This window comes from Chryseobacterium sp. Leaf405 (genome assembly GCF_001425355.1).
Lineage (GTDB): Bacteria > Bacteroidota > Bacteroidia > Flavobacteriales > Weeksellaceae > Chryseobacterium.
On record NZ_LMQN01000015.1, the window covers coordinates 115,343 to 1,038,088 of the forward strand.

The window sequence follows — 922,746 nt, forward strand, 5'->3', positions numbered from 1 at the left end:
CTTGCTTCCTTACTATCTTCGGGAAAGCGCTTGATCCTACTATGATTCGGATTAAGCTGCAAGAGCGAACTCTTCGTTGCCAGTTAAAATTTTGTAGCAAGGGATTAAAGAGATCGCGCTACGGTTCTCTGCATGCTTACTTACCCATTGATCTTGCTGTCGAAACCAGTCAACCCCATGAATAAAGTGAGTGCAAATATACAAATATTATTTAAATACCGTTAATATTGCCTGTGTTCTTGGTTAATTAAATCGATGTTGTTGTGAATGGGAATATACTAGAAAAGAATTAGTAGTTTTTATAGTAATGATGATTGGTAATTTTTGCTTTATAGTGAAATGTTGATTTGTTTAAATAAAATTTTGCGGTTTAGTAAATAATGATTACTTTTGCAATCCAAAATGAGATGTAATATATGTTAATAATTCCAGTAAAAGATGGTGAATCCATCGACAGAGCACTAAAGAAATATAAAAGAAAATTTGATAAAACAGGTACAGTTCGTCAATTAAGATCTAGACAAGCGTTTATTAAGCCTTCTGTAACTTTAAGACAAGCAAGATTGAAAGCTTCTTATAAGCAAAGAAATCTTAGCAAAGAAGAACAGGCTTAAGAAATTTTCTTAACCACATACTAATTCACTCTTTAAATAGTTTATATTTGAAGAGTGAATTTTTGTTTTTATACAATATATGATGCTTGACAAATTTCTAGAATATTTACAATTCGAAAAGAGGTATTCGCCTCACACAATTACAAGTTACAGAAAAGATCTTGAAGATTTTTCTCATTTTTACCTCGAAACAGAATCTTCCGAAGATATTTCCCAGGCAGATAAAAAGATTATCCGAAATTTTATTGTCAATTTAAGCGAAAACGGCATTTCCAAAAGAAGTATCAATAGGAAATTGTCATCTCTCCGCAGTTTTTATCTTTTCCTTTTGCGTTTGGGTGAAATTCAAGTTTCACCGACAGAAAATATTTCTTCATTGAAATTTTATCCCGAAAAACAGATTCCGATGTCTGAAGAAGAAATGCAAAAGCTTAATGATGAGGTTTTTGCTCAGGTTACCGATGTTTTGGAAAAATGCATCATGGAAGTGCTTTACCAGACCGGAATCCGTAAAGCTGAGCTTTGTGGTATGACTTTTGAGAATGTTAATTTAGGCGGAAACGAGCTGAAGATAATAGGGAAAGGGAATAAAGAAAGGTATGTTCCTGTTTCTGAAAATCTGTCAAATCTGCTTAGAAGTTATTTGGAAATAAGGAAACCGCAGACAGAATATAAATCATATTTTTTTGTCAACAGTAAAGGAAAAAAACTGACTGAAAAATTTGTCTATATGGTGGTTAATAAGTACCTTAGTCTTGTAACAACAAAAGAAAAAAGAAGTCCTCATATCCTTCGTCATAGCTTTGCTACTCACGTTTTGGACAATGGGGCCGAGATTTCTAAAGTGAAAAAAATATTAGGGCATTCAAGTCTTGCAAGTACCCAAGTCTATACAAATGCTAATATAGAACAATTGAAAAAAGTGTTTAATCAGGCTCATCCAAGAGCATCAAAAAAAGAAGAATTATGAAGATTACAGTACAGTCAATTGGTTTAACACCACACGAACCATTAGAATCACACATCGAGAAAAAAGTGAGTAAATTGGAAACTTTTTATGACAAAATTCAGGAGTGTAAAATATTTTTAAAAGTAGAAAATAACTCTGATAGAGCAAACAAAACTGCAGAGCTTATTTTAGCTGTTCCAGGTGATGATATCGTAGTAAAGAAGACAAGTGCGACTTTTGAAGAAAGTTTGGATATGTGCGTGGATACTGCTAAAAAGCTACTAATCAAGAAGAAAGAACTTGCTTAAAAAAAAAGATAAAAAAAGTCATTAAAAAATTTGAGAATTCAAAAAAACCGTTCTATATTTGCACTCGCAAAAAGGGATCAGTGTTCTTTTGAATTCTTTGTTTTTTTAAATTGCTTCCATAGCTCAGCTGGCCAGAGCACGTGATTTGTAATCTCGGGGTCGTGGGTTCGAATCCCTCTGGAAGCTCAATTTAATATAAAATATCTGGGGAGATTCCAGAGTGGCTAAATGGGACTGACTGTAACTCAGTTGCTTCGGCTTCGTAGGTTCGAATCCTGCTCTCCCCACATTTTATATTAAAAAAAAGTGTTGCGAGTTTTAAGATCAATGATTTTGGAAACAAAATTGCGGAAGTAGCTCAGTTGGTAGAGCGTCAGCCTTCCAAGCTGAATGTCGCGAGTTCGACCCTCGTCTTCCGCTCAACAAAAATCACACTATATTTAGCGTGATTTTTTTGTTTAAGGCCGACTTAGCTCAGCGGTAGAGTGCTTCCTTGGTAAGGAAGAGGTCACGGGTTCAAGTCCCGTAGTTGGCTCTCAATTCAATCCCGATTTCTTCGGGATTTTTTTTTGCTTTAATTTTTGAGTGTAATATTGCTTAGGTTTCACTCAGAAATTACGAATGTTAATTTTTGTTTCCACTTATTTATTAAACAATGACCCATCCCAAAACTTTGGGGTGAGAAAGTTGAAAAATTTAACAGAAACCTTTGTGACGTTATTTAAGTGACACAGCTTTGTGAAATTAAAATTAGTATTCAAAAAACTAAGTGGACTTTGTATTCAAGTTTAATATCTTTGAAAGAAAAGTTAAATATATCAAAATCAAAAAATCCTAAAATGGATAAATAAATTCAAGCCTTTCAACCTTAAAATTCAATTAAAACTATTTCCTACTCGTTTGAATTCCTTTCTTCTCATAAAAAATTTAGTTACATTCGTATAAAATAATTTTCGATGAACATCCTTTTATTGGAAGACGATCTAATTCTTTCTGCAGAACTTTGTAAGTTTTTAGAATCAAACAATTTTATCTGTGACAAAATCTACGACGGAGAAACTTTTCTTCGCCAGATTAAGAACAATACTTACGATTTTTATTTGCTTGATATTAATGTTCCGAAAATTAACGGGCTTGATGTTTGCCAGACCATACGTTCTTTCGATAAAAATACACCGATCATTATCATTTCGGCTTATGGAGATCTTTCTGATAAAAAAGATGCCTTTACGAGATTGGCAGATGATTATTTGGTGAAACCGTTTCAGTTTGAAGAATTGTTATTAAGAATGAATTCTTTGTTGAGAAGAAAAACGCCGTCTGATAATGTAGATCAGGATATCATAAGAATTGATGATTTAATTATCAATAAAACCGAACAAAAAGTCTTTCGTGCCGGAAATGAGATTGCCCTTACGTTGAAAGAATTTCAATTATTGGCTTATTTGGCAGAAGCGCAGGGAAGAACCGTTTCGAAACAGCAGATCACAGAAAACGTCTGGGAACACAATTTTAATACCAACACGAATACCGTAGAAGTTTATATCAATTTTTTAAGAAAGAAGATTGATAAAGATTTTAAAGTTAAACTTATCCACACACGTTCTGGGTTTGGATATTATTTAAGTCCGTTGTAAATGTCTTTAAAAAGGAAGATAGCGCTTAACCTCAGTATTGCCTTTTCATTACTTTTCGGTATTGTATTGGCGGTTATTTATATGTCGTTTAATGATTTCCGAAGAGAAGAATTCAAGGAAAGATTCAGGCAGAGGTTAGATTTTACTTCACATTTTATTGCTAAATCTAAAGATTTTGAAGAAGAAGCACCGGTTTTTTTCAATGAAAACTCAGATAATATTCTTTTAAACGAAACCATTTTAATTTTCAACAGTCAAAAAGAACTTATTTACAGTACGATTAAAGACCGAAATGTAACCTGGGACAATGCTTTACTGAAAGAACTTGACGAAAAGAAAACTATTTACTCAGAAAAAACGGTTCCTGAAATTTACGCAGCGCTTAAAACAATCAACGGGGAAAATTACTATATTCTCACCAGCGCTTTCGATACCAATGGGAATTCAAAGCTGGCGTATCTTAAATATCTTTTGATAACAGCGTATGTCATGAGTACGCTTATCATAGGATTTTTTAGTTATTATTTTATGGGGCAGTTTTTAAAACCTCTAGAAGATCTTAATCAGGAGATTTCGGAAGTTACGGCGCATAAACTAACCACACAAATTCCCGTAAGAGATTCTAATGACGAGATTGATGTTCTGGCTAAATCTTTCAACACGATGATTGCAAGATTGGACGATGTTTTTCAATCACAGAGAGATTTTACGGCAAGTGCTTCCCACGAAATCAGAACTCCGATTACCAGAATGGCTTTCCAGCTGGAAAATTTAATTAAACTTGAGCAGCATACTCCGGAAACTTTAACATCATTAAAACAGATTCAGAGAGATGTGTATCAGTTGTCTGATTTGACGAATTCATTATTGCTTTTGACGAAATTTGATAAAGAAAATATTCAGAGTATTTACGAAGAAGTAAGAATTGACGAAGTTATTTTTGAATCTTTCGAAGCGGTAGAAAAAAGCTATCCGAAACTTAAAATGGATTTTCTGATTTCCGAAGATACTTCCGAAGATGCCTTGTTGACGATAAAAGGTATTCAGTCATTATTGGATATTGTTTTCATTAATTTATTTAAAAACGCTGCAGTTTACTCCGACGACGTAGAAGTTGATGTTTTAATTACCGAAACTAAAGATCATCTTATTGTCGATGTAATTTCTCGTGGAGACACCATTCCGCAACAGGAACAGGCAAAATTATTTGAAGCTTTTATGAGAGGAAATAATTCCCAAAACATTTCCGGTTCCGGTCTTGGTTTAAGAATTGTAAAAAGAATTCTTGAATATCATGGGGCAAAAATTATCTATACCTCTCCCGCAGATTTGTTGAATAAATTCAGTGTGATTTTTAATAAATAAAATTCTTTTTCAATATTAATTATGGACAGGTATTTATTACTGTAAATTTTATTCTGAATAAAAAACAGTCGAAAGATCTGTAACTATATTAATAATACTCTATCATATATTTAGGTTGAATTTCAATCTATATTTCTTTAAATCAGTATTTTAGAAGTTATTTCTAACCAATTTTAATTTTTTTTTAAGGATTCTTTAAGACCATTTTAATAGCAGAAGGGCATTTTTGTTTCATGAAAATTGAGAAAATAAACAAAATTGCAGGGCTGTTTGTTGTCTTTTCCTCGCTGATGACGGCACAACAGCAGATGTCACCTTTGGATTGTGAAGAAGCTTTTCAGAAGAACAATCTCCAGCTGCTCGCCGAACAGTACAACATTAATATGGCGGATGCAGACATTTTGCAGTCCAAAATCTGGGAACTTCCACAGTTGAGCGGTTATGTAAATGCTTACAATCCTGAAGGAAGAAAAGCATTTGACGTCGGTCAGGCAAAAGGAGCAGAAATTTCCCAACTCATCTACATGGGTGGTAAAAAGAAAAACGAAATTGCATTCGCAAAATCTAATAAAGAGCTGGCTCAGCTTCAGTTTTCTCAACTTTTGGTTGATCTGAGATCTCAGCTTCGAAGCAATTATTTCAATCTTTACTATGAGAAATTAAAACTGGAGAATACGAAAAAGCAACTGGATTATATGAACGACCTTTTGGCAGCATATAAAATTCAGTCTGCAAAAGGAAATGTGTCGCTGAAAGATGAAGTACGACTTCAGAGCATCGTGATTCAGTTAAATAATGATAAAATAGTAATCAATAAAAATATTCTTGAATTCGAACAAAACTTACAAGTCTTAACAGGAATTACGGAAGAACTGGAACCGCAGCTTTCCGAATCTGAGGCGAAAGATATTTTAGCGTCTCAACCTTTCGGTGATGCTTTAGAATTGCAGAAAAAGGCCTTGGAAAATAATGCAGATTATCAATATAATTTAAAATTGATTGATAACAGCAAGTTGTACGCACAATGGCAAAAATCAATGAATGTTCCGGATCTGAATGTCGGTGCACAGTGGGATCAAAACAGCGGAACTTTTAAAAATGAAGTCAATCTGATGGTTGGAATTCCTTTGCCTTTGTGGAAATCGAATAAAGGAAATGTTGAAAGAGCCAATTTTGCGATTAAACAAAATCAAAAGAATGCAGAATTCCAAAGATTGAATCTTGAAACTAAAGTTCAGTCTGCTTATAAAACCTGGAAAGTACAATATGATCAGCTACAGGAGATCAAAACGACCGATCTCGATAATATGGAATTAGTCTACAACGGAATGCTGAAAAATTTCAGAAAAGGAAATATCAGTCTTATTGAATTTGTCGATTTCATGGACAGCTACAGAGAAACTGCTCTTCAGATCTACGATATGAAAAACGAGATCATACAGTCGGCAGAACAATTGAATCAACTCCTACAAACAAAAATCTTCTATTAAACAATGAAAAAATATATAATCCCGGTAATGATCACTTTGTCAGTTTTATCTTGCTCAAAGAAAGAGGAAGAGGCAAAGCCACAGGCGAAAAAAGGTTTTGAACTGAGCAATACAATGCTTCAGTCTATTTCTTTAGCGAAAGTTGAAAAAAAATATATAGAAGACAATTATAATTTTTACGGAAAAATATCGGCTGATAAAAACAGTTATATTGATGTTTATCCGCTGGTTGGAGGAAATGTTTTAAGTGTAAATGTGGAGCTGGGAGATCATGTGAAGAAAGGGCAGGTTTTGGCGACTATCAGAAGTACGGAATTGGCAGAAGTTCAGAAAGATGTAAGCGATGCGAGAACAGATTTGGTCGTTGCTCAGAATAATCTGCGTGTTGCAAAAGAAATGTATGAAGGAAAACTGAATACCGAAAGGGATGTGCTGGAAGCTAAAAGCCAGGTTCAGAAAGCGCAGGACCAAATGCAGAGAGCAGGTGCGGTAAGTACGGTTTATAGTGTGAAGAAAGGGAATATTTACAGTGTGGTAGCTCCGATCAGCGGATACATCGTTCAGAAAAATATCAATAAAGACATGCAGCTGAGAAGTGACAGAAGCGAAAATATTTTCGATGTTGCCAATACAACGAATGTTTGGGCAATTATGAATGTGAATGAATCTGATATTGATAAAATAAGTCTTGGAATGAAAGCTCAGGTTTCCACATTATCTTATCCTGACAAAGTTTTTGACGGAAAAATTGACAAAATCTTTAAAATTATCGATCCTGAAACCAATGCCATGCAGGCAAGAGTTGTTTTGGATAATGCCAACGGATTACTGATTCCTGAAAGTAAAGCAACCATAAAAGTGACAAGCTCAGAAAGCAAAATGGCACTCACAGTTCCGTCGAAAGCCGTAATTTTTGATAATAACCGAAGTTTTGTAGTGATCTATAAATCGAGAACCGATATCAAAGTGAAAGAAGTAAAAGTGTTGAAACAGGTGGGAGAAACGACCTATATTTCTGAAGGTTTGTCTGAAGAAGAGGAGGTAATCACAAATAATCAATTGTTGATTTATCGCTCTTTGAATAGTTAATCTTTTATTTAAACCATTAAGATTTTAAGTAGAAGTTAAGTTGAATTAAGGAAAAATCTGAAGATATTTTTAAACATTCAGTCTTATACAATTCATTTACGAATTCCTTAAATATTCTTAATGGTTCAAAATTGATATTTAAATAAATTTTTCAGCGCCTTTGCTGAGTGAAACGCGTTTGCGAACGAAAATATGCAGAAAGATAGTTAAGTAAATCTTTGCAAGCTTTGCGTTAAAACAAATTCAACGACTTTTTTAGGTCATCAAAAAATCTATAATGAATAAATTCATAAAAAATATAATTGCTTTTTCGTTAAAAAATAAGGCATTTACCTTTATTTGGGTAGCTATTTTGGCGGTCGCAGGATTTATAAGTTTCAAAAATATGCCTATTGAAGCTTTTCCTGACGTTACCAATACCCAAATTGTTATCATTACCCAATGGAACGGGCGAAGTGCAGAAGAAGTAGAACGTTTTGTCACGACGCCCATCGAGTTGGCAATGAGTCCGGTTCAGAAGAAAACCAGTGTTAGAAGTACCACGATGTTTGGACTTTCCATTGTGAAAATTCTTTTTGACGATGGGGTGGATGATATGTTTGCCAGAAATCAGGTCAATAACCAATTAAGAACCGTCAGCCTTCCTGATGAGGTAGACCCCGAAGTTCAGCCACCCTACGGACCAACCGGAGAGATTTTCAGATACACGCTGGAAAGTAAAACCAAAGATTCCCGTGAATTATTAACTCTGCAAAACTGGGTAATCGACAGAGCATTGAGAGGTGTTCCTGGTGTTGCAGACATCAATGTTTTCGGTGGTCAGGATAAAATTTTTGAATTAAGTATTGATCCAAGAGCTTTAGATAAATATAATTTAACGCCATCCCAAGTGTATGATGCCGTTACGAAAAGCAACTTAAATGTAGGTGGTGATGTTATTGAAAAAAACGGACAAGCTTACGTTGTAAGAGGTATTGGTCTGGTAAAATCTATTGAAGATATTGGAAATATTACCATTGAAAATGATAAAGGAAATCCTGTTCTGGTAAAAAATGTTGCCGATGTTCATGAAGGTTCTTTGCCGAGAGTAGGGCAGGCGGGATTGAACAATCAGGAAGATACGGTTGAGGGAATCGTCGTCATGAGAAAAGGCGAGAATCCCCGTGAAGTTCTGGTTGGTGTAAAAGCTAAAATTAAAGAGCTTAACGAAAAAATTCTTCCGAAAGACGTAAAAATGGTAACGTTCTACGACCGTGATAATCTGATGGACTTCACCACAGAGACCGTAATGCACAATTTATTGGAAGGAATTGTTCTAGTAACGGTAATTGTTTTGATTTTCATGGCGGATTGGAGAACGACTTTAATTGTTTCCATTATTATTCCTCTATCCTTATTATTTGCCTTCTTATGTTTAAAAATGGCAGGAATGAGTGCTAATTTATTATCATTAGGAGCCGTTGACTTTGGAATTATTATCGATGGAGCTGTCGTCATGGTCGAGGGACTCTTCGTAATGCTCGATCATAAAGCACTCAAATACGGACAGAAAAAGTTCAACAAAATGGCAAAAGCCGGCTGGATCAAGCAAACCGGAACGGGCTTAGGAAAGGCGATTTTCTTTTCAAAATTAATCATCATTACTTCATTAATTCCTATTTTCTCATTTCAGAAAGTTGAGGGGAAAATGTTCTCACCTTTAGCGTTTACTTTAGGTTTTGCTTTAATTGGTGCTTTAATTTTTACATTGACGTTGGTTCCGGTTCTTTCTCATATTCTTTTAAATAAAAATGTAAAAGAAAAGAATAATCCGTTTGTGAATTTCTGGGACAGAATTGTGTTGAAAGGTTTCAATTTTACTTTTAAACATAAAAAAATGAGTTTAATTGTTTCTATCGCTTTCTTGGCGGTGACATTATTTTCAGGAAAATTTTTAGGAACAGAATTTTTACCACAGTTAAATGAGGGTTCATTATGGATCACCGCAGAAATGCCGATGAGTTCATCATTAAAAGAATCATTAAAAACTGCCGATCTTCTGAAAAAAGATATTATGAGCTTCCCGGAAGTGACGGATGTTCTGGCGCAAACCGGGAGAAGTAATGACGGAACCGACCCGAACGGATTCGGATTTGTACAGTTTGCCGTAAATCTTCAGCCTAAAGATGAGTGGAAACGTAAGATCAGTTATGAAGAACTGATTGAAGGGATCGATAAAAAATTAAGAACATATCAGGGAATTACATTTAATTATTCTCAACCGATTTCCGACAACGTTGCCGAGGCTGTAGCAGGTTTTAAAGCTGAAAACGGAATTAAAATTTATGGAGATAATTTACAAACCCTAGATAAATTAGCCGATCAGGTTTTAAAAGAAATCAAAGATGTAGATGGGGTGAAAGATCCCGGAATTATTAAAAATATCGGTCAGCCTGAAGTAAGTGTAGTTCTCGACAGAGATAAAATGGCGGCGTATGGTGTAATGCCCGATGATGCTCAGTCTGTTCTTGAAATGGCTTTTGGTGGGAAAACAGCTTCAGAAATGTTTGATGGTGAAAGAAAATTTCCGATCAGATTAAGATATTCTCAGGACTACAGAAAAGATGAAAATGATATTGCTTCTCTGATGGTTCCGACGCAGGATGGTGCTAAAATTCCGTTAAAAGAAATCAGTACCATCGAGAAAGATAACGGGGCAGCTTTTATTTACAGAGATGATATTAAAAGATATATTGGTGTGAAATTCTCGATTCGTGACCGTGATTTGGGAGGAACAATTGCCGATGCACAGAAAAAAGTGGCAAAAATTGATATTCCAGACGGATATTCTATCGGATGGACAGGTCAGTTTGAAAACCAGCAGCGAGCGTCTAAAAGATTGACACAGGTCGTTCCGATCAGTATTTTAGGGATTTTCTTCCTGTTATTTATTCTTTTTGGAAACATTAAAGATTCACTTTTGGTTTTGGCGAATGTACCTTTTGCTTTAATTGGTGGAATTATTGCTTTGCACGTTACCCACATGAATTTTGGAATTTCCGCAGGGGTAGGAATGATTGCATTGCTCGGAATTTGTATTCAAAATGGAGTGATTCTCATCACAGAATTCCATCAGAATGTTAAAAACGGACTAAGCTTGGATGAGTCTATTTTTAATGGAGTGAAATCCAGAACACGACCGGTAATCATGACGGCTTTAATGGCGTCCATCGGATTGTTGCCTGCGGCACTTTCAACCGGAATCGGTTCGGAATCGCAGAAACCTTTAGCAATTGTTATTATTGGAGGGTTAATGACAGCAACTGTTTTAACATTATTGATATTCCCAATTATATTCTGGATTTTCAACAGGACGAAAAAATCTCAGCAGATTTAATTACTCTATTAACAGAAGCGCGGAAAACAAAGTTTTCCGCGCTTCTTACGTACTGAAATAAAATTATGAGTCTTTTAAAATCCTAATCCTACCGCAAAAGCTTTTACCGTATTCGGGAAATCCGAAACTGAAGTAGCAGCTCCTGTTGAAGTATTAACGGTATAAATTTTTGTTGATGAACCCACAGAAGCCATTAAATACGCTTTCTGGCTCATTGCTCCTATGTCAAAGCCATTAGCATTCGTAATATTGATTCCTAAAGAACCAACTTCTACTAAAGTTCCGTTGTTTGGTGGGGTTTGATTATATAATTTGTCAATATTATGATCGATTACAAATAATGTCGTTGAGGTTGTCCCTGCAAAATTATTGGTATAAGCTGCCGCACTTACCATGGCTCCTGCAAGACTGATTGATGTGTCTGCTGCGGTAAGTCCTCCTGTCACGGGATCTAAACGGAGATTTTGTCCTGTATTGCTTACCACTCTTATTTTATCGACCATCGGATTAAAATCAAATCCGAAATCGGTTCCGGCAAGTAAAGTCGTAAAAGGTGATGTTCCAACCGCAGTTGCGGCGCCTGTTCCCAAATTAATTGTATAAATTCTGCTAGAGCTTCCCAAGGCATATAATTGCCCATTCAGAGGACGGAAGTCAATTCCTAAAATATTTTCTCCGCTTTGTAATCCTGCTACTGTTTTTGAAACAGGCATTGGGCTGTTTGGATTAAATATTTGAAGATTATTTGAATTATCAATAGCATAAGCAACTGTTTCCGTAGGAATGGCAAGATCAATAATTGCCTGTTGAAGAGATCCGATATTGGTTGCTTTTCCATTAGTAAGATCTACCAAATGCAGTTTATCATTTAATGCAAGTAGAGCAGCGCTGTTATCCGATTTAATATCAAAAGCAGCCTGACCGTTAAATGTGGCTCCGAGATTTCCTACTTCTACCAATGTTCCGTTGTTGGGAGGATCTTGTTTAAATAATTTACCTGAATTTGCATCAATATCATATAGAATCGTAGAAGCAGCTCCGGCTTTACTATTGGTATAAGCCACTCCGTTAATAGAGGCTCCGGTAACATTTATGTCTGTTGCTGCCGTCGCTCCTGTTTCAGGATGTAAACGTAAGTTTTGCCCTGTATTACTAACCAGACGGATTCTGTCAACAGTCGGATTAAAATCTATGGAAGCAATTGTTCCTGAAATAGCGGGGGTAAATGCTGTAGAACTTACCACTCTTGCAGATGAATTAGAAGTATTGATAATATACAGTTTGCTGGCATTCGATACTCCGTATAGTTCACCAGTGGCGGGTCTGAAATCAATACTTAATAATTTTTCACCCGATGGAATTCCGGTAACGGCTGTTTTGGAAGCAAAATTTTTAGGATTATTGGAGTTGAAAGAAACAAGCTCATTGCTTCCCGTAATTCCAAATACCAACATATCAGGTCCCTGAATGTTATTCTCGTTCATCATCATGCCCTCAGAATCGTCACACGAAAAAATGCTCGTAGCAATAAACAGGGCTGAACAGAAATGTAATAGTTTTCTCATAATATTATTTTAATGGTTCAATATTATCTACGAGGAAATAGTAATTATGGATTTTAGGATATTTTTTTATTTGAATTAAAATTAATTTCATTGGCTATTATATTCAGAATTAATCAGATAGTTTATAATTTTGGCAAAACATTTTATTCTGATTTTTTCAATCGGGAAATTTGTGTTAAATTTGCACTTCGATACATGAAAATGTACGGTTTGTAATTCTTTGGGATTTAAATATTAATTTTTTTTATAAAAAGATTTTTGGTATTTAAAAATTCATTATATTTGCACACCGAAAATTTGAATAAACAATAAATAAATAATTTAAATCATGGCAAAGGAAACGTTTAATCGTAACAAACCACACTTGAACATTGGTACTATTGGTCACGTTGACCATGGTAAAACTACGCTTACAGCTGCTATTTCTGCTGTATTAGCTAGCAAAGGTCTTGCTGAGAAAAAAGACTTCTCTGCAATTGACTCTGCTCCAGAAGAAAAAGAAAGAGGTATTACTATCAATACTGCTCACATCGAATACGAAACTGAAAAAAGACACTATGCTCACGTTGACTGTCCAGGTCACGCGGATTACGTAAAGAACATGGTAACTGGTGCTGCTCAGATGGACGGTGCTATCGTTGTATGTGCTGCTACAGACGGACCAATGCCTCAAACTAGAGAGCACATCCTTCTTTGTCGTCAGGTAAACGTACCTAGAATCGTTGTTTTCATGAACAAAGTTGACATGGTAGATGATGCTGAATTGTTAGAGCTAGTTGAAATGGAATTAAGAGACTTATTGTCTACTTACGAATTCGACGGAGATAACTCTCCAGTAATTCAAGGTTCTGCATTAGGTGCTCTTACTGCTGCTACAGCTGCTACAGTTGATACTGAAGATAAATGGTTCAAATCTGTTGAAGAATTGATGGATGCTGTTGATACTTGGATCGAGCAACCACCAAGAGATACTGATAAGCCATTCTTGATGCCAATCGAAGACGTATTCTCTATTACAGGTAGAGGTACTGTTGCAACTGGTAGAATCGAAGCTGGTATTATCAATACAGGAGATCCTGTAGATATAATCGGTATGGGTGAAGAAAAATTAACTTCTACTATTACAGGAGTTGAGATGTTCAGAAAAATCCTTGATAGAGGTGAAGCTGGTGATAACGTAGGTCTATTGTTGAGAGGTATTGAAAAAACTGACATCAAGAGAGGTATGGTAATCGCTAAGAAAGACTCTGTGAAACCTCACAAGAAATTCAAAGCTTCTGTTTATATCCTTTCTAAAGAAGAAGGTGGACGTCACACTCCATTCCACAACAAATACCGTCCTCAGTTCTATGTAAGAACTACTGACGTTACAGGTGAGATCTTCTTACCAGAAGGTGTAGAAATGGTAATGCCTGGTGATAACTTAGAGATCACTGTAGAATTGTTACAACCAATCGCTCTTAACGTAGGTCTTAGATTTGCGATCAGAGAAGGAGGTAGAACAGTTGGTTCAGGTCAGGTTACTGAAATCTTAGACTAATCATCTTAATATAATTAAAGTTCCGTAAGGAAGCTTACGGAACTTTTAATCTACGGGCATCGTCCAATGGTAGGATACCGGTCTCCAACACCGTTGATCAGGGTTCGAATCCTTGTGCCCGTGCAAAATACAATTATGAGTTCATTAATCGATTTTTTAAAAGGTTCTTATAACGAATTCAGACATAAAGTTGAATGGCCAAAATGGTCTGACTTGCAGTCTTCTACAATCGTAGTGACTATTGCAACAGTAATCTTGGCATTATTTACCTTTGGAGTTGATGAATTGTTTTCTAAAGCAATCAGTAACATCATAGGAATGCTTATCAACATGTTCAATTAATTATAAAAGTGTTTTCCCATAATGAGCGAATTGAAATGGTATGTGCTGAAAGCAATCAGCGGACAGGAAAATAAAGTGAAAAACTATATTGAGACAGAAATCAAACGTTTAGGGTTTGAGCAGTACGTTACTCAAGTGGTTATTCCTATGGAAAAGGTTATTCAAATTAGAAACGGAAAAAAAGTTCCTAAAGAAAGACCTTACTATCCTGGATACTTAATGATTGAAGCTGAACTGATGGGGGAAATTCCTCACGTTGTAAAGAACATTCCCGGAGTTATTTCTTTTTTAAGTTTAACAAAAGGAGGGGATCCTGTTCCTATGAGAAAATCTGAAGTTAACAGAATGTTGGGAAGAATGGATGAGTTGTCGGAATTCGCAAGCGATATGGAAATTCCATATATAGTTGGTGAAAACGTTAAAGTAATTGACGGACCGTTCAACGGATTCAACGGAACAGTTGAAAAAATCTTGGAAGATAAAAAGAAAATTGAAGTTTCTGTTCTTATCTTCGGTAGAAAAACTCCAATGGAGCTTAGCTATGTACAGGTAGAAAAAGTGTAATACTTTTATCATAAAAATTAAAAGCGTTCTAAATTTAGAACGTTTTTTTTATGTAAATATAGCATCCCCGTCTCCGGCAGAAATATCAAAAATAAAGTTTTCTCCTAATGTTTTCTGCAGATTTTTGTGCATTAAAAACTTTCTCTGCCTATCTTTTTTTAAAAGTATCTTTTTTCTGTCAAGTTGTTCATTAATCTTTTGATCAAAGCTGATTAAATTCGAAATATTGTTTTGCTTAGTATATTGATGTAATACTTTTGAGGTTGTGATTGGATCATTTTTTCCAAAAACGAAGTGTAGCTTGGCATTATTATCACGGATAGAAAGTAACAAGACGGTGTTAAGATTGTCTCCTTTATAAATTTTTATAAATATATATTCAAATCTCTTTTCATATGCCGAAAATTGATAATTAATTTTAATATTGTCAGTTAAAATCCAAGGATTATTGACTATCCATTCAATTTCTTTCCTATTTCTGTTGAAGCAGTTTCCACTTTTGTTTTTATCTATAAACGATGCTGTTTCATGATCCAATCGGTATGTGATCTTAAAGCTTTCCTTATTTGTAGCAGAAGTTTTGTTGATTAATTTTATAAATGAATTCAAAGTAGAATCGAATGCTTTTAAACACAATTTGTACTTAGACCACGTTTGATTTTTTGACGGAAGTATCTTCTGTAAATTAGACAGATAATGATATGATCTTCCATATAATGTTTTTTGATACACGAAAAGCTGGCTTTTTACATACATATTTTCTGCTTCAGGAGTAAATTCTGTGATCATTATATTTCCATTATATTCGTCACACGCTTTCGACAAAAGTTTTTGAGCTATTTTCTTTCCTCTGAAGTCTGGATGTACAAAAAGGGTACTCAGCCAACCGAGATGTATATTTTGATTTCCACGAATAATATTATCAGGCAGCACACCAATATAGCCCGCTAAATTATCATCTTCAAAAGCTAATATAAGCAAAGAATCACTGTCAGTTGCATTTGAATTTTTAATATGTGAAATGGCACGATGTTTTGTGATAGGGTAGAAAGGTAAGTCGTTAAAAGCTGTAGAATTTATAAGTTCTTCTAACTGCTGCTTATTATATGTTTTTAATGAAATCATAGTCTTATTATCTTATTTTTATTGAATATTTTCTTTAAATAAAAATAATTGGTTTCAAAATTTATTTCTTTTTCGGCACTGATGCCATTTTCCATAGGGATTCGCTGTAGATTTCGCTCACAACTGTCAAGTTTTATACCTGCTGTGCCAAAGGTTAGTTTTAAATTTTTATTATTTGCGAAAATTTCTTCGAAGAATTTCTGTTTGATTCCAAAATCTGTAAAAGGAAACGCAAAAGATTCATCTGAAAATCCGTTTTCTTTGATATACTTGAATGATTTTTGAATGTTATTGGATTGTTCTTCTAAAGTAAGCTCGGTGAAATTTGGATGATCCCAACTATGCGATGCAATTCCAAAACCTTTTTGTTGTACAATCTTCAAGTCATTTTTATCAAGATAGATTTTATTGTTTCTTATATAATCGCCAAAATCGAGATTCATTAATTTACCTAATTCTATTATTCTGTGGTTACTTTTATAGGTAAGTGATATTATTTTTGAAATCAATTCTGATTTTGAGTTTGTCTTTACTTCAAACAAATCCATTGCCTGTTTAGGAATAATAGATTTTTCATCATTAATTTTTTCAACCAATAAACTGATTTTTGATCTGAACATCATATCAGAATTATCAACAAATGCCGGATTAATAAAGTTAATGGCATAAATTCCTTTTCTTAACAAGATCGGCATCACTTCATCTTTAAACTGAATCAATCCATCATCAAACGTTAATAATGCCAGAGTTTTTTTCTTAGGTTTATTGTAATTGTCTTTAAAAAAATCCCAATCTGCAAAATCGAAATTTCTCGAAATGTAATCAAGATCACTTTCAAAGTCTTTTGTGTTCTTGTAATTTATTATGTTTTTGATATGCGGTAAATCCTGATCAGATACACAATGATATACAGGAACTAAGTAAGGAAGTGGAAATTCTCCATAAGCCTTAAATAAAGGATCAATTTTTTTTAAAAGTGATTTTGACATTTTTTTGATAAAGCAAAAGTAAATTTATGAATTTAATTATTAACATTAGAATATATAAAGAAATTTGGCTGTGCAACATTAAATTTATTAAAATTTTTAATACCCGTCGAAAAATGTTTGTTAATCGAAATCTTAGCGGAAAACTTGTAATAAATTTTTATATTTTGCGAGGTATTAATGAATTATTATTTGCTATTTCAAAAATATTTCATAATTTTGCAGTCCGAAAAGTAGGCTTACTTTATGTGAGTGCGGTAACCTGCTGAATAATAAATGCTTCCAAACTCATTAATTATTCAAATTTAAAAAACAAAAAATGGCTAAAAAAGTCTTTAAAATGGTAAAACTTCAGGTGAAAGGTGGCGCTGCCAACCCTTCTCCACCAGTAGGTCCAGCATTGGGTTCTGCAGGTGTGAACATCATGGAGTTTTGTAAGCAATTTAACGGGAGAACCCAAGATAAGCCAGGACAAGTTTTACCTGTAGTAATTACAGTATACGAAGACAAATCTTTTGAATTCGTAATTAAAACTCCTCCTGCAGCGATCCAGTTAATGGATGCAGCTAAAATCAAAGGTGGTTCCGGAGAACCAAACAGAAACAAAGTAGGTGCTGTATCTTGGGCTCAGGTTCAGAAGATCGCTGAAGACAAGATGACTGACCTTAACTGCTTTACAATGGATTCTGCTGTTTCTATGGTTGCAGGTACTGCAAGATCTATGGGATTAAGAGTAACAGGAACTAAACCAACTTTTAACGCTTAATACTTAGAAAAATGGCAAAATTGACTAAAAAGCAAAAGGAAGCTGCTAGCAAAGTAGAAAAAGGAAGAATCTATAACCTTGAAGAAGGTTCAGCTCTTGTAAAAGAAGTGAACACTGCAAAGTTTGATGCTTCTGTAGATATCGCTGTTAGATTGGGTGTAGATCCAAGAAAAGCAAACCAAATGGTAAGAGGTGTTGTATCTCTTCCTCACGGAACTGGTAAAGATGTTAAAGTTTTGGCTTTAGTAACTCCTGATAAAGAAGCTGAAGCTAAAGAAGCTGGTGCTGATTATGTAGGTCTTGACGAATATTTACAAAAAATCAAAGAAGGTTGGACAGATGTTGACGTTATCGTTACAATGCCGGCTGTGATGGGTAAATTAGGACCATTGGGTAGAGTATTAGGACCAAGAGGTTTGATGCCTAACCCTAAATCAGGTACTGTAACTATGGAAATTGGTAAAGCAGTAACTGAAGTAAAAGCGGGTAAAATCGACTTTAAAGTAGACAAATACGGTATTATCCACGCTGGTATTGGTAAAGTATCTTTCGATGCTGCTAAAATCAAGGAAAATGCTCAGGAATTGATTTCTACTTTGATCAAAATGAAACCAACTGCTGCTAAAGGTACTTATGTGAAGTCTATTTATTTATCTTCTACAATGAGTCCTGGTATTGCAATCGATACTAAAGCTGTTAACTAATACTAAATCCTAAGACAATGACAAAAGACCAAAAAGTTGTAGCGATACAAGAGATCAAAGACTTGCTTCAGGATGCTAAAGTAGTATATGTTGCAGATCTTGATGGTTTGAACGCTGGTAAATCTTCTGAATTCAGAAGACAGGCTTTCAAACAAAATATCAAAGTAAAAGTGGTGAAAAATACACTTTTGCAAAAAGCAATGGAGCAAATTGAAGGAGTAGATTACTCTGAAATGTTCCAGACTTTCAAAGGAAACTCTGCATTAATGGTTGCTGAAACGGCTAACGCTCCGGCAAAATTAATCAAAGATTTCAGAAAGAAAGACGAAAAGCCTGCTTTAAAATCAGCTTTCGTACAAGAAACGTTCTATGTTGGTGATAACAACCTTGATGCTTTAGTAAGCATTAAGTCTAGAGAAGAAATGATCGGTGAAATCATCGGATTACTTCAGTCTCCAATCCAAAGAGTTGTTTCTGCTCTTCAAAATAAATCTGAAGCTGCAGATAGCACTGAAGAAGTTGCTGCTCCTGCTGTTGAAGAAACTCCTGCTGAGGCTGCTCCAGAAGCTCCTGCTGCAGAAAGCACTGACGAAACGCCAGCTGCTGAATAATTAGACTCAAAAAATAAATAAATAATCAACAAAAAACATTACAACAATGTCAGATTTAAAAAATTTAGCTGAAACGCTAGTAAACTTAACAGTAAAAGACGTAAACGAATTAGCAACTATCCTTAAAGACGAGTATGGAATCGAGCCTGCTGCTGCTGCAGTAGTAATGGCTGGTCCTGGTGCTGGTGAAGCTGCTGAAGAAAAGACTGAATTCGACGTAATTCTTAAGTCTGCAGGTGCTTCTAAATTAGCTATCGTTAAATTGGTAAAAGATTTAACTGGTGCTGGTCTTAAAGAAGCTAAAGATATCGTAGACGGAGCTCCTTCAGCTATCAAAGAAGGTATCTCTAAAGACGAAGCTGAAGCTCTTAAGAAGCAATTAGAAGAAGCTGGTGCTGAAGTAGAATTGAAATAATTCTAGGTCTACCCTAAAAATATGAAGCCTGAACAAATTGTTCAGGCTTTTTTGTGCAATAATAATATTTATGAATTTTATTTTATTGAATTTAAATGTAAAGAAATCAAAAAAGTGATGAGAAATATTTGTTATGCGAAATTCTTGTAAATATGAATAGATTTTTGTAAATTTGCATTCTCTTTTGGCGCAAAAAATTGTTTATAAATATATAAAATACTGTAGATCAACTCTTTCAATGAAATGAAAGGGCTTTTGCATATATAGATATAGCGGCGAATATGCCTCAAAAGTAATAAAAATATTTTGCATTACACTGTGAAAAGATATACCAGTGTTGCAATTAGGAATAAGATTCTGAGAATCAAGATAAAAAAATAAAAGCAATTTCTAATAGCGCCAATATTACAAGTCTTTTATCATTTATTTCTCATTCTTTTTCTGATATTTTTTGTAATTAATCAAAATATTTTTTAACCTTTCTTAAAAGTTTTATGAGTAAAACAACACCTACAACTAGGGGAAATCAGAGAATTAACTTCTCTTCAGCGAAAGGAAAAATCATCACTCCTGACTTCCTGGATATCCAGATTGAGTCTTTCAGTGAGTTTTTTCAGCTTGATACGCTTCCTGAAGACAGAACTGACGAAGGTTTGTACAGAACCTTCCAGGAAAATTTCCCGATTACCGATTCTAGAAACCAATTCGTTTTGGAGTTCATAGATTATTTGGTCGATTCTCCACGTTATTCAATCGATGAGTGTGTGGAAAGAGGATTGACGTATTCAGTACCTCTTAAAGCAAGACTTAAATTGTATTGTACAGACCCTGAGCACGAGGATTTCCAAACTGTGGTTCAGGATGTATATTTAGGCCCGGTTCCTTACATGACGCCTAGCGGATCTTTCATCATCAATGGTGCAGAGAGAGTTATCGTTACGCAGTTACACCGTTCACCTGGTGTATTCTTCGGACAGACTTACCACGCAAACGGAACTAAATTGTACTATTCAAGAATTATCCCTTTTAAAGGATCTTGGATGGAATTTACTACGGATATCAACAGCGTAATGTATGCGTATATTGACCGTAAGAAAAAGTTACCATTAACTACTTTATTAAGAGCTATCGGTTTTGAATCTGATAAGGATATCCTTCAGATCTTCGACCTTGCTGAGGAAGTGAAAGTTTCCAAAGCTGCCCTTAAAAAAGTAGAAGGAAGAACATTGGCTGCGAGAGTATTGAACACTTGGTTCGAGGATTTCGTAGACGAAGATACAGGTGAAGTAGTTTCTATCGAAAGAAACGAAATCATCTTAGATAGAGAAACTATTCTTGAAAAAGAACATTTAGATCTTATTCTTGATGCAGGTGTGAAATCTATTTTGATTCACAAAGAAAATGCAAATGAATTCTCTATTATCCAGAATACATTACAAAAAGACCCTACTAACTCTGAGAAAGAAGCGGTAGAGTATATTTACCGTCAGTTAAGAAATGCAGATCCACCAGATGAGGAAACTGCAAGAGGAATTATCGAAAAATTATTCTTCTCTGAGCAAAGATATTCATTGGGAGAAGTGGGACGTTACAGACTAAACAAAAAGTTAGGTCTAAACATTCCTACGGGTACTGAGGTTCTTACGAAAGAAGATATCATTGCGATTGTAAGACACTTGATCGAGTTGGTAAACTCTAAAGCAGAGGTTGATGATATCGATCACTTATCAAACAGAAGAATTAAAACTGTTGGTGAGCAATTGGCAGGACAGTTCGGTGTAGGTCTTTCGAGAATTGCAAGAACAATCAAGGAAAGAATGAACGTTAGAGATAACGAAATCTTTACTCCTCTTGATCTTGTTAATGCTAAAACGTTGACATCTGTAATTAACTCATTCTTTGGTACCAACCAGCTTTCTCAGTTTATGGACCAAACCAACCCGCTATCAGAAATCACGCACAAGCGTAGACTTTCTGCACTAGGGCCTGGTGGTTTATCAAGAGAAAGAGCAGGTTTCGAGGTTCGTGACGTTCACCATACTCACTACGGAAGAATTTGTCCGATTGAAACTCCGGAAGGACCAAACATCGGTTTGATTTCATCTTTAGGTATTTATGCCAAAATCAACAGACTTGGTTTCATCGAAACTCCATATAGAAAAGTAGAAGGTGGTAAGATTGATCTTGCTGCTGATCCTATTTATTTAAATGCGGAAGACGAAGAAGACAAAGTAATTGCTCAGGCAAACGTTGAATTGAGTGATAACGGTGATTTCTTAACAGACAGAATTATTGCAAGATTGGATGGTGATTATCCGGTAGTTGAACCAGCTCAGGTTAATCTTATCGACGTTGCACCAAACCAGATTTCCGGTATTTCAGCTTCATTGATTCCTTTCCTGGAACATGATGATGCGAACCGTGCATTGATGGGATCTAACATGATGCGTCAGGCAGTTCCTTTGTTGAAGCCACAAGCTCCAATTGTAGGTACAGGTCTGGAACAGCAGGTTGCAAGAGATTCAAGAATCTTAATTAACGCTGAAGGTACGGGTACTGTAGAGTACGTAGATGCTGACAAAATCGTTATTAAATATGAAAGAAGTGAAGACGAAGATTTAGTACAATTCGAGTCTGCTACTAAAACATATAAATTAACTAAGTTCAGAAAAACCAACCAGAGTACAACAATTACCCTAAGACCAAACGTAAGAGTAGGTGATGTAGTGGAAAAAGGACAGGTACTTTGTGACGGTTATGCTACTGAAAAAGGAGAATTGGCTCTTGGTAGAAACTTAGTGGTTGCGTTTATGCCTTGGAAAGGATACAACTTCGAGGATGCAATCGTAATTAATGAAAAAGTTGTACGTGAAGACTGGTTTACTTCAATCCACGTAGATGAATACTCTCTTGAAGTTCGTGATACCAAACTAGGTATGGAAGAATTAACAGCAGATATTCCAAACGTTTCTGAAGAAGCTACCAAAGATCTTGACGAGAACGGTATGATCAGAATTGGTGCAGATGTGAAGCCTGGAGATATTATGATCGGTAAGATCACTCCAAAAGGTGAGTCTGACCCAACTCCGGAAGAAAAACTTTTGAGAGCAATCTTTGGTGACAAAGCTGGTGATGTAAAGGATGCTTCATTGAAAGCTGACTCTTCATTAAGAGGTGTTGTGATCAACAAAAAGTTATTCTCAAGAAATATCAAAGACAAAAAGAAAAGAACTGAAGAAAAACTTAAGCTTGAAGAGATTGAAAATACTTACAAAGCTAAGTTTGATGAGTTGAGAAATACTTTAATTGAAAAATTAAACATTCTTGTCAGCGGTAAAACTTCTCAGGGAGTTACCAACGATTTAGATGAAGAAATCATCAGCAAAGGGGTGAAATTCACTCACAAATTGTTGACTTCAGTTGAAGATTATGTAAACGTTAGCGGTTCAGACTGGACTGTTGATAACGATAAAAATGAACTGATCAAACAGTTAATTCACAACTACAAAATCAAATTCAACGATATTCAAGGAGTTAAAAACCGTGAGAAATTCGCAATTTCTATCGGAGATGAGCTTCCAGCAGGTATCATGAAGTTGGCTAAAGTATATATCGCTAAAAAACGTAAGCTGAATGTAGGGGATAAAATGGCAGGACGTCACGGTAACAAAGGTATCGTTTCAAGAATCGTTCGTGAAGAAGATATGCCATTCCTGGAAGACGGAACACCGGTAGATATCGTATTGAATCCACTTGGGGTACCTTCCCGTATGAACATCGGTCAGATCTATGAAACAGTTCTTGGATGGGCTGGTCAGAGATTAGGAATGACGTTCGCTACACCAATCTTTGATGGAGCTACGCTTGATCAGATTACAGAATATACTGAGAAAGCAGGAGTTCCTAAATTCGGTCACACTCACCTTTATGATGGCGGTACCGGAGAAAGATTTACTCAGGCTGCAACTGTTGGTATCATCTATATGTTGAAATTAGGACACATGGTTGATGACAAAATGCACGCACGTTCTATCGGACCTTACTCATTGATTACTCAGCAGCCGTTAGGAGGTAAAGCTCAGTTCGGAGGTCAGAGATTCGGAGAGATGGAGGTTTGGGCTCTTGAAGCATTCGGAGCATCGAATATCCTGAGAGAGATCCTTACTGTGAAGTCGGATGACGTGATTGGTAGAGCGAAAACTTATGAAGCAATTGCAAAAGGTGAATCTATGCCTGAACCAGGTATTCCAGAATCATTCAATGTATTACTTCACGAGCTACAAGGTCTTGGATTAGACGTAAGATTGGAGGAGTAAATTAAGATTTAATTATTTAAAAATTAAAGAATTAATTAACTCCGAGATATAAGAGAGAAAGTAACATTTCAATCTTTAATCTTTTAATCAAAAATAAAATTATGTCAAATAAAAATAAATCAAGTAGATTTAATAAAATAACCATCGGTTTAGCTTCTCCTGAGTCTATTTTACAGGACTCAAGAGGGGAGGTTCTTAAGCCGGAAACTATTAACTACAGAACGCACAAACCTGAGAGAGACGGGTTGTTCTGTGAAAAAATCTTCGGTCCTGTAAAAGATTACGAATGTGCTTGTGGTAAATACAAGAGAATTCGTTACAAAGGGATCGTTTGTGACCGTTGTGGAGTAGAGGTGACGGAGAAAAAAGTGCGTAGAGAAAGAATCGGACACATCGGTTTGGTTGTTCCTATTGCTCACATTTGGTATTTCCGTTCTTTACCAAACAAAATCGGTTACCTTTTAGGTATTCCTTCTAAGAAATTAGATATGATCATCTATTACGAGAGATATGTTGTTATTCAACAGGGTATCGCTAAGAAATTGGATGGCTCTGATTTTGATGATAAAGAATTCCTTACAGAAGAGGAATACCTTGATATTATGGAAACTCTTCCTGTAGAAAACCAGTATCTTGACGATTCTGATCCAAACAAATTCATTGCTAAAATGGGTGCTGAAGCTGTTGAGGAATTATTGAAAAGAATTGATCTTGATGCATTGTCTTTCGATTTGAGACATAAAGCTCACAACGAAGGTTCTAAGCAAAGAAGAACAGAAGCTCTGAAAAGATTGAACGTTGTAGAGGCATTGAGAGGTGCAAATACAAGAATGATCAACAGACCAGAGTGGATGATCATGCGTGTACTTCCTGTAATTCCACCAGAATTAAGACCATTAGTTCCATTGGATGGAGGACGTTTCGCTACTTCTGACTTAAATGACCTTTACAGAAGAGTTATTATCAGAAACAACCGTTTGAAGAGATTATTGGAGATCAAAGCTCCTGAAGTAATCTTAAGAAACGAGAAGCGTATGCTTCAGGAATCAGTAGATTCATTATTCGATAATACAAGAAAATCTTCAGCTGTAAAATCTGAATCAAACAGACCGTTGAAATCACTTTCAGATTCATTGAAAGGTAAGCAAGGTCGTTTCCGTCAGAACTTATTAGGAAAAAGGGTAGATTACTCGGCGCGTTCGGTAATTGTTGTAGGTCCAAACTTACAGCTTCACGAATGTGGTATTCCTAAAGATATGGCTGCTGAGCTTTACAAACCATTTATCATCAGAAAACTGATTGAAAGAGGAATTGTAAAAACAGTAAAATCTGCAAAGAGAATTATTGATAGAAAAGAACCGGTAGTTTATGATATCCTAGAAAACGTGATGAAAGGTCACCCTGTTCTTCTGAACAGAGCACCTACGCTTCACAGATTGGGTATTCAGGCTTTCCAACCTAAGATGATCGAAGGTAAGGCAATCCAACTACACCCATTGGTAACAACAGCCTTCAACGCCGATTTCGACGGTGACCAGATGGCGGTACACTTACCGTTAGGTCCGGAAGCGATCTTGGAAGCTCAGTTATTGATGTTAGGTTCTCAAAACATCTTGAACCCTGCAAACGGTTCTCCAATTACGGTACCTTCTCAGGACATGGTTCTTGGTCTTTATTTTATGACTAAAGAATTAAGCTCTACGGAAGACAAAAAAGTTTTGGGAGAAGGTCTTGCATTCTACTCTCCAGAAGAAGCGGAAATCGCTTATGCTGAAGGTAGAGTTTCATTGAATGCTAAGGTAAGATGTAGACTACCAGTTAAGGAAGAAGGTGTAATCACAACTAAATTGATTGAAACTTCTGTTGGTAGAATCTTATTCAACCAGATCGTTCCTAAACAGTCAGGGTATATTAATGAACTTCTTACTAAGAAATCATTAAGAAACGTTATCGGTAGAGTTTTAGCTGATACAGATTTCCCTACAACGGTGAAGTTCCTGGATGCAATGAAAGACTTAGGATATTCAAATGCATTCAAAGGAGGTCTTTCATTCTCATTAGGTGATATTGTTGTTCCTGTTGAGAAAAAGCAGATGATTGCTACTTCAATTGAAACTGTAGACGAAATTAGAGCTAACTATAACATGGGTCTAATTACCGATACAGAAAGATATAACCAGGTAATTGACGTTTGGACAAATACCAACGCCGGATTAACTGAAATGATCATGAGCAGAATGAAAACTGACCAAGGTGGGTTCAACTCTGTATACATGATGCTTGATTCTGGAGCAAGGGGTTCTAAGGAACAGATCCGTCAGTTATCAGGGATGAGAGGTTTGATGGCAAAACCGCAGAAAGCTGGGTCTACCGGTGCGGAAATTATCGAAAACCCGATCCTTGCAAACTTTAAAGAAGGTCTTTCTATCTTAGAATACTTTATCTCTACTCACGGTGCTCGTAAGGGTCTTGCGGATACCGCTCTTAAGACAGCCGATGCTGGTTACTTAACGAGAAGATTGGTAGACGTTGCACAGGATGTTATCGTTACAGAAGATGACTGTGGAACTTTAAGAGGTACAGAAGTTACTGCGCTTAAGAAAAATGATGAGATTGTTGAAAGAATCTCTGAAAGAATCTTAGGTAGAGTTTCTTTACATAATATTTACGATCCTGAAAGTGATGATGTTATCGCAGAAGCTGATCAGGTAATTACTGAGCAGTTAGCTAAGAGAATTGAAGAAGCAGGTTTAGAAGCTGTTGAAGTTCGTTCTCCATTAACTTGTGAAGCTAAGAAAGGTATCTGTGCTAAATGTTACGGTAGAAACTTGGCAACAGGTAAGATGATTCACATGGGTGAAGCTGTAGGGGTTATCGGAGCACAATCAATTGGTGAACCGGGAACTCAGTTAACATTGAGAACTTTCCACCAGGGTGGGGTTTCAACAAACGTATCAGAAAATCCATCTATCGTTGCAAGAAGAGACGGTATCGTAGAATTGGATGAAGTAAGAACAATTACTTCTGAAGACGAAAACGGTAACACTGCTGAAGTAGTAGTGTCTCGTACAACAGAATTCAGATTGGTTGCTGATAATGAAGCTAGAACTCCATTAATGGTTGCCAACGTACCTTACGGTGCTATATTAGCTGTAAAACCAGGTGATAAAGTGAGCAAAGGTGATCTTATCTGTAAGTGGGATGCATATAACGCAGTTATCATTGCAGAAACTTCAGGTAAGGTAGAATACGAAGATATTATCCAGGGTATTTCATTCCAATTGGAAATTGACGAAGCTACAGGATTCGAAGAGAAAGTAATCTCTGAATCTAGAAATAAGAAAGCCGTACCTACTTTGAAGGTGGTAGATTCTAAAGGTGTTGAACAGAAAGGTTACAACTTACCGGTAGGAGCCCACTTAATGGTAAACGATGGTGAAAAAATTAAAGCTGGTAAAGTTTTAATTAAAATCCCAAGAAAAGCTGCAAAGACAGGGGATATCACCGGAGGTCTTCCGAGAGTTACCGAATTATTCGAAGCAAGAAACCCTTCAAACCCGGCGGTTGTTACAGAAATCGATGGGGTAGTTTCTTATGGAAAAATTAAGAGAGGTAACCGTGAATTGATCGTTGAAGCTAAAACTGGTGAAAGAAAAATTTATTTAGTTAAATTATCAAACCAGATCTTAGTACAGGAGAATGACTTCGTGAGAGCTGGTTCGCCACTTTCTGATGGTTCAATCACTCCAGACGATATCTTAAGAATCAAAGGTCCAACTGCGGTTCAGGAATATTTAGTAAATGAAATTCAGGAAGTTTACCGTCTACAAGGGGTAAAAATCGATGATAAGCACTTCGAAATTATCGTAAGACAGATGATGACGAAAGTATCTATCGTTGATGGAGGTGATACTCAGTTCCTTGAAGGTGCTCTTGAGCACAAATATGACTTCTTGGAAGAGAACAACAGAGTTTTCGGACTTAAAGTAGTTGTAAATGCTGGAGATTCTAAGTCATTCCAACCGGGTCAGATGATTACTGCAAGAGAATTAAGAGACGAAAACTCTAAATTGAAGCGTGAAGATCAGGCTTTAGTTGAAGTAAGAGAAGCTTTACCTGCTACAGCAACACCTGTATTGCAAGGTATTACAAGAGCAGCTCTTCAGACTAAGTCATTTATGTCTGCAGCATCATTCCAGGAAACAACGAAGGTTCTTAACGAAGCGGCTGTTGCTGGTAAAATTGACTTCTTGAGCGGTCTTAAAGAAAATGTAATTGTAGGACACAGAATCCCTGCAGGTACAGGTCTTAAAGAATATCAAAACGTGATCGTAGGTTCTAAGAAAGAATTCGAGGATCTTAACTAAAATTAATGTTTCGGAAATTTGAGGTTTGGATTTATTTTTATATTTTCACAACCTCAAAATTTCGAATAAAAAAAATATTTTATAACAATGGACAACAATCAAAATCCGCAAGACGGAAACATCAACATCGAATTGAACGAAATGGTAGCTGCAGGAGTTTATGCAAACCTTGCTTTGGTAAACCACTCTCCATCTGAATTCGTTGTAGATTTCATCCAGTTAATGCCAGGTGTACAACAAGCTAAAGTAAGATCAAGAATTATTCTTGCTCCTCTTCACGCTAAAAGAGTACTTTCTGCTCTTCAACAAAACATCACAAACTACGAACAACAATTTGGTGAAATCAAAGAAGTTGAGCCTTTCGTATTAGGTGGAAACAACGTACAAGCTTAAGATTTTTTCTTAATCATAATACATAAGAATGCCTCAGTGAAAACTGGGGCATTTTTTATTGAATCGTAATACCACATTTTTTAAATAACTCAAATAGATAAAAAAAAAACATCCCAATCTATCTATTTTATATATTTGCGTGTTGAATATGATATACGGGATATGATAAATAATCAGTTTATTCTTAATAGATTTGGTTTCTTAGGCAGTGATTTTGCGAATGAAATTCAAAAACATGCCGTTTTAACTAATATAAAAGCAAAAACAGAGGTCATCAGAGAAGGTCAAAAAAATAAGTTTGTCCCCTTTGTAATCACGGGTTCTGTAAAAGTGTATTCTCTCAATGACGGCAGAGAATTGATCTACTATTATGTAAGACCCAACGACAGTTGTCTGATGACTTTTTCTTCGATTTTTAATGATTATACGAGTAAAATATATGCAATCGCAGAGGAAGATTCTGAAGTAATGCTTATTCCGGTGTCAGTAATCCATGAATGGTTAATTAAATATCCTGAAATCAACAGAATTTTTTATAGTGAATATCACAGACGATTTTCTGACGTAATGAATATGGTAAATGATGCCGTTTTCCATAAGCTTGATAAAAGAGTTTTAAATTATATTAAGCAGCAGATAGAACTTACAGGACAGAATCCTATAAGGCTTACTCATCGGGAAATTGCCAGTAATTTGGGAACTTCACGAGAAGTGGTAAGCCGTGTAATGAAAAAAGTGGAAAATGAAGGAGAAATTATTCAGACGAAAGAAGGGATAAAAATGCCTGAAAATGAAAATGTTAGATTTAACTAATATAAAAGTTTTAAGAGAGTAATAGCTGTTATTGATAGAAACTATGTGCTCTGTGACTTTTATCACACGATTTTAAACTGATAAGTCTATAAGTTTGTCATACAATTTTTAATAATAAAAGTGCATGACAAAAACTTTCTTACTTTTATCAATGTTAATCTCAGGATTTGCCTTTTCACAGGAAGATCTGCTGAAAGATATTGATACTATTCAAACTAAAAACACCGAAACTTCGCAGCCGGCTTTTAAAGCACTGCAGATCGTAACGGGACAATCCACAAAGCTTTCTGCCAAAAACGAATGGTACATTGTTGTAGCCCACCGTTTCGGCGACGTAAGCAAAGGATTCAAAGATTTCTTCGGATTAGATGATGCTTCTACCAAATTGGGTGTTATCTATGGTGTGACAGACGGGATTTCTGTAAGCCTTTCCAGAGAAACCAATCTTAAAACTTTTGAAGGCGCTGTAAAGTATAAATTGCTTAAACAAAATGACAGTTTTCCTGTAGATGTTGTCGGGTACAATGTTATGGCATTAAATACAGATCTGAAAAAAGACAATTATCCACATCTGCAGTTTGGCGACAGACTTTCTTATCTTACACAGGCTTTGATTTCCAGAAGATTCAGTGATGATTTTTCTTTACAGTTAACGCCGTCGTATGTTCACAAAAATTTATATGAACCTTTAATTGAAGACAAAAATCAATTTCTGACAGGTTTGGGAGGTCGCTACAAGATTTCAAAAAGAATTTCCATTAATGCAGAATATTTTGTGAATTTCGACAATCACAGTTTCTACAAAAATCCTCTTTCATTAGGGATGGACGTAGAAACTGGAGGACACATTTTCCAGCTTTTATTTTCAAATTCTCAATTGAATTCAGATATTGGTTATTTGACAAATGCCGCCGGAAAGTGGGAAAAAGGACAGATTTTCTTTGGGTTTAATCTTTACAGAGTATTTTAATTATGAAAAAGTTTATGTATATCATTTCATCGGCAGTCGTATTCGTTGCCTGTGAAAGTAGAACCTACGAAGAAATCTCAGACAATACTCCCATTACACAGGTTGTAACTTTTACCAACGATGTGAAGCCTATTATTGACGCCAATTGTGTCAGCTGCCATTCACCGGGTGCTCAGGCTTTAACGAATTATACTCAAGTGAAGAATAATATCGATAACATCATCGACAGAATTGGAAGAGCCAACGGAGATCCTTTAAAAATGCCTCAGGGAGGAAGTTTATCTCCGGCACAAATTAATATTATCACCAAATGGAAAGCCGACGGGCTTCTCGAAAATTAAAAGAATGAATATGAAAAAGCTAGTATTATTTATTGTAGCATTATTTTTTACCAACCTTGTTTTTGCTCAAAAATATGTTGCTAAAACAGGAAAAGTAACGTTCGAAGCGTCTGTACCTTTATTTGAAGACGTTTTTGCACAGGATGACAACAATGTGGCTGTTATCAATTCGGATAATGGAGATTTCGCTTCAGTTTCTGTTGTTAAAAACTTTCATTTTAAAACAAAATTAATGGAAGAACATTTCAACGAAAGTTATGTGGAAACGGCAAAATATCCGAAAGCAACTTTCAAAGGTAAAATTGTAAATTTTGATAAAACTAAATTATCTACATCACCTCAGAAATACACAGTTCAGGGAACTTTAAACTTTCATGGAGTTGATAAAGCTTATACGTCACAGGCAACAATCTATGCTAAAGACGGTAAAATTTATATGACTGGGGGATTTGTCGTAAAGTCAGCAGATCACAAAGTGACAATACCAAAAATGGTGTCTAAAAAAGTGGCAGAAACAGTGAATATTCAGTATAACTATGTTTTATCAAAACAATGAAAAAACTGATTGTTTTAATGACTGTTTTTCTGAGCGTTACAGTAATTAATGCTCAGGAAAAAGCAAAATCTATTTTTGATATTGCAAGAAGCGGAACTGTAGCTGAGGTAGAAGATCTGATGAAACAGAACCCGGATATTATCAACCGAACCAATGAAAACGGCTTCTCACCATTGATTTTAGCTTGCTATAAAGGCAATGTGGAAGTGGCTGAATTTTTGATTGATCATGTAAAAGATGTCAATTATAAAAGTCAGGAAGGAACAGCTTTAGCGGGACTTTCTGTAAAATATAATAAGGTTTTGGTAGAGCATTTACTTAAGAAAAATGCCGATCCCAATATCAAAGATGCTACAGGATCTACTCCTTTATTCTGGGCAGTGAAATTCGGGAATAAAGAATTAACAGAATTATTACTTCAATACAAGGCAGACCAATCTATAAAAGACACAGAAGGAAAAACTCCTTTCGAATATGCCTTACAAACAAACAATAAAGAAATCATTAACCTACTTAAAAATTAAAAATATGAAAAAACTTCTACTATTAACATCAATTGCTCTTGCAACTTCTTTGGGAGCTCAGTTTTTCTCGTCGGGAACAGTGAATTTAGGATCTACCGGAATGACTGTGAAATTGTTAACCTCGCCAACACAAGTTACGCTTACCTTAACTGGTGCTGACTCGTCTTATCTTGGAATCGGCTTTGGAAATAGCGGAATGGCAAATGGTGCAGACGGATTTATTTATAATGCTACTGCAAACAGAGATTATACTTTTAACGGAATAGGATTATCACCTACTGCTGATGCATCTCAAGATTGGACAGTAACATCAAACACTACTTCTGGAGGAATCAGAACCGTTGTTGCAACAAGATCTTTAAATGGAGGAGCTGGGGATACTTCTATTGCAAATGCTGCAGGAACTATCGGTATTTTCTTCGCTAGAGGTAATTCAACAACAATTTCTCAGCATAGTGGAAGCAATCGTGGATATGCAACTCTGACCATGGGATCTGTTTTGGCAACGGATGAAGTTGATGTAACGGAAAACAAAAAGGTAATTCTTTATCCAAATCCTGCCAAAGAAATGGTAAGTTTCAAGAATGTGGATAAAATCAAGTCAGTTGATATTTACGAATCTACAGGAAGAAAAGTAAAATCTGTAAAAATGGAAAGTGAAAGCATCAATATCTCTGATTTGAAATCTGGAAATTATTATTTGGAAATTGCATTAAAAGACGGGTCTACTTCTTTTGAGCAATTAATTAAAGAATAAATAATAGCACAAATCCTGAATAATTATGATCCTGAAAGCTTATGTTTTCAGGATTTTTATTAGTTTAAAATATTTCAATAAATTTATTCACGTTTTAATCTTTTTCCATAAGATTTAAAAAGTCAACCTCAAAATTAAAAGATATGATCATTGACCATAAACAATATGACTTATTTGGGAAACCTTTATTGCACAAATTGGTTTTAAAATCACCTTTTACATTTGATTTTCCTATCACGGATAATGCCTGCTTTTTATATATGCTCGAGGGTGAGATGCAGTACAGGCTGGATGATGAGAAAAAAGATCTTCCGACAAAACATTCTTTATTTCAGAACTGTATACAATCTGATAAGCAGATAAGTAATGAAAATTTAGGAAACAATAATGAAATTCTTATTATTAATTTTCATCCGGATATACTTGTAAAAATTTATGATAAAGAATTGCCTTTCTTGCTTAAATCAGAGAAAAATATCATTTCAAATAAATCAATTGAACAAATAAACAATGATTTCTTAATTCAGAAATATATTGAAGGATTACTGTTTTATTTTGAAAATCCATCTTTGGTAAACGAAGAAATTTTGGTGTTGAAATTAAAAGAAATTATACTTTTACTTTCTCAGACACGGAATGTACAAGCAATACAGGTTATATTATCGCAGCTTTTTTCGCCAACGACTTATGTTTTTAAACAGATCGTTGAAGCACACTTATTTTCCCAGTTAACGATTGAGGAAATGGCACAGCATCATAATCTGAGTGTTTCTTCCTTCAAACGTGAATTTGCAAAACATTATAATGATACGCCTGCCAATTATATTAAAACTAAAAAACTGGAGAAAGCCGCCGAACTGCTTTTGATCTCTAATAAACGTATTTCCGACATTGCTTTCGATTGCGGGTTTAATGATCTTGCCAATTTCACCAGAAGTTTTACCAACAAATACAATATTTCTCCTACAAAATATCGTTTGAACCAAAATGATAAATAATTGAGCCAATTTGCAAAGTCCAATTTTTGAATCTGTTGCAATTTTGCAGTGTTACCTATAACACGCAATTTTTAATAACAAACAAATTCAAAAAAATACTAAAAATGGGACTATCAAACTTAGGAATTTTCCATACTATCATTGGCGTTGTTGCCATTATATCTGCTTTAATATCTTTTATCAGATTTGGTAAAATTAATTTAAACAACATTACCGGTAAGATCTATTTTTATTTTACAATCATCACCTCACTCACTGCATTAGGAATTTCTAAGCACGGAGGTTTTAATGCGGGGCACATACTTTCTTTAATCATTTTGATTCTTGTATCGGTTGCCTTTTTTCTTCACAGCAAAAAAGAAGGTAATAATAGAGCTCGTTATTTTGAGAATTTTCTCATGTCTTTCAGTTTTCTGCTGTCGATGCTTCCCACAGTCAACGAAACGCTTACCAGAATTCCGGTTGGACATCCTTTGGCTAAAGATATTAATGATCCTTTAATCGGCAAAACACTGCTTGTCATCTTTATCCTTTTTATGATAGGCTCAGTTTATCAGATTGTTAAGCAAAGAAAAATTAATAAATTAGAAACGAATTCAATTGAAATTTAATAGAAACAGATAGTGTTGAAAAAATGTTTATCGAGTTAAATTGATGAACATTTTTTAGTGTATATAATATTTAAATTTATTTTAATCTATAAAACTTTTCAGTCAGAAATACAGGAGGTAACTTTGTGGAAAATTTTATAATGAAGCAAGGATTACAATTCTTATTACTGATGATTTCATTGGTAGTTTCTGCTCAGAAAGAAAATGTGGATACCGCACAAGTCGTTATTCCAAACAGATATAACAGCGTTGAAGCGCAGACGAAACCTTATGTAATTATGATTTCCACAGATGGTTTTCGGTATGATTATGCTAATAAATACAATGCCGAAAATCTTCTGAAATTCTCAAGCGAAGGCGTTCAGGCAAAAGCAATGATTCCAAGTTATCCCAGCATCACTTTCCCGAATCATTGGACGTTAATGACCGGATTGTATCCTTCCCATCACGGTTTGATCGATAATTTTTTCTACGATTATAAAAGAAAAGAAGCTTATGCAATGAACGAGCGAAAAAATGCACAAGACGGAAGTTGGTACGGTGGAACTCCGCTTTGGGCATTGGCTGAAAAACAGGGAATGGTTTCGGCTTCTTTAATGTGGGTTGGCTCAGCAAGTGATGCTGGTGGGAAAAGACCAACCTATTACTATCCTTATCATGAAAAATTTTCACCTTCTGAAAAAGTGAATAAAGTGATTAATTGGCTGAAATTACCGGAAGATAAAAGACCGCATTTTATTTCATTATATTTTCCTGAGGTCGATGGTAGCGGACATCATTTCGGACCTGATACCAAGGAAACAGAGGATGCTGTACACTTAATTGATAATGCGATAGGAGAGTTGGTTCAAAAAGTAAATGATTTGGGATTAAAAAATGTAAACTTTGTCTTTGTTTCAGACCATGGAATGATTAAAGTGGATGGCAAAACTCCTCTGGAAATTCCTGCAATGCTTTTAAATAAAGATAAATTTGATTATTATAATTCTCAGACCTTATTAAGAGTATATGTTAAAAATCCGGATGAAGTTAAAAGTGTTTATAAAGAATTAAAAACCAATACAACCAATGATTATGAAGTATATCTGGATAAAAAACTTCCAAAATATCTTCACTTTGCAACAAGAGATGATCAATACCATAGAATCGGGCAAATTTTATTGATTCCAAAAGCTCCAAAGATTTTCCTGGAAAAAGGTAAGAAAACCTCTGTCGGAAAACATGGTTATAATCCAAAAGAAGTTCCTGAAATGAAAGCTACATTCTTTGCTTGGGGACCTGAATTTAAAAATAATTTAGTAATTGATGAATTTGCCAATATCAATGTTTATCCTTTGGTTGCCGATATTTTAGGATTGCAAATAGACCAGCCGATTGATGGCAAATTGAAAGTATTGAAAGTAATTTTGAAGAACAAGAAAGATTAAATTGAAATAATTTTTAATATTAAGTTTAAAAACAGTTTCGGCGAGCCAAAGGCTCGCCGAAACTGTTTTTATGAAATCGAGATTAAGCATTAAACTTATCAGCAAATTCCTTCGCAAATTCCTTCGCAAACTCCTCCAGTTTCACTTCTCCATTAACCACAGAACCGTGCTCAATAAAATCTTTCTGCACAATGCCAGTTCTTATTCCAAGTCCCATTTCCGTGTACAATTCCGCCATTTCTTTTGGAACTCCGGCTTGAAGCATTCCGTTTAGAGAATCTTCATCTTTAAATTCAACCCATGGAAGTTCTGGTTTTCCAATCGCAGTTCCAAAAACTTTAGCAGAATCGGAAGCGGGACGAACATCACTTACAATATATTTCACATTCTTACCTTCAGAATTTTGAACTAATTCTTTTGCGGCAGCCTTTGCAATGTCGATTGGATGAACCAACGGAATGGTAGCCGTTTCAGGGAAGTTCGCCCCGATAATTCCTGCATTTTTAATCAACGGAATATCATTAAAAAAGTTTAAATAGAAATATCCGGCTCTTAAAAAAGTTACAGATGTATTTTCCAGGTCATTATAGAACTTTTCGATAAAATGAAGACCTTTAATAGGTCCGTTTTCAACAGGAGATTCAACGCCGATGCTGCTTAACATGACGATTCTTTTAACTCCGGTCTGCTTGATGGCTTCAGCATAATTCTTACCTGCATTAATGGTGTTTTGAACAATATTAATTCCGCCCATATTAGGAGGCGTCATTAAAAAGGCAGCATCAGCACCTTCAAAAGTCTTCACTAAAAAATCTAAATCTGTGATGGAGCCGATGGCTGCTTTTGCACCTAAAGCTTCAATTTCATTCTTTTTCGATTCATTACTGCTGATTATCTTGATATCGTGTCCTTCTGCGATTAATTGTTGGGCAAGAGGTTTCGCTACATTTCCTAATGAGCCTGTGATGATAATTTTCATAATAATTTTATTTTTTTGTTGATAAATATTTTTTTATTCCTGATACAAAGGTATATTTGTACTTACTTTTATACAAGTACTTACCCTAAAGTATGTAATATGACAGCGATTAAAGAAGCATCAACCATTCAGCAAAATAAAAAATACGCATTGGATTCTTGTCCGGTAACGTATGTAATGGAAAAAATCGGCGGATTTTGGAAACCGATTATTTTATATCATTTGTCAAGCGGCGATAAAAGATACAGCGAACTGAAACGTGCCATTCCTGCTGTAACAGAAAAAATGTTAATACAACATTTAAAACAATTAGAGACAGATGGATTAGTAATAAGAACAGCAAAACCTGTTGTTCCGCCACACGTAACGTATGAGTTGAGCGGAGCGGGAAAAGGATTAATTCCTGTCATTCATGCAATGGCAGAATGGGCTTTTAAAGATATGGACGGAAAATATACCTGTAAATAAAAAGACTCTCCAAAAAATGAAGAGCCTTTGCATTAAAAAAGACGAAGATTTATAATGATTGCATATCAATTACGAAACGGTATTTTACGTCACTTTTCAGCATTCTTTCATACGCTTCGTTAATGTCCTGCATTTTAATTAATTCAATATCAGAAACGATGTTATGTTTTCCGCAGAAATCAAGCATTTCCTGAGTTTCGGCAATACCTCCGATTACTGATCCGGCAACAGATTTTCTTCCCATAATCATTGGTGGTGTAAACAGAGCTTCTTCCATTTTACCAATAAAACCTACCAAAACATGAGTTCCATTGATGCTCAAAGTAGAAACATAAGGATTAATATCATGATCGTAAGGAACTGTATCGATGATTAAGTCAAATTTACTGGTTACAGATTTCATTTGAGAATCATCTGTAGAAATTATGACGTGATCTGCACCTAATTTCTTAGCATCTTCAGTTTTTCCAGGAGTTCTTGAGAATAAAGTCACTTCAGCGCCCAAACCTTTTGCCAATTTTATTGCCATGTGTCCTAAACCTCCTAAACCTACAACAGCAACTTTAGAGTTCGGCCCGACATTCCAGTGTCTTAAAGGTGACCAAGTCGTGATTCCTGCGCAAAGAAGCGGTGCAACCGCTGATAAGTCTAAGTTTTCAGGGATACTTAATACAAATCCTTCATCAACTACCACTTTTTGAGAATATCCGCCAAAAGTATGACCTCCCAAATGCTTGTCTTTTCCGTTATAAGTTCCTGTAAATCCGTTCAAACAATATTGCTCTAAGTCATGCTTGCAGCTTTCGCAATGTCCGCAAGAATCTACCATACAGCCTACACCTGCTAAGTCTCCGACTTTAAATTTAGAAACTTCTCTTCCTACACTGACAATTCTACCTATAATTTCGTGTCCGGGAACTGCAGGATACATCGATCCGCCCCAGTCGTTTCTCGCTGTGTGAAGATCTGAATGACAAACTCCGCAGTATAGAATTTCAATTTCTACATCTTTCGGCGTTACTTCTCTTCTCTCAATATTCATTTCCTGTAAATCGGCAGTTTTAGATTCTGCTCCGTACGCTTTTACTGTAAATGTGCTCATTTTTATTTTATGTTTAGTTTAATTTTAAATTCCAGATTTTATGGTTACAAAAATCGATAGTTTAAATGTAATGATACTTATACAAATTACAGAAAGATTTACCAATTTTACCGACACTGTAAAATGTCCGCTTGGAAAGTGGTAATTTTGAATGTCAATAAAAATAGACTTCATGGAAAATCAGGGTATTGAAATTTACAATAGCGTTTCAGAATACAATAAAATGTTGAATCATGAGACCATGCATCCGTTGGTAAGTGTGATTGATTTTTCTAAATCCGATCCTATTTGTCAGTTTAAAAGAACTTTTGGTTTTTATACCGTTTTTTTAAAAGATGTGATGTGCGGAGATATGCAGTACGGAAAACACAGCTATGATTATCAGGAAGGGACATTAGTTTTTATTGCCCCAGGGCAAACCTACGGAATTTACAATGCAGACACTTACATTCAGCCGGCGGGTTTTGCTTTAATTTTTCATCCGGATTTACTGAAAGGAACCAATCTCGGCAAGAATATAAAAGATTATAATTTCTTCTCGTATGAAGTTCATGAAGCCCTACACCTTTCCGAAAAAGAAAGAGAAATTATTTTGGAGTGTTTCAAAAATATTAAACATGAACTTGGGCAGGCAATCGATAAACATAGCAAGTCATTAATTGTCAATAATGTCGAATTGTTTTTGAATTATTGCATGCGTTTTTATGATCGTCAGTTTATTACCAGAGATCATATCAATCAGGGATTTATCGGTAAGTTTGATCATTTATTGGATGAATATTTACAATCTGAAAAGCCAAAAAATATCGGCTTACCAATGGTCAATTATTTTGCGGAACAGCTTAATTTTTCAGCGAATTATTTCGGTGATCTGATGAAAAAAGAACTCGGGATTTCGGCTCAGGAATATATTCATAATAAATTGATCGATGTTGCCAAAGATCAGATTTCCGATCCTACAAAATCCATCAGTGAAATTTCTTATGATTTAGGTTTCAAATATCCTCAGCATTTTACAAGATTATTCAAAAGCAAAGTGGGGGTTTCACCAAGTGAATATAAAGCTTTAAACTAAATTTTAAATGAATAACTAAGAAACAAAATTTGCACATTGTATGTGTAAATAAATTTAAATCCACCAAATGACGACACAGCAAAACATTGGAACCCATACTTTTGAAACTCCTTTTGGTAAAATTTTAGGATTAAAAGAAAATGGAGTGATCCGGGCAAGAAATATTCGTTACGCCCGTTCAGAACGTTTCAAAAAACCTGTTCTTTTGGAAACAGCAGATTCTGAGATTGTAGATAAAATTCCTGTCTGTCCGCAACATGTAAGTCCATTTTTAGACAGATTGATTGGAAAGACAGATATTAATCAATTTATTTCTGATGAATCACCGCAATTTCTTACCATTACCCGTCCTGAAAACTATAATGAAAATGAAAAACTTCCTGTCGTCGTCTGGATTCATGGTGGCTCGTATGAGATCGGAGGTGGAGATTTGCCAACTTCTGATCCGACGGTTTGGGTAAAAGAACAAAATATTATTGTTGTCGCAGTTACGTATCGTTTGGGGCTTTTTGGATTTTTGGGAGGTGACCAAGATCGACCTGCCAATTTGGGTTTGTTTGATATTATCGAATCTTTGAAATGGATTCAGAAAAATATCCAGAGTTTTGGTGGAAATCCTGAAAATATTACGCTTTTCGGTCAATCTTCCGGTGGCGATGCAATTGCACATCTGATGATCTCAGAAGGAGCAGACAATTTATTTCAGAGAGTGATTATTCAAAGTGCACCTTTGGGTTTTAGGATTAAAAGAACAGCAATGTCCGCCGATTTTTTTCAAAAGACACAATTTTTGAAAGATGAAACTGATCCGTCGAAAATGGTTGATCAGTATGTCAATTTTTTACCTTCTTTCAGGAAATATGGTTTAAAAACGGCTATGCCTTTTTGTACTCAATACGGCTATGCTCCTTTGTGCAGAGAAGAAGAAAGTCTTCCAAAATGGAAAGAAAATGCCAGGAAATATGATGTTTTAATTGGCTACAATAATGATGAAACCGCATTCTATGTAAAAACTGCGGAAAAAGGAATTTACACCTACTTACCTTCGAAAATTTTAGATAAAATCGTAAGTGTCACCACAAAATCAATCTACGGAAAACCGATTGATATTTTTGCCCAAAACTATAGAGAAGGTGGGGGAAATATTTATCAGTTTAAAATCAATTCAACAATAAAAAATCACTATATCGGAGCTTCTCATTGCATCGATCTTCCATTTATTTTTGAAAATGAAAAAGAATGGAGATCTGCAGGATTATTGAAAGATGTTCCGTGGGAATATATTCAGGAAAATGGGAAAAAGCTGCGGGCACTTTGGGCAGAATTTGCAAGAACGGGGAAAATTTCGGACGATTCTGAAAGACCTGAAATTCTTAATCTCCGAAAAGTTTAGTTTATTAAATTTGTCATTCCATAAAAAACTGAGCAATTTTTTTTCGTGGAAAATTACGCCGATATTCCTACGGAATGACAAACAAGATGTTTGATCTCTATTTTTAATATAAAATTACTCAGCAAGCCAAACGCTCACATTTCCAGCCGGAACAGGGAAGTTTCCCCAGCCGTTCTCATCAATGGTGATTTTATCTTCAAATCTTCCTAAAACGTCGTAGAAAGTCTTTCCGATATATTTTTCACCCATTTCCATAGGTTTTTCGTATGCTTCTTTATTGCTTAAAACCACCGCACATCCGGAATGCTCATCATCGCCTTCACGAACCCATCCCAAACAATTAGCATCTTCAAAATAATCTCTCTGAATACCATAAGCATGATCTTTTCTAACCTTCAGAAGTTCTTCAATTCCATCTACTTTATTTAAAAATATTTCCTGATCGTTGCCTTCTCTGTCTTTATCTACATAATGTGCGCCGTACAAATCGGGATAAAATACACAAGGATAACCGTTTTCTCGTAATAAAATTAAGGCATACGCCAACGGTTTAAACCATTCTTCAACTGGAGCTTCCAGATCCTGTAAAGGTTGCGTATCATGATTATCGACCAGACTCACCGAGTGAAGCGGATCTGTCTGAGTAAGAGTTTCGTCAAAAATTCTTCGTAGATCATAAGAACCTCCTTCATGAGAAGCCGTATGAAAATTGTTGTGAAGCGAACTGTCGAAAAGACTCATGCATCCTTCGGTTGCTTCAATGTATTTTTGTAGTAAATTTAATTGTCCGGGTGCCCAATATTCTCCAACTGCAAAAATATTCTTTCCGGAATTGGATCGCAGTAAAGTGAGCCATTCTTTATAAAAATCAAAGGAGATATGTTTTAAAGCATCTAATCTTACGCCATCAAAATCTGTCTGATCAAAATACCATTTTGCCCAGTCATTCAGCTCTTCCCGAACAAAAGGATTTCTATGTTCCACATCATTAAACATGAGATAATCATAATTTCCTTTCTCATCATCAATCATTTCTTCCCAGTCGGTTCCGTATTCATTTTTAATTTTGTAGATATGGGAATCCATTCCTTCTGCGTAATCTACGCCGCTGAAACAGGTGAAATTCCATTCAAAATCTGAATATTTTTTTTCACGTCCCGGAAATGTAAATTTGGTATACGATTGTATTTCTATCTCATTGGAAATTATTTTTTCTCTGTTTTCTTCATCAACTTTCACGGCTTTAAAAGTTTCTAATTCGTCACCGCCGGCTTTATGACCTAAAACAATATCAACAATAACCTGAATGTTTTTTTCTTTTAAAGCTTTAATAGCGTTGGTGTAATCGTCTTTTGTTCCGTATTTTGTGGAGATGGTGCCTTTCTGATCAAATTCACCCAAATCGAATAAATCGTAGGCGTCATATCCTACCGAATATCCTCCATTTGTTCCTTTGTATGCGGGCGGGAACCATACTGAAGTAATTCCGAGTTCGGATAAATATTCTGCCTGTTGCGCTGAGTGTTTCCACAGTTTTCCTTCGCCTTCGGAATACCAATGGAAAAATTGAATCATTGTCTGGTTCATAGTAAAAGTAAATTTGGTGTATACAATGTAGTGAAATTAATCTTCAAATTCCTCAAACCGAATTTTTAACTGAACAGAAACCTGTTTTTTTTCTTCGGTATTAAGGTGAGATAAAGACAGTCCCAATAATCGTACCGCTTTGTCGAACGGGCGGAGCTCCCAAAGTTTTTTTCCGGTTTTGAAATATTGCTCAGCAGATGAAAAATATTCTTCTTTGGTAATACTTCTCGTGAATAAGGAAAAATCTTTGTATTTGATTTTCAGCGTTAATGTTCGTCCTAAAATATTATTTTTCTGTAAACGGTTGTGAAGTTCTTCACTTAAACTTTCTAGTTTTTCATTGATTTGCTGTTCGTCAAAAAGATCTTCCAGAAAGGTTCTTTCTACGGCAACACTTTTCTGAATACGATGAGGTTTTACTTCTGAATGATGGATTCCACGAACAACATTGTAATAATACGCTCCCGATTTTCCAAAAAGTCTGGTAAGGTCTTCAATTGATCTTTTCTTTAAATCTTTTCCTTTATAAATCCCTAAACTAAACATTTTATTAGCCGTAACTTTCCCTACGCCGTAGAATTTTTCGACGGGCAGTTCTTCAAGAAAACTTTCCATTTTTTCAGGATGAATTGTTTTTTGTCCGTTGGGTTTATTGATATCGGAAGCAACTTTTGCTAAAAATTTATTAATTGAAATTCCGGCAGAAGCGGTTAATCCGGTTTCTTCAAATATTTTCTGACGGATTTCCTTTGCAATCTGGTTGGCAGATTCTATTCCTTTTTTATTTTCTGTAACATCAAGATAGGCTTCATCCAAAGAAAGTGGTTCTACCAAATCGGTATATTCATAAAAAATCTCCCGTATTTTTCTTGAAATTTCTTTATACCGTGCAAATCGGGGAGAGACAAAAATAAGTTGCGGACATTTTTCCTTCGCTGTTTTACTGGGCATCGCAGAACGAACTCCGAATTTCCTTGCTTCATAACTGGCTGCAGCGACTACACCACGATGCTGTCCGCCAACAGCAATGGCTTTTCCCTTTAACGACGGATCGTCATGCTGCTCCACGGAAGCATAGAATGCGTCCATATCGACATGAATTATTTTGCGGATGGGAAAAGGAAAATCCATACCGCAAAGATATGGATTCATTATTTTTTATCAGGTAGCGGGATTTAGATTTTAGGGATTACTTTAATGTAAAATCTTAAACGATTTGCTTCTGAATTACTTTAAAAGTTGATCAATGGTACTTTGAATTTCCGGATCTTCAGGAGTAATAGCATAATATTTTGCAATCGCAGATTTCTGATCGATCACCATATATCTTGGAATCCAGTTGAGATCAACATAATTATTGAAGTCGTTTTTCCAGCCGGAAGCGAACCAATAATTTTCTTTGTCTTTCATTTCGAATCTTTCCAAGCTTTTATCAAAACCTTCTTTGGAACGGTCTAATGAAAGAAATACAAAATCAATATTTTTGTTGTTTTCTTCTAATTCTTTAGCTTTTGGCAGTGCTTTTAGACAATCTCTGCACCATCCCGCCCAGAAATCAATAACTAAAACCTTTCCTTTATGCTGATCTAAAATTTGTTGGATTGTGATGCTTTTTCCTTCTTCATTTTCCAGTTTTTGAGCTAAAGCTTCTTTGGAAAAATTGGTTTTAAGAACTTTCGGAACCTCTTGAGAACAGCCTAAACCAAAAATTCCTATCATGAATAATAACAGTAGTTTTTTCATTCTTTCAATTTCATTTATGCAAATCTAAACAATGAAATGCAATTGGAAATTGATTTCTGATGAATTAATGAAAATTTATGAGATTGAGAATTTCTATTATTCATCATGAAATTAGTTTCATTGGAAGTATTATAAGAATTACGATTTCTTTTTAATTATTTCTGAAATCTTTTTTTCAATTTCTTCATGACTGATAAATTCTCCTACTGTTGAGTTTTTATTTGTTCTTTTAATTGAAGGATAGACAGGTCCTACCCTGTAATATTTTGTTTTACGAGGAATTGCATAAGAAAATTTAGAATTTGTTTTTTCATCGGACACTCTAATCTCTTTAATTTCTTCTAATGTTTTATCTGTTATTTCAGGTAAGAGTTTTCTTTCCTTGGCAAAATGAAGAAAGCTATCTGCATTATATATTAGAATTCTAATACCAGTTAAATCATAAAATTCCTTTATTAACTCTTCTCTGGGTCTTATTGTTTTACCCTTTTCAATTGTCCACCAATCTTCTTTTCTGTCATCGGTAACAAAAATGATTGGTTTTTTCTCTTTTTTAGTATATTCAATTAATTCTTTCCAAATTATTAAATCTCCATAAATATTTCTTTTCCCTTTGTCTTTTTTTTCAGCAAGATCCATATAACCAGGTGGAATTTTTTCGGCATATCTTTTTTCACCCTCTTCGTATATTTTTATTAATTCAGCTTTAGATATATCTGTGCCAATACGATTTTCAAATAATTCAGTTATTGAATATAAAATAGAATCATCTGAATCAAAATCAGGATGAGTTTTTTCTTGTTTTTCTAATTCCTTTGATATTTTACCTAAGAAATCCTCATTCAATTTTTTTATTGAATCTAATTTTAGAGCAGGATGTCTTTTGAATCCATTTAGAAGTTTAGTTATTTGTACTTCAAAATTTTCTTTATAATCCTCTTCTATTTTTTTATAAGCTGATTTAGTACCATTTATTACACCTAATCTATTATTATGAAATTCAAAAGCTGCTTGATAAGGAAGAAATACTCTTTCTTTAATTGACTTTAAAGCACTAATAAAGTCATTTCTAGTCTCTTCAGAATAACGATATAAATTTAAAATAGAATTTGCATCGAAACAAAATATACCTTCATTCCAAGATTTATCTGTTTCTTCTTGAGTAGGATTGTAAAATCCGATAAATTCCTTTTTCATTTTAATAATTTTTCACCAAACCTTTTACGACGGTAATTACATTCGGCATTGCTTTATTGGCAGCATTCAAAACTTCTTCGTGAGAAACTGCAAAAGCAATGTCTGGCCCGCCCAAATCTGTAATTACGGATATTCCGAAAACATCCATATTCATATGTTTGGCAACGATTACTTCGGGAACGGTACTCATTCCTACCATATCTCCGCCGATCGCTTTTATCATTCCGTATTCTGCCGGAGTTTCGAAAGTTGGTCCCTGCAAGGCAACATACGTTCCCTGATGAATTTTAATATTATTTTCTTGCGCAATCTGCTCGGCAACAGCAATCATTTTTTTGTTGTAAGGTTCGCTCATATCCACAAAGCGAGGACCGAATTCATCGATATTTTTGCCACGAAGCGGATGTTCCGGCATCATGTTGATTTGATCTTTTATACTCGCAATATCTGCAACGTTATAATTTGAATTTACGCCGCCGGAAGCATTAGATAGAATTAAATTTTTAATTCCTAACAAATGAAAAACTCTGATCGGAAAAACAACTGTTTCAATCGAATGACCTTCATAGTAATGAAAACGCCCGCTCATCATCAGTACTTTTTTACCCTCCAGAATTCCGTAAATTAATTTTCCACCATGACCGACAACGGTCGTTTGCGGAAAGTTTGGAATTTCATGATATTCTAATATGTGAATGGGGTCCACCTCATCCTGAAGTTTTCCCAATCCGGAACCTAAAACAATCGCAAAATCAGGGGTTTCTTTAATAATATTTTTGATAAACTCCGCAGTCTGCTTAATTTCTTCTAACATAATCTAAGATGATTTGATTGAATTCTTCCTTTTTATCAATAATGACATTGATGGGCCAGTAGTATAAATTATCTGTAAGATAGTCAAAGCTTTTTAAACGGACGTAATCTTTTTCTGTCGTTAAGATTAATTTATATTCGCCCAGTTTTTTATATTCAGCAACGATCTTTTTAATATCATCTTCCGTAAAATTATGATGATCCCTGAATTTTAAATGTTTAACACGCTGTGAAAACTTGGCAAGATGCGTCAACAATGGTTTCGGATTGGCAATTCCTGTAATTAAAAGTATATCGTAATAATTCAGGTTGTTGTCGGGAAGCATTTTATCTCTTGCATACACATTTTCGTCATATCCTATAGATGAAAAGAAAACTTTTTGCGTACGATCCGGTCTGATTCTCGAAACATAATATTGCTTGGTTTCCTCCGTCAGTTCATCAGGACATTTGCTCACCATGATGATATCTGCTCTTTTTGCTCCCGCTCTGGATTCTCTTAAATCTCCCGCAGGTAAAAGATGATCTTTAAAATAAGGATCATTAAAATCGGTCATCAAAATATTAAATCCCGGTTTAATGGCTCTGTGCTGCATCGCATCATCTAATACCAAAACATCAAGATCCATATCTTCTATTACCTTTTTTGCTCCCGGAACTCTTTCTTCCGAAACAGCGATTACAAAACGGTTTTTGAAACGCTCAAACAACTGCATTGCCTCGTCGCCCACCATTTTGTAATTACTTTCATAATTGGTCACGGCATAGCCTTTCGTCAGTCTTCCATAACCACGGGAAAGTACCCCTGTTCTGTAATGTTTGGATAAAAACTGTGCGAGATACATCACCATCGGCGATTTTCCGCTTCCGCCCACAGAAAGGTTGCCGACACAGATTATCGGAGTTTTGAGTTTCGTTGATTTAAAAATTCCCAGATCATACATCGTGTTTCGGATACCCGTTACCATGTGATAGCCGAGGGAAAAAGGATAGAGGTACCATCTTTTCATACGTTTGCAAAAATAAGAATTTTCGGAGTGATTTCCCGTAATGTGGTAACTAGTTTTCAATATTTATTGAAAAAATCTGTTATTGATTATCATTAAATTAAAGTATTTTTGCTGAGTTATATTTTTACATTGAGATATTTTATAGAATTTTCCTACAACGGCAAAAATTATTTCGGTTACCAGATTCAGCCGAATGCCATTTCAGTGCAGGAAGAACTGGAAAAAGCACTTTCCACGATTTTACGGGAAGAAATTAAAACAACAGGAGCAGGAAGAACAGATACCGGAGTTCATGCAAAGAAAATTTTCGCTCATTTTTCTACAGAAAAATTACTGGATCAGGATTTTACAAGAAGGCTCAACGGCTTTTTGCCCCAAGATATTTCCATTAAAAGAATTTTTCCGGTGAAGGATGATTTTCATGCCCGTTTTGATGCCACTTTCAGAACCTATGAATATTATATTTCGCTGGAAAAAAATCCTTTCACCGAAGAATCGGCTTGGCAGCATTGGAGAAAATCTTTAGATATTAACAAAATGAACGAAGCCTGTAAAATTTTATTCGAATATGAAGATTTTACCAGTTTTGCGAAACTCCACACTGACAATAAAACCAATCTCTGTACAATGTACAAAGCAGAGTGGGAACAAAACGGAAGCGAACTGAAATTCACCGTTTCAGCCAATCGGTTTTTAAGAAATATGGTGAGAGCGATTGTAGGTACCATGGTAGAAATCGGCTCCGGGAAAATACAGCCCGAAGATTTACGAAAAGTCATAGAAAATAAAAACCGAAATTCGGCAGGGACTTCTGCGCCGGCTCATGGTTTATATTTGGTGGATGTTGGGTATGATTTTGATTAAAACTTTAGCTATTCTAAGATTTTTTAAATAGTATTTAAATGTTTTATCTGCCTCAGAAATTTGTGTTTAGTAAATATTTAAATACATTTGATGATCTAAACTAATAACAATATGATTGGAATTTTCATTTTAATAGCCGCTTACAGATATTATGCGAGTCTTGCAGAAAGATTTGGAAAAACAAAATGGCATTATGGTCTTTTGGCTTTAGGAGTTTACTTAGGAGCTCAGTTAATTTTTGGATTTTCGTATGGTTTTTACAAAGGGATTACAGATCCTTCATCCTTGGATAATATTAATTATACAGGGTTTTCATTAGTGAATCTTATTGGATGGCTGATTGCGTTAGGAACGGTTTACGGAATTTATAAATTGCTTGAAAATAAATTTATAAAAGAGCAAATTAATAAGCCATCTTATGAAATAGAAGAGATAGGAAAAAAAGAATTTTAATAAATAATGGTGGCTGGTTTCCAGTCGCCATTTTATTTTAACACAAAAACTAAAAAACCATGGATGAAATCGAAAAACTAGCCTTTGCCCTCAGTCATTTTGCCGGACTTACGGAAGATGATTTCAAGTTATCTGAAGATTGCTGGCTGCCCAAAAATTACAAGAAAGGAGATTTCTATAATCTTCGCGGAACAGTTTGCACCTATTTCGGATTTATTATTGACGGGGCTTTCCGTTCGTATAGTATTGATGAAAAAACGGGGGAGGAGAAGAATGTTTTCCTGTATTCTGCCAATGGTTTTGTAGTTTCCTTTAAAAGTTTTATCAATCAGATGCCCTGTGATTATCATACACAAGCGTTGACAGATGCTTCTATTATTTATATCAGATATACCGACTTGCTTGCATTGTATCACCAGTCACATCGATGGGAAAAGTTCGGAAGGTTGCTGGCACAGGAAGCTTTTAATATAACCATGAGCAGAATCGAAGGGTTTATTTTAAGGTCGCCTGAAGAAAGGTATCTTGACCTAATCAAGCAGCATCCTGATATTTTCAACAATGTTCCTTTGTATCATATTTCCTCTTATTTAGGAATTCAGGGACCGTCTCTGAGCAGAATCCGAAAAAGAATTTCGGGTAAATAATACGATTTTAACCAAGGTTAAAATTATCATCATTTTATTCACGGAACTTTGTCTCATAATTTAAAACCAACAAAAAATAAAAGTTATGAAAACAAAAACTATCGTATTAATTCATGGGTTATTTGTGAACAATACAAGCTGGAAAGAATGGAAAACTTATTTCGAAGCACAAGGCTACACTGTACACACACCTGCAAATCCGGGACATGCCGGGAATCCTGTTGATTTAAAGAAAAATATTCCGGCAGATCTTAAAGATGTAGGTTTCGACGATGTGGTAAAATACTTATCAACATTTATTGACACACTTCCTGAAAAACCCATTATTATCGGGCATTCATTCGGTGGATTAATGGTTCAAAAGTTAATCGACATGGGGAAAGCAGTTGCCGGAGTAAGCATCGACGGTGCTCCTCCAAAAAATAATATGGCTCCTTTTTCTACAGTGAAAATTGTTTGGCCTGTAGTGAATTTCTTCAAAGGAAATACTGTGTTTTTAGGATCAAAAGAATGGTACCATAAAGCATTTTTCAATAATTATTCTAAAGAAGAAAGCGATAAATTATACGAAACCATTGCCGCTCCGGAAAGCAGAAAACTGGCTAAAGATCCCTTATTCAAATCTTCTGCAAAATTAGATTTACAAAAGCCTCACGCACCGTTATTATTCATCGGTGGGGCTAACGACAATATTTTCCCATCAGCATTTACTAAAAAAATTGCAGGCTCTTATAAAGATAAAAATAGCATTGTCGATTTTAAAGAATTTCCCGGAAGAAGTCATTTTATTGCAGGTGAAAAAAATTGGGAAGAAGTTGCGGGATATGTTTTGGAATGGTTGAAGAAGGTGAATTAGTAAACATTTTTTACCTGTTTAAAATAAATCGTAGGATATTTCTGCGATTTTTTTGTGATATACCATTATGTTGACGCTCCGCAGTCTTATGCTGAGGTCTTTTATCCAACTGCTGAATACTTTTAACGCTCAGTACAGGTAATGTAATATTCCGGACACGTTCCGAAGTACTTTGCCGGCGTTCCTCCATCATCCGGAGATGTATTTTACACCTTCATATAGGCAACATGACCTATCCGAAGTACTCAATAACCTGAAATTACGGGTTTAACTCATCAATTAATCTCTACAGAACCCCGCCACATCATCAAAAGACCTCAAGAGAAGGGTTACGGACCTATTACTACTTATCATTAACGTGTACAAACATATATTTGACGTGTCAGTTGGGGTTCAGAACGTATATTTTACGGTTAACGACCTCACCGGCTCATCTACCTCATAAATAACACTCATCAGAAATTTTCATCATGAATTCATGAACTTGTAAAGGCGGAGAAATTATAAAGTCTTATTTTTGCATAGAATTTTATTTTAATTCTTTTCTTCAATTCGTACAATGAAAAAACAAGATACCTGGGGAATTGTAAAGAGGCTGTTCTTTATCGGAATGAAGTTTCGTTCTTGGTTCATCCTTACTTTAATCATCTCCATCATACTGGCATTAGTTTCTACTTACAGACCTTATCTTACCATGCAGGTGGTAGATAATGACATCACAAAACTGAAAGATAAAGCTTTAATGATGAGGCACATCTATCTTTTGGTAGGATTAGTATTTGCGGAAACTATTTTAAACTTTTTCTTAGTCTATTTTTCCAATTATATTTCCCAAAATGTAATCAGAGATATCAGAGAAAGATTGTATAACAAACTGATTTATTTTAAAACCTCTTTCTTCGATAAAACACCAATCGGGCAGTTGGTTACAAGAGCTGTGGGTGATGTTGAAACCATTGCAACAGTTTACACAGACGGATTCCTGATGGTTTTCGGAGACGTGCTGAGAATTGTGTTTGTATTGGTGATGATGTTCAGCACCAATGTGCATTTAAGTTATATTACGCTGGCAATTTTACCGTTGATGGTTGTGATTACAAGATTTTTCCAGAAAAGACTGAAGACAGCTTTTGGTGACGAAAGAAACTGGACTTCCAATCAAAACTCTTTTGTTCAGGAAAGATTGGCGGGAATGTCAATTATTCAGGTATTCAACAGACAGGAATCTGAGTTTAAAAAGTTTGATGATATTAATATTACCCTGAAAAGTGCATTGCTGAGAACCGTTTTTATTTTCTCATTGTTCTTTCCTGTGGTTGAATTAATTTCCTCTTTATTCATCGGGTTTATCCTTTTCTATGGAGGATATATTACGATCAGTGCGGGGGTGGTGATTGCTTTTATTCAATATATTTCGATGTTAATTCGTCCTTTGAGACAGATTGCAGACCGATTCAATAATATTCAGAGAGGTATTGTCGGAGCTGAAAGGGTACTGGGAATTATGGATGAAGATTATGCGATGTCCAACAGAGGAACAGTGCAGAAAGATCACTTCGACGGAAAGATTGAATTCAAAAAAGTACATTTTGCGTATGACGAAAAACAAGAGGTACTGAAAGGAATTGATTTTAAAGTAAATCCCGGAGAAACCGTCGCAATCGTCGGTGCAACCGGAGCTGGAAAATCTACAATTATCAGTTTAATTACAAGATTGTATGATATTAATTCCGGAAATATACTCATTGATGATGTTGATTTAAAAGATTATGAATTGTATAATCTGAGAAGTCACATCGGAGTTGTATTACAGGATGTTTTCTTATTCCACGGAAGTATTTTTGAAAACCTGGCTTTTGGTGACGAAACCATTACTTTAGATAAAATAAAAGCGGGTGCAAAAGAAATTGAAGTCGATCAGTTTATCGAACAGCTTCCCGGTGGTTACGATTATGTGGTAAGCGAAAGAGGTTCGTCTATTTCTTTGGGGCAAAGACAATTATTATCGTTTTTAAGGGCTTATTTGTCAGATCCGAAGATTTTAATTTTAGATGAAGCGACATCTTCCATCGACCATGAAAGTGAAAAATTAATCCAACGGGCAACCGAAAAAATTACCAAAAACAGAACCTCAATTATCATCGCTCACAGACTTTCAACCATTGAGAAAGCCGATAAGATTATCGTCATGGAACATGGGAAAATCGTTGAAGAAGGAAAACATCTGGAGCTTTTAGATAAAAACGGATATTATTCCACTTTATACAAAGCACAGTTGAGACATGAAGTAGAACTTGAAGAGGAAGAAAAATAGTCTTAACTTATCATTATATTATAAGAAAAAAGTAGTTTGAGAATATCAAACTACTTTTTTTCTTGCATTACACTCACATCAAAATACATTCCCGGAACTTTATATTTATCTGCTTCAAATGTAATGTAGTCACATTTTTTATCAAAGCTTTGAGACGAACCCTGCATTTCAAAAATATTCAGAATTACATATTCATCAGAAACGGCAATGACATGGAAACCTGTTTCGCATTTCAGCCCGTCTCCCGAAGACATTATAGCTCCAAAAATTCCCTGAAAATTGGCAGATACTTTTGCCGCCATACTTTCTTCGCCGTTTAGATTATAGATATACGCCAGAAAATTCATCGCTCTTATGTTTAAAGGATCTTCAGCCAAAACTTCCCTGAACGTTTTTATAATTTTAGGATACTCTTTGGTGTCAGATTTTTCCTTTTTATAATATTCCCGAATCAGATCTTCATTTTTACTTATGTGTAAAGGATTGTATTTTTTCTGAAAAGTATATCCGTAATAAAGATGGCGATATTGTTCTACGGTAAAAACAGTATCATTTTCTTTCAGCTTTTTTAAAAGAGAGGGATAATAATATTCAGACTTCTTGTTTTCGATATTTTTTTTAATAAGATCATAATCCGGTGCAGAAAATTCCTGAGCATATAAGAAGAAGGAAAAACCGAGCATTAAAAATGTGAAAAATGCTTTATTATTCATAGTTGTAAGAAATTGTTGAAACTTTTATAAAGTGGTAAATCTAAGAAATCTGCTGTAATGATACGAATTTATCTTTCAGAGTTTGAATATTTTAATAAATTATTAACATATTGTTATATTTATATGAATAAATTCATTAACTTTAATGTGGATTTAAACGCGACCCCTAAAATTTGGTAGGGTGTTTGATAATAAATAGTAATTTTTTAACTAAATACATAAATACAGATGGAAAATATTCATGACGAATTTCAGGTTTTCAAAGATGAATTAAAAAAATTAAATATCGACGTACAAAAAGTAGTAAAAGTAGGAAACGGAAGTATGGATTTTCATGAGGTATTCTACAAATCTCCGAGGTATGAAGATATAAAAAGTGTATATGTACAGCGCCATAATCTGGATAATATTCTCCAGAAATTTAAGGAGGCTTATCATTAAAAATAAAAGTTTCGGCGCAGAGAATCTGCGCCGAAACTTTTTATATCCTTATAGTAAATTAATCTTTATCTAAAGTTGAAGTTTCTTTGGTGTCTTTCATTCTGGCATACACAACTAAAGAAAAGAAAATGCAGGCTGTAATATACCAGTAAAAATAATGCTCCACATTTTCCTGCTTCAGCCAAAGTGCCAGATATTCGGCAGTTCCTCCAAAGATTGCGACCGTCAAAGCATACGGTAATCCAACTCCCAATGCCCTCACTTCCGAAGGGAAAAGTTCTGCTTTCACCACAGCATTGATCGATGTATAACCGCTTACAATAATTAAAGCCGACATAATAAGGAAGAATGCACCCCACATTGAAGTCGTCATGCTTAAAGCATTCAAAAGGGGATAGGTGAAAACTGTTCCCAAAATTCCAAAACTCAGAAGCAAAGGTCTTCTTCCTATTTTATCAGACAAAGCTCCGAAAGCAGGCTGCAGGCAAGCGAAAATAAATAATGAAATAAACGAAATTAATGTAGATTGTTCTTTCGTAAGATGAACTGTATTCACCAAAAATTTCTGCATATATGTAGTGTACGTGTAGAATGCTAATGTTCCGCCCAGCGTTAATCCTACAACCGTTAATAACGCTTTTGGATGTTTTAATAATTCTCTGACAGAACCTTTTTTCTTTTCGTTGAGGTCTTTCTTATTTTCAAAAGCCTCAGTTTCATGAAGATTTGATCTTAAATATAAAGCAATTACCGATAAAAGAGCACCGATAAAGAAAGGAATTCTCCAACCCCAATCTTCCAGTTGTGATTCTGTCAGTAATAATTTTTGTAAAATCAATTGAATTCCCAGCGCAATTAATTGCCCGCCAATCAATGTCACATATTGAAAACTTGAATAGAATCCTCTTCGATTACTGGTTGCCATTTCACTGAGATAAGTTGCCGAAACTCCATATTCGCCGCCAACGCTTAAACCTTGCAATAATCTGGCGATCAATAATAGAATAGGTGCAAAAACTCCAATGGTTTCATAGGTCGGTGTAAGCGCAATCAGTAATGACCCGAATGACATTAATAAAACCGAAAATGTCATTGCTTTTTTTCTACCGATTCTGTCGGCAATACTTCCGAAAAGCCAACCTCCGACGGGACGCATCAGAAAACCAACCGCAAAAATTCCGGCTGTATTTAATAATTGTGCCGTAAGGCTTGAGCCCGGAAAAAAAGAATTGGAAAAATAAATACTGAAAGCTGCATATGCATACCAGTCGTACCATTCTACTAAATTACCAATCGAACCGCCAACAATGGCTTTGATTCTTTGGGCAGTGGTTATTTGTGATGAATTCATGAGGGAAAGATATACATTTTTTGAAATAATTAAAAGATGTAAATTCTTATAAAAATGACAAAGTAAAACCGCCCTTAAAAAGAACGGTTCAAAAATATTTAAATGAAAATGTCTAAAATCTATATCCCAGAGAAACTCCGCTTCTAAAACCAATCCACGGTCCGTCAATTTTTATTCTGGCTCCGTTGGCATTGGTTTCTACAGTATAATTTACGTAAGGTATATCAAGATCTTCAATTTCTTTTTTCAATTGAGCCTGCATATCGGGTGTCAAAACTACGTCACTTGTCATTAAAAAGTCACCTTTTCCGGCTCCGTAATGTGCTCCGGCAATCCATAAATCAAGGACTAGATTCCGACTGTTGGTAAGGAAGAACTGTGCTCCAACCATGATTCCTCCACTATTTCCATTGGCATTTCCATTACCTTTCAAGGGAATCTGATAGGTTGCTCCGCTGAATGAATAATCGTAATAAAAATCAAAAGTATTGGAAGTTACTTTTGAATAACGGTAATAAGGTGCTATATAAAATCCTTTTCCGTACCCTGCGCCCAAATAAAATCGTGGTTCAATGGTGAAATTAAAAGATTTCGCTTCAAGATTCTGAAATCTTTTTTCGTCTTCATCACTCAGAAAAACATTGATGAAGGGAATTTTTCCTTCAGGCATCACTCCGAATCCCATATTTAATGAAAACCAGTTCGTGAATGCTCTTTCATAAGAAAGATTAATATTTCTGAAAACATACGCTGTGACATTCGTTTTTATGATATTCATTTTTTCCGAAGGTTCGGCAGTTGAGGTTTCCTGTGCCTGCATCCCTGAGAAAATGAAGCAAGGAATGAGAAAGAGATATTTTTTCATGACTTTACATTTTAAGATTTGGTGATTACTGAAATCAAAGCAAAAAACGGGCAAAAAATTAATTCAATACACTTTTTAGTGAAAAATTAAGGTTCTGTTTATAAGATGTTTATATTTTAATGTAAAATTTTAATTTGATCTTAATGTAATAAATGTCGGATATTGACTGTCTTTATTATATTATTCAACTTTTCGGATATGAAAAAAACTATATGTTCTTTATTTTTTCTTTGTGGAATTTTTGTGTTTTCTCAGGAAAATGTAAAGACGGATACCATCGATACAACCAAAATAACAGAGATTCAAGGAGTAATTTTAAAAGCTCAGCGTAAAAAACAGTTTGCAGACAAAGCGGTGTATACTTTCGATAAGGAAGCGTTGGAAAAAGCCCGATATGCAAAAGATTTATTAGAAACATTACCGGAATTACAAATTGACCCGATCGCCAATACGTTGAAAAGTACGAAAGGCGGAACCACTTTATTTTTAATCAACGGAATTGAAGCCACCGATATGCAGATCCGAAGTGTTGCTCCGGCAGAAGTCGTGAAAGTGGAGTATTATGATATTCCTCCGGCGAGATGGGCAACGAGAGCAGATGTTGTGGTGAATTTAATTACACGGTCCACAGAAATGGGCTATGTTTTCGGAGCAGATGTAAGTTCGGCTTTGAATACAGGTTTTGTAAACGGTTCTGCATATGTTAATTTTACTAAAGGAAAAAATAATTTCGGATTAGAATATTCGATTAATTTAAGGGATTATGACAACCGAAAAGTTCACAGTATTTATGATTACTATTTAGATGGAAGTCATTACCGAACGGATGAAAATAAGACGGATCATTTCGGATATACCTTTCAGAATGTTGCTTTGAGATATACCAGAATGGTTGCTGAAAATTATGCTTTTCAGGCGAAAATGAATGTGGATATTTTTACAAGTTTCGTTAAAGGAAACGGAGGTAGTATTTTTACAAAGGACAATGTTCTGGAAGAACATGCGATGATGAAAAACGGCTCGTCTGATTATACAACGCCGACTTTAGACTTATATTTTTCGAAAAATATCGGTAAAAAAGATGAATTCAGTGTGAATGTCGTGGGATCAAGCTTTACAACAAACACGGTAGAATTTGCAAAAGAATGGGTTATTTCTTCAGGAAATTCCGTTTTCGATAATGATATGAATCTTCAGACCAAACAGACAGGAATTGTCGGTGAATTGGCACATACGCATACTTTCAAAGTGGGAAAATTAGCATCCGGATACCGGGTTTCCAATACTAATATTTCTAATGATTTGCAGAATCTTTCCGGTTTTTCAGAATACAGTGTCAATTATTTAGAACAATATTTTTATACTGAGTTTTCTGGGAAAATTAAAAAATTCAGTTACCGATTGGGAGCAGGTTTAACGAATATTCATAATAAAAGTGCAGAAAATACTTTTGATCAATGGTCATTTACCCCGAAAATAATTTTAGGCTATCAGTTAAAAGATAATCAGAGCTTGCGTTTTACGAGCAGTTATCGCCCGATAAGCCCATGGAGTGCGGCTTTGAGCAGCAATATTGTACAGATGGCGCCAAATATTGTGCAGAAAGGAAATCCGTTTTTGAAGTCTCAGCAGATGTTTGCGAATAATTTCATTTATTCATACAACAATAAATATTTTGATTTTAATGCGAATCTATTTTACAGATATACCGACAAAACGATCAATCAGTATTATGTTGCCGATGAAAATTTCGGATATGCTTTAACATATGAAAATGCTAAAAACTCTCAACAGTTTGGAGTACAATTATCGGGTTCTTATAAACCGTTCGGAAATAGTTTATTGATAGCAAAATTGAATTTGACTCCCGCTACGGAAACGATCAGAACGAGTAACGGAGCTTTAATTAAGAATAATTATCTGGCGAATAATCTGGTTTTGTCTTCGGAATATAAATCTTTCAGCCTTCAATATCAGTTGAATATTCCAGTGTATACGCTGAATGGGGCTTTTTTAGCTACAAACGAAAATCAGAATCATATTTTTGCTAATTACAAAAAGAAAGAATGGACGTTCAGAGCAGGAATGTACTGGATCGGGATGCCTTCTGAATATAAAACCAAAAGTTTGTCTGAAAGCTTAGTAAATTACAGCCGTGTTAACCAGATTATGAACAACAAATCGATGTTTATTGTAGGGCTAAGTTATGATTTTTCAAAAGGTAAAAACATAGATTTACAAAAGAAACTGAACAATTCAACGGCTCCGGCTGCGACTTTTTAATTTTTAGATTTAATCGTAAAAAATCCGCCCAGAAAAATTTCCGGGCGGATTTTGTTTTTATTTGAAGCTATTCCCGCTTTCCGTTGCAATCTTTTTTTCAAAAAAGGATTTTCACTGCAATCGGGGCTAAAGTTTAGTCATTCTTTTTAAAGTTAGAGACAAACTATGTAGGATTATAAACTTTTATTTTTTGATGAATTTCGAAGTTTCTGCTTTTTGGTCTTTTCCTGAAACTTCAATGAAATAAGATGAAGAAGGAAGATCTGAAACCTGTACTTTTCCTGATTTTAGATCTGATGTTTTTACTAATTTTCCGTCTAAACTGTAAATTTTCGCGGTTGAATAATTTCCGTTTTCTCCTTTAAACTCGATAAAATCCTGAGCCGGATTTGGATATATTTTCAATCCTGTCTTTTTTGCAGCAGATTCTCCTGTTGACAATGTTATCAAATTCAAAGCTTGTGCAGCATTTGTCGTCTGATTGTTGATTCCTAATGCCGGAACATTGACAACGGTTTGTATCGTTGTTAATAAAGCAAATTTATGAGAACTGTCATAATAAGAATAAGATGTATTCGTAATGCTTCCTATTGGGAAAATAAACGTTGTATCGTTAGGTAAATGAAGATTAAAAACCTGAACAGATTTAATCCTCAATACATTGTTAAAAGTAGATGATCCTAACAGTAAAGTCCCCCATGCATCACCAGATAGAGTAATTGTTCCTTTACATAAACCGTTCGCAGCAGAAGAGGTGAATGTTCCCTGTGCCTGATCTGTTTCGGAATAACCAAAAGCTGCAGGATAGGAAATAAATGTTCCGTTATTGGTAGAAAGATTCAGCGTTGCATCAGAAGTCACCAATCCTGTGATTTCTAATTTTGAGGCTGATTGTTTGTAATAAATGGTACTTCCGCCGCCTACCATTTTCAACGTAGAGCCTGGAAAAGTTGAAATTTCGCCTGCCGTTGGAGTAGAATAGGTCGTCGGAGCAGCAGCACCTAAAGCCAAAGATGCATTGCTAAACGTTACATTTGCTCCTGTTGCAGAATTATTCGGGGTTCCGCTCACGTTTAAATAACTTGCTGTTTCACCCGCAAGAGGATCGTTAAAAGCTTTGGTAATTGTAGCTTGAGCCGAACAAAGTCCGTAAGCTGCCAGCATAAAAAATAGAGTTGTTTTCATGTTTTTAATTTTCGCTAAAGGTAAATAAAAACAAACCTTATTTATGTGATTTTAAGTATAATTAATTTATTAAAATAGATACAGTAAAAAATTGCTCAAGAGATAAAAGCAGTTATTGTATGTATTAGAGGTGCTTTTAATTAATTCGGACTGATTTTTAATAAAACCAATGACTCATTTAAGAAGTTTTTTGAAATTACTGAATCTGTAACCTGATCCAATTCAAGATAAAAAGTAACGCTAATATACCTATAATGTAAAGTTGAACTTTATTGACTTTCTAAGCTCCGAATTTCCAGACGAATATCCGGTCTAAAATAATGATGATTAGAACAGGAATTAATCCGAATAATATATAAATTCCTGCCAGACCATCCTGCGCAGAAACACTGTTGAAGGCAACGATCGAAAAAATTATTCCGATAATAATGGCGAGTATTCCTAAAGCAAGAAATACGGTAAGTTTGGAGATGAAATTTTTCAAAGAATTTATTTTATGTATTTCAATTGTTCATTATAAAGTCCGACTAACAAGCTGTTTCCGTCTTTATCTATTTTCGATTTCCTTTTCTGTGAGATTGCTGTGACGGCTGATGATGTGTATATCTTCCTGCTGAATGTTTTTCATGGGTCTATTTTGTGCTAATGAAAAATAACAGTTCATTAGGGTATTGGTATAACTAAACTACGAAAAAATAATAAACCGCTTTGAAAAACAAAACGGGTTACTATTTTAGCTCAGTTCTGAGATAGAGCTTTTAATTTTATTGACCCAAAAGTTTTTCGATTTTAAGAATCATTTCTTTCGCATTGGTATTTTCAGGATTTAATTCTAAAGATTTTTGATACATTTTAAGGGCATCTTCTTTTTTACCATCTTGAAGTAATGCTTCACCATAACTGTCGAATATATTTGAACTTTTTGGAAAAATTAATGTTGCCAAATGGAAAACCTGTAAAGAATTTTCATTTTTTTGAAGTCTGAGAAATTGATAGCCCAATCGGTTAAAATCTCTTTCCGTTGCGTTATAACTTTCCGGGTTTTTTAAATATCCTTCGATCAGCTGATTCGCTTTTTCTTTATTTCCACTTTCCAATAAACTGCCATAGATTCTTGAAAGATTTTGTACAGGAATTGCATACATTTTGTTATCAAGTATTTGAAAAACGGTATTGGATAAAGGAAAAACGGAAGTATTTCCTGTATTAGATAAAAGAATCACAGTTTCATTTTTCTTAAGATTATGAATTAAAATAGAGGTCAATCCGGTAATAAACCCATCATGAAAGACAATTTTTCCGTTGCTTTCATCGGTATACATTCCCCATCCTAAACCGTAACTTATTTCTTGCCCATCTATTACGTAGGTTACTTTTTTCCCATCGTTGAGTATTGTCGCTGTTAAAGCTTCTTCTAACTCCTTATTGCCTAAAATTTGGTAAGTAAATAATGCATTTTGGTGTTTTTGTAAGTCTAAAGCGGTGCTTACAATTCCTCCATTTCCATAAAAGTTGCTTCTTTCAACGATTAAAAAAGTTTCTTTTAAGCTATTTGTATTCACAAGATCGGTCGAGTAAAAGTTTGGGTAGGTGTACAATTCTACCTGATTTACACTTTTCACTTTCCTGTCATTCGGAACAAATGAATTTTTCATTTTCGCAGGCTTGAAGATATTTTTCTCTAAATAATCAGCATAACTCATTCCTGATACTTTTTCGATAATCAGTGCGGCAATGCAAAAATTTACATTGTTGTATTCCCATTTGCTTCCGGGTAAGAATGAAATTGGTGTTTTGAAACGAATGAAAGTCGGTATAATATCAGAATTGGAAATGATTTTTTCCGGCTGTTCTTTGATAATCACATCGAATAAATTATACTCTTGTGCCAATCCTGAAGTATTATTCAGCAATTGTTTGATGCTGATATTTGGATAAGGAAATTCCGGAAGATATTTTTGCACCGGATCATCAATCTTGAGTTTTCCTTTTTGTTTAAGCTGAAGTATTGCTGTTGCAGTAAATGTTTTTGTAATGGAAGCAATTGGGAATTGAGAAGTATCGGAGATTTTTTCTTTCTTTTCGATGTTAGAAAACCCGTAAGTATGGGAAAAAATGTTTTCTCCGGATTTGGAAATGACAACGCTGCCATTAAACATCTTATTGTTGGAGAGTGTTGAAAAGAAATTATTTATTTCCTGCCCCGAAATAGTATTAACGAAAAAAGCAGTTAATAAAATCAAAAAGAATCTTTTTTTCATATTGTTTTAATTTTAAAACAGGTCAGTAGTTCCTGATTTAATAGTAAGACAGTTTTGCAATGAATTGTATTACATTTTTGATCATTACAAAAAACCGTTCTGTAAAAACAGAGCGGTTTTATATTATGAAGAACAATAGAAATTTCTTTCCGAAGTTGCAATGTGAGGTTTCTTTCTGCGTAAAATATATTTCTATAAATGAAATTAAGATTAACAAAATTACTTTTTTGATTCATAATAATCCATCCAATTTCTTATTCTTCCGACAAACATTTTAAGATAATTTTCCGTGAAAAATATATTAGACCAATCAAATCTTTGTGCCTGTACCCCAAGATAAAATATGAAGATAGATGCTCCTGCCTCGGGAATTAATTGAATTTCTTTCTCAGATAAACCTCTTATTTGTTGGTAGCCATTTAAAAAACTTTGCACTTTATTTTCATATTTTTCTTTATCTGATTCGATAAAAAATAATTGTTTGCAAAAATAAGCGACATCTAAAATAAGTTCTCCATTTCCACAATTATCAAAGTCGAAGATCGTAATCTCATCTTGATTATTTACACTTAAATTGTCGTACCAAATATCGAGATGAACTATTCCTTTCTGATGTTCTGCCCAATTTGCTTCTTCGAAACTTTTTGATATTTGATTTCCAATTTTCCTGATGTATTGCATTTCATCCAAATCTTCAGAAAAGAAAGAGATCATGTGATGATAAGCCTGGTGTAGAAGAACTTCGGAATTATAATCTGTTCTGTTGATTTTTTTACCTGCTGTTATGGTATGAATTTTTGCCATCAACGAACCGACAGCAAAGCAGGATTCATTACTCATGAATCGCATTTTCTTACCTTCTGCAAATGTGAAAAGTACGGCATGTCGCACACCTTCCGGAGCATTGATTTCCTGGATAAAGTTTCCTTCTTTATCGGGAATGGGATATGATACCGCAAGGTCATTATCTTTTAGTAAGAGTAAAAGTTCTAATTCTTCCTGAATTTCAGACTTCGTTCTCCAGTTGTGACAGTAAATGCGAGCAAAAAATTTTGTCTGACTATCAGAAATAAAATAGGTGTGATTAACGCCTGTTCTGAACAATTTACAATCAATATTTTCTTCTAACGGATATTTTTCTTTTATAAATTCAGCTAATGCGGTTTCTGATACGATGGAAGCTATTACTGGAAATGCAGACATTTTTTAAGTGTATTTTTTTCGGCTAAATTTAAAATGAGTGTAAAGAGACTTTATTTTATAAACTCATTATTTTATTAATCTCAGCATTCATTCTTTCAACAATCCATTCTTTTTCGTCAGAAGATAAATCATTTAAAAGATGGTCGTTGTTTTCATTAAAATCTGTAATGACGTCTTCTAAAAATTCTGTTTTAATTTCAGAAACCCGAAGCTGATTGTTCAGATCTAGCGTACCTATTTTAGATATTGCACTTTTTAATCTGTTTTGAGTGACGTAGTTTCTCAATTCTTCTACGATAAAAGACAAATCTTCTGTTTTAGAGGAAATATTGGGGATGAACGACCATTTTTCTGCCTCATGGAATTTCTCTTCTTCATCGAATTCAGGATTTTTTAATTTGATGATTGGTCTTGAAAATGGGGTGTGATCTTTCTGATTGAAAGGTTTTATCACAACACCTTCAATTAAATTATTTTGTAACTCAGGGAGGTTGAATTCTTTAGGAATAGAAGAATTGATTCTAATATTGAAGTTCATCGCTTCGTTGAATTTTCCGATCAATAATGGCTGTGCATGAAATATTTCAAACCGATTAAAATAAGCTACTGAAGTTTCATAATCCAAATAATATTTGGAACCTGAACCATCGGTTTCAATAGCAATATCGAAAGCACAGAATTCAATATTTGGAGTGTAATATACGCCGGTCTGAATTGCATGGAGATCTTTTTCAGGATTGACTTCCGGATGAGGATATTTGCCACCGAACAATTCTCCGTAAACAATATATTTTTCTCCGGTTATTTCTTTGCTTAATTTTTCGAAAAGGGGGAGTATATGATCTTCTAATTTACTAACCACCAATTGGAAACCAAAAAAATTGTCTGTCCAGCTGAGGTATTCTTTTCTTTTGGCAAATTTCAAATTGCTGTTTTCATAAACAAAACTGAGGTTGGCTCCATGAACTTTTTCCGTAACCACCCATTTTAATTTTTCCATTTTGGAAAAATCGCTTTCGCTAAGACCTAATTTTTTTAAGTTGTTGGGCATTTTTTCATACCCTGAAAATTCACTCATTGTTTTTTTATTGATAGCTTGCTACTTGTTCTTTTAACCAGGATACACATTCTTCTGCTTTATCTACCGGCAGAAAATCTTTATAGTTATTCAACTTATCCAGAAGTTCTTCATAATCTTCAGAATCATATCTTTCTTTTGGGTCATCTTCCATTCTTATCAATTCTTCATAACGGAGTTGGAATTCATAAATTTCTTCTGCATAATAATCGGCAATAATTTTCGGTGATGAGGCATAATCAGAAAGAAGATAGTCTTCAAAATAATGGAATTTGCCTTTATACTGATAATTTAATACTCCTTCTTTAATTTCGTATTCATCAATATTATCAAAATAATACACGCAAAACAAAGCATCTTCTAAATAAATAGACAAATTGCTCATAAAATCTATATAATCATTGCCGCCAGGACCAGATTTACTCTGGCCTTGTATCTGTATATATATTCCAGGTTTTTTAAAATTGATTATTTTATCTTCGTAATACATGGCACATCTTTCTAATATTCCATCATCGGAAATTACAGCAAAAGTATTGTTAAAAATTCCCCATTCACTTGTGTGAATTCGTTCATCAGCATATTTTTCTAAAAATTCTTTCTCTTTTTCTTTTTTTACCTGCAAAATAGCGCCACCTAAAATTACTCTTGGTTTTAACTGCGTTACTCCATGTAATTCTCCCATCTCTATGTAATTTATGTTAAATATTCCATGACGCTTTAAATTTCTGTTTTGCCACTCTTTTTATAGAGGAACGGCTTCGATTCCTTTTAGTTGAAGATCTTCATATACTTTAGGATCGTTGCTGAAAAGTGTCATTTTCTTTAAGTTCGGGAAATGTTTGATATCTTCATAATTTCAATGTTAAAAAATCATCTTCGCCATCCCAGTAAGGTGTGATGTTCATGTAAATGTCATTTCCACCGTTTTGGTATATTTGAGTGATCTATGTAGTAAAATTAATGAAAAGTCTTTGATTAATAGATACTTTAATTTGATTGGTCATGAGCGGAGAGTGCTCCTTCACTAATATCCGCAACCTGAATATTTTTAATGGCTGATTTGGTTGAAGATGTTGTACTTCCGCCAATAATGTATAATTTATCGTTATATACTTCCGCGGCGGCGTGTCTTCTGGGAATCATATTGGATGATAACTGATATAGTTTATTGGTCTCTGTATCGAAATAGGCCAAAAAAGTTTGATTATTATACCCTTCTGCAATAAAAATCTTATTACCGGATACCGCTAATGAATGTCCGGATATCGCAACTGGCATCTTATATTGCTCAGTCCAAAGATTTTTGTTAAGATCGAAAACATTGACCAGACGGGAAGACGTACCGTTGAAACCACCAATGACATACAGCTTGTCATTCACAATTTTGCCCCTTGCTTCTCTGGCGGTGGGCATCTCGGGTAACTGATTCCAGGTATCTGAAGCAATATCATAGTATTGAAATCTGTTGGAAAATACAGTGGTTGCGGCATTGTTTAGTCCGCTGCCGCCGAATACATATATTTTTCCGTCGTGGATAGCAGAACCTGCATTTCCTGTGTAGGCACGATTAACAGCTCCCTTGGTTATTTTATTAGTTTCAAGGTCCAGAATTTCAAGATGGCTGTTTCCCCAACCGTTAAAGATATAAATTTTATTATCGTAAGTCTCCGAATTGGCGAATTTTCTAGGAAGCAACTTAGAGTTGATGATACTCCAGCGGTTGTCTTTAATATTGTATTTCTCAATAAGAGTTGCATTACCATCACTAACTTTATAACCATTACTCACATAGATATTATCATCTACAATGACACTGCTTACAGCTCCTCTGCCCATAGACATATCCGAAAGATGTTTGAAATTTAGGGTTTGTGCATTGGCTAAGCATAAACCGAAAAGTGAAAGGAGAAATGATTTTTTCAATGGTGCTGAGGTTTGGTTTAATTGATTTCTAAAGATAGTTAAAAAGTTACAGATCGGAAATTTGAGCTATCTCCTGGGTTTTGAAAGGTTTGTAAAGTGCTGAAATGTAATATTTTGTACTTGATTGCCTCTTCGGACTGGTTGAACGTCTCTTCGGAACACTTGATTGCTCTTTCGAAACGTTTGAATGCCTTAGCTAAATACTTGACCTCTTCAACATAATGCTTGAATGCCTTCACAAAGCTCTTGATGTCTTCAACGAAGAAGTTGGAAGTCACGTTGAAATGATTGAAGGTCTTTTCGAAATGGTTTTTCGTGGCTTTTTTGTGTTTGTGACATTTAGAAAAAAACTTTTGTAGCTGTTAAGTCACGGATTTTAAATCTGCGAAATCTAGTTATTAGTCTAATATCTTTTTCATAATTTCAATTGCTTCAGAGTGAGAGTCTTTGGTATTATTAAATTTTTTTCTAAAAAAATAAAATATAGCGTTGTTATACATTGGAAAACTAATAAAAATATATTCAGACGTTTGATGGAAAAATTCAAAATGTGGTTTCTTCGTTTTAAAAATTATTAAAGAGTTTAAATTTGATGATTTATTTTTTATAGAAATATTTCGCTGAATAAACTTGAGATTACTCAATGCTTTAAAAGGGTTCATCTCCCAGAAATGATTCATCCAAGAAACAGGAAGTGTTCCAAAATCTGAGAAAGGTTCATTAGCGTATTTTATGTATTTTAACCTATTAGAAAACACTTGAAGTTTATATTCCAAAATCTCAAGCCACCGGATAATATTTTCTAAATCATTATTGTCGTAATATTTATTTTTTTCAAGATTTTCTAAAATAAGTATTATTTTTTTTTCAATTTCTGCTAAAATTGAATTATTGCAATTATTACATGCTGGGACAACGCTTTTTAAATAAGAAATGGTTTGCTTATTGGTTTTTATTTCGAATCCAATATTTGTTTTATTTTGAAATAACCATTTTGGAAGAACATGCTCTTTTGTTAAATTCTTTTTCGCTTTACAAAATACACAAATTTCCGAGCCAACATTTAATATTGCTGGATGAAATCGGTAAAAAATATCTTCGGCTATTTCTGACCCATGCTTTCTAAAATTTACTCTAATAGGAATGAATAAAGAATTTATTTTTTTTGACATTTTTTGAGAATTATAACTATTTTAAGCTTTGTTTCTTTTAGAAATTTTGTGGAGCAGTTTAGATTTATGCTAAAATTAAAAATAATGATTTACTTTTTTCATAACAAATGTATTTTTAATATTAAAAGTAAAACCGCTCAGAAAAAATCTGAACGGTTTATATATTAAATTGCCTCGGTCGCTGACCGTTACATCATTCCTGGCATTCCACCACCCATTGGCATAGCTGGTTCTGCGCTCTTCACTTCAGTGATCACACATTCAGTGGTAAGAAGCATTCCAGAAACAGAAGCTGCGTTTTCAAGGGCAACTCTTGTTACTTTCGTAGGGTCGATGATTCCTGCTTCAAGCATGTTTACATACTCGTCAGTTTTAGCGTTGTAACCGAAGTCACCTGTACCTTCTGCTACTTTAGCTACGATTACAGAACCTTCACCACCTGCATTGGCAACGATTTGTCTCAATGGCTCTTCGATTGCTCTTTTTACGATTTTGATTCCTGTCGTTTCGTCAGAATTGATTCCTGTAAGATTTTCTAATGCAGCGATAGCTCTTACCAAAGCAACACCACCACCTGCAACGATACCTTCTTCAACAGCTGCTCTTGTAGCGTGAAGTGCATCATCTACTCTGTCTTTTTTCTCCTTCATTTCAACTTCAGAAGCTGCACCAACGTAAAGAACGGCAACACCACCGGCTAATTTAGCCAATCTCTCCTGCAATTTTTCTTTATCGTAATCAGAAGTAGATGTTTCCATCTGAGCTTTGATTTGTGCCACTCTTCCTTTGATTTTGCTTTCTTCACCACCACCGTTTACGATTGTCGTGTTGTCTTTATCGATTGTTACTTTCTCAGCAGTTCCCAACATATCGATAGTAATGTTTTCCATTGTGAAACCTTGCTCTTCAGAAATAACAGTACCCCCTGTAAGGATTGCGATGTCTTCCAACATTGCTTTTCTTCTGTCTCCGAATCCTGGAGCTTTTACCGCGGCAATTTTAAGAGAACCTCTTAATTTATTTACCACTAAAGTTGCTAAAGCTTCCCCTTCAACTTCTTCAGAGATGATTAATAAAGATTTACCACCTTGAGCAATTGGTTCAAGAACAGGAAGCAATTCTTTCATTGAAGAAATTTTCTTCTCTACTAAAAGGATGTAAGGATTTTCTACCTCAGCAACCATTTTCTCAGGGTTTGTCACGAAATAAGGTGACTGATAACCTCTGTCGAACTGCATACCTTCTACAACATCAACGGTTGTATCGATACCTTTAGCTTCTTCAACTGTGATAACTCCTTCTTTACCTACTTTCCCGAAAGCTTCAGCGATCAAAGATCCGATCGTTTCGTCGTTATTTGCAGAAACTGAAGCTACCTGCTTCACCATTTCTGTAGAATCACCAACAGTTTTAGACTGAGACTTCAAGTTTTCAACTACAGCAGTTACTGCTTTGTCGATTCCTCTTTTCAAATCCATTGGGTTTGCACCTGCAGCTACGTTTTTAAGACCTTCTCTTACGATAGCCTGTGCCAAAACAGTAGCGGTAGTAGTACCGTCTCCTGCAATATCATTGGTTTTGGAAGCAACTTCTTTTACCATTTGCGCTCCCATGTTTTCTACTCTGTCTTCAAGTTCGATTTCTTTTGCAACAGAAACACCGTCCTTAGTTACGTGAGGTGCACCGAAAGATTTTTCGATTACTACGTTTCTACCTTTTGGTCCTAACGTTACTTTTACTGCATTAGCCAATGCATCAACCCCTCTTTTTAAAGCGTCTCTTGACTCGATATCGAATTTTATTTCTTTTGCCATTTTGATTAGATATTAGATGTTAGATGTCAGAAGTTAGACATTAACATTGTTTTTAATTTGATTTTTTTGAATAGTCTGAAATCTGGTGTCTGTATCTGGAATTCTATCCGATAATACCTAAAAGATCTCCTTCTTTTACAATTAAATAATCCTTTCCTTCCAATTTCAATTCAGAGCCTGAATATTTCCCGTAAAGAACTTTGTCACCTACCTGTACCGTTGTTGGCTCGTCTTTTTTACCAGGACCTACTGCTACTACTGTACCTTCTTGTGGTTTTTCTTTTGCCGTGTCCGGAATAATAATACCTGAAGCTGTTTTAGTTTCGGCAGCGATTGGTTCAATCAGAACTCTGTCTGCTAATGGTTTAAAGTTTACTGACATAATATATTTAATTTTTTAATTATTCTGTGTTGTAATTGGCTAAATGTGTGCCATCGGTTTTACTTGGTTGAAATGGCAGAATTTATTTTTAGGGAGTGGAAATTTTGGCAGAAAAAAAGTTTACCGACTGGGTAAACTTTCTTGATTTTATTTAACAGTTTCCATAACCATTTTTCTACCATTGGAATCTATTTCCTGTTTTAAAACTTCTCTTGTCGCAACATCAATATAATAAGTAACAATCGTTTTTCTATCCTGGATATCATCTGTCGTTTTTACGATCCAGACTTTTTTACCATTCAATTCACCTTTGTTTACGTCTTCAATATATGCTTTTACGACTCCTTTTTTTGCTGCCGGATTATAATCGAAGATCGGCATTTCTGTGGAGTAGTGTTCTTTTAAAGGTAAAAATCGTATTAATCCGGGATAAGAATTGCTGTCAAAATATTCAGTAGAAATTTTTTCATCAATTTGGTCTTTCTTCTGAGATTTTTTGTCTAAATAATACCCTGTTGCTTTATTTTTTTCAAACTTTAAAGTCATATCTCTCATCATATTATAAGAAGAATGATAGATCGGCTGAAAATTTGAAATCTTCACCAACGTAGAATCTACCCAAGGTTTATCAGGTGCCTGATTCATTTTTACCGTCGTTTTAATAAGAAGCGTTGTCTTGTCTACTTTTTTTACTTCATTGGTAATTTTACCGATTTCCATTTTTTGATCACCCTGTTGAGCATACCAAATGGCGTTGGATGTTTCATCTTTAATGAATTTGGATTCAAGTTTTGTATTGCTTGGAGTAAGCGTTTTCTGAGCAAAAAATTGGGCGCTGCTCATTACTAAAAGGATCAGAATTATTCTCATGATTTTTTTAATAATAAGTAGTGCCCTTTATGTAAAAGTTACATTACTTTTCTGTTATTTTTTCCCGGCGGCCTGCATCGGGTTTACTTTTCCGTTAGAACCTCCTCTCACGTTTCCGCCTTCTTTTTGTTTGAATAAATCGAATTTTGAAACCTGCGAAGTTCCGCCGTCGTTGCTCCAGAAATTGTTTGAAGTATCAATATCGGCAGTTTCTCTCATCGGATCCAACTGAATTGATTTTACTTTTTTATCAAAATAATACGTTTTAGAAGCTTTCTGCTCGTTCAGTCTCCAAATCTGTGCAGATGATTTATCTTTTAATTTTGTTCCATCTTCAAAAGTAAATTCAAGGATAATCGGCATTACCAAACCACCCTTGTTTACAAAATCAATCTGATAAGCCGTTAGATTTTTAAACTTGTCTTTTTCTTTTTGCGTTAAAGGTTCGGTTCCGTCAAACTTAGAAGTATATTCTTTGTTATTATCCACTTTTTCCTGACCTCTGTCGTATCTGTAATAGAAATCCTGAGCTTCTTTGTCTTTGTCTACGTAGAAAGTGATGTTTTTATCTTCTCTGTTTCTGATTTTTGAAATATCTTCAAACTCATTCACTGCAGGTTTGTCTACTTTATATTTGTTTTCTTTTGTTTCTCTTGGTACTGTGTTCAAATCAGGAGTTGCAACCATTACTTTATCGATGGCAATATCTACAGGATCTGTTCCGTAAAACCAACCTCTCCAGAACCAGTCCAAATCTTCACCGCTCGCATCTTCCATTGTTCTGAAAAAATCTGCCGGTTCAGGATGTTTGAAAGCCCATCTTTTGGCATATGTTTTAAAAGCTTTGTCGAAAAGTTCTCTTCCCATGATCGTTTCACGAAGAATATTCAATCCTGTTGCCGGTTTTGAATACGCATTCGGACCAAACTGTATGATGTTTTCAGAGTTTGTCATAATCGGTTCCAGCTGATCTTTCGGCAGTTTCATATAATCTACAATCGTCCATGCCGGACCTCTTTTTGACGGAAATTTGTTATCCCATTTTTCTTCAGTAAGATATTCCACAAAAGTATTTAAACCTTCATCCATCCAGCTCCATTGTCTTTCATCGGAATTAATAATCATCGGGAAAAAGTTGTGACCAACCTCATGTATCACTACGCCCAACATCCCATTTTTAATCCCTTCAGAATACGTTCCGTCTTTTTCTGTTCTTCCGTAATTGAAACAGATCATTGGATATTCCATGCCGTTTGCCGCTTCTACAGATTGTGCCACGGGATATGGATAAGGAATCGTAAATTCTGAATAGGTTTTGATGGTATGCGACACCGCTTTTGTTGAATATTTTCTGTATAAACCGTAAGCTTCTTTCGGGTAGAAGCTCATTGCCATTACTTTATTGTTGTTTTCAGGAATCGTAACGCCCATTCCGTCCCAAACAAATTTTCTTGAAGAAGTCCATGCGAAATCTCTTACGTCGTTCGCTTCAAAAGTCCATGTTTTTCTTTGTTTTGAATGATTTTTTTCTGCTTTTTTAGCTTCATCCAATGTCACAATTTCTACAGGTTCAGTTGAAGTTTTAGACTTATTATATCTTGATAATTGATCCGATGTTAAAACCTGATCGTAGTTTTTACATTCTCCGGTTCCACCGACAACGTGATCTGCAGGAACGTTCATTGAAACTTTAAAATTTCCGAAAACCAAAGCAAATTCTCCTCTTCCTGTAAACTGATGATTCTGCCATCCGTGAAAATCGCTATAAACGCACATTCTCGGATACCATTGAGTCATGGTGTAAAGATCATTTCCATCTTCTGCAAAGTTTTCGTAGCCACCACGACCGCCCATTTTTATTCTGTTGGAAATGTTATAATTCCAATCAATTTTAAAAACAAGTTTTTCGCCTTTTTTAAGAACTTTAGGTAAATCAATACGCATCATGGTTTTGTTTACCGTGTATTTTAAAGGATTTCCTGAAGCGTCTGTTACTTTTTCAAGATTTACTCCATACCCGTTATCTGTTGCCGGAATATCAGATACTTTCAATTGCTGATCTGTCGAAGCTTTTGGTAGAGTAGAAGATGAAGGGAAATCTGCTTTTTTTACGTTTGAAACCTGATTTTCATCCAACTGAAGCCAGATATAATCCAGTTCATCGGGAGAATTATTGTAGTAGGTAATCGTTTCAGAACCTTTTAAGTTTCTTTTGTCTTCATCAAGATAAGCATTGATATCATAATCGGCTCTATTTTGCCAATAGCCATGACCAGGCGCACCTGATGCAGTTCTGTAAATATTGGGTGTAGGAAGAATGGTTCCTAATTGTTCAAATCTATTTCCGTGGTTGCTTCCCGGATTGTTCTGAATATTTTGTGCGGTGAAACCTGTATAGGCAAATACAGAAAGTGAAAGTATGGCAACTTTTAGCTTCATAACCGAAATTGTTTTAAGGATTGTCAAATATAATAATAAGTAGTTGAATAGTTGGAAATGTTTCAGCGTTAAAACGGAATTCTTTCCAATGTCATTTTTAATGCTAAAGCAAAGACTCCCGAAGAGACAAAAAGAATCCAGTCTTTCTGGTTAACTTTAAAGATTTTAAGCAAAATAAATAAGAGAATCAAAATCCCGAATACAATGGCAATCTGTCCTAATTCCAAACCAATATTAAAGCCTAAAAGCGGAACTGCAATGCTCTGGCTTTTTGCAATCATGACTCTGGCGGTGTTCGCAAAACCCATTCCGTGAATTAATCCGAAAATTAGAGCTAAATAATAATTAGTTTTGTTCTGCGACTGCTTTTTATTTTTCATGATAATATTTCCGAGTGCCGTCAAAACAATCGTTAGCGGAATCAGAAATTCAACCCACGCAGAATTGATTCTTACAATATCAAAAATGCTTAAAGCCAACGTAAGCGAATGCCCAATGGTAAAAGCAGTCACGAGAATTAAAATTTTCTTTAGATCATTAAAAGAATACGCTGCAATTAAAGCCAAAACAAAAAGCTGATGGTCTAGCGCATCTAATGAAATAATATGTTCCCATCCAAGGTTTAGATAGAATAAAAAATCCTGCATCATAATGAAAATATAAAAGCTTACGAAAATAATGATTAATTTCGGAACAAATTTTAAATGCCCGGATTTATGAAGATTTTGTGGATTTTACTGTTTCCGTTGTTTTTCCTGTTTTCTTTTTCAGTGTCAAAACACCCTTATCACGTGGGTTCTGTAGAAATTAATTATAATCAGAAATCAAAAACTTTTGAGATCACAGGACGTTTCTTTCTGGATGATCTCGAAAACGGTTTGAATAATAAATACGGAAAATCGCTCCATTTTAATGATCCGAAATTTAAAACTCAGCTCAATGAAGCTATTAAAAATTATGCTTCTGAATATTTCAAATTAAAAACGAATAATAAATTTCTCAATGTAAATTTTGTTGGTTATGAAGAAGATCACGAATCTGTAAATGTGTATTTAGAATCTGAAAAGGTTGATAATCCTAAGAAAATAGAAGCTGCTGTAAGTTTTTTATATAATCTCTTTGACGATCAGATTAATATCATACATGTGATTGTAAATGGAGAGCGAAAAAGCGAAAAGCTAACATATCCTAATCGTTATTTATTTCAGCAGTATTAATTTTATTTTAACTTATTTCTATTTATTAAATTAACTAAAATCTTGTTTTTAGTTTTTTATTTATTGATTTTATATCTTTTTGATTGAAATTTTTTGGTTATATTATTTATTGTATTTATATTTGAACATTCATGATAATTTGCCGGTTTATTATTGGTCTGAAATGACCTGTCTTACTATGAGACTATATTTATTAATGCAAAACATCTTAAAAAATATTATCATGAACATCAAAAACAATTATCCGTTATCTTCATCCTTATTATTTGAACGAGCAAATTTCGCTCAAGTAGGGGTGTGTGCATCTACTGCTTTTTCTACTTTTCATATAGACGAAACGAAAGATAAACCATAAGATCTTATTTTATCAACTGTCTTTTGAATTCCGAATCATAGTACGGCTTCTCATGGTGTAGAAAGGTAAGCTATAGCTTAACTACTTACCGGTAATACAATTGAGAAAAAATCAGGAAATTATGCAGGATCAAATTTTCTGTGACTTCCACAATTAGTCTTTAAAATCGGAGATTAAATACGAATAGTGGAATCTAAATTATATAATTAAACATTTTTATTCAGGCAAATATTCTATTAACACAAGTAAAAAAACACTTACACAGGTAGGTGTTTTTTTATTTTATAATCGAATTCATTAATAATTGTTATTTATTTAAAAACTTTTAAGCTTATCTAAAGCAGTATTAATTCGGTACTTTTGCACCTTGTTTTTTTAGGTATGAATATGAAGACGGCAATTACTGTATTAGGTATATTATTTTCCATAATGACATGGGCTCAGCAGGATAGTGTGAGCGTCAATGTTGATAGTCTTATAGTGAGACAGGATCCAATAATAATCTCTGATTTTGATCAATCAGTTTCTAAAGATTCTTTGAAAAGTAAAACAAAAAAAGAAGGCATTTGGAGTCATTTAAAATATGATGTAGTTGCAATGGCGGGTGGCTTTGCAAACGCTTACACCAGACCTTTTTCTTGGGAGAAAAAAGATTATGTAAGGTTGGGGGCTACTGTTGCTACTGTCGGTATTATATATCTTGCCGATGAAGATATTAGTAGAACTTTTATTAGAAATAGAGAAAATGTTCCTAATGTTTTTAAGAAATTCGGGTGGTATTTTGGAAGTCCACAGATCAATTATGGGATTACGGGTGCTGTTTATGTTACCGGTCTTTTAACTAATAATGAAAAATTAAGAAGAACAGGAGTTTTGATGATTACGGCAGCAAGCGTTACGGGAGCTGTTCAGCAGATTTCTAAATCAGCAACGGGTAGAGCAAGACCGGGAACAGGATTGGGGAAACATTTTTTTAAACCATTTTCAGGAGATGCAGGATATAGAAGTTTTCCGTCAGGGCATACCGTACTTTCTATCACGACTAGCTATGCTTTGTCTAAGCAATTCAAAAATCCATGGATAAAAGGAGGAATTTTAGCTGTTGGTTCTATTGTTCCTTTGTCACGGGTAATTGATGGAGCACATTGGTTTTCAGATATTACTTTAAGCGCTATTATGAGCGTTGCTGTTGTAGAAGGAATTGATAAATTTCTAAAAAGGAAAGAAAAATACGAAGAAGATAAAAAGTACAACATGGATCAGAAACTTAAAGGCAAAATCACATGGAATGTTAATGCCGGACCTTTAGGAATTGGAGTTGTTGGACAGTTTTAAATTCAATTTTCCAATTGCAATAGTGCATTAACTCCTTTGGCGTGTTCCCATAAATCAGGAAAAAAATCATCATAACATTGCTGAAGAGTTTCTTTATTGTTTAAAAAAGCTTCAAAAACGGGAATATTTTTTTCCAAATATTTTGCTTTATTTAAAACATTTCTCATACTGAATTTAATATTCTGATCATAACGGTAATTGTACAGCCAATTATCCTGCTCCATTTTTTCAAACATTCTTCTGAAATTTTCAGGAAGGAATTCGTAATTTTCATGCAAAACACGGTATACTTTTAATGAATGATCTTTCCAGCCCTGCAATGAATTTAAGGATAAGTCATTTGCTACAAAATAATCCATAGAAACATCTACAAAAGCTCCGGCATACAATCTCACCAAAGGCGCAAAAACTTTTTTAGCTTCATGAATTGCAGGATGAGAATCAGTAAAAGTATCAATGGCTCTGTGCAGAGTAATGCCATCCTGAATCTTTTTTGGAAAAGAAAAACGATCTCTGTTTTTAATAAAGTCTTCCAGAAACTGACCAACAATTTGTCCGTCGGTAAAAGTCAGAAAAGAATGAGCCAAATAATTCATAAACGAATATAAAAATTTTTAAACAAAGTTTTATCATTCCTTATTGTTTCTACCCAAACTCCTTTTTCTGCTTCAGAATAGTTGAATTGTATTTCATTTAAAATAACTTTGTTCGGAGAAATAATACTCACGGAAAGTTCTTCATCGTGAACTGTATAGATTAATTGAACGGGAAATGAGAACGGATTTTGAAACTGTAAATCTTTGTAACCATACACCACGGTACAATCTGAACCTAAGGGTGTAAAACGTTCATGTTCTTTGTAAATGTCAATCGAATGTGGAAATCGCTCAATAATTTTTAATCCGGATTGCAATGCCAGGAAATATAAAATTGAAGAAAACTGACAAATTCCGCCGCCCAAATCACTAGAAATATGAGTTTTAATTAAATTTCGACCTTCTTTAAAACCATTTTTCTGATTTGGTTTCCCAACTAATTTCCAAAAAGAAAAAACTTCGTTGGGTTGAATGATCAAAGTATTGATTTTACTTCCGACAATTCTTAAATTATGAACTTTATTTTCATGAAATTCTCCTTTTTTAATGACTTGCTTAAGCTCAAATTGATATTCACCAATATTTTCTGAACTGTAATTTTTAGGATAAGAATATTGTGTTTTTCGTTCGGTAAAATACCGCTGCAAAAGCTTCAACTGCAGTTTCCAATGATGAGGTAAATATTTTTTAAGCAACCGTTTCATATTTTTTCTAAAACGGCAATTTGGTAAGATGCCCAGTTTTTCAGGAAAGTTTTACACAAAAGAATATCTAATGGCAGAAAATATCTTCTCAGACTTTTAGGTAATCTGTGAATTGGAAATAATAAAATTCCTGTACTGTTTTTTAGTTGAAACTTATTTCCTGAAAGTTGCGAAATTTCCGAAATAGTAAAGCTATTATTCGCATGCCAATCTTCCTGTTGAGAAACAACCTTTCGCCTGTTTTTAGTTGGATAGTCAAAAATTAAAGTTCCGTTTTTGTTTAATTTTTGGTAACATTCATTTAAAAATGATTTTGTTTCATCTTTATTTTGATGCATAATGACATGAAAACAAAGAATACAGTCAAATTTATCATGGAAAGGTATTCCGGAAATTTCTCCTTTTGCTACAATTTTTTCAGGATACTTTTGTTGGGCTACATTTAACATTTCTTCACTGAAATCAGCTCCATGAGTGGCAAAATTTAATAATCTCCCTGTTCCGCAACCCAAATCCAGAACCTTTAAATATTTTTTGTTTTTGAAGAAAGATGCTAAAAATTTTCTTTCCTGTCGGTCGATATATTTCCCGTAAGAATTCCCGAAACGATTTTCGTCGTAGGTTTTTGCGAGATTATTGTAATATTCAAGAATACTGGTTTTCATGATTTAAAAAAGTCTATCGTGAAAATCTTCAATTTTGCTCACTTCTTCTATTTTGATTCCGTATTTTTTCTTTGGAAGTTTATTTAAATTAGAGATGAAAATCTTTTCATAACCCAATTTCTCTGCTTCGGTAATTCTCTGTTCTGCCTGTGCAATCGGACGAATTTCTCCACTCAGACCAATTTCACCTGCAAAACAGTAGTGTTCAGAAATCGCAATATCTTCATTGGACGAAAGAATAGATGCGACAACCGCCAGATCCAACGCAGGATCATCGGTTTTAATTCCTCCTGTAATATTCAGAAAAACATCTTTTGCGCCCAATTGAAAACCTGCTCTTTTTTCCAGAACGGCGAGAAGCATATTTAATCTTTTAGCATCAAAACCAGTCGAACTTCTTTGTGGAGTTCCATACACTGCCGTACTTACCAACGCCTGAATTTCCAATAACATCGGTCGGTTTCCTTCTAAAGTCACAGCTACGGAATTTCCGGAAAGTTCTTCAAATTTCTTCGTGATTAAAATTTCTGAAGGATTTTTAATTTCCTTTAAACCTTGGGAAACCATTTCGTAAATTCCAATTTCTGAGGTTGATCCGAAACGGTTTTTATTGGCTCTCAATAATCTGAAAAGATGATTTCTGTCGCCATCGAAATTCAAAACAACGTCTACCATATGTTCCAAAACTTTTGGTCCCGCAATTTGTCCGTCTTTGGTAATGTGACCGACTAAAAATACGGGAACGCTGTTTTCTTTGGCATATTTAATAATCTCATTAGAACATTCACGAATTTGTGAAACGGTTCCTGGTGAACTTTCAATCAATTGAGACTGTAATGTTTGAATGGAATCGATGATGACGAAGTCAGGTTCTAATTTTTTAGCCTCATGAAGAATTTTTTCAAGACTGGTTTCCGTAAAAAGAAAACAGTTAGGATTCTGAATATCAGTTAATCTGTCGGCTCTCATTTTGATCTGAGAAGCACTTTCTTCCCCCGAAACATAGAATATTTTTTTCTTCATTTTCAAGGCAAGCTGAAGAAGCAGGGTAGATTTACCGATTCCGGGTTCTCCACCGATTAATGTGACAGATCCTAATACAATCCCGCCTCCCAAAACCCGGTTAAGCTCTTCTGAAGGCGTTTTAATTCGTGGTTCTTCACTGGTTTCCACTTCAATAATATTGATAACATGCTGTTTCGACTTTGAAAAAGGCGGTGTTTTAGATGAGGTTTTTTCTACGACTTCTTCTACCAAAGTATTCCATTCTCCGCAGTTTTTGCATTGCCCCGTCCATTGTGGATATTGTGTTCCACAATTCTGACAGAAATATGCTGTTTTTAATTTTGCCATACTGCGAAGTTCAAAATTTTTTTTGAATTTTCTTACTTAAATGCAATACCTTTTCGAATACTTCTTTAATAATGCAAATAATACTACTTGGATTGCGTTCTTTTTGTACGGTAATTCAATAATTATTTTAATTTTGATGATTCTATACAGCAAGCTTATTTAAGAATTGTTGAATTAAAATTAAAAACTAACATAGATCAATAAGAAGCTGTGATATTCAGCATAAATTTGACACATAAAATAAATAATATATACAATGAAAAAAGTACTCTTAACTTTCGCATTTACGTTAATAAGCATCTTCAGTTTCGCACAGGTAGATTGGGCTGTAGATTTGATGCACTCTTCTGTTAATTTTAATATCAAACACATGGGAATCAGCTTTGTACAAGGTAGATTCGATAAATTTGACGGAAAAGCTGCCACTAAAGGAAATAATCTTGATAATGCAGATTTGAGCTTTCATGTTGATGTAAATACCATCAATACAGGAGTTGAAATGAGAGATAAGCATCTGAAAAATGCAGATTTTTTCGATGCTGAGAAATATCCTACAATGACTTTCGTTACAGGTTCTATTACAAAAGAAAAAAATAATACGTATATCTTAAAAGGAAAACTTACGATTAAAGACGTTACTAAAGAAATCAGTGTTCCGGTAACTTTCGGTGGTGTTACGAAAAACCAACAGGGAAAGGAAGTGATGGGTATTCAAACAACATTTAAAATAAACCGTTTAGATTATAATATCAAATATGATCCAACGGGTGCTGGTGTAGCTAAAGACGTTGACGTTAACTTATATTTTGAGTTGACTAAACTCTAATTTTCATATAAATTTGGTTTAAGAAGAAGGTTTTCAATGTGAGTTGAGAACCTTTTTTTTTGTATAAAATAAAACCTCAAAGATAGAATCAATGAGGTTTATATTATATTGAATTTTTGTAATTTTGATTGAAATAATTACGAATTTACTTTTCCCGAAGAAACGGTAAAAATTCCAAAGTCATCAATCAGCATATTTTCTTTTCCAATATTGTTGAAGGCAAAAACTCTATCCAGTTCTTTTTGTGAACGTCTTCTCATAATCCAGTCCTTATTTTGATGATTATTTAAAACATAGGCGATCATTTTCAGTTGCGGATGCCAAGGCTGTCCCGTGTAAATAATAAATGAATTTTTCTCTGAAACAGAATTAATTCCCTGAATCGCTTTGCTTGCCATTTCATTATCTCCAAAAAGTTCAAAAATACCTGAAACGATGGTGATATTAGGTTCAAAATTAAGTTTCTGATATGTTGCGGGATCAAAACAATCAAAATTAGTAAACCGAATATGTTGGTAATTTTTATCTTTAATTACTTTTTCGCCGATTTCGATGTTTGACTGTATGAATTCATTGATAACAATTTCAATTTCAGGATATTTCTCTTTGATATCAAATAAATAATTTCCCGTTCCTCCTGCAATATCAAGAATTTTAATCTTTCGTCCTTTTTTAATTGCTGAATATTTTGTTCTAAAAGTTGGATCAGATGTAGCTTTCTAATACGAATTCCCTTCCAACCGATAGCTTCAAGATAATTCTTATCCATTATTTTTCCGAAACCCAATTTTCCGCTGGGTTGATTGTGATAAACGTAATCCAGAGAAGCTCCCGAATCAAAACCATATTTTAACCCAATTGCCATCCCGTCGCTTATCTTTCCAATATTGTTTAATGAAAATTTCTGAAATTTGAAGTTTAAATTGTTACCAACATTATTTTTCAAATCCTGATATTCTTTTACTGAAAATTGATCTGGTGAAAGCGAAGGTTGTTTTTGGCTTGTATCAAAACATTTTTCCGCAAAATCTGCGATTTTATCATACACTTTTTCCTTTCCGGTATCGAATAAAATTCCATGGAAAAAATTGGGTAACACTTCATAATGTTTTACATCAGTATCTAATTTATCATGAAAAATTTTCTGATCTTTATTAAAAACCACATGATCTTTTTCTGCCGCTAAAATCAACGTAGGAGTATCAATTGCTTTTGCATCCTCCACCAGTCTTTTTCCTGCTTTTGCCAGATCAATCAGCAATTCAGCATCGATTGATCTTGTAATTAACGGATCTGTATCGTAAGCTTTTTGCTGTTCAGGATCGTGCGTCAGCATTTTAGATTTTACATAACTTTTTATGATCAGCCCTTTTTTTAGTTTGGTTCCCAAAGTAATCATTTCATTTGCCAGAGGAACAATCAGATTAATTCTGAAAGCTGGTGCCAATAAGGTCATTCCTGCAATTTGTGGAGCAAAATCATGTGTCCAGGCAGATGCAACAACCCCTCCGATGCTATTGGCAACAACAAAAATATCCGAAATTTTAACCTCATATTTTGATTGTAAAAACTTTGCAAAAGAATCCAGATCACGTACATAATCCATGAAAACAGATGAAGTTTCCGTCTTTGTATGACCATGACCACGAAGGTCAAACGCAAATATATTGTACTTAGAAAATTGTGGCGATTGTGCTATATGATTCAATCTTTCAGAGTGCTCATGACCACGATGAATCATAATGATACTTTTCTGCTGTGGCTGGAAATTCCATTCACGATAAAAGATTTCGCTATTGTCAAAACTTTTAAAAATTCCGTTGTTCATAAAGTTAAATTTTTTTCAAAAAATCCATTATGTAAGAATGTATAATGGCATTTTTATTAAGGATTTTTATTTTGGTTACTGCTTCTTCTATCGATAAAGATAAAGCATTTTTCACTACCAGAATTCCGATTACAGAACTTCTTGTGAAACCCATTGTACAGTGAATCATGATTTTTCCGTCTTTCGGAAGATGATGATAATTATCGGTAATTTCTGTTACTAATTTTCGTGTTTCATTTACGTCAAAACTTCCAATATCTAAGAATGGAAAAGATATGTATTTTGCATTTTCTTTTAATGGCTTTCCCTCCATTTCTGCTGATAAATCGTAAATAAAAGTATTTTTATTAACATTAAAATGAATTAAATCTTCCTTACTTGGTTTTGATGAAATATAAACATTTGGAAGAATTTGAATGGGATTTTTATTTTTTCTCAACAACTTCCAAAAGAACCAATACATCAATAAATAAGGAGCATACACTATCTTTTTTAGCACAGAAATATTTCCATTTTTATCCTTTAAAAAGTAAATATTATTCTTTTGATAATGATAGCCAATAGTAAATGTTATTAAAGTTATCCACAAAGTTATCCACAAAGTTATCCACAACGAATTTACTTTAAAATTTGGTATAAATTCACTTAATAATAAAGCAATGAGAATAAAAATCCATCCAAATAAAAAGTAATAATTGGCAACTTGAAAATTTCGGTATTGAAAATTATTTTTATGGTAAGGAAAAATGATAAAACTGAGATGTGCAAGAATTGATCCTGTAACAACGTCAATTAAATGATGTTGATAAGTAGTGAGTGTAGAAATTCCTAATAAAATTAATAAAACCATTGAAAATTTTCTCCATTTCTTTTTGCTTCTGAATACCGACCAAAATACAAAGGCGAAAGCAATATGTAACGACGGAGCCTGATTAAAAGGTGTATCAAATTTCTCTAACAACTGAAAAGGAATGTCAAGAAAAAAATGGCTGACGTCGGGTTTTATAAGTGAGAATTTTAATGGAAATAAAATAAAAGAAATGCCTGCAACAATGATCACGAATAGCATTCTCTTTGTTAAAACTCTAAGCTCGTCTTTGTTTTTGCAGAAAAAAAATACCAGACAGAAAAACAGTCCACTCGTCATGTAAGGAATGATGGATAATGGTATAAATGGAATATCTTTTTCAATGCTAAAGACAAATGACGGAACATTTTTTAAATTGGAAACATACGAAGCAGAACCATTGTAAACCAATGAAAATACAATTGTACAGAGAACTAACGCCAGCGCCTGCTGCCTGATTTTTATTTGTTTTTCATCCATTTTGCTTTTTTAAACATGATAATATTTAATAGTGAAGAGGGAAGAAGTGCCAATGCTTTCATCATGAATTTCATCTTTGAAGGGAAAATGATGAATTTTTTTCTTTCTTCAATGGCTTGGGCAATAGTTTCTGTTGCTGTTTTTAAGTCTGTTAAAAATGTTTTTTTACTTAGATCGTTGTTGTTCAATTGTCTTAGTTTTGGAGTGTCAACATATCCCGGAGCAATGGTTGTTACCGAAATCCCAAACGGTTGCAATGCTCGTCGGTAAGCATTCGCAATCTGAATAACCGACCGCTTCGTTTTTGTATACAAACTTGAATTTTCATAATCTAAAATCCCGGAAACGGATGCAATCACAGCAATTTTTCCTGATTGTTGATTTTTCATGATAGTTCTTGCCGCTTCAAAACAATTTACCGTTCCTAAAATATTAGTTCGTAACATTTCTTCAGCTTCTTCATACGTAATATTTCCGGCTACGTCTTCGGCATAACTTCCGGCGCAGTTGATAAATAAATCTAAATTTTCATTGTTTGAGAGAAAATTTTTCACTGCAGAAAAAACAGAATTCATATCGCAAACGTCTGCTTCAAAAACTTTCAGATTTTGTGAATTATTCTCTGGAATTTTGCTTACATCACGTCCGCAAATTCCCACCCGAAAATCTTTTTCAAGATAATACTGAGCCAAAGAATAACCGATTCCTGAAGTTCCGCCTGCAATGAACACATTCATGAGTTTGTAATAGTTTAAATTTTGTTATAAATAATTTTTAACAATCAAAATGCCAATTCTATTTTTGAATACTCTTCATTGTTTGATCAAAACCATATTGCCATTGTTTTTCCATGTCTGTTTTAAATTGTTGATAACTTTTCGGCAATGAGAAATCAATTTCAAATTTTCGCCAATTGATTCCTTTTTGTAAATAATGTCCTTTCAAATCTTGCTTTATGTTGATGGTGTCAATCTGAAAATCGGGAGACAGTTTTTCAATTTCCTGTAATCTTTCATTTCCGCTATAACCCAAAACGGCACGGACGAATGCCTCTTCTGTCTTATTGTAAGATTGTTTTTTCTCAATAATAGCTTCATTCGCAAGATGCTTTGCCAGTTCAATCGGAACGAGATCAACTGCTCCACCAGCAAAATATTTTCCTTGAATTAAAGCGGGTTCTACATAAAACATATCTGAAATGGAAGTCCTCGTGCTTTCTAACATTGAAAATTGAGTTTCTATTTTTGGAAGATCTTCAATTGCGCTGTTTTTTAAATTTTCAGAATTAATAATAATTTGATTGGGAATAATTTTCTTTGCAGTTTCAGGATCAGTGAAAATTATTTTTTGATATAATTTCCTGTCGTTTCGTTTTTGATTAACTTCTGTTGTATCAAAAAGAATCTCTGAACCGATAATTATTGTGGGAATTTCCTGAGAGAATTTGGTGTTTTTTAATGATAGGAAATCTTCAGATAAATCCTGATGCATTTCTACCAAATACCTGTTGAATACATCTTCAATAAAAGGAGCATTTTTATTATTGATTATTTTCTTTAAAGTGAAAAGCCCTATTTTATTGAGCTTTTTTTGTTTTGTAAGTTTAGTTTTTGAAACGAATTGATAATATTCTTCTGACTGTAAATATTGTTTTCTTGACAGATTATCCGGAAAAGCGTTCACTACAGTTGCTGCAAAAGCTCCGCCACATGAAGCGATCAAAACATCAGGTTTTATTCCTAATTCTTCAAGAGCAGAAAACATTCCGAGGTAGATCATCAATCTTGTTCCGCCTCCTGAAAATAATAAAGCTTTTTCGAATTTTTCATTCATTTTTTAAATATTTAAAAGATAAGGTAAAATCCAGAAAAATAGGGGAGCATTGAAGATCAAGCTATCCATTCTGTCCAATAATCCACCATGTCCGGGCAAAAGTTTTCCGGTGTCTTTGATGTTGGCTTTCCGTTTTAAATAAGACATAAAAACATCTCCAAAAAATCCTGAAATTCCTAATGTCAATCCCAATATAGAATTAACTAAAATATTAGTTTTCAATAAAAAAAATCCTAAAATATTACTTAAAATGATTGTTAAAAAAACTCCGCCCAAAAATCCTTCCAAAGTTTTATTTGGGCTGATTTGTGGCGTAATTTTATGTTTTCCAAAGAATTTTCCCATTACATATTGAAAGACATCGTTCAATTCTGTGACAACGACAATAAAAATTATAGAATTGATTCCTGAAAAACTTTCTCGGATAAAATATAAATTTGGAAAAGCAAAAAGGCAGATGATCACTGCAATTCCTATTTTTGAAATCTGTTGAAAAGAAGTTTTTAATACTGAAAAATAAATCAAAAAAATTAAAATTAGTGCTAAACTACACAGAAAATAATTTTCAAGACTGAAAAAATTCAGTAATAAGAATTGTGAAACTCCGATGAAAATTGATGGAATATTTCGGTTGGAATTGATTTTAAACAATCTTAAAAATTCAAAAAAACTCTGAAAGGCAATCCAGGAAACGAAAATTTTCATGGCAAACGGATGTGAAATTCCGACTGCGAAAACGAGAATGATGTAAATCCATGTTTTTACCCGTAAAGGAACATCCGCAAATTTGTTTTCTTCATTATTCATGCAATGATTTCTTAAGTCTAATGTAAGTGCTGATGACCAACAGAGCGATAATGATGCCGAAAATATAGATGGAGATTTCTGAAATATTGATTCCGAAAAAAGTAATTAAACCGTAAAGCCCTAACATTAAAGCACGGTCGCTTTTCCCCATCGGTCCATCGTAGCGGCGGTCTTTTCCGACAATTTTTCCAAGCAGACCCGAAAACTCATTAATAATGCTCAAAACGATGAAAATAATTATCAGATATAAACTTTCAGGTTGAAATTTTAACAAAGGAAAAAAGATAGTTACATCTGATACAATGTCACCGACTTCATTCAGAACTTCCCCTAATTTGCTGGTTTGGTTGAATTTCCTTGCCATCATGCCATCCAAAGCATTTAAAGCCATTCTTATTAATAACCCAATCGGTAAGCTCAGGAAAAACCATTTTGAATGATCTGCGTTCCAAAACATAATTCCGATTATTACAGAAAGCAAAACAGAACTTATGGTAATCTGATTCGCCGTGATTTTATTTCTATGTAAAAATAAAAGGACAGGAGTAAGGAGCTGCTGAAATTTTGGTTTGAGTTTATATACGGAAATCATTGTGTATATTGGCTTTTGGGTGTAATCAAATGTAAAGAAAATTTATGTTTAAATCTAAATATCATTTGGATTATTCAAATTTAAATCTAAAGAATATTTGGATTTAAACATAAAACAAAATTGCTTTGTATTTCTTTTTCCCATAACTTTGCACAAACCTAATCTAATGAGTAAAAAGAATACAAAGTACATCTTTGTGACAGGAGGTGTAACTTCATCTTTGGGAAAAGGAATCGTTTCTGCTTCTCTGGGACTTCTACTAAAATCACGCGGCTTTAATGTAACGATCCAAAAGTTAGATCCTTATATTAACATCGACCCAGGAACGCTAAACCCTTATGAACACGGAGAATGCTATGTAACCGAAGATGGTGCGGAGACGGATCTGGATTTAGGACACTACGAGCGTTATCTTGATGCTCCAACTTCTCAAAACAACAACGTTACAACAGGAAAAATCTACCAGACTGTAATTGAAAAAGAAAGAAAAGGAGATTTCCTTGGAAAAACAGTGCAGGTAATTCCTCATATTACGAACGAAATTAAACGTAGAATTAAAATTTTATCTAAACAGAACTACGATATCATTATTACTGAAATCGGTGGAACTGTGGGAGATATTGAGTCTTTACCTTACATCGAGACTGTTCGTCAGTTAAAGTGGGAATTGGGTGAAAAAAATTCTATGGTAATTCACTTGACATTATTGCCGTATTTGGCTTCCAGTGGAGAATTAAAAACAAAACCTTCTCAGCATTCTGTTCGTCAATTGATGGAAAGCGGAATTATGGCTGATGTTTTAGTTTGCAGAACAGAACATAAAATTCCAAAAGATCAGAGAGCAAAATTGGCTCAGTTCTGTAATGTTTCTTTGGATAATGTGATTGAATGTAAAGATTTGGAAACAATTTATGAAGTTCCGATGTATCTTCAAAAACAAAACTTTGATGATGTAGTTTTAAAAGAATTAGATCTTAAAAGTGATAAAGAAGCAGATCTTAAAGACTGGAAATCTTTCCTGAAGAAATTCCAGAATCCTAAAAAATCTGTTGAAATTGCTTTGGTTGGGAAATATGTTTCTCTTCAGGATTCATATATTTCTATTGCTGAGGCTTTCAAACATGCTGGTGCAGATCTGGAAACTGAAGTGAAGATCAGATGGGTTTACAGTGGAGATTTAACAAGTGAAAATATCAAAGAATCTTTGGAAGGGGTAAATGGTATTCTGGTGGCTCCGGGATTTGGTGACAGAGGAATTGAAGGAAAAATTCTTACTGCAAAGTATGCAAGAGAAAATAAAGTTCCGATGTTGGGGATTTGTTTGGGAATGCAGATTATGACGGTAGAATTTGCCAGAAATGTTTTAGGCTATTCTAAAGCAAACTCAATGGAGTTTGATACTTCTACCGAACATCCTGTAATTTCATTAATGGAAGAACAGAAAAATGTAGTTGATAAAGGAGGTACCATGCGTCTTGGAGCTTGGAAATGTGCTGTGAAAAACGGTTCAAAACTTTCTGAGATCTACGGTAGCAAACATATTTCTGAAAGACACCGTCACAGATATGAATTTAACAGTGAATATATTGGTGAATTCGAAAAAAATGGCTTCTTAGCAACAGGTACAAACCCTGAAACTGGTTTAGTGGAAGCATTAGAAATGCCGGATCACCCGTTCTATGTAGGGGTACAGTATCACCCGGAATACAAAAGTACAGTGGCAACACCACATCCTTTATTCAGAGCATTTATTAAAGCTTGTGAAAAGAAATAAGGTAATTTAAAAATTACAAACGTCATATATAAACTCAGACTGATTCTACTCAGCCTGAGTTTATTATATAGTAATATATTATAGGATAGAGTTTTGATAAAAAAACAGTATTTTTGTCGACTCAAAATGTATAACAATATGTTATACATTATTTAATAGGTAAAAATTTTAATTAAAATAAAATGCAACAGAACAAAGGACTTGATAAAAGTCAAATGATTAGTTTTTCGGTTTTGTGCTTGGTTCTTTTCGGCTTCATGTTTTATTTCCAAAATAAGCAGCAGAAAGAGGAAGAAGTAAAAGCTCAGCAACAAAAGACTGAACAGACAAAAAATGCTGTAAAACAAACTCCGGCGAGCAATATCAACCCAAATGTAACCCCGAATGCAATTCAGACGGCAAATCTTGCTAACAAAGAGCTGAAGGTAGAATTTGCAAGTTTGGGAGGGCAGGTTTCTAAAGTTGAGCTTTCAGAATACAAAGCTTACGATCACAAGACAGATAATGCAGATCTTCCGTTGTATCTGATCACTAAAAATAATTCAAACTATGGTTTCCAGTTCAAGGATAAAACAGGGAAAGTAATTAATACTAAAAATTTAGTTTTTGCTCCGACTGTTAATGGAAATGCTGTAACAATGACGGCTAATTATAATGGAGCGGTTATTCAGTTTATTTATACATTACTTCCAAAATATACTTTAGATTTTAAAGTAAGAACACAAGGTCTTGCAAAAATTACTTCTGATAATAAAGCAGATTTCATTTGGGATTACAGTGTGAGAAATCTTGAAAAGGGTAGAGCTCAGGAGCAGTCTCACTCAGAATTTTCGTATGCTTTCGATAATTATAAAAAATATGATTATGATGGAAGAACGACAATGGAAGAAGAGAAAGAAACGTTGAACTGGATTGGTGTGAAGCAGCAGTTTTTTACTTCTGTAATCGAAGCTAAAAATGGATTTACACAAAGTAAAGGAAATCAGGAAAACGTTGAAGAAGGCGAATATTTGAAGAAACTAAACTATGAAGGTTTTGTTCAAATGACCGGAAGCGAACTTAATCAGGATTTCACTTGGTATTTTATGCCGTTGGATTTACCTTTATTAAAATCTTATGACAAAAACTTCGATGAAATTTTACCATTAGGTTGGTCTTTCATTGGATGGATGAACAGAGGATTCTTTATTCCTATTTATAATTTCATTGCATCTTGGGGATTAACTGCAGGTTGGGCAATTTTCTTACTGACAATTTTGGTTAAATTAATATTATCACCAATTATGTACAAGCAACATAAATTGAGTGCTATGATGAGAGTGATCCGTCCGGAAATTGATGAAGCGAATGCAAAATTTAAGGATGCTGATGCCATGAAGAAGCAACAGGCTACCATGGAAATCTATCGAAAAGCTGGAGTAAATCAGATGGCAGGATGTTTGCCGGCGTTGGTACAGATTCCTATTTTCTATGCTTTGTTCCGTTTCTTTCCGAACTTTATTGATTTAAGAGGTAAAGGATTCTGGTTTGCAAAAGATTTAACGGCTTATGATGATTTGATTAAATTGCCATTTAAAATTCCTTTCTTGGGAGATCATTTAAGTGTTTTTGCGATTGCGTGTACTATTGTAATCTTGATTTATACAGTGATGACTTCAGGAAATATGCAGCAACCGCAACAAGAAGGAATGCCAAACATGAAAGTATTGATGTATATTTTCCCGGTTACATTCTTGTTTTTCTTAAATACATCTGCATCGGGTCTTTCTTGGTACTATTTTGTATCGAATGCGATTAATATCTTAATTATATTAGTGATTAAATATGTGATTTTGGATGAAAAGAAAATTCATGCGCAGATTCAGGCTAATAAAGAAAAGCCGAAGGCTGAAGGTAAATTTCAGAAGAGAATGAGAGAAATGATGGAAAAAGCTCAGGATCAACAGAAAATACAGGAGCAGTCAAAAAATAAAAAGAAATAATTTTCTTGCAAAAGATAACGAAAAGAGAAGCAATAGTGCTTCTCTTTTTTTGTGGATGAATATTATTTAAAATGATTCTAAATTAAATTTTCAGTCATACTTTAATCTAAATGATTGTCTGTGATATTTTGTAGGACCGAATTTTATCAATGCTTCCTGATGTTTTTTTGTAGCATATCCAAAGTTTGTATTCCAGCCGTATTCCGGATGTTCATCATGAAGTTCGATCATTAACCTGTCTCTATAATTCTTCGCTAAAATAGATGCAGCTGCAATCGAAAGGACTTTTGAATCGCCTTTTATAATACATTCGTGGGGGATGAAATTATAGGGATGAAATTTATTTCCATCCACTAATATAAGCTCAGGACGTGTTATTAATTTATCAAGCGCCTGGTGCATGGCATGAATACTAGCATTAAGGATATTGTGTTCATCAATAAATTCAGGAGGAAGTTCAGCAATTGCGTAGTCTTTTACATTGTCTTTTATATAGTTATCAAGATCCATCCTAACTTTAAATGTTAACTTTTTTGAATCATTAACTAAATTTTGGTTAAAATTATCATCCAAAATTACCGCTGCTGCCACTACAGGTCCACAAAGACATCCTCGACCTACTTCATCACACCCCGCTTCTGTATAAAAAACAGACCATTTTTTTATTAAATCCATAAATTTCTCAACTCTTACACATAAAAACGAGGCAAAATTAAATATTTTTAACAAAATATTTGGTTCTTTTAAGAAAGTTTTACATATTTGCAAATAGTAAAAAATAATCAATTTAAATATGAAGAAATTAACAGCAAGTGTTCTACTGGTGGTTTTGTCATCTTCCTTTGCAGTTGTAAATGCACAGAAAAAGAAGAATGATACAATAACTAGAGAAGGAAACATAGGTGAAGTAGTTATTACTGGTGCCTTAGGTATTCAAAAGAAAGCTGATGCTCAAACTGCTGCTGTACAGGTGGTAAGTAGTGATCAAATTACTGCAGCTTCAAACCCAAATGCAGTTCTTGCATTGCAAGGTAAGGTTTCGGGTGTAACTATTACAAATACAAACAGTAGCGTGACAGGTACACCAAAGATTCAAATCAGAGGTATGCGATCTCTTACAGGTAATAATAATGCCTTAGTAGTTATTGATAATGTAATTTCCTCAGCTGCTGCACTAAATCAGTTGGCGCCAGAGTTGATAGAATCAATGAATATTCTTAAGGGTTCTCAGGCTGCAGCGCTTTATGGTTCTGATGGTGTTAATGGAGTTGTATTAGTTAATACCAAAAAAGGAAGTAAGGGTAGAATGAGAGTTACCTATAATGGTTCTATGGACTTCGAATCTGTTTTGAATACACCTGAAAGACAAAGGAATTACGGACAGGGATGGTACGGAGGAAAAGTTAATGTTGAAAATGGATCTTGGGGTGCGCCATTTAATGGTCCTTTGGGTGGACAAATTGTTCCTTATGGTATTCCTTTGGCTGATGTGAATGGTAATGGGCAAATCGAAGTAAATATTGATGATAATACACCTACTGCTGATGAATCATCTTCAATTATGTCAACGTATGCACCATATGGTAAAAATAACGTAAAAGATTTCTTCCAAACTGGAGTTGTTACACAAAATGGTGTTACTGTTAACATTGGTGATGAGAATAGTTATTTGTTAATGTCTGTAGATCATTTACAGCGAGAGTTTGTAGTACCAGACGATAAGTTAAAAAGACTATCAACTTTCTTAAAGGCAGGTACAAAATTTGGGAAATGGAGTTTTGATGCAATTGTAAATTATTCGCGTCAGACTACAAATACTACGGACAGTGGTCTTTATGAAGATTTGTTACAATCATCTGTAGATATTCCTATTACTGCTTTTAAAAATTATCCTGATAACGGTTATGCTTGGAATATTTACTATCAAAATCCTTATTGGGCAATTAAACATCAAAGATTTAATACTACAACGGATAGACTAAATTTAGTTGGTAGTGTTGGATATAAAATCAATAAAAATATTGATATTTTATACAGATCAAATCTTCAGTATGTAGGTGCTTTTAGTAATCAATGGAATGATGGATGGTCTAGTGCAATAAATACGACTCCTACGGCTATTGCCTCATCTTATTTTCAATCAAATTCAAGTCAAAACAAATATTATGGTGATTTATTAGTTAATTTTAACTATGATCTTACTGATGATATCAATATGAAATTGAATGTAGGTCATAACTTTCAAAACTTTGCTTATAATACAACAAGTGCGGGCGGAAGTGGCATCATTATTCCGGGATTATATCAGGTATGGAATGTTGCTAACCCTTCAAATCCTTATAGCTTGGATAATCAAAGAGGTTCATATAACAGTCAAGCAGTTTTTGCTAACTTAGATTTAGGTTACAAGGATTACTTATTCTTAACAGCTACAGCAAGAAACGAATGGAATTCTGTTCTTTCTAAAGATGAAAGAAGTTATTTTTTCCCATCAGTAGGACTAAGTTTTGTTCCTACGAAAGCATTTGATTTTGGAGGACAAGCTTTAAGTTATATGAAAGTATACGGTAATATCAGTGGTACTGCAAACTCATCTTCAGTAGGTGCTTACAGTATAAGAAATTATTTTGGTCTTGGTAGTGGTTTTCCTTTCACTTCAAATGGAGGTTTGAGTTTTGTTAACCCAACTGGTCAGACTTCTAATAATATCAGTGCTGAAAAGGTTTCCAAAAAAGAAGTTGGTTTGTCTTTAGGGTTTTGGAATAATAGAGTTTTGCTAAACGGAGCAGTTTATCAGGATGATACAACTAATATGATTACGGACACCAACACTTCTATAGCTTCTGGTATTTCTGTTTTAAGAACTAATATTGGTAAATTAAGAAATAGAGGTATTGATGCAGACATTACCGTTACTCCTTTGAAGAGCCAGGATTTCAGATGGGATATTGGAGCTAACTTAACTACTTACAGTATGGAGGTATTAGAAGTTACCCCTGATACAGATAGAGTTTCAATTGGCGGTTCATCATTAGTAGGGGTGTATGCCGTTAAAGGTATGAAGGGTCTTCAGTTAATGGGTACTGATTTTGTACGTGACGATCAAGGAAGAGTTATTGTTGACCCAACTACAGGTAGACCTTCAGTTACTTCTGCTTTACAAAATTTAGGTTCAACTAATCCAAGATATCTTTGGGGTTTCAATACGAGCATAAATTATAAAGGATTTAAGCTTACTGCTACTGCAGATTGGAGAATTGGTGGAAAAATGACAACTGAAATTCTTCAGAATATGGCTTTCAACGGTACATTACCTGAAAGTGGAAATTTTGATAGAGAAGCAGGATTTATTATGCCAAACTCTTCCTATCTACAGAATGGTCAATATGTTGCTAATACTAGTGTTTATTATCAATATCCAGGAGGTACAGGTAACGCTTTATATGATGGAGTAGAATATTACTATCAAAACCAGTTTAATACTGTAGGATCTAACCATGTTTTTTCCGGTTCTTATTTTAAATTAAGAGAAGTGGCACTATCTTATACTTTCTCTGCTGATATGCTAAAAAATACTGGACTTACAGGAATTACTGTTGGGGTTCATGCAAGAAATCCTTTAGTTAAATATTCAGATTCAAATAGAAATTATGCAGATCCTGAAACTTCAACAGGTACAGGTAATGCACAAGGTTATGCAGGTGTATCACAATATCCTTCAATAAAATCTTATGGATTTAGTGTAAATGTTAATTTTTAATTAGTAAAAAATGAAAAAAATATTTTTATATTCATCGATTGCTCTTACTGCTTTCGTATCTTCTTGTAGAGAACTAGATGAGAATTTTTCTCCCAATAATGTTCTTCCTTCTGAAATTTCTCCAAGACAAACTTTGGCTGCTTCAGAAAATCTTGTGATGGTAGCACAAGCTGGAACAATGAATTCTCTTTCAAATGTTTGGACAAATACGTGGGCGGGTAACTATTACTATTTTGGAAATCCTCTCACAAGAGAGTATTCTTTGGATATTAGTAATACTTTTGGAACAGGAATTTGGACAAGCAGTTATAATGCTGCAAATAACTTACAAGGAATTATTGATAAAGGTGCTTCCTTGCCATTGCATTCTGCAATTGCAAGAATTTTGAAGGCTTATCAGTTGCAGTATGTAGTAGATTTCTATGGTGATGCACCATATTCTGAAGCGTTTAAGGGGCAAAATAATCTTACACCAAAATATGACGATGATGCTACTATCTACAGATCTTTGGTAGAAGAAATTAATAAAGCGATTGCTGACATTAATGCAACCACTCAAAACGGTGATAACGTAGTTACTCCACAGGAAGATGTAATTTTTGGGGGAGATATGGATAACTGGGAAAAGTTTGCTAAAAATGTGAAGCTTAAAATTCTTTTGAGACAGTCGAAAGTAACTGATCCTTCTGTTAGAGCTTTTGTTGACGCTCAGCTTCAGACCTTGGCTACTGGAAATACTGCAGATTTTTATCTTGGTGACGTAATAATCAACCCTGGATATAGCGATAAAAATTCTGCAACACCTAATCCATTATTTAGTAACTATGGGGCTGTAAACTTTCAGGGATCTGCTCTTAATACAAATGGATGGAGATTATATAAGGCTGCTCAATATTATGCGAATTCTGTAAATGGTACATTATATGGTGCTTCAACAGGTGATTATCGTGGTAGTCAAATGTTTAGAAGAGCTACAAGCAGTGTTTCTCCAGCACCACAACCACCTTCTAGTGTAGTGGGAATCAAGCAAGGTGGTGCAAAACCTGCGGGAAGTACAGAATGGCAGTATTCATTTATAGGATGGAAATTTATTGGAACAACATTCAATGAAAAACTTCCTGTTGCTACTCCTCCTTCTCCAAACCCTGATCAGGGGAATCAGGCAATTTATGCAATGATATTTCAGGGTGATACCTCTGGCGGAGCATACATAGCTGGAGTAGGTGCTGCAATGGACGGTTACTTAGCATTAGGTTCTGAAAATAAATTATTGCTTGCAGAGGCGGCAACTTTATACCCAAGTATATTTACATTTAGTGCGCAGTCAGCATACAATTCAGCAGTGGCAGATTCATTTGATTTTTACGGTCTACTTCCTGCCAGAGCAACTGCTTATCTTGCAGCATTAAATACTACTACTGTAGGTTGGGCAGGAGCACCTAATAAGATTGCAGCGATACAATATCAAAGATTTGCTTCTTTAGCTAATTTAAGACAGGTTGAAACTTATGTCAACTTCCTTAAGACGGGGTATCCTTCAATACCAAATGCTGATAATGCAATCTATCCAAATAAACCTTACAGATTAATTTATCCTGTTTCTGAATATACAGGTAACTCTTCAAACGTTCCAAATGTATCACAGGCTCAGGTTTTTGTTAAAAACCAATACACTCCATTCTGGAACCAAAACTAATCTAACAACTTAGATTAATTATATTTAAAACCGCCTTCGGGCGGTTTTTTTATTTCCGTATATTTGTATTTCAAAAATTTTAGACTAATATTCTAAACTTTTAAAATTATTAAATAATGAATATCAAAAATATAATAGAACAAAAACTTTCAGAAGTAATTTTAAATGTTTTTCAATTGAAAGACATTAATCTGGAAGTTCAGGAAAATAAAACCGAATTTGAAGGAGATTTTACAATTGTGACTTTCCCTTTAGTGAAACAATTAAAAAAGAATCCAGAAAATATTGGAGTGGAATTGGGTGAAGCTTTAACAACACAAACTGAATTGTTAGAAAGCTTTAATGTAGTAAAAGGTTTTCTTAATATCAAAGTTAGAAATCAGTTTTTTGCAGATAATTTTAAATCTGTGGCCAATGATTTTGATACAGTAGAGAAGAAAAATTCTACGGTAATGGTTGAATATTCTTCACCAAATACTAATAAACCGCTTCACTTAGGACATATCAGAAATAATTTATTAGGTTTTTCTGTTGCTCAAATATTGAAAGAAGCGGGGTATGATGTGATTAAAACTCAGATTATTAATGATCGAGGAATTCACATTTGTAAGTCGATGTTGGCTTGGGAAAAGTTTGGAAAAAATGAAACTCCTGATGCTACTAATACAAAAGGTGACAAGTTCGTTGGAAATTATTATGTAAAGTTTGATCAGGAATATAAGAAAGAAATTGCTGAACTTATCACTCAAGGTGTTTCCGAAGATCAGGCGAAAAAAGATGCTTCTTTAATGAAGGAAGCTCAAAAAATGCTTTTGGACTGGGAAAATGGGGATGAAAATGTTAGAAATCTTTGGAATGAAATGAATTCCTGGGTTTACAAAGGTTTTAATGAAACGTATGGAAGATTAGGAGTAGATTTCGATCAGGTTCAGTATGAAAGCAATACTTATATTTTAGGAAAAGACCTTATTCAGGAAGGTTTGGATAAAGGTGTTTTGTATCAAAAGGAAGACGGTTCGGTTTGGTGTGATCTTACAGAAGATGGGCTAGATCAGAAATTGCTACTGCGTTCGGATGGGACTTCTGTATACATGACTCAGGATTTGGGAACTGCTGTAGAACGTTTTAAAGAGGGAAATATCCAAAAGTTAATTTATACCGTTGGAAACGAACAGGATTACCATTTTCAGGTTTTATTTAAAATCTTGGGGAAGCTTGGATATTCATGGGCAGATCAGCTGTATCACTTATCTTATGGAATGGTTGAACTTCCTAATGGTAGAATGAAATCTCGTGAAGGAACTGTTGTTGATGCCGATGATTTAATGCAGGATATGTATGAAACAGCAAAATCAATTACTACGGAATTAGGTAAGCTTGAAGGATTTTCTGAAGAAGAAAAAGAAGTTTCTTATGAAATTATCGGTCAGGCAGCATTGAAATATTTCATGCTGAAAGTTGATCCTAAGAAAAAAATGCTGTTCAATCCCGAAGAAAGTGTAGAATTTTCAGGGAATACTGGTCCGTTTATTTTGTATACTTATGCACGTATTCAATCTTTATTAGCAAAGGCAAATTACAGTTATCAGGAAATCTCAGATGCTGTTTATAACCAACAGGAGAAAGAATTGATTATGCTTTTAGCTAATTATAAAGCCATTGTAGAGAAAGCTGCTGAATCATTGAGTCCTGCTTTGGTTGCAAATTATCTTTATGATTTGGTTAAATCTTATAATTCGTTTTATCAGAGTAATCAGATTTTAAAAATTGATGATGAAAATCTAAAACAATTCCGTTTGAATCTATCAGACCTTACGGCAAAAACAATAAAAAAATCTTTACAGCTTTTAGGAATAAAAACGGTAAACAGAATGTAAAACAAAGCCCTTCAGAACTTCTGAAGGGCTTTGTTTTTTAAAAGTGGATGATCTTCTTCTATACTTTATTAATTTCATCTTTATGGCTGTCTTCGTATAATTTCGCATCGCTCCATTTGGCGTGCTGTGATGGGACGATTCTATATCCTTTTCTTAAAGCATATACTTTGGTATATTCTGCGCCGAAGAAAATCAACATACATGAATAATTAATCCACATCATAATTAAAATAACAGTTCCCGCCGTTCCAAAAGCAGAGGTAGGATTTGCTGCAGTGAAATAAAGACTTAATAAAAATTTTCCTAATGTAAATAAAACAGTGGTTAAGAATGCTCCTTTCCAAACTGGTTTCCAATTAATTTGAACATCCGGAAGTACTTTAAACATCAAAGCAAATAACAACATGACAATGATAAATCCAATGAGAAAATTAACCAATTGAGCTAAGACGTATGTTTCTAATCCAAAATAAGCGGTGATCCAATTGTTAAAAACGCTGATTAACGAAGAAAGAACCATTGTTATCATCAATAGAAATCCGATAATCAGAATCATTCCCAATGAATTAGCTCTGTCTAATAAAAATTTAACCAAAGCTTTTTTAGGCGCGGCTTTTACGTCCCAAAGACTGTTCAAAGAGTGTTGAAGCTGGAAAAATAAAGTCGTAGAACCATAGACCAGTGATCCGACACCTACAGCTTTCATGATGATATTTTCTTTGTCAATCAGAGCTCCGGCAATCATATCCTGAACACTTTTTGCTACATCCTTACCCATAATTCCGCTGATCTGACTGCTGATCTGCCCGCGGATTGCTTCTTCGCCGAAAAAATATCCTGCGATCCAGATAATAATAATTAACAATCCCGGAATTGAAAAAATAGCGTAATATGCTAAACTTGCAGAGTCGTTTGATGCAGATGATTTATTCCATTCGCTGAAGGTTTCTTTTAATGTTTCCCAGAAAAATTTTGCGTGTTTTACCATCTGTTTTCAAAGTTTAAATTAGAAAGGATATCCGATTGCAATATTTAAAACAAGATTGTCTTTTCTCCAATTGGAGTCTCCAAAATTAATTCGATCAAATGCCCAGCGGTCATTTTTTTCATAATAAGGAACTCTCAAAGGCATTGCTAAATCTAATCTTAATATCAGAATAGAGAAATCAAGTCTCAGACCAAAACCTGCTCCTACAGCAACTTCGCTTAAAAAATCTTTTGAAAATTTGGCTCCGGGTCTTTGCGGATCATCATTAATTAACCAGATATTTCCTGCATCTGCAAAAACAGCAACGTTCAAAAATTTATACAAATTAGCACGATATTCTGCATTTAATTCTAATTTCACATCACCCGACTGATCGAAATAAAATCCTTCCTGAACGGTTCTCGGATCAAAGCTTCCGGGTCCTAAAGTTCTCGCACGAAAAGCCCTGACACTATTACTTCCTCCTGAGAAAAACTGTTTAGAGAAAGGAATAAATTCTGAATTTCCATACGGATAAGCAACTCCTCCGATAAATCTTGTAGCTAAAGAAGTTTTTTCGGTGAATTTATGATAGAATCTGAAATCATTCTCTATTTTAGCATATTGACTAAACGGGATTCCGAAAATGTTTTTTACTTTATCCTTTTTTGCATTTGCTCCCGTTACTAAACCCGTGATATTTCCTGCGAGATCCAAAGTTCCTTTATAATAAATCGTATTTTTTCTCGGAAGCATCGTAGTGGTATACGTATAAGAATATGTTGGTCCGAAAATTAATTGTTTTTGAACAACTCTCTTCATTGCATCACTGTTTGCGGATATAGAATCATACAAAGGTGTAACTTTCGCAGGCGCCACCAACGTGACATCAAGGATTTTTAGATCATGTTCTTTCCTTGCATTTTCTTTCCAGACATAACCAAATGAACCGTTGAATGTATTTAGAGTATAATATTCTGTACGGTTTTGAAATTCGTAACCCAAAGTAATATTGGTTCTCGGAACAAAAGCACTGGAAGAATTAAATCTAAACGGTGCGACAAGTCTCGGAATGGAAAGCTGAACATTGGCACCTCCCCGGAAAAGGTTTTTAGCATTTTCGGGACCGCCAATCTGTACATCAAAAGCACCATAAACAGCCGCTTTAAATTGCTCTGCTCCACGGAAAAAGTTACGTTGTGTCCAATTAAGATTCAACTCGCTTCCGGCATAATTGGCAGAATTAGTTCTCCCTAAAGCTTCCAGGCGTAATGACTGAAGTTCTCTTGGAGTTAATAAATAATATGCATCAAATTTATGTTGTAAAGAATCTGAAACGACAAAATCATTTTTTACAAACTTAAAAACGCCCAAACTTATCAAACGGTTAAGCGTAAGGTTATGATCTTTACGATTATAAATATCACCTGATTTAAAATACAGGGCACGGTCGAAAATTTTTGGTTTGAATTTATTTTCAGGATCAATTACATAAATATCTCCGTGTTTATATTTTTCAAGAGAATCAGTATCCATAGGAACACTGTATTTTCCTTTTTTTACATCCCGAAGATTGTAATTCGGGAATACCACCACTTTGTCGATACTGAATTGCTGAGTCGAAAGATCGGGAGTATTGTCTTTTAGTTTTACATTAAGCTCAACTTTATGATTTTTAGTCACTGTACTATCCGCCTGAACGATAATATTATCAGGATGGAAATAATAAAATCCTTTTTCTTTTAAACCATTATCAATTCTTTCTCTCTCCGATTTTATGACATCAAGATCAAAGGGTTTTCCTTTTTTTAATAAAGTTCTGCCTGCAAGATTCTGGATTTCCTGATTCACCAATGAAGAATCTTTCTGAAATTTTACATCACTGATTAAATATCTTGCGCCGGGTCTTACAGTATAAATTACCCTGGCTTTTTTATTTTTCGAAACAGTATCGTACGTTGCTTTAGCATTAAAATATCCTTTATTCTCAGAATAATTCTGAATAATATCTTTGTTGAATTCACGATCTACATCGCCTAACAAAACAGGTTTTTCTCCGATTTTATACTTTAGCCAATAATTGAAACCTTTTTCTTTTTTGGGTTCTTTGGCAATATTATAGAAATACAATTTTGGTCTTAAACCCAAAAATGATGAGTTGGGTTTTGGAGTAAGATTTTCTTCTAATGCAGATTTTAATTCCTTTTTATCACTTTTGGAAATCGTATCATTTTCAATATTAATTTCTGCTCCGGTGTACAGCATTTGTCCTTCTTTCAGGTACTTTGTATTACTGCATGAAAGTGTAACCGATGCCATTCCGGAAACAAAGAAATATTTAAAATAGGTAGGGAATATGTTTTTCATTTATTTAAATTCTACGACTTGGTTCTGATTATTTTTTCTTGCTTCTCTGTTCTTTTTATTTCTGGATTTCCTGAAAATATCACGGAATTTGTCATAATCCAACGTAATGATAAATCCAACTCCTGTTTCTACGATTTGCCCTTGCAGAGCCACCTGATATTCATTCTTACGGTATGCGCGAAGCATATATCTTCCATCTTTTGAAAGGCTGTAATCTACCGTAACGTCTCCCGCAATATTGGTCATATTTTCATTTTGTCGGGCTTCACCTTCTAATCCGAAATTACTTCCTACCGAAACTTTCAGTCGGTCATTTAGCAGTTTTTTGCTTAATCCGACATTCAGATCGGTTCTGGTATTTTTTGCTCCTGTTGAATAATCTTCAGAAGATTCAAGATCAAAATTAAGATCAACTCCTTTGATCAAATCAGAAGCTAAATTGTTCAGTTGTTGAGAAAGAATTTTACTCACACTTTGTCTCGCCATCATTTCTCCGGACATTCCTGCGCTTGATTCAAAAGGATTTTCTCCTATAAATCTGTTGAGTAACAACAAGGCAAAAACCTGTTTGTTCATTTCCGATTCCTGAGTTCTGAGCTGAGATAATTTTTGATCGACAACATCGGTAACCGTTGATGAAACTGCATTATTTTTTTCGTCAGTTGTAATGTCAAATGTAATGACAGGTTTCAGCAATTCGCCTTTCATTTTTAATAAAGTATTGAAAGGTATTCTTTGTTTAAACTGATTCAATTCGGCGGAGCCGGCACCATATTGCTGTTCAATAAGATCAATCGGTGCCGCCTGAGTTTTATAAACGGCAGTAATATCAAGATTGGCAGTCGTCGGTTCTCCCGTCCAGGTAATTGTACTTCCTTTTTGAATATCAAACTTACGTTTCAGCACACTTACGGTCATCTCATAACTTCCGGATTCTACTTCGTAAACACCCACAAGCGTAGTTTTTCCTGAAGGATCAACCCCTCCTGTCAATTCTGCTTCACCCTGAAGTTTTACAAAATCTCCGTTGGCTTTGTCGATCAATAAAGATAATTTTGCTTCTTTGCTGATTTCGATATTCACATTCACGTCCATTCCTTTGATTTTACTTTGGGCATTTAAAGAATCGGCTTTAATCGTTTTATTTAAAACAACCTGATCCTGATCTATAAATTCTACAATCCCTTCTCTTTCCTGTAACGAAGGCGTTGACTGGGGAAGAACAAAAGTAAAATCTGTATTGTCTGAAACCGCTAATCTTCCATCAACTTTAGGCAAATCTAAATTTCCTCTGATTTTTAATCCTGCATCAATAGCCAGAATTCCGTACATAATTGCATCATCAGATTTCTCTGAATTTACCACTTTGAAATCTTTGGCGTTAAGATCAAGATTGAATGCAAAGTCTCGATAAGTCTGTGTTAAAACCTGTCCGTCGATTTTTAAAGAATTTCCGTCTTTATCGTTAATCTTAAAATTATCAAACTCGATGCCCCGGTTGGTAAAGTCAATTTCATCATTTAGTTTTCTGAAGTCACTTCCTGTTTTGGCAATTTCCAGTCCTGCATCATTGAATTTTACTTTACCTAAAATATTCGGTTTATCAGTTGTTCCTGTAATCTTTAAATTTCCGGAAATATAACCTTCTGTATTTGTAATCGCATTCATTGAAAAGCCCTGGACACTCTTCATCTGTAATTGATTAATCGCCATATTCAGATCGAATGTGCTTGAAGAAGTATTGTAATCTCCCAGAATTTTCACATCATTATTATTTCCTGAAAGCGCAATATCAGCATTTAAAAGATTGGGTGAAGAGTTGTTAACTTTCACTGCAAGATTTCCTACTGCATTTCCATAAACGATTAAATCTGTGATATTCAAATCAGAAGTGAAAGTCATATTTTTCGTCAAATTACGTAACTGTGCCGTTCCGTTAATCGTCCCTCTCGCTAAAACAGTATCTTTTTTAATGAGTTCTGTGATAGTCTCAATTTTAAAATCTTTCAACGAGACATTTAAAGGAGAATTCGCTGTCTGGCTTTCAGATTGTAAGGAAATTTCACTTCCCGCATTGGAAAGTCTGAAATTATCAGCTAAAATTCCGTTTTTACCAATTTGAATTTTATTATTTTCTGAAACATTCCAATCGGTGTAATTCAATTTTAATCCGTTCGGATTTAATGAGATTTCTGTAATGTCGTTCAGCGATTTTGCATTTCCTGCGATTAAGAACTGCGTGGCATCTTTTGCGTCTTTTGTAGTGATATTATAATTGATGATATTATTGGCAACATCTCCGTTAATATTTACTTTATTTAAAGCAAAACTTGAACTTTTCAGTGCTGCAACACTCAGATCATATTGTAAAGCCTGGTTCAGATTCGTCACTTTTATCGTAGCATTTTCAATGGAATTTTCACCATACGAAACCTGTGGAATTTGTCCGTCAATTTCAATTTTCTGCGAATCGGCATCATAATTTCCAACCAGATTAATGGTTTCAAAACTTTTCAGATCCGGAACAAATTTTCTGATCAGATCATCATTTTTAATTTTTGCATTAAAGGTAAAAAACTGTCCTGCCTGAATTTTTTCAGTCTTTTCAGGTTTTTGGAACTGATAATATTGATTAATCGTATTTGCCAGTGAACCAAAAATCTGTGTCAGTTTATATTTACCTTTCAGTTCAACATCTGCAATCTGCGAATTGAAATTGATTTGGGTAGAATCATTGGTAGATTTTGCAATTAAATTAACTTCCTGAACCGGATAAATTTCTTTTGTATCAGAGAAAGCAAAATCTTTTAGATTTAAATAACCATTCAGGTTATCAGGATCTAAACTTGTGAAATCTCCATCGATTTTCCCTGCCAAAATCATCGGGTCTTTGTAGAACCCAAGTTTATTAAGATCAAGTTTGATCACTTCACCATTAATTTTTACCGTAGGATTTTTTTCGTCATATATTCCCGAAGCCGTTAATAATAAATTGGCATTTGGATCTTTTGAATTTAAAATAATATTGTAAGCTCCGTGTCTGATTTTTCCTGTCAGATTCATATTTTGGTAACGATACCCTTTGTAAACTGCGGAAGCAACGTGACCTTTCAGGTCTGCATTGGCATTTTTGAAATCAAAACTTTCTCCTTTTGCATAAATCTGTGCTGAAACTGCTCCAATATCCTTATTCTGAATAATTTTTCCGATCTGTAATCCCTGAAGATTGGCTTTTACATCATATAGTTCATGATTTTTTCTGCGCATATCAACTTTTGCTACGACAGATGCATTTCCAAGAGTAGAGTAGAGGTTTAAGTTAGCATCTACAACCTTGGTCGTTCCTTTTGCCGTTCCTTTGATGCTCATGTGGGAAGGCAGGGAAATGTTCGACGGAATTGTATTTTTCGGAACTAAATTAAATATTGTCTTTGCTGATGAAGATAATTCTGCAATTTTTAAATCATAATATAAATTGTCGGGATTCATTACGTTTTTAACTCGACCTGAAGCTGCAACTCTTAATTGATCCAAGCCTGAAACTTTCAGATTATTGATTAGTAAATCATTAACGTTTCCTTTTACATTAGCGTTTACATTCAAAATCGCATTCGGATATTTATTGAATGGAATGGTATTTATTAATGTAGGAGCCAAATTTAAAATATCAGAAAAACCGATTTTTGAATCTTTAATATTTGCTGAAATCTGTACTGCTCCCAAATTTGAACTTAGCTGCTCAATGGAATTATAATTTAAAACAACCTCATCACGCAGAATCGTTTTCGGAGTCTGTAAGTATAAATCTTTTAAATATGCTTCTTTTTCATTATAAACAAAATCTGTATTGAATTTCTGAATATCCAATCCTCTCGCTTCCTGAATTTCTGCTGAATTTATACTTCCGGCAAACGTATTATTCTGCATTTTGAAGCTTCTCACCTCAATATTCATTTTGGAAAAATTCAGGTGATTGAAATCCATTCCCTGTTTTGTAGGAGCGATTGCGGTGTTATTGTACGCAACTTTTACGTCATTTAGAACCAATTTTCCAAGCAATACACCTAATGCTTTTTGCTGATCGGCAGCTTTTGAAACTTCAGGTTCTTTGCTCTCTTTCGGATTGGCGTTTTGGGCGGGAAGATAAAGATTAGCATTAATATCTGCTCCGGAAAGGATAACATTATCAACATTATAAGCATTATTTTCCAGATCAAGTTTATTGACTTTCGTGCTTAATTCTTTAAATAAAACTTTGGCGAAAGTTTTGGTATTGTCATCACCATAATCAATATTGAAATTCGTCAGCTTGATTCCTCTTAAACCAATCTGCATCGGTTTTTTATTGTTTAAAGAATCAACTTTCTTTTCTACTTTTTGAGAAACTTCTTCTACAAGATCCTGCTTTAATTTTAACTGTAATCCGTCAAGATTAATATCGTTTACAGCATAAGAATTATTTTGCAGATCAAAAGTTTTTACTCTTGTATCAAAAGATTTGAAGTATAATTTGATGTCATTTCGTGATTGCTGATCGTTGAAAGTAACGCCAATATCTTTTAGATTAATCTTATCTAAAGAAATAATGAACGGTTTCGACGGGCTTTCCTCTTTGTCAGTCGTCGCAAAAGCATCCAAAATATAATCAAAATTGAATTTCCCGTCAGGTTTTCTTACCACATTGGCTCTTGCTCCTTCAAGATCTACCGAAGTAATATCTGCAGTGGAACTCATAAGTTTTAACATATTCAAGCCGACATCGAGTTTTTTTACCGCTAAAAGTGTATCGACTTCCTGTCCTTTTAAATACAAATTTTCCATAACAAGACTGTTTGGAAACCCTATGTAAACTTTTTCGAGACTTACTTTTGTTTTGATTTTTTTCTCAAGATAGACGACAAGTTTGTCTTTAATAAAATTCTGGACTACCGGAAGCCGTAAACTGAGTATAAGCAACGTAAGAAAAACCAATATCGAAATAATGGTTATTACAATACCTCTAATGAGTTTTCGTTTATTAATTTTCAATGCTGATGGGATTTAAAAACAAATATAATACTACTAAATATACTACTGATCTGTTGTGGTATCCCTTATGAGTACAAAAATCCTGCCTTGGCCGCCATTTGTGGAATTTAGTTTAGTTGTCAAGTGAATTTAGTTGATAATGACAGCCAAAGCTCGGATTTGTTTTTAGAAAAATGCTCTCTTTACAATCGTTTTATTAATGTTGAAAAGGTTTAATAAAAATGATAATGCAAATGGTAGTCGTAAAGAAAGCATGAGATATGGATATTAAATTTCTTCAGTTAATAAACTTTCTAATCATTTCCGTTTTCCCATTTTACTTCTTCGCCCTGTGGTTTTGCGCCACCTTGTGCTACTGTAATAGGAGCTGTTTCCTGATTGATATGATAAATATATGCTGCAATTTTTTCAGCATCTCTTCCTGTAATGGTTCCTTCTTTTATGAATGGTCTCATCGTAGGGTTATTCGGCGAACCATTTTCAAGCATCCAGATCACGTTTTTGAAAAGGCTTTTTTGTTTTATGTTAATCCAGTGTGTGTCTGTTAAATTCGGTCCGATTCCTCCTTTTGCTCCGTCTCCGTGGCAGGTCACACAGTTGGTTTTGAAAAGTTCCTGACCTTCTGCAATATTATCTGCGCTGTATTTTGCAGTTTCCAATGTTACCCGAGGTGCTGTTTTTTCATATTCTGCAATAGATGCCAGCATTGTCTTGGTTTCTTTGTTTAATTCAGCTTCAGGATGGGCATAATCTGAGAAAGTAAAAGCGGTTAAATACACTGCGCAGAAAATACATCCGAAATAAAATAAGCCAATCCACCATTTAGGAAGAGAATTATCCAGTTCTGTAATTCCGTCGAAACCATGATCAATCAAAATATCTTTTTCCTCTGTTGCAGACTGCTTTTTGAATGCTGAATTCCAAAGTTTCTGATAATAAGGAATACTTTTATCTTTTAAATATTTTGCTTTTTCTTCATCGGATAATTTAGAGAAATTCTGATTTTCAATTAAATCTCCCAAAGAATTCATGATTAAAAGAAGGATAATGGCAATCAACATTAATCCCCAGAAAAATGGTGACGAAAAATATCCTGAATCCTGTGCGAACATTTCGAACGCCATGATCGTTAAACCTACAGTTGCAAGGATATAGACTGAAATTGGGGTTCTTGTTTTCATTTTAATTACAATTTAAATTATTCTGCACTTGCTGTCTGAATCTGAGTCGTCTTAATATCTGTTCCTAATCTTTGCAGATAGGCAATCATTGCTACGATTTCTCTTTGCTCAAGCGGAACGAAAGATGCCCCTTTTGCTGCTTTGTCTTTTTCTACCTGATCTCTTACATCAGTTGCTTCGGCATAAATTCTTTTAACGATTGCTTTAGACTGATTATCTGCCCATTGATTGGCAGAATCTATTTCTGCTCTTGTGTAAGGAACATCGAATGAATTTTTCATTAATTTCATTTTGTTCACCATCTGGCTTTTGTCTAATGTGTTCATAATTAACCAGGGGAAACGAGGCATGATAGAACCTGCTGAAGTAATTCTTGGGTTGTACATGTGTTTGAAATGCCATGAATCGGGGTTTCTGCCGCCTTCTCTGTGTAAATCCGGTCCGGTTCTCTTAGATCCCCACAAGAATGGTCTGTCATAAATAAATTCTCCTGCTTTAGAATATTGTCCGTTTTTACCTTCAAATCTTACGATCTCGTCACGGAAAGGTCGGATCATCTGTGAATGACAGGCATTACAGCCTTCTCTGATATACAAATCTCTTCCTTCTAATTCTAATGGTGAATAAGGTTTCACCGATGTAATGGTCGGAACACTTTGTTTTAAAGTTAATGTCGGAACAATTTCTACAATACCTCCGATGGCAATTGTAATGAATGCTAATATGGCTAATAATCTCGGTGTTCTTTCTAACCAAAGATGAACGCCTTCGCCTTCTTTTCTTGCAGTTCCAATATTGGCTAAAGCCGGAGCTTCTGCCGGAACATTTTTCTGGAATGAACCTTTTCTAACTGTTGCAATGATGTTTACAACCATTAAGATTGCTCCTGAAAGATAAAATATACCTCCTGAAAATCTCAATTTATAATATGGAATAATTGCTGTAACGGTATCCAGCCAGTTTTTCCAAAGCAAAGTTCCGTCAGGATTGAACTGTTTCCACATTAATCCTTGTGTGAATCCTGCGATATACATTGGGACTGCGTAGAAAATAATTCCTAAAGTTCCCAACCAGAAATGCCAGTTGGCTAATTTTTTAGACCAAAGATCTGTTCTCCACATCACCGGAATTAGGTAATAAACAACCCCAAAAGCCATGAAACCATTCCATCCAAGTGCTCCTAAATGTACGTGACCGATAACCCAGTCGGTGTAGTGACCAATTTTATTTAGAGATTTTGTAGCTAAAAGCGGACCTTCAAAAGTTGCCATTCCGTAACAGGTAACAGCGACAACGAAGAATTTCAAAATAGGATTTTCTCTTACTTTATCCCAAGCTCCTCTCAACGTTAATAATCCGTTCAGCATTCCTCCCCAAGATGGAGCGATTAGCATAATAGAGAAACCTGTTCCCACCGCCTGAGCCCAAGCCGGCAAGGCTGTGTACTGTAAATGGTGTGGTCCTGCCCAAAGGTAAACGAAGATCAGAGACCAAAAGTGGATAATAGATAATTTATAAGAGAATACAGGTCTGTCGGCTGCTTTTGGTAAAAAATAATACATCAAGCCTAAAACCGGAGTCGTCAATACAAACGCAACTGCATTGTGGCCGTACCACCACTGAACCAACGCATCTTTTGCTCCTGCATACACTGAATATGATTTCCAGCTTGTAAAAGATAAGGGAACTTCCAGATTATTAAAAATGTGAAGCATTGCTACCGCCAACCAAGTTCCTATATAAAACCAAATGGCTACATATAAATGTCTAACTCTTCTTTTGGCAATCGTTCCGAACATATTAATTCCGAAAATAACCCAGGAAATAGTAATTAAAATATCAATTGGCCATTCGTGTTCTGCATATTCTTTTGATGTGTTGATACCCATTAAGAAAGTAATCACCACAGAAATAATCATAATTTGCCATGTCCAGAAATGAATCCATGAAAGGGTATCGCTGTACATTCTGGTTTTAAGCAATCTCTGCATACTGTAATAAGCACCGCAAAAGAAGGAATTGCAGACAAATGCAAAAATAACAGCACTTGTGTGCAACATTCTGATTCTTCCGAAGCCTAGTGCTCCTTGCGTATTAACCAATCCCTGAATATTTCCCGATGCCAAACTTTTAATCGTTGTGTCATCTGTTCCGAATAAAAATTCGGGAAGTTCAGGATAAAAAAGCATCAGTGCAGCGGTAAGTCCGAGTAAAAAGCCCACCAAACCGAATGCTATTGTAGCATAGAGGAATGCTCTGACAATATTATTGTCATAATTAAATCTTTGCGTCTCCATAATTCCTATGTGTTGTACCGAAGTGATATTTCCTTTAAAACAAGAATTTTTAAGTAAATTTTAAATTCAGGTTTTAAATATCATGTAGCGTAATAATGTTTTGCCAAAGGTATTCACTAACTTTGTGTAAGTCTAATAGATATACTTCTAAAGTATACTGAAAACTACTAAAATAGGGATAATGAAAATATGTGGACAAAATATTAGGAAAATCAGAAGGACTAAGGATTTTACGCAGGAATATATGGCTTTTGAGATGGGAATTTCTCAAAAAGCATATTCTGATATCGAAAACTCTAAAGTGAAAATTAATCTGGAAATTTTAACGAAGATTTCCGATATTTTGGAAATAAAACCTTCTGATATTTGCAGTATTTCTCATAAATGCGGAAATGACGAGTATCAAGATAAGTATCAAGATCTTTTGGAATATATGAAACAAAATAACATCACTGTTCCTGAAGAATTTAAATAAAAATAGCCACATTTTTACAAAAATGTGGCTATTGAATTTATAACTAAAAGTGAGTTAATTTCCTGATGAAATTTTAATTAAATTTTTGAAGAATATTATGACAGAGTTTATACAAAAGAAAAAACCATTCTTTTAGAATGGTTTTTCGTAGACCCACAGGGATTCGAACCCCGACTGACGGTACCAAAAACCGGAGTGCTACCGTTACACTATAGGTCTGTCTTATTTTGGTGAGGCGAATTTACAGCTTTTTTCATTATTTGCAAATACTTTTTAAACTTTTTTTTAAATTTACTTCACAATTTATTCATGGAAATTATGGTGATAGACTTCAATAATCTCAATATTAATCAATTATATTACAAAACGGAATTTGAAGAAAAAGTGAAAAATTTTATTGAAGAATGGTTTTCGGATTCTGTGATGGTGAAAGTTCAGACTTCCGGTTCTACAGGAATTCCTAAAGTTTTTGATATTGAAAAAAAGAAAATGATCAGTTCAGCGGAAATGACGTGTAATTTTTTAAACTTACAAGAAAATGCTTCCGCATTGATCTGTCTTCCGATTGAATATATTTCTGGGAAAATGATGGTTGTTCGTTCGATCGTGAGAAAATTGAAGTTGGTGGTGGTTGATCCTTCCGCAAAACCTTTGGAAAAATTAACTGAAGAAATTGATTTCTGTGCCATGACTCCTTTACAGGTTGAAAACTCGTTAGATAAATTAAATTTGATTAAAAACCTGATTATCGGTGGAGCGGCTGTTTCTGAAAGTTTGAAAAATAAAATTACAGACACCCTAAAGCTCTCAAACTCTCAAACCCAAATATTTGAAACGTATGGAATGTCTGAAACACTTTCTCATATTGCATTAAAGAAGATTTTTCCTCAACCAGAAGAATACTTTACTATTTTTGAAAATATTACCATTTCTAAAGATAAAAGAGGTTGCCTGAAAATTTTTGCACCTAATTTAAATAATGAAGTATTGCAGACTAATGATTTAGTTGAAATTAAAAATGAAAATCAGTTTAAGTTTTTAGGAAGAATTGATAACGTGATCAATTCTGCTGGGGCGAAAATTTTTCCCGAACAACTGGAAGTTTTAGTAAAGAAAAAAATTCCTAATGAAGCTGTTTTTTTAGGAATTAATGATGAAAGTCTGGGGCAAAAATTGATATTAATCATTGAAGGTGAAGAAACTAAAGACATAGTTAATGAAATTTCTGAAATTAAGTTTGAGAAAAATTTTCACAAACCCAAAGAAATAATTTTTATTGAAAAGATTTCAAGAACACCAAACGGAAAAATTAACCGTATTGAGTTGCTAAACTTAATTCAAAAGAATGATGGAATAATTACAAAACGGTAATTTTATATTATGAAAGACTTTTCAAAGGAACTCAATTTCAAAACTTCCCGAAGCAGTGGGGCAGGAGGGCAGAATGTGAATAAAGTGGAGACTTCAGTGACTGTTCTTTGGAAAGTTTCTAAATCAGAATTTTTTTATGAAGATCAAAAGGATTTAATTCAGGATAAGCTGAAAAACAGAATCAATGCAGACGGATTTTTATTTTTGACAGTTTCTGAAAGCCGAACGCAATTAATGAATAAAAACAAAGCCATTGAAAAAATTCTGGAAATTGTAGATAAAGCGTTATTTATTCCTAAAAAAAGATTTGCCACAAAACCTTCAAAAGGTCAAAAACAAAAGAGACTTGATAATAAAAAGAAAATTTCTGAGAAAAAAGATAATAGAAAATTTAAATATTAAACCTGTTTAAATTTTTAACATTACGTTTTAAAATCAGATTATTTAATTTTAATATTTAGTTCTATTCTTAGTTTGAGAAAAATCTTATTTTTGCGGGAAAATTTTAAACCAATGATTAAAAAACTAATAACGTTTGGATTATTTTCGATTGCAACACTTTCATTTGCTCAGGAAGCAGATACGAAAGTGCAGCAAAAATTTACTATTATGCCATCAGTTGGTTTCGGGTGGAGATTAGCAGCTACACCAAAAGGAATTAATAATGAAACTAAAAATTATATTAAAGGGCTAAAAAGTGGCGTAAACTTTGATATTTCTGCGTATTATAATGTGAAAAATGTTGGAATTGGAGTTAAATATTCCAACTACAGTGCGTCAAGTGATGGGAGACTTACAGTACAAGATCAAAATGGCAATTTTGTTTCCGCAAATGTAAGTACAAAAGATCATATCATTTTCGTGGGTCCAGCTTTAATGTATTCTAATTACAATGAAGACACAAAACATAAATTGTTTATGGATTTCGGAATTGGAACAATTACTTATAAAACAGTAACAGGAAATGTGACGGGAAAAGGAACGAATCTCGGTCTGGAAGCTGATTTCGCTTATCAATACGCTGTTTCAAAGAATTTCTACATTGGTCCTAAACTTGGATTTACAGCAGGAACTTTATCTAAAATGAAATATAACGGGCAGACTATTCATTTTGAAGATGATCAAAAAGAAGGTTTAGCGAGAGTTTCTTTGAGCGCAGCCGCTACATTCCGTTTTTAAGTTTTATCTTTGCAAAAATTAAAAAAATGAGTAAGCCAATTACTGAATTTATAGAAAAATATTATCTGCATTTCAATGCTGCTGCTTTGGTAGATGCTTCTAAAGGATATGTTGCTCATCTTAAAGATGGCGGGAAAATGATGATTACTTTGGCGGGAGCAATGTCTACGGCTGAGTTAGGAAAAATTCTTGCTGAAATGATTCGTCAGGATAAAGTAGATTTTATTTCTTGTACAGGAGCGAATCTTGAAGAAGATTTGATGAATCTTGTAGCGCATTCTCACTACGAAAGAGTTCCTCATTACAGAGATTTAACGGCTCAGGACGAATGGGATTTGTTGGAGAGAGGTTTAAACAGAGTTACAGATACTTGTATCCCTGAAGAAGAGGCTTTCAGAAGATTGCAGAAACATATTGTTGAAATCTGGAAAGATGCTGAAGCTAAAGGTGAAAGATATTTCCCGCATGAATTTATGTATAAAATGATTCTTTCAGGAGTATTGGAGCAGTATTACGAAATTCCGAGAGAAAATTCTTGGATGATCGCAGCAGCTGAGAAAAATTTACCAATTGTTGTTCCTGGATGGGAAGATTCTACAATGGGTAACATCTTCGCTTCTTACTGTATTAAAGGTGAATTGACTGCAACTACAATGAAATCCGGTATCGAATACATGACGTATTTGGCAGATTGGTACACTAAAAACTCAGCAGGAAAAGGTGTTGGTTTCTTCCAGATTGGTGGAGGTATCGCAGGAGATTTCCCGATTTGTGTTGTTCCGATGTTGTATCAGGATATGGAAATGCATGACATTCCGTTCTGGTCTTATTTCTGTCAGATTTCAGATTCTACGACTTCTTATGGTTCTTATTCAGGAGCTGTTCCGAACGAGAAAATTACTTGGGGTAAACTGGATATTACTACACCGAAATTTATCGTTGAAAGTGATGCAACCATCTGTGCACCATTGATGTTCTCTTATATTTTGGAGAATTAATCGTAAAAATAATAATCAACTATACTTAAAAGGCTTATCATGTAAGCCTTTTATTTTTTTCAATTTTGGAGAATTTACAGAAACATAAATTTGAAGCCCTTACTGGAATGCGTGCCATTGCAGCGATTATGGTATTTGTATATCATAATCGTAAATATTGGCGTTATGATCTGCCTTTCCCTATTATGCGTTTCATTAGTGAATGGCATATCGGTGTCACGGTTTTCTTTGTGTTGAGTGGTTTTCTGCTGGCTTACCGCTATGAAGATTCGCCTTTAGACTCTAAAAAATCATACTTAAAATATATTCTACTCCGTATAGCAAGGATTTTTCCGTTATATTGGATTTTGTTGAGTTTTTATTTTCTCGATACTCATTATTCTAAGGATGTAGATACTTATTTTCTGCAGTATTCGCTGTTGTATTCTTTGTTTGATAAATATTCCATTTCGGGAATCGTACAGGCGTGGTCTCTCAGTGTCGAATTTTTTTTCTATCTATTAGCCCCATTTTTATTTTTACTGTTGAAAAAAAACTGGACATATTGTATTTCATTTCTGTTAGGACTTTTTCTTATAAGCTATAGCATCGGTTACGGATTACATGAATATAACGGAAATCCGAAAGGGTTTTTATATCCGTTAAAATTTATGGTAGGAAATACTTTTTTCGGAAGAAGTATGGAATTCTTTTTCGGAATGTTGTTGGCTTATTTCATGAAACAGACAAAAGGAACAGAACTTCTGACAAAATTGAAAAATCCTACATTCTATGGCGGAATTTTAATCATTATTTTCACTGTTTCAATTGCTTTTTTTGCCAGAAACAATTTTGTACATGGTGTAGAAAGATGGGAAGGGAGGATTATTCATGAATTTTTCCTACCTGTTGCGATTGCTCTTTTCTTCTGGGGATTAATATCTGAAAAAACATGGGCTTCTAAAATATTGTCAACCAAATTTTTTGTTCTTTTAGGCAATGCTTCTTTTGTCTTTTATCTGATTCATCTCAGCTATTTTAATATGAAGCTGAAATCTTACTTTTATCTTCCCGATCGCAATTTTGTAGCGTTGTGGATTTGTTCAATTATTATTTATTTACTAATTGAAAAGCCTTTGTACCAATGGTGTAGGAATTTAATTTCTAAAATTAAATAATCTTTTTTAATCTAGAGAATTCACCAATACAAAATACCGGTAAGCCAGAATTCCTTTCTGAATTTTGGTAAGCTTTGTTGGGTCTTTATCGCTTAATTTCGGTAAAACAGATTTGTTGATCTTATTGAGAAATCGGAAAATTGACTTTTTCATAATACAATATTTTAATGATTAAGAATAAACATTCAAAAATTATGCAATAATAAGTTGCTTGTTAAAAGAAAATTGCCTGCTTTTCAACAGACAATTTCTCACTAACAAAATTAAAAATTATGTATATTTACTTTTATGAATTCCCGTACATATTAGATTCACCGCCGTCGATCGCAATTACCTGCCCGGAAACATAGCCGTTTTCGTCACTTAATAAATAGGCTACCAAATGTCCGACATCTGTAGGATCGCCCAACTTTCTTGTAGGATTTCTGGAGGCATATTCTTTTTCGGCAGCTTTAGGATCATCAGGATTTACCTGCTTGAAAGCTTCTGCAACCATCGGCGTTAAAATAGCACCCGGAGCAATCGCATTCGTTAGAATATTATCTTTACCATATTCCAGTGCTGCATTTTTTGTCATTCCGGCTACGGCGTGTTTCGTTGCAACATAAGCGGTTTGATTCAGAACGCCTCTTATTCCTCCTACGGAAGCCACGTTTACAATTCTTCCGCCACCATTTTTCTGTAGCTCAGGAATTACGTATTTCATTCCGTAATAAACGCCCAAAAGATTAATATCTATTACCTTTTTGAAAATATCAATATCATAATCAACTAAAGGAGCTTGTTTTCCTTCAATTCCGGCATTGTTGTACAATCCGTCAATCTTTCCGAATTCTTTAACGGTCTGATCAACATAATTCTTTACATTTTCTTCCACAGAAACATCTGCTGTTACCGTCAAGAATTTATTTTCAGAATATTTTGACTGAAGATCTGTCTTTGTTTTTTCTAAAGCTTCAGCATTATAATCTACCAATGTCAAATCGGCTCCTTTAGAAGCTAATACATCTGCTGCAGCAAGACCGAGTCCCATCGCTGCTCCCGTTACAATAATTACTTTTCCTTTTAAATTTGCCATAATATTTTATTTTAATATCATTGCTTCAATTTACAACAATAAAAATATCGTTCTCTTGATGTATGGTAATTTTAGAAAATTTTAACAATCATAACGATTGATTAATTTATTTTTTGATAAATGAAATCTTGGAAATATCTAATTTCTTACTTTTGATAATATAAATAAATATGAACGAGATTTTCAAACAACAGGTCTGGGAAATAACAAAACTGATTCCTGCCGGAAGAGTAACAAGTTATGGGGCGATTGCAAAGGCAGTTGGTTTTCCCAACCATTCCCGTCATGTCGGAAAGGCAATGGGAGGCTGTCCAAAAGATGTTCCCGCCCATCGGGTAATTTCAAGCTCGGGAACGTTGTCTGTACCGGAATTTCAGGAAAGATTGGAAGCGGAAGGAATTGAGGTAGAAAATTTTAGAATTAAAAATTTCAAGAAATTGTTTTGGAATCCTTTGGAAGAATTGTAGATATTCTGAGATAATTATCGCTTAAATTATTTCTCTAAAAATAGTTTCTGGGCGACAAAGTCGCCCCGAAACTCAATATAAAATAGTCAAATTACTTTTCTAATTGCTTATAGCTTCTTTGGATAAAATCTGTCAAATCTTTTCCTTTCAATAAATTCTGAGAAAGTTTAGCCAAGTCTAAAGCATATTTTATTAAGCCTTCTTTTTCTCCTGGATTTTCAGTTTTCAAAATCTGATTGGCAAATTCGCTGTTAGAATTCACAACCAAATTATACATTTCAGGGAAACCGCCCATTCCAAACATTCCGCCGCCGCCAGTTGCCTGCATATCCTTCATTCTTCTCATAAATTCAGGTTGTGTAATGGTAAACGGAGCATCGGTACTGTCTAAATCTTCAAGCTGAACCGTGAATTTTTTATCGTTAATTGTTTCTTCAACATTTTTCTTCAACGATTCTTTTTCGGTCTCACTTAATTTAGAAATAATTGGCTCGTCTTTTTTAATCAAATTATTCACGTGATCTGCATCTACTCTCACAAATAAAACTTTCTCTTTTGAAGTTTCCAGCTTCTGAATAACGTGAGAAACTACCGGAGAATCCAATAAAATAACTTCATATCCTTTATCTTTTGCAGATTGAATATAACCATGTTGCTCATCTATATTGGAAGCGTAAAGAATAACCAAATTACCATCTTTATCCGTTTGATTTGGCTTAAGTTTTTCCTCTAATTCATTCCAAAGGAAATATTTTCCATCAGTTGTAGGGTATAACGTGAATTTGTCAGATTTTTCAGCAAATTTCTCTTCGGTAACGATTCCGTATTCGATCACAACTTTAATGTCGTTCCATTTTTTCTCGTAATCTTCGCGGTTTTCATTAATTAAAGAAGTCATTTTGTCGGCAACTTTTTTGGTAATATAAGAAGAGATTTTCTTTACCGCACCGTCAGCCTGTAAATAAGAACGCGAAACGTTCAACGGAATATCCGGAGAATCAATAACTCCACGAAGAAGCATTAAGAAATCCGGAACAATGCCTTTCACTTCATCCGTTACAAAAACCTGATTTTGATATAACTGGATTTTATCTTTTTCAATATTTAAATTATTGCTCAATTTTGGAAAGAACAAAACTCCCGTTAAATTGAACGGATAATCAACATTCAAATGAATATTAAATAAAGGCTCCTCAAACTGCATCGGATACAATTCGTGGTAGAATTTCATATAATCTTCGCTCGTCAATTCACTTGGAGCAATCGTCCATGCCGGAGTCGGATTGTTGATGATATTGTCTACTTCTTCCGTTTCTGCAACCGCATCTTCTCCAGCGTCTTCCGGTAAAGGTAAAGTGTGGGTTTTAGTTCCAAACTTAATAGGAACAGGCATGAATTTGTTATATTTCAACAACAATTCACGGATTTTTCCTTCTTCTAAAAATTCTAAAGAATCTTCTGCGATATGAAGAATAATTTCTGTTCCTCTGTCGGTTTTATCAGTTGTTTCTTCTAAAGTAAATTCAGGACTTCCGTCGCAAATCCAACGAACGGCCGGTTCATCTTTATAAGATTTTGTTACGATTTCAACTTTCTCCGCAACCATAAATGCAGAATAAAACCCGAGTCCGAAATGACCGATAATCCCTGAATCTTTTGCCGAATCTTTATATTTTTCTAAAAACTCTTCAGCTCCTGAAAAAGCAACTTGGTTGATGTATTTTTCAACTTCTTCAGCAGTCATCCCGATTCCCTGATCGATGATTGTAAGCGTTTTATTTTCTTTATCAATTTTCACTTCAAGCTGTGGATTTCCGTACTCCACTTTTGCTTCTCCAATACTTGTAAGGTGCTTTAATTTTAAAGTAGCATCCGTCGCATTTGAGATTAATTCTCTCAGGAATATTTCGTGATCACTATAAAGAAATTTTTTAATAAGCGGGAAAATATTTTCCACAGATACATTAATATTTCCTTTGGTCATAATAATTTTTGTTTTAATTTATGGTTATTCTTTCTCAAAAAAAATACCGTTTAAGAGAAAGTGACATTTTGACATTATTTGTAAGTGCAGATTTTATTTTTCGGTTGTAATGCCTATCATTACTCCGAAATCTCCATCCTCCTGAATCCAGTTTTCTTCGGGAAAATAGGCTCTTGACACGAAACCGTCCAGATACAATGCATTTTCACATCCTAATTTTTTTGAAAAATAATGCAAAATTGTAAAAGTTGATTTCTTTCTTCGACATTGCAAAGATTATATTGCCGTTTTTCAAAATTCCGGCACCGTTTCTGATATTTAAGTTGTTAGAATTTTGTTGAAAAATGAGATTGATTTTCCCTTTATTAATAAGCATCGGACCGGATTGTATTGCAAATTTTATAGGTGAGTTTTGTTTAAAATTTTCAGTGGGAATAATCTCTACTGTATTAGATTTTGTAATGTAGAAAATACCATTCGGTTTTAAATAAAAATTTCCTGCGCCACTCAAAGTATCGATTGGATGTAAAGTTTTAAAATTTTCTATATACAATCCTTTCGGAATATTTTTTTTACTGTACATTCCGCCATTCATGGCAAATTTTAAAGCTTTATTTTGGATACTAACATAAGTTTTTAAATTCCGAATACTTTTTAAAGGTTGATTTTTTTCATCTTTCCAATAAAACTCAATATTTTCCTTTTGTGCATTGGTAGAATAGATAACAAAATAATTGTTGACTGTCTTTTCTTTATAACAAGAAAGCATCATTACAAATAGTGAAAAGATTAATATTTTACATGCAATATTAAGTTTCATTGGAAATTTTATTTTAAAATATTTAAAGACAGCCTAAAAAAGCTGTCTTTAAATATTTTAAAAATCGAAAAAACTTATTTTACTTTGTTTGCCAATTCTTCTTTGATTTTGTTTTCCAGTTCCTCAGAAAGTTCAGGATTGTCTTTTAATAAATCTCTTACAGCATCACGACCTTGTCCCAGTTTAGTATCACCGTAGCTGAACCAAGAACCGCTTTTCTTCACAATTCCCATATCCACTGCAGAATCAAGGATTTCTCCTGTTTTAGAAACTCCTTCACCATACATAATATCAAATTCTGCCATTTTGAAAGGTGGAGCCACTTTATTTTTTACAATTTTTACCTTCACACGGCTACCCACCGCTTCGTCACCATTTTTAATTGGTGCGGATGCTTTTCTGATATCCACTCTTACGGAAGCGTAGAATTTCAGCGCATTACCGCCGGTAGTCGTTTCAGGATTTCCGAACATAACACCGATTTTTTCTCTCAACTGGTTGATGAAAATTACAGTACATTTTGTTCTTGAAATTGTTGCTGTCAATTTTCTCAACGCCTGAGACATCAATCTTGCGTGAAGACCCATCTTAGAATCTCCCATTTCACCTTCGATTTCCGCTTTTGGTGTCAATGCTGCCACTGAGTCAATTACTACGATATCGATTGCTCCTGAACGAATCAAATTATCAGCAATTTCTAATGCTTGTTCACCATTGTCAGGTTGAGAAATGATCAGGTTTTCAAGATCAATTCCTAATTTCCCTGCATATCCTCTGTCGAAAGCATGCTCAGCATCAATAAATGCTGCAATTCCGCCTGCTTTCTGAGCTTCTGCAATGGCGTGAAGTGTTAACGTTGTTTTACCTGAAGATTCAGGTCCGTAGATCTCGATAATTCTACCTCTTGGGTAACCGCCAACTCCTAAGGCGATGTCTAATCCCAAAGATCCCGAAGGAATAACTTCAATGGTAGAATCGACTGCGTCGTCTCCCAATGTCATTACTGTACCTTTTCCGTATGTTTTATCTAGTTTGTCAAGCACTAAAGCAAGTGCTTTTTTCTTATCTTCAATGTTACTCATCTGTCGTTTAAATAATTTATCAAAAATACAAAAATTTACAGTCAAAAACTAATATCGTATACCATTAAAAGTTGTTTTTATAGTTAAAAAATAATAAAATTTCATTCTTTATTTTATTTGGAAACAAGTTACTGAAAGTGAAAGTTTTCTTTTTTTACAAGATATTAATTTGCCGACAAATGTCCAGCCTCGATAGAAACGGTTACCCCGCAACAAGCTTCGGGAAAGTATCGGTGTGAGGAGTATGAGTGGATAGCGAGAAATAGTTTTTAAAAATAACTATAGATTTAAGGCTAATTAATTCAGAAAAAATTAATGAAAATTAGAGTTTTGGGTAATATTTAAATAATCGCTCAACACTTTCATTTGATCTTTGTTCCCTTTGTTGATTCGGGCTTGTCTGCTCACCAAATTATCATAGATTTTATTGATCATCCATTTTGTTTTCGGAAAAACTTTTCTGTTGGAAACTTCCGGGATCTGCATCCTTTTGCAAACTTCATCATCAAGCAAAAACCACGTACAGCAGATGTGAAGATAGCGAAGGTTTTTTCTTTGAAAATTATATTTTAGAATAGGATTTTCCAGCGATTCGTTCAATAAAGAATGAGCTAAAAGAACGGAATCTTTATCGGCAGGCGGCTGAATTGATGTCCACAAATAAAAATATTGTGTGGCTTGTTTTTTATTGTCTGGCAGGAGGTTTTCAGGAATTCCCAATAAATATCCGACATATTTCCAAAGGTGGAAAAGTCCTTTTTCTTCTTGCTCGGAGAATGTATTTCCCAATTTGTGAAGACTGTGCATGAAAACCAGACTAAAACCAATATATGTCGCCATCATATCCCAGGAATTGATGGGTTCTCCCCAATTTTCCGTATCCCAATCTTTATAATGTTTTTTAATGGAAATTCTTGCGTAAGAATGAATTAATCTTGTTTTAATGGCAAATTCGTAACCCTTTTTATGGATTTCCAGTGCATCATATCTTGTGACATTAACCCAAAAATCCAACGTTTCTGAAAGTCGTTTTACAGCTCCTTTTTTTAATGCTTCGGTGGCAATCAGTGGTTTATTAAGATAAGCATAATCGTACCCGCCTATCAAGCAGTAATCTCTTAATGAAATTAATGAATCAAGATTGCTTCTCATGCAAAGCTCTGCACCACTTTCTAGTAAGTCATGATCCAGCCAATCGGGGATTTTTTGAGTTTGAGAAAATAGTTGTTTTATACTTTCCGGAACATCATCATTTTCTGAAACTCCATTACGAATATAACCTTCTATTTCTCTTGAGGCTTCATGATATTTTTTGGTTAAATAGACATCTCTTACCACCTGATCGCCAATTTCATCTACATGATAGAAGTAAGGAGCAAACTTTTCAAAGTTATCGAAACTTACTTGAGTACCGGAAAATTCCATAAGCTGCTTTCCGTTGCCTGTGGTCCAAAAATCTTTGAAATGCTGTGAATCCTTGAAACGTGGTTGTACAATCATCCTATTTATTTAAGATAAAAATACAAGTTTTGCGCCGAAATATCGTAGTGAGATTTATCAGACTTTTTTATAGAAATTGACTTCGTTTGTAGTCTTTTTATTTTAATTGATCATTCATTCTTCACCATTGCGATTAAATAAGTCCCCATTCAAAAGCTTTTTTTAATAATTCTTTGCTGTTTCTGGATTTGGTTTTCGCCAAAATATTCTTTCTGTGTGTACGCACTGTATGTTCCGACAAAATAAGCATTTTAGAAATTTCTGATCCCGAATATCCTTTAGCGATATAAGACAGAATTTCCGTTTCTCTTTTTGTTAAATTTATTTCAATAGGCTTTTTTGATGCTGGAAGATTTTCAATTTTAATCTGAGTGAAATCATTTCTCATTCCGATTCCTGAAATCAAAACGGTGTGCGGATTTTCTTTGGTAATGTGATTAATATTGGTGTGGATATTAATCGATTGTATTAAATTTTGATTTTCGTCTTCCAATGTGAGAATCGCCTGATGATGAAAGAGCTCATAGTTTCCCGCTGCAGTTTTCAATCTGAAACAGTAACTTGATTTTAAATGAAGTTGATGTTCTTTCCCGAGTTCTAAAATTTTTTCTACGACTTTTTGTTCTGCCTGTATCACAAAATCAATATCATCCGGATGGGTCAGATCGATAATTTCTTTTAAATGTTGAGGATATTCGGTTAATCCGTGGAGTTTTAAAATATTTTCGTGATGATGGGAAATTGTACTGTTGGTAAGGTTCAGTACATAATAATAAAACTCGCCGATTGCAAACATTTCTCCTAAAATCCGCTCTATAGGAGGAATTGTTGAAATATTTTCAATTTCTTTTCTTTCGCCTGGATAGGTTTTCCATACTTCAACTAAAGGATGTTTTTTTTCAGAATTACTCATATTCGGGTTTTAGCTAAAGTAGTTAAAGTTTTCTTAAAAAATACCACAAAAGGGGGATGTTTTTGCATTGATAAATTTATAACATTTGCTGTATTCTAATAACTGTGAAAACTTTCTCTTAAACTGTTAATTACAGTCATCTGTTTCGTACCTTATTTCAACAATATTTAACTAAAATCAATCCTGATATATAAAATAGTTTAGAATTTTCTGTTAGCTGTTTGAAAAGGATAAACTTGAACCTCTGCATTTTTGTGGAGGTTCTTTTGTTTTTAGAATTTTGCTAAAATCACACAAACGGGTAATTTTTTTGTGTTCCTGAATTTTGAAAATTTGTATTAAAATTAATAGATATGAAAACAAAAATTATTCTAATATTATTTTTCTTTTTGACTTTGAGTACAAGTTTAGAAGCTCAATTTTCATTTAGCAATATAAATGAAGTTATTAGAGATGGGGAAAAAAATGATGTATTAGCACAGGAAAAGAAAAAAATTATAAGCTTTTTAAAAAATAACTCGGAAAATAATGGAGAGCTCCAAAAGAAAATTAAAAACGCAAAGAGTAAAGACGAAATTGATAAACTGCTTGCTGGCGATAGTTACTCATATGAAGCCATTAATTCTGCTATTATTGATAATGCAAAGGATGATAATAGCTTAAAAATATTATTTCCTGCAGGACTTAATGATGTAGGAAGTACTCGTTCTATAGCTTTTTTTGAAGGCAAAACAGATTTTACACAGTTTTTTCAGAATAATAATGTGGTTTATAATCCTAATTTAAAAAACCTTTCTTTTAACTCCGAAGTAGTTAATGATTATATGGGACCTTTCAGAATTGGTATTGGTTTTCAATTTAATAGTACAGTAAAAGATAACGACAGTATCGCTACTGAGGAAATTAAAAAAGATCAGTTGGTTTCATCCCTTCAAAATGGAGGAGGGAATCTATTTATTAATATTAAATATCCTTTTATTGCTCTAGGAAATAAAGAGGGTAATTTCGGCTTAAAATCATATATCTATCATAATACTGGGGTTGAACTGACAAAGATTAATGAAGCAGATAATGATTTTATTCTGACTAATAATACAGGAATTGCTGTTGGTGCTTTTGGGAGAGGTGTTAATAAAATGATTTCTATTTTTTTTGATGCTAGAGCGGCTGTTTTATACGGGAATTCTAAGTATAATAATATATTGTCGGTTGATCAGGATTATAAAAAAGTTCTTCCTTTACTTAATCTAGGTGTTGGAATTAACTTTTCAGATATGTATACGGTAAAAGCTGAGTTTTATCCTGTAGGCAATTATATTAAAAGAAATTTTCCAACAACAATCTCTTTCATTATTATTCCTAAAAAATAATTTCCTAACCTTTAAATTATATAATTATGTTACTACCAGTAAATGCATTAAACTTTATAATGAATTCACCTGAATTTGTTAATAAAATGACTCAAGAACACATTAATCCAAACTTTGGTCTGGAGGTAAAAATGAGATTACTTCCCAATGCAGAGCAGAGATACTTTTATTATGATATGTATTTTGATTATGGTCTCCCTGGAAAAAGTTTGAAAGACGTCTTTGCTAAAGTGAGAGTTAAAGATGACGGAAGTTTTGAAATATTACAGATGAAATTTGATTAAATCAATCTATATTTAACATATAGATAAATAAAAAAACAACCTCGCAATCGGGAGGTTGTTTTTTATTTCAAGCTAAAAACTTTATTAGTTAGACAAAGAAGCCGCATGAATCAACATATCAACTAACTTGTTAGAATAACCCATTTCGTTGTCATACCAAGAAACAAGTTTTACGAAGTTAGGAGAAAGCATGATACCAGCGTCTTTATCGAAGATTGAAGTTCTCTTGTCTCCGATGAAGTCTTGAGAAACTACAGCATCTTCAGTGTATCCAAGAATACCTTTTAATTCACCTTCTGAAGCAGTCTTGATTGCAGCACAGATTTCGTCATAAGAAGTAGCTTTTTCTAATCTTACTGTTAAATCTACTACAGAAACGTCAACAGTTGGTACTCTGAAAGACATACCTGTTAATTTTCCGTTCAATGAAGGAATTACTTTTCCTACCGCTTTTGCAGCACCTGTAGAAGAAGGGATAATATTGTTTAGAGCAGCTCTACCACCTCTCCAATCCTTAGCTGAAGGACCGTCAACAGTTTTTTGAGTTGCTGTTGTAGCGTGTACCGTCGTCATCAGACCTTCTACGATTCCGAAGTTATCGTGGATAACTTTAGCCAAAGGAGCTAAACAGTTAGTCGTACAAGAAGCGTTTGACAAGATTTTTACATCGTCTGTAAGTTCTGTGTGGTTTACACCCATTACAAACATTGGAGTATCATCTTTAGAAGGAGCAGAAAGAATTACTTTCTTAGCACCTGCCGTAATATGTTTTGCAGCACTGTCTTTATCTAAGAATAAACCTGTAGATTCTACAACGTAATCTGCACCGATTTCGTTCCACTTTAGGTTGCTAGGGTCTCTTTCAGCAGTTACTCTGATTCTTTTTCCGTTTACGACAAGGTCGTTACCTTCTACAGAAACTTCACCCGGGAAAATACCGTGTACAGAATCATATTTAAGCATATAAGCCATGTATGTAGCATCGATAAGGTCGTTAATTCCTACTACTTCGATGTTGTCTCTTTCAGTCATTGCTCTGAAAACAAGACGACCGATTCTACCAAACCCGTTGATACCTACTTTAATTGTTGACATAATAGTTTGTTTTAATTATATTTAAAAATATTAGATTGCTAAAATTTCTGAAATCAATAAAAGATCCTGATTGATTTCATTGTGTTTTTTAATGGCTTCTTCGATAGGCGTATAAACAACATCATTGGAACGCATTCCTGCCATTACATTTGTTTTTCCTTCCATTAATCCTGTTACTGCCCCGTAGCCTAATCTGCTTGCCAAAACTCTGTCGGCACAGCTAGGAGAACCTCCTCTCTGCATATGACCCAAAATGGCCACACGAATATCATAATCAGGGAAAGAAAGTTTTGTTTTTTCGGCTAATTCGTAAACGTTTGCTAATTTTTCACCTTCCGCTACCACTACAATGCTTGAAGATTTTCCTGATTTTTCAGCAGTTTTGAAGTTGGCAAAAAGCTCGTCGATACTATCTTTTTTCTCGGGAATAAGAATGTCGAGAGCTCCGGTTGCCAATCCACTGTTTAAGGCGATAAAGCCTGCATCACGACCCATTACTTCTATAAAGAAAACTCTGTTATGAGAAGTTGCCGTGTCACGGATTTTATCAATTGCATCCATTGCTGTATTTAATGCCGTATCATAACCGATTGTGTTATCGGTTCCGAAAATATCATTGTCAATTGTTCCCGGCACACCAATTACGCGGATTCCAAATTCTTCATTAAATATTTTGGCTCCCGTGAAAGTTCCGTCTCCACCGATACAAACCAAACCGTCAATTCCATATTTTACGCAATTGTCATAAGCTTGCTGGCGACCTTCTTTAGTTCTGAATTCAGCGGATCTGGCAGATTTTAGAATAGTTCCACCCTGGTTGATTATATTTTTTACGGAACGAGGTCCCATTTTCAGCAAATCCCCGTGGATAAGACCGTTATAGCCTTCTCTGACTCCGTAGCATTCTATGTCATAATAATTAGCAGTTCTTACCACCGCTCTCAATGCTGCATTCATACCCGGAGAATCTCCTCCTGAAGTAAGAACCGCAATTTTTTTTACTGCACTCTCTTTCATTTAGTAAAAATTTCGAACACAAATTTACAAAAACAAGTTGAGATAACGATAGTATCTTGCACATACTTTTCATCCTTTAGTATCCTGTAATTTTATATGAAATTGATAGGAAAAAATTTATATTTTTAATGTATGAAATTCGAAGCCGTATTTTCATCAGTTCTTCTCTGTTAAATACTTCCAATATCTCCTTGGAACATGCTGAATATGTAATTTAAGATTTTTTCTTTCAATAATATTGGTCTTCGTAAAATAACGCTGCCAGAGCGTCTGATAATTCTGTTCTTCATCATGAAATTTTTGCTGGTATTTATTGAGATCTAATTTTTCTTCAGGATAAAAGAAATCGCAGATTTCCAGATCATACAGCAATCCGTAATTTCGTCTCAGGTCGTAGATCATCCATTTCTGATCCTGATAGCGGTCTTTAAAATGTTTTCGAATTAAAGGGACAACGTTAAAATCGGGATCAATTTTAGCAAAAAAAACGCCGTCCTGCATTTTTTCAAAACGGACAAAAGCGGTCATCCGATGTCTTTCTCTGCTTACTGATTTGCTGATTTTTGAGATTTTTAAAATATCATTATCCGCATAATTCTGTAAAATATTTTCTTCCGGATGTTTGATCGACTGCCTGACAGCAGATAAAATAAGCTGCTCCAGATCCGATTCTTCCGACAAATAGACTTTTAATAATTCGTGAATTCCTGACTTTCCTATACTTTGTTCTAATTTATTTAAAACCCTTTCTGATTTATCATTTTGAGTAATTACTTCATGAATTTCTGCAAAAATATTCTCCTGATGAAATCTCTCTCTGCTCGCAATTTCCACGTCTTTGTATCGGTATTCGAAAACTTCAAATATCGCTGTGAAAAGTCCATCGAAACTTCCGTCGTAGAGTAGGGTGGTCATTTATTAATGTAAAATTTAGCAATTTAATTATTTTCTGCGATTGTCATTTCGATGTTAGGAAAAATCTACTTTTTAATAAATTCTTCACTTTGTTTTGTTCTGAATGACTGTGTGAATATTTGTTAAAACAAAGTTAACTGCTGCGAAAACTGATTATGAAACTTCGAAGAACTTCCGCCAATTAGTAATTTTTTCAAATTCTGATCTGTTAAATATTTCAGATAAGCATTTCCTGCATTGAAATCAATAAAATATCTTGCCCGGTTCACTGCCGCTCCCAACTTTTTCAAATGATCCATATTTAAAACCTGAAAACGTCTTGCGCTCACAATTTTCTTGGCCGTTTTTACACCAATTCCGGGAATTCTTAATATCATCTGATAATCGGCAGTCTGCAGATTTACAGGAAACTGATCGAGATTTCGCAATGCCCAACTCAATTTAGGATCAACTTCCAGATCAAGAAAAGGCATATTCGGATCTAATATTTCTTCCGCTTTAAAACCATAAAAGCGCATCAGCCAATCCGATTGATACAAACGGTTTTCTCTTAGCATCGGAACTTCTGTGGTTAAAGAAGGCAGCCTTTTATCTTCCAAAACAGGAACATATCCGGAATAATATACTCTTTTTAGGTTAAAATTTTTATAAAAATGATCGGCAACTTTAATGATTTGCAAATCGTTTTCATTGGTTGCACCCACAATCATTTGTGTAGATTGCCCAGCCGGAGCAAACTTTGGTACTTTTCTGAAAATTTTCTTTTCGTCTTTATATTGTGCAATTCCGTTCTGAATATATTTCATCGGATTAAGCATATCCTGTCGATTTTTTTCAGGAGCCAATAATTTCAATCCGCTTTCGGTAGGAATTTCAAGATTAATAGATAATCTGTCGGCGTACAAAGCAGCTTCCTGCATCAGCTCATCACTTGCTCCAGGAATCGATTTTAAATGAATATATCCGTTGAAATTTTCCTCCAAACGTAGTTTCTTCGCCACACGAACCAAACGTTCCATCGTCGTATCTGCATTTTTGAAAATTCCGGAACTTAAAAATAAGCCTTCAATATAATTTCTACGATAAAAATTAATGGTTAAATCAACCACTTCTTCAACGGTAAAGGCAGCTCTTTTTATATCGTTTGAACTTCTGGAGACACAGTAGGCACAATCGTAAATACAATGATTGGTTAGGAGAATTTTGAGAAGCGAAACACACCGCCCGTCTTCGGTGTAGGTATGACAAATCCCGCTTGCAGAGCTGTCTCCCAAAGCGCCTTTTTTATTTTTTCTCGAACCTCCGCTGGATGAGCAGGAAACATCATATTTCGCTGCATCGGCAAGGATTTCGAGTTTTTCTTTCAGGCGGTCAAAATTCATATTTTTAATTGAAATTGTTAATTCTGAATATAATTTTCAGTTCAAAGTTAGTTCCAAAATTGATAAATATCAATCTTTTTTCATGGAAGTTATCAACAGTTTAACGTAACAAAATTAGTATATTTACGGTCATTAATTTATGCGTGAAGTCGCAAATTTGCAATTTTACAGGCAGTTAAACTTATCCATATGAATCATAAACCCGTTGAAGGTTTTTCCAAATTAACAAAGCAGGGGAAAATCGATTGGCTTGTTAACGAATACCTTGAAGGAAACTCAGAATATCAACATATATTAAACCAATATTGGAACGAAAATGCTGATTTGCAGAAGCTTCACGACGAATTTTCTGAAAATACCATTTCCAATTTCTATATGCCGTACGGTATTGCTCCGAACTTTTTAATTGACGGGAAATTATTTGCACTTCCGATGGCTGTTGAGGAAAGTTCTGTAGTGGCTGCGGCTTCTAAAGCTGCAAAATTCTGGATTGATAAAGGAGGTTTTAAAACGACAATCATCAATACTGAAAAATTAGGTCACACTCACTTTATTTTCGATGTAGAATCTCATAAATTACAGCATTTCTTTAATTTCAATCTAAAGAAAAAATTAATTGAAGCGACCAATGACATTACAGCGAACATGAGAAATCGCGGCGGTGGAATTTTGGATATAAAACTAGTTGATAAAACTGCTGAAATGCCCAATTATTACCAGCTGAAAGCAAGTTTCGATACGGTCGATTCAATGGGTGCCAACTTTATTAATTCTTGTCTGGAGCAGTTTGGGAAGACTTTAAAGCAGGAAGTGGCAACCAGCGAAGATTTTTCACAGGAAGAAAAGAATTCTTTACAGATTGTGATGAATATTCTTTCCAATTTCACTCCGGATTGCATCGTAAGAGCTGAGGTTTCCTGTAAAATTGAAGATTTAAAAGACGACAGCGGGATTTCTAACGAAGAATTTGCTAGAAAATTCAAGCAGGCAGTTACGATCGCCGAAATCGAACCTTTCAGAGCAACCACTCACAATAAAGGAATCATGAATGGAGTAGATGCTGTGGTTATCGCAACCGGAAATGATTTCAGAGCAACAGAAGCCTGTGCACATGCTTACGCAGCGAAAGACGGGAAATATTCCTCATTAACGCATTGTACAATTGATAACGGAATTTTCAGATTTTGGATTGATCTTCCGATTTCTGTGGGTGTCGTGGGAGGTTTAACAAATCTTCATCCGTTGGTAAAATTCTCTTTGGCACTTCTTGGAAAGCCTTCTGCCCAGGAATTGATGAGTATTTTGGCGGTTTCTGGTTTGGCTCAGAATTTTGGTGCGCTACGTTCTTTGGTAACAACAGGAATTCAAAAAGGGCACATGAAAATGCACTTACTGAATATTTTAAACCAAATGGGCGCAACGGAAGAAGAAAAGTTGCATTTTGTGACGTATTTCAAAGATAAAACGGTGAGCCATCACGAGGTTATCAATGAATTTAACAGACTAAGAGGGCAATAATGTTTGGAATTATTGTATCAGTTCTTATTCTGACGTTCGGGATTTTTTTGAAAATGACCAACGTAAAGGATTTTCAGAGTTCAAAAAGATTTTCTGTTATGTTTATCATATTAGGAATTTCGGCTTTGGTCGCCAAATTTATTTTAATGTATTTAGCATCAAAATAATGAAACGGAAAATTTTATTCTTTTTGTTGATTTCATGTTTAAGTTTTTCACAACAGAAAAGTGTAAAAATTACCGATTTACAACCAAAGTCTGAAGATTTTACTTTTCCTAAAATTACTTACACAGAAAAACCTTTAGTTGAAAATAAGATTAATACTTTTTTACAGGTTGACCAATTAGAATACATTCCCGGAGCGGAAGGAACGCCTTCAAAATTGGTTTCTACGGGAAAAACCTCATACTCCAACTATGTTTATTTCTATAGTTGGGAAAAACTGGAAACACCCAAAAATATTTTGAGTATTGCCATTAGTGGAGAAGCTTCAGGAGCGTATCCGGAAGGTTTTGATATCTGGAAGAATTTTGATTTAAGAACAGGAAATTTTATTAATGCTAAGGATTTATTTCAGCCAAATTCAATAAAAGCGGTTGAAAATTTAATTCAGAAAAGTGTAAAAAAAGAGGTTAATGATTTCATTGTTCAATTAAAAGCAGAAAAAAATCCTTCAGAAGATACTTTAGCTCAGATTTCTATGTATGAAGATTGTTTCACAGATTTTACTTTAGATGGAATTGAATATTATTTCGCAAAAGATAAAATTAGATTTATAGCCGGAAGATGTTCAAACCATGCGATGAGAGCGTTGGATGATCTTGGAAGTCATGTTGTTGAAATTCCGTATAAAAATTTGGATAAATATTGGAATTCTTACGCTAAAAATCTATTGTCTAGTTCTGAAAAAGTTGATTCTACCAATATTCATAATAAACTGTATAAAGGAAAAATTGATGGAAAATATCCAATTACGGTTTTAATTAATACAATATACGAAGACGGTTCTTTCTCTGCAAAATATTGGTATGATAAGAATAAAAAACTGATCGAGTGGAACGGAAAATTGAAAGGAAACCATATTTCCGTTATTGAAAACGATTATTACAGCGAAGAAACCAATCAATGGATTATTAAAGCTTATATAGAAGCCGAAGTAAAAGGGGATAAGATCGTAGGAACGTGGCAGGATTATCAAACAAAAAAATATTTAAAATTAGAATTAGAAGAATTATAAAATGAAAACAATTACTTTAGTTTTTGGTGCTGTTTACGGAATGTTATCCGTTATTTTAGGGGCATTTGGCGCGCACGCTTTAAAGAAAATTTTGTCTGTGGAAAGACTTGAAAGTTTTGAAACAGGAGTAAGATATCAAATGTATGCTGCTTTCTTTTTATTGATTGTTGGATACATTTTAAAATTTGATAATTCATCTCAAAAATGGATTTCTATTTTAATGATTGCAGGAACGATGTTGTTTTCTTTCAGTATTTATTTATTGAGTTTGCAGGATTATTTAGGCGCAAATTTGAAATTTTTAGGACCGATTACACCGCTTGGAGGTTTATTTATGATTCTAAGCTGGGCAATGCTTATTTTTTACTTTGTTAAAAACAGAGTTTAGTTTATTAGAAAACCTCAACAAATATTTTAACAAATGATGATCGTAATTTTAAAAATAAATTAAAATGAAAATCAACAGAAGACGACGATTAATACGAACATTTAATCTTTTGGATCAACCGATGAGGTTTAATCCGTTTGTATTCAGTCGTACTTTTTTTATGTGGGCAATTACGGGTTTGGTCGGCGGAATTATCGCCGGATTGTATTGGATTGTCCTCGAACATTTCACGGAATTTTTAGCTGAATTTCAAGGTTGGATGGTAATTCCCACAATGGCAATTTCCGGTCTTCTGGCAGGTTTGGTTATTCATTTCATCGGAGATCCGGGAGAAATTCATTTAATTGTTAATAATATCAGATTCAATAAAGGAAAATTAGATCCGAAAAATAATCCTTCCATGATTCTGTCATCACTTTTTTGTGTCGCATCGGGTGGAAGCTTAGGTCCGGAAGCGCCTTTAGTTCAGGTGACGGGTTCTACAGGAACTTATCTTGGAAAATTATTCAGGTTGAAAGGTGAAGAGTTACGTTCCTTAAGCATCGCCGGAATGGCTTCAGGTTTTACCGCGCTTTTTGGAGCTCCGCTTGGTGGAAGTCTTTTTTCATTGGAAATTCTTCATCATAAGCACGCAGTTGAATATTACAAAGCGATTATTCCGGCGTTAGTGGCAAGCTGTTTCAGTTATCTGATGTTTGCGCTGATTATTCATTTGGGAATCGGGGCGACTTGGGATTTAAAAGCGTATCATTACACGGGAGTCTACGATTTTCTTTACGCTTCTTTGTTTGGAATTGTGGGAACTTTATTTGGCTGGATTTTCATTTTTGTCGTAAAATTTTTCAAGAAAGTTTTTGAATACAGAAAATTTCCCATTTATATTAAAACATTAGTTGGTGGGATTGTTCTTGGAATTATTGCTTTCTATTTTCCATTAACAAGATATTTTGGTCATAACGAAATCAAGCAGTTAATCAACGGAGATTTTGCTTTGAACTTTTTAATTTTAATCCTAATTTTTAAGATAATAGCTATTGCGGTTACCGTAACTTCCGGATGGAGAGGCGGTTTTATTATCCCGCTTTTCTTTGTTGGAACCACTTTAGGGTTGATTATTCATAATATATTTCCAAGTGTTGATACAACATTGGCGATTGTGAGCTGCATGGCTGCCATTAATGCATGTGTAACAAGAACTCCTATGAGTACGACAATTATTTTGGGAACATTAACGGGCTTTACTTATTTCGTTCCGATACTTTTTGCAAGTTTGACAGGATATTTTTTGGCACCGAAAATTCCCTTTATCGGTTCGCAGTCTGAAAAATTGGCTGAAGAATAATGCGAATATGACAGATATGTTAAAAATCAAACGTTTTGAACTTTAAATTTTAAGTCAATAAACTTGAACTTCCATGTCTTTTTAGTAAATTTGTCAACCTTTAACTATTAAAATAAAATAATAAAAATAATATGAATCTTCACGAGTATCAATCAAAAGAGATTTTATCAAAGTATGGAGTAGCTATCCAACGTGGTTTTGTTGCAAACAACGTAGAAGAAGCTGTAGCAGCTGCTGAAAAACTGACTGCTGAAACTGGAGCTCAGGCTTGGGTTGTAAAAGCACAGATTCACGCAGGTGGTCGTGGTAAAGGTGGTGGTGTTAAGTTCTCTCCAAACATGGATAAACTTAAAGAAAACGCTCAGAATATCATCGGAATGCAGTTGGTAACTCCACAAACTTCTGCTGAAGGTAAATTGGTAAACTCTGTATTGGTTGCAGAAGACGTTTATTATCCTGGAGAATCTGAAACTAAAGAATTTTATGTTTCTATTCTTTTAGACAGAGCTGAAGGTAAAAATACAATTGTATATTCTACTGAAGGTGGTATGGATATTGAGCATGTTGCAGAAGTAACGCCTCATTTAATCCACAATGAATTAATTGATCCTGCTTTGGGTCTTCAAGGTTTCCAGGCTAGAAAAATTGCTTTCAACTTAGGTCTTGAAGGGAATGCTTTCAAAGAATTCACAAAATTCATCACTTCTTTATATAACGCTTATGTGGGAATTGATGCTTCTCTTTTCGAAATCAACCCGGTTTTGAAAACTTCTGATAACAAAATTATCGCTGTAGATGCTAAAGTAACATTGGATGGTAACTCATTGTTCCGTCACAAAGATCTTGAAGCGCTTAGAGATACAAGAGAAGAAGATCCTATCGATGTTGAAGCTGGTGAAGCTGGTCTTAACTTCGTAAAGTTAGACGGTAACGTTGCTTGTATGGTAAACGGAGCTGGTCTTGCAATGGCGACTATGGACATCATCAAATTATCTGGCGGTAACCCTGCTAACTTCCTGGACGTGGGAGGTACTGCTGATGCTGCAAGAGTACAGACTGCTTTTGGAATCATCTTGAGAGATCCAAACGTAAAAGCGATCTTGATTAATATCTTTGGAGGTATCGTAAGATGCGACAGAGTTGCACAAGGTGTTGTAGATGCTTATAAAGCAATGGGTAGCCTTCCGGTTCCATTGATCGTAAGATTGCAAGGAACTAACGCTGTAGAAGCTAAAAAATTAATTGACGAGTCTGGTCTTCCGGTACACTCTGCAATTACTTTGGAAGAAGCCGCAAACAAAGTAAAAGAAGTTTTAGCTTAATTTTAAACTAAACTTTTCTATAAACAAAAACCGCTTAATATTAAGCGGTTTTTTTGTTGATATTAATCGTGATTTTCGTTGATTAAATTTTCTCCACCGGTAATATTAATGCTTGTCGGAGTTACCAATTGTATATGATCAGAATCCAGACGTTGTTTAATTTTAAGTAAGGCTTCACTTTTCAACTGTACCATGTTAGCACCGACTTTCATCCAGAATTTTGCCTGTAAATTAAATACACCTTGCTTTAAATCAGTGAAAATTACTTCTACCGCATCAGTTCTGTCGATACTTTCTAAATTTTTTATCACTTCCAGAATTCCTAATTGTGCTTTGTTGATGTCTTCATCTGCCGGAATTTCAAAATTTAAAATGATTCTTCGTTGTGGTGAAGCAGTAACATTGGAAAAAGGTGCATTAAAAATAACCTGATTCGGGACATATACTTTTTTGCCGTCGTCTGTAATGATTTTTGTGGTTAACAGACCAATTTCCTGCACGGTTCCGGAATTTGCTCCGATGATAATATAATCTCCGACTTTGAAGGCTTTATCAATTCCGATCAGCATTCCGGAGAATATACTCGAAACTAAATCTTTCAGCGCAACCCCGGCAATCACCCCGGCAACTCCCAGACTTCCGATAAATTTCCATAAGAATCCACTGAATCCCATGATTTCCAATGCAATGAAAGTACCCATAATCATGATCAGAAATCTGAAAACTCCGATAACGGTACTTAATGAACTTTCTCTTTTGCTTTTTGGAAAAAACTTATGAAATATTTTGACTGAAAATATACTTAAATACTTACTTGTAATAAGGAAAAAAGAAAAAACAATAATCCCGACAATCAATTTTGGGGTGAGTTCTGCAAATTTCAAATACCAATTTTCCAACACTCTGTATACAACATCCAGGTAGCTGAGACTACTTTTCTCCATAAAGATTAATTATTTTATTAAATATAGAAAAATTTTCAACAAATATTTTGCCAGTCTCAAAAAGTCTACTAAATTTGTAGACTAATAAGAACAAAATATTATGTCAATAAAACTAGGAGATACAGCACCGGACTTTCAGGCAGAAACGTCTTCAGGTGATCTTAATTTTTACGAATATTTAGGTGATTCATGGGGAATTTTATTTTCACATCCGGCAGATTATACTCCGGTTTGCACGACTGAACTTGGATATACCTCAAAACTGAAGGAAGAATTTGAAAGGAGAGGAACGAAAGTGATAGCTTTAAGCGTAGATGGAGTAGAAGATCATCAAAACTGGATTAAAGATATTAATGAAACTCAGAATACAGACGTACAGTTTCCTATTATTGCTGATAAAGACAGGAAAATTTCTGAACTGTATGATTTTATTCATCCGAATGCCTCAGTTACAGCGACAGTTCGTTCTTTATTAATTATTGATCCTGCAAAGAAGGTTAGATTGATTATTACATATCCGGCTTCTACAGGAAGAAATTTTAATGAAATTCTAAGAGTTTTAGATTCTCTTCAGTTAGTAGATTCACATAAAATTGCGACTCCTGTTAATTGGAAAGAAGGTGAGGATGTTATCGTTCCACCAACGATTTCTACGGAAGATGCCAAGAAAATATTCCCGAAGGGAGTGACAGAAATAAAGCCGTATCTAAGATATACGCCTCAACCGAATACATGATTTATTTGATTTTTTATAGTTTAGTTTTAATTTGTACGAAAATCGCCCCGAAAAAAATTTCAGGGCGATTTCAATTAATAAGTGTGTATGTGAATGTGAATTGGTGAAGTGATTTTTATTTTGCTTCGTTGATGATCTGCTTACCTTTAGAAGTTGGCAAATAAATACTAAATCCTACATTGAAGGTAATGTTTGAATTTAATCCTTCGTTACCAAATCCTGACTGACCTTGGTATTTAACCAAACCTTCAACACCGATATTAGGAGTGATAAAGTAAGAATAACCAGGACCAACACCGAAATCAAGTCCAGTTGTTGAATTTCCGCTTTCTACTGATGATCCACCAATACCTACGTTACCTTCGAAGAACCATCTTCCGTGGTTTAACAAGTTATCAACGCCTTTTTCACCCGGAGATAGATAGTAACGTCCTAAACCTCCCACTGCATAATCAAATCTTGTAGGACTTCCGTTAGTAACTTTGCTGATACCTAAATTAACATATCCACCAATTGCTACGTTATCTTTAATAAAATATGCTGCTTTTGGCTGAATTGCGATATTGTAACCACCACCTGTATTTAGTCCGAAGTTACTGGATAAAAGGCTACTTCCTACTAACCAGTTCCCTTCTTGAATTTGAGCATTCATAGTTGAAGCTAAACCTGCTACTGCGAATATTCCTGATAGAATTAATTTTTTCATAATTTATTATTTTTAAAAATTAACATTTATTATTTGATGAATAGCTGAACAATAAATGTGCCACAATCAATCCTGTGGCAATTTCATAAAAATCATAGAGAGGTGAATAAAGAGAATATCAGTATAATTTTTAACATTTATAGAAATTATGTTAAATAAGTAAAAGCAAAATAGAAACAATTAATCCTGCGATTGCGAAAATCATTCCTCGCTTGAAAACTTTGCTCTTAGGATTAAACATCCAGAAGCTTGAAATTACAAAAAAGAAAAGTGAAAGCCCGAAAAATGTGCTTAGCGGAGAAATAGCATCTTTAGATTGGGATTTGTGAAGTTTAGTCATCTTATCCAATACAAAAGGCAATTCTTTCTTTGAATATTTTGCTTCTCCCGTCGCTGCGTTGTAAGTTCCCTGTTTGAATTTCAAAACTGTTCCTTCCGTTTTTTCAACTTCAAAATTTTTGATTTTCAGTTCTTTTCCCAGTTCTTTTTCAGATAGATTTTTTTCGATTACCTTATCGTAATTTTTTTCTTTTTTGAGGAAATCTGTATCTCTGTACACCAATAAAACACCGCTCAATCCGTAGACAGCCATAATTCCGGCAAGGAAATATCCCAGATACCGGTGTGTAATTCTCATGAAACTTCTTGTGTCTTTAATCTTATCCATATTGTATCGTTTATTTTTATAAGTTCAAAAGTGGAAGCTGCAAAATTGCAACTTCCACTTTATATGAAGAAATTATTACTGTTATTTAATTTTTAAAGTTTATACGTCAGAGTAACATAATAATTCCTTGGTGTAATTGGGTTTACGGAATAATTTTCGTGTACATTATAGTTGTCAACATCAAACAAGTTACCCACTTTTGCCTGAATCATGAATTTTTTCCATTCGTAACCTGCGGAAACAGAAACTGTGGTGTAATCTTTTAATTCAAACATTCTGGTTACATTGCCTCTGCTTACATTGGTAGATTTTGTATCATTCCATCCTGCAATTCTGTCACCGATATAGTAAATACCTGCGCCAATTCTCAACCCCGGAGCGTATTTGGTGAATTTATAGAATATAGATGCATTAGCAGTTGTAGCCGGTGTTCTTACCAATCGCTGTTCTTCTACATAACCTTTTTCAGGAGTGTTTAGGTAAACCGAATTATTGTAAGAGAAACCTCCGATTATTGATAAATTTTCTGTCGGGTTTCCTGTAATGTCTAATTCCACACCACGGCTTCTCATATCTCCGGCAAATTCTTTAAGATTTGTATCTGTTGAATTTACTGGTGCTGCATTGGGTGTAATTGTAGAAACAAACCAATATGTTTGATAATAGTTGTTATACATGATCTGGTAAGCCGTTAGGTTAACCGCTAACGCATTGTTCCAGAAGTTCTTTTTAATACCTACTTCATACTGATCAACTGTTGAGGGTTTTATACTTTGTCTTGATAAGGTACCAAGCTGATTTTGAATTTGTGTTGCAGATTGGCTGGTATTTACCGTACCGAATTGATCTGATGTATATCCTGCATTTGAAGCAAACGAATTAGTATAAGTTGCAAAAACTGAGAGATTTTCATTTGGAGCATATACAATTCCTACTTTTGGAGAAATTGCATTATCTGATGTTGAGGAATTAGCAACTTCAATTTTATCATTTAGTGTAAAACGAGTCGTTAATGTTGGCATGTTTTCTATATAAGACCATCTTAGACCTGCTATTACTTTAAATTCTTTTGTTAAGCTAATATAATCCTGTGCATAAAGACCAATTCTTCTTGTATTAATCCTATTTTTTGTATTATTAGTAGCATTCGGCATTCCAACGTTGCCCCAAGTAGAAGGATCGTCTAAATATAAAAGGTTTACTGGTGCAGTGATCGTATATGTATAAGCATCTGCCTGGCTGTAATCTGCATCAGAACCAATTAGAACTTTATGATTAATTTTTCCTGTATTAAACTCACCATTAATATTTACCTGCGCCGAAGTATAGTTTTGTTCGTTATATGTTTTACCAAAAGGTCTTTTCCAGGATAGTCTGTTAGGATCTACTGCAGCATCTTTAGTATCATATATCCACTGTACTCTTTCTGTTGAAAAATAATCTTTTGTGTAGTTTTGATATGATGCAGTTGCATTTAACGACCACTTTTCTGTAAACTGATGATTAAAGGTAACGTTGGTAGAAACCTGTTCTACATTTTGATATTGCCAGTCTGTTCCTAAAAATACATTTCTTCCTAATCCTGTATTTAAAGAATAACTTTGATCTTTGTTGGTAATAGATCCAATTCCAAAATCCGGGGTGAAATTATTTTTAAGATAATCTGCTTCTACAATTAATTGAGATTTCGGACTTAAATTAAATAAGAATGAAGGATTGAAATAATACTTTTCAGACTCTACAACATCTCTGAAACTTTGCGCATGTTCGTAAGCTCCGTTTACTCTAAATGCAATATTTTTCGATAAAGGTCCGTAAATATCTACCGTTGGTTTGTAAGAATTCCAGCTTCCTGCGCTCATTCCTACACTTCCTCCGAAATTGAATTTAGGTTTTTTAGTAATCATGTTGATAACTCCGCCTGCAGCTGTATTTCCGTAAAGCATGGCGTTGGCTCCTTTCAGCACTTCAACTCTTTCCAATCCGCTGACTTCCGGAAAAACTCCGCTGTTGATTCTTGAACCGTTTTTGAAAATATTGTCATTTCCCAAGATAAAACCACGTCCGCCAAAACTGTCCTGAGAATTTCCTCTGGATGAGGTTACGTACATTCCGTTTACATTTTGTAAAACATCGCTAAGTTGTTTTGCCTGTTGCTGTTCAATAATTTCGTGAGAAACGATAGCAATCGGCTGTGGTGTTTCCATTACCGTCAGATTCGACTTTGTGGATAACGATCTTGCTTTATTGGGATTTCCGGTTTTGTAGAGATTGACGTCTTCAATGGTCTGAACTTTTACTGTATCAGCTTCAGCATTTTTCATTTGTGCATTTAAGGATGCCACTGTGAATAACAATCCTAAGGTTACCAGCTGTTTTTTCATTCTTACTTTATTTAGAGTGGTTTTAAATAAGCCGCAAATGTAAATTGTTATTTAGATTGATTCAAAATAAAGTACATGAGTTTTATCATGTTTTTAACAAGTTTTGTGCACTCAAATTGAGACAATTATGCCTTATAAAAGTATTTTATAAATATATTTGTTAAAAATAATAATATGCAATTGGTAAAAGTTGGTCTTTGTGCCTTTGGGATGAGTGGAAAAGTGTTTCATGCTCCGTTTTTAAAAGAACACCCCGGATTTTTTTTGTCGGCAATAGTTGAAAGAAGCAAGGAAGAGTCGAAAGAAAAATATGCTGATGCTACGATTTATCGTTCGGTAGAAGAAATGCTGGAAAATGCGGATATAGACTTGGTTGTAGTAAACACTCCAGTTCAGACTCATTTTGAATATACAAAAATGGCATTGGAAGCCGGGAAAAATGTAGTGGTGGAAAAACCTTTCACTGTAAATGTTTCCGAAGCAGAAGAATTGGTAAGATTGGCTGAAGAAAAAGGATTGTTTCTAAGTGTTTATCAAAACAGAAGATTCGACCGTGATTATCTTCAGGTTCAGAAAGTGCTTAGTGAAAACAAATTAGGCAATATAAAAGAAATGGAAATCCGTTTCGACAGGTTCCGTACCACCGCGAGTGGGAAAGCTCATAAAGAAAATCCAGACGCTACAGGATCTGGTTCTCTCCACGACTTAGGATCACATTTGGTGGATCAGGCGGTACAATATTTCGGTTTTCCGGAGAAATTGTTTGCTGACGTATTTTCCATGAAAGGAAAAGAATTTGCGAATGATTATTTCGAAATTATTTTATTCTATTCAAATGACCTGAGAGTACGATTGAAATCTTCAGTTTTTACCAAAGAAGCGCATTATGCCTATGCTGTTCATGGTGAAAAAGGAAGTTTTTTACAGGAAAGAAGCGATAATCAGGAAAATGAGCTGGTTGCCGGAGCCATTCCTACTTACGGAGAGGATTGGACTTTACTTCTACAAGAGGATGATGGAATTATGAATTATTTAAATGAAAACGACGAAACAGAAACCTATCTTACATTAAGCGACCCTGGAAATTACATGGATTATTACCAGAATATCTATGAGCACATCGTTTTCGGCTATTATTTGCCGTCGCCCGGAGGTGAAGTTATTCAGAATATGAAGATCATTGATGCAGCTTGGGAAAGTTCTAAAGAAGGTAAAATTGTAGCATTAGGTTAAAAATTATGAAAAAAAGAAGTTCAAGTTTTACAGTGATTGGTCTTTTGTTTATCGGGATTGGTTTTACATTGGTTGATGATAATATCTACCTGAAATATGGTTTTCTGTTACTGGGAATTGCATTTCTTTTTTACAGTATTTTTACGATGATAAAAAAAGGTTAGATTTCAATATCTAACCTTTTTTTATATTCAAAGTTAATTTAAACTGAACTATTCAAAAAAATCTAAAACTGCTTTATTGAATTTCTCAGGTATTTTTGCTGGAGCTTCATGATCTCCACCTTTAAAAATCAACATTTTACTGTTTGGAATCTTGTCTGCAATTAATTGGGTGTGCTTTTCGGGCATTACATCGTGTTCTCCTGCCATTACCAAAGTCGGTGCTTTTATTTTTTGCAAAGAATCAGGATTAATGTTGGGTTCTGTTAGAAGAAGGATTTTAAGACGGTAGTTCATGTCATTTTCAGAAACTCCGTTTTTCTTCATTTCCTTTACCTGTTCATTAAGAATTTTATTGATTTCAGGAAAAACGGAAGTCTCATTATTGTAAAGTACAGTTCCCATAATTGCCATCTTTTTTACTTTCTCAGGATGTTCCATTCCTAAAATGACAGCAGTATTTCCTCCGTCGCTCCAGCCTAAAATATTTACATTTTTCAGATTCATTTTATCCAAAAAAACATTTACATCATCTGCCATCAATTCATAAGTTAACTTTTTATCATCAGAAGTCGACATTCCCTGACCTCGGCTGTCTAAACCAATAACCATATATTTCTTACTTAAAACATCAATTTGGTTATCAAAACTTGCCATCGAAGAATTATTTCCATGAATCAGCAACAGGGGATCTCCTTTTCCATATACTTCATAATAAAGTTTTACACCATTGACATCAATGAACTTTCCGACTTCTTTATCATTGCCAAAAGTAGGTTTAGTTTCTACCTTGGAGTTATCAATAAGAAGTGATTGCTTTCCTGAAAACATTTTTTCCGAAGAAAGAGACATTTTTGTATTTTTATCAGCACCATAAGATTGCCAGGGAGCTATTAAACTTTCTTCAAAACCTGCATTTTTTAATGGAATTTCTACTGTGCTATTTCCATCTTTTATAAACAATTTAAAATCATCTGTATAATAACTTCCCGGTCCGGCAACCGTTATTCCGATTGATATATGTTTTGCCTTTTTATCAATTTTTCCTTCCAGCTGATAAGAACTCCATTCTCCTTTTTTATAATATTTTCCGGCATCATCGTTATTGATGGTATTCTTCATGACCTTGCCCTTTTCATCAAAAAAATTAGCCGTTAATACAACCCACGAATTATTGTTGATCTCGTTTTTGTAAAATATTTTACTTTCAAGAATAAAGTTTTTTCCTTGATATTTTTCAATTTCAGCAGTTTGGAAAACCTGGAAATATTGTCCGAATATTTTTGAAGAAATCATAAAAGTGAAAAAAAGAAATAATTTTAAGCCTGCTTTCAGCATAATATGTGTGATTTTAAGTATTAAGAAATTTTAAATAATTAATCACTAAACATAGGAATAATAATTAATCTAAGGACTATTTTCACAGTTAATTTGAATAAAAAAGCTGTCCATTTCTGAACAGCTCGGTTATGTTAAATTGTATTTCTAATCCTGAAGTTCCAACCATCTCATTTCATGGTTTTCAAGTTTTTCTGAAAGACTTTCCAGTTCTGCAGACAGTTTTGATATTTTCTCGTAGTCAGCTTCATTATTGAGTTGTTCCAATATTGCAGCTCTTTTTTCTTCAAATTCAGGAATTTCTTTTTCAATCGTTTCCAATTCACGCTGTTCTTTAAAAGAAAGTTTTTTCTTCGGAGCTTGTGGTGTTGGAACTGGAGTAGGGGCAACAACAGGTGCTTCCACTTTTTTCTCAACCACAGTTTTAGGATTTTTCTCTTCTAATTTTAGATTTTCTCTGTATTCTGAAAAGTTTCCGATGAAATCTTTGATTTTTCCTTCTCCTTCAAACGCTAAAATATGATCAACAATACGATCCATAAAATATCTGTCGTGGGAAACAATAATCAAACTTCCTTGGAAATTTAACAAGAAATTTTCCAAAATCGTCAACGTCGGAAGGTCAAGGTCATTCGTCGGCTCATCAAAAATCAAAAAGTTAGGATTCTGATACAGAATATACATCAAATGCAGTCTTCTTTTTTCTCCTCCCGATAGTTTAGAAATTGGTGAATATTGTGTCTGATCATCAAATAAGAATAATCTTAAAAACTGCGATGCAGAAATGGTTCTTCCGTTGGCTAATGGGAAGTTTTCAGAAATTTCTCTGATGAAATCAATGACTCTTTCGTCTTCTTTATATTTTACTCCTTTCTGAGAAAAATATCCGAATTTGATCGTTTCTCCGGTTTCAATTTCCCCGGAATCTTTAGGCTCAAAACCTTGAATGATATTTAATAAAGTAGATTTTCCAGCCCCGTTTTTTCCTACAATTCCTACTTTTTCACCTCTTTGGAACGAATAACTGAAATCTTTTAGCAATAATTTGTCTCCATAACTTTTAGAAATATCTTTAAGTTCCAGAATTTTGTTACCCAATCTTTTCATTTCAAAATCAAGCTCCAAAGATTCTTTTCGGGTATCGGTTTTGGCTATTTTTTCAGTTTCGTAAAAGTCATCCTGTCTGGATTTAGATTTTGTAGTTCTCGCTTTCGGCTGTCTTCGCATCCATTCCAATTCCTTTCTGTAAAGATTTTGTGCTTTATCAATCGTGGAATTCATATTATCTTCACGAATCATCTTATTTTCAAGATATGTCGCATAAGAACCATTATGGAAATACAGATTTTGATCTTCCATTTCCCAGATAATTCCACAAACCGCATCCAAAAAATAACGGTCGTGAGTTACCAAAAGAAGCGTTATTTTTGCTTTATTCAAATAATTTTCAAGCCATTCTACCATTTCCACATCCAGGTGGTTGGTTGGCTCATCCATAATCAAAAGTGTGTGACGGTGTTCTGCTCTGGTTTCTGTTAATAGTTTTGCCAAAGCAACACGTTTAATCTGTCCTCCGGAAAGCATTCCCATTTTGGCGGACAGATCTGTGATTTTAAGCTGAGACAGAATTTGGCTCATTTCATTTTCAAGATCCCAAGCTTTATGAATTTCCATTTCAGCCAGTGCAGTTTCCATCTCATCTGGATTTCCCGACAGCAAGGCATGATGATATTTTTTTAAAGCTAAAATTGGTGCAGAATCTAAGGTCATCATAAATTCGTCAATTGTAAGATCAGATTCAAAATCAATTTCCTGATCAAACAAAACCACCTGAATATCTTTGTTAATTACTACAGTTCCGCTGTCTGCAATTTCTTTTCCCATTAAAATTTTCAGAAGAGTAGATTTTCCGCTTCCGTTTTTGGCAACAATGGCAATTTTGTCGCCTTCATTGATGTTGAAAGAAATGTTTTTAAAAAGAGTTTTAATCCCGTAAGATTTTGTAAGATTCTCAGCCGCAACGTAATTCATTGATATCCAAATTTTGTGGTGCAAAAGTACGAAAATGTAACAAGAAAAATTTTAAATAAAAATTAAAGTCAGGAGTCGTTCAAAGAGATTTATAGAATTTAGTAATTGATATAATATTTTGTTGATTTTGTTTTTATCTGCATTTTTTATTAAGATATTTTTATTTTAATGAATGATATTATGCTGTAAATATATTTTGTATTGATTTTTAATGTAGCTTTATTATAGATAACTAAAAATTAAAACTATGGTACAAATTAACTTTTGGGCAATTTTCGTTGCCGCTCTTATTCCTTTATTAATGGGATTTATATGGTATCATCCGAGACTATTCGGGAAATCATGGATGGAAGAAGTGGGATTGACAGAAGATAAAATGAAAGGTTCGATGATTGGAGCTTTTGTTTTTTCTGTAATTTTGTCAATGTTAATGGCTCTATTCCTGCAATTTATTACCATTCATCAATTCGGTGCATTAGGAATGGTCGGTGGTGATGAAATGAATGCGAATCCTTCTTATCACGCTTTTATGAAAGATTACGGATCAGCTTATCGATCTTTTGGTCATGGTGCTTTACATTCTTTTATGGCGGGATTTTTATTTGTTTTTCCCTTGACTGCAATCAATGCAATGTTTGAAAGAAAATCATGGAAATATACAATGATCACTTCTGCCTATTGGACGATCACGATTACCATCATGGGTGGAATTATCTGCGGATGGTATGCAGTAGATGGTTTCCATTGGGTGACACAAAAATAATTTTAACGGTTTAAAAGATAAGGCTACTTTTGTTGTAGCCTTTTTTATGTCATATATTTTAAAAATTTATCAAACAGTTTCCGATCTACCTGAAAATTGGAATGTCCTCATCGGAAATCATAATATTATGCTTTCTAAAGAATATTTTCAGGCACTCGAATCCTCTAGACCTGAGAATATGGATTGCTATTATATTGGAGTCTTTTATGAGAATAATCTTATTGGCGGTGTATTATTCCAATATCTTAACTTTCAGAATCACTCTACCTTTCAGAAAAACAGGATTTGGTGTAATGTCAGGAATTTTTTTGCGAGACGGTTCAGTAAAGATGTGATGATTTTGGGAAATAATATGCTGACGGGACAAAACGGATTTTACTTTGATACCTACAATATAACTTTAGAAGAAGTGGCTCCGCTTTTAGAAGTTATGGTGCAAAAAATGCAGAAAGAAATCAGGAAAACCTCTTTGATTATTTATAAAGATTATCAGTCAGGTTTTATTAAACAGTTTAAAAATCACAAGTATAAAAATTATTTTACATTTTCCGTTCAACCAACGATGATGTTGAAGTTAAAAGATAACTGGGAAATTTTTGATGATTATTTAAATGATTTTTCCACAAAATACAGGACAAGAGCAAAATCGGCAAAGAAGAAATTAACAGAAATTGATAAGCGTGAATTAAATCTTGATGAAATAAAAAAGCATCAGAAAGAAATGAATATTCTTTATCAAAATGTTGCTGAAAATGCCCCTTTCAATACTTTTTTTCTTGCTGAAAATCATTTTGAAAGCATGAAGAAAAATATCAATGAAAAATTTAAAATCTTTGGATATTTTTCTGAACAGAAATTAATAGGATTTTATACTTTGATTTTAAATAACGATGATATCGATACTTATTTTTTAGGGTATGATAAACAACTCCAAAAAGAAAAACAAATCTATCTTAATATGTTGCTTGATATGGTAGAATTTGGAATTGATAATCAATTTAAAAGAATCATTTTCGGAAGAACAGCATTGGAAATAAAATCTACCATCGGAGCCGAACCCGTGGAAATTTTCGGATTAATGAAACATAATAATTTTCTGTTCAATCGCTTTACAGAAAGAATTTTTACATCTGTCACGCCCAAAACAGAATGGATTCAAAGGAAACCTTTTAAAAGTTAATCTAAAGTCAATATTTTCAAAGACCACAAATTTCCATTGTAGATATCCAAATCTACTTTGGTATTGATGCCGTGAACGATTCCGTTTTCTGTAAACTGCCAAAAATCCCAATCGGCATCAGGAGATGGAGTAGGAACATCATTGTAATTGGCCAGCCAAAGCGGATAATCATCAAATTCACCTTTTAAGAAATCTTTATAATAATGGTAATACGTGTAAATGATTGGTTTTTCGCCGTACGTTTCCTCTACTATTTTGCACCAGACTTTTAAATCTTCAATTAACTTTTTATTTGTTTTACGTTTCGGAATCTTTTCAATATCCAGAATCGGCGGAAGATCACCGCTTTCCAGTTTTACATTTTCAAGAAAATTATTTGCCTGAATAATAGGATCTTCATCAGCTCTGTAAAAATGATAGGCACCACGAATCAAATTTTGTTTTTTTGCCTGATTCCAGAATTCGGAAAAATGTTTATCGGCATTACGGTTTCCCATTGTTGCCCTCATCACGACAAATTCTAAAGGAATAGTTTTATTTCCTATGGTAAGACTGTCCCATTTAATATCTTCTTTATTTTGATAATGAGAAACATCAAATCCATACGTTTTATCCAGATTATTAGAAAGAATTTTCTGGATTCTTAATGTTTCCGTTTCATTGTTATGAAGCTTTTTATGTGTAAATTTATTAAAGTATAAAGCGTAATAGTAACTTATTGATTGTTTTAGGTATAACCCTGTTCCGATTAATGCAATAATCAAAATCACCAAAACCACTTTTCGGCGGAAAAAATAATTTTTTCTGCGCTTTTTATGGATCTTTCTGGCGGTTTTTTTGCTGTACATTCTTGAATAAAGTTTTACAAAACTAACTTTTTTCACTTCTAAATGCTAAATAAAATCAGTAAATTTGTCTACTATGGAAACACGCGAAAAGATCATCATCATAGGAGGAGGTTTTGCGGGACTGCAACTTGCAAAAACGTTAAATAACAAGAACAAAAAAGTGATTGTTCTGGATAGGGTGAATCACCATATGTTTCAGCCTCTTTTCTATCAGGTAGCGTGCGGGAGGATAGAACCTTCCAATATTTCATTTCCTTTCAGAAAGATTTTTCAGCGTTCCAGAAATACACAGTTTCGTTTAACGGAAGTTAAAGAAATCGATACAGCCAATAATAAAGTGATAACCGACGAAGCAGAATTCAGTTATGATAAGCTGGTGATTGCGACGGGTTGCAAAACTAATTTTTTCGGTAATAAAGATCTTGAGGGCAAAGCTTTCGGGATGAAAAACACACAGGAAGCCATCAGCATCAGAAATCATATTTTAATAACTTTTGAAAAGCTGATTCTTGAAAAAAGCCGAAGCGACGATGGAAACTGGAATATTGTCATAGTAGGAAGCGGGCCGACCGGAGTAGAATTAGCCGGTGCTTTCGCCGAGATGAAAAAAGAAATTCTTCCGAGAGACTATCCCTACATGAATTTTGATCATCTTCAAATTATTTTAATAAGCTCAACGGAAAAACCGTTGGCAGTAATGAGCCAGGAAGCGCAGGAAAAATCTGAGGAATATCTGAAAGATCTGGGGGTTACTTTTCTGAGTCAGGAATATGTGACGGATTATGACGGTGATAAAGTATTTATGAAGAGCGGAAAAACAATTCCTTCAAACAATGTAATCTGGGCAGCCGGAGTTACGGGAAATGTAGTGAATGGTTTTCCTGAAGAAAATTTAGTGAAAAACAGATACAAAGTAGATCGATATAACAAAATAAAAGGCTACGACAATATATATGCAATCGGGGATATTTCTTATATGGAAACTCCAAAATATCCGCAGGGTCACCCGCAGGTTGCCAATGTAGCGATTAATCAGGCAAAAAATTTAGGCAGAAATTTTTTAAAGAAAATAAATGACTGGACGGAGTATGAATACGACGACAAGGGTTCATTAGCAACCATTGGAAAACACAGGGCAGTTGTAGATTTACCGTTCATTAAATTTCAGGGATTTTTTGCATGGTATTTCTGGATGTTTTTACACTTAATGTTGATTTTGAGCGTAAGAAATAAACTGGCAGTATTTTTCAACTGGATGTGGAGCTACTTCAACAAAGATTCATCTTTAAGACTAATAATTTCGCAAACTAAGAAAAACGGAACATTACAATGAGAATTGATATTATAAGCGTACTTCCGGAATTGATGGAAAGTCCGTTTCAAACTTCTATTTTAAGAAGAGCAATGGATAAAGGGTTGGCAGAAGTGCATTTTCACCAACTGAGAGATTGGTCGATCAACAAACACAGACAAATCGATGATGAACCTTACGGCGGGGGCGCAGGAATGGTAATGATGATCGAACCTTTGGATAAATGTATTTCCGAGTTGAAATCTCAGAGAGAATATGATGAGGTCATTTATCTTACGCCTGATGGAATTACTCTAAATCAAAAAATAGCCAATACACTTTCCATAAAAAAAAATCTGATCTTTTTATGCGGTCATTACAAAGGAATTGATCAGCGTGTGAGAGATCTTCATATTACTAAAGAAATTTCTATCGGAGATTACGTTCTTACGGGCGGAGAATTGGCGGCTTGTGTGCTTGCAGATTCTATCATTCGATTGCTTCCGGGCGTTTTGAATGATGAGCAAAGTGCATTAACAGACAGTTTTCAGGATGATTTGTTATCGCCTCCCATTTATACAAGACCCGAAGTTTACAAAGGATTAGAGGTTCCGAAAATCCTTTTAAGCGGTAATTCTGCTAAAATAGAAGAGTGGCGTCACGATGAAGCGGTAAGAATCACAAGTGAAAAAAGACCCGATTTATTAGATAAATAATTACTGAATTTAATTAAATCTAAGATTTAGCTTTCATTATTTTGTGGTGATTTACTAACGATGGTTAATATTTTTCGTATAATGGCTTTTGGTTGAAAATTAACTTAAATTTTCACTAATTAGTGTTTTTTATTTATTGAAAATTGATTTTTTTAGAATTTTTTAATTTTCGATTTAATTAATAAAATCTTGTTATGGTTGAAAATGTACATGATATTTTCAATTAATGTTTAAAGTATTCAGTGAATTGCTACGTGTTGAATATGAAATTAATTTGAAAATTTTATAAAATAAGTAATGATTTGTGAAAAAAAACAATAAATTTACATTTTGGAATTAGGATGTGAATTTTAAATAATTTTAGAATTACCATATTGATGGAGCTGTTCAGTTTTTATAATGTTGAAAATTTATTTTTACCGGATCCCAAGCCAAGGCATAAATTAGACCCTACAATATCAGGGCTTAGAAATTGGGATGAGCGAAGATATCAGAACAAGCTTTTTAAGGTATCACATGTTTTTGAGCTAATGAAGGAGGAAAATGGCGAATTGCCTTTTATGATCGGTCTCTCCGAAGTTTCCGGAAGGAAAGTTTTGGAAGATCTTGTGAAGATGGAACCTTTTAATTCAGAATACGGAATTGTGCATTATAATTCTATGGATGAAAGAAAGGTAGATGTAGCAATGATTTATAATAAGAACAAGGTGGAAGTGATAGACTCAGAACCTATTACATTCTTCTTTGAAATAAAAGATAAAAACACAGAATATTACGACACAACAAGAGATGTACTTTATTCAAAAGTAAAATATAAAGGCGAGGTTATTAATGTTTTTATAGCGCACCTTCCCTCACAGCGTGAGAAAGATGTTAATAAACCAAAAAGAACTTTTATACTTGATGAAATCCGGAAACGGATTTTAAATATTGCGAATAAAGAGAATGAACATATAATTTTGTGTGGTGATTTTAACGAAAATCCAGATGATGAAAATTTAGTGAAAATTCTCTACGATGATTCGCACATAAAGGTTTTAGAAAATCCTTTTCAGCAATTATTTTCCACAAGAAATTATTCTACTTTTCATTATAAATCGGGTCTGTTGTTTGATCAGATCATATTATCGAAGTCTTTCTTCAACGATGATAGGGTTCTGGCTTTTCAGAATGCAGGAATATTTAATTCTGAAAAAATCAGCAGTCGTGATAGGGAATTTGCAGGTAGACCCTTTCGAACCTATGTAGGCACAAGGTATTTGGGAGGTTACAGCGATCATTTTCCCGTTTTCGTGAAATTTAAATTAAAGTAAAAACATAAATAGTAAAAAAAGTTTAGAACATGAAAAATTCAAACAACACAAGCTACAATTTAGATTCAATTGACAAAGAGATTATCTATATGTTGATGGATAATGCCAAAACATCATTAGCACATATCTCAAAAAATGTGGGGATTTCAACCACTGCCGTACACCAAAGAATAAAAAAGATGGAGCAGGCGGGCGTTATCGAAAATTCAATTTCCTTCTTGAATCCCAAAAAAATTGGCTATAAAGTAATTTCTTACATTGGAGTATTTTTGGATCAGCCAAGTCATTATCCTGACGTAGTAAAATCATTAAAAGACATTAACGAGGTCGTTGAGGCTCATTATACCACAGGTAATTATACTATTTTCCTGAAAGTTCTTTGTAAAGATAATGATCACTTGATGCAGATTCTGAGCAAACTTCAGAAGCTGAAAGGGGTGACAAGAACAGAAACTTTCATATCTTTGGAACAAGGTATTTACAGACAATTGAAAGTATAACAGATTATGAATATTGCTCAATATTTGGATTCAACTTACCTGAAAACTCCGGCACAGTCGGGGCTTTCGGATGAAGAAACTCTACAGAAAAATAAAGATTTAACGCAGGAAGCGATTGATAACGGAATTTTTGCCGTGATGATTCGTCCGGATTATGTTGCGGAAATTAAAAAGTATATTCAGGAGAGAAGCTCAAATGTTGTAGTAGGAACGGTAATAGGTTTCCATGAAGGAACTTATTCTGTGGATGAAAAACTTTCAGAAGCTTCAAAAGCGATTGCAGACGGAGCCGATGAACTTGATTTTGTGATTAATTATACTGCTTATCAGAAAGGAGACTTAGAGGTAGTAAAAAATGAATTTGTAAAATGTACACAGTTATGTTTACAACATCATAAAATTGCAAAATGGATTATTGAAATTGCTGCTTTAGCTGATGAACAAATTGCAGATCTTACTAAAAATATTTCCAATTGGGCAGAAGAAAATTTCTCTGAGGAAGATTTAGCTAAAATTTTTGTGAAATCTTCGACAGGATTTTATGAAACTGCTGAGGGAAAACCAAACGGAGCAACTTTTGAAGGAATTAAAATTATGCTTGATAACGCAGGAAAACTTCCTGTAAAGGCCGCAGGTGGAGTAAGAACACCTGAAGATGCAGAAAAAATGATCAACCTTGGAGTGAGGAGAATCGGAACTTCATCTGCATTAGCTTTGATTAAAAATGATTCTGTTTCTGAAGGATATTAAAAAGCAAACGAATTACTAAAAATAAAAACCATCAAATAATTTTGATGGTTTTGTATTTTATGCCTGTTGTGCAAAATATTCTAAATAAAATTCTTCAGTTTCTTTTATTAAAGCATCCATTTCTTCTAAAGTGAATACTTCTAAAAATTTTCTTCTGAAATCTTTAAAATGAGGGACTCCACGGAAATAATTACTGTAATGTTGTCTCATTTCAATTAATCCTAACTTTTCACCCTTCCATTCTGTGCTCCATTCTGCGTGTTGGCGAACGGCTAATAATCTGTCTGAAACAGTAGGTGCCGGCAAATGTTCTCCAGTATTAAAAAAATGTTTGATTTCGTTAAAAATCCAAGGATAACCAATCGCCGCACGACCGATCATAATGCCGTCGCAAGCGTATTTTTGTTTGTATTCTAATGCTTTTTCAGGAGAATCTATATCACCGTTACCAAAAATAGGAATTTCAATATTAGGATTTTGTTTAATTCTTGAAATATGATTCCAGTCGGCTTCACCTTTATACATTTGTCCACGCGTTCTGGCATGGATTGTCAATGCTTTAATTCCTGTTTCTTGCAGACGTTCTGCTACTTCATCAATATTAATCGAATTACTGTCCCAGCCCAAACGTGTTTTTACCGTCACAGGCAGACTTGTAGAACGTACAACAGCTTTTGTAAGGCGAACCATCAGATCAATATCTTTCAATACGCCAGCTCCTGCGCCTTTGCATACTACTTTTTTTACAGGACATCCGAAATTAATATCAACTAAATCGGGATTTACAGTTTCCACAATTCTTGCAGACATTGCCATTGCTTCTTCATCTCCACCGAAAATCTGTATCCCTACGGGTCTCTCGTAATCAAAAATATCCAGTTTTTTTCTGCTTTTCATGGCATCACGAATCAGTCCTTCAGAAGAAATAAATTCTGAATACATTAAATCTGCACCATGCATTTTACATAATCTTCTGAATGGAGGATCGCTTACGTCTTCCATAGGAGCCAACAAAAGCGGAAATTCCGGCAGTTCTATATTGCCTATTTTTATCATGGTGCAAAGGTACAATTTTTTTTAAAACCTCTGATTTTTAGTCTCTTTTAAAATTATACTGTTTTACTATTTTACTTAGTATTTAACATAGTTTGTGAATTTTTGTTTAATTTTTATTCATTAAATTTATATTTTTTATTTAAATTTTCATCTTTCGTTAGTGATTTTTTATATATATTTAGTAATCTAAATAATTATTTATGAAAAAAATTCTATTTTGTTTAATTACAACCGTAGCCGCCGCAAATTTGAATGCGCAGATTAGTCTTACGGCAACAGCCGGAACGACGACAGGAACCTATACTACATTAAAAGGGGCATTTGATGCTATTAATGCAGGCACCCACCAGGGAGCAATTACCATCAACGTTACAGCAAATACTACAGAAACAGCTTCTGCAGTATTGAATGCAAGTGGAGGAACAGTAAGTTATACTTCAGTTTTAATAAAACCTGCAACAGGAGTGAATGCTACCATTACAAGTACTGACACTGTTGCTACGATTAAATTCAATGGGGCAGATAATGTAACAATTGAGGGGAGTAATAATGCAACTTCTTCAAGAAATTTAACGATCAGTAATACTTTTGTTGCGACAACAGGAACGACGCCCGTGGTGCTTTGGGTGGCAAGTACGCTTACTAATGGTTCCGAAAATATAGCCATCAGAAATACAAATTTTGCCGGATCTTCGGGAACAGGAACCATTGGAGGTATCATTGTTTCAGGAACAACTTTAGGAGCGGCTGAATTTTCTAATAACAATTTCTCGGCAATCAACAATACATTTGTGAGAGCTCAGAACGGTATTTTTGCAATCGGAAACGCGACCAATACAGATACAGGATGGATCATTAGAAATAATGTGATTGGTTCTACAGTTGCAGCAGATAAAATGTTGTATAGAGGTATTGCCGTACAAAATGCTAAAAACTTTGAGGTAAGTGGAAATACAATTACCGGAGTTGCTCTTCCGGCAGCTTCAACCAATACAACACAAGGAATTTTAATTGGTGCTGCAGTAACCAACGGTACAATATTCAAAAATAGAATTTCAGATATTAAACAACCTAATACTTCAGGCTATGGAGCTGTGGGACTTTATATTAATTCAAATGTTGCAGCATCCAACTTGTTAATTTATAATAATATCATCAATGATATTGCTGGTACAGGATATTCTTTAGGTGGCGGATTGGCTGATAACGGAAACGGTATCGTACTTGGTAACGGTGGTGGTTTTAAGCTTTACTATAATACTGTAGTTATGGATACCAACCAGACGAATGCGGGAAGACCTTCTGCTTTAAATATTATTAGTACTGTTACGGCTACGGGATCAATTGATGTTAGAAATAATATTTTCATAAACAAACAGACGCAAGCAGGAGATAGATATACAATTTACTCAGGAGGTGCAAATACTGTTTTTTCTAATATTGATAATAATGATTATTTTACGACGGGAGCAAATCTTGCATACATTGGTTCTGCAAGAGCAACTTTAGCTAATCTTCAGACAGGATTCGGAGGAAATGTTAATTCTATCAATGTTTCTCCGACATTTGTATCAGCTTCTGATTTTCATATAGCAACATCAGGAAATGCTGCTCTTGATAATAAAGGAACTGCGGTTGCAGGTGTAACTGTAGATGCAGATGGAGTGACAAGGAATGCAACAACTCCGGATCTTGGCAGTTATGAATTTACAGCAATTGTTCTGGGAACTCAGGACCTTGCAGCCGGCAAAAATCAAATCAGTTTTTATCCAAACCCTGTTGTTGATTTTGTGCATATTAATTATGACAGAAAAATCAGAAATGTTGAAGTATATAACGTAACAGGCCAACAGTTAATTAATGAAACCATCAATGCGGAAAAAGGTTCTGTAAATATGAGCAGACTTCCTGCCGGACTTTACATCTTAAAAGTGAATTCTGACAAAGATTCTCAATCATTGAAAATTATTAAAAAATAAGACTTATTATAATTAAACATTGCAAAACCCCGATTAATGTCGGGGTTTTTATATTTTGAATGTTCTATAGTTAATATTGAAAGGTTAGAAGCTCGCTTTCACCTGCATACTTCCGATATGGATCGTTCTGTCACCGGAATTCCTACCTTCATAATTTAAGTTTAACTGTAAGAATGAATTAATTGCCTGCTGAATGAAGACACTCCAAACCTGGTTTTTCCCTGGTTTTAATCCGTCCAACATCTGGTTTCCGACAATACTGAAATTGTTTCCGGTAAAATTATTGTTGATAAAAGAGAAATTTCCCCTAATCGTCGTCTTCTTGCGCTCCCACTGAATGGTCCCGGTAACGTCAAAAGCTTTTAAAAGTTCTTCACCATCCACTCTTTCTTTTTGTCTGAAAGCAGAAGAAAGTTCTGCCTGAATGGCATCTGTAAATTTATACGTCGCTTTTGGCTTGGTTTCAAGATTATTCAGACGGAAATCTCTTGATGCAAACAATTGCGAAGAATTCTGAATATCGTGCACCGAGTTTTCCCAATCTACCCTGAATTCTTTATTAAACCAATATCCGATATTTAAGAAATGTGACGTTTGCTCTCTTTCTTCATTACTGAAATTGGCATTGATGAGGTTATCATTAGAGATAAAACGGTAATTTCCGTTCCAGCCGGATTTGTCTGTAGGGCTGAACTGTACTGATGCCAGAATATTTTGATTTTTAAGAATCTGATCTGCATTTTTTTCAAACGGATTTAAAACCAATACCTGATCTTTTTTATAAAATGAGTTTTGTGAATTTAATGAGACGTTAAAATTCCAGCGCTTTAAAAACTTGTTTTCAGAATTAAATACTATAGAAGGGTTAACAAATAATGCCAACTGAATTTTATTTTTATTGGAAGCAATATACCGTACAGAATTGGTATATACTCTGATGTATTGCGCTAAATCTGAATATTCGGCAATTTCAAATTCATCAAGCTGCTGAACTCCGTCGCCGTTGTAATCCGTCCATTTGTAAATTCCCTGTCCATCCGTCACTTTAATATACTGAAATTCTCTCTGCGCTTCCTGTCCGTTTCCTAATTCATAGAAAGCCTGCAAACGCATCCCGTTTCTGAAAAGCTGTTGATTATACAGTATATTTCCGACTACAAAATCATTGTTTCTTGATACATCAACATCCTGATTCTGATAAAAGAATTTTCTGTAGTGGAGGAGTACGTTTAACGTTGTTTTTTCAGTTTTGATGAGCTGACTCTCTGCCATAAAACCAAGAATATTATTCATGCTTTGCAGTCTGTTATCACGAACGGAATCGTTGTCTCTCATGTAAACTTTTGCCAATAATTTGGTTCTTGTACTGTCGCCGATTTTTTTCTGAACAAAAATTTCTTTCCAGCTGAAACTTGTGACATCCATTAATTGAGTATCGTTATATTTCTTTTCGTTGTGTTCCATGCTTCCACCAAGTGCCCAACTTCCTTTTTTACCTGTAAATTCGGTAGAAACTCCGCCTCGGATAAATTTGGTGTCCTGAAGAGTAGCATTGGTATTTAGATAAGAAAGATTTCCTTTTGTGAAAAATTTACCTGTAATCCAGCCAAAATCAAGATCATTTTTAATTCCTTTATAAGTATCTTGTTCATCAAGATAATTAACCCTATAATTCAATGTTGATTTATTATTCCATTTATTAAGGAAACTGAAAATAAATCTGTTTTGTGTATGACCACTGAATTCCTGAGCCAAGTTGAAATCTCTGGAGAATTCCACATCATTAATTCTGTCTAAAATATGGAATTGTCTGTCAATATATTGATATTCGAAATTAGGAGTTCCTTTCCAATTATTTTTGGTGAAAGTTTTATTACCGAAAACTCTCCATGCATAACCGATATTCTGGTCGGAATCTTTAGATGAAAATAAATTTACGTCATAATTACTCAATGATATATCTGCTCCGATTTTTCCGTTATTTAACAAGTACTCAGAATTAAATGAATAGACCTGCGATTTCTGAGGCGAAGGAAGTTTTCTTACCGCACGGTAATCTCCCATATTCGGACCTACGTATTCAAAAACACGTCCGTTATTGGTGGTTTGTGTAATTTTATATTCTCCTAAATTCGCTCCGAAATAAGTGTAAGAAACCGTATACAACGTCTGTGTCTGGTCTGTTGAAAATTCGTAATAATTTCCTCCGGAACTTTGAACCAGACGGTAAAGAATTTTATTCACATCATATTCGGTAATGACTCCGGAAGGGGCATACATTAAATTAGGATTATTTCCGGCATTGGCAAGAATTTGTTCGTCTTCAGCAGAAAGATTCAATGAAAGTGGGGCATTCTTATTGTCATTTTCCATGAACCAGTTCAAGCCTAATTTAAGCTTTTCTCTCTTATGCTCTAATTTTCCGGTAAATAAATATCTTGAATAATTTCTATTGGCATAGTTATAAGAAATCGTAATGAAATTCTGTTGGAAAATCGGTCGGAAACTCGTAAAAGTTACTTCTCCTGTATTATAATTAATGATGTAATCCTGATTTTCTCCACGCTTCATCAGAATACCGTCAATAAAAACCTGTTCAGAACCTGATATAAGTGTAATGAATTGTTCGCCGTTTTTACCATTCAGGCGATAAGGTCCCTGGTTGCCTTCAACACCCTGAAAACGTATTCTATGAAATTCACTTCGGGCAACACCTGCAGAAATATCGACAAATGTTTTATTATCCTTCCCGAATTCCGTCTGAAATTCGAGTCCCATGCTTCGTCTCTGATATTTAGCGAAATAATTTTTAGCTTCTACCAAATCAAGATGTCCTGCTCTAAGAATAGATTTATCCTTAATATTAAGCTGCATATAGATCTTGTCAAATTCTTCAAGAGTCTGCGTATATCCATCTGCCTGAATCGGTAAATTGTGATCTGAAATACTGGCTAAAATAGTAACATCTTTCGAAAGCCGACCTGAAATCTGCAAATCCATCGAACTTTGTACCGACTGCCCCTGATTGTTACCAAAAGTGATCCCACGAATAATGGAACCTTTGGAATTTAATTCTCCTAAAAATCTCTTCTTATCATTTTTAGCAAGAACAGCTTCATCTACGATAATTCTGTTTTGAGTTTTAATGAAATCAAGGGTATCTTTCGCAAAAATATCCTGCTCAAATTTAAACGCAAGAATACTGTCTTGCCTTATGCTATCTTGCTGTATACTGTCTTGGGGAAGATTTGGATTTTTCCACGTGAATATCTGAGCATTACCTAAGAATAAGCCCATGAAAAAAGCGACGAATATTAGAAAAAAATTCCGCAAATCTTTAAAAATAATTGGTAAAAATAACTAAAAAATGTTAATAACAGGGGATTTAGTATTATTAACAAAAAATTAATCCAATTATTATATAATTTTGAAAAATTCACGTAATTTTGTTATGTAAATTATTAATAATTAAATTTTTAAATCATGAAGAAAATTTATTCTTTATTTGCAGCAGTAGTATTAGCTGCAACTTTCAATGCACAAACTACAGTTAATTATGTATGGGCAAATCAAGGATTTGCTAATGCTGCTCTTATTACAACTGGAAATCTTGATGCAAATTTGAGTTATGTAGCAGCTCAGAATTCATCAACTACAGCTCCAGCATATTATAATAGCGGTACTAATTTCAGAATGTATTCTGATGCTGCGGGAGGTGATGGTAACAGTTTTACAATTACTCCTTCTGCAGGTAATACTATTACTTCTTTAACGATCAATGCTGTTGCTACTTACACACCTCCTGTTCAATATCGTATTAATGGGGGGGCTTACCAAGCTGCTACATTATCTGGTAATACTTATACAATTTCTGGAATAACTGCAGGTACATCTATTACTTTTAGAAATAATGTTATTGGAGCTAATACTCAATTGCGTATTACATCTTTGGGTGTGACTTACACATCTGGTACTTTGGCAGTAGCAGATTTCGGAAAAGCAAAATCAGATTTTGTTAAAAACACTTTCGTTAAATCAAACGAAATCACTTTCGGAGCTCAAGCTAAAGACGTGAAAGTTTACAACATGTTCGGACAAGTTGTAAAAACAGCTTCTGTAAAAGAAAATGAATCTTTAAGCGTTTCTGAATTACAAAAAGGGAACTATATCGTAACAGGTACAGTTAACAACCAACCGGTTTCTCAGAAAATCTTGAAAGACTAATTAGTTTTTCTAAAAAATATAAAACCTCTGTTTCATTAAAGCAGAGGTTTTTCTTTTTAGAGATGTTTCTAAGTTAATTTTCTTAATACCAGCCTCTTCGTGCAGCATTAATAACTGAATTCAGATTAAGAATCAACGTATATCGAATTCGTTTTGCATAATCTTTAAACCCAGGTTCAAAACCCAAAGAAGACTGAATTGGGAAATAGATTTCAAGGAAGTCAGGAATTACCCTTACTTTCACACCGCTGTCCCAGATGAATTTTGTTGGTCTGTTTTTATTGTCATAAACTCCCGCATCAGCGTATACATGGAAAATTTTCCAGACACTTGTATCAATGTTTACAGAAGTAATCCATTTGTTAACGGTTCCCGGAATGAAAGATTTAAAACCTCCGTCTGCCAAAATGTATTGCTGTGACAAAATTCCTCCGGTTGCACTTTGCCCTAAAAGATTATAGGAGAAAGAATAATCGGAAACTCTTGAAATTCCATAATTAAAAGTATTATTTCGGGTATCATTTTTTATAAAATATCCTGCAAATAATCTCACACTCAGTTTTTGTTTCGGAGCAAATTCCCAACGATAGAAAGCTTCTGCATTTACTTTGTTGAAATCTTCCATCCATTGCGTACTTACGCTTAAACTTTTTTCGTGAATACTTTGATTATCGGAATATCCATAACCAGCACTCCAAAGATTATAGCGCTCATAATCATTATTACGAATCATTAGCTGACTTAAATCCCTTTCAAAATAATTATAAGAAAATCCAATTCCGCGACTCACCGTGCTTCTTGGATTTTTTCTGAAATTTAAATTTGAATAAATCGAAGCTTTACGATATGCCAAATCATAATCATAATGAAAATATGATCCTGAAACTCCAAAAGTCAAACTTCGGATAATACTTTCAGCAGGCAGAAAAGAGTAGGCGATTGCTCCTGAACCCGTTAGTTTTCCCGTTCCTGTACTGTAAGTTGGCGTGAACGAGTAAAGAAATTTCTGATCAAAAAAAGATTGATTTTTAAAATTAAATCCAATTAAGAATTTGTCATAGGTATTATTAAATCGAATTCTCGGACTTACATAAATCTCATTGAATTCAGGATTCGGAATGTCTTTGATTAGTTTTAGTTTGATTTTCCTCATGTTGGAAAAGAAACCTTTGGCATAAAGAAAATTATCTCTGTAATTGGATTCAGGGAAGATATAATCATCATTCAGCGTGATTTTATATGTTTCCAAAGCAGGAATTGAAATGGTTTTAGTTTTTTCATTTTCATCCATTTCTGCCCAATATTCTTTCGTCTCACCTTCCTTAGATGTAGTCTGAAGCTTTACAGGAATGTTGGCTACGGTATTTTTCTGAATTTTAATATTCAAAGAATCACCATCCTTTTTAAATCTTTTTAATGTAAAGTTGACTCTGTTTTTATGTTGTAAAAATTCAGAGAGATAGGTTGTTCTTTTATCTTTTTCAGCTAATTCTTTTAAAAAATCTCTCGGATCAACTTTTTTATCAGTGTTTTTTGCAATAAAATTTTGAACTAAGTTGTCAAAATTCTCATAGCCCATTTTGTCGGCAGAATAATTAAACAGAGTTCCGGTTTCAAAACTGCTGATCGCCATGTCATTAAAATTACTTAAAACAGCATACTTTTCGTCAATTTTCTGATCTAAGTTTTGCGACATAATGTATTGATATGCCAAACCATAACGTTCTATCAATTTTACGTCAGAAGCATGAAATAATTTCAAAGGTTTTACACCGAAAATTTTAGTTTCCGACAATTTTCCCAATAATTTAGAATTGGCATAAAATTTCTTTAAATATTGAATTTCAAGATACGATTTTAAGCCGCTTTTAAACCAATGATAATCTTGTTTATCAGTAATAATGCTTTCATCTAAAATCTTTTTGGCAACAATTCCGAAATAGTCGAGATCGGTTTTTTCAGCCTCAGTAAATAATTGAAATCTGAATTTCCAGAATTTAATATCATTGTTACCAAAAAAATCTTCTTTACTTCTAAATTTTTCAGAAATAAAAATTCTTTCAGGAATAGATCCGATTCTTTCTTTAATGAATTTTAAGTGTAGAGGAAGATAAAATTCTAAGTTTTGTTTTTCTTCAGGCTTTAGATTATAGCCGAATTTTACTTCTGTATGAATGTCTTCCGTATTTATGTTAATTGACGGATATTCGTTTTGAGAAATTAAAAATTCAGGATCAGAATCCAGATATCCTTTAAAAGAGCTCATCTGAATCTGCTGAAGATTACTTTCAATAAAATAATTAACAGGAAGATCAAAATTGACTGTCCAAAATGTATTGAAGCTCACAGATTCTTCGATGTCTGCGTAATTTCTCTTGGAAATATTGTCCGGATCAAAGCGATCCGGAACAATAAAGAAATATTTTAGAGCTGTACTTTTATCAGAAGTTCCGTATCCTGTAAATCGTTTATCAGGAAGCTGAATCTGATATTGCAGCTGTAATTTAATTTTTTCTCCGGGTTTTAAAACTTCTTTTAAAGGAAGAAAAAAACTTTCGTCGGAAGTAGTAGTAACAGGAATTTCCTGATCAGAACTTTTTATCTGTAAACTTAAAAGTTTACCAAGCTCTTCTTTTTTTGCAAAATGCAAATCGGTATTTCTGTCTTCAAGTTTTCTGTAAACCAACGAAGTTCCACGCTTATTATAAGCAGAAACCCAATTCAATAATTTTATAGTGTTAAGATCTTTTTCTGAGTTGTTGTAATATGTAATTTCTTCATTTACATCGAGCAACTTTTTATCTGAAGACAATTTGGCTTCGATATAAATGCTGTCTTTCTGTGCAGAAACCTCTACAACACCCCAAAACAAAATAAGACAAATGCTAACCTTTTTCAAATACTAGTGATAAAGTTCAAATATAACTTATTTTGTATAAAATTTGTTGAATTTTGATTTTAACTTTAAATTACTTTTTCGTTAAAGAACTCAAATATGCCTTCCAACCTTCATTTTTATAAGTCAATGCTGCCTGTTCAGGATTCTCAGACTTGTAAATTCCTCTTCCAACGATGATGAAATCGGTGTAAAGTGTTTTGAAAACATGTTCCGGAGTATTATATTGCTGTCCTTTTCCGTCGCCTGAATCAGCTAAGTTTACACCTGGAGTAAACAACAACATTTCTTCAGGAAGCTGATTTTGAGAAACGCCTCCGATTACATTTGGATGTGATGAAGCCACTTTCAATGCTTCTTCTCTGTAGACACTTGTCGTTAAAGCTCCTTTCGAAGACATGCCGATAATTGCCACAACACCTACATTTTTGAAACAATCTAAAGATTCAAAACCTCCAATAACTTGTGAAGTCACGAAATCTGCCCAATCTGTAATTTTGAAAACTCCGCTTGTAAATTGTAATTCCTGAGTGTTTCCAATGTCTGCAAATTTTCTGTCTTCCATTAACAAGAACTGATATTTTGTAGCTATTGCTTTTAATGGGACAATTGTTTTTTCGTAATCAAAATCAGAAATAATATCAATGTGAGTTTTTAAAGCAATGATATGCGGACCAACTTTTTCAGCCAAGTCCAATAATTCCTGAGTCGTGGTAACGTCTGCAGAAGCAATTAAATTGGATTGTTTTGCCAAAGCAGTTTCCAATAATTTTTTAGAAACAGAATGTTGAGCGGTATCTAATTTCTGCTCATAAGAAGGTCTGATTTTTTCTTCAAACTGAATATGATTTCCCTGTAGAAAATCCTGAATTCTTTTAACCTCTTCATCAGATAATTCTCCGTTTTCCTGAAGAATTTCGCAAACTTCTGAAATATTGAAAAGCGTATGAACCTTGTATCCTTTGCTTTCAAGAAGCTGTTTTCCACCTTGTTCTCTGTCTAAAACAACAACAATATCGGCAACTTTTAAGTCTTCCTGCTCAACTTCTGCGATGGTTTCTATCAAAGATTTTCCTGAAGTAATTACATCTTCTACCAAAAGACAGTTTTGTCCTTTCTGATAAATACCTTCAATTAGTTTTTTAGTTCCGTAGTTCTTGGCTTCTTTTCTTTTAATAATTAATGGAATATAGCTTTCCAGAGACATCGCCGTAGCCATCGGAAGTGCAGCATAAGGAACTCCACAGATCAGATCAAAATTATCAAGAGGAAGCATTTCCAATAAATAATTAGCCAAATTTTTCAAAATTTTTGGATCTGAAGCTAAAGGTCTTAAATCTACATAAAACGGACTTTCAATTCCGCTTTTTAAGGTAAATCTTCCGAATTTAATGATGCCTAATTTATAGCACTCCAAAAAGAATTCTTTTTTACTTTCCATTATTTTTTATTAGATGTTGCAAATTTAAGAAATTGAGAATAAAATCAATTGTCAATAGTGAATTTTGCTTAGCAAATCAATTTGACTTTGAAAAAAATTGGGGTAATTTTAACTTGATTACTATTTATAAGGTTTTAAAATTCACTGAAAGGAAAATTGAGCATTTACCATTTACAAAAAAACATTCCTTTTTGGAATGTTTTTTATTATTTTATAATTTCAGCATCAATTATTTTAGTATTGCCGGTGCTGAATTTCTGTTCGGCTTCCCAAAGCAAAAATTTATCTACTTCTCTTATCAGTTTAGGAATAGTAATCGATAAAACTGCAAGATCATCCAAAACTCCTATTACGGGAACTGCGATTTCAGGCAGCAGATCTATGGGTGAAATTACATACAACAGCCCTAATAAGGGTAAAATAATGTCGAGTGATTTTACTGGGTAATCGCCCTTTCTCCACATTTTTACCATTCTGAAAATATCAGGAATTTTTTTTACAAAACCTTTATGACTGATGGCTTCTTTTGCTAAATTTAATTTTGAATACTTCATTTTGTGTTTGCGTTAAATAATTTCTTTTTACACTACAAATTTCGCAAATTCTGTACCAACTAAACATAAAATTTAGTTAAAAATTACTTAATAATATTATCAATAAACTGATGTGTAGATTCTGTGTTCCAATCTCTTGATGCATCTTCTTTTATTAAAATTCTCCCGTTCTTATCTAAAAGATAGGTTGTAGGGAAGACTTTTGGAAGTATTTTTTCTGAAATCGGACTTTGGGCAATATAAACAGGAACGTTGTAATTATTTTCTTTTAAAAATTTTCTCACGGCATCTTCCTGGTCATTCATTGCAATAAGAACAAAATCTACATGATCTTTTCTTGTATCGTATAATTTCTGAATAGATGGCCACTCTTTTCTACAAGGCGGACACCAGGTTCCCCAAAAATTTAAAAAGATTGCTTTGTCTTTGAAGTTTTTAAGATTGGTACTTGGCGCATTGATTCCTTTCAATTCTATATCATAATCTTCATCGCTGATATGAACTGCATTTTCAATCGTTGCAATCGGAAAGAACATATCTTTCAATTTGTCTTTCACTCCGGGAACGAAAGCAATTGCGCCGATAATGACGATTAATACAAGATAAATTATGTTTTTTTTCATTTTTACTTTTTAGCAAATTAGTAATTAAAAATTACAACAGTTCTAAAATTTCCTGAACAGCGTCTTTCCCTCTGTTCTTTGCATAATATAACTGCAAATCATTATAAAACTGATCTTTTGTATAAGTTTCCGGATCTGCTTTGTATTTCATTAGCAATTCTTTTCCGTATTTCGGACGCGGTCCCCAAGAATTTTTTACGTTAAAATCTTTATCCAAGATAATAACTTTCGGTATGGATTCAGTTCCGTTGGTCTGGAATTGATTGATTAAACTTTTATCGCTGTCTCTCAAGAAAATTCTAACCTCGTTTTTACCTTCAAAAAATTTAACCAAAGCAGGAACCGTAGAGCTTGCATCGCCACACCAAACTTCTGAAATAATTAAAATTTTTCCGTCGAAATTCTTAGAATCCAATTCTTTGAGTTGCTCTTCATCTAAAACATATTTTTTCAATGTTCTGTCGATTCTCTGAAGTCCAAGTTCGTAATAATGTTTATAATCGATTTCCTGTTGAGATGCAGGATTTGCTAATCGTTGTTTTCCTATTTCAAGATACTCTTCAAAAGAGATACTTTTTTCCCAGTAATTTTCCATTACTAAAAATATTTATATTTAAAAATTATTGATATTTCTTGTTTTATTGATCAGAAATAAATCTGCCAACACAAAAGCCGCTAAACTTTCAACCACAGGAACGGCTCTCGGAAGTACACACGCATCGTGACGTCCTTTTCCTTCTACAATTACAGAATTCCCGTCTTTGTCAATACTTTCCTGAGGTCTTAAAATCGTTGCGACAGGTTTGAAAGCAACACGGAAATAAATATCCATTCCATTAGAAATTCCTCCCTGAATTCCTCCTGAAAGATTGGATTTTGTTGTAAAATCTTCATTGAAAAGATCGTTGTGCTCGCTTCCCGTCATTTTTGCACCGCAGAATCCGCTTCCATATTCAAAACCTTTTGCAGCGTTGATATTAAGCATTGCTTTTCCAAATTCTGCCTGAAGTTTTGAGAAAACCGGTTCACCCATTCCTACAGGAACGTTTTTAATCACGCAAGTAATCGTTCCGCCAATCGTGTTTCCTTCTTTCTTAATCTCTTTGATTCTCTGGATCATCTTTTCGGCAGTTTCTGCATCAGGACAACGAACTTCATTGCTTTCTGTTTTAGAAAAATCCAATGCCTGATAAGGTTTTTCACAGAAAATGTCGCCAACAGAAGAGACGTAAGCGTTAATTTCAATATCTGATAAAAACTGTTTTGCTAAAGCTCCGGCAACGACCCAATTGATAGTTTCTCTTGCAGAAGATTTTCCGCCACCGCGATAATCTCTTAAGCCATATTTCTGATCATACGTAAAATCGGCATGACTCGGACGATAAGAATTGGCGATGTGATCATAATCTTTTGATTTCTGATTTTCGTTTTCAATCATAAAGCCAATGGGAGTTCCGGTTGTTTTTCCGTCAAAAATTCCTGAAAGAAATTTTACGGTGTCACTTTCTTTTCTCTGGGTTACAATTGCGGATTGACCGGGTTTTCTACGATCCAATTCGTATTGAATTTTATCGAAATCGACCGTTAAACCTGCCGGAAAATTATTGATGATTCCACCGTAAGCCAGACCATGACTCTCTCCAAATGTTGTAAGGCTGAGAAGATTACCTAAAGTATTTAACATGACACAAATTTACGGCTTTTTCTTCAGATAGAAAGGCTCAGAAATTAGTTCTGTTTATACGAATTGTTGATAGAATTGATAATGTTTTCAGCTTGTTTTTTCTCTTTCTGGTTTAATTTTTTCCAGATAAATCCTTTTTTGATATTTTTTTCGTTGATGAGTTGCGGAAAAATTCCGGCTTTGACATCATCAAAAATATAACTTTCTGAAATAGCGGGAAGTGGAGTGTCGAAATTATAAGGATATTTTCTTGAAAGATTAAAATTTAAATTCCCGATGTGATAAGAATTAAACCTATTATAATCGTAAGTTGAAGGTTTGTATAATTGTTTTGCTTCAAATTTTCCCATGAAATTTCCGAGCTTGAAACTTGGTAAATAAGTCTGAAGAATATTCGGTAAAATTAAAAAGCTGATGAAAATTATACTTAAAACAGAAAATACTGCAACTGATTTTTTTTGATTAAAATAATGAATGAATATTACAAAGAATATTACAAAAAACACATCAATGAAAAATCTGTACTGAGCCGAAAAAAGTAGAACTAAAATACTTTTAATGATAATTGAAATACAAATTAAGCTGATGATTTTATTTTTTTTAGTAAAAGTAAAAACTATGAAAATCATTAAACTTGAGATCAAAAGAATATTGATTTTAGATTTAATTCCTTCTAGAAATAACCAATTTTTAATATAGTCCAGTTCCGAAAATTTCTGAATTTCCTGATAAGAATATTGCATGTCGTAGGTTTTCAGAATGGCATATTGCGAAGAAGTTTTTAGCACTTCAGGATTGGGTTTCCAGCTCACAGCGAAATCTAGGATTGATACCGGGAAAATCGGGTAGCCAAAAGTGTAAATGTTTTTAATGAAAAATAATGAAGCGATTAAAATTCCCGGAATCAGATTTTTAAAATTTGATTTAATAATAAAGATGCAATAAAGAAAAGCCAAAATCGGAAGCCAAATCATCGTTGGTTTTATGGCAAATACAAAAATTGAAAAGGCAAATAGGAGGGAAGTTTGTTTATTTTCTTTTAAAATTTCCTTTAAAATAATCAATGAAAAAATAATTACCGGTAAATCTGGACTTGGAGATTGTGAAAATAAGAGTAAAACAGGCACGAAACATAACTGAATCCAGCTTTTGTTTTCTATAATATATAAAGTATAAACAATTAATAAAATTGAATTCATCCTTAAAAACGGATCAGAAAAATTAGAAAATCCAGACTGAAAAACATGCCAGATCGACATTTGTCCCAACGTAAGATCAAGATTGGAGATCCCTTTAATTAAACCAAATTCTGTTAGCCATTTTATGGTGGGAATATAATATCCGAAATGGTCTAATATATAAGGATAGAAAGAACCGCAAAATAAAATTATTAATGAAACAATTAAAAACAGCGAATATTCTTTCTTTGAAAAACTGCAAAATTCCTGATATAATTTATCCTTGAAAAAATAAATCAATCCTAATAAAATAGTAGGAATTTCTACACAAAGATTTAAAGGGATAAAAAATGCAACAACTGTCCAGCTTAAACTGATTCCCAAAATCCCAGATAGTATTTTTCCTGAAATTCCATCAATTAAAATTCTTGAAAATTTTTCTATGATTCTACCAAAACCCATTAAAACAGGAATAAGAAAAATCGTTGAAAGCAGAAGTAAAAACATAAAAAAAGATTGCTTAAAAATAAGCAATCTTTCTTTGTTATAGTAAAAATAATCAATTTCTTGGTTGAACTCTACCGCTTTTTCTATCTTGCGATCTACCTAAAGTATATCCCGTTGCACCTCCGATAACACCACCAATAGCAGCACCGGCACCCGGACTTTTCTTGTTAACAATAGCACCCAATGCAGCACCTCCTACAGCACCGATAATAGTACCTTTTGCTGCTTCACTCATTCCTTTTTTCTTTGCTGTGGTTTGAGATGAAGTTCCGTTACTTGCAGTTGATCCGCTGCTTGAGCTTTGGCTTGGTCTGTCTCTGTATACTGTATGAGTCTCTCTAATCACCTGAGGTTTAGAATTGGCTGCAGCGGTTTTTGCTTTTTCAACTTCAACCATACTGTCTGCTTTTTTCTGTGCCTCGTATGCCATTTTCTCTTTCTCGATAGCTAATTTTTGTTTTTCAATATCAAGCTGTCTTGTCTGGAATTCCAATTTTTGTTGTTCCAAAGATTTTTCAGCTACACTATCGTCCTTCTTGCAGGATGTCAGTAAAAAAACTGACAGTAAACCTGTTAAAACTATACTTTTCATAATTCAAATTTTAAAGGGCTATTAATCAAAAATTACTTTTGATGATATATTATTTTCAATTATGAAGCCACATTATGTTAATTAATGTTAAAATGTGGTATTCATGTAATATTTTTTTTATTCAAAAAGTTCACACAATTGTTTTCAGGAATGATTTTCAATTGATTAGATTTAGTAAAATTGAATTTTTAATTATAAATGGATATGGAGACTCATTTTTATTCTATCCTGATGAAATTTTAAATTGATCATTAAGATAACGTGATAAAATTAAAAAAATCATAATTTATTTATTCACTAGTTTTAGATATAAATTTCAAATTTTTGATAGATTGTAATAAGTAAAGTCAGTTATTCATCGTAGAAATTTTTGATTTTTCCGATAATCAAGTTTTGTTTATTTCATTAATGCTTATTACCTTTGGACTCTAGCAATTCTCAAAAAGAGAAGTTGTCGATCTGAATTTTATTTTATGAATTATGAAGTTCCGTACTGGAAAAGAGTAATGTAAAGAAGATATAATAGCTTTTACGCTATGTAAAAGTTCTGTTCAGATTATTCTGAATAGATTTTTTTCATCATTTGTGTTTTTATAGCCTCCTGCAAAGGGGGCTTGTTTTATTAGTGAAATTTTTGTTTATGATTTAGCTCATAATATCTAACGTAAGGGTTTGATATCTTTGAATTTAGTAAGATTAAGAAATTGAATTTTACCATCAATAATTGAAGTACACTTTTTAGACCCATACTTTTTTTAAAAAACTCCTCACTTAATGAGGAGTTTTTAATTTAAATTGTAGTAAAAGCGGTTTTTATTTTACTTATCAGCCTATAAGGTATTTTGGTTTGATAGCTGAGCAGATTGTATATGTCGTCGGCATTAGTATAATGTTCCGGTACATTTTTGTTTTGAATTTTTTCAATTCTTCTTCTTTTCATCGCCTGATGAATAACTTTAGCAAAAGATTCTTTTGCTTTACCTTTAGAGGCAGATTGCGAGATGCCCTGAGAATGAAGTCTGTATCTATAAAGAGGCTCTTCTATGAATTTTGCATCACCAATTTCCAGAATTTTTAGATATAGATCTTGATCTACTGCAGTTCTTAAGTTAGGGTCTATGCCTTCCGTTTTTAAGTATGCTTCTCTTTTGAAAACAAAAAAAGCTGAAATCTGGATAGGACAATTAAAAAAAAATTGATTATTGTGAATCTGTTTTATTTTGTTGAAAATTGTTTTATGATTTAAATTTTCATCGCAAAACATCAATTGAGAATAGACAGCGACTATTTTATTGTTTTTTTGAAATTTTTCTAAGCAGCATTCTATTGAATAATCAAATAGAGCATCATCCGGATCTAAATAGGCCAGAAAATCTCCAGTTGCGAGTTCTGCGCATTTTGCTTTTGTATAGCCACATCCTTTGTTGACTTCATTTTCATAAAGTTTGAAACGCGTGTCATTTTTAATAAGCTCTTTAACAATTTTTACAGAATCATCGGTTGAGCAATCGTCTACAACGATCACTTCCCAATTATCATAGCTTTGGCTTATCAGCGAATCATAACAATCTTTGAAATATCTCCCGTTGTTATAATTTGCCACAAGAATTGAAATTTTATTCACTGTTTATAGATTAAAATTTGTATGTCAAATTTATAAATTAAAATTGTATAATGTTATGATTTAAATAAATGTTTTTTTAATTTTTTTAGAATATTTTATGGAAATTGACTTAAATATTTATTTTTTTATCTACAATAATTCATCTGCAATCCTTTTAATTTAAAAATATTTTGTTTAATTATTACATTTAAACTTCATTTTAAAGGGGCAGTAATTTATAATATTAAAATGGGTTTTCAAATGTGACAGAAATCATAAAAAATATTCATATTATGTTGTGACATATTTATATCATTATATATAAAATTTTTCATCTTTTGTTTCAGGATCTCTTTAAAAGATGTCTTTTTTAATTGCAATTGCTATTTTATAATATTTGCCAATTTTAAAGAAAAATTTCTGATAAAATGTTAATAGTCTATTAAAAAATCTTAAAATAAAATTTTTGTACAAGTTATCGTTGATGTTATTTAAATAATTAATATTCAATATTTAATAATAGGATTATGATAATTGAGTAATAAATTGAAGAATAGATAATATTATCAGATACAAGACGTTTGTCCTGAATAACTTTAAATGATAATTTCACTGAATTCTTACTCGAAAATTACAGGAACCGATATAAAAAATATGAATAATTATACTATATATTAGTAAAAAACGAATTAGATTTGCAATGATTAATATTAAATTAAAACTTATGAAGAAAATTTCTACATTTTTAGTACTTCTTCTGTGTTTGCTCAACTTAGGCGCCATACCGGATGTCTACGGTCAAACACCCGCTCCTTTACCTTATTCTCAGAACTTTACAACTGCGAATGATTTCACACTGGTGAATGGAACAGTAACAAATAAGTGGGTGTATGGTTCTGCTACAGGTAACACAGGTAGTTCTCTTTACATCTCGAATAACGGAACAGCGAATGCATATTCAACTAGTCAGACGAGTATTGTGCATGCGTACAGGGATATTGCTATTCCTGCAGGTTCTACTATTGCCAGTTTTTCATTCGATTGGAAAGCAGTAGGAGAGTCAGGTTGGGATTATTTAAGAGTTTGGTTGGTTCCAAATACTTTCACGCCAACTGTAGGTACGAATATTACTGCTGCAACCGGAAGATTCCGTGTAGGAGAGTTCGGTCAACAGTCTACATGGCAGAATTATAGTACAAATACATTAGATATTAGTGCTTATGCTACTTCTGGGGTAATGAGACTTGTTTTTGAATGGACAAATGATGACCTTTTTGGAACACAGCCTCCAGCGGCAGTTGATAATATTAATATGAGTATTCCAACTTGTATTATACCATCTGCATTAGCGGTGCCTACTGTTGGAACTAATACTGCAACATTATCATGGACAGCACCTACTCCTACACCGGGAGTTGGATATGAATATTATCTTAGTACTACAAATACTGCTCCTACAAACGCAACACCTGGGGTAGCTAATGCGGGAACAACTGCTAACCCAGCAGGTTTAACTGCGGCTACAACTTATTATTGGTGGGTGCGTTCTATATGTAGCGGGACAGATAAAAGTTTATGGACTGCAGGGCCTAGTTTTTCAACGACTCAGGTACCTGGTACGATTCCTTACACACAGAACTTTAGTACGGGAAATGATCTACAGCTTGCGAATGGAACTATGACCAATAAATGGGCTTACGGTTCAGCGACAGGAAATCCAGCGAACTCGCTTTATATATCAAATAATAACGGGACAGCAAATGCTTATACAACAGGTACTTCAACAAGTAACTTTGTTCATGCATTCAGAGATCTTATCGTTCCTGCCGGAACTACGGATGCTGCTTTATCATTCGATTGGAAGGGTGCTGGTGAATCTAACTGGGATTTCTTAAAAGTTTGGATGGTACCCATTACTTACGTGCCAACTGCAGGAACGGCTATTACCGCTGGAGGAGGAAGAATTCAGGTTGGAGGAAATTTCAATCAACAAACAACTTGGCAGTCTTATTTAAATACATCATTAAATTTATCAACTTTTGCAACAAGTGGTTTGATGAGACTTGTATTTGAATGGACCAATGATACAACAGGTGGAACACAGCCTCCTGCAGCGATTGATAATATTAATTTAAGTATTCCTACATGTAAAGTTCCTACCAATATTCAGGTAGTTTCAACGGGATCAAATATTGCATCAATCAATTGGACAGCTCCAACGCCGGCTCCAGTTGGAGGATATCAGATTTATATGTCAACGACAAATACGCCTCCTACTGTAGGAACCTTGCCAAGTTATACTACTACAGGAACTACGTTTACATTAACACCTTTAACTCCTCTTACTACATATTATTTCTGGGTACGTTCTGTATGTGCAGGAACAGATACGAGTTTCTGGATTGCAGGGCCTAGTTTCACAACGACACAAATTCCGGCTACCATTCCTTATATTCAGCAATTTACTACGGGGAATGACTTAGCGTTATTTAATGGTACTCAGACTAATAAATGGGCGTATGGCAGTGCAACTGGTAATACTGGGAATTCTTTATATATTTCTAATACTACAGGAACTACTAATGCTTATAATACTTCATCAACGAGTTATGTACATGCTTTTAGAGACATCGCTATTCCTGCAGGAACAACTACTGCTACTTTCTCTTTTGATTGGAAAGGCGCTGGTGAATCTAGTTGGGACTATTTAAGAGTTTGGTTGGTTCCGGCTTCTACATTTACTCCTACACCGGGTAATCAAATTGGTGCAGGAACAGGAAGAATTCAGATCGGAAATAATTACAATCAGCAGACTACTTGGCAGACTTATTTTAATGCTACCCAGGATTTATCAAGTTTTGCAGGTACTACAATGCGTCTTGTATTTGAATGGACAAATGACTCAGGTGGGGGAACTCAGCCTCCGATAGCAATTGATAATATCAACATTCGTATTTGTAGCACAGCAACTCCTGTTGTAACAGTTGTTGGTACGCCTACTTATAATTCAGCAGTATTGCAATGGCCACAGGACACCGGAGGTGCAAGTTATATTGTTAGATATAGACCTCAGGGAACAGGAGCGGCATGGCAGACTGTAAGTGTTGCAGCAGTTCCTTATCCACAGCCTACAAATACTACTACTTTAACAGGATTATTATCTGCAACTTTATATGAGGTAGAAATTACCGCAGTTTGTAATGGTACTCAAGGAACATCTTCTCATAATACCTTTACAACGAAATGTGATCCTACGCCTCCAAGTGTGACGGTTACTAATATTGGCACTACTTCAGCTTTAATCAGCTGGGCACCAGTGGCTGCAGGTTCTCATTATTTTATCAGATACAGACTTACAGGAAGTGGTAATGCTGGATGGGGAACTCCTATTGCGGTACCGGTAGGTTCAGGAAACTCTTACTTATTATCAGGTCTTAGCGTTTATACTTCGTATGATGTAGAAGTTGCTAATATGTGTGATACAGACAGTACATTGAACCCATGGTCTAATCCTAAAGTATTCGTAACAGACAGAACTTGTGATATTGCTCCTCCGGGACTTACAATTGTAAATATTACGCCAACAACGGCAGAAGTTACATGGGATCCATTAGCTGCTGCAACGGGTTATGTTCTTAGATATAGAAAAGTAGGTATTCCGAGCTGGACAACGGTTACAGTTTCTACAAATACATATACAATAACGGGTCTTTTAGAATTGACTCAATACGAAATGCAGGTAGCCAATATATGTGGAGGAACTCCTGGAAATTATACATTACCATATTTCTTTACAACACCTACAGTGGTATACTGCCAAATGTCTTCAACGACTTTTACAAATTATATTTCTAAAGTAACTGTAAAACCAAATGGTAAACCTGAAAAGGCTAACGTATCTCTTGCTTCAAGTTACAGTGATTATACTGGTGATAGCACGAAGTTTATCGAAATGATTCAAGGTTCATCTGATAACCAGATTACGATTGATAAAAAGGGAACAGGAAATTCAGGTGTCGCAGTTTGGATTGACTTCAACAGAAACGGATATTTTGATATTAATGAAAGAATATTAGTATCCGCACCAAGCACAAATGATGTGGTAAGCGGAACATTCTCTGTACCGTCTGACGCATTCATTAGTTTAGTGGATTTCAAATATGTAGTGATGAGAGTCGCTTTACAGAAAGACGGAATTCCGGTAAACTGCGCAAACTTCTCGGATGGTGAAGTTGAAGATTACACTGTAAGAATTTCTAAGCCTATTATTCCAAATGGAATCAATCAGGATGAGATTACTATTTTCCCTAACCCGGTAAAAACAGTTCTTAATGTTAGAAATATCAGTAGAAAAGCAAACTTTAAGATTTACAATGCAGCGGGACAGGTTGTTGCAACAGGCATTATCCTGAACAATAAGATCGATGTAGGTCAATTAATTAACGGAATTTATGTGATTGATATTGATGATACTCAAGGTACGAATCAATCGGCACAGAAGAAATTTATCAAAGAATAAGTAAATAAATTTCAGAATATAAAAAATAGGCTCTCAGAAATGAGAGTCTATTTTTTTTGTGATTTTTTAAGAAAAGCGTAAAAGCTGCTAAAATTAATATATTCCGGTTATTTGCTTTGTTTATTGCTTTGTAATGAAACATAGGTGTTTTATGCAATCATTAAAAGTGGAGTTAATATGTGAAAATTTGTTAATTAATGAGATTTGTGACGATTATAATTTTGTAAAAAAAATACATTTCATACATTTGCAGTCACTCATGTTTAATTTGAGTTTTCATGGTTATTAGTTTTTAATCCTCGGAGCAATCCGGGGATTTTTTTTATTGATTTAAGTCATAAAATTTGATCCGCATAATTTTTAATTTTATACGATACATAACATGTTTATGTCTCAGTACAGTTTGCCTCTCGATTCGAGAGGTTTTTTTACGATATGATTGCAGTAGGATATTCTTTTGAAAATTTTTCCTGAACAAGATTTTCGGTTTCTATTAAGATGTTATCAATATGAGACGGGCTGTACTTAATTCCAAATTCTGCCAATGCTGCCTGTGTTTTCTTACCAATATTGCCATCGATATTTCCAAGAATTTTTCCGAGTCTTATTAAATTGCATTGAATCATCGCCTGCTTTTGATTTTCTTCAAACAAATCAACCTGTACACCCACGGTTAGGATGGCACTTGCAGCAGCGGCTTTATAAGGCGTTAAATTGGTTCCGTTACCATTCAAATAATAATTGTAAACGATCTGATGGCTCGCTCTGCATTCGAAATGCCACGCTTCTGATGTACCTTTGTTAGGTTTGTCTATAATGGGAACAACTCCGTATTTTTTAGCAATTGACCAAAATTCAGATAAAGGAATTTTTATAGCTGATAAATCAAGATCAAACGCTCTTCCAGATTCGTGAAAACTTCCTCCCGGAGGTGGACTGAATGCTTTTTTCTTACCGGAAATATAATCATTGTGTGATTGCATCTGCATTTCATAGCTCCTGAACAAATCACTTAATATCAACTTTCCACCTTTTGATTTAACCTCTTTAGCAATATTAAAAATTGAGGAAAAAGTATCAGGTGTGCATTTAGCCATTCTTTTAGGTAATGGCAATAAATCTCCAAGGCTGTTTTTGTAAATAGAAAGTATATCTATTGGAAGTAATGGCGTTTTCATGATGCAGTATTTTGAGTTAGGTGTTTGATAAAATTCACTAGTAAACTCATTAATTTTAATTATTACTTTTATATAAATTATTCATGTAAAAATATTTTATATATAATAATTTTCTTATTAAATTGTATTTAATAGTAATTTTTATCGTTGTTAGCTTGGTCAAATTTACATAATAAATTCATGTAAATGAGATCATTAAAATTTTTAGGAAATTTGCTGAAATAGAAATACGGAATAGGTAGAATAAAAAATCCCTAAACTAATAATAGAATAGGGATTTTACGAGGTGCCTAGCGGATTCGAACCGCTGTAGATGGTGTTGCAGACCACTGCCTAGCCGCTCGGCCAAAGCACCGTTTTTACCATTTTTGAGGTGTGCAAATATAGTAAAATATATTATTCAACAAAATTTTTTTAGACAATTTCTTGTGATTTATTACCTTTTATTCAGCTTATAGACTGTCTTTCAGTTAAATAAATATGAGTTTTAAATGGCATAATTTCTTTAGATATTCATATTCCGTTCAGCATCAGTCTTAAAGTAGCATTGGTATCAATAACAGCCGTAATGCCTGACGGATTCAAAAGAATTTTGCTGGGTTTAAGATTAAAAACTCTGCCACTCATTTTTAAGCCTTTATAATATTCTTTGTTAAAAGCTTCTTCAATGCTTTTTTTGGAAGTATTTTCAAGATCCTGAGTTGGAATTCCGTACTCATCTTCGATCATTTTTATAATCTTGCCTTTAAATAATAGAGTAGCGGTTTTTTGTAAGAAATTCGCTGTTTTCAGATTAAATTTCGTATTCGACAAAACAATTTTTTTCTTCGTTTCATCATACACAGGAATCCCGGAAATAAAAGCTTTACCGTTTACATAGCCTTCTGTCTGCGCCTCGATCATCACTCTGTCATCAACTCCGTATACTTTTATGTCCGTAATTTTCACTTTCGATCCTCTCACATCGTAATCCTTATTAAGGAACATATTTCGTGCAATGTTCGTAGCTTCAGAAAAAGGAATATTAGCTGTTGTCTGAAGTGAAAATTTATCAGGTAAAACAGAAATAGGGGTAAAGTCTGACGCATTTTTTACAGCAGGTGAAGATGTTGGCTTAGTGCCTGTAAAAGTCTCAGAATATACATCAATGCCAATATCGGTGTTAATTTGGTTTGCATAAAATTTAAGCGGAGTGATATTTACACTGATCGGGCTTACCTTCAGCCACGTATTATACTCTTCAGATATATTGAAAGGATTGGCAAAAACATTCCAAGCCATTACCGCATATTGCTGGAAATTTAATTGAGTAGCCAGCTGTTGATCTATTGTTTTACAGAATTTTTCCTGTTGTTCTATCAAACTTTTTTCAACCAAAGAAGTAATCGGAATCTGTATTCTTCCATAATCCAGCACAGGTTTTTTAACCCAGGTAAAACCATTTGGCTTCGTATAGGTGTCGATTGTCCAGTTATTTTTAAAATTTAAACTCGTACTGAAAGACATCACCGTTTCAAAAGTTGTATTCTGATAGGTATACAGCCCTAAAGTTCCGATGCCTTTCTCAGCCCATATTTTCAAAGGAACTTCAATCAGAATATTGTGATTTGTTCCGCCTATAAGCCTTATCGGGTTGGTTTTCCAGACTTTTACTTTAAATTGGTCATTGTTGTTATCGGTGTAAGAATCGTCCTGATAAATCAATTCTTTTACCGAAGCATTGATCATATTGCTGATCTCCGAAAGCGGAATGGCCACCGGCATCGTGATACTGGATTTAACTTTCGGAAAGTTGTAACTTGCCAATTGATTTTCGGGATTATTTTGTCCGAAAATATTGATGAACCCTAATAAAAATATTATTTTGATAAATTTCAAAGTGTTTTCTTTTTTTAATTAAAGAATTAATTTTCAGGTTTAAAGCTCTGTTCTAGTTCGATGCTTGCACCTCTCATTTCGCCCTGCATTGGTGGTGCCGTTTTGGTAATTTTTAATTTGATATAAGAAATCTGGCTGAATTTTTCATGAATTTTAGAAATAATTCTTCCCGCAACATGTTCCAGTAACTTCGACTTCATTTTCATTTCATTGTGGAGGATTTCATTAATATCTGAATAACTTATCGTGTCATTCAGATCGTCTGATTCTGCTGCTTTCCACAGATCAGTATGAATTTCGAGATTTAAAATGTAATACGTGCCGATAATATTTTCTTCCGGTAAAACGCCGTGATAGGCATATATTTTCACATCTTCGAGATATATTTTGCTCATTGTTGATTTTTATCTAAACAAAAGTATTATATTTAATTACCAAATAAATTAAAATACTATGAAAAATCTTAAAAAATTAAACAGATCAAATTTAAAAACAATTCAGGAAGGGGCAGGCGATGACTGTCAGATTGATTTAGATTGTGGACCTGCAGGCTGTGCATGGTGTACAGATTTCAAAGGGCGTAAAATATGTCTTGTCTCTTCAAATTATCCATTTTGTCAGGATATTAATCCATAATTATACGATTTTAAAACTTAATTATGAAAAATTTAAAAAAGTTAAACAGAAGAAATTTAGAACAGATCAATGGAGCGGGAATTCCTCCTATTTCGCACTGTAACGGTTGTCCGACAGGGGCTTTTGGACCTAATGATACTCATTCTTGTGAAGCATATTGGGCACTTCCGGAAACTTGCAGAAATTGTGTTCTTGTAAATACAGAATGTTTTGTTCCTATTACAATTGATTTATAAGTTTAAAGCTAAAAGAAAAAAGCACTGTTTTTACAGTGCTTTTGATTTATTTTATACTTTTCGAAAGATCAAGCATGGCTTCAATAGGTTTCAAAGCTCTCAATCTTAAATCTTCATCAATAAGAATCTCCGGAAGTTCGTATTTCATACATAAATACAGTTTTTCCATTGTATTACGTTTCATGTAGAAACATTCCGAACAGTTACAGCTTTCGTCAAATACTAAAGCCGGAATCAGTTCTTTGTGTGGAGCACGTTTTCTCATTTCGTGCAGAATTCCTTCTTCTGTTGCAATGATAAATTTCTGACAATCTTCCTGTTCAACATAGTTCAGAAGAGCAGAAGTTGATCCGATAAAATGAGCCAGCTTCAATACAGATTCTTCACTTTCCGGGTGTGCAATTAATTTAGCATCAGGATTATCTGCCATCTGCTGCGCAATTCTCTCCATAGAAAACGCTTCATGTACGATACAGCTTCCGTCCCAAAGAATCATATCACGACCCGTCTTTTGAGACAAATATCTTCCCAGGTTTTTATCAGGAGCGAAAATAATCGGTCTGTCTTTCGGTAACGCTTCAATCACTGTTTCAGCGTTTGAGCTTGTTACGATAATATCACTTTCAGCCTTCGTTTCAGCGTTACAGTTGATGTAAGTTGCGATTAAAGCATTTGGATGCTGCTCACGCATTTTTCTCAAACCTTCTCCTGAACAGCCGTCTGCCAAAGAACATCCTGCCATGGTGTCGGGAAGAACAACTTTTTTCGTCGGGTTCAGAATTTTTGCTGCTTCTGCCATGAAATGTACTCCGCAGAATACAATCATATCGGCATTGGTATCTTTTGCCTGTCTCGCCAATTGCAGGGAATCTCCCAGAAAATCAGCAATATCCTGAATTTCTCCAGGTTGGTAATAATGCGCTAAAATCACCGCATTTTTCTCTTCTTTCAATTTAAGAATAGCCTGTACAAGCTCTTCTCCTTGAGGAATAACCAAATCTTTTATATCCAGAAATCCTCTTACAGGGATGGCAGATTTAGCTTTTTCTAATGTTTCGGTACTCATATCAACCTCAATGTTTTTTGATTGTAGAAGTTAGATTTTAGAAATTAGAATTTAGTTTTTAATACAGAGTGTACCAGCATTTTTTACTAACTTCTAATCTCTAACTTCTAGTTTCTTCTATAAAATTTTTTATTAAACTTTCTATTTCTTTTTTTGCAATATCTAAATCGGAATTAATCACGATTTTATCAAATTCTTTGGCATAAGATAGTTCTTCTTCTGCCTTTTCTACACGTGTTTTGATCGTTTCTGCATCATCCGTACCTCTTGAAATCAATCTTCGTTCCAATTCCTCAATGGAAGGCGGTTCAATGAAAATTGACAGCGCTTTTTCTCCAAAATATTTTTTTAAGGAAATTCCGCCTTTCACATCAACATCGAAAATGACCACTTTTTCCTGATTCCAGATTTTTTCGACTTCAGATTTCAACGTTCCATAATATTTATCAGTATAAACCTCTTCAAATTCTACAAAAGCATCTTCCGAAATTTTCTGTCTGAATTCATCAGGATTTAAAAAATGATAATCCACCGCATGAACTTCACTTCCTCTCGGCTGTCTCGTTGTGCATGAAATCGAGAACTGCAGTTCGTTAAAAACTTCCAGAGAATGTTTTACTAATGTCGTTTTTCCGCTTCCTGACGGTGCTGAAAATATGATAACCTTATTCATAAATGATAAGAGATAAATTATAATTGATTTAATTCAACTTTTTACTTTTAACCTGGCTCTTTTTCTTTACTTACAAAACGTTTAACGTCTGTTCTTTAATTTTCTCCAGATCATCCTTCATCATCACCACTAATTTCTGGATTTCCGCATGATTGGCTTTTGAACCTAAAGTATTGATCTCGCGGCCGATTTCCTGAGAAATGAAACCAAGTTTTTTCCCGTTGAAATCTTCATTATCCATTACTTCTTTGTAATACTTCAAATGCTGAGTCAGTCTTACTTTTTCCTCGGAAATATCCAATTTCTCTGTAAAATAAGCCATTTCCTGGTAGAAACGGGTTTCGTCAACATTTTCAAATTCTTTCAATGTTTTTTGATAACGCTCTTTTACGGCATTAATTCTCTCTTCTTCAAAAGGAATAACTTCATTCAAATATTTGTCGATATTCTGGATATTTCTTTCCAATTCTTCATGTAAAATTTTACCCTCCGTTGTTCTGAATTCTTTAAAACGTTCAACAGCATTTTGAACAATACCTGCCAATGTTTCCCATTCACCCTCACAGATTTCGTCTGGTCTTGAAGTGATAGCGTCTGGAAGTCTCACCGCCATTTTCAGATATTCGAAATCCGGTCCGTCTGCAGCAACTTCACGAAGCTGATTCATATAAGAATCAATCAAAGCTTTATTGATTTTTACATCATTTGTCTCCTCAAGATTTTCTATATTGACGTAGCAGTCTACTTTTCCACGAATGAGTTTATCACTTAGAATTTTTCTGATCTCAAATTCTTTTTCTTTATAGCGTAAAGGAATTTTAATATTTAAATCAAAGCTTTTGCTGTTCAAAGATTTAATATCGATGGTAATCTTTTTCCCTTCGAAAACACCTTCGGCTCTACCAAAGCCTGTCATTGATAAAATCATAGTTTTTTATTGTTGTACAAAGATAAACATTTAAGTGTATGTATTCGCTATATTCAATTTTAGCCACAAAAGATGCAAAAGAAAATTACTAACATATTTTTTTAATTAAAAGCCACAAAAAAAGAATGAAACTTTTTTTAACTTTTGAATCTCTTAAAAATAAAAAATCAATTTTCGTAAATTAGCGCTGTGAAAAATAAAAATTTAATTTCTGTTGTAGGGCCCACCGGAATTGGTAAAACGAGATTGGCGATTGATTTGGCTAAATATTTCAATACGGAAATTGTTTCATGTGATTCCAGACAGTTTTTTAGTGAAATGAAAATTGGAACCGCTTCTCCGTCACAGGAAGAATTGGCGGAAGCACCTCATCATTTTATAGGAAATCTTTCAGTTCAGGAATATTATTCGATCGGGCAATATGAAGAAGATGCTTTAAAAAAACTTAACTACCTTTTTGAAAAATATGATACAGTCATTCTGGTTGGCGGAAGCATGATGTATGAAAAAGCGTTGATTGAAGGGTTGAATGACTTGCCGGAAGCTAATGAAGAGAATCAAAATAAACTTCAGGAAATTCTGGATAATGAAGGCATTGAGAAATTACAGGAAATCTTAAAGGAACTTGATCCTGAATATTTTTCAGTAGTAGATTTTCACAATCACAGAAGACTTTTACGCGCCATTGATATTATTTGGCAGACGAATAAAAAATATTCTGAATTAATTGCTGTTTCCCAAGACTCACGGAATTTTAATACCATTCGAATTGGAATTGAAGCGCCAAGAGAAGATTTGTATGACCGAATTAATAGAAGAGTGGATATGATGATGGAAAAAGGTTTGTTGGAAGAAGCAAAAAGCCTTGAAAAATTTAAACATTTAACTGCTTTAAATACGGTTGGTTATTCGGAACTATTCAAATATTATGATGGAGAATGGGATTTGGATTTTGCGGTTTCTGAAATTAAAAAAAACAGCCGAAGATATGCAAAACGTCAATTAACCTGGTATCGTAAAGCGGATGATATTCATTATTTGCAGTTGGGATATTCGCAGGATGATTTTGATGGTTTGATTGAATATATTAATGAACAATTTCAAAAGTAATTTTTTGAACCATTAAGAATATTTTATAGTTTGGTGTCATTCTGACTAAGGAAGAATCTCAGTCTCATTTTTAGAGACTCTCCACTATATTTCATTCGTTCAGAATGACAGAACGCATATTTTCAACAGAATATAACAAAAAAATGCGATCCCGAAAGACCGCATTCCATTAACAATATAATTAAATTTACTACTTCCAACCGCCTCCTAACGCTCGGTATAAATCTACAATACTGCTCAATCTCTGTCTTTTTACGGACGCAAGATTCAATTCAGCCTGTAGAGAATTTCCCTGAGCTGTTATTACTTCTAAATAGTTTGCCATTCCACCTTTATACAGCATTTCGGCACTTTTTATTCCGTCTTTTAAAGTTGTCACCTGTTCGGCTGCTTTCTGTTCCTGAACTTTTAAGCTTTCGTTAGAAACCAATGCATCAGAAACTTCACCCACTGCATTTAAAACAGACTGACGGAATGCCAGTACGTTTTTCTCTCTCTGGATTTTAGCTACATTTAAGTCTGTTTTTAATTGTCTTTTCTGGAAAATAGGCTGAGTCAATCCTCCCAAAACAGAACCAAACAATGAAGCCGGAATCTGGAACCAGTTATCAATTTTAAATGAATTTACGCCTCCGTTTGCTGTGATTTTCAATGAAGGATACATATTTGCCTGTGCAATTCCTACGATCGAATTAGACTCCAGCAACACCAATTCCTGTTGACGAACATCCGGACGACGGCTCACCATTGCTGCCGGAAGTCCTGCAGAAATATCTTGTGGTAAAGAAGTATCAGACATTTCAATCGTTCTGTCAACTTTATTTGGATTTTCACCCACCAAAATACTCAAGGCATTTTCCTGAATGGCAATATTTTGCTCCAGCTGAGTGATTAATAATTCTGTAGACTGCTTCTGAGCCGTTGCCTGCTGAACCCCCAAAGAAGTCGTATCACCACTTTGCCACAATTTTTGTGTAAGAGAAAGGGTATTGGTGCTTAATTCTAAATTCGATTTTGCAATCTGTAATTGTTTATCAAGCATCAGTAAATTGTAATATCCCTGCGCAATTGCCGCAACAACCTGTGTCTGAATTGCTTTTGTTGCTTCATAAGTCTGCAGATACTGCATTTTTGAAACTTCCTGCTGGTTTTTAATTTTCCCCCAAATATCAGCTTCCCAAGAAAGATTGAATGCTGCATTATAATCTTCAACATAGCTTTTTCCTAAAAATAGGTTCAAACTCTGCCCATTCATACTGTTTTTTGAAGGTTTTGACATCTGTGCCGAAACACCGAAACCTACATCAGGATACTGAAGATATTTTGCCTGTTTTAGTTTTTCCTGTGAAGAAGCAACCTGTTTTAAAGCAATCTGCAAATCGTAATTGTTTTTAATCCCTTTTTCGATTAAATTCTGCAACATCGGATCGCTGAAAAACTGTTTCCATTCCAGATTGGCAACACTTGCTGTATCGGCAGTTGCCGTATATTTGAACGTTTCGGGAAGCTCTAACTCAGGCTCCTTGTATGCCAGTTTCGACACGCAGGAGACTGAACCTAGAGCCAATCCAAAAGCGATGATAATATTTGTTATTCTTTTCATAAGTAAATATTTATTTTTATTAAAAGGTATTATGTAATCTTGGCGATTTCATAATTTTTTAACTTTTAATTGACTGCAAAACTTTGAGAAGTTTTTTTTGCAAAGATGTCTTTAGTAGGAGAAAATGCTTTGCTTTTTTATGATATTAGTTTGAATAGTTTGCTTCTCTATTGTACTCTCAAAGTTTTGCTAATCATTTTTATTAATGGGCAGCAGCTAAATGTTCTGCTTCCATTTTTTGTTTTTGAAGTCTTTTGTTTTTTCTGCTCGGCATTTTTTCATGCAAATGCTGGAAAATAACGAACATCACAGGAATAATGAAAATTCCGAATACAACGCCTGTAAACATTCCTCCAACCGTACTGATGCCAATTGAGTGGTTCCCTTTTGCTGCTGCACCCTGAGACCAAACCAACGGAAGCATACCCACGATAAAGGCGAAAGATGTCATTAAAATCGGTCTTAAACGTAATCTTGATGCCTGAAGCGCAGATTCAATCAACGATTTTCCTGCTTTTCTTCTCTGTACGGCAAATTCTACAATCAGAATCGCATTTTTCGCCAATAACCCAACGAGCATGATTAATCCTACCTGAACGTAGATATTATTGTCAATTCCTGCTAATCCCGTGAAAGCAAATACCCCGAAAATCCCTGTCGGAATTGTTAAAATAACGGCAAACGGAAGAACATAACTTTCATATTGAGCTGCCAGTAAGAAATATACAAACAGAATACTTAGCATAAAGATAAAAGTTGTCTGCCCACTTGTTTTGATTTCCTCTCTTGTAATTCCGGTCCATTCATATCCGAAACCTCTCGGAAGTGATTTTTGTGCAGTTTCTTCCACTGCTTTAATTGCATCTCCGGTACTGTAACCAGGTTTTGGAGTTCCGTTGATCGTCACAGCGTTAAATAAGTTGTTTCTTGTCACTGTTTCAGGTCCGAAACTTCTTTTTAAAGTCAATAAAGTCTTTACAGGAACCATTTCGCCCGATTTATTTTTAACATAAATTCCTTCAAGAGAATTTGCATCTTTACGATACGGAATATCTGCCTGAGCCATTACTCTGTAATATTTCCCGAATCTGTTGAAATCTGAAACAAAACTACTTCCGTAATAAATCTGCATGGTCTGCATTAGTTCTGTGATCGAAACTCCCAACTGATTGGCTTTATCTGAATCTACATCAATCGTAAACTGAGGATTTCCTGCTGCATACGTTGTAAAGGCAAATGCAATTTCCGGACGTTTCATTAATTCTCCGATAAATGCCTGGGTAGTAGTTCCCAATTGCTCGAAAGAACCGTTGGTCTTATCCTGAAGCATAAATTCGAAACCGGAAACGTTACCAAATCCCTGAACAGTAGGGAAGTTGAAGAAGAATGCATTGGCATCTTTTACCTGTGCTACTTTCCCCGTTAAGCCTGCTGCAATCTGATCTGGATCTTTTATATCACCACGTTCTTCATAATCTTTCAGTTTGATAAAACCTGCAGCATAAGGAGAAGCGTTGGCATTACTGATGAAATTCAAACCATCTGCTACCCAAAGGTGATTGGTCGCTTTTTCACCTTTGATAACTTTATCAATTTGTTCTGTTGCGATATGCGTTCTGTCTAATGAACTTCCGGGAGGGGTATTCACGGCATATAAAACAAAGCCCTGATCTTCTGTAGGAATAAATCCTGACGGTGCTTTTTTAATCAAGAAAACGCTTGCAGCAATTAGCACTACTAAACCACTTATGGCCACCCATTTATTTTTAATTAAAAATTTAAGACTGTAAATGTATTTTCTTGTCATGTTGTTGAAGCTCACATTAAATGCGTTGAAAAATCTAGCTCCAAAACCTGTCTTCTTACCATGTTCACCCTGAGGATCATTTAATAACATAGCACACAAAGCCGGACTTAACGTTAATGCATTCACCGCAGAAATCATAATGGCAATTACCAGTGTAAAGGCAAACTGTCTGTAGAAAACTCCTGCAGGACCCTGCATGAAACCAACCGGAATAAATACAGCACACATTACCAACGTAATGGAAATAATCGCACCGGAAATTTCACTCATCGATTCTTTAGTTGCATTTTCAACAGGAATTCCTGTATGTTCCATTTTAGAGTGAACGGCTTCTACCACTACAATTGCATCATCCACGACAATACCAATGGCGAGGACTAATGCGAATAATGTCAACATGTTAATACTGAATCCAAACAACTGAAGGAAGAAGAAAGTACCAATAATCGCAACAGGAACCGCAATCGCTGGAATTAATGTAGATCTGAAATCCTGAAGGAAAATGTATACAACAAGAAATACCAGAATAAATGCGATAACCAGTGTTTCAACTACCTGATGAATGGATGCATCTAAGAAATCTTTAGAATTGTACATGATGATAGGCTCAACTCCCTTTGGAAGAGTAGTTTTCATCTGTTCAACCTGTTTTTCAATTTCTGTTAGGATTTCATTGGCGTTTGAACCTGCAGTTTGAAGGATGGCAAATCCGGCAACGGGCTTACCATCCACTCTGTTAGCTGCTGTATACGTATAAGAACCGAATTCTACTCTTGCTACATCTTTCAGTCTTAGGAAAGAACCGTCGCTGTTCGCTTTGATGGCAATGTTTTCGTAGTCTTCGTTTTTATTTAATTTACCTTTATACTTTAAGATATATTCGTAAGTTTCTTTACTTCCCTGACCTAAACGACCGGGAGCGGCTTCCAGATTATGATCTTTTACGGCATTCAAAACTTCCTGTGGAGAAAGTCCGTTGGCTGCTAATCTGTCCGGTTTCAACCAAAGTCTCATGGAATAATCTCTTGTTCCGAAAACCTGCGCCTGAGCAACACCAGGAATACGCTGAATCTGTGGAATAACATTGATCTTCAAATAATTCTGAAGGAAAAGTTCATCATATTGTTTTGGATCGTCACTTGATAATCCCATAAACATGATCATACTGTTCTGAACTTTTTGCGTAGAAATTCCAGCCTGAACAACCTCTTGAGGAAGCTGGCTCATAGCTTTGGATACACGGTTCTGAACGTTCACCGCTGCATTATCTGCATCTGCACCCTGCTTGAAAAATACGCTCAGCGTCATTGTTCCGTCGTTACTTGAGTTGGAAGTCATGTAGGTCATGTTCTCAACTCCGTTTACGGCTTCTTCAATAGGTGTTGCTACGGAACGGGCTACCACTTCCGCATTCGCTCCCGGATAGAAGGCAGTTACCTGCACACTTGGTGGGGCAATATCCGGAAAGAGGGCAATGGGTAAATTAAAGAGGGACAATGCCCCCAATAATAAAAGTATTATGGAGATGACCGTTGAAAGTACCGGTCTTTCTATAAATTGTTTTAACATAAGAAGTTTATTTTTTTAAGTCTTCTGTTTCTGAAAGAATTATAAAGGTTTTGCTTTAAGCAAACTGTCAGAAGAAATAGGTTTAGCTTTAATGGAAGCTCCATCTTTTAAGCTGCCCAATCCTACATAAACTATTTTTTCTCCCGGTTTTACACCTTCGGAAATAAAGTAATAGTTTTCAGTTTTTCCTGATATTGTTATGGGTTTGCTTGTTACTTTATTGTCTTTTCCGACAACGTAAACGTAAGTTTTGTCCTGAATTTCAAATGTTGATTCCTGTGGAATAATCAATGCATTCGACATTAATTGCGGCATACGAACTCTACCGGTATTTCCTGTTCTCAATGTTCCGTTTGCATTTGGGAAAACGGCACGAACACTGATTGCGCCTGTTGTTTTATCAAATTGTCCGTCTACAATAGTCATTTTACCTTTTTGAGGATAAATACTGTTGTCTGCGATTACCAATTCTACCATTGGCATGTCTTTCAGTTTTTCTTCTAAAGTTGCACCTTGATATTTGTTTTGAAAAGCAATAAAATCAAGTTCGCTCAAAGAGAAGTACGCATAAATTTCGCTGATGTCTGATAATAAAGTCAATGGACTGGCATCTGTTCTTGAAATCAAACTTCCTTTTTTGTAAGGTATTCTTCCAATATATCCGCTCACCGGGGCAGTAATAGTTGTAAATCCTACGTTAATTCTTGCACCACCAACGGAAGCTTTCGCTTGTGAAGCGGCTGCCACTGCGGCTGCATAATTGGCTTTTGCGGTTCTCAATTGTACATCAGAAACTACTTTCGCAGCAACAAGAGGCTGGAGTCTGTCTACCTCAACTTTTGCTTTTTGAATATTCGCATTGGCAACTTGTAAATTAGCATTTGCCATATTCATCTGCTCTCCGTACGCTCTTGAATCTATTTTGAATAAAGGCTGTCCGGCTCTTACGTAAGCGCCTTCTTCCACGTAAATTTTATCTAAATAGCCATCAACCTGTGATCTGATTTCTACGTTGTTTTTTCCTTCCAAAGCAGTCGGAAATTCCTGATATGTCGTAGCTGGAGAGGTAGTCACGGTATAAACTGGCAGTTCGGGAGCTGGCGGAGCCATGTTTCCTCCTTCAGCGGCTTTTGTACAGTTTTGTAAAAGGATAATACTTGATATAAGTACGATAAACCTTATTTTTCCAGGTATTTTCATTTTTAGTTTAAGTTTTTTAATGAAGTGTTAAATTAAATAATAATGTTTCCTAAATAAATTCCGTTAATTTTTCTAACAGTGTTAATTTTAAGTTCAAAAAAAATTACAGAATTCTTAATACTCGATCTTAAATCGGCGTTTCCATAATTGAATTTTTTTTTAATGTTGGTTAAGTATATAAAGATGAGATGTAGCATGTGTTATTTTTTCTAACAGTGTTAATTATAAAAATAAAAAAAATTGCTTTATAATTAATTTTTAAATTTTACATAATCAGTTTTACGGTTTTTAATTTTTTTAATGAATAGTTTAAATTAATTCATGTTAATATTCCTAACGGTGTTAATTTTTAAGTCAAAAAAAATTTTACAAAGACTTAATGAAAGCAGAAACTGTTTCATCAAGAGTTGTTTTATTCATCGTAGAAGGAATATCATCATTTCTCATCATCATGATGGAAATCAACCCGTGCACCGCTGAAAATAAAGCGTGTGACGAGTGACAGGCATTGGCTTGGTTTGATCCTTTTTTCTTAATAATTTCTAACGTGCATTCATACAGCATATCCTGGAAAGATGAAAATTCTTCTTTCATCATCCCTTTTCCGCTGCATTGCATTCCCAATCCGAACATCAATTGATAATACTCTTTGTTTTTGAATGCAAACTTCCAATAAGCATCCACAATAGCTTTCAATTGCTCTTCCGGAGTGTCGTGTTCTTGCTGAGCTTTCAACAATTCTATGTGCAAACAATGAAAACCATTTAATGAGATTTCATATAAAATCGCTTCTTTGTTTTCAAAATAATCGTAAACTACCGGTGCACTGTACTCTATGGCATCGGCAATTTTTCTCATGGAAAGTGAAGCCCAACCTTCGGTTTTAGCCAAGGAAAAAGCTGCGTCCAAAATATTGGTACGGATAGATTCTTTTTCTCGTTGACGACGTTCATGTAAACCCATGATTTTTATTTACTAACAGTGTTAGCAAAACTACAAACTTTTGAACATATCTTCCAAATATTATGTAAACTTTAACTTTTAACTAAAGTTTATAAAATGCTGTATAGACTATTAATAAAAGAAAGTTTTATCTTTGCGGATAAATAAAAAATTATGGATACTCCCTCAAATATGATAGAATTGGGTACAAAAGCACCGTTTTTTGAGCTTCCAAACCCATCAAAAACTAACGAAATTCAGTCATTGGATGACTTGAAAGGAGAAAAAGGAACATTGGTGATCTTTATGTGCAACCATTGTCCGTTTGTTCTTCATGTGATCGATAAATTGAACGAATTGTATGAAGATTATAATGAAAGAGGAATTGAGTTTATTGCCATCAATGCAAATGATGCGGAAAAATATCCTGCAGACTCTCCGGAAAAAATGATTGAATTCCAGATTGAAAGAAATTTTGATTTTCCTTATTTATATGATGAAAGCCAGGCCATCGCAAAAGCGTATGACGCAGCCTGTACACCGGATTTCTTTTTCTTTGATGAGAAATTAGATCTTATTTATAGGGGACAAATGGATGATTCAAGACCTGGAAATCATAAAGATGTTACTGGTGAAGATTTAATTATTGCTTTCGAAAATCTTTTGTTGGGCGAACCACAGGAAGAAATTCAAAGACCGAGCATGGGTTGCAATATTAAGTGGAAATAATAATAAATCGATTTTTGCAGATTGTCAATTGGCAATTTGTGATTGAATAATAATAAGCTGTTCTTTTATGAACGGCTTTTTTGTTTCTTACTGATTGATAATTTGTGTGTTACAAAGTTATCCACAATGTTTTCCACAGACTTATTAACAGTTTTTTGTGGATAAATGATTTTTTTATTCAAATTTTATAGTAAAATCAGGATTTTATTGGTTACTCACAATTGAAATAAATTCTATTTGTTGATTAAATTTGAATTTTAAATGCTGTTAATTAGTATTTTATGATTTTTATTTTAAGTTATCCACATTCATTTTTTATTTTATTCATAATTAGTTGTGGATAACTAACAATTTTATGGGATTTGACGCAAAAAATCTAATTTCTAGTGAATACTTACCATTATTAAAAATCATTTTTGTGGATTATTTATTCTGAAATAAATTTAATTAATTTCTGAAAATCTGTGTGTTATGTATATATTTTAAAAGTTATCCACATATTTACAATAATCATTTTTGTTGATAACTGTTTAAAATTAAAAACTTGTTTTGATTTTTGTTTCTTTTTCCACAAAATCTACATTTACTTTATTGTGAGAGAAATTTTTAATGAATTCAGATGGTGTCTTCTCTGTATATTTTTTAAACATTCTGTTGAAATAGGTAACATTATTAAAACCGCAACTGTAACTGCATTCTGAAATACTTTTATCCTGCGCCATCAATAAACATGCTTTGTTAATACGGTATCGGTTTACAAATTCTGTAAAAGTAATCTGAGTAGCTTTTTTGAAAAAATTGCAAAAAGCAGGTAATGTGAGATTTGCCAGCTTTGCTACATCATCAATATCAATTTCTTTATCGTAATTATGTTCAACATAGGTGAAAATATTTTCAAGCCTTGTCTTGTTTTTTGAAATGATCGTATATGGCATGATTTCGTTGTTCAAAAGTTCATAATCTTTTGATTGTGAAAGTTCAAATAGAATTTCCAGCAGTATCAAATATCTTTTATAGCCTTCAGATTCGAGCATCAGTCTTAGTTTTGGAATCATTGTTTTTTTGATTCTCCTGTGAAATTTGATACCATATTTCGAAAGTTCCAATAAATCTTTAATAGATCTCGCTTCCACTTCCTGTTCAGGAAACTGTAAGATTTCCTGTTTGAACTGTAATACAATTTCTTCATGCGGATCAATAGAATTCAAACCAAATCCGGAATGCGGAATATTGGAACCAATTAATATCAAATCGCCATTCGTATAATTGCTTTTGTGATAGCCGACGTGACGGGTTCCACTCCCGGAAATCACGCATACGAGCTCAATTTCGGGATGATAATGATACTCCCATTTGAATTCTGAGATAGGCGAGTTGTTGTGAATCGTGCGGAAAGAGCTCTTTTCATCAGGGATTACCCGTTCAAAGGTGACTTTCATTCAGTTAATGATATTTTATCGACTAAAATAATAATTATATTAATATAGTTCAAATATTGATTTATGATGTTAAATTAACGTTAAGTGAAATGCTTTTATCTTAGCCAACAAGAAATTAATTCATGAAAAATTTCAACATAAAGGCGGTTTTATTTTTAAATTATTTTGTTTTTGCAATTCTTTTGAATTCTGTAGGAACGGTGATTTTACAAATGCAGCAAAACTTCGGAATTACAAAATCTTCTGCAAGTGTGTTGGAAGGTTTTAAAGATTTACCGATTGCGATCTGTTCGTTTATTTTAGCATCATTCTTACCAAAAATCGGAATCAAAAAATCAATGTTAATTGGTTTGCTTTTGGTGAGCTGTATGTGTTTTGTAATGCCTTTTGCCAACGATTTTTGGTTTTTTAAATTGCTATTTACGATTGTCGGGATTTCTTTTGCTTTAATTAAAATTTCCGTTTTCACTTCTATAGGATTGGTGACGGATACAGATAAAGAACATTCAAGTTTTATGGGTTATCTGGAAGGGTTTTTCATGATCGGCGTATTAATGGGAAATGTTTTATTCAGCTTATTTATTGATGACCAGAATCCGAGATCAACCCATTGGCTGAATGTATATTGGGTATTAGGCGGACTTTCAACATTATCTTTTTTGTTTTTATTCTTCACAAAACTGAATGAAAATGAAGCAAAAAGTGAAAAAACAGATTTATTGGGAGACTTGAAAAACAGTATCAGTTTATTCAGTTATAAAAAAGTATTGTTCTTTTTGTTGTGCGCTTTCCTTTTCGTCTTAGTAGAACAGAGTTTTCAAACCTGGACGCCGACTTTTTATAAAGAAATTTTAAAAGTTCCGACTTCAATGAGTATTCAGGCAGGAGCGGTTTTGGCGGGAGCTTTTGCATTGGGGAGATTCTTATCTGGATTTTTCTCTAAGAAATTTAGTTGGATTTACGTCGTTTCTTGTTGTGTAATTGGTTTTGCAATAAGCATTTTACTGGTTTTGCCGTTAACGCATAATACTCTTATTGATGTCAATACAACGTGGTTAAATGCTCCGCTTGTTGTGTATTTATTTCCTTTGATGGGCGGATTATTAGCACCAATTTATCCGAGTATCAATTCTGTTATTTTAGCGTCAATTCCAAAATATTTACACAGTGCAATGTCTGGTTTAATTGTGGTTTTCTCTGCAATCGGAGGAACAATAGGCTCTATAATTACTGGTTTTGTATTTCAGGAATTTAGCGGACAGCAGGCATTTTACCTTTCATTAATTCCACTTTCATTATTGATTGTTTCTGCAATTATTATGAATAAATTAAAAATAAATCCTAAAAAATAAAGATGAATAAACAGTTATATATCAACGAAATTCAGGTTCTTTTTGATGATGTTCAAAGATCGCAGGTTTTTGAAGATCAGAAAATGATGACCGATGCAGTTCCATTATTTCCGATTGAGGAAATTAATTCAAAATATGAGGAAGAAAAAATTACAGAAGGATTTAATTTAAAAGAATTCGTTCTGTCGAATTTTGATTTTTTAGGAGCGAAGATTTCTATTACAAGAGAAACTCGGTTGTCTATTAACGAACACATCGAAAAACTTTGGGATGAACTAACAAGAACGGCTTATGAAGAAAAAGGAACTTTACTGAAACTTCCAAAACCTTACATCGTTCCGGGAGGTCGTTTTAACGAATTTTTCTATTGGGACAGTTATTTTATCATGTTGGGTTTGCAGGTTTCTGGAAGAGTGGAAATGATGGAAAATATCATTGAAAACTGTTCTTATTTGATTCAAAACGTAGGATTTGTACCGAATGCGAGCCGAACTCACTTTTTAAGTCGTTCTCAGCCACCGTATTTTTCGTTGATGCTTGATTTACTTTTTGAAACCACGAAAGATGAAAATATTTACATCAAATATCACGACACACTAGAAAAAGAATATGATTTCTGGATGGATGGTGAAAAAGATTTAGAAAATGGTTTAAGCATAAAAAGAGTAGTGAAAACTACAAAAGGAGATGTTTTAAACAGGTATTTTGATGCAGAAAACGAACCGCGTCCTGAAAGTTATTTAATTGATATTGAAGACAGTGAAAATGCAGGAAAAGAATTTTATAGGAACGTCAGAAGTGCATGTGAATCGGGTTGGGATTTTTCCAGCAGATGGTTTGCGGACGGTGAAAATATACAGACAATTGAAACTTTGAATTTAGCTCAAGTTGATCTGAACTGTCTTTTATGGCATTTAGAAAATACGCTGGCAAAATCTTCATCACTTCAAAAATTGTCTGAAAAAGAAGAATTGTATTCAGAAAGAGCGGGAAATCGAAGACAGATGATCAATACCTATTTCTGGGATGAAAATTCTGGAACATATAAAGATTATCATACTAAAAAAAATACAACAACACCGTCTGAACATATTGCTGCTCTTTATCCTTTATTCCTTGGTCTGGCAAGTGATGAACAGGCTAAAGCTATCGCCAAAAATATAGAAGAAAAATTTCTCTATCAGGGAGGATTGGTTACCACTACCAAAAATTCGGGACAGCAATGGGATCTTCCGAATGCCTGGGCACCTTATCAGTGGCTCGGTTTTCAATCCATGAAAAACTATGGCTTCGATGATTTAGCAGAAAAAATTAAGAATAACTGGTGTATTAATTTGGAAAGAGTTTACAACAACACTGGGAAATTAATGGAAAAATATAATGCTTTAGACATCGAAACTGTTGCCGGAGGTGGTGAATATCCCAATCAGGATGGCTTCGGATGGACGAACGGTGTGTATCTTAAATTGAAAAATAATTAAAACTAACTATAATTAAAGGCTATGAAAAAAAAATCAATCTTTTTGCTTGCCGGAATTGCAACACTTTACTTTAATAATGCATACGCTCAGGAAACTCCTCAGGACTCTACGAGATCTGCATCTATCGAACAGGTAGTTATTACGGGTAACTCCAAACCAAAACCAAAAATCGAATCAAGTACGGCGATTTCTACCTTCACTGCAAAGGAAATTCAGAAACAAAACCCGATTAGTGCGGCGGCATTGTTGCAGAGAGTTCCTGGTTTTGCGGTTGAAACATCAGGTGGGGAAGTTGGTAACAACCTTTTCGCAAGAGGGATTCCTTCTGCGGGAGCGTATGAATTTGTACAGGTTCAAGAAGATGGACTTCCGGTTTTTGAAGACGGAGCTTTGCAGTTTGCCAATGCGGATAATTTCTTCCGTGTCGATAATTCTGTGAGTAGATTAGAAGCTTTAAGAGGTGGCTCGGGTTCTATTTTTGCGACCAATTCTCCGGGAGGTTTGATTAACTTTATTACGAAAGAAGGTTCAAACGATTTCAAAGGAACGGCGAAGCTGGAAACGAGTACCTACGGATTGATGCGTACCGATGTAAATTTGGGTGGAGCTTTGGTTCAGGATAAATTATTCTTCAACGTAGGAGGTTTTTACAGATCAGATGACGGAATCAGAAAAACGGGTTTTAAAGCCAATCAGGGCGGACAGATCAGGATGAATCTGAAATACGTTTTCGATAAAGGATATGCAAAAGTATACTATAAAAAACTGGATGATAGAAATACATTTTTCCTTCCGATTCCTTTGGTTCAGAACGGAAATGATCTGAAAGAATTCTCAGGTTTTGATCCGAATTACGGGACTTATAGCTATAGAAATATCAGTCAGCTGAATATTCCACAAGCGGGTGGAGGATTTTTCAGCAGAAATTTAGAAGACGGAATTCATCCGAAAGTTGATGTATTAGGAGCTGAATTCAAATACGATCTCGGAAATAATTTCTCTGTTGTAAATAAAACGAGATATACCAATATCAACATGAATTATACGGGAATTTTCCCTGCAGGAGGACCTCAGACTGCTGCTGGTTTTGCTGATGAAGCGGGAATTACGGGAAATAATTATCAGTACTCTTTGGTGAGCAACGGTGCAATCGTAAACCCTGCGTATGTTCAGAAATTAGGATTTTGGGCGATTGATAAACAGATGAATAACTTTGTGAATGATTTACAGTTAAACTATAAATTCGACAAAGGAAATGTAACGGCAGGTTTCTATAAATCCAGCTGGAAATCTCATCAAAACTGGAACTGGAGTAATATTTTAACAACAGCTTCAGACAAACCGGAACTTCTTAATCTGGTTGAGACCTCATTGGCTCCAAATAGTGTCGGATATTCAAAAACATACAACGGAGTTACCGATATGTCTTTCTTATTGAGAGACTCTCAGGTTCAGGGAAGTCTGAATGATCTTTATTTAAATTTAGATTATAATATTACAGAAGATTTAAGCTTTAACGGAGGAATTCGTTACAGCCGTGATTTCTATAAAGGATATGGTGTAAGTACAACGACCGGAAATCTAAATAACTCAGGTTTAACGACAGACGGAACTCATGGTTTTTCTACTACAACTGCGGATGATAATATGTCTGTGTTGGGAAATAAATATACCTATTGGAATTATGATGTGAATAAAGTTTCTTTCACCACTGCATTGAATTATAAAATCAACAGAGAAAATGCCGTATATGCGCGTTTTTCTAATGGTTTCAGGTCTCCGAACGAAGAAGCATATTACAACAATATGGCAGACTTATCAGCGATAAAGCCTGTAACGACCAACCAGATAGAAGTTGGGTACAAATATTACTCGAGAACATTTGATGTGGCGGTGATTCCATTCTATTCTACATTGAAAAATCTTTCGTTTACCGATGTTTTTTCTGATGGAACTTCTGAAAATAAATTCGCTAACACAACGAATATGGGGGTAGAATTGGAAGGTTACGCAAGGTTGTTCAATAATTTATTGGAAGTGACTTTCAACGGAACCATTCAGGATCCTAAATACAAAGATTTTACCGGAAGAAATGTTGACGGAACTACATTTGATTACGATGGAAATGCCGTAAGAAGAATGCCGAAATTCTACTTTAATATTTCCCCTGCGGTGAATATCACAAAAGAATGGAGAGCGTATGTAAGCATGAATTATTACGGAAAACGTTTTCAGGATGAGGCAAATACGGAAAAAAATACCTTGCCTTCGTTCTCAGAATTCGGAGCTGGAACTTCGTATCAGTTAGGAAAAATCCGTTTTGCGGTTGATGGAACCAATATTTTCAATACCATCGGAATTACAGAAGGTGATCCAAGATCTCCATTAACTGGAGCTGGAGACATCAGAATGGCAAGACCAATTATGGGTGCTGCTGTAAGAGCTTCGGTTACATTGGATTTTTAACAAATTAATTTTTTCATATAATTGATAAACCCGTCAGAAATTTTCTGACGGGTTTTTATTTGTGATAATTATATTTTAGTTCTTCTCATTACTTTTTTTAAGTGTTCTAAATCATCATCTTTGAACCTTCTTGTACCAGCTAAGTTTATTTCTTTTAAATTATTGGGAAATAAATTAGGGTGCAAGTCTGTTAGTTTTGTATCGCTAAGTCCTAAGCTTATAAGATTTTGCATTTTATTTAATGTTGAAGGTAATTTATTTAGGTTACAATTTTCAATACGGAGTGTTTTTAAATTATCTAACTCACATATTGAATCTGGAATTGTGTCTATATCATTTCCTCTGATCATTAAATATTTTAATGATTTCATACTGACTATCCATTCAGGAAAAGTTTTGAATGGAAGATTCAGAAGCCAAATCTTTTTTAATTTTTTTAATCCAGCAATTTCTTCCGGAAGTTCAAAATCATCCAAATTATAAATAGAGGGGTGAGCCTGAATTTCCAATACTTTTAAATTTATGAATTGTGAAAAGATATTACCTTTATCCTTTAGATTGTATTCAATAAATATTAGACTTAGTTTTTTGCAATCTTTTGGGTATTGAATTGCATCGTTTAATGACGAGAATTTAGTTTTTTTAAAGAGACGCATTTTTAATTTTACTGAAAAAACGGATTATATTGCTTCTCGAAACCAATTTTCGTAGGATTTCCATGACCAGAGAAAACCTGTGTCTCATCATCAAGAATAAAAAGCTTGTTTTTAATTCCGTCGATTAACTGCTCGTGGTTTCCTTTGTAAAGATCGGTTCTTCCGATACTTCCTTCAAATAAAACATCACCCGAAATCATGAATTTCTGATTTTCATTATGATACACAACGCTTCCCGGAGAATGTCCCGGAACATGATAAATTTTGAATTTTTTGCCTTCAAAATCAAGCTCATCGCCTTCGTTTATGTATTCTAAATCCACATTAATATGGTCAAGTTCGAAACCAAATCTCATTCCGCTGACCTGAAACATATCCAGAATTTCTTTATCATCCTGATGCATCGTTACCGGAACTTTATACGTGTCAAAAGCCCACTGCAAACCTAAAATATGATCGATGTGAGCATGGGTTAAAAGTATTTTTTCGATTTTTAATTCATTTTCTGTGATGAAATTTTCGATGGCTTTGGTTTCCTGCTCGTTCATATTTCCCGGATCAAATAACCATGCTTTTTTATTTTCGTTGTAAAGTATGTACGTATTTTCGCTCGCAAAATTGAATACGAAACCTTGAATCTGAAGCATATCTGAATATTTTTAATTAAAACAAATGTAGCAACAAAAGTTTTGCTTTAAAAACAGTTTGATAATTTTTATCTATAAAGATCAGCTTCTTTTAGTGTTTAAAAATGATTTTTCGTTATCTTCGTCATAATGAAAACATTGCGACTATTTTTACTTTCTCTTGGCGGATTAGTTTTTGGACAAAATATCCAGAGTATACAGTTGTTTAATCCTCAGACGAACGACGAAACACCTGTCATTAATTTAAATCAACAGTTGGTTTTAAGTTTTGATGATCTTACCAATGCAAGTGAGATTTACAGATATACGATAAAACATTACAACAGAAACTGGGAAGATGACAATCTGTTTTTTACTGAATTTGCGAATGGAAGCTTAAATGCTTTATTGGATAAATTTCAGTATTCATTCAATACATTGCAGCCTTATACGCATTATACATTAACATTTCCTAACGATAAAATTCAGCCGAAAATTTCAGGGAATTATGAAATTATTATTTACAAAGATTCTGCGGACAAGCCTCTTTTCAAAAGAAGATTTTATCTGGTAGAAGATGCGGCAACATTAGCTTTGAATGTTTCAAGATTTGCAGATGCAAGGAATCCAAATGCTAACCAAAGAATTGAAGTGAAGGCAGTTTCGAAAGGGGGAGACTTGTCGTCCAACATTAATTCTATGACACTGAATGTCATGCAGAATAATAATCCAAATGTTACGGTAAACAATTTAAAACCAAGTACAACGATGGGAAATCAATTACTTTTCCAACAGATGAGTTCAGTGTTTCCCGGAAATAATGAGTTTTATTATTTTGATAACAAAAATATGAACATGGCAGCAGATATGGTGCGTGCGACGGAGGTAAAAGACGGAGTGAATCAAACGTATCTTCATCCTGTGTGGGCTTTTCCTCTGAATTACCAATATCAGCCAGACGTTAACGGAGCGTGGTATTACAGAAGAAATGACTTAGGAAGAGAAAGAGATGCGACGAGAGAAGCAGATTATTCGTGGGTTTATTTTTCTTTGGATTCCGATCCTGTAGATAAAGATATTTATGTTTTGGGAGGTTTTAATAATTTTATACCCACTAAAGAAAATCAGATGCAATATGATGATACAGCTAAAAAATATGTAGCGAAAATCTTTTTAAAACAAGGTTTTTATAACTATATTTTGGCAACAAAAGAAGCTAACGGAAGTCTGAATTTCGGAGAAGTTAACGGAAATTTCTGGCAGACGGATAATCTTTATCAGGCATTCTTATATTATGCGCCTTTTGGTAGAAATTATGATGGATTGATGGGGTATGGTGAATTCAGGACGCCTGTGAGGTAAAACTTATTGGAAAATAAAAAACCTTACAGACGAAAAATCTGTAAGGTTCAAATATAAAAATAGTCTGGAAGTTTGTAAATTATTTAATCTTAAATCTTAAAAATAGCCGTTACCAGCAGGCTTCCTTCATCTTCAAAAATATAATGAATATTCACCGGAAAATCTTCCATGGTTTTTACGGTGACTTCTTTATGTCTGGTTTCTTGGTTTTCTGTTCGTTGGATGATTTCGTTGATAGAAGTTTTTAAATCTTCAAGAAAATCGTTTCCTTTTTTTTCTTTTTCAGCATTAAATACACGCATAAGAAGTCTTATGTCATTTTTTGCGATAGAAGAGAGGAGGACTTTCATTTTTTCTATGCACAGTTCTTTTGCAGCTCAGAAATATTTTCGTAAAAATCTAATTTTGTTCTTGGATTCTCATTGTGAAACTGAATTCTGTACAAAACTTCATCTACCTGAAATTGAGGAATTGCAGATTGGTTTTTCACTTCAAAGCTTTCTACCATTTTCGCAAATGCTTCTAAGATTTCCGGACTGAAGTTTTCGATCTTAGTTTTTAAAATTTCGGCTGTTGCAATCATCACTTTAAAATTTTAAGGTTACTTGTGTTCTTTTGATGAGGTAAAGGTATGAAAAATATTTAAATTTCCAAATTTTATATTAAAATAATAGGGGTGTTTGTTTGAGATTATATTTTATTTTAAAATTATTTGAATTTTTAGGGGGGGGTGTTTTGAATTTATTTATTTTTTTTAATGCTTGTTAATCAAATTCGTTCATTTTGACAATAAAATGTATTAATAAAAAAATAACCTCCGTTTCCGAAGGTTATTGTATATTTTAAACTAAATAAAATTCATTGAGTTTTTCTTCACAAAGCGTTTTTACTACTTCGATCCAACGGTCTTCATCATTTAAACAGGGAATGTAATGGAAATTTTCTCCGCCTCCGTGCATAAACTGATGTTTTCCCTCCACAGAAATTTCTTCCAAAGTTTCCAGGCAGTCTGAAACGAAAGCAGGACAGACAATCGCAAGATTTTTGATGCCTTTTTTACCGATGCTTTCAAGAGTTTCGTCGGTGTAAGGTTCCATCCATTTATCTTTCCCCAGTCTTGACTGGAATGTTACCATTACTTTTTCTTTCGGTAATCCTAATTTTTTAATCACAGAATTGGTAACGTCAAAACATTGATGGCGGTAACAAAACTGATGGCTCGGATTGTTTTCACGAGAACAGCAATCGTTTAAATTACAGGTTTTCGTAGGATCTGTCTTGTATATATGTCTTTCTGGAACTCCGTGATAAGAAAATTGCAGCGCATCAAAATTTTCAGGAAGTTTTTCCTTAATGCTTTCTGCTAGACAATCGATATAAATATCTCTGTTGTAAAAAGGCTGAATGTAATTGATTTTTATATTCGGGAATTTTTCTTTTCTTACTTCTTCTGCTTTGTCAATCACCGTTTCCGTTGTGCTCATCGCATATTGCGGATACAATGGGAAAAGTACGATTTCAGTAACTCCTTGGTCAACCAATTTCTGAATTCCCGCTTCAATACTCGGTTGAGCATATCTCATCCCGATTTCCACAGGAACATCAACCAATTTCTGAAGTTTTTTCTGAATTTTCTGAGTAATGACAATCAAGGGTGACCCTTCATCCGTCCAAACTGTTTTATACGCTTCGGCAGATTTAGCAGGTCTTGTGTTTAGAATAATTCCACGAACTAATAATGCACGGAAAATCCATCGGTAATCGATTACTTTCTCGTCCATCAGGAATTCGTCAAGATATTCCTTTACATCTTTTACTTCCGTAGATCTTGGCGATCCCAGATTTACTAATAGAATTCCCTTCATTGTTAATTTAGATTTCTCAGTCTTTCATCAATTGTCGGACCATATTTTTTCTTTAAACGCAAAATATAAAGTTCCAGAGCAAAATGTTCTTCCTCTTCGGTCATTCCTAAAGATTTTAAATATTGATTGCCTTTTTGGATCATTGTTTTTGTGAATAATTGTTGATATTCTTCACCGGAATCATATACAAATTCTTCTCCTTTTAATTTTTTTATTTCCGCATTTACCTCATGATCTAATTCGTAATAATTATGAAAATAATAATCAAGAAAAGTTGTGTTTTTCTTGTTGAGTTTTTCCAGAATAAGATCCATTTTCTGAATGCTGTCTTTTGCAACATTCATTTCTACAAGATCGTCATGAATTCCATCATTCAGCTGAGGTTCTTTTTTGCATGAAAAAAGACTCAAACCTAAACATATTAAAAGAAGAAATATTCTCATAAGTGATGAGATTATCCGTTGACAGCTTCTACCTGTTCAACCAATTCCGGTACGAATTGTTTTAAAATACTTTCAATTCCACCTTTTAATGTAGCAGTTGAGCTTGGGCAACCTGAACAAGCGCCCTGTAAAAGCATTTTTGCTGTTTTATTTTCTTTGTCGTATTCCATTAAAGAAATTTTTCCACCGTCATTTTCTACTGCCGGAGCAACATATTCGTTTAAAATGTCAGAGATTTTCTGCTCATCATCTGTATATTCCCTGTTGATGATTTTTTCAACCGGATTTTCGTGTTTCTGAGCTTCAATATTTGAAATTTCTCCTCCGCTTTGAAGATGTTCGGCAATCAAAGCGCGAACAGCCATCATTACCTCATGCCATTCTACAGAATTGTCCCTTGTTACAGCCACGAAGTTATCTGAAATAAAAACTTCCTTAGCAAAATCAAATTCTTTGAAAAGAGCCTGTGCTAAAGGAACTCCTTCTGCCTGATCTCTTGATTTTACTTCCACAAAACCATCTAAAAGCATTTTGCTGGAAACAAACTTCATCACATTCGGATTCGGAGTCATTTCTGCATATACCTGATACATTTCTTTTTTCTTCTGAAGATAAATTCTGGGATTTGCCAACAATTCGTCTTCAATTACATTTTTCAGGCTTTCAACAACGTGCTCCCATTCCATGGTATCCTGTTTTGCAACTGCCACAAAATTAGCTGTAATGAAAATTCTTTCAACAAAAGGATAATTGAAAAGTTCCTGTGCCAATGGAATTTCGGAAATATCTGAATCTCTGTCCAACTCTAAAGATCCCGGAATCAGGTTGTAGTCGGCTACAAATTTCATCACTTTCGGGTTTTCGGTCGGCTCTATAAGTATAGTATGCATTTTTTCGTTAAATTTGAGATACAAAAATACGGATTTAGAAATTAGGAGTCAGAGATTGGGAGTTAGATTTTTGCTATCGGTATCATTTAGAAATTATCAGGTAAAAATTGATTTTTTAAATTGACTCATTTTCAAATCATATTAAAATATTTTCAAATCTAAAAATATGGCACTTATAAAAGAACTTTTAGGCAAAGCACCACAAATTGGTGAAAATACTTTTTTGGCAGAAACCGCTACCATCATCGGAGATGTTACAATGGGAACAGATTGCAGTATTTGGTACAATGCAGTGATAAGAGGTGATGTTCACTATATTAAAATGGGAAATAAAGTAAATGTTCAGGATAATGCAATGTTGCACTGTACGTACCAAAAACATCCTTTAAATATTGGAAATAATGTATCCATCGGTCATAATGCCATTGTTCACGGATGTACCATAAAAGATAATGTTTTAATTGGAATGGGATCTATCGTAATGGATGATTGTCTGGTTGAAGAAAATTCTATTGTAGGCGCAGGTTCTGTAGTTACACAGGGAACTCATATAAAATCTGGGGAAGTTTGGGGCGGTGTTCCGGCAAGAAAAATTAAAGATATTTCTTCGGCTTTATTAGAAGGTGAGGTTAACCGAATTGCTGATAATTATGTAAAATATTCTTCTTGGTATAAAGAGAATGTGAAAACGGTTGAAGAAATATAAATGTCAAATAATGAATGGTGAATTTTGCCTCATAAGTAATATTTTAGAGTCTAAATTGACAATAATTTAATTGCTCTGTAAAGCACAATTCACCATTACTTTTTATGAGTTTACCAATTCTGCTTTTCCATTGACACATTTTACAGCAGTTGGAGGCATGATCATCATACAATCCGACACAACCTGATATTTTTGGTTGAAAGCCTTTACTTTTTCTGTATAGTCATTAATTTTAGTTAGAATTGTAGTTTCTAATTTTTTAGGATAAGCAATGTAAAATTGAGGTCCTCCACAAGCTTTTGCACCCATCGGAGCAAAGGTCCAATCACTGGCATTCGTACATTTTTCTTTGGCAATTTCTGCTTCTATTGATGCTTTTATTTTATCAATCTGTGCCTGTTCGTATTTTTGGCTATCTTCATCTGCCGGTCTTTCGGAAATATCTTTTGGGAGATTGGTTGCTGCTTCTTTAGCAGTTCCACACGAGACAAAAATAAGCGTGGAACATAGCATTGCTGCTGAGAAATACTTTACTGATTTTAACATTATAATTTTTTTTCTGTTCTAAATTTTCAAAAGTTGTGCCAAGATAAAAAATTCAAATTCATTTTCCGTAATTTTGACGGCGATGAACAATCATTTTTTTGACTTAATAGAACATACCAGCAGAAGTATCTTTTTAACGGGAAAAGCGGGTACAGGGAAAACAACATTCCTGAACGATTTTGTAAAACGAACTAAGAAAAAGCATATTGTAGTAGCCCCAACGGGGATTGCCGCAATCAATGCGGGTGGAGTTACCATCCATTCAATGTTTGGGTTGCCGTTGAGAACTTTTTTACCGACCACTGAAAGAATCGACACCAGTTTGGCAAATAATATTGCCGATCTGATGCCTCATTTCAAATACAGAAAAGACAAACTTAAATTATTAAGAGAAGTTGAAGTTTTGATTATTGATGAGGTTTCCATGCTGCGTGCCGATGTGTTGGATATGATGGATTTTTCATTAAGATTCGTTCGACGAAATAACCAGCGTTTTGGGGGGGTACAGATGTTGTTCATTGGAGATTTGTACCAGCTTCCGCCCGTGGTGAGAGATGAACATATTCTGAAAATGTTTTACAATTCGCCTTTCTTTTTCGACAGTCATGCAGTTAAAGAAATTCCATTAATTACCATTGAATTAACGAAAGTATATCGTCAGTCCGATGAAGGGTTTTTATCAATTTTAAATGCAATCCGTGACGGCGATGTTGCCAATATTGATTTTGATCAGTTAAATGAAAGATTCGATCCTTCATTTGATTCCGGTGATGAACCTTATGTTTATCTGTGTTCGCATAATAAAATGGCAGACGATATCAATCAGGAAAAACTGAACGAAATTAAAGTCGATTCAAAAATATATGAAGCCAAACTTTTTGGTGAGTTCAAAGAAAACCAATTTCCCAATGAGCAGTTTTTAGATTTAAAAATAGGAGCTCAGATCATGTTTATCAGAAATGATATTTCAGGGGAAAAGAGATATTTCAACGGAAAATTAGGTGAAATTTCTGCCTTGGATGAAAATGAAATTAAAATTATTCTCGACGGAAGTGAAAGAGAAATTACTGTAAAAAGGGAAGTTTGGGAACAGAAAAAATATTTCTTGGATACCGATAAAAATATAAAAGAGGAAGTATTGGGAAGTTTCGAACAGTTTCCAATAAAATTAGCTTGGGCTGTTACGATTCATAAAAGTCAGGGCCTTACGTTTGATAAAGTGATTATTGATGCGGGAAAAAGTTTCACAGCAGGTCAGGTTTATGTGGCATTGTCACGTTGCAGAACGTTGGAAGGAATTGTTTTGAAATCTAAAATCACACCTGAAGTTATTTTTAAAGACAACAGAATTTTAAAATTTCAGGGAGAAACTCACGCCAACGACAATGTTGAAGCGATTTTAAATAAAGAAAAATATGATTACAGCATCAGAAAAGTGCTTCGTACTGTAGATTCTCAATGGTTGTTAAAAGAAGTGGAGGAGTGGAATAATCTGTCGATTGTTACAAAAAGTATCGATCATGTAAAATCAAATCAACTTTATCTTCAATTAAAACATGAGATTGTAAATCTTGGTAAAATCTTTGAAAAATTAGAAAGAGTTATTTTTCAAAAGGTTAATAATTTTATCAATCAGACAGAACAATGGTCTGAAATTGAGAGTAAAACCAAAGGTGCTGTTAATTTCTTTTTTACCGAAATCAGAGATAAAGTTTTCAATCCGCTGAAAGAATTTTATGCAGAAATAAAAGGCGCAAAAGGTTTAAAACAATACAATGAGGATCTACGTGTTTGGTTGGAAGATATTGAAGAATACCTGAATAGTTTAAAAGAAATCCATTTATTGGAAACTAAACTTTTAGACGAAAAAAATGACAAGGAAGTCAGCATGAAAATTGCAAAAGTTCCGTCTCAGGTTCTGACTTTCCAATTATTCGAGCAGGGAAAAACTATTGGCGAAATTGCACTGGAAAGAGGTCTGGTAAAGGAAACAGTTATTGGACATTTGGCAAAATTTGCAGAACAGGGTTTATTAGATATTTCAAGAGTGATAACTTCTGATAAAATAAAGACTTTCGAAGATTTGTTTTACAAAGATCCGAAAGAAACTTTAACGGAGTGGAAAAATGCGCTACCGAGCAATTTTGAGTTTAATGAAATCAGGATTTTGATTAATCATTTTAATTATTTGAAAGAAAAAGGGAGATAAAATAAAGAAGGTTTTAATAATTAATGAATTACTAAAACCTTCTTTATTTTATTTATTTAATAAATCGTGATTGACATGATAACCAACAATCTTGATGTCGCCATTTTTTTCTTTTTGAAGTGAAAATGTTTCCTGTGTTTTACCTAAACCTCTTTTCACATCATAAACTAAAAGATATTCACTTCTTGGATTTGTTCCTTTTGAAACAAAAGTTTCCCATTTTACAAGATTATATTCCTGAATAGGTCCTGTTTCATTCTGAGAAATAGTAAAAATTTCTAATAATTTTTCCTTACTGGTAATTTCAAAAAATTTATCACTAAATAATTCGTAGATCTTCTCTTGATTTCCACCATATCTCAACTCCGAATAAAATTTTTTTGAGATTTCTTCTGCATCTTTTTTATCAGATTCTCTGTTTGAAAAAGTTTCATTAAATGAACAGCTTATTAAAAATAAAGTTATAAAAAAAGAGATAGAATTTTTTCATTTGAATTATAGATTTCATGGTATAAATTAATTCGGCAATATTAATAATTTCAGTTGTAAAAATATGAATATAATTATAAATTTTCAATAGTTTTTCTCTCACCACACCAATCAATCCTATCAATTACAAAAAGTAACTAATGCAATTTATTAGCCTTACATTTGTTTGGTAAAATTTGAAATATGAAAAATTTTGAAATATCGGTGTTAGATCTTGCACCTGTAAAAAAGGATAAGACAATTCACGATACTTTTCAGGACAGTTTATCTTTGGCAAATCATGCTGAAAATTTAGATTATAAAAGATTCTGGCTTGCCGAACATCACAATATGGAAAGCATTGCCAGTTCTGCGACTTCGGTTCTGATTGGTTTTATTGCCAACGGAACAAAAAAAATCAGAGTAGGATCGGGAGGAATTATGCTTCCTAATCACAGTTCATTAGTCATTGCCGAACAGTTCGGAACTTTGGAATCACTTTTCCCGGGAAGAATTGATCTTGGTTTGGGAAGAGCGCCCGGAACCGATGGTTTAACGGCACAGGCATTAGGAAGAAATCCAGCGATTATCAATCAGCAGTTTCCGAAACAGATTTTAGAATTACAGAAATATTTTTCAAAAGAAAATTCTAATGCTTTGGTTCGTGCCATTCCTGGAGAAGGTTTAGATATTCCGTTGTATATTTTAGGTTCAAGTACAGACAGTGCATTTTTGGCTGCGGAACTTGGGCTTCCTTATGCTTTTGCAGGGCATTTTGCGCCAGAGCAAATGGAAATGGCTTTCAATATTTACAGAGAACATTTCGAGCCTTCACAATATTTAGACAAACCTTATATTCTGGCTTGCGTAAATGGAGTAGCTGCCGAAACATCGGAAGAAGCTCATAAAATATCGACGACTTTGTTTCAGGCTTTCATTAATATTGTAAGAAACGACAGAAAACCTTTTGCACCGCCGGTTGATAATATGGATGATATTTGGTCTCCGATGGAAAGATCGATGGTTTTACAGAAATTGAGACATACTTTTATAGGAAATCAATCTGAAATTGAAGAAATGCTGAAAAATTTTCAGGAAAAATTCAATGTAGACGAATTAATGATTAATTCTCATATTTATGATCATCAGAAAAGACTGGAGTCGTACGAGATTATCAGGAAGGCTAAAGACTCGATATTCAAAGCGTAATAAACCATTTATATTAATTGGAGTATGCTTATTTTTATAAGTATCTTTGCAAAAATTTAAAAAGTAAAAATGTCTGATATTAAGTTAAATACTATTCCGGAGGCTATTGAAGACCTTAAAAATGGTAAAATAATCATAGTAGTAGATGATGAAGACAGAGAAAACGAAGGCGATTTTCTTTGTGCTGCAGAACTGACAACTCCTGAACTCATCAACTTCATGGCGGTTCACGGAAGAGGGTTGATCTGTATGCCGCTTCCTGAAAAAAGATGTGATGAATTGGGATTGGAAGTGATGGTAAGCAGAAGCAGCGATCCGAAAGAAACGGCCTTTACAGTTTCGGTTGACCTGTTGGGGAACGGAACTTCTACAGGAATTTCTGCGGGAGACAGAGCAAAAACAATTTTAGCTTTGATGGATGAAAATTCTAAACCGACAGATTTCATGAGACCGGGTCATATTTTCCCTCTTCGTGCCAAGAAAGGTGGTGTTTTGAAAAGAGCAGGACATACGGAAGCTGCGATCGATCTTACTTGCCTGGCAGGTTTGAAAGAAGGTGGAGTAATCTGTGAAATTATGAATGAAGACGGATCTATGTCTCGTTTGCCTGATTTGCAAGTTTTTGCCCAAAAGCATGATATGAAGATTGTTTCTATTGAGGATCTAATTCATTATCAGCTTAAAAAAGGAAATCTTATCGAAAGAATTGAAGAAAGAAAAGTGAAAACTGCTTACGGAGATTATGATTTCTGCGCTTTCAGAGAAACTTCTAACGATCAGATTCACTTTGCTTTAACGAAAGGATCTTGGACAGTTGATGAGCCTGTCTTGGTAAGAGTACAGTCTTCTGATTCTTATTTTGATGTATTGACGAGATTGAATAACGGTGAGAAACCTTTATTGGAAAAAGTTACCAACATGGTAAATGAAGCAGGAAAAGGAGCCATAATTTTCATCAATAACGTTTCAAATTCTGAAAATACATTGAGAAAATTGCAGCAGTTCATCAATTATCAGGATGGGCAACAAAAACATCCTACAGCCACTTTCAACTACAGAGATTATGGAATCGGAACACAGATTTTAAAGAATCTTGGAATTAATAAGTTTAAAGTAATCACTCAAAACCCAGATATCAAACCTCAGGTTGGAGGATATGATGTTGAAGTGACGGAGATGGTACAACTATAAAAATGTGAATGGTCAATTGTGAATAAACTTTGTTGTCAATTTTTTTGATGCGTTTTTAAATTTACTTGCGAAGCAAAATTGACAATTCACAATTCAAATAAAAAATGGCTTGATACAAATCAAGCCATTTTTATTTCATCGAAATTTCTGAAACCGTTCAGAAAATCTTTGACATTCATTCTTTTTTTTCCTTCTAATTGTAATTCTGAAGGAAAATATTCTCCGTCCTGAGTATATATTTTAAATTCACTTTTAGAAATATCTAAACTTCCGACAGCCTTTTCATGATTTGAAATTTCAAACCTTCCACCGAATATTTTTAATCCTTTTTCTTCTTCTCCGATTTTCAACGTTGTAAAAGCGGCTGGATAAGGAGACATTCCTAAAATAAACTGATGAACTTCTTTTGAAGTTTTAGTCCAATCGATTCTCGTATCTTCTTTAAAGATTTTAAAAGCATTTTTAGGATGTTCAACTTCCGGCTGAGGTTTTTCAATGATTGAATTTTCTGCCAATCCATCCAAGGTTTTTACGACTAATTTTGAACCCATTTCCATTAATCTGTCGTGAAGACTTCCTGCATTTTCATCTTCCAACACTGGAATTTCTTCCTGTAATAAAATATTTCCTTCGTCAATTTTTTCATTAATAAAGAAAGTCGTTGCGCCTGACTTTTCTTCACCATTAATCACCGCATAATTGATCGGAGCTGCTCCTCTGTAATCGGGAAGTAATGAAGCATGAAGATTGAAAGTTCCCATTTTAGGCATTTCAAACAAGACTTTAGGCATCATTCTGAAAGCGACAACTACAAAAACATCAGCATCTAATTTTCTCAATTCTTCCAGAAATTCAGGATTTCTCAATTTCTCAGGTTGAAAAACAGGAATGTTATTTTCTACGGCAAAAACTTTTACGGGAGACTGATTTATTTTTTGTCCGCGTCCGCTCGCTTTATCGGCAACCGTTACAACGCCTACTACTTCATGATGAGATTGATGAATGGCTTCCAGCGAAGTTTTTGCAAACTCCGGAGTGCCTAAGAATACGACTTTCAATGATTTCATGATGCAAAGATAAGGTCTTTGATTTATAAGTTATAAATTATGAGTTATGAATTTTTTATTTATGATGATTACTTTATGCTAAAGAATAGGTTCTAAAGTTCAGCATTTTTACCTTTCCCGAATCTAGTAAGAAAATGAGATTTTCTAAAATATTTTCTTTGGAATGATAACTTAGCTGTATCGAAAGTTCTTCAATCGTTGACGGTTTTTTTGCCAATAAATTCAAAATCTGTGTAGAAATATTTTTTCCGAAAATAGATTGCTTATTTTTTTCGCAAACCGAACATTGTCCACAATTTTTAGCATTTTTTTCACCAAAATAAGCTAGAATTAATTTCATCTTACAATATTGATTATCTTCAATATAAAATTTCATTTCTTCCCATTTCTGGATTTTATTTTTCTGGATGTGTTCAAAAAGTTTCCAATAGGCTGAATTGATGATTCTCTCGTCTCTTGGCTTTAAAAATTTTATGCTTGATAAAGCACCGTCAATGTATTCAACATAATTTTTTTGTTGAAGTTCTTTTAATCTTTCTTTAATTAAGTGCAGACTTACCCCAATTTTATTGCTGACTTGCTGTTCACTGAACATCACTTTATGAGTAGTAATTCCAGAAATAGTACGAAGCATTAATTCTAAAAAATAAGCATCTTTCTGAGGAAGCTGATCGATTTCATCTGCCTGCATTAAAAGCTGCAATGACGACAGGCTTTTATTTTCATTGAAATAAATAATTTCTTGATTATGAAGAAAGTTTAGAACATTTTTAATCTTAGCATTCGATAATTTTGTAAAATTCTGAATCCCGTTTGAATTTAACTGAAAAACTTTTTCGGGTAGTTCATATTCTGCGACCTGAAAAATAGAATAGAGATAGTTAATAATTTTTAAAAACTCAACTTTATTCGGAATCTGATTTTTCAAAATCTGATTGAAGTTGGAAATTTCCTGTTTATCCCAAAGTAAAAAAGCAAAACTTTCTTTTCCGTCCCTGCCGGATCTTCCGATTTCCTGATAATAATTTTCAATGGATGGAGCAGGTGAGTAGTGGATAACAAATCGTACATTATCTTTATCTATTCCCATTCCGAAGGCATTCGTAGAGATCAAAACATTTGAATCACTGTTGTTCCAAATGTTCTGGCGAGTATTTTTTTCTTTAGTGGTTAAGCCCGCATGGAAAAAATCAACATTCTTTAATTTATTTTTCTGTAAAAATTCTGAAAGTAATTCGGCTTCTTTTCTTGTTCTTACATAAATAATCCCGGACTCATTGGTAAACTTCAGAATATCAAAAACTCTTTGAAATTTATCTGAAATTTCTTCTGTTAAAATCCGGATATTATCTCTTTTGAAACTTCTCTGGAAAATGTTGGGATTTTTTAATTCGAGTTTCACTTTAATTTCATCCAGAACTTTTGGAGTTGCCGTCGCCGTTAAAGCCAAACATGGGATTTTAGGATGATTATGTCTGAAATTTTTTATATTCTGATAGCTTGGACGGAAATCCTGTCCCCATTCTGATATACAATGTGCTTCATCTACAGCAATGAATGATAATTGAATCTCTTCAATATTTTGGAGAAACTGTTTGTTAGTCAATCTTTCGGGCGAGATATAAAGCATTTTTGTCAGACCTTCTTTACACCGATTGTAAATAGTCTCCGCATCATATTCATCCAGTTCGGAAGATAAATATTCTGCTTCGATTCCTTTTGATTTTAATTGATTAACCTGGTCTTTCATCAAAGCTAAAAGCGGCGAAATGACGAGACAAGTTCCCTCTTTCAATAAAGCGGGGAGCTGATAACATAAAGATTTTCCTGCACCAGTTGGTAATAATACCAAAGTGTCTTTTTCATTAATAACGGAATCGATAATAGTTTCCTGAGAATCACGAAAACTGTCGTAACCCCAAAAATGTTTTAAGGTTTTAAATTTTAACTCCTGAAAATCCTGCTGTGAAATCATAGGGTAAAAGTATTATATTATGACAAAAAAAGCCACGCAGTGCGTGACTTTTAATATAATTTACTAATAAGTTATTATTTAGCTTCGAAGTAAACTCTTCTGTTTGCTCTGTTTTTCCATTCAGGACATTTAGTAGCAGGGTCACACTCAGGATATTTAAGGTCTTTTTCACCTCTACCGATTGCGTTTAGTTTACCAGACTGAACACCGTTTTGAATCAAATAATCCTTAACGTTGTTTGCTCTTCTTTCCGAAAGCTTTTGGTTATAAGCATCAGAAGCTCTTGTATCTGTAGCTCCGATTACGCTATATGTCCCGCTTGATGAGTTAATATAATTAACAGCATTATTCAAAACAGGCGTGTTAGAAGGTAAGATTCTGTCAGAATTTAAATCAAATTCAATTCCGCTTAATGTTCTCTCTTCCTCGATGATAGGTCCGTTTCCTTTAGTTGGAGTCGGAGTAGTAGGACAACCTTGGTTTTCTACAGGTCCGGGAACAGTTACACATTTATCATAAAGATCAATCACACCGTCAAGATCAGTATCAAGAGCAACACCGGCACCGTCAACTCTTGCACCTGCAGGAGTATCAAGCTGTCTGTCCCAATCATCACAAACCCCGTCGTTATCAAGATCTCCTTTTTTACAAACTTCAATATCCTGGTTTTTGTTAGCCAAAACATCTAATTTGTAATAGATTTCCTGCAATGGGTCATGCCACATTAAGTGAGATTCGTGTTTCCCTAATTTTAAAGAAACCCCTAATGTTGCGTTGAACATATTATCAGAAACCTGCTCTTCACGTTTGTTGATATCGCTGTATTTTTGACCACCTCCATCGAATTCATCGTCACCTGTAACAATGTACATTAATCTACCTTCGATGTCAATTCTTCTGTTAACTTTAAATTTAACACCGGCACCAGCCTGAGCAAACATAGAACCTAACTGAAAAGGCTTAATTTCAGTTACCATTTTTTGTCCTAAGTTATCTTTTTGGTAGGCTCTGTATGCGATTGTACCAACACCAGCATATCCGTGTAATGCCCATCTGTAAGGAGAATGATTGTCAACTCTTCTTAATAAATTTGAGAAGTTGATATCTCCAATTAATGAAATTGCATCATATTGAGTTCTGGCTCCTACTTGTTGGTATTTGGAAGAGTTAGCAGGGGCATCATTTTTAGTATTGAACCATCCCTGTCTTGTCTCTCCTCTGTCATACTGTAAGTTAATACCAAAAGCATGGGTAATTGCTTTATCGATACTGATATATGCGGAATAACCGAAAAGGTTTTTACCGTTACCGTTTTTTATAGATGTTAAATCTGCAGACTGAATCAACGGTACACCGGCACCAATTGAAACTGCCCAGTCATTAAATCTTTTAGACTTGTTGGTAAATGGGGAAACGTTCGCAGAGCCAGATGAGAAAGTATTAGGATACTCTCCATTTGAAACTACTGCAATAGAGTCTTGTGCAAAGGCAACCGTAGGAACAGTAAGTGCTAATGCAACAATTGCTAAACTTAATTTCATAGTGTATTTTTTATTTTGTTAATTAATGATTATTTCGCTTGAAAGTATACTCTTCTATTTGCCTCATTTTTCCATTCAGGGCATTTAGTTGCCGGATCACATTCCGGATACTTCAAATCTGTTTTGCCTCTTCCTTCAGCAGTAAGCATTCCTGAAGAAACGCCTTTTTCGGTAAGATATTTTACTACAGCGTTTGCTCTTTTTTGACTTAACGTCTGGTTTAATGCCGCTGAACCTCTTGAGTCAGTAGCACCAACTACCAAGAATTTATCATCAGCATTTAAGCCTTTGATAACATCTGCAGCATGGTTAAGTTTTTCGAAAGACTGAGGTCTTATTTTATCACTGTTAAGTTCAAATTCAATACCTTCAAAATCTTTGTTCACTTCATCTACTCCACCAATAACAACTGGTTTTGGTGCTACAGTAGTTGGACAGCCGTTATTTTCAACCGGTCCTGGAACAGTAACACATTTATCGTAAAGATCGATTACACCATCAAGATCAATATCAAGAGCAACACCGGCACCGTCAACTCTCGCTCCCGCAGGAGTATCAAGCTGTCTGTCCCAATCATCACAAACACCGTCATTATCAAGATCTCCTTTTTCGCAAACAACAAGATCTACATCTTTATTCTCTAAAACATTAACTCTGTAGTAAGCTTCCTGTAAAGGATCATGCCAAGCTAAGTGAGAAAGATGTTTCCCTAATTTGATAGATAGACCTAAGTTAACCGTCAATGCGTTATCCGATCTTTTTTTATCGATCATGTTGTACTTGGAAACTTGTGAAGTCGGGTCGTAATCTGCAGGACCTGCATTTCCTCCGCCATCAAATTCATCATCACCACTGATGATGTACATTGCTCGTAATTCCAAATCAATAAGTCTGGAAACCTTATATTTCAGACCTGTACCAAATTGATAATAAATAGAATTAATGTCTAATTTCTGATTGATAAATAAAGGAACTCTTGCCGGAGAATTACTCCATCTGAATTCATTATTATCATGTAAAGAAGTATTGAAATTCATTAAACCAACACCTCCATAACCGTGCAATGCCCATCTGTAGGGAGAATGATTATCTACTCTTCTCATAAGATTTGAGAAGTTGATATCTCCTAATAAAGCAATTTGATTATATTTGGTAGTAGCTTCCGCGACACCTGCGGCAATACCGGCAGCTCCTTCAAGCTGACCTTTCTGCTTTGTCTCACCTCTCTGGTAAATAAGGCTGATTCCGAAAGTGTGATTGATCTGTTTGTCGAGACTTACATACGAATTATACCCCCAGTTGACCTTTTTATCATAAATTGATTTAAGATCTGAGTGTACCATAAGCGTAGTACCACCACCGATTGAGACCGACCAGTCATTGAATCTTCTCGCCTTGTTGTCGAAAGGTTGAACATTAGCAGAACCTGAGGAAAATGTATTGGGGTACTTACTATTTGAAGTAACAGCTATACTATCCTGTGCATAAGCAGCAATAGGCAAAGTAGCCAATAATAATAAACCTAATTTCATACAATATGTTTTATGTTTTATTTTCAGATAAAATCTTTTAATAATATTTTTGAAAATTCTCTGTCAAAAAGATGTTTTTTATGAGGGATTTCCAATCTTTCTGATACAAATTTTAATTCATTATACTTCACGATATCAATGTCTATAACCCTATCTGCATAGCCTCTCATAACTTTTGAATCGGTCGTTCTTCCCATTTCAATTTCAATACTTTTAACATAATCAAGTAGTTGAATTGGCGAAAGATGTGTAAATATTATCGTTGCAATATTACAAAAAATATTGGAACTAACAAATTCTACGGGCTCGGATGTCAAAAATTCACTTATTTGTAATATCTCATTCCCTCCGTTTCTGATTTTCTCCAGAGCGGTTTCTAAATTTTTTTTTTGATCTCCAAGATTACTTCCGAGTAACAAAACTACCTTTTGTTGCGACATATTGTGAAATGATTGTTTTATGAAAGGTTTTTTTAAAAATGTATTGGCAAATATAGTGGCTATCGTCATATTATGTGTCGTGTTTTTCTTCTTTTTCATCATCATGTTGGTGTTTAGTGCGATGGGAAGTGATAAATCTGTTGTTATAAAGAAGAATTCTATATTAACAATAAATTTAAAAACTAATATTATAGATAGCCCTACTGAAGAAAAAAATGATATTTTCAGTTTTAATACTCAGACCAAAAGTATTTTGATTTATGATGCGATTGAAGCAATTTATAAAGCAAAAACTGATGATAATATAAAAGGAATTAGTATTGAGGCAGATCAGCTGAACGCAGGAATTACACAAATCGATGATCTTAGAAATGCTATTGAGGATTTTAAGAAAAGCGGAAAATTTGTTTATGCATACGGAAACGGAGTATCTCAGTCTGCTTATTATTTAGGATCTTTGGCAGATAAATATTATCTGAATCCGTCTGGAATGATAGAATTAAAAGGTCTTGCCACTGAAGTTACTTTTTTCAAAGATTTTGCAGATAAATACGGAATCGGAATTGAAGTAATTCGTCATGGGAAGTTTAAGTCTGCTGTTGAGCCCTTTTTAAGAAATGATATTTCTCCTGAAAACAGAGAGCAGTTAAGCACGCTTTTAAATGATATCTGGAAAAATACATCGACAAGGATTGCTGCTTCCAGAAAAATGGATACGGCTCAGTTTAGAACGGTTGTTGATAGTTTATATGGGATGATTCCTGATTTAGGATTGAAATATAATCTGGCGGATAAATTAATTCAGAAAACTGAATATGATCAGTTGATGAGAACTAAACTGAATTTAAAAGAAAAAGAAAAGCTGAATAAAGTTTCTTTAGGAAAATACATTGCTTCTTATTCTGATGATGAAAATTCTGGAGATAAAGTTGCAGTTTTGTATGCTTCGGGATCAATTAATGGGGGAGATAATTATAACGATATTCATTCTGAAAGTTATATTAAATACATCAAAGATCTTCAGGAGAACGATAAAGTGAAAGCCGTTGTTTTCAGGATTAATTCTCCGGGAGGAAGTGCCAATGCATCCGACGAGATTTTGTTTGAACTTCAGCAATTGAAAAAGAAAAAGCCGTTAATTGTTTCTTTTGGTGATTATGCCGCATCAGGTGGATATTACATTGCGATGGCAGCGGATAAAATTTATTCTGAACCAAATACGCTTACCGGATCTATCGGTGTTTTTGGGGTAATTCCTTATTTTAAAGATCTTGCCAATAAAAATGGAGTTCGTTCAGATATTGTGGCGACTAATGCTAATTCTCAATATTATTCGTCATTAAATGGAGTTACGCCATACGGGGTAAGTTTAATTACAAAAAGTGTAGAAGGAACTTATAAAAGATTTGTTCATTTTGTGACGCAGAACAGGAAGAAGACTTTCGAACAGATTGATAATATCGGCGGTGGAAGAGTGTGGAGCGGAACAAGAGCTAAAGAAATCGGTTTGGTGGATGAATTGGGAACGTTAAACGATGCTGTGAAATTTGCTGCTCAGAAAGCAGGCCTGAAATCTTATGACGTTTCAACATACCCTAAAGCAATGTCGCCTTTTGAACAGATATTTAAAGATTTAAACGAAGACGAAATTTCGGCGAGAGTGATTAAAAATAAAATTGGTAAATCAAACTACGAAATATTACAGCAGATCACAGATCAGAAATTAAAATCTGAAGTGAAAATGGAAATGCTGTATCAGATCAAAATAGACTAATAAAATTATATTGTTTCATAAAAAATGCGGCATCTGAATTTCAGATGCCGCATTTTATTTTTTAATAAGATTGATGTTATCTCTTTCTCGTAAGTGTTTCGTATAGCCAGATAACTATAATTGCACCGCCAATGGCCAAGAACCAACTTCTAAAGTTCCAAAAAGAATCTACATCCCCCCAATGAAGAACATAAACCCCAATAAGACCTCCTACAAATGCGCCTACAATACCTAAAATAATAGTAATAAGCCATCCTCCGCCTTGTTTTCCAGGCATAATCATTTTAGCAAGAGCTCCTGCCAGTAAACCGAAAATAATCCAAGTAATAAATCCCATAGTTTTAATTATTTAATGTTAGTGATTGTGTTTATTATTCAAAAAGAAGATTAATTATCTCTTCTTGAAAAATGAATCTACAAACTCTGTACCATTAAATAATTGCAGGTCTTGCATCTTTTCACCAACACCGATGTATTTTACAGGAATCTGGAATTGATCGGATATACCTATTACGACACCACCTTTAGCGGTTCCGTCTAATTTTGTGACTGCTAAAGCATTGACTTCCGTAGCTGCCGTGAACTGTTTTGCCTGCTCGAAGGCATTTTGACCCGTGGAACCATCAAGAACCAACAATATCTCATGAGGAGCATCAGGAATAACCTTTTGCATGACTCTTTTGATTTTTGAAAGTTCGTTCATCAGGTTGATTTTATTGTGAAGTCTTCCGGCAGTATCTATGATCACAACGTCTGCATTTTGAGCAACGGCACTTTGCACCGTATCAAAAGCTACAGAAGCAGGATCAGAACCCATTTCCTGTTTTACAATCGGAACACCGACTCTTTCGCTCCAGATTACCAATTGGTCGACTGCAGCAGCTCTGAATGTATCTGCAGCTCCAAGAACTACTTTTTTACCTTCAGATTTAAACTGATGGGCTAATTTACCAATGGTTGTTGTTTTTCCTACGCCATTTACCCCTACGACCATGATGACGTAAGGTTTTTTTGAAGTATCAATATTTCCTGTTCCCGCATGAGGATTTTCCAGTAAAAGACGAGTGATTTCTTCACGAAGAATATTATCCAACTCGTTTACGCCAACATATTTGTCTCTGGCAACACGTTCCTCAATTTTTTCTATGATTTTGATGGTTGTGGAAGCACCAACGTCTGAAGCAATCAATATTTCTTCAAGGTTATCCAAAACCTCGTCGTCTACTTTGCTTTTGCCGACTACGGCTTTAGTCATTTTTTCGAAGAAACCCTGGCTGGATTTTTCCAATCCTTTATCTAAAGTTTCTTTCTCTTCTTTTTTAAAAATATTTTTAAACCAACTCATTGTATGAATTAAGGAATTTTAATTACAAATTATGAGCTAAGATTATCACTGAATTGTCTTTATTCATTGATTGAACTGATAGCCCGTAATTAACTCAAAAGCAAAGATAACAAAAAAACTACCCAAAATATGAGTAGTTTTTTATATTGTAAATAAAGTAGGGATTATTTTTTCAAAAATCCATCTACTTCGTCTGCATTCATTACTTTTTCTTCGAAAACGTAAGCTCCTGATTTAGAAGACTTCACCATTTTCACAACTTTAGTCATTTTTTTAGACTGTCCGCTTTGTAGGGTTGCTACTACTTTCTTTGCCATGGTAAATTATATTTTATAAATTACTTGATTTCTTTGTGAAGGGTAGATCTCTTAAGAACTGGATTATACTTTTTAAGCTCTAATCTCTCTGTAGTGTTCTTTTTATTTTTAGTAGAAATGTATCTTGACATTCCCGGCATACCACTTTCTTTGTGCTCTGTACATTCAAGAATTACTTGAACTCTGTTTCCTTTTTTTGCCATGATTTAGTTCTTTTTAATCAATCCGTTTCTAGTGCCTCTTTCGATAGCCTCTTCGATTCCAATCTTGTTAATCACTCTCAATCCATGAGCTGATACTTTCAGTGTTACGTGCTTATCTTGCTCTGGAAGGTAAAATTTCTTCTCCAATAAGTTAATTTCAAAACGACGCTTCGTTTTGTTATTAGCGTGAGAAACGTTGTTACCAACCATTGCACGCTTTCCTGTTATTTGGCAAATTCTTGACATATCTCGATGTTCTTTATTTGTATAATATTTGAGGTTGCAAAATAACGAAGAATTTTTTAGATAGACAAATCTTTTATAAAATTATTTGCAAATAATATGTTGATTCATAATCATGATTTTTCTTAAAAGACGTATCAGACTACCACAGCTTTAATTCTATTAGGCTTGTATTTATGTTTTTTTAAGTGAGTTGATATTATAAGCTAAAATATTAAGCTGACTTCTGCTTTCTATTTTGAAATTTTTTAATCAGAAAATAAAACAATAAAAATCCTAACGCAAATATCGAAATTCTCGAAAGGAAGTCTCCTGCTCTGGTGTAAAAAGTGATCTTGTCATACAGATTTACTTTAGCAAATAAGGCTGTTTTATCACCATAAAAAGTATCTTCCACAATTTCACCTTTGGCATTAATGTGCGCAGAAATTCCGCTGTTGGCGGCACGGGCAATTTCTCTTCTGGTTTCAATAGCTCTTAGTTTTGCGTAAGATAATAGCTGTTTGTGACCTTCCGTAACGCCCCACCATGAATCGTTGGTCATAATTCCCAGAAAATTGGCGCCTTTTTTTACGTATTCACCTGTGAATTCTCCATAAATGCTTTCATAACAAATGATTGGAGCGATTTTTCCTTTGTTAAAAGGATTCGAAAACGCCACTCTCTCTTTATCGGTTCCCAAAGAAGCAACTGTTCCTCCCAAATCAATCATTGCATTGCCCAAAAGAGGCTTTAAATAGCTCATATACGGGAAAATTTCGACGCCGGGAACGAGTTTTCCTTTGTGATAAACTTCTACTTTCTGATTTGGAACTACCTGAATGGCTGAGTTAAAATTTTCAACCCAAAGTCCCTGATTCAGTTGATAAGCTTCTTTTGGTAAATTCTTATCATTGGTGTAAAATTTATGCGAAGAAATTCCTGTTGAAAAAACAGCACCCGGATGTTTTGATAAAAATCCTTTAATGTTATTTAAAACTATACTTTTCTCAAAAGCTGTCTCAGAAATAGATCCTCTTCCGGGAAGTGCCGTTTCCGGAGCAATGTAATAATCTATTTTTCCTTTAGAATTTCTTTCAGCTAAACTTAAAAGATCATTTTCAATGGTTAAACTGTCCTGTGAATATTTTTCAGCATAAGGATCAAGATCGGGCTGAAGCATCAAAACATTGACACTACCGATTGGTTTTTCATTAAAAGAAGTAAATTTAATAAGCGAAATAATTATCGGAATCATAATTAAACCAGCTACAAAACCAGTGTTTTTAATCAGATCTTTTCTTTTTCTTCCCGCTTCCCAGGTTCTTACTGTGTAGAAAATAAGAATGTTAACACATAAAATCCAGAAACTTCCGCCTGTTGCACCCAAGGTATCATACCATTGGATTACTTTCGGATAATCTGCAAATACATTTCCAAGATTCAGCCATGGCCAAGTGAGTTCCCAGCCTAAATGAAACTTTTCAAAACTCATCCAGATTGCCACTAAAAATGCTAATCCCCAATATGTTCCCTGCGCATTTTTGTACCAGTGATAACATTGAAAAATTAAGGAATATAGTAGAGAATTAACTAAAACAGGAAATATAACCGCCATCATAGAGTGGCTTCCATCAGGATTTTTGGCACCGTACAGCCATCCTGTAGTCACGACATTCCAGATGACAAAACATAGGTAAGAAAGTCCGAAAACTACCCAGCTTTTTCTGTCGTAATTTGAGAATTTTGAAACTCCGTGTTCCATCATTAGAAGCGGAACGAGCGCAAAAAATATAAAAAACGGAACTCCGTAAGTTGGCCACGAAACGGACAACAGCATCGCCGAAATGAGTGTAAGTAATACGTATTTCATTAAATTTATTTAACACACAAATTTAATGCTTTTGAAATGAATAAATTTGCAATTGATGTTAAAGAAATTTTATAAAATTGTTATTGTGCCCTACACTTTATTTTTGCTCTATCTCATGTTTTTGGGGATGGGACGTATTCAGTATGATGATAACCTTTTAACGATAAAGCCCATTGTTTCGACTATAAACTTCATACAAGGAACAATTTCGTGGTGGGATATTATTGTGATTGTAGTGGGAAATGTGGTAATGTTTATTCCTTTTGGTTTTCTGGGATGGCTTTCTCCTAAACTTAACGAACTGAAAAGTTTACTTTTTACTTTTATTTCATCAATTACAATGGTGGAATGTCTTCAGTATTTTTCAAGAATGGGAATTTTTGAAGTTGACGATATTATCCTGAATACTTTTGGAGTATTTCTGGGATTTTTGATGAAAAGGTTTATTGAAAATCGATTAGGAAATTGGGTAGTTTAATAACTGATGAAGTTTAATAATGTATGTTGAAAAGAATCAAAATTTATCCATTCAGTTCCTTAGCACGTTTTTCCGCATTAAGAATTCCGGTTTTTAGAATTTCCTTTAAATTACTTTCGTTGAAAGTTTTTAAGGCAGCTTCTGTTGTACCGCCTTTTGAGGCAACGTCCTGAATGAGTTCTTCCAGATTTTTATCAGAATTATTAATTAAGTGATATGCTCCCAACATGGTTTGCTGTACAAAAAGCTTGGAGAGATTTTCATCAATTCCCATTTCGACTCCGGCTTTAATCATGGCATCAACGATGTAATAAAAATATGCGGGTCCGCTTCCGGAAAGAGCTGTTACACCATCCAATAATTCTTCGTTTTCTAAATATACAGATCTTCCAGTTGAGTTTAATAATCTCTCAATATTGATCAGTTGACTGAAAGAAATTCCTGCAGCAGCAGTATATCCCGTGATTCCCATTCCCAGAAGAGTAGGAGAGTTCGGCATTGCTCTTACAACCAATGGATGGTTTAATAATTTTTGAATTTTCTCGATTTTAATGCCTGCCATGATCGATAAAACCATCTGGTTTTCTTTTAACTGAAACTGAAAGTTTTCTGCAACATGTTGAAAATCCTGCGGTTTTACGGCGATGATAATTAAATTGGCATCCAATTCTTTTACTTCATCAAAAGTAGAAATCTTAGACTTGGGAAATTCTTCAGATATTTTTGAAAATTTAGACTGATTTCTTGTAATTAAATGTAAGTTTTGAGGCTTTATCAATTCATATTTTAAGAATGATTTTGAAAAAGATAAACCCATGTTTCCGGCTCCGAGAATGGCGATTTTCATGTTTGTGTGTTAGAAATTATTTTTTTAATAGATTTTCAATAAGTTTAGTTTGGGTTTCCATTAGTCTGGTCATTTGTTGTTGATTGTCAAGTATTTTATTAATTAATTCTGGAGAGGAATAATTAATTGTATTTATTGTTGATTCAAAAATTAAACTTTGTGAATTTTCAAATTTTGCATTTGACATATCTATATTGGGAACTTGTGCATGTATCAAATCTAAAAAGTCTACTTCAAAAATTTCCGCTAATTTTTGAAGATGTGGAAGTGTAGGTTTTGCCTGTCCAGCTTCCCATTTATTATAGGCAGATTGCGAGATGTCTAATTGATGAGCCACATCCATTTGCGACCAACCTTTTTGTTCTCTTAGTTTGCGAAGTTTTGTTTCTAAACTCATAAAATATAAGATTTAAACGCTAAAGTAAGACTTTTTAAAATGACAACCAATGGTTGTTGATTTTATAACTGTTGGTTGTTGTATAGAAAGGGATAAGTATTTATCTTAGCTGAGTGATTTAAATACAGTCACATCTTTGAAAAAGAATTATTAACTTTAAAATTCAAATTACATGAAAAAGAAAATTTTAATTGGGGCTATAGGATTAGCATCTGTGTTTATGTTAGCATCTGCTACTGATGGTGGAGAAACAGAGAGAAGACCAATGTTTGGTCAGACGGTTACATCAAATGGAGATTGTCATCCTTCCTCAAGTGGTGGTGGACAAGCTACGGGGGAGGCAACATGTGAATGTCCTGTAATTGTTACTACTTATGTTTTTTGGGTTGCATTTGAAACAGAGTCGGTTAGATATACACCATGTTAGAAAAAAATATGCTTGAAAATAAAAAATATGCATTAAGGAAGAGAATTTTATTCTTTTCCTTTTTCTTCTTTAATATTTGTTTAAATGGACAGAATTTCATTAGATTTTCTGATCTTAAATCCTTTGATTCAGTTACAATACTCAATAATAAAAAAAAATATATAATTAATAAATTAAATTTTAAGAACTATAAATTTAGTGCAAATGATTATGTTTTTTATAATAATAAATCTCTTGATTTTTCTATAAGTAACGATACATTGTTTTTTTTTGACAGAGTAAAAGAAATTGAAACGATAAGTTTAGTAAAAGATGATTTAAAAGATAAGAATGAGAAAAATGTAAGTAGTAGTAAAAATAAAAGAGAAATGGCTGATTTTTGGTGTGATAAAAAAGTTGCTACATTAGTTAAATTTAATACAAAGAAAAAAGCATTTATAAAATCATTTACACTTTTTCCGTTAATGTTAGATTCCTCAAAAGGAATATTAGAAATCCAAATTACCTATAATAATAATGGTTTACCAGATAGTGATTCTTCAATTCTGACTTTCGAAAAAGATCTTTCTGAAGTAACTTCTAAAAAATGGGAAATCATATTACCACGTATTATTAAATATCCTGAAAATGGCTTTTTCTTAATTTTTTATTTGAAAAATGGTGAAAAGCGTAATGTGGCTTTAAGGCTTAATTCTGATTCTGAAATGCTTATGTATAATGCTGAATCTAATGATTGGAAAAAAATAGGTTTTAATGGATATTATTATAAGCTTAAAATTCTCCAATAGAATTATCAAAAAATATTCACCTCCCGCTCCAGTTCAATACCAAATTTCTCCATCACAGAATTAATAATCTCCGTTGAAAAATCAAAAATTTCTTTTCCTGTAGCTGCTCCGGTTGCATTTACAATCACCAAAGACTGTAATTTATGAGACGCTACATTTCCTATTTGTTTACCTTTCCAACCACATTGTTCGATCAGCCAGCCAGCCGGAACTTTTACAAAATCTCCGTTTGGATAACCCTGAATAGTTGAAAATTTTTGTTGTAAATCTTCAAATTGCGTCAAAGGAATAGTCGGGTTTTTAAAGAAACTTCCTGCATTTCCGATTTCTTTTGGATCAGGTAATTTGCTTTGCCTGATATTGATGACCGCTTTCGAAATATCCTGAATCGTAGGATTTTCAATAGCTAAATTTTCCAGTTCAGATTTGATGGCACCATATTCTGTTTTAATCTTGTGATTTTGTCTTGTTAATTTAAAAATAACTTCCAGAATTACATATTTTCCTTTTCCTTCCTGCTTGAAAATAGAATCTCTGTATCCAAATTTACATTGCTCTAAGTCGAAAGTTTCCAGCTGAAGATTTTCAAGATTAAGAACGGTGCAATTCACAAAAATATCTTTAATTTCCGTCCCGTAAGCTCCGATATTCTGCATCGGTGAAGTTCCTACATTTCCGGGAATTAAGGAAAGATTTTCTAATCCTCCATAATTTTTATCTAAACAAAAGAGTACAAATTCGTGCCAGTTTTCACCTGCTTTTGCCGTTACAAAAACATCATTTTCATTAATTAAATCTTCATGGATTCCTTTTAAATTTAATTTAATTGCCAATCCGTCGAAATCTTTAGTCAGCAAAATATTGCTTCCTCCACCTAAAAATAGAATCGGAAGTTTTTCCGTGACTGAAAAGTTGACAACGTCTTTTAGTTCTTCAATAGAATGAATTTCAGTAAAATATTTTGCTTTTGCATCTACACCGAAAGTATTGTAAGGCTGAAGTGAAAAATTTTCGTGCATGGGGTATTATTTATATTCTTCAGGAAGAAGATTTACAATTTGATCTTTTAATTGTTGAAGCTGCTTATAATGAGCGGTGTCTGCGTATGCATTCACATAAGCATGGTATTTTTTAGGAGTTCTGATCTGGAAGGTTTCATCCATCCCATCAACAGATTGTTTGCTCGGCGAACTCTCAATATTGTCTAACGTTTTAACGTCAATAGTTGAGGTAATTCGCTGCCAGATTTGAGGGGTAATTTTAGATTTCCATTCTTTATGGGTCTTGTTGTTGGTAATTCCCGTCTCAAAATGGATAGAATCTTTGGTGACTTTTACGATTTTGTAATTTCCGAGTTCTCCGCCAATATCCGAATACGTAATAGAAATAATTTCATCAGAATTTGTTGACGAAATATTTTCGGATTTCGGTTTGTCACACGAAAAAAATATCAGCAATAAAAGCAGAGGAGTGAAAAATTTCAAGCCTGTATTTTTTATTGCTGATATCATAGTAATTTTTATAATTTAAAGACTGAATTCTGTTTTGTACACTTCAAGTGCATTCTTTAAGATTTCTGCACTTCTTTTTAAATCTTCTTCTTTCAAGACATAAGCAATTCTCACTTGTTTTTTACCTAATTCAGGATTGCTGTAGAAACCTCCGGCTGGTGCAACCATAATCGTTTCATTATTGTTTGAATATTTTTCAAGAAGCCATTGGGCAAACTTTTCGGTGTCGTCTACAGGAAGTTCTGCCACACAATAAAATGCACCTTTCGGTTTCGGACATATAACGCCTGGGATTGCATTTAATGCATCTACCAAGATATTTCTTCTGTGTGTGTATTCTTCTCTTACTGCTCTTATGTAAGCTCCGTCGTTCTGGTGAGCGGCAGTTGCAGCGATTTGTCCCAACAAAACCGGACTTAATCTCGCTTGTGCAAAAAGCATCGCCGCATCATGAATTTTTTTGGAACGGGTTACCATACATCCGATTCTTACACCACACATCGAATAACGCTTTGATTCTGAATCAATCACAATACAGTTTTCGCTTAGTTCAGGGAAAGAAAGAATAGAAATTGGTTGTTTTCCGTCATAGGCATATTCTCTGTACACCTCGTCAGAAATAATAACGATGTCGTATTTCAAAGCGATTTCTGCCAATTGCTGAAGTTCTTCACGGGTATAAAGATATCCTGTAGGATTTCCTGGATTACAGATTACAATTGCTCTTGTTTTTGGTGTGATTTTCTTCTCAAATTCTTCAATCGGAGGAAGGGCAAAACCTGTATCAATTGTAGAAGGTACAGCCACAACATTTACATTAAATGTACTGGTAAAACCATTGTAGTTGGCATAATAAGGTTCAGGGATGATCACTTCATCACCATCGTCACATAAAGTGGAAATAGCAAAATTCAATGCCTCAGATCCTCCGTTGGTAACAATAAAATTATCTGTAGTAAGATCCGTAAAACCTAAAGAATGATAATATTCGTTAAGTGCTTTTCTATACTCGATATTTCCTTCAGAAAGAGCATATTCCAATACTTTTAAATCAATATTTTTTAAAGCATTAAGAGCCGTTTCCGGAGTTTCAATATCCGGTTGCCCGATATTCAGGTGATATACTTTTATTCCTTTTTGTTTCGCTTTAAGGGCAAAAGGAACCAGTTTTCTTACCGGAGAAGCCGGCATGTGTTGTGCTCTGTTTGAAATATTAGGCATTGTTCAAATAATTTGAAGCAAAAATAAGGTTTAATTTCTCAATATTAAAATTAAGGTTGATTACTTGTGATTTGCTGTGTTTTACCAAATATTTATTATTTAAGGCTAAAATTAATTAGTTTCTTAAAATAATGTGGTATATATTTTTGATAATTAATATTTGAATTGATTTTTTAATTGCTTAATTTTATGGATTATTGATATTTTTTATATAAAAGTTATGTTAAAATCTTTTTTATATTGTTTTTTTTATAAATTTACAGGCATAATAACTAGTAAATATGAAATTAAAACTACTTTTTGGAGCTGTTAATGCGGTAGCTCTATTTTATGCCTCTACGATGATGGCTCAAAATTATCAGGTAATGCCTGTTCAGTCCGGTTTTACGGCAGATGTAATTGCTAATGGAGTAGGATCTTCAGCAATTTCTACAACCAGCGATGTTGATGGTGTTTCATTTGCATTTGTATCAAGAGATTTTCAGGTAAATTCGGGAAGTACGCCTTTAAGTTATGGTTTGCCGACCGACGGTTTGATAACAACAGTTGTGGCAACGACACCGGGATTAACGTATAAGTTGGCGAATTATAATAACAATAATTCATTAAAACTTTCAAACCAAAACGATACGGGAACTGTAGTGTTTTCAACTCCTATACCTGCTTTTAAGTTGTATATGCTTGCAACAAGCGGAAGTGGTGCTTCGACAACTTCGGTAACAGTAAATTTTACGGATAATACTTCTCAGACATTTACAGGAGTGGCAGTTGCAGACTGGTACGGTGCAACAGGTTTTGCTGTTCAGGGATTCGGAAGGATCAACAGGACGAATGATACGTTAGAGTCAGGAAACGGAACCAATCCGAGATTATACCAGATTTTATTAACCATTGATGCTGCTAATCAAGCGAAACCAATTCAAAGTGTTTCGGTTACAAAAACTTCTTCGACTCAGGGATATACCAATGTTTTTGCATTTTCAGCAGATGCTTATACAGATTGTGTAGCGCCTACTTTACAGCCAGTAGGCACGCTAACTGCGAGTACGGCAGCAATTTCATGGACAGTTCCGGCAGGAACTCAGGCAGTGAGTTATGATGTATATTACAGTACAACAAATACTCCTCCTACTGCAAGTTCAACTCCGAACCTGACGGGAATTTCAGGGACTTCTACAACAATTCCGGGTCTTAATGCTAATACCAATTATTATTATTGGGTAAGAACAAATTGTAGCTCTGCAACAAGCCAAAGTGTATGGTCGTTCTCAGGAACTTTCAAAACTGCATGTGGTGCGGTAACTTCATTGTTTGAAAACTTCGATTCTTACAGTACAGGAAATGTAGTTCCTGATTGTTGGGTAAGATTGGCAGGAACTGGTTCGCAAACGATTACTTCTACAACTCCTGCTTCGGGAACAAGAAATATTTATCAGTTTAATTCTGCATCCAATACACCAACTTATGTTGTGCTTCCGGTATTCAGTAATATTAATGCAGGAAATAATCAACTAAGATTAAAAGCAAGAGTAAGTTCGGGAGCTCCGGGTACTTTAACGGTTGGATATGTAACAAATACTGCGGATGCAAGTACGTTTGTGGCTATTCAGGCTTTATCGATTACAAATACAAGTTATACAGCTGCCGGTTCTGAATATACGGTTGCAGTTCCAAATACCGTTCCTGCCGGTGCAAGATTGGCAATAAGATGTGCTAATGACAGTAAATCTTATTATTGGGATGATGTGTATTGGGAAACGGCTAACTTAAGTACTTCAGAAGTAGATGCTAATAAGAGAAAACTATCTGTGTACCCAAATCCTTTTAGAGACGTATTATCTATTTCTGAAATTGAAAAAGTGACATCAGTTACCATAAGTGACGTTTCAGGAAGAGCGGTAAGAACAATTGATAATCCATCAAAAGAGATTAATTTAAGTTTCTTGAATGCAGGTCTTTACTTGGTTACTCTTAAAATGAAAGACGGAACGCAGTTTACTGTGAAAGCAATTAAAAAATAATTTCAGATTTAATAATTTACAACGAGACAGCTGTATGAAAAGTATAGCTGTCTTTTTTTGTTTGAAAATGTGGTACAGTATTTTGTGATAAATTATCATATTTTTGCGTCAAAATATAAAATATATGAAGAAATTAAATCTATTCTTTTCTATTGTAGTATTTTCTCAATGTATATATGCTCAGCGAATTGATAAAGAAACGATCAGTTTTCAGTTGTTGAAAGAACCTGTTTTTGCGACGGATCTTGCGAACAGAAATTATACGATTACTGTAAAATCTCCTTACAATATTACAAAAGATGATGTGTTGAGAATATCAAAAGAAGATCATCAGAGATTGGTTGATAATTATCAGACCAATGTAGAAACTGCAAAAATTGAGCATCAGGAAAGATTAAAAGATTATGAAGCCGAAGTGAAAAAGCTTCAGGAAAAATTTAAATTAGAATCAGCAGAATACAATAAATTATCCGCTGTGGAAAAAATTGCCGCTGTAAATGGTGCGCCGATATTGAGATTGCCATCAAGACCTGTTCTAAATATTCCGCCGATGCCGATCTACAGACAGCCGGATCTTAGAGATGCTTTGATTGTTGATAATAAAATTCTTGCTTCACAGATGGATGTTGCCGATTTTTCAAAAACCGGTAACTATCTTGATGTTGTGGTTGAAATGGAAAGAACGAACTTTCAGGATAATCAGGGAAAAACTTTTGCCAATCAGCCGGTGAGAATTATCGGAAAACAAAATGGAGCCGTAAAATTAGATGAAACTTATTTCTCAGATTTTGCTGAAATAGCAAGTGTTCCGACTAATGAGCTTAATCTTAACTACCACGAAAAAAATTATTTGCAGAGAACGATGGATCGTACAAGAAATATCATTAATGATCATTTCGGATATCAGACTATAAATTCTACAGTCAAGTTGGAAACGGTAAAAAATAAAGGAGACTACGACGATTTGGAAAAAGCATACATCTATGTAACGACAAATCTTAAAAAACTTCAGGCAAAATCAGATTACGAGCCCAACAAAGTAGCGATGGAAAATATGCAGAAGGGAATTGATTTGTGGAAATCGGCTTTAACAAAGGTAGATTACAACGATAAAAAAGCATTGTACAACCAAAAAATCGGTGAATATCTTTATTTTAACCTGATAAGATTAAATGTAGCATTCGGAAATTATAAGGAAGCAGAAAAATATCTGAATGAATTGCAGGAGCATTTAGTAGATATTAAATTATCCTACGATGCCAACCTTGAATTGAAGAAATTAGAAGAAAAAATTTACAATAACTAAGAAATATTATGATTAAACAGATTATTGCTTCGGCATTAATTACCGCTTCGGTATGCACTTTTGCACAGACAAAAATAGTGGAAGGAACAAAATTTACCACCGATGACAATCTTGAAAAAGATGAAAAACTGGTTTTGGCAGATGATTACAATTCTTATATGTTCAGCGCGATCAATATCGACGGGCTGATGAGAAATGTCTTTCCTCACAAAAAATTATTGATCAGAAAGCTTGATCAAAACGGAAGTTTGTTGGATACCTATACTAAAGATTACGCAAACAAAACAAACGGAGTTCTGCACAATTATTTAGGATCTCAACAGATTGATGACGATAAATTTGTAGCTTTTACAGAAGAATATTTCGGGAAAGAAAATAGAAAAGAGGTTTTTCAGCACGTTTTCAGTAAAAAAGAAGGTGCTTTCACCACAAAAAGTATTGCAAAATATACGATTGAATCTACCAATAAATCGGGAACAACGTATGTAGTTTTCTCTGAAAATGGAAAATATGCAGCGGTTTTCAACGACAGATATGCGAATAAGAAAACCAATAACATCAATGATGCTTTGGTGATTGATTTGAGATCACTTTCTCCGGTTTGGAGCAAAGAAATCTCGTTGAGCAGCGATTATGTTGAAAAATCTTTAACATTAACAAACTCAGGAAAAATCGTCTTGCTTCGTAAAGCTGCGGGCTGGAAAGAGTCTTATAAAATAGAATTGGTTTCTAATACAGAAGACAAAGATCTTCCGTTTGACGACAAATATATTCCTGAAAAATTGTATGCTATCAGCAAAAATGATAACGATTATCTGGTTGCTTTCGGAAGAAAAAATCAGGCGGTTACTTTAGCAGGAAGTACTTTCGGAACGGTAATGTTTTATGATATTAAAACTGGAAAAGACGTTATCAGCACTACAAATTTGGCAGGAGCTAAAGATATGAGCGATGTGAAAGTAATTAAAACAATCGTTAAAAATGATGAGGTTTTAATGGCTGTTCAGCAGGAAACTATTACGAGACCGTTGCCTACAGCAATGAACCGTTTTCCTGATCCTGTGTACAAATTGGATGTCGGAGTGTTGATGAAATTCAATAAAGAAGGTGAAGTAAAGCAGTTCGTTCCGCTTGGTAGCAATCCTTTGGGAAGAAGAATTCAGGTAATCGAATCGGGTGATAATTTGTATGTATCATCATTTTATCCAAAAGGAGCGTTCGGAAATACAGGGTTTTCAATGAAAGCTTTTGATTTTGGCGGATTGGCTCCGAGAGAATTAACATTAGATTACAAAGGGAAAAATTTCTTTATGAACTATGGATTTACGGACGGAAATTTAATCCAGTTTGTTCCTAATGTGAATAAATTACTGTTCTTACAAAAAAACGGTAAAGATGTTCAGATGATTAATGTTTACAATTTTGTAAAATAATGAGTATTATACCCGTTGTGCATTTTGATGTATTTTCGTCACTTCGAGTAGGTTTTTGAAAAAAATCGTATCGAGAAGTTTGTAATTTTGAAGGCAGATCTATTCTTCGAATTGACGTATCTAACATTAAAATTTTTCAAAATGCACAATGCGTGGATTATATAAAAATCAAATCAGTCTTACATTTTGTGAGGCTGATTTTTTTTTTTTTTTTTTGACTTGATTTAAAAATGATTTTCATTAAAATTTTGTTAATTTGAATAATTATTAAAACTAAATTAAATGCAAATTCCGGCAGATTCTGTAGACGAGTATATCTCAAAAATTCCTGAAGAAAGACAGGAGATTTTCAAAAGAGTATTTGATGCAATTAATGATAACTTACCAAAAGGTTTTAAGCAAGGAATGAATTATGGGATGATCGGATGGGCAATTCCACTGGAGACGTATCCGGCGGGATATCATTGTACACCGGAAAGTCCGCTTCCGTTTATGGCATTGGCTTCGCAGAAAAATTTCATTGCTTTTTATCACATGGGAATGTATGCAAATCCGGAATTGTTAGACTGGTTTGTGACAGAATATCCAAAGCATTCAAAAAGGAAATTAGACATGGGAAAATCGTGCGTCCGTTTCAAGAAAATGGATGATATTCCGCTGGAATTATTGGCTGAGGTGAGCAAAAAAATGACTGTACAAGATTGGATTAACTGTTATGAGAATAGTCTTAAAAAATAATGTGCTTCTAAGAATTTTCGCAGTTGTTTTTATTTTAAATTTAATAATTGGCTGTAAAAATTCTGCAGTTTCAGGATTAAAAAATGGAGATTTATTATTCGTTACGGCAAAAGAAACCGGACTTTCGGGCGCTATCAATAATGTGACTCAAAAACAGAAAAATGCTTCTTTCGATCATATCGGAATTTTACAAAAAGATAAAAACGGAACTTTCGTTTTACATGCTGCACCCAAAGGTGGTTCACAGAAACAAAAAGTTGAAAATTTTCTGAAAGATCATGCGAATGACGGACAGAAAGTTATTGTTTACCGTTTAAAACCTGAATATCAGAATTCAATTCCTAATGCGATTTCAAAAGCTGAATCAATGACTGGAAAACCTTACAATTTCAATTATATTTTAGATGAAAATTCCTATTACTGTTCAGATTTTATCGAAAGGGCTTTCAGAAAAGATCAAATTTTCAAATTAGAACCGATGACTTTCATTGATCCGAAAATAGGGAAAACTAATGAATTCTGGGAACAATTTTATGCAAAGAAAAACCTCAAAGTTCCTGAAGGAGAATTGGGTTGTAATCCAAACGGATTAGCTGCTTCCGACAAGCTGGAAAGAATTAAAGAAATGAAATAAATATTCATATCACTTGAAGCGGGCTTTTAGTCCGTTTTTTTTGCAATAAACTCAGGCATTGTACCGAAAATTTCAGCTTATTTAAAAATTTTCAAATAAAACTAAAAATTATTACTCTACTAATTTGGTGGACTAATAATTTTTTATATTTTTGTCAAAGATTTAACGCACAGAGCAATGAATATTAGTATTTAACCCAAACAGAAGTTTTGTTATGATAACACCAAATCCAAACCTGCAGGTTTTACAAAACAACATCAGCCTGCCAAAAAAAGAATTGATACTGGAAATAGAATTAAATGGAAAAATGAAGTTTGAAAGCTTAATGAATACCATTTATATGCAGTTTGGAATTTGCCACAAAGTGTTATCAGCAAACGTTGAATACATGAACGGACGTAGTTTCGGGTCGGTTCAGTTATATATAAATATAAGTTCAGAGGATTTTGAGCAATTGGAATTTTATCTGAATAAAAATAAACTTTTGAGTACAACTGTAGAATATATCTGCAGAAAATACACATAGGTGAGGTTCATATAGTTTTAATTACAAAGGATGTCTGATTTAGGCATCCTTTTTTCATTATGTGTGGAAAAAAGACTTATTTTTAATAAAATTTAAACTATGATAATCTTACTTATTGTTATTGCACTTGTTGTGATCTTTTTATTGTATGGCGTTTCCATTTATAACAGATTGGTGAAACTTAGAAATCTCGTTCAGGAAGCTTGGAGCAGCATTGATGTTATGCTTAAAAAACGTCATGATTTAATTCCGAATTTGGTGGAAACAGTAAAAGGATATGCAACCCACGAACGTGAAACATTGGAAAATGTAACAAAAGCAAGAAATCTTGCTGTCGGAGCCAATTCTGTTGAAACTAAAGAAGCAGCAGAAAAAAATCTGAATCAGGCAATGATGAATTTATTTGCAGTGGCAGAACAGTATCCTGATTTGAAAGCGAATGCAAATTTCCAACAACTACAATCGGAACTGACTTCCATTGAAAATGACATTGAAAAATCCAGAAGATATTACAACGGAACCGTTCGTGAAAACAATACGTTGGTAGAATATTTCCCAAGCAACATTATCGCTAATATGTATAAATTCGAGAAATCGCCGTTCTTCGAATTGGAAAATGTTGCAGAAAGAGAAGTTCCAACTGTTAAATTTTAAAAAATGAAAAAGTGTTTATTGCTTTTTTGTCTTTTATTTTTTGTTTTCGGTTTTTCTCAGTCAGATTCGAGTTACACAGATAATAATTCGGAAAGAATTATTTCTTTTCATTCCGATATTGATGTTAATAAAAACTCAGGAATTACCGTTACAGAAAAAATAAAAGTTCACAGTCTTGGAAACGAGATTAAGAGAGGAATTTACCGTGCGCTGCTGCTTACAAGAAATCTTAATAACAAAAAGCAAAGGGTAGCGTATGATATTATTTCCATTAAAAAAGATGGCGCTGATGAGAATTATCATACCAAAATCGATGGTGATTTTCTAGAAATCTATCTTGGAAATGAAGATGTAATTCTTGATCCCGGCGATTATAATTACGAAATTAAATATGCAACAAAAAACCAAATCGGGTTCTTTAATAAATATGACGAACTGTATTGGAATGTTAATGGTAATAACTGGAATTTTGCCGTAGATTCTATTTCCGCTACGGTTACTCTTCCCGCCGGTGCTGATATTCTCCAAAATTCTTGTTATACAGGAGTTTCCGGCAGTACTGAAAAGAATTGTTCTTCTAAAGTTTTATCGGATAATTCTATAGAATGGAGCGTCTCAAATCTTCGGGCAAACGAAAATTTAACGATAGCTGTAGGTTTCAAAAAAGGAATTATGATTCCGCCACCGCCACCGAGTTTCATAGAGAAATTCGGAATTTTAATTGTAGCATCCATCATTTTCATCGGATTATTACTGTACTACTATCAGACTTGGAGGAAATATGGTGTAGATCCTGAAACTCCGGTTGTTTATCCGCAGTTTAATGTTCCTGATAATCTTTCTCCCGCTTCTTTGGGCTATATTAAAAGAGAAAGTTTTAAAAATAATCTCGTTACGGCAGCATTAGTCAATCTTGCTGTAAAAGGATATGTGAAAATAGTGGAAGGTGAAGATTCTGGAATTTTAGGTTTTTTCAGTTCTAAAGTTTTTACTGTTCAGAAATTAAAAGAACCGGATCAGCTTTTGCCAAAAGAGGAGATTAACCTGATGAATACTTTGTTAGGAAGTGCATCTTCTGTGAAATTTGATGGGAAATACAGCGAAAAAATTAAAAATGCAGTAAGTGATTTTAAATCTGCTCTCGAATTTCAGCACAATACATTATTGAATGAAGGGAACAACAGAAAGAAACTTCTGCTTCCGTTTTTCTTGATCACCATCCTTTATATTGTTGGATTAGTTTTAAGCTATATGATCTATCCTGAACCAGAAAAGGTGGTGATCGGTGGTTTTCTGTATATTGTACTTTTTGTGGCATTCATCATATTTACGTTTGTAGCCAAGAAGCTTTCGTGGCTTTTTATTCCGTTTCCGGTTATTGTTTTTATTGTATTGAGCGGAATGATAACGATTGGTCATGATGTGACGGAAGATATTAATTTCAGCATTTGTTATATTTTCATTGCGTTGGCTTTTATATCATTGATAATTTATCAGTTCTTAATTAAAAGACCAAGTGAAGAAAAATTAAGGAAAATATCTTTAATCGACGGCTTCAAAATGTATATGGGAGCGGCAGAAAATGAACAGATTAAGTTTCATAATCCCCCTCAAATGACACCGAAGGTTTTCGAAACATTGCTTCCTTTTGCAATGGTTTTGGGAGTTGATGCCATTTGGGGTGAAAAATTTGAACAGATCATGAAACAAATGGCAATGGAATACAACAATAATTGGTATTACGGTTCATCAATCAATCAGTTTGCTTTTGCGAGTGCTTTAAATTCAAGTCTTACCAATTCAATTCAAACATCTTCAACACAACCATCAAGTTCAAGCAGTGGCTCGGGTTCAGGTGGTGGTGGATTCTCCGGCGGAGGTGGCGGAGGTGGCGGAGGCGGAGGCTGGTAAAATAGTATATATGAGAAATATTATACAAGTCTTTGCTCTTTTCTTCTGTTTTATTGTCTTTGCACAGGAACCAGTTATGGATTTGCCTGTTATAGAAAATGTTGCTGATGAAAATCAAACAAATATTCAGGGTGAAAGGATTATTTCTTTTCACTCCGATATTACTATTGCCGAAAATGCAGATGTTACCGTCACAGAAACTATTAAGGTTTTTGCCAATGGAAATGCAATCAAAAGAGGGATTTTTCGTGCATTGCCAATGGTAAGAAATATTAACGGTGGAAAAGAAAAAATTTCCTACAATATTATTTCTGTTGAAAGAGATAGAATAAAAGAACCTTATCACGAAGAAATCAAAAACGGAATTTTTACAGTTTATATCGGAGATAAAGATGCTTATCTTTCACCAGGTATTTATACTTACAAAATTGTGTATAAAACGCAGGATCAGATTGGTAAGTTTAAAGGTTACGATGAATTTTACTGGAATGTAAACGGAACAGATTGGACGTTTCCTGTAGAAAGTATCCAAGCGACAATTCATTTGCCAAAGAATGCAGATATTATTCAAAACTCCTGTTATACGGGTGTTCATGGAAGTAAAGAACGAAATTGTAATAGCGAAAAACTATCTTCAACGGAAATTACTTTTAAGGCTGATCATTTAAATGCGTATGAAAATCTAACGATTGCGGTCGGATTTAAAGCCGGAGTTTTAAAAGAACCTTCAGTTTTTTCGAAATGGATGAAAAGAAACTGGCCAAGTCTTTCTTTGGTGATGATGAGTTTTTACCTGATATTTTTCTATTATAATAACTGGAGAAAATATGGAAAAGATCCTGAAAAACCTGTTGTAATTCCTCAATTTAATGCGCCGAATAATCTTTCGCCTGCATCGATTGGATATATCGACAAAGGTAAATTTGATGCAAGTTTGGTGACGGCAAATCTTGTGGATCTTTCCATTAAAGGTTATGTGGAAATTGAAGAAGTGAAAAATACAAAGGAATCTTTTCTATCAAGAATATTCGATTTGACAAAATTAAGCTCAAGCAATAATACTGTACAGGATGATGAAAAATTGCTTTTGGAAAAACTTTTTGGAAAACAAAAGAAAATTTCTGTAAACGGAACTTATAATTCCAAAATTAAAAATGCAGTTAACAATTTTGAAAAATTTATTACGAAAGAAAATAAGATTTTTGTTGAAAAAATTTCCAATAAAAACATTGTTTATAAAGCTTTGAAATTAATTCTTCTGATCTTTTTTTCGGCAATTATTATAAATTCTATTGTTACTTTGAGCTATAAAGCCCTGGCAATGTCGGTTATCTTTACTCTATTTGCCGGTCTCTTCATTGCTTTATTGGTCTTTATTTGGGAAGACGGAAGCAAAGTTATATTTTTTGTTGTACTCTTTTTCTCGTCGGTATTTATGTTGCCTTTGTTTTTCATGGCCTTTGCAGAAACAGACGAAATAACTTCTTTTGAATCAAACTGTTTTAAGTTTTTGATTTTTTCAACGATTTCATTGTTGATTTTTAGATATTTTATAAGCAGATCAAGCGAAGAAAAAGTTAAAATGCAATCTGAGATTGAAGGTTTCAAAATGTATTTAAGTGTTGCTGAAGAAAATCAGTTAAAATTCCATAATCCGCCGGAGATGACTTCTGCGGTATATGAGAAATTTCTTCCGTATGCAATCGTATTCGGAGTTGACGGAATCTGGGGCAAAAGATTCAGGGATAAATTGCAGGAAACGATAGATTCTGCTGAGCCCTACGTATATGTTCCGAATTATTTTGATAACAGTTTTGCCAATTCTTTTACCAATACGTTGAATGAAACTACAGTAGTTCCTGCGAGTAGCTTTTCTTCATCATCATCGGAATCTTCATCAAGTAGTAGTTCATCATCTTATTCTGGTGGATCAGATTCCAGCGGTTCTTCCGGCGGAGGATCATCCGGAGATGGCGGCGGTGGCGGCGGCGGTGGCGGTTGGTAACCGTGACTCAATAAAAAATAAAAAGCGTTCAAAATTAATTGAACGCTTTTTTATGTGTTAAGATTTACAGTAAGTTATGATACGAATTTCTAACTTCTAAAATCTAATTTCTCGTACTAAATTCTTTCAATATCAGCACCGATTGCTTTCAGTCTTCCGTCAATATTTTCGTAACCTCTGTCGATCTGTTCGATATTGTGAATAATTGATTTTCCTTCTGCAGAAAGAGCTGCAATTAAAAGTGCATTTCCGGCTCTGATATCAGGTGAAACCATTGTTGTTCCTCTTAGCGGAGCTTCCTGATTTAATCCGATAACGGTTGCTCTGTGTGGATCACACAAGATGATCTGTGCGCCCATATCGATCAATTTATCTACGAAGAATAATCTTGATTCAAACATTTTCTGATGAATTAAAAGACTTCCTTTTGCCTGAGTTGCCACCACTAAAATAATAGATAACAAATCCGGGGTAAATCCTGGCCAGGGCGCATCGGAAATGGTTAAAATAGATCCGTCAATAAATTTCTGAATGGTATAATTTTCCTGAGCCGGAATGAAAATATCATCATTACTCTGTTCAAGCTGAATTCCTAATTTTCTGAATGTATTGGGAATAACACCCAATTGGTTCCAGTTTACATTTTTAATGGTAATTTCAGATTTTGTCATCGCCGCAAGACCAATCCAAGATCCGATTTCTACCATGTCCGGAAGCATTGTATGTTCAGTTCCGTGAAGATGAGAAACACCTTCGATGGTTAATAAATTTGAACCGATTCCCGTAATATTAGCTCCCATTCTGTTCAGCATTTTACACAATTGCTGAAGATAAGGTTCGCAAGCTGCGTTATAAATTCTTGTTTTTCCTTTTGCTAAAGCGGCAGCCATTACGATGTTAGCTGTTCCTGTTACAGAAGCTTCTTCCAATAAAATAAATTTACCGTTAAGTTCTTTAGCTTTTAACGAATAAAAGAATTCTTCCTCATCATAATGAAATTCGGCACCTAATTCTACCAATCCTTGAAAGTGAGTGTCTAATCTTCTTCTTCCGATTTTGTCACCACCCGGAGTCGGCATATAGGCTTCACCGTATCTTGCCAACATTGGTCCCATCAACATGATTGAACCTCTCAGTTTGGCACCGTCCTTTTTGAATTCGTTTGATTTTATATAATCAAAATTAACTTTATCAGCTTTGAAAGTATAATCTCCGTGTCCGTTCTTAGTTACTTTTACACCGAAGTCCCCTAAAATTTCAATTAATCGATTAACATCGTGGATATCCGGAATATTTTTAATTCTAACGTCTTCGTCAGTTAATAATACGGCACAAAGGATTTGTAGAGCTTCATTTTTTGCTCCTTGTGGAGTTATTTCACCTTGCAGTCTTTTCCCTCCTCTTATCTGAAATGTTCCACTCATGTCTACTTTCTGTTTTTGTTATTATGATTATTGTTGCTGTTGCTATTATTGTTGTGCCTTCTTTTATTTAACGGATTGTTGTTATTTCGGTTGTTGCTATTCCTGTTATTATTGTTGCTGTTATTTCGGTTGTTATTATTAGTTGGGTAATAGATTTTACTTTTTTCAAGTGATTCAATTCCTGTAAGATCAAGTCTGTTTTCCGAAAGCTCCTTCAAATGACGAAAAATCACATCATCCGTTACGTGTTCCTTATTATATACATTATAAGATTTCTTCATGTTGTTGGCAATTACTTCGATCAGGGCTTCTTTTTCGTCGCCTTGTTCCAGTTCGATTGCTTTTTCAATTAATTGAAGAATACTTTTCCCGTAGAATTTAAAATCACCCTGAAGTTTAGGATATTCCATTCTCTTAGGTTTTTCTTCAAGCTCTTCTTTAGTCGGGAAAGGGTAGGGAGAATCTACATCCAATTCATGATTGGCTAAAATATATAGATGATCCCAAAGTTTATGTTTATAATTTTCTTCGTCTCTTAGCTGAGGGTTTCTTTGACCCATAAAATCAATGATTGCCATTGCCATTTCGTTTCTTTCTTCTTTCGTAGAAAGCTCCTTGCAACGCTCAACCAACTGTTGTATAATTCTGCCGTATTCAGGCAAATGAAGCTGAGTTTTTTGGGTATTGTATTCCATAGTCTGCAAATATATGCAATAATGGAAAAATTGTACCGAAAATCTTTAAAGTTTATGATTTTTTAATGAAAAATGAAATAATATTTTGGTAAGTTTTGCAATCGATGATTTTCAGTTATGTTGATTTTTTTTAAACTAAGAAATCACCGTAATAAATTTACCATCAATTAAATATCAATGAATTTTTTTCTCTGATGAGGTGTCGGTAAATAACATTTCTGATTTGCCAGTTTCATTCTGTTTTTTGAAATAATATCGTACACAGAATCACTCAGAAATTTAGGAATAAGTTTGCCGATCTGGGAAATTTTATAAATTCCTCCAAGTAAATTGGCGATCTGTAAAACGGCACTGGATTTCACATAATAATATTGCTGAGGTTTCCAAAGATACATGGTATTAAAAACAGTTGTTTCCAAACCTCTTTCAGATAAAAATTTCTGACCAAACTCCGACTGAAGAGAAGCAAACATGAACTGATCTTTTTTATCTCTTTCCAAAATCCACTGCACCCAAAAATTGCAGACTCCGCAATCTCCGTCAAAAAAAACAATCTGTTTGTTCTGCCAATTCTCCTGCATGATTTTATTTTTAAAAAACATTTTTCCGTATGGTCTCTTCTTTCTCTCTTTTGAAATAATCAATTAATATTTTTCTTTGCTCATCGGTCAGTTTCGCTTCCTGATGTCCTAAAAAATAGGAGTCTAAAGGCATTTCCCTTTTCTCAACCATTTCAATACATTCTTCGAGTTTATGAAGTTGTTGTTTGGGTTGATATACAGCAAAGGTAGAAAAATTGAGATGCTTTCTACCATCATTAATATGACTTTTCAGAAACCATGAAGCCGGAGCAATATTGGCATACCAAGGGTATCTGGTTTCATTGGAATGACAGTCGTAGCATGAAGAATTAATCAATGTTGCAATTTCAGGAGGGGTGTTTTTTATCCTTAAAAAATCCATTCCCGGCGTGGGTGCAGGATTCGTTTTGTCAATGGGGAAAAACTGAATGATGATAAAAGCGACAAGAAGAATGACTAATATTTTTTTCATATCCGAAATTTCATGTTTTCTGAATAGATAAAGTTAATTAAATTTTTCATACATAAAAAGTTAATATTTGTGAATCTCTAGAACTGTATTGAATAATTCTAAATATGTATAGTTGTCAATATTTTTTAATTAATTTAAGATAAAATTTAATTGTTTTAATTGCAGTATTATTATTTTTAGATAAATGTTTTGTAAAAAATGTGGTATGTCTTTATTATAGTTTTTAACTATTGTAAAAATATTTTTGATAGATTGTATTTATTTAATAACAATTGTAGATTTGGCTTTCAATACAGATTCAAACTATAAAATCAACATAAAAAATTAAACAATATGGAAAATAGTTCAGGTGACATCAGTAAATGTCCTTTTCACAACGAAACAATGAAAAAAGAAAATGTAGCAGGTGGTGGTACAAAAAATCTGGATTGGTGGCCAGATCAGCTGAGAGTGGATATTCTTCGTCAGCATTCCGATCTTTCAAATCCAATGGATAAAGATTTTAATTATGCCGAAGAGTTTAAAAGTCTCGATCTGGAAGCTGTAAAACAGGATCTTCGTGCATTGATGACCGATTCTCAGGATTGGTGGCCGGCAGATTTCGGGCATTATGGTCCTTTGTTCATCCGTATGGCTTGGCACAGCGCAGGAACCTATCGGGTCGGCGACGGAAGAGGTGGAGCCGGAGCGGGACAGCAGCGTTTTGCACCGTTAAACAGTTGGCCTGATAACGTTAGTTTAGATAAAGCGAGAAGGCTTCTTTGGCCGATTAAGCAAAAATATGGTAGAAAAATTTCCTGGGCAGATCTTTTGATTTTGACGGGAAATATAGCATTAGAATCCATGGGATTAAAGCCGTTTGGTTACGCCGGAGGTCGTGAAGATGTGTGGGAACCGGATATGGATGTATATTGGGGTGCGGAAAAAACATGGTTAGGAGGAGATTTACGATATGGACACGGTTCGGATGGTGTAGAAGAAAGTCGTGGTGTTCTCCCAACAGATGATGATGCAGATGGAGATATACATTCGAGAGACCTGGAAAAACCATTGGCAGCGGTGCAAATGGGATTGATTTATGTAAATCCTGAAGGACCGGACGGAAATCCTGATCCCATCGCAGCAGCAAAAGATATTCGTGATACTTTCGGAAGAATGGCTATGAATGACGAAGAAACAGTTGCACTAATTGCCGGAGGACACACATTTGGAAAAACTCATGGAGCAGGACCTGCCGATCATGTAGGAAAAGAACCGGAAGCTGCAGGGATCGAGGCACAGGGATTTGGATGGAATAGTACTTATAAATCAGGAAAAGGAACAGATGCTATTTCTAGTGGTTTGGAAGTAACCTGGACGGAAACTCCGACCGAATGGAGCAATTCTTTCTTTAAAAACTTATTTGAGAATGAATGGGAATTAACGAAAAGTCCTGCCGGAGCTCATCAATGGGTAGCAAAAAACGGACAGGAAATTATTCCTGATGCTTTTGATTCTTCAAAAAAACACAGACCGACAATGCTTACAACAGATCTTTCGCTAAGATTAGATCCGGTTTACGAAAAAATTTCAAGACATTTTTATGAAAACCCTGATGCTTTTGCTGATGCTTTCTCACGAGCGTGGTACAAACTGACACACAGGGATATGGGACCGAAAGCCCGTTATTTGGGTCCGGATGTTCCTCAGGAAGAATTAATCTGGCAAGACCCAATTCCTGAAGTAGATCATGTTTTGATTAATAATTCTGATATTGAAGATTTAAAATCAAGAATTTTAGATTCCGGATTAAGTATTTCAGAATTGGTTTCAACAGCTTGGGCATCGGCTTCTACGTTCAGAGGAAGTGATAAGAGAGGAGGAGCTAACGGTGCGAGAATACGTCTGGCTCCACAAAGATACTGGGCGGTGAATAATCCAACACAGCTTCAAAAAGTTTTAAACGTATTAGAAAATATTCAGAAAGATTTTAATGAAAATCAGACTGGTGGTAAAAAAGTTTCGCTGGCAGATTTAATTGTATTGGCGGGAAGTGCAGCAGTAGAAAAAGCAGCTAAAAATGCTGGATATACGGTCATTGTACCATTTGCTCCGGGAAGAATGGATGCTTCTCAGGAGCAAACTGATGTAGAATCTACAGGGTATCTTGAGCCTGCAGCCGACGGATTCAGAAATTATCTGAAGAAAAAATATTCCGTTTCTACAGAATCTTTATTGATTGATAAAGCGCAATTATTGACCCTTACCGCTCCAGAATTAACTGTTTTAATTGGAGGGATGAGAGCGTTAGGAACTAATTTCGATGGTTCAAAACATGGTGTTTTTACTCAAAATACAGAAGTTCTTACCAATGATTTCTTCGTAAATCTTTTAGATATGAGCACACAATGGAAAGCTGCTTCCAATGATCAGGAATTGTATGAAGGGGTAGACAGAAAAACAGGCGAGAAAAAATGGACTGCAACCCGTGCGGATCTTGTTTTTGGTTCAAATTCTGAACTTAGAGCCATTGCAGAAGTATATGGAAGTTCAGATGCAAAAGAGAAATTCATAAATGATTTTGTTTCTGCTTGGGTAAAAGTAATGAATCTGGATCGATTTGATTTAGTTTAATTTTTATCATAAATAATATAAGGAAAAGGCAGTCGTTATGACTGTCTTTTTGTTTTTTGTGATTTATATATGGAAAAAAATTCTAGATGATATTTATTGCTAAGTGATTAAAATAAAAAAAACCATCCTAAAAAAGGATGGTTTTCGTAGACCCACAGGGATTCGAACCCCGAATGACGGTACCAAAAACCGGAGTGTTACCGTTACACTATAGGTCTGTATTTTTTGGTGATGCAAATCTATAAAATTTTCTTTATTAAAAAAATCAATTTTAAAAAAAATGAGAAAATTTCCCTTTGAGAATCCTGATTGTATTGATATACAAAGCATTAATTTTTCTAAAAAGTGTTTCTCAAAAGGGTAACTTTCTATTTATAAATAATAAAACCTTATCTTTGCAAAAAATTGGGCTCCAAAAGTTGGAGAAACCCATTAATAATTATTTTATTAAACATTTTTATGTCGAATATTGTCGCAATCGTTGGGCGCCCCAACGTAGGAAAATCCACACTTTTTAATCGTTTACTTGAAAGAAGAGAAGCTATCGTAGATTCTACGGCAGGTGTTACCAGAGACCGTCATTACGGAAAATCTGACTGGAATGGAGTAGATTTTACGGTAATTGATACAGGTGGTTACGATGTAAATAATGATGATGTTTTCCAGGGAGAAATTTCTAAGCAGGTTCAGTTGGCTATCGATGAAGCTACATCAATCATTTTTATGTTAAATGTGGAAGAAGGTCTTACCGATACGGATTACGAAATCCACGAAATGTTAAGAAGATCAAACAAACCTACTTATATTGTCATCAACAAAGTAGATTCTGCTAAAGAAGAAGTAGATGCTACCGAATTCTATCAGTTAGGAATTGATAAATATTACACTCTTTCTTCGGCTACAGGATCTGGAACGGGAGAAATTTTGGATGATATCGTAAAAGATTTTCCAACTACAGATTATAAAGACCCTTTCGAAGGATTGCCGAAAATTACGATTGCAGGTCGTCCGAATGTAGGGAAATCTACACTAACGAATGCTTTGCTTGATGCTGAAAGAAATATTGTAACAGATGTTGCAGGAACGACAAGAGACAGTATTCAAACGCTTTACAACAAATTCGGACACGAGTTTGTGTTAGTAGATACTGCGGGAATGAGAAGAAAATCTAAAGTAAATGAAGATTTGGAATTCTATTCTGTAATGCGTTCTATCCGTTCTATTGAATATTCTGATGTTGTCATTATCATGGTAGATGCAACGTTAGGATGGGAATCTCAGGACATGAATATCTTCGGTCTGGCTCAGAAAAACAGAAAAGGGATCGTGATTATTATCAACAAATGGGATCTTATTGAAGATAAACAAACCAATACCATCAGAGATTTCGAAAAATCAATCAGAGATAAAATCGGTCAGTTCAGTGATATTCCAATTTTGTTTGTTTCGGCTTTAACGAAGCAGAGAATTTTGAAGGCTGTTGAAATGGCAATGCTTGTTTATGAAGATCGTAAAAAGAAGATTAAAACTTCAAAACTAAACGAAATCATGTTGCCGATTTTCGAAAGAACACCACCACCGGCAAACAAAGGTAAATTCATTAAAATCAAATATTGTGTACAGCTTCCAACGCCGTCACCACAGTTTGTATTCTTCTGCAACTTACCGCAATACGTAAAAGAACCTTACAAAAGATTTACTGAAAACCAATTGAGAAAAGAATTCGGATTTACCGGAGTTCCTATCGAAGTATATTTCAGACAAAAATAAATTACAGTCCCTTTTAGATTTTCTAAGAGGGATTTTTAGTCTTACTTAAATTTTATATCTTTAATAAAAAGTTCTCTCAAATAATGAATACAATAGTTTTATCTGAACAGTTTTCGCTTATAAATTCATGGATCAATGAACTGAGGAATATTGAAATCCAGCATGACCGAATGAGATTCCGTAGAAATATGGAAAGAATCGGGGAAATTGCGGCATTCGAAATAAGTAAAAGTTTAGAACATAAAGAAATTGAAATTCAGACACCTTTAGATGCTATTAAGGTAAAGGAAATTGCTGTTCAACCTGTTATTACGACTATTTTAAGAGCGGGAGTTCCTTTATTTGAGGGAATTTTAAATTATTTTGATAAAGCAGATTGTGGTTTTGTTGCGGCTTACAGAAAACATGATGCCAACGATTATTTTTCTATCAAACAGGATTATTTAACGTGTCCGAATATCGACGGAAGACCATTAATTGTTGCAGATCCGATGCTGGCAACCGGAGCGTCTTTAATTGAAGCGATCAAAGATTTATTAACCAATGGAACTCCGACTCAGCTTCATGTCGTGGCAGCAATTGCATCCAGACAAGGTGTTGAAACTATCGAAAAAGCGTATCCGGATGCAAAAATATGGGTAGGAGCAATCGATGAAAATTTAACCGCAAAAGGCTACATCACACCAGGTTTAGGCGATGCTGGAGATCTAAGCTACGGTGAGAAACTTCAGAGATAATCTAAGAGAGATTCCAGAAATCTTTCATCAGATTCAATAATGAATTGGGTCGTACTTTATCCATTGGGTGCTTTGTATCTGGAAGTACGGCCAATTTTGCGTTTGGCAGATTCCTGTAAACGTCTATGCTTTCCTCAAGTGTAACCATATTGTCTTTATCACCAACCATAATCTGTAACGGAAAATTAATCGTTGTCAATTGATCTTTAAGCGGCGGATTTTTACCTAAAGAAATCATCATTTCAGCAATCGCAGGAAGAAGTTGCTTCCATTTTTCACCATGTTGCTTTTCTAGCAATTCTGCATACTTTGGAACTTTTTCAGCAATCATATCGGGATTCAGTATCTTACTTTCTCTCAAGGCTTGCTCTTCTGTCCAATCGAATTTTGTTCCCAAAGTCATAATGGAATTTAAATTTTCAGGATTTTCCAAAGCATAACAAAGTGCAACGTAGCCGCCCATGCTGTGTCCAAAAATATAAATATCATTCAGGTTTTCTTTAGCAATAAACTCTTTTAATTCCTGCGTATATTTTTCAATGGTGATTCTGTTTTCCGGAAGTTCTGTGTTTCCGTGTCCTGAAAATAAAGGCGCATGAACTTTGAAATATTGAGAAAGTTCATTTTTGAAAGGTTCAAAAATTTCGCTGTGACCTAAAGCTCCGTGCAGTAAAATAAGATTTGGCATTTTTATTAGTTTATGTGAAAATTAAGAAAAAGAATTGAAAGTTTTAGGATGAAACTGCAAATTAAAAATTCTACAGAATTCATTTATTCATCCATCGCCATTACCAAAACACTCACTGTATTTTTTCCTGCATTCAGAATTTCCCAGGCAACCGAAGCAATCGTATTTCCTGTCGTAAAAACATCATCAATCAGTAAAATATGTTTCCCTGAAATATTTTTATTAATAGAAAACGTATTTTTTGTTTCCAAACGGTGCTGTTTATCCTTCAGAGCTTGAGCCTTAGAATAATGGTTTCTCTTAATCAATTCATGATCAAAAGGAATATTGTAAAATTCGGACAAAGTTTCCGTAAATAAGTGCAATTGATTGTAACCTCTTTCTTTTAATTTCTTCGGATGAAGCGGAATCGTTACCAATAAATCGGGTTTGTCATTTTCAAAATTCAATCGTTCAACTGTCCATTCTGCAACAGTTTTTCCAACTTTTTCTCTGCTTTTGTATTTCAGCTCGTGAATGATTTTCCGGCTTAAACATTCTTTTTCAAATTGCATCAAAGCAAAAGTATTTTCGACAGGAAAAAGCAGTTTACATTTCTCTTTAATGTAATTGTCATCAAAATAATTGAAATGCGTAAAATGGATTTGTTCAAAACAAAGATTGCAGACCAACAAGTCGCCATCTATAATTCGGCTGCATTGAATGCAACGATTCGGAAAGAAAATATCTAAAATCATTTGTGTGTTTATTTTGCTAATATAATAACTTTTACACTTTGTAATTCTAACTTTTATGTTTTATTTTTGAGTAAATATTTGAAGGAGATGGGTTTGATTTTTGAAAAACAAATAATGGTAAGGGAAGATTATATCGACGGAAATAATCATGTAAATAATGTTCAGTATGTAAAATGGGTAGAAGAAATTGCCGGGGAACATTGGGATTCTGTAAAAGACAAATTAGGTTTTCCTAATGACATCTGGATGCTTCTTGATCATCATATTCAATATAAAAAGCAAGTGTATTTAGGTGATATTATTACTGTAAAAACGTATCCTAAAACTCCGGAAGGAATTCGCCAGCCGAGAAAAGTAGAGTTTTATTGCAATGATAAGTTGGTTGTTGATTCTTTAACGCTTTGGGTTTTTATTGATAAAGAAACACAGAAAATTAAAAGATTGAATAATGATTGGCTTAATCAACTGTAAATTATTCACTCAAAATTTTTACAATTGTATCCAATTTAGTTTCATCAACAGTTCCAGTGATTTCCTTTATATTTCCATTTTTGTCAATAATAAACGTCATAGAATTTCTTAAAAGTGAAAAGTAAGATTTTAACTCTTCACTGGAATTTGTAATATGTTGAAAATTAAATTCCTGTGTTGAGATAAATTTATCAACCTTTTCTTTATTGTCATAAGTGATTGCAATGAAATTGGCTTTATTACCTAAACTTTCTTTTAATTTATTTAAATACGGAAGTTCTTTAATGCAAGGTTCACAAGTCGTCGACCAAAAATTAATCAGCGTCATTTTTCCTTTTAAAGCATTGGGACTAAAATTTTTTCCATCCTGATCTTTGTAGTTCTCAATAGGAAAATGTTTGCCGATTTTGTTTTCAAGGTCAGGAAAAGTCCAGAATTTTTTTTGTTGAGCAACTAATGAGAAGCTGATGATCATTAAAAATAGGGTTATTGTTTTCATAATGAATGAACGAATCATTTTAATTATTATTTCAGGAAATGAATTTTGTTGTCCTGAAAGAAAATAAACGAAACAAACCAAATTCCTTATCTTTGCAATATGATACGTATTACAAAAATTTTTACATTCGAGACGGCGCACGTGCTGTACAACTACGATGGAAAATGTAAAAATATGCACGGACATTCCTATAAACTGTTTGTAACTGTAAAAGGGAAGCCTGTAAATGATTTGGAAAACCCGAAAAACGGGATGGTGGTGGATTTTGGAGATATCAAAAGTATCGTAAAATCTGAAATTGTAGATGTTTGGGATCATTCGGTTTTGATCAACGGACTTTCGCCTCACAGAGAATTGGGAGAAGGTTTAGAAAATCAAGGTCATAAAGTGATTTATTGCACATTTCAGCCAACCTGTGAAAATATGTTATATGCCATTGCGGCAAAAGTAAAATCAAAACTTCCTGAAGGAATTTCTTTGGCTTATCTTAAACTTCATGAGACTGAAAACTCTTATGGAGAATGGTTTGCAGAAGATAATCAATAATTTACAAAAAGTCGGAAAGTGCTAAAGACAACCATCAATTTAGAGCCTGGAAAAAAAGTATATTTTGCTTCGGATCAGCATTTTGGTGCGCCTACTCCAAAGGAAAGCAAAGTGCGTGAAGAACGGTTTATTCGTTGGATGGATGAAATAAAAAACGATGCTCAGGTTTTGTTTTTGATGGGTGATTTGTTTGATTTCTGGCACGAATGGAAACACGTAATTCCCAAAGGATATGTGCGGGTTTTTGGGAAAATTGCAGAATTAAAAGACCGTGGAATTCACGTCTATTTTTTTGTAGGAAATCATGATCTCTGGATGAAAGACTATCTGGAAGAAGAAATAGGATGTACGGTTTTTTACAAAAAACAATATTTCGAGATGGGCGGAAAACAGTTTTTATTGGCTCATGGTGACGGTTTGGGACCAGGCGATAAAGGCTATAAAAGAATGAAAAAAGTCTTTACCAATCCTGTTGCGCAGTGGTTTTTTAAATGGATTCATCCGGATGTTGCCATGAAAATTGCGTTGTACATGTCTCGGAAAAATAAAATGATTTCGGGAGATGAGGACAAAGAATTTTTAGGTGAAGACAAAGAATTTCTGATTATTTATTCAAAAGAAAAGCTCAAAACGCAGAAGATTGACTATTTTATTTATGGTCATCGTCACCTTCCAATGGTATTGGATTTGGAACAAAATGCCAAATATGTGAATCTTGGAGATTGGATTTCCTATTTTACATACGGTATTTTTGAGCATGATTTTGAATTGAAAACTTTTGGAGAAAACACAAAAAAAATTACCTCATAAGAGGTAATCTCCGAATGAATCGAAATTCATTCTTGTTTTTAATCCATATTCCGAAGATTTTACTGCAAACATTTGACCACAAATTTATTTTTAAATTAAAAAAATATTAAAATAACTTATTTTGATTGTTATCCTACTTTAAAATGAGGTAACATGATGTAAAATATTTTTTTTAGAAATGGAAAATATATTCGATATACTTACAGAAGACGATTTTCTGGATGCGTCATTAAAAACATTCCATTATCAATATAATAACGTAGAGATCTACAGAAAGTTTGTAGATTATCTCAAAATCAATCCGGATCAGGTGAAAGAATTGTCAGGAATTCCGTTTTTGCCGATTGAAATGTTTAAAAATCATAAGATTTTAAACGAAAATGCAACAGCTGATCTGTTTTTTCAAAGCTCAGGAACAACGCAGATGAATTTGTCAAAGCATTTTATTGCAGATACCGATATTTATGAAGAAAGTATTTACAAAAGTTTTGAGAAATTTATCGGTAAGCCTGAAGATTTTATATTTCTGGGACTTTTGCCAAGTTATCTTGAAAAGCAAAATTCTTCGTTAATATATATGGTAGATTATTTGATGAAAAAATCTGCCAAACCTGAAAACGGATATTTTCTTTACAATCATTCAGATTTATTTGCATTGTTGAATACCTTGAAAGATAAAAAAGTAATTCTTTTCGGAGTTTCTTTTGCCCTGCTTGATTTTTTGGATACATTGGAATCTCTTAATTTCTCAATTTCTGAATCGCTTAATTTAACAGTCATTGAAACCGGTGGCATGAAGGGCAGAAAAGAAGAAATGACGAAAGATGAATTGCTGAAAATTTTACAGAAAGGTTTTAAAACAGATAAGATTTATTCAGAATATTCCATGACGGAATTGCTTTCTCAGGCTTATTCTTTAGGAGAGAATATATATCAATGTCCGAATTGGATGAAAGTGATGGTGAGAAATGTAGAAGATCCTTTCAGTTATGAAAAAGAGGGTAGAACCGGAGCAATTAATATTATTGATTTGGCTAATATTCATTCGTGTTCATTTATTGCAACGCAGGATTTAGGGAAAATTACAGGAGATCAATTTCAGGTCTTGGGGAGAATTGATCATTCTGATATCCGGGGATGTAGTTTGTTGGTTTCATAGTTTGTATAAAGTTTATGAAGTTAAAAATAGAAGAGTTAGTTCATGCATTTATCTATTCTCAATGTAATTTTGAGAAAGAAATTGTGTTGACGAATCATTTTCAGGCAGATTGGGAAGCAGATATATTAATTGTAGATGCAGACGGTTTCAGCCATGAAATTGAAATTAAGCTGTCGAAAAGTGATTTTAAGAATGATTTTAAAAAATCTTATACCAATTCGAATACAGGCGAAAAATTTTTAAAGCACGAGAAAATTTCCTGTGGAGATTACGTTTGTAACGCCTTCAGTTTTCTCTTGCCGATGGGAATGATTGATCATTCATCAATTCCTGAACATTGCGGAATTATTGAGTTTTATCATAATGTAGATTCCTGGGAAACCGAATTTTATATCATCCGAAAACCAAAACGAGTACACGAAGATTCTTATTGGAAATTAAATGACAAAGATCTTTTTCTCCGAAAAATGGCAATGAATTTATTGTATCGTAAAATGGAAATTAAAGGAAAACATGAAGAACTGATCTTTAAAAATCCTTTTGATATTAAGAAAATAAAATAAAAATCCTGTCTGGCCAGACAGGATTTGTTTTGATATATCTTGAGATTATTATTTTGCCGTTTCCGGCTTCTCAATCAATAAATTATAAGTGAAAGCCGCTGCAATTCCGCCTAAGACAGGAGCTACAAAGAAAAGCCAGAGTTGTTCAAGAGCTGCTTCGCCTGCAAATATTGCCGGCCCGAAACTTCTTGCAGGATTTACAGAGATTCCGGTTACTTTAATTCCTACAATGTGTATTAATACTAAGGAAAAACCGATTGCTATACCCGCAAATCCACCGTTGATATTTTTTGTAGACGTTGATCCTAAAATCACCATCAAAAAGATAAAAGTAAAAATAAATTCTGCTACAAATGCTGCCATTGTGTTGTATTGATCCAGATAACCTGTTCCCCAACCGTTGGAACCCAATGCCCAAGGTTTCATTTCTGCGCCGGGATGATTTATAAAAATAATATAGAGGATGCCCGCACCGATAACCGCACCAAGCATCTGCGCAATAATATAACGGAATGCTTCATCCATTTTCATTCTGCCTGCCGCAACCATGGCAATCGAAATTGCAGGATTGATATGACAGCCGGAAATGTGACCAATAGCATAAGCCATTGCTACAACACTTAAGCCGAAAGCAAAAGAAATCCCGAGAAGTCCGACTCCCGTAGTTCCGTCTGCACCGGCAATGACTGCGCTGCCGCAGCCCATTAAAACAAGTACCATAGTACCAAGCATTTCTGCAATAAATTTTGAAGTTTTTGAGATCATCATTGTTATGTATTTTGAGATTAGAAAGCTAATTTATAATTTAAATATGAAATTACAGGTGTTTAAATTTAAAATATGATAATTTTATTGATGATTAATTAGGAATTTAATAATACTTTGTTGTGTTTTTTAATTAAATTTTTTCGTGTATATTTGAGTTATAGTTGATTTTTATAACACAGAGGATGATTTTTACTTTAATAATTTAAATATCTTCAATGAAAAAGTTTTTGTGTTTGATATTGGCGTCTTTCAGTTATGGTGCTTATTATTCTCAGGCAGCAAAAAAAACAGTACCGTGCTACGATCTTACACAGGTTTTAAGAGTGGAACCTACATTCTTATACAAACCGCATCTGGATGCTTCCAAAAGTTTCGGGGTAAAATTGCTCAACGATACAAAAACGGTTCAGAAATACATCAGTAACGGGAAATTTCATAAAATAAAAAAGACGGGAAAAGGATACCAGGTTCAAAAGCTTGATTACAGCCGAGCTTGGATGGTTTCAAAGGGAAAATCGATGATTGAAAAAATGGGTTCCCGTTTCAGCAAAGAGACCAAAGGGAATAGTTTTACAGTATCATCTATTACCAGAACGCTGGAAGATCAGTGTAGATTAAGAAAAGTTAATTCTAATGCTTCACTGGGTATAAGTTCGCATAATTACGGTAATTCTTTTGATATTTCTTATGTCCGTTTTAATGGTGTTTTAAAGAGCAATCCTAAAATGGAGGCCGCTTTGGAGAAGGTTTTAAAATATTACTATAATGCGGGACGTATTTATTATATTAAAGAAAGACAGCAAAGCTGTTACCACATTACGGTTAGAAATTATTAACGATTTTCAATTATTTGTGAGATACTTGCACAGGTAGTTTAGTTTGCATAATTTTATGCGACTAAAAAATACCATGTAATTATTATGAGATCAACATTCAATGTTAAGGAGTACGGCGTTGCGATTGAGGGATGGAACAACAGCTGTGGAAACTATTCATCAATTGAAAGTCTTATTCCTACCAATTATGTTTTCAATCTTACTGCGGATCAGATAAACTGGCTCAACGACAGAAACAAAAATTCTAAGTTCTGTGTAGAGATGGGGATTTACAATAATCAGGTTGTAATTATTCTTTCTCCTCTGGATGCGAGCGGAAATAAGATTGCCGTAGACGATTATTGTTATGCACCATTGGAAGAATTAACTCACGATCTGAGGCTTACAGAAACAGAACAATATGTTGTGGTGAGAAATGCGGTTCTTTCAAAAGAACTTACGAAAGTAGACGACAACTCAAATATTTCGTTTCCGATTGCTACCCAACCTATGATGGAGCAGGACAAAGCACTTGCAGCGATTGAATCATGGAGAAGTGAAGCGATGACTTGGTTTTACAGAGAGTGTAATGAGTTTAAAGGTCAGAGAGTTTTCAGACAGTTTTTTGTTCCGGCAAAAGATCTTATGCCTTCAAAACCTGGTCTTACAAATGTTGTATGTTCATTCGGATTGAAGTTTTCTGATATTTATCAGAGAATGTTACCTACACTTATTTTTATTTCCTTTTATGGTAATATTAGTAATTCTGAAGATAACGAGAGCATACAAAAGACTTCAAATACGTATGATTGGTCACAGCCTTGCCCGCCTCTATGTCCGTATATTTAATTTATAACTAAAAAAATATTGTGGAACTATACGAAGTAATACTTTACCTCAATAATGGTTTACTTTTAATTTGTGCTGCTTTAGGGCTTATTAAGTACAAATATTTTAAAAATACAGAAAAATGGTATGTTTATTATATCATTTTTCTTTTTTTGATAGAAGCTATCGTGAAAATTTCGCTATATCTTTTGAATATTAAAGATATGGGTTTTATTTTTCCTTTCTATGTTGCCGGGGAGCTGCTGTTGCTAGGAGTTTTGTTTATTAGGAAGTTTCAGCTATCATATTATTGGTATATTCCGCTAGTTTTACTTGCGGGCGGTGTTTTTATTGATATTCCTAATGTAACAGGTGATGTTAAGAAGGTAATTTCAAATATAGTAGTGATCTGTTTGGCTGGATACGCCCTTTTGATGGAAATTAAAAACAGTAAAATCAATGATAGATTTATGCTGGCAGACAGTTTTATTTTTTTGTATTACGGTTTGTCTGTATTTTTATTTTTCCTCCTTCGTCAGCTTTCAGATTTGGGGAAAACAGAAGCCGAAATGATTTGGAGTATGAATAATCTTCTTTGTAGTTTTCTTTATTTATCAATTATTTATACCTTTTTAAGATTAAAGAAATAACATTAAATATCAATTTTTTTATCTTGCTGATTGTCGTTCTGGTAATCATCATGTCTTTTATTTTGCTGGCTTACCGCAGTTTTATTCAGAGAATTTTGAAAGAAAAGAATGCACAGCATGAAGCCGAAGTTCAGCATCAGAAGAAACTGGTATTAGAAAATATTAAAGCGCAGGAATCGGAAAGAAAAAGAATTGCCGTCATGATTCATGATGATATCGGGAACCGTCTGAATATTCTTTCATTATGGCTAAATAATTTAGATACAAAAGGTGATGAGATCATTAAGAAAAACATTACCACACAAATGTCTTCATTAATAGATTCGGCAAGAAGTATTTCACATTCATTATATCCTGTGAATTTAGAATCTGTCGGTTTGGTATTGTATATTGAAGAACTGATCGCCAATTTATCGGGGAGAATCAATATTTCGATGAATGTAAGCCCGAAATTTCAGAAAAAAGACATTTTTATAGAAGTTCAGTTATACAGAATTATTCAGGAATTTACCACCAATGTTCTCAAACATTCGGAAGCATCAAGAGTTTGGATCTATATTAAGGATAACAAAACAAATCTTGCCGTCATTATTTCAGATAATGGGAAGAGTTTTGAATATGATGAGGTGAAAAAAGGGATGGGTATCAAAAATATCGAATCCAGAATAAAATCTATGAATGCTGCGCACAAATGGAAAAATACACTTCATGTGGGCAGTCGTTTAATTATTAAAATTCCATACAACAATGAATTCCCAGATCAAAATAGCATTAATTGATGATGAGCAGCTCATCCTTGAAGGGGTGAAAATGTTATTGTCTTCCGAACAGAATATTTCGGTTGTTTCAACATCTGCCACAGGACCTGATTTTTTAGAGACACTGGAAAATATTTCTGAAGAAGACTTTCCGGATCTTGCTTTGGTTGATGTTCAGATGCAGCCGATGAATGGTTTTGAATTGGTAGAAATTCTAAAAGAGAAATATCCGGATCTTAAAATTATCATCCTTTCTTCTCATTATAAAACGACGATTTTAGGATATATGGTAAAGTTAGGCGTTTCTGCTTTTTTACCTAAAAATTCCAACAGAAATGCTTTTATAGAAGCCATTACAATGGTTCACAGAAATGGAATTTTCTTCACTCCGGAAGATCATCAGATGATTTTTTCATACATGAACAGCCCGACGAAAAAAAGAACGCTTTTTGAAATGGATGACGAGCTTTCTGATCGTGAGAAAGATGTCGTAAAATTGATCTGTCAGGAATGTACCAATAACGAAATCGCCGAAAAATTATTCATTAGTCCAAGAACAGTTGAAAGTCACAGACAGAGGATTGTCGAAAAAATTGGCGCTAAAAATACGGTAGGAATTGTGATTTACGCAATTATCAACAATATTTATCCGTTAGAAAGAATTTGATTCCGTAGAAATACGGAATTTTTTATTTGGTATTTTGTACTCTATAATACCACTTTTTTTCATCGTTACTTTGGAGGGTTCATAAAATAAGTGCTTCATTATTAATATGAAGATTAAATATAAAACCACAAAGAGAATGAAAAATAATATTATTTCGGTCGGAATTTTCTTCGATGGAACCGGAAATAACGGGGTGAATGCGACATCCTCTCAGAAACCATTACAAAATAACGAAAGCTATTATAACAATATTACCAATATTTATAAATTATCAGAGTTATTCATTGGAGATACAAAGGTTTATATAGAAGGGATTGGAACTTTTACGGGTTCTGAAGACAGCGATTACGCTATGGCAACCTGCAAAAATCCTATGGGATACAGTGGGTATTCTTCTGATGATAAAATGAGAAAAGCATACGATTTTATCAGTAAAACAGTCGTTGATAGTACTAAAGATTATGATTTCTATGTATACGGATTCAGTAGAGGAAGTATGTTGGCGAGGGCTTTATGTAATAAATTATTAAGTTCAGATTCAAAAATTCAGGGCAATATCCGTATAAAGTTTCTTGGAGTTTTTGATACGGTAGAATCTGCTCCATTTAATGATTATAATGTAACAGTTTTACCGAGAACGGAAAGAGCGTTGCATATTTGTGCAGTAAACGAATGCAGATATTTTTTTCCGCTGACAGGTTTCTTTGAGGATTCTAAAGATATCGAAGATACAAAATCCGACACGGGGACTTCTGTTTGGAAAGAAATTTTTGTGCCGGGAGCTCATGCTGATGTAGGTGGTGGTTATCTGGAAGGTTCACAGTCGGTATATGTTTCTCCAAATTTTGTTAAAAATAATGATTTGGTTTCGTACGTAGAAAATGTAAGAACAGCGGCTACCGATTCTAAAGGGAACAAAATATGGAACAGTCTTCTTCAAAATTATAAAGTGGATCAAGGAGAAGTTTTTTCTCAGGCTTATGTTGAAAGAGATCTTGTGTACAACGAACTTTCAAAAGTATATGGAAAATTAATGTTGATTGAATCTAATGCAGAAGAACCTATTTTCAGAACAAATTTTAGTGAAACTGATTTTGACATTGATGCCAATTCTCATCCATATTTGATAGAACTTTCTAATGCGTTGGAAAACTATATCAATAATCTTTCTTCAGGCTTAAAACCTGATTACGATTACGGCAAATTAGCAGATTATACGCATATTTCAGCAAATTTTGGGCTGTATCATCCTGGTTTAGTGCTTAATTCCAGAACGGGAGTTAATGAAGAATTCATTAATAATGGTTTGAATGTGCCGAGCAATTCTGATGATCAGTTCAATGCTAATCAACCAAAATTACAATCAGAAATCCATCATGTAGAAGACTCTATTGTGGATTATGCATACGGAACTAATATTCCGAATAACGATAATTGGAGTCGTACAATATTAATAAAAGAAAATTTTTATAATAAATGTTAGTACTTTTTCAGTTTTAAATTTAGGTGTGGAGCTGTCCTGGTTAGGCAGCTCTTTTTTTGTCTTATTTTTTTGAAGCTGTTTCCCGCTTTCCGCACTCGCTATTTCTTGATTTTTGGCTGCGGCGGCAAAGCCGCCGCAGCCAAAAATCAAGAAATGAGCTCAGACAATTGCTCCAATCGGGGCTAAGGTACAGTCATTCCTTTCACAATTTTAAAATAACCATACAGCTTGTCATTCCGTAGGAATCTAAGCACGAATCATTTCATGTTTTTTTAATAAATATGCCACAACTCCTATGAATTACGAATAAGTTTAGATTAATTTTTAGATGAATAAAAAAGATTAGAATCAAGTTGAATGTATTTGATATTTAGAGTTTTAAGTAAAAGTACTTACATGTTATTTTAGTGATTTATACTATAGTTTTTATCTCTGCTTTGCCGTTACTTTGAGGTATTCTTTTAATGAAGCTTCAAAAGATTAAATAAACAAAATTATTAACGCCAATATCTGAGAAATCAGATTTACAAAATTATAGAAATCATGGAATATAGAGACAACGAAGTGTATTTCGATACGGCTTCAAACAATTTAGTAAAAGGATCTTTCACGGTAAGCGAATTCTCAATTACAGAAGGGCAGGATCCGAAAGGACATATTTATGTAGGATTTACGGCAAGCTGCGGAAGCGATGGCAAATTTATTTTTTCCATTGGTAGAAAAGGTTCGTCTGCAGTAGCAAAATGGTTCTCGCAAAGAGTTCCGGCAAACAGAACAACTTTCAATCACGATCCCGGAGAACTGAATTTTGCAATGATCGGAACTTTAGTCCTTGAATTTAACGGAGGTAGAGTTTGTACTTTTTACAATGTCGCCTTGGCGCAAGGCCATAGCGGAGCCAGCAACAACTGGTGGTTCGGAGGAAAACAGGGAATGTATAACGGCAGCGATACCGCAATTTACGGAGCGTCAAGCAACGGAATTGTAGAACTGGCATCATTCCTGAGAGGGGGAAACTCAGTAGATCATGTGAAAGTAACTCCAAAGACTTTTTAATAATTCATAAGCTAATAATTCATTTTACAAAGCTGTTCATCTTTTTGAGCAGCTTTTCTGATCTTCATATTGAATAAAATCAGCCTTAAAATAAAACACAAACATCCGTATGATTTGCAGAATCCGTAAGAGAATTAATATTTCAAATATCATTTAGATATTAAAACAGACCCCCAAATTAACCTCAAATAATTTGAATTAAGTGTTACATTTCTTTTACATTCTCTCATTCATTTCTTTTTACGTATTTTTGCACCCGAAAATTCATTATTCACAATTAATCATTATTAGCATGCTTTCGGTTCAAGGTTTAGGATTACATCATTCGGGAAATTATCTGTTTCAAAACGTAAATTTCACCATCAAAAAGGATGATAAAATTGGTTTGGTTGGTAAAAACGGAGCTGGAAAATCTACGCTTCTGAAAATGCTTTCCGGAGAAATTACTTTCTACGAAGGAAATGTAGTTCCCGAAGGAAATATCACTATCGGTTTCCTAAAGCAGGATCTTGATTTTGTGAAAGGAAGAACGGTTTGGAACGAAACCATGCAGGCTTTTGAGCAGATTAATGCCTGGAAAGAAGAACTGGAAGAGATCAATCATCAATTGACGATAAGAACCGATTACGAAAGTGATGCGTATACAGATTTGATCAACAGAATGACCGATCTGAATGATCTTTTGATGCACCATGATGCCTATAATCTTGAAGGTGATATTGAAAAAGTTCTTTTTGGTCTTGGCTTTAAAGCTGATGATTTTCATAAACTGACCGACGAATTTTCCGGAGGTTGGAGAATGAGAATCGAATTGGCAAAATTGCTTCTTCAGAAAAACGATTTGATGCTTCTGGATGAGCCTACTAACCACTTGGATATGGAATCCATCATTTGGTTGGAAAACTTTTTGAAAGATTATCCCGGAGGAATTCTTCTGGTAAGTCACGATAAACAGTTTATGACGGCAGTTTGTAACCGAACTTTTGACGTAAACAACAGAAAAGTGGATGATTATAAAGCCAATTATTCCAAGTATTTGGTAATGCGTGAAGACCGCCGTGAAAAACTGATTCAGGCGAAAAAGAATCAGGATGCGGAAATCAAGCAGATGGAAGATAACATCAATAAATTCCGTGCGAGTGCTACCAAAGCTTCTTTTGCCCAGTCTTTGATTAAAAAATTAGATAAAATAGAGCGTATTGAAATCGATAACGAAGACGTTTCTAAATTCAATATCCGTTTTGTACAGTCACAAGTTCCGGGGAAAGTTATTTTCGAAGCAGAAAATCTTGGAAAAGCTTATGGCGAAAAACAGATTTTTGATGATGTAGATTTTATCGTTCAGAGAGGAGACAGAATCGCACTTCTTGGTCAAAATGGTCAGGGAAAAACGACTTTGGCGAAAATTCTTGCAGGAGACATCAAAGATTATTCAGGAAGTTGGAATTTAGGACATAATGTAAATATTGGATACTTTGCTCAAAATCAGGAAGAAGTATTAACGCCCAACAAAACCGTTCAGGAGGAAGCTGAAGATTCTGCAACGGAAGAAACAAGACCGAGAGTTCGTGATTTATTAGGGTCTTTCCTGTTTCAGGGTGAAGCTGTCAATAAAAAAACAAAAGTACTTTCTGGAGGGGAAAGAAACCGTCTGGCGCTTTGTAAATTGTTGCTACGTCCTTTCAACACGTTGATTATGGATGAGCCTACCAATCACCTGGATATTCAGTCTAAGGAGATTATCAAACTGGCTTTACAGAAATTTGAAGGGACTTTAATTGTAATTTCTCACGACAGAGAATTTCTTCAGGGGCTTTGTGATAAGATTTATGAGTTCCGCGATGGTCATATGAAAGAATTCTTAGGTGATATTAATGAATATCTTGAATTCAGACAAAAAGAATCCATCAGAGAAATTTCTGCTGAAAAAGCTAAACTTCACAAAGAAGAACCCAAAGTTGAGGTAAAAAAAGTTGAGGAAAAGCCGGCTGTCAGTCAAACAATTATCGTCAGCAAGGAGCATAAAAATATTCAGAATAAACTGAAAAAAGTAGAAGAGAAAATTTCTGAACTGGAAACTAAAGTTGAAGAAATGGAAGCTTCTTTCACAAAAAATAACCCTTCTGAAGAAACATTGGAAGAATATAATAAAACTAAAGAAGACCTTGATTTAGCTTTACAGGAATGGGAACATTTGGGTTCTCAACTGGATTAGTTTTATTAAAAAAATAATCATCCTTTTTACCATTCCGTAGGAATCTAAGCTTTTATTTTTGTGATTCAATCTCTAAAATTATGCATGGATTCCTACGGAATAATAAATAAGATGGAGAGTATTAGCAATGTTATCGGGCATTTCAATATAATATTTAAAGATAATTCACAATTGCTGTAACAACAGATAAATCGTTTCTACCTATTGTTTAAAGTATTTTAATAAAACTTTAATCTAATTTTTTAATTTATTTTCATAATTTTGACGAATGATTTTTAAAGAAAGCAGAAATCTGAAAAGTTTTATCTCCAAATTATTGTTTGGGGTATATTTTCTTGCGATGTTTTCTCAAAGTTTCCACAATCACGGTTCTGAAGAAGTTTTCAAAAGCTTCAACTTTAAAAAATCAGAAAATACACTGACAAAAAATGTAGCAAAAGAGCAGGCAAATGATTGTTTGGCTTGTCATTTCTTAGCTACCGGACATACGCTGGTTCCTGAAGAATTCGGTTTTTCTTTCGAAAGTTATACTCATGAAGTAGAACAGATTCTTACTGTTCAGGAAAAAATATGGTCACAGACTAAATTCACTTTTCAGCTTCGGGGCCCGCCCGCAATTTCATAATTCATAGATTCTTTTCGGATTTTTTAACTTAAATTTTATACAATTTGAAATATTTCTTTGTGGAAAAGCAAACCATTAAGTGATAATTGAGTTGTTAAAGATAATAAGGTCTAATGTATGATTCATAATTGACTACTGTTAAATGAATCATTTGTTTAAAAAATCTAATCAACAAATTTTTTCGAAAAATGTACTTCTTTGAGAGTACGTAATCAATCTATTTAACAATGAAATTGATATATAGCTTAATGTTGATCCTTTGCGGATTTGCATTTATAAACGCACAACAGACTTACAGAGTTGAAGGTACCGTTCAGGATTTTCATGACAAAACAATGCTGGAAAATGCAGTGGTGAAAATCGGTGACTTTACCACAAAAACAGGCAAAAACGGTAAGTTTTCTTTTGACAAAATTCCTGCGGGAAAATATATACTCATTGCTAAACATCCTGACTGTAATGATTATACTGAAAATGTAGGAGTTACAAAGGACATATATTTAGCAATTACCCTTGAACATCATGTTCAGGATATTGAAACGGTAACCGTACACGGAAGCCATAAGAACAACGGAAGCATGGTTGTGAAAACCATTGATAAAGCAATGATTTCCAGAAATGTTACCGAAAATCTCGGAAACTTATTGACCAATATTTCTGGAGTTAATGTTCTTAAAACAGGAAATAATATTACAAAACCTATTATTCATGGACTTTATGGAAGCAGAGTTTCAATTCTTAATGATGGTGTAAAACTTGCCGAACAGGAATGGGGAGTAGAACATGCACCAAATGTAGATGTAAACAATTTTGAACATATTGATGTGATAAAAGGTGCATCTGCCCTAAAGTACGGAAGTGGTGCTGTAGGAGGAGTTGTTGTTTTACAGCCTCAGGTTTTACCTAAAAAAGATACCATTATGGGACTTGTCTCTCTATCCGGAATTTCTAATGGAAGAGGAGGTGATCTTAATGTAAAATTGGCAAAAACATGGGAAAATGGCTGGGCAATTAAAACAAACGGAAGTTTTAAGAAACTCGGTGATCTTCAAGCGCCTGATTATGGTTTGATGAATACCGGGCTGGAAAGTTCGGGATTTAATTTTGGGGTTCAGAAGATGACTTTTAATAAAGGTTTTTCTTTTGATTATTATCTTACGAAAAGTACGATAGGAATTCTCAGAAGCTCTCATGTAGGAAATTCAGAAGATCTTCGTAATGCTCTTACTGCTCCAGAGCCAATCTATCAAAGAGATTTTAGTTACGATATTGATAATCCAAAACAGGATATAGAGCATCATATTGCTAAAATTTCTGCTTACCAAAGGTTTGAAAATTTCGGAAAAATTACTGCAACGTATAGTTTTCAATACAATCATAGAAAAGAATATGACATTCGTCGCGGAGAAGAGCTTAGCAAAAAGCCTGCACTAGATTTGGAATTGATAACCAATGATTTAAATGTTAATCATCTGATAGAAAGAGGAAAATGGAATCTTGAAACAGGAATTAATGCAGGTTATCAGAATAATTATTCTAATACACAGACTGAGGCAAGACGTTTGGTTCCGAATTATGACAGATATTATGCAGGAATTTATTCCGTATTAAAATATAAAATCGCTCCCGTATTAGATTTTGAATTGGGAGGAAGATACGATTTTGATCGTTATGAAGTGACGAAGTGGTATGATTTGAATGATTGGAATAAGCTGTATGATGCAGATTATTCTGACTTTGTAGTAAGAGTTAATAAAAATAGAATTCTTACAAAGCCGTCATTAAACTACAATAATTTTTCGGTAAATGGTGGAATAGTTTACCATCCGTCCGAATATTTCAATTTGAAGTTTAATTATGCCAGAGTTTCAAGATCTCCCAATGTTGCTGAGCTTTTTGCAGACGGGCTTCACCACTCGGCAGCAATTATCGAAAGGGGAGATATGAGAATGAAAAGTGAAAGAGGAAATCAGTTTAATTTGGTGGCTGATGTAAAAGCAAATGTTTTAAAAGGATTAAATATTTCTGTAAATCCGTATTTCTTTTATACTAAAAACTTTATCAACGAAATTCCTACAGGGTATCAGAATACACAATGGGGAGGAGCTTTTGTAGTGTACAACTACCAACAGATTGATGCAAAAATGTATGGAGCAGATCTAGATGTGCAACTCAAAATAACAGATAATCTGGGATATAAAGGAAGTGCATCATATGTGTATGGTCAGGATCTTACGAATGATGTTCCTCTTATTTTGATGATGCCTCCGAATTTTAATAATTCATTGGAATTCAATAAAAAAGAATGGAAAAACTTTTATTTTAATGTAAGTAACAATACTTACTTAAAGCAAACGAGATTTCCTGTTTATAATGTTCCGATCAGATTATTCGATTCTGACGGAAATGCGTACAATGAAGAAGTAGATATTTCTACACCACCAAACGGATATTCGCTTTGGAACCTTCAGACAGGAGTGAATCTGTCTAAAAATTTCGGAGTAGATTTCTCGATCCGAAATGTATTTAATAAGTCTTACAGAGATTATCTAAACAGGCTTCGTTTCTTTTCCAACGAAATGGGAAGAAACTTTATTTTAACTCTTAAATATCAATTTTAATTACTTTAAAATCAAAAAAAATGAAAAATATTTTTAAAAATACAACACTTATTTTAGGACTTTTATTCTTGGCGGCTTCTATAAGCTTAACATCATGTAACAGAAGCGATGATGAAGCAGATGATCTTCCTCAGGAAGAACTTTCAGATGTTCTTTTAAGAGTTACGGATGAAGCTACGGGAACTTCGGTAGTTTATGATTATCAGGTGAATAGTTCAACCAATCCTAATGTGAAATTAATTGACGGACATACCTATAATGTACAGGTGATCTTTAAAAATGGGGATGAGGATGCTACACAAGAAATAAAAGATGCTGTAGATGAGCATTTTTTAGTGTATAATTTCCCTAATTCCGATATTACTCTTACCCGTACAGATGATCCTGAATTTGTAAGAGCAGATGGTAATCATGTAGGAGTAAAAACAAAATGGGTTGTAAATAAGGCTGTAAAGAATGCATCTGCTCCTGCTCAGTTGGTTCTTACATTGTACCATGAACCGGTAACGGTTTCTGAAGCTTCGGCGGTAAGCGGAAATGGAGTTGTGTATGGAACTCACACAGGAGGTGAAACAGATGCTCAGGCAAATTATAATATTATCAATTAATATTTCTTTAATCTTGTTAGCAAAACCACTGAATTTTTTTCGGTGGTTTTTTATTTAACAGTATTTGGCTTTATAAGTTGACTTTAATTGATAGATTTTCATAAAATTTTCATATTTTTGCAACCTAAAATTTTAATCAATAATGAAGGTTACTGCAAAAAACCATGATGATGTAAGTGCATTGCTTACAGTGACATTGGAAAAATCTGACTATAAGGAAAAAGTTGAGAAACAATTGATTAATTATGCTAAAAATGCACAAGTTCCTGGTTTCAGAAAAGGGAAAGTGCCTTTGAGTATGGTTAAAAAACAATATGAAGCAGGTATTGCATTCGAAGAAATCAACAAGCAGGTTTCTGATGCTTTAAACGGATATGTGAATGACAACAAACTAAGATTAGTGGGTCAGCCGGTTCCACAGCCTGTAAACGAATTCGATTACAATGCAGATCAGTTGGAAGTTGCTTTCGAAGTTGGTTACGAACCAGCATTCACGATAGATCTAGCTAAATATGAAGCTCCTCACTACAAAGTAGAAGCTTCTGAAAAAGAAATCAACAAAAGTATTGAGAACATGCAGAAGCGTTTCGCAGAGCAGACTCCTCAGGAAAAAATTAATAAAGATTCTTACATCGCTTTAGAAATTTCTCAGGTTGTTGAGGAAGATGCTGAAGGAGAGCATCACCACCAGCCAAAGGCTGTTACCATCAGTGCTGAAAACAAGGAAGCATTCAAATTGGTAAAAGCTTTGAAAATGGATGAATCTGTAAAAGTTTCTAAAGAGACTCTTGCAGGTGATGAAGAATTGGCTAAAGAATTAGGATTCTCTAAAGAAGAAGTTGAGCATTTACACCACAACGAAGTTGAAGTGAAAGTAAAAGATTTCTATGGTCTTACTTTAGCTGAGCTTAACCAAGAACTTTTCGATAAAGTATATGGTGAAGGTACCATTACTTCTGAAGAAGAGTTGAAAAATAAAGTAAAATCTGAATTAGACGAATATTTCCAGCAAAATGCTGACGTTCATTTTGTGAATAAAGTATTGGAGCAGGTTTCTGAAAAAGAAGAAGTAAAACTTCCTGAAACTTTCTTGATAAAATGGTTGCAGTTCTCTAACCAGAACATCCAGTCTGAAGAGCAGGCTAAAGAAATTCTTGAAGCTGAGAAAAACCAGTTGAAATATCAGATCATTGAAGGTAAATTGATGACTGATAACGAAATCCAATTAGATTATGCTGATGTTTTAGGACAGGCTGAGCAATTGGTAAGAAATCAATTGGCGATCTACGGAATCCACCACTTAGGGGATGAGGAAATCCAGAAGTATGCTGTTGAAATGTTGAAAGACCAAGAACAGGTAAGACAAATCTCTTCTGAAGTTGCTATGACGAAGTTGAAAGATATTATCCTTGAAAAAGCAACGAAAAAGGAAACTCCAATCTCTCACGACGAGTTTTTGGAAGAGCTTAAGAAGTAATTTATTTCTTTATATAAATTAAGAATCCGTCTCACAACCAAAAAGTGAGACGGATTTTATTTTATTATTTAGTTAAAATAATATTTTCTGGCAATGGTTGATATGTTCTGCTTTCGTAAAAGCATGAATTTGTAAATTATTTTCTGAATTTATTAATTCCATATATCTCTATTCTAGCGTATTTTAATATGGACATTATGGTTCGTGAAAATTCTTTAGAAGGAGATCTTGCTTCGTCGAAGTGATAACCTGTTAAAAAATATTCTATCTGCTTCCAGATTTCAGGTCTCAAAGTAAGCTTTATCAATAAGCCGTCAACCACAGCCAACTCATCATTTTTCAAAATATCACTTAGTTTAATACTTATGGCATTATCATAAATTTCCTTGTATTCATTTTTATTTATAACAATTTTTTCTGTCACATCTTTATTTTCTTTGTCGGAGTATCTTGTTATTTTCAAAGTAATATTTCCTTCTATTTCCGGATTAATTATTTCGATTTTAATATCAGAATTAAGTGTTATTGACTGTGAAATCTCTAAAGACATATATCTCAAATTTGATTGTTGTCCAAAAAAATTTACAGATATGGAAACTAAAATAATTAAAAATATGTTTTTCATTTGTGATATGGTATAAAAGATTGGCTTAATAATTTAAGCCAATCCATTTTTATTGCTTTGTTAAAATAATATCATTAGGCAACGGTTGGGGAACATCTGCCGGAGCCCATCCATGATAAAAACAATCTTTATCAATCCTGTTTTCACTTTGCTTATATTTCCATTGTAGCTGTGTTTTTTAGTACAGATGAAATTGATATATATAATTCTATCTATAATCGATTAAATCCTCCATCTCTAATCTTGCTGCTTTTACAATCAATTTTGTTGCATACCAAAAGTCTTTTTGAAATTTATTAGTTTGAGATCTTTTGTTTAATCCCGTTGCATAAAAGGACTTTTTATTACCTAGATTGTCATATAATATAATGTCAGTATAAGAACCATCTAATAAATTATTTTTTACTGCAACAGTATCATATTCTATTTTTTGAATTGCTTCATATATTTCTTCAAATTTTTCTTTTGATATTCTATAAGAATATTCTTCATCTCTATCTTTTTTTATGCTAATCTTTCCTTTTTTATTATTTTTTATTGGTTTGAAAATAATGTCTACAGATTTGAATAAAATAATAGAATTTGAATGATGAAATTCTAATTTACAATTGCTTTGAGAAAAAATCAATGAATTTATCAAGACAGCTATTATAGCTAAAAATTTGTATTTCATGCTATTATTGCTTTGTTAAAATAATATCATTAGGCAAAGGCTGGGGAACATCTGCCGGAACCCAACCATGATAAAAACAATCTTTATCGATCCAGTTTTCACTTTGTATATATTTCCATTGTAGCTGTGTTTTAGTAGCATCAGTGAAATTAATAAATATTTGTCCTGATCTCATACACAAGTCTCTATCAACATATGTAAAGCCATATTTGTCATCTGATTTTCTAAACATTCCTCCTGTAATTTTTGCCTTATCATCATTAAGATTTGTATTATCGAACAAGATATTATTGTTTAAATCAGTCACTTTAAATCTTCCTATTAGGAAATCTCTATATTGATTTAATGATGATTTATAGGTATTAGTAAGTTTTTTAAAGCTTATATATATAATTTTGTTATTCCATTCCCCTTTCCATGTTCCTTCATAGTATTGTAATTCATTATTGGTATCCTTGAGATAAGAGTTTTCTGGAATTTCTGTAAATGTTCTTAAAAGGTATGTCTGAGCTTTACAGCTCACAGTAGTGATTATTAATATAATTAAAAATAGGTTTTTCATCATTCATTCTTTTACTGTTTTGTCAGAGTAAAACTCGTTGGGATTCCATCCTGCACCGGGAGTTGGTGAACTTCCATTAATGTTAATATTTTCTCTGGGAGTCATTTTCCATTCCATTGTTGTGGCATTGATGATTTTTAGCTCAATATAACTGGTTTACTAACAACTATGTTTTTATTCTAAAGTAAAATGTTTTATTCTTTTTATTGGATAGATAAGAAGATGTAGTAATAATATTTTTTTTTATTCGTCTAGCTACTAAATTAAAATCGATTTCTTTAACTGTCGTAATTTTTAATGTGGTATAAATAGTATGTATTATTTTTACCCCAGAACCTTTAGACCAAATTTCATCTTTTTTAATATTATCTTCTTTCGTTGAATAATCATTTTGAATTAATATATATTTTCTGTTAAAATATGACACAAGATGTTTTAGTTGATCTTTATTTAAATCCTTAGCAAATGAAATTATATAACTATTTTTACCTTTCGTTTTTATCTTAAATATATATTCTGATTTTTTCAATAAATCATCATGAAACTCTACTGGAATGTAATTTTTTTTAACATTCTTATAACTGTCATAATAAGAATAGCCAGATTTATTTAGCTGCATCTTATTTTTAATTTTATTTTTTTTGTTGAAATCAAAAGTTAATAAATCTACTTTTACCGAATCTTCTATTTCAACCTTTTCATTAGAATTAATTTCTAACTGTGAGTAATATACATCTTTATTTAGCTTTTTCCATCTTATACTTTGCCCTGAAATGCTAAAAACAGGAACAATTAAAAGAAATAAAATTTTAATTTTATTCATTATTATTTACTATGTGATTAGGAAAACTTGTCAAAAGAAACATTTAATATTCATTTCTTATTGTTTTGTCAGAGTAACACTGTCGGGATTCCCCATCCTGCACCGGGAGTTGGTGAACTCCCATTAATGTTAATATTTTCTCTGGGAGTCATTTTCCATTCCATTGTGGTAGGATTAATTATCTTTAGCTCAATATCAAGTTGAATAATATAAATGTATATACTGTTTTCATTGTTACTGCTTAGTCATTGTATATTCTACTTCCGGTATCTGTGGCTTATCCGGCAGGTTTACGTCGCTTGCACTAAGATGTACAACACCAGTACTGTATATTCTTGCTTTTATGGTTGTCGGATTAATGTACCTGAAAATAATATTCATGGTAATATGTTTCCTGTCTGGATCACTAAAAAAACTTTTTACTCTGAACTCTCCAGAACTGCAATCAGTGCATTTAAAATACTGATTATTACGAATAAATAAAGCATCTGAAATAGCATGGTAGCTTTCATTCATGGGAACATCTATTTTATTCAATGTATTGATTAATGTATTTCCTGAAGGATTAATATACTTGTATTCTCCATAGAGTATATCACTATAGGATCCTTCATAATCATAAAATAGTTTTTTCTTGATTATCATGGTGAGTTCTTCATTTCCATTTTGATATTTCCATGTTCCCACAAAATTGTCGAGAAAATTGTCGGTATCTTTATAATAAGCATTATCAGGAATATTACCATAATTTTGTTTCATGGGTACAATGGTTTGTGCTTTACAGCTTAATACACAAACCGTAAAAATAAATAGTATTATAATATTTTTCATATCAATTGATTTTTTATTGACAAGGTAATTTTTTTATTTCAAAAACATTAGAGTTTTTTACGATGCTGAGCTTATCCCATCCGGTTAAGCTAGCGTTGGATTTGTACAAAGATACTTTGGTATTGTAATGTTTGGTACTGTTATCTATACTGGTTACGAATTTTAAAAATCTTTCTTCCAATATGCTGTTATCCGTATTCCATTCTCCTGTAACAGAATTTTGTAAATTACTAAAATCTGCTTCGAAATTATTTCTAAATTTTCTTCTTTTAAATTCATCACTATAAATTTCATACATCATTTGTTGGAAGGCACTAATATTAGCATCTTCCAACGCCAAAGCATAAACTTCGTTATTAGCCACTACAATATGTACAGGAATGGGAACATCTACACTACCTTGGGGAACTGAAGTGAACCAAAAGAAAAAATTATTTTCCATCATAATATCATCGTGGGAAAATATACCCTGTAAGCTGTTCATGTGCGTGTGTGCACCACCAAAGGTATTAGGTGTTCTCACATACTCTACCGTATTATCTGCAGTATATGTTGTCACTTTTTTCGCATACATTTGCCCATTAGCAGGATCATAAAAAAAAGAATAGCCGTCTTCATGTGTTGCAGTTGCCATATTTTTTGTTTTCAAATCTACTAATGCTGTTTTTATGCTTACTGCTCCCGGAGGTAAGGATGTAGGAGTATTAAGCAATTGTTTCAGTTTTTCACAAGGATTACCAAGAAGATCAGGTAAACTGCCTCCCCCATGCGGAGAAGTCGTAATCACACCACTACCACTTCCACTACTACCATTTCCCGGAGAAGCCCCGCCACCGCACGTATCATACGTAGTGTAAGAAATCCCTGTATAAGAATATCCCTCAGTCGGCAATCCACTTGGAGGGCATTTGCAATCGGCGGTCTGTGCATAGTTGTGTAGATTTTCACAACACATCATGCCCGGGATGTACATATTCACAAATTCCGGTATGGTGATCGTACACAAATTGGCATTGTATTTCCCGAAAACCTCTGTGCCCGAAATGCTTCCCAGAGATACCATCGTTACATGATTTTTCAGTTCTGCAACCGTCAGGTTTTCCAGATTTTCATTTGTGCTTTGAGAAATTAAAAACTATCTCTAATCCGCATAGAGATAGTTTTTTACTTATTTTTTTGTAAAAATAGCATCATATGGAAGTGGCTCTGGTCTTTGAGCTGGCGGATAATTTTTATAAAAACAATCACTATCAAGCCAATTTTCATCCTCCCCATAATGCCATTTTAATTGTGTTTTTGTAGAATCTGTAAAATTGATTATTATAGTACCGGAGCGCATGCACAAATCACGATCTACATAACTCAAAAAATATTTGTTTTCTCCACTTTTAAAATTCACTCCTTCAATTTTTACTTTATCATTTGGGAGATTCGTATTATCAAATAAAATAGTACCTGTTGCATCGGTTACTTTAAATTTAATAATAAGATAATCCATATAGGTGTACAGTGTGTATTTATTTATTTCTTTCGATATATATATATATATCGTTTTATTATTCCAGATTGCCTTCCAAGTTCCTATATAATCATTCAGTTCATTATCTATATCTTTTAGGTAAGAATTATCCGGAACATCCGTATAAGTTCTTAAAGGATAGGTTTGAGATTTACAACTGAATGTAAATAATATGGATAGTATTAAAATAATGTTTTTCATGATGGTATATTTTAAGGACATGGTATTTCTTTTATTCTGTCAGGTGAATTGAAATTATATTCTATTTTTACTTTAGAGGTTGAAGTTACTCGATATACTTCTAAACCAGGCTTATTAATTTTATCTTTTATAAATCTTAAAATTTCAGCTTCCACATCTTTTTGATCATAATTAGGTCTAGTATATGCATTCAAAAGAGATCTTTTATAATCTTTTTTTAGTTTTTCCATTTGATTTTCAGGTATTTCTCCCGGATTATTTGTTCCCGAATACATCAGCATATAACTTCCTGCTGAAGTGGTAATTAAAGAATAAGCATTTCCATAACTTCCAGTATTTGCTATCGCATGAGGCATAAGATCATTTATGAAGGTTCTGATATCCATGTGGGAAGGAAACTTTCCTGGTGGCATATCGTCGGGATTACAAGTTTGATTTTGGTGAGTGTGCATCAAACCATACACCAAAGGATCATATATAATCGGCATATCTTTATCTGTAATACATTGGGGCAAATCTGTATTAATGTATTCGGGTTCTGTGTTTCCGGTACTAGAAGCAGGATATTTTACTGCATACGCTTTTTCATAATTTAGATTAAATACTGAGGGCTGCGTCATTTCAGTAAATTTAGCCTTAAAATTATTATCAGCCAAAAGCTCTGTAATTTTATCACAAGGATTACCAAGAAGGTCAGGCAAACCGCCTCCCCCATGCGGAGAAGTCGTAATCACACCGCTACCACTTCCACTGCTCCCATTTCCCGGTGAAGCCCCTCCGCCACACGTATCATAAGTAGTGTAAGAAATCCCTGTATAAGAATACCCCTCAGTCGGCAATCCACTTGGAGGGCATTTGCAATCGGCGGTCTGTGCATAGTTGTGCAGATTTTCACAACACATCATGCCCGGGATGTACATATTCACAAATTCCGGTATGGTGATCGTACACAAATTAGCATTGTATTTCCCGAAAACCTCTGTGCCCGAAATGCTTCCCAGCGACACCATGGTTACATGATTTTTCAGTTCTGCAACCGTCAGGTTTTCCAGATTTTCCAGAGCAGTTTTATCATAAGTAGAAATATACGCCGCAAACTGAGCGTTTCCCAGATCATAAAGAATAAAGTTTTCCAGCTTTCCTGTAGTGCCTTCCCTTGGCTGTATTTTAAAAGTATAGGTTTTGTTTCCGGCGGCATCTTCGGTATACAGCACATCATTCAGATCCACACTGAAGCCGTTTTCAGCATCGGTAAAGATTTTAGAAACAGTATTCTTTGCACCGATTTTGTTTTTGGAAAGTTTGGCAAGCTGCGAAAAAAGCAGTTGGTTTTCCTGCAGTTCGGGTAAATGAATAATACGGGAGGTAACGGTAGCTCTCTGGCTGCTTTTGTTTTCCTGTATTGCCAGATCGTCTGTTCTGCAGGAGTAGAGGGTGACTGCGGTTGCCATCATCAGGCAGAGCCGTAGAATAAATTTTTTCGTCATTTAATTTGTTGTTTTTACGGGTTAAATATAATTCTTTTATAATACTATAGATGCATTATTTTACCTTTTGGTTGGAAAGGAAATAATTTTTTTTCATCATTTAGTTTTATAGCTCTACAAAGGTGTGAAAAACAATCCTGAAAATGGCAGTAGAAAATTACTGATATACGTAAGGTTTTTCTAAAAGAAAATTTTATGTACTTTTGATGAAAATACAGAGCGCTATGACATTAGGTGAAAAACTGAAGAAAGCAAGAATCCACAAAAACCTTACGCAGGAGTATCTTGCCGAGGTACTGAATGTATCCCAGAAAACCTATTCCAACTTCGAGAACGACAAAAGCAAACCCGATTTTCATCAGGTAGAAGATATTGCCAAAACACTGGAAGTAAGTGTTTTGGATTTTTTAAGCGGAGAAAGTATCACAGTTAATCAAAACAATAATGAAGTTGCAGTAGCTCAGAATTATGCACCAATAAGCACTTCCGAAAAGCTGATCGAGCAATACGAAGAACGCATCAAAGAACTGAAAGACCAGGTAGAATACTGGAAAAATAAATCGGAAGGCGGTAAGTAATCTTTCACCTTTCCGGAAAGTCTGTTTCACCCTCGCAACACATTTTCCGGTAACTGGGAAAGTTTCCTGCACACTACAGCAGACTTTCCGTTAAGCGGGAAAGCTCTCTGCACCCTGCGGCGAACTTTCCGGAAGCCGGGAAACCTTCCTGTACCTTGCAGGAGACTTTCCGGAAACAGGGAAACATCTTTGAACCCTCACGCAGGTGTTTCCCCGAATCAGAAACAAACATTTTTAAAAATATGAATGCAATTGAATTAAAATTACTCCGCAATGCAGAGTACCTGCAATATGTAAAAGACTTCGCAGGTATCATTGCACTAAACAATCCCTCAACCTTACAGATCGACGCCAAACTTTCTGCCTTCAACACCAAGATCGCTGAGCTGGAAGCGCTTTACAAAAAAGCTCTTGCCAGCGAAAAGACTCAGGAAGTTCTTCTTCTGGACGAGAGAAGAGACAACGCCATTACCGGGATCTATTATTTTTTGTTGGCACAGAGCTACCATTACGAGACCGACAGAAAACAGAAAGCCCAGTCGCTTCTTGAGAGTATGGCACTCTACGGCAGCAGCATTGCCCGCCTCAATTACCAGGCAGAAACTGCCACCATTAATAACCTTATCCGTGACTGGGAAAACAAACCTGATCTTACTATAGCAGTCGCAGATTTTGACCTTTCAGGCTGGGTAGCAGAGCTGAAGAATGCCAACGATCAATTCAATTCAAAATATCTTTCCCGCACTCAGGAATATGGCGATGCAAGCCCCGAAACCATCAAACTGAAAAGGGAAGAAACCAACACCGCCTATTATGCACTGAGAGACCGGATTGATGCGCTTCACCTTTTGGTAGAAACCCCGCCTTCACCGTATGCCACAGTCATCAATCAGCTGAATGCGCTTACCGATCAGTATAATGTATTATTGGTTAACAGGCAGAATACCGAAATCCCCGGTAACAGTTCCGCTATTGGTACAGTTTAGAAAATATGTATCATCCCCAATGTGCATTTTGATTTCACATCCGTCACTTCGAATAAGTTTTGAAAAAACTGTATCGAGAAGTTGGTAATTAAACGACTGAAACTACATTCATCGGTTCTCGATACATTTTTCTGCTTCGCTGCGAAAAACACCGAACTGCGGGATCAAATTTTTTAAAATGCACAATGAGTTTATCATATCAAAAGTATTCCACCAAAAAATTGATGGATTTTTTATGATGATCTGCGTCTGTGATATTCATTCAATATCCTTATATTTACCATCTAAACTTAGTATATGAAAAAGATCATCATTCCGTTTTTCTGCGCTGTGCTTTTCTCAGCTCCGGCAATGGCACAAAAGACAACGGCTACTCCGGCTAAAACGGAAGCTGCAACATCTAAACTGACTCCAAAAGAGGTAATCGAAAATTATCTGAAAGCATTGGGAGGAAAAGATAAATTAGAGTCCGTAAAAACTACCCTTACTGAAAATACACTGTCTGTTCAGGGGATGGAAGTTGCTATGACCACTAAAAAGATGGGAAGTAAATTTAAATCTGAGCAGTCTGTAATGGGACAGAAAATGGTTCAGTTTTTTGATGGCGAAAAAGGATATTTCGAGCAGGGTGGTCAGAAAATGGATATTCCTGCTGATAAAGTTGCTGAGCTTAAAAAAGGCAAAGTGATGGATGCTTTGGGGTATGATCCTGCCAACTTCACAACCGTAACTGTAGAGAAAGTTGACGGAAAAGAGTATAATGTATTGAATTCTGATAAAGGTAAATTCTACTTCGATGCAGCTACAGGATTATTATACAAATCTTCTGCAGCAGAAGGTAATGCAACCGTAAAAAGTTATATGACGGTAGACGGAATTAAGTTTCCACAAGAGATTGAAGCTGAAGGAGGCGGACAGAAAGTAAACATTAAAACAACAAAAGTAACCATCAATTCAGGAGTTACAGAAGCTGATTTTAAATAAGAATAAACCGGTGGTGGCATTTTAAAAAATCTTGATAACAGATCGTCAGTTCAAGTGTTTTTCGCAGCGAAGCGCAGAAAAATGTATCGAGAACCGATGAATGTAGTTTCAGTCGTTTAATTACCAACTTCTCGATACAAGTTTTTGAAAACTCTACTTGAAGTGACGAAAATGAACCAAAATTTACAAAAAGTTAAGAATACACTGTATTTTTATAGAATGAAGCCGGGCATTTGTCCGGTTTTTTTTATGCACTGAAAAGATTAACGGTATTTAACTCTATTTAACGTTAAATACTATTTTTTACATTTCCTCGTTCTGTGAATAAGTGATATTTTTACCACGAAAAAAATTAATAATCATCTTCTATGAAAAAAATGTTTTCGTCATTGGCAGTAGTCGTTTTGATGTCTGCAAATGCTTTTGCTCAGAATATTCCTGTGGATACTTCTGTAAGAATAGGTACTCTTCCCAACGGAATGAAGTACTATGTAAAGAAAAATAATTTACCCGAAAAGAAAGTAGATTTCAGACTGGCAATTAATGCAGGATCTATTCTTGAGGATGAAAACCAGAGAGGGCTGGCTCACTTTATGGAGCACATGAACTTCAACGGAACAAAAAATTTCCCCGACAACAAATTAGTCGACTTTCTACAGTCCATCGGGGTAAAATTCGGACAGCATTTGAATGCTTACACAAGTTTCGACGAAACGGTTTACATGCTTCCTGTACCTTTAGACAAGCCGGGAAATCTTGATGCAGGTCTTAAAGTAATGGAAGACTGGGCATTCAACGCAACACTTTCAGACGAGCAGATCAACAAAGAAAGAGGCGTTGTATTGGAAGAATTAAGATTGGGGTTGGGTGCAGACAAAAGAATGTCAGAGAAGTATCTTCCGAAACTATTGTACAAATCTCAGTATGCCGACAGACTTCCGATCGGGAAGAAAGACGTATTGGAAAACTTTAAGCCAGATGTCATCAGACAATTCCACAAAGACTGGTATAGACCAGATTTGATGGCGATTGTAGTCGTAGGAGACATTAATGTAGATGAGGTTGAAAAGAAGATAAAGGATAACTTCGGTAAATATAAAAATCCGTCTAAACCTAGAGAAAGAAAAACGTTTGATATGCCAAACCACAAAGAAACGTTGGTGGCAATAGAAACAGATCCTGATGCTACAAGCTCAATGGTACAGTTTACGATGAAAGATTCTGAAGCGTATCAGCCGGATGTTACAGTAGAAAAATATAATCAAAGTCTTTTAGAGCAAATTACCTCTATGATGCTGAACAACAGATTGAGTGAATTGGTAAACTCTACCAATCCTCCTTTCACTTACGGTTCTGTATATCACGGTGGAACGTATGCCAGAAGTAAAGAGGCTTTCCAGGGATTTGCAATGGTGAAAGATGGAAACCAGCTGAACGCTTTGAAAGTACTTCTGGAAGAAACGGAGAGAGCAAAAAGATTCGGGTTTACCCAAACTGAATTAGACAGAGCAAAAGCTCAGATGTTATCTAATGTGGAGAGAACGTACAACAACCGTGACAAGACGGAAAGTGATATGTTGGTAGACGAATATGTAAGAAACTTCCTGGAGCAGGAACCAATGCCGGGAATTGCCTGGGAATATGAAGATACTAAGAAGTTTTTACCTTCTGTAACGTTGGCTCAGACGAATGAAGTGATCAAAAAGTTTGTAAAAGACGATAGCAGAGTAGTGGTGATTACAGGTCCTAAAAAAGACAATATTCAAATGCCGACAGAAGCAATGGTATTGAATACTTTTGAAGGGGTAAAAATGGCAGATCTTAAACCTTACGAGGAGAAAGCAACGATTAAAAATTTAGTAAAACCATTTAAATCTGAAGGTAAAATTGCTAAAACTGATACCGATGCTAAATTAGGAACTACAACTTGGACATTGAGCAACGGAGCCAAAGTTACTTTCAAGAAAACCGACTTTAAAGATGATGAAATTGTTTTCACAGCAAGAAGTATGGGAGGAAGTTCATTAATTAATGATGCGGATTTTAATAAAACGCAGTTTGCATTTGCCGCTTTATCTGAAGCAGGTGTCGGTGGTTTTTCAAAAGCTGATCTTACGAATTATTTAGCTGGGAAACAGGCAAGCGTGAATCCTATGGTGGGTCCTTACTATGATGGTATTTCCGGAAGAACCAATAAAAAAGATCTGGGAACAGCAATGGAACTGGTCTACGCTTATTTCACAGGACTGAATTATAATCCTGATGCATTTAACGCTTATAAAACAAAGCAGTCTGCGATGTTGGATAATTTATTATCGAATCCGCAGTTCTATTTCTCAAGTGAGCATGCAAAGTTTTTGAATCAGAAAAACCCAAGATTCATCGGGATTATCCCAACAGAGAAAGATTGGGCGAATACAGATTATAAAAAAGCATACGATATTTATAAGGAGAGATTTGCTAATGCAGGAAACTTCCAGTTTTATTTTGTAGGAAATATAGATGAAGCAACGTTTAAAAACGAAGTGTTGCAATATATCGCAAGTTTACCATCTACAGGGAAATCTTCAAATTTCAAAGATACAGGTTACAGACAGATGACCGGAGATTACACGAAAACCTACAAAAAAGGAAAAGATCCTAAGAGTATGGTATCAATTTCTTATGCCGGAGAAACTCCTTACAATGAAAAGGAAGCACTGGCTTTAGAAGCGTTGGGTGAAGTGGCTACTATCAAGGTAATTGAAAAACTAAGAGAAGACGAAAGCGGAATCTACGGTGGTGGAGCAAGAGGAAGCATGAATAAAGTGCCTTATAGTACGTACAATTTCAGCATCAGTTTCCCTTGTGGTCCTGAAAATACAGATAAGCTGACGAAAAGTGCTATCACAGAACTTCAGAAGTTAATCGATAAAGGTCCTGAGCAAAAAGATCTTGATAAGTACAAAGAAGGAGAAATGAATGACTACAGCACCCAGATGAAAGATAATATGTTCTGGATGAGTAATCTTACCAAAAACCAACTGGACGGAACCGATAAATACGAGATCTTAAATTATAAAGAAAAAGTACAGGCTTTAACGGTAAAAGATCTTCAGGATGTAGCGAAAAAATATCTTACAAAAGGTAGAATTGTAGCGACATTGATGCCGGAAGACGGTTGGGAAAATGCTAAAAAAGAAGAAACTCAGAAAGTGGGTGCTGCCCAATAAACCAGTACCTTTATTTTAAAATAAAACCCGCCCCGTGAATTTACGAGGCGGGTTTGTTTATTTTAGTATTTTAAAACTTAAAGCTTTAAAATTCTTCAACCTGATTAAGAACCATATTCTTTCTTCCATTCCTCGGCAACATCGCTCAGAACCTCATAAAATTCTTCACCATATTTTCTGATCAACGGAGTTTTCAGGAATTTGTAAACAGGAACCTGTAATTCTTTTCCTAATGTACAGGCATCACTGCAAACGCTCCATTCATGGTAATTTAATGCTTTAAAAGTAGAATATTCCGTTACACGAATAGGGTAAAGATGGCAGGAAATCGGTTTTTGCCAGTCGACTGCACCATCTTCATACGCTTTTTCAATTCCACATTTTGTAATTCCTCTCTCGTCGAAGGTTACGTAAGCACATTCCGCATCTTCAATCATCGGGGTTACGTACATTCCGTCCATAGGATCGGTCGTCCATGTTCCTTGTTCGTCTAATGCTTTAATTCCGGCTTCAGTTAGATAAGGTTTAATTTTATCGTAAATATTATCTAAAATTACCAGTTCGTCTTTATCCAACGGAGCGCCTACATCTCCTTCCACACAACATGCACCTTTACATTTTGAAAGGTTGCAAACAAACTCTTCAGAAAAAATATCTTCGGAGATCAATTTATCGTCTATCTGAATCATAATCTTTTTTAAAATAAATCAAAGTAAGTAACGGCTTTAAAACCGATTAAACTAAAAATAATCAACCATAAGCTCACTTCCTGCATCCAGTATTTGGGTAGGAATTTCAACATTCTGCTGATGATAATCGTGGCAGGAAAAGCAAGAAGAAGCAAATATTCATAACTGTTATTCATATACAGAATAATAGTAACCAGCTGTGCCACCGAAAAAACAAGTAAAAATGTGTATTTGTACCTGCTTATCGGGCTCTTTTTATTATAATTTTTAAAATGGTCGTAAAGGGCATACATTAACATGACAACGATCGGGATTAATGGAATAAGATCGGTATAATCCATCACAAATTTCATTTTACCAAAAGGGAAATAATCAATATTCCAGGTTGTAAAATCAATGAACAGCATCACCGAGAAATAACTGAACGCAATCAGAATGATTCCCAACAGGAATCTGAAAAGGTTAAGAGTAATTCTTTCTGAAGTGGCAATCACGTGGATGATTACAAAAACTGCCATTGGCCAGGTCGTAGGCAGAAAAATAAAATTTAATGCTACAATAGATCCTACCAAAACGTAAGATTTCTTTCTGAGATCTTCATTTGTACTCGTCAGAAGAAGCAGAAGAAAAGAATTGGTAAGCAATGAAACGGCAATTCCGATATCTATACTTCCGGGATATAATCCGAAAATAAAAAATGTATAGAGAAATAAAGGCAGATGAGTTTGATAATTAAGCGCAATGCTGTGAAAACAAAAATACCCTAAAGCAATTCCAAGAAAAGTAATTCCCGCAATAATAGCTTCATAAGTGTTGAAATTCAATATGTTAAATATTAATACTACTAAAAGAAGAAAACCAATATAAACAGGGATTGAAAAAATATTGCTTTCTTTTGAAAGTAATTTAAACATTTTTTATAAATTTGTACAAAGTTAATTTAAAAAAGGAAAATAATGACGTCTTTCTTTCTATTCTTAAGTAAAGTTTTCAAAGCATCTTTTGGGTTTTTTGAAACTTTTGGCAATGTATTAAACTGGGTTTTGTTTATCGTTTGCTGTGTAATGTTCACTTATTGGTGTTACGTTCTAGTGGTAACATTAGGTGGTGATAAAGATAAAGACTACTTATCTCCAACGGAAGGGAAGAACCCTTACTACGATCCGAATATCTACAAAAAAGAAGGTTAATTAATTGGTTATATAGTAAAAAGCCGATCAAATTTATTTGGTCGGCTTTTTTATAATAACGATTAAATTTAATTTCAAATTAATCATGAATCGGAAGTACCAGAACGGGAATATTAGAGTCTTTCGTAATTCCTTTTGTTAAGCTTCCTACAAAGACATCATAAATTCCGCTTCGCCCATGAGACCCCATTACTATGAAGTCAGCCTTTTTATCTTGACTGTGTTCCAGAATTATATCTTTAGCGATGCCTTGTTTAAGTAAATGCTCGCAATCTACCTCATACGCCAGAATTCTTTGTTGAATTTTGTTCAACTGAACTAATTCTTCCCGAATTTCATTCTCCTCAACTTCCGGAAAATATTGAAATCCCATATCACCGATAGCAAAGCCAATATCTGAAGGTGCAACATGAATTAAAAAAATTCTGCCATTTACCTGTTTCGCAAATTTTACAGCGCCCTCTACCAGCTGCTCTGTTTTATCCCCAAAATCTACGGGCAATACAATATTTACCATAACCTTTAATTTTGTTTACTAAAGATAGGAAAATTATGCCAAAGAATATGTTAAAATACTTATAATACTGAGATGATTTTAATCAATCAAATCAAATAAGAAGATTAAAATTTTTCGTCTTATATTTATAAGATTCTGATGTCAAGAATTTTTTCATCTTCAAGATAAGCCTCCAGAATATCATTTTCTTCAACTTTTCCTACGCCTTTTGGGGTTCCCGTGAAAATCAAATCTCCAACTCTCAAAGTAAAATATTGTGAAACAAAAGCAATAATATCATCAATGGTGAAAATCATATCTTTTGTATTTCCATCCTGAACTTTATTTTTGTTTTTTAGCAATGAAAAATTCAATGACTCAAGATTGTAATTATCTTTTTTAAAGAAATTTCCGACCACTGCCGAACCGTCAAAACCTTTAGCCAATTCCCAGGGTAAACCTTTAGATTTAAGCTCACTCTGAAGATCTCTTGCCGTAAAATCAATTCCCAACCCGATTTCTTCATAATGTTTATTCGCAGTCTCTTTTTGGATATATTTTCCGCCTTTTGAAATCTTCACAACAACTTCCAGTTCGTAATGAACATCGTTTGAAAATTCAGGAATATAAAAATCATTTCCTTTTAAAACCGCAGTATCCGGCTTCATAAAAATCACCGGACTTTCAGGAATTTCGTTTCCTAATTCTTTAGCGTGTTCGCCGTAATTTCTTCCTATGCAGATTATTTTCATAATTTCTATACTTTATATTTAATGCACAAACTCGTTACCACAATAATAACAAACAAACTTATGGCTAGATAAAATTGAAACGCCAAAAAAGCTCGTTGCACTATCGTCTCTGTAAATATGATTTGATCCGCATTTTGGGCAGACAAAATCAAACGGTGGATTTTCAATCGTATGTTCTACTTCTAATGAAAATTCTTCATTTTCTTTGTAATCCTGCAAAACCTGATTTGCTTTTTCCAGATCTTCGTCGAAAACCTGCAGCTGAATTCCGCCAACAGCCTGAGAAAGCAACCAATCCGACTGGATTAGCTGTTCGTTTGCTATAAAGCTGTTGATGCCGTTTTCAGCCAATATTTGTTTGTCCCGATTGGCTTGAAGAGCCGTTTCGTAAAATTTAAATTTAACCAGCTCACTCATCGTTTAAAATTTGCTTGATAATTGTATTTTTGTAAAAACTTTCTTTGTGTATAAAGGGAAATCAGCACTTTGAAGCCATCCGTAATATCCAAGATCTTTCTGGAAAACAGCTTTTACTTTCTGACCTTTATATTTCCCGAAAGCAAATATTTCCTGTCCGCTTTCATCAAAATGAATCATCCCTGCAAGATCTGCAAATTTGTTTTGAGTAGAAAAAGTACTCAGTTCTGCAATTTCATTCGGAACATCATCATATCGTCCCACCTGTGCATCCAAAACTTCAAAAGTTGCCATCACATCAGCTTCTGCAGAGTGCGCATTTTCCAACGTTTTCTCACAGTAGAATTGATAAGCAGCCCCTAAATTCCTCGGCTCTTTTTTAAAGAAAATCGTCTGTGCATCCACTAACTTGAATTTACTCAGATCAAAATCAAAATCAGCACGAAGCAATTCTTCAGCCAATAAAGGAACATCAAATCGGTTAGAATTAAAACCTCCTAAATCTGTACCACTAATCATTTCCATTACTTTTGGAGCGATTTCTTTAAAAGTCGGGGCATCTTTTACATCTTCATCATAAATTCCATGAATTTGACTCGATTCTAACGGAATTGGCATTTCAGGATTTACTTTCCACGTTTTGCTTTCTCTTGAAGCGTCAGGATTTACTTTTAAAATACAGATTTCAACAATTCTGTCTTTTCCAATATTGGTTCCTGTCGTTTCTAAATCAAAGATACAAAGCGGTTTATATAATTTTAAGTTCATTTTTTTAATTTGAAGTATATGAATTTAATAGTGCAGATTCCTAATTTAGCTTCTGACATCTAATTTTTATATTTAAAGTTGTTTTTGAAAAATAACGGAGACTAATATATAATAAATAACCAGCATCGGAATTCCCACGATCTGAAATATCGCTAAAATAGCAATTCCTCCTCCTAACAGTACAATTTTGGAATAATTATCCTGAATTTTTTTCGATTTAAATTTCATTGCCATCATTTTAATAGGGCTGATTAAAAGCCATGAAGTGAGAATGGTTAATAAAACTAATAATGAAGCATTCTCAAATAGAAAGCTGAAAGCGTTGGTTTCTTTAAACGCATAATATAAACCAAATAATAAAACCGTATTTGTGGGTGTATTTAACCCTTTAAAATAATACCGCTGTTCTTCGTCAAGGTTAAAAATAGCCAATCTTAGGCATGAAAAAACAGTAACTAAAAGTCCAATATATTTAATATCAAAGAATAAATTGAATCCTAAAATTTCACTTCCGAAAGGTTCAAGAGCTTTAAACATTGTTAGTCCCGGAATGACTCCAAAACTTACCATATCTGCCAGAGAATCTAACTGAAGCCCTAAATTAGAGTTTGATTTTACTGCTCTGGCGACAAATCCGTCAAAAAAATCAAAAATCGAACAAAGGATAAGGCAAATTGCCGTTGTCTGATAATCGCCTAAAATAAGATGAATAGCGCCAACGCAGCCCGCAAAAAGGTTTCCCAGCGTGAGTAAGTTGGCGAGATTATTTTTAATAAAATTCATAACGGCAAAATTACTGTTTTTAAAAATTATGACTTAAAATTTTATGCACTAAAAAATACATTACTATGAATTTGATGTAAATTTGCGTCATGAAACTTTTTAAAGAATTTAGAAAACAGGAAGTTCTGGTATTATTATACAGAATTTTTTTAGCATACTTTTTTTATCAGATTGCAAGATTTTTGTTCTGGTATTTCAACAGAGGATTGATAAAAATAGACTCTGTATCAGATTATTTCAGTCTTTCCTACCACGGAATTGCTTTTGATACGACTGCGATTTTGTATGTCAATGCGCTTTTTATTCTTTTAAGCCTTATTCCGATTATCATTAATACGAAAAAAGTCTATCAAAAAGTTCTTTTCTGGATCTATTTTATTACCAACGGAATTGCGTATGCCATGAATTTCGGCGATTTTGTTTATTTTAAATTTTCCCAGACAAGACTGACTTCGGCAGCATTTCAGGTGGCACAGCACGAATCGAATATTTTTAAAGTTTTTACGGCTTCGATTATACAGAATCCTTTTATTTTAATAGGATTTGTAGCGTTTATGTGGCTTTGGATTTTTCTGTATAAAAAAGTAAAAGTTACCGAACGAAAACCTGAAAAACTGGTTCCATATTTTATTTGGTCGATTGTAACGCTTTGCATAACGGCAGTTTTGGCAGTTGGAGGCATTCGAGGAGATTTTAAACACAGTACAAGACCAATCAATCTGGTAGATGCCAACCGTTTTGTGAAACTTCCTCCCCAGGGAAATGTTGTGCTGAATAGTACGTTTTCATTTTTCAGAACATTAAATACGAATAATTTTAAGGAAGTTCATTTTGTGGATGAAAAATTTATTGATGAAAATATTCAGCCTTATAAAATTTACGATAGAAAAGTTACCAACAAACCTAATATTGTTATTTTCATTGTGGAATCTTTTGGAAGAGAATATTCGGGAGCTTTTAACAAAGACAAAAATATTAAGGATTATGTTTCTTACACACCATTTATTGACAGTCTGGCGGGGCAAAGTTTAATTTTTCCTAATACTTTTGCGAATGGAAGACAGTCTATCCATGGGATGAGTTCTGTTTTGGCAGGCATCCCGAGTTTGACGGATGCATTTACAAGTTCGCCTTATTCCAATCAGAAAATCCAGTCCATTGTTTCTGTTTGTAATGATATGGGATATGATACCTCTTTCTATCACGGTGCTCCGAATGGTTCGATGGGATTTTTAGGATTTGGAAATATTTTGGGTTTCAAACATTATTTTGGTAAAACAGAATATAATAATGATAATGATTTTGATGGAATGTGGGCCATCTGGGATGAACCTTTTTTACAATATTTTGCTAAAAATGTAGGGAAGAAACAACCTTTTATGACAACGGTTTTTACGGCTTCGTCACATCATCCGTTTAAAATTCCTGAAAAATATAACGGAAAATTCAAAAAAGGAAAAAATCCGATGCATGAGCCAATTCAGTATACAGATTATGCGATTAAAAAGTATTTCGAAACAGCGAAAAAACAACCTTGGTACAACAATACGATTTTTGTTTTCACCGGAGATCATACCAATGAAGTTTATTATCCGGAATATGAGAAAATAATGAACCGTTTTGCCGTTCCGCTTATTTTTTATTCTCCCAATCCTGAATACAATTTGAAAGGAGTTAATGAAGAGTTTGCCCAGCAGATTGATATTTACCCGACGCTGGCAGATTTAATTGGTTACAATAAGAAAATAAGAAGCTGGGGCAGAAGTTTAGTGAGCGAAAAAAAATATGCACCAATTATCGCTAATTCAGATGGAACAGTTGAACAGTTTATTATAGGGAACTATATCTACCGTTTTGATGGCAAAGAAGTAGTAGGAATTTTTGATAAAACAGATCTGGGATTGGAAAAAAATCTGATGGATCATCTTAAAAATAATCCGGAAACAGAAAAAGGCGAGCAGATTGCAAAAGCCTGGTATCAGGATTACATGAATAAAGTAGTTAACAGAAAAATGTATTAAGTTAAAGGGATTTTTTGCTGATCAGTTTTTGGTACATCTCTTGTAATATATGTGTCGGATAATAATATTTTTTGTTTATCTCAAATTAATTTATACTTTTAGCAGTAAATAGATAACGAAAATATTTTATCTTAATTAAAACTATAGGAAATATGAAAAAATTATTATTAACATTCGTGCTTTCTCTTTTTGGAGTATTATCATTTGCCCAGATTGAAGGGAAATGGAAAACCATTGATGATGAAACGAAGCAGGCAAAATCTATTGTAGAGATTTATAAAAAAGGAGATCAATATTATGGGAAAATTTCTCAATTATTGGCAAAACCTGCTAATCCTAACTGTATAGAGTGTAAGGATGACAGAAAAAACAAGCCATTGTTAGGTTTGGAAATCATCAGGGGTTTGGAAAAAGATGGCGATGAATTCACAGGTGGAACTATCACAGATCCTAAAACAGGAAAAACTTACAAATGTACGATCACAAGAAAAGGAGACCTGCTTAATGTAAGAGGATATATAGGAATTTCTTTAATGGGAAGAACACAAACTTGGCAGAAAGTAAATTAAGCAAAGTTTAAATAAAGCTAATAAACGGCATTTCATTTTAAATGAGATGTCGTTTTTGTTATATGTATAATAAAAAATCACTATTTTTGTACTCTAAATTTTTCAAATAAATATGGCAGAATATACTTTTCGTGAGGTAATTGCACAGGCAATGAGCGAGGAAATGCGTAAAGACGAATCCATCTTTTTAATGGGGGAGGAAGTTGCAGAATACAACGGTGCATATAAAGCTTCAAAAGGAATGTTGGATGAGTTTGGTGATAAACGTGTAATCGATACACCAATTGCTGAGCTTGGTTTTACTGGGATTGCTGTGGGAGCTGCAATGAATGGTAACAGACCGATTGTAGAATATATGACTTTCAATTTCTCTTTGGTGGGGATTGATCAGATTATTAATAATGCTGCAAAAATCCGTCAGATGAGTGGTGGGCAGTGGAATTGTCCTATCGTTTTCCGTGGTCCTACGGCTTCTGCAGGTCAGTTGGGAGCAACACACTCTCAGGCTTTCGAAAACTGGTTCGCAAACGTACCGGGTCTTAAAGTGGTCGTTCCTTCGAATCCTTATGATGCGAAAGGGTTATTAAAAACTGCTATTCAGGATAACGATCCTGTAATCTTTATGGAATCTGAGCAGATGTATGGTGATAAAATGGAAATTCCTGAAGAAGAATACTATTTACCAATCGGAAAAGCAGATATCAAAAGAGAAGGAACAGATGTTACTTTGGTTTCTTTCGGAAAAATCATGAAATTGGCTATTCAGGCTGCTGAAGATATGGAGAAAGAGGGTATTTCTGTTGAGGTTATCGACCTTAGAACAGTTCGTCCTTTAGATTTCGATACTGTATTAGCGTCTGTTAAGAAAACAAACAGATTGGTTATTTTAGAAGAAGCCTGGCCATTTGGTTCTGTATCTTCAGAAATTACTTATATGGTACAGCAAAAAGCATTTGATTATTTAGATGCGCCAATCAAGAGAATTACAACTCCTGATGCACCTGCACCTTACTCCTCTGCATTATTTGCAGAATGGTTCCCGAAACTTGAAAAAGTAAAAGAGGAAATCAAAAAAGCGATGTACGTTAAATAATTTAATGATTATAGAAAAAAACTTCCGAAAGGAAGTTTTTTCATTTATTATATCCATCAATAAAAAGTCAAGGGTATGCAAATTTGATCTAAATTTGCGCACTTAAATAAATTAGCTGATATGGCAGAAGTTACAGGAAGCGGTGATCATTTTGACATCAAAAAGCTTTCCTTCATTGGGGTATTAGTGTCTTTAGGCATTGTTTTTGGGGACATCGGTACTTCTCCACTTTACGTAATGAAAGCGATTGTGAATGCCAGAGGAGTAGGCAGCAGTATGCCCTTCAACGAATATATAGAAGGTGCGCTTTCTTGTATTATCTGGACGCTTACTCTTCAAACGACTATAAAATATGTTATTATCGCCTTACGGGCAGATAACAAGGGAGAAGGGGGAATCTTAGCTTTGTTTTCTTTAGTGAAAAATCTAAAAAAAGGATGGCTGTATCTCATTGCTATTGTTGGAGCGGCGGCACTTATTGCAGACGGGGTAATTACACCTTCGCTTACGGTAATGTCAGCGATTGAGGGGCTTGAAATTTATAATCCGCATACACCTGTAGTTCCTATTACTATTGGTATTCTAATCATTATTTTCGTAGTCCAGCAATTCGGAACAAGCTTTATCGGAAAGTTTTTCGGACCGGTAATGGTAGTTTGGTTTTTGGTTTTAGGAGGATTGGGAGCATCTCATTTGAGCGAAAATTTAGAAATATTAAGATCATTTAATCCTTATTACGCTTATAAGCTTATTGCAAATTCGCCAAGTGCCATTGTTATTTTAGGAGCTGTTTTCCTTTGTACAACTGGGGCTGAAGCGCTTTATTCAGATTTAGGACATTGCGGTGCAAAAAATATCAGAGTAAGTTGGGGATTTGTTAAAATAATGTTGATTTTAAACTATTTAGGACAGGGATCTTGGCTTTTATCCAATTATGGAAAACCGGGGTTTCCATCTATCAATCCTTTCTTTGGGATTATGGAAGAATGGATGATTGTACCCGGAGTAATCATGGCAACGGCGGCCGCAATTATTGCCAGTCAGGCTTTGATTACAGGTTCTTTTACCATTTTCTCCGAAGCAATGTCATTGAATTTGTGGCCGAATCAAAAAATCGATTACCCTTCCGGGGTAAAAGGGCAAATGTATATTCCGAGAATTAATTGGGGATTGCTTATTTTATGTGTTATCGTAGTCCTGCACTTTAGAGAATCGGGTAAAATGGAAGCTGCGTATGGGCTTTCAATTACTGTCACGATGTTGATGACGACAATTCTATTGCTGTTCTGGTTACTGAAACGTAGAGTAAATAAAGTTTTTATTCTTGTTTTTGGATTAGTATATATGTCTATAGAATTAGGCTTTTTTAGTGCAAACATCATTAAATTCTTCGAGGGAGGTTGGATTACAGTTATTTTGGCAGGATTCATTGGAGTTTGTATGTATGCATGGTATAATGGAAGGTCTATCAAGACAAAATTTATCAAATTCATTAAGCTGGATAAATATATTCCTATTATTAAGGATATGAAATTGGATGAAACGATTCCGAAGTATGCAACGAATTTGGCTTATTTAAGCAGAGCTAGAAGAAATGATGAGATAGAATCAAAAATTATTTATTCCATTATTAAAAAACAACCGAAAAGAGCAGATCATTATTTTATATTAAGTATTGTTAATCAGGAAGATCCGTATACTTTTAAATACGTTGTGGATGAGGTTCTTCCGGGCACAATTTATAAGATTAATTTCATGTTAGGTTTTAAAATCGACAGAAGAATTAATGATTATTTTGATATGGTGCTAAGGGATTTAATGGCAGACGGTACTATTCCTTCCAGAAGCAGCCACCCTTCGTTACGAGCTCATAATATTTCTCCGGATCTGAAATATGTAATTATAGATAACACCTATATCAATGATATTCTTCTTACGGTAAAAGAGAAAATTATCATGAATATCTATAATTTTGTTAAATATATTGGGAGTGATGATTTCAAAGCTTGGGGTATAACTTCACACAACGTAGTCGTGGAATCTGCGCCTATGACTGAAGACTGCGTTGGTAATTCAAGAATCGAGCAATGCGAATTTATTCGTCATAATGGTTAAATTCTTTAACATATCGTTACAATATTTATTTAAATAAAAATCGGTAAATTTGTAGATAATTTTTTTGATGGATACTGTACAAAAAGAAAAAAATATTGCATTAATTAAAGATGTTTTAAGAAACTATTTGCTTGAAAAAGGGTTCAGAAACACACCGGAACGATATACAATATTAGAAGAAATTTATAATATGGATCATCACTTCAATGTAGATGATCTGTATTTATTGATGATGCAGAAGAAATATCATGTTTCCAAAGCAACAATTTATAATACAATCGAGATTTTCCTTGATGCGGGCTTGATCCGTAAACATCAGTTCGGGGAAAAAACATTAACATCTTCATCTTACGAAAAATCGTATTTTGATAAGCAGCACGACCATTTGGTGATTTATAAGAAAGATTCTGATAAAGAAATCGAAGAAATCATTGAGTTTTGCGACCCAAGAATTCAAGGGATAAAGGAAGCCATTGAGGACGCTTTTGGCGTAAAAATTGATTCTCATTCGCTGTATTTTTATGGTACTAAGAATGACTGATCAATGAGACTAATTTTTGTTTTATTAGTTTTTATTTCAACGTTTACCTTTGCACAGGACACTCAAAAGCCTTTGCAGAAGGATCCGTATTTCACACCGACTACACTTCCCAAGAAAAACGCTCCGCCTGCTGAAAAGGTGAAGCACGTACATTCCGATGAATTGCGAAAGGATGATAAATATGAAGGGAATAATTATTTCGTAGGAAATGTTGAATTTCAGCATCAGGGTTCTGTGCTTACTGCGGATTTGGTTATATTTTATCAGGAACAAAACTTTATCAAAGCAATCGGAAATGTAAAATTGCAAAATGCCGACGGCTCCGTAATCACTGCGGAAGAAATGGAGTATGATGGCAATACTCAAAAAGGTATCGCCAGAAAAAATGTTGTTCTTACCGATCCTAAACAAACGATCCGAACAGAAACGATGTATTATGACAAGCTTTCAAATCAGGCTTATTTTAATACAGGAGGTACGATTACTGATGGTCAAAGTACGATGTTTACGAAAGTTGCCACGTATTATTTAGATACAAAACTGATGGATTTTGTGGGCAAAGTAAAAATCGACAGCAAAGATTATATTATCGAAGGTGATAATATCAAACAAAATCAAAATACCAAAGTTGCTGAGTTCTTCGGACCTACAACGATTACCAACAGAGCAAACCCAAGAAACAGAATTTACACGGAAAGAGGAACATATAGAATGAATAGCAAAGAGGCTTTTCTTACTAAAAATTCTAAGATTTTTTATAATGAAAAAATTCTTACCGGTGACGATATGTACTACAATCAGCTAAGTGGTTTTGGTAAAGCAACCGGAAATGTTACGTTGGATGATCCTAAAGAAAGAAGATGGATTAAAGGCGGATACGGAGAAATTTACGAGAAGAAAGACTCTGCAATGATGACCCAACATCCGTATGCTGTAAAAGCAATGGAAAAAGATTCTATGTACTTTGCGGCAGATACTATTCTTTCTTTTCAAAAAGTGGATGCGGTTGATATCAAAGTTAAAAAAAGTTTCCTTCGTGCTTTCAGAAAAGGACGATTTTATAAATCTAATGCGCAGGGAAGGGCAGATTCTATTGCTTTCAATGAAACCGACGGTGTTCTACACATGTTTACAAAACCGATTCTTTGGAGTAACGGAAAACAGGTGACTGGTGATAAAGTGGAAGCCTATTTTAATACACAGAGTGAAAGTATTGATTCTTTAAAAGTGATCGGAAATTCCTTTGCCATCAGTAAAGTAGATTCATTAAATATGAAAGATGAATTCAATCAGGTGAAAGGAAAACTGATGACGATTTATTATGACGGTCAAAATAACATCAAAGAAGCAAAGGTAATCGGAAATGCTCAGGCGATAAGCTATTCTGATGATGTTAATGAAAAAACAAAAGAGAAAGAAAGAATTGGGATTTCTCTTACAGCCTGCGGAATTATTGATGCCATCTTCGAGGAAAAACTCTTATATGTTGTTGCCTGTAATATCGGTGCAACTTCCGATACTTATCCCATGAGCATGATTGAACCTTCGAGGCGGAAGTTTCCGGATTTTAACTGGAATACAAAAGACAGAATTCTTAAATGGCAGGATATTCTGGTAGATACACCAAATTATGAAGAGATAAAATATGAAGCTGAAAGTACTCTTTATGATCAGGCTCAGGAAGCTGTTGAAAAAGAAAAAGCAAAAGAAGAAGCCAAAAAACCTAAACGAACGAGAAGATAATTCACAAAAATTTTCTTATCTAAAAAAATAATTTGACAAATATTCACCATTTTCTACTATTGAAAATGGTGTTTTTTTTCCTATCTCATCTGATATTGGGCTTTTTTTAATTACTTTTCATAATTATTACAATAATTTTTATCCTCAATTTTTCAAAAATTGGTGAACGCAGAATCCTTACCAGATGTGGGTTTTTGATATGTTGTTTTTATTCGTCTGTATTTTAAGGTAAAGTATTTACATATAAGTCATTAAAATTTTATTAAAAACAGATTTTTTATTTGAAATTTTATATATATTTATACAAGAAAAAGTAATTAATCTTTTATTAATATTTTGTGATTTGGTGGTTCGCTCTCCTTTGGGAGAGCGATTTTTTTATTCTATCAGGATAATTTCGGAGTTTGACTAATGTTTATTAGTTTTGCTGAAATTTCATGAAATGGAAATGCAAAAAGATTTTTTTACATATCAGGCACAGACTACAAAATTTGCAGCAGGTTTTGAAGTTGAAAAAGCAGAAGGAAGTTACATTTACGGTACAGACGGAAAGAAATATCTGGATTTTGTAGCGGGAGTTTCTGCCAATACATTGGGACATTCTCATCCTAAAATCGTTAATGCAATTAAAGAACAGGCAGATAAGTATCTTCACGTAATGGTGTATGGCGAATATGCTCAGGAAAAGCCTATTGCTTTATGTAAATTATTAGCTGAAGCAACTCCCGATCCTTTAGAAATTACGTATTTGGTGAACAGTGGTGCCGAAGCAATTGACGGAAGTTTGAAGTTAGCAAAAAGATATACTGGAAGAGAAGAAATTGTTTCATTTAAAGATTCTTACCACGGAAATACCCACGGAGCATTAAGTGTTTCAGGAAACGAAACGCATAAAAGGGAATTTCGTCCGTTGTTGCCGATGGTTTCCTTTATTGAGTTTAATAATGAGAAAGATTTCGATAAAATCACAGAAAAAACGGCTTGTGTTATTTTAGAAACGATTCAGGGAGCAGCCGGATTCTTGGTTCCGAACGACGATTATTTAATTAAGCTTAAAAGAAGATGCGAAGAAGTAGGCGCTTTGTTGATTCTTGATGAAATTCAGCCAGGATTCGGAAGAACGGGAAAACTGTTTTCTTTTGAACATTTTGGGATCGTTCCGGATATTTTGGTAATGGGTAAAGGAATGGGTGGCGGAGTTCCTGTGGGAGCATTCATGAGTTCCAGAGAAATTATGGAGAGTTTGTCTCATTCACCGAAATTAGGACATATTACGACTTTCGGGGGAAATCCATTAATTGCAGCATCAAGTTATGCAACATTAAAAGAAGTGCTGGAAAGCGGATTGATGAATGAAGTTGAAGAAAAAGAAAAATTATTCAGAGAACTTTTAGTACATCCGAAAATTAAAAATATAAATGGAAAAGGATTAATGCTTGCCGTAAATTTAAGTTCTCCCGAATATACTTTAGAAGTTGCTAAAAAATGTATGGAGAAAGGTCTTGTGGTATTTTGGCAGTTATATAGAAACGAATATCTGAGAATTTCTCCACCTTTAACATTGTCTTTAGAAGAAATAAAAGAAGGCTGTAAGATAATTCTTGAAGTTTTAAATGAAGATTAAAAATTATAATATAAACTCTTCCAGTCGAAGAGTTTTTTATCTCTAAAAAGTGGAGTTATTCTGTTAACATCAAACGTAAATAATTATTTGAAAGTCTGTGATAAATATCATGAAGATTGTGTAAAAAAGTAAACACATTTTTGTGTAATAAAAAAATTAATTTATATATTGCGGGACGATTAAAACAAAGATTATATGGCGAAACATAAAGTCCATTACGAATTTCCAATGCACTGTTTATCAGAGATTCTGTACGAATATCTGGCAACTGCAGAGGGGTTGTCGGAATGGTTTGCAGATGATGTGACAGAGAAAGGTGATGACTTCTTTTTTAGCTGGGGAGGAGGACCTGCTGAGAGAGCGACTTTAATTAGATATAAGCCTGAAGGTTTCGTACGTTTCAGATGGGAAGAAGATGAAGGAACCAAAAATTTCTTTGAAATGACAATCACAGTTGATGATATTACTGAAGATTTAGCTTTGAATATCACCGATTTCTGTGAGGAAGGAGATGAAGATGAAAACGCTATGTATTGGGAAAATCTTATCGAAAATCTTAAAATAAAATTAGGAGCGGCTTAAGTAATGCCGGTCTGAAAAAATACTAAAACTGATGAACGATTTATCGTTCATTATTTTTTTATCTAAAAATCAATTCAAAATTGGAAAATCAATACTTTACATCAGGCGAATTAAGTGTAAACAACAGAGCGTTTCTTTCCGGAGACGCAGTAAAAGTATCTTTCTTTGTGAGAGATGGAAAATTGATTATGGACGAAGAATGCTATTTTTTCCTGATGGCTTCCATGAGAAAAATGAGGATGAATATCCCTCTTACTTACACATTAGAATTCTTTCAGTCGCTTTTCCAAAAAGATATTATTGACGGAAAAGGAACCAACAACGGAATTATTAATTTCCTTGTTTTCAGAAATTCAGATGGTATTACTTTATCGAAATCTTCCGTTTCGTATTTCTACGAAGTTTCAGAAATGGATGATGTTTTGGCAGTACATCAACGACCGTTGGAATTGGATTTAATTAAGGAAATTAATGTTAATAACAATCTTTTAAGCAATATCAGAGTTCATAGCCCGGAAAATATTTACGGTGGAATTTACGCACAGGAAAACGATCTTGATGATGTTATTTTGCTGAATCCTAACAAGAGAATTGCGCGGACGACTTTCGGTAATCTTTTATTTTTGGAAGGAGATATTATTAAAGTGCCCAAACAGACAGAAGGGGCTTATATTTCGCCTTTAATGGAAAATTTTGTCACTTTTTTACATAAAAACAATCTTGCAGATATTCAGGAACATGAAATTATTGCATTTGAGTCTCAGAAATCAGAAGAGATTTTATTGATTTCAGACGAGAAAGGCATATTTTCTGTAGGAAAGATTAGAAATAAAACTTTTGGAAATTCCCGATTTTTAGAAATCGTGGAAAAATGGAAAGAAAGTTTTTAATTGACAAACCCGGTAAACAACAAAAGTTATAAATGTCCTTTACCGGGTTTTATTCTGAAAAATCAGAATTTGTATTTTTTATTTAGTATTCGTTGAAAATTTCTACGAATTTTTGAGCAATTTCTTTTTGACCTTTTTCGCTGGTCATATATTCTCTGGCTTTGGTATTATTGATAAATCCAAGTTCCATCAAAACAGTTGGCACTTTAGATTCTCTTAAAATATGAAGATTTTTTTCTTCAATTTTCTGAACATTGAATTTTTTAGAAATTTTGTCAGCCAGTTTTTTCGAATCTTCTGTATTTTGTGTGTAAATTTCTGATCCTTCTTCCGGAGATTCTGCGTGGGGGCTGCTGTTCATGTGAAGAGAAATCACGATCTCAGGATTCAGCTTATTGATAAGGGCAGTTCTTTCTGCCAATTGGCTGTAAGTATCATTATCTCTCGTTAGAATCACTTCGTATTTATCCTGTGCATTATTGAGTTTTTGAATTTCTTTTCCAATATTCAAAACAACGTCTTTTTCGTAAATACCATTACGATTGGCTCCCATATCATTTCCGCCATGACCGGCATCTATGACAATTAATTTTTTATTTGCAGGAGTAAAGGATAAAAATGCTGCTGAAAAGAGTGCTAAAGTAAATAGTTTTGTTCCTCTCATAGAAGTGAATTTTTGGTTTAACAAATAACGCAAATTATTCCCTTAATAACAGTTAAGGAATTTATAAAGTATGTTAATTTATTAATGCTGTTTAATCTTTAGTTTAAAGAAATGTCTTCCGGAGAATTTGCCCAGAGAAGATATTCTCCGCCAAGATTCTGCATGATAGATTTCCAAAGGGTTTGGTCATTGGGAAGCGTATAGTCAAGATTATAAACATCTACAACAGTCCACAGTTTTTTCTGAACCTCATCGTCTAATTGTAAAGGCGACCATCCGGAGTATCCTGAGAAAATTTTTACATCCTCAATGCTTAATTCATTGTTTAAAACAGAACTGATAATATTTTCAACGTCTTCAGTTAAATAAAATTCATCAGAAATTTCGGTATAAACTTCTGTAACTTTTTTGCCTTTTACGATAAACAAAACCTTATCGTTTTCCACAGGTCCTCCGTCATAAACTTCAATTTTGAAATCAAAGAAATTCTTGAATCTGTTACTCATCTTACCGTTTTTTTTATTCAATATCAATCCAAATGCACCCTGCTCATTATGTTCAATAATCAAGACTACCGATCGCGAAAAAATATCGCCGGTGATGTCGGGTGTGGAAATTAATATTTTACCTTTGTATGAGTTCATACTCAAATTTAATAAAAATATTTATGGAAAACCTGCATGATAAGAGAAAAGTGTACGATAAATCTCAACTTATTGAAAGTGAGATAAAACAAAATCCTATTGAGCAATTTCGTGATTGGTTTTTTGAAGCAAGCGAAAATCCGGATATTTACGAAGCAAATGCAATGGCAGTTTCCACGTTGGAAAATGACGGTTGCCCTCGTACGAGAATGGTTTTGCTTAAATCTTACACATTTGAAGGTTTTATTTTTTATACGAATTACGACAGCCGAAAAGGTAAAGCGATAGAAAACACTCATAAAGCCTGTCTTCATTTCTTTTGGCCAAACCTAGAAAGGCAGATTATCATTAAAGCAGATTTAGAAAAAATAGCAGAAAACCTAAGCGACGGATATTTTCATTCAAGACCCAAAGGAAGTCAGTTGGGGGCAGCGGTTTCTCCGCAAAGTGAAATTATCCCAAACAGAGAATTTTTAGAAGAGAAGCTAAAGGATCTTGAAAAACAATATGAAAACTCTGAAGTTCCACGACCTGCAAATTGGGGTGGATATATCGCAAAACCTTATGAAATTGAGTTTTGGCAGGGAAGACCAAACCGTCTTCATGACAGAATTATTTACACGTTAGATGATCTGGATTGGAAAATTTCAAGATTGGCTCCATAACGTAACTATAAATCTTATTAAAAAATAAAAGGCTGCTTCTTATGAAACAGCCTTGATTTTTACCTAATCTCGGAGATTATTTTTTCTTCTTTGCAGGTGCAGCAGGAACGTTAGCTTCAGCAACAGCTGTAGAAAGATCTGCTCCAGCTTTGAATTTAGCTACTGTTTTAGCTTCAATATTGATCGGCTTTTTAGTCGCAGGATTGATACCCTGTCTTGCAGCTCTTTCAGCTACTGAAAACGTACCGAAACCTACTAAAGAAACTTTTCCGTCTTTTTTCTTTAAAGTAGTTGTTACATTTGAAATGAAAGATTCTAAGGCAGCTTTGGCAGCAACTTTTGTGATACCGGCGTCTTTTGCGATTGCGTCGATTAATTCAGACTTGTTCATAATTTTTAATATTAAGTTAGTTCGTAATTATAGCAAATATAATAATATTTTGTAATTGTGCAATTATTTTATAAATATATATATAATTTTTTTGATTTTTAACTAAAATGGTTAAAATATGATAATTCCACTTTTTACGAAAAATCTACGTTACGAGCTGCTAATATCATGCCAAATGCTTATGTGTATTGACTTTAGCTAAATTGTAATATTATTTTTTACATTTATTAAATCCTAAATTTGGTATCAAGTATTGATATTTTTATGGATATGTTTATAAATTCAATAAGTAATATTCAAAAAAATTACGTTTAATAAAATTAAATAACTGTATATCTGTAAGTTTTAAAATTATTCTAAATGTAGATTTTATTAATTTTTATTAATAAATTTGCACCATGTTAATAGAAGTTTTTAAGTCTAAGATTCACAGGGTAAGAGTTACGGCTTCAGACCTTAATTATATTGGAAGTATTACAATAGATGAAGATCTTATCGAAGCAGCCGGATTGGTTGTTGGTGAAAGAGTGTATATCGTGAATGTAAACAATGGAGAGCGTTTCGATACCTATGTCATCAAAGGAAAGAGAAAATCGGGTGAGGTTTGTCTGAATGGTCCTGCTGCCAGAAAAGTACAGAGAGATGATATCATCATCATCATTGCGTATGCACAGATGACTCCCGAGGAAGCTCAGACTTTCCAGCCAAAAATTGTTTTTCCGGATGAAAAAACGAATCTTTTGACATAATTTGATGGAGAAAAATACAAAAAATCCTTTAAAATCAATACTCACAATAGTAATATCGCTTGCTTTTGCAGGCTTTTTTTTATGGTTTGCATTAAAAGGTCTTGATTTCAAAGTGATACAAAAGTCTTTGGCGAAAGCGAATTATTGGTGGGTGCTTTTTGCAGGCTGTTTTGGTATTGCTGCTTATTGGTTCAGAGCAATCCGCTGGAATCTGATGCTGGAGCCTATGGGACACCGTATTTCAAATTCCAATTCACTTTGGTCGATCTCTTTCGGATATTTAATGAACCTTACTATTCCCAGAAGTGGTGAAGTGGCGAGAGCGACTGCTTTGTATGGTGTGGAGAAAGTTCCTGTAGATAAATCATTCGGTACCATTATTCTGGAAAGAGTAGTTGATCTGGTTTGCATGGTTTGCTTTTTAGGATTGACTTTGATTTTTAAGTTTAATACTATTTTGTCATTTTATCATTTCGTAATTGATAAAAAAGAAGAAAAAGATAAATTTGTTCCTAATTTTTTTGAAAGATTAATGATTAAAATAGGAGTAAACGATTTTGACGCGTTTTATTTCTATTTAAAAATTACAGTTTTAGTAGTTTTTTTAATTGGATTAATTATTTTTTATAGATTCAAGAAAGAAAAATTAATTAATTTTGGAAAAGGAATTCTCCAAGGCTTAACTTCTATTTTCAAACTAAAACAAAAAGGAAAATTCATTCTGTATACTATAGGAATTTGGGTTTCTTATTATTTTGCTGCATTTTTAGTATGTTTTGCTTTACCGGAAACCTCCAATTTTACTTTTGATGACGGATTTTTCATTCTTGTCGTAGGAACTTTCGGAATGATTGTACCTGCAAGCGGTGGGATCGGAGCTTTTAATCTGGCAATGAAATTCGGTTTTATGGCTTTATTTATTTCAATGGGTAAAAGTGGCGAATTAGGTGGAGAAATTGGATTAACATATTCCTTTATATCATTACCATTACAAATTGTCATTATGTTGGTAATGGGACTAATTTCAATTCCGATGCTTGCAAAAGCGAGGAATAAAATAGCATAAAATTTATTGCATATATAATAGGAAGGTTCGGTTGTAAAATCGGACCTTTTTTGTTCTTTGAAATTATGTTAAAGTTTTACGGATTACCGTAATTTAAGATTTATTATTATAAATAAATTTGGTCAATTCATAAATGAAATCTATCTTGAAGCAGAAAAATAATAACTTTATACATCATGGCAATTAATTTACAGAAAGGACAGAAAATTGATTTAGGACTTACCAAAATGACCATCGGATTAGGCTGGGATCCAAATGAAGGAACTGGTCACGATTTCGATTTGGATGCTTCGGCAATTATGATCGATGCAAACAGAAAATTGGTAGGAGATGAATATTTTGTTTTTTATAATAATTTGAATTCTCCGGATGGTGCTTTAACACACACAGGAGACGACCCGGACGGGAAAAGCAGCGACGGAGACGATGATGAGGCAATCGTTATAGATCTTGAAAAAGTAGATGCAAGAGTTGAAGAAATTCTTTTTGTGGTAACGATTGAAGATTTCGAAAGAAGAAAACAAAATTTCGGACAGGTAAGAAATTCTTACATCAGAGTTGTAGACAACAATTCGAATGAGGAAATTGCAAAATATGAATTGGATGAAGATTTCTCTGTAGAAACAGGAGTAGAATTCGGAAGATTATACAAAAGAAACGGCAACTGGAAGTTTGAAGCTTCAGGAATCGGTTACAAAGCAGATCTTGGTTTCTTCCTTGAAAAATATTATAACGGACAAATTATTAAATAAATTTTAATCACATAAAAACTAATAATGGCAATTAATTTACAAAAAGGTCAGACGATCGATTTAAGGAAAAATGACCGTGGCGAAAGTGTTTATGATCTTTCAAAAGTTACTATCGGTTTAGGATGGGACGTTAGAAAGCAAGGCGGTTTTTTTGGTAAACTGTTCAGCAAAGAAGCAGAATACGATCTGGATGCAATTGCTTTTCTTTTGGATTCTAACGGTAAAGTGGCAAACTTAGGAAGAACGACTATGACCAATGATGGAAGACAATTGGCACTTCAGCAGGGAGATATTATTTATTTCAACTCGATGCAGCACCCAAGCGGAAATATCTGGCTGACGGGAGATAACAGAACTGGTGCAGGAGATGGCGACGATGAGCAGATTATTGTAAAATTAGATCAATTAGATCAGCAATACCAAAAAATTATTTTCGTAGTTTCTATTTATCTTGGGAAAAAGAATAATCAGCATTTCGGGATGATCGATAATGCATTTATCAGAGCAGTAGATGCTAAAGGAAAAGAAATTACGAAATACAGTCTTTCCGGAGATTCATCGATGAATGGAATGTGTTCAATGACTTTTGCAGAAGCTTACCGACACAACGGTGACTGGAAATTCCGTGCTCTTGGAGAGCCTCACCACACCGACAATTTTATTGATATTTTAAAAAACTACGTATATAATTCCTAATGAGAAGACTACCTGTTTATTTATTATTAGATACTTCCGGTTCTATGACCGGTGAACCGATTGAAGCTGTTAAAAACGGAGTACAGATGATGCTTCATTCATTAAGACAAATGCCACAGGCATTGGAAACTGCTTATATCAGTATTATTACTTTTGATACCGATGCAAAGCAGATTATTCCGCTTACCGATTTGGCGAGTTTTCAGATGGTAGATATTAAAGCTTCGGGAGTTACTTCTTTTGGGGCAGCATTATCATTATTGGCGGATAAAGTTCAGACAGAAGTTTCAAAAACAACCTTGGAACAGAAAGGAGACTGGAAACCAATGACATTTATTATGACAGACGGAGTTCCTACAGACGACTGGCAGTCAGGATGGAATAAATTGAAATCCGTTTACAAAGGTTTTACAATTGGCTGTGCCGTGGGTGGAAGCGCAGATACATCTATTTTAAAACAAATTACCAATGAAGTGGTAAGTCTTCAGAATGCAGATTCTGAGAGTATTGCTCAGTTTTTCAAATGGGTAACAGCTTCTATTTCTACAACATCTACAAAATTGGAAGAGTCTGGAAAAGAGGTGTTTGGATTAGACCAATTGCCGCCGCCACCTTCAGAATTAACATTTGTTTCATAATGACAAGAAGATTATTAGCCTATTTTCTGCTCGATACTTCGGGATCTATGAACGGTGAGCCCATTCAGGCCTTGAATAATGGTTTTAATGGGCTTATCAGTATGCTTCGTGCAGATCCACAGGCGATGGATACCTTAAGTATGAGCGTAATCACGTATGATAGAGAGGTTAAAAATATTATCCCATTAATTGATCTCGCAAGTTTTCAGCCGATGGAGATTACCTGCCCAGACAGCGGGCCTACGCACACGGGTGCAGCTTTGGAAATGGTTGCGGATCTTGTTAAAAAAGAGCTTGTAAAAGGTTCTTTAGACAGAAAAGGAGACTGGAGACCATTATTATTTATTTTTACGGATGGTAAACCTTCGGATATTCAGAAGTATAAAGAAATGGTTCCTGTTATTAAAGGGCTTGAATTCGGTGTGATTGTAGGTTGTGCAGCTGGACCAAAAGCGGATGAACAGACATTGAGAGAATTGACAGATCATGTTGTGAAACTTGATACCACAGATGCGGTTACCCTTTCATCGTTCTTCAAATGGGTAAGTTCTTCTATTACGATGGGAGGAAAAACTCAGGGAACGGGAGAGAATATCACATTGCCACCGCCGCCTTCAGAGCTTAACATTATTATCTGATAACCCTTTTTTGAAAACTAAATTATGAGAAGATTACCCATTTATTTTTTAGTCGATATTTCCGAATCTATGGTTGGTGAACCTATCGAGCAGGTGCAGGAAGGTATCGCTACCATTATCAAAGAATTAAAAAAAGATCCGTATTCTTTAGAAACCGTCTGGATTTCTATTGTTGGTTTTGCCGGAGAAGCGGAAGTGATCACGCCTTTACAGGACATTATCAGCTTTTATCCTCCAAAAATCCCAATCGGGAGCGGAACATCTCTTTCCAAAGGCCTGTTTAAGGTAATGGATTGCATTGATAAAGATATTGTTAAAACCACTTACGAAAGAAAAGGCGATTGGAAACCTATTGTTTTCCTCTTTACTGACGGTGTTCCAACGGATGATGCCACGGCTGCAATCGACCGATGGAACAGCAATTATAACGGTAAAAAAAATACAGTTGCCATCTCCATAGGCGACAATACTAATCATAAATTGTTGGGAGCTTTATCGGATAATGTTTTGTTGTTCAATAATTCGGATGAAAGATCGTATAAAGAATTTTTCAAGTGGGTGACAGATTCTATTAAAACAACGAGCCAGAGTGTAAGTGAAGCCAATAAAGAAGGAATCAATCTTTCTAAAATTGATTCAATTATTCTTGAAAAAGTTGATCCTGAAGCCCAACAGAGATTTCCCGATAATAATTTCGTTGTACTGAACGGAAAATGTTCTGATACAAAGAAATTATATTTAATGAAATTCAAAAAAGCATTGACCAATTCCGGAATTGAAGGAATGTCTACAAGATATTACCGATTAGACGGTGCTTATAAAATTGATGAAAGTGCTTATTTCAGATTGTCTTCATCACAGAAAAACAATCTTAAAATCTCAGTTGAAGAGTTGCAGGGAAGTCCGTCTTGCCCACATTGCCCGAATCCGATTGCTTTGGCAACATGTTCATGCGGCGGAATTCACTGTCTTAGCGGGGAAGGTGTGAGTACCTGCCCGTGGTGCGGAACAACAGCAAACTACGGCTTTTCAAGTGAAGGATTCGATATTAACAGAACATTAGGATAATGATGGAAAACGACATCAAACAGATTCTGAAAGACAACAATATGCAGGAAGGCAAGCTTACCGACAAAGTGGTGTCTAAACTCATCAACAATGCCAGCGTTATCAAAAATCTGCATTCTATTACAGATGCAAAAAGAAACATTATGGAAGAAGCAATGATCTATAAAGAAAAAGAAGAATTCAAGGAGGCGCATTTTATGATTAAGAATGCCAATGCCAAGCAGTTTTATGAATTCAGCTTCGACATGGAGAAATTTCCGAATATCAGAATTAAAAATATCAGAAATCTTGATTCTGCCGATCTTACTTTTGAAAATAATACGATCTCTGGGACACCAAAAATCAGCAGTACCTACGATCTTGATATTGAATTTTTTCATGTAAATGATGAAAATAATATTGATATTAAAACCGTACAGCTTTTTGTAAACGCCGATCCTAAAGATCTCTGGAAAAATATTCCAAGCCCTGATAATGCCATTTTCTATAAACCGGAGGAACGCAAATTCAAAGGGAATTTTCTTGATAGAAAGATTGTTGTAGCATCTAAAAGAGGTCGTTCCCATGCACACGAAGGAACTTTCAGGGATGATGATTTTGCGGTGAATGATCTTCCGCAGAACTGGAGTGTTGTTTCTGTTTCAGACGGTGCCGGATCTGCAAAAATGGCAAGGTACGGTTCTCAACTTGCCGTAGAATCGATCAATAATTTTTTTAACAGCGAAGAAATTATTAATGATATCGAAAAACACATTAAGACCATTTATTCTACGGAAGAAGTTCAAAACACTGAAATTCCGGCGTCAGATCCTAAAGTTGAAGTCCGACAAAATATCATCAAGCTTTTATACAAAGGTGTTTTGAATACCTACACAATTTTAAATGAAGAAGCAGCGAAAAATTCTTTAGCATTAAGAGATCTTCATGCAACCTTAATTTTTGCTTTAACTAAAAAATTCGATTTCGGATATGTTGTTTTGACTTTCGGCGTGGGTGACTGCCCAATTAATCTGATCAACAAAGATTTTTCTGATGTAAAATTGCTGAATACGATGGATGTTGGTGAATTCGGCGGTGGTACTCGCTTTATCACAATGAAAGAGATTTTCAATGATCCTAATATCACTTCCCGTTTCGGAATTACCTGTATTGAAGATTTTTCTAATCTTGTGCTGATGACAGACGGTATTTACGACCCAAAATTTGTTACTGAAAATAAGCTGGAAGATCTTGAAAGCTGGAAAACATTTATCGACGACCTTAACGGAAATAATGAAGATAAAGCAAAAATTGACTTCCAAAACGACGAAAATATTGATGATCAGCTGATGACCTGGATAGATTTCTGGAGCAAAGGAAACCATGACGACAGAACGTTGGCTATAATCTATTAATTATGAGTAATATAATAAGAGTTTCTTCCGCTCTGGATCCGTCCAAAACCTATGAATATGTAAACAAAGATCCGAAACAAGGCGGTGTAAAAGATGTTTACTTTTCTCCGAACAGAGATTATGTAGTCGCTTTTTACCGAAAACCACTTGCTGTAGAACAGGAAGAACGAATCAAAAGAATCGTTTCTACCTATTTAACGAATATAAAAAACGGAAATGCCGCTGATTATTTTATCAACGAAATTTTCAGATGGCCTTACGATATCGTTCATAAAGATAAATTGACAGGAATTATTGTTCCAATTTACAATAAAAAGTTTTTTTTCACTAAAGGATATATCGGTTCTGATACCATTAAAGGTGAAGATAAAGTAGGGAAATGGTTTACAGCGCCGATGTTCAGGGATAAAAACTATCCTTTGAGGCTCGACAGCTCTGAATTGGGAGACTGGCTGAGCTATTTCCAGATTGCGGTAAACATCAGCCGCGGAGTTAAGAAACTTCATCAAATGGGATTAGCGCACTCAGATTTGTCTTATAATAATATTTTGGTAGATCCTGTGACAAAATCTGCCTGTATCATTGATATCGACGGATTGGTTGTTCCAAAATTATTTCCGCCGGAGGTAATAGGAACGGCAGATTTTATCGCTCCGGAAGTATTAAGAACAAAACATTTAAATATTCAGGATCCTCAGCGACAATTACCCAATCAAAAGACGGATTTGCACGCTTTAGCATCGTTAATTTATATGTATCTACTCCGCAGACATCCGTTAAGAGGTGGAAAAATATGGGATTTGGATTCGGAAAAAGATGAACTGCTTTCGATGGGGGAAAAATCAATTTTTATTGAACATCCCACAGATACGACCAATTATGTAAAAGCCGATCATCTCAAAAAATGGAACACCTTTTGGGGAGATCCTAAAAAAATTCCATACACAGTTACCGGACCTTATTTGTCAGAACTTTTCAGAAAAGCATTTATTGACGGACTTCATGATCCTATTAAGCGTCCGATTGCCAATGAATGGGAAACGGCTTTACTAAAAACTGTGGATTTAATACAGCCTTGTCAAAATCCAAACTGCTCAGAAAAATGGTATGTTTTTGATAACAGCAATAAACCAAAGTGTCCATTCTGCGGAACTCCTCATAAAGGAACATTACCAGTTCTTGACTTATATTTCAAATTTAAAGAAGACGTCTGGAAACCGGAAAATCATAGATTGATGGTGTACCATAATCAGTATTTGTTCAAATGGAATGTGTCTAAAAAAGTGATCAGAAATGAAAATCTTACCGCTGAAGATAAAAAGCCTGTTGGATATTTCACATTCCATCAGGGAAGATGGGTTTTAGTCAACCAAAGTCTGACGAGTATGAAAGATGTCACCGAAGGAAAAGAAATTCCGCCAAATTCTATGGTTGAACTTACGGAAGGTAAAAAAATCTTACTTTCCAACGAAGAAGGAGGAAGGTTGATTTATGTAACTATTGCCAATAAATAAGGGTATGCCGAAAAGCATACTTTTTTTATGTCCATCAATAAGTAAAATATTCGTTATAAGTGTTAAAAAAATGTAAATACAACATATTTTCATATTTATATCAAAAAAATATATCTTTTTCTTCTGAATAAAATTTATTTTTTATTTTATATGATTGATTTATTATTAATATATGTGTTTAAATTTATTTTTATTCACTACATAAAATAGTTATTTTTTAAAACTCAACAATCGGTGAATTGGTGCTGGAAAAGTTTATCTAACGTAAGATATTATCTAATAATTAGTTAATTTTGCAAAAACTAATATATATGACATTCAGCGAAGCGGTAAAACGGAAGCGACAATTTATCAAAGACTCCAGTGATTTTACTAATGCACTTTACCACTGTTTAATTATTCCGGCTAATGCAGAGGAATCTAAAAAATACATTGAAGATTTTAAAAAGTCACCATCATCTTTTATTAATGAGAGCTGTAAAAGATATACAAAAGATGCAAACTTTAAAGTTATGATCATTCCTATTGTAGAATTTCAGCATAATATTACTGATGAGCTTGTGAACATATAAGAATAATTTGTTCCCACATATAAATCTCTCATGAAAATGGGAGATTTTTTTATAGATGAATATTAAGATTTAATAACTGTGCAGCCTGATAATACTTCCTTTATAAAATTTAGTATGCTCATATAATTCCATGAAATAATTATAACTAAACGCTTTGCTTAAAATTTCCTTTTCATTTTGTAAAAAAGGCTTAAATTCTGACGGATAAGTAGCAGAAGATTCGTGAAGATTTTCCCGATTGAATGCTACAACTTTTTTTAAACCGATTATATCTTCTTCAAGAGTTTGAAGAGTAGAATCAAATTCAGTTTGTGCGAGCTCGAAAAGTCTTTCATGAGCAGGTTTTAATATTTTTGTCAAAAGCAAAAGATCATCGTTGGTATCCGGACTTTCGTAATAATACTGATCCAGAAAAGTAGAAAGAAGACCGCTGGAAAATATTCCAAAAATCAAAAAATTATTGAAATCATCAGAACTCATCAAGATACTGAAATCTTTCTCAATAAGACATTCATAATCACTAAGAATACTGTGAAAACTTCTTACAGGTGTTTTTGAAGGAATTTCGTAAAAAAGATCCATTCCATTAATGAAAAGTTGCGTTTCTACTTCATTATAATCTTCTTTACACGGGTCGGTTATCCATTTTACAATATTAAAAAATTCATCCTGAGAAAGCATATTTATAGAATCTTTTACTTTGTTTTTAATGATTTCAAGGCTGGTTTTCTTATCATCATTCAGGAAATTCATAACAGTTTCTTCTTCACGGCAAAGTTTGTTGTACAAATTGATTTTTGCAACAATAGGATTCGTTTTAATAAAATAAAGTTCTTCCGCCATAATATTATGTAATGCCTTGTTTTTGAAGCTTTCAAGCTCTAAGGTAGCGAAAAATTTTCATGATTTTGTGAATTTTATATCATTGTTTTATGGAAATCTATGTTAGTGATGAAATCAAGCTTATTTAATCTTTTAATGGGACTGAGGATCAAAGTACGCCTTAAAAGTCAAAGGATCTTCCAGTTTATCTTCTGCAGTTTCAAGATATTCATGGTATTCTTCCTGGTGCATTTCCATGTAAACCATGACAATAGCCAGATTGATGTAAAGATTTTTATCTTCGGAACCCAATTCCATTGCTTGCTTTAAATAATAGATTGCTCTTTCATTTTCACCCATATCAGAATATATTGCTCCGATGTTAATTAATGCTGCAGTATTTTTGGGTTCAATCAGTAAAATCTCATCCAATTCTTTAATTAAAAGGTCATTTATCGTATCCCAATGGTCTTCGTTTTCCCATCTTTTAGCCTGGAGTTTTTTTACGTTTTCTAATCTTGCTGTTATCGTTTTCATGATGCAAAATTACGGAATTGTCGATCATTAATTTTTCTTTTATATGTGTTTTTCAAATAACCATTTCGGAATTTTATCGTTACCAAAACGGAATTACAATCATTATGCTTTAGTCAACATATACTTTTCGTGTATAACTCATAATATTTTCAAAAATTATTTTATCCACATATTCTTTATTCAGAATTCCATTTTCATTATTTCTTCTCCAAAAATCATAGATTATTTCCACTTCGTCTGATAGTAAAAAATATTCGTATTGTTCTTTTTTAAATTTTTGTAATTCATTGTAATCGAAAATTCTTTTCTGAATAAAATTACCATTTTCTATTTGTAAGTATTCAAAGATTCCGTTTTCGGGTTCTCTATCAAATTCTCCTCTAAAATCGTCAATTCTAATTAAACCAGAATACCATTCAAATTTATTTTCTGGAAATATTTCTTCTTTGAATGATTTCATGTTAAAATTAATATCAGTCAAGCAATTAATTTCTTTAATTAAAAGTTTTTTATCCTTGATTTCAAATATAGCAATATAACCTCTCCATAAAGCGGTAAAACTAATTTCAAAATTTGGTCTTTTTTTTGGAAACTCACGAAAGTAATCATCCAAAATATAATTATTAAGATGATATTCTTTATTTTCAAAAATTAGTCTATCTGGAATTTGTCTTGTCATTTGTTCTAAAATTATTTTAATATAAAAAGGCTTGAAAATTATTATCAAGCCTTCTTATATTTTATCCAAATGCCCTCTTCAGCAAACTCTCCACTTTCGGTTCGCTTCCTCTAAAGTTCTTGTATAATTCCATTGGGTCTTTTGTTCCGCCGGAAGAAAGAACAACTTTATATTTTGCGGCAATTTCAGGATTGAAAATTCCGTTTTCCTTGAAATATTGGAACGCATCGGCATCCAAAACTTCTGCCCATTTGTAAGAATAATATCCCGCAGAATATCCGCCCTGAAAAATATGCGAGAAACTCGGACTCATCGCTGTTTCTGGGTTGGCAGGATACAACTGAGTTGCTTTTGTATAATTATCTTCAAACTCTTTTACACTAAAACCTTCCAATTCTCCAACCTTGGAGTGGTAATTCATATCCAATAGTCCGAAACCAATCTGTCTCATCGTCTGATACCCTTCCATAAAGTTTTTAGACTGAGCAATTTTCTCGATTTTTTCGTCTGGTAAAATTTCACCTGTTTTGTAATGTTTGGCGAAAGTTTTTAAGAATTCCGGTTCGTAGCAGAAATTTTCCAAAAACTGAGAAGGTAATTCCACAAAATCCCATTTTACAGACGTTCCTGAAAGAGTAGGATATTGCGTGTTAGCTAACATTCCGTGTAGCGCATGACCAAATTCATGGAACAAAGTTGTCACTTCCTGGAACGTCAGTAAACTCGGCGCATCTTTTGTCGGTTTGCTGAAATTACAAACAATTGAAATGTGCGGACGGGAATTTTCACCATCTTTTTGATACTGACTTTTATAACTTGTCATCCAAGCTCCGGCTCTTTTGCCTTTTCTCGGGAAATAATCTACATATAATAAAGATTTATATTCACCGTTTTCTTTTACTTCATAAACTTTTACGTCTTCGTGATATTTCGGAATGTCATTTCTTTCCTCAAAAGTCAATCCGAAAAGTTGTTTTGATAATCCAAAAACAGCTTCCTGAACTTGTTCTAATGGAAAATAAGGTTTTAATTCCTCATCATTAAGATCATATTTTGCTTTACGAAGTTTTTCCGCATAAAAAGCGTGATCATATGCTTGTATTTCTTCAATTCCATCAGCTTTTGCTAAAGTTTTCAATTCTTCGATTTCTTTTTCGGCGTAAGGTTTTGCTTTGGTCAACAGTTCATTCAAAAAGTCCAACACTTTCGTTGGAGACTTTGCCATTCTTTCTTCCAACACATAATCTGCGTAATTGCTGTAGCCTAATAATTCTGCTTTTTGTTGTTTTAAATTCAGTAATTCTTTAATCAGATTTTGATTATCAAATTCACCACCGTCGAAAGATTTTTTTCCGTTTGCCAGCGCAATTTCTTTTCTTAGTTCACGGTTTTCAGCGTAAGTCATGAATGGAATATAGCTTGGATACTGCAAAGTCACCACCCAGCCTTCCAGATTTCTTTCTTTTGCTTCTTCAGCATACTGTTCCAAAATAGCGTCCGGAATTCCTGCCAAATCTTCTTGATTGGTGATGTGTTTAAAATAATTATTGGTTGAAGCCAACACATTCTGCCCGAACTGAAGAGATTTTAAAGACAAATCCATACTGATTTTCTTTAGTTTTTCTTTGTCTTCTTCATTGAGTAAAGCACCGCTTCTTACAAAACCTTTGTACGTTTCATTCAAAAGCATTTGCTGTTCTTCATTCAGATTATATTTGTCTTTTTCGTCGTAAACTTTTTTGATTTTATTGAAAAGAGCTTCGTTTTGAGAAATTTTTGAAGAATATTCCGTTAAAATCGGTGAAACTTCCTGAGCGATTTGTTGTAATTCGTCACTCGTTTCAGCAGAATTTAAGTTGAAAAATATATTGGAAACCTTATCAAGCTGTTCACCTGAATACGCCAAAGCTTCGATTACATTGGCAAAAGTTGGTTCTTCGGGACTATTGATGATTGCATCGATTTCTTTTTCTGATTTTTGAATTAATTCCTGAAAAGCCGGAAGATAATCTTCATTTTTAATAGAAGTGAACGGTGCGGAATGATATGGTGTATTAAATTGTTCTGTTAAAATATTCATTTTTTGTTTTTTAATTGTGGTAAATGTAAGAAATCATAGTGATTCAAGAGGTGACGGCGCAAAAATAATGCCTCAGTAAAAAGATGTGACAAAATGGATTATCTTTAATAATCTTGTCATAGGAAAAGTGGAGTTGAGGTACGAATGGCTAATTTTGACAACAGATTTTCAGCTTAATCATGTTAAAAAATTAAATGCTAAATATTTAAACTATGAAAACAATCTTAAAAATTCTTGGAATCATTATTCTTGTAATTGTTGTGTACGTTATTATTGCTATGCTGGCTTTCGGAAAGAATTATCATTATGAAAAATCTATTGTCATTAATGCTCCGAAAGAGAAAGTCTGGCAGAAAGTAAGTTCAATGAAAGCTTTCAATGAATGGAATCCCTGGATGAAATTAGATCCGACAATGAAAATTATTTACTCAGGAAATTCCGGTGAAGTGGGAGATAAATATTGCTGGGACAGCAAAAATGACGATGCGGGAGCGGGGTGCCAGGAAATCAAAGGATTGGTTGCCAATGAAAAGCAGAAAACAGAAATGACTTTTATAAAACCTTTTGACGGTCAAGCAACTTCTGATATTATATTAACCACCGAAGGTAATGCTACAAAAGTGACCTGGACTATGGATACCGAACAAGATCCCATGATAAAAATAATGCGACCGATGATGGATCACCAAATGGGAAAATCTTACGGTGAAGGATTGGATAATCTGAAAAAACTTTTGGAAAAATAAAATAATAGCCTTGTAAATTTTACAGGGCTTTTTTATTTATATTCAAAAAATATTATCTTTATAGTAAAGAATAGATTCATGGAGAAGATTGTATTTGAGAAAAATAACATAAGAAATTATGTGAAAAACGTGATTGCAGAAAAGATTGAAAAGCTGAAAAATTTCATCGAATTTACTTTAGAAGCAAGTCGCGACGTAAAAAAAACTCCGAAATATGACAGTATACGAGAAGAAATGCAGGAAGAAATTTATCAGATGCAGCGTCAGCTTGGAGCATTAAATGATCTAAAAAGTAATATGGCAAAAGTTCTCAACAGTTCCACCGAAAGAGTTCAGTTGGGATCGTTGGTCATTACCAATAAAGCACGTTTTTATATTTCGGTTTCTTTGGGAGAGTTTTTCTTCGAAGGCGACCGGTTTTACGCTATTTCTTCTGAAAGCCCGATGGCAAGGAAAATGATGGGAATGAAACCCGGTGACGAGTTTACGTTGAATAAAATTCATCAGAAAATTATTGAGGTTTTGTGAGATATTAGATAAAGCTTTCCAAAAATTCCCCTTCCATGAAGGAGTGGCGAAAATTCAAAGAATTTTTGACGGGGTAGTTAATTAAATAAAATAGTCTTTATTGTTGAGACTCTTCCTTCTCAGAGTAATAGGCAAAATTTAAAAGTAAATTAAGATAGAATCTAAAATCACGAAAATTTACTTAGAATAATTTAACAGATTAAGTTGCAAGTCGTAATTTTGTCTTTATGAATAAAGCAGACGTTTTAAAAGAAATCATAGAGCAAAGAAAAAGTATCTTTCCAAAAGATTATACAGACGCAGAAATTTCTCAGGAGATTCTTGATGAAATTTTAAATTCGGCAACATTTGCTCCCAATCACAAACGGACAAAACCTTGGCGTTTCAAAATATTTAAAGGTGAAGAAAAGGCTAAATTAGCTTCTGAAATGCAGGAAATTTATAAGTCTACTCAATCTCCGCAGATTTTTTTAGAAAAGAAATACAATGACATTGGTTTTAAAATCAATAAAGCGGATGCCGTGGTTTCCATCATTGTTAATTTCAGCGGAATGGTTCCTGAATGGGAGGAAATTGCTGCAGTTTCCATGGCAGTTCAGAATATGTATTTGACTTGCACAGCCAACGAAATCGGCTGTTATTGGAGTTCTCCGAAGATTGTTGATCATTTAAAAGAATCTTTAACCATTGAAGAAAACCAAAAATGTTTAGGATTATTTTATATGGGTAAAATCTGATGAATATATTTAATTTGATATTAAATATGATGTTGTTGTAGGATTGATTTTAATTATTGCCAAATTGTTGCACTTTTAGATTGTTACATTAGAAATTTTATATATCTTTGCACTCTTAAATATTTAACTGGGACGAGTTCCCATAAAATTCACAACATTATGTCAGTAAAAATCAGATTACAAAGACACGGATCTAAAGGGAGACCTTTCTTCCATATCGTGGTTGCAGATTCTAGATCAAGAAGAGATGGTAGATTCATCGAAAAACTAGGAACTTACAACCCAATTACTAACCCTGCAACGATTGATTTGAACGTTGATTCTGCTGTAAAGTGGTTAAACAACGGTGCTCAACCAACTGATACTGCAAGAGCTATTCTTTCTTATAAAGGTGCACTTTACAAAAAACACTTACAAGGTGGTGTTGCTAAAGGAGCTTTTGATGAGGCTGAAGCTGAAAAAAGATTTGCTGCTTGGGTAGAAGCTAAAGATTCTAAAGTACAAGGTAAAACAGAAGGTTTGGCTACTGCTAAAGCTGACGCTAAGAAAGCTGCTTTCGATGCTGAAACTAAAGTAAATGAAGCTAGAGTTGCTGCTGCTGCACAAGTAATTGCTGATGCTAAAGCTGCTGAAGAAGCTGCAAATGCACCTGCTGAAGAAGTTACTGAAGCTACAGAAGAACCAACTGCTGAAGCAGAAGGTACTGAAGAAACTCAGGCTTAGTCTTAAAAAAATACAAAACAAAGGCACGATTTTTTCGTGTCTTTGTTGTTTTTAAAAAATCAATTAGGTTCTTCAACCCTAAGGGAAACTGATTGATTTTCTTCCTTGAGGGATAGAAGAAATTAATTAGGGAGATTTTTATTAATTTTGATATTATGAAAAAAGAAGATTGCTATTTACTGGGAAAAATCACTCGAAGACATGGTCTTGCGGGAAATGTTATTCTTAAATTAGATACAGACCAACCTGAGCTTTACAAAAATCTGGATTCTATTTTTGTAGAAATCAATGGCTTATTGGTGCCTTTTTTCATTGAGAAATCTTCGTGGAGTAAACTGGATGCTCTGAATATTGCCTTTAAAAATTCCTCAGAAGCTTTAGTAGACCAATCTTTAGGAAAAGATGTTTACCTGCCATTGGCTTCTCTTCCAAAACTTTCAGGAAAACAATTCTACTACCACGAGATCATTGGATATAACATTTTCGATGAAAATGAAAATGACTGTGGAGTAATCAGATCTGTAAATGATCAGACAGCTCAGGTATATTTCGTTACAAATCTTGATGGAAAAGAGGTTGTAATTCCTATGATTAAAGACTGGATTCTTGAAGTAGACAGAGATGAAAGATTCATCAAAATGCAACTTCCTGAAGGTCTTATCGATGTTTTTTTAGTTCCTTCTAAGAAAGACGAATAAAAAATATTCTTTTGCAAATAAGATTAATTCGCTATTTAACATTAACTTTATTCACAGTTAATTACCAATTATTTATTATTCATAAACTGCGGGTAATAGATAATCCTGTACCATTTTATCAACCTGAGAATGTGCATAAGGTTTGTTATATGCTTTTGCGGTAACAACGATTACAAGAGGAATTTCTGTAAATACAATAATTTTGTTTCCACCATTTCCGCTGGATTGATACGATTCAAAATTTCGGTTTCCAACTTTGTATACTTTTCTCCAAAATAGATAACCATACCCTTCAAAATCTTTATTATCAGCAAAATAATTGGTGAAAGATTTCTTAATCCAGTTTTTATCTAAAACATTTTTTCCGTTCCAGGTTCCATTATTTTTATAAAGCTGTCCGAACTTTGCGAAATCCAGCGCTTTCATTCTCAATCCGCCTGCCAGAGATGGTTTTTGTTGAGGGGTAAACTGCCATTTATAATTAGTAATTCCTAACGGTTGAAATAGTTTTTTATCAGCATAGTTTTCAAGACCTTTTGGAACAGATTGATCTAAAATATCACCTGTTAAAACAACTCCTGCTGTGAAATAATTCCATGTTTTGCCGATTTTGTTTTCACTCATTGGCAAATCAAGGACAAATTTTACCCAATTATCTGTTGGATACATATTTTCTTCGTTTCCGGGAGATTCTTCATCCTGATCATTTCCATCAAAACCGGAGCTCATGGTCAGTAAACTTTTAATTGTAACACTATCTTTTTTAGAAGAATAATTGCTGAATTGGTTTAAATGGTAAAATTCTTTCAGGCTAAGATTTTCACTTTTAATATAACCATCTTTTATCGCCATTCCCATTAATGCTGAAGAAAAAGACTTCCCAACAGAGCGAGTATCGTTTAAGCTGTCTCTTTTATAACCATTAAAATATTCCTCAAGTAAGAGTTTTTCATTTTTTATAACGACAATTCCTGTAATGTCACGGAATCTGTTTTCTGCAATTTTTCGGTTTAAAGCTTTAATTTTTTCTTGATCAAATTTTTCATCAGAAACTTTCCAGCCGCTGTTGGGTTGTATTTTTTGAATAGCAATCTGTTCTGGGGAAATGTTTTTTTTAGGAACGATTAATTGAATTTCACCTTGCGCAATGATATTTCCAACTTTTAAGGTTGATGTTTTCAGATATGGTTTAATTTCGATTTTAAATGTATGATTTCCTGTTTCTAATGCATCAATTCCGCCGTTAGTAAGGTAAAAGCGCATCCATAGATATTTTCCCCAAGAATCTTCATTCTTTGTGCTGATAAGAGGAATTCTGAAGTTGGTTTTCAGTTTTTTACTTTCGTTTGTTCCCGCTCCAGAATTGAGATTCTCGGTATAGATTAATTTACCGTCCACAATAAAATTGAATTGATAATTTCCTTTTTTAAGCAATTCATCTACAGACAAAGAAGGATAAAGCTGGTGCAAATAGTTAATTAAAGAATTATCAAGAAAAATACGGATGTCTAAATCTTTATCTTCCTGAAAAGTCGCCGTTTTTTGAAAGTCTGATTCTTTAAGACTCTCCAAAGGAATAACTTTATCTAAAAAGACAATTTTGTTTACATGATTTTTCTGAACAGAATTTTCTATTTTTTCAGGCTCAACAATATTTTGACCTGAAGAAAACCCGGAAATTATCACCAGAATGAATAAAAGGATTGGTTTCATTGTACATTTTATCTCACAAAAGTAGGCATCGTTTTACTTAAAAAATAGAATGGAATTAACGTTTATGGAATTTATAAGATCTGCAAATCACAACTACTTCAAAATCTTCCTATATTTCAAAGGGGTAATCCCAATGCTTTCTTTAAAGCAACGGATAAAATGACTTTGGTCTGAAAATCCACACTCGAAGGCAACTTCTGATAAAGACTCGTATTCATTTAAGATTTTCAACGATTTCTCAACTTTTAATTTTCTTACATATTCGCCTAAGTTGCATTGAAAATATTTATGAAAATCCCTGCTCAAATGCATAGGATGAATATCTAAAGTTTTTGAAAGTTCTGTTAAACTTAGTTTTTCTGTGAAATTTTCATGCAAGATTTCGTCAATTTGTTTTACCCAAGTCGGCTTCTTTTCAGATTCGTTTTTTTGATTGGATAATTGATCATAAATATTCAATAAGAGTTGATTGATCACTAATTCAAAAGAAGCATCATTCAATTTGGTTTCTTTAAAAATCTGATACGTCAATAATTTTAAATCAGGATTCTTAATCTTGAAACTTCCTTCAATTTGAGCTTTTGAAACTTGAAATTTTTCAAACCAATTTTCTGTGACTTCAATGTGAAAACCTCGTGTAAAAATATCTGGTTTTATGTTGTAATGTGCATCTTCCCAATGATGATACAATAATGTTCCGGCTGAACAGTCGTAGGTTTCTTTTTTATTTCCTTCCGTCATATTTCCCTGCAACAGGAAAGTGAAATAGGGATTTTCATGATAATGCCAATCGACAAAAGGATGCGTATATTCTGTATCGGTAATAGTCAAACCGTCGAAATGGAGGGTTTTATTAGTCTGTCCGAAAAATTCACCATTACGAAGGTTTCTCATACTATAGTTTTTGGTTTACAATTTCAATCTGCTGGTACATTTTATTGAAAAATATTTTTCTGTCCCGATTTCCAGAGGTATTTAATGATTTTGAATTTTTAATCTGATGTTCAAAATAATTCAGTGTTTCGCTGCAGGTTTTGGCATCATTAATCAGAATATAACCAAACATATTGGTAGGTATGGCGAAAAGCGATTGTTTCTGATGATGAAAAAAGATGTCATTGGAAAGATGCATCAGTTCATTTTCATACAGACGAAATTTCAGATTGCTTTCTGTTTTCTGTTCAATATATTCTATTAATTCTTTAAGTTCATCCAGAATAATTTTTGCTTCATTTTTTTGTAAAAGTCCGGTTTCATAATAAAATAAAATCTGCTGCAAGATACTTGAAACGGTCATGTCATTCCACAATTCCACAACATTTTGTTCTTCATATTTTTTCTTTAATTCTTTTGTATTTGTTTCGAAATGAGGAGCGGAAAATTGCAGAAAAGGAATAAAAACCTGTTTTGCATTCAACAAATTCATCCAGACATAAATTTTGAAACGGGAAAGCAAGGTATCTGAAAGGGTATAAAAAAACGGAATGTCTTTCGCAGAATAATAAATCGTCATACCATCAGCAAGTGGTAAGTTTTCAAAAATACTGAGATTATTTTGAAAAAATGACTGTAAATCTTCTGTTTGGGTAACTGCCGAAGTTTTTTGTACAACAATTTGTTGATCTGAGGTGATAAACTGATTAAGCGAAATCTGATAATATTTTGCCAGTTCCAACGCTTCTTCAAAACTGAATTTTGCCTTCGAAGAAGTTCTTCTGTGCGCTGCATCATAGCTTATATTGAGGATATTGGAAATTTCGTCGTTCAAAGATTTGTTGCCAATTTTTTTTCGAATTTCTTTAAGCAAACGTTCCTGATGCATAATTTTGTGATTTTCACAAATGTAGTTATTTATTTTAATTTTTTTTCACATTTAATTTTGTGCTTTCCGCAGATAATTTTGATGAATAATTTTAAACTATTTGCTATGAGAGTTTTAATATATCTTATGAAAACAATACCATATATCTTAATTGCTGTAAGATTCATCTTGGCACCGGTTATTATTTCTTTAGCCTATTTCAGAGGTGAAGATTCCCGATTTTTAATTTTAAGTTTAATGTATTTTGGATTATTAACGGATATTTTCGACGGAATTATTGCCCGAAAAGTTGGAATTTCATCAGAAAAATTAAGAAGATTAGACAGTCAGACCGACTTAATTTTCTGGCTTTCATTAGGATTTGCGGCGCATTTTCTAAATCCTGAATTGATAAAAAATGAATGGCAGGGAATTCTTTTAATTTTCGTCATGGAAGCACTTTGTTACATTATAAGTTGGATAAAATTCGGAAAAGAAACCTGTACTCATGCTTTTTTATCAAAAATGTGGGGTTTGAGTTTGTTGGTTGCTTTTACCAGTTTAATAGGATTTCAACAGGCAGGTTGGGCATTTTATGTAACCGTAATCTTGGGATTTGTTTCTCATATTGATGTTATTCTGATTATTTTAATACTTCCGAAATGGCAATACGATGTTCCAAGTTGTTATCATGCCTGGAAAATCAGAAACGGAAAGCAGAGAAAAAAGTCAATTTTCTTTAATTAAGTCATATTTAAAGCATAGTTTTTCATTAAATAATTGATAAATGATTTTGTAAAAAGACAGCGTAATCATCAAATTGCGCTGTTTTTTTGTAACTTTGCACTCATTAATTTTTATATAAAAATTTATCATCGACAAATGAAAAAGCAGACAATTAAGGAAATCCTACAGGATTACAAAAAAGTATTACATCATGATATTACGGTTTACGGTTGGGTAAGAACGTTCCGTGCGAATCGCTTTATTGCACTTAATGATGGTTCTACAATTAATAATTTGCAAATCGTTGTTGATTTCGAAAATTTTGACGAAGAAATTATCAATAAAATAAGTACTGCCTCTTCTTTGAAAATCGTTGGTGAAGTGGTAGAGAGCCAGGGAGCTGGGCAGGCTGTTGAAATTGTAGCTAAAAAAATCATTATTTTAGGAGATAACTTTACCGAAGACAGAGATAAAACGATTCTTCAGCCTAAAAAACACTCATTGGAGACATTGAGAGATCAGGCGCATTTAAGATTCAGAACAAATTTATTCGGAGCAGTTTTCAGAGTACGTCACGCAGTAAGTTTTGCGGTGCATTCATTCTTTAACCAAAACCAGTTCTTTTACATCAACACGCCGATTGTAACAGGAGCTGATGCAGAAGGTGCTGGAGAAATGTTTGGCGTTACTAACTTTGATTTAAACAATATTCCAAAAACGGAAGAAGGTGAAATTGATTTTGCACAGGATTTCTTCGGTAAAAAAACAAACTTAACAGTTTCAGGACAGCTTGAGGGAGAAACTGCAGCCATGGGATTGGGAAGAATTTATACTTTCGGACCGACTTTCCGTGCAGAAAATTCTAACACAACACGTCACCTGGCAGAATTCTGGATGATTGAGCCGGAAGTTGCTTTCAATAATCTTGAAGACAATATCGATTTGGCAGAAGATTTCCTGAAATATGTGATTCAATATGTATTGGATAACTGTAAAGATGATTTAGAGTTCTTAGACAAACGTTTTGAAGAAGAGCAAAAATCAAAACCTGAAAAAGACAGAGCAAAAGAAGGTCTTATTGAGAAATTAGAAAATGTAATTGCCAAACGTTTCAAACGTGTAAGTTATACAGAAGCGATTGAGATCTTAATGAACTCTAAAGAAAATAAGAAAGGAAAATTCCAGTATCCGGTTGAAAGTTGGGGAACCGATCTTCAGTCTGAGCATGAAAGATTTTTGGTTGAAAAACATTTCGAAAGTCCTGTAGTATTGTTTGATTATCCAAAAGAAATCAAAGCATTCTACATGAAACTGAACGATGACAATAAAACGGTTGCGGCAATGGACGTGCTTTTCCCGGGAATCGGTGAAATTATCGGTGGTTCTGAGAGAGAAGCAAGATTGGATGTTTTAAAACAGAAGATGGCAGAGATGCATGTTGATGAGCACGAACTTTGGTGGTATTTAGACACTAGAAAATTCGGTTCTGTTCCGCATGCAGGATTTGGATTAGGATTAGAAAGATTAGTTCTTTTCGTAACAGGAATGACGAATATCAGAGACGTAATTCCTTTCCCAAGAACACCGAAAAATGCTGAGTTTTAAAAAACTTTAGTTATAAATTATATAGAATCCTTCTCATTTTTATGAGAAGGATTTTTTTATTAAAATTATTGAGATTAGCACAATCACAATATATACAGAAATGAAAATCAAATCAATTTACTGAAAGTTATTTTGAAAGAATTGAATTAATTTCTAAAATCCTAATACTGGTATTACATCAGAAATAGCGGGAGTGGAATATATTTTAAGTAATAAAAATTTCTGACTTTATTACAGATTTAATCATACATTATTAAAATTCTTGCGTTTTACGAGAATAGAATAATCCTGAAAACAAGCATCTGTAAAGCATTAAAAAAGCCTTAAAAATAATGATTTAAGGCTTTTTTGTTTATTTAAAATAGTTTATTGTAACAACTATAAAGCAAAAATCGTGCTAAAATATTTTTTTGTCGAATTTTTTCACTAATTTCGTAGAAATATGAAATGTTAAAAACACCAATAATGCTATGCTTAGACAACATTTACAGCTTAAATTAGGACAGAAGCTTGCGCCTCAACAAATACAGCTTATGAAGTTGATCCAGCTTCATACATTGGAATTCGAAGAAGAATTGGAACGTGAATTGGAGGAAAACCCTGCATTAGAGATCGCAAAGGAAGAATCTAAAGAAGATGATTACGCTGCTCTTGAAGACTCTTATGAAAGTGAAGGCACAGAAAGTATCGAAACTGATTTTGATGTAGATCAATATATTTACGACGATGAACCGAACTATAAAACGGCATCCAGTAATTATTCTTCTGATGATGAGGAATTTGACAATGAAAGCCTTTTAACGGAAGGGCAGTCTTTGTATGATTATCTCTTAGAGCAAATCCATCTTGCCAATATCAATAAAGAAGATATTAAGATTGCTGAATATCTTATCGGAAATCTTGATACTGACGGATATTTAAGAAGAGAAATCAAATCTATTGTTGATGATCTTGCTTTTTCACAAGGAATTTACACAACAAAAGAAAATGTAGAGGATATTCTGGAAAATTATGTTCAGAAATTAGATCCGCCGGGAGTGGGAGCGAGAGGTTTGCAGGAATGCCTTCTTTTACAGATCGAGAAAAAAGTGAGTTCAGATAAAGCTGTTTCTTTAGCTGCCAATATTTTGAGATATCAGTTTGATGCTTTAACGAATAAGCATTATAATAAGATTATCCAGAAATATGATATTGAAGAAGAAGATCTGAAAGATGCTTTAGAAGAGATTTCAAAATTATCTCCAAAGGTTGGTGGTAACTTTGATACTCAGACAATTACAATTAACCAGGAGATTATTCCGGATTTTGTGTTGCAGGTGAAAGATGGTCAGGTAATTCCAATGCTGAACAGTAAAAATGCACCGACGTTAAGGGTTTCTGAAGAATATAAAGATATTCTGACAACCTATTCTCATGATAAAAAATCTTCTGAACATAAGCAGGCTGCTTTATTCATTAAGCAAAAACTGGATGCGGCAAAATGGTATATCGATGCTATTAATCAGCGTCAGAATACTTTACTGCAAACCATCAATGCTATTGTGAAATTTCAGAAAAATTATTTTATTACAGGAGATGAAAAGTCATTAAAACCGATGATTTTAAAGGATATTGCTGATATTACAGGTTTTGATATTTCTACAATTTCAAGAGTTGTAAAAAGCAAATACGCCGACACACCAAACGGAATCGTTTACTTGAAAGATTTATTTTCAGATAGTTTAACAAATGATGATGGTGAGGAGGTTTCTACGAAAGAAATTAAAACGCATCTTCAGGAAGTTATAGATAAAGAAAATAAAAGGAAACCACTGACGGACGATGCTTTAGTGGTAATTTTAAAAGAACAGGGCTATAATATTGCAAGAAGAACGATTGCAAAATATCGTGAACAGCTGAATATTCCGGTTGCTAGATTAAGAAAAGAACTTTAAAATAATAAAAAAGCATTTCAATTTGAAATGCTTTTTTATTATTATTTATTATTGATTCAATTTCTCCAAGCCTAATTCTTTCATAGAAACTTCTCTCATTTCTACTTTTCTTATTTTCCCTGAAATCGTCATTGGAAATTCATCTACAAATTTCCAGTATTTCGGAACTTTATAATGCGCAATTCTGCCTTTGCAATAGTCTACAAGTTCTTCTTCAGTTACGTTAAATCCTTTTCTTACTTTCACCCAAGCCATTACTTCTTCCCCGAATTTTTCACTTGGAACACCAATGATCTGAACATCCAAAATATTAGGATAAGTATATAAAAAGTCCTCAATTTCTTTCGGGGAAATATTTTCACCTCCACGAATAATCAAATCTTTTATTCTTCCGGAAATCGTAAAATAACCTTCTTCATCCATTACCGCAAGATCTCCTGTGTGCATCCATCGTCCGTCGTCGAGAACTTTTTTTGTATTTTCAGGATCGTTCCAATATTTCAACATGACGGAATAACCTCTGGTACATAATTCTCCATGCTCGCCACGTTCAACAATTTTTCCGGTTTCGTCGATGATTTTTATTTCCAAATGATTTTGAACAGTTCCGACTGTATTCACTTGTTTTTCAAATGGAGTTCCAATCAATGTTTGAGTTGATACGGGAGAAGTTTCGGTCATTCCGTAGCAGATGCTCATTTCTTTAATGTTCATTAAGTTTTCGACCTTTTTCATGATTTCTGGCGGACAAACCGAACCTGCCATCACACCAGTTCTTAAATTTGAAAAATCAAACGTATCAAAATCTTTTACAGCCAATTCAGCGATAAACATCGTAGGAACTCCGTATAATGATGTACATTTTTCGTCGGAAACGACTTTTAAAGTAATATCAGGATCAAAACTGTCATTAGGAATTACCATGCAGGCGCCGTGAGCTGTACAGCATATATTTCCGATTACCATTCCGAAACAGTGATAAAAAGGAACGGGAATACAGACTCTGTCTTTTTCGGTATATTTTAGTCTTACTCCGATAAAATATCCGTTATTTAAAATATTATGATGAGAAAGTGTAACGCCTTTGGGAAATCCTGTTGTTCCCGATGTATATTGAATGTTCACAGGATCATCGAACTGAACATGCTCTTCAAAACTGTGTAAAGTATCGTCTGAAATTTCCTGTCCGTTATTCAAAAATTCTTCCCAATTATCATCAAAGAATACTTCTGATTTTAAAGTGGTACAAAATTCTCTCGCATCAGCAATCATCTTTTTATAATCACTTGATTTAAATTTTAAACAAGAAAAAATATGTGACATTTCGGATTGGTTGATCACGAAAATCAGTTCGCTGGTTCTGTATGCAGGGTTGATATTGACTAAGATAACCCCGATTCTTGCGGTTGCATATTGTAATAAAACCCATTCGTAACGGTTGGTAGACCAAATTCCGATTCGCTCTCCTGATTTTGCTCCAAGGAAAATCAAAGCTTTCGCAACAGCAGTGGTTTGATTATAAAATTCCTGATATGTCGCTCTGTAATTTTGATGAACACAAATTAATGCTTCCTGATTTGGAAATTTTTCAGCGGTTTGTTTTAAATTATTTCCAATTGTTTCACCTAATAATGGAATGTCGGAAGCTCCGTGAACGTAAGATAATTGCATAAAAAAGATTTGGATAGATAAATTTAATCATAATATACTGAACCGTTTATTTTTATATCAGAACTCCTGAGAATCTATGTCTTTCAGCTGTTTTAAGTTTTTGTCTAATTTTCTCATAATAATTCCATAAACAAGTTTGTAGTAAAGCCAGATTAAAAGTATTGCCACAGCGGTACTGATGATTATTCCAATGATAAAACCTGTAAGGGTAGAATTAGTCACTTCAATATGTTGAGTATTTAAGACATAGAATATAAATACAGTAAAAACAGAAGTAAACGCTATTAATAAAAGAATATTAATTAAGATAAAAGCATTCACAGTTTTCTTAAACTCGATAATTTTAAGGATTAATTTTTTTAGGTTTTCCTCAATTCTTATCTTCTTATAATTTTGATAAAATTTATAAACAAAATAAGCGGTAATAGACAGACTCATAATTTTTAAGACAACATAAATATTGTCTAAAGAACCTTCAAGCTCTGTCGTTTTTCTTGCGCCCAATTTTTCCAAAATACTCATGAAGCTGTTTGATTCTTTTCCCTGGATAACATAAAATAATCCTAAAATAGAAAAGAATACAAATTCTGCCACACTGATCCAGAAAATATATTTCACATAATTGCGTGACTTTTTATTCAGCATCTCAAGGATCTCACTGTTGTCGTATTTCTCTTGAACAGGCTGTTCCTGCCATGTTTTCTTAAAGCTGTCTAAATCAAAATCAGGCATATTTTTCCATCTTTTCTTTAAGGATTTTTTTTAATCTGTTCATTTTCACACGTGCGTTTACCTCGGTAATCCCGAGGTTTTCTGCAATATCCTTGTAGGGCAAATCGTCCAGATACATCATTACTATTGCTCTTTCCACATTCGGAAGTGTCTTTATTACTGTATACAAAAGTGATACCTGCTGTTGTTTTTCATCATCATCTTCGATAAAATCTGCATGATTAATATCCAACTCATTCGTTGGCAGGCTTTTGCTTTTTTTTCTGAAAAGAGTAATAGCTGTGTTTAGGGCAACACGATACATCCATGTAGAAATTTTAGAATTTCCTTTGAAAGAACCGTAACTTCTCCACAACTGCAGTACAATTTCCTGGAAAAGATCTTCCTCGTCCTCCAAAGAATTTGTGTAAAGACGCGAAACCTTGATAATCAATCCCTGATTATCCTTTATAAGCTGCGCAAATTCTTTTTCCTTTGAAGCCAATGTAGAGGTGTAATTTTGTTGCACGAAGATAATAATAATAAGTCAATTGTGAATTTTACTTCATAAGCGAATGGTGAATTTTATTTTTAAAAACTTTAAATTGATAATAAAGTGAATTGACTATTTACAATTCACTTTTATCACAAGCAATTTCTTATCTTTGCAGCCACGAGAAAGTCGGCTTGTTGATTCTTATTTCGGTAAGGGTAGGAAAGTCCGGACACCATAGAGCATCAAAGCGGATAACATCCGTCACCCGCGAGGGTAGGACAAGTGCAACAGAAAGTATGTACAGTTCGGCTGTAGTGAAACCAGGTAAACTCTTTGGGGTGCAATGATAAGTATATCGGTTCTTTTCAGCAATGAAAATAGGAGTTGCTCGCTCTGAAAGCCGAGGGGTAATCAGCTCAAGTTTTACAGTAATGTACGACGTAGATAAATAACAGGCACTTCTTTGGAAGTACAAAATCCGGCTTACAGATTTTCTCGTGATTTTTCTGAATTATCTTTATGAAAATGAAAATAAAAAAGCGGAGATTATTCTCCGCTTTTTCTATGGATAAATTGTAAAGAAAGTTATTTGATCTGATCCTGAAGTTATGGTATACCAATCTGAAAATACTCCTGTAGTTGCGCCAGTTTGAGATGTGTTTACCGTAAATCCTATATTAGAAGCAACAGAAGGGTTGCCGACTTGAAAATAATCGTATGTATTTCCGGAAGATACATCCTGCAGCCAAAAGATAAAACCTGCCCATTCATTATTTGGATTCATGTCTGTAGTAATATAGGAATCATTATATGCATATGGTCCAGAATTGCTGGGATTTAGATAATCGCTCACATTCCATGTGTCAATATCCATAATATTGCCAGTTCCTCCAGTGGTATCGAAAGTGATATATTTGTGATAGATTCCAGAAGGCATTGTATATGTTCCGTAAGAAGCGTTAGGTGATGCAAACATGGCAACAGGATTACCTGGAACGATATTTCCTGCGAAGAATCTTCCTACGGCATCAAAATGTGGGTTTTGATTATTAAAAACGAAGATCGAACTTTGTGAATAGTACATAGCTCCTAATAATAAAAGTAAGGCTGATACTGTTTTTTTCATATTAATAGTTTTGAATTAATAATTATTAAAGAATAAAATCAATATAAAGTTGTAAAGTTATTTACAGCTATATTAAAACGAATTTGTAGTCTGATGAATTAATTTTGAGACTTAATCTTACCTGCTATTTCATTGTTTTTTTGCAGATATATTTTAGTTGCCCAGATAATGATAGCACTCGTGTCACCGTTGGTTTGTCTCATCAACTGTGATTCAGTAACACCTGTTGAAAGGATCAGAGCTCTGGATGCAGGAAGCAGCAATGCTTTTCTACGGTCACTCAATTCGGTTGTTTTACTCTTTTTTTCTTCTTCGGTAGGGCGATTTTGTGGATCTCCAAGACTTCTGAAAGCTTTATCATAATTCTGCATTTCAATAGTTTTCATACTCTCAGCAGTATTTACCATATTACTTTCATTTGTACAAGAAGATAAGCCTAAAATAGCAAAGGCTGCTAGTAATAACTGTTTTTTCATAGTTAAAATGTAATGATTGGTTGGTTAAACTTAATTTTTAATAAATGTAAGAAATTATTCGATACATAATTAATATTTTTCACTGTGTAGTGTATTTTATTTAAAAAACAATCAAGAGATTTTAACTATGAAATTCAAAACTATTTAATCTTATTCACTTTCAAGTATGTTTTTTGAATCTTGAAGATTCTTTTTTTCTTCTTCAGAAAGTTTAGGATATTTCAAATCCATTTTTTCTAAAACATCAATAATAATCTGAATGGCAGCCATTCTCGCAAACCATTTATTATCTGCCGGTAACACATACCAAGGCGCATAATCCTTTGATGTTTCATTGATTGCTGTTTCGTAACATTCCATGTATTGATCAAATAGTGCTCTTTCAGGAAGGTCAGCTGACGAGAATTTCCAGTTTTTTTCCTGTTCGTTGATTCTGTCTAAAAGTCTTTCCTTTTGTTCATCTTTAGAAACATTCAGAAAAATCTTTACGATCGTTGTTCCGTTCTGGGTCAGATGTTTTTCAAAATTTCTAATGCTTTCATAACGGTTTTCCCAGAATTTGGCATCAAAATCCTTTACTGAATTCCATGTTTTTTCACTTAAATTATATTCAGGATGAACTTTACAAACTAATACACTTTCATAATGCGAACGGTTGAAAATCCCGATCATCCCTTTTTGGGGTAATGCCAGATAATGTCGCCATAAAAAATCATGAGAATATTCCTTCGAACTTGGCGTTTTAAAGCTTGTCACATTACAGCCTTGCGGGTTTACTCCTCCGAAAACGTGTTCTATCATACTGTCTTTTCCCGCTGCATCCATTGCCTGAAGAACGACTAATAGAGATTTGCTTCCGTCAGCATATAATTTTTCCTGAAGTTCACGAAGTTTTTCCTTTTCCTGAATTAATATCTGTGCACCTTCTTCTTTGGTAAGTTTTCCTTCGTATTTAGTAGAAGTTTTTTTTATGGAAAATTTTCCTTTAATTAAAAAGTCGTCTGAGAAATCAGTATTCATATTGTTAAATAATTTGAGATTAAAGTTTACTGTAAATTGGTTGTAATATTAAGTTTAATACTTACATCAACATAAATATAACAAAAAAACCGCCTCGATAGAGACGGTTTCTTTATTCTTTTGTAGAGATTTACTTTTTCTCAGCTAGTTTTGCAGCTTTCTTCGCAGCCTTTTTAGCTTCTTTGTCTGCAGCTTTATCAGCTTTTGCTTTAGCTTTCAACTCTTCCGGAGTTAATGGCTTTGGTTCAGGAGCGTTCGCATCTACATTTCCTTTGATGTAGATTACACTTCTGCTGTTCGTAGGGTCGTTAGAAAATACTTCGATCATTTTGTTGAAACCACCATTGATTGCAGTGTTATATCCAACTTTGATCTTTGCAGATTTTCCAGGCATTACAGGGTCTGTGCTCCATTCTGGAGTTGTACATCCACAAGATGCTTTTACATTGGACAATACCAATGGCTTATCACCTGTATTTGTTATTGTGAAAAATCTAGTACCGTCTGAGCTTGGCTTTATTGTTCCGTAGTCAAAAGTAGTTTTGTCGAATGTGATAGTTTGTGCAGATGCCAATGCGAATGTTCCGAATAAAGCAATTCCTGCGATTAATTTTTTCATATTCTTAAATAATTAAATATGTTGTTAGATAAATTTTGAAAAACAAAGTTAAAAATTATTTTAATTCATACTTAAAATTTTTTTTCTTTAGACTATTTTTGCAAATTGTAATTAAAGTAACAGAATTTATGCAGATTTCAGAAAAGTACAATCCACAGGAAACAGAACAGAAGTGGTACAATTACTGGTTGGAAAACAAATACTTCCATTCAGAGCCAAATGAAAAGCCGCCTTACACCATTGTAATTCCTCCGCCAAACGTTACGGGGATCTTGCACATGGGGCATATGCTTAACAATACCATTCAGGATGTTCTGGTCCGCCGTGCAAGAATGCAGGGTTTCAATGCTTGTTGGGTTCCGGGAACAGATCACGCTTCAATTGCTACAGAAGCGAAAGTTGTTGCCAAACTGAAGTCTGAAGGAATTAATAAATCTGATATTACAAGAGAAGAATTTTTAAAGCACGCTTGGGAATGGACCGACAAATACGGAGGAACCATCCTTGAGCAGCTGAAAAAGTTAGGTTGTTCTTGTGACTGGGACAGAACCCGTTTCACGATGGAAGAGTCTCTTTCTCAGCAGGTAATCAAATCTTTTGTTGATTTGTATAATAAAGGTTTGATTTACAGAGGATACAGAATGGTAAACTGGGATCCGGAAGCGAAAACCAATATTTCTGACGAAGAAGTTATATTTAAAGAGCAAAACGGAAAGCTGTATTTCCTAAAATATAAAATTGAAGGGACAGAAGAATTCCTTTCGGTGGCTACTACACGTCCTGAAACGATTTTCGGAGATACAGCGGTTTGTATCAATCCAAATGATGAGCGATATGCTCATCTGAAAGGTAAAAATGTAATTGTTCCTATTGTAAACAGAGTTGTTCCGATTATTGAAGACGAATATGTTGATATTGAATTCGGAACGGGTGCTTTGAAAATTACGCCTGCACACGATGTTAATGACTACGAAATCGGTCAAAAGCATAATCTTCAGATGATTGATTCTTTGGATGATGACGGTAATTTGAATGATTACGGACAGCATTATGCAGGAAAAAACAGATTTGATGTAAGAAAGCAGATTGCAAAAGAATTAGAAGAAAAAGATCTTTTGCTGAAAGCAGAAGATTATGTAAATAAAGTAGGAACATCTGAAAGAACAGGTGCGGTTATCGAACCTAAAGTTTCTGTTCAGTGGTTTTTGAAAATGTCTGAAATTGCAAAACCGGCTTTGGATGTTGTAATGGATGATGAGGTGAAATTTTATCCTGAAAAGTTTAAAAATACCTACAAATACTGGATGGAAAACATCCGTGACTGGAATATTTCCCGTCAATTATGGTGGGGACAACAAATTCCTGCTTTCTATTACGGAGATGGCGAAAATGATTTTGTAGTTGCAGAAAATATTGAGCAAGCATTAGAACTTGCGAAGCAAAAAACCAACAACCAACAACTAACAACCGACAACTTAAAACAAGACGAAGACGCTTTAGATACCTGGTTTTCATCATGGTTGTGGCCAATGTCGGTTTTCGATGGATTAAATGACCCTCAAAATAAAGACATTAATTATTATTATCCAACTTCCGATTTGGTAACAGGTCCGGATATCATTTTCTTCTGGGTTGCCAGAATGATTATGGCTGGTTTGGAATATAGAAAAGAAGTTCCGTTCAAAAATGTTTATTTCACAGGAATTGTAAGAGATAAGCAGCGAAGAAAGATGTCAAAATCCTTAGGAAATTCACCGGATCCGCTGGAATTGATGGACAAATATGGTGCTGATGGAGTTCGTGTTGGTATTTTATTAAGTTCCGCAGCTGGAAACGATCTTCTTTTTGATGAAGATTTAATGCTTCAGGGAAGAAATTTCATGACGAAAATCTGGAGCGCTTTCCGTTTGATCAATATGTGGAATCATGAGGATAAACCTGCAAATTCTACAGATAATCAGGCAATAGAATGGTTTGAGAATAAATTAAATAAAACGATTGTTGAGATTGACGGTCAGTTTGAAAAATTCAGAATTTCTGATGCTCTACATTTGATTTATAAATTAATCTGGGACGATTTCTGCGGATCTTATCTTGAAGCGATTAAGCCAAATTATGGGGAAGGTATTTCTAAAGAAGTTTATAACAAAACAGTTGAACTTTTTGAAGAATTGATGAAGTTAGTTCATCCTTTTATGCCTTTCCAGTCAGAAGAAATCTGGCAGACAATTTCAGAAAGAAAAATTGAAGAGGCTTTAATGATTTCTCAGCAGAAAAAAGCAGAAGGCTTTAGTGAGGATATTATTAAAAACTTCGAAACGGCATCGGAAGTGATTTCAGGAGTTAGAAATTACCGTCAGACAAAAGGAATTTCTCCAAAAGAAACTGTTGAAATTTTCACGAATGCTTCAGAATTTGCTAACGAATCTGTTATTAAAAAATTAGCTAACGTTTCTGATATTCATTTTGGAATAAAAACGGATAAGCCGAGTTTTACTTTCTTAGTTGGTGCGACAGAAGTTTCAATTCCTTTAAGTGAAAACTTAGATTTGGGAGAAGAAAAAATCAAGACTGAAGAAGAATTGAAATATTTAAAAGGGTTCTTAATTTCTGTGGATAAAAAATTGTCTAACGAGAAATTTGTTGTCAACGCAAAACCGGAAGTTGTAGAAGTGGAGCGTAAAAAACAAAAAGATGCTATCGACAAAATTGCAATTTTAGAAGAAAAGCTGAAAAGTCTGTAATAATGACGGATATAAAGAGACGAATAATCGGAGCTGCGGCAATTATACTTATTGTTGTAATTATAGTTGTTTTGCCTTTAAGTATTTTATCAGAATATTTAATTGCATTAACCATGTTTTTTGGAGCAGCCATTACAATATCGTTAGGGATATTTCTTTTCAGCTTTAAAAATATTCGGGAAAGTGAGGCGTTCGGATTTATTGTTTTTGGATTAATTATCTTCTTTTTCATAGTATCCGGCGGAATTATCTACTATCAGGTTAGTCAGGAGTCTAATGAACTAAATAATAATTCCTTGATAACAACCGGAAAAATTATTGATGGGAAAATTCGCAGAAGTAGAAGAAGTTCTTCTGCTGAAATTAAAATAGAATTTATTACGGAAGACGGACAAAAGGTGCAGGCAAGTGAATATGTTACTGAAAGAGAATTTGAAAAATATTATGTAGGTGAGGAGATAAAAATTCAATATTCAAAATCATCACCGAATGTCGCTCATATTGTCAGATAGTATTAAGATTCAAGTATCTTTTTAAGCTAAAATTAGACGTTAAAAAATTTGATAAATTAAAGGCTGAGGTTAAGTGCATATTTAACTTCAGCCTAAAAAAATAAAAATGAAACATATAGAAAATATAAAAAAACTATTCTCAAGAAACTTCGTTGAAAATCCTTTATTGGAAAGCTTCGAAGTGGGGAAACTTTATCTTTCAAGCGGAAGGCTTATCGCTTGTGATCCTTTGATCACGAATGATATGCTGCCTTTTGCGATCGATTTTCCAAAAGGGAGTTTTTCTGTTTTGCTTCATAAAGAAAAAGAAAGCAACTGCGTGGCATACGCCGAAGTTATTTTCAGTAATTCAGAAATTTCAGATTGGAAATTGGCAACAACTGCCGGACAAAATGTAAAAGATCTGGCTTCTGGTGAAATTTTCGGATACCCTGTAGAAAGCGGAATGGGTTGCTTAATGGATGTTGATACTCAAAACAGCCTTAATGAACTTGAACAAAAGCTGTATCATAGCAAAGGAGCAGATTTTATGGGGATTTATGAAGAATTCTTTCATGAACATTTCTTTGATGAAAACGGAGCAATCGATCAATATGCTTTTCTGAAACCATCAGAAGAACATCCTGGAACTATTTTTGCTTTTGAAACAGGATACGGAGAAGGTTTTTACGCAAGTTATATTGCTTATGATAAAAACAATTCGCCAGTGAAGATGGTCACGGAATTTATCGAGATTAGTTAATTAAAGTTAATTATTTTTGAAACGTATTTACCGTACTATAAATTTGTGAGAATCACAAATAATTAAAACTAATACTAAAACACAATGAATTTCTCATCAGAACAACCGAAAATTATCGTTGTAGGAAGCTCATCAATTGATCTTATCTTAGAAACCGAAAAAGTGCCATGTGCAGGTGAAACTGTTATTGCCTATAATTCTGAAAGTTATTTTGGAGGAAAAGGGGCAAATCAGGCTGTTGGCGCTGCAAGATTGGGAGCTAGTGTTTTTTTTGTGGGTTGTGTCGGGATGGATCCTCTCGGTCAGCAGATCATGAGAAATATGGTAAGTGAAAATGTAAACGTAGGTTTTGTTTTCGAAACGGATCAGGAATCTACGGGGACGGCTTATGTGACAACTGCTGACGGAAGTTCTGGGATTGTTGTGGTTCCTGCTGCCAACAATTACCTGAGTATAGAACATGTAGAAGCTGCGGATAAGTATTTTCATACAACAGATCTTGTTCTTCTTCAGTTGGAAGTTTCAATTGAGGTAATCAGATATGCTGTTAAAAAAGCTAAAAAATACGGTAAAAAGGTAGGATTGTATGCTTCTCCTGCGCAACCCTTAGGTGACGATATTCTTGACAATATAGATTTTATTATTGCAAAAAGCAGTGAGCTTCATATTATTTTTGGTGAAGATCAGCGAGAAGTTATTCTTAAAAAATATTTCAACAAAGTTTTTGTAAGAGATGATGTGAATTCCACAGTATATTTTGATGGAACTGAAATGAAATACTGCAGACATGATAAAGAAAAAACGGTGCAGACAATGGGAATGGGAGATGCATTTACCACAGGTTTCTCGATTGCGTTATGCCACAAAAATTCTATTGAAGAATGTGTGAATTTCGGAAATGAAGTTTCTGCAAGAGTTTCAGGTAAAAAGGGTTCGCAGACAGGTTTGCCAAGAATCTCAGATTTTATTTAATAAGCTATTTGCCACATATCGAAAAAGTAAAACATAGCATAAAGTTATCACTAAAATTTCCACTTTTATAGTGGATTTTTTCTTTTGTATTATGGAGAAGTTAATGCTTACAACTCGGGATCAAATTTCGATCATTTGCCATCTTTTTTTGCCTGAAAGAAGTAACAATAAACTTTTGCTCATCAATTCTGCAACGGGTGTAAAGCAGCAGATTTATTTCTCTTTTGCCCAATATTTTGCTGAACATGGATTTACGGTTATTACCTACGATTATCGTGGAATCGGGCTTTCAAAACCGAAAAATATGAAAGGTTTTAAAGCTTCTATGAGAATCTGGGGATCTGAAGATTATAAAACGGTAACGGATTATATTAAGATTAATTTTAATGATTACCAGAAATATTGTTTAGGACATTCCGTTGGAGCTTTAATTTTAGGAATGAACAAAGATTCTGAAATGTTTGAAGAGTTTATTTTTGTAGGAACTCAAAATGCTTTTGTAGGAAATTTAAAATTCAGAACAAAAATTGAAGCGTATCTCGGTTTTGGGATTGCCCAGCCTGTAATTACCGCATTGTTAGGATATTTCCCGGGAAATTGGTTCGGGCTCGGAGAAAGTCTGCCGAAAAATTGCGCATATGACTGGAGAACCTTAATTTTAAACAGGAAATCAACCAACAGTTTGTTGGAGAAAATTGATGATTATTCTAAAATTTTAACCCAAAAAGTATTTGTCATTCGGGCAGAAGATGATGTTTGGTTAACAGAAAAAGGAGTGAGAAGTCTGTTAAATGACACTTATCCGAATCTGAAACCAACCTACAGATTAATTAAAACTTCTGAGTCGGAAAAAGGACAAATTGGTCATGTTAATTTTTTTAGAAGCTACAATAAAAAACTCTGGAATATTATTTTAAACGAATTGATATAAATGAAGAATCTGATCGAAAAAACAGTAGAATTTGTAAAGGAAAAACTGGAAGGCGCAGAAGCAGGACACGACTGGTTTCACATAGAGAGAGTCTGGAAACTGTCTAAAAAGATTGCCGAGACAGAAAATTGTAATCAGGAAGTTGTTGAATTGGCAGCATTGCTTCACGATATTGCAGATCCAAAATTTCATAATGGTGATGAAACATTAGCATTAAAAGTTTCAAGAGAATTTCTGGAAAGTCAGAATGCTTCAGAAGATTTGATCGAGCAGGTTTTATTTATTATTAAAAATATTTCGTTTAAAAACAGGGGAGAAGTTACTCAAAATCTTCCGATAGAACTGAAAATTGTTCAGGACGCTGACAGAATTGATGCAATTGGTGCCATCGGCGTGGCGAGAACGTTCAATTTTGGAGGTTTCAAAAATAATCTGATGTATGATCCGACCATTGAACCAAAACTGAATATGTCGAAAGATGAATACAAAAAATCAAACGGAACAACGATTAATCATTTCTATGAAAAACTGTTGTTGCTGAAAGAGTTGATGAATACCGAAAAAGGAAAAGAAATTGCCTCTGAAAGACACGATTTTATGCTGAAATTTCTTGATCAGTTTTACAAAGAATGGAATGTTGATTAACATTCGCCCGTAGATTTACAAATCTATATCTTTGCAGTATGATGTTCATCGTGTATATAATTTTTGTCGCACTTCTTATTTCTTTGTTTTTGTTTAAAGTAAAGGCGAAAAAAGGACGGGAATGGGCAAAAATATTCCCTGTAGTCACCGTAGTTTTTGCAATTTCTATATTTACCTATTGGTTTATTAAGAAAAGCTTGGTGAGCATTGTGGAGGATTCGGTGGCATTGCAGATTATTAATAAGCTTCCGCAACCTTTAGATTTTTATGTTATTAATCTAAATGATCCGGAAGCTGATAAGATTTTGGAAACCCAGCACATCGGGAAAATTCGCCCGGAATATTTCAGAATTCAATATTTAAAGATGGATAAGTCTGATGAATATTGGATTGCCGGTTACCTTGGAAAGAAAAATCTTGTCTATTTTTCCCAACATTCTCTTCCAAACAAGAATATCGATCAGATGATTGAGGTTAAAAATTACATCAATCAAAGTGTAAAACTTTCTGATATTGCCAAAAAGCAGATCGACGAATACAATTACCAAAACACAAAAAATGCCATTTGGATCACACTGGATTTTCTTCTGCTTTTCTTAAATCTTGTTCTTTTAATCAGGAAAAAAAGATAATTTTTTTCAGTTTTTATGTCACTTTTAAGGATAATCTAAAACTAACATAACTTTTTCCTTACATTCTTCCGGACAATTTCTTATGAGTTTGTCCTTATTTTGTTTGCTGATCTGTTTGGGCTCAAGCCATTCAGTATGATTCGAACTCATACTGTTTTTGTCATACACTCTTTTTATGGTATTATTTTCATAAAAAGTATATTCATCAGCAAGCCAATTAGTTGTAATGCTGATTGTACAAATTTCTTTTTCCATTTGCATTTTTGTTTTTAAAGTTTATCAATTACTGTACTATCTAATGTAATGATTTATGCAATGTGAAAAAGAGATTGAGGCTAATTTTTTTTCCAGCCTTTAAATTGAAATTTTTTTGTTAAAATTGTATTTTTTATTAAAAATTATTACACCATATAGTGAATAAATTTAAATATTACTAAATGTTAAAATAGCGTTCCTGTGTTTTCAGTCGCCATTTTTGGTATCAAGATGTCAGTTTTCCATTCATCATTCATTTTTTGAATGAAATAGGCAGACAATAAAGGAGAAGCTTTTTCAATATTCTGATGTACAAAAAAGTAGAGATTCTGCAGTCCTTCTTCTTTCCATTTTGTAAGATGATTCATCCAGTCATCCAGTCTTTCGTAATCACTTTCTGCATTGGCTCCTACGTATCGGATAAAAGCGTTGGGAGTCGTCAGTCTCATGTGAAGCATATCTCTTCTTCCGGCAGTATCTACGATGATATTGGTAATATTGTTGTCCTCAAAAAGCTGACAGGTTTTATCTAAAATTTCTTCATCTGTAAACCATTCCGTATTTCTCAGCTCAATGGCTAACGGAACTTCTTTGGGCCAGTTTTTGACAAATTTTTCCAGTCTTTCATAATCTTTTGGCTTAAAATTGTCATGAAGCTGCAAAAAAACCATTCCTAATTTCTCATCAAAATTCAAAACTGCTGAAGCAAATTGTGTTACCACATCATCAATATTCAATAATCTTCTGAAATGGGAAACCGTATTGGGAATTTTTGGGAAGAATTTAAAATCTGCCGGAGTTTTTTCTTTCCATGTAAGAACCTGTGCGGCGCTTGGCATTCCGTAGAAAGTGGCATTCAGCTCAATAGAATTAAATTGTGTTGCGTAATACGTGAGTTCGTCTTTTGTTCCTTTCGGGTAAAATCCTTTAAGATCAGTTTTATTCCATTTTGCACATCCGATAGAAATATTTTTCAAGCCTTTTTTATTTTGCTTTAAAATTTCCTTTGTTTTAGGATGATCTTTGGGTAATGTAAAATCTATTTGTGAAGGATCTTCTACTTGTCCGAATTTCATATCTTACTTTTTTGGATTAAACTGTTTAAACAAATATAATTAAAAGATAAGTTCAGATTTATAAAACATCCACAATTTCGTCTATTTTTAGGTTAATCTTACTTATCACGTTGTCTAAATCTGTCTGAACTTCATTATTCGTAAATCGGATAAGTTGTAAACCATTACTTTCCAATGTCTGGGTTCGTTCATTGTCCCTTTCTATCTGTTCATCGAGATTGTGATATTCTCCATCAATTTCTATGATTAATTTTAATTGATGACAATAAAAATCGGCTATATATAAACTTATCGGATGCTGTCTCCTGAATTTGTAACCTTTTAATTGGTTATTTCTGAGTTTTTCCCAGATAATTTTCTCTTCTGCTGTTTCATTTTTTCTTAGAGACTGAGCTTTTAAGAATGAACTTGACGGCGCACCTTTCCACATTCCTTCATCGTAATTGGGTTTAATTTTTTTCATTTTCGTGTTTTGAGTAAAGTTAATAAATTTTGAAATAGTTAAAATCAAAAATCTTTTCCCCAACCCTAAAGGGAGGATTTTTGCTCACAAAACTATTCATGGTAGAAATTTGCTCCCTTTAGGGTTGGGGAAAATAAATTTCAATCATCACTTTCCAACTCAAAAATATCTTCTACTTTTTTATTAAAATACTTAGCAATTTTCAGTGCTAAAACTGTTGAAGGAACATATTTTCCGGCTTCCATTGCGTTAATGGTTTGTCTCGATACACCAATTTTTTTTGCTAAATCTTCCTGCGTAATATTTTTTACGGCTCTTTCTATTTTAATGGTATTTTTCATTTTTTAAGCAATAAATAATTAAATCTGAAAATATATAAAACCAACGGCAAAAATATAATAATGATCATAACGGTAAAAAATGCCATACCGAATACAGTTAAAAATAGAATCAGAACAGTAGAATAGGTTACGATTAAACTCCAGAAAACAGATCGTAAACGTAAGCTGGAAATGTATTCGTCTTCAATTTTTTCTTTTGAACATCCAAGAAGTAAACCTCCAATGATAATCAATATTCCAAAAAGATTGGGAAAGACAGCAACTTCTGTACTTTTAAACAATCCGGAATCTTCATTACTCAACGGGAATCCGGAATTGTAGAAAACGGGTAAAGAAACTTCGGGAAACGAAAAAACATTTGTTAATGATATTATTCCCAAAAGTAAAGAAGGAATAAAAATAGACCATCCGATTTTTTTGAAATGGTTTGGTAAAAGTTTTAATGTATTATTCATAATTAATTTTTTTGATGATTCAAATGTAATAAATATTTTACATAATGTAAAGTTTATTTTACTTTTTGTTAAAAAATAAAAACCGCAGAAATTTATCTACGGTTTTCTATCAAATTAATATTTCATTAATTATCGCAAAACTTTTTCCATTCAAATTCAATAAGATTTTTTATTGAATTAGGAAGTTTGTCGTTTATTTCTACAAGTGAAATTTTGTTATTTAGGTAGAAAAATATGCAACATTCATTGTAACTAACCATTGCGTCTTTAAAAATTTCTTTATTATCATCTTCAATTTTTTTTAAAATTAAATCGAATTTTTCTGTGCCAATAAATAAATCGAAATTATCATCCATAATACCTGAAATTAAGCTTCACAAGCCGAACAAGAAACAAAATTCACCATCATTTCTTTAGAAACTGAAGAACTTCTTTGGTAATACAGCGTTTTTACTCCTTTTTTCCAAGCTTCGATATAAAGGTAATTTACATCTTTTACCGGCATTGTAGAAGGAATCTGCAAGTTCAGCGACTGCGCCTGATCGATGTATTGTTGTCTCTGTGCAGCCTGAGAAATAATCTCCATCGGAGAAATCTCTTTGAACGTTTTGAATACTGCTTTTTCTTCGTCAGTTAATTCTTTCAAATGTTGTACAGATCCGTGATTCAACATGATTGTTCTCCATGTTTCTTCGTTATCAAGACCTTTTTCTTCCAACAATTTTGCTAAATATTTGTTCTTACGCATAAAGTTTCCTTTAGCCAGACCAGCTTTATAATAATTAGAAGCAAACGGTTCAATTCCCGGAGAAGTCTGTCCTAAGATTGCAGAACTTGAAGTTGTAGGAGCGATTGCCATTGTAGTGGTGTTTCTCAATCCATAACCTTTCAATAATTCCGGTTCACCGTAGATGTTTGCCAATTCTCTTGAAGCGATTTCTGCCTGTTCTTTGATGTGTCTGAAAGCTCTTGCATTGAACTGAGTTGCCTCAAAACTTTCAAACGGAATCATATTTTTCTGCAAATAAGAATGATATCCTAAAACTCCCAAACCAAGCGCTCTGTGACGCAAAGCGAAGTTTCTTGCTCCTTGTAAATAATAATTTCCTTCTGTTTTTTCGATAAACTCAGTTAAAACTGCATCCAGGAAATACACTGCCAATTGTACAGCATTTGTATCTTTCCATTCGTCATACAATTCTAAGTTCATGGAAGATAAACAGCAGATGAAAGATTCTTCTCTTGTAGAAGGAAGCATGATTTCAGAACAAAGATTACTTGCATTAACAGGCATTCCTAAGTCTTTGTAAACCTGTGGTTTATTTCTGTTCACGTTATCTGTGAAGAAAATGTATGGAAGACCTTTCTGCTGACGGCTTTCCAAAACTCTCGCCCAGATTTTACGCTTATCCATGTCACCATCGATCATATCCTGCATCCAGTAATCAGGAACGCAAATTCCTGTAAATAGGTTCTGGATAGGGCTTCCGATATCTTTAATTGATAAAAATTCTTCAATATCTCCGTGGTCGATGTCCAAATAAGCTGCAAAAGCACCTCTTCTTACACCACCTTGAGAAACAACATCCATTGCTGTATCAAACAATTTCATGAAAGAAACAGCTCCGGAAGATTTTCCATTGTCAGTTACCGCAGTTCCTCTGTTACGAAGTTCTCCGAAATATCCTGAAGTTCCTCCACCGATTTTCGTCTGCATGATCACTTCACCCATTTTGTGGGTAATTCCTTCAATGCTGTCCGGAATATGAACGTTGAAACAAGAAATAGGAAGACCTCTCTGAGTTCCCATATTTGCCCAAACCGGAGACGAGAAACTGATCCATCCTTTCGTGATCATTTCTTTGAAAGCAGGCTGGAGTTCAGGTTTGTATAATTTTTTGGCAGCAGCAGTAGTGATTCTGTCGATTGCTCCGTCTACAGTTTCTCCTTTTAAAAGGTATCCTCTGTTCAGCATTTGCTCAGATTCTTCGTTGAGCCACCATATATTGTTGTTTTTTTCGTCCATAGATTTTATATTTTCGAATTCCTGAGTGGGTTTAAGGCTCAGGAATTTTGTTTAATTATTTAACAATAAGAGTTTAAAAACTCGATAGTATTATTTTTTAGACCTAAGCTTGAACATTCTCCGTTTGTTGCTGTAACAAGTATTTGGTCATCTTTTTCAATAGCTTCAGCTAAAAATGCACTGATATGAACTGCTATTTCAGATGTTGTAATAAACCATGTATTTGGGAAAACTCCAATACATTGATCTGAAAGTTCCTTGATACACTTTTCTAATTTATGATTTACTTTGAAAGTATTTGAATAGTAATTAATTAAGTATGTTGTCATAAAATTTAAAACAAATCATTCGCCGTAATACTCTTGTCATGCTTCGTGTAATCCACCGGTCTTTTTGCAAAGAAATCATCCATAGAATTGGCGAAAACTTCTTCTTCGAACCAAATCATTGGTTTATACTGTTCAGCAGAAACGTTGTAACGGGTTGCCATATTGATTTTTTTAAGGCTGTCGTCAACACGGTATTTCATGAAATTAATTAAATCTTCTTTTGAGAAAACACTTATTTCTCCCATTTCGAAAATCCAGTCAAGAATTTCACCTTCCAGTTCGATAGATTGGTCAACCAAAGTATAAATATCTTCAATATCAGAATCTGTCAAAAGATCCGGCTGTTCTTCACGAATTTTGTTGATTAAATAAATTCCTCCATTTGCGTGGATTTGTTCATCAATTGAAGTCCACGCAATAATATTGGAAACATTTTTCATGTATCCTTTAAATCTTGTGAACGAAAGAATGATGGCAAACTGAGAAAATAAAGACACATTTTCTATCAGAATACTGAACAGCAAAAGAGAAGATACATACTCTTTCGGCGTTGCAGAATTGGCGTGCTTTAAGACATTAGATAAAAATTCTATTCTCTTTTTTAAGGCAGGAACTTCCACAACATGGGTAAATTCTTCATTATAACCCAACACTTCCAACAAACGAGAATACGCTTCCGAGTGACGGAATTCACATTCAGCAAATGTTGAACCCAAACCATTCAATTCCGGCTTTGGAAGGTGGTTGTAAAGATTTCCCCAAAACGACTTTACAGAAACTTCAATCTGAGCAATGGCCAACAATGCGTTTTTTACGGCATTTTTTTCGTGCGGTTCCAGTTGTGATTGGAAATCCTGAACATCGGCTGTAAAATCTACTTCCGAGTGTACCCAAAATGATTTGTTGATGGCTTCTACAAATTGAAGGACCTCCGGATACTCAAAAGGCTTATAACTTACTCTCTTATCAAAAATTCCCATAGTAAAGTGTCTTAAAAAATTAAATAAATGATCAGTGTGGATAACATTCAAAAAATATTCAACAATATGATTTTCTGTGACTTACAATAAAAAGTTATCAACCATGAAAGTGTTTTATTTTTTGTATTGTATAAGTACAAAGTTCGACAAAAAGAACTGTATTTGAAAGGGGGAAACACTAAATGATTGAGTTTTAACTGTAAAAGTTTTCCACATTTACATGAAAGTTGCTCTGTTATTGGTTTACAAAGGCTTATCGTGCGGAAAAGACTGTTATAAGGAAATTTTAATTAAACAGTTTTGTATAAATGTTTATTAATAAAGGATTAATCAATTAAACAATAATTTAAATAAAGAATTTTTCAATCTTCGTAACAAATTGAAAATAACATCTACTTATTAGCTATAAAAACAAACATCGCTTCATGTTAGTAATTCAGGATCTACATAAATCATACGATACGGGTAAAAGTAAGTTGCACGTTCTCAAGGGTATTAATCTTAGTATTGAAGAGGGCGAGTTTGTCTCTATTATGGGAAGTTCCGGTTCGGGAAAGTCTACGCTTCTTAATATTATCGGTATTCTTGATGAAAAAGATTCCGGGGTTTACGAATTGGATAATGTTCCGATTGAGCATTTATCTGAAATAAAAGCGGCGGAGTACAGAAGTAAGTTTTTGGGATTTATTTTCCAGTCTTTTAATTTGATTGGATATAAAACGGCTTTGGATAATGTTGCGCTGCCTTTGTATTATCAAAACGTTCCGAGAAAAGAACGTGATAAAAAAGCAATGGAATATTTGGAGAAAGTAGGACTTGCGCAGTGGGCAAATCACCTTCCGAACGAGCTTTCAGGAGGTCAGAAACAGAGAGTTGCCATCGCAAGAGCATTGATTACGGATCCAAAGGTTGTTTTAGCAGATGAACCAACAGGAGCATTGGATTCTAAAACGACACATGATATTATGAAGCTTCTTCAGGATATTAATAATGAAGGAAAAACGATCATCGTGGTAACGCACGAACCTGATGTAGCGGCACAAACCAAAAGAAATGTCATTCTGAAAGATGGAATCATTGAGAGTGATGAGTTTATCAAGCAGATTGTACTAGAATAAAGTGAAGGGGTGAATAGTCAGTTTTGCTTTGCAAGTGAATTTTTTAAGTGACTGGAAAATTGACAATTGATATTCAAAATAAACGTAAACACAAATGCAATTAAAAAAATGAAAAATGTTTTTAAATCTGAACCATTATAATCTTGATGTTTATAAATCTGCAAGGGAATTGAGAATCGAATGTTATAAAATTCTTCCGAAACTTCCGGAAAGCGAAAGATTTAACATAACAGGTCAAATAAGAAGGGCTTCAACTTCAGTTGTTTTAAATATTACAGAAGGTTGTTCAAGAAAATCTGAGATTGAAAGAAAAAGATATTTTGAAATAGCAAGAGGTTCGGTAATCGAATTAGATTCTTGTTTTGATATCATTATTGAAAGTAATTATGTTGAAACAGATCAAGTGATTAAGATTGGAAAATTAATTAAGACCTCATTTATACTATTAAGTGGAATGTTGAAAAAGTGATGAGATAGCGAAATGTGAATGGTCAATTTTGTTTCACAAGTGAATTTTGTAAAAAAAAATTGACAAAGAAATTAATTGACTTCAAAGAAAATTCACAGCATGGCTAATTCACTTTTTACAACGTAAAAAATAAAAAATATGTTCGATTTAGATCGTTGGCAGGAAATATTCAGTTCTATTCGCAGTAATGTATTGCGAACGGTACTTTCCGGTTTTACAGTGGCTTTGGGATTATTTATTTTCATTGTGCTTTTCGGGATCGGAACGGGTTTGCAGAACGCTTTCACGGCAGGCTTTGCGGGAGATGCCCAGAATCTTATTTCTATTGTTACAGGAAAAACTACGATTGCGTATAAAGGACTTCAATCCGAAAGAATTGTCACTCTGAATAATGACGACTACGATTTTCTAGTCAATATGGATAAAGAAAAAGTAGGAAGCACTTCACCAAGATATACCGCAAATTTATTGGTAAAATACGGTGATGAAAGCGGAAATTATCAGATAAACGGAGCTGAACCAGCAGAACAGACTATTGAAAACCGGAAAATGATTGAGGGGCGTTATATTTCTCCGGGAGATTTGGACAGAAAGCAAAATGTGGCAGTGATCGGAAGAATGGTTCAGCGTGATTTAATAAAAAACGGAAGCCCTGTAGGAAAAGAGCTGGATATCAACGGAACGATGTTTAAAGTAATCGGTGTGTTTTCTGATGACGGTGGCGATCGGGATGAAAGGCATATTACGGTTCCCATTACCACCTTACAGCAAATGAAAAAGGGTTCAGATACAATAAGTATAGGTTATATTGCTTATAATGAAAAATTGAATCCTCAACAGGCAATTGCTTATGGTGATGAATTAAAAGACAGATTAAAAGCCAGAAAAAATGTATCTCCAGACGATGAAAATGGAGTTCGTGTATGGAATAATGCTAAAAATATGAGCGATACTTTCGCATTTATGGCAGTGCTTACGGGAATTGTAGCTTTTATCGGTTTAGGAACATTAATCGCCGGGATTATAGGAATCAGCAATATCATGGTGTACATTGTGAAAGAACGAACAAAAGAAATCGGAGTAAGAAAAGCGATTGGGGCAAAACCAAGAAGTATTGTTGCTCTGATTGTTCAGGAAAGTGTTGTGATTACGGTTATTTCAGGATTTGTAGGCGTTGGTCTGGGGGTTTTGGTATTACACTTAATTGGCGACAGTTTGGAAGAATATTTCATTAAAAATCCGAGTGTGGGCTGGGGATCAATAATTGCAGCGTTCATCGCCTTGGTTTTTTCAGGATTAATTGCAGGTTTTGTTCCGGCATACAGAGCATCGAAGATTAAGCCGATTGAAGCATTAAGATCAGAATAGCAAATGGTGAATAGTCAATTGTGAATCTTGAAAGATGAAAAATTAATAATGAAATTAATTGACTTCGAAGGAAATTCACTTTTACATCGTAAAATATTGATAGTAAGAAAATGAACATAATATTTAAAAAAGATACTTGGCAGGAAATTTATTATTCATTGAAGAATAATAAACTCCGAACGTTCCTTACCATGATTGGTGTGGGTTGGGGTATGTTTTTGTATGTTGCTTTATTGGGGGCGGCGAAAGGGATGGAAAATGGTTTTGATAAATTATTTTCTGGTTTTGCGACCAACTCAATCTTCCTTTGGGCTCAGAATACATCGATTCCTTATGATGGTTTTCCAAAAGGTAGAGGTCTGAAACTAAATCTTTCAGATATTGAAATGTTAAAAAGAAAAATTCCTAATATCGATTATATTTCTCCACAAAATTCCCGTGGAAGTTTTACAGGAACGCCCGGCGAACAAATGTCGAGAAATGGTAAAAACGGGACATATTCTTTAACGGGAGATTATCCGGTAGGAAATAAAATTTCAGAGAAAAAGTTAATTTACGGGCGTTATATCAATGATGCCGATGTTTCAGGAAATAAAAATGTAGCCGTAATAGGTGAAGAGATTTATAAAAACTTTTTTGATTCCAAAAAAAATGAAAATCCTCTTGGGAAATCTATTAATGTAAAAGGAATTTTCTTTAATGTAATCGGAGTTTTCAGAGTAAAAAAAGGAGGCGGATTTGAAAATGATCAGACCATATTTATTCCACTTTCCACGTATACCAAAATGTACAACGCAGCCGATCAGATCGATATGTTTGCGATTGTAAGTAAGCCGAATGCTGATGTAAATTCAGTAGAAGAAAGTGTAAAACAGGAGTTGAAAGCGAAGAATAAAGTTTCGCCAGAAGATACCAACGCATTTGGAAGTTTCAATCTTGGAAAAGAATTTAAAAAACTAACAGGATTCTTAACCGGAATGCAGCTTTTAACAATCATTGTAGGAACTTTAACGATCATTGCAGGAGTCATTGCTATTTCAAATATCCTTTTAATTACAGTAAAAGAAAGAACAAAAGAAATCGGAATCAGACGGGCGTTAGGTGCAAAACCTTCGGAAGTAAGAAATCAGATTTTGTTGGAAAGTGTTGTGATTACACTCTCGTCCGGATTGCTCGGATTTATGTCGGGAATTTTTGTCTTAATGATTTTAGATATGGCAACGCAAGGTCAGGATGCTTTCCCTTTCTATAACCCAACGGTGAATTACGGAGACGTTTTCGCAGCCATGGCGGTTATGGTGATTTTAGGATTAGTCATCGGAATGATTCCTGCGCAGAGAGCAGTAAAAATCCGACCGATAGAAGCATTAAGAACAGAATAATTTAAAAATGATATAATTTGATGATTAGGATTTAATAATTTCTCAATCTCATAATCTCGAAATATTTTAATTAAGTAAAAAAATAAACTATACATATGAAAAAGAAATTCACTTGGAAAAAAGCCATTTATATTGTCCTTGGACTTGTATTTGCCGTGGCGTTATTCTCAGGAATCGGATATCTTGTAAAATCAAATTCTAAGGAAAGTGAAGCTTTTCTTACCAGAAAACCAACCGTTCAGAATATGGATGATAAGGTAATGGCAACAGGAAAAATTGTTCCCAAAGAAGAAATCGAGATCAAACCGAATATCGCAGGGATTATCGACAAAATTTTGGTAGAAGAAGGAGATAGAGTAGAAGCCGGCCAGTTAATCGCAACGGTAAGAATCATCCCGAATCTTGCGGATGTAAACAGTGCGCAGCAGAATATTCAGAATTCTGAACTTCAAATCAGCAATGCAAAAATGAATGTTGATAATATGCGCAAGCAGTTCGAAATGCAGGAAAAACTGTACAAACAAGGAGTTGCTTCAAAGCAGGAATATCTGAATGCACAGCAGCAGTTATATTCTACACAGCAGACATTGAAAAATGCAAATCAGCAACTGGTAACGGCACAAAAAACATTACAAATTGTAAAAACAGGTTCAACTCCGGAACTTAAAGGACTGGCGACAACTCAGATTCGTTCAAAAGCTTCAGGAACCGTTCTTGAAGTTCCTGTAAAAGTGGGAAGTCAGGTGATTGAAGCCAACTCTTTCAACGCAGGAACCACGATCTGTTCGATTGCGGATCTTAATTCTTTGATTTTCCAAGGTGAAATAGACGAAGCGCAAGCCGGAAAATTAAAGCAGGGAATGGAAATGAAAATCGTAATCGGTGCATTACAAAACAAGAGTTTCCCAGGTAAGCTGACGATGATCGCTCCGAAAGGAAAAGACAATAATGGAACCATTAAATTCCCGGTTGAAGGCGATGTGAACAATCCAAACAATGAATACATCAGAGCCGGATTTTCTGCCAACGGAGAAATCGTGCTGAGTTCTCAGAAAAATGCTTTGTTATTGGATGAATCATTGGTTCAGTACGAGAAGAAAAATGGGAAAGACGTTTCTTTCGTTGAGGTAAAACAGGCAGACGGAAAGTTCAAAAAAGTGTATGTGAAATTAGGGGCAAGTGATGGAATCAACGTTCAGGTTTTATCCGGAATCGATAAAAATGCAGATGTAAAAGTCTGGAATCCTTCCGACAAAGACAAAGAAGAATTGAAAGAAAAGGCGAAGAAATAATAAACTAGACTATATATTTTAAACTGTAATCCTGAGAAATTTTTCTCGGGATTTTTTTATTAAAATCTGTCCGGAACGTGGAAGCAATCTCAAAAAAATACACATCATTTTTTTGAGCTATTTCCTGCTTTCCGTTGCAATCTTTTTTTTTCAAAAAAGGATTTTCACTTCAATCAGGGCTAAGTTGGAAGTTTACACTAAAAACGGAAGCCATTTATTCAATTAAGAAACTGAACAATTCTTACAATACCCGGAAATAAATCCATTAAAAGTAACAGACTGATAGCCTTGTGGTAATTTTACATCAACTTCGTTTGGCAGGCATTCAATTTGTTCACACGTCAGACATTTGAAGTGAAAGTGATTATGCTGATGTTTCTTTTCAGAACAATTGATGCAAAAGGCAAAATAAAATTTTCCGTCATCACCCAGAATTTTGTGAACAATTCCGTCTTCGCAGAAGCTGTTTAAAACTCTGTAAATCGTTGCCCGATCCACAGCTTCTCCCAATTCTTTTTGTAAAACTTCCTGACTGACGGCAGATTTTGAATTCTTTAATGAGTCCAGAATTAATTGTTTGGTCGGTGTGTTTCGTTTTGCCATGCTACAAAGATAAAAAATATTATTGCGATAAAGTCGCATTAGTAAAAATTTGTTTTACCTTTGTGATATCAATAAACAATAGATTATGGAACAAAATTTTGACGTTATCATTATAGGAGGAAGCTACGCAGGATTATCTGCGGGAATGGCTTTGGGAAGATCTTTAAGAAATGTTTTAATTATTGATAGCGGAAAACCGTGTAACCGACAAACTCCGCATTCACACAATTTCATCACTCACGATGGGAAAACTCCGAAAGAAATTTCTAATCTGGCAAAAGAGCAGGTTTTGAAATATGAAACCGTAAAATTCCATGACGGGATCGTGGTAAAAACGTCAAAAAATGAGGATAGCTTTGAAGTTGAAACTGAAAATGGAAAAATATTTCATGCTAAAAAAATAATTCTTGCTTCAGGAATTAAAGATATAATGCCTAATATTCCGGGATTTGCAGAATGTTGGGGAATTTCTGTGATTCATTGTCCATATTGTCACGGCTACGAAGTGAAAGGAAAAGTAACAGGAATTATGGCAAACGGAGATATGGCTTTTGATTTCTCAAAACTTGTTTTTAATTTAACAAAAGACCTGACATTGTTTACCAACGGAAAATCGACATTAACTCAGGAACAGGTTGAAAAATTCAATCAAAATAAAATCAATCTCAATGAAGATGAAATCAGTGAAATTGTACACAAAAACGGACAAATTGAAAAAGTAATCCTTAAAAACGGAAAGGAAATTTCATTGGAAGTTTTGTATGCAAAGATTCCTTTTGAACAGAATATTAAGGTTGAAGATTTGGGAATTGAATTAAACGAGCAAGGTTTTATTACAGTTGATATGATGCAGAAAACAAATATTCCCGGAGTTTTTGCCTGCGGAGATAATGTAACGATGATGCGTTCGGTGGCCAATGCAGTTGCTCAGGGAAATTTTACGGGAGCGGTTGTGAATAAAGAACTTTCGGAAGAAGAATTTTAAATATTTAAATAATAGAAGGCGAATTTGCGAATTAAGGAATCACTCTTTCAAAAAATCATATTTGGCAATACTAAATTCTCGCTGAAAATTTCGTACTTTTGGGGTGAAAAATTTCTAAAAATAAAAGTAAAATGGACATAATTTTCGACCTGATTGAAAAAGAAAGACAGAGACAAACCCATGGTATTGAAATGATTGCATCAGAAAACTTCGTTTCTGAGAATGTGATGAAAGCAATGGGAAGTGTGTTGACAAACAAATATGCTGAAGGATATCCTGGTAAAAGATATTACGGAGGATGTGAGGTAGTAGATGAGGTTGAAGCTTTGGCAATCAATAGAGCTAAGGAACTTTTCGGAGTTGATTATGTAAATGTTCAGCCACACTCTGGTTCTCAGGCAAATGCTGCGGTTTACTTAGCAGTTTTGAAGCCGGGAGATAAAATTATGGGGATGGATCTTTCGATGGGAGGTCACCTTACTCACGGTTCAGGTGTGAATTTCTCTGGGATTCAGTATGAAGTGGTTTCTTACGGTGTAAAAAAAGAAACGGGTCTTATCGATTATAATCAGATGAGAGAGGTAGCATTAAGAGAAAGACCAAAAATGATGATTGCCGGTTTCTCTGCTTATTCAAGAGATTTAGATTATGCTATTTATAGAGAAATTGCTGACGAAATCGGAGCTACACTTTGGGCAGATATTGCTCACCCTGCAGGTTTGGTTGCTAAAGGTTTATTAAACAACCCATTTGAGCATTGCCACGTTGTTACAACTACGACTCACAAAACGTTAAGAGGTCCAAGAGGTGGAATGATCATGATGGGTAAAGATTTTGAAAATACATACGGTCATAAAACTCCAAAAGGGGAAACCAAAATGATGAGCCAGGTTCTTGACGGAGCTGTTTTCCCGGGAATTCAGGGAGGTCCGTTAGAGCACGTGATTGCAGGTAAAGCGGTAGCTTTTGCAGAAGCTTTGGATGTTCAGTTTGAAACGTATGCAAAACAAGTTCAGTCTAATGCTCAGGCTTTGGCAAATGCTATGATCAACAGAGGATTTGATATTGTGAGCGGAGGAACAGACAATCACTTAATGCTTGTTGATCTTAGAAATAAAAATGTAAACGGTAAAGAAACGGAGAAAGCTTTGGTTCTTGCTGATATTACTTGTAATAAGAATATGGTTCCTTTTGATGATAAGTCGCCGTTCACAACTTCTGGTATTAGATTGGGAACTGCTGCAATTACAACCAGAGGATTGAAAGAAAACGATATGGATACGATTGCAGGATTTATTTCTGAAGTGGTTGATAATATCAAAAATGAAGAAGTTCTTACTTCTGTAAAAAATAAAGTTAACGAATTAATGGAAGGTGAAGCGTTATTTAATTATTAATATTTACCTTGTTTAGAATATAAAGAATGGGCGCTTGTCCATTCTTTTTTGCATCATTATATATGGAAAAGAAATCTTTCACTTTTAATGAAATTAAACTGAAACTGATGAACTATTGTGTCTATCAGGATCGTTGTCATGCAGAAGTGGAGCAGAAAATGAAGGAATTTTTATTAATTGATGAAGCTAAAGAAGAAATTATGCTTTATCTTTTAAAGGAAAACTATTTAAATGAAGAACGATTTACCAGAAGTTATATTCGGGGTAAATTCTATATAAAACATTGGGGAAAGACGAAAATTAAGATGAATTTGAAACAAAAGCAGATCTCCGAAAAATTGATCAGTAAATGTTTTGATGAAATTGATGAAGACGACTACCAAAAAACAATAAAGAAAATCTACGAAGATTACTACTCAAAACAAAATGGATTGAAGGAATATCAGCGAAAATCTAAGACCATAAAATATTTAATGAGCCGCGGTTTTGAATATGAGAAAATTAATGATATTTTTGACTAAGTGTATTTTCAATCTGAAGTTAGGAGAGAATAAATTATTAAATATTTTCTTTACGTTGGAATTTAATCGAAGTCAGAATTACAGGAAAAATAATTTTCATTTTGCAAAATGTGAAAAATAATTAAAATAATGAATTATTCATCCTATTTTGTTGGATGTCAATTAAAAAGAATTTATTATACTCATTTAAATAGGCAAATAAATATATGTTTCATAAAGTACACACCAAATTTATTCTAAATTTTAAACGTAACATGAAATTTTATTTTAATTTTGCATAAATGCCCAGATATTATTTTTATTCAAATAATAGGGTTTAGACATTTTTAATCTATGAACACCAATAAAGACAATGTACGATTCTCTTAGAAGAAAAATTTTTGGAGGAGATAATGTTGTCAATCTCTCGGATGTAAGGTATCTTCCCAGATGGATAATACTCGTAATAGATATTATTATTCTGGTTATATCTTTATTTATTTCTACCTATATAATAGAAAAGATAGGTCAGAAAGAATTTATTTATCAGGATGATGAGAGTGTTGTTTTTCTCTCCATTATTCTTGTTAATGTCTTTTTCATGTATGTTTTCAAGACATATGCGGGAATTATCAGGCATTCTACCTTTATAGACTTATTCAAATTACTTGTTTCATGTTTCTGTACGGCATTCGTTATCGGAATCTTTAACATTAGTTGTTTCTGGATGATGGGAGAAAAGTTCATGCTTAGCTCTTATCTGATTCTCTATTTTATTATTTCTTTTATGGGGCTGTTTCTTTTCAGACTGTATGTAAAAGAATTTTTTCATATTGTGAGAGAATACAGAAGAAGTGCTTTAAAGAAGAGAATTCTGGTTTTAGGGATTGATGAACAGTCAATAGCGATTGCAAGAGCAATTCTGGATAATCCAAGTCTGCCATACCATGTAGTAGGTTTTTTAACTCAGAGAACGGATTCTAAGAGAGCATCATTATTGGGCAAACCGATCCTTTCAAAAGAGAAAATTGAGCATAATACAAAAGAAGGTCTTTTAGTAGATGGTGTTATCATCATCAAAGAAATGATGTCTAAAGACGAGATGAATTCGTGGGTGAATTTATTTTTGGAAAAAGATCTTAGTATTTTTAAAGCTCCTTCTGTTCAGAAATTAAGAGATAGTGATCTTGGCGGATCTATCCGAAATCTGCAGATTGAAGATTTACTGAATAGAAAACCAATTAAAATTCAGAATGCAGAGATTGAAAGTCGACATTTCAACAAAGCCATTCTGGTTACGGGCGGTGCCGGATCTATCGGAAGCGAAATCGTTAGACAGGTAGCGCAATTTAATCCTTCTTTAATTGTTGTATTAGACCAGGCAGAGACTCCTTTATACGACATTGAACTGGAGATGAGAAATAAATTCCCTCATATCCCATTTAAGTTTGTTTTGGCAGATGTTTGCAATAAAAATAGGATAGAACCGTTGTTTCAAGCTTATAATTTCTCAATGGTTTATCATGCTGCGGCTTACAAGCACGTTCCTTTGGTAGAGGAAAACCCGAATGAAGGAATTATGGTAAATGTTTTGGGATCAAGGATTATTTCCACACTTTCAAGCAAATATAAGGTAAACAGGTTTGTGATGATCTCTACGGATAAGGCAGTAAATCCTACCAATGTAATGGGAGCATCTAAAAGAGCGGCAGAATTATTTGTTCAGTCATTACAAAATGTGGAAGGCAACATAACCAAATTTATTACAACGAGATTTGGAAATGTTTTGGGCTCAAACGGTTCTGTGATTCCTCACTTTAAGAAGCAAATTGAAGCCGGAGGTCCTGTCACAATTACACATCCCGATATTGTAAGATATTTTATGACTATTCCTGAAGCTTGTGAATTGGTTTTACAGGCCGGTACAATGGGGAAAGGAGGTGAAATTTTTGTTTTTGACATGGGAGAGCCGGTTAAGATTCTTGATCTTGCAAAAAGAATGATAAAATTGTCTGGTTTTGAACCTGATATTGATATTAAAATCATCTATACAGGACTGAGACCTGGAGAAAAATTGTACGAAGAACTATTGAGTGATAATAGCAAGACACTTCCTACTCACAATGAAAAAATTATGGTATCTAAAGATCCTACAATGGAATTTAATGCTATCGACTCATTGATAGAGCAAATTACCCAGTCTGCTTTTGAAAAAGATAAAGTAGCAGTCGTAAAAATATTGAAAATTATAGTGCCTGAATTTAGAAGCAATAATTCTATTTATGAGGTGTTAGATAAATAAAACAAAAAATATAAATGTATATTTGTACAATTTTTAAATATGATGAAAAGTAAAGTACTGGTTATATTTTCGGCAATGGTATTAGTATCATGTAAAACAAATCCTAATGCTCATAATGATTTAAATTACATGCAGAATATAGAGCAAACCGCCCTAGATAATGCTGCAAAAACTACAAACAATACCATACAAACTGGCGATCAGCTGATTATTCTTATTACTGCTAAGGATATGGATGTTGTAAAACCATTTAATCAAAATTATTCTTCATCAGAATTTGTTCAGACCAATGCATTAGCTGGAGGAAATACTCCCGGACAGGGAAATGTCAATCTTTCGGGTCCTTCTTATATTGTTGATACAAACGGTGACATAGATTTTCCAATTTTAGGAAGACTCAATACATCAAATAAAACTTTAGTTGAATTTAAAAATGAGTTGAGAGCTAAAACGGCTGAGTTTGTTGTCAATCCAACGGTAAATGTGAGACTCGCTAATTTTAAAGTAACAGTTTTAGGTGAAGTAAACAGACAGGGTGATTATACTATTGCTAACGGACAGGGAACTATCTGGAATGCACTTGGTATGGCGGGCGATCTTACTATGTATGGAAAGAGAACCGATGTTTTAATCATAAGAACAGAAAATGGCCAGATTACACATGGAAGAATCAATCTACAGGATGCCAATCTTATCAATTCACCATATTATAATTTGAAACAAGGCGATGCGATTATCGTTTCTGCAAACAATACAAAAGATGTAACTTCAAGACAAAATCCAAACACACCTCTTATTTTATCTGCTATTTCAATAGGTGTTACGGCAGTAGCAGTAGCAGTAGGTTTATTTAAGAATTAATAGAAAAAATGATGAAACAGAAAAATCATGTAGTGGAAGCAGAAGATTCTGAATTACATATTAGAGACATATTGCAGCCTTATTTAAAGAGTTGGTATTGGGTTGTAGCTAGTGTTATAGTAGGTGTTGTATTTGCTTATTTATACCTTAGAAAACAAGTGCCTGTTTTCGAGGTTGCCTCCACGGTTCTTATCAAAGATTCTAAAGCAAGCGGCGGAGGAACACAGGATTTTGCTGTATTAAGAGATATCTCAGGAATAGGTAAAATGGGAAGTAATGGGGTGGAGAATGAAATGGAAATTTTCAAATCCAAAACTCTTATAAAAGATATTGTTAAAGACTTAGCGCTTGAAACGGATATTTTTAATGGCGATATAAAACATGAACTTTTTGCGGAAACTTCTCCTATTAAAGTACGAGTGATTCAGGAGAAACAAACTTCCTCAAAAGTTTCTCGTCTGATGAATTTAAAGATAAATGGTAATCAATTAACATTGAGTTCGGAAGGACTTCCTGCCATCACAACAACTTTTAATAAAATGATTAGTTTGCCGTTTGCCAACATCATAATATTAAAGAATGAAAAATTTGTAGGAAAGAAACCAACTGATTTACTATTGAATATTTCCAGCTTAGAAGCTAAAACAAATGGATATCAAGGGGCTCTTAACGTATCTTTAATTAATAAAGATGCTACGGTAATCAAGCTGGCAATGAATTATGCTGAAACCAATAAAGCAAAAGTGATTATTAATAAATTGGTTCAGGTTTATAATGAAAATGCAATACTTGATAAAAATACAGAATCAAACAATACTGCAAAATTTATTGATGACCGTATCACGCAGGTAGGACGAGATTTAGGACAGGTTGAAAATGAAAAGGAAAGGTTCAAACAAAGTAATCAGATTTCTGATATTGAAACTGAAATTAAATTAGGTTTAGAAACTAATGCTAGCGCAAAGGGTAAAGAGTTAGAAATTGATGCTCAACTAGAACTTACAGACGCATTATTGGGATATGTTTCTAATCAGAATTCCTATCAGACATTGCCAGGAAATGTTGGTTTAAATAATCCAGGCGCTACAACCAATGTAGGAGCGTATAATCAATTGGTTTTGGAAAGAAACAGATTACTGGAAAATGCAACGCCTCAAAACCCCTTGGTTGTTGATATAACAAAACAGATTAATAATATTCGTGGTTCAATTATTCAAAGTTTACAAAAGAATAAAACTGGGCTTCAACTGGCGAAAAGTGGCTTGTCTTCTGAGCAAAATAATATTTCAGGGAAAATTGCCAAAGTTCCTGCACAAGAAAAGCTTTTCAGAAGTATTGAAAGACAACAGCAGATAAAAGAGTCTCTGTATCTACTATTATTGCAAAAGAGAGAAGAAACGGCAATTTCTATGGCAGTTACAGCTCCTAAAGCAAGAGTTGTTGACGAGGCTTATGTTGGTAGTCAAATTGCTCCGAAAGCAATGATCATATTGTTGTCGGGATTTTTATTAGGGTTGATCATTCCGTTAGGTATTATTTATCTTCAGCAGCTGTTTAACGATAAAGTAAAAACGAAGCACGATCTCGAAAAACTAACAAACAAAAAACCAATCATTGGAGAAATTCCAAGTATGGAGCGTGGTCAGGATGAACTTGTGAAAATCAACGATCTTTCGCCGATGGCTGAATCTTTCAGGATACTGATCACGAACATGATTTTCATGTTTCCAAAAAGTATAAAAAAGGGAAGAACGGTATTTGTAACCTCTACTGTAAAAGGTGAAGGAAAAACGCACGTATCCGTAAACCTTGCTTTGACGATGGCAACTCCGAAAAAGAAGATCATTATCATTGGTTCAGATATAAGAAATCCTCAGTTGCAGCGATATAATACAGCAAGGAAAGGCTTGTCTGGTCTTACAGAATTTCTTTATGATGATCATGTAACGGTAGATGAAATTGTTCATCAAAGTGCCTTTAATCCAAATCTGGATGTTATATTCTCCGGAAGCATACCGCCAAATCCTACAGAATTATTATCTAATGGAAGATATGAAGACCTTCTTGCAGATCTTAAAGAGAAATATGATTATATTATTATAGATACTGCACCATTGATGCTGGTAACTGATACTTTACTTATTGCTGAGATGGCAGATGTTACGCTATATGTTACCAGATCCAAACACACTGAAAAATCGTTAATCGATTTTGCCAACAAACAGATCGAAAGCCAAAGAATAAAGAATGTTGCTTTTGTTCTTAATGATGTGAGCAAAGAATACTTTGCTTATGGTAACAAATATGGCTATGGCTATGGTGCAGAACACAAAAGCTTTTTTGATAAAATAAAAAGTATTTTTAAATAACAAATGATGAACACACTGGAAAATTACAAAATTGCAGTAATCGGACAAGGATATGTCGGGCTTCCATTAGCATTAGAATTTTCAAAACATTTACCGGTATACGGTTTTGATATCAACGTTAAAAGAATTGAAGAGCTTAAAAATGGTGAAGACCATACACTGGAAGCTGATTCTCATGAAATAGAAGAGCGTTTAAAAGAAGCCTCTGAAAGTAATTTTAAAAAAGGATATATTCCTTCATGTTCCCTAACAGAAATTACCAATGCCAATGTCTATATCGTAACGGTACCCACACCTATAGACAGATTTAATGCTCCTGATCTTACTTTATTAATTAAAGCAAGTAAAATGCTGGGAGAGATTCTTAAAAAAGGGGATGTTGTTATTTATGAATCTACAGTTTATCCTGGATGCACAGAAGAAGAATGTATCCCTGTATTAGAAAAAGAATCGGGATTGAAGCTGAATGAAGATTTCTATGTGGGATATTCTCCTGAGAGAATAGTTCCGGGAGATAAAGTAAATACATTGGTTACAATTAAAAAAGTAACTTCCGGTTCAACACCTGAAATTGCTGAAAATATTGATCAGCTATACAAGCTGATTATTAAAGCAGGTACACATAAAGCACCAAGCATAAAAGTTGCCGAGGCTTCTAAAGCTATCGAAAATGCACAAAGGGATGTTAACATTTCTTTTGTCAATGAACTGGCGTTGATTTTTGACAGAGTGGGAATAGATACTCATGATGTATTAGAAGCAGCAGGAACAAAATTTAACTTTTTACCTTATCGTCCGGGCTTAGTTGGGGGACATTGTATTTCTGTTGATCCTTATTATTTGGCTCATAAAGCTGTACAGTTAGGATATCATCCTCAGGTAATTTTAAGTGGAAGAAGAGTAAATGATATGATGCCGGAATTTATTGCCGGAAAAGTGGTAAAATTGATGATTCAAAAAGGAATTCAGATTAAAAATGCAAATGCTCTGATTCTTGGAATTACATTCAAAGAAAATTGTCCGGATATCAGGAATACGAAAGTAGTGGATATTTATTCTGAGCTTAAGCAATATGGTCTTAATGTGGATATTTATGATCCTTGGGCAGATAAAGAAGAGGTGAAAGGTGAATATGATGTAGAAACTCTCCAAACTCTTGGAAATGATAAAAAGTATGAGGTTGTCATTTTAGCTGTTTCACATACAGAATTTATAAATTTAGATATTGCTTCTCTTAAGAATAATGATTCAGTGTTATTTGATGTTAAAGCATTTCTAGACAAAGATACTGTAGATGCGAGACTGTAATCATTAGCTGAATATAATATTGCATATATGAATATGTACAAGATAAAAGAAACGTTTTCTCTGGAATGGAGAAACGTTTTTTTAAATATAAACTAAATTTCTTTAGGGAATTTTATAAATCACTTTTTCTTAATGAAGATTCGAAGTATTAAAGTAAACTACGCCTTAAATTTACTGAGAGTGGTTTCGGGTATTTTGTTTGGGATTATTACAATGCCTTACATTAATAAGGTGTTGGGTGCTGAAAGCTTGGGAAAAGTTGAATATGTGAATTCTATCATTACTTATTTCTTATTGTTATCGTCATTGGGAATCCCGATGTATGGATTGAGGGAAGTCGCAAAAATAAGGAATGACAGCTATAAAAGAACAAAACTGGTTCTTGAGCTATTGTCAATCTTAGGAATTACCACCCTCATTTCTTATATCATTATTTTTGGAGTAATTCTTAATCTTCCTTATTTTTTTTCATATAAAGAACTTATTATTGTTCTGAGTACCATTATATTGTTTACAAATTTTGGGGCAGAATGGTTTTATCAGGGGATTGAAGATCAGATGTTTATAACCATTCGTTATCTGATTGTACGCGTGTTAAGTTTTGTCTTATTATTTGTCTTGGTTAAAAATCCCGATGATTATCTCTGGTATGCCTTTATTGTTATTTTAAGCACGGTTGGAGCAAATATTTTCAATATTTTATATTTAAAAAAATATTTGGATTTTAAAGATATTTCTTTTAAAAAGTTAAATTTAAAACAGCATTTAAAGCCAGCCCTTACGATTTTTGTAGGTTCAATTTCGGTGAGTATTTATCTTCAATTAGATATTACTATCTTAGGTACAGCTAAAGGCGATGAGTCGGTAGGATATTATGTGATGGCTAATAAGTTGATTCGTTTTGTTATTGCAATTGTTACCACAATTGGTGCTGTAATGCTGCCAAGATTAGCAAATTTGTTGACGACTGATAAAAAAGCATTCTACAGTTTAGTAGAAACTGCTCTTAATTATATTATGATTTTTTCAATACCTTCTACTTTTGCTTTTATGGTTTTGGCAAAAGATTTTACCCTTTTAATGGGAGGTAATGATTTCCAGGAATCGATTCTTACAACTCAGATTTTATCACCTATTGTAACTATCGTAGGATTGGCATATTTCTTAGGCTATCTGGTGCTTTTTCCGTTGGGTAAAGAAAGAATTTATACGGTTTCAACTATCATTGCAGCTGTCCTTAGTATTATTCTTAATTTAATATTTGTACGAATATACGGACATAATGCGACAGCCTCGATAGCTGTCTTCTCAGAGATTATTGGTGTTGTTTTTATGATTGTTTTAGGAAAATCTGTGCTGCAGAAAATTAATTTTTTTAATAAAAGTATATCCATATATATTATCGGGTCGCTGGCAATTTCAATTCTTTTGTTTTTATTAACTTCGCTGCTTGCAAGTACTGAATTATTAATAAAAGTAATAATAGAAATAAGTTTGGCAATTCTACTTTTTGTGTTAATACTTTATATTTCTAAAGAAAAAGTGTTTTTTGAAGTTGTCAATATGATTAAAGCTAAACTTAAAAGATAACATGGATTGTTCAATTATAATTGTAAATTATAATACAAAAGTCATAACAAATAACTGCATAGATTCTATCATTTCTAAGACGCAGGATGTAAAATATGAAATTATTTTGGTAGATAACGGATCTACTGACGGATCTAAAGAACATTTTGAAAAAAGAAAAGATATAAGATATATATATGTTCACGAAAATCTGGGTTTTGGAAAAGCAAATAATCTGGGTAGCCGATATGCTATAGGAGAATTTTTATTTTTATTAAATTCTGATACAATATTGATTGAAAATTCAGTGAAAATTTTATTGGATTTTTTTAAGATTAATAACAATAAACTAAATATAGGAGTGCTGGGAGCAATCTTGTGTGACGAAAATTTAAATAAATTAAATACGGCTGGATCGTTTCCAAAAGTTAAGTTTTACATTTCAGATTATTTGAATTTATTTTTTAAAACAAGATTGAATACTTACCAAGAAATAAATTTTAGTAATATAACAAAAGTTGATATGGTAAGTGGAGCAGATATGTTTTTAAAAAGAGAATTATTTTTACAAGTCAATGGTTTTGATGAAAAGTTTTTCCTGTATTTTGAAGAAACTGATTTACAGAAAAGAATTTTTAATTTATCTAAAGTGAATTATATAATCAATCAAACAAAAATAATCCATTTGGAAGGGGCTAGTTCTAAGTTAAATAACTGGAAAAGAAAAGTCATTCAAGATAGCCAAACATTATATTTTAGGAAAAATGATAGTCAGAATTTTTTGAAATACGTTTTTTTTGAATTATTATGTACTCCTGTAAGATTTCTAAATTCAAATTATACTATTAAAGAAAATATAAGTTTCATAAAAAATAATATTAGTAAACTTTATGAATATAGCAATTATAGGAAGTAAAGATTTTGACAGTCTAGAATATCATCTTCAAGATTCACTTCGGTTTCTTGGTCATAAGGTTTTTCATATTGATGTAAACGATGTGATTAAAATACCATATAAATATAATTATTGGGCAACAAAATTTTTCCCAAAATACGATGAATATATGTTTAATAAAATTGCAAATCGTATTATTGATGAAAAACCGGATTTGGTAATTGGAGTTTATCGTTTTATCCATCCAAACTGTATCCGAAAAATTAAAAATGAGCTGAAAAATGTGAAGATAATTCACATTAATCCTGATGCCTTAACCACCTTTGAATACCAGCAGATATTTGTTTCAAATTATGATGCGTATTTTACCAAAGATCCTTATATTGTTAGCTTTATGAAAGATAAGATGAGCTTGAATGCACATTATCTTCCTGAAGCTTTTAATCCAAGAGTTCATAAATCTATTGATAAAGAAAAAGCTCTGCTGGAGAAAGAGATTGACATCGATGTAGTTACTTTTGGAACAATGTATCCTTATCGTGCTAATATGGTGAAAAAATTAGTAGATAGCGGTGTAAATATAAAGTTATTTGGAGTACCGGACAGAAGATTTCCACAAAAAGAAGTTGAGAATAATTTCACCAATGAATTTATTACAGGTAACAGAAAATCAGAAATATTATTAGGTTCTAAAATTGTATTTAATAATTTTCATTACGCTGAAATAGAATCTGTAAATGTAAAGTTTTTTGAAATTGCAGGGATCGGAGCTTTTCAATTGTGTGATTATAAACCGATAATTAAAGATTATTCTACAATAGACCCTGAAAAATTCACTTATAAAAGTATTAATGAAGCTATTGAAAAAATACAATATTATCTAAACAATCCTCAAGAAAGATATGCTATTTGTGAGGAGCAAAAAATGTATTTTACGGAGCATCATACCTATGAAAAAAGAATGGAAAGTGTTATCAAAATAGTTCAATGGAATTAAATAAAAAGAATTACATATTATCTGTGATTGCTGTGATTTTCGTATATCTTATTTTCTCTGTTTTTAGTCTTGATAATTCTAAAAGACAATCAATGATATATGAATTGATAATTTGTTTTGGAATTATTGTGCTTACAGTTATTCAATTTTTATATAATTGGTATAAAATAGGAAGTCCAACTTTACTCGATTGGTTTAGAATCACAGCATTCTATACAATTATATTAAATTATTTTAGTATTATCAATGAGATTGATAATCGTATAAGCTGGGCATACCAAGGTGGAGTTTACCTTAAACAAGAATTTATTATACCTACATTATTTTGTGTTTTTTTGGCAGTTTTGGTAACAACAGTAACTGAAAAAATAATATATGCGCTGAGAAGAAGAAATGTACCTGAAGTAATGTATAAAATAAAAAATATTAATATTTTTTTTATTTTTTCTGCAATTATCTATTTTTTACAGTTATACTTTTTAATGTCGGGTAAAATAGGCTATGGTACAACTACCCAAGATAACACAGCAGATACTTCTTTTATAGTTCAAATCGTTAATAACTTATCTGTTTTAGTTCTAATTGTTTTAGGCTTCTTTAGATATTATTATAAAAGTTTTAAAGGAATTCAGATTATATTTTATTATATTTTACTTGTTATTGCTATGATTATGGGCGGGCTTTCTGGTATGAAAGAATTATTTATAATACCGCAGATTTGCTTTTTAATTCCTTTTCTTAAATCGGGTAATAAAATACCTAAGAAAATTCTTGTTATTTCCGGGATTTTAATTATTATTATTTATCCTATTAATAATACTTACAGAGATATTTTGAATAGTAAACTTGGATTGGGAAAATCTGAAGCATTTTTGCTTGCTTTAAATAAAACATATGATACCGATATAACCAATATATTTAGTAGCAGTTCCGAATCATATTCTGACAGGTTTTCTCTTTATCCTTATCTGCAGTACAGTGTTGAAAAAGAACAAGAATGGAATCATTATAAAAATATGACCAGATATATTTATCTTCCTTTTTCTTTCATACCTAGATCAATATTGTCAGATAAGCCGATATCGGATACGGGAGGTAAATTCAATAAATTTATAACAGGTGTTGAAAATAATTCAATGACTGCAACTACTTTCGGATGGTCATATTTAGAAGGTGGATACATATATGTAATACTAACATTTTTTTTACTGTCTATAGTTGTTACTTATTTAGGAGCAGTTTTTTTTAGAGGTCATCTATTACACCATGTGATAAATACAAGTTTATTGATTGTGATGCTGAAAACAGAATCGGATGTTTATTTTATTCTGTCAGGAATTATACAGAATTTTATAATTACGTATATTATTTTATATTTTTTTGTCAAAAAACAATTCGTAATCAGAAAATAGAAATCTTGATATTTACGTTATAATTTTATACAATAATGCAATGATTATAATAGCTGTATTACTATTTATTTTTTTATCATTATTTTCGCTTAAAAGTCAGTCAATAATCAATAAAAATATTTGTTTCATATTCTGTTTGGTTTTCTGGTGGTTTTTAGAAAGTTTCAGATGGGAAAGCGGTACAGACTATTGGAATTATATTAATAATTTCCAAAGAATGAAACTGAAATTTCTTTGGACAGACAGATATGAGTTGGGATACAATCTTATGGTTTTGTTTTTCAGGGATTATTTAAAAACCTCTTTCACTTTTTTTATTGCTGTCTATTATTTAATCGTATTTATATTATACTACTTTTCCATTAGAAAGGCAACTCAAAAACCATTATTATTTATATTTATATTCTTTTGTTTTGTTATTGGTTTAATGGGAAGTACCAGACAATTAATGGCATTATCCATTATGTTTTTTGGAAGCATATACTTTCTGGAAAAGAAAAAATTATGGTTTATCCTCACTATATTATTAGCTTCACTTTTCCATAGGACAATAATCGTCTGTTTAGTTTTTGTTTTTTTTACAAATCATATAAAGTACAAGTATTGGTTTTATATGATTGCTGCTGCTTTCATAACACAAATTAGCGGACTTAACATGCTTGTTATGGAAAATCTAATAGTCATTTTACCTAAATCATTTTCGGAAAGGTTTTTTAGTTATTTATCCATGTCGTTAGTAGATGTTATAAATATGAAGACTTATTTATCAGGAATTTTTAGAAGATTATTGCCTATTATTTTATTATTTATATATAAAGATAAACTGACTGAAATCGCAGGAGATATCAAGATACGGTATGTGATGAATATATTGTTTTTCTCATTGTTTTCATATATTATCTTGTCATTCAATTTCACCTTTATAATATCTAGAATCAGCATTTATTTCAATATATTTGAGGTATTGTTTTATGTATGGCTGATAACGATGTTTATTGAAGAAAAAAAATATATTTATATATTAGGGTTAGTAGCATTTTTTCTTATATTGTGTATTAAATATATTATGTATTATCCGCACTTATTTCTGCCTTATAAAACGATATTCTTTACACTATAAGCCATGAAAATTCACTTTTTTGAAAGAAATCCTGTAGAGGGTCAGATAAGTATAGAAAAGCTTTTTTCTGTTCTAAAGGGAGAATTGCGCAGAAAAAATGTTTTATTTAAAATATTTATCAATCCTTATCCTCTTTCAAAATTTTTTAAATCACTTATTTTTTTTAAAAACAATCAGGGAGATATTAATCATATTACAGGTGATATTCATTGGGCTTCATTATTATTGAACTCTGATAAAACCATATTAACAGTTCACGATCTTTCAGGTTTATATCAATATAAAGGAATTAAGAGATTTTTATATTTTCTGATATGGATATATTTACCCTTAAAAAAACTGAAATATATCACTGTAATTTCTGAAAAAACAAAACAAGAGATTGAAAAAATGTTACCTTCTGTAGCGCATAAACTTCAGGTCATTCCGAACTGTATTACCGTTGATATTCTACCGCTAAGACTCAAAGAAAACATAAAAAATGTCAAAATTTTAATTGTAGGAACCCGATCGAATAAAAATATAGAGAGAGTATTGGAAGCCTGCAAAGACTTAGAGGTTGTTTTTTCTATTGTTGGAAGAATAAATGATAAGCAAAAAGAAATTTTGGATAATAATTGTCTTACATATGAAAACTATGTAAATATTTCAGATAATGATCTTGAAAAATTGTATGACGAAAATGATATTTTATGCTTTCCATCACTGTATGAAGGATTTGGCTTACCCATATTAGAAGCTCAAGCAAGAAATTGTATTGTCATCACATCCAATCTTTCACCAATGAAAGAAGTTGCAGGAAATGGGGCTTTACTTATAGATCCTAACAGTACGAAATCCATAAAACATTCAATTGTACAAATAATATCGGATGATGATTTAAGAAAAAAACTTATGATACAAGGGCATCAAAATGTAAAAAAATATACTCCCGAGCTCATAGCACAACAGTATATTGAATTATATCAAAAAATTATAGCTGCGAAATGATTCTTCTTGATGCTATATACATAAACAATAGTGGTGGAAAAGTTCTGCTCGACTATCTTATCTCTGAATTGGAAAAGACAGATAAGGAAGTCTTTTATCTTTTGGATATTAGAATAAAACATGAAGGCTTAAAAATAAAATCAACAAATGAGATTATTTATCTGCAGTCTTCACTTATAAAAAGGAGAAATTTTTACAAGAAAAATAAGACTAAATTTTCTACTATTCTGTGTTTTGGTAATTTACCCCCTAATATAAAAACTTCAGCCAAAGTATATACTTATTTCCACCAGTTGCTTTTCCTTGATCTGCCCAAAGATATATCTTTTGTAAAAAAGAAAATATATTATATAAAGACCCGAATATTAAATAATTTTAAGAAAAATACAGATTATTGGATAGTACAGACAGGTTTGGTTAAAGAAAAACTTTCTCAAAAATATAATATTCCTGAAAGCATAATTTTGGAACTTCCATTTTATCCTCCCTTTAAAGATACTCAAACAGTTGTACAAAGAGAAAAACACACTTATGTTTTTGTAAGCAATGCCGCTCATCATAAAAATCATATAAAGCTGATTGATGCATTTTGTAAATTTTATGATATCAGTAAAAAAGGGGAGCTTATAATTACAGTGTCAGAAACCTTTACGGAGCTCTACCAAATGATTACAGAGAAACAAAACTTAGGATATCCTATTAAAAACTTAGGTTTTATAAACCGCAATGAGCTTAAAGAAATCTATCTGTCTCATGAATATCTTATTTTCCCGTCTCTTGCAGAAAGCTTTGGACTGGGGCTGGTGGAAGCTATTGATAACGGGTGTAAAGTTATAGGAGCAGACCTGCCATATACGTATGAGGTTTGTGACCCTTCTATTATTTTTAATCCCAACGAAGAACAAAGCATAATTGATGCTTTATTATTATCTTTAAAAAGTAATATTAAACCCTCTACGAAAAGAATCACAAATAATATTAAACAATTTATTACACTCCTACATGAAAATAAAAAATAAAATACTTCTTATAACCGGCGGAACAGGTTCTTTTGGAACAGCTGTTTTAAGAAAATTCATACATACAGATCATTTTAAAGAAATACGTATTTTTTCCCGCGATGAAAAAAAGCAGGATGATATGAGGAATCAATTCAAAAATGATAAACTAAAATTTTATATTGGTGATGTAAGAGATTACAACAGTATAGAATCTGCGATGAGAGGAGTCGACTATGTCTTTCATGCTGCCGCCTTAAAACAAGTTCCTTCATGTGAGTTTTTCCCTATGCAGGCTGTAAAAACAAACGTTGAAGGTACGCAGAATGTAATCGATGCGGCTGGGAAAAATGAGGTGAAAAAAGTAATTTGTTTAAGTACAGATAAAGCTGCCTATCCTATCAATGCTATGGGGATCTCAAAAGCGATGATGGAAAAAGTAGCGGTTGCAGCATCCAGAAATTTAGAAAATACTACGGTCTGTCTTACAAGATACGGAAATGTAATGGCTTCAAGAGGTTCTGTAATTCCATTATTTGTAAAGCAAATTAAAAATAATGAGCAGATCACGATCACAGATCCAAATATGACAAGATTTTTAATGTCACTTGAAGAGGCAGTAGATTTGGTTCTGTTTGCTTTTGAACATGGAAATGCTGGTGATCTTTTTGTAAATAAAGCTCCGGCAGGTAAAATTGGTGATTTGGCACAGGCATTAAAAGAAATGTTTAAAGCAGAAAATCCGATAAAAGTGATTGGAACGAGGCACGGCGAAAAACTCTATGAAACACTTTGTACCCGTGAAGAAATGATAAAAGCGGAAGATATGGGAGACTTTTACAGAATTCCTGCAGATAACAGAGACTTAAATTATGCTCAATATTTCTCAGAAGGTGAAGAAAAAGTTTCAAGAATAGAAGATTATCATTCTCATAATACAAAACAGGAAGATGTAGAAGGTATGAAAAAGCTACTTTTGAAACTCCCTCTCATCAGAAAAGAGGTATTGGGAGAAAATTTGATGCAATATCCTGACTAATATGAATGTTCCAAAGATTATTCATGGTGAGAAATATTCGGACGAAAGAGGTCGTCTGTTTTTTAACAATAATTTTGATGTTTCCCCAGTAAAAAGAATTTACTTTATAGAGAACAATAGTACAGAATATATAAGAGGCTGGACGGGGCATAAAATTGAACAGCGTTGGTTTACTGCTTCTAAAGGTGTTTTTATCATTAAGTTAATTGAAATTGATAATTGGGAAAATCCATCAAAAAATAGTGAAATTCTGGAGTTTGAACTCTCCAGTGAGAAGCTGGATATTCTTTATATGCCAAGCGGCTATGTTTCGGCAATTCGTGCAAAAGAAGAAAATTCGAAACTTTTGGTAATGGTTAATTATTCTTTGGGTGAAATTAATGATGAATATCGTTTCCCTTCAGATTATTTTGAAAATATATTATGATTAAAAAAATTGGAATTACAGGGCAAAATGGTTTTGTAGGCTCGCATTTATATAATACACTGGGATTAAAACCTGACCGATACGAAAGGATTGACTTTAAAAAGGATTATTTTGAAGATAATGAAAAGCTGGATGAATTTGTAAGGCAATGTGATGTCATTGTCCATTTAGCTGCTATGAACCGTCATCTGAATCCGGAAATAATTTATAATTGTAACCTTGATTTGGTAAAAAAACTCATAGATTCTTTAGAAAGGACTGGTTCACAGGCTCATGTTCTTTTTTCATCTTCTTCTCAGGAAGAAAAAGATAATCTGTACGGAAAATCAAAAAAACAAGGTAGAGAGTTATTCTTGAAATGGACTGAGAAATCAGGAGGAAAATTTACAGGAATGGTTATTCCCAATGTTTTCGGACCATTCGGAAAACCTAATTATAATTCTTTCATCGCTACATTCTGCTACAAACTTACTCATGGTGAAATTCCTGCTGTTGATACCGACGGTGAAGTTAGTCTTATTTATGTAGGAGAACTCGTTCAGGAAATAATTAACCAGATCGAAATTCCTGAAACAAATGGATTATATAAAATCCCTCATACCTCGGTAAATAAAGTTTCTGAAGTACTTGCAAAACTTGAACATTATAAAAGCCTGTATTTTGATAATGGTGAAATTCCACAACTGGATTCAAAGTTTGATTTGCAACTTTTCAATACATTCCGCTGTTATTTTGATATTAAAAATCATTATCCTGTAAAATTTACACAGCATACCGATCCGAGAGGAGCTTTTGTTGAGATAATAAGGTTAGGGATTGGCGGACAGTGTTCTTTCTCAACCACGGTTCCCGGAATTACAAGAGGAAACCATTTTCACACAAGAAAAATTGAAAGATTTGCCGTAATTAAAGGTAAAGCTCTGATACAGTTAAGAAAAATAGATACCGATGATGTTCTTGACTTTTATCTGGACGGAAATGAACCTGCTTATGTAGATATGCCAATCTGGTACACCCATAATATTAAAAATATAGGAGAGGAAGAATTATATACCATTTTTTGGATTAATGAGCCTTTTAATCAGGAAGATGCAGATACCTATTTTGTAGAGGTTTAATACAACTGATTTTTCAATTTGAATGAACATCAAGATTACAAAAATAAAAATTATATTTGTAATCGAAAAAATACAATGAAAAAACTTAAAGTAATAACCGTAGTAGGAACTCGCCCAGAGATTATTAGACTTTCAAGAGTATTATCAGCTTTGGACGCTTCTGAAGCTGTAGAACATATTATCATTCATACAGGACAAAATTATGATTATGAACTCAATCAGATTTTCTTTGAAGATTTGGGACTTCGTAAACCTGATTATTTTCTGGAAGCTGCAGGAAAAACAGCAACAGAAACTGTAGGAAATATTTTAATTAAAATAGATCCGCTTTTAGAAGAGTTGAATCCCGATGCCTTTTTAGTATTGGGGGATACCAATTCTTGTCTTTGCGCAATTCCCGCTAAAAAAAGACAAATTCCTATTTTCCATATGGAAGCAGGAAACAGATGTTTTGATCAGAGAGTTCCGGAGGAAACTAACAGAAAAATAGTTGATCATACATCGGATATCAATCTTACCTATTCTGATATTGCAAGAGAATATTTATTAAGAGAAGGTCTTCCTGCGGACAGAATCATTAAAACAGGTTCTCCCATGTTCGAAGTGCTGCATCATTACCTTCCGCAAATTGAGAAGTCAGATGTCTTGAGCCGTCTGAATTTGGAAGAAGGAAAATATTTTGTCGTGTCATCGCATAGAGAAGAAAATATTAATTCTGAGAAGAATTTCAATGGTTTAATAGACAGCCTTAATCTCATAGCAGAAAAGTTTGGATTTCCGATCATTGTTTCTACGCATCCAAGAACAAGAAATATGATCGATAAAATGAATGTCGTTGTAAGACCGGAAATTCAGTTTTTAAAGCCACTTGGTTTTCACGATTATAATGCTTTACAGATGAGAAGCTATGCCGTTTTATCAGATTCGGGAACAATTTCAGAAGAATCTTCTATATTGAATTTTAGAGCATTAAATATCAGAGATGCACACGAAAGACCCGAAGCAATGGAGGAAGCATCTGTAATGATGGTTGGCTTATCTTCTGAAAGAATAATGCAGGGGCTTACGCAGCTCCAGCAACAAAAAGTGGGGGATGAAAGAAATTTCAGACAGGTTTCTGATTACTCTATGCCAAATGTTTCTGAGAAAATAGTCAGAATTATCCTGAGTTATACGGATTATGTAAACAGAGTAGTCTGGAGTAAGAAATAGGTAATGAATATATTATTTCTTACTTTAGCAAAGATAGATACGTTGAAGCAGCGTGGTCTTTATCAGGATTTGATGCGTGAATTTTCTAGTCATGGTCATCATCTTTATATTGTATCACCTGCTGAAAGACGTGAAAGTAAAAAAACGAGTATAAATACTGAAGGAAATACAAAATTCCTGAATGTGAGGACTTTAAATATTCAAAAAGCTAATTTTATTGAAAAAGGTATTTCAACTTTATCAATAGAGAATCTGTTTTTAATAGCAGTAAAAAAATATTTTTCAAATGTTAAGTTTGATTTGGTACTCTATTCTACACCACCTATCACTTTTACAAATCTTATTAAGTTTATAAAAAAAAGAGACGGTGCGAAAACATACTTGTTATTGAAGGACATCTTTCCTCAAAATGCGGTAGATATGCAACTGATTTCAAAAAAAGGAATTTTATACAAATATTTCAGGAATAAAGAAAAAGATCTTTACAATATTTCTGATAAAATTGGATGTATGTCTAAAGCGAATTTTGAGTTTATGATGCATCACAATTCTTTTGTTCCCAAAAATAAAATTGAAATTAATCCAAATTCGATTGAAATACTTGATTCTAAGGAACTTTCATGCAAAGAAAAAAATGACATTAGGATAAAATATAATGTTCCATTAGATAAAAAAGTCTTTATATATGGGGGGAATTTAGGAAGACCGCAAGGAATTGATTTTCTTATTAAAACTTTGGACGCTAAAAGAAATGATGAAAGAATATTCTTTATCATTGTAGGGTCTGGTACAGAATACGGAAAAATAAAAAACTGGATCAATACTACGCAACCACAAAATGCATTATTATTGCCAGTGCTACCTAAAAATGACTATGATATTTTTATTCAGTCTTGTGATGTTGGATTAATATTTTTGCATAAAGATTTTCTAATTCCGAATTATCCATCCAGATTGCTTTCATATCTTGAATATAAAATGCCTGTACTTGCAGCCACCGACAAAAATACAGATATAGGATTAGATATTGTGAATAACAATTGTGGAATATCAGTCTATTCGGATGATATTAATCAGATGATAAAGGCAATAAATGAATTTACAGAAATGGATGATTCTGAATTTCAAAAAATGAGACAAAATAGTAGAGATTTTCTTGAAAGAGAATTTCAGGTAAAAGAATCTTACGAAAAGATTATGAAATCGTTAAATCAAAAATAATATAAAGTGTACAAAAATTTTTTCAAAAGAGTTATTGATTTTTGTTCAGCACTAATTGCTTTCTTATTACTAAGTCCGCTTTTTTTATTAGTGATGATAGGTCTTGCTTTTGCAAATGAAGGCAAACCTTTTTTCTTTCAAAAAAGACCTGGGAAAAATGGGAAAATCTTCAGCATTATCAAGTTTAAAACAATGAACGATAAAAAAGATGCCAATGGCAATCTTTTATCAGATGTAGAAAGATTAACGCCTATCGGCGCTTTTGTCCGTAAAACATCATTAGATGAGATTCCACAATTAATTAATGTACTAAAGGGTGATATGTCTCTTATTGGACCGCGTCCGCTTTTGACAAATTACTTATCTTTGTACAATGATTTTCAATCCAGAAGACATGAAGTAAGACCGGGAATCACCGGTTGGGCTCAGGTAAACGGACGGAATTCTATTTCATGGGCGAAAAAATTTGAACACGATATCTGGTATGTAGATAATCTTTCATTAGTTTTAGATATTAGAATCTGTTTTTTAACCCTTAAGAAAGTATTTTTCAGAGAAGGAATTAATCAGGACGGACAGGCTACAACAGAGCCTTTTAAAGGAAACTAAATTAATATGTATTTATTCGGAGCAAGTGGACATGGTAAGGTTGTAGCAGATATTGCTATTGAAAATGGTGTTGATATAACTGCCTTTATTGATGATGATATTAATAAGAATGAATGTTATGGATTTCCGGTCATCCACAATATTATTAAAAAAGAAATACCTGTAATAATTACAATAGGAGATAATATTATCAGAAAAGAGATTGCTGAAAAGATCGTGAATAAAATAGAAAAAGCTGTTCATCCGCAATCTGTAATTTCTCAATCTTCCAAAATTGGAAAAGGAACAGTCGTGATGGGAGGTGTTACAATTAATGCAGACAGTTCTGTAGGAGAACATTGTATTATTAATACAAATTCTTCAATTGATCATGATTGTTTTATTGAAGATTTTGTACATGTATCACCGAATGTGGCATTGGCTGGGAATGTTTATGTTGCTGAAGGTTCCCATATCGGTATTGGGGCAACTGTAATTCAGAATGTCAAAATAGGAAAATGGTGTGTGATTGGTGCAGGAACTGTAGTTTTAAAAGATATTCCCGATTATTCTGTAGTTGTTGGGAATCCGGGAAGAATTATAAAAAATATAAATACATAAATGAATACTAAAATCTGGTTATCCTCACCACATATGGGAGGTAATGAACAAAAATACATCAATGAAGCATTTGCCGAAAATTGGATAGCACCTCTTGGTCCCAATGTAAATGGTTTAGAGCAGGATCTTGAAAAATATTTAGGACAAGACGTAAAAGTTGCAGCTTTATCAGCAGGAACTGCCGCACTTCATTTAGCATTAATCGAATGTGGAGTAAAACCTGGTGATGAGGTAATCTGCCAGTCGATGACGTTCTCTGCTTCAGCAAATCCGATTGCTTATTGTGGTGCAACACCTGTTTTTGTAGACAGTGAGCCGGAAACATGGAATATGTGTCCTGTGGGCTTAAGACAGACCATCGGTGACAGAATAAAGAAAGGTAAAAAACCTAAAGCGATTATTGTTGTTCATCTATATGGAATGCCTGCTAAAATGGACGGAATTATGTCTATTGCCAACGAATTTGAAATTGATGTAATCGAAGACGCTGCTGAAGCGTTGGGTTCTAGTTATAAAGGTCAGATGTGCGGAACGTTTGGACGTTTTGGAATTTTGAGTTTTAACGGAAATAAAATTATTACAACTTCCGGAGGCGGGGCTTTAGTTTGCCAGAATCAAGAGGATAAAGATCAGATTGTCTTTCTTTCTACGCAGGCAAGAGATGATGCACCTCATTATCAACATTCGCAGATTGGATTCAATTACAGAATGAGTAATATTGTTGCAGGAATCGGGCGAGGCCAAATGGAAGTGTTAAACAGTAGAGTAGAAGCGAGAAGAAAAATGCATGATTTTTACGTTGATATTTTTAAAGATACTGCCGGAGTCACTGTATTTTCAGAACCATCTTCCGATTTTTATTCTAACCATTGGCTTTCTGCAATCATCGTGAATCCTGAAATTACAGGAAAAACAAGAGAAGAATTAAGGTTAGCATTTTTGGAAGATAATATCGAGTCGAGACCGTTGTGGAAGCCTATGCATTTACAGCCTGTTTTTGCAGATGCACCTTATTATGGCGGAAATACTTCTGAAACGTTCTTCGACAACGGATTGTGTTTGCCATCAGGTTCCAATCTTACAGAAGATGACCAAAAGAGAATTGCCAAGGTGATTAATAACTTTTTTGACAGGTAATTCAAAAATGAATCAATATAAACACTGGAAGATTGTTTTTGATGTTGTTTTATCAGCTTTCTTGATCATCCTGATGTTTCCTTTATTGATCATTCTGTTTATTATTGCAAGTATTGATACCCAATCCAACGGAGTTTTCTTTCAGAGACGAATCGGCCAACATGGTAAGCCTTTTATCATTTATAAATTTAAGACGATTCATGATACTGTAGGAAAAAGTTCTGCAATCGGATTGATTTTAAGAAAATTTAAATTTGATGAATTACCACAATTGTTCAATATTGTAAAGAGGGAAATGAGTTTTGTAGGTCCAAGACCTGACGTGGAAGGCTATTATGATAAATTGGAAGGTGAATTTAGAAAAGTATTAAAATTAAAACCTGGAATTACTTCAGAAGCAAGTATTAAATACAGTAATGAAGAGATAATTTTGGCTCAACAGGAAAACCCGTTACAATATAATGATGAGGTACTTTTTCCTGATAAGGTTAAAATGAACTTAAATTATTTGGAGAATATGTCTTTTAAAAATGATCTTCAGATTCTTTTTAAAACTTTTTTTAAAGTATTTATAAAATAAAAATTAATAATATTTGATTTATTTTTACACGATTATTACAACATGAAAATTAAAGAAACCCCTTTAAAAGACTGCTATATCATAGAACCTACGATCTTTGAAGATGACAGAGGATACTTTTTTGAAAAATTCAATGAAAAGAAATTTGAAGAACTTACCGGAATGAACGGTCATTTTGTTCAGGACAATATTTCAAAATCATCTTATGGTGTTTTGAGAGGACTGCATTTACAGAAAAGTGAGCATGCACAGGCAAAATTGGTTTCTTGTCTTGAAGGCAAAGTGTGGGATGTTGCGGTAGACTTAAGAGAAGAGTCTCCAACTTTTGGTCAATGGTTTGGGATTGAGCTTACGGCAGAAAATAAGCTGCAGTTATATGTTCCCAGAGGTTTCGGTCACGGTTTTTCTGTATTGAGTGATACGGCTGTTTTTGCTTATAAATGCGATAATTTTTATAATAAAGAATCTGAAGGCAGTATAAAGTACAATGATTCTGATTTAAATATTGACTGGAAAATTAACGATAACGATGCTGTTCTTTCTGAAAAAGATGAAAACGCTCCAAGTTTTAAAGAAAAGAATTTCTAAACAGGATATTGAAAGTCACTTTATTAAAGTGGCTTTTATTTTTTAATTAAGGCTCTTTAATATTTCGTATCTTTGCAAACTCAAAATCAAAAAGATGCGCACAAAATCTGTAGGTAAAAAGAAAATTAATGTCGTAACACTTGGATGTTCCAAAAATGTTTACGATTCTGAAGTCTTGATGAGCCAGCTGAAAGCCAATGGTAAAGAGGTGGTTCATGAAGATAAAGGAGACATCGTGGTGATCAATACCTGCGGATTTATTGACAATGCAAAGGAAGAATCTATCAACACTATTTTAGACTATGTAGAAGCTAAAAATAGGGGTGAAGTAGAGAAAGTTTTCGTAACAGGATGTCTTTCGGAAAGATACAAGCCAGATTTGATTAGAGAAATTCCTGATGTTGATCAATATTTTGGAACGAGAGATCTTCCAATTTTGTTAAAGCATTTAGGGGCAGATTATAAGCATGAATTGGTTGGGGAACGTTTAACAACAACTCCAAAGCATTATGCATATTTAAAGATTTCTGAAGGTTGCGACAGACCTTGCTCTTTCTGCGCAATTCCTTTGATGAGAGGTGGTCACGTTTCTACACCGGTTGAAAAATTGGTTACAGAAGCTCAAAAACTGGCTAAAAAAGGAACTAAAGAATTAATTTTGATTGCTCAGGATCTTACCTATTATGGTCTTGATATTTATAAAAAACGTGCTTTGGGCGATTTGTTAAAAGAATTAGTTAAAGTAGAAGGAATTGAATGGATTCGTCTTCATTACGCCTTCCCAAGCGGATTCCCTGAGGATGTTTTAGATATTATCCGTGAAGAACCGAAGGTTTGTAACTATATAGATATACCTCTTCAGCATATCAATTCAGATTTGTTGAAATCTATGAAAAGAGGAACTACTCACGAAAAGACAAATGCGCTTTTAGATAAATTCAGAGAAAAAGTTCCTGATATGGCGATCAGAACAACGCTTATTGTTGGTTATCCGGGAGAAACTCAGGAAAGATTTGAGGAATTAAAAAATTGGGTAAGAGATCAAAAGTTCGACAGATTAGGTTGTTTTACATATTCTCATGAAGAAAATACTGGCGCTTATGTGTTGGAAGATGACGTTCCACAGGAAGTTAAGGAAGCAAGAGTAGAAGAGATCATGGAAGTTCAGTCGCAGATTTCATGGGAAAAAAATCAACAAAAAATCGGTAACATATATAAATGCGTATTTGACAGAAAAGAAGGTAATTATTTCATCGGAAGAACAGAATATGATTCTCCGGATGTAGATAATACTGTTCTTATATCTGCAAATAATACCTATATTTCAATCGGAGAATTTGCCGATGTGAAGATTACTTCAGCCGAAGAATTCGATCTTTATGGAGAATTAGTCTAATACTTTATTTCTTTTTGAAAAAATCAGAACATACATTTATGTTAATTTTTAATCTAACACATGAATAAAAATTAACATAAAATTTCTTAAAATCCAATTGTTTTTAAGTTGTTGATTTTTAGTTGTTTATTATTTTCTCAAAAACAAATGTTAATTTTTTTTTATTTAATGTTGCATATATTAAATAATATTGTACTAACTTTGCAACAAAGAATAAATTTTAACAATTCTATTCTCTGAATGTCAAATATTTAAAATTTTAATAAAATATTAGAATTTTTATGTTTAGATTCTCTAAAAAGGAATAGTTTTGTTATAACAAGCACATGTTGGGAAGAGTCCCATATGGATATATAGATATCATTGATGAAAATGTAATTTAAAATCTTTAAAAACTTATGAAAAAATTTTTATTAACAGCGACTATGTTAGTCGGATTTGTAACAATTGCTCAGGCTCAGCAAGGACGAGTTGGGATTAACACAATTACTCCTGCTGCTACTTTAGATGTTGTAGCTAACACAACAGATGCTACAAGACCTGATGCAGTTTTGGTTCCTAGAATGACTGCGGCAGAACTAAATGCAAAGAATGCTGCTTATGTAGCAGCACAAAATGGAGCATTAGTATTTGTAACTTCCGGAACGGGTGTAGCTGCAACTAAAACAGCTAACGTTACAGGAACAGGTTTCTATTATTATGACAACGCTACATCTCTATGGGTAGCTGTTGGAGGTGGCGCTGCTGCTCCAAGGTATGAAGCTATTAGAGGTACTACAACGGTCACTACTGCTGCTGCATATGCACCAACAGCAACGGATTATTTTATTGTTACTAATTCTGCATCTGGTACAATATTAAATTTTCCTAACTTAACAGCAGCTGATGCCGGTAGAACTGTATATGTATTTAATAATAATGCCGCTGGTAATAATACAGTAAATAATGTTACGGGTATTATTGCAATGACTCCACTTAGAGGATATGCAATCCTATGGTCAGGAACAACTTGGTTCTCTTTAACAAAATAATAAATAACGTATAATAACAATTTAAAATTAAATAGCGATGAAAAAAATATTTTATTTATTAATGTTAGGAGCAACGAGTTTACCTGTTGCAGCTCAAGTCTTGGCTAATGGAAACGTTATCAACAGTGGAATTACCAATTCAAACGTTTTCTTTGATGCAAGTACAACATTCAGTAATGAAGCTGGTTCAGGTGCCAATGTTGGAAAAGGTCTTGTAATCCCAAGTGTAGACTTAGTTAACTTTCAATTTGATTTAACTTTGGCTGATGGATTTACATTTCCTACGTTCTTTGACGGTATGATTGTTTATAATAATGCTACTGGAACTACTTTAACTGCAGGTAACAGATCATCTACTGCCACTTTAGTTTCTCCAGGTTACTATTTTTTCTTCAATCCAAATGGAGGTACTAATCAAACTGTACAGCCAGGTGTTTGGAGACCATTAGGTGGTGATCCTAAATTCAATGTTGTAAATGCTGCTGCTGCTGGTACTGCAACTAATACATTAGTTGATGGTGCTCAGGTTTACGCATATAAAGGACAGTTCACTACAACTGGAAGTTCAACTGCCGTAACGATTGCTCCACCAACTGGTCTTACTTCAATGTATGGAATCACGATTTTTAAAAGAGCTACTACAGGAAACAAAGTAGTTTTCTCTAAAGAATTATATTCATATAACTCAACTACAGGTGCTGCTGTCACAGGTTCTCCTAGTATGTCTGTAGTTTATCCAGCTGATACTTATGACTATATAATCGAATATTTCAAATAAGAAATTTATTTTTTATAATAATATGAAGCCGATGATTTTATCATCGGTTTTTTTTAATTCCTTTAATTGTGGTATTGTGATTTTACAAGGATAATTATATCATAGTAAATTTAAAAGTCATAAAACTATTTAACATATTGATAATCAAAACAAATTGTATGTTAAGAATATCAAAATATTTTTATTTTAGTTAAAATTGTTAACTTTTTAGGCTTTATTTTAACACTATTTAACAATAGGCTGTAAAATGCCTATTAATAGGAAGTTATAAGGGATATTAAGATAAAATTTAGTTTTTATTAACGTTTGTTAACAAACAGAATAGGCTGGTTGGAAGATTCCTGATACATTTGCTGAGTCAAAACCAATAAAAGTTCAAAATGATGAAAAGATTCATTCTCGTAATCATAATGATGATTTCAACCTTTGGTATTTATTCTTTCAAGAACAATGCCATAGATGCGAAAAAAACAAGTTATGCATCGTACTACCACGAAAAGTTTAACGGTAGAAAAACAGCAAGCGGAGAGATCTTTGATAACGCAAAGTTTACCGCAGCAAACAGAACGCTTCCTTTTGGAACCAACATTAAGGTTACCAATCTGAACAATGGCAAAGAGGTAATTGTGAAAGTAAATGATAGAGGACCTTACCATTCGTCAAGATCTTTAGATATGTCTAAAGCAGCGTTCGATGAAATCGGAGACACCCATAAAGGGACAATTCCGGTGGAATATGAAATTGTCGATTAAATTTATGATTTAAATTAAAAAAGCCAACTGAAGAGTTGGCTTTTTTGTTTTGTATTAAAGACTTAATTCCACTAAGGCAGGACAATGATCCGAATGTACCGCTTCTTTTAAAATAACGGCTCTTGTAAGCTTATCTTTTAATGCATAAGACGTAAAATTATAATCTAATCTCCAGCCTTTATTTCTTTCCCTTGAATTTTGCCTGTAACTCCACCAAGTGTAATTATCAGGTTCATTATTAAAAAATCTGAAACTGTCGATTAATTCGCATTCATTAATGAAATTGGTCATCCATTCTCTTTCCATGGGAAGGAAGCCTGAAACGTTTTTTAATCCGATAGGGTTGTGAATATCAATTTCTTCATGGCAAATATTGAAATCTCCCGAAATAATAAGATTTGGAATTTCTTTCTTCAAATTTTTTATGTATTCTAAAAAATCGTGACAGAATTGCATTTTGAAATCCAGCCTTTCAATATTAGAGGCAGAAGGGACGTAAACCGAAATCGCAGAAAATTCGTCAAAATCAGCTCGAATGATTCTTCCTTCACTATCATAACTTTCAATACCACAGCCATACTCTACGTGATTAGGTTTTATTTTAGAAGCAATTCCGACACCGCTGTATCCTTTTTTCACTGCAGAATGCCAATAACTGTGATATCCTAATTTTTCAAGACTTTCGATATCTATTTGGTCGTTTCCTGCTTTGCTTTCCTGAATGCAGATAATATCCGGATCAGCAGTTTTAAGCCAACCTAAAAAATCTTTGGTAAAAGCTGCCCGAATTCCGTTTACGTTATAAGTGATTAATTTCATGCTTCAAAAATATTAATAAAAAATAAGCGGAAAAAATCTTAGATTTTTTCCGCTTATTTCATTTCCCAAAAGTAAAACTATTTGGGTTCTAAAATACTGAAAGGAATAATACATTCTTCCAGTGAAATTCCTCCATGTTGATAGGTTTCTTTATAATAATTCACAAAATGATTATAATTCTTCGGATAAGCTAAGAAAATATTATTTTTCGCAAAAATATACTTGGAACTTAAATTTCCTTTCGGTAAAAAAAGTTTTTCAGGATTGGTTACTGCCCAAACATCGCTTGTATCATAGGTTAGGCTTTTACCTGTTTTATAACGAATATTCGTTGAAGTTTCTCTGTCACCAACTACTTTACTAGGTTTTTTCACGTAAACTGTTCCGTGATCTGTAGTAATCACCAGTTTGAATCCATTTTCAGCAGCTATTTTGATAATCTTTAATAATGATGAATTTTCAAACCAGTTAAAGGTTAATGATCTGAAAGTTTTATCATCACGAATTAATTGATCAACAATATGATTATCGGTTTTTGCATGAGAAAGAATATCAATAAAGTTATAAACGATTACCAAAAGATCATTGTTTTTGTGCTGATTGAAATCATCGTAGATTTTTCTTTCAAAGTCGGCATTCAAAACCTTCAGATATTTCATTGATTTAGAACTTAAACCAAGTCTCTTCATCTGATCTTCCAAAAAGTCACGCTCAAATTCATTTTTATTTCCTTCTTCATTATCATTAAACCATTTATCGGGAAAACGTTTTTCAATCTCAGAAGGCATTAAACCTGCAAAAAATGAATTTCTCGCATATTGAGTAGCTGTAGGAAGAATACTGTAATAATAATCTTCTGATACCTTATTATAATATTTTGTAAATAATGGTTCCACCACTTTCCATTGATCATAACGTAGATTATCAATCATCAAAAGAAGAACTTTTTCTTTTTCAACTTCAGGTTTTACTTTGTCTTTGAAAAGCGTATGGCTCATGATTGGTTTATCAGATTCATGCAACCAATCTTCATAATTGTTTTCAATAAATTTTGCGAACTGGATATTAGCTTCTTCTTTTTGAGATTGAAGAAGATCAGCAAATTCGTTATCTGTAACTTTATCAAACTTCAGTTCCCAGTTCACGATTTTTTTATAATATTCTGCCCAATCCTGATACGTTCTTAAATAAGAAAGTTCCATAGAAAGGTTTCTGAATTCCTGCTGATACTGTAAAATCGTTTTCTGCTCAACAAGATTCTCTTCCTGAAGGTTTTTCTTTAATGATAGTAATATCTGATTTGGATTTACAGGTTTTAAGATATAATCTGCAATCTGCGAACCGATTGCTTCTTCCATGATGTGTTCCTCTTCGCTCTTCGTCACCATTACAATTTTTAAAGAACTGTCTTTATTCTTAATCATTGGGATGGCTTCAAGCCCCGAAATTCCAGGCATATTTTCATCGATCAAAGTCAATGCAAATTTTTCAGAATCCATTAGTTCTAATGCCTCATTCACGTTATTAACGGGAGTTACGTTGTAACCCTTTTTTTCTAAAAATACGATGTGAGGTTTAAGTAAATCTATTTCATCATCTATCCATAATATCTTTTCCGACATAATTTATTTTTTACATGGTTAATAGTATCAAATTGTTGACCAATTCTTGCGAAAAACTGCCAAATTTAGAGGCTTTAAAGTTAAATATTAGTTAAATGAAAACATAACGGAATAGTTTTAGTTTTGTTTCATCTGATACCACATTTGTACCTATTCAAAGATAGTGTAAATTACAACTAAGACCAATATTTTTAATAACCAGCCGATTTCTTATAATTTTTTAAAGAATTATTATTGATAAGGCTAAATTTTTTTAATGAGAATTTAATCAAGCTTAAAATTTAAAATTCCTAACTTTGTTTACTAATACTGACGTTTCAATGCAGAATAAGCTAAAAATCATCAATGATCCGGTTCACGGTTTTATCAAAATTCCACACGAAATTTTATTTGACATTATCGAACATCCTTACTTCCAAAGATTGAGAAGAATTGGGCAGACCGGACTTTTAAACCTGATTTTCCCCGGAGCGACTCATACAAGATTTCATCATGCGTTAGGTGCGATGCATTTGATGTTTACAGCTCTGGAAACACTGAAACAGAAAGGAGTGAAAATTTCTGAGGAAGAAGAAAAAGGGGCAATGTTAGCGATTTTGATGCACGATATTGGTCATGGGCCATTCTCTCACGCTTTGGAAAGTATGTTGATGGACGATTGGCACCACGAAAATCTGTCATTATTGTTAATGAATAAATTGAACGAAGATTTCAACGGAGAACTTTCATGCGCGATTAAAATGTTTCAGGGAAAATATCATAGAAAATTTTTTAATCAGCTTATTTCTTCTCAGTTGGATGTAGACCGGCTTGATTATTTGAATCGTGACAGTTTTTTCACAGGAGTTTCCGAAGGAAATATTAATACTCAGCGAATTATTTCAATGATGAACGTTTGTGAAGACGACGAATTGGTGATTGATGCTAAAGGAATTTATTCTATTGAAAATTTTCTTACGGCGAGAATGTTCATGTATTGGCAGGTATATTATCATAAAACATCGGCTTTGGCAGAATTTATTTTGGTTAAAATTTTAGAAAGAGCAAAATATTTGATTTCTCAAGGAAAGGATTTACCTGCAACGGATAATCTGAAATATTTTTTACACCGCGAAAAAAGTTTGGCAACAGACGAAGATGTGGAAAGATTTACACAGCTAGATGATAATGATGTTATCCAGGCGATGAAAATCTGGCAAAATTCTGATGACGTTATTTTGTCCTATTGGTGCAGATGTGTCATCCAGAGAAATCTCCCGAAAACAATTATTTCATCTCATCCATTTGATTCTGAATTTATTGAAGAAAAAATAAAAAATACGAATGAATTTTTCGGAATTGATAACGGAAATGAATTAGTGCACGAAATTAAGAGAAAACTTTTACCTTACGACAGTGAAAAACAGCCGATTTATCTTCTTCAGAAAAATGGTCAGAAAATAAGACTTGAAGAGTCCGAAGATCAGCTTCTGTCGGGTCTTATTGTTAATAAAACGACAAGATATATATTGACATTTCCGAGAGAAATTTCACATCTTAATTCTTAAATAGTCTTAAAATTTACCATCATAAAATTAAAAAATGTTTGCGAATTATAGAATTTCTTATCTTTGCAGAATATGGAATTTACAGCTTCGCAAATTGCAAGTTTTATTGACGGAAAAATTATAGGTGACGAAAGTGCACTTATTACTGGAGTTTCACCTATCGAAGGCGGGGAAACAGGACATCTTTCTTTTATAGCACAAGATCGTTTTTCCCATTATTTGGATACCACAAACTGCTCTGTTATCATCGTTTCGGAAAATCTTTTGGTAAAAGATACTTATAATCCTACTATCATTGCGGTAAAAGATGCCTATCTTTCTTTTCAGGTTCTTATGAATCTGTATCAGGAAATGCAGGGCAGAAAAGAAGGAGTTGAAGACGGTTCTTCAATTCATGATACTGCTGTGATTGGAGAGAGTGTGTATATCGGAACGTTTACATATGTATCTGAAAAAGCTAAAATCGGCGAAGGAACTCAGATATATCCGCAGGTTTACATCGGAAAAGGCGTGAAAATAGGTAAAAACTGCAAGATCGACAGTGGCGCAAGAATCTATGATTACTGTATCATTGGCGATAATTGTGTTATTCATTCCAACACGGTAATTGGTGGAGACGGATTTGGTTTCCAGCCGACATCTGAAGGTTTTAAGAAAATTCCTCAATTAGGAAATGTTATCATTGAAGATGATGTTGAAATCGGTTCAAACTGTAGTATCGACAGAGCTACAATCGGTTCTACCATCATAGGAAAAGGAACTAAGATTGATAACCTGATCCAAATTGCACACAACGTAAAAATTGGTAAAAACAACGTTATCGCAGCACAAGCCGGAATTGCAGGTTCTACAACTATTGGAGACTGGAACCAGATTGGCGGTCAGGTAGGTGTTGTAGGTCATATAAAAATTGGCAGTCAGGTGAAAATTCAGGCTCAGAGTGGTGTGAATTCTCATGTAAATGATAAGGAAACAGTTTATGGTTCTCCTGCCATCAGTTACAATGATTACCTGAGAAGCTACGTTCATTTTAGGAATCTTCCTGAAATCGTAAAAAGTATAAATAATCTTGAGAATAACTCAAAAGATAAAACTAATGAGTGATATGCAAAAAACACTTCAGCAGGAAGTGACACTTTCCGGAATCGGACTTCATACTGGTAAAGAAGTAAAATTAACCATTAAACCTGCAAAAGAAAACACAGGTTTTATATTTGTAAGAACGGATTTGGAAGGTCATCCTCAGGTTGAAGCTGATGTTAATTATGTTGTAGCAACAGAAAGAGGGACGACATTAGAAAAGTTGGGTGTAAAAATCAATACTTGCGAGCATCTTTTGGCAGCCTTGGTTGGTTGTGATATCGATAATGCCTTTTTAGAGATGGATGCTTCTGAGCCGCCAATCTTAGACGGTTCTTCAAAGTTTTTTGTAGAAGCTATCGAAAGCGTTGGTGTGGTTGAGCAAAATGCAGCAAGAGAATATCTTGTGGTAAAAGAAGTTCTTACCTACAGCGATCCTACTACAGGATCAGAAATCACCATTATTCCTTCAGATACATACGAAGTAACTACAATGGTAGATTTTGGAACTAAGGTTTTAGGGACTCAAAATGCTACGCTTAAAAATATTTCTGAGTTTAAAGAAGAAATTTCATCTGCAAGAACATTCAGTTTCTTACACGAATTAGAAATGCTTTTAGATCATGGTTTGATCAAAGGTGGAGATATTTCTAATGCCATCGTTTATGTAGATAAAGATCTTACACCTGAAACTACAGAAAAACTAAAGAAAGCGTTTGGTAAAGACAATGTGTCAATCAGACCAAACGGAATTCTTGATAATTTGAATTTAAATTATCCTAACGAAGCTGCAAGACATAAATTGCTTGATGTAATTGGTGATCTGGCTTTGGCAGGAGTAAAAATAAAAGGGAAAGTAATCGCCAACAAACCGGGACATTTTGTAAATACTCAATTTGCAAAAAAACTGAACCGTCAGTGGAAATTACACAAAAAGAAAAACGTTCCTGATTTTGATTTAACAAAAGAACCGGTTTTCGATATCAACGGAATTATGAAGTTGATGCCTCACAGACCACCGTTTCTGTTAATTGATAAAATTCTTGAGCTTTCAGATTCTCATGTAGTGGGTCTTAAAAATGTGACAATGAACGAACCTTTTTTCGTTGGGCATTTCCCTAAAGAACCTGTAATGCCAGGAGTTCTTCAGGTAGAAGCTTTAGCACAGACAGGTGGAATTCTTGTATTGGCAAGTGTTCCGGACCCTGAAAATTACTCTACATATTTTATTAAAATTGATAAAGTAAAGTTCAAGAGAAAGGTAGTTCCGGGTGATACTCTTATTTTCAAAATTGAATTGATAGAGCCTATCAGAAGAGGGATTGTACACATGCAGGGGTACGGATATGTGGGCGACAGTATTGCGGTAGAAGCAGAACTGATGGCTCAAGTTGCAAAAAATAAAGTTGATTAAATGATCCATCAATTAGCTGCCGTTGATAAACGTGCGAAAATCAGCAAAAATGTAATCGTAGAACCTTTTACTACCATTGCAGGAGACGTGGAAATCGGAGAAGGAACTTGGATTGGTTCTAATGTTACCATTATGGATGGGGCAAGAATCGGTAAAAATTGCAGAATTTTCCCGGGAACCGTAATTTCTGCCATTCCTCAGGATCTTAAATTTGATGGTGAAGATACGCAAACCATTATTGGTGATGAAACGACGATCAGAGAATGTGTAACAGTAAACAGAGGAACTAAGGCTTTAGGATTTACTAAAATTGGTTCAAACTGTTTAATTATGGCAACTTCTCACATCGCTCACGACTGTGTTATCGGAGATCATGTTATCATCGTAAACGGTTGCGGTATTGCAGGTCATGTAGAAATCGGTGATTATACAGTAATGGGAGGTTTATCGGCTGTTCATCAGTTTGGTAAAATCGGAAAACATGTGATGATTTCCGGTGGTACTTTGGTGAGAAAAGATATTCCGCCTTACGTAAAAGTGGCTAGAGAGCCGATGTCTTATGCGGGAATCAATTCTGTTGGCTTGAGAAGGAGAGGATTCACCAATGAAAAAATCTTTGAAATTCAAAAAATTTACAGAGCTATTTTTCAGATGAAGATGAATGTTTCTCAGGCAATTTCGCACATCGAAAAAGAAATGCTTCCGACTGCTGAAAGAGATGAAATTCTTCAGTTTATTCAAAATTCACCAAGAGGTATTGTAAAAGGATACGGAACAGGAAAGGAAAGCTGATAAAAAAGGATTATTGATCTTAAAAAAATTATAAAAAACAAAAGATAATACATAGTAATGGCAACAAGTAACGATATAAGAAAAGGTCTTTGCATCGAGTTTAGCAATGATATTTTCAAAGTAGTTGAATTTATGCACGTAAAGCCAGGCAAAGGACCTGCTTTCGTAAGAACAAAATTAAAATCGGTAACCAACGGTAAAGTTCTTGATAATACTTTCTCTGCAGGTCACAAGATCGACGAAGTGAAGGTAATCACAAGAAAATTCCAGTATCTTTATGATGATGAGAATGGTTTTCACTTCATGAATAATGACGATTTCTCTCAGTTATATTTGAATAAAGAAATGATTGAGAACTCAAACCTAATGAAAGCGGGTGAAGAAGTTACGATCATTTTAAAAGAAGCTGATGAAACTCCACTTTCTGCTGAACTTCCTCAATCGGTTTATTTAGAAGTTGTAGAAGCTGATCCGGGTGTAAAAGGAAATACTGCTACCAACGCTCTTAAAAATGCCATCGTTGAAACCGGAGCAAGAGTAATGGTTCCTTTGTTCATTGAGGCAGGGGACAAAATTAAAGTAAGCACTGAAGACGGTTCTTACTTGGAAAGAGTAAAAGAATAATTTTAAATAAAATTTACATCAATTCGGTTTGCGTTTGCATTCCGAATTTTTGTTTTATAATACAATCAATTATGAGATTTCATTCTCCGCAAAAACTGAAAACGATTGCAGATATTATCGGGTCACAGTTTATTGGTCCTGAAGACTTTCAAGTATTGGGAACCAACGAAATTCACATGGTAAAACCGGGAGATATCGTTTTTGTAAATCATCCGAAATATTACGATAAAGCTTTAAATTCTGCTGCAACTATTATTTTAATTGACAAAGAAGTAGACTGCCCGGAAGGAAAAGCGCTTTTGGTTTCTGATGATCCTTTCAGAGATTTCAATAAGATTAATACTCATTTTACGAGAATATATAATTTCACAGAGGAACTTCACGATGTAGAAATTGGGGAAGGAACTCATGTTCATCATTCTGCCGTGATAGGAAATAATGTGATTATAGGAAAAAATACCCTTATTTTTCCAAATGTCGTAATTGGGGACAGAACTATTATTGGTGATAATGTTGTTATTCAATCTAATACGGTGTTGGGTGGAGATGCATTCTATTACAGAAAACTAAATGGAAATTTCGACCGTTTAATCTCCGTGGGAAATGTTGTTATTGAAAATAATGTTGAAATTGGAAACGGCTGTACGATTGATCGTGGAGTTACAGATTCTACAGTGATTGGTGAAGGTTCTGTTTTGGATAATCAAATTCAGATCGGGCACGATACGGTGATCGGAAAAAAATGCTTAATCGCTTCACAAGTGGGAATTGCAGGATGTTGCGTGATTGGTGATGAAGTGACATTGTGGGGGCAGGTTGGTATCGCTTCCGGAAACAAAATAGCAAGTGGATCTGTGATTTTAGGTAAAACCGGAGTCAACAGAGATCTTGAAAAAGGCACGTATATCGGGATGTTCGCAGAAGATTTTAAAACTTATCTTAAAAAAGAGGTTAAACTGAGAAATCTCAAATAAACAAATTGTTTAGATTGATCTTAAATCAAAGAAATTTAAGTAAATTTGTGAGCATTAATAAAAATAATAAATAAATTAAAATTATAATAAAATGTCAATTTTAGTAAACAAAGATTCTAAAGTAATTGTACAAGGATTTACAGGGAACGAAGGTACTTTCCACGCAAGTCAGATGATCGAATACGGAACAAACGTAGTAGGTGGTGTTACTCCGGGAAAAGGAGGTAGCGAGCACTTAGGAAAGCCTGTATTCAATACTGTTGCTGATGCTGTTGAAAAGGCGGGAGCTAACGTAAGTATCATTTTCGTACCACCTGCATTTGCTGCTGACGCTATTATGGAAGCTGCTGAAGCGGGTATCAAAGTTATCGTATGTATCACTGAAGGTATTCCTGTAGCAGATATGGTGAAAGTAAAATCTTACATCGCTGATAGAGAATGTAGATTGATCGGACCAAACTGCCCTGGAATCATTACTTCTGATGAAGCTAAAATTGGTATTATGCCAGGTTTCGTTTTCAAAAAAGGTAAAGTAGGTATTGTTTCAAAATCTGGAACTCTTACTTATGAAGCTGCTGACCAGGTTGTAAGAGCCGGTTTCGGTATTTCTACAGCTATCGGTATCGGTGGAGATCCAATTATTGGAACTACTACAAGAGAAGCTCTTGAATTATTCATCAATGACCCGGAAACTGAAGCGGTTGTAATGATCGGAGAAATCGGTGGTGGTCTTGAGGCTGAAGCGGCAAGATGGTACAAAGCTAGCGGTTCTACAAAACCTGTTGTTGGTTTCATCGCAGGACAGACTGCTCCTAAAGGAAGAACAATGGGACACGCCGGTGCAATTGTAGGAGGTGATGAAGATACAGCACAGGCTAAGATGGAAATCATGAGAGAAAACGGCATCAATGTGGTAGATTCCCCTGCTGACATTGGCGCAACTGTAGCTAAAGTTTTAGCATAATTAAAAACAAACAATATGAAAAAAATTTTATTAACCTCTGCTTTGGTACTTTCTACGATGTCTTTCGCCCAGATCGATTTCAGTAGCACAAGATTCGGTATCACAGCGGGAGGTAACTATTCCCGAGTGAAAAATGCCCATAACCCTTCAGGTCCCAGAATGACATTTCAGGGTGGGGTATTGGCTTTAATTCCAATCGGTAAGGAAAATATGTTTTTCCTACAGCCCGAGGTCGTATATTACGGCGCTGGTGAAACAGGAAAAGATAAGGATGCAAAAGGTATGGACGGCTACGATGCTGTGTATGCCAATGATTACATCAGTGTTCCTATTAATTTCAAAGGATATTTCTCAGAAGCTGAGTCAGAATTCTTCGGAATGGTAGGTCCTAGATTTAATTTTCTTATTAGCCAGAATGCAAAAAACGTGTCTGGTAGCAGACCGTATTATGATCCGGACACACCAATTAAGGATCCTTCTACAGGAACTGAAATCAGTGGAAAAGCAAACAGTTTTAACTTTGGAATAGGATTAGGTATAGGTTACAGCTACAAAAGACAGTTAGAAATTACTTTAGGCTATGATTTTGGTCTTTCAAATACGTATCCAAAACTTATTGAATCATTTACCAAATCGGCTGATACAGAAAAAAGTAAGTCTGAACAGGTTCTTAGTGTGAAATTAAGCTATATCTTTGAATAAGAATTTATTTCATTTCAGGACATAGAAAATCCCGAAACTCAGTTTCGGGATTTTTTTATATTTAATAGAGACTTTTAATCAAATATTAACCTCTGATCCATTTCCAGATTTCCTTCAAAGTTGCTTTATTTCCATACATTAAAATTCCTACTCTGTAAATTTTTCCGGCTAAGAAAATCATAAAAATAGTTGTTCCCAAAAGCAATGAAATAGACAAAACAATCTGCCACGCTGGAACGCCGTAAGGAATTCTTGCAATCATCGCAACTGGTGAGGTGAAAGGAATAATAGATAACCAAAAACCAAGCGGTCCGTCAGGATTATTCATTAAAGTAAAACTTCCGTACATTCCCAACATCAATGGTAAAATCGCAAATAAGGTAAATTGTTGTGTTTCGGTTTCGTTATCTACTGCAGAACCAATTGCTGCATAAATCGAACTGTAAAACATATATCCTAAGAGGAAAAATATGATAAACACAAAGATGATTAAAGGGAAATTGAGTTCTAATAAACTATGAGAAACCTGAGTTCCGATTTGCATGATATCAAACTTACTCATTGTTTCTTCATTTCCTGGGATATTTTTCGGAAGTGATGTAAATCCTGTATTCAAGACAACAGCGCCAATAACAGACATGGTGATCCATACCAAAAATTGTGTCAGTGCAACCATCGTCACACCTAAAATTTTCCCCATCATCAGCTCAAAAGGTTTCACAGAAGAAATGATAATTTCGACAACACGGTTGTTTTTTTCTTCCAGAACACTTCTCATCACTCTTACCCCATAAATGATGATAAACATGAAGGTAACGTACATTAAAAGCATACTTAAAACACTCTTCACACCGAAAGCAAGATCAGAATCTTCTTTATTATTTTCGGTAACATTGATGGTTTTTAAAGTGAAATTTTTATCAAGATTATCCAGCTGAGTTTCTGCGATACCAAGCTGTTTCATCTTTTGTTTCTTAATCACGTCATTAATATCAGAAACAATTTTCTGCTTTGTTTTAAGCCCAATTTTAGTATTAATGACAAGCCTTGAATTGTTCTGTAAATCATCAAAATTCTGATTTTTTAATTCCGGCAAAACTAAAATTCCATCTAACGATTCATTATTTTTTAAATTATTGATTTTCGATTGCTCATCTGCTGCGGAAACAAAAACATAATTCAACTGATCGTCAGATTTTAATTGATTTTTAAACAAACCACTTTTATCCACCACTTCAATAATGCTGTGAGATTCATTAGCTTTAAACATTAAACCAATAACAGAGCCAAAAGCAATCAGCATGATTGGGGCTAAAAGCGTTAATATAATGAATGATTTTTTCTTAACCTGCGTAAGAAATTCCCTTTTTGTAATTAAATAAATATTATTCATAATTAAGAGTTGTTGCTTACTGCATTAATAAATACTTCATTCATACTCGGAATTCTCTCGTCAAATGATCTTACTTTTCCAACGTTTACCAAATCCAACAGAATGTTATTTTGATCTGCTTCATTTTTTAAGTCAAAAGAAATAAGACTATTTTCATTGTTCATATTGAAAATTTCATACTTTTTACTGAAAGTTTCAAGCTGAGAATTATCTACTTCAGAAAGTGTAATTCCAAAAATATTTTTCTTGAATTTTTCTCTTACATCAAAAACTCTACCGTCAATAATCTTTTTAGATTGATCTATTAAGGCAACATAATCACACATTTCTTCCACACTTTCCATTCTGTGCGTTGAAAGAATGATGGTCGTTCCGTTATTTTTAAGATCAATAATTTGATCTTTTATAAGATTTGCATTCACAGGGTCAAAACCTGAAAACGGTTCATCAAGGATCAAAAGATGCGGTCTGTGTAAAACAGTTACTACAAACTGAATTTTCTGTGCCATCCCTTTAGAAAGCTCGGATAATTTCTTTTTCCACCATTGATCGATGTGAAGTTTATCAAACCATTTTTTTGCTTCGTTTAAAGCATCATTTTTGCTCATTCCTTTCAGTTCTCCGAAATAAAGAAGCTGATCGCCAACAGTCATATTTTTATACAAACCTCTTTCTTCAGGCATGTAACCGATGTCTTTGATATGATTGGGATTAAGTTTTTGCCCGTTGATCTGAATTTCTCCGGAATCTGCCTGTGTAATTTGATTGATGATACGAATGAAAGAAGTTTTTCCGGCTCCGTTCGGACCTAAAAGACCATAAACACTGGCTTTGGGAACATGGATGCTGAAATCATCCAAAGCTACCTTTTTGCCGGCATTGTAAGTCTTTCTGATATGTTCTGCTTTTAGCATTAATTTGTTTTTACTATTAGTATAAAAATATCCCGAAAGTTACGGAAATATTGAAACAGAATTAATCTAAAAGAAAAAATCCTGATGATTATCAGGATTTGAATTTATTGTTTTACGATCTGCGTAACTTTCATTGTATTATCGCTCAAAATATAGCGAATCAAATATTTTCCGGGTTTTAACTTTTCAATGTTAATCTCTCCAGAATTCATATTGACTGAATAATTTGCAACTTGTGTACCTAATATAGAATAAAAAATTACATTTTTAATCTTTAAGTTAGAGTCTTTTGCTTTCATAACCAAAAAATCCTTAGCAGGATTTGGGTAGGCTACCAGCACACCATCATCAGCTTTCTGAGAAAATGAATTTGGCTCTTTGATTTGCGCTTTCATATTGCTGGAAAATCCAACAAATGTGCCTAAAAAGATAAATAAAAGTAAAAGTTTTTTCATTAACGTCTGGTTTGCATAATTATTACTAACAAAAATAATAAATTCTATATTCATCTGCAATAGTTTTTTATAGAAGTTGTATTAAATTTGCAATAAATTATTCAAAAAGTATTCCAAAAAATGATACATTCAAGAAACAGAAGGCTAAGAGTAAGTGAATCAATGAGAAGTTTGGTGAGAGAATGTACTCTTACAACGAATGATTTTGTGATGCCTGTATTCGTAATGGAGGGCGAAAACAAAGAAGAACCGATCGCATCAATGCCCGGAATTTTCAGAAGAAGCATAGATTTAACAGTGAAGGAGTGTAAAGAATTATTTTCCTTGGGTGTAAAATCTGTCAATCTGTACATGAAAGTCTCTGAGCACTTGAAAGATAATACAGGAAAAGAAGCATGGAATAAAGACGGATTGATGCAAAATGCCATCCGAGCGATCAAAGATGCTGTCCCTGAAATGGTGATTATGCCGGATGTTGCTTTAGATCCTTATTCAATCTACGGTCACGACGGAATTATTGAAAACGGTAAAATCGTAAATGATGCAACGAATGACGCATTGGCAAGAATGTCGGTTTCTCTTGCAGAAGCCGGAGCGGATATTGTGGCACCAAGCGATATGATGGATGGAAGAGTTCAGGTAATTCGTGAAGCATTAGAAGAAACTGGGTTTACAGATGTTGGTATTTTAAGTTATGCTGCGAAATATGCAAGTTCTTTCTATGGACCTTTTAGAAGTGCTTTAGACAGTGCCCCGAAAGAACATGTAGAGATTCCTAAAGATAAAAAAACGTATCAGATGGATTTCCATAATTCAAGAGAAGCTTTGAACGAAGTTTTTAAAGATGTTGATGAAGGAGCAGATATCATCATGATCAAACCGGGACTTCCGTATTTAGATATTGTATCTAAAGTTCGTGAAGCCATCGATCTTCCGATTGCAGTGTATAATGTAAGTGGAGAATATGCAATGGTAAAAGCGGCTGCACAAAACGGTTGGATAGACAACGACAAAACGATTATTGAAAGTCTGACTTGCATCAAAAGAGCAGGAGCTGATTTGATTTTTACCTATTTTGCTAAAGAAGCAGCAATGATTCTAAACAGATAAATTTCAAAAATATTCAATAAAAAACACCTCAATTTGAGGTGTTTTTTATTTTTAGATTTAACCAAAACATGCGTTGTAATGAGGTGATCCCGGCACAATTGGGTTTTCTCCACCTTTGTCATAAACACAAATATTGGACGGACATAAATACCATCCCGGCTGACAATTTCCATTTGCATCAGGTGGACGGATATTTCCACCGTTAATTTTCATTAAATCCTTTTTTGTTAACTTTTTCATGACAAAAATTTATTTGATTGGTAAATCTAAAGTAATGAAATTTTATCACTTAATTTTGAAATATTTAAAAAAATATTCAGTATTACATAATATTAAAATCTTTTCCTTTCGTAAATTTTGCGGCAAAAGGAGCTTGATTTCCGGTATATTTTAAAACAAAATGTTTCTTTGTTTCAGTATTTACTTTAGCTTCAACTTCTACATCTTGTGTCTGAAAACTTACATCCAGATTAACTCCTGATTCTTTTTCAAGGTAAATTTCCACACTTTCTGCGTAGAATAAAGAGGTACTCAAAAAATTAAACTTAATATTTTTTCTATACGATTTAGATTCGTTTTGGGTAAATTCAGAATAGTTTCTTAAAATCTCGATTCCGGGAGAATCAATATTGGTAACTCTGGATTTTGTCACTCCATTTACTTTAATCGAAAAATCTTTAGCATTTTTTGTATCTCCGTTTAAACCAATATTGAAAAGGGAAGGTAAAGAAAGTCCAAACTCAATCATACTGTCTTTGTTAAATTCAAAATCAGGAATTAATGCCGGAAATTTTGGCACATTAATCAATTGATTTTTAATAGTGCTCAACTGATCTCCCGGAAATAGGTATCCAATCAGATTATTATTAGTCGTGCGCCAGTTTCTCCCGTTCCATTCATAGATTTCACACAATAAAGTATCGGTAGAAGAATGCGGAAGAAGATCCATATCCTGCCATTTGAAAACTTCCTTGGCATAAGGTCTTCTATTGATAATATTCAGTCCCAGATCCAACGCTAAAAGCTCGGTTAATTGTTGATTTGTTGCCATATTAATTTGGTGTTGATTAAAGTTTAAAATTATGGAAATAAATAGAGTTCTCGGAATATTGAATTAAATTATTTTGATTAAATATATTTACTATTGATTTTGTTCAGGATGAAAGTGGTAAATTATTATTTATATTTCTAAAATAAACGGTTAGTATTAGAATTATCATCCTGAGCAAAGTCGAAGGATCTGGCATTGCAAAACAGGATATTAAAATTTCATAAAACTTTACCCTCTATTTTTTTATCTAAAATTTGAATTCAAAAAAACTTTATCTTTGCCGTTATGATTTTACGAGGAGAAAACTTAATCAAAGAATACGGTCCTAAAAAAGTTGTAAAAGGCGTTTCTGTACAGGTTCAGCAGGGAGAAATTGTTGGTTTGCTCGGTCCGAACGGGGCGGGGAAAACCACTTCGTTTTATATGATTGTTGGGTTGGTAAAGCCGACTTCAGGTAAAATTTTTCTTGATAAACATGAAATCACCACCGATGCGATGTACCGAAGAGCTCAAAAAGGTATAGGATATCTGGCTCAGGAAGCATCTGTTTTCCGTAAACTTTCCGTGGAAGACAATATTATGGGAGTTTTGCAGTTGACAAAGCTTTCAAAACGTGAACAGCAAATGAAATGTGACGAACTGATTGAGGAATTCTCACTGCAGCACGTTCGCAAAAACCGAGGAGACCTTTTATCGGGTGGTGAAAGACGTAGAACAGAGATTGCAAGATGTTTGGCAACAAGTCCGAATTTTATTCTTTTGGATGAGCCTTTTGCAGGGGTTGACCCGATTGCCGTGGAAGATATTCAGAAAATTGTAAGAAGTCTTACCGATAAAAACATCGGAATTCTGATTACCGATCACAACGTTCAGCAGACGTTGGCGATTACCAATAAAACCTATATTATGTTTGAGGGAAGGATTTTGAAAGAAGGTCTTCCTGAAGAATTGGCGAATGATCCGCAGGTAAGAGAAGCTTATTTGGGTGAAAACTTCGTTTATCAAAGTATTTTCGACAAACCGAAAAAGAAAAGTTATGCCTATAATATCTGGGCAGGAAATTTCGAATCTAAATTGCTATTCCAAAGTTTTGTGGATGAAAATTTTGCTCAGTTTGATGATCTAAGACTAATGTATGGCTTTGAAGACATCAGTTTTGCATCATTAGGAAATTCAGAAATTCAGCATATTTTCAATGAAGTTGTGGATAAGAATGCGAACAATGCTTTTGTGTTTCAAAAAAAGGAAGTCAATTCTCTATATTCTCTGGAGCAGGCAGAAGCAGAATCGAAGGCTGCAAGTAAATCAGAATTGCATTATTTAACAACGTATGTTTTTGAAGGATAAGTGAATTGAATGATTTATCTAAAATTTCAAATGATTTAAAAATAGGCACTAAAGTTTTTTTAGATGGAGAGTGTGGTGTAATAACTGATTTGAAGATAACTGATTTGTCAACCATAATCCGATGGGATACTCCAAAAGAAAACGATTTTGAAGATTGGTGCTCAATGTGGGGAACCTTTTTTAAAATGGGAGGAAGAATTATTGAAAATAATCATCAATTTAAATATATTAATGATGATGGAAGTTTAAAAGATAAAATTTAAAATAAGCAATTCATTTGCTGAAAAATAGAATAAAACGTACCTTTTCTCTCGGAAACGGTACGTTTTTTCGTTAAACTCATTTCTATGGCAAAACCTTTCAACAGAACCGTCACTTTATTCGGAATTTACAAACAGCTTGTTCCTTTTATAAAACCGTATCGATTGATGATTTACGGAACTTTATTTCTCACATTTTTAGGAGCCTTGGCGGCGCAGGTGAATCCGCTTGTGTTGAAATATACTGTAGATGAGGTTACAAAATTAACACATCTTCCGGATCCGATGTCTCAGGGAATTCATGTGTTGGTGCTAATTTCCGTTATTTTACTGGGAAAGGAATTATTAAATATTTTTATCAATTTCGGACAGAAATATTATGGCGAAAAAATTAGAATTAATGTAAGTTCGGTATTGGCACAATCGGCAATTGACAAAATTTTGACTTATAGAGTCGCTTATTTTAATGATGAAAACCACGAATCAGGAAAACTGCAAATAAGAATAGATCGTGGAATTGAAAGTTTAACAAGATTGGTTCAAAACTTTTTCATCGATATGCTGCCGTTGTTTTCCAATGCAATTATTGCTTTGATTATCATGTATATACAGAATATGTATGTCGGAATGGTTTCTACAATTATTGTCCCTATCTATTTTTATATCAGTTCGTTGCAAGCGAAAAAGTTAGGCGGAGTGAGACGTACACTAAGAAATCAGCGCGAACGGAAGACTTCCGGATTGTTGAATTTAATCAATTCCATTATGGTAATTAAAAGTTTTGTCCGTGAAAAATTTGAAGGAAAAAAGCAATATGATTTGCAGATGCAGTTGATGGAAAGCCAAATGTTTACCCGAAGAACGAATTTTATTTATGATGGTTTAAAGACTTTTATTGAGCAGTTTGGAGTGGTTTTAATTATACTTTTAACCGTTTATCTGGTGTTGGATCAACAAATGACAATTGGTGCGATCATGCTTCATATCATGCTTTTTAATAATGTTTCGGCTCCAATTCGCCAATTACACAGAATTTATGATGATATGAATGATGCAATGATTTATGCGGAAGGATATTTCGATATTCTAAATGCCGATAACGAAAAAGAACCGAATGGAAATTTCATAGAAAAAGAGATCAACGGAAATTTTGAATTAAAAAATGTCAATTTCGCCTATCCCAACGGAACTCACGCCTTACACGATGTTTCCATGAAAATTGAAAACGGAAAAACTACCGCTTTAGTTGGCTTAAGTGGTGCGGGAAAATCAACGGTGATTAATCTTTTATGTAAATTTTACCTTCCGAATTCGGGAGAAATTCTATTGGATAATGTAGATTTAAATAATTTTGAAAATACTTTTTTAAGAAATGATTTAGGGTTGGTTCTTCAGAAAAATCATATTTTCCAGGGAAGTATTGAAGACAATATCCGTTACGGAAACATGAATGCTACTTTTGAAGAAATTGAGGAAGCCGCAAAAAAAGCATATCTCCACGAACAAATTTTAGATTTACCGGAAAAATACAATCACGACGCTACACAGCTTTCGGGAGGTCAGCAACAGAGAATTGCGATTGCAAGATTGTTCTTGAAAAATCCACCTATTATTTTCCTCGACGAGCCGACGGCAAGTTTGGATGCGATTGCCACAGAACAGATTAAAAACTCTTTGGATGCTATAAAAGAAGGTAGAACGGTCATTATTATTTCTCATTCTCTGTCGCAGATTTTAGATTCGGACACAATTTATGTCATGAAAAAAGGTAGAGTCGTGGAAAGTGGAACTCACGACGAATTGGTACAAATTAATGGAACTTACCGGGAAATTTTCGATGCTTCGGCAAGAAGTTTAAATCTGGATAAACTGATGAATACTTTTAAAGATAATTAATTAGATATTAGATATTAGATATTAGATATTAGATATTATTTTTGTTAAACGTTAAAATACCATCAACTGAGAAGCTATCAATGAACGACCACTATCTTAAAAAAATCGACCGAGTAACCGCTATTCTTACTCAACTGCAATCAAGACCAATTGTAAGAGCGCAGGATTTGGCGACGAAATTTGATGTAAGCGTGAGAACGATTTACCGTGATGTAAAAACATTAGAAAACGCCGGAATTCCCATTATTGGGGAAGCAGGAAGCGGTTATTCATTGATGGATGGTTACAAGCTTCCGCCGGTAATGTTTACAAAAGAAGAAGTGTTAAGTTTCATTACTGCGGAAAAACTGATGCAGAAATTTTTACATCAAAGTTTGGGAAATCACTATCAGTCGGCGATGGAAAAAGTGCGTTCTGTATTAAAATATTCCGATAAAAATTTAATTGAAAATATCGAAAAGCAAATTGATGTTTACAATTATCATCCTAAAACGCAAGATAATATCCAAAATATTATTCCTATTATTCTTGAAAGTATTGCTGAAAAAAAACAATTAACGTTAGAATATGCAACAGTCGATTCAAAAGTTTCTATGCGAACGATTGAAGTTGTTGGTGTCTTTTTCGAGTTTAATTATTGGTACATTATGGCTTTTTGTACGTTGCGAAATGATTTCAGACAATTTAGAGTCGATAGAATTTTACAGATTTTTAAAACTCAAAATCCGTTTTTACAGGAATATGGTCAGATTAACGATTATCGGCAAACGCCCAGTGGAAATAAAACAAAAGTCAGATTATTGGTGAAGAAAGAAATTATAGGACATCTTGTGTATTCAAAAAAATATTACGGTTTGGTTGAAGAAATTGAAAGAGAAAGCGGGTATGAATTAATCTTTGAGACCGATTGGATCAAAGAAGGATTTCCACGATGGCTGATAACTTTTGCCGATTTTGCCGAAATTCTGGAACCAGAATCATTAAAAGTCAGTCTGAGAGAATTGGTTACCATGATTTCAGAAAAAGTATAGAGAATATTTTTAATTATTATTTAAAATTATGAAATTTTTATTACGCTGTTATTTAGCAAGTGCTGTCTTTTGTTCAGCTTCCGTTTTCGCCTGTTCAGCATTTTTGTTGAAAGGAAAAGATCACTGTGTGGTTGGTTTTAATGAAAATTGGAAAACAATGCCAGGAATGATTGTGGTGAACAAACGCGACGTTCAGAAGAGAAATATCAGTTGGGAAAATCTTACGACAGATCATTCAAAGTATTCAAAACAATGGATTTCTAAGTTTGGTTCGGTAACGTTCAATTTATTGGGGTACGATTTTCCGTGTTATGGAGTTAATGAAAAAGGTCTTTTTCTGGTGGAACTTTATCTGGAGGAAACTTCAAAAGTGGTGAATCCGTCACAGCCCAATATGTTTTGGGCGCAGTGGATTCAATATCAGCTGGATAATTATAAATCTGTACAAGAAGTTATTGATCATTTGAATGAAGGTCCCAACATCGATTGGTGGCCGAATGCAGCCGGAAGTCACTTTTTTCTAAGCGATGCTAAAGGAAATACGGCGACTATTGCTTTACTGAATGGGAAGTATAAAGTATTGACAGATAAAGAAATGCCGATGCCGCTTTTATGCAACAATCAGTACAAGAAAGATTTTGAAACAGCTAAAAAGTTTGATTTTTTGGGCGGGAATGAAAAGTTCGATTTTGAACAACAGGGAAAATGGGAAGACCGTTATAACCGTGCTTATTATATGCTGAAAAATTATCAGTACGATCAAAAACCTGTTGCATATGCCTGGAATATTTTAAATTCAATTCATGCAGGAGAATGGCAAACCGTAATCGATCTGAAAAATATGAATCTTTTTTTTCGTTCAGATGTTAAAAAAGAAGTAAAAACAATTGATCTCAAAAAATTAGATTTTTCTAAAAATGCTTCTGTAAAATATTTAGATATACACACCGAAAATTTAGGTGAAGTCAATAAAAATTTTGAAGTTCTGACTTTACATAAAAATAATGAATATGTAGAAAAAGGATTTCCTATTGGTTATGATAATAAGGAATTCGGGACTTCGGAAACCTTCGAAAAACTTAAAGGAAATATTATTAAGTTTTTTAAAAATATTCTTCCCAATTAAAAAATAAACGAAAAGCTTTCAGAAATCCTGAAAGCTTTTTTGGTTGGAAATGATTGAATTTGTTTCGTTATTTTGAATCAATAATTTTAGTCTCCATATTGGCAATAAAGAAACTAAAATCTCTCCCAAAAAAAAGGTGGTTCAATTCCTAAGGCTCTTAAATAAACATATCCTTGTCCTCTGTGATGAACTTCATTATCAGCGAAATATAAAATATTCTGATACACCGGAAATTCGTACTGACCGAATAAATTGAAAGTTTCCTGAAAACGTGCTTCCGAAATCTGAGCAAAATAGGTATTGATAACTTCCGTTTCTTCGTCCCATTTTTTCAAAATATCTTCTTTAGTTTTCGGGTTGAATGCTTCTTCATCAAACGCTTCTTCTTGTTTATTAACGATTCCTCTTAAAGCGGGACCTCCGATACCGATCAGCTCAACTGCCAGTTTTGCAAAAGGTCTCATTCCGCCGATTGAAAATTCGAATAATTCTTTTTCAGGGAACATTTCAATTACTCTTCTTGTCAGATTTCTGTGCCCTTGCCAATGCTCTAATAGCTGTTCTGAAGTGATGAACTGTTTTGTGTTTGTTGCTGTAGTTGTCATAGTTGTAATGTTGTTTGTTATTGTTGATACAAAGGTAAAACAGAGTTATGACAACAGTTTGTCAGTAGGATTTATTGTAATGAAAAAATATTTTTTATTTTTAAAATAATCTCACGAATTTCTCCGTTAAAGGCTTACTTCCGCAATGTTAGGTAAATAAATAATTTGAAAGTGGTCGGTCTTTTAAGATCGATCATTTTTTATTGGAGTAAAATATAAGAAAAACGGTTTACACGTCAATTGTCATTTCCACAAAGGAGAAATCTATTACGCATTACCAATTATTCATTACTTATTTTCAGAAGCTATTTCCAGCTTTCCACTATATCTTTTGGGTTACGGGCTCCGCTTCGCTCCGCCCGCGCCCCAAAAGGATGCCGCTGCAATCTGGGCTATGGCTGTTGTCGGAATTAGAATGGAAAGCCTTAAACATCAAAATTTGTCAACCTAATTTTAAAAAAGTAATTTAGTACTATGAAAATTTACACAAAAACAGGCGATAAAGGTCAGACCGCTTTGTATGGAGGAACGAGAGTTTCAAAAGCAAGCGCAAGAGTCGACAGTTACGGAAATATAGATGAACTTAATTCATTCATCGGAATTTCAAAAAGTCATATTGAAGATGAAGAGATTTTAAAGCAATTAAAAAAAATTCAGTTTGATTTATTTACAGTAGGTTCGGAAGCCGCGACTCCTGTTGATAAATTAATGTTAGCAAACGGAAAATCTCGTTTACCTTTAATTATTTCAGATCAAGAAATAGAAGAATTGGAAAACTGGATGGATGCTTTTGAAGATCTGTTAGAACCACTTCAATATTTCATTCTTCCCGGAGGTGGAAAATCAGCAACATTTTTACACGTTGCGAGAACAATTTGCAGAAGGGCAGAACGTTCTTTGGTTTTCTTAAACGAATCGGAAGAAGTACGCTCGGAATTGATTAAATATTTAAACAGGCTTTCAGATTATCTTTTTGTTTTGGCAAGATACATCTCAAAAATCAACAATGAAACTGAAGAATACTGGAATCCGAATGACAGATCATAAAAATAAAGTACTTCTTTTCATTAATGGTGATGCTCCAAAATATTTCCCAAATCCTGAAAATTATGATTTGATTGCCTGTACAGACGGTGCTTTTCATTATCTGAAAAATCTGGGTTTTCCTTTAGATAAATTAGATTTTATTTCGGGAGATTTCGATTCGCATTCCGGCTCGGATGAAAATGTGTATGATGATAAATTCATTTACACCCCGGATCAGGATAAGACAGATTTTCATAAAGCGTTGGAAATTATTGTACAAAAAGGCTTTGCAACTGTTGATGTTTTTGGAGGAAGCGGCGGTGAACAGGATCATTTTTTAGGAAATCTCACTGTAGCTTTTGGATTTAAAGATCAGTTAAACATAATATTTTATGATGAGTTTTCTGAATATTATTTTGTCCCCAAAAATTTTACTGTAAAGGGTGTAAAAGACAAAATGGTTTCATTGTACCCTTTCCCAACTGTTGAAAATATTACGACAAAAGGTTTGAATTGGCCTTTAATAAATGGAAATTTAAGCATTACTTCAAGAATCGGAACGAGAAATTTTGCGGTAGAAAATGAAGTTTCTATTGAATATGAAAAAGGTGATCTGCTGATTTTTATTGGAAAGAATTATCTTTAGCTAAACTAACCGAATCTGTGGAAAAATAAAATGAAAAAGTTAATCAAAATATCCTTTCTAATCATCTCAATATTCTGCATTTTTTCTTGTAGAACACAGCCTTTTTCCAAGCCTGAATACGGAGAAACAGAAATCAAAAAAGATATTGAGATTAAAAAAGTTAATAATTTCCGAACAGTCGGAAATATTAAAAATGTTGATGGTAGAACTCTGAAAGAAGGAAAATTCTACAGAAGCGGAAATTTATACAAACTGAAGAAAAAGTCCTTCGGTGAAATTAAAAACTTAGGCATAAAAGAAATTATTGACCTTAGAAATTCAAAAGAAATTGCACATAAACCTGATCATCTTCCGACAGATATTATTTATAAAAATTACTCTGCATTTGAAGATAAAGGCGATCAATTGGATCAGGCTAAAAAATTAGTATTGAAAGGAAAAGTCAATGGAGTAGATGCTGACAAAAGAATGCTTGATTTTTATAAAGATTATGTCACAGAAAATCCTGAAATAATCAAAAAAATAATCACTGAAATTTTAGAATCAGATCAACCGATTTTGTATCACTGTACAGCGGGAAAAGACCGTACAGGGATTACAACAGCTCTTATTTTAACCATTTTAAAATTCGATAAAGAAACGATTTACAACGATTATCTTTTATCCAATAATTACAGAAAAAAATTAGTTGATAAAAGGTTGAATCTTGCCAATAATTTACATTTCCTATATCCGAAAATGGATATTAAAGTGCTGGAAAAATTAAGCTGGGTTGAAACTGATTATTTAGATGCTGCCTTTAATGAAATTAATAATAAATATTGTTCAATAGATATTTATATTCAACATGTATTGGGTATATCTGAAAATAAAAGACAAGAATATATCATGAAGTTTACGTATTGATAATCAGGGTTGAATTTTACAACTAAACCACTGAAAATTTATAATAAATTTAACACCCAAAAACCAAACTTTTTTAGCAATTTTGCAGTTCTTAATTCACTTGTTTAGAAATGAAAATAAAATACTCGGAACTTATTGATCAGACATTGTATTTTCCTACTGAGGAGTTCAATGTTTCTGAGAACAATTTGTTGTTTCACGACATTCCGTTGATGGATGTTGTTGAAAAGTTTGGTACTCCGCTAAAAATTAGCTACCTGCCGAAAATTTCTCAAAATATCCAGAAAGCCAAGAGTTGGTTTAGGGAAGCATTTGAGAAGACCGATTATAAGAAGAATTATAGGTACTGTTACTGTACAAAATCAAGTCATTTCAAGTTTGTAATTGAAGAAGCACTCAAAAATGATATTTCTATAGAAACTTCTTCTGCATATGACATGGATATTGTGAAATCTCTTTACAAAGAAGGGAAAGTAACAAAAGATATCGAAGTGATCTGTAATGGTTTCAAAACAGATGATTATCTGGCGAAAATTTCGGATATGATCAACAGTGGTTTTGAGAATATTACGCCGATTTTAGATAATTACCGTGAGCTGGATAAGCTTACGGAAAGCATTGATACAACTTTTGATATCGGAATTAGAATTGCTTCTGAAGAAGAACCGAAGTTCGAATTTTATACCTCAAGATTAGGAATCGGATATAAAGATATTATTCCTTATTACAGTCAGAAAATTGCTGAACACCCGAATGCAAGACTGAAAATGCTTCACTTCTTCATTAATACAGGAATTAAAGACACAGCGTATTATTGGAACGAATTATATAAATGTCTTCGTGTTTACGCACGTCTGAAAAAAATTGCTCCGGAAGTAAATTCACTGAATATCGGTGGTGGTTTTCCAATAAAAACGTCTTTACAGTTTGATTACGATTATCAGTATATGGTTGAAGAAATCGTTTCTCAAATCAAAAAATTCTGTGAGGAAGAAGGGGTAGAAGAACCTAATATTTATACGGAATTCGGAAGTTTCACCGTTGGAGAAAGTGGTGCAAATATCTATAAAATTATTTCTCAGAAACGTCAGAACGACAGAGAAAAGTGGAATATGATCGATTCATCTTTCATGACAACTTTGCCTGATACATGGGCAATTTCAAGACACTTTATCATGCTTCCGTTAAATCGTTGGGATGATACTTACGAAAGAGTTTTCTTAGGCGGATTAACTTGTGATTCAGATGATTATTATAATTCTGAACAACATACCAATGCGATTTATCTGCCTGTTTTCAGTGATACAAAACCCTTATATATCGGATTTTTCCATACGGGAGCGTATCAGGAAACAATTGGTGGTTATGGTGGCGTTCATCACTGTCTGATGCCTCAGCCAAGACATATTTTGATCCAAAAAGATGAACATGGAGAATTGCAATACGAGATTTTCCGTGAAAAACAGGAGCCGGAAGATGTGTTGAAACTTTTGGGTTACAAATAAACAATTGTCATTAAACGACAAAAAATACAAAATAAAAGCTCTCAAATTTTGAGAGCTTTGTTATTTAAAAATATTTTGAAATCTTATCCAATTCCAGTTCTTCATAATCGGAAACTACAATATTCGCTAATGTATAGTCCTGATTTTTAGAATTTGGGCTCCTGTAAGCCGCACAAAAAATATTTGCTCGGTGTGATGCCAGAATTCCGTTGGTAGAATCTTCTATCACCATACAGTTTTCAACAGGTTCGCCAGCCATTTCCGCAGCTAACAGGAAAACTTCAGGATGAGGTTTTGATTCTTTTAATTCTGCACCGCTTATTTTTCCGTTAAAATATTTTTCCAGTTCAAATTTTTCAAAAACCATGTTAATAGTATTCATGGTTGCGGAAGAAGCGAGAATCAATGTAATTCCGTTTTCATAATAATGTTGAATCAGATCTTTCACCCCAGGAATTAGATCAAATTTTTCATCGTTGTAAAAATAATCTTTGAAATAATTTCTTTTTATTGTTGCTAAATCTTCATAAGTCTGACTTAAATTGAATTGCGCAATCAAAGTTTCAAAAACTCTTTTGGTAGAAGCTCCTGTAAAAGAAGTGTATAAATCTTCGGGCACATCAATTCCAAGGTCATTGAATATTTTAAAATAGGCTTTTCTGTGCAATGGTTCTGTATCCACAATCACGCCATCCATATCGAACAGCACAGCTTTTAACGACATAAAATTAAATTTTAAACAAAAATAACTTTTAAAAATTAAAGATTAAAGAATTTCAAAATTAAGATTAAAAAAAACTAACTCGACACTCATCATTTATAACTCAAAGACTATTTTGTATCTTTGAATAATTTTTTAAAGAATTATTATCATATTAATCAAGACTCAAACTTCGCAGGATTCGGATTTTTTCTGTGAATAATTCTTCGGAAATTTGTGAGGTAAATTTAATGTTATGTCTACACAAGATCAGATAGATTACGAGAGGATTGCGAAAGCGATAGAATATATCCAGAGCAATTTTAAGCTTCAGCCAAGTTTGGATGAAGTGGCAGAAAAGATTAATCTGAGTCCGGCCCATTTCCAGAAAATGTTTTCTGATTGGGCAGGAACAAGTCCGAAGAAATTTTTACAGTTCATCAGTCTTGGGCATGCTAAAAATTTATTAAAGCAAGAAAAGGCGAGTTTATTTGATACGGCTTACGAGACAGGATTTTCAAGCACCAGCAGATTGCATGATCTGTTTGTGAAAATCGAAGGAATGTCTCCGGCAGAATACAAAAACGGTGGAAAAAGTCTTACCATTAATTATAATTTTTCTGAAAGTCCTTTTGGGAAAATAATTACGGCTTCTACAGAAAAAGGAATCTGCTGGATGGCTTTTGAAAACGACAATAATAAAGCATTGGGAGATTTACATGCTAAATTTCCCAATGCTTCTTTTTTTGAAAAGCAGGATGAATTTCAGAAAAATGCCTTGTCGATTTTCAATAAAGACTGGACAGAACTCAGCACCGTTAAGTTGCATTTAAAAGGTACTGATTTTCAGTTGAAAGTATGGGAAAGTCTTCTCACCATCCCCATGGGAAAATTATCAACCTACGGAAATTTAGCGGATAAAATCGGAAATCCTAATGCTTCACGAGCGGTCGGCACTGCGATTGGAAGTAATCCTGTGGCTTTTTTGATTCCCTGTCACCGTGTGATTCAGTCGTCCGGAAAAATTGGTGGTTATATGTGGGGAAGTGACAGAAAACAGCTGATTATTGGCTGGGAAAGCTCAAAGATTTATTCTGATTTTTGAACACGAATTTTTTCTCAAAATATTAAAATAAAACTCTTATGCTCAACCTGTTCGAAGATATAACCGATTATCCCTTAAATCTCCTCTCCAATGACGGAACCGCTCACTATTACGGAAAAGTATTCTCCAAAGAAAAGTGTGATTTTTATTATGATTATTTAATCAATCAGATTCCATGGGAAAATGATGAAGCGATAATTTTCGGAAAATTAATTGTTACCAAAAGAAAAGTTGCCTGGTTTGGTGAGAAACCATTTGAATATAGCTATTCAAAACGGACAAAATATGCAAAAATTTGGACTCCCGAATTATTAGAATTAAAACAGAAATGCGAAGAAGTAACAGGTGAAACTTACAATTCCTGTTTGCTCAATTTATATCATGATGGGAGCGAAGGAATGGCTTATCACAGCGATGCAGAAAAAGATTTGAAAAAGCACGGAGCAATTGCCTCATTAACTTTCGGAGCAGAAAGAAAGTTTGTATTTAAACATAAAATAACCAAAGAAAAAGTAGAAATATTGTTGGAAAACGGAAGTTTATTAGTTATGAAAGGAACAACACAAGATCACTGGCTACACAGACTTCCACCGACTACAAAAGTGAAAACTCCAAGAGTAAATTTGACTTTCAGAACGATTGAACAATAACTTCATTAAAAGATCTGAACGCTTATTCCTACGGGATAACAAAATAGAGTCAGAATTAAAAAATAAAAAAGCTGTTCAATTGAACAGCTTTTTTATTTTACTTTAAAACCTCAACCTCAATCGCTGAGTCCTCAAAAATCTTCAAAAACGCTTTTGTATAATCTTCCTTCGTTGCAAAATTCGGATTATCTAAGAATTTCTGTGGATTAATAGCAAACAACGGAAACCATGTAGAAGAAATCTGAATCTGGATTTTATGTCCCTTTTTAAAAGTGTGAACCACGTCCTGTAATCTGAAATTCACAGCCGTTTTCTGATTCGGAACCAAAGCTTCAGCCTTTTCTCTTGAATTTCTAAATCTTGCAGGCATAATTTCACTTCTTACCATTTGATGATAATTCCCATAAATCACGCCGTCTTTCTTTTCAACAGGCTTAAAATCTTCGGGATAAACGTCAATTAATTTGACTGCAAAATCTGCATCGGTGGAAGTGGAAGCGATATTTAATTTAGCCATAATTTCTCCCGCAAAAGTCATATCATCCTTCAAAACATCTGTTGTGAATGTCAAAACATCAGGTCTTCCTTCTGCAAATCTTTGGTTTTCCGACATATAATTTCTTGGGGTGAATCCGTTGAAATCTTTTAAATTATCAGAGCTTAAAACGGGATTGTTGGGATCACTGTAGTATTCTGAGAATCCTTGTCCAGCAGTATTTTTCAATGTTTCGTTGGCTAAATAGAAATTAACTTTCTGCCCTTCTTTTGGAGGATATGTTGCAAATTCTCTCCATTGTTTTGCACCTGTGTCATACATCAATGCTTCGGGTAAATCTGCATCCTGCTTTGTATTTCCTTTTAAATAATGATTGAAAAATTTCGTCTCAATATTTTTCTGATAATACGTCGCGATGCTATCTCCAAAATAAATTTCATTATGGAAATGTTTTCCTTGCTCGTATGCCCAGGCTCCATGAGAAAAAGGTCCCATCACGATTGTATTTTTAGCTTTCGGACTTGTTTTTTCGATTGTTTTGTAAATATTTAATGGTCCAGATAAATCTTCTGCATCAAACCATCCACCAACAGTCATTACCGCATGATTTACGTTCTTAAGATGAGGTAACAGACTTCTTTTTTGCCAGAATTCATCATAGTTTGGGTGATTCATAATTTCTGTCATGAAGAAATTATTTTTGTAATATTTATCATAACCGTCTTTCAACGTTCCCATGTCTCTGTAGAATTTTAGACCATCTTCCGAAGTGGTTTTAATCATAGAATCCGAATACCATGCTTTATTTTCAGGCTTTGTTTTCTGAACCCCGAACACGGGGAAAGTTCTGAAATAGGCTAACATAAATCTTCCATTGTGAAGAAAATCGTCATTCCAGAAATCTGAGATCGGCGCTTGTGGAGAAGATGCGACCAAAGCAGGATGTTGCGCTAAAATCCCAACAGCCGTGTAAAATCCCGGATATGAAGTTCCGTATTGACCGACTTTGCCGTTGTTGTCTTTGATATTTTTAATTAACCAGTCGATAGTGTCGTAAGTGTCTGTGCTTTCATCAACATCTTTCTTGGTTTTATGATCAACCTGTGGTGTCATATTGGTAAAAGTTCCTTCACTCATGTACCTTCCGCGAACATCCTGAAATACAAAAATATATTTATCCTTCATTAAATATTGGTTCGGACCCAATTTAGTTCTATATTCAGTTTCGCCGTAAGGAGCAATGCTGTAGCAGGTTCTCTGCATCAAAAACGGATATTTATTTTTATTGGAAATGTCTTTCGGAATATAAACCGAAGTGAAAAGTTTCGTTCCGTCACGCATCGGAATATACATTTCTTTTTTAATAAAATTGTCTTTTACAAAAGTGTCAGGTTGCTGCTGAGTCTGCGAATTCCCAAAAGCAAACAGGAAAATAAGCAACATTGAAAAATGAATCTTCATTACATAAAATTTGATGCTAATTTAGAGAAAAAATCATTGTTATATTTGAGATACTAATAAAACTAAAATCACTAATAGTTTAAAGAAACCTTAATGATCAAAACTGGGAAAAATTTCGCTATTTTGGCACATTCATTTAAATCTTATGAGAAAAATATTTTTATTCTTTATCGTATTTTTATCAGTCATTGCCAACGCTCAAACCCGAATCAATTATATTTTACAAATTAGATATCCTGATAAAACTGAAAAGAAATTCAGTATGAACTTAGATATTCAGGATGATTTGGTTTCTTTTTATGATGAAGAACTACTAAAAGGAATGATTAAGGCATCAAAATCAAATCAATTGGTTTTTCATCATACAAAGACAAAAGAAAATCATTTAATAGTTTTCACTTTCGAAACGCAACCTTTCAAAATACAATCCACCAATAAAATAAATTGGGAATTGGTTAATGAATTTAAACAGATTAATCAATATAAACTCCAAAAGGCAACTGTTACATTTGGTGAAAGAAAATGGACGGCATGGTTTTGTCCTGAAATTAATATCATGGAAGGACCTTATAATTTCAGAGATTTGCCCGGGCTTATTTTTGAACTCACAGACAGCGAAAATATTTTTGTTTACACTCTTACAGGAATTGAAAAGTTTAAAAAAGATACAAAGAAATTGAATTTTGATTTAGATAAAACACAGAATATCACTTGGGAAAAGTATAATAAACTAATGACTGATTTCTTTGAAAACCCATTTTTGAAACAGAGAACACAATTGTCAAACGGTATTGAACTTAATGTGGATGATAAAGATGTTAAAGTTCAGGATTTGAATAAAATGACTTCCGACTTTCAAAAAAGTTTAAAAATGACCTTTCCGCCAGCAATTGAACTGGATAATTTTTCTTTTTATAAGTATAAAATTTTACAGTAAATTAATTAAAAAAAACAGCCGGAAATAATTTTCCGGCTGTTTAGATATTGGTAATGATATTTATTTCATTTTCTTTCCTGCAAATTTATTAAGTTTCATCGTCAATGAAAACATCACATAACGTTTCAAAATAAGATCTTCACGGTCTTCAAAATAGGCATTGGAAATCGTTCTTCTAACGCTTTGATTTTGGTTCAGGACGTCATAAACTTTCACTTTTGCAGTTAATTGTTTGTCGAAGAATGAATATCCTACACTTGTATTCCAGAAATAGAAATCTCTTTTGAAACCTGGGGCAATATTGGAAGTTGTATTGTATTCAAAATCATTTCCTATAACCAGTCTGCTTTTTAAAATATAATTGGTAAGCTCAAGTTTCAAGGTCTGATTGTTTGTGTTTACCTCATCAATGCTGTAATTTTCATATTTTGATAAATTATAGTTTAATGAATAAGACGGTTTTATGGTGAATTTGTCCTTAATTTCATACGTAAGGTTGAATCCAGGACTGAAAGTATAATAATTACTAACATATTCCTGACTATTAATGAACCCTTTGCTTAGAGAATACATCATATTAAATCTTGGATTAATAGTAAGTTTATTTTCTTTCCATTTAAATGTTTTACTGAAGCTTCCTCCCAAATTGAAATATTTATTTCCGCTTACATTCGCATAAGTAATATGTTGTTTTCCGTCTGCATCATAATATGAATAATTTATAATATCATTGTCCTTATATGTAAATCCTACATTCAGGTAATAATTGATGTTTTTTACCATATTATAATTACTGAAATAAAGATAAGTCATATTGCTCCAAGCACTTTTCAGATCAGGATTTCCTTCATAGGTAACCAAAGGATTTGAAAAATCTACATAAGGCGAAAGCTGTTCTGCCGTAGGAATTGTATTATCTGAAAAATGGTACAAACTCAGTCTTTTATTTTGAGTAAACTGATATTGACCACCTAAATTATATTTTGGAAGTACAAAATTCTTCTGAAGTTCGTATTGCTGACCGTTAAAACCAGAATTTACATTCATATCAGAAAATTCTGCACTTATCGATCCCCAGGCATTTATTTTCTTTTTATTGATTGCAAAAGATAATTCGGGTGCAATTTGGTTGATTTTCTGATTCATACTGTTGGAAAGAAGCGAATTATAAGTTGTGTATTCACCGCTGTTATCATTAAAATCATTAACATCTCTCAGGTTTCTGAAAATCTGCGAATTATACTGCAGCTCCAAACTGATAGTGGCAGAATCTGAGATGGGTTCTGTATATCCCGCACTGAAAAGGTAATTGGAGCTTTGTTCTTTTTTTCTGGAAAGCTGATTTCTGTTATCTGCACTTTGATCAAATGTGGTTTGAGATCTGTTTAAATTATCAGTGTTAGATTCAGAAATTGAACTGTTCATATTGGCGTAGGCAACTCTTCCTTTTTTTCTGAACTTTTTAGACAAATAAATGTTGGGATTAAAAGAGTTATTTTCAGAATCCGAACTTGTGTAAGAGTTACTTTCGTTAAGAAGTATATTGTCTCTGAAAGTGGATGATTTTGAATTATTAAAACTAAAACCCTCAGATCTTGAAAAAGACGGAGAAAAATAAATACTTGTCAGAGAATCCAATCGTACTCTTGCTGCAATATCAAAATTATATTGTCTTGATTCATTCTCACCATTACTTTCCGAATCGGTTTTTAAAGTATAATCCGGAAGCAAAGTAGTTCGTGAAACTTTTGATTTTGTTTCCAGATTGTTATTAAGGTGAATTAAACTAAGATTCTCTAAATCTGCATCTTTCCCGAATTTATCACTGTAGTTAAAACCAACTGTTGTAGATCTTTGAATACCTTTGTTATTATTTCCCTGCACATAATATGTTGAACTTCCATTTCTTACCACCGATGATCCCTGCATAATCCACGAATTTCTTCCTCGTCCCATACTGTCGAAAATTTCATCATTAGAAAACCCCTGAGAATTGATATTATTGGATGAAGCGAGTAAACTAAGTTTAGTATCATTTTTAAAATAACTTAAAAGTGCGCTGCCTTCATATCTTTTATCCGAACCATAACCGGCTGTAAGTCTTGAGAGAAAACCTTTGTTTTTCTTTTCATCAATATTAAAATTAATGGTTGCATTATTCGATTTTGCCGTTGTTCCGGATAATTCTTCCTCTTTGGTTTTTGTCGTAGTAAACTGAATATTTTTGATAATATCAGCAGGAAGATTTTGTAAAGCAATTTTTCCGTCTTTATCAAAAAATGGTTTCCCATTGATCATAATTTGATCGACTTCCTTTCCGTTTACAGTAATTTTCCCTTCATTATTGATTTCTACGCCTGGAATTTGTTTTAAAAGTTCCTCAATTTTACTGTCGGGACGAACTTTTATCGCTGAAGCATTAAACTCAATTGTATCTTTTTTAATCTTTACAGGCGAAACCGTAATTTTTACTTCTTCAATATTGGAAACCAGATTTTTTTCAAGCTCAATTTTTCCTAAAGAAAATGATTTATCTATTTTTTCGAAGCTTTTAGAATAAGAAATTGATTTCTCAGCGTCCACTTTCAGAACTGTAGGTTCTTTTAATTCGTCTGTTTTCAATGCAAATTTACCGTCTCGGTTGGTTGCGGTGTAATTCACAATAGATGAATCTTTTTGTTTTAGGAGATAAACCGTCGCATTTTCAATTGGTTTTTTTTCAAAGTTGAGAACTTCTCCGTCAATATTTAATTTTTGAGCATTCAGAATTACGAAATTGAACGCTAATACCAGCAGCAATACTATTTTCCTCATTAAATTTAGGTTATTAGAATCACAAAAATATAAAAAAAACTTCCCCTTCACGGGACTTGTTAAGTTAAATAGAGTTAATGTTTTCGTCTGAACTTATAATTAATAAATAAATATTTCATTTAAAAACAAAAACACCCCTTAATAGAGATGTTTATTTTTAGATAAAAGTTAAATTCTGTTTGAATTAAGCTCTTAAATATCTTGCATAGGCATAACCTTCCTGCCCGTCGTCAGTTTTCACTTTCCACCAGTCGTCAGAAGTTTGCTCTACTAAAGTTACCGAAGCACCTTTCGCAGCTTTTCCAACAACAGCGGCATCGGTAGAAGGCTCTTGTCTGATGTTTAAATTGGAGTCATCTGTTGCAACAGTAAGTGCTGAACCCGCAGCAAGACCGGCAACCTGAACGTCAATGTTAATATCTGATGCAGAATAAGTAGAGTCAATAGCTCCTAAAGCATTCCAAACTGCATCTTTTGCAGCGGTATTTGAAGCACTTCCTGAAACATACAGAATTCCATCTTGTTCCTGAACTTGTAACCCTGAAATTCCTGCAGACTGAGCAGCAGAAACTACGCTTGAATATTTGTCTTGTAATGTGCTCATTGTTATTTTTTTACAGTGTAATTATAATTTACTTTTCCAACTTTCAAAGCATCTACAGATTCTTTTACTTTTCTTGCATCTGTAGCAGAAACGGTTCCTGTAAGCGTTAATTCCCCGTTTACTACTTCTACTTTTACTCCGGGAATATCTTTTACTGCATCTTTTACTTTTTGCTGAACTTCAGGCGCAATAGCCGAAGTTGTTTCAACTGGTGGCGGAGGTGGTGGAGTTGAAGCAACAGTTGCCATATCCATAACATCTTTTACACCGTTAATGGCTTTTAGATTCTTAATCATTGCATCTTTTGCTTCCTGAGATTCGAAAGTTCCACTTAAATGAGCAACACCGTCTTTTACTTCTACAGAAGCACTGGGATTTGTTGTTACAACAGTTGTAGCCTGAGTTTGAAGGTCGGCATCAGAAACTTTCTTTTTACAAGAAACTGCCCCGAAAGACACAGCTACAGCCAATGCAGCCATTGCGATAGTTTTTTTCATAGTTGTATATTTATTAATGTTGTTAATACAGGTAAATGTAATAATAAAATGTATACCAAAAGAATAAATAAATGATAAATAGACGAAAATTTTTTCACAATGTTTTGTAAGTCAAAATGTTATTTATAAAATGTGTTTGATTTAACATAATATAAATCTTGATAAAATGAAATATTGTACCAACTGTAAAAATATTATATTTGCGAAACTTGAATTATTGATATGAAAGGACAAAATAAATTGTTTATCGCAATTATTATCGCACTCATCATCGGTGTTGCCATTGGCGGATTTGTACATACCCAATATCCGGAAAGTGCAGAACCTTTTTCTAAAAATATAAAATTATTAGGAACTGTTTTCATCAGATTGGTACAGATGATCATTGCACCGTTGGTTTTCACAACTCTAGTGGTGGGAATTGCCAAAATGAGTGACATTAAAATGATCGGAAGAGTAGGCACAAAAGCTATGTTGTGGTTTATTTCTGCTTCGTTGGTTTCTCTTTTTATCGGTTTGATGCTTGTTAATTGGTTAGAACCCGGTCATGTTACCAAATTGCCGATTCAGGATGCGGCCTCCGCAGAAGAACTATTGAAAAGCAGCAAAGGATTCTCAATGGAAGACTTTGTTAAACATATCATCCCTAAAAGTATTTTTGAAGCTTTTGCGACGAATGAAGTGCTACAGATCGTAGTTTTCTCTATTATGTTTGGAGTAGCTTTAGCCAATATGGGTGAAGAATATGCTCAGCCGGTCATCAAATTATTCGACATTATAGCCCACGGAATCCTGAAAATGGTTGGCTACATTATGTGGTTTGCCCCGCTTGGAGTGTTGGGAGCCATTGCAGCCGTGGTAGCAACCAATGGTTTTGAGATATTTAAAGTATATGCCATTTACCTGAGAGATTTCTTCTTTGCATTAGGAATTCTCTGGCTTATATTATTATTGGTAGGATACTTAATTTTAGGAAACCGACTTTTCGAATTATTAAGAAGAATAAAATCACCTTTACTAATTGCATTTTCAACAACAAGTTCCGAGGCAGTTTTCCCGAAATTAGTGGAAGAACTGGAAAGATTCGGTTGTAACAATAGAGTGGTATCATTCATTTTGCCATTAGGTTACTCTTTCAATCTGGATGGAAGTATGATGTATATGACGTTTGCGTCGATTTTCATTGCTCAGATCTATGGTATTGAGATGACAATCGGACAACAAATTACCATGCTTTTAGTTTTAATGTTAACCTCGAAAGGAATTGCAGGAGTTCCGAGAGCTTCTTTAGTAATCATTGTAGCAACGTGTTCTATGTTCGGAATTCCGCCGGAAGGTATTGCTTTAATTTTACCAATCGATCATTTTTGCGATATGGGAAGAAGTATGACCAACGTTCTTGGAAATGCTTTAGCAACCTCAGCCGTTTCAAAATGGGAAGGGCAGTTGGATAATCATGGCGGAGATATGTAAAATATTAATCTAGCTTATGCTGATGAATGGTCAATAGTGAATTTTTTCATAGTTCATTATTGACCATTTATTTTTAATAAAAATTGTAAATATTTATATTACATTGCTGAATGAAATGCTTTTGCGAACGAAAAATATTCTCAATTATTCTAAAAAAATCTTTGTAATCTTTGCGTTTAAAACAGATCTAAATAAAAGCTAAATTATTAAATGAATTTACAAAACCATAAAAACTCAATTACAGAAAACGGCTTCACAGTTATCAACAATATTTTTTCTGATGAAGAAATTGAAAGAATAAGTGAAGCTATTCAAAATATAGATACTTCAAAAGATACGTTCAGAAAGTCAGAAGATTTGTTTGCGATTAGACAGTTTTTAAAGGAAATTCCGGAAGTAAAAGATTTGATTTTTAATAAAAATTTAAAAACAATCATCAGAGAAATTTTTGGTGAAAATTATTTTGTCGTAAAAAGTATTTATTTTGATAAGCCTGAAAAATCGAACTGGTATGTTGCTTATCATCAGGATTTGACGATTTCAGTTGATAAAAAGATAGAACTGGAAAATTTCGGACCTTGGACAACAAAGCAGAATCAGTTTGCCGTTCAGCCTCCTTTAAATATTTTGGAAAATGTTTTCACGATCAGAATTCATCTGGATGATACGGATGAAAATAATGGTGCACTGAAAGTTGTTTCAACATCTCACTCCAAAGGAATTTACAGACCGCAAACCATTGACTGAACAATAGAATCTGAGACAATTTGCAACGTAGAAAAAGGCGGAATTATGATTATGAAACCTTTACTTCTTCACGGTTCCAACAGAACAACCAACGGAAAGAAAAGAAGAGTAATTCACATCGAATTTTCGAATATCGAATTACCGGAAGAGCTCAATTGGTCAGAAAGAATGAATTGATAATTTATCGTAAAAATAAACCCCTTCGAAATTTTCGAAAGGGTTTTATATTCAATTAAGTTTTTAAAAATTATTTCACAGAAATCTCATCAATAAAAATATAAGAATCTCCGCCGGCTCCCAGATGCCAGTCAGGAAGTTTTCCAAAGTGATACGCTTTTACTTTTACAAAACGGGCTTCAGTCAGAAGAACATCTGTTGAGAATTCTTTAATCTGGATTGTCTCATCTTTCGGATCTACTGTATTGTCAACAGTCTTCAGAAGAACGTAATCTTTACCGTTATTTGAAACATAATATTCCACCTTTTTCGGCATTAAAATCCATGCTTTACTGTCCTGCAGATAGGTTGATGACAATTGGTTGATCGGCTGAGGTGATTTCATGTCGATAATCGCTTCAAAGGTCTGTCCCTGATACCCCTGCCATTCGCCTTTTCTCCAGTTTACCGCACCGTTGATTCCATCAATCAAAGCAAATTTTCCGCCTGCTGTATATTGTGGATTTACATTAGCATTCACAGTAATATCCCAATGATTCGGTCTTCTGTTGAAGTTCGCCGTTACAACCGAACTTTTCTCATCATTTCTCTCAGCATAAGCAGAAACCTGTGTCGTTTTTGTAATCGTAAAAGGTTCTTTATAGACTTTAAAAGTTTTTCTCACATTTGTGTCACCTTCATCCATTGTCATATAATACAATTTATCATTCGGATTCAATGGAGTGATCGTAACTTTTGTATTTATATCAAAAAGTCGGTCTGCTGAAACTACAGGCGTTGCCGTCAATTCATCATATTTGAAATCTTTGAATGGTTTTGCATTTTCAAAGCCTAACTTTTTGAGTTCGTCTCTGCTAGTATTTTTGGTAATTATTTTTGTTGTTCCATCTTCCAGATGAATTTTAACTTCATCAAAATAAGGCTTCGTCGTCTGCCATTCAGGTAATCCCGGAGTTACAGAATATATTCCCATTGCACTTAAAATATACCACGCACTCATTTGTCCGCAATCTTCGTTTCCGATTAAACCGTCCGGAGTATTTTTGTAATAATTATCTAAAATATATTTGATTTTCGCATCCGTTTTTTCAGGCTTTCCGACATAATTATAAAGATAAGCGATATGATGGCTCGGTTCATTTCCCTGAGCATATTGTCCGATTAAACCTGTGATATCCACCTGTTCTCTACCCATCGTCTGGTCTGGAGCAGAGAAAATAGCATCAATAAACTGTTCAAACTTTTCTTTTCCGCCATGAGCAGCAATCAATCCCGGAATATCCTGCTGAACAGAATAGGAGTAATGCCACGAATTTCCTTCTGTATAATTGTTATTTACTTCTCTTGGTTCAAACGGTTCGTACCAGTTTCCGTTCTTTCTTGGCTGCATAAATCCGTTCTTTGGATTGTACAAATTTTTCCAGTTTTGAGAACGTTTCATGAAATACTGGTAATCTTCTTTTTTACCTAAAATTTTAGCCATCTGGGCAATACACCAGTCGTCATAAGCATATTCTACGGTTTTTGAAACACTTTCGTGTTCATCATCAATAGCAATATAATTGTTCTGTTTATAAGCATTTAATCCAAAAATATCTAACATAGCAGAGTTTTTAGAAGCCTGGAATGCTTTTTCATAATCAAAACCTGTGATTCCTTTTGCCATCGCATCTGTAATTACGGAAACTGAGTGGTAGCCAATCATACATTCTGTTTCGTTGGAAGCCAGTTCCCAAACCGGAAGTTTTCCGCCCTGCTCATATTGTTTTATGAAGGTATTGATGAAATCTGCCGTTCTTTTTCTATCGATTAAAGTCATCAAAGGATGTGCTCCCCTGAAAGTATCCCAAAGAGAGAAAACGGAGTAATAATCGAAATCTTTTGCCGTGTAAAACTTGTTATCGCGACCTCTGTATTTCCCGTCAACATCCATATTAATGTTTGGTTGCGTGAAAACGTGATACATTGCTGTGTAGAAAACCGTCAATTTATCTTTGTCGGAAGATTTTGCTTCAATTTTTGATAATTCTTTGTTCCAATCTACGACCGCATTCTTTTGAATTTCAGCAAAATCATTAGACTTGCCTTCAGCTAACATATTTTTTCCTGCACCTTCATAACCTGTCGGAGAAATTGCCACTTTTACATTGATTTTTTCTCCTTTTTTAACATTGGTTGAAAAAGCTAAAGCTAATTTAGTTCCTGTGAAAAGATTTTTTTCATCCTTTCCATTTACCAGTTTTTTTGAAATTTTCATTGGTTTAGAAAACTCAATTCTTGCGTATATATATTGGTTGGTTGCCCAGGCTTCACTTCTGCGGAAAACTTCAATCGTTTTGTCATCGATGATTTTTACTTCACCTTCTAACAATTTATCTCTGTGATTTAAATCTAAGATAATGTTTGCATTTCCGGCATTATTAAAAGTGTATTCATGATAACCGACTCTTTTCGTTGTCGTTAATCGAACATCAATATTGTTTTTATCTAATTTAACAGAATAAAATCCTGCCGAAGCTTTTTCGTTTTTATGTGAAAATTTCGATGAATATTCCTTATTGTCCAAACTCGGATTTCCCATTGTTGGCATCAACATAATGTCGCCGTAATCCGAAACTCCTGTTCCGTTCAAATGTGTATGAGAAAAACCATAAATCACAGAATCTGAGTAGTGATAACCACTGCAGCCGTCCCAGCTTCCGTCGACTCTGGTGTCAGGTGAAAGCTGAACCATTCCGAACGGAACAATTGCCCCCGGAAAGGTGTGCCCGTGCCCGCCAGTTCCAATAAATGGATTAACATATTGTGAATAATTCTGGGCTTGTAAACAAAAGGAAGTGAGAAAAAAAAGTAAGATGAATTTTTTAGAGTTCATTAGTTTGTTTGATATAATTTTTACTTATTACAGATTGTAAACAAATCTAACGAAATTTCAGTAAATTGAATTTAGGGGTTTTGAATCATAAATAATTATTGTAAGTGTTTTAAAATCAGTAATTAATGTGGATATTTTATTCCATATTTTTAAAATGCCGTGAAAAACTATTTCACAAAAGAAAATATCTATCAGTCTGTTTACTTATTCTAAATAGCTAAAAATTGCGTAAATTTGTAAACAATTTATTTAGTATATGTTGACGAAAGAAAAGGTACAAAATTTCCTTAAAGAGATAGAAGTTGATGACTTGGTGAGCAATTTTCAGGTTATGGGCAACGATGTATATATTGATATGACCGCTCATTCCCCTGCAATGCATGAAAAGAAAAAGTTGGAGGCAGCCATGAAACAGGCTTTTGCAAGCGAATTCGGGGAAGAAATTAATCTTAAATTAAAGATCGTTTCTCCTGAACCGACCGAAATTCAGCAAAGTCAGATCAAAGGAAAACAAATTCCGGGAATTCAAAATATTATCGCCATTGCTTCCGGAAAAGGAGGTGTTGGTAAGTCTACAGTTGCAGCAAATATGGCAGTAACGTTGGCAAAAATGGGTTTTAAAGTAGGGTTATTGGATGCCGATATTTACGGTCCGTCTGTTCCTACTATGTTTGATACAGAAGGTCAAAAACCAATTTCTGTTGAGGTAAATGGTAAGAATTTAATGAAACCTATCGAAAATTATGGTGTGAAAATGCTTTCAATAGGATACTTCTCAGGTTCTAACCAAGCAGTAGTTTGGAGAGGTCCGATGGCTTCTAAAGCATTGAACCAGATGATCAGAGATGCAGATTGGGGAGAATTGGATTTCTTATTGATTGATCTTCCTCCAGGAACGGGTGATATTCATTTGTCTATCATTCAGGAAGTTCCGGTTACGGGTGCTGTGATTGTAAGTACTCCTCAGCATGTAGCTTTGGCAGACGTTAGAAAAGGAATTGCTATGTTCCAGATGGAAAGTATTAATATTCCGGTTCTTGGTTTGATAGAAAATATGGCGTATTTTACACCGGAAGAATTACCTGACAATAAATATTATATCTTTGGAAACCAGGGAGCACAATATTTAGCAGATGATTTGGGAATTCCAGTATTGGGAGAAATTCCATTGATCCAAAGTATCAGAGAAGCCGGAGATATCGGAAGACCGGCTGCTTTGCAGGAAGGTTCTAAAATTGCTGATATTTATACAGATGCTGCCCGCAAAATGGTAGAAAGTTTGGTAGAAAGAAATAAATTTCTTCCTCCGACTGAAGCCGTAAAAATTACAACAATGGCGGGATGTTCGCCAAAAGCAAAATAATAAGTTTCGATTTGAAAAACCGAATTGACTGAAGCAAAAAATATGGAAACAAATATAAAACACGAAGAAACCGTAACGAAAGTAATGGAAGCTTTGGAAAGCATTCGCCCGTTTTTGAATAAAGACGGGGGAGATATAGAGCTTATCGATGTGAAAGACAACTTGGTTTATGTAAAACTTTTAGGAAACTGTTCCGGTTGTTCATTAAATTATTCAACCCTGAAGCTTGGGGTAGAAAATACAATCAAGCAGCACGCTCCCGAAATTGAAAAAGTAATAAGCGTAGAGTAAAAATTAAAAATATATTTTTTAAGACAGATCTTTTAGAGGTCTGTCTTTTTTTAGGCTTTAGAATCTCAACTTTTTTCGTTACATTTGAGAAAACGCACAAATTATGTTTGAATTTCTTGAAAATTTAGATTCTCTTCACCAAGGGTTTTGGTATATTGCCTTAGGCTCTGGTTTATTCTTTTTAATTCAGACTATTCTTACATTTATCGGAACCGATCATTCTGCTGATCTTGATGGAGATGTAAGTCACGATACCCCTTTTCAGTTATTTTCTTTACGTAACTTGATTAATTTTTTGCTAGGTTTCGGATGGGGTGGAGTTGCTTTTTACAATTCAATCGAAAGCAAAGGTCTTCTAATCTTTGTTTCTATAGTAATAGGAATCGCTTTTGTGGTGCTGTTTTTCTTTTTAATTATTCAGATTTTAAAACTTACAGAAGATAATACCTTTAAACAGGATGATCTTATCGGGAAAGTAGGAGAAGTTTACTTAACGATTCCTTCCAAGATGAGCGGGAAAGGTAAAATCATAATCTCCTTAAACGGAACGAGTCATGAGCTTCAGGCAATGACAGAATCCGAAGAAAATATCCCTTCTAATTATTCTGTACGGGTTATTTATATTTATGATAAGACACTTATTGTAGCAAAAATTTAATTTATATAAACTATTTAATCATTTTTATGGCAGTACCAGGAACATTAATTCTCGTAGTAGTAATTGTATTTGTACTATTCGTCACATTTTTGGCTCTTATTTCAAGGTATAAAAGATGTCCGTCGGATAAAATTTTAGTAATTTATGGTAAAACAGGAGGTACTTCTGCAAAATGTATCCACGGTGGTGGTGCCTTTGTATGGCCGGTTATCCAGGATTTTGCGTATCTCGATCTAAAACCAATTTCTATTGAAGCGAATCTTACCAATGCACTTTCAAGGCAAAATATCCGTGTGGATGTTCCGTGTCGATTTACTATTGCGATTTCCACAGAATCGGATTCTATGGGAAATGCGGCAGAAAGATTATTAGGATTGGCGCAGGAGCAAATTCAGGAGCTTTCTAAAGATATACTTTTTGGGCAGCTTCGTTTGGTAATTGCTACGATGACGATTGAAGAAATCAATTCAGATAGAGATAAATTCTTAGATAATATTTCTAAAAACGTAGATACGGAGTTAAAGAAAATTGGTTTAAAATTAATCAATGTAAACGTTACCGATATCAGAGACGAATCGGGATATATTGAGGCTTTAGGTAAAGAAGCGGCGGCAAAAGCAATCAACGAAGCGATCATCAGCGTTGCAGAACAAACGAAGATCGGAGAAACTGGAAAAGCCATCGCAGACAGAGAAAAAGATACTCAGATTGCCGAAACGCAGAGAGACAGAGATGTGAAAATAGCAATCACCCAAAAAGATAAAGAAATTAGTATTGCAGCAGCAATTAAAGACGAATCGATTGGTAAAGCAGAAGCGGCAAAAGAATCCAGAATTGCAACTTCATTAGCCAACTCCATTGCGGTAAAAGGAGAGAACGAAGCAAAAATAACCATTGCCAACTCCGATGCAGAAAGGAGGGAAAAAGAAGCAGAAGCATTAAGAATCGCAACCGCAGCAGAAAAAGTACAGGCAGCAAGATCTTTGGAAGAATCGTATCTGGCAGAACAAAAAGCAGAAACAGCCAGAGCAGAAAGAGAACGTTCAACTCAGCAGGCAAACATTGTTGTTCCTGCAGAAATTGCCAAGCAGAAAGCAATTATTGATGCACAGGCAGAAGCTGAAAAAATTAGATTGCAGGCAAAAGGGGAGGCAGATGCTATTTTTGCAAAAATGGAAGCTGAAGCAAAAGGTTTATATGAAATCTTAACAAAGCAGGCAGAAGGTTACGACAAAATCGTGCAGGCAGCGGGAGGAGATACCAACAGTGCATTCCAGTTATTGTTGATCGAGAAACTTCCGGAATTGGTTAAAACTCAGGTGGAAGCTGTGAAGAATATTAAGATTGATAAAGTAACGGTTTGGGATAGCGGAAACGGAAACGACGGAAACAGCTCGACGGCAAATTTTGTATCGGGAATGATGAAAACCGTACCTCCGTTGAATGATCTTTTTAATATGGCGGGACTTAATTTACCGGATTATCTGAAAGGAAAACCGGAAGATGCCAAAAAAGAAATCAAAACAAACAGTATAGAGAAAAGTCAAAACCATACAGATGGAAAAGCTTTGGAAATTGATGGATCTAAGGATGTTACACCGCCAAATACATAAATAACTCAAATTATTACAGTATAAAAGGTGGATTTTTTATCCGCCTTTTTGTATTTAATTTTTCTAATAAAGACTGTAAAATAAAATATTTTTTAGTAGTAATAATTCTATGGTACTGTGAATTTTATAAGTGTTACTTTTGTGCAAATTATTTACAAAATTATAAAGTGAAGTGATCTGTAATATTCTTGTATACATACAATTTTTGAATGAGCATATTTGTAGGCTTACGATTATCAGGTGAATTTAGTGCTCTTATAGTCAGGAGCATTTTTGGAAAAAAAATGATATAAGTCTGTTTTTATTTTTGTTGAAAAAATTAGTATTGGTCTACTACTTGTATAGCAATTTGTTAAAATAAGAAAAGATTTTTTTTCATATATAAATTCAGCTATTATGATTAACGATCGCTCAAAACTAAATAAACTATGAAGAACATACTCATTGCTGACGGATACTATGTTGTGAGAACCGGTACAGCACTTTTACTTGAAACAAAACTAAAATACCCGTGTACAATAGATTTTGCTGAAACATATGCCGAAACAAAAGAAAAGGTATCTAAAAAGACCTATGATCTGTTAATTCTTGATATTGATATACCACAGAGTATTTTTAAAGCTATGGTAAAGGAAATAAAGAAAAAGCAGAAACAGCTTAAAATTTTAATATTTTCGACTTATGATGAAAATGTAGGGATTCAATACATAGAAGAAGGTGCAGCAGGATATTTATTTAAAGGCGCTTCGGAAACAGAAATTTTAGAAGGAATCTCATCTATATTTGAAGAAGGATATTATTATACGGCTGACATGATGAAAAAACTCGTGAATCAACCCAATGAAATTAAATCTGTGGACAGGCTTTCCAAAAGAGAGTTTCAGATATTTAAACTTTTGGCGGAAGGTCATGGAAATATTGAAATCTCCAATAATCTTGATCTTAAGATGTCTACAATAAGTACCTACAAGAAAAAAATATATGAAAAGCTGAAAGTAAAAAGCGTCGTAGACCTCGTGAGGATCTATGATGACATACATTAAAGATAAAAACTCCCGGTGAAATTTTTCATCGGAAGCTTTTAATTTGTGTTTTTAGAACCTGTTTATTATTTAGAACTCTTCTACAATTAATGATTCATATACCGGTGTTCCAATATTAATAATCGTTGTTGTTAATCTTACAATAGCTCCGGTTCCCAAATCGTAAACGTGCATAGTATTGTATTCGTTAGAACCACCTGCTGCATTATTAGGATCAAGACTTGTCCATGTATTTGGGTTTATGGTTTGTAGATATCTTCCCTGCCATACATTTCCACCTGTATTAATACCATAATATTCAGTATCCCAGGTATTGAATTGTCTTGCTGCGCCGGTATTTATTCTCATTTGCCAATATCCCCCCGTTGTACTTGCACTGTATCTGAAAGAATAATTGCCGGAACCGCTGTTGATAACAATATTTGGATTGGCAAGAATAAGACGCTGCTTCGTTACGTATACCCCGGCAGTTTCAAAATTATTTGATATAATATTTCCGCTGGCATCAGTTGATAGAACAGGAGCATTAGGCAGTTGTGTTAATTTTACCCCGGACGTACCGGACGTACCACTATTGACTTCCAGATTGTTGGTAGGTGCATTAGTACCTATGCCCACTCTTCCTAAAGAAGTTACCACAACATCATTAAGCTGCTGGGCTGCATTTGGTGTCCCGATTGCAGGGTTATCTTTAGCACCATCGACGTGAAATATCGTTTGCGGATTTTGTGTATTAATACCTACTTGTGCGAAATAGGCTGTGTTTCCAAAGGACAAAAGCAGTAAAGATGCAGTGAGTTTTTTCATGTTCTTAGTATGTAAGTATTAGTTTAATAAGGTAATATGATTACTTTAGTAATTCTTAATAGAGGAGTTATTTGGTTATTTTTTCTTTGAAGCAAAAATATGTTTTTAATTCTTTTTTTTATAGCTAATCATGTAGTATTAATATGACATTTTTGTCATATTAATACTACAAAAAATATTGCTTTTTTCTTTTTATGGCTTTATATAACTTAATCAGTTTAGAATTTCTTAAGGCATAAGACTCTTATCAACCAAAAAAATCTGCCATCAGCAGATTTTACAATAAATTTGAGGGATCAAAAATTATTTGTGTGTTTTAGAATCGATTGGTATTACTTTAATAAAACCAAAGTAAACCCGTTTTGTCCTATATTATTTCGGCTGGTGTATGTTGTACATCCACCTCCTCTTCGTACAAGCATATAATAGGTTCCTGTATTTAAATAAGCAATGCTCGATGAATATATAAAATCAAATGAACTGGTTCCTCCGGGGAAATGTGCATCTACAGGATATACTAAATTTGTAGGTGTTGTAGAGCTTGTACTCAGGTTATATGCGACAAGAGAGCTACAGTTGGCTGGGTTCTTATCTCCGATAAATCTTGGGCTTATTGCATAATATCCTGGGATTGTTACGGTTGCGCTGGCGCCCAGATAAGTAGCAGTTGTACCCACTGTACGCAGATCTCCTGCATTAGATTCAATCACTACTGCAGGAGAGGTATTTCGCCATGTACCTGTACCATTGGCATCAGATACAAATATTTTATTGTTGCCCTGCGTGCCATCTGTGATTTTAACTGCTCCGGGTATTGTTTTGGTAATATCTACTTTATTAGAGGGAGTAGTAGTGCCTATACCAAGGTTACCGGAAGAATTTATAAGTACATCATTAGCCTGCTGTGCTGTAGAAGGTATTCCGGTTGCGGGGTTGTCTTTTGCGCCGTCAATATGCAGAATGCCCTGTGGATTTTCTGTATTCACGCCAATCTGACCGAATGCAATAGCAGAAAATAATAATATGCTTAAAACAATAACATTTTTCATGCTTTTTATTTTAGTAGGGTTAAAGTGAAGCTATTTTGTGAGGCAGTGTTTCTGCTTATATGTGAAGTACAGGGTGAGCTTGCACCATATCTTACCAACATATAGTAAGTGGCTGCAGTAAGATATGCTACATTGGTTGAGTATATAAAATTATTGGTACCGAGTGTAGAGGCAAAATGGGCTTCCTGTAAAGGAAATGCTGCATTCTGTAAAGTTGTACTGTTAGTGCTTAAGTTATAAGCAATAAAGGCGGAACAGTTAGCTGGAGCATAATCTGTAATCAGTTTAGGGCTGATAAGATAGTATCCGGGAATGGTAACTGTTGCGGCAGCACCCAGATAGGTGAGAGTTCCTGCAATTGATATGGCACCTCCTGTAGAAGAGTTAATAATAACTGCGGGGGAAGAATTTTGCCACGTCGCAACACCATTAGCATCAGATACCAGGATTTTCCCGTCACCTTGTGTACCGTCTGCGATTTTAAGGGCGCCGGCAGTAGAACTTACAATATCTAATTTTGTAGATGGAACAGTAGTGCCAATTCCCACGTTTCCTGCAGATGTAATAGCTATATCATTAGCCTGCTGAGCTGCTATTGGAGCGCCTGTTGAGGGGTTATCTTTAGCTCCGTCAATATGAAATGTGGTTTGAGGATTATCTGTATTGATACCAACTTGAGCTAAATAAACTGCATTTCCAATAGTCAAAAACAGTAACGTTGTTGTGATTTTTTTCATGTTCTTAGTGTATGTGAGATTATTTTAAAGTAATAGGAGAAAAATTGCTATTATTTTTAATGCTAATTATTATTTATCAGGTTATTTTTCTTTTGACAAAAGTAGATTTTTAAATCTTTATTCTATAACAGGTTTTGTAGTATTAATATGACAATGTTGTCATATTAATACTACAAGAATGATTTGCTTTTCTCATTAATGATGAATTATTTTGAGTATAACAACAAAAAAATATACCATGGCGTTAGACAATTTAATCAGTGTAACTTTTTCTGCCGGCGATCTGGCAACAATAGACGATGCAATCAACAGTATTGAAGGGGTGCTCGTTGGGAAAACCATTAATCTTACTCCTGAACTTAGGCAGCAATATGGCAGAATTGCCGAGCAGAACAAGCTGTTCGTCAACAAAGCGAAAACCTATATGGAGCAGTACCCGCAGCATGTTCCCGGATTTTTAAACAAACCGGAATTCGATAAAGATTATACCGCAAGAGAACAGATCGAGATGAGATTACAGAGGTTAAGCTCTCTTACAGAGCAGCTTTCTGATACCAAAACCTTGCTCGATCATGATAATTACCACAACTCGATTACATTTTACAGGAATATGAAATATCTTTCAGAGGAAAATGTGCCGGGATCTAATGTGATTTATACAGATATGAAACAGTTTTTTATCACAACATCTGCACAAAAACCAACCAACCCGACTGAGAATGTTGATCCTAAAGACACGGAGAAGTAATCTTTTGGAAAGCAAAAAAATCCGCAGAATGTTTTGCGGATTTAATTATTTAAAAGCTTTTCAATCAGTTTACTCTGCATTTCCATGAGCTGGCTGATTTGTTCTTGATTTTGAACTAAATTTTTCAAAACTTCTTCAGCGATTGAATTATGAATTGTTACAGTACTATATATATTTCCAACAGCGGAGTTGTGATTATTATCAGAGTTATTCTGAACAATTTGATCGTCTAAAAAATATTGAGGTTCAATTTTAAAGAATTCAGCAACTCTCTGCATAAAAATAAAATCTAATTTCTCTATAGTTCCACTTTCTATTTTGCTGAGATAGCTTTGAGAAATATCCAGTTGATGAGCCAGATCTTCCTGAGAAATGCTCTGCTGTTCTCGCAATTTTTTTATTTTAAAACCAATACCGTTATTCATACTATTTGGAAATTGAAATGTAAAGATAAACTTTTTGTCAGAAAATCCTTATTCCAAACGGAATAGTATTTTATTCTAGATGGAATTGTCAGTTAGGGACTACTTCCACATCTTTGTGAAAAGTTTCGCGAAATACTTTTAACGAAAAAAAAATTATTAATTTAACACATTCTAAAAACATGAAAAAATTCATTGTTATGGCAACTCTGGGAGTTGCAGGATTAGTAAGTGCTAATACTTCTGAAAAAGAAGTTAAGGCTGAATCAAAGCTTATTTACCATCCAATCACCCTAACATCGTCTTGCGGATATACACAAATAGTAAATGTAGGTCCTAATGATCAAATAGATTGCTATTTAACAGATTTGCAACAAATGGAAGATGAATGTTCTGCAACATTTGAAAATCCAATGATGGCTGGTTATTGGCCATAATCAAACTTAAACTTTTAATAAATATGTATAAATACTTTTTAATTATTTTATTGATCTCTTTTTCTTTTGTTTTTTCTCAAAAAAAAGATGAAAAGTCAGTATCAGATATTGAAATTCATTATGAATATTCTTTTATTAGAGATACTATGGACATAGATGTTAATCATAGAATGAAAGAAATTATGGTTTTGCAAGCGAATTCTAATTCATCAATATATTTCAGTCAACAATATCTGGCAGCAAGAGAAGTTATTGCTAAAGCAACGGCAGCAGCTCAGACTTCTCCAAATGTAGAAATTAGAACTGCTGATTTACCTAAATATAAAGTTGGATATTCAGTGTACAGAGAAGGCTCAAAAATTTTCGTTACTGGAAATATTTCAAGGGATTTTTTTACATTTGAAAACACATATTTAAAATGGAAAACCGATTACAAAGATGTCGAGACAATTCTTGGATATTCTTGTAATAAGGCGACTACTATCTTTAATAATAGGATATATACAGCTTGGTACACTAAAGAGATTCCTATTTCGGATGGACCTTATAGATTTAAAGGATTATCGGGTTTGATTTTGGAAATTAGTGATGAAAAAAACTACCATTCATTCAAAGCTATAGGCATAGAGAAAAAACAGCTTGAAATAAAACCTCTACAAAAGGGTATACCTGTTACAAGGGAACAATATCTTAAAAAGAGACAAGAATTTAAAAGCAATCCCTATCCCGAAAGAAAAACCATACCAAAAGAAAAGAGAGATCAAATGATTGAAGTACTTAAAAAGGATAATAATTCATTAGAAAGTTAAGATTAGCACCTGTATTTACAGGTGCTTTTATTTTACCCTTAATATATGATATTACCTTATTTTATTTGTTTGATTTTGTTTAAGAAATTAAAGGCTTCACTAAAACTCTCTAAAGAGTACATTTGCATAATCCCCTGCGTGAGAGCGGCTTGAGCTAAAATATAATTTTGGTTTTGAGCATTAACGGCATTCTGCTGAGCCATACTCAAAGCTTGGATGAGATTGTTGTAAAAAGAATCTCGATCTTCGGATGCAGGATTTTCGGTAGTGGGTGGCAGATTGGCAGTTTCTGTATTCAGGCTTTCCGTTTTTGCCGGCTCAGGTTCGGTATCTGCAGACGGAGCAGTGGGTTGCGGAAGATTTTCAGAAACAGAACGATTAATCTCCTGAAGTACCAAACTTGCCTCCTGAATTACCATTGCTCTTTGCTCGTGAGCCAGATTATTCAATTGGGAAAGACATTCTACAAATACATCATTGTACGCCTTGATTTGAGTTGGTGATAATTGTGTTTGTGACATGAGAAACAGTTATTAGTTTAGTAACCAAAGATAATCATTTTGAGACATCATGAAGATACACGTAGCTTTTATTATTAAACCTCAAAGTACCTTTATCCCCTTGTATAAGTGGGCGTAACCCCTTATTGCACGGGTTACAGCCCGTTCCCTAAGTACCTTCAGCCCCTTCCGAAGTGCCTGTAGGGGGTTTAGTAAGGGGATGCCCCCCCTTCCGAAGGGGTTATATCCGGTTAGGTAAGGGGGTACAACCACTTCCGAAGAGGGTATCACCCCTTATACACAAGGGTAGAGGTACTATAAAAGGGGGTAGAGATACTTTTTAAGTCGCTAAAGGTATGGTGGTAAAGTATAAAGTTGTTTGATCGCAAAAAGTCTGCCCGAAGGGCAGACTTTTTGCGATCATCCTATTATAGTGGTGTGTTTTTAGAATCTGTCGAATTACTTATTTTTGTTTTTTTAATGCAGTATTGTTTAAAAAAAATATTATGAGCTTAAGACCCAAGATAAACAAAAGCATTAAAAAACATATATGGGTTGGATGTATTAAAGGCTGTCCCAGATCCACCTGAGCTTACCGTAACAGAGTGAGAGTGATTCCCCCCACCATTGACTGTAGAAATTTGACCTGTTCCCCCCACTACGTATAATGAGCCAAGTCCGGCTCCAACTTGTGAAACTGGTACTGAATGGTTATGTGCGCCATCAAAACCAGTTGATCCTGTAAAATTTACATCTGGTAAATTTGCTCGGGTTAATGTAACGGTATCACTTCCCGCAACAGAACCTAAACAATTCGTACATTGTCCTGCACGCATTACTCGATTAGTAGCATCGGGTAAATTAGTCGTGAAACCAAGTGTTGCTGCCTGTGCTTGCTGTGTACTCGTGAGAGTAGATAAAAGTCGCCCATCTAATAAAACCCATCCATGATGATCAACCTTGCTAAATGACATTTTTACGTCTCCAAAATTAACGGTAGGATTATCTATTATTTCCCAGGTTGCTGCTGCTCCCGTAAGACCTGTATTAATAATTTGCAGTGATTGATTAGCTCCCAGCGCAACTGCCGTATTGTTTCCAATGGTTTCAGAAGCTGCTGGATTAATAACCACAGTATACGCAGTGTTATTCTTAATGGTATACAGCCTTCCTTTGAAATTTCCGGTTCCGTTAATTGCTGCGGGTAATGTAAACGTTGCATTGCCAGTTCCTGTATAAGAAACGTGAAAATCTGTCTCATTCATTGCATAGGTTGTTGCGGATATAGCTCTGTACTGAGCTGCTAAAGAACCATTAACTTGCAGGGTAGAACCCGGATCGGGTGTATTTATACCCACCACTTGGGCATAATACGTTGTTGTTCCTAATAAAATTAGGGATAGAAGTGAGACAATTTTTTTCATTCCGTAGTTGTTTAAGTTTTATAATAAATTTTAGATAAACTCAGGTGATGTGTTTATTATATTAAGTATTCTGTGGAATGTGGTGGACGAAATTCTTTAAAAGAAGAATATTGTTTAAAAAGTTATTGTATTTTTTCAGCAAAGATAAAATGTTATATCTTTTTTTTATTGTAATGCGTGTCATATTAATATTACAGTTGTGTCATATTAATATGACAAACGAGTGTTAGGGGAATATGTCGGATTTATTTATTAGTGCAATAAAAAAGTCTGCTCAAAAGCAGACGTTGTAGGGATCATTCTGTTATAGTGTGTTTTTAGAATCGTATTATCTTATTCTTTCTACATTTAAAAGATACATAGCAGTTCCGGCAGTTGCATTCAATGTTGGTGAAACCAATGTTAGAAAAGCTCTGTAATTTTCTCCGTTTCCGGTACATATCTGGTAGTTGATAAATTCTCCGCCACTGGCACCCCCTCTGTAATATGTCACATAAGAAGTGGTAAGGGCTCCGATAGATGTGTTTCCCTCATTTATCCCACTGGTAGCTACTTGAAATCCTGCTACACTGGAATTGGGAATGGATGCTCCCGTATTGCTTCTTAATTGAATACTTCCTTCCTGAGCCGTTCCGGTATGTCTTACACAAATGCTCCCTAAACAGATTTCACTGGCAATACCTCCCGCAGCGGTATTAGGCGTAAAAGAATTTACCTGTACCACTGCTGTTCCGCCGCCGCCCTGATTGGCAACGCATCCCCAATTCGGTACGGTGGGGGTTCCGCTATTGATCTGAAGACAATTACTGGTTAAAGAATAGATCATTAATCCTGTTGCGGGTAAGACAATGGCATCCCTCTGAGTATTTATCATACGTGGAGGAAGAAGTCCCTGGCTGGTAGTGGTTATTTCTAATGCCGAAGACGAATTGGGTGTAGTAGTACCGATACCCAGATTTCCAGCTGAAGTTATCACAACGTCGTTGGCTTGCTGAGCAGCTGAAGGTGCCCCCGTTGCAGGATTATCTTTTGCTCCGTCAATATGAAAAGTTGCTTGTGGATTTGGCGTTTGCACCCCCACTTGGGCATTAATTTTTATGCTTGTCATGACAAGAAGTAAAAAGATAATAATTGTCTTTTTCATAATGATATTTTTATAATTAATAAATATTGTTATTGGTAAAAGCCTTTCCGAAGGGAGGCCTGTAAAAGGGAATGAATATAATTTAAGTGTGTTTAAGAATATTGCGAGTGTAAAATTTTAATTTACACGCTCAACAGAAAAAGTTGTTTCTACAAGTTGAAGCGAAGGTGCTGGTTCTGTACCAAGAGAAACCGGAACCACTACATCACCCGCCTCCAAATCCCACAAATTAATCATTGTGGCTGCTAAATTTGTACCAATATAATCTACATTAATTTTTATTCGAGATGTTCCTCTAAACGCAGCCACACCTATTCTAGCATTAGGATATCCAAAATCAGTATATAATGTTGTTCTATACAATCCATTTTGCGGTATTGTGTAAGAAAGTCCTGTTGCTCCGCTTGTATAAGTAGTTGCAGGACCTAAGTTTCGTACTCCTGAAGCTGCATTTACTAAGAATCGCTGTGTGGAAGACATAAGTTCAGCACCAACAACAGGATTAGAAGTTCCTGTAAATTCAGCATTTCCATTCCCTGTAAAGGTGGATAAAAAATAAAGAGCTGTAGCAGGTGTTGGTGACCATGTTCCCACACCATTGGCATCAGAAGTCAGAACCTTTCCTGCTCCTTGTGTTCCATCTACAATTTTTATCGCTCCAGCAATTGTTCCATTATTAATATCTAGTTTCGTAGCGGGTGTAAGATTTCCTATACCAACTCTACCTGTAGAAGTTATTGCAACGTCGTTGGCTTGCTGAGCAGCTGAAGGTGCCCCCGTTGCAGGATTATCTTTTGCCCCGTCAATATGGAAAGTTGCTTGCGGGTTTGGTGTCTGTACCCCCACTTGGGCATTAATTTTTATACTTGTTGTGGCAAGAAGTAAAAAGATAATAATTGTCTTTTTCATAATAGTATTTTTATAATTAATAAATATTGTTATTGGTAAAAGCCTGTCCGAAGGGAGACTTTTATTGTATAAGTATGTTTTTAGAATCGTATTAATTGATATAAGACGCATTAAAGCTCATTGATATGGGACGGCAACTGATACTCACTCCACTAGCAACGCCTCCTGCAAAGGTTCTCCTCATTCTTATATCTAATGTGTGATTACCTGGAGATAGAAATTTTACGGTGCTTAAATTAAATTGTGCCTGACTGCCTGGTCCACTTTCCTGTACTGTTAAATATACATTGGTAGGATTATTATCTACATATAACATTGCAGTGTAATAACTGTAACCTGAGCCAGTAGGAGTGATACCACCATAATCAATTCCGAGCATGAAGTTGATAAATATGGCTTTTCCACCTGTAGGTATTGTTAGGTTTTGTGGGGTTTCTGAAACAATAGTCCAGCCTAAATCGTTTACATTGTAAGCATTTCCACTGCTATATGAAACCTCATAAGTCTGTACGGTTGCAGCGGTAGCATTTGCCATGGTAATTACGTTTCCGTTGGCATCTACTCCAATCGTCTGCCCAATCCCGATGGGAGTAGTTGCAGTAAGATTGGTCAGTTTAAGACCGGAAGTATTGGCTGTTCCGGAATTGATTTCTACTTTATTTGTAGGTGTTATTGTTCCTATTCCCACATTTCCTGTTGAGGTAATGGCTACATCATTTAGTTGTTGAACAGCATTGGGAGTTCCTGTTGTGGGATTATCTTTAGCACCGTCAATATGGAAAGTTGCCTGCGGATTTTCGGTCTGTATACCTACCTGGGTGTAATACGATGTTGTTCCCAATACTATAAGGGATAGAACTGATAGAATTTTTTTCATTTTGTAGTTATTTAAGTTTTTATAATAAAGTTTAGATAAACTAAGAGTATGTGTTTGTTATATTAAGTATTCTGTGAAATGCGACGGATAAAATTCCGTGAAATGAGAATTTTGTTTCAATAGTTATCATCTGTTTCAGCAAAGATAAAATCTTATACTTTTTTTTTATGATAATGCCTGTCATATTAATATGATAAATGTGTCATATTAATATGACAAACACGTGTTAGGTGAAGAAAAAAGCCTGCTCTAAGGCAGACTTTGTAAGAAGAAATTAGTGTATAACCCGTTGTGCATTTTGATGTACTTTCGTCACTTCGAGTAGGTTTTTGAAAAAAATCGTATCGAGAAGTTTGTAATTTTGAAGGAAGATCTATTTTCGATACATTTTTTCTCCACTTCATTACGAAAAAACACTCGAATTGACGTATCTAACATTAAAATTTTTCAAAATGCACAACGCGTTATGTATAATAAATGTGTAGAATCGCAAATTATTATTTTTCTTTAAGTAAATTTTTAAATTCTGTATTTTCGGCTTCTAATTTTTCTACTTTAGCGTTAAGCTCCTGAAAGGCTTTTGTAAGTACACCGATTAAAGAATCGTAGTTAACCGATAGCAGTTTATCAGGATCAGTCGTATCTTCTTTTACCGCATCAGGAAGAACTTTGCGCAATTCCTGTGCAAGGAAGCCGATTTCTTTGGTATTATAATCCTGAGAAGACAGGTTCAGTCTTTTTTCATAGCTCACAGGTTGTAATCTGGAAATAATATCAAGTCCGTTTTCTAAAGGTTTAATATTTCTTTTTAGTCTGGAGTCTGAACTTACGGCATAGGCGGCAGCATGCCATGAACCGTTAATGTCTAAATAAGAAAGTGAATTTGCCAATACAGGAGTTCCGGTGTTTGGAAGGCTGTAAAATCTGTGACCTCCGTCTCCTGTTCCTCTATAATTTACATATTCGTTGAAGCCTACACCCGGCTGAATAGCATCCCACCCAAAAGCTGCCATATTTATTGTATTTGGAAAAGGACCGGTCTGAACTCCAAGAATCCCGTAAACCTCTAGCTTTATACGTGGAGTGGAAGTTCCCACACCAACATTTCCGGTTCCTGTTATTGTAAGATTATTTCCTGCATTGGCGATATTGGTAGCCTGAGAAAGTGTACCTCCTAATTTTACATCGTTTGCCGTGGCATTCAGTCCGTTGCTTGCTGTTACGCTATTATTTACAATTGTGGTATTTCCACCACCGCCACCGCATGAGTTCAGTTGTCTTATCATGGCGTAGGACTGGTTGTTGTTGATGTAAGCATATGCGTTAGATGTGGTAATATCTAATGCAACAGTCATATCGGCTGTTGGGGTAATTACAGCTTTAGAGACCGGCATTTCTGCGTTGTTGGTAGTTGTATACCCCACAGAGTACATTTCCGCTATTGTGGTCTCTGGTAATACCGCGCCTGTACCTGCGTTTTTCCATGCTGCCTGTAGATAAGTGGTATTGTTGAAAAAATCTGTAGCAAATAAATTGGCTTCCAGTTCGTATGTTTTTCCTGCTTTAAGAGAGAAAACACCGTTATTGTCTACTGTAATTCCGGCACTGGATTTTGGTACATTAAATCTAATTCTTGGATTAATATTTATTGCCGTTTGCTGTCTCGTGCCAAGAGTGGCAAACATATAGTCGGGAAGACAGCCAATGCCAGTGCCTGAAACTGTATTCTGGGCAATTACTTCCCAAGTCGTTGCTGCCCCCGTTAATCCGGTATTGATGATCTGAACGCTTTGGTTGGGCGTTAATGAAACACTGGTACTTCCGCCGATGGTTTCTGAAGCTGCGGGGCTTACGGTAACCGTAAAAGCAGTATTGTTTTTGATGGTATACAGACGTCCTTTAAAATTCCCGACGCCGCTTATGGCTGCAGGCAGTGTAAAGGCTGCGTTTCCTGTTCCGTTGTATGATATATGGAAGTCTGTCTGGTTCATAGCGTAAGTTGTGGCAGTTACAGATCTATATTGCGCTGCCAAAGAACCGTTTACATCCAGTGTAGATCCGGGATTCGAAGTATTGATTCCCGTCTGGGCATTCATTTGTATACTACCGATTGCCAGAAAGGATAAGATAGTAATGACTTTTTTCATAATTGGTATTGTTTATAATTAAAAGAATAAAAAAGCCTGTCCGAAAACAGACTTTTCATGAGGGATGAAGGTAAAAATATATAGAGTTTGTGTTTTTAGAATCATTATTAAGGAGTATAATCTGAAACTCTGGTAATGTGCATATTAAGTTGTCCTGTTGGTCCTATATTCAGCTCTTCACTGGATAACCAGTAACCTTGTGTATTAATCTGGGGAATAAATTTCACCACATTATCCTGCTTTACAATAATATTTCCTACCGCAATTCCACTTAGCCTGTTAAGCCCTGAACCCTGTTTTATCGGATGGTAATCCATATTGTGGGTAACATTACTTACATAAGCGGCTGAAGGAGAATTAAGGAAATTGGTCACCATCTGATAAGTGACTTGGCTTCCCAATCTGTCCGGTAGGGAAGCATCATTAGCTCCGTCTCCTGCAACATCTCTTTTATAAACAAAAGAAAACTGGATAGTAACACTATATATCCCCGATTTCAAAAAGGTGATCCCCCTGTTATTATCGTCTGTTCTTACCTGCACATACGGTGATGGATTGAACGGAACTTCCGTACCGTTAACAAAAAACAGCTGTGAGATCTGTCCCGAATTATAATCTGTTGCACCGCTCCCGCCTGTGTAATTGGCGATCAGCATATTGGCATTGGTATAGCCGGTAGAGAAAAGAGAACTTGGAGATATTACCTGATTTACGTTTCGCCACTTATCTTCGGAGGAAAGATAGTAGTATAGCCCTGATTCTGTAATTAAACTTGTTCTTGGGATCTGAGCCGTAGGAATTGAGGTAGCAAATACAAACATTCCGTTTTGTGCTGTACCTACAGTCATTTGCTGTATTTGATCTCCCGATAATTTAGGAAACAGAACACCCTGCGGAGAAGTTGGTTTCGAGGCTACATAAGCAACATCTAAAGACCCCTGTGGTGTTGGGGTATTCACGCCCACTTGGGCAAAAGCTGAAGTACTTCCTATGGTTAACAGCAATAAAGAAGTGATAATTTTGTTCATATTTAAGTTTTTTTGAATTAATAAAAGAATATAATAATGAGGGATTTATTCCATTCGCATTGTGTTTTTAGAATCTTTGCAGTAAATTTTTTAATACTATAGCTTGGTAATCGCAAGATTTCCCATTACAATAGTGTTATTTATCCAGGTAGGATCTCCATTTCCTAAGCACATACCATACACTCTTAATTTGTCTCCTACATTTAGGTTTCCTGTCCAAAATAATGAATTTCCATTATCTGAATATCCTGTATCTGAAGTCATGATATTTGACATTATATTTACCCAGGTTGCTCCATTATCAGTACTCTTTTGTAATTTGGTCATCACCCAATATGTGGATCCGCCATATGCGTCTCGTTTGTTTGCCATCATCATATCCACAGTGTAAGTACCTTGCATATTGGCAGGAACTGTAAATGAATTTGTACCTACATCCCAAGCGTTATAAGAATCAAAATTCTTTACAGGAAATGCAACCGTAAGTTCTGTCTGTACTATGGTTCTGTAAAATTGAGTTCCAGATACAGAAACACTAACGATCTGCCTTGGGATACTTTGTGAAGCTAAAGATTTAGGCTCCCAACCCGTACCGTTATAACTCAAAATATTTTCATTTTGTGGTACTGTAGTAACCAAAGGTCTTCCCAATAGCCCGACTACAGTTGTTGCATTAGAATTGGCAGTTGCTATGGCATCTCCCGTAAGAGCAGCCCTTTGGAAAGAATTCCCGTTCAGCGCTACCGAAGTAGAACCTGTGTAGGCTCCATTTCCCATCTTTTGCCATACTAATCCGTCAAAATAATAATACCCTTCTGTGGTAATATTAATTGTTTTCCCTGCGGGTGCGGTAGTTGGGGCAGTGGCATAAATAATCATTCCTTTGTGAAAGGTATTATTATACTGTGCATCGGCTGCCTGTATCTGGTTTCCGGTAAGTCTTGGCGCAAGCATTCCTTCGGGCTTGCTGCCGTCTGTAGTCTTTGCCGTAATATCGAAAGTTGCCGCCGGGTTTTGGGTATTTATACCGACTTGGGCATTAATTTGCATAGTTGCCACGGCGAGAAATAGAAATGTGATAACTGTTTTTTTCATTGTAGTATTTTTATAATTAATAAATATGTTCATTAATCAAAAAAGCCTGCCTGAAAACAGCTCTTATTAAAAGTGATTGATTAATGAGTTGTATTTGTGCTTTTAGAATCTTTGTTTTTAAATAAGCTGGCTATTAAATACTTGACTTAAAGTTTGATGATCGCCAAATTTCCCTGTATTACTATATTGTTGGTATTGCCTTTATACTGTGTTTTAACTAATAATATATCGCCTGCATTCAGATTGCCGGTCCAGAATAAGATATTCCCATTATTTACATCAGAACTTTGCAATCCGGATCTTACATCGTAGGTTATTCTTTGCCAAGTTGCTCCATTGTCCGGGCTTTTAAAGAGTTCTCCCATTACCCACCAGTCTTCTATACTACCCGATACAGTATGTGAATTTCCAGTCTGCATATTTAGGGTATAAGTTCCCTGCATACCGGTAGGTACAGTAAAAAATCTACCATCCCAGGAATTGTACGGGTCATAATTTTCAGTTGAAAAATACACATCATTATTAGATACACTAAAAGGTTCATTATTAGCTAATGGTGTTGTAAATAAATTTTGTGTTCCGGCTACGGAAACACTTACAATCTGCTTAGGGATTCCTAAAGTAGTAGGTGAAGCCGGAGCCCAGCTGGTTCCGTTAAAGCTTAACAAATCCTGAGTTTGTGGAGCAGTATTGGCAACAGGTCTTCCCTGTAATCCTACAACAGTCGTTGCATTGGAGTTGGCGGTTGCTATAGCATCACCTGTAAGAGCAGCTCTCTGAAAAGAATTTCCGTTCAATGCTACAGAAGTAGAACCTACATAAGCTCCCGTACCCATCTTCTGCCATACTAATCCGTCAAAATAATAATACCCTTCTGCAGTAATATTAGCTGTTTTGATAGATGCAGTTCCTACCGCCGAAGTTGCATAAATCATAACACCCTTTTGTGCAGTCGTATACTGAGTGTCAGCAGATTTAATCTGATCTCCGGTAAGTTTGGGTATTATAATACCTTCAGGTTTGCTGCCATCGGTGGTTTTTGCTGTTACTTCAAAGGTTGCTTGAGGATTAGCTGTATTAACACCTACTTGGGCATAATAAGCTGTTGTTCCTAATAATAAGGATAAAAGTGGTACAATTTTTTTCATTCTGTAGTTGTTTAAGTGTCTGTAATCAATTTTTAGATAAATTCAGGATGTGTATTTATTATATAAAGTGATCTGTGAAATATAGTGGATATAATTCTTTGAAATAAGAATTTTGTTCTAAAAGACTGTTATCTGTTTTTAGCAAAAATAAAATTTTATATTTCTTTTTTACGACAATACGTGTCATATTAATATTACAAACTTGTCATATTAATATGACAAACAGACGTTAGGGGGATATTTGATTTATTATGAAGAATAAAAAAAGTCTGCCCGAAGGCTGACTTTTTAAATAGGAAATAAAAATTGTAAATGTATTTTTTGGGTATTACCGTCTACTTAGGCTTAATGAATTGTTGTTCATGGTGATAGGGAGGGGAATTGAACGATTTTTCTCATTCTGTATTAGTTTTAATAATTTGTAATAAATTTTTATATTTAATAACAGCTTTTTGGATATTTTTTAAATAAAAAGCCCCGAAAAATCGAGGCTCATTTTCAATCAACTAAATAAATATATTCTACTTTACAATAACTCTTTTCAGATGTCCTTCCGAAGTCTTTACAAGATAAACGCCTGTAGAAAGTTTTGAAGTGTCTACTGTTAAAGCATTTTTCTCTTTTCCAAGTAATTTTCCGGACATATCATACAATTCGTAATCCTGAGCTCTGTTGAAATAAAGCATATTTCCTTTCGCTACCGGGTTCGGGAACACGTTGAATGTTGCTTTTTCAGATTTCACTTCACCTGTTGCCAATGTTGGAGCATTTGATACTTCATACATTGATAACGTTCCGCTGATTTCGTTGGCAATGATTACATATCCTTTTCCTGTGGTAGTGTTTTCAGGAGCGATGTAGATAATTCCTTCAGGACCGTTGTCGCCGCCGTAAGCCGAAGTTGAACGGGAATTTTTATAATCCGTGAAAGTAGGATTGTTGGGATCTGTAATATTATAAACCATTACCCCGCCGGTTCTTTCAATAGTGATGAAAGCATAAGTCTGACCGTTAATTGTACCTAAAGTTACCCCTTCCGGTTCAGGACCTTTTGCACGGCTTCTGTTTTTAATGGTGTTTGATTCGTTATCGGCATTGAAAATCAACGGATGATTGGCTGCAATATATCTTTCAAACTGATCGCCACTGTCATACACGATCTGTTTTGTATCAGCATTGAAAATAGAGAATGAACGAGCTCCCAACGCTGCGATTTCTTCAAATTCTGAATCTCCGTCAGTATTTCCCGTTGCATTTGTCACTCTGAATCGTCCTAAGTTATAAGAAGCCTTCAAAATTGCCGATTGAGGGAATAGTACAGGATCCATCATATAGGTGTTCGCACCGACTGTTGTTCTTTCACTAAATCCTGAAAGGTCTTTTTCATCACCTTCGTTCGCTGTTACAATATAATTTGTATTTCCTACTTTATAATTCTGAACTGCATCTGGTGTATAATATGTTTTTACAGGCCAGTTGGCAATTAAAACTTCACCGTTATTATCAGAAGCGTCAAAACCATTTCCAGGAATGCTCATGTCTTTTTTACCCAATCCCCAAACGCTTGTGATGGTTTTAGTAGCTAAATTAATTTCTGCAATGGCATTGTTTTCCTGAAGTGTGATCCAGGCTTTCTGACTGTCAGGGCTTATTGTAATATATTCAGGTTCTAAATCCTGAGACAATGTATTGTTGGTTCTCACTTTTCTTAATCCTGTCGCTGTCAGCGCTGCAACCTGAGAATCAAAAGCATTAAAATTAATTGTTGTAACGTTATTCTGAGTAAGATTGGCAACTCCTCCCGAAATATCTATAATACTGACTGTTCCTTCCGGATCTACCGTATAAGCGTCGTTAGGCTCTCCTTCATTTGCAGTAAGAACTTTTGTTCCGTCAGGTGAAAATGAGACCATATCTGGTAAAGCACCAACGGTAACCTGCTTGATGAAGTTTCCGTTAATATCAAAGAAAACAACTGATCCGTTTTGTTGAGGATTTGTGTTTGGAGAAGCTGCAGCGATAATTCCGTTTTTCACAGCGATACTTGTGATCCCGCCGTAAGGAGCCATGTTGATGGTGTTAATAACCGTCGGCATATTTGGATTGCTGAAATTAATAATATCAAAAACATCCGTAATCGAACTGATCGTAAACAATCTCTGTGTTGAAGGATCATGAACGACAATTTCCGTAGAACTTGTGCTGTTTCCTGAAGGATCGAAACTTCCGATATAGTTTAATGAAATCTGATTGGATGGAACCGGTGCAGGTTTGTCATTATCAACGATATAAACCGTTGCATTGTTGTCACCCGAAATTGTTGCTCCAACCGGATTTTCAAGGCTTACCACAAAATATTCTGCCTGTTGTTCCGGCAAAGTATCATCAATAATCGGAATATTTACCGTATAACTTGTTGTAGACGGAGTAAGGTTAATAGTTTGATTGGCTAAAGTGAAATCATTACTGTCTGCCGTACTGAATGGTGCAGGTTTTACCACCAAATTCACCGTCGAGGCAGAAGGATTAGTTACATTTATTTTAAATGCTAATGTTCCAGCGTTCTCATTAACTTTAATAAAGTTTTTATCTAAAGAAATAGAAGTTCCCGCTGTTGTAAATATTGTAGAAGTAGCTGTTGTTACTGCGTTATCACTTGTATCTTCCACCATATTCGGTTTCAAAGCCAGATAATATATTTGGTTCGGAATTAAACCGGCAGTTGGAATAACCGTAATTTTATTATTAGCGAAAGTCGTTGTGAAAGGAACCTGTACACCTGAGGCATTGCCAAGACGGAAATCTACAAGTGTTTGTGCGTTAGAATCGTTAATCGTAGAGTTGTCTAGCAATCTTACATTTTCATTAAAAGAAATGGTAGGATTTACAGTCGTTGAGGCATTATTTGTGTTGTTTGTGGGAAGATAAGCTACGGTTGGCGGAGTAGTATCGGCTCCTCCAACGGCTGTTGCATCAACGGTAAAATTGTCGAAACGGTTATTTCCTACTGTACCGTTGTTTGCTCCTGCAGAAAATTCAACTTTAAGTTTAAAATTAGGATTGTTGGCAACATTCGCAATATTAGAAAAATCAAAAGTAATCAATTGCGGGTTGGCATCCTGCGGAGAAACTGTTTGATAGGTTTGGAAAGTTATTCCGTCCGTAGAATACGTCCAGGTTTGTGTTCCTGCCCCCGAACCTGATCTTCTTGTGGTAAATTTTACCACTACATTATTATAACCAGTCGTCGGTAAATTGAACTGCAAATTCCCATTGATAGGGAAGTTATATCTTAAATGCGTTCCGGCAGCGTCACCGTTTCTTGCATTTAAATTTTCGGTGCTGAAGTTTTGTCCTGTTCCGCCCGCAAAATCGATTTCCGTGGTTCCGCTTGTAACTGCAGTCATCGATCCGTTCACCAAAGTTGAGGTCGGAGTCGTGATTGCTGCAGCAGTAGCATTATTGTTAAAGTTCCAGTAATGGATAAGTGATGTCTGCCCGAATACTGCTCCCTGAAGGAAAAATGCAGCAATTACAGATCCTTTTAACAAGTAGTTATTAATCATTTTTTACTTACTTTAAATTTATGCAAAAATGAAGTTTCTACTTTGCAAACATTTTAAGCAAATTTTAATAAATGTTTAATAAATGGGTTTCGATGAATAATTTTGATTAAACTAGCAAGGCTAAAACCGTAAAACCGAGATTCTATCAATCCGCAGTTTCACAGTTGGTTTATTTTTTTGAAACCTGACCCGAAAGTTTTACGGTTTTTGCCGATGTTTTACCTTCCATCGGGTGTTTCTGCATATACATATATCCTGAAATAGCAGTTAAAACAATTAAGATAAATGCAACCAGAAAAATCCTTTTTAACATTTCTTTCATACTGTTAAATTTTTAATGTCCTTAATTTCTAATGTGGAGGTTGGGTATCCTTTCAATACTGCATTTATCATTGCTTGTCCCACTTCTTGTAAAGTTAATGATTTTGAGGGTAATATAATAGGAAAAATCCAAATAAGAGGTTTAAAGAACCATTTTACATTTTCCTGACCTTCAACGGGTTTCATAAATCCGGGGCGGAAATTATACTCAGCCTTGAATCCAAGCTTTCTCAAAGCATTTTCTGTTCTGCCCTTTACTCTTGCCCACATTACTTTTCCGCTTTCTGTTTTATCGGTATATGCACCGGAAACATAATTGAACACCATTTCCGGATTTTGATTAAGAACCGCTTTGGCAAAATGTAACGTCGTATCGTACGTAATTTTGGTATATTCTTCTTCACTCATTCCTACACTGCTGATTCCTGCACAGAAGAAAACGGCATTATACCCTTTAAAGTTTTCGTCGTTGAGATCTATTTTTAAGAAATCTGATACGATGTATTCTTTCAGTTTGGCGTGTTTTTTTCCGGATGGTTTTCTGCTTACACTTAGAATTTCGGAAATTTCGGGATTTTCAAGACATTCCATGAGAATACCTTCACCTACCATTCCTGTTGCTCCTGTGAGAATTATTTTTATTGTGTTCATTTTGTTTATTATTGATATGTTAATGACGATTTAGACTTTCACTTTACTTTATGTGGTATCAAAAAGTATACAAATTTTTATCAAATTGCTTTCAGAGACGTAGAACGGCTAGATGATCTGTAAATGATAACTCTACTTTTTTATTAACCTTATCAAATTGAAAGTATATCGTATTGAAATGGAATCCTTTTTTGTTTTAAAAATATTTATATTGTCTTGAAATATTGATAAAAGATGGTGTTTTAGCCCTGATTGAGCGGTATGTTTAAGCTCTTTTCGTATTTCGGTGGCGGCTTTGCCGCCACCGAAATACGAAAAAGCGAGTAGCGAAAGCAGGAAATAGCTCCTAAAAATAAAAACCAGCCATAAATGACCGGTTCCTAAATTTTTTATGTTGATAAAAACTACTTTTTATTCTGTAATTTACTGTAAATATTATGCACTAATCCGTCTGCTACAGATATTTTCGGTACAAAAATCTGCTTAATTTCAGACCAGGTCATTACATTATTGAAAACTTTTAACGCATGAACCAAAACATCAGCTCTGTCTTCACGCATATTGTATTTTGTCATTCTTTCTTCAACTGTCATATCGTCGAATTCTTTATAGACTTTTTTAAGATGAGTAATAGACATTGGCTTTCCGTCTTTGGTTTTGCTCATGGAAAATACTTTGTTGATATTTCCTCCCGAACCGATGGCCACGATTGGCTTTTTGCTGTTGATATTTTTTCTGATTTCTTCCTTCATTTCCGTCCAGTTGTCTGGCGTAACCAGATTATTCAGCAAACGGATTGTCCCTATATTGAACGATTTTTCGTAAATCATTTTCCCGTTTTCATAGAATGTAATCTCGGTAGAACCACCGCCAACATCAATATATAAATAAGCAAATTCTTTGTCCAGACCTTCAGCAATATGATTTTCGAAAACTAAAGATGCTTCTTCATCTCCGGAAATAATTTCAATATCAATTCCCGAAGTTTCTTTTACCTGATCGATAATACTTTTTCCGTTGGCAGCATCACGCATTGCACTTGTAGCACAGGCTCTGTAATGCTCAACTTTGTAAATTTTCATTAAATCACTGAAAATCTTCATCGAGTCGATCACCATTTTTTCTCTTTCTTCCCCGATTTCCCCCATTGTGAAAACATCCATTCCCAATCGTAGAGGAATTCTCAAAAGATTAAGTTTGATGAATTCCGGCTGTCTGTTGTTGATTTTTACTTCATTTATTAAAAGTCGGGCTGCGTTACTTCCTATGTCTATGGCTGCGATCTTCATTTTGTATTCGTTTTAGCTTTTAGATATCTGTATGTTTCGATTTGAGAACGACATTCTTCTTTGTCGTTATGAATGTACTGGTTACTCAATTTTTTGTCTAAAATACGAGCTTTTACATTATCTTTCAACTGTATGTCGAGAATATCTTTTAATTCTTTCTTCAGACTTTTATCGGTTATTTTGGCGGCGGCCTCAATTCTGTAATCTAAATTTCTCGTCATCCAGTCGGCTGAAGAAATATACATGTCTTCAGAACCTTTATTGTAGAAATACATTACTCTGGCGTGTTCCAGATATTCGTCTACGATACTGATGGCTTTTATTTTTTCTTTAAATTCTTTCTGGTTAATGGCACAGTAAATTCCTCTCACGATCATTCTTACATGAACTCCTGCTTGTGCAGCTTCGTATAATTTTTCAATTAAAGATCTGTCACTTACCGAATTGGCTTTAATAATCATTTCTGCCTTTCTTCCTGCTTTGGCTTCCTCAATTTCTTTGTCGATGTAGTGAACTATTTTTTCACGCATAAACTGTGGGCAGACCAAAAGGTTTTTGCAGGTTTTTAAAACAGACAGAAAATCGTCTTTTGGTCTTTTCAGAACATTGAAAACTTTGTTAATATCTGCCATTATTCCACGGTCTGCAGTCATAATTAAATGATCTCCGTAGATTCTTGCCGTCTTTTCATTGAAATTTCCTGTACTGATAAAACCGTATTGAATTGTTTTGTTTTGTGCCCTTTTTTTGATGATACAAAGCTTGGCATGAACTTTTTTGTTCGGAATTCCTTCCAAAACAATGATTCCTTCCGGCTCCAGCATTTCTTTCCATTTTAGATTAGATTCTTCATCAAATCTCGCCTGAAGTTCCAACATTACCGTTACTTCTTTACCGTTTCGTGCCGCATAAATCAAAGCATTGATAATTTTTGAATTGCTTGCGAGACGATATGCTGTAATCTGTATCGATTTTACGTCCGGATCCATTGCTGCTTCACGAAGAAGATCAATGACAGGATTATATTTATGGTAAGGAAAAGTTAAAAGAACATCATGCTTTAAAATAACATCAGTTACTCTTTCTGTATTTTCAAAAGCGGGATGCGTAAAAGAAGTTCTTTCAATAGGTCTTTCATATCTCTCAAAAACATCTGGAAAATCCATAAAATGTTTAAAATTATGAATCTTTCCCCCCGGAATGATACTGTCTTTTTTACTTAAATTTAATTTTCGGATCAGCATTTCAAGAAGTGCTTTATCCATATCTTTATCAAAAACGAAACGGGTTGGTTTTCCTTTTCTTCGGTTTTTTAATCCTTTTTCAATTTTTTCAGCGAAATTGGTTTTAATGTCGTTATCTAAATCCAATTCGGCATCTTTTGTTACTTTGAAAGCGTGAGCAGAAAATTCGTCGTATCCGAAATAAGAAAAGATGTGCGGTAAATTGAAGGCAATCACATCTTCCAGAAGCATTACATTTTTCTCTTCAACATCTTCAGACGGAAGCAAAACGAATCTTCCCACAAAACGGGATGGAATTTCGATAATCGCATAATTGCTTGAATATTGCCAGTCTTTTTTTCTCATCGCCACGCCCAGATAGAGACTTTTGTCTCTCATATAAGGCATCGGTGTATTTTCGTGAAGAAGGATAGGAATCACGTTAGATTCTACCACCTCATCAAAATATTTTCTGACAAACTCTTTTTGACCAGGACTTAAATTTTTAGAATTTTTAATAAAAACTCCCTGATCCGCCATTTCTCCCTGAATTTTTTTCCAGGTTTTATCGAAATTTGCCTGTAGCCGAATCACAATGTCATTGATATTCTGAAGGATTTTGGAGGGCGGCTGATAAAAAGATTCAGCGATTACTTTTTCCTTAAAATCCATCGCACGCTTTAATCCGGCAACCCGCACTCTGAAAAACTCATCTAAATTGTTGGAGAAAATCCCCAAAAAACGGATTCTCAGATGCAAAGGTACTTTTTCGTCCATGGCTTCCTGTAAAACTCTTTCGTTAAAAGCAAGCCACGTAATATCTCTCGGATTGAAGTGTAATGACATTCGTTAGTTTATAATTGATCAAAAATAATAATTCAGTGCGTCTCAAAGTACTTTTCAACGTTACGATTTAATTAAATTTTAACAGAACGGATACTCTGAGTTTAATGGATTTTGTTTTTTATTGCTAATCATTAAAGTTAATAAATTAAAGATTATGTGAAATGATAATTTGTCGAAAACTCAAATAGAATGTTTGAGAAAGTAAATTTCCTGTTGAAAAGTGACAAAATTGATAAACTGATTAGAGATATTTAATTTTTATGACAGAACAACAAATATTCATTAAATGAATTTTAAACGTGTTTAAAGTAGATATTATCATTTTTTCCACTTTAAGAAAATAACTAATCCTACATTTTTATTCTCATTATGTCAATTTGTCATAAAAAGATTAATGGTACAGATATTGAGAAATTGAGAATGTAAATTAAAATTTAAAAATTAGAAAAAATATAAATATTATGAGTAAAATAATTGGAATTGACTTAGGAACAACAAACTCTTGCGTTGCGGTAATGGAAGGTAAAGACGCTGTTGTTATCCCTAATGCAGAAGGTAAAAGAACAACTCCTTCTATCGTGGCATTTACAGAAGATGGTGAAAGAAAAGTGGGTGATCCTGCAAAAAGACAGGCTGTAACGAATCCTAAGAAAACGGTATATTCTATCAAAAGATTTATCGGAACACACTTCAAAGAAGATGCTAAAGAAATTTCAAGAGTACCTTACGAAGTAGTATCCGGTCCAAATGACACGGTAAAAGTAAAGATCGACGATAGAGAATATACTCCACAGGAAATTTCTGCAATGACGCTTCAGAAAATGAAGAAAACTGCTGAAGATTATCTTGGACAAGAAGTAACAAGAGCGGTAATCACTGTTCCGGCTTACTTTAACGATGCTCAAAGACAAGCTACTAAAGAAGCAGGAGAAATCGCTGGTCTTAAAGTAGAAAGAATCATCAACGAGCCTACAGCTGCTGCTTTGGCTTATGGTATGGATAAAGCTCACAAAGACCAGAAAATTGCTGTTTACGATTTAGGAGGTGGTACTTTCGATATCTCTATCCTCGATTTAGGAGATGGTGTATTTGAGGTATTGTCTACAAACGGAGATACACACTTAGGAGGTGATGATTTTGATGATGTGATCATCAACTGGATGGCAGACGAATTTAAAGCTGAAGAAGGAGTAGAATTAAAATCTGATGCAATCGCACTACAAAGATTGAAAGAAGCTGCTGAAAAAGCAAAAATTGAATTGTCTTCTTCTCCACAAACTGAAATCAACCTTCCCTATATTACAGCTACAGCTACAGGTCCTAAACACTTGGTGAAGACTTTGACTAAAGCTAAATTTGAGCAATTATCTGCTGACTTAGTGAAAAGATCTATGGATCCGGTTGCTAAAGCGTTGAAAGATGCAGGTTTATCTACTTCTGATATCGACGAAGTAATCTTGGTAGGAGGTTCTACAAGAATTCCGATTATTCAGGAAGAGGTAGAAAAATTCTTCGGTAAAAAACCTTCAAAAGGGGTAAACCCGGATGAGGTTGTAGCAATTGGTGCAGCTATCCAAGGTGGAGTTTTAACTGGAGATGTGACAGACGTTCTTTTATTAGACGTTACACCACTTTCTTTAGGTATTGAAACAATGGGTTCTGTTTTCACTAAATTAATTGAAGCAAACACTACGATCCCAACTAAAAAATCTGAGGTATTCTCTACAGCTTCTGACAACCAGCCGGCTGTAAGCATCAGAGTAGGACAGGGGGAAAGACCAATGTTCAACGATAACAAAGAAATCGGTAGATTCGACTTAACAGATATTCCACCAGCACAAAGAGGAGTTCCTCAAATTGAAGTTACTTTCGATATCGATGCAAACGGAATCTTGAGCGTTTCTGCTAAAGATAAAGGAACAGGAAAAGAGCAGTCTATTAAAATTCAGGCATCTTCAGGTCTTTCTGACGAAGAAATCGAAAGAATGAAAAAAGAAGCTCAGGAAAACTCTGCTGCTGATAACAAAAGAAAAGAAGAGGTTGAAGTTTTCAACAAAGCTGACGGATTGATCTTCCAGACTGAAAAGCAGCTGAAAGAGTTTGGTGATAAATTATCTGCTGATAAAAAAGCAGCGATTGAAACTGCTCACGCAGAATTGAAGACAGCTTTCGAAGCTAAAAATGGAGATGATGTAAAAGCTAAGACAGAAGCTTTAGATGCAGCTTGGATGGCTGCTTCAGAAGAAATGTATGCCCAAGGTCAAGGTGCTGAAGGCGCTGACGCAGGTGCTCAGAATGCTGGAAATGCAGGAGGTGAAGATGTACAGGATGCAGACTTCGAAGAAGTCAAATAAGTAGCAATTATCATCGATTAATATCGATTGAAATAAATTATTAAATCGCTGTGAATGTAATGTTTACAGCGATTTTTGTTTATATTTGTATTTATTGTGATACGTGATTTTAATCAATTTTAGCTATATTTTTGTCTCCTATTTGTACCGCGTCTTAATTGAAGAGAATCTGCGTTTTATAATGTCTTGTTAGGTCTTAAATTAAATTTGTATTTAAAATATCTTTGAAAAATGGGAATTAGTAAACTTAAAATACCGAAGATTTGTGAATTTTGTGAGAAACCATTTGAAGCAAAAACTGTAACTACTCGTTTTTGTTCCACTTCTTGTAATAACAAGGCATTAAAGAAGTTAAAAAAAATGGTTAAAGAATTGGAAGCTAAACAGACTCTATTAGAAAAATCGGCTACAAAAATTATGGAGATTCAAACACGACCATATATTTCAGTACGTGAAGCAGTAGCTCTTTTTGGAATCTCAAGGGATACAATTCATAGATTGATTAAAAATAAAAAAATAACTGCCTTCAATGTTGGACAAAGGCTAACCCGAGTTAGCAAAGCTGATATTGAACAAATGTTTACAGCAGTTGAAATACCAGAGAAAGAAGAAATAGTAATTGAAAAAACCAATTTTGAAGTTGGTAATTGCTACACAATTTCTGAAATTAGTTCAAAATTCTATGCGGATCCAGGAACTGTAACAAGCCTAATTAAAAGAAACAAAATTCCGACAAAGAAAGTTGGAAGTTTCGTGTATGTGCCTAAAAATTTAATCGATAAAATTTTTGAAGGAAAATGAAAGAACTATTGAAAACTAAAGTTACAGTAAGACTGCGAAAAGCCGAGTTCCGGAAAGAATGGTTTATTTATTTGGAAAGTTATCCTGTGATGGTTCCCGGAAAAGATGGCGCTCAAAGGATTCGGGAATACTTGAACCGAAGCGTAACCACCGTAGATTTTGATAAGAAAAGACCTGCAAGAACTACGCAAGAATCCGTTTCATTTAAACCTAAAAGGGATGACAATGGTATTATCATTTGCAAAAGCGAAAATGACCGAGAGACAATGTTTTATGCAGATTCTCTGCGAAAATTACGTCAAAGAGAATATGATAATGTTGAACTTTACAGTGAACTCGACGCAATAAAGGCTGAAGAAAAAGCAAAATCTCAGGAGGATTTTGTTAGATACTTTGATTTGTTGGTCACTAAAAGACATAAAAACAATTCCGAATCTATTCAAATAAATTGGTATCGCTCGATAGAATTTCTAAAAGATTTTGGAGGTGACAAAATTCTGTTTTCGCAAATCAATACAAAATTCAGTGAAAACTTTAAATCATATTTATTGCATGCAAAAAGTGGCAGCAATAAGGAAGAAACTATTTCTCAAAATACGGCTTCTACTTATTTTTCTGTATTCAAAGCCGCATTAAAACAAGCTTTTATTGATGGTTATTTTACGACTGACATTTCTGCTAAAATCAAAGCGATTCCACACGAAGAATCAAGACGAGAATATCTAACACTTGATGAACTTAATACTTTAGTTGAAACGCCGTGCGAACTTGAAGTTCTTAAACGAGCAGCATTATTTTCTGCTTTAACAGGTCTACGACATTCCGATATTCAGAAGCTAACGTGGAACGAAGTAAGTATTGAAAACGATCATGCAAAAATAAACTTCACTCAAAAAAAGACCAAAGGTGTAGAATATATGCCGATATCAAAACAAGCATTACAGCTTTGTGGTGAATTAGGTCTTCCAAATGATTTGATTTTTAAAAATCTAACTAATCCAGCTTGGATTTCCAGACCACTAAAGAAATGGATTGAAAGCGCAGGAATAACCAAAAAAATAACCTTCCATAATTTCAGACACACTTTTGCAACACTTCAACTTTCGAGTGGCACTGATATTTACACGGTCAGTAGAATGTTGGGACATACTAATGTAAAAACTACGCAGGTTTATGCAAAAGTGGTTGACGAAAAGAAAAATAAAGCAGCGGAAGCCATTCAATTGAAAACACTCTCAAAAAATAGAAAATGAAACATAATTATCGAGATATTTTAATTCAAAATCTTGCTATTATTATTGGTGGAGTAATTACTGGTCTAGGAGTAAGGTTGATAATGCTTCAAAAAGGAGCTGATGAATTTACTGCAAATAGTATTTTTTGGGTTATCAATTTCGTAGTAATTTTATTGTATTTGGCTTTTGTTTCTTTTGGTATTTCATTGATCGAATTATACAAACGATTAAAAAATAAAAAGATTGCTGATAAATCTTTCAATCAGAGTGATACGATAAAGCAAGAAGACAATCCAAATAGTATTCAAATAGTTAATGCTACGGAAAATTTAGAAATTCCAGTTAAAAACAATGCAGATACAGCTGTAATACGTAAAATTCAACAGGAGAAAAAAATACATCAAGATCAGGAAAAATTGCAATTTGCACTAAATTATACCAAACAGAAATTCGCTCTGTATATTTCAGACAAAGATTTAGATTTTCTTTGCGATGCAGTTGCTTCTTATTCGAGAAAAGAAAGTAGTTCAGATACAATATTAGTTGAAACAAAAAATCTATCTACTACAGATCTTTATCATTTTGGTTGGAATATTTGGAATCATTTCCGACCAATAAAACAAGAACGTGTTGCCGAATTTTTGAAAGCTACTTTTCAAAAACTTAATATCCTAGATGTTGGAACTATAAAAAGTCATTTGAAAGATTCGGATACAAAAGATACAATCATCAAACTGGAAGAAAATTTAACAGATTACAAATAATCGTCAAAAATTAGAAAACATAGTGTTTCTTAAGTGATTTCTCTGTGATTGCGTGTTTATCGGCATCACAGAGAAATCACTTTTTTTCTTTGTACCATACCAATCAAAAACAATAGTTATGGATAGCAATGACATTTCATTTGAAAATCTACCAAGAGCAGTTGCGCTTCTTATTAACGAAGTAGCCGAAATTAAATTTCTAGTAGAAAAAAAAGAACCTCCGATAATTCCCGTAAAAAGAATTCCGATTGATATTGAAGAAGCTTGCCAAATTATAGGTAAGGCTAAACCTACTGTGTATACACTTGTGCGGAAAAGATTAATTCCTTGTTATAAAAATGGCAAGAAACTGTACTTTTTTGAAGACGAATTATTGGATTGGATTTCTAAAGGAAAGAAGAAAACCCTACAAGAAATCCAATCTGAAGCAGAAGCCAATTTCAGAAAAAATTCAAGAAAGGCAAATGTAGATTCTAACCAAAATCTACAATGATGAGCCAAAAAATTCCCTACATCCGAGTTGGAACCACCTATTATAAAGTAATAGAAAAACCATTAATTTCGGGCGATAAAACTTCTGTTTTGGTTCGCTGGAATCGTGAAACAATTATTAGCGATCACGGAAAAACGTATGTTTCAACTGTGCCAAAATTTGATGGTTTCTGTTGTATTCCGGAACATCTAAATTATCAACAAATCGTTCAAGGTTTCTATAATATTTACAGTGAAATCCCATTTCATCCTTCATCGGAAACGGAAAATTTGAAATCTAAAATTCCATTTTCTTTGAATTTTGTAGCGCACATTTTCGGTGAACAACTGGAAATGGGTTTGGATTATTTAAAAATTCTCTTACAATTTCCAACGCAAATTCTACCGATTTTATGTTTGGTGTCCAAAGAACGTGCTACTGGAAAATCAACATTTATCAAATGGCTGAGGGAGATTTTCGGATTGAATATGACTTATATCAAAGGAGATTCATTTGGAAGTCAATTCAATAGCGATTGGGCAGCGATGTTGTTGGTGGCAATCGATGAAGTTTTCTTTGATAAAAAAGAAATTACAGAAAGATTGAAATATCTATCGACAACTAATAAAGATAAGTTGGAAGCCAAAGGTAAAGATAGAGAGGAAATCGATTTTTTCGCCAAGTTTATTCTGTGTTCCAATAACGAAGAGAATTTTATTCAAATCGATGAAAATGAAATTCGATTTTGGATTCTGAAAATCAATCTGATCAAAACGGAAAACACTGAGTTTTTGAATAACCTCATTTCCGAAATCCCTTACTTTCTTCGGTTTTTAATTGAAAGACCATTTTCAACGGAGAAGAAAACAAGAATGTGGTTTTCCGCCGATGAGATCAGAACGAAAGCACTTCAAAAATTAGTTTTTAAAAACAACAATAAGCTAGAGTCCAAGATCATTGAATTGCTGTACGAGTTTTTTGAAAGCAACAATGATGAAGAAATTAATGTCGTTCCGCAAGACTTACTGAATATGATGAATAGGATGTTTCGCCCAACTTACTGGACAAGAAATGATATTCGAAATCTTTTAAAAGAAACTTGGAAACTAAATCCGCAAAACAATGGTTTGACCTACATCAGGTACGATATTGATTTTGCAGGAATATTTTACCAAAACAATTCAGTCGGTCGCTATTTCAACATAAAAAAGAATTTTATACTTAATAAATATGTTGAAATGTTGAATTAAATGATAAAGCATAGAAAATCAAACACTTAAAATTCAACAAAATCCTCAACAAACTTGTAGACCCAACTTTTTTGTTGAGTGTTTGTTGAGTGGAAAACCTCTAGTTTGTTGAATTGTTGAACATTTGTTGAGTGTATAAATTATATTTAATCAATAAGTTACAAGATTTGCTCAACAATTCAACAAAAAATATCTCACTCAAAACACGGAAAATTTAAAGCTATGAATTGCAAACAATTAAATACAATCCCGTTGGAAGAAGTCCTCCTTTCTCTCGGACACCTTCCAACGAAACAAAATGAAAAAGAAGCTTGGTATCTCAACCCCTTTGCCAACGAATCCCAAGCCTCTTTTAAATTGAATAAAAGTTTAAATTATTGGTATCTATTTTCAGAAGGGATCGGCGGAACTAACGTAGATCTTTTGAAAAAATACCTGAACAAGACTGCAAGTGAAATTTTAATTTGGGCAGAGGATCAGAATTTTTCTTCTTTTCAAAAGCAAAGAATTCCTGATTATAAATTACAAGACCTCAATAAAAATTATGAGATACTTGATATCAAAAACATTCAGCATCCTGCTTTATTGGAATACTTGAAAGAAAGAAATGTTGAAAATAAAACTCAATTTTTAAAAGAAGTTCATTACCAAATGAATGATAAAAATTATTTTGGAATCGGTTTCAAGAACGATTCTGGCAGTTATGAAATCCGCAATAAATATTCAAAAATTTGTTTAGGCAAAAAGGATATTTCAACAATAAAAAACGGTTCTGATTCACTCCGGATTTTTGAGGGCTTTTTTGATTTTCTTTCCTTTAAAAATGTAGAGAAATTTTTAGAAAAAGAACCTTCTGATTATATCATTTTGAATTCCGTTTCGATGATTTCTAAGATTAAAAATTCAATCGAAAATTATGAAAATATTGAGCTTTATTTTGACAATGACGAAGCTGGAAATCGTGCGGTTGAAATGATTAAAAATGAAAACAAAAACGCAGAAGATTGTAGGATTTTATATTCAGATTTTAAAGACTTAAATGATTGGATGATTCACAGAAATCCATCACCTCAAAGACATGTTAGACAAATGCGAAGGTGAGTAAAATAAATACAGGTAAAATATGGTGGTATGCTAGTGCAAAAAGTACCCAAAGTTTACAATAAGCGTATCCGCTGATTGCAAAATTGGGATTTTTGATTTCTTCCTATCGTCAAAAATGTTTTGAACACACTAAAATTAATGAAATGAAAAATGAATTTTTACAAGACTTTATAAAGCAAGCCACCAAAGAAAATGAATCCAAAATTGCTCAGGAAAAAAGAAAAAAACATTTTCAAGAATTGGGTAGAAAAGGTGGATTAAAAACCAAAGAAAATAAAAAGCTCAATAAGGTTATTTCGATCAGAATGACTAATTCTGAATATGAAATTCTAATTCAAAAACAAGAAAAATATCCGCTAAAACTATCCACTTATATACGGAATGTTTTGTTCGAAAAAGAACTCAAGATTAATGAATTTCAAACCGATGAAGTCTTACTTCAATATGGATCTCATTTCAAAAAAATAACCAATCTTTTACGAAATCGGGAATGGAATGTTTTTGAAAATAAGAAAGAAATTTTAGTAAGAATTGAAAATCTGATCGAAATGATTCATCAATATTTATATTCTAAAACTCAGAAAAATGAATAATTCTGCAACCACAAGAGCAATATCAAAAATTGCCTTGGAATACAATGGAAACGACAAGGGAACAGCGGAGATGGTGGATTCGAATTATCTATTGAGTGACACAGCAGAAGGTCAGTTTCACGAAATGAAAACCGTAGCTGAAAGAAATACCAAAGTGAAGAAATGGGCTTTAACAGGCTACATTTCTCAACCAGATGAAATTGGTCGAAAATTGACGGATAAAGAATTTGCAGAAATTTCCACAAAAGCTTTAGAAAAAATTGGAGTGACTACAAACAATCAATTTCGATTGGATATCCACAACAGCACCAAACAAAAACATATTCATTTTATCGTGAACAGGATTGATATTTCGGGAAAATGTACGGTAAAATCACACGACATCGGGAGAAGATTCGGGGAAGCTGTTCGAGAAGTCTGTAAGGAGAAAGGATTGTTAACCGATGTCGAAATTGGAATTCAAAAAAAAGCGGAGATGCTTAAAAGCTTGACCGAAGCCATTAGGTCAGAAGATAATTTTGATAATCTCATCTCAGAAATGAAGAAAAAAGGTTTTGAAGTTCAATTATCTTCAAATGTCAAAGATGGAATTTCGGGAATGCGCATTATGATGGAAAAGGACAAAAATCATCAGACGGAAAGAATTTATAAACCAGGTTATAAACTGTCTGAAATCTCAAATCAATTGAAAATTTCCGAAATAAAATCTGTTTTTGAAATGAAAAAAGCGGTCAGGGAAGCACAAAAAGTCGCTAACAATCTAAAGGAATTTCGGGAAAATATGCAAGGAAAAGGATTCTCTGTAAAGATTAAATATAAAGGAGAATTTATAGCCGGTCAAAAAAATGAAATCCAAGACTTTTGGATAAAAAAAATTGGGAGTAGTCAAGAGAAAAACGGATTCTTTTTTCTGAAAAATGTCGGGATCTCTCTTTCTGCAATAGATTCTGATCTTGGTGATGCGGTAAAATCATTGAATCAAAATAGTGTTATAAATGATACAAGTAATCATCTGAAATCAGGAAAAAATGAAAGCTTAATAGAAATTGCAGGTGGATTATTGGGTGACTTCCTTAATCCAACCTATGTTTCACAGGACGAAGATGAACTCTGGAAAAAGAAGCGAAAATTAAGACGATAATCAAAAATTTTAAAAGAATTAATATGAAAAATGAAAATCAAGAATCCAAAAGTAGCGGAATGGAAATTTTGGAAAACGTAATAAAATCAAATGAGAATAACATTGCCTCAAATTTGGAGAATAGGGAGTCTAATGCCGAATTGAAATCCAATATTGAAGATTTTTTATTAGCAATTGGCCAACTGCAATTAGACTTTGAAGTCGTAAAAGAAATTCACAGTGAGACATTGGGATTTTATGAGTTAGAGCGAATCAAAAGAGCTGAATTTCTTTCCAGTATTCCTACCCAGATAGAGGCAGTGCTAGCTAAAGAAACTAGCGAAGGTTTACAAAATTTTGGAAAGGATGTAAAATGGAAGAAGAAATTTATTTGGAGCGGAATAGGAGTTTTTGTCTTTGCGGTTTTAGTATTTGGTGCGTCCATCGCTTTCGCAACCAGATGGTATAAAGAAAGTATCAAAGCCAAAAGTGAATTACGCCAAGATATTTTAAATGAAATTGCTGGTGAAGGAAAAAGAATTTACAATGAAAATGAGATAACGATGATACAAGAAAATACAAAAGTAATACAGTCCTGGATTAAGAACAATCCAAAAAAAGCGGAAGATTTTTTGAGGTTTAGAGATGGATATGAAGCGAGTATGAAATCAAAATAAATTAATAAAACGTGGATAACGAATCCAAATAAATCTCAAGAAATATAGTTTTAATAATGCTCATTCTTTCAAAAAACAAAATTATGAGCCGATTAGAAACATTAATCGGCTCATATATTTTAGTATATTTGAGCCAAATAAATTATTTAATCAGCTCATGGAATATATTTGGCAATCAGAAGATTTCCCGACATTCGTATTTAATAAGTCAGAAATCGTTCCGCTGATTCAACAGTTTGCACACGATTTGGGCGAAATATCTGGAATTGTGATGGGCTTTTCTGAAGAAAATAAACAAGATTTATTTGCTGAAATTATGCTTTCTGAAGCACTAAAAACATCAGAAATTGAAGGCGAATATTTTAGTCGAGAAGATGTGATGTCCTCACTGAAAGCCAATTTAGGTATCAAAGATTACCATCAAAACAACCGGAACAAAAAAGCAAATGCTATTGCACATTTGATGATAGAAGTCCAAAACAGCTATCACAAGCCAATTTCTGAAAAAATACTTTTGGACTGGCATCATATCTTGATGGAAAATGAAAAAAGAATAAATGCCGGACAATTTCGAACAGGAATAGAACCTATGCAAGTGGTCTCTGGTAAATTTGGTGATTTCGTCATCCATTATGAAGCGCCACCTTCTGAGGACTTGCCACTGATGATACCGAAGTTTTTGAAATGGTATAATGACTTTGAAATGAACGACATTGGGAAAATCGGAGAAGGTGTCGTGCTTTCGGCATTAGCGCATCTATATTTTGAGACGCTGCATCCTTTTGAAGATGGAAATGGGAGAATCGGACGTGCTTTAGCGGAAAAAGCTTTGTCCGAGAAACTTGAAACCCCTGTTTTTATTAGCATTTCAAAATCTATTGAAAAGGATAAAAACCGTTACTACGAAGAATTAAAGCTGGCACAGCGAAATCTTGAGGTAAACAGCTGGATGCTTTATTTTTGCTCAATATTGCAGGATGCTTTACTCGATTCTAAAAATCAAGCACTTTTTACTTTGAAGAAAACTTTGTTTTTCGATCAATTTAAAAGTCAACTTAATGAAAGAGAATTGAAGGCTATTCAGAAAATGACAGAAATGGGAGAAAATTCTTTTGTTGGTGGAATGAATGCGAAAAAGTATATGTCTATCAACAAAATTTCTAAAGCCACTGCAACCAGAGATTTACAACATCTTTCCGAAATTGGAGTTTTTCTAAAATCGGGTGGTGGCCGTTCCATTTCTTATCAATTGAATTTGTAAATAATCAAGTGCTATTTTCGGATGTTCGTTATTTCAATCAAAATAAATTTTTTTGTATGAAATAGCAATCATTCGTATTATTAAACTACAGATAAACCTTCCGAAGATCAAACAACTGTTACAGCAAATGGGAAAAAATTACAAGCTCGCAAGAAGGTGAATAAGACTCGCAGACTTACTGGTTTTTGAAAGAGCAGACATTGGATGTTCCACATTTCAGTGCTAAAGTTTTGGTGAAAAAAGAGACCCACGCCGTTGTATACACCAGAAAATGTAATTAGTTCCGGTATTTAGTGAGTGTTCAAGACCTCACCCTACGGGTTTACAAGCACCCTCATTTTTTTAGCTATCCGATGATCAATTCGATACCGGCTTTTTCTGCTTTGTATTTTATTTTGGTTTGCAGTTCATAGTAGCTCGCTCCAGTTGCGAAGTACAAATTCCTGTTCTTTTGCAATGCCTATTTTGTCTTCCTGATCTTTTAGAATCAGTGTGCCCGCCTGTTGCTGGATGCAGAAATCAATGAGCTTCCTGCTGTAGAGATGAAGATGATGACTGACAAAACGGTTTTCCAGATTTTCTGTTTTTTGCAGTGCCTTCAATTTCCGTTTGGTTCCATTTCCAGAACGGGAGTAAGCGACTCCGGCTCGAATCCTTTTGTTACTGGCTTGAATCGCCTACCTGCGGTATAGAAATTCCTCTTTCGAACCAATATTCATTCGAACATTGTTGGCTTTTACCACGATAGGATGTTCAAGAGACAGCGAAGCTTCGGCAATGATTTCGGGTTTTAAACCGTGGTCTTCCTTTTCAAATTCGAAGACGGCCAGCCAAAAGATTTTACCGTCTTTCAGTTGTACCTGTGAGTTGCACAACTTGATCTCTTCTCTTAAGAGGCGTTCCAGAACCGAATGTTTATCAGAAAAATCTCTCCCTAAATAGGTTCTGACCGGGATTGCAAACATATTGAAGCTGAACGCTTTCTTTTCCGTATAATACTTCATTTTGCTAATGCATTTGACCGGAAGTGGAATGGGAATGTCTTTTTTATAGTTCATTAAGGATTTTGATCCCTGCCAATAGTCGGCTTTGTTTTTGGAAAAGGTGGACTGAATCGTATTGTTCAAGCATCCCAGAATGTCCGTCGGGATTTCTCCCTTGAAACGGTCAAAGACAAGGCGTGCCGTAGTATTCGTTTTTGAACGATCGAAAATTCCCATTTCATCTTTTTTTTCATCAGCTAACTTATATTGGATTTCTTCGGTGAGGTAAAAGAAATCCTTGATCATTTCCTGCACATAAAGATGGGAAACAATAAGATTAGCCGCACGGAAACAGCGGTTCTGATACCTGTAAAGCTTTTCCCACATATGGCTTTTATCTTCAGACAGAACATCAATCACCAGCTGAATTTTTCGGGTCAGGGTTATCGTAGACTTTTCCATATCAAATGGGTATTTGAGAATTGTTTTGATTTTGCAGATGCTGATAGGCGTACAGAAATTCGCGATGAACTTCCTTTTCAGGCAGCTTGAGTTCTTTTGCAATTACCGCAAAAGAGGATTTCTGCTCAAATCTTCTTTTGATAATCTCGAGTTGCTGACAGCTGAGTTTTTCTGACTGCTCTTCTTTATCGACAGCTTTTTCCTGTGGCAGTTCAAAAGTAGTTACCTTAAGAATTTTCCGAAGATCATCTATGGCTTTGCTGATTTCAGTGCTGATGCCTGTCACGCTGCTTCCCATTGCTTCTGCGATGGGTTTGTACTGAAAGCCATATTCAAGGCAGAGTTCTATCAGGTGTTTTCTTTTGGGATTCAGTACGGGTAAAACCTTTGTGATTTCATCGAATTTTTTTTGATCGGATTCCTGGCTATGCAAATACTCTTTATCTTTCAAGGGGTCGTAACCTACAAGATAATCTTGATAATTCTCAAAACTGTCAAGAGAAGCCATTAAGCGGCTGAATTTATTCCGAGGAGCAGAAACATACGCGATACAATCCCTTTTCATAACAAAACGTAAAAATCCGGTAATATGATCAGGCGATTCAATGGTGTCACGGTGTAGCCACAATTTAAGGAAGGTATCCTGAACAATTGTGTCCACTACAAAATCATCCTTCAGCACCTGCAATCCGAGCCAGAAAAGAAGTCTTTTATGGCGCAGGTGAATATGTTCCAGAGCGGTTGGATTGCCTTTTTTCAGCAGTTCGTACAACTGAAAATCTGTCAACTTTCGAGGCAAAGAGTTTGTTCTTTTCATAAGCAGTGTATTTCGCAAAACTATTGCGGGAAGGAATTGCTTATTTCTACTAAGAAGAATTCTACTTATATCTTGACCCTCATTTCTTTTAGTTTAGTATAAAAGAAAAAGCGTGGAACTCAACTTACCGACTAGTGGTACTGGCATACCAAGCAACGATAAGTGAGCCCACGCCGAAGTCGTGGGCACATTTACTTATCAACTCGTCGCTTTTTGAAAAGTGCCAGTTTTCTAGTCGAGAATCTAAGCAATAGCTTTTATATTTTTTGAACTATCGCAAAGTTACACTCTTGTAACTTGTATTACAAATATATGAAAAATATTAACAATTCGGATTTGAGTCCGAATTATTTTATAGAATATCACTTTTATTTGTTTCTATGAAAGTTACAAATAGAAAGATTGTTGAATTTATAAGGGATACGTGGATTATTCCCCTTAATAATAATAGTCAGTTTGCAACCGAAAATAATCTTGACGAAAAGACTGTTAGAAGAATTAGAGAAGATGGCACTTATCAAATTAGTTTAATTACTATAATGAGAATTTGTGAGGCTAAGAATATAAAGTTATCTAAATTCTTTGAGTTGGTTGGACTCTAAAAGAAAAAGGGGAAGTATATCTTTGAATTTCCACTATTCAAGAATTAGCCAAAGGTTTAGATGTGCATCCACAGGAACTATTTGATTTTATATTAAAGTAAGAAAATTACCCTATAAAAATTTTTTGAACTCATAAATGAATAAAATACCGACGAGAGTTGGTATTTTTTATTTTGTAAAAATGAGGAAGGTTTATGAAATAGAAATTTTACCTTCAATTTTCGATTTTAAATTTCAGAATTGAATCTGAAATTATTGAATTCATTGTTGGAATAAAGTAGTAAAGGATATTATTTTCAAAAATACTGACAACTCTCTTTTCTATATTATATAATTTATAAAGCGTGGAACTAATTTCATTACATATCGGTGCCGATAGATACCTTTCCCACAACAAGAATACGAACTTTTGATAATGGGGACTTTAGTTTATCTTCCAAAATTAATTAAAATAGATTTGAAAATATAATTTTTTAATTAACTAAATATCAGATAATTAGATAAAAAAAGTAATTTGATATTTTTTTTTGAAAAAAACTACAAAATAAAAAGTTTGTAATTGTCATTTATTTTGTCCATCTTTGCAATATGAAATTTGAAAAAATCTACAATGAAATTAATTCCTTATATCAAACTTGATCTTCTTTGTCAGCTAAATTTTGGACAGCACATTAAGTCTGGTCAAGATAAAGATGTTAAGTTTTTACAAGTTAAGAATTTTACTGATGATGGAGTGTTTTTAAACAATGTCGAAAACTTTGTCTCCTCTTCTGAAATTAAAAATTCAAGTTTACTAAAACAGAATGATATTCTCTTTGTAGGTAAGGGATTGAAGTTTTTCGCTTATCTATTTCAAGAAAGCACAGGAAAAGCTATTGCTTCCTCTGTTTTTTATGTCATAAAAGTGAATGAAGAAATGGTACTTCCTGAATATATAGTTTGTATTTTAAATCAACCTAAAAGCATATCCTATTTTTTAGGAGCAAGTGCTGGAAGTTCTATTCCTTCTATAAGAAAAAAAGAACTTTTAGATTTTGAAATCCCATTATTAACCATTGAGGAACAAGAAGACGTCGTCAATATGTACAAATTGCATTTGCAACAACAAGCTGTCCTTGCTTCGCTTAAAGAAAAGAAACAGAAGTTATTTAACCAAACAATTAATCAATTAACAGAAAAGAAATAATATGTCAGATAAAATTACACAAACAGAAATCAACAGAATAGTTTGGAATGCCTGCGATTCATTACGCCCTGTAATGGGAAGCGGCTCTTATAAAGATTATATTTTAACCTTACTTTTCGTAAAATACCTTTCAGACGTTTGGAAAGAAAAGGCAAATGTCCTGCGTGACAAATATCCGGACAATGAGGAAATGGTGAAACGCCAACTGAAAAGAGAGCGTTTTGTCTTACCTGAAGAAAGTAGCTTCGATTATTTGTATGATAAAAGAAACGAAAGCAATGTCGGAGAACTTATAGATATCGCTTTAACCAAGTTAGAAGACGAAAATCGTTCTAAATTAGCAATGGTATTTCGAAGCATTTCTTTTAACTCGGAGACGGCTTTTGGACCCACAAAACAAAGAAATACCATTCTTAAAAATTTGTTGATAGATTTGAATGCAATGGATCTTCAGCCTTCTCATTTAGCAAATAATGATGTAATCGGTGACAGTTACGAGTATCTCATCTCAAATTTCGCAGGGGAAGCAGGCAAAAAAGCTGGAGAATTTTATACACCATCAGAAGTAAGTACTTTACTCGCTAAGTTAGTAGATCCACAATCTGGCGATAGAATCTGTGATCCTGCTTGTGGCTCCGGCTCTTTATTGATAAAGGTTGCAAAAGAAGTAAATTCAAAAAACTATGCTCTCTACGGACAAGAGAATAATGGCAGTACTTGGGCATTAGCACGTATGAATATGTTTTTGCACGAGGAAGATAATGCAACTATTGAATGGGGAGACACCCTGAACAATCCTCAATTGAAAGAAGCAGACTCTTTGATGAAGTTTGATGTTGTGGTAGCTAATCCTCCTTTTTCTCTGGATAAATGGGGAGCTGAGGAAGCGGCGGCCGATACTTTCAACCGTTATCACCGAGGAGTTCCTCCAAAATCAAAAGGTGATTACGCTTTTATTTCTCATATGATTGAGACAACCTTTGAAGACAAAGGCAAAGTAGGTGTTATTGTTCCACACGGTGTTTTATTCCGAGGAAGTAGTGAGGGTAAGATTCGTCAGCAACTCATTGATGAAAATTTATTAGAAGCTGTAATCGGGTTGCCTGCCAATCTTTTTTATGGTACAGGAATTCCCGCAGCAATACTTTTGTTTAACAGAGCGAAAGGCGACAATAAAGATGTTTTATTTATCGACGCAAGTGCTCTCTATGATTCCGGGAAGAATCAAAACCGTATGGGCAAAGTACACATTGAAACACTTGTTAATGAATTTAAAAAATTCAGATCGTTGCCGTCAGTACAAACAGAAATTGGTGAGATTTTAACTGAGAAATTTTCTTATCGCGCTACCATTAAAGATATACAAACCAATGAATACAATCTGAACATCCCCCGATACATTGATACTTTTGAAGAAGAAGCTGAACTGGACATTAAAATCTTGCACGAAGAAATTACAGTTCTTAAAGCTGAATTAGCTGAAACGGAATTGAAGATGGATTCGTATTTGAAATCTTTAAATTTGATCTAAATGATTGAAACCATATCAAAATACAAAGAAACAACCATTGGAAAAATTCCCGAGGATTGGAAAGTAACGAAATTAAGAAATATTATTAAGCTTGGGAATGGAAGAGACTATAAACATTTACAAGTTGGTGAAATTCCGGTTTATGGAACAGGTGGCATTATGACATATGTAAATGACTACTTATTTGATGGAAAAACAGTTGGTATTGGAAGAAAAGGGAGTATTGATAAACCAGTTCTTCTTAATGGTAAATTCTGGACAGTAGATACCCTTTTTTACATTAAAGAATTTTTTGATGTAGATGTAGATTATGTTTTTAATTTATTTCAATCTATAAATTGGATGAAATATAATGAAGCGACTGGATTACCAAGCTTATCACAAAATAACATTTTAAACATTGAAATAGGACTACCTAAATTAGATGAACAAAAAAAAATTGCTGAAGTTCTTTCTACTTGGGATAAAGCCATACAAGAAACCACCAGTATTATTAAAAAATTAGAAAAAAGAAATAAGGCACTGGCGTTTTCATTGTTACACGGAAAACTTTCAACTGGAAAAGTTAAGCAACTTTCTTTGAGTAAATTCCTGATACATACTCCAAGAGAAATATATAAACCAGCCACAAACTATCTCTCTTTAGGAATAAGAAGTCATGGAAAAGGAATTTTTCATAAACCAGATTCAGATCCCAAAGTTATTGCAATGGAAAAATTGTATGAAGTGAAGGAAAATGATTTCATTGTAAACATAACTTTTGCTTGGGAGCACGCAGTTGCAATTATTAGTAAAAAAGACGAAGGAGGTTTGGTTTCACACCGTTTTCCAACTTATGTTATCAATAACGAGATTATTTCAACAGAATATTTTCGGCACTATATTCTGCAACCCTTTTTTAAATATATGTTAGATAATATTTCTCCAGGAGGAGCAGGTCGGAATAGGGTTCTTAGCAAAAAAGACTTACTGAAATTAATAATAGAAGTTCCTACATTAGAAGAGCAAAATAAAATTGCTGAAATTCTGAATACGGCCAATGAAGAGTTAAAGAAATACACGCAAAAGCTTGATAACCTACAAGATCAGAAAAAAGGATTGATGCAGCAGTTGCTGACTGGGAAAGTCCGAACAATTTAGAAATAATAAAATTTTAAAAACTAAACATGAAAACAATTGGAATTCAAATCAAATCAAATGAAGTCGTTATGGTAGTGCTTTCAAAAGATGCGCAAGATAACATTTGCGAAACAAAAGAAAGTGCAAAATTCAAATTGGATGATCCTTTCGAACAAATTCAGGTAAAGCAGTTTAGGGATCAGGTTAACTCTTTTTTTGATTCTGTAAAAGCCGATAGAATTGGCATAGTAGCTAGAAACCCAAATGGCAAAGGTATGCGTGCTCCCTCTCCAACATCTTTTAAATTGGAAGGATTAATGCAGCTTTATGATAAAATTAATATTGAAATCATTTGGAAAAAGACTACCGATGCATTTTTTAAAAAAAATGACAAAAGTTTATCTGCTGAAAAAATATATCAAAAAGAGGCATTTGATTTAGCATATTATTTAATGATTAAAGAATAATTTATGACATCTATCGAATTAAATGACGAAAATGCTTCTGCAACAGTGCAAAAGTTTGTAAGGAATACTAATGATATTGACGTCTTTGAATTTATTCAAAGAGGTAACAATGGAGATGTTTATTTCGGTAAAAGAATAAAGATGGGCGATGAAGTAGTTTTAAAATTTTACTGGTCACATCCTAATTATGACGCAACAGAAGAAGCAGTAATTTTAAATAGAATTGATCAGGAAAACATTTTAAAAATATATGATCTAAAATTTTTAGCACCAAGCATTGCATATTTTCTAACACCTAAAATTTCTGGAGGTGATTTGCAGGGCATTATAGAGAATCGAAAATTATCAAGTATGGAAGCTTTAGAAATCGTTTCAGGTATTCTTAAGGGATTAACTGAGTTGCACTCCAAACACCATCTTGTTCATCGTGATTTGAAACCCGGAAATATATTATATGATCTAGATAAAAAAACACCTATAATAGCGGATTTAGGAGCGGTTAAAAAGGTCGATAATCCCAATACTGCTGTTACAGCATCAAAATCAACGGCTTTTTATCTGCCACCTGAAGCTGTTATGGGCAATGAATATTTTTTCCAATCAGATATATATCAGGTCGGCTTAATCTTATTTCAACTTTTAGGAGGACATTTTCCTATTGAGAATCCTTTAGAATGGTTTAATAGTAAAGAAAAGAAACAATACAATGAGATTAGAAATTCTAGTGAAAAATTACAAAAGTTTGATGAAATAGTTAATAACAAGATTATAAAGGGAAAGTTAGTCGATCTTAATTCTCTTCCAGATTATTTAGATCCAGCTTTTAAAAGAGTCATTAACAAGGCGACAAATTTTCATTATGAAAAAAGATATAATAGTCCCGCATTGTTCTTAAAGGATGTCCATAATCTTTTGAGAAATCATCCTGACTGTTTAGAAGAAGAAGGTAATATTTTGATAAAGCACAATTGTGGTAGAGAATTTAAAATTTACGAAAATAGTAAAGGTGGAATTGTTTTAGAGAAGCGCCTTGGCAAAAGACCTTGGAGAAAAGATAATTCTCATAACGGGACAAAGAAATCTGCTTTATTGATAGCAAAATCTATTTAAATTTTTCACTAATAATAACTTATTACAACAAAACAATTACAAGAAACTTTAGATAGCCTTCGCAATCTTAATTGAGAAAATGAAATTATAGAATTCAAAGAAGCAAAAAAACAATTATGATTTTACAAGCTCGGAAAGCGAGAACGATTAGACGAATTTAAATAAAATTAGAACACAAATATGAATACATCTTTAACCTTTCAAGAATTTCTTACAAATATTAAAATTAAAGAAGCTACAGCCAATACCATTTCGTATAGATATGGAAGAATTACTAAATCACTAAACGAGTATTTTCGAGAAACATCATCCACTACTGCAAACAGCTTGCAGGTTGGATCTTACGGAAGATACAGTGGCATTAAAGGGATATCAGATTTGGATATGCTATATATCATTCCTAGCTCAAAATGGGATGGTTATAATAAAAGTGGGCAGTTAAAATTATTGCAGGACACAAAAAAAGCAATTGAAAGCACTTATGCAGCTTCGGACATAAAAGTTGACAGATGCGTAGTTACGGTAAAATTTTCAGATGGGACTCATATCGATGTTCAACCGGTTTTTGAAATTGAAGATCAAGATTATAGATATCCTGACACGTATGGCGATGGATCTTGGAAAACAACAAAACCAAGAAAAGAAATGGATGCAATGGTAGAAGCAGAACCCAATAAGAATAAAAACCTAAGGAGATTATGCAAAATGGCAAGATCTTGGAAAAACAAACACGGTGTTTGTATGGGAGGTTTGCTCATTGACACCTTGGCTTACAATTTTTTGAATTCAACAAACTATTTCGATAGTAAAAGTTATTTTTACTTTGATGAAATGAGCAGAGATTTTTTCAAATATCTCTACGATCAACCAAAAGACCAAAAAGAATATGGTGCATTAGGAAGTAAACAACGTGTAAGAGTTAAAAAATCCTTTAGACGAAAATCGAAAAAGGCATATGACTTAGCCTGCGATGCTATCGAAGCTACATCGGAACAAACCCAGCATAATAAATGGCGAGATATATATGGAAATGATTTTCCTAAATATCAAAATGAAGATAATGAAGCAAAAGCAATTAATTTAAATTATCAAAATACAGAGGAATTTATAGAAAATTTATATCCTGTTGTAATACAATATAGTCTTGAGATTGACTGTGAGGTTAAACAGAATGGCTATAGAGATGGTTTGTTAAGAGAGTTTTTGGCAAAACGTTTTAATCTACTACCTGGTAAATCGCTAACATTTTTTATTTCCGAAATTAATATTCCATATCCATATACTGTAAAATGGAAAGTGACAAATAGAGGAAATGAAGCAATAAAGAAGAATTGCATAAGAGGACAAATAATTGATGATGGAGGTTACCAACAGAGAATTGAAAGTTCAAGTTTTAAAGGTGGACATTTTGTTGAGTGCTATATTATTAAAGACAATGTTGTAGTTGCAAAAGATTCAATTGATGTTCCAATATCTGGCTAAATAATAAAAAAAATATCATGATCGAAGAAAAAAAAATACTGGAGTCTCAAATACGAGAAATTTATGGAAGAGTGGTCTACACTCATAAGACACATGAGAAGTGCGCCGATGTTTTAAAAGAACGAAGTGATTGTTTAAAGATCGCAGAAATTGTACTTTCAGCATTAACTACGACAACAATATTAGTTTTAATTTTTGGCGAAGGAAAAATATTTCAATTTGTTGCAGCATTGTTTTCTACTCTACTGCTTTGCTTAACCTTGTATTCAAAAGATTACAATTTATTAGCTTTGGCAGAAAAGCATAAACAAGCAGCATTAAACATTCTTGAAATAAGAGAAAAACTATTGTCCTTATTGGTCGATATCAAAATAGGGAATATCGACATAGTTACTCTTCAGGAAACGAGAAATGAATTAAATGGACAATTAGTAAACACATATAGAGGCGCTCCGAAGACAATAAATAAAGCATATAAAATTGCGTCAAAAGCCTTACAAGAAAATGAAGAATTTACTTTCACAGATGGAGAAATTGATAAATTTTTACCTGAAAGCTTAAGAAGAACTTAGATGAAAAAGACTACTTTCCTAAATTGTGATGTATCTCAAGCTATAGAGAAGCAGCTTAACATCAAATTTGAAAACTATGAGTTTAGTCTCGATGGTTGGGGAGATGTAGACAATTACGCAATTATCAATGAAAACTCTTATGTTTTCCTTGAGTGCGAACTAGGCCAAAAACATCCTAACACAAATGTGCTTAAACTATATCCTTATCTTGAAGAAAATCAAGAAATTAGCATAACATTAATTCATTTCTTTTTTAGCAATAGTAAACCCCCAAAGAACAGACTGAAATTATGTGATTTTATTGCTGAAAAAATGAAACGTGAATTCGGAGATAGATTTAATTATAAAAAAATAATTCAGAAATAAACACAATGAGTCATGACACCAAAACAATTACAGGAAACTCTAGATAGTCTTCGCAATCTCACTTCAGAAAATGAAATTGTAGAATTCAAAGAAGCGAAAAATAATTATGATTTTACAAAGCTGGGGAAATACTTCTCCGCTCTAAGTAACGAAGCAAACTTATGTGGTCAGCCTCACGGCTGGCTGGTTTTTGGCGTTGAGGATAAAAGACACAATATTGTAGGCACTACCTATCGCTCTAATAGAAGTGATTTAGATAAACTGAAAGGAGAGATTGCCAATAAAACCACCAACAGGATTTCTTTTATAAACATACATGAAGTTAATACCTCAGAAGGCAGAGTTCTTATGTTTCAGATTCCTGCTGCACCCACAGGTTTCCCCATTGCATTTGATGGACATTATTATGCGCGTGACGGAGAAGAGCTAGTACCTCTCAATCTGGAAAAAATAGAAAGAATTAGAGCACAGGCTACCAATGAAGACTGGAGCGCTGCCATCGTACCTGATGCTACAATAGAAGATTTGGACGAAGACGCAATTGCTTTGGCACGGAAAAATTTTAAAAGTAAGTTCCCCGACAAAGCCGAGGATGTAGACAACTGGGATGATATTACTTTTTTAAATAAAATAAAAGTAACAAGTAAGTGCAAAATAACTAGGACAGCATTGATTCTCTTGGGAAAGGACGAATCTGAACATCTTCTAAATCCCGCAGATGTAAAAATACGATGGCAATTAGTTGATGAGAAAAATGACGACATTGATTACGATATATTTGGTTTACCTTTGATACTTTCGGTAGAAAAAGTATACGCAAAGATCCGGAATATCAAATACCGCTATATGCAAGAAGGAACTATTTTTCCTGCTGAAGTTTCACAATATGAGCCCTTTTCCATCCGTGAAGCCATTAACAACTGTATTGCACACCAAGATTACACAAAAAACGCTAGAATAAATGTCATAGAAATGCCGGATAAATTGGTTTTTACAAACCATGGATCTTTTATTCCTGGTAATGTAGAAAAGGTTGTTATCGATGATGCTCCAGAAGAGTTTTATCGTAATCGGTTTTTAGCAACAGCGATGTTCAATTTGAAAATGGTTGACACTGCTGGTGGTGGCATAAAAAGAATCTTCAATTTTCAAAGGGCAAGATTTTTTCCTCTTCCTGATTACGATCTATCTGAAGAAAAAGTAAAGGTCTCTTTATCTGGTAAAATATTAGATATGGAATATGCACGACTTTTAGCTCAGAATAAAGATTTGACGTTGGAAGAAATAATGATGCTAGATAAGGTTCAAAAGAAATATGCTCTTAACAATAATGAAGAAAAGCATCTTAAAGATAAAAAACTAATAGAGGGACGGAGACCTAATTTTTTCATTGGTTTGAAAGTAGCGCAAAAAACTGGTCAAAAGGCCGATTACACAAAGAATAAAGGCTTTGATAAGCAGTACTATTTAGATTTAATAGTAAAAGCTGTTACAGAGCATGAAGAAGTTAGCCGAAAAGATGTAGATGAATTATTGTGGAGTAAACTCTCTGATTGGATGAGCGAGAAACAAAAGAAGACTAAAGTAAATCATCTTTTGACAGAATTACGAAAAGATAATTTGATACGGAATAATGGAACTTTTGGCAAACCAAAATGGATATTAAGATAGCAAAATCCATTAGAGATTCTATCTTTATTTTTATCAAAGATCTTATTAGAACTTTTATTAGAACTTTTTGTTAGAACTTCTGTTAGAACTTTTGTTAGAACTTCTGTTAGAACTTCTGTTAGAACTTTTGTTAGAACTTTTGTTAGAGATATTACGATAAAATTTAATAAATAAAATAATTTTCAGCAAACTATTTCTATATACATTAAGCTAATTAAAATTGTAATTCTAGACAGCAAATCAATAACTTACTGTAAATGAATTCATTCGGCCATAATATAAAAATTAAAGTGTTAATAATATATGATACCATCATACATAGAAGACCACATAAGCCAGATTCCAGCAATCCAATTACTTATAAATCTGGGCTACAATTATTTGTCGCCAGATGAAGCTCTAGAGCTTCGTGATGGACGTAAAAACAATGTAATTTTAACTTCTGTTTTAAAAGAGCAATTACAAAAAATAAATAAAATTGATTACAAAGGAGGTATCCACGACTTTTCAGACGGAAATATTGCCTTAGCTATCAACGAAATTAAAGAATTACCTATTCATTTAGGTTTCATCAATGCGAATCAGCATTTCTATGATTTAATTACTTTAGGGAAAAGTTTTGAACAAAATATTGCAGGTGATCGCAAAAGCTTTTCATTCAAATATATTGACTGGGACACTCCATCAAATAATATTTTTCACGTTTCAGAAGAATTTTCTGTCCTTCGAACAAACCGTTCCGACACCTACCGTCCAGATTTGATTTTGTTTATTAATGGAATTCCATTGGTGATAATAGAATGTAAATCAAATGCGATAAAATCACCAGTTGAAGAAGGCGTTTCTCAACATTTACGAAACCAACAGGAAGATGGTATTCGTGACTTGTATACTTATTCTAATTTAGTATTAAGTTTAGCAGTAAATGAGGCCAAATATGCGACAACAGCGACTCCAAAAGAGTTCTGGAGTGTCTGGACGGAAAAATTTAGCACCCAAAAAGAAGAAGAAAACTATACAAAAGTTTTATTTGACTTAAAGCAAAAAGAGTTACCTCATAATAACAGTACGGAAATATTCAAAACTCGTTACTATAGCACTATTAAGCACTTTAAAGAACTAAATAAATTAGAAAAAGAAGTTACTTCACAAGACAGGTTATTATATAACCTATGCAGACCTGAAAGACTATTAAAGTTGATGTTTCGGTTTATTTTATTTGATGATGGAATTAAGAAAATTTGCCGTTATCAACAGTATTTTGCGATTACAAAAACTATGAAGCGGATTGAAAAAATCGGCTCAGACGGAAAACGAAAAGGTGGTGTTATCTGGCATACACAAGGTAGCGGCAAGTCGTTAACAATGGTTATGCTAGCAGAAATGATAGCTCTAAGCAAAAAAATCAAAAATCAAAAAATCATATTGGTAACTGACCGTATTGATTTAAATTCTCAAATCACAGAAACATTTCAAAAATGCAATATTCCTGTTGAAGAAGCCGGCACGGGCAAACATTTGATTGAGCTTATAAAAAGCCCATCAGATGCTGTTATTACTACAATAATCAACAAATTCAAAGCAGCAATCAACCAGGAGCCGGAAGGATTTAACTCACCTGAAATTTTTGTTTTGATTGACGAAGGACATAGAAGTCAGTACAAAACATTCAATGTTAAAATGCAAAAGACGTTTCCTAATGGATGTTTTATAGCTTTTACCGGAACACCTCTAATGAAGTCAGAGAAAAATACGGCGGATAAGTTCGGAGGCATCATTGACGAATATACAATAAAAGATGCTGTTGATGACAAAGCGGTTGTTCCGTTATTATATGAAGGCAGGCATAATTCAATTACCGTAAATGAAAAACCTTTAGATAATTTCTTTGATAAAGTTTCAGAACCACTGACCAAGTATGGAAAGGCGGGATTGAAAAGAAAATACAGTTCCAAAAATGCAATAAATAAAGCAGATCAGGTTATTTACGATAGGGCTTGGGATATCAGTGAGCATTTTGCAGATTTTGTTCAAGGAACAAAATTTAAAGCACAATTAGTAACACCTAATAAAACAAGCGCAATTCTTTATAGAAAATATTTGAATGAAATTGGAAAAGTAAAAGCAGAAGTTATTATTTCCGGTTCAGATACAAGAGAAAATCATATTGATGCTTTTGAAGAAAATGAAAACTTGGTTCAGTCTTTTCACAAATCAATGATGGACAAGTATGGAACACAAGAAAAGTACGAAAAATCAATCATCAATGCATTTAAAAAACAAGAATACCCAGAGATTATTATTGTGGTAGACAAGCTTCTAACAGGGTTTGACGCACCAAACAATAGAGTTTTGTATTTGACAAGAAGCCTTAAAGAACATACATTATTACAAGCAATTGCAAGAGTAAACCGTGTAGCTGAAGGAAAAGACTATGGATTAATCATAGATTATTATGGCAACCTTGAAAATTTAGATAGAGCAATTGAAACTTATACCAGCAGAGATGGCCTAGATGAAAAAGATGTCAAAGGTTCTGTAACTAATGTTGAAGATATAATATTACAGCTACCTCAAATGCACAGTGAGGTTTGGGATATATTTAAATCTATAAAAAACAAATATGATGCTGAGTCTTATGCAAAGCTTTTAGGTGACGAGGAAGTAAGGCATATCTATTATGAAAAATTATCTGGCTTTTTAAGGCTTTTTAATTTAGCCATGTCGACAGTTCTGTTCAATGATGTGAAAAATGACGAAGTAATTGAGAAATACAGAAAGGATAGTAAATTCTTTATTAAACTAAGGATTGATGTGAAAAGAAGATATTTTGACGATATAGACTTCAAAGAATATGAACCACAAGTTCAGAAACTGATAGACAAGCATATTACTACTGACGGTGAAATTCTAAAAATAACTCAGCCTATTGATATTTTCAACAAACAAGAAAGGGATGATGAAGTTGAAAAATTAATTGGTAAGGCTGCAAAAGCTGATCATATAGCATCAAGAACCTCCAAGGGGATTAATATTAAAATGGATGAAGATCCTATTTTCTATAAAAAACTTTCAGAGTTAATTATACAAACCATTCAAGATTATAAACAGAGCAGAATCGATGAAACTGAATACCTAAATCGTATTAAAGATATTGAAGAAAGATTTCAAAGTGGCAAACAAGATAACGTTCCGAAAATTATTGAGGGTAACTCTATTGCTATTGCCTTCTATAATTTCATCAACGATAAGCTTGTTAACTTTTTAATTGAAAAAGAAAAAAATGCTGAAATTGCTCTGGCTATCAAAAACATTATTGATACAATGATTATGGATGGAAACAAAGCAATTGTAGACTGGAAGTCTAACACAGACTTAGAAATGCAGATTTTGAATGAGTTAGACGATTATTTTTATAGTATTTCTTTAGAATTAGATAAATCAATCCCTTTCGAATTATTAGATCCATTCATCGAAGAGGTTATTAAAATAGCTAAGAAGCAAATACATTAATGAAAGAAATTGATTTTAAGTACGGAAGTAGATTGATCAAGGCGGATTTACAATATTCGGATAGAAAATCTATTGGATTACGTGTTTTTCCGGAAGGAAATATTTTAATTACGGCACCCACAGAGACTTCAGTTGAGAAGATTATAGAAAAAGTAAAACCAAAATCTAAATGGATTATTGATCAGCAAAGGGCTTTTGAATTATACAAGCCATTCACAACAGAAAGGAACTATATAGCAGGAGAAACTCATCGATACCTAGGAAGACAATACAAATTAGTCATCAATAAGATAGAGAAAGGAAAAACAACAGTTTCACTAGCAAAAGGTCTTATGACAATTACCACCTCTAAAGATAATATTGAAAGGATTATTTTAGATTTTTACAAGGATCGAGCAGGAGCAATTTTTGAGGAAATATTAGAAAATTTAAAACAAAAGTTCCCGCAGTTTGATGCTTTTGAAACAATATTATCTCATAAATATCTAAAAAAAAGATGGGGAAGCTGTTCAATCAATGGCTCAATTTTATTAAACACCGAATTGATAAAAGCAAGCAAGGCCTGCATTGAATATGTAGTTTTACACGAGCTTTGTCATTTAATCCATCCCAATCATTCAAAAGAGTTTTATCAATTACTGGAACATCTATTTCCTAATTGGGAAAAAGTAAAAAACAAGTTAGAACAGAGTTTAGCTTAATTATTAGTGAATATTAAGTATAAAAATTGGAGTTTATCAATGTTTTAAATAGAAATATGTAAAATAATAGATGATATAAAGGTTAATGTTCAGTATGTATTTCCAAAAAGAATACTGGTAAATCAGTCCCTTATTTGTACCATTAAATCATAATTAATTCATTATCAGTATTGGTTATTTTTGAAGAAGAAAATAATAAAAGTCACAGACTTTAAAAATAGAATCCCCGGGCGAAAACTTGGGGATTTTTTTGTGACTAAAATTTTGAATTAATTTGTGATTAGGTGATAAAGTACCATTTTGTAAACTTTTTTTATTATAATTATTCCTAAATTAAGACTGTTTATTATGATTTTTCTATGACGAATGTAAATTATATATTGAGTATTTGTATAGAAATGAGATAAAAAATTAATTATTTAATATTGCTGTTTTGTTAATAAATTGTTAACAGGTAACTACAGGATAGCAGAAATTTGTGATAAGTATACTTTTATAAAAATCAAAATATGAGAAATATCATGTATTTCAAGATTTAACTTTTCTCTTATTTAATTTCATGAAAGTATATAACAATTAATAATCACGAATCAAGGAATGAAGAAATCTATAGTAACACTAGGTATTCTGTTAAGTACCGCAGGTTTTATCTTCGCACAGGAAAAACAATCGACCGGTACACCCAAGAAGCAGGACAGTACGAAAATCAATAATAAAACTAAAGATATTGAGGAAGTAGTGATTATTGCCTACGGTACGCAGAAAAAAGGAGAGGTTACAGGTGCTGTCGGTAAAGTAAATACGTCAACTTTCAAAGATCGTCCTATTGCCAGAGTTGATCAGGCATTAACTGGTCAGATTGCGGGGGTTAAAACCCGTGCAACTTCAGGAAAGCCGGGAGAGCCATTAGAAATCAGAGTTCGTGGTACCGCTTCCATTTCGGCAAGTAATTCGCCTCTTTATGTAGTTGATGGGATGGTAGTGGATGATATGGCGAACATTTCTCCGGATGATGTGCAATCGATTGACGTGCTTAAAGACGCTGCTTCTACGGCGATGTACGGATCCCGAGGTTCAAACGGAGTTGTTATTGTTACCACTAAAAAAGGAGCTTCAGGTAAACCGTCTTTCAGTTTTTCACAATATTATGGAGTTCAGACTATCGAGAAGAAACTTGATATCATGACCAGTTCAGAGTGGATTGATTTTGCAACTGAAGCAATCAATAAAAGATGGACAGCTTTAGCCCCTGGAAATTTAGCTTCAGACAGTTATGAGAAAAGAGCGCAATATTTTAATTTGGCCAATACTACAGACTATAATCTGGCCAACATCCAATACATGGTTGACCCACGATGGGGAACTGATAAGGTAAAGTATATCGACTGGCAAGACGAATTCTATCGTCCGGCTGCCATTCAGAATTATCAGCTTGCCGTAAGAGGGGGTGGTAAAGGAATAAAATATGCCATCTCAGGAGCTTATTTTGATCAGGAAGGTTTGGCGATTAATACAGGTTTCAACAGATTTAATCTAAGTGCAGCCATTGATGTAAATCTTTCAGATAAATTAAAAGCAGGAATTACTTTACGACCAAGTTACTCGAAAAGTTATGGAGCTACTGTTGATGGAAAAGACAATACTGCTCACAAAATGTTATCGATGGTTCCTGTTGCCGAGCTGGGCGCAGGCGTTTATACCAATTTCTGGAACAACTTACAATACAGATGGGCAGGTTCTACTCAAAGTCCGATTGGGTTAATGGAAAACACAACCAATGATACTAACGAATTTAGATTATTATCAAGTTTGTATGTCTCTTATGATATTTTACCGGGTTTAAATTTTAAATTATCAGGAGGGGCAACCAATAACTTTAATACAAACACAGGTTATACACCAACGTTTAATTTAATTAACAACGTTCCGGGTCAGGTAAGTATAGGAAGCAGAAGAACGGTAAACTACAACAGGTATTTAGGGGAGGGTTTATTAAGCTACAGAAAATCTTTCGGAAGTCATGAATTGGATGCTATCGCAGGATACAGCGCAGAAAATTACAGAACAACAACTCAGTACAACAGAAACAGAGGTTTCCCTAACGATGATTTAAAGACATTCAACTTCAACCAGTCGGTAGCTGTTTTAAATTCTGAATATACCGCTTCAGAGTGGATGCTGGTTTCCATGTTCGGGCGTGTAAACTACAATTATAAAGGTAAGTATATGCTTTCTGCGAGTATTCGTAGAGACGGGTCTTCAAGATTTGGCTGGAACAACCTTTGGGGAACTTTTGCCGCATTTGGCGGAGGCTGGAAAATCGACAAGGAAGAATTTTTACAAAATCAAACCTGGCTGAGCAACCTGAAACTGAGATACAGCTGGGGAGAAAACGGAAACAATTCTATCGGGGAATACAGAGCATTCGGAACACTCACAGGAGGTAACTACTCATTTGGAGGGGCAGTTTCTACAGGTTTAGTTCCTAATACAATTGAAAACCCAGATCTTACCTGGGAAAAAACAAAATCTTCTGATTTCGGTTTGGAAGTAGGTTTGTTTAAAAGAATCGATTTGACTGCAGATTATTATATCAAAAATACCAAAGACCTTCTTCTTCAGGAACCTATTGCCTCAGTTAGCGGATATAACACGATATGGAGGAATGTAGGTTCTGTACGAAATACAGGTTTGGAATTAGATTTAAGTACAAGAAACTTAGTGGGCGCATTCAAATGGAATACTTCTGCCAACATCGCATTTAATAATAACAAAGTTACGAAGTTAGGAAATAACAATAAGCCGATTCCGGCAGGTTTCAGCGATCTTACCAATATTATCCAGGTGGGTGAGGAGCTGAATTCTTTCTATCTTTATGAAGCAACGGGGGTACTTTCGAGTGCTGACATCGCTAATGCAGGTGTGGCAAAAACAGTAGGAGCTATTGCAGGTGACGTTAAATATAGAGACGTAAATGGGGATGGTAAAATTGATGAGAACGACCGTCATATCATCGGTGGTCCAACTCCAGATTATTACTGGGGCTTTACCAATACATTCTCTTATAAAAATTTCGATTTGTCGGTGTTTTTCCAGGGGCAGAAAGGAGGCTATAGCTATGCGTTGCTAGGTAGAGCAATCGACCGTACGAGTATGGGAACTACCCAAAATGTGATGGGGAACTGGGCAAACCGTTGGCGTTCTGATGCGGATCCGGGAGATGGAAAAACACCTAGACTGGATGGTACTACAGGAGGTTTGTTAGATACAAGATGGCTGTATGATGCTACTTATATTCAGTTGAAAAACATTACGCTTGGGTATAGTTTCGATAAAGAACTTACTGAAAAACTCAAAATTTCAAACCTCAGACTCTATGTGAGTTTAGAAAATGTCTGGAGAAAAGATCACTATTATGGTGGCTACAACCCCGAATCTGTACAATCGGACGGTACCGATTACGGAGCATATCCTAATGCAAAAGTCTATATGATGGGCTTAAACTTTAACTTCTAATTTTATTATAATGAAAACAATACAAATTAAAAATAAATTTCTTTTACCATTGAATTTTAAAACTTTAGGCAAGGCTCTGATTTTTGGTGCACTTACGATGGGTGCCGTGAGCTGTGAAAAAGACCTAATGCTTGAGCCGGAGAATAATATCACACAAACTTCTTTTTACACTACAGAACTGCAGATTCAACAGGCGGTTTCCGGAGTGTATTCTGCGATGATCAATGCTTCCTCAAGAGGTGGTTATGATGTGAATTTCTACCTTTTAGCATCAGAGGTTCGTTCGAATAACTTCAACGCCATTTCTCAAAATGGAAACAGAGATTATTTTGCGATCAACCGTTTTCAGGATACTTCTTCAACCGAAGAGATGTCAATTCTTTGGGATGATGCGTATCAATTGGTGAGCTATGCCAACAATATTTTGGCAAGAATCGACGAGGTTCCTTTTGCAGACAATGCAACGAAAGAGCAGTACCGTGCAGAAACTAAATTTTTAAGAGCTTACGCTTATTTTGAATTAATGCGAATGTTCGGAAAAGTTCCTTTAATCGATCATCCGATGACTCCGACAGAAGCGGCTGCAGTTCCCAGAACTAATCTTCAAACCTTGTATGATTTTATCACATCAGAAATTGAAGCATCTGTTGCAGGGCTGAAAAATACCTATGATGCAAAAAATAAAGGAAGAATTACCAAATCAGCGGCTCATGCCATGCTGGGTAGAATGTATCTTACAGGATATGGATATCCTTTGAATAACAGTTCTTACCTTACCAAAGCCAAAGACCATTTATTTGCGGTTATTCAGGTGGAAGGTCAGTATGTAACCTTTGCACCAAATTATGCAGATCTTTTCAAAAGTGCTAATGACAATAAGTATCATCTTTTTGAAATCCAGCATATCAGCGGAGGGGTCTCTCAGGGATCTTACTTACCAAGTTATGTATCTCCGAACTTTGGGGTAAGTGATCCTCTTTACAATTCACAGAGCAGTCTTTATAGTTCTTCGGAGCTGGGAGTTTCAACGTCACTTCTCAATGCCTATGAAACAGGTGATTTAAGAAAAAACCTTACTGTAAAAACTTCATTTATTGCAGCAAATGGTCAGCCGGATAATGCTAATTATTTTATTAAATTCCGTGAGCCGGGACTGGTAGTCAGTAACCGTTATGATTGGCCAATCAATTTCCCGATTATTCGTTATGCTGATGTGCTTTTAATGTACGCAGAAGTTTTAAATAATCAAGGAAGTACAGCTATCGCCGTTCCTTATCTGAACAGAATCCGTCAGAGAGCAGGTCTTACCGCCCTTCCAACATCAATGACGGCTGCAGATTTTACGACTGCTTTAAGAAGAGAAAGAAGATCAGAATTTGCCGGAGAAGGTGTTTACTGGCATGATCTGGTAAGATGGAATACCGGCGTAAGTGTAATCAACGCGGCTGCTGCTGCAAACAACTATAATTTTACAATTACCACCAACGATTATTTATATCAGATTCCGCTGAACCAGGTTCAGATAGCGGGATATGAACAAAATCCTTAAAATATTTTTAGTTTTTTTATACATACTTAGTAAATTGGAATCCCCAAGCGTAAGCGAGGGGATTTTTTTGTCAAATATTTATCTATTATAAAATTACATTTTCTTCCAAATCAGTTCCTGATCAACAATGGAAACTTCAATATCATCACCATCTTTAAATTCTCCGGAAACAATTTTTTTAGCCAAAGGTCTTCTTAATCTTCCTCTGATAACACCTTTCAGCGGTCTTGCTCCATATTTTATATCATATCCTTCTGTCGATAAAAATTCTTTTGCTTCCTGAGTGATACTCAAATTGATATTTAACCCTTTCGCTAAATCCAGCAATTCTTTTTTCAGGTGAATTTCAAATATTTTCAGTGCATTATTTTTACTGATCGGTGCAAACGGAATAGTTTCTGTCAATCTTCCTAAAAATTCTGGTCTGAAAAAACGGCTCATCATTTCCAGTAATTTGGAAGATTGTGGAATTTCACCATTTCCGAAAGATTCGACAATAAATTCGGAACCGATATTTGAAGTGAACAAAATAATAGCATTGGAAAAATCCCCTTCTTTACCTAATCGGTCATGCAGTTTTCCTTCATCCATAATTTGTAAAAAAACATCGAAAACAGAGGTATGCGCTTTTTCAATTTCATCAAAAAGAACAATAGAATAAGGCTTTTGTCTGATCTTATTCACCAAAAGTCCACCTTCTTCATAACCCACATATCCCGGAGGCGCTCCATACAATAACGCTGCGGAATGTTCTTCTTTAAACTCGGACATATCGAAACGGATAATGGCATTTTCATCCTGAAATAAAAATTCCGCCAAAGATTTTGCTAACTCTGTTTTTCCGGTTCCAGTTGGTCCCAAAAAGAAAAAAGAACCGATGGGCTGCCCGGCTTTACTCAATCCCGAACGGGTTTCCAACACAGCTTCCGAAACAATGGTGATGGCATGATCCTGCCCGACAACTCTTTTAGCCAAAACCCCTTCCATTTCGTTAAGTCTTTGTTTTTCTTCTTCTTTAAGTTTCCCTATTGGAATATTAGTTTTTTGAGAAATGATTAATGCTAAATCAAAATCGGTGATATGAGTTCTTTTTTCCTGTGCGATTTTCTCCGTTTTTTCGATAAGATTTCTTGCATAGGTTAAAAGAAGATCGCTGTTTTCAAATTCGGGAATTTCATTTTCTTCCTGAATAGTATCTGCTGTACTGATGAGGTATTTTGTTTTTTCAACCAAATCTTTCAATAACCAGTCTGAATGCATTTTTCTTTCATTTTCAAAATAATTATTTATATTATCTTCAAGATGAATGATTCTCGTTACCAAATGATTTCTTTCCTTTAAAAAAGATTCGCCAGCCGTTTTTAAAACTGACATCGTGTGATCAATCAAATCAATAGCAGAAGCGGGAAGGCTTTTTTCCTTCATATATCGTTGGGAAAGTCTTATGGCTTCTTTCATCGTTTGATCATCGATACTGATTTTATGATGAACTTGATAATCTTCTAATGTCTGCTTCAACATTCTGAAATGAATTTCGTCGGTGCTTTCCTCCAGCTTCAGAAGCTCAAACATTCCTGCAAGCCCCTGTTCTTTTTCAATTTTTTTGGTGTATTCTTCTATCGTTGAAGTTGCGATTAAGGTAAGACCATTGGATAATTCACTCTTTAACAAATTAATAATTACCGAATCTGAACCGTGACTTCCGAATAATGAATGAAATTCTTCAATAATCAGGACTGATTTGGGAATCGCTTTCATTTCCTGTGCAATATTTTTGATGCGGTCTTCAATTTCTCCCTTGTAAGATGCACCTGCAATCAGTGCTCCCATATCAAGCTCAAAAATCTCCAAACCACTCAATATATCTGGAATTTGTTTGAGTAAGACTTTTTGCACAAAACCTTCTATCAATGCAGTTTTGCCAACACCATTATCTCCTATAATAAGAACATTTTGCTTGCTGTAACGGCATAAAATCTCCGTAATTTTATTAATCTCTGTATCTCTTCCGACAAGCAGTTCTTTCCTGTTTTTTTTCTTGACTTTATCTTTCGTATTGATACAATATTTCTGAGTAAATCCTTTACTTGATTTTTTTATAGGTTCGGCGGTGCCTGTCATATTTTCTTCTCCAAAAACGGAAATCTCTTTTAATAATTCATTTCGAGTTACCGGAAATGTTTTCATCTGATCAAAACTGAAAGCTACACCCGGCGAGCTTATGGCCGTCATTATCGCAAAGAGAGAGATTTCCTGTTCGTCCAAAATTTCTCTTATCTGCTCTGCTTCAGCAAAAATTTCATCAATAACCTCATCGAGTTCACAGGAATATCTGTTGGGTGATTTCGGTAATTCTTCGATACGCACTTCCGCCCATTCTTCCAGGTAAAAAACATCGACGCCGAGATTTTCCAAATGTTTTAGCAGTGATAAATCTCTGTTAAGCATTGCTTTCAATAAGTGAGCTCCCGTATAATAGGCGTTAAGGTTTTCTCTTCCTATTTTCTGTGCAATAGTAAGGGCTTTGGTTACCTCCGGGCTGTAAGTAATTTCTTCTTGATTCATCGTAATGTGTTTTGTGTTTTTATTCTTTGATCCAAATCATCAGTTTTTTTACTTTATACTGAATGTTTAGATTTTGAATACAGTTTTTCTGGTCTTTATTAATTCTCAATGCCGTAATCTTGATTTTTTTACCGGCAATCGATTGACAGAACTGATCAAAAGGCATCAGTTTTTTATCATTAACAACTACAGGAATATCATATTTTCCACACAGATAGTCTTTGAAATCATCTTTTGTTTTGAGCTGTGCAGCAACCTGGTTAAGCAGCAGTTGAAACTGTTCATTAGAGATTTCCGGTGCTTTATTTTCAGCAGCTACAGAATCTTTTTTCGACTTGGATTTCGGAGATACCGGAATATACTGTAACATATCTACCAGCGGATCTTTCTGGGCGCTTCCAACAGGAAGAGAAAAAACCGAATGTGGTCTTTCGAATTCATAAGATTTCATGTCGATTTTCTGTTTTGCAGTAATGGTTTTGGGTGCTACATAAATCGTTTTAATGGCAGTATGTTCCACATCACCATTCACAATAAGTGTAATTTTTTTCTCACCTACAGATTTAAATTTATAGGAAGGATTTTTTTCAAGGGCATCGGTTCCTCCGTTTTCTCCGAAACTCCATTCCCACGATTCTCCGTTTTCCTTTTCGGCGTCGAAGCTTACTGATTGTCCTACAGTTACAACATTCGGGCTTAAAATTGTCGGTAAATATCCTGTCTGTTGGCTGATACTGGAAATGGTAATCAGTTTTTCATGGACGCAATTGCCGTTTATTTTTAAAGTAACGATATAGTCTCCCGGCTTTTGATATTTGTGAAATGTTCTCTGCCTTATATCTCTAGCTGTACTGTCTCCAAAATCCCATTCCCAGGACTTTGCGCCTTCAGTATTATCATAATATTCTACAACACGGTTTGTCATAAACTCATCAGAATGGATAATGAATTTCGCATTTTCGCAATCTACATGACGCGTGTATTGGTATGAAAGGACGATGAGACTTAGTAAAAAAAGAATTCCCAGGCTTACGTAAACCTTGGGATCAGTATTCGAAAATAGATTAATCTTAGTTTTTTTCATTAGGCATTTGTGTTCGTCGCAAATATATTTATGATTTTTTTTATAACCAAATTTTTTTTTCAAATAAAAGTGATTTTCCTATTAATTTTTTTTATACATTTGCAATAAACACAAACATATCTGATGAATCTCCCTCATTGGCAATCCTTTATATGGATAGCAATTCTATTTTTTTCGGTTTCCTTAATTTCATGTGGAAGTAAAAAATACATTCAGGAAATTCCCTATAATTTTTCATCTGAGCCGTATACTAATGCTGCAAACGGAGTAAAAGAGAACGTAGACTCAAAATATTCTGTCATTGATGATAATGTTGATAAACTAAACGATGAAGAGCTTCATATTAAGGAAAAATACTCCATTATTATGGAAGTTATGCCTAAGGAAGTTACCCATTATAAATTCTACGCCTACATCGACCGTTGGATAGGAACTCCTTACAAAAAACAGACATTAGAAGAAAAAGTTGGGGTAGACTGCTCTTACTTTGTACAATCTTTATACAGCGATGTATATGGAGAAACCTTTCAGAAAACACCTGATGGAATTTTCCGTTCAAAATCTATACAGCTCTTTACCGGAAGAACCTTTTTAAAAGAAGGTGATATTTTATTTTTCAGATATGATAAAATGCATCCGATTTCTGATGTTGGTATTTATCTTAATAATGACAGAATATTGGCTTGTACGGCTAATGGATTGAATATATACAATTTTAATGATGAATATTTTCAGCTCAGATTCGTTGCTGCAGGAAGATTAAAACCTAAAAACTGATCATGGAAAAACTTAATAATATTGCTAAGCAGATTACTTCGCTGAAACATGATATCAGAGCCGAGGTAATCGTCAATAATCTGCTTAAAAATAAGGATATTGATGAATCTCAGTATGTGATTTTCAAGCAGGGACAATTTTCGAGAGCTTTTCGGTATGATGTGCTAAATTCGAGTGTTACCGATTATGATCTCGATGCTACACAGATTTTGAAAATAGAACTTTCGCGTGACGGTTTCTACGATATGCTTCCGGAGAATATCACCCACGCTGCCCGAAACGATTCGTCTGAAAAAGAGGTCGAAACGATGATCAAAGAACATAAGATCCAGAAACAGCAGCAGAAAAATGCACGGCTTTTCTTTCAGCCTTTTGAAAATGAAATATTCAGCTATGGAGTTGCTGTAGAAAGTTTTGAACAGGATTTTTTATCAGATCTGAATGCTTTTTTGGTGCCGGATATGTTTTATGACTTTTGGGGAATCGGTAAAGATCTTCCACAACTTTTGGTTTCAAAATTTATCAGAATTCTTCCGTATGCTTACAAAATTGTTGGTGATATTGAGCAAGCCTGCCGCATACTTTCTTCATTAATAGAAGAAAAAGTAAGTACAACAAATAAAGCTTACCAGAAATATCTTAATGAAGATCAAAGCATATTGTTGGGTGAGGCTAGGTTGGGATTGGAGTTAATTACTGGAAATAGCTATGACGACTATTCAAGTCATTACAATTTACAGATCGGTCCTTTAAAAAACTCTCATTTTTCGGAATATATTCATGAAGGAGCCATGAAGAAGTTCGTAGATCTTTTTTATGAATATTTTTTTCCTATCGAAGTAGAAATAGAAACTACCATTTTGCTGGCTGAGGAAAAAGAAAATTTTGAAATGGATATACACACTCATTCAATATTAGGATATAATACACGTATATGATGCAATTGAAAAAATATTTTATCAATCTTTTTGACCCGAAAATACTGGCGGCAATCCTTATTTTTCTTGCTGCGAGTATCATTCTTACGATGATTTTTTCCCAAAAAGTTCCGGATTTTAAACAGAAATATAAAGGTAAATTTTATACGTATGTATTTTCGGTTGCTTTTGTCTATTCCATTATTGCATTTTTGGGATACAACAAGCTTTTTCAGGATAATAATTTGTATGAATTTATTTTCTATCAGCTATCTTCTCTGGTAATCGGGATCATTCATTGTTCGGTGTACAGAACGTATTTCAAAAAATTCGGGACGAGAAAGAATGGTACAGAATATTTATTTGCCTTACTAACAGTAGTGTATTCTACGATTCCTTTTATCCTCATTTTTACTTTTCTGAATGGAATTGATTTCTCATTTTTAATGTTAGGACATTTCTTAGTTTTCTTTATTCCGACATTTTTGAATGATACTTTCAACAGAGCCATGGCAATTCCTCCCAAAATATATAAAACATGGCAGTTTCCGGAGAATTATAAACAGCTTGCAGGAGTAAGTGATGAAGAAATGAGGGATCTGGTAGTGTTTACTTTCCTTATGGATAAAGACCGTCATGCCAAAAAATATAGTGTTTATCGTGCAAAAGGACCTACGAGAGTAGACTTTGGAAGGCTTTTTTACAATTTTGTTGTAGATTATAATGAAAGACATTCTGAAGATCAGATTGAAATAGAAGGAGCAAACGGTCTTTACAGCTGGGTGTTCTTTCTACAACCGAAATGGTATGAGGCTACCAAATATATCGATCCGGATTACACACTTTATATGAACGGAATTGAAGAAAACAGTGTTATTTTTTGTATGAGGACCAATCAAATAGAAAGTGAAGGAGGTGTAGACAGAATACCTGATTTTGAATATAATAAAGAGAAAGATAATAATCGTGTAAAAAATGAAGAAGCACCTGTGCAGGGGATTAGTCAGGAATAATTAATGTAATGGAAAAACCAGCTTTTGTAAGAATACCGAAAGGAAGTACTTTGGATGAGATGTCTCGGCTTTTTGAAGTGGATAAAGATTACCTTAAACGGCATCATAATATTTATTGCGAATATAATGATCTTATAGAAAAGGAGTTTCCCAAACATCTGGTAAAGCTTTTTGTACCGACTAAAAACAAAGAGTATGAAACTTCTTTAATATCAGGAGGTGAAATGATAATATTTTTTCCTGAGGATATTTTGGTAAAAAACAAACTGTTTCATAAAAAATATGGCATCAGGCAGATCCTGCATGAAAACGGAACAGAGAAAACTAAAATGTCTTTTATGATGGAGGTTGAAAAAGTGGCAAAATCCGGATACAGTATAGTAAGGAATAATATTTACATCAATAACAGAGCGCCCGATCTTGTGACAGAGCAGATGGTAGAAAAGGTTGGCAATATATTTTTTCCTTTAGAAGTAGAAACCTTGGAAAATGGTAATTTAAAGCAAATAACCAATATTGATGAAATAAGAAAGAGGTGGAAAATTCTGCAGTCTGAAATATCAAAATATTATCAGGGCAGAACAGCAGAAAAAATAATAGAAACTATAAATGATGAGCTTGCAGATAAAAATATGATACAGAACCGTATCCTTGGAAGCTTGTTTTATCGACTGTATTTTCTTCCGTTTCGAGATTATATATCTGATCAGGAAAATGAATTTGATCTGTATCTGCCCTTATTTCCTTTTAAGAATAAAGTGAAATATCAGGTTATGATGTCTAAAAAGCCAGTATTCTCTGAAACAGGAAAAATGATTTTAGAAATTAAAGGAAAATTGACAGATATCAGGAATTTTAATGAAATGGTAAATGGAACCAAAGCATTGGAACCAGAAGAAGATAGAATTATACAATGTGATGGAAGTATCAACGCTTTATATCAATTCAACAAAGAAGATGGTTCTGTTTTTTCGTTAGAAGCAGAAATTATCTTAACGAATGATGATAACAGTAAAAGCAGAAAAATAATTTTTGAATTATATCAACAGTAAAAGAAAATCAAGTAATAATACCATGAGCAAAAAACATCTTGTCTGTCAGGGAGCAACCTGTAAATGTAACTTCGGGACAACACCCGATAAGCTAAAGGTACTTACCCAAAGTAAACGCTACATCAATGATAAAGATGGTAGCAAGAAATTAATGGCGACAGACAAAGATATAAGCAAAACATTTGAAAAAAATACTTTTGGGAGTTGTGCCAAAATGAATAATAACCCCTGTCAGGCAATAGTTACCAAATGGAGCGGATTTTATGATAAGATTACTGTTGACGATAATGGAGGAAAAGCACTATTGGAAGACAGTAAAGCGACTTGCCCGATCGGAGGAAAGGACTGTATTGTTATTATAGATCATGGGCAGGTATGTGAAGTTTCTTCCCAGAATTTAAAAAACGCTGATCCTGAGGTATTGGTGGAGATCTGTCCGTTTTTCGATTTTACATCCGAAGAAGGAAAAGATCCTTATGCGGGAGACGATACTTACGTTACTTTATAAGATATAGAATATGAAGATATTAGGAGATATAAGACCGATTACCAATCATGCTACATCATATACGATGGTTACTAATGCAGGTGCAGCTGTAAAAGTTAACCAATGGGCGGTATATCATAAAAATAGTTTATTAACAGAAAATAATAAAGGTGTTTTTACATTCGGTATTAATACGGCTAATCTTACCCTAAAATTAGTAGCCAAAGTAAGAGACCCAAAAACAGATAAGCTTGCAGATTTTCATATTGAAATAAAACCTTTGGCAGGGAAACTTAAAATTGTGGATCTCTATTGGCAGGATATAAATGGCGATAAAATACAGGATCGGGAAGTTGCCTATCTGGACAAGGTGACCCTGGTGGTAAAAACCCAGAATATTCCCCAGGGTGACACCCTGAAAATCACCATCTACGAAGATGAATATGAAGACGGGCACGGCGACAGCTCCCGCAATATGGGAGAATACCATACCAAAGGTGTTACAAAAAACGGCTACGCATTTCTGGAGCTAAACAACATGAGCCTTTTCCAGAAAAAGCTTAATAAGATGGATTATGTAGACGAAGGCACTCACGAGTTTTATGCTAAGGTATATTACTATTATGATAAAATAAATGAAATAAGAGATAAGATACAGTTGAAGGTAAAGAATATTATGCAACAGATGGTGCAGCCTTATTCTGGTAACAAACCTGTAGTAATAGGTAAAGTAGACAGCATCCAAAAGTCTAAAAATCCTCTGAACTTTACTTTTGGAGTGTTTATAGACGGTACTCTGAACAATATGTACAATACCGAGATGAAGCAGAAGATGGATAGTTTGGAACCTGCAAAAAAAGGAGAAGCTCTAAAAGAAGCTCCTAAAAATACGAATGGACTTAACAGGAATATTAAGTCCTATGAGTTTAAAGAAATTTATAAGGATCATGGTGATCCGAAGTATGGTGAAAGCAGCTATGAAAATGACCTCTCTAATCCTGCTATTCTGTTTAAAAATTATACTGCAGATTTTAAATCCGTTTTTAAAATATATACAGAAGGCGTAGGAACTCACAGTGCTCCGAAAGAGCAGGGAGGAACTCTCCAAATAGGAGATTATAAAGGAGATGACATGATGGAAGGACCTGCCTTTGGGATGGGTGATGCCGGGATAAAGGGTAAGGTAAAGAAAAGTATTGGTGATGTGGTAAAAGCACTACAAACTAAGGTTGATAAAAGTAAACAGTATATTGATACCATTACCTTTGATGTTTTCGGTTTCAGCCGTGGTGCTGCGGCGGCAAGACATTTTGTACATGTTGTTACCCATCTTCCGTATAATCCTAAAGTAAGCTATGGTAAAGACGGAACTCCCTCTGTATGGGATTTACAGGGCTACTCGGTTCCTGCCTCTTATGCAAAAATCTCCATGCCGCACTTCGGTGTGCTTGGACAGTTGCTGCAGGACGCAGGATTGCTGGATACACAGACTAAAGTACATGTAAGATTTGTGGGAATCTACGATACCGTACCTCATCATGGCGGTCGTCAGTCTAATGATGTTAAAGATCTTGGGCTGGATGATGTGAACAAAGCCGACTATGTGGTGCACATGGTGGCAGCGGATGAGTACCGTGCCTATTTTGACCTTGTGGACATTTCGTCCGTAGCCAAAGTTTCTCCAAATAGCAAGAAAAAAGGGGGAATAGAACTCATTTATCCCGGTGTGCATTGCGATGTAGGAGGTGCGTATTCAGAAGGTGATGGTAATCATCCCTACAGGATCAACGTCTCTCGTAGCACAGAGGATCTGGAAATAGAGAAAAAAGAATTTGTAAAACAGGGCTGGTTCAGAGAAGAAGAACTTTCCATACGCTTCTACACCTCCGGGATTATCCTGGCGGGGGCAATTGCCGGAAATTTTTACCGACTGGAAGGATATAAAGAAAAGATAAGCAATCAGTACAGCTATATACCACTTCATATTATGGCACAATTCTGCACGATGAAAAGTACGCCAATTAATAAAACTAAATTAAGAGAATTTAAAGATTTCAAAGAAAATTGGATTACTGGTAATAAGACGTTTCTTCAAAAAATAAGAGATATACTTTGGAATTACAGTTTTAATGGAGGACCAGCTTTGGTTTATCATGAAGAAAAACTTAAACCAATAACAGATCCTGTTACGGGCAAGTTAGATGATAAAAATATACAGTATAATACACAGGAGAAACTCAAAAACTATAATATCAAACGTTTGCGCTATCATTATCTTCATTGGAACGCTACTTACGGATCTCCTAAGGAAGCGGTTGGAACCTTTCTTTCAGGAAAAAATCATCCTAATATGATAAACGGTAAAAGAAAACGCAATGTACACTAAACTAAAATGGCTCTGCATCTTTATGATATTCTGGATGCAGGCATGCGATAAACAGAACAGAATGGAGAAACAGGAAAAAACAGATTATGGTTATAATGTAACCGTTACTGCTCCCAAAGAATATCCAGTGGAGGTACATGAAGGCTGGCTAATGGATGATAAAAAACAGTTCATATGCGCCATGCCGAAAGCAGGAAGTACAACGGGGAGTTGGGGATATGATGGAGCGGAAGCCGGGCAGGCAGGAAATAAAATTCCCTATCATCTGAACCTGACCTATGTGGCCTATGCAGAAAAGAAATTTTATACGGTAGATGCAGATCTTCCTATGGAAAAAATCTTAGAAGAGTTCAGTAAAGGGTTTAGCATTGAGGGAGATCCTGATGAAAATAAAATACAACATATTGAACACGGAACGTATAATACCTTTACCATAGGAGCAGCTCCGGGAGGGGTAATCGTAGTGTTTTTATCTGCAGGGCATCATCGTGTAGAGATATGCAGGCTGCAGGCAAAAGAGGTGTTTGTAGACAGAAATAATTTCTACGATAATCCCCATGCAAGAACTCAACAAGGATTCTTTGATACTATGTTTGAAATTGCTGTTCCTAAAACTATCCAAGAAAGCATAAAAGAAAAAGGTATTCCATATGGATTATGGGATAAATATCGTGAAAAATTTAGATACCGTTTCGTGTTTAAACCGTATGACGGAAAAGATAAATTTACTTTTGAGTCGCACCGTTATTTCAACGGAGAGACAAATCTTTTCTACCCGCAGGATTTAGATAAAAACGAATATATTACGGCTGCAATCCCATATAATGTCAATCTGTCTTTTACTCAATACAATACTGAGATTACTTTTGATGATCAGGAAATGTTAAAAGTTTTCGGAGATTTTAAAAAATCAGATCCGGAGAAGCCTTTGGACATCATTATAAAGCCAACATTTGAATATAACGATATGAAAATTTCTGTAAAATGTGGAGATAAAGAAATTCCTTTACAGAAATATAAGGTAGAAGGAGTCTGGAGTAATAATTAGTGTTGATTTAAAATGAAAACTCAATGTACACTAAACTAAAATGGCTCTGCATCCTTATGATATTCTGGATGCAGGCATGCGATAAACGGAACAGAATGGAGAAACAGGAAAAAACAGATTATGGTTATAACGTAACCGTTACTGCTCCCAAAGAATATCCGGTTGAAGTGCATGAAGGCTGGCTGATGGATGATAAAAAACAGTTTATCTGCGCTATGCCGAAAGCAGGAAGTACAACGGGGAGTTGGGGATATGATGGAGCTGAGGCCGGACAGGGAGGAAATAAAATTCCTTATCATCTGAACCTGACTTATGTGGCCTATGCAGAAAAGAAATTTTATACGGTAGATGCCGATCTACCTGCGGACAAGATTCTGGAAGAGTTCAGGAAAGGGTTTATGGTACAGGGGAACACTTTGCAGGAAAACAATATGTATAATCTGGTATATGGAACTTATGACGTCCTTACGGTAGGTGCAGCTCCTGGAGGTGTTATCGTGGTTTGGCTCTCAGGGAACCATAACCGTGTGGAGATATGCAGATTGCAGGCAAAAGAAGTTTTTGTAGACAGAGATGATTTCTATGATAATCCTCATGCGAGAACTCAGCAAGGATTTTTTGATACAATGTTTGAGATTCAATTACCCCAGGATGCTCAGAAAAGCATTAAAGAAAAAGGTATCCCTTTCGGCTTATGGGATAAGTACCGTGAGAAGTTTAAGTATCGTTTTATTTTTAAACCGTATGATGAGAAGGATGTTATAGTAACCAATGATATTAGATATTATAATGGAGAACAGAGATTTTATCTCCAACCGGAAGAGATTACCAAAAAAAATTATATAGAAGCTGGAATTCCTTATAGTACCGAACCTATGTTCAAGGTTTATAATACAAAAATTACTTTTGATGATACAGAAATGTTAAAAGTTTTCGGAGATTTTAAAAAATCAGATCCGGAGAAGCCTTTCGACATCATTATAAAACCAACATTTGAATATAATGATATGAAAGTTTCTGTAAAATGTGGGGATAAAGAAATTCCTTTACAGAAATATAAGGTAGAAGGAGTCTGGAGTAATAATTAATACTTATAAAATTAAATAAAAAATAAAACCAAATGATAGAAAAACTAAATCACTTCCCGGTAAACTGGATAGACGGGATGAAAATCAATAAAAATCATTTTGCAGATGTTCAGAATTTTGTGAGCGATTCAGCGAGAGATGCTGTGGGAATTCATACTTCAATGATTAATTATGGATTATTGCCTATAAACGATTCGATAAAACTGAGTCTTATTATTGACAATCATAAATTACTCAGAATAAAAGTAGATGAATGTCATGCAATTACCCCGAACGGATCAAGAATTGATATCGGAAGTGGTACTTCTGAAGCTATTAATCTATCAATTCCATATCCTGAAGCAGTATATGAAATAAAAGACAATGAAAGTATGGTTTTAATGGCATGTCTTTCTGTTAATCATTTTAAAAGAACGCCTTTTGGAGAGCCTGATCCTGAAGAAAATCCGCCGAGATATCCGTATACCCAGCCGGAATATTCTTTAACGCTCGTTCCTGAAAAAGAAATAAAAAATATTTTAGGTTTTGGAACGGGTTATCTTACAATAGGTAAAATATTGGTGAATATTGGAGAATCGAGAATTGATGAAAATTATATTCCGCCATGTGTAAGCGTTTCAAGCTCTCAAAAATTACAGGATTTGTATTCGGAAATTGATCGTTTTTATGGTCAGATTGAATTGTATGCAGTACAGATCGAACAAAAAATTCATGTAAAAAAACAGACTAATTCATTAGCTTTAATGATGGGTTCGTTGGCAGACAGAACCCTGAATTATCTTGGTCATGAGATCAATAGATTCAGATGGCTTTCTCCACACACCACGCCCGCAAATATGCTATTATCGGTAGTATCGATGGCAAGAGTACTAAAAAACTTTATCGATGCACGATCCGGAGCAGGAAAAGAAGAGTTGCTGAATTATTTTGCGGAATGGTGCAACGTAAGCCAGGGACATTTTGAAACTATTTTTTCTGAGGTTATTAATTCCGATTACAATCATAATCATATGGATCTTACCATAGCCAAAGTGCATACCTTTATGAAAACCCTTGAAGATCTGTATTCCGTATTGAACAGGCTTGATTATATAGGTAAAAAACGTGACGGAAGTATTTTCGTTTCAGAGAATACAGATGACAGAGATTCAGTAATTCATGCTAAAAGAAGCAGAACTTTCCTTGCAGATTAATCTAAATTAAAAACACAATATTATTTATGGAGGTCCTTAATAGAAAAGAACGGTCAAGAGCTTTTTCATTTTTTATCCTGTTTTTCATTATTACAGTCATTGTTTTACTGGTTGCCGTGTTTTTTAATGCATATTTCCCATTCAAAGAAAACAGTTTATTGAAAGCTGAAAATGCCAAAATGAAAAAAGAGATGGAAACGCAGGATAAATTCTCCTTTCAACTGGAAAAAGTAAAGGCGGCGGTAGATTCAATCGGTGTTCCGGGGCAGAATGATTTTTTTAATGAAAAGTTATCCTTATCCATTCTAGCTGATATGTACAAACAGCTTCCTAAAGATACGCTGAAGAATAAAATCATGTACAACAATACAATTATGACATTCAAAGATCTTGTGGATGCCAAGAAACAGATAAAACAACTGTCGGGAAATCAGATGACAATGGATAGTTTGAGTACAATTAATAAAACTTTGAAAGCAGAATATGATAAGGTAAGAACAGATCTTGATGTTTGCCGACAATTGTATCAAGCTCAATAATTTGACAATGAAAAGTCCAATATTTATCCTGATTATTTTCCTTTTTGGAATGCCGACTGTACATGCTCAGGAACAGCCGACAGCAGACAGTCTTGCATTTCCAAGCTTTGATTGTGGTATTGTACAGAACAAACAGAAACTGGATAAAAAATCATTTGCCAGTACCCCGGCGTTGTACCTTAGAGTAAATAACAGCGATTACATCTACGCCACATTACAGCTTGGAAAAAGAAAGAATAATCTCTTTATGTACATACAGATTCTGGATAAAAATGTGTGTGTGAAAAAAGATGAGGTTTTAGATATTTTCTTTAAAACAGGAGAAGTAATCACCTATAAAAATGGTTTTCCGCTGAATTGCGATGGTTTTTTTGCGAAACAGCTCAGTAAAAAAGAGTGGGAAAAGCTGAGGTTGAACGATATTGAGCTGATAAAATTATATACCTATAAAAAGAATTATGAATTGTATGTAAGTGAAGTTCAGAATATTGATATTGATAATCAGCTGGATTGTCTGTCTGCCTACAAAATTAAAAAAACAGACGAAGTAAAAATTAAAAAAGAAAAACAATGAGTCCACTTCCTGAACTTAATCTTTCTTTTGGAATGAATACGAAAAGTTCTTCTTCAGATGATGAAAAAGAGAATATTGTGGTACGAACCGATTCCGGATTTCGTAAGCACACCATATCAATGATTATTTCTGATCAGGAAGTTGGAAAAGTTTTGTTGAAAATCAATAAAAAAGAGATAGAAGTCCCGACTTATAAATTGACCATTACTGATGATAAAACCAATGAAACAGAAGCCTATCAGGTAACACGGGATACCCTACACTTTGTAAAGTCGACAACAAAAAAAAGTTTTCTTTCATTTTTAGGAATTAAAAGGTTCGACAAAACTTCTTTTTTATATGAAAATATTGCGTATGAACCTCTTCATGAAAGTGTTGAAAAATTCGATATTTCAAGGCACAGAAGTTTGACGCAGGATAAACTGAGTTATCAGCTTTCCAGGAACGGACAAAATATAATGCTTTATTCCGGTGATATGAATGAGTTTAAAAAAGCAGAAAATATTTCCCAATATTTTATAATTGTGGATAATAATGAGGGTAAAAGTTTTATCGGAGATATTGTATACAGAGAAAAATTTTTGAAACTGACACCCAAAGTAGGACTGCAGATTATCAGAAGAAATAAAGTGGCAAAGAGTTTTGAATATGATGAGAAGGGTAATATTAAGAGATTAATTTATTTATAAAAATATTTTTCAACATAAAACACAACATAATATGAAAGGAATATATTACAAAATACCCATGGATTTCGGAACAGTTATCCGTAAAAAAGATGCTGATAAAATTTCTATAGACAGTTCTATAAGCCAGCAGATATTTCTTATCTCGACTACGGCTTTAGGTGAATGCAAGTTTAATGAAACCTTCGGAACCGAAATCTGGGAGATGGATTTTGACCTTCTCAAAACCGACAACAGCCTAAAAGAATTTATTGTAAACTCAATGAAAAAGGCAATTGTAATGCATGAAAAAAGATTGCTGCTGGAAGATGTTGAGGTTTCGGTAAAAGATCATAATCTGGGAACATTTGGAAAACGGAGAATGAAAAAAAGAGTAATAATGTCAGTAAAAGGACAGGTCTTGGAAACCAACAGACCTTTTCTTTTTCAGAATTCCTTTTTTGTGGGGCCGCTTTCTTATTAACATTATTTAATGGAAATTTATTTAAAAACACATATTGTACAAAAAGATGAAACGTTGGAAAGCATTGTTTCAAAGTATAATATTTCTGATGTTGAAATGCTACGGTATTTCCATAACCAGAATGCTCCGAAAGATCAGAATCATTTGGGAAGAAAGGTTGATAGAGGTCAGGAAATTTTTATTCCTTCAAAATTAGATATTGAAAAAATTCTCTCAGAAAGAAAAGAAAAAGAAATACAGCAATCTCTTGCTCTGAAAAATAAATTATTGACTCCGGATATTTATGCAGTAAAGCAGAATTATAGAGTAAAAATAAAATATTCATCAGTTAATCACTCTGAAAATGTAGAAGAGTTGGAATTTAATGCAAATATTAAATATTTGAAAGCAACGGATGAAAATCTTCCGATCTTACAATATAGAAAAGAAAATTATCGGATTAACGGTGAGTTTTCATCCTCTAAATTGTATGATTTGGCATTATACGGGACAGAATTTCTATTTCCATTAGAGTTTTCTTTACATCCTGAAACATTTAAGCCTTACAACATAACCAATATAAAAGAGTTAAAATCCAGATGGATTAAGAAAAAGGAGCAGGCTCAAAAAATGTATAAGGATGTTTATGCTTCCAGATACTTAAAAACTATAGATGAAGCTATAAATGAAGGAGTGAGTAAATATTTAATGAATGATTTTTTCACACAGTTTCTGTTTGCACCTTACACAAATTTTGTTGACGGACAAGCCGTTACAGAAAGGTTTTTCCACACTTACAGGATTGCTTATCAGGATGTGATGGATATGGAAATTCAGGATGATCTTATAACGATTCATCAAAATGCTTACTGTATCGATCTGCGGACGCCACAGCAGATTCTTGCAAAGTGGCGTCCCGATGAAGTAGAAGAGAAAAATGGTGATGATTTGTTAGAATCTGATATTTCAGGAACCTACCGCCTGAATAAAAGGAATAAAATTTTACAGAATGCAAATATAAAAATCAGCACTCTGTTTTATGATGAAAAAGAAATAATAGAAATAGAGATTGACGGAATATCTTAACTTAAAACACAAAAGATGTCTAAAGAATACGAAAACAAACATTTTATCATCCAAAAAGGAAAAGCTATTTGTGATAAAGGCACTCAGTTTCCCAATTTTAAGGTGACAAGTCATCAGAAACATTACTGGAATAACGAAAAAGACAGTGCAGATTATCTTGCCGTTACGGAGGATGATGTACAGTTTAATCCGCCCGCAGTACCGTTTGGAAATTGTACACTTAAAAATAACCAGCCTTGTAGTTTTACAGCTACAGGAAAATGGAATAAAATATATGATAAAGTAAAAGTATTGGGTAAAAGCTGTTTGACGGAAATTTCAGAGCTTCAGTGTGTGGTGGGCGGAAAAATAAAAGTGATGGAACATGGGCAGCAAGCTGAACTTAACAAACAAAACTTTAAAAATAGTAATACAATTATTCACAATCAGATTAATCCACTGGTAGATCTGGATGAATTTGTGGAGGATCTGGAAGGCGATGATTTATATTCTTAACAAATAAACACAATGGGAAAAATAAATATTATTGGGAACCAAAATCCGGAAATAGGAATCCCTCACGAATACAGTATTTTTAAGGCATTTGAAATGTCTCCTATTCAGTCTCCTGTTTTTGGAACTTCTCAGGAAATGGCACATTGGGAAATTTTTGTATTGGAAAGAAACAGCTGGAGAAAAACGGAGGGCAATGCCAAAACAGGAGAACAAGTAAGCTATACTTTTAATCAGAAAAGTCTTACCCGAAAAGGGGTAAAAATAATTGTGACAAAAGGTAATGATAAAGCTGAACTTACCATCCAAACCAAACCGGCAAAAAAACCGAAGATCAATACAATTGACCTTTTGGATATTAACGGTCATAAAGTAACAGCGCCTTTAAGTTATGCGGATACTTTGATAGCAAAAGCTTATTGTACCGATATGGAAGGAGAATCTCTGCATTTTACACTTTGGGAAGACGATGCTAAAAGAGAGGGACATAATAAGATAAATGAGGTCAATAAGATAAATCCTATTCCGCAGAGAGCAACTGTGAAAAAGGGGATTGCGCAGGTTAGCTTTAATATGGCACAATACACCATAGCTTCCCGTATAGCCAATATGCAGGTTGCCAAAGGAGATAAAAATGAGGGCAAAACCCATGAATATTATGTGACAGCAGAATATTACGGAAAATTAAAAGCCAGTAACAATGTGAATCTGAAAAATCCCGATTATAATACCCATCAGAACACAGAACAGAAAAAAACGCATGTTGCGGATCAGCATGACAGTACTTCGGTAAAACCAGCTACACCTATAAAGCAACCTAATAAAAAGCCTGAACCGCCAAAACCAGCACCAAAGAAGGAAACTTACAAAATACCGGTAACACAAGGTGCTAAAACCAAAGCTCCAGATCCGCAAGGAAAGATCATAAGTGTAGAATTTGTAGATTTTATGGGAAACCCCTATAAAAGTATGAAATTCGGCACCCAAGTAAAAGCCAAGATCGTTACCCAAAATATGAAAGGCAGATCTGTAAAGCTGAAAATATGGGAAGATGATATTTCCAATCAGTTGGTTTTTGAGCATAATTATATATTGGGAGGTGACGAAAGCTATGCAACGATTGCTCTTACAGAAGAAATGCGTAAAAAAGGGGACGACTGGAAAGAAGGCCGTGAACAGGAATATTTTTTAGAAATAGAATATGCAGGACAAACCGTAGATTCTGGAGCCATAAATGTGAATGATTCTGCTCCGCAAATAAAACCAGAAGCTTCCAGAAGTGTTGCTGTGGTGAAGAAACCACCAAAAGAAAAATTTGATAAAGTTGTTGGATTGGGTGAAGAAGCTGTCATATATATAACAAGTGAAATAGCAACCGAGATAAAAGTTGATAAAAATGAGAAAATTATTTCTTATCCAGACTATGGCGGATATAATGACATGAATGAATACAAAGAGGGAGATAAAATTTATTGTAAAAAAACAACAAGAAAAAAGGCAGGAAAAGATGTAATAATTAGTGCTTTTCCATTATATAAAATGTATATCTACAGAGGTAAAAAAGTAGGTGAAGCAGTAAAAAAGTTAAAACAAGATATTGCAAATAAAACTCATGAAAATGCTGAATCTACAGTCCTAACTGTTGCAAGACATGCAGAAATCAATAATAAAGATTATGGAAAGAGCGGGCCGCTTCCTCCAAATACCATAGAATCTCTGTATCGAATAAGGTACATGCAAGCATGGAATTATGCCAAAAAAGAAAGTTTTAGGTACAGAATAATTTCAGATAATACTTCTAATATGAAACCTGTTGATAAAGTTTCGAGCGAGGTTTCTAGTGGAGCGATGGCTTTAGGAAGCAGAGGTTCTATTTCAATCGATCCATGGAGTTCCGCTGGTTTGATTGGTTGTGTTGGTATAAGAAGTGCAAATGGAGACACGCATTCAAGTTGTGAAAAAGAATATCCAAATCAAGATAAGGAAAATTATAAATTTATTTATCACGCATTAAATAATTATTTGGAAACTATTATTCCTGAACTTAAAGGAGTTTATGGAAGACGAGGATATTCCAATAATGGAAAAGTTGCAGTTACAATTTCAGACTATAAGGAAGAAACTAAAGTTTTCGTTTTAGCAGATCCATTGCCAGAACTAAGTAGTTGCAAATTAAATTTAAAAAAAGATGGAAGAGAAGAATTTTATAATGAATTTGGAGAATCTGCTATTAAAATGGTAGATAAGCAAAAGAAATCAAATAAATTTAAAGGACTTTATATAGTTTCTCAAAGGAGACAAGAAAATAGTTTGAAATTAAAGGTTCCTAACAATAATCCAATGAATATTAAAGATACTGGAGATTTAGGAAAATCCGATTTATATACAAGAGAAGTGTTTAATGGAAAGGAAGTATATATCAATGATGGATTTGGGCTTTTTTCTACTGTGGAAAAGGGATTTGAAGGTTATTTAAAATTACTTGATAGAAATTTTAATGATGCCTACAATGCAATTCTTGATGATACAAAAACTATTGATGATTTCCTTTCAGGTATGCAAGATTCTGGAAAAAAAGGCGCATATGCAACAGATCCGAATTATAAAACTTCTATAAAAGGTATATTCGGTGGAGTAGTTAATGATTATAAAGAAATTTTAAGCTATCGGCTTTGTAAAGAGAGAACGGAAGATGGAAAAAATAAAATCAAAGCAGATATAGAACTTCTAAATAAACTGAAATAATATGAAATGCATACAATATTGCTTATTAGTTTTTTTTCTGCTTTTTCTTTATGATTGTAACGGGCAACAATCAAAGAAAATAGAATGTAATAAAGATACAGCTATAAAAATAATCGGTGAATTATCTGAATCTAAGCTACAAACAAAATATATAGATTCAATTTCCCACCATAAAAGAGGACTTTCATTTATGATTGATAGTTTAAAGATAAAAAATGAAGATTTTTATGAAGTTAAAACTGGCTATAATGGCGAGTTTCATTGGGAAACATATCATATATTTTATGTGAATAAAAATAATTGTAAAAAAATATTAATAAATGAAGTGGTGTCGGGAAATATTATACCGATAGATACTTGGAGAAAACTACAAAAACAAAAAAAAATGGAAACCAAAAAAAAGGATGGTTCAGACTTTGCAGATTTGTTTAACGAGAGTAGTAATATAAAATTTACGCCATCGGATTTAAACAAAAATAATAATAATGAAGTCAAAGAATTCAAAATCAAATTGAATTCTTTTGAAGCCAAAAATCCCACATCTGAAGATTTTAATGTTGATGATCTGTCTATTTTAATCAACAATGAAACTTTTACAAATAATGAAGCATATGTAGATAGTTCATGGTTAGATTATTTTATCAATAAATATAAAATAGATTATAATTTATTATATGGTTTAATGGATTTAGCACTAAAAAAGGAAGACTATCGTGCAGTAAAAATTATTTTAAATCATGGGTACATAATATCTAAAAAAGAAATAAAAGATGCAGAGTTATCTCTCAAATATTATGAGTCTTTAAATGGAAAAATAGATACAGATGAATTTTATGATCCTTCATTTTCTCAAATATCAAAAATATATACATTTATAAAATCTAAATATTTAATAAATCATATAGAAGACCCAGACGGCTACACCAATCTGCGCAAGGAAAAAAACGCTTCATCAGAAATTTTACAGAAAATACAATCTGGAGAAACTATAGAAGTTTTGGATAATACAGGTGATTGGTTTCAAGTAAAAACCAAAAAAGGCAAAACAGGCTATGTTCACAAAAGCAGAATAAAATCTGGTAACAATAATAAAAGCTCGGCTTCATTAGAACTTTATGACCGCCCCGACTTTTCAAGCTTTTCCAAAGAAATATTAGTAAAAGAAGAAATCGAAATAGTTCACCAAAATTTAGGTTGGAATTTTATAAAAGTGAACGGAATAACAGGTTATTTGCCAACAGAAGAAAAAAAGGAAGAACTGCTGAAAGAGGATAAAAAGAAATTCAGCTTTCTTGCTGAAGAGGAAGACATAAAACCCGAAAAGAAGAAAGGTTTTTGGGATAATTTGTTTGGGTAAACTAAAATTATTATAGAAGATGATAAAATTTTTTATTTATAAGTTAATTATAATCCTTGTTCTTATTTCCTGTAATAAGAAAGAAAATATTAATGTAAATAAAGTTTCAGAGAAAACTAGTTTAAATAAAGACTGGCAAGGAGATATATTAATTTCAGATTTAACTTTCGTAAACTCTATTAATACAACCTGTAAACTAAATACACCTTTTTTTGAGCGCTCTGATAAGCAAGTAAAAGATGATAATTTAAATTGTACTGTTTCTAAAATTAAATTTGATTATGAAAAATTAAACTCTTTAAAGGATAAAACTTCTATAGGAAATATAAACCCTTCAACCGAAATTTTTATTAAAACTACTAAGCCTAAAAATACTGAAAATGCAGATATGTATAATGAAGCAACGTTATATGTTGAAGTTAACAAAAGGGTTACAGACTCAATTATTATCTATTACTCAATAAATTTTTCAGAAGCTTTGACAGTAAAGGAAAGATATTATTATATAGATAAGAATAATCTTTATTTATTAAATATAGCTGAAGATGAATCTGGAATAGTCGTAGATAATTTGGCTAAATATAAAATAGATTTAAACGGTAAGATAGTATTAGCAAATGATAAAAAATATAATACTCAAAATAATGTCAAAAAAGAAAATATAAATTTAAAAGGAGAATATTATTCAGAATTAAATGAAATGTATATTACTCTTGATTTTTCTTCTGCCGATTCTATTATCTACAAAGAAATTGGTAATATGGGAAAGGATTATAATGAGTTTTTATTAGGTGTTGAAAAACATGAAAATAACAAAACTTCTTTGATATATAAAGAAACTATAAGTGGATTTACAGGTGATGCTAATGCTAAAACTATTTTTGGAGTTGTAGAGCAAGAAAAAGGAAAAATTTTCTTTAAAAGTGCCTATTTAAAATCAAAGTATAATAAAGAAAATATTGAAATTCAAAAATGATGAATAGATTAAGATACATTAAAAATATTTTTTTTCTAATTCTAATATTTCCTTTTGTAATTAATTGTCAAAAAAGCTATCAAAAAAAGAAGCAAATGAATACTACACTTATGGAAGGAATAGATGTGAAGAAGTCAATGTTCAAGCTTGAGGATCTGGAATTAAATTTTTATAAATATAATGATGTATTTATTGAAAATATTAGTATCAATGATCTAATGGATAAAACGTATAGAGATAAATTTTTTCTTTATTTAGATAAAAGAGAAAATGAAGACGATTTTAAAGCAACTTTATTCACAACCTTATTACTTATGAGAATAGAACAATTAAAAGATGAAGATGCTTATTTTCTACTCTCAGAATCGTCCAAAATTCCAGACATATCTTTTAATGGAATCGAATTGCTTAGTAATAATTTATTAGAATTATTTCTTCAAGACCCATATTTTTTTATACAACAAGGTAATAAACTTCATGAAACAAGCCTTATTAACTATATAATGATTTTATTAAAAGAAATCATTGTAAAAGAAGAATTTTTTGAATTAAATACAGGATTTGCTAAGTTAGAAAAAGGAATGATAATTTTAGATTATAAAGTTGAAAAAGACTTTACGAATAAGGAATTGATAAAAGAAGTAAAAAAAACACCAAAATTAGAAGTGATTTTTTCGCCAAGTTTGTATAGCGATTGGGAAAATAAGACAATGTATTTTAGTGATATTCAAAGTTTTTTTAACGATATTTTAACAGAAAAGCTAACTATTGCAGAAAATTTATACTATAAATTTAATATTTTACCTGTTTTATCAGAATTTAGAATAAAAGAAATTGTTAATTCTTCTGAAGAAGAAAGAATTACTACTTATGCCGCTTTTATCCAAGATCCAGACGGTTATACTAATTTACGTAAGGCAAAAAATGTTTCTTCCGAAATCTTACAAAGGATAGAATCTGGAGAAGAAATAGAAGTCATAGATAATAGAGGAGACTGGTATTTGATAAAAACTAAAGAAGGTCAAACGGGTTATGTTCATAAAAGTAGAGTAAGAACAGGAGAAGCTTTTATTTCAAGGATTTTGAAAATCTACGACCGCCCCGACTTTTCAAGCTTTTCAAAAGAAATATTAGCAAAACAAGAAATCGAAATAGTTCACCAAAATTTGGGTTGGAATTTTATAAAAGTAAACGGAGCATCAGGTTATCTGCCGACAGAAGAAAAACAACAGGAATCGCAGAAAGATGAGAAAAAGAAATTCAGCTTTCTTGCGGATGAGGAAGACATAAAACCCGAAAAGAAGAAAGGTTTTTGGGATAACCTGTTCGGGTAAAAATATTTTAAAAAGAAAAAACACAAATGAATCAGGAAAGAATAAAAGATAGAATACTAAGAAGAGCCGCCAGACTTTGGGGATATAATGAGTTGGAGGCGGAAACCTCTTTTGACCCGATTGTAAGTCTACTGCTTTCTGCAACGGCATCGGAACTCGAAAAGTTAAGCTTTGAATTAGAAAGCTCTCGTTCACGGATTATTGAAAGAATCCTTGAAATTATGTTTCCGGAAGAAGTTTCGGGAGTAATTCCGTCGAGATCTTTAATTCAGGTTTTTCCTTTAGAGAATCGGTCTGAAATATCTTTGTACAATCAGTTTAAAACAAGCAAAAGGGTTCACAATGTATTTAATCCGGCTGAAAGTGGGAGCAAAGATGTCTTCTTTTCTCCAACCATTGCGGCGAAGCTTACCAATGCAAAAGTTGAATTTATAGCCTACGGAAATACATTAAATAAAATAGAAAGTTTCTTTTTTACGGATTTATTTGCTAAAGGAGAACAGCATATTCCATCGGGAGAAATGTGGGTTGGCATTCGTTGTCCGTCGAAAGCAGATCTAGAAAATCTAATGTTTTATATTGATATTAATAATAATTATCAGAAAGAACTATTTTTCTATTATCTGAAACAAGCTAAAATTTATTTCGGCGAAAGAGAGTTTTCATTAAAGGAAGGCTATAATGTAGATCAGGAAAATATTAATCTTGAAAACATCATCACTAAGAACTATTCAGATCTTGAGCATATTTATACGGATGTCAATCAGTATTATTTCGGTAATTTTTTCACTTTAAATGAAAAATTATCACACAGTGACAAACCTCAGCATGAAGAATTGTTTGCTCAATATTTTAAAGGAAATAAACTTGCAGAAGAAGATGATATTATCTGGTTGAAATTCAAATTTTCCGAAGCAGTAGTCAATGAAGTGCTGGAAAATGTAAATGTTACATTAAACTGTATCCCGGTTGTAAACGTCCATAACGTAAATTCCCATCACAGAGTTACCGGCCGTCTCAATATCATTCCGATAAAGTCTGACGATTATTTTTTAGATATCGATTATGTGGCGGATGACAGAGGAAGACGTTTTGATCTGAAAAATTATGCTGCCGAAAGTAACAACGGTACTTCGGTGGTTTTAAGAAAAGGGGGAGTATCCCGGTTTGATCAGAGAGGAGCTTCAGAACTTCTGCAATATCTCCTGGAACTGATAAAAGACGAAACAGCGGCTTTCTCAGGTATAGGTGGGGATTCAGCCAAGGAAACGTTAAGGCAGATCAATCAGAATATTGCGGCATTACATCAGTTGGCGAAGGAGAAAAGTTTCTCACAGGCAAATAACCCGTATTTGGTAATCACAGCAGATGCTCAGGATTCGGAAATTGCCTGTAATATTTCTTACTGGCTTACCCATGCGGAAGAAGGAAATGATATAAAACCAGCTACCGTACTCACTGTGGAAGGTTCTGATGTTTCCGCTTTGGATAAGACAGCAGTAATGATTAAGGCTTCAACGGGAGGAAGAAAAAGTTTGTCGTCACAAGACAAAATTTTAGAATACAGAAATTCATTATTGACAAGGGGCAGAATCGTGACTGTGGCAGATATCAGAGTTTTCGGACTGAATCATTTTAAAAATACCATAAAAAATATAGAAGTTTCTAAAGGAACAAAAAAAGAAGTTTCGTTAAAAGGAGGGTTCAGTAGAACGATCGACATTTCTTTGATCAGAAATCCTGAAGTAAAAGATACAATAAAAGATTCTGAGTGGGAATATTTGTGTGAAAGCTTTTTGCTTAAACTGAAAAATGCTTCGGCAAATATATATCCGTACAGAATTTTCAATAAATAAATGAATAACACATTTGAAAATTAAATTTTAACCTAAAATAAAAACACTATGTTATCAAACAATGGTATCGGTGGAAATGAAGTTCCACTAGACGCAAGCGAGGCAATTTTTGAAATCCCTCAGAACAGAACGCTTTTAGCACAGAAATTAACGGCAGATGATCCTGTAAAACCGGAATTGGTGGAAGGATTAAATACAATTGAAAAAGTTTTTGAGCATTTTAAGCCGGAAATTAAAGTAGATTTCGAAGATGCAGAAGGATTTGTAAAAATGGAAAACTTGAAATTCAAAGATCTTGGTGATTTCGGAACAAAAGGAATCACGGGGCAAAGTGGGTTTTTGAGCGGACTTGAGACAGAGAAAGATCAGTATCAAAAAATTATCAAGCAATTAAAAACCAACAAAATTTTGAAAGCTGCTCTTGAAGATCCGGATGCAAAAAAAGGATTATTAGACACGCTGAATTCGTTAATTAAAGAATTACAAAACGACACAACCAACAACAACTAAAAAACACAAATTATGGCAAAGCCTGAAGAACAATTACAAACAGTAGCTCCGGTATTGGAGCAGAAAAAGGGTGCTGCATCTTTAGAAAGCAGCCTTAATAAATTGGCAAGATACGGAGGTTTCGATCTTTTAGAAACGTCTATTGAAGGGGTTCAGAATATTAACCCTGACAGAAAAGCAAGAAGAAAAATCTTTCTTACCGAATTAGGCAAAGAAAAAGAAAGAGAAACGTTGAAAAAAACGCTTGAGCTTTGGGCGAGTGTCATCAGCAAAAGCGATGCGCTGACCGATATGGTGGCAAACTGCGAAGATCAGAGAAAATCTTCTGAAGATCTTTTGTCTAAAAACCTTTCGAAAGCGGTTGATATTACCAGAGAACTGGAAGCAAACTACAGAACTGCTGCTTTATTTTACAAAAATACGGAGTCAGATAAAGTGAAGAATATCACGGTTGTCAATGCGAACCTGGAGCAATTGAAAGATCTTGATAATACGAGATTTATCGATACAATTCATGCTGAACTTTCTGACAATTATGACAGATTAGATCTTAAAAATAACTATGGAATTCTTGTTATTCCAGGATATTTGGGATCAAATAAAGTCGTTGAAAAATGGGCAAAATTGGCTCACGAAAACAAAGTAATGCTGGTGACAGACTTTGAACATCTTGACGAACCGGATGATGTTATGGAAATGTTTGACCAGGCATATTTAACCGGCGGTGAAGTCTATAGAGCCAATGTTCTGATGACTTGTAACTGGTTGGTTGGAAGAGGAAGATTTGAAGAAATCCATGAAACGGAAGATCTGTATATTCCGCCTTCTGCAGCGTTGGCAGGAAAAATTTACAAGACATTAATGTCTCAGGTAACTGCCGGGAAAAAATTCGGAGGAATTAATGAAGTAGACGGAGTAAAATTCGATTTAAAGAAAAGTGAAATCGCCAATCTTGAAAATCTTGGACTAATCCCAATGGTGAATGAGTATGGAAAAGTAATGGCATTTTCAGGTAAAACATTGTTCAGCGGAGATAATTTAGGTCTTCAGACGTATTCTGTAGTAAGAGTTTTTGATTATGTAACTAAAGTTTTAATGGATTTCTTGAACAGAAGAGCATTTGAAAACTTCACGGCAGTGACAAGAAAGGAGATTATGAATCAAATCGTACGTTTCTTAGACAGTATTACCGGACCCGGAAAGCTTATCGAAAATTTCGAAGTGAGAAAATTTGAGCAGGATCCTGTTCAGAAAGACAGAATTCACCTTGATATTCACATGAAACCCTATTTCCCGGCAAAAAATTTCCTCATTAAAATGGATGGTCATAAAGGAGATGACGGAAATGAATGGGAAACTGAATACGAACAGAAATAAGTTTTTTACCATACATTCTAATTATAGCATGGGAGCCTATATTCCCATGCTGTATATGCAATTGTCTGAAAATTAATACTTAACATAATAAATTAATTGAAAATTTTCGCACAATTTATTTTGTGGTATTCAAAAAGTTTATACATTTGATGAAAATATATTCCCTAGTTGGTCATAATAATAAAGTATATTTCTATTACGACGGGTATATTTTCCATATTGGTATTATTACATATTTAACCTTAAAATATATTTATTATGTCATTTAAAGCAAAATTTAAAGCCGCCGGTATCGAGCGCAACATCTTAGCTGTAGATTTCGGAATGCTACAGGAAACCGACCCGACAGGAAGACCATCTTCCGTGACAAGAGGCGGGAAAATCAACATCACTGTAGAAGGTACAGGAGCTACAGACCTTTTTGAATGGATGACCAATTCTTTCGAGAGAAAAGACGGAAGTCTGGTTTTCGTAAAAAGAGACGGCGATGCCACCCTAAAAGAATTGAAATTTAAAGAAGCTTATATCGTAAAATATAAGGAAGATTTTGATTCTACAGGTGAAAGTCCGTTAACAGAAACATTCACCCTTTCGGCAAAAGAAATCGAGATGGGAAATGCTTCTCACAAAAACGAATGGGTATAATCCAAACGCATTTTAAAATCATTTATTTTCTTCAATTTAAAAAATTATATATAGGTAGGGATTTAGAAATATATTCTATGATATATTTAATAAGGCTTAAATTATTTAGGATAAATGATGAAAACAAAATTTATTATTAATTAATACATTTAAAAAAGAAAATTATGTCGTTTAAAGCAAGAGTAAAAGTTGCAGGTAAAGAATACAATGCACTTAATGTAAGCTATGGTTTGTTTCAGGAAACAGATGCAACAGGAAGACCATCGACCGTAACAAGAGGCGGTAAAATTGATATCGTGGTAGAAGGAACCGGCGCTACTGATTTATTCGAATGGATGACCAATTCTTTCGAAAGAAAAGACGGAAGTATCGTATTCTTAAAAAGAGACAGCGATGCAACGCTTAAAGAATTGAAATTCACGGAAGGTTATCTGGTAAAGCATAAAGAAAACTTTGATTCTACAGGTGAAAATCCATTAACAGAAACATTTACTATTTCTGCAAGAAAAATTGAAATGGGTACAGGCGCTTACGAAAACGAGTGGCCAGGTTCTTTATAGATTATTATGAGTGGGCAATACAACATTGCCCATTTTTTTGCTTTTTAATTTAACTAAACAAAATGATATGATGAAAACTAAAAAAATTTCATCTGTCATTTATCATTAATCATATATAATTACAACGTATGTCCTTTTTATCAAAATTAGAATTAGACGGAAACACATATAATATTTTAGAGTGTAGATATAGCTTTACGCAAGCAACAGACGGTACGGGAAAACCACAAGGAATGCCGCAAGGTGGAGAAATTTTCATCCGTATAGAAAGTACAGGAAATCCTGAACTGTTAGGATGGATGCTAGATCATAACCAAACTAAGAATGGGAAAATTACATTTTTCAGAAGAGATGCGATGAGTAAACTTCAGGAGCTTACATTTGAAAAAGCTTATTGCATAAAATTTACGGAACATTTTAACTCCGTTGATGCTGAGCCATTGCAAATTGAACTGAATTTAATTGCTAAGAGATTTGATGTAAATGGTGCTGGGCACGAAAAATCATGGAAAGATTAGAACACAAGAAATTTTAAAAATCATCTTGTTATGATTATTAAAATTTTCTATATTTATAAAAATAACACACAAATATGGAAGAAAATAACGTCTTTTCAGGTGGTCGCCTGAACCACCCTGACGATCTTAAAAAACACTTTTCCGGGAAGACGTACCGCCAGTTCTCGGAAGAAAAACACAGTCCCCAGGTTTACAGTTTTATTTATATTGACGGGAAAGAATTTAAAGGTTCGTACCGCCAGTTCTCGGAAGAAAAACACAGTCCCCAGGTTTACAGTTTTATTTATATTGACGGGAAAGAATTTAAAGGTTCMTGTCAGATTGAAATTATTCAGCATACAGGAAATCACGATACTTTTACCATTACCACTCCGGATGATAACTTTGATAGTTTTTCGGGCTATGTCATGGAAAATTCCAAGAATCTTTCTGGGAAAAATATCAGTATTCTATTTAAAAGATACGGGGAAGACCGACAAACTTTCAGAGGGATTATCGGCAAGGTTGAAAACAGTAAAAATGAAGGCGGTGGATATGGAAAACTCATCATTACAGGATTTTCGCCCAGCATTTTACTGGAAAGCGGAAAAGATTGTCAGAGTTTTGAGAATAAAACGTTGGAGCAGATCATCAAACAAATCACTTCCGAATATCCTAATGAAGCCCATATCGTAACGGAAATCCTCAATACCAAACATAATTTACCTTACACCGTTCAATATAAAGAAACGGATTACGAATTTATCAAAAGACTCGCAATTCTGCACGGCGAATATTTTTATTATAATGGTGAAAGTCTTGTCTTTGGAAACAAAGTTCAGCCGATTATTACCTTGGAGGAAGGTTCGGATTTAATTGATGTACAGTTTGAATTAAAGGTCAAACCACAGGATTTCAGCTACATTTCTTACGACAGCGTTTCCGGAAATATCATTTCGAAAGATTCTTCGCAGGTTCAGAAACAGTACAAAGAAAATCCTTTTCAGGCGGTTCAGATTAATTCTTCTAATAAAATATTCAGGAAAAAACCGCAGATGTATTTCAACCATACCGATACGGAAAGTGGATTGAATGAAGCGGTGCGAAAAGAAAAAGAAAAGCGTGAAAATCTTGTTTCAGCCAAAGGAAAAAGCAAAGATCCTGCCTTGAAAATTGGTGGACGAGCAAAGCTGATCGACATCAATGATAAAGCAATGGAAACCTACCGTATCATTGAGATTAAACACTATTACGACGGCAACACGTATTATAATGAATTTGTCGGAATTCCGGATTTATTTACCGCACCTTATCAGGATAATGATGCGGTTCCTTTTGGCGAAATCCAATCAGCAAGGGTTTTAGACAATAATGATCCTGATGGAATGGGTAGAGTTCGGGTTCAGTTTCCGTGGCAGCTGGCAAAGAACGAGAAAACGCCTTGGCTTCGATTGATTCAGCCTCATTCGGGAAGCGGAAAAGGTTTTCATTTTATTCCTGAAATCAGTGAAGAAGTGTTGGTTGGTTTTGAATCCAACAATGCCGAAAAGCCTTTTGTGATGGGAACGCATTATAATGGAAAGGAAACGAGTGGATACGGAACATCCGACAACAGCATTAAAGCAATTCATACAAGATCGGGAACAAAGATTATTTTAAATGATGCGGAAGGTTCCGTTTTTATTGAAGATCCGAGCGGGAATACGTATCTGATGGATGGACAGGGGAATATTAATGTGAATGCGCCGAAGAATATGACGTTTACGGCTGGGGAGGATATAAATATTACGGCTGGAAAAAATATGAATACCAATATTGGTAATAATCAAACAACTTCAGTCTCAAATAATATTTTCGTGACTGCTGGAAATGACATCATGGAATCTGCTATAGGTGATAGGATTGAAACATCAAATAATAGAACCGAATTTATACAAGAAACTGTTTTAAGAAATTCTAAAAACTCAGAAACATTTGCGGGAGAAATTAACATTCATTCAACTCAGGAAAATATGGTTATGCAAAGTGCAAAAACTATTGAATGGAATAGTGGCGAAAAATCAAACCTATTTTAATATGGCAATTATTAAAAATTCAAAAAATCTGATTATCAAAACAGAAAATAAAGAATCTGTCATAGTTGGTAAAAAGATAAAAGAAATTACTGAAAACAAATGGGTTGAGGCTACTGATGGAAAATTGATATTAAATTCTTTAAAAAAAATAATCTCTAATGGAAGGAATAAATAATAGTTTAGGGGATTATAAACCAGGCAAACCAAGTTTAAGTCATGTTATGACGTATACAGAAAATATTGTTGTAATTGGAGCTGAAGTACACGATAAATCACCTGTTAATAAATTAATGTTTATGGCGCAAGCAATAAGAAGAGTGAGGAAATCAAGTGTACAAACGGTAATCTATTTCAAACAAGGATATTCTAATACTATGGTTGTTGAATTTGAAAAATCTCTTAAAACTTATAATAAGAATATAAAAATAATTAGCATAAGTATTATTTCTGAATTATTCAATTATCTGAATTTCGGATATATAAAAACAGGAATTGACTGTAGAGTAAAACCGGATCATTATGGAAATATCTACAAAGTTAAAAACATATATTTTTATTCTCATGGACTTCCCGGAAGGATAACTTTTTTATTAGATTGGGATGCATATAAATTGCAAAATAAAATTGTATCAAATATAACAGCTGAAGCAAATGAATTGAATTTAAAAAACTATACATTAATTCGCCAAAATATTTTTAAAGATGCTAATATTTATAGCTATTCATGCAGAACAGGAATTAATGAAGAGGATTCAACCGATTTGGAATTAATGTGGGGAGATGGAAGCAGTCTGGCTCAAAGACTATCAAATCATCTAAAAATAGATGTTTATGCATTTGCGAAACGCTCAAATTATGGAGACACTTGGGGGAATTTTCAAGACAGATTACTTATTAAGATGGCTAACTTTGATGAGAAAATATTTCCTAAAGAAAAAATTAAATATGATGATGATTTTCGGGAGTACAAAAGTAAAGAAATGTTTCTTGATGATAAAAAATATCCATGGCAACCTCAGGGAGCCTATAGAGACGTTAAAGCTGGAGATACACCAAAAGGACCGCCACAAAAACTGTTAAAATATACACCTAAATAAATGAAAAATTTTCTGATTCAAATATTGTTGGGATGCTTATTTTCAACAATTTATCTATCTACATTATATTATTATGGTTTTTTAGAAGATTATTGTTTTGATTTGGATGATTGTAGAATTATTTTAATTTATTCTCTAATTAAATTATTAATTCTGTTTGCAATATTTAATATAATTTGGTTATCTAAAATAGAAAATTTTAAAATAAGTTTAATCCTATTAAGTAATATCTTTTTGTTTAGCTTTTTCTTTTTTGGCAATGATTCTTTTATAAACACTCCTTTGATTTTAAGCGTTGTACTTTTTAATATTTTTGTAGTGAATTTCTATACGAAGGAAATTAAATATTTAATGATAGAAAACTTTCTCATTTTTATCTTATTAAATATGATGTATTTATCTTGTGAAGAGTTTTTCTTAGGGAGTCCTTTTTCAATGCAAGAGATAGAATCATCAGGTAATCTTTTTGGAAAGTTTATTGTTTATTCAGGAAGTATGATGTTTTTACTAACTACAATTGTTGCCTACTTAAGAGTTAAAAAAACTCCTAAAATATCTTAATACTTTAATTTAGTACTAAAAATATTAATGCGAATACACCGAATGACATTACTTTCACTGCCGGACAGAATTTGAATATTAATGTGGGACAGAATATGATAACAACTGTAGGGATGAATTCTACTGAAACTGTAGGAATGAATAAATCTGTTGGGGTGGGGATGATGAGTATGATTAATGTGGGGACAAATTATATGGTCAATGTAATCGGGAAAATGGTGGAGTTTATTCAGGGAAATAAGGAGAGTAAAATCGAAAAAGATAAACAAACCATTATCAATGGAAAAGGTTCTACCCAATCTACAGAAAATCATGAGTTCCATTCTCAAAATGAAATACAACATAATTCAGCCGAAAAATCTAAAAGCCACTAAATTATGAGTAAAGAAACTTATATAGGCGGAGATTTAATAGAAGAAATCGGAGGAAGCTATAAAATTTATGCCCAGGAAGGCTACGAAATTACTTCAGGAAAAGAAATTGTTTTTAATGCTAACGTCATTATTAGCAATTCTAAGTGTAGCACCGTTTGCCTGAGTAGCTTATATAGGCGGAGATTTAATAGAAGAAATCGGAGGAAGCTATAAAATTTATGCCCAGGAAGGCTACGAAATTACTTCAGGAAAAGAAATTGTTTTTAATGCTAAAAACGGAGTAAAGTATAGGATTAATCAACAAGCTCCCGTGATGAAAGCAGATGCAAAATGTATTGTAAACGTTAGATCTAAGCAAGAATGGAGAGGTGAATTTGCATTTGATTGGTTTAGAGAAGGTAATTCAGCTTTATTAGATGATGTGGATTATAATGAAATTGTAGGCAAATATTATCAGTATAACGAGAGGGAAATTTTAAAAAAACTTGAAAAAAATAATGGTTCTCTACCCAAAGATGTTTTTATCACGGATCCAAACAAATGGTATACTGTAGAGACTGATATTGATAAAAATCCCACCGGTGCAAAAGAATTCTTTAAGAAAGATCCACAATATTTGCCGGCACATGACTCTTTAGACAAGCTTAAGCAAATGTATCAGGCGTTCAGTTATACTCCCAAAGGCGGCGGAGAAAAAATCTATTATGCATCTGTTATTGGTCTTTTTCCTGAAAATGAAAAATATGGACCAATTGAAGCTACTTTAGACATGCATATTGAATTTTTAACTGACGAAAAACCAGATTATTTAATTTTTAAAGTTGATGGAGTTGAAATTACAGATCAACATCCCATTATTGGTTTAAGCAGATATAAAATTGAAAACCCAAATACTTTAGAACCTTTAACTATTAAATGTAAAGCCAGAAGTGGAAAGTATGGAGCCATTGAATTATTTTATAATACAACAAAAGCTATCCAGATTTATTCTGTAAAAAACCAAACAGAAAATCTTGCGGGAGTTATCAAGTTCATAAATACAACAGCTGTTAAGAAAAAGAAAATTTTGATTATAAAAGTGCAAACTTCTGAAGGAGTAATTGGAAAACCTGAGGAAGGGGCATTATCTAAGTTTGAAGGAGTACTAAACCAATGTATGCTTCAACCTGAATTTTTAACTATGGATAAGAATGGTAAGGAAATTAGATTAAATATCTCTACAGAAAAGTATAAATTCATTGAGAAATGTCATGTTAGTTTTGATAAAAATAAAAAAATATTCATTATGAATGATAAAGATAATGAATTGGGAGAGATGCTATTAAATGAATTAAAGGAGCAATTTCCTGATTATTTAGGAAGTGAATATTTTAGGCTATATTTCTTAGATGTCATTTCACAAGCGGGAAATAGTATAGAAAGAGGCTATTCATCACCTAATAGCAATTACGGAATAATGTTTAAAACTCACGATCCTGAAACGATAGCCCATGAATGTCTTCATGGTTTGGGATTATCACATACTTTCTCTTTCAATACTAAACATTATGGAGATGATATTTTTAATTATAAAGCACAGGCTACTAAAAATATTATGGATTATTCTAGTATGAAAAATAATCCCGTAGAAGCATTTAATAGAAAACCTAATACCTATGTCCCAAAAGAAGAATATTATCTTTATTATTGGCAATGGAAAAAGGTAAATAAAAATATACAATAAGCATGAAAAAAATAGTTTCAATAGGAATTGTATTAATAAGTCAAATATTATTTTCACAAATAGTTATTAAGGTAAAAATAAATAAGAATCACACAAATGAAGTTTATTCCAATGAATCATTACGATTAATATTAGACAAAACAGATTCTACATTTACTTTCATCTCTTTACCTCCATTGGATGGTGGTGATTTGAAAATATATACAGTTTCAGAAGGAAAATATACCATTTACAATAATATTTTAACGCTCTTTTCACAGAATAAAAATAATTTTGACGTTAGTTTATTTGATGATATAACAGGTCTTAAGTTTATTATTAAGAGAAAAAAAATTGTTCCAAAATCAGATATGTATTATCCTTTTTCGAAAGAGTTGATTAAATCTAAATTATCTAAATATAAAAGTCTTCTTTATAATTAATATTAGTTTAGAAGCAAAAGCAATCAGTAAAATGAGAAAATTCCATCAATTCATAATGTTGTTTTTTGTGTTTTCATTAAGTGCACAAGTATACCATAAAAATATAAATCCCTTTGACATTTATCCCGAATTTCAAAAATTTGATTTTGATCAATACAAAACAGATTATAAAAATTTACCCAGTGATTCCTCAGGAAGATTTAAAGTACTGAAAGATGGTACATTATTTCGTTCAGAAAACTTTAATAATAAAGATATTTGGTATCATGTTATTCCTCCAAAATCTTATATTACTCTTTCTTATCATTTTTATCCATCAGGTAGGTTAAAAGAATTTGGACAGTTTGCTAGTTTAGATTCTTATGTAATTAAAATTGGTATTTGGAAAGATTATGACGAGAATGGTAAAATATTAAAAATGACAGACGAAGATATAAAATTCAAAAAATTTTCATTTGCGGACGCTTTAAACTTTATGGAGAAAAAAGGTTATATTAATTTAAAAACAGGCAAAAATAGAACTGTCAGTTCTTTTTATTTTGATACCGAAAAAGAGATTTGGGAACTCTATATACAAACCTATTACAATGAAGAGGTTGAAGAAAAAGGAATTCAATATATCATTAATTCTCAAAACGGAAAATTAAAAAAAGTACTATATATAGAAAAATGTTTGTATCCATTTGAAGGGTTATGCAATACAATTAATAAAAAGAAAAAACCTAAAAAAAATTATATCTATAATTAAATAGAATAAAATATGCATGAAAAAAATAATTTTAATAGGAATTTTATTAATATGTCAAATATTATTTTCACAAACGATCTTTGATATTGAAATAAATAAAAATCATAAATATGATGTCTACAGTAATAAATCATTATATCTTGTTTTAGATAAAACAGATTCAACATATATATTTCTTTCTTTACCTCCGTTAGATGGAGGTGATGTTAAACAAGATGCGATTTCAGAAGGTAAATACCAAATTACCAAACAGTATTTAACATTTATCTCGATAAATAAAAGAAATTATAACTTTAGTATGTTCGATAATTTAACAAGCTTACAATTCAAAATTAAAAAAGAAAAATTAATTCCTAAATCTGACAAAAGCCAATATTATCCTTATGTAGAAGAGCTTTATAAAGCTGATTTAAAAGATATCGAATATCCATTAAATTATACCAATTAGATTAAATATGAACATGAAAATTCTTATAGAAACTTATAAGAGGTACCATAAAAATTAATCCTTTAAAAATTTGTTGTGTAACTCTAAAACAAGATAACGTTCATATCAATTCATAAACAAAAATTTAGCAAATTCATCTCTCAATAAGAATTCACCATCTATTTCATTGTTTTTTTAATGATAGTTTGTACTTTTATATAGATTTAATTTAATAAACGGTAAATATTTGAGTTAAATATCATCGATATAGCTTTTAATCCCTTATATCAGTATGATTTTAAGCATATTTTAATATTAAACTTTGTTAAAAATGATTGCCGTTTCAGTAAAAATTATATTTTTGCATAATTATCGATTTAATCTATTGATTTTGAAAATAATTTACACGAAATAAATAATTATAAAACTATAAATTTTAAATTATGTCACAATCGTACGAGGTTATTTTCGAAAACAACAAAAAATGGGCAGAGTCTAAATTAGCAGACAACCCCCAATTCTTTAGTGAATTGGCAAAGACACAGAACCCCGAATATTTATATATCGGATGTTCAGACAGCAGAGCTACAGCAGAAGAATTGATGGGAGCAAAGCCGGGAGAAGTTTTCGTCCACAGAAACATTGCCAATGTGGTGAATACTTTAGATATGAGTTCAACTGCTGTTATTCAGTATGCGGTGGAACATTTGAAGGTAAAGCACATTATTGTTTGCGGACATTACAACTGCGGCGGTGTAAAAGCAGCGATGACCCCTCAGGATTTAGGATTATTAAATCCTTGGCTGAGAAACATTCGTGATGTTTACAGATTGCATCAGGCAGAATTAGATGCCATTGAAGATGGAGAAAAACGTTATGACAGGCTTGTAGAACTGAATGTTCAGGAGCAGTGTATCAACGTAGTTAAAATGGCTTGCGTACAGGAGCGATACATTTTAGACGAGTATCCTGTTGTTCATGGGTGGGTTTTTGACCTTAGAACGGGTAAAATTATTGATTTGAAGATCGATTTCGAGAAAATCTTGAAAGACATCCAGAAAATCTATAACCTTACAAGTTCTGATTGGGTGATGAGCCGAAAAACGAAATAGTTTTTCAAAAAAAGAAAGTAAAATGAAACTTTGGAGTATCCTTACATTACTGTTCTTCCTTAACTTTACGGCGCTGCCAGGCATTGCTGCTGTATGCGGTTGGGATCTTACAAGAACGAATGTAATTATCAACGAAGAAGAACCTCACTCCAGCCCATCATCTTTTATTGTTTACGAAAAGACACTTCCAAAAACTTTAGATGTTTTCGATTATCTGAAATTTTTTGAACCTTCGTTAGAAGACAGATCTTTCTTACTGATAGATGATTCCTTTCATCTGTCCCCTTTACTTACCATATTTTCTCCGCCTCCGGAGGCATAATTTTTTCCATTAGATTTTTTTGATACTGTTCTCTATCATTTTTTTGATATTGAATACACCTTGTATTTTAAAATTAAAATTTTCCATTTTTAAATTGATTTATTTGAAGGCAAATAGGTCGGTTATTTCTCACAGCTTAACATCATGAAAAAAACATCATTAATAGGAGGAATAAAGGAGAACTTCCCTTCAGGACTCGTAGTATTTTTAGTGGCCCTTCCTTTATGTTTAGGAATTGCGTTGGCATCCGGTGCACCCCCATTGTCCGGAATTATTGCAGGTATTGTCGGAGGCTTGGTTGTAGGAACAATCAGCAATTCCAACATATCGGTTTCAGGACCGGCAGCAGGTTTAACTGCAATTGTTTTAACTGCAATTACAGATCTTGGCGCATTTGAGCTTTTCCTTTGTGCAGGGATTATTGCAGGATTAATTCAGTTGGTTTTGGGATTTGTAAGAGCAGGAAGTATTTCCAATTATTTTCCGAATAATGTGATTGAAGGAATGCTTGCCGCTATCGGTATTATCATCATTTTAAAGCAGATTCCTCATGCATTAGGCTTTGATAAAGATTATGAAGGTCACCAGTCAATTTTTGACAACGGGTTGAATTTCGGATATTTCAGCGAATTATTCGGAGCCATTCATCCGGGAGCAATTATCGTAACCTTAGTTTCGGTTGCCATTTTAATTACCTGGGATAAAGTATATGCCCTAAGAAGAATAAAAATGCTTCCGGGAGCTTTAGTTGCCGTAGTTGCAGGAATTGTTCTGAATGAAGTTTTCAAAATAATGGGCAGTTCACTGGCAATACAGAATCAACATTTGGTTTCTTTGCCTGTACCGCAGTCGTTGGATGATTTCAAAAATTTGGTAACCATGCCGGATTTCAACGGATTTACCAACCCGAAAGTATGGATCGTGGGTGCAACAATTGCCATTGTAGCTTCTATTGAAACATTACTTTGTATCGAAGCGTCAGACCGTTTAGACCAACAAAGAAGAATCACTGATACTAATCTTGAATTAAAAGCGCAAGGAATCGGGAATTTAATCAGTTCATTCATCGGTGGACTTCCAATGACTTCGGTTGTGGTAAGAAGTTCTGCTAATGCCAATGCCGGGGCAACATCCAAGCTATCAGCAATCATTCACGGGGTTTTATTATTAATCTGCGTATTGTCGATTCCTGTGGTTTTAAATTTAATTCCGTTGGCAACTTTGGCTGCGGTATTACTTTTAGTGGGATATAAATTGGCTAAACCTGCTACATTCAAACATTTCTGGCATTTGGGAAAATTCCAGTTTATTCCGTTTGTGGCAACCGTCGTGGCAGTTGTAGCGACAGACCTGTTAAAAGGTGTGGGAATCGGTCTTGCGATTTCAGTGTTCTATATTCTTCAGGGAAACATGAAGAGAGCGTATTATTTAAGCAAAGAAAAACTGGATGATGCAGACGGAATCACCATTAAGCTTGCCGAGGAAGTTTCATTCTTAAACAAGGCAGCAATCAAAAAAACATTAAAAAATATTCAAGCAAACTCAAACGTAACCATCGATGCAAGAGGTACTTCATACATAGCCACCGATGTTTTGGAAATGATTCAGGATTTTGCCAATATCAGGGCGAAAGAAGAAGATATTACTGTAGAACTTCTAGGCTTCAGAACCTCGTACAGAGATTATGAAAGAGATGAAGATTCTCACATCGTAGTTACCCATAAAAGAGCTATGTAGCTCATCAATTATTTTTTTTAACTTTAAAAATTCAATACATAAACAATATGAAAGCACACACTTCTGAAACACAGTCAACAATTACTCCTGAAAAAGCCCTTGAATTCTTAAAACAAGGAAACGAAAGATTCGTAAACAACCTGAAGGCAAACAGAGACCTTTTGGAGCAGGTGAATGCTACAAGAGAAGGACAATGGCCTTTTGCGGTAGTTTTAAGCTGTATTGACAGCCGTACTTCTGCTGAACTTATCTTCGATCAGGGACTTGGCGATGTATTCAGTATCAGAATTGCAGGTAATTTTGTAAATCAGGATATTCTGGGCTCTATGGAGTTTGGATGTAACGTGGCAGGATCTAAACTGGTTGTAGTATTAGGACATACAAAATGCGGTGCATTGAAAGGTGGTCTGGATGCAGCACAGATTGAAGGTCTTGGTATGGATAACCTGAACCATTTGATTAATCATTTTGATCCTATCATCAACGATATCATCGAAGATGGAGAAGAGCGCTCATCTAAAAATGATGCTTTGTTGGAAAGACTGAATCAACAAAACGTAAAAAGTGCCATCGAAGACATCCGTAAGCAAAGCTCTACCCTTAAAAACCTTGAAACAGAAGGTAAAATAAAAATTGTAGGAGCAAATTACGATGTTGAAACAGGCGTTGTAACCTGGTTATAATCAGTCACTACCCTTATCTACAATACAACATATTATAGTTAGACAGATTGGAAATTATTGTAAAAGTACATCTGAGAACCATCGATTTTTTCGGTGGTTTTTTATTTAAATATTCTCATCATCGCTGTCATTCTGAAAGAAGCCAAAGTGAAGTGAAGAATCTCTTATCCAGATAATATGGACATTTTCCGGAAAATACCCTACAGGCCGCAGGAAGGTTTCCCACCTACCGGAAAGTTTGTCGCACCCCTGCATGAAGCTTTCCGGAAGCTCCGAAAGTATGTCGCAGGGGTGCGTTGACTTTTCGGAATCATCCGAAAACTCATTACTAAGGTGCGTGAGACTTTCGGAAAATTGTAATTGATTAAAAATTTATGATTTAATTGTGAAAACATTTCCCGAATTTATTCCTAAAAAAGTTCAGGAAAACTTACTTTTGATATTCAAAATAAATGCAGCAGATCAACTTATGAAAATACAGATCAACATCCTGATAGTAGGATTCATTTTATTATTCAGCGGATTTTTAAAAGCTCAGAAACCTGTAAGTGATACACTGGCGTATGCCAAAAAATTTGAAATCAATAAAGAAAAATATATAGGAAAGCCTTTTTCTCTATTGCTAAAAGATATGACCCAACTGCAGTTTAAAAAAGCAAAATCTGATATTAAAGCCGATCCTAATAATACCTTACCCAGTACATTATTCAGATTTTCTGATAAGGATATTAATTCCGGCAAAGAGGTTACTTTAGTCATCAGATGGAAACCCGATACTGCTTCAACAACTCAGATAGAATTTTTTCAGGAAGAACACAATTATAATTTTACCGTAAATGAAAGAAATTTCTTTGATAAAAAGGTGATAAGAGATATTGTTGTTTACAGACAATAAAACCTCCATTTCAGAAGGTTTTACAATATCTAAATCTTTAGTTAAAGATTATTTTCCGTTAAAAGCCGACATGGTATTATTAATTCCCGCAAATACAAAAGACAATGAAGCTTTAGTAAATTTCTCGATTCTTTCCGCCAATGTTTTATTTTCTTCTTCATTCCAGGTTCCGAGAACATAATCTACCTGTCTTCCTTCAGAAAAATCTGCAGAGATCCCAAAACGGAGACGCGCGTAATTTTGTGTTTGTAGCACTTCATTAATGTTCTTCAATCCGTTGTGCCCAGCATCAGAACCCTTTCCTTTCATTCTCAATGTTCCGAACGGCAATGCTAAATCATCCGTAACAATCAATACATTTTCCAAAGGAATATTTTCTTTCTGCATCCAGTATCTCACCGCATTTCCGGAAAGATTCATATATGTGTCCGGTTTTAATACCAATACTCTTCTTCCTTTATATTTTCCGTCTGCCATCCATCCGAAATTTGTAGTATTAAAAGATACATCCAACGTTTCAGCAATCTTGTCTGCAACTTTAAAACCTATATTGTGACGTGTATTTTCGTATTCAGAGCCTTTGTTTCCAAGACCGACTATTAAATATTTCATTGAGAAATTTTTTGCAAAATTAAGGCATTAAAAATAAAAACTCAACCTTCGGAAAGATTGAGTTTATATATTATTGAGAAATTATTTCTTACAAAGGTTTGTAGATATAATTTATAGTGTATCCCACTGTCATGTAAGTCTGAGGATCGTAACGATAATCTGTAGATGCTACCTGTGGAACAGGAATCGCCTCCGTAAGATCTGTAAGCGTCTTTCTTCTCGGACTGTTTGGAGAAAAAATCAAGCCTTCTTCACCTTTGTAATTAGTTGATATCAGTCTTGAGATTTTATAGGCAGTCGGCAATAAGGTAAACGGACTGATATTTACATCATAATTTGAAAATCCGTAACTGTATTTTTCCGTAGGAGTACCCGGTACGCCTCCATTCATCGGACCTATATTTTTTATTAACTGAGCAACATTATCACCCATATACTCAAATTTTGTAGTTGAATAGTCTGTGTTAACAAACGGAGTTGCTTCGGGACCGCTTTCCATCGTAATTAAGTCTAGCTTCCCAGTTGCTGCAGCATACGCTATTGTATATTTCGTTTTTACCCTTTTGTACAAAGTCTGCGGGCTCGGATTGGCAACTGAGAAAGGCGATGTTGTTATTCTATGGTATAAAGAACGGTTTTCTGAAATAGTTTCTAACCTTCCTGTACCACCATAGGTGTATAATTGTGTATAAACAATACTGTCTTTATCTAATTTCTTATCATCATCAAGATCAAGAAAACCTTTGAAATCAATCGTGCTTACTTTATTTCCGCTCCATGCTACATTGGTAACCGATGCGCTGTCTGTTAAGACTCTTGATAACTGCAGCCCGTTATAAAAATAGGTAGCTATGGTATGTGAATTATCAACTTCTTGGTGTAAAGCTCTTGGACCTGTAAGTCCGGTGGTTGTATTTGTATCTAAAAGTGGGTTTCCGTCTTCATCTGCCAAATCTTTACAAGAATGTAATGAAGAAACACCAGCTAACAATAAAACAAAATAAAAAAGTCGTTTCATTTTAATGGGGGATTTATTTATTTTTCCACAAATATAATTTTTTTTTGAATAAAAATCATTACTTTATTCAAATTCTGATAGAAGTATCAAAAAAATATTATACTTATAATACTTTATATATGTATTTTGTTAATTGTCCCTGATCTGATACCGGATAGTTCTGAGAATCGTATAAATAACTTTTAGGAACGCTTATTGCCGGACCTGCAGGAGCGTGAATCGTCATCTTCCCTGTATTATTCGCAGAAATAGAATTAAAGTTGATCGGGAACATAGTACCCGTTACTATAAAGTATTCTTTCGGCAATGTATTATAAGGATTTACTTTATCATCATAATTACTGTAAGCATAACCCATTGTACTTGCGGTTGTAGTATCAGGATTTGCTCCATCCATCAGCATTGAAGTCTGATCCATTCTTGCTACATTATCTGCAGAAAATGTGAATTTGTATTCAACATAATGTGTATAAGTTGTGCTTCCCCCTAATTTTTTCTTTTCAACAATTCTGTAAAGCTTTCCGTTTGCATCATAAACGACTTCAAAATCGCTATGGTTGATTATTGCAGTTCCCAGTACAGGCTGATCCATCGCAATCATCGTAAGCTTACCGGTAGTATAGGTGAGATTATATGTATTATCTATAACGTGTGTAGGCTTATTATCCAGATATCTTATTTTCGAAATTTTGCTTCCTGAATAGGTTACCGTAGCAGTAATAGCATCACTGGAAGCTGCATCTCGTATGATAGCCTGAGAAAGTGCACCTGCATTGGTAATATATTCCTCCAGATCTCTTGTTTCAGTAGCACTTATTTTACTGTTGATCTTGCTTAAAATTCTTGGGCCTACGATAGCCGGATCGGATGGGTTTGTATTGTTCTGGTTTGGCGGGTCACTGGTTGTATTATCACAAGAAACAACAAGTCCTAATGCAACTACCGCAAATGTAGAAAGAATGTATTTTTTTAGCATGCTTTATTAGATTTTTAATGCCGTCAAATATAATTGATTTTCTCTTACAAATGATTTAAAATTTACAAGAATCAGTAAAAATTACACAAAAAAAATCTAAAAACTTTCGATTTTAGATTTTTAATTGAGAAATATTTAATAAGGTTAATTCTATAACAAGCCAGAATCAATTATCTTTCAAAATTGATTTTAGTAAATAATTTACCTCATCTACATTAATTACTTTATCCTTTCTCATCATCAACTGATTTCCATCCTTTCCGCTTTTTTCTTTTAACTGAGCTTCTTTAGGATTTCGTGTCAGATAATTGATAATATGTCTGAACTTATCGGTCTGGTAGAATTTATCCTGAGGATTATTTGGGAAATATCCTAAGAAAACTCCGTTTTTCATGACAATTTTCTCAAAGCCAATATCTGCCGCCAGCCATTTTAAGCTCACACTTTTCAACAGATTAATGGCTTCGTTAGGTAATTCTCCAAAACGGTCGATTAATTCAGATTCAAATTTCAATAAATTTTCTTCATTGTCAATCTCAGCTAATTTCTGATAAAGCGATAATCTTTCCTCCGTATTCGATATGTACCAATCCGGAAGCATTAATTCTAAATCGGTATCTATATTAACGTCTTTCGTTGTTTTAAATAATTTGTTTCTTTCTTCTTCATTTTCGAAAAGATTTTCAAATTCTTCATCATCTTTTAATTCTTCCAATGCTTCCTGCATTAATTTCTGATAGGTTTCAAAGCCCATTTCGTTAATAAATCCACTTTGTTCCGCACCCAATAAATCTCCCGCACCACGAATTTCCAAATCTTTCATTGCAATCTGAAATCCACTTCCCAAATCAGAAAACTGCTCGATCGCTTCTAAACGTTTTCTTGCATCGGAAGTCATCATATCATAAGGCGGCGTGATCAGATAACAGAATGCTTTTCTATTGCTACGGCCGACACGACCTCTCATCTGGTGAAGATCTGCCATCCCGAAACGCTGCGCATCATTAATAAAAATAGTATTCGCATTCGGAACATCTACTCCACTTTCTACGATTGTTGTAGAAACCAAAACATCATATTTCCCTTCCATGAAATCCAGCACATTTTTTTCCAGCTGCTTTCCTTCCATCTGTCCGTGCCCGGTGATTACCCTCGCATCAGGAACCAATCGTTGAATTAAACCGGCAATATCTTTAAGATTTTCAATTCTATTATTGATGAAGTAAACCTGTCCGTCACGCTGAAGTTCATACGAAACCGCATCACGAAGAATTTCTTCGCTAAAACCAATGATCTGCGTATCAACAGGCTGCCTGTTTGGCGGTGGTGTTTTGATTACGGATAAATCTCTCGCTGCCATCAATGAAAATTGCAAGGTTCTCGGGATTGGTGTTGCAGTCAACGTTAAAGTATCAACATCTGCTTTTAATGTTTTCAATTTATCTTTTACAGAAACCCCAAATTTATGTTCTTCATCAATAATTAACAATCCCAAGTCTTTAAACTTGACAGAACTACTTGCCAATTGATGCGTTCCTATAATAATATCAAGTTTTCCATCTTTCAATTGAGCCAATGTTTCAGATTTCTGTTTTGCAGTTCTGAAACGGTTTACATAGCCAACATTTACTGGAAAATCTTTTAATCTTTCTTTAAAACTTCTGTAATGCTGAAAAGCCAGAATTGTTGTAGGAACTAAAATTGCCACCTGTTTTCCGTCGGTTGCTGCCTTAAATGCTGCGCGAATCGCAACTTCCGTTTTACCGAAACCTACATCTCCACAAATCAGTCGATCCATTACTGTATCGGCTTCCATATCATGTTTTACGTCAATCGTTGCTTTTTCCTGATCGGGAGTATCTTCATAAAGGAAGCTTGCTTCCAGTTCATTTTGCAGATAAGAATCCGGAGTGTAAGCAAAGCCTTTCGCCGTTTTTCTCTGAGCATATAATCTGATTAAATCGAAGGCTATTTGTTTTACTTTCGCTTTCGTTTTTTGCTTTAAAGATTTCCATGTTGGCGAACCCAGTTTGCTTAAAACAACCTCTTTTCCGTCCGGTCCGTTATATTTTGAAATTTTATGAAGCGAATGAATACTTACATATAATAAGTCACCGTTTTTATACGTCAGTTTAAAACATTCCTGAATTTTCCCGTCATTATTCACTTTTACCAATCCCATGAATTTTCCGATTCCATGGTCGATGTGAGCGATATAATCTCCGACTTTCAAAGACATCAGATCTTTTAAGGTTAACTGCTCAGATTTTGCGAATGTATTTTTTGCTTTATAACGTTGGTAACGGTCAAAAATCTGGTGATCGGTATACACTAATAACTTGTGATCATGATCGACAAAGCCTTCGTGAAGTTCAGATTTAAAACTTTTAAAAGGAAGTTTGTGTTCCAGCTCTTCAAAAATTAATTCTAACCTTTCCTTTTGCTTTTCGCTGGAAAACGAAATCCATGTTTCATAACTTCCATTTTGTTTTTCTTCAAGATCTTCAATTAATAATTCAAAATTCTTATGAAAAGTCGGCTGCGGAATCTGATCGATTTTCATTTCAGACAACTCAATCAATCCTTCAATGGGGAAACTTCCAAAATCAACAGTTTTAAACTTTTTATAGTCAAATAAAAACTCCTGATCCGAAATAAATAATTCCTGTGGAGATCGGTGCGCAATATCTTTGCTTAATGTCTCAAATTTCACCAAAGATTTTTCGTAAAATGTTTTCAGTTTTTGCATTCCGACAAGCCCATTTCTGGAAATTACAAAACTTTCTTTCGGTAACAGTTGCAGCAACGAAACCCGACTTCCCGTCACGGTAAAATTCATATTGGAAACCAATTGAAAATCGGTCACTTTATCAACGGAAAGCTGTGTTTCAATATCAAACGTTTTAATATTTTCAACTTCATTTCCGAAGAACGTGATACGATACGGTTTTTCATTGGAAAACGAAAAAACATCAACAATTCCGCCTCTCACAGAAAATTCTCCCGGCTCAGATACAAAATCGGTCTGCTGAAAATTATAATGATTTAATAATTCATCAACAAAATCAAAATCAAGCTGATCGCCAACTTTAATATGATGGGAAATCGCTTTAAAATCTTCTTTCTTCAACACTTTCTCCGACAACGCCCCGGAATAAGCTACAATAACTTTCGGAGATTTACTCGAAGTAATTTTATTGATTACATCAGTTCTAAGCACCAAGTTGGCATTCTGCGTTTTCTCCACCTGATATGGCTCCATGTGTGTTGCCGGAAAATAAAGAATTTTTTCTTTTCCTAAAAGATCTTCCATTTCAGCATTCGCATACAACGCATCTTCTTTATCATCAACCAAATAAAGAATATGTTTTTTTTGTGTGAGGAAAAGTTCGGCCACAAAAACCGATACAGAAGAACCGGCGTTTCCTTTTACAGAAATATGTTGGTTATTTTCCAATTGAATAAAAATCTCCTTTCCGAATTCTTTCTTAAGCAGCTCAGGAAGGAATTTTTCGTTGATGGTCTTTAATTGCATAAGTAATATAGTATAAACGGCAAAAGCGATTTCGGGAGTTTTCCGAAACCGTTTGATCTACACAAAGGTAAGGATAATTTTTCCTTTGAAAATAAGATGATAATCATTCAAAGTTAAAAGGACTGAGGAAATCTTAACGTTTTACTAAAATTTTAAATTAAAAAGTTAAAATAATTTTAAAGGTACCACATGGCATCTGATTTGAATAACCGAGTTTACGAAACCATTAACGAAATATTATTATGAAAAAAGTAATCCGAATTTTAGGAGTATTCCTATTAATGTTCTTTGTTGTCACGACAATCACATCATGCAGCGACGATGACGATCCAGCAAACAACGATTTTTTTGCAGGAACCTACAGAGGCAGTGTTAAATATACTGATGCCGATAACAACATCAGTGCTGATGATGGAAGTGTATTTGTAACTAAAATTGCAAGCGGAACAAAATATAACTTCGCTTTCTCAAATGGAATTCCTGACCTGAATGGTGTTGAATTTCAGCAACAAGGAGACAACACTTTGGTAATGGTCGGTTCTAATGCAACGACTTATATCAGAATTGACAACAATGATTTAAAGATTTTATATTTAAAAGACGGTAAAGCGTGGACGGCTAACTGTACACGATAAACGTATTAATTTTATGATGAATCAGAATCTGCTTTTCCAGTTTGGAGAAGCAGATTCTATTTTTAGGAATACCTAGATACATTTAATCTTTTTTTAATCTGTACTAAACTTTAGTTAAGTTTAAAAAACTTCATTTTTCAATTCGATTTTTACATAACTTTGATTCAAGAAAAACAAACAAATCTATTATGAAAAAATTTTTAACCGCAATGTCTATCGTTTTAGGACTTGGACTTGCAAATGCTCAACAAACTGCTCCGGCGGTTGCAACAAAAACTACGAAAACAGTAAAATCTGCTAAACCTGCCACGGTAGAGACCGCAAAGCCCGCAGCTAAAATGAAGAAAGACGGAACACCTGACAAAAGATATAAAGAAAACAAAAACTTAAAAAAAGACGGTACTCCTGATAAAAGGTACAAAGCAAATAAATAAACTCAACATATAGTTGTTATTTTCATAATCAAATTTCGAAGAACCGATGTACACTCATTCATCGGTTTTTTTGTTGCTTATTTTTCAAAAATGCTCGCAGATTCTCTACTTATTTATAAATTTGAACCATGTTAAACTTCCTCAAGAAAAATGCAGCATTGGTTTGGGCAAAAAAACACGTCCAAAAGGCAGAAGAATTCAAGAAAAATGCAGATAGAAATCAAGAAGAGCTATTGTTGTCTTTAACTGAAACAGCAAAGAAAACTCTTTTTGGAAGAGAACATGATTTTGAAAATATTAAAACGGTTAAAGATTTTCAGGAAAAGGTAAAAATTGCCGATTACGAAGATCTTAAGCCATATATCGAGAGAGTAAAACGCGGACAGGCCAATATTCTCTGGACAGAAACTCCGGAATATTTTGCTAAAACTTCCGGAACAACCTCCGGCTCGAAATACATTCCGATTTCTAAAGAAGGAATGCCATTCCAGATTAAAGGAGCTCAAAGTGCGCTTTTCCATTATATCGCTCAAAAAAACAACGCCGATTTTGTAAAAGGAAAGATGATCTTTTTACAGGGAAGTCCGGAACTTGAAGAAGTTTTCGGGATTAAAACCGGCAGACTCTCAGGAATTGTGGCGCATCACATTCCGAATTATTTACAGAAAAATCGTTTGCCCAGTTTGGAAACCAATATGATTGAAGACTGGGAAGCGAAGGTTGATAAAATCGTTGAAGAAACCGAGAAAGAAAACATGACGTTGATTTCCGGAATTCCGCCCTGGCTGATTATGTATTTTGAAAAACTGATTGAAAAAAATGGTAAAAAGATCAAACAGATTTTTCCTAATCTTCAATTAATTGTTACAGGCGGTGTAAATTACGAACCCTACCGCGACAAAATGGAAGAATTACTGGGCGGAAAAGTTGATATTATACAAACATTTCCAGCTTCGGAAGGTTTTTTTGCGTTTCAGGATGATTATACGAAAGAAGGATTATTGCTTTTAACCAATCATGGGATTTTCTATGAATTTATTCCGCTGGAAGAATATGGAAAACCTGATGCGAAAAGATTAACCCTAAAGGACGTTGAGCTTAATAAAGATTATGCTTTAATTTTAACGACAAATTCAGGACTTTGGGCATATTCGATTGGTGATGTCGTGAGATTTATCGATAAAAATCCGCATAGAATTTTAGTGAGCGGAAGAACGAAACATTTTACCTCAGCTTTCGGAGAGCACGTGATTGCTTTTGAAGTGGAAGAAGCGATAAAGGCGACTGTAGAAAAATTCCCTGCACAGATTACAGAATTTCATTTGGCACCGCAAGTAAATCCCAGCGAAGGACTTCCTTATCACGAATGGTTTATTGAATTTGAAAAAGAACCTGAAAATTTAAATTTATTTAAAAATGAACTCGATGATCAGCTAAGAAAACGCAATACTTATTATAATGACCTGATTTCGGGAAATATTCTGCAACAACTCCACATTTCGAGTTTAAAGAAAAATGCTTTCAATGAATATGCAAAATCACAGGGAAAACTAGGCGGGCAAAATAAAACTCCGAGACTTGCCAACGACAGAAAAGTGGCAGATTTATTGGAAATATATAAACTTTAATCACATTTTTTCAATTCCGGAAACGTATATTCGAAAAAAATTATAAATTTGGAAAACTAAAAAATAATAATGAGAGCATCTGTACTTTTAAAATCATCTTTATTAACGTCGCTGTTTGTAATTTCATCTTGTGCTACTACAAAATATTCAGAAGATACTGCCAAAAATGATTATTCTAATCTTGAAGCAGGAAAAATGTATAAAGTAACAATGAAGGACGGTTCAGAAAATCAAAAAATATTATTCCGTAACGTAGATGGTGATAATTTGATTGGGACAGCCGGAAAAAAAGACAGTACAGTGGTGACAATTCCAAAAGCTAATGTAGCCGCAGTAAAAGATTTGAGAAAAGCAAGAATTACGGCAGGCGCTGTTGTAATTGGCGCAGCGGGTGTTGCAGCATTAGTACTAAGTTCTTCAAGAGCAGACTAAAATAGATTTTATCTTTTAGGTATCATTCAATTTTTCATTTAAAAAAAATACCATATTAATAGCCTCAAATGAATATTTGAGGCTATTTTTGTCGGATGATTTCGTTTACGCCGCTACAGACATTGAAAAATGTCGAATTCAGAAATCTTCTCACCGGGAGATTTTTTATTGTTTTAGCCTTCAGAATGCTTGCTACTTTATTAGGATGGTGGGTGTATCAATTAACAAAAGATCCTTTTTCTATTGGTTTGATCGGACTTTCAGAAGTCATTCCGGCGGTGAGCTGTGCGTTATACGCTGGTCACGTAATCGATATGAATGAAAAGAAAAGATTATTACTCATCTGTAATTTCGCTTATATATTTCTAATCGGATTATTATTGATTCCTGCTTTCTTTAATGTTGAATTACATTTTTCGGGACATCAGATTACCTATTATATATACGGTGTGATTTTCTTTACAGGAATTGCGAGAGCTTTCATCGGACCAATTGTTCCTTCAATGATTCCGAAAATTGTAAAAAAGGAGAATCTGCCGAATGCCATTACTTTAAACCAAGCGGCATTTTTGGTTTCGTCCGTCTGTGGGCACGCTATAGGTGGATTTCTAATAGGATATATTGGTGTAAAATGGGCACTTGTCGTAATTATTTCATTGATATTTGTGGCATCATTATTCTTTTTTCAGTTAAATAAACAACATTCTGAATACAAAAAAGAGAATATTAACGTTATAGATAGCATGCGTGAAGGAATTTCCTACATTTTTAAAACAAAAGAAATTCTAGGAGCGCTGTGTTTGGATATGTTTGCGGTTCTTTTCGGAGGTGCAGTAGCGATGATTCCTGTGTACGCTACCGATATTTTAAAAGTCGGTGCAGAAGGTTTCGGATTATTAAATGCGGCATCAGATATTGGTTCAATGTGTATTATCACCATTTTATCAATTATTCCGTTAAGAAAAAATCAAGGTAAGGTTTTACTTGCCGTGGTTACAGGTTTTGGTCTTTGTATTATCGGTTTCGGATTATCACATTTATACTGGCTTTCGTTTATGTTTTTGGTATTAAGCGGAATGCTTGACGGAATTTCAGTGGTAATCAGAGGAACCATTGTACAGCTGAAAACGCCGGATCATATCAGAGGAAGAGTATTAAGCGTAAATTCAATATTTATAATGTCGAGTAACGAAATGGGGCAGTTCGAAAGTGGATTATCTGCAAAACTTTTAGGTGTTGTGCGCTCCGTCATTTTCGGCGGAACGATGACCGTATTAATTGCATTAATTGTAGGAAGTACCAACCCAAAATTACGAAAAATGCAATATTAAGACAATAAGTATCAATTTATTAAATAAACCTTAAAAACTTTAAATTAACATTAATAATTTTTTATATTTGTAATATAAAAATTCCCCTACATGAAAAAAACTTTACTAATTTTCCTGAGCATAATGGCTCAGTTCTTTTACTCACAGTCGGACTGTACTTCAGCCCTTGCCGTGTGCGGAAATTCAGCCATTTCCTACACTCCGAGTGGTTTTGGAAGCGTCCAGGAAAATCCTTTAGGAGGAGGATGTCTGTCATCAGAACATTATTCTGTATGGTATACATTCACTATTGCTACCAGTGGTACTCTTACTTTTTTGATTACTCCAAATGCTCAGGCAGATTATGACTGGGCTGTTTTCGGACCAAACAAAGCTTGTGGTTCTCTGGGAACACCATTAAGATGTTCTTACGCATCAACAGCAAGTGGAATTTTAACAGGACTTAACACGACAGCGACTGACCTTACGGAAGGTGCCGGAGGTGATGGTTTTGTAAAATACATGGATGTAGTTGCCGGAGAAACTTATTATTTGATTATTGATAACTTCTCTGCAAACACCAATGGTTTCGTATTAAGTTGGGGAGGATCGGCTACATTAGCATCTCCGTTTTCGGATCCGGCTGTACAGCCAAATCCTTTTATTGCACCCGGAGTACCTGCTGCGAATCCTGCGAATCCTAGAGAAGTAACGATCTGTACAGATCCTGCTATTTTTGATTTCACTACTTTAAGCGCAGGAATCCTTAATAATAATCCAAACTTTACAATAACTTATCATACGACTCAGAATGATGCTTTAACTGGTGCTGCGCCTATAACAACACCAATTTCGGTAAATTCAACCACTCCGGAATATTTTTACAGAATTACCTATACGGATCCTACCAATCCTAACAACCCTATTAATAGATGTACCCAAACAGGAAATTTCAAATTTAAGCTTGGAAACATTACTGCACTTGATGTAACATTATTAGGATGTAATAACAACGGCACAAGCATAGCAACATTTGATTTGACAAGTGCTAATGTATTGCCGTCTGATCCTTCAGCAATCAAAAAGTACTATCCTACAATGGCAGATTTAGTTGCAGGAACCAATGAAATTCTGAATCCTGCTCAATATGTGTCTTCCACAGGAAAAGTATATGTAAACGTAATAACAGCACAGGGATGTAATGATAGTGCCGAAATTACATTAAATTTACGTCCTGTAATTGTAGTAACTGATGCAACCTTGAGATCATGTTTCATTGACACCAATCCAGCAACTGCCTCATTCAATCTTACGCTTGCGACGGTAACTGCTGAATCTGGAATTATTAAAACATATTATCCTTCTTTAACAGATGCTTTAAATGGAACAAATGCGATTCCTGATCCGACTACATATATTGCTCCAAACGGTGTAGTTTTCGTAAAAGTAACGAATGCAACAACACAATGTTATTCAATTGCTAAAGTAACGCTAATTGTACTTCCTCCTGTATATTCTAATGTACTTGAAGATAAAATCATCTGTATAGAAGACACGACAACGTTAGATGCAGGACCTGGATTTAGCGGATATACATGGAGTACAGGTGCAACAACTCAGACAATAAGCAATGTTACTGTTGGTACCTATTGGGTAGACCTTAAAACAGGAACTTGTATTACAAGACAAAACGTAAAAGTATATCCTTCAGAGCAGCCTGTTATCGGAAGCATTGACATTCAAAACAATACGGTTACGGTGTACACAGTTGGAGGGACTGCTCCATACAAATATTCAATGGATGGGATTAACTGGCAGGATTCTAATATCTTTACCAACGTACCGAGAGGAGACAATACGGTATATGTAAAAGATGATTACGACTGTGATCCTATAGATGTAACAGTAGTAGTACCAAACTTAGTTAATGTAATTACTCCAAACGGAGATGGGGTAAATGATGTGATTGATTACTCTGCATTAGCCAGCAAGAAAAACTTAGTATTAAGTATCTATGACAGATACGGAGTAAAAGTTGGACAGGCAGATAAACTAACAGGTTACAAATGGGACGGAACTACAGGTGGCAAAAAAGTCCCTACCGGAACATATTGGTATTCTGTAGAATGGAATGAAAACAATAAAAAGAACACGCCATTTAAATTCTCCGGATGGGTAATGGTAAAAAATAGAGAATAATTTATATAAACACGTTAAAGAAAACCGCTTTTTCAAGCGGTTTTCTTTACTTAACGAAGAATTAATAATATTTATAAATAATTACTTATGAAGAAATTATTACTACTGATTGTACTGTTTTTATCACAATTGGCTTTTTCTCAATCAGATTGCGTCACGGCAATTCCGGTTTGTGGAAATTCCGGTATTTCTTATACTCCTACAGGTCCAGGAGAAACAGAGGAAATTTTAGGAGGATGCCTTACTGATAATGAAAATTTTTCCGTTTGGTACAAATTTACCATAGAAACTGCCGGAACTTTAACCTTTGTAATTACTCCCGCATCATCAGCAGATTATGACTGGGCTGTATACGGGCCTAATAAAACCTGTGATGATCTAGGAACTCCTGTAAGATGTTCATTCTCCGGAGGAACAGGTCCAACAGGTCTTAATATGACTTCACTCGACACCTCGGAAGCAGCAGGTACTGATAATTTAGGAAATACTTCAGACCGTTTTGTTAAGTATATGGATGTTTTACCAGGCGAAACCTATTATCTGATTGTAGATAATTTCTCTAATAACACAAGTGGATTCTCGTTAACTTGGGGAGGAACGGCTACATTATCATCAGCATTTACGAATCCAACGTTAGCACCTAATCCATTTATAGCACCTGGAGTTCCAAATCCTGCGGGAGGACCTAACGAAATCCCAATGTGTCCTTTGCCAACAACTTTTGATTTCAGCACATTAACAGCCTCAATTGTGAATGGTAACCTTAACTTTAACGTTACTTATCATACGACTGCAAACGATGCTTTGTTTGGAACAGCGCCTATCACCACGCCAATTGTTGTAAACGGAACCGACATATACTATTACAGTATCAAATATCAGGATCCTGTAGACCCAACCAATCCGTTGAACGAGTGTAGACAGACAGGAAGATTTAAGTTCAAATTGGCTCCGCTTCCTTTAGTTAATGTAACGTTATCGGCTTGTAACATCAACAATACAGGAACGGGTATTTTTGATTTGACATCCGCTCCGATTTATTCTGGTACCTCTACAAAGAAATACTACCCTACACTTGCAGATCTGAATGCCGGTACAAATGAAATTATACCAGCTACTGCATACTCTTCTACAGTACCAAAAACAATTTACGTAAAAGTATCAACAACACAGGGATGTAGTGGAAATGCACAAATAACATTACAATTTTTGCCTCCTCTTACAGTACTGAACGTTACTATAAAGGCTTGCAACAACAATGGCGCAGGAACCGGAGTTTTTGATCTTACTTCAGCAAACGTATACCCAACAAGTACGAATGTTACCAAGAAATATTATCTTTCTCTTGCTGATTTGGCTGCCGGAACAAATGAAATTACTAACACTACAAATTATATTTCTGCAGCTCCAAAAACGATTTATGTAAAAGTGTCAACACCGCAAGGATGTACAGGACAGGGGCAAATATTATTAGACTTCTATCCTGTAGTTTCAGTATATGATGCTTCATTGGAATCTTGTTTTATTGCCACCAATACTACAACCGCCTTATTTGATTTAACATCAGCAAACGTAACTGCTCAAACCGGTACTACAAAGAAATATTATAAAACAAATGCAGACGCATTAGCCGGAACAAATGAGATATTAAATCCTAGTCCGGATTCTTATATTGCCGCAACAGGAGTTGTTTATGTAAAAGTATTCAACAGTAACGGATGTTTTGCGATTGCAAAAATCAACCTAAGAGTTATCCCTCCGGTTAAATCTACCATTTTGAAAGACAAAACAATTTGTTTTGAAGATAAAACAACATTAGATGCAGGAGCTGGATTCGACGAATACGAATGGAGTACCGGAGCAACAACTTCATCTATTACCAATGTAGGCGTTGGTGCATATTGGGTGAATTTAAGAACTGGATCATGCTGGACTTTACAGCCTGTAAATGTTTATTCTTCTGAACAGCCTGTAATTACAAATATTAATATTACAAATGACTCATTCACAATTACAGTAAATGGAGGAACTGCTCCTTACAAATATTCTCTTGACGGAATTAACTGGCAGGATTCAAATGTATTCACAGGACTTCCGAGAGGTGAAAACAAAATATATGTAAAAGATAGTTTCGATTGTGCACCAATTGATGTTCAGGTAACGGTACCAAACCTATTGAACGCAATCACTCCAAATGGTGATAACAAAAATGATTTCATCGATTATTCAGCGTTAGCATACAAGAAAAACTTAGTTTTCACAATCTACGACCGATACGGAAATATGTTGTACAAAGCAGATAAAATCAGAGACTTCACATGGGACGGAACATCCGGTGGCAAGAAAGTTATTACAGGAACTTACTGGTACACCATTACATGGAATGAAAACGACAAAAACAATACACAAACGAAATACGACGGATGGGTATTGGTAAAAAACAGAGAATAAAAATATTCACTATCAATAAAAAATCACCTCAGCAATGGGGTGATTTTTTTATGCACAGAGATAAAGCCTTTCACTAGTAGCTTTTTATAACTTATCAACAATAATCTTGATTACTATTTTTAATTTGATTTTCAAAAAAACTATCTTTGCAGAATGGCGCAGAAAGAAACATTATCATCTCTTACCAACGGAAACTTTGCGAAAGAGCTGTCAATTGCTGACGGAAAAATGCCTCCCAATGCAGTAGATTTTGAAAGATTGGTTATCGGTACTTTTTTGATTGACAAAAAGGGACTCGACCATTCCATAGACTTGCTTACGCCAGATGTTTTTTATGACCCAAGACATCAGGTGATTTTTTCTACCATTTTAAAATTATACGAAGCCAACCACCCTGTCGATATCATGACGATTATTCAGGATTTGAAAAAAACTGAAAAACTAAATCAGGCAGGCGGCGATCATTATATTGTTGAATTAACGATGGGAGTAAGTTCATCTGCTCACATCGAATATCACGTACGTGTCATTCTTGAAAAATATATTTTAAGAAGTTTAATTAATGTTTCAGCAAATGTTATAGATTCTTCCTACAAAGAATCAACAGATGTTTTTGAATTGTTGGATAAAGCCGAGCAGTCATTTTTTGAAATCACCAACGGAACTATTAAAAAAGGATTTGACACCGCAAATTCATTAGTAAAACAGGCAATTGAAACCATAAAATCTTTAAAAGACAAAGAAGGACTTTCCGGAGTTCCATCAGGATTCAGAGATGTAGATAAAGAAACAGGAGGCTGGCAAAATTCCGACCTTATCATCATTGCGGCACGTCCGGCGATGGGGAAAACAGCTTTTCTGCTTTCAATGGCAAGAAATATCGCAGTTGGGCACAAAATCCCGATGGCATTATTCTCCCTGGAGATGGCTTCGGTACAGTTGATCACCAGAATGATTGCTTCCGAAACAAAAATTTCATCAGAAAAATTAAGAAAAGGAACTTTGGATGACGAAGAATGGCAAAGATTATTCTCCAACGTATCCGAACTGGAAAACGCTCCTTTATATATAGACGAAACCCCTTCCCTTTCGATTTTCGACTTCCGTGCAAAATGCCGAAGATTGGTAATGCAGCATGGTGTGAGAATAATCATGGTCGACTACCTTCAGCTGATGACAGCCGGCGGAGGCAGTGGAAAAGGAGTCGGAAACCGTGAACAGGAGATTTCCATGATTTCGCGTTCGTTAAAAGCAATTGCAAAAGAACTGAATGTTCCCGTAATTGCCCTTTCTCAGCTTTCACGTAGTGTGGAAACACGTCCCGGAAAAAGACCTCAGCTCTCAGATTTGAGGGAATCCGGAGCGATTGAGCAGGATGCGGATATTGTATCTTTTATTTTCCGTCCGGAATATTATAAAATTACCGTTTGGGATAACGATGAAGAAGGTCAGGAAACCTCAACAGAAAATCAGGCAGAATTAATTATCGCCAAGCACAGAAACGGGGCAACTGCGGATGTTCGTTTATCTTTCTTAAAACATTTTGCAAAATTTGCTGATATTGAAGCAGCATTCGATGGAGGAATAGGCTACAATTCTAATGCAGGATTATTAGGAGAGCCAAGTGGTTTTGATAAAATTAAAACAACCATTCAGCCAGGTGCAGCATTTGATCTTCCCGATAGTTCTAAACTTTCAGGATCTTCCATGAACGATCTGGATGACGATGATGATTTTCCTTTTTAAAATTTAATACTAAGATTAGTTTCATTTTTAAATATAACTTTCATCAGTTTTAATTTTAAACCAAATTTCAACCTCTAAATAAAACCCTTGAGAATAGAAATATACACCGACGGAGCTTGCAGCGGAAATCCAGGAAAAGGCGGATATGGAATTCTCATGCGTGTTCCTGAAAAAAAATATCAGAAAACATTCTCTAAAGGTTTTAGAAAAACCACCAATAACAGAATGGAACTGTTGGCGGTAATCACTGCTTTGGAAAAACTCAAGTCTTCTAAAAACGATATTCATATTTACACTGACAGCAAGTATGTCTCTGATGCCATCAACCAAAACTGGCTCGCAGGATGGATAAAACGAGGATGGAAAAATGTGAAAAATCCTGATCTTTGGCAAAAATTCGTAGGATTATACAATTTACACAACCCTAAAATGCACTGGATCAAAGGACATGCGGGACATTTTGAAAATGAACTGTGCGATAAGCTTGCTGTAACTGCTGCTGCATCAGACAGTTTAGAAGTTGATACTTATTTTGAGAATCTCGAAAACAATTCTTTATTCTAAATTATAATCAAACTAAATTCTCTTCAAATATATTTAGCATTTCATTTTTTAACTAATCATTTATTACAGATTACACATCAATTTCGGTAAAATTAATATTAATTACACATTTATTGTCTGGGATTTAATATCTTTACACGTCTAATTTTAAGCGTACCAATAAATGAATAAAAAAATCTACCTCTTTTGGGTTGTAAGTTTTTTGATGTGTATTCCACAATTTCTTTCTTCCCAAACCTATCAACTTACAGGAAATCCTATCTCTACAACAGGATGGACGATGGTTTCGCCGACAATTGTAGGTTCTACCAATGATTTTATACAGCTGACTCCCGATACCAATAACCAATCCGGTTCTATCAGACTGAATGATCCCATTAACCTGAAATATTGCGACAAGTGGCGAGTGGAATTCGATTTCAGAATGGATTCTAACCAAACTGCCAATGGAGACGGTCTTGCCTTTTGGTATCTTCAAAACCCTCCTGTAGCAAGTGTATTAGGTTCAGGACTTGGGGTTTCACAGAATGCCGTGGGGCTTATTGTAGGGTTTGATACTTACAACAACACTACAACTGCTGTGATGAGTAAAGTACATGTGGCATACGGACAGGTTGCCAACACGACAGACAGTAATAATGTTGAGTTTTTCAACACTGCAGGAAGTTCTTTTCACTCTCCGGATATGAATACAACGCTTCCTTTTCAGGGAGCGACTTATAAACACGTTGAAGTAACAGGTCAGGTTGTTCCCGGAACTCAAAGCTGGGCTATAAAAATTACTATTGACGGAAATGTAATCTGCAACCAAAATTTTGCACCAGCGGGTGCAGCTGCCGCAATGACGGTAGGATATTTTGGTTTTTCAGCCTCTACCGGTGGTAACAGATCGAGACATTCTATTAAAAACGTAAAAGTTTATGTAGATAAAGTGGCAATTAATCAAGCTACTGTAACAGATACTTTCTGCCCTAATCCAACAACAGGACAGGGAACTGCTAACTTAACAAGTTATCAAAGCCAATTCGTTACAAACCCCGCTAACTACACATTCTCGTATAGCGTAGGAGGAACACCAATTCCAGTTCCAAACAATTATCAATTTAGCGCAAACACGACAGTTTCCGTTTTAATTAAAGATAACTCCGGAGTTCTCTGCGATAATCCCGACGGTAAAATACAGTTGAATTTATCACCGTTTACCGCAAATGCTCAGACTCTCGAATCTTGTAACAATAATAATGTAGGAACGGCAACTTTTAACTTATCGCTTGCAAATGTTGGAGAACCAGCCGGATCTACTAAAAAATATTATAGAAACTTAGCAGATCTTAATGCAGGAACGAATGAAATTGTAAATTTTGATTCTTTTGTATCCGCCGCTACAACAGTTTACGTAAAAGTGACAACACCGTTGGGATGTACAGGCTCCGCACCGATTACATTAAAATTCTTTGCAGCAATCCCTACAACCGAAGCAACTTTAGAGTCTTGTTTTATCGAAAGTGCACCTACAACTGCTTCATTCGATTTAACACAAGCTAACGTAACTACGGCGTCATCAATTACAAAGAGATACTTTAAAACCTTAGCGGATGCTTTAGCAGGAACTAATGAAATTTTAACACCTGTTACAAATTATATTTCAACAACGTCTACTATATATGTAAGAATTACAGATATTGCAACATGTTTTGTTATCGCTAAAATAAACCTTAAAGTTTTACCACCAGTTTATTCTTCTGTTTTAAAAGATCAGACAGTTTGTATCGACGAAAAAACAACATTAGACGCAGGACCTGGATTTGACAGCTATTTATGGAGTACAGGAGATACAACACAATCTATCAGCAATGTTCCGGTAGGTCTTTATTGGGTACAATTGACAACAGGACCATGTAGAACAATGCAACTTGTAAGAGTAAACGCAGCTCCACAGCCTGTTATTTCTACGATTGATATTACCAATAATACAATTGCCGTAAATATAACGGGCGGAAAAGCGCCTTACAAATATTCTTTAGATGGTATTAACTGGCAGGATTCTAACATATTCACAGGGCTTGCAAGAGGTGAAGTTGTGGTTTATGTAAAAGATGATTACAATTGTGATCCCATTCATGTTCAGATAACAGTTCCAAATCTTCTAAATGCCATCACTCCGAATGGAGATAATAAAAATGATTTCATTGATTATTCTGCCTTAGCATACAAGAAAAATCTTGTTTTCACAATCTACGACCGATATGGCAATATGATGTATAAGGCTGACAAAATCCGAAACTACACTTGGGACGGAACAGCAGGCGGCAAAAAAGTAATCACAGGAACATACTGGTACACCATCGTATGGAATGAAAACGACAAAAACAATACTCAAACAACATACAACGGCTGGGTATTAGTAAAAAACAGGGAATAATTTTTATAATGAGATCACTCCGATTGGGAGTGGTCTTTTTTTAAATCCAAACAGAGAATTATCTCATTTAAAATTTCTATTTTAATGACAATATATCTATTTTGTTAACTAATTAGCAAAATTAAACGTATTACCAAAGAGAATAAACTATTTAAATGATTAAAATTCAATATATTTACAAAAATTAAATAAAAATAAACTTTAACCAAATTGCTTCAGATGAAAAAAGCACTACTCTCTTATTTTTTTATCATGGCCTTTTGTCTGTCCGGAACATTATCTTCACAGACTTATCAGCTTACAGGAAATCCAGTAAACACTACTGGATGGAACCTTGTTTCCAACGCTTCGGTACAGGGTGACTTTATTCGGCTTACGCAGGACGTGGGAAGTCAATTCGGTGTTGTACAGCTGGCAGCTCCCATCAATCTTAAATACTGCGATAAATGGAAAGTTGAATTCGATTTCAGAATCGACGGAAACGGAACAACCGCTTATGGAAGAGGTGACGGATTCACATTCTGGTATCTTGCCAATCCTCCCACGGCTTTTACAGGAGGTGGCGGTTTAGGAATTCCTTCCGGAGCTAACGGATTAATGGTCGGTTTCGACATCTTCAACAATTCTACTGAAGGGCAAATGAGCAAAGTCCATATTTTGTATGGTTCAAACAACCTTCCTGCGGGAAACAACAATATTGAATATAATAATACAGCAGGAAGTACTTTCCACTCTGCAGACCTTAACCCGACTCAACCGTTTGTAGGATCAACATATAAACATGTTGAGGTAAACGGTGAAATGGATGCTCTCAACCCGAATATCTGGCATATTAAAGTTCAGTTGGATGGTGTGATGATTGCCGATCAGCCATTTACGGCTTCAGGTGGAGCTATTGGTATGACAACCGGATATTTCGGATTCTCGGCAGCGACCGGAGGGGCAAGTGCGAGACACTCTATTAAAAATGCTAAAATTTATATCGATAAAGTTCCGATTCTTACGAATACCGTTACTCCTTTTGTATGTGTAAATCCATCCACAGGAAGCGGGACAGTAGATTTAACCTCTTTCCAGAATCAGTTTGTTACAAATCCGGCGAATTATACATTTACTTATCTCGGACCTGGGGGCACACCAATTGGAACTCCGACAAATTATTCATATTCAGGTCCAGTAACTATTACTGTTGTCGTAAAAGATCCATCATCAACATTATGTGATAATGGTGACGGACAAATTGTATTAAACCCAAGTCCATTTGCAGCAAATGATGTTACGCTCACGGGTTGTAACAACAACAATGCAGGAGGAGCGGTATTTGACCTTACAGCAGCAGCAGTATCCACTGTTCCGGGTGTGACAAAAGAGTTCTTTAATACGATGTTTGACCTCAACAATAATATTCCTATTACAAATCCGGGGAGTTATTTTTCGCCGGCAGCTGTAATTTATTGTAAGGCAACCACTCCACAAGGTTGTGTAGACGTAGCAGAGATTACATTATCTTTATTACCTGTCGTAGTGACACAAGACGCTACCTTAAGATCTTGTTCTTTAGACACTAATCCGTCTTTAGCCTCATTCGATCTTAGTACGGCACTTGTTACTTTACAGACTGGCGTAACGAAAAAATATTATCCATCAGTAACAGATGCAACCAATGGAACTAATGAAGTTTTAACCAATCCGCATATTGCTCCAAATGGAGTCGTTTATATTAAGGTTACTAACGCAAACGGGTGTTATTCTATCGCAAAAGTTACTTTAATTGTAATCCCGCCAGTGTTTTCTAATATATTGGAAGATAAAATCATTTGTATTGAAGACAAAACAACATTAGATGCAGGTCCGGGCTTCGCAACTTATGAATGGAGCACAGGCGCAACAACTCAAACTATCAGTAATGTAGGAGTAGGTACTTATTGGGTAAAATTGAAGACAGGAAATTGCATTGCTACCCAAACCGTTAAAGTTTACCCTTCGGAGCAACCGGTAATTTCCAGTGTTGATATTTCTAACACCACAGTCACAGTATATGCAATTGGAGGCACTGCTCCGTACAAATATTCATTGGACGGAATTACATGGCAGGATTCTAATGTATTTAATGGTGTTGCCAGAGGTGACAGCAAAATTTATGTTAAAGATGCTTACGACTGTGATCCTATAGATATTACCATCGTCGTTCCGAACTTAATCAACGTAATTACACCAAACGGAGACGGAATAAATGATGCTATTGATTATTCAGCGCTCGCAGGTAAGCAAAACTTAGTATTTAATGTGTTCGACAGATACGGCGCAAAAATACATCAGGCAGATAAAACAAACAGATACAGATGGGACGGAACTGTAGGCGGAAGAAAAGTTCCTACAGGAAGTTATTGGTATTCTGTTTCATGGAATGAAAATGACAAGAAAAGCACACCGATAAAATATTCAGGTTGGATTCTTGTAAAAAATAGAGATTAATCACAATAACCATTCTAATATAATTTAAAAGGTCACTTCATTTTTTGGAGTGATCTTTTTTGATCTTAAAAATACAAACAAATTTTTTAAACTTTAAATAATTGAATTGAGACAATACATATATCTAACTATTACCTTACGATAGATGTCGAATCCCTACATTAATCATGAAAATAACTCATTAATTATCAATGAAATTTAGGTATATTTACAAACTTTCAAACTAATAAACTTTCGCTTATGAAAAAAAACTATCTTTTTTTATTTTTAATCCTTTTAATCTGCTTTCCAAGGCATCTTATTTCACAAACGTACCAGCTTGTAGGACCGACAATAAATACTACCGGCTGGACAATGGTAGCACCGACAGTAGTCGGAACCGGAGGAGATTTTATTCAGCTGACTCCAGATACCAACAACCAGTCCGGATCTATAAGAGTAAACGATCCCATCAACTTAAAGTACTGTGATAAGTGGCGTGTGGAATTTGATTTCAGAATGGATTCTAACCAAACTGCCAACGGAGACGGGATTGCATTTTGGTATCTTCAAAACCCACCAATTGCCAGTGTCTTAGGTTCAGGTCTGGGAGTTTCCCAGAATGCAATCGGTTTAGTTGTAGGATTTGATACCTATAACAATACAACGACTGCCGTAATGAGCAAAGTACACGTTGGATACGGGCAGATCGCCAACACAACCGATAACAACAATGTAGAGTTTTTCAATGTTCCTGGGAGCTCTTTTCACTCACCAGATATGAATACTACCCTGCCTTTTCAAGGGACAACATATAAACATGTTGAGGTATTAGGAGAAGTTATTGCTGGTACACAAAACTGGAATATAACCATTAAAATCAATGGAAATTTGATCTGTAATCAGCCTTTTGCTCCTTCAGGCTCTGCTGCTGGAATGACTGTAGGATATTTCGGATTTTCTGCTTCTACAGGAGGAAACAGATCGAGACATTCTATTAAAAATGTAAAAGTTTTTGTAGATAAAATTCCGTTACTTACCAGTACGATTACTAAATCTATCTGTCCGGACGTAACAGGAATTTCAACGATTGATTTAACGACTTTAAATTCTCAGTATACAGCAACCCCTGCTAATTACACTTTCGCCTATTATATTACAGGAAGCGGAACTCCGATTGCCAATCCGACGAATTTCCAATATACGGCAGACACCAATATTTCTGTCGTCATAAAAGATCCTTCATCGGTATTATGTGATAATAATGATGCAAAATTAATTCTGAAAGTTGCTCCTGTTGTTACCGTAACTGATACAACACTGAGAACCTGTTTCATTGAAACAAAACCATCAACGGGGCTATTTAATCTTGTATTGGCTCCCGTCACTTCTAATACAGGAATTACCAAAAATTATTACCCTTCTTTAACAGATGCTCAAAACGGAACTAATGAAATTCCAAATCCGTCAAATTACATTGCGCCCAACGGAGTTGTTTATATTAAAGTAACCAATTCCAACGGATGTTTCAATATTGCAAAAGTAACTCTTATCGTAATCCCTCCTGTTTTTTCAAGTATTCTTGAAGATAAAATCATTTGTATTGAAGACAGGACCACTCTGGATGCAGGTCCTGGATTTACAACTTATGAATGGAGTACTGGTGCCACGACACAAGCAATCAGCAATGTAGGAGTAGGTACGTATTGGGTTAAATTAAAAACAGGAAACTGTATTGCAACGCAGGCAGTAAAAGTATATCCATCTGAACAACCCGTGATTACAAGTGTTGACATCAACAATAATGTTGTTACAGTTTACGCAGCAGGCGGAACAGCACCTTACAAATATTCTTTATACGGTATCACTTGGCAGGATTCTAATGAATTTAAAAATGTAGCAAGAGGTGACAGCAAAATTTTTGTTAAAGATGCTTACGACTGTGATCCGATCGATATTACGATTGTCATTCCGAATTTGATTAACGTAATTACTCCAAACGGAGATGGCGTAAATGACGGAATTGATTATTCAGCGCTTGCTGGCAAGAAAAATCTTGTGTTTAATGTATTTGACAGATACGGAGCACAAATTCACAGAGCCGACAAATCTAATAAATACAGATGGGACGGAACCGCAGGTGGCAGAAAAGTTCCTACGGGAAGCTACTGGTATTCTATCTCATGGAACGAAAACGACAAGAAAAGTACTCCTATCAAATATGCAGGTTGGATTCTTGTTAAAAACAGAGATTAAGTCTAAAATCTTTTTAATGCAAAATACAGATCACTTCATTTTTGGAGTGATCTTTTTTTAACCTAATTTGGGAAGAGATATTTTGTTTTAAATATCCTTTATTCGCATTCAATTCTTAAATTTGTGTTATGAATTATTTAGAGGCTTTAAGCAGACGATATTCTGTGAAGAAATTCAACAACGAAATTATCCCTCAGGAAACACTGCACAATATTCTTGAATCAGGAAAATTAGCGGCAAGCTCTCTTGGTCTCCAGCCTTACAAAATAATCGTGGTAGAAAGTGAGAAAATGAAACAAAAACTAATTCCTGCTTTTTATAATCCGTCACAAATTTCCACATGCTCTCATTTAATTGTTATTGTTTCAAAAAAAATAGTGGATGAAAGCTATATTAATGGATATTTCAGACATATTTCTGAAGTAAGGGATACACAAATTGAAACATTGGAACCATTCAGAAATAGCATCAATCAGCATATTACACAAAAAACTCAAGACGAAATTTTCAACTGGGCAGAAAAACAGTCTTATATTGTTCTGGCAAACCTAATGTATGCCTCAGCAATAGAAAATATAGATACTTGCCCCATGGAAGGCTTCCGCCAGGAACTTATTGAAGAAATTTTAGAAATAAATCCTGACACCGAAAAAGTAACCGTCACCCTTGCATTAGGCTACCGATCGGAAGAAGATCATTTCCAGCACATGAAAAAAGTAAGAAAACCAAACGAAAAATTGTTTAAATTTATTTAATTATTTAGACAATTGTCTTAAACTAAGGATATGATAAAAGCGGATGTATTAGTAATCGGTTCCGGGATTTCGGGACTTTCTTATGCCATAAAAGTTTCTGAGCAACTTCCTGATGCCAAAATAATCATCGTAACAAAGTCTGACGAAGACGAAAGCAATACCAAATACGCACAAGGTGGTCTTGCGGTAGTTACAGATTCTAAAAACGATAATTTCAACAAACATATTGAAGACACCATGCGTGCCGGAGACGGCGAGAACAAACGCGATGTTGTAGAAATGGTAGTAAAAGAGGCTCCTGCAAGATTCAACGAGATTGTGGAATGGGGTGCCAATTTTGACATGAAAAACGGCGAATTCGCTTTAGGGAGAGAAGGCGGTCATACCGAGAACAGAATAGTACATCACAAAGATATTACAGGTTTTGAGATTGAAAGAGCTCTTTTGCAAACCGTAAAAAACAGCCCGAATATCGAAATTCTTGACCATCATTATGTCATCGATATTATTACACAGCACCATGTTCCCGGAAAGGAATTGAACGAAGGCGATATTCATTGCTATGGTGCCTATGTTTTAGATGAAAAGTCTAAAACAATTAAGAAAATCACATCAAAAATAGCATTGGTTGCCACCGGAGGGGCCGGTCATGTTTACAAAAACACAACAAATCCTAAAATTGCAACAGGTGACGGAATCGCTTTTGTAGCAAGAGCCAAAGGAAATGTTTCCAATATGCAGTATTATCAATTTCATCCAACAGCACTATACAGCAAAATGGATGGAATGTTGTTTTTAATTTCTGAAGCCGTACGTGGAGACGGAGCAAAATTAAGGACAAAAAAAGGTGAAAAATTCATGCAGAAATATGATGAGCGTGAAGAATTAGCATCCAGAGACATTGTTGCAAGAGCCATCGACGCCGAAATGAAAATTACCGGAGACGAATACGTAGGATTAGATTGTAAAGAAATGAATCATGAAAAATTCTTAGAGCATTTCCCGAATATTTATAAGAAATGTAAAGACGAGGGGGTTGATCCTTTTACACAACTGATTCCTGTGGTTCCGGCTTGTCATTATTTAATGGGTGGAATTGAAGTGGATAAAGACGGACAGTCATCTATCAGAAATCTTTTTGCTGTTGGAGAATGTACGAATTCCGGACTTCACGGTGCAAATAGATTAGCCTCAAACTCTTTATTGGAAGGTTTGGTTTTCGGGCACAATGCTGCAATGAAAACTGTAGATCTTTTAAATGAAAATAATTTTAACTTCGATGATTTAAAAGCCGTTCCGGAATGGAATGAAGAAGGCATGAAAATCATGGATGAAATGGTAATTATATCTTATTTAAGAAAACAATTACAGGAAATGATGAGTGACTTGGTCGGAATTGTAAGAAGCAACCGCCGTCTGAATATGGCTTTACAAAAGCATCAGGAAATTGCTGCCGCCGTAAATGAAATCTACCACTACTCTATTCTTTCGCCACAATTATCAGAACTAAGAAATTTAACAACTGTTGCTCACCTCATCATCACCCAATCTATGGAAATGACGGAGAATAAAGGTGCGTTTTATAATAAAGATTTAGCTTAAAAACATAGAAAATGAAAAGACCAGCATACGCCACAGATAAAGTATTAAAACAATTCATCAAGAATGCTTTGGAAGAAGATATTCAGGATGGAGACCACTCTACTCTTTCCACAATTCCGAAAGAATTGCAGCAAAGTGCAAAATTGCTTGTAAAGCAAGACTGTATTTTGGCAGGTGTGGAACTGGCTGAAATTATTTTCAAAACTTTTGATAAAAACTTAAAAGTTGAAACTTTCGTAAAAGACGGTGATGCTGTAAAAGTTGGAGACGTTGCTTTTATTGTAACGGGCAGCGCAAGGTCAATTCTTTCTACAGAGAGATTGGTTTTAAATTGTATGCAAAGAATGAGTGGCATTGCAACGCTTACTCACGATTGGGATTCAAGATTGGTCGGGACTAAAACTAAACTTTTAGATACCAGAAAAACAACCCCGAATTTCAGAGTTTGTGAAAAATGGGCAGTTGCCATCGGCGGTGGAACCAATCACAGATACGGACTTTACGATATGATCATGCTGAAAGATAATCACATTGATTACAATGGAAGTATTACGAATGCTGTAAAAATGGCTAAAGATTATATTAAAAAGAATAAAAAGAAACTTAAAATAGAGGTCGAAACCAGAAACCTTGAAGAAGTGGAGGAAGCCATCAAAGCGAAAGTTGATAGAATCATGCTTGATAACATGAATGTGAAAACAATGAAAAAAGCGGTTAAGATGATTAACGGTACTTGCGAATCTGAAGCATCCGGCGGAATTACCCGTGAACAACTGAAAGAAATCGCTTCTACAGGCGTTACCTACATCTCGGCAGGTGCATTAACACATTCTGCAGAGAATATGGATCTGAGTCTTAAAGCTGTAAAATAGCGTTGAATATTTAATAAAAATGATCGCATTTTGTTAAAAATTCAATAATGTGATTTTTTTCATATGAATTATCAATTATTATTCAATACATTGTAAATCAACATTTTAAACCTTATTAAGATCGATTAAAAATTAACATACAGTTAATATTAGTTAAAATTTATTTTCCGAATTTTGCAGAAAATTAAATCTAACTATTACTAACGATTATGAAATTAATCAACAAATCAATGCTAACCGCGATAATCACTTTATCTACAGCTAGCGTTTATTATGCTCAACAAGTTCAGGACACAGTAAAGACAACTAGATCTAAAGACATTGATGAGGTAGTATTAATAGGTGTTGCCGATATCGCTAAAGATAGAAAAACACCCGTTGCCGTTTCAACAATTAAAGAAGCACAGATTGTTGAGAGATTAGGAAATCAGGAATTTCCTGAAATCCTAAACACAACTCCATCTGTTTATGCAACAAAAGCTGGAGGTGGTTTTGGAGATTCAAAATTAAATATTAGAGGTTTTAGCCAAAATAACATTGCCGTAATGGTAAATGGTATGCCGGTAAACGACATGGAAAATGGTGCTGTTTATTGGTCTAACTGGGCTGGGCTTTCTGATGTAACTTCTGCAATGCAGGTTCAGAGAGGATTAGGTTCTTCTAAATTAGCAATTGCATCTATCGGAGGTACAGTAAACATATTAACGAGAGCTGCTGATAAAAAACAGGGAGGTATTGTATCATTAGGATTAGGTAATGATGACTATGTTAAATCTTTGTTTGCTTATAATACAGGAAAATCTTCAAAAGGTTGGTCTTCTTCATTTTTAATGAGTAGAACTGCAGGATCAATGTATGCAGACGGAACTAAGTTTGAAGGGTATAATTACTACTTCGCTTTAGGTTATAGTAAACCAAATAGCAAACATGATTTCCAGTTTACAATCACTGGTGCTCCTCAATGGCACAATCAAAGATCTTATGCATCGACAATCGATAATTATATTCTTTACAACCAAGATCACGACGGATCACCAGATAGAAAATATAACTCTGACTGGGGATATTTAAAAGGTGAAGAATATTCTGCAAGAGTAAACTACTATCACAAGCCCGTAATGTCTGTAAACTGGGATTGGAATATTAGTGAGAAATCAAAACTTAACACTGTTGTATATGCTTCTTTCGGAAGAGGTGGCGGTACTAATACTACAGGAAATGCAAACGGAAAGAGTTTAAGCACATTCAGAGATCCAAATACTGGGCTTTATAATTTTGATGCAATTTATGCAGCAAACCAAGCATCAGATCCTACAAAAGGAATTTTAATCAGAAATGCTTCTGTAAACTCTCATAACTGGTTTGGGATAATTTCAAGTTTTAACCACCAGATTAATGACAACTTGAAATTCACCGCAGGTATTGATGCTAGATACTACAAAGGTTACCACTATACAGTTGTAAGTGATTTATTAGGAGGTTCTGGATATCTTGACAAAGCCAATAAAAACATTGGTAACAATATTGTAACTGCAACCGAAAGTACAGATCCAAGATGGAATCCTTTTGGAGGAAAAATAACGGATATTAATAACAGAATTACTTTTAGTAATGACTCTAACGTACTTTGGTATGGTGCTTTTGGACAATTTGAATATACCAAAAATGATTTCTCTGCATTTGTACAAGGATCTGTTTCTAACCAAGGTTTCCAAAGAATAGATAACTTTATCGTTGATAACGTTACTAAATCTAAGAATGGAACCATTATGCCTACAACAACTGATTATAAAAACTTAATTGGTTACAATGTTAAGGCAGGAGCAAATTATAACATTAACGAACACCACAATGTATTTGGTAACGTTGGTTATTACGAAAAACAACCTTTCTTTAATTCAATCTACAGAAGTAACGAAAACGTCATTTCTCCAGATGCAACAAATGAAAAAATATTTGGTGCAGAATTAGGATATGGATTTAGATCTGCAAAATTCAATGCGAATGTAAATATATACAGAACTACTTGGGATGACAGATACCAAAGAAAAACGGGATTATCTTACACTAGCCCTGCAAACGTAAGAACTACTTATTATGCAGAAATTAATGGAATGAACGAAATTCACCAAGGTATTGAATTTGATGCTAATTTAGTTCTTAATAAATTCTTATCTGCATATGGTATGTTCTCTGTTGGAGATTGGCGTTATAAAGGAACTGCAACAGCTGCAACGTTCAACGATGCAGATAACTCACCATTTATTCTGCCAGGAAATACTACTAATGAGCTAACACTTAACTTAGATAAAGTAAAAGTAGGAGAATCTGCTCAAATGACTGCCGCCCTAGGTGTTACAGTAACTCCAGTTAAGGATCTTAAAATCGACGCAAACTGGAGATATGCGAATAATTTATACTCAACTTTAGATGTTTATAGTTATAGCCAGGCCGGGGCTAAAGGTGCACTACAACTTCCTGATTACCATTTATTTGACTTAGGTATTTCTTACAAAATCAGACTAAACAACCCTTCACAATTCTTTACAATTAGAGGAAATGTTTATAATTTGTTTGATACTACTTATATCGCAGAATCTCTAACGGCTATTCACGCTGATGATAAAACTGGTACAGGAGCAACAGCTCCAACTTACGAGCAAGCAGGCAAATTATACAATGGTGTTGCTACAGGCAACCAAGTATTCTTCGGATTCGGAAGAACATGGGCAGCTACATTATCATTCAACTTCTAATTAATTAAAACATTAGATTTTATATATACCAATCCCGGCTTTTCGCCGGGATTTTTGTTATATTTGCCTTTAGAAAAAAGAAAAAATAGGATTATGGATTTTTACAAAGTGTTTCTTAGCGCCCATAAAGGATTCGGGTATTTAGAATTGGTTTTAGTCGCAGTATTTGTTATTGCTCTTCTAACGACCATGTTCGGTTACAGTGGTAAAGTGAACAAGTTTTTAAAGAAAATTACCCTTTTTACAATGATCTTCTTCCACGTTCAGTTTTTGGTGGGAATATGTTTGTTATTCATCTTCTCTCCAGGATTTAAAGCTGCTTTGGATGCGGGAACTTTAATGAAAGATCCTTACACAAGATTCCAGTTTGTAGAACATCCATTTTCTATGTTGATTGCTGCTGTTTTAATGACTATTATTAATAAAAAAGTAAAAGTAAATCCTACCATTTCTTTAGGAATCGTGGTGATGGGATTACTTGCAGCAGGTTTATTCGCATTCGCATTCCCTTGGGCAAGAGTCTTTGGGGCATAAATATATTAACTTAAAATTTTAACTAAATCAATGAAAGTAGCTGTAGTCGGTTCAACAGGAATGGTTGGACAAGTTATGCTTAAAGTTCTCGAAGAGAGAAACTTCCCTATCACAGAATTAATCCCGGTAGCATCAGAAAGATCTATTGGTAAAAAGGTGAAGTATAAACAGGAAGAATTTACAATTGTAAGCATGAAAGACGCTATAGCTGCCAAACCGGATATTGCAATCTTCTCAGCTGGTGGTAATACTTCTCTTGAATTCGCACCTCTTTTTGCTGAAGCAGGAACAACGGTGATCGACAATTCTTCGGCTTGGAGAATGGATCCTGACAAGAAATTGATCGTTCCGGAAATCAATGCAGATGTATTGACGAAAGAAGACAAGATCATTGCAAATCCGAACTGTTCTACGATTCAGTTAGTAATGGTTTTAGGACCTTTAAATAAAAAATACGACTTAAAAAGAGTAATCGTTTCTACTTACCAGTCTGTAACAGGAACGGGTAAAGCTGCCGTAGATCAATTAAACGGAGAAATCAGCGGAGATGATACCATTGCAAAAGTATATCCTTATCAGATCTTCAAAAATGCATTGCCACACTGTGATGTATTTTCAGATGATGATTATACCAAAGAAGAGATTAAATTAATGAAAGAACCTAAGAAAATCTTAGGGGACGATACATTTAATTTAACGGCTACAGCCGTGAGAGTTCCCGTTCAGGGAGGTCACTCTGAAAGTGTAAATATTGAGTTTGAAAACGAATTCGAACTTGATGAAGTAAGAAAAATCTTGTCTGAAACTCCCGGAGTTGTGGTAATGGATAACGTGAAAAACAACGAATATCCAATGCCTTTATATTCTGAAGGAAAAGACGAAGTTTTTGTGGGAAGAATCCGACGAGACTTTTCCCAGCCGAAAACGCTCAACCTCTGGATTGTAGCAGACAATCTGCGAAAAGGAGCTGCAACCAACGCAGTACAGATCGCAGAATACATCGTAGCAAATAACTTAGTGTAAACTAACAAAAATAAAAAGAGTCTCAAAATTGAGATTCTTTTTTTTATCAAACCTATGAACGTTCAGACAAATAATAAAAAAGATAAATTATCCTTTCAAAAGCTTATTGCAGCTTTTGGAGTTATTCTTTTTATAGGAAAAATCATCGCATGGAAACTCACGAATTCCGATGCCGTTTTTTCTGATGCCATGGAAAGTATCGTGAATGTCATCAGTGCATTTATGGGATTATATTCTCTTTATCTTGCTGCAAAACCCAAAGATGAAGACCATCCTTACGGACACGGAAAGGTAGAATTTGTCACTTCCGGAATTGAGGGTGCTTTAATTGCCATTGCCGGAATTATGATTATTTACGAAGGCATCAACAGTTTGGTTGTAGGTAAAGTTTTGAATAAGCTGGATTGGGGAATCTGGATTATCGCTGCCACCGCAATTGTCAATTATTTTTTAGGATATATTTCCATTAAAAAAGGCGAACAGGAAAATTCTTTGGTCTTAATTTCTTCCGGGAAACATTTGCAATCGGATACCATTACCACGCTTGGTGTTGTGATAAGCTTAGTTGTGGTTTATTTCACTAAAATTTATTGGATAGATTCTGTCGTAGCTTTGATTTTTGGAGGTTACATTATCGTTGTCGGCTACAAGATCGTCCGCAAGTCTCTGAGCGGAATTATGGACGAGCAGGATCCTGATCTTCTCAACCAGATCATTAAAGTTCTGGAAGATAACCGAAGAACCGAATGGATAGACGTACACAATATGAAAATCCAGCAGTTTGGCGCCCATCTTCACATCGATGCTCATATTACACTGCCCTGGTATTACAGCCTGCGTGATGCCCACAACGAAATGGAAAAAGTAATTCTCCTGTTGGCAAAAAACATCAGCAGAACAATAGAATTTAATTTTCACATGGATGACTGTAAACCCATCTCCTGCCCCGTTTGCCAGATTGAAAACTGCCCTGTCCGCGAAAAAGACTTTGTAAAAAGGGTAACCTGGACACCGGAAAACGTGACTTGTGTGGATAAGCACACCGCAGAATAACAAAAAAATATTACATTTGCTAAAAATAACAAATATGGGGGTCGGAACGAATCTTAAAAGACTAAGAAGCAAAACAAAATTTTCACAGCAGGACATGGCAGATCAGTTACATATCGACAGAGCAACCTACGCCAATTGGGAAAACGAAATGTTTGATGTAAAGTCTCAATACATTCCGAAGTTAGCTGAGATTTTTGACGTGGAAATTCATGAACTTTTCAGAGATAATCAAAAGATTCAAGTAACAAATAATATTGAGAATAAAGATAAAACCGGAGCAGGTGGAGTTGGTGTTCAAAAAGGAAAAGTTATTATAAACATGATTATTACTGATGAAAATTCTCTTTCAAAAGTTAAGGAAGAACTAGATAAATACCTTAATAAAGAATAATTCTTTTACAAATATTTAAAAACGCACCAAGATTTTGGTGCGTTTTTTTTTAAACTGTAATATCAGGATCAATCTGAAAAATACACATAATTAATTGTTTTTTAATTCAAGATTTCATCGTTAGATTTTACCAAATCTTCTACATATCTTCCCATTAACGGATATGCTTTTCCGTTTTCAATTTTAAAATCTTTTTTTGGGAATAATTCTTCAATTTTTTCAGCAGAAAATGATGTCGGAATATCAAACGTTAACGAGTCATCAAATGTCATTGGTGTAGATGTAAGCTTTTCTAAGCCAAACCAGTGATTATACTTATGATATACAGGAATTGCCCATCTTCCTTCTTTTGTTTTATAGACCGGGAAAAAGTTCTCTCTTAAATAAATAAGTTCTCCACAAAACTCTCCTACATAAATTAATACATTTTCATAATTAAAAAATAAGCCATCATATTTAGTGTTATGATCATAGGCTGTGAATTCTATTGTTGATTTCGGATAATGTTCTCCAAATTCTTTTTCTATTGCATATTGCGCTTTGTATTTACTATTCATCATATCGTCGCAATATTTAGATGTATCTACATAAGATACATTAATCTTTTTTCCAATGAATGCGTACACCCTTGACGGTTTTTTCTGATCACATTCCTTTTCAGATATACAAGGTTTTTCTCTAAACTCTAAGACAAAATTCTTGTTTTTCATTACATCTGAGACTGCATATTTCTCTGGGTAGTACCTTTTGAGATTATTTTTGAATAATAAAGAATCACTTGGTTTTGCATCGACTGAAAAATAGCCATTCTCATCCGTATAAATTATAACATCATTGTTCGACGTTATCTGAAAATCTTTGGCTCCAAATTTAGTAAGCCCATTATTGGTATCAATTAATGTAATAAAGGTAGTCGGGAAACTTTTCGTCGGTTTTTTTACAGATCCTTCTGCTTTAACTTTTTGAGCCTCTATAAAGCAGAACGAAAAGCACATTAAGATAGAAAATATTATTTTTTTCATAGTTGATTGAAATTGAAGTAAGGATAAAATCTCCGCAAAAAAGGCTATACTTATTATTTTATAAAAATACTTATTTCAAATTGTTGTTTTACAGGGATTAAAAATTGATTTGCCGAAGTCCATTTACCCAATTCTTCTGATCGAAAAATATCCTCAATCAAACTTTTACTTTCTTCATCAGTGTAACTTATTATTTCTGCATTTTCAAGATTATTGGTTTTTCCTATTGTAATACGAATGAGATTTTCTCCTGATTTAGCATTTTTTGAAGGTTTAAACTTATCATATATAAGTTGTCTAAAAGTAGAAATGCTTCCTTTGAAGTTGGCTTCGTTTATCATTTCTGAGCAGTGATAACGTTTAGACCATGCTATTTTTATAGAATCCTCATGAGAAATAATCACTTTTACATTTTCCAGCGTTCCCAGATAATGTCTGTTCTTTTTCTGTATTAGACTACAACTCGTTAGCAATGTAAATGTTAGAATTGATATAAATATTTTCATCACTTCTTATCCGTATAAAAATTCATCGTTTTGTCTTTTGCGTTTATTTTTACAATACCTCCTCTAATGCCTACAAAAATATTTTTCTCATCAAAAATAACTATCGACTGAGGATAAAGCCCTCTCCAAAATTGGTTTTCAAGGATTTTGTCGGAAGTACCATTTCTCAAATCTATTTCATAAAAATTTTTATCAGAAACCATATAAACTTTATTACGAAAATTTGTCAGTAGTACAGGTGCATCATTCTCAAAATTAAGTATCTTTTTATATATAAATTCATTATCCTGCCTTATTAATTCATATATTGCTCCTGAGCTACTTCCCATATGTGCAAGTCCTTCAACAATGTAAATTTTATTTTTAAACTTGAAAATATCTACAATATTTCCTGACTTGACTTCTATTCTTTTGAGACTATTTTTAGGTTGAAAATATAACTTTCCTCCCCACTCTCCATTGTTTTCTGCTATTAATTTTCCTTCCGGAATTTTCAATTCTGCATTATACTCTTCCGTACTTTTTTCGGCGATCAGCTTGCCTTTATGCATTTTTACATAGTAATAATATCCTGCATGATTTAAAGAATACCATTCTTCCGATTCAAGAGTAGGAATAGGTTTTTCTATAAAGTTATCAGGCATTTTTATTTCCTGACCCAAAACGTAAAATTGTGTTGTAAATATTAACAATAAAAATATATTTTTCATGCTTATGTATTTTTATTGTTTCGTGAAAATAATAGTCTCTTCGTCTGGAAGATATATTGTCGTATCTGGATTTCCCGAACAGTTCTGATCATTAATCATGGAATGATTTCCTCCATAAAACCATGAAACCTGAGTAGCATTAATCTTCTTTAAAATGATTTTACCCCACCCTACTCCACAATTTGTTCCTTCGTAATATAAAATGACAGTATTTTGATTAGGTCGAGATCTTATACTTTCGATAGTGTTTAATTGAGTAACACCATTTTGAGTATCTTGTAAGATTTGACCTGATGAATTTTTAATGATATATTTCATGACTAAAACATCCATAAAATAAGTTTTATTAACTCTTTTTGTATATTTATTTTCTTGTTTTGTAATAAATAAAGTTATTTCGTTGCCGTTAAAATTTGTTCTATAAGTCCCCACGTAGGGGTTTAGTTCATTATTAAGATCTTTTACATACCCGCCTTGCGGAATATTTTCCATTAATGTATTTAAAGGATATTGTTGTGCATTACAGGAAATAACGCATATAAAAGCTAAAGAAAAAATAATATTTTTATATAATGTTTTCATATTGTAATTTTATTTAAATTAAATGCAAGGCGTAGCAGTCGTAGTTCCGTCACCATTTGGCGTAATCGTATAAACAGTTCCATCATTTTCTATTCTTTGCAATATTGTTTTACTTTTATTAATATTCATCTTGTCTAAGGTATTAAAAAATAATTTTTCTACCCCTCGATGATTTAGTGATGACCCATCGTCTGTACAATCAGGATTTGTTTCTACAATTTCCGCTTGCCTATTTTCATAATCTATATTCATTGTTGTCATATCATAATCAGTTGAGGCAATCGGTCCTGCATCCGAAAATTGCCCGTTATAATGAATAACATAATGAAAATACTTTACACCACCCAGACAGGTAGAACAAGCTTCAGAGCCAATAACTCCGAAAGAAATATCTTTAAAACTAGAACTATTCCCTGCTGTAATTATTGCTATAAACATGCTCTGTATATCTGGTGGAGAAAATATATTAATTCCCGAAAATCCAGGATGAGAATGATAAAAACTTGCAAAGCCATGCATGTCTCCAAGATCTATCTTTTTCTTTTCTCCTTCTATTAGATTTGAAGTTGTTCCATCAGGTCTTACTTTAAAGCCAAATTCATTGGCATTTGGCACTTCTGCTTTTTGCTTTAATATTTGTATTTTCTCCGCTACTTCAGGGTTGGCGAGAAGATTTTGGGTTTTCGTACAAGGATCATCAAGCTCAGGAAAATCAGGATTTCCACTACCACCGCATCCCGGCATCAGCCTGTAGAAAACTGAGGCAGAAGCACATGGATCTTTAGGCTGTCCCGGGCCGGGATTTGTTGGGCCTTCTCCGGTACCGATACCTGTACCACCCCCGCCTGTGCCAGGAGTATCATTACCAGTAGGAAAATCAGTGCCTTCATCAATAAAAATCGGAATTGAGTTGGTGGTACACGTAGTAGTTTCACATTTAATACAATGATCGCAACTTCCTTCCCCATGATGCGTACAATGGTAAACAGTAGTACAGGTAGTAGCATCTATAACCATCATTTTACTATTGTCGTCCCGTATTAATGTGCCGGTATAGTCACCCCGATTCCCTCCGTAGGCAAGTCTGTCCGAATCTTCAATCTTATGACCTATATACAAATCTCCAGGAATGTTTCCAAACAGTGTATTTCCAAAAACTTCATAATCCATCGTTATAAAATTGTTCATCAGTTTTTCTCTCAAACTCTTAGAATAATCAGCATTGTAAACAATCGCTTCCAGACGTGTATTGGTAATATTATTAGTTCCTGTAACCTTGTTTTTGGAATCTAAAATTACAAAAAGTAATGAGCTCAGCTCTTCACTATTAAATGAAAGAGGAATGATAAGACCCGTTGCCCCTTCGGCATCCACTACCTGCATTTTCTCCCAGATCGGCATCCCTTTTTGGTCGGGCATCTGCGCAAGAAAATCTTTTTCTCTGTTATAAGCTTCCAAAATGTCTACATAATCCACTCCTGCTCGTGCATTCGCTCCTCCATTTTTGGAATGCTTAAAGAAATCTTGGTTATTTCGTTGGGGATTTTTATCAGCCTGTACAAAGTCTTCATTCCGACAAGACCAAAGTAAATTGAGAGAGACTATCAGAAGCGACAGCCGGAGAATTATTTTTTTTCTCATTGAAGTTGTTAGTTTTTATGTGATTAAATATACTTGTTTTTATTATAGATGCATTATTTTATCTTTTGGTTGGAAAGATTGTAAAAAAAATTTCACAGCGATGTGATTATGATTACAAAACTAACGATACCAACAGAAAAATATTGCAAAGAAAACACGGCAAAAACTGAGGTGTTTCTTAGATATTTAACCAAAACAAACGATTAAGATTTAAAACATGATAAACATTTCTCTTTTAGATGAAATTTTTATAATATTAACCGAATTTTCATTTAAAAAAAACTTTATTTTTTGATGCCCAAAGTAGATTTCAACATCTGCTTCCTGTAGTAAAACATCGGAATAATAAGCAGTAAAATCAAAGGCTGAATGACAAACCTCCTCATATAAAAAGAAAAAAGATACCCGATTTCAAACCTGTCAAATATACAATACAGATAAATTGGAAAGGTAATCAAGAAAATAATCGTAATTAAAAGCGCTCCCTGAATCGTCCATTCTTTATTTTTAAAACAGAAATGAATAATCAGACAGGAAAATAATACGTTTAAAATAAATCTGAAAAGATGCCCGAGAATTAATTTACCCCATTCAAAAGATGGGAAAGGCATATTTTTATTCGCTTCATGAAAATAAGTAAGGAAAGGATCATAGAAAATTTTGTCTTCAAGCGCCCGAACGCTTATGAGACCAAAAATTCCGATGATGACTAAAAAGTAACTAAGAATTTTCATGTTTTAAAGAAAAAAATTTAATCCAGATTAGCCATCCAGCCACTACCGTTCCATAAATAACAGCAGGGAAAATATAGTCGTGAGAAATTTTACCGTATTGTTTATAATCTACCATTACAATATTGAGTCCGATAATTCTCAACACGTTCATAACATAAAGCAGAATGAGTCCCAATAATGAAAAAACAAAAGTCTTTTTTCCTTTATAAAAAGCAAAAATAAAAGCGACAAAAAGAATCATAACAGAAATCGCATTACATCCTTCCACCATCCTTGTTACGTACTCGCCGTTTACGTAAAACCACGCCTGTCCGCCTTTCACATCATCATATAATTGCGTTGGATAACCGATCATATTCTGTACTGCAAGTACCTGATTGGCGATCATTCGGGAAAGAGGATCTAACCCTATCTCTTCAAAACTATTCAGATAAAACTGATAGGCAAAAAGCAACACCAAATAAATAATGATGAAGCGAAGTAAAATACCTAAGACGGGTTTAAAATCCTTTAGCATAATACAAATATAGAAATTAGCCCGTAAATTACTATATTTGTTTCATCTATGAATCCAGAAAACATCCACCGATTTTTCGAAAATTATACAGGTAAAGAATCTTTTGAGTTGAGCATTTTAGCCCAAAGCGGTTCGGCAAGAGTAAATTTTTTAGCGAAAACCGATAAAAAGTATATTATTACCTTTAATGAAAATATTCAGGAAAATGAAAGTTTTTTGTATTATTCTAAGATTTTCTCAGGTTTACACCTCAATACACCCACAATTTTTGCGATTTCCGATGACCGGAAAATCTATATTCAGGAATTTCTAGGAGAAAATACCCTTTCCGAAGTCATTGCAAAAGAAGGTTTATCAGATCATGTTCAATCTTTGGTAAAACAGACATTGGAGAAACTGTATCAGTTACAGATTTCAACACAGGATAACATCGATTTCAGCAAAACTTTTGAGTATGAAAGCTATGATGAACTTCCGATAATGCACGACCTATATTACTTTAAAAATTTCGTTGCCGATTTTCTGGAACTGGAATATCATAAGTCTACCCTTCTCAAGGAATTCAAAAAAATCGTCGACCTCATCGAAAATCTTGAGCCGAAAGGAATAATGATTCGTGATTTTCAGGCAAGAAATATTATGGTAAATGAGAAGAATAAAGTTTCGTTTATCGACTATCAGTCGGCAATGAAAGGTCCGCTGATGTACGATGTGATTTCTTTTTTGTTTCAGGCTAAAGCCAATTTCCCTGAAAGTTTTAAAAATGAGATGTTGGATTTTTACATCCATCAATTTAGAAATGAAGAAATCCGAAATCAACTAAAATCTTCGGTGAAACCAATTCAGATGATGAGATTTTTGCAGGTTTTAGGAGCTTACGGGTTTAGAGGGCTGATTCAAAGGAAAAAACACTTTATTGAAAGTATTGAAAAAGGAATAGAAAATATTACAGAATTTGCACAGACTTGGGAAAATATGAAAGAGTATCCCGAATTGGAAAAAGTTATTATGCAGTTGAGGTTGGAGAAAACTAAGTTAAAAATTGAAGAGATTCTAAACCATTAAGGTTTATTTATTGGTTCAAAACATAATTAAAATATAAAAGAAAATGCTACACATCGACATACACAGTTTTTCGTACAAGAAAGGAGGAATTCCTAAAGATGATACAGGAAACGGGGGCGGTTTCACCTTCGACTGCCGCGGAATTTTAAATCCAGGGAGAGTGGAAGAATATAAAATCCAGACAGGAAACGACATTGGCGTTCAGGAATATCTGGAAACTAAAACCGATATGCCAAAGTTTTTAGAATTAATTAAAAGCTTAGTCTCCATTAATATTGATAATTACCTGGAAAGAGGGTTTGAAAATCTTCAGATCAACTTCGGATGTACAGGCGGACAACACAGATCGGTGTATTCTGCGATAAAAATCACACAATTCATTCAGGAAAAATATGGTGACAAAGTGGAGATCAGCCTTCACCATGACGAACAGCACCAACTTAATTATAAGTAATGAATAATGCGTAATAAATAATATTTTAACTTCGTTAATTATTATTTATTTAAAATTACTCATTACCAATTACTCATTACCCATAAAATATGAAGGCTCTAATTTTTGCAGCAGGAAAAGGAACAAGACTGAAACCTTTCACAGATCATCATCCGAAAGCATTGGCGAAAGTGAATGGCATTCCGCTTCTGGAAAGAAATATTACTTATCTTAAAAGTTTTGGAATAAAGGATTTCGTGATCAATGTTCATCATTTTGGAAATCAGATTGTTGATTTTTTAAAGCAAAACGATAACTTCGGATGCCGTATTGAAATCTCCGACGAGTCTGAAGAGTTATTGGAAACCGGTGGCGGCTTGATTTTTGCTAAAAGATTTCTGGATCACGGGGAAGATTTTGTGATCATGAATGCTGATATTTTAACCAACATCAATATCAATGATCTGGTAAAGTACCACAAAAAGATAAAAGATTTCGCTACATTAGCCGTTTCGGACAGAGAAAGTTCGAGAAAGTTGTTATTCAACGATGATTTGGTTTTGAGAGGCTGGCTGAATGTGCAAACCGGTGAACAGAGACTCGCAGAATTCAACAAAGGATTCAAGGCATTGGCTTTTAGCGGCGTTCACTGCATCAATCCTGTTATCTTTGACAAAATAAAAAGAAAGGGCAAATTTTCTGTTATGGAAGAGTATCTGGACCTGATGCAGACCGAGCAAATTCACGGCTTTGTACACGCCAGTATTCTTATCGATGTTGGAAGACCGGAATCTGTAACAGAAGCTGAAAAATATTTTAAATAATTATTTGCGATGGAAATCGAAGGAACGAGAGACGAAAGTTTGGTAAAACCTGAACTTGACGTTAATGAAACAAAATTACATAACAGTTTAAGACAAAAAACCTGGGATGAAACCGTTACGAAAGACAGCTGGATGGTGTTTAAGGTGATGGCGGAATTTGTGGACGGTTATGAAAAACTGGCTAAAATCGGTCCTTGCGTTTCTATTTTCGGTTCTGCAAGATTGAAGCCTGAAAGCAAATATTATGAAATGGCAGTAGAAATTGCCGAAAAAATTACTAAAATCGGTTTCGGAATCATCACAGGCGGTGGCCCCGGAATTATGGAAGCAGGAAACAAAGGTGCTTTCAATGCACAGGGAAAGTCAATCGGTTTGAATATTGATCTTCCTTTTGAGCAGCATTTTAATCCTTATATCAACAGATCGTATTCCATGAACTTTGATTACTTTTTCGTGAGAAAGGTAATGTTTGTAAAATATTCTCAAGGTTTCGTGGTAATGCCAGGAGGTTTTGGAACGCTGGATGAACTTACGGAAGCCTTAACTTTAATTCAGACCAATAAAATCGGAAAATTCCCTATCGTATTAGTCGGTTCAGAATTCTGGAGCGGATTATTGGATTGGTTTAAAGCAACTTTATTGAAAGAAAAGATGATTCATGAGGAAGATCTTGACCTTTACAGAGTGGTAGATACTGCTGATGAAGCCGTAGCACATATCAAAGCATTTTATGATAAATACTCTGTTAATGTGAATTTTTAATTGGCATATTATTTGTGACTTAAACCAGACAAGCATGATTGTAAATCTATTAATTAAGATGAAAAAACTTATATATATATCAGGAATATTAACCTTTTTTGTGTTAATGAGTTTTATGTATGTTGACTTTTTCTCTTCAATGACGAAAGTGGATTATATCGACGGAAGCAAAACGTTGAAGTTCACCACAAAAATGAATACAAATCATATATCTGACGCTATAAAAATCAATCCCAACACGGCAGGATTTGAGGCAGAAGTAAAAAAATATGTGAATAATAATTTTGATGTGTACGTCAATGGCTCTCCTAAAACGATTACATTTACGGGAAGTCAGGTAAGCGGAGAAACTGTATGGGTGTATTTTGAGTCTGCCGGCGTGTCAGACATTAGCACCTTAAAAATAAAGAATACAATACTTTTAAGCGCTTTTCCTAAGCAGATTAACATTGTTACTGTAGCTTATAAAGGAAGTCAGAAAGTAATGAATTTTCAGCGCGGAAAAGAGGTGAATGAAGCTTCTTTTTAGAAAAGAATTTAAGTTAGTTATAACCACTGCGGATGCGGTGGTTTTTTGTTTATTGAATTACTGTAATAAATAATAATTAAACTAAAAAAGACTGCCTAAAAAGACAGTCTTTATATTTTAAATATTCAAGTCAAATTAATTAACTGTAATATCATCTAATTGATATGTTGTTGTAATTCCAGAACTATTTCCTTCATACTTAAATACAATAAATCCGTTACCCGTAAGACCAGTAGGCAGACCATAAGTACCCGCCGGTGCTAAAACCCCATAAGTACCTGTAGGTCCTGTAGGAATCGTAAAGTTTGATGTAATGTCATTCAAAGTAGCCGTAGTAATTTCTGTACCCGGAGTATAATTTGTTGTTGTGTAAACTTTAAGAGCCGCACCATTATAATAACCTACATTAACCCTAAATGCCAAAGTATTAGCAGCCGTAAAGTCTACAGGAACCATGAAATAAGTATCATATGCTGTATTAGCTGTCCCTCCATTAGCAGACATTTGGATATACTTATTCGCATTGAAACTTTTTATCTGCCAGCTTCTACTTCCTGTAAATGAATAATTTATATATTTCGGAAAAAGAGCGTTATCAACAGCATAACTTTCAAAATTTTCAGTGAATGCTCCTGAATAAGTAAGAGCCGTACCTCCTAAAATACCTTCTGCGAAACGTGTCCCAGTAAAGTTAATATCACTAACACCTCTAATAATATTTTGATAGTTGCTACCATATTTACTCACTACCAAAGTAATATTTCCGCTTTTATCAGGAATAATATAAGATGTTGGCTTGAAAAAAGCGTCAGTTCTTACAATACCTTTAGCTCCTGAAGCATCAACTAATGTTCTATCAGTATCAACATAGGCACCGGCAGAATTTTTATTCATTAGAGCCATTCCTATTTCCCCTTTCGTAAACTGAACATTTTTAACGATTGCTAATGTATTAACATATTTTGGATCTTTAATTTGCGTTAAAGTCAATTCTTGAGGGACGATTGTCGCAATATCAAGCCCATTACCATTACATACTCCTGAGATAAATCTACCAATAATAGATTCAGGAATTCTACCAATGTCATAATCTGGATCTTTCACCCCTAATGTGATTACATCATTTGATTTTCCGATAACCATACCATTTGCTCTGATTCTAATATGTGCTCCAACAGGAAAATCTGTGTAGTTCATGGATTTATTAATACCTACTACCAATCCTACTGTTGGATTTTCAGGTTTATCCTGGAAAATAAGTGTTTTATAGAAGTTTCCATTAGCATCAGAAGAAACAACATATCCGTCAAAAATAACTTCGGGATGAGTAGCATCTTGTGCAGGAACCGTGTAAACTCCAGCAGCCGGAGACAATGCCATAAATTGAGCCATTGTCATAGTGGGTGCCGAAAATTTATTATTACATGTAATCTCTGGCGCATCCCATTTATCATCCTGGATGCACGAAATCTGAGTAGCTCCTAATATGGCAGCTCCCAAAGTAATTTTTAAGAAATTTTTTATATTCATTTTATTTTTATTTCTATTGGTTAATTTTTTAGAATCTAACTTGTAGGTTTACAAAATAAGAACGCCCTTGCGTATACCAGTATTTTGGTGCAAAATTCGGGTTCTTACTGTTGAAATCGTTTTCAAAGTCTACAGTACCGTTTGAACTTCTGATCTGTTCAAAACCTCCTGTGATATATTTTATGTTATCAAGGATATTATTCACAGATCCTGAAATCAATACATAATATTTACCTAACATCCAAGATTTTCCAACGTTTGCATTTACAAAGAATGATGAAGGAAGCTGAGCCTGTCTCATGTAACGTTCGATCTTAGGATCATCAAGATTTACATAAGGAGTACTGCTGTTGTTATTCTGGATAAATTCATCGGTTCTAAGGATGGCTGAAGGATCAAGATTGTTATCATCCATGTAATTCCAGCTTGCTCCAAACCACCAGTACTTTGGTGAATTGTATCTGAATCCTGCAGAGAAAGCTTTTTGAGCCGTACCTCCAACTTTGAAATCTTTAATATATGCTGTACCTAAGTTAGCATAAGGAGTAGACATTACATCTGAAGAAATATATACATTCGGATTGTTTGTATATTTATAATCTCCCCAACTTGCAACCCCTTGTAAAGAAAGCGTTGGTAAAATTTTAACATCTACTCCCAATTCAGCACCCATATTACGCTTGCTTACATTAGACATAGTTTGTGTAACAAATGCACTCGCTGTTTTATCTTCACTTGCACCAGTATCAGTATTATCTACGCTGATTGTTAGTCCATCTGCAAAGAATCTCTGAACATTCGTGTCATTCTGCGTATTTACAATATAAGCAGTTGCTCTTAATTTTAAGAAAGGCGTAGACATTACATAACTGATGTCATTTGCGCTTACTACTGCATTCTTAATATTTGGGACCGAATAATTATTAGCCCTTGGATTGATGAAAATATCTTCTAAGAAAGGTGCCTGAGAGAAATATGCTCCATTATACACGAAGAAATTTCTTCCGTTCAATCTGTAAATAACCTGTCCTTTCAAACCGTAATTCAGGTAATTGAAATCTTTGCTTTCCCCAAAAGAATTGTTCGGATATAAATAATTCTGGAATAAACCTTCTCTATTCGATGTAGAATAATTGAATAAAGCACTTGCAAAAACATCAAATTGTCCTGTAGATAATTTAAGTCCAGGATTTACTTTTACTTCCTGTCTTCTAAGAATATAGTTGTAATTTATCTTGTCACCCTCACGTTTTTGAGTTTCAGAATCATTCATATTATAAAATCCTGAAGACAATGGCTTATTTGAATCTGCAAAAGGGTCAACATTCAAAGCATAGCTTGCTCCTAATAAATCGTTGATCTCTCTGTAATATTCAGATTTAAAATTCTGATACGAAACGTTTAATAAGAATCTTGTCTTATCATTGAAATTGTAAGTGTAATGCGTTGCTGCATTTAAGATTTTATCATCACTTACATCATTTACAAGGAAATATTTTGCGCTTCCATCGGCACTGTTACGGTTGGCTGCATATAAATTATTCCAGTTGATTTGGGTTACTTCCTGATTGTTATTGATCCAATCTTGATTTGCCTGATCGAAACCATTTTTTAATTCAGTATATAATGCAGGATCTGTATTATTATGATATGCATTATACGTAATACTGTTCTGATAATAGCTAGGTAACTTCTTATAGTAAGTCGGAGAAGGGTTAGCCGCATTCTGCCAATCTAATCTCGATCCTTTATCTTTTCCGAACTGGTAAGAGACAGAAGTCCATAAATTAGACTTTTTGTTAATTTTCCAGAAATCCTGCAATTGGAATATCGGCTGGAAACCTTTTCTTACTCTTTCGTTTCTTTTTTCACCATTCTGCCATCCCCAGTATGAGTTGTAATGAACTCCTCTGTAATCGTATACTTCCTGAGTACTTGGGCTGGATGTAGACCTTCTGTACGGAGATGCAAATGCATTGAATGTCATCGTATGACTATCATTAAATTTCTTCTCAATACCTAAGTAAGCACCGTAAGCATCATAGAAAGTTCCTTCCTGAATCCCTTCTTCTGCCCATCTTTTTGCACCCATCACCGTAAATGCCCATCCTTTTTTGCTCATCCCCGAAGTATATCTCAGAGAAACTCTTTGACGGTAATTTCTGTTAGTAATAGAATAAGTAGCCTGGAATCCTTTTCTGTATTCGCTTGCTTTCGTGTTTTTATAAATAATACCGCTGGCACCACCAAAAGCATACTCTGAAGGAGAATGGTTGGTAGAGATTTCCGGATATCTTACAATTTCATTAAGACCACCCCAATTAGAAAAATCAACATTTCCATTGTCAGATTTCACCATAGAAACACCATTCATCATATTTTCAGAAGTTCTTCCGTCAATACCTCTTGGTCTGAACCAGTATGCCCCAAGATCAAAACTTGCAATTCTGTTGAAAACATCCTGAGAAGACTGTAGCAAACCTACTGTAGAAGCCTGTCCGCTGCTGCTGTCTTCATCATCAGTTCCACTGTTGTCTATAATAGCTAAACCTTGTTCGGCGTTTGTAAGTGCAGAATAAAGGGTGATTGTCCCTAAATCCTTTTTCTTCTCATTGTCCATTACGTCAAACTCCATTACTTTTGTTTCGTAATTCGGTTTCGTAACCACAATTTGATAATGCCCCGGCATCAAGTCTACAAACTGGAAATATCCAATTTTGTCAGCCGTTACATCATTGTCCTTCCCTTTAAGATCTACTTCTGCCCTTTCGATAGGTTTTCCATCAGCGTCCTTTAAATATGCAGAAACCGTAGTCTGTGCAAAATAGTAGGAAGCTGGCAGTAAAGTAAATAAAGAGACTAATGATAGTTTTTTAATCATGAGTATATTTATTTTTTTAAATACTTTTGTTGTTAATTTTCAACAGTTTAAAAGTTGGGGAGGCAAATTTAGTCAAAATTTACAAATCACAACTTTTTTAACGTTATTTTTTCTTAACATTGCAAACTTTTAAGATTCATTATGTAAACAATTGTATATACTATGCTATAAATTTACAAATATTTAAAATTGGATGAATTAAAAAAAAGTAAATTTGCGCATTAAATAATATTAATAATAACTCTAACGAAATGAAGAGATTTTTGAGTTTGTTTGCTATCGTTTTTTCGGTAATAACATTCGCACAACAGCAAGGAAAACTGAGAAAAGTAGCCACAGTAGGTTTTTTAAATGTAGAAAACCTTTGGGATACTATTCGCTCAGCAGATTATATAGACGGAACCAAAGACATTAAAAATCCTGCTTTTCACAGAAGTATTCCTTTAGATTCTATCAAATTTCTGGAAGCTGAAAAGTATGACGGGCCTTGGAGCGACGGTGCTTTAATCGGCAAAAAAGCAGTAAGATATCAAAGTGGTGCCGACGAGTTTACACCAAAAAGCGGTAAAAACTACGGAACTAAAATCTACAAAGCTAAATTAGCCAACGAAGCAAAGGTAATTTCTGAAATGGGCGCTCAATACACCAAAACTGCACCGGCTATTGTAGGTCTTATTGAGGTTGAGAACAGACAGGTAATTGAAGATCTCATCAAAGAACCCGCTTTAAAAAAATATGATTACGGAATTATCCATTATAATTCTTACGATTACAGAGGGATTGATGTAGCTTTGATTTATCAGAAAAGAAGATTCACACCTACCAATTCTTTGAAAAAAGAGCTGAAAGTTTTCGGCGATGATGGGAGAAGAGAGTACACAAGAGATATTTTGGTGGTTACAGGAATACTGGATAACGAAAAAGTAGCTTTCTTTATGAATCACTGGCCCTCAAGAAGAGGTGGTGAAGCAGCTTCTTTACCCAAAAGAAATGCAGCAGCAGCTCTATTGAAACAACAAATGGACAGCCTAAGAGCAGCAGATCCTTCAACAAAATTGTTTGCCATGGGAGATTTTAATGATGATCCCGTGAGCTCAAGTTTAAAAAATCATTTAAAAGCTCAGGCTAGTCCGAAAGATTTAAGTGAAACAAACCCTTACGTTAATTTAATGTATCCTTTATATAAAAAGGGCGTGGCTTCATTGGCTTATCAGGATGCACCAAACTTATTTGACCAGATTATTGTTTCTAAAAATTTAGTTTCAGATCAGGTGACAAAAGAATATTCTGTTTATAAAGCAGAAATTTTTGCTCCGGCTTATCTCGTTAATAAAGAAGGAAATTACAAAGGTTATCCTTTCAGATCCTGGAACGGCGACCAATTCACTGGTGGTTATAGTGATCACTTCCCAGCGTTTGTAGTTCTGCAGAAAGAACCGTAAAAATTATATTAAAACTCATCAATAAAAAGGCTCAGAGTAAATCTGAGCCTTTTTTTTCTATAAATAGTTAAAAATTATTTATTAAATAATTCCTCTACTTTATCCCAGTTTACCACAGAGAAAAATGCTGCAACATAGTCAGGTCTTCTGTTTTGATAATTTAAATAATAAGCGTGCTCCCAAACGTCAAGTCCTAAAACTGGAGTTCCCTTAACATCTGCAACAGGCATTAACGGGTTGTCCTGGTTTGGAGTTGAAGATACAGAAACAGAACCGTCAGCATTTTTTATTAACCAAGCCCATCCTGAACCGAATCTTGTTTTCGCAGCATCAGAAAAATCAGTTTTGAATTTTTCAAGACCGCCGTAAGCTTCAATAGCAGCTTTTACGTTTCCTACAGGCTCATTGCTTCCTCCCGGAGTTAAAATTTCCCAAAATAAAGAGTGGTTAAAATGTCCGCCTCCGTTATTTCTCACTGCTGGTTTATCAGTTCCTGTCTGGCAGATCTCTTCAATTGTTTTTCCTTCAAGATCTGTACCTTTAATTGCATTATTTAAATTGTCGATATATGCCTGATGGTGCTTCGTATGGTGGATTTCCATTGTTTTTGCATCAATAGTTGGCTCTAAAGCATCGTAAGCATATCCTAATTTTGGTAATTCAAATGACATAAGTTTTATTTTTAATGTTATAATTCAAATTTAACCATTATTTGATCTATATTCAAAAAATGGGGATTACTTTAATAAATCTTTAACATTGATTATTGCATTCAGAATTTATTCAATCAAAAAAATAAAAGTTTAGACGGAATAAAAACAAAAAAGCACAGACAAAAATACCTGTGCTTTCTATGTAACAATATTAAATTAAATTATCTATTCATAGACATCAGGAATTCTTCGTTATTCAAAGTTCCTTTGATGTTTTTATTGACAAATTCCATTGCTTCTATAGGATTCATTTCAGCAAGGTATTTTCTTAGAATCCACATTCTCTGAGAAGTCACTTCATCTAAAAGAAGATCATCTCTACGAGTGCTTGAACCTACCAAATCAATAGCAGGATAAATTCTTCTGTTGGCGATTTTTCTGTCTAACTGAAGTTCCATATTACCTGTTCCTTTGAATTCCTCAAAGATTACTTCGTCCATTTTAGAACCAGTATCGATAAGAGCGGTTGCAATAATCGTTAAAGATCCGCCATTTTCAATTTTTCTCGCTGCTCCAAAGAATCTTTTCGGTTTGTGAAGCGCATTTGCATCCACACCACCTGATAACACTTTACCGGAAGCTGGAGTTACTGTATTGTAAGCTCTCGCTAATCTTGTAATAGAGTCTAATAAAATCACAACATCATGACCGCATTCTACCATTCTTTGAGCTTTTGCTAAAACAAGGTTGGCAACTTTCACGTGTTTATCTGCTGCTTCGTCAAATGTAGACGCAATAACTTCTGCATTCACACTTCTCTCCATATCGGTAACTTCTTCCGGACGTTCGTCGATCAAAAGAACCATCATATAAACTTCAGGGTGATTGGCAGCGATAGAATTGGCAATATCTTTCAACAACATTGTTTTACCTGTTTTTGGCTGGGCAACAATCATTGCTCTCTGTCCTTTACCGATGGGTGCAATTAAATCTACAATTCTTGTTGCCATTGTAGAATTACTTCCGGATAGATTAAATTTCTCTTCAGGGAAAAGTGGCGTAAGATATTCAAAAGCAACACGGTCTTTAATGAAAGCTAAATCACGTCCGTTAACTTCAATCGGTTTTAATAAAGAGAAATATTTTTCTCCCTCTTTTGGAAGTCTTACGATTCCTCTTACCGTATCTCCTGTTTTCAAACTGTAATTTCTGATCTGAGCTGTAGAAACATACACGTCATCCGGTGATGAAATATAACTGAAATCTGACGACCGTAAAAATCCGTAGTTATCCGGTAGAATTTCCAAAACACCTTCAATGCTTACCATTCCGTCGAAGCTGAATTCTTTTTTCTGCTCGTGGTGTTCTTCCTGTCTGTCAGAATGCTGCTGTTGCTGTCTATTCTGATTTTGGTTAGAATGCTGGTTCTGATTCGGGTTTTGATTTTGATTTCTATGCTGATTTCCGCTGTTTTGCGAATGTTGTTGCTGCTGTTGTCCTCTTTGAGGTCTAGTCTGAGGCTGTTGTTGAGGGTTGTTCGGTTTTTCTTCTGCCTGAGAAGATTCCTGAGATTCTGTGTTTTTCTGAGCTTCTGTCCTTTCTTGTGGATTTTCTGCGTTTCCTTTATTGACGGGTAAAACTCTTTGTCTTTTTTGCTTTGCCTGTGCCGAAGAATTTGTCCTTTCCTGAGCTGCCGGTTCTGCTTTTATTTCTTCAGGTTTTACCTCTTCAGAAACTGGTGCTTTAACTTCTGCTTCAGCCTTTGGCTTTGTTTCCGCTGCAGGTTTTACTTCTGCTTTGGATTTAGCTGCAGGTTTTTTCGGAGCCGCTTTTTTAGCAGGAGCCTTCGCAGGTTTTTCTGCTTGTGGTTCATCCGCATTCATATTAGGTTCTGTGGTGTTGAAATAATCTTTTGCCACTTTGGGATTTGAAGCCTGAAAATCAAGAACTGCAAAGATTTTGTCATTTTCAGTGCTGTTTCTTGCAACTTTAACGCCCAAATCCTTTAAGATTTTAGTCAGTTCCGTTACGGATTTTGACCTTAACGTTTCAATGTTAAACATATTTAAGTAAAAATGTAATTAATTGTAAGTAAGAAAAGTAAGTCGGGTGACTGTTGTTTTCAAGTACATTTGTATAATGCAAATCTACACTTATTTTTGAATTGTGCAAAATTTATGCTACTTTTGCTAAGAATTAAATATTCGATGCTACAAAGAATACAAACTATATGGACTTTTTTAGCAGTTTTGGCTGCTGCATTCCTTTTTATTACAGGAGAAGATGTTGTTATTTCAGACAGCATTCCCGTACTTAATATCGGTTGTATTGCACTTGTTTTGGTTGGATTACTAAGTGTATTCAGCTTTAAAAACAGAAAAAGACAAATTTTGCTGAATAACATCAGCATCATTATAAACGCTTTGTTGATTGGTGTATTGACGTATTGGTTACTAAAATTATCCGGAGGAATTCAGTTTCCTGAGAAGGGTATTGAGCCGATTTTTTCATTACTTGCGATTATCTGTTTGTTTATAGCAAACATATATATCAAGAAAGATGAAAGGCTCGTAAAATCTGTAGACAGACTTCGATAGCCTTACAACGATTTTTTGAGTAAGAACAGCTTCCTTTTGGGAGCTGTTTTTTATTTTGATTATAAATTTATCTTTTAAATATTACAAAACACCTTCTTATTTAGTAAAAATGAAAAATTTAATTAACATGAATTGCAACATTTCTCTTTAACCTGCGACTGATTATCCATAAATTGTAATCAAAATGAAAAAACTGACTTATCTTACTTTTTCTCTGTTATCTGTATTTACGTTTGCACAGGAAGTTTCAAAAGAAAGAGTAAAAACCGTAATCTCAACGTTGGCATCAGACGAAATGAAAGGTCGTGAAATCGGAACTCCAGAAAACGACAACGCTGCTAATTATATTTCCACTCTTTTTAAAGAAAATAATTTAGAATATTGTACGGGAAATTCTTATTTGGTTCCATTTGATTATAAAGGAAAAACAGTATATAATGTTTGTGGAGTTAAGAAAGGTAAAACTGATAAATATCTAGGTTTTTCAGGACATTTCGATCATATCGGAATGAGTAAAAACCCAAAAGACAATGTTTACAACGGTGCAGATGATGACGCAAGTGGAATCACAACTCTCGTAGGAATTGCAGATTATTTTAAAAATAAAACGCCTGATTTCTCAATGGTTTTTATCGCCTTTAATGGTGAAGAGAAAGGAATGTTGGGCTCAAAAGCTATTTCTAAAGATCCGAGCTTAGATAAAATTTATAATAATATGACTGCTCTTTTCAATTTTGAAATGGTGGCTACAGAATCTGCTTTCGGTAAAAATGCTTTATTCATGACCGGTGATGAGTTTTCTGATCTGGATGAATTATTCAATCAAAATGCAGCAAATGGTTTAAAAGTAAATCCTGATCCGTACGCAGCCCAGCAGTTATTTTACCGTTCAGATAACGTAAGTTTTGTAAAAAAGAAAATTATTGCCCACTCGTTTTCAACCGTTGATATGACGAAAGCTACACATTATCATAATGAAAGTGATGATGTAAATATTGTTGATTTTGATAATATGACGCAGATCATTAATAACTTCGGAAAAACGTTAGAGAAATTAACGCCGAAGAATTTTGCTCCGAAATATAATGAGAAAGTGAGATTTTAAATATGTAAAACCGCCTATTTGGCGGTTTTACTTTTATCCAGAGTATCTTCCAGCTTCGTACTCTTGTATATAAAACTCAATATTATGAGCTGTTCCGAATTCAATTATTTTTCCCGTCTTATTTTCGACTAAAAAAGGGCCATTTCCTAATAATTTATGAATTGGATCTTTGGTTTCATAATAAATTTTAGAATGGTATCTGAAGTATATTCCATAAGATTTTTTTATCATAAGTTCATCTGGAACGACTAAAGCTTCTCCTACTTCATCTTCAAAACATGTAACATAATCATTGGCAAGTTTTATTAATTCTTTTTCCGTAAGCATAAAATTTTTACGATTTTTTCATAGAAATTTTCGGCCATCTTCCAGCTTCATACTCCCTAATATAATAGTTATCATCTTCTGATGTTCCAAAGACTACAATTTTTCCCGTCATATTTTCAACCAAAAAAGGAGCATTTCCTGCTAAACGGCGATTTTTCCCAACATAGTCATAAATATTTCCATAACTTTTCCTTACAAAATCTTTCGGAATTTCAAGTTCCATATTCGTTTGCTGCTCAAGTTCCTTAATATATTTATTGGCTATTTCTAGCATCTCTTTATCTGTTAACATATAATACTTAGCTAAAAAAATCGTTTATTTCAATATATTGGTGGGGACCTAATACGTAAAGTAGATTTAAGTTAATGGCATCTACATAAATGTGAAAATAGTTACCAATAGTTGCATCTTTTAAGCTAATAACAACTACATCTTTTATCGATCCATCTCTTAATGTACTTTTAACCTCGTAACGAGAGTTAATTTTAGATATTGGGAAATCTATAGTTTGTAATTTTTCTATAACTTTTTTACCTGCGTTATATTGAATTTGTTCTTTATCTGTTATCATACTAATTTTTTAAAATTATTTTATCTATCTCAATACCTTCAGCTTTACATAAATTTTCAAATTCCTTCAAATAACTTTCACTTTGTCTCATTTCTTGTGGTGTAAATCTTCCATAGCCATAGACATCAATCCATCTATTTTGCTCTTCAACAATCTTATCATACACATATTTTTCTTTAATATAAGTACTTATCAATTGATCTTTTTCCGAGACTCTTTTTGTAAGTAATAACTTTTCAAATTCCTCTAGCATTCTATCTTTAGGGATTTCTATAATTTGTTCACCCGTTAGATAATTCTTTCTTCCTCTTCTCAAAAAGTCCTCAAAATGCATACATTCATGAAACATTTCTAAATCTGTAACATCTTTTCTTATCCAAATAGTTGGAGGGTATCCCCAACCATCAAAACAAGCCCCAACTCTTCTTTGCTTAAAATACTTTATCATTTTTGCACTTTCAGTATTATACCTCACTTCACCGCCTAATTTTCGGATGATTTGAATCCATTCATTTAGCTCAAGTTCTGTAAGACGAATAGCATTTAAATTTTTAGCGACATTATCAAATTGAACAATTTCGTCTAATACTTTTCCAATTTTCTTTTTATTATTTCTAGATTTCTTTAAAATCTTATTAATAAAATTTCCAACTTCTTCTCTACTTCCAGACTTTAATACAATTCCTCTATAAATTGTAGATACATCACCTTTTATATTTTTAATAAAAAGAAGACCTGCATCCTGCAAACGAAATGCTCCCTTATATAATTGCCCTAATTCAAACGCACATTTTCTGTACTTTATAAGTTGTAACCCTGATTTACAAAAACCTTTTATACTTAACGAATATACAGATTTCAATAATATATTCGAAAACTTTTCCGCTGGTAATGCTTGTAACTTAAATGAATGAAAAATCGGAATTGCCTTCTCTATAATTTGTGGAATCTTTTTTTCGATTGCTTTCACAATTACTGGTCCAACAGTGGCAAAAGTCGCAATATTATAAAAATTGTCCCACTCTTCTAAAAACTCACGTCCTTCTCTTGTTTTCTCTAAACCATTTCTTAAACCGCCTTGTATAGTAATGTCTGCAGTAGCCAAGCCTAAATCAGCAACCGCAGCATATAAAATCATTCCACTAGCTCCAGATTCTATAGTTGCAATGCTTCCCAAGATCATCAGAACATCCGTCCCAATACGAACCATTTGATGTACTTTTTGCCATTCTTTCAAATCACTAGCATGCTTTACAAATAAAGCAGGAACATTACTAATGATACAATTTTCAAGTACATCACCTGTTTCAATATCATTATGATCCATATATTGAGAAAAAGTAACTATTTCTAAGGGGTTGTAATAAGCTTCTGTAAATGTTACTTCATCACTCCATTCCCCGATAGTTTGAACACCAATATCCGTGTTAGCCTCACCATAGGGAATCCACTCTTTCATGCTGTTTTCAAGATAAATCTTGTTCTTATGTTCACCAGATTCTTTATAAAAAATATGACTATTCAATGAATATTCAATTTGATAATTTGTTTCTTTATTAACTAAATCCGTACCCTGAAAAAAATCAGTTTCAATATTTTCGGTATATGGTATTTTTATTTCGGAATCCTGTTCATGATCCTGAAGATGTGCAGTAACGATTGCAACAAATATGGTTTTATTATCAATCCAGTTTCCATAAGAATTTGATAATCCATTCATAACAAAAGCTCTTCCTTTATATTCGCTTTGTCCATCCATATTTGAGTAAATCCCTGAAACCAATTCAGGATCAGGAAGTAGTTTATTCAAAATGAAACTTCCTTTTATTCCTGTAAGAATTCTGATTGCGTAAGAACTTTCATCTCTAAAATCCTGAACAGGAAGAGACCACATTGTTGCATTTTTTTTATCTTCTGAATTCAGTTTATCATCATAATCCATAACTGCATAAGGTGTTTCCATAAAATTTCATCAGATAATTTCAGATTTTCACCATTTACATCAAAACCGCTAATAATAAAATCTGGTGCTTTATCATAAAAAAACTTCAACTGTTCAATAGTATCAAGACTATTTGCTAATTGTTCAAATCTTTTAAACAAAATCAACTTGTAATTGTTATAGACTATTGCACCATAAACTCTATTTATAAATTTCAATAAGGTGTTATATGAATCTGTTCTTAAACCAATAGCTTTATACTTATCCTCAATATTTACCGTTGTTTCAACAGAAGTTGGATGACTATTACTTTGAACGAAATCAGCTTGAGAGTAATAAATATAAAATTCATATATAATATTCTTCTCATTAATATCTATCCTAATTGTATGGGTATATTTATTTTTTGTTATATAATCCACACTTGTATTGATTATAAGAGACTTTCTTAAAGAATCCAAGAACAAGTCTTCAGATATATTGGTCAATTCTTTAGAGTTTATCTTTTGTCTTTCAGAAAGCGGAACAACTTCAACTGTATAGTTATTGTCCCTTACAAGTAGATTATCAGCCTTTACAATTGGAGGTATTTCTTTTCCTTTTTTAAATTCTTTCAGTACATCTCCTGAAGTATTATATCTGGTAAAATCAAACTTATTAGATATAAAGTATGTGGATCCATTTTCTAAATCCTTAATTAATTGTTCCACATTCAAATTCTCATTTCCAAAAAAATCTTCCAATGTTGTTTGCTGTGTACTTTTGCCTCTTATTTGTGCCCAATTTTCTCTGCTTATGTCTTCATAGCCTGTTAGATTTTCTTTGCAGACTTTCAATGTTTCCAACTTCACTTAGTTTTTGATTAAATAGAAAACTTTTACTTGTTTCAAGAACAGATAAAAGTTTCAACTGCTCAGGATCGCTCTTATCAAAATCATTATTATTCATTTCTCATATTATTTTGGATTAGCAATTTCACTTTTGATAAGACAAAACTATTATTTCAGTGCGCCAAAAGTCGTGGTATTATATTTAGCAATAGATAAATGAGAAATATTTGTAACAAACCTCACTAAATTCAAACCTATTAAGCAAAGTAAAAAGACAAGAAAAAACGTCTTATCATTTAAATTACGTAATTTTGCTATCCAATTTTTCATTGAATGAACGAATATAAAAAAATACTAAAGTTCGCCAGACCACACCAGAAATATATCTACGGGAGTTTATTCTTCAATATTTTATATTCTGTATTTCAGATTGCTTCATTAGGAACAATTTTACCTGTTTTGGGAATGCTTTTCGGCACTATTAAACGTGAAGAATTCAAATCTGCACCCGTATATTCCGGAGATCTTGTAGATTTATTTCCATACTTAAAATCATACTCTAATTACTATATCCAGACATTGGTTGATGCTCATGGCACTTTGAATGTTTTAGCCTGGCTTTGCATAATTACTGCATTTATGTTTTTATTAAGAAACCTTTTCAGATATTTAGGTTCTTTTCTCTTAATTAATTATCGTGTGGGAGTGACCAAAGATCTTCGTGGGGCAATGTATCGCAAAGTGTTAGCTTTACCTGTTTCATTTTTCACAGAAAGCAGAAAAGGCGATATGATGTCTCGTATGTCTAATGATGTTGGTGAGGTAGAAGGTAATATTTTAGGCAGCTTAGTCGAGTTGATTAATGCTCCGTTTATGTTAATCAGTACATTAATAAGTCTTTTTTGGTTAAGTTCAGAATTAACGCTTTTTTCTCTTTTAGTTTTACCGGTAATGGGAACTATGATCGCTTTGATCGGGAAAAGTCTTAAAAAAGATTCTCATGAAGCGCAGAACGAAATGGGAACTATCTTTTCTATTGTTGATGAAACCTTAAAATCTTCAAAAGTAATTAAGATTTTCAGTGCAGAGAAAATCATGGATAGCCGGTTTATGGGTTCTATGCAGAGATGGATTAACAGTTCAATCAGATTAGGCAGAAAAAAGGAACTGGCTTCCCCAATAAGCGAATTTTTAGGATCTATTACTTTCTTAATTATTGCGTGGTATGGCGGTAAACAAATTATTGTAGACCAAAGTATTGCACCGGAAGACTTTTTAGTATTCTTAGGAATGTTCTTCCAAATTTTACCTCCTGTAAAAAGCTTATCATCATCGATCTCTAATGTGCAGAAAGGAGAAGCTTCTCTACACAGAGTATTGGAAATTCTTGAAGCAGATGTAAAAATCGATGAAGTTGCAGAGCCTGTTTCAATTTCTACTCTTGAAAAGCAAATAGAATTCAAAAATATTGGTTTTTATTACGATAAATCTAATTTAATTCTGAAAAACTTCAGTCTTACGATACCAAAAGGAAAAACGGTGGCTTTAGTAGGACAAAGTGGTAGCGGAAAAACAACAATCGCCAATCTGTTAGCACGTTTTTACGATGTTTCCGAAGGAGAAGTTTTAATTGACGGAATTGATATTAAGCATTTAAAACTAAAAGAATACCGTCAATTACTGGGTATGGTAACTCAGGAATCAGTTTTGTTCAATGATACGGTTTACAATAATATTTTAATGGGTAAACCTGATGCAACGAGAGAAGAAGTAATTGCTGCCGCAAAAATTGCCAATGCCGATTCATTTATCACCAACCTCCCAAATGGTTATGAATCCAACATTGGAGATGATGGCGGAAAGCTTTCCGGAGGTCAGAAACAAAGAGTTTCCATTGCGAGAGCGGTATTGAAAAACCCGCCGATCATGATTTTGGATGAAGCAACTTCAGCACTAGATACAGAATCTGAAAGATTTGTTCAGGATGCCTTAGAAAAAATGATGGAAAACAGAACTTCTTTGGTGATTGCTCACCGACTTTCAACCATCCAAAAAGCAGACTGGATCGTTGTTATGGAAAAAGGCGATATTGTAGAACAAGGTACTCACCATGAACTTATAGCTAAAAAAGGAACCTATCAGAAATTAGTCGAGCTTCAAAATTTTGACTAAAAAACGAAACTATTTTAAATTCTATTTAAAATGAATCCCATACAAGAGTATTTCTACAGAATTGAAGAGCCTGATAGAAGTACTCTTCTTTTTTTGCGGAAAAAGATCTTAGAATCCGACACCGAAAATATTACAGAAACGTTGAGTTTTGGATTACCGTTTTTTAAGTACAAAAAGAAAATGCTGTGTTATTTGTATTTCAGCAAAAAACACAAGAAACATTACATAAGTTTTTACCACGGCGACAGATTAGACTATCCGGAATTGCTTCAGGAAGGCAGAAAGAAGTTTAAAATCCTTTTAATTAATATGGAAGAGGATTTAACCTGTGGAGTTTATTCTGAAACTGATTAATGAGGTAAAAGGTTATCTTAAATAATAAAAAAGACCATTTCTTTCGAAACAGTCTTTAAAATATTTTTAATGTAAATCTTATTCTTTCATCTTTGCGATAACATCCATTCCACCTTTTGTAATATCACCGATTTTACAAACGATTTCAGTATCTAAAGGCAGGAAAACATCCATTCTTGAACCGAATTTGATGAAGCCAAACTCATGCCCCGCTTTTGCCTGATCGCCTTCATTACAATAGAAAACAATTCTTCTTGCCACGTAACCTGCAATTTGTCTAAAGACCACTTTATGATTGGTCAAACTTTCTACCGCAACCGTTGTTCTTTCATTTTCTGTTGATGACTTTTCGTGCCATGCAACCAAATATTTTCCCGGATGATATTTTTTATAAATTACTTTTCCTGAAACCGGATATCTGCAAATATGAACATTCAACGGAGACATAAAAATAGAAACCTGAATGGCTTTTCCTTTGATGAATTCGTCTTCTTCAACTTCTTTTATCATCACCACTTTCCCGTCTACCGGAGCTATTACGTTTTCTTTGTGATCTAAAATATCACGTTCCGGCACTCTGAAGAACCAAAATACTAAGCTGTAAATTACCAATAAAGGCAGGATGATCAATAAAGACCACATTTCAAGAAAATAAATAGCCAACGCTCCAATCACGATAAGTGCGATGGTAGCAACGGTAATCGTTCCTTTCGATTCTTTGTGTAGTTTCATGAGATTAAATGAATTTTTCTAAAATAAAGTACAAATATACGACAGGAACGACAATTAAAAAACTGTCGAGACGATCTAATACTCCACCGTGCCCCGGAATGATGTTTCCGCTGTCTTTTACCCCGAAATTTCTTTTCAGCTGGCTTTCCACCAAATCTCCTACAGGAGCGAATGCAGCGACTAAAAAACCAACAACAATCCAATTTCCTCTAAGATCCGGATGATATTGTTCAATGAAATAAGCTAAAATTAATGTTAACACTACTCCACCGATATATCCTTCCCAAGTTTTTTTTGGCGAAATTTTAGGAGCCATTTTATGTTTTCCAAAGAATTTCCCTGTTAAATAAGCAAACGTATCGCTGCTCCAAATTAAAATAAATAAGAAAAGAACTTCTAATGAAAATTTATTGTCAAATGAAGAAAACTTAGGTAATCCCAATGCAAAGCTGAAAGGTAATGCTACGTAAATAACCGTAAAAATAAGTTTTCCACTGTCGAAATACAATTCACTGGCAAATTTAAACAAAGTAATAACAGCTATGAGAATCAAAGCCATTGCGAGAATTTCACTTATCCTGAAATCAAAATAAAATCCGTGCTGAAAAAATCTTTTGGAAAAAATATAGAAAACAAAAATAATTAACGGAAAAACAACCCATTTTTCATAGCCATTTCCGAAGTTCATTATTTTAAAACATTCCCAAGAACCGACACCCAGCAAAAGCGTAATTAAACCATAATATAAATATTCCTGCTTCACAAGATCGGGCGAAATACCGTTGATTAATTGTGCTCCAAGCGGAGTCGTACAAAGAATAATGATTGCTACGTAAACAATTCCTGATAAGGTTCTTTGAATGAGATTTTTGTCCAAGATTTTAATTTTAAAAGTTGATGCTTAATCTTCAAGCAACAATAAAAACAGTTTTGTATTGGTATTGGAAGACGGATCGAGCTTCGAATGTCCCCCGCTGATTGACGTAAGATTTTTGATATTTCCGTTTCTTTTGATTTTCCCCATGGCATCATTCAGGTTATTTACAATCTGAGAAACATTTGCCATAATAATAATTTTATTCGGCATCCTAGAAGAATGATAATGAAGAATATTGTTATGAGAAAGCATAATTCTTCCGTCATAAGCGATAAGATATTCACAGGTTATAAATGCTGCGTCATTTTCACCCTTCATTTCTGAAGTGTAAGGAGATTTTACGACATTCAAAAAGTTCTGAAGATCTTTATCCCAACAAAAAATATTGCTGATTGCTTCAATCTTGATAATTTGATTCAATGTCTGAAGCGCTTCTGCTTCATCTGCACAATAATTAAAAAAACCTCCGGAATGGGTAAACAATTGGGCAAACTTATAGTCGAGATCCGCATTTTTCAACGAATCTCCTAATTTTTCCAGACTCTGAATATCATTTTCTTCAGGCTGATTGGTAAGTTTGTTTACAAGTTTCTTGAATAAATTCAATGTGATCTATTTTTAGTCAAGTTTATACAAAAATATAAAATTAATTAGATAGAAATCCAAAAACATGCCGATAAATATGAAAAAACCTGACAATTTTGGAACTGTCAGGTTTTAAGTTATTTAATTTAAAAGAAATAATTAAAGTTGGGTCGGGCTTTCAGGAGCCAGCGTTTCACCTTCACTTTCTTTTCCTCTGATGATGATCTCTTCGTCCGGAGCTTTATCAGCGATTGTATTGGTTACCGGCTTCTCCGTTAATTCCGGATCCCAAGCTCTTTTCCCGAATACGTCTTCCAAATCTTCACGGAAGATTACTTCTTTTTCTAAAAGTTTATTGGCAAGAGCATCTAATTTATCTTTATTCTCTGTTAAGATTTGAATTGCTCTATCATATTGATTTTCGATAAGTGATTTTATCTCCGCATCAATTTTTGTAGCTGTTTCTTCTGAATAAGGTTTATTAAAATTATATTCAGATTGACCTGAGCTGTCATAGTAAGAAATATTACCAATATTTTCACTTAAACCATAGATCGTTACCATAGCTTGAGCTCGTTTTGTCACTTTCTCTAAGTCAGACAATGCTCCCGTAGAAATATTATTAAATATAACCTGCTCTGCTGCTCTACCACCTAAAGTTGCACACATTTCATCAAGCATTTGCTGTGTTGTAGTCAACTGTCTTTCTTCCGGCAAATACCAGGCAGCACCTAAAGACTGCCCTCTTGGGACGATTGTTACCTTTAACAGAGGAGCTGCATGCTCAACCAACCAGCTTATTGTAGCGTGTCCCGCTTCATGGAAAGCAACTCTTCTCTTTTCAGATGGTTTAATTGCCATGTTTTTCTTTTCAAGACCACCGATGATTCTGTCTACTGCATCAAGGAAATCCTGTTTTGTAACCGAACTATGATCATTTCTAGCTGCAATTAAAGCTGCTTCATTACATAAATTGGCAATATCTGCTCCACTAAAACCAGGTGTTTGTTTAGCCAAAAAGTCTCTGTCTACATTCTCATCAAGCTTGATTTTCTGCAAATGAACATCAAGAATCTGTCTTCTTTCATGTAATTCCGGAAGGTCTACATAAATTGAACGGTCAAAACGTCCTGCTCTCATCAAAGCTTTATCCAAGATATCTGCTCTGTTGGTTGCAGCCATAACGATGACGTTAACATCTGTTCCGAAACCATCCATTTCTGTAAGAAGCTGGTTCAATGTATTTTCTCTTTCGTCGTTTCCGCCGGAGAAATTATTCTTTCCTCTTGCACGTCCAATAGCATCAATCTCATCGATAAAGATGATAGCAGGAGATTTAGCTTTAGCCTGAGCAAAAAGATCTCTTACTCTTGACGCACCTACTCCTACAAACATTTCTACGAAATCTGATCCTGAAAGTGAGAAGAATGGAACTTTAGCTTCACCCGCTACTGCTTTCGCCAATAACGTTTTACCCGTTCCCGGAGGTCCTACTAAAAGTACACCTTTAGGAATTTTACCTCCTAATTTTGTATATTTTTCTGAGTTTTTCAAGAAATCTACAACTTCCTGAACCTCTTCTTTAGCACCTTCCAATCCTGCGACATCTTTAAATGTCACCTGAATTCTTTCTTTTTCGTCGAAAAGTTTTGCTTTAGACTTTCCGATAGAGAAAATTTGTCCGCCAGGACCTCCTCCACCGCCCATCTTTCTGAAAAGAAGGAAATAGAATAATCCTAAAATAGCAATCCAGATTAATGCAGAAACCAAAATATCCATGAAAGGACTTTTACCTGCACCGTAATCTTTACTTGTTGTTATTGCTGGATTAGTGGCTTTTACCTGGTCAAATTTTTGAAGAAAAAGCTGAAGATCACCATATTTTACAGTAAAATCTGCTTTGGGAGACATTGAAAATGCAGAAAGCGGATCGTTTTCTTTGGTTTTATCCACCGTTGCCGTTTTTGCCGCCTTTGTAAGAAATACATCGGCTTTCTCAGTATCTTTATAAATTAAAATATTCTGTACTTTTCCCGCTTGCATTTCTTTGAAGAACCCATCTTCATCAATCGTCTTTGCACTGCTATCACCTAAAAAATTAGGGATAAAAAATAACAAAAGAGCTATGATCGCAATCGGAAAAAACCAGTTAAATCCTTTATTGTTCATTTATACTTTTTAAAATTTAATACTCACTTTCGATTTTTGTAATTGCCGCATCTCCCCAAAGCTCCTCAATATCATAATACTCACGAGTTTCTCTTTGGAAAATATGAACAACTACCGTCACATAATCTACCAAAACCCACATTGAGTTTTCGGTACCCTCTACATGCCAAGGTCTGTCTTTTAGATCGTTTCTTACTTTTTTCTCTACGCTTCCCGCTAATGCAGATACCTGAGTATTAGAGTTTCCACTACAAATGATGAAAGTTTCTGCTACAGAATTTTCAATTTTTGAAAGGTCGAAAATCATAATATCTTCACCTTTTACGTCTTGGATAGCCTCTACAATTTTATCTATTAGCGCTTGCTTTTCTGCTGTTTTATTCATTAAAATATCTATAATCTGCAAATTTATTGTTTTTTCTTTACTTTAGCCTTATTTTTAACCCTTTAATAGTCTTAAAGTTTTCTTAAATGAGTCAACTGTTTTATTTAAAAGAATGTTCTTCTACTAATGACGAAATATCTAAGTTTTTACTTTACGAAAATTCAGATTTTATTTCACTTTATACATTCAATCAGACAAAAGGTCGCGGTCAGTACGGAAATACATGGTCTTCAACTGCCGAAAAAAATTTAGCTTTTACTCTTGCTGTAAAGACGGATCACTTTACAATCCCGGATTTTATGTTCAATTATTATACCGCAATTGTGATCAGGGATTTCCTTGCCAATCTGACTGAAAATATAGTTAAAATAAAATGGCCGAACGATATAATTCTTAAAAATAAAAAAATCGTCGGAATTCTTATTGAGAAGAAAAAAATTAATCAAATCAATTATTTCATCATCGGAGCCGGTTTTAATATTCTTCAGGAGAAATTTGACGACATATCCAATGCAGGATCTCTTTTAACGTTAACAGGAAAGCATTTTAACCTTGATAAATTTGCTTTTAATCTTACTAATTATCTCACAGAAAGATTAAAAAATATTCCGCCTGAAGAAGAGATAATGAATTCTTTCAATGCTGATTTATTCCGAAAAGATGTAATTTCAGTTTTTGAACTCAATGAAAAGCGACAAAATGGCATCATCCGATACGCAGACGAAAATGGTGAACTTTGGATTGAATTAGAAAATGGACTACAATCTTTTTATCACAAAGAAATAAAATTACTTTACTGATTGGCTCTTTTGATGTAAAGATAAGCTGCAAGCGGGAAAAATACAATATTTGGAAACCACATTGCCAACGCAGGAGACATACTTTTATTTTCAGAAACTACTTTTAAAGCTTCAAAAGAGAATACAAAAACAAACGCAAGGGAAATACCCAACGCCAAGTTAATTCCCAAACCACCACGCTTCTTTTGCGAAGAAAGCGAAAGTGCCAAAAACGTAAGGATAATAATGGAAATCGGCATTGATGTCCTTTGGTGAAGCTCATTAAGGTGAGCATTCAGGTTGCTGTTTCCTTTTTCTGTTTCTCTTTGGATAAATTTTACAAGCTCCGGAGTTGTTTTATTCTGTCCTAAAAGTTCGTTAGGGAAAAGCTCATCGGGATCGTGACCAAAGCTTTTTTTCAGATCATATCCGTTTGATAATTTTTCAGCATCATTTTTATTGATCGTTTTTTCCGTGTAACTGTTAAGAACAAACTGTTTTTTATCTTTATCCCAGACAACATCGGAAGCCTTCAATTCATAAGTCATTTTTCTGTTTTTATCAAACTTCTGAAAAACGAATCCTGAACCTCTTTTTTCTCTTTTATTCCAGGAGTTAATGAAAACATATTCCTTTGTACTTAATTGTGCAGATACCGGAGCCGTTCCTAGAACTTTTTCTTTGGCAGTTGCATTATAAGTATAAGCTTCCAGCTGATTTTTTTTAATATTCGCCCACGGCAATACAAAATGATTGATTATCAAAGAAATAACAGCGATAAGCAATGACGTTATTAAATATGGCCTTGCAAATCGGTGAAAACTTGCTCCACTACTTATAACCGCTACAATTTCGGTATTGTTTGCCATTCTAGATGTGAAATAAATCACAGAAATGAATACCAAAATCGAAAGGAAAGTCATCACAAGATTAACAATCCAAAACGGGTAAAAATGAATTAAAAAGTAAGTAACATTAAGTTTAGGATCAATTGCCGTGGCAGTTTCAATTCTTGGAATTTTCTGCTGAACATCGATTACAAGCACAACTACAGACAGCAAAATCAACATGAAACCAAATGTCCCAAGATACTTTTTAACGATATACCTGTCTACAATCTTTAGCATTACTACTTTTTTATGCGATTTCTAAATTATTTAAAGTCTTTGACGAAGAATCGGGTCTATCGAACGTTTCCATTCATAGAAATCGCCTGCCAAAATATGTTCTCTCGCCACTTTTACCAAATCTAAATAGAACGCTAAGTTATGAATTGAAGCGATTTGTTTTGCCAAATATTCTTTAGAAACAAATAAATGTCTCACATATGCTTTAGAATATTCTCTGTCTACGAAACTTGTACCAAATTCATCCAAAGGCGAAAAGTCTTTTTTCCACTTTTCATTTTTCATATTCATAACCCCTTGCCAAGTGAAAAGCATGGCATTTCTGGCATTTCTTGTCGGCATTACACAATCCATCATATCGATTCCTAAACCGATAGATTCCAGAATATTCCACGGAGTTCCTACGCCCATTAAATATCTTGGTTTATCTTTTGGTAAAATATCGGTAACCTCATCGGTGATTCTGTACATTTCTTCTTCCGGCTCACCCACAGAAAGTCCGCCAATGGCATTTCCTTCCGCTCCGGCTTCTGCAATTACTTCCGCTGAAATTTTTCTTAAATCTGAATAAGTAGAACCCTGAACAATTGGGAAGAATCTCTGTTTGTGACCATATAATTCCGGATTTTTTTCATTCCAGTCAATACATCTTTTCAACCAGCGGTGCGTCATTTCCATGGAAGATTTCACCTGATTATATTCACATGGATACGCTACGCATTCGTCAAATGCCATAAAAATATCGGCTCCGATCTGTCTCTGGATTTCCATTGATTTCTCCGGAGTGAATAAATGAACGCTTCCGTCAATATGAGATTTAAATTTCACTCCTTCTTCAGACATTTTTCTTGTCCCTGAAAGTGAAAAAACCTGAAAACCTCCCGAATCCGTAAGAATAGGAAGATCCCAATTCATAAATTTATGTAAACCTCCTGCCGCTTCCATCGTTTCCATTCCGGGGCGAAGGTATAAATGATAGGTGTTACCCAGAATAATCTGAGCTTTTATGTCTTCTTTTAATTCTCTTTGGTGAACTGTTTTTACACTGGCAACAGTTCCTACAGGCATAAAAATCGGTGTCTGAACTTTTCCGTGATCCGTCGTAAGCTCTCCTGCTCTTGCCTTGCCCTCAGAGGTTTTTTCTATATTAAAAAATTTCATTCTTATATTTTTATTACCACCATTGGCGGTTAATATTTTTGCAGAATAGAATGTCTCTGCATTTTAATTATTTTGATAAAACCGGAGCAACCTGAAGTTCTGCCGGCTTATTACTTTTTTTATCTTTTATATATTTATCCGCTTTCGGATCTTTCTCAATCAAGATTTTTTGTGCGTCTTCTACAATCCCGTTCATTTTTTGTTTGACAACGTAATATTTAAAACTTTCAACAAAATCATTGGATTTTACATTATGCGTTTTAAGCACGTATCGTGTTCCGGCTTCCAGATTAGAATTCGGATATTGCATAATTGCCTGATCGTTGATAGACAAATCTGCCATAATCTCTGCCATTTTACTTTCGGATAGAAGATTTTTAGGCTTATTTACATAATCTCCTCCACAGGAAACGACAAATAGTAAAACAAAAACGAAGATCAGTTTTTTCATAACCTGTTGATGATTGATTTCCATTTTAAATTTAAAACTCCAAAAACGGCTTCATGAATAATTCCGCCATTCATTTTGCTCTCTCCCAAAATTCTGTTGGTAAATATAATGGGAACTTCTACAATTTTAAATCCTTTTTTAAAAGCTCTGAATTTCATTTCAATCTGAAACCCGTATCCTTTTAATCTTACATTATCCACCCCAATTTCCTCCAATACTTTCTTTGAAAAACAAACGAAACCTGCCGTTGTATCATGAATCGGAAGTCCTAAAACGAATCTCACATATTTTGAGGCAAAATAAGAAAGCAAAACCCTTCCCATTGGCCAGTTCACTACATTTACTCCTTTAGAATAACGGGAACCGATAGCCATGTCTGCATTTTTACAAGCTTCAAAAAGTTTTGGCAGATCGTTCGGATTATGAGAAAAATCGGCATCCATCTCAAAAATATAATCGTAATTACTTTCGATTGCCCATTTAAATCCGTGGATGTAAGCTTTACCAAGACCGTCTTTCACCTTTCTTATTGATAGATATAAAAAATGCGGAAATTTCTTCTGCAAATCCTTCACCAATTCCGCCGTACCATCGGGAGACGAGTCATCCACCACCAAAATATGAAAGTCATCTTCCAATGCAAAAACCGCGGAAATAATATTTTCAATATTTTCCTTTTCGTTGTAAGTCGGAATTATGACTAGTTTTTTCATTTCAAAAATCGTCTGCAAAGATAGTTATTATAGACAATCGCAAGTCATAAAGGTGTGTTAATTTGTTGCTTTAATTTCATATTCTCTTCTTTCAACTGTTGATTTTCCTTTCTAAGAATATCCAAATATTCTTCCATGCTTTTCAGCATGAATTCAGGAATATTATAATTGTTGTTTATATGAGGAGAATAACTTCCTGAACTGTTATCATAGTTATTAATGATGCTTTGAACAACATCCTCTTCTTTAATGTCTTCTACTTCCACATCAAGAACTTTCGCTATTTTTTTCCATTCTTCATCAGATATTTTAATCTCTCCAGTTTCTCTCCTTTGATATTGTGATTGGCTCATGTGCAATAGCTTAGCCATATTTTCCTGTGTGTACTTTGCTTTTCGGACTCTGATCAGCTTATTTTTTACCATTTTATATCAGATTTAATAGCAAATATAAAATTTATGGGCTACAAATCACATAATATTCACATAATATTCACATCAAGAATCATATTGCATATTAAGGGAATTGTATATGTTTGTAACACAAAAGCTTTTGTTCCAAAATAACATTAACAATCAATTTTTAAACGATGAAAAAAAAATTTATTTACGCATTTTTTTTATTTTTAACAGCGGGCTTACTGTTTTCTTGTATGAATGATGAAAGTCAAGATACTAATCTCAGTACTATAGAAAAATCCAAAGACTTTAACGGTAAAACTTTTAGCAGAGAAACTGCGATTAGAGAAGATTTTTCCAAAATTAAAAATTCAACGAAACTAATATCAACAATATTTTTAAATTTGGGTGTTAAAGAGATTATAAAAACGGACAGTTATTATAAACTTGTAACTTTTAAAGGATTTAAAACACGGGGATATTCTGAAAATATGTCTGATTATGAATTTGAATATAAAGACAATGTTCTAAGCTTGAGGGATGATGGATCATTTAGAATTTATGAAAGTGATGGGTCGTTCTATATAGAATCTCCAATTGCAGTATTACCTATTAAAGATTTAGATCAGAAAATTTTAAATGATAACAAAAATTTACAGATACTATTAGCTTTTCTTAATGAAATCACTACAAATGACATCGAAAAAACTGATTATGACACATATTCCAGAATGGCTACCGGTATTGGTTGTTCACTGTTTAATACCGAGTATGCTTGGGGCATAGGTATGACAGGATCTGCTGCTTGGGCAAATTACAATTTTAATCTTAGTTGGGATTTATCGCCGAATGGTAGTGGAGATTTAATAGGATGTAAACCTTTAGGTAGTGCCGTATTAAATCACTATGGCGACTTTTACTACGTGTTACGACCATATTGCTGCAATTAAAAAAAAATTATATGAATATTTTATCTATTAACATTCTGCATATAACAATCTTTATATTATTATTAATTACACTCTATTTATATGCAATTAGCTTATTATTTAAAAATAAATCAGGGCTTTTGCCTTATATTGCTTTAATCATTTTCCCAATTATTGGTCCAATTGGGATAATATTAGGTGATAAATTAAGGAAATCCATATGAAATTTTGTATAATAGAAAAAAAGCCTGAATATTCAGGCTTTTTTTCTATTATACAAAATAATCTATAATTTTGCAAAAAATAATCTGTTGCTGCTATCACAAAACATTACAAATCATATAAGAATATCTGAGAACAACGATTGGGTGATCTTTATATTATTGGGCTGTATATTTTTATACCTTTTTATGATGAATATTGTGGAAAGAGAAGCCAACCTGAAAGACTTTCTGCTTCAAAAATATTTTGACGCGAGTAATAACCTGCCGAGCTGGGTGATTACCTCGTGTGTAATGGCTCTCACCTTATCTGTTTTAATCTCACAATATATTCCTACTGTTCCGAAGTATGTCGCAGATTTGCAGATTTTGGGGTATCAATTGAATAAATTCGGGTTTTGTTTACTTGCTGTTGTACTTTTTTATTTGATAAAATCTTCTTTAGGATTTTTATTCTTCCAAAGTATAGGAGATGGAAAAAAATGGACTATTTTTTATTTTACCGCCACAAAATTTTACTTCATTATCTCTTTTTTGTTGATCATTTTATGTGTCACCCAGTATTATTTCCCGATAGACAGGAATAAAATATTTTTATACTACCTGTTTTTCTTTTTATTTGTCTTCATTTTTAAGATATTTTTCTATTTATTTCACAAGAACAAGATTTTACCTGAGAAATGGTATTATAAATTTTTGTATATTTGCACCCTCCAAATAGCTCCGCTATTGTTGCTTTGGAAACTATTATTTTTTTAATAAAAGTAAATGATGAGAATAAAGTCTATATTGGTTTCACAGCCTGCGCCTAGTGAGTCTTCTCCATACTTGGATATAGCAAAGAAGGAAAAAATAAAGATTGATTTCCGTCCTTTCATCCATGTCGAAGGAGTTGACAATAAAGAATTGAGAACTCAGAAGATCGATCTTACTCAATATACGGGGATCATTTTCACGAGTAAAAATGCAATTGACCATTACTTCAGATTGGCCGAAGAACTTCGTTTTGCGGTTCCTGATACGATGCGTTATATCTGTCAGTCGGAGGCCATTGCCAACTACCTTCAGAAACATATTGTTTACAGAAAAAGAAAAATCAGCTTTGGGGAGAAAAACTTCGCAGACTTATTACCTCTTTTCAAGAAATTTCCGAGTGAAAAATATTTGTTGCCTTCTTCAGACGGTTTAAGCCCAGACATTGTAAAAACAATGGAAGCTTCAAACGTAAACTGGACGAGAGCAATTATGTACAGAACCGTATGCAGCGATCTTACAGACATTACCATCAAAGATTACGATATGCTGATCTTCTTCAGCCCGCAAGGAATTAAATCTTTACAACAAAACTTCCCTGATTTCAAACAGGAAGAAACTAAGATCGGCGTTTTCGGAAATACTACTTTGGCAGCAGCGGAAGAAGCCGGATTAACAGTAAATTTAATGGCTCCTACAAAGGAAACACCATCCATGACAATGGCATTGGAAAAGTATATTAAAGCATTACACAAGTAGAATTTTAATACAAAATATAAACTAACCGTCTTTTCATAAAGGAAAGATGGTTTTTTTTTAATTAAATTTGAACAAGAATTAATATTGAATGGAAGTCCCACAGGCAAAAAAAATAGAAAAAATATTAGAAATACACGGAGATAAAAGAATCGACAATTATTTCTGGCTCAACGAAAGAGAAAACCCCGAAGTTACGCAGTATCTTGAACAGGAAAATGCCTACGCAGAATTCATTATGAAAGATACGGAACAGTTTCAGGAAGAGCTTTTCGAAGAAATGAAAGCCCGATACAAAAAAGACGATGAATCTCTGCCGTATTTTTTTAATGAATATTGGTATATCGTACGTTATGAGGAAGGAAAAGAATACCCAATCTACTGCAGAAAACATGGCAGTTTAGACAACGAAGAAGAAATTATTCTTGATGTAAATGTTTTAGCAGAAGGACAAGAATATTTTGAAGTAGGAAGCGTTTCAGTAGCTCAGAACAATGAATTAGCTTCATTTTCTAGCGACAACGTAAGCAGAAGAATTTATACCATTAATTTTAAAAATATAAAAACGGGAGAAATTCTTCCTGATAAAATTGAGAATACAACAGGGAAAGCAACCTGGGCAAAAGATAACGAACATGTTTTTTATATCCGAAAAGATGAAAGTTTAAGAGCTTTTCAAGTGTACAGACATAAATTGGGAACAGATTCTTCGGATGATATTTTAATTTTTCATGAAGAAGATGATACTTTTGATGTGAATGTTTTCAAAACAAAATCATTAGAATACATTTTCATCGCAAGTTCTAGCACGATTTCGGATGAGCACAGATTTATTCCCGCTGATAATGTTTTTGCGGATTGGACCGTCATTCAGCCAAGAATTGACGATCTGGAATATTCTGTTGAACATTATGAAGATGAGTTTTACATCATCACCAACGCAGACGATGCTTTTAATTTCAAAATTGTAAAAGCAAAAATCGACAATTGCGGAATGGAAAACTGGGTAGATGTCATCCCTCACCGTCCGGAAGTTTTGTTGGAAGGTTTTGAAATCTTTAAAAATTATTTGGTTCTTGAAGAAAGAGAAGAAGGCTTATTACAGATTAAAATTATAGACGAAAAAACTCACGAATCGTATTATTTACCATTTTCAGATCCAACATATACCGCTTACATCGGGGTTAATCTTGAATTTGATACCGAAATTTTACGTTATGGCTACACTTCCTTAACTCAGCCAAGTTCGACGTACGAATATAATATAAAAGAAAAAACCACCAAGCTTCTGAAACAACAGGAAGTTTTAGGCGGAAAATTCTTTGCTGAAAATTATATTTCTGAAAGAATCTGGGCAGATTCCAGAGATGGAGAAGCGAAAGTTCCGATTTCTCTGGTTTATCATAAAGACACAAAAAAATCGGCGGATACTCCTCTTCTTTTATATGGTTACGGAAGTTACGGACACACCGTTGATGCAAGCTTTTCGAACGTGCGATTATCAATTTTAGATAGAGGATTTATTTACGCTATTGCTCATATTCGCGGTGGTGAATATTTAGGAAGAGAATGGTATGAGGACGGAAAAATGCTGTTCAAGAAAAACACATTCTTCGATTTTATTGATGCCGGAAAATTTTTGATTAAAGAAAATTACACTTCATCAAAACATCTTTATGCGATGGGCGGAAGCGCTGGAGGATTATTGGTTGGAGCTGTAATGAATTACGAACCAACTTTATTCAACGGGATTGTAGCACAAGTTCCTTTTGTGGACGTTGTTTCTACAATGCTGGATGAGACAATTCCTTTAACAACTGGGGAATATGACGAATGGGGAAATCCGAATGACGAAGAATATTATCATTACATGAAAGAATATTCACCTTATGACAATGTAGAAGCGAAAAATTATCCAAACACATTGATTACAACCGGATTACATGATTCACAAGTTCAATATTGGGAACCCGCAAAATGGACCGCAAAATTGAGAGAGTTGAAAACCGATGATAATATTTTAATCTTTAAAACTGACATGAGCGCAGGACACGGCGGTGCAAGTGGAAGATTTGAATCGTTGAAAGAAGATGCATTGGAATATGCATTCTTATTAAAATTAGAAAATAAAAAAGATGAGTAACGACGCAGAATATTGGCAGAAAATACAACAGTTTTTCATTGAAAATTTTGATACCGAAAAAGATGCTCCCATTGAAACCTATTTGTTTTTAATCGGTCTTCAGGAATTGGGAAGTGGTCAGCAGAAATATACAAAAGATGACAAGCTTAACTTGCTCCACATTGCAGTTTGCAGGCTGCTGGAGCCTTTTGGATATTATAAATTTTCGCATTATGACGACGATGGATATCCTCATTTTGAAGAACTGGAAAAACTTCCAGAACTGAAACCCAACGAGCAGCAGATTCTTATGAAAAAAGCGATTATTCAGTATTTTCAGGATGAAGAATTAATTTAAATATGAGCAAAAACGGAAAGCATATTACTTTCCGTTTTTTGTTTATTAATTTTTTAAAATTCCTTCTAATTGATTCAGTCCTGTTTTAAAGCCTCCTTCAAATCCCATTTCCAACAGCTGATTCATTGCCTCCTCTGATTCAAAATGAATATTTACGGTAACTTTTGTGCCCTCTTCCACTCCTGTAAAACCAAACAGCCACTTTGCTTCAGGAAAATCTTCATTAATTTTCCATTTTCATCACAGAAAGTATCAGTTCCGTCGAAACTTCTGTGATCCATTATTTCGCCATATTTTACCTGGGCGTAATGTCTTTCCCCTTCCGGACCAACCATTGAATACATCCAGATTCCACCTTCTGTAAAATCTTGTTTGGCAGTTTCACATTTCCATGGCTTTGGTGCCCACCATTGATCCAATAATTCTGCTTTGGTAAAATAATCCCAGACTTTTGAAACTTCAGCGTTAAAAATTTTCATAACATACACGCTGTTCGAATCAAAATCTTTGTTAAAAATGATATCAGATTCCATATTACTATTTTGTTTTAAACAAAGCTACTTTTTTCTTTCCAGATCATGCTTTTCGTATGACAAGTATTATAAAATTCATAAATTAATGTTAAAAAACATCGTTTTAAGAAAAATTACACAATTTTTTGGCTCGTTTTTTGTTCATAGAGTCTTAAAATAATTAATTTTAACATTCACTTTTTTAAAAACGTATAAAATAAAGTAAATGAATAATAAATTCATCCCAATAATTTCGGTGTTTATGACAATCTCATTGATTGTTTTTGTTACGCTCCAATTTTATTGGCTGAAAAGTTATTACGGCGCATTGGAACAGGATTTTTCTTCAAAAGTATATTCTGCGTTGGAAAGCACTTCCAAAAACATGGAAGAAATTGAGGTTGATAAATATTTAAATGTAGAAAATAAGGATTTTAGAAAAAATATTCTTGCGAGCAGTGATCAACCAACCTTAACAACCATTCAACAGGTAGAAGATTCTGGGACACAGAGACAGATTATTTATTCAAAAAATATTATTGAGAAAAGCCAGTTGCCGATTTCCAAACAAGGAGATTCGATTAAACTGACGAAATTATATACTGATGAGGCCGCTTACAAAATAAAAAGAGATACAACAAATCGTGAAATTCTGACGGCAGATATTAACCAAGATTTAGAAAATGGTGATTATGCATTAAAAGAATACGCCAAAGTCTACGGAAATAATTTGCCCATCACAAAAAGAGTCGATGAGAAAGTATTGGACTCTGTTATCACAAAAGAATTGAGAATAAGAGGAATCAGCGCTAAATTCGGCTACGGAATTATTGATAAAAGTAATATTCTCACCAATGTTGTAAGCAAAGAATACAAGGAAAAAAAGGATTATAATACATACAGTTATCCGCTTTTTACTGATCAGAAAGAAAGAACATTGTATAGTCTGGCTTTGGTTTTTCCAAAAAAAGATTATTCTTTGGCGATGAATAACTGGCCGATGCTGTTGGGAACATTCCTTTCATTACTGACGATTTTGGGAATCTATATTATTTCCATTAATTATATGATGAGGCAGAAGAAACTTGCAGAAGTAAAAACAGATTTCATCAACAATATGTCACATGAGTTTAAAACTCCGTTGGCGACGATTTCGGTAGCTACAGATTCTTTAGCGAATGATAAAATTGCAACAAATCCTGATAAAGTTAAATATTATTCGGAGCTGATAAAACAGGAAAATCTGAGGATGAAAAAACAGGTGGAAAACGTATTGAATATGTCTAAACTTGAAAGAAATGAAGTTAAATTATTTTTAAGAGAAGCCAACGTAAGAGAATTAATCAGAAGAACGACAGAATCTTTTAATCTGATTGTTCAGCAAAGAAACGGAACGTTGTATCAGGAATTTAATGCAACAAATTATATCTTTAAGATTGATGAGTTTCACATCTCCAACATGCTGGTAAATCTATTGGATAATGCGAATAAATATTCTCCTGAAGCGCCAGAAATCAGCATTAAAACAAGCAATGAAGGCAATTGGTACGTGATTGAAGTGGCGGATAAAGGAATGGGAATGGAAACGCAGAATAAAACAAAAATCTTTGAGAAATTCTTTAGGGAGGAAACCGGAAATATTCATAATGTGAAAGGACAAGGTCTGGGGCTTTCTTATGTGAAGAAAATTGTAGAGCTCCACAAAGGTCTTATTATCGTAGACTCGCAAAAAGAACAAGGAAGCACATTTACCATTAAATTACCCATGAGCTAAACAATTCAAATAGTAATCAAATAAACAAATTATACGAAGACGGAGTGACAAAGTTCATTCTTAATTATTAATTATTAATTAGTTAAAACTATGAGCAACAGAATATTATTAGTAGAGGACGACCAGAGTTTTGGTGCAGTGTTGAAGGATTATTTAACGATAAATAATTTCGAGGTCACTCTAGCCACAGATGGCGAACAGGGATTAAAAGAATTTACAGAAAACGAATTCGACATCTGTATTTTCGATGTAATGATGCCCAAAAAAGACGGCTTTTCGCTAGCGGAAGACGTGAAAAAAATTGACAAAAATACGCCGATCATTTTTCTGACGGCAAGAAATATGCGTGAAGATATTTTAAAAGGATATCAGTTAGGCGCAGATGATTATATCACAAAACCATTTGATACAGAATTACTTTTATATAAAATCAAAGCGATTCTTCAAAGAAGTTCCACGTTGGAAAACGAAGAGCAGGAACAGTTCAAAATCAGCAATATTTTCTTTGATTCTATGTTGAGACAACTGAGAGTAGGTGACAACGAATACAAACTTTCACCGAAAGAAAATGAATTGTTGAAACTTCTTTGTATCCACAGAAACGATTTTATGCCGAGAGATTTAGCATTAAGAAAAATCTGGAAAAAAGAAAACTACTTCACCGCAAGAAGTATGGATGTTTACATTGCTAAACTTCGTAAGCTTCTGAAAGATGATGAAGGATTAGAAATTATCAATGTACATGGAGAAGGTTTCAGACTTTTAGTCAAAAATTAATTCCAACATATCATTATAAATGTAAAATTAGCAAAGCAATTAAAAATGTTTTGCTAATTTTGTTTTATACCAAGAGGATATGAAGAACACTATTTTCGGCATCGTTGCCATTTCCATACTGACAGTTTCTTGTAAAAAAGACGAAAGACCAACTTATCTAACCGAAGAAGCAGGTGTACAGCAGCCAGTTGCCATGAATCAAACACCCAAACCATCTCTTCTGGATCAGTCGGGAATTACAACAACTTCAGGTTCGGGAATGTCGACAGTGACTTCAGCAGGAATGAATCCCGCTCACGGACAGCCTGGTCACAGATGCGATATTCCTGTCGGACAGCCTTTAAATTCTGCTCCGCCTCAAGCGGGAACTCAAAATATAAATGCCACACCAAACGGACAGACGATGCAAATCGCTCCAACTCCTGTACAAAATGGAAATGCAAAAGCCGTAAAAACCGCTTCGGGAATGAATCCTCCGCATGGAGAACCTGGACACAGATGTGACATCCCAGTTGGGCAACCTTTGAACAGTAAACCTGCTCCATCTCCACAACCTGCGCAAGCTATTGCCCAAAATACTCCAGCACAACCAACTCCGGCTCCTACGGGTCCAAAACCAGCAAAAAATCCTGCACACGGAGAACCTTGGCATAATTGTGCTGTAAAAGTAGGCGAAGCTTTACCATAAATTTTGTATTTTTGCAGCAGTGAAATTATTTCAGATCATAACTATTATTTTCTGTTTAGGAATTTTTTTGATTCCTAAAGATGATTTCTACGCACAAAATAAAAAGGAAGACTGCTGCAAAAGTAATTCTGAAATGAGTTGTTGTAAAAACAACCATAAAGAACATTCAAAAGACAATCACAAAGAACAAAAATCTTCTTGTACCGACGATTGCTGTTCTACTTGCGCAACGTGTTATACTTTCATAGAAACTCCTTTTTCAAAGAGTTTACAATTGGAATATTCATACTATAAATCTAATAAAAACTTACAGTTCGAATATTCTGATCCTCATATTTCAGACCGTTTAAAAGAAATCTGGCAACCGCCAAAAATAGCTTAATTCAATCAACAGAAGTTCATTAATTTTTTTAGTGAACCGTTTTTTAATTAATCTAAATTTTAAACAAAATGAAATTATATATTTCCAGGATTATTCTTGGTATATTCTTATTATCCACACAATTTATTTTCGCTCAAAATCTTTCTAAAAATCAGTTCAAAGTAAAAGGAAACTGTGAGATGTGCAAAGAAAGAATAGAGAGCACAGCCAAACAAGCAGGCGCAAAAGAAGCTACATATTCTATTGATTCTCAAACATTAACTTTAGAAACAGATAATACCGTCTCAACTGATGACATCTTAAAAAAAGCTGCAGAAGCCGGTCATGACAATGAAAAGTTCAAAGCAACAGAAGAAGATTATAAAAAACTTCCGGGGTGTTGTTTGTACGAACGGGATTCTAAGGTTTCACCAACTGAAAACCACGATCGTCATTCAAAAAAAGAAAATGAATTTTATGTAAAAGGCAATTGTGAATCGTGCAAAGCAAGAATTGAAAAAGCAGCAAAAGATGCCGGAGCCACTTCCGCAGAATGGAATGCAGAAAAGCAAATGGTTACGCTGAATTTTGATTCAACAAAAACCTCATCCGATAAAATTTTAAAGAAAATTGCAGACGTTGGTCACGATAACGAAAAATATCAGTCCAACGATAAGACTTACAAAAACTTACCATCTTGTTGTCTTTACGATAGAGAAATTCCTTTTGGAGAAGCAAATCCGAAAGTGCATTTGGAAGAAAGTGAGAAATCCGAACATGATGATCACGGAAATTCTGATGAACATAATGAAAAATCAATTGAAGGGGTTATGGTAACAGGTGGAAAAGCAGCCACTTCATTAAATAAAAAAGAATCAGGTTTGGTTTTTAATATCGACAGAAAAGAATTATTAAAAGCAGCGTGTTGCAATTTATCCGAAAGTTTCGAAACCAATGCAACCGTTGACGTTTCGTTCAGCAATGCCGTGACGGGAACCAAACAACTGAAAATGTTAGGCTTAGATCAAAAATACACGAGCTTAACGAAAGAATTATTACCCGAAATCAGAGGATTGGCTTCTGCTTATGGATTGAATTTCATTCCCGGAAGATGGATCGAGAGCATTCAATTGACAAAAGGCGGAAGCACGGTGACGAATGGTTATGAAAGTATTACCGGACAAATTAACACAGAATTTCTGAAAAACGCTGAAAAGCCTGAAACTTCATTAAACCTTTTCGCTGATTTTAACGGAAGAGCCGAAGCCAATATCACAAGCGTTTCTAAAATCGATGACAAATGGTCGCAAACATTTCTACTCCATGGAAATGGAACTTTCGGTGACACCGATATGAATAATGACACTTTTCTTGACCGACCGAAAGGAACTCAGTTAAACGCAGCTTATCTATTAAATTATAATGACTTACAGAAATCAGGAATCGGTTCGCATTTCGGAATCAATTACATTAAAGATGAAAGAACTGCAGGACAAATTGGTTTCGACAAAAAAATTCCACAGGACAAGCAATCGCTTTACGGAGTCGGAATCGATATTTCAAGATTTCAGGTCTGGAATAAAACAGGGTATGTTTTCAAAGGAAAACCTTATCAGAGTTTAGGCTGGATGAATCAATATACATTCCATCAGCAGGATAGTTTTTTTGGTTTGAGAAATTATTCGGGGAAACAGCAGACGTATTATTCAAACTTAATTTTTGAAAGTATTTTAGGAAATACTAATCATAAATACAAAGCCGGAGCGAGTTTTATGTACGACGGTTACGATGAAACGTATTTAACAAATAATTTTAAAAGAAACGAAGTTGTTCCCGGTGCTTTTGCAGAATATACGCTGACAGGTTTGAAATACACGTTGGTTGCAGGAACAAGAGTTGATTTCCACAATCTGGCAGGAACTCAGTTCACACCAAGATTGAATTTTAAATATGATTTTACACCACAGACCATTTTGAGACTTTCTGCTGGAAGGGGCTTCAGAACAGCCAATATTTTTGCGGAAAGTCAGCAATATTTTGCATCGAACAGAAGTATAAATATTTTGCAAAATGGAGGAAATATTTATGGCTTAAAACCTGAAATTGCTTGGAATTACGGAGCAAGTTTACAACAGGAATTTAAGATTTTTGGAAGAAAATCTACCATCATCGCAGATTTTTTCAGAACCGATTTCCAGGATCAGGTTTTGGTAGATCTTGACCGTTCGCCACAGCAATTGACTTTCTATAATCTTGAAGGAAAATCTTTCGCCAATTCTTTTCAAACGCAGTGGGATTTCACGCCTTTCAAGAATTTTGATGTAAGACTGGCTTATAAATATTATGATGTTCAGGCAGATTATCTGGATGGAAAAAGAGAAGTCCCGTTTATGGCAAAAAACAGAGGTTTCGTGAATCTGGCGTATTCAACCAATAAAAATAATAACAGCGGCTTCTGGAGTTTTGACACCACATTAAACTGGGTGGGAAAACAAAGACTTCCGAATACTTCAACCAATCCTGAAGAGTTTCAATTGCCAGCTTATTCTGAATCCTATACCGTTTTGAATGCTCAGATTTCAAGGAATTTCAATAAAAAAATCCGGGCATATTTGGGTGGCGAGAATTTAACTTCTTATTATCAAAAAAATGCTATTGTTGATTTTAAAAATCCTTTCGGAAATTATTTTGATGGCGGAATAGTGTATGCTCCGATCATGAAAGCGAATTTCTATGTTGGATTAGATGTTACTTTCTAGTTGGAAGGTTTGAGAGTTGTAGAGTTTTAGTAATTTTCAAATTACTTCATTCTCAAATTTTCAAATTAAAAAAAGCATGGTTTCAATAATTTAATGATTATGAAATCATGCTTTTTTGTATCTTTAAACTAAAGTAAATAAATGTCGCAGCCGCTTCTTTTTGAGGATAATTATAAGAAACTGGGTTTAGAAAATTTTTCGCAGGAAAACCTTCAGACGATTAACGGAAATAAGTTTCGTTATGATATTAAAGTATTTTTTATTCCGGCAGGTTATGAACTTTCTGTAGATTTTAATCATTTCACCACAACAAAACCTACTCTTTTTTTTCTCACTAATCAACATTTAAAAGTCGAAAAAGGACAAGAAGATGCGACTCTTTTATATTACAACAGAGATTTTTACTGCATCCAGATTCATGATAAAGAAGTTGCCTGTGACGGACTTCTTTTTCATAATGTATTTGAGATTCCTTTTGTCGAACTTGATGAGAATGAGAACTTTGTCATTAAAAATTTATATCGAAGCATACAAGATGAGCTTGAATTTAAAGATTCTTCTGCTGAGGAAATGATTAGAACGTACGTTAAACAAATCATCATCCGTGCCACCAGAAAATGGAAAAAACAGAATCTCGATAACGACGAAATAAAAATCCCAAGCAATGAACTGGATGTTTTCCGGGATTTCAGCCGACATCTGGAAATTCATTTCAGAGAAAAGCACAATGTGGCAGATTATGCTGATTTGCTGCATATTGCTCCAAAAACTTTAACCCATAAATTCAAAAGTTTAAATCTTGAATCTCCAAACCAGTTTATTATTAACAGAATTCTACTGGAAGCCAAAAGATTGTTGTTTTACACCGATAAGCCCGTAAAAGAAATTGCCTATGATTTAGGATATGAAGATCCGGCATATTTTAACCGGCTTTTTACCAATAAAATCGGAAGCACACCTGCAAATTTTAAGAAAAACTATACTTTGGGAAAAAAGTATAATATTTAATCCTTTTTATCTAATGAATTGGAATAATATCTGCCATACATTTGTATCATCAAAACAAAACAACATTAAATAATTAAATACAAAACATTATGAAACGTAACGCGACAGCCGTTTGGAACGGTAACATCAAAGAAGGACAAGGTCATTTAACAACCCAAAGCACAACATTAAACCAGACTCAATATTCTTTCAACAGCCGTTTTGCTGATGGTGTAGGAACAAATCCTGAAGAATTATTGGCAGCAGCTCATGCAGGGTGTTTTACCATGAAATTGAGCGCAGAATTATCTCAGGCTGGCTTTACCCCTGAAGAATTAACAACAAAATCAGTAATCACTTTAGATCCGAACATTGGAAAAATCACAAAATCTGAATTGACGCTGACTGCAAAAGTTCCGGGTCTTTCAGAAGAAGAATTTCAAAAGTATGCTAAAATTGCAGAAGAAGGATGCCCTGTAAGTGCCGCTTTCAACTTTGAAATTACTTTAGAAGCTACTTTGGTGAATTAAGAAATTTGAACCATTAAGATTTTATTTAAGACTCTTAAGTTCAATTTATTAAAATATAATTCAACATCAATAGGAACGGGCTAAAGCCCGTTTTCTAGTTTAAATAAGGTGAATCCGCTTTAGCTAAAAGTTAATATCAAAATAATTACAATTGAAAATATACCGTTCGGTATATTGTTGTATATTTGCATCAGAATTAGTTGATAATGTCAAAAGCAGAAAAGACAAAACAGTTCATTATCGAGAAAACGGCGACTTTGTTTAACACCAAAGGTTATACCTCCACGTCTCTTTCTGATATTACAGAAGCAACGGGATTGACAAAAGGGAGCATTTACGGAAATTTTGAAAATAAAGATGCAGTGGCTCTTGAGGTCTACAAATATAATGCAGGTTCTTTAAGCAAAAGTATGTCGCGTTCTTTCGGTGACGAATTTCCGACAGCAACTGATAAGCTTCATGCATTCGTTGATTTTTACAGGAAAAACTGGAACTCAGTATTTTTAAGTGGTGGCTGTCCTTTAATGAACGCTGCTACGGAAGCCGATGACACCTTTCCTCTTCTGAAAAATCAGGTTACAAGATCTTTTCAGGAATGGATTTCTAAAATTTCAAAGGTCATTACCCAAGGTCAGAAAAATGGAGAATTGAATACAAAAGCCAATGCAGGCGAATATGCCTCATTATTCATTATGCTTACCGAAGGCGGAATTTTATTATCTAAAACTACCGGAGATCAGAAATTTTTAAACCTGGCATTAGATAAAGTTCTTAATATTATCGAGCAAGAATTAAACATCATTCCATCATAAAATCTATCCATATGGAAACAAAAAAAGTGGCAATTGTAGGATACAACAGAATTCCTTTTGCAAGAGTCAATACAGCGTACGCAGATCAGGGAAATCAGGATTTACTTATTTCTGCTTTAAATGGCTTGATCGACCGTTACAGCCTTAAAGGGAAACTCCTCGGTGAAGTAGCCGGAGGTGCGGTAATTAAACACATTTCAGAAAGCAATCTCATTCGAGAATCTGTTATGGAAACGTCTCTTGATCCTGCTACGCCTGCGTGTGATCTTCAACAGGCTTGCGACACGGGAATTGAAGCAGCTATTTATATAGGTAATAAAATCGCTTTAGGTCAGATCGAAAGCGGAATTGCCTGCGGTGTAGAAGCTATGAGCAATATTCCATTTGAATCTTCACCAAAATTGAGAAAAGCTTTATTAAAAGCCAATAAAGAAAAATCTGCCTTCGGAAAATTGAAACAATTATTAAGTCCGAAACTGAAAGACTGGATGCCAATTCCTTACAAAGGTCAGGAACCGAAAACAGGTTTAGTAATGGGCGGTCACACAGAAATTACGGCGAAATATTATCAGATTTCCCGTGAAGAACAGGACGAATTGGCTTTTAAAAGTCACCAAAATATGGCAAAAGCTTATGACGAGGGATTTTTTGATGACATGATTACACCGGCTTTTGGTTTAGACAAAGACAATAATCTTCGTCGTGACACAAGTTTGGAAAAATTAGCTTCCTTAAAACCTGCTTTTGACAAACAAAACGGAACGTTGACGGCTGGAAATTCAACACCATTTACCGATGGAGCTTCAGCAGTTTTGCTGGCAAGTGAAGATTGGGCAAAAGCAAATAATCTACCGATTTTGGCTTATATCACTTTTTCGGAAGTGGCAGGAATTGAATATGTTGAAAACAAACAGAATTTATTACTCGCTCCCGTTTTTGCCGCCGACAGAATGTTGAAAAAAGCAGGAATGAATTTGGAAGATTTTGATTACTATGAAATCCATGAAGCATTTGCAGCACAGGTATTAGCCACATTAAAAATATGGGAAAATAATGATTTAGCTAAAAAATTCGGACTGGAAAAAGCGTTAGGAAAAATCGACAGAAATAAACTGAACGTAAAAGGCGGAAGTCTCGCAGCAGCGCACCCTTTTGCCGCAACAGGCGGAAGAATTATTGGAACTTTAGCCAAACTTTTAGATGAAAAAGGAAGCGGAAAAGGATTTATCTCCATTTGTGCTGCCCGTGGGCAGGGTGTAACAATGATTTTAGAGAAATAAAGAATATGGATAGAATAGCACAATTAAGAAAATTCATCGGAAAAGAATTTACAGACTCCCCTTCTCCGTTTATGAAATGGCTCAACCCAATCGTTCTTTCCGTGGAAGAAGGAGAATTGGAATTTCAATATACAGTAAGACCCGAATGGCTGAATCCGATGGGAAATCTACACGGTGGAGTTACCGCAGCAATTTTTGATGATGTGATTGGTGCCACCATGTTTTCTTTAAATGAAAAAACTTTTATCGTTACGGTAAATAACAGCATCGATTATTTTTCAACTGCAAAAGAAAATGATAATATTGTAGCCGAAACAAAAATTATAAAAAGAGGAAAGCAATTTGTAAACGCACAATGCGAAATATGGAACGCAGACAAAACACGCTTAATTGCAAGAGGAACCTCTAATTTATTCAAAATCAGTAATTAATGAAAAGAGTTGTCATTACAGGTCTTGGCGCAGTGACGCCTTTAGGAAATAATGTCGAAGAATTTTGGCAAAACAGTATAAATGGTGTGAGTGGCGCCAATAAAATCACTCATTTCGATACAGAAAAATTTAAAGTACATTTTGCCTGTGAGGTTAAAAATTTTGATCCGAAAGTTCATTTAACTCATAATGAAATTAAAAGAAGCGATCTTTTTTCACAATACGCCATGTATTCTACAGCAGAAGCGCTGAAAGATTCCGGGCTTGAACTGGAAAATATGGATCCATTTGACATTGGTGTCATCTGGGGAACGGGACAGGGTGGAATGTGGACTTTCGAGAGTGAAGTAATGAATTTCGCAAACGGAGACGGAACACCAAGATTCAATCCGTTTTTTGTTCCAAAATTTATTGCCAATATGGCTTCAGGAATGATTTCTATGAAGTTTGGACTTCAGGGAATTAATTACACCACCATTTCTGCCTGTGCTACAGGAAATACAGCCATAATGGATGCTTTCAATTATATCAGATTGGGAAAAGCAAAAGCTATTGTAAGCGGTGGTTCTGAAGCAGCAATTTCTCCGGCCTCTGTTGGCGGTTTTTCTATTATGAAAGCGATGTCTACAAGAAATGATGATTTTGCAACAGCGAGTCGCCCTTATGATGCAGACAGAGACGGTTTTGTGATGGGAGAAGGTGCAGGATCTTTAATTTTGGAAGAATACGAACACGCCAAAGCAAGAGGTGCAAAAATCTATGCAGAATTAGTCGGAGCAGCAATGACAGCCGATGCGTATCACATGACAGCACCTCATCCGGACGGTGTCGGAGCTATTAAAGCGATGCAATTGGCATTGAATGAAGCAGAAATAAATATTGATGATATTGATTATATAAACCCACACGCCACTTCTACCCCAATGGGAGATCTGGTTGAATTAAACGGAATCAATAAATTATTTAAAGGAAGCATAGGATTAGACATAAGTGCAACAAAATCAATGACGGGTCACTTGCTGGGAGCAGCCGGAGCAGCAGAAGCCATTCTTTCCATCAAAGCGATCCAAAACGGGATTATTCCGCCAACGATTAATCTTCATAACATTGATGAAAATATTCCGAAAGATTTAAATATTGTTTTTGGAGAAGCTAAAGAAAAAAATATCAATTATGCTTTAAGCAATGCGTTCGGTTTTGGAGGACATAATGCGACTTTGATTTTTAAGAAGTTTTCTTAAATAAAAAGTTTTATTTTAATTCTAAAAATATAGTTTAGATTCTTCGTCAGAATGACAATTGTACTGGAAAATTTAAATAAAAAAGCAGTCAAAAATTTGGCTGCTTTTCTCATTGTACGAATTTATATAAAACACTAAGGAATTATCAAAAATTAATCGGAATCTTTATTTGAGATAAAAAAATCATCTGCATCTTCAGCGATCGGGATATACAATCTCTCCCACGCTTTGCTTTTCACCATATCCCAACTGTGACCTTTTCCTTTCAAATCTTCCGCTAAAAGAATTGTTCCGGGCTTAATGATAAAAGTAGAACCGTTTGTTACTTTAAATTTGATGTTCCCTTTCAAAGTAATCACATACTGTCTTCTTGGAGCCGGGTGTGCGTTCTTTTCCCATTCCTCCGTTTTGTTACTCATCCAGAAAGTGGTGGTATTCATATGCTTCAGGGTGGGGATTTGTCCTTTTTCAAATGTACAAGAACCGTCAGGATTATTAATCAACCTTACCGCAGGAATATAATCCTTTGATTCTTCAGTATTTACACTAATACTTACATTTTTGTTTTTTTTGTGCTGTGCATTCATAAATCCAAATGTGCTTAATGCCAGAACAAAGCTAATGCCTTTAACTATATTTTTCATTGTAAAATAAATTCTTTTTCTAATTGTAAACCGTATCGTGAACCAACATTTTTTCGAAGAATGGTTTGTATTTTTTTACCAAAGCTAAATGTTCGGGAAGTTGTCCGTAAGCTTCCAGTTCTTCCAGTGTATCAAATTCCATAGAAGCATTGTACGTGAATGTATTATCTAAAACATTTCTCGGGCTTGAATTGGCAGGCTTTCCGTAACGGAGATTCTTTTGATAAGGCAATTTTTTTAGCCCTTCAAAGAAATTTTCAAACTCTTTTACCTCAGCTTCAGACAAATCTTTTCTGAGCCAGAACAACAAATAATGGAAGTACACTTTTTTCTTTTTTATAGGATTAAACATGGGTAAGGCAGACGCAAACATATTTCCGGAAATCAGCAACAGTGCCGAAGCCTGTACCGAACGGAATAAAAATTTTCTTCTTTCCATTGTAATTATTTTTAGTTAAAATCTATTCTGTATTTTAAAACAAACTGCCACTGTCTATCGGAAACAACCGCATTATTATTGGCATCACCTGTGAAAACAGGTCTGTTTTGAGCGTCAAATGTTAATCGAGAAGACATTCCGTTCATTAATAAAGAAATTCCGGCATCGTAAATGACCGCATTATCATGAAGACCTTTAAGATCTGATAACTGCATTCCCACCGCAGGCTGAAGCTGAAGGTTCTTTTTTTCTTTGTTTAAATAAGGCAAAGTTCCACCTAACTGTACATAATAAGTATTTCCCGTCCCGATAACAGGCATTGCATTTCCTGCTCCATTCAGACTCGCTTGGGTAACATCAACAGAGGTTGCAGGATTATTTGTTCCTACATAACGAATATAATTCGGTCCGTAATCATTATGCATCGCCATTCCGTAAGCACTTACAGAAGTGCCTTTTTCCTTGTTTAAAGGAGCATCGTAAAATAAATCTACCGCAAAGCTTTTCATATCATCATTGATGGTATTTTTATCAATATCCTGATGCCACATCGCATTATGAATATAATCGAAACCCGCTCCCAGACTCAGCACATTCTTTTTACCGACATATGTCCCGGAATTAAATGGCGTTGAAATATTTTCCGTATCCAAAAATGCATATCTGAAATATCCTGAGAAATCTTTATGAGGAGAATTTTTACTAAAAGTCGCTACATTATATTTAGGATCTGCCGTTGACATTGTGTACGGATCTGCAATGACCAAACGGTAATCGAACTTTCCTAACTGACCTTTCACATAAGCTCCCAATTCTCTCACCGTATAATCCGTTGCGCCTGCATTAGAAGTTGCGTAAGCTGGCAAATCATACAATAAAGTATTCAACGGACCTGTCGTAAATCTCGACAAACCTCTCCACGTGGAGCGCCCTGCCCCAAAAGCAATTTTATCATTAAAAGAATATTCTGCGTAAGCATCAAGCAAATCAAAATAGTTGCTTGCTTTTGCATTCATGTTGACATTGGTAGTTCCGCCTTGTAAAACAAACATTAGTTTTTCTGTCGGCTTGTAGGTCATTTTTACTCTTACTCTTCGAAGCGACAAATCAGATTCTTCAGATTTTGCCTGATTGTTGATCAAACTTCCAGGATTAAGTTGCGCATATCTTGCCCAAAGCTCTGCATATCCGCTGAAAGAAACGTATCTTGTATGTTCATCATTAAGATAATGCGTCAAAGCAGGGTTATTAAAATCATTCTTCTTCTGCGCTTCCACTTTTGAGTACAAACTCATCATTGAAACTAAAATGAGCCCGACTTTAAAAGATTTTTCATTCATAATATTCTTCTTTTCTGAATCTTTGTTGATGATTTCAACGGGACAAAATTAGGTTCGAAAACCAAGGAAGATCGTTAGAAAACCATTAGAAAATCTTTAGAAATTTATTAAAAACACAGATGGCAAGCTTTAAAATAAAAATATAGAATACCTTTGTGTAAGAATTCAAAGGACAGTTATTAATCACTTGATTATCAAAAATATTCTACATTAAATTTGAAAATAAGTCCTGAAATAATTTTCACATGAAAGTTTTAATTATAGAAGATAATGCCCGTGTTTCTGCACTTTTAAAAAGAGGACTCGAAAGCCAGGGTTACCAGATCTACATCTCGGAAGATGCAGAAGATGCTTTAGTAATGGTAGAAAGAATTTCTTTTGATCTGGTAATCACCGATATTATGCTTCCTCAGATGAACGGTATCGAATTAAGCAAAATCATCAAACAGAAAAACCCTGATCTCCCGATTATTATGTTGACAGCTTTAGGAACCATTGACGAAAAAATTGAAGGTTTTGACGCCGGCGCAGACGATTATATGGTAAAACCATTTGAAATAAGAGAATTATATGCCCGAATAAAAGCTGTTTTGTTAAGAAAATCATCTTTATCAAAGAAAAACGAATCCTCTAACATCATTGAATATCAAAACCTTACCATAAACACCAATACCAATCGTGTTTTCAGGAATGACAAGGAAATTAATCTTACTCCAAAAGAATTTAAGCTATTAATTTTTCTGATGAATAATGCAGAGCGGGTGCTGAGTCGTGAGGAAATTGCAGAAAATGTCTGGGGAAATCATTTTGATACGGGAACCAATTATATTGATGTCTATATCGCTTACTTGCGCAAAAAAATAGATAAAGATTTTGACGAAAAACTGATTCATACAAAGCCCGGAATGGGATTCATTTTTACACATCAGTTATGAAAATAGCGACCAGAACAGCTCTTAATTATGCGATTCTTACTGCGGGAATACTTTTCGTTTTCGCTTATGTTCTCTATTTTGTTTCTGAGAAAAACAGGGAAGATGAATTTAATGACCGTTTGGGCTACAAAATTACTTGGAGATCGGAGTTTATTTTTGATGCGAAAATCAATGATTCTAAAATCCGGGAACTTCACGAACGAAATAAAAAATTGCTGAATGAAGCAGATATCAGCGTTTATAACCAAAAAAAAGAGTTGATATTTACAGACATCAAACCTTCTTCTAAAAATCAGTATTATTTAAATCAGCTTATTAAAACAAGTAAAAACAAAATTACCTGGCAAAGAAGAGACCGGCAGTATATGGCGTTTAAATATGAATTTAATAATGAGAATTTCTACATTATCGGCAGTGCGATCGATGTAACGGGAAAAGCTCATATTGAAGAATTCAAGAAAGATATTATTGTAATTTACATTATTTCGATCCTGATTATTTTTATCATTGGTTTTCTGTTTTCGTACTATACTTTGAAACCTTTGAAGGATATTATTATTCAAATTCGGGATATTTCGGAACATAACCTCAATAAAAGACTGGTTGTACCCAAAGCTAAAGATGAAATTTATGAACTGACCGAAACTTTTAATTCAACCTTTAACCGTTTAGAAAAATCATTTAATAATCACAGACAATTTGTAACGACGATTTCACATGAATTCCGGACACCGCTTTCGACCTTAATTGCTGAGCTTGAGCTTGCTAAAGAACTGAATGTAACTTTGGATGATTATAAAATCTCCATTGAAAATGCTTTACAGGATGCCAATCACGCTTCCCAGCTTTCATCAGCACTGTTGGATTTTGCGAGGGCAAGTTATGATGTTTCGCAGATCAGTTTTGTAGATCTTCGTCTGGATGAAATTTTAGCAGATGCTAAAGTGGCTTTGCTCCAAAAAAATTCAACGTATAAAATTGGGATTCATTATATGGATAATCTGGCGGATAAAGATGAAAGCAATTACGATTTTCATGGAAATCCGTATCTGCTGCAGATTGCTTTTTTAAATTTAATGGAGAATGCCTGCAAATATTCGCCTGATAAAAATTGTGAAGTAGAAATTGAAGTTCAAAACAACAACCTGGAAATCCGTTTTATAGATCATGGAATTGGTATTTCAGAAGAAGATCAATCTAAAATATTTGATCTATTTTATCGTGGAAACAACAAAAATTATGATAAAGGAAACGGTATTGGATTATCGATTGTAAAAAGAATTATTGAAATGCATCAGGGCAATCTTTCCTTACAATCTGAACCGTCAAAAGGAAGTATTTTTACGATACAATTTATATCACAAAATAAAAAAGCAGTCTAATCGACTGCTTTTGTTTTTCTTATGCTTTCAACCATTCCGATTTGGAAAGGTAATTCTGATCAGGATAATAAATAAAAAGACAATTTCTTCCTTTTATAGTATTAATGATCGGTTGCGTCAGATCTCTTGGAACTGCGGGACATCCCCAGCTTCTTCCAATTCTCTTGTGCGCCGCCGCAAAATCTTCACTTACATAATCTGCTCCGTGCATTACGATGGCTCTTTTGTAAGCTGCGTCATTAAAACCTTTATCCATTCCCAGCAATTTTAGAGAATACCCATTGTCTCCGTTATACGTAGCATCTGTGATGTAAAATCCTAAGCTGCTCTGAAGAGAACTGTTGGTATTCGAAAAGTTGGTGGCAAATTCTTCTCCCGTATTTTTCCCGTGGGCAACAAGCGAGTTGAATAATACTTTTTTTTCTTCTGTGTCGATCACCCAAAGTCTTTTCGTATTGGAAGACATTGAAAAATCGCATACCGTTAAAAGATGAGCATCCTGATTAAGCAAACCAGCTTTCTTCAAATTTTCAAACCCCGTTAAGGCTTTAAAGAAAACTTCTTCGTTAAGTTCGTGCCCTTCTTCAAATGTAATTGATTTGTACAATGCTTCTGACGAAGATAATGTCGTGGTCTTCTCAGACTTCGTGTCGGTTAATTTTTCAATTTTCTCTATACTGATTTCGTTCTTTATTATTGCCTTTTTTGGAGACAAATAGAACGAAGTAGTTACCATGTAAACAATACCTAATAAGCTATAAAATCCTTTCATTCAATATTATGTTAAATACAATTGCGAAGGCAAATGTATAAAAACATAATTACGTAACAGGAATAACTCTAAAAAGTTTAACGCAATTTAAGAAACTTTAACTTACTGATATTGTGCATTCAAAATACTTATTTTTGGGAATCAGGAACAAATTCTAAACTCACAGAATTCATGCAATAGCGCATCCCCGTTGGCTTTGGACCATCATCGAAAACGTGCCCCAAATGAGAATCACATCTTTTACAAAGCACCTCTACCCTTTCCATTCCGTAAGCGGTATCTCTTTTATAATAAACACCTTCTTTATCGGCTTCAAAAAAACTTGGCCAGCCACAACTGCTCGAAAATTTAGTTGTTGAGCGGAACAAATGGTTTCCGCAAACCGCACAATAATATTCCCCGAGTTCGTCAAATTCATTATACTTTCCGGTAAAAGCTCTTTCTGTTGCAGCTTCTCTCGAAACTGCATATAAATCCGGAGCCAATATTTTTTTCCATTCTTCATTAGAAACGTTCAGTTTTGCAGTGTCTGTTCTTGAATAGTATGGATTGTTTTTTGCTTCTGTATTTTCCATAAGGATTGTTTAATCGGTTAATCATTCTACAAATATGATGCAGAACATTAATTGTGATATAATTAAATTAGTTTCAAAACCAAATGTACTAAATTTGAGCATATGAATGATGAAGCAAAAAGAAAACAGTTAAGAAAATATAAAGCCTTTGCCACAGGATTATTTGTGCTGATGGCGGCTCTTTTTATCATTACAACGATCCTGCAGAAGAATAATGATTCGCATTGGATCGGCTACGTTCGTGCTTTTTCTGAGGCTGCGATGGTTGGTGCTTTGGCAGATTGGTTTGCCGTGACGGCACTTTTTCGCCATCCGCTTGGATTGCCGATTCCTCATACAAATCTGATTGAAAACAGCAAACAGAAGCTCGGAGATAATCTTGGAAGTTTTGTCGTCAGTAATTTCCTTTCTCCTGCGAATATTCGTCCTTACATTCAAAAATTAAAAATCTCAGGTTTTGTCGGAGAATGGCTGGGAAAAGAGAAAAATCAGGAAGTTTTAATTAAAAATATTTCAGATATTGTATTGGATATATTAAATAAGCTGGATGATGCTGAAGTGAGCCAGTTTATCAGTAAAAAAGTTTCTGAAATGACAGATAATATCAAGCTGAATGCTCTTCTGGGAAACGGAATTAATTATCTTTTAGACAAAAATGATCATCAGAAAATCATCACTAATCTTTCGGCACAGATTAAAAATTATATTATTGAAAACGATGAAATGATTAAAGATCGTGTAAAAAAAGGCAGCTACACGTTTATTCCGGCTTTTATTGATAATAAAATTGCGCTTAAAGTAGCAGATGGACTTTCAGAGTTTTTTAAGGAAATTGAAGAAAATCCGCAACATGAGATCAGACAATTAATCACCCAAAAAATCTACGATTTTTCTGCCGAACTGAAACAGGATCCCAAATGGGAAGGCGAATTTAAGACGATTAAAAATGATCTTCTTAAAAATGAAAAATTAAATGAATATTCCAACGACATCTGGATTTCAATTAAAAACACTTTAAAAAATGAACTTCAGGAAGACCAATCTTCACTAAAAAATTACCTATCTAAAAACCTGAATGAATTTTCGCAAAACTTAAAAACCGACGAAAATCTTCAAAACAAAATTGATACCTGGGTAAGAGTTACCGCTTACAAATATATCCTGAAAAACACCCATCAATTCGGGAACCTCATCAGTTCAACAGTCGGAAACTGGCAGGGGAAAGAATTAAGTGAAAAACTGGAACTGGAGGTTGGAAAAGATCTTCAGTTCATTCGGGTGAACGGAACTTTGGTCGGTGGATTAGTCGGCTTAATTATTTATACGATTTCTCATTTCTTTCTCTGAAAACTTACCAAATTTATCATTAACCCCATGAAAAAACTCTTTATTTTATTGTTTTCTTTAAGCATAACTTATTTTTTCTGTCAAAAAGTTGAGCTCAGGAAAGTAACCGATTCGTCACAGATTTTTAAAGGAGAGATTGCTGGAAACCCTATCACCATGCAGTTGGATTTTGATGGAATTATCGATTGTAATCAGTATCAGCATTTTGTGAAAGGTTGGTATTATTATGATAAATACAAAAAGAAAATTCCTTTGACAGGAGTTTATGATTTGGCTAATTTATACCTTTATAATTTTGGCAGTCAACAAGATAAAAGCTCAAAAATATTACGTAAAAACATTACAAATCTTCAATCAATAGAAAGAATTGACAGTCTCATGAAGCCTTTGCATCCAAAAGAGACTTTAATTTTTAAAGGAGATTATTCAAAAACAAAAGAAGTTGTAGGGAATATCGTTATTGGAGATAAAAATTATTCTTCAAAATTATATACCAAAGACAGTAGAATTTATCGTTTCAATAATTACCTTATTTTACCCAATAACAAGAAAATCAATACGTATGATTTTATTAATCCCATGGGCGGAAACGAATTGATTTCTTACGCTTCAGATACATCCGGAAATCGTGTTTTATTATATTTTGAAGAGATTTCTAATTTCAATTTCTGCGAAATGTGCGGTGCAAGTGACGGCGAAAAAGGATACCGAATTCTTTATTTTACCAATGACTGGAATTTTAAAAATTATGAAGAATACCTCACAGAAAGTTGTCTTGAGAGTATTGAAGACACCAAAGAAATAAAATCCAAAGACCGGAAAATGATAACTTTTAACGTGCCGAAAACAACATCTTCCGCTTCTTATACTTTTACGGTTGATATTAAAAATGCAACGATTACACAATCAAAGAAATAAAAAAAGAGAGTCAAAAACTCTCTTCTAATTTATCTGGGTAATCTGCTTGCCCGTGTTAGAAGCTCTTTATTAATATCATTAATTAACTGTGGACCTTCATAAATAAATCCGGTGTACAACTGAACCAAAGTTGCTCCTGCATCCAGTTTTTCAAGCGCATCTTTTGCAGAATGAATTCCTCCAACTCCAATTATCGGGAACGCTCTGTTGCTTTTATCAGACAGATATTTAATCATTTTTGTACTTCTTTCACGGATCGGTTTTCCGCTGAGTCCACCATTTCCGATTTCTGCCAGAACTTCAGGTGAAGTTTTCAGACCTTCTCTGTTGACAGATGTATTGGAAACTACAATTCCGTCGATTTTTGTATCTGAAATCAATTCAATAATTTCATCTAACTGTTGATTATTTAAATCAGGAGCAATTTTCAGTAAAATAGGTTTTTGAACAGATTTTGACTGATTGATTTTCTTTACTTCCGTAATCAATTCTCTCAGATATTCCACATCTTCCAATTTGGCGTGACTTCCAACATTCGGACAGCTTACATTCAGCACAAAATAATCTACATGAGGATGAAGACCTTCAAAACAATCTAAATAATCTTGAGTATAATTTTCAGGGGTAGTATTCGTATTTTTTCCAATGTTTCCGCCGATGATGATTTTACCTTTGTTGCCCTTCAGTTTTTCAATCGCAGCCTTAAGACCGTCATTGTTAAAACCCATTCTGTTGATGATCCCACCATCTTCAATTAAACGAAAGAGTCTTTTTTTAGGATTTCCAGCCTGAGCTTTTGGTGTCACCGTTCCGATTTCTACAAATCCGAAACCTAAATCTCCCAACTCATTAAACAAAACCGCATTTTTATCGAAACCGGCAGCCAAGCCCACTGGATTTTTAAATTTCAAACCAAAAACTTCTCTTTCAAGACGTTTGTCGACAATAGGTTTTGGGAGGAATAATTTTGTTAAGAATCCGAAATTTTTGAGCATTGAAAAAGTAAAATGATGAACTTCTTCAGGATCAAATTTGAAAAGAATCGGGCGAATGAGCGATTTGTACATTGAAAAAAAGTTTTACAAAAATACTCTTTTTAAAATTAATGATTAATTGACTTGTGATATTTTATGCGAAAATCGATTATACATGGTATCTATAAAACTCAAACATCTACTTAATCTGTAGAATGTGCGAGATTTTTTGACGCAAAGTTCTTATTAATTATTCCTCAAATTTTAAGGAGTAAAGAATTAATCAACAAGTTGATTTGATGAAGCGAATGTTCAAACTTCGCGCAGCAATTTATTGCCTTTGCTTTTCTAAAAATAAAAAATTGTATAATTAAATCTTTGCGTTTAAATTATGAATACGCGCTTAAATCAAACTTCAAAACATCCCCTACTCTTTTGAACTCCTCATCTATAGTAGCATTTACCGTGATTTTTTCGTTAGAAATCGGATGATTAAAAATCAATTGATGAGCATGAAGCGTCATTTTGTTAATGCCAAATGTTTGAAGCCACAATTTATTCTGTTTATTGCAACCATGTTTACGACAACCTAAAATAGGATGTAAAATATGTTTAAAATGTTTTCTCAACTGATGAAACCTTCCCGTTTCAGGAATTGCTTCCACCAAACAATATCTCGAAGTCTGATGTTTTAAAAAAGGCAAATCTATTTCCGAAGTCTGCAACCGGCGATAATTAGTAATTGCATTTTGCTTGACTTCATTTTCATTCACCAAATCATAATCGATGGTTTCCTCTTCCTTTGCCCAGCCTCGTAGAATGGCAATGTATTTCTTTTCAACTTTTTTTTCCTCAAACTGAGTACTCATCATTCTCAATGTTTCTTTATCTAAAGTAAACAATAAAACGCCCGAAGTTTTTCGGTCCAACCGGTGCACAGGATACACTTTCTGCCCGATTTGCTTTCTCAGTTCCTGAATAGCGTAAGTATCGGCTTCTCCGGAATAAAAAGACTTGTGAACCAATAATCCGCTTGGTTTATTGATGGCAATAAGATGTTCGTCTCGATAAAGAATTTCTAACATGGAACAAAAGTAGAAATTTTCGAACGATTTAGCTCAGATTGGAATGTCAATAAAAGATTCTTTATATTCACTCATCATAATTGTAACATTTTCGGTTGGGTGTTCTCTAAATTCTAAAAAGGATCAATGCACAATTTAAACTTCGATGAAATTTATCATACTTATTGGAAGAAGATTTTTCGACTCTGTATGGGGTATGTGAATGACGATGATATGGCAAAAGATCTTTGTCAGGAAACTTTTATAGCCGTTTTTCAGCAACTTCCCAATTTTCGGCAGGAAGCGAATATCGGAACGTGGATCTATAGAATTGCGACAAATATTTGCCTGAGACAGGTCCATGTTGAAAAGCGAATGCCTAAAAATGAACTTCCTTATCAGATCAAAGATATTTCGGAAAAGGAGAATAAGGTTGAACAGGAAAAAATGACCAACTTTTTATACCAGTGTATTTCCGAATTGCCTGAACTTGAAAGAATCATCATTTCTCTAGAACTCGAAGAAATGAAGCAAAAAGACATTGCAGAAGTAGTAGGAATTTCTGCTGCTAATGTGAGAGTTAAAATACATAGGATCAAAGAAAGATTAACCGAAAAATTTAAAAATTATGCCATCTGAAAATATTAATTTCCAAGATATTTGGAATAAAAAAAGTGCGGAAATTCCCAACATTACAGAAATAAAATCCAAAGCTGAAAAATACAGAACAAAAAAGCTTTTCTCTATAATATTTCAAATGGGTTGTTTGATTTTAAGTTCCGCTTTTATCATTTACCTCTGGAATATCATTGATTTTAAATTATTTACCACAAGATTAGGCTTTATTTTTGTACTTGCCGCAATTGGAATGTACATTTATCTCTATTCTCAGAATATTAATATTATCCGTAAAATAAATCCAGCGATAAGCAATCAGGAATATTTGACAGCACTCAAGAAACTACAAAAACAGCAGCTTTACATGCAGACCAAAGGTATCAGTATTTATTTTATTTTATTGTCATTAGGATTTGCCGTTTATTTTTATGAATTTGTTCTAAGAATGTCTTTGTTTGGTGGTATATTATCGTATGGATTAACTTTTTTCTGGATGGCAATCAACTGGTTTTTCATAAGACCAAGACAAATCAGGAAACAGAATGCAAAGATCTCGGCGGTTATTGATTCCTTAGAAATGATTGAAAAAAGCTTTGAAGAGTAATCTCTCTGTGGATTAAACAAATGAATATCAAAAAATTTGTTGTAAAATCTGTATTTTTGCACTTCAGACGTTAAAAAATTATGGCAAAGCAAGAAGATGTTTTCAAGAAAGTGATTTCTCACGCTAAAGAATATGGATTTATTTTCCCTTCCAGTGAGATCTACGATGGTTTATCCGCAGTTTATGATTATGGACAAAACGGTGCCGAACTAAAAAATAATATCAAACAATATTGGTGGAAAGCGATGGTACAGCTTAACGAAAATATTGTCGGCATTGATTCAGCAATTTTGATGCACCCAACAACATGGAAGGCATCAGGCCACGTAGACGCTTTCAACGATCCATTGATTGACAATAAAGATTCCAAAAAACGTTTCAGAGCAGATGTTTTGGTGGAAGATTACTGTTTGAAAATTGAAGATAAAGAGAACAAAGAAATTGAAAAAGCAGCGAAAAGATTCGGTGAGTCTTTTGATAAAGCTCAATTTGAAGCAACGAATCCAAAAATTTTGGAATACAGAGCAAAAAGAGAAGCTATTCTTTCAAGACTGGCTAAATCTCTTGAAAATGAAGATCTTGCTGATGTAAAAGCTTTAATTGAAGAATTGGAAATCGCTGATCCTGATACAGGTTCAAAAAACTGGACAGAAGTAAGACAATTCAACCTGATGTTCGGAACTAAATTAGGCGCTTCTGCAGATTCTGCGATGGATCTTTATTTAAGACCGGAAACAGCTCAGGGGATTTTCGTGAATTTCTTAAATGTTCAAAAAACTTCCCGTCACAGACTTCCGTTTGGTATTGCACAAATCGGAAAAGCATTTAGAAATGAGATCGTTGCAAGACAGTTTATTTTCAGAATGCGTGAATTCGAACAAATGGAAATGCAGTTTTTCGTTGCTCCGGGAACAGAATTGGAATTCTATGAACAATGGAAAACAAAACGTCTGAACTGGCACTTGGCTCTTGGTTTAGGTGATGAAAACTACAGATTCCATGACCATGAGAAACTGGCTCACTACGCAAATGCTGCGGCAGATATTGAATTTAATTTCCCATTTGGTTTTAAAGAATTGGAAGGTATTCACTCTAGAACAGATTTCGATTTGAAAGCTCATGAAAAGCATTCAGGAAGAAAACTTCAGTTCTTTGATCCTGAAAGAAATGAAAATTATGTTCCTTATGTTGTGGAAACTTCGGTTGGTTTAGACAGACTATTCCTTTCACTTTTCTCTCATTGTTTGAAAGATGAAGTATTGGAAGATGGTTCAGAAAGAACAGTTTTATCTTTACCGCCAGCTTTAGCGCCAATTAAAGCAGCAATTCTTCCATTAATGAAAAGAGATGGTTTGGCAGAATACGCTGAAAAAATCTTCAATGATTTAAAATACGATTTCAATTTATTCTACGAAGAAAAAGATGCCATCGGAAAACGTTACAGAAGACAGGATGCCATCGGAACACCATATTGTATTACAATCGATCATGATTCCTTAACAGATCATACCGTGACGATAAGAGACAGAGATACGATGGTTCAGGAAAGAGTTCCTGTATCGGAATTAAGAAGAATTATTGACGAAAAAACAAGTTTCAGAAACTTACTTTCAAAAATATAAACCAAAAGCCCTGAAAAATCAGGGCTTTATTTTTTCTAAAAACTTACACTTGAATTCATTATTTTTGAGCTTCAAATTTTAACCATGAAAAAAATAACACTATTGATGTTTGGTTTGTTTCAGACATTCGCCTATTCCCAGACTCAGGATTTAACGGCATTAGCTTCGGGAGAACACACCGGGATGAATGCTTTATTTGATGATAAAGATACTCTTTACGGTTACGTATCCATTTACTCTTATGGAAAATCCGGGGAAAAAACAAAAAAGTTCGAATACGTAATTTTAGATAAAAACCTGAATCCCGTTGCCAATAAAGAATTTGAAGGAGATATTACGGCAGCATCGTATGTGGGATATGTGGATTCCAAAGGGCAGATTATTTTAAAACCCTCCGGAATAGATTATACACTGGTAAAAAATAAGGATCTTTTCACTCCGGTTTCCATGGTGATAGATCCCAAAGCCAATACCATTATACGAAAAATCTATTACGATTATCAGGAAGACGGAACTTTTAAAGAACTGCACGAACCTAAAAACTGGAAAGAACAGCGTAAAGAAAACCGTGAAGAGAAAAAAGCAAAGGGCTACAATTATGTTTCGGCAGTCGGCGAGCTTAAAGAAGGCGGATATTTCGCCATAGAATACAAAGACTTCGGAAAATACATCAGCAATAACAGCCTGATGAAATTTACGCCGGACAAAAAAGAAGTCTGGAAATACAGTTATAACGCCAATGGAGACAAAAAGAACTATTCCGCCCTTTCCGTTCTGGAAAAAGATAAGAAATATATGTACTGCATCATGAAAAAGGTAAATGATGATAAAAAGGCATTCAGCCTTGTCGTGATCGATACGCAGACAGGAAAAGAAGTATCCAACAAACCAGTAACCGGGTTTTCAGATGAAACCATCGACAATATCGATACATTCTACGCGGGATACAGAAAACTTGATAATGACAAAACTTTTGATGATAAAGTAGTTCTTGTGGGCAAAACTTTTTCCCCCTCTTTTGATCAGTTAGGATTTTCAAGGCTGATTGTGAATAAATCCGATTTTAGCACCAGCTCAAAATCTATTAATTTCAAACAGGATCTTACAAGCTTTCTTCCGAAAATAAATGCCAATGGATATGTGGAAAACGGATACATGCTTCAGTCCAGAGATATGTATTTTATGAGTGACGGAAGTGTAGGAATTTTAGCTGAAAAGTATAAGCCAATGAGCGAATATAGTGCTCCAAAAACAACAGATTTGGTGTACATTTATACGGATAAAGATTTCAAAATTAAAGATGTAAAAGTTTTTGAAAAGGAAAAAACAAAATGGTTTAATAATGATTATCTTTTTTCTCAATACCTGAATGACGGAAAAGACGTTGTATTTTTCTTCCGCGATTATCAGAAAGATCAGGTAACAAAAGAAAAAAAATGGAACCTTTTCATCAACACCGTTATCGACGGGAAATTTAAGCAGGAAGTTGTTCCTATTTCTGAAAAAGATAATTATACCGTGACACCTTATGTTGCGAAAGAAGGCTATATTCTCCTTCGTGAATTCAATGAAAAAGAAAAATTTAATAAAATTCGCCTTGAAAGATTAAATTATTAAGATAAAAAAATCCTGACTTTTGGTCAGGATTTTTCTGTTTGGTAGTAATCAGAAATATTTTTTATTTCATCTAAACTCAGGTTCCACATAAAATTTAAAAACTGCTGATAACTTTCACTTTGATTTTTCGGCTCTACACGATCCAGATATCGGTTTAGGTTATAATTTTTCCGTGCTTCGTAGATTTTGGCAAAACATTTTCCGAGCCATTTTTTGTAATAGCTTTCCTCTTCACCATCCTGTAAAAACTGCAAACTTGAATAAATCCCGATTCCATAATCTTCAGAATGAAAAAAATTGGGCAAGGTTTCCATTCTCGCAATTTTCTCCAATGCAGCGTAAGATTCTGATGCTTTTTCATCTTTGACCTCAGCTTTTAGTTCAGGAAATATTTTCTTTAAATAAGTAATTCTCAAGGCAATTTCCGGATGCGATTTTAATGAATCTTTATTCAGCTTTTCTTTAAAATTATCATAGTTATATAATGAAAAATCTTCTTTCTTCAGCCATTTATCCTTGAATTCCTGTTTCGGAAGATTAAAATATTTTTTATAGGTTTCTACTTTTAATTCTCTTGGCGAAATCGTATCAAAATCCTCCAGTCTTTTTAATGTATTGATAAATTCTTCTTTCTTAAAATCACTGTTTTTAAAAAGCACATAACCCAAAGAATCTGCCTGCATTTCCTGCTTTCTGTTTTCTGCACCTTTTTTATAAATTCTACTTTTAAGAACATCAAAAGCCTGCTGGTTTCTATTTTCTTTGTTCAATTTTATATTCTGAACCACCACTCTATCCATCTGATCCTGATCGACAATTCCTATAAGGGTTTTCAAAGTATGTTCAGAAATTTTATGTCCCAATTCATGAGAAATTACTGAAGCCAGCTGGTCGTCATTATTCAGCCAATTAAAAAGTCCCATATTGATTACGAAAGTTCCATCTGCAAAGCAATAAGCATTGGGAGTATTGTCTTTTGCAATAAGAATTTTCAGATTTTGTGGAATTTGAGGATTATTTTTCTTTAGCCTATCAATCAGATTTTTCACTTTAGCATCAAAAACAGAATTGAAAATAAAATCTTTATTTTTCACTTTTTTCTCAAAATCTTTTTCGAATTCTTTATAAAATTTTGATAATTCGCTTCCCGTTTTCCCGGAATAATCTGTTCTATTTTTTTTAATCAAATTTTCATTGGTAACGGAAAAATTTTTCAGAAAATCTTTCCTCTGGGCATAATCTGCCGTGTCAATCGGTTTATACACCTGTCCGAAAGAAATTATAAAACAATAAAAAAGAGAAAAGGAAAGTAGTTTTTTTATCATATTTTATCAAATAATCACAAAAATAAATAATTCATTTCACGTTCTTAAAATTATTTTAAATTTGTTTAAGACTGCTCAAATGAAAACTTTAGTGAAATCTGAAATTAGCTTCTGTTAACGTATTATTTTTCAGAAACTCTTCATATTCAGGAGAAATTTGTTTTCTTCCGAATGTATTTTTTCCGCTCATGCTTCCAAGACGGACTTTATCTTTCCCGAATTTTTTATTCATCGCATCCATCGCTTTCATTACCGGTAAATGTTGACTCTGGGTATCTTCCTCGAAAAGATTAATCAGCCGTTGATCCTCAGGCACGAAATCATTGACGATAACCCCTGCTTTTTTATAATGAAAACCTTCTTTATAAATAGTTTCAAACAACTCGTTCACTACTCTTCCAATCAGGATTGATGAGTTTGTAGGATTGGGAAGAATTTGAGTGATGGCATTTCTATATTCGGGTAAATCCTTTCTGAAACGATTGGTTTGTACGAAAACCGTTACCATTTTACAGCAGGCATTTTGTTTTCTAAGTCTTTCAGAACAATACATCCCAAAAGTTTCTACCCTTTCGCGGACATCTTCTTTGTTGGTGAGCATTTCCATGAAACTTCTTGTAACCGCAATGGATTTTTTCGGAGAAGGAGAATCTAATTCCAATTGACGGATTCCTTTCAATTCATTAATCATTCTTATCCCATGAATTCCCATAATTTGACGAACCCACATTTCCGGTTTTTGCAGTAAATCCCAAGCTTTATGAACGCCATTGTCGTGCATTTTTGCGCCAAGTCGCCGCCCGATTCCCCAAACATCTCCGATATTGAGCCACTTTAAAGCTTTTTCAATTTTTTCGGGAGTATCCAACGTATAAACTCCATTACATTGTTCAGGAAAATCTTTTACAATTCTGTTAGCAACTTTACAAAGCGTTTTTGTGGGAGCAATTCCGATGCTTACAGGAATATTGGCTTCAGCTTTAATTCTGTCTCTAATCTCATTGCAATACTGATTGATATTGATGTATTTGAAACCTGTGAGATTTAGAAATAATTCATCAATACTGTAAACTTCGTGTTCTACAACATATGACTTTGCAATACGAATGACTTGTTGACTTTTAAAATTATACAATTCGAATTTTGCAGAAAAAGATTTTACGTCATGCTCTTTAAAAAGCTCTTTGTATTTAAAAGCCGGGGCCGCCATCGGAATCCCCAAATCTTTCGCTTCTTTGCTTCTGGACACAACACATCCGTCGTTGTTGGAAAGTACCACAACGGGTTTGTTTTCAAGCGTAGGATCTAAAGTTCTTTCACATGAAACAAAAAAATTGTTGCAATCGACTAAAGCGTACATGACTGAATGATGAAATTTTATTTCACAAAACTAAAGCTTTTAAAGAATTAAATTCTTCTTAATTAAAATTTTAACACAAATTAAAAATACTGAATATCAACATATTAAAAATATTATAACACGTCATATTTTGTCGTATTACATTCTTATTTTTGCTTATAAAAACTCGTTTTCTCAGCATCTAAAATCTATTTAATCAGTTTATATCACGTCAAGTTTCGTCGCCTCCACCTTCTATTTTTGTCTCATAACCAATTTACAATTATGGACAAAGTAACATTACAAAGAATCGAAAAACTTCACCCATTGATAAGAGAAGAAGTGAAGGAGATTATTAAAGAATGCGACGAAGCATTAACCGGAAGAGCAAAAGTGAGAATCACCCAAGGCTTGAGAAGTTTCGAAGAACAGGAAAAATTGTACGCCATCGGAAGAATCACATCAGGAAAAAAAGTGACCAATGCCAAAGCCGGACAAAGCATCCACAATTACGGACTCGCCGTCGATATTTGTATGATCATTGGTGGAAAAACAGCAAGCTGGGACACCGCAAAAGATTGGGATAACGACAAAGTTGCAGATTGGTACGAATGTGTAAAAATTTTCGCAAAACATGGTTGGCATTGGGGTGGCAATTGGAAAACCTTTAAGGATCTTCCTCATTTTGAAAAGAAAAATGTTCTGACGAAAAAAGGGTTGGTGAAAACGAGTTGGAGAACTTTATTAAAAATGAAAATGGATAAGAATGGTTATGTTATTATATAATATATTAACTAAAAATTCATTAAGGTTTAAATTAAAAACCATTTAAAATAATTGATTAAAAAAATCAATATAAATTCCCCAAAAAGAGAATTTATTTTTAACACGACAAGTTCTGTCGCTTCCCGATCCTATATTTGCTTTAAAGAAAGACCCCAAAAGCAATCATTATAAAAAGCTAAAACCAATAGTAATTTTCGGAAAACTATTGGTTTTACTTGTCTAAAATTGCCATACATTTCTTAAAAAACAAGTATAAAAAACATGAAAAAGACGACCATCCTTTCTTTGGACGGAGGCGGGATCAGGGGAATTATCACCTGCATTATCCTGCGTTACATAGAAGAACAACTGCAGTTTTATGATAAGCCGAGTGCAAAACTTGGCGATTATTTCGACTTTGTTGCGGGAAGCAGCACAGGAGGGCTTATTGCGTCTATTATTCTATGTCCTGATGAACACCGAAAGTCAAAATATTCTATCCAGAAAGGGTTGGAATTGTATGCCGAAAAAGGTGGTGACATATTCCACGTTTCTTTTTGGGAGCGTTTGGTGAATCCGTTTGGATTATTGAACGAAAAAATCTCCCAAGACGAACTTGAAAAAAACTTGAATGACTTTTTTGGAAAATTAGAATTAAAAGAATTAATAAAACCATGTCTAATAACAAGTTACGATATTGAAAACAGAAGAGCAAAATTATTCAATTCCTGGAAAGCGAATATAAGCACAGATAATTTTTATGTAAAAGACGTTTGCAGAGCGACCTCAGCAGCTCCGACTTATTTTACACCGATTCAGATTAAATCGATGTACGGACAGATTTTCAGTTTGATTGATGGTGGAATGTTTGCCAATAATCCTGCACTTTGCGCCTATGCCGAAGCAAGAAAAATTCCCTTTGCGGAAGTTTTGAAAAACCATCAAAAGGCAAATCATCCGATTGTAAATGATATGATTATGGTTTCAATCGGCACAGGAATTGAGTCAAGATCGTATTCATTTAAAAAATTACAAAAGGCTGGAAAAATAGGTTGGGTAAACCCAATTATTGATATCTTAATGTCTGCCAACGCAGAAACGGTTGATTATCAATTAGGGCAAATGTTTCAAACGTTAGGACAAAGAAATCAGAAAAATTACTATCGACTAAATCCTTCGTTGAAGAATGCTTCACCCTCCATGGATAATGTGAAAAGATCGAATATTGAGAATCTCATACAAGCTGGATTAAGTTATATTGATGATAACAGAGAAATGCTGAATCAGATTGTACAAAAATTAATTAGAAATAAATTATAAGCTTTTAACCTTATAATAGTTCAATATAAGCTTTTTTAATTATAACTGAAATTCGTCACAATTTTATTCTTTATTCTGATTAGAAAATACTTAAAAAATAAATGATAAAATTTCTAAAATAAATTAAACACGTCAAGTTTTGTCGCTCTCCGCTCCTATCTTTGGAGTATAAATAAAGCACAAAAATAATCTCAAAAAACAACATTCGAATTCAACATCAATCAATGCTGAACAGCTAGAAATCTGTTTCAATCTCAACACTAAAAACCCGAATCCAAACATGCAAAAACCCAATCACAATCTAGATACAACCTTCGACAAAGAGCTTTATACGATTGAGTGGAGCGACATCGAAAACGCCGAGATAGATTATGAAAACTATCTTTCCAACATTGAAGATTTCTTCCGTGAAGATTTTGAAAATGATATTTTAAAAGAAGAAATTGATTACTAGAAAAAATTAAACATGTCAAGTTCTGTCACTGTCCAACATTATCTTTGAAGTATAAATAAAACACAAGATAATCCTTCAAAAAACATTACAAAACCTTTGAATTCACCATTCACAAAAAATGCTGAACAGCCAGAACTGTGCTTAAAAATTAACACCAAAAATTAACAGAAATGAAAAAGAAAATGTCTGAAAACCACTTAAAAAATTTAGCAAACCCAAAATAAAACTTCAAATTTTAAATTTTTTAAAACCAAAAACAAATTACAAATGGCAGAAAATGAAAGCCCAGCAACACCGATTGCAGAAAACACACCAACACAAACACTTTTTAGATTCGTAAGCTTAAGAAGTCCACAATTATCTGATGAAAATGAACATACGAGACGCTTTATTCTTATGCCGGATGAAGTAAAATCTGACGGTCATTTTTATCCGCAAGTTACAGCTGGAACAGGATCTAAAAGACAACTTTTACTTGCTGAAGCATCTAACTTTGCAGCATCACCAGCACTAATTTCTAAAGACAGCACCACTAATAATTTAGAAATTTTTAAAAGAACATATAACGTTTTTTATTATTTCGCTGTATGGATTGCCAGAAATAAGAGTACTTGTACGTATGAAGAATACGAGGTACAAAAAAATGCCGTATTGGCATCTACCTATGTTCTTCCGGATATGATATTCTTATGGGACAACTTTATTTATCAGGTTGTTACCCAGAAAGATTTCTACATCAAAGAAGTAATGATGCAGATGATTACAGCATTACATGTGTTTACTAATGGAAATGATGATGAAAGTATTAAAGTTGCCTTAGCCGCAAGAATTGTCCTTCCAAAAGAATTAATGCAGGATGAAAACTCCTCTCCTATTGCCAGATCTGCAGCCAGATCTGCCGGAAATGAGGTAAAAGAAACCGCCCCTTCTGAAGAAATGAGGAAACAGCAGGCAACTTCTACAGCAAAAACTAAGCTTAGCAGAATTGAAGGCTTAAAGAAAAACCTAACTGCGACTGAGAAAAAATACCAAAAAGAATATCAGGCGGAATACAAAATTCAGGATGAAGCACATCAAAAACTAATTGAGCCAATTATTGAAAAATATAATGAAGCCGTTGCCTTTGCCCAGGAAGAATATTGTGGTATCAGACCTCCCGGGACCGAATATAATCCGGAAGATCCTTGTCAGCAACCCAAAAATATTCCCTATCCAAAGCTTCCAACATTTGAATTTAACTTTAGAGACGAAGTAAGTGCTGAATCTTTAACTGAATCTTTGAAGGCTGAGAGTCTGGAAACCTTATTGGATGTTTTAGGTCATAAATTTGAGCCTGAAGCATTGACAAGCCGTGCTCAACAAGATGATATTAAAGATCTTGAATTGCTATTGGAAGGCAGAACTACTTTTGCAGAAATTACAACTGTAATTAATGAAAATGTAGATAACCTTAATAATACCATTCTTGAGAATACACAAAGTAATGAAGAAACATATACAAGTATCGGCGGGGTAATTGTACCGGTAGCCAGAACAGTTTCTGTACCATTTACTTTCCAGGTTTGTACAAAGATGAATTATAAACAATATATGCTGGATCTGGCATTAAATGTACCTGATTCTTCTTGGGATATCAATTTAATATCTTATCAAGTGACTCCGGCTGGAGCGTCATCAATAATGGGTAATGGATATACAAAATCCCGATCAGGAAATACTATATTCCTGAACGATCTATTCAGTCCCGGGCTAGATTTCAATTTTATTCATGATTCAATGCTAAGAGTAAAAGTTCTTTTCACCAATGGAAGGATTACAGAGTTTGTAACCCCTGTGAGTGTAAGAACCTGTACAACTGGAAAGTTTGAATTGGAAGTTGAAGAAGGAGAACCACCGATACTTGTTGAAGATGAAGACAACTTTATTCCGTCCGGATTTGGCTTCAAAAATATCGGTATTGCTGATTATCTAAAGGTAGAGCAAAACACTCATGCTTATGTTGAAGGTGAAGTTGCCCATATTGAAAATGTAATGGCACGAGAATACCGTGAGAAATCTACAAGAAGATTAAGAAGAAGTGAAAATACCACGACTTCATCATCCGATACCGAAAGGGAACAACTTACCGATACGACTACTGCTAATCGTTATGAAATGCAGAATGAGATTTCTAAGATGGTACAGGAATCATCAGATATGAATGCTTATGCTAATTCCTCTTATACCAACAGCAAATTTGGAATTACCTTGAATGCAGGCGCAGCATATGCCAATCATAAATCAAAAGAAGAAAGCACAAGACAGGCAGTAACTCAGTCCCAAGACATTACCGCCAGAGCAATGGATAGAATTGTAACTAAGGTACATGAAGAAAGAATTGAAAAAATTATTGATGAATTTGAAGAAAATAATTCTCATGGATTTGACAATAGAAAAGGTGACAAACATGTTGTAGGCGTTTACAGATGGGTAGATAAACTCATGAAAAATCAGATTTACAACTATGGCAAACGAATGATGTTTGAGTTTATGATTCCTGAACCTGCTAAGCTTCATTTATTAGGAATGGTGAATGTTAAAAGTGCGAATCAAACAGATTTAGTAAAACCTGTGGATCCAAGAACCTCTACAACAATGCAAATGACGGATTATTCAGTATTAGGAACCTTAAATGGGGAGAATATTCTTAAATATTGGGCAGGAAAATATAATGTAGAAATAGATCAAAAACCTGACAGCAGTGTTACAATTGGCAAAGGATTATCATTCAGTGGATCCGACCCAAAATCTCTATTTTTTAGCGATAAGGATACATTAACGATCCCAGATAATTATGTTGCAAAAAAAGCAAAAGCATGGCTTTCTGGAATGGAAAATCTTAACAATGGAAGAGGATTAACAGCAAGTGCAGGTGATGTTCTTTTTGCTTCTTTTGGAGGAATGCTCAATGGAGGTAGATATGAGGGACAAGGATATACATTTTTTAATCAAGAATTTAGAAAAAGTATTCCTATTTCCGCATATTCGTCCAGCTATTATACTTCGTACATCAACATTTCTATTTATTGTGAACTCACTCAAGAAGCCAAAGATGCATGGTTTCAAAAGACATTCAAAGCAATTATTGATGCTTATGAAGAAGCTTTGGTAGATTACAACAATAAACTTGCAGAAGAGCAAAGTAAAGCAGTAGTAATCAAAGACTCAAATCCTAATTTCTACAGACAGATTGAAAATACGGTATTGCGTAAAAATTGTATTTCATATATGGCAGATAGAGCTGCTGGATCTACTCATGGATATGGATTAGCAGGATTAACACAAGGAACTACGTTTACAGATTATGAAACTGTACTTTCTAATGACTTGGATAAATATACTGCTTTCGTAAAATTCATGGAACAGGCTTTTGAATGGGAAAACCTTTCGTATTACCTGTATCCTTATTACTGGGGCAACAAGCAGAATTGGGTAGAATTATATCAGTCAGAAAATACTGATCCATTATTCAGAAACTTCCTACAAAGTGGAATGGCAAGAGTTATTGCAACGGTGCGTCCCGGATTTGAAGATGCTGTACAGTTCTATTTAGCAACAGGAAAAATTTGGAGTGGCGGTGAAGTTCCTGTCATTGGCGATGAACTTTATTTATCAATTGTTGATGAAATGAAACAGCCAAAAGGAGAAAAACAAGGAAAAGCATGGTTAACAAGACTCCCTACGACTTTAAATATCCTTCAGGCAGAAAGTATCGGGTTAAAAGTGGCTCACGCTTTACCATTCACCAAAGAAAATCCTGACGATTTTGAAGTTCCGTCTGAAGTGATTACTGAGGATAAGTTCAATTTTGAGCCAAACGGTAACCTTTTAGGAACACAACCTGGCGAAGAAGAGAAAATCATTACAGGAGACTGGGTCTAAATTATATTCATACTTAAAAACAATAATATGTCCGATATAGGAAAAATTATAAGAGTAAATGCATTGCCACCAGTTGGAGAAAGAGAAACCAATGTTATTTACCAAGTAGCTGCACCAGGTGCAGCTACTTATACAGACTATGCCATTGATGCTAATGGAGATTTGAAAACACACGCCGTAGTGGAAGGTTCTATTCCTGTAGAATTATCCGATGATCATGTAAGTATTTCTGATCTTGATCTGCTTGCAGAAGGAATTGCAACTCAGGCTGAATTTAATTCAGATACCAGACAAAAACTGGATTTAAAATTAGAAATTCCATCTGTTGAAGGGAATTCTCAGTATTTTCCGAAGATCATCGGTTTAGATGATAACGGAAATATTGCCAAGTTACCTGCGGGAGATTTAGGGAAAAATATGATGAATGCTGATCTTACCAATACATCTGCAAGAAATCATACTTTAAACGCACCTTTTTCAATCAGCACTTTAGGAAATGAATACAAAATTTCAGGTTTGCCAAACAAAAATACTGACGTTGCCAATTTTCAAAAGGTTATGGTTCAAAACTCAGCGGGAGTGAATGCAATTGTTGATAACAAAAATCTTCTGATTGGAACGCCACAGCAAATGACAGAAGCAGAAAGAACAGCCTGGAAAACCGCAATGAATGGGGGTTGGAGCACGAATACAATGAGTGTAGCTTTCATCACACCTCCTGTTATTGATAAGCAAGATAGAAATTCGTGGATTACTTTACGTGGAGCCAACCTCAACTTAAATCCCGCTACTTTTTCTGTTGAAATAATGGCGAACGATGGAGTTACCAGCTTAGCAATAATTCCCAATTCACAGGTTCAGTTATATTCTAATGGGTTAGATCTTACTTTTTATTACAATTTTAAAAATTTACCATTAGGAAAATACAAAATAAGACTTTGGAATGGTATAGCTTATTATGTAACCCCTGTTACGGTAGAAGTTGTTGCAGTATTGGATGTTATCAATCTAAATAATCTCGTTTGGGAAACCAAATTATTTACTCCGAATACACCAGATGTGGTTACAGTTGCGGGAGGTTCCATGTCTTATAATGCAAGCACAGCAAACAAAACTTTTGCAAGAGAAAATATTGTAGTCGCCGCACTAAAAAGCAGTGAATTTGTTTCTGCGGGACAAAACTTTATAATGTCTGGGACTCTAAGATTAAGAGATGATGCTCTTTCCTTGATGAATATTATTTTGGGAGTTATAAATAAAAACAACACTCTAGCTTTAACTAACAATGCTAATTTCCAAATAAGTATCAACGCCAATAATATTGCTAATAATACCAAAACTATTTTTGGTGATAATCTTTTTTCTATGTGGACATCAAATGATAGTCAAGTCATAACTAATTGGAGTATAGCTCGGAATAATGGTTTGTTTACTGTTCTTATAAAATATGGTTCATCTATTAACATGAGTACAAGAATAGGAATTGATGAAGCTTTATCGCTTGTCTGCTATATCAATAATACAGCTAATAATGACAATACAGGTGCTGATGCAGGCTTTAACATTCAATCTGCTTACAGATTTTAATACAAACTAATCTTTACAGGCAGAGCGCAAAAACTCTGCCCCTTTTTAACCTTAATAATGACAATACTAAACAATGAAAAAACAATTATTAATACCGCAAGCGGTACAGCAAACAGTAAATGAAATTAATTCGGTAGAAATAAACCTCGGAGAAATCCAGATTCATAAACATCCTTTGCTACCTGCTTTTGACAGATTTATTAAAATCAATAAAATAGTCGTAGACACAGAACTGCCAAGAACTTATCTTTTTTACCAGCAGGTTCTGAAAGATAAAATTACCCATCAAGTAGAACCATCAAAATTACCCAATCCGGAATGGATGATCGGAGAAAATGAATGGTCTTTTTTGAGAGATGAAAGTTTCAATAAAATCTCAGTTCCTGTAATAGATGAACAGACTCAGGAGCCAATTTTAGGTGAAAACGGAGAGCCAAAAACCTCCATGATAAAAGTTGATACTCATGCTTATATGCTGTGGCTTCTTAAAAACAACAAATTAGGATTTTTAGATCTTTTAAAAGTTTATCTGAACGAATTTGTTGAAATAAAGAAAGATGAGCTGGACAGATTATCATAAAACCATTTAATATTTAACCACATGGCAGAGCCTAAAAACTCTGCCTTTTTAACTTTAAAAATCACGAAATGAGTTTAGAAATATTAAATAATAAAGACAGTAATGGATTACTCAACTCTAAATTCCTGTCTGAAAATAATTTACAAAATGGATTACTTAGTAACCAGAACTTTTTTCAAAAAAATACATTTGAAAATATTCAGAATGATTCACAATTGGATAGCCCGATGAGAGGTTTCCACAAACCAGATTCTCTAAATGAAATAGTAAAAAATCAAATCAATTACGATTCAAATAAACAATTTATAAATCCTTATACCTATTATTACAAATATATTGTTCAAAATAGCGAAGAGAATTTATACGAAACATATTTCAATACGAACATCATAAATAGTAAATCAGATATTTTAATTTTTTATTTGTCGAATAGTAATAAAGAACTATTTATAAAAATAACAAATAGATCGGATAGACTATTAGATTTATTAAGTTCTAATACAAAATATAAATATCCTGATGATCCTACAAAAGATATTACATTCAAAGAAAGGATGATCTTTAATATATTACAGGATGCTCAAGCTGATTTCCTATTTACCTACAATCAAATTTTGGAAGCTATAGATAATGCCATTCTAGACTTTTCATTTATTAAAAGTGATAAAAATATCCCTTTAGAATCAAGCAGATATTCAATTTCTTTAAATCAGTTAAAAGATCGAGTTAATTTAAAAGAACAAGGTACAGCCAAAACATTATTAGAAATTAATCGGGAGATTATTAAAATGCGGGTTGATGAAAAATACACTTACAATAGATGGATAAATTCAATTGCAGATCCTAATAATTATTTTGGTATACATTCGGTTGATAATAAAAATTTTTCAGCAAATGACTTAAATCTGTTATTAACTCAACTTAAAGATTATAAAAAAAATGCAAAACTATTTCAAAGCGGAGAATTAATCTCTATCAAAGAATTACAACTTTTTGTAGAAGAAAATCTTACAGCTGGTGGAGATCGTTTTAAATGGTTTATCAATACTCCTTTTTTTGGTTTAAATATACAGCAGAGGAAAGCATATATCGATATGTTTTGTGTAGAAGATGAATTCTTCTTTTCCAGAATAAGTATTGCAGGAGGCGTTTCGCATGGAGATTTAGTTCTCATGTTATTTTCCACATGTAAAAATGATCAGGAATTATTAGAGATTATTTTAGAATTAGAAAAAGATGATAGACTTTTCAAACTTTTGCATAATCTAAAGCTGAATGCTTTTAAAGAATTGAGCATTCTAATTTCAAATGTTTATATGGACTATCTGGAAAAAGAAAAACAGAAAGGAGATCTTTATAAAGATGCGATAGAAAATGGAAGACAAATTCATTTTAATAATAATACTTTTGGAAATCACAATGTTGAAAATTTTGATCCAAAGAATAATAAATTAGTCTTTGAAACCCGCCAAAATGTTATTGTAGAATTATTTACAGATTCTGACTATAATGATACTATCATCTCCTATCTACAAAAACCTGTTTCTTGTAAACCATTAGATATTATAAGTTTTACCCCTGAAAGAGATATAAAATTTAAGGAATTTGAATTCTCTGCAAAACACAACTATCAGTTGCCCGCATGTTTAGTATATTTGCTTTATCGACAGGAAAGTATTGGTTCTGTAATTTTTACAGGTTTATTTACTTTACAAGTAGCTCTTTGTTTGACAGGTGTTGGTGAAGTAATAGCGGCAATAGAAGCTGGAAGTACTTTTGGCGTAATTTGGACAGGATCTGCAGTTGCAATAGATTCTGCTTTTGCGAGTACATTAGTCAAGGAAGTACAAGAGGATTATCCTACTTATACAAAGGCTGTTAACTATATTGTTTGGGTAAGAATAATCGCGGACGTTATTAAAGTAAGAAGACTAGAAAATGATATTAACTCAGTATTAAAGAAAGCCTCTAAAGAAGTTGATGATTTTATTTCAAAGATAACAACTCCCACAGCGAGAGCATTTGTTAAAACTTTACCAAATGAATGGCAAAAATCTATTGTAAACGGAATGTTAAAATGGACCTTTCAAGGAAGAACATTTTTAAAAATTGATTTAAAAGGAGTTATATGGGAAATCCAATGTTTTCGGGAAGTAGAAAATGCCGAAATAATAGCTGAGTTTAAAGAATTAACAATTAATACAAAAATCATTACCAATAAAGGAAAAGAAATAAGTAGAAGTTATACAGATAATGTAGATGTAATTAAATCTGTTTATAAAGACAGAGATACTGGTATAGAACATCATAAGTTTGGCTTCAGAATAAAATTTAATGAAGGAAAATTAAGAGATGCAGAATACATGAATTATACACATGAAAAAAATTCTAACACTCCCCCTTATGCTCTTTCCCCTCTTATACATTCAAAAGTTAAAGATAGAATTTTAATGCCTGGTGAAAAATTCTATATTGTGGAATATGAAAGTGCTACAGGACCAGGAAACTTTCTTACAGATAAGCCTATATTTACTATTCCTGATTTACGTGAAAAATTAGCTGTTCTAGAAAAATGGAAACCTATAAAACCAGGAGATCCTTTAGTAATAAGAGAATATGTTGTTTTGAAAGAAATGAAAGTAAGAGACGGTTATATTGGTCCAATGGAAGAAACAACAACAGGAAGTGTTAACTTTGGAAAAACATATAAAGGAGGAGAGAGGCAATTTGAATGTTACGATCGACCTAAATCAACAGATATGGATGTTGTATTTGAAAGAAATGATTTATTTGAAAAAGTTTTAAAATAATAAACATGGAATATATTGAAACCTTAAAACCTGGAAATGCATATTTTAAATTTAATGCCTTATTTTACATTAATCCCACACAAGAAAAAGACATATTTCCAGGATATTTTTATAATTACCAATCTATCGTAATATGGAAACATAATAATAGGAAATATATGTATACTGCAGAATTGGTACGGCACATGCCCTTTCCCGATTTTAATGGAATTGCTTTTATTAGTAAAGCAGATAGAACCAAGCTTATTATCTGTAATCCAGATTCAACAGAGAGATATGTAATTTCTCCACCAGATTTTGTACAGACTGAAGAATATGAAAGGAGAGATTTTCATTCTCATTTTTTCAAACATCCAATAATTTTTGAAAGTTTTGATGATTATTTTGAATATAATAATAAGAAATATCTTACTGTAAAAATTTCAAAATATGAAAATGATTATCATGATTTGGGTATTTCACAATTGCGCTATTTAGATGTTGAAACCGGAGAGTTTTTATCTTTTACAAAAACTATCTTCATTACAACAACAGATTTTGAATCAGGAAATCCTCATATTGCTTCAAGAAATCAAAAAATAGATTTATAATAATCATATTTATCACATCTAACAAAAAAATAAAACACGACACCTTTTGTCGCATTAAGCCCATATATTTGTCTTATAAAATTCACCCATGAAACGCTTGCGTTCCATTCGACAAAATAAAACGCAGCAAAGCTGCAACATAAATATATCCGAATGAAAAAAGATTTTTACCTGACAAGATATGCCTTAATTATCAAAAAATTAGAAAGTGCTCCGGCTACGTATTCGCAGCTGGAGGACTATCTTCTCAACTCTTTCGAATTTCAGGATGCAGATATTAAGAGCTACTCCATCCGTACGTTGCAGAGGGATATTCGGGAGATTTCCGATCTTTTTAATCTTTCCATTCACAACAAAAAAAAGGGTGACAACCGATATTATATTGAGAGCCGCCCGATCATGGAAGTGGATGAATACAACCAGAAATTACTGGAATCTTTTCAGGTAAGCAACGCCATGAATACACATCCGGATTTTGCAAATTTCATTTTTTTTGAAAGCAGAAAACCTACCGGAATCGAGAATTTTTATGACCTATTTTTTGCCATCCGAAACAAAAGAATCGTTTCTTTCGAGCATTATAATTTTAAAAATAAATTGATGACTTCCCGCAAAGTCCACCCTTTGGCACTGAAAGAATCCAAAGACCGATGGTATTTGATTGCGATTGATACAAAAGATAAAATCCTGAAATCTTTCGGGTTAGACAGAATCAACTATTTGGATGTAAACGACAAGCAATTCAAAGAGAAATATAAATACAATTTCAGAGAACATTTTAAAAATGCTTTCGGAGTCATGAATCTTACGGAACAAAATCCTGAAAAAATCATTTTGAAATGCAGCAGACATCAGGGAGAATATATCAGAAGTTTTCCGCTTCATAAGTCACAAAAAGAAACCAAAGAAACGCCTGAAGAAATCTATTTTGAGTTTTTTCTGCATCCCACGTACGACTTTATGCAGGAAATTCTTTCTTATGGAAAAGAAGTCACCGTTTTAGAACCGAAAGGTTTAGTTGAAGACATCAGAAATCATCTGCAAGAGTCACTCAACCGTTATCTTAAAAGCTAAAAAGCATTATGTTTATTTTCAGTTTTTTTGACTACATTTACATAAATATATCAACGTGAAATCTTTATTTCTGTGCATTTTTTGTGTAATTTCTTCTTTTTGCTTTTCTCAGCAGACAGAAGAATTCAGGCAAATTAAGAATTACTATAATCAGCACTGTACGATGCTTTCACAAGAATTTAAGAAAAAATTTGATGCTGAAAAAGATGATCGCATTAAATTTTCTATTCAGGAAGACTACCGTCTTTTTATGAAAAAAATGGACAGCATCGAAAATATTGCCATGATAGGAGCTTTACTGAAAGTTAAAAATCTTGAAGATCTAAGCAAACTTGACATTCATAAAAAGAATTTTTCTTCTGAAACACCTGTTTCTTCAGTTCCCGTTATGGAATCTGCAGTAAATTATCCGGGAGGGATAAATGAACTCCGGGAGGAAGTTGCGAATCTTTTTTACCGTGGCGGCGTTAATTCTGACATAAAAACCGTAAAAACAAATGTTGCTTTTGTCGTGGAAAAAGATGGAACCATTACTAACGTTAAAGCACGAGGTGACAATTTTACATTCAACAGACAGGCAGAAATTGCTGTATATTCCATATCTCAAAAATTTTCTCCGACAATTATCAATGGAGATGCGGTCAGATACCAATATCATCTTCCTTTAACAATGAATGTTGAATAATAGAAAATGTTTACAGACGAATATTTCATGAAAATGGCTCTACAGGAAGCCGAATTTGCATTAGAAAAAGATGAGGTCCCGATTGGCTGTGTTATCGTTTCCAATAATCGGGTAATTGCAAGAGCCCATAATCTTACAGAAACATTAAATGACGTAACCGCTCACGCAGAAATGCAGGCGATCACTTCCGCCGCTAATTTTCTGGGTGGAAAATACTTAAAAGACTGCACATTGTATGTGACACTGGAACCTTGCGTCATGTGTTCGGGAGCACTTTCCTGGTCACAAATTTCAAAAGTGGTAATTGGAGCAAGAGACGAACAGAGAGGTTTTATCAACAAACATCTTTCCCTTCATCCAAAAACAGAAATCGTTACCGGAATTATGGAGAATGAATGTTCTTCCATTGTGAAAGAATTTTTTAAATCTAAAAGATAATCTTGTATAATTATTTTTTCAAAAACCTCATTATAACCGAAGAATTACTTTAGAATACCGCAATTAGTCAACAATGTCATACCGAGGTTTTCGAAACATTTCTAAAGAATCAAATACTCTTTCCTAAAAAGTACAATCCTTTCAGCGTGTGCAACCTGTCCATCACATGGATTTTTTCTGTCAATGGCTTGTAGACATGAGAAACCCCTCCGGTTGCTACGACAAAACAGTCATCTTTTACCTCAGCATTTATTCTGTCGATAAAACCTTCTACCATTCCCAAAAATCCATAAACCATGCCGCTCTGCATACAGGTTACGGTATCTAAACCTAACACAGTTTTCGGTTTTACCAATTCAATTCCCGGAAGCTGCGCAGTCTGGCTGATTAAAGAATTCAGAGCGGTAATAATTCCCGGAGCAATAATTACACCCAAAGTTTCACCATCTTCCGCAACACAACTTGCCGTTAATGCTGTTCCAAAGTCCAGAACAATTTTCTTTCTGCCCGGATATAGATTATGAGCCGCAACCAGATTAGCATAGATATCCGTTCCCATCTGTTTAGATTTTGCAGCCACTTCAGATGGTGTATTTCGATCTACAATAACAGGATCAAGATCATGAATTTTTTTGATGGCTGCATTCATTACTTTCGTAAGCTGCGGAACAACAGAACCGATAATCACTTTACTGATTTCTTTAGGCTCAATTTTATACGTCTGATACAGCATCGACATCTGAACATACAATTCATCCGGTGTTCTGTACGGTTTTGTATTAATGACCCACGAAACATCACAACTATCATCATCAAAAAGACCAAATCTGATATTGCTGTTTCCTATGTTTATTACAATTGAATTCATTGAATTATTTTTCAAATAGCGCTCATCTTATTTTCAGTCTTAGTAAGATCGCTTGATTAATTTTAAGGGTCTAAAATTAATGATTTTAATAAAATAGTGTCTCAATATCCCAAAATTCTTTGTTCATTTAAAATTATTCTCATTTTTTAAAACAATTAATTACCTTTAAACACAGAAAAAACTACCTCAAACCCACTTTCATGAAAAAACTGGTCTTCGCTTTATTCTTTTTTTTAAGTAGTAATGCTTTTTCACAAACGGCTGCAGCAGCAAAAGAAGTATTTGAAAAAATAAAAAAAGAATCAAAGATCGACGGAAACGACAAAACGATCTACAATCTTCTGGATGAATTTTATAATAAAAACTTACAGGCAGACAACGATGAAATGACTCCTGAAACGGTAGAGAAAATCCAAAGTCTGGTTTCAGATCCTACTACTAAAAACATACATATCCTGATGCTTTTTCTGCTCTATCAGCAACATATCAGTCAGACTGCAACGGTTGGGAAAAAGCCCAATTCAGAATTTCAGATTGAGACGATGAGGTTATTGGAAAACGAAACCAAGGAAATTTACGGCAAAGTTCCGGCAATTATTTACGTTTATAAATACGAAGCATTAGACAGCGGCGATAAGAAAGATGAGGCAAAAACAGCTGCTATTCAGGGATTAAAAGAATATTCTGATTCTGTTCCTTTGAAAGTGTATACTTACCTCAGCACAAAAGATGAAACGCTCAAAAACGATTTAATTAAAAATCATCCTAATCACTGGATGGTAAAGCAATTTGATATTAAATAATTTATGATGAAAAAAATATTTCTACTTACATTCGTTATTCAATCGTTAGCTATATTTTCTCAGAAAAGCGCGAGAATGTATACGGAGGTAAAGCAGGACACCCTATTTTATTACGCCGACAATATCGAAGTATATCCGGTTTCGATAACTTTTACCGGATCTTCGCCGGAACTTGAAAACCTTCGCAGTCCGGAACCTTTTAAATTGATTCACGTTTTGCAGCCTTCCTCCACAAAAAACAAAGTGGCCGCTTTTGTCGTTAAAGATAAAACCAAAGGCTGGAAGATCAGAAAGATGCCAAGTTTTTACACTTTAGCCGGAGATGCTACCGTAAAAACATACGATGAAGATTACCAATATGATCTGCCTTTCCAGAAAGGAAAATCTTTTAAGGTACATCAGGGATATAACGGAATATTTTCTCATCAGAATGAAAATTCATTGGACTTTACCATGCCTGAAGGCACGGAAATCGTTGCAGCACGAGAAGGCAAGATCATTCAGACCGTTCAAGACAATAATACAGGATGTCCTACTTCAAGCTGTGCCAATTTAACTAATTATATTACTATTCTGCATTCCGACGGAACTATGGCGCAGTATCTTCATCTGAAACAAAATGGCGTAAAAGTAAAAGTCGGTGATCAGGTAAAAAAAGGAGATGTTATCGGGTTAAGCGGAAATACAGGCTGGAGCAACGGACCGCATCTGCATTTCGTGTGCTTCCTGCCTGACGGATCTAAACTCAAACAGAAGAATACGCTTAAGACACTTTTCCGAACAGGAGATGGCACAAAGACTGAGTATCTCACAGAGAAAAAAACTTATCTGAAAGAATATTAATGGGACAAGTATGTTTGTAACCAAATAATGTTGACGGGGATTAAAAACAATCTGTTTTAAACAAAATGCAGTTTACAGTAAAGCAAAACAAACATGTTTATAATAAAACAAAAACTCCGGAAGGTTAAAACAACATGTTTTAAACAAAACAGAACGTAATTTTATTTCAAACATATTGTGTGTAATGAAAAATGAATTAGTTTACATTTAAAAGCATGAAACATTATTAAATCGATATTGAAATATCTTTTATTTTAAATAAAACAAAATCCCCGAAGAAAAATTCTCCGGGGATTTTTAAATATTTTCAGTAATCTATTTTACCTCAACAAAATTATCTGCCAGGTTTACATCTGCCATTCTCTCGCTGAAATCAATTCCCAATACAGACAATTGAGATTTTGTGTAAGGAACCGTAATGGTGTATTCTTTCTGTGTCCACGGCCAGTAAGGCATTGTTTTGAATTCACCGTAAGCATCCTTTTCTTTCCATGTATGCGTCATATTCATTGGAATCTGATAAGTAACGATTTTCTTATCTGATGTTATGACACTAAAATCAATCGGCATAGGAACCTGTCCGTTATTCACCAAGGTGATGGTAGTAGACTTGGCATCGTATTTTACATCTTTAATACCGTAATCAATGGTTTTCGTCGTGTTGATCCAATAATTCTGAAACCATTTCAGATCCATCCCCGAAACTTTCTGGGCAATATGCAGAAAATCTCTGTCAGATGGGTGTTTCATCGCCCACTGATCGTAATACTGTTTTAGGGTTTCCGCTAAATTCTGCTCTCCCATAATGTAACCCAACTCCACCAGATACAACTCTCCTTTTACGTAAGACGCATAGGTGTAAGCCGTTCCGTTATCGTGGTGATCGCCTAGCCAGATGGCGGGCTCTTCAATCCCTTTTTTAATAAAATTTCGATATGCATTCACCGAATTGGCAAACGGATTAGGAAGTTCTTTTGCCGGAGGAAATAATTGATTCATCACATATCCTTCCGCATAACTCGTAAATCCTTCATCCATCCACGGACGCATCGGCTCATTGGTTGCCAACATTTGCTGATACCAGGAATGAGCGCCTTCGTGAACCATTAATCCCATTAATCCTTCAATATTTTTAGCTTCCCCTAAAATCATGGTACACATTCCGTATTCCATTCCGCCGTCACCCCCTTGAATAAAAGCGTACGAAGGATAAATATATTTCCCGAAATGCGCGTTCATCAATTGATAATATTTGGTAAGATAAGGCTGAGCTTCTTCCCAAACTTTCGTTTTTTCATTATTCTGATAAACCAAGAAAACTTTTGGTCCCTGAGGAACGTCGAAACTTTTTACAATATAATCTTTGTCAGCAGCCCAGGCAAAATCCAGCATATTTTTTGCCGTCCATCTCCAAGTTGCTTTTTTATTTTTATCTGAAATAATCTTTGCATTCATATCATAACCTTTTACTTCTGTCGGATTTTCAAGAATTCCTCCGGCTCCGATTAAATAATCTTTGTTGATTTTAATCGTTACATCAAAATCTGAAAACGGCGCATGAAATTCTCTTCCGATATAATCGAAAGTTGCCCAACCGTCGTAGTCGTATTCTGCGATTTTAGGATACCATTGTGTCATGGTCATATCAACCCCTTCCCTGTTGTTTCTTCCGCTTCTTCTGATCTGCTGAGGAATTACTGCATCCCAATCCATCGTGAAAGTTGTTTTAGAATTTGGTTTAATCGGTTCTGCCAGATAGACTTTCATTACTGTTTCCTGAACTTCGAACTTTAATGTTTTCCCGTTCTGTTTGATCCAGTGAATATTTTGTGCACCCTCCTCCTCTTTCGGAATTGAAGCCAATCTTGAAATCCCGTCTTTCTGCAATCTTGAATCCCCGTTTTTCCCTTGTCCGGCAACCCTTTGATCCATCATGGAATTCGGTTTGAAGGCATTCCAATACAAATGATAATAAACGACATTCAATTCGTCCGGTGAGTTGTTGGTATATTCTAATGTTTGATTTCCCTGATAAGTAAATTTTTCAGCGTTCACATCAATATCCATCTTGTACTTCGCACTCTGCTGATAATAAGCTCCTTGTTGAGCATGAAATTGTGAAATGATAAACGCAAATAGGATTGCAACCGATTTTTTCATTTAAAATTTTATTTTTCTAAAGATAAGTATTTAAAATAAAAGCCTCAAATGCAACATCTGAGGCTATATTCAATTTAAAAGTAAGTTTTAAGAAAAAAGTTCTTTTTTACCGCTTCGTAAAATCTTTTCTAAGATTCTCAAGGTAATTAAATACGTCGGTTTTACACCAGTTAATCCCAATCCACCAGAAGAAAGCGTACTTCCCGTTTCCAAAGGATTATCCGAAGCATAATACGCATACATCACAAACAGATCCGGTGAAATGTGATGTCTGATTTTAGAAGCTACCTGAATAGCTTTCTGGTAATGTGCCCCTTCCATTTCCAGTCCGATGGCTTTCCATGAAGTATTCATAAAATAAGAAAGAATATCTCTATTCTGCAATGAAGTTCCTAAAACCGTAATCATCGGTCCTTCGAAAGCTTTTAATTCATCATCTTTAAAATCATCTAATTTCAAAGCATTCTCAAACGGATAATTATCTGCCGTTCCTTCAAAAATATGTGAAGTCGGAATCATGATGTCCCCTTTTCCGCCTGAAAGAATTCCTGCTTTACCCATAATAGAAACAGATTTTACTTTCATCATATAAACTTCTCCCTTCTGCTCAAATGGTCTCAACAATTCATCCATCACTTCATACGCCTGCTCTCCGAATGCATAATCGAAAACCATGATCACATCGTCTCCGTCGTATTTTATATGACCGAAAGGAGTATTTTTAAGATTTGTTTTGCTTAAATCAATGATCTGGACATCAATATTACTTCCGCTCTTATCATTAATATAGATCATGCCTTCTTCTAAGGCGTATTTTGAAACTTTGTCGCGAAGTTCTTTTTTATCAGAAATATCTCCGTATAATTTGTAATCTACGTCTTTCGGATCTTTTTTCTTTAAAGCGTCATTGGCATACAGCATATTTTTCACGGAGTGCATATTGGCAGAAATAATATGCAGCGGACGCATGTGAAGATTGTTTTCAAATAAAACTTCTTTCACTTTATTCGCCCATTTTTCACCGAAATAATGGTGTCCTACTCTTTCCTTTAATATGGCACTGAAATGAATTTCTCTTTCTCGTGTCTGTTTTGCATCCTCCAGACTTACTTTTCCCAAGTTGTAGATGATCTTGAATAAACGGTCAGGATTATTATCGTCTCCGAAAGTATTGTAAGCATTCAGCGTTTCTTCAAAAGTTCTTCCTATTAAAGAAGATAAATGAATCAAAGCAACCTCTTTTTCTTTTCTGCTGAATTTTTTTTCGCCTTTTACGACTTCTTCAATAATTTTGAAAGCACGTGTCGGTTTCCAGTTTTCTTCCTGATTGAAAGCTAGATTTCTGATTTTATCGGCTTCTATAAATAAAAAGGTAAGGTGGGTAAGAATATCATAAATTTCAGAACGCCCCAAAAGAACCTCAATATTCATCTGGTGCTCATCGATTCTGTAACAGTTTCTTCTTCTTTTTTTAGGAACAATCGGTTCGAAACTTCCTTTATCAAAACCTTCGTCTGAAGTCAGATGAATGAAGGCACATTCTTCAATACCTTCTGGAAGTCTGTCTAAAACATACATCAAACCATCTAGCTCCAATTTGCTTGGAATACTCATGGTACCGTAAATTTCCGGATTGATCGTCTTCAACAAACTTCTAATGCTTTCTCCTGAAACCCCTCCTGGCTTGAAAAAACCTCTATAAAACAAGTGTCTCATAGATATGTATAGTCTTTCAATGGCCTCGGTAGTTTCTCTTGCTCTAGAATTTGTCATATATTAAAATTTTTATAAAAAGTCTGCTAAGTTACGAAAAATATATTTAATTTATTAATTCACTAAAAATCAAACAGATAATCATTAAACTCGAATACTGATATGCTTTTTAAAATTAATATATATTGAGTTATGGAGAAAGGAATTCAGAATAAATTTTCTTCACATTAAAAACAATAATCTTGTCCACTCTTTTTAATTATCAAATCATTGTTTAAAATTTAGTTAAATTTCACAATACCCCTTAAATTTTAAGGGTAAAAATATTTTCGATTCATTTTTTTTGTAAATTTGCCCCGTAAAAATTAACCTATATGTCAACTTTAAGATTCAAAGCGTTAGAAACTTTACCATTTAAGGACTTTAGAAGAGATAACTCGGTTGAAGTTCCTGTAAAATTGTCAGAATTATTCTGCCAGAATGTTTTCTCAGAAGAAACAATGAGAGAATATTTAACAAAAGAAGCATTCCAATCTATTTTGGATGCGATGAAAAAAGGAACTAAAATCCAAAGACACATTGCAGATCAGGTAGCAGTTGCTATGAAAGACTGGGCAATGAGCAAAGGAGTAACTCACTATACTCACTGGTTTCAGCCTTTGACAGGAACGACTGCAGAAAAGCACGACTCTTTCTTCACACCCATCGAAGGAGGCAGAGCAATCGAAAGATTCAGCGGAAACTTATTGATTCAGCAGGAGCCGGATGCATCTTCTTTCCCGAACGGAGGAATCAGAAACACTTTCGAAGCAAGAGGTTATACTGCTTGGGATCCTACATCTCCGGCATTCATTATGGGAACTACATTATGTATTCCTTCTATTTTTATCTCTTATACAGGAGAAACTTTAGATTATAAAGCACCTCTCTTAAGAGCTTTGAATGCTGTAGACGAAGCTGCAACGAGTGTAATGCAGTATTTCGACAAAAACGTAACAAAAGTAACTCCTACTTTAGGTTGGGAGCAAGAATATTTTTTGGTTGATTCAGCATTGTTTCAATCTCGTCCGGATTTGGTTTTAACAGGTAAAACTTTATTAGGGCATTCTCCTGCAAAAGGGCAGCAATTGGATGACCATTATTTCGGTTCAATTCCTACAAGAGTCATGAATTTCATGAAAGAGCTGGAAGTTGAATGTATGAAATTGGGAATTCCTGTAACAACAAGACACAACGAAGTTGCACCAAACCAATTTGAGTTAGCTCCAATGTTTGAAGAAGTAAACGTTGCCGTAGATCACAACTCTTTGTTGATGGATGTTATGGCAAGAATTGCTCACAGACACCATTTCCATATTTTATTCCACGAAAAACCATTCGCAGGCGTAAACGGAAGCGGAAAGCACAACAACTGGTCTTTGGCAACTGATACAGGGGAAAACCTATTAAGCCCGGGGAAAAATCCTAAGAAAAACTTACAGTTCTTAACATTCTTCGTTAATACAATTAAAGCGGTTTACGAATACGCCGACCTTTTAAGAGCAAGTATCGCATCTGCAAGCAACGACCACAGATTGGGTGCCAACGAAGCTCCACCGGCAATTATTTCTGTATTTATCGGAAGTCAGTTGTTCAGAGTTTTGGAAGAGCTTGAAAAAGTAACGGAAGGAAAACTTTCTCCAGACGAAAAAACAGATTTAAAACTGAATGTAGTAGGAAAAATTCCTGAAATTTTGTTGGATAATACTGATAGAAACAGAACTTCTCCATTTGCATTTACAGGAAATAAATTCGAGATCAGAGCAGTTGGATCTTCTGCAAACTGTGCAGAATCCATGACAGTAATGAACACAATTGCCGCAAAACAATTAGGTGATTTCAAAAAAGAAGTTGATGCTTTAATTGAAACCGGTCTTAAAAAAGACGAAGCTATCTTCAACGTATTAAGAGAATACATCAAACAGTGTAAAAGCATTATGTTTGAGGGTGACGGATATTCTGACGACTGGGCATTGGAAGCAGAAAAAAGAGGGTTAAACAACTTAAAAACTACTCCTGAAGCACTTAAACAGGAAATGGATCAAAAGTTCCTTGATCTTTACGAAGAAATGGGAATCTTCAATCACAGAGAAGTTGAGGCTAGAAACGAAATCAAATTAGAAAAATATTCTACAGTTATCGATATTGAAGCAAGAGTTTTAAGTGACATCGCAAGAAACCACATTATTCCTTCTGCTTTAAAATATCAAAACAGATTAATTGAGAACGTAAAAGGTCTTAAAGAAATCTTCGGAGATAAAGAATTCAAAACATTGGCAAAAGAGCAAATGAGCCTGATTACTCATATTTCTGAAAATGTTTCTACTATTAAATTAGGTGTTGAAGATTTGATTACAGCAAGAGAAGCAGCAAAAGCAGTATCTGAAAGCCAAACGCAGGCAGAAGACTACTGTAATAAAGTTAAGCCGCTATTCGACGTTATCAGAGAAGCTTCAGACAATCTTGAAATGATGGTTGATGATGAGCTTTGGCCAATGACCAAATACAGAGAAATGTTATTTACAAAGTAACATTTGTAAAGTTCCATATTAGTGAAACTCCTCGATTTTATCGGGGAGTTTTTTTATTTTATTTTGAAATCAAGTTTTCGTTTTTATGTTGAAAAATATGTCTAAAAGTAAATAGTAGAGTTAACTATGAAAAACAGGCTAATAATCAATCTTTTATTAACAGTATTTACGAATTGATTTATTAAATAAATTTCAATAAAGATCTGTTGATAGGAAGCATCTATAATAATTATGTTAAAGAATCTTAATAAAAAAAACCGCAGACTTGCCTAAAATAGGGAGTTGCGGTTTGTTTTTTTTTAACATAAGTAAAAATTACGTTAAAAAGTGTTAAAATAAGAACCTGACAATTATCATATCAAGGCTCTTTTACGAGGAATACATACTTTTGTAATGCTTTTGAAAAATACTATCCTTTTTTAACACGTTTAATCAAATATATATGAAGAAAAGAGTTTTGTTTTATTTAGTCGCTATAGTTTCTACAGTTTCGTTACAATCTTGCGCTACAAACTATGTAGCATCAAAACCAGCAACTTATGCTAAAGAATACAAAACAGATGCCAAAGTTGCTTCATTATCAACAACCGTTACAGAGCGTGATAAACAACAGTTAATCAACTCTTTCCTTGCTGAAAAGGCAGTTTCTTTAAACAATGCAAAAAATGCAATCAAAAATTCTGAGATTGCTAAATCTATAAGACATAATACAACAATCGACAACATCTTAACTGAGGCTCAGACTTATCTTGGAACTCCTTACAGATACGGAGGAATGACAAGAAACGGTATCGACTGTTCAGCATTTGTTCTTTCAGTATTCGGTGCTGCGGCAGGGCTTAGCTTACCAAGAGTAGCAGCTTCTCAGTCTCAGGAAGGAGAAAGCATCGAGAAAGAAAAACTTCAGAAGGGAGATTTAATTTTCTTTTCTCACGGAAGAAGAATTTCTCACGTAGGTATCGTAGAAAGTGTAACTGAAGAGGGAGAAGTGAAATTTATTCACGCTGCCACGTCAAAAGGAGTAATGGTTTCTTCATTAAATGATTCTTATTGGGGACCAAAATATAGATTCGGAAAGAGAATTATTAATGAGAACGGAGAAGCTTACAATAATCTTGCAACGACAACTCCGGCATCAAGCGCAACAAATTTTTAATTTAAATAATTGATTCAAATAATGAAACCATCAGCAATCCTGATGGTTTTTTTATTTTGTGTAAATGTGTAGTTTGTTATTAAGAGTTCTTATCAATTTCAATATCGAATACGTTCAATAGACCATGAACTTCTAAAAGGGAAAATTTAGCCTTTTTAAGCCTATTTTGAGAAGGACTTATGGAATAGTTAACCGAAGTTCGGAAATCAGTTTTTTCAAGGTTGGTGCGATCGAAAACAGCCCCGGACAAATCACAGCCACTAACCAATGCGCCTGATATATCACATTCAGAAAAATCAACTTCAATTAATTTTGAATTTTTAAACTGAGTCTTTTTAATCGTGGTTTTATAAAAAACAGAATTATTCAAAATACATCCGTCAAATCTGAATGACATTCCGAAATCATTACAATCGTTAAAATGAAGTCCGAGCATTTTACTGTCTTTGAAAACAACGTCACGAAAAGCAGTTTGCGAAAGTTTTACCATAGATAAGTTGCATCCGATAAATTCACAATCATTAAAATTAAACCCTGAAAGATCCGTATATTCAAAATTACAGTGCAGGAAAGTACAGTTTCCGTATTCTCCTTTTTCTAAAGGCTGTTGCGTAAAATCTATTTTGTCGAAACTTTGATCGTGAATGGATGTTTCTTTCATACAATTTTATTGATGAGGTTCGTTTAAGTTGAAGATTTAATGATAATTTTTAAACCAAACTATTCTTATCCGAATAATTTAATTTAAAGAAAATAAAAGTCATCATCGAAAAGGCAAGCAACGAACTTCCCCCGTAACTAAAGAAAGGCAACGGAATACCAACTGTAGGGAAAAGCCCCATAACCATCCCTAAATTAATCGTAAAGTGCATCAGAAGGATTGAGGCAAAACAATATCCAAAGATACGGTTAAAGCCCGATTTCTGCTTTTCTGCCAGATAATAAATCCTCCCGATGAAGATCATATAGGCAAGAATTAAAATAGCACTGCCGGCAAAACCCCATTCTTCTCCAACAGTACAGAAAATATAATCAGTTTCCTGCTCAGGAACAAATTTACCTTGTGTAACAGAACCTTCACGGTACCCTTTACCTAAAAGTCCACCAGAACCAATTGCTGTTTTTGAATATAATAAGTTATACCCAGAAGTATCTCTGAAAGCCTTTTCACCCTTATACAAAACTTCAATCCTTTCTCTCTGGTGCTTCGGCAGCTTTTCTAAAACGTAAGGCGAACTGAAAGCCAACCCACATAAAATCACAACAGAACCGACAATACTTGAAATGGAAATAACATTCCAGGACATTTTATAATAATTCATGGCGATCCAACCACCGACAATTAAAACAATGGCTCCGGCAACATAAATTGGGTCTACCGCCAAAGAAATAAGAAAAACTCCGGCAAAAAGAAATCCGATTCCAAATAACAATCCATTCAGACCTTCACGATATAAAGCAATGAAAAAGGCTATAAAAACCAACATCGAACCGACATCGGGAATTGCTAACACAACGACCGCAGGAATTCCCACAATGGCTAATGTTGTTAAAAGTGATTTCCTGTTTTTTAAATTAAATTCCGCTCCTGAAGCATAATTGGCTAGCATCAAAGCTGTCCCAATTTTTGCAAATTCAACGGGCTGCATCGTAAAACTTCCGAATTTATACCAGTTTTTCTGTCCGAGAATTTCTTTACCAAAAGGGAAAAGCCCAATTAAAAGCAATACACCGCCAATGTAAATAATCCCCGACATATTTTCAAAGAATTTGCTTCTTCCAATAAAAATAATTATCCCTACAAATAAAGAAATACAGAAGAAAATTAATTGTTTTTCTCCCAATTTTTGGTCTACACTATAAATATTCGCAATTGCAAACAGGCAAAGCAAAACATAGAGTCCCAACCCCAATTTATCTATTCCTTCAGCCCATTTCATGGTTTAGCGGGTTTTGTATTTTTATTTTTGGTTTCGCTGTCTATCTGTTTCTGCAGTTTTATTTTCTGCTCTTTGATAAATTTTAAACTATCCTGAATTCTCTTTTGCTTCGCAGAATCTAAAGCCGGATCTTTATAAAGTCCTTTACGTTTTAAATCTGCAACCCACTGTCTTTTATATTCAGGCATAAAACTTGCGCCCGTCATTTTTTTGTAAAGATTTTCACGTTTCAGATCTCCGGTAATATATTTCTCGGCAATTACCGCAGAAGCCGGACCCGCCCAAGTAGCTCCAAAGCCTGCGTGTTCCATAACGGCAACCACTACGATTTTTGGTTTATCAGCAGGGGCAATTAGTACAAATATAGAGTTATCCTTTCCTTGTGGAACCTGTGCTGTACCCGTTTTCGCCAACATGGTAAAGTCGTTGGACTTCAAACTGTGGGCTGTACCTCTTAAAACCACCGCTTCCATACCTTTCAATACAGGTTCGAAGTGTTTAGGATCAACTAATGTTTTATGTTTTACTTTAAATCGCTTATCAGGATTTGGTTTTCCGTCGATGGACTTTACAATATGAGGAGTATAGTACCAGCCTTTATTAGCAATCGCACCAACATAATTTGCCAACTGTAAAGGCGTAACCATGACATCGCCCTGCCCCATTCCGTTAAAAACCGCTCCGGTTGCTAAAGGATCCCAATTCTTAGGATCTTTTTTTGAACCACTTGCTTTATAAATGCCTGCCATTCTTTTTTCATAAAACTCTCCGGATGGAATTCTACCTTTTGCACCAACAGCAAAGTCATTATTTAAAAATTCACCAACTCCAAAACTGCTCATGATGGCTTTCCATTCATCCACTCCTTTGGAAGGATTTCCAGGATATTTGTTAACTATTGCTAAATAAGCATACGAAAAATAACAGTTACTCGAAACCTGAATCGCAGGAATCAACGGATCTGCACCACCGTGACCTTTAATTCTTAATCCACGATAATTAAAACCACCACCACAAGGGAAAACAGTATTTTCATCCATCACTCCCATTTGCATTGCAGACAACGCTGTAAGCAATTTAAAAGTTGAGCCCGGAGGATAGCCCGCCTGTAAAGAACGATCGAAAGTTGGTTTATTTTCGTAAAGTGTATCTTTCGATAAGGCATATAGATTTTTAGATTTATAAGGACCTGTAAAAAGATTCGGATCAATATCCGGTCCGGTTGCAGCAACCAATACTTCTCCGTTATTTGGGTCTAAAGCGACAATCGCACCATGCTTGTTTACCATCATTTCTTCAGCCATTCTCTGAAGATCATAATCAATAGTTAGCGTAATATCTTTTCCTGTGATAACATCTTTATCTAAAGTTCCGTTTTTGTAAGGACCAACATTTCGGAGCTTAATATCTTTTTGGATATAATTCATTCCCTTTACCCCACGAAGTTCTTTTTCATACGATTTTTCAACGCCCGTTTTGCCGATGAAATCACCCGGTAAATAATAGGTAGAATCTTTTTTGATTTCTCTTTCATTCACCTCACTCGTATACCCCAAAAGGTTTCCCGAAGTAGAAACTTCATATTGTCGTTGAGGTCTTGAAACAATACTGAAAGCTGGATATTTAAAGATAATTTCCTGAACTCTTGCAATATCTTCCCTGCTGAGATCTTTCAGGAAAGTCATTGGGGTAAGTTTAGAATAATATTTTTCTTTTTTAATTGTATTGATTCTTTTAATTAAATCTGCTTTGGAGATCCTCATTAAATTACAGAAAGCCAGCGTATCAAAATCAGGTTTCATTAGCGCCTGAGTAAAAGAAATTTCATAAGCAGGCTGATTTCCCACCATGATTTTACCATTTCTATCGAAAATGACTCCACGTTGTGGAATGACATATTCAATTTTAATGGAAGTATTCGCTGCATTTAAAGCATAACGGTCTGTAAAGAGTTGTAAATAAGAAAGTCTTGCCACGAAAATCAAGGCAATGACCACTAAAACCGAAAAAATTTTTAAATAACGTGTGTTCAAACTTTTTGTTTGATTTTAAATATTAATGCGTAAATAACTATAAATATAAAGGAAATTATACTAGTTATCCCAACATTAAGTAATATTTCAAAAAATCTACTCAACTTAAAGAATTCTATATACTGTACTAAAAGCTGATGTAAAAAGATACTTGAAAATAAAAACAGCAAAAACTGCGCCCATTGAAGGGACTGAAAAGAGAAGAAATCTGTAGATGTATCTGTAGATGTTCTGAAAATTAAGGTTCTGAAATAAGCCACCAACGTTGTTGCCAATGCATTGATTCCCCATGAATAAAGGAATGCATCAACCGATAAGCCGATCAGAAAACTTAAAGCCAAAAACTGAAATTTATTTCTGAAAAAAGGATAAAACATAACAAACACGGGATACAACACTGGAGTGTATTTCCCGAAAATGGTGATCCTGTTCAATACAAAAATTTGTAATGCAACCAAGAAAATCATGATTAATATGTCGGTAAATAAAGTCCTGCTAATCATTTTCCTTTTTTATTACAGCCTGCATTGTATCCTGAATTTTTTGAACCTCAGCTTTTTTAAGATTTTTAACAACGTAAACTTTGCTCAAAGCTCCCATTTTTTCACTTAATTCCACTGAAATATCCCAAAATCCTGTTTTATTATCTACGGAATAACCCGCAATTTTGCCAATCTGAACACCTTTAGGAAAAATTGCCGATTTCCCATCTGTAACAACAGTATCGCCAATTTTCAAAGCAACATATTTAGGAATATCTGCCAGATGCATTACACGGGAATTATCTCCGTTCCACGTTAATGTTCCGAAATATCCTGAATTTTTTAACGCAGCATTAATTCTGATTCTATTCACACTTAAAACCGATTGAACCAATGCATAACTATCTGTAGAATTAATAACGATTCCCGCAATTCCTTTCGGAGCCATTACGCCCATCTGTGGAAACACACCGTCTCTTCGGCCTCTGTTTATAGTAAAATAGTTGTTTCTTCTGTTGATACTGTTGAAAACAATTTCTCCATCTACAAAAGTATAGATTTGTCCTCCGCCTAAAGTATCATGAACTTTTCTGAATTTTGGATTTGCAGCACCTTGTTTACCATAAAGTTCAACCATCAAAGCCTTGTTTTGTGTCACAAGATCTTCGTTGATTTGTTTTAGTTTAAGATATGAAACTCCCTCATCAATATATCCGGAAATCCATGAATTAAGCGCAGCCGACTGACCCGCAATCCACGATTTCTGCATGGCATTCTTAGAGAATATCAAAACCAGAGCAATAATTTGCAGAAATATAAAGAAAACAAGAAGAGCATTCTTTGAAAATAATCTCAGCAAAAATCCCATTCAGATATACGGTCGTAAAAAAGTTAAAATTTATTTGATCAGGAAATTGAATTTATCCATATTCTTAAGTGCAATACCCGTTCCACGAACAACTGCTCTTAACGGATCTTCAGCCACAAAAACCGGGAGACCCGTTTTCTTATGTAATCTGTCCGCAAGACCTCTTAACAAAGCGCCACCACCCGCAAGATAAATACCTGTTTTGTAAATATCAGCAGATAATTCAGGAGGCGTAAGAGATAAAGTTTCCATAACCGCATCTTCAATTCTGATAATTGATTTATCTAAAGCACGAGCAATTTCTTTATAGCCAACCATGATTTCTTTTGGCTTACCTGTAATTAAGTCTCTACCTTGTACCGGAATATCTTCTATATCAACATCTAAGTCTTCAACAGCAGAACCTACTTCAATTTTAATTCTCTCCGCAGTTCTTTCCCCAATATAAAGATTATGATGAGTTCTCAGGTAATAAGCGATGTCGTTGGTAAATACATCACCTGCAATTTTCACAGACTTATCACAAACAATACCACCTAAAGCTACAACAGCAATTTCAGTAGTACCACCACCTATGTCGATAATCATATTACCTTCAGGCTTTTGAACATCAATACCCACTCCTATTGCAGCAGCCATTGGCTCATAAATTAATCGTACATCTTTAGCATTCACTTTCTGAGCAGAATCTCTTACCGCTCTTTTTTCAACTTCTGTAATTCCTGAAGGAATACAGATAACGATTCTTAAAGCCGGCTGGATAAATCTTCCTTTAATCCCAGGAATTTTTTTGATAAACTCCTTGATCATGTGCTCAGAAGCATGAAAATCTGCGATTACCCCATCTTTCAAAGGACGGATCGTTTTGATATCCTCATGCGTTTTACCCTGCATATGTTTTGCCTGCTCACCTACCGCAATTGGCTTACCAGTAGATCGTTCAATTGCTACAATTGAAGGCTGATCTATAACAATTTTATTATTATGAATGATAAGCGTGTTGGCAGTTCCAAGGTCTATCGCAATATCTTGCGTAAACATATCGAATAAACTCATATTTTTCTTCTGATTTTTTAAAGAGTTACAAAGATATGAATTTAAGGCAACCCAAGAAATTTCAAAAGCATATAATTTGGTTAAAATTTTATTAAAATTTACAATCAGTTATTAACTTTTACTTTAAGCATTTACAGACTTTGATTTAAACCAAATTTAAGATTTTACAGGCCTGGCGCCGGAAAACAAGAGACCATTGTTTGATACATCAACAAAAAGAGCAAGAACCGCATTAAAAACCATAAATTAATTCTTAAAAACGTTAACACTAAATCAAAAATTTCCAGATTTTGAAACAGAACAAATTTTATTTAGAACAAACCCAAAATAGGTTTTTACGATAATTATCATATACATTATCAAAACGCAATTGCTCAAAAAAAATGTAAATTTGCCACGCTTATGTTACAGTATTCCAATATACATAAAACGTCGAATTTTGCCGTACTTTCTATAAGTTTTGAAAAAGCTGATGTAGAAACGAGGGGCAAATTTGCATTCTTTGATGACAATATCAAAAACTTTGTTACCCAAATTCATGATGAAGATTTAGGAGATGTATTCGTAGTTTCTACGTGTAACAGAACCGAAATTTACACTACTTCTCCCAATTATCTTTTGGTTGCCGAAGAATATTGTAAAACCATCGGCGTGAATCTGATGGACTTTCTTCAGTTTGCCAATATCTTAACAAAAGAAGAAGCTTTAACGCATCTTTTCAAAGTGGCAGCAGGATTGGAAAGTCAGATCATCGGTGATTTCGAAATTATCGGACAGATTAAAAAAGCATACAACCGTTTCAAAAAAGAAAGAAAAAACTCGAATCCATTTTTGGAAAGAGCTATTAATTCTGCGATTCAAATTTCGAAAAGAATTAAGAATGAAACAGGAATTTCTAACGGTGCGGCTTCCGTTTCTTATGCGGCAGTTCATTATATTTTAAATAATCAGAAAAGAATTACCGAAAAAAACATTCTTTTATTAGGCGTTGGCGAAATCGGACAAAATACGGTTGAAAATTTGGTAAAACATGTTTATCAGCCGAAAATCCAGATTGCTAACAGAACTCAGGAAACCGCAGCAAAAATTTCTGAAAAATATAATATCCCTCATATTGATTTCGCTGATTTTGATAAAGAATTAAACAATACAGACATTCTGATTGTTGCGACAGGCGCAAGACAGCCAATCATCAACAAATCTCATTTTCAGGACGAAAGAGAAACTTTGGTTATAGATCTTTCCATTCCGCATAACGTAGATAAAAATGTAACTGAAAATGGAAATGTAACACTGATTGATGTTGATGAACTTTCTAAACAGATTCAGGAAACGATTCAGCAAAGGGAAAAAGAAATCCCGAAAGCCGAGAAAATCATCAAGGAAATGACAAAAGAGTTTCTTGAATGGGAAAAAAAGAGAAAACTGGCTCCCAATATTCATCATTTCAAAGCCGTTTTGAAGAATATGGAACGTAACGAAATGCACAATTTTTACAGAAAAAATAAATACATAAACATCACGGATATGGAACTTTCTGATAAAATGATTCAGAAAATCACCAACCGTTTTGCAAAATATATCATCGATAATCCTTTAAAAGCCGAAGAAATTAGTAAATTAATGCACGAAATATTAGTTGAACAACCAAACAACGAATTCAATGAAAAGCATTAGAATCGGAACCAGAAATTCCGCATTGGCACTTTGGCAGGCGAGAGAAGTTGCGAGGCATCTTCAAAACAGCAATTATTTAACGGAAATTGTTCCTATCATATCTTCGGGCGATAAAAATCTTACTCAGCCGCTGTATGCTTTAGGAATTACCGGCGTTTTTACAAGAGATCTTGATACCGCATTACTGAATGATGAGATCGATATTGCCGTACATTCCCTAAAAGATGTGCCGACGAAACTTCCGGAAAATCTTGAGATCGTTTCTTACCTGGAAAGAGATTTTCCTCAGGATGTTCTCATAAGAAAAGAATCTGCAAAAGATAAAGAATTTCACGAACTGAAACTGGCGACAAGCAGTTTGAGAAGAAGAGCATTTTGGCTAAAAAATTTCCCTCACGCTGAATTTTCGGATATTAGAGGAAATATTCAAACCCGTCTTCAAAAATTACAGGAAGGAGATTTTGACGCTACGATTTTATCTTTAGCCGGAATCAAAAGAATGAAAATGGATATTGATTATGAAATGATTCCGTTTTTAATTCCAGCTCCATCGCAAGGCGTAATTGCCATTGCCGGACATTCTGATAAAAAAGAAATTAACGATATTATAAAGCAGTTAACCAACCACGAAAAAACTCAGATCTGTGTAGAAATGGAAAGAAATTTCCTGAGTACACTTGAGGGCGGATGTACCGCTCCGATTGGTGCTTTTGCCGAAATATTTGAAGATCAGGTTCGTTTCAAAGCAGCGCTTTGTTCATTGGACGGGAAAAACTGTATTGCCACTGATGAAAACTTCATCTATAATGAAGAAGAAAATTTCGGGGAAAAGTTTGCAAAAGTTATTCTGGAAAATGGCGGAAAAGAATTGATGGCAGAAATTAAGAGCCAAATTTAATTTGATTCTAAACTCTGGCAATGAAAAAGTCTCTATCTATTTTTCTGATTATATTTTGTGTTTTTATAACAAACGCACAGCAATCTTTTTCTCAAAAATTATCTGATGCCGCTTTAAGCTTAACAAAAACGAAAGTTACTTACGATCCTGCTTATTTTACAATAGATTATCCGAACGGCGATGTTCCTGCAGACAAAGGAGTTTGTACCGATGTTGTGATCAGAGCGTACAGAAAATTAGGAATTGACCTTCAGAAAGAAGTACACGAAGATATGGCGAAAAACTTTTCAAAATATCCGAAAACCTGGGGGTTAAAAAAGCCTGACACCAATATCGATCACCGAAGAGTTCCAAACCTTAGAGTTTTCTTTGCCAAATTCGGAAAATCAAAATCGACTGAAACAAAACCTGAACTGTATGTTCCGGGAGATATTGTGACTTGGCTTTTGCCTGGAAATTTAACACACATCGGAATTGTAGTCAACAAAAAGTCGGCGGACGGGAAAAGATATTTAATTGTTCATAATATCGGTGCCGGACAGGTGATTGAAGACTGTCTGTTTAAATTTACAATCACCGGACATTATCAATACCAAAAATAAAATGTATGAAGAATATTATTTGTTTTTTGTTTGTGTTGATGATAGGTTTTGTATCAGGACAGAAAAATGAACCGAAAATTATTAGTAAGCCAATCAGTTATTCAGACGAGAGAATTCGGTTGAGTTTAGAATATTTAAATGAACATCACGGTTTGATTCAAAAAAGCCCGACGATTGTTCCGAAAATGATTGTTTTGCACTACACAGCAGGCGGAACGGTAGAAAGTAATTTCAAATATTTTAATAAAACACATCTTGAGAGCGCAAGAAACACTTTAAAGAAACAGAGTACATTAAATGTTTCCTCACAGTTTATTATCGACAGAGACGGAACTATTTATCAATTAATGGAACCTAATATGTTCGCAAGACATACCATTGGCTTGAATTACTGTGCCATCGGGATTGAAAATATCGGCAGCAAAAAAGAACCGCTTACCGAAAAACAAGTTTCAGCCAATGCGCAGCTGATAAGATATTTAACTCAAAAATATAAAATAGGATACCTCATCGGTCATTCGGAATATGGAGTTTTCAGAAATTCTAAATTGTGGAAAGAATCTGATCCCAATTATTTTACTGCAAAAGAAGATCCCGGAAAAAATTTTATGAATAAAGTGAGGCTTCAGGTCGCCGACTTACATTTAAAAGAGAAACCTTAATGAAAATTTTATTTACCAAAAATATAGACCCAGCTGTTTTATCCAAAGAATTAGGAGAGAATATTTCGGCTGATTGTGTTGAGGTAATTAAAACAAATTCTATTAGAATAAAGCCTTTTGATCTCAAAAACCATTCACTGATTTTTACAAGCTCAAATGGAGTAGGTTCTTTTTTTAAAAATGGCTTTAAACCAAATGAAGATTTTACAGCAAAAAACTACAATAAAATCTATTGCGTCGGTGAAAAAACAAAACGTGAACTAAGAAAACATGGTTTCGGTACTTTTAAAGTATTGAAAAATGCAGAAACCCTTTCAAAATTTATTATTAGCTATTGTCAGGATGAAAGTTTTCTGCACTTTTGCGGAAATCTGGCGATAAGCGTTCTCGACAACGAACTTCCACTGCAAAATATTCAATATAAAAAAGTTACCGTTTATAATACAGAAGAAACTCAACCTCTGATACCTGAAAAATATCATGCTGCTGTATTTTTTAGCCCGAGCGGAGTTCGTAGTTTTGCAAAACAGAATTCTTTTGAAAATATGATGCTTTTTTCGATAGGAAAAACAACGTCGAAAGAATTAACAAAACATACAGAATCTAAGATTTTTACAAGTAACAAAAATACGTTATCAAACCTGTTGTCGGTTATAAGAGAAACTTTAAAGAATATTCAATCTTAAAAAATCAACTAAAAAACCAACAGCTATCAACTAAAAGATATGATTAAAAACGACCTATATTTAAAAGCACTTCGCGGAGAAACCGTAGAAAGACCGCCCGTTTGGATGATGAGACAGGCAGGAAGATATTTGCCGGAATTCATTGCGCTGCGTGACAAATATGATTTCTTCACAAGATGTCAGACTCCGGAATTGGCTTCTGAGATCACTGTACAACCGATCAGAAGATATCCTTTGGATGCTGCGATTTTGTTCTCTGATATTTTGGTGGTTCCGCAAGCGATGGGAATCGATTTCAAAATGAAGGAAAACGTTGGTCCGTGGTTGGATAATCCGATCAGAACAATGGAAGATGTACAGAATGTTGTGGTTCCGGACGTGAACGATACTTTAGGATACGTTTTTGATGCGATTGAACTGACTTTACAGAAATTAGACAATGAAATTCCATTAATAGGTTTTGCGGGTTCGCCTTGGACGATTCTTTGCTACTGCGTGGAAGGAAAAGGAAGTAAAGCTTTTGATATTGCTAAATCTTTCTGTTTCCAGCAACCGGAAGCGGCACATTTGCTATTGCAGAAAATTACAGATACGACGATTGCTTACCTGAAAAGAAAAGTTGAAAAAGGCGTTTCTGCCGTTCAGGTTTTCGATTCGTGGGGCGGAATGCTTTCTCCGGCTGACTATCAGGAATTTTCATGGAAATATATCAAGCAAATTGTTGATGCATTGAGTCCGTTGACGCACGTTGTGGTTTTCGGAAAAGGATGTTGGTTTGCTTTGGAAGATATGATTCAGGCACCGGTTTCCGCTTTGGGTGTTGACTGGACCATTAAGCCCGAAATAGCACGAACGTTAACCAATCACACGATGACACTTCAGGGAAATTTTGATCCTGCAAGATTGCACTCTACACCGGAAACAATTAAAAAAATGGTAAATGAAATGATTAACCGTTTTGGGAAAGACAGATATATTGCCAATTTAGGTCACGGAATTTTACCCAATATTCCTTTGGAAAATGCGGAAGCATTTATCAGAGCAGTAGTAGATTGGAAGCCGAATAATTAATTTTTTTATCTTCTACAGAGTTACAACACACTTGTCGTTCCTTGGAAATTTAGGTTTAAAAATTATTGTAAATACATTATCGAGATTCCTATGGAATGACAAACTACATATGAAACTTTATGTAAATTTTCGAATTTTAAACTTATTAAATAAAACAAAATCCCTTTCATTTCTGAAAGGGATTTCTATGTAAATGACTAATAATTAATTAACTTCAGTAATAAAATCTTCTTTCGGTTTTCTCACTTTCGTAAGGTTTACCAACCAGTCGTTTGAAGGATCTCTGTAACCTATTGGTAATAAAAGAACACTTTTCAGACCTTTTTCTTTTAAGTTTAAAATTTGATCAACTTCTTCAGGAACAAAACCTTCCATTGGGGTAGAGTCTACCTCTTCAAAAGCCGCTGCAATAATTGCCGCTCCGAAAGAAATATAAGCCTGTTTTGCTGCGTGTGTGAAGTTTTCATCGGCTGATCTCTGAGGATAAGTACTTAACAACATCTGTCTGTAGTTTTCCCAGCCTTCATTCTTGAAGCCTCTTATATCATTCGTAAGATCAAACATTTTGTTGATTCTTTCTTCCGTATAATTATCCCAGGCAGCGAATACTAAAAGGTGCGAACAGTCTGTAATCTGCGGCTGATTCCATGCGTGAGGTTTGATCTGTTCTTTAATTTCCTGATTGGTAATAACAATAATTTCGAAAGGCTGCAATCCGCTTGAAGTAGGTGCCAATCTTGCAGCTTCCAATATTTTATCCACTTTTTCCTGTGGTATTTTTTGACCGTTCATTGCTTTAGTTGCAAATCTCCAGTTCAGTTTTTCTATTAAATCCATGTATTATATTTTAACCCCGCAAAATTACTTCATGTACAACCAATATCAGGAACGGAATTTTATATTTGTTTTATCGTTGTTGTCTATTATTGATGATGAGTTTAAGTATAATTAATTTAATATTACCAAATAGTAAAAACAAACCATCCCTGAAATTCCGAGATGGTTATTTTTTAAACTATATTTTATCTAAAATTAGCTGAGCATTTTCTGAGCTTTTTTCACGCCTTCTACTAAAATATCAATTTCCTCAAACGTATTATATACTGCAAAACTCGCTCTCACCGTTCCTGCAATATTAAAGAAATCCATAATTGGCTGTGTACAATGATGTCCCGTTCTTACGGCAATTCCCAATTTATCAAGAATCATCCCAACATCCGAAGCGATTCCTATTCCTTCTAAATTGAAAGAAACAACCCCGGTTCTGTTGGCTTTTTCACCATAAATTTTTATTCCGTCGAGCTCTAGCAAATGTCTTTGGGCATATTCCAATAAAGCATTTTCATGATTCTGAATTGTTGACTGGCCTACTTTCTGAATAAAATCAACAGCCGCACCTAACGCAATATTACCTCCAACATTCGGCGTTCCTGCTTCATATTTAAAAGGGAGACCAGCGTACGTTGTTCCGTCGAAAGAACAAGTTGCAATCATCTCTCCTCCTCCGTGAAACGGTGGTAAATCTTCAAGAATAGCTTGTTTTCCATATAAAATACCGGTTCCCATCGGTGCGTACATTTTATGTCCTGAGAAAACAAAGAAATCACAATCCATTTTCTGAACATCGATTGTAAAATGAGGTGCAGATTGTGCACCATCAATCACAATGTAAGCATCGGTGTTTTTTCTTGTTTTTGCAATAATTTCTTCAATAGGATTTACTATTCCCAATGCGTTTGAAACCTGATTAACAGAAACAACCTTTGTTTTTTCGCTTAAAAATTCATCAAACTTATCCAACTGAAGAATTCCGTTTTCATCAATCGGGATAACTCTTAATTTTGCTCCGGTTCTTTCACAAAGCATCTGCCAGGGAACAATATTTGAATGATGCTCAAGATAAGAAATGATAATTTCATCGTCTTTTTTTAATTTTTGAGTCAAAATATAAGCGATGAGGTTCAATCCTTCGGTAGTTCCTTTGGTAAAAATTACTTCAAAATCATGTTCAGCATTAATGAATTTCTGGATTTTTCTTCTAGAAAGTTCCATTTCTTCTGTTGCCAACTGACTTAATGTATGAATTCCTCTGTGTACGTTTGCGTTAAGCTCTGTATAATATTTGTTCCAAACTTCTAACACTGAGTTTGGTTTTTGTGATGTCGCCGCATTGTCGAGATAAACCAACGGTTTACCGTTCACCTTCTGATCTAATATAGAAAACTGACTTCTTATTTCCTGAATGTCAAACATTTATTACAATTTTAAATTAAAACGTTCTTATTTAGAACACTTCAAATTTACGGCTTTTTTCTGAAAGCAATTAATGCTTACAACCATAATAGATGTAATCTAAAAACAAAAAACCTGTCAAAAAATTGACAGGTTTCATATTTTCAAATAAGTAGTTCTTATTCTGCTGCTGCTTCCTCAGTTGCAGGAGCTTCTCCTTCAGTTGCAACTTCTTCTTCCTCATCATCATCTTGAGCTGCACCACCTTTCGCTGCATTTCTAGACATTTTAACAGCTACTACAACTGCATTGTCTGGATGTACGAAAGAATATCCTTCAGTTTTGATTGCTCCAACATAAAGTTTGTTACCAATTTTAAGTGGAGTAATATCTACAACAATCTCGTCTGGCAAGTTTGCAGGGATAGCTTTTACTTTCAATTTTCTGAAAGACTGACGTAAAACACCACCAGCTACAACACCTTTAGAACGACCAGTGATTCTTACAGGAACTTCCATAACTACCGGCTTATCATCAGATAATCTGTAGAAGTCTGCGTGAATAATTTTGTCTGTAATTGGGTGAAACTGAATATCTTGAAGAACAGCAGGAATTACCTGTCCGTCAACTTCAATAGATACCGTGTGTGCTTCAGGAGTATATACCAAACCTTTGAAAGCTCTCTCTTCTGCAGAGAAGTTCAATGGCTCGCCACCTCCGTAAACAACACAAGGAACTAATTCAGCATCACGTAAAGCTTTTGTCGACTTTTTGCCCACGCTTTCTCTTTTTGTACCTTGAATTGTAATAGATTTCATTTATAAAAATTTAAAAAATTGTTTTAATTTGATTTGCAAATTAGTAAAAATCAATTAGATAACAAACTTACTGCTAATTGATTGATGCTCATGAACCATCTTCATAACATCTGCAAATAATGGGGCGCAAGATAGCACTTTTATTTTAGACGACAAATTATTTTTCACAGGAATTGAGTCAGTTACAATAACTTCCAATAATTTTGAGTTCTCAATATTATCGTAAGCTTTCCCGGAAAGTACTCCGTGAGTTGCCATTGCTCTTACAGATTTTGCTCCTTTTTCCATAAGAATATCTGCTGCTTTGCAAAGTGTACCTGCCGTATCAATCATGTCATCGATAAGGATAACATTTTTTCCTACTACATCTCCGATAAGGAACATTTCTTCTACAACATTTGCTTTCTTTCTTTCTTTGTAAGCAATTACCACATCAGCACCAAGGTGACCTGCATAGTTTTTCGCTCTTTTTGCACCTCCCATGTCCGGAGAAGCAATCGTAAGATTTTCAAGATTTAAATCTCTGATGTAATCCACAAATATTGTTGAAGCATACAAATGATCAACAGGAATTTCAAAGAATCCCTGAATTTGGTCTGCGTGAAGATCCATTGTCATCACTCTTGTTGCTCCCGCAGCAGTCAGAAGATTTGCTACCAATTTTGCACCGATTGGCGCTCTTGGTTTATCTTTTCTGTCTTGTCTTGCAAGCCCGAAGTATGGAAGTACCACTGTAATGCTTTTAGCAGAAGCCCTTTTAGCAGCATCAATTATTAAAAGAAGTTCTAATAAATTGTCTGCCGGAGGGAATGTAGATGCGATTAAAAAAACTCTTCCTCCTCTTACAGACTCATCCAAAACAGGTTCAAATTCTCCGTCACTGAATGTTTGAAAGTTGATTTTTCCTAATTCTTTCCCATAATAGTGGGCAATTTTTTCTGCTAGCTCCTTACTAGTTCTTGTTGAAAATAGATAACTTTGTTGCTCGGCCATTTTTACTTTTTAAAAGATTTTGCAAATTTAAAAAAAAACCACAAGAATCTATCCTGTGGTTTCTAAGTTTTTATTTTTCAATTATTATGGGAACGTTACTCCGGAATAATTGTTAGGATTTACCTGTGGCAATGTGGATTTATACTTATCATTAATTGACTTGATAAACTCATTTGCAATAATAGCATATCCTCTACCTGTAAGGTGAACTCCATCAAGTGAGAAAGCACCACCGCTTACAAAAGTTGCTGTATATTTTACGCCGTCCCAAGTGATTCCTGATTTAGAATTAAGCTCCTCCATTTTAGCATTAGCATCAACAAAAGCAAGATTTTTGGCAGTGGCAACACTTTTTATAGCTGTATTAAATGCCGCTGTTGCTGTTGTAACTTTTGCAGCTTCTAACTCAGTCAATACCAATTTATCTTCAAGCGGTACAGATGTACCACCTCCCGCTTGTGGAGTAAGAACTCTACTTGCCGGTAATAAGATAAAATCCTTTGCAGTTGTCTGTCTGTATTTTGGAAGTGCACCCGCTCCAGTTAAATCTTTATCAACAATCACAGCTCCATTGGCTACCGCTCCTGCAGTAAATTTAATTAATCTTCTTTGATATTCTGCGTCATTAATTGCTCCTAAATTTTTTGCATTAAGCAAACCCGCATTATATGTTGCATACGCTGTATTCAGTTGAGCTACTTGTGTATCGGTAAGATTCGTAAGAGGCATTGCAGGAACTCTTGTAAAGTAAGGAACACTTGTTACATTAGGGATATTTGCAATAACGCCTTTTCTTGTGGTTCCGGCTGGAAATAATAACCCTACAAGTGCAGTATAGGTATTGGTAAAACCAACTCCAACAGCCCCATCGACAGGAGTAATTGGGTTCGATCCATCTCCACCTGAAGTAGCATATCCTAATACATCATTATTTCCTATCCATAAAGATACAAATGTTGGATTTTGAGATAAAGCATCTCCTAAGACTGAAGTTGTAGCAGAAGTAGCGAACCTCACAAAATATGGATTAGCAGTTCCAGTAAGCAAACCTGCCTGACTTCCATAACCCGGAGCTAATAAATGTGCAACTTTTGCACCTGGAACTCCCATATTCTGATAAGGACCAGCGGATGTAACATTGTCTAAAGCAGCACCCGGAGCAGTAGGTCCGGGAGATAATGCTCCATTAACAACAGTTAAAGTATATTTTCCTGCAAAGTCTCCTGTAGTAGGGTTAAATAAATTTGTAAAACCTCCTGTATCGTTAGGCATTAATGGTTGTTTAAACTCACCGCCACCTGCAAGCTTCATCTGCATTGCAATCATGCTTGGGTAAGACTCATTCTGACCTGATCTGTAAAGAGCAGCATCTCTATAACCTGAAGTTAAAGAGTTTCCTAAAGAAATATATTTAGAAAAATCGGCTTCGCCTTTGGTTACAACAACATCATTTACATCATTATCAAAATCATCCTCGCAGCTTGTTGTAAAAAGCAATGCGGAAATAGCGAATGTAGAAATTATAATTTTTTTCATAGTCTTTCAATTAAAAAGGATTATAAGATAAACCTAAACCTAGATAGAATGCCGTAGCTTTAGCCTGTCCGTAAAAACCTAAATTTTTATTGCTCACAGTTCTCGCCTGAGGCATTGCGTAACCTCCCGCAACATCAACTCCGAATTGTTTTAATTTAAATCCAACTCCACCCGTTACAACATACGTATTGAATGAAGGTGTTTCCGGAATAAAATTATCATCAGAATAAGGAGATTCATCATAATATGCACCTAAACGTCCGTAGATCATATTGGTAAATGCATATTGAGTTCCCAATCGGAATGTTTTAGAGTTTCTGAAATTTTTAGGAGAAACAGAAATTGTGGGATCGGTTTGATTTCCTACAGGAGCGTGAGCAAAATCTAATGTCAGCTGCGTATATCTAGACCAACCGTGATAGTTGAAATCTGCAGAAACCAACCATTTTGGAGTAAATTTATAAGTTAAACCTATAGTATATTCTTCAACTAAAGGTAAAGTTGCCGTAAAACTGTCTTTCCCCGTACCATCTAACCCTAACAAAGGATAAATAGACGCCTTCGGAAACTGGAATGTAGCCACTCCTTTTTTAGCCTTTACATCAACCGGTGAGCGGTAAGCAATACTTACATCCAATTTAGGATCCGGTCTGAAATAGAAACCGAAACCGTACCCATGTCCACTTGCTTTTTCATCTTTAAGATTAACCGATCCGCCGAATTGCGTAACAGCTTTATCCCAGTTTACCTGTCCTTTTACATAAATATAGCTCGCCCCGAAAGATAACCAATCTGCCATTTTCACAGAAACCATCGGCTGGAAGTAGAAACTTTTAAGCTCAAGCTTTTGTACCATTTCTTTTCCTTCCCAGTCACTTGGCCATTCGATCGTACTTCCGAAAGGTGTTGAAAAACTGAATCCGACTGATAATTTATCTATCGGTCTGTAGGCAATCGCAGCATAAAGAGGCGTACCCATTGGGTTATCAGTAGAGGTACTCTGCAAAGTGTTCGTATTTTGGAAAGTAACTTTATTACTTGCTCCGAATCCACCCGCAACAATACTCAATTTTGAAGGAATGAATGACATACCTGCAGGGTTAAAGAATGCCACACTTGCATCTTCAGCATGCGCACTTGTATGTGCCATTGCCAATTGTTTTACCCCTTGCAGAGAAACCCTGAAGCCACCTGCGTAAGATAGAACACCTGCCAATAATGCAGTTGATACTAATATTTTTTTCATAGACTATTATTATATAACCCAAATATAAAATTATTTTGGCTATACCTGTTAATAAATCATAAATTTTTAAACATTATAAGGAAAGAAAACTATGTTTGAAATAATACTTTCACCAAAAGGCGAGTTAAACACATCGTTATGAGAAGATTAATAAATACAATATCTATAATAAGATTATTTGTTTAACATTAAACATTGATGTTTCTTAATATTTGATTATTTTAGACCTGATAAAGATAAAAATCATAAATTTGCAAATTAAATATATTATATATGAGTTGTGGATGTAAAACATCCGGCGATTCTGCACATTCTTGCGGTCCCAAGAAAACCGCGAATGGCTGTGAAAATGTAAATACCTGTGGTAATAGTTATAAATTAAGTGTTTTTGACTGGCTTTCTAACATCAACAATCCCGCACAGAACAGATGCGATTTTGTGGAAGTTAGATTTAAAAATGACAGAAAATCGTTTTATAAAAATGTAAATAATATCCCTTTACATATAGGTAGTGTAGTAACAGTAGAATCGAATTCCGGACACGATGTAGGTGTGGTAAGTCTCACCGGCGAATTGGTAAAAATCCAGATGAAGAAGAAAAGATCTTCCGAAGAATTAGCCCTTAAAATATACAGACAGGCCAATCAGAAGGATATTGAAGTCTGGCAGGAAGTAAGAAAAAAAGAAGACAGCGTAAAAATAGAAGCCCGAAAAATAGCACACAGAATTGGTCTTGAAATGAAGATCACCGATGTTGAATATCAGGGGGATGCTTCTAAAGTCACATTCTACTATACGGCAGATAACCGAATAGATTTCAGACAGTTAATTAAAGATTACGCATCTACTTTCAGAACTAAAATCGATATGAAACAGATCGGTTTCAGACAGGAAGCTGCAAAAGTTGGCGGAATAGGATCTTGCGGTAGAGAACTTTGTTGCTCGACATGGTTAACGGATTTTAGATCTGTAAATACCAACGTAGCCAGATACCAGCAATTGAGTATTAATCCTCAAAAATTGGCTGGGCAGTGCGGAAAACTGAAATGTTGTCTTAATTATGAATTAGACAGCTACCTTGATGCACTAAGCAACTTCCCTTCTTCTTCTACCATTTTGGACACGGAAAAAGGAAGAGCATTCTGCATTAAAATCGATGTTTTCAAAAAGAAAATGTGGTTTGCATATGTAGATAGCTCAATGGCTTGGTACGATTTCGATATTGATTTGGTTAAAAAATTAATTGCCAAAAACAAAAAAGGCGAAAGAACACTTCCTTTAGAAGAGTTGAAGCAGCCGGATACTCCTTTGGCAACGATTGATTTGATTCAGGAAAACAGTGTAGACCGTTTCGAAAAGAAAAACCGAAACCAGAACAACAAAAACAGAAATCAGAACAGACCAAACAATAATTCTAACAGTCAAAATCAAGGTCAGGGGCAGTCACAAGGTCAAAAAAGACCAAACAACAGACCTGAAAGACAAGACCGTCCTGAGAGAACAGACAGATCTGAAAGACCTCAGAAGCAGGAAAGACAACAGAACCCTAACGCAAATTCTAACAATAACCAACCGAGACCCCAAAAGCCTCAACAGCCAAAAGCTCAGTTGGAAAAAGTAAATACTGCGCCCGCTTCTGACACAGAAAACAAGCCTCAACAGGCTCCACAAAAGAAGAAATTTAAAAAGAAATACCCTCCAAAAAAAGACAACAATGCGTAAAATTTTAGGATTATTTACATTTATCCTTTTCTTTAGCTGTAATTCTTCCTCGGAAGGAGAAACCATCATGAATTCTGTTAACAGTAAATGGAATAAGAAAAGTGAACAAAAATTTAATCTTGAAATTTCGGATCCTAAAAATCCTAAAAATATTATATTTGTTGTAAGAAATAACAACGATTATCCTTACAGTAATGTGAGGTTTATCGTGAATTTTACCGACCTTCAAAGTAAGAAAAAGCAAACCGATACGTTAAATTATGTATTGGCAAAACCTAACGGAGAATGGCTGGGCACAGGATTTGGCGACACGAAGGAGACTTTATTTCAGTATAAACTGAACTATCAGTTTCCGACAAAAGGGAAGTATGAAATCGGAATTTCTCAGGCAATGAGAAACGACAATCTTCCGGGGATCGAAGACATTGGAGTAAAAATAGAAACGGCTAAACCGTAATTATTAATGGAAGAAAACAGACAAAATACAGGAAACAAAGGGAAAACATTTCCTCTTCCTCCAAAAAAGAAAAATACCGCTTGGAAAAGATGGGTTAAATTGATCTGGATCGGATTTATTGCTGTAGTTTTAGGAATTTCAGGACTTTTCTTTGCCGTTTCCCAAGGTTTTCTTGGGGAAATGCCGGATGTAAAAGAACTTGAAAGCCCGGATATTTATGTGGCTTCAGAAATTTATTCTTCAGACGGCGTGCTGTTGGGTAAGTTTGAGAAAGAAAAAACGCAGCCTATTATCTATAAGGATCTTCCTCCTTTTTTAATTTATGCATTGCAGGCTAAAGAAGATGAACGTTTCAAAGAACACTCCGGAATCGATTTGCAATCTGTTGCCAGAGCTGTTGCCTTTGGCGGTGGACGTGGTGGAGGTTCTACTATCACTCAGCAGCTGGCAAAACTTCTTTTTACAGGAAAGAGAGCTGATAACAAATTTAAAGCTGTTTTCCAAAAGCTGAAAGAATGGGTTGTGGCTGTAAGTCTTGAAAAAAGATACACGAAAGAAGAAATCATCACTCAATACTTCAACAAGTTTGACTTTTTATACAATGCAAACGGGATTGAAATGGCTTCGAAGATTTATTTCAACAAAAAAACTTCTGAGCTTACCTTACCGGAAGCAGCAATGTTTGTTGCCATGCTTGAAAATCCTGTAAAAAACAATCCGATGAGAAACCCTGAGAGAGCAAAATCCAGAAGGGATGTAGTATTGGATCAGATGTTGAAAACAGGGTATATCGATCAAGCAACTTTCGAAAAAGCAATAGCGACCGCAATTACTTTAGATTATCATCCGGTTAAAAGCATTAATGACGATTATTCTGCATATTACAAGTTTTATCTAAAAAAGGAAATCGATCAATATCTTAGTGATTACGAAAAAGAAAACGGCAAAAAGCTGAATCTTTACAAAGACGGTTTAAAAATATTTGTAACGCTTGATTCCAGAATGCAAAAATATGCAGAGGATGCGATCAGAGAGCATTTAACTGATCTTCAAAAGAGATTCGACGCAGAGCAAAGAGGCAGAAAAAATTGGCCATTCTATTATGTGAATGATAAACAGATCAATAGCATCATGCTTCAGGCAATGAAAAGAACGGGGCGTTATAAGCAATTGGCAGCTGCCGGAGTTTCTGAAGATTCTATTATGATGGAATTCAAAAAACCGGTAAAAACATCTCGTTTTACATGGGCAGGAGAAGAAGAGGTAGAAATGTCCCCTTGGGATTCTATCAGATGGCATAAAAAAGTTGCTCAGGCAGGATTAATGTCAGTTTCTCCGGGATCTGGCGAAATCAAAGCTTGGGTTGGAGGTATCGATTGGCAGCATTTCCAGTACGATCACATCAAGCAAGGAAAAAGACAGGTTGGATCAACATTTAAACCTTTCGTATATGCAACAGCAATTATGAAATTGGGAATGACACCTTGTTCTGTAGTTTCTAATGCAAGTTTCAACAAAGGAACCTATCACGTTCCCGGAAGAGGCGGAATGCTTACCTTAAAAGATGCACTGGCACACTCTCAGAACCCTGTTGCACTACGTCTTGCTGAAATGGCGGGAACGCAAAGTGTCATCCAGACAGCGAGAGATCTTGGAGTAACAGAAGATATTTCTACAAGTTTACCGATGGCATTAGGTTCATCAGATATTACCATCTACGAAATGGTAGGTGCTTACAGTACTTTTGCCAACTACGGTAACTACAACAAACCGGAAATGATCTGGAGAATTGAAGACGCCAACAGTAGAGTAATTAAAGAAGTAAATGTAGAACCGAAAGAAGTAATGAACCCGCTATACGCTTACACCATGATTGAATTGATGAAAGGCGTGGCACAATTCGGTACAGCTTCAGGAGAATTAGGAAGAAAAGGAATTTCAAAAGAAATAGAGATTGCCGGTAAAACAGGAACTACTCAGAATAACTCAGACGGTTGGTTTATGGGAATTGTACCAAAACTGGCAACCGGAGCATGGGTTGGATGGGAAGACAGAGCTACCCACTTCCTAGGGACAGGAGAAGGTCAGGGTGCGAAAATGGCTTTACCAATCTGGGCGATTTACATGAAGAAAGTCTGGGCAGATAAAAGCTTAGGCGTTTTACCAAGCGACAAATTCGTAAAACCATCAGAATGGAAAGACGGATGTGCCAACCTTAAAGGCTTAGGCTCAGGATATGGTGATGACGGTGGATTACAAACAATCGATGAAATTAAAAATCCAAGACCTGCAGATCCTGGCGGAACCAAAACTCCGGGTAAAAAAGAAGATAACGTGAATGACAATCTGAACACAAGCGACGATATAGATTTCAATAATAAATAATTTCTCTTGTAGAAATACACAAGACCTTTCAATAATTTGGAAGGTCTTTTCTTTTATAATTAATACCTTTGATCTATGAATATTGAAAAAATAACACAACCCTTTATAAAAATATTTCCCGGAGACTTCTCAGGAAATCTCATGCAGAGAAATACACCGAAAGTTTTATTTTCCACCGTTTCACCTGTGGGTTTTGACAATCCCAAACTGATTGCATTTAATGAAAAACTTTCACAGGAAATCGGACTTGGAACATTTGAGGAAAAAGATCTGAATTTTTTAGTAGGAAACAATCTTCCAGAAAACATTAAAACCTACTCAACTGCCTACGCCGGACATCAGTTTGGAAACTGGGCAGGACAATTAGGTGATGGAAGAGCTATTCTTGCCGGAGAAATCACTAATGATTCAGGGCAGAGAAACGAAATTCAATGGAAAGGAGCCGGAGCAACACCTTATTCCAGAAATGCCGACGGAAGAGCGGTTTTAAGATCATCTGTTCGCGAATATCTGATGAGCGAAGCCATGTTCCATTTAGGCGTTCCGACAACAAGAGCGCTGAGCTTAGCTTTCACAGGAGAAGATGTAGTAAGAGATATCATGTACAGCGGAAATCCTCAATATGAAAAAGGAGCTGTTGTGGTAAGAACAGCAGAAAGTTTTCTCCGTTTTGGTCATTTTGAATTGATATCTTCCCAACAGGAGCATAAAACATTACAGGAACTTGTTGATTTTACGATTGAAAATTATTTTAAAGAAATCACTTCAGAAGGCAGTCAGAAATACAAAGACTTTTTTGAAAATGTCTGCAGAAAAACAGCCGATTTGATGGTTGAATGGTACAGAGTAGGATTTGTGCACGGTGTAATGAATACCGATAATATGTCGATTCTTGGTTTGACAATCGATTACGGACCTTATTCGATGATGGATGAATACGATTTAAATTTTACCCCCAATACAACCGATCTTCCCGGAAGAAGATATGCTTTCGGAAAACAGGGACAGATTTCACAATGGAATCTTTGGCAATTGGCAAATGCCCTTCATCCAATAATTAAAGATGAAAAATTTTTAGAAGATATTTTGAATGATTTCGGAAGTTATTTCTGGGAATCTCATGACAGAATGCTTTGCAGAAAATTCGGTTTTGACCAACTGCTGACGAGTGATGAAAAATTCTTCACGAGCTGGCAGAGCATAATGCAGGATTTACAGTTAGATTATACTTTATTTTTTAATGAGTTGGGAAAATATGATGATCAAAAAGACTTAAGGGATCAGTTTGAAAATGTTTCTTATACTTTTTTAAATGAAGAAAAATTATCAAGGTTGCAGGATTTTATAAAATCATATCAATCGAGATTGGAAAAAAATATTATTTCAAAGGAAAAATCTTTAGAGATAATGCACAAAACAAATCCGAGATTTATCTTAAGAAATTATCTTCTGTATCAGTGTATCGAAGAAATCAACGAAGGAAAAACCGAAATGCTGGATAAATTAACGCACGCATTAGAAAATCCGTACCATACGATTTATCCTGAATTTTCAGCAAAAAGACCTTCAGACTATGACGACGTTTCCGGATGTTCAATGCTTTCCTGCAGCTCTTAATTGTAACAGGAATTAAATTCAATCATAAAACTCATCAATATTGGTGAGTTTTTATTTTATTTTTGCAGAAACTTTTAGCAAGTGTCAAAGTTCAAAACAAAATTTATCAATTTCTTCAAACTTATCTTTCCTTCAACGGGGATAGAATTGGTCGTTTTCCTTTTCTTTCTGGTTGTTTACGGATATTTGGGATCTTATATTGCTATTCATTACAAAATAATCTTCGACGGCAGAATTCCCTGGGATGCTTATTTCAGTTTTGATAATAAGTCGATCGTTATGAACGGCGGAAGTTTCGAAAGACATCCCCTTTCCTATTATTTTTTCAATTGGATCAGAGAATTGGCGCTGTTTTTCTCCGATGGAAAAATGGACGGGAATTTCCGTTTTGCGTTGGCTTGGTTCAGCAATATTGTAGTAAGTTTAAGTGTGCTTCAGGTATTCAAATATTTGAAAAATATCATTCAGCTTCCGTTACTGATAAGCATTTTACTGATTTTATTTTTCGGATCATTTTCAACCACCATTTTACTTTCCTTCACTCCGGAAAATTTCACCTATACCCTATTTTTACTTACTTTATTCAATCATTATTCGGCGATAAAATTAAAGAAAGAAGAAAAAATCCCTGCGCTGGCATTGGCATTTGCTGGAATTACAATTGGTGGATTAACAGTAACTAATATTGTTAAAGCATTCATTCCAGTAGCTTTTGAAAAAGATTTGTTCAAAAATTGGAAGAAACTTGGTAATGCAGCTTTCAGAGTTATTTTTACGTGTATCTGCTTCGTTTTATTATATCTGAATCGAATTGATTTTAAATATGAAAATATTTTCAATAAAACCAGTGAGCAGTACGAAAAATTCTCTAATGTAAATTCAACCCCGACTTGGGACATGATACTTTCTTACTTTTTTGGAGGAAATATTCTGTTCTCCAATTTCCTTATCCGTGACAAACACAATATGAAGGGTTACGATTATAAAGGTATTATTATGGACGTTTATTCATCATGGATTCCCTATATTTTTATTGCTCTTTTATTAGGTTTGATTTTTTGGAGTTATTTCAGAAACTTCAAGAGTAAATTGGTGCAGGTTATTATGATTTCATTTGTCTTTGATATTATCATTCATTGTATAATGAGATTCGGGCTGCATACCTCTTATATCTACGGCGGACACTTTGTTTTTGTATATCCCGTTTTGTTAGGATGGCTTTTTTACTCTTACAAAGAATCACCAAAAATGATCTCTTTTTTAACAGTGCTTTTCTGTATTATGTTCATTTATTTAGCAACAAATAATTATCTGAGAATGACAGAATTTTTCTGGTTTTTAAATCAATATTATTAAAAAATACCATCATTTAAATCATAAAAAAGCTGAGAAAATAATTTCTCAGCTTTTTATTTTTATATCAGATACATTTTATTTTGCCTCTGCACAGAAAATTCGGTATTGTACCGGTATTGCCGATTTAAAGTATTCTTTTACTTTAGAAATATCAGATGCCGCACTTTGTTTGGTGAAATAACTTCCCGCTAAAATTTTGTAATTCGGTCTTAAAGAAGCATCCGTTTCAACCTTTAAGTTTGGAAATCTTTTTCTGAAATAGGCTTTCACTTCATTTGCCTCTTCATTACTCTTAACGGTAGTGATCTGAATTTTATATCCCAAAATTCTAGGATTTTTTCTGCAAATTTCCGCATTTGTTAATTCTCTGCTCGGCACATATATTTTTGCAGGTTTAGAATATCCACCATCTTCATCAATATCTCTTGAAGTTGTAGATACTGCCACTTTTGAGCATTTGTCTTCAACGCTTTCCAAGGCAGCATTTACCTTAGAATCCATCGTCATGACCAATTCTGTTCCGCTTAATGTGTCTTTTTTTACAACCTGTTGGGCTTCAACAGTATAAAACCCAAATAATGATAATACCGAAATTATTTTAATCAAATTTCTCATTTAAACTTGTTTCCGCAAATTTATACAAATTAAAAAATTATACCAAACAGAGTTATTTAGAATAATTACAAATTAAACAGAAATGACATATCCCCCTCCCATAAGCCGTTAAATTCCTGTTAAAAATATTATTTTTGCGGGATTGATTGAATGTTCAATATTTACTAACATAAGATAATTTAAATGATTAGTTGGAGAAAGCATTATAGACAAACGTTGATCGCAATAGGCTTATTGCTATCAACAAGTGCTTCAATTTACGGGCAAGACGGCGATCCGAAGAATGGTGAGAAACTTTTCAAAGCGAATTGTACTGCATGTCACGCACTAGACAAACAAGTTGTAGGACCACCACTAAAAGGTGTTGTAGAACGAGTAAAGACAGAGGGTGGTGTAGATACAGCTTGGCTTCACAAGTGGATCAAAAACAACAAGGAACTGAGAGCTTCCGGCGACAAGTACGCCAATGAAATTTTTGAAAAGTACAACAAGACTGAGATGCAGCTCTTTCCTAATCTATCAGATAAGGACATTGATGATATCTTAGCTTTTACAACTAATCCTCCGGCTCCTGAAGAGCCTAAAAAGGACGCTGGAACAGCTACTGCAACTGATGCAGCACAAGCAGCTCCTGCAAACAATACTACAACAAGTGTAGTAATTATTTCACTTTTAGCGATTGCAGCTTTATTGGTTTGGATCTTAATTAAATTAAGACAACTAGTAAAATTAGGGCAATCTGAAGATTTAGCAGGTCTTAACGCAACAAGAGTTAAGTCTTTCAGCGAAATCTATGCTAAGTACCACTATGTGGGTAAAGGTTTAATCGCAATCTTAGCGCTTTTGGCAACGTACGGAATTTGGAACTGGATCATGTGGATCGGGGTTTACAAAGGATACAAGCCAGAGCAGCCTATCTATTTTTCACATAAAATTCACGCTGGAGAACAAAAGATTGACTGTCAACTTTGTCACTCAAGTGCTAAATACGGAAAAGTATCTGAAATTCCATCAATGAACGTTTGTATGAACTGTCACAGAACTATTTCTGAGTACGGTGCTAACGATTACATGGAGCCAGGAAAAGACAAAGCATTCTACGACGGAGAGATCAAAAAGATCTACGCAGCTACAGGTTGGGATCCTGAAAAACAACAGTATACAGGGAAAACTCAGCCGGTTGAATGGACAAGAATCCACAACATGCCGGATTTCGTTTACTTTAACCACTCTCAGCACGTGGTAGCAGGTGAACAAGCGATCATCAATTCTTTCAACAAAAAGAATCCTAACAACAAAATTGATGTTGTATGTAAAGCTTGTCACGGAAAAATTGATACAATGAATGTTGTTCAGATGGCTAATGACTTCACAATGGGATGGTGTATCGAGTGTCACAGAACTACTGAGGTTGATATGAACAACGGTTATAATAAAGAATACTTCAAGAATCTACATGACAAGTTGAAAAAACAATACCCTAAAGATGGTGGTAAGATTACTGTAGATGCTATTGGAGGTCTTGAGTGTGGTAAATGTCATTATTAATAACTAAAAATTAGAAGTATAAATGGCTTCAAACAAAATACAATTTAGAAGTATTCACGAACTTAAAGACCCGGCTTTAAACAATAAGCTGGCTCAAAAAGAGTTCCAGGAAGAAATTCCGGTAGAAGATTTCCTTGCAGATTCAGAACAGAACGGTTCTGGAACTTCAAGAAGAGATTTCTTAAAATTACTAGGATTCTCTACAGCAGCGGTTACTCTTGCTGCTTGTGAAGCTCCGGTAATAAAAACGATTCCTTACGTAGTAAAACCTCATGATATTATTCCTGGAATTCCTAATTACTACGCTTCCACTTATTTTGATGGATTCGATTTTGCCAGTGTTCTGGTAAAAACAAGAGAAGGAAGACCTATTAAAATTGAACCGAATCCGGCAGCGGGTGATTTAGGTAAAACTAACGCAAGAGCTCAGGCAAGTGTACTTTCTCTTTATGATAACGATAAAGTAAAACAGCCTAAGTTTGAAGGTAAGGATGATACTTTTGACAAAGTCGATACTTTTGTTATCAAAGGATTGGAAGAAGCTAACGCATCAGGTAAAAAAATTGTGTTATTATCACATTCTTTTGCTTCACCTACTTTCAAAAAGTTATTCGGAGAATTTAAAGCAAAATATCCTACCGCTGAATTAGTAACTTATGACGCTTTTCCTTATGCAGCAGCTTTAGATGCAGCTCAGGAAGTTTTCGGACAAAGAGCGTTGCCAGTTTATGACCTTAAAGGCACTGAATTGGTAGTTTCTTTCCAAGCTGATATTTTAGGAGATTACAATGCAGGAAGTTTAGAAACTTCTTATGCTGAAGCAAGAAAACCGGGACCAAACATGTTGAGACACATTCAAGTGGAGTCAAACATGTCTCTAACGGGTGCTAACTCTGACTCAAGATACAGACTAAAACCAAGTGATGTAAACAAAGCTTTGGTTGAAGTTTACAATGCTATCGTTACAGGATCTGCTCCTGCAAACAAAGTGGCAGCTGAGATTGTAAAAGAATTACAGGCAAAAGGCAGCAAAGCTGTTGTTTTCGCTGATGGTTCTAAAGGAGCTCAGGTTTTAGCTCACTTAATTAACCAAAAATTAGGTTCAGTTGCTTTCACTGGTAAAGCAAACTTCCTAAGAGATTTCGATAAAGCAAGATTCGAGGAATTCCTTGGATGGGTAAATGCAGGTCAGGTTGGTGTATTAATTACAAACAATGTAGATCCTATTTATTCTTATCATAAAGGAGAAGAGTTTAAAAAATCTTTAACTAAAGTTCCTTATGTAATCGCAGTTGCTGATAAGAAAAACGAAATGTACAAAGCAGCAAAAGCTGTAATTCCTGTAGCTAACTGGCTAGAATCTTGGGGTGATATTGAGCCTCAGACAGGTGTATATTCATTAATGCAGCCAACAATCCAGAAAATCTACAAATCAAGACAGATTGAAGAATCTTTATTGGTTTGGAAAAATGGTAAAAACAACGCTGCAAACAACTATTACGATTATTTAAAAGCAAGTGCTGCTTCTGTTTTAGGAGCAACATCTTTCAATAAAGCTTTATATAATGGCTTCGTACCTTCAAACAATGCAACTATGTTGTCTTATGCAGGAGGAAACGGTGCACAGGCTGTTGCTGAATTAGGAGCTTTCAAAGCTTCTGAATTAGAGTTAGTATTGTATACTACTCCGGCAATGGGAGACGGTACTCAGGCAAACAACCCTTGGTTGCAAGAATTACCGGATCCGATTACGAGAATGTCTTGGGATAACTACCTGACAATTTCTCCGAAAGATGCAGAAAAGTTCGAAATCGATAACGATCTTAATGCAAGAATGCAGTTGGATGGTTCTATCGTAAACCTTACTGTAAACGGAATTAAAATAGAAAACGTTCCTGTATTCGTACAACCGGGACAAGCTGAAGGATCTGTAGGTCTTGCTCTTGGATACGGTAAGAAAAACTCAGGAGCTACAGCTGATACAGGTGTAAATGCTTATCCTTTATTTGACGGTTCTAACTTAGTTGTTTCTAATGTTAAAATCGAAAAAACAGGAGAAGACCACGAATTCGCAGGTATCCAGCTTCAAAATACCCTAATGGGACGTTATGAGATCGCAAAAGAAGTTCCTTTAGCTCAGTTCTTAAACGTAGCATTCGATGATGAACACGAAGGATGGAACAAACCTTTGGAATATCATACAATAAGCGGTGCACTTCCTGCTAGAAAGATTGATCTTTGGGATGCTTTCGATGATACTGATGGACCTCACTTCAATATGTCTATCGACTTGAACTCTTGTACTGGTTGTGGAGCATGTATTATTGCTTGTCAGGCAGAAAACAACGTTCCTGTTGTAGGTAAAGAAGAGATCAGAATGTCCAGAGATATGTATTGGTTAAGAATTGACCGTTACTATTCTTCAAGACAGAAAGTGGAAGTTTATGAAGGATTAAAAGAAGGAATGGCTGTACCAGAATTATACGGTACTGCATTCGGAGACGGAGGTGCATTGAACCACCCGGCTGATAATCCAGATGTGATCTTCCAACCGGTAATGTGTCAGCACTGTAACCACGCTCCTTGTGAAACTGTATGTCCAGTAGCGGCTACTTCACACAGTAAGCAAGGACAGAACCACATGGCTTACAACAGATGTATCGGTACAAGATATTGTGCAAACAACTGTCCTTATAAAGTAAGACGTTTCAACTGGTTTACCTATAACTTAAATGATAAATTTGATTTCAATCAAAATAATGATTTAGGAAGAATGGTATTGAACCCAGATGTTGTTGTAAGAACAAGAGGGGTAATGGAGAAATGTTCTATGTGTATCCAAATGACTCAGACGACTATTCTTGAAGCTAAAAAAGAGAATAGAGTTGTGAAAGACGGAGAATTCCAGACAGCTTGTTCAAAAGCTTGTTCTACAGGTTCTATCAAGTTTGGAGACATGAATGACAAGGAATCTGAAGTTAGAAAGCAATATGCGGATAACAGAAGATATTATTTACTTGAAGAGATCGGAACAAAACCAAATGTGTTCTATCACGCTAAAGTAAGAAACAGAGTAGAAAAATAAAGTTTAAATAATAAATAGGTAAAAAATGTCAGGACATTACGAAGCTCCGATAAGGGAACCTCTGATTATTGGTCACAAAACTTATCACGATATCACAGAAGATATTGCACGACCTATCGAAGAAAGAGCAGGTAAATTATGGTGGGTATCGCTATACGCAGCCTTAGTTCTATTTCTATACGGATTCGGCTGTATCGCCTACACTATCGGGACAGGTATTGGAGCATGGGGGCTTAACAGAACTATTAACTGGGGTTGGGATATTACCAACTTCGTATGGTGGGTAGGTATCGGTCACGCCGGAACACTTATCTCCGCAGTATTATTATTATTTAGACAGCGTTGGAGAATGTCTGTAAACAGATCTGCAGAGGCGATGACGATCTTTGCGGTTGTACAGGCAGCAATCTTCCCTGTAATTCACATGGGTAGAGTTTGGGTAGGATATTGGGTATTTCCTCTTCCTAACCAGTTCGGTTCTCTTTGGGGGAACTTCAACTCTCCTCTACTTTGGGACGTATTTGCAATCTCTACGTATTTCTCTGTATCAACAGTATTCTGGTTTATGGGATTAATCCCTGACTTTGCAATGATCAGAGACAGAGCAAAAACTCCTTGGACTAAGAAAATTTATACATTTCTAGCATTCGGTTGGGGTGGTAAAGCAAAACACTGGCAAAGATTCGAAGAACTTTCTTTGGTTCTTGCAGGTTTAGCAACTCCACTTGTATTCTCGGTACACACAACTGTATCTTTTGACTTCGCAACTTCAGTTATTAAAGGATGGCACTCTACGATCTATCCTCCTTACTTCGTTGCCGGAGCAATCTTCTCAGGATTTGCAATGGTACAGACGCTATTGTTAATCGCAAGAAAAGTTTGTCACCTAGAAGACTACATTACAATGTATCATATCGAAATTATGAATATCGTAATTGTATTAACTGGTGGTATGGTAACTGTAGCTTACGCAACTGAATATTTCATCGGATGGTACTCAGGATCTAGATTTGAAGACTTTACTTATCTTTCTCCAGGTGCTGCTGTTGGACCTTACTGGTGGGCTTTCTGGGCATTAATTACATGTAACTTAATTGTTCCTGCATTATTCTGGTTCAAGAGAGTAAGAACAAATATCATTGCAACATTTATCATTGCATTAATCATCAACATCGGTATGTGGTTTGAGCGTTTTGACATCATCGTTATCAACCTTTCTAGAGACTACTTACCTGGATCTTGGACGATGTTTAAACCAACGATCATTGATGTGGGTGTATACTTAGGAACTATCGGATTCTTCTCTGTATTATTCTTATTATACGCAAGAACATTCCCTGTAATTGCACAGGCTGAATTAAAATCGATTCTGAAAATCTCAGGTGAAACTTATAAAGCAAAAGAAGGAGATGAGCACCACTAAAATTGTATACGGACTTTATGCTGACGACGACGATTTAATGAACGGCGTTAAAGCATTCAACGATAAAGGAATCGCGATAAACGAGGTTTACACTCCGTTTCCGGTTCACGGACTAGACAAAGCTTTAGGTTTAAAGAAAACTAGAATTTCTGATGCTGCTTTCCTCTATGCCCTTTATGGTGTTACCATTGGTGCTACTGTAACTTGGTATGTGATGAATCATGACTGGCCTCAAAATATTGGTGGTAAACCTGCTTTTGACTGGGCTCACAATATGCCCGCATTCGTAGTTCCGATGTTCGAGCTTATGGTATTCTGCGCTGCTCACATGATGTCATTAACTTTCTTAGTAAGAAACAAAATGTATCCTGGAGCTCCTGCACAAAACCCGGATCCAAGAACAACAGATGATAAATTCATGATGGAATTTGTAACGGATGATGTAGAATCTGTAAAACAGTTGCTTATTGAAACAGGAGTTGAAGAAATAACTGTAAAACAGCTTCATAGTGAGACGGTAGTAAAAGAAATAACTGTTAAAGACGCTTAAAATGAAAAAGAATGTATTAAGAATTACAGCAGTTTTAGGTTTAACAACAATTTTACTTAATTCTTGCGGACCGAAAGAGAATGCACCTTTAGTATATTTCCCAGATATGTATTTCCCTGTGGCATACGATCCGTTAATGAAAGCTCAGGATGCTTATTCAGATCATGAAAATGAGATTCCTGCATTTGTTAAAAATGGCTTTGCAACAGGTCTTTCTCCCGTAGAAGGATCAGTAGCTCAAAATAAAGACGGTGTTTTTGAAGAAGGATTACTTCCTAAAAATGTAGACGAATACAATGCTGGTTACGATGCTTCAAAAAAAATGACAGGTTCTCCTTTAAATCCGGCTAATGCAGCTAAGGATATTGAAAGAGGAAAAATGTTATTTGACAGAACTTGTGCAGCTTGTCACGGAACAGGAGGAGACGGACAGGGACCAATCGTTCAGTCAGGAGCTTTCTCTGGTGTACCAAACTATGCTGACAGAGAAATTACTGTAGGATCTGTTCATTATGTATTAACAAACGGTAGAAATGCGATGGGATCTTATGCAGGACAACTAAACGCTGGAGACAGATGGAGAGTTGCAATGTATGTGATGAGTGCTTTCAAAAAAGGAGCGGCAGCACCAGCGGTGGCAGCTACAACTGAAGCAAAACCTGAAACTACTACTGAAACTAAAAAATAAGAAAAGAAATGTATAGTTTTTCACCAAAATTAAAATCAACTTCTCTAATACTTCTTGTTGTAGGTTTAGTTCTGTTTGGTATTGGTTTCTTTATGAATAAAGGAATCACTAGTGAAAGAATAGGCGAAATGATGGAGGCTGTTCATGCTTCCGGTCATAATGCACCTACACATTCAAGTGAGATGGTGGGTCCTCAGGATCATGCTTCTCATTTGGAGCATGCAACTTTGCAGGTTCATAATCAGCCTTTGGCGGCAATACATTTTGTAGCTGTATTTTTCTTTGGACTAAGCTGTGCGGTACTGTTTTTCTACTGTATTCAGCACGCTGCTCATGCAGGTTGGCCAATTATCATTACAAGGGTAATGGAAGCAATTGCTTCTTATATTCCTTATGGTGGTGCCATCTTGGTTATATTAATGCTTTTAAATATTTTCCACCAGGGTCATATTTTCCATTGGATGGATCCGGACTTGACAGATCCTAATTCTGCTCATTTTGATGTGATCTTATTTGAAAAGAAAAGATTCCTTAATATTCCTTTCTATGCAATCAGAACATTGATCTACGTAATCGGAGCATCATTCTTCGCATGGAAACTGAAAGCTCAGTCTAAAAAAGTAGATGATACAAAATCTTTGGTTGAGTATCAATTCCTTTACAGATGGGCAGTAGGATATATTGCATTCTTCGGATTTGCTTCTGCAGCTTGGGCTTGGGACTGGTTGATGTCTATTGACCCTCACTGGTATTCTACAATGTATATCTGGTATTCAATGGTTAGCTGTCTTTCAAGTGGTATCGCAGTAATTATCTTACTGAGTGTATATCTTAAGAAAAATGGATTCCTTCCTCAGTTTAATGATAATCACTTGCATGATTTAGGAGTATTCCTTTTCGCTACAAGTATGCTTTGGACATATACATGGTTCGCTCAGTTTATGTTATATTGGTATGCAAACGTTCCGGAAGAGGTTAATTACTTCTTCGGAAGATTCCAACACTACGGAATTACATTCTTACCAATGTTGATCGTAAACTTCTTATTACCTCTATTGGTATTAGTAAGCAGCAGCATCAAGAGAAATTACAAAGTGGTAACGGTAATGGCAATAGTTGTTATTTTAGGACATATTTTAGATTACTTCAACATGGTAATGCCGGGAACGGTTGGACCATACTGGAAAACTCCTGAAGTATTTATCTTAATCTTAGGAGCACTTCTATTCGTAATCGGATTATTTATGTTTACAGTGCTTACAGCATTATCTAAACTTAAATTAATTCCTACAGGTAACCCTTACCTACACGAATCTGAGATTTACGAATATCCTTTCTAAGGAAATTGTAACAAAATAAAATGATAAAAGACTGATTAATAAATAATCAGTCTTTTTTTATGCAGATTATTGAAATTTATTATTAATTCGTGCAACCTTTTCTAGTTTTAAATTGTCTTATAGTTAAATATTGTAAAAACTTTAAAAATATAATTATGAAAAAAAATTATCTGTTACAATTCCTGTTCGTTTTTGCTTTACAGTTTTTCAATGCACAAACAATTACCTTTATTTCAGAAAAAACCAATAAACCCTTACCCAAAATTTCAGTTTTCGGAAAAGATGGAAGTATTTTAGCCTATTCAGACATTGACGGTAAAATCGATAAATCATCATTAAAACAAGATCAGGAAAATTTTCAGTTGATCTATGAAAACTTTCCGGTTGCTACTTTATCATATTCTGATTTTGATAAAGATGTCATTAAAATTAACGACCGCGTAAAAGATATCGAAACAGTTGTTATTAAAAACAATAAACCCGCAAAATACATTTTCATAAAAGGAAACTTCAATACGTATGTTACTGTAAACAGCAAACTGAACTGTTACGCAGACGGAATCGTTACTTATATTTTCGACAACAAAACAAAGAAACTGAAAAGTACAAATGTCGAACAATACCGTGTTTACAGATTGGAAGATGTTAAGTTTGAGAAAAAGCAAACGGCGATGTGGGATTATGATGCCACTTTGGATATTCCGGATATGAAAGAAGTTGGCAATATTTTAGAATACAAACAAAAAAATTCTGTATTGAAGGAATTGAAGGGTGAACAGAAAGATCAGATCGAGATCACAGGAGAAGCATTACAGAAAAAGGAATTTGCATTATTCGGTTACAGATTTTTTGATATGAAAAGTATTATCAACGCTTCTTATGAAAAATCAAGTAAAAAAACATTGCGGGATTTATTGGAATTCAACGAAATCGGATTTATTAAACTTAAACATAAAAGTGAGCCGGATTATAATCAATTAGTTCTATACACCAATTTTTATCCGACAGAATTAGACTTTAAAAATGAAAATGATATTGAAAAAGTTAAATTCAAAACAGACAACAGCAATTACACAACTAAATATTGGGAAGACTCTTCTTTCCCGAATATGCAGACTGTTTTCAGTTCATTTTTCAAGGATAAATTAAAAGAGCAACAAAATAAAAAATAAAAACTTCTATTAATAAAGGTTTTACTAAATTTGTGGCAAACCGAAAAAAATGAAAAAGTTTTCTTTTCTACTCGTTTTCAGCTTATTGCTTTTCACAGCATGTAAGAAAGACCATGTAGATGCTACGAATACTAAAACTCTACAGTCGAGTATCAACGATATGACGTCCAGCCTTCCGACCATTAAACAAATTAAGTTTAATGAGGCGCTTTACATTCTGAAGACTTTCGGAGTGGAAGCGGATGGCGATGTTGCCGAACTAAAAGCTCTTGGAAAGCTGATCGACGGAAAAAAAGTTCCGGAAATCATGACTATGGCAGACCAAACCGCTCAGAAAAACGGAATTGAATGGGCTAGTACTGCTCCACCGTCACTAGGTGAAATGAATATTTTCGGTGATGAAACCGCAAAAGAAAGTGACCCGAATGACGTAAAGGCAAATGCATTGAGCATTATTACAAGACCTACAGGAGACGATGGAATGGGTGCAGCGACTGCAATTCAGATTGTTCCGAGATTGGTTGACAATGCAGGAAATCCTGTTGCATTTACCGGAGCCGGCCTTGAAGCAACTCTTGAAGTGTTCAGCAACGGAGTAAAACTTTCGACAGCGAAAAACTTAATGCAGGATAATAATTTCAAAGGATTTAATTTAAAATTCTCATCACTTCCCGCGGCTAAAGTAGTTGATAACAAAATAGATATTACAATTTCAGTAAAAACAACAGCGAAAACATTTAAAATGACAAAGATCGGTTTAGATGTAAACGGTTCCTTACTGAATGTTCCTGCTCCTCCAAAAGTTGATTCTACGGCAATAATTCAGGATCCGGCAGTAATTGATCCGAATAATCCGAATGCAACTGTACCAACTACAGATCCAAACGCTCCGACGACTACGCCCGCAACAACACCTGCTACCCCAAAACAGCCTGCAGATCCTAAAAATACGGTAAGCAGCTTTTTAAATAATGTAAGTGCTCAAAATTTAAAAGCAGCCTACAATTCTGCTAATAATCCAAGCTGGGGAAGCTATGAGTCTTTTTCTAATCCAAATTCAGGATTTGGTTCTGTGAAAAATGTAAGTGTGAAAAACATTACAACCAATGCTAATAATACAAACGTAGCGAGTGTAAATGCAACTTACGACGTAACCGATAAAAACGGAAAAACGACTTCTTTGAAAGCAACTTTCGGACTTAAAAATGTAAACGGAGACTGGAAAATTTCCAGCTATAAAATCAATCCATAAGAATGGCTTCACAAGAATTAATCAAGAAATTAGAAGAAACAATTGAAAATATTCCTGATTTTCCGATTCCGGGAATTCAGTTCAAAGACATCTCTCCTATTTTCTTAGATCCCAAATTGTACGAAGATGTAATTTCAGATCTTGTTGCTTTCAGTAAAGGAAAAGTAGATGCTGTTTGCGGAATCGAAAGCCGTGGTTATCTTTTCGGAATTGCAATTGCTGTAGCTTTGGAAGTTCCGTTTATCTTAATCAGAAAAGCAGGAAAACTTCCTCCACCCGTGATTTCAGAAAAGTATGACTTGGAATATGGAAGCGCCATCATCGAAACAAGAGAAGGACAAATAAAGCGCGGACAAAGAATTTTAATTCATGATGACCTTTTAGCAACTGGCGGAACCACCGAGGCTGCTGCTAAATTGGTTGAAAAACAAGGTGCAACAGTGTCACAGTTCAGTTTTCTAATTGGATTAAAAGACCTAAACGGAGAAGAAAAATTGAATAAATACAATGCTGAAGTTTATCATATTTTAGAATATTAAACTTATTGAAATAAAATTAAAATGCTCCATGATTCATTTCATGGAGCATTTTTTTCGATTGAAATTTAATAATTCATTTATTAACGGTTAACAATTCAATTCATTTATTAAAATAAAACCAATAATACTCACAAAGTATTTTGTAAATCATTCAGAAACAATTAAATTTGCATTTCAATTTTTAATAATTTATGGCAAAACTTACAAACGATCAAGAAGGTAAAGAAACTGTTGAGTTCTTTAAAGATCTTGACAGAGAGGCTTTAAACACAGAAAGATTTCTTGAAAAATATTCGAAACCATTAACCATTGTTTTTGGAGTTCTTATTTTGGGAGTTCTTGGTTTCTTCGGTTACAAACAATTTGTAGTAGCACCTCAGAATGCTGAAGCTATGAAAAGTTTCCTTGCTGCTCAGAAAAACCTTACTGAAGGAAAAGACAAAGAAGCTTTAGGAGGAAAATCTGCTGCAAACCCAGGTTTTGAAGGAACATATAAAGAATATTCTTCTACTAACATCGGTAAACTTTCTGCTTACAATGCTGGTTTATTGAAGTTCAAGGAAGGAAAATTCCAGGAAGCTTATGATCTTTTGGATAGTTTTTCATCAGACAACAAAACTTTGATGGCAATGAAATTCGGAGTTATGGCTGATGCAAAATCTGGTCTTAACAAGAATGACGAAGCTTTACAATTATTAGATAAAGCAGCTTCTGCTACAGACGATCCTTATACAACTTACTATTTCACCAGAAAAGCAGGTATTTTGGCTTTAGGATTAAAGAAAAACGCAGATGCTAAAAAATATTTCGCTACAATTGACGAAAAATATCAGGATTACGACAACGGAATGTCTGATTCTTATATCGAAATGACTAAATATTACTAACAATGGCAACAGTTAATCTTTCCGATTACAAGCCACTTCATATAACTAATGCCGAAGATTTTTCTATCGGCATTGTTTTTGCCGAGTGGAATGATTTTGTAACCTACAATCTTCGTGATGCAGCTTTGGAAATCCTTCAAAAAGAAGGAGTAAAAGCAGAGAATATTAAACTTTTTCCGGTTCCGGGAGCTTTTGAACTGAATTATGCAAGTATGCAGCTTTGTAAAGAGCGTAAGTATGATGCAGTAATCTCAATCGGGTGCGTTATCCGTGGAGAAACGCCTCACTTCGATTATGTTTGTTCGGCAGTGGCTCAGGGAATTAAGGATTGTAACATTATGACTGATACTCCTACCATTTTCTGTGTTTTAACGGATGATACCAAAGAACAGTCTATCGCAAGAAGCGGTGGTGATCTAGGAAACAAAGGTGTAGAAGCAGCAGTTACGGCTTTAAGAATGATTGATTTCAAAAAGAATCTTTCCGGGAAAAAAGGAAATATTGGTTTCGGACATTCATAAGTAAAATAAAATACCAAAATATACAAGGAGCTTGAAGGCTCCTTTTTTGTTGGCATAACTTTAGTAAAGTTCTTCTCATTACAATTTTATTGAAATAAAAAGAGTTGATAATGATAATAATTTTAAATTTACATACAAATAAATACAAACTATGAAATGGACAGACGACAGAAGTGATAACGTAGACGACAGGCGAGGTTTGGGCGGCGGCGGTGCCCTTGTTGGCGGCGGTCTTGGTACGTTGATTATCGCAGCAATTGTATTCTTCCTGGGTGGAGATCCTTCTTCAATACTTTCTTCCGGAGGTACGGGTAGCAGCTCAACAAGGACAGAACAACGGGATTTAACTCCTGAAGAACTCAAAGTTCGTGAATTTATAAAAATGGTTGCTGCTGAAAACGAAGAAACATGGGCAAAAGTTTTTGCTGAAAACGGTGTAAAATACACTCCCGCAAAAGTTGTTTTATTTGAAGATGCCACAAAATCGGGCTGTGGAACAGCTCAGGCTGCAATGGGACCATTTTATTGTCCTGCTGATCAGACAGTTTATATGGATATGAGTTTCTTTCAGGAACTTCAACAAAAATTTGGAGCGCAAGTTACTGAGTTTTCAATTGCTTATGTTATGGCTCATGAAATGGGGCATCATGTTCAGAATCTTTTAGGCGTTTTAGACGAAACCAATAAGGCAAGAACAAGCGGTAATTATTCTGAAGAGCAACTTAACAGAGTTTCTGTCGCTACAGAATTACAGGCCGATTTTTATGCCGGGCTTTGGTCAAAGAGAACGGACAGCAGAGAACATATTTTAGAACCCGGCGACATTCAATCTGCAATAGATGCTGCTGAAGCCGTTGGAGATGACAATATTCAGAAAAGATCTCAGGGATATGTAAATCAGGAAAGCTTTACCCACGGATCTTCCGCACAGCGTAAAGAATGGTTTATGAAAGGTTATGACACCGGAGATATGCAACAAGGAGATACTTTCAAACAACTTTTAAGATAATCTTTAATTGATAAAAATAAAACTCCCTGAAGGATTCTTCAGGGGTTTGTTTTATTGCAGTTCGATAGGATTACTGTTTTTCTTTGCTTCATCCTTCACCCTCTCCTCCATTCTCTTTCTCATATCAGCCGGATTTTGATTTCCTCCGCCACGGTTTCCTCCAACAGCCCCAATTCTGATGCCACCACCACCGCCTTGTGTCATGAATGACATTGGATCTTCCTGATATTTTTTCTGCTGTTTTAGGTAATCCCCTCGTTTTACTTTAATTGTATTTCCGAATTGATTCATGGTAGGAAAATCAGCAATTTTATAGTTTTTCATTAAATCAAAAGAATATTCCCCTTTATCATCTTCTGCTTTTACGATAAGTCCGGGAAGTCCGTTGAATTTATAAGGTCCATCCTGATATGGTAAATCTGTTGTGAACCATGCCGTCCATTTTCTTCCGCCAAAATCCGTCTCAGCTTTCTGCACTTTATAATCCCCTATCTTGGTCGTTTCTGAAGTGATTTTCCAAGTGATCGGTCTGTCTTCTTCGTAAGTATAAACATCTCTTCCGATTCTGTCTTTGAAAGTTGTTTTTTGATTTTTTTTATCTTTTTCAATCGAATAGTTAATGTTTGATCTTAAACCTTCCATTTGCTCTCTGTTGAAACCTCTCGCACCACCACTTTGGAAAGTCGCCTGCATTACAGAATCTCTTTTAATCCTGTTTTCAGAATAGAACATAGATTTTTCCTGAGCAATATCAAGGTATGCATTTTCTGTTTTAACATCGCTTTTATTGGATGCATCTGATTTCATTGTCACCTGATACACAAATCTGTTCACTTGTGCAAAAGTTGTCTGCATGAATAGCGCAAAAGCAATGATGCCTAATTTTTTCATTATTTTATATTTAATTTTATCTTAATTCGATTGGGTTTTGCCCTCCTCCTCCAAAAGAGAAATTTTCATTACCAGAGCTTTGTGTCGGGAAATTATTTCCGTCCATTCCCATTCCTTTTTGTGGCATTCCACCAGCGCCAGGTTGATTTCCTCTTCCACCCATACCACCGTTCATCCCGCCGCCATGTCTTCCACCATTTCCGAAGTTCGGCATTCCGTTACCGGATCTGTTTTTATTGTTTTTTGCAAATTCTAATTCCAATGCGGCTTTATCACCATTAAAATTAATTCTTGTACTTTGCTTTGCATCAGCATTTATTGGTTCAAAAGAATTTTTAATGTTGATTTTTTTAACCAAATCAAATTTATAATCTCCTTTATCATCTTCCAGCTTCACAATTAATCCCGGCAAACCGGAAAATTTGTAAGGCCCGTCGGAAATATTAATTTCTTTTGTAAACCAAGCCGTCCAAACTCTTCCCCCAAAATTGGCAACCGCTTTTTGAGACTGATATCCGTTTTGCTTTTCAACATCATTGGTTATTTCCCATTTCAAAGATCGATCTTCCTGATAATAAATCTGTTTTCCACCAACTCTATCATAAAAATAAACTTTCTGCTCAGGAATATTTTTAGCAATAAAATATTCAAAAAAAGTAGGTTCAATTGATTTTTTCCCTCCCTGTTTTAAAAGATCTTTATCACTTTTTTTGCGATCTGCTTTTTGATCAGGTTTAAAAGAAGCATACAGAGAATCTTTCTTTAATTTATTTTCGCTGATAAATAATGACTTACTTCCTTTAACATCCAAAAAATTTCTTTCCGTTTTCATTGTCACCAGATTAATTGAATCCGGATTTACCAACGTTTCATAAATATATCTTGTAGTCTGCCCGTGGAACATTCCCACTGAAAACATAATAAAAAAACCAAGTAATTTTTGTTTCATTCCTAATTTCTTTTAATAGATAAAAAATACACTTCAAAGTTAAATCAAAAACAGGATGTCTGGATTTCTGAAATGAAAATTATACATTTTTAACATTAATTTTACTCAAAAAACGATCCTATTGAGAACAGAATCATTAAAATAGATAGCTTCAATTTGAGATTGCGGAAATTAGTTCGTATTTTTGCACTATTAAATCATTCTAAATAAATACAATGATAAAAGTATCAGACCAAGCAAAGGCAAAAGCCATCCAACTTATGACGGAAGATGGTTTCAACCCTGCTGAAGATTATATAAGAGTAGGGGTAAAAAGTGGAGGATGTTCTGGTTTAGAATATGTTTTGGGATTCGATAATCAAAAAACAGAAACAGATCAAATTTTCGAAGATAATGATGTTAAAATTGTTGTTGAGAAAAAAGCTATCCTTTATTTAGCGGGAACAGTTCTTGAGTATTCAGGAGGATTAAACGGAAAAGGATTTGTTTTTAACAATCCAAACGCATCCAGAACATGTGGGTGTGGAGAAAGTTTTTCTTTATAAGAAAATTAAAAAATTCAGAGATCAAGAAATTTAGAAATTATTCATGGCTGTCTCATTTGAAGATTTTCCGGTTTATAAAAAGGCAATTTCATTTACAGTTAAAATTTTTAAAGTTCTTGATTTTGAAAACTTACATAAAGAGTTTTCTCTTAAAGATCAACTCAAAAGAGCAACTTTATCAATAACAAATAATATTGCTGAAGGCTCAGAATATGGAAGTAACAGGCAATTCATCAGATTTCTTTGGATCGCAAAAGGCAGTTGTGCTGAAGTGAGAAATATGTTGTTTGTTTTATACAGTTTAGAGAAAATCGACGATGAGGCTTTCCATACACTTAATAATGAGTGTTTAGAAATCACAAAAGAGATTTATCATTTTATAAAATATCTTGAAAAGAACAATTTGGGCACTAAGTAATTTCTAAATTACTTAATTTCCAAATCTCTTAATAAATTATGAATAAATATACTGAAGACGATTTACGCGTCGATTTAGAAAATAAAAAATATGAATTCGGCTGGGAGACGAAAATCGATTACGAAGATTTCCCGACGGGTTTAAATGAGGATATCGTCCGTGCGATCTCTGCTAAAAAAGAGGAACCGGAATGGATGACCGAATGGCGTCTGGAATCTTTCAGAATCTGGTTGAAAATGGTGGAGCCGGAATGGGCAAATATCAAATATGAAAAACCGGATTTCCAGGCGATTAAATATTATGCAGCTCCAAAAGCAAAGACTGAACTTGAAAGCTTAGATGATGTAGATCCTGAATTATTGGCAACTTTTGCAAAATTAGGAATCAATATTGAAGAACAGAAAAGACTTTCAAACGTTGCGGTAGATATTGTAATAGATTCAGTTTCTGTGAAAACAACTTTTCAGGACACTTTGATGGAAAAAGGAATTATTTTCTGCTCTATCTCTGAAGCGATTAAGAATCATCCTGATTTGGTAAGAAAATATCTTGGAAAAGTAGTTCCGAGAGGAGATAACTTTTATGCAGCACTGAATTCCGCAGTATTTTCTGACGGAAGTTTCTGCTATATCCCAAAAGGCGTAAGATGCCCGATGGAATTATCAACGTATTTCCGTATCAATCAGGCAGGAACAGGTCAGTTTGAAAGAACACTTGTGATTGCAGATGAAGGAAGTTATGTATCTTATTTGGAAGGTTGTACAGCTCCGTCAAGAGATGAAAACCAGCTTCACGCAGCCGTTGTTGAGCTTATTGCAATGGATAATGCTGAAATTAAATATTCAACCGTTCAAAACTGGTATCCGGGAAATGAAGAAGGAAAAGGTGGAGTTTTCAATTTTGTAACAAAAAGAGGACTTTGCGAAAGAAATGCAAAAATCTCTTGGACTCAGGTAGAAACTGGTTCTGCCGTAACTTGGAAATATCCTTCTTGTATTTTGAAAGGTGACAATTCAATCGGTGAGTTCTACTCTATTGCCGTGACGAATAATCACCAATACGCAGATACAGGAACAAAGATGATCCACATCGGAAAGAATACGAGATCAACAATTATTTCTAAAGGTATTTCTGCAGGAAAATCTCAGAATTCATACAGAGGTTTGGTTAAAGTAATGCCGACTGCAAAAGGAGCGAGAAATTTCTCTCAGTGTGACTCTTTGTTGATGGGTAACGAATGTGGAGCACACACTTTCCCTTACATCGAAATCAAAGATCCGACCGCTCAATTGGAGCACGAAGCAACGACTTCAAAAATCGGTGAAGATCAGATTTTCTACTGCAACCAAAGAGGAATCGATACAGAAAGAGCAATTGCTTTGATCGTAAATGGTTTCAGTAAAGAAGTTTTAAATAAATTACCAATGGAATTTGCCATTGAAGCTCAAAAATTATTGGAGATTTCTTTGGAAGGTTCTGTAGGATAAAGCTTCATTTTTTTCAGTTTGATAGCACGTTTGTCATTCTGAATAGAGCAAAGCAAAGTGAAGAATCTAATAGTCGAAATGACAACAGGAAAATACATTAAGGTTGATTAATTTTAATGTTTAAAAATAAAAAATAATATTTCATTCGCATGCGTTAACACCTTTGTTAATTGTGGTTTAGTGTTACAAAGGAATACTCAAAGTTTGACCTTGCGATAAATTTGAACATATGTTAAATATAAAAAACTTGCACGCCAAAATTGAAGACGGCGCAGAAATTTTAAAAGGTATCAATCTTGAAATAAAGCCGGGTGAAGTTCATGCTATCATGGGACCGAACGGAGCGGGAAAATCTACACTTTCTTCTGTTATTGCAGGGAAAGAAGACTACGAGGTTACAGATGGAGAAATTATTTTTGATGGCGAAAATATCATCGAAGATGCACCGGAAGACAGAGCTCACAAAGGTATTTTCCTTTCTTTCCAGTATCCGGTAGAAATTCCGGGGGTTTCTGTGACAAATTTCATCAAAGCAGCGATGAACGAAAACAGAAAAGCTAAAGGTTTGTCTGAAATGCCTGCAAAAGAAATGTTGGGAATGATTCGTGAAAAATCTGAGCAATTGGGTATCAAAAAAGATTTCCTTTCAAGATCATTGAATGAAGGTTTTTCGGGAGGTGAAAAGAAGAGAAACGAGATCTTCCAGATGATGATGCTTAACCCAAAATTGGCTATTCTTGATGAAACTGATTCTGGATTGGACATTGATGCATTAAGAATCGTTGCAGACGGTGTAAATGCATTCAAAAATGAAGGAAATGCAGTTCTTTTGATTACGCACTATCAGAGATTGCTTAATTATATTCAACCTGACTTTGTTCACGTTTTAGCAAACGGAAAAATCATCAAAACCGGTGACAAATCTCTTGCTTTGGAACTGGAAGAAAAAGGGTACGACTGGCTTTTAAATTAATTAAAAGAGTAAGAAATTCAGAGATTCAGATGATCTCTCAGTTTAACAATTTCAGCCAAATAAAAAGAAAAAAATGGTGCAAACCACAGATATACCAGTAATGGCATTAAAAGAACAGATTATAGAAAATCACGGTGAGTTTTTGGAGAGTCTTCGTCACAGATTTCTGGATGATGATAGAAAAGTTGCTCTTCAAAGATTTGAAAAATTGGGTTTTCCTACAAAAAAAGACGAAGAATACAGATATACCAACCTAAAGGAGATTACTGAAAAAGGATATAACTTTTTTCCGAAAGAAAGTCATAATATCACTAAAGAGCAGTTAGATGAATTGCATTTGGGTGAAGAAAATTTTGACTGGATTACTTTCGTAAACGGTAAACTTCGTAAAGAATTATCAAAAGTTTCTATTGAAAACGTTGAGTTTCTTTCATTTAACTATGCATTGAATGATGAGAAACATAAAGATGTTTTTGATAAATATTTTAATACAATTGCTTCGGATAAATCAGCTTTCACGAATTTAAATCAAGCTTACTGCAAGTATGGTTTTTTTTTAAAAGTTCCTAAAAATGTTGTGATTGAAAAGCCAATTCATGTTTTTTACATTTCTCAGAATCAGGAGGAAAACACTTTCTACAATACGAGAAATTTATTAATCGTAGATGAGGGCGCAAAAGTGGAAATCATTGAAAGTCACCACAATTTTGACAGTACCTATGTGTTGACAAATTCTGTAACAGAAATTTTCACCTATCCCAATGCAAAAGCAGATTGGCATAAAGTTCAGAATGACAATGACACTTCTTATTTAATTGATAATACTTTTGCAAAACAGGAAAAAGACAGCTTAACAACTGTAAATACATTCTCTTTCGGAGGTAAATTGGTAAGAAATAATTTAGATTTCATTCAAAACGGATCGAATATCAATTCATTCATGAACGGAATCACGATTATCGGGAAAGATCAGCTGGTAGATCACCACACGGCGGTTCACCACAATCAGCCGAATTGCGAAAGTTATCAGAATTACAAAGGTATTTTCAATGGCAATTCTCACGGAGTATTCAACGGGAAAGTATTTGTGGATAAACTGGCTCAGAAAACAAATGCTTATCAGCAAAATAACAACGTTTTATTAAGCGAAGGTGCTAAGATTGATACAAAACCACAATTGGAGATTTTTGCAGATGACGTAAAATGTTCTCACGGCTGTACGGTTGGTCAATTGAATGAAGATGCGATGTTCTATTTAAGAGCAAGAGGTATTTCTAAAAAAGAAGCTCAGGCTTTGCTTTTATATGCATTTGCTAATGATGCAATGCAGAATATTGATATTGAGCCTTTAAAAGAAAAAATTTCAAAGCTTTTGGCAGAGAAATTAGAAGTTGATATAGAGTTTTAACAATATATAGTAATTGATAATAATAAAGCACTTCAAGTTGAAGTGCTTTTTATTTTGTCTGAAATTTCAATTCAGATTATTTCTTAATCCACCATTGGCTGTCCTTTCTTTCAGAGCGTTTTACTCCGTTGTTTAAAGTATAAGCCAGACCAACGCCCAACGTCTGTTTAAGCTGTGTTTTTTGAATCTGATTATGATCGTACATTACATCAACGGTGATATTAGAAGATATAAATCGATTAACTTTTAAATTTAAAACCATTCCGTAAGCCAAAACCAATCTTTCCGGATGATCCAGATAATTGGAGAAAACAGAAGCCGTATTGGAAAGATTTACATTTTCCATCAGTTTAACTTTATATACAGCCGTTCCCAAGAAACCGAATTGCAATAAAGAAGCATCTCCATCAGCTTTTAAACCATAAGATCCTGCAGTTTGAAGGTCTTTATCCAACACAAAAGTCCATCGGGCGTTACTGGGACGAAGAGAAACGTTTACATTATCATTAGGTCTGTACGTAATCCCCAAACCTACATTCAGGTAACCGGGTGCCATAAAATTAGAAAGTTTTGTCGCCTCCGGATTATTACCGTCTTCGTATCCTACTGCAAACTGAGAAAGAAACCCGGCACCCGCAGAAAGATACCAACTTTTTGACACTTTTCTTCCGTAATTGGTGGAAACATTAATCAAATCCTGAGTCTTCCTTACCCCAATTCCTTGTGTATCATTTTGTCCATAATTTAAAAGTATAATGTTTTCCCAAAGATCTTTGTCTTTTTCGTAGGTAATATTGTAATCAACCCCGGCAAGCCAGCCTACATTGTTGGCTCCACCACCAACCCAATTTGAGAAGGAAGTCTGATTGATCATTAAAGATTGCTTGCCTAAAACCGACCAATGTTTTATCGTGTCGAGTTTCACAGATCCGGTATCAATAATGACGACCTGGGCATTGGCGAAAATTCCTAAAACGAAGGAAAGGATGAATAAAAACTTCTTCATAAGTCCAAGATTTTTTATTTTCAAAATTCTATGCAAAAGTATTAATAATAATTTTGGCTAAAAACCACCGGCAATGGTTAATCTTAAATCTAATAAAGATTTTACACTAAAAAATAAATCTATTTTGAAAGATCAATGACAAAATATGATATTAAAAGTTTAAATCAATAAAAATCATAACTTTTTGGCTGAAATAAAAATAAGATTTGATATTCATCGCCAATTTTTCCGAAATTTATTGTTGGCTTTTCATTTGACGTATAATCTTCATGTTAAAAAATAATGTAATTTCCAAAAAAGCGATCCTGTATCCTCTGCTTATGCTTGCAGCGATGTGGCTCGGCTATTTCTTACAGTTGCAGGGCTTTTTTTCAAATTGCTTCGGAGCGATTATTCCTTTATTGCCGGAGGGTTTGCTGGGAATTATCACTTCTCCCCTTTTACACGGAAATATAGACCACATTGTAGGTAATTCTATCCCGATTGCAGTGCTGATGTTTCTATTATATCAGTTTTATCCGTTGGTTGCCAATAAAGTTTTTGTCATTGGTTGGTTAGCAACAGGATTATTAGTCTGGCTGCTTCCACCGATTGATATGATAACAGGAGATTATCTTTACACGTGTACTATCGGAGCTAGCGGTGTTGTGTATGTTCTTGCCTTTTTCCTCTTCTTCAGCGGAGTTTTTAAATGGAATATGACCTTATTGACCATTTCTTTATTGGTCGTTTTATATTATGGAAGTCTGGTTTGGGGAATGTTGCCCGAAGAATTATTTTCAAACCTTGAAGAACCTAGTAAAATTTCCTGGCAGGCTCACCTTGCAGGGGCTGTTGTTGGAGTTATTTTAGCTTTACTATTCAAAAAAGTGGGTGATAAAAAGAAAAAATACATCTGGGAATTTCCCAATTATTACAGCGAAAAAGATGATAAACTTTGGCAGGAATATAAAGAAAATCATCCTGAAGACTTTATGGAACTTCCTTACAAGAAAAAAGATGATATTTGGGAGCATCTGGAACAATTGAGAAGAAAATAAATTCTTTACATTTGTGGAAACATAACACAAATGTATTCTGAAGAACAACTTTATGCCATCGCATTGCGTGAATGCAATTTAATCGGCGATATTAATTTTCACAAACTTGTACGAGCATTCGGAAACGCAAAAGAAGCATGGAATAACGCTAAGAAAAATTATTCCAAAATTGACGGTATCGGCAGAAAAGCAGTTTCCGACATTGGAAATCCTGAACATCTGAAATTTGCAGAAAAAGAATTAAAATTTTGCGAAAAGAATACCATTAAAATTAATCTCAGACACCAGCAGCAGTTGCCTCGTCTCCTGAATGAATGTGATGATGCACCGGCAATTCTCTACCAAAAAGGAAATTTCGATGATAGTAAACAGAAAGTAAGCATCGTCGGGACACGAAATATGACTGCTTATGGCAAACAGTTTATCAATCAGTTTTTTGAAGCATCGCAATCATCTGATTTTATTTCCATCAGTGGTTTAGCTTTGGGGATTGACAAAGAGGTTCATGAGCAATCTATTCATTTTCAAATTCCTACTACGGCAGTTTTAGCCCACGGATTTCACACTTTATATCCTGCAAAAAATAAGAAACTATCTGAAAAAATTATTGAAACCGGGGGAGCTTTATTCACCGAATTCAACTCATCCCGAAAACCTGACAGAGAAAATTTCATTCAACGAAATAGAATTGTGGCAGGACTTTCACCATCTACTATTGTCGTAGAAACGGCTTTTGGAGGCGGTTCTATAAGTACAGCAACATTCGCAAACAATTATAACAGAGAAGTTTTTGCCCTTCCCGGAAAGATTACAGATACTCACAGTCAGGGTTGTAATCATTTGATTTTTCAGAATAAAGCGATTGCAATTTCTACCATTAAAGATTTAATCGATTTACTTGGATTTAATAAAGCTCAAACTCATATCCAGGATTTATTTCAACATCAGGAAATTGCTGTTCAATTAACTGAAAATCAAGAATTAATATTTAGAGCAATTGTTGATCATCCGCAGATCACATTGGACGATTTAACAGGGAAAATTTCACTGTCTTCACACAAAATTTTACCCGTAATTTTGGAATTGGAGCTTTTAGGGAAAATAAAATCATTTTCCGGGAGACAATTTATAGCAATATAAGAATTAATGATTTCTTAATATTACATTATTTAACAAATAACATTTCAGAATTAATAAAATTTAAACATTAATTATTAATTTAATAAAATTAACCCATAATATTATTAAATTTTCAACAATCATCAATTCAGGTATTGTGAATCTTGAAAAAAAAATTAAATTTGTTGACATAATATTCAACCCTAATTATATGGAACAATATAATATTGACCAGAAAATACAAGAATTTATAGCAAAAATTGAGGCAAAAAATCCTAACGAGCCAGAATTTTTACAAGCAGTAAAAGAAGTTGCTGTAACTGTTATTCCGTTTATTATGACAAAAAAGGAATATACAGGAATGAAGCTTCTTGAAAGAATGGCGGAGCCTGAAAGAGTAATTATTTTCAGAGTGCCATGGGTTGACGACAAAGGAGAAATCCAGGTAAACAGAGGTTTCAGAATACAAATGAACTCTGCGATCGGACCATACAAAGGAGGAATCCGTTTCCATCCTACAGTAAATCTTTCTGTGCTTAAGTTTTTAGCCTTCGAACAAGTTTTTAAAAACTCATTAACTACACTTCCGATGGGAGGTGGTAAAGGAGGTTCAGACTTCGATCCACAAGGAAAATCTGATATGGAAGTAATGCGTTTCTGCCAAGCTTTCATGACAGAATTATGCAAACATATCGGTCCTGAAACCGATGTTCCTGCGGGAGATATCGGTGTTGGTGCAAGAGAAATCGGATATTTATTCGGACAGTATAAAAAAGTAAGAAACGAATTTACCGGTGTACTTACAGGTAAAGGTCTTGCTTATGGAGGTTCATTAATCCGTCCTGAAGCTACAGGATACGGTGTTGTTTACTTCGCTGAGCAAATGCTTAAAACAATCGGACAAACTTTTAAAGATAAAACAGTAACAGTTTCAGGTTTCGGAAACGTAGCTTGGGGAGTTATCAAAAAAATATCTGAACTTGGCGGTAAAGTAGTTACCATTTCAGGTCCGGACGGATATATCTATGATAATGACGGTATCTACGGAGAAAAAATCGATTACTTATTAGAACTTAGAAATTCAGGAAACAACAGAGCTGAGGATTATGCTAAAAAATATCCTTCATCAGAATTTTTTGCAGGAAAACGTCCTTGGGAAGTGAAGTGTGATGTTGCCATCCCTTCTGCAACTCAAAACGAATTAGATCTTGATGATGCTAAACTTTTGGTAGAAAACGGATGTGTCTGTGTAACTGAAGCTGCGAATATGCCTTCAACCTTAGATGCGATTAACTATTTCTTAGACAATAAAGTATTGTTCTCTCCAGGAAAAGCATCTAACGCTGGTGGTGTTGCCACTTCAGGATTGGAAATGACGCAAAATTCTATCCGTCTAAACTGGACTTCAGAGGAAGTTGATGCAAGACTGAAAGAAATCATGATCGGAATCCACAAAGCTTGTAGAGACTACGGAAAAGAGGAAGACGGCTATGTAAACTACGTAAAAGGCGCCAATATTGCCGGTTTCGTGAAAGTTGCAGAAGCAATGTTAGCTCAAGGAGTTGTATAAAAATATAAAGGTTGGGAAATTTTCCCGACCTTTTTTAATGATAACCTGTTCCCGGGATTATAAATGGGATAAAAGTAAAAAGTGAAAGGAGAAGCGTTGAGAAATCAGCGCTTTTTTTATATGAAATTCTGAATGAAATATAAAAAATCCTGAAATAATATATTCCAGGATTTCAATTCTACTTTGTTTACTAAAAATTTATTTCGACTTATTCTTTTTAGTTTTTTTCTCCTCTTTTGTGGCTTCAGCGGGTTTTGTACCTTCTACGTCAGCTTGCACGCTTTCCTTTGTATCCGAGGCCGGAGTTGTTGCCTCTACCGTTGTTGTTGCACTTTGATTTTGAGTCTTTGTTTCCGAAGGCGTCCAGGTCGAGTTGGTTTGAGCATTCGATTGTGTCGATTTTTGACTAGTCGTATCCGTTGATTGACTTTGTGGTGTTGTCTGTGCAGAAATCGCGATCATTCCGATCATTGTGAAAGCTGCTGTTAAAACTACTTTTTTCATAATATTTAATATTTTAAATGGTTGTTTATTATTTTTAAAACGACACATTTCTACTTAATATTATTTCTGATCAGCTACTTTAACGTACTTTATTATTAATTAAGAGGTATTTTGAATTATTAGCTATTTTCCCAAATTCTTCATAATTCGTTCAACAAATTCATAGGCTGCGGGGCAGATCACTGTATTTTTTATCATCAAATCATTGATCTGATAAATCTTTTTCCGGTCTGTATGAGGATATTCCCGACAGGCTTTTGGGCGAACATCATATATCGAACATGTATTATCACCATTCAAAAAATAGCAAGGAAGATTCTGCAATACCTTATCGTTATCTTCATCAATTCGTAGAAATTTTGCTTCAAAGTCAGCAGATTTCATACGAAGATGCTTGGATATTCTCTCAATATCTTTTTCGGTGTATAAAGGTCCGGTAGTTTTGCAGCAATTGGCACATTGAAGACAATCAATCTTTTCAAAAACTTCTTCATGAGTTTCCTGAACAACATAATCCAGATTCTTGGGTGGTTTTTTCTTTAATCCGTCCAGGAATTTTTTATGTTCTTTTTGTTTTTGTAAAGCCTGTTTCTTATTAAATTCTAAATTCATTTATAAATGTTCTTCTGCCAAAACAGGAAGATCTGTTTTTTGATAGTCATTAATTTTGCCCAAATCCAAAACGGTAGAAAGATTTTCTCTATCCGGATAGTACATCGGGACGAATTTTGCCCCATAGACAATTTCTTTTGAAACGTACGAAGATCGCTGCACAACAGTATTTGAAAACACTTCGTCGAACGCACGGAGATGAATGATAATTTCAATTCGTGTATTCTTAAAATCATCTTCAGAAAAACCATAAAACGGAGAATCTTCATCAATTACATGAACGACCGTCCAGTTCAGGGCTAATGTATTGATTTTATTGAGTTGAGTTTTTAGTGTATAAAAATTATTTCTCGGAACACTGTTTTCAATGACTTCAATAGCCGCCGAAACAATAACTTCAGCATCGGTTAAGGCATTATTTTTAAATGGAGCCAGCCTGAACATCAAAGCCGTTTTATTTTTAAATGGTGCAATCACCACAATATCAGAAAATTTTAGATATGCTCTCGGTCTCGAAAATCTTCCGTAAAAAAGTCCCGTTGCAATCGCAAAGGTAAGCAATCCCAAAAAAGCCTCAAAAGTTGCCACCAAACTAGCCATAAAACCCACTGGAGCAATTCTTCCGTAACCTACCGTCGTAAAGGTCTGCGAACTGAAGAAAAAAACATCGATAAACTCGTTCAAGGGGTCACTTTTGTCGATTCCCGTAAGATGCTCTACTCCGATGACATAATAGATAAAAGCAAATAACAGATTAACCAAAATATAAGCAATCACCAGATACGACAGAAAACGAACCGTCGAAAGATCCAGCATCGTATGATACCAGCTGAATCGGCTTAAAATACCAATTCCTTTTCGCCGAACATTCGGAAATCCATCTTTGTTGATAAATCTCCCGGAAGCATTGTCTCCAAAACCACTGTTTTCATCGCTTCTCTGACGAATTTTTTGTCTGAATCCTCTTGCCATTTTTTATATCATTGGTTTGATTTTGTTACATTTAAACGGTTTCAAATCAATCAAGCCGCTAAACTTTTCAGTTAAAATAATTATGCAAAGATAAAATATTGTTTTCATGAAATTTATCAATTAAATGATTGAATTTTTGAATTGATTTTACATTAAATTTGAAGTATGAAAAAGCTGGAATCAAGAGAAGATATTGAACATCTTGTGAATTCGTTTTACACAAAAGTCGTTAAGGATGAAACGATTGGATTTTTCTTTAAAGATGTTATTAAAGTAGATTTTGAAAAACATTTACCGAAAATGTATTCGTTTTGGGAAACACTTTTATTCGGGCAAATAAGCTATAAAGGCAACCCAATGGCTGTTCATTTCCCCATTAATGAATTGGAAGCAATGGAAAGGAAACACTTCGATCGATGGCTGGAATTATGGAAATCCACTATTGAAGAAAATTTCACCGGAGAAAGTGCTGATATGGCAATCTATAAATCTGAAAACATTGCGAAACTAATGGCTTTTAAAATGGAGCAGGCCAGGAAATTATAGCACTTCGAAAGGTTCGTGCTACAAAAGTTTATTCGTTTTTGAAGTTATATTAAAATTTTAAACTTAAGGAACGATAACTGTGAAAATATAAGCTGCAAGGTTTACCAATAAAACGGTTCCGTACAGAACATTCGTCTTTCCCCGACTTAACGAAAGCATTACGATAAATACCGATAACGAAAGCAGGATAATATCTTTTTTATCCAGACCTAACACAAGCGGAATATCGTATATAATACACACCACAGAAACTGCCGGAATCGACAGTCCTATACTCGCCAACGCAGACCCCAAAGCCAGATTAAGACTCGATTGGATCTGATTGCTTCTCGCCGCTCTAATCGCCGCCAACCCTTCCGGAAGCAAGACTACCGCAGCAATAATCACTCCAACCAAAGATTTTGGAGCTCCGAAACTTTGAACCATATCTTCAATAGTTCCTGAAAGACCCTTCGCCATCATTACCACAATTGCTAAGCAAACCACTAAAAAAACAAAGCTTATTATCGTTTTATTAGTCGAAGGAATATAATATTCTTCGGAATTCTCATCCGGAGCAATAAAGTAATTTCTGTGTCTCACTGTTTGAACCATTAAGAATATCCCATAAATAACAAGACATGCAATAGAAACAAAGATGAGTTGAGCGGTATTATAGAATGGTCCATTTACACTAGATGTGAAATTCGGGAGAACTAGTGTTAAAATTAAAATCGAAACAATACTTACCAAATAAGTTGTAGCCGAAGTTCTGGCAAAAAACTGTTCGTAATATTTTACTCCTCCCACCAAAATACATATTCCCAAAATTCCATTCAGAATAATCATTACGGCTGCAAAAACAGTATCTCTTGCTAACGTAATCGCCTGATCTCCACCGGCAACCATTAAGGAAATAATTAAGGCAACTTCAATAATGGTAATACAAAGTGCCAAAATAATCGTTCCGAAAGGTTCGCCCACTTTATGCGCTACAACTTCTGCATGATGAACTGCTGACAGGACACTTCCCGTGAGTAAAATCCCTGCAACAATATCGGAAATTACACCCGCTCCCATCAGTCCGGAAAAATAATACCCCACCGCCAGAACAGGAAAAATATATGTATAATGTAAAAATTCTTTTAACTTCATAGTGTTTACAAAATACAAAAAATCTATGGGATTTGAAATCTTAAAGAAAATATTAATGCAATTTTAATGACTCCAAAAATAAAAATCCTGCAAATCCGTCAGCATATGAAACAAAAGCCCGATTCCGATAATTCTGATATTTCCCTTAAAAAACAACATCAAAAAATACACTGCAATCGCATAATAGGAATGCAAAATGTGAAAACCCACACTTGCCCTGTTTGGATCGAAAATCGGATCTGCAAACAAATGATCTAAGTCTACAAGCATCGTTGCCAATAAAATCAGGTATACTTTTTTCCAGTTTTCACGATAAAAAATCAGCGCAATAAAAACCGGACAAATAAAATGCAGAAAATAATGTGTGAATGTTTTTAGTAATCCAATATCAAAGAAATCCATCAATTATTACGTTTAAATTAAGCTTACCATCGTAAAATTAAAGGTAATTCTTCTTTTTTAAACTTTAATTTAAAAAAATAATCCTGTGCATTATTTCCATAGAAAATATAATCCAGATTCGAGATTAATTTCTTTTCATTTGCATTTAGCATTTTCAAAGAAGACAGTAATAAAGCATTATTTCTAATAAAAATATAATTTCCATTCAAATTTGCAGACCATGGAATTTGCTTTCTCGTAGATTTAATTTCAAAATTATTTTTATTTTTTTGAATTAAATTTGGCTGAAAAGGAATTGCAGTAAATTGATTTTGAGCATTAATCCATTTTTTATTTCGGAAAAATTGTTCTGTTTCGTCAGAATTTGAACTTTGAAGCGCAATCATGTAATTGGGCTGAATAATTTTCTGGAAAGTCTTTTTTTCAACTTCATTAAAATTATCATCATACCCATAACTGATAATGGTATCATTCACCTGTTCCAAAGTTGCCGTCGCTTTGAGATAATTAATATGAGAAGAATCTACCATATTTTTATCAAAACTAGAAGTCAGTTTTTTTAAATTCTCACCATCCAATTCTGTTTCCAAAAAAGTATTTTTTTGTTGAAGTTTAGCAATCAGTGATGAAAAATCTTTAGTAGAAATACTTTTTATTTCAATTTCATCCGAAAGTACATCAATAGAGAAATTTCTGGTTCTTGCTCCCGAAATAAAAGAAATACTTCCCAAACTTCCATCAATAAAAGAATCTGCATTAAAAATATCATTCTTTGAATTTTGAAAAAGCACTTTATGAATTTCATTAAAGCTTACATCAGCAGTTCCAAACATACAGCTCTTCTCTTCTATTTTGACGAAGAAATTATCTCTTTGGAAAATATTTTCGCTTTTTTCGATGAATTTTTCCTGCTTTAAAAATGCCAAAAACTTCTTTTTATCTTTAAGTTCTACAACGCTGTACCAATCTGAAATTTTGGTATTTTGAAGGTGGAATATCTGCAAAAAATCGGGAATTTTCACTCCCGATTCATATATAGAAATTGTATTTTCTTTTGTTTTTTTGGTCCCAAACCATTGTGAAGGATTTGTGACAAAGCTTGAAATATATTGTCTTGTAAGATTTTTCACATCAACCAAAACAATAACATCTGCATTTTTCGGAACAAATTTTAATGTTTTATCCTTGTGGTAAAAGACAAAATAGATCGTCATTGCGAGTAGAAAAACCGCTAAAACAAAAAGCTTTTTTTTCATTTATAAAACCGGTGTTTTTTTCTCGGATTCTTGGATTTTGTAAATCTCATCCACCAAATCAAAGAAATACATTAAACTGTTTTCGGAAGAATTCTTAATTTCATAATTCATTTCCGTTTCTATTCTGTCGCCTTTTGCTTCAGTTTTAAAATTAACTTCACCTATATTTTTCTTGAAAACATCCATGATTTTTCTTTCTGAAGTACTCTTAAACTCTTTCTCTAAACCGATTAAAAGTTTTTGAATATTTAATCTTCCTGACATCGCATATTGGGACGAATCTTTTGCCCATTTTTTGCCCATTTCAGACTGATTTTTAGGTAAAATATTATCCGTAGAAGTCGTCATGTAAACAATCCCGTCTTTTACAGTAAAGAATAACTGATCCAGATATCCTGTTGCTTTTTCTTCTTTAAACTCGTAAAAATCTCCTTTTTTAGAGAATTTTTTTGCGGTATTTTTATTGGTAATTAATACGTTAAAAATTCGGTTCCAATATCCTTCATTTTCTGTCGCAAAAGCAAAAGTAAAATTCGGCATCATGACTTCTTTTGTCTTTTTCACTTCCTTTTCGTTGTAATCATCGTCATAATCGAAATCCGTATATTCTACTGTTTTAGATTTCAATTCATTCAATACAAAAATTCCGCTTCCAGGTGCGATTTTAGCAATAGCTTCTTCATCCAGAACGATTTTCATGGTTTCCATCATCAGCTCCATTTCTTTTTGATATTCACCTTCGCCTGAATTTTTAAGCAAACTATACATCAGATCGAAATACTTGCTTCCATCCAGATTCATCGCATAATATCCCATGCTTTTATCATTGATTAAAGCTGCCAGTTTCTTGTTCTTTTTACCTTTATAAATAGACGAGAAATATTTCTGAACTTCCGGATCTTTGTGTTGATAACTGTTGACCAATCGTATTTTATCATTATCGAAATACAGATTGTATGACGTATTTGAATTGTAAATTTTATTAAAAACCGAACCAAATTTGTAAAGCTTCATCATTTTACCATAAATTCCTTCATTGATAATTCTGCCATAATCCAAGTATACAAAAACATCTGCACTCGCATCACGGAATGAAAGCACATCTTTAGAAACTTCAATCTCAAAATTCGAATTAAAAAATTTATCAAAATCTTCTTCAGCCAGTTTTTTTACCAGCTTAAATTTTTCAATATTCAAAGAATCAAGTTCTTTTTGATACGCCAAATCGCCAATACTGTCTGTTTCCTCCTCCATATCTTCTTCATCCTGCATCGAAGGAGGTAGAATTTCCTGATCTTTGTCGGTGTAATTTTTATCGGTTGAACCTTTTTTCTCTTTCGGATATTCGTGATGTTTTTCAAGATATTTAATATCTTTCTGCATTCTGGCGATTTCTGCGTTGTGCTCTTTAATGTCTTCTTTTAAATATTTAATATCATCTTTCAAAACCTGAATTTCATCTTTATAATTGAAAGGCAATTCCTCATCTGCATAAGCACTGTCTACTGTAACTGCTGCCGTACTGTCAATAACTGCTACAGCACTATCTACCATCACTTCATCCTCATGATTATATTTATATGGTTTTGAATAGCTTATCATTTTCAGGACCGCACGATTCCCATTCCAGGCAACAAAAACATCATCATCAAGATTAACGTAAGAATAATTGTTTTTCTTAGAAATTTCTAATCCCTTTTTCTTGGTTGAATTAATAAATTCCTGAAATTTTTCTTTATTATCTACAATAAAATGTGCGGTATAAGCCTTCACAGAATCATTAAAAGTCGCATAATGATATTGCGTCGCATCATATTTAATTCCCGTTTTGGAATAATCTGTCCATGACGGTTTTTCTTTGCTGTCTTTGGTTACATCCAATAAAAAAGGATTCAATTTTTGCCAATTGATTTTTTTATTAAGCTGTTTTCCATTGATTTCCATGTAAAAAACAGCTTCACCCGGAAGCTTCATTTTTTGTTGAGCCAACAGGAATACAGAGGCAAAAAATAAAAAGACAACTTGTATTTTTTTTAAAATAGATTTCATGGTTGTAAGAAATTATTGAAAGAGAATATTATTTTGTAATTGTTTTTTCTGAAGGATAAGATCCAGCACATTAGCTTCCATTTTCACCGCTTTTTTATTGGGTGAAAGCTGGTAAAAATTGTTAGTCTGAGATTTTATCGTGCTTTCAAATTGTAAGACAGAGACATATTTAGCATCATTAAAAACTTCTTTGTCTGCCTTGCTCATCTTATCATAATCGTTTTTGAAAGTATTGATTCTGTTTCTGGTAAACGTTTTTTTCTCGACATTCTGACTGTAAATCTGTGTTGGAATCATTTTACCCAAAATATTTTTGGCTTTTAACTGTTCCAATCCTGCGTTGATATTTTCAATCTTTTTGAAGTTACAACTTAATTTAATAATGTAATTATCAAAGTCCATTGAAGTTTTCACATTTGAAATTCCAGGCGTTGCTTTAAAAATTCTTGCTGCTTCATTGATTTTTGATTCAATCTCAGACTTTTTAGGAACTTTTTTACCGTTGATGGTTTCCATTTTAGAAATAGAAGCCAAGCGGGTTTTACTTTTGCTTGCGTTGAGAATAATAGTGTACTCTCCGCTTCCATCGGCTTTTATGTTCGCTTTATCTACAATATCGAAACAACTTGTCAGCAATAAAAAAGGGATAAACAGAAGAAACTGTTTAAGAAATAATTTCATAGTTTGGCTTTAAACCACAAAAGTACGATTCTATTTCTAAATTCTGCCTTTTAAGTAATTCTGTCGCAGTTCTTCATCTAATTTTTCAATAGAATATCGCAAACAAGTTCTTGGCATTTTCTTGTAATATTGATTGAGATAATTAATAAGTTCGGTTTCATTTTTATTTCCCATTTCACGAAGCACCCAACCGTTTGCTTTGTGCATAAGATCGTGAGGATGATACAGATTTTGGGTAACAAATTCTTTAGTTAAATCAAATGACCCTTTTTTCACGTAATACATTGTTCCGACAACGGCGATTCTTTTGTGCCACATTTCATCGGAATCAGAAAGTTTTCTTAGTAAGTCTTCTTTATGATTTTCAAAGGCATAACGACCTAATATCTTGTAACAACTTGAATCTACCAAATCCCAATTGTTGATGTATTTTAAATGATTTAAATAGAATTCAACAATTTCTTCTTTTATAATTTTATCTTTTGTTTTCTCAAATTTTAAAATCAATATCAATAAAGCTGTTAACCGATGTTGGTGGTATTTTGAAGAAAGCAGCTCACTCAATTTATCCAAAGATATTTTAGCATAATATTCTTTAGCCACAGATCGCTGATCCGGAACTGTCACGCCGAGAAACAAATCGCCTTCGCCATATTCTCCTTTTCCTGTTTTGAAGAATTTCGGAAAAAATGCAGCTTTTTCAGGAATTGATAAAACGGCTAAAGCCTGCTGAATTTCTTTAATCACATCGTTCATCTTCTGAAAACTTTCTGATTTGAAAACGATTATTTCTCTTCATGTAAAGCAACTGTTTCCAGCTCCTCTTCTTCTTTTGCAATCTTATTAGGATTGGCAACTTTTGCAATGGTAAGACCCTGAACAATAATAGAAAAAACGACTACACAATAAGTAATACTTAAAATAATTTCGCTGTATTCATTTTTAGGAATAGACATTGCCAACGCAATAGAAACCCCGCCCCGGATTCCACCCCAAATCAACACTTTTACAGTTTGTCGGCTAAAGGTTCTTTTCATAAACTTGGTCGGTCCCCATATTGAAATTACTCTTGCCAATAAAACAATCACAATTGCAACCAATCCCGAAATAATAAAATGACTTAAATCTTTGATCATCAATAATTCAAAACCGATGAAAAGGAATAAAACAGCATTCAGAATCTCATCAATTAATTCCCAAAATTTGATGAGATAATCCTGAGTGATGGATTTCATTTTAAATTTAACATTAAAATTACCCATAAATAATCCAGCTGCAACCATCGTTAGCGGCCCCGAAATGTGCATTTGTCGTGCAATCAGATAACCACCCATGACAACCGATAGTGTTACCAAAACAGAAATGATATAATCATCCACTTCACGCATTAATCTGGAGGTTACCCAACCTAAAACTACTCCTAGGAAAAGACCACCTCCGGCTTCTTTTAATAATAAGAGTCCAATATTTTCAAGTCCAAGTTCGACTTTATCACCAAGCGCCAACTGAAGTACAACCGTGAAAACCACAACCGCCATACCGTCATTAAACAATGATTCTCCCGCAACTTTTGTTTCTAAACTTTTTGATACGTTTGCCTGTTTTAAGATACTCAAAACCGCCACAGGATCTGTTGGAGAAATCAATGCCCCGAAAAGAAGACAGTAGATAAAAGGCAAATGAATTCCTAAAAACGGTAATAGGTAAAACATTCCAAATCCGACAACGAAAGTGGAAATCACAACACCTACGGTAGAAAATATAAGCACCGGCCGGAACTGCTCTTTAAGATCGTCGATATTGATATGAATACCTCCTGCAAAAAGAAGGAAATTTAACATGGCTCCCATTAAAACCTCAGTAAAATCGATATTGCTCATCAGATTATGAAGGTGGCCGAAAGTTCTTGGTAAAAATGTTTCTCCGAATAAAACCAAAATTATAGACACCACAATGGCAATTAACATAATCCCGATGGTGCTGGGAAGTTTCAGAAACCTGTAATTAAGATATGAAAATATTGATGCTAAAACTATTAAAGCTGAAAATGAATAATATAACTCCACTAAGAGGTTTTTTTTTAATTTATTTAATAATCGATATAAAGTACTTTGATATAAACTCTGTCACTGTCTTTTTCCCACACATCCAAAATGCCGTCTTTGGCAGATTTTGAACCTCTTGTATACTCTTTCCCGAGATTTAAAATATTGAGTAAAATATATTCATCCCCCACGGTATTCACCAGATAAGCAGTCTTTTCCGTTTTTCCGTCCCCCGAATTTCTGATAGCTTCTGTAATTGTACGAAACTGATTCAGATGATGTATGAAATTATTTCCGTCTTTTTGAAAATCGTAAGCTTTTAATAAAATCAATAGAATATCAAGATTTGTAGGGTCTGTAGCGTACAAGATTTTTCCCTGTTTAATACAATCTTCAAAATTGCTGTTTTTGAAAGCTTCTGCAAGATTTTTAAAATCTTCATCCGTTGTAGAAACGAGATCTTTCCTGAAATTTCTTCCGTAGTAAAGATACTGTGCCTCAATGCTGTCCAGAGATTTCGGATATCCTTTATATTTAAAAATCAGTTTGTCGTAATTATATTCAGATTTGCTGTTTTTAAGATCTTTCTCTATTGCTTTAAAATCAATTTTTGACTTCTGAGCAAAGCCAAAAATTGATAGTAGAAGTAATAAAAGGAAAAAGAGACGTTGCATTACTTGTCGCTTTCTTCCTCGTCGTTTTCGAAATATTCGAAAAGGAAATCGTTGTATGGGAATCTCGAAATATGAATTTTCATGACCTCATCGTAGATCATTTTTTTCATTTCCGGGAAGTTTTCTTTCGTTAAAGCTGAAATGAAAACCGTAGGATATTTAGATTTTGCCATCCATGTTTTCGTCCATTCTTCCAGAGAGATATTTTTATTCGTGGATGGAGTTAAATCATCCTCATCTTTTTTCTCGTAGCTGAAATCATCAATTTTATTAAAAACCATAATCATCGGTTTCTGATGCGAATTGATTTCCATCAAAACCTGGTTCACAGAATCGATATGATCTTCAAAACTTTCATGAGAAATATCGACAACGTGAATCAAAAGATCCGCTTCACGAACCTCATCCAAGGTAGATTTAAATGACTCTACCAACTGGGTAGGCAATTTTCTGATGAAACCTACCGTATCCGTCAACAAAAATGGCAAATTTCCAATCACGACTTTTCTAACTGTCGTATCAAGTGTTGCAAACAGTTTATTTTCAGCAAAAACTTCAGATTTTGACAAAGCGTTCATCAGTGTCGATTTTCCAACGTTAGTGTATCCTACCAACGCAGCACGCACAACCTTTCCACGATTATTTCGCTGAGTCGCCATCTGCTTGTCGATAATCTTCAGTTTATCTTTCAGCAAAGAGATTCTGTCACGGATGATACGTCTATCAGTTTCGATTTCCGTTTCACCAGGACCTCTCATCCCGATTCCCCCTTTTTGACGCTCAAGGTGGGTCCACATTCTTGTCAGTCGTGGTAAAAGATATTGATATTGTGCCAACTCTACCTGAGTTCTTGCGTAAGAAGTTTGTGCTCTTTGTGCAAAAATATCAAGAATAAGATTGGTTCTGTCGAGGATTTTTACCTCAATTTCACGTTCTAAATTTTTGAGCTGGGAAGGCGATAATTCATCATCAAAAATGATGGTTCCTATTTCATTTTCTTTTACGTATTCTTTTATTTCCTGTGCCTTTCCGCTTCCTATAAAGGTTTTGGAGTCTGGCTGTGTTAATTTTTGAGTAAAACGTCTGTCTACGGTAGCTCCGGCAGTAAAAGCCAAAAACTCCAACTCGTCCATATATTCGGTTAGCTTTTCCTCATCCTGATTTTGTGTAATAACACCCACCAAAACAGCTTTCTCGTAATTATGTTCTTTCTTGTCTAGCATTAAATTCTATCTATAGTTTGTGAGATTTACAAGTTACCATTTTTCGGGAATAAAAACAAAACGAATTTTTCATATCATAAAAAAGTATATTTATCATATTCTAAATAAGTTAAGTATTGTGATTATATTTAATCCCAATCGGCAGCGATAAACTTCATAGAAGTTCCTTTATTATCGGTCAATGTCAGAAAATGACCTTCAATTGTATATTTCGTCATATTCTTAAAAATTCCGGAAAAATCATTTTCCAGTTTACTATCCGGACACATCTTTTCAGTACTCCTGATTTCTAATATTTTCATTTTACCACTTGCTTTAAACTGTGACCTGAAAAATATTTTGTTGCATCCCATAAAACCTGTTCCTTTAATTATTCCGTGCTCAATGGTTGAGGTCAAATCAATTTTAGCATTATTTTTAATTAAATTTGGTTTGCCATAATTTTTAAAAGAGACCATCAGCCATTCCCTTTGAAGACGATAATTTTTCGCAGGAACGGAAGAGCAGTTCAGCATAAATCCCAAACATAAAACAGTGAAAACTGTAAGTATAATCTTGTTCATAATGCTCTCCAATCCATTTTCATACCATCACGGACATGAAACAGTAAAAAAATTAGTAAATTAGCGACACAAAAATTATTTTATAAAATGAAAAGAATATTACTACTATTCACTTTCCTTTTAAGTTTTGCTCAAATGAGGGCAGACGAGGGAATGTGGCTATTAATGCTCGTAAAAAGACTTAATGGTGTAGATATGCAAAAAGAAGGTTTGCATCTTACGCCTGAAGAAATTTATTCTGTAAACAACTCAAGCTTAAAAGATGCTATCGTAAGTTTCGGTGGTTTCTGTACAGGAGAGATTGTTTCCAGCCAAGGTCTTATTTTCACAAACCATCACTGTGGTTACGGTGCGGTAGCGGCTGCTTCTACACCTGAAAAAGATTATTTAAAGAACGGATTCTGGGCAATGAAGCAAAAAGACGAATTCAACGCTAAAGATCTTTATGTAAGATTTTTGGTAAGAATGGATGATGCTACACAAAGAATCAATTCTAAATTAAACAACAGTATGACCGGAGAGCAGAGAAAAGCTGTGATCGATGCTGAAACTAAGGCAATTCAGTCTGAAAACTCTGAAAACGGGAAATATACTGTTGTTGTAAGAGATTTCTTCAACGGAAACGAATTTTACTATTTCGTTTATCAGGATTATAAAGATATCAGATTGGTAGGTGCACCACCTTCATCATTAGGAAAATTTGGTGGTGATACAGATAACTGGGAATGGCCGAGACACACTGCTGACTTTACTGTTTTCAGAGTATATGCTGATGCTGCAGGAAATCCTGCTGAGTTTGCGCCGACTAATATTCCTTTAAAGCCTAAACATTTCTTACCTGTTTCTCTTAAAGGAGTAAAACCAGGTGATTTCTCAATGATTTTAGGATATCCTGGAAGAACAAACCGTTATTTGACTTCTTTCGGAATCGAACAGATGGTTAATAAAGATTATCCGGCTTGGGTAGAAGCTTCTAAACAGGCAATGGATATTATGAAGAAATACATGGATAAGGATAAAGGAACTCAACTTAACTATGCTTCTCAATATGCTTCTGTAGCAAACTACTGGAAAAACAGACAGGGAACAATCGATGCTGTTGAAAAAAATGGCACGATTACAGATAAGAAAAAACTTGAACAGACATTCCAGACTTGGGCAGATTCTTATAACTTGGGTGAATATTCAAGTGTTCTAGATGATATCCGTATTTATTATCAGCAGACTTCTGACAGAAATGTTGAAAGAAACTATATGTCTCAGTTCTCAAGAAATTCTAAATACATCAGCCTTGCATTACAGGTAGGTTCTGTATTGAAGGCGTATGCTGCACAGGATATGAACGGAAGATTAGCAATGAAAACAAAAGTAGAAGCAGCGCTTAAAGCAGCTTACGAAAACTTCAACACACAATTAGAAGGCGAAATGCTAAGTGGAATGACAAAATTATACCAGTTGAGAGTAAAAAAAGATGTTGCCGGTGCTACAATCTTAGGAATTGATGCAGGACAAATTTCAAATATTGCTTACTCATCAATTTTTGCGACTAAAACTTCTGCGACCAACTTTATGTTGCATCCAGATGCTTTAAAATTAGATGCAGATCCACTTTGGAAAATTGCAAACGGTATCGTTGCAGATCAAAAATTAAGCGCAGAAAGATTCTCTAAAGTAGATGACAACTTTGCTAAAAACAACAGAATGTTCTTAGCTGGTTTAATGAAAGCGATGCCCGAGAAAAAATTCTATCCGGATGCAAACTCTACCATGAGATTAACGTATGGAACAGTTGATAAATTACCTATCAGAGAAGATAGAAACTACTTCGGGGTTACTGATAACTATTATACTGATATGGCTGGTCTTGTTGGAAAATATAAGAAAAACGACGACGAGTTTGATCTTCCACAAAGAGTAATTGACCTTTACAACTTAAAAGATTTCGGTCAGTATGCAGATGCAGCAGGTTATATGCCTGTAAACTTCTTGTCAAACAATGACATTACGGGTGGTAACTCAGGTTCTCCGGTAATTGATGCAGACGGAAACCTTATCGGTATCGCATTCGACGGAAACAGTGAAGCATTAAGCGGTGATATTGTTTTCGAACAGCAATGGCAGAAAACCATCAACGTAGACGTTCGTTTCGTTCTTTGGACAATCGATAAATACGCCGGAGCAAGAAGATTAATCGACGAGCTTCAGTTGGTAAGGGGTGAAAATACTCCTGCAGACACAAAAACAAAAATGCCTAAAGCAACATCTGCTAAAGGAAAAAGAAAATAATCTTCATTGATATATTTTTAAAACCGTGAAAGTTTCTTTTGCGGTTTTTTTATTTTTAAGCATTCCAAAACTCCCGATCCAGACTTCGATATTGTATTGCTTCCGAAACATGGTGTGACAAAATATTTTCAGATTCTTCCAGATCAGCAATAGTTCTGGCTACTTTTAGAATGCGATCATATGCTCTTGCCGAAAGATTGAGTTTTTCCATTGCCATTTTGATGAGGTTGAAAGATGCTGCTTCAAGATCACAGAACTTTTCAATTTCTTTTGGACCAATCTGAGCATTATAACTGATTTTTAAGTCTTTATATCTTTCCTGCTGAATTTCACGGGCAATTAAAACTCTTTTTCTAATCGCTTCACTTTTTTCACCCTTTCTTTTTTCTGTCAACTGCTCAAACTCAACTTTCTGAACTTCAATATGAATATCAATTCGGTCTAAAAGCGGTCCCGAAAGTTTACTCATATACCGCTGCATTTCGTGGCTTGAAGAAGTATTATTGGGATCGTCGGGAAAAAATCCACTCGGACTTGGGTTCATGGAAGCGACCAGCATAAAACTTGCAGGATAATTTACCGTAAATCTTGCTCTGGAAATAGTAACTTCACGATCTTCCAAAGGTTGTCTCATGACTTCCAAAACTGTTCGTTTGAATTCGGGCATTTCATCCAAAAATAAAACTCCGTTATGAGCCAAAGAAATTTCGCCGGGTTGTGGGTAACTTCCGCCGCCAACTAGCGCCACGTCAGAGATTGTATGATGTGGCGACCTGTAGGGGCGTACCGTCATTAGACTTGTCTCCGTTCCCATCTTGCCTGCCACGGAATGTATTTTTGTGGTTTCCAAAGCTTCTTTCATTGTCAAAGGAGGCAAAATACTTGGAACTCTTTTTGCAAGCATTGTTTTTCCGCTTCCGGGAGGTCCGATTAGAATAATATTATGTCCGCCGGCCGCAGCAACTTCCATCGCTCTTTTTGCTGCTTCCTGACCTTTAACTTCAGAAAAATCAAATGGAAATTCATTAATTTTTTCCTGAAATTCTTTTCTGGTATCTATTTCTACTTTTTGAAGTGGCTTTCCTTCATTAAAAAAATCAATGACTTCTTTGATATTTTCAACGCCGTAGACATCCAAATTATTAACAATGGCTGCTTCTCTTGTATTTTGTTTTGGCAAAATAATTCCTTTAAAACCTTCTTCACGAGCCTGAATCGCAATTGGGAGAACACCTCTTATCGGCTGTAATGTTCCGTCTAAAGAAAGTTCGCCCATAATAATATAATCCTTAACGTTCTCAGCCAAAATCTGATCTGAAGCAGCAAGAATTCCGATGGCAATGCTAAGATCGTAAGCAGCACCTTCTTTTCTGAGATCCGCCGGAGCCATATTAATGGTAATTTTCTTTCCCGGAATTTTATAGCCTACGTTTTTTAACGCGGCAGAAATCCTGTAACTGCTTTCTTTAATGGCATTATCGGGAAGCCCCACCAAATGGTATCCTACTCCACCTGTGTCTACATTGACTTCAATTGTAATTGTCTGTGCTGCAACTCCATGAATTGCACTTCCATAAACTTTAATCAGCATTATTGTGTTTTGTGGTAAATGTAATTAATTTTAATGAATTGATTTTTAAGCTGATATTCATTCAAAAAGTATAATGGGAAAATAATTTTTATTTACCTTTAGAAATTTTAAAAAAAATTTTATTGATTAAAATAAAATTGAAGAATTTTTACTTAAAATATCCGTTAAGATAAATTTCAATATAAAAAACCGACGCAAAGAAAACTTTACGCCGGGCAGATAAGTATTGAAAAAACTAAAACCCACTATTGGACTTCAAAATGTTCTACTTTTTGATAAATTTATTTTTATATACTTTTCCTTCTACACTTTTCGAAACAACGAAATAATTTCCCGGAATTAGTTGACTAACATCAATTGCTTCAGAAAATTTATGATCTTTTTTCTGCATGATCAACTTTCCGGACATATCGATAACAGAAACTTCAGAATATTTTTTGTCAGATTCTTTTCCGATATAAAGGAACTGTGCTGTAGGATTTGGATATATTTTCAAATTATCGTCTTTTGCTTTTGTTTCTCCTGTTGAAAGGTTACTACAGAAACTAAACTCGCCAAAATTTAATTTAATAAACGCAAAATCACTCAACATCTCACATTGATCGGGACAGTATTCTGTGCATGCATAAAATCCGTAATGTCCAGACTGTGTTGCCGTATAAGAATCACCAGTTTCGCCATTGATAATGCAAGGTTCCGTCGGAGAAGGCGGATTGCTGCTTGGAACACATCTGAACCAAGTATGAACTCCATAAAGCGCAGGAAATCCGTCATTAAGCTGCACAGAAGCCCCGTTACAAACATTGTATTCACCGTTTACTTCTTCGAAAGTTCCCGGCTGGAAATCTGCCATCATAAAAGGAAGTCCATATGCATAACCATCTGCCATAATTGGCTCGCTTTGCGCTGTGCAATCTCCTTGTGTAACCTCAACTTTGAAGTAATACAGCATATCATCCGTTCCGTTGATCATTAAAGTTTGCGACGTTGCGCCCGAAATAGGAACCCATGGATTTGTATTCGGTGTCTGCCAGTCCCATTGCTGTTTGTACCACTGATAACTTGCGTAAGACTGCGTTGTGGAAAGCGTTTCAGATTCTGTATTACAGAATACCACTTTATCAGGAAACATGGTTCCCAATCTTGGACTTGTAATAACCGGATTACATTCTTGTGCTTTTATATGTAAAAGACTTAACAGTAAAAAACTTAAAAAAATTAGTTTTGTTTTCATATTCAATTTATTTTGTGATTTAATATTTTAAAAATTAATCAAGAGACACTCTGATTCCGAATTTTAAATTGAAATTCAATGGCTTTTCTTTATAAATGGTATTTAACGAACTGTTGTCATTAAAGTGATAGCCAATTCCCGGCTCTGCGTAAATCCCGATGTTTTTAATGATTTTCAATTGAAGACCAACGGCTCCGTTTACAGAAACCTGAACCCGTTTTTCAATAATATTTTCTTTCGTTTCTTCTTTTACCGTCCCATCGACGATATATTGAGTTTTGATATATCCCGAAACAGCTTTCTCCACTGTTCCACCACCAGTTATATACCCTGTGAAAGCTCCTTTTTGGATGACATTATAATTTACCTGAACCGGAATTCCAACATAATGAATGGTCTGCTCACTTCCGACAAAATTGGAACTGGTTCCGGAAGTCAGTTCCGAAGAAAGTTTTGTATAATTAATTCCCGTTCCGATTCCCCATCTCTTTCCTAGATTATAATAAAGAGAAGCACCAAAAGTGACCGGAGTTTTATGCTTCAGTTTAGCATCCACTTTTTTATCCTGATTCGCTAAAAGAATACTCATTAAAGGATCTTCACCCATTTCTAAGTTCCACATTTCAGGAAGACTGTATGTTGTTCCGTTCAGTGTTGCATAACCTGGAAATTGTTCGGTTGAGTTTGCAGATGCATTTCCTGTAAGCAAACTGACCATCCATACTTTTTTGGATTTTTTATCAGTGATTTTTAGTTTTCCTTCTTCCAGTTTATCTTTCCATTCTTTTTCCTCTTTTGATAAAAGTTGATTTTCTTCTGATTCCTTTAATGCAGTAATAGTAATTTCTTCTTTTTGAATAGTATTTTGATTGTTTGATTTTTCAGACTGATTTTGATTCTGATCCAATGTATTTAAAAAAGGATTATCAATCTGATTTCGAACCTTATTTACCATTTTATCGAAAGCTTCAGCTACAAAAATCTGGTTGGAGTTGTTGATTCCAATTGTATTTAGATTATTTCTTCGTTCGGAAGAATTTTCAAGAGCTGTGCCTGTTTTCTTTCCCGATAATTTCTGATGATTAGAAGATGTTTTTGAAGATTCGTATTTATGATTATCAATAGGTTTGATGAGGTTTGATGCTTCATTTTCAAAATTAAAATCAAACATTTTTCCGACCATAAAGAATATGCCAAGAACAGCCGCAACTCCGGCAATGCGATAAAACAGAGATCTGTAACCTTTTGTAGAAGTTACTTTTTCCTTCGCTTTCAGATCGTTGGCCGCTAATCCAATTCCAACATCTTTTTTCTCTTCATCCTCCACAAAGAGTTCTTCCCGAATATTTTTCCACAATCCATCGGGAACATCTTCTGTGTGATCTTCCATTTTTCTGCGCAGATCATTTAACCATTCATTATTCATATTGCGCTGTTTTTGACATTTTGTATTCCTTTATTTTCTTCACAAGCATTGCTTTTGCCCTGTGAAATTGTGATGCAGAAGAATTTTCTGCGATTTCCAGGATTTCCGCAATTTTTTTATGACTTTTCCTCTCAAAAACATAAAGATTAAAAACCGTCCGATAGCCATCAGGAAGAGCCCGGATCATTTCCATAATAGTTTGCTGAGAAATTTCTTCAAAATCTGGTTCTTCATCTTTTGTTTCATCAGGAATTTCAAAATCTTCTGAAACCGTTATTAATGATTTATTTTGTTTAATATGTTTTAAAGATTCATTAACAACAATTCTTGTGATCCATGCTTTCAAAGAGCCATTTCCCCTGTATTCAAAAGAACTGATTGATCGAAACATCTGCATAAAACTGTTTTGCAAAACATCATGAACATCCTCTTTATCAATAATATATCGAGAACAGACATAAGTAAGACTACCCGAATACACTTCAAAAAGTTCTTTCCAGGCGGTTTCCTCCTTTTTCAAAAGGCGGTTTACCAAAATCTGCTCCTTCGTTTCTTCCATTTATCTTCGAAACATCCTGCTATTTATTGATTTAAACAAAAAAGGCAGCCTCAATTTGAGGCTTAACCTATTAACAAATAACCATTGTTTTAATATTTAACACTAACTGGGATATCATATTTTATGGTCTGATACGGATTTAACTCTACTCCGTCAACGGTTATTTTTTCTGCTTCAAGACCAAATCGTACCGACCAGTCGTAACCCACAAAGAACCCTTTCTGCTTTGTCGCTAACTTTACTACTGCATTTTTTACGACTCCTTCTATAGGAATCTGAAATGCTAATATTTTCGGTTCAAAAGTTAGTTCTATTACATTCTGATCCAGATTGATCTTTGATTTATAATTCAGTTTATATTCTATTTTTCCTAAATGTGCCAATGCGGTATCCGCTTTTACTGGATCGGTTATGATCGATTTTACAATTTCTCTCATGGGAAAATCTTTAAAAGTAATGATCGTATCTTTTGCCACAAAATCAATAATTTTTTCATTAATTTTCCCTCCTTGTGACGTTATCAGTCTTGCTTTGTAATTTCCGCTCATATCACTCAGCTTTACCGGAACTGGCTCATATCTGTCATCGTTACAAGATGTTAAAAGAAATGCAGTTATTGCAGCCATTAAAAAATTAAGTACCGTTAGTTTCTTCATTGTTTTTAATTTAGATTACACATAATTCATTGGAGTACTCATTTATATAAATCAGGTTTTATGAAAATCTTGCACGAAAACTTGAAGAAAGTTTAAATAAAATTCATAACTAATTGATTTTAAAAAGAAAAAAATTCAGTTACTTAAAAGCATTTTCTATTTTCATTATTTTAATACATTTGTTGAAAACATATTTAAGATGAATTTCGAACAAATCAATCTGCACCTTGCTGCATACAAAGAAAACGATCAGATCATAGATGCTGCAAAGTTTTTATTATATTCTTTCGATCTGGAACATGATAATTTTGCAGGGTTTGGTTTCAGATCCGAACTTTCTGCAAATTCTTTGCTTTTAACAGCAGAAGGCGAACTGGGAAAACCACAAATGGTGATGATTCCGAAAAATTTATTTGATTTTGATCTGAATCTTGTTCTCAATGTGATAGCCCATGAAATGCTTCATGTAAGACAAAAAGCTCCGGGACAGGTCATTGAAGATAAAAACGAAAGAGAGTTTCAGGCATATTATGAAATGCTTTTTCATAAAGTTTTTCCTCAAATTCCTAATCTTTCAAGCTTTTATAATAAATCTTTTGGAAATAAAGCGCTGGAATATTACAAAAGAATGGGAGAAAATTCGGATCTTCAAATAAAATATGCAGAACAGAAAACAGAAGTAGAACAATTAATCAATTCTCTATCATGACAATAAAACCTGAAATCTCATGGGCAGATTTTGAAAAATTAGATATAAGAACAGGAACAATTATTTCTGTAAACGATTTTGAAAAAGCAAGAAACCCTTCATATCAATTGGAAATAGATTTTGGAAATATAGGCATCAGAAAATCGTCTGCCCAGATCACTTCATTATATCAAAAAGAAGAATTGATAGGCAAAAAGATTGTAGCGGTTGTTAATTTTCCTAAAAAGCAAATCGCCAATTTCTTCAGCGAATGCCTTGTATTAGGAGTTTATGGTGAAGATTCAAAAGATGTAACGTTATTAACGACTTCATTGCCCACAAAAAACGGAATGCAGGTCGGTTAAAATATAAAAACAAATGATACAAAAACTACCTTTAGAAAGAATCTTATTTCTTGATATTGAAACCGTTCCGGGTTTCGGATTATGGGAAGACTTATCTGAAACCGAGCAGATGCTTTGGGACAAGAAAACAAGATTTCAGCGAAAAGAAGAATTTTCTGCAGAAGAATTTTATCCTGAAAGAGCCGGAATTATGGCAGAATTCGGGAAAATAATCTGCATTTCGATTGGAATGATCGAAAAAAATGACACCCTGAAAATAAAGAGTTTTGCAGACGATGATGAAAAGAAAATGTTGCTGGAATTCGGTGAAATTTTCAACAGCCCGAGACTTCGTGATGTGATTCTTTGCGCCCATAATGGAAAAGAATTCGACTTTCCGTGGATTGCCAGAAGGTTTTTAATTAATGGAATAATGCCTCCCACCCCATTCCAGATGTTTGGAAAAAAGCCGTGGGAAATTCCACATATCGATACGATGGAACTTTGGAAATTCGGAGATTATAAAAGTTTTGTTTCACTGGAATTACTGGCACATCTTTTTGGAATTCCGACTCCAAAAGATGATATCGACGGCTCAATGGTTTCATCAATCTACTACATAGAGAAAGACTTGCAGAGAATAGTCGACTATTGTGAAAAAGATGTCTTAACTTTGGCAAATGTTTTCCGGCGTATGCGTCAGGAAGATTTGTTGAAAAGGTACATCAATTTAGATTAAAAAATGAAATTTACAGACGATCAGATTGCCGACATCGGTGAAGAAATCATCACAGTTCTAAAAAGCGTTTATGACCCTGAAATTCCGGTAGATATCTACGAATTGGGGTTGGTGTATGATGTTCAGATTTCCGATGATGCGGATGTGAAAATTATCATGACATTAACGACTCCCAACTGCCCTGTTGCAGAAACGCTCCCGCAGGAAGTAAAAGATAAAGTTGCAGAGGTGGAAAATGTAAAAAGCGTGGATCTTGAGCTTACTTTCGAACCAAGCTGGAACAAGGATATGATGAGCGAGGAAGCAAAGTTTGAGCTAGGAATGCTTTAAACTTTACGATTAAAATATAAAACCGCAGAATTGCTTCTGCGGTTTTTTTTATTGATAAATGAAAATCATGGTCTGCACCAGATCCGGATGAAGGCTTTTCGCCACCGGGCAGTTATGCGCTGTTTCTTCTATAAAAGCTTTTTCTTTGTCTGAATATGAATTTGAAAACACAAAATTGCATACAATTTCGCCAATTCTTCTTGGTTCGCCTTTCATAATTTTTTGAAGATTACAATAAGCTCCTTCAATATTAATTTTCTTTTCCTTACCTAAAATCGCAATAGTCGTCAATGCACATTCTGCTAAAGAAGTTGCACACAAATCTGTGGGAGAAAATTTTTCTCCTTTTCCGTGATTATCCGTTGGGGCATCACTTTCGATAAGAGTTCCGGATTGTAAATGCTCTGCTGAACATCTTAAATCGCCTATGTATGTTATTTTTGAAGTCATTTTATTAAAATTTAAAGTGTTTATTTTACAAAGAAATTTTTCTTAAATTTAGTCAAATATAAACATCTATGGTGAAATTCTTGGTTTTATTATTGTCTTGGTTTAGCTTTTCTGCAGACATTAGTCCTCAAGAGCAGGAAGTGAAAAATTCCTTTAAAAAGTTTAATCAATCTTATCAGGCTCATAAAAACTACAGGAAAATCCCGCAAAATATATTGAGTAAAGATTTACTTTTTTATATTGATCTGGCTCAAAAAAAGGAAAATCAATCTGCCGAAAATGTTAAGTGGAGCGACTCTCCTACAGACAAACCCGACATTATCGAAGGAGATGTATTCAGCAGTTTATATGAGGGTTTTAATGAATATAAGATTTTAAGCTGCACTATTAAAAATAACACCGCTCGATTAAAACTGGAATTAAAAAACACACGTTTTAAACCCATCATCGTTTGGAATGATGACTGTATCCTTATTAAAGAAAACGGAATTTGGAAGGTTGATAATTTTATCTTCGGAAAAAAAGACGCTAGCTTTAAAGACACTCATAATATTTTTAAATCTTTTATGCACTTTGAACAACCCCCGGTAAAATAGTTTTCACCTTATTTAAAAATGAAAAATATCTTTCGCTTTATTATACGAACTTTCGAAGTGTAATAAATTCAGTTTATGATCTGCTTTTTCTACGCTCATAAAATTGATCACCTGTTCTGTAGGCATATTTCCCACCAAATCATCTTTTGCCATCGGGCAACCGCCAATTCCTTTAATTGCACTGTCGAATCTTCGGCATCCTTGATCATAAGCTGCTTTTAGCTTTGAATAAGAATCTTCATAACGGTTATGAAAATGTCCCCCGAAATTGATTTCAGGATACTTTGAAGGAATTTTTTCGAATAAAAGAGAGATCTTTTCCGGTGTTGCAACTCCTGTAGTATCAGATAATAAAATATCTTTAACTCCAATTTCTGAAAACCGTTGTGCCCAGAAATCGACATCTTCCCATTTCCACATTTCGCCGTAAGGATTTCCGAAAGCCATTGAGAAATAAATATTTAATTGTCGGTCTTCTTTTTTTACCAGTTCCAGCATTTTAATGATTTCATTAAAAGCTTCATCCTGACTTTTATTGGTATTTCGGTGCTGGAAAGTTTCAGAAATAGAAAATGGAAATCCGATAATATCCACAGATTGATGCTTTAATGCTTTTTCAGCACCTCTGTAATTGGCTACGATTGCAGAAACCTTTGTGTTAGAACGAGATTTATCTATATTTTCGGCAACCTCAGCAGAGTCTGCCATTTGGGGAATCGCTTTTGGAGATACAAAGCTCAGACAATCCAATACATCAAAACCAACATCCATCAAAGAGTTGATATAATCTATTTTTTTATCGGTCGGGATAAATTCTCCCCAACCCTGCATTGCATCACGTGGACATTCAGTAAGAAACATTTTACTTTTAGATTTTATCAAATATAATAAAACTAAACTATTTATTACAAAATACCTCTAAACCTAATATTATTTTGATTTTCAGTTATTTATATATCGTTTAGAATTTTACTGAATAGATTGATTTACATCATTTGAAGCCTTATGACACTAAAATAAGAATGTTTCACTTTTTAATCGATTTCCTAAACTGTCTATTAATCCCTTATCCAATTAAAGCTAAAAACTCAATAATCTGTGCTTAGTAAAACCTATGGTTAAACTAATGACATATTATTGAGAATTTTTAATGTAATTTCTTTGTCTATCGCAATATTCTTACCATATGATTGAACCGTCAAATTAATACATTCTGTAGATTAAGGCTCAACATAAGTAACTATCAGATCAAGCGTTATAGGATAAGTAGAATTAGTAAATGTCGCATCAGTAACAGTGCTTCCCTGGCTTAAGATTCCAGTTGCCGGATTATAACTGGCTGCTGATATAACGTGTCTTTTATAGACTCCATTATCGAGCTTCATTGCAAACTGTGCGTCCAGTATAGTTCCCAAACCGGTATCAATGGTAATATTACCAACACTACTAAAACTAGTTAATAATATAGGATATACTTTTTTATATATTTTTTTTCCATCGATCCAATTTTCACCTGTAGGCACGGCTGTTGTGGCATAATTAAAATTACGTACATCCGCTACCATTTTTTGCCATACAATTCCGTCGAAATAGAAATAACCTAATGTTGTTACATTTACTGTTTTAGCGGTAGTATTAGCTGGTGTCAAAGCTTCGGTAACGTAGACTATTGCACCCGTCTGTAGTGCTGTGTAATTGGCGTCTTTTGCTTTCAGTTCAGAGCCTTTCAATCTTGGTGCAATAAAACCATCGGTTTTGGTAAGATCTGTCGGGCTTGCCGCCACATCTAATGTAGCATTAGGAGTGGGAGTATTGATACCCACCTGTGCATAAGAAGATCCTCCGATCATAAGAATGCATAAAATAAAATAATTTTTTTTCATTTGATATAGTGTTTTATAAAGATTTTTCAGAAGCTCCACAAGAGCACTCTAGTGTCTTGAAGAAAATAATAAAGTGATGTAAGCTACATTCTCTACAAAGTTAAAACTCTGATACTCATTTGCAAAACAAAATCAATATTTATTAAAAACATATCAACATTCAAACAAATTAAGTCAAAAATCAATAAAAAATTAATCATTTAAATTAATATCCTGTATTTTATTCAGTTTAATCTTAGAAAAAAATGACATTAACTTATATTTTACTAATTATATTTTAACCAAAAACAACAGGATACCTGCAATCATTACTATTCTAACTCCATTTAAAATTTTACGTAAATTAAATTTAGAAATGTGGTACATTTTATATACAAATTGGTAAACAAATTGCATATACGTCTGTAGTAATAACTAACCTATTAAAATTAACAGCTATGAATATTTCTTACTACGATTTTAAAAACTTACCGGATCAGTCTCAATACAGCATGGTAATGAATAATGGCCGTGTAATGAATGAAAGAACTGTTGATCATTTAAAATATGTTCTTTATGAAATTTCATGTTTTACCGTGGAAATTATTTACAATACGGCAAAAGATAAAGTTGACGGCGTGAATGTTTACCAGAATAAAGCCGCTTATGCTATTTAATATGGTGAGAATTTACTTTATTACTGATTTTCAACGGGTTGATTTCAATGACTTAATTCAAATCTAAATAAATTATTCTCAGCATCAAATTCGCTAACTTTGTTGGAAATTTATATTAATAATGAGCGCAATAGAATTCAACCAATTGTGGAAAGAAAAATTACTGAACCGTTTTCTTAGTTATGTAAAAATATATTCAACCAGTGATGCAGAAAGCGAAACTATGCCTTCTACCGACAGACAGTGGGACATCGCAAAATATATCGTTGAGGAATTGAGAACAATCGGTCTTGAAGATGTTTCGATTGACGACAACGGTTATATCATGGGTTACGTCCCTTCAAACCTTGAAAATAATGATAAACCAACCATTGGATTTATTTCACATTATGACACTTCGCCGGATTTCAGTGGTGAAAATGTAAAGCCGCAAGTATGGGAAAACTATGACGGAAATGATTTATTGCTAAATCAGACAACAGGATTTACTCTATCTCCTAAAAAATTTGAAAGTTTAAAACAATATATCGGTCAGACATTAATTACGACTGACGGAAATACACTTTTAGGAGCAGACGATAAAGCCGGTTGCGCAGAGATCGTAACGGCTGCAGAGTATTTAATTGCTCATCCTGAAATCAAACACGGAAGAATTGCTGTTGGATTTACTCCTGATGAAGAAATCGGAAGAGGCGCTCATAAATTTGATGTAGCTAAATTCGGAGCTGAATTCGCTTATACAATGGATGGAAGTGAAGTTGGAGAATTGGAATATGAAAACTTCAATGCTGCCGGGGCGGTCGTAAAAATTCATGGACTAAGTGTACATCCCGGCTATGCTTACGGAAAAATGATAAATGCAGGTCTTTTAGCTGCCGAATTTATTCAGTTACTTCCGGCTAATGAAACGCCTGCTACAACGAAAGGTTTTGACGGATTTTATCATTTAATGGATATTTCTGCTGATATTTCTGAAGCTAAACTTCAATACATTATTCGTGATCACGATGCTGATAAATTTGAAGCAAGAAAGAAATTCATGGAAGAAAAAGTGGCAGAGTTTAATCAAAAACATGGCGAAGGAACAGCTGAAATTGAGATTAAGGAGCAATATAGAAACATGAAGCAGCAGTTTGAAGGCAAAATGCATATTATAGATTTGGCCGCAACCGCAATGAAAGAAGCTGGAATCGAACCAAAAATCAAAGCAATCCGAGGCGGAACAGACGGTGCACAATTATCTTATATGGGACTTCCTTGTCCGAATATTTTTGCTGGCGGAATGAATTTCCACGGACCTTATGAATATGTAGCGTTGGAAAGTATGGAGAAAGCGATGGAAGTGATCATCAATATTGCTAAGGCTTAAAAAATAATTCAAAATTTATATTAGAAACCACTGTAAAACTGCAGTGGTTTTTTTATTTAAAAATTTGCCGCACAATTATAAATCTCATCATTTTGATTTATTTTAATTATCTTTAAAACATTATAATATTCAACCAAAACATCCAACTTAACATGAAAAACATCAAAAAACTCTTAAGAAAAGATTTACTAAACATTTTGGGCGCAGGCATATCAGGATGCCATACAAATGGAGATTCGGCTTATTGCTGGACAGACTGCGAATGTACTTTTGGAAAAGCCTGCGAAATGGATGACGATGGAAATCCCGGACAGTGTGTTTCCGTAGGTGGAGGCGGTGGCGGAACTCCCTATTGCCCTCCCGGAGACGACCGATGTACAGAACAACCCTATTAAACAAAAAACCACTGCCAAAAACAGTGGTTTATATTTGATAGAAATTAAATATAATTTAGTCCTGATTATTTCCCAAAAAAGCATCCCAGCCCTGTGCAGTTAAAGCAACCAACTGATTAGAGCCTCTTGCGACCATAAAGTTTCCTTCTTCTTTTGCAACGGCATGACCGATAATCGTGAAATCAGGATGATTTCTCATTTTATCAAAATCATTTGGTGAAATTGTGAACAATAACTCGTAATCTTCTCCCCCACTTAAAGCAGTCATGACAGGATTAAGGTTAAAATCATCTGCCGTTGTAATCGTAAGATTATCCATCGGAACTTTTTCTTCGTACAATCTGAAACCAACATTTGACTGATCAGAAAGATGCAGGATTTCCGAAGCCAAACCGTCTGAAATATCAATCATAGACGTTGGTTTAATACCCAATTGCTCTAAAGTTCCCTTTACATCCGTTCTTGCTTCGGGTTTTAATTGCCTTTCCAGAATATAGTCGTAGCCCTCCATTTCTGGCTGCATATTGGGATCTGCCAAGAAAACGGCGTGTTCTCTTTCCAAAATCTGAAGTCCCATGTAAGCACCTCCCAAATCCCCAGTCACAACCAGCAAATCGTTTGGTTTTGCCGTACTTCTTTTGACAATATTTTCTTCATTTTCAAGTCCGATCGCCGTAATACTCATGATAAGTCCGGCATTGGAACTTGTTGTATCTCCGCCAATTAAGTCAACTTTATATCTTCCGCAAGCCGCCTGAATTCCGGCATATAATTCTTCCAAAGCCTCCACCGGAAAACGGTTGGAAACTGCCAGAGAAACTAAAATTTGTGTAGGAGTTGCATTCATTGCTGCGATGTCACTCAAATTCACGACAACTGCTTTATATCCCAAATGTTTCAACGGAACATATCCTAAATTGAAATGAACGCCTTCTGCCAAAACATCTGTTGAGACAACTACTTTTTTATTTTCAGGATTAATAACCGCTGCATCATCTCCTACTCCAAGCTCCGAAGATTCATTGGATAAAGGAAAAAATTCAGTTAAATGTTTAATTAATCCAAATTCTCCTAATTTAGAGATGGGTGTTAATTCAGGTTCTTTATCTTCAAACATATCTTTTAATTATAAGTAATGAGTAATTGGTAATGAGTAATATCGAACTCAAAGCTATTTTAATTGAATACCGACGGGTCGATATTTTCCGGACGGAAAGGTAATTTTTTAAAATCTTCTCTCGTTAAAACAATCGTTTTAGGAGTTTTATATTTATTAATTGCTTCTACGACATCATCCGGTGGAGTTGTCATTTTTCTCAACATTGTATCAATCCAAACACCTGTTGCTTCAGATGTTGCACAATGTTCTCCTTCCGGCGTATAGAATTTGTGTACAAAACGGTAAATAGAACAGTCTTCCGCACAGGCATCTACTTCGAGGCTTACAATTACCGTCTGATCCGCAAAAATTTCCTTGAAGAATGAAAATCTTTCATGCATAATGACAGGACCGATTCCCCAACGGCTCATTTGCGTAACCCCCATTTTTTCAAGCTTCATAAAAGCCATTCTCGTCTGAGCACAATATTGAACGTAAGATGAATTTGCTAAATGTTTGTTGGCATCCAGATCACTCCAACGAACTTCGAATTTATGGTAGAATATCATTTAAAAATCAGTTTTTTAAGTAATTAAATTATTCTTCAAAATTACTCAAATAAGATGGTTTATAAAAATTGTAGTTTTGTAAAAATAATCTTGAGCATAAGATTAATAGAATTATGAAACAAATTATCATTATCGGAGGCGGTGCAGCAGGATTTTTCGCCGCAGCAAATCTTGACGAAACAAAATATAAAATTACCGTTCTCGAGCAAAATTCAGATGTTCTTCAGAAAGTTAAAATTTCCGGAGGTGGACGATGCAATGTAACTCACGCTTGTTTTGATCCGAGAGAACTGGTTCAGTTTTACCCCCGTGGAAATAAAGAATTATTGAGTGTTTTTACGAAATTCCAGCCGGGAGACACGATGGATTGGTTTGAACAAAAAAAAGTTTCATTAAAAATAGAAAATGACAACCGTGTTTTTCCGGAAAGCAATTCTTCACAGACGATTATCAATACTTTTTTGAGTGAAATTCAGAAGAAAAATATTGAAGTCAAAACGAAATGTTCTGTCAAAGAAATCGAGAAAAATGGTGAAAAATATTCAGTTAAGACAAGTTTAGGTGATTTTGAAGCCGATTTTGTGATTTATACCACCGGAAGTTCTCCGAAATCGTTGAAAATGATTGAAAATTTAGGACATAAAATTATTGATCTTGTTCCTTCCCTTTTCACTTTCAATATTAAAGATGATTTGCTGAAAGATATTGCCGGAACGAGTTTTGAAATGGCAGAAACATCGATTCAGAAGTTGAAAACTGAAGAAAGTGGACCGATGATGATTACGCATTGGGGACTTTCAGGACCTGCTATTTTGAAGATTTCAGCGTGGGAAGCCATTAATTTAGCGAAAATGAAATATAATTTCGAAATTGAAGTTAATTTTATTTCCAAAGATATTGATGATGCTGAAGAATTGTTCCAACAATTTAAACAATCAAATCCAAAGAAAACAATTGGACAATCGAAAATATTTGACATTACGAATCGTTTTTGGCAGAGAATTTTAGAAGTATCAAAAGTTGATTTGAATAAGCAGGTTGCGCAGATTTCGGGAAAAGAAATGCAGACCATTTTAGATAATTTATGTAAAAAGAAATTTAATGTAACCGGAAAATCAACTTTTAAAGATGAATTTGTCACCGCAGGAGGTGTTGATTTAAAGGAAATTAACTTTAAAAATATGACATCGAAAATTTTGCCTAACTTTTACATTGCCGGTGAAGTGTTGAATATTGATGCGGTGACTGGGGGATTTAACTTTCAGGCTTGTTGGAGTGAAGCTTGGCTGATAGCGCAGGATTTGAATAACTTATAACTTTTAGAAAAAATAAAAACACATGAAAAAAATCTTAACAATAGCATTATTTTTCGCTTTTGGAATTACATTTTCACAAACTAAAACCGAGAATAAAGACACGTCCAAGGATATTTATGTTCCACAAGCTGATGTACAACCCGATTTCCCTGGAGGAATCACGAACTTTAGAAATATTATAGCCAAAAATATTAATCTAAACAAGGTAAAAGGTCCTAAAGGCAGAATAAATTCATCTGCAAAATTTGCTGTTAATATAAAAGGTGAGATTGAGCAGATTACTGTTGTAGGCAGTAATGAAGACTTTAACAAAGAAATCGAAAAAGTAATAAAATCGGTTGCATTACTATGGAAGCCTGCTACCTATAAAGGACAGCCGGTAAAATACTGGTTTCAAATTCCTTTTACAGGTTATCTTGAATAAATGATTTCAATCAAAAAAAACATTTCGACCATCTTGAAAATCCTTTTAATCATCGGGTTTGGATATTTCTTTTGGCTGATGGTGAAAATCACGTTGGAATATATTCCATTAAGAGCTGATGTAAGCTTTTTAATGATCAAACAAACTGAAGTTGGGCAAAGACCGGAATATCTTTACTTTTTTTACACCCATGTTTACACCAGTATTTTTGTTTTGTTGAGTGGATTTTTAGCGATTCTCAGAAAAGATTTCAGATTAAAAAATTTCCATAAAAACGCAGGAAAGGTTTATATTTTTATGATTTTACTTTTTGCAGCACCATCAGGAATTTATATGGGTATTTTTGCCAATGGCGGAATTTTATCTAAAATTTCTTTTGTAATCTTGGGTTGTTTTTGGTGGTTTTCAACATATAAGGCATATCAATTAGCACGACAGAAAAAATTTAAAGAACACAAACAATGGATGTGGCGAAGTTTTGCATTAACAATTTCTGCTATTACATTGAGAATGTGGAAAGTAATTATTGTATATTTATTTCACCCAAACCCGATGGATGTTTACCAAATCATTGCATGGCTGGGCTGGGTTCCAAATATCCTATTAATTGAATATTTAATTGCAAAAAAACATATATGAAAATTTCAAAATTAACATTAATCTCTTTATTTACAATTGGTTTAGTTGCCTGTAAAAAAGATGGAAAAACCACTGACCATTCAAAAGACAGTCTTACTGCAAAAAAAGATTCTGTTGTTGTTCCTGAAGTTTACAAAGAATATTACGGGGTTTATACCGGAGATTTCGCAGGAAAAGGAATGATCACATCCGAAGATGGTGAACAATATGAAGGAGAAGTTTATAAGAAAATTTCCTTAAAAATCAATAGAATTACGAAAGATAGTGTGTATGGACAAAGCATTGTAGAAGGAAATCAGCGTCCGTTTCGTGGAATTTTTAATGAATCCACAAAATCTTTTGTTCTTGATGAACCCGGAAATGATAAATATGACGGGAGATTTGAGGTAAAACTGAACAGTGACAGCTTAACCGGGAAATGGAATGCATTTAATAAATCCGCTGTAAAAGCGCCTGTTAAATCTTTAAGACTGGTAAAAAAAGAGTTCGTTTATAATCCTAATTTTATGTTGAATAAAGATAACGACCTCATCGACTGGGAAAATCCGAAAAATTTTGTTGAAAAATATACGGATGAAGAAACCGGGAAAACAGAAAGTTATACCGCATCTAAAAACCGAATTGCATCCGATGCCGTTTTTAAAGTAAATGCTTCTACACAAAAATTATCAGAAAAAGACCTGAAAAATCTTAGAAAACTGGATATGGAAATTATCAAAAATTCAGTTTTCGCAAGACATGGATATTCATTTAAAAAAGCAACGTACAGAAACTTTTTTGAGCAGACAGATTGGTATATTCCGGTTTCAAATAATGTTGATAAAGATCTTTCTCCGATGGAAAAGGAAAATGTTGCTTTATTGAATCGTTTTATAAAATATGCGGAAGATAAATACGACAGTTTCGGAAGGTAGTTAATTAAAATTTTTCTTTGTTTCGGTAAATTTAACGAAAATAGAAATCATTAAACATCCAATTGCATAACACAAAATATCGACCCAGGAAAAAGAATTTCCGATCACAATATACATTAGGCTTCCAGGTTGGAAGCCTAGTTTTTCCGCAATATTAAAATACTGAGCAAATTCCACCAGGCAAGAAAAAATAAAAATCCCGAAAATCAGTTGTTGATTATTTTTCACTTTAATAAAACTTTTGATAAAAGTGTACAATAAAATAACGACAATAACATCTCCGAGATACGCTCTGACGAAAAATATATTTTTCAGTTTGGTTGCGATCAAAACTTCAATTAAAAAAATAAAAATCGTAGCCGCAAAATATTTATAGTTAAACTTATATTTCATTATTTTCTCTTCTGTTGTATTAATTTTGATTTTTTATATATCTTTTATAAAGACTAAATATCATAAAGCCATATAATAATTGATCCCGAATTTGAAATTACTTATTTTTTAATTCTAATTCATGATTTTTTCTATATTAAAAAATTTACCTTAATTTTGAACTTAATAATACACAAAAGGGGTTCGGCGCTTTTTTTGCATTTTAAGAAACACATTTTTATTTAATTATGAAAAAAATCCTATTCCTTCTAAGTCTAATTTTAAGCACAATCGCATTTGCGCAGGAATTCAGTACAGTTACAGAACTCCCTGACTATGAGGCTATAAAAATTAAATTAAAATTAGATGAAAATGTTTTCACTAAAGCCGACACTCCGGCAGAATTTCCCGACGGAATGGATACTTTTAAAAGAAAGTTTGCAGAAAGCATGGATATTATTGATGTGAAAACCAATAAAATAAATACCCGTGTTTATTTTGTAGTGGAAAAAACAGGATATGTACGATATGTAACCGCAACAGGAAATGATAAAAAGCATTCCCAAGCCGCAGAAGTTGCTGTCAGAAGATTATTTGTAAAATGGAAACCTGCCATGATCAATGGTGAACCTGTACGTTTTCTATATACGTTTCCTTTGAGTTTGAAGAAATATTAATTAAAAATCGATAAAAAGTCTCAGAAATTCTGAGACTTATATTTTTATTTTCCAATCATTTTTTTGATCGAATTCAGCTTCATCAACGCTTCAATCGGTGTTAATGTGTTGATATCAATTTTCGTTAATTCTTCTCGGATATTTTCCAGCACAGGATCGTCTAACTGAAAGAAAGACAACTGCATATTCTCTTCTGTCACTCTTTTTATCTTTTCAGATGAGCTGCCTTGAGAACGGCTTGCTTCCAGGGTTTTTAGAATTTCGTTAGCTCTGTTCACTACTTTTGAAGGCATTCCTGCCAATTTTGCTACATGAATACCAAAACTGTGTTCACTGCCGCCCGGAACTAATTTTCTTAAAAAGATAATATTCCCTTTATTCTCCTGAATCGAAACGTGGAAATTTTTCACACGCTCAAAATTCACGGTCATTTCATTTAATTCATGATAATGTGTTGCAAATAAAGTCTTTGCCTGAGTCGGATGCTGATGAAGATATTCCGCAATTGCCCAGGCAATGGAAACCCCATCGTACGTGGAAGTTCCACGACCGATTTCATCCAATAAAATCAAACTTCGATCAGAAATATTATTCAGAATGTTTGCTGCTTCGTTCATTTCCACCATGAAAGTTGATTCACCTGCAGAAATATTATCTGTCGCTCCTACCCTTGTGAAAATTTTATCCAATACGCCGATTTCCGCATATTTTGCGGGAACAAAACTCCCGATCTGCGCTAAAAGACAAACAATCGCCGTCTGACGAAGAATTGCCGACTTACCCGCCATATTGGGTCCGGTAACCATGATAATCTGCTGAGTATCTTTATCTAAGAAAATATCATTCGGGATATATTTTTCGCCTAAAGGCAATGCATTTTCAATAATTGGATGTCTTGCTTCTTTTAAATCAATTGAAAAAGTTTCAGTCAAAACAGGCTTTGTATAACTTTCAGAAACAGCCAATTCCGACAAACCAACCGCAACATCTAATTGCGCAATTATATTTGAATTTTCCTGAATCTGATCAATATAAATCAATGTTTCAGCACAAACATTTCTGTATAACTGATTTTCTAAAACCGAAATTTTCTCTTCTGCACCGAGAATCTGACTTTCATATTCTTTTAACTCCTCCGTAATGTATCGCTCTGCATTTACCAACGTCTGCTTTCTCAGCCAATCACTTGGAACTTTATCTTTATGTGTATTTCGGACTTCAATATAATATCCGAAAACATTATTAAAATCTATTTTAAGACTGGTAATTCCGGTTCTTTCGATTTCTCTCTGGCACATTTTGTCTAAGAAACCACGGCCTTTCGATTGTAGTCCTCTCAATCGGTCAAGTTCTTCAGAAATGCCTTCTTTAATAACATTACCTTTTGCTAAATTAACAGGAAGCTCCTCATTCAGATGATTTTGAAGACAATGTATCAATTCATCCTGAGTGTATAAAGAATCTAACCACGCCAAAACATCCGCATGAGGATGAAGCAGCGCTTTGATTTTTTGAATATTAAGCAAGCTCTGACGAAGATATCCCAATTCTTTTGGTGAAATCTTTTCTGCCGCCAGTTTTCCCATCAATCGATCCAGATCGGAAATCGATTTTAATAGCTGGGAAATTTCATATTTAAGATGATCGTTTTCGTTTAAAAAATCAATTAAAGACAATCTTCTACCAATTTCACTGACTGATTTTAAAGGTAAAATAATCCTTCTTCTCAACAATCTACCACCCATCGGAGTTGATGTTTTGTCGATAATATCCAACAACGATTTCCCTTGAGGATTACTTGGATAAACAATTTCAAGATTTCTCAGGGTAAAATTATCCATCATCAGAAAATCCTCCTGCGGAATAATCTGAATTTTGGTGATGTGCGCCAATAAATTATGATGGGTATCTTCTACCAAATAAGCAAAAATTGCTCCCGCCGCAGTAATCGCCAACGGCTGGCTTTCAACTCCAAAACCTTTTAATGAATTGGTTTTGAAATGATTGTTGAGTTTTTCGTAGGCAAAATTATATTGATACGCCCAATCTTCAAGCTTAAAAGCATTTTTATTTTTAATCTGCTCCGGAATCTGAACGCTTCTCTGATAAATAATTTCACTTGGATCAAACGTATTGATGATGTGCAAAATCTTATCCAGATTTCCTTCACTTACCAAAAATTCTCCCGTAGAAATATCCACCAACGCAATCCCAAATTTTTCTTTTTCTTTGTGAAGAGACAACAGGAAATTATTCTTTTTTGAACTTAAAACCTGATCATTAAAGGTAACTCCGGGCGTCACCAATTCTGTTACTCCTCTTTTTACAATGCCTTTGACTGTTTTCGGATCTTCCAACTGATCACAGATGGCAACCCTCACTCCTGCTCTCACCAATTTCGGCAAATAAGAATCTACGGAATGGTGCGGAAATCCCGCAAGTTCGATATGTCCGTCCCCGTTTGCTCTTTTCGTAAGAACAATTCCTAAAATCTGGGACGTTCTAACAGCATCCTGTCCGAAAGTTTCGTAAAAATCTCCCACTCTGAATAACAGAAGCGCATCAGGATATTTCGCCTTGATGGTGTTGTACTGCGTCATTAACGGGGTCTCTTTCTTCGCTGCCTTTGCCATTAAAATCGTTCTTAAAATTAGGTCGGTAAAATTATGAAATTTAAAGTAGAAATAAAGGATTTATCGTTTTCGCAGAGATTGCACAGATTTGCACGGATGACTGCGCTTAGTTTTTTTAATAATTAAAACATAAACATATGTGAGATCTGCGGGAGAAAAAATATTAAATCTTCTTTAAAGCTTTTGAACTATTTTCATAAGCCCATTTCTGTTTATAATTTACCCACTTAGCTTTAAAGATCTTTCGCATTAGTTTATCTGTATATCTCATGATAAAAACATGATACAGCATATTGGCAAAAACATTGGGTTTATTGGGAAGCGCACGAAGCGACAATGAAAATCCAGGTTCTAAATATCTGTTGAAATGCCAGAAAGCTCCCGGAATGAAAAGCGCATCACCGTGCTCCATGAAAATTTCGAAACCTTTAGCATATTTTAAGGCGGGAAATTTCTCGTAATCAGGATTTTCGTAATCTACATCGTAAATTGTATGAACGGACAACGGAACTTTATATAGAAATGCAGATTGCTTTTGGTCGAATAACAAAATTCTTTTTCTCCCTTCAAAATGAATATGAAGAAAATCTCCCAAATCCACATCATAATGCATTAGAACATGCGCTTCACTTCCTCCGAAAAATAACGTAGGAAGTCTCTTAAAAAATTTCATCCCTAAGTCCGGATAAGTGAAATTTTTCAACAGTTCCGGCAGTCGATCGGTAATGATATAAAAGAAAATACGGAGGTCTGAAGGTCTGCTTTTAATGATATCAATATAATCCTTCATTTTCATTTTAGTAACCGGCGCATCGGTACTTTTGCTGGCATCGGCAGGTTTGTTATCATATAGCGGAACTTCCTGTTCGCCGGCTTTTTCCCGAATAAAATCAAAATTCCATTTATCGAAAGCATCCCATCGGCTCGCAAAATTTTTAATCAGAAGCGGTTTATGCTTTTTGAAGTAATTTTTCTGGAAATCTTCTTTGCTAATATTGGTGACAACATCTACGTTTTCGAGGATCATTTTGATTTGGTATTTAAAATGAGGATTAAAAATAGTGTTTTTTTGAATTTTGGGAAAATTTTGAAGATAAATTAATGTTACACTGATTTTACAAAAGTGAATTAAACGTGAAATGTAACGTGGTGAAGAATTAATCTTATTTTCTTAGCCTGCACCTTAAATCTTAATTCATAAGTTTAAGATTTTTAATAAAGTCAGGATAAAATGAAAAAATTATCTTTGTAAGATAACCATATTTGTAAGATAACCATATTTATGAGAGTTTATAATACCAAACATTTCCTGAAAATCCTTTTCAGCTTACATAAAAGCGATACATTAAAGATTTTATTTCCAAGCATGATCCTTGTCGGATTATATTCCTGGGGCGTAGAATATCTTGAACTTGAATATTTTCATTTAAACTCAAAATCAGGGATCAGCAATGTCGGGTTATTTCATACATTACTTGGTTTTGTGCTTTCTTTATTATTGGTTTTCAGAACGAATACTGCATACGACAGATGGTGGGAAGGAAGAAAATTATGGGGAAAATTAGTCAATGACACTAGAAATTTTGCGATAAAGATCAACACAATTCTTGGAGACGACAGAAAAAGTGCCGAACAGATTTCCAGATACTTAAAATTCTTTCCGCACTTTTTAGCAAAACACTTATCAAAAGAATCTACCCGATTAGCGTTGGATGAAGATTATTCTGAGATTGAAAAAGAGCTGAAAAACCACGGGCCGAGTGAGCTTGTTATTCTTTTAAGCCACAAATTACATCAATTAAAAAAAGAAGGAAAAATCTCAGACATCGAAATGCTGTATTTAGACAATCAACTTTCCGGATTTCTGGATGTCTGCGGTGGTTGTGAGAGAATTAAAAATACCCCAATTCCTTATTCCTATTCATCATTTATCAAGAAATTTATTATTCTTTATGTTTTTGCATTGCCGATTGCTTATGTGATCAAAATTGGGAATTTTATCATTCCGCTGACCGTTTTTATTTATTATGTTTTAATGAGTCTCGAACTGATTGCCGAGGAAATAGAAGATCCTTTTAACAATGACGAAAACGATATTCCTATGGAAACGATTGCCCAGAATATTGAGAAAAATGTACATCAGATTATGTCGAAAAAATAAAATCAACCTTTTACAGATTGATTTCTTTTAATTCGCCGTCTTGTTTAATTTCTACAAATTTGCTTTCCCGGTTTCCTGAAGAATAGCCATAGAAAAACGTCTGGTATATCGGTGTGGAGTACAAATATCCTCCATAAGCGTTGTAAGCATCAGATTGCCCGGTTTGCTGCTTATAACTTGCTGTTGCCGTGAAGTTAACGATTGTTTCCAAATAATATTTTCCGGGCTTTAATTTCTCAAATTTAAACCTTCCGTGATCATCCGTTAAGGCTTCAATTCTGTATTTGAACGCCTCTTCAGACATATAAACCGTAGTTTTCTTATTTTCATATTTCTTTCTCATTTTGTAAAACTCCTCAAAATAAGGAGTTACAGGAAAAAGCATGACAACAGTTCCTTTTGGAGCATAATGTTTTTCGGCAAGAAGAGGTTTTATTCCCCAATTGTTTTTTTGCTTTGTAGAAGCCACTCCTTCAAGAGTAGATTTTCCGTAACCGATCATATCCTGAGCCAGTTTTTTATCAAAGAAAGCTTGTGGATAATAAGTATTCTGAGCTTTTGAAAATATAAAAGCTGAAGTCAAACCCATCAATACAAGTACATTTTTCATAGCATATATTTTATTCAAATATAAGTATTTTACTATTTTTGAAATAAAAATTTTTATGAAAAACATTTTTTGTTTGTTAATATTAACCTCTTCATTTGTTTTTGCTCAAAAACCTTGCGGATTTAAAGACGGTTTACAAGAAGGAACCTGCAAACAATTCTATGAAAACGGACAGGTAAAGGAAATTGCCGATTGGAAAAAAGGAAAACTGGAAGGTGACGCAATTTTTTATTTTGATACCGGAAAAATTCAGGCAAAAGGTGAATACAAAAAGGGCTATAAAGTAAAAGGATGGGAATATTATGATAAAACCGGAATTTTAACCTCCAAAGAAGTGTACAGAAATGGTGATAAAAACATTTATGACAATAGTTCTACGGCAACATTCTATTCTCCCACAGGTAAAATTACTGAAGTTTCAAATTATAAATTTGGTAAATTGCATGGCGAAAGTAAACTCTATCACGAAGACGGAAAATCTGTAAAGCAAATCGGAAATTATGAAAACGGATTGGCTACCGGAAAATGGAAAACGCTTTACCCATCAGGAAAAATCCAAAGGGAAACGGAATTCGTAAATGATAAATGGAACGGAACCAGAGTTCATTACAGAGAAAACGGAAGCGTAGAGAAAACAGAAGTTTACAAATACGGAAAATTAATCTCAACAAAATAAGAAATTGGTACATAAATTAAAACTGGAAGAACTCAACAGAATAGACGTAGAAACTTTTAAAACGGTTGAAAAAATTCCATTAATTGTAGTTTTAGACAATATCAGAAGTATGCATAATGTGGGGGCAACTTTCAGAACGGCAGACGCATTTTTGGTTCAGAAGATCATTCTCTGTGGAATTACGCCTCAGCCACCTCACCGTGAAATTCATAAAGCCGCTTTGGGAGCAACAGAAAGTGTTGAATGGAGCCATGAAAATGATATTAATGCGGCAATCACCGATTTAAAATCGCAGGGTTTTGAAATTATAGGTATTGAACAGACCACAAATAGCCAGATGATTTCTGATTTTACGATTGACAAATCGAAAAAATATGCTGTAATTTTAGGAAATGAAGTAGAAGGAATCAGTGATGAAGCATTGCCAAACATTGACTCTTTCTTGGAAATTCCACAATTAGGAACAAAACATTCTTTAAATGTAAGTGTTTGTGGCGGGATCGTCATGTGGGAGTTTGCAAAAGCCTTAAAATAAAAAAACTGCATGTGTCTAAAAGACAGTGCAGTTTGAAATAAATCTAATAAAAAGTAAAAATGAAAGGCGACAAAGATACTTTTTTTTCTTTTACAAACAAATTTTAGGTTCATTTTTCTTTATTTTATTGAAAAAAAGTTTGAATTTCAGAAAAAGTTTCATTTAATTTTTTATAAATTAGCACAATGTTTATCAAGGAATATATCTCAAAAGACTTTCCGTGTTTTAGTTTGACTGACTCGATAGAATCAGCAAGAGAAATGTTAGAAGCATTTGGATATTCTCATATTTTCATCAAAAAATCTCACCATTTTTTCGGAGCAATTGCGCAGGATTTCCTTTACGAAGACGGAATTCTGAAGGATATTGAACATCAGATCGAGCGTTTTGCCATCGGTGAGGATAATAATATTATGGATAGCATCAGACTGTTTCACACATTCAATGCAAACGTAGTTCCTGTTATTAATAAAGGTGAAAAATATCTTGGGTATATAAGTTGTGAAGATATTTTCCAGGATTTGTCGAAATATCCGCTGTTTTCGGAAGCAGGAGCCATCCTTACGGTTGAAGTTCCTTCCAGAAAATACTCTATGACGGAAATTGCGAAGATTGTGGAAAGTAATAATTCTAAATTTTACGGTGCATTTATCAGCTTCATGTCCGACGAAGTGATTCAGGTGACCATAAAAATAAGCAATGAAAATCTGAGTTCCATTGATGAAACATTCGACCGATACGATTACCGAATCGTAGAAAAATACTATTCTGATGAAAAATCGGATTTATTTAATGACAGATTCGGATTTTTCCAAAAATTCATCGAAATATAAAACTAATGAAGGCAGCCATTTATTCTCAGAAAAAAGATCTAGACACTTTTTTATATTTAAGCAAATTTATTTCCGAGCTGGAAAACAGAGGCGTAAAATCTGTTTTGTATGATGAGATGGCTGAAGCACTTCAGTTTTCAAAAATATTTGAAACTTTTAATAATAAACAGGATCTTCTGGATAAAGAAGTCGATTTGTTCTTCACTTTCGGAGGCGACGGAACCATCGTAAATTCTTTAACTTTTATCGAAGACCTCGAAATTCCGGTTGTCGGAGTAAATACCGGAAGATTAGGATTTTTGGCAAGTTTTACCAAAGAAGAAGCTTTTAATGAGCTTGATTCTATATTAAAAGGTGACATAAAAACAAGCCGCCGTTCTGTCATTCAGGTAGTTTCACCAGAATTGGAAGGTTTTTTCCCATATGCCTTAAATGATGTTACGATTTCCAGAAAAGAAACAACATCAATGATTACGGTAGATTCGTTTATTAATGACGAATTTTTAAATGTTTTCTGGGGAGACGGTGTTATCGTTTCTACGCCGACGGGGTCTACAGCATATTCTTTGAGTTGTGGCGGACCTATCATTTCTCCAAACAATGAAAATTTTGTCATCACGCCAATCGCTCCTCACAACCTGAATGTGAGACCTTTAGTAGTAAATGACCGTGTTGAAATTAAATTTAAAGTAGAAAGCAGAGTTCCACAATACTCTCTTTCCTTAGATTCACGACTGATACATATAGAAACAGATAAAGAAATTGTAATCCGAAAGGCTAATTTCCAGCTTTTACTGGTTCAGCCTAACAATCTTAGTTTTTATGAGACCATCCGCCAGAAGCTACTTTGGGGAAGGGACAAAAGAAATTAACAATATCTTAAAAATTATTACCTTTACAGGAATTTAAAAACACCCTAATAATTTATATTAAAAAGTAAGACATGAGCAGAATTTTCCCGGCAGGAGTTGCCACAGGTCAATTAGTTACTGATATTTTTCAGCATGCTAAAGAAAACAAATATGCATTACCGGCAGTAAACGTAATTGGTTCCAGCAACGTAAATGCGGTTCTGGAAACTGCAGCAAAACTAAACTCACCTGTTATCATTCAGTTTTCTAATGGTGGAGCTGCTTACAACGCAGGAAAAGGATTAAGCAACGACGGACAGAAAGCTGCTGTTTTAGGAGCAATTGCAGGTGCAAAACACATTCATACTCTTGCTGAAGCTTATGGAGCAACTGTAATTTTACATACCGATCACGCTGCAAAAAAATTATTGCCTTGGATCGACGGTTTAATGGATGCCAACGAAGAATTCTTCAAGCAGACAGGAAAGTCTCTTTATTCTTCTCACATGCTTGATCTTTCTGAAGAATCTTTAGAAGAAAACTTAGAAATTTCAGCTCAATATTTTGAAAGAATGGCTAAAATCGGAATGACGCTTGAGGTAGAAATCGGAGTAACAGGAGGTGAAGAAGATGGTGTTGACAATTCAGACGTTGATAATTCTAAATTATATACTCAACCGGAAGATATCGCTTATACATACGAAAAACTTAAAGCTATTTCTGATAACTTTACGATTGCAGCAGCTTTCGGAAACGTACACGGGGTTTACAAGCCAGGAAATGTGGTTCTTACCCCAAAAATCCTTGATAATTCTCAGAAATACGTTCAGGAGAAATTCGGAACTGCAGAGAAACCAATCAACTTTGTATTCCACGGAGGTTCTGGTTCTTCTGTAGAAGAAATCAGAGAGGCAATTGATTACGGTGTGATCAAAATGAACATTGATACCGATCTTCAGTTCGCTTACACAGAAGGTATCAGAGATTATATGGTAAACAATGTTGATTATTTAAGAACTCAGATCGGAAACCCTGAAGGAGAAGAAAAACCTAACAAAAAATTCTATGACCCTAGAGTTTGGGTAAGAAAAGGTGAAGAAACTTTCTCTAAAAGATTGGTTCAGGCGTTTGAAGATTTAAATAACGTAAATACGCTTAAATAAATTATAATTGATAAGAGATAAATGATAGTGGATTCCTAAATCGCTTCTTTTATCTCTTATCATTTATCACACATCAATTATATACAATATGGCATTCGAGTGGTTTAAAAGAAAAGCACAAAATATTACGACATCTACTGATGAAAAGAAAGACGTTCCCAAAGGTCTTTGGCATCAGACTCCATCAGGAAAAGTGGTGGAGCATGACGAATTAAAGAGAAATAATTATGTTTCTCCGGAAGACGGATTTCATGTAAGAATAGGAAGTGCAGAATTTTTTGATATCCTTTTTGATGAAGGTAAATTCACGGAACTTGATGCTAACGTTGAAAGTATTGATATTCTGAACTTCAAAGATACAAAAGCTTATGCAGACCGTCTGAAAGAAGTAAAAGCTAAGACAAAGTTAACGGATTCTATTAGAAATGCTGTAGGAACTGTAAAAGGAACCGAAATGGTTGTTTCTTGTATGGATTTCGCTTTTATTGGTGGTTCTCTGGGATCTGTAATGGGCGAAAAAATCAGAAGAGCGGTAGATTACTGCGTTAAAAACAAACTGCCTTATATGATCATCTGTCAGTCTGGTGGTGCTAGAATGCAGGAAGCTACTTATTCTTTGATGCAACTGGCAAAAGTTCAGGCTAAATTAGCTCAGCTTTCAGAAGCAGGACTTTTATATATCGCTTATCTTTGTGACCCTACTTTTGGAGGGATTACCGCATCTTTTGCAATGACAGCAGATATCATCATGGCTGAACCAAAAGCCCTGATCGGGTTTGCAGGACCAAGAGTGATCCGTGAGACCATCGGAAGAGACTTACCGGAAGGTTTCCAGACTTCAGAATTCCTTCTGGAAAAAGGATTTGTGGATTTCATTGTAAAAAGAACTGAGATTCAGGATACCGTTGCTAAAACAGTTAATTTATTAGCCGCAAAAGCTTAACATTTATAACAAAATACTACAATCTCTCTCTTATTGAGAGAGATTTTTATTGATGAGAACTTTCAAAATATTTTTTAATACGATCCGAAGTATGAGCTTTAAAAAGATAATGCGTCTTTTATCGCTCGTTCTCCCCCATCCTATTTTCTCTTTATTAAGTTTTCATGCGACGCTTCAGGCTTATACTATTGCCCAGAAGAAGTTTCCGGACACCGCTTCTACCAACGGCATTGGAAATTCTTTCAGACATGCGCTGTGGTGCTGCTTTATCTCAATGTACTGTTCCAAAGTTTCCTCTCCCGAAAAAGCCCTTGATTTTTGTAAAAAAATCACAGATATGCACGAAGAATTGTTTCCCAACAAGCCTTTAGAAACAAAAATGGATCTTCATAACAATAAATTCGGAATGGATTATTTTAAAGAATTGTTGCCGGGAGTTCACCGTCAGTTTTTCGAAAAAAGTTTTTTCATCGACGGATTGGAAAAGAAAATGAAAGACGCTAAAGTCTTAAAAAATCTGGATGATGATTTTGAAGGTTTTTTGGTTTATCTTGATGAAAAGTGAAAGAGTAAATGGTGAATTTCGCTTTGCAAGTCAACTTTGCTTTGCAAGTGAACCTTATACCAGCCTAAAAAATTCACTATTGATCCCGAAGGGATTGACTATTGACAATTCAGGCTTTGTAATCTGAAGTTTTTTTGATAAGTTTAGACAATCTTAATTTAATCAAATGGTTCTCAGCAGAATTTGGTCGGCATTTATCATTATCGCCATTGGTATTGCAAGTATAAAATACATCTCATCAAGCAACTACAAAACCATTTTCAATGACATGGTTGTAGGAAAAGGTGGTGATACGGTACAGATTGCTACACAGAAAATGAATGTTCTTTCACCAATCGTCAGAGACAGTCTGATGAAAAAACCTGATTTTGCAGACAGTAGAATTCATTATAAAACAGATTCTTTAAAACAGGATGTAAAAGTGTACCGTGTTCAGGAAGCAGACGGCGTGATCGGAACTTCTGAAACAGCAGTAAAAATCTGTATTGGGTTAGTGGGAATCATGACTCTTTTCATGGGATTTATGAGCATTGCAGAAAAAGCCGGCGGAATTAATTTGTTAAGTCGATTAATTCAGCCATTTTTCTCAAAATTATTTCCTGATATACCGAAAAACCATCCCGCTTTTGGTCATATGCTGATGAATTTCAGTGCCAATCTTTTAGGGTTGGATAATGCTGCAACGCCTTTTGGCTTGAAAGCTATGGAAAGCCTTCAAAGCTTAAATCCTAATAAAGATACGGCAAGCAATTCCCAAATTATGTTTCTGTGTCTTCATGCTGGTGGAATGACTTTGATTCCTGTTTCAATTATTGCAATCCGGGCTTCGATGGGTTCAAAAACACCTACAGATATTTTTCTTCCGTGTATGATTGCTACCTTTGCAGCGACTTTAGCCGCAATGATTGTCGTTTCATTATATCAAAAAATAAATTTACTAAAACCTGTAGTTTTAGCTTATGTAGGAGGAATTTCAGTATTAATTGCTTTATTGGTTTTATACTTAACGAAATTGAGCAAAGATGAACTGGATGATTTCAGTAAAGTATTAAGCAACGGACTGATTCTTTTTATCTTTTTAGCCATTGTTCTTGGGGCTGTTTATAAAAAAATCAATGTTTTTGATGCTTTTATTGAAGGCGCAAAAGAAGGTTTTTGGACCTGTGTGAAAATCATACCTTATTTAGTCGGAATGTTAATCGCTATTTCTTTATTACGAACTTCGGGAGTTTTCGATGTTATTATTGATGGAATGAAATGGGTCGCTTATACCGCAAATTTAGATTCAAGGTTTGTTGACGGACTACCAACTGCTTTAATCAAACCATTATCTGGTTCCGGAGCGCGCGGAATGATGGTAGATACCATGTCAACTTTCGGAGCAGACAGCTTTCAGGGAAAATTGGCAGCAGTTCTTCAGGGAAGCTCAGACACGACGTTTTACGTGATTGCCGTTTACTTTGGAGCGGTAGCCGTAAAAAATACACGATATACTGTAATTGCTATGCTTTTGGCAGATTTAGTGGGAGTTATTACTGCAATTGCTTTAGCTTATCTCTTTTTTGCTTAAATATTAAATATAAATTAAATTATGATCACAGATAAAGAATTCACATTAAGATTAATACGCCAGTTAACTCAAGCATTGGAAAAACTGATTTTGGATAAACCTGAAGAGAGTTTAATGCAGAAAGAACTGGATTTTGAAACGTTGATGAAAGACATTTTTAAATTTGATTTTACGACACTTTCATCTAAATCAAAAGAAGAAATCATTGAAATCGTGAATGAAAGACAGGAAAGAGACCACAAAGATTATTATGAAATGCTGGGAAATCTTTTTTATTTCAATGGAAGAGCGACTCATAACAACGAGTTTTTAGACAAAGCAAAAACATTCTATGAATTGTATCTTCAAACCAGCGGAATCTTTGCACTTCCTGTTATCAACAGAATCAACGAAATAAAAAAAGCACTTGAATAAAGTGCTTTTGTATTTTAGAATGTAATTTTATAAGTTCCGCTTGAGGAGACGTTGGATTTTTCAGCCTTTACGTATTGTTTCACCCAAGAGACAGCATTTGAACTGATGCATGGATCCGACGTTCCGCCTGATCTTCTTGCCGAAACCACATTTCCTGCTTTATCAACCGTGTAAGCAATGGTAATAGTTCCGCTTGCTGTACACTTATTGGCAGGTTGTGCACCGCCTCTCCCCATTGTCCCGGGAATAAATCCGACCAGTTTTCTGTCGATTCCTACTTTACTGTCACCATTTCCATCCCCACCTAAAGGATCTCCGGCATTTCCTATTCCCTGTCCGTCACCCTGGCTTCCTGCTTTTGTTCCTCTTCCTCTTATCAGGTTTCCGATGGCGGCGGTTCCTTTTCCGTCACCATTTCCTGTTTTAGAATTGGCAGTTGTTGCACCTGATTTTTTAGTATTTTTAGTTGAAGACGTACTTGCAGATGTTGCTTTATCAGATTTTTTGGACTCTTCTTTTTTAGGAACGGACACTTTTGAGTTATTTCCTGTAATAATCTTATCTTTCGCTTCTGACTTTTTAGTTTCAGGCTGGGGCTCAGGCTTAATAACCGTTTTTGTTTCCGGAACCGCAGCTTCTACAGGTTCGGGGGTCACTTCTGCAACGGCGGCCAAACTTCCCGGTTGGTCAGCAGGTTCTTCTATCCCATTTCCGTTTCTGTTATCTCCGAAATTTACGAGCATCGTCGTCACAATTTCAGGCTCTTTCTCCTGCGGTTTCGGTTTTAATTTATACAAAAAAACAAATAACAAAATTGCAGACCAAATCAGGATCGAAAGCAATGCGCTTTTTATCCTGTCTCTGTTTTCCTCGTCTTTGTTTATAATTTGGCTTCTCATTTTATAATGATCTTTTCCGAGATTGTTGGAAGTGCTATTTATCTTTAACGGTTGCAATGGCGATGTTAAATTTGTGTTTTTCAGCAATTTCCATGGCAAAAACCACGTCTTTATGCTTTGTATCTTCGTCTGCCCTTATCGTAAAAGATTTGCTGGTTTGATTCGTAAGTTTATTAACAATCATTTGCTCTAACTGCTCTTTGTTTACAGGATTATCATCCACAAAATAAGATCCGTCAGGTTTAATGCTTACAATGACAGGATTTGGAATATTATCATCAACCGCTCCCGTTTTTGGCAATTTCACATCAATAGCACTTTGATTTGCTGCCGAAGAAGTAATCATAAAGAATATCAGCATCAGCAAGATAACATCAGTCATCGCTGCTAAACTAAATTCCGGTCGGGCTTTATTTTTTCTCTGAATTTTCATACCAAAGATTTATAAAGGTTTATTGATTAGATCTAAAAATTCACCGGACATATTTTGCGCTTTCAATACAAATTTATCAATTCTCGTTAATAAAATATTGTAGAAAAAGTTAGCCGGAATTGCCACCGCAAGACCAACCGCCGTTTGTCCCAAAGCTGTATAAATACCTTCAGACAATGTTTTCGGAGAGAAAGCGCCTTCCATTGTAGATAAATCAAAGAATGCAATAATCATCCCTATAACCGTTCCTAAAAGTCCTAACATCGGCGCAATACTTGGTACAACCGCTAAAAGATTCAGGTTTTTTTCCATATTGGCAACCTCAACCTGAGCCTGAGATTCCATGGCACTCACAATATCTGAAACGGGGCGACCCAATCTTGAAATTCCTTTTTCTAAAATCCTTCCTTCCGGAGAATTTTGTCTTTTGCAATAATCTGCGGCAGATTCAATTTTCCCTTCTTTGATGAAATCTTCGATATTATCCATAAAATTAGCATCTGTTTTCGACATTAATCTTTTAATGAAGAAAAAACGTTCAAAGAAAAGGTAAACAGAAAATATTCCCAGTAATAATACGGTAACCATTACTATTTTTGCGAAAATCCCGCCATGAAACATGATTTCCCAAAACGAGAATATTTTTTTTGGTGCTTCTGCAACTACAGGCGCAGATACCTGAGCGAATAAAATCTGAGTAAGTTCCGTTAACAGCATTAATGTGTATTTTATAAAGGTTTTAACGACAAATGTAGTGGAATATTATGAATTGCTCTCTTAAAAATTGCTTAAAAACAACTTAAAATTTGTTATGGTTTAAAAACAGCAAATTTCTTTCCAAAAAAATATTTGAAAAGAAATCTGATATAAAATTTCTGTAATAAAGACTGTATTAATCTTCGTCTACAACAATCTCGTCCTGGGTGAATTCACATTTCAGCCTGAATGGAAGCGGCGTTTCTGATCCCGTGTAGAAATCATTGATTGTTCCTTTCCAGATTACCTCAAGTTCACCTTCTTCATTTTTTTCGAACGCAAGCTCATTATCATAGATAAAAGCATCTTCGTCATCAAAAAGATCTACTTCGGTATAGATTTCCTCGTCAGAATCATTAATGGTAATTGTTTTCCCTTCTATTTCCCCAGAATCAATAAGAAAATCGAAAACTTTAAGCGAAAGTTGCGGAAAGTTATACTGCAGAGAATCATCGTCTACGTGATCCAGACCGTCATCCGTTATAATTTCAACCTCTAATACATGTTGTTGGTTGCTGTAAACTGCTTTACAATATGTATTTCTGATATTGTACTTTAGCGTTTCCTCCGGATGGTAAATTTTTAAAATCCCTTTCATTATTTCTTAAAAAAAGAACTGTAATACTATGATTGTTAAACGTTATCAGCAAAGATAAAAAATAGATTGATTGTGTAAGATATTTTCAAAATAATTTTTAAAAAATCAATATAATTAATATGTTTTTGTCTAAAAAAGAGAAAACTGTTACATTTTTAAAGATTGAAATTGATCTTAAAATATTTACATTTGTTTTAAAGATTCTTAAAAGTGAAAAACATTTTATCAAAAAGTATTTTAGGATTGGTGCTATTAGTAAGTCTTGCTTCATGTAAGAAGTACGATTCTCCTTTAACGAAAGTTACCCCGTCAAACATCGATTCTATTGCCTCTAATTATTATGAGCAATATCTGAAGCTTTACCCTTTGGAAGCAACTTCACAAGGTGATCTTCGATATAATGACCAGCTTCCGATCACGATTGATAAAGATTTTATATCCGGAGAAGTCGCTTTTTATAAATCGGTACAGAAACAGCTTGAAAATGTTGATTATAAAAACCTTTCCGACGAAGACAAAGTCGTTTTTGATGTTCTGGATTTTACGTTGAAAGATAAAATTGAAGCTTATAATTATCATCCTGAATATATTCCTTTCACACAGTTTGGCGGGCTTCCGCTGAATTTCCCACTATATGGAAGCGGAGAAGGCAGCCAACCTTTTAAAACAGAAAAAGATTACATCGACTGGCTGAAGAGAATGGAAAAATTCCCGGATTGGATGAATACCGCAACAGACAATTTCAAAGAAGGAATTACCAACAAAATGGTTTTACCTAAAAAACTGGTTGTCAAGATGATCCCTCAGATGCGGGCGGAAGAAATTACAACGACAGATTTAGATAAAAATATTTTCTACGGACCGATCAGAAACTTCCCGAAAGACTTTACAAAAGAACAGAAGGACAGATTATCAACACTTTATACCGACGCAATCACACAGAAAATTATTCCATCTTATACTAAAATGGGAGATTTTTTAGAGAAAGAATATTTACCAAAAGCAAGAGATACGGACGGTTATAACAGCTTACCTAACGGAAAAGATATTTATCAGTATTACGCAAAAAGCTGGACAACAACCAATAAAACTCCGGAAGAAATCAATAAAATCGGACTTCAACAGGTTGCTATGCTTCGTGCTGAAATGGAAAAAGTAAAGCAAGAGGTTGGCTTCACAGGAACACTGGAAGAATTCATCAGTTTTGTGAAAACTGATCCTAAAGCGATGCCTTACAAAACATCGGAAGAAGTTTTAGGAGGTTTTAATGGAATTTTAGCGAAAATAACTCCGAAATTAAAAACAATGTTTTCTGTAACTCCTAAAACCAAATTTGAGATCAGACAGACGGAAAAATTCAGGGAAGCAAGTGCGAGCGCAGAATATATTCAGGGAACTTCTGATGGCAAAAGACCGGGAGTTTTCTATGTTCCTCTTCCCGATCCTTCAAAATTCAATGTGACTTCCGGCATGGAATCCTTGTTCTTACATGAGGCAATTCCGGGGCATCATTACCAGGTTTCTCTTCAACAGGAAAATACGAAACTTCCGAAATTCATGCGATTTGGCTGGTTTGGAGCGTATGGCGAAGGCTGGGCACATTATTGTGAGACTTTAGGTCCGGAATTCGGCTTATATACAGATCCTTATCAAAAAATGGGGTATTTAAGTGACCAGATGTTAAGAGCCGTAAGATTGGTAGTCGACACAGGTCTGCATACTGGAAAAATGAAAAGAGAAGAAGCCATCAAATATTTCCTGAGCAATATTTCTTACGATGAAGCAGGCGCAACTGCCGAGGTGGAAAGATATATGGCAATGCCTGGACAGGCGTTGGGCTACAAAATCGGTTCATTGAGAATTCGTGAATTGAGAGAAAAATATCAGAAAGAATTAGGCAGCAAATTTAATTTGGCGAAATTCCACGATGAAATTTTGAGTCAGGGATGCCTTCCTTTAGATGTTCTGAACAGAAAAATGGAGCTTTGGGCGGAAAGTCAGAAATAATTTTTTGTTGGCAAATCGAATAATAAATAAAATACAACGAAAAAAATGTTTTACTGTAAAACAGATAGAAAATGCCCACAGCAAGATAAAAACGGGCGCAGACTTTCCCAATTATATTCAGGAAATTAAAAAATTAGGTGTACAATCTTTTGAAACCTGCGTTAAAGACAGTCACACAAAATACTTTGGAGAAAATAATTTCACAACGAAATCTGAGCCTAAATATGCTGATTTAATTATTGCAGATTGATTTGATAAAGAAAAATTCAGCAAACAATTAAAAAGTCATCAAAAAGGAGAAACAGATTATATGAAATTCTGTCAGGATTGCGCAGAAACCGGGATCGAAAAATGGATTGTTGACCTTGATAAATTCACTTGTACGTATTATGACAAGGCAGGAAATATGATTTTAACGGAAGAAATTCCACATTAAATATTGAAGTCACAAATTAATTTTTGTGGCTTTTTGTTTTATATATTCTTACATTTATTTAAAATTATTTTAAAATGACAGAAAGCCTAAAATCCCTTTTCACAAGAGATTTAAACAAACTAAAAACAGAAATCGAAGCGTACTACAACGAAGAAGTGATCTGGAAAATTGATCAAAACATTTTGAATTCTGCAGGAAATTTAACGCTACATTTAGTGGGAAATATTAATCATTTTGTAGGTGCAATTCTTGGAAATTCGGGCTATGTAAGAAACAGAGAACTTGAATTTTCATTAAAAGATATTCCAAGAGGAGAATTAATTCAGCAGATTGAAAACACAATTGAAATTGTAAATTCTTCGCTCGAAAAATTATCTGCAGAAGATTTTGCAAAGGAGTACCCTATCGAACCTTTGGGCTATCCAATGACCACAGAATATTTTCTGATTCACTTATTTGGGCATTTAAGCTATCATTTGGGACAGATTAATTATCACAGAAGATTACTTGATCTGGAATAAACTTTTTAACCAACACGCAAAATCCTCACTTATACCTTTCTAATTACTTTATTAACATTAAAAAATAACTTCATGGAAACATCATCAATTCTTTTACAAGAAAGTTTATTATTAATCTGGAACAATCGGAATGCTGCCGAAAGACTTAGCATTATGGAAAAAATCTACGCTCCGGATGTTACATTTTTTGAAGATGATAAAGGACAACCTTTTATAGGATTTGAATCTATTAATAATCTTATTGAAAAATTGCAGCAAAACTGGTCTCCTGATTTTGAATTCACTATTACAGAAACTCCAAAATCCAATCATAATGTTCAACATATCAGTTGGAATTTAGGTATTCCTGGTGAAGAACCTATTGCAATAGGCATGGACGTTGCCATTATTGAAGCCGGAAAAATAAAATTTCTTTACCTTCTTTTAAACAACAAATAGTCTGACATATATTTGAAAAACTTTAATTTTTAAGTAAAGTTTTTCAAATTATGATTCTTTCTTTTCAAACAACATCTTTGTAATAAAATCTTTTTCTCCTTTCCCTCTTGCCGGAGAATATTCTCTTCCGTAGAAAATAATCTGTAAATGAAGTTTGTTCCAGACGTCTTCTTTCCAGAGATTTTTAGCATCTTTTTCGGTTTCTACGACATTTTTTCCGGAAGTTAATTTCCATTGCGTCATCAATCTGTGGATATGGGTATCAACGGGAAAAGCAGGAAATCCAAAAGCCTGGCTCATGACAACAGAAGCCGTTTTGTGACCAACGCCCGGCAATGCTTCCAATTCTTCATAGGTTTGCGGCACCACTCCACCGTGTCTTTCCAACAGCAGTTCTGCCATTCTTTTCAGATTCTTTGCTTTTGTATTGGAAAGTCCGATTTCTTTAATTAATTCTTTAATCTGATACTCTTCCAGTTTTGCCATTCTTTGCGGCGTACCAGCTACAGCGAAAAGTTCAGGGGTAACCTGATTTACTTTTTTATCGGTCGTCTGCGCAGAAAGAGCTACCGCCACCATCAAAGTATAAGCATCGGTATGATCCAACGGAATTGGAACTTCAGGATATAGTTTTTCTAATTCGAGTTGAACAAGCGCTGCTCTTTGCTTTTTTGTCATTGTACGAGTTTATCCAGCATTTTTTTTAACGAAAGATTTTCCTGTTTCAGAAATTCTTTGTCTTCTTTTAATTCTTTTATCTGACTGAGGTATGCTTCTCTTTCTTTTTCGAAACTTTCGTTATTATTGAATGTATTCAAATAATATCCTGAATTGGTACAGTTATAATAAGATTGTTTATCTTCAAACTCTAAAATATCCAAAGGATTAGCTCCTAAAACTTCTGCAATTTTACTCGTTTTTTCTAAGTCTATACTGCTTTCACCGTTTTCAATTCGGGAATATTGTGGTTGTGAAATTTCCAACATTTCAGCCATATAGTCCTGAGAGAAATCTTTTTCTCTTCTCAGTCTTCTTATTTGCTCTGTTTTTATATACATTCTGCAGATTTTACATCAAAAATACTAAAAAACTAATTATGTACATTATTTATGTATGAAATGCATAGGTTGGGAACAGATTATTTTCAATTTTTGTAATGAAGTTATTTGTATACAAAATTTCATCAAATTATTTTCTAATTTTAATTTTTAAACCAAATGAAAAAATTATTTTTGATCGCAGCTTTAGAAGTTGCCGGATTCGTAAGTGCAAAAAATGCGGAAGAAACTAAACCTACAAAAGAACCAGAAAAGAAAGAGATTATTAAAGGAGTTGTTGCAGAAGATCCTAATGATAAAATGCAGTGTTATGAATGGGCTATGTATGTATGGTGTACAGATCAATTTTTTGCCGATACAGTTTGTTGGGGTGCAGGTTCGGGTACAGCAACTCATGCTCAAGCAGTTGCGGATGAAATTCATAATTCACAGTTGTTAACTGAATATTTTTGTGGATCAGGAACACAACATGGTTGGGGAACAGGAAATGGACCAAACTAATTTTAATTATTATTACTATGCGATTTTACATATCAATTTTTATACTTTTTATTAATATCTTATATTCTCAATCAGACAGTCTTAAATCACAATATGAAGTAATTTATAAATTTAAATGTTTGGACGACACTTTGTCTAAAAATATAGCGTCAGAAGAAAATTTATCTTTATTAATTAAAAATCATAAATCCTTATTTAGAAGCACCCAAAAAGCAAAAAGTGATTCAATAGCAACTACAATTGGTATGAAGGCAGTAAATAATGCTATAAATGGAAGAGTGGTTGTAGATATGAGAAATGTTCCAGGTGTATATTTTAAATCCGAAGTTTTTTCAGATAATGGAAAGCAAACGGTATATAAAGAATTAATGAGAAACAAGTTTTCTTATCCACTAGATGATCCAATTCTTTGGAAAATAGAATCTGAAGCTAAAATAATAGAATCATACGTATGTAGAAAAGCTACCGGAAAATATAAAGGGAGACATTATATTGCGTGGTTCACAGAATCGATCGCTATTCCTGATGGACCTTACGTCTTTAAAGGATTACCTGGATTAATATTAGAAGTTTACGACCTGAATGATACAATTCATTTTTCAATGATAAGTTTCACTAAAACTATTAAGCCGATGATTTTAATGAAAGATGCATTTGCTACTAAATATTCTAATTTCTATAAGGCACGAAAAGATATGATTGAAAATGCTGCAGGTATGCTTTCTAGCCAAACAGGAATTACATTGAATCCTAGTGACATCATGAGAATTAATAATAATGCCAAACGAAATAATAATTATTTAGACTAATAGTACTAAAAAATCCGCAGACTATTCTGCGGATTTAATTTTTATAATTCATTATTTTTACCTAAAATAATGAATTATGTTGAAAGTTGGAGACAAATTACCACAATTTGAAGGAACAAATCAGGATGGAGAAGCCATCAGTTCAGAAAAATTAATTGGTAAAAAATTAGTTATTTTCTTTTATCCTCAGGCAAATACGCCGACGTGTACGGTGGAAGCGTGTAATTTAAGTGATAATTATTCAAAATTGGAGCAAGCAGGATTTCAATTATTAGGAATAAGTGGTGATTCTGTAAAAAAACAGAAAAATTTCCACAGTAAATTTGCTTTTCCTTATGATCTAATAGCCGATGAAAATCACGAAGTTCTTGAGAAATTCGGTGTTTGGCAGGAGAAAAAAACTTTTGGGAAAACGTATATGGGAATTGTAAGAACGACTTTTATTTTTGATGAAAAAGGGATCTGTACAAGAGTTATTGAAAAAGTAACTTCAAAAACGGCAGCTGAACAGATTTTGGAAGAATAATTTAATATTCTATCTGTCATTCTGAATGAACAAATGGATGCAGGATTGATTATTCACTTTCGTAGTACATTAATTCTTCTGCATCTCCCGGAATGTTGACAATTTTTTTAAATTTCAATCCTAACTTTTCAATTAATTTTTGAGAAGAAAAGTTTTCTTTTGTCGTAATGGCGGAAATCTTTTTTAAACCAAAATCATCCATCCCGATAGATTTTATCTTTAAACCCGCTTCATAAGCGTAGCCTTTTCCTTCAAACTCATTCAGCAAAGAAAAGCCAATATCGACAACATCCAACCCTTCTCTTTCAAAGATTCCGATAGCACCAATTTTTTGATTTCCTTCTTTTGTAAGCATTAAGTAATTTCCAAAACCCAATCTTTCCATCTGAGGAAGAAATCTGTTTTGAATATAATTTTCTGCATCGGAAACTGTTTTTAAATGACGATCTCCGATGAATTTAATGAATTTTGGTCTGTTGTAAAGATCAAGAATAAATGCTCCGTCTTCCAAAGATATGGGACGAAGGATTAAACGTTCAGTTTCGTAGAAACTATCTGCGTTTTGTAGATTTTCTTTTAGGATCATCTTTTGGTTCTTCTTTTTTCTCAAGCTTCAAAAGCCTCGGATTATTCGTACATTTCTTATTGTAAAGCTCGATATAGGCTCCATTATCCTTAACATCCGTAATTGTACCCATCGATTTATTGATTGTTAAGGTAAAATGTTTTTTCTGATAAGGACATTCTTTGGAAGTTAATTTTCCCAACTCAAGATAGTAGTTGGATTTGTCATCGTAATAATTTCCGGCTAAATCTCTGAATTCCTCATCGACAATATATCCGTCCGTTGAAGCAAGAATAGCCGCTTCATTAATATTATCTATTTTCCCTATAAAATTTCTAAGTCCATCAAGATTTGTGATGTTTTCAGTTTTTCCACCTGAAGAATAAACAATATAATAGAACTCGTCTTCCTGGGCAATTCCGATATTAAATCCTGAAGACTGAGGAATATAATCTTTTAAAGTTCCTGATTTTTTTATAACATTATCTTTTCCGTAACTCTGGTGAACTAAAATCCATGAATCTGTTTTGATATTAGGAGTAATATATTGCAGAATACTCGAAACATTAGAAAATTGTTTTTTCTCCTGGGCGTACGAAAGCACTCCTAAAAATAAGAAAACGAATAGACTAAATTGCTTTGTAAGTTTTACCATAATTAAAAGAACGTATAAAGTCTACCAATTATTTTATATGAACCGATCTCCTTTTTTCAGACTCTTAAGATCCAAAACATAATCTTTTATCATCTGATCATGATCTCTTGGACAAATAAGTAAAGCTTTATCGGTATCAACGATGATGTAATTTTCTAAACCATCAATAATAACTGCTTTATTACTGTTTTTTAAACGGACAACATTTCCTTTGGCATTATAAGTCAGGATCGGTTGTTTTGATGCCACAGCATTCTGATCTTCATCTTTATCGCCATTTTCATATACCGAAGTCCATGTTCCCAAATCACTCCAACCTAAATCGGCAGGAATTACGTGCACATTTTGGGCTTTTTCCAATATTCCGTTATCAATTGAGATCTTCTGAACTTTTGGATAAATGAGCTCGATACAGCTTTTTTCGCTATCTGCATTGTATTCACAAGCCATAAAGTGCTGTGTCATTTCCGGAAGATACATTTCAAAAGCATGATGAATTGATTTTACATTCCAGATAAAAATTCCGGCATTCCAAAGAAAATCGCCACTTTCCAGAAAGCTTTTTGCAATTTCTAAAATTGGTTTTTCTGTAAATGTTTTGACTTTATAATAATCAGAATCGTGCTTATCAACAAACTGAATATAGCCATAGCCCGTATCAGGTCTGGTGGGTGTGATACCCAACGTAACCAAGTAATCATTTTTGGCAGCAAGATCGAAAGCAAGCTCCACTTTTTCTAAAAAGATATTTTCTTTTAAGATTAAATGATCTGCAGGCAATACAATCATCGTTGCATCAGGATCGATTTCTGCAATTTTATTTGCCATATAAAGATTGCAGGGTGCCGTATTCTTCAACAGAGGTTCTCCCACAATATTATCCTGTGGAATTTCCGGTAACTGTTGATGAGAAAGCTCAACATACTCTTTATTGGTGATTACAAATATATTTTCGTCAGGAATAATCTTGCTGATTCTGTCATACGTCTGCTGAATCATTGTGCGACCAACTCCTAAAATATCCTGAAATTGTTTTGGAAATTTCTGCGTACTCATAGGCCAGAATCTACTACCGATTCCTCCTGCCATAATCACGCAATATCTATTTGATTTTGACATTCTTAAGTGCATTTTTGTACCCTTGCCAACGGCTTGAAAGAATACTTCCTTCCCGTAGCCAGATTCTTACAAAGATAGTTTTTTTTAATTAGACCTTCTAACAAATACTTCTCGTTTCGGTAAATAAAGAAATCCCCTTTTTGCAGTTTTTCGATGAACTGAAGGCTATCATCTTGTTTTTCAATATGAAAATATTTTACCAAATCCGGGCTTGCCATAAAATTTGCTTTAGGAGATTTTGAAAACTTTATGATGATTGGTTTAAGATCTTCATCATAAACATCCAGACTTTGCAAAAGCATCTGCCTGAAAGTTTCTTTCCATTCGTTTCCGTGTGGCGAAATTCTTCTGCCATATTTTTCAAAAGCAATTAGATGTGCCAATTCATGCGTCAGTACAAAGAAAAATAATTGCGGAACTAAAGTAGAATTAATTGTTATCTCATGGGAATTATCGTGAAGTTTACGATAATCTCCCAGTTTGGAATCTCTATTTTTCGTAACTTTTATATGAATATAATAATCAGAAAACCAATCTTTTAAATAAGGAAGCGTATTTTGTGGTAAATATTTTTCTAATGATTGAATTGACATGCTACAAACTTAATGGAATTCCTGCATAGAAATTCAGTAATTTAAGACTGAAAACATAATTAAATTTAGCCTGAGCTACAGAACCTTGCGCATTTGCATAATTGTTTCTTGCAACATTTACATCATAAATCGTCGTTCTGCCTGCAGCATAACTTTTATCAGCGAAATCCAAAGCTAATTTTGTGCTTTTCTCAGACTGCAAAGCTGATACATAAATTTCATAATTGGCATCAACATCAAATTGGGCTTTCTGAACATTCTGTCTTACTGTCTGCTTCTGCTGCTCTAAAGTAGTTTTGGCAATAATTTCATTCAGCTTAGACTGTTCGACCTGAATTTTAGTAATTCCTTTGTTGAAGATCGGAATATTAAGTGATAGCCCCGCATTTTGTCCGAACTGATCTTTATATTGCTCAAAAAAAGTTCCCTGTACAACACCTGGCGGAACATTAAATTGTTTATTGTAGAAAGTGTTAAGACCAGCACTGGCCGTTAATGTAGGCCAAAATGACGTTTTGGTAACTTCAGTTTGTGCAACCGCAGATTTAATACGGCTTTCAGCAGCTTTTATCTGAGGCTGAGTTTCATAAGCGGTCGTTAAAACCTCATCAACTCCTTTCAACTGAGGTGCCAGCTGATCCGGAACATCTACATTTTCAACATCAAAATCTTTGTATTCCTCCAATTGTAAAAGTTGAACCAAAGCAAATAAACTACGTCCGACGTTAATTTCGTTAGTTTTTAAATTCTGTTTTTCTCTCGCCAACGCCGCCTCTGCTTCCGCCAAAACTGTTTGGGCAGTCGTTCCTACATTTGTAGTTATTTTTGCTCTGTCATATTGTTTTTGAGCATTTTCTACCGCGGCTTCAGAAATTTTTACAATTTCTTTATTCAATAAAGTCGTTAAATATTGCTGAGCGATTTGGAGAGAAATATCATTTTTAATCGTCTCAATATCGTATTGACTTGCCTCTACATCAAATTCAGTTTTTCTAACGGTTTTTTCAAGTCTTCCATTGTTGTAAACCAAGATATCCGCCCCCACACTAGGACTGTTATTGAACCTATCGTTTCTAAAACTTCCTGCTCCTAATGATCCCTGACCAAAACTCACGCTATTTCCAATATTTGCAGATACAGAAGGAAGATAGTTTCTCTTTGCCGTTTTTAGATTGAGATCCTGCATTTGTTTCGAGTATTCATTTTGGATCACCTGAAGATTATGCTTGGTAGCATAGTCTACACATTCTCTCAACGACCACTTTTTCTGGGCATTGACAGCCAGGCAAGATAATCCCAAAATAATAGTCAAAACTTTTTTCATGTTACGATTTTTCCCAATTAGACGAACTAAATATAAAAAAGTTACAGTTTCTAAAAATTATTGTTTCATTTTACTCAAACTTTTGAGAATTTTGTATCATGACAAATGAACAATATCAGGAAGCTGTTGACTGGCTTTTCATACAGGCTCCAAATTATCAGATTGATGGCGAAAAAGCCTACAAACCGGGATTAGACAATATTATCAGACTTTGTGAATTCTTTGGAAATCCACAGGAAAAAATAAAATGTATCCATATTGGAGGAACCAATGGAAAAGGATCTTCAAGCAATATGCTGGCGTCAGTTTTACAGGAATCGGGTTGCAAAGTTGGTTTGTACAACTCTCCTCACCTTATTGATTTTACCGAAAGAATTAAAGTTAACGGTAAAAACTGTGATAAAACGTTTGTTTATAATTTCATTCAAAAACTAAAAGATCTTCCGAACGATATTCTTCCTTCTTTTTTTGAATTTACTACGATCATGGCTTTTGAATATTTTTATCAGCAGCAAGTTGATTTTGCCATTATTGAAGTCGGATTGGGTGGAAGATTAGATTCTACGAATATCATTACCCCTTTAGTTTCTGCGATTACGAATGTTCAGCTGGATCATCAGAATATTTTAGGCAATACGATTGAAGAAATTGCCGGAGAAAAAGCAGGAATTATTAAAAATAATATTCCCATTATTTTCGGAGATGAAAATGAAACAGTAAAAAATATCATTAAAAATAAAGCAGAAACAGAAAATGCTCCTTTTATAGATGCTACTCCACTAAAAACTGATTTACAATCTGATTTAAAAGGAAATTATCAGGAAAAAAATATTAAAGTGGTCTTAGCTTTAATTGAAGAATTAAGAAAATTAAATTTTGCGATTTCAGATCAAAACATTAAAAAAGGACTTTTAAATGTTCACCAAAATACAGGTTTTATCGGTCGTTGGTTTGAGTTTTCGCAAAACCCACTGACAATTTGCGATACAGGACACAATCAAGCAGGTTTAGAATACGTTTTTTCTCAGTTAAATTCAATTGAGAAGCACAAACATATCATTTTGGGATTCGTAAATGACAAAAACATTGATGATGTTATGAAAATTTTACCTGAAAATTCTAAGTTCTATTTTGCAAAACCATCCATTCACAGGGGAAGAGACCCAAAAGATTATGAGCAGTTACTAATTGATGCAAAAATTTTTTATGAAATTTTCGATTCTGTGCAGACCGCCTATCTTTCTGCAAAAGAGGAATGTACAAATAACGAAATGATTTTTATCGGCGGAAGCAACTTTGTAGTCGGAGAATTTTTAGAAAAAAATTTGGAGATTTCTAAATAAGTCGTATATTTGCACCACTCTAAACGAGGAAACAAATATAGTGGGGCTCTTAGCTCAGTTGGTTCAGAGCATCTGGTTTACACCCAGAGGGTCGGGGGTTCGAATCCCTCAGGGCCCACTAAAAAGGATACTGAAGCCTTTCTAAAAATTTCAGGGCTCTTAGCTCAGTTGGTTCAGAGCATCTGGTTTACACCCAGAGGGTCGGGGGTTCGAATCCCTCAGGGCCCACAAAATCTCTCTTTTTTAAGGGAGATTTTTTTGTTTATATACCGCTACCTATTCTGGTTCTTCATTCCAAATATATCCTATCAATTAACATCTTTACTCCGTTAATTATATTTCAAAAACAATTTGTTAATAGCAGACAATGATTTACAATTCCTTCTTCTTGTCTTAAAATCATATTGAAAACAGTATGAGATTATTTATTAAAGTACCTAAAATATTTAAATACTGATAAAAACAGTCGAATTTTAATAAAGTATCAGAAATAAAATATGCTTTACCGATATATTTTTAATTTCTATCCGAGAAAATAACGTTCTCGTCGAAATAAATTCTTTCCCGCTTGTGAACTCTATACTTTTGAACCATAGAAATCACAAGATTATGCAAAAGACAAGTTTAATAGCAGCAACATTTTTCTTAGCCATCTCCACAGTAAGTGCTCAGAATATAATTAATGGTAAAGTAACAGATATTAAAGGTCAATCAATTCCTTTTGCTTTAATAAAAGTAGCTGATAACAAAGCAAATGTTATCTCTGAAAAAATCTCTGATGAAAATGGTGTTTTTAATGTTCAGGTGCCACAAAACGGAAGCTATAATGTTTTAACATCAGCTTCAGGATATGCACAATCAAATAAAAGCTACGAATTTAATAATACCACCAATAATATAATAATTTCTATAGAAAAAGAAAAAGTAGCAGGGATAAAAGAGGTTATATTAGTTGCTAAGAAAAAAACTTTTGAAAGAAAAATAGACAGATTTGTTTTTAATACAGAAAATTCTATTGCATCAAAAGGTGTGGATGGTCTTGATGTACTGGCAGCAACTCCCATGGTAAAAGCAGATGATGAGGGAAATATAGAAATAGTAGGAAAAAGCTCTGTTTCTATAATGATCAATGACAGACCGGTAAACCTTTCAGGAAAAGATCTTGTATCATACCTTAAAACTTTACGGTCTGAGAATATTGCGAGAATAGAAGTGATAACAACACCTCCTGCAAAATATGAAGCGCAGGGGAACAGTGGAATTATCAATATTGTACTCAAACAAAACTCAAATATGGGTTTTAGCGGAAATATTTCTACAAGCTATCAAAGAAGATCCAGAAACGGATATGCCAATAACGGATCTTTAAATTATCAGTCTAAAAAAATAAACACATCGCTAAGAATATCACAATTCGATAATGAGAAAAAATCTGATGAGAATCTTTCTATTTATGCTAACAGCATTTTGGCGGCAGAAACAAGAAGAATTGATAAGTCTAAGGGATACAATATTAATTATAGTATAGATTATAAAATTAATGATAAGACATCATTGGGTGCAATTTATAATTATTCTGATACAGACGGCGGTAATGATTCTAAAAATTTATCGAAGTATTATCAAGGTAATGTTTTAGATTCCACAGTTACATCAAATACATATAACTCGGCAAACATTAGAAATAACCAGTTGAATGTGTATTTTGAAAGAAAACTTGACAGTTTAGGCAAGAAACTATATTTGGGGGGTAACCTTTTTGACAGCAGAAATGATAATCCTTTCTCATTGGCATCTTCATCTAATAATGCAAACAATATTAATTATCAGCTAAACTCTAAATACCGCTATAAAATTTATTCCGGACAGGCCGATTTTTATCTTCCATTTAAAAATTTCGTAGGTGAAATCGGTGGAAAGTATACAAGATTTAATACAGATACAGGATTAGACTTTTTTGTAAATGATAATAACACTCCTCAATATGATAGTGGCAGAAGTAATACTTTCGATTATAACGAGAACAATTGGGCATCATATATAACACTTTCTAAAACCTTTAATGAAAAATGGGAAGGAAAAGCAGGATTGAGATATGAATATACATCTCTTACCGGAGTCGCAAGAAACGGCGATAAAGTAGAAAATGAATATGGAAAATGGTTTCCAAGTTTATATCTTACTTATAAGCCAGACAAAAAAAACATATTGACATTAAGTTATTCTAAACGTATAACACGTCCGGATGCCAGATCTCTAAATCCTACAACAATTTATCTTGATCCGTATGCTTACGTGACGGGTAATCCTTATCTAAAACCTTCGTTCAGCAATAATTTTGAATTAGGATATGTATTTAATAATAAATTATCTGTTACAGGATATTACCAGTTCAGCAGAGACAATTTCGGACAAATTGTAGAACTGCAAGGCGCTAACAGAACAGTTAAATATCTTAATAATTATGATGAAAACAGCCTAGGTATTAATGCCACATATTCTAATACTTTTCTTAAAAGATGGGATTTCTACGCATCGGCAAACTATGCTTATGTAGAGTCTAAAGGCTTAATAGATCAGGTAGAAGGTCTAAGCTCAAACTCCCTATACTACTCATTAAATAATACAATTCATCTTAATTCTAATAAAACTTTTTCCTTTTTGCTCAACTTTTGGAACTTCCTTCCGCACACAAAAGGAAATTTCAAATTCGAAAATGTATACAATTTGTCTACAGGGCTAAGAATGTCTCTGTTTGAAAAAAAGCTACAGGTGAATATGACTATTCAGGATTTATTAAAAGGTATGAAGTTTAGAGGGAAAGCGTACTATACAGATTATTACACCTACTCTAATAATTACTACGATGCAAGAACTTTTAACCTCAGCGTGACTTATCAGTTCGGAAACAGCAAAGTAAGAGGAAATAACAAGCAGATAAAGTTGGAAGAAGTAGACAGAGCAAATTAAGAATCTAAACAGTATATAAAATGAAACAAATTCCTAAACCTATGGACAGTGATTATTTTGATATTAATGCACTCTGCTGGTCACAGCCAGAAACAACAATAGAAGTAAAGAAATAATATTAACCCTTAAAAAATTAACGATGAAACCAGTAACAACATCGCCRATCGAAAACGACTTTTTCGACATCAACATCATCTGTTGGTAATCAGAACCCAACAAAAGTGTAAYTAAAACGAGTATTAACCCTTAAAAATTAACGATGAAACCAGTAACAACATCGCCGATCGAAAACGACTTTTTCGACATCAACGTAATCTGCTTCTAGTCAACAGAATGCAAAAGTGTAGTATTAACCCTTAAAAAATTAACGATGAAACCAGTAACAACATCGCCAATCGAAAACGACTTTTTCGACATCAACATCATCTGTTGGTAATCAGAACCCAACAAAGTGTAATTAAAACGAATATTAATCCTTAAAAATATAACGATGAAACCAGTAACAACATCGCCAATCGAAAACGAYTTTTTCGACATCAACATCATCTGTTGGTAATCAGAACCCACCAAAGTGTAACTAAAACAAATATTAACCCTTAAAAATTAACGATGAAACCAGTAACGNTTTTTCGACATCAACATCATCTGTTGGTAATCAGAACCCACCAAAGTGTAACTAAAACAAATATTAACCCTTAAAAATTAACGATGAAACCAGTAACGACATCGCCGATCGAAAACGACTTTTTCGACATCAACATCATCTGTTGGTAATCAGAACCCAACAAAAGTGTAACTAAAACCAATATTAACCCTTAAAAAATTAACGATGAAACCAGTAACAACATCGCCAATCGAAAACGACTTTTTCGACATCAACATCATCTGTTGGTAATAGAACCCAACAAAAGTGTAACTAAAACCAATATTAACCCTTAAAAAATTAACGATGAAACCAGTAACAACATCGCCAATCGAAAACGACTTTTTCGACATCAACATCATCTGCTTCTAGTCAATAGAATGCAAAAGTGTAACTAAAACGAATATTAACCCTTAAAAATATAACGATGAAACCAGTAACGACATCGCCGATCGAAAACGACTTTTTCGACATCAACGTAATCTGCTTCTAGTCAATAGAAGTTACAATTAATTTAAAAAAATAGTAGTGATACATCAACTCTCCAGTCACTACTATTTTTTCTAAAAAATACATTACATACAACTAAAAACATCATACTATGAATATTTCACACAATTTTTTTCTATATTTTAAAGACAATCAACCTATATTATTCAATTATAAACAAAAAAAAGAATATAGCCTGAGAAAAGAATACCTTAAAGCTTTGGTAGATTATTCGAACACCGAAGAAGATATTACAACTAAAGAAAATATCGTTAATGATTTCATCAGCACAGATATTCTTACACAAAAAAACAATAAAGATCAGCCCTATCTTAATTACTATGCCCATATGTTTCATCATATTACAAAAGATACGTCAAACGCCATGGCAGAGGCTACTGAAGAAGAATGGGCAGGACAATATCTGGAAGTGTGTAAAAAAGTAAAGCAGGTAGAATTTCCAAAAAGAGGACAGATTGAAGATTTTAAAGTGGTGATCACTTTACCTAAAGCTGAAGAAATTAATATAGACCTCATCGATACACTGAAAAAAAGAAAAACAATAAGAGAATTTGAGGAAACTGCAGTCAATATACAGCAGTTGAGTAATCTCCTATTTTATTCATTTGGATATGTACACGGGGTAGAAAAAGAATATGGTCCTTTCAGAAGAAGAACCAGTCCTTCGGGTGGTAGCCTTCAGATCATAGAACCTTACGTGGCGATTTTTAATGTAAAAGGTGTAGAAAACGGAATATATTGGTATGAGCCAGAAACTCACTCCCTCTGTAAGGTAAATGACCATTTTTCTTATCAGGATCTTAGAGAATGTTTAGCGGGACAATTCTTTGGAAATGATTGTTCTTTTGGAATCTTCCTTGCTGCCAATCTTGAAATTCTTGCATGGAAATACAAGACTCCCCGAAATTATAAAGTTGTTTATTTGGAAGCAGGACATTTTTCCCAGACTTCTCAGGTAATTGCCGTTACACAATCTCTCCAAACCTGGATCACAGGAGCATTCAAAGAGTCTGCTATTGAAAAGTTCTGTAAAATGGATGGAATCACAAAAATTCCAGTATTCTTTACAGCATACGGAAAAGGTAAATTCTCTCATATGCATACTATCATGAAGAAAAAACTGGATGAATACAGAGATTAAAAAATCATGTGTTTAACCTAATAACAAAACAGTATCATTATGATTCAGAAAAAAAAATTACTGAAAAGATTTTCAAAGTATATTTATCCATACATCAAAGAGGAAATTATTCTTTTTGCTTTGATGATATGTTCCAGCGCAGGCTCATTAGTTACGCCTTATATGCTGAAAATCATCATTGATGATGTATTTCCATCAGGAAACTTTCATGATCTTATTATGCTTTTGGTATTGCTAGTAGGAATATATATTGTGCAGATTATCTGTTCTCTTATTTCTGATGTAATGTCTACCACAGTAAGTAAAAAAATATCTTCTGACATTAGAGAAGAAGCTTTCGCCAATATTTTGAATAAAAACATCTCTTTTTTCAAAGATTCAAAAGTAGGAGAACTTGTTTTCACATTAATGAATGATGTAGATAACATTCAACAGACGATCTCCTCGCTTCTTATAAGATCGGTAAAAAATGTTATTGTGCTCATTGGGGTTTTAATTATGCTTTTTATCTTAGATTATAAACTTGCTTTAATGAGTTTATTATTTATTCCTGCAATTATTTTTGTAATAAGAGCTTTTACACCTTATGTAAAGAAAAATTTTACAATTATCCAGAAAATGGAAAGTAATCTAAATAATTATCTTGTAGAAAAGATCAAAAACATAAGAGTCATAAAAAGCTATAAAACAATAAATTTAGAAGAAAAAAATCTTAATAATCTTCACAATGATTTGGTTTCAAAACATTCAAAAGGAACTTTTATAAGCAGCTTGAACGGAAGCGTCTCTTCTCTTCTCATGTCTCTAGCTCCTATTTTAGTACTTTCGTATGGAGGTTACCAGGTTTTTCAACATACAATGAGTGTCGGGGTTCTAATTGCATTTATACAGTATTTAAACAGGCTTTTCACTCCTACTTTAGAGATTGTCAACAGCTACAACCAATTTTCAAAATCTGTTGTCTCCATGAATAGAGTTGCCGAGTATTTTAATGAAGAAGAAAAAGACGAAATAAGAGAAAATAATAATCAGCGTTTCGAAATTGAACAAATTAGATTAGAAAATATCTCTTTATATCACGGAAGTTCGATCATTTTAAAAAAAATAAACTTAAATTTCGATCAGGGAAAAACATATATCCTTTCAGGAGGAAGCGGAAGCGGAAAATCATCAATAATAAATCTATTATGTGGATTTACAGATCCTACAGAAGGGGAATTAATAATCAATAATCAAAATATTAAAGAAAATGAATATTGGAAAAACGAGTATTGTCTTATCGAAAAAGATAACCAGCTTTTTCATGATACATTGAAAAGAAATATTACATACGGAACTCATAAGAGCCAATTTGAAATTGAAGACATCTTAAAATACGCTCATCTTGAAGAAGTTGTAAAAAAACTCGAGAATGGATCTGATACGATTATTTCTTATAGCGGAGGCACTCTTTCAGACGGGCAGAAACAAAGAGTTTCAATAGCAAGAGCAATTAACAGATCTCCATCTGTATTTATATTTGATGAATCTACAGCTTCATTGGATGCTAAACTCGAAACTGAAATTATAAACAATATCAGACAGATTTTTCCAAAATCAATTATTATAATTGTTTCTCACAGATCAGAAACATTTGCGCTGGCAAATCATATTTATACATTAAATAGAGGAACTGTTGAGCATAATATATTATCTGAAGCAATATAATCTAAACACCAAATTACATTATTATGAAAAATACAATTTTAACATTTTTACTGATGCTTTCGACTTCAATTATGGCACAGAAAACCCCTTTTACATTGCTGCCTTCCGGACATATTGTTGTTAAAGCAAAAATTGAAGGAATAGAAGGGAATTTTATTTTTGATACCGGGGCAGGAATCAATTTATTTTTTAATGATTTTGTAGCAAAACTTCCGCAGAAACCAACCTCTTACAATTTTTTTACAGGATTTAGAGCTACAGGAGAAAGAATCGACATTCCTCTTTTCAGAAATAATGAAGTCAGTTTTTCAAATAAAACTTTTAAAAATGTTCCTTTCTCTTCAATGGATATGAAGCTTCCCGGAATTGATGGTCTCATTTCTTTAAAAATGCTTGAGAATACAGATGTTGTAATCGATTATGGCAAAAATGAAATAAGCTTCACAGACGCATCTCCGAAATCATATTCAAAATCGATTGATATTTTTCTTTCTACTCAAAGTGACGATACAGTCGATATATTTACCTACGCTGTTTTAAATAACAAATATAAAATTAAAGTGATGCTTGATTCCGGTGCAGGAAATAATTCTTTCTGGCTCAGCGACAAACTTATAAATACTTTAGGAATAGATCCTAAAACCATGCAGGTGATCGAAAAGGAAAGTGAATTTAATAAAGCCGTAAAAACAAAAATCTACAAAGGAAGTATAGAAGCCCTCTCAAATGATTATGCAAAAATAGAAAAGCCCAATGTCCTTTTTGTAGAGAATCTGATATATGAAGGAAAAACAAGCCTCAATTGGATTGGAAAAAAAATAGTAATCAGTATTAAAAATAAAAAAATATACATACTTGAATAATTATTTGAATTATTTTTTATTAAAATAAAGAGTAAATTAATCAAAAAAGTGTGATTTTTAGTTGTATTTAGGTATTAAATAATAATTTTGCGAAAATTTTATCGTTCTGCTGGAGAACAGAACATTTCGCAAAACACTATGAATAAATATGATACCTATAATAAATATGTCATAAGAAAGCCTTTATTTTCTTATGACATATTGTTTAATAACGGTGAAACCAAAAACATAGAAGATGTGGTGGGTGAATTGATACAGGACGATTCTTTTGTGACTTCAATCTACTGGAGCTCACCGGATCTGTACAATACCATTATCAGCTACAGAAAAAACACACTTAAAGAAGATAAGATTCCAAGGCTAATTCATACGCTGAAAAAATATGCAATCCGTTGCAGCACAAGATGTACTCCGTATGGAACTATGGCGGGTGTGGCTTTACAGGATCTAAAAAAGACTCTTGAGCCGGAACCTATTTCCCGAAAAGCAAGAATCGATATGGATTTTCTTGCAGAAATTAAATTCCAGATTGAAAATCAGGAAAATATCAGGAAAAAATTAAGGTATAAAGTTAATAATACATTAGATAAAATTCCAGGACAATATCGATATCAGGAACCGATAAGAACAGATGGTGAAGAAAAATATCAGCTGTCATCATTAGAAATGAACGAATATCTGGAAAGAATTGCAGGAATTTCTCATTTCATGAAATATGACGAAATCAAAGGCTTACTTTCTGATGATTTTGAGGATGATGAAATTTCAGATTTTATTGATGAACTGATTGATATCAAATTTTTAGTCAGCGAACTTCAGCTCACCCTTACATCCGACAATACAGAAAATATAAAAAACATTCTGCAAACGCTTTTGAATGAAGAAGTATATGAAGCAGGAATATATCTGAAAATTTTAGGTAAAATCGAGCAGTGTATTGCTGTGATAGAAACCACTCCCCTATCTTATCTTCCTGTCTCTGAGATTTCCGAAATTAAAAGCTTAGTTAATGAAATTGGAATTGATAAAACACACTTTTTTCATGTAGATTTGAAACATTCTTCAGAAAGCGGTTTTCAGCCGGATGAAAAAATGCTCCGCAATATTAATACTTCCATTTCTATATTAAATACATGGGGTTCCGGAAACTCCATACAGGGTGATTTAGATTCTTTTAAGAAACACTTCAATACCAAATATGAATCAAGAGAAGTTGCACTTACCGAAGTATTGGATTCAGAATTTGGGATCGGATTTCCGGCAGGATCACAAATCGGAAATTTTCAGGGAAGTTCTTTAATTGAAGGATTTGCGAAAGACATAAATTCTAATAGAAAACATTCATCCAGCTCTGATTCAGATTTTCTTTTAGATCTGATTGAAAAAGATAAGACAGAAATAATCAGGTTAGAAAATATTGATTTACAGATAAATGAAACATCTTTAAAAACACAAAATTTCTGTGTGGTAGGTTCTCCTATTAGCGATCAGTTCTTTCTGCAGAATATAGGCACTACAGGTGCAAATTCTATTATGGGAAGATTTGCTTTGCTAGACGATAAAATCAAAAATTTTTGTAATGAAATCCATCAAAAAGAACAGCAAAACTCTCCAGATATAATTTTTGCAGAAATTATTTATATTCCGGAAAAACGCACGGCAAATATTACCAGAAGACCTCAGTTTTCAGAATATGAAATCCCGATCTTTGCCAATAGCAGCGACAATGACAAGCAAATTTTACTGAAAGATATTTTGATCTCGGTACAAGGTGATGAAATTATTTTAAGATCTGAAAAACTTAATAAGAGAATTATCCCAAGACTATCAAACGCTCATAATTTTTATAAAAGTGAAAGTGCTGCTTATAAATTTTTGTGTGCCATACAATCTCAAAATCAGGATAATATCAATCTGAATATCAATTATTCAAAGATAAAAAAAAGGTTTATTCCACGAATTGTTTATCGAAATATTATTCTTCATCGGGCATGCTGGCTGATGTATGAAAATGATATTAATGTAATCAAAAAATCAAAAAACCCTTTATCAGCATTAAAAGATTTCTTCCAAACATGGAATGTATCAAGATATGTGGTATTGGTTCAGGGTGATAATGAACTTTTTTTAGATATTACTAATAATACTTACCTTTTGTTGCTTCTCGATGAGTTAAAAGGCAATACTCTACTCCAGTTTTCCGAATGGCTGTTACCTACTGAGGGCAAAAAAAATTATAATCAGCAGATTGTTCTTCCTTTGGAAAATAAAGAGGCAAAACCACAGAGTAATTTATCTCAAAAAAAGGTTTCGTCCGTACAAAGAAGTTTCGCACCGGGAAGTGAGTGGCTTTATCTGAAAATATACTGTAATTCAAATTTTTCCGACAGTTTATTATTTGGATTAAAACCAATTTTGGATGAATTAATTACTGAAAATTATATTAATAAAGCTTTTTTTATCCGATACACAGATCCTCATTATCACATTCGATTAAGAGTTCATTTGAATGATCTAAAATTATACTCTGAAGTACTTCAGAAGTTACATGAAAACTTAAATCCGTATTTTCAGGAAGAAACCATCTGGAATTTGCAGATCGATTCTTATCATCGGGAAATCGAAAGATATGATCCTGAGTTTATGGAAGCTGCCGAAGAAGCCTTTTATCATGACAGTATATTGGTTTTAAATTTATTGAATCAGGAAAATTTCACAGAAAATGAAAATGTGAGATTATTTGCAGCAGTAAAAAATGTAAACTTATGGCTTTCATTATTCGACCTATCTTTACAGGAAAAACTGGATTTTTGCAAATCGATGGAAAATGTATTTTTGAAGGAATTTTCTTCGGAGCTGAAATCTCATATCAATTCAAAATACAGAATTTTAAAAGAAGAGTTACATGAATTTTGTACAGGAAATGAATTTGGTGAAGAATTTAATGAAAGAGATAGATATTTACAAGATATTACACTTTGTAAAGATGCACTTTCAAGTTATATACACATGAGTATCAATAGATGGTTTCCTTCCGAACAACGTGCTTTGGAGCTCATGACGTACTCATTTGCCGCGAAATATTATAGTAGAATTTTAAGTCAATCAAAATAATGCAGACATCAGCCAAAGGAATGACTCCTTTTTTAGAGAAAATCTCTCAGTTTAATTTTAATACGTTTTATACGCCAACCACTAGAATTATCTGTCATGCTCTTGTATGGGTTTTCTTTGGATCATTATTGTTTTTGAATTTCTGGGTAGAGTTGCAAATGCCGTTGAAATCCAGCCTGTTAATGACCATGCGCGGAACGGTGAATAATATGACTGTATTCTATCTGTTTTTTTACCTTGCCGTTCCCAGAATATTTAAAAGCAAAGCTTGGGGTATTCTTTTAATTCTTCTTAGCATTCCGCTTTCGATTTATATCTGGTTGTCTGTCAATTATTTTCAGTATACTGTATTGAATTATTTCGGGATTGACATTCATGAGGGACCTCTAAAGGGGCTTATCAGCAGAAATGCTAACCAAACCTATGGTGAAGCTTTAAATTATAAAAACGTTTTTGGAAATGCAATGCTGGTGATTTACTCTTTTTCACCGCCTTTTTTCGTTAAAATATTATTTGATATCACAAGACTTTTTAACAGAACTATTTATTTTCAGAAACAGACTTCCGAGCTGGAACTTCAGAATCTTAATATTGAAAAAGACTTTCTTAAAGCTCAGCTTAATCCTCATTTTCTTTTTAATACATTAAATAATCTCTACGGATTGGTAGTGAAGAAAGACCCTAGTGCTCCGGATGCGATTATTAGTATTTCAGATATGATGGCATATACTTTATATGAATCTAATACAGAAAAAGTTCCGGTTGAAAAAGAACTGGATTTTATAAAAAATTACTTCTATCTGGAAAGAATGAGATATTCCGCAGATAAAGACATCACATTGGATATTGCTATGCCCGATGATCTTGAAGATATCATGATCGCTCCATTATTAAGTTTCACATTTATAGAAAATGCATTTAAGTATGGTCTAAAATCTAAAAATGATAATTTTTTGAAAATAAATATCAATATTGTGAATAATATTTTTTACTTTGCCATCGAAAATAATAAAGAAAAAAATTCTAAAAAAACGACAACTTTGGGCGGAATTGGGGTGAAAAATATACAAAAAAGATTAAAACTTATATATCCGCACAACCATGAAATACTGATAGAAGATAGGGAAACTAGCTTTTTCGTTTCTATCTCGATAAATTTAACTTAGGATGAACGATAAATTACGCTGTATAGTTATAGACGATGAGCCGATTGGCAGAGAGTTAATAGTAGATTTTGTAAAAACCATTCCTTTTCTGGAGCTCCAGGCTTCTTATGAAGACCCGATTGAGGCACTAACCTATCTTCAATCCAACGAAGTAGATATTATTTTTAGTGATATCGAAATGCCTAAAATTAATGGGATTGACCTTATCCGAACACTCACTAAACCACCTGCTATTATATTTATCACGGCGCACAGAGATTTTGCATTAGAAGGTTTTGAAAACGGAGTTGTAGATTACCTTGTAAAGCCTGTGGCTTACAGCAGATTTTTAAAAGCAGTTAACAGAGCAAAAGAAAGAATACAGGCTTCGGCTTCTAAAACAAAATCTGTTTCTCAAGAAAGTGGTTCTTCACCTGAAAGAATTTTCATTAAAGTAAACGGAAAGCTGGTAAAAGTAATCCTGGATGATATTCTGTATGCAGAAGCCTTGGGTGACTACCTTAAATTAGTAACTGCAGCAGAGACTTTCACCACTTTGGCAACACTGAAATCTATGGAAGACATCTTGGTTGCCCCTAATTTTTTCAGAGTACAGAGATCATTTATCGTGAAACTTACTTCTATAAAATCTGTTTCAGGCAATGTTATTGAGCTTAATAATGGCAAGACAATTACAATTGCTCTCAACAAAAAAGACGAACTATTTGCCCTGCTAAGAATTTAAATTGTCAATTACTCTACTGATCTCCTCTAAAAACTGATTGTAATACATATTCTTAGTAAGGACACCTATTTTTAATCTTTGATCTTCTTCAAAAAAGTTTGATATAATATTTTTGGGGAAGATCGATGATATTACAATGACAATTGATCCTTTATCCATACATCCTTTCAAATAAGGTGTATCAATATTCATGGAATCATTATCCCAAAATATAATATGATCATCTTCCTTTGGAGTTTTCTCTTCAGACAAAGTAAGGAAATGAGTTTTGTCGATGAACTCTTTCAACTTATAATGAATAAGAGTATTTTCTGATATTATTTTACAATTTACCCACATGATTGTTTATTTTAAAAAAATGAAGAACTGATAGAAATTGAAGTCGGATTTGTTGTTAACAACGTTTCATCAAAAGATTTTGTTGTTGAATAAGTTTTTACAGCTCTTTTTTTGATCACTAATTTTTGGTTTGAAGTAGTTGTTTTCATGGTTGGTTAATATTTATAAACCAAATTTGGTCTACCCATGATCGGAAAACAAGATGCTTCGATGAAAATATGATTTTCTCCGATAGAATTACTGTTTATATCGATATCAAAAAAAAGAATTTTTTACAAAATATCAATATTAAATTCTGTTATATCTATTAGAAGCAACCACCTATTAATATTGATTTGTAGAAAAAGAAAAACCTCTCAAAAAGAGAGGCTATATTATAAAACTTTATCTATTATTTTCTGAATATCAAGCTCTTCCAGACAAGCCCAATCTCCCCGATAGCATTCTTTATCTCCAAAAACGGAGCATGGTCTGCAGGTAAGATCTTTTACCTGAACAACATCATCTTCACTCTGTCCGAAGCCTAAAAATCCAGCGTAAGGATGTGTAGAACCCCAAACGGAAATACATCTTGTTCCTACTAAGCTTGCCAAATGCATATTGGCAGAATCCATAGAGATCATTAATTCTAATTCGGAAATTTTATCTAATTCTTGACTAAGGCTTAATTTTCCTGACAAACTAAATGTATTGGGAATTTCCATTTCCCATTTTTCCAGTGTTTCAGTTTCAGATTTTCCGCCTCCGAAAAAGTATATTGTATATTTTTTAGCTAAAATTCTTACTAATTCATAAGATTTTTCCAGAGGAAGCATTTTCCCCTGATGCTGAGCAAAGGGTGCAAAGCCTATTCCTGATTTATCAATGGATTTCGGTCTTAACTGATGGGATAATTTCACCGGAAAACCCATCTCACGAAAAACATCAGCATAACGTTCAACTGTTTTTTTTAATTGAACTTTATTAAGATTCCAAACATCGGTTAGGTGCTCTTTTTCTTCCTTCCCTTTATTGATTTTGAATACCTTAAGCCCTCTTCTTCTGTAAATTCTATCTAAAATTTTCGTCCTGATAACATCATGAAGATTTGCCACAAGATCTGGCTTGAATTCTTTAATTAACTCATTTGCCAATCTTCTCAGCCCAAAGATTCCTTTATAATCATCAAGATTGATTCCTTTGAATATAACATTTGGAATATCTGCAAATAAAGCCTCGAAGTTACTTCTGGAAACCATGACGATTTCAACATCAGGATTTTGTTCCAAAAATTCACGGAAAACAGGTGCCGTCATCGCAACATCACCAAAAGCGGAAAAACGATATGCTAAAATTCTTGTCAAACCTAAGACTTGAGTTGATATGCTACTGCGTAAAACTTAATTTGCTTGGTCATTGCCATTAAGCCGTTGGCTCTGGAAGGAGAAAGGAATTCCTGTAATCCGATTTCAGAAATAAATTCAAAATCAGAATCTAAAATTTCTTTTGTAGAATGACCGCTGTAAATACTTACCAAAAGAGAAACAATTCCTTTAGGTAAAATACCGTCTGAATCTGCCTGGAAAAACAATTTTCCATCTTTAAATTCAGCATCAATCCAAACTTTGCTTTGACAACCTTTGATTAGGTTTTCGTCAGTTTTTTTATCGTCCGAAAGTCCTTTCAGTTCCTTTCCAAGATCAATAATATATTCATATTTCTGCTCCCAGTCTTCAAGAAACGCAAATTCGTCGATTAGTTCCTGCTGTTTTTCTTTAATGGTCATTTCTATACTTTCTTTGTGCAAAGATACTAATTTATGCCTTAGGCTATAAGCTTAAGGCTGCAAGCCTTTTTGAAAGCGGTTCTTATAGCTTAAAGCCTGTAGCAGAATTTGCTCTTTCAAAAACTTCCAATAACTTCACTTCTTCGTTTTCCCAGCACAGCGCATTTGCTGCTTCTTCAAGTTCCGGCTGATAGTTTTTTCTGCCTTTATCTAAAACCGTTTGTATCGATTTGGCGATTGCCAATGGTTGATGGTCTTCAATAATTTCGCCAATATCAAATTGATTTTTAATGTTTACCATTTCAGGAAGGTTTGACAAAATTAAAGGAACTCTTGCCTGAATACAATCCAACACTTTATTTGGTAACGAATAAAAATAGCTTTCTCCCCCATTCTCTTCGATACTCATTCCACAATCAACAGTTGGGGTTATTTTTCTTAAATCTTCCGGCAACAATTTTCCTAAAAACTGAATTTTATACTGAAGGTTTTCTCTAACAACCAATTCTTCGTATGCTTTTTTCATGGGCCCATCTCCTGCAATCTTAAATATAACATTGTCTAAATGTTTCATTGCTAAAATTGCTTTATCTATTCCACGAAAAGGATTGATGACGCCTTGATATAAAAGAATTTTCGGATGGTTTTGAAGAATTTCCTGATTAAATTTTAATTTTTTAGGCGAATTTTGAACGACAACAGGATCAACTCCGTAATGAGTTTTAAACCATTTTGCATAACTTCCACTTGCCGTAATCATGAATTTTATGTCAGGAATGAGTTTTTTTTCCAAATATCTCCATAATTTTTGTGACATTTTGCCCTGAATGGCAGGCATTTCTGAAAAGATTTCATGACTGTCAAAAACTAACGGGATATTTAACTTTTTCGCCATTAAATAATTAGGAAGCAAGGCGTCCAAATCATTGGCGTGAAGAATCGTGTTTCGGTCGGCTTTTTTCTTTAATTCACGATACAATTTCCAATTGAATTCGAAATAGGCAGTCTTTAAACTTGTAGATTTTAATTTTATTCTTGAAAAAAAATAAGGACGAGACATTTGCTCTGCTCCTCCCCAATTATTCCCTATTAATTCAATGTTATAGCCATTTTCATGTAAAGTTCTGCAAACCTTTTCTATACGCTGGTCGGTATATAAATTACTAAATGCAGACGTAATGATTTTTCTCTTCTGCATTATTTCTTTTTATCCACTAAAAGATAGTAAATTTGTATAAGACAGATTAATCCGTTGGGGATAATTACCGGCCAAAGCATTCCGCTGAAGATCCCGTAAATAACAAAACAGATACATCCTATCATATTAACGATCCTGATTTTTCTTATATCTTTCAATATAAAACTCAGTACAATAAAAAGTGACGCGGAATAGCCGATATAAGTAGCAATTTCGGGATTCATGAGAAAAAATTTGAGGATAACAAACTTAATCATTTTCAATAAGATAATAAAATTTTTTCTGCCATAAAGTCATTTATTGGTTTTTGGTAAAATATTTGTAATTTAGATAATGAATAAATGGCAATGTTGCTTTTATTCTAATGAGATATATTATGGATTATAAGTTTTCACAAGGTTTGAGCCAGGTGTTCAAACAAAGCAAAAGCGAAGCTAAACGGCTGAAAAGTGAATTTCTTAATACAGAACATCTACTTTTAGGTATTATAAAAACAGAAAACTCTGCAAAAGAAATCCTTCAAAACCTTAATGCGGATTTAACACAAATCAGAAGAAAAATTGAAACTCTAAATACAGCAAGTCTAAATCCTATTTCTGAGGAGGTTACCAATATTTCTTTCACAAAGATGGCAGATCATGCGATCAAGCGTGCGGAGCTGGAATGCAGACAATATAAAAGTAATGAGATTAATACCGTTCATTTGCTTTTAGGCATTCTATATAAATATGAAGACCCTACCTCAAATATTTTAGGAGCTTACGACATCGATTATGAAGGCGTTTCAAAAGAGTATCAGACGATGCTTAAAAATTCCGGGCAGGCGCCACAAAATTCTGCGTACGACGACGATGACGACAGAGAAGAATTTGAGCAAATGAGAAAGCCTACAGGAAATTTAGGCTCTGCTAAAAGCAAGACCCCAACATTGGATAACTTTGGTAGAGACTTAACTTCTTTGGCAAGAGACGGAAAATTAGACCCGGTAATTGGTCGTGAAAAGGAAATTGAAAGAGTTTCACAGATTTTATCACGTAGAAAGAAAAACAACCCTCTTCTTATTGGAGAACCGGGAGTTGGTAAATCTGCAATTGCGGAAGGTCTAGCTTTAAGAATTCAACAGAAAAAAGTATCCAGAGTTCTTTACGGAAAACGTGTGATCACTTTGGATCTGGCAAGTTTAGTTGCCGGAACAAAATATCGTGGTCAGTTTGAGGAAAGAATGAAGGCAATTATGACCGAGCTGGAAAAAAACAGAGATGTCATCTTATTCATTGATGAGCTTCACACGATTGTTGGTGCAGGGAGTTCAACAGGAAGTTTAGATGCATCGAATATGTTTAAACCCGCTTTGGCAAGAGGTGAGATTCAATGTATTGGTGCTACCACCTTGGATGAATACCGTCAGTACATCGAGAAAGACGGTGCTTTAGAAAGAAGATTCCAGAAAGTAATGGTGGAACCTACTTCTATTGATGAAACGATTCAGATTTTAAATCAAATCAAGGATAAATATGAAGAACATCACAATGTTGTTTATACCGAAGAAGCGATTTTAGCTTGTGTCAATCTGACAGCAAGATATATTACAGACCGTTTCTTACCGGACAAAGCAATTGATGCGATGGACGAAGCCGGATCACGTGTTTATATCAAAAACATGAAAGTTCCTACCGAAATCATTGATTTTGAAAAGAAAATCGAAGACATCAAGGAATTAAAACAAAAAGCCGTAAAAGCTCAGGATTATCTTGAAGCAAGAAAGCTGAAAGATGAAGAAGAAAGACTTCAGATGGAACTGAATTCTGCTCAGGATAAATGGGATAAAGATGTAAAAGAGAGAAAAGAAACCGTAACAGAAGAAAATGTAGCGGAAGTAGTTTCTATGATGAGCGGAGTTCCTGTAACGAAAGTTGGCAAAAACGAGCTTGATAAATTAGCTGGAATGGATAGCCACCTGAACGGAAAAGTTATCGGTCAGGAAGATGCTGTGAAAAAGGTTGTAAAAGCAATTCAAAGAAACAGAGCAGGGCTTAAAGATCCTAACCGTCCGATTGGTACTTTCATTTTCTTAGGAACAACCGGCGTTGGTAAAACTGAGCTGGCTAAAGTAATGGCACGAGAATTATTCGAATCTGATGAATCTTTGATCAGAATCGATATGAGTGAGTACATGGAGAAATTTGCAGTTTCAAGATTGGTAGGTGCGCCTCCTGGATACGTTGGATACGAGGAAGGTGGACAATTAACAGAAGCTGTAAGAAGAAAACCTTATGCTGTTGTTCTTTTGGATGAGATTGAAAAAGCTCACCCGGATGTATTTAATATTTTGTTACAGATTTTAGATGAAGGTCACGTTACAGACAGTTTAGGAAGAAAAATTGATTTCAGAAATACAATTATCATCCTTACTTCAAACATCGGAACAAGAGATCTTAAAGATTTCGGAGACGGTGTAGGCTTCGGAACCTCTGCGAAGAAAACAAATACAGATTCCAGAGCCAGAAGTACTATTGAAAATGCGCTTAAAAAAGCATTCTCACCTGAATTCCTAAACAGAATTGATGATATTGTGATCTTTAATTCTCTTCAAAAGGAAGATATCAAGAAAATCATTGATCTTGAACTGAATAAATTGTATTCAAGACTTGAAAAATTAGGCTATAAAGTAGACTTAACTGAAGAAGCGAAAGATTTCATTTCTGAAAAAGGATGGGATAAAGACTTTGGAGCGAGACCATTGAAACGAGCTATCCAGAAATACATTGAAGATTTATTGGCAGAAATGTTGGTAAACAAGCAATTAAATGAAGGTGAAACCGTAGTTCTTGATGTTAATGAAGCAAAAGACAGTTTAACAGGTAAAGCTTCAAAACCGAAAAAATCTGCGGCTGAGAAATCTTCTCAATCATAAATAAATAATTTAATATAATAAAAAGCATCGGGAATTTCTCGATGCTTTTTTAGTTACTTTTTATAGTTTTTCAAATAAAACCTGAGAAATTAAAGCCCCACTACAAAACCAATATTTGGAACCAATCCATTCGAGAAAATACTGGAATTTTCTTTCCAGAGAACATTATACATCAAGCCCAATTGCAAATAAGAATTATTTCCGATTCTCTGCATATATCCTCCTCCAAGATATAAAGCATCTTCATTCTCAGTCGTTTTGTAATCATAAAATTTATCTTTATAATTGATGAAATAATGCTGATAATTAGCACTTACAAAGAACGTTCGGGCAATATAATAATTCAGAAACGGACCAACACCAAACATTGTCGAACGATAAAAATCTGACGTCTGCCATGAAATACTTCCAGCTACGCCACCTTCCAAATCATCAGTAAGCTTGTAACCTACTCTTGGTGAAGCAGATAAATAAAAAGCACTGTTACTTCCAAAACCTACTCCTATTCCGCCTCCGAAAGTCCAGTGATTATTATTTTCAGGTGAATTTTCAACAGCAACCTGAGAAAATATTGATCCCGAAATCAATACAAATAAAAGAATAATAAATTTTTTCATATCTAAATTGTTTTTATCGATGTTTAAAATTATGGTTTTTTTACGAATATATTTAGTTGTATTTTTGCGGCGTCAAACTAAGAACTCCCGTTAAGAGTTTCGTAAAATTGAAATACAATGAAAGTAGTAGTAGGCCTCTCAGGAGGTGTAGATTCCAGCGTAACAGCTTATTTGCTGCAACAACAAGGTCATGAAGTGGTGGCTTTGTTTATGAGAAACTGGAACGATGCTTCCGTAACTTTGGAAGATGAATGTCCATGGATTGAGGACAGTAATGACGCATTAATGGTCGCTCAGAAGCTTGGAATTCCATTTCAGGTAATCGATATGAGCGATCTGTACAAGGAAAGAATTGTTGATTATATGTTCGATGAATATCAGCGCGGAAGAACTCCGAATCCCGATGTTTTATGCAACAGAGAAGTCAAATTTGATGTTTTTATGAAAACGGCGATGTCTTTAGGCGCTGATAAAGTGGCAACCGGACATTATGCAAGAGTAGATTCAACGATTGATGAAAATGGAAAAGAAATTTTTCATCTATTAGCCGGAAAGGATAATAACAAAGATCAATCCTATTTTTTATGTCAGTTAAATCAGGATCAGTTATCAAAAGCATTGTTTCCGATCGGAGAATTAACAAAACCTCAGGTAAGAGAAATTGCTAAAGAAATCGGGCTGGTTACCGCTGATAAAAAAGATTCTCAGGGATTATGTTTTATTGGAAAAGTAAGTCTGCCACAGTTTTTACAACAACAATTGATTCCAAAAGAAGGTGAAATTGTAGAGATTTTCAAAGATTCGCCACTTTTTGCACAGGAAACCCCTGAATTTTCTTCAAAAAAAGAAGAATTAGAATATTTAAGCAGAAAAATCGATTATAAAAAAGCTGACGGAAAAGTAATTGGAAAGCATCAGGGCGCCCAATTTTTTACGATCGGGCAAAGTAAGGGATTAGGAATAGGCGGACACAAAGAAAGTTGTTTTATCGTCTCCAGAGATATGGAAAACAATATTATTTTCGTTGGTGAAGGTGGTAAATTTCCCGGACTTTTCAAAAAAGCGTTGAAAATCGATAATCCTGAATTACATTGGGTACGAGAAGATTTACGATTAAAAAACGGAGAATCGATGGAAGTAATGGCAAGATTCAGATACAGACAGGAATTGCAGAAAGCAACAATCTATCAGTTCGAAGATGCATTTTATGTTGAATTTGAAAACGAACAATCAGCCATCGCAGAAGGGCAATTTGCCGCCTGGTACATCGATGATGAACTTTTAGGAAGCGGAGTTATTTCATAATATAGAAAAGACCTTTAAAGGGTCTTTTCTTTTTTTAATGCATTACATTTCTTTTTCAATTATTTTTTCTAATTCATGTTCACTGTCATTTGGAGATGTATTTCCGATAATCTCTTTTCTGTGCTTCATTCCCCAGTCTCTTAAATTATTGATGATTGTCTGCAAGGATTTACCATGTGATGTAAGCTCATATTGTACGGTAATGGGCTGAGTATTTAAAACTATTCTCTTAATCAGTTTATTGATTTCCAGCTCTTTTAATTCTTTGCTCAGCATCTTATTAGAAATTCCCACTACATCATTCAGTATATCCGAAAATCTTCTTTTGTTGTAATAACAGATTGAAGAAATGATAGATATTTTCCATTTCCCATTCAGTACATCCATAGAATCCTGAACGGCCATTATTTCTTTCTTGTGCTCTTCTGTTTTTAGAGGTTGACAACTCATAAGCTGGTTACTTTTAGGTTACAACGTTACTCCGTTGTTACCGTTACTTTTCGTAACAAAGTTACTAAAATAAATTAAAATGTGATAATTTTGCTTTAAAGTTTTAAATACAAAAACAATGAGCAAATTAGAAAATAAAGTAGCTGTCGTTACAGGTGCTTCCAAAGGAATAGGTGCTTCCATCGCAAAACATTTTGCAGCAGAAGGAGCAAAAGTAGTCGTGAATTATGCATCAAGTAAAGCAGATGCAGATAAAGTGGTCAATGAAATCAAAAATTCAGGAGGCACTGCAATCGCTGTACAAGGTGATGTTTCAAAACAAGAAGATGTCATCAGACTTTTTGATGAGACAAAAAAAGCTTTCGGAACTTTAGATATTTTAGTAAACAACGCCGGAATTTATAATTATGAACCCATCGAACAAGTAACTGCAGAGACATTTCATCAGCAATTCAATATTAATGTTTTGGGTTCTATCTTCTCAATTCAATCTGCTTTAAAATTGTTTGGCGAAAAAGGCGGAAATATTATTAATATCAGTTCCGGAGTAAGTAGAACTCCCCTTCCTACAGGTTCAGTTTATTCTGCTACAAAAACCGCATTAGATGCTTTTACGGTTGCTTTATCGAAAGAATTCTCAGGAAGAAATATCAGAATCAACTCTATTTTGCCCGGAGTTGTAGAAACAGAAGGTTCTCGCAGTGGCGGTTTTATCGGAAGTGAATTTGAAGCGAAATTAATTTCAACGACTCCACTTGGACGCACTGGACAGCCCGAAGATATTGCAAAAGTTGCTGTATTTTTAGCTTCCGATGATGCCGGATGGATTACGGGTGAACAAATTGCCGTTTCAGGAGGTATTTATGGTTTATAGTAATTTAAAAATTACAAATGAATAGATTAAAAAATAAAGTTGCCGTTATCACAGGAGGAAATAGCGGTATCGGATTCGGAATTGCTCAAGCATTCAAAAACGAAGGCGCAGTAGGCTCCATTACCGGAAGAAATGAATTAACCCTAGAGAGTTCGGTAGAAGCTTTAGACAAAGAATTTATTAGGATTAAAGGAGATGTTACCAATATTGATGATTTGGAAAACATATTCAAAGAAACGGTTGAAAAATTTGGCAATATTGATGTTTTGGTTGTAAATGCTGGAGGTGTTGTCGATGGCATTCCATTAAGCGGAATCGATGAAGTAACTGAAGAAAGCTACGATAAATACATGGATTTGAATCTGAAAAGTGCTTATTTCTCTGTGCAAAAAGCATTACCTTATCTAAACGAAGGTGCTTCTGTGATTCTAATTGGATCAAGTGCTGCTCATCGTGCCGCTCCAGGAATGACAGTTTATGGTGCCGCAAAAGCTGCCATCATTTCATTGGCAAAAGGATTGTCATTAGATTTATTGCCCAGAAAAATAAGAGTAAATACACTTTCACCAGGTTCAATTGATACTCCCGTTTTCGCAAAATTAGTTCCGCAGGAGCAATTGGAACAGGTAAAACAAGCATGGGTAGATAGTACTCCTGTCGGCAGACAAGGACTTCCTTCTGACATCGGAAATGCTGCCGTATTTTTGGCATCAGACGAATCTTCGTTTATCGTAGGAACCGAAATTCTAGCAGACGGAGGTCTTACCAACATCAGTTTAATGAAATAGTTTCCAGTTCGTCTACAAAATTTTATCATTCATCTATAAAAAAGGCTTATACTTCTATAAGCCTTTATTTGTGATTATTTCAGGCATATCTATTGTTTATTCTACCGTAAGAAAAACAGAATATAAATCTTAAAATTTGATTATTATGAAAAAGTTAGTTTTAGTGGCAGGTTTGTTTATTGCATTCGCAGCAAACGCACAACAAGGAAGAGGTGGTTTTAGAAATGATAAAGTAGAATATCATCATAGAGATTACGGAAGGTTAAAATTAAGTCAGCGTCAGGAAAAAGAAATTTTCGCACTATCAAAACAAAGACTGACCGCAAGAGAATATGACGCCAAATTGAGAAGAATACTTTCTAAAGATCAATATGCGCAATATCAGAGAAATGGTTTTCACAAAGACAGAGAGGTTGCCATTAACAAACCTTTCAGAAGATAAATTTAAATTATTTAATAAGCCCGAAGCACTTTTGTTTCGGGTTTGTTTTTTTTAAATAATTACAAAATATTTATTTCATCTTATGGTTTACTCTAAATACATTAATGATCAGCATTACAATCAATTCTATTATTAAAATCATCATTAAAAATCCGACAGGTTTTTCTAAGAAAATCCCTTTGATTAATTTTACAATTCCCAAAAGAAAAATAGAAATCAGAAAGTAAAAAGTAATTTTCGAAATGGTTTCTCCGAATATTTTCAACATGAAAACCGAAGCATAAAATCCGAGAATCAGGATTAAATAGAATTTGAGAAAGTAAGGACCTTTTAAAGTAATTGGATTTATTGTATAATTGATAATAAAAAGGTAAATAAAACTCAACAAAACCGGAGTTGCATGAATGAGTACTTTTTTCATAATATGTCGATTTTCGTTTAATCTCCACCACCACCGCATCCGCCGCATCCACTTCCGCAACTGCTTCCGCAGGAACTACTGCAACTTGATGAACTTCCTCCACAACTTCCTGAAGATCCACCATCTTTGTCATTTCCACTCTTATCATTGTTATTGAAAATCCATGAAAAAATAATTTTTGAAAGAATGATTACAGGAATCCATATAAATATGAAAGACAAAATATTACCTACTCCACCTGAACAAGAATTTAATAGAAAAGCAATTAAAAAAATCGAAAGAATTTTAAAATCATTCATCCAGAATTTGCTTCGTTTCGATCTATCTTTTTTACTTAACCAAATATTCTCTGGAGCTTTTTTACCAAAAATTTCTTCGTAATGATGCAAAGTATCATGAAACCAATTTTTGTATTTTTCGTTTTCATTTTCCCCGCCATTCGAAGGATAATGATGAAGTTTATGTTGCAGAATATTCGGGCAGAATTCTTCCCAATAATTCTGAGTATAAATAAGATGCATGTGCCATACTTTGTCCACGATTTCGCTCGGTGAAGCTCCGTTTGGCAAAACACAACAGAGATAAACGAATTTTTTATACTCTTCTATCGCTTTTTTAGTAAAATTTTCAGTCCAGTTTTCTTCTTTTGACAACTTTTTTGAAAAGGGAAAATCAATATTTGGTTGGTCTAATGAAAAACTTTGAAGTCTGTTCCAAAGTGGATCATTTTGTATTAAGATTTTTGTTTCCATTTGTTTTAACTTTTATGTCTACTCAAATATCATTGGATTTGAAAATATAAAAGTCTTGCAATAGTCTTTTTTAGTTTTAAAATAATCTTATATTAGTCTTATGAAAAAAGAAGACATTCAGCATCTGGAAAAATTAATGAATTTTCTGAGTCAGCATTTTCTAAAGAAAAACCATTGGGGAGATGTTTCCAAAACGGAATGGTCATACATTGTTGCCGAACTCAATGATCTAATTATCAGCAATAATACTGAAAAAGAGATAAAAAAAGAACCCGAATTACTAGGTTCCAATTATTTATACGAGCATTTGATTATCAATAAATTAAAAAAATATAATGAAAATGCTATTTTAAGCAAACCGAATCTGGCAAAATTAAGTCTGATTGTGAAAGTTTTAGGTTATTCAAATTATATTGAATTTATTAATTCAAATACAGAATCATTTAATTTCAATGATTTAAGAATTGATATGGATAATGTAAAACAAAATACAGAATTGCTCGACAGATTAGTCGGCTGTTGGTATTCTTACAACAGAAATCTTCCGGAAAGCCCTTTACAGGCTAAAGAAGATAGAATCTGGCGTTCTGCAACAGAGATCTATAAATCTGAAACGTCGGGCGAATATTTCATTGAAAGAAGCGGTGGCGACCGTCACAAGTATTTTGGAAAATTAACTGCCTATTCCGATTATGTTTTCATTATCATGAACAGCAATACGTTTATCCGCCAAAGACATTTTATCTCAAGGATAAAAGACAGTAAGGAAAAGCTGAAAAATCCAGATTATAAGCTCCATGAGTTGCATTTTATAAGTACGTGTATCAGTTTTAATCAGGAACCGATTGCCTTGTTTGAAATCTTTCAGAAAGCAGACCGGAAAACATTTATTCCAGATTCTTTAAGCTACCCTATTGGCAGTGAAGAAATTCCCAAATCTATTGTTCAACAGCTTGAAGACACAGAATCTAACAGGATTGATTACAGATAGTTATTAACTCACCAGCCAATCTTTAAAATCTTTCACACGATCACGACTCACGGTAATTTCCTCTTCCGGCTGAAACTCCAGTTCCACCTTATAATTGGGTGAAGTGTGAATATTTTTAATATAATCTGAATTAATCATAAACTGTCGATTGACCCGAAAAAATTTCTTTTCGTCCAGCACATCTTCCAGTTCATCCAAAGTGAAATCTGAGGGATATGTTCGCTCCTGAGTCTGTAGATAAACAATTTTATTTTCACTGAAAAAACAGCTCACTTCATGCGTCTGAACAATTTTCAGGTTATATCCGATTTTAACCAAAATTCTGGAAAGTGTTGTCTTTTCTTTTTTAATTAACTGCTTAATTTCCTGAGAATTGACAGAGTTTTCTGAAGGAAGAAATGATTTGAATTTCTCAATTGCCACTGCCAGATCTTCATCTAAAATCGGTTTCAGAAGATAATCGATGCTGTTAAGTTTAAAAGCTTTTAAAGTATACTGATCAAAAGCAGTGGTATAGATGATAAATGCTTTTGTAGGGATTTTTTCAAAAATATCAAACGATAAGCCGTCACCGAGAACAATGTCTGAAAAAATAAGCTGTGGATGCTCGTTGTTGGAAAACCACTCTACGCCTTCTTCTACCGATTCTATTTTTGCAACAATTTCAATATCAGGAAATTCATTCAGCATTCTTTCAATTTTCCTTGAAGCCGGTTTTTCATCTTCTATAATGACAGTTTTTATCATCAATGATCAGTTTTAATTTTAAATTCAGAAATAAGAATAGTCAAAAATCATTAGTTTTTAAAATTTCAGAGGTTCTTTCGATTTTCTCATCTCTTTTTCAATAACATCTCTTTCCCAATCGGAATCAAGAATAAATAATTTTACAGCTTTTACCGTTAAGATAATTCCCCAGATTAAAAGAATCACAGATCCGTCCCAAAGTGAAAAATTGAAGATTCCTTTTTCCCAAATATCATCTGAAAAAATAATTACTGCCACGATTCCAAACCATAAAAGGCTTTTATAAAATTTCTTTAAATCGTTTACTCTTTGTTGTGCTTGATTGTAATCCATTGTATTAATTTTTAAAAAGTTATTGTTTATTAACTAAAGTGTTTTTGAATTTTTTCTTTCTTCTTCCATAAGTTCCTTGATCTTTTTTTCTTCCCATGCTCTTCCAATTCCGAAAGTATTTACTCCGTGTGCCAAAAGACCAATTCCCCATCCTAACATCGGCCAGAAAAACCATAAATGACTTGCGTCTGTAATGACATTTAATACGATTAAGAAAGGAATTACCAAACAGTAGGAGGTAAGGTTTCCGTAGAATCCTTTTAATTCTTTTACTCTTCTTGCTGCTTTTCTGTAAGCTAATTCTTCTTTGTTAATGATCGTTTCCATAATTGATATTTTTAAAGATTAGTTGTTTGTTTTTGTTGAGACAAATGTATGACGGAAAACCACCTCAAATCAATTTTATATGACCGAACCGTAGAATTTAGAGACTGAATTGTAAAAATCCCGACTCAATGGAGAGTCGGGATCGTTTTTATTTTTTTGCTAATAAATAAATGGAATCAATTTCTTCGTTTTCCTTCTGTATTCCAAATATTCTTCGCCGAATTGCTCAATCAAAACACGCTCTTCAATGGTAATTCTATAGCTAAAAGCAATAAAAGTCGGGACAAAAGCCAGAACCAATGACAGCCAGTTATTCAAATATAATCCAAGTCCAAGAGATGTTAATAAAGAAAAAGCATACGACGGATGTCTCAGGTATTTGTAAAACCCTTCTTTTTTAATTTGATGATTCTCCCGAATGGTTACATCAACTGTGAAATATTTTCCTAAAGATCTGATAATGATAAATCTTAAAATGATCCCGATATATAGAAAAAATACACCCAGATAATAGATCCAAACCTCATCAGTAATCGGAAATTTTGTAAGATAAGAAATCGTAACAGAACTCGCTATAGAAAACGGAATGGCAATCCAGAGGAGATTCAAAGTCGATTTATCTTTTCCTTTTTTATCTTTATCGTTGGATTTTAGGATGTTTTTGTAGAGAATTTCACTTAGAAACCAGGCAACCATAGAAATGGCAAAAAGAATTTGTAGTGTTTTCATTGGTGAATTTTGTACTTACTGTTGTTTTTCTTTATCCATTAATTCTTTAATTTTTCTTTCCTCCCAATTATTCCCCAACATGAAACCGGGAATAAAAACCCGCATCGCATAAATAACAACAGCAATTCCCCAGAAAATAGGTAATGAGAAATATCTCAACTGCCAAATGGTTTCATCCGGTTTTAAATCTCTGTAATTCAGGAATAAAATAAAGATATTGACCGCGAAATAAATGAATAAAAAAGTATAAAACTTCTTAATCTTTCTCACCTGTCTTTCCGCCTCTTTGTATCTGATATCGTCTTTGCTTATATTTTCCATGATAATATTGTTTTATAATTTATTTCGTTTTTCTAAAATTTCTCTGATCTTTTTCTCTTCCCAATTTTTACCGATCGCAAAAACATTCATTCCGTGTGCAATCACCCCGATTCCCCAACCCAGCATCGGGTAAAAAAACCAAATATGATCCGGATTTGTAATTAAGTTAATAATGATTAAAAACGGAATGATAATACAGTATGAAATTAAATTTCCATAGAAACTTTTAATCTCTTTTACTCTTTTTTGGGCTCTTTCGTAGGCTTTATCTTTGTCTTCCATTATTTCACTTCCAACATTGGGTTTGGCAGATAAAATCGGAAGTTTTACTTTAAAATAATCCTCAGATTTTTCGATGAAAACATTTCGTTTCGTAAGCAATGCATAACGCTGAACAATATTTGACAAACCGATTCCCGAACTTTCCTTAATCTGTTCTCTTACCTGAAGATTATTCTCAATGCAAAGCGTATCATTTTCGGAAAAAATTCTAATCAATAAAGGTTTTGATGAAGTCGCAAAATTATGTTTAATACAATTTTCCAACAAAAGCTGCAACGAAAGCGGGACAACAAATCTGCGGAAATCTTCTTTTTTAACGTCAAAAATAAAATCTACGCTGTCCTCAAATCTTGTTTTTAGCAAATCACAATATGTTTTAGCAAACTCTAATTCATCTTCCACCGTTACCAATTCTTTATCTTTCTGCTCCAGAACGTATCTGTAAATCTTTGACATTGAAGCAGTAAACTTCTGCGCCTGTTTCGGATTTTCGTCTATTAATGAACTTAAAACATTTAATGAATTAAATAAAAAATGCGGATCTAACTGATTCTTTAAACTTTCAAATTGAGCGTTTGCAGATTTTGCAATCAGCTTCTGCTCAACAACTTCTTTTTTGGAAGTTTTTTTCAGTTCCTCCATAAAGCCTCTGGCATGAAGAAAAGCCGAAATCAAAAGAGCAATATTGATCGTAAACCAATTGATATAATTATATTTTCCTGAAAAATATTCTTCCGTTGTCGCATCTTTCTGAAAAATCACAAAATTCATGTAATTGCAAAAATAAACCAAGATAAAATTGGCAATCAAGATCGAAATAATGCTTATAATCGCTCTTTTTGTTGTTGCCTCAGACCAAGGAAACTTTTTGTTGAGAAAGTCGTTGAGCATTCCGTTTCCTATCCCCAAAACGAATGAATACATAAAGGAGATAAGAATCGTCAACATGAAATTCTCCAACGTTTTCTCTTCTGTAAGAACAAAGAAGAAAAATACGGATGTTGCCAACGAAATCCAACATAAAGTAATAAAGTTCTTGCGTTTCATTATTAATTTTCTTGGTTCAAAATTAGTCGATATTAAAAGTATTAAAAATTATTTTTCGCTGAACTGTTATTTTTTGTGACCGAACTGCATAAAAAAAACCTTCCGTAATCGGAAGGTTATACGTTGAAATATTATAAAATTATTTTTTAGCACCATTAATGAAATATTGCGCTTCCGCTTTACCCCAGTTTGGCTCTAATTCTGATTTTGGAGTATAAGAATTGAATTTCGCCAAAGCTTCTTTGAACTGTTCTATTCCTTTTGTTTTGCTTCCTCCGTATTGTTCAGGTGTGAAGTACGTATCTTCAGCCTTAATCAAAGCGATTCTTGGGTTATTTGGATCCAATTTTTCAGCTATTTTAAGTTCTTCTGTCGCTTTTACACCGTCTGTCATATATCTTTGCTGAGGATTTGCCATCATTCTTAAAGAATACATCATTTTCGTTACCAAATGGATTTCGGCATTGTCCGTCGGAGCTACGTGAGAAGCAGCACCTATATATTTTTCTACCTGGCTCGCAACGAAATCAAGATCTTCAGTTTTGCCTTCTCTCATTAGCGCTCTTCCTTTCTGAACATTGGCTAATGCAGCATAGTAAAATGGCAACCAATTGTTTTCGTCTTTTGCTATAAGTCTGTGAAAATTATTAACTAAAGTACTAAATTCTTCAGGCGTTTTAGACGTTTCAATTTTTGCGATATTTTCTTTCATTGCCTTTTCGTAATCTGCCTGAGCAAAAGCAGTTATACTCATAAAAGCTAAAGCAAAACTTAATAGATATTTTTTCATTTTTTATTTTTTTAAGGTTAACTTATATTTTAATCAAAGATATGTATTTAATTTATATAATTAAATCATTAAAATTATGATTTATTGAGATTCTTACAAATTATTATTGATGGCATCCTGCGTTCTATCAACTCCAAAGCTGATAAAAGCTCCCACAAAAACAAAAGTATTTACCGGAGGAACGACCGCCGAACTTCTGGCTCCATCCATTGAAAAATTATATCCATACACATTTTTCGAGCCCAAAATATTGGATACACTTAACACCAAAACTGTAAATGCTTTTGAATCTTTCTTACCCAGATTCGGAAGATAATTGATACTGAAATTTAATGCATTATAATCTCTTAAACTTCCTTCATTTCTTACGTAATAATCAGATTCTCCATTAATATTCTGCGTTGCAATATCGTAATATGGTCGACCTTTAGCATACGTATAAGAAAGATTGAAACCCGTTTTCCACTTTGGAACAAATCTTTTCGCCACCGCAGAAATTGTATGTTCAGAAGCAAAATTTGGTTTTAAACTTACCGGATAATTCATAAAATCTCTTTTGGAATCCAGGAATGAATAACTGATCCAATAATCAAAATTTTCAATCGTTTTCTTGTCTCTCCAGAATAATTCCAGTCCTTTTGCGTAGCCATAACCACTATTATTATCGGCAGTCTGTACAAACTGATTTTGTCCGTCTTTATATTCAAGATTTTTAACTTTCAACAAATCATCATATTTTTTATAAAAAGCTTCAAACCTTAAACTTCTTCCCTCCGTAGTTCTCTGAACCTGGAAAATATAATGCTGCGACTGCTGAAAATCCAGATTTGCAGGACCGTTGATGTATTTACTTTCAGGATTCTGGTAGAAAAGCCCGTAAGCGAAAGAGGTTGTCCAGTCTTTAGCCAAACGGTAAGCCAATGCAAAACGCGGCGCAATATTGCTTTTTCCCAAATAAGAAGAATGCTCTGCTCTCACTCCTATTTTGGCAGATAAATAATTACTGAAACCCAAATCTGTTTCCACAAAAGCTGATGAAATTAAATCCTTATAATGCTTATCAACAAAATCATTGAAGTTGAGTTTTTCGCTCGTACTGTTCAATTCAAAACCTCCTCGTAAAGCACTTATTTTATTGATTTTTCGTTCTAAAACTGCTTTAAAATTGATATAATTTCCACCTGTCAATAGTTTTGTATTTCCGGTTTCTAAATCATTTTTTACCGTTGAAAAATCAAGATCCGATCTGTTGAAAGAATAAGAAGTTCCCGCATTCAGTAAATATTTTCCGAATTTTTGTTTGAAAGACAAATTATGATACGTATTTTTTCCTTTTAAATTAATCTTTGAAAAATCATTTTCGGGTTCCAGACTTTCTACCGTCACTCCCATTCTGTTGGAATCGTACATTCCGTAATATTTAAAAAAACCGCCTGATTTTGTTTTAATTCTGAAATTAAAATCACCGTTAAGACCTGAAGGAACTTCTGAAAAATTAGTATTAAAATTAAAAACTTCCTGCATCAGTTTTAGATTTGAATAACCCAATGTTGCTCCAAAAGATGAATTTTTATTGTCGCTTAATTTCTGAAAACCTGCATTTAAAAATATCGGAGAAATTCCCAAATCATAAGAGCTTTGATCCGGAAGATCTACACTTTCCAACATCAGTGCACCGGAGAGCGCCTGACCGTACAAAGCAGAATATCCGCCACTGGAAAACACATTTCCTTTAAAAAGTGAAGTATTAAAACGATCTCTCCCTGCAATTCCCGGAACCGAATTGGAAAAATAATTGTTAATCAAACTTCCATCCATAAAAATTTTCGATTCGGTTCCCGTTCCGCCGCGGATGAAAAGACCTTCTGTTTCTCCCACTTTCTGAACTCCCGGAAGATAAGTTAATGCAGAAGAAATTTGTCCGTCTGCTCCAGCGGTTGTATAAATATCGATCGGTGTTAACAATGCTGTTGCTCTTTTTTTATCACTCGCTTCGATTGAACCAGCAGAAACTACGACTGCATCAATTTCATTGATCTGTTCTTTCAGTTCTGCATTGACAGAAACTTCCTGATTTTCAATACTGATTGGTTTTTCGACATCAATATATTTTGGATGGGTAAATGTTAAAAATTTATTTCCTTTTTCTGAAGTTTCAAAAGAGAAATTTCCGTTGGCATCGGTTGTTGCTCCTTCGTAAGTATCTTTTAATGTTACATTTACCTCTGCTACTCCTTTATTTCTGAAAGTTACCTTCCCTGAAATTTTTGTCTGGGCAAAACTCAGCGCAAATAAAAAAAATGAGAGGAGAAATAATAATTTTGTTTTCATAGCTGTTTTATTTCGATTCAAAAGTATGACGAAATTTTATTGTTGATAAATTTTTGTTGCTGAATGGTAGAATTTAGATTCTGAGTCGTTGGTAAAGGCGTTTAACTACATCGAATCTTTTTCATTTAGTAAATATCATTCTGACGAAGGAAGAATCCCAACATTAATTATAAGAGATTCTTCATTACGCTTTGCTTCTTTCGGAATGACAAATGTGATGTTTTAGCTTTTTGAAAATATTTAACCACCCCATCAAAAATTCTTTGAATTTTCGCCACCCCTCCAAAGGTGGGGAATTTTCTCTGTGATTAAATTATGTTTTAATTAATGGGAATACAGAAATCCACAATCATTTTCCCTTCGGGATGTTCTTTGAAATTAGTGTGATAAATTTCGAATGGGAAAGCTTTTCGGACAGAGTAATTGTTTTCTTTCATCCATAAAAATAGTGACACCCAGCATTGTTCGAAATCGTTCAATGTGACTTCTCCACTTCCTATGATGAATTTTCCGGCTCCGATGGTTTCGGGGAAAACTTCACCTTCCTGCTGTTGTAATTTTTCATCCAGCAACATACAGGCATGAATTCTCACTTTGTCGGGCGGTGTAACTTTAAAACTGTCATGATAAACAGAAATCATTTTTACATTTTCCTTTGGGAATAATTTTTTCGTTGTAGCCCAATCAATTAAGATATTGAAAGAGGATTCTACATTTGCAACTCCAAGGCTCATAACGGCGGCAAGATTCATTTCAGAAAGTTCTGTTACTTTAATTTTTAAATTCATATTCGTCCAGTTTAATAAGTTTTCGATATTGCAAATGTATTGGTCAAAAATCGTATCGATTTGTCCGTTCTTGCTTTGTTTGGAATTGATTTTATGAAAATTTTCCGGTGCAAATTTCCGGAATTCCGAAGGTGATTTTCCGTAATGTTTTTTGAAAGTTTTATGGAAAGACGAATGATTTGAAAACCCGAATTGCAAGTAAATATCACTAATGTTTACATTCTTTCTTAATGCTAAATAAAAAGCACTTTTTTCGATTCTCTTTCTGATAATGTAACTTTGAGTCGTTTCACTTGTAATCAACTTAAAAATCCTATGAAAATGAAATGGAGAATATGCCGCAATCTCTGCAACTTTTTCTAAAGAAAGTTCTTCACCAAGATTATTATCAATGTATTGAATGGCTTTTACTATTCTTTTTTTATGCTCTTCCAAAGTCAAAATATTTAGAGTAAAGGTATCAAGTAAGAATGAAAGAGATTTGTCTTTTATTGCTATTTATGAAAAAATGCATGAATCGTAATGCGCTTTGGAAAATGTTGTTTAAATTTAACATAAAATCACTTTAAATCATTTCAAAATGAAAGGTAAAACATTAGTACTATTAGCAGGAATTTCACTGTTTGCTGTTTCTTGCGGAACAACAAATACATACCAAGTCCTGTCTAAAAGCAACACACAAACGGGAGGAACGGCAAAGTTTACTCAAAAAGGAGATGAAGTTGTTATGAAACTGGATGTAACGAATCTTACTCCGGGAATTCACGCCGTACACATTCACGAAAAAAGTGACTGTTCAGCAGCAGACGGAACTTCAACCGGAGGACACTGGAATCCTTCTAAAAATGACCACGGAAAATGGGGCGCAGAACATTTCCATATGGGAGATATAGGAAACCTTGTAGCTGATCAAAACGGTGTAGCTACCTTAACTTTCAAGACTAATAAATGGTGTCTTGGATGTTCAGACGAATCTAAAAACATCATCGGAAAAGGAATGATCGTACATGCCGCAGCCGATGATTTCCATACTCAGCCAACCGGAAATGCAGGAGGAAGAGTTGGATGTGTCGAGATTAAATAATCTAATTTATTTCAATAAAAAGACCGCTAATTTTCATTAGCGGTCTTTTATATTTGTTATTTAGAATTAAGGTTTTACACTCATATCTGCAATAATATTCATTGCTTCCTGAAGATAAAGATCTTTCTTTAGATTTTTAATCCACATTTCAGATTTTTTCTTGAAAGCTTCATCTTTTTTCTCTCTTTCAATTTCGCTTTGATACATAGAGAATTGAAGACCGTTTTCAAATTTAGTTAAAGATTTGAATTTCTCAATCTGTGCTTTTCTCTGCTTCATCACGTCATTAAACTTATTGATATTCAATGTAATCGTTTCTTCTTTATCCAATTGTTCTCTCCATTGAGCGGACTCTAACAGCAATTGATACTTAGCATTTTTAGCCATTCTATCATTGCTTGCTTTTTCTAAAGCCTGGATGTTGAAAATATTCAGTTTCTGGAAGTTTGCTGTAGGAATTTTATCCCAAGCCAATGCAAAATCATCATATCTTTCTCCAACCTCAGCATAAGTGAAGAAATCTTTCATCTGAATATCAGAAACAATTCCTTTTCTTTGGTTAGACTCACCTGTGATTCTGTAGAACTTCTGAATCGTTAATTTTAATGATCCAAAATCGTCTTCCGTATTTAAAAATCTATTCAAATCAACAAATGTCTGAACCGTTCCTTTCCCGAAAGACTGAGGCGAACCAACGATCATCGCTCTTCCGTAATCCTGCATAACTCCGGCTAAAATTTCTGAAGCAGAAGCTGAAAGTTCGTTTTGCATAATCACCAACGGACCTGTCCAAACCGGAGTTTCCTGCTTATTTTTCAACGTTTGGATTTTACCGTTTCCGTCTTTTACCTGCACATAAGGTCCTGCATTCATGAACAATCCCATGATATCGCCAACTTCTGTTAGCGAACCTCCTCCATTATTTCTAAGGTCTAAAATGATTCCTTCAATTCCCTGAGCTTTTAGCTTAATGATTTCATTTTTAATATCATCAGAAGCATTTCTTCCCTTTTCATCTTCAAAATCTGCATTGAAGCTTGGCAGATTAATGAAACCATATTTTTTTCCGTTTGCAGAATTTACCACAATACTTCTTGCAAATGTATCTTCAATAGCAACCTCTTCACGGATCATCGTAACGTCTTTTATCGTTCCGTCTTTTTTCTGAACAGTTAACGTAACCGGAGTTCCTTTTTCCCCTCTGATCAAACGAACGGCTTCGTCAGAAAGCATTCCCACCACATTTACGGCATCTTCTTTCGGTTTAGATTTTACTTTTAAAATTTTATCACCTTCGGAAAGCTGTTTAGATTTCCAGGCCGGCGCTCCGATTGTAAGCGCACCCAAATACAGATTTCCTTTTTTCTCCTGAATAATTGCCCCGATTCCGATAACTTTTCCTTTGAACTGTGTATCAAAATCGTCTTTATCTTTTGGAGAATAATAGTTGGTATGCGGATCGAAAACTTCAGTATAAGCATTCATATATACCGTAAACCAATCCATTTTCTTTCTCTTTTTGAATCTCGTAAAGGTTTCTTTTACAAGATCTTTCACCTCATCGGTTGCTTTTTTAAGCTTTTGATCAGGATTAAGAGGCTGATATTTAATAGTATCCTTTAAATTGTATTTCTGAACAGAATCTTTTTTCTCTTTCTGAGCTTCTTCTTTGCTGTTCATCGATTCAATTTCCTGAAGAATATTGTATTTGATGAATTTCTTCCACTCGTTATACTGTTCCTGTTTGTTGGCAGGAACTTTTTTCAGCTTTGGTTCTAAAGTAAGACTTTCATCTTCCTGTAGATTGATCGGTTTACTGAAAATATCCTGAGTAATCTTATCGATTTCATCTACTCTTTGGTATAATCTGTCGATTGTAAGTTTATAAAATTGCAGATCTCCCTGATTGATATAATCATCAAGCTTGGTTTCATGTTTACCAAACTCATCCATATCAGACTGCACAAAATATCTTTTTCCGGGATCTACCAATTCGAAATAATGCTTGTAAACATCTTTGGAATACGCATCATTAATAGGTTTTGGGCTGTAATGTAAATAAGAAAGTGTGTTTTTTACGCTCACCATTATCGTCTGCATCTTTTCATCATCATTTTTAGGTGAGTTGAAACAAAACATTAGACTTGTTAATGGAATTAGGAGTAAAAATTTATTTAGCTTAAAATTTTTCCACATAAATCGGTCCTGTATTTTATTAATTTTTTTTAATACTTATAATTAGTAGCAATTTTTAATTTGCCGTTACAAACTATCAAATTTAATACCTTATTTATTAATATCGGATATTTTTAAGGAATTTTATTATTAGAACTGCGATCTGTTGATTTTTTATCTTTTCTGATGATGAAAATGTACAATTGAAAGAATAAAAAAAGATTCAAAGCCATTTTAAAAAGACTGTGAGAAGCATTTAAAAATTCAAATAATATTTAAACATAATGGTTTTTAAAGAAAGTCTTTTATGCTATATTTGTTACAATTAAAATTTTTATATGGAAAGACCACTTATTCTGGTTACAAATGACGACGGAATTACAGCACCTGGTATCAGAAATCTTATCAGTTTTATGAATGAAATCGGAGAAGTAGTTGTGGTTGCCCCCAACTCTCCACAAAGCGGTAAAGGTCATGCCATTACCATCAATTCTACTCTAAGCTTCGAAGAAGTGCAGCTGGAAGGTCCGCAAACCGATTATTCATGCAGCGGAACTCCTGTTGACTGTGTAAAAATGGCACTTGATAAAATCTTAACAAGAAGACCCGATATTGTTGTTTCAGGGATCAATCATGGAGCAAATTCTTCCATTAATGTGATTTATTCAGGAACAATGTCTGCAGCAGTTGAAGCGGGTGTAGAAAACCTTCCTGCGATTGGATTTTCTCTGTTGGATTTCAGTTGGGAAGCAGATTTTACTCAGGCAAAAGAATATATTCAGAATATCGTCAGAAGAACATTGGAAAACCCTATGCCAAAAGGTATTGTTTTAAATGTGAACATTCCTAAACTTCCGAAGGAAGAAATCAAAGGTATTAAAGTCTGTAAACAGGCCAAAGCCAAATGGGAAGAAAGTTTTGATGAAAGGGTAAACCCACACGGTAAAAAATATTATTGGCTGACAGGATATTTCAATAATATGGATGATTCTCCGGATGCCGACGAAACAGCTTTAGCAAATGGATATATTTCCATCGTTCCTGTAAAGTTTGATTTAACAGCTTACGAATACATGAATACTTTGGAAGAAGTAATGAATTTCGATTAAAATTAAATAGTAAAGCGTAACAATGTTTCGCTTTATTTTTTTATTACATCAGCAAGATAATTTTTCATAAAGAATTTATAAAATCCATTATTTTAAAACTTTCATTAAATCTTTTTCATAATTTTAAGTAAAATAATTTTCCAAATTATGAGAATAGAATATGATATAAAGCTAGGTTTTAAAGATGTGATGTTCCGCCCGAAACGCTCAACTTTAAAATCCCGTTCGGAAGTTGATTTAGAAAGAGAATTTACTTTTAAGCATACCCAAAAGAAGTGGAAAGGAACTCCGATCATCGCAGCCAATATGGATACAGTAGGAACCTTTGAAATGGCTGTGGAATTAGCAAAAGATAAAATCATTACAGCTATTCACAAGCATTATTCTGTTGAAGAATGGAGCGAATTTCTTGACAGTCAACCGGAAGAAATTCATCAATATATTGCATTAAGCACCGGAACCGGAAAAGCAGATGCAGAAAAGATAAAAACAATCCTCAATTTACACCCAAAAATCGAGTTTCTCTGTATTGATGTTGCCAATGGATATTCCGAGCATTTTGTGGAATTTGTGAAGAAAGCCAGGGTAAATTTTCCCGATAAAATCATTATTGCCGGAAATGTAGTAACCGGCGAAATGGTAGAAGAACTTCTTTTAGTGGGCGCAGATATCATTAAAGTTGGAATTGGTCCGGGTTCTGTTTGTACAACGCGTGTGAAAACCGGCGTCGGTTATCCTCAACTTTCAGCTATTATTGAATGTTCTGATGCTGCGCATGGTTTGGATGGACACATCATTGCTGATGGCGGTTGTAAAGTTCCTGGAGATGTTGCCAAGGCTTTCGGTGGCGGGGCAGATTTTGTGATGTTAGGCGGAATGTTTGCCGGACATGATGAAAGTGGCGGTGAAATGGTAGAAGAAAACGGTAAAAAATTCAAACTTTTCTACGGAATGAGTTCTAAAACAGCAATGGATAAACATTCCGGAGGTGTGGCAGAATACAGAGCTTCTGAAGGAAAAACCGTGAAAGTGGCATACAAAGGCCCTGTTTCCGAAACGGTGAAAGATATTTTAGGTGGTGTTCGTTCAACGTGCACGTATGTCGGTGCTTCGAGACTGAAAGAATTGTCAAAAAGAACAACTTTCATTAGAGTTCAGGAACAGGAAAATCAAGTGTTTAAAGACTAACTAATGAATACAATATTTAACATAACCAATGGTGATTACCTTGCCCAACAATTAAAGGAAGCTAAAATTATTGGTGAAATGATTACCTGCAGAGAAGCTTTAGTTACTGGTCCCTTAAGAGCTGATAATCTGGACTATTTCTGGAAATTGAGAACTTCCTTCATTTCGAATGAATATAAAGTAAAAGCAGAAGATTATTTTGATAAAACTTTTCCTGAATTTGAAAAGATCTTAAATATTCCCGATGGATCTGAAGTTAATCTTTGGTTTGAGGATGATTTGTTTTGTCAGGTTAATCTATGGTTTTGTCTGTTTCTACTTCCAAAAGATAAAGACTTAAAAATTTACAGAATTTTCCCAAAAACGACGAAAGAAAACAACTGGAAAGGATTTTCTGTCTCGGAAAGTTCAGATCTCGAGGAATCATTAAATTCCAGAATTTCACTTGATGAAAAAGATATAGAATTAGGCATCAATCTATGGAAAGCATATCAAAATAATGATAAAAAGTCGTTAGAACAACTTTCAGAAAATCAATCGAATGGATTTCATTTTTTGAAAGAAGTCATTGATTCTTATCTACATATTAAACCTGAAATTTTTATTAAAAATTTAATAGAAAACGGAACAACAGACTTCAATACCATATTCGAAAAGTTTCAGAATGAATTAGGAATTTTTGGATTCGGAGATCTTCAGGTGAAATCAATTTATGATACAGTTTTAAAAGAAAAGCAATAAAAAAATCCGTCAGTGCAGACGGATTTTTTTTATTATAATTAATTCAATATCAATCTATTAAGTCAATAAACCACCGTCAACATTTAGCGTTTGTCCGTTAATATAAGAAGCCATTTCACTTCCTAAAAATACGCAAGCATTAGCAACATCGGTAGTTTTTCCTAATTTCTTCATTGGGATCGCTTCTGCCCATTTCTGAGTCGCTTTTTCGTCTAAGGCTGCTGTCATTTCAGTTTCAATAAATCCCGGAGCAATTGCATTACAACGGATGTTTCTTGAACCTAATTCCAGCGCCACAGATTTAGTAAAACCAATCACACCAGCTTTTGAAGCTGCATAATTTGCCTGACCTGCATTTCCGCTGATTCCCACTACTGAAGTCATATTGATGATAGATCCTGATCTTGCCTTCATCATTGGTTTAATTACCGCTTTTGTAAGGTTGAATACAGAATCCAAGTTAATTCTTAGTACATTATCCCAGTCATTTTTTGTCATTCTCAACAATAGGTTATCTTTTGTAATCCCCGCATTGTTGATTAAAATATCGATCTGACCAAACTCCGCCATTACTTCTTCTACTAATGTTTGAGCTGCATCAAAATCTGACGCATCAGATTGGTACCCTTTTATTTGAGTTACAGAACTTAAAGCCGCTTCTAATTCCTTCGCTTTGTCTACAGATCCGGCGTAAGTGAATGCTACTTTTGCTCCCTGTTGGGCATACATTTCAGCAATTCCTCTTCCGATTCCTCTTGTAGCTCCCGTGATTAGCGCTACTTTTCCTTCTAATAGTTTCATATTTATGACAATTATTTCTTTATGTAAGTTATTAGCTTTTCGAAAGTTGGCTAATATACTACTATTTAATTATATCAAAATTAACAGTGCGCAAAGATATTACAAAATGTTATTCTATGCATTTTAAATCGGTTTTTTTGCAAAATTTTATGATTGTTTTTTGTCATACAAATACAAAATTCATTAGTCGATAAAATTTTTGTCTTTTTGTTCTGTGAAATAGATGTATTCGGAATCTTTTCCTTTGGTAAGTTTTATTCCTTTTTTATCGGTGGAATATTTATCATACATCACCTCTGTTAAAGGCTCGTGCTGCTGATTGGTAACACCGAATTTATTGTCTTTTTTTACTACAACTTCATTTTCTCCAAGGAAAGTAAAAATATTATCATAAATAAAAGGAATCGCTTCATTTCCTTCTTCATCGATCATCCCATAAAAATTATCGATATTTTGTCCCACCAAAGCCGGATAAAGTTCAAACGATTTCATGACACTGAAATTTTTCAGCGGTGTGTATTTTTTATCTTTTGGTGAAAATTTAGAATAAATTCCGTCTTTTAATACAATAACATTATTTGGAAATATCTTTTCAATAGAATAATTTTCATCTAAAACACTTTTCATATTCTTATCAAGAAGCATTTCTTGGTCCTCTTTTCTTAGATAAAGATATTTTTCGCCATTAATATCAAGGCCTTCTACTCGATCATATTCTTTAGGAAAAACGACTTCGCCGTTTAGACGAATAACAGCCGTTTTAGGATTTGTGGTATCCTGAGAAGTTTTAAATAAACCATTAAATAAAGGATTTACATAATGATAATCCAGATTATATATTTTTCCTTCTTTTTTTGAAAAAATGCTGATTTTATCGTCTTTTGTAAGATAAATATATTCTCTTCCCACAAAAGCCTGATCATAAATTTCTTCTGTTATGATGCTCTCTTTTTCATCGATAATTCCATACTTATTGTTGGAAACATTAAGCGTTATGATATAAGGAAAAGCATTGATATTGTCGATATTATGATTGGTAATTGTACTTAGCGTTTTACCGTTATTGTCGATAATTTCACCGCTTTTTTCACCTGAAGTAAGAAATGTTCTGCCTTTGTAAAAACGAAGATCGTCTGTAAATTCTCTGTCGGAAACTTTTTTTCCGTCAAAATCATAAATTAACCAAGCATTACCCGTCTTAACAAAAAATCTATTTTCGCTTCCAAACTGTATTTTATCTGAAAAAGGAATAATCTGTTTTCCATTGAAATCGTACACACAATCTTTTCCGTTTTTAGAATAAATCAGTCTGTCTTTTTTCTCCCAGGTTCTGAATTTGAAACTGTCCAAAGGCAGTAATTGATTCCCTTTTTCATCAATTAAAGCGGTTTTTCCATTAGATTTTAAAATAAAACGATTCTTCCACAACCGTGAAATTTCACTTTTGTAAGGATAGTCGAAAGTAACTGTTCCCAAAGAATCTACAATTCCTGTTTTCCCGCTTTTAGATTCAATAATAAGTCCGTATCCTTTAGAATAAGACCGCACTTCTCTGCCGATTTTTTTTGATAAAAGTATCTGTCTGTACTGATCGGTCTGCGCAAGGCAAACAGACGAGAACAGCACGAAAATTAATTTTTTCAATTAAATAGAATTATTTACGATGAGCACAATCTCACCCTTAAGAGTTTTGCTTTTTGAGAATTCAATGAGTTCAATAATTGTTCCACGCTTCGTCTCTTCAAATTTTTTAGAAATTTCCCTACTCAGACTTACTTTAGTTTCTTCACCAAAGAATTCCTTAATCTGTTCTAAAGTTGTGTTGATTTTGTGCGGACTTTCGTATAAAACGATGGTCTTTTTCTCTTCAGCAAGTTGTTTCAATTTCGTTTGTCTTCCCTTTTTCTGAGGTAAAAATCCGGCAAACAAAAACTCGTTATTTGGTAATCCTGAAACGACCAAAGCCGGAATTAAAGCTGTTGCGCCCGGCAGACAAATCATTTCTATATTATGATCCGAACCTGCTTTTGCTAATAAATATCCGGGATCTGAAATCCCGGGAGTTCCTGCATCGGTAATAATGGCGATGTTCTGACCGCTTTTAAGGTCATTAATCACTTTTTCCGTTGCCTGATGCTCATTATGCAGGTGATAAGATTTCAAAGGCTTGGAAATCTCGAAATGCTTCAACAGAATTCCGGAAGTTCTGGTGTCTTCGCATAAAATATAATCGACCTCTTTCAGTATTTTTACCGCTCTGAAAGTCATATCTTCCAAGTTCCCGACCGGTGTGGGAACAAAATATAGAATTCCGCTCAAAATTTAATTTATAAAAATTTATTTTCTACCAATATCCAGAGTCTCTGGGCATATTCATCTACTTTATTCCATTTTTTCTGATAATACAAATCACTTAAATATTCTTTCGCATCTTCCACATTTCTGAAGCTGTTGAGATTATTCATGATTTGATTCATTTCAGACTGGCTTCCGCCGAATAACATTTTCGAAAAAGCAATTCTGTCATTTAAGTCTAACTTAAAATCCGGCTTTGCCTTTTCTGCCTCCATAAATTCTGTCGGAATATTGGTTTTTATGATACTTCCCGTATTTTCTTTTTCTACAGGAACTGTTTTTTCTTTCGGCATTTCTCTGTCAAGATGATCGTCGTCAAATAATGACTGAACCGCTTTCATCCCTTTGATATTTGCCAGTTTTATTTTTTTGTCATGATTGTATTCAACCAGATTTTCAAAGCTTTGATCCGACGGATGTATCTCTTTTTCTATCTGGGGCTTATCAATCTCTACAATTTTTCTTCTGTCATTAATTTCAGCTAAAATCGACTGCTCCTGTTTTTCTTCAACAATCGCTTCGTTTTTAATTTCGCTTACAATATTATCGATATTAGAACTTTCCGAAGCCATTTCTCCTTGTTCTATCGCAATATTAGAAACCACAAACTGATCTTCGTGTTCTTCAATTAGAAATTCTTCATCATCATCCAGAATCTCACTGTCAAAAATGCTCGGAATAACCTCAATATTTTCAGTGCCTTGATCTCGTTTTTTTAATTCAGATTCAAAATTATCCTGAACTTTTTCTTCTTCTTCAAAATCACGTAAATTTCCCTGATCGTCAGAAACTTCATTTTCAAATTCATCAATTTCATTTAACTGATTATTAAAAACAGTTTCTTCTTCAGTTGTTTTCTCATTAAACATTTCCTCATGAATGTCGTCATCATTTTCAGGTTCAGAATCCGCCAGAATTCTTTCTTCATCGACAAAACTTAAAGCGCTTTCGTTGGAATCTGAGGGTTCGTTTTCATCAATTTCATTCAGTTGATTATTGAAAATTGCCTCTTCTTCAGTTACGTCATTATGATTAGTTGCCTGCGGATTTAGGATACTTTCCGATCCTGAATTTTCTTCTGCAAAATTAACTAAAGTTTCGTGAAGTTCCTCTTCAATAATTTCATTTAACTGATTATTAAAAACGGCTTCTTCTTCAGTCACTTTATCAGAAAATGATTGATTCCCAATTTCGTTGAATTCATTATTAAAGATGGCTTCCTCCTCCGTCACTTCATCACTTACATTATCATTTTCTTCAACTAAAAAGGAATTTTTTTGCTGATTTTCTGAAACTGATGAATATTTTTCGTTTGCAGAAGACTCCATATTTTTCTCCAGCAACCGCAAAAAAGAAATTTTATCAGCAAGTTTATCTACAAGATCCTGCTTAGACGACAGTTCGTCTACATTGTTTATTTTGTCCAAAATACCAATGATATTCTTGGATTCAAAAAAAATCTTTTCCTTTAAATCTTGAATGTTCTGCATATAAGAATCTTGTTAAAATTGCTTACTTTTGATCTTAAAAATATACGGCTAATTTAACAAATGTTTTTAGAAAATACAATTAATCATTCCAAACAAAGTGGTTGGATGGAAGTTATTTGTGGCTCAATGTTTTCCGGAAAAACCGAAGAGTTGATCCGCAGGCTGAGAAGAGCAGAAATGGCGGGGCAAAATGTAGAGATTTTTAAACCAAAACTGGATACCCGTTATTCGGAAGAAGATGTAATTTCTCATAATCAGAATAAAATACGAAGCACACCGGTGGAAAATCCCAGCGAAATACTGTTGCTGGCATCCAATTGTGATGTGGTGGGAATAGACGAAGCGCAGTTTTTTGATGAAAGCATTGTAGATATTGCCAATCAATTGGCAAACGGAGGAATAAGAGTTGTCGTTGCAGGTCTTGATATGGACTTTTTAGGACGACCTTTTGGGCCGATGCCGAACTTGATGGCAACCGCAGAATATGTGACTAAAGTACACGCCATTTGCAAAAGAACCGGAAATCTTGCCAATTATTCTATGAGGATTTCTCAGGGAAATAATCTGGTTGAATTGGGCGAAACAGAAAGTTACGAAGCAGTAAGCCGTCGTGTTTTTATTGATGAAGTACTTTTAAAGAAGAAAAAATAATTATCTTTAGCTGAGAATGAATGAGATGCTTACAGGCGAATTGATTTGAAAATTTTTAATTGAAATAGCTTATTTGCCTCATTATTTTCCTTATTTAAAATATAGCAGAAAGGGCACCAATGAACTATACAGTAAATCAAATCGCAGAAATCACCAATGCTACGGCTATTGGAGATGGAGAATTAATGGTCAAAAACATCGCTTTTGACAGCAGGATTATTTATTCTACAAAAAATACAGCATTTATTGCGATAAATACTCATAAAAATTCTGGAGAAAAATTTATTGAATCTGCCATTGACAGAGGTATTACCGTAATTATTTCCGAGCACCAATATTCTCAGTTTGAAAATATTACCTGGATTATTGTTGAAAATTCTGTTGAGTTCATTCAAAAATTAGCCAAGTTTCACTTTGAAAATTCTCATTTAAAATCTGTTGGGATTACAGGAAGTAACGGCAAAACTATTTTGAAGGAATGGTTGTATCAATGTTTGTGGAACGAATTTCCAACAGTAAAAAGTCCGAAAAGTTTTAATTCTCAGATCGGCTTGCCACTTTCTTTGCTTCAAATTAATAATTCTCACGAGTTAGGAATTTTTGAAGTCGGAATTTCCAACCCGGATGAAATGGAAAAACTGGAGAATATTTTCCATCCACAGATTGGTTTGCTGACTCATATGGGAACTGCTCACCTCGCCAATTTCAAATCTGAAGAAGAACTTATTGATGAAAAAATTAAATTGTTCAAAAATTCTGAAGTTATTATTTATGACGGTGATAATTCTTTGACCGATCAAAAAATAAAAGAACTCTACTCTGAAAGAAAATTAATTTCTTACGGATTAAAAAATCATAATAACGTTTTCTATGAAAACAATATTTCGAAAAATGAAGATGTTGTTGTACACTATTTTGACGAAAAAATTTCATTCCCCGTTCATCAAAGAGATGAAGCGACGTTAATCAACGCTCTGGCGCTTATAACCGTCTTAAAGGAAGTGGGAGTCAAAAACCAAAAGATCGTAGAAAAAATCAACGCTCTGAAAGCCGTTGAAATGAGACTTGAAGCAATTGAAGGAATTAAGAACAATATTGTCATCAATGATTCTTTCAATCTTGACCTCGATTCTCTCAAAACCGCGCTGCAATTTTTAAATGAATATAAGAAACCGAAGAAATCTTTGGTTTTAACAGATATTGTTGGCGTCAATTCAAATTCAAAAGAATTGTATGAAGAGGTTTCCGAATTGGTAAATGAGCAAAAATTTGATCACGTTTTCTTAATAGGCGACGAAATATCAAAATTTAGTGAATTATTTAAAGCTAAAACATTCACTTTTATTAATACTCAAGAGTTAATTGAAAGTAAGCATCTTATTGAAATTGAAAATCAGATCATTCTGTTGAAAGGAGCAAGAAAATTTGAAATTGAAAAGCTTAAAGACATTCTTGAGCTGAGAAAGCATGATACGGTTTTAGAAATCAATCTCAATGCGATTCTTCATAATATCAATTATCATAAATCTTTGCTGAAACCTGAAACAAAAATGATGGCAATGGTAAAAGCAAATTCTTATGGATTGGGAAGTTATGAGATTTCAGAATTCCTTCAACATCATCATATTGATTATTTGGGAGTTGCTTTTGTAGATGAAGGTGTTGAGCTTCGAAAGAAAGGAATTACCGTTCCTATTGTTGTCATGAATCCGGAACAGCACAGCTATCAAACTGTGATTGAATATAATCTTGAACCTGAAATTTACAGTTTCCGAGTTTTGGAATTGTTTTATGAGGCTGTACAAAAATCGGGTTATGATAAGAAATATCCCGTTCATGTTAAATTAGAAACAGGAATGCATCGTCTTGGTTTTAAAGAATATGAATTAGATCAGTTAAATCAGACTTTAGAAAATAAAAATTTAAAAGTTCAAAGTATTTTCAGCCATCTTTCGTCTTCAGATATACCAGAGGAAAAAGAATTTACTTTAAACCAACTACAAACATTTGAAAAAAATTCAAGTTATTTGATTGAAAAATTGGGATATACTCCTATCCGACATATTTTGAATTCATCAGGAATTACAAGCTACACCGGTCATCAGTATGATATGGTGAGGATCGGCATAGGAATGTTGGGAGAATCACCCAATGCCGAAATACAAAAACAATTGCGTTCTGTGGTGAGTTTCAAAACGGTAATTTCACAAATTTCTATCGTCGAAGATGGAGAATCTGTGGGCTATAGTCGAAGATTTAAAACAGATCATAAAACTAAGATTGCCACCATTCCCGTTGGATATGCAGACGGGATTCCGAGACTCATCGGAAACCAAATTGGAAATGTGGGAATCAATAAAACACTTGCTCCAATTGTCGGAAGTATTTGCATGGATATGATGATGATCAACGTAGATCATATTCCGAATGTAAAAGAAGGCGATATGGTAACGGTTTTCAATGCAAAACCAAGTTTAAAAGAATTCGCAGCATACTGCAAAACGATAACCTATGAAGTTCTAACCTCTATTTCGCCACGCGTGAAACGGATTTATGTAAAAGATTAAGCCTATGAGAAAGCTCCTGCTGATTTTATTTATGTTTCAATTACTATTGATCCATTCTCAGGTAAAGAAAGATCTGGTGATTCCAAAAAATCCCAGAATCGGACTTTCACTTGCAGGTGGTGGAGCTAAAGGATTTTCTCACGTCGGAGTTCTTAAAGTATTGGATTCTTTGGGAATAAAAGTTGATTATATTGCAGGAACCAGTATGGGTGCGATTGTCGGCGGATTGTATGCCTCCGGATATTCGGGAAAGGATATTGAAAAAATTGTAATGGATACAGACTTCTATTCTCTGATTATGGATCCGAAATCCAAACGTCAGGAAACTTCTTTTTTCAATAAATCCGTAGATAAATATCTGTTATCAATTCCTCTTAAAAACGGAAAAATTACGCTTCCCTCTTCCATCAGCACCGGACAGAAAAATGTTTACCTTCTGAAAGAACTTTTCAAGAACGTTGCAAATATTGATGATTTTTCAAAACTGCCGATTCCGTTTATGTGTGTTGCTACCAATCTTGAAAGCGGCAATATGCAGATTTTTGAGAAAGGAGATTTGGTACAATCTATTATGGCAAGTTCTGCTTTTCCTTCATTAATGGATCCCATAAAAATCGGCGACAGTATTTATATTGATGGGGCAATGTCGGTTAATTATCCATCAAAACCATTAAAAGATAAAGGCATTGATATTGTAATCGGTGTAGATCTCAATCAGGATCTTTCAAAGAGAGAAGACTTAAATAATATTATAAGTATTTTAAACCAGGTTATTGATTTCGGAATTCAAAAAGATACGAGACGACAATATAAATATACAGACATTAATATCAAGCCTAACCTTAAAGGTATGACTGCAACAAGCTATGATGACAAGAAAAAAATTCTTGACAGCGGTTATGTAGAAGGTTTAAAATATGTCAATATTCTCAATGAATTACCAAAGCGTCCATTTGACCGTCTGAGACAGCAAGTAAATCCTATCTATTCCAATGTATATAAAATCGACAGTATTTCTATAGATGGCGGTAAAATTTTTGGTAAAAATTATGTTCTGGGTAAAATGGGACTTCGCCTTCCCTCTCTTCAGACGTATGGAAGCATCAATAAAAAAATCGATAAACTTGTAGCGACCAATAATTATAAATTCATCAACTATGATATTATTTCCGAAAACGAATCCAATTATCTGAAGTTATATGTGACAGAAGAAGAGACAAGGCATTTTTTAAAGTTCGGATTGCATTATGATGAAATTTTCAAAACTGGATTGTTAGTTAATTATTCGGCGAAACGACTGTTGTTCAAAAATTCTAATCTTTCTTTAGATATTGTTGTTGGAGATAAACCACGATATTATTTAAACTATTTTATTGATAACGGATATATTCCAGGATTCGGAATATATTCCTCCGGAATGAGTTTTAATACAAAAGACATCAACAATAACGAAACGGCAAAATGGGAATGGTTGCGAAATGAAGTCTACATCCAGTCCGTTTGGAGAGATAAATTCGCCATTGGAGGCGGAATTAGCCACGATTATTTCCAAGCCGAAATAAATGGTATCAACAAACAATCAAGTCGATTTTTGAACCCGTATGCGTTCTTAAAAAGCGACACTCAAAATGACAAAGACTTCCCTACCCGCGGAATTTATATCAATGCAGAAGGAAAGGTTATAGATCTCTTGAAATCTGATGTAGACAAAAGATTGGTGCAGGTAAAAGCAGATATCAGAATCAATATTCCTCTTACCAAACAGTTTACTTACCGACTGAATTTGTATGGAGGAATTACAATAGGAGAAAATCTTCCAAAATTCTATCAGTATAGACTTGGTGGAATTTTTGAACAGAATATTGTCAATTTCAGAAGTTTCACGGGGTTTTATTTTGGACAATTAAGTACAAATAATGTTGCACTTGTTTCTAACGATCTTCAGTTTAAATTTAATAAAAATTATTTCCTGAGCGGGAATTTCTCTTTTGCAAATTTGTCTGATGAAATAACTTTCGAAGATGCAGCTAAATTAAATTACAGCTCGGTTGGACTGACGGCTGGTTACAAATCTCCTTTCGGTCAGATTAAAGTTAACTTCAGTCATTCACTCAAAAATGATCAAAAAGGTATATTCAGTGTGATTTTAGGACACTGGTTTTAATAAAAAATATGATACAGTTCTTTTACGAAAACTTACCCGAAACGGTAAATACAGAATACACAAAATGGCTGGAAGACATCATTCTTTCAGAAGGAAAAAAACTTGGTGAAATCAATTATATTTTCTGTGACGATGAATATTTGTTGAAGGTTAATCAGGATTATTTACAACATGATTACTATACGGATATAATTACTTTCGACTATGTAAAAGGGAAGACCATAAGCGGAGAGATTTTTGTATCTTTGCAGCGGATTTCCGACAACGCTTCTACTCTGTCCAGAAAATACGAAGAAGAATTAAGGCGAGTTTTGGCTCACGGCATTCTTCATCTCTCAGGATATAAAGACAAAACAGAGGACGAAGAAAAGTTGATGCGAAGTAAAGAAGATCATTATTTAGCACAATATAAATAAAGAATTTGGAGATTCAGAGACAGAGAAATTTATTAAATTTCAAAACCTCTAAATCTCTATTTTTTTAGGAGCTATTTCCCGCTCTCCGCACTCGCTATTTTCTTTTTTTACAAAAGAAAATGAGCTCAGACAAATGCTGCGATCGGGGCTAAATAAAGCACAATAAAAGAAATTTTAGACCAAAAAATTTACAAATGTTTCACGTGAAACATTTGTAAAAAAATTAAAAAGTTAATGCTTAAAACAAGCAATAAAAATGATTTCAGAGATATATGATGTAATTGTAGTAGGTGCCGGTCACGCAGGATGTGAGGCAGCAGCTGCAGCAGCAAACTTAGGTTCAAGAACGCTGCTTGTTACAATGAATATGCAGACCATCGGACAGATGAGCTGCAACCCCGCGATGGGCGGAATCGCAAAAGGACAGATCGTAAGAGAAATCGATGCGATGGGCGGCTATTCAGGAATTATTGCGGATAAATCTGCAATACAATTTAAGATGCTGAACCTTTCAAAAGGTCCTGCCATGTGGTCTCCGAGGACACAAAATGACAGAATGCTTTTCGCAGAAGAATGGCGTTTAGCATTAGAAAACACGCCAAATCTGGATTTCTTTCAGGATATGGTAAAGCAGCTTATTATTGAAAATGGTAAAGCTGTCGGTGTAATTACCTCATTGGGAATTGAGATCAGATCCAATTCTGTAGTTCTTACCAACGGAACTTTTCTTAATGGATTAATCCACGTTGGAGACAAACAATTAGGAGGAGGAAGAATGGGTGAACCCCGAGCTTTCGGAATCACAGAACAACTGGTTTCTTTAGGTTTTGAAGCAGGAAGAATGAAGACCGGCACTCCACCGAGAGTAGATGGAAGAAGCTTAGATTACTCTAAAATGGAAGAACAGAAAGGAGATGAAAATCCACAAAAGTTCAGCTATTTAGATTCTCCTAAATTAACGAAACAATTAAGTTGTCATATCGTTTATACTAATGAAACGGTACATGAAATTTTACGTGAAGGCTTTGACAGAAGTCCAATGTTTAATGGTACGATTCAAAGTTTAGGACCAAGATATTGCCCAAGTATTGAAGATAAAATTAATCGTTTTGCTGAGAGAAACAGACATCAGCTGTTCGTAGAACCCGAAGGTTGGAGAACGGTAGAAATCTATGTAAACGGCTTCAGTTCTTCTCTACCCGAGGATGTTCAGATCAAAGCAATGAAACATATTCCAGGATTTGAGAATGTAAAAGTTTTCCGTCCAGGCTATGCTATTGAATATGACTACTTCCCTCCTACCCAATTGAAACATACTTTAGAGACAAAATTGATCGATAATTTATACTTTGCCGGGCAAATTAATGGTACAACAGGTTATGAAGAAGCAGCAGGACAAGGTTTAATTGCAGGGATCAATGCTCATAATAAAGTACATGAAAAAGATGAATTTATCCTAAACAGAGATGAAGCTTATATTGGAGTTTTAGTTGACGATTTAATTACAAAAGGAACTGAAGAACCTTACAGAATGTTTACTTCAAGAGCTGAATACAGACTTTTATTAAGACAGGATAATGCAGATATTAGACTGACAGAAAAGTCTTTTGAACTTGGCTTAGCAAAACAAGACAGATTACAAAGAGTTGAGGAGAAAATAGCTAAAAGTCAAAATCTTGAAGCATTTCTTCGAGAAACTTCTTTAAAACCCGGACTTATTAATCCTATTTTAGAAAGTATCGAAAGTAATCCTGTAGATCAGGCTTACAGAGCATCTCAATTCCTAACAAGACCTAATATTACCTTGGAAAAATTGGAAAATATTGATGTTATCAAAGAATTCACTTCCCAATTTGACGATGAAATAAGAGAACAGGCGGAAGTAAATATCAAGTATAAAGGTTATATTGAAAAGGAAAAAGAGAACGTAGCAAAGCTCAATCGTTTGGAGAATATAAAGATTCCTGAAGATTTTGATTATAAAGCTATATCGAGTCTTTCTTCAGAAGCTAAGCAGAAAATGTCTAATGTAAAACCAAAGACGATTGCTCAAGCAGGAAGAATCAGTGGTGTTTCACCAGCTGATATTAATGTTTTATTAGTCTATTTAGGACGCTAAAATCAAAAATGTTTCACGTGAAACATTCAGAAAGTAAAAACAAAAATTAAGGTATTTATGAGTTTATTTCAAGCTCGGAATATCTTAATTTTTATTATATAAAAGAAACCAATCAATGAAAATAAAAGATCATTTTCTTTCTCAGGAAATATTTGAAATTAAAGAAACGGAAACAAAAGGTGTTTTCAAGACCTCACCTATTCCATCGAATATTTCTAAATATTACGAAAGTGAGGATTACATTTCCCATCATCAGGACTCAGGAAGTTTGAAAGAAAAACTTTATAAATTTTTACAATCCTTCAATTTACAGTATAAGAAAACAATACTTTTAGATAGAATAAATAAAGGTTCAAAGGTGTTAGATTATGGTTGCGGTGCAGGAGAATTTGTAAAATTTATAGAAAATGATTTTGAGACTTTTGGATTTGAGCCGGATTCTGATGCAAGAAAAGCGGCGCAAAGTAAAATTAATAAAGCGAAAATTTTAGATAATATTAATTTGATTGAAGATAAAAGTTTAGATGCAATTACTTTGTGGCACGTTTTCGAGCACATGGAAAATCAGGATGAGATGTTAGAAATTTTCAACAGCAAACTAAAAGATAAAGGATTATTAATTATCGCCGTCCCCAACCCTACTTCTTATGATGCAAAACATTATAAAGAATATTGGGCAGCGTATGATGTACCAAGACATATTTATCATTTTTCAAAAAGTGGTATGGAAAATTTAATTGCTAAAAAACCAAATTGGAAAATGAGAAAAATAAAACCTTTGGTTTTAGATTCATATTACATCTCGATGTTGAGCGAAAAATATAAGAAATCACCTCTTTTTTGGCTAAAAGCAACAATCTATGGAACGATTTCTAACGTAAAAGCCCTTTTTTCGAACGAATTTTCAAGTTTGATATACATTATCGAAAAAAAGTAAAAAATTGATTTTTGAACCCTTTTTGAAGGTCATTTTTCAGCATTTTTACCAAAAATTTCAGAACTCGGGAAAATTTCTCGAGTTTTTTATTTCTCTATTCTACTACTTCAATTTAATTTCTCAAATAAAAATTCAAACGTGAAGAAATTTTTATCAAACCAATTAAAATTGTTAGCAAAAAGTTAGTAACTCAGTTTTTAAAAAAAAAAATTTAATTTCAAATAAGGTAAATTAAAAAATATTAGAATTATCAAAATTTAGAAAATAAAAAATCCACTGAAAAAAATTCAATGGATTTAAAAATTATAAAAATTAAAATTTCTTAGTTGTTAATCGCAGCAACCCCGGGAAGTTCCAAACCTTCCAAACTTTCCAACATTGCTCCACCTCCGGTAGAAACATAACTTACTTTGTCTGCATAACCGAACTGTTTTACAAAAGCAACACTATCCCCTCCCCCAACTAAAGAGAAAGCTCCCTGTTTCGTAGCTTCAGCAATACTTTCACCAAGAGCGATTGTTCCAGCAGCGAAGTTCGACATTTCAAAAACTCCGATAGGCCCATTCCAAAGAATTGTTCTTGAATTCAACAAAACATCATTGAACTGATCTCTGGATTTTGGTCCAGCATCCATTCCCATCCATCCTTCAGGAATTTCGTAGATATCAACTTCTTTTCTCTCTGCATCGTTACTGAAACTTTCAGCAATAATCGTGTCGGAAGGAAGATAAACTTTTACATTATGCTCTTTCGCTTTTGCCAAAATTTCTAAAGCTAAGGGTAATCTATCCTCTTCTAATAATGAAGTTCCGATTTTTCCACCAAGAGCTTTAATAAAAGTGAAAGCCATTCCACCTCCGATAATCAAATTATCAACAGCTGGTAAAATATTTTCTATAATGGTAATCTTAGTTGAAACCTTAGATCCACCTAAAATTGCAGTTACAGGACGTTCACCAGATTTCAAAACTTTATCAATAGCTTTTAATTCATTAGCCATCAATAAACCGAAAAATTTAGTTGAAGGAAAGAATTGAGCAATAACAGCCGTTGAAGCGTGCGCTCTATGAGCTGTACCAAAAGCGTCATTTACATAAGCATCTGCCAATTTAGAAAGTTGCTCTGCAAAGGCAACATCACCTTTTTCTTCTTCATTATGAAAACGTAGATTCTCCAATAAAAGGATTTCACCTGCTTTAAGATCAGAGATAGCCTGCTGAGCTTTTTCTCCCACACATTCGTCCACGAACTTTACTTCCTTACCCAATACATTGGAAACTTCTCCCACAATGTGTCTAAGTGAAAACTCATCTTTTGCCTCTCCTTTTGGTCTTCCCAGGTGAGCCATTAAGATTACAGAACCACCGTCTTTAAGGATTTTCTCCACAGTTGGCTTCACCGCTACGATTCTCGTATTATCCGTAACTTTCAGCTGGTCATCCTGCGGAACATTAAAATCCACTCTTACCAGAGCTTTCTTGTCATTAAAATTGAAATCATTGATTGTTTTCATATGTACATTTTATTTTTCTTCGGTCACATGGAATCGACTTTTCGATAAAGATTGCAAACAATTTCGGGCTGGTCGATTTCATAAATTTCGTTGAATTTCCGTTTCACAAATGTAAGATTTTAAAATTTTTGAAATCAAGCAACCTTTGAAAAGTTTTCAAAAAGTTTCCCGCAGTCTCAACATTCATTAATCAACATTTTCTCTTTTCTTTAAAAAAAAGAATATGGTATTGTTGTTGAGTGTTTGTTAGTATCGGGGATAAATTTTATTAAAATACTTTATCACATTTAATTTTTACCTAATTCACAATTTATCTACATTATAATCTACTGTAAATGTGAAATTTCTAATCGTTACTAACAAATATGGATAACTTTTCCTCAAATCTCATTCTTAATAACTGATTTATGGAAAACCTAAAGATTACTCACAAAAAACTTTTTGAAAATTGTGAACAAAAAATTTGGACTTAATTCTCATTACAAAATTTTCTAATGTTACGAAACATTTACTTTCAAACATTTTTCCACATTTACTAACAATGCTTTTCACAATTAATCTTCAAAAATTTAAGACTTATCCACATTATACTTACATTTGTGTGGAAATACATCTAAAAAAGACTTAATACAGTATTTATGAAAAGAAAAATCGCTATTGCTGCTGACCATGCTGGTTATGAGTATAAGGAGATTGTTAAGAACTATCTTTCGGAAAGATTTGATGTTCAGGATTTTGGAACGTTTTCCACAGACAGTGTGGATTATCCGGACTTTGTGCACCCTGCTGCAACTTCTGTGGAGAATGGTGAAAACGAATTGGGAATTTTACTTTGTGGAAGCGGAAATGGGGTTCAGATCACGGCGAACAAACATCAGAAAATTCGTTGTGCTTTATGCTGGATGCCGGAGATTGCAACATTGGCAAGGCTGCATAATGATGCGAACATGATTTCGATTCCTGCAAGATTTATTTCTAAAGAAGTGGCGATGGAGATCGTTGATAAATTTCTTTCTACAGATTTTGAAGGTGGAAGACACCAAAACAGGGTCGATAAAATTGCTTATTGTTAAATATAATATAAAGGCTTGTAAATCAATTTATAAGCCTTATTTGTTTTTTATTTTGTATATTTGCATCATCTAATAGAAATTACCAGTCTATTGCTTCCATATAAACCTATGCAATATTTAATACGTATTAACAAAAGGTTTTCTTATACTTCTCCATAATTTGTATTAAATTTATACAAAACTAAAACTTCCGTTATAAAATAGTTTAAAGGAAAAATTAATGTTTTAAACTTAATAATGAATTAAAATTTGATGAAAATAAAAGTATCTGCTGTATTATTTTTTGTGTTTAGTTGCTTCCATGCTCAGGAAATAATAGATAAAGATGCTTTGAAAAAATGTAGAATGGAATTCAATAAAAAGATTTGTCTATCGGATAAAGATAATGATGGATTTTTGTTTTATCTAGATAAATATCCTGATGAAACAGGTTCTTCTGAAAACTTTGGCTGTCCTTTTCCGGATGTAGATAATGATGGAATTTTAGATAAAGACGATTCTTGTCCTACGATTTTTGGACCTGCGGAAAATAATGGTTGTCCGTGGTCAGATACAGATGGAGATGGAATTCTAGATCATGAAGATAGTTGTCCTACCGTTTGGGGAGCTAAAACGAATAATGGCTGCCCAATATGTAACTATAATCATGGCAAACAGTAAAAAAAAGTACAATTAATCAGCAATCAATGAAATTGCTTGAAACAATAAAAAATAAAATGGCAAAAAAGAAAAAATATATAAGTCAGAAAAATGATCATAAAATCATGGAAATCGGAAGATTGATCCTGCGTTTTATGAATGAAAACTCCACCAAAGTCTATAATTACAAACAGATTTCGGATGGAATAGATTATAAAAATCCAAGACAGAGAGAGCTTGTGATTCAGGCTTTGCACAAGCTTCAGGCTAATGAAAGAATCAAAGAAACCGAAAAGGGAAAATACATCATTAATCTGAATATTGCAGGAACTTTAACCGGTGTTATCGATTTCAATCAGTCAGGAAATGCTTACGTAAAAGTTGAAGGGTTAGAAGATGATGTTTTTATTCACTCTAAAAATGTAAAAGATGCGCTGCAGGGTGATAAAGTGCTGATCGTTACCTATACATACAAAGGAAAAAAACTGGAAGGTTCTGTGTTGGAAGTATTGGAAAGAACAAGAACAGAATTCGTAGGAACCTTACAAATGGTTGCTCACAAAGATTTTGGGTTTGTGGTTTGTGATAAAAAGACAATCAATACCGATATTTTTATTCCGAAAGGAAAATTTGGAGGTGCTGAAGACGGCAATAAAGTGATTGTGAAAATGACTGAATGGAGACCTGGGGATAAAAATCCTGAAGGTGAAATTATTCAGGTTTTAGGTGCTCCCGGAGAACATGAAACGGAGATTCACTCTATTTTGGCAGAATATGGCTTGCCTTACACGTTCCCTGAAGAAGTGGAAAGAGATGCTGATAAAATAGATAGAACTATCAACGATGAAGAAGTTGCAAAGCGTTGGGATATGCGTGATATTCTGACTTTTACGATTGACCCTAAAGATGCAAAAGATTTCGATGATGCTTTGTCTATGAGAAAGTTAGATAACGGAAATTGGGAAATTGGAGTTCATATTGCAGACGTTTCTCATTACGTAGTTCCTGGAACCATGTTGGATGATGAAGCGTATGAAAGAGCCACTTCTGTATATTTGGTTGACCGTGTGGTACCGATGTTGCCCGAAGTGTTAAGTAACGATGTCTGTTCGCTTCGTCCGAATGAGGATAAATTCACATTTTCAGCAGTTTTTGAATTAAATGACAGTGCAGAAATCCAGAAACAATGGTTTGGAAGAACAGTAACTCATTCCGACAGAAGATTTACGTACGAAGAAGCTCAGGAAAGAATTGAAACGAAGGAAGGAGATTTAGCAGAAGAAATTTTGGTTTTGGATAAACTGGCGAAAATTATGCGTCAGAAAAGAATCAAAGACGGAGCAATTACTTTCGACCGAAGTGAGGTTCGATTCAATTTAGATGAAAATAATCAGCCGATTGGAGTTTATTTTAAAATCAGCAAAGATTCAAATCATTTAATTGAAGAATTTATGTTGCTGGCCAATAAAAAAGTATCAGAATTTGTTTCCCTGAAAAAAGGGCAGCCTAATAACAATACATTCATTTACAGAGTTCACGATGATCCGGATCCGGCAAAATTAGAATCTTTAAGAGATTTTGTTTCCACTTTCGGGTATAAAATGGATTTGGCAAATACCAAAAAAGTAGCAGAATCTTTAAACAGATTATTACACGACGTAAAAGGTAAAGGCGAAGAAAATATGATTGAAACGCTGGCGATGCGAAGTATGAGTAAAGCGGTGTATTCTACAGAGCCGATTGGTCACTATGGTCTTGGTTTTGAATATTACAGCCACTTTACCTCTCCTATCCGCCGTTATCCGGATTTGCTGGCGCACAGATTGTTGCAGCATTATTTGGATGGAGGAAAATCTCCTGATAGAAATGAATTAGAAGAAAAAGCAAAGCACTGCAGTTCTATGGAAAGATTGGCAGCCGACGCAGAAAGAGATTCTATCAAATATATGCAGGTGAAGTTTATGGAAAAACATTTGGGGGAAACCTTTACAGGAGTTATTTCCGGAGTTGCTGAATTTGGTTTTTGGGTAGAAATTCCTGAAAATGGTGCCGAAGGGTTAATTAAACTACGAGATTTGATGGACGATTCTTATCAGTATGATAAAGCAACGCACGCCGTGTACGGCTCCAGAACAGGAAATCGATATCAATTAGGAGATCAGGTTCAGATAAAAGTAGTGAAAGCAAACTTGATTCAAAAACAACTCGATTTTAAGATTGTTGATTAGAATATCAAATATTAAAAATGATAACCGCTGTAATAGGCGGTTTTTTTATTTTTGATAATCATTAAATTGTTAATTTGATAAAAATTAATGATTTCGTTTACATCAATTTTCTTTTTGATTTTAAAACATAAAAGCTAACTTTGTCTTAACTGAAGTGATTTTTTTCATTTTAAACACCATTTAAATGTTTGAACTTGTATTATCGGCCATTGGCCTGGGCTTTATGTTGAGTCTGGTTTTTATCGGTCCTATTTTTTTTCTGCTTATCGAAACCAGTTTTACAAGAGGTCCAAAACACGCTTTATCATTAGATTTTGGTGTTATTACCGCAGATTTATTATGTATTATTGCAGCCTACTATGCAAGTGCAGATATTGTTGAATTAATTGATAAACATCCTGGTTTCTACAGAATTACCTCCATTCTTATTCTTGTATATGGAATTATCATGCTAGCTACAAAAACCAAAATGCATCTTCCGGGAGAAGAAAAAATTATCAGTCAGAATTATTTTAAAACGTTTCTTAACGGTTTTCTTTTAAATATTCTGAATGTGGGCGTTATCCTTTTCTGGCTGGTCACTGTGATCGGAGTTCGAAATCAATATCCCAATACTGAAACACTGATTATTTACCTGGCAATCGTTATTGCAACCTATCTATTGATAGATTTAGCTAAAATTTTTCTTGCAAAACAATTTCATTATAAACTTACCCAAAGACTGGCAAACAACATCAGAAAAGGCGTAGGTATTGTTCTCATCATATTCAGTTTCTTTATCTTTTTGCAGAGCTTTAAAATGTTTAATCAATTTGATAAACGTCTGGAAGAAGCTGAAAAGAAAGAAGTAAAATACAAAAAGACAGAATGAAAAAAACAATCTTTCCAAAATCACTGTCGAAAGGTGACAAAATAGCTTTGATTTCCCCTGCCGGAGTTGTAGATGCTTCTCAGTTGGAAAAAGGAATTGCAATGATAGAAAGTAAAGGATATGAACCTGTTTTAGGTGAAAATCTTTATACTAAATTTTCCAATGGTTACAATTATGCAGGAACAGAGCAGGAAAGATTAAAAGACATGAATTGGGCGCTTAATGACACTGGTATTTCCGCAGTTTGGGCTTCCAGAGGCGGTTACGGATGTCAGCATTTGATAGGACATTTAGACCTTAAAGGTTTCATCAAAACCCCGAAATGGTATATTGGTTATTCCGATAACACGGTCATTCAAAGTTATTTATTGAAAAAAGGATTTGCTTCGATTCACGGACAAACTATTAAAACATCAAGTTTTGGAGTAACTGAAGAAAGCTATGATTTGATTTTTGATATTTTAAAAGGAAAAACTCCAAAATACAGCCTTACATCGCATCAATTTAATAAGCAGGGAAATGTTGAAGGAGAATTGATTGGTGGTAATTTAGCCCTGATTTATGCACTTTTGGGAACGAAATATTCTTTTGATTTCAAGGATAAAATTCTATTCATTGAAGATATTGGTGAAAATTTTTATGCACTCGACAGAATGATTATGAGTCTGGAATTAGCCGGAGTTTTCACAAAAATTTCAGGATTAATTGTTGGTGGAATGATCAATATGGGCGACGAGAAAGAAAATAAGCAATATGAAGAAAGCTTCGACAAATTTGCTTATAAACTGATTTCAGACAGAATTTCAAAATATAACTTTCCTGTAGTTTTCGGTTTCCCAAATGGTCATATTAAAGATAACCTCCCTTTGATTATTGGAAGTAATATAAAAATGAAAGTTGAGAGTGAAGTAAAGATTGAGTTTTAGTAGTCTTTGAATTTTTTAATCGAATTAAAAATGGCACAACACAACGATTTTGGCAAAAAGGCGGAAGATTTAGCGGTTCAACATTTAATTAAAAATGGCTATAAAATTCTGGTCAGAAACTTTCGTTTTCAAAAAGCTGAAATCGATGTGATTGCAGAAAAGGATAATGTAATTATTGTGGTAGAAGTAAAAGCTCGTTCAACAGATGCTTTTATGTTGCCGCAGGAAGCTGTTACCAAAACTAAAATCCGACTAATAGTTTCTGCTGCTAATCATTATCTGGAAGAATTTAATAAAAATAAAGAAGTGAGATTTGATATTATTTCTGTTCTGCCAGACGAAAAAAAGAATTTGATTATTGAACATATAACTGATGCTTTCGAAGCATTTGATGCTAATTAATTATGCAGAACATAGACTGGGAAACAATTTATTCTGTTGTGCTGTATGTTGTGAAAAATTATCCTTTAAAGATAATATTATACTCAACTATATTTTTAGTTTTTGGGTTTGTTATTAGCTTTATCTTAATTTTTAGTTTAAGAAAGGTTAATGCTATATCCAGAGAACATAAATATTATAATTGGTTAGTAAAACTTTACATTCCTTTAATTTTAATAGTCAATATTATTTTTTCTTTAAAAATCGGATTATTTGTTGGTGTTTATAAGTCTTTAAAGCAAGACAGTTACGTCATTTCTGAACAGGTTTATATTTCAAGTTCTCAATATATTTTTAAAGATCAACAGTCGAAAGCTGAGTTTGTAGCAGATTTAAAAACTATCGTATCCGCATTAAGCCAGAATAATAAGAATATAAAATTTCAGATTGTTGACATTGCAAAAGTATATGATACAAAATATAAGTTGATGAACAAACCTAAAAATTGGCTTGCCTCGTTATTTGCTGATAAATATGGTGACAGAATTCATACCTTAATTTTATATGAAATATTGAATTCTATTCCAAATGTAGAAGTTACAAGGGATCTTTCTTATGAGGAATTCGATACAATAACTCAAAAATTATTGCAGTTAAATCCTGATGATCTTGAAAAATCCATCGTAGAAAAGATTCAGAATTTATTTTTGATGGTTTTAAAATCTCAATTTAAAGTTATTTTAAAAGGAATTTTACTTATTTGGGGACTTTTGATGCTTATTCCGTGGATAGAATTCTGGATGTATAAATACGTGATGAAAAGAAGAATGAAAAAGCAACAATCAAAAATTTAAAGTAAAATGAAAACAATATTAGTGACCGGAGCTACTTCCGGAATAGGAAAATCTACTGCAGAACTTTTTGCAAAACAGGGAAACAGAATTATTATTTGCGGAAGAAGATCCGATGTGTTAGAATCTTTAAAAACTCAGCTTTCCGAATTAACCGAAGTTTTTAGTTTAAAATTTGATGTCCGAAATTTAGAAGAAGTTGAAACTGCCATTAATTCTCTTCCGGAGGAATGGAGGGATATTGATGTTTTGATTAACAATGCAGGAAATGCTCATGGTTTAGATCCTCTTTCTTCAGGTAAAACCGAAGATTGGGATTCGATGATCGACGGAAATGTGAAAGGACTTTTATATGTTTCTAAAATGATTATTCCAGGTATGAAAGAAAGAAATTCCGGACATATCGTAAATATCAGTTCGGTTGCTGCGAGACAAACTTATGCCAATGGTGTGGTGTATTGTGCTACGAAAAAAGCGGTTGATGTCATTTCCGAAGGAATGAGGATAGAATTAACAGAATTTGGAATTCGGATTACCAATATTCAACCTGGTGCAGTAGAAACGGATTTCTCTAAAGTAAGGTTCAAAGGTGATGATGAAAGAGCAGCGACAGTGTATGCCGGATATGAGCCTTTAAAAGCCGAAGATATTGCAGATTCCATCGCTTATTGTGTTAATGCTCCTAAGCATGTTTGTGTTTCTGATATGACAATATATCCGACGGCTCAGGCAGAACCAAGAACGATTTACAGAAAATAGTCTCAAAATAATGCATTAAATTTGCATCAAATTCAAAGGAATTTTTAAAACAAAAAAATGAAAATCTTATATCTCGAAACCTCTTCAAAAAACTGTTCGGTAGCTATTTCAGATAATGAAAAGCTGTTGTGCTTAACAGAAGAAGTTTCTGAAAACTATAAACAATCTGAAAGTCTTCACACATTTGTAGAATGGGCTTTGGAAGGAGCTGGGCTTTCGATGAAAGATATCGAAGCTGTTTCTTTGGGAAAAGGACCCGGTTCTTACACGGGTTTGAGAATTGGTGCCTCTTCCGCAAAAGGTTTTTGTTATGGATTGAAAGTTCCATTGGTTGCCGTAAATTCTTTGGAAACAATGATAGAGTCTTTTTTAAACCAAAACTATGACTTTATTATCCCTTTGATCGACGCAAGAAGAATGGAAGTTTATACGGCTGTTTATGGCGGTGAGACGGGAAATGAAATCTCTGCAACAGAAGCTAAAATATTAGACGAGACTTCTTTTGAAGAATTTAGAGATAAAAAAATACTGTTTGTAGGCGATGGTGCAAAGAAAGCAAAGGATATTTTTAAACTTCCGAACGCTGATTTTAATGATACAGTCTACCCTTCTGCACAATATTTAATCAAGAAGAGTCTTGAGAAAATTAGCAATAAAGAGTTTGAAGATATTGCTTATTTTGAACCATTTTATCTTAAAGATTTCCATGGAGTGAAGAAAAAGAATTCATAGAATTGTGTGAATAAAAAAAAAGCGAAGAATAATTTCTTCGCTTTTTTTTTATTGTGGTTTGGCAGGAGTCAAATTTGTATTTTCTATTTCCTGTTGTGTTGGAGCTCGCTGCCGCTTTCTCAAACCTGTAGGTGGTTGTCCGGTCTGTCCGTTATTCATCATCGTATTTGCAGGTCTCTGAGGAACTCCTACTCCATTGGATTGTTGTCCAGGCTGTTGTGGCGGATTGCTATTCCCCATATTAGCTTGATTCTGAGGCATTGCATTTCCTTTATTATCTGTCGCTTGGAATGTGATGTCACTCTTAAGATAGTTCAGCATTTCTTTGGCTTTCTCGCCTTCAGGAGTTTTAGCATAATTTAAAACAATTTGTTCCAATTGAAGAATCATTACCTCTTTCCCACTCGATTTCCCTGAATTAAATGCATTTAATAAATACAATTTCGGAATTAAGGCATCTTTTGGATATTTCTGAATTGTCTGATCAATAATATCTTTACTTTCCCCGAATTTCTCCGATTCATAGAGAGCAAAGGCTCGTTTGTATTCTCCTTCCACATCTTCAGAAGATTTTACGAAGTTGTTATTCTTCGGATTTCTTGCAAATTCTGCGTACGAAGTGTAAGGATAATCTTTTAATAAAATTTGTTTTGCTCTTTCAGAAGCTTGCGGATTTTTCTCATAATTCATGGCAAAAATCTCATATAGAGCTTGCAGCATTACTTTCTCTTCAGGTTTAACATCCACAAGATCATACAATGTTTTTGTTGCCAAAGGGGTATTCGTAAAATAGTTCTGATACATCACTCCTAAACCTAAAGAAGCGGTGTCTCTGTCTTTTTTTAACTGTCCTAATTTTGTAAGATCGGTAGGAATCTGTTCGATATAAAAATCCGGTTCAAAACGTCTCGGATTCGGTGCTGAAGTTGTTCCTAAGGCATCATTTTTCATATCTTCGATCGTAGCCATTTTCTTGGAGAAACGCCAGTTATCGACCAATGCCCTCTCTCCCCAAGTTTGCTTAAAGGTTGAAGTTCCTTTGCTTACCGTTCCTGTATTAGAGAAGTAAAAACCTCTTGTTGCAACTCCAAAATCCTCAAATGAATTGGAACTGTTGGCAAAAATTGAAGTCGAATTATAATCTCCCGTGTCAAAACCTTTTGATCTTTCTGCACGTCTTCTTTCCAATTCTTCTTTCTCTTCTTTGACTTTTAATTTAGCAATATATTTCGAGAAAAAATCGGTTTTCTGCTCTTTACTCATCTTGGCTAAAGAGAGAATACTGTCGTTTTTCTTGATTAAATAATAGTTTTTAGAGATTTTTTTGATGTAAACAGATTGGTCAGCCAGCAGAACTTTAGACGGCTCATAAGTCATTACAGCCAACGCAGAATCATAATACACTCCCGCCCCGATGTAATCATTTTTGTCTAAATATCCTTTCCCGATTTCGTAATACGTTAAACCACGAACCTGCCCGTCAGAAACTTTTTCCTTCAATGATTTTCTGAAGTATTCCTGCGCTTCATCAGTTTTTCCGGCTTTGTTTGCCATTAATCCCAAAGCATAATAAAATTCATTCTTTCTGGAACCGTAAGTTCCTTTTTTACTGATGTCTTCAAGATATTTTCTGGCTCCGCTGTAATCTCCTTTTCCGTTGAAAGTTTTTGCGATTTCAATCTGAGATTTTACTTCAAATTCAAAATCGTTAGCATATTTATAAGCTGCTAAAAAGCTTTCTCTTGCTTTGTCATTCTGAGCTAAATTAGTTAAAACCTGTCCTCTTAAAAATGCAATTCTACTTTTTAGTTTTCTGTTTGAATTAAGTTCATAAGCTAAATCCAATTCCTTTACAGCTTCTTCTTTTTTTCCTGCATCCAAAAGAGATTCAGAATAATAGATGCTCAATAACTTAGCCTGGTCTTTACTAAGTTTTTCACCTTTTAATTTTGCAAAAGTTTCATGAGCTTTATGATAATTTTTAATCTGATCATATGCTAAACCTTCATAAATTCTCGCCAAAGCAATTCTTTTATCATCTTTCATGTGAGTGAAGACGTAGTTTAAAGCATCAAGTGCTTCTAAGGATTTTCCTCTGTAAATTCTTGACTGTGCAAGGATCATATAGGCATCGAAAATCGTTTTATTCTGTTCTTGTCCATGTTTGATTACAGAATATTTATTAATCGCTTTTAACGCTTTTGCTTCCGAAATTTCCAGATTGGTTGCTCCTTTCTGCTCAGGCTGATTGGGATCTCCCGATTTTGTTCCGGCACCATTCGTTGTGGTATTTCCAGGCATTCCGGGCGGCATTCCCGGAGGACCTCCTCTTCCATTATTGCTTTGATTCGGTCTGTTGACTTCCGCCATTTTCATAGAATTTTCAGCAAAAGCAGAAGATTGCCCGAGATCACTTCCCAAAGGCTGATCTTCATAGGTCAGAATGGGAATATAAGGCGCATAAAAATTGTCCTTGTGAGCTTTATCTCTTGTTTCAAACTCAAAATTCAACGCATCCTTTGCATTGAAAAGAGTATTGTAATATGTGGAAAATCCTTTCATAAACTTAGATCGCTGCTCAGGTCTCTTGGTTTTTGTAATACAAGAAACAACAACAATACTTAGGATTAAAAGGAATAAAATATTCTTTTTCATTATTTAATATAAACTCGCTAATCTACTTTTTATTATCAGTAGGTTTGATGATTTTGTAAAAATAATAAAATTTTATATGGAAATTGGTTATATTTCTTTCAAAATTTTGTAAACCAAATGAGTAGGAAGCCCCATAATGGTATAAAAGCTTCCTTTCATGTATTTAATTTTTGCCATTCCGAGCCATTCCTGGATGCCGTAACTTCCTGCTTTGTCGAAAGGTCTGTAATTTTCGATATAATATTTTATTTCGTCATCTGTTAATTCATCCAATTCTACATCTGCAACATCCGTTTCCGTAATTGTTTTTGTTGATGTTTTAATGGTAATTCCCGTATAAACCTGATGTATTTTTCCTGAAAGAAGTTTCAGCATTTGTCTGGCATCATTTTCATTAATTGGTTTTCCGAGAAACTGATTGTCAATCGCTACAACAGTATCAGCAGTTAGTAGAACCTCTCCTTCTTCCAGTTTTCGGAATGCATTTGCTTTTAATTCAGAAAGATAAGCAGCAGACTCTTGCACTTTGATATGTTCGGGAATAATTTCTTCACAATCGATTTTTACAACTTCAAATTCAAAACCTAAACTGGATAATAGTTCTTTTCTTCTGGGAGATTGTGAGGCTAATAATAATTTCATTGTCAGTTAATTAAATAGATTGTGTATTGTCCTCATGCCATTTTCCCTGAACCTTCATTACCTGCTCTATCACATCACGTACTGCCCCACTTCCGCCTTTTATAGGTGAAATATAAGTTGCGACATTTTTCACTTCAGGAACTGCATTTTCGGGACAGGCAGCAATTGCAGAGTTTTTTAGGATATGAATATCCGGTAAATCATCGCCCATGGTTAAAATTTCTTCATTTTTGAGATTGTACTTTGCTTTAAAATCTTCAAAATCTGCCATTTTATTGTGAGACTTTGCATAATAATCTTCGATCCCGAGATAATTGATTCTGTGTTTTACCATTTCATCATTTCCACCCGTTATAACTCCGATTAAATAATTGTTTTTTAAAGCTTTAACGACGGCGTAACCATCAAGAACGTTCATTACTCTGGACATATTTCCACCAGGCATCAAATACACGCTTCCATCTGTAAAAACTCCGTCTACATCGAATACAAATGCTTTAATATCTTTTAATTTCTCTTTATAGCTCATACATTTTTTGAATTGAATGATTCATTGTTTTATAAATCTCAAGACTTTCATCTTTCAATAATTGCTCGTGTAATTCCAGAATTCTTTTGTCGTTTCGTACAGCCGGACCGGTTTGTGCAGATTTTGGTTCAATTTCATGGATTTTCTGAACGGTTTCATAGATTAATGGTAAAAAATAATCAAACGGAATTTCCTGTGAATCCGAAATTTCTTTTGCTCTAGAAAAAAGATGATTTACAAAATTACACGCAAAAACTGCGGTTAAATGAATATATTTTCTTTTCTCATGAGAACTTTCAATTACATTCTGAGAAACTTTAGAAGCGATTTCAAATAACGTTTTCTTATCTCCTTCATTTTCTGTTTCAATAAAAAACGGAATTTTTGAATAATCTAATTCTTTTGATTTTGAAAAAGTCTGCAAAGGATAAAAACTTGCTTTTCTGTAATCCCCCTGTAAAATTTCCTTCGGAAGAGAACCGGAAGTGTGGGCAACCAAACAATCCTTTTTAGTGATGATCTTTGAAACGTTTTCTACAGAATTGTCGCTTACACAAATAATGTACAAATCCGATTCAACTAAATTGTTAGTTGAAAAAGGAATGTTTAATTCTTCAGAAATTTTATGAAGTTCTTTTTCATTTCTGCCAAAAATCTGTGCTAGCGGAATATTATTCTGAACAAAAGCTTTTGACAAGTGATAGGCCACATTTCCGGAACCAATAATTACAATTTGCATACAACAAAGATAAGGCTTTGTGGTGATTCCTGAGAAAAGGAGAGTATCATATCTTAAATTGAAGTTTGTTATTTCAGTTTTATAAAGTAATTTATATATTTAATCAATTAATTTTAACTGTAAAAAACATTTGGACTAAAAATTGAAGAAGTAATTTAACTTTCAACTATTTTTGTAATCCAAAACAATGAAAGCATCTTATGAAGATTAAGGACGCGGAAATTATTTCGTTGATGCAAAATCCACGAACTCTGGAACAGGGAGTTCGCGCTTTGATGGATGCTTATCAAAGTAGGTTGTATTGGCACATTAGAAGAATTATTGTGGACGGAGATCTTGCTCAGGATACCTTGCAGGATACTTTTATTAAAGCTTATCAGAATTTTCATCAGTTTAAAAATGATAGTCAGTTGTATACCTGGCTGTACAGAATCGCTACCAATGAGGCATTGCAGCAGATAAACAAATTGAAGAAAATGCAGAAGACTGATGAGGATCCGGAATATTATATGCAGAATCTGGTAGCTGATAATACATCGGGAGATGCCGAAGAAATACAGATCCTATTACAGAGCGCTATACAAAGCCTGCCCGAAAAGCAGAAACTGGTATTTATGATGCGGTATTATGATGATTTGCCTTATGAAGAGATATCAAAAATTGTGGATATGTCGGTAGGGACTTTGAAAACAAATTATCATTATGCCAAGCAGAAAATAGAAGATTATATTAAAGAAAATTACCAAAAATAATTTTTGAGAAACAACGACATGAAAGACTTCGATCTGGAAAAATTAGAACGCAAAAACATCTACAAAGTCCCCGAAAATTTATTTGAGAATATTCAGGGAAAGGTTTTGAGCGGAATGAATGATTTTGATCTGGAAAAATTAGAACGTAAGAATATTTACGCAGTTCCTGAGAATTTCTTTGAAACTGTTCAGGAAAACGTAATAAATAGCGTAATGCCTGTGAAGAAAGCTCCGATTTTTAAATTAAATTGGGCATATGCGGCTGCGGCATCATTGGCTTTAATTTTTGGAGCGACTTTTGTTTTCAACAATACTAATGATAGCACTGCTGAACAAAAATATGCAGTAAACGAGCAGAAGCCTAAAACAGAAAGCCAGATGGCTTATGAGACTTTGGAATCAGATTTAACTTCTGTTGAGAATAACAATCAAACAGTTAGAAATCAGGAAAATAAAAAAGCTGTTGCAGCAAATAATGATCGTGCAGAAAGAGTTAATGATAATGAAAATAATAAGACAGTAGAAACTGTTTCTACACAAAAAGAAGGACAAATGAACGAGTACCTGGATAGCTTCTCAACCTCTGAGATTTCAGAATTGGCAAGTAATTCTACTCAGGATGTTTATTTGGATGTATATAATTAAAAAGAAAGATGAAAAAGATAGTATTTACACTTTTTATCATTTACGGTTTTGGCTTGAATGCCCAAAAGACAGACTATGACTGGAAGAAAATGGACCCTAAACAAAGAAAAGAGGTGATAAATAATCTTTCCCCGGAAGAAAGAAAAACGCTTCTTACCAAGTTCAGGAACAATATGGTGATGGAAAATCTAAACATAGATCCAGGCGATAAAACTGAATTTACAGAGATTTATAATGAATATCTGGATAGCCAGAAGCAGATAAAAGGTCAGTTTAATTCTAATTTTAATCCGGAAACGTTATCTGATGATGAAGCCAAGGCTAAACTTCAACAGAGTTTTGAAGTAGGGCAGAAGCTATTGGATAACCGAAAAAAATATGCTGATAAGATGCAGCAGGTAATACCTTGCCAGAAAGTTCTGAAGCTGTTTCAGTCTGAGGGGATGATGAGAGATAAAATGAATGAAAGAAAACCTCACGGAAACAATAACAATGCTTCAAAGCCTAAGCAAGACCCATAATAGTTTATTTTTTTAATGTTGGACGACTCTCACGAAATTTTTTTGTGAGAGTCGTTTAATTTTAAAGGAATTCCTATTTTTGAAGTAAATCCATTTTTCAATGAAAAAAACATTTTTCTTTTTATTATTTTCGGTATTCTTGATTGCTCAGAAGACTGAAATTATTGACTTGTCAAAATCAATAAAAGACAGTAAAAACTCAATCCGAAATTTTACCGTCATTGATCAAAGACCGGATAAGGCAATTGGAAGTGTCATATTTCATAAAGATCAGGTGAATATTGTATTTGAAAAAGATGCAGTTACAGATATTCAGGAATGGTTTTATAAAGATAATAAGGTAAGAGGAAACAATGATTTTGTTTTGTTGTTGGAAAGTTTAAATATTACTGAAGAAAAAAAAGAAAAATATACCATTGGAAAACTTGAAGTGAGAGCCAGTACTTTTATTAAAAAATCGGATGGATATCATTTTGTTTACAGAAAAGATACGGTGGCTGAGGTCTCATCTATAAAAACACCGTATCTCGCTCAAAGTTTGGCAAAAAAGGTGACAATTGTACTGACGGATTTAATCAAAAATTCTTACAATAAAAGAGCATGGGACTATAATATTTCAGAAAGCGAACTTCCAAATTATACCACAATATTAAAAGATAAGCTTGATATTTTAAAAACAGGTGAATTGAAGGACGGTGTTTACAAAGATTACTATAGTTTTTTTACGCACAATCCCGAGCCTGACTTTGTAATCCAGACTAATAATAAAGAAATTGTGACTAAAGCAGTAAAGGGTGAAGAAAAAGTACCCATCAGAAATTTCTATGCTTTTGTGTATAATGGTGTAGCTTATAAAGTAATTCCCGTGGGCTATGTAGAGATTTTCAGAGATGAAATGGGACTTTTTATTGAAGTTAAAAAAGAAGAGCTATTCCCGGAAAATTCTTCTAATTATTTTTTCATTGGAGGTGGAGTAGTAGGTTTAGTAGCAAGTGTAGTAGGAAATGTAGCTGTTGCAGCAATTGACGCCAGTGTTGCCAAAAAGAGAAGAGGGATGGCGGGAACAGATGTTTCGCTTGATCCTTTTACAGGACATTATATTTTGCCTGAAAATTTCGGAAAATCTAAGTAGAGATAAAAAAAGACAGCTGAGTTGGCTGTCTTTTTCATTACTTTTTATCCGTAGAATACGAGTAGGGGAAATCTTTTTCGTCGGTTCCTTTTTCTTTGTTCGGTTGAGAAATCATATCAAATTTCAAAGTTGCTCCCTTCATCAATTCTGAGTGGCTCAGCCAGTTTTTAGAATATTTTTTACCATTAAATTTTAAAGAATTCACATAACAGTTTTCATCGCTGTTATTTTTAGCTCTAATTTCAACAGTTTTTCCGTTTTCTAAATGAATTTTAGCGTTTTTAAACAATGGAGCACCCAAAACATACTGATCTGTCGCCGGAGTTACAGGATAAAAGCCAAGTGCTGAGAAAATATACCACGCTGAGGTTTGTCCGTTATCTTCGTCACCGCAATATCCATCGGGAGTTGGCTGATACAGTCTGTTCATCGTTTCACGAACCCAATATTGCGTTTTCCAGGGCTCTCCGGAGTAATTATACAAATAAATAATATGCTGTGCCGGCTGATTTCCATGGGCATATTGTCCCATATTCGCATTCACCATTTCCTGAATTTCATGAATCGTTGAACCATAATAAGAATCATCATAAATCGGAGGAATTTCAAAAATCTGATCTAATTTTTTTGAAAATTCTTTTTTTCCACCCATCAGTTTTGCCAGTCCGTTAATATCCTGAAAAACTGACCATGTATAATGCCAAGAATTTCCTTCTGTAAAAGCATCGCCCCATTTAAACGGATTAAAAGGAGCCTGAAAACTTCCATCCTGATTTCTTCCGCGAGCCAATTTTGTCTCAGGATCAATTACTTTCTGAAAATTTTGGGAACGTCTGTAATATTCTCCCCACTCATATTCGGGTTTGCCTAAGGCTTTTCCGAGTTGTGCAATGGCAAAATCATCATAGGCATACTCCAAAGTTCTTGCTGCATTTTCATTGATTTTTACATCATAAGGAACATAGCCTAATGTTTTATAATACTCAATTCCCAGTCTTCCTGTCGCTTGCGGACCTTCATTATTGGCACCGTGAAGTAAAGCCTGATACAAAGTTTCAATATCATAACCTCGCAAACCTTTCATATAAGCATCTGCAACCACCGATGCCGAATTATTTCCAATCATGATATCTGAATAAGACGGACTTGACCATTCCGGAAGCCAGCCGCCTTCTTTATAATCATTAATTAGCCCTTTCTGCATCTCAACATTAATGCTTGGATAAACCAAATTAAGGAAAGGGTAGAGCGCACGGAATGTGTCCCAAAAACCGGTTCCTGCAAAACGATAACCTGCCTCAGTTTTCCCGGAATATGGACTGTAATGAACAACTTCTCCCGCTTTATTGATTTCATACATTTTATGCGGAAAGCAAAGCATTCTGTAAAGACAAGAATAAAAAGTTCTCATTTGATCGATTGTTCCGCCTGCAACTTCAACTTTTTTCAGTTTCTCATTCCATGCCAGTTTTGCTTTTTTTAAGGTATTATCAAATGAATCGTTATTAAGTTCTCTTTGTAAATTTAATTCTGCCTGTTCTAAACTGATAAATGAAGAAGCAACTTTTAAGTTTACTTTTTCACCTTTTTTAGTCGAAAAACCAACCACGGCTCCGCAATGATCTCCAGTAATTTCCAACGCATCTTTTACAAAATCTTTATCTTTCCAGGTTGAGTATTTCGTGAAAGGTTTATCTGCATAAATCACAAAATAATTTTTAAAACCAACCAATTTCCCTCTTGAGTATCTTGTTGAATAGCCCACAATTTTATTTTGAGACGGAATAATCGTAATACTCGAACCTTTATCAAAAGCATCCACAACAAACCAGGAATTTTCAGAATCGGGATACGTCAGGCGCAATTGTGCGGCTCTTTCTGTCGGCGTAACTTCTGCTGTAACGTTATGATCTGCCAAATAAACACTGTAATAATAAGGTTTCGAAACCTCTGATTTATGAGAAAGCCAGCTCGATCTTTCTTCTTAATCAAATCGCATTTTTCCAGTGATTGGCATAATAGAAAACATACCGTAATCATTCATCCAGGGTGAAGGTTGATGAGTTTGTTTAATTCCACGGATTTTATCGGCATCGTAAGTGTACTGCCATCCGTTTCCGTTTTTCCCGGTTTGCGGCGTCCATAAATTCATTCCGTGAGGAACGGCAACGGCGGGATAGGTATTTCCATTGGATAAATCAGGTTTTGAAAGAGATCCGATGAGCGGATTTACAAATTCTTCCGGATTTTCGGGTGCTTTTTCAATCCATTGCGATTTCAGTTGAATGAATGGAATGATTAAAAGAAGTAAAAGAACTTTTTTCATTTTAAAAAATAAGATTGAGCTTTTGCAGATTTTGAATTGAAAAGATAAATATTTTTGAAAAAACAAAAGGTATTTATCAAAATAATTTGAACTCTTATTCAGGAGGAAGGATATAATGATTTCTTGCCTATATAACTGATAGTATTTTCACCGGAATAATGACTAAGTTTGTATTTCTTGGCTCATAAATTGATAATCCCACAACATTATTGAATTTAATTATTGATGAATAAAACGATTCTCATTTTAGTTTTCTTTTTAAGCAGTTTTTCTTTTTTTAACGCACAGGAGAAAAAAGATTCGCTGTATTATATAATTGAAAAATTTTCGGATAAAAGAAAAGTTACCAAGTTTATTCATCGTTTTATATTTCGTAGAGAAGCAGATTCGGCTTCCGTTAAATCTACTACTGAAAAACTGCCACAGGAGACTTACGATGGAAAATACATCAGAAACATTAAAATAGAAACCATTGACCCGTTCGGATATGGTTCCAAAGATAAAAAAGAAAAATCCAGATGGTACGATTGGTTTACAAATCATCTTCATTCTAATACGAGAATTTCTACCGTTAATAATTATTTACTTTTCGAAAAAGGAGAAGAATATAATGCCCAGAAAATCTACGAATCTGAACGTTTGCTCCGAACAATGCCTTTCATTAACAGAGTCAACATCAGTATTTCCGACAGTACTTCGACCAAAGATTCTATTGATGTTATCGTAAAAGTTCTTGATTCTTGGAGTCTAAAACCAAGAGTCAGTTATTCGGGAAGTAAGATCGGATTGGGGGTTACCGAAGAAAATATGCTCGGATTGGGACACGAATTGAATCTATTATACAGAAACGATTCTAAAGAAAAACAGGATTATCTTTTAGGAAGTTATACGGCGTATAATCTTTTTGGTACTTATATCAATGCTCAGGTTTTGGGAGAACGGGATTTTTTTAAGAATGAAAGAATCAATTTCAATGTGAGGAGAGATTTTTTCTCACCATTAACGAAATGGGCGGGTGGTTTTTCTTTTGAATATTTTATGCGAAACGTTACGCTTCCCATAGAAAATACGACGACTTTTCCTGAAGTTCAAATCAAAGTATACAGCCAGGATTTGTGGGGTGGTTATCAAATTCCTGTTTCATCAAATCCGGACGAGAAAATATCCAGTAATATCGCATTGATAGGAAGATTTCAGAATTATCAGTATAAAGACAGCCCAATAATCGATCAGTATCAATATTTCAGTTCATACAGCAGTTTTCTGATGTCTGCAGGATTTGTACAAAGAAAATTTTCTGTTCAGAAAAATATTTTTCAATATGATCTGCCAGAAGATATTTCCTACGGTAATTCTGCGACTCTTACCGGTGGTTTTTTGTCACGAAGCAATAAAATGATCCCTTATGCTGGAATTTCTGCTTCGTATGGCGATTTTACTAATATTGGATATTTTAATGTAAAAGCTCAGTTCGGGAGGTTTTTTAATGAAGACAGACAAGATCGTGAGTCATTTCGTTTTGACGGAACATATTTTACCAATTTAATGGATTGGAAATTTGCCAAAGCAAGACATTTCTTTTCTCCGACATTAGCATTGGGAAATCCGCAGCATAATTATTCTTACAGAGACAGGATTAATCTTACTTCAGGAGACGAATTTCCTGTTTATAACGGAGATTATATAGGAACTAAAAAATTGGTTTTAAGATATCAGCTTCAGCTTTTTATTAATAAAACCTGGAAGAATTTTCATTTCAGTCCATACATAACGGCAGCAGCAGGATGGTTAAGCATGCCTGATGAAAAATTATTGAAAACAACGACCAATACGAAAATAGGAATCGGTGTTTTAATTAATAATCCGTACTTGGTTTTCAACAGAATTCAGGTTTCTTTTATGTATTATCCGCGTGTTCCGTTTGATAATAATTCAATTTTTGATTTCAACAGCAACCGAAATAATGTTTTGCCACTGAATGGCTTTGGAGCCGATATCCCACATTTTGTGAATTTCGGAAATTAATGAACGTAAATTAATACCAAAATCACAATTTAAAATTAATTTTTTGCTCTGTAAAATTAAGAATGAGGAATTCTCTCGCATTTTCTTATCTTTGCAAATTACATAGTTCTTAAATGAAAAACATACGAAATTTTTGCATAATCGCTCATATCGACCACGGTAAAAGTACTTTGGCGGATCGTCTTTTGGAGTATACCAACACGGTGACCCAAAGAGAATTACAATCTCAGACGCTCGATGATATGGATTTGGAGAAAGAACGTGGAATTACAATTAAATCTCACGCCATCCAGATGGATTATGAACTTAATGGAGAAAAATATATTCTAAACCTAATTGATACACCGGGACACGTAGATTTCTCTTACGAAGTTTCCCGTTCCATTGCTGCCTGCGAAGGGGCGCTTCTGATTGTAGATGCTGCACAAAGTATTCAGGCACAGACAATTAGTAATTTATATTTGGCGTTAGAAAATGACTTGGAAATTATTCCGATTCTTAATAAAATAGATCTTCCATCTGCTAATCCTGAAGAAGTTACCGACGAAATCATGGGATTGATTGGCTGTAAATATGAAGATGTTTTAAGAGTTTCAGGAAAAACGGGAGAAGGTGTTCATGATTTGCTTGAGCAGATCGTGAAAAGGGTTCCTGCTCCGGTTGGTGATCCTAATGCACCACTTCAGGCATTGATTTTTGACTCAGTTTACAATCCGTTCAGAGGAATTGAAGCTTATTTCAAAATTGTTAATGGAAGTATTTCTAAAAACGAAAAAATCAAATTCTTCGCTACAGGAAAAGAATATGGTGCAGATGAGGTAGGAACTTTGAAACTAAAGCAGGTTCCGAAAAAAACAATTGAATGTGGTGACGTAGGGTATCTTATTTCCGGAATTAAAGATGCACGAGAAGTAAAAGTAGGTGATACAATTACTTCATTTGTAAATCCTGCAGCAGCTGCAATTGATGGATTTGAAGAAGTAAAACCAATGGTTTTTGCGGGTATTTATCCTATTGAATCTGAGGATTTTGAAGAGTTGAGATTTTCATTGGAAAAATTAAGACTGAATGATGCTTCTTTAGTTTTCGAACCTGAAAGTTCAGCGGCACTTGGTTTCGGTTTCCGTTGCGGATTCTTAGGAATGCTTCACATGGAAATCGTTCAGGAACGTCTTGAAAGAGAGTTTAATATGAACGTAATTACCACGGTTCCCAACGTTTCATATCACGGATATTCTAAAAAAGATCCTGAAACTACAATTTTAATCAACAACCCATCTGAAATGATTGATCCCAATCTTTTAGATCGAGTTGAAGAGCCATATATTAAAGCTTCTATCATTACAAAATCTGATTTTGTGGGTGCTGTAATGACGCTTTGTATCGAGAAAAGAGGTGAAATCGTCAATCAGTCTTACTTAACTGCAGATAGAGTAGAATTAACTTTTAATATGCCGTTGGCTGAGGTCGTTTTTGACTTTTACGACCGTCTGAAATCTATTTCTAAAGGATATGCATCTTTCGATTATTCACCGATCGGAATGCGTTCTTCTAAATTGGTTAAGATGGATATTTTGATTAACGGAGACATGGTAGATGCATTATCTTCATTAATTCACGATTCAAATGCTTTTTACATCGGTAAAAAGATGTGTGAGAAACTTCGAGAACTGATTCCTAGGCAGCAGTTTGATATTGCGGTTCAGGCAGCATTAGGAGCGAAAGTTATCGCAAGAGAAACGATTAAAGCATTAAGAAAAGACGTTACCGCAAAATGTTACGGAGGAGATATTTCCAGAAAGAGAAAGCTTCTTGAGAAACAGAAAGAAGGTAAGAAGAAAATGAAGCAGATTGGTAGAGTGGAAGTACCGCAATCGGCATTTATGGCTGTTTTAAAACTAAACGATTAATATAAAAAAAGACCGATAGAAAAAATTATCGGTCTTTTTTTTCAAATATTTCTCTGTTTCTCTATGAGGTTTTTCTGAATAGCTAAAGCTCCCAATCCTAGGACAACTTCTGCAATTCCCAAAATTCTCACTAAGTTGATTCCGCAAGCAAGGCAATCCGGTTCCGGGAAAGGTTTTTTCCCTACTACAATAATTAAAACTCCGCCAATAATAATGATGATTACGATAAAGGCTCTTAATAATGTTTTCATGATGGTATAAATTAGTTTATTGCCTACATTTTAGGTTTTCGGCGTTACCTTTTATTTATACCAAATTTCATTATAACTGTCAATAAATCAGTACGTAAAATCACTATTTCGTAGCAGTATTTTCCCGATAAATTATTTTTTACGGGTATATTTAATTTCCATAGTTTTGAATTCTTTTCCGGTTTTAGAATCGGGACCGTACATTTCCATTTTCTGGGTATTGTCATCAATAAAAGTGAAAACTTCTCTGAAATTACAGTCTTTTCCCGGTCTTGAAGGATCGGTCATTTTTCCTTTAAATTCAATAGATTTTGTGGATGAATTCCAATCACCTTCTCCGTTCATTATTCCCGTTCCCATATTGTCGACCCATGTACTTACAAATTTTTTCTTGGAATTGTCGTAGCCAACAATACTCATTCCCTCAAAAGGCATTCTCATAAAATCTCCTTTATGTTCACTTACCTGATAGCGACCGTCCATGATCATTTTGTTAGTTGTTTCAGATGTACTCATCATAGGTTTTCCTCCATTTTCCATCCACATCGTATTTTCGCCTACCCACGCGCCGTCAGCTTTTGCCAACATTTTCTGCATTTCTCCCGGAGTTGCATATTCCATCCAGGCTTTTGTAGCGGTTGCAGAATCTACGGGTTTCCACTCTTCAGATTTTTCTGTTTTTACATCCATTTTCACTTTATCACAGGCAATGAATAGAAAAGCAGTATAAACTGCAAAGAATAAATTTTTCATAATTATTTAGTTTTAAGTTGATTATAAATTTAATTAAAATATTTTAATCATAAATAATAAATATAGGCCAGAAGAAATCTTCTGACCTATTAAATTGATCACTATTTTTTTAGATTATGGATATTACAGGTGGGCTAAAAACACATTGAACATCTGAGAGAGAAGCTGGGAGAAGTTCATTTAAGTAAAATGTATCGCCATTTTTACATCCGGTTATCCTGTAAGAAATTTGTGTATTTGGAATTTCAATATATTGACCGGTTGTCAGTTTTTGAGGCATATTTGTGGTGATAAAATTATTGCCGGCAGTTCCTGATATTGTTACACCCGAAAGAAAATTCGGCGTACCAAGTGTACCACTTTTAGTTACAACATTTAGTTGATTATTCATATCAATAAAGGTTTGACCTTGGGAAAAAGTTCCGACTTTATCCACAAGATTAGATTTCATGTAATATGGAAAGATTATTGGATCTTCTTCGGAAAAAGTGAAATATGTCACATCTGTAGCAACTAAAGTATTAAGTTGGCTCATATTTTCAAAGTTCAAACCTGCAGTAAAGGCATTTCTATTCGATGTTGGAGGAAAGTAGTCTTTGTTAGGTACTATAGCAACGATTAAGGAATCTCCACCTTTGGTAAATAATGTTGCCATTGTCTCTTTTACATATGGCGAAACGACATTACTACCTTCAATATGAAAAATATTAAAAAATACATTTGCAGTAAAAACATCTAGTCTGTTTTTAATTTTAAAAGTAGCTCCAAGATATTCTGGTACAGAATTAAAAGCAAAGGTAAATCCTCCATAAAAATGATTGTAACTTGAATTGCCATTTCCTTTACTTTCATATTGCTCACCATCGATTAGCATAGATTTTGGACTTACGGGAAGCTTTTTGAAATCGTAATTGTCTAAAGTATTATTAAGGAGATATGATGAACCATCTGTATCCGAAAACTTAATGACCGTTCCATTTTTTTTAGCTTCTTCATTTAAGAAAATATTTGGCTTTACAGCATTATTCTCAACAATTTCACAAGCATGAACAGATAGCAGAATATCATCCTTATTTATTATCTGGACACCCGTAAGATTGAATTTAATTTGCTCAGGATTAGGAGGAGTTGGAGGATACATTCCGTCCATATTATTTCCAAAAATTTCTACTTTGTTTCTATTAGATAAAGCTGTAGTTGCTGGTTTGTAAATGTAATCTCCATTAATATCCTTTCTCAATGAAGATATATAAACGGCATTGCTTGCCATCCCTTCAAAGTGATTACCAAAAAACTGAACAGCTGCGTTGTCTATTTCTATGTCAATACTATAAAAGTCAGTATTAAGGGAATTATAAGAGTAAGGAATTGAACCTTCGAAATTGTTGTCAATAATTCTGACCAGATCTTTTGCGAAATATCCGTAAATAACTCTTGAATTGTTATGGCATTTATTGTTTTCAAAAAGAAATCCCCAAGACATATTGCGTTGTTCATCATCGTCTGCAAAACCGAAATATAGACATTCATCATTCAGAGAAAATGCACAACCTGTAATTTGTACAGACGCAACATTATAAGCAGTTGCACTTTTAAATGATATAGCACGATTGAAACCTCTGAAATGACAATCTCTGACAATGAAGGGCCATGTTGGTCCGTTAAATTCAGATTTGAAATCAATAGCATAGGTTGTTCCTGGGGTTTCTATTGTTTCGACCCTTCCTTCTTTTGATAAAAATTGTATAGACTCTATAAAGATAGGATCTGTTACTGTATTTTTAAATACAAAGCCACTGCTGTTTTTAGGAATAATTAGAGAGCATCCTGAAAACGGAGAGTGAGGCTGTTGATTACTGTTCCATACTTTCCACCAACTTTCTTCTCTTAATAGAGAACCTGCTCCAATGAATTTCACACCACCTCTTGAGTTTTCGATAGGAGTATTAAGAAGGTAGTTTCCGGGCGGAAAGAATAATGTTTTTTGAGATGTTCTCTCGCAAAAGTCTACTGCTTTCTGAATGGCTTCCGAATCATCTGTCAACCCATCTCCAACAGCGCCAAACATTTTTACAGTAATGTAGTCATTTAATACTCTTTTGTAATATGTATGCTCATGCTGAATATAAATTATATGATCACAAAGACTATCGTCCATAGGTGTAGTATTATCATACCACGTTTCCGTTTGTACATACCTGCTTTGTTCACCGGTGTATTTGTCAATAATTAATAAATCGTTCATTTTTTTTAAATTAAATTGTTAATTAGTGTTGTTTATTCTGCAGAATAATTAAATTTCTATAGCAAAAATAATTGCGGAAAGCGACAAAACTCGACGTGTTAAAATAAAAATTCACAATTTAATTTAGGTTTACATTTAATAAAAAACGTAATTTTGTGTATTCACAACGCAAATTAATCAAATGGAGTCTCAAAAAAAATTACAGGATATAAAAGTTGCTGTAGACGCAGTTATTTTCGGATATTTTGACAAAAAAGATCTTCAGCTTCTGTTGATTAAAAGAAAAATTGCACCTTTCAAAGGGGGTTGGGCGCTTCCTGGAGGTCTTGTTCTTGACGATGAAAATCTGGATGATGCAGTAAAAAGAGAACTTCACGAAGAAGCAGGTATAAAACCCGATTTTCTGGAGCAGCTTTATACTTTTGGCAATGTCGGTCGCGATCCCCGAAATCGTGTAGTTTCTGTTGCTTATTTGGGGCTTGTAAATCCGTCTTACCACGAATTGTTTGCTGATTCTGATGCAGACGATGCCCAGTGGTTCAGTGTCAATCAACTTCCGAAACTGGCTTTTGATCATCAAAGTATTATCGATATTGCGCTCAAAAGACTTCGTACAAAAATTCAGTATCAGCCGATTGGTTTTAATCTTTTGAATGATGAGTTTGCTTTTTCTGATTTGGAAAATTTGTATAAAACCATTATCGGAAAAGAAATTGATCGTAGAAATTTCCGAAAAAAAATCATGAGCTACGGACTTTTGAATGAAACCAATAATCTTAAAAAAGAAGGCAGCGGAAGACCCGGAAAATTATTTACTTTCAATCAGGAGAAATATAAAGAATGGGAAGAACAAGGATTTTACTTTGAGATTAAATAGCTCTCTAAACATCAATTTCCAACAAGAAATAATTTCTTGATTTGTATTAAAGAAAAATTTATATCTGAAAATCAATTGTTTAAATTTATTAGTGTCAAATTAACGCAAATAAATTTGGATCGTAAAATCATATTTATTTACATTTGTGTAATAATAACGCAATCATGAAATATACGGCAGAAAATATCATTGAAAGATTTAACGAAAAAGAAAAGTTAGACTTTTTTATTCTTTTGGGGACACACAGCGAAAGATGATATTACAAAATCATGTTTCAGTCAATGGTTTCCTTTTAAATTTAATGAAGATGGAATAAGTTATAAAACGGCGGAACATTACATGATGGCGGGAAAGGCAAAATTATTTGATGATCAGGAAGTTTTTAAAGAAATTTTAACGGCAGAAACCCCCAATCAGGCTAAAAGTCTAGGAAGAAAAGTTAAAAATTTTGATCCGAAAATTTGGGACGAGCACAAATATGAAATTGTAAAACAGGGAAATCTGTTGAAGTTTTCTCAGAATGAAAAGTTTAAAGAATTTTTGCTTTCAACAAATGATAAAATTCTGGTAGAGGCAAGTCCGTACGATACCATTTGGGGAATCGGAATGTTAGAAACAGATCCAAGAGCAGAAAATCCACAGCAGTGGAATGGTGAAAACCTGTTGGGATTTGCTTTGATGGAGGTAAGAGATGAACTAAAAAGGTAAAAACACGATAACCAAACACAAAATACACTATTATGGAAAAGACAGAATTACACCCACAAATCTTTTTGATCGAAAATTTCCTTACAGATGAAGAATGCGATCATTACATTGGGCTTGCACAGGATCAGGTTTTTGAAGAAGCAAAAATTAATATGCACGGCCAGCAATTAATGAATAAAGGAGTAAGAAATAATGACAGATTGATGATTTTTAATGAAGATTTAGCCAAGGACCTTTTCGAAAAAGCAGCTGGCCTTCTTCCTAAGAATCATGACGATTATGAGATTTTAGATTTTAATGAAATGTTCAGGATTTATAAATATTCTCCGGGACAAAGATTTAAAATGTACCGTGACGGAAGCTATATCAGAAATGAAAATGAAAAAAGTTTTTACACTTTTATGATCTATCTGAATGATGATTTTGAAGGTGGAGAAACAGAATTCGAAAATTTATTTACAGTGGCTCCAAAGAAAGGATATGCATTGGTTTTTCATCATCCTTTAAGACACGAAGGAAAAACTTTAATCAGTGGTTTAAAGTATGTTTTAAGAACAGATGTAATGTATTCTAAAAGATAATTTTAAAAAAATAAGGCAAAACTACGCGGTTTTAAATTAGCGTAAAATTAACACAAAAAAAGTTATGGGAGGTACAAGATATGACATGGACGCTCGTTTCGACAGAGCAAGAAAAGAAGGATATGCATCAAAATCTGCGGGAGAAATTTTCACGCAGAATGCAAAAAGAAAAGCGCATGAATCTATGAATCCATACGGTATTTCTTTCAGAGAGTCAAGAGATTCTGAAGTTCATCCCAACTCAGTTCCTATTATTTTAGGGTTGGATGTAACGGGAAGTATGGGCCATATTCCTTATGATCTGATTAAAGATGGTTTGCCAAAATTAATGGGTGGAATTATCCAGGGCGGCGTTCCCGATCCGGCACTTTTATTCCTGGGAATCGGTGACCACGAATGTGATGGCTATCCTTTGCAGGTCGGTCAGTTTGAATCAGGAGACGAAGAACTGGATATGTGGCTTACCCGAACCTATATTGAATCAGGCGGTGGCGGAAATGCCGGTGAAAGTTATTTATTAGCATGGTATTTTGCGGCTTTTCATACTAGAACCGATGCTTTCGAAAAGAGAAATCAAAAAGGATTATTGTTTACGGTGGGTGATGAACCTTGTCTGAAAACGCTTCCGGCTTCTGCCATCAGAGAAATTATGGGAACTGGGCAACAGACGTTTAAGCACACAGAATTATTGCAGGAAGCCAGAAAACGATATGAAGTGTATCACATCAGTGTTCTGCACTCCGAGCAGGCAGTGAGAGCAGACAGAGGATGGAGAGATTTATTAGGCCAGAATTGCTTGTCAATATCAGATTATCGTGATGTTCCGAAAGTGATTAAAGAAGTGGTTTGCAGAACATTCAAAAATAAATTTCTGAGACCGACTGATCTTTCAGAGTTAGATTATATTAAAAAATAGTAAGATGAAAATAGCACAAATAGTTATAGGCTTAGGGTTTGGTGATGAAGGAAAAGGTATCACTACAGATTTTCTTGCTCAGCAACATCCTGAGTCTGTAGTTATTCGGTTTTCTGGAGGTCAACAGGCGGCGCATACCGTTATGATTGATGATAAAAAGCATATTCATTCCAGCTTTTCGAGTGGTGCGCTGCGTGGTCTGCCTTCGTATTTTACGGAACACTGCACGATTCACCCAACCTATTTATTGAATGAAAGGGAAGAATTAATTCATAAAAACGGAAATATTGAATTAATCATTCATCCGTTGGCAAAAGTAACTACCCCTTTTGATGTTTTATACAACAGGAAAAATGTCAAAAATTTAGAACACGGGACCTGCGGAAAAGGAGTCGGAGCCACGATGAAAAGAAATGAAAGTCCGTTTAAATTATTTGCTGTTGATTTAATTGCTCCCAGAACAATGCTGATTGAAAAATTAAAAGGAATCGCCAACTATTACGGTTTTGAAGAAGATGAAGAAATCAATAATGCTTTGCAGGATTTTTTAGAAGCGATTGATAAAATTGACTGGAAAATAGAGGACTATGAGTATTTAAAAACGTTTAATCATATTATTTTTGAAGGAAGCCAGGGAATTTTATTAGACATGGATCACGGCATTTTTCCGAATGTGACTTTTGCGAATACCACTTCAAAAAATGCGTTTGAGATTTGTCAGTTATTAAAAATTGAAAATATCGAAATGTTTTATGTGACAAGAAGTTATTCAACCCGTCACGGAAGCGGTTGGATGAGCAATGAAAAATCGCTGCCATTGAAAAATAATGAAGAGGAAACCTGTACTTTTAATGAATATCAAAAAGGATTACGTTTTGGAGATTTAGATTATGATTTGTTGAATTATGCTTTGAAGTTAGATGAAGCGTACGTGGTTGCTCAAAAGAAAAATCTGGTGGTTACTTGTTTAGATCAGTTAAAAGAAAAATTTAAAATAGAAAATATTAAGATAAATTTTGATGCTGTTTTTGGTTCTTATTCTCCTTATTCAAAGGATTTTAAGATAATTGATTGATAAGGGTTTTTAATCAAAAATTAGATAATATAATTATATAACTATGAAAACAATAATATATTTAAAAGGAGATGCTACAAACCCACAAAGAAAAGGAAATAAAATCATTACTCATATCTGCAATGATATAGGAGGTTGGGGAAAAGGTTTTGTTTTAGCGATTTCCAAGCGATGGAAAAAGCCTGAAAATGAATACAGAAAATGGTTTCAAAATGGTGAAAATTTTAACCTTGGAGAAATTCAAATGGTTGAGGTCGAAGATGATCTATGGGTTTGCAACATGATTGGACAGCATAAAACAGCTAACAATTCAAAAGGAATTTTACCGATTAGATATGAGGCTGTTGAAAGCTGCTTAGAGAAAATTTCTGTTGAAGCCTTAAAAATAAATGCAAGTATTCACATGCCGAGAATCGGTTGCGGCTTGGCAGGTGGAAAATGGAAAGAAATTGAACCGATTATTGAAAGAACATTGCTGAAAAATAATGTGGAAGTATATGTTTATGATTTTGAATAAATAATTATTCGAAATTTAACATGCTGTAAAATTCTTAGCGAGCTTTGCTAAGTGAAACGCCTTTTTGAACTTAAAAATCAGCAGAATTATTAGAAAAAAACTTTGCGGATCTTGCGTTAAAAAATAAATTAAGAATATAAAAAGCACAACCATGAAAACAAAAACAATATACAGACCAGTCGGAGAAAAAGAGATGCTTTTAATTATAGAAAGTAATTACAAAAGATTTCCTCCAAGATTGGAATGGCAACCTATTTTCTATCCCGTTTTGAATGAAGATTATGCTTCCGAAATTGCAGAAAAATGGAATACAAGAGATGAAGCCGGAAATTATCTAGGTTTTGTAACCAAGTTTGAAGTATTGGAAGAAATTGCCAATCAATATCCTTCACAAAATGTCGGAACAAAAAATCATAATGAATTATGGGTTCCGTCAGAAGAATTAGACATATTTAATCAGTCGATCGTCGGAAATATTGAAGTGACGAAAGTTTTCATTGGGAAAGATTTTAGGAAAGCGGCAAATGATGAGATAGAAAATGTATTATTAACGATTAAAAAAACTAACAATGACCAATAAAGGAATGGCAAAAGATACATTGGAAATCTTAGCCAAGAAACATTATATAAACGAACACAACGAAAAAATCAACATAGAAAATCAAATGGAAACATGTATCAATGAAACCGTTTTGTTTTCATCCGAAGAATTGTCGGAAATTAAAGAAAGCGAACTTCCGAAAACCCATTTCAAAACCCAATTTGAAGTCTGGAGATGCAGTTCTTTAAAAGCAATTTTACAATTAGCCGAAGAAGAAAATCAGGAGAAACTAATGTGTCTGAATTTCGCATCGGCAAAAAATCCGGGTGGCGGTTTCATCAACGGCGCGGAAGCTCAGGAGGAAAGTTTAGCAAGAACTTCTGGTCTTCACGACAGCTTATTGCAAGGTTGGGAATATTACGACACGCATCGTGCAATGGAATCTTGTTTTTACACTGATATGATGATTTACAGCCCGAAAGTTCCGGTTTTCAGAAAGGATAAAGGCGAATTGTTACCGAAACCAATTTTGTGCAATTTCATCACTTCTCCTGCGGTAAATGCAGGTGTCGTAAAACGTCAAGAACCGGAAAGAGAAGGCGAAATTTTCGGAGCAATGGATATTAGAACAGATAAAATGCTTGCTTTGGCTTTAAGTCAGGGAAATGAAACTTTAATTTTAGGAGCTTGGGGATGCGGCGTTTTTAAAAATGATCCGAAAGAAATAGCGGAATTATTTAAAAAATACCTTCACGGAAAATATAAAAATAAATTTAAAAGAGTGGTTTTTGCGATTCTGTCGAAAAAAGAAGAAATGATAAAGCCGTTTGAGGAAATATAATGGAACTCAAATTAAAAAAATATAAAGAACAACTACAAGATTGGCCTCAAAAAGGACATCACATCATGGCTCAATATGATGATGAGAAAATAATTGTTTACCAGTCTTACCGAAAATAAATCGGTGATTTTGCGGTTAAAAATCAATATTTTGGCGGAGCATTCAGTTTGGAAAGAATGACCTGGATAAAACCTAATTTCCTTTGGATGATGTACCGAAACGGCTGGGGAAGAAAAGAAGGTCAGGAATCAGTTTTGGCAATTCATTTAAAAATGAGTGCATTCAAAAAATATCTTGAAAATGCAGTATACTCTTCCTATAATGAGCGATTGGGAATTTCCAGAGAAGAATGGCAAGATCAGGTGAAAGAATCTTCTGTGAGACTGCAGTGGGATCCGGATCACGACCCTTTCGGAAATAAATTAGAAAGAAGAGCAATACAGATTGGTTTGAGAAATGAATTCGTTAAAACTTTTGCTAAAGAAGATCTAATTTTAATAGAAAATATTTCGGAATTTGTAAAAGACCAACACCAGTTTGTATTAAATGCTGACTTGGATCAATTAATTCTCCCTGAAGAAAAACCGTTGTTGTTTGATGATGAAGATTTAAATAAAAAATTAAGGTTAAAATAATGAAAGATAAACTCTTACTAGCTTCAAAATCACTTACGGGAATTTCCATTGGTGATGCTTTTGGAGAAAGTTTCTTTGGTGATGAAAGCTTAATTAAAACCTTTATTCAACAAAGAATTATTCCTGAAAATTCTCTGGATTTTACGGACGATACAATTATGGCGATTGCTGTTTTTAAGTCTTTGGAAAAGTTTGGAGAAATTAATCAGGGCTTTTTGGCAGGAGAGTTTACAAGAAATTATTATTTGGATATCAATCGAGGTTATGGACCTTCGATGCATCAATATTTCAGAGCGGTAAAAAGCGGAGAAAATTGGAAAGATGTTTCTTATTCAAAATTTGAAGGACAAGGTTCAATGGGAAATGGCGGAGCGATGAGAACGGCTGTAATTGGAGCTTATTTTTACGATGATTTAATTCAACTTAAAAAAATGCAGAACTTTCCTGCGAAGTTACTCACGCCAACAAAGAAGCGATCGAAGGAACAAAAGCCATTGCTTTGGCTGCCGCGTTTGCGGTTCAGGAAAAATTGGGAATGATAAGCTTCAATCAGCAAAGTTTTATTCAAAAAATTCAGGATGAATTAAACGATTCTGATATGAAAAGTAAATTGAATAAAACACTGTATTTAGATGGAAATCCAAGTATTGAATTGTTGGTGAAAACTTTAGGAAACGGCACAAAAATGACCGCTCAGGATACGGTTCCACTTATCATTTGGATGTTTTCGAGATACAGAACTAATTTTGAAGAATGTCTTTGGAATACCGTTTCAGCGTTGGCCGACAGAGATACGACTTGCGCAATGGCTGGAGGAATAAGCATTTTATGTTGTGATGAAAATACAATTCCGGATTGGACAAAGAATGTTGAAAATTGGAAAAACAGCAAATTTTATGAAAATTGAATTAATAAAAGGGGATATCACCAAAATAAAAGCAGATGCCATCGTGAATGCAGCCAATTCATCCTTACTCGGCGGAGGTGGTGTTGACGGAGCGATTCATCGTGCAGGAGGAAAACAAATTCTTGATGAATGCATTGAAATCAGAAACAGACAAGGAAAATGTAAAACTGGTGAAGCTGTTGTGACTAAAGCGGGAAATCTTCCTGCGGAATATGTCATTCATACGGTTGGTCCGGTTTGGAATGATAATGAAGAAAAAAGTTCAGAATTATTGAGGAATTGTTATCAGAATTCATTGAAATTGGCGGAAAGCCTAAATATTAAAACAATTGCTTTTCCTAATATTAGCACAGGAGTTTACAGATTTCCGAAAGAACTGGCGGGAAAAATTGCTGTGAATGAGGTGAAAAATTTCACATCAAATATCATAGAGAAAATTATTTTCGTCTGTTTTGATGATGAAAATGAAGAGATTTACAAAAAATTATTAAAAGAATAAATTACTATTTATTTGCTGAGTGAAACGCCCTTACGAACGGGACTAGGCATGATAATTTTAAAATAAGATCTTTGCGGATTTTACGTTAAATTAATTATAAAAAACAAATGAAAAAACTAACCATATTAACGGGCGCAGGAATCAGTGCTGAAAGCGGAATAAAAACCTTCAGAGACGGAGATGGTCTTTGGGAAAATCATAGCATCACGGATGTGGCAAGTCCGGAAGGATGGCAAAAAGACAGAACTTTAGTATTAGAATTTTATAACCAGAGACGTCGCCAGCTTCATGAAGTCGAACCCAATGATGCACACAGATTATTGGTGGAATTAGAAAAACATTTCGAGGTTCAGATTATCACTCAAAACATAGATGATCTGCACGAAAGAGCGGGCTCTACGAATATCATTCACATTCACGGAGAATTGTTCAAATCATGTTCTTGCAATAATAAAAATCTGATTTACCAACAAAAAGGCGATATCAATATCGGAGATAAAGCAGAAGATGGTGCTCAGTTACGACCGTTCATTGTTTGGTTCGGAGAAGACGTTCCGTTGATGAAAGAAGCTTCAAAAAAAGCAAAAGAAGCAGATATTTTCTTAGTCATTGGAACTTCTCTGCAGGTGTATCCCGCCGCAGGATTGCTTCATGACATCAAGGATGATTGCCTTCTAATTGTCATCAACCCTAATGAAACAGGTTTCGGATACGGACAAAGAGCTGTCGTGATGAAAGAAACGGCAACTCAGGGAATGAAGTTATTATTCGATAAATTAGTAAATCTTGCCTAATGGAAAATGTTATAAAGGCAGGGATTTTTGGCGTTTGTATTGGTGATGCTTTGGGTGTTCCGGTTGAATTTAAAACCAGAGAAACTTTGAAAAGATTTCCTGTTGTAACCATGCGGGAATTTGGATCCTGGAACCAGCCGAAAGGAACCTGGAGCGATGACAGTTCGTTAACGCTTTGCCTTGCAGATGAATTGACCAAAGGATATGATCTTGAAAAAATCGGACAAAGTTTTGTGAAATGGAACAAATACGGACATTGGACGGCTCATGGAAAATTGTTCGATATTGGCGGAACGACACGTCATGCCATTGCAAGATTGATTAAAGGTGAAAGTGCCAGATTTTCAGGAAATATTTTTGAAGAAGATAATGGAAACGGTTCTTTAATGAGAATTCTTCCCTTAGCCTTTTATCTTAAAAATGAAGAAAATATTGAGAAATTATATCAAACCGTAAAAGAAGTTTCTTCGATTACTCACGGACATTTCCGTTCTGTTTTTGCGTGTTTCATTTATGTAATTTTTGCGATTGAACTCATTAAAGGAAAAGATAAAAAAGAAGCCTATAGTCATATACAGAAAATAGCTTTGGAATTTTCAGAAAATCAAGGCTTTAACCCAAAAGAGATTCAACTCTTTGACAGAGTTTTAAAGAATGATATTTCAAGATATGAAGAAGATACAATTAGCTCAGGTGGTTACGTTCTTTCAAGTTTAGAAGCCTCATTATGGTGTTTTCTAAATACGGAAAGTTATTCTGAAGCGGTATTGAAAGCGGTCAATTTAGGAGAAGATACAGACACAACAGGAGCAATTACTGGCGGAATTGCCGGAATTTATTATGATTTTGAAAATATTCCTGAAGAATGGGTTGATGTTTTGGTTAGGAAAGATGATATTGAAAAGTTATGCAGTAAATTAGAAACTCAATTATTAAAATAAAACACAAACTATGAATGAACAAAAAAATAAAAAAACAAGCAAATTTCTGAGCTACGTTCTCAGACATCATCCCGAACTCATCGGTTTAAATTTAGATGAAAATGGATGGGCAGATGTGGATGAATTAATCATAAAATCAAAAAGAGATTCTTATCAGGGGCTTACCTTTGAAGAACTTGATGAAATTGTTGAAACCAATGATAAAAAACGTTTTATTTTTAATGAAGATAAAACCAGAATCAGAGCAAATCAAGGGCATTCGATTGATATTAATTTGGCTTTAAAACCACAACAGCCACCTGAATTTTTATATCACGGAACGGCTCAGAGTAATATAGATTCCATTTTAGAAAAAGGTATTGAAAAAAGAAACCGACAGCATGTTCATTTAAGCGAAGATAAAGAAACGGCCACAAAAGTCGGAATGCGCCATGGAAAGCCAATTATTCTGACGATAAGAACAAAGGAAATGTTTGACAACGGAATCGAATTTTACCTTTCCGATAACAATGTGTGGCTGACGGATTTTGTGGATACGAAATATATTTCAAAATGAAAAATATTGATAGTTGTCCTAATTGTAAAAAGTCATTTGAATTTTCTAAAGACGATGTTTACTTGAAAAAGAAATGAGATTTATGAAGGTTTTCATTGTCTTTGCTGAATGAAATGCCTTTGTGAACAAAAAATATTCTCAAACATTTTAAAGAAAATCTTTGCGATCTTTGCGTTAAAAAATTGCTTCATTCTACAAAAACAAAGTAATTTTAAAGCTCGAAATATTACTTCAATGAAACTGAAATATCTCCTATTTTTCCTTACTTCATCTTTATTATTTGCGCAAAATCGCTTTCAGACACCTTTTGAAAAAGGAAATGGAAATCAGACCGTGACTTATGATGAAATGAATTCCTTTTATAAAAACCTAGCTGAAAATTTCAATACGATTCAGTATCTGAAAAAAGGTGAAGACGATAACGGAAAACCAATTTATGTGGTCGTCTACAACCCTTTTCCTGAAAAAGATTTAAATCAGTTAAGAAAAGATAAAGCAATTCTATTTGTCAATAATGGAATTCATCCCGGCGAACCGGACGGAATTGATGCTACCATGATGTTAATGAGGGATTTAGCGACTAAGAAAATCAAAACACCTCAAAATTTTGTGATTGCAGCGATTTCTGCTTACAACGTGAGTGGAATGCTGAATCGTGGTTCATTTTCCAGAGCCAATCAAAACGGTCCGGAAGAATATGGTTTTAGAGGAAATGCCAGAAATTATGATTTAAACAGAGATTTCATTAAAGTAGATACAAAAAATGCGAGAAGCTTTCAGGAGATTTATCAATGGCTGAAACCCGATGTTTTTATCGATAATCATGTCAGCAACGGTGCAGATTATCAGTACACTTTTACCTATATTTCTACTTTCAAAGAACGGTTGGGAAATGTTTTAGGTGAATATTTTTACAATGATTTTCAGGCTAAAAATCTTGAAGATTTAAAGAAAATAGGTTACGAAAGCACGCCTTATGTGAATATTCATGGTGATGTTCCGGAGGTTGGTTTTGCTTCGTTCGAAGATTCACCCAGATATTCTACAGGATATGCTTCCCTGTTTAATACGATGGCAACAATGCCTGAAACGCATATGTTGAAACCTTATCATAAAAGAGTGGATGCAACGTACCGATATATGCTCGTCAATCTTCAGAATTTAGATAAGGAATATAAAAAAATAAAACAGCTTAGAATTGAAAACCTAAAACAATATCAAGCAGGAAAACAATACGGAATTCGCTGGAAAATCGATTCTACAAAATATTCTACCATGGATTTTAAAGGGTATGAAGGAAAATATAAGCCCAGTGAAATTTCAGGAAAACCGAGATTGTTTTATGACAGAAATAAGCCTTTCACAAAGAATATAAAACTTTTTACAACGGCAGTTCCGACTGGTTATATAAAGATTCCGAAATATTATCTAATTCCGCAGTCGCAATATCGTGTGATTGAAGAATTTAAAAGAAACCAGATTCAGATGAAACCAATTCAAAAAGATAGTACGATTGCGGTGGAATCTTATAAAATTAATGATTTTAAAACCGTTAAAAATCCTTACGAGGGTCATTATCTGCATTTTGAAACAACAGTTGATAAGTCGAATAAAAATTTGATGTTTTCTGCAGGAGATTATCTAATTCCAACCGATCAGGAAGGGGTAAAATATATTATTGAAACCCTGGAACCCGAAGCTTTAGACTCATTTTTCAACTGGAATTTCTTTGATGGAATTTTAGCGCAGAAAGAATATTATTCAGCTTATATTTTTGAAGATACTGCGGCAGAATTATTAAGGAAAGATAAAAATTTAAAGCAAAAATTCGAAACTAAAAAAACTTCTGATTCAAAGTTCGCAGACGATGGAACGGCTCAGTTGGATGGGGTTTACAGAAACTCGCCTTATTTTGAAGAAAAAACTTTCAGGCAATATCCGATTTATAGAATTCCATAAAAATCAATATTAATTTCTGATTTTTGGTGTTGAAAAATAATTTTATGTTTGATTTTCATTAACTTAGTGTTTGCCAAAACATTAAATATGAAACAAATTTATAAACTAATAATCCTTTTTGGGCTATTCCCGACAGCATTTTCAGCGCAGTATTTTCAGGGTTTCGATTCGGCTGCAATGCCTTCAGACTGGACGATCATTAACGGAGGAGATCCTGAAACCTGGCGGACATGGGAGGCTTACGATACTACTTTTAATGATCCACATTCAGGATCACACTTTTTAGGTTTACAATATAGAAATACGGCAGATGATTATGTGATAAGTCCTGGAATTACTGTCATTGCAGGCGTTTCTGATCAACTTACTTTTTGGGCGAAAAACAGAGGGGCAGGTCTTACAGAAGAAATTGATGTGAAAGTTTCTACCACAAAGCCAACAGCAGAAGGTCTGAACAAGACGATTGTAAAATCTTTAAAACCATCAACTTCATGGATGCAGTATTCGTATGACCTCTCGGCTTATACAGGACAGACCATTTACATTGGTTTTTATTCTGCAACCAAAGATATGTGGTTTGTAGGAATTGATGATTTTAAGGTTTCTGGGAATATTTCTAAGATATCCAATCCCAATTTTACAAGTGTCTCCATTTACCCAAATCCTGTAAAAGATGTTCTGAATATAGAGAATAAAACCAAAATGACCGAAATTAATATTTATGATCTTTCAGGAAGGTTGCATCAACAGGAAAAAGTTAATACTGAAAATGTCAGCATTCGTGTAAAAAATCTTCCTCCCGGAAATTATATTTTGAAAATTAATGAAGAAGCTGTAGAAAAGACTTATAAAATCATTAAAGAATAATTTTTAGCATGAGAATAACGAGGAAGGATATTTTAACAGAAGCATCCTTTTCGTTTTAATTAATTACTGTATCGTATTGAATGTGATTGATTTATAGGCTTGAATTTCCGTATTTTTCACAATGTTTTTTGTTGTTTTCCCTGACTGTTTTAAATTTTTATCAGACGAAATTTGCTGTATCAAAACCAATAAAAATCACAGTTATGGCAACTAAAAAACAGTTTTTCGTTTCATTGGAAGGTGTAGACCTTACAGACGAGCAGTTAAAAAACATCGACAGAGGAATTCAGAATGTCGTACTTTCCGAGCTTTCAAAAGTAGACAATACACAAGCCTTCGGAGCACACAGAAATTTTAAAGAACTGATAAGACCTCTGAGAGTAAAAGACTGGTTTCCTTGGGGAATCATTATTTTCAAACCCGGAATTGATTTGAACAAGCAAATCGCAGACATCCAGGTACAGATAAAAGGATATGGAGGCTAGTTTTAATTCTTCAAAAAAATTGTGCCCCAGTTATGTAGGAAAAGTTGGGGCACAGCTTTTTGGGGTGATGAACATAGACGGGAAGGTTCAGTTTATAACGCCGCTCACCGTCACAGAAGATTTTATTCAACAAAATGATAATCTTGAGCAGAGATTCCGTTTTACGGGCAAATGCGTAGAAAAAGGCTGTGCGCAGTGGAATAATGAAGAATCGAAATGCTCTTTATCCAAAAAAGTTCAAAATTTAGAGGTAAATAAAAGTTTGGAATTGTCTTTTTGCCCGATTCGTTCCCAGTGCCGTTGGTTTTCTCAGGATGGAAATGAAGCGTGTTTTTCCTGTAATGAGATTACAAGAAATATGGAAGAATTACTTTTGAATGTTCAATATTAATTGTTCAGAATATGTAGTTAAATAAAAAGACGTTTCACACAGAAACGTCTTTTTATTTTATCTTGGCAAACCTCTCTTTAAAGCGATTTCTGCTCGTTTAATGGCTACTTTTTCTTTCCAGTCCATATATTTCTTTTTGAAATTCTTCTTCATAACATCGTCAAACTTACGCTGAACCGTAAGATTCCATAAAGATTGGGCTTTTACGCTCCAGGATTTGTCCCAGGCTCTTAAAGAAAGGGAGAAACTTCCATCCAGATATTTCATCCAGTGCCACCAGCCTGTCGGCATAAATAGAGTGTCGCCATGTTCCAGGTAGCAATCAATACCTTCCACTCCGTTGAGCGCAGGGAATTTTTCAAAATCAGGATTTTCGATATCGTAATCTTCTAATGCATAGGTAGCATAAGGCAGTTGATAGAGTCTTTCCTTCCATTTATTTTCGAATAAGATTACATGTTTTCTGCCATTAAAATGGGTGTGAAATATATGTGCTAAATCGATGTCATAATGAAGAAAAGTAACTGAACTTTGTCCTCCAAAAAACATTCCGGGATATTTATCCAAAAAACCGCCCATCAGCTCTCTGGGAGGAATATATTCTTCAAGTAGTCTGGGAGCATGTTTTATAGGGTCAAAAAAGAAAATGCGAAGATCTGTAGGTTCTCTTTGGATGAGATCTATGTAATCTGCAAATTTCATTTTGGTAGTCGGTGTGTTGATAGGAGCGGCAGGATCTGCTTTTTTGGAATCATAAAGAGGGACTTCTACATCACCAACAACTTCCTTCACATAATCCATCGTCCACTTTTGATAGGCGGGCCATTTTTTTGCCATATTTTTTATGACAACGGGCCTTCTGGGCTTTAGATATTTTTTGATAAATTCTTCCTGAGTAATATCATCTACAATATCTATAGGCTTTAAAATAATTCCCATTTTAATAAAAGTTTATGTTACAAAATTATTAAATAAAAGTGTACGATCAGGTGTTTAATTTTTTTTTAATCTATTATTCAAATCTTTTTTGCCTATTTATTCTAAATAAGAATTTGGAAAATAATCTATGGAAATATAAATGCCTGTAAAACAAAAACACCCTGCAAAAATTCGCAGGGCAAAAACACAATTGATCATGAGAAAAAAACTCATTGGGCAAATGTATATATTTAAAAATAGAAAAATTATCGGTAAAAAGTTGATAAAATGATAGAATTACTCGTTTGCTTTTTAATTTTTTTTGTTGAAAATACTTATAAATGAAAGACATCCATAAAGATTAATAATTGGTTAAAAATTTTCTTTAAAATAATAATTTTAAACTTTTTAATTTGTCTTTAAAAACGATCTAGTCTTTTAAAATCTTTATGAATGAATATTTTTAAAGGTCATCTTACTGATAATAATAAAAGCTGAGATATAGAAAATATCACTATGTTTGTAGTGATGAAAACGTGTTTTTAACTTTTCCTTTTAAAATCAATCTCAACAATTGTGTAACAAAAGACTTTAACCAATAACTAATTAGGCAAATAATAAAATATGAAAAAGAGAATTACTTTATTCCTGATGATTTTCATCTCTGTACTTTCTTTTGCACAAAAGACGGTTTCGGGTAAAATAACGGATGAAGACGGGGTAGGTATTCCGAGTGCAAGCGTAACGGTGGAGGAACCGGGCAAAGATGCAATTCTGGCATACGGAATCACAAACGCTAAAGGGGAATACAAAGTAACCTTCACTTCTGCAGAATCTAATGTAGATCTGAAAGTGAAAGCCTTCAATCAAAGACCTCTTACCAAACAAATCACCAACAGTGACCAGACCATGAGTTTTACCATGGAATCTGAAGCTACAGAAATTAAAGAAGTAAAGCTGAAAACCAAAATGGTAACGGCAAAAGGAGATACTATTTCGTACGACCTGAAGGCATTCGACAGTAAAAGCGACAGAACGCTTGCCGATGTTTTGAAAAAATTACCTGGAATTGAAGTCAATACCGACGGAACGATTCTTTATCAAGGAAATGCGATCAATAAATTCTACGTTAACGGGAAAGACTTAATGGAAGGTGGTTACGGAACAATCAACAACTCGCTTCCGAAAGATGCCGTTCAGAAAGTTGAGGTGCTGGAAAATCACCAACCAGTAAAAATTCTCCAAGATAAGGTGCCTTCTGATCAGGCAGCCATCAATATCAAGCTTAAAAATTCTGTTACCATGACAGGTAGAGGAGAAGTGGGAGTCGGTGGAAGTCCTCTTTTATGGAATGTGAAATTAACACCAATGTTTTTCGGACAGAAAAGTCAATGGGTGGTAAATTACAAAGCAAATAATGTAGGAGAACAGGTAGAAAATGAAGGAAATATTATAGGTTTCGGAAATTCCTGGGAAGGAAGAAGAGGAAATGCTTCACAAAATAAATGGCTTGGAGTAGAAACGGCAAGTACACCAAATACTCCGGTTAAAAGATATCTAATGAATAACGTTCATTATTTTTCTGCAAATTATCTTACCAATATTGATAAGAAAAAGGAATGGGAGCTAAAAGCCAATGCAAATTATACAAATAATGTAGTTGAAAGAGAGGATTATAATGAAAGAACATTTGAAAATGGATCAAAAGTTATTAATACAACAAGAAATAATTTCTATACAGATAAGATAAAAGGAGAATTAATTTTTACTAAAAATGCAAAAAAAGGCTTTTTTAAAAATACAACAAGTTTCAGCCAGTTCTGGAATGGTGACAGAGCGAATGTGCTAAGAGACGGAAGAACAGGAAATGAATCTGTTCAATCTCCAACGTCATCATTCCAAAACTCTTTAAGTACAATCATTCCGTGGAAAGAGAAAATGGTTAATTTTAAATCTTATATTAATTACCAGGATGATAACCAGACTCTTCAAATTACACCTGCAACTTATATGCAGATTCCATTTAAAGTAAACGCAGATTCCATCGGAAGAATCAATTTTGCTCCCGGATCAATCGCAGAGCAGAGATTCAGACTTAAAACTTTAGATACGTCACATTCTGCGAACATAAGTTTTTCAACAAAAGGATGGACATTCACTCCGCAAGTTGGATTTGATTTTTCATCGGATAAATTAAATACAAATTTTGACGGATTGGCAGTTCAAGCAAACCCACAAGATATTCAGCCAAACTTTAATAGCCCGGCTTATGAAAACGATCTAAGATTTACAGAAATCAATCCGAATGCTTCAGTAGGAGTAAATTATAAATCAGACTCTTGGAGTTTGTTTGCAAACTTTCCGGTGAATTTCAATAATATTAAAGCTGAAGATGATTTAAGAGGTGTTTCAAAATCTTTAAACAGAACAACATTTACCCCTAATTTATTTGCACAATATACGTTTGCTTCTTTCTGGAAAGCAAGCGTGAATGGTAATATTAATAATAATTTCGGGGATATCCAGACAGCTTATGCGGGATATATGCTTTTGTCTCCAACAGGTTTTAATGTAATGGATCCTAATAATCCAATTCCTCAAACTACTACATCAAGTGCTGGATCGAGAATAGAATATAGAAATCCATTGAATAATCTATTCTTTAATATCAATTATTCCCTAAGCGACAGTAAAAGAAACCTTCTTAGTGCTCCAATCCTTGATCCATCGACCGGGTTTACTTTAATGCAGTATAAGGATCAGGAAAATCACTCAAAAAGCAACAGATTCAGTGCTGAAGTGGGTAAATATTTTCCTAAGTTTAAAACAAATGCATCAGTTAGTTATGGAAATACAACTTCAATATCAGACGCTTTCTTATCTGATCCGTTCTTAGGTGATGTAGAATTTAAGAATAAAAATAATTCTCAGACGTACGGCTTCAAATTCAATAATACATATTTTTCTTGGATGAGCTTAGATTATAACATGAGTCTTTCAAGAACTAAACAAGACAGCCGAACAGGAACATTAGGTATAAATAAGGGCTACAATCATAATTTAGCAGTATTCTTCTATCCAATTGAAAACCATACGATAGGATTTAACTGGGATCAGGTAAACACAGTAAATAAAACGAATAAATATAATAACCCGTTTTACGATGTTTCTTACCAGTTTACTTGGGCAAAAAAGAAAATCGATTTCGAATTGAAATGGATGAATATAGGTAACCGCAAAGTATTTGAGACATTTAATCTGGATGGTCAGTTGGGTTCAACAACATACACAAGAATCCAACTCCGCCCAAGCCAGGTAATGTTCACCGTAAAATTCAACTTTAAATAAAACAAAAACCAATCTCGATGAGGTTGGTTTTTTTATTAAAAATACTCATGGAAAATAAAATTCAAAAAAATATGTAACATAATCATACAACCATGAACTAATTATATAAACAATAGAAAAACAATGAAAAAGCTATTTTCAATATTCTTGATTTCTCTTTTCGCTTTTGTAAGCGCTCAGGATAAAGATGCACAAGTAACCGCTAACCGATTTTTTTATGAATTGAGTTTCAAACCGAAAAAAGATTCTGCAAAACTTGAAAAAGTAATGTCAGTTCTCGATATTGTAAAAGATAGATCCGTTTACAGAGATTACACAATGATCGCCCAGGATTCTATTATTAAGATTCAGATCGAAGCGATGCAAAAATCCGGAGTTTTTAAAGATATGTCTAAGTCTATGAAAATGCCAAAATTCTCTGAAAAGATTGTAAAGTATTATCCGGATATGAAGATTCAGTATATAGAAAGAATTGCAAGCGGATTCTCGCCAATGGCGATTGCATACAATGAGACACCTAAATTTGATTGGAAGATTTTAAACGATAAAGCAAAAATAGGAGAATACAATACTCAAAAAGCAACAACAGAATTCGGAGGCAGAAAATGGACGGCTTGGTTCACGGCAGATCTTCCTTTTCAGGACGGGCCGTATAAGTTTTCAGGGCTTCCGGGCTTAATTGTAAAGATTGAGGACGAAGGTAAAAACTATTCTTGGGTTCTGCAGGGGAACAAAAAAATTCCAAATTGGGAAGAATTATCTTACGGAGAAAAGATTTCAAATATGAGCCTGAAGGTAACAGAAATGCCAAGAGAGAAGTTTGAAAAAACATTCAGCGATTTTAAAAAAGACCCTTTCGCTACAGCAAGACCAATGATGACACAGGAAATGATGTCTAAAACAATTCCTGGAATGGACGGAACCATAGGCGATATGATGAAGAAACAGGAAAAAATGTACAAAGATTTCTTCAATGCCAATGACAATCCTATCGAGCTTATACAGCCTGTTTCGGATAAGAAGAAAAAATAATATTCATATCAACTAAATTTATATTAAAGTCGACCCAAATACAGCAATGTATCTGGGTTGATTTGTTTTATGAAAAACTCTTATTTAGATTAAATTTAAATAGCGTATATTTGCAGGTACAAAAATTGGCTTTGAAAGTGAAGGATTTACATAAGTTGAGCGGATTTCCCAAAAATAAAATGGGAAAAATTTTGGGATATGATAATGATAGTCTTAAAATGCCTAACAAGATCATAGAAATGGGGCTTCTTCCGGAAACTTCTTTCAGGATTTTGTATCAGGCGCCTTTCAACGGACCGATGTATGTGGAGTTTGGGGACGAAAAAAGCCGTATCGCCCTTCGTGAGGAAGAAGGAGATTTTATTATTGTTGAAGAATGGAATTAATGCAGGAAACTCAAAAAAAACAGGTGCTTTTAGTCGGAAATCCCAATGTAGGAAAGTCAACGGTTTTTAATGCACTTTGCAATAAAAAACAGAAAACCGGAAACTATGCAGGGGTTACGGTGGCGAGTCATTCAGGGTTTTATAACTATGAAAATGAGGAAGTTGAGGTCGTCGATTTGCCGGGTTCGTACAGTTTGTATCCAAGCTCAGAAGACGAAGCTATTTTTTCTAAATTTTTGATTGATAATCAGAAAGATTATGCCGGGGTTGTTTATATTCTGGAAGCATTAAGTTTAAAAAGAGGTCTTCTATTATTTCAGCAGATTCAGGATCTTAAAGTTCCGATGATTTTGGTAGTCAATCAAATTGACCAGGCAGAAAGAAGGGGAATTGCTATTGATATTCAAAAATTTTCAGAAGCATTAGGAATTACCATTATTCAGACAAATGCTAAAGAGCAAATTGGTATTAATGAAATTAAGGAAGCTATTTTAAATAATAATTTTGTTACATCTGAAAAGCAATCTTTCGAAACTCCTAGCGAACATAAAGATTTTATTCAGAAATTAAAATCTCATAAAGAATTTGAAACCGAATATAAAGCATGGCTAAGCTTGTCTTTGGGAACAGATTTATCAAAAATTGACTCTATTATTGAGCAGATGAACGAGCCGGATTCTAAAAGTTTGGTTCCAAAAAGGCTGCAAGTTCAGGAAACCGTGAGAAGATATCAGAAAGCTGATAAAATATTGGCGAATGTTATTACTAAAAAACCTCAGTTCAAAGAATTATTGACAGAGAAATTAGACAAAATTTTAGTTCATAAATTCTGGGGATATGTTGTTTTCTTAGCCATTTTATTAATTATTTTCCAAAGCGTTTTCTTTTTGGCAGAATATCCAATGAACTGGATTGATGATTTATTTGCCTGGTTAGGAGCTTTTTCATCAGAACATTTGCCGGAAGGACCACTAAACTCGTTAGTTTCCAACGGAATTATTCCGGGAATCGGAGGAATTGTGATTTTTGCACCACAGATTGGGATTTTATTATATTTCTTGTATTTATTGGAAGATTCAGGATATATGGCGAGGGTGGTTTTCTTAATGGACAGGCTTCTTCGACCTTTTGGATTAAACGGAAAAAGTATTGTACCATTAGTTTCAGGAACGGCGTGTGCAATTCCGGCGGTCATTTCAACAAGAAATATCGAAAACTTAAAGGAAAGGTTATTAACGATTTTGGTAACACCTTTCATGACGTGTTCTGCAAGGCTTCCCGTTTACAGCATTATTATCGGTTTAATTATTTCGGATAAAACGATTTTAGGAATAAAATACAAGGCTTTGGTCTTGATGGGAATGTATTTACTGGGTTTTTTTGTAGCATTATTTTCTGCAGCAGTTCTTAATAAATTCATTAAAAATAAAGGTAAAACTTATCTGGTGATGGATTTGCCGACATATAAAAAACCACTTTTTGCCTATGATTTTAAAATGGTTTTGGGCAAAGTCTGGGATTTCATTTCAGGAGCGGGTAAAATTATTTTCATTGTAAGTATTATCATTTGGGTGTTGAGCTATTTCGGACCAAAACAGCAACCCAACGAGTTCGTAGCGACAGATGTTCATTTGGATCATTCTTATCTGGCTAAAATGGGGAAAGGAATCGAGCCGGTAATTGCACCTCTCGGATACGACTGGAAAATGGGTGTTGGGATCTTAACAAGCTTCGTAGCAAGAGAAGTTTTCGTAGGAACGATGTCTACATTATACAGTTTAGAAGATGACGCGCCCGAAGTGAAAGTAATCGATAAAATGAGAAGAGATGTAAAACCGAACGGCGAAAAAGTCTTCAGTTTTGCGACGGGTGTTTCCGTACTTTTATTTTACGCATTTGCAATGCAGTGTATTTCTACACTTGCAGTAGTCTACAGAGAAACCAAAAGCTGGAAATGGACCGGCTTTCAGGTGGCAATGATGACCGGTTTGGCATATTTTGTGTCGATGATAGCTTATCAGATATTAAAATAATGGATACTTCATTAATTCTACAATACATAATTGTCTTTCTTGTTGTTGCATTTGCCTGCTACTCTTTATTCAAGATACTCAGGAAGAATTTTGCACCTAAGAAGTTCAGTTCCAAACGAACAAACTGTGACAAAGATTGTGGATGTTCATAGAAAAATAACATTCCTGTGGAAAACTAAACATTTTTAGAAGTCTTTTTTTACTTATTTTTGTGGAATATTAAAACACAGATAATATGAAAAAAGAATTGATAGAATTGCTTTTCTGAAATTCGAAAATGTCTCGTATTTTTTCTGGTAGAGAAAATGATCTGTGAGAAGCATTTTGTTAAAATCAACAAAATGGTATTATTAAAATTTAAATAAAAACTTAATGTCATTAATAAAAAGTATTTCAGGAATACGTGGAACCATCGGTGGAAAAGTGAATGATAATTTAACTCCGCTTGATATTGTAAAATTTGCTTCGGCATTCGGAACCTGGCTTCAAAATAATAAAAACAAAAAAGATTTAACCTTAATTATTGGTCGTGATGCAAGAATTTCAGGCTCAATGGTTAATTCTTTGGTAACAGCAACTCTGCAGGGATTAGGAATTAATGTGGTGGATTTGGGACTTTCTACAACACCAACGGTTGAAATAATGGTTCCGGAATTGAAAGCAGACGGTGGAATTATCCTTACCGCTTCGCATAACCCAAAACAATGGAACGCTCTGAAATTATTAAATGAAAAAGGAGAGTTCATTACCGGAGAAAATGGAGCAGAAGTATTGGCTTTGGCAGAAAGCGAAGACTTTAACTATGCAGAAGTGGATGATTTAGGGAAATACGAAACCAGAGATGATGCTTTTGATATTCATATTCAGCAGATTCTTCATTTGCCGATGGTTGATGTTGAAGCAATTAAGTCCAAAAACTTTAAAGTGGTTTTGGATGCTGTAAATTCTACAGGAGGTATTGCAATTCCCATGCTATTAGACAAGCTTGGTTGTGAAACAGTAAAGTTATATTGCGAGCCAAACGGGCAATTCCCGCACAATCCTGAACCGTTAAAAGAACATTTGGGTGACATCTGTGAGTTGGTAAAGAAAGAAAATGCAGATTTGGGTGTTGTGGTAGATCCGGATGTTGACAGATTGGCTTTGGTCGACGAAAAAGGTGAAATGTTTGGAGAAGAATACACTTTGGTTGCCGTTGCAGATTATTTGTTGAAACATAAAAATGGTGTGGCAATTTCCAATCTTTCTTCAAGCCGCGCGTTGAGAGATGTTGCTAAAACGCACAGTTCAGAATATTTTGCAAGTGCTGTGGGAGAAGTAAATGTGGTTACTTTAATGAAAGAGAAAAATGCAGTAATCGGCGGTGAAGGAAACGGAGGAATTATTTACCCGGAATTACATTACGGAAGAGATTCTTTGGTAGGTGTAGCTTTATTTTTAACTCATTTGGCAAAGGAAAATAAAACTGTTTCTGAGTTGAGAGCAGGATATCCAAGCTATTTTATGGGTAAAAAGAAAATTGAACTGACTCCGGAAATAAATGTTGATGAACTTTTAACCAAAATGGAAAAAGAGTATCAAAATGAAGAGGTTTCTACGGTAGACGGAGTAAAAATAGATTTTGAAAATAATTGGGTTCATCTTAGAAAGTCTAATACAGAACCGATTATCAGAATCTATACAGAGGCTAAATCTCAGGAGGAAGCCGACAGATTAGGAGATGAAATGATAGCTAAAATCAATAGTTTGATTTAGAAAAATTAACATCTGTTTCATCATTTTAATCGTATTTATTATTAAATTTATAGTACTAAGATTTTCAGAAGCGAGTATTTGTACATCTCATATCTCTGGTCTTAAATCTTAAAACTGTTTTATATTGGAAGAATATTTTGGAAATGAACTTGTAAAGAAGTTCGAGGAAATGATGGAAAACAATGATGAATTCTACTTTGATACAGAAGAGTTAGAAGACATTATTGTTTATTATCTGGAGCTGGGTGACTTTAATTATGCCGATACGGCAGTGAGTTATGGTTTGAAGCTTCATCCCAATTCTTTAGATATCAAGATAAAAAAACTTGAAATTCTTCTGGAATGGGAAGATTATAATACAGCAAAAGGTCTTATCAACGAGTTGAAGGGTTCTTCTATGGAAAACACAGACTTTTTGGTTTGCTATGCCAAGTATTATTCGAATTTGGGAAATCCTAAAAAAGCCATTGAAATTTGTCAGAAAGCTTTAGAATTGAAAGAAGAAGAAAACTTCCTTCACAACTTTATTGCGGATGAATACGTGAATTTAGGAGATCCTTTTAACGCTCTTAAACATTACAGACAAGCACTGAAAGAAGATCCAACAGATGAATATTCGTTGGAAAATGCGATGGTTTGTTTTTCTGATCTGAATAAGAACGAAGAGGCAATTGCTTTTCTTAACGAATATCTGGATGAGTTTGCTTATTCGGAAGTTGCCTGGTTTGAATACGGACAATATTATTTCAACAGAAAGAATTTTGAAGAGGCGATTAAAGGCTATGACTATTTATTGGCGATCAATTCCAGCTCTGTTGGAGTATATGCTAATAAAGCGGCTTGTTATGAAGCTTTAGGTCAATATAAAAAAGCCATTGAAGTCTATGAAGAAATGCTTGAATTGGAATATACAAAAGCGTTTACTTTTTATAAAATAGGACTTTGTTACAAAGCTTCTAAACAGCCAACAGTAGCTTTAAACTTCTTCCAGAAATCATTAAGAGAAGATCCTCAGTTTTATCTGGCAATGATGGAGCAATCTTATGTATATGAAGAAATGGGCGGTATGCCTGAAGCTTTGCATTTTGCGAGAGAAGCAACAAGTCTTAATGATAACAATTTAGATTATCAGAAAAGATTGGCATTTTTGTTCATTGATTCGGGTAAGTTTGAAGAAAGTCTTTCTTGTCTTAAAAAATTAGTAGATGCTGAGCCGTCAAGATTTTATAATTGGTACGCTTATTCTGAAGTTTTGATGCTTTTGGGAGAATATGAGGAAGCGGTGGCGCTTTTAAATAATGCTGTAAAAGTACATAACAGAGCAGAATTGTATTACCAGTTAAGCAATTGTTATTTAAATCTGAGAGAGCAGGAAAAAGGGAAAGAATCTCTTTTCCACGCTTTGGAATTAGATCCTTCTTTAGTTTCGGATATGCAGAAAAAATATCCGTTTATCAAAGATGAGGTGAAAAAGGCAAAAGCAAAGGTGAAAAAGAAGAATTCTGAAGGCTAAAACTGGATGATCGAAGTTTTAATTAACCGATTTTAAAAGAATAAAAATTTAAATCAAATAAAAATCCTGCAGAGATGCAGGATTTATTTTTTTATAACGTTTGGTTTTGCTCTTAAAAATATCAATCCCGCAATAATAATTCCTGTTCCTATAAACTGTATTGTTCCAAGCTTCTCACCGTCTAAAATTCCCCAGATAATCGCCACAATCGGCATCAGCAAAGTAACTGTTGACGCAAATAAAGGTGTTGAAACTTTCAATAATCGATAATTCATCATCATTGCCAATCCGGTTCCGAAAATGGATAGTAAACCAACGAACATCAATCCAGTTAAATTATTTTCATCAAAACTAAAGGTTGAAAAGAATCCTGTAAAGCTTAAAGCGATTAATGAAGGAAAAAATAATACAAAAGAAAAGACAAAAGCCGATAAAACCGTGGAAGAAATTTCCATTAATTTAGATTTTACTGTTGTTGTGCTGATGGCGTAACATAAAGTTGCCAATAATAACAATAAAATCGGAATCAGTTTAAATTTTCCACCTTCACCGTCTCCACCAAAAGCGAGCAAACAAACGCCTGTAAAACTTATTAAAGTCCCAACAATCTGTTGTTTTGTAGTATCAAATTTCCATATCAAAGCGCCGACAATAATGACGAAAATAGGCATCATCGAGTTAATGATTCCCGCAATGCTGCTGCTGACCTCCGTCTCCGCAATCGGAAATAAAAACATTGGAATAAAATTTCCTGTAAAAGCTGCCAATAACAACCATTTTAAATGTTTTTTCGGAAATAATTTATACTTCAAAATGGCAATCGGCATTAAAATAATTCCAGCAATCAAAACCCTCAAAGCTCCGACCTGATACGGACTGAAATGTTCTAACGATTTTTTAATTAAAATAAAAGAAGATCCCCAGATAAGGCTTAAGACAACCAGAAGAATCCATTTTTCTTTATCGGCGTTCATTATTTTCGTGTAAAATTTTTAAAAATTCTTTTTTAGGAATCATTTGGGCTCCAAGACTTTCTAAATGTTCTGTATGGGACTGACAATCAATTAACTCAATGGTGTTTTTATGAGTTTCAACAAAATGAATAAATCCGGCTTTGGAAGCGTTGCTTACTTTTGCAAACATACTTTCGCCACAGAAAACATTTCCGATCTGAAGTCCGTAAAATCCTCCAACTAATTCGCCGTCTTGCCAGACTTCAATGCTTTTCGCCAAACCATATTCGTGAAGAGTAATGAAAGATTCTCTCAGTTCGTCAGAAAGCCACGTTCCGGTTTGTTCTTTTCGGATTGATTGCTGACAATTGGTAATAACTTCTCTGAAATTTTGATTTTCCGAAAAAGTAAAAACATTTCTGTTTAATATTTTCCTCATCGATTTTGAGACTTTTAAATCAGTCGGAAATAAAACAAATCTCGGATCGGGACACCACCAAAGAATCTCTTCACCCGGATTATACCAAGGGAAAATACCCAATTGATAGGCAAACCATATCCTTTCTATGGAAAGGTCTCCGCCAAATGCAATGATACCCTCGTGTCCGTCATATATTTCAGGATCTGGGAATGAAATTTCGTTTTCGTCTAATCGCACCATTTTTTGAGGAAAAAAAATCCCACTTAAAAAGCAGGATTTATATTTTGAATATTAACTTTTAATTAAAAAGGTAAATCATCATCATCGTCGCCAGCAAAAGGATTCTCGTTAGAAACCGAAGATGCAGACTGTGAAGGCGAAGCTTGTGTAGGCTCTGAACCATTATCAAGAACTTTTTCTACTCTCCATCCTGTAATAGAATTGAAGTATTTTGTCTCGCCTTGAGGAGAAACCCATTCTCTACCTCTGATGTTGATACCCACCTTTACATTTTCTCCTTCTTTCAAAGAATCTAATAAACTGATCTTATCAGACAAAAATTCTATGTTTATCGGCTGAGGATACTGTTCCTGCGTCAGAATAACCATTTCTCTCTTTTGGAAACCGCTCGCAAATGTCTGAGCGTCAAATATTTTCTTTACCGTTCCTTGTAATTCCATATCGTAATTATTAACATTGTAAAAGTAAGAAAATCAATCGTAATAAAGACTACCACAGAATAAAAATGTAAAAATTTTAATTTTTTTTCGTGAAAAGTTTGGAGATAAAGGAAATTATCCTATCTTTGCACCACTGAAAACGAGAAAACAGAACAGGTTCTTTAAAAAATAAGTTTTCAGAGTAAACAATGCGGATGTGGTGTAATTGGTAGCCACGCCAGACTTAGGATCTGGTGCCGAGAGGCGTGGGGGTTCGAGTCCCTTCATCCGCACAGTATGCGAAAATAGCTCAGCTGGTAGAGCACAACCTTGCCAAGGTTGGGGTCGCGGGTTCGAATCCCGTTTTTCGCTCCACTCCATGCCCTGGTGGTGGAACTGGTAGACACGCAGGACTTAAAATCCTGTGTTCGTAAGAACGTGCGGGTTCAAGTCCCGCCCGGGGTACTAAAACCCTCTGTAATTTATTACGGAGGGTTTTTTATTATCTATATTATTTAAGTTCCCATTTTTTTCTATTTTTGTGAAATTCCAAATTTCAAATGAACAAAATTATTCTCATCGAAGACGAAACCAGTGTTGTTTCCTTTATTAAAAAAGGACTTCAGGAAAACGGGTACGAAATTTCCGTGGCTTTTGACGGTAAAACCGGAGTGCAATTGGTACAGTCGAATGATTTTGATTTGGTGATTCTGGATATTATGCTGCCGGAAATGAACGGGCTGGATGTTTGTAAAGAAATCAGGAAAACCAATAAACATGTACCGATTCTTTTTTTAACGGCATTGGGAACTTCTGAAAATATTGTTCTCGGGTTGGAAAATGGAGGAGATGATTATTTGGTAAAACCTTTTAAGTTTATTGAATTGGTTGCCCGTGTGAAATCTTTATTAAGAAGAAGTGGTCACAATGGAAATATTCCCGAAATTATAGAACCTGAAGTTGATAACGAGCACGTTTTTCAGTTTTCAGATTTGATTTTGAACGATTATACTAAGAAAGTTACCCGAGCGGGAGAAGAAATTACGCTGACTTCCACAGAATATAAATTGCTGTTGTATTTTCTTAATAATCCTGAAAAAGTAATCTCAAGAGCCGAAATCTTGGATTCTGTCTGGGGGGTAAATTATGAATTAGGGACCAATGTTGTAGATGTTTATGTGAATTATTTAAGAAAAAAATTGGATCATCAGGATGATAATAAATTGATTCATACCGTGATAGGTATGGGTTATGTGTTGAAAAAACCTTAATAGATGTTTAATAGAGTGATCACAAACCAAACCAAAACGATGGTGCTTTTGATGTTAGTTTTTACTGCCATCATATTGCTGTTCAGTGGGTTGGTGTATTTCTCGATTGTCAACTTTTCGCATCAGAGGTTTTATGAATTATTAAAAATCCGAACGACAACAATTATTCAGATTGAAAAAAGCAAAGATGATCTTGATATTCCTGAAAATTATATTCTGAATGGTTTGAATGACGAAGAGCTTCCGATGGAGCGGGATTACGTTTTTGCAGTTCCTACCGATTCCAATTTCAAGAAAATTTCTCATGAAGTTCATATTCCGGATTACTTTTTCAAGAGTATTGTCAAAAATGGCGAATCCAATTTTAACGATAAAGAGTTTTATTACATCGGTCAGACTTTCAGGCACGACGACAAAGATTATATTGCGATAGCTTCTGCCAAAAACCATTATGTGGTATATTATCTGGGCTTTTTAAAACGAACTTTAATGACCTGCATCGTACTTTCTCTGTTTTTCAGTATGATTTTCTCTTTTTATTTATCGAAAACATTGTTTAAACCTATCTTAAAAATTACAGGAAAAGTAAAGGAAATCAGTTCAGAAAATCTTCATTTGCGTCTTGAACCACAGCCTGATAACAAAGAATTAAATGAATTAATTGATACCTTCAACGGAATGCTGAACCGTATCGAAACCTCTTTCGAAACTCAGAATCACCTGATTGGAAATGTTTCGCACGAATTGAGAACACCTTTAACGTCGATTATGGGTGAGGCTGATGTTGCGCTTTCGATTTCCCGGACTAATAATGAATACAAAGAAACATTAGGAATTATCCTGGATGAAGCTGAAAAATTAGATAAAAAAATTAAGGCTTTACTGATGATTGCTCAAACCGGTTTCGACGGCAAAATCCAGAAAATGGATAAAGTGCGCATGGATCAGTTGCTTTGGGATGTTATTGAAACATTGCGAAAGATTGATTCCAGAAACAATATTTATCTGGACATCAGTATGTTACCGGATAATCCGAAAAAACTGAAAGTTCAGGGGAACGAACAATTGTTGCATCTTGCGGTGACGAATATTATTCAAAACGGATGTAAATATTCTAATTTTCAACAGGTTAAAGTTTCATTAGGTGCGACAGACACAGATGTTTATCTCATCGTAAAAGACAACGGAATCGGAATTCCTGAAGAGGAAATGAATAAAATTTATGATCCGTTTTTTCGGGCTTCCAATACAAAAAACTATGAAGGATATGGGATCGGGCTTCCTTTGGCAAGAAATATCGTCAGAATGCATCACGGCGAATTAATCGTAAGTTCTCATCAGGATCAGGGGACAACGGTGCAGCTTCGTTTTCCCAATTATTACATCATGCTGCAGGAAGGAAAAGAAAATACTGAAAGTATATAATTGACTTAAAAACCTTTACTGTAGGTCTTTTTGCTGTCATTAATTCTCAATATTAATCTTCCTTAACAATTTTCTAATCTCATTTTAATCTCTTTAATCACATTTTAATTTCGTTTTAAATGGCTTTTAATCTGGTCACTTTAGTTTTGTATCATCGAAAAAGATAAATACGAACCTAAATCTTAATAATATGACTAAAACGATTTTAATAGCCACAGATTATTCTCTTGAGTCTTTAAATATTTTAAAAAAAGTACTGAAAGAGAAAGATGCTTCGGAAGACCAAAATCAATATAATATTCTTTTGGTTTCAGGATATGATATGGGAGATTCTATCAGAGATCTTTTATTCAATACAAAAAGTACGATTTTCAGTAAAATCAAACCACAGGAATTTAATGACGCTTACGGAATCATTAAAAATAAATATCCTCATTTAATCAATAAAGTGATCTGTGATATTTTCACGGGAAGTTTTCAGAGAACATTCAATAATTACGTGAAAGCTGAAAATATTGAAGAGGCTTATTATTCGCCATCCATTAAAAGCAAAGGAAAAGGAAAATTCGACTTAATTCCTTATATCAAAAAGTGCAAAGAATTAGAATCTCATGCAATTGCTCTTGAGGTTCGTACAAGCCTTCCGGAAAAAGGAAGATTGGCAGAGGTTTTTGTGGAAGCTTAAAATAATCAACACTAAAACTTTGAAAAAATGTTAAGGAATTATAGTAACAGCAGGACGTTGGGAGACAACATTAGACTGGGGACGCTGACTGCCTTTACGGCAGGGACTATAAATATAGCATCTCTATTGATATTTCTCTCTTTTACATCAAACGTAACGGGACATTATGCGATTTTTGCGGCCGAGATCAGTAAAGGAAACTGGTCGCAGGTAGCAGTCGTAGGACTTTGGATTTTTCTTTTCTTTTTCGGAGGATTTGTATCCAATTTTATTGTCATTAATTTTAATAAAAGAAGTAAATATTTTGCGCATTCAATGCCTTTGATTTTAGAGATCATCTGTTTATTGTTTGTCGGAATTTACGGACAGTTTTATTACCGTAAAACACTGGAAGAAACTGAATGGCTGGTAGCATTAATGTTATTTGCAACGGGTTTACAGAATGGCTTAACGGCAAGTATATCAAACTTCTCGGTAAAAACGACTCACCTTACGGGTACAACGACCGATTTAGGAATTTTATTTTCTATGTTTACCAAACAAGAATTCAGAAAGAACGGGGAATTGATAGCAAGAGCTAAACTGTTAATGAGCATCATGGTTGCTTATGTTTTGGGTGCTGTGTTTTCGGGATTAACGTACTTTTATCTTGAGTTCAGAGTATTTTACGTAATCAGTTTATGTTTATTGGTGGTCATTGGATATGACGCTTATAAAATTCATATCAGACACTTCAATACGCAATACAGATACAGCAAAATCTATAAAAAACCAAATATTTTGGCTTACTTATATGATAAGATCCACGGAATTCCGGAGATTAAGGCTGAAGTAAAAGAGAAGAGAGAGAAAAAGAGAACACTGGTATTTGAAGATTAAAAATGATAAAGCGCAATGTTTAAAAGTGATGTTTTTACTTATAACACTATTGGTAAATAATCAACACTTTTTACTTAAATGCAATATATAAAGATAAATGTTAAATAAAAGATAATTAATATCAGTATTAATTTTGTGTAAACTAGCTGTGAATCAATCCTCTAATTGTATGGTGCAATTAGGGGATTGTATTTTTCGCCGAAACATTGATTAACAGCCATTTTGGCTGAAAAGTGGTAGCTGGCTGGGTTGTTGATATGTTGATAATTAAATTTTAATTCAGGGGTTTATAGTTTTAATTCTTGTTTTGAATGACTATTTTTGTAAGTTGATTTACTTTTTTTTATGTCAGATATTATTCAGCTTTTACCGGATCATGTAGCCAACCAGATTGCAGCAGGAGAAGTGGTGCAAAGACCGGCATCCATTGTTAAAGAACTTTTGGAAAATGCCATTGATGCCGACTCTACTAAAATCGAGTTGATTATCAGAGATGCGGGAAAAAACCTGATTCAGGTGGTAGATGATGGAAAAGGAATGTCTGAAACGGATGCCAGAATGGCTTTTGAAAGACATGCCACCTCCAAGATCAGAGGAACTGAAGATATTTTTAAAATTGCTACAAAAGGTTTTCGTGGCGAAGCGCTGGCTTCTATCGCAGCAGTTTCTCAGGTTGAATTAAGGACCAAACAAAAGGATGCAACCATCGGAACGAATATTTATATTGAAGGAGGCGTTTTCCAGTTTCAGGATCCGGCTCAGACGGCTGAAGGTTCCAATTTTTTAGTGAAAAATCTTTTTTATAACGTTCCTGCAAGAAGAAAATTTCTTAAAAATAATAATGTTGAATTCAGACATGTAATTGATGAATTTCAACGGGTTGCATTAGCTCATGAAAATTTGGAGTTTTCTTTATTTCATGATGATGAAGCAGTTTTCAGATTAAGAAAAGGGAGCCAAATGCAGCGTATCGTAGATATTTTCGGACGAAAACTGCAACCGCAACTGATTCCGATTAAAGAAGATATTATTTGGTGCAAACTTCACGGATATGTTGCAAAACCTGAAGGTGCCAAAAAGACAAGAGGCGAGCAGTTTCTTTTTGTAAACGGCAGGTATTTTAAAAGTCCGTATTTTAATAAAGCGGTTCAGGAAGCGTTCGAAGGATTGCTGATGCCAGGTTATACACCGACATTTTTCTTGTTCTTAGAGCTTGATCCTGAAAAAATTGATGTCAATATTCATCCACAAAAAACGGAAGTTAAATTTGAAGATGAACATTTGATTTTCGCTTTGCTTCGTTCCACCATTAAAAGGTCTTTGGGGATTTATAATGTTTCTCCAAGTCTTGATTTTGAAAGAGATCCGCACTTTGATGATTTGATGCAGAAAACGTATCCTAGCAAAGGAAATAATTCTGGCGGAAGTGGCTTCATCAAAATGCCCGAAATTATCGTCGATAAAGATTACAATCCTTTCTTGGAAGATACCGCAGTGCAGCCGGCAGAAATACAAAATCTGACGGATATGTATCATCAGAATATTACGGCAGCGCCTTCAAAAATCAATTTATTTGAAGAAGAAGATTTTGATGAAGATTTGATGAGGTTACCCAACGGATATTGGGTGTTCAACAAAGGCGACAGAACACTGATGCTGGATTTGGGAAGAATGCACCGGCTTTGGGTTTCTGAAAATACAAAACCGACCAAAAAGGGTTCTACAAACAGTCATGCTTTGCTTTTCTCTCTTGAATATCACATGAATGAAATTGAGAAAAATAAATATAAATCAATTAAAAAATATCTTCCTGAGCTTGGGTTTGAAACAAGTATTGCACATGAAAGTGTATTAAGAATTGATGCCGTTCCGGAAGGATTGAAAGAAACTCAGGTAATGAAATTCCTGGAAAATCTTTTTGAAATTCTGGAATATAAAACGGAAGAGGAGTTTATTCATTTCTACCAAAACCAATGGAGCAAACTGCAGTCGAAATCGAGATTTGACTTTATCTATAAAAAAGATGCGGAACAATTGATCAAAGATTTTACGGCATTAGGTTTCCCGGAATTTCTGCCTGATGGGAAAAGATGTTTTTTTGAGATTCCGTTTAATGATTTTAAAAATAAATTTTAAAGATGTTTAATAATATACCGCCGATTACAAGAAATATTATCATTATAAATGTAATTGTATTTATAATTGCAAATCTTCTACTGAGTAATCAGTTCACGGGCTATCTTGCTGCGTTTTATCCTTTTTCACCATTTTTTAAATCATGGCAGATTATTACTCATATGTTTATGCATGGAAGTATCATGCATATTTTATTTAATATGTTAACATTGTTTAGCTTCGGTCCTATTTTGGAGCATGCTTTAGGTGAAAAAAAATATCTTATTCTTTATTTTGCAAGTGGATTAGGTGCTTTTTTCTTATTTAATCTTTGGAATTTTATCGAAGTTCAGCAAATTACAAATGAATTACAGCAATTAGGATTTAATGTCGATGCGTATTTGTCGGGAGCGGATGTTGGCTTTTCAGGATCGTCAGAATCTATTGTAAGACAACAGGCATTAGAACAGAATTTGAACAGTATAATGGGAACTCCGATGGTTGGAGCTTCAGGAGCTATCTTTGGAGTGATAGCGGCTTTTGCAACATTGTATCCGGACTCAAAAATTGCAATGATGTTTATTCCGGTTCCTATAAAAGTTAAATATTTATTACCTATTGTGGTACTTGTTTCAGTATTTTTAGGGGTTTCGGGGAGCGGAGGTGGAATTGCCCATCTTGCCCATGTTGGTGGTGCTTTAGTCGGTTGGATTTTGGCAAGAAGCTGGAGAAAACATTTGTATAGATTTAATTAAAATTCCTTTGAAAGTCTTTCGTCTTATACTTTTACTCGTTCATGTAGGAATATTCTTTCTTTTAGTTGGGGTGTTACTGAACGCTTATATTCCGCCAAAGGTTTTTCCTTGGCTTAATTTACTTTCTTTGGGTTTCCCGATATTAATTACAGGATATGTTTTAATCACTCTTTTCTGGATTTTCAGCTGGAAAAAAAGAGCATTTGTTTTTCTGTTTTTAGGATTGCTGTTTTTTAATTCTACTATGAGATGGATTAATTATTCGCCTGAAACAAATGAAATTGCAGATCTTAAAATCATTTCTTTTAATGCAAATAACGGTGCCTTTGGAGAGCACAATGTTGAATCTTTTATTAACAATCAAAAGGCAGATGTTGTTTTGTTACAGGAAGTTGGCAACTACAAGAAATATAATTTTGATGGGTTACAGAGAGCTCCTAAAAGTCCTATAATTTCTCTCTTCACTAAGCATAAGATTATTAATCAAATTGAGCTTATCAACAGCGATTACGAATACAATAATGCCTATGCAACACAAACGGATATTGAAATTAAAGGAAAAATATATCGTTTCATCAATGTCTATCTTCAGCCATTTAAATTTGAAAAAAGCATGGTAAAAATGGACGGTAATAATGAAAAGGATGAAGAGAAGCTAAAAAATATTATCAAAAGATTAATTCCGACTTTTAAAATGCATCAGGATCAGATTGTACCCATAAAAAAAGCGGTAGAAAACTCTCCTTATCCTGTTATTTTGACTGGTGATTTTAATTCTGTACCCAATTCCTATGAATATTATCATTTGGTAGAAGGCCTTCAGGATGTTTTCTTAAAAGTGGGAAGCGGAAGCGCAACAAGCTTTCACGATTATAAGTTTCCCATAAGAATAGATTATATTTTTACTTCTGAATCAATAAAACCAGTGAGTTATAAAGTAGATCGGTCGGTGAAAATTTCCGATCATTACCCTGTAATTTCTACCTTTAAACTACAATAATAAGTTATAAAGTTCGTTAAAGCTATTTATGTGGTAGGATTTTTGCTAAAAAATAAAAGTACCATATACTGTTTTCATGAAGCTGCGTCAGATTTTACTTTTTGCACACCTTTCTATTGCTGTTTTGCTTTTATGCACATTGGTAAATGCGTGGATTCCGCCTAATCTTATCGGAAATCTAAATCTTTTATCATTAGGATTTCCCTATTTGATCTCATTATATATTTTATTAACTCTTGTTTGGATTATTAAAAGAAAAAAAATTGCCATCGCTTTTGTCTTGGGTATTTTTTTATTCTACAATCCAATACGAAGATGGGTTAATTTCTCTCCGAAAACAGAAAATGTAAAATCAATACGAGATATTAAAGTGTTAACATTCAATGTAAAATATGGTGATTTCGGTTGGGAGAAAGTAAAAAAATATATTACAGATCAAAATGCAGATATTATTTTAGTTCAGGAAAAAGATACCAATCATGCATTGAGACAGGATATGGTGAAATATCCCTCAGTTATTTTAAAGACAAAACATAAAATCGTAAGACAGGAAGAATTGATTACTGATAAATCCAGAGGAAATTCTTTCTATGCCGATATTGATATTAACGGAAAAATTATCAGGGTTGTGAATGTTTATTTGGAGCCTTTCAGGCTTAATAAATCGATGCTTAAGTTTGAAGGATTAAATAAACAGGGTGGAAAGATTAATACACTTCTTTCGCACATGACACCGACTTTTAAAGCACACGAAGATCAGATTAAAAAAATAAGAAAAGCAGTAGATCTTTCGCCATATCCGGTGATTCTGGCGGGTGATTTTAATTCTGTACCTAATTCTTATGAATATTATAATTTAGGAAAAGATCTTCAGGATGCATTTTTAACGGCAGGAAACGGCAGTTCGTCTAGCTTTCACGATTATAAAGTTCCGTTAAGGATTGATTATATATTCAGTTCAAAATCGATTATTCCATTAAGCTATAAGGTGGACAATTCTGTAGAATTATCGGATCATTATCCTGTAATTGCAGAATTTCTGCTAAATTAGTTCCATGAAAAATTTACTTTTTTTAGCTTTCGTTTTTTCAGGGATAATTCTTTCTTGTTCGAAGAAAGAACCTGCTGATCTGTACCCAACGGAAAGTGGAAAAGCAACGTACGATACCACGGCAATAGATTCTTTTTCTAATGGCGCAGCTTCTGTAGATATTGTACGGCAAATCAAAATGTCTTCTCAGAAATATCAGGATTCAATAAAAGAAGCGATAAAACTTCAGGAACAGGAAAACAAGCTGAAGGCAGAATTAGAAAAAGAAAATAAAAAGAAAACGGAAGACGAAAAGAAAAATGCCGATGAAGAAAAGAAGCAAAAGTCTTTTGAAAATTCCAAATCAGAAACCAAAACAGAATAGTTTAACATTTAAAATATACAGTATGAAAAAACAAATTTTATCGGCATTGATGATTTCAATAGTATTGGTATCATGCACGAAATCAACTTCAAAAACAGAAAAAGTAGAAAATCCTGACGGAACAGTTACGACCACAACGACAACCGAAAGCCAAACAGGTTTAGGCGTTGACACTGCAAAAATTAATCAGGCGAAGGAAAATACGCAGACAAAGATTGATGAGGCTGGTGATAAAATTGATAATGCAGCTGAAAATGCTAAAAATAAGATTAATACAACGGCAGATAAAGCTAAAGAAGATCTTAATAAAGCAGGAAAAGATATCAAAACCGGAGCTCAGGAAGTTGGCAAAGACGTGAAAAATGTTGCCGCAAAAGGTGCTTCTAAAGTTGAAGAAGGAGCTAAGAAATTAAAAGAAGATTTAAGTAAATAAAATAAAAACCGCAGAATCAACTGCGGTTTTTTTATCTGTTTAGTTCCAGTAAAGGATCAATATATTCTCTGTCGTTGCTGAGTCTCGGCACTTTATTTTGTCCGCCTAATTTCCCTTTAGATTCAAGCCAGCAATAAAAAAGATTGGGCTTTGCAATATGTACAATCGGTCTTTTCAACGTAATATTATTGTAGCGTTTTGCTTCGTAATCTGAATTGATAGATTTTAAGTGCTGATCAAATATATCAATAAAATGCTCTAAATCGTTCGGTTTTTCACAGAATTCAAAAATCCACTCATGAGCACCACCTTCATTTTCTTTCATGAAAACAGGGGCTCCTGTGAAGTCTGAGATCGCAGAGTTTGTTTCTTTACAGGCTTTGGAAAGTGCAGATTCTACATTGGTAATCATTAATTCTTCCCCAAATGCGTTGATATAATGTTTCGTTCGTCCTGTAATTTTTATTCTGAATGGATTGATAGATGTGAAAACCACAGTATCACCAATTAAATATCTCCATAAACCGCCATTTGTGGTAATCACCATGGCATAATTTTTCCCCACTTCCACATCTTCCAGACTTACAACATCCGGATTTGATAGATGAAACTGATCCATTGGGATAAACTCATAGAAAATCCCGTAATCAAGCATCAACAACATTTCATCACTATTCGGTCTGTCCTGAATTCCGAAAAATCCTTCAGAAGCGTTATAAATTTCGTAGAAATTAATGTCTTTACCTAGAATTTGTCTGAACTGTTCTTTATAAGGTTTAAAACTGATTCCGCCATGAAAGAAGACTTCCAGATTAGGCCAAAGCTCAGAAATGTTTTTGTAATCGGTTTCTTTCAAAACCCTCTGCAAAAGAACCATCATCCAGCTTGGAACACCCAGAATACTTCCTACATCTTCACCTTTTACTTCAGAAGTGATTGCTTTCAGCTTACTTTCCCATTCTCCCATCAAAGAAACCTTTTTACTGGGAGTCGTAGTAATTTCTACCCAAAACGGAAGATTATCAATTAGAATGGCCGATAAATCACCAAATTTGGTGTTGAAATCTGCGTATAATTCTGAGCTTCCGCCTAAACGGAGATTTTTATAATTAAAAAGCTGATTTTCAGGATGGTTATTGGCATAAATGGAAACCATATCTTTCCCGGCTTTCAGGTGACAATATTCAAGACTCTCTGCAGAAATTGGGATGAATTTGCTTTTGGCGTTGGTCGTTCCGGAAGATTTTGCAAAATGTTTGATATAACCGGGCCAGCTTACATCTTTTTGCCCCTGTCTTGCTTTTTCGATATAGGGTTCCATTTCTTCATAGGTAACAACAGGAACTTTATTTTTAAAATCCTGATAGCTTGAGATAGAATTAAAACCATACTTCTTGCCGTACTCTGTATCTTCGGCATGAAAAAGTTGGGAAAATAGTATACCCTTCTGAGTTTCAATGGGATGATCCATGAAATTCTGAATCTGATCTATCCTTTGACGGATAAACCAGTTTACAACAGTATTGAAAAGTGCTTTTGTTGCCATTCTAACAAATATAATACTATTTGGATTTTCAGGAAATTTTTTCTTCGATTAAATAAAAAAACCGCTACAAATTTTGTAACGGTTTGATATTTAGATTTATTGTTTATTAGCAATACTCATCGTAAGCAGCCTGAAGATTCGCAGCAATAGCTCCTGCAGGATTACCTTCAATGTGATGTCTTTCAAGCATGTGAACTAATTCTCCATCTTTAAAAAGTGCTACACAAGGAGAGCTTGGAGGAAATGGTGCCAAATGTTTCCTCGCTTCAGCTACTGCTTCTCCGTCGAAACCTGCGAACACTGTCGTTAAATGATCTGGTTTTTTATCACCTGTCAAAGAATAAACAACTCCCGGTCTAGCCGCACCTGCTGCACATCCGCAAACAGAATTGATCACCAATAGAGTAGTTCCTGATTGCTTCAATGCTTCTTCTACCTGAGCAGGATTTGTAAGGTCTGTAAAACCTTTATCTGTAAGTTCTGCCTTCATTGGCATTACTAAATCTGTTGGATACATATTTTTGTTTTTAAATCTATTGCAAAGGTAAACAATTCTTTATGGCCAATCAATATATAAAAACTATCGCTGCTTTTTGAAAATAGTATGAATTGTCTGTTAATTATATAAAGATATATTGATTTTTATGTATAAAAAATATTAATATTAAAATAAAATTGCTAAATTTGAAATGATTCTGAAAATACTATTGAGAAAAACAAGTATATTATTATCAATTTAATTTTTCAGTTTTCATTCGCCTTAGAGTAAAGAGTTTTTTTAACAAGCATTAAGAAAATAAATGAAGCCCGAAACTTAGCGTCTCGGGCTTCTTTAATCAAATCGATATGCAAAGAGATTGAATATCCAATATAAATGATTGATAAACTATGAATCACAATTGATATAAACCATGATTCATTAATTATCAATTATTTTATGAAAGCAGTTTTTTCGCCATTTCAGAAATACTTTTTCCGTCTGACTTTCCTGCAAATGTTTTTGAAGCAACTCCCATTACTTTACCTAAATCTTTCATAGATTCAGCGCCGGTTTCTGAGATAATCTGCTTCATTTCTGCTTCCAATTCTTCAGGAGAAAGCTGTTTTGGTAAAAACTGCTCGATTACTTTCATCTGAGCATCTTCTACTTCTGCCAAGTCATTTCTTCCCTGTGCAGTAAACTGATCGTAAGAATCCTTACGCTGTTTTACCATTCTCTGAAGAATAGCAATTTCCTGTTCAGGTGAAACTTCAGCATCTCTTGCCTCCGTTTTCAATAATAATATCTGAGACTTTACGGCACGAAGAGAGTCTAAAGCAATTCTGTCTTTAGCTCTCATGGCTGTTTTTATAGCTTCGCTTATTGTATTTTCTAAACTCATGGTTTTAAATTTAACAATGTATCAATGTAACAGTTTACCAATTGAGATACTTCGACAAGCTCAGCATGACAGTATTATTTACATTGATACATTTTCACATTGTTATATTGATTTTAATCAACGTCTTTATTCAAAAATCTGTTTTCTCTGATCTGCATATTCCCATTATTATCAGACATATAAGTATTGATGTTTTGGTCTGATGCATTGTTTCCATCAAGGGAAATGTTTTTTCTCTTGAAGGCGGGCACAGATTCGAATTCGCTTGAGCTATCAAAACTTTGATAACGTGAATTGAATTCTTTTAACTTATTTCTTCTTTCAATCACTCTTTCCTGGTCTACGGTTTTATTCACAAATGTGAACTCATCTTCAGCAGGTTTTGGAGTCTCAGTTTCTGTTTTATTTTCAACAACAGGCTCTTCTCTTAAATTCTGAAAGAAATGCTCTACTTTTTGAAGCGGTTCTTCGGTTAATTGATTTACCTCATTTGCTGTTGCTAGTTCAGCTTTTGGCTGCCCAAAATCAGACTTTGTTTCATTGCTGGTAGGTTCATTTACAAAGAAGCTGAATTCAACAGGTTTTTCCTGTGAATACGAATGTCCAAAATTATTTGACTGAGGTTCTTCCTTTTTGTTATCAAAATCAAATTTGAAGGATTCGATCTCCAAATCATTTGGGTCGTCATGTTCTTCATCTGCAGCAAACAGGCTGAAAGACTCTTCCTCTTCTTCATTTCTCCAGCTCTGAGCTGTATCTTCCTCTTTATCAAAGAAATTGATTTCAGTTTTAGTCTCTTCGTTGCCAATAATCATTTTTTTTTCAGTAGACGTAGCTCCGTACTGTGGAGTATGGTTGTCTTCGTCATCTAATCTGAAAAGGCTTTTTCCGCCAAAACTATAATCTTGCTCAGGAGCAGTTTGTCTTTCTTCTCTGGATTTGAAAGGAGATTCTTTCGGAGAATCAAGGCTGTCATTTAAACTGATTTTGATTTTCTCTGTCGGTCCTGCAAATTTTTTATCATCGTTAGAAAAACCTGTAGCGATAACCAAAACGCTTACTGCATCTCCTAATTCTTCATCTGCTCCAACCCCAAAAATGATGTCAGCCGTGTGACCAGCTTCTTTCTGGATATGATCCATGATAGTACCGATCTCATCCATTGTAACTTCCTCTGTACCGCTTCTGATCAACAATAGAACATTTTTAGCCCCTGTAATTTTGTTATCATTCAATAACGGAGAATCAAGAGCTTTTCTTACTGCTTCTTCGGCTTTGTTTTCACCTGAAGCCAATCCTGTAGACATCAAAGCTGTCCCGGAATTTTGAAGTACAGATTTAGCATCTCTAAAGTCAATGTTGACATCAAAGTATCCTGTAATAACTTCCGCCATTCCCTTTGCGGCATTGGTTAAGACTTCATCGGCTTTTGAAAATCCCTGTTTGAATCCAAGGTTTCCGAATTGCTGTCTTAATTTATCGTTATTGATTACAATTAATGAATCAACATTATTTCTTAATTTATCAAGACCGTTTTCGGCTTGTTCTAATCTTCTTTTACCTTCAAAACTGAAAGGAACCGTAACGATGCCAACGGTAAGAATTCCCATATCTTTTGCCACTTTAGCAATAACGGGAGCCGCACCAGTTCCAGTACCACCACCCATTCCTGCGGTGATAAACACCATCTTGGTATTTTGTCCCATGGCAGCTTTTATCTCTTCAATGCTTTCGATAGCAGATTTTTCACCTACTTCAGGGTCTGCTCCTGCGCCAAGACCTTCAGTAATGGTAGTTCCCAACTGTACTTTGTTGGCAACCGGGTTATTATCTAACGTTTGGGCATCTGTATTACAAACTACGAAATCTACTCCATAGATTCCTTTCTCGTACATGTGCTTTAAGGCGTTGTTTCCACCACCGCCAACACCGATTACTTTAATGATCGATGAATTTCCTTTTGGTAAATCAAATGAAAATCCTTGTGTACCTATATTTTCCATACCTATTTTTTTAATAATTGATAACCGACTGATGATAATTGATAAGATAGTCATTTATCGATTACCATTCATCATTTATTTTACTCTACTTCTTCAAAGAATTTTTTTACTTTTTCCATCAATGACTGCCCGAAAGTCAGTTTTGCTGCTCTTTTATTCGCCTGCTGCTCATGAAATATTTCCTGTTGCTGAACCGGTTCTTCCTGCTGCACAGACTGTTGGGTTGTTTCAACTAAAGATTCTACCGTATCAGGTTTTGGCTGAACTTGTTCCTGAGCAGGTTCTTCGTCTATGATATTTATTTTTTTATCACGGATTTTTAAACTTTCCATTAATAATCCAATAGACGTAGCAAATTCCGGTCCTTTAAGATACTGATTTTTATCATTCGCAATATATTCATTTGCAAAACCAATTCTGCTGTCGAATCCTGTTGTATAATTTGCCAGCTGACGAAGGTGCTTAAGATTTGAACCACCGCCCGTTAGAACGATTCCTGCGATCAGTTTTTTCTTCTGCTCGAAGGCTCCGTAAGCTTTTAATTCGGTATTTACCATTTCCAAAATTTCCTCAACTCTTGCATTAATGATTTGTGCTAAAGTTTTTAACGAAATTTCTTTATCCGGTCTTCCGTGAAGTCCGGGAATCGTAACGTAGGTACTATCTTTCTCAAGCTCAGGAACTGCGGAACCGAATTTTACTTTCAGTTGCTCTGCATGTTTTTCTATAATGGAACAGCCTTCTTTGATGTCTTCTGTAATAATCCCGCCTCCGTAAGGGATTACACAAGTATGACGGATAATATTATCTTTAAATATAGCAATATCTGTTGTACCACCACCGATATCTACGATAGCAACTCCGGCTTCTTTTTCTTCTTTTGTAAGTACGGCTTCAGAGGACGCCAATGGTTCCAAAGTAAGGGCTTCCATTTCCAAACCAGCTTCACGAACACATCTTGCGATGTTTCGGATGCTTCCCATCTGACCAACAACAACGTGGAAATTAGCTTCCAGACGTTTTCCGTGCATACCGACAGGTTCTTGGATTTCACCTTCAGAATCCACTTTATATTCTTGTGGTAAAACATGAATTATTTCTTCTCCAGGAAGCATGACCAGTTTTTTTACCTGATCTTTTAATGCTTCAATATCGTCGTCTGTTATGAATTTGTCGGGGTGCTCACGCATAATATAATCGGAGTGCTGGAGAGAACGGATATGTTTCCCGGCAATCCCAACCGTTACTTTACGGATAGGAACTCCTGCGCTTGACTGTGCCTCAGATACAGCCGCTTTGATTGAATTAATTGTCTGCGAAATATTATTCACAATACCTTTGTGAACCCCAAGACTTTTCGCCTTTCCTACACCGAGAACTTCTATTTTCCCGTGCGCATTCCTCCTTCCGACAATCGCAACAATCTTTGTTGTCCCGATGTCCAGACCTACTGAATACTCTTGATTTTCCATTTTTATACCGATTTGATTTTTGATTTTTTCAGTCCTGTTTTAATAGGAGCATCAGGTTTTACCCTGATTTTATATTGATTGTTCTTTGGGAACGTTTCTTTATTCTATTTTAACTTTTGCTTTCGGTTTTGACGCCGATGTTTTCTTTTCTGTTTTTTTGTTTTCCTTTGGTTTAGTTGAAGCTTTGGGTTTTATGTTTTCCTTCGGTTTTGAAGTTGAACTCGTTTTCCTAGCTGCTTTTTTTATTTCTTCTAACTTAGGTTTATCATCCGTTTTTTTGAGGATTAATGGTGCTTTTGCCAATTCCTTATTTCCTGCTTTTAAAATACTGTCGTTTTCTTTATAATTAGGATTTAAAGTCGTTACAATCTGGTTCTGATATTTCACAGAAATCATATTGTACTTTTCAGGATCCTGAAACACGAGATATTTTTCTACAAATGTTTTAAAACCTTTTACCTTAAAATCAATATTATCCAAATCCCCAATTTCTACCTTATAATTTCCTTCGCTGGTCAGAAGATAGTAATCATCATGACTGTCTTTTGAGATTCCGATGAAATATTTTTTGCTGAAATCATCTTTGTCGATTTTGTCAACCAGTTCAGCCAACTTTTTATATTCATCTTTTTTCACATTTCCTGTCACCAACATACAAGGATGCGAATAGGTTCTTGAAATAGGAAATTCGGTCCCTCGTTGATCGACATAAAAATCTTTTCCTTCTTTATTTAATCTGAAAACAGGAACCCTTTGTTTAATATCTAAATTTAATTTTCCGTTTAGGTTTAAATAAACATTGGCACTGTCGACCGCCGGAAGATTATTAATTCTTTTTTCTAATGCCGGAATATTTAAATCTCCAACTTTGCCAGACGGATTTTCTTTTTTTACGATATCAAGAATATCTTTTTCATCGATAAAATACACCGGAGTTTTCTCATTCATTTTTACAGAAATCTTATTGTCCGTAATCTTCTGACCGCTAAATTTCTTCAACGAGAAGCTCAACAGAAATCCAAGAATGATTACTGTAACGGCAATTTTTAATATTCTGTACTTATTTTTCATTATTTTAAGATGACAGATTTTAGACGTCAGATTTCAGACATTTAAAGCTGTTTTAAAATTTTTATTAATTCTTTATTTATTTTCCATCCACTCACAAATAGGATCATATAGTGTATCAATATTTCCTGCGCCTACGGTGAGAATAATATCAAAATCTTTTTCTTTTATTCTGTTGAAAACCTCACCTAATGTTGAAACTTCCTTTTTATCTAAAGTTACTTTTTCTAACAGCCAATCTGAAGTAATTCCTTCAAAATTTTCCTGAAGTTCTCTTGCCGGATAAATATCCAATAAAATCAATTCATCTGCCTGGCTTAAACTTTCTCCAAACCCATCTGCAAAATCTCTCGTTCTGCTGAACAAATGCGGTTGAAAAGTCACCAATAATTTCTTTTCAGGATAAAATGTTCGGATTGAGCTCACTACAGCATTAATTTCAGTTGGATGATGCGCGTAATCGTCGATGTAAATTTTACCGTTTTCGTATCTGTGTTTGGTGTATCTTCTTTTAATTCCTTTGAAATTGGTAATCGCTTTTTTCAAAGTTTCAAAATCAACTCCTAAATTGTTTAAAATCGCTAATGCAACCGTTGCATTTTCAACATTGTGAATTCCCGGAATGTCCCAGACAAAATCTTTAATAGTTTCAGTTGGCGTATGAAAATCAAAATAGATTTTATCGTTCTCCATTCTGAGGTTATCCGAGTAATAATCTGCAACTTCATTCACCGCATAGGTGATGTGTGATCTTCCGATTTCAATTCCTTTTCTTACAAAAAGTTGTTTGTCATTGGGAACTAAAGCTGCAAATTGTTTAAAACCTTCTTCAATTGTACTTATATCGCCATAAATATCCAAATGATCTGCATCTGTGGAAGTTATCACCGCCCAGTCCGGAGAAAGGTTCAGGAAACTTCTGTCATATTCATCTGCTTCAACCACAGAATATTGCGAACCATTATACAGAAAATTTGACTTAAAGTTCTCAGAAATTCCTCCTAAAAAACAGGAAAACGGTAAATCTGCTTCTTTGCACAAATGGGCAACCAAGGTGGAAGTCGTTGTTTTCCCATGTGTTCCTGCAACGGCAATACAATCTGTATTTTCGGTGATTAAACCTAAAACTTTTGCACGTTTTAGTACTTCAAATTGGTTTTCATTAAAATAATCCAAAATTCCCAGCTTTTTTATGGCCGGAGTATAGATTACCAATGTATTTTCTTTCTGAAGATCGGTAATTTTTTCACCAATTACATCATCAAAAACAATATCAATTCCCTCATTCATCAATTGCTGAGTGAGTTTGGTATTGGTTTTATCATATCCCAATACTTTTTTACCCGAAGCGTGGAAGTAACGAGCCAGTGCGCTCATTCCAATACCTCCGATCCCGATGAAGTAAAAATTTTGATATGTTTCTAAATTCTTCATTTATATTAAATTAAAAGATTAAGTAATTATGGTATTTAAAGATTTGTAATATCTTAATCTCTGAATTCCTCAATTTTTTAATCCTACTTTATTATTTTAAAAATTTCGTCTACAATCTCTTTTGCAGCATTTGGCTTGGCAAAATATTTCAGATTTTCAGACATTTCTTTTCTTACATTTTCATTTTCGCAGATTTCTGAAAGGGTATTCCAGAATTTTTCCTGCATTTCAGAGTCTTTTACCATTCTTGCTGCATTTTTTTCAACCAGATTCATAGCATTTTTGGTTTGATGATCTTCTGCTGCGAAAGGGAAAGGAACCAATAACACTGGCTTCTGTGCCACTGCCAACTCTGAAATAGCAATTGCACCCGCTCTAGAAACAATCACATCTGCTGCAGAATAGGCTGTTTCCATGTCTTTGATGAATTCCTTCAACTGAATCTGAGATCCGAAATCTGAAATTTGAGTTTCATTGCTCAGCTCTTTAAAATCTAATTTCCCTGTTTGCCAGATCAACTGATATCCTTTTTCTTTTAGGTTTTCTAGATTATTTTTCCAGCCGTTATTTAATGTTCTTGAGCCCAAAGAGCCGCCAACAGATAAAATCGTCAGTTTATCTTTATCTAAACCCAATTTTTCTTTCGCCTGAGCAGTTTCCTGTATTCCTGAAATAATATTCTCACGAATTGGATTCCCCAGAAACTGTATTTTTTCGGCTGGAAAACCTTCCACTTTTGGATAGGCTGTAAATACAGCTTTTGCTTTTTTACTTAAAATTTTATTCGTTACACCTGCATGTGCATTCTGCTCCTGAATAAAAATTGGAATTCCCAGTTTGCTCGCTTCATACAAAGCTGGTCCGCTTGCAAAACCTCCTGTTCCCACTGCAAAATCCGGAGCGAAATTTTTAATTATTTTTTTAGATTTAGATAAACTTTTTAAAATCTTAAAAGGCAAACCTAAATTAGATAGCATATTTCCTCTGTCGATTCCGGCGATATCAATTCCTTCAATCTTATAGCCAGCCTGCGGAACTTTTTCCATTTCCATTTTTCCGTTGGCTCCGATGAACAAAAACTCAGCATCAGGAAATCTTTTCTTGATTTCATCTGCAATGGCAATGGCAGGGAAGATGTGACCTCCTGTTCCGCCGCCTGATAATAATACTTTTAGTTTTTTGTTCATTTTAATATCTTATGCTGTAGGTAGATTCTCAATTAAGTCAATAAAATCAACATTTACCCAAATCTCAATTTTATCTTCAATCAATTTTATTGATATTTCTTCAACGTTATAAATAGAATCGTTAAGTTCAATAATTTCATTTGATTCTAATTTATAAGATTTCAAAAAATCGACAATTGTTTCTTTAGTATCGAAAATCAATACATCTTCTAAACTTTTGCTGTCGATAAATCGTAGTACTTGTATTTCCATTTTATTAGTTTAAGCGATATCGTTTATCTCTATAATACTCTGCTTTTTACCCATTCCTTCTTCATCATAAATCTGAATTCTGGAGCTGATATTTAAAATAATTCCCAACTGCAAATATGTTACCAACATTGAGGTACCTCCGTAACTTATTAATGGCAGTGGTTGCCCTGTAACAGGGATTAAATTGACTGCAACTGCAATATTTACAGCAAGTTGTATAAAAATCATCACACCGAGACTGAGTACAAGCAGAGACCCAAAAAATGCGGGCATCTTGCTGGCTATCATCACGATACGAATAATCATAATTAAATATAAACTTATTAGAAAAGCGGCACCAATTACTCCATATTCTTCAACAATTACTGCGAAAATGAAATCCGATGCAGATTGTGGAAGCATTTGTTTTAAAGCACTTTTACCGGGTCCCATGCCGGTAATTCCACCGTGAACGATGGCTGCTTTTGCCTGCATCACCTGATAATTTTTTGCCTTTACACTTTCATCATCAACATCAGCGGTTTTTGCCTTGCTTGAAGTAAATGTCTCGACGCGGCTCATCCATGTATGAACACGGTTTCCGCCGATTAAGTTCGTGTTCAGAGCAATCACTAAAAATAAAACAATCGCAATAAATGATGCGGAGATAAATCCGGCAATGTATTTCCAGTGTAATTGTCCGATAACCAAAACAACTACGGAAACCATTAAGATCATTAATGCTGTAGAACCGTTGTCTTTTGCAACCAGTACAAAAACAAGTAAGATTGGTCCGAAAATGTACATAATATTCTCAATCGGAAGCCTTTCTCTGGTAATTTTCTTGGTTAAATATCTGCACAAATAAATAATCAACATTAAAAAAGCGAACGAAGACGGTTGAAATGAAATCGGTGTTCCCGGAATTTTCAACCATCGGGAAGCACTCGCTCCGTCGATTGTCTGCCCAGTAAACATAGTGATAATCAGTAAAATAACCATCAGACCAAGCATGATACTGCTGAGCTTTCCGATGTATTCGTATTTTATCATTCCGACTACTCTCATGATTCCTAAACCTAAGACAACAAAGAACATATGTTTGATAACGTGACCTGTTGTGGTTCCGTTATTTACGATATATTCCAGATTCGAACTCGCAGAATATACAGGGAAAATAGAGAAAATGGAGATCACAAGGATGACCATCCAAAGCACTTTATCGCCCTTTAGAAATTCAAATCTGTTTTCTGTGTCTTGTTCGTTCATACTTGTGTATTCATGTATTTTTGTAAAATGTATTCATGTTTTGTAATCGTAAATACATTCCTACTTTTTACATTTTACAATTATTTTAATACCTGTTCTTTAAACTGATTCCCTCTGTCTTCATAGCTGTTGAATAAATCAAAACTGGCACAACAAGGAGAAAGTAAAACCGTATCTCCTTTTTTAGCTAAAGATTTTGAGATCTCAACTGCTTTTTCCATGTTTGAAGTGTCATAAATAAATTCTTTTTTGTCTTTGAAGAAGTTGATAATCTTTTCGTTATCAATTCCTAAACACACAATTGCCTTTACTTTTTTCTTAACTAAATCTTCAATTTCGGAATAATCGTTTCCTTTATCTAATCCTCCAACGATCCAAACGGTCGGATTTTTCATGCTTTCTAAGGCGTAATATGTTGCGTTAACATTGGTTGCCTTACTGTCATTGATATATTTTACCCCGTCAATTTCAGAAACAAATTCCAGCCTGTGTTCAACTGCCTGAAAAGTCATTAATGAATTTCTAATGCTTTCATTGTTGATTTCCAGTATTTTACCGGCTATTGAAGCGGCTAAGCTGTTCGCAACATTATGATTTCCAATTAATGATAATTCTTCAATTTTCATTGAGAAATCATCTTTTAGTTTCACTTCAATTTTATCTTCATTAATAAAACCTCCTTCAGTTAATTTTTCTTTGGTTGAAAAAGGGATCATTTTTGCTTTGATCTCTAATTTTTCAAGCAGATTTTTGCTCATTTCATCATCTTTATTGTAGATGAAGAAATTATCATTCTCCTGATTTTCAGTAATTCTGAATTTTGCCAAAGCATATTCTTCATAATTGTAATTGTACTGATCTAAATGATCCTGTGACAAATTCAACAATAAAGAAATATAAGGTCTAAAGTTCTGAATATCATCTAATTGAAAAGAACTGACTTCCAAGACATAATATTCATGATTTTCGTCGGCAACTTGCTTGGCAAAGCTGTAACCGATGTTTCCGCCTAACCCTACATTTAATCCGTCATTTTTCAGGATATAATAGATTAAAGACGTAGTTGTTGTTTTTCCGTTACTTCCTGTAATTGCGATGATTTTAGCATCTGTAAATTCCGAAGCAAATTCAATTTCAGAAGAAAGTCTGATTCCTTTCTCATGAATCTGTTGAATAATTCCTGCTTTTTTCGGAATTCCAGGGCTCTTTACAATCCAGTCGGCGTTTAGAATTCTTTCTTCATCGTGGCTTCCTTCTTCGAACTCAATTTCATTTTCTGTAAGAAATTGCTTATAATGATCCTTAATGGCTCCCTTGTCTGAAAGAAAAACTTCCAAACCTTCTTTTTTAGCCAAATAAGCAGCTCCGCAACCACTTTCTCCTCCTCCTAAAACAACTATTTTCATATTAATATTAATAAATTAAAAGATTTAGAGATTAAGAAATTCAGGAGATTCTAATTTCCAAATCTCTTTAATTTCCGAATTTTTTAATCCCAAACTTTATCTCATCTTCAATGTAATCAGGCATACAATTGCCAGCATTACTCCAATGATAATCATTCTGTTAACTATTTTGCTTTCATGAAAGCCTCCCTTCTGATAATGGTGATGTAAAGGGGACATTCTGAATAGTCTATTGTTTTGGGCATATTCCAGCCCGAATTTTCTTTTTCTGTATTTGAAAACGATGACCTGAAGCATTACGGAGATATTTTCAATTAAAAATATCCCACATAATATCGGAATCATTAATTCTTTTCTTAAAATGATCGCTAAAACAGCAATTACACCTCCCAACATTAAACTTCCTGTATCGCCCATGAAAACTTGGGCAGGATACGTATTATACCAGAAAAATCCGATTACTGCACCTACCATTGCGACGGCAAAAATGGTGGTTTCACCCATGTTTGGGAGGAACATAATGTTCAGATAATCAGCAAAAATGATGTTTCCTGAAAGATATGCGAATAAACCTAATGCTAATAAAATTACGGTGCTTGTTCCAGCCGCCAAACCATCAATTCCATCAGTGATATTCGCTCCGTTGGAAACCGCTGTTACAATGAAAATTACGATCGGGATGAAAACAATCCAAGCCCACTCGTGAGCATCTTTATCATTCATCCAGAATAAAATTCCGCTATAATCGAATTCATTATTTTTTGCAAAAGGAACCGTAGAAACGGCAATTTTTTCTGTAGGCATAAAATTCTGCTCTACATTGTTTCTGTTTACTACTTTAGCATCTGCATATTTTCTTTTAACGGTAATATCGGGATGGAAATACATTGTAACTCCGATAATTAACCCTAATCCAACCTGCCCTACAATCTTAAATTTACCGCTTAAACCATCTTTGTTTTTCTTTATTTTCTTTAAATAATCATCCAAGAAACCAATGGCACCCATCCAAACTACTGAAACTATCAAAAGAACAATATAAACATTGGTAATTCTGGTAAATAATAAAACAGGAATTAACGTTGCTAAAATGATGATAAGTCCTCCCATTGTAGGAGTTCCTTCTTTTTGTTTTTGTCCGTCCAGACCAAGATCACGAACCAATTCGCCCATCTGTTTTGCACGCAGATAGTTGATGATTCTTTTGCCAAATACAAGAGCGATCGTTAATGAGAAAAGTACCGCCATTCCTGCTCGGAAAGAGATGTATTTCAACAATCCAAGTCCGGGAACATGGATGCCGTGGGCGGTTAAATATTCGTATAGATAGTATAACATTTTCTATTTAATTTAAAGATTAAGAAATTAAGGTATTTAGAAATTCGTACTGTCTTAGTTTTTGAATCTCTAAATTTTTTAATTAATTTTTACTTACTCATTAATTTCCAAAGCTCATTGATCGTTTCTTTATCATCAAAATGATGTTTCACACCATTTATTTCCTGATATGTTTCATGACCTTTTCCGGCTACGAGAACAATATCTTTAGGTTCTGAGAATTTTATTGCCATTTTAATGGCTTCTCTTCTGTCTGGTATTGAAGTATATTTGCTGAAGTTTTGAGGTTCAACACCTGCTTCAATCTCTTTTATAATGGCTGCCGGATCTTCCGTTCTCGGATTATCTGACGTGATAATTGCCAACGTAGATTTTTTGCTGGCAATATTTCCCATTTCAGGTCTTTTTGAATGATCTCTGTCGCCACCGCAACCGAAAACCGTTATTAATCTTTCGTTTTTGGTTCTGATGTCATTAATGCTGTCCAGAATATTTTCCAGTGCATCAGGAGTGTGGGCATAATCCACAATGAAGAAAATTCCACCGTCTGACCTGAACGTTTCAAACCTTCCTGAAATTCTTTTCAATTTGCTGATGGCCTGCAAAATTTCGTCCTGCTCAAAACCAAGTTCAGAAGCGATACCGAAAACTAACAACAAATTGTAAATATTAAATTTTCCTGTTAGGGTCGTCCAGAATTCTTTTCCATTAAAATTCAACAGCATTCCGTTGAAGTCAACTTCCAAAGATTTTCCGTGATAATCTGCCATTGTTTTCAAAGCATAAGACTTTTTTGTCGCCTTTGTGTTCTGAAGCATGACATTTCCATTTTTATCATCAACATTGGTGATGGCAACGGCTGTATCTTCTAACTGATCGAAAAATCTTTTTTTCGTTTTTAAATACTCATCAAAAGTTTTATGATAATCTAAATGATCGTGCGTCAAATTGGTGAAACCCGCAATTTTAAAATGTAAGCCTTCAATTCTGTTTTGGGAAATCCCGTGAGAACTGACTTCCATGAAAGCAAAATCACAACCTTCTTCAACTGCCTGAGCCAAAATTTTATTGATCGTAATAACATCAGGAGTCGTATGTGTTGCCGGAATTATTTTTTCTCCGATTCTGATTTCAACGGTAGAAAGTAAAGCCGAATCATATCCTAAATTTTTAAATACATCAAAAAGCAGGGTAGAAACAGACGTTTTTCCATTCGTTCCTGTAACTCCGATTAATTTCAATTTTTCGGAAGGATTTCCGTAGAAGTTTGAAGCCAACTGACCCAAAGTTTTAGACGAATCTTTTACTTTAACGTAAGTAATATTTTCATCTAAATTTTCAGGAAATTCTTCGCAGATAATTGCAGTTGCGCCTTTTTCAACTGAAGATGCAATAAATGAATGCCCATCCACAACCGTTCCTCTCATTGCGATGTACAAAGAGTTTTCCGTAACCTTTCTGCTATCGAAAACCAATTCTAAAACCTCACAAGTGTCGTCACCGTGAATTTCTAATACTGGAATTCTTTTTAATAATTCATTTAACTGCATTTTCTGATGCTTAATATTTAATTCTGCAGAGACAAATAAATTCTCTGATTTTTACTTATTGTCGTGCCTTCCAGGGGGAATTGTTCTGTGATTCTTCCAACTCCTTTAAAATCGACACGGTATCCTAAATTTTCCAATTGCGGGATTACGTTTTTGCCGATTAATCCCACTACGCTTGGCATTTGTTTATTATTTACTGCTACTTTTACATTAGGTTCAACCATTTTATTAAGGTTTACCTTTCTGTCGACAAGCATTTCTTTTTCAATATTTTGTGGAGTTTTTAAGAACGTTTTTCCTGCAATTTCTTTAAACACCGGTGCTGAAACGGTTCCTCCGTAAAATCCTTTTGCCGTGTTGGGCTCGCTGATCATCACATAACATGTATATTTCGGATTATCAGCCGGATAAAATCCTGCAAACGAAGCTCTATATTTCATGGGACCAGGCAGCCAATATTCAAATCTTGCCGTTCCGGTTTTTCCTGCCATTTTCAAGTTGGGTGTGAAAATACTTTTTCCTGTTCCTTTTTCCACCGCTTTTGTCAAGGCGCTTGTCATCATTTTGATTGCCTTTTCAGAAGCCATTTTATCAACAATTACTTCCGGTTTTGCATTGTACATGATTTTTCCGTCTTTCATGATTTTATCAATAAAAAGAGGTTTCAACATTTTGCCACCGTTAGCAACCCCGTTATAGAAAGTTGCTAATTGTAATAAATTGATGTTCGATGAATATCCATAGGCGATTGAAGCCAATGTTGCGGCATTCCACCTTTTACTTTCCGGAGTTACGATTCTTGGTTTTGTAATTCCCGGAAGCTCGATGTCCATTTTGTCAAACAATTTCCAACGTCTTAAATGATCAAGGAAAATCTGGGGTTTATCAGCGTAATATTTTGTGATTAATTTTGCAGAACCTACGTTGCTGGATTTTGCTAAAACATCACTGATATCGTAAACTCCGCCACCGTGACCGTCTGAAATTCTTTGTTTCGCATACACCCAAACTCCGTTTCCTACATCTACCGTAGTATTTTCATCAATAAAACCATCGTCCATCGCTGCTAATAATGAAATCGTTTTAAAGGTAGAACCAGGTTCAATATTATCTTTTAAAGCATAATTATAGGAATCTACGTAATCGCCATCATCATTTCTTCTTAAATTAACCAGAGCACGAACTTTTCCGGTTCCCACTTCCATTACCACAACAGTTCCGTGTTTCGCTTCGAAATTGATGAGTTGTTTTTGAAGAGCAGAATGCGCAATGTCTTGAATTCTAAGGTCTAATGTTGTGTAAACATCTTCGCCGTCAACAGGTTCCTGAACTTTCCAGAAATCGATAGGTTTCCATTGAGATGAATTGATTCTTTGTTCGAATCTTTTCCCGTCGGTTCCTTTTAAATATTTTGAAAAAGCACCTTCTAAACCGGCTTTTACTTCACCTTCATCCATACCGATTGTTCCGGCTCCGATTTCTGAAGTTGCCAATTCTCTTTTGTAATTTCTGTCTACAATGAAGCCGCCTTTGTTTTTCCCTCTTTTAAAAATCGGAAACTTTCTGATTCTGTCATACTGATCGAAATCCAGACCCTTTACCAATGTGAAATACTGGTTTTTCTTTTTTCTCTGTTCGTCAAATCTTTTTCTGAATTCAATTTTTGATTTCCCGAACATTTTGCTTAAAGAATCTGTCAACGGACCAATATTATTGGTGTAGACCGTATCTTTCATGGTTTTAAAATCAAGATAGATATCGTAACGCATCACCGTAGTCGCCAGAATAGATCCGTCGGAAGCAAATAAATTTCCACGTGCGGCTTTCAAAGTGGCTGTTCGGTAATTGTTGTTGATGTAATCATCTTTGATCTCCTGAACATTCGTATTCTGAAGAATTACAATTCTCGCCAGGAACATTACAAACACGCACAAAGCCACCACTGCGAAGAGGTAGCCCCATCTTAACGTATTTCTACGTTTGTTATCGTATTCACTTGGCTTTTGCATCTGTTCTATCTATTTTTATGAGCAGTTTATGAGGATGGCTTTCCAGAGTCATTAAAGAGTCCCGGGCTACCTCTTTCCCCAATTGCGATTCCATTTTTACTTTAATCAGCTTACTTTGGGCGTAAGCGTTTCGTGATTTATATTCTTCTGTTTCTTCTTTTAAAGCATTAACAATTTTAATTTTCTTGTTGACGAGATGATTCGTATAAATCATTGCCATCATCAAGACAAACAACAGCAAAAAGTACTTGTAGTGTACTTTTATCTCGTCACGGTTCAGGAAATTACCTTTTATAATATCTATAAAAGTTAATCTCTTCTGAGGACGATTTGTTGTTGCTCTTTTTGCCACAGACTTTGTCTGATTTTATTAATTATTGTTTTTTAACCACCCCGTCAAAAATTCTTTCGAATTTTCGCCACCCCTCCAAAGGAGGAGAATTCAGATGTGAGAATTATCCCACTTTAATTCCCGTTCTCATTTTAGCACTTCTGGCTCTTGAGTTTTCTTCAATTTCCTTATCATCTGGGATAATCGCTTTACTCTTTACCAATTCAAATGCTTTTTCGTAATTTCCGTAAATGTCTCTTTGGGGTTCTCCTTCAAACATTCCGTTTTTCAAAAATCTTTTTACCAGTCTGTCTTCTAGAGAATGGTAAGAGATTACGACCAATCTTCCTTCCGGCTTCAAAACATTGTAAGCCTGAACCAGCATTTCTTTTAAAACTTCCAGTTCCTGGTTTACTTCAATTCTTATCGCCTGAAATAATTGAGCGTAAAATTTATTCACTTTATGCGGCGGAAGATAGCTGAATAATTTTTTCAGATCTTCAGTCGTATTGATGGTTTTGGTTTTTCTGTGATGAACAATATCTCTAGCCAGTTTTCTTGCTTCTCTCAGTTCACCGTAATAATAAAAAATATCTGCCAGCTGATCTTCTTCATAATCATTGATTACTCTTTTGGCATCCAGACCCTGCATCACATTCATTCTCATGTCCAAAGGAGCATTGCTTCTGGTAGAGAAACCTCTGTCTGCTTCATCGAACTGGTGAGAAGAAACGCCTAAATCTGCTAAAACTCCGTCAACTTTCGGAACCCCATACATCAATAAAGAGTTTTCCAGAAATCTGAAATTCTGATTAATTAATGTAAATCTTGAGTCATCAATTGTATTTTTAAGAGCATCTAAGTCCTGATCAAAACTGAACAATCTTCCTTTGTCGGAAAGTCTGCTCAATATCTCTCTTGAATGACCGCCGCCGCCAAAAGTACAGTCTACATATGTTCCGTCCGGATTCGTCACCAAATCATCAACACTTTGCTTCAGCAAAACAGGATTATGATACATTTTACGTTGTGTTTTTTTACGCCTTTTTCTAATAATCAGCGTGGTTATTCTTCATCGAAAGCTCCCATTACGTCTTCGGCAAGGCTGGCAAAATCAATTTCATTGGTAGAAATTACTTTCTCATACGCTTCTTTATCCCAAATTTCAAATAATTCTCCGGCACTTGTAATCACAATATCTTTTTGAAGATTTGCGAAATGTGTCAGATCTTTTGAAATCTGCAATCTTCCTGCATTATCCAATTCTACAGTTTTTACTCCTGCCGTAAACATTCTAATGAAATCAGCGTTCTTTTTTATGAATCTGTTCAGTTTGTTAATATTGCCCATCACTTTATCCCATGCGTTCATAGGATAGACTTCCAGACAAGATTGGAACACGGATCTTTTGACTACAAACGCCTTGTCGTCGAAGTCTTCCATCTGTTTTATTAAAGATGAAGGAACTTTTAGTCGGCCCTTGTCGTCAATTTTACACTCATATGTTCCAATGAAACTCCTCATTTGGGACAAATTTATATAATAATTTCCAATATCTCCCACTTTTTCCCACTTTTTGACTCAATGTTAATAAGTTTTATTAAAGATTTAGGTTTAAGGGCATAAGTGTTTGATATGTTGTTGTTTGAGAAAGGTATTATTTAAGCCATAATAAAGAGATTTTCAAAAAAGAAGTTAAAAAGATGGTTATTATATTATTTTTACTTTAAATTAGGCATATCAAAATATTTTTGAGGTTTAATTTGTATTTTTGCAAGGCTTTATTAAGGCATTTTATGATATTTAGTACAAAAAAAGAAAAGAAATATACTTTTGTTGAGGCGGGAGAAGGACATCCACTGGTGCTTTTGCACGGGTTAATGGGTGGTTTGAGTAATTTCAATAAGATGGTAGATTTTTTTTCGCAAAGAGGATTCAAAGTATACGTTCCTCAATTGCCGATTTACGATTTGCCGGTACTCAATACCAATCTTACCACAATCGCAAAATATATTATTAAGTTTATAGAAGGTCAGACTTCGGAACCGGTAACTATTGTAGGAAACTCATTGGGGGGACATGTCGGGTTAATTTTAACGCTGGCAAGACCTGATTTGGTTAAAAATTTGGTGCTTACAGGAAGCTCGGGTTTGTATGAAAGAACTTTCGGAGACAGTTTTCCGAGAAAAAATGACCGCTCCTATATAAGAAAGAAGACAGAAGATGTTTTTTATGATCCGGCGATTGCTACTGAAGAATTGGTAGACGAGGTTTTTGGTGTTGTGAATGACAGGATGAAAGGAATAAAAACCGTAATGCTGGCAAGAAGTGCTATCAAGCACAATATGCTCCATGATCTTCCTAAAATTTTAACACCAACGTGTTTGATTTGGGGAAAACAGGATAATGTAACACCACCGGAAGTTGCGGAAGATATGCACAAATTTATCCCGAATTCGGAACTTTTCTGGATTGATAAATGCGGTCACGCAGCGATGATGGAAAAACCAGATGAATTCAACGAAATTCTCTACAACTGGGTAAAAGATAAAGTTTAAAATACAATATAAATGACCATTAAGAGCTTTTCTTGATGGTTTATTTTTCTAAAAAAGATTCTAAAAAATGGTTATTAAAACAGCAACATTTGTAAAAAGCAGCGGAAAATGGCAGGAGTGTCCGGAACCTGACAGAGCAGAATATGCTTTTATCGGAAGGTCTAATGTTGGAAAATCATCACTGATTAATGCAATGATGAATCATAAAGATTTGGCTAAAACTTCGGGAACTCCAGGGAAAACTCAGCTTATTAACCATTTTTTAGTTAACGAAAGCTGGTATTTGACAGATTTACCTGGATATGGATATGCAAAAGTATCGAAATCAATCAGAAAGGATTTTGAAAAACTGATTACCAATTATATTTTAAACAGAAAAAATTTAGTCAATCTTTTTGTTTTGGTAGATTCAAGACACAAACCGCAGCAAATTGATCTGGAATTTATCCAATGGTGTGGAGAAAGCGGAGTTCCGTTTTCAATTGTTTTTACGAAAGTAGACAAGCTTAAACCAAATATTGCCATTAAAAATGTAGAAGATTATAAAGCCGAACTTCACAAAACATGGGAAGATCTGCCAGAGCTATATGTGACTTCTGCTGAAAAGAAAACCGGGGGCGACGAAATCCTGAATTTCATTCAGAAAACCAACGAATTCTTAACCAATAACAGTGTGAATTTCAATGAGTAATATTATTTGGAAGATTAAAACTTTCAATGAGTTTACCGTTCCTGAATTATATGCGGTTTTAAAAGCAAGAATTGATGTTTTTGTGATCGAACAGAATTGTCCGTATCCCGATCTGGATAATTATGACCAGAAAGCCATTCATATCTGGGCGGAAGACAACGGTGATATTCTGGCGTATTGTCGAATTTTTGACAAAGGAATTAAATATGATGAAACTTCGATAGGAAGAGTTTTAACAACAGAAAAAGGGAGAGGAAAAAGTTTAGGAAAACAATTAATTCAGTATGCTGTTGAAACCATCGAAAACCGTTTCCATACTACTGAGGTCAGGATTTCTGCGCAGGATTATTTATTAAAATTCTATGGAGATTTTGGTTTTGTAGATACCGGAAAAAAATATTTGGAAGACAACATTCCGCATACGGAAATGTTGAGAAAATAAAGAAAAGCGAGGAAATTATTCTTCGCTTTTTTAGTTAAATATAGAAAATGGTCGTTAGTTTTTGTTTGAAATGGCTTTTAGAATAATTGGTTCAATATTAGAAGGAAGATCGGCAGATTTTATCTGATAATTTTTAATTTTCATTTCTCTAAACCAGTTTTCCCAGTATTCTTTAATGACGCCTTCTTCAAACGGATTTCCCTTTTCTGGATTGATTCCCAGTACAATAACTTCAAGATTACTCAGGTTATCATTGGCTTTTACGAACCCAAATTTATTTTTCTCAATTGTATTTTTAAAATTTGAGGTGGTGAGATTATTGGCTTTAATCAATTTTGAAGTTAAGTAAGAAGTCTTATTTTCTTCGTTAAACTTGGTGTTGTCGTGATACATATATCCGTCAGTCAGAATGAAAAGAATATTTCTACGATCATCTTTAATACAATAGTCTTTTACTTTATTCTTGAAAAATTCCCAAATATCTGATCCAACATAATTTCCATCGTGAATGGCTGACTGATAAATATTTAAAGGTAATTCAGAATATTTTTTATCAACAGCTTCGAAATAATTTCTTTCGGTATTTTTATCAAAAGAAACCTTCAACTCTTTCGTAAACTCGTTCATTTTCGGGTCTAAAGGTTCCGGATTGAAGAACACCTGCATCTGATCGTCATAAGTAATGATTTTTTTTGATTTAATATGATTGAGAAATCCTTTTTCAATCGCTTTGATGTATTCCGTATCTCGTTGGAAATACTCCATTGTAGGATTCGGATTGGCAGAAGGATCAATTCTGTCGGATAAATCTATTAAAATACTGACGTTGATGTTATTTGGATCAGCAATAACTGAATCTTTTTCATTTCCTGGATCTTTCGGAGCATCTTTGCAACAAGAGACCAAACTCAAAATCATTAATACATAAAGTAATTTTTTCATAATTTGTGATCTATAAAGATGATAAATAAACGAGGTTTTGATTGTCAGAATTTGCTCCGACTAATTCAAGATTTGTACTGTAGGTGGAAATACAGTCGTCTATCATGGTTTGTTTTTCTGTCTTTGAAACGGCTATTTTTTCGCCGATAAACGTTACCCAGCCCTGAACATATTCAGAAGCATACAATTTGTAATCTTTGGTCGGAATAATTACCCCATCAATAATATTCTGAAGTTCTTCTATTCTGCCACGAGTTTTGATGATTAATTCTTTTGTAGTTCCTATGTTGGCAGTAATTTCTTCAATTTCTTTTTTTAGGGCTTCGATTTTATCAGTGAGAAAAATGATGTTTTTTCGTTTAATTTCCTGCTCGCTTTTGATCTTGTCTTTTTCCCGATGTTCTTTCATCACAAAGTCAAAAACCAATCCCCAGATAATGTAGACAATAAATCCGGCGAAAATAATTCCCCAAAATTGATTTTTAGTAAAAGCGATTTTAAGATCAAAAAGTGGAGAATCGAAAGTTTTGTTTAATTCATATAATTTCGACTCAATTTCATATGCTAAAATGGCATCAAAAATGAAAGTCACAACAAACAATAACCCGAGTTTAATGTAATTTGCTTTGGTTTTATTTTCTCCAAACATATGAATCAAAAATCCCAATCCAAGAAATACAAACGGAATTAAAGTAACAAATGCTGCCTCAATGGCACCGTCATTCCAAGCTTTGCTAAGTGATTGTGCGTCGAAAACACTTTGAATTAAGGTACTTTTTGCATCAAAACTTTTGAAAAAAGCAGAATAGGAAGTTGAAATGTAGAAAGTAAGCAGATACAAAGTGATCGGAAGTAAAAGTATGGCGCCAATCCAGAATTTGGTAGATGCTCCTTTGGTGGCTTTTACATTGTATTTTTCGGGATTTCTTGGCAGATCTAGAACCTCAGCTTTTAAAATTTCAATGGTATTTTGATGATCTTCTACCTCTGTGTTTTTATTTTTTAACTGTTCTTCTTTAGTTTCCTGAGAAACAGTAAGAGCTTTGATTTCGGTTTCCTTATTTTTCTGCTCGTTGACGTAAGATTCTTTCAGTTTCTGTTGTTTCTCCACCATTTCTTTTTCCTCGTTCTGGAATTTTGAGTAAACAGCATCCAGGCAAATTGATAGGGTAGAGTGGTTTCCGCTGGTTCGTGAGCTGTCCCTGTATCCGGATTCGTGATAGGTTCTTTTTCTGCTTTCTTCGGCAGATTCTTTATTGGGATCTGTTTCCGCTTGAGGAATTTCTTCTTTGGGAGGCTCAATCGGAATTGATTTTAATTTAAATAAGTTTTTTATACTCGTGGTATTCATGATCAGTTAGTTTTTTAGTTCATATAAAATGTCGGTCTTGTTCTTTCCGATTTGCACGGCTTCGATAAGATAATCTACAATGGCGGTTACGTTTTCTTCCAAAAAACCGAACATCAACACATATTTCTGCATGGCAGAATATTCGTTTGGAGACACAATTCCATCTGCCCAGATCATCACCGTAAGATCATACAGATAATCTACTTTCTCTTCGATAGTTTTTGGAACTAATGATTTAAAATTGATGGGATTTAGAAGGATTTCGTCAAGATTTTTAGATGAAATACCTCTTTCTTCAGCACACTTGTACAGCATTTTCAGTTCTAAAGCACTGAAATCATCATCACAAATTGCCATTTGGTACAACCTTAAAAAGTGAGCTTTGAGATTTTCTGTTATTTGAGGATTTTCCATGGTGATGTTAGTCTTCTTTTGGTTTTTTAGGGTTAATAATTCTGTCCCGTGAAGGAGCTCTTATGTGTTTGGTTAGCTCTGAAGTTTCTTCGGCAATTTCTTCTTCCTTTTTCTGTTCCAGCTTGTCGGCAAAATTCACCAACAGAAATAAAATTCCCGTTACGGTATCAATTGGAATCCATAAACTTTTTTGATATAAATAAATTGGAAAAACGGGATTGAAAAGAATAAGAACAGCAAGAAAAATTATACTGAAATAATATTGTTTAAAGCTTAAAAAATTGTACAAAACAATTAATGCCCCGAGGGAAACAATGGTTCTGAGAAAGGTATAATATTCTATAGGAAGCCTGAAAATACCAATGAAACAACATAACGCACAGAAGGTGAGGAAAAGTTTCATGGTTATTAGTTTATTTTGCAAATACAGGATGATTATTTACATTTTGAGCAATATGATCTGTCTACATATTCTTTGCTGCTCCCTGAATAATAATAGCATCCTCCTCTTGGACCAACATTTAATGGATAGCCATTATAAGTACAGCTTTTGCTACTTTGTGTAGATGCTTTTCTACTTTTAGATTTTTTACTTCTTTTGCTTTTTTGTTTTTTAGATTTTTTGGCAAAAAGTTCAGTTGTTGATGTTGTGTTGTTTTCTGCTGCAGAAAAGTTTGCAGGTAATAATAAGCCTAATCCTAATAAGCTTGAGAAAATTAATTTTTTCATGGTAATTTATTTTAAAATTTATCCTCGATGAATAATTGCGTCATTTAACGCATTTACAATTTCAGAAATATATTTTCGATCTTTTGAAACGATGCTGTTTGCTTCTCCGGCATTAGTGCTAATTCTTACGGCATATTCATTTTTAATGGAAACCAGCCACAAAATTCCCAATGCTATAATGATTAATCCTATCCAAAAAGAATATCCAAATAAGAATGGTACTGCTATTAGAATCATGATTATTGGTGCAACTCTATTTTTTCCAATTTCAAAAATATGAACTGAAGAAATATTTCTCATGGCATAGGTTTTTGAGTAAGTCACAAATCTTGATTGTGTTACCGTGACAGATCCATTTTGGTAGAATGTAGTTTCGTTTTGATTCATGTTATTAGTTTTTATGAATAATTTTCTAAAGTCTGATGAAGTTGATTTCTAAAATTATAAATCTCATCAAGAGTATTTAATAACACTTTTTCTCCGGCATCTTTTCCGTTATGGAATGTTTCCAGATATTTATTGGCGGTATTAAAGTGCAATCTGCAAAGCGGTTTTCTATTGTTGTCATCCAGCAAAATCCCGAAATAGGACAAAGTATCCCGATAAGCAATTCTTGACGAAGGAATTTTCTCTCTCAAAATGGCTTTTACAATTTGAAATCCTTCCAGTTCCTCTTCTGTTGTTACAATTTTAGAATCGTTATTTTCATCTATAGGTTGGGCTGTTTTTAGCTCATCTTCTTGTTTTTCAATTCTTTCATTAATGCTTAGTGCCGATTTTAATCTGAAACTAATAGATTCGTTGATAGAAGTCGTGAGTGCTTTTTTGGCATATTCCTTAAAAGAAACCATTCTGTTTGCCGTTAAAGGCTTTTCAAAGAAACGGTTTACCAAAAGTTTTACGAGCTCATCAGAAGGATTTTCAATTTCTTTTTCAAACTCTTTTCTGATGGCTTTGATGTATTTTAAAGCTTCGGCAGAATCCAGAATACTTTCAAGATTGTAATCTTTCTTAGTGAAACTTTCGAGAATTTTTATGGAGCTGTCTTTTAGATCTTCAATATTAATCGTGAAAAAAGGTTTTTCATCCATGATATTTGGCTTTTCAAGATCGGTGTAGAAATTATAAACTATTCCATTGGTCAAAACACCGAATCTTGTTTTTGAAACGTGATAATATCTGTGAAGTTGCGAATTGTGAGCATCTGCGCTTTCTTTCCAGTGTTTGCATTCGATAATGAAAATGGGTTCGTCGTTATGTCTAATCACATAATCTACCTTTTCGCCTTTTTTTGTTCCAATATCGCAAACATGCTCCGGAACAACTTCCGTCGGATTGAAAATATCATACCCCAAAATTTGTATGAAAGGCATGACAAAAGCATTTTTTGTCGCTTCTTCCGTTCCGATTTGTTCTTTTAATCCAACGACTCTTTGATGGAGTTGTTCAAGTTTAATTTTAAGATCCATGATTTAGTTTTTTAGCGTTTCGTCAACGATTTCTGCCGTAGGCGCATTAGATTTTACAGAAGCAATACCATTTTCCATGGCTGATTTTGAACTGTAATATTGGCTTTTACCAATGATTTCTCCGTTTCTTGCTTTTAAGACAAAATAATCTTTGTCATTCACCGCAACTCTTCTGTCGTATCTGGAATCATCCTGAGAATTGACTCTCACAGATTCTATTCCTTTGTGACAAGATGCTTTTTGAACATAGCCTTCGCTGGTTAAAATAATTTCTCCGTTTCCGGCTTTTAGATTAAATTGATATTCATCATTTTTTCTTTGAGTGATAGTAAATTTTCCCATAATTGATATTTTTAGCTTGTGTGACACGCATTTGAACAATAATAACATCCGTTGATGTGAATTCCTTGTTGAGGATAAAGTCTTTTAGCTTCATTTACTGCTTCCTGACAAGAATAGAAACTGCCTAAATAAATTCTATTTTCAAGCAATGGTAAAAATTGACATAAACTTTCATGAACCTCGTAATCTCCATTGGCTTGTTGGTTCTTATTAATGTAATATTCTTTTTTCATAACATAAATTGTTTATTGTTTGATGATCCAAAAATATGAGCATTAAATTTCATTGCCTTACGGGAATCCGTAAAAGCAAAAAACCTTTCAATTTTCTGAAAGGTTTGTGTGCTAAATATATTTGAAGAAACTTATTTTAAATAATCCCAATATCTTTACAGAAGGCGACTAATTGCTCATTGCTGGTGACTTCAAGATCTTCTTTTAAGCTGTTTAATTTCTTTTCGACACTGCTCAAACTGTAAGGCTTAATATCTTTTTCCTGTAGATGTGCGGGAATATTTTTCTGTAAAACACCCTTTGAAAGTAATGAAACCAAGGTAATGTCATAAGCAGAAAACTCATAACTGTTAAATTTTTTCACATCCTGTTTAAGGTCTAAAGACAAATAATTTTCATCAATAAAAACAGATGCGATGGATTTTTTTAATTCTTTAGAGTCATTTCTGGCTTTTCGAACATAGCCGTTAATTTGATATTCTTTGAAAAGCGAATCTATAACTCCGGATTTGTGTTCGGCAGAAAATACAATAACTTTTAAAGAAGGCTGAATTTCTTTTATTTTTTGAATTAATTCTCTTCCGTCTTTAATTTCCTGTTTGTGATGATCTTCCTCATAATAAAGATCAGTAATCAGAAGGTCGTAAGGTTGATCTTCACGAAGGGATTTGTGAACTTTTGCCAATGCATCGTCACAATAATACACATAATCAACATTAGGAATATTGAGATCCTCCAATGTTTTCTGTACAGATAAATTAATACTTTCGTGGTCTTCGGCAATTAGAATTTTTTTGAACATACTTTTAGGATTTTAAGGAAGCAGGAAATGAAATATTAATTTTCAGTCCTTTTTCTATTTTAGTGTCAAAAATAATTTCTCCGTGAATACTTTCTATACGGGAAACCGTAGAAGATAGACCATTCTTGTAAATTATGTCTCCGGAAATCCCGATTCCGTTATCTGTATACTGAATCTGAACGGTATCATGAATTCTTTCAAATTTAAAAACAACTCGTTCTGCCTCACTGTGTTTCTTCATATTTACCAGTAATTCCCGGATAATTTGATAGACCTCATCCTGGGTTGGCTGACTTACATTTTTCCATACATCTTTTTCATTTCCGGCTACATAAGTATTTACTGTTTCGTTTTTAAAAGAACCGATGAGTTCAGATATTTTCTCGTCAAAATCTTTTTCTTCATGAGTGCCGTCAATTTTATCATAAGAAATATCCCTTGATTTTTCGTATACAAATTCCAGTTCGTCAAGCGCTTTGTCTCTGTCAAAATGTTCCTGATTTTCAATCTTTGTCATCACCTGATAGATTCCGTTGGCAACAACATCATGCACTTTTTTGGACATTTTGAGTTGGGTATTTTTAACTTCGAGTTCTTTTTCTTGTTGGAGGCGTTTTTTTCTTTTTTTATAATAAAAGAAACCTCCGATTAGTAAAAATATTAGAATACTTAAAATAATATTTCGATATAAAATATTAATTTTATTTTCAGTATCACGAAGTTTTAAGTCTTGATTTTCAACATTTTTTTTGTCTACATCATATCTTATTACAGCGAATTGATTTTTTGCTTTTCCTCTAGAAAGAATAAGACTATCATTAAGAGATTGGAATTTTTTAAAATAATTTAAATAACGGGTAGGATCTAACTCAATAAGTTTTTGTAATGCCTGCATTTGATCTTCCGGATTTTCAAGCACTGTTGCAGTTTCTAACATTTTTTTTGCAAATGATAATGATTTGTTTTTATCTCTATCTTTAAAATAGTCAGACAAAGTTGAATAACTTGAATTTAGTCCTTCTATATCTCTTGAATCAAATCTAATTCTCAAAGCTTTGTAAAATTCATGAAGGGGATTATTATTTGGATTTTGGAGTAATTTCAGCTTTCCTAAATTATTTATAACACGAGTATAGTTTTTACTATTTTTAGTTTTAATAGCTAAGTTTAAGTATTTTCTCGCAAGTACAGTATCCTTTTTATGTAGATAAGCATCCGCAATATTATTAAAACAAATGAAAGTATGTTCCTTATCTAAGGTAAACTCAGCTGCTTTTTTATAAAATTGAATGGCATCATTATGATTATATAAAAAACCAGATGCAATACCCATATTGTTATAGCTTGTAGCTAAGTCTTTTCTAACTATTGAATTTTTTTCATCATTTAAAAATTTGTTTGCAATAAAAGATGTTTCAATACTACCATAAAAATCTCCTTTTGTATTTTGTATAAAAGCCATGTTAATTAATGATTCTGCGGCTTTCACAGAATCATTGTTTTTAATGTAATTTTCTTTGGCTAGATAATAGTAATAAAATGCGGAATCAAGAACTTTAGATTCTCGGAACTTTTCACCTTTTTTATGATAAATATTTTTTGCGGTGCTGTCTTGTGGTGTGTTATCTTTTCTTGAACAAGATATGAAAGATATTAAGATTAGTAAAAATATTACCTTTTTCATTGTATTAGTTTTTTGCAAAGTAATAATAAAAAAGGACAGATCATTAAATCTGCCCTTGAAAACTATTAAGGATTTGTAAAAGGAGGAGGTAGTTGTCCTGTATCTCCTGTTGTACCGCCACCTCCACCTGGTCCTCCCGTTCCTGGATCAGTACCACCACCTGGATTTGTCAATTGAGTGGTTACCTGTCCGTTATTATCGTGATTACATGATGATGTATTTGCATTATTATGTCCAAATGCTAGTCCGAATAGCATCAATATTAAGTTTAACATTGTTTAAAAAATTTAAAAATTGAGATTATTTTTCTTCCTCTCAGAATATTTATCCCGAGCTGTACACGTTTGAAAATTTTCGAAGCGCTTCTTAAATTTTTTGGGAAGTAAACCTTCAAAAACGGAAGAGAAACATCTGCTTCCCAACCCGGAGTTTTCTTCCGTTTTATCTGGCGATTTTTGAAATCAGTTTTGTAAATTTGTTTTTGATTGTTGTTTTAAATGTTTGTTTATCAACTGATTTCTGATTACAAATTTCTAGGAATTGTAGGGAATAATTGATGACAAGATGAGGACAGCGAAGGACAATGAATGACAGTAATTCGTTACGGAAAACCGTAATGCTATATGATAGAAAATCAAGTATTTTGTATTACCCTTAAAAAACTAATTATGTCCAAGAAAAAACTACTAATCCATGAAGTATTTAGCAGAATTAAAAAAAGTTCAGAAAAAAATACAAAAGGCGGCTTAGCTTCTGATCTTTCATCTTATCTCGACGAAAAGCTAGGCTTTATTATTTCGAAAAGAACACTTATTAGATATTATGAGGCTTATATAGAAAGCGACGAAGATATTGATATAGAGTTATATATACTAAACAGACTAAGTCAATATTTAGAATTTGATGATTATGATGATTTTTCTACAACAATTATTAAAGAAGGAGAAGATGCGAGTAAAACAACAATAAAAGTAGATGTTGATAATAATCCACTTTCTTCAACAAATGATATATCTCGTGGTGTTGTCATTAACATTTCAAACTCAAACGATAACAAAAATGATAATAAAAATGATCAGCATTTCAAAATGCCAGAGTTTATAAAACAAAACGGTTTGGGGATTTTAGAAATTACTTTTGTTTTACTTCTTGTTACGGGCGGTGTTGTATTTTCAAATGGTAAAAAAGAAGATAAAAAGCAACCATTTAGTTTTGGTTTTCTATCCAATGGAAAACCTGATATTGAAAAAAATTATATGTATTGGAATGGAGAAAGATATGTCGGAACTGATAGTAGTTATATCAGCCCAGAATTTGAAGTTGTTGCAATGGATAAAAAAGTATTTCGGCATCAAAGAAAAATTATAAGAAAAGATACTCTTACACTTGCTAATTCATTAGGTAAAGTATGGTGTTCTAAGTGGAATAATGAGGTAGATTTTTTTACAATGGACGGGATAAATCCGGACAATGGTAGAGAACTGAAGTTAGCTAGTGATCATATGATTCTAAAATATGCTGGACGGGAAATAGATTCATTACAAACGGAAGAATAAATTTCCTTCACAATTATTTAAAATTCAGTTAAAACAATTCACACAATATTCCTTTAATTTCGTTTATTTTAAGATGAATAAAGGAATATTTTCTTTTTTACTGTTTGCTTTTTCGTTGTTTTCGGCTCAGCATAAGCCTGTGCAGATTGCTTTTCTTTCAGATGTGCATTTTCAGGATCTGTACGGAAGTTTTTCAGATAACGATTATAAGGGAATTATCAATCCTAAAACAGGGAAACCAACCATTTTGAGAACGATGGATTCTCAATTGCATTCCACCCGAATTTTTAATGAAAATTATTTTGCTTTCTTAAAAGCATTGGATGATATTGCAGCAAAAGGAATTAAAATTGTAGCCATGCCCGGAGATTTTTCGGATGATGGACAAGCTTACAACATTCGTGGATTACACAAAATTTTAGAACAATATCATAGTAAATACGGAATCGACTTTTACATCACGACAGGCAACCACGATCCTGTTGGTCCGTTTTATCAGGATGCCGGAAAAGATGATTTTCTTGGAGCAAATGGAAATCCATTAAGAATTTACAGCAAAGAAAATATCGGAAAAGCAACCCACAAAATCATCACAAAAGACATCGCAGAATCAGGTTATCTTGAAATTCTACACGAATTAAAAGACTTTGGTTTTTATCCGAAAAAGGAAAATTTATTTTGGAGTACACCTTTTGATCCAGGTTCTTTTGCTAGCTATTCTTACGCAAAAGCTTTACAGAATGCAGATTATTCTAAAAGAATGTATGAAGTTTCCAAAGGGTTTTCTGTCCCGGATTTAAGTTATGTCGTTGAACCTATAAAAGGAATTTGGATGATCGCCATCGACGGAAACACCTACATTCCGAAAAATATACACGAAAATCCAAATAATCCTTCAAATTATAAAGGCGCAAGTATCGGTTACAATAATGTCCTGAAGAATAAAAAACATCTGATCGACTGGGTGAAAAAAATGATGCAGGAAGCAAAAACTAATGGAAAAACGGTTGTCGCATTTACACATTATCCAATGATCGATTTTAATGATGGTACTACAGATGAAATAAAAAAATTATTAGGTGAAAAAAAATGGCAGTTAGAACGTGTCCCCGATGAAGAAGTGGCAAAAGTTTTTGCTGATGCGGGTTTGCAGATTCATTTTGCGGGACATATGCACATTAACGATACAGGAATTAGAAAGGTTGGAGACAAAATGTTGGTGAATGTTCAGGTTCCTTCGTTAGCGGCTTATCTTCCGGCATATAAGATTTTAACAATAAAGTCTCCCGATAAAATGGAAGTGCAGACGGAAATTTTAAATGATGTTCCGAATTTCGACGAATTATTTCCCTTGTATGAAAAGGAATATGAAGCTTTGAAAAAAGACAACAACAAAATCCTTTGGAATAAAGATATTTTACAATCGAAATCGTATCATGATTTTATGTTGTTTCATCTGAAAGAATTGGTTCGTCTGAGAATGATTCCCGATGATTGGCCGAAAGATTTCGTTGAAAAAGTCGGAAAATTAAATGGGGAGGATTTGTTATTATTAATTCAGAATAAAAATCAATTAAAGCAAGCTGGAGTTAACCATAAATCCTTTAAAAACTGGAATTTTGAAGATTTACTTTTAGATTTATATAAATTTCAATCTGCTGATGAGTTGGCAAAAAAAGATATTTCGAAAGAAAGATTACAGCAATATCAGACATTAGAACAACTTTTTGAAAATAGCACATCCCAAGATTCATTTATCATACAATTAAAATCTGTCTTTAGAATTCTTTCATTATTATCAAACGCAGATCCGGCAGATCATTTCGAAATAGATTTAAAAACACAGTCGATAAAAAGGCTGTAATTTTTTCACAGACTGTACATTTCTATAGAAATAAAAAAATGCAAACAAAACAAAAGACCACCCAAAAATCAGGCAGTCTTTCATTTGAAATCTAATAGTAAAATGTTTTATTTTTCGTTCAGAGGATTTCTCCTTTCGTATGTATTATTCTCAAAACTAACGGTATAGTTTGATTTAAAAAGCTTGCTTGGCTGATAATAATCTGTTGTGATAATTTGCGCACCGCTTTCTTTTGCCTTTTCAAATCTTGAATAATCTTCCTGCCTCGCTTCCATAGTATCGGCATCGGCTCTTGTTCGGATGATGTAGCCTTGTTTTACCAATTCGGCAATCTTCGGGCTTGGATCATTCATGAATAGAACCGCAGATTCAGGCGTTCCGGGAGCGGAGTTGGTAAAAACCATCCTTCCTTTCAAAGACGGATGATCTTTCATATACAAATCTCGGTTTTCGCTGTTGTTATCCAATACAAAAAGAAATTTTCCTTTGGCGTCTTTCACCGTTGGCCAGTTTTTATGCAAAACAGCTTCATTCAAAGTTTTGTATGAGCCACGAATATCATCAGGTGTTATAATTTTATTTTTGCCTAAGTATTTTTTTAACTCATTATCCAGATCATCAAAAAGTTTTTCGGTATAATGTTCCGGTTCTGTTCCGAACCGATTGGCGTTTCCGTCTTTAGGTTCAAGGGTGATAAAAATAGGATCGTGGTTGGGGTTTGCATCAGACCATTTTTTCAGATCTTTCAGACAATCTTCCAACGTATAGTACCAAGTCTGATAATCAATATCCGTAATGTGAATCATTTTGTAACCCGGCTTTTTCATTTTCCCTTCAGGATCGAAAGGTTGTGTCGTTTTTACCAGATCCAAAATTTTCGGATGGGCATATTTTCCGCCTTTACTGTCAGCGTATACATCAATTTCAAGATTTCTCAGTCCTAAATCCAACTGCTGGGGAATTGGAATGTGTTCATATTGAATTCTCGGAAGAAAATTCAGAGAGTCTTTTTTCGATAAATAACTGTAAACCTCCGGGAGAATGGCTTTTTTATATGAATTATGCGAACCAATCACCTGAATTTCATTGATTTTTAAATCATTAAGATTCTGAGACTGCGCCCAAACAAGATTCAGAGAAGATAAATATAAACCTAAAAAAACTGCCTTTTTCATGAATTCAAATTTTGTAACGGCGAAAATAGCAAGTCTTTCCTTAAACAGATTTACATATTATGTTAAGTCTTCTTTACGAATATGTAAATGAATAATTTCATCATTTTTTAAGTGTTTGATAATGAATAGTATTTTGATCCTTCAAAACCAGATATTGATGTAGAATTGATTTTAAGATAATATTATGTTAAAATGGTTTTAGGTTAAACGTTTTTACTTTGTATGCCGAAATAAAAACTAACGACGGGCAGAAATGAAAACCACTGTTGCGGGAACAACAGCGGCTTTTTATTAAGCAATGTAACGTTGTGTAATTACTTACTTAATGATATGTACCACAAAATTAATTTTTTTAAGTTTAAAAAACTAATTCCGATCGCATTGATTTTCCTGGTGGCAAACCAGGCTCATGCAGAAGAATTTTCGGCAAACTATTCTGTTTACTCAAAGGTGAATGAAACGATCACCGGAAATGTAACAGATCAGGAGGGCTCTGCAATGGAGGGCGCAAAAGTCACTATTGTAGAAACGGGAGTTACCGCTACTACCGATGCTTCAGGAAATTTTACCATTTCTGCGAATATCGGGCAGACATTATCTGTTTCTTATGACGGATATGAAATTCAAAAAACAAAAATAACAGGAACTTCAGTTTCTGTTAAGTTACAATCAAAAAAAGCGGCAACTTCTATTGAAGAGGTTACTTTGGTTGGTTACGGAGCTCAGAAAAAATCTGATTTAACGGGAGCTATTAGTCAGCTGAAAGCAGAGAATTTCAAAGAAGGAATGAATATCTCTGTTGATAATCTGATGCAGGGAAAAATCGCCGGCGTTCGTATCGTTCAGTCGAGCGGTGAACCGGGAGCAGGGGTAAATGTTTCGATAAGAGGGATCGGTTCCATCAGAAGCGGAAGTACGCCTTTGTTCGTTGTAGACGGTGTTCCTTTGAGTAACGATGCGGTAAGTGCGTCAAGCCCGAACGTAGGGTTGGGAAATACTCAGGCAAAAAACCCATTGAACTTCTTAAACACAAGTGACATCGAATCTATCACTGTGTTGAAAGATGCTTCTGCGGCGGCCATTTATGGAGCGAGAGGATCAAATGGTGTTGTTTTGGTAACGACAAAAAGAGGGAAGAAAGGGGAGCCAATGTTCACATATGATACCTATTTAGGTTTTTCTTCTGTAATTAAGAAATTAGATTTAATGACTGCTGACGAATACAGAGCAGCAGGAATCAATAAATTATACGACCACGGCGGAAATACAGACTGGCAGGATGAGCTCTACAGAAATGCAGTTTCATCTAATCATTCGGTTTCATTTTCAAAAGCTACGGATACAGGAAGTTATTTTGCATCGCTTTCTCACATGGATCAGGATGGTATCGTGCTGAACAGCGGTTTTAAAAGAACGACAGCCCGTTTGAATGCTGAAGAATCTTTCTTTGATAATAAAAGACTAAAGGTTAAAGTAAATCTTACCGCAAGTGACATTAAAGAAACCGGAATTCCGAATGGCGGTAATGCAGGGTCTGACGGTCAGTTAATTATCCACGCTTTAATGGCAAATCCTACACGTTCTGTGTATGATGAAAATGGAAATTATACCAATTTTAATATGAACGCTCACTACAATCCGTTGTATTTATTGAGTGTTTATCAGGATAAAACCAATACATTCAGAGTATTAGGGAATACAGAGGCAACGTTGAGAATTTTACCCGGATTAAATTATAAATTCAATTTAGGTGTTGATAAAACAATGTCGGAAAGAAATACAACAATGTTCCCCAATCTAACTGACAGAACACCAAAAGGAATGTACGTTCAGGCAAATCTTGATTCTTATAATGTGCTTTTGGAACATTATTTAACCTATGATTTTAACTTAAACAGACATAATTTTAGTTTACTGGGAGGTTTCTCTTATCAAAAATTCAAATCTACAGGAACTTATTTTGGGGTAAAAGATATTGCAGCACAGGGAGCAGGAATTTCCCCGGAAATTAATCCTGGATATTCAGGAACGGCATTTGTGCCGGGAGCTGGCTATGCTCAGGAAAACGAATTACAGTCGTATTTCGGAAGAGTAAATTACAATTTTGATAAAAAATATTTGCTGACAGCTTCATTAAGAGCAGATGGTTCTACACGTTTCGGTGACAACAATAAATACGGATATTTCCCTTCTGTTGCTGTAGGTTGGATGGTTTCAAATGAAAATTTCCTGAAAGATTCTGGTATTGTTAATGAATTAAAACTAAGAGGAAGCTGGGGACAGACCGGTAATCAGGAAGTTCAGAATAAAATTACAAAGGCAAGTTCTTCCTTAACGCAGGTTGCAGGATATTATTTGTATGATAATTTAAATTTAATTAATGGAGTTTCGATAAATAGAACGGTAAATGCCGATCTGAAATGGGAAGTTGTGGAACAAACGAATATTGGAGCGGATTTCAGCTTATTTAAAAATAAATTGTACGGATCATTAGAATATTATCATAAAACAACGAAAGATCCTATCTTAAGTATTCCTTCAAGTCCTCTCAGTCCAACAAGTTCAGTTTGGAGAAATGTTGACGCAAAGATTATTAATAAAGGTTTTGAACTATCTCTAGGTTCAGAAATTATAAGAAATGAAAATTTCACTTGGAATTTTGATGTGAATGGAGCGACGGTAAATAACGTTGTGAAAGATCTTCCGGTTTCTGCAGTTTATACAGGTGAGGTTTCAGGTCCTGGACTTTCAGGAGTTACTGCGAATATCTATAAAAATGGTTACGAAGCAGGTTCTTTCTATATGTACAACTATTTGGGAGTTGATGCCAACGGAAAATATATTTATGAAGATATAAATGCAGACGGAAGAATCGATCAGAATGACAGAAAAATTTTCGAGGGAGCGATTCCTAACTTCACTTTTGGGATCAACTCTTATATGAAGTACAAGAAATTTGATTTTTCATTCTCTTTTATTGGGCAAACCGGAGGGTATTTGGTTAATAATACAGCGTTGGACCTAAATATCAATAATTTGGCTTCGGACAGAAATGTTTTGAAAAACTTTTATGATTCGGGAGCAAGCTTTACCAATCAGCCTCAATTATCTTCTTTATATCTTGAAAAATCAGACTTTATCCGTCTGAATAATGTAAGATTAGGATATACTTTTGATATAAATCAATTGAAGTTTTTGAAAGGTATCAATCTGTATGTAAGTGCACAAAATTTATTCACCATCACCAACTATACTGGTTATGATCCACTTGTTGATACAAGTAAACAGGTTGGTGGCAATCAGTCTTTGGGTATTGACTACACAACGTATCCATCTGCGAAAACATTCATTTTGGGAGCAACCGTTAAGTTTTAATTTAAGTTAAAAGAAATAATGAAACATACATTTTTAAATATTAATAAAATAGTTTTATCCGTTGCTGCATTAGCCTTAATGGGATGTACCAATCTGGATGAAAAAGTAATCGATGAGGTATTGGGTTCTGAAATTGCAGATTCTGAAGCCGCTTTGGCCGCTGCTTACAGCCAACTTGGTGAAGGAACTTTTGTAGATCACGGAAGTGTTTTCGCTTTACAGGAATATTCTACTGATGAAGCTTTATTACCAACAAGAGGAAGCGACTGGGGAGACGGTGGGAAATGGAGAGCAATGCATGAGTTTACGTGGGATGCCAACAGTGATGTTGTGAAAACAACCTGGAATCAATTGAACTTCGGAATTACAAAGTCTTTAACCGCAATATCAAGTGCAAGCAAAAGTACCGGAGCTAATAAAGCGTTATTTTTAGCAGAAGCAAAAGGATTACTGGCTTATTATACTTACACAACGATCGATTTGTTTGGACAGGCGCCTTACAGAGATCCGGATAATATCAATGCACCGATCCAAATCAGAAAAGCAGAAACTACAATTGATGACCTCATCAAAGAAGTGGAAGGACTTATTCCTAATCTTGCTGATATTAAAACTCAGAATACACACGCCGGAAGATTTACAAAACAGGCAGCTTATGCACTTTTGGCAGATATGTATCTGAACAGAGTTGTTTTGAAGAATAAAACGGCAAGTAATTTTAATTTTTTAGAACAGGCTGTTACAGGAAGCGGAACTGATATGGATAAAGTGATTGAGTATTCTAATTTATTGATTAATAATCCAAATTTCAGTTTAGAGTCTAATTATTTCCACAATTTTGACATTAATAATGATACAAGTAAGGAAATGATCTTTACAGTTGTTCAGAAGAAAATTGCTGGTTCAGACAAAGGTTCGGATAATGACTTGGCATATATGTCTATGGAAAGAATTCAAAAGCCTTCACCTGACAACAGAGGAACAAATGCATCTTGCATCACTCCGGAATTCTATTACTCTTGGGACGGAAATCATAACGATCCTCGTTTCCAGAGAACCTATCAGTATGAAGACGGAACTTGGTTCAGAAATGATGGATCTGACGTAAGTGTACCGTCAACAAGCAAAGTGGAGGGGACAGGAAAACCTTGGTTTCATTTCAATAGAGGATTACAGGTTGGTCAGCAATACGGACCAAAAATTCTTGCCAACGGAAATTTTGATATGACTGCAGACGGAAGAATTAAAGTCTATAAATTATTCACAGAGAAAAATACAACACTTGCTGCAGATTTCACTCCTGAACTGAGTTTTGATAATCCTTCAGAAGCTGTATTTACACAGGCTCAGATTAACAGAGGAGTAAGAAACTTCAAGTTCGAATTTGATCCGGGATTAGGAAATAACGGAACGAGCGGAATGGATGTTCCATTATACAGATTAGGAACAATCTACATGATGAGAGCAGAAGCTTATTTCAGAAGCGGAAATATAACGGCAGCTTTGGCTGATGTTAATAAACTAAGAACAAGCAGGACAAATGATGCGTTAAAAGGAAATACTGCTGGTGTTGTGCTTGCTTCTTTGGATGAGAATGCATTATTCAGAGAGTCTGGATTTGAACTGTATTGGGAAATGTACAGAAGAAAGGCAATGATCAGATTTAAGAAGTTTGATCTCCCTGGAACCGCAAAACCTGCTTCTCAACCTTACAGAAGAATTTTCCCTATTCCTCAGGCAACGATTGATGCATCGGCAGATTTCAAACAAAATCCTGGATACTAATTTTTCTTCTTTATAAAACGATTATTTTTACAATTAAGCGAAGAGAAAACCTCTTCGCTTTTGTTTTTATCAATAGAAGTGGGCTTTAACCCGTTTAATAAAATGTATAAATAAATTGGGCTTTAGCCAAAACTTAAATTTTATTCTTCATTCAGCATTCCCAGTTCTCCGAAATGTTTTTTAAACTTCTGAATTTTAGGTCCAACCACAGCACTGCAATAAGGTTGTGTAGGGTTTTCATTGTAATATCCCTGGTGATACTGTTCGGCCGCCCAGAATTTTTCGAATTTCGTTAATTCTGTTACATACGTTCCTAACCATCTTCCTGATTCCTGAGAAACTTTGATCGCTTCTTCAGCTTTTGCTTTTTCAGCATCATCTTTATAGTAAATAACAGAACGATATTGTGTTCCAACGTCATTTCCCTGTCTGTTTAATTGGGTAGGATCATGTAGAAAAAAGAAAACGTCCATTAATTGTTCATAAGAAATAATTGCAGGATCGTAGGTGATCTGCACGACCTCAGCGTGACCGGTTTCGCTGGTACAAACTTCTTCATAAGTCGGATTATCTTTGTGACCTCCGGAATATCCTGAAATGGCAGATTTCACTCCTTTCAGCATATTGAAACAGCTTTCCACGCACCAGAAACATCCGCCTCCGAAGGTAATTTGCTCTAAATTATTGTTATCCATTCTAAGTTGATTATTGTAATTAAAATATTTTCTCTTTTAAGAAAAATGGAGAAAAAACAGATCAAAAATAAGGAAAAGTTTTTCATTTTATGTCTAATAAAAGCTTCTAAACTAAATTATGATAATAGATGAGACAAATTATTTCATGTATAAAAATCAACAGTATTTTTCTGAAGGATTTCAATAAGACTTTAAACAAAAAAAGCACCCAAAAGGATGCTTCATATTATTTACAGTAAATTCAGTTACTTTTTTTCCCAAACCAAAGCACTTGCGCCCAAAATAGCAGCATCTGCTTCGTCCAGCTCACTGAAAACCAATTTTACTTTATTTCTGAAAATAGGAAGAAGGTTTCTTTCCATGTGAAGTTTAGTAGGTTTTAAGATAAAGTCTCCTGCCTTTATAACGCCTCCGAATAAAAGAATCGCTTCCGGTGAAGAAAACATCACAAAATTTGCCAATGCTTCACCTAGTTTATGTCCGGTATATCTGAAAACTTCGATAGCAATCGGATCACCCTTTAATGCACATTCGTGTACTGTTTTAGAATTAATCGCTTCTTCAGGAAACTGGCTCAACATAGATTCCGGGAATTCTGCTCTCATTTTCTTTGCGGTAATGGCAATTCCTGTTGCAGATGCGTACGCCTCAAGACTTCCTTCGGATCCAGTGCTCCAATGTTTTCTTCCGCCCGGTTTTACAATAGTATGACCTAACTCTCCTGCGAATCCATCATGTCCGTAGATTAGTTTTCCTCCCGATACAATTCCGCTTCCTACGCCAGTTCCTAAGGTAATCATGATAAAATCTTTCATTCCTCTTGCAGCTCCGAAAAGCATTTCACCAATTGCTGCAGCATTCGCATCATTAGTAAGTGTACAAGGCATTTTGAATTTTTCTGCCATCATTTCACCGAAAGGAATAACACCTTTCCATGGAAGGTTGGGAGCCTGTTCAATAGTACCTCTATAATAATTGGCATTTGGGGCACCAACACCGATTCCGTCAAAATTGGTTTCAGATCCCTGATTTTTAATCAGAGGCTGAATGTTATTATATAAAGCGTCGATAAATTCTTCAACGGTAGGGTAGTCATCTGTACGGATGCTGCCTTTCTCAAGAACTTCTCCACGATGATTTACTACTCCGAACTTGGTATTTGTTCCTCCTATGTCAATTCCTAGGGCAACATGTTTTGATAAATCTAATAATGACATTTCTATTTTTAATTCTGAAAGCTAAAATTATAAAAAAGATTGTATTAATGAATTATTAAATTAAACAAATATTTAAAAAAATTCAGACCATTTTTACTGTTTTCTTTTTTCTTCTTCCCCACCAGATCATGAAGCCAGTCACTGGTAATGAGGCACATATCAAACTTACAATGAAGGCAATGATCTTTGTCGGAAGTCCCAAAATAGATCCTACGTGAATATCATAATTGGCACCAGCCGTTTTTTCACCGAAATTTTTGTCTTTCATGTCATGTGTGTGAAGCAATTCACCTGAGTTTTCATCAAAAATCAAGCTGCTGCTTTTGTGGTATGAATATGATAAGTGTTTTACGTAAACCTCAAAATTCGGGTGCTCGTGATCATCCATATGTTCGTGTCCCAAATCGATAGAAAAACCGTAAGAATCCGGATATTTTGCTTTAACGGTATTGCTGATTTTATCTAAAGTTCCTTCCGTTCTCAGTTCGATCGGTGCTTTAGTTTTAATGGAAGAAAAGTCGGGATAAGCCGTTTTTCCACCGGAAAATATGAAATAAAATGCTGCCTGAACCACAAAAAAGGCATAGAATAATCCTGTTAATGAAAAGATTAATGCAAATATGGAAGCATAAAATCCTAAGACATTGTGAAGGTCGTAATTCTTTCTTTTCCAGCTTTTTACATTCTGCCATTTGAAAGAAAAACGCTGTTTTCTGGCTGCTTTATTCTTAGGCCACCAGAGAACAATTCCGGAAATAAGCATGATGACAAATATGATGACTGGAATTCCTACTACATATGTTCCCCATTCCTGCTTTAAAAGATAGCTCCAGTGGATCATTTTTACAATCTGGAAGAAGCCGTTTTTCTCGTCATACGTTCTTAGAACTTTTCCGTTGTAAGGATTAACGTACGCTACTTTATAAATAGGAAATTCATCAAAATAATTCCAGCCTTTCGGGTCATGTTCGTACCAATAAAAAAGATAAGACATCTTTTTATCAATCGGAATATTCACCCAATGAACGGGATATTTCTCCTTCACTTGTTCCACGACAGCTTTCTCTAAAACACGAATCGGAAGAACCTGTTTTTGATCAATATTCTGTTCGTTGTGATAGATGACATCTTTTCGGGTGATATTTTCAATTTCGTCTTTAAAAACATATAAAGCTCCGGTAATGGAGATGATGAAAATCAAAAATCCAATACCCAAACCGAACCACAAATGTAGTTTGCCCGTCCATTTTTTGAATGCGCTTCGCTTTTTTTTATGATGATGCTTTTTCTTCATATTCCTTAAGTTCAAAGATATGTTTTAAACTTTTTATTAGTTTAATTAAAATTTATATTCAATCATGAAAGTTCCTCTCATTCCCAACGAATTGGTAAAATCGGCATCTCTTGCTCCCCACCACGCAATCGCTGGCTGATACAGTTTATTGAACACATTTTCAACCCCTAAAGACACTTTCCAGCTTTTATTCACATCATAACTTGATTTAAAGTTGAAGATTGTGTATTCCGGAACTCTTCCTTCACCATACACATATAAACCTTTTGCATTCGGTTCAAACCTATTTTGTTCGAAAGTGTGAAGCATATCCAATCCGACAGATAAAGATGAGGTCGGTCTCACCTGAACATACGCCAAAATTTTTGGTGCGGTAATTCTGCTGTTGTTGATCTTGGTTGAATAATCTTTATCGTCTTTCGGTGAAGTTACTCCTTCCATCCAGCTATAGCTTCCTCCAAAATTAATCCATTTCACAGGATTGAAATGTAAGAATCCTTCAACCCCATACACGACTTCCGGTGCTCTTTGCACGATAAATGCATTATTCGCACCTTGTGTATAGGAATAACCAAGTTTAGAGGTACTTACATAAGAAGTAATTTCATAGTTGATCCACTTTGTGATTTGTCCTGTAACGCCTAATTCATAATTGTTAACGATAATCGGTTTTGTTTCAATTCTGTCGATCGTGCTTTCTGTGGCATCTCTCAATGTTCTTCCCAATTCATTAATTGAAAATGACTGTGAAAAGCTTCCAAAAATATT

861 protein-coding genes, 13 tRNA genes, 2 other RNA genes and 5 pseudogenes (2 of these 881 only partly in view) are annotated in these 922,746 nt (G+C 34.2%); 509 read left to right on the forward strand and 372 right to left on the reverse strand.

Annotation, left to right across the window (positions count from 1 at the left end; genetic code table 11):
- Positions 1–177, reverse strand: a transfer-messenger RNA (tmRNA) gene (ssrA, locus tag ASG22_RS20755) (it extends 222 nt beyond the left edge of the window).
- A 239-nt stretch (positions 178–416) separates the two neighbouring features.
- On the opposite strand from ssrA, the gene rpsU reads away from it, so the two are divergent.
- The 12 genes from rpsU to ASG22_RS10380 all read left to right on the forward strand — a co-directional run bounded on the left by rpsU (position 417) and on the right by ASG22_RS10380 (position 10,828).
- The gene (gene rpsU / locus ASG22_RS10325; protein ID WP_055983788.1) at positions 417–614 is read left to right on the forward strand and encodes a 30S ribosomal protein S21; all 198 of its coding nucleotides are present in this window, start codon (positions 417–419) and stop codon (positions 612–614) included.
- An 82-nt stretch (positions 615–696) separates the two neighbouring features.
- Positions 697–1,584 (forward strand): tyrosine-type recombinase/integrase, encoded by an 888-nt coding sequence (locus ASG22_RS10330; protein ID WP_055986746.1) that lies wholly within the window; start codon positions 697–699, stop codon positions 1,582–1,584.
- The gene (locus ASG22_RS10335) at positions 1,581–1,871 is read left to right on the forward strand and encodes an HPF/RaiA family ribosome-associated protein (protein WP_055983791.1); all 291 of its coding nucleotides are present in this window, start codon (positions 1,581–1,583) and stop codon (positions 1,869–1,871) included. The genes ASG22_RS10330 and ASG22_RS10335 overlap by 4 nt, the downstream gene beginning before the upstream one ends.
- 112 nt (positions 1,872–1,983) lie before the next feature.
- A tRNA-Thr gene (locus ASG22_RS10340) sits at positions 1,984–2,057 on the forward strand.
- Positions 2,058–2,077: 20 nt separating this feature from the next.
- Positions 2,078–2,158: transfer RNA gene (locus ASG22_RS10345), tRNA-Tyr, on the forward strand.
- Between the two features lie 60 nt (positions 2,159–2,218).
- A tRNA-Gly gene (locus tag ASG22_RS10350) sits at positions 2,219–2,291 on the forward strand.
- A 43-nt stretch (positions 2,292–2,334) separates the two neighbouring features.
- A tRNA-Thr gene (locus tag ASG22_RS10355) sits at positions 2,335–2,406 on the forward strand.
- Between the two features lie 421 nt (positions 2,407–2,827).
- On the forward strand, positions 2,828–3,508 hold the full coding sequence (locus tag ASG22_RS10360; RefSeq protein WP_055983794.1) for a response regulator transcription factor: 681 nt from the start codon (positions 2,828–2,830) through the stop codon (positions 3,506–3,508).
- Complete coding sequence (locus ASG22_RS10365) at positions 3,509–4,873, forward strand: ATP-binding protein (protein ID WP_055983797.1); 1,365 nt, start codon at positions 3,509–3,511, stop codon at positions 4,871–4,873.
- 233 nt (positions 4,874–5,106) lie between these two features.
- Complete coding sequence (locus ASG22_RS10370; protein WP_238586897.1) at positions 5,107–6,363, forward strand: TolC family protein; 1,257 nt, start codon at positions 5,107–5,109, stop codon at positions 6,361–6,363.
- A 3-nt stretch (positions 6,364–6,366) separates the two neighbouring features.
- Positions 6,367–7,452 carry an efflux RND transporter periplasmic adaptor subunit gene (locus ASG22_RS10375; protein WP_055983800.1) on the forward strand — a complete coding sequence of 362 codons (1,086 nt, stop codon included), beginning with the start codon at positions 6,367–6,369 and terminating at the stop codon, positions 7,450–7,452.
- Between the two features lie 277 nt (positions 7,453–7,729).
- On the forward strand, positions 7,730–10,828 hold the full coding sequence (locus ASG22_RS10380) for an efflux RND transporter permease subunit (RefSeq protein WP_055983803.1): 3,099 nt from the start codon (positions 7,730–7,732) through the stop codon (positions 10,826–10,828).
- Between the two features lie 74 nt (positions 10,829–10,902).
- On the opposite strand, the gene ASG22_RS10385 is transcribed toward ASG22_RS10380, so the two are convergent.
- Complete coding sequence (locus tag ASG22_RS10385) at positions 10,903–12,393, reverse strand: DUF4394 domain-containing protein (RefSeq protein WP_055983807.1); 1,491 nt, start codon at positions 12,391–12,393, stop codon at positions 10,903–10,905.
- Between the two features lie 328 nt (positions 12,394–12,721).
- Between ASG22_RS10385 and tuf the strand changes: the two genes are divergently transcribed.
- The 4 genes from tuf to nusG all read left to right on the forward strand — a co-directional run bounded on the left by tuf (position 12,722) and on the right by nusG (position 14,839).
- Positions 12,722–13,933 carry an elongation factor Tu gene (gene tuf, locus ASG22_RS10390; RefSeq protein WP_055983809.1) on the forward strand — a complete coding sequence of 404 codons (1,212 nt, stop codon included), beginning with the start codon at positions 12,722–12,724 and terminating at the stop codon, positions 13,931–13,933.
- Positions 13,934–13,985: 52 nt separating this feature from the next.
- Positions 13,986–14,056: transfer RNA gene (locus ASG22_RS10395), tRNA-Trp, on the forward strand.
- 12 nt (positions 14,057–14,068) lie between these two features.
- Positions 14,069–14,275, forward strand: a complete 207-nt coding sequence (secE, locus tag ASG22_RS10400) for a preprotein translocase subunit SecE (RefSeq protein WP_055986752.1) — start codon at positions 14,069–14,071, stop codon at positions 14,273–14,275.
- Between the two features lie 21 nt (positions 14,276–14,296).
- On the forward strand, positions 14,297–14,839 hold the full coding sequence (gene nusG, locus ASG22_RS10405; protein ID WP_055983811.1) for a transcription termination/antitermination protein NusG: 543 nt from the start codon (positions 14,297–14,299) through the stop codon (positions 14,837–14,839).
- Positions 14,840–14,887: 48 nt separating this feature from the next.
- On the opposite strand, the gene ASG22_RS10410 is transcribed toward nusG, so the two are convergent.
- Entirely contained in the window at positions 14,888–15,964 is a 1,077-nt protein-coding gene (locus ASG22_RS10410) for a GNAT family N-acetyltransferase (RefSeq protein WP_055983814.1), read from the reverse strand.
- Entirely contained in the window at positions 15,961–16,953 is a 993-nt protein-coding gene (locus ASG22_RS10415) for a polysaccharide deacetylase family protein (RefSeq protein WP_055983818.1), read from the reverse strand. Before ASG22_RS10415 ends, ASG22_RS10410 begins: the two co-directional genes overlap by 4 nt.
- Positions 16,954–17,269: 316 nt before the next feature.
- Between ASG22_RS10415 and rplK the strand changes: the two genes are divergently transcribed.
- The 16 genes from rplK to ASG22_RS10500 all read left to right on the forward strand — a co-directional run bounded on the left by rplK (position 17,270) and on the right by ASG22_RS10500 (position 35,519).
- Positions 17,270–17,716 carry a 50S ribosomal protein L11 gene (rplK, locus tag ASG22_RS10425; RefSeq protein WP_034679146.1) on the forward strand — a complete coding sequence of 149 codons (447 nt, stop codon included), beginning with the start codon at positions 17,270–17,272 and terminating at the stop codon, positions 17,714–17,716.
- 11 nt (positions 17,717–17,727) lie between these two features.
- The gene (gene rplA / locus ASG22_RS10430; RefSeq protein ID WP_055983824.1) at positions 17,728–18,420 is read left to right on the forward strand and encodes a 50S ribosomal protein L1; all 693 of its coding nucleotides are present in this window, start codon (positions 17,728–17,730) and stop codon (positions 18,418–18,420) included.
- A 17-nt stretch (positions 18,421–18,437) separates the two neighbouring features.
- Complete coding sequence (rplJ, locus tag ASG22_RS10435) at positions 18,438–19,031, forward strand: 50S ribosomal protein L10 (RefSeq protein WP_055983827.1); 594 nt, start codon at positions 18,438–18,440, stop codon at positions 19,029–19,031.
- Between the two features lie 46 nt (positions 19,032–19,077).
- Complete coding sequence (rplL, locus tag ASG22_RS10440) at positions 19,078–19,446, forward strand: 50S ribosomal protein L7/L12 (protein WP_055983830.1); 369 nt, start codon at positions 19,078–19,080, stop codon at positions 19,444–19,446.
- A 494-nt stretch (positions 19,447–19,940) separates the two neighbouring features.
- Entirely contained in the window at positions 19,941–23,762 is a 3,822-nt protein-coding gene (rpoB, locus tag ASG22_RS10445) for a DNA-directed RNA polymerase subunit beta (protein ID WP_055983833.1), read from the forward strand.
- Between the two features lie 101 nt (positions 23,763–23,863).
- Positions 23,864–28,129 (forward strand): DNA-directed RNA polymerase subunit beta', encoded by a 4,266-nt coding sequence (gene rpoC / locus ASG22_RS10450; RefSeq protein WP_055983836.1) that lies wholly within the window; start codon positions 23,864–23,866, stop codon positions 28,127–28,129.
- A gap of 87 nt (positions 28,130–28,216) precedes the next feature.
- Positions 28,217–28,522 (forward strand): DUF3467 domain-containing protein, encoded by a 306-nt coding sequence (locus ASG22_RS10455; RefSeq protein ID WP_034702050.1) that lies wholly within the window; start codon positions 28,217–28,219, stop codon positions 28,520–28,522.
- 162 nt (positions 28,523–28,684) lie between these two features.
- Positions 28,685–29,335 carry a Crp/Fnr family transcriptional regulator gene (locus tag ASG22_RS10460; RefSeq protein WP_055983839.1) on the forward strand — a complete coding sequence of 217 codons (651 nt, stop codon included), beginning with the start codon at positions 28,685–28,687 and terminating at the stop codon, positions 29,333–29,335.
- Positions 29,336–29,459: 124 nt separating this feature from the next.
- Complete coding sequence (locus tag ASG22_RS10465) at positions 29,460–30,305, forward strand: DUF5777 family beta-barrel protein (protein WP_055983842.1); 846 nt, start codon at positions 29,460–29,462, stop codon at positions 30,303–30,305.
- Between the two features lie 2 nt (positions 30,306–30,307).
- Positions 30,308–30,646 carry a c-type cytochrome gene (locus tag ASG22_RS10470; protein ID WP_238586898.1) on the forward strand — a complete coding sequence of 113 codons (339 nt, stop codon included), beginning with the start codon at positions 30,308–30,310 and terminating at the stop codon, positions 30,644–30,646.
- Between the two features lie 10 nt (positions 30,647–30,656).
- The gene (locus ASG22_RS10475) at positions 30,657–31,202 is read left to right on the forward strand and encodes a YceI family protein (RefSeq protein WP_055986759.1); all 546 of its coding nucleotides are present in this window, start codon (positions 30,657–30,659) and stop codon (positions 31,200–31,202) included.
- Entirely contained in the window at positions 31,199–31,726 is a 528-nt protein-coding gene (locus tag ASG22_RS10480; RefSeq protein ID WP_055983845.1) for an ankyrin repeat domain-containing protein, read from the forward strand. The genes ASG22_RS10475 and ASG22_RS10480 overlap by 4 nt, the downstream gene beginning before the upstream one ends.
- Positions 31,727–31,730: 4 nt before the next feature.
- Positions 31,731–32,483 (forward strand): T9SS type A sorting domain-containing protein, encoded by a 753-nt coding sequence (locus ASG22_RS10485; protein WP_055986761.1) that lies wholly within the window; start codon positions 31,731–31,733, stop codon positions 32,481–32,483.
- A gap of 143 nt (positions 32,484–32,626) precedes the next feature.
- Positions 32,627–33,481 carry a helix-turn-helix domain-containing protein gene (locus ASG22_RS10490; protein WP_055983848.1) on the forward strand — a complete coding sequence of 285 codons (855 nt, stop codon included), beginning with the start codon at positions 32,627–32,629 and terminating at the stop codon, positions 33,479–33,481.
- Between the two features lie 104 nt (positions 33,482–33,585).
- Entirely contained in the window at positions 33,586–34,092 is a 507-nt protein-coding gene (locus ASG22_RS10495) for a hypothetical protein (protein WP_055983853.1), read from the forward strand.
- A gap of 140 nt (positions 34,093–34,232) precedes the next feature.
- Positions 34,233–35,519, forward strand: coding sequence for an ectonucleotide pyrophosphatase/phosphodiesterase (locus tag ASG22_RS10500; RefSeq protein ID WP_055983856.1), 1,287 nt, complete (start codon positions 34,233–34,235; stop codon positions 35,517–35,519).
- Positions 35,520–35,601: 82 nt separating this feature from the next.
- On the opposite strand, the gene ASG22_RS10505 is transcribed toward ASG22_RS10500, so the two are convergent.
- The gene (locus ASG22_RS10505) at positions 35,602–36,498 is read right to left on the reverse strand and encodes an NAD(P)H-binding protein (RefSeq protein ID WP_055983858.1); all 897 of its coding nucleotides are present in this window, start codon (positions 36,496–36,498) and stop codon (positions 35,602–35,604) included.
- Positions 36,499–36,597: 99 nt separating this feature from the next.
- Here ASG22_RS10505 and ASG22_RS10510 point away from each other — a divergent pair, with 99 nt between their 5' ends.
- Positions 36,598–36,966 (forward strand): winged helix-turn-helix transcriptional regulator, encoded by a 369-nt coding sequence (locus tag ASG22_RS10510; protein ID WP_055983862.1) that lies wholly within the window; start codon positions 36,598–36,600, stop codon positions 36,964–36,966.
- A 49-nt stretch (positions 36,967–37,015) separates the two neighbouring features.
- Here ASG22_RS10510 and ASG22_RS10515 read toward each other — a convergent pair whose 3' ends face one another.
- The gene (locus ASG22_RS10515) at positions 37,016–38,068 is read right to left on the reverse strand and encodes an NAD(P)-dependent alcohol dehydrogenase (RefSeq protein WP_082504998.1); all 1,053 of its coding nucleotides are present in this window, start codon (positions 38,066–38,068) and stop codon (positions 37,016–37,018) included.
- A 172-nt stretch (positions 38,069–38,240) separates the two neighbouring features.
- Here ASG22_RS10515 and ASG22_RS10520 point away from each other — a divergent pair, with 172 nt between their 5' ends.
- Positions 38,241–39,143 (forward strand): helix-turn-helix domain-containing protein, encoded by a 903-nt coding sequence (locus ASG22_RS10520; RefSeq protein ID WP_055983865.1) that lies wholly within the window; start codon positions 38,241–38,243, stop codon positions 39,141–39,143.
- A 67-nt stretch (positions 39,144–39,210) separates the two neighbouring features.
- Positions 39,211–40,536, forward strand: coding sequence for a carboxylesterase family protein (locus tag ASG22_RS10525; protein ID WP_055983867.1), 1,326 nt, complete (start codon positions 39,211–39,213; stop codon positions 40,534–40,536).
- A gap of 114 nt (positions 40,537–40,650) precedes the next feature.
- Here the strand turns inward: ASG22_RS10525 and ASG22_RS10530 are convergent, their stop codons facing one another.
- The 6 genes from ASG22_RS10530 to lpxK all read right to left on the reverse strand — a co-directional run bounded on the left by ASG22_RS10530 (position 40,651) and on the right by lpxK (position 46,886).
- Positions 40,651–42,123 (reverse strand): alpha-amylase, encoded by a 1,473-nt coding sequence (locus ASG22_RS10530; RefSeq protein WP_055983870.1) that lies wholly within the window; start codon positions 42,121–42,123, stop codon positions 40,651–40,653.
- A gap of 36 nt (positions 42,124–42,159) precedes the next feature.
- Positions 42,160–43,254: a DNA polymerase IV gene (gene dinB, locus ASG22_RS10535; protein ID WP_055983873.1), complete on the reverse strand. Its 1,095-nt coding sequence runs from the start codon at positions 43,252–43,254 to the stop codon at positions 42,160–42,162.
- 96 nt (positions 43,255–43,350) lie between these two features.
- A complete protein-coding gene (locus ASG22_RS10540) occupies positions 43,351–43,866 on the reverse strand; it encodes a TlpA family protein disulfide reductase (protein WP_055983876.1) in 516 nt (171 codons plus the stop codon).
- A 138-nt stretch (positions 43,867–44,004) separates the two neighbouring features.
- On the reverse strand, positions 44,005–45,063 hold the full coding sequence (locus ASG22_RS10545) for a PIN domain-containing protein (RefSeq protein ID WP_055983879.1): 1,059 nt from the start codon (positions 45,061–45,063) through the stop codon (positions 44,005–44,007).
- A gap of 1 nt (position 45,064) precedes the next feature.
- Complete coding sequence (locus ASG22_RS10550; RefSeq protein ID WP_055983882.1) at positions 45,065–45,877, reverse strand: purine-nucleoside phosphorylase; 813 nt, start codon at positions 45,875–45,877, stop codon at positions 45,065–45,067.
- Positions 45,861–46,886, reverse strand: coding sequence for a tetraacyldisaccharide 4'-kinase (lpxK, locus tag ASG22_RS10555; protein WP_055983885.1), 1,026 nt, complete (start codon positions 46,884–46,886; stop codon positions 45,861–45,863). The genes ASG22_RS10550 and lpxK overlap by 17 nt, the downstream gene beginning before the upstream one ends.
- A 108-nt stretch (positions 46,887–46,994) precedes the next feature.
- Here lpxK and truA point away from each other — a divergent pair, with 108 nt between their 5' ends.
- The 5 genes from truA to ASG22_RS10580 all read left to right on the forward strand — a co-directional run bounded on the left by truA (position 46,995) and on the right by ASG22_RS10580 (position 52,020).
- A complete protein-coding gene (gene truA, locus ASG22_RS10560) occupies positions 46,995–47,750 on the forward strand; it encodes a tRNA pseudouridine(38-40) synthase TruA (protein WP_238586899.1) in 756 nt (251 codons plus the stop codon).
- A gap of 111 nt (positions 47,751–47,861) precedes the next feature.
- Positions 47,862–48,203 (forward strand): hypothetical protein, encoded by a 342-nt coding sequence (locus tag ASG22_RS10565; protein ID WP_055983891.1) that lies wholly within the window; start codon positions 47,862–47,864, stop codon positions 48,201–48,203.
- A 59-nt stretch (positions 48,204–48,262) separates the two neighbouring features.
- Positions 48,263–48,850: a Crp/Fnr family transcriptional regulator gene (locus ASG22_RS10570; protein ID WP_055983894.1), complete on the forward strand. Its 588-nt coding sequence runs from the start codon at positions 48,263–48,265 to the stop codon at positions 48,848–48,850.
- An 85-nt stretch (positions 48,851–48,935) separates the two neighbouring features.
- The gene (locus ASG22_RS10575; protein ID WP_055983896.1) at positions 48,936–49,706 is read left to right on the forward strand and encodes an alpha/beta hydrolase; all 771 of its coding nucleotides are present in this window, start codon (positions 48,936–48,938) and stop codon (positions 49,704–49,706) included.
- A 559-nt stretch (positions 49,707–50,265) separates the two neighbouring features.
- Complete coding sequence (locus ASG22_RS10580) at positions 50,266–52,020, forward strand: ABC transporter ATP-binding protein (RefSeq protein ID WP_055983899.1); 1,755 nt, start codon at positions 50,266–50,268, stop codon at positions 52,018–52,020.
- Between the two features lie 50 nt (positions 52,021–52,070).
- Here ASG22_RS10580 and ASG22_RS10585 read toward each other — a convergent pair whose 3' ends face one another.
- Positions 52,071–52,733, reverse strand: a complete 663-nt coding sequence (locus ASG22_RS10585; protein ID WP_055983902.1) for a DUF4919 domain-containing protein — start codon at positions 52,731–52,733, stop codon at positions 52,071–52,073.
- Positions 52,734–52,961: 228 nt separating this feature from the next.
- Between ASG22_RS10585 and ASG22_RS10590 the strand changes: the two genes are divergently transcribed.
- Positions 52,962–53,174, forward strand: a complete 213-nt coding sequence (locus tag ASG22_RS10590) for a hypothetical protein (protein WP_055983906.1) — start codon at positions 52,962–52,964, stop codon at positions 53,172–53,174.
- Positions 53,175–53,232: 58 nt separating this feature from the next.
- Here ASG22_RS10590 and ASG22_RS10595 read toward each other — a convergent pair whose 3' ends face one another.
- Positions 53,233–54,525, reverse strand: a complete 1,293-nt coding sequence (locus ASG22_RS10595; protein WP_055983908.1) for an MFS transporter — start codon at positions 54,523–54,525, stop codon at positions 53,233–53,235.
- A 112-nt stretch (positions 54,526–54,637) separates the two neighbouring features.
- On the reverse strand, positions 54,638–55,390 hold the full coding sequence (locus ASG22_RS10600; RefSeq protein WP_055983911.1) for a DUF3575 domain-containing protein: 753 nt from the start codon (positions 55,388–55,390) through the stop codon (positions 54,638–54,640).
- A 198-nt stretch (positions 55,391–55,588) separates the two neighbouring features.
- On the opposite strand from ASG22_RS10600, the gene ASG22_RS10605 reads away from it, so the two are divergent.
- Positions 55,589–57,673 carry a TonB-dependent receptor domain-containing protein gene (locus tag ASG22_RS10605; protein ID WP_055983913.1) on the forward strand — a complete coding sequence of 695 codons (2,085 nt, stop codon included), beginning with the start codon at positions 55,589–55,591 and terminating at the stop codon, positions 57,671–57,673.
- Positions 57,674–57,856: 183 nt separating this feature from the next.
- Here ASG22_RS10605 and ASG22_RS10610 read toward each other — a convergent pair whose 3' ends face one another.
- The 15 genes from ASG22_RS10610 to ASG22_RS10675 form a co-directional block, all read right to left on the reverse strand.
- Positions 57,857–58,858, reverse strand: a complete 1,002-nt coding sequence (locus ASG22_RS10610; protein WP_055983916.1) for a T9SS type A sorting domain-containing protein — start codon at positions 58,856–58,858, stop codon at positions 57,857–57,859.
- Between the two features lie 280 nt (positions 58,859–59,138).
- Positions 59,139–59,342 carry a hypothetical protein gene (locus tag ASG22_RS10615; RefSeq protein WP_055983919.1) on the reverse strand — a complete coding sequence of 68 codons (204 nt, stop codon included), beginning with the start codon at positions 59,340–59,342 and terminating at the stop codon, positions 59,139–59,141.
- 280 nt (positions 59,343–59,622) lie between these two features.
- Positions 59,623–61,119, reverse strand: coding sequence for a serine hydrolase (locus ASG22_RS10620; protein WP_055983922.1), 1,497 nt, complete (start codon positions 61,117–61,119; stop codon positions 59,623–59,625).
- Between the two features lie 219 nt (positions 61,120–61,338).
- Positions 61,339–62,322: a phosphotransferase gene (locus tag ASG22_RS10630; RefSeq protein ID WP_055983927.1), complete on the reverse strand. Its 984-nt coding sequence runs from the start codon at positions 62,320–62,322 to the stop codon at positions 61,339–61,341.
- A 55-nt stretch (positions 62,323–62,377) separates the two neighbouring features.
- The gene (locus tag ASG22_RS10635) at positions 62,378–63,400 is read right to left on the reverse strand and encodes an RNA ligase family protein (protein ID WP_238586900.1); all 1,023 of its coding nucleotides are present in this window, start codon (positions 63,398–63,400) and stop codon (positions 62,378–62,380) included.
- Between the two features lie 7 nt (positions 63,401–63,407).
- On the reverse strand, positions 63,408–64,085 hold the full coding sequence (locus tag ASG22_RS10640; RefSeq protein ID WP_055983931.1) for a hypothetical protein: 678 nt from the start codon (positions 64,083–64,085) through the stop codon (positions 63,408–63,410).
- 60 nt (positions 64,086–64,145) lie between these two features.
- Positions 64,146–64,247 carry a hypothetical protein gene (locus tag ASG22_RS21665; protein WP_409991385.1) on the reverse strand — a complete coding sequence of 34 codons (102 nt, stop codon included), beginning with the start codon at positions 64,245–64,247 and terminating at the stop codon, positions 64,146–64,148.
- Between the two features lie 4 nt (positions 64,248–64,251).
- A complete protein-coding gene (locus ASG22_RS21670) occupies positions 64,252–64,347 on the reverse strand; it encodes a DUF6892 domain-containing protein (RefSeq protein ID WP_409991386.1) in 96 nt (31 codons plus the stop codon).
- A gap of 43 nt (positions 64,348–64,390) precedes the next feature.
- A complete protein-coding gene (locus ASG22_RS10645; protein ID WP_131726185.1) occupies positions 64,391–65,326 on the reverse strand; it encodes a Kelch repeat-containing protein in 936 nt (311 codons plus the stop codon).
- Positions 65,327–65,724: 398 nt separating this feature from the next.
- Entirely contained in the window at positions 65,725–66,498 is a 774-nt protein-coding gene (locus ASG22_RS10650) for a hypothetical protein (protein ID WP_055983936.1), read from the reverse strand.
- Between the two features lie 188 nt (positions 66,499–66,686).
- Positions 66,687–68,312, reverse strand: a complete 1,626-nt coding sequence (gene groL / locus ASG22_RS10655) for a chaperonin GroEL (protein ID WP_055983937.1) — start codon at positions 68,310–68,312, stop codon at positions 66,687–66,689.
- A gap of 103 nt (positions 68,313–68,415) precedes the next feature.
- Entirely contained in the window at positions 68,416–68,694 is a 279-nt protein-coding gene (gene groES / locus ASG22_RS10660) for a co-chaperone GroES (protein ID WP_040997294.1), read from the reverse strand.
- Positions 68,695–68,841: 147 nt separating this feature from the next.
- On the reverse strand, positions 68,842–69,564 hold the full coding sequence (locus ASG22_RS10665) for a hypothetical protein (RefSeq protein ID WP_055983944.1): 723 nt from the start codon (positions 69,562–69,564) through the stop codon (positions 68,842–68,844).
- 54 nt (positions 69,565–69,618) lie between these two features.
- The gene (locus tag ASG22_RS10670) at positions 69,619–72,003 is read right to left on the reverse strand and encodes a M1 family metallopeptidase (protein WP_055983946.1); all 2,385 of its coding nucleotides are present in this window, start codon (positions 72,001–72,003) and stop codon (positions 69,619–69,621) included.
- Between the two features lie 68 nt (positions 72,004–72,071).
- Positions 72,072–72,650 (reverse strand): HupE/UreJ family protein, encoded by a 579-nt coding sequence (locus ASG22_RS10675; protein WP_055986767.1) that lies wholly within the window; start codon positions 72,648–72,650, stop codon positions 72,072–72,074.
- A gap of 69 nt (positions 72,651–72,719) precedes the next feature.
- Between ASG22_RS10675 and ASG22_RS10680 the strand changes: the two genes are divergently transcribed.
- Positions 72,720–73,220: a DUF6702 family protein gene (locus tag ASG22_RS10680; RefSeq protein ID WP_185113805.1), complete on the forward strand. Its 501-nt coding sequence runs from the start codon at positions 72,720–72,722 to the stop codon at positions 73,218–73,220.
- A gap of 742 nt (positions 73,221–73,962) precedes the next feature.
- Positions 73,963–74,910 carry a phosphatase PAP2 family protein gene (locus ASG22_RS10685; protein ID WP_055983952.1) on the forward strand — a complete coding sequence of 316 codons (948 nt, stop codon included), beginning with the start codon at positions 73,963–73,965 and terminating at the stop codon, positions 74,908–74,910.
- Between the two features lie 2 nt (positions 74,911–74,912).
- Here the strand turns inward: ASG22_RS10685 and ASG22_RS10690 are convergent, their stop codons facing one another.
- Genes ASG22_RS10690 through radA form a run of 4 tightly spaced genes read right to left on the reverse strand, consistent with a single transcriptional unit; the run spans position 74,913 to position 78,228 of the window.
- The gene (locus ASG22_RS10690; protein ID WP_055983953.1) at positions 74,913–75,506 is read right to left on the reverse strand and encodes an ACP phosphodiesterase; all 594 of its coding nucleotides are present in this window, start codon (positions 75,504–75,506) and stop codon (positions 74,913–74,915) included.
- Positions 75,503–76,210 carry a VanW family protein gene (locus ASG22_RS10695; RefSeq protein WP_055983955.1) on the reverse strand — a complete coding sequence of 236 codons (708 nt, stop codon included), beginning with the start codon at positions 76,208–76,210 and terminating at the stop codon, positions 75,503–75,505. The genes ASG22_RS10690 and ASG22_RS10695 overlap by 4 nt, the downstream gene beginning before the upstream one ends.
- The gene (locus ASG22_RS10700) at positions 76,207–76,875 is read right to left on the reverse strand and encodes a class I SAM-dependent DNA methyltransferase (RefSeq protein WP_055983959.1); all 669 of its coding nucleotides are present in this window, start codon (positions 76,873–76,875) and stop codon (positions 76,207–76,209) included. The genes ASG22_RS10695 and ASG22_RS10700 overlap by 4 nt, the downstream gene beginning before the upstream one ends.
- Positions 76,876–76,878: 3 nt before the next feature.
- Positions 76,879–78,228 carry a DNA repair protein RadA gene (radA, locus tag ASG22_RS10705; protein WP_055983961.1) on the reverse strand — a complete coding sequence of 450 codons (1,350 nt, stop codon included), beginning with the start codon at positions 78,226–78,228 and terminating at the stop codon, positions 76,879–76,881.
- Between the two features lie 256 nt (positions 78,229–78,484).
- On the opposite strand from radA, the gene ASG22_RS10710 reads away from it, so the two are divergent.
- Positions 78,485–79,054 (forward strand): YceI family protein, encoded by a 570-nt coding sequence (locus ASG22_RS10710; RefSeq protein WP_055983964.1) that lies wholly within the window; start codon positions 78,485–78,487, stop codon positions 79,052–79,054.
- A gap of 137 nt (positions 79,055–79,191) precedes the next feature.
- Here the strand turns inward: ASG22_RS10710 and ASG22_RS10715 are convergent.
- The 6 genes and pseudogenes from ASG22_RS10715 to ASG22_RS10740 all read right to left on the reverse strand — a co-directional run bounded on the left by ASG22_RS10715 (position 79,192) and on the right by ASG22_RS10740 (position 85,441).
- Positions 79,192–80,882: pseudogene (locus ASG22_RS10715) on the reverse strand (bifunctional alpha/beta hydrolase/class I SAM-dependent methyltransferase).
- Positions 80,883–80,886: 4 nt separating this feature from the next.
- The gene (locus ASG22_RS10720; protein ID WP_055983967.1) at positions 80,887–82,209 is read right to left on the reverse strand and encodes a phosphatase PAP2/dual specificity phosphatase family protein; all 1,323 of its coding nucleotides are present in this window, start codon (positions 82,207–82,209) and stop codon (positions 80,887–80,889) included.
- On the reverse strand, positions 82,191–82,946 hold the full coding sequence (locus ASG22_RS10725; RefSeq protein ID WP_055983970.1) for an SDR family NAD(P)-dependent oxidoreductase: 756 nt from the start codon (positions 82,944–82,946) through the stop codon (positions 82,191–82,193). Before ASG22_RS10725 ends, ASG22_RS10720 begins: the two co-directional genes overlap by 19 nt.
- A 58-nt stretch (positions 82,947–83,004) precedes the next feature.
- Positions 83,005–84,042 (reverse strand): patatin-like phospholipase family protein, encoded by a 1,038-nt coding sequence (locus ASG22_RS10730; protein ID WP_055983973.1) that lies wholly within the window; start codon positions 84,040–84,042, stop codon positions 83,005–83,007.
- A 3-nt stretch (positions 84,043–84,045) separates the two neighbouring features.
- Entirely contained in the window at positions 84,046–84,849 is an 804-nt protein-coding gene (locus ASG22_RS10735; protein ID WP_055983976.1) for a phosphatidate cytidylyltransferase, read from the reverse strand.
- Positions 84,842–85,441: a CDP-alcohol phosphatidyltransferase family protein gene (locus ASG22_RS10740; RefSeq protein WP_055983979.1), complete on the reverse strand. Its 600-nt coding sequence runs from the start codon at positions 85,439–85,441 to the stop codon at positions 84,842–84,844. Before ASG22_RS10740 ends, ASG22_RS10735 begins: the two co-directional genes overlap by 8 nt.
- Positions 85,442–85,607: 166 nt before the next feature.
- Here ASG22_RS10740 and ASG22_RS10745 point away from each other — a divergent pair, with 166 nt between their 5' ends.
- Both ASG22_RS10745 and yidC read left to right on the forward strand, forming a co-directional pair.
- Entirely contained in the window at positions 85,608–87,215 is a 1,608-nt protein-coding gene (locus tag ASG22_RS10745; protein ID WP_055983980.1) for a CTP synthase, read from the forward strand.
- A gap of 182 nt (positions 87,216–87,397) precedes the next feature.
- The gene (gene yidC / locus ASG22_RS10750; protein ID WP_055983983.1) at positions 87,398–89,197 is read left to right on the forward strand and encodes a membrane protein insertase YidC; all 1,800 of its coding nucleotides are present in this window, start codon (positions 87,398–87,400) and stop codon (positions 89,195–89,197) included.
- A 90-nt stretch (positions 89,198–89,287) separates the two neighbouring features.
- Here the strand turns inward: yidC and ASG22_RS10755 are convergent, their stop codons facing one another.
- Positions 89,288–89,872 carry a ribonuclease HII gene (locus ASG22_RS10755; protein ID WP_055983986.1) on the reverse strand — a complete coding sequence of 195 codons (585 nt, stop codon included), beginning with the start codon at positions 89,870–89,872 and terminating at the stop codon, positions 89,288–89,290.
- A gap of 118 nt (positions 89,873–89,990) precedes the next feature.
- Between ASG22_RS10755 and ASG22_RS10760 the strand changes: the two genes are divergently transcribed.
- The 3 genes from ASG22_RS10760 to argS all read left to right on the forward strand — a co-directional run bounded on the left by ASG22_RS10760 (position 89,991) and on the right by argS (position 96,530).
- Positions 89,991–92,957 (forward strand): SusC/RagA family TonB-linked outer membrane protein, encoded by a 2,967-nt coding sequence (locus ASG22_RS10760; RefSeq protein WP_055983989.1) that lies wholly within the window; start codon positions 89,991–89,993, stop codon positions 92,955–92,957.
- A gap of 10 nt (positions 92,958–92,967) precedes the next feature.
- Positions 92,968–94,653, forward strand: a complete 1,686-nt coding sequence (locus ASG22_RS21400) for a SusD/RagB family nutrient-binding outer membrane lipoprotein (protein ID WP_055983991.1) — start codon at positions 92,968–92,970, stop codon at positions 94,651–94,653.
- A 116-nt stretch (positions 94,654–94,769) separates the two neighbouring features.
- Positions 94,770–96,530, forward strand: a complete 1,761-nt coding sequence (gene argS / locus ASG22_RS10770; RefSeq protein ID WP_055983994.1) for an arginine--tRNA ligase — start codon at positions 94,770–94,772, stop codon at positions 96,528–96,530.
- Between the two features lie 58 nt (positions 96,531–96,588).
- On the opposite strand, the gene ASG22_RS10775 is transcribed toward argS, so the two are convergent.
- From ASG22_RS10775 to ccoN, 5 genes are all read right to left on the reverse strand, one after another.
- Positions 96,589–97,518, reverse strand: a complete 930-nt coding sequence (locus ASG22_RS10775) for a YihY/virulence factor BrkB family protein (protein WP_055983997.1) — start codon at positions 97,516–97,518, stop codon at positions 96,589–96,591.
- A gap of 18 nt (positions 97,519–97,536) precedes the next feature.
- A complete protein-coding gene (locus ASG22_RS10780) occupies positions 97,537–99,864 on the reverse strand; it encodes a BamA/TamA family outer membrane protein (RefSeq protein ID WP_055984000.1) in 2,328 nt (775 codons plus the stop codon).
- Positions 99,865–104,685: a translocation/assembly module TamB domain-containing protein gene (locus tag ASG22_RS10785; RefSeq protein WP_238586901.1), complete on the reverse strand. Its 4,821-nt coding sequence runs from the start codon at positions 104,683–104,685 to the stop codon at positions 99,865–99,867.
- 500 nt (positions 104,686–105,185) lie between these two features.
- Complete coding sequence (locus tag ASG22_RS10790) at positions 105,186–106,073, reverse strand: cytochrome c (RefSeq protein ID WP_055984005.1); 888 nt, start codon at positions 106,071–106,073, stop codon at positions 105,186–105,188.
- A 17-nt stretch (positions 106,074–106,090) separates the two neighbouring features.
- On the reverse strand, positions 106,091–108,370 hold the full coding sequence (ccoN, locus tag ASG22_RS10795; protein ID WP_055984007.1) for a cytochrome-c oxidase, cbb3-type subunit I: 2,280 nt from the start codon (positions 108,368–108,370) through the stop codon (positions 106,091–106,093).
- 181 nt (positions 108,371–108,551) lie between these two features.
- Between ccoN and ASG22_RS10800 the strand changes: the two genes are divergently transcribed.
- The gene (locus ASG22_RS10800) at positions 108,552–108,845 is read left to right on the forward strand and encodes a helix-turn-helix domain-containing protein (RefSeq protein WP_055984010.1); all 294 of its coding nucleotides are present in this window, start codon (positions 108,552–108,554) and stop codon (positions 108,843–108,845) included.
- Between the two features lie 148 nt (positions 108,846–108,993).
- Here ASG22_RS10800 and ASG22_RS10805 read toward each other — a convergent pair.
- A tRNA-Gln gene (locus tag ASG22_RS10805) sits at positions 108,994–109,064 on the reverse strand.
- A gap of 99 nt (positions 109,065–109,163) precedes the next feature.
- Between ASG22_RS10805 and ASG22_RS10810 the strand changes: the two genes are divergently transcribed.
- The 5 genes from ASG22_RS10810 to ASG22_RS10830 all read left to right on the forward strand — a co-directional run bounded on the left by ASG22_RS10810 (position 109,164) and on the right by ASG22_RS10830 (position 113,550).
- Entirely contained in the window at positions 109,164–110,216 is a 1,053-nt protein-coding gene (locus ASG22_RS10810; protein ID WP_055986770.1) for an AMP-binding protein, read from the forward strand.
- Positions 110,217–110,225: 9 nt separating this feature from the next.
- Positions 110,226–110,618: an alternative ribosome rescue aminoacyl-tRNA hydrolase ArfB gene (gene arfB, locus ASG22_RS10815; RefSeq protein ID WP_055984012.1), complete on the forward strand. Its 393-nt coding sequence runs from the start codon at positions 110,226–110,228 to the stop codon at positions 110,616–110,618.
- A 111-nt stretch (positions 110,619–110,729) separates the two neighbouring features.
- A complete protein-coding gene (locus ASG22_RS10820) occupies positions 110,730–111,395 on the forward strand; it encodes an autotransporter domain-containing protein (RefSeq protein WP_055984015.1) in 666 nt (221 codons plus the stop codon).
- 26 nt (positions 111,396–111,421) lie between these two features.
- Positions 111,422–112,393 carry a deoxyhypusine synthase family protein gene (locus tag ASG22_RS10825; RefSeq protein WP_055984018.1) on the forward strand — a complete coding sequence of 324 codons (972 nt, stop codon included), beginning with the start codon at positions 111,422–111,424 and terminating at the stop codon, positions 112,391–112,393.
- A gap of 65 nt (positions 112,394–112,458) precedes the next feature.
- Positions 112,459–113,550, forward strand: a complete 1,092-nt coding sequence (locus ASG22_RS10830; RefSeq protein ID WP_055984021.1) for an acyltransferase family protein — start codon at positions 112,459–112,461, stop codon at positions 113,548–113,550.
- 6 nt (positions 113,551–113,556) lie between these two features.
- Here the strand turns inward: ASG22_RS10830 and ASG22_RS21150 are convergent, their stop codons facing one another.
- A complete protein-coding gene (locus ASG22_RS21150; RefSeq protein ID WP_185113806.1) occupies positions 113,557–113,703 on the reverse strand; it encodes a hypothetical protein in 147 nt (48 codons plus the stop codon).
- A gap of 133 nt (positions 113,704–113,836) precedes the next feature.
- Positions 113,837–114,628 (reverse strand): glucose 1-dehydrogenase, encoded by a 792-nt coding sequence (locus ASG22_RS10835; RefSeq protein WP_055984024.1) that lies wholly within the window; start codon positions 114,626–114,628, stop codon positions 113,837–113,839.
- A gap of 170 nt (positions 114,629–114,798) precedes the next feature.
- On the opposite strand from ASG22_RS10835, the gene ASG22_RS10840 reads away from it, so the two are divergent.
- The gene (locus ASG22_RS10840; RefSeq protein ID WP_055984027.1) at positions 114,799–115,095 is read left to right on the forward strand and encodes an MGMT family protein; all 297 of its coding nucleotides are present in this window, start codon (positions 114,799–114,801) and stop codon (positions 115,093–115,095) included.
- 91 nt (positions 115,096–115,186) lie between these two features.
- Here the strand turns inward: ASG22_RS10840 and htpG are convergent, their stop codons facing one another.
- The 6 genes from htpG to ASG22_RS10865 form a co-directional block, all read right to left on the reverse strand.
- The gene (gene htpG / locus ASG22_RS10845) at positions 115,187–117,079 is read right to left on the reverse strand and encodes a molecular chaperone HtpG (RefSeq protein WP_055984029.1); all 1,893 of its coding nucleotides are present in this window, start codon (positions 117,077–117,079) and stop codon (positions 115,187–115,189) included.
- Positions 117,080–117,172: 93 nt separating this feature from the next.
- A complete protein-coding gene (locus ASG22_RS21405) occupies positions 117,173–117,316 on the reverse strand; it encodes a hypothetical protein (protein WP_238586902.1) in 144 nt (47 codons plus the stop codon).
- Positions 117,285–117,899, reverse strand: a complete 615-nt coding sequence (locus ASG22_RS10850; RefSeq protein WP_238586903.1) for a phosphodiester glycosidase family protein — start codon at positions 117,897–117,899, stop codon at positions 117,285–117,287. The genes ASG22_RS21405 and ASG22_RS10850 overlap by 32 nt, the downstream gene beginning before the upstream one ends.
- A 74-nt stretch (positions 117,900–117,973) precedes the next feature.
- Positions 117,974–118,981: a recombinase RecA gene (gene recA, locus ASG22_RS10855; RefSeq protein ID WP_055984033.1), complete on the reverse strand. Its 1,008-nt coding sequence runs from the start codon at positions 118,979–118,981 to the stop codon at positions 117,974–117,976.
- A 312-nt stretch (positions 118,982–119,293) separates the two neighbouring features.
- The gene (locus ASG22_RS10860) at positions 119,294–120,481 is read right to left on the reverse strand and encodes an oxygenase MpaB family protein (RefSeq protein WP_055984035.1); all 1,188 of its coding nucleotides are present in this window, start codon (positions 120,479–120,481) and stop codon (positions 119,294–119,296) included.
- Between the two features lie 133 nt (positions 120,482–120,614).
- Positions 120,615–121,394 carry a response regulator transcription factor gene (locus ASG22_RS10865; RefSeq protein WP_055984038.1) on the reverse strand — a complete coding sequence of 260 codons (780 nt, stop codon included), beginning with the start codon at positions 121,392–121,394 and terminating at the stop codon, positions 120,615–120,617.
- A gap of 353 nt (positions 121,395–121,747) precedes the next feature.
- On the opposite strand from ASG22_RS10865, the gene ASG22_RS10870 reads away from it, so the two are divergent.
- Both ASG22_RS10870 and ASG22_RS10875 read left to right on the forward strand, forming a co-directional pair.
- Positions 121,748–122,764 (forward strand): hypothetical protein, encoded by a 1,017-nt coding sequence (locus tag ASG22_RS10870; protein ID WP_055984041.1) that lies wholly within the window; start codon positions 121,748–121,750, stop codon positions 122,762–122,764.
- 26 nt (positions 122,765–122,790) lie between these two features.
- Entirely contained in the window at positions 122,791–123,048 is a 258-nt protein-coding gene (locus ASG22_RS10875) for a hypothetical protein (RefSeq protein WP_055984044.1), read from the forward strand.
- A gap of 84 nt (positions 123,049–123,132) precedes the next feature.
- Here ASG22_RS10875 and gap read toward each other — a convergent pair whose 3' ends face one another.
- The 4 genes from gap to ASG22_RS10895 all read right to left on the reverse strand — a co-directional run bounded on the left by gap (position 123,133) and on the right by ASG22_RS10895 (position 127,457).
- Positions 123,133–124,143, reverse strand: a complete 1,011-nt coding sequence (gene gap, locus ASG22_RS10880; protein WP_055984046.1) for a type I glyceraldehyde-3-phosphate dehydrogenase — start codon at positions 124,141–124,143, stop codon at positions 123,133–123,135.
- Positions 124,144–124,173: 30 nt separating this feature from the next.
- A complete protein-coding gene (gene pfkA / locus ASG22_RS10885; RefSeq protein WP_055984050.1) occupies positions 124,174–125,160 on the reverse strand; it encodes a 6-phosphofructokinase in 987 nt (328 codons plus the stop codon).
- A gap of 156 nt (positions 125,161–125,316) precedes the next feature.
- Positions 125,317–126,075 carry a TIGR03915 family putative DNA repair protein gene (locus ASG22_RS10890; protein WP_055984055.1) on the reverse strand — a complete coding sequence of 253 codons (759 nt, stop codon included), beginning with the start codon at positions 126,073–126,075 and terminating at the stop codon, positions 125,317–125,319.
- Between the two features lie 122 nt (positions 126,076–126,197).
- A complete protein-coding gene (locus tag ASG22_RS10895) occupies positions 126,198–127,457 on the reverse strand; it encodes a putative DNA modification/repair radical SAM protein (protein WP_055984058.1) in 1,260 nt (419 codons plus the stop codon).
- Positions 127,458–127,646: 189 nt separating this feature from the next.
- On the opposite strand from ASG22_RS10895, the gene ASG22_RS10900 reads away from it, so the two are divergent.
- From ASG22_RS10900 to sucC, 5 genes are all read left to right on the forward strand, one after another.
- Complete coding sequence (locus tag ASG22_RS10900; RefSeq protein WP_055984060.1) at positions 127,647–128,975, forward strand: hydroxymethylglutaryl-CoA reductase, degradative; 1,329 nt, start codon at positions 127,647–127,649, stop codon at positions 128,973–128,975.
- Positions 128,976–129,141: 166 nt separating this feature from the next.
- Positions 129,142–130,212, forward strand: a complete 1,071-nt coding sequence (locus tag ASG22_RS10905; RefSeq protein WP_055984063.1) for a hypothetical protein — start codon at positions 129,142–129,144, stop codon at positions 130,210–130,212.
- Between the two features lies 1 nt (position 130,213).
- Complete coding sequence (locus ASG22_RS10910; protein WP_055984066.1) at positions 130,214–130,600, forward strand: DUF423 domain-containing protein; 387 nt, start codon at positions 130,214–130,216, stop codon at positions 130,598–130,600.
- Positions 130,601–130,664: 64 nt separating this feature from the next.
- A complete protein-coding gene (locus ASG22_RS10915) occupies positions 130,665–131,942 on the forward strand; it encodes a chloride channel protein (RefSeq protein ID WP_055984069.1) in 1,278 nt (425 codons plus the stop codon).
- 131 nt (positions 131,943–132,073) lie between these two features.
- A complete protein-coding gene (gene sucC / locus ASG22_RS10920; RefSeq protein WP_055984072.1) occupies positions 132,074–133,264 on the forward strand; it encodes an ADP-forming succinate--CoA ligase subunit beta in 1,191 nt (396 codons plus the stop codon).
- A 62-nt stretch (positions 133,265–133,326) separates the two neighbouring features.
- Here the strand turns inward: sucC and ASG22_RS10925 are convergent, their stop codons facing one another.
- On the reverse strand, positions 133,327–134,208 hold the full coding sequence (locus ASG22_RS10925) for a mechanosensitive ion channel family protein (protein WP_055984075.1): 882 nt from the start codon (positions 134,206–134,208) through the stop codon (positions 133,327–133,329).
- A gap of 100 nt (positions 134,209–134,308) precedes the next feature.
- Here ASG22_RS10925 and ASG22_RS10930 point away from each other — a divergent pair, with 100 nt between their 5' ends.
- Positions 134,309–134,944 (forward strand): peroxiredoxin, encoded by a 636-nt coding sequence (locus ASG22_RS10930; protein ID WP_055984078.1) that lies wholly within the window; start codon positions 134,309–134,311, stop codon positions 134,942–134,944.
- Between the two features lie 115 nt (positions 134,945–135,059).
- On the opposite strand, the gene ASG22_RS10935 is transcribed toward ASG22_RS10930, so the two are convergent.
- From ASG22_RS10935 to ASG22_RS10945, 3 genes are all read right to left on the reverse strand, one after another.
- Positions 135,060–135,650, reverse strand: coding sequence for a hypothetical protein (locus ASG22_RS10935; RefSeq protein WP_055984081.1), 591 nt, complete (start codon positions 135,648–135,650; stop codon positions 135,060–135,062).
- 151 nt (positions 135,651–135,801) lie between these two features.
- Positions 135,802–136,317 (reverse strand): hypothetical protein, encoded by a 516-nt coding sequence (locus ASG22_RS10940; RefSeq protein ID WP_055984084.1) that lies wholly within the window; start codon positions 136,315–136,317, stop codon positions 135,802–135,804.
- Between the two features lie 92 nt (positions 136,318–136,409).
- A complete protein-coding gene (locus ASG22_RS10945) occupies positions 136,410–138,701 on the reverse strand; it encodes a TonB-dependent siderophore receptor (protein WP_055984087.1) in 2,292 nt (763 codons plus the stop codon).
- A gap of 174 nt (positions 138,702–138,875) precedes the next feature.
- Here ASG22_RS10945 and ASG22_RS10950 point away from each other — a divergent pair, with 174 nt between their 5' ends.
- A complete protein-coding gene (locus ASG22_RS10950; protein ID WP_055984088.1) occupies positions 138,876–139,934 on the forward strand; it encodes a Gfo/Idh/MocA family oxidoreductase in 1,059 nt (352 codons plus the stop codon).
- A 5-nt stretch (positions 139,935–139,939) separates the two neighbouring features.
- Entirely contained in the window at positions 139,940–140,098 is a 159-nt protein-coding gene (locus ASG22_RS20995) for a hypothetical protein (protein WP_157844716.1), read from the forward strand.
- Between the two features lie 48 nt (positions 140,099–140,146).
- Here the strand turns inward: ASG22_RS20995 and ASG22_RS10955 are convergent, their stop codons facing one another.
- Positions 140,147–141,433 (reverse strand): alpha/beta fold hydrolase, encoded by a 1,287-nt coding sequence (locus tag ASG22_RS10955; RefSeq protein WP_055984091.1) that lies wholly within the window; start codon positions 141,431–141,433, stop codon positions 140,147–140,149.
- A gap of 147 nt (positions 141,434–141,580) precedes the next feature.
- Positions 141,581–143,464 carry an ABC-F family ATP-binding cassette domain-containing protein gene (locus tag ASG22_RS10960; RefSeq protein ID WP_055984094.1) on the reverse strand — a complete coding sequence of 628 codons (1,884 nt, stop codon included), beginning with the start codon at positions 143,462–143,464 and terminating at the stop codon, positions 141,581–141,583.
- A 247-nt stretch (positions 143,465–143,711) separates the two neighbouring features.
- Between ASG22_RS10960 and ASG22_RS10965 the strand changes: the two genes are divergently transcribed.
- Both ASG22_RS10965 and ASG22_RS10970 read left to right on the forward strand, forming a co-directional pair.
- The gene (locus ASG22_RS10965; protein WP_055984097.1) at positions 143,712–144,227 is read left to right on the forward strand and encodes a DUF1761 domain-containing protein; all 516 of its coding nucleotides are present in this window, start codon (positions 143,712–143,714) and stop codon (positions 144,225–144,227) included.
- A 46-nt stretch (positions 144,228–144,273) separates the two neighbouring features.
- On the forward strand, positions 144,274–145,407 hold the full coding sequence (locus ASG22_RS10970) for a hypothetical protein (RefSeq protein WP_055984100.1): 1,134 nt from the start codon (positions 144,274–144,276) through the stop codon (positions 145,405–145,407).
- On the opposite strand, the gene ASG22_RS10975 is transcribed toward ASG22_RS10970, so the two are convergent.
- A complete protein-coding gene (locus ASG22_RS10975) occupies positions 145,404–146,255 on the reverse strand; it encodes a glycoside hydrolase family 25 protein (RefSeq protein WP_185113807.1) in 852 nt (283 codons plus the stop codon). The genes ASG22_RS10970 and ASG22_RS10975 overlap by 4 nt on opposite strands.
- 73 nt (positions 146,256–146,328) lie before the next feature.
- Between ASG22_RS10975 and ASG22_RS10980 the strand changes: the two genes are divergently transcribed.
- The 5 genes from ASG22_RS10980 (at position 146,329) to deoC (ending at position 150,825) form a co-directional block, all read left to right on the forward strand.
- A complete protein-coding gene (locus ASG22_RS10980) occupies positions 146,329–147,588 on the forward strand; it encodes an NAD(P)/FAD-dependent oxidoreductase (RefSeq protein ID WP_055984103.1) in 1,260 nt (419 codons plus the stop codon).
- Positions 147,585–148,262, forward strand: coding sequence for a tRNA (guanosine(37)-N1)-methyltransferase TrmD (gene trmD / locus ASG22_RS10985; RefSeq protein WP_055984105.1), 678 nt, complete (start codon positions 147,585–147,587; stop codon positions 148,260–148,262). The genes ASG22_RS10980 and trmD overlap by 4 nt, the downstream gene beginning before the upstream one ends.
- 377 nt (positions 148,263–148,639) lie before the next feature.
- A complete protein-coding gene (locus ASG22_RS10990; RefSeq protein WP_055984107.1) occupies positions 148,640–149,575 on the forward strand; it encodes an endonuclease/exonuclease/phosphatase family protein in 936 nt (311 codons plus the stop codon).
- A gap of 29 nt (positions 149,576–149,604) precedes the next feature.
- Entirely contained in the window at positions 149,605–150,075 is a 471-nt protein-coding gene (locus ASG22_RS10995) for an Lrp/AsnC ligand binding domain-containing protein (RefSeq protein ID WP_055984109.1), read from the forward strand.
- Between the two features lie 3 nt (positions 150,076–150,078).
- Entirely contained in the window at positions 150,079–150,825 is a 747-nt protein-coding gene (gene deoC / locus ASG22_RS11000) for a deoxyribose-phosphate aldolase (RefSeq protein ID WP_055984112.1), read from the forward strand.
- 57 nt (positions 150,826–150,882) lie between these two features.
- On the opposite strand, the gene dusB is transcribed toward deoC, so the two are convergent.
- Positions 150,883–151,881 carry a tRNA dihydrouridine synthase DusB gene (gene dusB / locus ASG22_RS11005; protein WP_055984115.1) on the reverse strand — a complete coding sequence of 333 codons (999 nt, stop codon included), beginning with the start codon at positions 151,879–151,881 and terminating at the stop codon, positions 150,883–150,885.
- A 200-nt stretch (positions 151,882–152,081) separates the two neighbouring features.
- Between dusB and ASG22_RS11010 the strand changes: the two genes are divergently transcribed.
- Positions 152,082–153,860 (forward strand): T9SS type A sorting domain-containing protein, encoded by a 1,779-nt coding sequence (locus tag ASG22_RS11010; protein WP_055984117.1) that lies wholly within the window; start codon positions 152,082–152,084, stop codon positions 153,858–153,860.
- Positions 153,861–153,944: 84 nt separating this feature from the next.
- On the opposite strand, the gene ASG22_RS11015 is transcribed toward ASG22_RS11010, so the two are convergent.
- Positions 153,945–157,157, reverse strand: coding sequence for a hypothetical protein (locus tag ASG22_RS11015; protein ID WP_055984120.1), 3,213 nt, complete (start codon positions 157,155–157,157; stop codon positions 153,945–153,947).
- Between the two features lie 186 nt (positions 157,158–157,343).
- On the opposite strand from ASG22_RS11015, the gene ASG22_RS11020 reads away from it, so the two are divergent.
- Positions 157,344–158,084, forward strand: a complete 741-nt coding sequence (locus ASG22_RS11020) for a T9SS type A sorting domain-containing protein (RefSeq protein WP_055984123.1) — start codon at positions 157,344–157,346, stop codon at positions 158,082–158,084.
- A gap of 82 nt (positions 158,085–158,166) precedes the next feature.
- Here the strand turns inward: ASG22_RS11020 and ASG22_RS11025 are convergent, their stop codons facing one another.
- From ASG22_RS11025 to ASG22_RS11065, 9 genes are all read right to left on the reverse strand, one after another.
- Positions 158,167–160,983, reverse strand: a complete 2,817-nt coding sequence (locus ASG22_RS11025; protein WP_238586904.1) for an aminopeptidase — start codon at positions 160,981–160,983, stop codon at positions 158,167–158,169.
- 70 nt (positions 160,984–161,053) lie between these two features.
- Positions 161,054–162,421 (reverse strand): orotidine-5'-phosphate decarboxylase, encoded by a 1,368-nt coding sequence (pyrF, locus tag ASG22_RS11030; RefSeq protein ID WP_055984129.1) that lies wholly within the window; start codon positions 162,419–162,421, stop codon positions 161,054–161,056.
- 206 nt (positions 162,422–162,627) lie between these two features.
- Positions 162,628–162,975, reverse strand: a complete 348-nt coding sequence (locus ASG22_RS11035; protein ID WP_055984132.1) for a YkvA family protein — start codon at positions 162,973–162,975, stop codon at positions 162,628–162,630.
- An 83-nt stretch (positions 162,976–163,058) separates the two neighbouring features.
- Entirely contained in the window at positions 163,059–163,598 is a 540-nt protein-coding gene (locus ASG22_RS11040; RefSeq protein ID WP_055984135.1) for a TlpA family protein disulfide reductase, read from the reverse strand.
- Positions 163,599–163,629: 31 nt separating this feature from the next.
- Complete coding sequence (locus tag ASG22_RS11045) at positions 163,630–164,193, reverse strand: thioredoxin family protein (protein ID WP_055984138.1); 564 nt, start codon at positions 164,191–164,193, stop codon at positions 163,630–163,632.
- Between the two features lie 18 nt (positions 164,194–164,211).
- Complete coding sequence (gene aroC / locus ASG22_RS11050; protein ID WP_055984140.1) at positions 164,212–165,282, reverse strand: chorismate synthase; 1,071 nt, start codon at positions 165,280–165,282, stop codon at positions 164,212–164,214.
- A 44-nt stretch (positions 165,283–165,326) separates the two neighbouring features.
- Positions 165,327–166,967 carry an LIC_10190 family membrane protein gene (locus ASG22_RS11055; RefSeq protein WP_055984142.1) on the reverse strand — a complete coding sequence of 547 codons (1,641 nt, stop codon included), beginning with the start codon at positions 166,965–166,967 and terminating at the stop codon, positions 165,327–165,329.
- 52 nt (positions 166,968–167,019) lie between these two features.
- Positions 167,020–167,559 (reverse strand): YMGG-like glycine zipper-containing protein, encoded by a 540-nt coding sequence (locus ASG22_RS11060; protein WP_055984144.1) that lies wholly within the window; start codon positions 167,557–167,559, stop codon positions 167,020–167,022.
- A gap of 790 nt (positions 167,560–168,349) precedes the next feature.
- Positions 168,350–169,183, reverse strand: a complete 834-nt coding sequence (locus ASG22_RS11065) for a glycosyltransferase family 2 protein (protein WP_055984145.1) — start codon at positions 169,181–169,183, stop codon at positions 168,350–168,352.
- Positions 169,184–169,886: 703 nt separating this feature from the next.
- Here ASG22_RS11065 and ASG22_RS11070 point away from each other — a divergent pair.
- On the forward strand, positions 169,887–173,681 hold the full coding sequence (locus ASG22_RS11070; protein WP_185113808.1) for a fibronectin type III domain-containing protein: 3,795 nt from the start codon (positions 169,887–169,889) through the stop codon (positions 173,679–173,681).
- A 428-nt stretch (positions 173,682–174,109) separates the two neighbouring features.
- On the opposite strand, the gene ASG22_RS11075 is transcribed toward ASG22_RS11070, so the two are convergent.
- From ASG22_RS11075 to folB, 4 genes are all read right to left on the reverse strand, one after another.
- Complete coding sequence (locus ASG22_RS11075) at positions 174,110–174,859, reverse strand: D-alanyl-D-alanine carboxypeptidase family protein (protein ID WP_055984153.1); 750 nt, start codon at positions 174,857–174,859, stop codon at positions 174,110–174,112.
- A gap of 284 nt (positions 174,860–175,143) precedes the next feature.
- Positions 175,144–175,214 (reverse strand) — tRNA-Cys (locus tag ASG22_RS11080).
- Positions 175,215–175,372: 158 nt separating this feature from the next.
- Positions 175,373–176,737 (reverse strand): DUF4403 family protein, encoded by a 1,365-nt coding sequence (locus ASG22_RS11085; protein WP_055984156.1) that lies wholly within the window; start codon positions 176,735–176,737, stop codon positions 175,373–175,375.
- 26 nt (positions 176,738–176,763) lie between these two features.
- Positions 176,764–177,132, reverse strand: coding sequence for a dihydroneopterin aldolase (folB, locus tag ASG22_RS11090; RefSeq protein WP_055984160.1), 369 nt, complete (start codon positions 177,130–177,132; stop codon positions 176,764–176,766).
- 58 nt (positions 177,133–177,190) lie between these two features.
- Between folB and ASG22_RS11095 the strand changes: the two genes are divergently transcribed.
- Positions 177,191–177,373: a bacteriocin-like protein gene (locus tag ASG22_RS11095; RefSeq protein WP_055984162.1), complete on the forward strand. Its 183-nt coding sequence runs from the start codon at positions 177,191–177,193 to the stop codon at positions 177,371–177,373.
- 23 nt (positions 177,374–177,396) lie between these two features.
- Positions 177,397–177,609: a bacteriocin-like protein gene (locus tag ASG22_RS11100; RefSeq protein WP_055984164.1), complete on the forward strand. Its 213-nt coding sequence runs from the start codon at positions 177,397–177,399 to the stop codon at positions 177,607–177,609.
- Between the two features lie 46 nt (positions 177,610–177,655).
- Here the strand turns inward: ASG22_RS11100 and nadA are convergent, their stop codons facing one another.
- From nadA to ASG22_RS11115, 3 genes are all read right to left on the reverse strand, one after another.
- Positions 177,656–178,675 carry a quinolinate synthase NadA gene (gene nadA, locus ASG22_RS11105; protein ID WP_055984166.1) on the reverse strand — a complete coding sequence of 340 codons (1,020 nt, stop codon included), beginning with the start codon at positions 178,673–178,675 and terminating at the stop codon, positions 177,656–177,658.
- Positions 178,676–178,775: 100 nt separating this feature from the next.
- The gene (gene gmk, locus ASG22_RS11110) at positions 178,776–179,348 is read right to left on the reverse strand and encodes a guanylate kinase (protein ID WP_055984168.1); all 573 of its coding nucleotides are present in this window, start codon (positions 179,346–179,348) and stop codon (positions 178,776–178,778) included.
- 70 nt (positions 179,349–179,418) lie between these two features.
- Complete coding sequence (locus ASG22_RS11115) at positions 179,419–180,276, reverse strand: YicC family protein (protein WP_055984173.1); 858 nt, start codon at positions 180,274–180,276, stop codon at positions 179,419–179,421.
- 189 nt (positions 180,277–180,465) lie between these two features.
- Here ASG22_RS11115 and miaA point away from each other — a divergent pair, with 189 nt between their 5' ends.
- Positions 180,466–181,386 (forward strand): tRNA (adenosine(37)-N6)-dimethylallyltransferase MiaA, encoded by a 921-nt coding sequence (miaA, locus tag ASG22_RS11120; protein ID WP_055984176.1) that lies wholly within the window; start codon positions 180,466–180,468, stop codon positions 181,384–181,386.
- A 190-nt stretch (positions 181,387–181,576) separates the two neighbouring features.
- Here miaA and ASG22_RS11125 read toward each other — a convergent pair whose 3' ends face one another.
- The 4 genes from ASG22_RS11125 to ASG22_RS11140 all read right to left on the reverse strand — a co-directional run bounded on the left by ASG22_RS11125 (position 181,577) and on the right by ASG22_RS11140 (position 188,528).
- Complete coding sequence (locus ASG22_RS11125; RefSeq protein ID WP_055984183.1) at positions 181,577–182,989, reverse strand: efflux transporter outer membrane subunit; 1,413 nt, start codon at positions 182,987–182,989, stop codon at positions 181,577–181,579.
- 202 nt (positions 182,990–183,191) lie between these two features.
- A complete protein-coding gene (locus ASG22_RS11130) occupies positions 183,192–186,365 on the reverse strand; it encodes an efflux RND transporter permease subunit (RefSeq protein WP_055984186.1) in 3,174 nt (1,057 codons plus the stop codon).
- A 39-nt stretch (positions 186,366–186,404) separates the two neighbouring features.
- Positions 186,405–187,565: an efflux RND transporter periplasmic adaptor subunit gene (locus ASG22_RS11135; RefSeq protein WP_055984189.1), complete on the reverse strand. Its 1,161-nt coding sequence runs from the start codon at positions 187,563–187,565 to the stop codon at positions 186,405–186,407.
- A gap of 366 nt (positions 187,566–187,931) precedes the next feature.
- Positions 187,932–188,528 (reverse strand): TetR/AcrR family transcriptional regulator, encoded by a 597-nt coding sequence (locus ASG22_RS11140; protein WP_055984192.1) that lies wholly within the window; start codon positions 188,526–188,528, stop codon positions 187,932–187,934.
- 150 nt (positions 188,529–188,678) lie between these two features.
- Between ASG22_RS11140 and ASG22_RS11145 the strand changes: the two genes are divergently transcribed.
- A complete protein-coding gene (locus ASG22_RS11145; protein ID WP_185113816.1) occupies positions 188,679–189,236 on the forward strand; it encodes a thioredoxin family protein in 558 nt (185 codons plus the stop codon).
- A 536-nt stretch (positions 189,237–189,772) separates the two neighbouring features.
- Here the strand turns inward: ASG22_RS11145 and ASG22_RS11150 are convergent.
- A complete protein-coding gene (locus ASG22_RS11150) occupies positions 189,773–190,675 on the reverse strand; it encodes an AraC family transcriptional regulator (RefSeq protein ID WP_055984197.1) in 903 nt (300 codons plus the stop codon).
- 122 nt (positions 190,676–190,797) lie between these two features.
- Between ASG22_RS11150 and ASG22_RS11155 the strand changes: the two genes are divergently transcribed.
- Genes ASG22_RS11155 through ASG22_RS11165 form a run of 3 tightly spaced genes read left to right on the forward strand, consistent with a single transcriptional unit; the run spans position 190,798 to position 195,974 of the window.
- Positions 190,798–192,027 carry an MFS transporter gene (locus ASG22_RS11155; RefSeq protein WP_055984200.1) on the forward strand — a complete coding sequence of 410 codons (1,230 nt, stop codon included), beginning with the start codon at positions 190,798–190,800 and terminating at the stop codon, positions 192,025–192,027.
- Positions 192,028–192,029: 2 nt separating this feature from the next.
- The gene (locus ASG22_RS11160) at positions 192,030–193,508 is read left to right on the forward strand and encodes a trehalase family glycosidase (protein ID WP_055984203.1); all 1,479 of its coding nucleotides are present in this window, start codon (positions 192,030–192,032) and stop codon (positions 193,506–193,508) included.
- Between the two features lie 21 nt (positions 193,509–193,529).
- Positions 193,530–195,974 carry a TonB-dependent receptor gene (locus ASG22_RS11165; protein ID WP_055984206.1) on the forward strand — a complete coding sequence of 815 codons (2,445 nt, stop codon included), beginning with the start codon at positions 193,530–193,532 and terminating at the stop codon, positions 195,972–195,974.
- 68 nt (positions 195,975–196,042) lie between these two features.
- Here ASG22_RS11165 and ASG22_RS11170 read toward each other — a convergent pair whose 3' ends face one another.
- Positions 196,043–196,630, reverse strand: coding sequence for a leucine-rich repeat domain-containing protein (locus tag ASG22_RS11170; RefSeq protein WP_055984209.1), 588 nt, complete (start codon positions 196,628–196,630; stop codon positions 196,043–196,045).
- 8 nt (positions 196,631–196,638) lie between these two features.
- Positions 196,639–197,277, reverse strand: a complete 639-nt coding sequence (locus ASG22_RS11175) for an MBL fold metallo-hydrolase (RefSeq protein WP_055984214.1) — start codon at positions 197,275–197,277, stop codon at positions 196,639–196,641.
- A 129-nt stretch (positions 197,278–197,406) separates the two neighbouring features.
- On the opposite strand from ASG22_RS11175, the gene ASG22_RS11180 reads away from it, so the two are divergent.
- A complete protein-coding gene (locus ASG22_RS11180; RefSeq protein ID WP_055984216.1) occupies positions 197,407–198,618 on the forward strand; it encodes a type IX secretion system plug protein domain-containing protein in 1,212 nt (403 codons plus the stop codon).
- Between the two features lie 89 nt (positions 198,619–198,707).
- On the opposite strand, the gene ASG22_RS11185 is transcribed toward ASG22_RS11180, so the two are convergent.
- The 5 genes from ASG22_RS11185 to ASG22_RS11205 form a co-directional block, all read right to left on the reverse strand.
- Positions 198,708–198,968: a hypothetical protein gene (locus ASG22_RS11185; RefSeq protein ID WP_131726187.1), complete on the reverse strand. Its 261-nt coding sequence runs from the start codon at positions 198,966–198,968 to the stop codon at positions 198,708–198,710.
- Positions 198,969–198,973: 5 nt separating this feature from the next.
- Entirely contained in the window at positions 198,974–199,201 is a 228-nt protein-coding gene (locus ASG22_RS11190; RefSeq protein WP_055984223.1) for a hypothetical protein, read from the reverse strand.
- Positions 199,202–199,460: 259 nt separating this feature from the next.
- Entirely contained in the window at positions 199,461–200,483 is a 1,023-nt protein-coding gene (gene hemH, locus ASG22_RS11195) for a ferrochelatase (RefSeq protein ID WP_055984226.1), read from the reverse strand.
- A 2-nt stretch (positions 200,484–200,485) separates the two neighbouring features.
- Entirely contained in the window at positions 200,486–200,926 is a 441-nt protein-coding gene (locus tag ASG22_RS11200) for a hypothetical protein (RefSeq protein ID WP_131726188.1), read from the reverse strand.
- A gap of 11 nt (positions 200,927–200,937) precedes the next feature.
- Positions 200,938–201,816: a NifU family protein gene (locus ASG22_RS11205; RefSeq protein ID WP_055984231.1), complete on the reverse strand. Its 879-nt coding sequence runs from the start codon at positions 201,814–201,816 to the stop codon at positions 200,938–200,940.
- A gap of 166 nt (positions 201,817–201,982) precedes the next feature.
- On the opposite strand from ASG22_RS11205, the gene ASG22_RS11210 reads away from it, so the two are divergent.
- Positions 201,983–202,522, forward strand: coding sequence for a gamma carbonic anhydrase family protein (locus ASG22_RS11210; protein WP_055984234.1), 540 nt, complete (start codon positions 201,983–201,985; stop codon positions 202,520–202,522).
- 102 nt (positions 202,523–202,624) lie between these two features.
- Here the strand turns inward: ASG22_RS11210 and ASG22_RS11215 are convergent, their stop codons facing one another.
- Positions 202,625–203,068 (reverse strand): hypothetical protein, encoded by a 444-nt coding sequence (locus tag ASG22_RS11215; RefSeq protein WP_055984237.1) that lies wholly within the window; start codon positions 203,066–203,068, stop codon positions 202,625–202,627.
- Between the two features lie 82 nt (positions 203,069–203,150).
- Here ASG22_RS11215 and ASG22_RS11220 point away from each other — a divergent pair, with 82 nt between their 5' ends.
- Positions 203,151–205,277 (forward strand): helix-turn-helix domain-containing protein, encoded by a 2,127-nt coding sequence (locus ASG22_RS11220; RefSeq protein ID WP_055984240.1) that lies wholly within the window; start codon positions 203,151–203,153, stop codon positions 205,275–205,277.
- Positions 205,278–205,325: 48 nt separating this feature from the next.
- On the opposite strand, the gene ASG22_RS11225 is transcribed toward ASG22_RS11220, so the two are convergent.
- A complete protein-coding gene (locus ASG22_RS11225) occupies positions 205,326–205,640 on the reverse strand; it encodes a hypothetical protein (protein ID WP_055984244.1) in 315 nt (104 codons plus the stop codon).
- A gap of 309 nt (positions 205,641–205,949) precedes the next feature.
- Between ASG22_RS11225 and ASG22_RS11230 the strand changes: the two genes are divergently transcribed.
- Together ASG22_RS11230 and ribB are read left to right on the forward strand one after the other, a co-directional pair.
- Positions 205,950–206,954, forward strand: a complete 1,005-nt coding sequence (locus ASG22_RS11230; protein ID WP_055984247.1) for an LLM class flavin-dependent oxidoreductase — start codon at positions 205,950–205,952, stop codon at positions 206,952–206,954.
- A 69-nt stretch (positions 206,955–207,023) separates the two neighbouring features.
- Positions 207,024–208,145: a 3,4-dihydroxy-2-butanone-4-phosphate synthase gene (ribB, locus tag ASG22_RS11235; protein WP_055984250.1), complete on the forward strand. Its 1,122-nt coding sequence runs from the start codon at positions 207,024–207,026 to the stop codon at positions 208,143–208,145.
- 119 nt (positions 208,146–208,264) lie between these two features.
- On the opposite strand, the gene fmt is transcribed toward ribB, so the two are convergent.
- From fmt to folK, 5 genes are all read right to left on the reverse strand, one after another.
- A complete protein-coding gene (fmt, locus tag ASG22_RS11240; RefSeq protein WP_055984253.1) occupies positions 208,265–209,212 on the reverse strand; it encodes a methionyl-tRNA formyltransferase in 948 nt (315 codons plus the stop codon).
- Positions 209,213–209,285: 73 nt separating this feature from the next.
- Positions 209,286–211,187, reverse strand: a complete 1,902-nt coding sequence (locus ASG22_RS11245; RefSeq protein WP_055984256.1) for an ATP-dependent DNA helicase RecQ — start codon at positions 211,185–211,187, stop codon at positions 209,286–209,288.
- Between the two features lie 74 nt (positions 211,188–211,261).
- Positions 211,262–212,728 (reverse strand): OmpA family protein, encoded by a 1,467-nt coding sequence (locus tag ASG22_RS11250; RefSeq protein WP_055984258.1) that lies wholly within the window; start codon positions 212,726–212,728, stop codon positions 211,262–211,264.
- Positions 212,729–212,757: 29 nt separating this feature from the next.
- Positions 212,758–214,260 carry an OmpA family protein gene (locus tag ASG22_RS11255; protein WP_055984261.1) on the reverse strand — a complete coding sequence of 501 codons (1,503 nt, stop codon included), beginning with the start codon at positions 214,258–214,260 and terminating at the stop codon, positions 212,758–212,760.
- Positions 214,261–214,283: 23 nt separating this feature from the next.
- Entirely contained in the window at positions 214,284–214,700 is a 417-nt protein-coding gene (folK, locus tag ASG22_RS11260; RefSeq protein WP_055984265.1) for a 2-amino-4-hydroxy-6-hydroxymethyldihydropteridine diphosphokinase, read from the reverse strand.
- Positions 214,701–214,719: 19 nt separating this feature from the next.
- Here folK and sppA point away from each other — a divergent pair, with 19 nt between their 5' ends.
- Positions 214,720–216,474 carry a signal peptide peptidase SppA gene (sppA, locus tag ASG22_RS11265; protein ID WP_055984267.1) on the forward strand — a complete coding sequence of 585 codons (1,755 nt, stop codon included), beginning with the start codon at positions 214,720–214,722 and terminating at the stop codon, positions 216,472–216,474.
- A gap of 76 nt (positions 216,475–216,550) precedes the next feature.
- Here sppA and ASG22_RS11270 read toward each other — a convergent pair whose 3' ends face one another.
- The 6 genes from ASG22_RS11270 to lnt all read right to left on the reverse strand — a co-directional run bounded on the left by ASG22_RS11270 (position 216,551) and on the right by lnt (position 220,434).
- Complete coding sequence (locus ASG22_RS11270; protein ID WP_409991379.1) at positions 216,551–216,751, reverse strand: GlsB/YeaQ/YmgE family stress response membrane protein; 201 nt, start codon at positions 216,749–216,751, stop codon at positions 216,551–216,553.
- Positions 216,752–216,865: 114 nt separating this feature from the next.
- The gene (gene ftsY, locus ASG22_RS11275; protein ID WP_055984272.1) at positions 216,866–217,819 is read right to left on the reverse strand and encodes a signal recognition particle-docking protein FtsY; all 954 of its coding nucleotides are present in this window, start codon (positions 217,817–217,819) and stop codon (positions 216,866–216,868) included.
- 164 nt (positions 217,820–217,983) lie between these two features.
- Positions 217,984–218,136 (reverse strand): DUF4295 domain-containing protein, encoded by a 153-nt coding sequence (locus ASG22_RS20760; RefSeq protein ID WP_065399141.1) that lies wholly within the window; start codon positions 218,134–218,136, stop codon positions 217,984–217,986.
- Between the two features lie 20 nt (positions 218,137–218,156).
- On the reverse strand, positions 218,157–218,339 hold the full coding sequence (gene rpmG / locus ASG22_RS11280) for a 50S ribosomal protein L33 (RefSeq protein WP_027373683.1): 183 nt from the start codon (positions 218,337–218,339) through the stop codon (positions 218,157–218,159).
- Between the two features lie 3 nt (positions 218,340–218,342).
- A complete protein-coding gene (rpmB, locus tag ASG22_RS11285; RefSeq protein WP_054511814.1) occupies positions 218,343–218,585 on the reverse strand; it encodes a 50S ribosomal protein L28 in 243 nt (80 codons plus the stop codon).
- Positions 218,586–218,796: 211 nt separating this feature from the next.
- On the reverse strand, positions 218,797–220,434 hold the full coding sequence (gene lnt / locus ASG22_RS11290; RefSeq protein ID WP_055984275.1) for an apolipoprotein N-acyltransferase: 1,638 nt from the start codon (positions 220,432–220,434) through the stop codon (positions 218,797–218,799).
- A gap of 55 nt (positions 220,435–220,489) precedes the next feature.
- Between lnt and ASG22_RS11295 the strand changes: the two genes are divergently transcribed.
- Positions 220,490–220,912, forward strand: coding sequence for a VanZ family protein (locus tag ASG22_RS11295; RefSeq protein ID WP_055984277.1), 423 nt, complete (start codon positions 220,490–220,492; stop codon positions 220,910–220,912).
- Between the two features lie 43 nt (positions 220,913–220,955).
- Here the strand turns inward: ASG22_RS11295 and proC are convergent, their stop codons facing one another.
- Both proC and ASG22_RS11305 read right to left on the reverse strand, forming a co-directional pair.
- Positions 220,956–221,759: a pyrroline-5-carboxylate reductase gene (proC, locus tag ASG22_RS11300; RefSeq protein ID WP_055984280.1), complete on the reverse strand. Its 804-nt coding sequence runs from the start codon at positions 221,757–221,759 to the stop codon at positions 220,956–220,958.
- Between the two features lie 16 nt (positions 221,760–221,775).
- Positions 221,776–222,156, reverse strand: a complete 381-nt coding sequence (locus ASG22_RS11305; RefSeq protein ID WP_055984284.1) for a helix-turn-helix domain-containing protein — start codon at positions 222,154–222,156, stop codon at positions 221,776–221,778.
- Between the two features lie 172 nt (positions 222,157–222,328).
- On the opposite strand from ASG22_RS11305, the gene ASG22_RS11310 reads away from it, so the two are divergent.
- Together ASG22_RS11310 and ASG22_RS11315 are read left to right on the forward strand one after the other, a co-directional pair.
- Entirely contained in the window at positions 222,329–222,583 is a 255-nt protein-coding gene (locus tag ASG22_RS11310) for a hypothetical protein (protein WP_055984287.1), read from the forward strand.
- The gene (locus ASG22_RS11315; RefSeq protein ID WP_055984290.1) at positions 222,577–223,371 is read left to right on the forward strand and encodes a hypothetical protein; all 795 of its coding nucleotides are present in this window, start codon (positions 222,577–222,579) and stop codon (positions 223,369–223,371) included. Before ASG22_RS11310 ends, ASG22_RS11315 begins: the two co-directional genes overlap by 7 nt.
- A gap of 5 nt (positions 223,372–223,376) precedes the next feature.
- On the opposite strand, the gene murB is transcribed toward ASG22_RS11315, so the two are convergent.
- From murB to ASG22_RS11330, 3 genes are read right to left on the reverse strand one after another with little or no spacing between them, the layout of a single operon-like run.
- The gene (gene murB / locus ASG22_RS11320) at positions 223,377–224,390 is read right to left on the reverse strand and encodes a UDP-N-acetylmuramate dehydrogenase (RefSeq protein ID WP_055984293.1); all 1,014 of its coding nucleotides are present in this window, start codon (positions 224,388–224,390) and stop codon (positions 223,377–223,379) included.
- A 6-nt stretch (positions 224,391–224,396) separates the two neighbouring features.
- A complete protein-coding gene (locus ASG22_RS11325) occupies positions 224,397–224,882 on the reverse strand; it encodes a hypothetical protein (protein ID WP_238586905.1) in 486 nt (161 codons plus the stop codon).
- Between the two features lie 15 nt (positions 224,883–224,897).
- Positions 224,898–226,103 carry a pyridoxal phosphate-dependent aminotransferase gene (locus ASG22_RS11330; RefSeq protein ID WP_055984295.1) on the reverse strand — a complete coding sequence of 402 codons (1,206 nt, stop codon included), beginning with the start codon at positions 226,101–226,103 and terminating at the stop codon, positions 224,898–224,900.
- A gap of 281 nt (positions 226,104–226,384) precedes the next feature.
- Between ASG22_RS11330 and ASG22_RS11335 the strand changes: the two genes are divergently transcribed.
- The 9 genes from ASG22_RS11335 to ASG22_RS11375 all read left to right on the forward strand — a co-directional run bounded on the left by ASG22_RS11335 (position 226,385) and on the right by ASG22_RS11375 (position 237,331).
- Positions 226,385–228,124, forward strand: a complete 1,740-nt coding sequence (locus ASG22_RS11335; RefSeq protein WP_055984299.1) for a T9SS type A sorting domain-containing protein — start codon at positions 226,385–226,387, stop codon at positions 228,122–228,124.
- Positions 228,125–228,248: 124 nt separating this feature from the next.
- Positions 228,249–229,430 carry a hypothetical protein gene (locus tag ASG22_RS11340; RefSeq protein WP_055984301.1) on the forward strand — a complete coding sequence of 394 codons (1,182 nt, stop codon included), beginning with the start codon at positions 228,249–228,251 and terminating at the stop codon, positions 229,428–229,430.
- A gap of 8 nt (positions 229,431–229,438) precedes the next feature.
- Positions 229,439–230,863, forward strand: coding sequence for a hypothetical protein (locus ASG22_RS11345; RefSeq protein ID WP_055984304.1), 1,425 nt, complete (start codon positions 229,439–229,441; stop codon positions 230,861–230,863).
- 282 nt (positions 230,864–231,145) lie between these two features.
- Entirely contained in the window at positions 231,146–231,601 is a 456-nt protein-coding gene (locus tag ASG22_RS11350) for a DUF1801 domain-containing protein (RefSeq protein WP_055984307.1), read from the forward strand.
- Positions 231,579–232,235, forward strand: coding sequence for a YiiX/YebB-like N1pC/P60 family cysteine hydrolase (locus tag ASG22_RS11355; protein ID WP_082505001.1), 657 nt, complete (start codon positions 231,579–231,581; stop codon positions 232,233–232,235). The genes ASG22_RS11350 and ASG22_RS11355 overlap by 23 nt, the downstream gene beginning before the upstream one ends.
- 214 nt (positions 232,236–232,449) lie before the next feature.
- The gene (locus ASG22_RS11360) at positions 232,450–232,761 is read left to right on the forward strand and encodes an NIL domain-containing protein (RefSeq protein WP_055984311.1); all 312 of its coding nucleotides are present in this window, start codon (positions 232,450–232,452) and stop codon (positions 232,759–232,761) included.
- A 99-nt stretch (positions 232,762–232,860) separates the two neighbouring features.
- A complete protein-coding gene (locus ASG22_RS11365) occupies positions 232,861–233,415 on the forward strand; it encodes a LemA family protein (RefSeq protein ID WP_055984314.1) in 555 nt (184 codons plus the stop codon).
- A 3-nt stretch (positions 233,416–233,418) separates the two neighbouring features.
- Positions 233,419–235,326: a DUF2207 domain-containing protein gene (locus ASG22_RS11370; protein ID WP_055984316.1), complete on the forward strand. Its 1,908-nt coding sequence runs from the start codon at positions 233,419–233,421 to the stop codon at positions 235,324–235,326.
- Positions 235,256–237,331, forward strand: a complete 2,076-nt coding sequence (locus tag ASG22_RS11375; RefSeq protein ID WP_131726189.1) for a DUF2207 domain-containing protein — start codon at positions 235,256–235,258, stop codon at positions 237,329–237,331. Before ASG22_RS11370 ends, ASG22_RS11375 begins: the two co-directional genes overlap by 71 nt.
- 116 nt (positions 237,332–237,447) lie before the next feature.
- On the opposite strand, the gene murA is transcribed toward ASG22_RS11375, so the two are convergent.
- From murA to ASG22_RS11395, 4 genes are all read right to left on the reverse strand, one after another.
- Positions 237,448–238,755, reverse strand: a complete 1,308-nt coding sequence (gene murA, locus ASG22_RS11380; protein WP_055984322.1) for a UDP-N-acetylglucosamine 1-carboxyvinyltransferase — start codon at positions 238,753–238,755, stop codon at positions 237,448–237,450.
- 2 nt (positions 238,756–238,757) lie between these two features.
- Positions 238,758–239,450: a DUF4290 domain-containing protein gene (locus ASG22_RS11385; protein WP_055984326.1), complete on the reverse strand. Its 693-nt coding sequence runs from the start codon at positions 239,448–239,450 to the stop codon at positions 238,758–238,760.
- A 167-nt stretch (positions 239,451–239,617) separates the two neighbouring features.
- A complete protein-coding gene (locus ASG22_RS11390) occupies positions 239,618–240,031 on the reverse strand; it encodes a thiol-disulfide oxidoreductase DCC family protein (protein ID WP_055986781.1) in 414 nt (137 codons plus the stop codon).
- A 10-nt stretch (positions 240,032–240,041) separates the two neighbouring features.
- Complete coding sequence (locus ASG22_RS11395) at positions 240,042–240,503, reverse strand: heme-binding domain-containing protein (RefSeq protein ID WP_055984329.1); 462 nt, start codon at positions 240,501–240,503, stop codon at positions 240,042–240,044.
- Between the two features lie 333 nt (positions 240,504–240,836).
- On the opposite strand from ASG22_RS11395, the gene katG reads away from it, so the two are divergent.
- Positions 240,837–243,116 carry a catalase/peroxidase HPI gene (gene katG / locus ASG22_RS11400; protein ID WP_055984332.1) on the forward strand — a complete coding sequence of 760 codons (2,280 nt, stop codon included), beginning with the start codon at positions 240,837–240,839 and terminating at the stop codon, positions 243,114–243,116.
- Positions 243,117–243,263: 147 nt separating this feature from the next.
- Here the strand turns inward: katG and ASG22_RS11405 are convergent.
- Positions 243,264–243,334 (reverse strand) — tRNA-Gln (locus ASG22_RS11405).
- A 241-nt stretch (positions 243,335–243,575) separates the two neighbouring features.
- On the opposite strand from ASG22_RS11405, the gene der reads away from it, so the two are divergent.
- Positions 243,576–244,886 carry a ribosome biogenesis GTPase Der gene (der, locus tag ASG22_RS11410; protein ID WP_055984336.1) on the forward strand — a complete coding sequence of 437 codons (1,311 nt, stop codon included), beginning with the start codon at positions 243,576–243,578 and terminating at the stop codon, positions 244,884–244,886.
- 83 nt (positions 244,887–244,969) lie between these two features.
- Positions 244,970–245,623 carry a uracil phosphoribosyltransferase gene (upp, locus tag ASG22_RS11415; protein ID WP_055984339.1) on the forward strand — a complete coding sequence of 218 codons (654 nt, stop codon included), beginning with the start codon at positions 244,970–244,972 and terminating at the stop codon, positions 245,621–245,623.
- A 1-nt stretch (position 245,624) separates the two neighbouring features.
- On the opposite strand, the gene ASG22_RS11420 is transcribed toward upp, so the two are convergent.
- Both ASG22_RS11420 and ASG22_RS11425 read right to left on the reverse strand, forming a co-directional pair.
- The gene (locus tag ASG22_RS11420; protein ID WP_055984342.1) at positions 245,625–246,311 is read right to left on the reverse strand and encodes an alpha/beta fold hydrolase; all 687 of its coding nucleotides are present in this window, start codon (positions 246,309–246,311) and stop codon (positions 245,625–245,627) included.
- 83 nt (positions 246,312–246,394) lie between these two features.
- Entirely contained in the window at positions 246,395–247,048 is a 654-nt protein-coding gene (locus ASG22_RS11425) for a ComF family protein (protein WP_055984345.1), read from the reverse strand.
- A gap of 87 nt (positions 247,049–247,135) precedes the next feature.
- On the opposite strand from ASG22_RS11425, the gene ASG22_RS11430 reads away from it, so the two are divergent.
- Positions 247,136–247,519: an acyl-CoA thioesterase gene (locus ASG22_RS11430; RefSeq protein WP_055984348.1), complete on the forward strand. Its 384-nt coding sequence runs from the start codon at positions 247,136–247,138 to the stop codon at positions 247,517–247,519.
- A gap of 1 nt (position 247,520) precedes the next feature.
- Here the strand turns inward: ASG22_RS11430 and ASG22_RS11435 are convergent, their stop codons facing one another.
- Complete coding sequence (locus tag ASG22_RS11435; protein WP_157844717.1) at positions 247,521–248,018, reverse strand: peroxiredoxin family protein; 498 nt, start codon at positions 248,016–248,018, stop codon at positions 247,521–247,523.
- A gap of 99 nt (positions 248,019–248,117) precedes the next feature.
- On the opposite strand from ASG22_RS11435, the gene ASG22_RS11440 reads away from it, so the two are divergent.
- The 4 genes from ASG22_RS11440 (at position 248,118) to ASG22_RS11455 (ending at position 251,096) form a co-directional block, all read left to right on the forward strand.
- Positions 248,118–248,564 carry a 6-pyruvoyl trahydropterin synthase family protein gene (locus ASG22_RS11440; protein ID WP_055984354.1) on the forward strand — a complete coding sequence of 149 codons (447 nt, stop codon included), beginning with the start codon at positions 248,118–248,120 and terminating at the stop codon, positions 248,562–248,564.
- A gap of 18 nt (positions 248,565–248,582) precedes the next feature.
- Positions 248,583–249,374 carry a UDP-2,3-diacylglucosamine diphosphatase gene (locus ASG22_RS11445; protein WP_055984357.1) on the forward strand — a complete coding sequence of 264 codons (792 nt, stop codon included), beginning with the start codon at positions 248,583–248,585 and terminating at the stop codon, positions 249,372–249,374.
- 178 nt (positions 249,375–249,552) lie between these two features.
- Entirely contained in the window at positions 249,553–250,533 is a 981-nt protein-coding gene (locus tag ASG22_RS11450) for an acyltransferase (RefSeq protein ID WP_055984359.1), read from the forward strand.
- Positions 250,534–250,547: 14 nt separating this feature from the next.
- Positions 250,548–251,096 carry a hypothetical protein gene (locus ASG22_RS11455; RefSeq protein WP_055984362.1) on the forward strand — a complete coding sequence of 183 codons (549 nt, stop codon included), beginning with the start codon at positions 250,548–250,550 and terminating at the stop codon, positions 251,094–251,096.
- Positions 251,097–251,144: 48 nt separating this feature from the next.
- Here the strand turns inward: ASG22_RS11455 and aqpZ are convergent, their stop codons facing one another.
- The gene (gene aqpZ, locus ASG22_RS11460; RefSeq protein ID WP_055984365.1) at positions 251,145–251,864 is read right to left on the reverse strand and encodes an aquaporin Z; all 720 of its coding nucleotides are present in this window, start codon (positions 251,862–251,864) and stop codon (positions 251,145–251,147) included.
- A 215-nt stretch (positions 251,865–252,079) separates the two neighbouring features.
- Between aqpZ and ASG22_RS11465 the strand changes: the two genes are divergently transcribed.
- From ASG22_RS11465 to ASG22_RS11525, 12 genes are all read left to right on the forward strand, one after another.
- On the forward strand, positions 252,080–252,700 hold the full coding sequence (locus ASG22_RS11465) for a DUF5715 family protein (RefSeq protein WP_055984368.1): 621 nt from the start codon (positions 252,080–252,082) through the stop codon (positions 252,698–252,700).
- An 84-nt stretch (positions 252,701–252,784) separates the two neighbouring features.
- Positions 252,785–253,528, forward strand: coding sequence for a hypothetical protein (locus tag ASG22_RS11470; RefSeq protein ID WP_055984371.1), 744 nt, complete (start codon positions 252,785–252,787; stop codon positions 253,526–253,528).
- A gap of 20 nt (positions 253,529–253,548) precedes the next feature.
- Positions 253,549–254,157, forward strand: coding sequence for a hypothetical protein (locus ASG22_RS11475; protein ID WP_055984374.1), 609 nt, complete (start codon positions 253,549–253,551; stop codon positions 254,155–254,157).
- Between the two features lie 23 nt (positions 254,158–254,180).
- A complete protein-coding gene (locus ASG22_RS11480; protein ID WP_238586907.1) occupies positions 254,181–254,936 on the forward strand; it encodes a sensor histidine kinase in 756 nt (251 codons plus the stop codon).
- Positions 254,905–255,582, forward strand: coding sequence for a response regulator transcription factor (locus ASG22_RS11485; protein WP_055984380.1), 678 nt, complete (start codon positions 254,905–254,907; stop codon positions 255,580–255,582). The genes ASG22_RS11480 and ASG22_RS11485 overlap by 32 nt, the downstream gene beginning before the upstream one ends.
- 136 nt (positions 255,583–255,718) lie before the next feature.
- Complete coding sequence (locus tag ASG22_RS11490) at positions 255,719–257,065, forward strand: T6SS phospholipase effector Tle1-like catalytic domain-containing protein (RefSeq protein WP_055986784.1); 1,347 nt, start codon at positions 255,719–255,721, stop codon at positions 257,063–257,065.
- Between the two features lie 543 nt (positions 257,066–257,608).
- Complete coding sequence (locus ASG22_RS11500) at positions 257,609–258,121, forward strand: hypothetical protein (RefSeq protein ID WP_055984387.1); 513 nt, start codon at positions 257,609–257,611, stop codon at positions 258,119–258,121.
- A gap of 292 nt (positions 258,122–258,413) precedes the next feature.
- Positions 258,414–260,336 (forward strand): ABC-F family ATP-binding cassette domain-containing protein, encoded by a 1,923-nt coding sequence (locus tag ASG22_RS11505; RefSeq protein ID WP_055984390.1) that lies wholly within the window; start codon positions 258,414–258,416, stop codon positions 260,334–260,336.
- A 268-nt stretch (positions 260,337–260,604) separates the two neighbouring features.
- Positions 260,605–260,961, forward strand: a complete 357-nt coding sequence (locus tag ASG22_RS11510) for a hypothetical protein (RefSeq protein ID WP_055984394.1) — start codon at positions 260,605–260,607, stop codon at positions 260,959–260,961.
- 227 nt (positions 260,962–261,188) lie between these two features.
- Positions 261,189–263,582 carry a TonB-dependent receptor gene (locus ASG22_RS11515; RefSeq protein ID WP_055984398.1) on the forward strand — a complete coding sequence of 798 codons (2,394 nt, stop codon included), beginning with the start codon at positions 261,189–261,191 and terminating at the stop codon, positions 263,580–263,582.
- Positions 263,583–263,602: 20 nt separating this feature from the next.
- The gene (locus ASG22_RS11520; RefSeq protein WP_055984400.1) at positions 263,603–264,190 is read left to right on the forward strand and encodes a hypothetical protein; all 588 of its coding nucleotides are present in this window, start codon (positions 263,603–263,605) and stop codon (positions 264,188–264,190) included.
- Between the two features lie 142 nt (positions 264,191–264,332).
- Positions 264,333–265,667, forward strand: coding sequence for a trigger factor (locus tag ASG22_RS11525; protein ID WP_055984403.1), 1,335 nt, complete (start codon positions 264,333–264,335; stop codon positions 265,665–265,667).
- A gap of 136 nt (positions 265,668–265,803) precedes the next feature.
- Here the strand turns inward: ASG22_RS11525 and ASG22_RS11530 are convergent, their stop codons facing one another.
- The 8 genes from ASG22_RS11530 to ASG22_RS11565 all read right to left on the reverse strand — a co-directional run bounded on the left by ASG22_RS11530 (position 265,804) and on the right by ASG22_RS11565 (position 272,388).
- Positions 265,804–266,217 (reverse strand): hypothetical protein, encoded by a 414-nt coding sequence (locus ASG22_RS11530; protein ID WP_055984405.1) that lies wholly within the window; start codon positions 266,215–266,217, stop codon positions 265,804–265,806.
- Between the two features lie 283 nt (positions 266,218–266,500).
- Positions 266,501–266,965 carry a hypothetical protein gene (locus ASG22_RS11535; protein ID WP_055984409.1) on the reverse strand — a complete coding sequence of 155 codons (465 nt, stop codon included), beginning with the start codon at positions 266,963–266,965 and terminating at the stop codon, positions 266,501–266,503.
- Between the two features lie 4 nt (positions 266,966–266,969).
- A complete protein-coding gene (locus ASG22_RS11540) occupies positions 266,970–267,530 on the reverse strand; it encodes a DUF6705 family protein (RefSeq protein ID WP_055984412.1) in 561 nt (186 codons plus the stop codon).
- Positions 267,531–267,693: 163 nt separating this feature from the next.
- Positions 267,694–268,350: a hypothetical protein gene (locus ASG22_RS11545; RefSeq protein ID WP_055984414.1), complete on the reverse strand. Its 657-nt coding sequence runs from the start codon at positions 268,348–268,350 to the stop codon at positions 267,694–267,696.
- A gap of 234 nt (positions 268,351–268,584) precedes the next feature.
- Complete coding sequence (locus ASG22_RS11550; protein ID WP_131726190.1) at positions 268,585–269,181, reverse strand: DUF6705 family protein; 597 nt, start codon at positions 269,179–269,181, stop codon at positions 268,585–268,587.
- Between the two features lie 13 nt (positions 269,182–269,194).
- Positions 269,195–270,244 carry a hypothetical protein gene (locus ASG22_RS11555; RefSeq protein ID WP_055984420.1) on the reverse strand — a complete coding sequence of 350 codons (1,050 nt, stop codon included), beginning with the start codon at positions 270,242–270,244 and terminating at the stop codon, positions 269,195–269,197.
- A 105-nt stretch (positions 270,245–270,349) separates the two neighbouring features.
- Positions 270,350–270,901: a DUF6705 family protein gene (locus tag ASG22_RS11560; RefSeq protein ID WP_131726191.1), complete on the reverse strand. Its 552-nt coding sequence runs from the start codon at positions 270,899–270,901 to the stop codon at positions 270,350–270,352.
- 11 nt (positions 270,902–270,912) lie between these two features.
- Positions 270,913–272,388: a hypothetical protein gene (locus tag ASG22_RS11565; protein WP_131726192.1), complete on the reverse strand. Its 1,476-nt coding sequence runs from the start codon at positions 272,386–272,388 to the stop codon at positions 270,913–270,915.
- Between the two features lie 206 nt (positions 272,389–272,594).
- Here ASG22_RS11565 and ASG22_RS11570 point away from each other — a divergent pair, with 206 nt between their 5' ends.
- The 4 genes from ASG22_RS11570 (at position 272,595) to ASG22_RS11585 (ending at position 278,148) form a co-directional block, all read left to right on the forward strand.
- Positions 272,595–272,966, forward strand: a complete 372-nt coding sequence (locus tag ASG22_RS11570) for a helix-turn-helix domain-containing protein (protein ID WP_055984430.1) — start codon at positions 272,595–272,597, stop codon at positions 272,964–272,966.
- A 242-nt stretch (positions 272,967–273,208) separates the two neighbouring features.
- Entirely contained in the window at positions 273,209–273,952 is a 744-nt protein-coding gene (locus ASG22_RS11575) for a DUF6261 family protein (RefSeq protein ID WP_055984433.1), read from the forward strand.
- A 297-nt stretch (positions 273,953–274,249) separates the two neighbouring features.
- The gene (locus ASG22_RS11580) at positions 274,250–274,936 is read left to right on the forward strand and encodes a hypothetical protein (RefSeq protein ID WP_055984436.1); all 687 of its coding nucleotides are present in this window, start codon (positions 274,250–274,252) and stop codon (positions 274,934–274,936) included.
- Positions 274,937–275,304: 368 nt separating this feature from the next.
- Positions 275,305–278,148, forward strand: a complete 2,844-nt coding sequence (locus ASG22_RS11585) for a M16 family metallopeptidase (RefSeq protein ID WP_055984440.1) — start codon at positions 275,305–275,307, stop codon at positions 278,146–278,148.
- Between the two features lie 104 nt (positions 278,149–278,252).
- Here the strand turns inward: ASG22_RS11585 and ASG22_RS11590 are convergent, their stop codons facing one another.
- Both ASG22_RS11590 and ASG22_RS11595 read right to left on the reverse strand, forming a co-directional pair.
- Positions 278,253–278,837 carry a DUF3109 family protein gene (locus tag ASG22_RS11590; RefSeq protein WP_055984441.1) on the reverse strand — a complete coding sequence of 195 codons (585 nt, stop codon included), beginning with the start codon at positions 278,835–278,837 and terminating at the stop codon, positions 278,253–278,255.
- A gap of 8 nt (positions 278,838–278,845) precedes the next feature.
- Positions 278,846–279,751 carry a DUF6427 family protein gene (locus ASG22_RS11595; protein ID WP_055984444.1) on the reverse strand — a complete coding sequence of 302 codons (906 nt, stop codon included), beginning with the start codon at positions 279,749–279,751 and terminating at the stop codon, positions 278,846–278,848.
- Between the two features lie 42 nt (positions 279,752–279,793).
- Here ASG22_RS11595 and ASG22_RS11600 point away from each other — a divergent pair, with 42 nt between their 5' ends.
- Positions 279,794–280,027, forward strand: coding sequence for a hypothetical protein (locus tag ASG22_RS11600; RefSeq protein ID WP_055984448.1), 234 nt, complete (start codon positions 279,794–279,796; stop codon positions 280,025–280,027).
- A 79-nt stretch (positions 280,028–280,106) separates the two neighbouring features.
- Here the strand turns inward: ASG22_RS11600 and ASG22_RS11605 are convergent, their stop codons facing one another.
- From ASG22_RS11605 to ASG22_RS11625, 5 genes are all read right to left on the reverse strand, one after another.
- The gene (locus ASG22_RS11605; protein ID WP_055984451.1) at positions 280,107–280,544 is read right to left on the reverse strand and encodes a universal stress protein; all 438 of its coding nucleotides are present in this window, start codon (positions 280,542–280,544) and stop codon (positions 280,107–280,109) included.
- A gap of 125 nt (positions 280,545–280,669) precedes the next feature.
- On the reverse strand, positions 280,670–281,275 hold the full coding sequence (locus tag ASG22_RS11610) for a fumarylacetoacetate hydrolase family protein (RefSeq protein ID WP_055984454.1): 606 nt from the start codon (positions 281,273–281,275) through the stop codon (positions 280,670–280,672).
- Positions 281,276–281,293: 18 nt separating this feature from the next.
- Positions 281,294–281,692, reverse strand: coding sequence for a putative signal transducing protein (locus ASG22_RS11615; protein WP_055984457.1), 399 nt, complete (start codon positions 281,690–281,692; stop codon positions 281,294–281,296).
- Between the two features lie 3 nt (positions 281,693–281,695).
- The gene (locus tag ASG22_RS11620; RefSeq protein ID WP_055984460.1) at positions 281,696–282,460 is read right to left on the reverse strand and encodes a 3'-5' exonuclease; all 765 of its coding nucleotides are present in this window, start codon (positions 282,458–282,460) and stop codon (positions 281,696–281,698) included.
- Between the two features lie 72 nt (positions 282,461–282,532).
- Positions 282,533–283,243: a CDP-alcohol phosphatidyltransferase family protein gene (locus tag ASG22_RS11625; protein ID WP_055984463.1), complete on the reverse strand. Its 711-nt coding sequence runs from the start codon at positions 283,241–283,243 to the stop codon at positions 282,533–282,535.
- Positions 283,244–283,332: 89 nt separating this feature from the next.
- On the opposite strand from ASG22_RS11625, the gene ASG22_RS11630 reads away from it, so the two are divergent.
- The 9 genes from ASG22_RS11630 (at position 283,333) to ASG22_RS11670 (ending at position 294,421) form a co-directional block, all read left to right on the forward strand.
- Entirely contained in the window at positions 283,333–285,264 is a 1,932-nt protein-coding gene (locus ASG22_RS11630) for an LTA synthase family protein (protein ID WP_055984466.1), read from the forward strand.
- 152 nt (positions 285,265–285,416) lie between these two features.
- Positions 285,417–285,833, forward strand: a complete 417-nt coding sequence (locus ASG22_RS11635; RefSeq protein WP_055984469.1) for a DUF2147 domain-containing protein — start codon at positions 285,417–285,419, stop codon at positions 285,831–285,833.
- Between the two features lie 112 nt (positions 285,834–285,945).
- The gene (locus tag ASG22_RS11640; protein WP_055984472.1) at positions 285,946–286,926 is read left to right on the forward strand and encodes a pyruvate dehydrogenase complex E1 component subunit beta; all 981 of its coding nucleotides are present in this window, start codon (positions 285,946–285,948) and stop codon (positions 286,924–286,926) included.
- A gap of 120 nt (positions 286,927–287,046) precedes the next feature.
- The gene (locus ASG22_RS11645) at positions 287,047–289,041 is read left to right on the forward strand and encodes a KUP/HAK/KT family potassium transporter (protein WP_055984474.1); all 1,995 of its coding nucleotides are present in this window, start codon (positions 287,047–287,049) and stop codon (positions 289,039–289,041) included.
- Between the two features lie 67 nt (positions 289,042–289,108).
- Positions 289,109–289,582 (forward strand): Fur family transcriptional regulator, encoded by a 474-nt coding sequence (locus ASG22_RS11650; protein ID WP_055984478.1) that lies wholly within the window; start codon positions 289,109–289,111, stop codon positions 289,580–289,582.
- Between the two features lie 3 nt (positions 289,583–289,585).
- A complete protein-coding gene (locus ASG22_RS11655; protein WP_055984481.1) occupies positions 289,586–291,325 on the forward strand; it encodes an OstA-like protein in 1,740 nt (579 codons plus the stop codon).
- A 448-nt stretch (positions 291,326–291,773) separates the two neighbouring features.
- Positions 291,774–292,949 (forward strand): aspartate aminotransferase family protein, encoded by a 1,176-nt coding sequence (locus ASG22_RS11660; RefSeq protein ID WP_055986787.1) that lies wholly within the window; start codon positions 291,774–291,776, stop codon positions 292,947–292,949.
- Positions 292,950–293,144: 195 nt separating this feature from the next.
- A complete protein-coding gene (locus tag ASG22_RS11665) occupies positions 293,145–293,531 on the forward strand; it encodes an START-like domain-containing protein (protein WP_055984484.1) in 387 nt (128 codons plus the stop codon).
- 80 nt (positions 293,532–293,611) lie between these two features.
- Positions 293,612–294,421 (forward strand): aminotransferase class IV, encoded by an 810-nt coding sequence (locus tag ASG22_RS11670; protein WP_055984486.1) that lies wholly within the window; start codon positions 293,612–293,614, stop codon positions 294,419–294,421.
- An 82-nt stretch (positions 294,422–294,503) separates the two neighbouring features.
- Here ASG22_RS11670 and ASG22_RS11675 read toward each other — a convergent pair whose 3' ends face one another.
- Positions 294,504–295,085, reverse strand: a complete 582-nt coding sequence (locus ASG22_RS11675; protein WP_055984489.1) for an N-acetylmuramoyl-L-alanine amidase — start codon at positions 295,083–295,085, stop codon at positions 294,504–294,506.
- A 98-nt stretch (positions 295,086–295,183) separates the two neighbouring features.
- Positions 295,184–295,729 (reverse strand): YqgE/AlgH family protein, encoded by a 546-nt coding sequence (locus ASG22_RS11680; protein WP_055984492.1) that lies wholly within the window; start codon positions 295,727–295,729, stop codon positions 295,184–295,186.
- Positions 295,730–295,752: 23 nt separating this feature from the next.
- On the opposite strand from ASG22_RS11680, the gene pdxH reads away from it, so the two are divergent.
- Positions 295,753–296,394, forward strand: coding sequence for a pyridoxamine 5'-phosphate oxidase (gene pdxH / locus ASG22_RS11685; protein WP_055984495.1), 642 nt, complete (start codon positions 295,753–295,755; stop codon positions 296,392–296,394).
- A 76-nt stretch (positions 296,395–296,470) separates the two neighbouring features.
- On the opposite strand, the gene ASG22_RS11690 is transcribed toward pdxH, so the two are convergent.
- Positions 296,471–296,785, reverse strand: a complete 315-nt coding sequence (locus ASG22_RS11690; protein WP_055984498.1) for an HU family DNA-binding protein — start codon at positions 296,783–296,785, stop codon at positions 296,471–296,473.
- 398 nt (positions 296,786–297,183) lie between these two features.
- Here ASG22_RS11690 and panD point away from each other — a divergent pair, with 398 nt between their 5' ends.
- The 10 genes from panD (at position 297,184) to ASG22_RS11740 (ending at position 305,872) form a co-directional block, all read left to right on the forward strand.
- Positions 297,184–297,534, forward strand: a complete 351-nt coding sequence (gene panD, locus ASG22_RS11695; protein ID WP_055984500.1) for an aspartate 1-decarboxylase — start codon at positions 297,184–297,186, stop codon at positions 297,532–297,534.
- A gap of 4 nt (positions 297,535–297,538) precedes the next feature.
- Positions 297,539–298,600: a lysylphosphatidylglycerol synthase transmembrane domain-containing protein gene (locus ASG22_RS11700; RefSeq protein ID WP_055984503.1), complete on the forward strand. Its 1,062-nt coding sequence runs from the start codon at positions 297,539–297,541 to the stop codon at positions 298,598–298,600.
- A 176-nt stretch (positions 298,601–298,776) separates the two neighbouring features.
- Positions 298,777–299,352 (forward strand): TerD family protein, encoded by a 576-nt coding sequence (locus ASG22_RS11705; protein ID WP_055984506.1) that lies wholly within the window; start codon positions 298,777–298,779, stop codon positions 299,350–299,352.
- Between the two features lie 24 nt (positions 299,353–299,376).
- Positions 299,377–300,048 (forward strand): TerD family protein, encoded by a 672-nt coding sequence (locus ASG22_RS11710; RefSeq protein ID WP_055984509.1) that lies wholly within the window; start codon positions 299,377–299,379, stop codon positions 300,046–300,048.
- Positions 300,048–300,686 carry a vWA domain-containing protein gene (locus ASG22_RS11715; RefSeq protein WP_055984512.1) on the forward strand — a complete coding sequence of 213 codons (639 nt, stop codon included), beginning with the start codon at positions 300,048–300,050 and terminating at the stop codon, positions 300,684–300,686. The genes ASG22_RS11710 and ASG22_RS11715 overlap by 1 nt, the downstream gene beginning before the upstream one ends.
- The gene (locus tag ASG22_RS11720) at positions 300,686–301,324 is read left to right on the forward strand and encodes a vWA domain-containing protein (RefSeq protein ID WP_055984515.1); all 639 of its coding nucleotides are present in this window, start codon (positions 300,686–300,688) and stop codon (positions 301,322–301,324) included. Before ASG22_RS11715 ends, ASG22_RS11720 begins: the two co-directional genes overlap by 1 nt.
- A 24-nt stretch (positions 301,325–301,348) precedes the next feature.
- The gene (locus ASG22_RS11725; RefSeq protein WP_055984518.1) at positions 301,349–302,392 is read left to right on the forward strand and encodes a TerY-C metal binding domain-containing protein; all 1,044 of its coding nucleotides are present in this window, start codon (positions 301,349–301,351) and stop codon (positions 302,390–302,392) included.
- Positions 302,392–303,786 (forward strand): PP2C family serine/threonine-protein phosphatase, encoded by a 1,395-nt coding sequence (locus tag ASG22_RS11730; RefSeq protein WP_238586908.1) that lies wholly within the window; start codon positions 302,392–302,394, stop codon positions 303,784–303,786. Before ASG22_RS11725 ends, ASG22_RS11730 begins: the two co-directional genes overlap by 1 nt.
- Before the next feature lie 2 nt (positions 303,787–303,788).
- Positions 303,789–305,300, forward strand: a complete 1,512-nt coding sequence (locus tag ASG22_RS11735; RefSeq protein WP_055984523.1) for a helix-hairpin-helix domain-containing protein — start codon at positions 303,789–303,791, stop codon at positions 305,298–305,300.
- A 311-nt stretch (positions 305,301–305,611) separates the two neighbouring features.
- A complete protein-coding gene (locus tag ASG22_RS11740; protein WP_055984527.1) occupies positions 305,612–305,872 on the forward strand; it encodes a hypothetical protein in 261 nt (86 codons plus the stop codon).
- Positions 305,873–305,941: 69 nt separating this feature from the next.
- On the opposite strand, the gene ASG22_RS11745 is transcribed toward ASG22_RS11740, so the two are convergent.
- The 4 genes from ASG22_RS11745 to ASG22_RS11760 all read right to left on the reverse strand — a co-directional run bounded on the left by ASG22_RS11745 (position 305,942) and on the right by ASG22_RS11760 (position 309,990).
- On the reverse strand, positions 305,942–306,715 hold the full coding sequence (locus tag ASG22_RS11745) for a hypothetical protein (RefSeq protein ID WP_055984528.1): 774 nt from the start codon (positions 306,713–306,715) through the stop codon (positions 305,942–305,944).
- Positions 306,716–306,847: 132 nt separating this feature from the next.
- Complete coding sequence (locus ASG22_RS11750) at positions 306,848–307,231, reverse strand: hypothetical protein (protein WP_055984531.1); 384 nt, start codon at positions 307,229–307,231, stop codon at positions 306,848–306,850.
- A gap of 109 nt (positions 307,232–307,340) precedes the next feature.
- Positions 307,341–307,910, reverse strand: coding sequence for a hypothetical protein (locus ASG22_RS11755; RefSeq protein WP_055984539.1), 570 nt, complete (start codon positions 307,908–307,910; stop codon positions 307,341–307,343).
- 61 nt (positions 307,911–307,971) lie between these two features.
- The gene (locus tag ASG22_RS11760) at positions 307,972–309,990 is read right to left on the reverse strand and encodes a M3 family metallopeptidase (protein WP_055984542.1); all 2,019 of its coding nucleotides are present in this window, start codon (positions 309,988–309,990) and stop codon (positions 307,972–307,974) included.
- Between the two features lie 212 nt (positions 309,991–310,202).
- Here ASG22_RS11760 and ASG22_RS11765 point away from each other — a divergent pair, with 212 nt between their 5' ends.
- The 5 genes from ASG22_RS11765 to rimM all read left to right on the forward strand — a co-directional run bounded on the left by ASG22_RS11765 (position 310,203) and on the right by rimM (position 313,422).
- The gene (locus ASG22_RS11765; protein WP_238586909.1) at positions 310,203–310,736 is read left to right on the forward strand and encodes an SRPBCC family protein; all 534 of its coding nucleotides are present in this window, start codon (positions 310,203–310,205) and stop codon (positions 310,734–310,736) included.
- A gap of 78 nt (positions 310,737–310,814) precedes the next feature.
- Positions 310,815–311,264 (forward strand): hypothetical protein, encoded by a 450-nt coding sequence (locus ASG22_RS11770; RefSeq protein WP_055984544.1) that lies wholly within the window; start codon positions 310,815–310,817, stop codon positions 311,262–311,264.
- 227 nt (positions 311,265–311,491) lie between these two features.
- The gene (locus ASG22_RS11775; protein ID WP_055984546.1) at positions 311,492–312,001 is read left to right on the forward strand and encodes a nitroreductase; all 510 of its coding nucleotides are present in this window, start codon (positions 311,492–311,494) and stop codon (positions 311,999–312,001) included.
- Between the two features lie 159 nt (positions 312,002–312,160).
- Positions 312,161–312,724, forward strand: a complete 564-nt coding sequence (locus ASG22_RS11780; protein ID WP_055984549.1) for a 30S ribosomal protein S16 — start codon at positions 312,161–312,163, stop codon at positions 312,722–312,724.
- Between the two features lie 155 nt (positions 312,725–312,879).
- Positions 312,880–313,422: a ribosome maturation factor RimM gene (rimM, locus tag ASG22_RS11785; RefSeq protein ID WP_055984552.1), complete on the forward strand. Its 543-nt coding sequence runs from the start codon at positions 312,880–312,882 to the stop codon at positions 313,420–313,422.
- 75 nt (positions 313,423–313,497) lie between these two features.
- On the opposite strand, the gene ASG22_RS11790 is transcribed toward rimM, so the two are convergent.
- From ASG22_RS11790 to ASG22_RS11800, 3 genes are all read right to left on the reverse strand, one after another.
- Positions 313,498–315,135 carry a serine hydrolase domain-containing protein gene (locus tag ASG22_RS11790; RefSeq protein WP_055984556.1) on the reverse strand — a complete coding sequence of 546 codons (1,638 nt, stop codon included), beginning with the start codon at positions 315,133–315,135 and terminating at the stop codon, positions 313,498–313,500.
- 93 nt (positions 315,136–315,228) lie between these two features.
- Positions 315,229–316,029: a helix-turn-helix domain-containing protein gene (locus ASG22_RS11795; RefSeq protein ID WP_055984561.1), complete on the reverse strand. Its 801-nt coding sequence runs from the start codon at positions 316,027–316,029 to the stop codon at positions 315,229–315,231.
- 1 nt (position 316,030) lies between these two features.
- Positions 316,031–316,957, reverse strand: coding sequence for a hypothetical protein (locus tag ASG22_RS11800; RefSeq protein WP_055984562.1), 927 nt, complete (start codon positions 316,955–316,957; stop codon positions 316,031–316,033).
- A gap of 126 nt (positions 316,958–317,083) precedes the next feature.
- On the opposite strand from ASG22_RS11800, the gene ASG22_RS11805 reads away from it, so the two are divergent.
- From ASG22_RS11805 to rpoN, 3 genes are all read left to right on the forward strand, one after another.
- Complete coding sequence (locus ASG22_RS11805; RefSeq protein WP_055986793.1) at positions 317,084–317,683, forward strand: CDP-alcohol phosphatidyltransferase family protein; 600 nt, start codon at positions 317,084–317,086, stop codon at positions 317,681–317,683.
- A 135-nt stretch (positions 317,684–317,818) separates the two neighbouring features.
- A complete protein-coding gene (asnS, locus tag ASG22_RS11810; RefSeq protein WP_055984565.1) occupies positions 317,819–319,267 on the forward strand; it encodes an asparagine--tRNA ligase in 1,449 nt (482 codons plus the stop codon).
- A gap of 470 nt (positions 319,268–319,737) precedes the next feature.
- Positions 319,738–321,201, forward strand: coding sequence for an RNA polymerase factor sigma-54 (gene rpoN, locus ASG22_RS11815; protein WP_055984568.1), 1,464 nt, complete (start codon positions 319,738–319,740; stop codon positions 321,199–321,201).
- 48 nt (positions 321,202–321,249) lie between these two features.
- Here the strand turns inward: rpoN and ASG22_RS11820 are convergent, their stop codons facing one another.
- Genes ASG22_RS11820 through ASG22_RS11830 form a run of 3 tightly spaced genes read right to left on the reverse strand, consistent with a single transcriptional unit; the run spans position 321,250 to position 324,088 of the window.
- Positions 321,250–322,872, reverse strand: a complete 1,623-nt coding sequence (locus ASG22_RS11820) for an AMP-binding protein (RefSeq protein ID WP_055984571.1) — start codon at positions 322,870–322,872, stop codon at positions 321,250–321,252.
- 57 nt (positions 322,873–322,929) lie between these two features.
- On the reverse strand, positions 322,930–323,604 hold the full coding sequence (locus ASG22_RS11825; RefSeq protein WP_055984574.1) for a hypothetical protein: 675 nt from the start codon (positions 323,602–323,604) through the stop codon (positions 322,930–322,932).
- Positions 323,597–324,088 carry an RNA polymerase sigma factor gene (locus ASG22_RS11830; protein WP_055984576.1) on the reverse strand — a complete coding sequence of 164 codons (492 nt, stop codon included), beginning with the start codon at positions 324,086–324,088 and terminating at the stop codon, positions 323,597–323,599. Before ASG22_RS11830 ends, ASG22_RS11825 begins: the two co-directional genes overlap by 8 nt.
- Positions 324,089–324,257: 169 nt before the next feature.
- Here ASG22_RS11830 and rnpB point away from each other — a divergent pair.
- An RNA gene (gene rnpB / locus ASG22_RS15850) (RNase P RNA component class A) lies at positions 324,258–324,581 on the forward strand.
- Positions 324,582–324,641: 60 nt separating this feature from the next.
- On the opposite strand, the gene ASG22_RS11835 is transcribed toward rnpB, so the two are convergent.
- The 4 genes from ASG22_RS11835 to ASG22_RS11850 form a co-directional block, all read right to left on the reverse strand.
- On the reverse strand, positions 324,642–325,205 hold the full coding sequence (locus ASG22_RS11835) for a hypothetical protein (protein WP_055984578.1): 564 nt from the start codon (positions 325,203–325,205) through the stop codon (positions 324,642–324,644).
- Between the two features lie 98 nt (positions 325,206–325,303).
- The gene (locus ASG22_RS11840; protein ID WP_055984581.1) at positions 325,304–325,681 is read right to left on the reverse strand and encodes a hypothetical protein; all 378 of its coding nucleotides are present in this window, start codon (positions 325,679–325,681) and stop codon (positions 325,304–325,306) included.
- A gap of 150 nt (positions 325,682–325,831) precedes the next feature.
- The gene (locus ASG22_RS11845; protein WP_055984584.1) at positions 325,832–326,701 is read right to left on the reverse strand and encodes a polyphosphate kinase 2 family protein; all 870 of its coding nucleotides are present in this window, start codon (positions 326,699–326,701) and stop codon (positions 325,832–325,834) included.
- Between the two features lie 130 nt (positions 326,702–326,831).
- Positions 326,832–327,320: a DUF1573 domain-containing protein gene (locus ASG22_RS11850; protein ID WP_055984586.1), complete on the reverse strand. Its 489-nt coding sequence runs from the start codon at positions 327,318–327,320 to the stop codon at positions 326,832–326,834.
- A 128-nt stretch (positions 327,321–327,448) separates the two neighbouring features.
- Between ASG22_RS11850 and ASG22_RS11855 the strand changes: the two genes are divergently transcribed.
- From ASG22_RS11855 to ASG22_RS11885, 7 genes are all read left to right on the forward strand, one after another.
- Positions 327,449–330,064 (forward strand): valine--tRNA ligase, encoded by a 2,616-nt coding sequence (locus ASG22_RS11855; protein ID WP_055984589.1) that lies wholly within the window; start codon positions 327,449–327,451, stop codon positions 330,062–330,064.
- Positions 330,065–330,066: 2 nt separating this feature from the next.
- A complete protein-coding gene (locus tag ASG22_RS11860) occupies positions 330,067–330,576 on the forward strand; it encodes a DUF3592 domain-containing protein (protein WP_055984594.1) in 510 nt (169 codons plus the stop codon).
- A gap of 106 nt (positions 330,577–330,682) precedes the next feature.
- Positions 330,683–331,318 (forward strand): DUF4241 domain-containing protein, encoded by a 636-nt coding sequence (locus ASG22_RS11865; protein WP_055984597.1) that lies wholly within the window; start codon positions 330,683–330,685, stop codon positions 331,316–331,318.
- A gap of 84 nt (positions 331,319–331,402) precedes the next feature.
- Entirely contained in the window at positions 331,403–332,290 is an 888-nt protein-coding gene (locus tag ASG22_RS11870) for a ribokinase (RefSeq protein WP_055984599.1), read from the forward strand.
- A 91-nt stretch (positions 332,291–332,381) separates the two neighbouring features.
- On the forward strand, positions 332,382–333,221 hold the full coding sequence (locus tag ASG22_RS11875) for an alpha/beta fold hydrolase (protein ID WP_055984601.1): 840 nt from the start codon (positions 332,382–332,384) through the stop codon (positions 333,219–333,221).
- The gene (locus tag ASG22_RS11880; RefSeq protein WP_055984603.1) at positions 333,222–333,866 is read left to right on the forward strand and encodes an HD domain-containing protein; all 645 of its coding nucleotides are present in this window, start codon (positions 333,222–333,224) and stop codon (positions 333,864–333,866) included. It begins immediately after the preceding gene.
- A 38-nt stretch (positions 333,867–333,904) separates the two neighbouring features.
- Positions 333,905–334,498 carry a hypothetical protein gene (locus tag ASG22_RS11885; RefSeq protein WP_082505004.1) on the forward strand — a complete coding sequence of 198 codons (594 nt, stop codon included), beginning with the start codon at positions 333,905–333,907 and terminating at the stop codon, positions 334,496–334,498.
- 24 nt (positions 334,499–334,522) lie between these two features.
- Here ASG22_RS11885 and ASG22_RS11890 read toward each other — a convergent pair whose 3' ends face one another.
- The 9 genes from ASG22_RS11890 to ASG22_RS11930 all read right to left on the reverse strand — a co-directional run bounded on the left by ASG22_RS11890 (position 334,523) and on the right by ASG22_RS11930 (position 340,423).
- Positions 334,523–334,753, reverse strand: a complete 231-nt coding sequence (locus ASG22_RS11890) for a hypothetical protein (RefSeq protein ID WP_055984608.1) — start codon at positions 334,751–334,753, stop codon at positions 334,523–334,525.
- Positions 334,754–334,938: 185 nt separating this feature from the next.
- Entirely contained in the window at positions 334,939–335,829 is an 891-nt protein-coding gene (locus ASG22_RS11895) for a DUF72 domain-containing protein (RefSeq protein ID WP_055984611.1), read from the reverse strand.
- A gap of 58 nt (positions 335,830–335,887) precedes the next feature.
- Positions 335,888–336,292 (reverse strand): endonuclease domain-containing protein, encoded by a 405-nt coding sequence (locus tag ASG22_RS11900; protein WP_238586910.1) that lies wholly within the window; start codon positions 336,290–336,292, stop codon positions 335,888–335,890.
- 140 nt (positions 336,293–336,432) lie between these two features.
- Positions 336,433–336,633: a helix-turn-helix transcriptional regulator gene (locus tag ASG22_RS11905; RefSeq protein ID WP_055984615.1), complete on the reverse strand. Its 201-nt coding sequence runs from the start codon at positions 336,631–336,633 to the stop codon at positions 336,433–336,435.
- Complete coding sequence (locus tag ASG22_RS11910; RefSeq protein WP_055984618.1) at positions 336,630–337,088, reverse strand: hypothetical protein; 459 nt, start codon at positions 337,086–337,088, stop codon at positions 336,630–336,632. Before ASG22_RS11910 ends, ASG22_RS11905 begins: the two co-directional genes overlap by 4 nt.
- A 125-nt stretch (positions 337,089–337,213) precedes the next feature.
- Positions 337,214–337,444 (reverse strand): hypothetical protein, encoded by a 231-nt coding sequence (locus ASG22_RS11915; RefSeq protein WP_055984620.1) that lies wholly within the window; start codon positions 337,442–337,444, stop codon positions 337,214–337,216.
- An 11-nt stretch (positions 337,445–337,455) separates the two neighbouring features.
- Positions 337,456–339,123, reverse strand: a complete 1,668-nt coding sequence (locus ASG22_RS11920; RefSeq protein ID WP_262483955.1) for a ribonucleoside-diphosphate reductase subunit alpha — start codon at positions 339,121–339,123, stop codon at positions 337,456–337,458.
- 50 nt (positions 339,124–339,173) lie between these two features.
- Positions 339,174–339,443, reverse strand: a complete 270-nt coding sequence (locus tag ASG22_RS11925; protein WP_055984627.1) for a hypothetical protein — start codon at positions 339,441–339,443, stop codon at positions 339,174–339,176.
- Positions 339,444–339,448: 5 nt separating this feature from the next.
- Positions 339,449–340,423 (reverse strand): ribonucleotide-diphosphate reductase subunit beta, encoded by a 975-nt coding sequence (locus ASG22_RS11930; RefSeq protein ID WP_055984630.1) that lies wholly within the window; start codon positions 340,421–340,423, stop codon positions 339,449–339,451.
- Positions 340,424–340,848: 425 nt separating this feature from the next.
- On the opposite strand from ASG22_RS11930, the gene ASG22_RS11935 reads away from it, so the two are divergent.
- The 5 genes from ASG22_RS11935 (at position 340,849) to ASG22_RS11955 (ending at position 346,052) form a co-directional block, all read left to right on the forward strand.
- A complete protein-coding gene (locus tag ASG22_RS11935; RefSeq protein ID WP_055984633.1) occupies positions 340,849–341,541 on the forward strand; it encodes an ABC transporter ATP-binding protein in 693 nt (230 codons plus the stop codon).
- A gap of 115 nt (positions 341,542–341,656) precedes the next feature.
- Positions 341,657–342,010, forward strand: coding sequence for a four helix bundle protein (locus ASG22_RS11940; protein ID WP_055984635.1), 354 nt, complete (start codon positions 341,657–341,659; stop codon positions 342,008–342,010).
- A 138-nt stretch (positions 342,011–342,148) separates the two neighbouring features.
- Positions 342,149–343,378 carry an ABC transporter permease gene (locus ASG22_RS11945; protein WP_055984638.1) on the forward strand — a complete coding sequence of 410 codons (1,230 nt, stop codon included), beginning with the start codon at positions 342,149–342,151 and terminating at the stop codon, positions 343,376–343,378.
- 110 nt (positions 343,379–343,488) lie between these two features.
- Complete coding sequence (locus ASG22_RS11950; protein ID WP_055984642.1) at positions 343,489–344,760, forward strand: ABC transporter permease; 1,272 nt, start codon at positions 343,489–343,491, stop codon at positions 344,758–344,760.
- A gap of 95 nt (positions 344,761–344,855) precedes the next feature.
- Complete coding sequence (locus tag ASG22_RS11955; protein WP_055984645.1) at positions 344,856–346,052, forward strand: efflux RND transporter periplasmic adaptor subunit; 1,197 nt, start codon at positions 344,856–344,858, stop codon at positions 346,050–346,052.
- Between the two features lie 222 nt (positions 346,053–346,274).
- Here ASG22_RS11955 and ASG22_RS11960 read toward each other — a convergent pair whose 3' ends face one another.
- The gene (locus ASG22_RS11960) at positions 346,275–346,655 is read right to left on the reverse strand and encodes a Fur family transcriptional regulator (protein ID WP_055984648.1); all 381 of its coding nucleotides are present in this window, start codon (positions 346,653–346,655) and stop codon (positions 346,275–346,277) included.
- Positions 346,656–346,740: 85 nt separating this feature from the next.
- Here ASG22_RS11960 and ASG22_RS11965 point away from each other — a divergent pair, with 85 nt between their 5' ends.
- The 28 genes from ASG22_RS11965 (at position 346,741) to ASG22_RS12100 (ending at position 376,846) form a co-directional block, all read left to right on the forward strand.
- Positions 346,741–347,640 (forward strand): NAD(P)/FAD-dependent oxidoreductase, encoded by a 900-nt coding sequence (locus tag ASG22_RS11965; RefSeq protein ID WP_055984653.1) that lies wholly within the window; start codon positions 346,741–346,743, stop codon positions 347,638–347,640.
- A 131-nt stretch (positions 347,641–347,771) separates the two neighbouring features.
- Positions 347,772–349,037: a serine hydroxymethyltransferase gene (gene glyA / locus ASG22_RS11970; RefSeq protein ID WP_055984656.1), complete on the forward strand. Its 1,266-nt coding sequence runs from the start codon at positions 347,772–347,774 to the stop codon at positions 349,035–349,037.
- Positions 349,038–349,099: 62 nt separating this feature from the next.
- Complete coding sequence (locus tag ASG22_RS11975) at positions 349,100–349,558, forward strand: regulatory protein RecX (protein WP_082505005.1); 459 nt, start codon at positions 349,100–349,102, stop codon at positions 349,556–349,558.
- A 352-nt stretch (positions 349,559–349,910) separates the two neighbouring features.
- On the forward strand, positions 349,911–351,839 hold the full coding sequence (locus ASG22_RS11980) for a polysaccharide biosynthesis protein (RefSeq protein WP_055984659.1): 1,929 nt from the start codon (positions 349,911–349,913) through the stop codon (positions 351,837–351,839).
- Between the two features lie 39 nt (positions 351,840–351,878).
- A complete protein-coding gene (locus ASG22_RS11985; protein ID WP_238586911.1) occupies positions 351,879–352,700 on the forward strand; it encodes a polysaccharide biosynthesis/export family protein in 822 nt (273 codons plus the stop codon).
- Between the two features lie 8 nt (positions 352,701–352,708).
- The gene (locus tag ASG22_RS11990; protein ID WP_055984665.1) at positions 352,709–355,069 is read left to right on the forward strand and encodes a GumC family protein; all 2,361 of its coding nucleotides are present in this window, start codon (positions 352,709–352,711) and stop codon (positions 355,067–355,069) included.
- Between the two features lie 3 nt (positions 355,070–355,072).
- Positions 355,073–356,377, forward strand: a complete 1,305-nt coding sequence (locus ASG22_RS11995) for a nucleotide sugar dehydrogenase (protein WP_117590795.1) — start codon at positions 355,073–355,075, stop codon at positions 356,375–356,377.
- 132 nt (positions 356,378–356,509) lie between these two features.
- Positions 356,510–357,967: a flippase gene (locus ASG22_RS12000; protein ID WP_055984671.1), complete on the forward strand. Its 1,458-nt coding sequence runs from the start codon at positions 356,510–356,512 to the stop codon at positions 357,965–357,967.
- 1 nt (position 357,968) lies between these two features.
- Positions 357,969–358,862, forward strand: a complete 894-nt coding sequence (locus ASG22_RS12005; RefSeq protein ID WP_055984676.1) for a glycosyltransferase family 2 protein — start codon at positions 357,969–357,971, stop codon at positions 358,860–358,862.
- The gene (locus ASG22_RS12010; protein WP_055984679.1) at positions 358,837–359,838 is read left to right on the forward strand and encodes a glycosyltransferase; all 1,002 of its coding nucleotides are present in this window, start codon (positions 358,837–358,839) and stop codon (positions 359,836–359,838) included. The genes ASG22_RS12005 and ASG22_RS12010 overlap by 26 nt, the downstream gene beginning before the upstream one ends.
- Positions 359,829–361,250: a hypothetical protein gene (locus ASG22_RS12015; RefSeq protein ID WP_055984682.1), complete on the forward strand. Its 1,422-nt coding sequence runs from the start codon at positions 359,829–359,831 to the stop codon at positions 361,248–361,250. The genes ASG22_RS12010 and ASG22_RS12015 overlap by 10 nt, the downstream gene beginning before the upstream one ends.
- A 40-nt stretch (positions 361,251–361,290) precedes the next feature.
- Entirely contained in the window at positions 361,291–362,370 is a 1,080-nt protein-coding gene (locus tag ASG22_RS21675) for an EpsG family protein (protein ID WP_055984684.1), read from the forward strand.
- A 3-nt stretch (positions 362,371–362,373) separates the two neighbouring features.
- Positions 362,374–363,360 (forward strand): glycosyltransferase family 4 protein, encoded by a 987-nt coding sequence (locus tag ASG22_RS12025; protein ID WP_055984686.1) that lies wholly within the window; start codon positions 362,374–362,376, stop codon positions 363,358–363,360.
- On the forward strand, positions 363,357–364,379 hold the full coding sequence (locus ASG22_RS12030; RefSeq protein WP_055984689.1) for a glycosyltransferase: 1,023 nt from the start codon (positions 363,357–363,359) through the stop codon (positions 364,377–364,379). The genes ASG22_RS12025 and ASG22_RS12030 overlap by 4 nt, the downstream gene beginning before the upstream one ends.
- Positions 364,363–365,397 (forward strand): polysaccharide biosynthesis protein, encoded by a 1,035-nt coding sequence (locus ASG22_RS12035; protein WP_055984691.1) that lies wholly within the window; start codon positions 364,363–364,365, stop codon positions 365,395–365,397. Before ASG22_RS12030 ends, ASG22_RS12035 begins: the two co-directional genes overlap by 17 nt.
- A 1-nt stretch (position 365,398) precedes the next feature.
- On the forward strand, positions 365,399–365,824 hold the full coding sequence (locus ASG22_RS12040) for a WxcM-like domain-containing protein (protein WP_055984694.1): 426 nt from the start codon (positions 365,399–365,401) through the stop codon (positions 365,822–365,824).
- Positions 365,824–366,942 carry an NAD-dependent epimerase/dehydratase family protein gene (locus ASG22_RS12045; protein ID WP_055986806.1) on the forward strand — a complete coding sequence of 373 codons (1,119 nt, stop codon included), beginning with the start codon at positions 365,824–365,826 and terminating at the stop codon, positions 366,940–366,942. Before ASG22_RS12040 ends, ASG22_RS12045 begins: the two co-directional genes overlap by 1 nt.
- Before the next feature lie 75 nt (positions 366,943–367,017).
- Entirely contained in the window at positions 367,018–368,154 is a 1,137-nt protein-coding gene (gene wecB / locus ASG22_RS12050) for a non-hydrolyzing UDP-N-acetylglucosamine 2-epimerase (RefSeq protein ID WP_055984697.1), read from the forward strand.
- Positions 368,155–368,157: 3 nt separating this feature from the next.
- Entirely contained in the window at positions 368,158–369,375 is a 1,218-nt protein-coding gene (locus ASG22_RS12055; protein ID WP_055984699.1) for a glycosyltransferase family 4 protein, read from the forward strand.
- A gap of 6 nt (positions 369,376–369,381) precedes the next feature.
- Entirely contained in the window at positions 369,382–369,984 is a 603-nt protein-coding gene (locus ASG22_RS12060; RefSeq protein WP_055984702.1) for a sugar transferase, read from the forward strand.
- Between the two features lie 6 nt (positions 369,985–369,990).
- Positions 369,991–370,584, forward strand: coding sequence for an acetyltransferase (locus ASG22_RS12065; RefSeq protein ID WP_055984704.1), 594 nt, complete (start codon positions 369,991–369,993; stop codon positions 370,582–370,584).
- Positions 370,585–371,721, forward strand: a complete 1,137-nt coding sequence (locus ASG22_RS12070; RefSeq protein WP_055984708.1) for a DegT/DnrJ/EryC1/StrS family aminotransferase — start codon at positions 370,585–370,587, stop codon at positions 371,719–371,721.
- 7 nt (positions 371,722–371,728) lie between these two features.
- The gene (locus ASG22_RS12075; RefSeq protein ID WP_055984711.1) at positions 371,729–372,301 is read left to right on the forward strand and encodes a sugar transferase; all 573 of its coding nucleotides are present in this window, start codon (positions 371,729–371,731) and stop codon (positions 372,299–372,301) included.
- Between the two features lie 42 nt (positions 372,302–372,343).
- Positions 372,344–372,889, forward strand: coding sequence for a dTDP-4-dehydrorhamnose 3,5-epimerase (gene rfbC / locus ASG22_RS12080; protein ID WP_055984714.1), 546 nt, complete (start codon positions 372,344–372,346; stop codon positions 372,887–372,889).
- 94 nt (positions 372,890–372,983) lie between these two features.
- Positions 372,984–374,285, forward strand: a complete 1,302-nt coding sequence (gene rimO, locus ASG22_RS12085; RefSeq protein WP_055984716.1) for a 30S ribosomal protein S12 methylthiotransferase RimO — start codon at positions 372,984–372,986, stop codon at positions 374,283–374,285.
- A 425-nt stretch (positions 374,286–374,710) separates the two neighbouring features.
- The gene (locus ASG22_RS12090) at positions 374,711–375,316 is read left to right on the forward strand and encodes a hypothetical protein (RefSeq protein ID WP_131726193.1); all 606 of its coding nucleotides are present in this window, start codon (positions 374,711–374,713) and stop codon (positions 375,314–375,316) included.
- 37 nt (positions 375,317–375,353) lie between these two features.
- Positions 375,354–376,094, forward strand: coding sequence for a hypothetical protein (locus ASG22_RS12095; RefSeq protein WP_055984722.1), 741 nt, complete (start codon positions 375,354–375,356; stop codon positions 376,092–376,094).
- 380 nt (positions 376,095–376,474) lie between these two features.
- Positions 376,475–376,846: a septal ring lytic transglycosylase RlpA family protein gene (locus tag ASG22_RS12100; protein WP_055984724.1), complete on the forward strand. Its 372-nt coding sequence runs from the start codon at positions 376,475–376,477 to the stop codon at positions 376,844–376,846.
- Positions 376,847–376,900: 54 nt separating this feature from the next.
- On the opposite strand, the gene ASG22_RS12105 is transcribed toward ASG22_RS12100, so the two are convergent.
- Positions 376,901–377,665 carry an exodeoxyribonuclease III gene (locus ASG22_RS12105; RefSeq protein WP_055984727.1) on the reverse strand — a complete coding sequence of 255 codons (765 nt, stop codon included), beginning with the start codon at positions 377,663–377,665 and terminating at the stop codon, positions 376,901–376,903.
- Positions 377,666–377,742: 77 nt separating this feature from the next.
- Positions 377,743–379,287, reverse strand: coding sequence for a PglZ domain-containing protein (locus ASG22_RS12110; protein ID WP_055984730.1), 1,545 nt, complete (start codon positions 379,285–379,287; stop codon positions 377,743–377,745).
- Between the two features lie 320 nt (positions 379,288–379,607).
- On the opposite strand from ASG22_RS12110, the gene ASG22_RS12115 reads away from it, so the two are divergent.
- The 8 genes from ASG22_RS12115 (at position 379,608) to ASG22_RS12150 (ending at position 387,384) form a co-directional block, all read left to right on the forward strand.
- Positions 379,608–380,834 carry an HD domain-containing protein gene (locus tag ASG22_RS12115; protein WP_055984733.1) on the forward strand — a complete coding sequence of 409 codons (1,227 nt, stop codon included), beginning with the start codon at positions 379,608–379,610 and terminating at the stop codon, positions 380,832–380,834.
- Positions 380,835–380,906: 72 nt separating this feature from the next.
- Entirely contained in the window at positions 380,907–381,938 is a 1,032-nt protein-coding gene (lpxD, locus tag ASG22_RS12120) for a UDP-3-O-(3-hydroxymyristoyl)glucosamine N-acyltransferase (protein ID WP_055984736.1), read from the forward strand.
- Positions 381,931–383,328 (forward strand): bifunctional UDP-3-O-[3-hydroxymyristoyl] N-acetylglucosamine deacetylase/3-hydroxyacyl-ACP dehydratase, encoded by a 1,398-nt coding sequence (locus ASG22_RS12125; RefSeq protein WP_055984739.1) that lies wholly within the window; start codon positions 381,931–381,933, stop codon positions 383,326–383,328. Before lpxD ends, ASG22_RS12125 begins: the two co-directional genes overlap by 8 nt.
- Positions 383,329–384,120 carry an acyl-ACP--UDP-N-acetylglucosamine O-acyltransferase gene (gene lpxA, locus ASG22_RS12130; protein WP_055984742.1) on the forward strand — a complete coding sequence of 264 codons (792 nt, stop codon included), beginning with the start codon at positions 383,329–383,331 and terminating at the stop codon, positions 384,118–384,120.
- Positions 384,121–384,177: 57 nt separating this feature from the next.
- The gene (gene efp, locus ASG22_RS12135; protein ID WP_047399744.1) at positions 384,178–384,744 is read left to right on the forward strand and encodes an elongation factor P; all 567 of its coding nucleotides are present in this window, start codon (positions 384,178–384,180) and stop codon (positions 384,742–384,744) included.
- Positions 384,745–384,815: 71 nt separating this feature from the next.
- Positions 384,816–385,718: an LpxD N-terminal domain-containing protein gene (locus tag ASG22_RS12140; protein ID WP_055984745.1), complete on the forward strand. Its 903-nt coding sequence runs from the start codon at positions 384,816–384,818 to the stop codon at positions 385,716–385,718.
- A gap of 91 nt (positions 385,719–385,809) precedes the next feature.
- Positions 385,810–386,682, forward strand: coding sequence for a succinate--CoA ligase subunit alpha (gene sucD, locus ASG22_RS12145; RefSeq protein ID WP_055984748.1), 873 nt, complete (start codon positions 385,810–385,812; stop codon positions 386,680–386,682).
- Between the two features lie 15 nt (positions 386,683–386,697).
- Positions 386,698–387,384, forward strand: a complete 687-nt coding sequence (locus ASG22_RS12150) for a porin family protein (RefSeq protein ID WP_055984751.1) — start codon at positions 386,698–386,700, stop codon at positions 387,382–387,384.
- An 85-nt stretch (positions 387,385–387,469) separates the two neighbouring features.
- On the opposite strand, the gene ASG22_RS12155 is transcribed toward ASG22_RS12150, so the two are convergent.
- The 3 genes from ASG22_RS12155 to ASG22_RS12165 all read right to left on the reverse strand — a co-directional run bounded on the left by ASG22_RS12155 (position 387,470) and on the right by ASG22_RS12165 (position 390,146).
- Positions 387,470–388,777, reverse strand: coding sequence for an ABC transporter permease (locus tag ASG22_RS12155; protein WP_055984753.1), 1,308 nt, complete (start codon positions 388,775–388,777; stop codon positions 387,470–387,472).
- A gap of 2 nt (positions 388,778–388,779) precedes the next feature.
- The gene (locus ASG22_RS12160) at positions 388,780–389,691 is read right to left on the reverse strand and encodes an ABC transporter ATP-binding protein (RefSeq protein WP_055984756.1); all 912 of its coding nucleotides are present in this window, start codon (positions 389,689–389,691) and stop codon (positions 388,780–388,782) included.
- A 104-nt stretch (positions 389,692–389,795) separates the two neighbouring features.
- Positions 389,796–390,146 carry a T9SS type A sorting domain-containing protein gene (locus tag ASG22_RS12165; RefSeq protein ID WP_055986810.1) on the reverse strand — a complete coding sequence of 117 codons (351 nt, stop codon included), beginning with the start codon at positions 390,144–390,146 and terminating at the stop codon, positions 389,796–389,798.
- A 120-nt stretch (positions 390,147–390,266) separates the two neighbouring features.
- Between ASG22_RS12165 and hemB the strand changes: the two genes are divergently transcribed.
- Complete coding sequence (gene hemB, locus ASG22_RS12170; RefSeq protein ID WP_055984759.1) at positions 390,267–391,256, forward strand: porphobilinogen synthase; 990 nt, start codon at positions 390,267–390,269, stop codon at positions 391,254–391,256.
- Between the two features lie 57 nt (positions 391,257–391,313).
- Here hemB and ASG22_RS12175 read toward each other — a convergent pair whose 3' ends face one another.
- Positions 391,314–391,496 (reverse strand): bacteriocin, encoded by a 183-nt coding sequence (locus ASG22_RS12175; RefSeq protein ID WP_055984762.1) that lies wholly within the window; start codon positions 391,494–391,496, stop codon positions 391,314–391,316.
- An 82-nt stretch (positions 391,497–391,578) separates the two neighbouring features.
- Positions 391,579–392,307 (reverse strand): hypothetical protein, encoded by a 729-nt coding sequence (locus ASG22_RS12180; RefSeq protein WP_055984766.1) that lies wholly within the window; start codon positions 392,305–392,307, stop codon positions 391,579–391,581.
- A 285-nt stretch (positions 392,308–392,592) separates the two neighbouring features.
- Here ASG22_RS12180 and lptB point away from each other — a divergent pair.
- The 5 genes and pseudogenes from lptB to ASG22_RS12205 form a co-directional block, all read left to right on the forward strand.
- Positions 392,593–393,318, forward strand: a pseudogene (gene lptB / locus ASG22_RS12185) (LPS export ABC transporter ATP-binding protein); the annotation flags it as partial.
- A 341-nt stretch (positions 393,319–393,659) separates the two neighbouring features.
- Entirely contained in the window at positions 393,660–393,917 is a 258-nt protein-coding gene (locus ASG22_RS12190) for a hypothetical protein (RefSeq protein ID WP_055984769.1), read from the forward strand.
- A gap of 165 nt (positions 393,918–394,082) precedes the next feature.
- Positions 394,083–395,810, forward strand: a complete 1,728-nt coding sequence (locus tag ASG22_RS12195) for an ABC transporter ATP-binding protein (protein WP_055986813.1) — start codon at positions 394,083–394,085, stop codon at positions 395,808–395,810.
- Positions 395,811–395,890: 80 nt separating this feature from the next.
- Positions 395,891–396,841: a helix-turn-helix transcriptional regulator gene (locus ASG22_RS12200; RefSeq protein WP_055984771.1), complete on the forward strand. Its 951-nt coding sequence runs from the start codon at positions 395,891–395,893 to the stop codon at positions 396,839–396,841.
- A gap of 28 nt (positions 396,842–396,869) precedes the next feature.
- The gene (locus tag ASG22_RS12205) at positions 396,870–397,967 is read left to right on the forward strand and encodes a linear amide C-N hydrolase (RefSeq protein ID WP_055984774.1); all 1,098 of its coding nucleotides are present in this window, start codon (positions 396,870–396,872) and stop codon (positions 397,965–397,967) included.
- 113 nt (positions 397,968–398,080) lie between these two features.
- Here ASG22_RS12205 and ASG22_RS12210 read toward each other — a convergent pair whose 3' ends face one another.
- Positions 398,081–398,572, reverse strand: coding sequence for a DinB family protein (locus ASG22_RS12210; protein WP_055984777.1), 492 nt, complete (start codon positions 398,570–398,572; stop codon positions 398,081–398,083).
- 474 nt (positions 398,573–399,046) lie between these two features.
- On the opposite strand from ASG22_RS12210, the gene ASG22_RS12215 reads away from it, so the two are divergent.
- The 4 genes from ASG22_RS12215 (at position 399,047) to ASG22_RS12230 (ending at position 402,655) form a co-directional block, all read left to right on the forward strand.
- Positions 399,047–399,619, forward strand: a complete 573-nt coding sequence (locus ASG22_RS12215) for a cob(I)yrinic acid a,c-diamide adenosyltransferase (RefSeq protein WP_055984781.1) — start codon at positions 399,047–399,049, stop codon at positions 399,617–399,619.
- Positions 399,579–400,244, forward strand: a complete 666-nt coding sequence (locus tag ASG22_RS12220) for a thiamine diphosphokinase (protein ID WP_238586912.1) — start codon at positions 399,579–399,581, stop codon at positions 400,242–400,244. Before ASG22_RS12215 ends, ASG22_RS12220 begins: the two co-directional genes overlap by 41 nt.
- A gap of 30 nt (positions 400,245–400,274) precedes the next feature.
- Positions 400,275–401,150: a tyrosine-protein phosphatase gene (locus tag ASG22_RS12225; protein ID WP_055984784.1), complete on the forward strand. Its 876-nt coding sequence runs from the start codon at positions 400,275–400,277 to the stop codon at positions 401,148–401,150.
- Between the two features lie 110 nt (positions 401,151–401,260).
- Entirely contained in the window at positions 401,261–402,655 is a 1,395-nt protein-coding gene (locus ASG22_RS12230) for an arginine decarboxylase (RefSeq protein WP_055984788.1), read from the forward strand.
- A 64-nt stretch (positions 402,656–402,719) separates the two neighbouring features.
- Here ASG22_RS12230 and ASG22_RS12235 read toward each other — a convergent pair whose 3' ends face one another.
- Positions 402,720–403,379, reverse strand: a complete 660-nt coding sequence (locus ASG22_RS12235; protein WP_055984790.1) for an HAD family hydrolase — start codon at positions 403,377–403,379, stop codon at positions 402,720–402,722.
- A 232-nt stretch (positions 403,380–403,611) separates the two neighbouring features.
- Here ASG22_RS12235 and ASG22_RS12240 point away from each other — a divergent pair, with 232 nt between their 5' ends.
- A complete protein-coding gene (locus ASG22_RS12240; RefSeq protein WP_055984793.1) occupies positions 403,612–404,460 on the forward strand; it encodes a bifunctional helix-turn-helix domain-containing protein/methylated-DNA--[protein]-cysteine S-methyltransferase in 849 nt (282 codons plus the stop codon).
- Between the two features lie 38 nt (positions 404,461–404,498).
- Positions 404,499–405,110, forward strand: coding sequence for an alpha-ketoglutarate-dependent dioxygenase AlkB family protein (locus tag ASG22_RS12245; protein ID WP_055984797.1), 612 nt, complete (start codon positions 404,499–404,501; stop codon positions 405,108–405,110).
- 97 nt (positions 405,111–405,207) lie between these two features.
- Here the strand turns inward: ASG22_RS12245 and ASG22_RS12250 are convergent, their stop codons facing one another.
- A complete protein-coding gene (locus ASG22_RS12250) occupies positions 405,208–407,067 on the reverse strand; it encodes a CocE/NonD family hydrolase (protein WP_055984799.1) in 1,860 nt (619 codons plus the stop codon).
- A gap of 145 nt (positions 407,068–407,212) precedes the next feature.
- Here ASG22_RS12250 and ASG22_RS12255 point away from each other — a divergent pair, with 145 nt between their 5' ends.
- Positions 407,213–408,004, forward strand: coding sequence for a GLPGLI family protein (locus tag ASG22_RS12255; protein WP_055984802.1), 792 nt, complete (start codon positions 407,213–407,215; stop codon positions 408,002–408,004).
- 60 nt (positions 408,005–408,064) lie between these two features.
- Here ASG22_RS12255 and ASG22_RS12260 read toward each other — a convergent pair whose 3' ends face one another.
- The 3 genes from ASG22_RS12260 to ASG22_RS12270 form a co-directional block, all read right to left on the reverse strand.
- A complete protein-coding gene (locus tag ASG22_RS12260; protein WP_055984805.1) occupies positions 408,065–410,818 on the reverse strand; it encodes an outer membrane beta-barrel protein in 2,754 nt (917 codons plus the stop codon).
- Positions 410,819–411,002: 184 nt separating this feature from the next.
- On the reverse strand, positions 411,003–411,422 hold the full coding sequence (locus ASG22_RS12265; RefSeq protein ID WP_055984808.1) for an SH3 domain-containing protein: 420 nt from the start codon (positions 411,420–411,422) through the stop codon (positions 411,003–411,005).
- Between the two features lie 2 nt (positions 411,423–411,424).
- A complete protein-coding gene (locus ASG22_RS12270) occupies positions 411,425–411,919 on the reverse strand; it encodes a BON domain-containing protein (protein WP_055984811.1) in 495 nt (164 codons plus the stop codon).
- Positions 411,920–412,141: 222 nt separating this feature from the next.
- Here ASG22_RS12270 and ASG22_RS12275 point away from each other — a divergent pair, with 222 nt between their 5' ends.
- Together ASG22_RS12275 and ASG22_RS12280 are read left to right on the forward strand one after the other, a co-directional pair.
- On the forward strand, positions 412,142–413,392 hold the full coding sequence (locus ASG22_RS12275) for a dicarboxylate/amino acid:cation symporter (protein WP_055984813.1): 1,251 nt from the start codon (positions 412,142–412,144) through the stop codon (positions 413,390–413,392).
- Positions 413,393–413,602: 210 nt separating this feature from the next.
- Positions 413,603–414,316 (forward strand): annotated as a pseudogene (locus tag ASG22_RS12280) (phytanoyl-CoA dioxygenase family protein).
- A gap of 70 nt (positions 414,317–414,386) precedes the next feature.
- On the opposite strand, the gene ASG22_RS12285 reads toward ASG22_RS12280, so the two are convergent.
- Entirely contained in the window at positions 414,387–417,191 is a 2,805-nt protein-coding gene (locus ASG22_RS12285; protein ID WP_055984816.1) for a GH92 family glycosyl hydrolase, read from the reverse strand.
- Positions 417,192–417,447: 256 nt separating this feature from the next.
- Between ASG22_RS12285 and ASG22_RS12290 the strand changes: the two genes are divergently transcribed.
- From ASG22_RS12290 to ASG22_RS12310, 5 genes are all read left to right on the forward strand, one after another.
- Positions 417,448–418,554 carry an Mrp/NBP35 family ATP-binding protein gene (locus ASG22_RS12290; protein WP_055984819.1) on the forward strand — a complete coding sequence of 369 codons (1,107 nt, stop codon included), beginning with the start codon at positions 417,448–417,450 and terminating at the stop codon, positions 418,552–418,554.
- A gap of 42 nt (positions 418,555–418,596) precedes the next feature.
- A complete protein-coding gene (locus ASG22_RS12295) occupies positions 418,597–418,845 on the forward strand; it encodes a NifU family protein (RefSeq protein ID WP_055984822.1) in 249 nt (82 codons plus the stop codon).
- A gap of 103 nt (positions 418,846–418,948) precedes the next feature.
- The gene (locus ASG22_RS12300) at positions 418,949–419,503 is read left to right on the forward strand and encodes an NfeD family protein (protein WP_055984825.1); all 555 of its coding nucleotides are present in this window, start codon (positions 418,949–418,951) and stop codon (positions 419,501–419,503) included.
- Positions 419,504–419,529: 26 nt separating this feature from the next.
- Positions 419,530–421,116 (forward strand): flotillin family protein, encoded by a 1,587-nt coding sequence (locus tag ASG22_RS12305; RefSeq protein ID WP_055984828.1) that lies wholly within the window; start codon positions 419,530–419,532, stop codon positions 421,114–421,116.
- Between the two features lie 428 nt (positions 421,117–421,544).
- On the forward strand, positions 421,545–422,159 hold the full coding sequence (locus tag ASG22_RS12310) for a response regulator transcription factor (RefSeq protein ID WP_055984829.1): 615 nt from the start codon (positions 421,545–421,547) through the stop codon (positions 422,157–422,159).
- Between the two features lie 69 nt (positions 422,160–422,228).
- On the opposite strand, the gene ASG22_RS12315 is transcribed toward ASG22_RS12310, so the two are convergent.
- From ASG22_RS12315 to ASG22_RS12325, 3 genes are all read right to left on the reverse strand, one after another.
- Positions 422,229–422,966, reverse strand: coding sequence for a hypothetical protein (locus ASG22_RS12315; RefSeq protein ID WP_055984832.1), 738 nt, complete (start codon positions 422,964–422,966; stop codon positions 422,229–422,231).
- Between the two features lie 332 nt (positions 422,967–423,298).
- Complete coding sequence (locus tag ASG22_RS12320; protein ID WP_055984835.1) at positions 423,299–424,015, reverse strand: hypothetical protein; 717 nt, start codon at positions 424,013–424,015, stop codon at positions 423,299–423,301.
- 5 nt (positions 424,016–424,020) lie between these two features.
- Positions 424,021–424,752, reverse strand: coding sequence for a hypothetical protein (locus ASG22_RS12325; RefSeq protein ID WP_055984838.1), 732 nt, complete (start codon positions 424,750–424,752; stop codon positions 424,021–424,023).
- Positions 424,753–424,990: 238 nt separating this feature from the next.
- Here ASG22_RS12325 and ASG22_RS12330 point away from each other — a divergent pair, with 238 nt between their 5' ends.
- Complete coding sequence (locus tag ASG22_RS12330) at positions 424,991–425,500, forward strand: hypothetical protein (protein WP_055984840.1); 510 nt, start codon at positions 424,991–424,993, stop codon at positions 425,498–425,500.
- A 41-nt stretch (positions 425,501–425,541) separates the two neighbouring features.
- Here ASG22_RS12330 and ASG22_RS12335 read toward each other — a convergent pair whose 3' ends face one another.
- On the reverse strand, positions 425,542–425,925 hold the full coding sequence (locus ASG22_RS12335; RefSeq protein ID WP_055984842.1) for a helix-turn-helix domain-containing protein: 384 nt from the start codon (positions 425,923–425,925) through the stop codon (positions 425,542–425,544).
- Positions 425,926–426,104: 179 nt separating this feature from the next.
- Here ASG22_RS12335 and ASG22_RS12340 point away from each other — a divergent pair, with 179 nt between their 5' ends.
- Both ASG22_RS12340 and ASG22_RS12345 read left to right on the forward strand, forming a co-directional pair.
- Positions 426,105–426,359: a hypothetical protein gene (locus ASG22_RS12340; protein ID WP_055984845.1), complete on the forward strand. Its 255-nt coding sequence runs from the start codon at positions 426,105–426,107 to the stop codon at positions 426,357–426,359.
- Positions 426,360–426,382: 23 nt separating this feature from the next.
- Positions 426,383–427,168, forward strand: coding sequence for a GLPGLI family protein (locus ASG22_RS12345; protein ID WP_055984848.1), 786 nt, complete (start codon positions 426,383–426,385; stop codon positions 427,166–427,168).
- A 56-nt stretch (positions 427,169–427,224) separates the two neighbouring features.
- On the opposite strand, the gene ASG22_RS12350 is transcribed toward ASG22_RS12345, so the two are convergent.
- The 14 genes from ASG22_RS12350 to ppk1 form a co-directional block, all read right to left on the reverse strand.
- Positions 427,225–427,689, reverse strand: a complete 465-nt coding sequence (locus ASG22_RS12350) for a RebB family R body protein (RefSeq protein ID WP_055984851.1) — start codon at positions 427,687–427,689, stop codon at positions 427,225–427,227.
- Positions 427,690–428,180: 491 nt separating this feature from the next.
- Complete coding sequence (locus ASG22_RS12355; protein WP_055984854.1) at positions 428,181–429,092, reverse strand: hypothetical protein; 912 nt, start codon at positions 429,090–429,092, stop codon at positions 428,181–428,183.
- A gap of 328 nt (positions 429,093–429,420) precedes the next feature.
- Positions 429,421–430,236, reverse strand: a complete 816-nt coding sequence (locus ASG22_RS12360) for a hypothetical protein (RefSeq protein WP_055984857.1) — start codon at positions 430,234–430,236, stop codon at positions 429,421–429,423.
- Positions 430,237–430,353: 117 nt separating this feature from the next.
- Positions 430,354–431,145: a hypothetical protein gene (locus ASG22_RS12365; protein WP_055984861.1), complete on the reverse strand. Its 792-nt coding sequence runs from the start codon at positions 431,143–431,145 to the stop codon at positions 430,354–430,356.
- A gap of 91 nt (positions 431,146–431,236) precedes the next feature.
- Complete coding sequence (locus tag ASG22_RS12370; RefSeq protein WP_055984864.1) at positions 431,237–432,022, reverse strand: hypothetical protein; 786 nt, start codon at positions 432,020–432,022, stop codon at positions 431,237–431,239.
- 497 nt (positions 432,023–432,519) lie between these two features.
- Entirely contained in the window at positions 432,520–434,169 is a 1,650-nt protein-coding gene (locus ASG22_RS12375; protein ID WP_055984867.1) for a tail fiber domain-containing protein, read from the reverse strand.
- A gap of 107 nt (positions 434,170–434,276) precedes the next feature.
- Entirely contained in the window at positions 434,277–435,197 is a 921-nt protein-coding gene (locus tag ASG22_RS12380) for a hypothetical protein (protein WP_055984870.1), read from the reverse strand.
- 96 nt (positions 435,198–435,293) lie between these two features.
- Complete coding sequence (locus ASG22_RS12385; protein ID WP_131726194.1) at positions 435,294–436,292, reverse strand: hypothetical protein; 999 nt, start codon at positions 436,290–436,292, stop codon at positions 435,294–435,296.
- A gap of 146 nt (positions 436,293–436,438) precedes the next feature.
- On the reverse strand, positions 436,439–437,440 hold the full coding sequence (locus ASG22_RS12390) for a hypothetical protein (protein WP_055984877.1): 1,002 nt from the start codon (positions 437,438–437,440) through the stop codon (positions 436,439–436,441).
- A 521-nt stretch (positions 437,441–437,961) separates the two neighbouring features.
- The gene (locus ASG22_RS12395) at positions 437,962–441,006 is read right to left on the reverse strand and encodes a choice-of-anchor I family protein (RefSeq protein ID WP_055984880.1); all 3,045 of its coding nucleotides are present in this window, start codon (positions 441,004–441,006) and stop codon (positions 437,962–437,964) included.
- Between the two features lie 169 nt (positions 441,007–441,175).
- Entirely contained in the window at positions 441,176–441,328 is a 153-nt protein-coding gene (locus ASG22_RS21000; protein WP_157844718.1) for a hypothetical protein, read from the reverse strand.
- Positions 441,325–441,978: an NAD-dependent epimerase/dehydratase family protein gene (locus tag ASG22_RS12400; protein WP_055984882.1), complete on the reverse strand. Its 654-nt coding sequence runs from the start codon at positions 441,976–441,978 to the stop codon at positions 441,325–441,327. Before ASG22_RS12400 ends, ASG22_RS21000 begins: the two co-directional genes overlap by 4 nt.
- Before the next feature lie 404 nt (positions 441,979–442,382).
- Positions 442,383–443,267: an exopolyphosphatase gene (locus ASG22_RS12405; protein WP_055984886.1), complete on the reverse strand. Its 885-nt coding sequence runs from the start codon at positions 443,265–443,267 to the stop codon at positions 442,383–442,385.
- Positions 443,264–445,336, reverse strand: coding sequence for a polyphosphate kinase 1 (gene ppk1, locus ASG22_RS12410; protein WP_055984889.1), 2,073 nt, complete (start codon positions 445,334–445,336; stop codon positions 443,264–443,266). Before ppk1 ends, ASG22_RS12405 begins: the two co-directional genes overlap by 4 nt.
- A gap of 461 nt (positions 445,337–445,797) precedes the next feature.
- On the opposite strand from ppk1, the gene dnaK reads away from it, so the two are divergent.
- From dnaK to ASG22_RS12465, 11 genes are all read left to right on the forward strand, one after another.
- Positions 445,798–447,690 carry a molecular chaperone DnaK gene (gene dnaK, locus ASG22_RS12415; protein ID WP_055984892.1) on the forward strand — a complete coding sequence of 631 codons (1,893 nt, stop codon included), beginning with the start codon at positions 445,798–445,800 and terminating at the stop codon, positions 447,688–447,690.
- Positions 447,691–447,921: 231 nt separating this feature from the next.
- On the forward strand, positions 447,922–448,491 hold the full coding sequence (locus ASG22_RS12420) for a helix-turn-helix domain-containing protein (protein ID WP_055984895.1): 570 nt from the start codon (positions 447,922–447,924) through the stop codon (positions 448,489–448,491).
- Entirely contained in the window at positions 448,488–449,744 is a 1,257-nt protein-coding gene (locus ASG22_RS12425; RefSeq protein WP_055984897.1) for a site-specific integrase, read from the forward strand. The genes ASG22_RS12420 and ASG22_RS12425 overlap by 4 nt, the downstream gene beginning before the upstream one ends.
- Positions 449,741–450,490 (forward strand): hypothetical protein, encoded by a 750-nt coding sequence (locus ASG22_RS12430; protein WP_055984902.1) that lies wholly within the window; start codon positions 449,741–449,743, stop codon positions 450,488–450,490. The genes ASG22_RS12425 and ASG22_RS12430 overlap by 4 nt, the downstream gene beginning before the upstream one ends.
- Positions 450,491–450,608: 118 nt before the next feature.
- Entirely contained in the window at positions 450,609–450,983 is a 375-nt protein-coding gene (locus tag ASG22_RS12435) for a helix-turn-helix domain-containing protein (RefSeq protein ID WP_055984905.1), read from the forward strand.
- Positions 450,983–452,212, forward strand: a complete 1,230-nt coding sequence (locus ASG22_RS12440; protein ID WP_117590796.1) for a primase-helicase family protein — start codon at positions 450,983–450,985, stop codon at positions 452,210–452,212. Before ASG22_RS12435 ends, ASG22_RS12440 begins: the two co-directional genes overlap by 1 nt.
- Positions 452,213–452,434: 222 nt before the next feature.
- Positions 452,435–453,313: a toprim domain-containing protein gene (locus tag ASG22_RS12445; RefSeq protein ID WP_055984910.1), complete on the forward strand. Its 879-nt coding sequence runs from the start codon at positions 452,435–452,437 to the stop codon at positions 453,311–453,313.
- A gap of 146 nt (positions 453,314–453,459) precedes the next feature.
- Positions 453,460–453,909 (forward strand): plasmid mobilization protein, encoded by a 450-nt coding sequence (locus ASG22_RS12450; protein ID WP_055984913.1) that lies wholly within the window; start codon positions 453,460–453,462, stop codon positions 453,907–453,909.
- Positions 453,902–455,050, forward strand: coding sequence for a relaxase/mobilization nuclease domain-containing protein (locus ASG22_RS12455; RefSeq protein WP_082505007.1), 1,149 nt, complete (start codon positions 453,902–453,904; stop codon positions 455,048–455,050). Before ASG22_RS12450 ends, ASG22_RS12455 begins: the two co-directional genes overlap by 8 nt.
- A 23-nt stretch (positions 455,051–455,073) precedes the next feature.
- A complete protein-coding gene (locus ASG22_RS12460) occupies positions 455,074–455,706 on the forward strand; it encodes a hypothetical protein (protein WP_055984916.1) in 633 nt (210 codons plus the stop codon).
- A gap of 157 nt (positions 455,707–455,863) precedes the next feature.
- The gene (locus tag ASG22_RS12465) at positions 455,864–456,967 is read left to right on the forward strand and encodes a Fic family protein (protein ID WP_055984919.1); all 1,104 of its coding nucleotides are present in this window, start codon (positions 455,864–455,866) and stop codon (positions 456,965–456,967) included.
- 407 nt (positions 456,968–457,374) lie between these two features.
- On the opposite strand, the gene ASG22_RS21570 is transcribed toward ASG22_RS12465, so the two are convergent.
- From ASG22_RS21570 to ASG22_RS12475, 3 genes are all read right to left on the reverse strand, one after another.
- The gene (locus ASG22_RS21570; protein WP_317038856.1) at positions 457,375–457,569 is read right to left on the reverse strand and encodes a hypothetical protein; all 195 of its coding nucleotides are present in this window, start codon (positions 457,567–457,569) and stop codon (positions 457,375–457,377) included.
- A 75-nt stretch (positions 457,570–457,644) separates the two neighbouring features.
- Entirely contained in the window at positions 457,645–458,412 is a 768-nt protein-coding gene (locus ASG22_RS12470; RefSeq protein ID WP_317038857.1) for a hypothetical protein, read from the reverse strand.
- A 1-nt stretch (position 458,413) separates the two neighbouring features.
- Complete coding sequence (locus ASG22_RS12475; protein ID WP_055984922.1) at positions 458,414–459,229, reverse strand: RNA polymerase sigma factor; 816 nt, start codon at positions 459,227–459,229, stop codon at positions 458,414–458,416.
- Positions 459,230–460,441: 1,212 nt separating this feature from the next.
- On the opposite strand from ASG22_RS12475, the gene ASG22_RS12485 reads away from it, so the two are divergent.
- From ASG22_RS12485 to ASG22_RS12545, 13 genes are all read left to right on the forward strand, one after another.
- Positions 460,442–461,017, forward strand: coding sequence for a restriction endonuclease subunit S (locus tag ASG22_RS12485; RefSeq protein ID WP_055984929.1), 576 nt, complete (start codon positions 460,442–460,444; stop codon positions 461,015–461,017).
- 1 nt (position 461,018) lies between these two features.
- Positions 461,019–462,548: a type I restriction-modification system subunit M gene (locus tag ASG22_RS12490; RefSeq protein WP_055984933.1), complete on the forward strand. Its 1,530-nt coding sequence runs from the start codon at positions 461,019–461,021 to the stop codon at positions 462,546–462,548.
- A complete protein-coding gene (locus ASG22_RS12495) occupies positions 462,549–463,688 on the forward strand; it encodes a restriction endonuclease subunit S (RefSeq protein WP_055984937.1) in 1,140 nt (379 codons plus the stop codon).
- A 26-nt stretch (positions 463,689–463,714) separates the two neighbouring features.
- Complete coding sequence (locus ASG22_RS12500) at positions 463,715–464,134, forward strand: DUF3010 family protein (protein WP_055984940.1); 420 nt, start codon at positions 463,715–463,717, stop codon at positions 464,132–464,134.
- Between the two features lie 3 nt (positions 464,135–464,137).
- Entirely contained in the window at positions 464,138–465,244 is a 1,107-nt protein-coding gene (locus tag ASG22_RS12505; protein ID WP_055984942.1) for a serine/threonine protein kinase, read from the forward strand.
- Positions 465,245–465,424: 180 nt separating this feature from the next.
- Positions 465,425–466,726 (forward strand): nucleotide-binding domain-containing protein, encoded by a 1,302-nt coding sequence (locus ASG22_RS12510; RefSeq protein WP_055984945.1) that lies wholly within the window; start codon positions 465,425–465,427, stop codon positions 466,724–466,726.
- 17 nt (positions 466,727–466,743) lie between these two features.
- Positions 466,744–467,298, forward strand: a complete 555-nt coding sequence (locus ASG22_RS12515; RefSeq protein ID WP_055984947.1) for an SLATT domain-containing protein — start codon at positions 466,744–466,746, stop codon at positions 467,296–467,298.
- The gene (locus ASG22_RS12520; RefSeq protein ID WP_055984953.1) at positions 467,299–467,664 is read left to right on the forward strand and encodes a hypothetical protein; all 366 of its coding nucleotides are present in this window, start codon (positions 467,299–467,301) and stop codon (positions 467,662–467,664) included.
- Positions 467,665–467,676: 12 nt separating this feature from the next.
- Positions 467,677–469,335: an RNA-binding domain-containing protein gene (locus tag ASG22_RS12525; RefSeq protein ID WP_055984954.1), complete on the forward strand. Its 1,659-nt coding sequence runs from the start codon at positions 467,677–467,679 to the stop codon at positions 469,333–469,335.
- 303 nt (positions 469,336–469,638) lie between these two features.
- Complete coding sequence (locus tag ASG22_RS12530) at positions 469,639–472,848, forward strand: type I restriction endonuclease subunit R (protein WP_055984957.1); 3,210 nt, start codon at positions 469,639–469,641, stop codon at positions 472,846–472,848.
- Positions 472,848–473,549, forward strand: coding sequence for a M48 family metallopeptidase (locus ASG22_RS12535; protein ID WP_055984959.1), 702 nt, complete (start codon positions 472,848–472,850; stop codon positions 473,547–473,549). Before ASG22_RS12530 ends, ASG22_RS12535 begins: the two co-directional genes overlap by 1 nt.
- 597 nt (positions 473,550–474,146) lie before the next feature.
- The gene (locus ASG22_RS12540; protein ID WP_055984963.1) at positions 474,147–477,065 is read left to right on the forward strand and encodes a SusC/RagA family TonB-linked outer membrane protein; all 2,919 of its coding nucleotides are present in this window, start codon (positions 474,147–474,149) and stop codon (positions 477,063–477,065) included.
- A 10-nt stretch (positions 477,066–477,075) separates the two neighbouring features.
- Positions 477,076–478,614 carry a RagB/SusD family nutrient uptake outer membrane protein gene (locus ASG22_RS12545; RefSeq protein ID WP_055984966.1) on the forward strand — a complete coding sequence of 513 codons (1,539 nt, stop codon included), beginning with the start codon at positions 477,076–477,078 and terminating at the stop codon, positions 478,612–478,614.
- 93 nt (positions 478,615–478,707) lie between these two features.
- Here the strand turns inward: ASG22_RS12545 and ASG22_RS12550 are convergent, their stop codons facing one another.
- Positions 478,708–481,179 carry an AAA family ATPase gene (locus ASG22_RS12550; protein WP_055984967.1) on the reverse strand — a complete coding sequence of 824 codons (2,472 nt, stop codon included), beginning with the start codon at positions 481,177–481,179 and terminating at the stop codon, positions 478,708–478,710.
- A 19-nt stretch (positions 481,180–481,198) separates the two neighbouring features.
- On the reverse strand, positions 481,199–482,263 hold the full coding sequence (locus ASG22_RS12555; protein ID WP_055984970.1) for a PKD domain-containing protein: 1,065 nt from the start codon (positions 482,261–482,263) through the stop codon (positions 481,199–481,201).
- Positions 482,264–482,386: 123 nt separating this feature from the next.
- On the opposite strand from ASG22_RS12555, the gene ASG22_RS12560 reads away from it, so the two are divergent.
- The 38 genes from ASG22_RS12560 (at position 482,387) to ASG22_RS12740 (ending at position 519,181) form a co-directional block, all read left to right on the forward strand.
- Positions 482,387–483,040: a C40 family peptidase gene (locus tag ASG22_RS12560; RefSeq protein WP_055984972.1), complete on the forward strand. Its 654-nt coding sequence runs from the start codon at positions 482,387–482,389 to the stop codon at positions 483,038–483,040.
- Between the two features lie 2 nt (positions 483,041–483,042).
- Positions 483,043–483,978, forward strand: coding sequence for a type VI secretion system baseplate subunit TssG (locus ASG22_RS12565; RefSeq protein WP_055984974.1), 936 nt, complete (start codon positions 483,043–483,045; stop codon positions 483,976–483,978).
- Positions 483,975–484,970, forward strand: a complete 996-nt coding sequence (locus tag ASG22_RS12570; protein ID WP_055984977.1) for a TssN family type VI secretion system protein — start codon at positions 483,975–483,977, stop codon at positions 484,968–484,970. Before ASG22_RS12565 ends, ASG22_RS12570 begins: the two co-directional genes overlap by 4 nt.
- Before the next feature lie 8 nt (positions 484,971–484,978).
- Positions 484,979–486,022, forward strand: coding sequence for a hypothetical protein (locus ASG22_RS12575; protein WP_055984980.1), 1,044 nt, complete (start codon positions 484,979–484,981; stop codon positions 486,020–486,022).
- A 22-nt stretch (positions 486,023–486,044) separates the two neighbouring features.
- The gene (locus ASG22_RS12580) at positions 486,045–486,530 is read left to right on the forward strand and encodes a DUF4280 domain-containing protein (protein ID WP_055986817.1); all 486 of its coding nucleotides are present in this window, start codon (positions 486,045–486,047) and stop codon (positions 486,528–486,530) included.
- 10 nt (positions 486,531–486,540) lie between these two features.
- Complete coding sequence (locus ASG22_RS12585; protein ID WP_055984983.1) at positions 486,541–488,895, forward strand: phospholipase effector Tle1 domain-containing protein; 2,355 nt, start codon at positions 486,541–486,543, stop codon at positions 488,893–488,895.
- Positions 488,885–489,943, forward strand: coding sequence for a DUF2931 family protein (locus ASG22_RS12590; protein WP_082505008.1), 1,059 nt, complete (start codon positions 488,885–488,887; stop codon positions 489,941–489,943). The genes ASG22_RS12585 and ASG22_RS12590 overlap by 11 nt, the downstream gene beginning before the upstream one ends.
- A gap of 23 nt (positions 489,944–489,966) precedes the next feature.
- Positions 489,967–491,031 carry a DUF2931 family protein gene (locus ASG22_RS12595; RefSeq protein ID WP_082505009.1) on the forward strand — a complete coding sequence of 355 codons (1,065 nt, stop codon included), beginning with the start codon at positions 489,967–489,969 and terminating at the stop codon, positions 491,029–491,031.
- A gap of 32 nt (positions 491,032–491,063) precedes the next feature.
- The gene (locus ASG22_RS12600; RefSeq protein ID WP_055984994.1) at positions 491,064–492,224 is read left to right on the forward strand and encodes a hypothetical protein; all 1,161 of its coding nucleotides are present in this window, start codon (positions 491,064–491,066) and stop codon (positions 492,222–492,224) included.
- A gap of 26 nt (positions 492,225–492,250) precedes the next feature.
- Complete coding sequence (tssO, locus tag ASG22_RS12605; RefSeq protein ID WP_055984997.1) at positions 492,251–492,763, forward strand: type VI secretion system TssO; 513 nt, start codon at positions 492,251–492,253, stop codon at positions 492,761–492,763.
- 7 nt (positions 492,764–492,770) lie between these two features.
- Positions 492,771–493,337, forward strand: a complete 567-nt coding sequence (locus tag ASG22_RS12610) for a hypothetical protein (RefSeq protein ID WP_055985000.1) — start codon at positions 492,771–492,773, stop codon at positions 493,335–493,337.
- A complete protein-coding gene (locus ASG22_RS12615) occupies positions 493,334–494,026 on the forward strand; it encodes a hypothetical protein (RefSeq protein WP_055985003.1) in 693 nt (230 codons plus the stop codon). The genes ASG22_RS12610 and ASG22_RS12615 overlap by 4 nt, the downstream gene beginning before the upstream one ends.
- 31 nt (positions 494,027–494,057) lie before the next feature.
- The gene (locus ASG22_RS12620; RefSeq protein WP_055985006.1) at positions 494,058–494,486 is read left to right on the forward strand and encodes a GPW/gp25 family protein; all 429 of its coding nucleotides are present in this window, start codon (positions 494,058–494,060) and stop codon (positions 494,484–494,486) included.
- Between the two features lie 9 nt (positions 494,487–494,495).
- Positions 494,496–495,551 carry a LysM peptidoglycan-binding domain-containing protein gene (locus ASG22_RS12625; protein WP_055985009.1) on the forward strand — a complete coding sequence of 352 codons (1,056 nt, stop codon included), beginning with the start codon at positions 494,496–494,498 and terminating at the stop codon, positions 495,549–495,551.
- Positions 495,552–495,566: 15 nt separating this feature from the next.
- The gene (locus tag ASG22_RS12630; RefSeq protein ID WP_055985012.1) at positions 495,567–496,046 is read left to right on the forward strand and encodes a DUF4280 domain-containing protein; all 480 of its coding nucleotides are present in this window, start codon (positions 495,567–495,569) and stop codon (positions 496,044–496,046) included.
- A gap of 12 nt (positions 496,047–496,058) precedes the next feature.
- Positions 496,059–498,788 (forward strand): hypothetical protein, encoded by a 2,730-nt coding sequence (locus ASG22_RS12635; RefSeq protein ID WP_055985015.1) that lies wholly within the window; start codon positions 496,059–496,061, stop codon positions 498,786–498,788.
- Between the two features lies 1 nt (position 498,789).
- Positions 498,790–500,145 carry an SH3 domain-containing protein gene (locus ASG22_RS12640; RefSeq protein WP_055985019.1) on the forward strand — a complete coding sequence of 452 codons (1,356 nt, stop codon included), beginning with the start codon at positions 498,790–498,792 and terminating at the stop codon, positions 500,143–500,145.
- Between the two features lie 19 nt (positions 500,146–500,164).
- Positions 500,165–501,121, forward strand: coding sequence for a hypothetical protein (locus ASG22_RS12645; RefSeq protein WP_055985022.1), 957 nt, complete (start codon positions 500,165–500,167; stop codon positions 501,119–501,121).
- 95 nt (positions 501,122–501,216) lie between these two features.
- Positions 501,217–502,455, forward strand: coding sequence for an SH3 domain-containing protein (locus tag ASG22_RS12650; RefSeq protein ID WP_157844719.1), 1,239 nt, complete (start codon positions 501,217–501,219; stop codon positions 502,453–502,455).
- A 26-nt stretch (positions 502,456–502,481) separates the two neighbouring features.
- Positions 502,482–504,311 carry a type VI secretion system baseplate subunit TssF gene (locus ASG22_RS12655; protein WP_055985028.1) on the forward strand — a complete coding sequence of 610 codons (1,830 nt, stop codon included), beginning with the start codon at positions 502,482–502,484 and terminating at the stop codon, positions 504,309–504,311.
- Between the two features lie 48 nt (positions 504,312–504,359).
- The gene (locus tag ASG22_RS12660; protein ID WP_055985032.1) at positions 504,360–504,821 is read left to right on the forward strand and encodes a hypothetical protein; all 462 of its coding nucleotides are present in this window, start codon (positions 504,360–504,362) and stop codon (positions 504,819–504,821) included.
- 12 nt (positions 504,822–504,833) lie between these two features.
- Positions 504,834–506,198, forward strand: coding sequence for a DUF5458 family protein (locus tag ASG22_RS12665; protein ID WP_055985035.1), 1,365 nt, complete (start codon positions 504,834–504,836; stop codon positions 506,196–506,198).
- A gap of 258 nt (positions 506,199–506,456) precedes the next feature.
- The gene (gene tssD / locus ASG22_RS12670; protein ID WP_055985038.1) at positions 506,457–506,843 is read left to right on the forward strand and encodes a type VI secretion system tube protein TssD; all 387 of its coding nucleotides are present in this window, start codon (positions 506,457–506,459) and stop codon (positions 506,841–506,843) included.
- A 164-nt stretch (positions 506,844–507,007) separates the two neighbouring features.
- A complete protein-coding gene (gene tssD, locus ASG22_RS12675) occupies positions 507,008–507,403 on the forward strand; it encodes a type VI secretion system tube protein TssD (protein ID WP_055985040.1) in 396 nt (131 codons plus the stop codon).
- Positions 507,404–507,531: 128 nt separating this feature from the next.
- Positions 507,532–507,921 (forward strand): type VI secretion system tube protein TssD, encoded by a 390-nt coding sequence (tssD, locus tag ASG22_RS12680; protein ID WP_055985043.1) that lies wholly within the window; start codon positions 507,532–507,534, stop codon positions 507,919–507,921.
- A 74-nt stretch (positions 507,922–507,995) separates the two neighbouring features.
- A complete protein-coding gene (locus tag ASG22_RS12685; protein ID WP_055985046.1) occupies positions 507,996–509,975 on the forward strand; it encodes a type VI secretion system Vgr family protein in 1,980 nt (659 codons plus the stop codon).
- Between the two features lies 1 nt (position 509,976).
- Positions 509,977–510,150: a hypothetical protein gene (locus tag ASG22_RS21005; RefSeq protein ID WP_157844720.1), complete on the forward strand. Its 174-nt coding sequence runs from the start codon at positions 509,977–509,979 to the stop codon at positions 510,148–510,150.
- On the forward strand, positions 510,134–511,072 hold the full coding sequence (locus ASG22_RS12690; protein WP_055985049.1) for a hypothetical protein: 939 nt from the start codon (positions 510,134–510,136) through the stop codon (positions 511,070–511,072). The genes ASG22_RS21005 and ASG22_RS12690 overlap by 17 nt, the downstream gene beginning before the upstream one ends.
- Positions 511,073–511,633, forward strand: a complete 561-nt coding sequence (locus ASG22_RS12695) for a hypothetical protein (protein WP_055985052.1) — start codon at positions 511,073–511,075, stop codon at positions 511,631–511,633.
- A 23-nt stretch (positions 511,634–511,656) separates the two neighbouring features.
- Positions 511,657–512,007 carry a bacteriophage T4 gp5 trimerisation domain-containing protein gene (locus ASG22_RS12700; RefSeq protein ID WP_409991387.1) on the forward strand — a complete coding sequence of 117 codons (351 nt, stop codon included), beginning with the start codon at positions 511,657–511,659 and terminating at the stop codon, positions 512,005–512,007.
- 313 nt (positions 512,008–512,320) lie between these two features.
- Positions 512,321–513,730, forward strand: a complete 1,410-nt coding sequence (locus ASG22_RS12705) for a hypothetical protein (protein ID WP_055985057.1) — start codon at positions 512,321–512,323, stop codon at positions 513,728–513,730.
- Positions 513,731–513,732: 2 nt separating this feature from the next.
- Positions 513,733–514,152, forward strand: a complete 420-nt coding sequence (locus tag ASG22_RS12710; RefSeq protein WP_055985060.1) for a hypothetical protein — start codon at positions 513,733–513,735, stop codon at positions 514,150–514,152.
- Positions 514,153–514,183: 31 nt separating this feature from the next.
- The gene (locus ASG22_RS12715) at positions 514,184–514,900 is read left to right on the forward strand and encodes a hypothetical protein (protein WP_055985063.1); all 717 of its coding nucleotides are present in this window, start codon (positions 514,184–514,186) and stop codon (positions 514,898–514,900) included.
- 16 nt (positions 514,901–514,916) lie between these two features.
- Complete coding sequence (locus tag ASG22_RS12720; RefSeq protein ID WP_055985065.1) at positions 514,917–515,348, forward strand: hypothetical protein; 432 nt, start codon at positions 514,917–514,919, stop codon at positions 515,346–515,348.
- A 422-nt stretch (positions 515,349–515,770) separates the two neighbouring features.
- Complete coding sequence (locus tag ASG22_RS12725) at positions 515,771–516,439, forward strand: carbonic anhydrase (RefSeq protein ID WP_055985069.1); 669 nt, start codon at positions 515,771–515,773, stop codon at positions 516,437–516,439.
- Between the two features lie 22 nt (positions 516,440–516,461).
- Positions 516,462–516,761 carry a hypothetical protein gene (locus tag ASG22_RS12730; protein ID WP_055985072.1) on the forward strand — a complete coding sequence of 100 codons (300 nt, stop codon included), beginning with the start codon at positions 516,462–516,464 and terminating at the stop codon, positions 516,759–516,761.
- 144 nt (positions 516,762–516,905) lie between these two features.
- A complete protein-coding gene (locus ASG22_RS12735; protein WP_055985075.1) occupies positions 516,906–518,498 on the forward strand; it encodes a SulP family inorganic anion transporter in 1,593 nt (530 codons plus the stop codon).
- A 47-nt stretch (positions 518,499–518,545) separates the two neighbouring features.
- A complete protein-coding gene (locus ASG22_RS12740; protein WP_055985078.1) occupies positions 518,546–519,181 on the forward strand; it encodes a carbonic anhydrase family protein in 636 nt (211 codons plus the stop codon).
- A gap of 105 nt (positions 519,182–519,286) precedes the next feature.
- Here ASG22_RS12740 and ASG22_RS21010 read toward each other — a convergent pair whose 3' ends face one another.
- Positions 519,287–519,436, reverse strand: a complete 150-nt coding sequence (locus tag ASG22_RS21010; protein WP_157844721.1) for a hypothetical protein — start codon at positions 519,434–519,436, stop codon at positions 519,287–519,289.
- 130 nt (positions 519,437–519,566) lie between these two features.
- Here ASG22_RS21010 and ASG22_RS12745 point away from each other — a divergent pair, with 130 nt between their 5' ends.
- Entirely contained in the window at positions 519,567–520,076 is a 510-nt protein-coding gene (locus ASG22_RS12745; protein ID WP_055985081.1) for a hypothetical protein, read from the forward strand.
- 48 nt (positions 520,077–520,124) lie between these two features.
- Here the strand turns inward: ASG22_RS12745 and pth are convergent, their stop codons facing one another.
- The 4 genes from pth to mfd form a co-directional block, all read right to left on the reverse strand.
- Positions 520,125–520,688 carry an aminoacyl-tRNA hydrolase gene (gene pth, locus ASG22_RS12750; RefSeq protein ID WP_055985086.1) on the reverse strand — a complete coding sequence of 188 codons (564 nt, stop codon included), beginning with the start codon at positions 520,686–520,688 and terminating at the stop codon, positions 520,125–520,127.
- A gap of 88 nt (positions 520,689–520,776) precedes the next feature.
- The gene (locus ASG22_RS12755) at positions 520,777–521,706 is read right to left on the reverse strand and encodes a hypothetical protein (RefSeq protein WP_055985089.1); all 930 of its coding nucleotides are present in this window, start codon (positions 521,704–521,706) and stop codon (positions 520,777–520,779) included.
- Between the two features lie 103 nt (positions 521,707–521,809).
- Positions 521,810–522,682, reverse strand: coding sequence for a hypothetical protein (locus ASG22_RS12760; protein ID WP_055985091.1), 873 nt, complete (start codon positions 522,680–522,682; stop codon positions 521,810–521,812).
- Positions 522,683–522,848: 166 nt separating this feature from the next.
- Positions 522,849–526,217: a transcription-repair coupling factor gene (gene mfd, locus ASG22_RS12765; RefSeq protein ID WP_055985094.1), complete on the reverse strand. Its 3,369-nt coding sequence runs from the start codon at positions 526,215–526,217 to the stop codon at positions 522,849–522,851.
- A gap of 242 nt (positions 526,218–526,459) precedes the next feature.
- Between mfd and ASG22_RS12770 the strand changes: the two genes are divergently transcribed.
- The 20 genes from ASG22_RS12770 (at position 526,460) to ASG22_RS12865 (ending at position 553,734) form a co-directional block, all read left to right on the forward strand.
- A complete protein-coding gene (locus tag ASG22_RS12770) occupies positions 526,460–526,852 on the forward strand; it encodes a hypothetical protein (protein ID WP_055985097.1) in 393 nt (130 codons plus the stop codon).
- Between the two features lie 188 nt (positions 526,853–527,040).
- Positions 527,041–527,286 carry a hypothetical protein gene (locus ASG22_RS12775; RefSeq protein ID WP_055985100.1) on the forward strand — a complete coding sequence of 82 codons (246 nt, stop codon included), beginning with the start codon at positions 527,041–527,043 and terminating at the stop codon, positions 527,284–527,286.
- 128 nt (positions 527,287–527,414) lie between these two features.
- Entirely contained in the window at positions 527,415–528,914 is a 1,500-nt protein-coding gene (locus ASG22_RS12780; protein ID WP_055985103.1) for a GH3 auxin-responsive promoter family protein, read from the forward strand.
- A gap of 69 nt (positions 528,915–528,983) precedes the next feature.
- Positions 528,984–529,346: a hypothetical protein gene (locus ASG22_RS12785; RefSeq protein ID WP_055985106.1), complete on the forward strand. Its 363-nt coding sequence runs from the start codon at positions 528,984–528,986 to the stop codon at positions 529,344–529,346.
- Positions 529,347–529,441: 95 nt separating this feature from the next.
- Complete coding sequence (locus tag ASG22_RS12790) at positions 529,442–530,677, forward strand: MFS transporter (protein ID WP_055985109.1); 1,236 nt, start codon at positions 529,442–529,444, stop codon at positions 530,675–530,677.
- Between the two features lie 90 nt (positions 530,678–530,767).
- Positions 530,768–532,855: a T9SS type B sorting domain-containing protein gene (locus ASG22_RS12795; RefSeq protein ID WP_055985111.1), complete on the forward strand. Its 2,088-nt coding sequence runs from the start codon at positions 530,768–530,770 to the stop codon at positions 532,853–532,855.
- A gap of 87 nt (positions 532,856–532,942) precedes the next feature.
- Entirely contained in the window at positions 532,943–535,306 is a 2,364-nt protein-coding gene (locus ASG22_RS12800) for a T9SS type B sorting domain-containing protein (RefSeq protein WP_055985114.1), read from the forward strand.
- Between the two features lie 153 nt (positions 535,307–535,459).
- A complete protein-coding gene (gene dnaB, locus ASG22_RS12805) occupies positions 535,460–537,052 on the forward strand; it encodes a replicative DNA helicase (protein WP_055985117.1) in 1,593 nt (530 codons plus the stop codon).
- Positions 537,053–537,139: 87 nt separating this feature from the next.
- Positions 537,140–537,616, forward strand: a complete 477-nt coding sequence (rnhA, locus tag ASG22_RS12810) for a ribonuclease HI (protein WP_055985120.1) — start codon at positions 537,140–537,142, stop codon at positions 537,614–537,616.
- A gap of 163 nt (positions 537,617–537,779) precedes the next feature.
- Complete coding sequence (locus ASG22_RS12815; protein ID WP_055985123.1) at positions 537,780–540,038, forward strand: lectin-like domain-containing protein; 2,259 nt, start codon at positions 537,780–537,782, stop codon at positions 540,036–540,038.
- 219 nt (positions 540,039–540,257) lie between these two features.
- Complete coding sequence (locus ASG22_RS12820; protein WP_082505027.1) at positions 540,258–542,513, forward strand: T9SS type B sorting domain-containing protein; 2,256 nt, start codon at positions 540,258–540,260, stop codon at positions 542,511–542,513.
- A 240-nt stretch (positions 542,514–542,753) separates the two neighbouring features.
- Positions 542,754–544,748, forward strand: coding sequence for a T9SS type B sorting domain-containing protein (locus ASG22_RS12825; RefSeq protein WP_055985129.1), 1,995 nt, complete (start codon positions 542,754–542,756; stop codon positions 544,746–544,748).
- 128 nt (positions 544,749–544,876) lie between these two features.
- Positions 544,877–545,503: an NAD(P)H-dependent oxidoreductase gene (locus ASG22_RS12830; protein WP_055985132.1), complete on the forward strand. Its 627-nt coding sequence runs from the start codon at positions 544,877–544,879 to the stop codon at positions 545,501–545,503.
- A gap of 30 nt (positions 545,504–545,533) precedes the next feature.
- Complete coding sequence (nadB, locus tag ASG22_RS12835; protein ID WP_055985135.1) at positions 545,534–547,105, forward strand: L-aspartate oxidase; 1,572 nt, start codon at positions 545,534–545,536, stop codon at positions 547,103–547,105.
- Between the two features lie 11 nt (positions 547,106–547,116).
- Positions 547,117–547,977 (forward strand): carboxylating nicotinate-nucleotide diphosphorylase, encoded by an 861-nt coding sequence (gene nadC, locus ASG22_RS12840; RefSeq protein WP_055985138.1) that lies wholly within the window; start codon positions 547,117–547,119, stop codon positions 547,975–547,977.
- Between the two features lie 209 nt (positions 547,978–548,186).
- Complete coding sequence (locus ASG22_RS12845) at positions 548,187–550,733, forward strand: TonB-dependent receptor (RefSeq protein WP_055985141.1); 2,547 nt, start codon at positions 548,187–548,189, stop codon at positions 550,731–550,733.
- A gap of 93 nt (positions 550,734–550,826) precedes the next feature.
- Complete coding sequence (locus tag ASG22_RS12850) at positions 550,827–551,267, forward strand: hypothetical protein (protein ID WP_055985144.1); 441 nt, start codon at positions 550,827–550,829, stop codon at positions 551,265–551,267.
- A gap of 30 nt (positions 551,268–551,297) precedes the next feature.
- Positions 551,298–552,290 (forward strand): aspartate-semialdehyde dehydrogenase, encoded by a 993-nt coding sequence (locus ASG22_RS12855; protein ID WP_055985148.1) that lies wholly within the window; start codon positions 551,298–551,300, stop codon positions 552,288–552,290.
- A 54-nt stretch (positions 552,291–552,344) separates the two neighbouring features.
- Positions 552,345–553,343: a cation diffusion facilitator family transporter gene (locus ASG22_RS12860; protein WP_055985151.1), complete on the forward strand. Its 999-nt coding sequence runs from the start codon at positions 552,345–552,347 to the stop codon at positions 553,341–553,343.
- Between the two features lie 34 nt (positions 553,344–553,377).
- Positions 553,378–553,734: a helix-turn-helix domain-containing protein gene (locus tag ASG22_RS12865; protein ID WP_055985154.1), complete on the forward strand. Its 357-nt coding sequence runs from the start codon at positions 553,378–553,380 to the stop codon at positions 553,732–553,734.
- Positions 553,735–553,835: 101 nt separating this feature from the next.
- On the opposite strand, the gene ASG22_RS12870 is transcribed toward ASG22_RS12865, so the two are convergent.
- The 7 genes from ASG22_RS12870 to xrtF all read right to left on the reverse strand — a co-directional run bounded on the left by ASG22_RS12870 (position 553,836) and on the right by xrtF (position 559,446).
- Positions 553,836–554,756, reverse strand: coding sequence for a hypothetical protein (locus ASG22_RS12870; protein ID WP_055985157.1), 921 nt, complete (start codon positions 554,754–554,756; stop codon positions 553,836–553,838).
- Between the two features lie 53 nt (positions 554,757–554,809).
- Complete coding sequence (locus ASG22_RS20920; RefSeq protein WP_238586913.1) at positions 554,810–555,160, reverse strand: hypothetical protein; 351 nt, start codon at positions 555,158–555,160, stop codon at positions 554,810–554,812.
- A gap of 101 nt (positions 555,161–555,261) precedes the next feature.
- The gene (locus ASG22_RS12880) at positions 555,262–555,972 is read right to left on the reverse strand and encodes a hypothetical protein (RefSeq protein ID WP_055985163.1); all 711 of its coding nucleotides are present in this window, start codon (positions 555,970–555,972) and stop codon (positions 555,262–555,264) included.
- Positions 555,973–555,984: 12 nt separating this feature from the next.
- Positions 555,985–556,554: a DUF6705 family protein gene (locus ASG22_RS12885; RefSeq protein ID WP_055985166.1), complete on the reverse strand. Its 570-nt coding sequence runs from the start codon at positions 556,552–556,554 to the stop codon at positions 555,985–555,987.
- An 18-nt stretch (positions 556,555–556,572) separates the two neighbouring features.
- The gene (locus ASG22_RS12890) at positions 556,573–558,195 is read right to left on the reverse strand and encodes a hypothetical protein (protein WP_055985168.1); all 1,623 of its coding nucleotides are present in this window, start codon (positions 558,193–558,195) and stop codon (positions 556,573–556,575) included.
- Between the two features lie 284 nt (positions 558,196–558,479).
- Positions 558,480–558,929, reverse strand: a complete 450-nt coding sequence (locus ASG22_RS12895; RefSeq protein ID WP_055985171.1) for an exosortase F system-associated membrane protein — start codon at positions 558,927–558,929, stop codon at positions 558,480–558,482.
- Complete coding sequence (gene xrtF / locus ASG22_RS12900) at positions 558,916–559,446, reverse strand: exosortase family protein XrtF (RefSeq protein ID WP_055985174.1); 531 nt, start codon at positions 559,444–559,446, stop codon at positions 558,916–558,918. The genes ASG22_RS12895 and xrtF overlap by 14 nt, the downstream gene beginning before the upstream one ends.
- A gap of 48 nt (positions 559,447–559,494) precedes the next feature.
- Between xrtF and ASG22_RS12905 the strand changes: the two genes are divergently transcribed.
- From ASG22_RS12905 to ASG22_RS12925, 5 genes are all read left to right on the forward strand, one after another.
- A complete protein-coding gene (locus ASG22_RS12905) occupies positions 559,495–560,511 on the forward strand; it encodes an aminoglycoside phosphotransferase family protein (protein WP_055985177.1) in 1,017 nt (338 codons plus the stop codon).
- A 43-nt stretch (positions 560,512–560,554) separates the two neighbouring features.
- Positions 560,555–560,965, forward strand: coding sequence for an RNase adapter RapZ (locus ASG22_RS12910; RefSeq protein WP_055985179.1), 411 nt, complete (start codon positions 560,555–560,557; stop codon positions 560,963–560,965).
- Positions 560,966–561,054: 89 nt separating this feature from the next.
- Complete coding sequence (locus tag ASG22_RS12915; RefSeq protein ID WP_055985182.1) at positions 561,055–561,768, forward strand: NDP-sugar synthase; 714 nt, start codon at positions 561,055–561,057, stop codon at positions 561,766–561,768.
- Between the two features lie 9 nt (positions 561,769–561,777).
- Positions 561,778–562,530 (forward strand): TIGR00730 family Rossman fold protein, encoded by a 753-nt coding sequence (locus ASG22_RS12920; RefSeq protein ID WP_055985185.1) that lies wholly within the window; start codon positions 561,778–561,780, stop codon positions 562,528–562,530.
- A gap of 58 nt (positions 562,531–562,588) precedes the next feature.
- Positions 562,589–563,059, forward strand: coding sequence for a DUF6702 family protein (locus ASG22_RS12925; protein WP_238586914.1), 471 nt, complete (start codon positions 562,589–562,591; stop codon positions 563,057–563,059).
- 135 nt (positions 563,060–563,194) lie between these two features.
- On the opposite strand, the gene ASG22_RS12930 is transcribed toward ASG22_RS12925, so the two are convergent.
- Positions 563,195–564,589 carry a DUF5689 domain-containing protein gene (locus ASG22_RS12930; protein WP_055985191.1) on the reverse strand — a complete coding sequence of 465 codons (1,395 nt, stop codon included), beginning with the start codon at positions 564,587–564,589 and terminating at the stop codon, positions 563,195–563,197.
- A gap of 28 nt (positions 564,590–564,617) precedes the next feature.
- On the reverse strand, positions 564,618–567,470 hold the full coding sequence (locus tag ASG22_RS12935) for a carboxypeptidase-like regulatory domain-containing protein (RefSeq protein ID WP_055985194.1): 2,853 nt from the start codon (positions 567,468–567,470) through the stop codon (positions 564,618–564,620).
- Positions 567,471–567,721: 251 nt separating this feature from the next.
- Here ASG22_RS12935 and ASG22_RS12940 point away from each other — a divergent pair, with 251 nt between their 5' ends.
- Positions 567,722–568,912, forward strand: a complete 1,191-nt coding sequence (locus tag ASG22_RS12940) for an endonuclease (protein WP_055985198.1) — start codon at positions 567,722–567,724, stop codon at positions 568,910–568,912.
- A 74-nt stretch (positions 568,913–568,986) separates the two neighbouring features.
- Here the strand turns inward: ASG22_RS12940 and ASG22_RS12945 are convergent, their stop codons facing one another.
- Together ASG22_RS12945 and rho are read right to left on the reverse strand one after the other, a co-directional pair.
- Positions 568,987–569,583, reverse strand: coding sequence for a superoxide dismutase (locus tag ASG22_RS12945; RefSeq protein ID WP_055985200.1), 597 nt, complete (start codon positions 569,581–569,583; stop codon positions 568,987–568,989).
- A 203-nt stretch (positions 569,584–569,786) separates the two neighbouring features.
- Complete coding sequence (rho, locus tag ASG22_RS12950) at positions 569,787–571,628, reverse strand: transcription termination factor Rho (protein WP_055985205.1); 1,842 nt, start codon at positions 571,626–571,628, stop codon at positions 569,787–569,789.
- A 144-nt stretch (positions 571,629–571,772) separates the two neighbouring features.
- Here rho and ASG22_RS12955 point away from each other — a divergent pair, with 144 nt between their 5' ends.
- Together ASG22_RS12955 and ASG22_RS12960 are read left to right on the forward strand one after the other, a co-directional pair.
- Complete coding sequence (locus tag ASG22_RS12955; RefSeq protein ID WP_055985206.1) at positions 571,773–572,162, forward strand: DUF4293 family protein; 390 nt, start codon at positions 571,773–571,775, stop codon at positions 572,160–572,162.
- Between the two features lie 184 nt (positions 572,163–572,346).
- On the forward strand, positions 572,347–573,267 hold the full coding sequence (locus ASG22_RS12960; protein ID WP_055985209.1) for a M28 family peptidase: 921 nt from the start codon (positions 572,347–572,349) through the stop codon (positions 573,265–573,267).
- 33 nt (positions 573,268–573,300) lie between these two features.
- Here the strand turns inward: ASG22_RS12960 and ASG22_RS12965 are convergent, their stop codons facing one another.
- From ASG22_RS12965 to ASG22_RS12985, 5 genes are read right to left on the reverse strand one after another with little or no spacing between them, the layout of a single operon-like run.
- On the reverse strand, positions 573,301–573,594 hold the full coding sequence (locus ASG22_RS12965) for a hypothetical protein (protein WP_055985212.1): 294 nt from the start codon (positions 573,592–573,594) through the stop codon (positions 573,301–573,303).
- Between the two features lie 7 nt (positions 573,595–573,601).
- Complete coding sequence (locus ASG22_RS12970) at positions 573,602–573,868, reverse strand: hypothetical protein (RefSeq protein WP_131726196.1); 267 nt, start codon at positions 573,866–573,868, stop codon at positions 573,602–573,604.
- 25 nt (positions 573,869–573,893) lie between these two features.
- Positions 573,894–574,166, reverse strand: a complete 273-nt coding sequence (locus ASG22_RS12975) for a hypothetical protein (protein ID WP_055985218.1) — start codon at positions 574,164–574,166, stop codon at positions 573,894–573,896.
- A gap of 1 nt (position 574,167) precedes the next feature.
- Positions 574,168–576,129 (reverse strand): hypothetical protein, encoded by a 1,962-nt coding sequence (locus tag ASG22_RS12980; protein ID WP_055985220.1) that lies wholly within the window; start codon positions 576,127–576,129, stop codon positions 574,168–574,170.
- Positions 576,087–576,953 carry a hypothetical protein gene (locus ASG22_RS12985; RefSeq protein WP_131726197.1) on the reverse strand — a complete coding sequence of 289 codons (867 nt, stop codon included), beginning with the start codon at positions 576,951–576,953 and terminating at the stop codon, positions 576,087–576,089. The genes ASG22_RS12980 and ASG22_RS12985 overlap by 43 nt, the downstream gene beginning before the upstream one ends.
- A 318-nt stretch (positions 576,954–577,271) precedes the next feature.
- Between ASG22_RS12985 and ASG22_RS12990 the strand changes: the two genes are divergently transcribed.
- Both ASG22_RS12990 and ASG22_RS12995 read left to right on the forward strand, forming a co-directional pair.
- On the forward strand, positions 577,272–579,110 hold the full coding sequence (locus tag ASG22_RS12990; protein ID WP_055985226.1) for an ABC transporter ATP-binding protein: 1,839 nt from the start codon (positions 577,272–577,274) through the stop codon (positions 579,108–579,110).
- Positions 579,111–579,140: 30 nt separating this feature from the next.
- Complete coding sequence (locus ASG22_RS12995; RefSeq protein ID WP_238586915.1) at positions 579,141–579,464, forward strand: DUF1801 domain-containing protein; 324 nt, start codon at positions 579,141–579,143, stop codon at positions 579,462–579,464.
- Positions 579,465–579,542: 78 nt separating this feature from the next.
- Here ASG22_RS12995 and ASG22_RS13000 read toward each other — a convergent pair whose 3' ends face one another.
- The 5 genes from ASG22_RS13000 to rsfS form a co-directional block, all read right to left on the reverse strand.
- Positions 579,543–580,196, reverse strand: a complete 654-nt coding sequence (locus ASG22_RS13000) for a phosphatidylserine decarboxylase family protein (RefSeq protein WP_055985227.1) — start codon at positions 580,194–580,196, stop codon at positions 579,543–579,545.
- Between the two features lie 4 nt (positions 580,197–580,200).
- A complete protein-coding gene (locus ASG22_RS13005) occupies positions 580,201–581,073 on the reverse strand; it encodes a phosphatidate cytidylyltransferase (protein ID WP_055985231.1) in 873 nt (290 codons plus the stop codon).
- A gap of 24 nt (positions 581,074–581,097) precedes the next feature.
- The gene (locus ASG22_RS13010) at positions 581,098–581,679 is read right to left on the reverse strand and encodes an LUD domain-containing protein (RefSeq protein WP_055985233.1); all 582 of its coding nucleotides are present in this window, start codon (positions 581,677–581,679) and stop codon (positions 581,098–581,100) included.
- A 138-nt stretch (positions 581,680–581,817) separates the two neighbouring features.
- Positions 581,818–583,827, reverse strand: coding sequence for an ATP-dependent zinc metalloprotease FtsH (gene ftsH / locus ASG22_RS13015; protein ID WP_055985236.1), 2,010 nt, complete (start codon positions 583,825–583,827; stop codon positions 581,818–581,820).
- Positions 583,828–583,843: 16 nt separating this feature from the next.
- Positions 583,844–584,212, reverse strand: a complete 369-nt coding sequence (rsfS, locus tag ASG22_RS13020) for a ribosome silencing factor (RefSeq protein WP_055985239.1) — start codon at positions 584,210–584,212, stop codon at positions 583,844–583,846.
- An 86-nt stretch (positions 584,213–584,298) separates the two neighbouring features.
- Here rsfS and ASG22_RS13025 point away from each other — a divergent pair, with 86 nt between their 5' ends.
- Complete coding sequence (locus tag ASG22_RS13025) at positions 584,299–585,012, forward strand: biotin--[acetyl-CoA-carboxylase] ligase (protein WP_055985242.1); 714 nt, start codon at positions 584,299–584,301, stop codon at positions 585,010–585,012.
- Here ASG22_RS13025 and ASG22_RS13030 read toward each other — a convergent pair.
- From ASG22_RS13030 to ASG22_RS13050, 5 genes are all read right to left on the reverse strand, one after another.
- Positions 585,006–586,118 carry an LptF/LptG family permease gene (locus tag ASG22_RS13030; protein ID WP_055985245.1) on the reverse strand — a complete coding sequence of 371 codons (1,113 nt, stop codon included), beginning with the start codon at positions 586,116–586,118 and terminating at the stop codon, positions 585,006–585,008. The two genes, ASG22_RS13025 and ASG22_RS13030, sit on opposite strands and share 7 nt — an antisense overlap.
- Positions 586,119–586,148: 30 nt before the next feature.
- A complete protein-coding gene (gene tgt / locus ASG22_RS13035; RefSeq protein WP_055985247.1) occupies positions 586,149–587,279 on the reverse strand; it encodes a tRNA guanosine(34) transglycosylase Tgt in 1,131 nt (376 codons plus the stop codon).
- Between the two features lie 67 nt (positions 587,280–587,346).
- A complete protein-coding gene (locus ASG22_RS13040) occupies positions 587,347–587,730 on the reverse strand; it encodes a DUF4296 domain-containing protein (protein ID WP_055986820.1) in 384 nt (127 codons plus the stop codon).
- The gene (locus tag ASG22_RS13045; protein ID WP_055985250.1) at positions 587,727–588,443 is read right to left on the reverse strand and encodes a polyprenol monophosphomannose synthase; all 717 of its coding nucleotides are present in this window, start codon (positions 588,441–588,443) and stop codon (positions 587,727–587,729) included. Before ASG22_RS13045 ends, ASG22_RS13040 begins: the two co-directional genes overlap by 4 nt.
- 44 nt (positions 588,444–588,487) lie before the next feature.
- Positions 588,488–588,868: a helix-turn-helix transcriptional regulator gene (locus tag ASG22_RS13050; protein ID WP_055985254.1), complete on the reverse strand. Its 381-nt coding sequence runs from the start codon at positions 588,866–588,868 to the stop codon at positions 588,488–588,490.
- Between the two features lie 164 nt (positions 588,869–589,032).
- On the opposite strand from ASG22_RS13050, the gene ASG22_RS13055 reads away from it, so the two are divergent.
- The 5 genes from ASG22_RS13055 (at position 589,033) to ASG22_RS13075 (ending at position 593,980) form a co-directional block, all read left to right on the forward strand.
- The gene (locus ASG22_RS13055) at positions 589,033–589,791 is read left to right on the forward strand and encodes a hypothetical protein (protein WP_131726198.1); all 759 of its coding nucleotides are present in this window, start codon (positions 589,033–589,035) and stop codon (positions 589,789–589,791) included.
- 347 nt (positions 589,792–590,138) lie between these two features.
- Entirely contained in the window at positions 590,139–590,750 is a 612-nt protein-coding gene (locus tag ASG22_RS13060) for a DUF4271 domain-containing protein (protein ID WP_409991388.1), read from the forward strand.
- A 12-nt stretch (positions 590,751–590,762) separates the two neighbouring features.
- A complete protein-coding gene (locus tag ASG22_RS13065) occupies positions 590,763–591,503 on the forward strand; it encodes a uroporphyrinogen-III synthase (protein ID WP_055986823.1) in 741 nt (246 codons plus the stop codon).
- Between the two features lie 88 nt (positions 591,504–591,591).
- Positions 591,592–593,643 carry a S9 family peptidase gene (locus ASG22_RS13070; protein ID WP_055985262.1) on the forward strand — a complete coding sequence of 684 codons (2,052 nt, stop codon included), beginning with the start codon at positions 591,592–591,594 and terminating at the stop codon, positions 593,641–593,643.
- Complete coding sequence (locus ASG22_RS13075; RefSeq protein WP_055985265.1) at positions 593,636–593,980, forward strand: hypothetical protein; 345 nt, start codon at positions 593,636–593,638, stop codon at positions 593,978–593,980. The genes ASG22_RS13070 and ASG22_RS13075 overlap by 8 nt, the downstream gene beginning before the upstream one ends.
- A gap of 152 nt (positions 593,981–594,132) precedes the next feature.
- On the opposite strand, the gene ASG22_RS13080 is transcribed toward ASG22_RS13075, so the two are convergent.
- The gene (locus ASG22_RS13080; protein ID WP_238586916.1) at positions 594,133–594,513 is read right to left on the reverse strand and encodes an SRPBCC domain-containing protein; all 381 of its coding nucleotides are present in this window, start codon (positions 594,511–594,513) and stop codon (positions 594,133–594,135) included.
- A 205-nt stretch (positions 594,514–594,718) separates the two neighbouring features.
- On the opposite strand from ASG22_RS13080, the gene ASG22_RS13085 reads away from it, so the two are divergent.
- The 11 genes from ASG22_RS13085 to fabF all read left to right on the forward strand — a co-directional run bounded on the left by ASG22_RS13085 (position 594,719) and on the right by fabF (position 606,132).
- Positions 594,719–596,266 carry a sensor histidine kinase gene (locus ASG22_RS13085; RefSeq protein ID WP_055985268.1) on the forward strand — a complete coding sequence of 516 codons (1,548 nt, stop codon included), beginning with the start codon at positions 594,719–594,721 and terminating at the stop codon, positions 596,264–596,266.
- 90 nt (positions 596,267–596,356) lie between these two features.
- Positions 596,357–597,043 carry a response regulator transcription factor gene (locus tag ASG22_RS13090; RefSeq protein WP_027380477.1) on the forward strand — a complete coding sequence of 229 codons (687 nt, stop codon included), beginning with the start codon at positions 596,357–596,359 and terminating at the stop codon, positions 597,041–597,043.
- A 79-nt stretch (positions 597,044–597,122) separates the two neighbouring features.
- Complete coding sequence (locus ASG22_RS13095; RefSeq protein ID WP_055985271.1) at positions 597,123–597,731, forward strand: hypothetical protein; 609 nt, start codon at positions 597,123–597,125, stop codon at positions 597,729–597,731.
- A 19-nt stretch (positions 597,732–597,750) separates the two neighbouring features.
- On the forward strand, positions 597,751–598,113 hold the full coding sequence (locus tag ASG22_RS13100; protein ID WP_055985276.1) for a hypothetical protein: 363 nt from the start codon (positions 597,751–597,753) through the stop codon (positions 598,111–598,113).
- Positions 598,114–598,181: 68 nt separating this feature from the next.
- Positions 598,182–600,851, forward strand: coding sequence for a TonB-dependent receptor domain-containing protein (locus tag ASG22_RS13105; RefSeq protein ID WP_055985279.1), 2,670 nt, complete (start codon positions 598,182–598,184; stop codon positions 600,849–600,851).
- A 141-nt stretch (positions 600,852–600,992) separates the two neighbouring features.
- Positions 600,993–601,859: a helix-turn-helix domain-containing protein gene (locus ASG22_RS13110; RefSeq protein ID WP_055985284.1), complete on the forward strand. Its 867-nt coding sequence runs from the start codon at positions 600,993–600,995 to the stop codon at positions 601,857–601,859.
- A gap of 89 nt (positions 601,860–601,948) precedes the next feature.
- Positions 601,949–602,368: an OsmC family protein gene (locus ASG22_RS13115; RefSeq protein WP_055985287.1), complete on the forward strand. Its 420-nt coding sequence runs from the start codon at positions 601,949–601,951 to the stop codon at positions 602,366–602,368.
- 206 nt (positions 602,369–602,574) lie between these two features.
- On the forward strand, positions 602,575–603,180 hold the full coding sequence (locus ASG22_RS13120; RefSeq protein WP_055985290.1) for a TetR/AcrR family transcriptional regulator: 606 nt from the start codon (positions 602,575–602,577) through the stop codon (positions 603,178–603,180).
- Between the two features lie 11 nt (positions 603,181–603,191).
- Entirely contained in the window at positions 603,192–604,460 is a 1,269-nt protein-coding gene (locus tag ASG22_RS13125; protein ID WP_055985293.1) for an acetyl-CoA C-acetyltransferase, read from the forward strand.
- A 5-nt stretch (positions 604,461–604,465) separates the two neighbouring features.
- Positions 604,466–604,891, forward strand: a complete 426-nt coding sequence (locus ASG22_RS13130) for a PaaI family thioesterase (protein WP_055985296.1) — start codon at positions 604,466–604,468, stop codon at positions 604,889–604,891.
- Complete coding sequence (fabF, locus tag ASG22_RS13135; RefSeq protein ID WP_055985298.1) at positions 604,891–606,132, forward strand: beta-ketoacyl-ACP synthase II; 1,242 nt, start codon at positions 604,891–604,893, stop codon at positions 606,130–606,132. Before ASG22_RS13130 ends, fabF begins: the two co-directional genes overlap by 1 nt.
- A 152-nt stretch (positions 606,133–606,284) precedes the next feature.
- On the opposite strand, the gene ASG22_RS13140 is transcribed toward fabF, so the two are convergent.
- From ASG22_RS13140 to ASG22_RS13150, 3 genes are read right to left on the reverse strand one after another with little or no spacing between them, the layout of a single operon-like run.
- A complete protein-coding gene (locus ASG22_RS13140; protein WP_238586917.1) occupies positions 606,285–606,776 on the reverse strand; it encodes a hypothetical protein in 492 nt (163 codons plus the stop codon).
- Between the two features lie 19 nt (positions 606,777–606,795).
- Positions 606,796–607,215 carry a Dabb family protein gene (locus ASG22_RS13145; protein ID WP_055985301.1) on the reverse strand — a complete coding sequence of 140 codons (420 nt, stop codon included), beginning with the start codon at positions 607,213–607,215 and terminating at the stop codon, positions 606,796–606,798.
- An 11-nt stretch (positions 607,216–607,226) separates the two neighbouring features.
- Complete coding sequence (locus ASG22_RS13150) at positions 607,227–608,555, reverse strand: hypothetical protein (RefSeq protein WP_055985304.1); 1,329 nt, start codon at positions 608,553–608,555, stop codon at positions 607,227–607,229.
- Positions 608,556–608,800: 245 nt separating this feature from the next.
- On the opposite strand from ASG22_RS13150, the gene ASG22_RS13155 reads away from it, so the two are divergent.
- Both ASG22_RS13155 and ASG22_RS13160 read left to right on the forward strand, forming a co-directional pair.
- Positions 608,801–609,490, forward strand: a complete 690-nt coding sequence (locus tag ASG22_RS13155; protein ID WP_055985309.1) for a response regulator transcription factor — start codon at positions 608,801–608,803, stop codon at positions 609,488–609,490.
- A complete protein-coding gene (locus ASG22_RS13160; protein ID WP_055985311.1) occupies positions 609,487–610,872 on the forward strand; it encodes a sensor histidine kinase in 1,386 nt (461 codons plus the stop codon). Before ASG22_RS13155 ends, ASG22_RS13160 begins: the two co-directional genes overlap by 4 nt.
- 19 nt (positions 610,873–610,891) lie before the next feature.
- Here the strand turns inward: ASG22_RS13160 and ASG22_RS13165 are convergent, their stop codons facing one another.
- Both ASG22_RS13165 and msrB read right to left on the reverse strand, forming a co-directional pair.
- The gene (locus ASG22_RS13165) at positions 610,892–611,644 is read right to left on the reverse strand and encodes a murein L,D-transpeptidase catalytic domain family protein (RefSeq protein ID WP_055985315.1); all 753 of its coding nucleotides are present in this window, start codon (positions 611,642–611,644) and stop codon (positions 610,892–610,894) included.
- A gap of 128 nt (positions 611,645–611,772) precedes the next feature.
- A complete protein-coding gene (gene msrB / locus ASG22_RS13170; protein ID WP_055985318.1) occupies positions 611,773–612,219 on the reverse strand; it encodes a peptide-methionine (R)-S-oxide reductase MsrB in 447 nt (148 codons plus the stop codon).
- A gap of 102 nt (positions 612,220–612,321) precedes the next feature.
- Here msrB and ASG22_RS13175 point away from each other — a divergent pair, with 102 nt between their 5' ends.
- The gene (locus tag ASG22_RS13175; protein WP_055985321.1) at positions 612,322–613,566 is read left to right on the forward strand and encodes a DUF445 domain-containing protein; all 1,245 of its coding nucleotides are present in this window, start codon (positions 612,322–612,324) and stop codon (positions 613,564–613,566) included.
- Between the two features lie 27 nt (positions 613,567–613,593).
- Positions 613,594–614,484: a hypothetical protein gene (locus ASG22_RS13180; protein WP_055985324.1), complete on the forward strand. Its 891-nt coding sequence runs from the start codon at positions 613,594–613,596 to the stop codon at positions 614,482–614,484.
- Between the two features lie 29 nt (positions 614,485–614,513).
- Here ASG22_RS13180 and ASG22_RS13185 read toward each other — a convergent pair whose 3' ends face one another.
- Both ASG22_RS13185 and ASG22_RS13190 read right to left on the reverse strand, forming a co-directional pair.
- Complete coding sequence (locus ASG22_RS13185; protein WP_055985327.1) at positions 614,514–615,551, reverse strand: quinone-dependent dihydroorotate dehydrogenase; 1,038 nt, start codon at positions 615,549–615,551, stop codon at positions 614,514–614,516.
- 296 nt (positions 615,552–615,847) lie between these two features.
- The gene (locus ASG22_RS13190; protein ID WP_055985331.1) at positions 615,848–616,543 is read right to left on the reverse strand and encodes a pseudouridine synthase; all 696 of its coding nucleotides are present in this window, start codon (positions 616,541–616,543) and stop codon (positions 615,848–615,850) included.
- Between the two features lie 126 nt (positions 616,544–616,669).
- Between ASG22_RS13190 and ASG22_RS13195 the strand changes: the two genes are divergently transcribed.
- From ASG22_RS13195 to ASG22_RS13210, 4 genes are all read left to right on the forward strand, one after another.
- Positions 616,670–617,161: an RNA polymerase sigma factor gene (locus tag ASG22_RS13195; RefSeq protein WP_055985333.1), complete on the forward strand. Its 492-nt coding sequence runs from the start codon at positions 616,670–616,672 to the stop codon at positions 617,159–617,161.
- Positions 617,151–617,744, forward strand: a complete 594-nt coding sequence (locus ASG22_RS13200) for a hypothetical protein (RefSeq protein WP_055985336.1) — start codon at positions 617,151–617,153, stop codon at positions 617,742–617,744. Before ASG22_RS13195 ends, ASG22_RS13200 begins: the two co-directional genes overlap by 11 nt.
- Before the next feature lie 80 nt (positions 617,745–617,824).
- Positions 617,825–619,366, forward strand: coding sequence for a glycine--tRNA ligase (locus ASG22_RS13205; protein WP_055985338.1), 1,542 nt, complete (start codon positions 617,825–617,827; stop codon positions 619,364–619,366).
- Positions 619,367–619,450: 84 nt separating this feature from the next.
- A complete protein-coding gene (locus ASG22_RS13210) occupies positions 619,451–620,983 on the forward strand; it encodes a hypothetical protein (protein WP_055985341.1) in 1,533 nt (510 codons plus the stop codon).
- A 23-nt stretch (positions 620,984–621,006) separates the two neighbouring features.
- On the opposite strand, the gene ASG22_RS13215 is transcribed toward ASG22_RS13210, so the two are convergent.
- Positions 621,007–622,308 (reverse strand): M48 family metalloprotease, encoded by a 1,302-nt coding sequence (locus tag ASG22_RS13215; protein WP_055985342.1) that lies wholly within the window; start codon positions 622,306–622,308, stop codon positions 621,007–621,009.
- An 88-nt stretch (positions 622,309–622,396) separates the two neighbouring features.
- Positions 622,397–623,668 carry a Y-family DNA polymerase gene (locus ASG22_RS13220; RefSeq protein WP_055985344.1) on the reverse strand — a complete coding sequence of 424 codons (1,272 nt, stop codon included), beginning with the start codon at positions 623,666–623,668 and terminating at the stop codon, positions 622,397–622,399.
- A 264-nt stretch (positions 623,669–623,932) separates the two neighbouring features.
- Between ASG22_RS13220 and ASG22_RS13225 the strand changes: the two genes are divergently transcribed.
- From ASG22_RS13225 to ASG22_RS13270, 11 genes are all read left to right on the forward strand, one after another.
- Positions 623,933–624,433 carry a M15 family metallopeptidase gene (locus ASG22_RS13225; protein ID WP_055985346.1) on the forward strand — a complete coding sequence of 167 codons (501 nt, stop codon included), beginning with the start codon at positions 623,933–623,935 and terminating at the stop codon, positions 624,431–624,433.
- A gap of 261 nt (positions 624,434–624,694) precedes the next feature.
- Positions 624,695–625,732 (forward strand): patatin-like phospholipase family protein, encoded by a 1,038-nt coding sequence (locus ASG22_RS13230; RefSeq protein ID WP_055985347.1) that lies wholly within the window; start codon positions 624,695–624,697, stop codon positions 625,730–625,732.
- Between the two features lie 280 nt (positions 625,733–626,012).
- On the forward strand, positions 626,013–626,186 hold the full coding sequence (locus ASG22_RS21015; RefSeq protein ID WP_157844722.1) for a hypothetical protein: 174 nt from the start codon (positions 626,013–626,015) through the stop codon (positions 626,184–626,186).
- A gap of 267 nt (positions 626,187–626,453) precedes the next feature.
- The gene (locus ASG22_RS20855; protein ID WP_117590797.1) at positions 626,454–630,107 is read left to right on the forward strand and encodes a hypothetical protein; all 3,654 of its coding nucleotides are present in this window, start codon (positions 626,454–626,456) and stop codon (positions 630,105–630,107) included.
- A gap of 27 nt (positions 630,108–630,134) precedes the next feature.
- Positions 630,135–631,694 (forward strand): hypothetical protein, encoded by a 1,560-nt coding sequence (locus tag ASG22_RS13240; protein WP_055985349.1) that lies wholly within the window; start codon positions 630,135–630,137, stop codon positions 631,692–631,694.
- A 73-nt stretch (positions 631,695–631,767) separates the two neighbouring features.
- On the forward strand, positions 631,768–632,274 hold the full coding sequence (locus ASG22_RS13245) for a hypothetical protein (RefSeq protein ID WP_055985352.1): 507 nt from the start codon (positions 631,768–631,770) through the stop codon (positions 632,272–632,274).
- Between the two features lie 68 nt (positions 632,275–632,342).
- A complete protein-coding gene (locus ASG22_RS13250; RefSeq protein WP_055985355.1) occupies positions 632,343–635,084 on the forward strand; it encodes a hypothetical protein in 2,742 nt (913 codons plus the stop codon).
- Between the two features lie 5 nt (positions 635,085–635,089).
- The gene (locus ASG22_RS13255) at positions 635,090–635,674 is read left to right on the forward strand and encodes a hypothetical protein (protein ID WP_055985357.1); all 585 of its coding nucleotides are present in this window, start codon (positions 635,090–635,092) and stop codon (positions 635,672–635,674) included.
- A 153-nt stretch (positions 635,675–635,827) separates the two neighbouring features.
- Positions 635,828–636,748: a helix-turn-helix transcriptional regulator gene (locus ASG22_RS13260; protein ID WP_055985361.1), complete on the forward strand. Its 921-nt coding sequence runs from the start codon at positions 635,828–635,830 to the stop codon at positions 636,746–636,748.
- A 163-nt stretch (positions 636,749–636,911) separates the two neighbouring features.
- Positions 636,912–637,433, forward strand: coding sequence for an energy transducer TonB (locus tag ASG22_RS13265; protein ID WP_055986832.1), 522 nt, complete (start codon positions 636,912–636,914; stop codon positions 637,431–637,433).
- Between the two features lie 6 nt (positions 637,434–637,439).
- Positions 637,440–637,871, forward strand: a complete 432-nt coding sequence (locus ASG22_RS13270) for a nucleoside deaminase (protein ID WP_055985364.1) — start codon at positions 637,440–637,442, stop codon at positions 637,869–637,871.
- A 109-nt stretch (positions 637,872–637,980) separates the two neighbouring features.
- On the opposite strand, the gene ASG22_RS13275 is transcribed toward ASG22_RS13270, so the two are convergent.
- Positions 637,981–638,739: a type III pantothenate kinase gene (locus tag ASG22_RS13275; RefSeq protein ID WP_055985367.1), complete on the reverse strand. Its 759-nt coding sequence runs from the start codon at positions 638,737–638,739 to the stop codon at positions 637,981–637,983.
- Between the two features lie 200 nt (positions 638,740–638,939).
- Between ASG22_RS13275 and ASG22_RS13280 the strand changes: the two genes are divergently transcribed.
- Together ASG22_RS13280 and ASG22_RS21575 are read left to right on the forward strand one after the other, a co-directional pair.
- Complete coding sequence (locus ASG22_RS13280; protein WP_055985370.1) at positions 638,940–639,542, forward strand: hypothetical protein; 603 nt, start codon at positions 638,940–638,942, stop codon at positions 639,540–639,542.
- A 6-nt stretch (positions 639,543–639,548) separates the two neighbouring features.
- Positions 639,549–640,385 (forward strand): M23 family metallopeptidase, encoded by an 837-nt coding sequence (locus ASG22_RS21575; protein ID WP_055985373.1) that lies wholly within the window; start codon positions 639,549–639,551, stop codon positions 640,383–640,385.
- A 315-nt stretch (positions 640,386–640,700) separates the two neighbouring features.
- Here the strand turns inward: ASG22_RS21575 and ASG22_RS13290 are convergent, their stop codons facing one another.
- Together ASG22_RS13290 and ASG22_RS13295 are read right to left on the reverse strand one after the other, a co-directional pair.
- Positions 640,701–642,545 (reverse strand): M1 family metallopeptidase, encoded by a 1,845-nt coding sequence (locus tag ASG22_RS13290; RefSeq protein WP_055985376.1) that lies wholly within the window; start codon positions 642,543–642,545, stop codon positions 640,701–640,703.
- 87 nt (positions 642,546–642,632) lie between these two features.
- A complete protein-coding gene (locus ASG22_RS13295) occupies positions 642,633–644,318 on the reverse strand; it encodes a DUF6909 family protein (protein ID WP_055985379.1) in 1,686 nt (561 codons plus the stop codon).
- Positions 644,319–644,632: 314 nt separating this feature from the next.
- Here ASG22_RS13295 and ASG22_RS13300 point away from each other — a divergent pair, with 314 nt between their 5' ends.
- Together ASG22_RS13300 and ASG22_RS13305 are read left to right on the forward strand one after the other, a co-directional pair.
- On the forward strand, positions 644,633–646,828 hold the full coding sequence (locus ASG22_RS13300) for a glutamine synthetase III (RefSeq protein WP_055985381.1): 2,196 nt from the start codon (positions 644,633–644,635) through the stop codon (positions 646,826–646,828).
- Between the two features lie 442 nt (positions 646,829–647,270).
- Positions 647,271–647,984 (forward strand): C40 family peptidase, encoded by a 714-nt coding sequence (locus tag ASG22_RS13305; protein WP_055985384.1) that lies wholly within the window; start codon positions 647,271–647,273, stop codon positions 647,982–647,984.
- A 79-nt stretch (positions 647,985–648,063) separates the two neighbouring features.
- Here the strand turns inward: ASG22_RS13305 and ASG22_RS13310 are convergent, their stop codons facing one another.
- Genes ASG22_RS13310 through ASG22_RS13335 form a run of 6 tightly spaced genes read right to left on the reverse strand, consistent with a single transcriptional unit; the run spans position 648,064 to position 654,363 of the window.
- Entirely contained in the window at positions 648,064–648,645 is a 582-nt protein-coding gene (locus tag ASG22_RS13310) for a pentapeptide repeat-containing protein (protein ID WP_055985387.1), read from the reverse strand.
- Between the two features lie 49 nt (positions 648,646–648,694).
- On the reverse strand, positions 648,695–649,924 hold the full coding sequence (gene rodA, locus ASG22_RS13315; protein ID WP_055985391.1) for a rod shape-determining protein RodA: 1,230 nt from the start codon (positions 649,922–649,924) through the stop codon (positions 648,695–648,697).
- Entirely contained in the window at positions 649,921–651,957 is a 2,037-nt protein-coding gene (locus tag ASG22_RS13320; RefSeq protein ID WP_055985393.1) for a peptidoglycan D,D-transpeptidase FtsI family protein, read from the reverse strand. The genes rodA and ASG22_RS13320 overlap by 4 nt, the downstream gene beginning before the upstream one ends.
- Positions 651,954–652,460, reverse strand: a complete 507-nt coding sequence (locus ASG22_RS13325; protein WP_055985397.1) for a hypothetical protein — start codon at positions 652,458–652,460, stop codon at positions 651,954–651,956. The genes ASG22_RS13320 and ASG22_RS13325 overlap by 4 nt, the downstream gene beginning before the upstream one ends.
- Positions 652,453–653,307: a rod shape-determining protein MreC gene (mreC, locus tag ASG22_RS13330; RefSeq protein ID WP_055985401.1), complete on the reverse strand. Its 855-nt coding sequence runs from the start codon at positions 653,305–653,307 to the stop codon at positions 652,453–652,455. Before mreC ends, ASG22_RS13325 begins: the two co-directional genes overlap by 8 nt.
- Positions 653,308–653,337: 30 nt before the next feature.
- Positions 653,338–654,363, reverse strand: coding sequence for a rod shape-determining protein (locus ASG22_RS13335; protein WP_055985403.1), 1,026 nt, complete (start codon positions 654,361–654,363; stop codon positions 653,338–653,340).
- 402 nt (positions 654,364–654,765) lie between these two features.
- Between ASG22_RS13335 and hemA the strand changes: the two genes are divergently transcribed.
- The 6 genes from hemA to hemE are packed head-to-tail and all read left to right on the forward strand — an operon-like array spanning position 654,766 to position 659,959.
- Positions 654,766–656,040, forward strand: coding sequence for a glutamyl-tRNA reductase (gene hemA, locus ASG22_RS13340; RefSeq protein WP_055985406.1), 1,275 nt, complete (start codon positions 654,766–654,768; stop codon positions 656,038–656,040).
- Positions 656,027–656,938: a hydroxymethylbilane synthase gene (gene hemC / locus ASG22_RS13345; RefSeq protein ID WP_055985409.1), complete on the forward strand. Its 912-nt coding sequence runs from the start codon at positions 656,027–656,029 to the stop codon at positions 656,936–656,938. Before hemA ends, hemC begins: the two co-directional genes overlap by 14 nt.
- Positions 656,939–656,958: 20 nt before the next feature.
- On the forward strand, positions 656,959–657,540 hold the full coding sequence (locus ASG22_RS13350; protein ID WP_055985412.1) for a DUF1287 domain-containing protein: 582 nt from the start codon (positions 656,959–656,961) through the stop codon (positions 657,538–657,540).
- Positions 657,541–657,545: 5 nt separating this feature from the next.
- Positions 657,546–658,202, forward strand: coding sequence for a peptidoglycan recognition family protein (locus ASG22_RS13355; protein ID WP_055985415.1), 657 nt, complete (start codon positions 657,546–657,548; stop codon positions 658,200–658,202).
- Positions 658,202–658,888 (forward strand): uroporphyrinogen-III synthase, encoded by a 687-nt coding sequence (locus ASG22_RS13360; RefSeq protein ID WP_055985417.1) that lies wholly within the window; start codon positions 658,202–658,204, stop codon positions 658,886–658,888. The genes ASG22_RS13355 and ASG22_RS13360 overlap by 1 nt, the downstream gene beginning before the upstream one ends.
- Before the next feature lie 39 nt (positions 658,889–658,927).
- Positions 658,928–659,959 carry a uroporphyrinogen decarboxylase gene (hemE, locus tag ASG22_RS13365; protein WP_055985420.1) on the forward strand — a complete coding sequence of 344 codons (1,032 nt, stop codon included), beginning with the start codon at positions 658,928–658,930 and terminating at the stop codon, positions 659,957–659,959.
- Between the two features lie 204 nt (positions 659,960–660,163).
- Here hemE and ASG22_RS13370 read toward each other — a convergent pair whose 3' ends face one another.
- From ASG22_RS13370 to ASG22_RS13395, 6 genes are all read right to left on the reverse strand, one after another.
- On the reverse strand, positions 660,164–660,796 hold the full coding sequence (locus ASG22_RS13370; RefSeq protein WP_055985423.1) for an NAD(P)H-dependent oxidoreductase: 633 nt from the start codon (positions 660,794–660,796) through the stop codon (positions 660,164–660,166).
- A gap of 195 nt (positions 660,797–660,991) precedes the next feature.
- Positions 660,992–662,212 (reverse strand): aminotransferase class V-fold PLP-dependent enzyme, encoded by a 1,221-nt coding sequence (locus ASG22_RS13375; protein WP_055985426.1) that lies wholly within the window; start codon positions 662,210–662,212, stop codon positions 660,992–660,994.
- A 158-nt stretch (positions 662,213–662,370) separates the two neighbouring features.
- The gene (locus tag ASG22_RS13380) at positions 662,371–663,009 is read right to left on the reverse strand and encodes a 50S ribosomal protein L25/general stress protein Ctc (RefSeq protein WP_055985429.1); all 639 of its coding nucleotides are present in this window, start codon (positions 663,007–663,009) and stop codon (positions 662,371–662,373) included.
- A gap of 54 nt (positions 663,010–663,063) precedes the next feature.
- Positions 663,064–664,002 carry a ribose-phosphate pyrophosphokinase gene (locus tag ASG22_RS13385; RefSeq protein ID WP_055985432.1) on the reverse strand — a complete coding sequence of 313 codons (939 nt, stop codon included), beginning with the start codon at positions 664,000–664,002 and terminating at the stop codon, positions 663,064–663,066.
- Positions 664,003–664,086: 84 nt separating this feature from the next.
- The gene (locus tag ASG22_RS13390) at positions 664,087–665,538 is read right to left on the reverse strand and encodes a G-D-S-L family lipolytic protein (protein ID WP_055985435.1); all 1,452 of its coding nucleotides are present in this window, start codon (positions 665,536–665,538) and stop codon (positions 664,087–664,089) included.
- Positions 665,539–665,548: 10 nt separating this feature from the next.
- Positions 665,549–666,784 carry an OmpP1/FadL family transporter gene (locus tag ASG22_RS13395; RefSeq protein WP_055985438.1) on the reverse strand — a complete coding sequence of 412 codons (1,236 nt, stop codon included), beginning with the start codon at positions 666,782–666,784 and terminating at the stop codon, positions 665,549–665,551.
- A gap of 273 nt (positions 666,785–667,057) precedes the next feature.
- Between ASG22_RS13395 and ASG22_RS13400 the strand changes: the two genes are divergently transcribed.
- The 5 genes from ASG22_RS13400 (at position 667,058) to ASG22_RS13420 (ending at position 674,321) form a co-directional block, all read left to right on the forward strand.
- Complete coding sequence (locus ASG22_RS13400) at positions 667,058–668,506, forward strand: stage 0 sporulation family protein (RefSeq protein WP_055985442.1); 1,449 nt, start codon at positions 667,058–667,060, stop codon at positions 668,504–668,506.
- Positions 668,499–668,963, forward strand: a complete 465-nt coding sequence (locus tag ASG22_RS13405) for a gliding motility lipoprotein GldH (protein ID WP_055985444.1) — start codon at positions 668,499–668,501, stop codon at positions 668,961–668,963. The genes ASG22_RS13400 and ASG22_RS13405 overlap by 8 nt, the downstream gene beginning before the upstream one ends.
- 6 nt (positions 668,964–668,969) lie before the next feature.
- A complete protein-coding gene (locus ASG22_RS13410; protein ID WP_055985447.1) occupies positions 668,970–671,348 on the forward strand; it encodes a transglycosylase domain-containing protein in 2,379 nt (792 codons plus the stop codon).
- A 75-nt stretch (positions 671,349–671,423) separates the two neighbouring features.
- A complete protein-coding gene (locus ASG22_RS13415) occupies positions 671,424–672,965 on the forward strand; it encodes a protein adenylyltransferase SelO (protein ID WP_055985450.1) in 1,542 nt (513 codons plus the stop codon).
- Positions 672,966–673,046: 81 nt separating this feature from the next.
- On the forward strand, positions 673,047–674,321 hold the full coding sequence (locus ASG22_RS13420) for a DUF6080 domain-containing protein (RefSeq protein ID WP_055985453.1): 1,275 nt from the start codon (positions 673,047–673,049) through the stop codon (positions 674,319–674,321).
- 75 nt (positions 674,322–674,396) lie between these two features.
- Here ASG22_RS13420 and ASG22_RS13425 read toward each other — a convergent pair whose 3' ends face one another.
- A complete protein-coding gene (locus ASG22_RS13425) occupies positions 674,397–674,936 on the reverse strand; it encodes an SPOR domain-containing protein (RefSeq protein WP_055985456.1) in 540 nt (179 codons plus the stop codon).
- A 183-nt stretch (positions 674,937–675,119) separates the two neighbouring features.
- Here ASG22_RS13425 and ASG22_RS13430 point away from each other — a divergent pair, with 183 nt between their 5' ends.
- The 12 genes from ASG22_RS13430 to ASG22_RS13485 all read left to right on the forward strand — a co-directional run bounded on the left by ASG22_RS13430 (position 675,120) and on the right by ASG22_RS13485 (position 688,950).
- Positions 675,120–676,484 (forward strand): c-type cytochrome, encoded by a 1,365-nt coding sequence (locus ASG22_RS13430; RefSeq protein ID WP_055985459.1) that lies wholly within the window; start codon positions 675,120–675,122, stop codon positions 676,482–676,484.
- A 22-nt stretch (positions 676,485–676,506) separates the two neighbouring features.
- Positions 676,507–679,569 carry a TAT-variant-translocated molybdopterin oxidoreductase gene (locus tag ASG22_RS13435; protein ID WP_055985461.1) on the forward strand — a complete coding sequence of 1,021 codons (3,063 nt, stop codon included), beginning with the start codon at positions 676,507–676,509 and terminating at the stop codon, positions 679,567–679,569.
- A 25-nt stretch (positions 679,570–679,594) separates the two neighbouring features.
- The gene (nrfD, locus tag ASG22_RS13440) at positions 679,595–680,992 is read left to right on the forward strand and encodes an NrfD/PsrC family molybdoenzyme membrane anchor subunit (protein WP_055985463.1); all 1,398 of its coding nucleotides are present in this window, start codon (positions 679,595–679,597) and stop codon (positions 680,990–680,992) included.
- Positions 680,979–681,542, forward strand: coding sequence for a DUF3341 domain-containing protein (locus tag ASG22_RS13445; RefSeq protein ID WP_055985465.1), 564 nt, complete (start codon positions 680,979–680,981; stop codon positions 681,540–681,542). Before nrfD ends, ASG22_RS13445 begins: the two co-directional genes overlap by 14 nt.
- 1 nt (position 681,543) lies before the next feature.
- Positions 681,544–682,230 (forward strand): c-type cytochrome, encoded by a 687-nt coding sequence (locus tag ASG22_RS13450; RefSeq protein WP_055985467.1) that lies wholly within the window; start codon positions 681,544–681,546, stop codon positions 682,228–682,230.
- Between the two features lie 8 nt (positions 682,231–682,238).
- Entirely contained in the window at positions 682,239–683,570 is a 1,332-nt protein-coding gene (locus ASG22_RS13455) for a hypothetical protein (protein ID WP_055985470.1), read from the forward strand.
- Between the two features lie 155 nt (positions 683,571–683,725).
- Complete coding sequence (locus ASG22_RS13460) at positions 683,726–684,742, forward strand: hypothetical protein (RefSeq protein ID WP_055985473.1); 1,017 nt, start codon at positions 683,726–683,728, stop codon at positions 684,740–684,742.
- 49 nt (positions 684,743–684,791) lie between these two features.
- Positions 684,792–685,994, forward strand: a complete 1,203-nt coding sequence (locus tag ASG22_RS13465; RefSeq protein WP_055985476.1) for a hypothetical protein — start codon at positions 684,792–684,794, stop codon at positions 685,992–685,994.
- A 2-nt stretch (positions 685,995–685,996) separates the two neighbouring features.
- A complete protein-coding gene (locus ASG22_RS13470; RefSeq protein ID WP_055985479.1) occupies positions 685,997–686,533 on the forward strand; it encodes an adenine phosphoribosyltransferase in 537 nt (178 codons plus the stop codon).
- A 191-nt stretch (positions 686,534–686,724) separates the two neighbouring features.
- Positions 686,725–687,420, forward strand: a complete 696-nt coding sequence (locus ASG22_RS13475) for a tetratricopeptide repeat protein (RefSeq protein ID WP_055985480.1) — start codon at positions 686,725–686,727, stop codon at positions 687,418–687,420.
- A 2-nt stretch (positions 687,421–687,422) separates the two neighbouring features.
- Positions 687,423–687,941 carry a 6,7-dimethyl-8-ribityllumazine synthase gene (gene ribH, locus ASG22_RS13480; protein ID WP_055985483.1) on the forward strand — a complete coding sequence of 173 codons (519 nt, stop codon included), beginning with the start codon at positions 687,423–687,425 and terminating at the stop codon, positions 687,939–687,941.
- Between the two features lie 151 nt (positions 687,942–688,092).
- On the forward strand, positions 688,093–688,950 hold the full coding sequence (locus ASG22_RS13485) for a neutral zinc metallopeptidase (protein ID WP_055985486.1): 858 nt from the start codon (positions 688,093–688,095) through the stop codon (positions 688,948–688,950).
- Positions 688,951–689,001: 51 nt separating this feature from the next.
- On the opposite strand, the gene ASG22_RS13490 is transcribed toward ASG22_RS13485, so the two are convergent.
- Both ASG22_RS13490 and ASG22_RS13495 read right to left on the reverse strand, forming a co-directional pair.
- Positions 689,002–689,841 (reverse strand): GLPGLI family protein, encoded by an 840-nt coding sequence (locus ASG22_RS13490; RefSeq protein ID WP_055985489.1) that lies wholly within the window; start codon positions 689,839–689,841, stop codon positions 689,002–689,004.
- Positions 689,842–689,857: 16 nt separating this feature from the next.
- Entirely contained in the window at positions 689,858–690,790 is a 933-nt protein-coding gene (locus ASG22_RS13495; RefSeq protein WP_055985492.1) for a GLPGLI family protein, read from the reverse strand.
- Between the two features lie 215 nt (positions 690,791–691,005).
- Here ASG22_RS13495 and ASG22_RS13500 point away from each other — a divergent pair, with 215 nt between their 5' ends.
- From ASG22_RS13500 to sufD, 5 genes are all read left to right on the forward strand, one after another.
- Positions 691,006–691,335 carry a HesB/IscA family protein gene (locus ASG22_RS13500; protein ID WP_055985495.1) on the forward strand — a complete coding sequence of 110 codons (330 nt, stop codon included), beginning with the start codon at positions 691,006–691,008 and terminating at the stop codon, positions 691,333–691,335.
- A 43-nt stretch (positions 691,336–691,378) separates the two neighbouring features.
- On the forward strand, positions 691,379–691,753 hold the full coding sequence (locus ASG22_RS13505) for a four helix bundle protein (protein WP_055985496.1): 375 nt from the start codon (positions 691,379–691,381) through the stop codon (positions 691,751–691,753).
- 38 nt (positions 691,754–691,791) lie between these two features.
- The gene (gene sufB / locus ASG22_RS13510; protein ID WP_055985499.1) at positions 691,792–693,240 is read left to right on the forward strand and encodes a Fe-S cluster assembly protein SufB; all 1,449 of its coding nucleotides are present in this window, start codon (positions 691,792–691,794) and stop codon (positions 693,238–693,240) included.
- A gap of 229 nt (positions 693,241–693,469) precedes the next feature.
- Positions 693,470–694,213, forward strand: coding sequence for a Fe-S cluster assembly ATPase SufC (gene sufC, locus ASG22_RS13515; RefSeq protein WP_055985502.1), 744 nt, complete (start codon positions 693,470–693,472; stop codon positions 694,211–694,213).
- A gap of 100 nt (positions 694,214–694,313) precedes the next feature.
- Entirely contained in the window at positions 694,314–695,621 is a 1,308-nt protein-coding gene (gene sufD, locus ASG22_RS13520) for a Fe-S cluster assembly protein SufD (protein WP_055986835.1), read from the forward strand.
- A gap of 76 nt (positions 695,622–695,697) precedes the next feature.
- Here sufD and ASG22_RS13525 read toward each other — a convergent pair whose 3' ends face one another.
- Positions 695,698–696,627, reverse strand: a complete 930-nt coding sequence (locus ASG22_RS13525; protein ID WP_055985505.1) for a DUF3078 domain-containing protein — start codon at positions 696,625–696,627, stop codon at positions 695,698–695,700.
- A gap of 269 nt (positions 696,628–696,896) precedes the next feature.
- On the opposite strand from ASG22_RS13525, the gene ASG22_RS13530 reads away from it, so the two are divergent.
- The 3 genes from ASG22_RS13530 (at position 696,897) to gdhA (ending at position 700,356) form a co-directional block, all read left to right on the forward strand.
- Positions 696,897–697,667: a rhomboid family intramembrane serine protease gene (locus ASG22_RS13530; RefSeq protein ID WP_055985508.1), complete on the forward strand. Its 771-nt coding sequence runs from the start codon at positions 696,897–696,899 to the stop codon at positions 697,665–697,667.
- A gap of 30 nt (positions 697,668–697,697) precedes the next feature.
- Complete coding sequence (dprA, locus tag ASG22_RS13535; protein WP_055985510.1) at positions 697,698–698,807, forward strand: DNA-processing protein DprA; 1,110 nt, start codon at positions 697,698–697,700, stop codon at positions 698,805–698,807.
- A gap of 190 nt (positions 698,808–698,997) precedes the next feature.
- Positions 698,998–700,356 carry an NADP-specific glutamate dehydrogenase gene (gene gdhA, locus ASG22_RS13540; RefSeq protein ID WP_055985512.1) on the forward strand — a complete coding sequence of 453 codons (1,359 nt, stop codon included), beginning with the start codon at positions 698,998–699,000 and terminating at the stop codon, positions 700,354–700,356.
- 198 nt (positions 700,357–700,554) lie between these two features.
- On the opposite strand, the gene ASG22_RS13545 is transcribed toward gdhA, so the two are convergent.
- The 3 genes from ASG22_RS13545 to ASG22_RS13555 form a co-directional block, all read right to left on the reverse strand.
- Positions 700,555–700,860 carry a hypothetical protein gene (locus tag ASG22_RS13545; RefSeq protein ID WP_055985515.1) on the reverse strand — a complete coding sequence of 102 codons (306 nt, stop codon included), beginning with the start codon at positions 700,858–700,860 and terminating at the stop codon, positions 700,555–700,557.
- A 123-nt stretch (positions 700,861–700,983) separates the two neighbouring features.
- The gene (locus ASG22_RS13550; RefSeq protein ID WP_055985519.1) at positions 700,984–701,472 is read right to left on the reverse strand and encodes a YkgJ family cysteine cluster protein; all 489 of its coding nucleotides are present in this window, start codon (positions 701,470–701,472) and stop codon (positions 700,984–700,986) included.
- Positions 701,473–702,444, reverse strand: a complete 972-nt coding sequence (locus ASG22_RS13555) for an ion channel (protein WP_055985523.1) — start codon at positions 702,442–702,444, stop codon at positions 701,473–701,475. It lies immediately after the preceding gene.
- 165 nt (positions 702,445–702,609) lie between these two features.
- Here ASG22_RS13555 and ASG22_RS13560 point away from each other — a divergent pair, with 165 nt between their 5' ends.
- Positions 702,610–702,990, forward strand: coding sequence for a group III truncated hemoglobin (locus ASG22_RS13560; RefSeq protein ID WP_055985524.1), 381 nt, complete (start codon positions 702,610–702,612; stop codon positions 702,988–702,990).
- Between the two features lie 63 nt (positions 702,991–703,053).
- Here ASG22_RS13560 and ASG22_RS13565 read toward each other — a convergent pair whose 3' ends face one another.
- The 10 genes from ASG22_RS13565 to ASG22_RS13610 all read right to left on the reverse strand — a co-directional run bounded on the left by ASG22_RS13565 (position 703,054) and on the right by ASG22_RS13610 (position 713,017).
- Positions 703,054–704,124, reverse strand: a complete 1,071-nt coding sequence (locus ASG22_RS13565; RefSeq protein ID WP_055985528.1) for a calcium:proton antiporter — start codon at positions 704,122–704,124, stop codon at positions 703,054–703,056.
- A gap of 63 nt (positions 704,125–704,187) precedes the next feature.
- Positions 704,188–704,526 carry a DUF6122 family protein gene (locus ASG22_RS13570; RefSeq protein WP_055985531.1) on the reverse strand — a complete coding sequence of 113 codons (339 nt, stop codon included), beginning with the start codon at positions 704,524–704,526 and terminating at the stop codon, positions 704,188–704,190.
- Between the two features lie 23 nt (positions 704,527–704,549).
- On the reverse strand, positions 704,550–705,782 hold the full coding sequence (locus ASG22_RS13575) for a hypothetical protein (protein ID WP_055985534.1): 1,233 nt from the start codon (positions 705,780–705,782) through the stop codon (positions 704,550–704,552).
- Positions 705,783–707,831: a hypothetical protein gene (locus tag ASG22_RS13580; RefSeq protein WP_055985537.1), complete on the reverse strand. Its 2,049-nt coding sequence runs from the start codon at positions 707,829–707,831 to the stop codon at positions 705,783–705,785.
- 12 nt (positions 707,832–707,843) lie between these two features.
- Entirely contained in the window at positions 707,844–708,512 is a 669-nt protein-coding gene (locus tag ASG22_RS13585; protein ID WP_055985539.1) for a hypothetical protein, read from the reverse strand.
- A gap of 36 nt (positions 708,513–708,548) precedes the next feature.
- A complete protein-coding gene (locus tag ASG22_RS13590; RefSeq protein ID WP_055985542.1) occupies positions 708,549–709,268 on the reverse strand; it encodes a DNA alkylation repair protein in 720 nt (239 codons plus the stop codon).
- Between the two features lie 29 nt (positions 709,269–709,297).
- Positions 709,298–710,578, reverse strand: coding sequence for a cation:proton antiporter (locus ASG22_RS13595; RefSeq protein ID WP_055985546.1), 1,281 nt, complete (start codon positions 710,576–710,578; stop codon positions 709,298–709,300).
- Between the two features lie 23 nt (positions 710,579–710,601).
- Positions 710,602–711,231 carry a DUF4919 domain-containing protein gene (locus ASG22_RS13600; RefSeq protein WP_055985549.1) on the reverse strand — a complete coding sequence of 210 codons (630 nt, stop codon included), beginning with the start codon at positions 711,229–711,231 and terminating at the stop codon, positions 710,602–710,604.
- Positions 711,231–712,454 carry a GTPase HflX gene (gene hflX / locus ASG22_RS13605; protein WP_055985552.1) on the reverse strand — a complete coding sequence of 408 codons (1,224 nt, stop codon included), beginning with the start codon at positions 712,452–712,454 and terminating at the stop codon, positions 711,231–711,233. The genes ASG22_RS13600 and hflX overlap by 1 nt, the downstream gene beginning before the upstream one ends.
- A 128-nt stretch (positions 712,455–712,582) precedes the next feature.
- Positions 712,583–713,017, reverse strand: coding sequence for an META domain-containing protein (locus tag ASG22_RS13610; protein WP_055985556.1), 435 nt, complete (start codon positions 713,015–713,017; stop codon positions 712,583–712,585).
- Between the two features lie 87 nt (positions 713,018–713,104).
- Between ASG22_RS13610 and ASG22_RS13615 the strand changes: the two genes are divergently transcribed.
- Positions 713,105–715,303 carry a S46 family peptidase gene (locus ASG22_RS13615; protein ID WP_055985559.1) on the forward strand — a complete coding sequence of 733 codons (2,199 nt, stop codon included), beginning with the start codon at positions 713,105–713,107 and terminating at the stop codon, positions 715,301–715,303.
- Between the two features lie 55 nt (positions 715,304–715,358).
- Here ASG22_RS13615 and ASG22_RS13620 read toward each other — a convergent pair whose 3' ends face one another.
- The 5 genes from ASG22_RS13620 to ASG22_RS13640 all read right to left on the reverse strand — a co-directional run bounded on the left by ASG22_RS13620 (position 715,359) and on the right by ASG22_RS13640 (position 720,769).
- Positions 715,359–716,894, reverse strand: coding sequence for a YifB family Mg chelatase-like AAA ATPase (locus tag ASG22_RS13620; RefSeq protein ID WP_055985561.1), 1,536 nt, complete (start codon positions 716,892–716,894; stop codon positions 715,359–715,361).
- A 265-nt stretch (positions 716,895–717,159) separates the two neighbouring features.
- The gene (locus tag ASG22_RS13625; protein ID WP_055985562.1) at positions 717,160–718,128 is read right to left on the reverse strand and encodes a T9SS type A sorting domain-containing protein; all 969 of its coding nucleotides are present in this window, start codon (positions 718,126–718,128) and stop codon (positions 717,160–717,162) included.
- Between the two features lie 34 nt (positions 718,129–718,162).
- Positions 718,163–719,554 (reverse strand): outer membrane beta-barrel protein, encoded by a 1,392-nt coding sequence (locus ASG22_RS13630; protein WP_055985564.1) that lies wholly within the window; start codon positions 719,552–719,554, stop codon positions 718,163–718,165.
- Positions 719,547–720,113, reverse strand: a complete 567-nt coding sequence (locus tag ASG22_RS13635) for an RNA polymerase sigma factor (protein WP_055985567.1) — start codon at positions 720,111–720,113, stop codon at positions 719,547–719,549. Before ASG22_RS13635 ends, ASG22_RS13630 begins: the two co-directional genes overlap by 8 nt.
- Before the next feature lie 89 nt (positions 720,114–720,202).
- Positions 720,203–720,769 (reverse strand): DUF4840 domain-containing protein, encoded by a 567-nt coding sequence (locus tag ASG22_RS13640; protein WP_055985570.1) that lies wholly within the window; start codon positions 720,767–720,769, stop codon positions 720,203–720,205.
- A 199-nt stretch (positions 720,770–720,968) separates the two neighbouring features.
- On the opposite strand from ASG22_RS13640, the gene ASG22_RS13645 reads away from it, so the two are divergent.
- The 4 genes from ASG22_RS13645 to ASG22_RS13660 are packed head-to-tail and all read left to right on the forward strand — an operon-like array spanning position 720,969 to position 722,870.
- A complete protein-coding gene (locus tag ASG22_RS13645; protein ID WP_055985573.1) occupies positions 720,969–721,478 on the forward strand; it encodes a hypothetical protein in 510 nt (169 codons plus the stop codon).
- Entirely contained in the window at positions 721,475–721,822 is a 348-nt protein-coding gene (locus ASG22_RS13650) for a tRNA-binding protein (RefSeq protein ID WP_055985576.1), read from the forward strand. The genes ASG22_RS13645 and ASG22_RS13650 overlap by 4 nt, the downstream gene beginning before the upstream one ends.
- A gap of 13 nt (positions 721,823–721,835) precedes the next feature.
- Complete coding sequence (locus ASG22_RS13655; protein ID WP_055985579.1) at positions 721,836–722,540, forward strand: 3'-5' exonuclease; 705 nt, start codon at positions 721,836–721,838, stop codon at positions 722,538–722,540.
- Positions 722,541–722,543: 3 nt separating this feature from the next.
- Positions 722,544–722,870, forward strand: a complete 327-nt coding sequence (locus ASG22_RS13660) for an SUF system Fe-S cluster assembly protein (RefSeq protein WP_047398853.1) — start codon at positions 722,544–722,546, stop codon at positions 722,868–722,870.
- Positions 722,871–722,918: 48 nt separating this feature from the next.
- Here the strand turns inward: ASG22_RS13660 and ASG22_RS13665 are convergent, their stop codons facing one another.
- Entirely contained in the window at positions 722,919–723,320 is a 402-nt protein-coding gene (locus ASG22_RS13665; RefSeq protein WP_055985581.1) for an OsmC family protein, read from the reverse strand.
- A 68-nt stretch (positions 723,321–723,388) separates the two neighbouring features.
- Here ASG22_RS13665 and ASG22_RS13670 point away from each other — a divergent pair, with 68 nt between their 5' ends.
- Positions 723,389–723,916, forward strand: a complete 528-nt coding sequence (locus ASG22_RS13670; protein ID WP_055985586.1) for a hypothetical protein — start codon at positions 723,389–723,391, stop codon at positions 723,914–723,916.
- A 12-nt stretch (positions 723,917–723,928) separates the two neighbouring features.
- On the opposite strand, the gene ASG22_RS13675 is transcribed toward ASG22_RS13670, so the two are convergent.
- On the reverse strand, positions 723,929–724,777 hold the full coding sequence (locus tag ASG22_RS13675) for a hydroxymethylglutaryl-CoA lyase (RefSeq protein WP_055985589.1): 849 nt from the start codon (positions 724,775–724,777) through the stop codon (positions 723,929–723,931).
- Positions 724,778–725,136: 359 nt separating this feature from the next.
- Positions 725,137–725,799, reverse strand: coding sequence for a hypothetical protein (locus tag ASG22_RS13680; RefSeq protein WP_055985590.1), 663 nt, complete (start codon positions 725,797–725,799; stop codon positions 725,137–725,139).
- Positions 725,800–726,236: 437 nt separating this feature from the next.
- On the opposite strand from ASG22_RS13680, the gene ASG22_RS13685 reads away from it, so the two are divergent.
- From ASG22_RS13685 to ASG22_RS13695, 3 genes are all read left to right on the forward strand, one after another.
- The gene (locus ASG22_RS13685; protein WP_055985593.1) at positions 726,237–726,455 is read left to right on the forward strand and encodes a hypothetical protein; all 219 of its coding nucleotides are present in this window, start codon (positions 726,237–726,239) and stop codon (positions 726,453–726,455) included.
- A gap of 121 nt (positions 726,456–726,576) precedes the next feature.
- On the forward strand, positions 726,577–727,824 hold the full coding sequence (gene pepT, locus ASG22_RS13690) for a peptidase T (RefSeq protein WP_055985597.1): 1,248 nt from the start codon (positions 726,577–726,579) through the stop codon (positions 727,822–727,824).
- A 152-nt stretch (positions 727,825–727,976) separates the two neighbouring features.
- Positions 727,977–728,219: a hypothetical protein gene (locus ASG22_RS13695; protein ID WP_055985601.1), complete on the forward strand. Its 243-nt coding sequence runs from the start codon at positions 727,977–727,979 to the stop codon at positions 728,217–728,219.
- A 55-nt stretch (positions 728,220–728,274) separates the two neighbouring features.
- Here the strand turns inward: ASG22_RS13695 and thiL are convergent, their stop codons facing one another.
- Both thiL and ASG22_RS13705 read right to left on the reverse strand, forming a co-directional pair.
- Positions 728,275–729,336 (reverse strand): thiamine-phosphate kinase, encoded by a 1,062-nt coding sequence (gene thiL / locus ASG22_RS13700; protein WP_055985603.1) that lies wholly within the window; start codon positions 729,334–729,336, stop codon positions 728,275–728,277.
- 59 nt (positions 729,337–729,395) lie between these two features.
- Positions 729,396–729,887 (reverse strand): acyl-CoA thioesterase, encoded by a 492-nt coding sequence (locus ASG22_RS13705; protein WP_055985607.1) that lies wholly within the window; start codon positions 729,885–729,887, stop codon positions 729,396–729,398.
- A gap of 113 nt (positions 729,888–730,000) precedes the next feature.
- Here ASG22_RS13705 and ASG22_RS13710 point away from each other — a divergent pair, with 113 nt between their 5' ends.
- Genes ASG22_RS13710 through ASG22_RS13725 form a run of 4 tightly spaced genes read left to right on the forward strand, consistent with a single transcriptional unit; the run spans position 730,001 to position 733,180 of the window.
- Entirely contained in the window at positions 730,001–731,203 is a 1,203-nt protein-coding gene (locus ASG22_RS13710; RefSeq protein WP_117590798.1) for an NAD(P)/FAD-dependent oxidoreductase, read from the forward strand.
- A gap of 22 nt (positions 731,204–731,225) precedes the next feature.
- The gene (locus ASG22_RS13715) at positions 731,226–731,627 is read left to right on the forward strand and encodes an energy transducer TonB (protein ID WP_055985613.1); all 402 of its coding nucleotides are present in this window, start codon (positions 731,226–731,228) and stop codon (positions 731,625–731,627) included.
- Positions 731,628–732,266 (forward strand): DUF2306 domain-containing protein, encoded by a 639-nt coding sequence (locus ASG22_RS13720; RefSeq protein WP_055985616.1) that lies wholly within the window; start codon positions 731,628–731,630, stop codon positions 732,264–732,266.
- A complete protein-coding gene (locus ASG22_RS13725; protein ID WP_055985618.1) occupies positions 732,263–733,180 on the forward strand; it encodes a YARHG domain-containing protein in 918 nt (305 codons plus the stop codon). The genes ASG22_RS13720 and ASG22_RS13725 overlap by 4 nt, the downstream gene beginning before the upstream one ends.
- Here the strand turns inward: ASG22_RS13725 and ASG22_RS13730 are convergent, their stop codons facing one another.
- A complete protein-coding gene (locus tag ASG22_RS13730; protein ID WP_055985622.1) occupies positions 733,181–733,573 on the reverse strand; it encodes a DUF2809 domain-containing protein in 393 nt (130 codons plus the stop codon). It lies immediately after the preceding gene.
- A gap of 227 nt (positions 733,574–733,800) precedes the next feature.
- On the opposite strand from ASG22_RS13730, the gene ASG22_RS13735 reads away from it, so the two are divergent.
- Positions 733,801–734,229: an energy transducer TonB gene (locus ASG22_RS13735; protein WP_055985624.1), complete on the forward strand. Its 429-nt coding sequence runs from the start codon at positions 733,801–733,803 to the stop codon at positions 734,227–734,229.
- 44 nt (positions 734,230–734,273) lie between these two features.
- On the opposite strand, the gene mutS is transcribed toward ASG22_RS13735, so the two are convergent.
- Complete coding sequence (mutS, locus tag ASG22_RS13740) at positions 734,274–736,862, reverse strand: DNA mismatch repair protein MutS (RefSeq protein WP_055985627.1); 2,589 nt, start codon at positions 736,860–736,862, stop codon at positions 734,274–734,276.
- A 163-nt stretch (positions 736,863–737,025) separates the two neighbouring features.
- Positions 737,026–737,889, reverse strand: coding sequence for a cupin-like domain-containing protein (locus ASG22_RS13745; protein ID WP_055985629.1), 864 nt, complete (start codon positions 737,887–737,889; stop codon positions 737,026–737,028).
- Positions 737,890–738,144: 255 nt separating this feature from the next.
- On the opposite strand from ASG22_RS13745, the gene ASG22_RS13750 reads away from it, so the two are divergent.
- Complete coding sequence (locus ASG22_RS13750; RefSeq protein ID WP_055985631.1) at positions 738,145–739,023, forward strand: bestrophin family protein; 879 nt, start codon at positions 738,145–738,147, stop codon at positions 739,021–739,023.
- Between the two features lie 10 nt (positions 739,024–739,033).
- On the opposite strand, the gene ASG22_RS13755 is transcribed toward ASG22_RS13750, so the two are convergent.
- On the reverse strand, positions 739,034–739,633 hold the full coding sequence (locus tag ASG22_RS13755; RefSeq protein WP_055985632.1) for a hypothetical protein: 600 nt from the start codon (positions 739,631–739,633) through the stop codon (positions 739,034–739,036).
- Between the two features lie 55 nt (positions 739,634–739,688).
- On the opposite strand from ASG22_RS13755, the gene ASG22_RS13760 reads away from it, so the two are divergent.
- From ASG22_RS13760 to ASG22_RS13800, 9 genes are all read left to right on the forward strand, one after another.
- Positions 739,689–740,309, forward strand: coding sequence for a toxin-antitoxin system YwqK family antitoxin (locus ASG22_RS13760; protein WP_055985635.1), 621 nt, complete (start codon positions 739,689–739,691; stop codon positions 740,307–740,309).
- Positions 740,310–740,313: 4 nt separating this feature from the next.
- A complete protein-coding gene (locus ASG22_RS13765) occupies positions 740,314–740,844 on the forward strand; it encodes an RNA methyltransferase (RefSeq protein ID WP_055985638.1) in 531 nt (176 codons plus the stop codon).
- 185 nt (positions 740,845–741,029) lie between these two features.
- Positions 741,030–741,677: a CBS domain-containing protein gene (locus tag ASG22_RS13770; RefSeq protein ID WP_055985640.1), complete on the forward strand. Its 648-nt coding sequence runs from the start codon at positions 741,030–741,032 to the stop codon at positions 741,675–741,677.
- A gap of 5 nt (positions 741,678–741,682) precedes the next feature.
- Entirely contained in the window at positions 741,683–742,549 is an 867-nt protein-coding gene (locus tag ASG22_RS13775; protein ID WP_055985643.1) for an NAD kinase, read from the forward strand.
- 71 nt (positions 742,550–742,620) lie between these two features.
- The gene (fbaA, locus tag ASG22_RS13780) at positions 742,621–743,691 is read left to right on the forward strand and encodes a class II fructose-bisphosphate aldolase (protein ID WP_055985644.1); all 1,071 of its coding nucleotides are present in this window, start codon (positions 742,621–742,623) and stop codon (positions 743,689–743,691) included.
- Positions 743,692–743,779: 88 nt separating this feature from the next.
- Positions 743,780–744,634, forward strand: a complete 855-nt coding sequence (gene accD, locus ASG22_RS13785; protein ID WP_055985646.1) for an acetyl-CoA carboxylase, carboxyltransferase subunit beta — start codon at positions 743,780–743,782, stop codon at positions 744,632–744,634.
- 52 nt (positions 744,635–744,686) lie between these two features.
- Complete coding sequence (locus ASG22_RS13790) at positions 744,687–745,199, forward strand: DUF6973 domain-containing protein (protein ID WP_055985649.1); 513 nt, start codon at positions 744,687–744,689, stop codon at positions 745,197–745,199.
- A 166-nt stretch (positions 745,200–745,365) separates the two neighbouring features.
- On the forward strand, positions 745,366–746,769 hold the full coding sequence (locus ASG22_RS13795; protein WP_055985652.1) for a nucleoside recognition domain-containing protein: 1,404 nt from the start codon (positions 745,366–745,368) through the stop codon (positions 746,767–746,769).
- A 21-nt stretch (positions 746,770–746,790) separates the two neighbouring features.
- Entirely contained in the window at positions 746,791–747,183 is a 393-nt protein-coding gene (locus tag ASG22_RS13800; RefSeq protein ID WP_055985655.1) for a hypothetical protein, read from the forward strand.
- Positions 747,184–747,197: 14 nt separating this feature from the next.
- Here ASG22_RS13800 and ASG22_RS13805 read toward each other — a convergent pair whose 3' ends face one another.
- The 4 genes from ASG22_RS13805 to ASG22_RS13820 all read right to left on the reverse strand — a co-directional run bounded on the left by ASG22_RS13805 (position 747,198) and on the right by ASG22_RS13820 (position 749,869).
- On the reverse strand, positions 747,198–748,082 hold the full coding sequence (locus ASG22_RS13805; RefSeq protein WP_055986838.1) for a hypothetical protein: 885 nt from the start codon (positions 748,080–748,082) through the stop codon (positions 747,198–747,200).
- A gap of 34 nt (positions 748,083–748,116) precedes the next feature.
- Positions 748,117–748,515, reverse strand: coding sequence for an ExbD/TolR family protein (locus ASG22_RS13810; protein ID WP_055985658.1), 399 nt, complete (start codon positions 748,513–748,515; stop codon positions 748,117–748,119).
- A gap of 9 nt (positions 748,516–748,524) precedes the next feature.
- Entirely contained in the window at positions 748,525–749,232 is a 708-nt protein-coding gene (locus tag ASG22_RS13815; RefSeq protein ID WP_055985661.1) for a MotA/TolQ/ExbB proton channel family protein, read from the reverse strand.
- 175 nt (positions 749,233–749,407) lie between these two features.
- Positions 749,408–749,869, reverse strand: a complete 462-nt coding sequence (locus ASG22_RS13820) for a hypothetical protein (RefSeq protein WP_055985664.1) — start codon at positions 749,867–749,869, stop codon at positions 749,408–749,410.
- Between the two features lie 210 nt (positions 749,870–750,079).
- Between ASG22_RS13820 and ASG22_RS13825 the strand changes: the two genes are divergently transcribed.
- From ASG22_RS13825 to ASG22_RS13840, 4 genes and pseudogenes are all read left to right on the forward strand, one after another.
- Positions 750,080–751,876 (forward strand): DUF885 domain-containing protein, encoded by a 1,797-nt coding sequence (locus ASG22_RS13825; RefSeq protein WP_055985667.1) that lies wholly within the window; start codon positions 750,080–750,082, stop codon positions 751,874–751,876.
- A gap of 7 nt (positions 751,877–751,883) precedes the next feature.
- Positions 751,884–752,312, forward strand: a pseudogene (locus ASG22_RS13830) (DUF1398 domain-containing protein).
- Between the two features lie 74 nt (positions 752,313–752,386).
- Positions 752,387–752,833: a DinB family protein gene (locus ASG22_RS13835; protein ID WP_055985671.1), complete on the forward strand. Its 447-nt coding sequence runs from the start codon at positions 752,387–752,389 to the stop codon at positions 752,831–752,833.
- A gap of 72 nt (positions 752,834–752,905) precedes the next feature.
- Positions 752,906–753,271 carry a hypothetical protein gene (locus ASG22_RS13840; RefSeq protein WP_055985674.1) on the forward strand — a complete coding sequence of 122 codons (366 nt, stop codon included), beginning with the start codon at positions 752,906–752,908 and terminating at the stop codon, positions 753,269–753,271.
- Positions 753,272–753,319: 48 nt separating this feature from the next.
- Here ASG22_RS13840 and nth read toward each other — a convergent pair whose 3' ends face one another.
- Together nth and ASG22_RS13850 are read right to left on the reverse strand one after the other, a co-directional pair.
- Entirely contained in the window at positions 753,320–753,949 is a 630-nt protein-coding gene (nth, locus tag ASG22_RS13845; protein ID WP_055985675.1) for an endonuclease III domain-containing protein, read from the reverse strand.
- On the reverse strand, positions 753,946–754,329 hold the full coding sequence (locus ASG22_RS13850; RefSeq protein WP_055985678.1) for a helix-turn-helix domain-containing protein: 384 nt from the start codon (positions 754,327–754,329) through the stop codon (positions 753,946–753,948). The genes nth and ASG22_RS13850 overlap by 4 nt, the downstream gene beginning before the upstream one ends.
- Positions 754,330–754,503: 174 nt before the next feature.
- Here ASG22_RS13850 and ASG22_RS13855 point away from each other — a divergent pair, with 174 nt between their 5' ends.
- From ASG22_RS13855 to bcp, 3 genes are all read left to right on the forward strand, one after another.
- The gene (locus ASG22_RS13855) at positions 754,504–754,830 is read left to right on the forward strand and encodes a hypothetical protein (protein ID WP_131726199.1); all 327 of its coding nucleotides are present in this window, start codon (positions 754,504–754,506) and stop codon (positions 754,828–754,830) included.
- A gap of 17 nt (positions 754,831–754,847) precedes the next feature.
- Positions 754,848–755,639 (forward strand): GLPGLI family protein, encoded by a 792-nt coding sequence (locus ASG22_RS13860; RefSeq protein ID WP_055985683.1) that lies wholly within the window; start codon positions 754,848–754,850, stop codon positions 755,637–755,639.
- Between the two features lie 76 nt (positions 755,640–755,715).
- Positions 755,716–756,165: a thioredoxin-dependent thiol peroxidase gene (gene bcp, locus ASG22_RS13865; protein ID WP_055985687.1), complete on the forward strand. Its 450-nt coding sequence runs from the start codon at positions 755,716–755,718 to the stop codon at positions 756,163–756,165.
- Positions 756,166–756,214: 49 nt separating this feature from the next.
- On the opposite strand, the gene ASG22_RS13870 is transcribed toward bcp, so the two are convergent.
- Genes ASG22_RS13870 through ASG22_RS13890 form a run of 5 tightly spaced genes read right to left on the reverse strand, consistent with a single transcriptional unit; the run spans position 756,215 to position 760,421 of the window.
- A complete protein-coding gene (locus ASG22_RS13870; protein WP_055985690.1) occupies positions 756,215–756,751 on the reverse strand; it encodes a GNAT family N-acetyltransferase in 537 nt (178 codons plus the stop codon).
- Positions 756,717–757,385 (reverse strand): hypothetical protein, encoded by a 669-nt coding sequence (locus tag ASG22_RS13875; RefSeq protein WP_055985692.1) that lies wholly within the window; start codon positions 757,383–757,385, stop codon positions 756,717–756,719. The genes ASG22_RS13870 and ASG22_RS13875 overlap by 35 nt, the downstream gene beginning before the upstream one ends.
- Before the next feature lie 33 nt (positions 757,386–757,418).
- On the reverse strand, positions 757,419–758,504 hold the full coding sequence (locus ASG22_RS13880; protein WP_238586918.1) for a mannose-1-phosphate guanylyltransferase: 1,086 nt from the start codon (positions 758,502–758,504) through the stop codon (positions 757,419–757,421).
- A 2-nt stretch (positions 758,505–758,506) separates the two neighbouring features.
- Positions 758,507–759,097, reverse strand: a complete 591-nt coding sequence (locus ASG22_RS13885) for a SprT-like domain-containing protein (protein ID WP_055985698.1) — start codon at positions 759,095–759,097, stop codon at positions 758,507–758,509.
- Position 759,098: 1 nt separating this feature from the next.
- A complete protein-coding gene (locus ASG22_RS13890) occupies positions 759,099–760,421 on the reverse strand; it encodes a TolC family protein (protein ID WP_055985701.1) in 1,323 nt (440 codons plus the stop codon).
- 98 nt (positions 760,422–760,519) lie between these two features.
- On the opposite strand from ASG22_RS13890, the gene ASG22_RS13895 reads away from it, so the two are divergent.
- The 4 genes from ASG22_RS13895 to ASG22_RS13910 all read left to right on the forward strand — a co-directional run bounded on the left by ASG22_RS13895 (position 760,520) and on the right by ASG22_RS13910 (position 764,734).
- On the forward strand, positions 760,520–761,764 hold the full coding sequence (locus ASG22_RS13895) for a bifunctional folylpolyglutamate synthase/dihydrofolate synthase (protein ID WP_055985702.1): 1,245 nt from the start codon (positions 760,520–760,522) through the stop codon (positions 761,762–761,764).
- A 43-nt stretch (positions 761,765–761,807) separates the two neighbouring features.
- Positions 761,808–761,882, forward strand: a tRNA-Val gene (locus tag ASG22_RS13900).
- Between the two features lie 35 nt (positions 761,883–761,917).
- Positions 761,918–761,992: transfer RNA gene (locus tag ASG22_RS13905), tRNA-Val, on the forward strand.
- Between the two features lie 381 nt (positions 761,993–762,373).
- The gene (locus ASG22_RS13910; RefSeq protein ID WP_055985705.1) at positions 762,374–764,734 is read left to right on the forward strand and encodes an outer membrane beta-barrel family protein; all 2,361 of its coding nucleotides are present in this window, start codon (positions 762,374–762,376) and stop codon (positions 764,732–764,734) included.
- 321 nt (positions 764,735–765,055) lie between these two features.
- Here the strand turns inward: ASG22_RS13910 and ASG22_RS20925 are convergent, their stop codons facing one another.
- Positions 765,056–765,271 carry a hypothetical protein gene (locus ASG22_RS20925; RefSeq protein ID WP_131726200.1) on the reverse strand — a complete coding sequence of 72 codons (216 nt, stop codon included), beginning with the start codon at positions 765,269–765,271 and terminating at the stop codon, positions 765,056–765,058.
- A gap of 707 nt (positions 765,272–765,978) precedes the next feature.
- Between ASG22_RS20925 and ASG22_RS13920 the strand changes: the two genes are divergently transcribed.
- The 6 genes from ASG22_RS13920 (at position 765,979) to ASG22_RS13945 (ending at position 774,602) form a co-directional block, all read left to right on the forward strand.
- Positions 765,979–767,028 (forward strand): SagB/ThcOx family dehydrogenase, encoded by a 1,050-nt coding sequence (locus tag ASG22_RS13920; RefSeq protein ID WP_055985711.1) that lies wholly within the window; start codon positions 765,979–765,981, stop codon positions 767,026–767,028.
- 39 nt (positions 767,029–767,067) lie between these two features.
- Positions 767,068–768,735 (forward strand): ABC transporter ATP-binding protein, encoded by a 1,668-nt coding sequence (locus tag ASG22_RS13925; RefSeq protein WP_055985713.1) that lies wholly within the window; start codon positions 767,068–767,070, stop codon positions 768,733–768,735.
- Between the two features lie 23 nt (positions 768,736–768,758).
- Positions 768,759–769,598 carry a retropepsin-like aspartic protease gene (locus ASG22_RS13930; protein WP_055985716.1) on the forward strand — a complete coding sequence of 280 codons (840 nt, stop codon included), beginning with the start codon at positions 768,759–768,761 and terminating at the stop codon, positions 769,596–769,598.
- A gap of 138 nt (positions 769,599–769,736) precedes the next feature.
- Positions 769,737–772,712, forward strand: coding sequence for a lantibiotic dehydratase (locus ASG22_RS13935; protein ID WP_131726201.1), 2,976 nt, complete (start codon positions 769,737–769,739; stop codon positions 772,710–772,712).
- Positions 772,712–773,878, forward strand: coding sequence for a sensor histidine kinase (locus tag ASG22_RS13940; RefSeq protein WP_238586919.1), 1,167 nt, complete (start codon positions 772,712–772,714; stop codon positions 773,876–773,878). The genes ASG22_RS13935 and ASG22_RS13940 overlap by 1 nt, the downstream gene beginning before the upstream one ends.
- 1 nt (position 773,879) lies before the next feature.
- On the forward strand, positions 773,880–774,602 hold the full coding sequence (locus ASG22_RS13945; protein WP_055985722.1) for a LytR/AlgR family response regulator transcription factor: 723 nt from the start codon (positions 773,880–773,882) through the stop codon (positions 774,600–774,602).
- Here the strand turns inward: ASG22_RS13945 and ASG22_RS13950 are convergent.
- The 6 genes from ASG22_RS13950 to ASG22_RS13970 form a co-directional block, all read right to left on the reverse strand.
- Positions 774,591–774,941 (reverse strand): hypothetical protein, encoded by a 351-nt coding sequence (locus tag ASG22_RS13950; RefSeq protein ID WP_055985724.1) that lies wholly within the window; start codon positions 774,939–774,941, stop codon positions 774,591–774,593. The genes ASG22_RS13945 and ASG22_RS13950 overlap by 12 nt on opposite strands.
- A gap of 11 nt (positions 774,942–774,952) precedes the next feature.
- A complete protein-coding gene (locus tag ASG22_RS21020) occupies positions 774,953–775,090 on the reverse strand; it encodes a hypothetical protein (protein ID WP_157844723.1) in 138 nt (45 codons plus the stop codon).
- Positions 775,091–775,315: 225 nt separating this feature from the next.
- Positions 775,316–776,284 carry a glycosyltransferase family 9 protein gene (locus ASG22_RS13955; protein ID WP_238586920.1) on the reverse strand — a complete coding sequence of 323 codons (969 nt, stop codon included), beginning with the start codon at positions 776,282–776,284 and terminating at the stop codon, positions 775,316–775,318.
- A gap of 2 nt (positions 776,285–776,286) precedes the next feature.
- A complete protein-coding gene (locus ASG22_RS13960; RefSeq protein WP_055985727.1) occupies positions 776,287–776,706 on the reverse strand; it encodes a SufE family protein in 420 nt (139 codons plus the stop codon).
- Between the two features lie 82 nt (positions 776,707–776,788).
- Entirely contained in the window at positions 776,789–777,904 is a 1,116-nt protein-coding gene (locus ASG22_RS13965; protein ID WP_055985730.1) for a glycosyltransferase family 4 protein, read from the reverse strand.
- Positions 777,904–778,128: a hypothetical protein gene (locus tag ASG22_RS13970; protein WP_055985734.1), complete on the reverse strand. Its 225-nt coding sequence runs from the start codon at positions 778,126–778,128 to the stop codon at positions 777,904–777,906. The genes ASG22_RS13965 and ASG22_RS13970 overlap by 1 nt, the downstream gene beginning before the upstream one ends.
- 152 nt (positions 778,129–778,280) lie before the next feature.
- Here ASG22_RS13970 and ASG22_RS13975 point away from each other — a divergent pair, with 152 nt between their 5' ends.
- A complete protein-coding gene (locus ASG22_RS13975) occupies positions 778,281–780,818 on the forward strand; it encodes an ATP-dependent Clp protease ATP-binding subunit (RefSeq protein WP_055985736.1) in 2,538 nt (845 codons plus the stop codon).
- Positions 780,819–780,907: 89 nt separating this feature from the next.
- Here ASG22_RS13975 and ASG22_RS13980 read toward each other — a convergent pair whose 3' ends face one another.
- On the reverse strand, positions 780,908–781,435 hold the full coding sequence (locus tag ASG22_RS13980; protein WP_055985739.1) for a hypothetical protein: 528 nt from the start codon (positions 781,433–781,435) through the stop codon (positions 780,908–780,910).
- A gap of 117 nt (positions 781,436–781,552) precedes the next feature.
- Here ASG22_RS13980 and mnmA point away from each other — a divergent pair, with 117 nt between their 5' ends.
- Entirely contained in the window at positions 781,553–782,740 is a 1,188-nt protein-coding gene (mnmA, locus tag ASG22_RS13985; protein ID WP_055985742.1) for a tRNA 2-thiouridine(34) synthase MnmA, read from the forward strand.
- 42 nt (positions 782,741–782,782) lie between these two features.
- Here the strand turns inward: mnmA and ASG22_RS13990 are convergent, their stop codons facing one another.
- Positions 782,783–783,190 (reverse strand): winged helix-turn-helix transcriptional regulator, encoded by a 408-nt coding sequence (locus ASG22_RS13990; protein WP_055985746.1) that lies wholly within the window; start codon positions 783,188–783,190, stop codon positions 782,783–782,785.
- Between the two features lie 118 nt (positions 783,191–783,308).
- Here ASG22_RS13990 and ASG22_RS13995 point away from each other — a divergent pair, with 118 nt between their 5' ends.
- The 3 genes from ASG22_RS13995 (at position 783,309) to ASG22_RS14005 (ending at position 785,294) form a co-directional block, all read left to right on the forward strand.
- Complete coding sequence (locus ASG22_RS13995; RefSeq protein WP_055985747.1) at positions 783,309–784,064, forward strand: SDR family NAD(P)-dependent oxidoreductase; 756 nt, start codon at positions 783,309–783,311, stop codon at positions 784,062–784,064.
- 17 nt (positions 784,065–784,081) lie between these two features.
- A complete protein-coding gene (locus tag ASG22_RS14000; protein WP_055985750.1) occupies positions 784,082–784,852 on the forward strand; it encodes a glucose 1-dehydrogenase in 771 nt (256 codons plus the stop codon).
- Between the two features lie 145 nt (positions 784,853–784,997).
- Positions 784,998–785,294 (forward strand): hypothetical protein, encoded by a 297-nt coding sequence (locus tag ASG22_RS14005; RefSeq protein WP_055985754.1) that lies wholly within the window; start codon positions 784,998–785,000, stop codon positions 785,292–785,294.
- Positions 785,295–785,364: 70 nt separating this feature from the next.
- Here ASG22_RS14005 and ASG22_RS14010 read toward each other — a convergent pair whose 3' ends face one another.
- On the reverse strand, positions 785,365–785,715 hold the full coding sequence (locus ASG22_RS14010) for a hypothetical protein (protein ID WP_238586921.1): 351 nt from the start codon (positions 785,713–785,715) through the stop codon (positions 785,365–785,367).
- Positions 785,716–785,732: 17 nt separating this feature from the next.
- Positions 785,733–786,467 carry a glycine-rich domain-containing protein gene (locus ASG22_RS14015; protein ID WP_055985758.1) on the reverse strand — a complete coding sequence of 245 codons (735 nt, stop codon included), beginning with the start codon at positions 786,465–786,467 and terminating at the stop codon, positions 785,733–785,735.
- Between the two features lie 100 nt (positions 786,468–786,567).
- Between ASG22_RS14015 and ASG22_RS14020 the strand changes: the two genes are divergently transcribed.
- The gene (locus ASG22_RS14020; protein ID WP_055985760.1) at positions 786,568–787,458 is read left to right on the forward strand and encodes a hypothetical protein; all 891 of its coding nucleotides are present in this window, start codon (positions 786,568–786,570) and stop codon (positions 787,456–787,458) included.
- Positions 787,459–787,461: 3 nt separating this feature from the next.
- Here ASG22_RS14020 and ASG22_RS14025 read toward each other — a convergent pair whose 3' ends face one another.
- The 9 genes from ASG22_RS14025 to ASG22_RS14065 all read right to left on the reverse strand — a co-directional run bounded on the left by ASG22_RS14025 (position 787,462) and on the right by ASG22_RS14065 (position 795,588).
- Positions 787,462–788,205, reverse strand: a complete 744-nt coding sequence (locus tag ASG22_RS14025) for a LytR/AlgR family response regulator transcription factor (protein WP_082505013.1) — start codon at positions 788,203–788,205, stop codon at positions 787,462–787,464.
- Positions 788,206–788,262: 57 nt separating this feature from the next.
- Positions 788,263–788,538: a 2TM domain-containing protein gene (locus ASG22_RS14030; RefSeq protein WP_055985763.1), complete on the reverse strand. Its 276-nt coding sequence runs from the start codon at positions 788,536–788,538 to the stop codon at positions 788,263–788,265.
- 33 nt (positions 788,539–788,571) lie between these two features.
- Entirely contained in the window at positions 788,572–788,865 is a 294-nt protein-coding gene (locus ASG22_RS14035) for a 2TM domain-containing protein (RefSeq protein ID WP_055985764.1), read from the reverse strand.
- A gap of 159 nt (positions 788,866–789,024) precedes the next feature.
- Entirely contained in the window at positions 789,025–789,594 is a 570-nt protein-coding gene (locus ASG22_RS14040; RefSeq protein WP_055985768.1) for a methyltransferase family protein, read from the reverse strand.
- A 15-nt stretch (positions 789,595–789,609) separates the two neighbouring features.
- A complete protein-coding gene (locus ASG22_RS14045) occupies positions 789,610–789,915 on the reverse strand; it encodes a 2TM domain-containing protein (RefSeq protein WP_055985771.1) in 306 nt (101 codons plus the stop codon).
- A gap of 12 nt (positions 789,916–789,927) precedes the next feature.
- The gene (locus ASG22_RS14050; RefSeq protein WP_055985774.1) at positions 789,928–791,244 is read right to left on the reverse strand and encodes a 2TM domain-containing protein; all 1,317 of its coding nucleotides are present in this window, start codon (positions 791,242–791,244) and stop codon (positions 789,928–789,930) included.
- 139 nt (positions 791,245–791,383) lie between these two features.
- Positions 791,384–792,034, reverse strand: a complete 651-nt coding sequence (locus ASG22_RS14055; protein ID WP_055985777.1) for a hypothetical protein — start codon at positions 792,032–792,034, stop codon at positions 791,384–791,386.
- A 93-nt stretch (positions 792,035–792,127) separates the two neighbouring features.
- A complete protein-coding gene (locus ASG22_RS14060; protein WP_055985780.1) occupies positions 792,128–794,365 on the reverse strand; it encodes a TonB-dependent receptor in 2,238 nt (745 codons plus the stop codon).
- Positions 794,366–794,685: 320 nt separating this feature from the next.
- The gene (locus ASG22_RS14065) at positions 794,686–795,588 is read right to left on the reverse strand and encodes a GyrI-like domain-containing protein (protein ID WP_055985783.1); all 903 of its coding nucleotides are present in this window, start codon (positions 795,586–795,588) and stop codon (positions 794,686–794,688) included.
- A gap of 145 nt (positions 795,589–795,733) precedes the next feature.
- Here ASG22_RS14065 and ASG22_RS14070 point away from each other — a divergent pair, with 145 nt between their 5' ends.
- The gene (locus tag ASG22_RS14070; RefSeq protein WP_055985786.1) at positions 795,734–796,237 is read left to right on the forward strand and encodes a superoxide dismutase family protein; all 504 of its coding nucleotides are present in this window, start codon (positions 795,734–795,736) and stop codon (positions 796,235–796,237) included.
- 66 nt (positions 796,238–796,303) lie between these two features.
- On the opposite strand, the gene ASG22_RS14075 is transcribed toward ASG22_RS14070, so the two are convergent.
- The gene (locus ASG22_RS14075; RefSeq protein WP_055985789.1) at positions 796,304–798,433 is read right to left on the reverse strand and encodes a carboxy terminal-processing peptidase; all 2,130 of its coding nucleotides are present in this window, start codon (positions 798,431–798,433) and stop codon (positions 796,304–796,306) included.
- Positions 798,434–798,750: 317 nt separating this feature from the next.
- On the opposite strand from ASG22_RS14075, the gene surE reads away from it, so the two are divergent.
- From surE to ASG22_RS14090, 3 genes are all read left to right on the forward strand, one after another.
- Complete coding sequence (gene surE / locus ASG22_RS14080; protein WP_055985792.1) at positions 798,751–799,521, forward strand: 5'/3'-nucleotidase SurE; 771 nt, start codon at positions 798,751–798,753, stop codon at positions 799,519–799,521.
- Positions 799,522–799,668: 147 nt separating this feature from the next.
- Complete coding sequence (locus ASG22_RS14085) at positions 799,669–800,709, forward strand: GMP reductase (protein WP_055985795.1); 1,041 nt, start codon at positions 799,669–799,671, stop codon at positions 800,707–800,709.
- A gap of 3 nt (positions 800,710–800,712) precedes the next feature.
- Positions 800,713–801,450: a DUF1835 domain-containing protein gene (locus ASG22_RS14090; protein WP_055985798.1), complete on the forward strand. Its 738-nt coding sequence runs from the start codon at positions 800,713–800,715 to the stop codon at positions 801,448–801,450.
- A gap of 57 nt (positions 801,451–801,507) precedes the next feature.
- Here the strand turns inward: ASG22_RS14090 and fabG are convergent, their stop codons facing one another.
- The 4 genes from fabG to ASG22_RS14110 form a co-directional block, all read right to left on the reverse strand.
- Positions 801,508–802,251 (reverse strand): 3-oxoacyl-[acyl-carrier-protein] reductase, encoded by a 744-nt coding sequence (fabG, locus tag ASG22_RS14095; RefSeq protein ID WP_055985801.1) that lies wholly within the window; start codon positions 802,249–802,251, stop codon positions 801,508–801,510.
- 183 nt (positions 802,252–802,434) lie between these two features.
- Positions 802,435–803,895, reverse strand: coding sequence for a WG repeat-containing protein (locus ASG22_RS14100; protein ID WP_055985804.1), 1,461 nt, complete (start codon positions 803,893–803,895; stop codon positions 802,435–802,437).
- A complete protein-coding gene (rsmI, locus tag ASG22_RS14105; RefSeq protein WP_055985806.1) occupies positions 803,896–804,570 on the reverse strand; it encodes a 16S rRNA (cytidine(1402)-2'-O)-methyltransferase in 675 nt (224 codons plus the stop codon).
- 8 nt (positions 804,571–804,578) lie between these two features.
- Positions 804,579–806,096 (reverse strand): hypothetical protein, encoded by a 1,518-nt coding sequence (locus ASG22_RS14110; RefSeq protein WP_055985808.1) that lies wholly within the window; start codon positions 806,094–806,096, stop codon positions 804,579–804,581.
- A gap of 60 nt (positions 806,097–806,156) precedes the next feature.
- On the opposite strand from ASG22_RS14110, the gene ASG22_RS14115 reads away from it, so the two are divergent.
- From ASG22_RS14115 to ASG22_RS14140, 6 genes are all read left to right on the forward strand, one after another.
- Positions 806,157–806,747 (forward strand): thymidine kinase, encoded by a 591-nt coding sequence (locus ASG22_RS14115; RefSeq protein WP_055985811.1) that lies wholly within the window; start codon positions 806,157–806,159, stop codon positions 806,745–806,747.
- A gap of 119 nt (positions 806,748–806,866) precedes the next feature.
- The gene (locus ASG22_RS14120) at positions 806,867–809,314 is read left to right on the forward strand and encodes a bifunctional UDP-N-acetylmuramoyl-tripeptide:D-alanyl-D-alanine ligase/alanine racemase (RefSeq protein WP_055985815.1); all 2,448 of its coding nucleotides are present in this window, start codon (positions 806,867–806,869) and stop codon (positions 809,312–809,314) included.
- Between the two features lie 4 nt (positions 809,315–809,318).
- Positions 809,319–811,478, forward strand: a complete 2,160-nt coding sequence (locus ASG22_RS14125; RefSeq protein WP_055985819.1) for a patatin-like phospholipase family protein — start codon at positions 809,319–809,321, stop codon at positions 811,476–811,478.
- Positions 811,479–811,486: 8 nt separating this feature from the next.
- Positions 811,487–811,894: an rRNA maturation RNase YbeY gene (gene ybeY / locus ASG22_RS14130; RefSeq protein WP_055985822.1), complete on the forward strand. Its 408-nt coding sequence runs from the start codon at positions 811,487–811,489 to the stop codon at positions 811,892–811,894.
- A 256-nt stretch (positions 811,895–812,150) separates the two neighbouring features.
- Positions 812,151–814,013 carry a tRNA uridine-5-carboxymethylaminomethyl(34) synthesis enzyme MnmG gene (mnmG, locus tag ASG22_RS14135; RefSeq protein ID WP_055985825.1) on the forward strand — a complete coding sequence of 621 codons (1,863 nt, stop codon included), beginning with the start codon at positions 812,151–812,153 and terminating at the stop codon, positions 814,011–814,013.
- A 115-nt stretch (positions 814,014–814,128) separates the two neighbouring features.
- Positions 814,129–814,950, forward strand: coding sequence for a class I SAM-dependent methyltransferase (locus ASG22_RS14140; protein WP_055985827.1), 822 nt, complete (start codon positions 814,129–814,131; stop codon positions 814,948–814,950).
- 322 nt (positions 814,951–815,272) lie between these two features.
- On the opposite strand, the gene ASG22_RS14145 is transcribed toward ASG22_RS14140, so the two are convergent.
- Complete coding sequence (locus tag ASG22_RS14145) at positions 815,273–816,463, reverse strand: phosphoglycerate kinase (RefSeq protein ID WP_055985830.1); 1,191 nt, start codon at positions 816,461–816,463, stop codon at positions 815,273–815,275.
- 638 nt (positions 816,464–817,101) lie between these two features.
- Between ASG22_RS14145 and rpiB the strand changes: the two genes are divergently transcribed.
- The 9 genes from rpiB (at position 817,102) to tsaB (ending at position 824,923) form a co-directional block, all read left to right on the forward strand.
- Positions 817,102–817,536: a ribose 5-phosphate isomerase B gene (rpiB, locus tag ASG22_RS14150; protein WP_055985833.1), complete on the forward strand. Its 435-nt coding sequence runs from the start codon at positions 817,102–817,104 to the stop codon at positions 817,534–817,536.
- 345 nt (positions 817,537–817,881) lie between these two features.
- A complete protein-coding gene (locus ASG22_RS14155; RefSeq protein WP_238586922.1) occupies positions 817,882–818,196 on the forward strand; it encodes a thrombospondin type 3 repeat-containing protein in 315 nt (104 codons plus the stop codon).
- 56 nt (positions 818,197–818,252) lie between these two features.
- Positions 818,253–820,403: a ribonuclease R gene (gene rnr, locus ASG22_RS14160; protein WP_055986849.1), complete on the forward strand. Its 2,151-nt coding sequence runs from the start codon at positions 818,253–818,255 to the stop codon at positions 820,401–820,403.
- 184 nt (positions 820,404–820,587) lie between these two features.
- Complete coding sequence (locus ASG22_RS14165) at positions 820,588–821,274, forward strand: LysE family translocator (RefSeq protein WP_055985839.1); 687 nt, start codon at positions 820,588–820,590, stop codon at positions 821,272–821,274.
- Positions 821,271–822,200 (forward strand): LD-carboxypeptidase, encoded by a 930-nt coding sequence (locus ASG22_RS14170; protein WP_055985841.1) that lies wholly within the window; start codon positions 821,271–821,273, stop codon positions 822,198–822,200. Before ASG22_RS14165 ends, ASG22_RS14170 begins: the two co-directional genes overlap by 4 nt.
- A gap of 30 nt (positions 822,201–822,230) precedes the next feature.
- The gene (locus ASG22_RS14175; protein ID WP_055985844.1) at positions 822,231–822,602 is read left to right on the forward strand and encodes a YraN family protein; all 372 of its coding nucleotides are present in this window, start codon (positions 822,231–822,233) and stop codon (positions 822,600–822,602) included.
- Positions 822,603–822,604: 2 nt separating this feature from the next.
- Positions 822,605–823,435, forward strand: coding sequence for a hypothetical protein (locus ASG22_RS14180; protein WP_055985847.1), 831 nt, complete (start codon positions 822,605–822,607; stop codon positions 823,433–823,435).
- Between the two features lie 6 nt (positions 823,436–823,441).
- Entirely contained in the window at positions 823,442–824,191 is a 750-nt protein-coding gene (locus ASG22_RS14185) for an SDR family NAD(P)-dependent oxidoreductase (protein ID WP_055985850.1), read from the forward strand.
- Positions 824,192–824,248: 57 nt separating this feature from the next.
- On the forward strand, positions 824,249–824,923 hold the full coding sequence (gene tsaB, locus ASG22_RS14190; RefSeq protein ID WP_055985853.1) for a tRNA (adenosine(37)-N6)-threonylcarbamoyltransferase complex dimerization subunit type 1 TsaB: 675 nt from the start codon (positions 824,249–824,251) through the stop codon (positions 824,921–824,923).
- Between the two features lie 48 nt (positions 824,924–824,971).
- Here the strand turns inward: tsaB and ASG22_RS14195 are convergent, their stop codons facing one another.
- The 4 genes from ASG22_RS14195 to ASG22_RS14210 form a co-directional block, all read right to left on the reverse strand.
- Positions 824,972–827,578: a tetratricopeptide repeat protein gene (locus tag ASG22_RS14195; RefSeq protein WP_238586923.1), complete on the reverse strand. Its 2,607-nt coding sequence runs from the start codon at positions 827,576–827,578 to the stop codon at positions 824,972–824,974.
- Positions 827,579–827,665: 87 nt separating this feature from the next.
- Positions 827,666–828,220: a Maf family protein gene (locus ASG22_RS14200; protein WP_055985856.1), complete on the reverse strand. Its 555-nt coding sequence runs from the start codon at positions 828,218–828,220 to the stop codon at positions 827,666–827,668.
- 10 nt (positions 828,221–828,230) lie between these two features.
- A complete protein-coding gene (locus ASG22_RS14205; protein ID WP_055985859.1) occupies positions 828,231–828,749 on the reverse strand; it encodes a KdsC family phosphatase in 519 nt (172 codons plus the stop codon).
- Positions 828,739–829,488, reverse strand: coding sequence for a Rossmann-like and DUF2520 domain-containing protein (locus ASG22_RS14210; protein WP_055985861.1), 750 nt, complete (start codon positions 829,486–829,488; stop codon positions 828,739–828,741). The genes ASG22_RS14205 and ASG22_RS14210 overlap by 11 nt, the downstream gene beginning before the upstream one ends.
- Positions 829,489–829,688: 200 nt before the next feature.
- On the opposite strand from ASG22_RS14210, the gene ASG22_RS14215 reads away from it, so the two are divergent.
- The 4 genes from ASG22_RS14215 (at position 829,689) to ASG22_RS14230 (ending at position 832,538) form a co-directional block, all read left to right on the forward strand.
- The gene (locus ASG22_RS14215) at positions 829,689–830,240 is read left to right on the forward strand and encodes an RNA polymerase sigma factor (RefSeq protein WP_055985864.1); all 552 of its coding nucleotides are present in this window, start codon (positions 829,689–829,691) and stop codon (positions 830,238–830,240) included.
- A 3-nt stretch (positions 830,241–830,243) separates the two neighbouring features.
- A complete protein-coding gene (locus ASG22_RS14220) occupies positions 830,244–830,885 on the forward strand; it encodes a hypothetical protein (RefSeq protein ID WP_238586924.1) in 642 nt (213 codons plus the stop codon).
- 8 nt (positions 830,886–830,893) lie between these two features.
- Entirely contained in the window at positions 830,894–831,406 is a 513-nt protein-coding gene (locus ASG22_RS14225; protein WP_055985867.1) for a hypothetical protein, read from the forward strand.
- A 100-nt stretch (positions 831,407–831,506) separates the two neighbouring features.
- Positions 831,507–832,538, forward strand: a complete 1,032-nt coding sequence (locus ASG22_RS14230; RefSeq protein WP_055985870.1) for a hypothetical protein — start codon at positions 831,507–831,509, stop codon at positions 832,536–832,538.
- A gap of 37 nt (positions 832,539–832,575) precedes the next feature.
- Here the strand turns inward: ASG22_RS14230 and ASG22_RS14235 are convergent.
- A pseudogene (locus ASG22_RS14235) lies at positions 832,576–834,864 on the reverse strand (GH92 family glycosyl hydrolase).
- Between the two features lie 225 nt (positions 834,865–835,089).
- Here ASG22_RS14235 and ASG22_RS14240 point away from each other — a divergent pair.
- Together ASG22_RS14240 and lepA are read left to right on the forward strand one after the other, a co-directional pair.
- Positions 835,090–836,889, forward strand: coding sequence for a hypothetical protein (locus tag ASG22_RS14240; protein ID WP_055985873.1), 1,800 nt, complete (start codon positions 835,090–835,092; stop codon positions 836,887–836,889).
- A gap of 113 nt (positions 836,890–837,002) precedes the next feature.
- Positions 837,003–838,799, forward strand: a complete 1,797-nt coding sequence (lepA, locus tag ASG22_RS14245) for a translation elongation factor 4 (RefSeq protein ID WP_055985876.1) — start codon at positions 837,003–837,005, stop codon at positions 838,797–838,799.
- Between the two features lie 41 nt (positions 838,800–838,840).
- Here lepA and ASG22_RS14250 read toward each other — a convergent pair whose 3' ends face one another.
- From ASG22_RS14250 to ASG22_RS14260, 3 genes are all read right to left on the reverse strand, one after another.
- Positions 838,841–839,050, reverse strand: coding sequence for a hypothetical protein (locus ASG22_RS14250; protein ID WP_055985879.1), 210 nt, complete (start codon positions 839,048–839,050; stop codon positions 838,841–838,843).
- Between the two features lie 132 nt (positions 839,051–839,182).
- Positions 839,183–839,803, reverse strand: a complete 621-nt coding sequence (locus tag ASG22_RS14255; protein WP_055985881.1) for a DUF1579 domain-containing protein — start codon at positions 839,801–839,803, stop codon at positions 839,183–839,185.
- Between the two features lie 109 nt (positions 839,804–839,912).
- Positions 839,913–842,048: a glycosyl hydrolase family 28-related protein gene (locus ASG22_RS14260; RefSeq protein ID WP_055985884.1), complete on the reverse strand. Its 2,136-nt coding sequence runs from the start codon at positions 842,046–842,048 to the stop codon at positions 839,913–839,915.
- Between the two features lie 181 nt (positions 842,049–842,229).
- On the opposite strand from ASG22_RS14260, the gene ASG22_RS14265 reads away from it, so the two are divergent.
- The 19 genes from ASG22_RS14265 (at position 842,230) to ASG22_RS14355 (ending at position 856,138) form a co-directional block, all read left to right on the forward strand.
- Positions 842,230–842,925, forward strand: coding sequence for an NUDIX hydrolase (locus ASG22_RS14265; protein ID WP_055985888.1), 696 nt, complete (start codon positions 842,230–842,232; stop codon positions 842,923–842,925).
- A 258-nt stretch (positions 842,926–843,183) separates the two neighbouring features.
- On the forward strand, positions 843,184–843,633 hold the full coding sequence (locus tag ASG22_RS14270; protein WP_117590799.1) for an NADAR family protein: 450 nt from the start codon (positions 843,184–843,186) through the stop codon (positions 843,631–843,633).
- Positions 843,634–843,665: 32 nt separating this feature from the next.
- Positions 843,666–844,214: a 2OG-Fe(II) oxygenase gene (locus tag ASG22_RS14275; protein ID WP_055985890.1), complete on the forward strand. Its 549-nt coding sequence runs from the start codon at positions 843,666–843,668 to the stop codon at positions 844,212–844,214.
- A gap of 64 nt (positions 844,215–844,278) precedes the next feature.
- The gene (locus tag ASG22_RS14280; protein ID WP_055985893.1) at positions 844,279–845,130 is read left to right on the forward strand and encodes a hypothetical protein; all 852 of its coding nucleotides are present in this window, start codon (positions 844,279–844,281) and stop codon (positions 845,128–845,130) included.
- 4 nt (positions 845,131–845,134) lie between these two features.
- On the forward strand, positions 845,135–846,205 hold the full coding sequence (locus ASG22_RS14285) for an adenylosuccinate synthetase (RefSeq protein ID WP_055985895.1): 1,071 nt from the start codon (positions 845,135–845,137) through the stop codon (positions 846,203–846,205).
- 43 nt (positions 846,206–846,248) lie between these two features.
- A complete protein-coding gene (locus ASG22_RS14290) occupies positions 846,249–846,722 on the forward strand; it encodes a macro domain-containing protein (RefSeq protein WP_055985899.1) in 474 nt (157 codons plus the stop codon).
- A gap of 151 nt (positions 846,723–846,873) precedes the next feature.
- Complete coding sequence (locus ASG22_RS14295; RefSeq protein ID WP_055985902.1) at positions 846,874–847,302, forward strand: hypothetical protein; 429 nt, start codon at positions 846,874–846,876, stop codon at positions 847,300–847,302.
- On the forward strand, positions 847,292–848,104 hold the full coding sequence (locus tag ASG22_RS14300) for a TIGR02452 family protein (RefSeq protein WP_055985905.1): 813 nt from the start codon (positions 847,292–847,294) through the stop codon (positions 848,102–848,104). The genes ASG22_RS14295 and ASG22_RS14300 overlap by 11 nt, the downstream gene beginning before the upstream one ends.
- Before the next feature lie 119 nt (positions 848,105–848,223).
- Positions 848,224–848,739: a DUF4291 domain-containing protein gene (locus tag ASG22_RS14305; RefSeq protein ID WP_262483957.1), complete on the forward strand. Its 516-nt coding sequence runs from the start codon at positions 848,224–848,226 to the stop codon at positions 848,737–848,739.
- Positions 848,739–849,278, forward strand: coding sequence for an ADP-ribosylglycohydrolase family protein (locus tag ASG22_RS21495; protein ID WP_055985908.1), 540 nt, complete (start codon positions 848,739–848,741; stop codon positions 849,276–849,278). The genes ASG22_RS14305 and ASG22_RS21495 overlap by 1 nt, the downstream gene beginning before the upstream one ends.
- Complete coding sequence (locus ASG22_RS21500; RefSeq protein WP_082505015.1) at positions 849,215–849,646, forward strand: ADP-ribosylglycohydrolase family protein; 432 nt, start codon at positions 849,215–849,217, stop codon at positions 849,644–849,646. Before ASG22_RS21495 ends, ASG22_RS21500 begins: the two co-directional genes overlap by 64 nt.
- Complete coding sequence (locus ASG22_RS14320) at positions 849,636–850,145, forward strand: O-acetyl-ADP-ribose deacetylase (RefSeq protein WP_055986854.1); 510 nt, start codon at positions 849,636–849,638, stop codon at positions 850,143–850,145. Before ASG22_RS21500 ends, ASG22_RS14320 begins: the two co-directional genes overlap by 11 nt.
- A 107-nt stretch (positions 850,146–850,252) precedes the next feature.
- Positions 850,253–850,939: an SIR2 family NAD-dependent protein deacylase gene (locus tag ASG22_RS14325; protein ID WP_055985913.1), complete on the forward strand. Its 687-nt coding sequence runs from the start codon at positions 850,253–850,255 to the stop codon at positions 850,937–850,939.
- The gene (locus ASG22_RS14330) at positions 850,939–851,880 is read left to right on the forward strand and encodes an ADP-ribosylglycohydrolase family protein (protein ID WP_055985916.1); all 942 of its coding nucleotides are present in this window, start codon (positions 850,939–850,941) and stop codon (positions 851,878–851,880) included. Before ASG22_RS14325 ends, ASG22_RS14330 begins: the two co-directional genes overlap by 1 nt.
- Before the next feature lie 10 nt (positions 851,881–851,890).
- A complete protein-coding gene (locus tag ASG22_RS14335) occupies positions 851,891–852,436 on the forward strand; it encodes an RNA 2'-phosphotransferase (protein ID WP_055985919.1) in 546 nt (181 codons plus the stop codon).
- Positions 852,437–852,670: 234 nt separating this feature from the next.
- Positions 852,671–854,395 carry a hypothetical protein gene (locus tag ASG22_RS14340; protein WP_055985923.1) on the forward strand — a complete coding sequence of 575 codons (1,725 nt, stop codon included), beginning with the start codon at positions 852,671–852,673 and terminating at the stop codon, positions 854,393–854,395.
- 87 nt (positions 854,396–854,482) lie between these two features.
- Positions 854,483–855,262 (forward strand): T9SS-dependent choice-of-anchor J family protein, encoded by a 780-nt coding sequence (locus ASG22_RS14345; protein ID WP_055985927.1) that lies wholly within the window; start codon positions 854,483–854,485, stop codon positions 855,260–855,262.
- A gap of 203 nt (positions 855,263–855,465) precedes the next feature.
- The gene (locus tag ASG22_RS14350) at positions 855,466–855,747 is read left to right on the forward strand and encodes a hypothetical protein (RefSeq protein ID WP_131726202.1); all 282 of its coding nucleotides are present in this window, start codon (positions 855,466–855,468) and stop codon (positions 855,745–855,747) included.
- The gene (locus ASG22_RS14355) at positions 855,737–856,138 is read left to right on the forward strand and encodes a hypothetical protein (RefSeq protein WP_055985934.1); all 402 of its coding nucleotides are present in this window, start codon (positions 855,737–855,739) and stop codon (positions 856,136–856,138) included. The genes ASG22_RS14350 and ASG22_RS14355 overlap by 11 nt, the downstream gene beginning before the upstream one ends.
- 57 nt (positions 856,139–856,195) lie before the next feature.
- On the opposite strand, the gene ASG22_RS14360 is transcribed toward ASG22_RS14355, so the two are convergent.
- Entirely contained in the window at positions 856,196–857,077 is an 882-nt protein-coding gene (locus tag ASG22_RS14360) for a cupin-like domain-containing protein (RefSeq protein WP_055985937.1), read from the reverse strand.
- Positions 857,078–857,680: 603 nt separating this feature from the next.
- Between ASG22_RS14360 and ASG22_RS14365 the strand changes: the two genes are divergently transcribed.
- The 6 genes from ASG22_RS14365 (at position 857,681) to ASG22_RS14390 (ending at position 867,123) form a co-directional block, all read left to right on the forward strand.
- Complete coding sequence (locus tag ASG22_RS14365) at positions 857,681–860,404, forward strand: TonB-dependent receptor (RefSeq protein ID WP_055985939.1); 2,724 nt, start codon at positions 857,681–857,683, stop codon at positions 860,402–860,404.
- Positions 860,405–860,527: 123 nt separating this feature from the next.
- A complete protein-coding gene (locus ASG22_RS14370) occupies positions 860,528–861,436 on the forward strand; it encodes a GLPGLI family protein (protein WP_055985942.1) in 909 nt (302 codons plus the stop codon).
- 131 nt (positions 861,437–861,567) lie between these two features.
- Positions 861,568–861,822 carry a ferrous iron transport protein A gene (locus ASG22_RS14375; RefSeq protein WP_082505029.1) on the forward strand — a complete coding sequence of 85 codons (255 nt, stop codon included), beginning with the start codon at positions 861,568–861,570 and terminating at the stop codon, positions 861,820–861,822.
- Complete coding sequence (gene feoB, locus ASG22_RS14380; RefSeq protein ID WP_082505028.1) at positions 861,822–863,855, forward strand: ferrous iron transport protein B; 2,034 nt, start codon at positions 861,822–861,824, stop codon at positions 863,853–863,855. Before ASG22_RS14375 ends, feoB begins: the two co-directional genes overlap by 1 nt.
- A 372-nt stretch (positions 863,856–864,227) precedes the next feature.
- On the forward strand, positions 864,228–865,610 hold the full coding sequence (gene glmM / locus ASG22_RS14385) for a phosphoglucosamine mutase (RefSeq protein WP_055985948.1): 1,383 nt from the start codon (positions 864,228–864,230) through the stop codon (positions 865,608–865,610).
- A 124-nt stretch (positions 865,611–865,734) separates the two neighbouring features.
- A complete protein-coding gene (locus ASG22_RS14390; RefSeq protein WP_055985953.1) occupies positions 865,735–867,123 on the forward strand; it encodes a tetratricopeptide repeat protein in 1,389 nt (462 codons plus the stop codon).
- An 83-nt stretch (positions 867,124–867,206) separates the two neighbouring features.
- Here ASG22_RS14390 and ASG22_RS14395 read toward each other — a convergent pair whose 3' ends face one another.
- The 3 genes from ASG22_RS14395 to ASG22_RS14405 form a co-directional block, all read right to left on the reverse strand.
- Positions 867,207–868,097, reverse strand: a complete 891-nt coding sequence (locus ASG22_RS14395) for a DMT family transporter (protein WP_055985956.1) — start codon at positions 868,095–868,097, stop codon at positions 867,207–867,209.
- On the reverse strand, positions 868,084–868,737 hold the full coding sequence (gene aat / locus ASG22_RS14400; RefSeq protein WP_055985958.1) for a leucyl/phenylalanyl-tRNA--protein transferase: 654 nt from the start codon (positions 868,735–868,737) through the stop codon (positions 868,084–868,086). The genes ASG22_RS14395 and aat overlap by 14 nt, the downstream gene beginning before the upstream one ends.
- A gap of 62 nt (positions 868,738–868,799) precedes the next feature.
- On the reverse strand, positions 868,800–869,177 hold the full coding sequence (locus ASG22_RS14405; RefSeq protein WP_055985960.1) for a DUF3127 domain-containing protein: 378 nt from the start codon (positions 869,175–869,177) through the stop codon (positions 868,800–868,802).
- Between the two features lie 190 nt (positions 869,178–869,367).
- On the opposite strand from ASG22_RS14405, the gene ASG22_RS14410 reads away from it, so the two are divergent.
- The 13 genes from ASG22_RS14410 to ASG22_RS14470 all read left to right on the forward strand — a co-directional run bounded on the left by ASG22_RS14410 (position 869,368) and on the right by ASG22_RS14470 (position 879,134).
- Positions 869,368–869,449, forward strand: a tRNA-Leu gene (locus ASG22_RS14410).
- Between the two features lie 6 nt (positions 869,450–869,455).
- A tRNA-Gly gene (locus ASG22_RS14415) sits at positions 869,456–869,531 on the forward strand.
- Between the two features lie 6 nt (positions 869,532–869,537).
- Positions 869,538–869,621, forward strand: a tRNA-Leu gene (locus ASG22_RS14420).
- Positions 869,622–869,716: 95 nt separating this feature from the next.
- Complete coding sequence (locus ASG22_RS14425) at positions 869,717–870,427, forward strand: response regulator transcription factor (RefSeq protein WP_055985961.1); 711 nt, start codon at positions 869,717–869,719, stop codon at positions 870,425–870,427.
- Between the two features lie 3 nt (positions 870,428–870,430).
- Positions 870,431–871,852, forward strand: a complete 1,422-nt coding sequence (locus tag ASG22_RS14430) for a sensor histidine kinase (RefSeq protein WP_055985964.1) — start codon at positions 870,431–870,433, stop codon at positions 871,850–871,852.
- A gap of 190 nt (positions 871,853–872,042) precedes the next feature.
- On the forward strand, positions 872,043–872,537 hold the full coding sequence (locus tag ASG22_RS14435; protein ID WP_055985966.1) for a hypothetical protein: 495 nt from the start codon (positions 872,043–872,045) through the stop codon (positions 872,535–872,537).
- 27 nt (positions 872,538–872,564) lie between these two features.
- Complete coding sequence (locus tag ASG22_RS14440; protein WP_055985971.1) at positions 872,565–873,416, forward strand: YoaK family protein; 852 nt, start codon at positions 872,565–872,567, stop codon at positions 873,414–873,416.
- 345 nt (positions 873,417–873,761) lie between these two features.
- On the forward strand, positions 873,762–875,552 hold the full coding sequence (gene mutL / locus ASG22_RS14445; protein ID WP_055985974.1) for a DNA mismatch repair endonuclease MutL: 1,791 nt from the start codon (positions 873,762–873,764) through the stop codon (positions 875,550–875,552).
- A 2-nt stretch (positions 875,553–875,554) separates the two neighbouring features.
- Entirely contained in the window at positions 875,555–876,286 is a 732-nt protein-coding gene (locus ASG22_RS14450) for a rhomboid family intramembrane serine protease (protein WP_055985977.1), read from the forward strand.
- A gap of 7 nt (positions 876,287–876,293) precedes the next feature.
- Positions 876,294–877,286, forward strand: coding sequence for an endonuclease/exonuclease/phosphatase family protein (locus ASG22_RS14455; protein ID WP_055985979.1), 993 nt, complete (start codon positions 876,294–876,296; stop codon positions 877,284–877,286).
- A gap of 76 nt (positions 877,287–877,362) precedes the next feature.
- On the forward strand, positions 877,363–878,337 hold the full coding sequence (locus ASG22_RS14460) for an endonuclease/exonuclease/phosphatase family protein (protein ID WP_055985982.1): 975 nt from the start codon (positions 877,363–877,365) through the stop codon (positions 878,335–878,337).
- A 4-nt stretch (positions 878,338–878,341) separates the two neighbouring features.
- The gene (locus tag ASG22_RS14465) at positions 878,342–878,701 is read left to right on the forward strand and encodes a hypothetical protein (RefSeq protein ID WP_055985985.1); all 360 of its coding nucleotides are present in this window, start codon (positions 878,342–878,344) and stop codon (positions 878,699–878,701) included.
- Between the two features lie 22 nt (positions 878,702–878,723).
- Positions 878,724–879,134 carry a hypothetical protein gene (locus ASG22_RS14470; RefSeq protein ID WP_055985986.1) on the forward strand — a complete coding sequence of 137 codons (411 nt, stop codon included), beginning with the start codon at positions 878,724–878,726 and terminating at the stop codon, positions 879,132–879,134.
- Between the two features lie 31 nt (positions 879,135–879,165).
- Here ASG22_RS14470 and ASG22_RS14475 read toward each other — a convergent pair whose 3' ends face one another.
- The 17 genes from ASG22_RS14475 to mraZ all read right to left on the reverse strand — a co-directional run bounded on the left by ASG22_RS14475 (position 879,166) and on the right by mraZ (position 898,884).
- Complete coding sequence (locus ASG22_RS14475; RefSeq protein WP_055985989.1) at positions 879,166–880,680, reverse strand: GH3 auxin-responsive promoter family protein; 1,515 nt, start codon at positions 880,678–880,680, stop codon at positions 879,166–879,168.
- 106 nt (positions 880,681–880,786) lie between these two features.
- Positions 880,787–881,197 (reverse strand): BrxA/BrxB family bacilliredoxin, encoded by a 411-nt coding sequence (locus tag ASG22_RS14480; protein ID WP_055985992.1) that lies wholly within the window; start codon positions 881,195–881,197, stop codon positions 880,787–880,789.
- 418 nt (positions 881,198–881,615) lie between these two features.
- Complete coding sequence (locus ASG22_RS14485) at positions 881,616–882,062, reverse strand: GatB/YqeY domain-containing protein (RefSeq protein WP_055985995.1); 447 nt, start codon at positions 882,060–882,062, stop codon at positions 881,616–881,618.
- Between the two features lie 113 nt (positions 882,063–882,175).
- Positions 882,176–884,065, reverse strand: a complete 1,890-nt coding sequence (gene ftsZ / locus ASG22_RS14490; RefSeq protein WP_055985998.1) for a cell division protein FtsZ — start codon at positions 884,063–884,065, stop codon at positions 882,176–882,178.
- An 80-nt stretch (positions 884,066–884,145) separates the two neighbouring features.
- Positions 884,146–885,537: a cell division protein FtsA gene (gene ftsA / locus ASG22_RS14495; RefSeq protein WP_055986001.1), complete on the reverse strand. Its 1,392-nt coding sequence runs from the start codon at positions 885,535–885,537 to the stop codon at positions 884,146–884,148.
- Positions 885,538–885,636: 99 nt separating this feature from the next.
- Positions 885,637–886,608 carry a cell division protein FtsQ/DivIB gene (locus ASG22_RS14500; protein ID WP_055986004.1) on the reverse strand — a complete coding sequence of 324 codons (972 nt, stop codon included), beginning with the start codon at positions 886,606–886,608 and terminating at the stop codon, positions 885,637–885,639.
- A 72-nt stretch (positions 886,609–886,680) separates the two neighbouring features.
- A complete protein-coding gene (gene murC / locus ASG22_RS14505) occupies positions 886,681–888,039 on the reverse strand; it encodes a UDP-N-acetylmuramate--L-alanine ligase (protein ID WP_055986008.1) in 1,359 nt (452 codons plus the stop codon).
- Positions 888,040–888,122: 83 nt separating this feature from the next.
- Positions 888,123–889,226 (reverse strand): undecaprenyldiphospho-muramoylpentapeptide beta-N-acetylglucosaminyltransferase, encoded by a 1,104-nt coding sequence (gene murG, locus ASG22_RS14510; protein WP_055986010.1) that lies wholly within the window; start codon positions 889,224–889,226, stop codon positions 888,123–888,125.
- A 9-nt stretch (positions 889,227–889,235) separates the two neighbouring features.
- Positions 889,236–889,478: a hypothetical protein gene (locus tag ASG22_RS14515; RefSeq protein ID WP_055986013.1), complete on the reverse strand. Its 243-nt coding sequence runs from the start codon at positions 889,476–889,478 to the stop codon at positions 889,236–889,238.
- A gap of 9 nt (positions 889,479–889,487) precedes the next feature.
- A complete protein-coding gene (locus ASG22_RS14520) occupies positions 889,488–890,726 on the reverse strand; it encodes an FtsW/RodA/SpoVE family cell cycle protein (RefSeq protein ID WP_055986015.1) in 1,239 nt (412 codons plus the stop codon).
- 80 nt (positions 890,727–890,806) lie between these two features.
- Positions 890,807–892,132, reverse strand: coding sequence for a UDP-N-acetylmuramoyl-L-alanine--D-glutamate ligase (murD, locus tag ASG22_RS14525; RefSeq protein WP_055986018.1), 1,326 nt, complete (start codon positions 892,130–892,132; stop codon positions 890,807–890,809).
- Between the two features lie 96 nt (positions 892,133–892,228).
- A complete protein-coding gene (gene mraY / locus ASG22_RS14530; RefSeq protein ID WP_055986021.1) occupies positions 892,229–893,470 on the reverse strand; it encodes a phospho-N-acetylmuramoyl-pentapeptide-transferase in 1,242 nt (413 codons plus the stop codon).
- A gap of 89 nt (positions 893,471–893,559) precedes the next feature.
- A complete protein-coding gene (locus tag ASG22_RS14535) occupies positions 893,560–895,020 on the reverse strand; it encodes a UDP-N-acetylmuramoyl-L-alanyl-D-glutamate--2,6-diaminopimelate ligase (protein WP_055986023.1) in 1,461 nt (486 codons plus the stop codon).
- Positions 895,021–895,037: 17 nt separating this feature from the next.
- Positions 895,038–897,029 carry a penicillin-binding transpeptidase domain-containing protein gene (locus ASG22_RS14540; protein ID WP_055986026.1) on the reverse strand — a complete coding sequence of 664 codons (1,992 nt, stop codon included), beginning with the start codon at positions 897,027–897,029 and terminating at the stop codon, positions 895,038–895,040.
- Positions 897,013–897,381 (reverse strand): FtsL-like putative cell division protein, encoded by a 369-nt coding sequence (locus ASG22_RS14545; protein WP_055986030.1) that lies wholly within the window; start codon positions 897,379–897,381, stop codon positions 897,013–897,015. The genes ASG22_RS14540 and ASG22_RS14545 overlap by 17 nt, the downstream gene beginning before the upstream one ends.
- A 103-nt stretch (positions 897,382–897,484) precedes the next feature.
- Complete coding sequence (rsmH, locus tag ASG22_RS14550) at positions 897,485–898,381, reverse strand: 16S rRNA (cytosine(1402)-N(4))-methyltransferase RsmH (RefSeq protein WP_055986039.1); 897 nt, start codon at positions 898,379–898,381, stop codon at positions 897,485–897,487.
- A gap of 44 nt (positions 898,382–898,425) precedes the next feature.
- Positions 898,426–898,884: a division/cell wall cluster transcriptional repressor MraZ gene (gene mraZ, locus ASG22_RS14555; protein ID WP_055986042.1), complete on the reverse strand. Its 459-nt coding sequence runs from the start codon at positions 898,882–898,884 to the stop codon at positions 898,426–898,428.
- Positions 898,885–899,156: 272 nt separating this feature from the next.
- Between mraZ and ASG22_RS14560 the strand changes: the two genes are divergently transcribed.
- The 3 genes from ASG22_RS14560 to ASG22_RS14570 all read left to right on the forward strand — a co-directional run bounded on the left by ASG22_RS14560 (position 899,157) and on the right by ASG22_RS14570 (position 901,051).
- Complete coding sequence (locus ASG22_RS14560) at positions 899,157–899,918, forward strand: alpha/beta fold hydrolase (protein WP_055986045.1); 762 nt, start codon at positions 899,157–899,159, stop codon at positions 899,916–899,918.
- Positions 899,919–899,985: 67 nt separating this feature from the next.
- The gene (yihA, locus tag ASG22_RS14565) at positions 899,986–900,609 is read left to right on the forward strand and encodes a ribosome biogenesis GTP-binding protein YihA/YsxC (protein ID WP_055986048.1); all 624 of its coding nucleotides are present in this window, start codon (positions 899,986–899,988) and stop codon (positions 900,607–900,609) included.
- On the forward strand, positions 900,602–901,051 hold the full coding sequence (locus ASG22_RS14570; protein ID WP_055986051.1) for a GNAT family N-acetyltransferase: 450 nt from the start codon (positions 900,602–900,604) through the stop codon (positions 901,049–901,051). Before yihA ends, ASG22_RS14570 begins: the two co-directional genes overlap by 8 nt.
- A gap of 54 nt (positions 901,052–901,105) precedes the next feature.
- On the opposite strand, the gene ASG22_RS14575 is transcribed toward ASG22_RS14570, so the two are convergent.
- The 12 genes from ASG22_RS14575 to ASG22_RS14630 form a co-directional block, all read right to left on the reverse strand.
- Positions 901,106–901,993 carry a hypothetical protein gene (locus tag ASG22_RS14575; protein WP_055986053.1) on the reverse strand — a complete coding sequence of 296 codons (888 nt, stop codon included), beginning with the start codon at positions 901,991–901,993 and terminating at the stop codon, positions 901,106–901,108.
- 10 nt (positions 901,994–902,003) lie between these two features.
- The gene (locus ASG22_RS14580; protein ID WP_055986056.1) at positions 902,004–903,344 is read right to left on the reverse strand and encodes a hypothetical protein; all 1,341 of its coding nucleotides are present in this window, start codon (positions 903,342–903,344) and stop codon (positions 902,004–902,006) included.
- A gap of 6 nt (positions 903,345–903,350) precedes the next feature.
- A complete protein-coding gene (locus tag ASG22_RS14585; protein ID WP_055986060.1) occupies positions 903,351–903,758 on the reverse strand; it encodes a hypothetical protein in 408 nt (135 codons plus the stop codon).
- Positions 903,759–903,765: 7 nt separating this feature from the next.
- A complete protein-coding gene (locus tag ASG22_RS14590; protein WP_055986064.1) occupies positions 903,766–904,161 on the reverse strand; it encodes a DUF6804 family protein in 396 nt (131 codons plus the stop codon).
- A 32-nt stretch (positions 904,162–904,193) separates the two neighbouring features.
- Positions 904,194–904,487 (reverse strand): hypothetical protein, encoded by a 294-nt coding sequence (locus ASG22_RS14595; protein ID WP_055986067.1) that lies wholly within the window; start codon positions 904,485–904,487, stop codon positions 904,194–904,196.
- An 18-nt stretch (positions 904,488–904,505) separates the two neighbouring features.
- Positions 904,506–904,874, reverse strand: coding sequence for a DUF6232 family protein (locus tag ASG22_RS14600; protein WP_055986071.1), 369 nt, complete (start codon positions 904,872–904,874; stop codon positions 904,506–904,508).
- An 11-nt stretch (positions 904,875–904,885) separates the two neighbouring features.
- Complete coding sequence (locus tag ASG22_RS14605; protein ID WP_055986074.1) at positions 904,886–905,956, reverse strand: type I restriction endonuclease; 1,071 nt, start codon at positions 905,954–905,956, stop codon at positions 904,886–904,888.
- Positions 905,957–905,959: 3 nt separating this feature from the next.
- Positions 905,960–906,298: a YegP family protein gene (locus ASG22_RS14610; protein WP_055986076.1), complete on the reverse strand. Its 339-nt coding sequence runs from the start codon at positions 906,296–906,298 to the stop codon at positions 905,960–905,962.
- Between the two features lie 11 nt (positions 906,299–906,309).
- Entirely contained in the window at positions 906,310–906,531 is a 222-nt protein-coding gene (locus ASG22_RS14615) for a hypothetical protein (RefSeq protein ID WP_055986079.1), read from the reverse strand.
- Between the two features lie 136 nt (positions 906,532–906,667).
- Entirely contained in the window at positions 906,668–907,333 is a 666-nt protein-coding gene (locus tag ASG22_RS14620) for a response regulator (protein WP_055986082.1), read from the reverse strand.
- A gap of 4 nt (positions 907,334–907,337) precedes the next feature.
- The gene (locus ASG22_RS14625; protein ID WP_055986084.1) at positions 907,338–909,017 is read right to left on the reverse strand and encodes an ATP-binding protein; all 1,680 of its coding nucleotides are present in this window, start codon (positions 909,015–909,017) and stop codon (positions 907,338–907,340) included.
- 65 nt (positions 909,018–909,082) lie between these two features.
- Positions 909,083–909,274, reverse strand: a complete 192-nt coding sequence (locus ASG22_RS14630; protein WP_055986088.1) for a hypothetical protein — start codon at positions 909,272–909,274, stop codon at positions 909,083–909,085.
- Positions 909,275–909,685: 411 nt separating this feature from the next.
- On the opposite strand from ASG22_RS14630, the gene ASG22_RS14635 reads away from it, so the two are divergent.
- The gene (locus ASG22_RS14635) at positions 909,686–910,573 is read left to right on the forward strand and encodes a hypothetical protein (RefSeq protein ID WP_055986090.1); all 888 of its coding nucleotides are present in this window, start codon (positions 909,686–909,688) and stop codon (positions 910,571–910,573) included.
- Between the two features lie 73 nt (positions 910,574–910,646).
- Positions 910,647–912,437 carry a metallophosphoesterase family protein gene (locus ASG22_RS14640; protein ID WP_055986093.1) on the forward strand — a complete coding sequence of 597 codons (1,791 nt, stop codon included), beginning with the start codon at positions 910,647–910,649 and terminating at the stop codon, positions 912,435–912,437.
- 107 nt (positions 912,438–912,544) lie between these two features.
- Here ASG22_RS14640 and ASG22_RS14645 read toward each other — a convergent pair whose 3' ends face one another.
- Positions 912,545–913,612: a phosphatidylinositol-specific phospholipase C1-like protein gene (locus ASG22_RS14645; RefSeq protein WP_055986096.1), complete on the reverse strand. Its 1,068-nt coding sequence runs from the start codon at positions 913,610–913,612 to the stop codon at positions 912,545–912,547.
- 330 nt (positions 913,613–913,942) lie between these two features.
- Here ASG22_RS14645 and ASG22_RS14650 point away from each other — a divergent pair, with 330 nt between their 5' ends.
- Together ASG22_RS14650 and ASG22_RS14655 are read left to right on the forward strand one after the other, a co-directional pair.
- On the forward strand, positions 913,943–916,987 hold the full coding sequence (locus ASG22_RS14650) for a SusC/RagA family TonB-linked outer membrane protein (RefSeq protein ID WP_055986099.1): 3,045 nt from the start codon (positions 913,943–913,945) through the stop codon (positions 916,985–916,987).
- A gap of 18 nt (positions 916,988–917,005) precedes the next feature.
- On the forward strand, positions 917,006–918,772 hold the full coding sequence (locus tag ASG22_RS14655) for a RagB/SusD family nutrient uptake outer membrane protein (RefSeq protein ID WP_055986104.1): 1,767 nt from the start codon (positions 917,006–917,008) through the stop codon (positions 918,770–918,772).
- Positions 918,773–918,912: 140 nt separating this feature from the next.
- Here the strand turns inward: ASG22_RS14655 and msrA are convergent, their stop codons facing one another.
- The 4 genes from msrA to ASG22_RS14675 form a co-directional block, all read right to left on the reverse strand.
- The gene (gene msrA / locus ASG22_RS14660) at positions 918,913–919,467 is read right to left on the reverse strand and encodes a peptide-methionine (S)-S-oxide reductase MsrA (RefSeq protein WP_055986106.1); all 555 of its coding nucleotides are present in this window, start codon (positions 919,465–919,467) and stop codon (positions 918,913–918,915) included.
- 245 nt (positions 919,468–919,712) lie between these two features.
- Entirely contained in the window at positions 919,713–920,684 is a 972-nt protein-coding gene (locus tag ASG22_RS14665; RefSeq protein WP_055986109.1) for an ROK family protein, read from the reverse strand.
- A gap of 82 nt (positions 920,685–920,766) precedes the next feature.
- Complete coding sequence (locus ASG22_RS14670; protein ID WP_055986112.1) at positions 920,767–921,978, reverse strand: PepSY-associated TM helix domain-containing protein; 1,212 nt, start codon at positions 921,976–921,978, stop codon at positions 920,767–920,769.
- A 45-nt stretch (positions 921,979–922,023) separates the two neighbouring features.
- On the reverse strand, positions 922,024–922,746 hold the end of the coding sequence (locus ASG22_RS14675; RefSeq protein WP_055986115.1) for a TonB-dependent receptor. 1,392 nt of this gene lie beyond the right edge of the window; the window shows 723 of its 2,115 coding nt (coding positions 1,393–2,115); the start codon falls outside the window, past its right edge; the stop codon is at positions 922,024–922,026.

What these genes read in the sequence shown, in the direction of transcription:
- ASG22_RS12725 (WP_055985069.1), top strand. Translation starts at nt 515,771, where the DNA reads ATGTCACAATCGTACGAGGTTATTTTCGAAAACAACAAAAAATGGGCA.
- secE (WP_055986752.1), top strand. Translation starts at nt 14,069, where the DNA reads ATGAGTTCATTAATCGATTTTTTAAAAGGTTCTTATAACGAATTCAGA.
- ASG22_RS12795 (WP_055985111.1), top strand. Translation starts at nt 530,768, where the DNA reads ATGAAAAAAACTTTACTAATTTTCCTGAGCATAATGGCTCAGTTCTTT.
- murB (WP_055984293.1), bottom strand. Translation starts at nt 224,390, where the DNA reads ATGCACGAAAATTTTTCACTTCAGCCTTACAATACTTTCGGTGTAGAT.
- ASG22_RS14325 (WP_055985913.1), top strand. Translation starts at nt 850,253, where the DNA reads ATGAAAAAACTAACCATATTAACGGGCGCAGGAATCAGTGCTGAAAGC.
- ASG22_RS10465 (WP_055983842.1), top strand. Translation starts at nt 29,460, where the DNA reads ATGACAAAAACTTTCTTACTTTTATCAATGTTAATCTCAGGATTTGCC.
- ASG22_RS12640 (WP_055985019.1), top strand. Translation starts at nt 498,790, where the DNA reads ATGAAATGCATACAATATTGCTTATTAGTTTTTTTTCTGCTTTTTCTT.
- nrfD (WP_055985463.1), top strand. Translation starts at nt 679,595, where the DNA reads ATGTCAGGACATTACGAAGCTCCGATAAGGGAACCTCTGATTATTGGT.
- ASG22_RS13820 (WP_055985664.1), bottom strand. Translation starts at nt 749,869, where the DNA reads ATGAAAGGGATTTTAAAAATTTACCATCCGGAGGAAACGCTAAAGTAC.
- ASG22_RS13155 (WP_055985309.1), top strand. Translation starts at nt 608,801, where the DNA reads ATGAAAGTTTTAATTATAGAAGATAATGCCCGTGTTTCTGCACTTTTA.
- ASG22_RS13990 (WP_055985746.1), bottom strand. Translation starts at nt 783,190, where the DNA reads ATGAGTTGTCAACCTCTAAAAACAGAAGAGCACAAGAAAGAAATAATG.
- ASG22_RS11440 (WP_055984354.1), top strand. Translation starts at nt 248,118, where the DNA reads ATGATACGTATTACAAAAATTTTTACATTCGAGACGGCGCACGTGCTG.
- ASG22_RS13695 (WP_055985601.1), top strand. Translation starts at nt 727,977, where the DNA reads ATGAAAAACATCAAAAAACTCTTAAGAAAAGATTTACTAAACATTTTG.
- ASG22_RS13160 (WP_055985311.1), top strand. Translation starts at nt 609,487, where the DNA reads ATGAAAATAGCGACCAGAACAGCTCTTAATTATGCGATTCTTACTGCG.
- ASG22_RS13410 (WP_055985447.1), top strand. Translation starts at nt 668,970, where the DNA reads ATGGAAGAAAACAGACAAAATACAGGAAACAAAGGGAAAACATTTCCT.
- ASG22_RS11775 (WP_055984546.1), top strand. Translation starts at nt 311,492, where the DNA reads ATGAATAAAGCAGACGTTTTAAAAGAAATCATAGAGCAAAGAAAAAGT.
- ASG22_RS12035 (WP_055984691.1), top strand. Translation starts at nt 364,363, where the DNA reads ATGAAAATAAAAAATAAAATACTTCTTATAACCGGCGGAACAGGTTCT.
- ASG22_RS12740 (WP_055985078.1), top strand. Translation starts at nt 518,546, where the DNA reads ATGAAAGCACACACTTCTGAAACACAGTCAACAATTACTCCTGAAAAA.
- ASG22_RS11980 (WP_055984659.1), top strand. Translation starts at nt 349,911, where the DNA reads ATGTACGATTCTCTTAGAAGAAAAATTTTTGGAGGAGATAATGTTGTC.
- ASG22_RS13120 (WP_055985290.1), top strand. Translation starts at nt 602,575, where the DNA reads ATGTCAAAAGCAGAAAAGACAAAACAGTTCATTATCGAGAAAACGGCG.
- ASG22_RS14050 (WP_055985774.1), bottom strand. Translation starts at nt 791,244, where the DNA reads ATGAAACGCAAGAACTTTATTACTTTATGTTGGATTTCGTTGGCAACA.
- ASG22_RS12335 (WP_055984842.1), bottom strand. Translation starts at nt 425,925, where the DNA reads ATGAATAACGGTATTGGTTTTAAAATAAAAAAATTGCGAGAACAGCAG.
- ASG22_RS14200 (WP_055985856.1), bottom strand. Translation starts at nt 828,220, where the DNA reads ATGAAATTATTATTAGCCTCACAATCTCCCAGAAGAAAAGAACTATTA.
- ASG22_RS13460 (WP_055985473.1), top strand. Translation starts at nt 683,726, where the DNA reads ATGAAAAAAAATTATCTGTTACAATTCCTGTTCGTTTTTGCTTTACAG.
- ASG22_RS13310 (WP_055985387.1), bottom strand. Translation starts at nt 648,645, where the DNA reads ATGAAAGAAACATCCATTCACGATCAAAGTTTCGACAAAATAGATTTT.
- ASG22_RS11560 (WP_131726191.1), bottom strand. Translation starts at nt 270,901, where the DNA reads ATGAAAAACATTATTTTAATACTATCCATATTATTTACATTCAGTTGT.
- ASG22_RS13560 (WP_055985524.1), top strand. Translation starts at nt 702,610, where the DNA reads ATGAAAAAGCTGGAATCAAGAGAAGATATTGAACATCTTGTGAATTCG.
- ASG22_RS13210 (WP_055985341.1), top strand. Translation starts at nt 619,451, where the DNA reads ATGAAAAAAATAACACTATTGATGTTTGGTTTGTTTCAGACATTCGCC.
- mnmG (WP_055985825.1), top strand. Translation starts at nt 812,151, where the DNA reads ATGATTTCAGAGATATATGATGTAATTGTAGTAGGTGCCGGTCACGCA.
- ASG22_RS13435 (WP_055985461.1), top strand. Translation starts at nt 676,507, where the DNA reads ATGGCTTCAAACAAAATACAATTTAGAAGTATTCACGAACTTAAAGAC.
- ASG22_RS11640 (WP_055984472.1), top strand. Translation starts at nt 285,946, where the DNA reads ATGGCAGAATATACTTTTCGTGAGGTAATTGCACAGGCAATGAGCGAG.
- ASG22_RS12525 (WP_055984954.1), top strand. Translation starts at nt 467,677, where the DNA reads ATGACACCAAAACAATTACAGGAAACTCTAGATAGTCTTCGCAATCTC.
- ASG22_RS10375 (WP_055983800.1), top strand. Translation starts at nt 6,367, where the DNA reads ATGAAAAAATATATAATCCCGGTAATGATCACTTTGTCAGTTTTATCT.
- ASG22_RS13870 (WP_055985690.1), bottom strand. Translation starts at nt 756,751, where the DNA reads ATGATCCTAAAAGAAAATCTACAAAACGCAGATAGTTTCTACGAAACT.
- efp (WP_047399744.1), top strand. Translation starts at nt 384,178, where the DNA reads ATGGCAACAAGTAACGATATAAGAAAAGGTCTTTGCATCGAGTTTAGC.
- mnmA (WP_055985742.1), top strand. Translation starts at nt 781,553, where the DNA reads ATGAAAGTAGTAGTAGGCCTCTCAGGAGGTGTAGATTCCAGCGTAACA.
- ASG22_RS12240 (WP_055984793.1), top strand. Translation starts at nt 403,612, where the DNA reads ATGTCTACACAAGATCAGATAGATTACGAGAGGATTGCGAAAGCGATA.
- ASG22_RS14590 (WP_055986064.1), bottom strand. Translation starts at nt 904,161, where the DNA reads ATGAAACTTTTCCTCACCTTCTGTGCGTTATGTTGTTTCATTGGTATT.
- ASG22_RS11680 (WP_055984492.1), bottom strand. Translation starts at nt 295,729, where the DNA reads ATGAACTCATACAAAGGTAAAATATTAATTTCCACACCCGACATCACC.
- ASG22_RS12560 (WP_055984972.1), top strand. Translation starts at nt 482,387, where the DNA reads ATGAATCTCCCTCATTGGCAATCCTTTATATGGATAGCAATTCTATTT.
- ASG22_RS13245 (WP_055985352.1), top strand. Translation starts at nt 631,768, where the DNA reads ATGAAAAAACAATTATTAATACCGCAAGCGGTACAGCAAACAGTAAAT.
- ASG22_RS11870 (WP_055984599.1), top strand. Translation starts at nt 331,403, where the DNA reads ATGAATTTCTCATCAGAACAACCGAAAATTATCGTTGTAGGAAGCTCA.
- ASG22_RS14635 (WP_055986090.1), top strand. Translation starts at nt 909,686, where the DNA reads ATGTCCAAGAAAAAACTACTAATCCATGAAGTATTTAGCAGAATTAAA.
- ASG22_RS10545 (WP_055983879.1), bottom strand. Translation starts at nt 45,063, where the DNA reads ATGAAAAAGGAATTTATCGGATTTTACAATCCTACTCAAGAAGAAACA.
- ASG22_RS14140 (WP_055985827.1), top strand. Translation starts at nt 814,129, where the DNA reads ATGAAAATAAAAGATCATTTTCTTTCTCAGGAAATATTTGAAATTAAA.
- ASG22_RS11540 (WP_055984412.1), bottom strand. Translation starts at nt 267,530, where the DNA reads ATGATGAAAAACCTATTTTTAATTATATTAATAATCACTACTGTGAGC.
- ASG22_RS11600 (WP_055984448.1), top strand. Translation starts at nt 279,794, where the DNA reads ATGACGTCTTTCTTTCTATTCTTAAGTAAAGTTTTCAAAGCATCTTTT.
- ftsH (WP_055985236.1), bottom strand. Translation starts at nt 583,827, where the DNA reads ATGAACAATAAAGGATTTAACTGGTTTTTTCCGATTGCGATCATAGCT.
- ASG22_RS14210 (WP_055985861.1), bottom strand. Translation starts at nt 829,488, where the DNA reads ATGCAAATTGTAATTATTGGTTCCGGAAATGTGGCCTATCACTTGTCA.
- ASG22_RS11705 (WP_055984506.1), top strand. Translation starts at nt 298,777, where the DNA reads ATGGCAATTAATTTACAGAAAGGACAGAAAATTGATTTAGGACTTACC.
- ASG22_RS11470 (WP_055984371.1), top strand. Translation starts at nt 252,785, where the DNA reads ATGAGATCAACATTCAATGTTAAGGAGTACGGCGTTGCGATTGAGGGA.
- ASG22_RS11515 (WP_055984398.1), top strand. Translation starts at nt 261,189, where the DNA reads ATGAAATTGATATATAGCTTAATGTTGATCCTTTGCGGATTTGCATTT.
- ASG22_RS12325 (WP_055984838.1), bottom strand. Translation starts at nt 424,752, where the DNA reads ATGAAAAAAATCACAACAACGTTACTGTTTTTGACTATTGGAAATGCA.
- ASG22_RS14185 (WP_055985850.1), top strand. Translation starts at nt 823,442, where the DNA reads ATGAAAACAATATTAGTGACCGGAGCTACTTCCGGAATAGGAAAATCT.
- ASG22_RS13220 (WP_055985344.1), bottom strand. Translation starts at nt 623,668, where the DNA reads ATGTACGCTTTAGTCGATTGCAACAATTTTTTTGTTTCATGTGAAAGA.
- ASG22_RS13270 (WP_055985364.1), top strand. Translation starts at nt 637,440, where the DNA reads ATGTTTACAGACGAATATTTCATGAAAATGGCTCTACAGGAAGCCGAA.
- ASG22_RS12265 (WP_055984808.1), bottom strand. Translation starts at nt 411,422, where the DNA reads ATGAGCACATTACAAGACAAATATTCAAGCGTAGTTTCTGCTGCTCAG.
- ASG22_RS13810 (WP_055985658.1), bottom strand. Translation starts at nt 748,515, where the DNA reads ATGAAAATTCAGAGAAAAAATAAAGCCCGACCGGAATTTAGTTTAGCA.
- ASG22_RS12275 (WP_055984813.1), top strand. Translation starts at nt 412,142, where the DNA reads ATGAAAGGACAAAATAAATTGTTTATCGCAATTATTATCGCACTCATC.
- ASG22_RS10760 (WP_055983989.1), top strand. Translation starts at nt 89,991, where the DNA reads ATGAAGAAATTAACAGCAAGTGTTCTACTGGTGGTTTTGTCATCTTCC.
- ASG22_RS10500 (WP_055983856.1), top strand. Translation starts at nt 34,233, where the DNA reads ATGAAGCAAGGATTACAATTCTTATTACTGATGATTTCATTGGTAGTT.
- ASG22_RS12790 (WP_055985109.1), top strand. Translation starts at nt 529,442, where the DNA reads ATGATTTCGTTTACGCCGCTACAGACATTGAAAAATGTCGAATTCAGA.
- msrA (WP_055986106.1), bottom strand. Translation starts at nt 919,467, where the DNA reads ATGGATAACAATAATTTAGAGCAAATTACCTTCGGAGGCGGATGTTTC.
- ASG22_RS10685 (WP_055983952.1), top strand. Translation starts at nt 73,963, where the DNA reads ATGAAGACGGCAATTACTGTATTAGGTATATTATTTTCCATAATGACA.
- rsfS (WP_055985239.1), bottom strand. Translation starts at nt 584,212, where the DNA reads ATGAATAAAACAGCAGAAAAGCAAGCGCTAATAGATAAAATTGTAGAG.
- ASG22_RS13070 (WP_055985262.1), top strand. Translation starts at nt 591,592, where the DNA reads ATGGAAGTCCCACAGGCAAAAAAAATAGAAAAAATATTAGAAATACAC.
- ASG22_RS12545 (WP_055984966.1), top strand. Translation starts at nt 477,076, where the DNA reads ATGAAAACAATACAAATTAAAAATAAATTTCTTTTACCATTGAATTTT.
- ASG22_RS10650 (WP_055983936.1), bottom strand. Translation starts at nt 66,498, where the DNA reads ATGTCAAAAAAAATAAATTCTTTATTCATTCCTATTAGAGTAAATTTT.
- pdxH (WP_055984495.1), top strand. Translation starts at nt 295,753, where the DNA reads ATGGAAAACCTGCATGATAAGAGAAAAGTGTACGATAAATCTCAACTT.
- ASG22_RS11255 (WP_055984261.1), bottom strand. Translation starts at nt 214,260, where the DNA reads ATGAAATTAGGTTTATTATTATTGGCTACTTTGCCTATTGCTGCTTAT.
- ASG22_RS13215 (WP_055985342.1), bottom strand. Translation starts at nt 622,308, where the DNA reads ATGATAAAAAAACTACTTTCCTTTTCTCTTTTTTATTGTTTTATAATT.
- ASG22_RS12435 (WP_055984905.1), top strand. Translation starts at nt 450,609, where the DNA reads ATGGATAGCAATGACATTTCATTTGAAAATCTACCAAGAGCAGTTGCG.
- ASG22_RS13225 (WP_055985346.1), top strand. Translation starts at nt 623,933, where the DNA reads ATGGACAAAGTAACATTACAAAGAATCGAAAAACTTCACCCATTGATA.
- ASG22_RS11325 (WP_238586905.1), bottom strand. Translation starts at nt 224,882, where the DNA reads ATGATATCAGCAATAAAAAATACAGGCTTGAAATTTTTCACTCCTCTG.
- ASG22_RS11245 (WP_055984256.1), bottom strand. Translation starts at nt 211,187, where the DNA reads ATGATTTCACAGCAGGATTTTCAGGAGTTAAAATTTAAAACCTTAAAA.
- ASG22_RS12055 (WP_055984699.1), top strand. Translation starts at nt 368,158, where the DNA reads ATGAATATATTATTTCTTACTTTAGCAAAGATAGATACGTTGAAGCAG.
- ASG22_RS11385 (WP_055984326.1), bottom strand. Translation starts at nt 239,450, where the DNA reads ATGGAATACAATACCCAAAAAACTCAGCTTCATTTGCCTGAATACGGC.
- ASG22_RS12355 (WP_055984854.1), bottom strand. Translation starts at nt 429,092, where the DNA reads ATGAAAAAAATTGTCTCACTTCTATCCCTAATTTTATTAGGAACAACA.
- ASG22_RS13885 (WP_055985698.1), bottom strand. Translation starts at nt 759,097, where the DNA reads ATGTCAATTCAATCATTAGAAAAATATTTACCACAAAATACGCTTCCT.
- ASG22_RS13815 (WP_055985661.1), bottom strand. Translation starts at nt 749,232, where the DNA reads ATGCTGTTAACGGAACTTACTCAGATTTTATTCGCTCAGGTATCTGCG.
- ASG22_RS12255 (WP_055984802.1), top strand. Translation starts at nt 407,213, where the DNA reads ATGAGAAAAATATTTTTATTCTTTATCGTATTTTTATCAGTCATTGCC.
- ASG22_RS10745 (WP_055983980.1), top strand. Translation starts at nt 85,608, where the DNA reads ATGAGTAAAAAGAATACAAAGTACATCTTTGTGACAGGAGGTGTAACT.
- ASG22_RS13635 (WP_055985567.1), bottom strand. Translation starts at nt 720,113, where the DNA reads ATGGAAGAAACGAAGGAGCAGATTTTGGTAAACCGCCTTTTGAAAAAG.
- ASG22_RS11660 (WP_055986787.1), top strand. Translation starts at nt 291,774, where the DNA reads ATGCAAAAAGATTTTTTTACATATCAGGCACAGACTACAAAATTTGCA.
- ASG22_RS10680 (WP_185113805.1), top strand. Translation starts at nt 72,720, where the DNA reads ATGAAGATTTTGTGGATTTTACTGTTTCCGTTGTTTTTCCTGTTTTCT.
- ASG22_RS12015 (WP_055984682.1), top strand. Translation starts at nt 359,829, where the DNA reads ATGGAATTAAATAAAAAGAATTACATATTATCTGTGATTGCTGTGATT.
- sufB (WP_055985499.1), top strand. Translation starts at nt 691,792, where the DNA reads ATGAATAAATATACTGAAGACGATTTACGCGTCGATTTAGAAAATAAA.
- ASG22_RS11725 (WP_055984518.1), top strand. Translation starts at nt 301,349, where the DNA reads ATGAGAAGATTACCCATTTATTTTTTAGTCGATATTTCCGAATCTATG.
- ASG22_RS10870 (WP_055984041.1), top strand. Translation starts at nt 121,748, where the DNA reads ATGAAAACAAAAATTATTCTAATATTATTTTTCTTTTTGACTTTGAGT.
- ASG22_RS14260 (WP_055985884.1), bottom strand. Translation starts at nt 842,048, where the DNA reads ATGAACGATTTATTAATTATTGACAAATACACCGGTGAACAAAGCAGG.
- ASG22_RS11635 (WP_055984469.1), top strand. Translation starts at nt 285,417, where the DNA reads ATGAAAAAATTATTATTAACATTCGTGCTTTCTCTTTTTGGAGTATTA.
- ASG22_RS10665 (WP_055983944.1), bottom strand. Translation starts at nt 69,564, where the DNA reads ATGAGAATAATTCTGATCCTTTTAGTAATGAGCAGCGCCCAATTTTTT.
- ASG22_RS13150 (WP_055985304.1), bottom strand. Translation starts at nt 608,555, where the DNA reads ATGAATGAAAAATCTTTTAAAGTCGGGCTCATTTTAGTTTCAATGATG.
- ASG22_RS10825 (WP_055984018.1), top strand. Translation starts at nt 111,422, where the DNA reads ATGAGTAAGCCAATTACTGAATTTATAGAAAAATATTATCTGCATTTC.
- ASG22_RS13665 (WP_055985581.1), bottom strand. Translation starts at nt 723,320, where the DNA reads ATGACTTCAAAAATAACATACATAGGCGATTTAAGATGTTCAGCAGAG.
- ccoN (WP_055984007.1), bottom strand. Translation starts at nt 108,370, where the DNA reads ATGGAGACGCAAAGATTTAATTATGACAATAATATTGTCAGAGCATTC.
- rsmH (WP_055986039.1), bottom strand. Translation starts at nt 898,381, where the DNA reads ATGTATCATAATCCTGTTTTGCTGAAGCAAAGTGTTGATGATTTGGTG.
- ASG22_RS13760 (WP_055985635.1), top strand. Translation starts at nt 739,689, where the DNA reads ATGAAAAACATTTTTTGTTTGTTAATATTAACCTCTTCATTTGTTTTT.
- ASG22_RS14440 (WP_055985971.1), top strand. Translation starts at nt 872,565, where the DNA reads ATGTTAAGGAATTATAGTAACAGCAGGACGTTGGGAGACAACATTAGA.
- ASG22_RS11175 (WP_055984214.1), bottom strand. Translation starts at nt 197,277, where the DNA reads ATGCTTCAGATTCAAGGTTTCGTATTCAATTTTGCGAGCGAAAATACG.
- ASG22_RS13660 (WP_047398853.1), top strand. Translation starts at nt 722,544, where the DNA reads ATGAAATTTACAGACGATCAGATTGCCGACATCGGTGAAGAAATCATC.
- ASG22_RS12535 (WP_055984959.1), top strand. Translation starts at nt 472,848, where the DNA reads ATGAAAGAAATTGATTTTAAGTACGGAAGTAGATTGATCAAGGCGGAT.
- ASG22_RS13305 (WP_055985384.1), top strand. Translation starts at nt 647,271, where the DNA reads ATGAAGAAAAGAGTTTTGTTTTATTTAGTCGCTATAGTTTCTACAGTT.
- ASG22_RS13625 (WP_055985562.1), bottom strand. Translation starts at nt 718,128, where the DNA reads ATGAAAACAAAACTAATTTTTTTAAGTTTTTTACTGTTAAGTCTTTTA.
- asnS (WP_055984565.1), top strand. Translation starts at nt 317,819, where the DNA reads ATGAAAAAGCAGACAATTAAGGAAATCCTACAGGATTACAAAAAAGTA.
- ASG22_RS12010 (WP_055984679.1), top strand. Translation starts at nt 358,837, where the DNA reads ATGAATATAGCAATTATAGGAAGTAAAGATTTTGACAGTCTAGAATAT.
- ASG22_RS13500 (WP_055985495.1), top strand. Translation starts at nt 691,006, where the DNA reads ATGATAAAAGTATCAGACCAAGCAAAGGCAAAAGCCATCCAACTTATG.
- ASG22_RS11855 (WP_055984589.1), top strand. Translation starts at nt 327,449, where the DNA reads ATGCAGATTTCAGAAAAGTACAATCCACAGGAAACAGAACAGAAGTGG.
- ASG22_RS14075 (WP_055985789.1), bottom strand. Translation starts at nt 798,433, where the DNA reads ATGTGGAAAAATTTTAAGCTAAATAAATTTTTACTCCTAATTCCATTA.
- ASG22_RS13000 (WP_055985227.1), bottom strand. Translation starts at nt 580,196, where the DNA reads ATGAAACTACACAAAGAATCGAAAGGAACGATTACCGTTGCTACCATC.
- ASG22_RS10730 (WP_055983973.1), bottom strand. Translation starts at nt 84,042, where the DNA reads ATGAATGAAAAATTCGAAAAAGCTTTATTATTTTCAGGAGGCGGAACA.
- ASG22_RS10910 (WP_055984066.1), top strand. Translation starts at nt 130,214, where the DNA reads ATGAAAACAATTACTTTAGTTTTTGGTGCTGTTTACGGAATGTTATCC.
- ASG22_RS14015 (WP_055985758.1), bottom strand. Translation starts at nt 786,467, where the DNA reads ATGGAAACAAAAATCTTAATACAAAATGATCCACTTTGGAACAGACTT.
- ASG22_RS13055 (WP_131726198.1), top strand. Translation starts at nt 589,033, where the DNA reads ATGAAAAAAAAATTTATTTACGCATTTTTTTTATTTTTAACAGCGGGC.
- ASG22_RS11075 (WP_055984153.1), bottom strand. Translation starts at nt 174,859, where the DNA reads ATGAAAACGCCATTACTTCCAATAGATATACTTTCTATTTACAAAAAC.
- ASG22_RS13040 (WP_055986820.1), bottom strand. Translation starts at nt 587,730, where the DNA reads ATGAAAAAACTGATCTTCGTTTTTGTTTTACTATTTGTCGTTTCCTGT.
- ASG22_RS11575 (WP_055984433.1), top strand. Translation starts at nt 273,209, where the DNA reads ATGAATGCAATTGAATTAAAATTACTCCGCAATGCAGAGTACCTGCAA.
- ASG22_RS12350 (WP_055984851.1), bottom strand. Translation starts at nt 427,689, where the DNA reads ATGTCACAAACACAATTATCACCAACTCAAATCAAGGCGTACAATGAT.
- ASG22_RS11845 (WP_055984584.1), bottom strand. Translation starts at nt 326,701, where the DNA reads ATGAATACTGATTTCTCAGACGACTTTTTAATTAAAGGAAAATTTTCC.
- ASG22_RS14320 (WP_055986854.1), top strand. Translation starts at nt 849,636, where the DNA reads ATGAAAATTGAATTAATAAAAGGGGATATCACCAAAATAAAAGCAGAT.
- sucD (WP_055984748.1), top strand. Translation starts at nt 385,810, where the DNA reads ATGTCAATTTTAGTAAACAAAGATTCTAAAGTAATTGTACAAGGATTT.
- ASG22_RS14030 (WP_055985763.1), bottom strand. Translation starts at nt 788,538, where the DNA reads ATGGATTACAATCAAGCACAACAAAGAGTAAACGATTTAAAGAAATTT.
- ASG22_RS13475 (WP_055985480.1), top strand. Translation starts at nt 686,725, where the DNA reads ATGGCAAAACTTACAAACGATCAAGAAGGTAAAGAAACTGTTGAGTTC.
- ASG22_RS10640 (WP_055983931.1), bottom strand. Translation starts at nt 64,085, where the DNA reads ATGGGAGAATTACATGGAGTAACGCAGTTAAAACCAAGAGTAATTTTA.
- ASG22_RS14645 (WP_055986096.1), bottom strand. Translation starts at nt 913,612, where the DNA reads ATGAAAAAGGCAGTTTTTTTAGGTTTATATTTATCTTCTCTGAATCTT.
- ASG22_RS11745 (WP_055984528.1), bottom strand. Translation starts at nt 306,715, where the DNA reads ATGGCGGAAGAACTTTATTTTATTAAAACGAATCCTATTGTTGCAAAA.
- ASG22_RS12360 (WP_055984857.1), bottom strand. Translation starts at nt 430,236, where the DNA reads ATGAAAAAGACAATTATTATCTTTTTACTTCTTGTCATGACAAGCATA.
- ASG22_RS11555 (WP_055984420.1), bottom strand. Translation starts at nt 270,244, where the DNA reads ATGGTATCTCTGGGAAGCATTTCGGGCACAGAGGTTTTCGGGAAATAC.
- ASG22_RS11610 (WP_055984454.1), bottom strand. Translation starts at nt 281,275, where the DNA reads ATGAAAATAATCTGCATAGGAAGAAATTACGGCGAACACGCTAAAGAA.
- ASG22_RS21015 (WP_157844722.1), top strand. Translation starts at nt 626,013, where the DNA reads ATGCAAAAACCCAATCACAATCTAGATACAACCTTCGACAAAGAGCTT.
- ASG22_RS11520 (WP_055984400.1), top strand. Translation starts at nt 263,603, where the DNA reads ATGAAAAATATTTTTAAAAATACAACACTTATTTTAGGACTTTTATTC.
- ASG22_RS12230 (WP_055984788.1), top strand. Translation starts at nt 401,261, where the DNA reads ATGAAAATAAAATACTCGGAACTTATTGATCAGACATTGTATTTTCCT.
- rpoB (WP_055983833.1), top strand. Translation starts at nt 19,941, where the DNA reads ATGAGTAAAACAACACCTACAACTAGGGGAAATCAGAGAATTAACTTC.
- ASG22_RS12815 (WP_055985123.1), top strand. Translation starts at nt 537,780, where the DNA reads ATGAATAAAAAAATCTACCTCTTTTGGGTTGTAAGTTTTTTGATGTGT.
- ASG22_RS12155 (WP_055984753.1), bottom strand. Translation starts at nt 388,777, where the DNA reads ATGAATAATATTTATTTAATTACAAAAAGGGAATTTCTTACGCAGGTT.
- ASG22_RS11735 (WP_055984523.1), top strand. Translation starts at nt 303,789, where the DNA reads ATGAGTAATATAATAAGAGTTTCTTCCGCTCTGGATCCGTCCAAAACC.
- ASG22_RS14025 (WP_082505013.1), bottom strand. Translation starts at nt 788,205, where the DNA reads ATGATAAAAACTGTCATTATAGAAGATGAAAAACCGGCTTCAAGGAAA.
- ASG22_RS13130 (WP_055985296.1), top strand. Translation starts at nt 604,466, where the DNA reads ATGGATAGAATAGCACAATTAAGAAAATTCATCGGAAAAGAATTTACA.
- sppA (WP_055984267.1), top strand. Translation starts at nt 214,720, where the DNA reads ATGAAAGGTTTTTTTAAAAATGTATTGGCAAATATAGTGGCTATCGTC.
- ASG22_RS13890 (WP_055985701.1), bottom strand. Translation starts at nt 760,421, where the DNA reads ATGAAAAAAGTTTTGACTATTATTTTGGGATTATCTTGCCTGGCTGTC.
- ASG22_RS13105 (WP_055985279.1), top strand. Translation starts at nt 598,182, where the DNA reads ATGAAATTATATATTTCCAGGATTATTCTTGGTATATTCTTATTATCC.
- ASG22_RS14040 (WP_055985768.1), bottom strand. Translation starts at nt 789,594, where the DNA reads ATGAAAACACTACAAATTCTTTTTGCCATTTCTATGGTTGCCTGGTTT.
- ASG22_RS12430 (WP_055984902.1), top strand. Translation starts at nt 449,741, where the DNA reads ATGAAACATAATTATCGAGATATTTTAATTCAAAATCTTGCTATTATT.
- ASG22_RS13165 (WP_055985315.1), bottom strand. Translation starts at nt 611,644, where the DNA reads ATGAAAGGATTTTATAGCTTATTAGGTATTGTTTACATGGTAACTACT.
- ASG22_RS11345 (WP_055984304.1), top strand. Translation starts at nt 229,439, where the DNA reads ATGATTAAACAGATTATTGCTTCGGCATTAATTACCGCTTCGGTATGC.
- ASG22_RS12305 (WP_055984828.1), top strand. Translation starts at nt 419,530, where the DNA reads ATGGCAGTACCAGGAACATTAATTCTCGTAGTAGTAATTGTATTTGTA.
- ASG22_RS10965 (WP_055984097.1), top strand. Translation starts at nt 143,712, where the DNA reads ATGGTACAAATTAACTTTTGGGCAATTTTCGTTGCCGCTCTTATTCCT.
- ASG22_RS13195 (WP_055985333.1), top strand. Translation starts at nt 616,670, where the DNA reads ATGCACAATTTAAACTTCGATGAAATTTATCATACTTATTGGAAGAAG.
- ASG22_RS11270 (WP_409991379.1), bottom strand. Translation starts at nt 216,751, where the DNA reads ATGCCTGGAAAACAAGGCGGAGGATGGCTTATTACTATTATTTTAGGT.
- ASG22_RS14120 (WP_055985815.1), top strand. Translation starts at nt 806,867, where the DNA reads ATGAACTATACAGTAAATCAAATCGCAGAAATCACCAATGCTACGGCT.
- ASG22_RS13650 (WP_055985576.1), top strand. Translation starts at nt 721,475, where the DNA reads ATGACAATAAAACCTGAAATCTCATGGGCAGATTTTGAAAAATTAGAT.
- ASG22_RS14255 (WP_055985881.1), bottom strand. Translation starts at nt 839,803, where the DNA reads ATGAAAAATTTATTCTTTGCAGTTTATACTGCTTTTCTATTCATTGCC.
- msrB (WP_055985318.1), bottom strand. Translation starts at nt 612,219, where the DNA reads ATGGAAAATACAGAAGCAAAAAACAATCCATACTATTCAAGAACAGAC.
- ASG22_RS11995 (WP_117590795.1), top strand. Translation starts at nt 355,073, where the DNA reads ATGATGAACACACTGGAAAATTACAAAATTGCAGTAATCGGACAAGGA.
- ASG22_RS13805 (WP_055986838.1), bottom strand. Translation starts at nt 748,082, where the DNA reads ATGAGAAGCCAAATTATAAACAAAGACGAGGAAAACAGAGACAGGATA.
- ASG22_RS12445 (WP_055984910.1), top strand. Translation starts at nt 452,435, where the DNA reads ATGAATTGCAAACAATTAAATACAATCCCGTTGGAAGAAGTCCTCCTT.
- mfd (WP_055985094.1), bottom strand. Translation starts at nt 526,217, where the DNA reads ATGCAATTAAAGACCATCAACGAAAAATTCCTTCCTGAGCTGCTTAAG.
- ASG22_RS14335 (WP_055985919.1), top strand. Translation starts at nt 851,891, where the DNA reads ATGAATGAACAAAAAAATAAAAAAACAAGCAAATTTCTGAGCTACGTT.
- mraY (WP_055986021.1), bottom strand. Translation starts at nt 893,470, where the DNA reads ATGTTATACTATCTATACGAATATTTAACCGCCCACGGCATCCATGTT.
- fmt (WP_055984253.1), bottom strand. Translation starts at nt 209,212, where the DNA reads ATGAAATCATTGAAAGTCGTATTCTTAGGCACTCCGGAGTTTGCAAAA.
- groL (WP_055983937.1), bottom strand. Translation starts at nt 68,312, where the DNA reads ATGGCAAAAGAAATAAAATTCGATATCGAGTCAAGAGACGCTTTAAAA.
- ASG22_RS12865 (WP_055985154.1), top strand. Translation starts at nt 553,378, where the DNA reads ATGGGGGTCGGAACGAATCTTAAAAGACTAAGAAGCAAAACAAAATTT.
- ASG22_RS12945 (WP_055985200.1), bottom strand. Translation starts at nt 569,583, where the DNA reads ATGTCATTTGAATTACCAAAATTAGGATATGCTTACGATGCTTTAGAG.
- ASG22_RS10940 (WP_055984084.1), bottom strand. Translation starts at nt 136,317, where the DNA reads ATGGATAAGATTAAAGACACAAGAAGTTTCATGAGAATTACACACCGG.
- ASG22_RS14365 (WP_055985939.1), top strand. Translation starts at nt 857,681, where the DNA reads ATGAAAAAGAGAATTACTTTATTCCTGATGATTTTCATCTCTGTACTT.
- ASG22_RS12905 (WP_055985177.1), top strand. Translation starts at nt 559,495, where the DNA reads ATGAATCCAGAAAACATCCACCGATTTTTCGAAAATTATACAGGTAAA.
- ASG22_RS10950 (WP_055984088.1), top strand. Translation starts at nt 138,876, where the DNA reads ATGCAATTGGTAAAAGTTGGTCTTTGTGCCTTTGGGATGAGTGGAAAA.
- ASG22_RS12925 (WP_238586914.1), top strand. Translation starts at nt 562,589, where the DNA reads ATGAAAAAACTTATATATATATCAGGAATATTAACCTTTTTTGTGTTA.
- ASG22_RS11910 (WP_055984618.1), bottom strand. Translation starts at nt 337,088, where the DNA reads ATGAATAATACATTAAAACTTTTACCAAACCATTTCAAAAAAATCGGA.
- mutL (WP_055985974.1), top strand. Translation starts at nt 873,762, where the DNA reads ATGTCAGATATTATTCAGCTTTTACCGGATCATGTAGCCAACCAGATT.
- ASG22_RS14485 (WP_055985995.1), bottom strand. Translation starts at nt 882,062, where the DNA reads ATGAGTTTAGAAAATACAATAAGCGAAGCTATAAAAACAGCCATGAGA.
- ASG22_RS11070 (WP_185113808.1), top strand. Translation starts at nt 169,887, where the DNA reads ATGAAGAAAATTTCTACATTTTTAGTACTTCTTCTGTGTTTGCTCAAC.
- ASG22_RS13400 (WP_055985442.1), top strand. Translation starts at nt 667,058, where the DNA reads ATGAGTTGTGGATGTAAAACATCCGGCGATTCTGCACATTCTTGCGGT.
- ASG22_RS14275 (WP_055985890.1), top strand. Translation starts at nt 843,666, where the DNA reads ATGGAAAAGACAGAATTACACCCACAAATCTTTTTGATCGAAAATTTC.
- ASG22_RS12860 (WP_055985151.1), top strand. Translation starts at nt 552,345, where the DNA reads ATGAACGTTCAGACAAATAATAAAAAAGATAAATTATCCTTTCAAAAG.
- ASG22_RS11055 (WP_055984142.1), bottom strand. Translation starts at nt 166,967, where the DNA reads ATGTTTTTACTTCTGCTTTCAACGATTTTTCTTATTCCTGTTTTAATG.
- nadB (WP_055985135.1), top strand. Translation starts at nt 545,534, where the DNA reads ATGATAAAAGCGGATGTATTAGTAATCGGTTCCGGGATTTCGGGACTT.
- ASG22_RS12505 (WP_055984942.1), top strand. Translation starts at nt 464,138, where the DNA reads ATGACATCTATCGAATTAAATGACGAAAATGCTTCTGCAACAGTGCAA.
- ribH (WP_055985483.1), top strand. Translation starts at nt 687,423, where the DNA reads ATGGCAACAGTTAATCTTTCCGATTACAAGCCACTTCATATAACTAAT.
- ASG22_RS13735 (WP_055985624.1), top strand. Translation starts at nt 733,801, where the DNA reads ATGAAAAAAATCCTATTCCTTCTAAGTCTAATTTTAAGCACAATCGCA.
- ASG22_RS12695 (WP_055985052.1), top strand. Translation starts at nt 511,073, where the DNA reads ATGAAAAATTTTCTGATTCAAATATTGTTGGGATGCTTATTTTCAACA.
- ASG22_RS10480 (WP_055983845.1), top strand. Translation starts at nt 31,199, where the DNA reads ATGAAAAAACTGATTGTTTTAATGACTGTTTTTCTGAGCGTTACAGTA.
- ASG22_RS11925 (WP_055984627.1), bottom strand. Translation starts at nt 339,443, where the DNA reads ATGACAACATACTTAATTAATTACTATTCAAATACTTTCAAAGTAAAT.
- ASG22_RS10610 (WP_055983916.1), bottom strand. Translation starts at nt 58,858, where the DNA reads ATGAAAACAACTCTATTTTTTATGCTGGCAGCTTACGGACTTTGTTCG.
- ASG22_RS14000 (WP_055985750.1), top strand. Translation starts at nt 784,082, where the DNA reads ATGAATAGATTAAAAAATAAAGTTGCCGTTATCACAGGAGGAAATAGC.
- murA (WP_055984322.1), bottom strand. Translation starts at nt 238,755, where the DNA reads ATGAGTGGAACATTTCAGATAAGAGGAGGGAAAAGACTGCAAGGTGAA.
- ASG22_RS20995 (WP_157844716.1), top strand. Translation starts at nt 139,940, where the DNA reads ATGAAAAAAAGAAGTTCAAGTTTTACAGTGATTGGTCTTTTGTTTATC.
- ASG22_RS14610 (WP_055986076.1), bottom strand. Translation starts at nt 906,298, where the DNA reads ATGGGAAAATTTACTATCACTCAAAGAAAAAATGATGAATATCAATTT.
- ASG22_RS14395 (WP_055985956.1), bottom strand. Translation starts at nt 868,097, where the DNA reads ATGAACGCCGATAAAGAAAAATGGATTCTTCTGGTTGTCTTAAGCCTT.
- ASG22_RS11060 (WP_055984144.1), bottom strand. Translation starts at nt 167,559, where the DNA reads ATGAAAAGTATAGTTTTAACAGGTTTACTGTCAGTTTTTTTACTGACA.
- ASG22_RS10690 (WP_055983953.1), bottom strand. Translation starts at nt 75,506, where the DNA reads ATGAATTATTTGGCTCATTCTTTTCTGACTTTTACCGACGGACAAATT.
- ASG22_RS11155 (WP_055984200.1), top strand. Translation starts at nt 190,798, where the DNA reads ATGAAAAATTTCAACATAAAGGCGGTTTTATTTTTAAATTATTTTGTT.
- ASG22_RS12635 (WP_055985015.1), top strand. Translation starts at nt 496,059, where the DNA reads ATGGGAAAAATAAATATTATTGGGAACCAAAATCCGGAAATAGGAATC.
- ASG22_RS13030 (WP_055985245.1), bottom strand. Translation starts at nt 586,118, where the DNA reads ATGCTAAAGATTGTAGACAGGTATATCGTTAAAAAGTATCTTGGGACA.
- ASG22_RS14350 (WP_131726202.1), top strand. Translation starts at nt 855,466, where the DNA reads ATGGCAACTAAAAAACAGTTTTTCGTTTCATTGGAAGGTGTAGACCTT.
- ASG22_RS12485 (WP_055984929.1), top strand. Translation starts at nt 460,442, where the DNA reads ATGAAATTAATTCCTTATATCAAACTTGATCTTCTTTGTCAGCTAAAT.
- ASG22_RS11455 (WP_055984362.1), top strand. Translation starts at nt 250,548, where the DNA reads ATGAAGTTAAAAATAGAAGAGTTAGTTCATGCATTTATCTATTCTCAA.
- ASG22_RS20855 (WP_117590797.1), top strand. Translation starts at nt 626,454, where the DNA reads ATGGCAGAAAATGAAAGCCCAGCAACACCGATTGCAGAAAACACACCA.
- ASG22_RS12315 (WP_055984832.1), bottom strand. Translation starts at nt 422,966, where the DNA reads ATGAAAAAACTCACTGCATCTTTACTGCTTTTGTCCTTTGGAAACACA.
- ASG22_RS11035 (WP_055984132.1), bottom strand. Translation starts at nt 162,975, where the DNA reads ATGAAGTATTCAAAATTAAATTTAGCAAAAGAAGCCATCAGTCATAAA.
- ASG22_RS13720 (WP_055985616.1), top strand. Translation starts at nt 731,628, where the DNA reads ATGATTTCAATCAAAAAAAACATTTCGACCATCTTGAAAATCCTTTTA.
- ASG22_RS12895 (WP_055985171.1), bottom strand. Translation starts at nt 558,929, where the DNA reads ATGAAAATTCTTAGTTACTTTTTAGTCATCATCGGAATTTTTGGTCTC.
- ASG22_RS13115 (WP_055985287.1), top strand. Translation starts at nt 601,949, where the DNA reads ATGAAACGTAACGCGACAGCCGTTTGGAACGGTAACATCAAAGAAGGA.
- xrtF (WP_055985174.1), bottom strand. Translation starts at nt 559,446, where the DNA reads ATGCTAAAGGATTTTAAACCCGTCTTAGGTATTTTACTTCGCTTCATC.
- ASG22_RS13525 (WP_055985505.1), bottom strand. Translation starts at nt 696,627, where the DNA reads ATGAAGAAGTTTTTATTCATCCTTTCCTTCGTTTTAGGAATTTTCGCC.
- ASG22_RS10505 (WP_055983858.1), bottom strand. Translation starts at nt 36,498, where the DNA reads ATGAAAATTATCATCACAGGCTCATTAGGAAATGTAGCGAAACCTCTT.
- ASG22_RS13350 (WP_055985412.1), top strand. Translation starts at nt 656,959, where the DNA reads ATGAAAAAGTCTCTATCTATTTTTCTGATTATATTTTGTGTTTTTATA.
- ASG22_RS21495 (WP_055985908.1), top strand. Translation starts at nt 848,739, where the DNA reads ATGAAAGATAAACTCTTACTAGCTTCAAAATCACTTACGGGAATTTCC.
- ASG22_RS12175 (WP_055984762.1), bottom strand. Translation starts at nt 391,496, where the DNA reads ATGAAAAAGTTAACAAAAAAGGATTTAATGAAAATTAACGGTGGAAAT.
- ASG22_RS10460 (WP_055983839.1), top strand. Translation starts at nt 28,685, where the DNA reads ATGATAAATAATCAGTTTATTCTTAATAGATTTGGTTTCTTAGGCAGT.
- ASG22_RS11180 (WP_055984216.1), top strand. Translation starts at nt 197,407, where the DNA reads ATGAAAACATTGCGACTATTTTTACTTTCTCTTGGCGGATTAGTTTTT.
- tssD (WP_055985038.1), top strand. Translation starts at nt 506,457, where the DNA reads ATGTCATTTAAAGCAAAATTTAAAGCCGCCGGTATCGAGCGCAACATC.
- ASG22_RS12345 (WP_055984848.1), top strand. Translation starts at nt 426,383, where the DNA reads ATGTATAAATACTTTTTAATTATTTTATTGATCTCTTTTTCTTTTGTT.
- ASG22_RS12890 (WP_055985168.1), bottom strand. Translation starts at nt 558,195, where the DNA reads ATGAGAAAAAAAATAATTCTCCGGCTGTCGCTTCTGATAGTCTCTCTC.
- ASG22_RS10580 (WP_055983899.1), top strand. Translation starts at nt 50,266, where the DNA reads ATGAAAAAACAAGATACCTGGGGAATTGTAAAGAGGCTGTTCTTTATC.
- ASG22_RS11355 (WP_082505001.1), top strand. Translation starts at nt 231,579, where the DNA reads ATGAGAATAGTCTTAAAAAATAATGTGCTTCTAAGAATTTTCGCAGTT.
- ASG22_RS12475 (WP_055984922.1), bottom strand. Translation starts at nt 459,229, where the DNA reads ATGAAAAGAACAAACTCTTTGCCTCGAAAGTTGACAGATTTTCAGTTG.
- ASG22_RS13685 (WP_055985593.1), top strand. Translation starts at nt 726,237, where the DNA reads ATGAATATTTCTTACTACGATTTTAAAAACTTACCGGATCAGTCTCAA.
- ASG22_RS14655 (WP_055986104.1), top strand. Translation starts at nt 917,006, where the DNA reads ATGAAACATACATTTTTAAATATTAATAAAATAGTTTTATCCGTTGCT.
- ASG22_RS13790 (WP_055985649.1), top strand. Translation starts at nt 744,687, where the DNA reads ATGAGAACTTTCAAAATATTTTTTAATACGATCCGAAGTATGAGCTTT.
- ASG22_RS13880 (WP_238586918.1), bottom strand. Translation starts at nt 758,504, where the DNA reads ATGTCAAAATCAAATAGATATTGCGTGATTATGGCAGGAGGAATCGGT.
- ASG22_RS13575 (WP_055985534.1), bottom strand. Translation starts at nt 705,782, where the DNA reads ATGAAAAAAAAGCTTTTTGTTTTAGCGGTTTTTCTACTCGCAATGACG.
- ASG22_RS14360 (WP_055985937.1), bottom strand. Translation starts at nt 857,077, where the DNA reads ATGGGAATTATTTTAAAGCCTATAGATATTGTAGATGATATTACTCAG.
- hemE (WP_055985420.1), top strand. Translation starts at nt 658,928, where the DNA reads ATGATTAAAAACGACCTATATTTAAAAGCACTTCGCGGAGAAACCGTA.
- ASG22_RS11630 (WP_055984466.1), top strand. Translation starts at nt 283,333, where the DNA reads ATGAAACTTTTTAAAGAATTTAGAAAACAGGAAGTTCTGGTATTATTA.
- ASG22_RS12180 (WP_055984766.1), bottom strand. Translation starts at nt 392,307, where the DNA reads ATGGCAACAAATCAACAATTAACCGAGCTTTTAGCGTTGGATCTGGGA.
- ASG22_RS14330 (WP_055985916.1), top strand. Translation starts at nt 850,939, where the DNA reads ATGGAAAATGTTATAAAGGCAGGGATTTTTGGCGTTTGTATTGGTGAT.
- ASG22_RS11780 (WP_055984549.1), top strand. Translation starts at nt 312,161, where the DNA reads ATGTCAGTAAAAATCAGATTACAAAGACACGGATCTAAAGGGAGACCT.
- ASG22_RS14460 (WP_055985982.1), top strand. Translation starts at nt 877,363, where the DNA reads ATGAAGCTGCGTCAGATTTTACTTTTTGCACACCTTTCTATTGCTGTT.
- ASG22_RS14475 (WP_055985989.1), bottom strand. Translation starts at nt 880,680, where the DNA reads ATGGCAACAAAAGCACTTTTCAATACTGTTGTAAACTGGTTTATCCGT.
- ASG22_RS12960 (WP_055985209.1), top strand. Translation starts at nt 572,347, where the DNA reads ATGAAAAAACTGACTTATCTTACTTTTTCTCTGTTATCTGTATTTACG.
- bcp (WP_055985687.1), top strand. Translation starts at nt 755,716, where the DNA reads ATGTTGAAAGTTGGAGACAAATTACCACAATTTGAAGGAACAAATCAG.
- ASG22_RS10860 (WP_055984035.1), bottom strand. Translation starts at nt 120,481, where the DNA reads ATGATTGTACAACCACGTTTCAAGGATTCACAGCATTTCAAAGATTTT.
- ASG22_RS13800 (WP_055985655.1), top strand. Translation starts at nt 746,791, where the DNA reads ATGATCACAGATAAAGAATTCACATTAAGATTAATACGCCAGTTAACT.
- ASG22_RS14540 (WP_055986026.1), bottom strand. Translation starts at nt 897,029, where the DNA reads ATGCAAAAGCCAAGTGAATACGATAACAAACGTAGAAATACGTTAAGA.
- ASG22_RS12885 (WP_055985166.1), bottom strand. Translation starts at nt 556,554, where the DNA reads ATGAAAACATTATATAAAAATATTATTTTTTCTTTAGCTTTTATATGC.
- ASG22_RS11895 (WP_055984611.1), bottom strand. Translation starts at nt 335,829, where the DNA reads ATGAAATTCGGACAAGTAGAAGATCCTTCACAAATAGATTTTACATTA.
- ASG22_RS11825 (WP_055984574.1), bottom strand. Translation starts at nt 323,604, where the DNA reads ATGCCTGATTTTGATTTAGACAGCTTTAAGAAAACATGGCAGGAACAG.
- ASG22_RS14195 (WP_238586923.1), bottom strand. Translation starts at nt 827,578, where the DNA reads ATGAAAAAGAATATTTTATTCCTTTTAATCCTAAGTATTGTTGTTGTT.
- ASG22_RS10725 (WP_055983970.1), bottom strand. Translation starts at nt 82,946, where the DNA reads ATGAATGTGTTCATTGCAGGCGGAACTTCAGGAATCGGTTATTCTTTG.
- ASG22_RS14370 (WP_055985942.1), top strand. Translation starts at nt 860,528, where the DNA reads ATGAAAAAGCTATTTTCAATATTCTTGATTTCTCTTTTCGCTTTTGTA.
- rplJ (WP_055983827.1), top strand. Translation starts at nt 18,438, where the DNA reads ATGACAAAAGACCAAAAAGTTGTAGCGATACAAGAGATCAAAGACTTG.
- rpoC (WP_055983836.1), top strand. Translation starts at nt 23,864, where the DNA reads ATGTCAAATAAAAATAAATCAAGTAGATTTAATAAAATAACCATCGGT.
- ASG22_RS10875 (WP_055984044.1), top strand. Translation starts at nt 122,791, where the DNA reads ATGTTACTACCAGTAAATGCATTAAACTTTATAATGAATTCACCTGAA.
- ASG22_RS11890 (WP_055984608.1), bottom strand. Translation starts at nt 334,753, where the DNA reads ATGGAAAAAGAAATTTGTACAATCAGCATTACAACTAATTGGCTTGCT.
- ASG22_RS12465 (WP_055984919.1), top strand. Translation starts at nt 455,864, where the DNA reads ATGGAATATATTTGGCAATCAGAAGATTTCCCGACATTCGTATTTAAT.
- ASG22_RS11165 (WP_055984206.1), top strand. Translation starts at nt 193,530, where the DNA reads ATGAAAAAAAAATCAATCTTTTTGCTTGCCGGAATTGCAACACTTTAC.
- ASG22_RS13570 (WP_055985531.1), bottom strand. Translation starts at nt 704,526, where the DNA reads ATGGATTTCTTTGATATTGGATTACTAAAAACATTCACACATTATTTT.
- ASG22_RS11905 (WP_055984615.1), bottom strand. Translation starts at nt 336,633, where the DNA reads ATGAAAAATACCATTAAAATAGAAAGAGCCGTAAAAAATATTACGCAG.
- ASG22_RS10510 (WP_055983862.1), top strand. Translation starts at nt 36,598, where the DNA reads ATGACAGCGATTAAAGAAGCATCAACCATTCAGCAAAATAAAAAATAC.
- ASG22_RS14340 (WP_055985923.1), top strand. Translation starts at nt 852,671, where the DNA reads ATGAAACTGAAATATCTCCTATTTTTCCTTACTTCATCTTTATTATTT.
- ASG22_RS12285 (WP_055984816.1), bottom strand. Translation starts at nt 417,191, where the DNA reads ATGAACTCTAAAAAATTCATCTTACTTTTTTTTCTCACTTCCTTTTGT.
- ASG22_RS14285 (WP_055985895.1), top strand. Translation starts at nt 845,135, where the DNA reads ATGAAAATAGCACAAATAGTTATAGGCTTAGGGTTTGGTGATGAAGGA.
- ASG22_RS14405 (WP_055985960.1), bottom strand. Translation starts at nt 869,177, where the DNA reads ATGGAATTACAAGGAACGGTAAAGAAAATATTTGACGCTCAGACATTT.
- ASG22_RS11135 (WP_055984189.1), bottom strand. Translation starts at nt 187,565, where the DNA reads ATGAAAATACCTGGAAAAATAAGGTTTATCGTACTTATATCAAGTATT.
- ASG22_RS11770 (WP_055984544.1), top strand. Translation starts at nt 310,815, where the DNA reads ATGGAGAAGATTGTATTTGAGAAAAATAACATAAGAAATTATGTGAAA.
- ASG22_RS14090 (WP_055985798.1), top strand. Translation starts at nt 800,713, where the DNA reads ATGAATACAATATTTAACATAACCAATGGTGATTACCTTGCCCAACAA.
- ASG22_RS14470 (WP_055985986.1), top strand. Translation starts at nt 878,724, where the DNA reads ATGAAAAAACAAATTTTATCGGCATTGATGATTTCAATAGTATTGGTA.
- ASG22_RS11960 (WP_055984648.1), bottom strand. Translation starts at nt 346,655, where the DNA reads ATGGCAAAACGAAACACACCGACCAAACAATTAATTCTGGACTCATTA.
- ASG22_RS13715 (WP_055985613.1), top strand. Translation starts at nt 731,226, where the DNA reads ATGAAAAAAATCTTAACAATAGCATTATTTTTCGCTTTTGGAATTACA.
- ASG22_RS13265 (WP_055986832.1), top strand. Translation starts at nt 636,912, where the DNA reads ATGCTTTCACAAGAATTTAAGAAAAAATTTGATGCTGAAAAAGATGAT.
- ASG22_RS10970 (WP_055984100.1), top strand. Translation starts at nt 144,274, where the DNA reads ATGTCATATATTTTAAAAATTTATCAAACAGTTTCCGATCTACCTGAA.
- ASG22_RS11985 (WP_238586911.1), top strand. Translation starts at nt 351,879, where the DNA reads ATGATGAAAAGTAAAGTACTGGTTATATTTTCGGCAATGGTATTAGTA.
- ASG22_RS10700 (WP_055983959.1), bottom strand. Translation starts at nt 76,875, where the DNA reads ATGAAAACCAGTATTCTTGAATATTACAATAATCTCGCAAAAACCTAC.
- ASG22_RS10455 (WP_034702050.1), top strand. Translation starts at nt 28,217, where the DNA reads ATGGACAACAATCAAAATCCGCAAGACGGAAACATCAACATCGAATTG.
- ASG22_RS12520 (WP_055984953.1), top strand. Translation starts at nt 467,299, where the DNA reads ATGAAAAAGACTACTTTCCTAAATTGTGATGTATCTCAAGCTATAGAG.
- ASG22_RS21575 (WP_055985373.1), top strand. Translation starts at nt 639,549, where the DNA reads ATGAAAAAAATATTTCTACTTACATTCGTTATTCAATCGTTAGCTATA.
- ASG22_RS14165 (WP_055985839.1), top strand. Translation starts at nt 820,588, where the DNA reads ATGTTTGAACTTGTATTATCGGCCATTGGCCTGGGCTTTATGTTGAGT.
- ASG22_RS10735 (WP_055983976.1), bottom strand. Translation starts at nt 84,849, where the DNA reads ATGAATAATGAAGAAAACAAATTTGCGGATGTTCCTTTACGGGTAAAA.
- ASG22_RS14170 (WP_055985841.1), top strand. Translation starts at nt 821,271, where the DNA reads ATGAAAAAAACAATCTTTCCAAAATCACTGTCGAAAGGTGACAAAATA.
- nusG (WP_055983811.1), top strand. Translation starts at nt 14,297, where the DNA reads ATGAGCGAATTGAAATGGTATGTGCTGAAAGCAATCAGCGGACAGGAA.
- ASG22_RS12575 (WP_055984980.1), top strand. Translation starts at nt 484,979, where the DNA reads ATGGAAAAACCAGCTTTTGTAAGAATACCGAAAGGAAGTACTTTGGAT.
- ASG22_RS13485 (WP_055985486.1), top strand. Translation starts at nt 688,093, where the DNA reads ATGAAATGGACAGACGACAGAAGTGATAACGTAGACGACAGGCGAGGT.
- ASG22_RS12235 (WP_055984790.1), bottom strand. Translation starts at nt 403,379, where the DNA reads ATGTCGTTAAAAGCTGTGCTGTTCGATATGGATGGCGTGATTGTGGAT.
- ASG22_RS13980 (WP_055985739.1), bottom strand. Translation starts at nt 781,435, where the DNA reads ATGAAAAAATTTATTATTCTTTTATTTGTATTGATTTCGGGATCAATA.
- rpsU (WP_055983788.1), top strand. Translation starts at nt 417, where the DNA reads ATGTTAATAATTCCAGTAAAAGATGGTGAATCCATCGACAGAGCACTA.
- ASG22_RS14605 (WP_055986074.1), bottom strand. Translation starts at nt 905,956, where the DNA reads ATGGATCTTAAAATTAAACTTGAACAACTCCATCAAAGAGTCGTTGGA.
- ASG22_RS10525 (WP_055983867.1), top strand. Translation starts at nt 39,211, where the DNA reads ATGACGACACAGCAAAACATTGGAACCCATACTTTTGAAACTCCTTTT.
- ASG22_RS14230 (WP_055985870.1), top strand. Translation starts at nt 831,507, where the DNA reads ATGAAAAAAACATTTTTCTTTTTATTATTTTCGGTATTCTTGATTGCT.
- ASG22_RS12110 (WP_055984730.1), bottom strand. Translation starts at nt 379,287, where the DNA reads ATGTCGGAAAAGATATTATGGATAGATGATGAAATAGATTTACTTAAA.
- ASG22_RS12200 (WP_055984771.1), top strand. Translation starts at nt 395,891, where the DNA reads ATGAACGACCACTATCTTAAAAAAATCGACCGAGTAACCGCTATTCTT.
- ASG22_RS10520 (WP_055983865.1), top strand. Translation starts at nt 38,241, where the DNA reads ATGGAAAATCAGGGTATTGAAATTTACAATAGCGTTTCAGAATACAAT.
- ASG22_RS11295 (WP_055984277.1), top strand. Translation starts at nt 220,490, where the DNA reads ATGTTAAAGAAATTTTATAAAATTGTTATTGTGCCCTACACTTTATTT.
- surE (WP_055985792.1), top strand. Translation starts at nt 798,751, where the DNA reads ATGGAAAGACCACTTATTCTGGTTACAAATGACGACGGAATTACAGCA.
- ASG22_RS10365 (WP_055983797.1), top strand. Translation starts at nt 3,509, where the DNA reads ATGTCTTTAAAAAGGAAGATAGCGCTTAACCTCAGTATTGCCTTTTCA.
- htpG (WP_055984029.1), bottom strand. Translation starts at nt 117,079, where the DNA reads ATGACCAAAGGAAATATTAATGTATCTGTGGAAAATATTTTCCCGCTT.
- ASG22_RS12040 (WP_055984694.1), top strand. Translation starts at nt 365,399, where the DNA reads ATGAATGTTCCAAAGATTATTCATGGTGAGAAATATTCGGACGAAAGA.
- ASG22_RS11655 (WP_055984481.1), top strand. Translation starts at nt 289,586, where the DNA reads ATGAGACTAATTTTTGTTTTATTAGTTTTTATTTCAACGTTTACCTTT.
- ASG22_RS10540 (WP_055983876.1), bottom strand. Translation starts at nt 43,866, where the DNA reads ATGAAAAAACTACTGTTATTATTCATGATAGGAATTTTTGGTTTAGGC.
- ASG22_RS13405 (WP_055985444.1), top strand. Translation starts at nt 668,499, where the DNA reads ATGCGTAAAATTTTAGGATTATTTACATTTATCCTTTTCTTTAGCTGT.
- ASG22_RS13085 (WP_055985268.1), top strand. Translation starts at nt 594,719, where the DNA reads ATGAATAATAAATTCATCCCAATAATTTCGGTGTTTATGACAATCTCA.
- aqpZ (WP_055984365.1), bottom strand. Translation starts at nt 251,864, where the DNA reads ATGATGATCTCAAAAACTTCAAAATTTATTGCAGAAATGCTTGGTACT.
- ASG22_RS11760 (WP_055984542.1), bottom strand. Translation starts at nt 309,990, where the DNA reads ATGAATATTTTAACAGAACAATTTAATACACCATATCATTCCGCACCG.
- proC (WP_055984280.1), bottom strand. Translation starts at nt 221,759, where the DNA reads ATGAAAATCGCCATTCTCGGAGCCGGAAACATGGGTTTATCTTTTTCA.
- ASG22_RS10380 (WP_055983803.1), top strand. Translation starts at nt 7,730, where the DNA reads ATGAATAAATTCATAAAAAATATAATTGCTTTTTCGTTAAAAAATAAG.
- rimO (WP_055984716.1), top strand. Translation starts at nt 372,984, where the DNA reads ATGCGCACAAAATCTGTAGGTAAAAAGAAAATTAATGTCGTAACACTT.
- ASG22_RS10755 (WP_055983986.1), bottom strand. Translation starts at nt 89,872, where the DNA reads ATGGATTTAATAAAAAAATGGTCTGTTTTTTATACAGAAGCGGGGTGT.
- ASG22_RS12030 (WP_055984689.1), top strand. Translation starts at nt 363,357, where the DNA reads ATGATTCTTCTTGATGCTATATACATAAACAATAGTGGTGGAAAAGTT.
- ASG22_RS12595 (WP_082505009.1), top strand. Translation starts at nt 489,967, where the DNA reads ATGTACACTAAACTAAAATGGCTCTGCATCCTTATGATATTCTGGATG.
- murD (WP_055986018.1), bottom strand. Translation starts at nt 892,132, where the DNA reads ATGAAAATAGTTGTTTTAGGAGGAGGAGAAAGTGGTTGCGGAGCTGCT.
- ASG22_RS12940 (WP_055985198.1), top strand. Translation starts at nt 567,722, where the DNA reads ATGAAGAGATTTTTGAGTTTGTTTGCTATCGTTTTTTCGGTAATAACA.
- tssO (WP_055984997.1), top strand. Translation starts at nt 492,251, where the DNA reads ATGGAGGTCCTTAATAGAAAAGAACGGTCAAGAGCTTTTTCATTTTTT.
- ASG22_RS10605 (WP_055983913.1), top strand. Translation starts at nt 55,589, where the DNA reads ATGAAAAAAACTATATGTTCTTTATTTTTTCTTTGTGGAATTTTTGTG.
- ASG22_RS12970 (WP_131726196.1), bottom strand. Translation starts at nt 573,868, where the DNA reads ATGCTAGAAATAGCCAATAAATATATTAAGGAACTTGAGCAGCAAACG.
- ASG22_RS11615 (WP_055984457.1), bottom strand. Translation starts at nt 281,692, where the DNA reads ATGAGTGAGCTGGTTAAATTTAAATTTTACGAAACGGCTCTTCAAGCC.
- ASG22_RS12090 (WP_131726193.1), top strand. Translation starts at nt 374,711, where the DNA reads ATGTTAGTCGGATTTGTAACAATTGCTCAGGCTCAGCAAGGACGAGTT.
- ASG22_RS21005 (WP_157844720.1), top strand. Translation starts at nt 509,977, where the DNA reads ATGGCAATTATTAAAAATTCAAAAAATCTGATTATCAAAACAGAAAAT.
- ASG22_RS12115 (WP_055984733.1), top strand. Translation starts at nt 379,608, where the DNA reads ATGCAGAATAAGCTAAAAATCATCAATGATCCGGTTCACGGTTTTATC.
- ASG22_RS12125 (WP_055984739.1), top strand. Translation starts at nt 381,931, where the DNA reads ATGAGTGATATGCAAAAAACACTTCAGCAGGAAGTGACACTTTCCGGA.
- arfB (WP_055984012.1), top strand. Translation starts at nt 110,226, where the DNA reads ATGAAAGACTTTTCAAAGGAACTCAATTTCAAAACTTCCCGAAGCAGT.
- ASG22_RS13960 (WP_055985727.1), bottom strand. Translation starts at nt 776,706, where the DNA reads ATGACCATTAAAGAAAAACAGCAGGAACTAATCGACGAATTTGCGTTT.
- ASG22_RS11565 (WP_131726192.1), bottom strand. Translation starts at nt 272,388, where the DNA reads ATGACGAAAAAATTTATTCTACGGCTCTGCCTGATGATGGCAACCGCA.
- ASG22_RS11115 (WP_055984173.1), bottom strand. Translation starts at nt 180,276, where the DNA reads ATGATTTTATCAATGACAGGCTTTGGTAGAGCCGAAGGTGTTTTCGAA.
- ASG22_RS13180 (WP_055985324.1), top strand. Translation starts at nt 613,594, where the DNA reads ATGAAAAAACTCTTTATTTTATTGTTTTCTTTAAGCATAACTTATTTT.
- ASG22_RS12300 (WP_055984825.1), top strand. Translation starts at nt 418,949, where the DNA reads ATGTTTGAATTTCTTGAAAATTTAGATTCTCTTCACCAAGGGTTTTGG.
- ASG22_RS12715 (WP_055985063.1), top strand. Translation starts at nt 514,184, where the DNA reads ATGAGAAAATTCCATCAATTCATAATGTTGTTTTTTGTGTTTTCATTA.
- ASG22_RS12600 (WP_055984994.1), top strand. Translation starts at nt 491,064, where the DNA reads ATGATAGAAAAACTAAATCACTTCCCGGTAAACTGGATAGACGGGATG.
- ASG22_RS21010 (WP_157844721.1), bottom strand. Translation starts at nt 519,436, where the DNA reads ATGCAGGGGTGCGACAAACTTTCCGGTAGGTGGGAAACCTTCCTGCGG.
- ASG22_RS13710 (WP_117590798.1), top strand. Translation starts at nt 730,001, where the DNA reads ATGAAACAAATTATCATTATCGGAGGCGGTGCAGCAGGATTTTTCGCC.
- ASG22_RS10595 (WP_055983908.1), bottom strand. Translation starts at nt 54,525, where the DNA reads ATGAATTCATCACAAATAACCACTGCCCAAAGAATCAAAGCCATTGTT.
- ASG22_RS13395 (WP_055985438.1), bottom strand. Translation starts at nt 666,784, where the DNA reads ATGAAAAAAATATTAGTATCAACTGCATTATTGGCAGGTGTTCTATCT.
- ASG22_RS10900 (WP_055984060.1), top strand. Translation starts at nt 127,647, where the DNA reads ATGAATCATAAACCCGTTGAAGGTTTTTCCAAATTAACAAAGCAGGGG.
- ASG22_RS13565 (WP_055985528.1), bottom strand. Translation starts at nt 704,124, where the DNA reads ATGAAGTTAAAAGAATTTTTACATTATACATATATTTTTCCTGTTCTG.
- ASG22_RS11835 (WP_055984578.1), bottom strand. Translation starts at nt 325,205, where the DNA reads ATGAAAAAAACAGTATCAGCCTTACTTTTATTATTAGGAGCTATGTAC.
- ASG22_RS14500 (WP_055986004.1), bottom strand. Translation starts at nt 886,608, where the DNA reads ATGAAAAATAAGTACAGAATATTAAAAATTGCCGTTACAGTAATCATT.
- ASG22_RS11490 (WP_055986784.1), top strand. Translation starts at nt 255,719, where the DNA reads ATGAAAAATAATATTATTTCGGTCGGAATTTTCTTCGATGGAACCGGA.
- ASG22_RS12540 (WP_055984963.1), top strand. Translation starts at nt 474,147, where the DNA reads ATGAAGAAATCTATAGTAACACTAGGTATTCTGTTAAGTACCGCAGGT.
- ASG22_RS13360 (WP_055985417.1), top strand. Translation starts at nt 658,202, where the DNA reads ATGAAAATTTTATTTACCAAAAATATAGACCCAGCTGTTTTATCCAAA.
- ASG22_RS13445 (WP_055985465.1), top strand. Translation starts at nt 680,979, where the DNA reads ATGAGCACCACTAAAATTGTATACGGACTTTATGCTGACGACGACGAT.
- thiL (WP_055985603.1), bottom strand. Translation starts at nt 729,336, where the DNA reads ATGTTTGAAGATAAAGAACCTGAATTAACACCCATCTCTAAATTAGGA.
- ASG22_RS12775 (WP_055985100.1), top strand. Translation starts at nt 527,041, where the DNA reads ATGAAAAAATTTTTAACCGCAATGTCTATCGTTTTAGGACTTGGACTT.
- ASG22_RS13455 (WP_055985470.1), top strand. Translation starts at nt 682,239, where the DNA reads ATGTATAGTTTTTCACCAAAATTAAAATCAACTTCTCTAATACTTCTT.
- ASG22_RS12370 (WP_055984864.1), bottom strand. Translation starts at nt 432,022, where the DNA reads ATGAAAAAAATTCTATCAGTTCTATCCCTTATAGTATTGGGAACAACA.
- ASG22_RS10410 (WP_055983814.1), bottom strand. Translation starts at nt 15,964, where the DNA reads ATGATTTCATTAAAAACATATAATAAGCAGCAGTTAGAAGAACTTATA.
- ASG22_RS11205 (WP_055984231.1), bottom strand. Translation starts at nt 201,816, where the DNA reads ATGCATACTATACTTATAGAGCCGACCGAAAACCCGAAAGTGATGAAA.
- ASG22_RS12845 (WP_055985141.1), top strand. Translation starts at nt 548,187, where the DNA reads ATGAAATTAATCAACAAATCAATGCTAACCGCGATAATCACTTTATCT.
- ASG22_RS12550 (WP_055984967.1), bottom strand. Translation starts at nt 481,179, where the DNA reads ATGAATCAAGAAGAAATTACTTACAGCCCGGAGGTAACCAAAGCCCTT.
- ASG22_RS12220 (WP_238586912.1), top strand. Translation starts at nt 399,579, where the DNA reads ATGAAACTGAAGAATACTGGAATCCGAATGACAGATCATAAAAATAAA.
- ASG22_RS10895 (WP_055984058.1), bottom strand. Translation starts at nt 127,457, where the DNA reads ATGAATTTTGACCGCCTGAAAGAAAAACTCGAAATCCTTGCCGATGCA.
- dinB (WP_055983873.1), bottom strand. Translation starts at nt 43,254, where the DNA reads ATGGATTTTCCTTTTCCCATCCGCAAAATAATTCATGTCGATATGGAC.
- ASG22_RS14630 (WP_055986088.1), bottom strand. Translation starts at nt 909,274, where the DNA reads ATGCTATTCGGACTAGCATTTGGACATAATAATGCAAATACATCATCA.
- ASG22_RS12225 (WP_055984784.1), top strand. Translation starts at nt 400,275, where the DNA reads ATGAAAAAGTTAATCAAAATATCCTTTCTAATCATCTCAATATTCTGC.
- ASG22_RS12555 (WP_055984970.1), bottom strand. Translation starts at nt 482,263, where the DNA reads ATGAAAAAAACTAAGATTAATCTATTTTCGAATACTGATCCCAAGGTT.
- ASG22_RS13450 (WP_055985467.1), top strand. Translation starts at nt 681,544, where the DNA reads ATGAAAAAGAATGTATTAAGAATTACAGCAGTTTTAGGTTTAACAACA.
- lnt (WP_055984275.1), bottom strand. Translation starts at nt 220,434, where the DNA reads ATGAAATACGTATTACTTACACTCATTTCGGCGATGCTGTTGTCCGTT.
- ASG22_RS10475 (WP_055986759.1), top strand. Translation starts at nt 30,657, where the DNA reads ATGAAAAAGCTAGTATTATTTATTGTAGCATTATTTTTTACCAACCTT.
- ASG22_RS14115 (WP_055985811.1), top strand. Translation starts at nt 806,157, where the DNA reads ATGTTTTTAGAAAATACAATTAATCATTCCAAACAAAGTGGTTGGATG.
- mraZ (WP_055986042.1), bottom strand. Translation starts at nt 898,884, where the DNA reads ATGAGGAGTTTCATTGGAACATATGAGTGTAAAATTGACGACAAGGGC.
- ASG22_RS10575 (WP_055983896.1), top strand. Translation starts at nt 48,936, where the DNA reads ATGAAAACAAAAACTATCGTATTAATTCATGGGTTATTTGTGAACAAT.
- tsaB (WP_055985853.1), top strand. Translation starts at nt 824,249, where the DNA reads ATGAAAATCTTATATCTCGAAACCTCTTCAAAAAACTGTTCGGTAGCT.
- ASG22_RS10620 (WP_055983922.1), bottom strand. Translation starts at nt 61,119, where the DNA reads ATGAAAAAAAGATTCTTTTTGATTTTATTAACTGCTTTTTTCGTTAAT.
- ASG22_RS13975 (WP_055985736.1), top strand. Translation starts at nt 778,281, where the DNA reads ATGGATTATAAGTTTTCACAAGGTTTGAGCCAGGTGTTCAAACAAAGC.
- ASG22_RS12165 (WP_055986810.1), bottom strand. Translation starts at nt 390,146, where the DNA reads ATGAAAAAACTTTTACTTTTATTTATCTTTTTAGGCACATTTGTTGGA.
- ASG22_RS12495 (WP_055984937.1), top strand. Translation starts at nt 462,549, where the DNA reads ATGATTGAAACCATATCAAAATACAAAGAAACAACCATTGGAAAAATT.
- ASG22_RS13925 (WP_055985713.1), top strand. Translation starts at nt 767,068, where the DNA reads ATGATTCAGAAAAAAAAATTACTGAAAAGATTTTCAAAGTATATTTAT.
- ftsY (WP_055984272.1), bottom strand. Translation starts at nt 217,819, where the DNA reads ATGAGTTGGTTTAAAAATATTTTTAAAAAAGAAGAGAAAGAAACTTTA.
- ASG22_RS14085 (WP_055985795.1), top strand. Translation starts at nt 799,669, where the DNA reads ATGAGAATAGAATATGATATAAAGCTAGGTTTTAAAGATGTGATGTTC.
- ybeY (WP_055985822.1), top strand. Translation starts at nt 811,487, where the DNA reads ATGATACAGTTCTTTTACGAAAACTTACCCGAAACGGTAAATACAGAA.
- ASG22_RS12455 (WP_082505007.1), top strand. Translation starts at nt 453,902, where the DNA reads ATGAATAATTCTGCAACCACAAGAGCAATATCAAAAATTGCCTTGGAA.
- ASG22_RS11010 (WP_055984117.1), top strand. Translation starts at nt 152,082, where the DNA reads ATGAAAAAAATTCTATTTTGTTTAATTACAACCGTAGCCGCCGCAAAT.
- ASG22_RS12780 (WP_055985103.1), top strand. Translation starts at nt 527,415, where the DNA reads ATGTTAAACTTCCTCAAGAAAAATGCAGCATTGGTTTGGGCAAAAAAA.
- ASG22_RS11185 (WP_131726187.1), bottom strand. Translation starts at nt 198,968, where the DNA reads ATGAAAGTCCTCCTCTCTTCTATCGCAAAAAATGACATAAGACTTCTT.
- ASG22_RS14045 (WP_055985771.1), bottom strand. Translation starts at nt 789,915, where the DNA reads ATGGAAAATATAAGCAAAGACGATATCAGATACAAAGAGGCGGAAAGA.
- ASG22_RS13945 (WP_055985722.1), top strand. Translation starts at nt 773,880, where the DNA reads ATGAACGATAAATTACGCTGTATAGTTATAGACGATGAGCCGATTGGC.
- ASG22_RS11755 (WP_055984539.1), bottom strand. Translation starts at nt 307,910, where the DNA reads ATGACAAGACAAATTCCAGATAGACTAATTTTTGAAAATAAAGAATAT.
- ASG22_RS13260 (WP_055985361.1), top strand. Translation starts at nt 635,828, where the DNA reads ATGAAAAAAGATTTTTACCTGACAAGATATGCCTTAATTATCAAAAAA.
- ASG22_RS13090 (WP_027380477.1), top strand. Translation starts at nt 596,357, where the DNA reads ATGAGCAACAGAATATTATTAGTAGAGGACGACCAGAGTTTTGGTGCA.
- pfkA (WP_055984050.1), bottom strand. Translation starts at nt 125,160, where the DNA reads ATGAAAGAGAGTGCAGTAAAAAAAATTGCGGTTCTTACTTCAGGAGGA.
- ASG22_RS12850 (WP_055985144.1), top strand. Translation starts at nt 550,827, where the DNA reads ATGGATTTTTACAAAGTGTTTCTTAGCGCCCATAAAGGATTCGGGTAT.
- ASG22_RS13835 (WP_055985671.1), top strand. Translation starts at nt 752,387, where the DNA reads ATGACAGAAAGCCTAAAATCCCTTTTCACAAGAGATTTAAACAAACTA.
- ASG22_RS13775 (WP_055985643.1), top strand. Translation starts at nt 741,683, where the DNA reads ATGAAGGCAGCCATTTATTCTCAGAAAAAAGATCTAGACACTTTTTTA.
- gmk (WP_055984168.1), bottom strand. Translation starts at nt 179,348, where the DNA reads ATGAATAAGGTTATCATATTTTCAGCACCGTCAGGAAGCGGAAAAACG.
- ASG22_RS10785 (WP_238586901.1), bottom strand. Translation starts at nt 104,685, where the DNA reads ATGGAAAATTTGTATTTAAAAGGACAGGAAGTCGATACACTTTTAGCG.
- folK (WP_055984265.1), bottom strand. Translation starts at nt 214,700, where the DNA reads ATGTCGCAACAAAAGGTAGTTTTGTTACTCGGAAGTAATCTTGGAGAT.
- ASG22_RS13930 (WP_055985716.1), top strand. Translation starts at nt 768,759, where the DNA reads ATGAAAAATACAATTTTAACATTTTTACTGATGCTTTCGACTTCAATT.
- ASG22_RS12460 (WP_055984916.1), top strand. Translation starts at nt 455,074, where the DNA reads ATGAAAAATGAAAATCAAGAATCCAAAAGTAGCGGAATGGAAATTTTG.
- trmD (WP_055984105.1), top strand. Translation starts at nt 147,585, where the DNA reads ATGAGAATTGATATTATAAGCGTACTTCCGGAATTGATGGAAAGTCCG.
- ASG22_RS13580 (WP_055985537.1), bottom strand. Translation starts at nt 707,831, where the DNA reads ATGAAATCTATTTTAAAAAAAATACAAGTTGTCTTTTTATTTTTTGCC.
- ASG22_RS12440 (WP_117590796.1), top strand. Translation starts at nt 450,983, where the DNA reads ATGAGCCAAAAAATTCCCTACATCCGAGTTGGAACCACCTATTATAAA.
- ASG22_RS14205 (WP_055985859.1), bottom strand. Translation starts at nt 828,749, where the DNA reads ATGAGCTATAAAGAGAAATTAAAAGATATTAAAGCATTTGTATTCGAT.
- ASG22_RS13935 (WP_131726201.1), top strand. Translation starts at nt 769,737, where the DNA reads ATGAATAAATATGATACCTATAATAAATATGTCATAAGAAAGCCTTTA.
- aat (WP_055985958.1), bottom strand. Translation starts at nt 868,737, where the DNA reads ATGGTGCGATTAGACGAAAACGAAATTTCATTCCCAGATCCTGAAATA.
- ASG22_RS12380 (WP_055984870.1), bottom strand. Translation starts at nt 435,197, where the DNA reads ATGAACAAAATTATCACTTCTTTATTGCTGTTAACCATAGGAAGTACT.
- ASG22_RS14600 (WP_055986071.1), bottom strand. Translation starts at nt 904,874, where the DNA reads ATGAATCAAAACGAAACTACATTCTACCAAAATGGATCTGTCACGGTA.
- ASG22_RS11940 (WP_055984635.1), top strand. Translation starts at nt 341,657, where the DNA reads ATGTTTTTAAATCTGAACCATTATAATCTTGATGTTTATAAATCTGCA.
- sufD (WP_055986835.1), top strand. Translation starts at nt 694,314, where the DNA reads ATGGCATTAAAAGAACAGATTATAGAAAATCACGGTGAGTTTTTGGAG.
- ASG22_RS12620 (WP_055985006.1), top strand. Translation starts at nt 494,058, where the DNA reads ATGAAAGGAATATATTACAAAATACCCATGGATTTCGGAACAGTTATC.
- ASG22_RS11840 (WP_055984581.1), bottom strand. Translation starts at nt 325,681, where the DNA reads ATGAAAAAACAGTTATTACTAGCAGCCTTTGCTATTTTAGGCTTATCT.
- ASG22_RS10330 (WP_055986746.1), top strand. Translation starts at nt 697, where the DNA reads ATGCTTGACAAATTTCTAGAATATTTACAATTCGAAAAGAGGTATTCG.
- ASG22_RS14145 (WP_055985830.1), bottom strand. Translation starts at nt 816,463, where the DNA reads ATGAAAACAATCAATGATTTCAATTTTAATGACAAGAAAGCTCTGGTA.
- ASG22_RS10470 (WP_238586898.1), top strand. Translation starts at nt 30,308, where the DNA reads ATGAAAAAGTTTATGTATATCATTTCATCGGCAGTCGTATTCGTTGCC.
- ASG22_RS12245 (WP_055984797.1), top strand. Translation starts at nt 404,499, where the DNA reads ATGCTCAACCTGTTCGAAGATATAACCGATTATCCCTTAAATCTCCTC.
- ASG22_RS11820 (WP_055984571.1), bottom strand. Translation starts at nt 322,872, where the DNA reads ATGCAATTATCTTACGTTCACGGAGCTTCCGACATTCCATTATTAGGT.
- ASG22_RS12980 (WP_055985220.1), bottom strand. Translation starts at nt 576,129, where the DNA reads ATGGAAACACCTTATGCAGTTATGGATTATGATGATAAACTGAATTCA.
- ASG22_RS13630 (WP_055985564.1), bottom strand. Translation starts at nt 719,554, where the DNA reads ATGAATAATGAATGGTTAAATGATCTGCGCAGAAAAATGGAAGATCAC.
- ASG22_RS12800 (WP_055985114.1), top strand. Translation starts at nt 532,943, where the DNA reads ATGAAGAAATTATTACTACTGATTGTACTGTTTTTATCACAATTGGCT.
- rfbC (WP_055984714.1), top strand. Translation starts at nt 372,344, where the DNA reads ATGAAAATTAAAGAAACCCCTTTAAAAGACTGCTATATCATAGAACCT.
- ASG22_RS12005 (WP_055984676.1), top strand. Translation starts at nt 357,969, where the DNA reads ATGGATTGTTCAATTATAATTGTAAATTATAATACAAAAGTCATAACA.
- ASG22_RS13050 (WP_055985254.1), bottom strand. Translation starts at nt 588,868, where the DNA reads ATGGTAAAAAATAAGCTGATCAGAGTCCGAAAAGCAAAGTACACACAG.
- ASG22_RS13705 (WP_055985607.1), bottom strand. Translation starts at nt 729,887, where the DNA reads ATGATATTCTACCATAAATTCGAAGTTCGTTGGAGTGATCTGGATGCC.
- ASG22_RS10565 (WP_055983891.1), top strand. Translation starts at nt 47,862, where the DNA reads ATGATTGGAATTTTCATTTTAATAGCCGCTTACAGATATTATGCGAGT.
- ASG22_RS11865 (WP_055984597.1), top strand. Translation starts at nt 330,683, where the DNA reads ATGAAACATATAGAAAATATAAAAAAACTATTCTCAAGAAACTTCGTT.
- ASG22_RS11420 (WP_055984342.1), bottom strand. Translation starts at nt 246,311, where the DNA reads ATGCCAAATCTTATTTTACTGCACGGAGCTTTAGGTCACAGCGAAATT.
- upp (WP_055984339.1), top strand. Translation starts at nt 244,970, where the DNA reads ATGAATACAATAGTTTTATCTGAACAGTTTTCGCTTATAAATTCATGG.
- ASG22_RS12705 (WP_055985057.1), top strand. Translation starts at nt 512,321, where the DNA reads ATGAAAGCAGATGCAAAATGTATTGTAAACGTTAGATCTAAGCAAGAA.
- ASG22_RS11880 (WP_055984603.1), top strand. Translation starts at nt 333,222, where the DNA reads ATGAAGAATCTGATCGAAAAAACAGTAGAATTTGTAAAGGAAAAACTG.
- ASG22_RS14070 (WP_055985786.1), top strand. Translation starts at nt 795,734, where the DNA reads ATGAAAGGTAAAACATTAGTACTATTAGCAGGAATTTCACTGTTTGCT.
- ASG22_RS14580 (WP_055986056.1), bottom strand. Translation starts at nt 903,344, where the DNA reads ATGAATACCACGAGTATAAAAAACTTATTTAAATTAAAATCAATTCCG.
- ASG22_RS12590 (WP_082505008.1), top strand. Translation starts at nt 488,885, where the DNA reads ATGTACACTAAACTAAAATGGCTCTGCATCTTTATGATATTCTGGATG.
- ASG22_RS10840 (WP_055984027.1), top strand. Translation starts at nt 114,799, where the DNA reads ATGAACGAGATTTTCAAACAACAGGTCTGGGAAATAACAAAACTGATT.
- ASG22_RS14585 (WP_055986060.1), bottom strand. Translation starts at nt 903,758, where the DNA reads ATGGAAAATCCTCAAATAACAGAAAATCTCAAAGCTCACTTTTTAAGG.
- ASG22_RS13200 (WP_055985336.1), top strand. Translation starts at nt 617,151, where the DNA reads ATGCCATCTGAAAATATTAATTTCCAAGATATTTGGAATAAAAAAAGT.
- ASG22_RS12105 (WP_055984727.1), bottom strand. Translation starts at nt 377,665, where the DNA reads ATGAAATTAATCACTTATAACGTAAACGGAATTCGGGCAGCTTTTACC.
- ASG22_RS11505 (WP_055984390.1), top strand. Translation starts at nt 258,414, where the DNA reads ATGCTTTCGGTTCAAGGTTTAGGATTACATCATTCGGGAAATTATCTG.
- ASG22_RS13655 (WP_055985579.1), top strand. Translation starts at nt 721,836, where the DNA reads ATGATACAAAAACTACCTTTAGAAAGAATCTTATTTCTTGATATTGAA.
- ASG22_RS13325 (WP_055985397.1), bottom strand. Translation starts at nt 652,460, where the DNA reads ATGATTAGCAGGACTTTATTTACCGACATATTAATCATGATTTTCTTG.
- ASG22_RS11935 (WP_055984633.1), top strand. Translation starts at nt 340,849, where the DNA reads ATGTTAGTAATTCAGGATCTACATAAATCATACGATACGGGTAAAAGT.
- ASG22_RS12755 (WP_055985089.1), bottom strand. Translation starts at nt 521,706, where the DNA reads ATGAAACGACTTTTTTATTTTGTTTTATTGTTAGCTGGTGTTTCTTCA.
- ASG22_RS13675 (WP_055985589.1), bottom strand. Translation starts at nt 724,777, where the DNA reads ATGTTTCTTACTGAATGTCCACGTGATGCAATGCAGGGTTGGGGAGAA.
- ASG22_RS10720 (WP_055983967.1), bottom strand. Translation starts at nt 82,209, where the DNA reads ATGGATGAAAAACAAATAAAAATCAGGCAGCAGGCGCTGGCGTTAGTT.
- ASG22_RS12655 (WP_055985028.1), top strand. Translation starts at nt 502,482, where the DNA reads ATGAATCAGGAAAGAATAAAAGATAGAATACTAAGAAGAGCCGCCAGA.
- ASG22_RS12490 (WP_055984933.1), top strand. Translation starts at nt 461,019, where the DNA reads ATGTCAGATAAAATTACACAAACAGAAATCAACAGAATAGTTTGGAAT.
- ASG22_RS12470 (WP_317038857.1), bottom strand. Translation starts at nt 458,412, where the DNA reads ATGGAAAAGTCTACGATAACCCTGACCCGAAAAATTCAGCTGGTGATT.
- rplK (WP_034679146.1), top strand. Translation starts at nt 17,270, where the DNA reads ATGGCTAAAAAAGTCTTTAAAATGGTAAAACTTCAGGTGAAAGGTGGC.
- ASG22_RS13025 (WP_055985242.1), top strand. Translation starts at nt 584,299, where the DNA reads ATGAGTCAACTGTTTTATTTAAAAGAATGTTCTTCTACTAATGACGAA.
- ASG22_RS13065 (WP_055986823.1), top strand. Translation starts at nt 590,763, where the DNA reads ATGAGAATAAAGTCTATATTGGTTTCACAGCCTGCGCCTAGTGAGTCT.
- ASG22_RS11425 (WP_055984345.1), bottom strand. Translation starts at nt 247,048, where the DNA reads ATGATTTTAGATATTTTCTTTCCGAATCGTTGCATTCAATGCAGCCGA.
- ASG22_RS11130 (WP_055984186.1), bottom strand. Translation starts at nt 186,365, where the DNA reads ATGTTAAAACAATTTATAGAAAGACCGGTACTTTCAACGGTCATCTCC.
- ASG22_RS10975 (WP_185113807.1), bottom strand. Translation starts at nt 146,255, where the DNA reads ATGTACAGCAAAAAAACCGCCAGAAAGATCCATAAAAAGCGCAGAAAA.
- ASG22_RS11900 (WP_238586910.1), bottom strand. Translation starts at nt 336,292, where the DNA reads ATGAAAAAAATTAAACCCAATTACGATGAAGGAATGTGGAAAGGTGCG.
- ASG22_RS13645 (WP_055985573.1), top strand. Translation starts at nt 720,969, where the DNA reads ATGAATTTCGAACAAATCAATCTGCACCTTGCTGCATACAAAGAAAAC.
- ASG22_RS11535 (WP_055984409.1), bottom strand. Translation starts at nt 266,965, where the DNA reads ATGAAATACAAATTTTTAGCTATAATAGCTGTCTTGATAAATTCATTG.
- ASG22_RS13415 (WP_055985450.1), top strand. Translation starts at nt 671,424, where the DNA reads ATGAATATTGAAAAAATAACACAACCCTTTATAAAAATATTTCCCGGA.
- groES (WP_040997294.1), bottom strand. Translation starts at nt 68,694, where the DNA reads ATGTCAGTAAACTTTAAACCATTAGCAGACAGAGTTCTGATTGAACCA.
- ASG22_RS11975 (WP_082505005.1), top strand. Translation starts at nt 349,100, where the DNA reads ATGGAAAAGAAATCTTTCACTTTTAATGAAATTAAACTGAAACTGATG.
- ASG22_RS11435 (WP_157844717.1), bottom strand. Translation starts at nt 248,018, where the DNA reads ATGAAAACAATAACCCTATTTTTAATGATCATCAGCTTCTCATTAGTT.
- ASG22_RS11570 (WP_055984430.1), top strand. Translation starts at nt 272,595, where the DNA reads ATGAAAATACAGAGCGCTATGACATTAGGTGAAAAACTGAAGAAAGCA.
- ASG22_RS12625 (WP_055985009.1), top strand. Translation starts at nt 494,496, where the DNA reads ATGGAAATTTATTTAAAAACACATATTGTACAAAAAGATGAAACGTTG.
- ASG22_RS12930 (WP_055985191.1), bottom strand. Translation starts at nt 564,589, where the DNA reads ATGAATATAAAAAATTTCTTAAAAATTACTTTGGGAGCTGCCATATTA.
- rplA (WP_055983824.1), top strand. Translation starts at nt 17,728, where the DNA reads ATGGCAAAATTGACTAAAAAGCAAAAGGAAGCTGCTAGCAAAGTAGAA.
- ASG22_RS12720 (WP_055985065.1), top strand. Translation starts at nt 514,917, where the DNA reads ATGAAAAAAATAATTTTAATAGGAATTTTATTAATATGTCAAATATTA.
- ASG22_RS12690 (WP_055985049.1), top strand. Translation starts at nt 510,134, where the DNA reads ATGGAAGGAATAAATAATAGTTTAGGGGATTATAAACCAGGCAAACCA.
- ASG22_RS11930 (WP_055984630.1), bottom strand. Translation starts at nt 340,423, where the DNA reads ATGGGAATTTTTGATAAGAGAGTAAGTTATAAGCCTTTTGAGTATCCG.
- ASG22_RS21675 (WP_055984684.1), top strand. Translation starts at nt 361,291, where the DNA reads ATGATTATAATAGCTGTATTACTATTTATTTTTTTATCATTATTTTCG.
- ASG22_RS13250 (WP_055985355.1), top strand. Translation starts at nt 632,343, where the DNA reads ATGAGTTTAGAAATATTAAATAATAAAGACAGTAATGGATTACTCAAC.
- tuf (WP_055983809.1), top strand. Translation starts at nt 12,722, where the DNA reads ATGGCAAAGGAAACGTTTAATCGTAACAAACCACACTTGAACATTGGT.
- rodA (WP_055985391.1), bottom strand. Translation starts at nt 649,924, where the DNA reads ATGAAATGGGCTGAAGGAATAGATAAATTGGGGTTGGGACTCTATGTT.
- ASG22_RS14225 (WP_055985867.1), top strand. Translation starts at nt 830,894, where the DNA reads ATGAAAAAGATAGTATTTACACTTTTTATCATTTACGGTTTTGGCTTG.
- ASG22_RS14055 (WP_055985777.1), bottom strand. Translation starts at nt 792,034, where the DNA reads ATGAAAAAATATCTATTAAGTTTTGCTTTAGCTTTTATGAGTATAACT.
- ASG22_RS13335 (WP_055985403.1), bottom strand. Translation starts at nt 654,363, where the DNA reads ATGAGTTTATTCGATATGTTTACGCAAGATATTGCGATAGACCTTGGA.
- tgt (WP_055985247.1), bottom strand. Translation starts at nt 587,279, where the DNA reads ATGAAATTTTTTAATATAGAAAAAACCTCTGAGGGCAAGGCAAGAGCA.
- ASG22_RS12320 (WP_055984835.1), bottom strand. Translation starts at nt 424,015, where the DNA reads ATGAAAAATGTTATTGTTTTAAGCATATTATTATTTTCTGCTATTGCA.
- ASG22_RS12210 (WP_055984777.1), bottom strand. Translation starts at nt 398,572, where the DNA reads ATGACAACTACAGCAACAAACACAAAACAGTTCATCACTTCAGAACAG.
- ASG22_RS12990 (WP_055985226.1), top strand. Translation starts at nt 577,272, where the DNA reads ATGAACGAATATAAAAAAATACTAAAGTTCGCCAGACCACACCAGAAA.
- argS (WP_055983994.1), top strand. Translation starts at nt 94,770, where the DNA reads ATGAATATCAAAAATATAATAGAACAAAAACTTTCAGAAGTAATTTTA.
- ASG22_RS13970 (WP_055985734.1), bottom strand. Translation starts at nt 778,128, where the DNA reads ATGAATCCCGAAATTGCTACTTATATCGGCTATTCCGCGTCACTTTTT.
- ASG22_RS11550 (WP_131726190.1), bottom strand. Translation starts at nt 269,181, where the DNA reads ATGAAAAATATTATAATACTATTTATTTTTACGGTTTGTGTATTAAGC.
- ASG22_RS10590 (WP_055983906.1), top strand. Translation starts at nt 52,962, where the DNA reads ATGGAAAATATTCATGACGAATTTCAGGTTTTCAAAGATGAATTAAAA.
- ASG22_RS12365 (WP_055984861.1), bottom strand. Translation starts at nt 431,145, where the DNA reads ATGAAAAAGACAATTATTATCTTTTTACTTCTTGCCACAACAAGTATA.
- ASG22_RS12735 (WP_055985075.1), top strand. Translation starts at nt 516,906, where the DNA reads ATGAAAAAAACATCATTAATAGGAGGAATAAAGGAGAACTTCCCTTCA.
- ASG22_RS10775 (WP_055983997.1), bottom strand. Translation starts at nt 97,518, where the DNA reads ATGGTAAAACACGCAAAATTTTTCTGGGAAACATTAAAAGAAACCTTC.
- ASG22_RS12215 (WP_055984781.1), top strand. Translation starts at nt 399,047, where the DNA reads ATGAAAATTTACACAAAAACAGGCGATAAAGGTCAGACCGCTTTGTAT.
- ASG22_RS10415 (WP_055983818.1), bottom strand. Translation starts at nt 16,953, where the DNA reads ATGTCAAAATCACTTTTAAAAAAAATTGATCCTTTATTTAAGGCTTAT.
- ASG22_RS12395 (WP_055984880.1), bottom strand. Translation starts at nt 441,006, where the DNA reads ATGATTAATAACTACTTGTTAAAAGGATCTGTAATTGCTGCATTTTTC.
- ASG22_RS11700 (WP_055984503.1), top strand. Translation starts at nt 297,539, where the DNA reads ATGGAGAAAAATACAAAAAATCCTTTAAAATCAATACTCACAATAGTA.
- ASG22_RS12915 (WP_055985182.1), top strand. Translation starts at nt 561,055, where the DNA reads ATGAAGGCTCTAATTTTTGCAGCAGGAAAAGGAACAAGACTGAAACCT.
- pepT (WP_055985597.1), top strand. Translation starts at nt 726,577, where the DNA reads ATGAGCGCAATAGAATTCAACCAATTGTGGAAAGAAAAATTACTGAAC.
- ASG22_RS11020 (WP_055984123.1), top strand. Translation starts at nt 157,344, where the DNA reads ATGAAGAAAATTTATTCTTTATTTGCAGCAGTAGTATTAGCTGCAACT.
- ASG22_RS13795 (WP_055985652.1), top strand. Translation starts at nt 745,366, where the DNA reads ATGGTTCTCAGCAGAATTTGGTCGGCATTTATCATTATCGCCATTGGT.
- lepA (WP_055985876.1), top strand. Translation starts at nt 837,003, where the DNA reads ATGAAAAACATACGAAATTTTTGCATAATCGCTCATATCGACCACGGT.
- ASG22_RS11710 (WP_055984509.1), top strand. Translation starts at nt 299,377, where the DNA reads ATGGCAATTAATTTACAAAAAGGTCAGACGATCGATTTAAGGAAAAAT.
- rnr (WP_055986849.1), top strand. Translation starts at nt 818,253, where the DNA reads ATGGCAAAAAAGAAAAAATATATAAGTCAGAAAAATGATCATAAAATC.
- ASG22_RS11310 (WP_055984287.1), top strand. Translation starts at nt 222,329, where the DNA reads ATGAAAAAGAAAATTTTAATTGGGGCTATAGGATTAGCATCTGTGTTT.
- ASG22_RS12995 (WP_238586915.1), top strand. Translation starts at nt 579,141, where the DNA reads ATGAATCCCATACAAGAGTATTTCTACAGAATTGAAGAGCCTGATAGA.
- ASG22_RS12070 (WP_055984708.1), top strand. Translation starts at nt 370,585, where the DNA reads ATGAATACTAAAATCTGGTTATCCTCACCACATATGGGAGGTAATGAA.
- ASG22_RS10485 (WP_055986761.1), top strand. Translation starts at nt 31,731, where the DNA reads ATGAAAAAACTTCTACTATTAACATCAATTGCTCTTGCAACTTCTTTG.
- wecB (WP_055984697.1), top strand. Translation starts at nt 367,018, where the DNA reads ATGAAAAAACTTAAAGTAATAACCGTAGTAGGAACTCGCCCAGAGATT.
- ASG22_RS14035 (WP_055985764.1), bottom strand. Translation starts at nt 788,865, where the DNA reads ATGGAAACGATCATTAACAAAGAAGAATTAGCTTACAGAAAAGCAGCA.
- ASG22_RS12965 (WP_055985212.1), bottom strand. Translation starts at nt 573,594, where the DNA reads ATGCTTACGGAAAAAGAATTAATAAAACTTGCCAATGATTATGTTACA.
- ASG22_RS13190 (WP_055985331.1), bottom strand. Translation starts at nt 616,543, where the DNA reads ATGTTAGAAATTCTTTATCGAGACGAACATCTTATTGCCATCAATAAA.
- ASG22_RS10820 (WP_055984015.1), top strand. Translation starts at nt 110,730, where the DNA reads ATGATTAAAAAACTAATAACGTTTGGATTATTTTCGATTGCAACACTT.
- ASG22_RS10890 (WP_055984055.1), bottom strand. Translation starts at nt 126,075, where the DNA reads ATGACCACCCTACTCTACGACGGAAGTTTCGATGGACTTTTCACAGCG.
- ASG22_RS13495 (WP_055985492.1), bottom strand. Translation starts at nt 690,790, where the DNA reads ATGAAACAAAAATTACTTGGTTTTTTTATTATGTTTTCAGTGGGAATG.
- ASG22_RS13920 (WP_055985711.1), top strand. Translation starts at nt 765,979, where the DNA reads ATGAATATTTCACACAATTTTTTTCTATATTTTAAAGACAATCAACCT.
- mreC (WP_055985401.1), bottom strand. Translation starts at nt 653,307, where the DNA reads ATGGGATTTTTGCTGAGATTATTTTCAAAGAATGCTCTTCTTGTTTTC.
- ASG22_RS10945 (WP_055984087.1), bottom strand. Translation starts at nt 138,701, where the DNA reads ATGAAAAAACAGCTGGTAACCTTAGGATTGTTATTCACAGTGGCATCC.
- feoB (WP_082505028.1), top strand. Translation starts at nt 861,822, where the DNA reads ATGCAGGAAACTCAAAAAAAACAGGTGCTTTTAGTCGGAAATCCCAAT.
- ASG22_RS11690 (WP_055984498.1), bottom strand. Translation starts at nt 296,785, where the DNA reads ATGAACAAGTCTGAATTAATCGACGCAATCGCAAAAGACGCCGGTATC.
- dusB (WP_055984115.1), bottom strand. Translation starts at nt 151,881, where the DNA reads ATGATAAAAATAGGCAATATAGAACTGCCGGAATTTCCGCTTTTGTTG.
- ASG22_RS10570 (WP_055983894.1), top strand. Translation starts at nt 48,263, where the DNA reads ATGGATGAAATCGAAAAACTAGCCTTTGCCCTCAGTCATTTTGCCGGA.
- ASG22_RS14215 (WP_055985864.1), top strand. Translation starts at nt 829,689, where the DNA reads ATGAAGATTAAGGACGCGGAAATTATTTCGTTGATGCAAAATCCACGA.
- ASG22_RS12075 (WP_055984711.1), top strand. Translation starts at nt 371,729, where the DNA reads ATGAATCAATATAAACACTGGAAGATTGTTTTTGATGTTGTTTTATCA.
- ASG22_RS12955 (WP_055985206.1), top strand. Translation starts at nt 571,773, where the DNA reads ATGCTACAAAGAATACAAACTATATGGACTTTTTTAGCAGTTTTGGCT.
- ASG22_RS12630 (WP_055985012.1), top strand. Translation starts at nt 495,567, where the DNA reads ATGTCTAAAGAATACGAAAACAAACATTTTATCATCCAAAAAGGAAAA.
- murC (WP_055986008.1), bottom strand. Translation starts at nt 888,039, where the DNA reads ATGAAGAATTTAGAAACATATCAAAATTTTTACTTCATCGGGATCGGA.
- ASG22_RS11625 (WP_055984463.1), bottom strand. Translation starts at nt 283,243, where the DNA reads ATGAATTTTATTAAAAATAATCTCGCCAACTTACTCACGCTGGGAAAC.
- katG (WP_055984332.1), top strand. Translation starts at nt 240,837, where the DNA reads ATGGAAAATAGTTCAGGTGACATCAGTAAATGTCCTTTTCACAACGAA.
- ribB (WP_055984250.1), top strand. Translation starts at nt 207,024, where the DNA reads ATGTCTGATATTAAGTTAAATACTATTCCGGAGGCTATTGAAGACCTT.
- ASG22_RS11805 (WP_055986793.1), top strand. Translation starts at nt 317,084, where the DNA reads ATGAAAACAATACCATATATCTTAATTGCTGTAAGATTCATCTTGGCA.
- ASG22_RS14520 (WP_055986015.1), bottom strand. Translation starts at nt 890,726, where the DNA reads ATGAACGAACAAGACACAGAAAACAGATTTGAATTTCTAAAGGGCGAT.
- ftsZ (WP_055985998.1), bottom strand. Translation starts at nt 884,065, where the DNA reads ATGGAAAATATAGGTACACAAGGATTTTCATTTGATTTACCAAAAGGA.
- ASG22_RS11360 (WP_055984311.1), top strand. Translation starts at nt 232,450, where the DNA reads ATGATAACACCAAATCCAAACCTGCAGGTTTTACAAAACAACATCAGC.
- ASG22_RS13590 (WP_055985542.1), bottom strand. Translation starts at nt 709,268, where the DNA reads ATGAACGATGTGATTAAAGAAATTCAGCAGGCTTTAGCCGTTTTATCA.
- ASG22_RS12330 (WP_055984840.1), top strand. Translation starts at nt 424,991, where the DNA reads ATGGCGTTAGACAATTTAATCAGTGTAACTTTTTCTGCCGGCGATCTG.
- ASG22_RS11045 (WP_055984138.1), bottom strand. Translation starts at nt 164,193, where the DNA reads ATGGAAAATTACTGGGAAAAAAGTATCTCTTTTGAAGAGTATCTTGAA.
- ASG22_RS11390 (WP_055986781.1), bottom strand. Translation starts at nt 240,031, where the DNA reads ATGCAGGAGAATTGGCAGAACAAACAGATTGTTTTTTTTGACGGAGAT.
- ASG22_RS14300 (WP_055985905.1), top strand. Translation starts at nt 847,292, where the DNA reads ATGACCAATAAAGGAATGGCAAAAGATACATTGGAAATCTTAGCCAAG.
- ASG22_RS13770 (WP_055985640.1), top strand. Translation starts at nt 741,030, where the DNA reads ATGTTTATCAAGGAATATATCTCAAAAGACTTTCCGTGTTTTAGTTTG.
- ASG22_RS12000 (WP_055984671.1), top strand. Translation starts at nt 356,510, where the DNA reads ATGAAGATTCGAAGTATTAAAGTAAACTACGCCTTAAATTTACTGAGA.
- glmM (WP_055985948.1), top strand. Translation starts at nt 864,228, where the DNA reads ATGTCATTAATAAAAAGTATTTCAGGAATACGTGGAACCATCGGTGGA.
- ASG22_RS10490 (WP_055983848.1), top strand. Translation starts at nt 32,627, where the DNA reads ATGATCATTGACCATAAACAATATGACTTATTTGGGAAACCTTTATTG.
- ASG22_RS11190 (WP_055984223.1), bottom strand. Translation starts at nt 199,201, where the DNA reads ATGATTGCAACAGCCGAAATTTTAAAAACTAAGATCGAAAACTTCAGT.
- ASG22_RS14005 (WP_055985754.1), top strand. Translation starts at nt 784,998, where the DNA reads ATGAAAAAGTTAGTTTTAGTGGCAGGTTTGTTTATTGCATTCGCAGCA.
- ASG22_RS12615 (WP_055985003.1), top strand. Translation starts at nt 493,334, where the DNA reads ATGAGTCCACTTCCTGAACTTAATCTTTCTTTTGGAATGAATACGAAA.
- ASG22_RS12270 (WP_055984811.1), bottom strand. Translation starts at nt 411,919, where the DNA reads ATGAAAAAAACTATCGCAATGGCTGCATTGGCTGTAGCTGTGTCTTTC.
- ASG22_RS21020 (WP_157844723.1), bottom strand. Translation starts at nt 775,090, where the DNA reads ATGAAAACAACTACTTCAAACCAAAAATTAGTGATCAAAAAAAGAGCT.
- ASG22_RS14020 (WP_055985760.1), top strand. Translation starts at nt 786,568, where the DNA reads ATGAAAAAAGAAGACATTCAGCATCTGGAAAAATTAATGAATTTTCTG.
- ASG22_RS13280 (WP_055985370.1), top strand. Translation starts at nt 638,940, where the DNA reads ATGAAAAAACTGGTCTTCGCTTTATTCTTTTTTTTAAGTAGTAATGCT.
- ASG22_RS10370 (WP_238586897.1), top strand. Translation starts at nt 5,107, where the DNA reads ATGAAAATTGAGAAAATAAACAAAATTGCAGGGCTGTTTGTTGTCTTT.
- ASG22_RS10850 (WP_238586903.1), bottom strand. Translation starts at nt 117,899, where the DNA reads ATGAAACTTAATATTGCATGTAAAATATTAATCTTTTCACTATTTGTA.
- ASG22_RS14620 (WP_055986082.1), bottom strand. Translation starts at nt 907,333, where the DNA reads ATGTTCAAAAAAATTCTAATTGCCGAAGACCACGAAAGTATTAATTTA.
- ASG22_RS13205 (WP_055985338.1), top strand. Translation starts at nt 617,825, where the DNA reads ATGGCAAAGCAAGAAGATGTTTTCAAGAAAGTGATTTCTCACGCTAAA.
- ASG22_RS11860 (WP_055984594.1), top strand. Translation starts at nt 330,067, where the DNA reads ATGACGGATATAAAGAGACGAATAATCGGAGCTGCGGCAATTATACTT.
- rpiB (WP_055985833.1), top strand. Translation starts at nt 817,102, where the DNA reads ATGAAAAGAAAAATCGCTATTGCTGCTGACCATGCTGGTTATGAGTAT.
- ASG22_RS10925 (WP_055984075.1), bottom strand. Translation starts at nt 134,208, where the DNA reads ATGGAGAAAAGTAGTCTCAGCTACCTGGATGTTGTATACAGAGTGTTG.
- ASG22_RS13620 (WP_055985561.1), bottom strand. Translation starts at nt 716,894, where the DNA reads ATGCTGATTAAAGTTTATGGAAGTGCAATTCATGGAGTTGCAGCACAG.
- ASG22_RS11525 (WP_055984403.1), top strand. Translation starts at nt 264,333, where the DNA reads ATGAAGGTTACTGCAAAAAACCATGATGATGTAAGTGCATTGCTTACA.
- ASG22_RS12400 (WP_055984882.1), bottom strand. Translation starts at nt 441,978, where the DNA reads ATGAACACAATAAAAATAATTCTCACAGGAGCAACAGGAATGGTAGGT.
- ASG22_RS11330 (WP_055984295.1), bottom strand. Translation starts at nt 226,103, where the DNA reads ATGCCTAATATTTCAAACAGAGCACAACACATGCCGGCTTCTCCGGTA.
- ASG22_RS12065 (WP_055984704.1), top strand. Translation starts at nt 369,991, where the DNA reads ATGTATTTATTCGGAGCAAGTGGACATGGTAAGGTTGTAGCAGATATT.
- ASG22_RS12510 (WP_055984945.1), top strand. Translation starts at nt 465,425, where the DNA reads ATGAATACATCTTTAACCTTTCAAGAATTTCTTACAAATATTAAAATT.
- ASG22_RS12870 (WP_055985157.1), bottom strand. Translation starts at nt 554,756, where the DNA reads ATGAAAAAAATAATATTTTCTATCTTAATGTGCTTTTCGTTCTGCTTT.
- ASG22_RS13850 (WP_055985678.1), bottom strand. Translation starts at nt 754,329, where the DNA reads ATGTATATAAAAACAGAGCAAATAAGAAGACTGAGAAGAGAAAAAGAT.
- ASG22_RS12290 (WP_055984819.1), top strand. Translation starts at nt 417,448, where the DNA reads ATGTTGACGAAAGAAAAGGTACAAAATTTCCTTAAAGAGATAGAAGTT.
- ASG22_RS11990 (WP_055984665.1), top strand. Translation starts at nt 352,709, where the DNA reads ATGATGAAACAGAAAAATCATGTAGTGGAAGCAGAAGATTCTGAATTA.
- ASG22_RS13670 (WP_055985586.1), top strand. Translation starts at nt 723,389, where the DNA reads ATGGTGAAATTCTTGGTTTTATTATTGTCTTGGTTTAGCTTTTCTGCA.
- ASG22_RS11915 (WP_055984620.1), bottom strand. Translation starts at nt 337,444, where the DNA reads ATGGATGATAATTTCGATTTATTTATTGGCACAGAAAAATTCGATTTA.
- yihA (WP_055986048.1), top strand. Translation starts at nt 899,986, where the DNA reads ATGGTTATTAAAACAGCAACATTTGTAAAAAGCAGCGGAAAATGGCAG.
- ASG22_RS11500 (WP_055984387.1), top strand. Translation starts at nt 257,609, where the DNA reads ATGGAATATAGAGACAACGAAGTGTATTTCGATACGGCTTCAAACAAT.
- ASG22_RS11530 (WP_055984405.1), bottom strand. Translation starts at nt 266,217, where the DNA reads ATGTCTTTAGAGATTTCACAGTCAATAACACTTAATTCTGATATTAAA.
- ASG22_RS13840 (WP_055985674.1), top strand. Translation starts at nt 752,906, where the DNA reads ATGGAAACATCATCAATTCTTTTACAAGAAAGTTTATTATTAATCTGG.
- ASG22_RS11580 (WP_055984436.1), top strand. Translation starts at nt 274,250, where the DNA reads ATGAAAAAGATCATCATTCCGTTTTTCTGCGCTGTGCTTTTCTCAGCT.
- ASG22_RS11765 (WP_238586909.1), top strand. Translation starts at nt 310,203, where the DNA reads ATGAAAACAATCTTAAAAATTCTTGGAATCATTATTCTTGTAATTGTT.
- ASG22_RS13430 (WP_055985459.1), top strand. Translation starts at nt 675,120, where the DNA reads ATGATTAGTTGGAGAAAGCATTATAGACAAACGTTGATCGCAATAGGC.
- ASG22_RS14155 (WP_238586922.1), top strand. Translation starts at nt 817,882, where the DNA reads ATGGAATTCAATAAAAAGATTTGTCTATCGGATAAAGATAATGATGGA.
- recA (WP_055984033.1), bottom strand. Translation starts at nt 118,981, where the DNA reads ATGAGTAACATTGAAGATAAGAAAAAAGCACTTGCTTTAGTGCTTGAC.
- ASG22_RS12310 (WP_055984829.1), top strand. Translation starts at nt 421,545, where the DNA reads ATGAAGAACATACTCATTGCTGACGGATACTATGTTGTGAGAACCGGT.
- ASG22_RS14265 (WP_055985888.1), top strand. Translation starts at nt 842,230, where the DNA reads ATGGAGTCTCAAAAAAAATTACAGGATATAAAAGTTGCTGTAGACGCA.
- ASG22_RS12645 (WP_055985022.1), top strand. Translation starts at nt 500,165, where the DNA reads ATGATAAAATTTTTTATTTATAAGTTAATTATAATCCTTGTTCTTATT.
- ASG22_RS12730 (WP_055985072.1), top strand. Translation starts at nt 516,462, where the DNA reads ATGAAACTTTGGAGTATCCTTACATTACTGTTCTTCCTTAACTTTACG.
- ASG22_RS12250 (WP_055984799.1), bottom strand. Translation starts at nt 407,067, where the DNA reads ATGAAGATTCATTTTTCAATGTTGCTTATTTTCCTGTTTGCTTTTGGG.
- ASG22_RS10935 (WP_055984081.1), bottom strand. Translation starts at nt 135,650, where the DNA reads ATGAAAAAATTAATTCTATCAGGAATATTCGCAGTAGCAGGTTTAGCT.
- ASG22_RS13300 (WP_055985381.1), top strand. Translation starts at nt 644,633, where the DNA reads ATGTCAACTTTAAGATTCAAAGCGTTAGAAACTTTACCATTTAAGGAC.
- ASG22_RS11450 (WP_055984359.1), top strand. Translation starts at nt 249,553, where the DNA reads ATGGAAAATATATTCGATATACTTACAGAAGACGATTTTCTGGATGCG.
- ASG22_RS11740 (WP_055984527.1), top strand. Translation starts at nt 305,612, where the DNA reads ATGACATTCAGCGAAGCGGTAAAACGGAAGCGACAATTTATCAAAGAC.
- ASG22_RS12830 (WP_055985132.1), top strand. Translation starts at nt 544,877, where the DNA reads ATGAATTATTTAGAGGCTTTAAGCAGACGATATTCTGTGAAGAAATTC.
- ASG22_RS10800 (WP_055984010.1), top strand. Translation starts at nt 108,552, where the DNA reads ATGAAAATATGTGGACAAAATATTAGGAAAATCAGAAGGACTAAGGAT.
- ASG22_RS14425 (WP_055985961.1), top strand. Translation starts at nt 869,717, where the DNA reads ATGAACAAAATTATTCTCATCGAAGACGAAACCAGTGTTGTTTCCTTT.
- accD (WP_055985646.1), top strand. Translation starts at nt 743,780, where the DNA reads ATGGCATTCGAGTGGTTTAAAAGAAAAGCACAAAATATTACGACATCT.
- ASG22_RS11590 (WP_055984441.1), bottom strand. Translation starts at nt 278,837, where the DNA reads ATGATTCAGATAGACGATAAATTGATCTCCGAAGATATTTTTTCTGAA.
- ASG22_RS13080 (WP_238586916.1), bottom strand. Translation starts at nt 594,513, where the DNA reads ATGGAATCTGATATCATTTTTAACAAAGATTTTGATTCGAACAGCGTG.
- ASG22_RS11585 (WP_055984440.1), top strand. Translation starts at nt 275,305, where the DNA reads ATGAAAAAAATGTTTTCGTCATTGGCAGTAGTCGTTTTGATGTCTGCA.
- ASG22_RS12975 (WP_055985218.1), bottom strand. Translation starts at nt 574,166, where the DNA reads ATGATAACAGATAAAGAACAAATTCAATATAACGCAGGTAAAAAAGTT.
- ASG22_RS14355 (WP_055985934.1), top strand. Translation starts at nt 855,737, where the DNA reads ATGGAGGCTAGTTTTAATTCTTCAAAAAAATTGTGCCCCAGTTATGTA.
- fabG (WP_055985801.1), bottom strand. Translation starts at nt 802,251, where the DNA reads ATGAAACTATTAGAAGGAAAAGTAGCGCTAATCACGGGAGCTACAAGA.
- ASG22_RS13375 (WP_055985426.1), bottom strand. Translation starts at nt 662,212, where the DNA reads ATGTTTGACATTCAGGAAATAAGAAGTCAGTTTTCTATATTAGATCAG.
- ASG22_RS12785 (WP_055985106.1), top strand. Translation starts at nt 528,984, where the DNA reads ATGAGAGCATCTGTACTTTTAAAATCATCTTTATTAACGTCGCTGTTT.
- ASG22_RS13530 (WP_055985508.1), top strand. Translation starts at nt 696,897, where the DNA reads ATGTTAAAAAATAATGTAATTTCCAAAAAAGCGATCCTGTATCCTCTG.
- ASG22_RS13875 (WP_055985692.1), bottom strand. Translation starts at nt 757,385, where the DNA reads ATGGTAAAACTTACAAAGCAATTTAGTCTATTCGTTTTCTTATTTTTA.
- ASG22_RS10635 (WP_238586900.1), bottom strand. Translation starts at nt 63,400, where the DNA reads ATGAGTGAATTTTCAGGGTATGAAAAAATGCCCAACAACTTAAAAAAA.
- ASG22_RS12160 (WP_055984756.1), bottom strand. Translation starts at nt 389,691, where the DNA reads ATGCTAAAAGCAGAACATATCAGAAAGACTTACAATGCCGGCAAAAAG.
- ASG22_RS10835 (WP_055984024.1), bottom strand. Translation starts at nt 114,628, where the DNA reads ATGGCAAATTTAAAAGGAAAAGTAATTATTGTAACGGGAGCAGCGATG.
- ASG22_RS14250 (WP_055985879.1), bottom strand. Translation starts at nt 839,050, where the DNA reads ATGAAAACATTATTAAGAGCCTTTATCGTAATCATCATTATTATTGGC.
- ASG22_RS11465 (WP_055984368.1), top strand. Translation starts at nt 252,080, where the DNA reads ATGAAAAAGTTTTTGTGTTTGATATTGGCGTCTTTCAGTTATGGTGCT.
- ASG22_RS12195 (WP_055986813.1), top strand. Translation starts at nt 394,083, where the DNA reads ATGATTTACGGAACTTTATTTCTCACATTTTTAGGAGCCTTGGCGGCG.
- ASG22_RS21400 (WP_055983991.1), top strand. Translation starts at nt 92,968, where the DNA reads ATGAAAAAAATATTTTTATATTCATCGATTGCTCTTACTGCTTTCGTA.
- ASG22_RS14595 (WP_055986067.1), bottom strand. Translation starts at nt 904,487, where the DNA reads ATGAAAAAATTAATTTTCTCAAGCTTATTAGGATTAGGCTTATTATTA.
- ASG22_RS11335 (WP_055984299.1), top strand. Translation starts at nt 226,385, where the DNA reads ATGAAATTAAAACTACTTTTTGGAGCTGTTAATGCGGTAGCTCTATTT.
- ASG22_RS12340 (WP_055984845.1), top strand. Translation starts at nt 426,105, where the DNA reads ATGAAAAAATTCATTGTTATGGCAACTCTGGGAGTTGCAGGATTAGTA.
- ASG22_RS11675 (WP_055984489.1), bottom strand. Translation starts at nt 295,085, where the DNA reads ATGAGAGGAACAAAACTATTTACTTTAGCACTCTTTTCAGCAGCATTT.
- hemA (WP_055985406.1), top strand. Translation starts at nt 654,766, where the DNA reads ATGTTACAGTATTCCAATATACATAAAACGTCGAATTTTGCCGTACTT.
- ASG22_RS13390 (WP_055985435.1), bottom strand. Translation starts at nt 665,538, where the DNA reads ATGAAAAAAATTATAATTTCTACATTCGCTATTTCCGCATTGCTTTTT.
- ASG22_RS13095 (WP_055985271.1), top strand. Translation starts at nt 597,123, where the DNA reads ATGAAGAACACTATTTTCGGCATCGTTGCCATTTCCATACTGACAGTT.
- pyrF (WP_055984129.1), bottom strand. Translation starts at nt 162,421, where the DNA reads ATGGAAAGTAAAAAAGAATTCTTTTTGGAGTGCTATAAATTAGGCATC.
- ASG22_RS11170 (WP_055984209.1), bottom strand. Translation starts at nt 196,630, where the DNA reads ATGCGTCTCTTTAAAAAAACTAAATTCTCGTCATTAAACGATGCAATT.
- dnaK (WP_055984892.1), top strand. Translation starts at nt 445,798, where the DNA reads ATGAGTAAAATAATTGGAATTGACTTAGGAACAACAAACTCTTGCGTT.
- ASG22_RS12770 (WP_055985097.1), top strand. Translation starts at nt 526,460, where the DNA reads ATGAAAAAAGTAATCCGAATTTTAGGAGTATTCCTATTAATGTTCTTT.
- ASG22_RS14480 (WP_055985992.1), bottom strand. Translation starts at nt 881,197, where the DNA reads ATGTATCCAACAGATTTAGTAATGCCAATGAAGGCAGAACTTACAGAT.
- ASG22_RS14650 (WP_055986099.1), top strand. Translation starts at nt 913,943, where the DNA reads ATGTACCACAAAATTAATTTTTTTAAGTTTAAAAAACTAATTCCGATC.
- ASG22_RS11340 (WP_055984301.1), top strand. Translation starts at nt 228,249, where the DNA reads ATGAAGAAATTAAATCTATTCTTTTCTATTGTAGTATTTTCTCAATGT.
- ASG22_RS10790 (WP_055984005.1), bottom strand. Translation starts at nt 106,073, where the DNA reads ATGAAAACAAGAACCCCAATTTCAGTCTATATCCTTGCAACTGTAGGT.
- ASG22_RS13465 (WP_055985476.1), top strand. Translation starts at nt 684,792, where the DNA reads ATGAAAAAGTTTTCTTTTCTACTCGTTTTCAGCTTATTGCTTTTCACA.
- fabF (WP_055985298.1), top strand. Translation starts at nt 604,891, where the DNA reads ATGAAAAGAGTTGTCATTACAGGTCTTGGCGCAGTGACGCCTTTAGGA.
- ASG22_RS13725 (WP_055985618.1), top strand. Translation starts at nt 732,263, where the DNA reads ATGAAAATTTCAAAATTAACATTAATCTCTTTATTTACAATTGGTTTA.
- lpxD (WP_055984736.1), top strand. Translation starts at nt 380,907, where the DNA reads ATGGAATTTACAGCTTCGCAAATTGCAAGTTTTATTGACGGAAAAATT.
- ASG22_RS21000 (WP_157844718.1), bottom strand. Translation starts at nt 441,328, where the DNA reads ATGAAAGAAATGTTAAAAAGGATTTTTCTGGTTGCATTTATCTTAATT.
- ASG22_RS13545 (WP_055985515.1), bottom strand. Translation starts at nt 700,860, where the DNA reads ATGAAAAAAGTAGTTTTAACAGCAGCTTTCACAATGATCGGAATGATC.
- ASG22_RS12025 (WP_055984686.1), top strand. Translation starts at nt 362,374, where the DNA reads ATGAAAATTCACTTTTTTGAAAGAAATCCTGTAGAGGGTCAGATAAGT.
- ASG22_RS12660 (WP_055985032.1), top strand. Translation starts at nt 504,360, where the DNA reads ATGTTATCAAACAATGGTATCGGTGGAAATGAAGTTCCACTAGACGCA.
- ASG22_RS11620 (WP_055984460.1), bottom strand. Translation starts at nt 282,460, where the DNA reads ATGAACTTAAAATTATATAAACCGCTTTGTATCTTTGATTTAGAAACG.
- ASG22_RS11605 (WP_055984451.1), bottom strand. Translation starts at nt 280,544, where the DNA reads ATGGTAAATATTGTATTGCCCGTAGATTTTGGGGATAAAACAGAGCAG.
- ASG22_RS10810 (WP_055986770.1), top strand. Translation starts at nt 109,164, where the DNA reads ATGGTGATAGACTTCAATAATCTCAATATTAATCAATTATATTACAAA.
- ASG22_RS13175 (WP_055985321.1), top strand. Translation starts at nt 612,322, where the DNA reads ATGAATGATGAAGCAAAAAGAAAACAGTTAAGAAAATATAAAGCCTTT.
- ASG22_RS10335 (WP_055983791.1), top strand. Translation starts at nt 1,581, where the DNA reads ATGAAGATTACAGTACAGTCAATTGGTTTAACACCACACGAACCATTA.
- ASG22_RS14430 (WP_055985964.1), top strand. Translation starts at nt 870,431, where the DNA reads ATGTTTAATAGAGTGATCACAAACCAAACCAAAACGATGGTGCTTTTG.
- ASG22_RS10600 (WP_055983911.1), bottom strand. Translation starts at nt 55,390, where the DNA reads ATGAAAAAATATCTCTTTCTCATTCCTTGCTTCATTTTCTCAGGGATG.
- ASG22_RS11395 (WP_055984329.1), bottom strand. Translation starts at nt 240,503, where the DNA reads ATGAAAAAAATATTAGTCATTCTTCTTGTCGCTTTTATCATCATTCAG.
- ASG22_RS13505 (WP_055985496.1), top strand. Translation starts at nt 691,379, where the DNA reads ATGGCTGTCTCATTTGAAGATTTTCCGGTTTATAAAAAGGCAATTTCA.
- ASG22_RS14295 (WP_055985902.1), top strand. Translation starts at nt 846,874, where the DNA reads ATGAAAACAAAAACAATATACAGACCAGTCGGAGAAAAAGAGATGCTT.
- ASG22_RS11950 (WP_055984642.1), top strand. Translation starts at nt 343,489, where the DNA reads ATGAACATAATATTTAAAAAAGATACTTGGCAGGAAATTTATTATTCA.
- ASG22_RS14465 (WP_055985985.1), top strand. Translation starts at nt 878,342, where the DNA reads ATGAAAAATTTACTTTTTTTAGCTTTCGTTTTTTCAGGGATAATTCTT.
- ASG22_RS13370 (WP_055985423.1), bottom strand. Translation starts at nt 660,796, where the DNA reads ATGGATTTAATAGAAAAACTGAACTGGAGATTTGCAACTAAAGCAATG.
- ASG22_RS10550 (WP_055983882.1), bottom strand. Translation starts at nt 45,877, where the DNA reads ATGTTAGAAGAAATTAAGCAGACTGCGGAGTTTATCAAAAATATTATT.
- ASG22_RS12665 (WP_055985035.1), top strand. Translation starts at nt 504,834, where the DNA reads ATGGCAAAGCCTGAAGAACAATTACAAACAGTAGCTCCGGTATTGGAG.
- ASG22_RS14290 (WP_055985899.1), top strand. Translation starts at nt 846,249, where the DNA reads ATGAAAACAATAATATATTTAAAAGGAGATGCTACAAACCCACAAAGA.
- ASG22_RS13075 (WP_055985265.1), top strand. Translation starts at nt 593,636, where the DNA reads ATGAGTAACGACGCAGAATATTGGCAGAAAATACAACAGTTTTTCATT.
- ASG22_RS11015 (WP_055984120.1), bottom strand. Translation starts at nt 157,157, where the DNA reads ATGGGCTTATTCTTAGGTAATGCTCAGATATTCACGTGGAAAAATCCA.
- mutS (WP_055985627.1), bottom strand. Translation starts at nt 736,862, where the DNA reads ATGGCAAAGGCAGCGAAGAAAGAGACCCCGTTAATGACGCAGTACAAC.
- ASG22_RS14670 (WP_055986112.1), bottom strand. Translation starts at nt 921,978, where the DNA reads ATGAAGAAAAAGCATCATCATAAAAAAAAGCGAAGCGCATTCAAAAAA.
- ASG22_RS10630 (WP_055983927.1), bottom strand. Translation starts at nt 62,322, where the DNA reads ATGTCTGCATTTCCAGTAATAGCTTCCATCGTATCAGAAACCGCATTA.
- ASG22_RS13950 (WP_055985724.1), bottom strand. Translation starts at nt 774,941, where the DNA reads ATGTGGGTAAATTGTAAAATAATATCAGAAAATACTCTTATTCATTAT.
- ASG22_RS13125 (WP_055985293.1), top strand. Translation starts at nt 603,192, where the DNA reads ATGGAAACAAAAAAAGTGGCAATTGTAGGATACAACAGAATTCCTTTT.
- ASG22_RS11095 (WP_055984162.1), top strand. Translation starts at nt 177,191, where the DNA reads ATGAAAAATCTTAAAAAATTAAACAGATCAAATTTAAAAACAATTCAG.
- ASG22_RS11750 (WP_055984531.1), bottom strand. Translation starts at nt 307,231, where the DNA reads ATGAAAACGATAACAGCAAGATTAGAAAACGTAAAAAAACTCCAGGCT.
- ASG22_RS11430 (WP_055984348.1), top strand. Translation starts at nt 247,136, where the DNA reads ATGGGTTTGATTTTTGAAAAACAAATAATGGTAAGGGAAGATTATATC.
- ASG22_RS14060 (WP_055985780.1), bottom strand. Translation starts at nt 794,365, where the DNA reads ATGAAAACAAAATTATTATTTCTCCTCTCATTTTTTTTATTTGCGCTG.
- ASG22_RS11720 (WP_055984515.1), top strand. Translation starts at nt 300,686, where the DNA reads ATGACAAGAAGATTATTAGCCTATTTTCTGCTCGATACTTCGGGATCT.
- ASG22_RS12530 (WP_055984957.1), top strand. Translation starts at nt 469,639, where the DNA reads ATGATACCATCATACATAGAAGACCACATAAGCCAGATTCCAGCAATC.
- ASG22_RS13295 (WP_055985379.1), bottom strand. Translation starts at nt 644,318, where the DNA reads ATGACAAATTCTAGAGCAAGAGAAACTACCGAGGCCATTGAAAGACTA.
- ASG22_RS10585 (WP_055983902.1), bottom strand. Translation starts at nt 52,733, where the DNA reads ATGAATAATAAAGCATTTTTCACATTTTTAATGCTCGGTTTTTCCTTC.
- ASG22_RS10780 (WP_055984000.1), bottom strand. Translation starts at nt 99,864, where the DNA reads ATGAAAAACATATTCCCTACCTATTTTAAATATTTCTTTGTTTCCGGA.
- ASG22_RS11545 (WP_055984414.1), bottom strand. Translation starts at nt 268,350, where the DNA reads ATGAATAAAATTAAAATTTTATTTCTTTTAATTGTTCCTGTTTTTAGC.
- gap (WP_055984046.1), bottom strand. Translation starts at nt 124,143, where the DNA reads ATGTCAACAATTAAAGTAGGTATCAACGGGTTTGGTAGAATCGGTCGT.
- ASG22_RS11125 (WP_055984183.1), bottom strand. Translation starts at nt 182,989, where the DNA reads ATGAAAAGAATAACAAATATTATCATCGCTTTTGGATTGGCTCTAGGT.
- tssD (WP_055985040.1), top strand. Translation starts at nt 507,008, where the DNA reads ATGTCGTTTAAAGCAAGAGTAAAAGTTGCAGGTAAAGAATACAATGCA.
- ASG22_RS10695 (WP_055983955.1), bottom strand. Translation starts at nt 76,210, where the DNA reads ATGAAACGGTTGCTTAAAAAATATTTACCTCATCATTGGAAACTGCAG.
- ASG22_RS11040 (WP_055984135.1), bottom strand. Translation starts at nt 163,598, where the DNA reads ATGAAAAAAAACATAATTTATCTTGTATTAATCGTCATTATCGGCGCA.
- ASG22_RS14615 (WP_055986079.1), bottom strand. Translation starts at nt 906,531, where the DNA reads ATGAAAAAAGAATATTACATTAATAAGAACCAACAAGCCAATGGAGAT.
- ASG22_RS13185 (WP_055985327.1), bottom strand. Translation starts at nt 615,551, where the DNA reads ATGTACAAATCGCTCATTCGCCCGATTCTTTTCAAATTTGATCCTGAA.
- ASG22_RS12390 (WP_055984877.1), bottom strand. Translation starts at nt 437,440, where the DNA reads ATGAAAAAAATTGTACCACTTTTATCCTTATTATTAGGAACAACAGCT.
- ASG22_RS10710 (WP_055983964.1), top strand. Translation starts at nt 78,485, where the DNA reads ATGAAAAAAGTACTCTTAACTTTCGCATTTACGTTAATAAGCATCTTC.
- ASG22_RS11220 (WP_055984240.1), top strand. Translation starts at nt 203,151, where the DNA reads ATGAACAATCATTTTTTTGACTTAATAGAACATACCAGCAGAAGTATC.
- ASG22_RS12610 (WP_055985000.1), top strand. Translation starts at nt 492,771, where the DNA reads ATGAAAAGTCCAATATTTATCCTGATTATTTTCCTTTTTGGAATGCCG.
- radA (WP_055983961.1), bottom strand. Translation starts at nt 78,228, where the DNA reads ATGGCAAAATTAAAAACAGCATATTTCTGTCAGAATTGTGGAACACAA.
- ASG22_RS10675 (WP_055986767.1), bottom strand. Translation starts at nt 72,650, where the DNA reads ATGCAGGATTTTTTATTCTATCTAAACCTTGGATGGGAACATATTATT.
- ASG22_RS13355 (WP_055985415.1), top strand. Translation starts at nt 657,546, where the DNA reads ATGAAGAATATTATTTGTTTTTTGTTTGTGTTGATGATAGGTTTTGTA.
- ASG22_RS11215 (WP_055984237.1), bottom strand. Translation starts at nt 203,068, where the DNA reads ATGTTAAAATCAGTAAAGTATTTCTCAGCAGCAATGCTATGTTCCACG.
- ASG22_RS11965 (WP_055984653.1), top strand. Translation starts at nt 346,741, where the DNA reads ATGGAACAAAATTTTGACGTTATCATTATAGGAGGAAGCTACGCAGGA.
- ASG22_RS12420 (WP_055984895.1), top strand. Translation starts at nt 447,922, where the DNA reads ATGGGAATTAGTAAACTTAAAATACCGAAGATTTGTGAATTTTGTGAG.
- ASG22_RS12385 (WP_131726194.1), bottom strand. Translation starts at nt 436,292, where the DNA reads ATGAAAAAAACAGTTATCACATTTCTATTTCTCGCCGTGGCAACTATG.
- ASG22_RS13275 (WP_055985367.1), bottom strand. Translation starts at nt 638,739, where the DNA reads ATGAATTCAATTGTAATAAACATAGGAAACAGCAATATCAGATTTGGT.
- ASG22_RS13585 (WP_055985539.1), bottom strand. Translation starts at nt 708,512, where the DNA reads ATGAAATTATTTCTTAAACAGTTTCTTCTGTTTATCCCTTTTTTATTG.
- lpxA (WP_055984742.1), top strand. Translation starts at nt 383,329, where the DNA reads ATGATCCATCAATTAGCTGCCGTTGATAAACGTGCGAAAATCAGCAAA.
- ASG22_RS10955 (WP_055984091.1), bottom strand. Translation starts at nt 141,433, where the DNA reads ATGCTGAAAGCAGGCTTAAAATTATTTCTTTTTTTCACTTTTATGATT.
- ASG22_RS10515 (WP_082504998.1), bottom strand. Translation starts at nt 38,068, where the DNA reads ATGAGCACATTTACAGTAAAAGCGTACGGAGCAGAATCTAAAACTGCC.
- ASG22_RS12920 (WP_055985185.1), top strand. Translation starts at nt 561,778, where the DNA reads ATGGAAATCGAAGGAACGAGAGACGAAAGTTTGGTAAAACCTGAACTT.
- ASG22_RS13145 (WP_055985301.1), bottom strand. Translation starts at nt 607,215, where the DNA reads ATGGAAAGAAGAAAATTTTTATTCCGTTCGGTACAGGCTTCGGCACTG.
- ASG22_RS10865 (WP_055984038.1), bottom strand. Translation starts at nt 121,394, where the DNA reads ATGAGTAATTCTGAAAAAAAACATCCTTTAGTTGAAGTATGGAAAACC.
- rpoN (WP_055984568.1), top strand. Translation starts at nt 319,738, where the DNA reads ATGCTTAGACAACATTTACAGCTTAAATTAGGACAGAAGCTTGCGCCT.
- ASG22_RS14625 (WP_055986084.1), bottom strand. Translation starts at nt 909,017, where the DNA reads ATGAAAAAGGTAATATTTTTACTAATCTTAATATCTTTCATATCTTGT.
- ppk1 (WP_055984889.1), bottom strand. Translation starts at nt 445,336, where the DNA reads ATGTCATTACACTTCAATCCGAGAGATATTACGTGGCTTGCTTTTAAC.
- ASG22_RS14575 (WP_055986053.1), bottom strand. Translation starts at nt 901,993, where the DNA reads ATGAAAAAATTACTTTATGTATTAATGATTTTGAGTTTGGTCTCTTGT.
- ASG22_RS11485 (WP_055984380.1), top strand. Translation starts at nt 254,905, where the DNA reads ATGAATTCCCAGATCAAAATAGCATTAATTGATGATGAGCAGCTCATC.
- ASG22_RS13290 (WP_055985376.1), bottom strand. Translation starts at nt 642,545, where the DNA reads ATGAAAAAATCGGTTGCAATCCTATTTGCGTTTATCATTTCACAATTT.
- ASG22_RS10960 (WP_055984094.1), bottom strand. Translation starts at nt 143,464, where the DNA reads ATGAATTACGTTGCGGCTGAGAATCTTACAAAATCTTACGGGATTAAA.
- ASG22_RS14435 (WP_055985966.1), top strand. Translation starts at nt 872,043, where the DNA reads ATGACTAAAACGATTTTAATAGCCACAGATTATTCTCTTGAGTCTTTA.
- ASG22_RS12880 (WP_055985163.1), bottom strand. Translation starts at nt 555,972, where the DNA reads ATGAAAAATATATTTTTATTGTTAATATTTACAACACAATTTTACGTT.
- ASG22_RS11955 (WP_055984645.1), top strand. Translation starts at nt 344,856, where the DNA reads ATGAAAAAGAAATTCACTTGGAAAAAAGCCATTTATATTGTCCTTGGA.
- ASG22_RS12855 (WP_055985148.1), top strand. Translation starts at nt 551,298, where the DNA reads ATGAAAGTAGCTGTAGTCGGTTCAACAGGAATGGTTGGACAAGTTATG.
- ASG22_RS14665 (WP_055986109.1), bottom strand. Translation starts at nt 920,684, where the DNA reads ATGTCATTATTAGATTTATCAAAACATGTTGCCCTAGGAATTGACATA.
- ASG22_RS10740 (WP_055983979.1), bottom strand. Translation starts at nt 85,441, where the DNA reads ATGATTTCCGTATATAAACTCAAACCAAAATTTCAGCAGCTCCTTACT.
- hemH (WP_055984226.1), bottom strand. Translation starts at nt 200,483, where the DNA reads ATGAAGGGAATTCTATTAGTAAATCTGGGATCGCCAAGATCTACGGAA.
- ASG22_RS11365 (WP_055984314.1), top strand. Translation starts at nt 232,861, where the DNA reads ATGATAATCTTACTTATTGTTATTGCACTTGTTGTGATCTTTTTATTG.
- ASG22_RS14125 (WP_055985819.1), top strand. Translation starts at nt 809,319, where the DNA reads ATGAGAAAGCTCCTGCTGATTTTATTTATGTTTCAATTACTATTGATC.
- ASG22_RS13600 (WP_055985549.1), bottom strand. Translation starts at nt 711,231, where the DNA reads ATGCAACGTCTCTTTTTCCTTTTATTACTTCTACTATCAATTTTTGGC.
- ASG22_RS12095 (WP_055984722.1), top strand. Translation starts at nt 375,354, where the DNA reads ATGAAAAAAATATTTTATTTATTAATGTTAGGAGCAACGAGTTTACCT.
- ASG22_RS13255 (WP_055985357.1), top strand. Translation starts at nt 635,090, where the DNA reads ATGGAATATATTGAAACCTTAAAACCTGGAAATGCATATTTTAAATTT.
- ASG22_RS13640 (WP_055985570.1), bottom strand. Translation starts at nt 720,769, where the DNA reads ATGAAGAAACTAACGGTACTTAATTTTTTAATGGCTGCAATAACTGCA.
- ASG22_RS13555 (WP_055985523.1), bottom strand. Translation starts at nt 702,444, where the DNA reads ATGGCAAGAGGATTCAGACAAAAAATTCGTCAGAGAAGCGATGAAAAC.
- ASG22_RS11305 (WP_055984284.1), bottom strand. Translation starts at nt 222,156, where the DNA reads ATGAGTTTAGAAACAAAACTTCGCAAACTAAGAGAACAAAAAGGTTGG.
- ASG22_RS13470 (WP_055985479.1), top strand. Translation starts at nt 685,997, where the DNA reads ATGGCTTCACAAGAATTAATCAAGAAATTAGAAGAAACAATTGAAAAT.
- ASG22_RS11140 (WP_055984192.1), bottom strand. Translation starts at nt 188,528, where the DNA reads ATGGGTTTACATGAACGTCGTCAACGAGAAAAAGAATCTATCCGTACC.
- ASG22_RS11230 (WP_055984247.1), top strand. Translation starts at nt 205,950, where the DNA reads ATGAAAAATTTTGAAATATCGGTGTTAGATCTTGCACCTGTAAAAAAG.
- ASG22_RS13380 (WP_055985429.1), bottom strand. Translation starts at nt 663,009, where the DNA reads ATGAAATCTATTACAATTCAAGGTACAAAAAGAGAAAGCGTGGGCAAA.
- ASG22_RS10930 (WP_055984078.1), top strand. Translation starts at nt 134,309, where the DNA reads ATGTCAATAAAACTAGGAGATACAGCACCGGACTTTCAGGCAGAAACG.
- panD (WP_055984500.1), top strand. Translation starts at nt 297,184, where the DNA reads ATGTTAATAGAAGTTTTTAAGTCTAAGATTCACAGGGTAAGAGTTACG.
- dnaB (WP_055985117.1), top strand. Translation starts at nt 535,460, where the DNA reads ATGGCGCAGAAAGAAACATTATCATCTCTTACCAACGGAAACTTTGCG.
- ASG22_RS12405 (WP_055984886.1), bottom strand. Translation starts at nt 443,267, where the DNA reads ATGAAGATCGCAGCCATAGACATAGGAAGTAACGCAGCCCGACTTTTA.
- ASG22_RS10905 (WP_055984063.1), top strand. Translation starts at nt 129,142, where the DNA reads ATGAAACGGAAAATTTTATTCTTTTTGTTGATTTCATGTTTAAGTTTT.
- ASG22_RS11350 (WP_055984307.1), top strand. Translation starts at nt 231,146, where the DNA reads ATGCAAATTCCGGCAGATTCTGTAGACGAGTATATCTCAAAAATTCCT.
- ASG22_RS13745 (WP_055985629.1), bottom strand. Translation starts at nt 737,889, where the DNA reads ATGATCCTCGAAAACGTAGATGTTGTCACCAATATTAGCAAAGAAGAT.
- ASG22_RS11150 (WP_055984197.1), bottom strand. Translation starts at nt 190,675, where the DNA reads ATGAAAGTCACCTTTGAACGGGTAATCCCTGATGAAAAGAGCTCTTTC.
- ASG22_RS11315 (WP_055984290.1), top strand. Translation starts at nt 222,577, where the DNA reads ATGTTAGAAAAAAATATGCTTGAAAATAAAAAATATGCATTAAGGAAG.
- ASG22_RS12150 (WP_055984751.1), top strand. Translation starts at nt 386,698, where the DNA reads ATGAAAAAAATTTTATTAACCTCTGCTTTGGTACTTTCTACGATGTCT.
- ASG22_RS12710 (WP_055985060.1), top strand. Translation starts at nt 513,733, where the DNA reads ATGAAAAAAATAGTTTCAATAGGAATTGTATTAATAAGTCAAATATTA.
- ASG22_RS13895 (WP_055985702.1), top strand. Translation starts at nt 760,520, where the DNA reads ATGACAAATGAACAATATCAGGAAGCTGTTGACTGGCTTTTCATACAG.
- ASG22_RS11885 (WP_082505004.1), top strand. Translation starts at nt 333,905, where the DNA reads ATGATGTTCATCGTGTATATAATTTTTGTCGCACTTCTTATTTCTTTG.
- ASG22_RS12935 (WP_055985194.1), bottom strand. Translation starts at nt 567,470, where the DNA reads ATGATTAAAAAACTATCATTAGTCTCTTTATTTACTTTACTGCCAGCT.
- aroC (WP_055984140.1), bottom strand. Translation starts at nt 165,282, where the DNA reads ATGTTAAATACTTTAGGTAATCTTCTCAGCCTTACAACATTTGGAGAG.
- ASG22_RS11160 (WP_055984203.1), top strand. Translation starts at nt 192,030, where the DNA reads ATGAATAAACAGTTATATATCAACGAAATTCAGGTTCTTTTTGATGAT.
- ASG22_RS12825 (WP_055985129.1), top strand. Translation starts at nt 542,754, where the DNA reads ATGAAAAAAAACTATCTTTTTTTATTTTTAATCCTTTTAATCTGCTTT.
- ASG22_RS11650 (WP_055984478.1), top strand. Translation starts at nt 289,109, where the DNA reads ATGGATACTGTACAAAAAGAAAAAAATATTGCATTAATTAAAGATGTT.
- ASG22_RS12760 (WP_055985091.1), bottom strand. Translation starts at nt 522,682, where the DNA reads ATGCTAAAAAAATACATTCTTTCTACATTTGCGGTAGTTGCATTAGGA.
- ASG22_RS12580 (WP_055986817.1), top strand. Translation starts at nt 486,045, where the DNA reads ATGAGCAAAAAACATCTTGTCTGTCAGGGAGCAACCTGTAAATGTAAC.
- folB (WP_055984160.1), bottom strand. Translation starts at nt 177,132, where the DNA reads ATGAGCAAAATATATCTCGAAGATGTGAAAATATATGCCTATCACGGC.
- sucC (WP_055984072.1), top strand. Translation starts at nt 132,074, where the DNA reads ATGAATCTTCACGAGTATCAATCAAAAGAGATTTTATCAAAGTATGGA.
- ASG22_RS13750 (WP_055985631.1), top strand. Translation starts at nt 738,145, where the DNA reads ATGAGAGTTTATAATACCAAACATTTCCTGAAAATCCTTTTCAGCTTA.
- dprA (WP_055985510.1), top strand. Translation starts at nt 697,698, where the DNA reads ATGTATTCTGAAGAACAACTTTATGCCATCGCATTGCGTGAATGCAAT.
- rho (WP_055985205.1), bottom strand. Translation starts at nt 571,628, where the DNA reads ATGTTTAACATTGAAACGTTAAGGTCAAAATCCGTAACGGAACTGACT.
- ASG22_RS12570 (WP_055984977.1), top strand. Translation starts at nt 483,975, where the DNA reads ATGATGCAATTGAAAAAATATTTTATCAATCTTTTTGACCCGAAAATA.
- ASG22_RS10670 (WP_055983946.1), bottom strand. Translation starts at nt 72,003, where the DNA reads ATGAAGCTAAAAGTTGCCATACTTTCACTTTCTGTATTTGCCTATACA.
- ASG22_RS13940 (WP_238586919.1), top strand. Translation starts at nt 772,712, where the DNA reads ATGCAGACATCAGCCAAAGGAATGACTCCTTTTTTAGAGAAAATCTCT.
- ASG22_RS12205 (WP_055984774.1), top strand. Translation starts at nt 396,870, where the DNA reads ATGAAATTTTTATTACGCTGTTATTTAGCAAGTGCTGTCTTTTGTTCA.
- hemB (WP_055984759.1), top strand. Translation starts at nt 390,267, where the DNA reads ATGATACATTCAAGAAACAGAAGGCTAAGAGTAAGTGAATCAATGAGA.
- ASG22_RS13140 (WP_238586917.1), bottom strand. Translation starts at nt 606,776, where the DNA reads ATGAAAAATATAGTTAAAGGCATTAGCTTTGTTCTGGCATTAAGCACA.
- ASG22_RS10530 (WP_055983870.1), bottom strand. Translation starts at nt 42,123, where the DNA reads ATGAACCAGACAATGATTCAATTTTTCCATTGGTATTCCGAAGGCGAA.
- ASG22_RS11795 (WP_055984561.1), bottom strand. Translation starts at nt 316,029, where the DNA reads ATGAGAAACCTTCGTAATGGTGAATTTTTCGGACAGACTAATAAAACC.
- ASG22_RS13385 (WP_055985432.1), bottom strand. Translation starts at nt 664,002, where the DNA reads ATGGCCGAGCAACAAAGTTATCTATTTTCAACAAGAACTAGTAAGGAG.
- ASG22_RS14010 (WP_238586921.1), bottom strand. Translation starts at nt 785,715, where the DNA reads ATGAAAAAAGTACTCATTCATGCAACTCCGGTTTTGTTGAGTTTTATT.
- ASG22_RS10360 (WP_055983794.1), top strand. Translation starts at nt 2,828, where the DNA reads ATGAACATCCTTTTATTGGAAGACGATCTAATTCTTTCTGCAGAACTT.
- glyA (WP_055984656.1), top strand. Translation starts at nt 347,772, where the DNA reads ATGGACATAATTTTCGACCTGATTGAAAAAGAAAGACAGAGACAAACC.
- nadC (WP_055985138.1), top strand. Translation starts at nt 547,117, where the DNA reads ATGAAAAGACCAGCATACGCCACAGATAAAGTATTAAAACAATTCATC.
- ASG22_RS12500 (WP_055984940.1), top strand. Translation starts at nt 463,715, where the DNA reads ATGAAAACAATTGGAATTCAAATCAAATCAAATGAAGTCGTTATGGTA.
- ftsA (WP_055986001.1), bottom strand. Translation starts at nt 885,537, where the DNA reads ATGGAAAATCAAGAGTATTCAGTAGGTCTGGACATCGGGACAACAAAG.
- ASG22_RS14535 (WP_055986023.1), bottom strand. Translation starts at nt 895,020, where the DNA reads ATGCAGTTAAATGAATTATTAAAAAGAATTCCAGTATTAGAAATTCAC.
- ASG22_RS10990 (WP_055984107.1), top strand. Translation starts at nt 148,640, where the DNA reads ATGGAGCTGTTCAGTTTTTATAATGTTGAAAATTTATTTTTACCGGAT.
- ASG22_RS14280 (WP_055985893.1), top strand. Translation starts at nt 844,279, where the DNA reads ATGGGAGGTACAAGATATGACATGGACGCTCGTTTCGACAGAGCAAGA.
- ASG22_RS12375 (WP_055984867.1), bottom strand. Translation starts at nt 434,169, where the DNA reads ATGAAAAAAGTCATTACTATCTTATCCTTTCTGGCAATCGGTAGTATA.
- nth (WP_055985675.1), bottom strand. Translation starts at nt 753,949, where the DNA reads ATGACAAAAAAGCAAAGAGCAGCGCTTGTTCAACTCGAATTAGAAAAA.
- ASG22_RS14515 (WP_055986013.1), bottom strand. Translation starts at nt 889,478, where the DNA reads ATGGAAATACAAGTACTACGATTTATCGACAGCAAAAGTTTAGAAGAT.
- ASG22_RS14560 (WP_055986045.1), top strand. Translation starts at nt 899,157, where the DNA reads ATGATATTTAGTACAAAAAAAGAAAAGAAATATACTTTTGTTGAGGCG.
- ASG22_RS12140 (WP_055984745.1), top strand. Translation starts at nt 384,816, where the DNA reads ATGAGATTTCATTCTCCGCAAAAACTGAAAACGATTGCAGATATTATC.
- ASG22_RS14180 (WP_055985847.1), top strand. Translation starts at nt 822,605, where the DNA reads ATGCAGAACATAGACTGGGAAACAATTTATTCTGTTGTGCTGTATGTT.
- ASG22_RS20760 (WP_065399141.1), bottom strand. Translation starts at nt 218,136, where the DNA reads ATGGCAAAGAAAGTAGTAGCAACCCTACAAAGCGGACAGTCTAAAAAA.
- ASG22_RS11665 (WP_055984484.1), top strand. Translation starts at nt 293,145, where the DNA reads ATGGCGAAACATAAAGTCCATTACGAATTTCCAATGCACTGTTTATCA.
- ASG22_RS11595 (WP_055984444.1), bottom strand. Translation starts at nt 279,751, where the DNA reads ATGTTTAAATTACTTTCAAAAGAAAGCAATATTTTTTCAATCCCTGTT.
- ASG22_RS14450 (WP_055985977.1), top strand. Translation starts at nt 875,555, where the DNA reads ATGTTTAATAATATACCGCCGATTACAAGAAATATTATCATTATAAAT.
- yidC (WP_055983983.1), top strand. Translation starts at nt 87,398, where the DNA reads ATGCAACAGAACAAAGGACTTGATAAAAGTCAAATGATTAGTTTTTCG.
- ASG22_RS13860 (WP_055985683.1), top strand. Translation starts at nt 754,848, where the DNA reads ATGCGATTTTACATATCAATTTTTATACTTTTTATTAATATCTTATAT.
- ASG22_RS13755 (WP_055985632.1), bottom strand. Translation starts at nt 739,633, where the DNA reads ATGAAAAATGTACTTGTATTGATGGGTTTGACTTCAGCTTTTATATTT.
- ASG22_RS14110 (WP_055985808.1), bottom strand. Translation starts at nt 806,096, where the DNA reads ATGCAGAACATTCAAGATTTAAAGGAAAAGATTTTTTTTGAATCCAAG.
- rpmG (WP_027373683.1), bottom strand. Translation starts at nt 218,339, where the DNA reads ATGGCAAAAAAAGGAAACAGAGTTCAAGTAATTCTTGAATGTACAGAG.
- ASG22_RS14175 (WP_055985844.1), top strand. Translation starts at nt 822,231, where the DNA reads ATGGCACAACACAACGATTTTGGCAAAAAGGCGGAAGATTTAGCGGTT.
- ASG22_RS11370 (WP_055984316.1), top strand. Translation starts at nt 233,419, where the DNA reads ATGAAAAAGTGTTTATTGCTTTTTTGTCTTTTATTTTTTGTTTTCGGT.
- rplL (WP_055983830.1), top strand. Translation starts at nt 19,078, where the DNA reads ATGTCAGATTTAAAAAATTTAGCTGAAACGCTAGTAAACTTAACAGTA.
- ASG22_RS10995 (WP_055984109.1), top strand. Translation starts at nt 149,605, where the DNA reads ATGAAAAATTCAAACAACACAAGCTACAATTTAGATTCAATTGACAAA.
- ASG22_RS13610 (WP_055985556.1), bottom strand. Translation starts at nt 713,017, where the DNA reads ATGAACAAGATTATACTTACAGTTTTCACTGTTTTATGTTTGGGATTT.
- ASG22_RS13425 (WP_055985456.1), bottom strand. Translation starts at nt 674,936, where the DNA reads ATGAGAAATTTGATTAAAATAATTTCGGTATTATCATTATTTGGGTTT.
- lpxK (WP_055983885.1), bottom strand. Translation starts at nt 46,886, where the DNA reads ATGAAAAGATGGTACCTCTATCCTTTTTCCCTCGGCTATCACATGGTA.
- ASG22_RS13680 (WP_055985590.1), bottom strand. Translation starts at nt 725,799, where the DNA reads ATGAAAAAAAATTATTTTATTTTATGCATTCTTATGATCGGAGGATCT.
- ASG22_RS12650 (WP_157844719.1), top strand. Translation starts at nt 501,217, where the DNA reads ATGAATACTACACTTATGGAAGGAATAGATGTGAAGAAGTCAATGTTC.
- ASG22_RS11200 (WP_131726188.1), bottom strand. Translation starts at nt 200,926, where the DNA reads ATGAGAATATTTCTTCTTTTAATATGTTTAGGTTTGAGTCTTTTTTCA.
- hemC (WP_055985409.1), top strand. Translation starts at nt 656,027, where the DNA reads ATGAAAAGCATTAGAATCGGAACCAGAAATTCCGCATTGGCACTTTGG.
- ASG22_RS12910 (WP_055985179.1), top strand. Translation starts at nt 560,555, where the DNA reads ATGCTACACATCGACATACACAGTTTTTCGTACAAGAAAGGAGGAATT.
- ASG22_RS14570 (WP_055986051.1), top strand. Translation starts at nt 900,602, where the DNA reads ATGAGTAATATTATTTGGAAGATTAAAACTTTCAATGAGTTTACCGTT.
- rpmB (WP_054511814.1), bottom strand. Translation starts at nt 218,585, where the DNA reads ATGTCAAGAATTTGCCAAATAACAGGAAAGCGTGCAATGGTTGGTAAC.
- ASG22_RS21150 (WP_185113806.1), bottom strand. Translation starts at nt 113,703, where the DNA reads ATGAAAAAGTCAATTTTCCGATTTCTCAATAAGATCAACAAATCTGTT.
- ASG22_RS11715 (WP_055984512.1), top strand. Translation starts at nt 300,048, where the DNA reads ATGAGAAGACTACCTGTTTATTTATTATTAGATACTTCCGGTTCTATG.
- ASG22_RS12425 (WP_055984897.1), top strand. Translation starts at nt 448,488, where the DNA reads ATGAAAGAACTATTGAAAACTAAAGTTACAGTAAGACTGCGAAAAGCC.
- ASG22_RS13240 (WP_055985349.1), top strand. Translation starts at nt 630,135, where the DNA reads ATGTCCGATATAGGAAAAATTATAAGAGTAAATGCATTGCCACCAGTT.
- ASG22_RS14345 (WP_055985927.1), top strand. Translation starts at nt 854,483, where the DNA reads ATGAAACAAATTTATAAACTAATAATCCTTTTTGGGCTATTCCCGACA.
- ASG22_RS13110 (WP_055985284.1), top strand. Translation starts at nt 600,993, where the DNA reads ATGTCGCAGCCGCTTCTTTTTGAGGATAATTATAAGAAACTGGGTTTA.
- ASG22_RS10385 (WP_055983807.1), bottom strand. Translation starts at nt 12,393, where the DNA reads ATGAGAAAACTATTACATTTCTGTTCAGCCCTGTTTATTGCTACGAGC.
- ASG22_RS13910 (WP_055985705.1), top strand. Translation starts at nt 762,374, where the DNA reads ATGCAAAAGACAAGTTTAATAGCAGCAACATTTTTCTTAGCCATCTCC.
- ASG22_RS12260 (WP_055984805.1), bottom strand. Translation starts at nt 410,818, where the DNA reads ATGAGGAAAATAGTATTGCTGCTGGTATTAGCGTTCAATTTCGTAATT.
- hflX (WP_055985552.1), bottom strand. Translation starts at nt 712,454, where the DNA reads ATGCTAGACAAGAAAGAACATAATTACGAGAAAGCTGTTTTGGTGGGT.
- tssD (WP_055985043.1), top strand. Translation starts at nt 507,532, where the DNA reads ATGTCCTTTTTATCAAAATTAGAATTAGACGGAAACACATATAATATT.
- gdhA (WP_055985512.1), top strand. Translation starts at nt 698,998, where the DNA reads ATGGAACAATATAATATTGACCAGAAAATACAAGAATTTATAGCAAAA.
- ASG22_RS10495 (WP_055983853.1), top strand. Translation starts at nt 33,586, where the DNA reads ATGGGACTATCAAACTTAGGAATTTTCCATACTATCATTGGCGTTGTT.
- ASG22_RS13965 (WP_055985730.1), bottom strand. Translation starts at nt 777,904, where the DNA reads ATGCAGAAGAGAAAAATCATTACGTCTGCATTTAGTAATTTATATACC.
- ASG22_RS12100 (WP_055984724.1), top strand. Translation starts at nt 376,475, where the DNA reads ATGATGAAAAGATTCATTCTCGTAATCATAATGATGATTTCAACCTTT.
- ASG22_RS11510 (WP_055984394.1), top strand. Translation starts at nt 260,605, where the DNA reads ATGATTTTTAAAGAAAGCAGAAATCTGAAAAGTTTTATCTCCAAATTA.
- ASG22_RS12565 (WP_055984974.1), top strand. Translation starts at nt 483,043, where the DNA reads ATGGAAAAACTTAATAATATTGCTAAGCAGATTACTTCGCTGAAACAT.
- ASG22_RS12515 (WP_055984947.1), top strand. Translation starts at nt 466,744, where the DNA reads ATGATCGAAGAAAAAAAAATACTGGAGTCTCAAATACGAGAAATTTAT.
- pth (WP_055985086.1), bottom strand. Translation starts at nt 520,688, where the DNA reads ATGAAATATTTAATAGTCGGTCTTGGAAACAAAGGCTCTGAATACGAA.
- ASG22_RS13045 (WP_055985250.1), bottom strand. Translation starts at nt 588,443, where the DNA reads ATGAAAAAACTAGTCATAATTCCGACTTACAACGAAAAGGAAAATATT.
- ASG22_RS13615 (WP_055985559.1), top strand. Translation starts at nt 713,105, where the DNA reads ATGAAAAGAATATTACTACTATTCACTTTCCTTTTAAGTTTTGCTCAA.
- ASG22_RS11730 (WP_238586908.1), top strand. Translation starts at nt 302,392, where the DNA reads ATGATGGAAAACGACATCAAACAGATTCTGAAAGACAACAATATGCAG.
- ASG22_RS11800 (WP_055984562.1), bottom strand. Translation starts at nt 316,957, where the DNA reads ATGCATCAGGAACGTTTGCTTAAAGAAATTCGAAAAAAAATTGGCAAC.
- nadA (WP_055984166.1), bottom strand. Translation starts at nt 178,675, where the DNA reads ATGAGTACCGAAACATTAGAAAAAGCTAAATCTGCCATCCCTGTAAGA.
- fbaA (WP_055985644.1), top strand. Translation starts at nt 742,621, where the DNA reads ATGAGCAGAATTTTCCCGGCAGGAGTTGCCACAGGTCAATTAGTTACT.
- ASG22_RS11100 (WP_055984164.1), top strand. Translation starts at nt 177,397, where the DNA reads ATGAAAAATTTAAAAAAGTTAAACAGAAGAAATTTAGAACAGATCAAT.
- ASG22_RS12820 (WP_082505027.1), top strand. Translation starts at nt 540,258, where the DNA reads ATGAAAAAAGCACTACTCTCTTATTTTTTTATCATGGCCTTTTGTCTG.
- ASG22_RS13995 (WP_055985747.1), top strand. Translation starts at nt 783,309, where the DNA reads ATGAGCAAATTAGAAAATAAAGTAGCTGTCGTTACAGGTGCTTCCAAA.
- ASG22_RS14640 (WP_055986093.1), top strand. Translation starts at nt 910,647, where the DNA reads ATGAATAAAGGAATATTTTCTTTTTTACTGTTTGCTTTTTCGTTGTTT.
- sufC (WP_055985502.1), top strand. Translation starts at nt 693,470, where the DNA reads ATGTTAAATATAAAAAACTTGCACGCCAAAATTGAAGACGGCGCAGAA.
- der (WP_055984336.1), top strand. Translation starts at nt 243,576, where the DNA reads ATGTCGAATATTGTCGCAATCGTTGGGCGCCCCAACGTAGGAAAATCC.
- ASG22_RS11850 (WP_055984586.1), bottom strand. Translation starts at nt 327,320, where the DNA reads ATGAAAAAATTAATCGCAGGAATTGCTTTATTCGGAACATTCGCATTG.
- ASG22_RS11210 (WP_055984234.1), top strand. Translation starts at nt 201,983, where the DNA reads ATGGCACTTATAAAAGAACTTTTAGGCAAAGCACCACAAATTGGTGAA.
- murG (WP_055986010.1), bottom strand. Translation starts at nt 889,226, where the DNA reads ATGAACAAAAAACTAAAAGTATTATTATCAGGCGGCGGAACAGGAGGT.
- ASG22_RS11250 (WP_055984258.1), bottom strand. Translation starts at nt 212,728, where the DNA reads ATGAAATTAAGTTTAGCAATTGTTGCATTAGCACTTACTGTTCCTACG.
- ASG22_RS12585 (WP_055984983.1), top strand. Translation starts at nt 486,541, where the DNA reads ATGAAGATATTAGGAGATATAAGACCGATTACCAATCATGCTACATCA.
- ASG22_RS11790 (WP_055984556.1), bottom strand. Translation starts at nt 315,135, where the DNA reads ATGAAACCAATCCTTTTATTCATTCTGGTGATAATTTCCGGGTTTTCT.
- ASG22_RS11645 (WP_055984474.1), top strand. Translation starts at nt 287,047, where the DNA reads ATGGCAGAAGTTACAGGAAGCGGTGATCATTTTGACATCAAAAAGCTT.
- ASG22_RS11875 (WP_055984601.1), top strand. Translation starts at nt 332,382, where the DNA reads ATGGAGAAGTTAATGCTTACAACTCGGGATCAAATTTCGATCATTTGC.
- ASG22_RS12450 (WP_055984913.1), top strand. Translation starts at nt 453,460, where the DNA reads ATGAAAAATGAATTTTTACAAGACTTTATAAAGCAAGCCACCAAAGAA.
- ASG22_RS13550 (WP_055985519.1), bottom strand. Translation starts at nt 701,472, where the DNA reads ATGAATTTAGAATTTAATAAGAAACAGGCTTTACAAAAACAAAAAGAA.
- ASG22_RS12295 (WP_055984822.1), top strand. Translation starts at nt 418,597, where the DNA reads ATGGAAACAAATATAAAACACGAAGAAACCGTAACGAAAGTAATGGAA.
- ASG22_RS11945 (WP_055984638.1), top strand. Translation starts at nt 342,149, where the DNA reads ATGTTCGATTTAGATCGTTGGCAGGAAATATTCAGTTCTATTCGCAGT.
- ASG22_RS10980 (WP_055984103.1), top strand. Translation starts at nt 146,329, where the DNA reads ATGGAAACACGCGAAAAGATCATCATCATAGGAGGAGGTTTTGCGGGA.
- rimM (WP_055984552.1), top strand. Translation starts at nt 312,880, where the DNA reads ATGAAAAAAGAAGATTGCTATTTACTGGGAAAAATCACTCGAAGACAT.
- ASG22_RS10915 (WP_055984069.1), top strand. Translation starts at nt 130,665, where the DNA reads ATGAAAATCAACAGAAGACGACGATTAATACGAACATTTAATCTTTTG.
- ASG22_RS13730 (WP_055985622.1), bottom strand. Translation starts at nt 733,573, where the DNA reads ATGAAATATAAGTTTAACTATAAATATTTTGCGGCTACGATTTTTATT.
- ASG22_RS13490 (WP_055985489.1), bottom strand. Translation starts at nt 689,841, where the DNA reads ATGAAAAAATTAGGCATCATTGCTTTTGCGCTATTCATGCAGACAACT.
- ASG22_RS13230 (WP_055985347.1), top strand. Translation starts at nt 624,695, where the DNA reads ATGAAAAAGACGACCATCCTTTCTTTGGACGGAGGCGGGATCAGGGGA.
- ASG22_RS14240 (WP_055985873.1), top strand. Translation starts at nt 835,090, where the DNA reads ATGAATAAAACGATTCTCATTTTAGTTTTCTTTTTAAGCAGTTTTTCT.